Source organism: Vibrio sp. A1-1 (assembly GCF_021728175.1).
In the GTDB taxonomy this organism is placed as follows: Bacteria; Pseudomonadota; Gammaproteobacteria; order Enterobacterales; family Vibrionaceae; genus Vibrio; species Vibrio diabolicus.
Genome location: NZ_JAKKCL010000001.1, coordinates 1 through 877,602 on the forward strand (window position 1 = coordinate 1; position 877,602 = coordinate 877,602).

The 877,602-nt window shown below is 45.1% G+C and carries 786 protein-coding genes, 29 tRNA genes, 2 rRNA genes, 1 other RNA gene, 4 pseudogenes, 1 riboswitch and 1 other annotated feature; of the genes and pseudogenes, 311 read left to right on the forward strand and 511 right to left on the reverse strand.

Annotated elements, in window-relative coordinates; genetic code table 11:
- Together L3V30_RS00005 and L3V30_RS00010 are read left to right on the forward strand one after the other, a co-directional pair.
- Nucleotides 1-117: pseudogene (locus tag L3V30_RS00005) on the forward strand (ISAs1 family transposase); the annotation flags it as partial.
- 272 nt (nt 118-389) lie between these two features.
- Complete coding sequence (locus L3V30_RS00010) at nt 390-1,352, forward strand: integron integrase (RefSeq protein WP_012841657.1); 963 nt, start codon at nt 390-392, stop codon at nt 1,350-1,352.
- A gap of 43 nt (nt 1,353-1,395) precedes the next feature.
- On the opposite strand, the gene L3V30_RS00015 is transcribed toward L3V30_RS00010, so the two are convergent.
- The 8 genes from L3V30_RS00015 to L3V30_RS00050 form a co-directional block, all read right to left on the reverse strand.
- Nucleotides 1,396-1,869 carry a DUF2947 domain-containing protein gene (locus L3V30_RS00015; protein WP_237308023.1) on the reverse strand — a complete coding sequence of 158 codons (474 nt, stop codon included), beginning with the start codon at nt 1,867-1,869 and terminating at the stop codon, nt 1,396-1,398.
- Between the two features lie 13 nt (nt 1,870-1,882).
- The gene (locus L3V30_RS00020) at nt 1,883-2,470 is read right to left on the reverse strand and encodes an HD domain-containing protein (protein WP_237308024.1); all 588 of its coding nucleotides are present in this window, start codon (nt 2,468-2,470) and stop codon (nt 1,883-1,885) included.
- Between the two features lies 1 nt (nt 2,471).
- The gene (gene rimJ / locus L3V30_RS00025; RefSeq protein ID WP_046876178.1) at nt 2,472-3,056 is read right to left on the reverse strand and encodes a ribosomal protein S5-alanine N-acetyltransferase; all 585 of its coding nucleotides are present in this window, start codon (nt 3,054-3,056) and stop codon (nt 2,472-2,474) included.
- A gap of 36 nt (nt 3,057-3,092) precedes the next feature.
- Entirely contained in the window at nt 3,093-4,637 is a 1,545-nt protein-coding gene (tyrR, locus tag L3V30_RS00030; protein ID WP_237308025.1) for a transcriptional regulator TyrR, read from the reverse strand.
- A 100-nt stretch (nt 4,638-4,737) separates the two neighbouring features.
- Nucleotides 4,738-5,778, reverse strand: a complete 1,041-nt coding sequence (locus L3V30_RS00035; protein WP_237308026.1) for a TIGR01620 family protein — start codon at nt 5,776-5,778, stop codon at nt 4,738-4,740.
- On the reverse strand, nt 5,775-7,151 hold the full coding sequence (locus L3V30_RS00040) for a YcjX family protein (protein WP_237308027.1): 1,377 nt from the start codon (nt 7,149-7,151) through the stop codon (nt 5,775-5,777). Before L3V30_RS00040 ends, L3V30_RS00035 begins: the two co-directional genes overlap by 4 nt.
- Nucleotides 7,152-7,414: 263 nt before the next feature.
- Entirely contained in the window at nt 7,415-7,600 is a 186-nt protein-coding gene (locus L3V30_RS00045; RefSeq protein WP_012841654.1) for a hypothetical protein, read from the reverse strand.
- 173 nt (nt 7,601-7,773) lie between these two features.
- The gene (locus L3V30_RS00050; RefSeq protein ID WP_005376905.1) at nt 7,774-9,291 is read right to left on the reverse strand and encodes a fumarate hydratase; all 1,518 of its coding nucleotides are present in this window, start codon (nt 9,289-9,291) and stop codon (nt 7,774-7,776) included.
- 270 nt (nt 9,292-9,561) lie between these two features.
- Between L3V30_RS00050 and pabB the strand changes: the two genes are divergently transcribed.
- Entirely contained in the window at nt 9,562-10,923 is a 1,362-nt protein-coding gene (pabB, locus tag L3V30_RS00055; protein ID WP_237308028.1) for an aminodeoxychorismate synthase component I, read from the forward strand.
- Between the two features lie 371 nt (nt 10,924-11,294).
- On the opposite strand, the gene L3V30_RS00060 is transcribed toward pabB, so the two are convergent.
- The gene (locus tag L3V30_RS00060; RefSeq protein WP_114323198.1) at nt 11,295-12,995 is read right to left on the reverse strand and encodes an ATP-binding protein; all 1,701 of its coding nucleotides are present in this window, start codon (nt 12,993-12,995) and stop codon (nt 11,295-11,297) included.
- A gap of 7 nt (nt 12,996-13,002) precedes the next feature.
- A complete protein-coding gene (locus L3V30_RS00065) occupies nt 13,003-13,542 on the reverse strand; it encodes a heme NO-binding domain-containing protein (RefSeq protein ID WP_012841652.1) in 540 nt (179 codons plus the stop codon).
- A gap of 242 nt (nt 13,543-13,784) precedes the next feature.
- Between L3V30_RS00065 and L3V30_RS00070 the strand changes: the two genes are divergently transcribed.
- The 5 genes from L3V30_RS00070 to L3V30_RS00090 all read left to right on the forward strand — a co-directional run bounded on the left by L3V30_RS00070 (nt 13,785) and on the right by L3V30_RS00090 (nt 19,930).
- The gene (locus L3V30_RS00070) at nt 13,785-14,384 is read left to right on the forward strand and encodes a CoA pyrophosphatase (RefSeq protein WP_203343310.1); all 600 of its coding nucleotides are present in this window, start codon (nt 13,785-13,787) and stop codon (nt 14,382-14,384) included.
- A gap of 344 nt (nt 14,385-14,728) precedes the next feature.
- Nucleotides 14,729-15,982 (forward strand): aromatic amino acid transport family protein, encoded by a 1,254-nt coding sequence (locus L3V30_RS00075; protein WP_005396901.1) that lies wholly within the window; start codon nt 14,729-14,731, stop codon nt 15,980-15,982.
- A 98-nt stretch (nt 15,983-16,080) separates the two neighbouring features.
- Entirely contained in the window at nt 16,081-17,442 is a 1,362-nt protein-coding gene (locus L3V30_RS00080; RefSeq protein WP_005396900.1) for an L-serine ammonia-lyase, read from the forward strand.
- A 210-nt stretch (nt 17,443-17,652) separates the two neighbouring features.
- The gene (locus tag L3V30_RS00085) at nt 17,653-19,368 is read left to right on the forward strand and encodes an EAL domain-containing protein (RefSeq protein ID WP_237308029.1); all 1,716 of its coding nucleotides are present in this window, start codon (nt 17,653-17,655) and stop codon (nt 19,366-19,368) included.
- 94 nt (nt 19,369-19,462) lie between these two features.
- Nucleotides 19,463-19,930 (forward strand): GNAT family N-acetyltransferase, encoded by a 468-nt coding sequence (locus tag L3V30_RS00090; protein WP_237308030.1) that lies wholly within the window; start codon nt 19,463-19,465, stop codon nt 19,928-19,930.
- 90 nt (nt 19,931-20,020) lie between these two features.
- Here the strand turns inward: L3V30_RS00090 and queD are convergent, their stop codons facing one another.
- Nucleotides 20,021-20,383 (reverse strand): 6-carboxytetrahydropterin synthase QueD, encoded by a 363-nt coding sequence (queD, locus tag L3V30_RS00095; RefSeq protein ID WP_005376896.1) that lies wholly within the window; start codon nt 20,381-20,383, stop codon nt 20,021-20,023.
- Nucleotides 20,384-20,675: 292 nt separating this feature from the next.
- On the opposite strand from queD, the gene L3V30_RS00100 reads away from it, so the two are divergent.
- Both L3V30_RS00100 and asnS read left to right on the forward strand, forming a co-directional pair.
- Entirely contained in the window at nt 20,676-22,301 is a 1,626-nt protein-coding gene (locus tag L3V30_RS00100; protein WP_109169676.1) for a methyl-accepting chemotaxis protein, read from the forward strand.
- Nucleotides 22,302-22,489: 188 nt separating this feature from the next.
- Nucleotides 22,490-23,890 (forward strand): asparagine--tRNA ligase, encoded by a 1,401-nt coding sequence (asnS, locus tag L3V30_RS00105; protein ID WP_046876186.1) that lies wholly within the window; start codon nt 22,490-22,492, stop codon nt 23,888-23,890.
- Nucleotides 23,891-23,994: 104 nt separating this feature from the next.
- Here asnS and L3V30_RS00110 read toward each other — a convergent pair whose 3' ends face one another.
- Nucleotides 23,995-24,213: a hypothetical protein gene (locus L3V30_RS00110; RefSeq protein ID WP_012841649.1), complete on the reverse strand. Its 219-nt coding sequence runs from the start codon at nt 24,211-24,213 to the stop codon at nt 23,995-23,997.
- A 106-nt stretch (nt 24,214-24,319) separates the two neighbouring features.
- On the reverse strand, nt 24,320-25,741 hold the full coding sequence (locus L3V30_RS00115) for a PLP-dependent aminotransferase family protein (protein ID WP_237308031.1): 1,422 nt from the start codon (nt 25,739-25,741) through the stop codon (nt 24,320-24,322).
- A gap of 259 nt (nt 25,742-26,000) precedes the next feature.
- Between L3V30_RS00115 and L3V30_RS00120 the strand changes: the two genes are divergently transcribed.
- From L3V30_RS00120 to L3V30_RS00130, 3 genes are all read left to right on the forward strand, one after another.
- Nucleotides 26,001-26,231, forward strand: coding sequence for a hypothetical protein (locus L3V30_RS00120; RefSeq protein ID WP_005396877.1), 231 nt, complete (start codon nt 26,001-26,003; stop codon nt 26,229-26,231).
- A gap of 245 nt (nt 26,232-26,476) precedes the next feature.
- The gene (locus L3V30_RS00125; RefSeq protein ID WP_005396873.1) at nt 26,477-26,776 is read left to right on the forward strand and encodes a hypothetical protein; all 300 of its coding nucleotides are present in this window, start codon (nt 26,477-26,479) and stop codon (nt 26,774-26,776) included.
- Between the two features lie 331 nt (nt 26,777-27,107).
- A complete protein-coding gene (locus L3V30_RS00130) occupies nt 27,108-28,298 on the forward strand; it encodes an amino acid aminotransferase (protein ID WP_237308032.1) in 1,191 nt (396 codons plus the stop codon).
- A gap of 87 nt (nt 28,299-28,385) precedes the next feature.
- On the opposite strand, the gene L3V30_RS00135 is transcribed toward L3V30_RS00130, so the two are convergent.
- Entirely contained in the window at nt 28,386-29,027 is a 642-nt protein-coding gene (locus tag L3V30_RS00135) for an outer membrane beta-barrel protein (RefSeq protein ID WP_005396869.1), read from the reverse strand.
- Nucleotides 29,028-29,344: 317 nt separating this feature from the next.
- On the opposite strand from L3V30_RS00135, the gene L3V30_RS00140 reads away from it, so the two are divergent.
- A complete protein-coding gene (locus L3V30_RS00140; RefSeq protein WP_005396868.1) occupies nt 29,345-31,234 on the forward strand; it encodes a DUF294 nucleotidyltransferase-like domain-containing protein in 1,890 nt (629 codons plus the stop codon).
- An 8-nt stretch (nt 31,235-31,242) separates the two neighbouring features.
- The gene (locus L3V30_RS00145) at nt 31,243-31,962 is read left to right on the forward strand and encodes a 3'-5' exonuclease (protein WP_080936826.1); all 720 of its coding nucleotides are present in this window, start codon (nt 31,243-31,245) and stop codon (nt 31,960-31,962) included.
- Nucleotides 31,963-32,032: 70 nt separating this feature from the next.
- Here L3V30_RS00145 and L3V30_RS00150 read toward each other — a convergent pair whose 3' ends face one another.
- Complete coding sequence (locus L3V30_RS00150) at nt 32,033-33,916, reverse strand: methyl-accepting chemotaxis protein (RefSeq protein ID WP_114323220.1); 1,884 nt, start codon at nt 33,914-33,916, stop codon at nt 32,033-32,035.
- Between the two features lie 230 nt (nt 33,917-34,146).
- Complete coding sequence (locus L3V30_RS00155) at nt 34,147-35,718, reverse strand: BCCT family transporter (protein ID WP_005394723.1); 1,572 nt, start codon at nt 35,716-35,718, stop codon at nt 34,147-34,149.
- A gap of 387 nt (nt 35,719-36,105) precedes the next feature.
- Between L3V30_RS00155 and L3V30_RS00160 the strand changes: the two genes are divergently transcribed.
- Nucleotides 36,106-36,582 (forward strand): MarR family transcriptional regulator, encoded by a 477-nt coding sequence (locus L3V30_RS00160; RefSeq protein ID WP_031780419.1) that lies wholly within the window; start codon nt 36,106-36,108, stop codon nt 36,580-36,582.
- Nucleotides 36,583-36,622: 40 nt separating this feature from the next.
- Here L3V30_RS00160 and L3V30_RS00165 read toward each other — a convergent pair whose 3' ends face one another.
- The 6 genes from L3V30_RS00165 to L3V30_RS00190 form a co-directional block, all read right to left on the reverse strand.
- A complete protein-coding gene (locus tag L3V30_RS00165) occupies nt 36,623-37,261 on the reverse strand; it encodes a response regulator transcription factor (protein WP_005394727.1) in 639 nt (212 codons plus the stop codon).
- Complete coding sequence (locus tag L3V30_RS00170; RefSeq protein WP_237308033.1) at nt 37,254-38,609, reverse strand: cache domain-containing protein; 1,356 nt, start codon at nt 38,607-38,609, stop codon at nt 37,254-37,256. Before L3V30_RS00170 ends, L3V30_RS00165 begins: the two co-directional genes overlap by 8 nt.
- Nucleotides 38,610-38,760: 151 nt before the next feature.
- The gene (locus tag L3V30_RS00175) at nt 38,761-40,047 is read right to left on the reverse strand and encodes a TRAP transporter large permease subunit (protein WP_005394731.1); all 1,287 of its coding nucleotides are present in this window, start codon (nt 40,045-40,047) and stop codon (nt 38,761-38,763) included.
- 12 nt (nt 40,048-40,059) lie between these two features.
- Entirely contained in the window at nt 40,060-40,599 is a 540-nt protein-coding gene (locus L3V30_RS00180; RefSeq protein ID WP_047009966.1) for a TRAP transporter small permease subunit, read from the reverse strand.
- 115 nt (nt 40,600-40,714) lie between these two features.
- Complete coding sequence (locus L3V30_RS00185) at nt 40,715-41,806, reverse strand: TRAP transporter substrate-binding protein (protein ID WP_005394734.1); 1,092 nt, start codon at nt 41,804-41,806, stop codon at nt 40,715-40,717.
- A 414-nt stretch (nt 41,807-42,220) separates the two neighbouring features.
- Entirely contained in the window at nt 42,221-42,625 is a 405-nt protein-coding gene (locus L3V30_RS00190; RefSeq protein WP_005394736.1) for a hypothetical protein, read from the reverse strand.
- Between the two features lie 273 nt (nt 42,626-42,898).
- Here L3V30_RS00190 and L3V30_RS00195 point away from each other — a divergent pair, with 273 nt between their 5' ends.
- Nucleotides 42,899-43,564, forward strand: coding sequence for a DUF2982 domain-containing protein (locus L3V30_RS00195; RefSeq protein ID WP_005394737.1), 666 nt, complete (start codon nt 42,899-42,901; stop codon nt 43,562-43,564).
- Nucleotides 43,565-43,582: 18 nt separating this feature from the next.
- Here the strand turns inward: L3V30_RS00195 and L3V30_RS00200 are convergent, their stop codons facing one another.
- The 15 genes from L3V30_RS00200 to nrfB form a co-directional block, all read right to left on the reverse strand.
- Nucleotides 43,583-44,239, reverse strand: a complete 657-nt coding sequence (locus L3V30_RS00200) for an MBL fold metallo-hydrolase (protein ID WP_048625699.1) — start codon at nt 44,237-44,239, stop codon at nt 43,583-43,585.
- A gap of 95 nt (nt 44,240-44,334) precedes the next feature.
- Complete coding sequence (locus L3V30_RS00205; RefSeq protein WP_048625700.1) at nt 44,335-44,883, reverse strand: DUF882 domain-containing protein; 549 nt, start codon at nt 44,881-44,883, stop codon at nt 44,335-44,337.
- 166 nt (nt 44,884-45,049) lie between these two features.
- The gene (locus L3V30_RS00210; RefSeq protein WP_046876195.1) at nt 45,050-46,591 is read right to left on the reverse strand and encodes a L,D-transpeptidase family protein; all 1,542 of its coding nucleotides are present in this window, start codon (nt 46,589-46,591) and stop codon (nt 45,050-45,052) included.
- 141 nt (nt 46,592-46,732) lie between these two features.
- A complete protein-coding gene (locus tag L3V30_RS00215) occupies nt 46,733-47,815 on the reverse strand; it encodes a DUF1513 domain-containing protein (protein WP_237308034.1) in 1,083 nt (360 codons plus the stop codon).
- Nucleotides 47,796-48,833 carry an imelysin family protein gene (locus tag L3V30_RS00220; protein WP_237308035.1) on the reverse strand — a complete coding sequence of 346 codons (1,038 nt, stop codon included), beginning with the start codon at nt 48,831-48,833 and terminating at the stop codon, nt 47,796-47,798. Before L3V30_RS00220 ends, L3V30_RS00215 begins: the two co-directional genes overlap by 20 nt.
- Before the next feature lie 10 nt (nt 48,834-48,843).
- The gene (locus L3V30_RS00225; RefSeq protein WP_237308036.1) at nt 48,844-50,226 is read right to left on the reverse strand and encodes a di-heme oxidoredictase family protein; all 1,383 of its coding nucleotides are present in this window, start codon (nt 50,224-50,226) and stop codon (nt 48,844-48,846) included.
- A 97-nt stretch (nt 50,227-50,323) separates the two neighbouring features.
- The gene (locus L3V30_RS00230) at nt 50,324-51,586 is read right to left on the reverse strand and encodes an imelysin family protein (RefSeq protein ID WP_046876199.1); all 1,263 of its coding nucleotides are present in this window, start codon (nt 51,584-51,586) and stop codon (nt 50,324-50,326) included.
- A 176-nt stretch (nt 51,587-51,762) separates the two neighbouring features.
- Nucleotides 51,763-52,419: a GTP cyclohydrolase II gene (ribA, locus tag L3V30_RS00235; RefSeq protein WP_005394759.1), complete on the reverse strand. Its 657-nt coding sequence runs from the start codon at nt 52,417-52,419 to the stop codon at nt 51,763-51,765.
- Nucleotides 52,420-52,635: 216 nt separating this feature from the next.
- Nucleotides 52,636-52,812: a hypothetical protein gene (locus L3V30_RS00240; protein WP_005394761.1), complete on the reverse strand. Its 177-nt coding sequence runs from the start codon at nt 52,810-52,812 to the stop codon at nt 52,636-52,638.
- A 146-nt stretch (nt 52,813-52,958) separates the two neighbouring features.
- A complete protein-coding gene (gene nrfF / locus L3V30_RS00245; RefSeq protein ID WP_005394762.1) occupies nt 52,959-53,369 on the reverse strand; it encodes a heme lyase NrfEFG subunit NrfF in 411 nt (136 codons plus the stop codon).
- Nucleotides 53,356-53,889: a DsbE family thiol:disulfide interchange protein gene (locus L3V30_RS00250; RefSeq protein ID WP_109169689.1), complete on the reverse strand. Its 534-nt coding sequence runs from the start codon at nt 53,887-53,889 to the stop codon at nt 53,356-53,358. The genes nrfF and L3V30_RS00250 overlap by 14 nt, the downstream gene beginning before the upstream one ends.
- Complete coding sequence (gene nrfE, locus L3V30_RS00255) at nt 53,867-55,771, reverse strand: heme lyase NrfEFG subunit NrfE (RefSeq protein WP_237308037.1); 1,905 nt, start codon at nt 55,769-55,771, stop codon at nt 53,867-53,869. Before nrfE ends, L3V30_RS00250 begins: the two co-directional genes overlap by 23 nt.
- A gap of 9 nt (nt 55,772-55,780) precedes the next feature.
- Complete coding sequence (gene nrfD, locus L3V30_RS00260) at nt 55,781-56,752, reverse strand: cytochrome c nitrite reductase subunit NrfD (protein ID WP_005394774.1); 972 nt, start codon at nt 56,750-56,752, stop codon at nt 55,781-55,783.
- Entirely contained in the window at nt 56,749-57,435 is a 687-nt protein-coding gene (gene nrfC / locus L3V30_RS00265; protein WP_012841634.1) for a cytochrome c nitrite reductase Fe-S protein, read from the reverse strand. The genes nrfD (L3V30_RS00260) and nrfC overlap by 4 nt, the downstream gene beginning before the upstream one ends.
- Nucleotide 57,436: 1 nt before the next feature.
- Entirely contained in the window at nt 57,437-58,039 is a 603-nt protein-coding gene (nrfB, locus tag L3V30_RS00270; RefSeq protein WP_012841633.1) for a cytochrome c nitrite reductase pentaheme subunit, read from the reverse strand.
- Nucleotides 58,040-58,488: 449 nt separating this feature from the next.
- On the opposite strand from nrfB, the gene nrfA reads away from it, so the two are divergent.
- A complete protein-coding gene (nrfA, locus tag L3V30_RS00275) occupies nt 58,489-59,916 on the forward strand; it encodes an ammonia-forming nitrite reductase cytochrome c552 subunit (protein ID WP_237308038.1) in 1,428 nt (475 codons plus the stop codon).
- A gap of 86 nt (nt 59,917-60,002) precedes the next feature.
- Here nrfA and L3V30_RS00280 read toward each other — a convergent pair whose 3' ends face one another.
- From L3V30_RS00280 to gyrA, 3 genes are all read right to left on the reverse strand, one after another.
- Nucleotides 60,003-60,557 carry a hypothetical protein gene (locus tag L3V30_RS00280; RefSeq protein ID WP_104971905.1) on the reverse strand — a complete coding sequence of 185 codons (555 nt, stop codon included), beginning with the start codon at nt 60,555-60,557 and terminating at the stop codon, nt 60,003-60,005.
- 41 nt (nt 60,558-60,598) lie between these two features.
- Nucleotides 60,599-61,222 carry a cytochrome c gene (locus L3V30_RS00285; protein ID WP_006743142.1) on the reverse strand — a complete coding sequence of 208 codons (624 nt, stop codon included), beginning with the start codon at nt 61,220-61,222 and terminating at the stop codon, nt 60,599-60,601.
- Nucleotides 61,223-61,345: 123 nt separating this feature from the next.
- Complete coding sequence (gene gyrA, locus L3V30_RS00290; RefSeq protein ID WP_085343492.1) at nt 61,346-64,066, reverse strand: DNA topoisomerase (ATP-hydrolyzing) subunit A; 2,721 nt, start codon at nt 64,064-64,066, stop codon at nt 61,346-61,348.
- 480 nt (nt 64,067-64,546) lie between these two features.
- On the opposite strand from gyrA, the gene ubiG reads away from it, so the two are divergent.
- The 4 genes from ubiG (at nt 64,547) to yfaE (ending at nt 69,534) form a co-directional block, all read left to right on the forward strand.
- Complete coding sequence (gene ubiG / locus L3V30_RS00295) at nt 64,547-65,254, forward strand: bifunctional 2-polyprenyl-6-hydroxyphenol methylase/3-demethylubiquinol 3-O-methyltransferase UbiG (protein WP_031780424.1); 708 nt, start codon at nt 64,547-64,549, stop codon at nt 65,252-65,254.
- Between the two features lie 501 nt (nt 65,255-65,755).
- Entirely contained in the window at nt 65,756-68,038 is a 2,283-nt protein-coding gene (gene nrdA, locus L3V30_RS00300) for a class 1a ribonucleoside-diphosphate reductase subunit alpha (RefSeq protein WP_005394788.1), read from the forward strand.
- An 81-nt stretch (nt 68,039-68,119) separates the two neighbouring features.
- Nucleotides 68,120-69,253, forward strand: coding sequence for a class Ia ribonucleoside-diphosphate reductase subunit beta (nrdB, locus tag L3V30_RS00305; RefSeq protein WP_005376818.1), 1,134 nt, complete (start codon nt 68,120-68,122; stop codon nt 69,251-69,253).
- The gene (gene yfaE / locus L3V30_RS00310) at nt 69,253-69,534 is read left to right on the forward strand and encodes a class I ribonucleotide reductase maintenance protein YfaE (RefSeq protein WP_005376817.1); all 282 of its coding nucleotides are present in this window, start codon (nt 69,253-69,255) and stop codon (nt 69,532-69,534) included. The genes nrdB and yfaE overlap by 1 nt, the downstream gene beginning before the upstream one ends.
- Before the next feature lie 95 nt (nt 69,535-69,629).
- Here the strand turns inward: yfaE and L3V30_RS00315 are convergent, their stop codons facing one another.
- Nucleotides 69,630-70,862 (reverse strand): CinA family nicotinamide mononucleotide deamidase-related protein, encoded by a 1,233-nt coding sequence (locus L3V30_RS00315; protein ID WP_237308039.1) that lies wholly within the window; start codon nt 70,860-70,862, stop codon nt 69,630-69,632.
- 193 nt (nt 70,863-71,055) lie between these two features.
- On the opposite strand from L3V30_RS00315, the gene L3V30_RS00320 reads away from it, so the two are divergent.
- Nucleotides 71,056-71,958: a DUF3943 domain-containing protein gene (locus L3V30_RS00320; protein ID WP_237308040.1), complete on the forward strand. Its 903-nt coding sequence runs from the start codon at nt 71,056-71,058 to the stop codon at nt 71,956-71,958.
- Nucleotides 71,959-72,184: 226 nt separating this feature from the next.
- Nucleotides 72,185-72,697 (forward strand): ACT domain-containing protein, encoded by a 513-nt coding sequence (locus tag L3V30_RS00325; protein ID WP_005394795.1) that lies wholly within the window; start codon nt 72,185-72,187, stop codon nt 72,695-72,697.
- Between the two features lie 78 nt (nt 72,698-72,775).
- Here L3V30_RS00325 and nspC read toward each other — a convergent pair whose 3' ends face one another.
- The 10 genes from nspC to uvrY all read right to left on the reverse strand — a co-directional run bounded on the left by nspC (nt 72,776) and on the right by uvrY (nt 83,047).
- Nucleotides 72,776-73,909, reverse strand: coding sequence for a carboxynorspermidine decarboxylase (gene nspC, locus L3V30_RS00330; protein ID WP_005394797.1), 1,134 nt, complete (start codon nt 73,907-73,909; stop codon nt 72,776-72,778).
- 103 nt (nt 73,910-74,012) lie between these two features.
- On the reverse strand, nt 74,013-75,257 hold the full coding sequence (locus tag L3V30_RS00335; RefSeq protein WP_170891606.1) for a carboxynorspermidine synthase: 1,245 nt from the start codon (nt 75,255-75,257) through the stop codon (nt 74,013-74,015).
- Between the two features lie 18 nt (nt 75,258-75,275).
- Entirely contained in the window at nt 75,276-78,152 is a 2,877-nt protein-coding gene (locus L3V30_RS00340) for a pyridoxal phosphate-dependent class III aminotransferase (RefSeq protein ID WP_237308041.1), read from the reverse strand.
- Nucleotides 78,153-79,063: 911 nt separating this feature from the next.
- Nucleotides 79,064-79,139, reverse strand: a tRNA-Gly gene (locus tag L3V30_RS00345).
- Between the two features lie 13 nt (nt 79,140-79,152).
- Nucleotides 79,153-79,239: transfer RNA gene (locus L3V30_RS00350), tRNA-Leu, on the reverse strand.
- 77 nt (nt 79,240-79,316) lie between these two features.
- A tRNA-Gly gene (locus tag L3V30_RS00355) sits at nt 79,317-79,392 on the reverse strand.
- 37 nt (nt 79,393-79,429) lie between these two features.
- Nucleotides 79,430-79,503, reverse strand: a tRNA-Cys gene (locus L3V30_RS00360).
- Between the two features lie 461 nt (nt 79,504-79,964).
- On the reverse strand, nt 79,965-80,522 hold the full coding sequence (gene pgsA / locus L3V30_RS00365; RefSeq protein WP_005394805.1) for a CDP-diacylglycerol--glycerol-3-phosphate 3-phosphatidyltransferase: 558 nt from the start codon (nt 80,520-80,522) through the stop codon (nt 79,965-79,967).
- 46 nt (nt 80,523-80,568) lie between these two features.
- Nucleotides 80,569-82,401, reverse strand: coding sequence for an excinuclease ABC subunit UvrC (uvrC, locus tag L3V30_RS00370; RefSeq protein ID WP_237308042.1), 1,833 nt, complete (start codon nt 82,399-82,401; stop codon nt 80,569-80,571).
- A 1-nt stretch (nt 82,402) separates the two neighbouring features.
- A complete protein-coding gene (gene uvrY / locus L3V30_RS00375) occupies nt 82,403-83,047 on the reverse strand; it encodes a UvrY/SirA/GacA family response regulator transcription factor (protein WP_005386783.1) in 645 nt (214 codons plus the stop codon).
- A gap of 427 nt (nt 83,048-83,474) precedes the next feature.
- Between uvrY and L3V30_RS00380 the strand changes: the two genes are divergently transcribed.
- Complete coding sequence (locus L3V30_RS00380; protein ID WP_237308043.1) at nt 83,475-85,838, forward strand: DNA polymerase II; 2,364 nt, start codon at nt 83,475-83,477, stop codon at nt 85,836-85,838.
- On the opposite strand, the gene L3V30_RS00385 is transcribed toward L3V30_RS00380, so the two are convergent.
- Entirely contained in the window at nt 85,835-86,602 is a 768-nt protein-coding gene (locus L3V30_RS00385) for a hypothetical protein (RefSeq protein WP_012841624.1), read from the reverse strand. The two genes, L3V30_RS00380 and L3V30_RS00385, sit on opposite strands and share 4 nt — an antisense overlap.
- Nucleotides 86,603-86,796: 194 nt before the next feature.
- Here L3V30_RS00385 and yeiP point away from each other — a divergent pair, with 194 nt between their 5' ends.
- Together yeiP and L3V30_RS00395 are read left to right on the forward strand one after the other, a co-directional pair.
- Complete coding sequence (yeiP, locus tag L3V30_RS00390; RefSeq protein ID WP_005376801.1) at nt 86,797-87,363, forward strand: elongation factor P-like protein YeiP; 567 nt, start codon at nt 86,797-86,799, stop codon at nt 87,361-87,363.
- Nucleotides 87,364-87,365: 2 nt separating this feature from the next.
- Nucleotides 87,366-87,686, forward strand: a complete 321-nt coding sequence (locus L3V30_RS00395; RefSeq protein ID WP_005376800.1) for an HI1450 family dsDNA-mimic protein — start codon at nt 87,366-87,368, stop codon at nt 87,684-87,686.
- Nucleotides 87,687-87,855: 169 nt separating this feature from the next.
- Here L3V30_RS00395 and rluB read toward each other — a convergent pair whose 3' ends face one another.
- The gene (gene rluB, locus L3V30_RS00400; protein ID WP_005376798.1) at nt 87,856-88,794 is read right to left on the reverse strand and encodes a 23S rRNA pseudouridine(2605) synthase RluB; all 939 of its coding nucleotides are present in this window, start codon (nt 88,792-88,794) and stop codon (nt 87,856-87,858) included.
- Between the two features lie 545 nt (nt 88,795-89,339).
- Between rluB and L3V30_RS00405 the strand changes: the two genes are divergently transcribed.
- Complete coding sequence (locus L3V30_RS00405; protein WP_074191538.1) at nt 89,340-90,050, forward strand: calcium-binding protein; 711 nt, start codon at nt 89,340-89,342, stop codon at nt 90,048-90,050.
- 104 nt (nt 90,051-90,154) lie between these two features.
- Here L3V30_RS00405 and L3V30_RS00410 read toward each other — a convergent pair whose 3' ends face one another.
- Both L3V30_RS00410 and L3V30_RS00415 read right to left on the reverse strand, forming a co-directional pair.
- Entirely contained in the window at nt 90,155-90,775 is a 621-nt protein-coding gene (locus tag L3V30_RS00410; protein ID WP_005376791.1) for an L-threonylcarbamoyladenylate synthase, read from the reverse strand.
- A gap of 185 nt (nt 90,776-90,960) precedes the next feature.
- A complete protein-coding gene (locus L3V30_RS00415) occupies nt 90,961-91,818 on the reverse strand; it encodes a PHP domain-containing protein (RefSeq protein ID WP_005394817.1) in 858 nt (285 codons plus the stop codon).
- A 95-nt stretch (nt 91,819-91,913) separates the two neighbouring features.
- Between L3V30_RS00415 and L3V30_RS00420 the strand changes: the two genes are divergently transcribed.
- The 8 genes from L3V30_RS00420 (at nt 91,914) to L3V30_RS00455 (ending at nt 99,866) form a co-directional block, all read left to right on the forward strand.
- Nucleotides 91,914-92,039 carry a trp operon leader peptide gene (locus L3V30_RS00420; protein ID WP_005394819.1) on the forward strand — a complete coding sequence of 42 codons (126 nt, stop codon included), beginning with the start codon at nt 91,914-91,916 and terminating at the stop codon, nt 92,037-92,039.
- Nucleotides 91,986-92,091, forward strand: a sequence feature (Trp leader region). Its footprint overlaps the gene before it by 54 nt.
- 126 nt (nt 92,092-92,217) lie before the next feature.
- Complete coding sequence (locus tag L3V30_RS00425) at nt 92,218-93,783, forward strand: anthranilate synthase component 1 (protein WP_237308044.1); 1,566 nt, start codon at nt 92,218-92,220, stop codon at nt 93,781-93,783.
- A gap of 16 nt (nt 93,784-93,799) precedes the next feature.
- Nucleotides 93,800-94,408, forward strand: a complete 609-nt coding sequence (locus L3V30_RS00430; protein WP_237308045.1) for an aminodeoxychorismate/anthranilate synthase component II — start codon at nt 93,800-93,802, stop codon at nt 94,406-94,408.
- Nucleotides 94,409-94,444: 36 nt separating this feature from the next.
- Nucleotides 94,445-95,455: an anthranilate phosphoribosyltransferase gene (trpD, locus tag L3V30_RS00435; RefSeq protein WP_237308046.1), complete on the forward strand. Its 1,011-nt coding sequence runs from the start codon at nt 94,445-94,447 to the stop codon at nt 95,453-95,455.
- A gap of 13 nt (nt 95,456-95,468) precedes the next feature.
- The gene (gene trpCF / locus L3V30_RS00440) at nt 95,469-96,908 is read left to right on the forward strand and encodes a bifunctional indole-3-glycerol-phosphate synthase TrpC/phosphoribosylanthranilate isomerase TrpF (protein WP_237308047.1); all 1,440 of its coding nucleotides are present in this window, start codon (nt 95,469-95,471) and stop codon (nt 96,906-96,908) included.
- A 64-nt stretch (nt 96,909-96,972) separates the two neighbouring features.
- The gene (gene trpB, locus L3V30_RS00445) at nt 96,973-98,163 is read left to right on the forward strand and encodes a tryptophan synthase subunit beta (RefSeq protein ID WP_005394827.1); all 1,191 of its coding nucleotides are present in this window, start codon (nt 96,973-96,975) and stop codon (nt 98,161-98,163) included.
- Entirely contained in the window at nt 98,163-98,969 is an 807-nt protein-coding gene (trpA, locus tag L3V30_RS00450; protein WP_074191543.1) for a tryptophan synthase subunit alpha, read from the forward strand. Before trpB ends, trpA begins: the two co-directional genes overlap by 1 nt.
- 201 nt (nt 98,970-99,170) lie before the next feature.
- The gene (locus tag L3V30_RS00455; protein ID WP_074191544.1) at nt 99,171-99,866 is read left to right on the forward strand and encodes a Crp/Fnr family transcriptional regulator; all 696 of its coding nucleotides are present in this window, start codon (nt 99,171-99,173) and stop codon (nt 99,864-99,866) included.
- A 122-nt stretch (nt 99,867-99,988) separates the two neighbouring features.
- On the opposite strand, the gene L3V30_RS00460 is transcribed toward L3V30_RS00455, so the two are convergent.
- Nucleotides 99,989-101,530, reverse strand: a complete 1,542-nt coding sequence (locus tag L3V30_RS00460) for a long-chain fatty acid--CoA ligase (RefSeq protein ID WP_237308048.1) — start codon at nt 101,528-101,530, stop codon at nt 99,989-99,991.
- A 545-nt stretch (nt 101,531-102,075) separates the two neighbouring features.
- Between L3V30_RS00460 and L3V30_RS00465 the strand changes: the two genes are divergently transcribed.
- The 8 genes from L3V30_RS00465 to gspS2 all read left to right on the forward strand — a co-directional run bounded on the left by L3V30_RS00465 (nt 102,076) and on the right by gspS2 (nt 109,758).
- On the forward strand, nt 102,076-103,335 hold the full coding sequence (locus L3V30_RS00465) for a dicarboxylate/amino acid:cation symporter (RefSeq protein ID WP_237308049.1): 1,260 nt from the start codon (nt 102,076-102,078) through the stop codon (nt 103,333-103,335).
- Between the two features lie 154 nt (nt 103,336-103,489).
- The gene (locus L3V30_RS00470; protein WP_237308050.1) at nt 103,490-104,674 is read left to right on the forward strand and encodes an acyl-homoserine-lactone synthase; all 1,185 of its coding nucleotides are present in this window, start codon (nt 103,490-103,492) and stop codon (nt 104,672-104,674) included.
- Complete coding sequence (locus tag L3V30_RS00475; RefSeq protein WP_005392853.1) at nt 104,667-107,207, forward strand: hybrid sensor histidine kinase/response regulator; 2,541 nt, start codon at nt 104,667-104,669, stop codon at nt 107,205-107,207. The genes L3V30_RS00470 and L3V30_RS00475 overlap by 8 nt, the downstream gene beginning before the upstream one ends.
- Before the next feature lie 111 nt (nt 107,208-107,318).
- A complete protein-coding gene (locus L3V30_RS00480) occupies nt 107,319-107,561 on the forward strand; it encodes a hypothetical protein (RefSeq protein WP_005392851.1) in 243 nt (80 codons plus the stop codon).
- Between the two features lie 203 nt (nt 107,562-107,764).
- Nucleotides 107,765-108,328 (forward strand): septation protein A, encoded by a 564-nt coding sequence (locus L3V30_RS00485; RefSeq protein WP_005392849.1) that lies wholly within the window; start codon nt 107,765-107,767, stop codon nt 108,326-108,328.
- A gap of 226 nt (nt 108,329-108,554) precedes the next feature.
- Nucleotides 108,555-108,950, forward strand: a complete 396-nt coding sequence (gene yciA / locus L3V30_RS00490; protein WP_005392848.1) for an acyl-CoA thioester hydrolase YciA — start codon at nt 108,555-108,557, stop codon at nt 108,948-108,950.
- A 115-nt stretch (nt 108,951-109,065) separates the two neighbouring features.
- Nucleotides 109,066-109,362 (forward strand): YciI family protein, encoded by a 297-nt coding sequence (locus tag L3V30_RS00495; protein ID WP_237308051.1) that lies wholly within the window; start codon nt 109,066-109,068, stop codon nt 109,360-109,362.
- A 3-nt stretch (nt 109,363-109,365) separates the two neighbouring features.
- The gene (gspS2, locus tag L3V30_RS00500) at nt 109,366-109,758 is read left to right on the forward strand and encodes a GspS/AspS pilotin family protein (RefSeq protein ID WP_237308052.1); all 393 of its coding nucleotides are present in this window, start codon (nt 109,366-109,368) and stop codon (nt 109,756-109,758) included.
- Between the two features lie 132 nt (nt 109,759-109,890).
- Here gspS2 and metE read toward each other — a convergent pair whose 3' ends face one another.
- Entirely contained in the window at nt 109,891-112,173 is a 2,283-nt protein-coding gene (metE, locus tag L3V30_RS00505; protein WP_237308054.1) for a 5-methyltetrahydropteroyltriglutamate--homocysteine S-methyltransferase, read from the reverse strand.
- 278 nt (nt 112,174-112,451) lie between these two features.
- Between metE and L3V30_RS00510 the strand changes: the two genes are divergently transcribed.
- On the forward strand, nt 112,452-113,363 hold the full coding sequence (locus L3V30_RS00510; protein WP_237308056.1) for a LysR substrate-binding domain-containing protein: 912 nt from the start codon (nt 112,452-112,454) through the stop codon (nt 113,361-113,363).
- A 19-nt stretch (nt 113,364-113,382) separates the two neighbouring features.
- Here the strand turns inward: L3V30_RS00510 and L3V30_RS00515 are convergent, their stop codons facing one another.
- The 3 genes from L3V30_RS00515 to L3V30_RS00525 form a co-directional block, all read right to left on the reverse strand.
- Nucleotides 113,383-113,583, reverse strand: coding sequence for a DUF4250 domain-containing protein (locus L3V30_RS00515; RefSeq protein WP_005392843.1), 201 nt, complete (start codon nt 113,581-113,583; stop codon nt 113,383-113,385).
- A 154-nt stretch (nt 113,584-113,737) separates the two neighbouring features.
- On the reverse strand, nt 113,738-114,448 hold the full coding sequence (locus L3V30_RS00520; protein WP_170902978.1) for a hypothetical protein: 711 nt from the start codon (nt 114,446-114,448) through the stop codon (nt 113,738-113,740).
- 85 nt (nt 114,449-114,533) lie between these two features.
- The gene (locus tag L3V30_RS00525; RefSeq protein WP_237308058.1) at nt 114,534-116,990 is read right to left on the reverse strand and encodes an EAL domain-containing protein; all 2,457 of its coding nucleotides are present in this window, start codon (nt 116,988-116,990) and stop codon (nt 114,534-114,536) included.
- Nucleotides 116,991-117,412: 422 nt separating this feature from the next.
- Between L3V30_RS00525 and L3V30_RS00530 the strand changes: the two genes are divergently transcribed.
- The 3 genes from L3V30_RS00530 to L3V30_RS00540 all read left to right on the forward strand — a co-directional run bounded on the left by L3V30_RS00530 (nt 117,413) and on the right by L3V30_RS00540 (nt 124,499).
- Nucleotides 117,413-119,758: a YgiQ family radical SAM protein gene (locus tag L3V30_RS00530; RefSeq protein ID WP_237308067.1), complete on the forward strand. Its 2,346-nt coding sequence runs from the start codon at nt 117,413-117,415 to the stop codon at nt 119,756-119,758.
- Between the two features lie 262 nt (nt 119,759-120,020).
- A complete protein-coding gene (locus L3V30_RS00535; RefSeq protein ID WP_237308069.1) occupies nt 120,021-123,542 on the forward strand; it encodes a T6SS effector BTH_I2691 family protein in 3,522 nt (1,173 codons plus the stop codon).
- Between the two features lie 3 nt (nt 123,543-123,545).
- The gene (locus tag L3V30_RS00540; protein ID WP_048625730.1) at nt 123,546-124,499 is read left to right on the forward strand and encodes a hypothetical protein; all 954 of its coding nucleotides are present in this window, start codon (nt 123,546-123,548) and stop codon (nt 124,497-124,499) included.
- 101 nt (nt 124,500-124,600) lie between these two features.
- Here the strand turns inward: L3V30_RS00540 and L3V30_RS00545 are convergent, their stop codons facing one another.
- The gene (locus L3V30_RS00545) at nt 124,601-126,697 is read right to left on the reverse strand and encodes a methyl-accepting chemotaxis protein (protein ID WP_053315935.1); all 2,097 of its coding nucleotides are present in this window, start codon (nt 126,695-126,697) and stop codon (nt 124,601-124,603) included.
- Between the two features lie 578 nt (nt 126,698-127,275).
- On the opposite strand from L3V30_RS00545, the gene L3V30_RS00550 reads away from it, so the two are divergent.
- From L3V30_RS00550 to L3V30_RS00560, 3 genes are all read left to right on the forward strand, one after another.
- Nucleotides 127,276-127,953: a response regulator transcription factor gene (locus L3V30_RS00550; RefSeq protein ID WP_048625732.1), complete on the forward strand. Its 678-nt coding sequence runs from the start codon at nt 127,276-127,278 to the stop codon at nt 127,951-127,953.
- Nucleotides 127,950-129,224 carry a HAMP domain-containing sensor histidine kinase gene (locus L3V30_RS00555; protein ID WP_237308071.1) on the forward strand — a complete coding sequence of 425 codons (1,275 nt, stop codon included), beginning with the start codon at nt 127,950-127,952 and terminating at the stop codon, nt 129,222-129,224. Before L3V30_RS00550 ends, L3V30_RS00555 begins: the two co-directional genes overlap by 4 nt.
- A gap of 129 nt (nt 129,225-129,353) precedes the next feature.
- Nucleotides 129,354-130,250 carry a 1-aminocyclopropane-1-carboxylate deaminase/D-cysteine desulfhydrase gene (locus L3V30_RS00560; protein WP_237308073.1) on the forward strand — a complete coding sequence of 299 codons (897 nt, stop codon included), beginning with the start codon at nt 129,354-129,356 and terminating at the stop codon, nt 130,248-130,250.
- A gap of 39 nt (nt 130,251-130,289) precedes the next feature.
- Here L3V30_RS00560 and L3V30_RS00565 read toward each other — a convergent pair whose 3' ends face one another.
- Complete coding sequence (locus tag L3V30_RS00565) at nt 130,290-130,832, reverse strand: isochorismatase family protein (RefSeq protein ID WP_167394169.1); 543 nt, start codon at nt 130,830-130,832, stop codon at nt 130,290-130,292.
- A 150-nt stretch (nt 130,833-130,982) separates the two neighbouring features.
- Nucleotides 130,983-131,843, reverse strand: a complete 861-nt coding sequence (locus L3V30_RS00570; protein ID WP_005376746.1) for a LysR family transcriptional regulator — start codon at nt 131,841-131,843, stop codon at nt 130,983-130,985.
- A 99-nt stretch (nt 131,844-131,942) separates the two neighbouring features.
- Between L3V30_RS00570 and L3V30_RS00575 the strand changes: the two genes are divergently transcribed.
- Together L3V30_RS00575 and L3V30_RS00580 are read left to right on the forward strand one after the other, a co-directional pair.
- The gene (locus L3V30_RS00575) at nt 131,943-133,007 is read left to right on the forward strand and encodes an HlyD family secretion protein (RefSeq protein WP_237308074.1); all 1,065 of its coding nucleotides are present in this window, start codon (nt 131,943-131,945) and stop codon (nt 133,005-133,007) included.
- A gap of 9 nt (nt 133,008-133,016) precedes the next feature.
- The gene (locus L3V30_RS00580; protein WP_237308076.1) at nt 133,017-134,036 is read left to right on the forward strand and encodes a DUF2955 domain-containing protein; all 1,020 of its coding nucleotides are present in this window, start codon (nt 133,017-133,019) and stop codon (nt 134,034-134,036) included.
- Between the two features lie 433 nt (nt 134,037-134,469).
- Here the strand turns inward: L3V30_RS00580 and L3V30_RS00585 are convergent, their stop codons facing one another.
- Together L3V30_RS00585 and L3V30_RS00590 are read right to left on the reverse strand one after the other, a co-directional pair.
- Nucleotides 134,470-135,498, reverse strand: a complete 1,029-nt coding sequence (locus L3V30_RS00585) for a methionine synthase (protein WP_074191558.1) — start codon at nt 135,496-135,498, stop codon at nt 134,470-134,472.
- A gap of 30 nt (nt 135,499-135,528) precedes the next feature.
- The gene (locus L3V30_RS00590; protein WP_237308078.1) at nt 135,529-136,503 is read right to left on the reverse strand and encodes a DUF1852 domain-containing protein; all 975 of its coding nucleotides are present in this window, start codon (nt 136,501-136,503) and stop codon (nt 135,529-135,531) included.
- Nucleotides 136,504-137,599: 1,096 nt separating this feature from the next.
- Here L3V30_RS00590 and L3V30_RS00595 point away from each other — a divergent pair.
- Both L3V30_RS00595 and L3V30_RS00600 read left to right on the forward strand, forming a co-directional pair.
- Nucleotides 137,600-138,517 carry a leukocidin family pore-forming toxin gene (locus L3V30_RS00595; RefSeq protein WP_053809756.1) on the forward strand — a complete coding sequence of 306 codons (918 nt, stop codon included), beginning with the start codon at nt 137,600-137,602 and terminating at the stop codon, nt 138,515-138,517.
- A 68-nt stretch (nt 138,518-138,585) separates the two neighbouring features.
- Nucleotides 138,586-139,269 (forward strand): hypothetical protein, encoded by a 684-nt coding sequence (locus L3V30_RS00600; protein ID WP_046874452.1) that lies wholly within the window; start codon nt 138,586-138,588, stop codon nt 139,267-139,269.
- A 78-nt stretch (nt 139,270-139,347) separates the two neighbouring features.
- Here L3V30_RS00600 and L3V30_RS00605 read toward each other — a convergent pair whose 3' ends face one another.
- The 9 genes from L3V30_RS00605 to L3V30_RS00645 all read right to left on the reverse strand — a co-directional run bounded on the left by L3V30_RS00605 (nt 139,348) and on the right by L3V30_RS00645 (nt 147,613).
- On the reverse strand, nt 139,348-140,046 hold the full coding sequence (locus L3V30_RS00605) for an ABC transporter ATP-binding protein (RefSeq protein ID WP_237308349.1): 699 nt from the start codon (nt 140,044-140,046) through the stop codon (nt 139,348-139,350).
- Nucleotides 140,047-140,068: 22 nt separating this feature from the next.
- Nucleotides 140,069-141,352, reverse strand: coding sequence for an ABC transporter permease (locus tag L3V30_RS00610; protein ID WP_167415335.1), 1,284 nt, complete (start codon nt 141,350-141,352; stop codon nt 140,069-140,071).
- 2 nt (nt 141,353-141,354) lie between these two features.
- Nucleotides 141,355-142,569, reverse strand: coding sequence for an ABC transporter permease (locus L3V30_RS00615; protein WP_237308080.1), 1,215 nt, complete (start codon nt 142,567-142,569; stop codon nt 141,355-141,357).
- Entirely contained in the window at nt 142,566-143,837 is a 1,272-nt protein-coding gene (locus L3V30_RS00620) for a TolC family protein (protein ID WP_017633886.1), read from the reverse strand. Before L3V30_RS00620 ends, L3V30_RS00615 begins: the two co-directional genes overlap by 4 nt.
- Nucleotides 143,830-144,963 carry an efflux RND transporter periplasmic adaptor subunit gene (locus L3V30_RS00625; protein ID WP_005457947.1) on the reverse strand — a complete coding sequence of 378 codons (1,134 nt, stop codon included), beginning with the start codon at nt 144,961-144,963 and terminating at the stop codon, nt 143,830-143,832. The genes L3V30_RS00620 and L3V30_RS00625 overlap by 8 nt, the downstream gene beginning before the upstream one ends.
- Before the next feature lie 227 nt (nt 144,964-145,190).
- Entirely contained in the window at nt 145,191-145,751 is a 561-nt protein-coding gene (locus L3V30_RS00630) for a GNAT family protein (RefSeq protein WP_025442073.1), read from the reverse strand.
- Between the two features lie 3 nt (nt 145,752-145,754).
- Nucleotides 145,755-146,180: a GNAT family N-acetyltransferase gene (locus tag L3V30_RS00635; RefSeq protein ID WP_021822337.1), complete on the reverse strand. Its 426-nt coding sequence runs from the start codon at nt 146,178-146,180 to the stop codon at nt 145,755-145,757.
- 19 nt (nt 146,181-146,199) lie between these two features.
- The gene (locus tag L3V30_RS00640) at nt 146,200-146,955 is read right to left on the reverse strand and encodes a class I SAM-dependent methyltransferase (protein ID WP_025442074.1); all 756 of its coding nucleotides are present in this window, start codon (nt 146,953-146,955) and stop codon (nt 146,200-146,202) included.
- A gap of 25 nt (nt 146,956-146,980) precedes the next feature.
- Nucleotides 146,981-147,613: a methyltransferase gene (locus L3V30_RS00645; RefSeq protein ID WP_237308082.1), complete on the reverse strand. Its 633-nt coding sequence runs from the start codon at nt 147,611-147,613 to the stop codon at nt 146,981-146,983.
- 392 nt (nt 147,614-148,005) lie between these two features.
- Between L3V30_RS00645 and L3V30_RS00650 the strand changes: the two genes are divergently transcribed.
- Nucleotides 148,006-148,539: a hypothetical protein gene (locus L3V30_RS00650; protein WP_005486389.1), complete on the forward strand. Its 534-nt coding sequence runs from the start codon at nt 148,006-148,008 to the stop codon at nt 148,537-148,539.
- Nucleotides 148,540-148,588: 49 nt separating this feature from the next.
- Here the strand turns inward: L3V30_RS00650 and L3V30_RS00655 are convergent, their stop codons facing one another.
- From L3V30_RS00655 to L3V30_RS00665, 3 genes are all read right to left on the reverse strand, one after another.
- Nucleotides 148,589-149,104 (reverse strand): protein disulfide oxidoreductase, encoded by a 516-nt coding sequence (locus L3V30_RS00655; RefSeq protein WP_237308084.1) that lies wholly within the window; start codon nt 149,102-149,104, stop codon nt 148,589-148,591.
- Nucleotides 149,101-151,212 carry a protein-disulfide reductase DsbD domain-containing protein gene (locus L3V30_RS00660; RefSeq protein WP_237308085.1) on the reverse strand — a complete coding sequence of 704 codons (2,112 nt, stop codon included), beginning with the start codon at nt 151,210-151,212 and terminating at the stop codon, nt 149,101-149,103. Before L3V30_RS00660 ends, L3V30_RS00655 begins: the two co-directional genes overlap by 4 nt.
- A gap of 65 nt (nt 151,213-151,277) precedes the next feature.
- A complete protein-coding gene (locus L3V30_RS00665; protein ID WP_237308086.1) occupies nt 151,278-151,676 on the reverse strand; it encodes a hypothetical protein in 399 nt (132 codons plus the stop codon).
- Between the two features lie 140 nt (nt 151,677-151,816).
- Between L3V30_RS00665 and L3V30_RS00670 the strand changes: the two genes are divergently transcribed.
- Nucleotides 151,817-152,713, forward strand: coding sequence for a LysR family transcriptional regulator (locus tag L3V30_RS00670; RefSeq protein ID WP_237308087.1), 897 nt, complete (start codon nt 151,817-151,819; stop codon nt 152,711-152,713).
- A gap of 19 nt (nt 152,714-152,732) precedes the next feature.
- On the opposite strand, the gene L3V30_RS00675 is transcribed toward L3V30_RS00670, so the two are convergent.
- Nucleotides 152,733-153,344: a response regulator gene (locus L3V30_RS00675; RefSeq protein ID WP_005457930.1), complete on the reverse strand. Its 612-nt coding sequence runs from the start codon at nt 153,342-153,344 to the stop codon at nt 152,733-152,735.
- A 20-nt stretch (nt 153,345-153,364) separates the two neighbouring features.
- A complete protein-coding gene (locus tag L3V30_RS00680; RefSeq protein ID WP_237308088.1) occupies nt 153,365-155,200 on the reverse strand; it encodes a sensor histidine kinase in 1,836 nt (611 codons plus the stop codon).
- A gap of 180 nt (nt 155,201-155,380) precedes the next feature.
- On the opposite strand from L3V30_RS00680, the gene dsrO reads away from it, so the two are divergent.
- The 9 genes from dsrO (at nt 155,381) to L3V30_RS00725 (ending at nt 166,523) form a co-directional block, all read left to right on the forward strand.
- Nucleotides 155,381-156,148, forward strand: coding sequence for a sulfate reduction electron transfer complex DsrMKJOP subunit DsrO (gene dsrO / locus L3V30_RS00685; RefSeq protein ID WP_203343266.1), 768 nt, complete (start codon nt 155,381-155,383; stop codon nt 156,146-156,148).
- Entirely contained in the window at nt 156,145-157,275 is a 1,131-nt protein-coding gene (gene nrfD / locus L3V30_RS00690) for an NrfD/PsrC family molybdoenzyme membrane anchor subunit (protein WP_203343265.1), read from the forward strand. Before dsrO ends, nrfD (L3V30_RS00690) begins: the two co-directional genes overlap by 4 nt.
- A 17-nt stretch (nt 157,276-157,292) precedes the next feature.
- Nucleotides 157,293-160,385, forward strand: coding sequence for a tetrathionate reductase subunit A (locus L3V30_RS00695; RefSeq protein WP_237308089.1), 3,093 nt, complete (start codon nt 157,293-157,295; stop codon nt 160,383-160,385).
- 164 nt (nt 160,386-160,549) lie between these two features.
- Nucleotides 160,550-161,161, forward strand: coding sequence for a c-type cytochrome (locus L3V30_RS00700; RefSeq protein ID WP_025818757.1), 612 nt, complete (start codon nt 160,550-160,552; stop codon nt 161,159-161,161).
- Between the two features lie 8 nt (nt 161,162-161,169).
- Complete coding sequence (locus L3V30_RS00705) at nt 161,170-162,222, forward strand: c-type cytochrome (RefSeq protein ID WP_167426386.1); 1,053 nt, start codon at nt 161,170-161,172, stop codon at nt 162,220-162,222.
- A gap of 304 nt (nt 162,223-162,526) precedes the next feature.
- Entirely contained in the window at nt 162,527-163,858 is a 1,332-nt protein-coding gene (locus L3V30_RS00710) for a paraquat-inducible protein A (RefSeq protein ID WP_006742665.1), read from the forward strand.
- Nucleotides 163,851-165,497: an intermembrane transport protein PqiB gene (pqiB, locus tag L3V30_RS00715; RefSeq protein ID WP_005397101.1), complete on the forward strand. Its 1,647-nt coding sequence runs from the start codon at nt 163,851-163,853 to the stop codon at nt 165,495-165,497. Before L3V30_RS00710 ends, pqiB begins: the two co-directional genes overlap by 8 nt.
- Entirely contained in the window at nt 165,497-166,075 is a 579-nt protein-coding gene (locus tag L3V30_RS00720; RefSeq protein ID WP_167426384.1) for an ABC-type transport auxiliary lipoprotein family protein, read from the forward strand. Before pqiB ends, L3V30_RS00720 begins: the two co-directional genes overlap by 1 nt.
- Nucleotides 166,076-166,283: 208 nt before the next feature.
- A complete protein-coding gene (locus L3V30_RS00725; RefSeq protein ID WP_005397103.1) occupies nt 166,284-166,523 on the forward strand; it encodes a hypothetical protein in 240 nt (79 codons plus the stop codon).
- 65 nt (nt 166,524-166,588) lie between these two features.
- Here the strand turns inward: L3V30_RS00725 and L3V30_RS00730 are convergent, their stop codons facing one another.
- From L3V30_RS00730 to sohB, 8 genes are all read right to left on the reverse strand, one after another.
- A complete protein-coding gene (locus L3V30_RS00730; RefSeq protein WP_114323270.1) occupies nt 166,589-168,427 on the reverse strand; it encodes an extracellular solute-binding protein in 1,839 nt (612 codons plus the stop codon).
- A 497-nt stretch (nt 168,428-168,924) separates the two neighbouring features.
- On the reverse strand, nt 168,925-169,626 hold the full coding sequence (gene pyrF, locus L3V30_RS00735; RefSeq protein ID WP_054867672.1) for an orotidine-5'-phosphate decarboxylase: 702 nt from the start codon (nt 169,624-169,626) through the stop codon (nt 168,925-168,927).
- Nucleotides 169,627-169,709: 83 nt separating this feature from the next.
- Nucleotides 169,710-170,885, reverse strand: a complete 1,176-nt coding sequence (gene lapB / locus L3V30_RS00740; protein ID WP_005376665.1) for a lipopolysaccharide assembly protein LapB — start codon at nt 170,883-170,885, stop codon at nt 169,710-169,712.
- Between the two features lie 18 nt (nt 170,886-170,903).
- The gene (locus L3V30_RS00745) at nt 170,904-171,200 is read right to left on the reverse strand and encodes a lipopolysaccharide assembly protein LapA domain-containing protein (RefSeq protein ID WP_005397112.1); all 297 of its coding nucleotides are present in this window, start codon (nt 171,198-171,200) and stop codon (nt 170,904-170,906) included.
- A 263-nt stretch (nt 171,201-171,463) separates the two neighbouring features.
- Nucleotides 171,464-171,745: an integration host factor subunit beta gene (gene ihfB, locus L3V30_RS00750; RefSeq protein ID WP_005385816.1), complete on the reverse strand. Its 282-nt coding sequence runs from the start codon at nt 171,743-171,745 to the stop codon at nt 171,464-171,466.
- 213 nt (nt 171,746-171,958) lie between these two features.
- Nucleotides 171,959-173,629 (reverse strand): 30S ribosomal protein S1, encoded by a 1,671-nt coding sequence (gene rpsA / locus L3V30_RS00755; RefSeq protein WP_005385817.1) that lies wholly within the window; start codon nt 173,627-173,629, stop codon nt 171,959-171,961.
- 110 nt (nt 173,630-173,739) lie between these two features.
- Complete coding sequence (gene cmk / locus L3V30_RS00760; RefSeq protein WP_005397113.1) at nt 173,740-174,420, reverse strand: (d)CMP kinase; 681 nt, start codon at nt 174,418-174,420, stop codon at nt 173,740-173,742.
- A gap of 208 nt (nt 174,421-174,628) precedes the next feature.
- Nucleotides 174,629-175,690, reverse strand: coding sequence for a protease SohB (sohB, locus tag L3V30_RS00765; RefSeq protein ID WP_005385819.1), 1,062 nt, complete (start codon nt 175,688-175,690; stop codon nt 174,629-174,631).
- A gap of 254 nt (nt 175,691-175,944) precedes the next feature.
- Here sohB and L3V30_RS00770 point away from each other — a divergent pair, with 254 nt between their 5' ends.
- The 4 genes from L3V30_RS00770 to L3V30_RS00785 all read left to right on the forward strand — a co-directional run bounded on the left by L3V30_RS00770 (nt 175,945) and on the right by L3V30_RS00785 (nt 182,023).
- Entirely contained in the window at nt 175,945-176,691 is a 747-nt protein-coding gene (locus L3V30_RS00770; RefSeq protein ID WP_006743161.1) for a YciK family oxidoreductase, read from the forward strand.
- Nucleotides 176,692-176,820: 129 nt separating this feature from the next.
- Nucleotides 176,821-177,513: a translesion DNA synthesis-associated protein ImuA gene (imuA, locus tag L3V30_RS00775; protein ID WP_012841595.1), complete on the forward strand. Its 693-nt coding sequence runs from the start codon at nt 176,821-176,823 to the stop codon at nt 177,511-177,513.
- A gap of 4 nt (nt 177,514-177,517) precedes the next feature.
- Nucleotides 177,518-178,921, forward strand: coding sequence for a DNA polymerase Y family protein (locus L3V30_RS00780; RefSeq protein ID WP_237308090.1), 1,404 nt, complete (start codon nt 177,518-177,520; stop codon nt 178,919-178,921).
- Between the two features lie 27 nt (nt 178,922-178,948).
- Nucleotides 178,949-182,023: an error-prone DNA polymerase gene (locus L3V30_RS00785; protein WP_237308091.1), complete on the forward strand. Its 3,075-nt coding sequence runs from the start codon at nt 178,949-178,951 to the stop codon at nt 182,021-182,023.
- 75 nt (nt 182,024-182,098) lie between these two features.
- Here L3V30_RS00785 and L3V30_RS00790 read toward each other — a convergent pair whose 3' ends face one another.
- A complete protein-coding gene (locus L3V30_RS00790; protein WP_005398212.1) occupies nt 182,099-183,052 on the reverse strand; it encodes a chemotaxis protein CheV in 954 nt (317 codons plus the stop codon).
- A gap of 370 nt (nt 183,053-183,422) precedes the next feature.
- On the reverse strand, nt 183,423-184,640 hold the full coding sequence (locus tag L3V30_RS00795) for an ROK family protein (RefSeq protein WP_005398213.1): 1,218 nt from the start codon (nt 184,638-184,640) through the stop codon (nt 183,423-183,425).
- 411 nt (nt 184,641-185,051) lie between these two features.
- On the opposite strand from L3V30_RS00795, the gene pyk reads away from it, so the two are divergent.
- Nucleotides 185,052-186,494, forward strand: coding sequence for a pyruvate kinase (gene pyk, locus L3V30_RS00800; protein WP_005398214.1), 1,443 nt, complete (start codon nt 185,052-185,054; stop codon nt 186,492-186,494).
- Nucleotides 186,495-186,614: 120 nt separating this feature from the next.
- Here pyk and L3V30_RS00805 read toward each other — a convergent pair whose 3' ends face one another.
- Together L3V30_RS00805 and L3V30_RS00810 are read right to left on the reverse strand one after the other, a co-directional pair.
- Nucleotides 186,615-187,766 carry a patatin-like phospholipase family protein gene (locus L3V30_RS00805; RefSeq protein ID WP_005398215.1) on the reverse strand — a complete coding sequence of 384 codons (1,152 nt, stop codon included), beginning with the start codon at nt 187,764-187,766 and terminating at the stop codon, nt 186,615-186,617.
- 44 nt (nt 187,767-187,810) lie between these two features.
- Nucleotides 187,811-187,903 carry a YnhF family membrane protein gene (locus L3V30_RS00810; RefSeq protein ID WP_005372970.1) on the reverse strand — a complete coding sequence of 31 codons (93 nt, stop codon included), beginning with the start codon at nt 187,901-187,903 and terminating at the stop codon, nt 187,811-187,813.
- 127 nt (nt 187,904-188,030) lie between these two features.
- Here L3V30_RS00810 and L3V30_RS00815 point away from each other — a divergent pair, with 127 nt between their 5' ends.
- The 3 genes from L3V30_RS00815 (at nt 188,031) to L3V30_RS00825 (ending at nt 190,750) form a co-directional block, all read left to right on the forward strand.
- Nucleotides 188,031-188,621, forward strand: coding sequence for an outer membrane beta-barrel protein (locus L3V30_RS00815; protein ID WP_237308092.1), 591 nt, complete (start codon nt 188,031-188,033; stop codon nt 188,619-188,621).
- Between the two features lie 570 nt (nt 188,622-189,191).
- A complete protein-coding gene (locus tag L3V30_RS00820; protein WP_005398219.1) occupies nt 189,192-190,658 on the forward strand; it encodes a sodium-dependent transporter in 1,467 nt (488 codons plus the stop codon).
- Entirely contained in the window at nt 190,655-190,750 is a 96-nt protein-coding gene (locus L3V30_RS00825; RefSeq protein ID WP_005372963.1) for a MetS family NSS transporter small subunit, read from the forward strand. Before L3V30_RS00820 ends, L3V30_RS00825 begins: the two co-directional genes overlap by 4 nt.
- Nucleotides 190,751-190,813: 63 nt before the next feature.
- Here L3V30_RS00825 and L3V30_RS00830 read toward each other — a convergent pair whose 3' ends face one another.
- From L3V30_RS00830 to yceD, 15 genes are all read right to left on the reverse strand, one after another.
- Complete coding sequence (locus tag L3V30_RS00830) at nt 190,814-191,215, reverse strand: hypothetical protein (protein ID WP_005396996.1); 402 nt, start codon at nt 191,213-191,215, stop codon at nt 190,814-190,816.
- A 210-nt stretch (nt 191,216-191,425) separates the two neighbouring features.
- Nucleotides 191,426-192,856, reverse strand: a complete 1,431-nt coding sequence (gene ptsG, locus L3V30_RS00835) for a PTS glucose transporter subunit IIBC (RefSeq protein ID WP_006743155.1) — start codon at nt 192,854-192,856, stop codon at nt 191,426-191,428.
- Nucleotides 192,857-193,300: 444 nt separating this feature from the next.
- Nucleotides 193,301-194,068 (reverse strand): YchF/TatD family DNA exonuclease, encoded by a 768-nt coding sequence (locus L3V30_RS00840; RefSeq protein ID WP_182033172.1) that lies wholly within the window; start codon nt 194,066-194,068, stop codon nt 193,301-193,303.
- Complete coding sequence (locus L3V30_RS00845) at nt 194,059-195,021, reverse strand: DNA polymerase III subunit delta' (protein ID WP_104969633.1); 963 nt, start codon at nt 195,019-195,021, stop codon at nt 194,059-194,061. The genes L3V30_RS00840 and L3V30_RS00845 overlap by 10 nt, the downstream gene beginning before the upstream one ends.
- A 27-nt stretch (nt 195,022-195,048) precedes the next feature.
- Nucleotides 195,049-195,681, reverse strand: coding sequence for a dTMP kinase (gene tmk / locus L3V30_RS00850; RefSeq protein ID WP_031780597.1), 633 nt, complete (start codon nt 195,679-195,681; stop codon nt 195,049-195,051).
- Nucleotides 195,678-196,694 (reverse strand): endolytic transglycosylase MltG, encoded by a 1,017-nt coding sequence (mltG, locus tag L3V30_RS00855; RefSeq protein ID WP_046874424.1) that lies wholly within the window; start codon nt 196,692-196,694, stop codon nt 195,678-195,680. The genes tmk and mltG overlap by 4 nt, the downstream gene beginning before the upstream one ends.
- Entirely contained in the window at nt 196,691-197,506 is an 816-nt protein-coding gene (gene pabC / locus L3V30_RS00860; protein WP_237308093.1) for an aminodeoxychorismate lyase, read from the reverse strand. The genes mltG and pabC overlap by 4 nt, the downstream gene beginning before the upstream one ends.
- A 107-nt stretch (nt 197,507-197,613) precedes the next feature.
- A complete protein-coding gene (gene fabF, locus L3V30_RS00865) occupies nt 197,614-198,864 on the reverse strand; it encodes a beta-ketoacyl-ACP synthase II (RefSeq protein ID WP_005396984.1) in 1,251 nt (416 codons plus the stop codon).
- Nucleotides 198,865-198,957: 93 nt separating this feature from the next.
- Nucleotides 198,958-199,191: an acyl carrier protein gene (acpP, locus tag L3V30_RS00870; RefSeq protein ID WP_004406112.1), complete on the reverse strand. Its 234-nt coding sequence runs from the start codon at nt 199,189-199,191 to the stop codon at nt 198,958-198,960.
- 246 nt (nt 199,192-199,437) lie between these two features.
- Complete coding sequence (gene fabG / locus L3V30_RS00875) at nt 199,438-200,172, reverse strand: 3-oxoacyl-ACP reductase FabG (RefSeq protein WP_031780596.1); 735 nt, start codon at nt 200,170-200,172, stop codon at nt 199,438-199,440.
- A gap of 46 nt (nt 200,173-200,218) precedes the next feature.
- On the reverse strand, nt 200,219-201,142 hold the full coding sequence (gene fabD, locus L3V30_RS00880) for an ACP S-malonyltransferase (RefSeq protein WP_012841591.1): 924 nt from the start codon (nt 201,140-201,142) through the stop codon (nt 200,219-200,221).
- A 75-nt stretch (nt 201,143-201,217) separates the two neighbouring features.
- Nucleotides 201,218-202,168 carry a beta-ketoacyl-ACP synthase III gene (locus tag L3V30_RS00885; protein ID WP_237308094.1) on the reverse strand — a complete coding sequence of 317 codons (951 nt, stop codon included), beginning with the start codon at nt 202,166-202,168 and terminating at the stop codon, nt 201,218-201,220.
- Nucleotides 202,169-202,173: 5 nt separating this feature from the next.
- On the reverse strand, nt 202,174-203,199 hold the full coding sequence (gene plsX, locus L3V30_RS00890; protein WP_047010044.1) for a phosphate acyltransferase PlsX: 1,026 nt from the start codon (nt 203,197-203,199) through the stop codon (nt 202,174-202,176).
- Between the two features lie 10 nt (nt 203,200-203,209).
- A complete protein-coding gene (gene rpmF, locus L3V30_RS00895; protein WP_005396978.1) occupies nt 203,210-203,380 on the reverse strand; it encodes a 50S ribosomal protein L32 in 171 nt (56 codons plus the stop codon).
- Nucleotides 203,381-203,439: 59 nt separating this feature from the next.
- Nucleotides 203,440-203,964, reverse strand: a complete 525-nt coding sequence (gene yceD / locus L3V30_RS00900) for a 23S rRNA accumulation protein YceD (RefSeq protein ID WP_005396977.1) — start codon at nt 203,962-203,964, stop codon at nt 203,440-203,442.
- 149 nt (nt 203,965-204,113) lie between these two features.
- On the opposite strand from yceD, the gene L3V30_RS00905 reads away from it, so the two are divergent.
- Nucleotides 204,114-204,695 (forward strand): nucleoside triphosphate pyrophosphatase, encoded by a 582-nt coding sequence (locus tag L3V30_RS00905; RefSeq protein WP_237308095.1) that lies wholly within the window; start codon nt 204,114-204,116, stop codon nt 204,693-204,695.
- A 59-nt stretch (nt 204,696-204,754) separates the two neighbouring features.
- Here the strand turns inward: L3V30_RS00905 and rluC are convergent, their stop codons facing one another.
- A complete protein-coding gene (gene rluC, locus L3V30_RS00910; RefSeq protein WP_005396975.1) occupies nt 204,755-205,699 on the reverse strand; it encodes a 23S rRNA pseudouridine(955/2504/2580) synthase RluC in 945 nt (314 codons plus the stop codon).
- A 639-nt stretch (nt 205,700-206,338) separates the two neighbouring features.
- On the opposite strand from rluC, the gene rne reads away from it, so the two are divergent.
- Both rne and L3V30_RS00920 read left to right on the forward strand, forming a co-directional pair.
- Nucleotides 206,339-209,428: a ribonuclease E gene (rne, locus tag L3V30_RS00915; RefSeq protein ID WP_237308096.1), complete on the forward strand. Its 3,090-nt coding sequence runs from the start codon at nt 206,339-206,341 to the stop codon at nt 209,426-209,428.
- Between the two features lie 332 nt (nt 209,429-209,760).
- A complete protein-coding gene (locus L3V30_RS00920; RefSeq protein ID WP_005396973.1) occupies nt 209,761-211,320 on the forward strand; it encodes a SulP family inorganic anion transporter in 1,560 nt (519 codons plus the stop codon).
- A 60-nt stretch (nt 211,321-211,380) separates the two neighbouring features.
- On the opposite strand, the gene L3V30_RS00925 is transcribed toward L3V30_RS00920, so the two are convergent.
- Nucleotides 211,381-211,830, reverse strand: coding sequence for a low molecular weight protein-tyrosine-phosphatase (locus L3V30_RS00925; RefSeq protein ID WP_048625762.1), 450 nt, complete (start codon nt 211,828-211,830; stop codon nt 211,381-211,383).
- Between the two features lie 117 nt (nt 211,831-211,947).
- Between L3V30_RS00925 and cobO the strand changes: the two genes are divergently transcribed.
- Nucleotides 211,948-212,553: a cob(I)yrinic acid a,c-diamide adenosyltransferase gene (cobO, locus tag L3V30_RS00930; RefSeq protein ID WP_005396966.1), complete on the forward strand. Its 606-nt coding sequence runs from the start codon at nt 211,948-211,950 to the stop codon at nt 212,551-212,553.
- A gap of 62 nt (nt 212,554-212,615) precedes the next feature.
- Here cobO and L3V30_RS00935 read toward each other — a convergent pair whose 3' ends face one another.
- The 3 genes from L3V30_RS00935 to apbC all read right to left on the reverse strand — a co-directional run bounded on the left by L3V30_RS00935 (nt 212,616) and on the right by apbC (nt 216,790).
- The gene (locus L3V30_RS00935) at nt 212,616-214,703 is read right to left on the reverse strand and encodes an AsmA family protein (RefSeq protein ID WP_237308097.1); all 2,088 of its coding nucleotides are present in this window, start codon (nt 214,701-214,703) and stop codon (nt 212,616-212,618) included.
- A 188-nt stretch (nt 214,704-214,891) separates the two neighbouring features.
- Complete coding sequence (gene udk / locus L3V30_RS00940; protein ID WP_005396962.1) at nt 214,892-215,533, reverse strand: uridine kinase; 642 nt, start codon at nt 215,531-215,533, stop codon at nt 214,892-214,894.
- A gap of 180 nt (nt 215,534-215,713) precedes the next feature.
- On the reverse strand, nt 215,714-216,790 hold the full coding sequence (gene apbC, locus L3V30_RS00945; RefSeq protein ID WP_005396960.1) for an iron-sulfur cluster carrier protein ApbC: 1,077 nt from the start codon (nt 216,788-216,790) through the stop codon (nt 215,714-215,716).
- A gap of 162 nt (nt 216,791-216,952) precedes the next feature.
- On the opposite strand from apbC, the gene metG reads away from it, so the two are divergent.
- Nucleotides 216,953-219,028 (forward strand): methionine--tRNA ligase, encoded by a 2,076-nt coding sequence (gene metG / locus L3V30_RS00950; RefSeq protein WP_046874415.1) that lies wholly within the window; start codon nt 216,953-216,955, stop codon nt 219,026-219,028.
- A 67-nt stretch (nt 219,029-219,095) separates the two neighbouring features.
- Here the strand turns inward: metG and L3V30_RS00955 are convergent, their stop codons facing one another.
- From L3V30_RS00955 to L3V30_RS00970, 4 genes are all read right to left on the reverse strand, one after another.
- Nucleotides 219,096-219,491, reverse strand: a complete 396-nt coding sequence (locus tag L3V30_RS00955) for a hypothetical protein (protein WP_237308098.1) — start codon at nt 219,489-219,491, stop codon at nt 219,096-219,098.
- A gap of 20 nt (nt 219,492-219,511) precedes the next feature.
- Nucleotides 219,512-219,865: a hypothetical protein gene (locus L3V30_RS00960; protein WP_074191586.1), complete on the reverse strand. Its 354-nt coding sequence runs from the start codon at nt 219,863-219,865 to the stop codon at nt 219,512-219,514.
- 10 nt (nt 219,866-219,875) lie between these two features.
- The gene (locus L3V30_RS00965) at nt 219,876-220,181 is read right to left on the reverse strand and encodes a hypothetical protein (protein WP_226977475.1); all 306 of its coding nucleotides are present in this window, start codon (nt 220,179-220,181) and stop codon (nt 219,876-219,878) included.
- A 345-nt stretch (nt 220,182-220,526) separates the two neighbouring features.
- A complete protein-coding gene (locus tag L3V30_RS00970; protein WP_237308099.1) occupies nt 220,527-220,949 on the reverse strand; it encodes a hypothetical protein in 423 nt (140 codons plus the stop codon).
- A gap of 312 nt (nt 220,950-221,261) precedes the next feature.
- Here L3V30_RS00970 and L3V30_RS00975 point away from each other — a divergent pair, with 312 nt between their 5' ends.
- On the forward strand, nt 221,262-222,071 hold the full coding sequence (locus tag L3V30_RS00975) for a hypothetical protein (protein ID WP_237308100.1): 810 nt from the start codon (nt 221,262-221,264) through the stop codon (nt 222,069-222,071).
- A gap of 119 nt (nt 222,072-222,190) precedes the next feature.
- Here L3V30_RS00975 and fadR read toward each other — a convergent pair whose 3' ends face one another.
- Nucleotides 222,191-223,030, reverse strand: a complete 840-nt coding sequence (gene fadR / locus L3V30_RS00980) for a fatty acid metabolism transcriptional regulator FadR (RefSeq protein WP_237308101.1) — start codon at nt 223,028-223,030, stop codon at nt 222,191-222,193.
- A gap of 639 nt (nt 223,031-223,669) precedes the next feature.
- Between fadR and nhaB the strand changes: the two genes are divergently transcribed.
- The gene (gene nhaB / locus L3V30_RS00985; RefSeq protein ID WP_005396952.1) at nt 223,670-225,256 is read left to right on the forward strand and encodes a Na(+)/H(+) antiporter NhaB; all 1,587 of its coding nucleotides are present in this window, start codon (nt 223,670-223,672) and stop codon (nt 225,254-225,256) included.
- Between the two features lie 83 nt (nt 225,257-225,339).
- On the forward strand, nt 225,340-225,876 hold the full coding sequence (gene dsbB / locus L3V30_RS00990; protein WP_005396949.1) for a disulfide bond formation protein DsbB: 537 nt from the start codon (nt 225,340-225,342) through the stop codon (nt 225,874-225,876).
- A gap of 91 nt (nt 225,877-225,967) precedes the next feature.
- Here the strand turns inward: dsbB and L3V30_RS00995 are convergent, their stop codons facing one another.
- Nucleotides 225,968-226,585 carry an SEC-C metal-binding domain-containing protein gene (locus tag L3V30_RS00995; RefSeq protein ID WP_237308102.1) on the reverse strand — a complete coding sequence of 206 codons (618 nt, stop codon included), beginning with the start codon at nt 226,583-226,585 and terminating at the stop codon, nt 225,968-225,970.
- A 170-nt stretch (nt 226,586-226,755) separates the two neighbouring features.
- On the opposite strand from L3V30_RS00995, the gene dusC reads away from it, so the two are divergent.
- Nucleotides 226,756-227,715 (forward strand): tRNA dihydrouridine(16) synthase DusC, encoded by a 960-nt coding sequence (dusC, locus tag L3V30_RS01000; RefSeq protein ID WP_006742820.1) that lies wholly within the window; start codon nt 226,756-226,758, stop codon nt 227,713-227,715.
- A gap of 35 nt (nt 227,716-227,750) precedes the next feature.
- On the opposite strand, the gene L3V30_RS01005 is transcribed toward dusC, so the two are convergent.
- The 6 genes from L3V30_RS01005 to yfbV all read right to left on the reverse strand — a co-directional run bounded on the left by L3V30_RS01005 (nt 227,751) and on the right by yfbV (nt 235,023).
- On the reverse strand, nt 227,751-229,226 hold the full coding sequence (locus L3V30_RS01005; protein ID WP_237308103.1) for a GGDEF domain-containing protein: 1,476 nt from the start codon (nt 229,224-229,226) through the stop codon (nt 227,751-227,753).
- 176 nt (nt 229,227-229,402) lie between these two features.
- Nucleotides 229,403-231,229, reverse strand: coding sequence for a maltodextrin glucosidase (gene malZ / locus L3V30_RS01010; RefSeq protein WP_237308104.1), 1,827 nt, complete (start codon nt 231,227-231,229; stop codon nt 229,403-229,405).
- Nucleotides 231,230-231,370: 141 nt separating this feature from the next.
- Nucleotides 231,371-232,165: an ABC transporter ATP-binding protein gene (locus L3V30_RS01015; protein WP_005387275.1), complete on the reverse strand. Its 795-nt coding sequence runs from the start codon at nt 232,163-232,165 to the stop codon at nt 231,371-231,373.
- Nucleotides 232,162-233,097, reverse strand: coding sequence for an ABC transporter permease (locus L3V30_RS01020; RefSeq protein WP_237308105.1), 936 nt, complete (start codon nt 233,095-233,097; stop codon nt 232,162-232,164). The genes L3V30_RS01015 and L3V30_RS01020 overlap by 4 nt, the downstream gene beginning before the upstream one ends.
- 178 nt (nt 233,098-233,275) lie before the next feature.
- The gene (locus tag L3V30_RS01025) at nt 233,276-234,241 is read right to left on the reverse strand and encodes an ABC transporter substrate-binding protein (protein ID WP_047010059.1); all 966 of its coding nucleotides are present in this window, start codon (nt 234,239-234,241) and stop codon (nt 233,276-233,278) included.
- Between the two features lie 329 nt (nt 234,242-234,570).
- Complete coding sequence (gene yfbV / locus L3V30_RS01030) at nt 234,571-235,023, reverse strand: terminus macrodomain insulation protein YfbV (protein ID WP_005380809.1); 453 nt, start codon at nt 235,021-235,023, stop codon at nt 234,571-234,573.
- Nucleotides 235,024-235,369: 346 nt separating this feature from the next.
- Between yfbV and L3V30_RS01035 the strand changes: the two genes are divergently transcribed.
- Complete coding sequence (locus L3V30_RS01035; RefSeq protein ID WP_005396635.1) at nt 235,370-236,566, forward strand: acetate kinase; 1,197 nt, start codon at nt 235,370-235,372, stop codon at nt 236,564-236,566.
- A 136-nt stretch (nt 236,567-236,702) separates the two neighbouring features.
- Nucleotides 236,703-238,847 (forward strand): phosphate acetyltransferase, encoded by a 2,145-nt coding sequence (pta, locus tag L3V30_RS01040; protein ID WP_005396636.1) that lies wholly within the window; start codon nt 236,703-236,705, stop codon nt 238,845-238,847.
- A gap of 111 nt (nt 238,848-238,958) precedes the next feature.
- On the opposite strand, the gene L3V30_RS01045 is transcribed toward pta, so the two are convergent.
- A complete protein-coding gene (locus tag L3V30_RS01045; protein WP_237308106.1) occupies nt 238,959-240,236 on the reverse strand; it encodes a DUF4010 domain-containing protein in 1,278 nt (425 codons plus the stop codon).
- A 287-nt stretch (nt 240,237-240,523) separates the two neighbouring features.
- Here L3V30_RS01045 and L3V30_RS01050 point away from each other — a divergent pair, with 287 nt between their 5' ends.
- Nucleotides 240,524-240,946 carry a hypothetical protein gene (locus L3V30_RS01050; RefSeq protein WP_237308107.1) on the forward strand — a complete coding sequence of 141 codons (423 nt, stop codon included), beginning with the start codon at nt 240,524-240,526 and terminating at the stop codon, nt 240,944-240,946.
- Between the two features lie 114 nt (nt 240,947-241,060).
- On the opposite strand, the gene L3V30_RS01055 is transcribed toward L3V30_RS01050, so the two are convergent.
- The 11 genes from L3V30_RS01055 to moaA form a co-directional block, all read right to left on the reverse strand.
- The gene (locus L3V30_RS01055) at nt 241,061-242,008 is read right to left on the reverse strand and encodes a glutathione S-transferase family protein (RefSeq protein WP_237308108.1); all 948 of its coding nucleotides are present in this window, start codon (nt 242,006-242,008) and stop codon (nt 241,061-241,063) included.
- 167 nt (nt 242,009-242,175) lie between these two features.
- On the reverse strand, nt 242,176-243,189 hold the full coding sequence (gene oppF / locus L3V30_RS01060) for a murein tripeptide/oligopeptide ABC transporter ATP binding protein OppF (RefSeq protein WP_006742812.1): 1,014 nt from the start codon (nt 243,187-243,189) through the stop codon (nt 242,176-242,178).
- On the reverse strand, nt 243,168-244,139 hold the full coding sequence (locus L3V30_RS01065; protein WP_005396641.1) for an ABC transporter ATP-binding protein: 972 nt from the start codon (nt 244,137-244,139) through the stop codon (nt 243,168-243,170). The genes oppF and L3V30_RS01065 overlap by 22 nt, the downstream gene beginning before the upstream one ends.
- Nucleotides 244,140-244,166: 27 nt before the next feature.
- A complete protein-coding gene (gene oppC, locus L3V30_RS01070) occupies nt 244,167-245,069 on the reverse strand; it encodes an oligopeptide ABC transporter permease OppC (RefSeq protein WP_237308109.1) in 903 nt (300 codons plus the stop codon).
- Between the two features lie 15 nt (nt 245,070-245,084).
- Nucleotides 245,085-246,005 (reverse strand): oligopeptide ABC transporter permease OppB, encoded by a 921-nt coding sequence (oppB, locus tag L3V30_RS01075; RefSeq protein WP_006742810.1) that lies wholly within the window; start codon nt 246,003-246,005, stop codon nt 245,085-245,087.
- Between the two features lie 128 nt (nt 246,006-246,133).
- On the reverse strand, nt 246,134-247,810 hold the full coding sequence (locus L3V30_RS01080) for an ABC transporter substrate-binding protein (protein WP_005396644.1): 1,677 nt from the start codon (nt 247,808-247,810) through the stop codon (nt 246,134-246,136).
- A gap of 533 nt (nt 247,811-248,343) precedes the next feature.
- Entirely contained in the window at nt 248,344-248,799 is a 456-nt protein-coding gene (moaE, locus tag L3V30_RS01085; protein ID WP_237308110.1) for a molybdopterin synthase catalytic subunit MoaE, read from the reverse strand.
- 1 nt (nt 248,800) lies between these two features.
- On the reverse strand, nt 248,801-249,058 hold the full coding sequence (gene moaD, locus L3V30_RS01090) for a molybdopterin synthase sulfur carrier subunit (RefSeq protein WP_005396646.1): 258 nt from the start codon (nt 249,056-249,058) through the stop codon (nt 248,801-248,803).
- On the reverse strand, nt 249,055-249,534 hold the full coding sequence (gene moaC, locus L3V30_RS01095; protein ID WP_152811871.1) for a cyclic pyranopterin monophosphate synthase MoaC: 480 nt from the start codon (nt 249,532-249,534) through the stop codon (nt 249,055-249,057). The genes moaD and moaC overlap by 4 nt, the downstream gene beginning before the upstream one ends.
- A gap of 26 nt (nt 249,535-249,560) precedes the next feature.
- A complete protein-coding gene (gene moaB / locus L3V30_RS01100) occupies nt 249,561-250,073 on the reverse strand; it encodes a molybdenum cofactor biosynthesis protein B (protein ID WP_005396648.1) in 513 nt (170 codons plus the stop codon).
- 105 nt (nt 250,074-250,178) lie between these two features.
- The gene (gene moaA / locus L3V30_RS01105) at nt 250,179-251,168 is read right to left on the reverse strand and encodes a GTP 3',8-cyclase MoaA (protein ID WP_006742808.1); all 990 of its coding nucleotides are present in this window, start codon (nt 251,166-251,168) and stop codon (nt 250,179-250,181) included.
- Nucleotides 251,157-251,291, reverse strand: a riboswitch (molybdenum cofactor riboswitch). Its footprint overlaps the gene before it by 12 nt.
- 175 nt (nt 251,292-251,466) lie before the next feature.
- Between moaA and L3V30_RS01110 the strand changes: the two genes are divergently transcribed.
- The gene (locus tag L3V30_RS01110; RefSeq protein ID WP_006742807.1) at nt 251,467-252,363 is read left to right on the forward strand and encodes a YvcK family protein; all 897 of its coding nucleotides are present in this window, start codon (nt 251,467-251,469) and stop codon (nt 252,361-252,363) included.
- A gap of 110 nt (nt 252,364-252,473) precedes the next feature.
- Here the strand turns inward: L3V30_RS01110 and luxU are convergent, their stop codons facing one another.
- The 50 genes from luxU to L3V30_RS01360 all read right to left on the reverse strand — a co-directional run bounded on the left by luxU (nt 252,474) and on the right by L3V30_RS01360 (nt 292,787).
- Nucleotides 252,474-252,818 (reverse strand): quorum-sensing phosphorelay protein LuxU, encoded by a 345-nt coding sequence (luxU, locus tag L3V30_RS01115; RefSeq protein WP_012841577.1) that lies wholly within the window; start codon nt 252,816-252,818, stop codon nt 252,474-252,476.
- The gene (gene luxO / locus L3V30_RS01120; protein WP_005396653.1) at nt 252,815-254,221 is read right to left on the reverse strand and encodes a quorum-sensing sigma-54 dependent transcriptional regulator LuxO; all 1,407 of its coding nucleotides are present in this window, start codon (nt 254,219-254,221) and stop codon (nt 252,815-252,817) included. The genes luxU and luxO overlap by 4 nt, the downstream gene beginning before the upstream one ends.
- A gap of 294 nt (nt 254,222-254,515) precedes the next feature.
- Nucleotides 254,516-256,546, reverse strand: a complete 2,031-nt coding sequence (gene uvrB / locus L3V30_RS01125) for an excinuclease ABC subunit UvrB (RefSeq protein ID WP_065646646.1) — start codon at nt 256,544-256,546, stop codon at nt 254,516-254,518.
- Between the two features lie 638 nt (nt 256,547-257,184).
- A complete protein-coding gene (locus tag L3V30_RS01130) occupies nt 257,185-257,763 on the reverse strand; it encodes a hypothetical protein (RefSeq protein ID WP_237308111.1) in 579 nt (192 codons plus the stop codon).
- 154 nt (nt 257,764-257,917) lie between these two features.
- The gene (locus tag L3V30_RS01135) at nt 257,918-260,797 is read right to left on the reverse strand and encodes a host specificity factor TipJ family phage tail protein (RefSeq protein ID WP_237308112.1); all 2,880 of its coding nucleotides are present in this window, start codon (nt 260,795-260,797) and stop codon (nt 257,918-257,920) included.
- 1 nt (nt 260,798) lies between these two features.
- Nucleotides 260,799-261,194, reverse strand: coding sequence for an NlpC/P60 family protein (locus L3V30_RS01140; protein WP_237308113.1), 396 nt, complete (start codon nt 261,192-261,194; stop codon nt 260,799-260,801).
- Nucleotides 261,195-261,213: 19 nt separating this feature from the next.
- Entirely contained in the window at nt 261,214-261,702 is a 489-nt protein-coding gene (locus L3V30_RS01145; protein WP_237308114.1) for a DUF1833 family protein, read from the reverse strand.
- Nucleotides 261,703-261,809: 107 nt separating this feature from the next.
- On the reverse strand, nt 261,810-263,966 hold the full coding sequence (locus L3V30_RS01150; RefSeq protein ID WP_237308115.1) for a sialate O-acetylesterase: 2,157 nt from the start codon (nt 263,964-263,966) through the stop codon (nt 261,810-261,812).
- A complete protein-coding gene (locus L3V30_RS01155) occupies nt 263,966-264,433 on the reverse strand; it encodes a hypothetical protein (protein ID WP_237308116.1) in 468 nt (155 codons plus the stop codon). The genes L3V30_RS01150 and L3V30_RS01155 overlap by 1 nt, the downstream gene beginning before the upstream one ends.
- A complete protein-coding gene (locus L3V30_RS01160; RefSeq protein WP_237308117.1) occupies nt 264,423-267,437 on the reverse strand; it encodes a tape measure protein in 3,015 nt (1,004 codons plus the stop codon). The genes L3V30_RS01155 and L3V30_RS01160 overlap by 11 nt, the downstream gene beginning before the upstream one ends.
- The gene (locus tag L3V30_RS01165) at nt 267,427-267,741 is read right to left on the reverse strand and encodes a DUF1799 domain-containing protein (protein ID WP_141179921.1); all 315 of its coding nucleotides are present in this window, start codon (nt 267,739-267,741) and stop codon (nt 267,427-267,429) included. Before L3V30_RS01165 ends, L3V30_RS01160 begins: the two co-directional genes overlap by 11 nt.
- A 17-nt stretch (nt 267,742-267,758) precedes the next feature.
- Nucleotides 267,759-268,088, reverse strand: a complete 330-nt coding sequence (locus L3V30_RS01170; protein WP_237308118.1) for a hypothetical protein — start codon at nt 268,086-268,088, stop codon at nt 267,759-267,761.
- Nucleotides 268,089-268,132: 44 nt separating this feature from the next.
- Entirely contained in the window at nt 268,133-269,041 is a 909-nt protein-coding gene (locus tag L3V30_RS01175) for a hypothetical protein (RefSeq protein WP_237308119.1), read from the reverse strand.
- Nucleotides 269,031-269,477 carry a hypothetical protein gene (locus tag L3V30_RS01180; protein WP_237308120.1) on the reverse strand — a complete coding sequence of 149 codons (447 nt, stop codon included), beginning with the start codon at nt 269,475-269,477 and terminating at the stop codon, nt 269,031-269,033. The genes L3V30_RS01175 and L3V30_RS01180 overlap by 11 nt, the downstream gene beginning before the upstream one ends.
- Complete coding sequence (locus L3V30_RS01185) at nt 269,477-269,908, reverse strand: DUF1320 domain-containing protein (protein ID WP_237308121.1); 432 nt, start codon at nt 269,906-269,908, stop codon at nt 269,477-269,479. The genes L3V30_RS01180 and L3V30_RS01185 overlap by 1 nt, the downstream gene beginning before the upstream one ends.
- Before the next feature lie 3 nt (nt 269,909-269,911).
- A complete protein-coding gene (locus tag L3V30_RS01190) occupies nt 269,912-270,376 on the reverse strand; it encodes an HI1506-related protein (protein ID WP_237308122.1) in 465 nt (154 codons plus the stop codon).
- Nucleotides 270,377-270,447: 71 nt separating this feature from the next.
- The gene (locus L3V30_RS01195; protein ID WP_153645810.1) at nt 270,448-271,341 is read right to left on the reverse strand and encodes a Mu-like prophage major head subunit gpT family protein; all 894 of its coding nucleotides are present in this window, start codon (nt 271,339-271,341) and stop codon (nt 270,448-270,450) included.
- 46 nt (nt 271,342-271,387) lie between these two features.
- Nucleotides 271,388-271,780, reverse strand: a complete 393-nt coding sequence (locus tag L3V30_RS01200) for a hypothetical protein (protein ID WP_237308123.1) — start codon at nt 271,778-271,780, stop codon at nt 271,388-271,390.
- The gene (locus L3V30_RS01205) at nt 271,781-272,938 is read right to left on the reverse strand and encodes a phage protease (RefSeq protein WP_237308124.1); all 1,158 of its coding nucleotides are present in this window, start codon (nt 272,936-272,938) and stop codon (nt 271,781-271,783) included. It lies immediately after the preceding gene.
- 55 nt (nt 272,939-272,993) lie between these two features.
- A complete protein-coding gene (locus L3V30_RS01210) occupies nt 272,994-274,001 on the reverse strand; it encodes a hypothetical protein (protein ID WP_237308125.1) in 1,008 nt (335 codons plus the stop codon).
- A gap of 232 nt (nt 274,002-274,233) precedes the next feature.
- On the reverse strand, nt 274,234-274,692 hold the full coding sequence (locus L3V30_RS01215; protein WP_237308126.1) for a phage virion morphogenesis protein: 459 nt from the start codon (nt 274,690-274,692) through the stop codon (nt 274,234-274,236).
- The gene (locus tag L3V30_RS01220) at nt 274,692-274,889 is read right to left on the reverse strand and encodes a hypothetical protein (protein WP_237308127.1); all 198 of its coding nucleotides are present in this window, start codon (nt 274,887-274,889) and stop codon (nt 274,692-274,694) included. The genes L3V30_RS01215 and L3V30_RS01220 overlap by 1 nt, the downstream gene beginning before the upstream one ends.
- Nucleotides 274,890-274,898: 9 nt before the next feature.
- Nucleotides 274,899-276,302: a phage minor head protein gene (locus L3V30_RS01225; protein WP_237308128.1), complete on the reverse strand. Its 1,404-nt coding sequence runs from the start codon at nt 276,300-276,302 to the stop codon at nt 274,899-274,901.
- Nucleotides 276,303-276,632 carry a hypothetical protein gene (locus L3V30_RS01230; protein WP_237308129.1) on the reverse strand — a complete coding sequence of 110 codons (330 nt, stop codon included), beginning with the start codon at nt 276,630-276,632 and terminating at the stop codon, nt 276,303-276,305.
- Complete coding sequence (locus L3V30_RS01235; protein ID WP_237308130.1) at nt 276,632-278,212, reverse strand: DUF935 domain-containing protein; 1,581 nt, start codon at nt 278,210-278,212, stop codon at nt 276,632-276,634. The genes L3V30_RS01230 and L3V30_RS01235 overlap by 1 nt, the downstream gene beginning before the upstream one ends.
- Before the next feature lie 20 nt (nt 278,213-278,232).
- Nucleotides 278,233-279,774, reverse strand: coding sequence for a terminase family protein (locus L3V30_RS01240; RefSeq protein WP_237308131.1), 1,542 nt, complete (start codon nt 279,772-279,774; stop codon nt 278,233-278,235).
- Complete coding sequence (locus tag L3V30_RS01245) at nt 279,774-280,355, reverse strand: DUF3486 family protein (protein ID WP_065297125.1); 582 nt, start codon at nt 280,353-280,355, stop codon at nt 279,774-279,776. The genes L3V30_RS01240 and L3V30_RS01245 overlap by 1 nt, the downstream gene beginning before the upstream one ends.
- Entirely contained in the window at nt 280,330-280,497 is a 168-nt protein-coding gene (locus L3V30_RS01250) for a hypothetical protein (protein WP_237308132.1), read from the reverse strand. Before L3V30_RS01250 ends, L3V30_RS01245 begins: the two co-directional genes overlap by 26 nt.
- Before the next feature lie 15 nt (nt 280,498-280,512).
- Nucleotides 280,513-280,803 carry an ArsR family transcriptional regulator gene (locus tag L3V30_RS01255; protein WP_122069515.1) on the reverse strand — a complete coding sequence of 97 codons (291 nt, stop codon included), beginning with the start codon at nt 280,801-280,803 and terminating at the stop codon, nt 280,513-280,515.
- Nucleotides 280,790-281,116 (reverse strand): DUF2730 family protein, encoded by a 327-nt coding sequence (locus L3V30_RS01260; RefSeq protein ID WP_081280737.1) that lies wholly within the window; start codon nt 281,114-281,116, stop codon nt 280,790-280,792. The genes L3V30_RS01255 and L3V30_RS01260 overlap by 14 nt, the downstream gene beginning before the upstream one ends.
- On the reverse strand, nt 281,113-281,331 hold the full coding sequence (locus tag L3V30_RS01265) for a TraR/DksA C4-type zinc finger protein (RefSeq protein WP_237308133.1): 219 nt from the start codon (nt 281,329-281,331) through the stop codon (nt 281,113-281,115). Before L3V30_RS01265 ends, L3V30_RS01260 begins: the two co-directional genes overlap by 4 nt.
- Nucleotides 281,328-281,834, reverse strand: a complete 507-nt coding sequence (locus L3V30_RS01270) for a hypothetical protein (protein ID WP_237308134.1) — start codon at nt 281,832-281,834, stop codon at nt 281,328-281,330. Before L3V30_RS01270 ends, L3V30_RS01265 begins: the two co-directional genes overlap by 4 nt.
- On the reverse strand, nt 281,816-282,082 hold the full coding sequence (locus L3V30_RS01275) for a hypothetical protein (RefSeq protein ID WP_237308135.1): 267 nt from the start codon (nt 282,080-282,082) through the stop codon (nt 281,816-281,818). The genes L3V30_RS01270 and L3V30_RS01275 overlap by 19 nt, the downstream gene beginning before the upstream one ends.
- A 7-nt stretch (nt 282,083-282,089) precedes the next feature.
- A complete protein-coding gene (locus L3V30_RS01280; RefSeq protein ID WP_237308136.1) occupies nt 282,090-282,536 on the reverse strand; it encodes a DUF5675 family protein in 447 nt (148 codons plus the stop codon).
- Nucleotides 282,537-282,681: 145 nt separating this feature from the next.
- Nucleotides 282,682-283,083 carry a Mor transcription activator family protein gene (locus L3V30_RS01285; RefSeq protein ID WP_237308137.1) on the reverse strand — a complete coding sequence of 134 codons (402 nt, stop codon included), beginning with the start codon at nt 283,081-283,083 and terminating at the stop codon, nt 282,682-282,684.
- A gap of 96 nt (nt 283,084-283,179) precedes the next feature.
- Nucleotides 283,180-284,244 (reverse strand): hypothetical protein, encoded by a 1,065-nt coding sequence (locus tag L3V30_RS01290; protein ID WP_237308138.1) that lies wholly within the window; start codon nt 284,242-284,244, stop codon nt 283,180-283,182.
- Between the two features lie 68 nt (nt 284,245-284,312).
- Nucleotides 284,313-284,918, reverse strand: coding sequence for a hypothetical protein (locus tag L3V30_RS01295; RefSeq protein ID WP_237308139.1), 606 nt, complete (start codon nt 284,916-284,918; stop codon nt 284,313-284,315).
- Nucleotides 284,919-285,058: 140 nt separating this feature from the next.
- Nucleotides 285,059-285,586, reverse strand: a complete 528-nt coding sequence (locus tag L3V30_RS01300; protein ID WP_237308140.1) for a hypothetical protein — start codon at nt 285,584-285,586, stop codon at nt 285,059-285,061.
- Between the two features lie 166 nt (nt 285,587-285,752).
- Nucleotides 285,753-286,328, reverse strand: coding sequence for a regulatory protein GemA (locus L3V30_RS01305; protein ID WP_237308141.1), 576 nt, complete (start codon nt 286,326-286,328; stop codon nt 285,753-285,755).
- 194 nt (nt 286,329-286,522) lie between these two features.
- Nucleotides 286,523-286,960 carry a hypothetical protein gene (locus tag L3V30_RS01310; RefSeq protein WP_237308142.1) on the reverse strand — a complete coding sequence of 146 codons (438 nt, stop codon included), beginning with the start codon at nt 286,958-286,960 and terminating at the stop codon, nt 286,523-286,525.
- Entirely contained in the window at nt 286,953-287,147 is a 195-nt protein-coding gene (locus L3V30_RS01315) for a hypothetical protein (RefSeq protein ID WP_237308143.1), read from the reverse strand. Before L3V30_RS01315 ends, L3V30_RS01310 begins: the two co-directional genes overlap by 8 nt.
- A gap of 61 nt (nt 287,148-287,208) precedes the next feature.
- A complete protein-coding gene (locus L3V30_RS01320) occupies nt 287,209-287,403 on the reverse strand; it encodes a hypothetical protein (RefSeq protein ID WP_115206381.1) in 195 nt (64 codons plus the stop codon).
- Nucleotides 287,400-287,600: an ANR family transcriptional regulator gene (locus L3V30_RS01325; RefSeq protein WP_115206382.1), complete on the reverse strand. Its 201-nt coding sequence runs from the start codon at nt 287,598-287,600 to the stop codon at nt 287,400-287,402. Before L3V30_RS01325 ends, L3V30_RS01320 begins: the two co-directional genes overlap by 4 nt.
- An 11-nt stretch (nt 287,601-287,611) precedes the next feature.
- On the reverse strand, nt 287,612-288,226 hold the full coding sequence (locus L3V30_RS01330; protein WP_025636975.1) for a DUF3164 family protein: 615 nt from the start codon (nt 288,224-288,226) through the stop codon (nt 287,612-287,614).
- Nucleotides 288,214-288,411 carry a hypothetical protein gene (locus tag L3V30_RS01335; RefSeq protein ID WP_025636974.1) on the reverse strand — a complete coding sequence of 66 codons (198 nt, stop codon included), beginning with the start codon at nt 288,409-288,411 and terminating at the stop codon, nt 288,214-288,216. Before L3V30_RS01335 ends, L3V30_RS01330 begins: the two co-directional genes overlap by 13 nt.
- Nucleotides 288,396-288,668: a hypothetical protein gene (locus L3V30_RS01340; RefSeq protein WP_025636973.1), complete on the reverse strand. Its 273-nt coding sequence runs from the start codon at nt 288,666-288,668 to the stop codon at nt 288,396-288,398. The genes L3V30_RS01335 and L3V30_RS01340 overlap by 16 nt, the downstream gene beginning before the upstream one ends.
- Nucleotides 288,669-288,741: 73 nt before the next feature.
- Entirely contained in the window at nt 288,742-289,260 is a 519-nt protein-coding gene (locus tag L3V30_RS01345; protein WP_212577563.1) for a helix-turn-helix transcriptional regulator, read from the reverse strand.
- The gene (locus L3V30_RS01350) at nt 289,260-289,772 is read right to left on the reverse strand and encodes a hypothetical protein (protein ID WP_169636991.1); all 513 of its coding nucleotides are present in this window, start codon (nt 289,770-289,772) and stop codon (nt 289,260-289,262) included. Before L3V30_RS01350 ends, L3V30_RS01345 begins: the two co-directional genes overlap by 1 nt.
- 10 nt (nt 289,773-289,782) lie before the next feature.
- Nucleotides 289,783-290,490, reverse strand: coding sequence for an ATP-binding protein (locus tag L3V30_RS01355; protein WP_153645786.1), 708 nt, complete (start codon nt 290,488-290,490; stop codon nt 289,783-289,785).
- Between the two features lie 62 nt (nt 290,491-290,552).
- A complete protein-coding gene (locus L3V30_RS01360; RefSeq protein ID WP_237308144.1) occupies nt 290,553-292,787 on the reverse strand; it encodes a DNA-binding protein in 2,235 nt (744 codons plus the stop codon).
- Between the two features lie 432 nt (nt 292,788-293,219).
- On the opposite strand from L3V30_RS01360, the gene L3V30_RS01365 reads away from it, so the two are divergent.
- The 11 genes from L3V30_RS01365 to L3V30_RS01415 all read left to right on the forward strand — a co-directional run bounded on the left by L3V30_RS01365 (nt 293,220) and on the right by L3V30_RS01415 (nt 302,323).
- Entirely contained in the window at nt 293,220-293,942 is a 723-nt protein-coding gene (locus tag L3V30_RS01365) for a helix-turn-helix transcriptional regulator (RefSeq protein WP_237308146.1), read from the forward strand.
- A 263-nt stretch (nt 293,943-294,205) separates the two neighbouring features.
- Nucleotides 294,206-294,281, forward strand: a tRNA-Asn gene (locus tag L3V30_RS01370).
- A 328-nt stretch (nt 294,282-294,609) separates the two neighbouring features.
- On the forward strand, nt 294,610-295,188 hold the full coding sequence (gene rsxA, locus L3V30_RS01375) for an electron transport complex subunit RsxA (protein ID WP_042523119.1): 579 nt from the start codon (nt 294,610-294,612) through the stop codon (nt 295,186-295,188).
- A 3-nt stretch (nt 295,189-295,191) separates the two neighbouring features.
- Nucleotides 295,192-295,788, forward strand: a complete 597-nt coding sequence (rsxB, locus tag L3V30_RS01380; protein ID WP_005396655.1) for an electron transport complex subunit RsxB — start codon at nt 295,192-295,194, stop codon at nt 295,786-295,788.
- Nucleotides 295,789-295,796: 8 nt separating this feature from the next.
- On the forward strand, nt 295,797-298,205 hold the full coding sequence (gene rsxC / locus L3V30_RS01385) for an electron transport complex subunit RsxC (RefSeq protein ID WP_237308148.1): 2,409 nt from the start codon (nt 295,797-295,799) through the stop codon (nt 298,203-298,205).
- Nucleotides 298,205-299,251: an electron transport complex subunit RsxD gene (gene rsxD / locus L3V30_RS01390; RefSeq protein ID WP_047010069.1), complete on the forward strand. Its 1,047-nt coding sequence runs from the start codon at nt 298,205-298,207 to the stop codon at nt 299,249-299,251. The genes rsxC and rsxD overlap by 1 nt, the downstream gene beginning before the upstream one ends.
- A 7-nt stretch (nt 299,252-299,258) precedes the next feature.
- Nucleotides 299,259-299,891 (forward strand): electron transport complex subunit RsxG, encoded by a 633-nt coding sequence (rsxG, locus tag L3V30_RS01395; protein ID WP_006743364.1) that lies wholly within the window; start codon nt 299,259-299,261, stop codon nt 299,889-299,891.
- Nucleotides 299,891-300,583: an electron transport complex subunit E gene (locus L3V30_RS01400; protein ID WP_005396543.1), complete on the forward strand. Its 693-nt coding sequence runs from the start codon at nt 299,891-299,893 to the stop codon at nt 300,581-300,583. The genes rsxG and L3V30_RS01400 overlap by 1 nt, the downstream gene beginning before the upstream one ends.
- Before the next feature lie 64 nt (nt 300,584-300,647).
- Nucleotides 300,648-301,289: an endonuclease III gene (gene nth, locus L3V30_RS01405; RefSeq protein WP_005396542.1), complete on the forward strand. Its 642-nt coding sequence runs from the start codon at nt 300,648-300,650 to the stop codon at nt 301,287-301,289.
- 32 nt (nt 301,290-301,321) lie between these two features.
- Nucleotides 301,322-301,738, forward strand: coding sequence for a lactoylglutathione lyase (gloA, locus tag L3V30_RS01410; RefSeq protein WP_005380739.1), 417 nt, complete (start codon nt 301,322-301,324; stop codon nt 301,736-301,738).
- Between the two features lie 150 nt (nt 301,739-301,888).
- Nucleotides 301,889-302,323, forward strand: coding sequence for a DUF2753 domain-containing protein (locus L3V30_RS01415; protein WP_005384886.1), 435 nt, complete (start codon nt 301,889-301,891; stop codon nt 302,321-302,323).
- A 120-nt stretch (nt 302,324-302,443) separates the two neighbouring features.
- Here L3V30_RS01415 and L3V30_RS01420 read toward each other — a convergent pair whose 3' ends face one another.
- Nucleotides 302,444-303,325, reverse strand: a complete 882-nt coding sequence (locus L3V30_RS01420) for an OmpA family protein (protein ID WP_012841571.1) — start codon at nt 303,323-303,325, stop codon at nt 302,444-302,446.
- A gap of 68 nt (nt 303,326-303,393) precedes the next feature.
- On the opposite strand from L3V30_RS01420, the gene L3V30_RS23940 reads away from it, so the two are divergent.
- The 3 genes from L3V30_RS23940 to L3V30_RS01430 all read left to right on the forward strand — a co-directional run bounded on the left by L3V30_RS23940 (nt 303,394) and on the right by L3V30_RS01430 (nt 305,587).
- A complete protein-coding gene (locus L3V30_RS23940; RefSeq protein ID WP_012841570.1) occupies nt 303,394-303,522 on the forward strand; it encodes a hypothetical protein in 129 nt (42 codons plus the stop codon).
- A 66-nt stretch (nt 303,523-303,588) separates the two neighbouring features.
- Nucleotides 303,589-304,233: a ribonuclease T gene (gene rnt / locus L3V30_RS01425; protein ID WP_005396536.1), complete on the forward strand. Its 645-nt coding sequence runs from the start codon at nt 303,589-303,591 to the stop codon at nt 304,231-304,233.
- 28 nt (nt 304,234-304,261) lie between these two features.
- Nucleotides 304,262-305,587, forward strand: a complete 1,326-nt coding sequence (locus L3V30_RS01430; protein ID WP_005396535.1) for a Na+/H+ antiporter family protein — start codon at nt 304,262-304,264, stop codon at nt 305,585-305,587.
- A gap of 75 nt (nt 305,588-305,662) precedes the next feature.
- Here L3V30_RS01430 and L3V30_RS01435 read toward each other — a convergent pair whose 3' ends face one another.
- Together L3V30_RS01435 and L3V30_RS01440 are read right to left on the reverse strand one after the other, a co-directional pair.
- Nucleotides 305,663-306,292: a DsbA family protein gene (locus L3V30_RS01435; RefSeq protein WP_237308150.1), complete on the reverse strand. Its 630-nt coding sequence runs from the start codon at nt 306,290-306,292 to the stop codon at nt 305,663-305,665.
- A gap of 74 nt (nt 306,293-306,366) precedes the next feature.
- Nucleotides 306,367-306,702 (reverse strand): Grx4 family monothiol glutaredoxin, encoded by a 336-nt coding sequence (locus tag L3V30_RS01440; protein WP_017635833.1) that lies wholly within the window; start codon nt 306,700-306,702, stop codon nt 306,367-306,369.
- Between the two features lie 284 nt (nt 306,703-306,986).
- Here L3V30_RS01440 and sodB point away from each other — a divergent pair, with 284 nt between their 5' ends.
- The 3 genes from sodB (at nt 306,987) to L3V30_RS01455 (ending at nt 309,104) form a co-directional block, all read left to right on the forward strand.
- Entirely contained in the window at nt 306,987-307,571 is a 585-nt protein-coding gene (gene sodB, locus L3V30_RS01445) for a superoxide dismutase [Fe] (protein WP_005396533.1), read from the forward strand.
- 155 nt (nt 307,572-307,726) lie between these two features.
- Complete coding sequence (locus tag L3V30_RS01450) at nt 307,727-308,230, forward strand: VC2046/SO_2500 family protein (protein ID WP_074191638.1); 504 nt, start codon at nt 307,727-307,729, stop codon at nt 308,228-308,230.
- Nucleotides 308,231-308,420: 190 nt separating this feature from the next.
- Nucleotides 308,421-309,104 (forward strand): SDR family oxidoreductase, encoded by a 684-nt coding sequence (locus L3V30_RS01455; RefSeq protein WP_012841565.1) that lies wholly within the window; start codon nt 308,421-308,423, stop codon nt 309,102-309,104.
- Between the two features lie 141 nt (nt 309,105-309,245).
- Here L3V30_RS01455 and adhE read toward each other — a convergent pair whose 3' ends face one another.
- Nucleotides 309,246-311,948 carry a bifunctional acetaldehyde-CoA/alcohol dehydrogenase gene (gene adhE / locus L3V30_RS01460; RefSeq protein ID WP_012841564.1) on the reverse strand — a complete coding sequence of 901 codons (2,703 nt, stop codon included), beginning with the start codon at nt 311,946-311,948 and terminating at the stop codon, nt 309,246-309,248.
- A 650-nt stretch (nt 311,949-312,598) separates the two neighbouring features.
- Here adhE and L3V30_RS01465 point away from each other — a divergent pair.
- Nucleotides 312,599-313,237, forward strand: coding sequence for a YchE family NAAT transporter (locus tag L3V30_RS01465; protein ID WP_005396528.1), 639 nt, complete (start codon nt 312,599-312,601; stop codon nt 313,235-313,237).
- Between the two features lie 35 nt (nt 313,238-313,272).
- The gene (locus L3V30_RS01470; RefSeq protein WP_005396527.1) at nt 313,273-314,136 is read left to right on the forward strand and encodes an ion transporter; all 864 of its coding nucleotides are present in this window, start codon (nt 313,273-313,275) and stop codon (nt 314,134-314,136) included.
- 55 nt (nt 314,137-314,191) lie between these two features.
- On the opposite strand, the gene asd is transcribed toward L3V30_RS01470, so the two are convergent.
- On the reverse strand, nt 314,192-315,307 hold the full coding sequence (gene asd / locus L3V30_RS01475; RefSeq protein WP_005396526.1) for an aspartate-semialdehyde dehydrogenase: 1,116 nt from the start codon (nt 315,305-315,307) through the stop codon (nt 314,192-314,194).
- A gap of 430 nt (nt 315,308-315,737) precedes the next feature.
- Between asd and nhaC the strand changes: the two genes are divergently transcribed.
- Nucleotides 315,738-317,171, forward strand: a complete 1,434-nt coding sequence (nhaC, locus tag L3V30_RS01480; RefSeq protein WP_005396525.1) for a Na+/H+ antiporter NhaC — start codon at nt 315,738-315,740, stop codon at nt 317,169-317,171.
- A gap of 88 nt (nt 317,172-317,259) precedes the next feature.
- On the opposite strand, the gene L3V30_RS01485 is transcribed toward nhaC, so the two are convergent.
- From L3V30_RS01485 to yejK, 3 genes are all read right to left on the reverse strand, one after another.
- Nucleotides 317,260-318,423 (reverse strand): chemotaxis protein, encoded by a 1,164-nt coding sequence (locus L3V30_RS01485; RefSeq protein WP_237308152.1) that lies wholly within the window; start codon nt 318,421-318,423, stop codon nt 317,260-317,262.
- A 104-nt stretch (nt 318,424-318,527) separates the two neighbouring features.
- Nucleotides 318,528-319,844, reverse strand: a complete 1,317-nt coding sequence (locus tag L3V30_RS01490; RefSeq protein WP_237308154.1) for an Hpt domain-containing protein — start codon at nt 319,842-319,844, stop codon at nt 318,528-318,530.
- 82 nt (nt 319,845-319,926) lie between these two features.
- A complete protein-coding gene (gene yejK, locus L3V30_RS01495) occupies nt 319,927-320,925 on the reverse strand; it encodes a nucleoid-associated protein YejK (protein WP_005396521.1) in 999 nt (332 codons plus the stop codon).
- Between the two features lie 85 nt (nt 320,926-321,010).
- On the opposite strand from yejK, the gene L3V30_RS01500 reads away from it, so the two are divergent.
- The 3 genes from L3V30_RS01500 to L3V30_RS01510 all read left to right on the forward strand — a co-directional run bounded on the left by L3V30_RS01500 (nt 321,011) and on the right by L3V30_RS01510 (nt 323,314).
- Nucleotides 321,011-321,238, forward strand: coding sequence for a YejL family protein (locus L3V30_RS01500; protein WP_005380722.1), 228 nt, complete (start codon nt 321,011-321,013; stop codon nt 321,236-321,238).
- Nucleotides 321,239-321,260: 22 nt separating this feature from the next.
- Entirely contained in the window at nt 321,261-323,069 is a 1,809-nt protein-coding gene (locus L3V30_RS01505) for a DUF3413 domain-containing protein (RefSeq protein WP_046874519.1), read from the forward strand.
- 154 nt (nt 323,070-323,223) lie between these two features.
- Nucleotides 323,224-323,314, forward strand: a tRNA-Ser gene (locus L3V30_RS01510).
- A 191-nt stretch (nt 323,315-323,505) separates the two neighbouring features.
- On the opposite strand, the gene L3V30_RS01515 is transcribed toward L3V30_RS01510, so the two are convergent.
- On the reverse strand, nt 323,506-324,429 hold the full coding sequence (locus L3V30_RS01515) for a histone deacetylase (protein WP_074191643.1): 924 nt from the start codon (nt 324,427-324,429) through the stop codon (nt 323,506-323,508).
- A gap of 270 nt (nt 324,430-324,699) precedes the next feature.
- On the opposite strand from L3V30_RS01515, the gene L3V30_RS01520 reads away from it, so the two are divergent.
- On the forward strand, nt 324,700-325,389 hold the full coding sequence (locus tag L3V30_RS01520; RefSeq protein WP_047010133.1) for an SDR family oxidoreductase: 690 nt from the start codon (nt 324,700-324,702) through the stop codon (nt 325,387-325,389).
- A 183-nt stretch (nt 325,390-325,572) separates the two neighbouring features.
- Complete coding sequence (locus tag L3V30_RS01525; protein WP_005380717.1) at nt 325,573-325,779, forward strand: hypothetical protein; 207 nt, start codon at nt 325,573-325,575, stop codon at nt 325,777-325,779.
- A gap of 44 nt (nt 325,780-325,823) precedes the next feature.
- Here the strand turns inward: L3V30_RS01525 and L3V30_RS01530 are convergent, their stop codons facing one another.
- A complete protein-coding gene (locus tag L3V30_RS01530; protein ID WP_237308156.1) occupies nt 325,824-327,791 on the reverse strand; it encodes a DNA topoisomerase III in 1,968 nt (655 codons plus the stop codon).
- Nucleotides 327,792-327,895: 104 nt separating this feature from the next.
- Nucleotides 327,896-328,444, reverse strand: a complete 549-nt coding sequence (locus tag L3V30_RS01535; protein ID WP_005396515.1) for an NAD(P)H nitroreductase — start codon at nt 328,442-328,444, stop codon at nt 327,896-327,898.
- A 173-nt stretch (nt 328,445-328,617) separates the two neighbouring features.
- Here L3V30_RS01535 and L3V30_RS01540 point away from each other — a divergent pair, with 173 nt between their 5' ends.
- Complete coding sequence (locus tag L3V30_RS01540) at nt 328,618-329,934, forward strand: MFS transporter (protein ID WP_237308158.1); 1,317 nt, start codon at nt 328,618-328,620, stop codon at nt 329,932-329,934.
- A 59-nt stretch (nt 329,935-329,993) separates the two neighbouring features.
- Here the strand turns inward: L3V30_RS01540 and L3V30_RS01545 are convergent, their stop codons facing one another.
- Nucleotides 329,994-332,006: an NADPH-dependent 2,4-dienoyl-CoA reductase gene (locus tag L3V30_RS01545; protein WP_237308159.1), complete on the reverse strand. Its 2,013-nt coding sequence runs from the start codon at nt 332,004-332,006 to the stop codon at nt 329,994-329,996.
- Nucleotides 332,007-332,230: 224 nt separating this feature from the next.
- Here L3V30_RS01545 and sppA point away from each other — a divergent pair, with 224 nt between their 5' ends.
- Nucleotides 332,231-334,081 carry a signal peptide peptidase SppA gene (gene sppA, locus L3V30_RS01550; RefSeq protein ID WP_104969661.1) on the forward strand — a complete coding sequence of 617 codons (1,851 nt, stop codon included), beginning with the start codon at nt 332,231-332,233 and terminating at the stop codon, nt 334,079-334,081.
- 164 nt (nt 334,082-334,245) lie between these two features.
- Nucleotides 334,246-335,259, forward strand: coding sequence for an asparaginase (ansA, locus tag L3V30_RS01555; protein ID WP_046874512.1), 1,014 nt, complete (start codon nt 334,246-334,248; stop codon nt 335,257-335,259).
- A 105-nt stretch (nt 335,260-335,364) separates the two neighbouring features.
- Here ansA and L3V30_RS01560 read toward each other — a convergent pair whose 3' ends face one another.
- Nucleotides 335,365-335,649, reverse strand: a complete 285-nt coding sequence (locus L3V30_RS01560) for a DUF1315 family protein (protein ID WP_005380700.1) — start codon at nt 335,647-335,649, stop codon at nt 335,365-335,367.
- 101 nt (nt 335,650-335,750) lie between these two features.
- Between L3V30_RS01560 and L3V30_RS01565 the strand changes: the two genes are divergently transcribed.
- Nucleotides 335,751-336,572 carry a DUF2989 domain-containing protein gene (locus L3V30_RS01565; RefSeq protein ID WP_237308161.1) on the forward strand — a complete coding sequence of 274 codons (822 nt, stop codon included), beginning with the start codon at nt 335,751-335,753 and terminating at the stop codon, nt 336,570-336,572.
- A 115-nt stretch (nt 336,573-336,687) separates the two neighbouring features.
- On the opposite strand, the gene msrB is transcribed toward L3V30_RS01565, so the two are convergent.
- A complete protein-coding gene (gene msrB / locus L3V30_RS01570) occupies nt 336,688-337,098 on the reverse strand; it encodes a peptide-methionine (R)-S-oxide reductase MsrB (RefSeq protein WP_047010128.1) in 411 nt (136 codons plus the stop codon).
- 337 nt (nt 337,099-337,435) lie between these two features.
- Here msrB and gap point away from each other — a divergent pair, with 337 nt between their 5' ends.
- The 10 genes from gap to L3V30_RS01620 all read left to right on the forward strand — a co-directional run bounded on the left by gap (nt 337,436) and on the right by L3V30_RS01620 (nt 347,549).
- The gene (gene gap, locus L3V30_RS01575; RefSeq protein WP_012841556.1) at nt 337,436-338,431 is read left to right on the forward strand and encodes a type I glyceraldehyde-3-phosphate dehydrogenase; all 996 of its coding nucleotides are present in this window, start codon (nt 337,436-337,438) and stop codon (nt 338,429-338,431) included.
- A 158-nt stretch (nt 338,432-338,589) separates the two neighbouring features.
- Nucleotides 338,590-339,474 carry a D-hexose-6-phosphate mutarotase gene (locus L3V30_RS01580; RefSeq protein WP_237308163.1) on the forward strand — a complete coding sequence of 295 codons (885 nt, stop codon included), beginning with the start codon at nt 338,590-338,592 and terminating at the stop codon, nt 339,472-339,474.
- A gap of 199 nt (nt 339,475-339,673) precedes the next feature.
- Nucleotides 339,674-341,710: a methyl-accepting chemotaxis protein gene (locus L3V30_RS01585; RefSeq protein WP_237308165.1), complete on the forward strand. Its 2,037-nt coding sequence runs from the start codon at nt 339,674-339,676 to the stop codon at nt 341,708-341,710.
- A 96-nt stretch (nt 341,711-341,806) separates the two neighbouring features.
- Nucleotides 341,807-342,634 (forward strand): 23S rRNA (guanine(745)-N(1))-methyltransferase, encoded by an 828-nt coding sequence (rlmA, locus tag L3V30_RS01590; RefSeq protein WP_006741742.1) that lies wholly within the window; start codon nt 341,807-341,809, stop codon nt 342,632-342,634.
- Between the two features lie 97 nt (nt 342,635-342,731).
- The gene (locus tag L3V30_RS01595; RefSeq protein ID WP_048625829.1) at nt 342,732-343,679 is read left to right on the forward strand and encodes a ChaN family lipoprotein; all 948 of its coding nucleotides are present in this window, start codon (nt 342,732-342,734) and stop codon (nt 343,677-343,679) included.
- Nucleotides 343,680-343,929: 250 nt separating this feature from the next.
- Nucleotides 343,930-344,289, forward strand: a complete 360-nt coding sequence (locus tag L3V30_RS01600; protein WP_005397250.1) for a hypothetical protein — start codon at nt 343,930-343,932, stop codon at nt 344,287-344,289.
- A gap of 397 nt (nt 344,290-344,686) precedes the next feature.
- The gene (locus L3V30_RS01605) at nt 344,687-346,264 is read left to right on the forward strand and encodes an alkaline phosphatase (protein WP_139060827.1); all 1,578 of its coding nucleotides are present in this window, start codon (nt 344,687-344,689) and stop codon (nt 346,262-346,264) included.
- Between the two features lie 136 nt (nt 346,265-346,400).
- A complete protein-coding gene (locus tag L3V30_RS01610; RefSeq protein ID WP_031780613.1) occupies nt 346,401-346,700 on the forward strand; it encodes a ribbon-helix-helix domain-containing protein in 300 nt (99 codons plus the stop codon).
- Between the two features lie 151 nt (nt 346,701-346,851).
- On the forward strand, nt 346,852-347,247 hold the full coding sequence (locus L3V30_RS01615) for a VOC family protein (RefSeq protein WP_005397245.1): 396 nt from the start codon (nt 346,852-346,854) through the stop codon (nt 347,245-347,247).
- A gap of 17 nt (nt 347,248-347,264) precedes the next feature.
- A complete protein-coding gene (locus tag L3V30_RS01620; protein WP_053808794.1) occupies nt 347,265-347,549 on the forward strand; it encodes a putative quinol monooxygenase in 285 nt (94 codons plus the stop codon).
- 69 nt (nt 347,550-347,618) lie between these two features.
- On the opposite strand, the gene L3V30_RS01625 is transcribed toward L3V30_RS01620, so the two are convergent.
- Together L3V30_RS01625 and L3V30_RS01630 are read right to left on the reverse strand one after the other, a co-directional pair.
- Nucleotides 347,619-349,298 (reverse strand): mechanosensitive ion channel family protein, encoded by a 1,680-nt coding sequence (locus tag L3V30_RS01625; protein WP_053808793.1) that lies wholly within the window; start codon nt 349,296-349,298, stop codon nt 347,619-347,621.
- A gap of 190 nt (nt 349,299-349,488) precedes the next feature.
- Nucleotides 349,489-349,929 carry a YcgN family cysteine cluster protein gene (locus L3V30_RS01630; RefSeq protein WP_005384948.1) on the reverse strand — a complete coding sequence of 147 codons (441 nt, stop codon included), beginning with the start codon at nt 349,927-349,929 and terminating at the stop codon, nt 349,489-349,491.
- 188 nt (nt 349,930-350,117) lie between these two features.
- Between L3V30_RS01630 and L3V30_RS01635 the strand changes: the two genes are divergently transcribed.
- Nucleotides 350,118-350,366: a GlsB/YeaQ/YmgE family stress response membrane protein gene (locus L3V30_RS01635; RefSeq protein WP_005397239.1), complete on the forward strand. Its 249-nt coding sequence runs from the start codon at nt 350,118-350,120 to the stop codon at nt 350,364-350,366.
- Nucleotides 350,367-350,492: 126 nt separating this feature from the next.
- Nucleotides 350,493-350,741: a YkgJ family cysteine cluster protein gene (locus tag L3V30_RS01640; protein WP_025574470.1), complete on the forward strand. Its 249-nt coding sequence runs from the start codon at nt 350,493-350,495 to the stop codon at nt 350,739-350,741.
- An 18-nt stretch (nt 350,742-350,759) separates the two neighbouring features.
- Here L3V30_RS01640 and L3V30_RS01645 read toward each other — a convergent pair whose 3' ends face one another.
- From L3V30_RS01645 to L3V30_RS01655, 3 genes are read right to left on the reverse strand one after another with little or no spacing between them, the layout of a single operon-like run.
- Nucleotides 350,760-351,419, reverse strand: a complete 660-nt coding sequence (locus tag L3V30_RS01645; protein WP_237308167.1) for a PAS domain-containing protein — start codon at nt 351,417-351,419, stop codon at nt 350,760-350,762.
- Nucleotides 351,420-351,447: 28 nt separating this feature from the next.
- Nucleotides 351,448-352,725 carry an L-serine ammonia-lyase, iron-sulfur-dependent, subunit alpha gene (locus L3V30_RS01650; protein WP_237308169.1) on the reverse strand — a complete coding sequence of 426 codons (1,278 nt, stop codon included), beginning with the start codon at nt 352,723-352,725 and terminating at the stop codon, nt 351,448-351,450.
- Between the two features lie 15 nt (nt 352,726-352,740).
- Entirely contained in the window at nt 352,741-353,121 is a 381-nt protein-coding gene (locus L3V30_RS01655; RefSeq protein ID WP_237308171.1) for a RidA family protein, read from the reverse strand.
- A 317-nt stretch (nt 353,122-353,438) separates the two neighbouring features.
- Between L3V30_RS01655 and L3V30_RS01660 the strand changes: the two genes are divergently transcribed.
- Together L3V30_RS01660 and aqpZ are read left to right on the forward strand one after the other, a co-directional pair.
- Complete coding sequence (locus L3V30_RS01660) at nt 353,439-354,698, forward strand: amino acid permease (protein WP_048625843.1); 1,260 nt, start codon at nt 353,439-353,441, stop codon at nt 354,696-354,698.
- A gap of 205 nt (nt 354,699-354,903) precedes the next feature.
- Nucleotides 354,904-355,602 (forward strand): aquaporin Z, encoded by a 699-nt coding sequence (gene aqpZ, locus L3V30_RS01665; protein WP_237308173.1) that lies wholly within the window; start codon nt 354,904-354,906, stop codon nt 355,600-355,602.
- A gap of 51 nt (nt 355,603-355,653) precedes the next feature.
- Here aqpZ and recR read toward each other — a convergent pair whose 3' ends face one another.
- The 7 genes from recR to L3V30_RS01695 all read right to left on the reverse strand — a co-directional run bounded on the left by recR (nt 355,654) and on the right by L3V30_RS01695 (nt 361,400).
- Nucleotides 355,654-356,253: a recombination mediator RecR gene (gene recR / locus L3V30_RS01670; RefSeq protein ID WP_031780610.1), complete on the reverse strand. Its 600-nt coding sequence runs from the start codon at nt 356,251-356,253 to the stop codon at nt 355,654-355,656.
- A gap of 30 nt (nt 356,254-356,283) precedes the next feature.
- Nucleotides 356,284-356,613 (reverse strand): YbaB/EbfC family nucleoid-associated protein, encoded by a 330-nt coding sequence (locus L3V30_RS01675; RefSeq protein WP_005380618.1) that lies wholly within the window; start codon nt 356,611-356,613, stop codon nt 356,284-356,286.
- Nucleotides 356,614-356,695: 82 nt separating this feature from the next.
- Complete coding sequence (gene dnaX / locus L3V30_RS01680; RefSeq protein ID WP_237308175.1) at nt 356,696-358,801, reverse strand: DNA polymerase III subunit gamma/tau; 2,106 nt, start codon at nt 358,799-358,801, stop codon at nt 356,696-356,698.
- Nucleotides 358,802-358,809: 8 nt separating this feature from the next.
- On the reverse strand, nt 358,810-359,355 hold the full coding sequence (gene apt / locus L3V30_RS01685; RefSeq protein WP_237308176.1) for an adenine phosphoribosyltransferase: 546 nt from the start codon (nt 359,353-359,355) through the stop codon (nt 358,810-358,812).
- A 162-nt stretch (nt 359,356-359,517) separates the two neighbouring features.
- Nucleotides 359,518-359,910, reverse strand: coding sequence for a YbaN family protein (locus L3V30_RS01690; RefSeq protein WP_041852909.1), 393 nt, complete (start codon nt 359,908-359,910; stop codon nt 359,518-359,520).
- Nucleotides 359,911-359,937: 27 nt separating this feature from the next.
- The gene (locus L3V30_RS23945) at nt 359,938-360,069 is read right to left on the reverse strand and encodes a hypothetical protein (protein ID WP_005380608.1); all 132 of its coding nucleotides are present in this window, start codon (nt 360,067-360,069) and stop codon (nt 359,938-359,940) included.
- A gap of 224 nt (nt 360,070-360,293) precedes the next feature.
- Entirely contained in the window at nt 360,294-361,400 is a 1,107-nt protein-coding gene (locus L3V30_RS01695) for a response regulator (protein ID WP_005397213.1), read from the reverse strand.
- Nucleotides 361,401-361,688: 288 nt separating this feature from the next.
- Here L3V30_RS01695 and L3V30_RS01700 point away from each other — a divergent pair, with 288 nt between their 5' ends.
- Entirely contained in the window at nt 361,689-362,564 is an 876-nt protein-coding gene (locus L3V30_RS01700; protein WP_005397211.1) for a LysR family transcriptional regulator, read from the forward strand.
- Nucleotides 362,565-362,630: 66 nt separating this feature from the next.
- Here the strand turns inward: L3V30_RS01700 and purF are convergent, their stop codons facing one another.
- The 10 genes from purF to fabB all read right to left on the reverse strand — a co-directional run bounded on the left by purF (nt 362,631) and on the right by fabB (nt 376,695).
- The gene (gene purF, locus L3V30_RS01705) at nt 362,631-364,145 is read right to left on the reverse strand and encodes an amidophosphoribosyltransferase (protein WP_005397209.1); all 1,515 of its coding nucleotides are present in this window, start codon (nt 364,143-364,145) and stop codon (nt 362,631-362,633) included.
- A gap of 36 nt (nt 364,146-364,181) precedes the next feature.
- Entirely contained in the window at nt 364,182-364,673 is a 492-nt protein-coding gene (locus L3V30_RS01710) for a CvpA family protein (RefSeq protein WP_005380590.1), read from the reverse strand.
- A 61-nt stretch (nt 364,674-364,734) separates the two neighbouring features.
- A complete protein-coding gene (locus L3V30_RS01715; RefSeq protein ID WP_225462129.1) occupies nt 364,735-365,328 on the reverse strand; it encodes an SPOR domain-containing protein in 594 nt (197 codons plus the stop codon).
- A gap of 14 nt (nt 365,329-365,342) precedes the next feature.
- Entirely contained in the window at nt 365,343-366,605 is a 1,263-nt protein-coding gene (gene folC, locus L3V30_RS01720; RefSeq protein ID WP_237308178.1) for a bifunctional tetrahydrofolate synthase/dihydrofolate synthase, read from the reverse strand.
- A 46-nt stretch (nt 366,606-366,651) separates the two neighbouring features.
- Complete coding sequence (gene accD, locus L3V30_RS01725; RefSeq protein WP_005397203.1) at nt 366,652-367,578, reverse strand: acetyl-CoA carboxylase, carboxyltransferase subunit beta; 927 nt, start codon at nt 367,576-367,578, stop codon at nt 366,652-366,654.
- A 197-nt stretch (nt 367,579-367,775) separates the two neighbouring features.
- On the reverse strand, nt 367,776-368,570 hold the full coding sequence (truA, locus tag L3V30_RS01730; RefSeq protein ID WP_047010110.1) for a tRNA pseudouridine(38-40) synthase TruA: 795 nt from the start codon (nt 368,568-368,570) through the stop codon (nt 367,776-367,778).
- A 138-nt stretch (nt 368,571-368,708) separates the two neighbouring features.
- A complete protein-coding gene (locus L3V30_RS01735; RefSeq protein ID WP_237308180.1) occupies nt 368,709-372,800 on the reverse strand; it encodes a FimV/HubP family polar landmark protein in 4,092 nt (1,363 codons plus the stop codon).
- Between the two features lie 198 nt (nt 372,801-372,998).
- Nucleotides 372,999-374,012: an aspartate-semialdehyde dehydrogenase gene (locus tag L3V30_RS01740; RefSeq protein ID WP_006741728.1), complete on the reverse strand. Its 1,014-nt coding sequence runs from the start codon at nt 374,010-374,012 to the stop codon at nt 372,999-373,001.
- Nucleotides 374,009-375,142 (reverse strand): 4-phosphoerythronate dehydrogenase, encoded by a 1,134-nt coding sequence (locus L3V30_RS01745; RefSeq protein WP_237308182.1) that lies wholly within the window; start codon nt 375,140-375,142, stop codon nt 374,009-374,011. Before L3V30_RS01745 ends, L3V30_RS01740 begins: the two co-directional genes overlap by 4 nt.
- Before the next feature lie 341 nt (nt 375,143-375,483).
- Entirely contained in the window at nt 375,484-376,695 is a 1,212-nt protein-coding gene (gene fabB / locus L3V30_RS01750; protein ID WP_006741726.1) for a beta-ketoacyl-ACP synthase I, read from the reverse strand.
- A gap of 128 nt (nt 376,696-376,823) precedes the next feature.
- Here fabB and mnmC point away from each other — a divergent pair, with 128 nt between their 5' ends.
- Nucleotides 376,824-378,842 (forward strand): bifunctional tRNA (5-methylaminomethyl-2-thiouridine)(34)-methyltransferase MnmD/FAD-dependent 5-carboxymethylaminomethyl-2-thiouridine(34) oxidoreductase MnmC, encoded by a 2,019-nt coding sequence (mnmC, locus tag L3V30_RS01755; protein WP_237308183.1) that lies wholly within the window; start codon nt 376,824-376,826, stop codon nt 378,840-378,842.
- A gap of 76 nt (nt 378,843-378,918) precedes the next feature.
- Here the strand turns inward: mnmC and L3V30_RS01760 are convergent, their stop codons facing one another.
- The 3 genes from L3V30_RS01760 to L3V30_RS01770 form a co-directional block, all read right to left on the reverse strand.
- Complete coding sequence (locus L3V30_RS01760; protein ID WP_053808780.1) at nt 378,919-379,443, reverse strand: NADPH-dependent FMN reductase; 525 nt, start codon at nt 379,441-379,443, stop codon at nt 378,919-378,921.
- Between the two features lie 145 nt (nt 379,444-379,588).
- On the reverse strand, nt 379,589-379,852 hold the full coding sequence (locus L3V30_RS01765) for a YfcL family protein (protein WP_005397926.1): 264 nt from the start codon (nt 379,850-379,852) through the stop codon (nt 379,589-379,591).
- 25 nt (nt 379,853-379,877) lie between these two features.
- Complete coding sequence (locus L3V30_RS01770) at nt 379,878-380,408, reverse strand: elongation factor P hydroxylase (RefSeq protein WP_237308185.1); 531 nt, start codon at nt 380,406-380,408, stop codon at nt 379,878-379,880.
- 333 nt (nt 380,409-380,741) lie between these two features.
- Here L3V30_RS01770 and L3V30_RS01775 point away from each other — a divergent pair, with 333 nt between their 5' ends.
- On the forward strand, nt 380,742-381,365 hold the full coding sequence (locus L3V30_RS01775) for a trimeric intracellular cation channel family protein (protein ID WP_074191661.1): 624 nt from the start codon (nt 380,742-380,744) through the stop codon (nt 381,363-381,365).
- 86 nt (nt 381,366-381,451) lie between these two features.
- Here L3V30_RS01775 and aroC read toward each other — a convergent pair whose 3' ends face one another.
- Together aroC and prmB are read right to left on the reverse strand one after the other, a co-directional pair.
- Nucleotides 381,452-382,537 carry a chorismate synthase gene (gene aroC, locus L3V30_RS01780; RefSeq protein ID WP_005397911.1) on the reverse strand — a complete coding sequence of 362 codons (1,086 nt, stop codon included), beginning with the start codon at nt 382,535-382,537 and terminating at the stop codon, nt 381,452-381,454.
- Nucleotides 382,538-382,716: 179 nt separating this feature from the next.
- Complete coding sequence (prmB, locus tag L3V30_RS01785; protein WP_005397909.1) at nt 382,717-383,649, reverse strand: 50S ribosomal protein L3 N(5)-glutamine methyltransferase; 933 nt, start codon at nt 383,647-383,649, stop codon at nt 382,717-382,719.
- Between the two features lie 63 nt (nt 383,650-383,712).
- Between prmB and smrB the strand changes: the two genes are divergently transcribed.
- Nucleotides 383,713-384,243 (forward strand): endonuclease SmrB, encoded by a 531-nt coding sequence (gene smrB / locus L3V30_RS01790; RefSeq protein ID WP_012841540.1) that lies wholly within the window; start codon nt 383,713-383,715, stop codon nt 384,241-384,243.
- Nucleotides 384,244-384,340: 97 nt separating this feature from the next.
- On the opposite strand, the gene sixA is transcribed toward smrB, so the two are convergent.
- Nucleotides 384,341-384,805, reverse strand: coding sequence for a phosphohistidine phosphatase SixA (gene sixA, locus L3V30_RS01795; protein WP_005397904.1), 465 nt, complete (start codon nt 384,803-384,805; stop codon nt 384,341-384,343).
- Nucleotides 384,806-385,180: 375 nt separating this feature from the next.
- Here sixA and L3V30_RS01800 point away from each other — a divergent pair, with 375 nt between their 5' ends.
- Together L3V30_RS01800 and L3V30_RS01805 are read left to right on the forward strand one after the other, a co-directional pair.
- Entirely contained in the window at nt 385,181-387,958 is a 2,778-nt protein-coding gene (locus L3V30_RS01800; RefSeq protein WP_237308187.1) for an insulinase family protein, read from the forward strand.
- A gap of 168 nt (nt 387,959-388,126) precedes the next feature.
- Nucleotides 388,127-388,381: a hypothetical protein gene (locus tag L3V30_RS01805; RefSeq protein ID WP_005397900.1), complete on the forward strand. Its 255-nt coding sequence runs from the start codon at nt 388,127-388,129 to the stop codon at nt 388,379-388,381.
- Nucleotides 388,382-388,443: 62 nt separating this feature from the next.
- Here the strand turns inward: L3V30_RS01805 and fadJ are convergent, their stop codons facing one another.
- Nucleotides 388,444-390,555, reverse strand: a complete 2,112-nt coding sequence (fadJ, locus tag L3V30_RS01810) for a fatty acid oxidation complex subunit alpha FadJ (RefSeq protein WP_005394283.1) — start codon at nt 390,553-390,555, stop codon at nt 388,444-388,446.
- On the reverse strand, nt 390,555-391,862 hold the full coding sequence (fadI, locus tag L3V30_RS01815) for an acetyl-CoA C-acyltransferase FadI (RefSeq protein WP_237308188.1): 1,308 nt from the start codon (nt 391,860-391,862) through the stop codon (nt 390,555-390,557). Before fadI ends, fadJ begins: the two co-directional genes overlap by 1 nt.
- A 717-nt stretch (nt 391,863-392,579) precedes the next feature.
- Here fadI and L3V30_RS01820 point away from each other — a divergent pair.
- From L3V30_RS01820 to L3V30_RS01835, 4 genes are all read left to right on the forward strand, one after another.
- The gene (locus tag L3V30_RS01820) at nt 392,580-393,155 is read left to right on the forward strand and encodes a sigma-70 family RNA polymerase sigma factor (RefSeq protein WP_029836529.1); all 576 of its coding nucleotides are present in this window, start codon (nt 392,580-392,582) and stop codon (nt 393,153-393,155) included.
- A complete protein-coding gene (locus L3V30_RS01825; RefSeq protein WP_005394287.1) occupies nt 393,148-393,879 on the forward strand; it encodes a DUF3379 domain-containing protein in 732 nt (243 codons plus the stop codon). Before L3V30_RS01820 ends, L3V30_RS01825 begins: the two co-directional genes overlap by 8 nt.
- A 297-nt stretch (nt 393,880-394,176) precedes the next feature.
- Nucleotides 394,177-395,436 (forward strand): outer membrane protein transport protein, encoded by a 1,260-nt coding sequence (locus L3V30_RS01830; protein ID WP_237308190.1) that lies wholly within the window; start codon nt 394,177-394,179, stop codon nt 395,434-395,436.
- 309 nt (nt 395,437-395,745) lie between these two features.
- Nucleotides 395,746-397,074 (forward strand): outer membrane protein transport protein, encoded by a 1,329-nt coding sequence (locus tag L3V30_RS01835; RefSeq protein WP_237308192.1) that lies wholly within the window; start codon nt 395,746-395,748, stop codon nt 397,072-397,074.
- A gap of 75 nt (nt 397,075-397,149) precedes the next feature.
- On the opposite strand, the gene L3V30_RS01840 is transcribed toward L3V30_RS01835, so the two are convergent.
- The 49 genes from L3V30_RS01840 to L3V30_RS02080 all read right to left on the reverse strand — a co-directional run bounded on the left by L3V30_RS01840 (nt 397,150) and on the right by L3V30_RS02080 (nt 445,353).
- Nucleotides 397,150-397,923: an MlaA family lipoprotein gene (locus L3V30_RS01840; RefSeq protein WP_005394290.1), complete on the reverse strand. Its 774-nt coding sequence runs from the start codon at nt 397,921-397,923 to the stop codon at nt 397,150-397,152.
- A gap of 215 nt (nt 397,924-398,138) precedes the next feature.
- Nucleotides 398,139-399,353: a c-type cytochrome biogenesis protein CcmI gene (gene ccmI, locus L3V30_RS01845; RefSeq protein WP_065645026.1), complete on the reverse strand. Its 1,215-nt coding sequence runs from the start codon at nt 399,351-399,353 to the stop codon at nt 398,139-398,141.
- Nucleotides 399,353-399,838, reverse strand: coding sequence for a cytochrome c-type biogenesis protein (locus tag L3V30_RS01850; RefSeq protein ID WP_005380519.1), 486 nt, complete (start codon nt 399,836-399,838; stop codon nt 399,353-399,355). The genes ccmI and L3V30_RS01850 overlap by 1 nt, the downstream gene beginning before the upstream one ends.
- Entirely contained in the window at nt 399,835-400,389 is a 555-nt protein-coding gene (locus tag L3V30_RS01855; protein WP_012841537.1) for a DsbE family thiol:disulfide interchange protein, read from the reverse strand. The genes L3V30_RS01850 and L3V30_RS01855 overlap by 4 nt, the downstream gene beginning before the upstream one ends.
- Nucleotide 400,390: 1 nt before the next feature.
- The gene (locus L3V30_RS01860) at nt 400,391-402,367 is read right to left on the reverse strand and encodes a heme lyase CcmF/NrfE family subunit (protein WP_005394299.1); all 1,977 of its coding nucleotides are present in this window, start codon (nt 402,365-402,367) and stop codon (nt 400,391-400,393) included.
- On the reverse strand, nt 402,364-402,849 hold the full coding sequence (gene ccmE, locus L3V30_RS01865) for a cytochrome c maturation protein CcmE (protein WP_005380516.1): 486 nt from the start codon (nt 402,847-402,849) through the stop codon (nt 402,364-402,366). Before ccmE ends, L3V30_RS01860 begins: the two co-directional genes overlap by 4 nt.
- Nucleotides 402,846-403,052 carry a heme exporter protein CcmD gene (gene ccmD / locus L3V30_RS01870; RefSeq protein WP_005380515.1) on the reverse strand — a complete coding sequence of 69 codons (207 nt, stop codon included), beginning with the start codon at nt 403,050-403,052 and terminating at the stop codon, nt 402,846-402,848. Before ccmD ends, ccmE begins: the two co-directional genes overlap by 4 nt.
- Before the next feature lie 11 nt (nt 403,053-403,063).
- The gene (locus L3V30_RS01875) at nt 403,064-403,807 is read right to left on the reverse strand and encodes a heme ABC transporter permease (protein ID WP_005394301.1); all 744 of its coding nucleotides are present in this window, start codon (nt 403,805-403,807) and stop codon (nt 403,064-403,066) included.
- 109 nt (nt 403,808-403,916) lie between these two features.
- The gene (ccmB, locus tag L3V30_RS01880) at nt 403,917-404,585 is read right to left on the reverse strand and encodes a heme exporter protein CcmB (protein ID WP_006741714.1); all 669 of its coding nucleotides are present in this window, start codon (nt 404,583-404,585) and stop codon (nt 403,917-403,919) included.
- A gap of 1 nt (nt 404,586) precedes the next feature.
- Nucleotides 404,587-405,204: a cytochrome c biogenesis heme-transporting ATPase CcmA gene (ccmA, locus tag L3V30_RS01885; protein WP_012841536.1), complete on the reverse strand. Its 618-nt coding sequence runs from the start codon at nt 405,202-405,204 to the stop codon at nt 404,587-404,589.
- Nucleotides 405,205-405,490: 286 nt separating this feature from the next.
- Nucleotides 405,491-405,985 carry a DUF2802 domain-containing protein gene (locus L3V30_RS01890; protein WP_237308351.1) on the reverse strand — a complete coding sequence of 165 codons (495 nt, stop codon included), beginning with the start codon at nt 405,983-405,985 and terminating at the stop codon, nt 405,491-405,493.
- Nucleotides 405,986-405,999: 14 nt separating this feature from the next.
- Entirely contained in the window at nt 406,000-406,494 is a 495-nt protein-coding gene (locus L3V30_RS01895; RefSeq protein ID WP_005380507.1) for a chemotaxis protein CheW, read from the reverse strand.
- Nucleotides 406,495-406,529: 35 nt separating this feature from the next.
- Complete coding sequence (locus L3V30_RS01900) at nt 406,530-407,648, reverse strand: chemotaxis protein CheW (protein ID WP_109169795.1); 1,119 nt, start codon at nt 407,646-407,648, stop codon at nt 406,530-406,532.
- Nucleotides 407,638-408,417, reverse strand: a complete 780-nt coding sequence (locus tag L3V30_RS01905) for a ParA family protein (protein ID WP_167426336.1) — start codon at nt 408,415-408,417, stop codon at nt 407,638-407,640. Before L3V30_RS01905 ends, L3V30_RS01900 begins: the two co-directional genes overlap by 11 nt.
- An 8-nt stretch (nt 408,418-408,425) precedes the next feature.
- A complete protein-coding gene (locus L3V30_RS01910) occupies nt 408,426-409,538 on the reverse strand; it encodes a chemotaxis response regulator protein-glutamate methylesterase (protein WP_237308193.1) in 1,113 nt (370 codons plus the stop codon).
- Between the two features lie 29 nt (nt 409,539-409,567).
- A complete protein-coding gene (locus L3V30_RS01915) occupies nt 409,568-411,802 on the reverse strand; it encodes a chemotaxis protein CheA (RefSeq protein WP_237308195.1) in 2,235 nt (744 codons plus the stop codon).
- A 9-nt stretch (nt 411,803-411,811) separates the two neighbouring features.
- Nucleotides 411,812-412,552, reverse strand: a complete 741-nt coding sequence (locus L3V30_RS01920; protein ID WP_006741709.1) for a protein phosphatase CheZ — start codon at nt 412,550-412,552, stop codon at nt 411,812-411,814.
- Between the two features lie 120 nt (nt 412,553-412,672).
- Nucleotides 412,673-413,041: a chemotaxis response regulator CheY gene (gene cheY / locus L3V30_RS01925; protein ID WP_017635949.1), complete on the reverse strand. Its 369-nt coding sequence runs from the start codon at nt 413,039-413,041 to the stop codon at nt 412,673-412,675.
- 45 nt (nt 413,042-413,086) lie between these two features.
- Nucleotides 413,087-413,821 carry an RNA polymerase sigma factor FliA gene (locus tag L3V30_RS01930; protein WP_006741708.1) on the reverse strand — a complete coding sequence of 245 codons (735 nt, stop codon included), beginning with the start codon at nt 413,819-413,821 and terminating at the stop codon, nt 413,087-413,089.
- The gene (locus tag L3V30_RS01935) at nt 413,814-414,701 is read right to left on the reverse strand and encodes a MinD/ParA family protein (protein ID WP_005380498.1); all 888 of its coding nucleotides are present in this window, start codon (nt 414,699-414,701) and stop codon (nt 413,814-413,816) included. The genes L3V30_RS01930 and L3V30_RS01935 overlap by 8 nt, the downstream gene beginning before the upstream one ends.
- Before the next feature lie 14 nt (nt 414,702-414,715).
- Nucleotides 414,716-416,233 carry a flagellar biosynthesis protein FlhF gene (gene flhF, locus L3V30_RS01940; protein WP_012841533.1) on the reverse strand — a complete coding sequence of 506 codons (1,518 nt, stop codon included), beginning with the start codon at nt 416,231-416,233 and terminating at the stop codon, nt 414,716-414,718.
- Nucleotides 416,234-416,261: 28 nt separating this feature from the next.
- Nucleotides 416,262-418,361, reverse strand: coding sequence for a flagellar biosynthesis protein FlhA (flhA, locus tag L3V30_RS01945; protein ID WP_041853026.1), 2,100 nt, complete (start codon nt 418,359-418,361; stop codon nt 416,262-416,264).
- Between the two features lie 210 nt (nt 418,362-418,571).
- Nucleotides 418,572-419,702 (reverse strand): flagellar biosynthesis protein FlhB, encoded by a 1,131-nt coding sequence (flhB, locus tag L3V30_RS01950; RefSeq protein WP_006741705.1) that lies wholly within the window; start codon nt 419,700-419,702, stop codon nt 418,572-418,574.
- A 3-nt stretch (nt 419,703-419,705) separates the two neighbouring features.
- Nucleotides 419,706-420,488 carry a flagellar biosynthetic protein FliR gene (fliR, locus tag L3V30_RS01955; protein ID WP_005384463.1) on the reverse strand — a complete coding sequence of 261 codons (783 nt, stop codon included), beginning with the start codon at nt 420,486-420,488 and terminating at the stop codon, nt 419,706-419,708.
- Nucleotides 420,489-420,496: 8 nt separating this feature from the next.
- Nucleotides 420,497-420,766 carry a flagellar biosynthesis protein FliQ gene (gene fliQ / locus L3V30_RS01960; RefSeq protein WP_012841532.1) on the reverse strand — a complete coding sequence of 90 codons (270 nt, stop codon included), beginning with the start codon at nt 420,764-420,766 and terminating at the stop codon, nt 420,497-420,499.
- Nucleotides 420,767-420,790: 24 nt separating this feature from the next.
- Nucleotides 420,791-421,660 carry a flagellar type III secretion system pore protein FliP gene (gene fliP, locus L3V30_RS01965; protein ID WP_006741704.1) on the reverse strand — a complete coding sequence of 290 codons (870 nt, stop codon included), beginning with the start codon at nt 421,658-421,660 and terminating at the stop codon, nt 420,791-420,793.
- The gene (gene fliO / locus L3V30_RS01970; protein ID WP_012841531.1) at nt 421,647-422,060 is read right to left on the reverse strand and encodes a flagellar biosynthetic protein FliO; all 414 of its coding nucleotides are present in this window, start codon (nt 422,058-422,060) and stop codon (nt 421,647-421,649) included. The genes fliP and fliO overlap by 14 nt, the downstream gene beginning before the upstream one ends.
- 1 nt (nt 422,061) lies before the next feature.
- Nucleotides 422,062-422,472 carry a flagellar motor switch protein FliN gene (fliN, locus tag L3V30_RS01975; protein WP_012841530.1) on the reverse strand — a complete coding sequence of 137 codons (411 nt, stop codon included), beginning with the start codon at nt 422,470-422,472 and terminating at the stop codon, nt 422,062-422,064.
- Nucleotides 422,473-422,531: 59 nt separating this feature from the next.
- Nucleotides 422,532-423,578, reverse strand: a complete 1,047-nt coding sequence (gene fliM, locus L3V30_RS01980; protein ID WP_006741703.1) for a flagellar motor switch protein FliM — start codon at nt 423,576-423,578, stop codon at nt 422,532-422,534.
- Nucleotides 423,579-423,585: 7 nt separating this feature from the next.
- Nucleotides 423,586-424,089, reverse strand: a complete 504-nt coding sequence (gene fliL, locus L3V30_RS01985; RefSeq protein WP_012841529.1) for a flagellar basal body-associated protein FliL — start codon at nt 424,087-424,089, stop codon at nt 423,586-423,588.
- A gap of 85 nt (nt 424,090-424,174) precedes the next feature.
- On the reverse strand, nt 424,175-426,058 hold the full coding sequence (locus tag L3V30_RS01990) for a flagellar hook-length control protein FliK (protein WP_237308197.1): 1,884 nt from the start codon (nt 426,056-426,058) through the stop codon (nt 424,175-424,177).
- Between the two features lie 183 nt (nt 426,059-426,241).
- A complete protein-coding gene (gene fliJ / locus L3V30_RS01995; RefSeq protein ID WP_085342885.1) occupies nt 426,242-426,685 on the reverse strand; it encodes a flagellar export protein FliJ in 444 nt (147 codons plus the stop codon).
- A gap of 6 nt (nt 426,686-426,691) precedes the next feature.
- The gene (gene fliI / locus L3V30_RS02000; protein ID WP_006741701.1) at nt 426,692-428,011 is read right to left on the reverse strand and encodes a flagellar protein export ATPase FliI; all 1,320 of its coding nucleotides are present in this window, start codon (nt 428,009-428,011) and stop codon (nt 426,692-426,694) included.
- A 3-nt stretch (nt 428,012-428,014) separates the two neighbouring features.
- Nucleotides 428,015-428,815, reverse strand: coding sequence for a flagellar assembly protein FliH (gene fliH, locus L3V30_RS02005; RefSeq protein ID WP_237308198.1), 801 nt, complete (start codon nt 428,813-428,815; stop codon nt 428,015-428,017).
- A 71-nt stretch (nt 428,816-428,886) separates the two neighbouring features.
- Nucleotides 428,887-429,942, reverse strand: a complete 1,056-nt coding sequence (gene fliG / locus L3V30_RS02010) for a flagellar motor switch protein FliG (protein ID WP_012841526.1) — start codon at nt 429,940-429,942, stop codon at nt 428,887-428,889.
- Nucleotides 429,935-431,677 carry a flagellar basal-body MS-ring/collar protein FliF gene (fliF, locus tag L3V30_RS02015; RefSeq protein ID WP_006741698.1) on the reverse strand — a complete coding sequence of 581 codons (1,743 nt, stop codon included), beginning with the start codon at nt 431,675-431,677 and terminating at the stop codon, nt 429,935-429,937. The genes fliG and fliF overlap by 8 nt, the downstream gene beginning before the upstream one ends.
- 14 nt (nt 431,678-431,691) lie before the next feature.
- Nucleotides 431,692-432,003, reverse strand: a complete 312-nt coding sequence (gene fliE, locus L3V30_RS02020) for a flagellar hook-basal body complex protein FliE (protein WP_237308200.1) — start codon at nt 432,001-432,003, stop codon at nt 431,692-431,694.
- 122 nt (nt 432,004-432,125) lie between these two features.
- The gene (locus L3V30_RS02025; RefSeq protein WP_046875536.1) at nt 432,126-433,535 is read right to left on the reverse strand and encodes a sigma-54 dependent transcriptional regulator; all 1,410 of its coding nucleotides are present in this window, start codon (nt 433,533-433,535) and stop codon (nt 432,126-432,128) included.
- Between the two features lie 36 nt (nt 433,536-433,571).
- Nucleotides 433,572-434,603, reverse strand: coding sequence for an ATP-binding protein (locus L3V30_RS02030; RefSeq protein WP_237308202.1), 1,032 nt, complete (start codon nt 434,601-434,603; stop codon nt 433,572-433,574).
- A 196-nt stretch (nt 434,604-434,799) separates the two neighbouring features.
- Nucleotides 434,800-436,266, reverse strand: a complete 1,467-nt coding sequence (locus L3V30_RS02035) for a sigma-54 dependent transcriptional regulator (protein ID WP_237308204.1) — start codon at nt 436,264-436,266, stop codon at nt 434,800-434,802.
- A gap of 289 nt (nt 436,267-436,555) precedes the next feature.
- Nucleotides 436,556-436,966 (reverse strand): flagellar export chaperone FliS, encoded by a 411-nt coding sequence (fliS, locus tag L3V30_RS02040; RefSeq protein ID WP_012841524.1) that lies wholly within the window; start codon nt 436,964-436,966, stop codon nt 436,556-436,558.
- Nucleotides 436,967-436,978: 12 nt separating this feature from the next.
- Nucleotides 436,979-437,284 carry a flagellar protein FliT gene (locus L3V30_RS02045; protein ID WP_012841523.1) on the reverse strand — a complete coding sequence of 102 codons (306 nt, stop codon included), beginning with the start codon at nt 437,282-437,284 and terminating at the stop codon, nt 436,979-436,981.
- Between the two features lie 3 nt (nt 437,285-437,287).
- Nucleotides 437,288-439,279 (reverse strand): flagellar filament capping protein FliD, encoded by a 1,992-nt coding sequence (gene fliD, locus L3V30_RS02050; protein ID WP_237308206.1) that lies wholly within the window; start codon nt 439,277-439,279, stop codon nt 437,288-437,290.
- A gap of 21 nt (nt 439,280-439,300) precedes the next feature.
- Nucleotides 439,301-439,735, reverse strand: a complete 435-nt coding sequence (gene flaG, locus L3V30_RS02055; protein WP_047008849.1) for a flagellar protein FlaG — start codon at nt 439,733-439,735, stop codon at nt 439,301-439,303.
- A 92-nt stretch (nt 439,736-439,827) separates the two neighbouring features.
- Nucleotides 439,828-440,958 carry a flagellin gene (locus L3V30_RS02060; RefSeq protein WP_065645184.1) on the reverse strand — a complete coding sequence of 377 codons (1,131 nt, stop codon included), beginning with the start codon at nt 440,956-440,958 and terminating at the stop codon, nt 439,828-439,830.
- A gap of 288 nt (nt 440,959-441,246) precedes the next feature.
- Entirely contained in the window at nt 441,247-442,380 is a 1,134-nt protein-coding gene (locus L3V30_RS02065) for a flagellin (protein ID WP_005393103.1), read from the reverse strand.
- A 263-nt stretch (nt 442,381-442,643) separates the two neighbouring features.
- The gene (locus L3V30_RS02070; protein ID WP_237308208.1) at nt 442,644-443,777 is read right to left on the reverse strand and encodes a flagellin; all 1,134 of its coding nucleotides are present in this window, start codon (nt 443,775-443,777) and stop codon (nt 442,644-442,646) included.
- 142 nt (nt 443,778-443,919) lie between these two features.
- Nucleotides 443,920-444,822 (reverse strand): Dyp-type peroxidase, encoded by a 903-nt coding sequence (locus tag L3V30_RS02075; protein WP_139060391.1) that lies wholly within the window; start codon nt 444,820-444,822, stop codon nt 443,920-443,922.
- Nucleotides 444,823-444,867: 45 nt separating this feature from the next.
- Nucleotides 444,868-445,353 (reverse strand): DUF2919 domain-containing protein, encoded by a 486-nt coding sequence (locus L3V30_RS02080; protein ID WP_012841521.1) that lies wholly within the window; start codon nt 445,351-445,353, stop codon nt 444,868-444,870.
- Nucleotides 445,354-445,496: 143 nt separating this feature from the next.
- On the opposite strand from L3V30_RS02080, the gene L3V30_RS02085 reads away from it, so the two are divergent.
- Nucleotides 445,497-445,850 carry a DUF2956 domain-containing protein gene (locus L3V30_RS02085; RefSeq protein WP_237308210.1) on the forward strand — a complete coding sequence of 118 codons (354 nt, stop codon included), beginning with the start codon at nt 445,497-445,499 and terminating at the stop codon, nt 445,848-445,850.
- 3 nt (nt 445,851-445,853) lie between these two features.
- A complete protein-coding gene (locus tag L3V30_RS02090; protein WP_237308212.1) occupies nt 445,854-446,186 on the forward strand; it encodes a DUF4156 domain-containing protein in 333 nt (110 codons plus the stop codon).
- 34 nt (nt 446,187-446,220) lie between these two features.
- On the opposite strand, the gene L3V30_RS02095 is transcribed toward L3V30_RS02090, so the two are convergent.
- Nucleotides 446,221-446,508, reverse strand: coding sequence for a helix-turn-helix domain-containing protein (locus L3V30_RS02095; RefSeq protein WP_005380433.1), 288 nt, complete (start codon nt 446,506-446,508; stop codon nt 446,221-446,223).
- Between the two features lie 292 nt (nt 446,509-446,800).
- On the opposite strand from L3V30_RS02095, the gene L3V30_RS02100 reads away from it, so the two are divergent.
- The 4 genes from L3V30_RS02100 to L3V30_RS02115 are packed head-to-tail and all read left to right on the forward strand — an operon-like array spanning nt 446,801 to nt 449,219.
- The gene (locus tag L3V30_RS02100; RefSeq protein ID WP_047008853.1) at nt 446,801-447,151 is read left to right on the forward strand and encodes an ArsC family reductase; all 351 of its coding nucleotides are present in this window, start codon (nt 446,801-446,803) and stop codon (nt 447,149-447,151) included.
- An 18-nt stretch (nt 447,152-447,169) separates the two neighbouring features.
- On the forward strand, nt 447,170-448,306 hold the full coding sequence (gene dapE / locus L3V30_RS02105; protein WP_237308213.1) for a succinyl-diaminopimelate desuccinylase: 1,137 nt from the start codon (nt 447,170-447,172) through the stop codon (nt 448,304-448,306).
- Between the two features lie 14 nt (nt 448,307-448,320).
- Nucleotides 448,321-449,019 carry a M15 family metallopeptidase gene (locus tag L3V30_RS02110; RefSeq protein ID WP_109169637.1) on the forward strand — a complete coding sequence of 233 codons (699 nt, stop codon included), beginning with the start codon at nt 448,321-448,323 and terminating at the stop codon, nt 449,017-449,019.
- Complete coding sequence (locus tag L3V30_RS02115) at nt 449,016-449,219, forward strand: DUF2897 family protein (protein ID WP_012841517.1); 204 nt, start codon at nt 449,016-449,018, stop codon at nt 449,217-449,219. Before L3V30_RS02110 ends, L3V30_RS02115 begins: the two co-directional genes overlap by 4 nt.
- Nucleotides 449,220-449,325: 106 nt before the next feature.
- Here L3V30_RS02115 and bamC read toward each other — a convergent pair whose 3' ends face one another.
- Nucleotides 449,326-450,345, reverse strand: a complete 1,020-nt coding sequence (gene bamC / locus L3V30_RS02120; protein ID WP_006741687.1) for an outer membrane protein assembly factor BamC — start codon at nt 450,343-450,345, stop codon at nt 449,326-449,328.
- An 80-nt stretch (nt 450,346-450,425) separates the two neighbouring features.
- On the reverse strand, nt 450,426-451,304 hold the full coding sequence (gene dapA, locus L3V30_RS02125) for a 4-hydroxy-tetrahydrodipicolinate synthase (RefSeq protein ID WP_012841516.1): 879 nt from the start codon (nt 451,302-451,304) through the stop codon (nt 450,426-450,428).
- 477 nt (nt 451,305-451,781) lie between these two features.
- Here dapA and L3V30_RS02130 point away from each other — a divergent pair, with 477 nt between their 5' ends.
- From L3V30_RS02130 to L3V30_RS02170, 9 genes and pseudogenes are all read left to right on the forward strand, one after another.
- The gene (locus L3V30_RS02130; protein WP_012841515.1) at nt 451,782-452,324 is read left to right on the forward strand and encodes a glycine cleavage system protein R; all 543 of its coding nucleotides are present in this window, start codon (nt 451,782-451,784) and stop codon (nt 452,322-452,324) included.
- 16 nt (nt 452,325-452,340) lie between these two features.
- Nucleotides 452,341-452,673, forward strand: a pseudogene (gene bcp, locus L3V30_RS02135) (thioredoxin-dependent thiol peroxidase); the annotation flags it as partial.
- Nucleotides 452,674-452,765: 92 nt separating this feature from the next.
- Nucleotides 452,766-454,181: a site-specific integrase gene (locus L3V30_RS02140; protein WP_237308215.1), complete on the forward strand. Its 1,416-nt coding sequence runs from the start codon at nt 452,766-452,768 to the stop codon at nt 454,179-454,181.
- Complete coding sequence (locus L3V30_RS02145; protein ID WP_237308217.1) at nt 454,181-456,526, forward strand: hypothetical protein; 2,346 nt, start codon at nt 454,181-454,183, stop codon at nt 456,524-456,526. Before L3V30_RS02140 ends, L3V30_RS02145 begins: the two co-directional genes overlap by 1 nt.
- A 14-nt stretch (nt 456,527-456,540) precedes the next feature.
- Nucleotides 456,541-458,733: a tyrosine-type recombinase/integrase gene (locus tag L3V30_RS02150; protein ID WP_237308219.1), complete on the forward strand. Its 2,193-nt coding sequence runs from the start codon at nt 456,541-456,543 to the stop codon at nt 458,731-458,733.
- Nucleotides 458,734-458,735: 2 nt separating this feature from the next.
- Nucleotides 458,736-459,239, forward strand: a complete 504-nt coding sequence (locus tag L3V30_RS02155) for a bacterioferritin comigratory protein (protein ID WP_237308220.1) — start codon at nt 458,736-458,738, stop codon at nt 459,237-459,239.
- Nucleotides 459,240-459,399: 160 nt separating this feature from the next.
- A complete protein-coding gene (gene bcp / locus L3V30_RS02160; protein ID WP_047886770.1) occupies nt 459,400-459,864 on the forward strand; it encodes a thioredoxin-dependent thiol peroxidase in 465 nt (154 codons plus the stop codon).
- Between the two features lie 38 nt (nt 459,865-459,902).
- Entirely contained in the window at nt 459,903-460,556 is a 654-nt protein-coding gene (locus L3V30_RS02165) for a recombinase family protein (RefSeq protein ID WP_237308222.1), read from the forward strand.
- A gap of 621 nt (nt 460,557-461,177) precedes the next feature.
- A complete protein-coding gene (locus L3V30_RS02170) occupies nt 461,178-465,302 on the forward strand; it encodes a hypothetical protein (protein WP_237308225.1) in 4,125 nt (1,374 codons plus the stop codon).
- 333 nt (nt 465,303-465,635) lie between these two features.
- On the opposite strand, the gene L3V30_RS02175 is transcribed toward L3V30_RS02170, so the two are convergent.
- From L3V30_RS02175 to L3V30_RS02185, 3 genes are all read right to left on the reverse strand, one after another.
- Complete coding sequence (locus L3V30_RS02175; RefSeq protein WP_020977893.1) at nt 465,636-465,857, reverse strand: hypothetical protein; 222 nt, start codon at nt 465,855-465,857, stop codon at nt 465,636-465,638.
- A gap of 57 nt (nt 465,858-465,914) precedes the next feature.
- Nucleotides 465,915-466,067, reverse strand: a complete 153-nt coding sequence (locus L3V30_RS02180; RefSeq protein WP_237308226.1) for a hypothetical protein — start codon at nt 466,065-466,067, stop codon at nt 465,915-465,917.
- 96 nt (nt 466,068-466,163) lie between these two features.
- Entirely contained in the window at nt 466,164-467,123 is a 960-nt protein-coding gene (locus tag L3V30_RS02185) for a type IV toxin-antitoxin system AbiEi family antitoxin (RefSeq protein ID WP_237308228.1), read from the reverse strand.
- A gap of 927 nt (nt 467,124-468,050) precedes the next feature.
- Between L3V30_RS02185 and L3V30_RS02190 the strand changes: the two genes are divergently transcribed.
- The 5 genes and pseudogenes from L3V30_RS02190 to L3V30_RS02210 form a co-directional block, all read left to right on the forward strand.
- Nucleotides 468,051-469,802 (forward strand): AAA family ATPase, encoded by a 1,752-nt coding sequence (locus tag L3V30_RS02190; RefSeq protein ID WP_237308230.1) that lies wholly within the window; start codon nt 468,051-468,053, stop codon nt 469,800-469,802.
- Nucleotides 469,789-471,618 (forward strand): ATP-dependent helicase, encoded by a 1,830-nt coding sequence (locus L3V30_RS02195; protein WP_237308232.1) that lies wholly within the window; start codon nt 469,789-469,791, stop codon nt 471,616-471,618. Before L3V30_RS02190 ends, L3V30_RS02195 begins: the two co-directional genes overlap by 14 nt.
- Before the next feature lie 11 nt (nt 471,619-471,629).
- Nucleotides 471,630-471,941 (forward strand): hypothetical protein, encoded by a 312-nt coding sequence (locus L3V30_RS02200; protein WP_237308235.1) that lies wholly within the window; start codon nt 471,630-471,632, stop codon nt 471,939-471,941.
- An 805-nt stretch (nt 471,942-472,746) separates the two neighbouring features.
- Entirely contained in the window at nt 472,747-475,110 is a 2,364-nt protein-coding gene (locus tag L3V30_RS02205; RefSeq protein ID WP_237308236.1) for a type I restriction endonuclease, read from the forward strand.
- A gap of 287 nt (nt 475,111-475,397) precedes the next feature.
- Nucleotides 475,398-475,538: pseudogene (locus L3V30_RS02210) on the forward strand (thioredoxin-dependent thiol peroxidase); the annotation flags it as partial.
- 77 nt (nt 475,539-475,615) lie between these two features.
- Here the strand turns inward: L3V30_RS02210 and L3V30_RS02215 are convergent.
- Nucleotides 475,616-476,689 (reverse strand): AI-2E family transporter, encoded by a 1,074-nt coding sequence (locus tag L3V30_RS02215; RefSeq protein ID WP_006741685.1) that lies wholly within the window; start codon nt 476,687-476,689, stop codon nt 475,616-475,618.
- 1 nt (nt 476,690) lies between these two features.
- Nucleotides 476,691-476,927, reverse strand: a complete 237-nt coding sequence (locus L3V30_RS02220; protein ID WP_046875522.1) for a sulfurtransferase TusA family protein — start codon at nt 476,925-476,927, stop codon at nt 476,691-476,693.
- Nucleotides 476,928-477,184: 257 nt separating this feature from the next.
- Here L3V30_RS02220 and L3V30_RS02225 point away from each other — a divergent pair, with 257 nt between their 5' ends.
- From L3V30_RS02225 to L3V30_RS02240, 4 genes are read left to right on the forward strand one after another with little or no spacing between them, the layout of a single operon-like run.
- Entirely contained in the window at nt 477,185-478,636 is a 1,452-nt protein-coding gene (locus L3V30_RS02225) for a M48 family metallopeptidase (RefSeq protein WP_012841513.1), read from the forward strand.
- 16 nt (nt 478,637-478,652) lie between these two features.
- Nucleotides 478,653-479,003 carry an arsenate reductase (glutaredoxin) gene (gene arsC, locus L3V30_RS02230; RefSeq protein WP_005380410.1) on the forward strand — a complete coding sequence of 117 codons (351 nt, stop codon included), beginning with the start codon at nt 478,653-478,655 and terminating at the stop codon, nt 479,001-479,003.
- Nucleotides 479,004-479,573: an NAD(P)H:quinone oxidoreductase gene (wrbA, locus tag L3V30_RS02235; RefSeq protein ID WP_237308237.1), complete on the forward strand. Its 570-nt coding sequence runs from the start codon at nt 479,004-479,006 to the stop codon at nt 479,571-479,573. It abuts the gene before it with no gap.
- Between the two features lie 22 nt (nt 479,574-479,595).
- A complete protein-coding gene (locus L3V30_RS02240) occupies nt 479,596-480,036 on the forward strand; it encodes a DUF2069 domain-containing protein (RefSeq protein WP_012841511.1) in 441 nt (146 codons plus the stop codon).
- 140 nt (nt 480,037-480,176) lie between these two features.
- On the opposite strand, the gene L3V30_RS02245 is transcribed toward L3V30_RS02240, so the two are convergent.
- Nucleotides 480,177-481,385: a DUF2066 domain-containing protein gene (locus L3V30_RS02245; protein WP_237308238.1), complete on the reverse strand. Its 1,209-nt coding sequence runs from the start codon at nt 481,383-481,385 to the stop codon at nt 480,177-480,179.
- Between the two features lie 365 nt (nt 481,386-481,750).
- Here L3V30_RS02245 and L3V30_RS02250 point away from each other — a divergent pair, with 365 nt between their 5' ends.
- A complete protein-coding gene (locus tag L3V30_RS02250; RefSeq protein WP_226421026.1) occupies nt 481,751-483,004 on the forward strand; it encodes a uracil-xanthine permease family protein in 1,254 nt (417 codons plus the stop codon).
- A gap of 121 nt (nt 483,005-483,125) precedes the next feature.
- Here the strand turns inward: L3V30_RS02250 and upp are convergent, their stop codons facing one another.
- Entirely contained in the window at nt 483,126-483,752 is a 627-nt protein-coding gene (gene upp, locus L3V30_RS02255) for a uracil phosphoribosyltransferase (protein WP_041852906.1), read from the reverse strand.
- A gap of 179 nt (nt 483,753-483,931) precedes the next feature.
- Here upp and purM point away from each other — a divergent pair, with 179 nt between their 5' ends.
- Nucleotides 483,932-484,972, forward strand: a complete 1,041-nt coding sequence (gene purM, locus L3V30_RS02260; RefSeq protein WP_048625871.1) for a phosphoribosylformylglycinamidine cyclo-ligase — start codon at nt 483,932-483,934, stop codon at nt 484,970-484,972.
- A 151-nt stretch (nt 484,973-485,123) separates the two neighbouring features.
- Nucleotides 485,124-485,780 (forward strand): phosphoribosylglycinamide formyltransferase, encoded by a 657-nt coding sequence (gene purN / locus L3V30_RS02265; RefSeq protein WP_237308239.1) that lies wholly within the window; start codon nt 485,124-485,126, stop codon nt 485,778-485,780.
- A gap of 372 nt (nt 485,781-486,152) precedes the next feature.
- Here purN and L3V30_RS02270 read toward each other — a convergent pair whose 3' ends face one another.
- Nucleotides 486,153-486,998 carry a class II glutamine amidotransferase gene (locus L3V30_RS02270; RefSeq protein ID WP_006741678.1) on the reverse strand — a complete coding sequence of 282 codons (846 nt, stop codon included), beginning with the start codon at nt 486,996-486,998 and terminating at the stop codon, nt 486,153-486,155.
- 51 nt (nt 486,999-487,049) lie between these two features.
- Nucleotides 487,050-487,625, reverse strand: coding sequence for a D-sedoheptulose 7-phosphate isomerase (lpcA, locus tag L3V30_RS02275; protein WP_005380392.1), 576 nt, complete (start codon nt 487,623-487,625; stop codon nt 487,050-487,052).
- A gap of 376 nt (nt 487,626-488,001) precedes the next feature.
- On the opposite strand from lpcA, the gene fadE reads away from it, so the two are divergent.
- Nucleotides 488,002-490,446, forward strand: coding sequence for an acyl-CoA dehydrogenase FadE (gene fadE / locus L3V30_RS02280; protein ID WP_237308240.1), 2,445 nt, complete (start codon nt 488,002-488,004; stop codon nt 490,444-490,446).
- 210 nt (nt 490,447-490,656) lie between these two features.
- Nucleotides 490,657-492,432, forward strand: a complete 1,776-nt coding sequence (locus L3V30_RS02285; RefSeq protein WP_237308241.1) for a SulP family inorganic anion transporter — start codon at nt 490,657-490,659, stop codon at nt 492,430-492,432.
- Between the two features lie 73 nt (nt 492,433-492,505).
- Here L3V30_RS02285 and L3V30_RS02290 read toward each other — a convergent pair whose 3' ends face one another.
- From L3V30_RS02290 to dnaQ, 5 genes and pseudogenes are all read right to left on the reverse strand, one after another.
- Complete coding sequence (locus tag L3V30_RS02290) at nt 492,506-492,916, reverse strand: GNAT family N-acetyltransferase (RefSeq protein WP_145532712.1); 411 nt, start codon at nt 492,914-492,916, stop codon at nt 492,506-492,508.
- Between the two features lie 83 nt (nt 492,917-492,999).
- Nucleotides 493,000-493,392, reverse strand: coding sequence for a DUF1353 domain-containing protein (locus L3V30_RS02295; RefSeq protein WP_237308242.1), 393 nt, complete (start codon nt 493,390-493,392; stop codon nt 493,000-493,002).
- Between the two features lie 51 nt (nt 493,393-493,443).
- Nucleotides 493,444-494,000, reverse strand: a pseudogene (locus L3V30_RS02300) (hypothetical protein).
- Nucleotides 494,001-494,203: 203 nt separating this feature from the next.
- Complete coding sequence (locus tag L3V30_RS02305) at nt 494,204-495,454, reverse strand: TIGR03503 family protein (RefSeq protein ID WP_237308243.1); 1,251 nt, start codon at nt 495,452-495,454, stop codon at nt 494,204-494,206.
- A gap of 8 nt (nt 495,455-495,462) precedes the next feature.
- Nucleotides 495,463-496,185, reverse strand: coding sequence for a DNA polymerase III subunit epsilon (gene dnaQ, locus L3V30_RS02310; protein ID WP_005380385.1), 723 nt, complete (start codon nt 496,183-496,185; stop codon nt 495,463-495,465).
- Nucleotides 496,186-496,244: 59 nt separating this feature from the next.
- Between dnaQ and rnhA the strand changes: the two genes are divergently transcribed.
- Nucleotides 496,245-496,709 (forward strand): ribonuclease HI, encoded by a 465-nt coding sequence (rnhA, locus tag L3V30_RS02315; RefSeq protein ID WP_012841509.1) that lies wholly within the window; start codon nt 496,245-496,247, stop codon nt 496,707-496,709.
- Here the strand turns inward: rnhA and L3V30_RS02320 are convergent.
- Nucleotides 496,706-497,452: a class I SAM-dependent methyltransferase gene (locus L3V30_RS02320; protein WP_012841508.1), complete on the reverse strand. Its 747-nt coding sequence runs from the start codon at nt 497,450-497,452 to the stop codon at nt 496,706-496,708. The genes rnhA and L3V30_RS02320 overlap by 4 nt on opposite strands.
- A gap of 37 nt (nt 497,453-497,489) precedes the next feature.
- On the opposite strand from L3V30_RS02320, the gene gloB reads away from it, so the two are divergent.
- The 3 genes from gloB (at nt 497,490) to L3V30_RS02335 (ending at nt 500,770) form a co-directional block, all read left to right on the forward strand.
- Nucleotides 497,490-498,248, forward strand: coding sequence for a hydroxyacylglutathione hydrolase (gene gloB, locus L3V30_RS02325; protein ID WP_006741673.1), 759 nt, complete (start codon nt 497,490-497,492; stop codon nt 498,246-498,248).
- A gap of 255 nt (nt 498,249-498,503) precedes the next feature.
- Complete coding sequence (locus L3V30_RS02330; protein WP_237308244.1) at nt 498,504-500,087, forward strand: LysM peptidoglycan-binding domain-containing protein; 1,584 nt, start codon at nt 498,504-498,506, stop codon at nt 500,085-500,087.
- Nucleotides 500,084-500,770: a YIP1 family protein gene (locus L3V30_RS02335; protein WP_237308245.1), complete on the forward strand. Its 687-nt coding sequence runs from the start codon at nt 500,084-500,086 to the stop codon at nt 500,768-500,770. The genes L3V30_RS02330 and L3V30_RS02335 overlap by 4 nt, the downstream gene beginning before the upstream one ends.
- A gap of 1 nt (nt 500,771) precedes the next feature.
- On the opposite strand, the gene L3V30_RS02340 is transcribed toward L3V30_RS02335, so the two are convergent.
- The 21 genes from L3V30_RS02340 to rpsB form a co-directional block, all read right to left on the reverse strand.
- Nucleotides 500,772-501,617, reverse strand: coding sequence for an endonuclease/exonuclease/phosphatase family protein (locus tag L3V30_RS02340; RefSeq protein ID WP_237308246.1), 846 nt, complete (start codon nt 501,615-501,617; stop codon nt 500,772-500,774).
- 139 nt (nt 501,618-501,756) lie between these two features.
- On the reverse strand, nt 501,757-502,095 hold the full coding sequence (glnB, locus tag L3V30_RS02345) for a nitrogen regulatory protein P-II (protein WP_005436810.1): 339 nt from the start codon (nt 502,093-502,095) through the stop codon (nt 501,757-501,759).
- 187 nt (nt 502,096-502,282) lie between these two features.
- On the reverse strand, nt 502,283-502,597 hold the full coding sequence (locus L3V30_RS02350) for a cytochrome c (protein WP_012841507.1): 315 nt from the start codon (nt 502,595-502,597) through the stop codon (nt 502,283-502,285).
- A 70-nt stretch (nt 502,598-502,667) separates the two neighbouring features.
- The gene (gene tilS / locus L3V30_RS02355; protein WP_237308247.1) at nt 502,668-503,978 is read right to left on the reverse strand and encodes a tRNA lysidine(34) synthetase TilS; all 1,311 of its coding nucleotides are present in this window, start codon (nt 503,976-503,978) and stop codon (nt 502,668-502,670) included.
- Nucleotides 503,979-504,084: 106 nt separating this feature from the next.
- Nucleotides 504,085-505,044, reverse strand: coding sequence for an acetyl-CoA carboxylase carboxyl transferase subunit alpha (accA, locus tag L3V30_RS02360; protein ID WP_005380365.1), 960 nt, complete (start codon nt 505,042-505,044; stop codon nt 504,085-504,087).
- A 46-nt stretch (nt 505,045-505,090) separates the two neighbouring features.
- Nucleotides 505,091-508,570, reverse strand: a complete 3,480-nt coding sequence (dnaE, locus tag L3V30_RS02365; RefSeq protein ID WP_145473571.1) for a DNA polymerase III subunit alpha — start codon at nt 508,568-508,570, stop codon at nt 505,091-505,093.
- 81 nt (nt 508,571-508,651) lie between these two features.
- The gene (gene rnhB / locus L3V30_RS02370) at nt 508,652-509,287 is read right to left on the reverse strand and encodes a ribonuclease HII (RefSeq protein ID WP_005380361.1); all 636 of its coding nucleotides are present in this window, start codon (nt 509,285-509,287) and stop codon (nt 508,652-508,654) included.
- 9 nt (nt 509,288-509,296) lie between these two features.
- Nucleotides 509,297-510,436 (reverse strand): lipid-A-disaccharide synthase, encoded by a 1,140-nt coding sequence (gene lpxB / locus L3V30_RS02375; protein ID WP_237308248.1) that lies wholly within the window; start codon nt 510,434-510,436, stop codon nt 509,297-509,299.
- A 119-nt stretch (nt 510,437-510,555) separates the two neighbouring features.
- Nucleotides 510,556-511,344: an acyl-ACP--UDP-N-acetylglucosamine O-acyltransferase gene (gene lpxA / locus L3V30_RS02380; protein ID WP_145473568.1), complete on the reverse strand. Its 789-nt coding sequence runs from the start codon at nt 511,342-511,344 to the stop codon at nt 510,556-510,558.
- Between the two features lies 1 nt (nt 511,345).
- Nucleotides 511,346-511,798: a 3-hydroxyacyl-ACP dehydratase FabZ gene (gene fabZ, locus L3V30_RS02385; protein ID WP_005380349.1), complete on the reverse strand. Its 453-nt coding sequence runs from the start codon at nt 511,796-511,798 to the stop codon at nt 511,346-511,348.
- Between the two features lie 232 nt (nt 511,799-512,030).
- Nucleotides 512,031-513,062 (reverse strand): UDP-3-O-(3-hydroxymyristoyl)glucosamine N-acyltransferase, encoded by a 1,032-nt coding sequence (gene lpxD / locus L3V30_RS02390; RefSeq protein ID WP_124008423.1) that lies wholly within the window; start codon nt 513,060-513,062, stop codon nt 512,031-512,033.
- 6 nt (nt 513,063-513,068) lie between these two features.
- The gene (locus L3V30_RS02395; protein ID WP_005391804.1) at nt 513,069-513,578 is read right to left on the reverse strand and encodes an OmpH family outer membrane protein; all 510 of its coding nucleotides are present in this window, start codon (nt 513,576-513,578) and stop codon (nt 513,069-513,071) included.
- Between the two features lie 13 nt (nt 513,579-513,591).
- Entirely contained in the window at nt 513,592-516,006 is a 2,415-nt protein-coding gene (gene bamA, locus L3V30_RS02400; RefSeq protein WP_006741664.1) for an outer membrane protein assembly factor BamA, read from the reverse strand.
- A gap of 44 nt (nt 516,007-516,050) precedes the next feature.
- Nucleotides 516,051-517,409, reverse strand: a complete 1,359-nt coding sequence (gene rseP, locus L3V30_RS02405) for a sigma E protease regulator RseP (RefSeq protein WP_124008424.1) — start codon at nt 517,407-517,409, stop codon at nt 516,051-516,053.
- A complete protein-coding gene (ispC, locus tag L3V30_RS02410) occupies nt 517,409-518,614 on the reverse strand; it encodes a 1-deoxy-D-xylulose-5-phosphate reductoisomerase (protein ID WP_006743377.1) in 1,206 nt (401 codons plus the stop codon). The genes rseP and ispC overlap by 1 nt, the downstream gene beginning before the upstream one ends.
- 50 nt (nt 518,615-518,664) lie before the next feature.
- Nucleotides 518,665-519,507, reverse strand: coding sequence for a phosphatidate cytidylyltransferase (locus L3V30_RS02415; RefSeq protein WP_046875500.1), 843 nt, complete (start codon nt 519,505-519,507; stop codon nt 518,665-518,667).
- 12 nt (nt 519,508-519,519) lie between these two features.
- Nucleotides 519,520-520,275, reverse strand: a complete 756-nt coding sequence (locus L3V30_RS02420; protein ID WP_006741661.1) for an isoprenyl transferase — start codon at nt 520,273-520,275, stop codon at nt 519,520-519,522.
- A 96-nt stretch (nt 520,276-520,371) separates the two neighbouring features.
- Nucleotides 520,372-520,929 carry a ribosome recycling factor gene (frr, locus tag L3V30_RS02425; protein WP_237308249.1) on the reverse strand — a complete coding sequence of 186 codons (558 nt, stop codon included), beginning with the start codon at nt 520,927-520,929 and terminating at the stop codon, nt 520,372-520,374.
- A 99-nt stretch (nt 520,930-521,028) separates the two neighbouring features.
- The gene (pyrH, locus tag L3V30_RS02430; RefSeq protein ID WP_005380329.1) at nt 521,029-521,754 is read right to left on the reverse strand and encodes a UMP kinase; all 726 of its coding nucleotides are present in this window, start codon (nt 521,752-521,754) and stop codon (nt 521,029-521,031) included.
- A gap of 147 nt (nt 521,755-521,901) precedes the next feature.
- Nucleotides 521,902-522,747, reverse strand: coding sequence for a translation elongation factor Ts (gene tsf, locus L3V30_RS02435; protein WP_012841502.1), 846 nt, complete (start codon nt 522,745-522,747; stop codon nt 521,902-521,904).
- 132 nt (nt 522,748-522,879) lie between these two features.
- On the reverse strand, nt 522,880-523,608 hold the full coding sequence (gene rpsB / locus L3V30_RS02440; RefSeq protein ID WP_012841501.1) for a 30S ribosomal protein S2: 729 nt from the start codon (nt 523,606-523,608) through the stop codon (nt 522,880-522,882).
- Nucleotides 523,609-523,992: 384 nt separating this feature from the next.
- Between rpsB and map the strand changes: the two genes are divergently transcribed.
- From map to L3V30_RS02455, 3 genes are all read left to right on the forward strand, one after another.
- Entirely contained in the window at nt 523,993-524,871 is an 879-nt protein-coding gene (map, locus tag L3V30_RS02445) for a type I methionyl aminopeptidase (protein ID WP_237308250.1), read from the forward strand.
- 108 nt (nt 524,872-524,979) lie between these two features.
- Nucleotides 524,980-527,604: a bifunctional uridylyltransferase/uridylyl-removing protein GlnD gene (gene glnD / locus L3V30_RS02450; protein ID WP_237308251.1), complete on the forward strand. Its 2,625-nt coding sequence runs from the start codon at nt 524,980-524,982 to the stop codon at nt 527,602-527,604.
- Nucleotides 527,605-527,746: 142 nt separating this feature from the next.
- The gene (locus L3V30_RS02455; protein ID WP_005380322.1) at nt 527,747-528,130 is read left to right on the forward strand and encodes a DUF3461 family protein; all 384 of its coding nucleotides are present in this window, start codon (nt 527,747-527,749) and stop codon (nt 528,128-528,130) included.
- 131 nt (nt 528,131-528,261) lie between these two features.
- Here the strand turns inward: L3V30_RS02455 and truC are convergent, their stop codons facing one another.
- Nucleotides 528,262-529,032 (reverse strand): tRNA pseudouridine(65) synthase TruC, encoded by a 771-nt coding sequence (truC, locus tag L3V30_RS02460; protein WP_048625889.1) that lies wholly within the window; start codon nt 529,030-529,032, stop codon nt 528,262-528,264.
- A gap of 4 nt (nt 529,033-529,036) precedes the next feature.
- The gene (locus L3V30_RS02465; RefSeq protein WP_237308252.1) at nt 529,037-529,351 is read right to left on the reverse strand and encodes a YqcC family protein; all 315 of its coding nucleotides are present in this window, start codon (nt 529,349-529,351) and stop codon (nt 529,037-529,039) included.
- A gap of 76 nt (nt 529,352-529,427) precedes the next feature.
- On the opposite strand from L3V30_RS02465, the gene L3V30_RS02470 reads away from it, so the two are divergent.
- The gene (locus tag L3V30_RS02470; protein ID WP_237308253.1) at nt 529,428-530,465 is read left to right on the forward strand and encodes a DUF3549 family protein; all 1,038 of its coding nucleotides are present in this window, start codon (nt 529,428-529,430) and stop codon (nt 530,463-530,465) included.
- A 13-nt stretch (nt 530,466-530,478) separates the two neighbouring features.
- On the forward strand, nt 530,479-530,778 hold the full coding sequence (locus tag L3V30_RS02475) for a DUF3301 domain-containing protein (RefSeq protein ID WP_012841498.1): 300 nt from the start codon (nt 530,479-530,481) through the stop codon (nt 530,776-530,778).
- Here the strand turns inward: L3V30_RS02475 and L3V30_RS02480 are convergent.
- Entirely contained in the window at nt 530,738-531,223 is a 486-nt protein-coding gene (locus tag L3V30_RS02480; protein ID WP_237308353.1) for a GNAT family N-acetyltransferase, read from the reverse strand. The two genes, L3V30_RS02475 and L3V30_RS02480, sit on opposite strands and share 41 nt — an antisense overlap.
- Nucleotides 531,224-532,157: 934 nt before the next feature.
- Here L3V30_RS02480 and L3V30_RS02485 point away from each other — a divergent pair.
- From L3V30_RS02485 to L3V30_RS02520, 8 genes are all read left to right on the forward strand, one after another.
- On the forward strand, nt 532,158-532,451 hold the full coding sequence (locus tag L3V30_RS02485) for a hypothetical protein (RefSeq protein ID WP_012841496.1): 294 nt from the start codon (nt 532,158-532,160) through the stop codon (nt 532,449-532,451).
- A complete protein-coding gene (locus tag L3V30_RS02490) occupies nt 532,448-532,897 on the forward strand; it encodes a YaiI/YqxD family protein (protein ID WP_012841495.1) in 450 nt (149 codons plus the stop codon). The genes L3V30_RS02485 and L3V30_RS02490 overlap by 4 nt, the downstream gene beginning before the upstream one ends.
- A gap of 194 nt (nt 532,898-533,091) precedes the next feature.
- Nucleotides 533,092-534,081 (forward strand): ketoacyl-ACP synthase III, encoded by a 990-nt coding sequence (locus L3V30_RS02495; RefSeq protein WP_237308254.1) that lies wholly within the window; start codon nt 533,092-533,094, stop codon nt 534,079-534,081.
- Nucleotides 534,078-535,064 carry an NAD(P)-dependent oxidoreductase gene (locus L3V30_RS02500; protein WP_237308255.1) on the forward strand — a complete coding sequence of 329 codons (987 nt, stop codon included), beginning with the start codon at nt 534,078-534,080 and terminating at the stop codon, nt 535,062-535,064. The genes L3V30_RS02495 and L3V30_RS02500 overlap by 4 nt, the downstream gene beginning before the upstream one ends.
- Nucleotides 535,033-535,896 carry an MBL fold metallo-hydrolase gene (locus L3V30_RS02505; protein ID WP_237308256.1) on the forward strand — a complete coding sequence of 288 codons (864 nt, stop codon included), beginning with the start codon at nt 535,033-535,035 and terminating at the stop codon, nt 535,894-535,896. Before L3V30_RS02500 ends, L3V30_RS02505 begins: the two co-directional genes overlap by 32 nt.
- On the forward strand, nt 535,884-537,152 hold the full coding sequence (locus tag L3V30_RS02510; protein ID WP_237308257.1) for a F390 synthetase-related protein: 1,269 nt from the start codon (nt 535,884-535,886) through the stop codon (nt 537,150-537,152). Before L3V30_RS02505 ends, L3V30_RS02510 begins: the two co-directional genes overlap by 13 nt.
- A complete protein-coding gene (locus L3V30_RS02515; protein ID WP_237308258.1) occupies nt 537,140-538,252 on the forward strand; it encodes an ATP-grasp domain-containing protein in 1,113 nt (370 codons plus the stop codon). The genes L3V30_RS02510 and L3V30_RS02515 overlap by 13 nt, the downstream gene beginning before the upstream one ends.
- A complete protein-coding gene (locus tag L3V30_RS02520; RefSeq protein ID WP_237308259.1) occupies nt 538,249-539,322 on the forward strand; it encodes a hypothetical protein in 1,074 nt (357 codons plus the stop codon). Before L3V30_RS02515 ends, L3V30_RS02520 begins: the two co-directional genes overlap by 4 nt.
- Nucleotides 539,323-539,429: 107 nt before the next feature.
- Here L3V30_RS02520 and L3V30_RS02525 read toward each other — a convergent pair whose 3' ends face one another.
- The 3 genes from L3V30_RS02525 to L3V30_RS02535 form a co-directional block, all read right to left on the reverse strand.
- Nucleotides 539,430-541,016 (reverse strand): AbgT family transporter, encoded by a 1,587-nt coding sequence (locus tag L3V30_RS02525; RefSeq protein ID WP_006742541.1) that lies wholly within the window; start codon nt 541,014-541,016, stop codon nt 539,430-539,432.
- Between the two features lie 230 nt (nt 541,017-541,246).
- Entirely contained in the window at nt 541,247-541,372 is a 126-nt protein-coding gene (gene ykgO / locus L3V30_RS02530) for a type B 50S ribosomal protein L36 (protein WP_009844388.1), read from the reverse strand.
- A gap of 3 nt (nt 541,373-541,375) precedes the next feature.
- Complete coding sequence (locus L3V30_RS02535) at nt 541,376-541,636, reverse strand: type B 50S ribosomal protein L31 (RefSeq protein ID WP_074191704.1); 261 nt, start codon at nt 541,634-541,636, stop codon at nt 541,376-541,378.
- A 123-nt stretch (nt 541,637-541,759) separates the two neighbouring features.
- Here L3V30_RS02535 and tsaA point away from each other — a divergent pair, with 123 nt between their 5' ends.
- From tsaA to L3V30_RS02560, 5 genes are all read left to right on the forward strand, one after another.
- Entirely contained in the window at nt 541,760-542,455 is a 696-nt protein-coding gene (gene tsaA / locus L3V30_RS02540; protein ID WP_053809825.1) for a tRNA (N6-threonylcarbamoyladenosine(37)-N6)-methyltransferase TrmO, read from the forward strand.
- Nucleotides 542,456-542,566: 111 nt separating this feature from the next.
- Nucleotides 542,567-544,282 (forward strand): proline--tRNA ligase, encoded by a 1,716-nt coding sequence (locus L3V30_RS02545; protein WP_006742543.1) that lies wholly within the window; start codon nt 542,567-542,569, stop codon nt 544,280-544,282.
- A 175-nt stretch (nt 544,283-544,457) separates the two neighbouring features.
- Nucleotides 544,458-545,126: a tellurite resistance TerB family protein gene (locus tag L3V30_RS02550; RefSeq protein ID WP_046874978.1), complete on the forward strand. Its 669-nt coding sequence runs from the start codon at nt 544,458-544,460 to the stop codon at nt 545,124-545,126.
- A gap of 111 nt (nt 545,127-545,237) precedes the next feature.
- The gene (locus L3V30_RS02555; protein ID WP_005391765.1) at nt 545,238-545,444 is read left to right on the forward strand and encodes a YaeP family protein; all 207 of its coding nucleotides are present in this window, start codon (nt 545,238-545,240) and stop codon (nt 545,442-545,444) included.
- Nucleotides 545,444-545,635, forward strand: coding sequence for a DUF4250 domain-containing protein (locus L3V30_RS02560; RefSeq protein WP_012841490.1), 192 nt, complete (start codon nt 545,444-545,446; stop codon nt 545,633-545,635). The genes L3V30_RS02555 and L3V30_RS02560 overlap by 1 nt, the downstream gene beginning before the upstream one ends.
- A gap of 105 nt (nt 545,636-545,740) precedes the next feature.
- On the opposite strand, the gene L3V30_RS02565 is transcribed toward L3V30_RS02560, so the two are convergent.
- Complete coding sequence (locus L3V30_RS02565; RefSeq protein WP_098415020.1) at nt 545,741-547,105, reverse strand: sodium-dependent transporter; 1,365 nt, start codon at nt 547,103-547,105, stop codon at nt 545,741-545,743.
- 376 nt (nt 547,106-547,481) lie between these two features.
- On the opposite strand from L3V30_RS02565, the gene L3V30_RS02570 reads away from it, so the two are divergent.
- Nucleotides 547,482-550,028 carry an Ig-like domain-containing protein gene (locus L3V30_RS02570; protein WP_237308260.1) on the forward strand — a complete coding sequence of 849 codons (2,547 nt, stop codon included), beginning with the start codon at nt 547,482-547,484 and terminating at the stop codon, nt 550,026-550,028.
- Nucleotides 550,029-550,162: 134 nt separating this feature from the next.
- Here the strand turns inward: L3V30_RS02570 and L3V30_RS02575 are convergent, their stop codons facing one another.
- Nucleotides 550,163-550,906, reverse strand: coding sequence for a YggN family protein (locus tag L3V30_RS02575; RefSeq protein WP_005385316.1), 744 nt, complete (start codon nt 550,904-550,906; stop codon nt 550,163-550,165).
- 61 nt (nt 550,907-550,967) lie between these two features.
- On the reverse strand, nt 550,968-551,447 hold the full coding sequence (locus tag L3V30_RS02580) for a GreA/GreB family elongation factor (protein ID WP_237308261.1): 480 nt from the start codon (nt 551,445-551,447) through the stop codon (nt 550,968-550,970).
- 76 nt (nt 551,448-551,523) lie between these two features.
- Here L3V30_RS02580 and L3V30_RS02585 point away from each other — a divergent pair, with 76 nt between their 5' ends.
- Nucleotides 551,524-553,449, forward strand: coding sequence for a RecQ family ATP-dependent DNA helicase (locus L3V30_RS02585; RefSeq protein ID WP_237308355.1), 1,926 nt, complete (start codon nt 551,524-551,526; stop codon nt 553,447-553,449).
- Here L3V30_RS02585 and dinB read toward each other — a convergent pair.
- The 11 genes from dinB to bolA all read right to left on the reverse strand — a co-directional run bounded on the left by dinB (nt 553,446) and on the right by bolA (nt 563,092).
- Nucleotides 553,446-554,474 (reverse strand): DNA polymerase IV, encoded by a 1,029-nt coding sequence (gene dinB / locus L3V30_RS02590; protein ID WP_230198196.1) that lies wholly within the window; start codon nt 554,472-554,474, stop codon nt 553,446-553,448. The genes L3V30_RS02585 and dinB overlap by 4 nt on opposite strands.
- Before the next feature lie 111 nt (nt 554,475-554,585).
- Nucleotides 554,586-554,819, reverse strand: coding sequence for a DUF2789 domain-containing protein (locus L3V30_RS02595; protein ID WP_012841486.1), 234 nt, complete (start codon nt 554,817-554,819; stop codon nt 554,586-554,588).
- A 231-nt stretch (nt 554,820-555,050) separates the two neighbouring features.
- A complete protein-coding gene (nqrM, locus tag L3V30_RS02600) occupies nt 555,051-555,284 on the reverse strand; it encodes a (Na+)-NQR maturation NqrM (protein WP_005436655.1) in 234 nt (77 codons plus the stop codon).
- A 22-nt stretch (nt 555,285-555,306) separates the two neighbouring features.
- Nucleotides 555,307-556,311 carry an FAD:protein FMN transferase gene (locus L3V30_RS02605; protein ID WP_237308262.1) on the reverse strand — a complete coding sequence of 335 codons (1,005 nt, stop codon included), beginning with the start codon at nt 556,309-556,311 and terminating at the stop codon, nt 555,307-555,309.
- Nucleotides 556,312-556,466: 155 nt separating this feature from the next.
- Entirely contained in the window at nt 556,467-557,690 is a 1,224-nt protein-coding gene (gene nqrF, locus L3V30_RS02610; protein ID WP_005380271.1) for an NADH:ubiquinone reductase (Na(+)-transporting) subunit F, read from the reverse strand.
- A 33-nt stretch (nt 557,691-557,723) separates the two neighbouring features.
- Nucleotides 557,724-558,320, reverse strand: a complete 597-nt coding sequence (gene nqrE, locus L3V30_RS02615) for an NADH:ubiquinone reductase (Na(+)-transporting) subunit E (protein WP_005380270.1) — start codon at nt 558,318-558,320, stop codon at nt 557,724-557,726.
- A 7-nt stretch (nt 558,321-558,327) separates the two neighbouring features.
- Nucleotides 558,328-558,960, reverse strand: coding sequence for an NADH:ubiquinone reductase (Na(+)-transporting) subunit D (locus L3V30_RS02620; protein WP_005380269.1), 633 nt, complete (start codon nt 558,958-558,960; stop codon nt 558,328-558,330).
- On the reverse strand, nt 558,960-559,730 hold the full coding sequence (locus tag L3V30_RS02625; protein ID WP_006742550.1) for a Na(+)-translocating NADH-quinone reductase subunit C: 771 nt from the start codon (nt 559,728-559,730) through the stop codon (nt 558,960-558,962). Before L3V30_RS02625 ends, L3V30_RS02620 begins: the two co-directional genes overlap by 1 nt.
- Nucleotides 559,720-560,964: an NADH:ubiquinone reductase (Na(+)-transporting) subunit B gene (locus tag L3V30_RS02630; RefSeq protein ID WP_006742551.1), complete on the reverse strand. Its 1,245-nt coding sequence runs from the start codon at nt 560,962-560,964 to the stop codon at nt 559,720-559,722. Before L3V30_RS02630 ends, L3V30_RS02625 begins: the two co-directional genes overlap by 11 nt.
- Before the next feature lie 5 nt (nt 560,965-560,969).
- Entirely contained in the window at nt 560,970-562,310 is a 1,341-nt protein-coding gene (locus tag L3V30_RS02635) for a Na(+)-translocating NADH-quinone reductase subunit A (RefSeq protein WP_041853022.1), read from the reverse strand.
- 473 nt (nt 562,311-562,783) lie between these two features.
- The gene (gene bolA, locus L3V30_RS02640) at nt 562,784-563,092 is read right to left on the reverse strand and encodes a transcriptional regulator BolA (protein WP_005380262.1); all 309 of its coding nucleotides are present in this window, start codon (nt 563,090-563,092) and stop codon (nt 562,784-562,786) included.
- Between the two features lie 243 nt (nt 563,093-563,335).
- Between bolA and L3V30_RS02645 the strand changes: the two genes are divergently transcribed.
- From L3V30_RS02645 to L3V30_RS02660, 4 genes are all read left to right on the forward strand, one after another.
- Nucleotides 563,336-564,490, forward strand: coding sequence for a methyltransferase (locus L3V30_RS02645; protein ID WP_124008440.1), 1,155 nt, complete (start codon nt 563,336-563,338; stop codon nt 564,488-564,490).
- Nucleotides 564,491-564,522: 32 nt separating this feature from the next.
- On the forward strand, nt 564,523-565,092 hold the full coding sequence (locus L3V30_RS02650) for a YajG family lipoprotein (RefSeq protein WP_012841484.1): 570 nt from the start codon (nt 564,523-564,525) through the stop codon (nt 565,090-565,092).
- On the forward strand, nt 565,092-565,637 hold the full coding sequence (locus tag L3V30_RS02655; RefSeq protein WP_176320099.1) for a peptidylprolyl isomerase: 546 nt from the start codon (nt 565,092-565,094) through the stop codon (nt 565,635-565,637). Before L3V30_RS02650 ends, L3V30_RS02655 begins: the two co-directional genes overlap by 1 nt.
- Nucleotides 565,638-565,708: 71 nt before the next feature.
- The gene (locus tag L3V30_RS02660) at nt 565,709-567,061 is read left to right on the forward strand and encodes an MFS transporter (RefSeq protein ID WP_006742554.1); all 1,353 of its coding nucleotides are present in this window, start codon (nt 565,709-565,711) and stop codon (nt 567,059-567,061) included.
- Between the two features lie 63 nt (nt 567,062-567,124).
- Here L3V30_RS02660 and L3V30_RS02665 read toward each other — a convergent pair whose 3' ends face one another.
- Genes L3V30_RS02665 through L3V30_RS02680 form a run of 4 tightly spaced genes read right to left on the reverse strand, consistent with a single transcriptional unit; the run spans nt 567,125 to nt 570,361 of the window.
- Nucleotides 567,125-567,784, reverse strand: coding sequence for a ChrR family anti-sigma-E factor (locus L3V30_RS02665; protein WP_237308263.1), 660 nt, complete (start codon nt 567,782-567,784; stop codon nt 567,125-567,127).
- Entirely contained in the window at nt 567,781-568,365 is a 585-nt protein-coding gene (locus tag L3V30_RS02670; RefSeq protein ID WP_005380255.1) for an RNA polymerase sigma factor, read from the reverse strand. Before L3V30_RS02670 ends, L3V30_RS02665 begins: the two co-directional genes overlap by 4 nt.
- 44 nt (nt 568,366-568,409) lie before the next feature.
- Nucleotides 568,410-569,768 carry a DUF4397 domain-containing protein gene (locus L3V30_RS02675; RefSeq protein ID WP_237308264.1) on the reverse strand — a complete coding sequence of 453 codons (1,359 nt, stop codon included), beginning with the start codon at nt 569,766-569,768 and terminating at the stop codon, nt 568,410-568,412.
- Nucleotides 569,765-570,361 carry an LON peptidase substrate-binding domain-containing protein gene (locus L3V30_RS02680; protein ID WP_170891056.1) on the reverse strand — a complete coding sequence of 199 codons (597 nt, stop codon included), beginning with the start codon at nt 570,359-570,361 and terminating at the stop codon, nt 569,765-569,767. The genes L3V30_RS02675 and L3V30_RS02680 overlap by 4 nt, the downstream gene beginning before the upstream one ends.
- A gap of 323 nt (nt 570,362-570,684) precedes the next feature.
- Between L3V30_RS02680 and L3V30_RS02685 the strand changes: the two genes are divergently transcribed.
- From L3V30_RS02685 to csdA, 4 genes are all read left to right on the forward strand, one after another.
- Nucleotides 570,685-571,482: an outer membrane protein OmpK gene (locus L3V30_RS02685; protein WP_237308265.1), complete on the forward strand. Its 798-nt coding sequence runs from the start codon at nt 570,685-570,687 to the stop codon at nt 571,480-571,482.
- 108 nt (nt 571,483-571,590) lie between these two features.
- Nucleotides 571,591-572,481: a 2-dehydropantoate 2-reductase gene (gene panE, locus L3V30_RS02690; protein WP_237308266.1), complete on the forward strand. Its 891-nt coding sequence runs from the start codon at nt 571,591-571,593 to the stop codon at nt 572,479-572,481.
- Nucleotides 572,478-573,077 (forward strand): DJ-1 family glyoxalase III, encoded by a 600-nt coding sequence (locus L3V30_RS02695; RefSeq protein WP_006742560.1) that lies wholly within the window; start codon nt 572,478-572,480, stop codon nt 573,075-573,077. The genes panE and L3V30_RS02695 overlap by 4 nt, the downstream gene beginning before the upstream one ends.
- Nucleotides 573,077-574,288, forward strand: coding sequence for a cysteine desulfurase CsdA (csdA, locus tag L3V30_RS02700; protein WP_237308267.1), 1,212 nt, complete (start codon nt 573,077-573,079; stop codon nt 574,286-574,288). The genes L3V30_RS02695 and csdA overlap by 1 nt, the downstream gene beginning before the upstream one ends.
- 33 nt (nt 574,289-574,321) lie before the next feature.
- Here the strand turns inward: csdA and L3V30_RS02705 are convergent, their stop codons facing one another.
- The 5 genes from L3V30_RS02705 to L3V30_RS02725 all read right to left on the reverse strand — a co-directional run bounded on the left by L3V30_RS02705 (nt 574,322) and on the right by L3V30_RS02725 (nt 578,741).
- Entirely contained in the window at nt 574,322-575,242 is a 921-nt protein-coding gene (locus L3V30_RS02705) for a GGDEF domain-containing protein (RefSeq protein ID WP_237308268.1), read from the reverse strand.
- 309 nt (nt 575,243-575,551) lie between these two features.
- Complete coding sequence (gene csdE, locus L3V30_RS02710) at nt 575,552-575,980, reverse strand: cysteine desulfurase sulfur acceptor subunit CsdE (RefSeq protein WP_053809816.1); 429 nt, start codon at nt 575,978-575,980, stop codon at nt 575,552-575,554.
- Between the two features lie 19 nt (nt 575,981-575,999).
- On the reverse strand, nt 576,000-576,809 hold the full coding sequence (gene tcdA / locus L3V30_RS02715; protein WP_237308269.1) for a tRNA cyclic N6-threonylcarbamoyladenosine(37) synthase TcdA: 810 nt from the start codon (nt 576,807-576,809) through the stop codon (nt 576,000-576,002).
- A 99-nt stretch (nt 576,810-576,908) separates the two neighbouring features.
- Nucleotides 576,909-578,012, reverse strand: a complete 1,104-nt coding sequence (gene mltA, locus L3V30_RS02720) for a murein transglycosylase A (RefSeq protein ID WP_012841480.1) — start codon at nt 578,010-578,012, stop codon at nt 576,909-576,911.
- A gap of 273 nt (nt 578,013-578,285) precedes the next feature.
- Entirely contained in the window at nt 578,286-578,741 is a 456-nt protein-coding gene (locus L3V30_RS02725) for a DUF2850 domain-containing protein (RefSeq protein WP_237308270.1), read from the reverse strand.
- Between the two features lie 162 nt (nt 578,742-578,903).
- On the opposite strand from L3V30_RS02725, the gene argA reads away from it, so the two are divergent.
- Nucleotides 578,904-580,241 (forward strand): amino-acid N-acetyltransferase, encoded by a 1,338-nt coding sequence (argA, locus tag L3V30_RS02730; RefSeq protein ID WP_012841478.1) that lies wholly within the window; start codon nt 578,904-578,906, stop codon nt 580,239-580,241.
- A gap of 400 nt (nt 580,242-580,641) precedes the next feature.
- On the forward strand, nt 580,642-580,830 hold the full coding sequence (locus L3V30_RS02735; RefSeq protein WP_005380230.1) for a hypothetical protein: 189 nt from the start codon (nt 580,642-580,644) through the stop codon (nt 580,828-580,830).
- Nucleotides 580,831-580,878: 48 nt separating this feature from the next.
- Here the strand turns inward: L3V30_RS02735 and L3V30_RS02740 are convergent, their stop codons facing one another.
- The 5 genes from L3V30_RS02740 to recC form a co-directional block, all read right to left on the reverse strand.
- Nucleotides 580,879-581,250 (reverse strand): hypothetical protein, encoded by a 372-nt coding sequence (locus L3V30_RS02740; RefSeq protein WP_053809818.1) that lies wholly within the window; start codon nt 581,248-581,250, stop codon nt 580,879-580,881.
- A 26-nt stretch (nt 581,251-581,276) separates the two neighbouring features.
- Nucleotides 581,277-581,651 carry a hypothetical protein gene (locus L3V30_RS02745; RefSeq protein ID WP_053809819.1) on the reverse strand — a complete coding sequence of 125 codons (375 nt, stop codon included), beginning with the start codon at nt 581,649-581,651 and terminating at the stop codon, nt 581,277-581,279.
- 157 nt (nt 581,652-581,808) lie between these two features.
- A complete protein-coding gene (recD, locus tag L3V30_RS02750; protein WP_237308271.1) occupies nt 581,809-583,956 on the reverse strand; it encodes an exodeoxyribonuclease V subunit alpha in 2,148 nt (715 codons plus the stop codon).
- Entirely contained in the window at nt 583,956-587,630 is a 3,675-nt protein-coding gene (recB, locus tag L3V30_RS02755; RefSeq protein ID WP_237308357.1) for an exodeoxyribonuclease V subunit beta, read from the reverse strand. The genes recD and recB overlap by 1 nt, the downstream gene beginning before the upstream one ends.
- Nucleotides 587,631-587,957: 327 nt before the next feature.
- Nucleotides 587,958-591,449 carry an exodeoxyribonuclease V subunit gamma gene (recC, locus tag L3V30_RS02760; RefSeq protein ID WP_237308272.1) on the reverse strand — a complete coding sequence of 1,164 codons (3,492 nt, stop codon included), beginning with the start codon at nt 591,447-591,449 and terminating at the stop codon, nt 587,958-587,960.
- Nucleotides 591,450-591,701: 252 nt separating this feature from the next.
- Here recC and L3V30_RS02765 point away from each other — a divergent pair, with 252 nt between their 5' ends.
- Nucleotides 591,702-593,525: a DUF3413 domain-containing protein gene (locus tag L3V30_RS02765; RefSeq protein WP_237308273.1), complete on the forward strand. Its 1,824-nt coding sequence runs from the start codon at nt 591,702-591,704 to the stop codon at nt 593,523-593,525.
- 75 nt (nt 593,526-593,600) lie between these two features.
- Here the strand turns inward: L3V30_RS02765 and L3V30_RS02770 are convergent, their stop codons facing one another.
- Complete coding sequence (locus L3V30_RS02770) at nt 593,601-594,575, reverse strand: TDT family transporter (RefSeq protein ID WP_025533968.1); 975 nt, start codon at nt 594,573-594,575, stop codon at nt 593,601-593,603.
- 109 nt (nt 594,576-594,684) lie between these two features.
- Here L3V30_RS02770 and L3V30_RS02775 point away from each other — a divergent pair, with 109 nt between their 5' ends.
- The 3 genes from L3V30_RS02775 (at nt 594,685) to dapD (ending at nt 597,397) form a co-directional block, all read left to right on the forward strand.
- Nucleotides 594,685-595,611, forward strand: a complete 927-nt coding sequence (locus L3V30_RS02775; protein ID WP_134647125.1) for a LysR substrate-binding domain-containing protein — start codon at nt 594,685-594,687, stop codon at nt 595,609-595,611.
- 128 nt (nt 595,612-595,739) lie between these two features.
- Nucleotides 595,740-596,036 carry a YebG family protein gene (locus L3V30_RS02780; protein WP_041852896.1) on the forward strand — a complete coding sequence of 99 codons (297 nt, stop codon included), beginning with the start codon at nt 595,740-595,742 and terminating at the stop codon, nt 596,034-596,036.
- Between the two features lie 329 nt (nt 596,037-596,365).
- Nucleotides 596,366-597,397 carry a 2,3,4,5-tetrahydropyridine-2,6-dicarboxylate N-succinyltransferase gene (gene dapD / locus L3V30_RS02785; RefSeq protein WP_237308274.1) on the forward strand — a complete coding sequence of 344 codons (1,032 nt, stop codon included), beginning with the start codon at nt 596,366-596,368 and terminating at the stop codon, nt 597,395-597,397.
- A gap of 77 nt (nt 597,398-597,474) precedes the next feature.
- Here dapD and glpQ read toward each other — a convergent pair whose 3' ends face one another.
- The gene (gene glpQ, locus L3V30_RS02790) at nt 597,475-598,530 is read right to left on the reverse strand and encodes a glycerophosphodiester phosphodiesterase (protein ID WP_068864588.1); all 1,056 of its coding nucleotides are present in this window, start codon (nt 598,528-598,530) and stop codon (nt 597,475-597,477) included.
- A 56-nt stretch (nt 598,531-598,586) separates the two neighbouring features.
- Nucleotides 598,587-599,951 (reverse strand): glycerol-3-phosphate transporter, encoded by a 1,365-nt coding sequence (glpT, locus tag L3V30_RS02795; RefSeq protein WP_006742417.1) that lies wholly within the window; start codon nt 599,949-599,951, stop codon nt 598,587-598,589.
- Nucleotides 599,952-600,847: 896 nt separating this feature from the next.
- Between glpT and L3V30_RS02800 the strand changes: the two genes are divergently transcribed.
- The 5 genes from L3V30_RS02800 to L3V30_RS02820 all read left to right on the forward strand — a co-directional run bounded on the left by L3V30_RS02800 (nt 600,848) and on the right by L3V30_RS02820 (nt 607,203).
- Nucleotides 600,848-601,702 (forward strand): MIP/aquaporin family protein, encoded by an 855-nt coding sequence (locus L3V30_RS02800; RefSeq protein ID WP_046875005.1) that lies wholly within the window; start codon nt 600,848-600,850, stop codon nt 601,700-601,702.
- A 59-nt stretch (nt 601,703-601,761) separates the two neighbouring features.
- A complete protein-coding gene (glpK, locus tag L3V30_RS02805) occupies nt 601,762-603,279 on the forward strand; it encodes a glycerol kinase GlpK (protein WP_006742415.1) in 1,518 nt (505 codons plus the stop codon).
- A gap of 159 nt (nt 603,280-603,438) precedes the next feature.
- A complete protein-coding gene (locus L3V30_RS02810) occupies nt 603,439-604,230 on the forward strand; it encodes a DeoR/GlpR family transcriptional regulator (protein WP_006742414.1) in 792 nt (263 codons plus the stop codon).
- Nucleotides 604,231-604,406: 176 nt separating this feature from the next.
- Nucleotides 604,407-605,966: a glycerol-3-phosphate dehydrogenase gene (gene glpD, locus L3V30_RS02815; protein ID WP_006742413.1), complete on the forward strand. Its 1,560-nt coding sequence runs from the start codon at nt 604,407-604,409 to the stop codon at nt 605,964-605,966.
- 283 nt (nt 605,967-606,249) lie between these two features.
- On the forward strand, nt 606,250-607,203 hold the full coding sequence (locus tag L3V30_RS02820) for a CorA family divalent cation transporter (RefSeq protein ID WP_237308275.1): 954 nt from the start codon (nt 606,250-606,252) through the stop codon (nt 607,201-607,203).
- Nucleotides 607,204-607,275: 72 nt separating this feature from the next.
- Here the strand turns inward: L3V30_RS02820 and L3V30_RS02825 are convergent, their stop codons facing one another.
- Entirely contained in the window at nt 607,276-608,460 is a 1,185-nt protein-coding gene (locus L3V30_RS02825) for an NnrS family protein (RefSeq protein ID WP_114323573.1), read from the reverse strand.
- A gap of 184 nt (nt 608,461-608,644) precedes the next feature.
- On the opposite strand from L3V30_RS02825, the gene L3V30_RS02830 reads away from it, so the two are divergent.
- Nucleotides 608,645-609,196: a gamma-glutamylcyclotransferase family protein gene (locus tag L3V30_RS02830; RefSeq protein ID WP_237308276.1), complete on the forward strand. Its 552-nt coding sequence runs from the start codon at nt 608,645-608,647 to the stop codon at nt 609,194-609,196.
- 69 nt (nt 609,197-609,265) lie between these two features.
- Here L3V30_RS02830 and L3V30_RS02835 read toward each other — a convergent pair whose 3' ends face one another.
- The gene (locus L3V30_RS02835; RefSeq protein WP_005494151.1) at nt 609,266-609,598 is read right to left on the reverse strand and encodes a tRNA-binding protein; all 333 of its coding nucleotides are present in this window, start codon (nt 609,596-609,598) and stop codon (nt 609,266-609,268) included.
- 176 nt (nt 609,599-609,774) lie between these two features.
- Between L3V30_RS02835 and L3V30_RS02840 the strand changes: the two genes are divergently transcribed.
- Nucleotides 609,775-610,773 (forward strand): substrate-binding domain-containing protein, encoded by a 999-nt coding sequence (locus L3V30_RS02840; RefSeq protein ID WP_237308277.1) that lies wholly within the window; start codon nt 609,775-609,777, stop codon nt 610,771-610,773.
- A gap of 15 nt (nt 610,774-610,788) precedes the next feature.
- On the opposite strand, the gene L3V30_RS02845 is transcribed toward L3V30_RS02840, so the two are convergent.
- From L3V30_RS02845 to galE, 7 genes are all read right to left on the reverse strand, one after another.
- Nucleotides 610,789-611,493 carry a 3'-5' exonuclease gene (locus tag L3V30_RS02845; RefSeq protein WP_237308278.1) on the reverse strand — a complete coding sequence of 235 codons (705 nt, stop codon included), beginning with the start codon at nt 611,491-611,493 and terminating at the stop codon, nt 610,789-610,791.
- A gap of 1 nt (nt 611,494) precedes the next feature.
- Nucleotides 611,495-613,336, reverse strand: coding sequence for a DUF294 nucleotidyltransferase-like domain-containing protein (locus tag L3V30_RS02850; protein ID WP_237308279.1), 1,842 nt, complete (start codon nt 613,334-613,336; stop codon nt 611,495-611,497).
- A 63-nt stretch (nt 613,337-613,399) separates the two neighbouring features.
- Entirely contained in the window at nt 613,400-615,031 is a 1,632-nt protein-coding gene (locus L3V30_RS02855) for a sodium/sugar symporter (RefSeq protein WP_074191734.1), read from the reverse strand.
- A gap of 400 nt (nt 615,032-615,431) precedes the next feature.
- Complete coding sequence (galM, locus tag L3V30_RS02860; protein ID WP_237308280.1) at nt 615,432-616,496, reverse strand: galactose-1-epimerase; 1,065 nt, start codon at nt 616,494-616,496, stop codon at nt 615,432-615,434.
- 9 nt (nt 616,497-616,505) lie between these two features.
- Nucleotides 616,506-617,666: a galactokinase gene (gene galK, locus L3V30_RS02865; protein ID WP_237308281.1), complete on the reverse strand. Its 1,161-nt coding sequence runs from the start codon at nt 617,664-617,666 to the stop codon at nt 616,506-616,508.
- A gap of 109 nt (nt 617,667-617,775) precedes the next feature.
- Nucleotides 617,776-618,828 (reverse strand): UDP-glucose--hexose-1-phosphate uridylyltransferase, encoded by a 1,053-nt coding sequence (locus L3V30_RS02870; RefSeq protein ID WP_237308282.1) that lies wholly within the window; start codon nt 618,826-618,828, stop codon nt 617,776-617,778.
- 83 nt (nt 618,829-618,911) lie between these two features.
- Nucleotides 618,912-619,931, reverse strand: coding sequence for a UDP-glucose 4-epimerase GalE (gene galE / locus L3V30_RS02875; RefSeq protein WP_237308358.1), 1,020 nt, complete (start codon nt 619,929-619,931; stop codon nt 618,912-618,914).
- 380 nt (nt 619,932-620,311) lie between these two features.
- On the opposite strand from galE, the gene ebgR reads away from it, so the two are divergent.
- From ebgR to L3V30_RS02895, 4 genes are all read left to right on the forward strand, one after another.
- Nucleotides 620,312-621,298 (forward strand): transcriptional regulator EbgR, encoded by a 987-nt coding sequence (gene ebgR / locus L3V30_RS02880; protein WP_237308283.1) that lies wholly within the window; start codon nt 620,312-620,314, stop codon nt 621,296-621,298.
- A 347-nt stretch (nt 621,299-621,645) separates the two neighbouring features.
- Nucleotides 621,646-624,744, forward strand: a complete 3,099-nt coding sequence (gene ebgA / locus L3V30_RS02885) for a beta-galactosidase subunit alpha (RefSeq protein WP_237308284.1) — start codon at nt 621,646-621,648, stop codon at nt 624,742-624,744.
- A gap of 3 nt (nt 624,745-624,747) precedes the next feature.
- The gene (locus L3V30_RS02890) at nt 624,748-625,209 is read left to right on the forward strand and encodes a beta-galactosidase subunit beta (RefSeq protein WP_237308285.1); all 462 of its coding nucleotides are present in this window, start codon (nt 624,748-624,750) and stop codon (nt 625,207-625,209) included.
- A gap of 78 nt (nt 625,210-625,287) precedes the next feature.
- Nucleotides 625,288-626,721 carry an amino acid permease gene (locus tag L3V30_RS02895; protein WP_006742400.1) on the forward strand — a complete coding sequence of 478 codons (1,434 nt, stop codon included), beginning with the start codon at nt 625,288-625,290 and terminating at the stop codon, nt 626,719-626,721.
- A 48-nt stretch (nt 626,722-626,769) separates the two neighbouring features.
- Here L3V30_RS02895 and L3V30_RS02900 read toward each other — a convergent pair whose 3' ends face one another.
- Nucleotides 626,770-627,714 carry a LysR family transcriptional regulator gene (locus tag L3V30_RS02900; RefSeq protein ID WP_237308286.1) on the reverse strand — a complete coding sequence of 315 codons (945 nt, stop codon included), beginning with the start codon at nt 627,712-627,714 and terminating at the stop codon, nt 626,770-626,772.
- 88 nt (nt 627,715-627,802) lie between these two features.
- Here L3V30_RS02900 and chrA point away from each other — a divergent pair, with 88 nt between their 5' ends.
- Together chrA and L3V30_RS02910 are read left to right on the forward strand one after the other, a co-directional pair.
- Nucleotides 627,803-628,942, forward strand: a complete 1,140-nt coding sequence (gene chrA / locus L3V30_RS02905; RefSeq protein ID WP_237308287.1) for a chromate efflux transporter — start codon at nt 627,803-627,805, stop codon at nt 628,940-628,942.
- 100 nt (nt 628,943-629,042) lie between these two features.
- Nucleotides 629,043-630,158: a phosphatase PAP2 family protein gene (locus tag L3V30_RS02910; RefSeq protein ID WP_237308288.1), complete on the forward strand. Its 1,116-nt coding sequence runs from the start codon at nt 629,043-629,045 to the stop codon at nt 630,156-630,158.
- Nucleotides 630,159-630,258: 100 nt separating this feature from the next.
- On the opposite strand, the gene L3V30_RS02915 is transcribed toward L3V30_RS02910, so the two are convergent.
- The 14 genes from L3V30_RS02915 to L3V30_RS02980 all read right to left on the reverse strand — a co-directional run bounded on the left by L3V30_RS02915 (nt 630,259) and on the right by L3V30_RS02980 (nt 642,683).
- Nucleotides 630,259-631,272 carry a tetratricopeptide repeat protein gene (locus tag L3V30_RS02915; RefSeq protein ID WP_237308289.1) on the reverse strand — a complete coding sequence of 338 codons (1,014 nt, stop codon included), beginning with the start codon at nt 631,270-631,272 and terminating at the stop codon, nt 630,259-630,261.
- A 20-nt stretch (nt 631,273-631,292) separates the two neighbouring features.
- Nucleotides 631,293-632,234, reverse strand: a complete 942-nt coding sequence (locus L3V30_RS02920; protein ID WP_047008928.1) for a type II secretion system F family protein — start codon at nt 632,232-632,234, stop codon at nt 631,293-631,295.
- Between the two features lie 2 nt (nt 632,235-632,236).
- The gene (locus L3V30_RS02925; RefSeq protein ID WP_006742394.1) at nt 632,237-633,205 is read right to left on the reverse strand and encodes a type II secretion system F family protein; all 969 of its coding nucleotides are present in this window, start codon (nt 633,203-633,205) and stop codon (nt 632,237-632,239) included.
- Nucleotides 633,206-633,214: 9 nt separating this feature from the next.
- Nucleotides 633,215-634,660 (reverse strand): CpaF family protein, encoded by a 1,446-nt coding sequence (locus tag L3V30_RS02930; protein ID WP_006742393.1) that lies wholly within the window; start codon nt 634,658-634,660, stop codon nt 633,215-633,217.
- 12 nt (nt 634,661-634,672) lie between these two features.
- Nucleotides 634,673-635,881 carry an AAA family ATPase gene (locus L3V30_RS02935; protein WP_048625931.1) on the reverse strand — a complete coding sequence of 403 codons (1,209 nt, stop codon included), beginning with the start codon at nt 635,879-635,881 and terminating at the stop codon, nt 634,673-634,675.
- Nucleotides 635,882-635,893: 12 nt separating this feature from the next.
- Nucleotides 635,894-636,412, reverse strand: a complete 519-nt coding sequence (locus L3V30_RS02940; RefSeq protein WP_237308290.1) for a TadE family protein — start codon at nt 636,410-636,412, stop codon at nt 635,894-635,896.
- Entirely contained in the window at nt 636,409-636,873 is a 465-nt protein-coding gene (locus L3V30_RS02945) for a TadE family protein (RefSeq protein WP_012841464.1), read from the reverse strand. The genes L3V30_RS02940 and L3V30_RS02945 overlap by 4 nt, the downstream gene beginning before the upstream one ends.
- Nucleotide 636,874: 1 nt before the next feature.
- Entirely contained in the window at nt 636,875-638,143 is a 1,269-nt protein-coding gene (locus tag L3V30_RS02950) for a pilus assembly protein TadG-related protein (RefSeq protein ID WP_109169524.1), read from the reverse strand.
- Nucleotides 638,144-638,168: 25 nt separating this feature from the next.
- A complete protein-coding gene (locus L3V30_RS02955; protein ID WP_012841463.1) occupies nt 638,169-638,393 on the reverse strand; it encodes a hypothetical protein in 225 nt (74 codons plus the stop codon).
- 13 nt (nt 638,394-638,406) lie between these two features.
- Nucleotides 638,407-639,870 (reverse strand): type II and III secretion system protein family protein, encoded by a 1,464-nt coding sequence (locus L3V30_RS02960; protein ID WP_237308291.1) that lies wholly within the window; start codon nt 639,868-639,870, stop codon nt 638,407-638,409.
- 7 nt (nt 639,871-639,877) lie between these two features.
- Nucleotides 639,878-640,633, reverse strand: a complete 756-nt coding sequence (gene cpaB, locus L3V30_RS02965) for a Flp pilus assembly protein CpaB (protein WP_006742389.1) — start codon at nt 640,631-640,633, stop codon at nt 639,878-639,880.
- Between the two features lie 13 nt (nt 640,634-640,646).
- Nucleotides 640,647-641,960 carry a hypothetical protein gene (locus tag L3V30_RS02970; RefSeq protein WP_006742388.1) on the reverse strand — a complete coding sequence of 438 codons (1,314 nt, stop codon included), beginning with the start codon at nt 641,958-641,960 and terminating at the stop codon, nt 640,647-640,649.
- Nucleotides 641,961-642,021: 61 nt separating this feature from the next.
- A complete protein-coding gene (locus L3V30_RS02975; protein ID WP_041852894.1) occupies nt 642,022-642,510 on the reverse strand; it encodes an A24 family peptidase in 489 nt (162 codons plus the stop codon).
- Complete coding sequence (locus L3V30_RS02980) at nt 642,510-642,683, reverse strand: hypothetical protein (RefSeq protein WP_031781043.1); 174 nt, start codon at nt 642,681-642,683, stop codon at nt 642,510-642,512. Before L3V30_RS02980 ends, L3V30_RS02975 begins: the two co-directional genes overlap by 1 nt.
- 330 nt (nt 642,684-643,013) lie before the next feature.
- On the opposite strand from L3V30_RS02980, the gene L3V30_RS02985 reads away from it, so the two are divergent.
- On the forward strand, nt 643,014-643,739 hold the full coding sequence (locus tag L3V30_RS02985) for a helix-turn-helix domain-containing protein (RefSeq protein WP_237308292.1): 726 nt from the start codon (nt 643,014-643,016) through the stop codon (nt 643,737-643,739).
- Between the two features lie 148 nt (nt 643,740-643,887).
- Nucleotides 643,888-645,579 carry an AMP-binding protein gene (locus L3V30_RS02990; RefSeq protein WP_237308293.1) on the forward strand — a complete coding sequence of 564 codons (1,692 nt, stop codon included), beginning with the start codon at nt 643,888-643,890 and terminating at the stop codon, nt 645,577-645,579.
- Between the two features lie 68 nt (nt 645,580-645,647).
- On the opposite strand, the gene L3V30_RS02995 is transcribed toward L3V30_RS02990, so the two are convergent.
- Nucleotides 645,648-645,857 carry a DUF1127 domain-containing protein gene (locus tag L3V30_RS02995; protein WP_237308294.1) on the reverse strand — a complete coding sequence of 70 codons (210 nt, stop codon included), beginning with the start codon at nt 645,855-645,857 and terminating at the stop codon, nt 645,648-645,650.
- A gap of 98 nt (nt 645,858-645,955) precedes the next feature.
- Between L3V30_RS02995 and L3V30_RS03000 the strand changes: the two genes are divergently transcribed.
- Entirely contained in the window at nt 645,956-646,906 is a 951-nt protein-coding gene (locus L3V30_RS03000) for a LysR substrate-binding domain-containing protein (RefSeq protein ID WP_065645470.1), read from the forward strand.
- A gap of 118 nt (nt 646,907-647,024) precedes the next feature.
- Here the strand turns inward: L3V30_RS03000 and fusA are convergent, their stop codons facing one another.
- A complete protein-coding gene (gene fusA, locus L3V30_RS03005) occupies nt 647,025-649,115 on the reverse strand; it encodes an elongation factor G (protein ID WP_012841459.1) in 2,091 nt (696 codons plus the stop codon).
- A gap of 215 nt (nt 649,116-649,330) precedes the next feature.
- Nucleotides 649,331-650,710 carry a DNA repair protein RadA gene (gene radA, locus L3V30_RS03010; RefSeq protein ID WP_012841458.1) on the reverse strand — a complete coding sequence of 460 codons (1,380 nt, stop codon included), beginning with the start codon at nt 650,708-650,710 and terminating at the stop codon, nt 649,331-649,333.
- Nucleotides 650,711-650,846: 136 nt separating this feature from the next.
- Here radA and L3V30_RS03015 point away from each other — a divergent pair, with 136 nt between their 5' ends.
- Nucleotides 650,847-653,195, forward strand: a complete 2,349-nt coding sequence (locus L3V30_RS03015; RefSeq protein ID WP_237308295.1) for a PilZ domain-containing protein — start codon at nt 650,847-650,849, stop codon at nt 653,193-653,195.
- A 64-nt stretch (nt 653,196-653,259) separates the two neighbouring features.
- On the opposite strand, the gene serB is transcribed toward L3V30_RS03015, so the two are convergent.
- The gene (gene serB / locus L3V30_RS03020; protein ID WP_237308296.1) at nt 653,260-654,240 is read right to left on the reverse strand and encodes a phosphoserine phosphatase; all 981 of its coding nucleotides are present in this window, start codon (nt 654,238-654,240) and stop codon (nt 653,260-653,262) included.
- Between the two features lie 91 nt (nt 654,241-654,331).
- On the opposite strand from serB, the gene L3V30_RS03025 reads away from it, so the two are divergent.
- Nucleotides 654,332-654,937, forward strand: coding sequence for a YtjB family periplasmic protein (locus tag L3V30_RS03025; RefSeq protein ID WP_104969748.1), 606 nt, complete (start codon nt 654,332-654,334; stop codon nt 654,935-654,937).
- Nucleotides 654,938-655,034: 97 nt separating this feature from the next.
- On the opposite strand, the gene deoD is transcribed toward L3V30_RS03025, so the two are convergent.
- The 10 genes from deoD to L3V30_RS03075 all read right to left on the reverse strand — a co-directional run bounded on the left by deoD (nt 655,035) and on the right by L3V30_RS03075 (nt 665,164).
- Complete coding sequence (gene deoD / locus L3V30_RS03030) at nt 655,035-655,754, reverse strand: purine-nucleoside phosphorylase (protein WP_237308297.1); 720 nt, start codon at nt 655,752-655,754, stop codon at nt 655,035-655,037.
- A 138-nt stretch (nt 655,755-655,892) separates the two neighbouring features.
- Nucleotides 655,893-657,113 carry a phosphopentomutase gene (locus tag L3V30_RS03035; RefSeq protein ID WP_047008941.1) on the reverse strand — a complete coding sequence of 407 codons (1,221 nt, stop codon included), beginning with the start codon at nt 657,111-657,113 and terminating at the stop codon, nt 655,893-655,895.
- Nucleotides 657,114-657,181: 68 nt separating this feature from the next.
- On the reverse strand, nt 657,182-658,510 hold the full coding sequence (gene deoA, locus L3V30_RS03040; RefSeq protein ID WP_048625940.1) for a thymidine phosphorylase: 1,329 nt from the start codon (nt 658,508-658,510) through the stop codon (nt 657,182-657,184).
- 97 nt (nt 658,511-658,607) lie between these two features.
- Nucleotides 658,608-659,384, reverse strand: a complete 777-nt coding sequence (gene deoC, locus L3V30_RS03045) for a deoxyribose-phosphate aldolase (protein WP_006742378.1) — start codon at nt 659,382-659,384, stop codon at nt 658,608-658,610.
- A gap of 581 nt (nt 659,385-659,965) precedes the next feature.
- On the reverse strand, nt 659,966-661,249 hold the full coding sequence (locus L3V30_RS03050; protein WP_006742377.1) for a NupC/NupG family nucleoside CNT transporter: 1,284 nt from the start codon (nt 661,247-661,249) through the stop codon (nt 659,966-659,968).
- Between the two features lie 204 nt (nt 661,250-661,453).
- On the reverse strand, nt 661,454-662,227 hold the full coding sequence (locus L3V30_RS03055; RefSeq protein ID WP_237308298.1) for a TatD family hydrolase: 774 nt from the start codon (nt 662,225-662,227) through the stop codon (nt 661,454-661,456).
- Entirely contained in the window at nt 662,214-662,411 is a 198-nt protein-coding gene (locus L3V30_RS03060; protein WP_012841454.1) for a DUF5363 family protein, read from the reverse strand. Before L3V30_RS03060 ends, L3V30_RS03055 begins: the two co-directional genes overlap by 14 nt.
- Nucleotides 662,412-662,506: 95 nt before the next feature.
- A complete protein-coding gene (gene prfC / locus L3V30_RS03065) occupies nt 662,507-664,096 on the reverse strand; it encodes a peptide chain release factor 3 (RefSeq protein WP_012841453.1) in 1,590 nt (529 codons plus the stop codon).
- A gap of 146 nt (nt 664,097-664,242) precedes the next feature.
- Nucleotides 664,243-664,698 (reverse strand): ribosomal protein S18-alanine N-acetyltransferase, encoded by a 456-nt coding sequence (gene rimI, locus L3V30_RS03070; RefSeq protein WP_005394641.1) that lies wholly within the window; start codon nt 664,696-664,698, stop codon nt 664,243-664,245.
- 55 nt (nt 664,699-664,753) lie between these two features.
- Nucleotides 664,754-665,164 (reverse strand): DNA polymerase III subunit psi, encoded by a 411-nt coding sequence (locus tag L3V30_RS03075; protein WP_005394642.1) that lies wholly within the window; start codon nt 665,162-665,164, stop codon nt 664,754-664,756.
- Between the two features lie 150 nt (nt 665,165-665,314).
- Between L3V30_RS03075 and L3V30_RS03080 the strand changes: the two genes are divergently transcribed.
- Nucleotides 665,315-665,761 carry a hypothetical protein gene (locus L3V30_RS03080; RefSeq protein WP_237308299.1) on the forward strand — a complete coding sequence of 149 codons (447 nt, stop codon included), beginning with the start codon at nt 665,315-665,317 and terminating at the stop codon, nt 665,759-665,761.
- A 64-nt stretch (nt 665,762-665,825) separates the two neighbouring features.
- Here L3V30_RS03080 and L3V30_RS03085 read toward each other — a convergent pair whose 3' ends face one another.
- Together L3V30_RS03085 and L3V30_RS03090 are read right to left on the reverse strand one after the other, a co-directional pair.
- Nucleotides 665,826-666,329, reverse strand: coding sequence for an N-acetyltransferase (locus L3V30_RS03085; RefSeq protein ID WP_237308300.1), 504 nt, complete (start codon nt 666,327-666,329; stop codon nt 665,826-665,828).
- Nucleotides 666,313-666,840, reverse strand: a complete 528-nt coding sequence (locus L3V30_RS03090; protein WP_005394645.1) for an SCP2 domain-containing protein — start codon at nt 666,838-666,840, stop codon at nt 666,313-666,315. The genes L3V30_RS03085 and L3V30_RS03090 overlap by 17 nt, the downstream gene beginning before the upstream one ends.
- A gap of 363 nt (nt 666,841-667,203) precedes the next feature.
- Between L3V30_RS03090 and L3V30_RS03095 the strand changes: the two genes are divergently transcribed.
- The 3 genes from L3V30_RS03095 (at nt 667,204) to L3V30_RS03105 (ending at nt 671,289) form a co-directional block, all read left to right on the forward strand.
- Nucleotides 667,204-669,243 carry a bifunctional diguanylate cyclase/phosphodiesterase gene (locus L3V30_RS03095; RefSeq protein WP_005394646.1) on the forward strand — a complete coding sequence of 680 codons (2,040 nt, stop codon included), beginning with the start codon at nt 667,204-667,206 and terminating at the stop codon, nt 669,241-669,243.
- Between the two features lie 133 nt (nt 669,244-669,376).
- Nucleotides 669,377-670,390 carry a peptidase U32 family protein gene (locus L3V30_RS03100; RefSeq protein ID WP_005394650.1) on the forward strand — a complete coding sequence of 338 codons (1,014 nt, stop codon included), beginning with the start codon at nt 669,377-669,379 and terminating at the stop codon, nt 670,388-670,390.
- A 20-nt stretch (nt 670,391-670,410) separates the two neighbouring features.
- A complete protein-coding gene (locus tag L3V30_RS03105) occupies nt 670,411-671,289 on the forward strand; it encodes a U32 family peptidase (RefSeq protein ID WP_041853020.1) in 879 nt (292 codons plus the stop codon).
- 53 nt (nt 671,290-671,342) lie between these two features.
- On the opposite strand, the gene L3V30_RS03110 is transcribed toward L3V30_RS03105, so the two are convergent.
- The 17 genes from L3V30_RS03110 to rlmE form a co-directional block, all read right to left on the reverse strand.
- On the reverse strand, nt 671,343-672,689 hold the full coding sequence (locus tag L3V30_RS03110; RefSeq protein ID WP_005394652.1) for an MATE family efflux transporter: 1,347 nt from the start codon (nt 672,687-672,689) through the stop codon (nt 671,343-671,345).
- A 124-nt stretch (nt 672,690-672,813) separates the two neighbouring features.
- Entirely contained in the window at nt 672,814-673,236 is a 423-nt protein-coding gene (locus L3V30_RS03115) for a MarR family transcriptional regulator (RefSeq protein ID WP_005394653.1), read from the reverse strand.
- A gap of 98 nt (nt 673,237-673,334) precedes the next feature.
- Entirely contained in the window at nt 673,335-674,255 is a 921-nt protein-coding gene (nlpI, locus tag L3V30_RS03120; protein ID WP_065645462.1) for a lipoprotein NlpI, read from the reverse strand.
- 179 nt (nt 674,256-674,434) lie between these two features.
- Nucleotides 674,435-676,570, reverse strand: a complete 2,136-nt coding sequence (pnp, locus tag L3V30_RS03125; protein ID WP_237308301.1) for a polyribonucleotide nucleotidyltransferase — start codon at nt 676,568-676,570, stop codon at nt 674,435-674,437.
- A gap of 292 nt (nt 676,571-676,862) precedes the next feature.
- Nucleotides 676,863-677,132: a 30S ribosomal protein S15 gene (gene rpsO / locus L3V30_RS03130; protein ID WP_005380094.1), complete on the reverse strand. Its 270-nt coding sequence runs from the start codon at nt 677,130-677,132 to the stop codon at nt 676,863-676,865.
- A gap of 141 nt (nt 677,133-677,273) precedes the next feature.
- Entirely contained in the window at nt 677,274-678,227 is a 954-nt protein-coding gene (gene truB / locus L3V30_RS03135) for a tRNA pseudouridine(55) synthase TruB (protein ID WP_005394656.1), read from the reverse strand.
- A complete protein-coding gene (gene rbfA / locus L3V30_RS03140) occupies nt 678,227-678,622 on the reverse strand; it encodes a 30S ribosome-binding factor RbfA (RefSeq protein WP_005394657.1) in 396 nt (131 codons plus the stop codon). The genes truB and rbfA overlap by 1 nt, the downstream gene beginning before the upstream one ends.
- Nucleotides 678,623-678,736: 114 nt before the next feature.
- Nucleotides 678,737-681,445, reverse strand: coding sequence for a translation initiation factor IF-2 (gene infB, locus L3V30_RS03145; RefSeq protein ID WP_012841448.1), 2,709 nt, complete (start codon nt 681,443-681,445; stop codon nt 678,737-678,739).
- Between the two features lie 22 nt (nt 681,446-681,467).
- Complete coding sequence (gene nusA / locus L3V30_RS03150) at nt 681,468-682,955, reverse strand: transcription termination factor NusA (protein WP_005380084.1); 1,488 nt, start codon at nt 682,953-682,955, stop codon at nt 681,468-681,470.
- Between the two features lie 36 nt (nt 682,956-682,991).
- Nucleotides 682,992-683,447 (reverse strand): ribosome maturation factor RimP, encoded by a 456-nt coding sequence (gene rimP / locus L3V30_RS03155; protein ID WP_005394659.1) that lies wholly within the window; start codon nt 683,445-683,447, stop codon nt 682,992-682,994.
- A gap of 225 nt (nt 683,448-683,672) precedes the next feature.
- A tRNA-Met gene (locus L3V30_RS03160) sits at nt 683,673-683,749 on the reverse strand.
- 56 nt (nt 683,750-683,805) lie between these two features.
- Nucleotides 683,806-683,889 (reverse strand) — tRNA-Leu (locus tag L3V30_RS03165).
- 16 nt (nt 683,890-683,905) lie between these two features.
- Nucleotides 683,906-684,244 carry a preprotein translocase subunit SecG gene (gene secG / locus L3V30_RS03170; protein WP_005394661.1) on the reverse strand — a complete coding sequence of 113 codons (339 nt, stop codon included), beginning with the start codon at nt 684,242-684,244 and terminating at the stop codon, nt 683,906-683,908.
- A 221-nt stretch (nt 684,245-684,465) separates the two neighbouring features.
- Complete coding sequence (gene glmM / locus L3V30_RS03175; RefSeq protein WP_005394663.1) at nt 684,466-685,806, reverse strand: phosphoglucosamine mutase; 1,341 nt, start codon at nt 685,804-685,806, stop codon at nt 684,466-684,468.
- A gap of 19 nt (nt 685,807-685,825) precedes the next feature.
- Nucleotides 685,826-686,656, reverse strand: coding sequence for a dihydropteroate synthase (gene folP, locus L3V30_RS03180; protein ID WP_150919625.1), 831 nt, complete (start codon nt 686,654-686,656; stop codon nt 685,826-685,828).
- 52 nt (nt 686,657-686,708) lie between these two features.
- Nucleotides 686,709-688,682: an ATP-dependent zinc metalloprotease FtsH gene (ftsH, locus tag L3V30_RS03185; protein ID WP_041852890.1), complete on the reverse strand. Its 1,974-nt coding sequence runs from the start codon at nt 688,680-688,682 to the stop codon at nt 686,709-686,711.
- Between the two features lie 108 nt (nt 688,683-688,790).
- Nucleotides 688,791-689,420 (reverse strand): 23S rRNA (uridine(2552)-2'-O)-methyltransferase RlmE, encoded by a 630-nt coding sequence (rlmE, locus tag L3V30_RS03190; protein WP_005388985.1) that lies wholly within the window; start codon nt 689,418-689,420, stop codon nt 688,791-688,793.
- Nucleotides 689,421-689,558: 138 nt separating this feature from the next.
- On the opposite strand from rlmE, the gene yhbY reads away from it, so the two are divergent.
- On the forward strand, nt 689,559-689,855 hold the full coding sequence (gene yhbY, locus L3V30_RS03195; protein ID WP_005380066.1) for a ribosome assembly RNA-binding protein YhbY: 297 nt from the start codon (nt 689,559-689,561) through the stop codon (nt 689,853-689,855).
- 83 nt (nt 689,856-689,938) lie between these two features.
- Here the strand turns inward: yhbY and greA are convergent, their stop codons facing one another.
- Nucleotides 689,939-690,412: a transcription elongation factor GreA gene (gene greA, locus L3V30_RS03200; protein ID WP_005380065.1), complete on the reverse strand. Its 474-nt coding sequence runs from the start codon at nt 690,410-690,412 to the stop codon at nt 689,939-689,941.
- A gap of 544 nt (nt 690,413-690,956) precedes the next feature.
- Between greA and L3V30_RS03205 the strand changes: the two genes are divergently transcribed.
- On the forward strand, nt 690,957-691,991 hold the full coding sequence (locus tag L3V30_RS03205; RefSeq protein WP_054867131.1) for a porin: 1,035 nt from the start codon (nt 690,957-690,959) through the stop codon (nt 691,989-691,991).
- A gap of 186 nt (nt 691,992-692,177) precedes the next feature.
- On the forward strand, nt 692,178-693,599 hold the full coding sequence (dacB, locus tag L3V30_RS03210; protein ID WP_237308302.1) for a serine-type D-Ala-D-Ala carboxypeptidase: 1,422 nt from the start codon (nt 692,178-692,180) through the stop codon (nt 693,597-693,599).
- Here the strand turns inward: dacB and L3V30_RS03215 are convergent.
- Nucleotides 693,578-694,423, reverse strand: coding sequence for a magnesium transporter (locus L3V30_RS03215; protein ID WP_170903292.1), 846 nt, complete (start codon nt 694,421-694,423; stop codon nt 693,578-693,580). The genes dacB and L3V30_RS03215 overlap by 22 nt on opposite strands.
- Before the next feature lie 418 nt (nt 694,424-694,841).
- Nucleotides 694,842-696,029, reverse strand: coding sequence for a tyrosine--tRNA ligase (gene tyrS, locus L3V30_RS03220; RefSeq protein ID WP_012841441.1), 1,188 nt, complete (start codon nt 696,027-696,029; stop codon nt 694,842-694,844).
- 130 nt (nt 696,030-696,159) lie between these two features.
- On the opposite strand from tyrS, the gene L3V30_RS03225 reads away from it, so the two are divergent.
- Complete coding sequence (locus L3V30_RS03225; RefSeq protein ID WP_065645536.1) at nt 696,160-697,452, forward strand: peptidoglycan DD-metalloendopeptidase family protein; 1,293 nt, start codon at nt 696,160-696,162, stop codon at nt 697,450-697,452.
- Nucleotides 697,453-697,517: 65 nt separating this feature from the next.
- On the opposite strand, the gene vmeK is transcribed toward L3V30_RS03225, so the two are convergent.
- The 3 genes from vmeK to erpA all read right to left on the reverse strand — a co-directional run bounded on the left by vmeK (nt 697,518) and on the right by erpA (nt 702,197).
- Nucleotides 697,518-700,622 carry a multidrug efflux RND transporter permease subunit VmeK gene (gene vmeK / locus L3V30_RS03230; protein WP_237308303.1) on the reverse strand — a complete coding sequence of 1,035 codons (3,105 nt, stop codon included), beginning with the start codon at nt 700,620-700,622 and terminating at the stop codon, nt 697,518-697,520.
- A gap of 9 nt (nt 700,623-700,631) precedes the next feature.
- Nucleotides 700,632-701,750: an efflux RND transporter periplasmic adaptor subunit gene (locus tag L3V30_RS03235; RefSeq protein WP_150919379.1), complete on the reverse strand. Its 1,119-nt coding sequence runs from the start codon at nt 701,748-701,750 to the stop codon at nt 700,632-700,634.
- Nucleotides 701,751-701,855: 105 nt separating this feature from the next.
- Nucleotides 701,856-702,197: an iron-sulfur cluster insertion protein ErpA gene (erpA, locus tag L3V30_RS03240; RefSeq protein ID WP_005380031.1), complete on the reverse strand. Its 342-nt coding sequence runs from the start codon at nt 702,195-702,197 to the stop codon at nt 701,856-701,858.
- Between the two features lie 246 nt (nt 702,198-702,443).
- Between erpA and hemL the strand changes: the two genes are divergently transcribed.
- The 14 genes from hemL to L3V30_RS03310 all read left to right on the forward strand — a co-directional run bounded on the left by hemL (nt 702,444) and on the right by L3V30_RS03310 (nt 725,197).
- The gene (gene hemL, locus L3V30_RS03245; RefSeq protein ID WP_237308304.1) at nt 702,444-703,739 is read left to right on the forward strand and encodes a glutamate-1-semialdehyde 2,1-aminomutase; all 1,296 of its coding nucleotides are present in this window, start codon (nt 702,444-702,446) and stop codon (nt 703,737-703,739) included.
- Nucleotides 703,740-704,085: 346 nt separating this feature from the next.
- Nucleotides 704,086-705,171, forward strand: a complete 1,086-nt coding sequence (locus tag L3V30_RS03250; protein WP_237308305.1) for an AI-2E family transporter — start codon at nt 704,086-704,088, stop codon at nt 705,169-705,171.
- Between the two features lie 75 nt (nt 705,172-705,246).
- Nucleotides 705,247-706,272 (forward strand): 16S rRNA (guanine(1207)-N(2))-methyltransferase RsmC, encoded by a 1,026-nt coding sequence (gene rsmC / locus L3V30_RS03255; RefSeq protein WP_237308306.1) that lies wholly within the window; start codon nt 705,247-705,249, stop codon nt 706,270-706,272.
- Nucleotides 706,273-706,498: 226 nt separating this feature from the next.
- Nucleotides 706,499-709,885 (forward strand): ATP-binding protein, encoded by a 3,387-nt coding sequence (locus L3V30_RS03260; protein WP_237308307.1) that lies wholly within the window; start codon nt 706,499-706,501, stop codon nt 709,883-709,885.
- Between the two features lie 778 nt (nt 709,886-710,663).
- Nucleotides 710,664-712,346, forward strand: a complete 1,683-nt coding sequence (locus tag L3V30_RS03265) for an ABC transporter substrate-binding protein (RefSeq protein ID WP_237308308.1) — start codon at nt 710,664-710,666, stop codon at nt 712,344-712,346.
- 170 nt (nt 712,347-712,516) lie between these two features.
- Nucleotides 712,517-713,503 carry an ABC transporter permease gene (locus L3V30_RS03270; RefSeq protein ID WP_237308309.1) on the forward strand — a complete coding sequence of 329 codons (987 nt, stop codon included), beginning with the start codon at nt 712,517-712,519 and terminating at the stop codon, nt 713,501-713,503.
- Nucleotides 713,504-713,505: 2 nt separating this feature from the next.
- Nucleotides 713,506-714,531 (forward strand): ABC transporter permease, encoded by a 1,026-nt coding sequence (locus L3V30_RS03275; RefSeq protein WP_005394707.1) that lies wholly within the window; start codon nt 713,506-713,508, stop codon nt 714,529-714,531.
- A gap of 2 nt (nt 714,532-714,533) precedes the next feature.
- Nucleotides 714,534-715,517: an ABC transporter ATP-binding protein gene (locus tag L3V30_RS03280; protein ID WP_005394709.1), complete on the forward strand. Its 984-nt coding sequence runs from the start codon at nt 714,534-714,536 to the stop codon at nt 715,515-715,517.
- A gap of 48 nt (nt 715,518-715,565) precedes the next feature.
- Nucleotides 715,566-716,561: an ABC transporter ATP-binding protein gene (locus tag L3V30_RS03285; RefSeq protein ID WP_237308310.1), complete on the forward strand. Its 996-nt coding sequence runs from the start codon at nt 715,566-715,568 to the stop codon at nt 716,559-716,561.
- A gap of 63 nt (nt 716,562-716,624) precedes the next feature.
- Nucleotides 716,625-718,364 carry a glycoside hydrolase family 9 protein gene (locus L3V30_RS03290; RefSeq protein WP_237308311.1) on the forward strand — a complete coding sequence of 580 codons (1,740 nt, stop codon included), beginning with the start codon at nt 716,625-716,627 and terminating at the stop codon, nt 718,362-718,364.
- 2 nt (nt 718,365-718,366) lie between these two features.
- Nucleotides 718,367-719,257, forward strand: a complete 891-nt coding sequence (locus L3V30_RS03295) for an N-acetylglucosamine kinase (RefSeq protein ID WP_114323607.1) — start codon at nt 718,367-718,369, stop codon at nt 719,255-719,257.
- An 8-nt stretch (nt 719,258-719,265) separates the two neighbouring features.
- Nucleotides 719,266-721,185: a family 20 glycosylhydrolase gene (locus L3V30_RS03300; protein WP_005494033.1), complete on the forward strand. Its 1,920-nt coding sequence runs from the start codon at nt 719,266-719,268 to the stop codon at nt 721,183-721,185.
- A gap of 84 nt (nt 721,186-721,269) precedes the next feature.
- A complete protein-coding gene (locus L3V30_RS03305; RefSeq protein ID WP_237308312.1) occupies nt 721,270-723,678 on the forward strand; it encodes a N,N'-diacetylchitobiose phosphorylase in 2,409 nt (802 codons plus the stop codon).
- A 106-nt stretch (nt 723,679-723,784) separates the two neighbouring features.
- A complete protein-coding gene (locus tag L3V30_RS03310) occupies nt 723,785-725,197 on the forward strand; it encodes a phosphoglucomutase/phosphomannomutase family protein (protein ID WP_237283982.1) in 1,413 nt (470 codons plus the stop codon).
- Between the two features lie 153 nt (nt 725,198-725,350).
- On the opposite strand, the gene L3V30_RS03315 is transcribed toward L3V30_RS03310, so the two are convergent.
- The 10 genes from L3V30_RS03315 to hrpB all read right to left on the reverse strand — a co-directional run bounded on the left by L3V30_RS03315 (nt 725,351) and on the right by hrpB (nt 741,677).
- A complete protein-coding gene (locus tag L3V30_RS03315) occupies nt 725,351-726,382 on the reverse strand; it encodes an ABC transporter ATP-binding protein (protein WP_005396732.1) in 1,032 nt (343 codons plus the stop codon).
- Nucleotides 726,382-728,007 carry an iron ABC transporter permease gene (locus tag L3V30_RS03320; RefSeq protein WP_005396731.1) on the reverse strand — a complete coding sequence of 542 codons (1,626 nt, stop codon included), beginning with the start codon at nt 728,005-728,007 and terminating at the stop codon, nt 726,382-726,384. Before L3V30_RS03320 ends, L3V30_RS03315 begins: the two co-directional genes overlap by 1 nt.
- A 99-nt stretch (nt 728,008-728,106) precedes the next feature.
- Nucleotides 728,107-729,120 carry a Fe(3+) ABC transporter substrate-binding protein gene (locus tag L3V30_RS03325; RefSeq protein ID WP_005386566.1) on the reverse strand — a complete coding sequence of 338 codons (1,014 nt, stop codon included), beginning with the start codon at nt 729,118-729,120 and terminating at the stop codon, nt 728,107-728,109.
- 152 nt (nt 729,121-729,272) lie between these two features.
- Nucleotides 729,273-730,502 carry an ammonium transporter gene (locus tag L3V30_RS03330; RefSeq protein ID WP_046875065.1) on the reverse strand — a complete coding sequence of 410 codons (1,230 nt, stop codon included), beginning with the start codon at nt 730,500-730,502 and terminating at the stop codon, nt 729,273-729,275.
- A 27-nt stretch (nt 730,503-730,529) separates the two neighbouring features.
- On the reverse strand, nt 730,530-730,868 hold the full coding sequence (locus tag L3V30_RS03335) for a P-II family nitrogen regulator (RefSeq protein ID WP_005396729.1): 339 nt from the start codon (nt 730,866-730,868) through the stop codon (nt 730,530-730,532).
- A 188-nt stretch (nt 730,869-731,056) separates the two neighbouring features.
- Nucleotides 731,057-731,425 carry a YacL family protein gene (locus L3V30_RS03340; protein WP_012841428.1) on the reverse strand — a complete coding sequence of 123 codons (369 nt, stop codon included), beginning with the start codon at nt 731,423-731,425 and terminating at the stop codon, nt 731,057-731,059.
- 99 nt (nt 731,426-731,524) lie between these two features.
- The gene (acnB, locus tag L3V30_RS03345; RefSeq protein WP_012841427.1) at nt 731,525-734,122 is read right to left on the reverse strand and encodes a bifunctional aconitate hydratase 2/2-methylisocitrate dehydratase; all 2,598 of its coding nucleotides are present in this window, start codon (nt 734,120-734,122) and stop codon (nt 731,525-731,527) included.
- Between the two features lie 268 nt (nt 734,123-734,390).
- On the reverse strand, nt 734,391-736,721 hold the full coding sequence (locus L3V30_RS03350) for a patatin-like phospholipase family protein (RefSeq protein WP_109169475.1): 2,331 nt from the start codon (nt 736,719-736,721) through the stop codon (nt 734,391-734,393).
- A 122-nt stretch (nt 736,722-736,843) separates the two neighbouring features.
- Nucleotides 736,844-739,216, reverse strand: coding sequence for a penicillin-binding protein 1B (mrcB, locus tag L3V30_RS03355; RefSeq protein WP_176320173.1), 2,373 nt, complete (start codon nt 739,214-739,216; stop codon nt 736,844-736,846).
- On the reverse strand, nt 739,209-741,677 hold the full coding sequence (hrpB, locus tag L3V30_RS03360) for an ATP-dependent helicase HrpB (RefSeq protein ID WP_237308313.1): 2,469 nt from the start codon (nt 741,675-741,677) through the stop codon (nt 739,209-739,211). Before hrpB ends, mrcB begins: the two co-directional genes overlap by 8 nt.
- Before the next feature lie 66 nt (nt 741,678-741,743).
- On the opposite strand from hrpB, the gene sfsA reads away from it, so the two are divergent.
- From sfsA to panC, 7 genes are all read left to right on the forward strand, one after another.
- Nucleotides 741,744-742,460 carry a DNA/RNA nuclease SfsA gene (gene sfsA, locus L3V30_RS03365; RefSeq protein ID WP_182032763.1) on the forward strand — a complete coding sequence of 239 codons (717 nt, stop codon included), beginning with the start codon at nt 741,744-741,746 and terminating at the stop codon, nt 742,458-742,460.
- A gap of 136 nt (nt 742,461-742,596) precedes the next feature.
- On the forward strand, nt 742,597-743,043 hold the full coding sequence (gene dksA / locus L3V30_RS03370; RefSeq protein ID WP_005386584.1) for an RNA polymerase-binding protein DksA: 447 nt from the start codon (nt 742,597-742,599) through the stop codon (nt 743,041-743,043).
- A gap of 96 nt (nt 743,044-743,139) precedes the next feature.
- On the forward strand, nt 743,140-744,003 hold the full coding sequence (gene gluQRS, locus L3V30_RS03375; RefSeq protein ID WP_114323613.1) for a tRNA glutamyl-Q(34) synthetase GluQRS: 864 nt from the start codon (nt 743,140-743,142) through the stop codon (nt 744,001-744,003).
- Nucleotides 744,004-744,104: 101 nt separating this feature from the next.
- Entirely contained in the window at nt 744,105-745,472 is a 1,368-nt protein-coding gene (gene pcnB, locus L3V30_RS03380) for a polynucleotide adenylyltransferase PcnB (RefSeq protein WP_046875073.1), read from the forward strand.
- Entirely contained in the window at nt 745,469-745,954 is a 486-nt protein-coding gene (folK, locus tag L3V30_RS03385; RefSeq protein WP_005396720.1) for a 2-amino-4-hydroxy-6-hydroxymethyldihydropteridine diphosphokinase, read from the forward strand. The genes pcnB and folK overlap by 4 nt, the downstream gene beginning before the upstream one ends.
- 24 nt (nt 745,955-745,978) lie before the next feature.
- Nucleotides 745,979-746,773, forward strand: coding sequence for a 3-methyl-2-oxobutanoate hydroxymethyltransferase (gene panB / locus L3V30_RS03390; protein WP_005396718.1), 795 nt, complete (start codon nt 745,979-745,981; stop codon nt 746,771-746,773).
- A gap of 11 nt (nt 746,774-746,784) precedes the next feature.
- The gene (gene panC, locus L3V30_RS03395; RefSeq protein WP_053809210.1) at nt 746,785-747,690 is read left to right on the forward strand and encodes a pantoate--beta-alanine ligase; all 906 of its coding nucleotides are present in this window, start codon (nt 746,785-746,787) and stop codon (nt 747,688-747,690) included.
- Nucleotides 747,691-747,745: 55 nt separating this feature from the next.
- Here the strand turns inward: panC and L3V30_RS03400 are convergent, their stop codons facing one another.
- The 4 genes from L3V30_RS03400 to L3V30_RS03415 all read right to left on the reverse strand — a co-directional run bounded on the left by L3V30_RS03400 (nt 747,746) and on the right by L3V30_RS03415 (nt 752,414).
- Entirely contained in the window at nt 747,746-748,675 is a 930-nt protein-coding gene (locus tag L3V30_RS03400; protein WP_237308314.1) for a Kdo(2)-lipid IV(A) acyltransferase, read from the reverse strand.
- Between the two features lie 127 nt (nt 748,676-748,802).
- Nucleotides 748,803-749,573: an ABC transporter permease gene (locus tag L3V30_RS03405; protein WP_005396714.1), complete on the reverse strand. Its 771-nt coding sequence runs from the start codon at nt 749,571-749,573 to the stop codon at nt 748,803-748,805.
- A complete protein-coding gene (locus L3V30_RS03410) occupies nt 749,574-750,491 on the reverse strand; it encodes an ABC transporter ATP-binding protein (protein WP_237308315.1) in 918 nt (305 codons plus the stop codon).
- Nucleotides 750,492-750,743: 252 nt separating this feature from the next.
- On the reverse strand, nt 750,744-752,414 hold the full coding sequence (locus L3V30_RS03415; protein ID WP_114323662.1) for a SulP family inorganic anion transporter: 1,671 nt from the start codon (nt 752,412-752,414) through the stop codon (nt 750,744-750,746).
- A gap of 277 nt (nt 752,415-752,691) precedes the next feature.
- On the opposite strand from L3V30_RS03415, the gene can reads away from it, so the two are divergent.
- The gene (gene can, locus L3V30_RS03420) at nt 752,692-753,360 is read left to right on the forward strand and encodes a carbonate dehydratase (protein ID WP_005379996.1); all 669 of its coding nucleotides are present in this window, start codon (nt 752,692-752,694) and stop codon (nt 753,358-753,360) included.
- Nucleotides 753,361-753,438: 78 nt separating this feature from the next.
- Here the strand turns inward: can and hpt are convergent, their stop codons facing one another.
- Complete coding sequence (hpt, locus tag L3V30_RS03425; protein ID WP_005379995.1) at nt 753,439-753,969, reverse strand: hypoxanthine phosphoribosyltransferase; 531 nt, start codon at nt 753,967-753,969, stop codon at nt 753,439-753,441.
- Nucleotides 753,970-754,287: 318 nt separating this feature from the next.
- Here hpt and opaR point away from each other — a divergent pair, with 318 nt between their 5' ends.
- On the forward strand, nt 754,288-754,902 hold the full coding sequence (opaR, locus tag L3V30_RS03430) for a transcriptional regulator OpaR (RefSeq protein ID WP_031780576.1): 615 nt from the start codon (nt 754,288-754,290) through the stop codon (nt 754,900-754,902).
- A gap of 147 nt (nt 754,903-755,049) precedes the next feature.
- Here opaR and lpdA read toward each other — a convergent pair whose 3' ends face one another.
- The 5 genes from lpdA to ampD form a co-directional block, all read right to left on the reverse strand.
- On the reverse strand, nt 755,050-756,477 hold the full coding sequence (gene lpdA / locus L3V30_RS03435; protein WP_005379993.1) for a dihydrolipoyl dehydrogenase: 1,428 nt from the start codon (nt 756,475-756,477) through the stop codon (nt 755,050-755,052).
- Nucleotides 756,478-756,744: 267 nt separating this feature from the next.
- Nucleotides 756,745-758,637, reverse strand: a complete 1,893-nt coding sequence (aceF, locus tag L3V30_RS03440) for a pyruvate dehydrogenase complex dihydrolipoyllysine-residue acetyltransferase (protein ID WP_237308316.1) — start codon at nt 758,635-758,637, stop codon at nt 756,745-756,747.
- A 19-nt stretch (nt 758,638-758,656) separates the two neighbouring features.
- Complete coding sequence (gene aceE / locus L3V30_RS03445; RefSeq protein ID WP_005396679.1) at nt 758,657-761,320, reverse strand: pyruvate dehydrogenase (acetyl-transferring), homodimeric type; 2,664 nt, start codon at nt 761,318-761,320, stop codon at nt 758,657-758,659.
- A 48-nt stretch (nt 761,321-761,368) separates the two neighbouring features.
- Entirely contained in the window at nt 761,369-762,136 is a 768-nt protein-coding gene (pdhR, locus tag L3V30_RS03450) for a pyruvate dehydrogenase complex transcriptional repressor PdhR (RefSeq protein WP_005396680.1), read from the reverse strand.
- Nucleotides 762,137-762,541: 405 nt separating this feature from the next.
- Nucleotides 762,542-763,093: a 1,6-anhydro-N-acetylmuramyl-L-alanine amidase AmpD gene (gene ampD, locus L3V30_RS03455; RefSeq protein ID WP_237308317.1), complete on the reverse strand. Its 552-nt coding sequence runs from the start codon at nt 763,091-763,093 to the stop codon at nt 762,542-762,544.
- Nucleotides 763,094-763,185: 92 nt separating this feature from the next.
- On the opposite strand from ampD, the gene nadC reads away from it, so the two are divergent.
- From nadC to yacG, 8 genes are all read left to right on the forward strand, one after another.
- A complete protein-coding gene (nadC, locus tag L3V30_RS03460; RefSeq protein WP_237308318.1) occupies nt 763,186-764,073 on the forward strand; it encodes a carboxylating nicotinate-nucleotide diphosphorylase in 888 nt (295 codons plus the stop codon).
- Nucleotides 764,074-764,335: 262 nt separating this feature from the next.
- Nucleotides 764,336-764,788 carry a pilin gene (locus L3V30_RS03465; protein ID WP_203343401.1) on the forward strand — a complete coding sequence of 151 codons (453 nt, stop codon included), beginning with the start codon at nt 764,336-764,338 and terminating at the stop codon, nt 764,786-764,788.
- Nucleotides 764,789-764,793: 5 nt separating this feature from the next.
- Nucleotides 764,794-766,479 carry a type IV-A pilus assembly ATPase PilB gene (gene pilB / locus L3V30_RS03470; protein WP_237308319.1) on the forward strand — a complete coding sequence of 562 codons (1,686 nt, stop codon included), beginning with the start codon at nt 764,794-764,796 and terminating at the stop codon, nt 766,477-766,479.
- 23 nt (nt 766,480-766,502) lie between these two features.
- The gene (locus L3V30_RS03475; RefSeq protein WP_074191781.1) at nt 766,503-767,726 is read left to right on the forward strand and encodes a type II secretion system F family protein; all 1,224 of its coding nucleotides are present in this window, start codon (nt 766,503-766,505) and stop codon (nt 767,724-767,726) included.
- A gap of 64 nt (nt 767,727-767,790) precedes the next feature.
- Nucleotides 767,791-768,660: an A24 family peptidase gene (locus L3V30_RS03480; RefSeq protein WP_237308320.1), complete on the forward strand. Its 870-nt coding sequence runs from the start codon at nt 767,791-767,793 to the stop codon at nt 768,658-768,660.
- A complete protein-coding gene (coaE, locus tag L3V30_RS03485) occupies nt 768,661-769,275 on the forward strand; it encodes a dephospho-CoA kinase (protein WP_047008979.1) in 615 nt (204 codons plus the stop codon).
- Between the two features lie 27 nt (nt 769,276-769,302).
- Nucleotides 769,303-770,043 carry a cell division protein ZapD gene (zapD, locus tag L3V30_RS03490; protein ID WP_012841416.1) on the forward strand — a complete coding sequence of 247 codons (741 nt, stop codon included), beginning with the start codon at nt 769,303-769,305 and terminating at the stop codon, nt 770,041-770,043.
- A 158-nt stretch (nt 770,044-770,201) separates the two neighbouring features.
- Nucleotides 770,202-770,396 carry a DNA gyrase inhibitor YacG gene (gene yacG, locus L3V30_RS03495; RefSeq protein WP_005396692.1) on the forward strand — a complete coding sequence of 65 codons (195 nt, stop codon included), beginning with the start codon at nt 770,202-770,204 and terminating at the stop codon, nt 770,394-770,396.
- Nucleotides 770,397-771,233: 837 nt separating this feature from the next.
- On the opposite strand, the gene rplS is transcribed toward yacG, so the two are convergent.
- The 5 genes from rplS to ffh all read right to left on the reverse strand — a co-directional run bounded on the left by rplS (nt 771,234) and on the right by ffh (nt 774,818).
- Nucleotides 771,234-771,587 carry a 50S ribosomal protein L19 gene (gene rplS / locus L3V30_RS03500; protein ID WP_005379971.1) on the reverse strand — a complete coding sequence of 118 codons (354 nt, stop codon included), beginning with the start codon at nt 771,585-771,587 and terminating at the stop codon, nt 771,234-771,236.
- A 41-nt stretch (nt 771,588-771,628) separates the two neighbouring features.
- On the reverse strand, nt 771,629-772,372 hold the full coding sequence (gene trmD, locus L3V30_RS03505; RefSeq protein ID WP_237308321.1) for a tRNA (guanosine(37)-N1)-methyltransferase TrmD: 744 nt from the start codon (nt 772,370-772,372) through the stop codon (nt 771,629-771,631).
- A gap of 27 nt (nt 772,373-772,399) precedes the next feature.
- A complete protein-coding gene (rimM, locus tag L3V30_RS03510) occupies nt 772,400-772,948 on the reverse strand; it encodes a ribosome maturation factor RimM (RefSeq protein WP_005379964.1) in 549 nt (182 codons plus the stop codon).
- A 29-nt stretch (nt 772,949-772,977) separates the two neighbouring features.
- Nucleotides 772,978-773,226: a 30S ribosomal protein S16 gene (gene rpsP / locus L3V30_RS03515; protein WP_005379962.1), complete on the reverse strand. Its 249-nt coding sequence runs from the start codon at nt 773,224-773,226 to the stop codon at nt 772,978-772,980.
- Between the two features lie 209 nt (nt 773,227-773,435).
- Nucleotides 773,436-774,818 carry a signal recognition particle protein gene (gene ffh / locus L3V30_RS03520; protein WP_005385423.1) on the reverse strand — a complete coding sequence of 461 codons (1,383 nt, stop codon included), beginning with the start codon at nt 774,816-774,818 and terminating at the stop codon, nt 773,436-773,438.
- A gap of 224 nt (nt 774,819-775,042) precedes the next feature.
- Between ffh and L3V30_RS03525 the strand changes: the two genes are divergently transcribed.
- A complete protein-coding gene (locus L3V30_RS03525; RefSeq protein WP_047008980.1) occupies nt 775,043-775,837 on the forward strand; it encodes an inner membrane protein YpjD in 795 nt (264 codons plus the stop codon).
- 124 nt (nt 775,838-775,961) lie between these two features.
- Complete coding sequence (locus L3V30_RS03530) at nt 775,962-777,230, forward strand: CNNM domain-containing protein (RefSeq protein WP_047008981.1); 1,269 nt, start codon at nt 775,962-775,964, stop codon at nt 777,228-777,230.
- A 120-nt stretch (nt 777,231-777,350) separates the two neighbouring features.
- On the opposite strand, the gene luxS is transcribed toward L3V30_RS03530, so the two are convergent.
- The 22 genes from luxS to pncC form a co-directional block, all read right to left on the reverse strand.
- Nucleotides 777,351-777,869, reverse strand: coding sequence for an S-ribosylhomocysteine lyase (gene luxS / locus L3V30_RS03535; protein ID WP_005396698.1), 519 nt, complete (start codon nt 777,867-777,869; stop codon nt 777,351-777,353).
- 84 nt (nt 777,870-777,953) lie between these two features.
- Nucleotides 777,954-778,559, reverse strand: a complete 606-nt coding sequence (locus tag L3V30_RS03540; protein WP_176320214.1) for a hypothetical protein — start codon at nt 778,557-778,559, stop codon at nt 777,954-777,956.
- A 24-nt stretch (nt 778,560-778,583) separates the two neighbouring features.
- Nucleotides 778,584-780,152, reverse strand: a complete 1,569-nt coding sequence (gshA, locus tag L3V30_RS03545; RefSeq protein ID WP_046875082.1) for a glutamate--cysteine ligase — start codon at nt 780,150-780,152, stop codon at nt 778,584-778,586.
- Nucleotides 780,153-780,308: 156 nt separating this feature from the next.
- Nucleotides 780,309-783,152, reverse strand: a complete 2,844-nt coding sequence (locus L3V30_RS03550; RefSeq protein ID WP_237308322.1) for a pitrilysin family protein — start codon at nt 783,150-783,152, stop codon at nt 780,309-780,311.
- A gap of 9 nt (nt 783,153-783,161) precedes the next feature.
- Nucleotides 783,162-783,623 carry a YqaA family protein gene (locus tag L3V30_RS03555; RefSeq protein WP_005396704.1) on the reverse strand — a complete coding sequence of 154 codons (462 nt, stop codon included), beginning with the start codon at nt 783,621-783,623 and terminating at the stop codon, nt 783,162-783,164.
- Entirely contained in the window at nt 783,617-784,567 is a 951-nt protein-coding gene (locus L3V30_RS03560) for an NADP-dependent oxidoreductase (protein ID WP_237308323.1), read from the reverse strand. Before L3V30_RS03560 ends, L3V30_RS03555 begins: the two co-directional genes overlap by 7 nt.
- Before the next feature lie 123 nt (nt 784,568-784,690).
- Nucleotides 784,691-785,821: a sodium ion-translocating decarboxylase subunit beta gene (locus L3V30_RS03565; RefSeq protein ID WP_005396706.1), complete on the reverse strand. Its 1,131-nt coding sequence runs from the start codon at nt 785,819-785,821 to the stop codon at nt 784,691-784,693.
- A gap of 9 nt (nt 785,822-785,830) precedes the next feature.
- Nucleotides 785,831-787,615, reverse strand: coding sequence for a sodium-extruding oxaloacetate decarboxylase subunit alpha (gene oadA, locus L3V30_RS03570; protein WP_109169452.1), 1,785 nt, complete (start codon nt 787,613-787,615; stop codon nt 785,831-785,833).
- A 31-nt stretch (nt 787,616-787,646) separates the two neighbouring features.
- Nucleotides 787,647-787,904 (reverse strand): oxaloacetate decarboxylase subunit gamma, encoded by a 258-nt coding sequence (locus L3V30_RS03575; RefSeq protein ID WP_005379932.1) that lies wholly within the window; start codon nt 787,902-787,904, stop codon nt 787,647-787,649.
- A gap of 556 nt (nt 787,905-788,460) precedes the next feature.
- Nucleotides 788,461-788,537, reverse strand: a tRNA-Arg gene (locus L3V30_RS03580).
- 52 nt (nt 788,538-788,589) lie between these two features.
- Nucleotides 788,590-788,666: transfer RNA gene (locus tag L3V30_RS03585), tRNA-Arg, on the reverse strand.
- Nucleotides 788,667-788,718: 52 nt separating this feature from the next.
- A tRNA-Arg gene (locus L3V30_RS03590) sits at nt 788,719-788,795 on the reverse strand.
- A gap of 55 nt (nt 788,796-788,850) precedes the next feature.
- Nucleotides 788,851-788,927: transfer RNA gene (locus L3V30_RS03595), tRNA-Arg, on the reverse strand.
- Between the two features lie 85 nt (nt 788,928-789,012).
- Nucleotides 789,013-789,104: transfer RNA gene (locus L3V30_RS03600), tRNA-Ser, on the reverse strand.
- Between the two features lie 29 nt (nt 789,105-789,133).
- A tRNA-Arg gene (locus L3V30_RS03605) sits at nt 789,134-789,210 on the reverse strand.
- 32 nt (nt 789,211-789,242) lie between these two features.
- A tRNA-Ser gene (locus L3V30_RS03610) sits at nt 789,243-789,334 on the reverse strand.
- Nucleotides 789,335-789,668: 334 nt separating this feature from the next.
- Complete coding sequence (gene csrA, locus L3V30_RS03615; RefSeq protein ID WP_004415691.1) at nt 789,669-789,866, reverse strand: carbon storage regulator CsrA; 198 nt, start codon at nt 789,864-789,866, stop codon at nt 789,669-789,671.
- 92 nt (nt 789,867-789,958) lie between these two features.
- Nucleotides 789,959-791,146: an aspartate kinase gene (locus tag L3V30_RS03620; RefSeq protein ID WP_005393869.1), complete on the reverse strand. Its 1,188-nt coding sequence runs from the start codon at nt 791,144-791,146 to the stop codon at nt 789,959-789,961.
- 212 nt (nt 791,147-791,358) lie between these two features.
- Nucleotides 791,359-793,941 carry an alanine--tRNA ligase gene (alaS, locus tag L3V30_RS03625; RefSeq protein ID WP_237308324.1) on the reverse strand — a complete coding sequence of 861 codons (2,583 nt, stop codon included), beginning with the start codon at nt 793,939-793,941 and terminating at the stop codon, nt 791,359-791,361.
- Nucleotides 793,942-794,083: 142 nt separating this feature from the next.
- On the reverse strand, nt 794,084-794,551 hold the full coding sequence (gene recX / locus L3V30_RS03630; RefSeq protein WP_005393871.1) for a recombination regulator RecX: 468 nt from the start codon (nt 794,549-794,551) through the stop codon (nt 794,084-794,086).
- Between the two features lie 128 nt (nt 794,552-794,679).
- A complete protein-coding gene (gene recA / locus L3V30_RS03635) occupies nt 794,680-795,723 on the reverse strand; it encodes a recombinase RecA (RefSeq protein WP_005393872.1) in 1,044 nt (347 codons plus the stop codon).
- 200 nt (nt 795,724-795,923) lie between these two features.
- Nucleotides 795,924-796,406: a nicotinamide-nucleotide amidase gene (gene pncC / locus L3V30_RS03640; RefSeq protein WP_199803561.1), complete on the reverse strand. Its 483-nt coding sequence runs from the start codon at nt 796,404-796,406 to the stop codon at nt 795,924-795,926.
- Between the two features lie 84 nt (nt 796,407-796,490).
- Here pncC and mutS point away from each other — a divergent pair, with 84 nt between their 5' ends.
- A complete protein-coding gene (mutS, locus tag L3V30_RS03645; protein ID WP_237308325.1) occupies nt 796,491-799,052 on the forward strand; it encodes a DNA mismatch repair protein MutS in 2,562 nt (853 codons plus the stop codon).
- 81 nt (nt 799,053-799,133) lie between these two features.
- Here mutS and rpoS read toward each other — a convergent pair whose 3' ends face one another.
- The 13 genes from rpoS to rlmD form a co-directional block, all read right to left on the reverse strand.
- A complete protein-coding gene (gene rpoS / locus L3V30_RS03650) occupies nt 799,134-800,120 on the reverse strand; it encodes an RNA polymerase sigma factor RpoS (protein WP_005393877.1) in 987 nt (328 codons plus the stop codon).
- 80 nt (nt 800,121-800,200) lie between these two features.
- Nucleotides 800,201-801,124, reverse strand: a complete 924-nt coding sequence (locus L3V30_RS03655; RefSeq protein ID WP_134648155.1) for a peptidoglycan DD-metalloendopeptidase family protein — start codon at nt 801,122-801,124, stop codon at nt 800,201-800,203.
- Between the two features lie 13 nt (nt 801,125-801,137).
- Nucleotides 801,138-801,764 carry a protein-L-isoaspartate(D-aspartate) O-methyltransferase gene (locus L3V30_RS03660; protein ID WP_046875091.1) on the reverse strand — a complete coding sequence of 209 codons (627 nt, stop codon included), beginning with the start codon at nt 801,762-801,764 and terminating at the stop codon, nt 801,138-801,140.
- Entirely contained in the window at nt 801,764-802,540 is a 777-nt protein-coding gene (surE, locus tag L3V30_RS03665) for a 5'/3'-nucleotidase SurE (RefSeq protein WP_005393882.1), read from the reverse strand. The genes L3V30_RS03660 and surE overlap by 1 nt, the downstream gene beginning before the upstream one ends.
- On the reverse strand, nt 802,540-803,583 hold the full coding sequence (truD, locus tag L3V30_RS03670; protein ID WP_139060522.1) for a tRNA pseudouridine(13) synthase TruD: 1,044 nt from the start codon (nt 803,581-803,583) through the stop codon (nt 802,540-802,542). The genes surE and truD overlap by 1 nt, the downstream gene beginning before the upstream one ends.
- A 46-nt stretch (nt 803,584-803,629) precedes the next feature.
- Nucleotides 803,630-804,106, reverse strand: a complete 477-nt coding sequence (ispF, locus tag L3V30_RS03675; RefSeq protein WP_005393886.1) for a 2-C-methyl-D-erythritol 2,4-cyclodiphosphate synthase — start codon at nt 804,104-804,106, stop codon at nt 803,630-803,632.
- 17 nt (nt 804,107-804,123) lie between these two features.
- Complete coding sequence (gene ispD / locus L3V30_RS03680; RefSeq protein ID WP_104969795.1) at nt 804,124-804,828, reverse strand: 2-C-methyl-D-erythritol 4-phosphate cytidylyltransferase; 705 nt, start codon at nt 804,826-804,828, stop codon at nt 804,124-804,126.
- 1 nt (nt 804,829) lies between these two features.
- A complete protein-coding gene (gene ftsB, locus L3V30_RS03685; protein ID WP_005380907.1) occupies nt 804,830-805,111 on the reverse strand; it encodes a cell division protein FtsB in 282 nt (93 codons plus the stop codon).
- A gap of 465 nt (nt 805,112-805,576) precedes the next feature.
- Complete coding sequence (gene eno, locus L3V30_RS03690) at nt 805,577-806,878, reverse strand: phosphopyruvate hydratase (protein WP_005383785.1); 1,302 nt, start codon at nt 806,876-806,878, stop codon at nt 805,577-805,579.
- A 78-nt stretch (nt 806,879-806,956) separates the two neighbouring features.
- A complete protein-coding gene (locus L3V30_RS03695; RefSeq protein ID WP_005393892.1) occupies nt 806,957-808,597 on the reverse strand; it encodes a CTP synthase in 1,641 nt (546 codons plus the stop codon).
- Between the two features lie 211 nt (nt 808,598-808,808).
- Nucleotides 808,809-809,606, reverse strand: coding sequence for a nucleoside triphosphate pyrophosphohydrolase (mazG, locus tag L3V30_RS03700; protein ID WP_237308326.1), 798 nt, complete (start codon nt 809,604-809,606; stop codon nt 808,809-808,811).
- A gap of 209 nt (nt 809,607-809,815) precedes the next feature.
- Nucleotides 809,816-812,035: a GTP diphosphokinase gene (gene relA, locus L3V30_RS03705; protein ID WP_005393896.1), complete on the reverse strand. Its 2,220-nt coding sequence runs from the start codon at nt 812,033-812,035 to the stop codon at nt 809,816-809,818.
- A 123-nt stretch (nt 812,036-812,158) separates the two neighbouring features.
- Entirely contained in the window at nt 812,159-813,478 is a 1,320-nt protein-coding gene (gene rlmD / locus L3V30_RS03710) for a 23S rRNA (uracil(1939)-C(5))-methyltransferase RlmD (RefSeq protein WP_237308328.1), read from the reverse strand.
- A 192-nt stretch (nt 813,479-813,670) separates the two neighbouring features.
- Here rlmD and barA point away from each other — a divergent pair, with 192 nt between their 5' ends.
- Nucleotides 813,671-816,469: a two-component sensor histidine kinase BarA gene (barA, locus tag L3V30_RS03715; RefSeq protein ID WP_237308330.1), complete on the forward strand. Its 2,799-nt coding sequence runs from the start codon at nt 813,671-813,673 to the stop codon at nt 816,467-816,469.
- A gap of 69 nt (nt 816,470-816,538) precedes the next feature.
- Here the strand turns inward: barA and acpS are convergent, their stop codons facing one another.
- The 11 genes from acpS to rpoE form a co-directional block, all read right to left on the reverse strand.
- Nucleotides 816,539-816,919: a holo-ACP synthase gene (acpS, locus tag L3V30_RS03720; RefSeq protein WP_012841407.1), complete on the reverse strand. Its 381-nt coding sequence runs from the start codon at nt 816,917-816,919 to the stop codon at nt 816,539-816,541.
- A 13-nt stretch (nt 816,920-816,932) separates the two neighbouring features.
- Nucleotides 816,933-817,664 carry a pyridoxine 5'-phosphate synthase gene (gene pdxJ, locus L3V30_RS03725; RefSeq protein WP_006743311.1) on the reverse strand — a complete coding sequence of 244 codons (732 nt, stop codon included), beginning with the start codon at nt 817,662-817,664 and terminating at the stop codon, nt 816,933-816,935.
- Entirely contained in the window at nt 817,661-818,392 is a 732-nt protein-coding gene (recO, locus tag L3V30_RS03730; protein ID WP_005384578.1) for a DNA repair protein RecO, read from the reverse strand. The genes pdxJ and recO overlap by 4 nt, the downstream gene beginning before the upstream one ends.
- 115 nt (nt 818,393-818,507) lie before the next feature.
- On the reverse strand, nt 818,508-819,470 hold the full coding sequence (gene era, locus L3V30_RS03735) for a GTPase Era (RefSeq protein ID WP_006743309.1): 963 nt from the start codon (nt 819,468-819,470) through the stop codon (nt 818,508-818,510).
- Nucleotides 819,463-820,140: a ribonuclease III gene (gene rnc / locus L3V30_RS03740; RefSeq protein WP_005393907.1), complete on the reverse strand. Its 678-nt coding sequence runs from the start codon at nt 820,138-820,140 to the stop codon at nt 819,463-819,465. The genes era and rnc overlap by 8 nt, the downstream gene beginning before the upstream one ends.
- Nucleotides 820,141-820,160: 20 nt before the next feature.
- On the reverse strand, nt 820,161-821,060 hold the full coding sequence (gene lepB, locus L3V30_RS03745) for a signal peptidase I (protein ID WP_104974801.1): 900 nt from the start codon (nt 821,058-821,060) through the stop codon (nt 820,161-820,163).
- A gap of 104 nt (nt 821,061-821,164) precedes the next feature.
- Nucleotides 821,165-822,958, reverse strand: coding sequence for a translation elongation factor 4 (gene lepA / locus L3V30_RS03750; protein WP_005393909.1), 1,794 nt, complete (start codon nt 822,956-822,958; stop codon nt 821,165-821,167).
- 158 nt (nt 822,959-823,116) lie between these two features.
- A complete protein-coding gene (locus L3V30_RS03755) occupies nt 823,117-823,587 on the reverse strand; it encodes a SoxR reducing system RseC family protein (protein WP_005384575.1) in 471 nt (156 codons plus the stop codon).
- A complete protein-coding gene (gene rseB, locus L3V30_RS03760; RefSeq protein WP_134648165.1) occupies nt 823,584-824,549 on the reverse strand; it encodes a sigma-E factor regulatory protein RseB in 966 nt (321 codons plus the stop codon). Before rseB ends, L3V30_RS03755 begins: the two co-directional genes overlap by 4 nt.
- Entirely contained in the window at nt 824,546-825,172 is a 627-nt protein-coding gene (locus tag L3V30_RS03765) for a sigma-E factor negative regulatory protein (protein ID WP_012841405.1), read from the reverse strand. The genes rseB and L3V30_RS03765 overlap by 4 nt, the downstream gene beginning before the upstream one ends.
- Nucleotides 825,173-825,198: 26 nt before the next feature.
- Entirely contained in the window at nt 825,199-825,777 is a 579-nt protein-coding gene (gene rpoE / locus L3V30_RS03770; protein ID WP_005380946.1) for an RNA polymerase sigma factor RpoE, read from the reverse strand.
- Nucleotides 825,778-826,331: 554 nt separating this feature from the next.
- On the opposite strand from rpoE, the gene nadB reads away from it, so the two are divergent.
- Nucleotides 826,332-827,945 carry an L-aspartate oxidase gene (nadB, locus tag L3V30_RS03775; RefSeq protein WP_041853018.1) on the forward strand — a complete coding sequence of 538 codons (1,614 nt, stop codon included), beginning with the start codon at nt 826,332-826,334 and terminating at the stop codon, nt 827,943-827,945.
- 22 nt (nt 827,946-827,967) lie between these two features.
- On the opposite strand, the gene L3V30_RS24015 is transcribed toward nadB, so the two are convergent.
- A complete protein-coding gene (locus L3V30_RS24015; RefSeq protein WP_308384594.1) occupies nt 827,968-828,450 on the reverse strand; it encodes a protein YgfX in 483 nt (160 codons plus the stop codon).
- A complete protein-coding gene (locus tag L3V30_RS03785; protein ID WP_005393925.1) occupies nt 828,398-828,658 on the reverse strand; it encodes a succinate dehydrogenase assembly factor 2 in 261 nt (86 codons plus the stop codon). Before L3V30_RS03785 ends, L3V30_RS24015 begins: the two co-directional genes overlap by 53 nt.
- Nucleotides 828,659-828,847: 189 nt before the next feature.
- Between L3V30_RS03785 and ygfZ the strand changes: the two genes are divergently transcribed.
- From ygfZ to L3V30_RS03800, 3 genes are all read left to right on the forward strand, one after another.
- Entirely contained in the window at nt 828,848-829,816 is a 969-nt protein-coding gene (ygfZ, locus tag L3V30_RS03790) for a tRNA-modifying protein YgfZ (protein ID WP_237308332.1), read from the forward strand.
- Nucleotides 829,809-830,282 carry a YbaK/EbsC family protein gene (locus tag L3V30_RS03795; RefSeq protein WP_031780369.1) on the forward strand — a complete coding sequence of 158 codons (474 nt, stop codon included), beginning with the start codon at nt 829,809-829,811 and terminating at the stop codon, nt 830,280-830,282. Before ygfZ ends, L3V30_RS03795 begins: the two co-directional genes overlap by 8 nt.
- A gap of 638 nt (nt 830,283-830,920) precedes the next feature.
- Complete coding sequence (locus L3V30_RS03800) at nt 830,921-831,127, forward strand: DUF1107 domain-containing protein (RefSeq protein ID WP_005380970.1); 207 nt, start codon at nt 830,921-830,923, stop codon at nt 831,125-831,127.
- 65 nt (nt 831,128-831,192) lie between these two features.
- Here L3V30_RS03800 and L3V30_RS03805 read toward each other — a convergent pair whose 3' ends face one another.
- The 3 genes from L3V30_RS03805 to L3V30_RS03815 are packed head-to-tail and all read right to left on the reverse strand — an operon-like array spanning nt 831,193 to nt 834,213.
- Nucleotides 831,193-832,401 carry an FAD-dependent 2-octaprenylphenol hydroxylase gene (locus L3V30_RS03805; protein WP_237308333.1) on the reverse strand — a complete coding sequence of 403 codons (1,209 nt, stop codon included), beginning with the start codon at nt 832,399-832,401 and terminating at the stop codon, nt 831,193-831,195.
- A 31-nt stretch (nt 832,402-832,432) separates the two neighbouring features.
- On the reverse strand, nt 832,433-833,611 hold the full coding sequence (ubiH, locus tag L3V30_RS03810) for a 2-octaprenyl-6-methoxyphenyl hydroxylase (RefSeq protein WP_012841403.1): 1,179 nt from the start codon (nt 833,609-833,611) through the stop codon (nt 832,433-832,435).
- 23 nt (nt 833,612-833,634) lie between these two features.
- Nucleotides 833,635-834,213: a YecA family protein gene (locus tag L3V30_RS03815; RefSeq protein ID WP_012841402.1), complete on the reverse strand. Its 579-nt coding sequence runs from the start codon at nt 834,211-834,213 to the stop codon at nt 833,635-833,637.
- A gap of 249 nt (nt 834,214-834,462) precedes the next feature.
- Between L3V30_RS03815 and L3V30_RS03820 the strand changes: the two genes are divergently transcribed.
- The 5 genes from L3V30_RS03820 to serA all read left to right on the forward strand — a co-directional run bounded on the left by L3V30_RS03820 (nt 834,463) and on the right by serA (nt 837,785).
- Nucleotides 834,463-834,771 (forward strand): cell division protein ZapA, encoded by a 309-nt coding sequence (locus L3V30_RS03820; protein ID WP_005393932.1) that lies wholly within the window; start codon nt 834,463-834,465, stop codon nt 834,769-834,771.
- A gap of 8 nt (nt 834,772-834,779) precedes the next feature.
- Nucleotides 834,780-834,964: non-coding RNA, 6S RNA (gene ssrS / locus L3V30_RS03825), on the forward strand.
- Nucleotides 834,965-834,969: 5 nt separating this feature from the next.
- Entirely contained in the window at nt 834,970-835,569 is a 600-nt protein-coding gene (locus tag L3V30_RS03830; RefSeq protein ID WP_074191801.1) for a 5-formyltetrahydrofolate cyclo-ligase, read from the forward strand.
- Nucleotides 835,570-835,622: 53 nt separating this feature from the next.
- The gene (rpiA, locus tag L3V30_RS03835; protein WP_005380982.1) at nt 835,623-836,279 is read left to right on the forward strand and encodes a ribose-5-phosphate isomerase RpiA; all 657 of its coding nucleotides are present in this window, start codon (nt 835,623-835,625) and stop codon (nt 836,277-836,279) included.
- 273 nt (nt 836,280-836,552) lie between these two features.
- A complete protein-coding gene (serA, locus tag L3V30_RS03840; RefSeq protein ID WP_005393937.1) occupies nt 836,553-837,785 on the forward strand; it encodes a phosphoglycerate dehydrogenase in 1,233 nt (410 codons plus the stop codon).
- A gap of 60 nt (nt 837,786-837,845) precedes the next feature.
- Here serA and L3V30_RS03845 read toward each other — a convergent pair whose 3' ends face one another.
- Both L3V30_RS03845 and L3V30_RS03850 read right to left on the reverse strand, forming a co-directional pair.
- Complete coding sequence (locus L3V30_RS03845) at nt 837,846-838,538, reverse strand: oxidative stress defense protein (RefSeq protein ID WP_005393939.1); 693 nt, start codon at nt 838,536-838,538, stop codon at nt 837,846-837,848.
- Between the two features lie 227 nt (nt 838,539-838,765).
- Nucleotides 838,766-839,662, reverse strand: coding sequence for a LysR family transcriptional regulator ArgP (locus L3V30_RS03850; protein WP_182037135.1), 897 nt, complete (start codon nt 839,660-839,662; stop codon nt 838,766-838,768).
- 146 nt (nt 839,663-839,808) lie between these two features.
- Here L3V30_RS03850 and L3V30_RS03855 point away from each other — a divergent pair, with 146 nt between their 5' ends.
- Both L3V30_RS03855 and L3V30_RS03860 read left to right on the forward strand, forming a co-directional pair.
- Nucleotides 839,809-840,438: a LysE/ArgO family amino acid transporter gene (locus L3V30_RS03855; protein ID WP_074191802.1), complete on the forward strand. Its 630-nt coding sequence runs from the start codon at nt 839,809-839,811 to the stop codon at nt 840,436-840,438.
- Nucleotides 840,439-840,457: 19 nt separating this feature from the next.
- Entirely contained in the window at nt 840,458-840,940 is a 483-nt protein-coding gene (locus L3V30_RS03860) for a YbaK/EbsC family protein (RefSeq protein WP_074191803.1), read from the forward strand.
- Between the two features lie 46 nt (nt 840,941-840,986).
- Here L3V30_RS03860 and mscS read toward each other — a convergent pair whose 3' ends face one another.
- From mscS to L3V30_RS03885, 5 genes are all read right to left on the reverse strand, one after another.
- Nucleotides 840,987-841,853, reverse strand: a complete 867-nt coding sequence (mscS, locus tag L3V30_RS03865) for a small-conductance mechanosensitive channel MscS (protein WP_005393946.1) — start codon at nt 841,851-841,853, stop codon at nt 840,987-840,989.
- Nucleotides 841,854-842,288: 435 nt separating this feature from the next.
- Nucleotides 842,289-843,365: a class II fructose-bisphosphate aldolase gene (gene fbaA, locus L3V30_RS03870; protein ID WP_005393947.1), complete on the reverse strand. Its 1,077-nt coding sequence runs from the start codon at nt 843,363-843,365 to the stop codon at nt 842,289-842,291.
- A gap of 154 nt (nt 843,366-843,519) precedes the next feature.
- Entirely contained in the window at nt 843,520-844,680 is a 1,161-nt protein-coding gene (locus L3V30_RS03875; RefSeq protein WP_005393948.1) for a phosphoglycerate kinase, read from the reverse strand.
- Nucleotides 844,681-844,833: 153 nt separating this feature from the next.
- Nucleotides 844,834-845,871 (reverse strand): erythrose-4-phosphate dehydrogenase, encoded by a 1,038-nt coding sequence (gene epd, locus L3V30_RS03880; RefSeq protein WP_006743084.1) that lies wholly within the window; start codon nt 845,869-845,871, stop codon nt 844,834-844,836.
- Nucleotides 845,872-846,002: 131 nt separating this feature from the next.
- Nucleotides 846,003-847,961, reverse strand: coding sequence for a ligand-gated channel protein (locus tag L3V30_RS03885; protein WP_005393952.1), 1,959 nt, complete (start codon nt 847,959-847,961; stop codon nt 846,003-846,005).
- Between the two features lie 140 nt (nt 847,962-848,101).
- Here L3V30_RS03885 and L3V30_RS03890 point away from each other — a divergent pair, with 140 nt between their 5' ends.
- Nucleotides 848,102-848,995, forward strand: a complete 894-nt coding sequence (locus L3V30_RS03890; protein WP_237308335.1) for a LysR family transcriptional regulator — start codon at nt 848,102-848,104, stop codon at nt 848,993-848,995.
- 94 nt (nt 848,996-849,089) lie between these two features.
- Here L3V30_RS03890 and tkt read toward each other — a convergent pair whose 3' ends face one another.
- Nucleotides 849,090-851,084 carry a transketolase gene (tkt, locus tag L3V30_RS03895; RefSeq protein ID WP_237308337.1) on the reverse strand — a complete coding sequence of 665 codons (1,995 nt, stop codon included), beginning with the start codon at nt 851,082-851,084 and terminating at the stop codon, nt 849,090-849,092.
- 315 nt (nt 851,085-851,399) lie between these two features.
- Here tkt and metK point away from each other — a divergent pair, with 315 nt between their 5' ends.
- From metK to ruvX, 8 genes are all read left to right on the forward strand, one after another.
- Nucleotides 851,400-852,554, forward strand: coding sequence for a methionine adenosyltransferase (metK, locus tag L3V30_RS03900; protein ID WP_005381027.1), 1,155 nt, complete (start codon nt 851,400-851,402; stop codon nt 852,552-852,554).
- Nucleotides 852,555-852,956: 402 nt separating this feature from the next.
- Nucleotides 852,957-853,754, forward strand: a complete 798-nt coding sequence (locus tag L3V30_RS03905) for a DUF2189 domain-containing protein (RefSeq protein ID WP_005393959.1) — start codon at nt 852,957-852,959, stop codon at nt 853,752-853,754.
- A 68-nt stretch (nt 853,755-853,822) separates the two neighbouring features.
- Complete coding sequence (locus L3V30_RS03910; protein ID WP_048626010.1) at nt 853,823-854,320, forward strand: SprT family zinc-dependent metalloprotease; 498 nt, start codon at nt 853,823-853,825, stop codon at nt 854,318-854,320.
- A 150-nt stretch (nt 854,321-854,470) separates the two neighbouring features.
- On the forward strand, nt 854,471-855,166 hold the full coding sequence (gene endA / locus L3V30_RS03915; RefSeq protein ID WP_005393967.1) for a deoxyribonuclease I: 696 nt from the start codon (nt 854,471-854,473) through the stop codon (nt 855,164-855,166).
- 116 nt (nt 855,167-855,282) lie between these two features.
- Entirely contained in the window at nt 855,283-856,014 is a 732-nt protein-coding gene (gene rsmE, locus L3V30_RS03920; RefSeq protein WP_237308338.1) for a 16S rRNA (uracil(1498)-N(3))-methyltransferase, read from the forward strand.
- A gap of 13 nt (nt 856,015-856,027) precedes the next feature.
- Nucleotides 856,028-856,978 carry a glutathione synthase gene (gene gshB / locus L3V30_RS03925; RefSeq protein WP_048626011.1) on the forward strand — a complete coding sequence of 317 codons (951 nt, stop codon included), beginning with the start codon at nt 856,028-856,030 and terminating at the stop codon, nt 856,976-856,978.
- Between the two features lie 128 nt (nt 856,979-857,106).
- Nucleotides 857,107-857,670 carry a YqgE/AlgH family protein gene (locus L3V30_RS03930; protein WP_005381020.1) on the forward strand — a complete coding sequence of 188 codons (564 nt, stop codon included), beginning with the start codon at nt 857,107-857,109 and terminating at the stop codon, nt 857,668-857,670.
- Between the two features lie 34 nt (nt 857,671-857,704).
- Nucleotides 857,705-858,130, forward strand: a complete 426-nt coding sequence (ruvX, locus tag L3V30_RS03935; RefSeq protein WP_005381017.1) for a Holliday junction resolvase RuvX — start codon at nt 857,705-857,707, stop codon at nt 858,128-858,130.
- Between the two features lie 61 nt (nt 858,131-858,191).
- Here ruvX and L3V30_RS03940 read toward each other — a convergent pair whose 3' ends face one another.
- Nucleotides 858,192-859,298, reverse strand: coding sequence for a PilT/PilU family type 4a pilus ATPase (locus tag L3V30_RS03940; protein WP_006743091.1), 1,107 nt, complete (start codon nt 859,296-859,298; stop codon nt 858,192-858,194).
- A gap of 20 nt (nt 859,299-859,318) precedes the next feature.
- Nucleotides 859,319-860,359 (reverse strand): type IV pilus twitching motility protein PilT, encoded by a 1,041-nt coding sequence (locus L3V30_RS03945; RefSeq protein ID WP_237308340.1) that lies wholly within the window; start codon nt 860,357-860,359, stop codon nt 859,319-859,321.
- A gap of 28 nt (nt 860,360-860,387) precedes the next feature.
- Between L3V30_RS03945 and L3V30_RS03950 the strand changes: the two genes are divergently transcribed.
- The 7 genes from L3V30_RS03950 to hemW all read left to right on the forward strand — a co-directional run bounded on the left by L3V30_RS03950 (nt 860,388) and on the right by hemW (nt 865,445).
- Nucleotides 860,388-861,089 carry a YggS family pyridoxal phosphate-dependent enzyme gene (locus tag L3V30_RS03950; protein ID WP_054575409.1) on the forward strand — a complete coding sequence of 234 codons (702 nt, stop codon included), beginning with the start codon at nt 860,388-860,390 and terminating at the stop codon, nt 861,087-861,089.
- Nucleotides 861,090-861,249: 160 nt separating this feature from the next.
- The gene (proC, locus tag L3V30_RS03955) at nt 861,250-862,068 is read left to right on the forward strand and encodes a pyrroline-5-carboxylate reductase (protein WP_237308342.1); all 819 of its coding nucleotides are present in this window, start codon (nt 861,250-861,252) and stop codon (nt 862,066-862,068) included.
- Nucleotides 862,069-862,120: 52 nt separating this feature from the next.
- On the forward strand, nt 862,121-862,678 hold the full coding sequence (locus tag L3V30_RS03960; RefSeq protein WP_012841393.1) for a YggT family protein: 558 nt from the start codon (nt 862,121-862,123) through the stop codon (nt 862,676-862,678).
- Nucleotides 862,678-862,968, forward strand: coding sequence for a DUF167 family protein YggU (yggU, locus tag L3V30_RS03965; RefSeq protein WP_005393980.1), 291 nt, complete (start codon nt 862,678-862,680; stop codon nt 862,966-862,968). The genes L3V30_RS03960 and yggU overlap by 1 nt, the downstream gene beginning before the upstream one ends.
- Nucleotides 862,969-863,095: 127 nt before the next feature.
- Nucleotides 863,096-863,527: a DUF4426 domain-containing protein gene (locus L3V30_RS03970; protein WP_005393982.1), complete on the forward strand. Its 432-nt coding sequence runs from the start codon at nt 863,096-863,098 to the stop codon at nt 863,525-863,527.
- Nucleotides 863,528-863,645: 118 nt separating this feature from the next.
- Nucleotides 863,646-864,248 (forward strand): XTP/dITP diphosphatase, encoded by a 603-nt coding sequence (locus L3V30_RS03975; protein WP_085342619.1) that lies wholly within the window; start codon nt 863,646-863,648, stop codon nt 864,246-864,248.
- Nucleotides 864,249-864,266: 18 nt separating this feature from the next.
- On the forward strand, nt 864,267-865,445 hold the full coding sequence (gene hemW / locus L3V30_RS03980; protein WP_237308344.1) for a radical SAM family heme chaperone HemW: 1,179 nt from the start codon (nt 864,267-864,269) through the stop codon (nt 865,443-865,445).
- A 59-nt stretch (nt 865,446-865,504) separates the two neighbouring features.
- On the opposite strand, the gene glsB is transcribed toward hemW, so the two are convergent.
- From glsB to trmB, 3 genes are all read right to left on the reverse strand, one after another.
- The gene (gene glsB, locus L3V30_RS03985) at nt 865,505-866,425 is read right to left on the reverse strand and encodes a glutaminase B (protein ID WP_005393987.1); all 921 of its coding nucleotides are present in this window, start codon (nt 866,423-866,425) and stop codon (nt 865,505-865,507) included.
- 98 nt (nt 866,426-866,523) lie between these two features.
- Nucleotides 866,524-867,552, reverse strand: coding sequence for a DNA methylase (locus tag L3V30_RS03990; RefSeq protein ID WP_237308345.1), 1,029 nt, complete (start codon nt 867,550-867,552; stop codon nt 866,524-866,526).
- Between the two features lie 17 nt (nt 867,553-867,569).
- Nucleotides 867,570-868,289 carry a tRNA (guanosine(46)-N7)-methyltransferase TrmB gene (trmB, locus tag L3V30_RS03995; protein ID WP_085342616.1) on the reverse strand — a complete coding sequence of 240 codons (720 nt, stop codon included), beginning with the start codon at nt 868,287-868,289 and terminating at the stop codon, nt 867,570-867,572.
- Nucleotides 868,290-868,492: 203 nt separating this feature from the next.
- Between trmB and mutY the strand changes: the two genes are divergently transcribed.
- The 16 genes from mutY to L3V30_RS04075 all read left to right on the forward strand — a co-directional run bounded on the left by mutY (nt 868,493) and on the right by L3V30_RS04075 (nt 874,598).
- Nucleotides 868,493-869,569 (forward strand): A/G-specific adenine glycosylase, encoded by a 1,077-nt coding sequence (gene mutY / locus L3V30_RS04000; RefSeq protein ID WP_074191812.1) that lies wholly within the window; start codon nt 868,493-868,495, stop codon nt 869,567-869,569.
- Between the two features lie 19 nt (nt 869,570-869,588).
- A complete protein-coding gene (locus tag L3V30_RS04005) occupies nt 869,589-869,861 on the forward strand; it encodes an oxidative damage protection protein (protein ID WP_005381002.1) in 273 nt (90 codons plus the stop codon).
- A gap of 78 nt (nt 869,862-869,939) precedes the next feature.
- Complete coding sequence (mltC, locus tag L3V30_RS04010; RefSeq protein WP_237308347.1) at nt 869,940-871,079, forward strand: membrane-bound lytic murein transglycosylase MltC; 1,140 nt, start codon at nt 869,940-869,942, stop codon at nt 871,077-871,079.
- Nucleotides 871,080-871,179: 100 nt separating this feature from the next.
- A tRNA-Phe gene (locus tag L3V30_RS04015) sits at nt 871,180-871,255 on the forward strand.
- Nucleotides 871,256-871,321: 66 nt separating this feature from the next.
- Nucleotides 871,322-871,397, forward strand: a tRNA-Thr gene (locus tag L3V30_RS04020).
- Nucleotides 871,398-871,404: 7 nt separating this feature from the next.
- Nucleotides 871,405-871,480, forward strand: a tRNA-Phe gene (locus L3V30_RS04025).
- A 54-nt stretch (nt 871,481-871,534) separates the two neighbouring features.
- Nucleotides 871,535-871,610 (forward strand) — tRNA-Asn (locus L3V30_RS04030).
- A gap of 70 nt (nt 871,611-871,680) precedes the next feature.
- Nucleotides 871,681-871,756: transfer RNA gene (locus L3V30_RS04035), tRNA-Thr, on the forward strand.
- 7 nt (nt 871,757-871,763) lie between these two features.
- Nucleotides 871,764-871,839, forward strand: a tRNA-Phe gene (locus tag L3V30_RS04040).
- A 38-nt stretch (nt 871,840-871,877) separates the two neighbouring features.
- Nucleotides 871,878-871,953, forward strand: a tRNA-Asn gene (locus L3V30_RS04045).
- A gap of 276 nt (nt 871,954-872,229) precedes the next feature.
- Nucleotides 872,230-873,855 carry a methyl-accepting chemotaxis protein gene (locus L3V30_RS04050; protein WP_047008839.1) on the forward strand — a complete coding sequence of 542 codons (1,626 nt, stop codon included), beginning with the start codon at nt 872,230-872,232 and terminating at the stop codon, nt 873,853-873,855.
- A gap of 233 nt (nt 873,856-874,088) precedes the next feature.
- Nucleotides 874,089-874,164: transfer RNA gene (locus L3V30_RS04055), tRNA-Phe, on the forward strand.
- 53 nt (nt 874,165-874,217) lie between these two features.
- Nucleotides 874,218-874,293, forward strand: a tRNA-Thr gene (locus L3V30_RS04060).
- 22 nt (nt 874,294-874,315) lie between these two features.
- Nucleotides 874,316-874,391: transfer RNA gene (locus tag L3V30_RS04065), tRNA-Asn, on the forward strand.
- Between the two features lie 40 nt (nt 874,392-874,431).
- Nucleotides 874,432-874,507: transfer RNA gene (locus tag L3V30_RS04070), tRNA-Thr, on the forward strand.
- 15 nt (nt 874,508-874,522) lie between these two features.
- Nucleotides 874,523-874,598: transfer RNA gene (locus tag L3V30_RS04075), tRNA-Asn, on the forward strand.
- A gap of 283 nt (nt 874,599-874,881) precedes the next feature.
- On the opposite strand, the gene L3V30_RS04080 is transcribed toward L3V30_RS04075, so the two are convergent.
- The 5 genes from L3V30_RS04080 to rrf (L3V30_RS04100) all read right to left on the reverse strand — a co-directional run bounded on the left by L3V30_RS04080 (nt 874,882) and on the right by rrf (L3V30_RS04100) (nt 877,490).
- Nucleotides 874,882-876,318 carry an NAD-dependent succinate-semialdehyde dehydrogenase gene (locus L3V30_RS04080; RefSeq protein ID WP_237283949.1) on the reverse strand — a complete coding sequence of 479 codons (1,437 nt, stop codon included), beginning with the start codon at nt 876,316-876,318 and terminating at the stop codon, nt 874,882-874,884.
- Between the two features lie 583 nt (nt 876,319-876,901).
- Nucleotides 876,902-876,978, reverse strand: a tRNA-Asp gene (locus L3V30_RS04085).
- Between the two features lie 46 nt (nt 876,979-877,024).
- A 5S ribosomal RNA gene (gene rrf / locus L3V30_RS04090) occupies nt 877,025-877,141 on the reverse strand.
- A gap of 56 nt (nt 877,142-877,197) precedes the next feature.
- Nucleotides 877,198-877,273 (reverse strand) — tRNA-Thr (locus L3V30_RS04095).
- 100 nt (nt 877,274-877,373) lie between these two features.
- Nucleotides 877,374-877,490, reverse strand: a 5S ribosomal RNA gene (rrf, locus tag L3V30_RS04100).
- Nucleotides 877,491-877,602 lie beyond the last annotated feature (112 nt).

Sequence of the window (877,602 nt, forward strand, 5' to 3'; positions counted from 1 at the left end):
TTAAATCTGCTGACGGAAGAAACCAGCTTCAAAGCAGGGATCAAAAGAAAGCAGAAAAAAGCAAACCGTAGCAATAGCTACCTTTCGCAAGTCCTTGCAGTACAAGGGGCTTCGTAATCTTGCCCTGCCTTTAGAAATTCGAAGTGTTGCCATTATAATCTCCTTGTAAACTAACGCTTTCTATACGGCAATTTGCCTCCTTTCTGGCAAGCTACCGCCCTCTTTCTGATCAAAAGCGCTATAAATCGTAGCACCTATATGCATGAAACAAATAGAAAAACAGTATGAATATGTGTGGTCGCGCGCGCAATTAGACGGCGCAATGGACGCTAATTACAAAAGAGGTGATAGATTAAAGAGACTGTATAAATAAACAGGTCAACTTTATCATGAAAAGTCAGTTTTTACTTAGTGTAAAAGAGCACATGCTTACTCGTCATTATGCGAATAAAACCATCGAAAGTTATCTATTTTGGATAAAACGCTTTATCACTTTCCACCAGCTTGCCCACCCTTCAACACTAGCAGAAGATGATGTCGTTCAGTTCCTGAGTTACTTAGCGGTAAAAGAAAAAGTTGCGGTAAAAACGCAAGCTTTGGCACTAAACTCAATATCATTTTTATATCGTGATTATTTCAAAACTCCACTATCACTTGATATGAGATTTCAGAAATCCCTGACCGAAAAGAAACTTCCCGTTGTATTAACTAGGGAGGAGATCCGACGATTCGTTCAACATATCGACCCGAGGTATAAACTCCATATTCAGTTGCTTTATGGCTCAGGGCTTCGAGTCATGGAGTGTTTGCGCTTAAGAGTTCAGGACATCGATTATGATTATGGCGCAGTTCGTGTTTGGCAAGGAAAAGGAGGTAAAAATCGTACCGTAACGTTAGCAAAAGAGCTACATGAGCCGCTTAAAGCTCAGGTTAATTTAGCAAGAGATTACTATTTTAAAGATAGACACATGCCTGGTTATGCGGGTGTATACATCTCTGAAGGTTTACGACGTAAATACCCAAAAGCGGAGCTAGATTTTAACTGGCACTTTTTATTCCCATCAACAAAGTTAAGTACAGATCGGGACACCGGAGAGCTCAGAAGGCATCATATCAATGAAAGTGCAATACAAAGAGCGGTAAAGCGCGCTGCAACGGATGCGTGTATCGAGAAAACAGTAACATGCCATACACTCAGGCACAGCTTTGCCACACATTTATTGGAGTCTGGTGCTGACATTAGAACAGTACAAGAGCAGCTTGGTCACACCGATGTAAAAACCACCCAGATTTATACTCACGTTATCGAGCGCGGGGCTGGTGGCGTGTTGAGTCCATTATCCAGCCTTTAGAAAAACAAAGCCACCTCGAAAAGGTGGCTTGCTGTATAACTCGCTATTGACGAACACCGAGTTTCACATTGCCTTTTGAATCAAACCAAAGCGCTTGTGAGCGGCGACGTCCAATCAATATTGGACCATCATCATAAAAGAGAAAGTTCTTCCAATGCTTTTTAAAAATCGACCACTTAGTTTCGATGACATTGTACTTCTCGTAGCAAAAGTAAACGGTCACATCGTCTTGCCAATCGACATGTGCCTCTACTTCCGCTGGCATGTCCGGATCATCCAACTCCCACGCAGCCATCCAATCAACGACTTCAGACCAGTTCGCCTCATTCATTGGCCAATCTTGGGAGCTAAGTCGATCCATATCGGGGCTTTGAGCACTAATATTTTCTTTCCAAAATTGTGCTGAACGAGCTTGGCTCATCGGCTTAATAAAAGCCAAATCTTCTTCTGGCACAGGCATCGACTGATGCGTAAAAATCCATTTTCTTTGGTATTCATCCAAAGGCAAATAAGACATTCAGTCTCCTTTATTACGATTTCAGCCAACCTTTCTCTGTGGCTTCTTCTATCAACTCTTTCGCTTTGTCCCATAAGGTAACAGAGCCAAATTCAATTCGTTTATTAATGGTAAGTGCTTGTTCACGGGAGACGCCATGCTCCTTCCAACTCTGACCATTATTATGGTAGTTCAAGAGCATTGGAATTAACCGGTCGAGTGCTTTTGCATACTTAGCATCATCGGTCTGCGCGGCTTCAAATTCATGCCAAAGCGCCAATAACTCTTGCTCCTGATCGCTGGGTAACATACCAAACAAGCGCTCTGCGGCACTAATTTCTTTTTCTGCTTGCTCTTGAGACGCGGCAGTATCATAAACAAAGGTATCGCCCGCGTCGATCTCTACTACGTCATGTATCAATAACATTTTCATCACTCGGCAAATATCAACAGGTGCATTTGCATGCTCTTCCATCAATATTGCCATCAGTGCGACATGCCAACTATGCTCACCACTATTTTCGAGACGCCCTTCAGCACTTTTAACTCGGGTTCGGCGCAAAATACTTTTGAGTTTATCGAGCTCGATTACAAGTGCTAATTGCTTTTCCAATCGCTCCATACTATCGCCCTTCTGGTTGCCAATTCGGATTAATAAGTGACGTTAGAACGTGGTCTTGCCATTCACCATTAATCAAAAGGTAATCTTTTGCATACCCTTCTCGGTTGAAACCTACATGCTCTAGCACAGATTCACTGCGTTTGTTGTGAGGCATGTACCCTGCTTGAATACGATGCAGTTTCTGAACGTTAAACATGTAGTCGCAAGCCATAGTTAATCCACGACGCATATAACCATGCCCTTGCGCTTTTTCAGCGAGAGAGTATCCGACGTTACAAGAATAAAAAGGGAAACGACTCAAATTACTAAAGGATATCGTACCTAGCATTTCACCCGAAGAGGCTCTGACCAAGAGGCAATAATACCCCAACCCCATTCGATGCAGCTCATTGAGCTTGATAAGCTTTTGCAACCAACCGTTAACTGAGAAAAAAGCCTCTTCACGTTTCGGCTCAAACGGTTTCAGGTATTCTCGGTTCGCTTGAAAATACTCGGCAATCATATCTGCGTCACCGATTTCAGCGGTACGAAGAAGCAAGTCACCGTCCAACTTATGAACGGCGATAGATGAGCTGTTATCTTCCATTACAAATGATTAATTCCGTCTTTTCGTTCAATTCGATTAATTCTTGCGGATACCGTAATCACGCAGTTTATTAGCGATTGAGGTATGCGATACATTTAAGCGCTTAGCAAGCTTGCGGCTTGATGGGAATGACTGATACAAACGCTCCAGAACCTGAGATTCATAGTCACGCATGATCTCATCCAATGAACCATCGATGTTAAGCGTTGCACTACCTGCGCCGACTGATTGAGGCTGAGGTAAATTGAAGTGCTCCGCGTTTAGTATACCACCATCCATTTCTGTGAGCGCTCGAAGGACCATGTTATCCAGCTGGCGCATGTTTCCTGGCCACTGATAATTTGCAAGGGCATCAACTAGGCCATCATCAAACTCTGGCTTATCAATACCAAGCTGTTGAGCATGTTTCGCCACAAACAACTCAAGCAATGGTGCAACGTCATTTGAGCGCTTACGTAACGGAGGAATGCTGAGCGTAAGTACGTTGAGACGATAATACAAATCTTCACGGAACATTCCTGCCTCAGAAAGTTCGGCAAGGTTATGTTTTGTTGAAGCGATGATACGAACATCGACATGCATCTCATCTTCTGCACCGACACGACGGAAATTACCATCTTGTAGAAAACGTAACAGCTTGATTTGAAGATGCGAACTCATTTCACCGATTTCATCAAGAAATACTGTCCCGCCATTTGCTTGCTCAAAGATGCCTTTGTGACCTTGTTCATGATTAAATGAACCCGGCGCATGACCAAAAAGTTCGGTTTCTGCTACATCGTCAGGCATCGAAGCACAACTCAAAACTAAGAATGGCTTGCTCGCACGGCTAGAACGGCTGTGGCAAGCTTTAGCAAGCATTTCTTTACCGGTCCCTGTTTCGCCCTCAATTAACAGTGGTTGGTCAAGCACAGACAGCTTCTTAGCTTGGTTCATTAGCGCTTTATGACGGTTCGATATACCAACAAAGTGCTCAAAACCCAGAGGATTATGCAGTGGTAGCGCTTCTTCAATTCTTGCGACTTGCTGACTAGAGCGAATCGTCATCAGTGTACTAGCTAAGGTCGAGTTTTGCGCTTCGTCTCGGATATAAACTGGCATCAACTCAAGAACATAGTCCAAGCCATCAATCACAAGGTTTTCCCGCGTTCTGCCATTCACACCTTCAGACCAGCGAGAAAAACGAACACTTGGCAGCAAAGCTCCGATCTGCGTACCAATTACTTCTTGCTTGCGAAGACCAAGCAGTGAAAGTGCAGACATGTTTGCCATGTCTACGGCACCTTTAAGGTCGATGGCAAAGACCGGATCGGGCAAGTTATCAACTAGCGAGAGCAGCTCCGTATTGTGGCGTTCCATCGGCATAAACTGGATTTTACGTACGTCTTTCACCCCCGGAATACGGCGGATTTCAGCCATCAGCTCACTAAACGTATCAAAATCAATATCTGGGCAATTCAAATAGATAATACCGCTAATATCGATTTCGATACCACGCAAGTCGATGCTTTTAGACGCTAAAATATCGAGCAGTTCTCGGGTCAAGCCGAGTCGATCTTCACATAACACTTCAAGACGCACTTAAAATATCCCAATTCACAACTGTCAGGAAAAGTTGACAGTAGTTTCTATCATGCTTGGAATCGCGTCAAGCAATCCTATCCATCAAAGTTGATATTCGTTACGGTTTCATCGTAATTGATGCAACTTTCGCCGCCACTGCCTTGCGTATGGTGCCCAATTTAACCTGACGGTCAGGATACCAAGGTAGTGGACGCAATAAGGTCATCGCTTTCAAGCCCAAACGTGCAGTGAGAATACCAACGCCTAGCCCCTGTCCCGCACGAGCAGAGACTTTGCCTGCAAGGTCCATCGACATCAAGTCCATACTGGCATCAATAGCTAGCTCACTGGCACCAGCCGCCGCCATATTGACAAATACCGCTTTTAGTAGCTTGATGCGAGAGGCGTAACCTAGCTCTACCCCATATACTTTGGAGAGGTTGTCGATCATTTTGAAATTTCGCCACGCCACCAGCAACATATCAGCGGCAGCCAGAGGGCTCACCGCGACCAGGGCCGCACACTCGGTTGCGTGCTGCGATACGATTTTCGCTGCCAATTTGTCTTGTTGGCTCACAACCATCGAGTCATACATATCAAGGATTTCAGCATCACTATGAGCAGGGTTAATACTGTTCTGCCAACGATCAAAGCCCGGGCTCTCTGCCATCACACCACTTTGTTCTGCCACATTTTCGCAAAAGGCTTTCCCTTTCCCCACACTCTCACTATTAACAAGCGCTTCTGCTTCTTCTTGAACACTAAAATGATTTCGTAGTTTGCGCAGTTTCCAAAGCTCTTTACCCATCGCCCCTAAACCAAGCGAAGCGATCGCAGCAATAAACCCCGTCCAGCTTAAAGCCAGCCAATCAGAAGTTTGAATTGCGGTTATAACCGAGTCCACCGCTTGCCAGCCAACCAAACCAGCGAAGGTGGCAAATGTGCCAGTCGCGAGCCACTTTCTGCCCGGTTTCGGACGAATGACATGCTCGAGTTGCAATTCCTGTTCGGTCTCCTGGCGCTCTTCTTTAACTTCAACAGGTACGAATGTTTCTTTTTCGCCGAATGTTTGCTGCGCCGTTAACTCCGGTTGATTCGATTGCTGCTCTTTTTCCATTGCCTTTTCAGAGAAAACTTGTTTTTGCTTCAACTCACTCATTTCAATTTATCTCCAATCAGGTAATCCAGTGCTTTGTCTAAGCGTATGTGCTTCACTGGCTCATCATTCGTTGAGGGCATTGGACGGAATGACGTAAAATCAAACCCGTTGTTTTGCCAATAAGCCGCATTTGGTAGCTTTTTCGGCACTTCTCCCGGGAACATCGTCATCGGTTCACCATCCAACGTCGTACCCTGTAACGCCGGAATCGTCTTATCTCCAGAAGAAATAAATCCCGTCGTGGTTGATTGGATAGAAGCGATACTCATGCAACTCATCTCGATATTCTCGTAGGCTGCGGTTTGCCACGCTGGATGCACCATTTGTTGTAGCAAAGACACTAAATTGGGATGCTGATCGGGCGTTATGTGATCCGCTTTTGTGGCAGCAAACAGCACTTTGTCGATTTTTGGTGAGAATAAACGGCGCAAAAAGCTACTACGACCATAACGGAAGCTATGCATGATCTGCTCTAGCGCTTGGCGCATGTCGTAAAACGCTTCATCGCCGGCATTGAGAGGCTGCAAGCAATCCACAAGTACAATCTGGCGATCGAAGGTCGCAAAGTGATGCTTATAAAACGCTTTCACTACTTTCTGTTGGTATTCCTGAAAACGCGCTTCGAGCATCGCCAAGTTGCTGCCCTTAAGCGCCTTGCTTTCCGAATCAGCACGACACGGGAAAAACTGTAGCACTGGCGCGCCTCCGAGCTCACCAGGTAATACGAAGCGGCCAGGCTGTACCCAATGAAGACCTGCGTCTTTACAGGCATGAAGGTACTCGGTGTATGTATGCGCAACTTTCTCGAGTAGTTTCTCGTTCACTTCAGCAGAAAGATCCACCTTTTCTAATTCAGACAGCCAAGCTTTGGCTAAATCGCCACGCTGGCCTTTAAGTGCATCAAACTGAGTTTGCGACCACGTCGCAAAGTCCATGTCCAATAACGGCAGGTCGAGCAGCCACTCTCCTGGATAGTCGATAATATCAACATTTAAAATTGCGGTTTTACTCAACAGCTTTTTCGTGGTTTTATTTGGTTTGTACTTGAGCGCTAAGCGAATCTCACTCACATCCCGTGTTGGTACTGGCCATTGAGGTGGGGTCGCATGGATCTGGCTCATCGCTTCGTCGTAAGCAAAACGTGGCACCATCATATTCGCTTGAGGTTCACGCTTCGCTCCAATAAGACGCTTATCTCTGGCTGCAGTCAAAAGAGGCAAATTATCATGGGTAGCGGTATGGAGAAGCTGATTTACTAATGACGTGATGAATGCCGTCTTACCGGCACGAGAAAGTCCGGTGACGGCAATTCGAACATTGGAGTCCATACCTCTGTTGATAAAGTCATTGACTTCTTTCTTTATTCTTTTCATTGCGCTTCTTTATCTTACTCCGCTCTAAAACAACGTTATCAGCCACTTCGGGTATTAATCTATGAATATTTACCTTTCAATACTTAACTCTATGAGTCTAACTTTATATACCTTAATAAAAGATGAACAAAACATTCGCTTAAAGCAGGATAAAAAAAGAAAAGCCTCTGAGTGGTTCAGAGGCTTACTTAATCAACACTAAAGCATTAGTGACCCTATTTAGGCTGATTACTGTGTTGAACAGAAACCTGCTTTCTTTGAGTCTAGTCGTCTTCGATTAATTTATAGATAACAAATAGAGCGATTTCTAAAATCAGCCACAATACACACGTGATGGTCACGTACTTCTCATCAAAGATGCTGATGCCGTGAAGGATCAAGTCGTAGCCAACAAAGCCACCTACCACTACAGCAAGAATAATTTGTAGAATCTGAATAAAACGAGGCATGCCGTCTCCTAATTATTGTTCGCATAACGTTTGATTGCTATGCCCTGAGGTTTATATCTACATTATATAGACAAAAAGTGCAGTTTTCGCTGCACTTTTGTCAAATGTTTGCTAGGTAAATCAGCACCTTGTCACATTCTCTCTACTGAGACAATGTAAGATTACCGTTTGCCTTACGCTTCCATCTCTTGGATTTTCACTTTCCAAGTGTCAGGACCGATTTGGTGCGCGTTAACGCCATTTGAGTCTACAGCCACTGTTACTGGCATATCTTCAACTTCAAATTCGTAAATCGCTTCCATACCTAAATCTTCAAATGCGACAACGCGAGCTTTCTTGATCGCTTTCGCAACCAAGTACGCAGCACCGCCGACAGCCATTAGGTAAACCGCTTTGTGATTCTTGATAGATTCAACCGTTGCAGGGCCACGCTCAGCTTTACCGATCATGCCCATGATGCCTGTTTTTTCTAGCATCATATCGGTGAATTTATCCATACGCGTTGATGTTGTTGGGCCAGCAGGACCAACGACTTCATCACCAACTGCATCGACAGGGCCTACGTAGTAAATGAACTTACCGTTTAGATCTACGCCTTCTGGTAGACCTTCGCCATTATCTAGCATGCCTTGAATACGTTTATGCGCAGCATCACGGCCAGTCAGAATTTTACCTGATAGAAGAACGGTTTCGCCTGTCTTCCACTCTTGTACTTCTTCTTTAGTAATCGTGTCTAAGTTTACGCGACGCGTGTTTTCTCCCGCTTCCCAAGTAATGTCTGGCCAATCTTCTAGTTTAGGTGGCGTGAGCTCTGCTGGGCCGCTGCCATCAAGCGTGAAGTGTACGTGACGAGTCGCCGCACAGTTCGGGATCAAACAAACAGGCTTAGAAGCCGCGTGCGTTGGCGCCGTTTTGATCTTAACGTCGACAACGGTTGTCAAACCACCAAGACCTTGCGCGCCGATACCAAGTTTGTTCACGCGATTGAAGATATCAAGACGAAGCTCTTCTTCTGCGTTTTGCGGGCCACGGTCAATAAGCTCTTGAATATCGATGTGTTCCATTAGAGATTCTTTTGCCAATACCGCTGCTTTTTCAGCCGTACCGCCGATACCAATGCCAAGCATGCCAGGAGGACACCAGCCCGCCCCCATTGTTGGTAGCGTTTTTTCTACCCACTCAGCAATATCGTCAGATGGGTTTAGCATCACCATCTTAGTTTTGTTTTCGCTACCGCCGCCCTTCGCAGCGATCTGAATTTCAACTTTATCGCCCGGAACCATGTTGATATGTACGACGGCAGGCGTGTTGTCTTTGGTATTAATACGTTTACCGGCAGGATCCATAAGTACTGACGCACGCAACGGGTTGTCTGGGTTCGTATACGCTTGTCGAACACCTTCATCTACCATCTGCTGAACCGTCATGTCGGTTGAGTCCCATTGCACGCCCATACCGATGTTGACGAAACACGTCACGATACCAGTATCCTGACAAATTGGTCGGTGACCTTCTGCGGACATTCGGGAGTTAATTAGGATCTGAGCAATCGCGTCTTTAGCGGCTTGGCTCTCTTCGCGGTGATAGGCTTTTTCAAGAGCTTGAACAAAGTCTAGCGGGTGGTAGTAAGAAATATACTGTAGCGCATCAGCGACACTGCTGATCACATCCTGCTTGCGTATTACCGTCATTACATGCCTCGTTATAGTTATGCTTCCATTATTGGCTTGGCTTCAATCTTGTTTGTTGAGCTTATTGCTCTTTTGAGCTTCGTTTTTTATAAACAATTGTCGAACGGCTGATATCGACACACGAAACGCTGAAGTCGCCTACTTGTAAACCATCTCAAAACCCTATGAATAGAGGGTGTTTGGCTATACAGAGGAATATGATACTCTTGCTGCCCATGACATGCCATGCAGTGAACGATCTCTTTGTCACAAATTACACAAATGAACAACATGGACAATCAATTCATTGATTTTAAAGCGCTGGAATATGCACCAGAGTTTGCTCTTCACCTCTTTTCTCGCATTCAACACCAGCCTTGGGCGATGTTGCTGCGTTCTGCATCAGAAACGCATATCGATAGCCGCTTCGATGTGTTGGTTGCCAACCCAATTGCAACGTTAGAAACCACTGCCGAAATTACACAAGTTGAAACGCCATCGAATGCCTATTCAACTCAAGATGACCCATTCGCGCTGCTTCATCAGTTGCAAGAACAGTGGCTTCCTCACGTTGAGTTAAATAAAGAATTGGATTTGCCTTTTGTCGGCGGAGCGCTCGGTTACTTCAGTTACGATTTAGGTCGACGCGTAGAAACGATGCCAGAACTGGCCGAAAAAGATCTCAACACGCCTGATATGGCGGTAGGTCTGTATGAATGGGCCGTTGTTGTTGACCACAAGCTTAAAAAAGCCTGCCTAGTCGGTCAGAATATCGAGCAAGCTTGGCAATGGTTAGACGAGCAAGAAGCAGAGCAAAGCGTAGACTTCGCTCTGTCTGGTGATTGGCAGTCAAACATGACGAAAGAGAGCTACGCTACTCGCTTTGACAAGGTGCAAGAATACTTGTTGAGCGGTGACTGCTATCAGATCAATTTGGCGCAACGCTTTAACGCACCGTATCAAGGCAGTGAGTGGCAAGCGTATCTGAAATTGGAGTCCGCCAACCAAGCGCCATTTTCCGCTTTTATCCGTATGCCAGAGTCTTCGATTTTGAGTATCTCTCCAGAACGCTTTTTAGAACTCAAAGATCGCGTCATTGAAACGAAACCAATCAAAGGTACTCGACCACGCAGCGAAGATCCAAGGCAAGATAACGCTAATGCCCATGACTTGCAGACAGCGGAAAAAGATCAGGCAGAGAACCTAATGATTGTCGATTTGCTGCGTAATGACATTGGTCGAGTTGCATCACCGGGTAGCGTTCACGTGCCAAAGCTGTTTGAGATTGAAAGCTTCCCCGCAGTGCATCATTTGGTGAGCACCATTCGTGCAAATTTGGATGAACAATACTCTCCTGCAGATTTGCTGCGAGCGTGTTTTCCAGGCGGTTCAATTACCGGCGCACCTAAAGTTCGCGCAATGCAGATCATTGAAGAGTTAGAGCCACATCGACGAAGCGCGTATTGCGGCAGTATTGGCTACATTTCTCGCCATGGTCGTATGGATACCAGCATTACTATCCGAACTCTTGTAGCGGAAAAAAACAAACTTTACGCTTGGGCTGGCGGCGGCGTCGTGGCAGATAGCGATTGCGCCTCTGAATATCAAGAAACGTTGGATAAGCTCTCAAAGATTTTACCAGCGCTGCAATAGTAGGTTTCGACAGATGACAACGTCGCTTGAATCCTGCTAACGAAAACAAGCAAAAACGCCTCCAGCACGGATAATGCCGCTCGTTTAACAGCGAGTGGGCATATTTCTGTATCTCGTCATCCTGTACAGCGACGAAGGAGCGTGATGTAGGCTCTTCTATCCGAGCACTTTATGGTCAAATTTGTTTCACTAGCCGCTCAGCATGCTGCTAATAGATTCTTAGTCTCGCCAAGACTCGCTGGAATGACACAAAAAACATCGTTAAGCGATCGGCATTATCCAGTGTGGAGCGTTTTTTTGTGTGTTTTATTTACAGGTACTTTGGCTTTTAGCCGTTAGCCAACAAGCATCCGTTTTTTAAGAGGCAACGGCTACTGCTCAAGCCACTTACACATGATCTGTTCAATATCGGTTGCGGTGTACGGTTTAGTGAGGATGTCGTCCATGCCTGAATCAATGCACTTTTGACGCTCTTCGATGGTAGTGCCAGCGGTTAATGCGATAATAGGATGAGTAAAGCCACGCTCTCTCAGATACATCGTCGCCTCATAACCATCCATTTCTGGCATTCGGCAGTCCATAAATATCAGTTCGTAATCTTTGTTTTTCACCGCTTCTAAGGCTTCTTTCCCATTGGCTTTTAAATCAGGCGTAATGTCGAGTTTTTTCAGCATTTGAGTAACTATCACTTGGTTCATTCTGATGTCGTCAACCACCAGTATTGAGCGTCCTGCCAAATCACTTCGCTCTATGGTAGCTAATTCCCCCTCAGCTGCGCCTTGGGCTTGTCCCTCCTTTAGAGGAATAGAGACTTTAAAGGTGGTACCTTTGCGTTCTTCACTTTCAAAGCTAATCTCGCCCTGCATCAAATCCACTAGATTTTTACAAATCGCAAGGCCCAAACCTGAGCCTTCAAAACTGCGCTTCGCCGAGCGATCTACTTGCACAAATGGGTCAAATAATGAGGGCTGTGCTTCTATCGGGATGCCAATACCCGTGTCTTCAACCTCAAAATGCGCAATACCGTTTATCCACTCCACTCGCAGCACCACCCCACCCAAATGAGTAAACTTAATAGCATTGCCCACCAAGTTGACCAAGATCTGTGTAATTCGCTCTAAGTCACCAACTAAAAACTCGGGAATACCGAGCTTTTTATCGATGGAGAAATGAATTCGCTTTTCTGCTGCTTTAGCTGAAAATACGCCCATGATGGCTTTTTCAAGCTCTTCCCAAGCAAAGACCTTATCGATGATTTCCATCATACCGGCATTCATCTTGCTGAAGTCGAGAAGATCGTTAATGATGACCCTCAACAAGTCTCCCGATTGAGTCAAGTTGTTTAGGTAATGGCGTTGCTCTTCACCTAACTGTGTTCGACTTAGTAGTTCAGCACTACCTAATACGCCATTAAGAGGTGTACGCAACTCGTGGTTAATCATGGCGACAAACTCTTTCGTCGCTTTTTCCGATTCCTCTGCTCGCTTTCGCAGCTCCACTTCTCGCTCTAAACTCAAATGCCGCCCAATGACCCCATGAACCAAATCCGATACCAGTTCCATCTGTTTGGAAATAAACGATTGATCGATTTGATCCAACTGAACAGAGAAGATCAACTCCCCTACTGTTTGCTTGTCAATGATGATAGGCAAATGCAAGTTCTCCCCCTGCCAATTGGGGACAGTCTTAATCGTATTCTCATGGCGAAGCTGTAAATGACCAAAATGATGTCGGCGCAAAGAAGAGAGTTTTGTGGAATCAAGATGTAAGTAAGCCGCAGAAATGATTGAGTTCGAAGTGAGCTGTTCAATAAAACTGGCAATCATGGCTTCATCAAACGTGCTCGACAAAAAAGTTCGACCAAACTTAATCAGCGTCGCGTCAACTTTCTCTTCGAACTCAAACTTGCGTAAATCCTTTTTTGATTTCAACTCAAGCTTTTTCAAAGCAACACTTAGCTGTTGAGTAGATTCATAAAGTTCGAAGCTCTTCTGCTCCAATAACCGCTCAGCTGCTTTTCTTGATTCGATTTCTCGTTTGAGTTTCCTTTCTAGCGAGGAACTTCCTGTCATATCGTTCTTATTGTGCCTCTAACCAAAAGCGAACCTGGCTACCATCTTCTGACTGGTTTTGGTGTTTGATATGAATAACTTCACCAAAGTGCGCTGCGCAACCTTTTATTAGACCTAAACATACGTGAGACATGCACCGCGCACTCCGATAATCAAACACCATGTTTGATTGAGTCTCGCTGATAAAATCAAACTGAGGAGGATTAGCATCTGGGTAGAGCTTTTTGACCTCGACATGAATAAAATCTTCAACATGGCGAACAAATTGAAATGTCGTTTCACACTGCTGCAAACTGGCATGACTAGGAATCGAGCGAAGTAAATTCAAAAAAACGCACTCTCCAAATACTTCTTGCAGTTGTTCAGGCGGAATACCAGATACTTTACTGAGATTCACAATCAATTTAACCAAGTCTTTATGATCGTAACTACCAACTGCCGTATAAATCCCTTCGTCATTAGAAAGATCGAGCACTTGGTCTAACACATCGAGACCAAACTTCTCTTCCACTAACTCCATGAACTCGGTGAAAATAATCCCTTTCATTAGTCAATACTTGCCCCATAGTGACGTCTTAAAATAAAGAATGGTTTATAACCTTATAAGTTTCAAATTATTATACCCAAGCAGAGTGAGACACATGACACAAAGCAGGGAAAGAACCAATGGCCGTGCTTTGGTATTGCCATACTAATACTTTAATACCAGACCAACGGCGATAGCACCGCGCCTCTTGCGGCCATTGAGTATAATAAATAGTGGTTAGGCACAATAAATAAGGATTTGGTTTGGTTATCGACAAAACTCAATTACTGCAAAACTTTCAATTTCGGCTTCCAACGGGTTACCACAAAGAGTCCCTCGCGCGACTGAAATGGATGAAAGGAAAATCACTGCGAGACGCAGCGGTCTTAATTGGTTTTGTAGAACGCCCGGAGGGGCTACAGGTCATTTTGACAAAGCGAGCAGCGCACTTGCGTCATCATCCGGGACAAATCAGTTTCCCCGGCGGTAAGTTTGAGCAGGAAGATCGGCATCTAATCAATACGGCTTTACGAGAAACCAAAGAAGAGATCGGCATAGAAGATGAACATATTCATGTATTTGGCCAGCTTCCAACATTGCCAACGATTAGTCAGTTTAATGTGACACCTTTTCTGGCCTTTATTTCTCCTGAGTATAAAACGCATATTGACCCAAATGAGGTGGAGTCTGTTTTTGAAGTTCCTGCCAACCACATTCTGAATCCGAAAAAGTTGTACAGCACCAAGTTTGACCTAAAAAACAGCAGTCATCGTGTATTTGCTATCCCATATAGACAGCATTTCATCTGGGGCATGACCGCACAAATCATCGAATCAATGCAAAAACATATCATTTCACATTAAAAACTTCTGATATCGGTATTTTTATGGATGCGATCATCATGCGCATCAATATTAATAAAACGTTGCTTCATAAACATTCATTCACATTAGATTAATTTGCCGCTTTCACCGCAAACGCTTGCGGTGAAATAAATTTATACAAACAGCCCCATTGATAAGTTTTTCTAATTTTACTCATTAGCAGAAATCACGAGTAGCACATCATTTTCGTGATAAAAAGCAGGTTTTTGACATATCATTCAATAAGCGTAAGCAATAAATGATTTAGATCTAATTTTCCTAGTGTAAAATCTTGCAAAATTACTCCCGACTTATTTCCTGTTCCCAAAATGAGTAACTAAAAAATGAATACAACTACTTCTGCGGTTTCTACCGCACAATCGTCTAGTAAGTTTTCTTACAAAGACTTTACCTGGTGTCTGTCCCTTTTTGGTACGGCAGTAGGTGCCGGTGTACTATTCCTTCCTATTAAAGCAGGTGCAGGTGGCTTTTGGCCATTAGTAATCCTAGCCCTAATCGCAGCACCAATGACTTGGTTCGCACACAAATCTTTAGCTCGCTTCGTTCTTTCTGCGAAAAACCCAGAAGCGGACATCACTGACACAGTAGAAGAGCACTTTGGTAAGACTGGCGCAAACCTTATTACGTTCGCTTACTTCTTCGCTATCTACCCAATCGTACTTATCTACGGTGTTGGTATCACAAACACGGTTGACTCTTTCCTAGTTAACCAAATGGGTATGGAATCTATTCCTCGCTGGCTACTTTCCGGTGCACTTATCGCTGCAATGACAGCGGGCGTAGTGTTCGGTAAAGAGCTTATGCTGAAAGCAACTTCAGCGATGGTTTACCCTCTAGTGTTCATCCTACTAGCGCTGTCTGTGTACCTAATTCCTGGTTGGAATACGTCAATGATGGAAGTATCACCTGACTGGGGTGCAATGCCAGCTATCGTATGGCTAGCAATCCCTGTTATCGTGTTCTCTTTCAACCACAGCCCAATCATTTCTCAGTTCTCTAAAGAACAACGTCGTGTATACGGTGATGACGCAGTTAAGAAAACTGACGCTATCACTGGTGGCGCAGCGATGATGCTAATGGGCTTTGTAATGTTCTTCGTTTTCTCTGTTGTACTTTCTCTGTCTCCAGAGCAACTAGCAACAGCACAAGAGCAAAACATCTCTGTTCTTTCTTACCTAGCAAACGTTCATGAGTCTCCACTGATCTCTTACTTAGGTCCACTGGTTGCTTTCGCGGCTATCACTTCTAGCTACTTCGGCCACTTCCTAGGTGCGCATGAAGGTCTAGTTGGTCTAGTGAAATCTCGTTCAAAATCACCAGTAAGCAAGATCGAGAAGATGTCTCTTATCTTCATCGTAATCACAACTTGGATCGTTGCTATCGTTAACCCAAGCATCCTAGGTATGATTGAAACAATGGGCGCACCGATGATTGCGGCAATCCTATTCTTGATGCCTATCTTCGCAATGCAAAAAGTTCCAGCAATGGCTAAGTACAAAACTTCAGCACCTGTGCAAATTTTCACAGCAATCTGTGGTCTTGCTGCCATTAGTTCTGTAATCTACGGCGCTCTTTAATCATCCCTGCCCTAGCACGGTATGATTAATCCAAAAATATAACGATAAAATTAAGCCTCCCAACTCCCCTTGGGAGGCTTTCTTCTGAGGTAATCGATATGATTAGTGTTTTTGATATCTATAAAATCGGTGTTGGACCTTCAAGCTCACACACTGTAGGCCCAATGAAAGCGGGTAAAGAGTTTATTGATGATCTTCGCGCAATGGGAAAACTGCGCGACATCACTAAAATCACCGTTGACGTTTATGGATCACTATCACTGACAGGGAAAGGTCACCACACAGATATTGCTATCATCATGGGTCTTGCAGGCAACACTCCTGAGAAAGTTGATATCGATTCTATCCCGGGCTTTATCGCTCGCGTAGAAGAAACTGAACGCCTTCCTGTTGGCATGCACTGTCACACAGTATCGTTCCCACGTGAAGGTGGAATGAACTTCCACAAAACAAACCTTGAGTTACACGAAAACGGCATGCAAATCCACGCTTGGATTGATGACGAAAAAGCGTACTCAAAAACTTACTACTCTATCGGCGGTGGTTTCATCGTTGATGAAGAAAACTTCGGTAAAGAAGTTGAGAACCCAGTAAAAGTTCCTTACCCGTTTACAACGGCAGAAGAGCTTGTAAAGCAATGTCATGAAAGCGGCCTGTCTATCAGTGCGCTAACCATGAAAAATGAACATGCGCTTCATTCTGACGAAGAAACTCGTACTTACTTCGCAAACATCTGGCGCACAATGCGCGAATGTATGGATCGCGGTATGAACGAAGAAGGCATTCTGCCTGGTCCACTACGCGTGCCTCGTCGCGCGGCAGCACTTCGTCAGCAACTGCTTACTTCTGAAAAAACAACGAACGATCCAATGTCTGTTGTTGACTGGGTAAACATGTTTGCTTTTGCTGTAAACGAAGAGAACGCAGCAGGTGGTCGTGTTGTAACTGCGCCGACTAACGGTGCATGTGGCATCATCCCTGCGGTACTGGCTTACTATGACAAGTTTATTCAAACCGTAACTGAGAAAGACTACATCCGTTACTTCGCAGCTTCTGGTGCAATTGGCGGCCTTTACAAGCGTAACGCGTCTATCTCTGGTGCAGAAGTTGGCTGTCAGGGCGAAGTTGGCGTGGCATGTTCTATGGCAGCAGCGGGCCTTGCTGAGCTTATGGGTGGTAGCCCAGAGCAAGTATGTATGGCGGCTGAAATTGCGATGGAGCACAACCTAGGTCTAACTTGCGACCCGGTTGCAGGTCAGGTTCAGGTTCCATGTATCGAGCGTAATGGTATTGCAGCTGTAAAAGCAATCAACTCAACTCGTATGGCACTGCGTCGTTCTTCTGCTCCTACTGTTTCTCTAGATAAAGTTATCGAAACAATGCTAGAGACAGGTAAAGACATGAACGCGAAATACCGTGAGACTTCTCAAGGCGGCCTAGCAGTAAAAGTTATCTGTTAATAAGCCTTGCTGAATATCGACGAAACCCGAGCCGCTGCTCGGGTTTTTTATACCTCATTAACCATGAATAATGGGTTGCTACGCCCAGCATAAAAAAACCTAAAACCTTGAATATATCCAATTATTATGGATATCCCCGTAAAAAATCACATCCCTCTCCTAGCTTTATTGATAACGTAGCCAAAAATTAAACTTGGAGCACACCAACACATGATTAGGTTTGAAATTGGAAACCAAATCTGCGTTTGCTTGTCCGAAAACGAAATATCTTTAGAGCTCAATCAATCACTCCACCACTCCATTCCAGTCAACCCAAATGAGTACGCCATTCTGTCAACCATCGCCAAATACGGCAGCTTAAATACGCCAATTAGCCAGCGATTGATAGAAAGCAAAATCACTCAACAATACAAAATGACACTGCCTGAAAATGGCTTTAAAAACGCGGTGGCCGCTCTAAGAAGGAAATTTCGCAAGCTCACGGAAGAACACGTAACCACAAAAAAAAATATTATCGAAAATATTCACCGGACCGGATACTTCATCCCTTTTACTATGCAAAACAACCATCAGAATGGCATCGACCATCAACACAAGATCAATCAATACACAACAAACAGCCTTGGCAAAGCCCTTCGTATTTGTCTGCGTAATAAAAAGATCTATTCAGATACGCTGTGGGTCGTCTTGAGCACAGCGATCATTTTCTTTGCCATCTGTTATTACGCGATAAACAGCATTGTGAAACATAATTATCTTGATAACGCCTTCGAAATTGCAGAAAACCTTTCCCAAAAGAGCTGCTTTGCTGATGAAAGAGAATTGAAGTCGCTCTTTGATAATGTAAAGCTGGTGGAATCGAGCATGATGCTGGACCGTTTCAATATCCGGTGTTTAGTCACCCCCGAAACCGTTGTCCCTGTCAGCAAAAAAGCATTTGAAGAGTGGAGTAATAATAGCAATTATACGACCCAATCATTTGACTTGAATAACGCGACCGTTTTGGTTCGTGTCAAAAACATTAACTTATCCGACAACGTTGAAAATCATATTTCGCGTTTTTTTCTTTCCGGCATGAAGCTATCAACCAATACAGGGACCTCTTTAGAAATTGGTAACACCAATGAACGCTTTTTCAACTATCACGTGAAAAACAGCGGCTATAAAGAGGTGTATTACATCTCTGGACCGTTTCAGAGCATCATTTTATTAAGCTTGCTGTTTCTCATAATACTGCGTCATCGCTCCCTACAAGCCTTTATGGCTTATTTGTGTGCAATTCGACAATTTAAAATCAAACTGGAGCCGATTTATGACACTTCAGCGCAAAAGATTGTGCATTACGAAGCGCTCTCGCGGTTTAAGGTAAAAAATACGCAACGGTTTATTGAGACACTGCTCCGCAATGGGCTGCTCCTCACTCATACCTTACTGGTGATAGAGTCCATCTATACTAAGCACAAAGCCTTGCCTATTCCTATCAGCATTAATGTTTGTCCTTCTTTGCTGCGAGGACGCAACTTTTCAATCCTACACAGAGAACTATCTAACCGAGATTGTCGTTTGCTGACGATTGAAATCACGGAAAATGCATCGATGTACTATACCTCCGAGATTTATGGCAATGTCGCGAAACTAAAAGCACTGGATTGTAAAATCAGTATCGATGATTTTGGCACTGGCAACAACAACGTGTCGCTCATCAGTAAAATCAATCCAGATTATTTGAAAATAGATCGGGAATTTGTGATTGGTTTAAAGTCGGACGATAAGAAAGTGGAAACGTTGCGTCAGTTAATCGCCATGGGAAATACGTATCGGTGTACCGTCATTGTTGAAGGCGTAGAAACCGCCGATAGCGCTCACTTACTCACAACATTAGGCGCCTATATTCACCAAGGTTATTATTATCCTCTGCATTTCTAGCTTTTCTTAACCTCGTGAGTTACTTAAACTAGAGGGAGTACTCTATTAAAGTTCGTGGCGGCATGAGGATATGCCGCCAATTTGTGGTTGAACGATGATTGCTATTAAACCCACCAAACTGAAAGATTTTTCGAGTTTGATGCAATTGGATGTGCAGGAAGAGCAGAAAGGATTTTCTACGCCGTTTGAAGTGGCTTATCAAAAACGCAATAAGTCTGAAGCGTTCTTTACGATTTATTCTGACGATCTATTAGTTGGCTATCTTGTTATCGATAAAGGCTTCTCCCAACATGCGCCCTTTGCCAAAAGGCATGAACTGGGGCTCAAGTACTTGATGGTTGATCGACGTTTCCAACGCCAAGGGGTTGGGAGTGAAGCGTTACGCAAACTGTTCGTTTATGCGTATACCATTGACCCTGAAAGCACCTCTCTTTGCGTCACTGTGCCACAGAGTCAGCAATACGCTATCAGTTTTCTTGATGCGTGTGGATTCATCAATACAGAGAAAACAACGTTTGGTGAGAACGGAAAAGAGTGGATTTTACGTCATCCACTGAGCTAGCAAGAAAAGTATAAAAAATAGGGAATATCCAGATACAACAAAGGCAAGCTCATGGCTTGCCTTTGTCTTCAATGCTCAATAAAAAGTGACTTATTCACCTTTGTAAATACAACCGGCTGTGCACGTTTCTTTGATTTCTACTTTGCTTAGCAACGGTAAACTTGGCTTAAGCTGTTGCCAAATCCATTTTGCTAGCACTTCGCTCGTCGGATTCTCCAAACCTTCAATGTCGTTCAGGTAATAATGGTCTAAACGATTGTAAATTGGTTTGAATGCCGCTTTGATTTCAGCGAAATCCACTACCCAACCAGTATGCGGGTCTACCTCACCTTCTACATAAAGACGAACTAAGAAAGAGTGTCCATGCAAACGACCACACTTATGGCCTTCAGGTACATGTGGCAAGTGATGTGCCGCTTCGAACATAAACTCTTTGTACAATTCTGTTTTCATCTTGATTCTCAGGCTTTAAAAAGACACGCAATACTAAGGAATTCACTGCCAACAGACAAGTGCTACTCAATACAAGCGTAGCAAAACGCCGTTTGTTCTCAGCGAAAATAATTAAACCTTTGTCCTGATCGTCGTATTTCTGTCATGCGCCAAACATTTGATTACACAGCACTCACATCACAATTACATATCCCTAACATGAGTGGGGTCACAATCATTCATTTCGTTGTTCGCAGTGCGCATTTGTGCACATTAAGATTGTGCAGTTCGTTCCAATTACACTTATAAATTTATGCGCTCAACTATCACTTTTAAGCTCTTGCTCGCGTTAATTGCCGTCTTCAGCTGTGTTCTGGCTGCCTCTACGGCTTATCAATACCATCAACAAAAAACCTTAATCAATGATGTTCTCAGTGAACAGCTTCATGATAAGGCCAGTAATTACTTCGATAGCCTAAACATGATGATGCTAACAGGCACCATGTCGCAAAAAGAAACTTTGCGAAAAAAAGCACTCGCTCAAGAAGGGATTGAAGAAGTTCGCGTGTTGCGGGCCGATACCGTCACCAAGCTTTACGGACCAGGACAAGCAAACCAACAACCGGTCGATGATATTGATCAACGAGCTTTAAATGGCGAACTGGTCATTGAGCCAATTTCAGCCGATTGGGGGAACGGACTGGTTGTCGCGCTACCAATGAAATCAAGCGAAAATTATCGTGGCACCAACTGCGTTTCTTGCCATGTAGCACCAGAAGGCGAAGTATTGGGCGCGATTCGTTTGGAATACAACATGAACCACGTCAATTCAATGATCAATAAACAGGCAATGTTTGCGATGGGAATAATGGCCGTTATCGCGTTTGTTGGTTTTATTATAACGATGAGTTTGATTCGTAAGATCATTGTTCGCCCAATACAAAAAACGTCGCAATTCATGGCGAATGTGAGCCATAGTAAAGATCTATCTCAACGACTTGTTCATCACCAAAAAGATGAGGTAGGCCAACTTTCTACCGCGATTAATTCGTTTATGGATACGGTATCCGAGAGTTTAGAGCGTGTACAAGACACCTCCCACTCTCTTGCCAATTCAGCCAGTCAGTTAACGGATGTTGCACAATCAACAGACAAAGCGGCCAATAATCAACAATTGGAAACCAGTGACGTACAAAGCAACATCACCGACATGTTGCAACAACAAACCGCCGTTGAAGACTCAACCAATAACGCCACAGCTCTAGTCAACCACACCGTTGATGTTGCTACTCACAGCGCAAGCCAAGCACACAGCGTGAGCGAAGACATCAAACACTTGGTGAGCAATATTGACGGCGTGCGGGAGAAAATCAGTTCGTTAAACCAAAGAACCGAAGAAGTATCATCCATTCTTGGGGTCATTAAAGGCATTGCAGAACAAACGAACCTACTCGCGTTGAATGCTGCAATTGAAGCCGCCCGAGCCGGAGAGCAAGGACGCGGTTTTGCCGTCGTCGCGGAGGAAGTGCGTAACCTAGCTTCTCGGACCGCCGAAGCCACAGGCAACATTGAGCATATCATTTCTCAATTCCAGCAAGGGAGTGAAGAGTCCTTAGCCTCTGTGGATACTGTCTGCCAGTTTGCTCACCAACGTTCAGTCGATGTCGAGACACTTTCAGTCACGATGCATAACGTTGTCGATGAAATGCATCAAGTTCTGAAACATGCGGAAAACATTCAAAGCCAGACGCAAACCACATCCGACGTCAGTCAGCGTATTCAATCCAAAATTGATGTGATCACACTGCATGCTGACGACACATCGCAATCAGCATCGCACACGCGTGATATTAGTGTTGATTTAGAGCATCTATCCGAACGTTTAGAGCAATTACTTAACCAATTCACACTTTCAGAGCATCAAAGAGTGAATAAATAGAGAGATTCTCCCCATCAAAATGAATATAAAGGTTGATGCGAGCGAATTGACAGGTAATATGTCTCGTTGAATCTGTAAAATGCTACCCAACTCAGCACTTAGCTTGTTTTTTGAACAAAAATGTTATTAGACAAGTACTTTAATAAGTGTTGGGTTGAATTTTTACCTCAATGGAGAATATTGAAAACATGACTTACGCGCCTGTATCAGACGTATTGAAAGGTCAGCTAGCAGTAGACAGCGAAGTGACTGTTCGTGGCTGGATCCGTTCACGTCGTGATTCCAAAGCTGGAATCTCTTTCCTTGCCATATATGACGGCTCTTGTTTCGACCCGATTCAGGCCGTGGTCCCAAATAATCTTAATAATTACGAAGACGAAGTACTAAAGCTAACGACTGGCTGCTCTGTTGAAGTGACTGGTAAGATTGTTGAATCTCCTGCAAAGGGCCAAGACTTCGAACTTGCTGCCACTGGCGTTAAAGTGGTTGGTTGGGTTGAAGACGCAGAAACTTACCCGATGGCAAAAACTCGTCACTCTATCGAGTACCTACGTGAAGTTGCGCACCTACGTCCGCGCACAAACGTAATCGGTGCGGTAGCTCGTGTACGTAACTGCCTATCTCAAGCGATCCACCGCTTCTACCACGAACAAGGTTACTTCTGGGTATCTGCGCCTTTGATCACTGCCTCAGATGCTGAAGGCGCTGGTGAAATGTTCCGCGTTTCTACGCTAGACATGGAAAACCTGCCTCGTACAGACGCTGGCAAAGTAGATTACAACGAAGACTTCTTCGGTAAAGAAACTTTCCTTACGGTATCTGGTCAGCTAAACGCGGAAGCTTACGCTTGTGCACTAAGCAAGGTTTACACTTTCGGCCCTACTTTCCGTGCTGAAAACTCAAACACAAGCCGCCACCTAGCAGAGTTCTGGATGGTTGAGCCTGAAGTTGCGTTTGCAGAACTGGACGACGTTGCGAAACTGGCTGAAGACATGCTTAAGTACGTATTCAAAGCAGTACTTGAAGAGCGTCGCGATGACCTTGAGTTCTTTGCTCAGCGCATCGACAAAGAAGCCGTTAGCCGTCTAGAGAACTTTGTTTCTTCTGACTTCGCACAAGTTGACTACACAGACGCGATCCAAATCCTGCTGGATTCTGGCCGTGAGTTCGAATTCCCAGTTGAGTGGGGTATCGATATGTCATCTGAGCACGAGCGTTTCCTAGCAGAAGAGCACTTCAAAGCGCCGGTAATCGTTAAGAACTACCCGAAAGACATCAAAGCATTCTACATGCGTATGAACGATGATGGTAAGACGGTAGCGGCAATGGACGTTCTAGCACCTGGCATCGGTGAAATCATCGGTGGTTCTCAGCGTGAAGAGCGTCTAGACGTACTGGATGCACGTATGCGCGAAATGGGTATCGACCCTGAGCACATGAGCTGGTACCGCGACTTACGCCGTTACGGCACAGTGCCACACGCAGGCTTTGGTCTAGGCTTTGAGCGTCTAGTATCTTACGTAACAGGCATGGGCAACGTTCGTGACGTGATCCCATTCCCACGTACGCCTCGCTCTGCGAACTTCTAATCACTTTTTAGTGATGAGACAGAATTAGAAAAGACCTCCCTAGTGGAGGTCTTTTATTTTGTGCTCAACCGTCAATACTATCTGCCAAGCAACTCAAGCTTGAGTTAGTCTTCTTCCTTATCTCTGTCCGCTTTTTCAGCGTACTTTACGCCCACAATACATAAGCCAAACATTACGAAAGGGATCACGGCCGCGGTGTACTCTGTCCATGCCATATGAGAGAAAGACTTCGCCAAAATGAGATGCGCAAATACCAGTAAAAACGCACTAAAAATAGCAACGGCGATTAACCTTAACTCATGTTTAACCAACTGCTTTTTCATCTTAAATCCTGCTTAATCGTCCAAGGTCTGTCGACCTGAATAATGATTGAAGCACAATTTGCAAAAATGGCGCTGATACAGTTGGAGCAAAAAAACACTAAGCAGTTTAATAAGTTTCAATTCTGAGTAATTCGCGAAGTAAATCACCTAGCCTTTTGATAGCACGTTCCAAACTCGTTTCTAAAGGAAGCGATGTATTCAGTCTTAAATAGTTTTCGTATTGATCACTTATCGAAAAGAGTTTGCCATAAGCGACGGTAACATGCTCAGACAATAGTGCTTGATATACCGCTTTACTTGATATTCCATCTGGCAATTTCAGCCAAAGAAAGTAGCCACCATCAGGACGTTGATAGGTAACCTCTTTAGGTAGGTGCTTTGCAAGTAAATCCACGAAGTCAGCTTGACGTTGTTGCAGTGCCTTACGCAGCTTTCTCAGGTGGTTGTCGTAACTGTCGTTTTGTAAGTAATGTGCAACCCCCTGCTGAATAGGGGCACTCCCAGATAATGTCGATATTAACTGGAGCTTTTGAATAGTCTCGTTAAAACGCTTATTCACCACCCAACCCAAGCGATATCCAGGGCATAAACTCTTAGAAAAAGAACCACAATGAAGGACACGCTCTTGCTCATCAAAGGTCTTCAATGAGTTCGGCCTTTTGTCAGAAAAATACAGCTCAGAGTACACATCGTCTTCGATGAGATACACATCATATCGATTGGCTAACTCAACAATGTATCGTTTGTGTTCATCAGACAAAGAAGCCCCGGTTGGATTATGAAAGTTCGTCATTAACCAACAAGCCCGAACATCTTCATTGGCAAAAGCTGCTTCGATTTGTTCAAGCGAATGCCCACTCTCATCATCGACACTGATTTCAATAGCTTTGAGACCTAACCGTTCTACCGCTTGAAGTGCGCCATAAAACGTTGGGGATTCGACAACGACGGTATCACCTGGTCGGGTGACCGCTTGCAAACTCAAGTTTAATGCTTCTAGCGCACCGGAAGTAATAACCACATCATCATGGGTTAGTGATATCCCATGATGAATATACCTCTGAGCGACGAGTCGCCTTAACGACTCAGCACCAGGAGGTAGGTTGTCTAGCAACTTATCCGGCCCCATTTTTCGTCCCGAGCTGGCCAAATTACGGTTAAGCGACTCCAAAGGAAACAAACACGGATCCGGAAACGCCGAGCCTAAATGAACAACATCCGATGTTGCTTGGTGCTTCAAAAACGAATACAACTCATCGTTCAACTTAGTGCATGGCGTATTGTTGCTTTTAATTCCATTCGTATTAGTGAGACGTTCAAGATCGGCAGTCACATAGTAACCAGATTGAGGCTTTGCTATCACCCAACCTTGCGCCTCTAGCAATTGATAGGCTTGTAATACCGTACCTGCACTTACGGAATGATTGCGGCTGGTGACGCGTATTGAAGGCAGCTTCTCCCCTGCTCTCCAAGTATCTTGGTGAATTTGTGCCTTAAACAATTCGGCCAATTGACGGTATCGATTCATGTATCCCTCATTTCACTTGCAGCCGCACCATAGCATACTTCGCGCCAGCATTCTGATATGGCAGTAGTCAATTTAGCAACGTAATTTATCAAGCTTGTTTATAGCAATTTCGACGACGAAGTGAGAATTTATGTTCCATACTTTTACTGATACGTCCGAGTGGTCTTAAATCTTTGCCTTGTCTGAAAAGCAAGGCATTTCACGGGACTGAGAGTGTTAAATCCACTTAGACATCTATCTTTTAAGCCGGGAGGAAGCGATGAAAGTATTTACAATGGACGATCTCTCTTATCGCGGGAAACATAAAGGTGTACATAGCTGGGACCATCCTGGCGGCACAACCCCTTATTACTGGCATCCTGATTGGTTGCATATCGCTGAAGATGCTTTGGGTGAACACAAAAAGGCTGACCTTGAAGTCCCTGACGGAGAGGCCGCAACAGAAGAGCATGCAAAAGCGGCGATTCTCAAACACTTGAATGACGAGTAGTTTAGGCTCTATCACCGTTCAAGAATAGCGTTAGGTAGGCGAATCCATCGTCGTATGCTTTAAACGCAGATAAAGCCAAAACCTGCCAAATAATAAATTCTTCTGAATGAGAAGTACGCATCGTCTGTAGCTATCGAATGACAAAATAAGTCGATAGTTATCACATTAATTTTCATTACATCTGTTACATTTAGATAGTAATGGTGATGCACACCTCAACTCATGGATTATGAGAGAAAACAATAATGGCGAAATACAACGAAGAAGACATTAAATACAAAGGTGAATCCAACGGCGTACATTCTTGGAGTTCACCTTCCGGCCAACCTTATTATTGGCACCCAGATTGGCTACACGTAGCGGAAGATGCGACGGGCACACACCCGAAACAAAAGCTTGAAGTCGAAAAAGCGGAAGTCCCAACAGAGAAGCACGCGTTAAAAGCAATCTTAAAGCATATGAACGACTGGGCGACTGAGAAGCTTTCTTCTAACCCAGACATCGAAACCAATGCGGTTGAGTCTGAAATCGATCTGAAGAAATAACATCAGCCAACATCTATACTTCTTACAAGCAAACGCTCCACCTTTAGTGGGGCGTTTTTGTCTCAACTAGTAACCGCCACTCCACGTAAATCACTAATACAAAGCACTCAAGTCAAACGATTGGTACGTGAACAAAACTTCATCAACCATGGTATAAATCCCCTTCAAACTCTGTGCCTACCAAACGTTTTCATGGCAAAAACTTTAGTTATGTTAGAATTCTGTTTCAAATCGCAACTTTTTTAGGTTTTCTTTTCAGTAACGGTTGTAACCAATATTGCTGAAAGGTATAAATGTTAGCACACCCCTTCGATTAACATGGATGAAGATTATGTTTGAAAAAGTAGTTGCCGCTCCGGCTGACCCTATTCTTGGCCTTACTGAAGAGTTTAAAAAAGATACTCGCGCAGACAAAATTAACCTTGGCGTAGGTATTTACAAAAACGAGCAAGGCGAAACCCCCGTTCTTGCAACAGTAAAGAAAGCTGAAGCAGCACTTGTTGAAACTGAAAAAACCAAATCTTACCTAACTATCGAAGGCACAGCAGAGTATGGCATTGCAGTACAAAAACTGCTTTTCGGCTCTGATGCAGAAATTGTAAACGAAAAACGCGCTAAAACAGCTCAAGCTCCAGGTGGTACTGGCGCATTACGTGTTGCTGGTGAGTTCATTAAACGCCAACTTGGCGATGTAAAAATCTGGATCAGCAATCCTACTTGGGCAAACCACAACGGCGTATTTACTGCCGCTGGTATCGAAACGGCACAATACAGCTACTACAACGCAGAAACAAAAGACAAAGACTTCGATGCAATGCTAAACGATCTGCAATCTGCGTCTGAAGGTGACATCGTGCTTCTACACGGCTGCTGCCACAACCCTACAGGTATCGACCCAACTGCTGAAGAATGGGAAACATTGGCGAAACTAGTCGCAGAGAAGAAATTGCTTCCTCTATTTGACTTCGCATACCAAGGCTTTGCTAAAGGCGTGGAAGAGGATGCGGCGGGTCTTCGTACTTTTGCTAAGTACAACAAAGAAATCCTAGTCGCGAGCTCGTTCTCGAAAAACTTTGGCCTATACAACGAACGCGTTGGTGCCTTCACGTTAGTAGCGGAATCAGAAGAAGTCGCAACAACCGCATTTTCGCAAGTTAAAGCCATTATTCGCTCGATCTACTCTAACCCACCAGCGCACGGCAGCGCGGTCGTGACTCACATTCTTGGCAACGCCGAAATGCGTGCGGAATGGGAAGCTGAAGTAGCAGAAATGCGTGACCGTATCCAAGAGATGCGTGAACTATTTGTAGCGACACTAAAATCAGAAGGTGTGGACGCAGACTTTAGCTTCATCGAACGTCAAAATGGTATGTTCTCTTTCTCTGGCCTATCTAAAGATCAAGTAAACCGTCTGAAAGAAGAGTTCGGTATTTACATCGTCGGTTCAGGCCGAATCAGTGTTGCTGGTATGACGAAGTCAAATATGGGTCCTCTATGTAAAGGCATTACAGCGGTTTTATAATCGATAGTCGCATACTTTATTAAAAGGAAAGGTCAGCATAAGCTGACCTTTTTGTTTTTATTTATTGCAAATAAATGAAACAGTCCGCTAGTAGACAAACTTCAAACTCAGCCCCACTTCATTGACATAATCAGAACTCTCACCGCTGTAATCGGTATCTCTAAACTGATAAAAAAGACCGGTACCAATAACATCATGCCATTGGTAGTTAAAACCTATCTTAAAATTGTTCTCATCGACGATATCACTGCGGTTAACTTCCACCTCGGCCGTCGCAATAAGTTGTTCACTGAATAAGTAATTCACCCCAACGGTGACGGCTTGAAGCAACTCGCTATCTGAAGATAACGTATTATCCGTTTTGTCGTCCGTCGCTTTCGCTTTGATTGCACCTATTCCATATTTACCGTAGATATCGAATTGATCCGTAATCCCATAACGATAACCACCACCAAACAACAAACGGTCAATGCGAAGAGTAAAGTCGTCCGGATGGAAAAACTGCGCCGAGTAATCGACATTAAACAACCAGTTCTCAGTGAATAAGTAATTACCACCGAGTCCAATTGTGGTCGCGTTCGAATTATCTAACCACTCTTCATTTGTGGTTCCGGCCCCCACATCCAGGTGAATGTGTTCATACCCAAATTTTTCTGCTTGGTCCATGACCGCCGCGCTAGTTACTGCTGGCAAAGCAGCTAAAGACGCAAGCAATAAACTTCTCACCATTCGACTTCCTTTCATGAGAATTATTTAAACACCGCCCCCAAATCACCTTGAGTGGCTTAGTTCAACAAAAATAACTTAGTTTACAGACGCGGTAACGATTTGAAATCTGCTATGCCTCTAAATCAAGCATTGGCCCAAATATATCGACCACGTCCGCTCATCTTTTAAGTGACTATATAGTAGTAGAAATGCCGATTCCTTATCGTGCGATATGTCAGAATCTTATGACTGAGCACGAAAATCAAGGTTCAGATAAGACTCTGTTTTAAAACTAAGTTAAGATTACTTTATTATTTGCGAACTAAAAGGCACCTTCGATGGATGCAGAACTTCTCGAGATTTATAACTTTCTCGCCAAGTACCCCCCGTTCAATGAACTCCCTGAAGAAACACTAAACAAGGTGACAGAGAGTGTCGAGATCTCGTACTACCGAGAAGATACCCCAATTATCCATTTTGGAGACTATATCCAAGATCTCTACGTGGTGCGAAGCGGTGTCGTAGAAGTTTATCGACGTAAAGGAGAGCTTTATAACCGTCTTGATGAAGGTGACCTCTTTGGTCAAATGGGAATGCTAACCAACAACAAAGTACGCTTTCCAGTAAAAGCCATTGAAGATACTCTGCTCTATTGTATTCCTGGTGACGTTTTCCAAGAGATATACGACAACTTTGATTCCTTTGCAGACTTTGTCGAAGTGGAAAATAGTGCTCGTTTACGCCAAGCCATTTCAGAAAACAAAGATGCCAATGACCTGACGACATCGAAAGTGAAAACCTTGCTGACTGGCGATGCTCATACGATTGATCGTGGTCAAACAATCCAGCAAGCCGCGCAGCAGATGGCGAATGACAACGTATCTGCTCTACTTATCGTCGATCCAGATTTCGTTCGTGACGAAGATGACCCACAGTCTCCGGTACTTGGTATTATTACTGACCGTGACTTGTGTACCCGTGTGTTAGCCGAAGGCTTGTCTCCACAGGACGATGTATCAAGTGTGATGACCACTGAAGTCATGTCTCTTGATCACAATGCCTACATCTATGAAGCAATGTTAACCATGCTGCGTTACAACGTGCACCATCTGCCTGTGGTTAAAAACCAATTGCCTATTGGTATTATCGAAACAACCGACATTGTTCGTTATGAATCACAAAACTCGCTCTTATTGGTGAGCAGCATTTTCCAACAACAGACCATCGAAGATTTGGCAGTTGTTGCTGAAGAAGTAAAAAGCAGCTTTGTACGCCTGGTCAACGAAGATGCCAACTCACACATGGTGGGCAGTGCGATGTCCGTAATTGGTCGAAGCTTCAAACAACGTCTGTTAGAAATGGCTGAAGAAGAGCTTGGCCCACCACCAATTCCTTATTGTTTCCTTGCACTTGGCTCAATGGGACGTGATGAGCAACTGTTGGTGACTGACCAAGATAACGCCATCATTCTAGATGAGACCTACCAAGAAGAGAAACATGGTAAGTACTTCGAAGCTTTAGCGAAATACGTCAGTGATGGATTAGATGCCTGTGGCTACAAGTATTGTACAGGCGATATTATGGCAACCAACCCATTATGGCGCATGACTCGTTCAGAGTGGGAAGAGTGCTTCGCTGACTGGATTGATAACCCGAACCCGAAAGCGCTACTCAACGCGTCCATCTTTTTCGATTTGGATGGCGTTTACGGTCGCTTAAAATGGGCAGAACAATTAACCAGCTTTATTGTTCGTCGTGCGCGTAAAAACAATCGCTTCTTAGCCTGTCTGGCTCGCAACGCACTTAACCGAACGCCGCCACTTGGCTTCTTTAAAGACTTTGTGATGGAGAAAGATGGCAGACACAACAACTCCATCAACCTCAAACGTCGCGGTACGGCTCCTCTGGTCGACTTAATTCGCGTTCACTCTCTGGCGGTTGGCTCACGTGCACAGAACTCGTTTGAGCGTCTCGACGACATCATTGATGCTGGCATTTTGCCAAAAGGTCGTGCACAAGACTTAAAAGACGCACTAGAGTTTATTTCCATGGTGCGTATTCGTCACCAAGCGACGGACGTGGAATTAGGCATTGATCCAGATAACAATATCGAACCAGAAAATCTCTCTGAATTTGAACGTCGCAACCTAAAAGATGCTTTCCAAATCCTAAGCAATGGTCAGAACTTCCTTAAGTTCCGCTACCAAGCGAATAAGAGCTTTAAGTGAGGTTGAACATGATCAAAAAGCTCTTTCAGAAGCCAACCATTCAGTGGCCAACGAAATTTGAACAAAAGTTGGAGATGGCTAAAGATGAGAATTTAATTGCGTTTTATAGCAATAAACCACCTGCACCAGAGACCCCCCTGTCTGAGGTGGAGTTCGTCGCGCTAGATTTCGAAACGACGGGGTTGAACCCCGAGAAACATGACATCATTACCATTGGTTTAGTGCCGTTTAACTTGAAGCGGATTTTTTTGCGCAATTCACGTCATTGGAAAGTTCGCCCGCAGCGAGCACTCGATGAAGACTCGGTAATCATACATGGTATTACTCACAGTGAATTGATCGATGCACCTGACTTGGGCGACATCTTAAGCGAGCTACTACCATGCTTAAGCGGAAAAATCATTGTTGTGCATTATCGTCGTATCGAGAGAGAGTTTCTGGATAAAGCACTCAAAAGCCGTTTAGGGGAAGGAATTGAGTTTCCAGTGATAGATACGCTGCATCTTGAAGAAACCATTCAACAGAAACGCTCTGGCTCACTCTGGGAGCGTTTAAAAGGGAAAAAGCCAGAATCGGTTCGGCTAGCGCAATCTCGACGCCGTTATGGTCTGCCAGACTATACCCCTCACCATGCATTAACCGATGCAATTGCTACGGCAGAACTGCTACAAGCGCAAATCGCCCATCATTATAGCGAAGACCAACCGATCAGTGAGTTCTGGCTATAACGTCTTTCTAGCTTAATAAGCGATCAAAAAAGGAGCCAAATGGCTCCTTTTTATTTAGGTCGGTATCCGATTACAGCTTAAAGCGTTGAATCTCTTGCTCTAATTCGTGTGAAAGCTCAGATAGGTGGGCAGCTTGTTCTGCTGCTTGATGAGCTTCTACCGACAGCTCGTTAGAAACGTCACGAATGCCTTCAGTATTACGCGTGATCTCGGTTGTTACCGATGCTTGCTCTTCTGCCGCCGATGCAATCTGCGTTGCCATGTCACTGATACGCTCAACAGCAGTATGGATTTGCGTCAAGCTCGCTGCAGCCGCGTTCGCATCATCAACACTGGTGTCAGCCAGACGACGGCTATCACCCATGATGCCAACCGCTTTCGCTGTTGTGCCCTGTAGCATCTCGATAGTTTCTTGAATCTCTTGCGTTGAAGCATGAGTGCGTTGGCTCAATACGCGAACTTCATCCGCAACCACAGCAAAGCCACGGCCTTGTTCACCTGCACGTGCTGCTTCAATTGCCGCGTTAAGTGCAAGTAGGTTTGTTTGCTCAGCAATACCTTGAATCGTTGATAGAATCGTATTGATGCTATTTCCGTGTGCTTCTAGCTCTTGAATCACATCAGTGGCGACTTGAACTTCTTGCGCCAAGTTCTGGATAGAACCTTGCGTCTGAGTCACTTGGCTAGAACCGTGTGAACAAGCTTGAACCGCTTCCTCTGAGTTACTTGCCGTGCTATCTGCATTACCTGCAATTTCTTGTGTCGCTGCAGCCATTTCGTTCACAGCCGTCGCCACCATGTTGATCTCATCTTGCTGGTAAGAGATACGCTGACTACGCTCTTCAGCTTGCTGTGCCGTCGTGCGTGCTTGCTCTGAAAGCGCAGATGATACGTGGCTAAGCTTGGTCACCATCGTGTGCATGTTGCCAACAAAGCGGTTGAAGTTTTCAGCCAATTTACCGACTTCATCATCACTACGTGGTTCTAGTCGTTGCGTTAAGTCACCTTCACCAGATGCAATTTCCTCAAGTGCATTTGATACGCGGCTCAAGTCACGGAACAAGAAACCAACTAACCAAGATACCGCAAGAATAACCACAATGGTGATCATCACTGCAGTGATCAATAGGTCACGTAGCAATACCGCATGCCCTGCTTCTTCCGTTGCGCGATCCATTTCAATCGCGAACATCCAATGCGTGCCAGGTACTTTATTAAAGTAGTAAAGCTTCTCTTTGCCTTTGATTACCGTATCTTCGATACGACCTTCATCTGCAGCGCGCTCGATTGCATCTTCTGAAAAGTCTTTTAGAACACTGGTGATAGGCTTAAGCGTTAAGCTTTTATCTGGATGCGCTAGGAACGTACCTTCGTTCATATCGATTAACATCGCATGCGCATTTTCACCTGCATCTAGGTTAATCACGTCGCTGATAAGCTGATCGATCAGTACATCTGCACCAACAACACCAACAAACTGACCATTTTTCATTACTGGCTCAGCAATGGTTACAAGCAGCGCGTTAGTGATTGCATCTTGATATGCAGCTGTGATGATCTGCTTACCTGCGGCGTTAGCATCTTTGTACCAAGGACGAGTACGAGGGTCGTAATCAGCACGGTTACGCTCAGGGTGAGAGCGATACATATCACCGTTTGGTGTACCAAGGAAGATGTCATCAAAGCCACCAGCCTTGCGAGCTTGTTGTAGGAAAGGGACAACGTCTTGCTCTGTCGAGTAGTCGTTGAATGCGGTAGCAATATCTTTACGGATATTGACCCAATCAGAAATTCCTTCTGACGCAGTAGTACTTAGACTTTGCGCACGTGAATAGACACCTGAACGAGTCTGATCAAATAATTGACCAGCCGACAACCAAGTAAGTGCTGTTGCCATCACAACAACAGCAGAAAGGCTTGCGCCAATAAGCTTTTGTTTTAATGATAATTTCATATTTATAGTTTTTGAGTTGGGAGAACAGTTAAGGTGTGTGAATATTACACACTTTTTCACGACTATTCACTAATTTTTAAAAAACAAAATAGCACATTAACTCTTTGTAAAATATGAACTTTCATGTGTCATTTTTTTGTCTCACCGTCATAAAAACCGCACAAAAAAAGCCAACAAAATGCTGGCCTTTTGATTACTTGTTACTCAGACAGATTTATAAAATGCCTGAGTTATTGACGTTCTGTTCTCATACCCATCAATAAGCTCACACACATTGCAAGAAGAATGAAGGTAAACGGTAGTGCTGTAGAAATTGCACCTGCCTGAAGCGCTTGAACCGCTTCTGAGCCACCAATCCACAGTAGAGCAACCGCAATTGCACCTTCCATAAATGCCCAGAAAACACGTTGAAGTACAGGAGCATCGACTTTACCGCCCGCTGTGATGCTGTCGATAACAAGTGAACCAGAGTCAGAAGACGTGATAAAGAACACAAGTACCAACACAACAGCAATGATTGAAAGCATGCTACCAAATGGAAGAACATCGAACATTTGGAACATAGCAAGTGAAACGTCAGTCAAACCATTCGTGCCCAACTCACCTACTTTATCAACAACTTGCTCGATCGCTAGACCACCAAATACTGACATCCAAACAACAGTAACAGCGGTTGGAACCAATAGAACGGCTGTAATGAATTCGCGAACGGTACGACCGCGAGAAACACGCGCAATGAACATACCGACGAATGGTGACCATGAAATCCACCAAGCCCAGTAGAATACTGTCCAGCCTTGGAACCATGCCTCATCTGTACGACCAAACGGGTTACTTAGCGGAATAATATTCTCTACGTATGCCATAAGTGTGGTTGGAATCGAACCTAGACTCGCCGCCCAACCGATAAGACCAACAAGAATCAGTAGCAAGAACGCCACAACCATGTTGATGTTACTAATGACTTTAACGCCACCATCAATACCACGTACGACTGAAACAACAGCAAGCAAAGTTACAACGGTAATGACGACGATTTGTAGGCCAAGGCCTGGCTCAACACCAAATACGTGATGAATACCACTTGCCGCTTGTTGTGCACCTAAGCCCAGTGACGTTGCAAGACCAAACAAGGTCGCAAGAACGGCCAAGATATCCACGATATGACCAGCCCAGCCCCACGCGCGATCACCCAGAAGTGGGTAGAAGATCGAGCGCATAGACAGCGGTAAACCTTTGTTGTAGGCAAAGAATGCTAAAGAAAGTGCTACAACACCGTAAATTGCCCATGGGTGAAGACCCCAATGGAACATCGTCGCACCCAGTGCCAATCTCGCTGCTTCTGGTGTATTTGCTTCAACACCGAGTGGCGTCTCATACCAACCAGTGAAGTAAGCGACAGGTTCTGCGACACTCCAGAACATTAAACCGATACCCATACCAGCCGCAAATAGCATTGCAAGCCATGACATGAACGAGTAATCGGCAACAGCGTCTTTACCACCTAAGCGGATTTTACCCATTGGCGAAACGATAAGTGCCAAACAGAAAATAACGAAAATATTACCTGCAATAATGAACAACCAATCGAATGAACCAATGATCTTCCATTTCAGCCCATCAAGTGCCGTCTTTGCGGTATGTGCATCTAGAACTAATGCAGCGACAAGAAACAGCGCAATTAAACCTGCACTAATACCAAAAACTGGGTTATGAACATCAAAACCCCATTTTTGAACGTTGTCTTGACCTACCGTATAGTCGGTACTATCGATACTGTACTTATCTATACCCTTTGTCATCGTTCCTCTCTATTTTTGTACTGTTTTTACGTACCAAACAAAAAAATCTTTCGAACACGATACGTTTTACATTCCGTGAAGGCGCAAGATCCTATCATTTGACACGTTTTTGTCTATCTTTTTGCTATGAAAAAATCCAATAACTTACTTTTCACTCAGCAATTTCCGCCTTTAAAAGGATAAACCACTAGCGCAATAGTTAGACCACAAACATTTATTGCTATAATAATTTTAGGTCTTCTTATTTTGTCTACACGACGCGACAAAATGAAATTGGAGACACTACTTAAAATTGTAGTGGTAATTTTTGATTCCACCCCTTTAAATAAGGGCGCATTTAAGTTAGTGTCGCCTCGATAAATGTTCCCTACAGACTGGATGAATAAATTGGAAAAGTACGAAGAAGTATTGGTCTCGATTCGTCAGATCATCCGCGCTATTGATTTACATTCTAAAAAGCTGAGCAAAGAGTCTGGATTGACCGCTCCACAGTTGATTTTGATGCGTGCTATCAATGAGTTAGATAATGTAACGATTAAACAGTTGTCTAGCCACACTAACATGAGCCAAGCGACCGCAACGACCATTCTAGATAGACTAGAACGAGGCCAGTTTGTTGAGCGTCAACGCAGTGTTCAAGACAAGCGTAAAGTGCATGCTGTACTTACGAGCAAAGGCCAAGAAGCCCTAAAGCAAGCACCAACGCCATTGCAGGAACACTTCATCAATCGATTCCAAAAATTGGAAGAATGGGAGCAGTCTCTGCTGCTATCTTCCGTTCAACGCATCTCAACAATGATGAATGCAGAGGATATCGATGTCGCTCCAATGCTCGAGCTTGGCAGCATTACAAAAGTCGATTAATTTCGCTCTCACGTGCTCGCTTTTTGCGGGCACTACTCTCCTACTCCGTTAACCCTGTTTCAAACGCATATTTCGCTAGCTCCGCCGTCGAATGTAAATCCAACTTGTGCTTAATGTTATGGCGATGCGTTTCTACCGTTCGGTAGCTAATGTTGAGCAGTGTGGCGATTTTCTTACTGCTGTTTCCTTGAGCGACTAATTTAAGCACCGCCTCTTCCCTGCGGCTGAGTGGATTCGTTTTTTGAGTGGCTGGCACCACCTCTTGGGTAAAAAGCGTTTGTGTGACAGACTCGCAGAAATACGTTGAACCTTGATTCACCGTTTTTATTGCTTGCACCATTTTCTCGGCCGAGATTTCCTTGAGCATGTACCCTACTGCGCCAGCTTGCATGACCTTCATGATGTATTCACGGTTATCGTGCATGGTCAGCATAAGTATTTTGCTCTCTGGTCGCTCTTCTTTAATTACCCCTGTCGCTTCAATACCGTTCATTATCGGCATACTAATGTCCATCAAGATGACATCAGGCTGAAGGTGCTTTGCGACTTCAATCGCTTCCAGCCCATTGCTTGCCGTACCGACCACTTCAATGTCAGGCTCTAACTCCAAGCGAGCCATGAAGCCATCTAAGACCACTTGATGATCATCAACAATCACCACACTAATCGGTTTATCCATAAACTAATTCATCCAAATTAAGCAGCACGGTAATCTCTGTTCCTAAACCAAGCTCACTCATCAGTTCAAACTCACCACCAATGAACTCTACACGCTCTTGCATGTTCCTTAACCCAATCCCTTGTTGGTGCACTGCTTGGTTAACCACAAAGCCAACACCGTCGTCACGTATGAGTAATTGCAGCATATTGCCCATTTTTTGCAAAGTAACCGTCACTTTTTTCGCTCTTGCGTGTTTTTCGATGTTGTTCAAAGACTCTTGAGCAACACGATACAAGGTCGTCGCGACCTCCGACGTCAGTTTGTACTGCTGAGTATCAAAATTACTCTCGATATCAATCCCAGAGTGAGAGTGAAAGTCTTGCAGTAAAGTGGTCAGTGCCGCCTCTAAGCCGATATCATCAAGGGCGCTAGGGCGAAGTTGATGAGAAATATGCCTTACTTCATTTATCGCGGTGACCAATGAGCGTTGCGATTTATCTAAGTGGGATTTGAGTTTTTCGTCTTCCAGTCTATGACTCATTAAATCCAAATGACATTTACTAGAAACTAACAGCTGGTTGATTCCATCATGCAACTCTCTCGCTAGATGCTTTTTCTCATCCTCTTGAAACATGACGGTTTTATGTGCCAACTCTTTAAGGTTTTTATCGGCAAGACGGTGTTCATGCAGATTGATCGCTAAAGTGAGAACGATAATTACAGCAACGGTCACCGCTAAGATCACGACGACCGAGAAAAAAGTCGTTTCGATATTTTTGTTCACCGCAGCGCGCATATTGGCGACTTCGTGGCTGACGTCCTCAATATAGAGCCCTGTCCCTATCATCCATTCCCACTTATCGAGCCATGCGGCGTAGCTAAGCTTTGGGACGACTTCACCCGTAGATGGCTTTTGCCACAGGTACTGATGAAATCCGCCACCTGATTGAGCTTGATACAACAAAGCTTCGATTAGACGATCGCCATTCTCGTCTTCAAGATAGAGTAAGTTCTCCCCGACTAGCTCTGGAAGAACAGGATGTACAAGGTTGGTGCCGTATTTATCGTAAGCAAAAAAGTAGCCGTCTGCTCCGTAGCTTAAACGGTTTAGAATCGCTTTCACGCGTGTTTTAGCAACGCTCTCTTCTAAGGTTGGATCGTTGTAGATATAAGAAATGGAGTCAAAGGCGACGTCGACCGTGTCTTTTAGCGCCGCCTCTTTTGATTGGATCAGGTTTTGATGAAAGATCTCTACCTCCCTTTTGCCAAGAGTCTTGGTTTGATAGATAGAAATCCAACTGATACTCGCTGACACCAATACCACGGGTATCAATGTCAGCAGAATTAACTTTGCTTTGAGAGGCATCCCTTTCCTCCATGAAACGCTGCTTTACAGCTCACTATCTTAGCAGCACAAATAACTCGACTTCGTCCGCCTAGACATAAATAGCAGCTTAACAACTTGTCTCAAAAGGTAAAAACTCTCAGTTCACAAAATCTCTTTTATTATCGAGTGATCAACTCATGCCATAAAAGCCTGGGAAAAACAGCAAAGAAGCCAACACGACAATTTGAATCGCGATAAACGGCATCACACCTTTGTAAATATCTCGCGTAGTGACACCTGCTGGTGCGACGCCTTTTAGATAGAACAAACTAAAACCAAATGGCGGTGTTAGGAATGATGTCTGTAAGTTCATTGCGATAAGAATCGCAAACCACGTCATGTTGATACCCATCAACTCAGCGACCGGCGCAATAATTGGCACGATGATAAAACAGATTTCAACGAAGTCGATAAAGAAACCTAAAATCAGAATCACCACCATGGTAATGATGAGGAAGCCCCACTTTTCTCCAGGCAATTCTAACATCCACTCTTCGACTAGATAATCACCGCCGGTGTAGGTAAATGCCATTGAGAAGGCGGTTGCCCCTAGCAAAATAGCAAAGACCATTGCGGTTACTTTAACGGTTTCTTTCGATGCATCATAAATCATCGACCAACTAAACTGCTTATACAGTAACGACAGAACTATCGCACCAGCGCCGCCCAGAGCCGCTGACTCTGTTGGCGTTGCAATCCCAGCAAAGATGGAGCCCAATACCACAATGATCAGTGCTAGTGGCGGTAAAACGGCTTTCAGCGCGGTGAATACTTCTTGCTTTCGACTGATCGACTCATCGCGCTCTATTGCCTGTGCGGCTTGAGGATTCAACTTCGCGTAAATAAGAATGTAGATAACATAGGCGCCGACGAGCGTGATACCGGGCCAGATTGCAGCTTGGAATAAATCCCCAACCGGAACGCCGAGTACATCCCCTAGCAAGATCAACACGATAGAAGGCGGGATAATTTGTCCCAAGGTACCAGACGCACAAATAGTCCCGCACGCCAAGCCTTTGTCGTAATTGTATTTAAGCATCACAGGGAGTGAGATCAGCCCCATCGCAACAACCGATGCGCCGACTACGCCCGTTGACGCGGCAAGTAATGCGCCAACTAATACTGTCGAAATAGCAATACCACCACGGACGCCGCCAAACAGACGTCCCATCGACTCAAGCAGTTGCTCTGCAAGCTTCGTCTTCTGAAGTACTAGTCCCATGAAGACAAACAATGGTACGGCCATTAGCACCGTATTTTCCATAATGGATTGAATACGATATGGCATGAAAGCAAACATCTCGATGCCTTCAGCCCAAACACCAAAAATCAGTGCAATACCGCCAAAAGTAAAGGCAACGGGGAATCCCAATAAAAGCGCAAAGAGCGCGACAAAAAACATCACTATACCGATCATAATGACTTCCTTTTACGACTTACCGTTATTACCGGCATAGATAAGATGAGGGTTAACAATCTTGTTGATCGAATGCAGCAGCAGTCCAATGCCACTGACTGCCATAAAGAAAAATGATAGCGGAATCATCGCTTTGATGATCCAACGATATGGCAATCCGCCTGGATCACCAGACGTCTCGCCTAGCGCGTAACTTTCTTTGGCGAAATCGACACCAAACCAAGCCACCAGTAGGCAAAAAGGGAATAAGAAAAATAGCGTGCCTATGATGTCGATGATGGATTGTGCTTTGTATGATAAGCGTTCATAGAAAATGTCGACGCGAACATGTCCACCAGACTTAATCGCGTAAGGCACACCAAGCAGAAATACGGCGGAGAATAGATGCCATTCCATTTCTTGGAATGCAATGGATACATCGTTGAATACATATCGCATCACAACGTCGTAAACCACATTCACCAACAACAAAATAAACAGGATGCTGGACAGCCATCCGAGGAAATCGCTAAAGCGGTTAAATAATCGCTCAATATAAATAAGACTTCTCATTCCGAACTCCGTGGAACGTTTGGATACGCTCCGCTATGGTGCGGAGCATTCATTATGAAGTTTTCTTAGGCTTCGTTCGCAGGCTAAACATCTCGGCGTCGCCTGCGTCATAACGTTATTGTTGAGCTTGACTGTTTAAGTAAGCTCGGTGTGAAATGTCTGACCAAGGTCGAACTTGATTCATGTAGTTCGCTTGCGACTCTTGAATTTCTTTCGCCAAAGCATCTTTTTCTGCATGTTCTTTCAACAAACGATCGTTTGCTTCTCGCAACGCAGCTACTACTTCAGGCGGGAAGTCTTTGACTTCAACATTTGGGTATTCAGATTTGATAGATGCCCAGTTTTTGCCACTTTCGTGTTTCGATTGCGTGTACATATCGTAAGCGGCGGTTTTCATTGCTACTTGTAAAATCGCTTTTAGATCATCAGGTAGACGGTTCCAAGTACGCTTATTAACAAGGAACTGAAGCTCAGTTGCTGGCTCATGCCAACCTGTGTAGTAGTATGGCGCGATTTTGTGGAAGCCCATGCGCAAGTCCAATGATGGACCAACCCACTCCAAGGCATCAATTGTGCGACGCTCTAGAGAGGTATATAGCTCACCAGGGGCGATATTCGTTGGTTTTGCACCTAACTCGGCCAAGATCTCACCAGCAAAACCAGGGATACGCATTTTCAAACCCTGCAAATCCTCGACGGACTTGATCTCTTTCTGGAACCACCCGCCCATCTGAGTATCGGTATTACCGCCAGGGAAAGACATCAAATTATGTGGAGAGTACACCTTCTCCATCAGCTCCATACCACCGCCGTAGTAAAACCACGCATACTGCTCAGTTGGTAACATGCCGAAAGGCATAGAAGTGAAGTAAAGCGTGTTTGGAACCTTGCCCTTCCAGTAGTAAGACGCCGAGTGGCCCATGTCGTATTGGCCAGACTTAACCATATCAAACACCCCAAAAGGCGCTTTGTGCTTGTTTGCGGAATCAATACGGATTTGCAGACGCCCGTTGGACATCTCCTCTGCCATTTTTGCCATGTTTTTTGTCGCATCACCAAAAATCGGGAAGTTAGGTCCCCAAGTTTCAGCAAGCTTTAAACGATAGACTTTTTCAGCAGCATTTGCAGAAGTCACAACGAATGTCATCGCGGCAACGACAGCGGTTGTTTTGAGCACTCGTTTTAAAGATTTTTGGATTAGACTCATCGTTCACGTCCTTTATCACCAAGGTTATTGTTGTCATCCATTTCATTAGGATTGGCTGTATTCGGTATAAAAGATGTAACAATGTTGTCGAATGCGAAATGGGCATGAACACGGAAGCGAGTAATTCATCAATAAGACATTAGCCTTAAGTATTACGTATAACTACGTAGGACAGCTGTTATACAACAAGTTTAACCATCATAAAATTAATGAGTTACTTTTCCCTTAACGATGTAAAAAGAAAAATGATTCGTACGTACTTCTCTGCCAAAAAATTTACATAGTATTTAAGAAAATGTGACAAAGCACTTATTGGCAGCGTTAAAATCAATACCTAATGGATTACTTTCAATACGAAGATAAAAAAATACCCCGGCATTGGCCGAGGTATTCAATCTAGAACGGTAGCGGTAATTAAACTGCTTTGTAGATAACTTTGTTACCTGCTAACTGCTCTTTTTGAACTAGGTTTTCTTCAAGAAGCTTCTTCAGTGCGCCAGTAGCCCATGATGCCGCTTTAGTATCTTCTTGACCTGCAGCTAGACCAATGCCTTTAGGGTTAATACCTTCAGCATTTGCTACAACGATGTCTAATACTTGTTGTTGCTTAGGAGTAAGGGCAACATCAACTGTTTTCACTGCAGCTACTTTTTTCTCAGCTACTACTTTCTCCGCAACAGCTTTTTCAGCAACAGAAGGTGCTACTGCTTTTTCGGCAACAGGCTTCACTGCTTTAGGTGCTGCAGCTAAGTTTGCTACTGTCGCTTTAATGCGTTTTTGCAGTTTCATCTGCACTTTACGCTTATGAGCAAGTCTCATTGAATATTTCTCCAGTTCACTGCATCTCAGCAGGGATGAAAATTTGAAGCGCGTTTTATACCAAAATTCACAAGCAATTTGTAGGTTTTAGCGGCGAAACGCGATGAAAAATGCGCTCAAAGCATAGAACGTCTACTATTTAATCAGATATTTTATGAACGGATTTATTGAATACTGGGTATAAAAACAGAGGTTTCTTTTATTTCAAATGCAAGTCAATGCACATTTAGTCATCCACGCATTTTTGATCAAGTATTCGATGAGGTTATAAGCATGGAAACGCTGCACCTAACAAATTCACATTTCAAACCCGACTCCCCTATCAACAGAATACTTTTGTTGCTCGTTGCACTGATAACCCTGTTTTTGGTTGTCATTTCTCCGGGATGGAAGCAAGCCATGTTGTCGGTCATTTTGATGTCTGCAATTGTTGGTTTCGCCATCTTGATGATCAAAAAAAGCCAAGTCACTTTTACGCTGACAGCTTCTCACTTCCAACAACATCTTTTTAAAGGCGGATGGGTCGTCCGATGGCGAAATATTGAGTCAATAGGGATTTGTAGCTACCAGCAGGAAGGGTGGCATCAGCCGCTACCTTGGATTGGTATTCGTCTAAAACACTACTCACCTTATTTGGATTCGATCTGCCCTCGTATAGCGACAGAAATTCTCCTTAGCCAACGCGCACTACTTTATTTAGGTGCGAAGCAGAATCAGTGTGAAGAAAAGTTTGAAGATATGGTGCTTGATCCTAAGCCATACATAAACAGCAACGGGGTTAAGTATAAAGGCTTGCTGGCGATGCTCGCCAACCGTATGAAATATCAAAGAGGATTTTACGGCTACGATCTGTTTATATCAGCCAGTGACCTAGATCGTGAAGCAGAGGATTTTGTGGGACTGACTCGGCGATACTTAGCTGCCGCCGAGCCAGAATAATGCTTAGTACACGCGCTTTTAGTAAAGCGGCATCTCGTCAGCAACGAACGGGTTAGTTTTACGCTCGTGACCGAAAGTCGATTGAGGGCCGTGACCAGGGACAAACGTGACATCATTGCCTAAAGGCCACAATTTCTCTTTGATAGAGCTAATCAAGGTATTGAAATCACCTTGTGGGAAGTCAGTTCGGCCAATGCTACCGTTAAACAATACGTCACCCACAAACGCCAAGCGCGCTTCTTCACTGTAAAGAACAACGTGACCAGGGGTATGACCTGGTGTGTGGAATACCTTTAATACTTGATTACCAAATGTGACAGTGTCACCCTCATTTAACCATTGATGCGGTTCAAAAGCTTCAGTCAATGGGAAACCAAACATTTGGCTTTGCCCTTCTAGACCTTGTAGCCAAAAATTATCCGCTTTATGAGGACCAATGATCTCAGTACCACCAAGCATTGCAGCCAGCGGCTCTGTTCCGCCAACATGATCTAGGTGACCATGGGTTAGCACCAAGTTGACGATCTCGATGCCAAGCTCTTTAATGAGCATAGCAAGTTGCTTTTCGTCACCGCCTGGGTCAATAACGATGCCTTTCATCGTTTCATCACACCACACGATAGAACAGTTTTGAGAAAAAGATGTCACTGGGACAACTTGGTATTTCAGAGCCATAGAAAACCTATTACCAAACAAATTTGCGTTAAAACTGGCGCAACTATGACACTAACCCCATGCGACTTCAAGACCTGCTGAGGCTTGCTATTGACTTACCAAGAACGCACAGCACCTGTATCGATATGGACAAAGTTACTACTTGGATAATACCCAACACCACCAGCTTTCAAGCTAATTGCTGCATCGCGTACAGTAGACAATTTCACTCCATCAAGACGGAAGTCTATGGCCTTACCTTCCATGTGAAGACTTTTCTTCGCCACTCCGCTAGCCCCTTTGCGCAGGGACGCATTGGTCAAAGGCGAACGGTAACCAGAAATTACAATGACTTCTGCATCTGTACCGATCAGCTTTTGAATCTGGCTGATTTGATCGAACAAGCGTCGATCCATCGGATGAACTTCGTTTCGACGGTGATCACGACAAAACTCATTCAGCTTTTTTAGTTCATCATCAAGATAGCGTCTACCATCGAAATAGCATGTTTCGAGGAGCTCTCCAGTATTAAGGTTGTTCATCGCCAACTCACGTGGCTCGTCAGGGAATGAAGCCCATGAAATCGATGGCAAGGCAGATGCCAATACTACGCCACCAGCGGTCATTTTAAGGAAATCTCGGCGGGAAAAATTACGACTTACCATTTCAAAAAACAATGCTCAACAACTAAACAAGTCGCGGACATTACCCAAACACATTTGTCACGTCAAACGCATAAATCGCTCCACCCTAATTTTAAGATGTGGCGATTAACGCTTAATTATTGAACAAACAGAAGATTCTTAGTTTTGTAAATTTTACTTAAAGATTTCAACTACGGTGATCGTATTTATAGATATCATCTCGGTAGTAAAGTGTTCCCTCTTCTAGCCATGCGGTTTGATAAATAATGTGCACTTGGATGCGTTCTCCTAAAGGGACCGACGTGTTAGAGCGACGCGTACTTTCCCGTTTTTTCGCTAGGCGTTCTTCTAATCCCTGAGTTTTGAATAAGAGCTCCGCCAGTTGGTCGGCATGTTCAACGCGGACACACCCGGAACTGAATGCGCGTCTATCTCGTTCGAACAAGTTTTTACTTGGCGTATCATGCAAATAGATAGCTTGGGGGTTTGGCATATTAAACTTATACAATCCCAATGCATTGTGTAAGCCCGATGCCTGTCGCATACGATAAGGAAATGTTCTCGGATTCACCGTCGCCCAATTGATGGTTGTAGGGTCAATAATTTCGTTTGAAGTCCAAGACCGGATGATTTGAATATTGTGGTTAATCAAATACATCGGATTACGTTTCACTTTAGGAATGATGTCTTTCACCATTATGGTCCATGGCACATTCCATGTGGGGTTGAGAATGACGGAGTCAAGAGTCCCCGACATGATTGGTGTTTTTCTTGAGGCTCTGCCAACCACAACTTTAGACTCGAACAACGGTTGACCATCGTGCCAATACGTTACTTCGTATCCAGGTACATTTACAAAGACAACATTATCTCTGTCTTTGGACCAAATCCTTGAACGTTCTGAGTTCAGCGCCAATAGATGCAATCGTTCTTGAGGAGAAAAGTTGATCCATCGAATGGTATTCGGGCCAATCACCCCGTCCTCTTTCAAGCCATGAATACGCTGAAACTCTTTCACCGCTAACTCTAATTCTTCATCATACTGTTGGGTCGTGATATCTAAATACGATACATCCACACCAACCACTTCCATACGCTCAATCAGAAGCGGTTTATTTTCTAATTGGTCACCAACACGGGCGAGGCCCGTTTGTTCATAGAGTGGGTATTGATACTGAGCATGCTCGGATAAAGAGGAGTAAGCGGAATAAAAAGCTTCGTCCGTTTGTAAAGGAGAACGAAGACTTGCTAAGAATTGACCAAGTTTGCCAACCGTAATTTCGTTACTCAGTACGGACAAAGTATCGATGCTAGGAGCAGGTAAAATCACGTGGGCTTTGTTAGCAAATAACCAATTGATACCTTCTTCAGGGAGCTGCTCGAGATAGCTGAGATACATCAACAGTGAATCTGTCATCACCAAATCAAAGTCGAGGTTATCTCCCTGCCATCGAACTTGGTTTATACGATGGAGTTGATTCTCGAATTCGTCCGTGACGCCAGCAAGAGCAACCAAGTTTACTTGAAAAAGAAACTGCTCAATATCGCTTTCATTTTCCCAGTTCAAACGGTAATTGGTACTTTGATAAAGCTGGTCAATCACCTCTGGATAATGGATCATTTTTTCGACAGACAGCTTTTGTACCGCTCCCTCTTGCTCTGTTTGTGCAGAAGCTTCGAGAGAAACGACGGTAGAAAAGCTGAAAAACGGCACCATAAGTGCCGTCATGATTAAAACCCTAGCAAACACTGAAACGATCCTTGCGCTACTTGCCATAATGAAAAGTATGGCAAATATCTCACAGCTTGCAGGTTTAAAATTAAGAATCTGATGTCGAAATTAACATCAAGTTTCTTTATCTATTTGGGTTCAAACAATCTTTGACCAATGGTTATCCCATTGAACACCACTAAAAGAAGCGCTTTTATGTGTTGTTGGCCTTTGCTCAACCACTTTGCCAGCACCAGAGCTGACCCTGAATTCCTTTCCATACGTCACTACTCCCGATGCATCTGGCAAAGCACTTAACTCAACCAACTTACCTGTAGCTTTGGACCATATCCCATAACAACTGCCCGGAGGAGAAGTCGCAAGGATCCATTCATCCGTCGCCGCGATACTCGCGACATAGTGATTAAATCTCGCCCACTCTTCGGGTTCCGCATGCAAAGATTGCATCACGCCTCCACGAGTGTGCATCGCAAGTAAAGCTGGGTATTCATCCGGCTCTCCACGATATTGCTGACCACACAGTACCGTCTCTGCACCATCATGCGCTAAATGACGGATGCTCAACTTATGATCTGGTAAAGAGACTTGATCCAACAGCTCACCTTCTTGTGAAAGGTAACTCAGGCTTGGTCTCATGCTATCAAGATTGAGCGGTTCACGGCCGTTGGTGTGTACGCCACCGACGCCAATCGCTAATGCGCCATCAGGCATCATGATCACTTCATGAGGGCCAAGGCCAAAACCCGTTAACTCATCGATCTTTTCATATTGCTTTTGCACATCATAAACACCGATGATCCCACGGCTTGTGCCCCTTTCTCCTTCTGTCGCAAATAGCAACGTGCCGTCACGGGAGTAAACACCATGACCATAGAAATGGCGATCCGGTTTTGCTAGCTGCAGCTTGATCATCTGCTCAGAGCGATAATCAAACACCATGAAGAAAGTTCCTGGTCGACGACCAAAGACCACAGCGTGACCTTGTGGGTTGGTCGCCACACCATGACCACGCTCAGGAATCGGCAACGAAGATAGCGGCATACCATGCTCATCGGCCACTACCGCTGCGTATTTATCTCGGCCGATGATTGAGCAGCCAATCAACGCTGGTTGACGTGAACGTGTTGAAGCACAACCAAATGGCATCATAGGTGCGGCCGCGCCAAAGAGTGCGGCTTTCAGTAAGGTTCGGCGGGTTTGATCAGTCACCATCGGTTGCATTAAATCCTATAACCACGCCAAGCTCGATCGCCACCTCTTCATGGATCAAGTACTTCAATTGCTCTAGCTTATTGTATTGAGCGAGTACCATGCGGTAGCCTTCTTTACTTTGTAAAGCCGTGAACAAACTCTTATCTTCCGGCCATGTTTCCAACGCCATTTCAAACTGGTGAACAACACGGCCTGCGAGACCTGCATGGCCTTGCTCTCTTAGTAGAGTATCTAGACCATTACCGTTGGCAAGATACAGCGCTTCCATTGCTTCAAGGTTTGCTTTTAAGTTTGAAAGCGACGTCTCTGAACGCCAAGATTCAGAAAAGTAAGGACGAGGCTGACCAATTTTAGCTAACGGTCTGCTCAGCTTTTTCATGCTGTAGTCAAGCTGATTAGAGAGCAGCGAAATGTACTCGGATTTCCATTCCGTCATCTCTAACGACTTCCAAGGATTTTGTGCCCAAGAATCTGCGATGATCTGCGCTTTGTTCTCTAGGTTTTCAGCAATTGCAACACCTGTCGCACAGGTATTGCTGTTGCTAGATAAGGTCGACGCTTTATCGTAAAGCAGCCATTCTAGTGCACCTAGGCCTTGCACAGTAACACTTTGCGTGGAGATCTTTTCCGCACTCCAAACTTGGTCAGATTTCGTCAGCACAGACATTTTTCGGCCGGTGGTGTTCTTTTTATCTGGCCAAAACTGGACATTCCAACTTTGCTCCAACGCCGTAGCAGGGCCACGCTCTTGACCTTGTAATGCCATCCACGTCAGCATAGTTTGGTGCCATTGCTGTTTTACTTGCGCATCATCTTTCGTCTCTGATGTGCAGTAATCCGCGAAGCTTTGTTCAAGTTCTGTGGTTTGCGCTAAAAACGTCTGAGCAGATTGAAACTCAACTTCGTAGACCGCTTGAGAAATATGACTTGTACTCTCAGGCTTGGCAGAGCTCGAACCGATGGTCGATTGGCAACCAACCAAACTTAACGTTGCGGCAATCGCACTCACTAACAGTGTTTTTTTCATGGTTGCTTCCTTATAGAGAATTCAGAAACGCAATCAATGCGTCACGTTCTTTTTTATTCAGTGCTAAGACGTTTTGTTTCGCGGTTTCAGCTTCGCCGCCGTGCCACAGTACCGCTTCCATCAGATTACGGGCGCGGCCATCATGTAAGAAGTAAGTATGCCCGTTTACTTCTTCGGTATAACCAATGCCCCATAGGGGGGCCGTTCGCCATTCACGGCCGTTTGCTAAGTACTCAGGACGGTTATCGGCTAAACCTTCACCCATATCGTGCAGAAGCATGTCTGTATATGGATGGATAAGCTGCTCAGAAAGCGCTGGTAACTCTGGTCGCGTCGCCGTTTTGACACTGGTCTTATGGCAGCTTTCACAGCCAGCTGCAGCAAAGATTTTCTGACCGAGTTTCACGCTAGGATCGTTCACATTTCGGCGAATAGGTACGGCTAAGTGCTGGCTGTAAAACTCAACGAAGTCGAGAATATTTTCACTCACTTCTGGTTTGCCGCCATTTGGCATGTCGTCACAAATACTTTGTTTCGAGGTACAGTTTTCATTGGGGAATAAATGGCTCGTCAGACCCACATCACCATTGAATGCTGCTGCATTTTGCTGCATTAACGTCGGTTGCCCGGCTTTCCAGCCAAAACGACCAATCGAGAAGTCGTCCTTCTCAATATCCCAAACCTTGTTTACTTTACCTGAGATACCGTCTTTATTTGCATCTTGTGCATCAGCCCATGCAAGTAGCGTTTCGTCAGGAATACTCTCTAACAAACCAAGGCCGATCATTGGCGGTGCAACACGCGCTGAAAATTCTGTATCAGGGTGCATATCGCCGTAACCTAGATCGGTAATATTCAAATGAGGTTTTCTTAGTGTCACCGTCGTGCCGTCTTTAAACTTCACTGGCACATCGGTGTACGTGATTTCGATTGTTCCTTCTGGCGTTTGATCTTGCAGGGCAAAGTCTTGGAGCTGGCCGCCATAAGTCGGCTCAGGTATAACGCCGTCTCTGATGTACGCTGTTTTTTGTTCTGACGTCATCGCAGGGATGCTCAAACGCACTAACATGGACACCGCATGCAAATCATTTTGCTCTGGAGGATGACCACGACCATCTTTGATGTGGCAGTTTTGACAACCATTTGTATTGAAAAGAGGTCCCAAACCATCTCTGGCATCGGTAGACGCTGGCGCTTGTACCCAAGGGTTGCGGAAAAAACTATTGCCCACGCTAAAATCAAGACGTTTACTCATAGGAAGGTTCGCGGCAGGAAGAGAATACGCGTTGGCGCCTTCTTTTTTCACGCTCGTTTGTCCACCAGATTTCACATCATACGCGATAGCAGTAGAAGAAAAGATCACGGCCAAGGCCGAAATTAAGTAAGGCTTCATATCATTGCTCTAAAACACAACAAGAGGGGTAGGATAACAGCGAGTTAAAACGGTAAAGGGCTCAAACGAGCCCTTTCAATTATTTTTTGTACTTTGATTAAAACTCGTGGTCTGCAGTATCAGGGCTTAGGCTATCAATGCCAATGATACCCGCAGCACGTTCAATTGAACCGGTTTGAGCAACCAATGACATGATGGTGTCATTCACTAACGTGTTGCCTTGTGCATTACCCGCTGCAATTAACTGGTCGAAGTGTTGGTTGTTCTTCTCTGCAGACGTAACCAATTTACCAACTTGATTACGCGTAACATCAAACTGCTTCTGGATCTCTTTAGCTGCTTGTTTGTCTTTTTGAGCCACTAGGTCAGCAATACTCGGACCAGAAAGCAATGTGCCGTCTTCACGCTTGTAAAGACCTGTGTAAACGTTATAGATGCCCTGCTCGTTGTAGTAATGAGAGTTGTGCGTATTGTCTGAGAAACAATCGTGCTCATCTTCTGTCGAGTTTGCTTCCAACGCCACCTTCATGCGCTCACCAGCAAGCTCACCCAAAGACAATGAACCCATACCGAACAACATTTTACGTAGGCCATTATCCGCAGAATCATTAAGAAGCGTTTCACGGTAGTTGCCTTTCACTTCCGCAGACCACTGTTTTTCCATCCATTCAAGGTCTTGAACCAGTAGATCGGCTGCCGCTTTTAGGTACTCACCACGACGGTCACAGTGACCATTCGTACACTCAGAACCGACAACGAAGTCTGTGTAAGCGCGCTGACCTGCGCCTGCGTTTGTGCCGTTTAGGTCTTGACCCCAAAGTAAGAATTCAATCGCGTGGTAACCTGACGCAACGTTTGCCTCAGAACCACCTACTTCGTTGAGATCCGCTAGCAATTCTGGAGTAATGTTTGAAACGTCTAGTTTAGAAGCACCAATCTGTAAACTGGTGTTTGCGATGATGTTTGCAGCAGCGCCTTCGTTACCGAGTTCATATTGGTAATCTGTCGCTACGTAGTCAATTAGGCCTTCATCAAGTGGCCATGCATTTAACTGCCCTTCCCAGTCATCAACAATCGCGTTACCAAAACGGAATACTTCAGATTGTTGGTACGGAACGCGAGAGTCTAGCCACGCTTGTTTTACTTCTTCAAGCTTATCCGCTGATGGCGATTTTAGGAATTCGTCGATTTTTACGTCGAGCGTTTTCGCCGTTGTCACTGAGTCAGCAAAGACTGCATGTGCAACGTCTGCATAATGTTCAACGACTTGTTGTTTCGTTACTTGGGCAGCAACGGTAGAACCACTGGCAATGAGGAGTGATGCAGCAATAGATTGGACTAAAACTGTTTTTGCATTCATCTGAAGCATCCTTGTTGAGCAATTTATTTGTTTTATTCGTAGTGCTAATTATTCTTATTTGCACTATTAGTCACGAGATAATACAAATTTACAATTTATTTTCAACTCTAGATACAAAAAAAGCCTCATCATTGTGAGGCTTTTAACATGCAAAACTGATAATTTAATAAATAAAATCAGAATTTTAGATTGTGCTTACCATGAGAAACTTTTGCTTTTAGGTAGCTTTCATTACCATCTTTAATATGTGCAGAGGTATTGACAACCTCAACAATCTCGATGCCGTATTCTGCTAATTCACGGATTTTCTTAGGGTTGTTGGTCACAAGGCGAATTTTACTTACACCTAATGCTTCGAGCATTTGCGCTGCTTCAGTGAAATCACGCAGGTCATCATCAAAACCCAAATGGTTGTTTGCTTCATAGGTGTTCATACCTTGGCTTTGCAAACGGTACGCATCAATTTTGTTGTATAGACCAATACCACGACCTTCCTGACGTAGGTATAAAATAATACCGCCAGATTCGCCCATGCGTTGAATGGTTTCTTCTAATTGCTCACCGCAATCACAACGGGATGAGTGAAAAACATCACCAGTAAGACATTCTGAATGCATACGCACCAAAGGCGTTTCTTGCGTTTGATCCGCTTGCCTAAAGATAACTGCCACATGCTCTTTATCTGTCTTCAGGCCACGAAAAGACAGGATTTCAGCATCGATATTACTTTTAGCCCCGACTTTAAAATCTACTCTGGCACGTACTTCCGCCATATCTATACTCACTCGATTTATTGCTTGATGCGCTTGATGCGTTTTCGTTATTGCATTCATGGGATTCACTCATTGCTCTTCAACTATGGGGATTGATACCGCATTTTTCAATATAGAGATCACAATTGAGAGCAGTTATCCCCTAAAGACAGCCAAAGAGAACGACTCCCCGCGCTGACGAATTGTTATAGTATAACAATTTTGAAAAACTACAATAAAAAACCCCAGACAAATTTTGTCTGGGGTTGATAATGAGTTGTATGTAGGGGTGATGATTTAATGTGTTTGGCTACGTTTCCAAACCGTAAGCTCTATCCATACCGCTTCGAGTTCTTGAATTTCTTCTTCGGTTAATACGGCAAGAGACGATGTAACTTGAGGCAGTTTCGAGGTTTGCAATGCACGAATCTGCGAATAAAAGTCTTTTTTTAACTGTAATATAACTGAATCCACTGCGTGCACCTACTTAGTTCTTTTATTACTTCTCCAGCTCAAATCGTTGATTTTCTTTATACTGGAATCTTCATAAATTCGGAAAAATGATAACATTCTGTTTGTTATCTGCACGATTTATTTCCCATAGTGGAATAGTGGTCACATTATTGACGCTTTATCATTTTGATCGAAAATAGGATAAAAAAGATCAAAAGTAATAGAGGAAAGATCCACAACGCCGCTGTCGAATAATTAAATGGTGGCTGATACAAAACGATATTCCCATATCTCTGAACCAAATAATCTTTTACCTCTTGATCCGTACTTCCTTCGTTTACCATCGAGTACACTTTCAATCTTAAATCTTTAGCGGCTTGTGCATTAGATTCAACAAGGTTTTGGTTTTGACATTGTGGGCATCGCAAAGCCTTGGCTAATGCATTTGCTCTTTGTTGCAGTTCAACGGAATGAAATTCAAACAGATCAACATGCTGCGTAATTTGCTCTGCTTTGACCCAAGAAGAACACAAAGAAAACAAAACAATAATGAAGTAAGCATATTTAAAGTGAGACATTAAAATACCCCGAAAATAACGAGTTCCATTTGTCTATTGTTAACTTACCTCTATATTTGATCAAAACATTGCCATTTTGATCAATTAAGTAAGTTTCAGGTGTTCCTATTACACCAAGTTCAACCGCCAGTTGCCCATTAGGATCGGATATAACTTCGGTATATGGATTGTGTGAAGAGCTCAAATAGCGTTTAGCCGCGCTCTCTTTATCTCGATAGTTAAGACCAACGATGGGCACACCTTGTCGAGCTAAGTTGAGCAAATCATCATGTTCTTGTTTACAAACCCCACACCAAGACGCCCAAACATTCAATAGCACATAACCTTGATTTTCTAGTACTGCATCGGTGATTCGATTGCCTGAAATAAGTGAGTAAGCGGTAAAATCCGGGATAGATAACATACGATTTTGTTGTATCTCCACGTTTGGTCTATCGGATAATGCCATTGTCGCGGTGACAACAAAAATCGCAACTAACAATATGAGAACGATCAGTTTAAGCGTATTTTTCGATCTCATTACCTTTTCCCCTTCGATTCGTCATACTCCCCAAAGCACTTATTACGATTAAAGCGCCACCAAACCATATCCACCAGATACCCGCCCGATATTGCACTTTAATTGCGTAGGCGCTGTTGTCGAGCTTGTCACCCAAAGTGATGTAGTAGTCTCCATGCCATAGTGATCGAATAGCGGGCTCGGTCATATTCATCACGCGCACAGGGTAATGCCGTTTCTCGGGTTGAAAGTTCAGCGCCTTACCGCTCTCCAAATAAAGATCAACACTCCCCTGTTCTGCGGTGTAGTTCGGCCCAACTAACCATTCAATCCCGTGGTAATCAACGGTGATACCCGCTTTTTGATACGAGCTACCAGGTTCTGCCCGTAAGTTGTATTCATACGAATAATCACTATTAAATACTGCCCCGCTTGCACCCAATGCAAAGCCAACATGAGCAAGAAACATAGGCATTAATTTGCTCTTGTTTTCTGCACAAAACAGCAATAGCACATGAGAAACCACTACCCACGTCGCTAATACCAGAGTAATCAAAGTCGTTATATGAAGCTCTTTTGTAGTAAAAACGAAAATAGTACTAACCGCAATAACATGAATACCGACAAACCCAATGGTTTTAACGGCATGAGGACTGGCTCCTTTCGTCCACTTCAACACGGGCATCAAGGCGAGAAAGGTCAGAGCAAGTAATGTAAGGGGAAAAACGAGGCTGTTAAAGTAAGGTGCCCCAACGGATATATTACCCAAGCCAAGCAGTTGATAAAGCATTGGGTAAAAGGTACCGAGGAAAACAATCGCCATACAAACAACGAGAAATCCAATAGCGATGTATACCATGTAGGCACGACTTATTAACGAATCGAGCGTAAAACGAGGAATATGTAGCCCTCGCATAATGAGCACACCAAAGGTGACAATCACCAAAATGCTGAGAACAGCAAGAAGTACTACACCTTTGGTTGGATCAACCGCAAACGCGTGTACTGAGGTTAATACACCCGATCTCACCACAAATGTGCCGAGAATACTCAAACTGAACGTCGCAAAAGCCAATGCGTAGGTGCTCCAAATTGCTCCTTTATTACGCTTCGACAACACACCGCTATGCAGTAGTGCGGTACCCATTAACCAAGGCAGCAAAGACGCGTTTTCTACCGGGTCCCAAAACCACCACCCGCCCCAACCTAACTCATTGTATGCCCACCAAGAACCGATCAAAATTCCAATTGTTAGCGTACCCCAAGCAAAGAAAGCGGCACTACGGGCAACACCATACCATTCATTTATAGGTCGTTTCGCTAATAACGCAGCTAAGGCGAACGCCAGTATCGCGGCATAACCAACGTAACCCAAATACAACAGCGGTGGATGAATAATAAGCCCGATATCTTGCAACATCGGATTGAGATCTCGTCCCTCCAACGCTAGTGTCTGAGCATACTCAAAAGGATTGGACGTGGTGAGGGTAAACCAAGCGAAAATAGCAATAAGTAAGTTCATGATACCCAAGCAATCGCCTGTATATTGAGTGCAAACTGGCGACTTGATAGCAATAAAAGACGCCCATAAGCTCAACGTAACCACCCAAAACAACATAGACCCTTGATGGCCGCCCCAAGCAGCTGCAATCTTAAACGCGATAGGTAACTGGCTGTTCGAGTGTGTAACCACATACTCAAGCGCAAAATTATCCTGAATAAAACAGACTATCAAAAGCGCCAAACAAACTAAGGAGGCTAAGCTGATAATATGAGACGTTGCGGTTTGGTGTGGCAACACTCCCTTCTTCCGCAGCGTAAAGCAAACCCAATGCAGCAGCGTCGCACATGTCGATGCGACAGCCACCAATATCAACAAAAAGAAACCGAGCTCAGCCTCCATTTTGCCTCCTTACACGATGGTCATTTGACCGGCATAGAGAATGAAAGTACGCAGCATGAGTACGCCAACCAAACTCAACGTTGTGACCGCAAAAACGTAACTTCCCCTATGACGAACTTCAGAAGGCGTCAACCAATTAAGAGTCAAAGGCGTTATCATGCCGATGAGCACCACCCCAACCCAGAACCACTGAGCCCAGAACCCACTCGAAATGGCATTCCAAGCCGCGGCTTCATTTTGCCCGCCACTAAAGATAAGCCCAGTAAAGAATGTCACTAAGACAAACAGCTCAAACAATACTACTGGGCGTTCAAATCCGTGTACCCAAGACACACTTGGGCTGCTGGTCGACTCTTCAAACACCAAGATGCCGAACATCAAACATGCTGCTGCGCCAGATGACAAACTAGAGAATAGGAATAAGATTGGCAGTACTGGATTGTTTAGCATTGGGTAAGTCTTCAATGCAGACAATAAAAAGCCGGTGTATGCCGCAAGCACGATGGCTAAGAAGCCCAAGAATAATTCAATTGCGTTGTTGGCTTTCCCTGCTTTAATCAAGATGCCATCGGCAAAATCCAATAATTTACTCGGCAACTTTCCTTCGCAGAAGCTGATGATTTGATGACGGAAGATAACGCCGATCCAAACAAACAGCACTAGCATGTACACTTGGAACAAGACAACGCCCATCGACATCACGGAAGTCGGGTTGTAGTAAATCATGATCTTCCAAAACTCAAGCGGTTTAGTTAAGTGGAAAATCAAAATCACTAAGCCAGAAATAATGCCAAATGGCGCTAGCCAAGCCATTGCTTTTATAATGCCATTGTTTGCGGGATCACCTTCAATCACTTTGCGTTTTAAATAGATAGAAATCATCACCGCACCTGCTGACATCCCAGCGAGGAATAAGTAAATCGCAATAATCCAATCCCAGACTAACGAGTCAAAGTGGAATGCACTTTCGAAGCCGTTCATGATGACACCTCCCCTTTACTATGCGGAATTTTGTACAGTTTAGGCTGCGTACCTAAATGCGATTTATCGCGATAGACAACATGGCTTTCGATAGCTTTGCTCACCTCGCTAGCTGGGTCATTTAAATCACCAAAGATGAGTGCTTTTGTTGGGCAAGATTCCACGCAAGCTGGCTGCTTACCTTGCGCCAGGTTGGTATCGCGGCAGAAGTTGCATTTATCCGCAGAGTGATCGACTGGATTAAAGAAGCGCACTTGGTAAGGACAAGCAGCAAGGCAATAACCACATCCGACACATTTCTCTTTGTGTACATCCACAATGCCCGTCGCTTCATCTTTGTATGCTGCGCCTGTTGGGCACACATAGACACATGGTGGATTATCACAGTGCTGACAGGATTCGCGAGTAAACTGGTATTCCACATCTGGGAATTCGCCAATCGGTTCACTGCGATGAATTTTAAGTCGCGTCACGCCTTCAGGGACTTTATTTACTTCGCGACAAGCATCGGTACAAGCGGTACAGCCAATGCAGGCATTTTCATCATGAACCATACCCATGCGCTTCGCTTGTTCACTGTTGCTGGCATAAAGAGAGGAGCTAACAACGGAAGTGCCCGCAACGCCTGTAGTTAAAATCAACGCACCGCTGCTAGCTAAAAAGTTTCTTCTCGAACATTTCATGCTATCTCTCCTCTTCTTTGGCAAGTTCAGGTTCGACGGCAAATTCAGAGTGACAATCCACACACTGCTTAATCAGCTGTTTTCTGTCATAAGACAAAGCTTTGGTTTTTGCGGCATGAACATCATGACAGTTTGAACAAGTGAGATTCTTGGCGTGCACATCGTGCGTCCAATGCTTTTCTCTTAACTTAAGTGGCGCGTGACAATCCACACACTGGCTATTAGCTTTGAGAATCAAGCTTGGGTCAAGGGACACTTTGTCGTGCACCGCTTTCGATTGCGCAGCAGAAAACTTAATCACATCGGGTGCACCTTCACGGTGATCAGGGCCGATGTTGCTGTGACAGTTAGTGCAATTGAGCTGCTTACCTTGACTCAATAACGCTTGCGAATCATGCGATAGATTCAGAGTATCTTTAGCATCCTTATGACATTGAAGACATTTATAGTCTCGGTCACGGATCAACTCGACTTGATGACGCTCAGCTTGAGCACCTTCAACTGGCTCTGAAGAAGTCGCATGGGCGGCGGTGAAAAAACCATAGATGGCAAAGATGAAGAGAAATTTCAGCATTGTCTCTATGGTCAATTTTATATTGCCCATATTTTTCTTTCCTTAGCTCGATAATAATTGATAACTCTTATCAACTATTATTTGAGCAACAATTAATTTCCTCTGAAGATATTTTTACACCTTCAAATGACATCAATTCTTATTTTGGAAAGCCACAACGCTAAACCTGTATTTATAATACCTCTATAATTCCTAAGAGGTAGAATCACATGTTCAAAAAGCGACCTTAATCACCTTATTTTTAGAATGGTTATACCCATAACACGCTGTGATTAAAGGGGATTACAACATACCACCTTAGGGGTATATGAACTTAAACATGATTAAGATCACTAGCATAAATTGATCTAAAACAAGGCCAATTTCGGTCACTATTTCATCTATTCAATTCACTATTAATATTAACGATAGATCTCCGATTCTTATTTGGAATAGCTCCTCACAACGCTGCTAATAAAAACGAATATGGAGATAACACCGTGAGCATAAAACACTGGATGAGCGCACCTATCGCGGTTGCGACCTTATTCGCCAGCCAATTATTTTTGGTTGGTGCTCCTTTGGCGGCAAAGGATACTGGTCTCATAGAGCCTCGCAATGATACCTTTGAACAAAACCATCCTGACCAATATCACTCTTGGAAAGCCACATCGGAAAGCGAGCATATTGAAGATGCCTTAAGTGAAGACCCAAACATGGTGATCTTGTGGGCCGGTTATGGTTTTGCTAAAGACTACAACAAAGCGCGCGGTCACTTTTACGCGCTTGATGATGTGAGGCAAACCCTCAGAACCGGCGCACCAGCAGACGGAGACTCCGGGCCAATGCCGATGGCTTGTTGGAGTTGTAAAAGCCCAGATGTCGCCCGCGTAATTGAAGAGCGCGGTGAAGACGGTTATTTCGAAGGTAAATGGGCACGCTTAGGCTCAGAAATCGTCAACCCTATCGGTTGTTCCGATTGCCACAACACGGGCTCTGAAGCCTTCAAGAAAGGCGAACCCGCACTGGCACTGACTCGCCCATACGTCGAGCGTGCTTTTGACACCATCGGCAAAAATTTTGACCAACAATCTCGCTTAGATAAACAAGCGTCAGTCTGCGCTCAATGTCATGTCGAGTACTACTTCACAGGTCCGACTAAAGCAGTCAAATTCCCATGGGACATGGGGACCAACGTCGCGGATATGGAGAAATACTACGACGCGTTAAACTTTAAAGATTGGACGCACGCCGTTTCTAAAGCACCAATGCTTAAGGCGCAACACCCAGGTTTCGAAACTTGGAGAGCGGGTATTCATGGCAAAAACAAAGTGGTGTGTGTGGACTGTCACATGCCTAAAGTAACCAAAGAAGACGGTACGGTATACACCGACCACAAAGTGGGTAACCCGTTTGATCGTTTTGAAGACACCTGTGCGCAATGCCATACTCAAACCAAAGAGCAGCTACAAGGCATCGTTTCGACTCGCAAAGCGCAAGTACTAAACATGAAGCTAACCGCCGAGAAGCAAATCGTAGCGGCGCACTTTGAAGCAGGAGCAGCGTGGAAAGCGGGTGCAACAGAAGCAGAGATGCAACCTATCCTACAAGATATTCGCCATGCACAATGGCGTTGGGACTACGCGATTGCTTCTCACGGTGTTCACATGCATGCTCCTGAGGTAGCACTTGAAGTACTCGGTACCGCAGTTGATCGCGCTGCTGACGCTCGTACTAAGTTAGTTCGTTTACTGGCAACCAAAGGTATTACTGACCCAGTTCAAATTCCAGATATCTCGACCAAAGCAAAAGCGCAACAAGCACTAGGTATGGATATGGAAAAGATGAACGCAGACAAGAAACACTTCCTAGAAACGGTGGCACCAGAATGGGATAAAGCAGCTGCTGAGCGCGAAGCAACGTACTGATCAGTATCGATTACACTAGGTTAAATGGATAAAACGAAGGGCGCACGTTGCGCCCTTTTTGTTTGATAGAAGGAGAGGAAAACAGATTAGCGACGAGGAAGTCTCGGCCTAGGCTGAATATGTGGACGTGTTTTAGGCATCTGCACATTTGGGCGTGTAACTGGGCGCTGGATCTTCGTTTCCGGCAATGCTTTTCTTTGTTGAAGCTTTTCTGCCACGGCTTTGTCTTGTAAAGCCGTAGGCTCGATGCGCTCGGGGCGGTTCTCCCACTTGGTTTGAATCTCCTGCTTTTGCTCGTCAGGCAGCGATTGCCAATGATCGTCAAGCTGTCGCTTCATGTTATCGATATTGGCGGACATATCATCGTCTTTCCAATCTTCGACTTTGTCTTTGATGGATTGCTGTTGCTCTTCATCCAAGCCATTCCACCACTCTTCTAGTTTCTCTTTGTATTCATCGTCGTTGTCGCAACAACCCGGATAGTAATAAATCCAGTAGTCGTCATGATCGTACCACCAAGGGTCGTAATAACCGGAAGAGTAATAAACCGTAGATGAGGTGCCAGAATGTTCGGAAGAGCTACAACCCACTAACACGGAGCCGCACAGCACCACAAATATTCCGAACGCTTTATTCTTCATTCGTCCCCCACCTTTCTTCTACTACTTATTAGAGTCTACGCCTACAACAGCTCTTTCGCTTTATTGATCGAGTTAATAATTTGTACTCGATCTAAGCTTGGATCGTTCGAGTCGAGTAATAGCACCCAAGTATCAATGGCTTCCTGAAAGCGGAATGACAGAAAATGATCATTGGCAATCAACGACAAAGCCGCTTCATTATGCGGTTCTATCTGCAAAGCTTGTTCTAGAAGCAAACTGACTTCTTGCGTCATTGATTGCTGGTGAATGTAGTATAAGGTCGTCGCTTTCGCAGCAAGTTGCGTGGCACCGACTGGCTCAGTCAGTTGGATGGCATAATCAAAACAAATCAGCGCGCCATCCAGTTCTCCCTCTAGCAGGTAGCCCTGCCCTAGCTGAAACCACAATTCGGCATTGTTTGGGTCTTCACGCAATTGGTCTTGAATTTCCTGCATGATATCGCGAGCAGTCATCATTCGAGAGACTTCAGCTTGAATAGGTTGTGGAGGAGATTGACGCAACAATAAGAAGCTAGCGCTGGTTAACACTAGTACCAAAGCACAAAAACCGAACCATTGTGCCGCTCTTACTCTTGAAGCGCTGAGCGATAATACGACGACGAATAATCCCATCAAAGTGATGGCAATGAAAAACCAAACAGACATAACGCGCTCCCTAGACAAACTGAGTATTAGTGTACTGGTTTAATGCTTGTATTGCGTTGATAGAGGTACAAAAAAGCCGAGCAACTGAGGCTCGGCTTTTTACATTAGAATAGTGACGAAAGATTACTCTTCGTTACCTTCCTCTGCATCATCAGCGGCTGGCGCTTCTGGAGTATCTTGCTGCGTATTTTCGTCTGTTGACTCTAACGCTTCTGCTTCTTCACCAGCAGGCAGCTCTTCTTCATCAACTTCTTCAATACGTTGCAAACCAACAACAGATTCGTCTTCCGCAGTACGGATAAGCGTTACACCTTGCGTGTTACGACCAACCTGGCTAACTTCACCCACACGAGTACGTACTAGTGTACCAGCGTCGGTGATCATCATCATTTCATCACCTTCAACAACCTGGATAGCACCAACTACCGGGCCGTTTCGCTCAGAAACTTTGATAGAAACGACACCTTGAGTGCCACGACCTTTTGTCGGGTACTCACTCAGCGCTGTACGTTTACCGTAACCGTTTTCTGTAACTGTTAGGATGTCGCCTTCGTGCGAAGGAACGATAAGTGATACAACTTGGTCATTTTCAGCCAGTTTCATACCACGAACACCAGAGGCGGTACGACCCATAGGACGAACACCTTTAAACTTGATCTCTGGCTGACCATTCTCATCAAGAACTGGCTTACCATTTTCGTCAAGTACTGGAATTTCTTCTGCTTCTTTAAAGCGAACCACTTTACCCGCTTTAGAGAACAGCATGATTTCGTTTTCGCCGTTAGTGATATCCACACCGATTAACGAATCGTCTTCACGTAGGTTTACCGCAATCAGACCATTTGAACGAACATTTGCAAATTGGTTCAACGGCGTTTTCTTAACCGTACCGTCACCTGTTGCCATGAAGATGAATTTGTCTTCAGAGAATTCATCAACACGCAGAATCGCGGTAATGCGCTCACCTTCTTCTAGTGGAAGGATGTTCACAATTGGCTTACCACGAGCAGTGCGGCTCGCTAGAGGCAATTGGTAAACTTTCAGACGGTATGTTTTACCGCGAGTAGAGAAACACAAGATATTATCGTGGGTATTCGCCACTAGAAGACGCTCAATGTGGTCTTCATCTTTCATCTTGGTCGCACTCTTACCTTTACCACCACGGCGCTGTGACTCGTAGTCGCTCAGTACTTGGTACTTAACGTAACCACCGTGCGATAGAGTAACCACAACGTCTTCACGTGCGATCAGCTCTTCCATGTCGATATCATGGCTCGCAGCTGTGATTTCTGTACGACGAGCATCACCAAAGCCGTCACGAACCGCTTCAAGTTCTTCGCGGATCACTTCCATCAAACGCTCAGTGCTTGCAAGGATATGCATGAGTTCAGCGATTTCTTCTAGAAGTGTTTTGTATTCGCCAAGAATCTTCTCGTGTTCTAGACCTGTTAGTTTATGTAAACGTAGATCTAGAATTGCTTGTGCTTGTTGCTCAGTCAGGAAGTACTGACCATCGCGGATACCATATTGAGGCTCTAGCCATTCAGGGCGTGCTGCATCTGTACCAGCACGCTCTAGCATTGCTGAAACGTTGCCTAAATCCCAACCACGAGCGATAAGACCCGCTTTTGCTTCAGCCGGTGTTGGCGCCTTACGGATAAGCTCAATGATTTCATCAATGTTGGCAAGCGCTAGCGCTAAACCTTCAAGGATGTGGGCACGTTCACGCGCTTTACGTAGTTCGAAAATAGTACGACGAGTCACAACTTCACGACGGTGATCAACGAAGCACTTCAACATATCTTTCAGGTTGAATAGCTGTGGTTGGCCATTGTTTAGGGCCACCATGTTGATACCGAAAGTGGTTTGCAACTGAGTCTGAGCGTATAGGTTGTTTAGAACCACTTCGCCCACAGCGTCGCGCTTACATTCAATAACAATACGCATACCGTCTTTATCTGACTCGTCGCGCAGTGCACTGATGCCTTCAACTTTCTTATCTTTAACTAGCTCAGCGATCTTTTCGATCAAGCGAGCTTTGTTTACCTGGTATGGGATCTCAGTGACGATGATGGTTTCTTTACCATTCTTCTCCACTTCGATGTCCGCTTTCGAACGCATGTAGATTTTGCCGCGACCTGTTTTGTACGCGTCTACAATGCCTTTACGACCGCTGATCAGCGCCGCCGTTGGGAAATCAGGACCAGGAATGTAATCCATTAGTTCATCAATAGTGATTTCTTCATTATTGATGTATGCAAGACAGCCATCGATCACTTCGCCAAGGTTATGAGGCGGGATGTTGGTTGCCATACCTACTGCGATACCAGAAGCACCGTTAACCAATAGGTTTGGAATTTTAGTTGGAAGAACCGCTGGGATCTGCTCAGTACCGTCGTAGTTTGGTACGTAGTCTACGGTTTCTTTGTCTAGGTCAGCCAATAGTTCGTGGGCAATTTTTGCCATTCGAACTTCGGTGTAACGCATTGCCGCAGCAGAGTCGCCATCGATAGAGCCAAAGTTACCTTGACCATCGACCAGCATGTAACGAAGCGAGAACGGTTGAGCCATACGTACGATTGTGTCGTACACAGCACTATCACCGTGTGGGTGATATTTACCGATTACGTCGCCGACAACACGGGCTGATTTTTTATATGGTTTGTTCCAATCGTTGCCTAGTACGTTCATCGCGAATAAAACGCGGCGGTGTACTGGTTTTAGGCCATCACGCACATCTGGAAGAGCACGACCCACGATGACTGACATCGCATAGTCTAGATATGAACCTCTAAGCTCATCTTCAATGTTTACGGGCGTGATCTCTTTAGCTAAATCGCTCATAGAGCCATTATCCCTCTATTATCTGATCGTAATTACGATACGTGTAAGGTGCAAAAATATAACACACAATTCATCACTTCGGCATCACTTTCCCTCTCCTTTTATCAGGTTGTGAGCTTGGTTATGAATCAAATGTCGAGAATTTGCACACTCATCCCATATCTTTCTGATTAGTGGTTATATTTCGGTCAATATTGAGCAAAATCGGACTCTGTACGTATGGAACTTAGTTGAAATCGTTAATCCCAATATATCCACACAACGTCAAAAATGCCGGTTTTAGAGTATTGTCACTGGCACTAGTTCAAGGATGAACCAAAAACATGCAAGCCCTTTCAAAGTTACAGGAACCTGTTGTTGCCGCACCGGTGAACTCTGTCATTGTCCCTTCACTAAGCACGTCGAGGTTGTTTGGTTATAAAACGTTGGAGTATACTGACGCCCTCTAAAGGACTCAGATTGAATGCAATAAAACCAATTATGACTAAAGCACAAAACGTCGACCCAAGTGAAATTAAGAAATTCGAGGACATGGCTTCTCGATGGTGGGATTTAGAAGGCGAGTTTAAGCCACTTCATCAAATTAACCCACTTCGTTTGAACTATGTACTTGAAAAAGCAAATGGCTTGTTTGGCAAGCGTGCACTTGATGTCGGCTGTGGTGGTGGCATTCTTGCTGAAAGCATGGCGAAAGAAGGCGCTATTGTTACTGGACTTGATATGGGCAAAGAACCTTTAGAAGTCGCGCGACTCCACGCACTAGAAACCGGTACTCAACTGACCTACATTCAGAGCACAATAGAAGACCACGCTATAGAAAACGCAGGAACTTACGATGTTGTGACTTGTATGGAGATGCTTGAACACGTTCCAGATCCTCTCTCCGTTATCCGCTCTTGTGCTGCGCTAGTAAAACCTGGTGGTCACGTGTTTTTCTCAACCTTGAACCGAAACATCAAGTCATACTTGTTTGCTATTGTCGGTGCAGAGAAGCTTCTTAAGATTGTTCCTGAGGGGACTCACGAGCACGAGAAGTTTATCAAGCCTGCCGAAATGATGAAGATGATAGACCAAACAGACCTAACAGAAATGGGCATTACAGGCCTGCATTACAACCCTCTTAATGACAGTTACAAACTCGGCCGTAATGTAGATGTAAACTACATCGTTCATACTAAAAAATACTGAACGCCGTTATGTTAAAAAATGCGTTTTGTAATTGACATTTTTTGTAGAAAATGAATCGAAAGCGGTAGCACAAAGTTGCCGCTTTTTTTGTCTTTTTATGCCTAAAATTCGTGCTCTAGATTCCATTTTAACCAACCTATTTTTCGTAGATAAAAACGGCCAAAGATCAAGGAAAATATTTTTGCATGCGGTTATTTCTAAACCGATCTCAAAACCGTGCTTTTAACCATTCAAGTCTGCCCTTTTCTCATCGGTTAGTGTTCACTTACTGATTTTTTTCATTTTGTCAGTTATCCACAAGTCATCCCCGATCTGTACCTTGATAAATCAGTGTAATAGCACTATCTTGTAACCCGCAAACAAATGAACCCCTATATGTTGTGTTTAAGCGACAATATATAGATAGACTTTGATCACAAAGCCGCCGCAAGCTTTACTCATATTGCACATAAACAAACAAAAATACGGCTTTTATCAGTTTTCTTAGGGAAATAAAGCAGAATGAACCAACAACTTACCGTCACCAAGCGTGATGGCCGTAAAGAAAGTATCGATCTGGATAAAATCCACCGCGTTATCACTTGGGCTGCAGAAGGTCTAGATAATGTTTCGGTTTCTCAAGTAGAACTTCGCGCTCACATCCAGTTTTACGACGGCATCACAACGACAGATATTCACGAGACAATCATCAAGTCTGCGGCAGACCTGATCTCTGAAGAGACTCCGGATTACCAATACCTAGCTGCTCGCCTAGCGGTATTCCATCTGCGTAAAAAAGCGTATGGCCAATACGAGCCACCAACGCTTTATGATCACGTGTCTCGCCTCGTCGATATGGGTAAGTACGATCAACATATTCTAGAAGACTACACAAAAGCAGAACTCGACGAACTTGATGCGTACATCGACCATAAACGCGACCTAAACTTCTCATACGCGGCAGTTAAGCAGCTAGAGGGCAAGTACTTCGTACAAAACCGTGTAACGGGCCAAATTTACGAAAGTGCTCAGTTCTTATATATCCTTGTAGCAGCGTGCCTATTTGCGAAATATCCAAAAGCAACGCGTCTTGATTACATCAAGCGTTTCTACGATGCGACATCGACATTTAAGATTTCTCTACCTACGCCAATTATGTCTGGCGTGCGCACCCCTACTCGCCAGTTCAGCTCATGTGTTCTGATCGAGTGTGGCGACAGTCTTGATTCTATCAACGCAACAGCAAGCTCGATTGTTCGTTACGTATCTCAGCGCGCTGGTATTGGTATCAACGCTGGTCGTATCCGTGCATTAGGTTCAGAGATTCGCGGTGGTGAAGCGTTCCACACTGGCTGTATCCCGTTCTACAAATACTTCCAAACCGCAGTAAAATGTTGTTCGCAAGGTGGTGTTCGTGGTGGCGCAGCGACTGTATTCTACCCAATGTGGCACGGCGAAGCTCGCTCTCTAATGGTGCTTAAAAACAACCGTGGTGTTGAAGAGAACCGTGTTCGTCACATGGACTACGGTGTTCAATTAAACAAACTGATGTACCAACGTTTAGTTGAGGGTGGTAACATCACATTATTCTCACCTTCAGACGTACCGGGTCTATACGACGCATTCTTCGAAAACCAAGAAGAGTTTGAGCGTCTATACGTGAAGTACGAGAACGATCCTTCAATCAAGAAAGAAACGGTTAAAGCGATTGAAATGTTCACTCTGCTAATGCAAGAGCGTGCATCAACAGGTCGTATCTACATTCAGAACGTGGACCACTGTAATACTCACAGCCCATTCGATTCTGAAGTAGCGCCAGTTCGTCAATCGAACCTATGTCTAGAAATCGCACTACCAACGAAGCCATTAACTAACGTTGAAGATGACTCGGGAGAGATCGCACTATGTACGCTTTCTGCCTTCAACCTTGGTGCTATCAAGTCTCTAGATGATTTCGAAGAGCTATCTGATCTTGTTGTTCGTGCGCTAGATGCACTACTTGATTACCAAGATTACCCTCTACCAGCGGCATACAAATCGACGATGAACCGTCGTACGCTAGGTGTTGGTGTGATCAACTTCGCTTATTACTTAGCGAAACATGGCGTGAAATACTCTGACGGTAGCGCAAATGGCCTGACTCACCGTACGTTCGAAGCAATGCAGTACTACCTACTAAAAGCATCGGTAGAACTGGCAAAAGAGCAAGGCAAGTGCCCTTCATTCGACGAAACGAACTACGCGAAAGGCTTACTGCCGATTGATACGTACAAGAAAGATATCGACCTAATTTGTGACGAAGCGCTGCACTACGACTGGGACAGCCTACGTAAAGAAATTATGGAGCACGGCCTACGTAACTCAACACTGACTGCGCTAATGCCTTCTGAGACCTCTTCTCAGATTTCAAACGCAACTAACGGTATTGAGCCACCACGTGGTTATGTTTCAGTAAAAGCTTCGAAAGACGGTATTCTGAAGCAAGTTGTACCTGAGTTCACTGAACTTAAAGACAACTATGAACTGCTTTGGAACATCGGTTCGAACGACGGTTACCTACATCTTGTGGGTATTATGCAGAAGTTTGTTGACCAAGCTATCTCTGCTAATACTAACTACGACCCGTCACGTTACGAGACTGGCAAGGTACCAATGAAGAAACTACTTCAAGACCTGCTAACAGCGTACAAGTTTGGTGTGAAAACGCTTTACTACCATAACACTCGTGATGGCGCAAAAGATGAACAGAAAGACGCTGTTCAACCACAAGATGACGATTGTGCTGGCGGCGGTTGTAAGATTTAATCTACCCGCACCTAACACTCCGTAAAGACAGACTATCGATAACCTCCCCTTATGGGGAGGTTTAAAAGGAATTGAGGCATTATGGCTTACAGTACTTTTAACCAAAAAAAGAATGACCAATTGAAGGAACCAATGTTCCTAGGTCAATCAGTAAACGTTGCACGCTACGACCAACAAAAGTTTGAGATTTTCGAAAAGCTTATCGAGAAACAACTTTCTTTCTTCTGGCGTCCAGAAGAAGTAGACGTATCTAGCGACCGTATCGATTACAACAAACTGCCAGATCACGAGAAGCACATCTTCATCTCTAACTTGAAGTACCAAACGCTTCTAGACTCTATCCAAGGTCGTAGCCCTAACGTGGCACTGCTGCCGCTTGTGTCTCTGCCGGAACTAGAGACTTGGATTGAGACTTGGTCTTTCTCTGAAACGATTCACTCTCGTTCTTACACGCACATTATTCGTAACATCGTGAACGACCCTGCTGTGGTATTTGATGATATCGTTGAGAACGAGCACATCCTGAAGCGTGCAAAAGACATCGCGCACTACTACGACGATTTGATTCAAGCGACGAATGATTACCATCGCTACGGTGAAGGTGAGCATGTCCTTAACGGTGAAACGGTTAAGGTTAGTCTGTACGATCTGAAGAAGAAACTGTACATCTGTCTGATGTCTGTGAACGCTCTAGAAGCGATTCGTTTTTACGTAAGTTTCGCATGTTCTTTCGCTTTCGCAGAACGCGAACTAATGGAAGGTAACGCGAAAATCATCAAACTGATTGCACGTGATGAAGCGCTTCACCTGAACGGTACGCAACACATGATCAACCTGCTACGTAACGGTCAGGATGATTTCACTTTCATGCAAATCGCAGAAGAAGCAAAACAAGACTGTTTTGACCTATTCAAAGAAGCGGCTGAGCAAGAAAAAGAGTGGGCAGAGTATCTATTCAAAGATGGCTCTATGATCGGTCTAAACAAAGACATCCTAAGCCAATATGTTGAATACATCACCAACATCCGTATGCAAGCAGTAGGTCTACCTGCAGCTTATCCAGAAGCAACAACCAACCCAATCCCATGGATTAACGCTTGGTTGTCTTCAGATAACGTTCAAGTTGCACCTCAAGAAGCGGAAATTTCTTCTTACCTTGTGGGTCAAATTGACAATGAAGTTCGCGCAGACGACTTCGAAGGATTCGAGCTGTAATGGCAACACTCAAAATCAACAAACTCATCAGTATTGAATCCAACCCTTCCAATACAATTTTGGAAACAATGGAGCAAGCTGGCTTATTACCAGAATACAACTGTCGTGATGGGCACTGTGGCGCTTGTCGCTGCAAGTTGGAATCTGGTGAAGTGGAGTATGTTGGTTTTGCCATGGCTTACACGCAAAGTGATGAGATATTACCTTGTATCTGTAAAGCAAAATCGGATTTGTCACTCAGTGGCGTTAACTACGCGATGAAAGAAAAGCAGCGCGCATAACGTGACTCGACGGTATAAAACGCAAAAGCCAAGGTGATTACCTTGGCTTTTTTGTATCTACGTGTTTTATCTCTCAGGCTGTTATAGGTCTCTGGTTATAAAGCACTACCTGGGAGATGCATCTCTTTAACTTTCTCTAAAAATGCATAATGTGCAAACATCGGTTTACGTTCTAGGTAACGACGCAACAAGTCTAGTGCTGCCGTGCTGACCACTTTAACTTGATCATTGCGCTGATACTTTTTCGAGAGTTTATATAACGCTCCCCACTCGCCTGACGGTGTCGATAAAGCGACGGAAAAAACACCCTCTTCAATATCGCCAGTGACGAGTGATAAATCCGTCCCACACTTCTCTCGCGTCGCTCCTGCCAGAGCAAACGTTTCTGCTAATGGGTCTCCGCTGTTGCTCATCGCTTGAGTCTGGCTTGGTAGTACCCAACCATGTCCAAGTTGCCTTTCAGCGTTTTCATCACTATTTAACCAATAAGTTAAGTATCCACCACTGCTTTTTTCGGAAACCGACACGGTTAACTCTTTATCCACCAACAGCTGGCCGACATTTTCAACCATAGGTAAATCAATACTAACGGTATTGCTTTCAAGATGCTTATTGATCATCTGTACCAACTTCAAACGCTGTTCAAACTGGTCAGAAGGGCCAAAGAGTTTCACTTCAATAAAAGGTAAGTAAGAGCGATAACCAAGCTCATACCCTTGAGGAAGTTTTAGCTGATCAAGCTTGTCCGAGATACCGGATTCGGAAAGGCCAAACGTATAGATTCGACTACAACATGAACCTTGCACCTCTGGAAAAGCTCTTCTCAGATCAGGCAAAATTTGCGTCTCTGCCATAAGCTTAAGTTCACTTGGCACACCCGGCGTAAAATAAAAAATGGCATCATTAATCAGCATCTTGAAACCACAGGCCGTGCCTATTGGGTTATCCAGAATCTCAGCCGTTTCTGGTAGCATGGCTTGTTTTAAATTACTGTCTGGCATTGGGATGCCACGTCGAGCATACAAACTTTCTAGATGCTGCAACCACTCTTTGAAAAGCACGAGTTTACACTCAGCAGCTCTCGCGGCGGCGGCCGCACTCATATCATCGGTCGTTGGCCCTAAACCACCATTCACGATCACCACGTCATTGTTGAAGCTCAACATTAAAAACTCTTCAACCAAGCTCGACAGGCTATCACCAACCGTTGAACGCTTTGTTAAGCCAAATCCATGTTGATAAAACAGGCTAGACAACCATGCCGCATTCGTATCAACAATATCACCGTGGAGCACTTCCTCACCGGTACTAAGCATTGCTATTTTCACAACTGACTCCTGAACATAAGCACAATCCTATTATTCGTTATAGTGCTTATTTTTCTTTTTATTTGGACGAATCTCGACGAGATATATTGGGACTAAATAAGGATCAAGTATTTAAATGGTTGATGTTTTGAGGGATAATTGCGAGCCCGATCATCACACCATCAACTCGGAGACCTTTGTGTCAAAATCATCCATGTTCAAGAAAACTCTAACTGGCCTTTGCTTGACTTCGTCAGCGCTTGCGCACGCAAGTCAGTACGATATGACCAGTCATTCGGAGTTTTCTTACACACCTGATTGCTTGTCAGGTTACTGCGAAACGACGACTCTGTACACCTTCGAGTCTCAAAATCGCGGTCTTATGTTTGAACAGAATAATGATGATTCATTAAATCTTGATGCAGGGCTTCAGCCTAAACATCTCATTATCCCTCAAGATAAAGACTGGGATTACCTCATGGGTCAAACCTACACCATTCTTGGCCTGAGTATCGCAACCGTTGGTATGATGACTTTCCTTCCAGAAAGTATCACTAAATGGGACGAAGAAGACCGAGACATGAGTAAGCTGGGTCAAAAATGGAAAGATAATGTCTCTGACGGGCCTGTTTGGGATCGTGATGAACATGTCCTCAACTATATCATGCACCCTTATTTTGGCGGCGTTTACTACACAGCCGCACGCCACGCTGGCTATAACGAGTTTCAGTCATTCTTGTACTCCGCAACCATGTCAACGTTCTTTTGGGAGTACGGAGTAGAGGCATTTGCAGAAGTGCCATCTTGGCAGGATATTTTTATCACACCATTCTTTGGTGCTGTGGTTGGCGAAATGATGCTCACTGCTGAGCAAGATATTGTAGCAAACGGCGGCGAAGTCATGGGCTCTGAAACCGTCGGTGATGTATCACTCTTCTTCCTAAACCCTGTTGGGCATATCCATTATTGGGTAACCGATGCATGGGGCGGTAGTGCAGAACTACAATTTAATTCATCACCTTGGTTTGGTAATCAAGACGTCGCAAAATTCGCGATGGACGCAGGCGCCAACTACGATAGCCAATTTTACGGTGTCGAACTAAAAGTAACATTTTAGCCTTGACTTGAGTTGATAATCAGTAGAAAAGCAGCCTTATGATGGCTGCTTTTTTGTGCCCTAAACATCGTTTTAATTATTTGCTTCACGAATTAGTGTCAAAAATTGACTTTCATCAAACATAACCCTCTCCTAGCACCTACACTAAATAAAAGGATTTATTCCAATAACTTAAGTAGCACGTTAATTCGTACTGCGTCCAAACCTTATTCCAGGAGGGGACATTATGAACACCGTATTTATTGTTAATTTTGTCGGACAAGCGTCACCCGCAACCATCAAAGAACTCGCAGCAATCACTCATGAAAATGGCGGTAAATGGCTGATAAGCAAAGTAAACTTTATCGAAGATCAAGTTGCAGGTGTCATCAAAGTAGAGCTTCCAAGAGAAAATGCCGACATCGTTAAAGAGGCGTTCTCTTCATGTCAAACTCTTGTGGTTAGGTTCGTTGACTCGGATCCTCACTCGCATCGTGAAGACACTATCTTTCAGCTTCGCTTAGATGCCAACGATAGAGCAGGTATTGTGAATGAAATTACTCACGTTCTCGATAATCAAGGCATTTCAATTCTAGATATGGATTGCCAACGCGTATTCATTGCAGGCGGCGGTGGGGTAAGCTCCAGCTTATTCAGCGCAAAAATGGCGATTAAATTGCCTAGCGAGCTAGAGATAGAGGACGTGGCTAATGAGTTAGAATCTCTGAGTGAAGACACTCGTGTAATCGTAGAAAGCTAACTGCACACCTTTAACGCTTCCCCAATAAAAAAGAGCAGCAATTCAGCTGCTCTTTGTCGTTCTAATACTCAATACGTTTTATTTCACTGACCACTGAGATAGTGAACGTTTGAAATCAGAGTAGTCAAACTCATTCAGTTTTTGAATGTCACCATTCGAGCGTTCACAGTAAACCGAAGGCATACGTAGACCGTTGAACCAGTTCAGTTTCACCATGGTGTAACCTGCACTATCTAGAATGTGCAGACGCTGTCCGATCTCGAGAGGCTGTTCGAAGTTCGCCACGCAAAACTGGTCACCAGCTAAACAAGAGCACGATCCAATCACGTATTCATGTTCACCGTTTTCAGATGCTTCAAGAATGGACGCTGGTTCGTTGTAGATAAGTGTATCCAAACGGTGAGCTTCTGTTGCTGAATCGACAATCGCCGTCTTCTTCACGTTCTCCACAATATCAACCACTGTTACAACAAGATCGGTTGTCTTAGTGATGATCGCTTCACCCGGCTCTAGATACATTTGTACGCCGTGTTTCTCTGAGAATGCTTTAAGCGCTAAACCCAATTTCTCGATGTCGTACCCCGGCCATGTGAAGAACACGCCGCCACCCATGCTTACCCAGTCCAGCTTATCTAGGTACTCGCCAAACTGCTCTGAAATAGCATCGAGTAAGCCGATAAACGCATCCACGTCTTTGTTCTCACAGTTCATGTGGAACATCACGCCATCAATACCATCAAAAATTTCCGGTTTGATGTGATCAGCCTGAACACCAAGACGAGAGAATTGACGAGCTGGGTTTGCTAAGTCTTGCCCTGCGTAGCTCACACCTGGGTTTAGTCGCAAGCCAATCGATGCTTTACCTTCGACAATATGACGATAAGCCGCTAGCTGTGACTGAGAGTTAAAGATCATCTTGTCACAGATGTCCGCCACGTCGCGAACGTCATCTTCGCTGTAACCCACACTGTATGCGTGTGTCTCACCACCGAACGTTTCGTAGCCAAGCTTCACTTCAAACGGGCCAGAGCTGGTTGTTCCGTCTAGGTAAGGCTTGATGATGTCGAATACACCCCATGTTGAGAAGCACTTCAGTGCTAATACAAGCTTCACACCAGAGATGTCTTTTAGCTGTTTTGCTTTCTCTAGGTTCTCAATCAGCTTGTCTTCATTAATCATGAAGTATGGCGTTTTTAGTTCGTTTTGTTGCATTTTGATACCTTACGTCCCTTCGCCTTAGCAAAGGCACTATAAAATCGAACAAAGCCGACGCAAGTGCATCGGCTTAAACGTACAAATAAGAGTCGCTAAATTCTTACTTCAATTTATGGATAACAGGTTGTCCTGGATCCAGTTCTTGAACATGCCAATCTAGACCAATCGATGGCATGGTTTCTAGGAATGGGTCTGGATCTAGCTGCTCCATGTTGAACACGCCTTTGTCTGCCCACTTACCACGGAAGAACTGCAAAGCCGCAGTGATCGCAGGTACGCCAGTGGTGTATGAGATAGCTTGGTGTTCAACATCTTCGTATGCGACTTCGTGATCAGCGTTGTTGTAAATAAATACACTGCGCTCTTTGCCATCTTTCTTACCTTGAACCCAAGTACCGATACACGTTAGGCCAGTGTAACCAGGAGCTAGTGATGTTGGATCTGGCAGCAACGCTTTAAGCACGTGCAAAGGTTGAACAACCGTGCCGTCGTGCAGTGTTAGTGGATCTGGGCTGAGTAGACCGATGTCACGCATTACATTGAAGTAATTTAGGTAACGATCACCAAAGCCCATCCAGAATTCGATACGTTTCGCCGGGATGAACTCTTGCATAGATCGAACTTCGTCGTGCGCCATTGAGTACACTTTATGTGAACCACAGTTCGGGAATTCAAACTCAAGCATACGTGAGTGACAAGGTACTTGTTTCCACTCGCCGTTTTCCCAGTAGAAGGAATCACCTTGAATCTCAAGCATGTTCGTTTCTGGGTCAAAGTTAGTTGCGAACTTCTTACCGTGGTCACCTGCGTTTACATCCATTACGTCGATAGTATCGATTTCATCGAACAGATGTTTCACCGCGTATGCAGCAAACACCGATACTACGCCCGGATCGAAACCGGCACCAAGAATACCTGTGATACCCGCCTCTTCAAACTTCTCACGGTAGCCCCACTGCCAATCGTAAGCTTGAGGTACTTGTTGGCCTTCAGAGCACAAATCAACCGCAACAGATGTATCAAGGTATGACACTTTAGCTTGGTAACATGCTTCCATAATAGACATGTTCACCCAAGGAGGACCCGCGTTGATCACTAAGTCAGGCTGCACTTCTTTAATTAAAGCAACTAAAGAATCTACGTCGTCCGCGTTTACCGCACGAGCTTCTAGTTTCTTAGTTGAATCTTTCAGATTGTTTTTCTTCTGAATCGATTCGATGATTTTCTCACACTTACCTACGGTACGTGATGCGATTGTGATATCACCCAGAACGTCGTTGTTTTGTGCTGCTTTATGTGCAACTACCCAGCCAACGCCGCCTGCACCAATCTGTAGAATTGCCATAGTTTTCCGTTACCTTTGTTAAACTAGCTCTGCCGCTAGCGTATTGATTTTTGAGAGCAAAGATTCAAAGTCCGCCGTCGTCAGACACGGGTTCAAAATCGTAAATTTCAATGCAGTTTTACCGTCGACAATGGTTTCACCCAATATCGCGATACCGCGTGTTAACGCTTCTAAGCGCAACGTTTTATTCAGTTCATCAAGATCCGCTGATTCATGTGTCGCGCGGAACAGAACCGTAGATAGCGATGGTTCAACCAACAACTCAAAGTGTTTGTTATCTCGAATCATGTCCGCAACTTCAAGCGTCTGATCAAGCAAATGATCGTACATATCGCCTAGGACTTTTGGCCCCACGCTTTGCATCGTCATAAACACTTTTAGCGCATCAAAACGCTTAGTTGTAGCAATAGACTTATCCACCAAGTTCGGTAGTTCGTCGTGCTCGCGGTTCAAGTAGTCTGCATGATGAAGCAGGAATTTAAAGTTAGACTTGTCATTCACCAACAGCGCGCCACAACTGATGGTTTGGTAAAACAACTTGTGGAAGTCTACGCTGATGGAGTGTGCACGCTCACAACCTTTCAGACGGGCTTTTTGGCTACTTAGAATCAGAGCTCCACCGTATGCACCGTCGACGTGCATCCACATGTCATGTTTCGCTGCCATATCGGCGATAAAGTCTAGGTCATCAATAGCACCGTGATCCGTTGTGCCCGCTGTGCCGACAATTGCAAATGGGATCAAACCTTCTTCTTTTGCCTGATTTAGAACTTCGTCTAACTTAGTGACATCCATCGTTCCATCGGCATTAGCATCGACGGTCATAACCGCTTTTTCACCCAATCCCATCCAAGACGCTGATTTTTGAACCGTGAAGTGGGATTTTTTCGAACACACTATACGCAGCTTCTCTGCGTATTCAGGAAGCCCAAGCTTTTGAATTGAGTGCGCACTGAGTTTGTCAGCAATCCAATCACGCGCAAGCATCAAACCCATTTGATTACTTTGCGTGCCGCCGCTCGTGAAGATACCGTCCGCTTTTTCACCTAACTCGTATTTATCGCATAGCCAGTTCACAACTTTCTGTTCAACATAAGTCGCTGATGAAGCTTGATCCCATGAGTCCATTGATTGGTTCAAAGCCGCAATCATTGCCTCTGCGGCAATAGCAGGCATCAACGGTGGAGTATGAAGGTGAGCGATACAATCTGGATGTTGCGTAAAAATCGCGTTTTTCGCGACCAACTCGGCTGCATCATCAATAACCGTTTTGAGAGGCGCATTTTTATTGTCAAGATCAACAGCATGGATCGCTGCTTCCAATGCTTTTGGATCCATACCTGAGTATGGTGCAGCAACCTGTTCAAACACTGATTTCATTGCTGTCGTAGTGTGATTCATCACCGAAGCAAACTCATTGCTGCCCAACTCTCCAGTGTGGATGAAATGCTTCTTCCATTCATCTTGTGGCTGAGTGTCGATGTGACTACCGCCGGCTGCTAAAATCGCGTCTTCAAATACACGTAAAGCAAAGTCGATTTGCTCAAACGAGATGATAAGAGGAGGAAGGAAGCGAATTACTGCACCTTCACGTCCGCCTTTCTCAACGATCAAGCCACGCTCAAGTGCTGCGCGTTGAATGGAAAGAGTGAGTTCACTATCCGCTTGAGGTTCGCCAAATTTATTGAGCTCGCCGTTTGGATTTTTAATCTCCACACCAAGCATCAAACCTTTGCCACGTACTTCTGCGATACAATTCACGCGCTTTTGAATGCTTTCAAGACCATAGCGCAAATACTGGCCCGCAATATTGGCATGCTCAACCAGATTGTCACGCTGGATGATTTCTAATGCTTTCGCACCAGAGACCATGGCTAACTGATTGCCACGAAACGTACCTGTGTGTTCGCCCGGCTTCCAAGTATCATGCTGCTTGTTGATAACCAATAACGACATTGGTAAGCCACCGCCAATAGCTTTTGATAAACACAGGATATCTGGAACAATGCCCGACTCTTCAAATGCGAAATTGTAGCCAGTTTTACCAACACCACACTGGATCTCATCGAAGATCAGTAAGATACCGTGTTCATCACAAATACGACGTAACTCTCGCAGCCAGAATGCTGGCGCAGGAACAACACCACCCTCACCTTGCACTGGCTCAACGATGATCGCAGCAGGCTTCATAATGCCCGATTCATCATCGTTTAAAAGACGATCGATATAGCGAATGCTTGCTTTCGCACCTTCATCACCGCCAAGTCCAAATGGACAACGCAAATTGTATGGGAAAGGCATAAAGTGCACGTCTGACATTAAACCAGTTCGACGCGCTTTCGTACCTAGGTTGCCCATCATGCCCATTGTGCCGTTAGTCATACCATGATATGCGCCACGAAAAGCAAACATGGTGTTACGACCAGTAGTCTGCTTTGCGAGTTTGATCGCGGCTTCAACTGCATCGGCTCCAGACGGACCACAAAATTGGATAACGCTGTTCTCACTTAACTCTTGAGGAAGAAAGGATTTAACAGATTGAATAAACGTCGTTTTTGCTGATGTTGCAATATCTAGCGTCTGATATGGCAGACCCGAATCTAATTGCTCTTTCAGAGCTTGGTTTATTTCAGGATGGTTATACCCCAAAGCTAGAGTGCCCGCCCCCGCAAGGCAGTCTAAAAAGATCTGTCCACGTGTATCTTCAACCAAGCAACCAAAAGCTTGTTTGATTGCGATTGGCAAGCGACGTGGATAAGAACGCACTTCAGATTCATGCTCAGCCTGATCAATCAATACTTGATCTGGCGTTAAGTCATACGTTCCCTCAACGATAGGAACCTGAGACGAAAAAATGTTTGCGATATTGCTATCGACTTCAAAGGCAGTGCTCATACTACATAATCCCTTGAATTATAATAATTCTATATCCTGTATTAATAATCATTGGAATGAAGTTACAGGAGGTGTGTATACCCCTCCGCATTTGTCAGTGCAAAATGACAAATACAGATCATCTGCCACGATATTCGTGACTTTATATGTAAAAGGGATTAATCAAGGTTCCGTAATGCACCCGTTTTGTAAAACAGGACATTTCGGCAGTATGAAGCTGATTAGTGTGTGTTTATTCAAAGGTTTCAATGTTGGGTTTCCCATTAATATGCCGCTTTTACAGCATTAGTATCCCGTCTATCGACAAAAGGCTTTGCCGATACCTACCCTACGCAGTGTCACAATCAGCTTGAATGGTCACTACGCGTATCCCCCAGAGATCAAACGTTGTTAATTACGCTCCGAGATTGCGCGCGAATTTATCACAAAATAAAATCTTCTGGCAACGATTTTTCATATTAGTAACAGTGACGCAAATCACAACAAAGTTCCCCCTAGTGATATTTGTACATTCATACTCATCTACAACGCTTTTCTTCTTTTCTCAAATACCTGTTATTTAAACAAATATCCTTACAATATCAGCACCATGAACCAAAACGGTTTATGAACATACCACTCTTTAATCGTAGAACATTATTTTCAGTATCCAAGGTATTTAACAGAGCTAGTATTTACGTTACTGCTCAGCCTAAAGCGATGAGTCTTTATTCACAGAACTTTGATTGACTAAACTTAAGCTAGCTGGATGGGTATGGCCATGAAGTGACGTTGCTATGGCTAAAATTAACAAGAAGTTAAGTTAGTAAGCTGAAGGAGCTCAGTGCTTAACGAAATCCATCACAGAGAAGAAATTTAAGATTTGAAGAAATACAAAAAAGGCCCAACATTTTCATGCTGGGCCTTAAATCTGGAGCGACACACGAGGTTCGAACTCGTGACCTCAACCTTGGCAAGGTTGCGCTCTACCAACTGAGCTAGTGTCGCATTTAATATGAGATGGTGCCCCGGGCCGGACTTGAACCGGCACAACGCGAACGTCGAGGGATTTTAAATCCCTTGTGTCTACCAATTCCACCACCAGGGCACACAAATATTCTTTGTGATGCCTTTACAGAAAAGTAAAACACCATCTGATACCGCTAACGCCATATCAATAAAATTTGGAGCGACACACGAGGTTCGAACTCGTGACCTCAACCTTGGCAAGGTTGCGCTCTACCAACTGAGCTAGTGTCGCATTTATTCTCGAAAGCTATTCACTCTCAAAAGAATAATGGAGGCGCCTCCCGGAGTCGAACCGAGGTCCACGGATTTGCAATCCGCTGCATAGCCACTCTGCCAAGGCGCCTCATTTGTGAATAAAGCTAAGCTTTTTCACCACCCTTTAGAGCTATGCTCTCTTGGGTACGGGATGCATTCTACGGATTCGAGCGATCGAGTCAATACTATTTTTATTTTTTTAAATCGTTTGACTAGAATTTGTGCGAAAGACGGTAGATTGCTTAGTTTTAATACTAAAAATCGCTTAAATACACTTGTTTATCATAAAACTTTGGCTACGCCTTACACTGCTGGCCGTGCGTTACGTGTATTGAAGCGTTAACAATCAGGAGACTCGCTTCTCTGAGACTCTCCAAGGGCAAAAACAAGACTTAGATCACATATGGAATTCTATCGAAACAGGAACTCAGATAGAAATTTCAAGCATGGCCGTTAGCAAGCATTAAAAAACGTGAGAAGCAAAGAAATGCTGTAGATTATCTTAGATACAAAAAGCAGGCTATTAAGCCTGCTTTCTAATATCAGAATTTAATGATGCTCTTCATTCAACAGATCATCTTTCGCAGCAGCTAAATATTGAATCATTGACCAGTACGTCAAGAAAGTTGCCACATACAAGGCCGCAAAGCCTAACCAAACCATCCATTCATCGTAACGCCATATCAACACCCATAAGGCGAACATTTGCGAAACAGTTTTTACTTTGCCAACCCAAGATACCGCAACACTGGCTCGCTTACCGATTTCAGCCATCCATTCTCGCAATGCTGAGATAATGATTTCTCGCGCGATCATCGTTACCGCAGGAATGGTCACCCAAATTGAATGGTAATGTTCCGTGATTAAAATCAATGCCGTTGCCACTAGCACTTTATCAGCGACAGGATCAATAAACGCGCCAAAACGAGAAGTTTGGCCAAGTTTACGGGCCAACATACCGTCAAGCCAGTCAGTAAAACCCGCTACCCAAAACACCATTGCTGCTGCAAACGGTGCCCATGAATAAGGTAGATAAAAGACAACCACAAAAACAGGGATTAGGAACAGTCTAAGAAGAGACAGAATGTTCGGGATATTCAAACGCATTTTATTATTCTCTTACACATTGCGGCTTAATGTTGCGCGATTTTCCTTATTGTTTCAATGCTTGGAAAATAATTTCTGCTAAAGAGTGACTTATTCCCGGTACTTTGGCGATTTCTTCGACACTTGCACGTTTAAGTTCTTGTAACCCACCCATGTACTTGAGTAACGCCTGACGTCGTTTAGGGCCGATTCCCTCAATCCCTTCGAGAGCACTCGTACGTCTGGTTTTACCTCGCTTAGCGCGGTGCCCCGCTATAGCATGGTTATGGCTTTCATCACGAATATGTTGAATAAGGTGCAGCGCTGGAGCATCGCTTGGTAAATGAAACTCGTCTCCATCGACTGTAATCAGCGTTTCTAAGCCTGGTTTGCGAGTAACGCCTTTTGCAATACCAATCATGATGGGACGCTTTGGCCAATCTCCCCAATATTGCGAAATAATATCATGCGCACGATTTAACTGGCCTTTACCACCATCGATAAAGATGATGTCGGGAATTTTCTCTACGTCCAATTGCTTCGAATAACGGCGCTCCAACGCTTGTCCCATTGCAGCGTAATCGTCACCACCAGTAATCCCAGTGATGTTATAGCGACGATACTCCTGCTTAACGGGGCCTTCATTGTTGAACACCACACACGATGCAATCGTACTTTCCCCCATGGTATGGGAGATATCAAAACACTCCATTCGAGCAATAGACTCCAACTTCAATGTTTCGCGAAGCGCATGAAAACGCTGATTAATCGTCATCTTGTGATTGATTTTGGTGGTAATCGCCGTTAGTGCATTCGTGTTCGAAAGCTTGAGATACCTTGCTCGAGAGCCAGTTGGCGAGGTATGGAAATGAACCTTACGACCTGCCACTTCACTTAACGCTTTCTGTATTGGCGCAATATCTTCTGCCAACTCTTGATTCAAAATAATACGAGAAGGAATCGTGCGCGCTTCGTTATGGCTCAAATAGTATTGAGTCAGAAAACTATCGAACACTTCCTGCTGGCTTGTATTTTGTGGGATTTTCGGAAAATGGCTACGGCTACCAAGCACTTTACCTTGGCGTATCATCAGGATATGAATACACGCGATACCATTCTCCTGAGCAAACCCGAGTACATCCATATCATCCATGCTGTCTTCTGAGACGTACTGCTGCTCTTGAACACGTCTAATCGCTTGAATTTGATCGCGGAATTTAGCGGCATCTTCAAAGCGCAATTGCTGACTGGCAACTTCCATTTTCTCGATCAGTTGTTTGAGTACTTGCTGATCTTTGCCTTGCAAAAACATGCGCACAAAGCCAACCAACTCTGCGTATTCTTCATCAGAAATGATGGTATCAACGCATGGCCCTGCACAACGGCCAATTTGGTACATCAAACATGGACGCGTTCGGTTGGAATAGACAGTGTCTTCACACAGGCGCACAGGAAATATCTTTTGCAGCAAATGCAATGTTTCTCTTACTGCACCAGAATCTGGGTAGGGGCCAAAATATTCACCTTTGCGCTTCTTGGCGCCACGGTGGATAGAAAGCCGTGGGTGCTTATGACCGCTAATAAAGATATAAGGGTAAGACTTATCATCTCGCAGCAAAACATTGTATTTCGGTAAATACTGCTTGATGTAGTTATGCTCTAAGATGAGCGCTTCTGTCTCAGTGTGAGTCACTGTGACGTCTATTTTGGCGATATTACTGACAAGCGCGCGAGTTTTCTCACTGTCTACTTTTTTTCGAAAGTAGCTTGAAAGGCGCTTTTTTAGGTCTTTGGCTTTACCTACGTAGATTACAACAGCTTCGGCGTTGTACATTCTGTAAACGCCGGGCTGATGAGTTACTGTCTTGAGAAAGGAAGCCGAATCGAAGGGAGGATTCACGCTAAAGGGTCTCGGTGTCCAGCATTCCGTGGCGGATCGCTAAGTGAGTTAACTCAACGTCACCATTAATGTCCAATTTACTAAAGAGTCGGTAGCGATAGCTGTTGACTGTCTTTGGACTTAAATTAAGTTGCTCAGAAATATCCGTTACCTTTTGGCCTTTGGTGATCATAAGCATGATCTGCAATTCACGTTCGGATAAGTCTTTAAAAGGGTTCTCAGAGGCTGGAGAAAATTGACTCAATGCCATCTGCTGCGCAATCTCTGGTGAGATGTAACGCTGCCCACTATTAACTACACGAATCGCATTCACCATTTCATCAGGGCCAGCACCTTTGGTTAAATAACCAGACGCACCTGCCTGCATCACCTTGGTTGGAAACGGGTTTTCTGTATGAACGGTAAGTACGATGATTTTCACATCAGGATTCACGCGAAGAATTTTTTTAGTGGCTTCCAAGCCACCAATTCCTGGCATGTTCATGTCCATTAAAACGACGTCAGCATGATTACTGCGACACCATTTTACTGCATCTTCACCGCTGTCAGCTTCTCCTGCTACGTTCATTCCACGGACGTCTTCAATAATACGTCGTATCCCTGTGCGAACCAGCTCGTGATCATCTACAAGGAAAACATTTATCAAACTTGTATCTCCACACTTTGTATTGGTTCTGCACCCACATAACCATTATTTGTTAAATGTGGATATCAGTATGACTGCCTATATACTAACGTAATCGACAAAAAATTGCTTTCTATGAATATGTGCTGAAACGCAAACTTTAGCAAGAACTTATTCATAAACCACTCTATTATTTTAGAGCGTGATGAGCAGAACCGAAATCTAAGAAAAGACAATTAACAACATTAAGTACAATAAATCAAGTAACTAGGTTTCATATTGCCCAGAGAAACACGCTATAACTTAAAATGACACTGTCCCTCTTGCACCAGAGGCTGACTTGTAATCACTAATTCCAGCAAAAATTTGATCCGTTTTCTTTACTGGTTATTTTTACAGTTCTTAATGTTAAACTAACGTTCTTCAAGTTTTCTAAGGTTTCTCACATTTGAATATCCAACAAGGCTTTCTGCTTACTCGACAGGCACGAGACATCAAAGGTCAAACTCAAATCGAGCTGTGGCTTTCGACAGAAGCAGGTCCTACTCAGTTACTTATTAATGGTGAGAAGCCAGTATTTTTCATCGCTCAGAAACACTCAGAGCAAGCAAAAACACTCGCGCGAGAAAAAAACATACCCGTCGACATCCGCCTTTTGGATCTCAAAACGTTTGAACATACGCCTCTTTCTGCATGCTATACCAACGTAACCAGAGACGCTCTCACACTTAAAGACACGTTCGCTCAAAATGATATCACCACTTACGAAAGTGATATTCGCCTCGCCGATCGCTACCTCATGGAGCGTTTTATTAAAGGCAGTATTGAGTTTACAGGCAATGTGACTCGTACCAATGGCTACCAACGCGTCCAGAACGCAAAATGCCGTACGGGGCAATATGAGCCGAAGTTAAACGTTGTCTCGTTAGATCTAGAATGCTCTGAGAAAGGCATTCTTTACTCCATCGGATTAGACAGCGTCATAGATTCCCGCGTTATCATGATCGGAGAACCAGAACCTTCGGTTACACCGATACAATGGGTCCAGGATGAAAAGGCGCTTCTAGAAGCACTCATCGATTGGTTTAAAAAATTCGACCCCGATGTCATTGTCGGTTGGAATGTCATTGATTTTGACTTTCGTCTGCTACACAAACGAGCAGAATGGCACAACATGAAGCTAATGCTTGGCAGAGCAGACCAAGCCAGCTTTTTTAGAAGTTCATCTCAAAGCCAACAAGGGTTTATCTCCATTCCCGGGCGAGTTGTGATGGATGGTATCGATACGCTAAAAACGGCTACTTACCACTTTCGATCTTGGTCATTAGAGTCTGTATCTCAAGAACTCTTGGGGGAAGGTAAAGAAATCCACAACGTTCATGACCGTATGGATGAGATCAATCGTATGTACCGCTCCGACAAACCATCGCTGGCTAAATATAACTTACAAGACTGCGTGTTAGTGAATAAGATTTTCAATCACACTCACCTGCTCGACTTTGCAATAGAGCGCTCTCGTCTCACTGGTGTAGAACTGGATCGTGTCGGCGGTTCGGTTGCAGCATTCACAAACCTATACATGCCTCAGATACACCGAGCAGGCTACGTTGCCCCAAACCTACACCCTGAAAATTGGATTGCGAGCCCCGGCGGTTACGTGATGGACTCCATCCCTAACCTATATGATTCTGTTTTAGTATTGGATTTTAAGAGTCTATATCCATCGATTATTCGCTCTTTCTTGATTGATCCTATGGGTTTAGTTGAGGGGTTATTGCTCGATATTGGAAAAGAAGAAAATCAGGCTGTACCTGGCTTTCGCGGTGGGCAGTTCCATCGTACGAAACACTTTTTACCAGAAATGATTGAAAAGCTTTGGGCAGCACGTGATGTTGCAAAGAAGAACAATGAAAAAGCTTTTTCTCAGGCAATCAAAATCATCATGAACTCCTTTTATGGCGTACTGGGCTCATCGGGATGTCGTTTCTTTGATACTCGGTTAGCTTCTAGTATTACCATGCGCGGACATGAAATCATGAAGCAAACTAAGGTGCTGATTGAGGAGCAAGGATATCAAGTGATTTACGGCGATACGGATTCCACATTCGTGTCGTTGAATCGACCATACAGTCAAGTAGAAGCTGACGCTGTTGGAAATCAATTAGTTGATTACATCAACTCTTGGTGGCAAGAACACCTGCGTTCTGAGTACAACCTAACATCTATGTTGGAAATCGAGTATGAAACCCATTATCGCAGATTCCTTATGCCAACGATTCGTGGCGCAGAAACTGGCTCGAAAAAGCGCTATGCGGGTTTAATCGGTGAAGGAAAGCAAGAACGGATTGTATTTAAAGGGTTAGAAAGTGCCCGTACTGACTGGACCTCGTTAGCACAGAAATTTCAAAATACGCTCTATAGAATGATTTTCCATGGTGAAGACCCAAGCGACTATGTCCGAGAAATGGTTGAGAAAACCAATAACGGTGAATTTGATGAACAATTAGTGTATCAAAAGCGACTGCGCAGAAAGCTGCATGAGTATCAGAAGAACGTCCCGCCACAAGTACGTGCAGCTCGTTTAGCGGATGAGATAAATGCCAAGCTTGGACGCCCATTACAGTATCAAAACAAAGGACGAATTGAATACATTATAACCGTGAACGGTCCTGAACCTTATGAGTACCTCAATAGCCCGATTGATTATCAACATTACATTGATAAACAACTCAAACCCGTTGCAGATGCGATTCTCCCTTTCATTGGGACGGATTTTGACAGGCTTTCAGCACCACAAATGGGGTTGTTTTAACCGATACGAAACTCTGTTTTCTGGTACTGTTTGACTAACCAATCACCAAACGCATCAATTAGCCCGATAACAGAACGCTTGGGAATACCCCGGCCAGAAAGTAAAATTTCTAGCCGCTCGATCTCAAGCTGCTTTTCAGGATGATAAGTTAAGAATACCTTGCCACATTGTATAGGGTCATCAAACCAACGTTTATCTCGATACATCACCAAAGAGTATGACGCTCTTAGTAACTTTTTAGCAATCACGCGCTGGGCGGCCACCTGCTCTTCTATCGTCTTCGCTTGTACGATTTTTTTGCGATACACCGTAATCCAATCTTCCACATCCATATTCCAGTGCTTAGCAATTTCCCAACTTGGGACGTAATCACCAAAACAGTCTGCTAGATCATCACCATAAACACAGACACAGCAATGCTTAAGCATAAAGCCCCAAGTGAAAATACTATCTAAATTAGCTACTTCGCTCACTAAGGCTGTACGGACCGATACACCATTAACTTGAGGGTAACTCTGCTGCGCACGCCACTTAATTGTGTTGAGCAAAGTCGCGCGATTGTGCTCAAAGGATGATTGAGTAACGACAACCAGGTCTAAGTTCGACCTCCCAGCGACCGCTGTTTTGCGAGCGACGCTACCATACACATAAACGCTGTGTAAGTTTTGCCCCAGTCCACCTTTGAGACAAGCGGTGACTTCTCTAATTAAAGGCGCAAACTCTGGTTGAAATGGTTGTTTAGGATCGATAACAGGCAGAGACATGACTTAAAACGTGATCTCAGATGGTTCAAGAAGTTGAGCTATATGTTCTCTTAGCCGACTCACTGAATCAAGTCCATTCAGGTGTTTAGTCATGGGAGTAACAACAAATTTCTGCAATGAATTTTAATGCTAGGCGGCTAACTTAGCGCTATAATCACCGAGTTTTGCTTAATAAGTATGAATAGGAATATACAATGCCAAAGGCAAGTGAAATCAAAAAAGGCTTCGCAATCGAGTCTAATGGTAAAACTCTTCTAGTTAAAGACATCGAAGTAACGACTCCTGGCGGTCGTGGCGGCGCTAAAATCTACAAAATGCGTTGTACAGATCTAAACACGGGCGCACGTGTAGATGAGCGTTACAAGTCTGATGACGTTGTTGAAACGGTAGAAATGAACAAACGTGCAGTTGTGTACTCATACGCTGACGGCGATGAGCACATCTTCATGGATAACGAAGACTACTCACAATACACATTCAAGCACAATGAAGTTGAAGACGACATGCTGTTCATCAACGAAGATACACAAGGTATCCACATTATCCTTGTTAACGGTGCTGCTGTGGGTATTGAACTACCATCTTCTGTTGAGCTAGTGATTGAAGAAACTGACCCGTCAATCAAAGGTGCTTCTGCATCTGCTCGTACTAAACCAGCACGCTTCGCTTCAGGTCTTGTCATCCAGGTTCCTGAGTACATTGCAACTGGTGACCGTGTTATCATTAACACAGCTGAACGTAAATACATGAGCCGAGCATAAGCATGTCTGATTTGATTTCTTACGACGACGTCATCGACGCAGCGTACGACATTTTCCTTGAAATGGCTCCAGATAATCTAGAGCCTGCTGACGTGATTCTGTTTACTGCGCAATTTGAAGATCGTGGTGCCGCAGAACTTGTTGAAACTGGTGATGACTGGGTTGAACATGTTGGCTTTGAGATCGACAAAGAAGTATATGCAGAGGTTCGTATCGGCCTAGTAAATGAGGAAAATGACGTTCTTGATGACGTATTTGCTCGTATGCTAATCAGCCGAGACCCTGAACATAAGTTCTGCCATATGCTTTGGAAACGCGATTAACGTTTCTTCATCATGAACAAAAATACCAGCCTAGTGCTGGTATTTTTTATCTGTTGTTTTTGTTTATCCAAAGCACCCTGCTCTATATCGGCTTTAGATCCTTTTGTTATGTAACAGATAAGAAAAAGGCTTGCCGAATTGGCAAGCCTTTCTGATGTTTTGCTATCGATTAACGATGCTTGTTACGTGCGCCTTGGTCTCCAGCAGTCTTCTTCGGCTTACGACGAGAAGGGTTGTTGCTGCGGCCTTTTGGCGTGTTAACGCGTTCTTCATGGCGCTTAACTGCGCGACGAATTTTTTGGCTGCGTGCACGCTCACGTTTGCGTGACGTGTTGTCTTTGTTCAGATCAAGCATGGTTTCTTTCTCTGGACGAAGCTCTACAAGCTCACGCAAGTAGTTTACTTCTTTCAGGTCAAGCTCCATCCAACCGCCACGAGGCAGTTTCTTGTCTAAGAAAATGTCGCCGTAACGAACACGTTTCAGACGACTAACGGTACACTCTTGCGATTCCCATAGTCGACGAACTTCGCGGTTACGACCTTCGTTGATAACAACGTAAAACGTGTGGTTCATGCCTTCACCACCCGCGTAAACAACATCTTCGAAGCGAGCTAAACCGTCTTCCAGTTCAACACCTTTTACTAGATTACGAACTTTCTGTTCAGTTACTTCACCGAACACACGTACTAGGTATTCACGTTCAACTTGGCGGCTTGGGTGCATTAAGCGGTTCGCCAGTTCACCATCCGTTGTGAAAAGCAGAAGACCAGAAGTGTTCGCATCCAGACGACCAACTGAAATCCAACGAGAGCCACGAATTTTTGGCAGACGATCAAAAACAGTACGACGACCTTCTGGATCGTGACGAGTACACAGTTCACCCTCGGGTTTGTAGTACGCAAGTACACGACAAATCACTTCTTCTTGAATCTTTGCAGAGACAATGTGACCATCGATACGAACTACGCTGCTCTCGTCTTCAAGTCTTTCACCAAGCTTAGCGACTACACCGTTCACGCTAACGCGACCAGATTTAATTAACGATTCAATCTCACGACGAGAACCGTGACCAGCACGTGCTAATACTTTTTGTAACTTTTCGCTCATTTATCTACCTATGTGTCGTCTTCACAGACGTCTAGACCAGGATTGGTCTGTATTTTGCTGATTACCCATTTCAGTGGGATTTTTCGGTCCGACATTATACGTAACTTTCTCAGTTAATGTAAGCTAAATCGGCGCCATTCTCCACACCAAAAATTCACTTTAGAACGTCGAAAATATTTACTCTATTCTGCAACTTTTTTCCTACTTAATACTGATATTGCCCAACGAGAATCCCACTAATATCGGTCTTCCCGAGCCACTTTAACCGTGCAGTACCTGATAAAATTGTCAGGGTTACAACAATAACCACTTGGGGTGTGTTTACTGTTCGTATTGCTAGAAAGCAACGAAGAATAAGCCGTCCCTGTTTGCTGCTAAGTAATACCAATCATCGTGGATAAATGAGCACTCATAGCAAGAAAGAAGCATCGGTAAGTCACTATTTACTATTAAAAATGACACTAACGTTATCGTGTATTTTAACTAGCTAGATTAGCTCTGTATTTTCGGCGATTGGCATAAATCAGACAAAAAGGAATAGAACAATGTCTATGCTAAATCTAGACCTAAATTGGATTTTTGGGACATCTCAAGATGACGATATGACCGGTACAAAAGGGGCTGAAACAACCGATATTTTCTTCGGCTTCTGTGGTGATGATAAGTTCGTAGGATACGGAGGCAATGATGTTGTCTTCGGGGGCTGGGGAGACGATACCTTGCTCGGTGGCCGAGGGAACGACTTTGTTTCTGGCGGCTTTGGCAACGACTTCCTATCGGGCGGATTAGGAAATGACAAGCTTTTTGGTGGCTGTGGCGATGATACAATTTTTGATTACTCAGGCAACAACTACTTGAGTGGTGGTTGGGGTAACGACACGCTCGTCGTTGGCGATGGTGAATCAGTACTGAGCGGCGGCTGTGGAGACGACACTTTTGTGCTTACAAACCGCCTGGCTATTGGCGTACCCGATCAACCTGTATCTTCCAACGATATTGATATTAAAGCCGATATTGTCGATTTTAATATTTTTCATGACAAACTTGTCTTCGATATGGGCAGAGACACCGACAATGATGGCATTCGCGATACGTTCTTAGATTCAGCGGATGATCTTACTTTATCTTACAACGAGTGTGGTTGGGCGGTATTCTCTAGTGATGAATACAATGTTGAAGTGACACTAAACGGCGTGAGCTCTGCATACATCAACTATGCTGAACAAAATGGTATCGACATTTTCGATTTCGCTTAATCTCAATCAGCGAAGTTCGCTGAGATACGCAATAATAAGAAACTAAAATAGGAGGCGCGATGCCTCCTATTTTGTTTGACGGTGGTGTACGTCTATTAATCGAATTATTCGAATGGTGCCGGGTCACCTGATCCCAAACGCACCACAACAGGTTCACCTTCGCTAAAGTCAATGACGGTCGTAGGCTGTTCACCTAAGTAACCGCCATTAAGAATCACATCAACCGCATGTTCTAGTTTATCGCGAATATCTTCCGGATCAGACTCTGTTACGTCACTGCCAGGTAGAATCAACGACGTAGACATCATCGGTTCACCTAATGCTTCCAACAAGTCCAAGGCAATTTGATTGTCTGGAACACGGATACCGATGGTCTTACGTTTCGCGTTCATCAAACGACGCGGCACTTCTTTCGTTCCTTTGAAGATGAAGGTGTAAGGACCTGGTGTGTTATTTTTCAGTAGTCGGAATGCAGAGTTATCCACTCGCGCATATAGAGAAAGTTCCGACAAATCACGACACAGTAATGTAAAGTTATGCTTATCATCCAGACGACGGATCTGACAGATTCGTTCCAGTGCCTGTTTGTTCTCCAACTGACAGCCAAGTGCGTACCCTGAATCGGTAGGGTACACCACAACGCCGCCGTTACGAATGATTGCTACTGCTTGATTAATCAAGCGAGCCTGTGGGTTTTCTGGGTGAACGTAAAAAAACTGGCTCATTGTAATTCCTCATTATCGAGCCTCTCGGCTCTATATTCTTATGTGGAGCTTGAATGCCGCCTTGTTGTGCTTTATCAAGTGACTTCAAGATTCAAAGTGTTGTTCAGTTCCAACGACAAGGAAAGCCACATTAATACCCAATATACACTTTCCAGTTATTTGATACTGAAACCCATGCTTTGAGGTTACTTTGATATATCCAACGAAGGATCAATACCCCAATCTTTCCAAACTGGTTCGACGCCTGCGGGCAACCAAAGGTTCCTTCCTAGCTCCATCCAAGGGGATGGGTAGTGAAAATCACTGCCTTGAGACGCTAATAGTTTGTATTGTATAGCATAATCAGCCAAGTTGCGCCTTTCTTGTTGCGCTTGCTGTGGCTGTGCAACTTCCATCGCATCGCCGTTTGCTTCTACAAACGCTGCTAGAAGACGCTTAATCCACTTCGCTGTCAACTTATATCTTCCAGGATGCGCTAATACCGCCAAACCACCAGCAGCATGGATAGCATCAACCGCATCTTTCATCGAGCACCAATTCGGTGGTACATAACCTGGGTTATTACGCGTTAGGTATTTTTTAAACACCATTTGCATGGTTTTTGCGTAACCATTATCCACCAACCATTTCGCGAAGTGCGCTCTCGTAACAGGCGCATCACCGGCGATCTGCCTTACTTCTTCGAGCACACCTTCCCGAGTTGCTTTTTGTAGTCGCTCTGCAATCAACTCTGACCTTGTTATGCGGTGCTGCTTCTGCTGCTCGATGAGGGCGGATAATTGTTCATTTTCCGGATCGATATTCAAACCGACAATATGAATGTCTTTGTTTTGCCAGACAGTCGATATCTCAATGCCGTTGATGATTTTGATCGGCAAATTATTGTCTTGAACGTGTTGCTTGGCTAACGCCAAGCCGTCAACCGTATCGTGATCAGTGATCGCCAAAACCTCGATATCAAAACTCAGCGCCCTTTCCACTAAATCTTTAGGCTCTAACCGACCGTCCGATGCAGTGGTGTGACTATGTAAATCAATTCTCATATTTTTATCGTTTTAATGCTGTTTTGGGGTTGACTTTTTACTCTCGCACTAGTTAACTAGTACACAAATACAAAGTACGTAATTTAAGGTTCACCATGTTACAAGAATTTAACCAAAACCAAAAAGCGAAAGTTGCGGTTTGTCTTAATAAGACAAACTCATCAGATCTTGCTTGGTGGCGCACTTGGACTAGTTCTTGGTGGGCAAACGTATACTTCTAGTTTATAGAACCAAACGTTGTAAAGCCCGCTACTTAAAAGCGGGCTTTTTTGTTTTGTTGCTCATTTCACATTCAACTGCCTAAACATTAATCGAATATGGCTAACTCTAGATTGGGAGAACGTTTGCTTTATGCGACTATGTACGGCAGGAAGATTTAGACAGCTACAAGGAGGTCTTGTGAATAAGGCCATAGAAATCAAGAAACTTGGATGCCTAGAAGTATTAAAGGCTTCGGTTCCTTACACTCAAGACCCAACACGTTTGTTCCATACCATTTGTGAGAACAAAAGAGATAGCTTGCTTCTCGAATCCGCTGAAATTGATTCGAAACAGAATCTAAAATCACTTTTAATCGTCGATTCAGCGGTGCGCATCGTTTGTTACGGCCACACTGTAAACATGCAGGCGTTAACTAACAACGGTAAAAACCTACTGTCTCACCTAAACCAGAACATCCGTGGTGACGTTGAGAGTAAGTTCGATGGCGAAACGCTGACTTTGGAGTTTAGCCAGCCATGCGACACGTTAGATGAAGACTCTCGACTACGTGAAGCTTCTTCTTTTGACGCGCTACGTTTAGTGCAACACAGCTTCGATGTTTCACAGCAAGACAAACACGCGATTTTCCTTGGCGGTCTGTTTGCCTACGACTTAGTCGCAAACTTCGAGCCGCTTGGTAATGCAAAAGCAACCAATCAATGTCCAGATTACGTTTTCTACGTAGCGGAAACATTGCTTGTTGTCGACCATCAAACGGAATCTTGCCAGCTTCAAGCTACATTGTTTGTGGATGATTCAGAAAAACTAGCGCTAGAGACTCGCATCGCAGAAATCAGCGCTCAATGTGCGGCACCTAAGTTACTTCCAAATGCAGAGCAAATCGCCGACGTAACGGTAGAACCTAGCGTATCTGATTCAGACTTCTGTCAAATAGTTCGCGACTTAAAAGAGTTCGTAGTGAAAGGCGATGTGTTCCAAGTCGTACCATCTCGCCGATTCACTCTACCTTGCCCTTCTCCACTCGCTGCTTACAAAGAACTGAAACAAAGTAACCCAAGCCCTTACATGTTCTACATGCAAGATGAGCTGTTCACTTTGTTTGGCGCATCACCAGAAAGCGCGCTTAAGTATGAAACCGACACCAACCAAATTGAAATCTACCCAATTGCAGGCACACGTCGCCGTGGCAAGCACCCTAACGGCGAGATTGATTTCGACCTAGATAGCCGCATCGAACTTGAACTGCGCACCGACATGAAAGAAAACGCAGAACACATGATGTTGGTTGACTTGGCACGTAACGACGTCGCTCGTATTGCTCAAGCTGGCACTCGCCACGTAGCAGACCTTCTAAAAGTCGACCGCTACAGCCACGTTATGCACTTGGTATCTCGTGTGGTTGGTCAACTGCGTGAAGACCTAGACGCGCTGCACGCATACCAAGCATGTATGAACATGGGCACGCTCACTGGTGCACCAAAGATTCGTGCAATGCAGTTGATTCGCGATGTAGAAGGCGCACGACGCGGCAGCTACGGCGGTGCTGTGGGTTACCTTACAGGCGAAGGAACATTAGATACTTGTATCGTGATCCGCTCAGCGTACGTTGAGAACGGCATTGCTCAAGTTCAAGCAGGCGCAGGCGTGGTGTTCGACTCTGATCCACAAGCGGAAGCAGACGAAACGCGCGGCAAAGCACAAGCGGTAATCTCTGCTATCCAAGCAGCGCATAAGTCACAATAAGGAATAGGGTTCAGAGATGGCTAATATCATTTTTATCGACAACTTTGACTCGTTCACCTACAACCTTGTGGATCAATTCCGCTCGCTAGGTCACTCAGTCAAGATTTACCGAAACAACATCCCAGCAGAAACCATCGAACAAGCGCTAAACGAGCTTGAAAACCCAGTGGTTCTGCTATCGCCAGGCCCTGGTGCACCGTCAGAGGCAGGCTCAATGCCAGAACTTATCCTACGCATGAAAGGCAAAGTTCCGATGATCGGTATTTGTCTTGGTCACCAAGCGATTGTTGAAGCATACGGCGGCACCGTTGCTGGCGCAGGCGAAATCATTCACGGTAAGGTCTCTATGATGGAGCACCAAAACCATGCGATTTACCAAAACCTACCATCACCACTTGCGATTGCACGTTACCATTCGCTGGTTGCGACCAAGGTTCCTGAGAGTCTAACCATCACGGCAGAAGTGGATGACTTGGTGATGTCTGTTGTACATGAAGAAGATAAAGTTTGCGGGTTCCAGTTCCACCCGGAATCTATTATGACGACCTACGGAGCAACACTGTTGGCCAATGCCATTGAATGGGCACTTGAAGAACAAACTTCAGTGAACCCACTCACTGCTTAAAAAGCACTGGCACATAAGAAATTTAGGAGAGGAAATATGGAAGCAATCATCAACCCTATTATTACCAAATTGTACGAGCAAGAATCGCTTACTCAAGAAGAGAGCCAACAGCTGTTCGACGTCATCATCCGTGGTGAACTAGACCCAATTTTGATGGCATCAGCACTGACTGCACTAAAAATCAAAGGCGAAACGCCAGATGAAATTGCAGGCGCGGCCAAAGCACTACTGGCAAATGCAAACCCATTCCCTCGCCCAGATTACGATTTCGCAGATATCGTAGGTACGGGCGGCGACGGTCACAACACCATTAATATTTCAACCACTGCGGCGTTTGTTGCTGCTGCATGTGGTCTAAAAGTAGCAAAACACGGCAACCGCAGCGTTTCAAGCAAATCGGGTTCTTCTGACCTTCTTGATTCATTTGGTATCAACCTAGCCATGAGCGCAGAAGATACGCGCAAAGCGGTCGACGACATCGGTGTTGCTTTCCTATTTGCACCTCAATACCACGGTGGTGTGCGTCATGCGATGCCAGTACGTCAAACCATGAAAACACGCACTATCTTTAACATTCTAGGCCCACTGATTAACCCTGCTCGTCCTAACATCGAATTGATGGGCGTTTACAGTGAAGAACTGGTTCGTCCTATCGCGGAAACCATGCTACAAATGGGTATGAAGCGCGCCGCAGTGGTACACGGAAGTGGTTTGGACGAAGTCGCGATTCATGGCGAAACAACGGTTGCAGAAATCAAAGAAGGTAAGATCACAGAATACAAACTAACGCCTGCAGACTTCGGTCTAGAAGCGCACCCACTAGAAGCAATCAAAGGTGGCGATCCTGAAGAAAACAAAGCGATCATTACCAATATTCTGACGGGTAAAGGTACAGACGCACAATTGGGCGCAGTGGCAGTAAACGTTGCTCTGCTAATGCGTCTATTCGGCCACGAAGATTTAAAAGCCAACACGCAACAAGCGATTGAGGCAATGAATTCAGGCAAGGCGTACCAATTGGTACAACAACTTGCCGCACACGCTTAAGGAATTGAAGAAGATGACTGACTTCAACACTCAGCAAGCTGACAACCTGTCTGAACACGTTTCTAAGAAAGAAGCAGAAATGGCAGAAGTACTGGCAAAAATTGTCCGCGACAAATATCAATGGGTAGCAGACCGTAAGGTATCTCAACCGCTAAGCACATTTCAGTCTGATTTACTGCCATCGGATCGCAGCTTCTACGATGCACTGAGTGGCGAAAAGACAGCATTCATCACCGAATGTAAGAAGGCATCTCCTTCTAAAGGTTTGATTCGTGATCACTTTAACTTGGATTACATTGCATCGGTTTACAACAACCATGCTGATGCAATTTCAGTCCTAACTGACGAGAAGTACTTCCAAGGTAACTTTGACTTTCTTCCTCAAGTGCGTGGTCAAGTCAAACAACCAGTTTTGTGCAAAGACTTCATGATAGACACCTACCAAGTTTACCTAGCACGTCATTACAGTGCTGATGCCGTACTTCTGATGCTTTCTGTCCTGAATGACGAAGAGTACAAAGCCCTAGAAGAAGCAGCACACAGCCTGAACATGGGCATTCTGACCGAAGTCAGCAACGAAGACGAGCTTCATCGTGCCGTTAATCTAGGAGCACGCGTTATCGGCATCAATAACCGTAACTTGCGCGACCTAAGTACCGATTTGAATCGTACTAAAGAGCTGGCACCGACAATTCGCGAATTAGCACCAAACGCGACCGTGATTTCAGAGTCTGGCATTTATACGCATCAACAAGTTCGTGATTTAGCGGAATACGCAGACGGCTTCTTGATTGGTAGTTCGCTGATGGCGGAAGACAACCTAGAGCTTGCAGTACGCAAAGTCACGTTGGGTGAAAACAAAGTCTGTGGCTTAACGCATCCAGATGACGCAGCAAAAGCATATCAAGCTGGCGCAGTATTTGGTGGCCTGATTTTTGTCGAGAAGTCGAAGCGTGCGGTTGACCTTGAAGGTGCTCGCTTAACCATGAGCGGTGCTCCACTGAATTACGTAGGCGTTTTCCAAAATCACGATATCGATTTTGTTGCTTCTGTCGTGACCTCTTTGGGTTTAAAAGCAGTGCAACTGCACGGTCAAGAAGACCAAGCTTACGTAAACCAACTCAAAGCCGAACTGCCAGCAGCGGTAGAAATTTGGAAAGCTTACGGCGTGACTGATGCGAAGCCAGAACTACTTGCAGACTACATTGACCGCCATCTATTAGATGCTCAAGTTGGCACCCAAACTGGCGGAACTGGTCAAGTGTTCGACTGGTCACTGATCGGTGACCCAAGTCAAATTATGCTAGCAGGCGGACTGTCGCCAGAAAATGCTCAACAAGCAGCGACACTAGGTTGCTTGGGGTTAGATTTAAACTCTGGTGTAGAAAGTGCACCAGGCAAAAAAGATTCACAGAAGTTGCTTGCGGCATTCACCGCCATTCGCAACTACTAAAGCTGGATATCAGCTAAAAAATTTAAAGCTATTCGTAGCGAAAAATACGAGAAGGAATATAACGATGGCAAAACTGAATGCCTACTTTGGCGAATACGGCGGTCAGTACGTTCCGCAAATTCTAGTTCCTGCATTGGAGCAACTAGAGCAAGCGTTTATCGACGCGCAAGAAGATCCAGAATTCCGCAGTGAGTTCATGACGCTTCTTCAAGAGTATGCGGGCCGCCCAACGGCTTTAACTCTAACTCGTAACCTAACCAAAGGTACGAAAACCAAACTGTACCTAAAACGTGAAGATCTGCTTCACGGTGGCGCGCACAAGACCAACCAAGTGTTAGGTCAAGCTCTGCTTGCGAAACGCATGGGTAAAAACGAGATCATCGCTGAAACAGGCGCTGGCCAACACGGTGTTGCAACCGCACTAGCGTGTGCACTACTTGGCCTTAAGTGTCGCGTTTACATGGGTGCAAAAGACGTTGAGCGTCAGAGCCCAAACGTATTCCGTATGAAGCTAATGGGCGCGGAAGTCATTCCGGTTCACTCAGGTTCAGCGACACTTAAAGACGCATGTAACGAAGCGCTGCGCGACTGGTCTGCAACTTATGAAGATGCGCACTACCTACTAGGTACAGCAGCTGGTCCTCACCCATTCCCAACCATCGTGCGTGATTTCCAACGAATGATCGGTGAAGAAACTAAGAATCAGATTTTGGCACGTGAAGGTCGTCTTCCTGATGCAGTTATCGCGTGTGTGGGCGGTGGTTCAAACGCTATCGGTATGTTTGCTGACTTCATCGAAGAAGAAAGCGTTCGCCTAATTGGTGTTGAGCCAGCAGGTAAAGGTATCGATACAGACCAACACGGTGCACCACTTAAACATGGCAAAACGGGCATCTTCTTTGGTATGAAAGCGCCATTGATGCAAGATCCTAACGGCCAAGTTGAGGAGTCTTACTCTGTATCTGCGGGTCTTGATTTCCCTTCAGTTGGTCCACAGCACGCACACCTAAACGCTATTGGCCGTGCAGAATACGACAACGTAACGGACGACGAAGCGCTCGAGGCATTCCAAGAATTGGCTCGCAGCGAAGGGATCATCCCAGCTCTAGAGTCTTCTCACGCTCTAGCTCATGCATTGCGCATGGCTCGTGAGAATCCTGAGAAAGAACAACTATTGGTCGTAAACCTATCTGGTCGTGGTGACAAAGACATCTTCACCGTACACGCCATCCTAGAAGAAAAAGGAGTGATTTAATGAGCCGTTATGAGAAGATGTTTGCGCGTCTAAACGAAAAAAACCAAGGCGCATTTGTACCGTTCGTAACGGTTTGCGATCCAAACGCAGAACAATCTTACAAGATCATGGAAAACCTCGTTGAGTCTGGCGCAGACGCCCTTGAACTTGGTATTCCATTTTCAGATCCGCTTGCAGATGGCCCAACCATCCAAGGCGCTAACATTCGTGCGCTAGATTCAGGCGCTACACCAGATATCTGCTTTGAACAAATTGGTAAGATTCGTGCTAAATACCCAGATCTGCCTATTGGCCTTCTGATGTACGCGAACCTAGTTTACTCACGCGGTGTCGAAAACTTCTACGAGCGCTGTGCAAAAGCAGGCATCGATTCTGTTTTGATTGCAGACGTACCAACCAATGAAAGTGCAGAGTTTGTTGCAGCAGCAGAGAAGTTTGGTATTCACCCAATCTTCATCGCACCGCCAACGGCAAGTGACGAAACACTGAAGCAAGTATCAGAACTGGGTGGTGGCTACACTTACTTGCTTTCTCGTGCTGGCGTGACAGGCGCAGAGACAAAAGCAAATATGCCAGTTGGTCACATGTTAGATAGATTAAACCAGTTCGATGCACCACCAGCGCTGCTTGGCTTCGGTATTTCTGAACCAGCACAGGTGAAACAAGCAATAGAGTCTGGCGCAGCAGGGGCCATCTCCGGCTCAGCTGTGGTGAAAATCATTGAAGCGAATGTCGAGCAGCCACAAATTATGCTCGATAAACTTGGTGATTTTGTGTCAGCGATGAAAGCCGCCACTCAGAAATAATTTGCATTTGATGTAACGCTATAGCGCCCGCTTAACATTCTGTTTAGCGGGCGTTTTCTTGTATGGCGTTTATACCATATCATTTTTTATTCAACGCCCGCACTTTCCAAACCAATCTAAAGCATAGCAATCAAAGAGTGATAAACTTTGCCACTTAACCAGCACACATAATAGCTAGAGCAGGATGCAGTAAGGTTGCACATGGAAGAAGTCAAAGCATTATTAGCCAAATGTCCTGTATTATCAGGGCTGCCCGAGAAAGGACTTAGTGAAGCAGCACAAATAGCTAAAATTCGCTGTTTCGACGAAAAAGCACTGATTTGCAATAAAGGGGAACCTCAATCTTCTCTTATGGTCATTGCACAGGGTGCCGTACGAATTAATTCGATGAGTTCAAAAGGCAAAGAAGTCACATTAATGATTTTCGAGGCAGGAGGCTGGTTTGGAGACAATGTTTTTTCTCCCGGCATGCCCCGTATTTTTGGCGCAACCGCGCATTCGGGCGTGACCTTACTGGAACTACCTGGTGATAAGTTTCGCCAATTACTCGCCAAATATCCTCAAAGTTACCCTACGATTCTCGACTTACTTAGCCGCCGCTTATGGTCTGCCATTTCTGTTATCGAAGATGATGCGATTAGAGGAATCGAAGAGCGGATTGCAAGAAGATTGCTGTTGCTTGCTGAATACCAACACAACCAAGCTATCAATACTCAGCCGTGTGTCGTGAGAGTGACTAGAGAACATATCGCCAACATGATGGGCCTAACTCGTCAAAGTGTTCATAAAGTACTAAAAAACTTAGAGAGTATTGGGATGCTAGAACTGAAATATGGTTCAGTGACCATTACCAATCCAAAACGCTTAGAAGCGCACATAAAACAACTCGAACAATAGAGTAAACAGATAGTTCATGTGTACACGCTAGCAAGAGATTGCCATCTTCTATTCTTGAGTAACGTGCACAACACCACTCGCTCCAGACAAGTGGCGCTGTGACCCGAAGTTCATTGAATTGACTAAGCCACATTCAATTCAGATTTCAATTCACGCTTTAAAATCTTTCCTGTTGCACTCATCGGGAGATGCTCACGAATTTCAACATAACGAGGATATTTAAAAGAGGCTAACTGCTCTTTGCCCCACTTTTGTAATGTTTCCGCGTCAATGTACTCTCCCGGTTTAAGCACAACGTAAGCCTTTATCTCTTCGCCATACTCTTCATTTGGAATCCCTATCACCGCTACCATTGAGATTGCAGGATGAGTCATAAACACTTCTTCAATTTCTCTAGGGTAAACGTTAAATCCACCTCGAATGATCAGATCTTTCATTCTATCGACGATAAATAGATTACTTGAACTGTCAAAACGGCCAACATCACCAGTATGGAACCAACCATTTTGTAGCGCGGATTCAGTGACTTCCGGGCGGTCAAGGTATCCTTTCATAACATTATGCCCACGCACAACAATCTCACCTTCTTCACCGATCGGTAGCGCATTGCCTTCAATGTCGACAACTTTTACTTCAACGCCTTGAATCGGTTGACCTACCGATCCTGGTATACGTTTCTGATCTAAATGATTAAAACATGCAATAGGACTTGTTTCTGATAACCCGTATCCTTCAAGAATTGGGACATTAAATTGTTCCTCAAAGGCTCTAAAGATTTCGGTTGGCAACGGGGCTCCACCGCTGATAGCAACACGTAGTGAGGATGTATCAAATTGGTGCTGGACATGAAGCAAGCCGATATACATCGTTGGCACTCCAGCAAACAACGTCACTTTGTGTTTTTCCATCAGATCAAGAACATGTTTAGGCTCAAACCTAGGCACTAACACCAAGGTTGCCCCGCCCAAAACACTGGCATTTAAGTGGACGGTTTGACCAAAGGTATGAAATAAAGGCAAAGTTACTAAGTGAATATCATCGGCCTGGCTGCCCATAATGTTTTGTGCCACCAGAGCATTCATTATGATGTTCTGCTGCGTCAGTTCAGCTCCTTTTGGTAAGCCTGTCGTCCCTGATGTATACAAAATAACACAAGTATCATCCGCATTACGCGGTACATAATCTGACAATGGTTCTGCATCCGCTATAAACGCATTGAGAGTTGGCACACCATTCCATTCGTTTTCACTTTGAGATTGAGTCATCACGACCATATTTTCACATATATCAGCCTGCTCAAACGCTTTAACCCCCTCTTTTGCCATTGGCAGTTCTGCTGTCCCTTCAAAACAGAAGTAAAACTTCGCTTTTGAATCTTCTAAGTGATACTTAATTTCTCGCGCTTTCAAAAGCACATTTAATGGGACAGCAACCGCGCCAGCTTTTTGTATCGCATAATAAACAAACGCGAAAAAAGGAATGTTTGGGCATGAGAGCGCAATACGATCGCCCGGAACGACCCCTTTGTTGATTAAAGAAGCCGCGATCTTTCCGGTAATCGCATCAAACTGCGCATAAGTTATCTCGACATCACCACATATCAACGCCGTCTTATCTGGTTTACTCGCAGCATTTCTTTGTAATGCAGCAGCAAGATTCATCATAATCGCTTCACCTCTTACTTGTTGATTTTCGTTTTATCGGCTCGGGAGCATTAACAGAGAGAGCACTCCCCTACACTAAAATGTTGGCACTTAATATTTGTCTCGCCCATTTCTGGTTAACATTATGTTTACAATGCAATCAAAACTAAGAATGTAAAACAATTAACATTTCACAAAGCTAATTGGTAAAAGTGTGAGCTTGAAAGAAATTAATTGTTATAAATATCAATCCAAGTCACGCAAGACGCAGACTACGCTCGCAAACACAAAACTCATCTCAGTTAACAAAAAATAAACAAGAAAAAGAAATAAACAAAAACAATTACACAGCTAACAGGCATAACAAAAATCAATAGCAAACGTTTGCTATTGAACAAAACTTTATCGTTCGTCAATAAAATATCGATTAATCCATCAATAATACCTTGCTGCATATTGCCAATTGTAAACGATAAGTGTAAAAAGCAAGGCGAGATAATTATCCATAAAACCATTTATGGTTAGTGGGTAATTTTAGGATTTTACATTTTATTAGCACAGAGGTTATGGAAGTGTTAAAAGAAAAGAATTTGCTAAACAACATTGGCGTACAAGTCGTAATCGCCATGATCGTGGGCACAGCCGTTGGTGCCATGATGGGTCATGATGCGACGGTGTTCGCTCCTTTAGGTGCTATCTTTATCAACTTAATCAAAATGTTGGTTATTCCTTTGGTCGCTGTAGCCTTGATTTCTGGCGCAGCTGGTCTTGGGAACAGCCAGTCAGCAGGCAAAGTTGGCATCGTCACTCTAGGTTATTTTGGTTTAACATCCGCCCTAGCCGTTGCGCTTGCACTATTTATGGGTGAAGTATTCCAACCAGGCATGGGGATCGACGTCTCTGGCGTTGAAGGCATGTTCTCAGCAGAATACGCTTCAAAAGGTGAGCTACCTACTTTCTGGGCAACCATCACTGGTATGATCCCAACCAACGTTTTCCAATCACTAAATGAAGCAAACATCCTACAGATCCTCGTTTTCTGTATGTTCTTTGGTATTGCAATTTCTAAGCAAGCAAAAGAGCGTCGTGAGCCAATCATTAATGGTGTTAACTGCATCGTTGACGCAATGGTTTGGATGATCAACAAAGTGATGATCATTGCCCCTATCGGTGTGTTCGGCCTGATGGCAGAAGCAGTCGGTACATTCGGTTTTGGCGCACTAATGGTGGTATTCAAACTGTTCGTTGTTTACGTTGCCGCAATCCTAATCTTCGGTTTCGTTGTTTACCCAGCAATGGTGCATATTTTCACCAAGACATCAGCGAAGAAGTTCCTGTCTTCAATGAAAAAACCACAAGCTGTTGCGCTTTCAACGGCCTCTTCTATGGCAACACTGCCTGTCACAATGGACACCTGTGAAAAAGAACTGGGCGTAAAAAATTCAACCGCGTCATTTGTTCTGCCTCTAGGCGCAACGATCAACATGTCAGGTAATGCGATTTACTATGGCTTGGTTGCTATCTTCTTTGCTCAACTGTTCAATATCGATTTAGGTATGGGCGCTTACATTGCAATTATCGTAACGTCTACATTGGGTGCGGTTGGTCAAGCGGGTGTTCCTGGTCCTTCTTTCCTAGTGGTTGCCGTGCTTCTTGCCGCTGGCATTCCAATTGAAGGTCTACCACTGCTATTCGCTCTTGACCGTATTTTCGATATGATTCGTACAGCACTAAACATCACTGGTGATGCAGCATGTGCAGTTATTGTTGATGCGCTAATAGAAGAGGAAGCGGCAGAAGCTGAGCTTAAAAAGCAAGAAGCTTAGTCCTTTCTCGAATGAACTAAAAACCGCTCACTATGAGCGGTTTTTTGTCTTTTCTTGCATTACGTAACTATATAAATAGAAACCAATAGCATAAATTTATCAAAATGATATAAACCATTACAAAATATAAAAAACGTCAGAACTAGGTTATATCATGAGTCTTAAGCTGTCTTTGGAGCCCCTCGCCAGTACAGATTTGCCGATCGAGTCAAAACAACAGGCGCTGGTTGACACGGTTCTTCTTACTCTTACACCGCAAGAAAGGTCTTCTCTTTTTCAACAAGTTGCTTTGTATAGAATAAAGCTTCTTAAATCCCTCTTTCCTAAATACGCATCTAAGAGTCTGTCCGTACTGTTTGAATTAATAGATTATCGAGATTTAGTACAGCAGTATCCAACGCCTTTCTCCGAAGAGGCGCTCTTAATTGAACAAATTGCCGCAGATTGTTACCCGCATTGGATGGTTTTCTGGTGTGAATGTGAGATTGCTGCGATCAAGCAAAAGCACCCTTTAAATGAAGCGACAAGACCAACTCAGCTCTCGTTTGACGACCGCGACTATTCAAGCATATTGATCGAAGATATTGCCGAATGCGACCTAAAGGTAACACTGCCAAATCACGCTGCATTAATGCCGATTTCCGAAGCAATCACACTGAGCAATCTTGAGCTCTTCGTCCAAACTGAACAATGGTTTGAGATATTGCCTCTATTATCACTCTCGCAGAAAGGTCAACACTTTGTGCTATTGTTCAAGCAGTCATCTACACCAATCATGGTCTCCTCCGCTTTGGTGCAAAACTTGCACCAAAGAAATACCTGGCTCAGCTATTCATCACCATTTAGTAGTGAGCAATGGCAGTTTTGCCTTCCTGATTATGGCTACATTACTCTTAATCAATTAGGCCTTTTTGGAGGTAACGCTCTAACTCGCCAACGGACTCTTATTGAATTTGATGCGCAGTTCCAATCTCACTTGAAAAACACTGAAGCGGTTTGCGAAGTGCTGCGTCTGACAGTGGGTGGCAACATCCAACAAAAACTGTACTTTTTGTATTTGGCACAAAAAGCATTGATGAGTGAGCTATATAAAGCAGGCTATAAGCTCAGCTTTACCATTATTGAGCAAATATTTATGTTAAATTTCTATCAATCTATTGATTTAGAGGCCTACTTTCACTCAGGATACCGCGACATTAACGGTGACGGTACCAAGACATACCGCGGTTTCTGGAATTTAGGTATGATGGTTGAAGCATTTCAAGACATACAGTTTCGCGACTACAAACACCGCGTACGAACAAAAAGAATTGATGAAAAGGTGAATGAACATGCTTGATATTCATCTTCACGGCCTTTTTTATCCAAAAGCAATGACGCTATACGCTACTGTACTGGTGGTGTTCGCTTGGTTGTTATATTACTGCTATCGCCTAAAACAGAAGAGTGAAACGATTTTAGGCTCGCATCATGCGCCGTACATTGCTTATTCTAGTTGCATCATCGTTTGGATCAGCAGCAATGCATACTTCCATACCGATTTATTGCCGGAGTTGGGCTCCGCTGGCGGTATTTTTATGGCTAAGTTGGCGAACTTGGCGTCATTCTTTGCCTTTGCATTCGCGTTCTATTTTTCTTGCCAGCTAGCGGCTGATATCAAAAAAACTGCGGTCAAAGCCTGGCAAAAAATCATCTTTGTGGCACTAGCAACGTACTCGCTTTACATCAACTTAGTGCCAAACCTTACTGTCGAAAATGTCACCATTAGCGGTCCAAGCCAGTTCGTGATCGAGTTTGGTCCCCATACCTCATATTTCTTTATTAGTTTGCTGACATTTGTGGTATTAACCCTGCTGAACTTGATTACCATGCGAGCGAACAGCAGCAAACTCACGCTGGCAAAAAGTAACTATATGATAGCCGGCATTTTGGTCTTCATGTTATCAACTGCAGTGATACACCTTGGAATGACTTACTTCCTTGGTGACTTTTCCTTAACCTGGTTACCACCAGCACTTTCAATTAGTGAAATGTTGTTTGTAGGCTATGCCCTGCTTACCTCTCGCTTTTATAGCGCTAAATACCTCACATACTTAACCGTTAGCGCGCTGTTTGTCTGTGCCATTTTCGTCCTCCCGCTGGGCGCAATATTTATTCCTATCTCGGAAGATAACCAATGGCTTGTAGCGGTGCCTTTATGCGCACTCATCGGTATCACTTGGCACTTGCTTTACAAACGCGTCAGTCGTTTCGCGTCCTATTTTATTTATGGGAAACGACATACACCCGTTCAACAAATTCTTGGATTAGAAGAGGAATTTAAACGCTCAATAGATGATGCAATGCGCCAGTTAGCAGCGTTACTGAATATACCAAATAATAAATTGCAGCTCGTCACCAGCAGTTACACCGAAACGTTTTATGAAGATTATCTGCCGTCAAGCAAGTCTGTTCTCGTGCTTGATGAACTGTCTGAAGAAATTGATTATGCCTCCTCGTCGAAAGGCTCAATGCGCAAGCTCTACGAACGTATGCGATCCAGCAATACGGCGCTCGTAATGCCTCTTTTTGGTCGTGGAAAGTCCGTTACGCACTTACTGATTTCTTCACACAAAATGGATAATAAGCTGTTTTCTAATGAAGAAATTTCAGCATTGCAAACCTTATTAGTTCGCATCCAGAGCACCATCGAGGCCGATAGAAAAGTACGCCAAAGCCGTGCGCTCGCTAACTCTATTGCGCATGAAATGCGTAACCCTCTCGCTCAAGTGCAATTACGATTTGAAGCTTTAAAACAGCATATCGAATCAAACGCTTCACTTGAGACGTTAAAGAGTGAGATTGATAAAGGAGAAGCAGCGATTCAGCGTGGTCGCCAACTTATCGACATTATTTTGCGAGAAGTCAGCGACAGCTCACCTGAGCACGAACCCTTAACTATTACGTCTATACATAAAGCTGTCGATCAAGCGGTCAGTCGTTATGGCTTTGAAAACGATCAAATAATTGAAAGGATCAATCTGCCCCAAGAGCACGATTTTGTCGCCAAATTAAACGAAACTCTATTTAACTTTGTCATTTTCAATTTGATTCGCAATGCTATCTACTATTTTGATTCTTATCCCGATAGTCAAATTGAGATTCGTAGCCAAACGGGGGCCTACGAAAACATTCTGGTCTTCCGAGATAGTGGCCCTGGCATAGATAGCAGTATCTTACACAAGATATTTGACGACTTCTTCTCGTATCAAAAAAGTGGCGGCAGCGGCCTTGGCTTGGGCTACTGTCAACGCGTTATGCGCTCTTTTGGTGGACGAATTGAGTGCCAGTCTGAATTGGGCGAATTTACTGAGTTCTACTTGTATTTCCCGGTCGTCCCAAACGCACCCAAACCAGAGACTTTGAGAACACCGGACTTCAATGGCTGGAAAGTAAATGCACCACATTCTGAACCTCGCACAGACCAACACGTACAAGTAAGTAACGATGCACCAACAGTGCTCATTGTTGATGACAAAGAGGTGCAGCGTACTTTGGTTCAAATGTACTTAAAAAGGCTGGGAGTCAACAGCTTACAAGCAAATAATGGCGCTTCCGCGGTGGAGCTATTTCAGTCGCACAAGATTGATTTGGTGCTTATGGATGTACAGATGCCAGTGATGAATGGATTTGACGCAAGCCAACGAATTAAGCAAATTGCGTCTTCCGTTCCTATCATCGCACTATCTGGAGAGTCTGGAGCTAAAGAGCTGGAGCTAATTGCGAAACTCATGGATGACAGACTTGAAAAGCCAACCACGTTAAATGCGCTCCAAACCGTCATCAAGCGCTGGTTGCAACATGAGAGTTTTGCTACTTCCAACACTTTCTAATTTGCGAAGATAAAACTGGCACTAGATGTGCATTACTGAAGTAAATCGAATTATCCAGAGGGTCAAGCAAGCTGCAAATGGTTAGCGGATGAGCTTGATAAGGAGATCGCCATGTTACTTCATCGACACACATACTACGGCTTGATTCATCATGGAATCAAAGCACTACTACTCGATCGCTTAGGCCACTATACAGAAGAAGAATACCATCAGTATCTGAGCCTAATGACCGGCAAATCCACTTGCTTTACGATGTCTCTCGAAGAGCTTGAAGCAACCGTTGATAATCTGTTACGTGAAGGCTATTTAGAGGATGTCAAAACGCTTATTTCTCAATATCAACGTGTTGCTTAAATCTTAAATTCTATCAACTCAATTGCCGCTCTATCGCGGCAATTTTTATGCCTTCGATTTACTACTTCATCTTTGCGAAATGTTGCTTGTTGTATCATTCAGTCAGGGGATTACTTCTCTTACCTCTAACCTTGACGGTATTCACATCTTGTCAGATTCCGTTAGACTGTCTTCAATTCACTAATTAGGTAGATTTTGCCACCATGAAGCAAATCCTAGATTTTATCCCACTCATCGTCTTCTTCGCTTTGTACAAGATGTACGACATCTACGCAGCAACAGGAGCGCTGATCGTTGCAACGGCAATTCAGCTTGTCGTCACCTATGCTCTGTATAAAAAAGTCGAGAAAATGCAGCTAATTACGTTCGTTATCGTGACGATATTTGGCAGCATGACCCTATTCTTCCACGACGACAATTTCATAAAATGGAAAGTCACCATCATTTATGTGATTCTAGCTATCGGTTTAGCAGCGAGTCACGCAATGGGGAAATCGGCCATTAAAGGCATGTTGGGCAAAGAAATTTCGCTACCTGATGCAATTTGGGCGAAGATCAACTGGGCTTGGGTCGGCTTCTTCTCATTCTTTGCTGGTCTGAACATTTATATCGCTTACGAGCTACCACTGGATGTTTGGGTCAACTTCAAAGTATTCGGAATGTTGATTGCGACATTTGCCTACATGATTGCGACTGGCTTCTACATTTACAAACACATGCCAAAAGAACAAAAAAATAACTCATCCGATGTATCGACTGATGATTAAAAACTCAGTTTTGCTATAATCCGCGCACTTTGCAGCGACCTTCGGGTCGCTGTTTTGCTCCATGTATCACTAAACCGATCAAACGGCATACCGGATTCAGACCATTCTTGCTGCTGTAAACCAACTTTCTCTGGTCCGGTGTCTGCGGTTTTTTAAGGACCTTTGGTTCTAGGTATTTACTATGTTGGCGCTTAGTTTGAGCGCCTTTAAGATTTAGGATGTCACAATGAGTCAAGAAATTAGCTCTCCGAGAGGTCAACTGCTGCTTCGTACCCTTGCAATGCCTGCCGATACTAATGCCAATGGCGATATTTTTGGTGGTTGGATTATGTCTCAGCTCGACCTAGCAGGTGCGATTCTGGCCAAAGAGATCTCTTCTGGTCGCGTTGTTACCGTTTCAGTGTCAAGCATTACCTTCAAGAAGCCTGTAGGTGTTGGCGATGTCGTTTGCTGCTATGGCGAATGCACTAAGATTGGTCGCACCTCAATGAGTGTCGATCTGGAAGTATGGGTCAAGCCGGTAAAAGCACACGGTGTCGGCGAGCGCTTCATGGTTTGTGATGCGACTTTCAACTACGTAGCCATTGACAGTGAAGGCAAACCACGCCCGGTTCAGAATTAGTCAACCTACAGCGCTAACTGTTAGAAAGGATCTCACATTTTCTGTTGTTCACTTGTGAGAGACACAAAAAAGGCGTTAAATTAACACTTTACCCTACCAATTAAGGAACTATGCTATGTGGTATGTCATCTTTTCTCAGGACGTCGAGAACTCGCTGGAAACACGCATGAGCGTTCGCCCGCAACACTTGGAGCGCTTACAAAAGCTTCAAGACGAAGGTCGCCTTCTTACTGCTGGCCCTATGCCTGCGATAGACTCCGACAACCCAGGAGAAGCTGGATTTACGGGCTCGACTGTCATCGCTGAGTTCGCCTCTCTAGAAGACGCTAAAGCGTGGGCAGAAGCCGATCCTTACGTAGCGGCTGGTGTTTACGATAATGTAATCGTGAAACCGTTCAAAAAAGTGTTTTAATTTATGAAAAAATTACTGTGTCTTTTCTTGGCATTTGGTGCGTTAGCGGGCTGTTCATCTACCGATGATAATCAACGCCAGCTTGAGCTATTGGCATCAAACCGAGCGGGAGTCTTGTCCGCAGGTCTCCCTTTGGAATACGGTCCACTGCAGATAATGCGTGTCTCATCCAACAAAAATGTTGTTGAAATGATGATGATTTATAACGATGACGCACTCGGTGCAAAGCCGTTAAATCAAGTACTGAATACCAGTATCTACACCTATTGCAGTAACCCGGAAGTTCGTAAGCAAATTGATATGGGCTTAATGTACCGTATTAAAGTGCGTAACTCTCGCGGTCAGTTGATGGCAGATGAGTTGGTTTCCGAGCAAACTTGTACTCAAATGAAATAGTCACAGTGAGTGCGTTGTTTTCGATACGAGCAATTCATCCGCTATTGCGGGATAGTATAACGACGAAAATGAACGGCTAAGAATAGAAAAACGGAGACAACGGTCTCCGTTTTTATTTGCTAAAAAGGTGCCTTACGCAAGCTCAGCACGAAGTTTCTTCGCCGCTGACACGAGGTTCGCCAATGCCGCTTCTGTCTCTGCCCAGTTACGTGTTTTCAGACCACAGTCTGGGTTCACCCACAAACGTTGTACCGGAATCTTTTCTGCCGCTTTCTTGATTAAGCCTTCAATCCACTCTTCCGTCGGAATGTTTGGAGAGTGAATGTCATAAACACCTGGACCGATTTCGTTCGGGTAATTGAACTCTTCAAACGCTTTAAGCAGTTCCATATTTGAGCGTGACGTTTCAATGGTAATCACATCCGCATCGAGCGCCGCGACTGAATCGATGATTTCATTGAACTCGCTGTAACACATGTGAGTGTGAATCTGAGTCTCTGGTTTTGCACTCGCTGCCGAGATCTTAAATGCATCCACCGCCCATTCTAAATACGCTTTGTGATCGCGCTTTTTCAACGGCAGACCTTCACGAATCGCAGGCTCATCGATTTGAATGATATTGATGCCAGCATCTTGCAGATCAGAAACCTCATCACGCAGTGCCAGTGCCAGTTGCTGGGCGATTTCTTGACGAGTAATGTCTTCACGCGGGAATGTCCAACATAAAATCGTTACCGGGCCCGTCAGCATACCTTTCATCTGCTTGCTGGTTAGCGATTGTGCGTACGTCGACCATTCCACCGTAATCGGCTTTTCACGCTCAATGTCGGCAACCACAATGGCTGGTTTCACACAGCGAGAGCCATAACTCTGTACCCAACCAAATTTCGTCGTTTGGAAGCCCGCCAAGTTCTCCGCGAAGTATTCTACCATGTCGTTACGCTCAGCTTCACCGTGAACAAGCACATCTAGGTCAAGGGCTTCTTGGCGTTTTACGGCATCCTCAATATGTCCTTTTAGTGCTTGGATATAGTCGGACTCAGATAACTGGCCAGTGCGATAAGCGCTGCGCTGAACACGAATTTCACCCGTTTGAGGGAAAGAACCGATTGTCGTGGTTGGCAACAGAGGCAAGCCCAATACTTCAGCTTGATGCGCAGCACGCTCCGCGTAAGGTGCGCTGCGCTCGGCAAGTGAAGCAGTAATACTGTTTAAACGTGCTTGAACTTGTGGCTTATTCACATGCGTTGCCGTTTTACGTGCTTTGATTGGCTGGCTGTAGGTATCACAAGCGAGAATCGCATCTTGATCACCATCGAGTGCGCGGCCAAGCAAGGCGACTTCTGTTACTTTTTGTTTTGCGAACGCAAACCAGCTTTTCACTTCCTCACTGAGTTCTGTTTCCAGTTCCAGATCAACCGGGCTATGTAGCAAAGAGCATGAGCTCGCCACCCAAAGGTTGTCGCCCAGTTTTTCTTTTACTGGCTGTAGGCGTTCAAGTTGCGCACTCAAATCCGAGCGCCACACGTTACGACCGTTGACCACGCCAGCAGACAGCACCCAACCCTCCGGTAGTTTGGCAACCACGTCGTCAAGCTGCTGAGGCGCGGCAGATAAATCGATATGTAAACCATCCACTGGTAGCTTTACAATTTTGTCTAACGTATCGCTTATAGAGTCAAAGTACGTCGTTAGCAGCACTTTTACATCGCTTCGAATCACTTGGTACGCTAGCTTGAACGCATCAGCCCACTGACTTTCAAGCTCTAGTGACAAAATTGGCTCATCAATCTGAACCCACTCAACACCTTGACTCGCGAGCTTTGCCAAAATAGCTTGGTAAGCCGTAAGCAATCGTGGCAGTAGCGTCAGGCGATCGAACCCTTCTTCTACCTCTTTACCTAAGTAAAGATAACTGACTGGGCCAAGCAAAACTGGCTTCACTTTATGCCCAGCTTGGGTTGCTTCGTTGACTTCTTCAAACAGTTGAGGCCAACTCACTTCAAATGTATCGTCCTTGCTAAATTCAGGTACGATGTAGTGGTAGTTTGTGTTGAACCATTTAGTCATATCCGATGCTGCAGCGCCCGCACAGCCGCAACCCGCTTGAGATTGACCGCGACCCACTTTGAATAGCGTATCCAAATCAGGGAAACCGTCTGCGTGACGTTTTGGCACGTGACCCAGTAACAACGTGGTCGTCAGTACATGATCGTACCAAGCAAAATCGCCAGCGGTGGTAAAACTCAAGCCAGCATCTGTTTGCGTTTGCCAGTTTTTAGCGCGCAGATCTGCTCCAACCTTTTTAAGCTCTGCTTGATCAATTTCTCCGCGCCAGTATTTTTCCTGAGCGAATTTTAATTCTCGTTTTTCACCGATGCGTGGATAACCTAGTACGTGCGTTGTTGTAGCCATGTCCCTATTCCTTTTTCAATCTTGTTCAATTTGTTTGGGTCAGAGTATCTTTCGTCATAAAAGATGTCTGGATGGCTAAACTATCGCTCTCATCTGCGGTTTGAACAACGTCCATTTATTCAACTTGTTTATTAAAAAAATTCATCATGAGGAGACATGATTCGCAAATAAACACAACAAATAGACGTCTAGACGTTTACATATCCATTTTTTGTCGTTAAGTTATTTATACGATTGCTATTCTGTTCATAGCGAGCAACAAAGGATGAAAGGAATTCATGATAGAGCTAAAACATTTGCGGACACTCACTTCGCTTCGAGACACCGGCTCTCTAACCGCGACCGCGACCGCGTTGCATCTCACTCAATCGGCCTTGTCTCACCAGATCAAAGATTTAGAGGCACGGATTGGGGGACAATTATTCCTTAGAAAAACTCGTCCGGTGAAGTTCACTTCAGAGGGAGAAATCCTATTGCGTCTTGCAGAAGATATTCTTCCCAAACTCGCAAGAGCAGAAAATGATTTGGCAAGCTTGAAAGAAGACGTCAATGGTCGGTTGCATATGGCGATTGAATGTCACTCATGTTTCCAATGGCTCATGCCTGCTCTTAGGGAATATCAACTTGCCTGGCCTAGCGTAACACTGGATTTTTCATCAGGTTTTGGCTTTGAACCACTTCCTGCACTGTTAGCTGGGGAGTTGGATCTCGTTATCACGTCAGATATTCAACCTCGTTCTGAAGTACATTATGAACCTTTGTTCGACTTTGAAATGCGCTTAATTACCGCGACCAACCACCCACTGGCGGAAAAAGAAGTTATTGATCCGCAAGATCTCGCAGATCAAACCATGCTCTCTTATCCGGTTCAAAAACAAAGGCTAGACGTCGTAAAACACTTCTTGCAGCCAGCGGGGGTAGAACCCGCCAAATGGAAGCAAGCCGACAATACTCTGATGTTAGTGCAAATGGTCTCCGCTGGATTAGGGGTTGCAACACTGCCAAATTGGGCGATTTCTGAATTTTCTCGCCAAGGCCTTATTACCAGTAAACCTTTTGGCCAAGGCTTATGGCGTCGCTTATTTGCTGCAACGCGTCACTCAGAGAAAGATAAACGTTACTTACAAGCCTTTTTCGCAACCGCAAGGCTACAATGTAAAAGCCACCTTGACGGAATCAAGATGGCTTAGGGATATGGATTAAGAAGGTTTAGCGTTGATATGCTTTAAATTGGTTGGTCAATGGATCGTACTGATAACCAAGCATATCAAGCTTGCCTACTACGGACTCTACATCCATTTCATACACCGATACTAACTCGTCAAAACTGTCGCACTCTAAACGTAGCTTTTCATTGACGATACCTAGCAAAATAATGCTGTCCAAATTACCTACATTGCTTAAATCCATCGCGACTCTCCTCTTCGACAAGGTATATAAACAAGCGTAGACGTAATCATGTGAATTTAAAGTGAGCGCGATCCAAAACCGTGAGTGCCTTATACTCAAGCAACCTAGAAAGGACTTGAGTACAAGCAGTATTGCTCTGTTTCTCGACTCGCGATTAAGCCGCCAGAGAGAATAAACCTTGTAGGCTCGTCATTGACGCGAGCGCGAGCAACAGGGCGACGCTCAGTTGAACCTTTTCCGGTTTTTTATGTGTGAAGATATGCCAACACCAAACAATGATTGAAGAAATTAGCATGGCTAAAGACAATAAAATTGGTTGTGTTGCGGCGCTCAATGTCGCTTCATTTAACTGGTAAGAAGCAAATAGCGTTGCGATCACCAGCAGCATTCCAGACACAATGCCCATAACTGGCAAAATGCGGTGAAATGCCTGTAATCTGCTACGAGCGATAGTCAGAAGCAATTGAGAAAATGACGCCCCAAGGAAAAATATCATTGTTGCCATCGCAATAGACGCAGGCCAACTTGGCTGTTCAAATGCTTGAATACTTACATACGCAAAAGCCAAACCATTCGCTAAATGCATCGCCCAAAGAGGGCCTTTTTCACGCGTTTTCTTGGTTTGAACCTGAGAGTAGAAATAGAAAATAGCGAACACGATCATAAATGCTTCAATACGAAGAGAAGCAACCGCAAGCCACAATAACGCCACTGCTGGCAACATTTTATGAAGACGGCCTCTCTGACCCGGACAAATATCGCCCTTGATGAGAAGCAAAGTCAGTAGCGCTTGCGCGCCAAATAGCATCGGAGGAAAAGTAACCAGCAATTGTTGAATCATGTTAAATGCACGCTCAAAAGTCATTTTGGGGTGCGATAATAGCAAATCACCTATCGTCAAACCACCGAAAGTCTATCCCCAAATGTACTAGAACAGCGAGACTTTTTATTCAACAAGAAGCGAGATACTTCAACGCATCTTCTTGAGTTAACACGCCTCTGTATTCTTCTTTTTCATCACATAAAACCCACGGGAAGCGAATGCCTGTTTTGATTAGCTCTCGAATAGCAGCGACAGATAAGTGCGCATTGACGAGCACAAACTCCGTGCTCATTATCTGGTTCACCGGGCGTTTCCAAATCCAATTTTCTCGCTCAGTCTCTAATTCTGTCCCCATGGAAGGCGTTAGGTGTAAGTTAACTTGCTCTTTGGTAACTAAGCCAACACAGCGCTTTTCGTTAATGACAACCAACGGCGAACTTGGACTTAAATTCATATATTCCACCGCCAACGATAATGGCTCCCCGGGATCAAGGTGTCTGACCTCTTCATGGCTCAGTGATTGCAATACATCATCTTGTTTTGGTTTAACAGTAACATCCGAAAACAAATGTTCGTAACTTTCCGCTTTCTCCATCAAATCGACAGGCCGAGCACGAGAGAACAAAAAGCCTTGCATGTAATCCACACCTATTTCAGCCAATGTTTGAAGCTCCTGTTCTGACTCCACGCCCTCGGCAACCACTTTTACATTCATTTGCTGAGCAAGATCAGTGACCATTTTGACAATGTTATAACTGGTATTACCGTGCTGAATGTTCTTAACGAATTTTCGGTCGATTTTCAGTAAATCAAACTGCCCTTTCTCTAGGTAAGAAAAAGAAGAATACCCTGTACCGAAGTCATCAATCGCAATTTTAATGCCCTCTTTGCGCACTTGCTCTAGCGCTTGCGTATGCTCTTCGTCTTGCTCAAAATACGCTGTTTCCGTCAGCTCAATCGTGACTCGTTTAGGATCGACACCACTGGCTTTAATTAGGTCATGCGAACGCTGAAGAACCTGGAGCGAATCCAATTTAGTATTCAGTGAGCGATTGATGGTTAACCCTATTTCCTCGCCATATATGTCTTGCAAGCGCGGAAAGTGTTTGAGCGCGGCTTGACAAACCTCATCATCTAGAGCCGCAATCAACTCTAAGTCTTCAATAACAGTAATCATCTCTTGAGTGCTATAGGCATCACTTTCATGATAAAAGCGCGCTAAGGCCTCGAACTTAACGACTTTACCAGTTCGGCTATCAATTATTGGTTGAAAATGAACATCCACCAGCCCACTGTCGATTTGCGCTTCCAAAAACGCCTCTAAATGCTGGCGTTTTACTAACTCAGAATGAAGCTCACTATTATAAAAATTAAAATAGCCACCTTCTCCCGAAAGTGAGGACAACATCGCCTGGGCTGCATGCGCTAACGCTTGCTTTGGCCTGTTTGTATCATAGCCGAGGATTGACACTCCCGTTTGTCCCTCAACGATAGTGGTATGCATTTTTGTTCCCATTTCATTCCTAAGCTCAGTGAAGAACCCTTTCATTGCAATTTGAATCAAACGTAAAGGACTTAGCCATTGACAGTGAGGAGTTTGTAAACAGACAACAAACACATCCCTAGAAAGTTGACCCGCTATACTGGTGTAGCGGCTTCGCATAATAAAATCGGCGAAGCCTAGTTGCTGTTCAAGTAAGCATTTTTCAGAAAAATTTGGTCTGAGAGTCATGACGATATTGAGTTCTTTACTCCCACTTTCGTTCGCCAAATTAGCTAATTGCAGTTCGAACTCTTCTCTAGAAGGCAAAAAAGCTGACCAATCATGTTGTTGTTCACAGCGATTTTTCATCCACAACAAGGAAGCCGAAATGTCAGTAGAGAAGCCGAGATAAAGAATCCGTCCAGAATGAAATGTTAGCCGATAGATACAAAGATGATGCGCCTGATTACTACCATTTGCAGTTCTACTCAATAAATTACCGCTCCAGTATCCTTCATCATCAATATGTTGCCAGAGCTGGTCGTAAAACGCCTGACTATGGTGAGATGTGCTAAAGATATAGGTTTTAAGTCCAACCAAATCACGGTTTTGATAACCCATTTGCAATTCAAAGGCACGGTTACAACCTAAGATTCGGGTGTCTTCGTCCGCGACTAAAACCCCTACATTCGGTAAATCAAATATCGTTTCGAGAATTTTCGCTAACTCTTCGCAGCCAGTGATCGTCAATTGCGGGATGATAGAGCCTTGAACAATACGCTCATTGAGCTTTTCAAAGCTAATTGTGACATGTATTAAGCGAGCTTCATTAAGCATCATGCAACAAGAAAAACGACCTTGCCCACCTAGGAGCTCCACTTCTAAAATTCGTTGCCTTAGTGTTTCCTGTTGCCCCATCAGCATGTGCTCAAACAAATCATCTAAGCAGGTGACTGGCGTATTTAACCCAAAAGCATTTGCCATTCCTTGCTGGTCGCATTCGAATTCGCGAGTATCAATCTTGTAAGACCATTCAATCACTGGAGTCGGATTGGATGTCGGTTGCACTTTTTCATGTGCTATTGTTGTTGAGTCACTCATTCCCTAGCCCCCTTTTTAATTAGCCTCATGCTCAAGGTTCGTAGTCAACGTGCCTTATTCCATTTGGGACCTGCTGATCCTCTTGTAAAATAGATTCTGGCAACGTAAGCCAATCGACTTAGAACCTTTTCAGAGCTTGTTCGGCTTTTTGCATTTTCCTATGCATTAATTTGATTATAGGCGTTGTTTTTAATAAGCACACCATTGCTTATTGGTTGTATTAACATTGCGACATTTTTCACGACTCGACCTATAACCATGAGGCTTTCAAGGTGATATTAGACATAAAATCGCCGATATAGCCTTGATATTTTTGCAAACCAAATAAAACTCGATGAACTAAGCTTGAATAGATGAGTTTGGTATAGATACCTGATCCTCAAATCGCTATAATTCGCGCTCCCTGGAACAGAGAGCAAAATATGACCAATAACATCACTCCTATTCATGAGTACAAAAAATACTGGGCAGAGTGTTTTGGTACGGCACCTTTCTTGCCGACCAGTCGCAAAGAAATGGACGCCCTAGGATGGGATAGCTGTGACATTATCATCGTAACCGGTGACGCTTACGTAGATCACCCAAGCTTTGGTATGGCTATCATTGGCCGTCTGCTAGAAGCGCAGGGTTTCCGTGTCGGTATCATTGCTCAACCAGAATGGCAAAACAAAGATGCGTTCATGCAGCTTGGTAAGCCAAATCTGTTCTTCGGGATCACTGCGGGTAACATGGACTCCATGATCAACCGTTACACCGCGGATAAAAAACTTCGTCACGATGACGCGTACACACCAAATAACGAAGGTGGCAAACGCCCAGACCGCGCGACTTTGGTTTACTCTCAACGTTGTCGTGAAGCTTACAAAGAAGTACCTATTGTTTTAGGTGGTATCGAAGCCAGCCTACGCCGTGTTGCACACTACGATTACTGGTCAGATAAAGTTCGCCGTTCGGTACTATTTGATGCAAAAGCAGACATCCTACTTTTCGGTAACGCAGAACGCGCACTTGTAGAAGTAGCGCATCGCATCGCAAATGGCGAAGACATCAGCACCATGACCAATATTCGTGGTACTGCCGTGAACTTGCCAGCCGCGCCAGAAGGCTACACAGTTATCGATTCTTCTCGCATTGAAAAACCTCGTAAAGAAGCGTTCGTACCAAAGAACCCATACGAAGTAGAAACTCAGTGTGAAACTAAAAAAGATGAGCCAGTTGCACAACCAATCACGATTCGCCCATCACGCCACGATGCTGCGACAACTGCGGTTCGCCTGCCTTCGTTTGAAAAACTAAGAAACGATCGCATTCTTTATGCTCATGCAAGTCGTGTATTGCATTTAGAAACAAACCCGTACTCTGGTCGAGCGTTACTTCAAAGCCATGGTGATCGTGAACTTTGGGTAAACCAAGCCCCAATCCCATTGACGACCGAAGAGATGGACTTTGTGTTTGGCCTGCCTTACGCGCGTGTTCCTCATCCTATGTACGGCAAAGCGAAAATTCCAGCGTATGACATGATCAAAACGTCTGTGAACATCATGCGTGGTTGTTTTGGTGGCTGTTCTTTCTGTTCGATTACCGAGCACGAAGGCCGAATCATTCAAAACCGCTCGAAAGAGTCAATCATTAACGAAATTGAAGAAATTCGCGACAAAGTTCCGGGCTTTACCGGCACAATTTCCGATCTTGGTGGCCCGACTGCAAACATGTACCGCCTAGGTTGTAAAGATCCAAAAGCAGAAGCGAACTGTCGTCGTCCTTCTTGTGTATTCCCGGGCATCTGTAACAAGCTAAATACAGACCACAAACACACCATCGATCTATACCGCGAAGCGCGTAAAGTTGAAGGCGTGAAGAAAGTGATGGTCGCATCTGGCGTACGCTATGACCTTGCGATTGAATCACCAGAATACGTAAAAGAGCTCGTAACTCACCACGTTGGTGGTTACTTGAAGATTGCACCGGAACATACAGAGAAAGGCCCTCTTGATCTGATGATGAAACCGGGTATGGGCACGTACGATCGCTTTAAAGAGATGTTCGAGAAGTACAGCGCAGAAGCGGGTAAGAAGCAGTACTTAATCCCTTACTTTATCTCTGCGCACCCAGGCACAGAAGACGAAGACATGCTGAACCTTGCTCTGTGGCTGAAGAAAAACAACTTCGAGTGTGACCAAGTACAAAACTTCTACCCATCACCGATGTGTAACGCAACGTCGATGTACTACTCAGAGACAAACCCTCTGAAACGAGTGAAGTATAAAAAACGTGAAGATGTACCTGTAGCAAAAGGTGAACGTCAACGTCGCCTACATAAAGCGCTGTTGCGTTACCACGATCCAGCAAACTGGCCAATGATCCGAGAAGCCCTAATCAGTATGGGTAAAAAACATTTGATTGGTGACAAACAAGGCTGTCTCGTTCCTGCGGAAGACATTGAAGCACAAACACCTGCACAACGTCGTAAATCTGGTCGTCACGGGGCAAACCGCTTTGCAACCAAACATACCAAAAACCAACCAGGCTTCGGTGGTCATTTGAACAAACGCTCTGAAGGCGGTTCAAAAGATGGTAAACCATCTGGCAACCGTAACGGTTCTGGCAAAGCACAAGGTAGTCAACGCCCTGCAAGCAACGGCCAACGTCCTAGCGGCAACGGTGCAAACCGCCCGGCAGGCAGCAAGCCGCAAGGTCAAGGTCAAGGTCAAGGTCGCCCACAAGGACAAGGCAAACCAGCTGGTCAACGTAAACCAAAGCGTCGCTAATTCTTTAGCACTTAAATACTAGAAAGGGCTCCAGAGGTAACTCTGGAGCCCTTTTGTTTTGTCGGCTCATTGAGGTATCACTCACAACTCAAACTTTGATTCAATCAATACAAAAAATGGTAAACACCAACCAACTTATTGGAAAAACAAACAATTATTTGATTGAAGAAAAATAATACAAAACTAAATCATTGATTTTTAGTTACTTTATTTTGGTGCGATATTTGCGTAATAGAGTAAAACTCTTAAACATGGGCTAACGATGAGTAATCCACTTCCCCCAACAACTTCTATGTTCTGGTATGACAACAGCTATACTTATGAGGAAGCCATTCAGGCATTTGAAAGCGATGGTACGCTGAAATCGCTGAATATCGTTCCAACCACGGAATCCGATGATCTTGCTGGCTCACCCCCAGAGCGCAGTATGTTTTGGGAGGGAGAAACAAAAAAAATCGATCCGCCACCGCAGTCTGAGCCAGAGCCTCTCAATTTAAAAAACGAGAAAGAACCAACAGAGGCTTTACCGGCACATTTCATCCCTGTTCGCTACGCTATCGATCAGCTAGAAACAGAAGAAACACAACCTTTTGGTTTGCCTGAAGAATGGAGAGGCCAAGGCCCAGCCAAACTCAATACCGTTGGCTACACCCTGCGTCAGCTTCGTGATGGTTGGTTGTATGTCTATGATGCAATCAATAAAAGCCTAGACGAATACGAAATCAAAGGAACGCAATTCACGCTCTACAAGCTGGGAGAGTCGGAAAGCCCAGAATCCGAACAGCGTGGGACACCAGAAGGGGCAAAACCTTTTCTTACCTACGAAGATGGGAGCGTGCTGTCGATTTGTTACTCTGAACACCGTTGGACATGGAACATGTTCATGCGCGTCCTTAACAATCCAAGTAATCATATCAATCGCATGCAGACTGTTGTTCTGTCTGCAAACGATAATCAGCCCAACATTGCACCAATCGATAAGTTAACTCAAGTGGCTGATATTGAATCTTCCGCCGTTGATGATGGGCGTTTTGCGGATTCCGGCATCACTACCAAAGCTGATGAAGATGGTTCTATCTTTAAACCTGTCGCAGCCGAGAGTGATTTAACCTCTTCAATTCCAGAAGAAGAATCGGGCTACTTCGTCGCGATAAAAGATTACGCCGCAGACATTCAAGATATGTCGCTGCATTTTGTTGGCGCTGCAAGTCCCTACCGCCTTTTCATTGACCAGTTTTCAAACCAGTGGAACTTAATGCAGACCGCCATGCAGCTGTGCATGTTCGGGGCAAGCGACAATATAGACATGCCAGCTAGCGTTAAACGTAACAGTGAAGAGCTGTCGTTTTATACCGACATGGCAGAATATTATGACTCATCCAGTCAACTCGATTTGGCAGAGCAGAATAAAAGCTCAGTTCAATCAGGCTATCCTGCTAAATTTTCCGCTGGAGCGATTGAATCACACCAACATACCCAAAGTGACATTGCCAAAGCAATACAGGACAAATATCGAATTTCTGCGAGTCGATTTGGTAAATACGAACAATGGATAGCGACTGAACGCTGGCGCAAGCAGCTCAACTGGAAGCAAATGCTGAGCGAAATGCAAGAGCTGTCAGAGCAAAAAGAAACCATGCTTGCCGAAGTTGTCTCGGTAAAAAGCGACTTTATTGCTGTAATGGAATCTTTGACACCTCATCATCTCGAAAGAACCTTCGACCTATACAGCGAAGACACGCAGTACAGCTTGTATCAACTCCATAAGCAAGCCGTTGAGTCATTTACTCTGGTGATGCAAGAAGAAGACCGCCAATGGGCTGAAAGCCAATGGGAGAAACCAACCAGTTTACTCGCACTCTACACTTCCGGGTTTAGTCGTAGTCTCTTTAAACAAGTGGAGAAATTAATTCCTGAACAAGTTTCAAATCAGGTAGGTGAAGTAGACGTCGCCAAAAATGCTCCAGACACTGAAAGCTCAGACAAACAGTTCATGGACTACGTTTCGGCAGCAAGTAACCGTGTGGGTATGTATGCAAAAGTAATGGACTTTATTTCTAACCCAAATACTGCAGAAACCGAGTTTCTAAGAGATATAGCAAAAGGATTCGATGAGCTAGATAGCATATTCAAAGCGACTAACAGCGCTTTATTGAAGGGGGTAATAGAGGTTGGCGTTAGCCTAACAGCCCAAGCGTCTATCTTAATGATATCTCTATTGTCAAGACCGCTCACCCGAACAAGTTTTTACCTAAGAGCTGCCGTTGTAGAACGTTTGTCGATAGATACTCCAATCAATGTCAATAAAGGCTACGCTCAAAATTTTGGTACCTGGAAATCCAATCATGATAAAAAACTCGTCGCATCTAACCAAAACAAGGAAGTCTTAGCAGCCTTCAACAAGGGTGATAAAACTATATCAAACACGCAGTATAAGAAGGCTCTCCAGCAACAGCGGCACCTTCAAAAAAGTTTAGCCGTTGCGACGTTGGAATACCCACAGTATATAGAACTTCCAGATGACGTACTTGAGGCAACAATTCAAATGCGTAAAGACATATGGGATAACAGATTAAACAACCTTAAGAAACGGTTTGAAGATGTGGGTGGTTTAGGCTTCTTAGCTCTGATTTTTAACTGCCTCGCACTTGCTGATGCAATGAACAGTATTCAAGAAACAGGGCTCATGTCTCAAGATGATTTCTTAGATATTCAACAAAAGCTTTTTTACACTGCCGGAGCTTGGACGGGCATTCGTACTGGGAAACTATGGGATAAGGTTAAGGGCAGTGACGAGCTCAGAGAGCATTCGCTAAAAACTCTTAAAAATTTAGTAGACAGAAATACAAAAGGCTTTGAAAACCTGATTCTAGATGACTTAAAAGTTTTTAATAAATGGCTCGCGATTACAGGTGCTTTAGGAGCGCTGGCTTCAGGTATTGAGGCTTACCGTTCTTGGCAGAGTGTAGATGACGTTTATGGTCTCGAAAGCAAATTGTATTTAGCAAATACCGTAACGCTTGGTTTAACTGGTGCGATTGGTGCGTTTCAGTTCGTAGGAGCCTCTACTGGTACTTTTTCGACTAACTTACTTTTTGGAGGCCCAATAACGGCAGCTTTAGTTATTCTTACAGTTACATACCTAGCCATCAATTATAAACTCAACAAACTGAAACAAGATGATTTCCAAAAATGGTTAGATAAACTGCCTTGGGGTAATCACCCGAGTCGTACTCAGTGGAGCCAATCTGCAAGCTTGCCCGCAAGAGAGAAGCACAATTCAGCATTGGTGCAACAAGCACTGTTTGACTTACAATCTATTATTCAACAGCCAACGGTATACCATCAGCCTATTGAAAAAATACAGGCTTATCCAGGCTATACGCATCATGAGCTAGTTGGCTTGGAAGTGCATATTCAGCTGCCACATCGTGCTGCAACGAATGGTGTTACAGTGAGTACCAACACCAAGGCAACAGAAGATGATTTGACGTCCGGCTCTTGGTATCAAAACGCAGATTTAGTCACGCTACAAACACAGAGCCAAGCTAGCAAAGAGTTACTGGTGTATAAGGTAACATTGCCGATTAAAGAGACCGATCAATACCTTGCCATGCAAGTAGCGTATGATGTGGAAGATGATGCCCCATCAAAGCGTGAGTATTGGTTCCAAAATAGCGTAAAACAGAGTGCAACTCATAGCGTAATTTCAGACAATACCAAACAAAACATCATTAAAAAGTCACTCACCTCAGTTGTTGGCACATTAGGTTTTAAGGAGTAACCCTTGGCATATTCACCATTTTACGTCACCCCAGAAGAATTAGCAGTTTATCAAGAGGCGCAAGAGCAGGAAATACTCGCAGGTGATAATGTAACAACTTGGCATAAGTATGATGTAGAGGAACCATTTCGCTATTACTTTAAACTTTTTGCGTTTCCATTTGTGATCGCCCCATTCCTATTAACTTTGTTTATACACACGAGTGACACGGTTGGCGTAACTATTTTTTCTTTTATTTTGTCGGTGATGGTGTCTGGAGCTTTTTACCTTACGATTGGCCTCGATTATCGATATGACTACATTTTTTCAGATAAAGGCTTTGTGATGAAAAAGCGTCGCAATATGCCTAAATGGGTAAATACCGCTACGCAAGCTGTTGGCTGGATAGGTGCAGTGGTGTGTGTGATTATGGTAGCACTGGTTGGTCCGATGGCATTAGCTGGAGCAGGTGCCTTCATTTTGCTTTCATTTGGTATGTTAAAACGCCAGCCTGATGAACGAACAGAAGTTAAAGTGGGCGAACGAGAAGATTGGCTTTTTGCGGACTACAACAAGAAAAGGAAAGTGATCCAGTTCTATTTTAAGCATGACATATGCAGATATCGAGATACTGCTCATAAGACTATCTTTCGCTCACAAGATCGATTCGATTGTTATGTTTTCTTTAAAACTGAAGCGGATTTAGAATCCATGGTCGCGCAACTGTCAAAGGTCTACAAACTGAATTGTACCGAGGTCGATGACCATAAAAAGTTGTTTGAAGCAAAGCCAGAATCAAGGCTCTTTAGTATTCCTGTTTGTAGTAAAGAATATCAAACCGATGAGGTATTTGATTTAAGGGCGTCAAATGCCCCGCTTCCTGAGCGTGAATACCTTTACAACGGTAAGTGGCAAACTGAATCAGAAATCGAACGCTTAAAAGCAACTGGTGAACAGCAAGCCACTCCCGCTTCATAGTTCAAAACAAGCATTAAAAAGGGCTCCAGAGGTAACTCTGGAGCCTTTTTTTTGTGAGAAGTAAACGTTTTAAGTTGGGTTAAACTCTCTCACTTACTTGATTAAGACAACTTGAACTTACTCAACTCACCGTGAAGATCACTGGCTTTTACTGTCAGTTCGTTACTGATCGCTACAGAAGATGACATGGTATCCATCACTTCCATCGCCGTATCATTAATCACAACCACATTACGGTTGATCTCTTCCGACACCGAACTTTGCTCTTCTGCCGCTGAAGCGATCTGATTATTCATATCATTAATCACTTCAATAGCTTGGTTTATTTCGGCCAACGCCAACTGCGCTGCTTGTGTTTCTTCTTTGGTATCCACCGCTTGCTTCTGGCTTTGCTCCATTAACACGACGATTGATTGCGTTTCTTGCTCCAAACGAGCCAACATTGCACGAATTTCTTCTGTCGAGCCTTGTGTCCGCGTTGCAAGGTTGCGGACTTCATCGGCTACCACAGCAAAACCACGACCCGCTTCACCAGCACGCGCAGCTTCAATCGCAGCGTTCAGAGCCAACAAGTTGGTTTGATCGGCAATGCCACCAATCTCACTCAGAATACCCTGAATCGCCGTGCTTGAAGCCACCAAATTCTGCGTCTGGTGCTGTGCATCATTCACTTGCGAAGCGAGGTTATCCACCGCGCTTGCAGCATTGTCCATACGCGACATGCCATTCGCACTATTGCTTTGAACTTGGCTTGCCGCCGCTGCTGCTTGTACCGCAGAATTTGCCACTTCTTGTGCGGTTGCGCTCATCTCATTAATCGCCGTTGCTAGCGAGTTGACTTCGTTCACTTGAACGTTCAGTTGATCTCTCGAAGCCGCCGCGCGAGCTTGGCCTTCACTTGCGTTTTTATCAACTTGGTCTGCCGTCGCCATTACGGTTAAAAGCATTTCCTGAATGCGAGCGAGGAAGGTATTAAACCAGTGCGCCAGTTGGGCAGTTTCGTCCTTACCTTTCACCTCAATGCGGTAAGTTAGGTCGCCCTCGCCTTGCGCTGCGTCTTTAAAACGCTCCACTAAGTTAGTTAACACTTTACCCAACGAGGTCGCGATCATCGTCATCGCAACAATACCAATCAGAGCCGCAATAATCCCTGCCCACACTCCCTTTTCAAGAGCTTCTGCACTTTGTTCTTCACTCCATCGCTCGTAGTCATCCACGTTCTTTTTAAGGAAGCTACTGGGAACCGACACCATAACAATCCAAGGCGCATCGCTGGTTTCAATTGCAGTAATCGCATACTCATCCCCGCCAAACGTCACAAGGCCTGCGCCTTTTTGTTTCGCAATGGATTGAATACGCGCCCATTGAGACGCCAACTCATGAGAGACTTTCTTACCCACTTGATCCGCTTGGCTGCTGTTCGCCAGCGTGATGCCTTTCCACGAAGAAATCAGAATACGGCCTTGTCCATCAAATAAGTCGCTCGCGTAATCTTCACTTTGGCTTTGTAACTCGTTCAATGACAAATCAAAACCGAGAGAACCAATGATCTCGCCACGTAACTTGATTGGTTGGCTAATGGTCGTGATCAGTTCTTGTTTGCCGCGAACCGGATACATGTACGGTTCCATCACGAACGTTTTGCCCGTTTCGTAAGGCATCAAGTGCCAATCGTCTTTACGCTCACCGTTGTTGTTTAATTCAGTATTGCTAAAGCTATCCATCGCCACGACATCAAAACTGTTGTGCGAATTTGGCGAAAAGAATGGCGCTAAGTAGCCTTCGCTATTAAAGCCAAGGCTTTTGTCTTGAATCGTTGGCTCAACCCACGATGGCTTTTCCCATACCATGTAACCAGCAAACACAGCTTTGTTCTGAGCTTCTAGTGACGCAATAAACTGTTTAACAATAATGTCTGGCGTCGCGGTCGTCTCTGCGCTTAATTCGATAATTGAACGCGCTTGCTTTAAGTTCGCCAACACTGGTTCTAACTGGTTGGAAATATTCAGCCCTTGCTGAATCGCCGTATTACTCAGGTCGGTCGTGGTGGCTTCGGTCAGTTGAGATTTTACTTTTGTAGTGATTTGTTCATTCACTTGAGTGAACGCATTGGTTGTCATACCCATTGCAATCAATAGAGTGAAGGCCATTGCCCCACCCGCACTGACAGCAATTCGAGTGCGTATACTGTTAAACATGATCGCCTCACAAATTGATTTTTATCTGGCATTAAGCATTGGAAGGATCATGGATTTTAAACAAGTAAAGTTAATGGAAGGCTTTCATTTATGAACAGAGCAAGAACAGAAAATGTAGTTTTATTAATAAAAATAAAATAATGCAGATTTTCGCTTATACATGAAGCCATTGATTTAATTGAATTATCTCAAAAAGGAGAATCTAAGCGTTTGTATTTAAAAGCAATAGCCATAATTAAAAAAGGGACTTAAGAGAAGTAAGAACTTTTTCTATGAGTGAGTCAGTAAAAATCAGTAATTACTAACAATGTGCTCAAGGTCACATAAATAATTTAGTATCTTCATGTTTTATATAGAGTTAACAGAATCAAATAATCTACCCCATTTATACATCAAGAGAAATTGATAGATATGAACAAAAGATCGTAGATTTACTTGGATAATAAGACGGTATTCAAGCTAGACATTGAAAACCGACACAAAGGTGAGAAAATCATCGTCGACAACTTTTTCACACCTATAGTGAATAATGTTCGTTAAGATCAACATTCGAATTTATCGAGATTGGATAAGAATAAATGAAGCGTGTACTTTTGGTAGAAGATAATCGTGAAATAGCGGGAATGTTGTTTGATTATTTTGAGTGTGCTGGCATGCAGCTGGATTATGCCGACAACGGTGAGCTAGGCTTAAAACTGGCGATGGATAATGCGTTTGACATCATTTTGCTCGACCTCATGCTGCCGCGCATGGATGGCCTAACACTGTGCAACAAGCTACGCGATGCAGGTAATAACACTCCGGTGTTGATGCTGACAGCACTTGATAGCCGAGACGACATGCTCAAAGGCTTCCAACACGGCGCCGACGACTACCTAACCAAACCGTTTGATCTCGATATTCTTGAAGCACGCATGACTGCATTGATTAAACGCTACCGCGGTACGGTTGCATCAACCAAACTCCAGTATGGCGAAGTGTCTATCGATCAAAAAACGCATCAAGCCTACCGTCAAGATAAGCTGTTGGCGTTGAATCCAACCACGTACACGATTCTAGAAATGCTGGTGAAAAACGCGCCAGAAGTGGTCACACGTGAGGAGATTGCTTTCCGATTGTGGCAAGAAGACGAGCCGAATAACGATGTGCTGCGTAGCCATATTTATCAACTGCGAGGGCAGCTCGACAAACCATTCAAAGAGCACGTTTTGAAAACCATTCCAAAAGTCGGCTTCCGATTGGAGCCCGGGGCATGATTCGCCGCTTATTTAACAACACACAAAGCTTAACCGGACGCCTTGAACTCTTCTTCCTTCTAGTGTCGGTTGTGATTGGCTTGCTATGCTTCGCATTGGTTAGCGGAGCGCTATTATGGTCGGAAGATCGCGTCGGTGAACGACGCATTATGATCGATAAAAAAGAGGCGATTGAGCACTTTCGAAACCATCCTGATAGCGGAATCATCAAACTCGATTTACTAACAACGGCATACAACAACATCAATCTCGTTCCTGAGCTCTATCAACCCTTTATTCAAAATAAAAAATATTTTCTCGCTGAAGTTGCTGACGAACCAGACACTCGCATGATTTACATGAGCACCTACACGCAAGATGGAGAGGAGCATCCTATTATTCTGATCTCTCTGATTGATGAGATAGAAATTACATCTAACGAGTTTATGTTTGTTCTCGTTATGGTGCTGGCGGTTGTCATCGGGTTACTTTTGATTTTTGGCAGCCTATTATTGAGACTTTCTCTGCGTCTCATTGAACCTGTTAGTGCCCTAAAAACACAGCTGGACCGCCATCAAGGTGACACTACACAAAAATTTGTTGTCCCTGAAGGCTCTGCAAATGAATTCCAAACGCTCGCAAATCAGCTTAATGAATATCGACATCAAATCAATCAAGTGATTAAACGTGAACAAGCTTTTGCACGATATGCCAGTCATGAACTGAGAACTCCGCTCACAGTGATGAAAGGTTCAAGCAGCTTGCTAGCAAGAAGCCCAAGTACGTCATTTCAAGAACGTCAGATTGGCCGTATTCAAGATGCCACTTTGCAGATGTCGACCATGGTTGATGCTTTGTTGGGTTTGGTTCGATATGAACGCAACACCGACGACAGCCCCGTTCGAACCATCTCAGAGCAAGAGCTCCATAACATCGTGGCTCTTAGCCAAGCGCAAGCCGATGAAAAATCGCTGGAATTTAATGTACAAATATTGGGGCATCCGCAAACCAAAGCGACTACTGCAGTGCTTAACATTACGTTGAGTAACTTAATTCGCAACGGCATTGCAGCCACGTCAGCGGGAACGATTCATATCACCATGACCGATACCACACTGTCGGTGAGAGATGAAGGCGAAGGCTTCTCTTCCGTGCCAGATGCCGAAGGTCATGGTTTGGGGCTCATGATTGTGGATGATTTATGCCGACGCTATGGCTGGCAATTCACTATTGATAAACATCCAAATGACGGCTGCGTGGCTACTATCGATCTTTGCAACCGAGGTAACTGATGGCGAGTCGCAAGACGAAGAAATGTAGAACACAAGATCTCGATACTTTTGATCTTCATTCAATAACGGGTACACTGTGCCACCTTTTTAAATGGCAAAGGTGACACGGTTTATTCCGTCAGCATCGACATGAAACTCTCAGAAAGTCCTATCACCCAACATAGCTTTAATGGGCGCAAATTTTTCCTTAAACGTGACGACATGCTCCACTCCCACTTTTCTGGGAACAAAGCACGTAAGTTTATGGCGTTAATGGAAGAGCAAAATCCCGACATCGCCACGTTAATAAGCTTTGGCTCCGCTCAATCTAATGCCATGTACTCGCTAGCGGCTCTCGCCCAGATTAAAGGTTGGGCATTTGAGTTTTATGTTCATCACATTCCATCTTGGCTAAAAAGCTCCCCCATCGGAAACTATCGCGGCGCTCTCGATTTGGGTATGAAAATCACCGCCATGCAAGACATCGGTAGCGAACTCCACCCTAGTGAATACATCCACCAGGTACGAAGATTAGATGAGTCGACATTGCTTATTCCAGAGGGCGGACGTTCCCACCTCGCTGAAGCTGGCATCAAACAGTTAGCACGAGAAATTCTTGATTGGACGCGATTGAGAGGTAAAGAGCAGTTTACGGTCGCCCTGCCATCAGGTACTGGCACGACGGCTTTATATCTTCATAAACATTTAAGCCCACACGGCATAGAAGTGCTAACTTGCCCTTGCGTAGGCGATGCAGATTACTTAACTGAACAGTTCAACCAGCTCGGTGAAAACAGCCACCCAACCATTTTAACCGTGCGCAACAAACACCATTTTGGTCGCTTGTACGAAGAAGATTACATCACATGGAAAGCACTCTTTGAGCAAACCGACCTCGAATTTGACCTGTTATACGACCCGTATATGTGGCAATGCCTCACCCCTTGGTTGGAAGACAATACAGATAAAACGGTGATTTACATTCACCAAGGCGGGTTACTTGGCAACGAGTCGATGTTGCCAAGATATCAACGAGAATTTGAATAGCGTGTTCAGATAAAGTTGTTGTTGATTCCAGTGATTACACTATTTGATGAGCGCCAGAATTTCTTTGAATTCAGGAGCTCGGCAATCTTCGACCATTTCATACAAACACATTTCTAGCCCAGTGAGCACCACACCGTTAGCGGTTAACTTCGCAAGAGCGAGCGCTTTATTGGCAGCGGTTCGGGAAGAGACACAATCCGTGACTAATTCAACGCGATAACCGGACTGGCGCAGAGAAACCGCGGTTTGATAGACGCAAATGTGGGATTCAATACCGCAAACCAACCAGGTATCAACTTTCGCGTTCTCCACCGCGACCTTAAACGTCGCCTCTTTGCAACCATCAAACGTGTACTTGGTAATAGGTAAATGCGTGCTTTCAAGCACTTCACGAATCGGCTCCGCGGTTGAGCCCAACCTTTCTGGATTCTGTTCTAGCCACAGAATAGGCAAATCTAGCGCTTTGGCACCCTTTACCAGTTTCGTGATATTTTCAATCAGTGCGTTGCTTTCATGCATTAATGTAGCGAGTTTGCCCTGAACATCCACCACAATCAGGCCCGTGTTTCCTTTCGATAACATTTCCATCTCCTATCTTGTGCGACCACAAACCATACTCAACAAGTTGAGCAACAGTTAATGTATCAGAACCCTTTCATGTTAGAGCAATAAAACCTAGAAAGATGACCTTCGCTCACACATTTGCCCTTATTTAAGTGTGGTTTGAACTGACTATTTAAATTTCTCTCGAATTAGTTCAATCAAGGCTTTGACTTTATTGGGCAGAAATAAGGCCGAGGGATAAATCAGAGTAAGATGCTGCTTCGGATGCGCGAATTGAGGCAGCACCTCGACCAACAAACCATCTCGCAATGCAGGCTTAGAATGAATTTGAGGAATAAACGCGATGCCGTTTCCTGCTATCGCCATCGAGCGCAGCAAGTTGAGGTCATCCGAACGCAACGCCACATGCAGATCTGAATCGAGCAAATCGGCATTGTAACGATTAGTTAAAAGGCGATGCTGCTTAAGATCTTCCACCGTTTTTACTGGCGGATGCGATTCTAGATAGGCTTTTGACGCAACAAAGTGACTACGATAAGGCAAAAGACTGAACTGCACATAGCTGTCATCGGTGACTTTGACCACGCTCGGAAGAAGCTGTAAATCAAACGATTGACGCTTGAGATCGACACTCTCTTGATGGTTTTCAATCTCGACCGAAATCTCCGGATACCTCGTTGTGTACTCGGTGATGATCGCGTTAAACGCGGCAGAGCTCATCAATGCAGAAGGAATGGCTAAACGCACCTTGCCCGTCAGCTCTTGTTGATATTCGTGCATGGCATTTAAACCTTGCTGAATATGGTCAATAGGCTGCCCCACCAACTCAAACAAGCGTTTCCCGTGCTCCGTCAACTCAATGCTGCGTGTTGTGCGGATCAAAAGCTGTACCCCGAGTGATTTCTCTAATTCTTGCAGGCGACGACTCACTTTTGAGCGTTGTAGTTGATTCGCCTCTGCCGCTGCACTTATACCGCCGTGAACCACCGTCTGAGTGAATAGATAAATATCATCAAAACTAACGTTCATTGTCCTATTTTTAGGTCATTTATGTTCGTATTATCATTCTACTGAATTGTGAGTGACTTCTCTATAATCCGCTATCCAATATGTTTAACGGAACTTGTAATGACGGCTGACCAAAAATTCAAACACTGGATGCGAACTTTGATTGTCCTGTTCATCGTACTATTTTTGTACATTATCATTGCTGACCGCCACGCCCCCTTAACGACCGAAGGACGAGTGCAAGGATACGTTGTCCAAGTCGCACCCGAGGTATCTGGTAAAGTGACCGACGTTCTCATCGAGAATAACCAGTCCGTTCAAAAAGGCGATGTGTTGTTTACGATTGATGATCGTAAATACAAGATAGCGCTTGAACAGGCGGAGCTGTCTCTACAATCCGCTTATGAAAAAGAAGCAACGCTGTATTCTCAACGCGAAGCCGCTCTTGCCAATATTGCCCGCGCCCAAGCGACATTTGATAATGCGCACCGCGAGTACACCCGCTTACTGACACTATCGAAGCAGAAAGTCATCTCTCAATCGACACTCGATAATGCCTTTGCCCAAAATCAGGTATCACGTGCAGCGCTTAAAGCGGAAAGACAAAACTTAAAAGTCATTGAGGCGCAATTAGGCGATCAAAAAGGTCAAAGCACCGCCGTTCGAATTGCCAAAAACGGCATCGAAAAGGCGCAACTTGATTTGGCAAATACCGCAGTACTCGCTCCCAGTGATGGTGTCGTGACCAACCTGCAACTAGAAGTTGGCACGATGGCAAACACCAACATGCCATTGCTGACATTTGTACCAACAGGATCACTCTGGGTAGCCGCTGATTTTCGTGAAAAGTCCGTCGCGAACGTAGACAAGACTTTCCAGGCCTTGGTCACATTTGATGCCAACCCAGGTTCGGTGTACGACTTTGATTTAGCTAGCCGCGATTACGGTGTAGCAGCCGCACAACAAACGCCTAATGGCGCACTAACCAAAGTGGAAGTGAACAACCGCTGGGTACGTGATGCGCAGCGTACACGAGTGAACCTAACCAGCAGCGAAGAGTTACCACCAGCACTGTTTGTCGGCTCTCGCGCTACCATTGTTTTGTACCCAGACAACAGCATTTTCTGGCAGTTGATGGCGCAAGCACAGATTCACCTCGCAAGCTGGTTCCACTTCATTTACTAGGCGGCGACAATGAAAACCTTACGAATTTGGTTCGGCTGCTCTTTAGGGCTCGCGCTAAGCATGATCTTCGGTTGGTCTTACGGATTTTTTGCCATCATGATGCCGCTGTTTATATTGGGCAGAATGGATAACTTTAATCTTTCGGCTTTATTGATCGTGTTTTTCTCTGCGGTGTGGACAACCATACAAGCCACATTTTTGCTGGAATACTTGCAGTTTCATCCAACATTAATGACCGTTGCCGTCGGAATCATGATGCTGTTCAAGTGCATTGCAATGATGAACCAGAAAACCTATTTGTTTGGTTACATGGGGCTGTTGGTGGGTTCAATTGTGTTGAATTTTGCCAGCTATAACTTCATGGATATTGAAGAGTTCAACGTCAACATGTGGGTGATGGCGTTCAGCAATATTTTTGTTTGCGCATTCGCGTATTGGTTGTTCCCGGAGCCAAAATCCCCCGCCGAGCACATTGAGATGTCGACCCCAGTAAAAAGCGATATTGACTACATCAGCCAAGTTGCCATGGGCTGGGTAGTGGCGATGGCTGCGTTTATCGTATTCCAAGTAGCGGACTTATATGACTCGCTATCCGCACAAGCTTCCATTTTGATCATCCTAACCCCAATGACTTTAGCGGGCTCGCTCGCCATGGCAAAAATTCGCATCATCGGCACCGCACTAGGCTGCATCGCAGGGATGGTTGTTCAGCTCATATTGGGCAGTTGGTATGGGCATGGGCTACTCTTTTGGCTCGCCTTTACCATTGCTATGGGGCCATTCTGCTTGTGGCTCACAAAGGAGCAAATTAAAGCGGCTATCGCGTTTTCTGCCATGTCTGCCCTATCGGTTCCGCTGACGACCTCATTGGTGCCAGAACAAAAAGACGCGTTCTTTTCAATCTTGTACCGTTTCAGCTCGATTTTCGTTGCGGTTCTGCTCACCGCGATGGTGATGTGGGTGGTACATCACTGGATTCGTGTGATGTTGCTAAAGCATCCTGAGGTGAAGAACGTGGAGTTGAATTAAGCCTGGCCGAAGCTGGAAACGGAAAACAAACTATGCCGCTCACTTTACTGCGAGCGGCATTTTTATTTTAAACGGTCATCCTAAACATCGAGGAACGAGCGTGATTCAGGATCTACCCACTGAGTGCTTTGAAGTGCGAAAGCCTCGCCATTTCCCAGCGAGCTGCAATCAGATTCCTAGTCTCGTTTAGACTCGCTGGAATGACCCAACTTTGGATACAAACCAAATAGTTGTGTACATGAGTAACGTATACCTCAACAACCGTCATCCTGAACAGCGAGGAACGAGCGTGATTCAGGATCTACCCACCGAGTGCTTTGAAGTGCGAAAGCCTCGCCATTTCCCAGCGAGCTGCAATCAGATTCCTAGTCTCGTTTAAACTCGCTGGAATGACCCTAACTTTAGTTTATGGTGTCGAGCCCAAGTCTTAATATCAACCCACCAACTCTTTACGAATGATCTCCGCGCCCGCATTTAGCGCATTAAGCTTAGCGGTCGATACTTCGCGAGACAAAGGCGCCATACCACAGTTGGTACATGGGTAAAGCTTGTCGGCATCAACGTATTTCAATGCCTCTCGCAGTGTATTCGCCACTTCTTCTGGCGTTTCAATTTCGTTGGTTGCAACGTCAATCGCACCAACCATCACTTTCTTACCGCGAATCAACTCAAGTAACTCAATAGGCACTCGTGAGTTATGACATTCGAGCGAGATAATATCGATATTCGACTGCTGTAATTTAGGGAATACTTCTTCGTATTGTCGCCATTCAGTGCCTAGCGTTTGCTTCCAATCCGTGTTCGCTTTGATGCCGTAGCCATAGCAGATATGCACCGCCGTTTCACATTTCAGCCCTTCAATCGCACGCTCTAAACATGCAATGCCCCACTCGTTCACATCATCGAAGAACACATTGAACGCAGGCTCATCAAACTGAATGATGTCGACACCTGCCGCTTCAAGCTCTTTCGCTTCTTGATTGAGGATCTTTGCAAATTCCCAAGCCAGCTTTTCACGGCTACCGTAATGATCATCATAAAGCGTGTCGATCATCGTCATAGGGCCTGGCAGCGCCCACTTGATCGGTTGCTTAGTTTGCTGACGCAAGAACTTTGCATCTTCAACAAACACGGGCTTTGTGCGGCTTACTGGGCCAACCACCGTCGGAACACTTGCTTCATAACGGTTGCGAATGGTCACCGTTTTACGGTTTTCAAAATCTACGCCGCTTAAATGCTCAATAAAGGTCGTCACAAAATGTTGGCGAGTTTGCTCGCCATCACTGACGATATCAACGCCTGCCAGTTCTTGTTCTTGCAAAGCGACACGTAGCGCATCGCGTTTGCCATCAATCAGTTCTTCACCTTGCAGTTTCCACGGTGACCAAAGTTTTTCTGGTTCGGCCAGCCAAGAAGGTTTCGGTAAGCTGCCAGCCGTTGAAGTCGGCAATAGTGTTTTCATCGTCATTCCTTTCTAGATTCTCGTTGTCGATTACGCGTAGTTTGCAGACCATTGTTCAAGCACAGATTGATAAGGTTTGATGAAATGCTCCTCGGCAAATTTCCCTTGTTCAATCGCCAGTTGGCTGCGCTCTTCTCGGTCGTAAACGATTTGAGTTAGCGAGTGGTCTAGGTTTTTTAGGTTTGGCTGGTAGCAATTACCGGCAACCGCGTTGGCATTGTAAATCTCAGGTCGGTAAATCTTCTGGAATGTCTCCATCGTGCTGATCGTACTGATAAGCTCTAGGTTTGAGTAGTCGTTCAGCAAGTCACCGAAGAAATAGAATGCCAATGGTGCGACACTGTTTGGTGGCATAAAGTAGCGCACCTGTAAGCCCATCTTTTTGAAGTACTGCTCCGTCAACGAAGATTCGTTCGGCTGATATTCAAAGCCCAAAACAGGATGTTGATTTTCGGTGCGTCGGTATACTTTGTTGTCCGATACGCTCAAACAAATCACAGGCAGCTTTTTGAAATGCTGTTTGTAAGACTCAGAATTAACGAAAGCTTTGAACAGTTTGCCATGCAAATCACCAAAGTTCGCTGGGATGCTGAACTGTGGCTGGTTTTTGTTGTGGTTCAACAGCAAAACGCTAAAGTCGTAATCACGCACGTATGAAGAGAAGTTGTTACCCACAATGCCTTCGATGCGCTCGTTAGTGTTGTGGTCAACAATGTTAGTTTTGAGCACTTCAATCGTTGGGAAGGCTTCTCCACTACCTTGGATATCCATATCAACGGAGATGATTTCAAGCTCAACGGAGTAGCGGTCACCTTGCGCGTTATCCCAATATGCCAAGGCATTAAAACGATTGTCGATCATTCGGAGTGCATTGCGCAGATTCTCTCGGCGGTAGTTTCCGCGAGCCAGATTAGCAAAGTTGGTAGTGATTCGCGTGTTGTCTGATGGTTGGTAATTCTCATCAAAGCGAATGCTTTTGATAGCAAATGTGAAATCGTTATTCATCGTGAGTTGGTATCCTATTTCCTTAGATAAAGCAGACTTTTCCTAACTCTGTGCATGGGGACATTTTTGTTTTTTGGTTTTCCCAATCGTTAGGTTCAACAGCACTTACGACGAACAGTTCGTTCTAAAAATGACGGTCGCAGTGCCTAACACCAGAGCAGTCCTTTTTTTATACTTGCTTCACGAGTTGAGTAATATTGGTATTGCTTCACATTGAACATGAAAGAAATTCATAGTGGGAGTTCCAACCCAGAGGGAATTATCGTAGATACTGTTTTTCATTGACACCAATACACGTAACTTGGCGAGCATATTGCCAATATGTGTAATTAAGAAACTGATAAGGGATTAACAGTACGTAAACCAGTTTTAAGCCTAAAAAACGCATTATATAAACGAGACGCTACCTGGAATATAGGACAGCGTAGCTTAAATAGCACTTTTCACACTCCATAATTTATTCAAGCATTCGTTTAATTAAAAGCACCTTACATTTTATATCCTCGGAAAGATGATTATTTATTTCTTTCCTATATTTACCATCTCAAACGTAAAGTTTCATTTTTCTGTTGTAAAAGCACATATAACTTCATACACGAATATGACAACTTCATTGACGAGCTTTGTCACCCAACTATTACATGAAGCTCGAAACAACCAATAATAAAATAAACATAACCCACTGTTTTAATTTAAATTAAATTCAGGAAGCTGTAATGACCACATAACGACACTTTACTTAGTTTGGCATAACAAAAACCTCAACAATAACATGGTTAACACTTGTAAATTTCACTTCTGTCAATAAGGAAATTTAAACATAATATTAGAAAATAAAAATTAAGTAACAACTTAAAAAGGCAAGACTTAATAACCGAATTCTTATTTATTATAGTTGAGTAGTGAATTTAAAAACTATGAGACATTAATCCCACGAATCTATACTTTTCCTTTTTTTATTAAAAAACAAGATGCAATATTTCACCGCTCAATTATTGAGCACCAATTAATAACCAGTCCATAATTATAAAACACCCATAGAGTTATTGTTAAAACCTAATAATAACCTTTATGGGCTGACTAATAGGAAACAACAATGGAAAAACAGCATCTTTCCGCGAGTATTATCGCGCTCGCATTACTTGGTTCTCTAGCTCCAGCACATGCTGAAGATACATTAAAAGCTTACACTTCGACCTTGCTACAGCTCGATGATAGCGATGCACGCTCGAAGAAAATCCGCTTAATTTACTCATTAGAAAATGTCTGGAACCAATCTTTGCTGCCGAATGGAGCTAAGGAAGCCAAGTTGCTTCTAAACGGAGGCTCTGGTTTCGACATGACTAATGTACCGAATAAAGAGCAGATCTATGGTTTTGCCACCGGTGGAGACTACCGTTACACAATCCCAACAGCCTTTAAACTGGCACTGAGTTATTTAAATGGTGCCCCTTTACGTCATATGAGCCATGCTCCAGAAAACACTATTGCAACAGCATCTGTCAGTGAGTCTTTGGACTTTAATCTTGGCTTCAGTGCTTCTGATTCTCCAAATATTAGCGGTGGTATCTCCTGGAGCAACCGCGTAACTTACGATCAACCAGAATTTCAGACGGTGGCTGATTTTGATCAGACCAATGAGAGCATTAATTGGCTTATCGAAAACCAGACTATCCGCCACAATACTCCACCTAAAGACTGGTTATTGTACCGTTGGACCAGCTGTGACATGGGCAACCTAATTGACTATAGCGAATTACCTGTAGTGATGCGCTCTGACTTTAAACCGCAAGTCGGTGTTGTATATCGAAAAAATGATATTCAAGATGGCCTAGATACATCAGAAGTCAAGCTGGTTGCAGGTTGGCGAAAAACCAATTACTACTTTGGTCGTGACTGGTGTAGCTGGTATACCACCCCAGAAAATACCTGGAAGAAAAATCGTGATAGCAGTCAATGGACAGAGACTAGCAGAGCCGTAACTATCTCTTGGAATGACGCGCTCTACCACTAACTTATTAGCCTGCGGCCACGGAGTGAATAAGTGGCCGCCGTATTTACTAATGAAATAAACGGTAAGACATGACAAGTAATAAAAAACTCTTGACTGGATCGGCGCTAGCACTTGGTGCAGTACTCGCCATATTTCTAATTAATTCAAATAACAAGAATTCCCAGAGCGATTCTGTTGCAAGCTTTGACGAGCAAATCAAGACAGAGAAAACTGAGACAAAAAGTGTAACGCCTCCTGAGAGCGATGCTGCTCAAGAGGTGGTTACCGTTCCAACACCACAGAATGACAATGACGCTACTTCCGACGTCATTCCAGCTACACCTTGGATATCTGCCCCATTAAATGAATTGAGCAATGAACTGTACGATTTTATTGAAGCTGAACAGGTAAGTTATATCAGTACAACCGACTATCCATTCGACGAGCAAAAGCAAAAACAATTACGAACATTAGCGAAGCAAGGGGTTCCTATCTTGTTTGACAACACGGAATCATCCTATTTGGATAGTTACGGTGTCAGCGAAACCAAAGTGGTTTCAGAGTATTTTGGTACGGCGTCTGAAGGTGATGTCATCATTGCTACCGGAGTACAGAATGAGGATGGCAGCATTCATTATCTGGTTTTGCCTTTGAAGAGCAAAGATCTCAACGATAACAGTAAATTGATTGAGGACACTAAGCTCGCAATCACTCTACTTAAAGAACAAAAGCATGACTTGATAAAAGAGAGACAAAGCGAACATCGCGAATAAAAATAAAGGAAGATAGCTTTTCCTATTCCATGGCTATCTTCCTTAAAGTAACTCCAGTCTCAATCAAGAAAAATTCATTTATCTTCCCTCCGGAGCCCTATCCGAAATCACCTTGCCATCTTTGATGGTGATGATGCGTTTGGTGCGCTCTGCTAACGCATTATCATGGGTAACGATGATCAGCGTTCTACCTTCGGAGTGAAGTTGATTGAACAAGGCTTCAATCTCTGCGCCGGATTTTGAATCCAATGCACCCGTTGGTTCATCCGCTAAGATGATTTGCGGATCGTTGACCAAGGCTCTTGCAATCGCAACTCTTTGCTTTTGACCACCAGAAAGCTGGTTTGGTTTATGATCTAAACGATCCCCTAGCCCGACTTGCTCTAGCAATTTAGCGGCGCGCTGGCGACGTTCTTTGGCTTTGATACCAGAGTAAACCAACGGCAGTGCCACGTTATCAAGCGCCGTCGCGTATTCCAATAAGTTAAAGCTTTGGAAGACAAATCCGATCTTTTGGTTACGAATGCCAGCCAGCTCATTCGCACTTAAACTTGCGACGTTTTGGCCGCCAAGTTGGTACTCGCCATCGGTGGGCTTATCTAAACAGCCGAGCATGTTCATCAACGTTGATTTGCCTGAACCGGACGGGCCAAGAATCGAAAGAAACTCGCCTTGATTAATGGTTAAGTCAACGCCGTCTAGCGCGCGAACTTCCGCCTCCCCGCTTGAGTAGTATTTACAGATGTTGGTCAGCTCAACAAGCGACTTGTTCGACATGTTCTCTCCAGAGTTATTGTTGTTATTCACTTTGTAGCGCCTCCAACGGGCTGACTTTTGCGGCTCGGTTTGCAGGTAACCATGCAGATGCCACACCAATGATCACTAAGGTGAGGATGACAATCGCGACAACGACCCACGACAACTCAGGGACAGGTTTACCCAGTTGTTCATAAAAGGCATTGCCCTCTAAAGGAATGGAACTGATGGCAGACACCAGCGCGTACGTCACGCCTAAGCCAAGCGCGCCCCCCATCATCATTGTCAATAAAGACTGCACTAAATAGTGCATGCGAATGGCCGTTGGAGTTGCACCGACTGCCATGCGCACGCCGATATCACGCGTAGATCGCTTTACGGTGGCATACATCACATTGGCGATGCCAACGCCAGCAACAGCTAACGTCACGAAGCCGATAATGCCAAGAAAACTCTGCAAACCTATCAGAAACTGCTGCATACTCTTTTGCTTAAGGAACATATCATCGACTTGGACGATCTGCTCATCGCTGACACTTGCCCCGTGCTTACGGGCAATCACTTGCCTGATCGTCTTTGCTAAGGCTTCCCGGTCTACATCGGCTTGTGGTTGCACATTGATGCCACCAATTTCACCGTTGACATGAAATCGCTTCCACGTCGCTAACGGCACAAAGCTGGAATAGTTGATAAGATCCCCCAGCTCTATTTGAGCGCTGTTTTTCTCCAATACGCCCACAACGGTGAACTCCTCATTGCCGATTTTTACCTTTTGCCCCACAGGGTTGACTTGCAATGTGACTGTCGCAAACCAACTAAAGTCCTCATTCGGGTTGAATAAGTCGGCTGCCAGTTCATAACCCAGTACAACGACTTTGCGCGTCTCTTTTTGATCGAGTGGATTTAACCATCGTCCCCCCGCCATCGGCACCAAATTGGTCATGGATTGAAACTCGCTCGTGACCGCTAAGGGCTCTTGCCACGAGCTTCTGTCACCAACGGTGATGCGCTCTTTCCACTTCGCAGTTGGCGCAACACTTTTTACATCGGGTAACGCTCGAACGACCTCTGAATCGTCCATTTTTAATGTCAGAAATTTACCTTGGTGAAAAGCACCGTGGTCGACGGTGGCCATCCCTCCGGTCAAATAGATCAAGTTGCCGTTACCATTTTGTGCGGTTTTCAATACGCCCTGACGAATACCCTCACCTACCGCCAACATAGCAGCGATACAGAGGGTCGCCCACGCTACTGCCAGAATGGTCAAACCCAGTCTCAGCTTTTCTGCCGCCATTTCTTGGAAAATTTGTCTCATCGGTAACAGCATGACTAGGCCCTCGCACTCAAAGCAATGACTGGCGTGAGACGCGATGCTCGCCTTGCTGGGAAATACGATGCCATCAATGCCAAGATAAGCGTCACAAGTAAAGACCAAGCAATGGAATCTGGCGTGATCACAGGTAAACCAATCCATTCCGGTAATGCCATTCTGCTTAGGACAGACACCACGGCATACGAAAACATCAGACCTAATGCCGTGCCCACAGCTACCAAAATAAGCCCTTCAAGAATAAACTGACTGAGTATGGATTTTTGAGTCGCCCCGATCGCCAAACGCACACCGATTTCACGCGTGCGCTCCGTGACGGATAAAAACATGATGTTGGCAACGCCAAGCGCACCGACCGCCATGGTCATCGCACCGCTCGCTCCGAGAAAAATCTGAATGCCACGCAAAATTCCACTGATGACCGCCGCACCTTCACTAAAATCGGGTAATTCGACCGCATCTTTATCACTTGGGTCAAAATGAAGCTGCTTGGAGAAAAAGTTCACGATATTTTGTCGAAACGACGGTGCATCCATCCCGTCTCTCGGCTTCATCAATACCATCCAAGGTTTCGCATCCCACAAATCGCGGTACGTTGTTTGAGGAATGAAAACCGTGCGGCTATCGCCGAATGAAATGCCAGTGTCCTCACCGACGGTTATCCCAATCACCAAAAACGGAATGCCGTTGACTTTGAGCCTATCCCCGATTTGGATTCCGCCCATTTGCGCAATTTGATCGCCTAACACCGCCACGCGAGTATGGTTGTCCATATCACTTGGTGACAGGTTTCTCGAACCAGATTGCAGCTTGCGTTGCATTAAAGGAAAGTAAGACGTATCAATACCGCTGACCGTACTCGATAAGTTCTGTCCTTTGAGATTGGTGATATTCGCATCCCATTTGGCGTAAACGCTCGACGCCTGTTGCACGAAGCCCGACTGTTTGATCATGTCGACTTTTTCTTGTGGAATATCAATTTGTCGTCTTGAAGCTAACCCTTGCCACGGTTTACTGGTACTCGACGGAAACACCACTTGCACATTGTTGATCATAAATGAAAACGACTGGGTCTGATGGCGATAAAAGCCTTCGCCAAGTGCGATTAACACCACCACAGAGATCACGCCCCAAGCAATCGCGATAATGGCCAGCACGCTCTTCATGCGGTGCGCCATCAACGTTTGCCAAGTTTGTTGCAATAGACTGCTCATGAATGAAAAGCTCGAGAGATCAACGCCATGGTATCGTCATCGAGTTTCCCTGCGGTTTGCAGTAAGCCGATTCTCTTACGCCAGTAGCTGTACAAGTTGGTTTGCAGACTGTTTTTCGCCTCAAACAAGCTGTTGTGTGCGCTGATAACTTCCGACACTTCAAGCAGGCCAGCGTCGTAAAGTTTCTCTTTGCTTTGCAACACTCTGGCGCGCGACTCAACCAGCTCGTTCGCTATCAAAACTTGATTCCAGTTGATATCGACCTGCGTAAACTGCTGAATAACTCGTTTCTGAATATCAATTTCCACTCTACGCATATCTTGCTTGGCGCTTAAAATGTTCAACGATGCTTCATCCACTTTCGCTCGCACTGCACCATTGAGGTCAATCGGCAAACTCAAACTAATCCCAGCGTTAAACTCGCCGTTTGAACGATTGTCACCATCGCTGTAGCCCACACTGCCTTTGACGGTCGGGTAGTATCCACCTTTAGCTGAATCTTTCGCGAACTCGCTCGCTTTCACCATCTGCGCCGCCACCAACAGCTCTGGACTGCTGTCTTTCGCCAGCTTTAGCCATTGCTCCTGAGAGTCCACCAACATCGGCGGCTGAATTAAAGAATCCGTTCGAATTTGGTCGACACTCTCCGGCATTTGATTGATTAACGCCGCAAGCTCTGCTTTTTTCACTTCGAGATCGGCTTTTGCATTGAGGATACTTGCTTGCTCAGAGACTTGATTCGCTCGCATCTCTTCGACATCAACCGACTTCACTTTGCCTGCTCGATAGCGTTTCTCGATGATGTTGAGAAGTTCCTTCCCCTCCTCCAGCTTGGACTGCGCCAATTTGAGGTCGCCCTGTGCGCTTGCCACATCTAGGTAAGCGGTGAGCAACTTCTGCGCAAGCTCGTTATGCGATTGAGATAGCTCTAACTGTGCTTTGAGATAATTGGCATTCGCTTGATCCAGTTCCGACCACAAACTGCTATCCCAAATAGTTTGAGATAAGGTAGCGCCGTAACTGTTGGAATGGCTTGAGGACTCATTCCAATCCGCTGACGCACTGGCGCTTAAACCCGGCAGTAACGCACTGCGGCTACTCTGTACGCCAACCTCGCCAAGCTGGACGCCGATTTTCGCTTTTTCGTAATTAGGATCGTTCTGCTTTGCTTGTTGCCAAGCTTGTTCAATAGAAATTGCGTAGGTCGGCAAACTGAGCGTGGCAGCCAACAATGCAAAGGCGATTTTTGATCGTTGCAGCTTAACCATGCGCCGCTCCCATCATGCTGTTGTCGATAACCTCTTCATCAAGCTCCACGCCGTCAAGCACTTCAACATTGATGCCATCTGACAGACCGAGTTTCACCGGTTGTTTATGAAACCCTTGTTCTGAGCTATCGGGGATCAGAACATTCGGTGCGTCACCATCAAATTGCAGAGCGCGCTCCGGTAGAGTGAGTACGTTTTCAGACTTCTTAAGAATGATTTGAGCCGTCGACGAAAACCCAGAACGAAGCAACACATCTTGTGGGATCTTGAGTTCTCCCACTTCAACCTCAAAACCGTTATCAAAACTTTTTGCCGAAGCATTGCCCTCTGGTGAGTTAAGGTTCTCAGATTGAATCGCCACTTTGGTTAGCACACCAGAAATCGCCACATCAGGATAAGGCGCAACCGTCAACATAACGGGCATTCCCGGAGACAACTGCGCAGCATCATGCTCACTGACGCTACCTTTAAAAATCAGACTGTTCATGTCGGCCAATGACATCATTTCAGTCGCGGCTTGGCTTGATTGAGTCGAGATGATCGGCTCTCCGACCTCAACTTTCTGGTTGAGTACCGTGCCATCAATTGGCGCGTAGATCGTCGACGTTAAACGTGCATCGCCGATAGACGCCTCACCACTGCGGATGAGTTCGAGATTCTGGCGCTTTTGCAATACGTCCGCTTGCGCAGATTTGACTGCCGAGCGCGCACTTACGTATTCGTCGTAGTTACTTGGAATAATGTCCTGCTTGACCAAGCTTTCTAAGTTGGACAGTTTTTGTTTGGCGGATTCCAGATCGGCTTCGCTACGCATGAGTTCTGCCGATGCATCCGTTAATGCTTGGGGAGTTGGGTTTGGACGCACTTTGATCAGCGGCTGGCCTTGCTTCACCTTTTCACCAACTTTCGCGTACACTTCACCGACGATACCGTCGATTTGTGACTTGATAGACACAGAGTGTGCAGGGACAATTTTACCAACAGCCACCGCTTGTTTTTCAATCGTGCCTTTTTCCACAATCAATGTAGGCAGCAATTCTGGTTGAGCAGCAGATTGGAGATAGAAATACGTACCACCGCCGAGCAGCGCGATGCTCACAGCGGAGACAAGCCAACGTTTCGTCATTATTTATTCCAACAATTATTGGGTAGTCTAATGACTACTCCTAAAACACAAAGTTGAAGGAATAATATCCTGCTTTAATAGCGGTTTGGTTGTCACAGTTGGTAAGGCTTTGTCAGTCGCCTCTGACAATCAAAGACTAAAAAATCTCGACGAATCATTCAGCAAAGACGCTGTCTACGATGGCGACTAACAAGCTCTGTCACCGCTCGTTTCAACCGCCCCCCATTTTATTTTGAACAATGTGCAAAATGGCGCAGTTCGATATCCTCCAATCGCATATCCATACAGTCTTGCGCCTCACGTCCTAGAGCAGGAAAAACTGCATGCGCTTTTAAAATGCCTTGGCTGATAAAGCCACATTTCTCCAACACACGGATACTCGCGTGGTTGCCAATATGCGGGGCGGTGCGAATGCGCGTTATACCCAAGCTTTGCAGGTAGACAACGCCAAGTTTGCAAGCTTGGGTTGCATAGCCTTTTCCCCGATAGCGAGCAGAAATACCAAAATGGATTTCACTGCTGTCTTGCTCAGGTATCAGCACCAGACAACCAATAGGAGTTTGAGAAGTGAGTTCTTCAATAGCGAAGACTAATAGATTGGGAGACTTTTGATCATATTGAGCACGCCATCTTTCGATGGCTTCAAGGGTTTGATTAACATTTTGGTGGACTTGGCGATTGAGGAAGCGGCATGCTTGCTCATCGCCTAAATAGTTTTCAAACAGAGGAGCAGCGTCTGTTGTTTTGAGGTATCTGATTGCCACTTGTTGAGATTCAACTCTCATCATGATTTAGCTCTGATAAACATTCGGTTTCCAGATTTGCATGAAGTTTTCTACTGGAGCAATAGGAGTGAATCCAAACTGTTCGTACAATCCATGAGCATCGCGGGTTGCAAGCATCATACGACGTAAGCCTTGTAGTTCTGGATGAGCAACAATTTCTGAGATCAACCACTTACTGATGCCTTTACCACGGTGAGCCTCCACAACAAACACATCAGCAAGGTACGCAAACGTGGTGCGATCGGTAATTAACCGAGCAAAAGCGACGAGTTGATTTCTGTCATCCAAAACCGCGAAACAGAACGAATGGCGCAATGACTTCTCAAGGCGTTCTCTTGGAATGCCCTTTCCCCAATAACTGTTTGAAATGAACTGGTAGATAACGTCTAAATCCATGTCATCTAACGACGTGGTAATTCGAAACCCTTGCATTGTATCCCTCAACATTGATTTATATTTTCTCAGCCACACAGACAAGCGATTTGGCATTCGCCTCAAATGCTTGCGCTGACCAAGACTGGTACTTCTCTATGATTCTGAATCCCGCTTGTTCAAGGAAAACCTCTATGTCTTCCAGCGGGCGATATTTTAAATCAATGCTGGAATACTCAATCGCTCCACCTTCAAAATGGCGCTCTTTGTTCAAATACATGATGGACGTTTGCAAGTCATACTCGGCCTTCATACCGAAATAATTCACTTCACCATAGGTTGGAGAAACATAGGTTTGCCACAGCGCCATCTCATGATCCAATTCTAGATTCTCTGGCGTTGGTAACCGCGTATCGAAGACAAATCGCCCACCTTTTTCTAGGTGCTTTGATATTGAGCTCAGTGCGCCTGCCAGCATGTCGTCACTTAAAAAGGCTTGGAATGCATTCCCTGTCATTATGGCTAGGTCAAACTTCTTACCTAACGAAAACTGGGTTGCGTCGAGATGAAGAAAACGTAAGTTACTCCTGCTTTTGGCTTTGTCCTTTGCGTGTTTGAGCATCCCTTCAGAAATATCAATGCCAATGGCTTCGTTGAGTTGCTCAGAGACTGGAATCGTGACAATGCCGGAACCACAACAGACATCCAGTACACTTCGAGCATTGGTTTCTTCGATTAACCTTGTGATGAAAGCAATGTCGTAATGGTAATGCTGCTCGTATTGGGCATCGTATTCAATGCCCGACCCGAACTCGGTTAAATCTTGTGTTTTCAAAAACAGTCCTTGTTTGTTACTTATTTCAGCGGTGTGACTTTTTCAGCTCTAGCATCAAGTATCGACACACATAACCAACACCAGATATGTAACCAATCACATTTTCTAAGGAAACCACTTCCAACCCAGCCTGCTGACAGAGTTGTTCAACTTCACTTTCGGTATATGCCGTATGCACGACCGATCCACTATAAGTATTTCGAGGCAAATCTTGTCCATCCGGATCGTGGTATTGAAAGCTGATAAAACATCGTCCATTCGCAGTTAGCTTACGCGAAATGCACTCCAGCAGTTGTTGAGGCTCTGCTAGAAACTCAGTAAAACCAAGTGCGGTGATAAGGTCGAAGGTTTGCTCAAACAAAGGGGAAAATGGCTCATCAAGGTTATGAACCGAGACGCTTTGATAGAGGTTAGTTTGGCGCGCTTTATCAACCATTTTGGACGAGATGTCTAAGCCATGGATGGTGAGATCTGGATAGTGATTTTTTACGACATGACCGATACTGCCTGTCGCACAGGCTAGGTCGAGAGCCGAGCCTTGCTCGATGGGAAGGTTTTTTAACTTCCCAGAAATCCAACGTGGGCCAACGTAATGGCTGTCATCCACCAACTTTTGATAGCGCTCCGACACATCATCATACATTTTTGCTACGTTCATCGTTTCCTCCTTGATAACCAGAACGATGCTCGAATGTAACACGCAATACGCACCTAAGCACTTATTAAATGGCTAATTTTTTATGAAACGTAACCGACTGGTTATTCAGCGCTAACCAGTAGAAATAGATGAAATTTTGGAAAGTATTAGCCCGTGATTCCGATGGAATTTTTAAGTGCATAAAGAGAAAATATGTCCTGATAATCTGTCTTAGATTATTCAGCTAATCTTATTTCCATCATTCTATTCGCTGTATATAAAAACAATATTTAAATTAACATAACAAACCTATCGCTTATTATTTTCCATTTAAATAATGATTCTTATTTTTAATATCATTCTATAATTAAAGTGCTCAAATTCTCATGTTGTATTAACTTGAGGTTTAATTTATGAAACTAACTCCTTATTTAACTGCTGTTGTTTCGGTCAGCTGCGCTTTTGGCGCATTCGCAGCCGATGATTCAAACGCACTTTTAGAAGATGCACTGAGTGCAGCGCCACCGACTATTCGCGATAAAGTAACGGTGATGGACTGGAACAATAATGTTCTGCAAGAAGGTTCTAGCCAATACACTTGCTTCCCAACGCCACCTCAATTGGAAGGCATTGCTCCAATGTGTATGGATGGTCCTTGGATGGAATGGGCAGACGCTTGGATGAACAAAAAACCTTTCCAAGCCAAAGCATTAGGCATTTCTTACATGTTAGCGGGTGATGGCGGTGCCAGTAACACCGACCCATTTGCAGAAGGGATGACGGACGATAATCAATGGATTGTGGAAGGACCACACTTGATGATTATTACCCCAGACCAAGCGTTGCTCGACTCTCTACCAACCGACCCAAGTTATGGTGGCCCATACGTAATGTGGAAAGGCACGCCATACGCACACATTATGATTCCCGTTGGAGCGAGAAAATAAAAAGAAAAAATCCGATATTCAGTATTTTGAATATCGGATTTTTATTTCATTATCGAGCCAACCAAATTCTCGCCAATATTCCTATCGGCGTTGTGATGCCTGTCGTAATAGAGGTCACTTCACCATTTCTTAAAATATAAATGGTTGGAGTCACGCTAATTTTCCATTCACGCATAATATCGCTTGAAGGATCGTTTATGTTTTCAAAAAGATATTCTTTTGCCTGCATAAACTGCGCCACGCGCTCATTCGGCCCCGATGAGCCAGAAACGCCAACTACGGCATAGTCATCACTCAGCCAGCTCACGCTTGGGCTTACAAATTTACACGCGGGACACCAAGTCGCCCAAAAATAAACAACGACAGGTTGTTCATGACTTTGCGCGATTGCATCGAAGTATTCACCATCGCTCAATACGGAGCTCAATGGTGGTGCCTCTTGTTTAGGAATATCTTTGGTGCGATACCAATCCATCGCGATAGAAATAACGGTGACAATGAGCACCATCTGTACGATTTGAATGAGCCAATATCGGAATGTTCTACGCTGCTTTGTCGAACTCATTGAATGGTTCCCCCACTCGCTTGTTTCACCGCGCTTAAAACAACATCATCAGTCAGAATCACAGGTAACGGGATACCTTGTGGCGCCGCCGGGCCATAGACGATGTTAAACGGCACGCCGTAACGCCCATGAGCTCGTAAAAAGTCCGTTACCGAGCCGTCCGGATGTGTCCAATCTCCTTTTAACGTCGCCACATTAGGGCTTTGCAGCAATGAGTAGACAGGATCTTGCCAGATCACGCCGATCTTGTTCGCTTTACACGTGACACACCAATCCGCAGTGACATCCACAAACACCACTCGCCCATTATTGACGTGATCTTCAATCGCCGAGTTAGAAAGCTTCTGCCATGCTAAGTCCTCAGGAAGCGGTGTCGCCCATTGATTTGCGGTGACACTGCCAAGTAGCAGCCCGCCAGCGATTAAGATAAGCGATGCAGAGCCGGATACCACGAGTGCTTTATCACCATACACACGCTTAATTCTTGCCATCATGACGACAAAAGCAACCACAGCGATGATTGCAATCCATAACATCGGAACATGATTTGCCATTAATGAAAGTAGCCAAACGCTGGTTGCCAACATCATTATGCCAAACACGATCTTAACGACATTCATCCATGGACCAGGCTTTGGTAGTTTTAGCGCGATACTTGGAAACACAGCGACTAAGATCCAAGGCAGTGCCATACCCAATGCTAATGCAGTAAAGGTTGCAAATAACGTTAATACGTCCGCGCCCAAGGCAAAAGCAACGGCAGTGCCTAAAAACGGTGCGGAACAAGGTGTCGCAAGCAAAGTGGCGAACATACCTTGAACGTAGTGACCCACTAGAGAGTTATCACCTTTCGATGCGAGCCATGTATTAGTACCCGATGACAGACGGATTTCAAATAACCCCAACATATTGGCGCCGAACAAAGCAGTGACTAGTACCATCAATCCTAGGAACCAAGGGCTTTGGAACTGCACGCCCCAACCGATCGCGTTACCCGTAAGCTTCAACACCAAAATGAATCCAGCTATCAGCCAGAACGAAGTGAGAATCCCCAGAGAAGAAGCGATAAACTGGGTACGAATTTGACGGCGCTCTACACCATGCACAGCCACAATACTGCTGAGCTTCATCCCCAATACAGGCAGCACACACGGCATGATGTTCAAAATCAAACCGCCTAACAATGCAAATAAGAAAATACTCGCTAAAGAGGTAGTTGGCAGTGACGATGTAACCGCTCCTGCTTGTGCTTGTGTTACCTCTTCGACCAGCAAGTTATCATCTTTGATGGAAACATATAACGATTGTTCATTAAGCTCTACCTCACCCAGCCAGGTATCAACCGAGTAATTTGCTGTGACGATATCACCTTCTTGCTGAAGTCCATCCAACTTGAAGCTGTAGTCACGAATCGCATCACCAACACCATCCACCAACACTTGAGGATTTTGCCAACCTTGCGTGTTCTTTAGTTTGATTTGTAATTTGGATTGAGTCGCATCCCAATTTGTTTGCGTGACCTCAACAAAAGGCGAAGATTGAGGAACATTGCTCACCGCTTGGGCGTAACTGAACATCACGTCTTCGTCCACTTTCAGCTCAGAGGGTAAGAACGTCAATTGAATTTGGTAGTCCGTCAGCACACAAATCGTAGTACAGGAAGAAAGCGTGAGCACCGCATCAATCGTGACGGGTTTCGACATATCGTCGATATGCAGCGTCATTGGGAACAAAGTGTCGCCTTTGTAACCGAGAGTCTCAATGCCCAATAACTCGAACTTTTGCGGATATGGCCATTGCCAATCAACCTTGCTCAGGTTTTGCGAGTTTTGCCAATCTATCGATGGCGCGACACCACCCTCGCCCGGCGATCGCCAGTAAGTTTTCCAGTCTCCGGTTAACTTGACATCCAAATAACCTGTAAGTGTTTTGGCTTGCGGATCTTGTTGGCCCGTTAGTACAAAGCGCGTTTGCACTGGAGGATGTTGCGGGTTGGTCATCCAACCGGTATCGGTAGTTTGTGCTGAAATATTCAGAGAGAACAAACTCAAAGCCAGCGTCATAAAGAACATAGACGCGAACTGAGTCAGTTTGGTAATTTGATTCATAGTAATTCCTAATAATAAAAACAAATGTGCTAAACCGCTGACGTTATTGGTCAGAAAGCACGTTTTTATTCTTGGAATACACAGAAAGTCAGATGGACTCGATACTTACGACCTATCGGCTCCGTCCAATGTTGTGCGCGAATATAAGCGCAGCACATCCAAATAGCCGACGCCAAAAGACCGACAAACAGAACAACAATAAATGCATCGAGTTGATGTTGAGAAAATTGAATTAACTTTTCAGACAATTCGCATTTGCTGGTTTCTTTAGCATCAATCGACTTGACGCTCGAACCCTCATCAGTAAGTGAAACAGCAGGCGATACCGTCTCGTACTTCATAGAGCATGACGATGCAAAACCTGAATTTTGCATCAGACACACGACGATGACCCAGCCAATCATTGCTAGCAGCCATTTCGCGCGCTTTTGAGGCGTGCCTTGTCGTGAAATCAATAAGCTCATAAAAAGTCAGATAAAGATGGAAACGCAGAAAATAATACGCAAGTTGTCGTAAAGCTCAAGTCGTTCGACCTTGCTTGCCGATATGATTGGTAGATAATTGTGATAACCTTAAACCCATCGCTTTTTGCAACACGCTCATTATGCTCAATAAAGTTAATCTCGCCGACATTCGCTCGTTTGTTTTGATCGCCCAACTTGGCAACTTCACCAAAGCGGCGGAAGTTCTTTCCGTATCTCGTTCTCACGTTTCTCGCCAAATCAGCGGACTTGAAGCGCAAATGGGCGTGACACTACTCAACCGAACCACACGCACGCTGCGTTTAACTCATGCCGGCGAGCGATTTTATCACGACTGTGAAAAAGCTTTGCGAGACATCGACCAAGCGTTGATTGCCGCCGTCGATGATACTCAAGAGATTCGCGGCGTGATTCGAGTGAACTGTGTGGGTGGCTACATCGGCGAAGACATCATCGCCAAATACGTGTGTGAGTTTATGCAACAGTACCCGAACGTCAGCATTGATTTGGACTTTTCTTCGCCTCGTATTGACTTGATTGAAGATCAGTTTGATGTCGCATTTCGTATGGGGGAATTGGATGATGCAGGGTTTGTCGCGCGCAAGCTGATGACGGTTGACATGGTGACGATCGCAAGCCCGAGCTATGTGCAGCAATATGGCATGCCAAAACACCCAAAAGAGCTGGCCGAACATCGAACTCTGACTGGTTCGGTTACGCGTTGGAGCTATCGTAAAGCAGAGAACCCAAATGACCACGCCGATGTGGTCGTAAAAGGCAACTTGCGCTGTAAAAATGGACGAGCGTTAGTAATGGGCGCGCTGCACGGCAACGGCATTATTCGTGTTCCACTGAGTTACTGTGCAGAAGAAGTGGAGCTAGGCCAACTGATAAAAGTGATGCCAGATTGGGAAATTCCGTCGGTGCCCTTTTCCGCCATATTCCATCGAGATCGCTATCAACCGAAACGACTGCGAACTTTTATCGATTTCATCAAACAGAAGTTTGAAGATTCCTAATCTTACAGCTCAGCTCTCGCTAGATGGGATTCTCCAACTTGCCATAAATATAGGCCAATTCTGCGACGGTTTTGGCTGAGAACTTTTTCAGTAAGCTGGCTCGATGAACTTCCACCGTTCTCATTGCAATGCACAGCTCATCCGCAATTCGAATATTGCGCTTACCAGCAATGATCAAACGTAAGATATCTTTTTCGCGCGGCGTTAGTGATTCATACGCCGCTCTTGCCGCCACCATATCGAGGCTCGCCGCGGACTGCATCTGACCATGTAATATTGCTTGAGCCAGTTCATCGCCTTTGACTGGTTTTTGGAAAAAGTTGACCGCCCCAGCTTGCAACGCATCGACCGCCATCGGAACATCGCCATGACCGGTCAGATAGATCACCGCTAATGGGCTGTGCGCCTCATTCAAAAATTGATGAACTTGCTGACCACGAAGGTTAGGCATTCGGCTATCAAGAATCACGCATCCGGCCTGATGAATGTTCACTTCGTCGAGAAAAGATTGCCCATCAGCAAAAGTCGTCACGTTAAAGTCATGCTCCTCCAGCATAAAAGCCAGCGAATCACGTACCGATTCGTCATCGTCAACCACATAAACAGGCAGCTGCTTTTCACTGCTGATCATTAACTGCTCCTAAATACCGATTAGTTTTGATAAGGAAACACAAGCTCAACCAAACAGCCGTGCGGCGTGGTCGAAGCAATGAGAAACTCGCCGCCGTGCATTTCCATTACGTCACGACAAATGGCTAACCCCAGCCCAAGCCCTTCAGCTTTAGAGCTCACAAAAGCTTGGGTCGGATTATCTTGCTGTAACCCAGTGCCGTTATCCAATATGCGAATAGAAAGCTGGTTAGCTTGATAGTCACAGTGCAGGGCAATTTTACCTTGGTAGCCGGACGAGTGGTATTTCTCCTGAAACAAAGCACACGCATCAATGGCGTTGTTGATCACATTAACCAAAACCTGCTGAACGCCCACGGAGTCTGCCAGTAGAGGACGTATCTCTCCTTCAACGCTAGTCACAATGGCGACGTTCTGCTTTTGCATTCGAAAATGAAGCAGCTCAATGGTGTCTGCAATCAAGGCTTGAATATCGCATGGTGTCTTATCAACACTGCGTTTGCGTATCAACGTTCTTAAACGCTGAATGATGGCATCGGCTCGTTCCACTTGCCCCTGTATTTTCTCTAGCACAGGCACAATATCTTCATGCGGACGCTTCTTTGCAAGACGCAGCAACCCACCTTCACTGTAATTACGAATGGCTGCCAGCGGTTGATTTAATTCATGAGCCAGACTGCTGCCAATTTCCCCGACAATCGCCACTCTTTGTGAATGTTCTAACTGCTCGCTTTTCTCTTTCAGCCTTAGCGATGTCAGCTCTAATGCTTGTTTGCTTTTGCTAAAACGATACTCAAGCCAAAAGTGGTATGCGTTCAATACAATCACAAACATGAACAGTGCCCATGCCCATTCTTGATGACTGCGCAACCAGCGCAGCGCCTCACTCCACCAAGGTTGCTGCAATGGATGTAAATCCAACGCCTGATAGAGTTTATCGATGCTCAACAAGCTAACGGGCGATGTCCAACCTGATGCACCAGCGGCAATAATGGCGGGGTGCTCTGGTGGCATAGCAAGCAAGACTTGCGCGATTTTTTTCGCCAGAAGAGACGAGCCGCGTTCTGTTTTGGCAAACGACCAGTTTTGATATAACGGCGTAGAAACAGCGCACGAAGAATGTTCATTTGGCTGTTGGTTTAAGACTCGAAAATCATCGTGCTGTAACAGACCTTCATTTTGCATCTGTTCCAGTAGACAAGCAGGCACGACAGCGGCTTCAACATTGCCGTCACGTAATTGGTAGAGATTGGCATCAATTGGGAAACCGAGATAGCGAACATCCGCAAAAAAGTCATTCGGATCGAGTCCCATTTCCACGATTTGATAGCGCAGTGTCAGATAACCACCAAACGCTTTTTCGGACACTGCCGCGACAGGAAATCCAGAAACATCTTTTAATGTTTGGTATGGCGAATTTGCCCGAACCACCAGCGCAGAACCAATGCTATAGTTCGAGTTTTGCGGTGCGCGCCCCGTCAATGTTGCCATCCATGACAACGCATATTGTCTGCCCAAGCGCACAGCCTGACCTGGGTTGGTTAAGATGAAGTCCATGGTCTGAAACTTCACCGCCTCCCCCATTTCGTCCAAATTGAGAGGGTGCAGTTCAAAGTACACATCCGAGATTTGCTGGTTGAGCCAATCGATGGTCGGTTGCCATCTCTGCTCGGCAGAAAGGTGACCACGTATCGCTAACACGCCCACTTCGACTTTCTGCTTGGCCTCTGGCTGCACTGCCTTTTGCTCCTGCATTTCTTGCAGATATTCTTGTTCAGAAACAGCGCCCTGAGCTAAAGATGCAAAGACAACCAAGCACAGAATCCAAAACTGAAGCAACCGTGGCGTTTTGTTCATGATGAGTAGAATCGTTCCTTCGAAAGCAATGGAGCAAGAATAACAGCTACCTTCCCTAAACCACATTTGTTTTAGATCAAGTTTGATCTGGGTATGTGGAAATCCACAATATAAGCCTCGCGGTGCATTTCTCACAATGGAATCAGTCAATTCAAATACAACAAAAAAAGCAGGTGAGTTATGGATTCCACCAAACGTCGCTTTCTCAGCGCGGTCACAGCCGGAGCCGCGTTAATTCCAGTCGCAGGCATTGGCACGGCAACTGCGGGAAACATTATTCGAAATAACCAGTCCGCTGACCGAAAAGGACAAGTGGGGAAACGTTATGCCATGGTGGTGGATTTGCGTAAATGCGTCGGCTGCCAGGCTTGCACTGTGGGTTGCAGCATTGAAAACCAAGCGCCTATCGGTCAGTTCCGGACCACAGTAAAGCAGTACGAAGTCACGCTGGATGACGGTTCCACAACCACGCGAGAAGCGAAAGCCTTTATGCTCCCTCGCCTTTGTAACCACTGCGAAAACCCACCCTGCGTGGCTGTGTGTCCGGTGCAAGCAACCTTTCAGCGCGAAGATGGCATCGTCATGGTGGATAACAGTCGCTGTGTCGCCTGCGCGTATTGCGTACAAGCTTGCCCTTACGACGCGCGTTTTATCAATGAGGACACCCTCACCGCAGATAAGTGCACCTTCTGTGCACATCGTCTAGAGCAAGGTCTATTGCCTGCCTGCGTGGAGACCTGTGTTGGCGGTGCGCGTGTGATTGGTGATTTAAATGATCCAACAAGCGAGATTCGCCGCTTAATCACAGAACATCAGGACGACATCAAAGTGCTGAAACCCAATGAAGGTACCAAGCCTCACGTGTTTTACATCGGCATGGATGAGCGCTTCACCAGCCATATCGACGGGCAGCCAGCTATTTACGACCCACAAGGAGATCGCGCATGAACATCACCGAAGTGTTAGTCCAACCTCAAGCGATGGCTTGGCTACCGTGGGCGGTGCAGTATTTCTTCTACATCGGTTCGGCTTATGCTGCCGCTATTTTATTCCTAATCGCCCTATTATTTGAAAAACACACCAGCCACAGACTGCGCGCTGCGCTTGTGCTGACGCTGGCCATCGGCGCCATCGTGGGGCCATTAGCGTTAACTGGTGATTTACACCAACCGGGACGCGCTTGGCATTTTTACGCGCACATCACGCCGTGGTCATGGATGTCTTTAGGGTCGCTTTTCTTGCCTGTTTTCTCAGGTTTAGCGGCAATAACCGCATGGCTGTATCTCCGCCAGGATCTGATCAAATTACGTGATCAGCCAGGGAAAGTACTGCCTCTAATTTCAAAGCTGTCACTGGGTGAATGGGTGCTCTCTCGTAGAGCCATGCTTATGGTGTCTGCCATCACTGTGCTATCAGGCATCACCATTGCAGTCTATACAGGCGCTGAAATTGCGGTCGTTAAATCGCGCTCTTTATGGCACCAACCCGCGTCGCCGGTTCTTTGGTTTGTCACTGCATTTATGGGCGCGGTCGGATTTTCTCTGCTGATTTGGTTACTGCTGCCTAGCCAATCGAAATCCCTCACTTCTGGTGATAGCAATTTACTCAAAAAGTCACTGGTAACGAGCGGCGTTCTGACGCTGATTCTCCTACCTATTTGGGCATCCAACAATTCCGCATTTTCGCTCTATTCTAGCGAACAATGGATGCACAACATTGCCCTGCTCACTTTTGTCGTTTTAGGTTGTGTTTTGCTCGCTTTCATCTTCTTGCGCGATACCAAAAAGTCCGCATCAGCCAGATTTCGTCACGTCATAGGGCTCAGTTTTGTGTCTGCTGCCGCACTGGCAAGTGCATGGCTGATTCGCTGGTTTACCATCATGGAAGTACAAACCATCGCCAAGTTCGATGCAGGGCTGTATCCATACCAACTCACTATGGATGGAAATGGCTGGATAGGCATTATCGGCATGCTCGGATTATGGCTTGCACTGGCATTACTCGCTTCAGAGTTAATCCAGCCAAAGCGAAACTCCGAAGTGACACCAACATCACTCACCTTAACTGAACGCTAATCAAAGAGGATTTCATCATGGATAACAAACGCCGTCAGTTTTTGAAATCAGGCATTGCAGTGGGTGGGCTTGGCGCATTCGCTGCAGGTTACGCCACCACCACCAAACACATGGTCGAGGGTGCGCTCGAAGGCACTGCAGGAGAAAAAACGCGTGATATTCACCACTGTAACTCGCTTGAACCAGAGTACACGGTCAACAACAAAGGCAACTTAATCCCGAATCCAAATCAGCGCGTCGCTCCATCCATGTGCTTTGGCTGTTGGTCACTGTGCGGGTTGCGTGTGCGCATTGATAACCGTAACGATGAGATTTTGCGTATCACTGGCAACCCATATCACCCATTGTCTCATCAGCAACACATTCCATTCGAAACGCCAGTCAAAGATGCTTATTTAAGTTTGGCTGGAGAAGCGGGCCTTGAAGGTCGTTCAACAGCATGCGCACGTGGCAATGGGATGCTAGAAATTCGCAACAGCCCGTACCGCATCACTCAACCGCTGAAACGAGTTGGCAAACGCGGCGAAGGAAAATGGATTCCGATCAGCTACGAACAATTGATAGAAGAAGTCGTAGAAGGCGGAGATTTATTTGGTGAAGGCCATGTTGATGGCTTGCGCGACATTCGCGATTTAACAACGCCCGTTGATCCTGAAAACCCAGAATATGGCCCGAAAGCCAACCAACTGTTAATGACCAACGCCGGTAACGAAGGCCGAGACGACATCTTCAAGCGCTTCGCGTTCAACAGCTATGGTACGCGAAACTTTGGGCACCACGGTTCGTACTGCGGCTACGCATTTCGTGCTGGCAGCGGCGCATTTATGAACGACTTAGATAAGAACGCACACTTAAAGCCAGATTTCGATAATGCGGAATACATTATCTTTATCGGTATGTCGCCTGCTCAAGCGGGTAACCCTTTTAAGCGTCAGGCGCGCCAAATCGCCAATGCGCGAACAGAAGGTAGCTTGGAATACACCATCATCACACCAAGTTTGCCTGCGGGTTCATCGAGCTTGGCGGCAGGTGACAACAACCGCTGGATACCAATCAAACCAGGCACCGACTCTGCCCTCGTGCTTGGCATGATCCAGTGGATCATCGAAAACCAACGCTACAACAAACCCTTCTTAGCGCAGCCGGGGGAAAACGCGATGAAACGAGCCGGCACCGCGCACTGGTGTAATGCTACACATCTCGTGATAAGCGATGAGCAGCACCCGAGAAACGGCACGTTTTTACGCGCATCGGATCTGAATCTGCCATTCGAGGGCGAAGCGTTGTCTGATTCCGACCCGTACGTCATAGTGGATGATCAAAGCGGCGAATTTGGTGTTCATACCCAAGCTGAGGAAGCGGCACTGTTTGTCGATAAAACAGTTTCGCTTGCATCAGGCGAAGTGCGAGTAAAATCGTCTCTACAGAGGCTCAAAGAAGAGGCGTTTAAATACAGCCTTGCGTTCTACAGTCAACAATGTGAAATCCCTGTAGAGCAAATCGCAGAACTAGCGAAACGCTTCACAAGCTATGGCACAAAAGCGGTGGTCGATACCCACGGTGGCAACATGCACACCAATGGGTTCTATAACTCGTTTACCATCATGATGCTCAATGCGTTGATTGGTAACATCAACATGAAAGGCGGCGCGATGGCGAAAGCGGGTGGCTACCCAACTTCCGCTGCGGGTCCTCGTTACGACTTCACCAAATTTGCTGGCAAAGTCGGCCCGAAAGGCGTCTTTTTATCGCGCAGTAAATTCCCATACCACAAAACCAGCGAATACAAACGTCGCGTTGAGGCAGGAAAATCCCCTTACCCAACTCGCGCCCCTTGGTATCCGTTTGCAGCGCCACTGCTGACAGAACACCTATCTGCGGCTATTGATGGTTATCCATATCGCGTTAAAGCGTGGATCAACCACATGGCGAACCCGATGTATGGTGTACCCGGTTTGAAAACACTGCTGGAAGACAAGCTTAAAGATCCAAAGCAGCTCGGTTTGATTGTGTCTGTTGATGCATTCATTAACGAAACCACCGCGTTGTCGGATTACATTGTGCCGGACACCGTTACTTACGAAAGCTGGGGCATGGCAACGCCTTGGCACGATGTTCCGGTGAAAACCGTCACCGCTCGTTGGCCGATAGTGGAAGCGCGAACAGAGAAAACCGCCGACGGTCGCTCGATTTGTTTAGAGAACTTCCTGATTGATGTTGCTAAGAAAATGCAGCTAGGCGGTTTTGGTGACAATGCAATTCAAGATGCACAAGGCAACTGGCGCGCTCTCCATCGCGCCGAAGATTTCTATTTGCGAGCTGCGGCAAACTTGGCTTATGTGAAAGGCGGCGTGCCTGAAGTTTCGGCAGAAGACATTGCGTGGTCCGGCCTAGAGCGTTTAATGCCAGCCATGCAGAAGACGCTGACAGCAGATGAGATGAAACGTGTGGCGTTTATTTTTGCTCGCGGTGGACACTTTGAAAATGCCAGCGAAGCGTATCAAGGTCAGCAGATGAAGCATAAATGGACACGACCAGTTGCGATATGGAATGAACGTGTCGGCAGCGCAAGAAACACCATGACCGGTGATTTCTACACCGGTTGCCCAACATGGCATCCACAAAAGCTGGCCGATGGCACACCAATGGAAGAACAGTTCCCAAGCTCAGAATGGCCTTTCAGCCTGACTAACTTTAAATCCAACATTCACAGTGCGGTGTCCAACCTATCGCCAAGGTTGAACTCGATAAAAGGCGTAAACCCAGTGTACATCCATCCAATCGATGCCGAACGCGCAGGCATTAAAACGGGTGATGAGTTTGTTATCGAGACTCCATCTGCAAGCACCAAAGCACTTGCGATGATAGTCAGCGGAATTCGCCCTGGCACACTCGGATTTGAACATGGGTTTGGTCATACCGAGCTAGGACAACGCTCGCACTGGATCGGCGATAAACAGCAACCAGTAAAAACTCGCAGCCAAGATGGAGTCAACATTAACGACATCGGATTAATTGACCCAACCCGAGAAGGGAAAGGCGTGTTGTTAGATTGGGTGGTAGGAGCCGCGGCTCGTCAATCATTACCAGCCAAAATCCGCAAAGCTTAGTAGACAACCAAACCTGAAGAGCTGCCATTTAGCAGCTCTTCACATCCTCTAAATATGTGGAAATCCACAATACCTTTAGTTATTGACAAAGCCGACAATACAGCACCCAAGTCACTATCACAGTAGACACTTGGAGATATTAATAACAATTAAAGGGAGTCAGCATGTCAAAAATACTACCTGTGGTGACGGCCTGTTTGCTGGCAACCACAATGGGCGCAAGCGCCTCGTCTATTCCTGAAAAAGCCAGCGTGTGCAGCGGTTGTCACGGCCAACATGGTATGGGTCAACCAAACATTGCGCCTATGATTGCCGGTCTGAACGCGAATTATCTCAACACCCAAATAGAACTCTTCCTTAGTGGCGAACGACAAAACGTAGTCATGCAAGGCATGGCGAAAGAGCTTAGCGATCCTGCTGTTCGTAAAGAAGTCATGGATTACTTTGCTAACCTTCCAAGCTACGAGTTCACTAACCCAGAGCAACGCGGCGACCAAGCCGACATTCGTAACCCGTATCGTAAATTAATCTTCCAAGGCGATTGGGATAGAAACATTCCAGCTTGCGCGACTTGTCATGGAGCGAGCGGAATGGGCGTCGACAAATTCCCTCGCCTCGCAAGCCAACATGCTGATTACTTAAAAACGCAATTGATGGCATGGAAAAACGGCACTCGCAGTGGTGACCCGCTCAATATGATGGGCACTATCGCGAAAAATCTCACTGACGAAGAGATTGAAAACCTTTCCTACTACTTTGCCTCATTACGTTACTAGGAGCAGACATGAAACGTTTCTATTCTTTGTTCGCATTACCTCTCATCTCTGCTGCTACTTTGGCCAACGAACCACTGCCGGATCGTCAAACTGAACTGCCCGCGGTGAAAAAAGCGAATCACGGTGAATATTTACAGCCTCGCGATCTGAGTAAAATTCCAAACACCGCATTTGGTGAGCAAGTAAAACGTGGTTACTCGCTCTTTGTTAACTCGCAACAGATGCGCGGCAAATACGTTGGCAATGAGCAAAACTGTGTGAACTGCCATATGGAAGCAGGACGAAAAGCCAACGCTGCACCTCTATGGGCGGCATACATGGCCTACCCTGCTTATCGCAAGAAAAACGATCGCGTAAACAGCTATGCTGACCGTATCCAGGGTTGTTTCGAATATTCCATGAACGGTAAAGCTCCCGCTTACGATTCGCCAGAAATTGTTGCCCTTAGTGCTTACGCCTACTGGTTGGCGATGGGCGGCTTGCTCGACAAACATGGTATGACGGATGAACCAATTCCGGAGCTAGACGCAAAAGCGTTGCAAGTTGGTGGAAAAGCAAAAGACTTCCCGCTGCCAGAAGCCATCGCGCAAGCATTACCAATTGAAGAACGAGGTAATCTCTCTGGACGTGGCTACCCAAAAATCGCCGCCCCTGAGCAAGAACCATCACCAGAGCGAGGGGCATTAGTCTACGAAAAGAACTGCGAAACTTGCCATCGCGCCGACGGTTCAGGCATAAAAGGCACCGACGGCCATTCATACATTCCACCACTTTGGGGCGAATATGCGTATAACTGGGGTGCAGGTATGCACCGGATTAACACCGCGGCCTATTTTATTTACGAAAACATGCCGCTTGGGAAAAGTGTCCAGTTAAGCAAACAAGAAGCGTGGGATGTCGCGGCATACGTCAATAGCCACGAGCGTCCACAAGATCCTCGATTTAAAGGCAACGTGAGCGCAAACGCAGAGAGATATCACCAACATCAAGGCTATTACGGAAAAACACTTAGTGGGAAGCAAGTCGGCTCGAATGCTTTCAAGAGCGGTACCGTAGAGTAAAAGACAACCGTTCATCTTAAATACCATTGCTCCCACCTCCCTGCTCAGGTTCTCTGGGCAGGGTTGTTTTACTCTCCTGAAGCAATCACTGCCCCCCTCCAAACCAGCAACGTTAAGTAGTTTTCGGCTTCCAACATACCAATCTTCGCAGTAAAATAATGCACCAAACGCGACTTTGTTTATATCTTAGAGCTTCCATATACTATGATGCCAAAAGTAAGAAACTCGTAAACTCCTGAATCAAAACAAGCGTGTCTAATGAAAAAAGAGTATTCTTAGGACAAATGAATCCAAAACCTACCCGATGAGTATTCAACCTAATTCCCGTCAGTTAATTTCATGCGAAGAATGCGGCCTTGTTGTTCGTATTCCCGATATCGATCAAGGGCAAAAAGCTCAATGTCCTCGATGCGCGCATTCTCTGACAAAAGTGAATGCTAAACCCTATCAAAGCGTGATCGCCATTTCATCGGCATGTTTGATCATGTTGGTGTTAAGCATTTCTTTCCCTTTTATGTCGTTCAGTGTGCAAGGGCTATCGCAAGAAATCACCTTATTGCATGCAGCCAAAATGCTGGCTGAATTTCAAAATGTACTTTTAGGTGTGTTACTTCTCGCAACGGTCGTCGTATTGCCTGCTATCTATGTCGGTCTCATTCTCTTTCTTCATCTCGAAGCATTAAAAGCGCGTAAACATACGCCATCCAAAAAACAGCAACGAATGGCGAAAGTTTTATGTCGCCTTCTGTTTCGAGTCGAACCCTGGCTGATGGTCGATGTATTCTTGATTGGCGTATTAGTCAGCTTAATAAAAATCGCTTCTCTGGCAGACATTGGAATGGGGACTTCATTCTGGGCGTTCTGCGTTTATACCGTACTGGTAGTCAAATGTATTTCTATGGTTGACAAAAGCTGGCTCTGGGGACACTTCATTCCAGCCATCGTGCTGCCCGATGTAAATGAGGGCGATACGCACCATAACCACAACCATATTGGTTGCCATACGTGTCACCAACTCAACCCAATTGAAGCGAAAAAGCACCAATACTGCATTCGTTGTAAAAGCCCTATTCATAAATACAACCCAGCAGATAATTTACAAAAAGCTTGGGCGCTTTTGTTTGCGTCAGTCATTTTCTATATCCCCGCGAATCTTTATCCAATGATGTATACCGTAAGCCTTGGGCATTCAGAAGGCTCGACTATCATGGAAGGGGTAATACTGCTTTGGCATTTAGGTTCTTACCCTATTGCGATGGTAATTTTCTTTGCTAGCGTATTCATTCCAATGGCGAAAATGCTGGCACTCGCGTGGCTGTATTACAATGCGCAAAAAGCGCGATATCTTCCTCCTGAAGAAAGTATTTCACGCTTAAAGATATACCGCTTAACTGAGTTTATTGGTCGTTGGTCCATGATCGATATCTTTGTCGTTGCCATCTTAGTTGCACTGGTTCAGTTGCAAAACTTAATGGCGATTTATCCAGGCCCTGCTGCGCTCTCTTTCGCGGCAGTGGTCATTTTCACTATGCTTTCTGCAATGATATTTGACTCACGTTTGTTGTGGCAGTTGCCACAAAACGAAGTGCAGGAGCCGATTTCTGACAACTTAAACGAGAAAGCCAAATATGAGTGATGAGAACAACGTAACCGCTCAAATAAAACCGCAAAAGCAGATTTCTGCGATCTGGATTGTCCCGATCCTTGCGCTAGCCATGGGAGCGTGGATGCTGTTCCAATACATCAACAGTACAGGCCCACAAATTACTCTCCAACTGCCGACCGCAGATGGGATTGAGGTTGGTAAAACCGAGATCCGAGCATTGAATGTTAAAGTCGGTCTGATTACCGAAGTCACTCTCAGTGAGAACTATGATCACATCATCGCCAAAGCGCAGATGAATAAAGACGCGGAGCGCATGCTGCGAGATGACACGATGTTTTGGGTGGTGAAGCCTCGAATTGGCCGTGATGGCGTTTCAGGTTTAGAGACCTTGCTCTCTGGCGCTTACATCCAACTTCAGCCGGGTAAATCCAAAGTAGAAAAGGAGCACTTTACGGTATTAGATGTGCCACCGGTCGCTTCTCCTGATGCAGAAGGCCTGCGTCTTGTATTAACGCACCGCGAAGCTGGCAAACTAGGTGTTGGTGACCCGGTTATTTATAAAGGCTTTACCGTTGGTCGTGTAGAGAAAACCAGCTTTGATGTTGATACTCGCAAGGCGCTGTATCAACTCTTTATTTTCAAACCTTATGACAGTTTAGTGCGCACTCGTACTAAGTTTTGGCTGAATTCTGGTGTTGATTTACAGCTCAATGCCGAAGGGTTTGAAGTTAAGTTTGGCTCGCTAGAGAGCATGCTAACGGGTGGCGTTACCTTCGATACTGTTCCAGGCCTTGAGTCCGGTGAACCACTCACAGAAGACATGGTTAACTTCCGCTTATACGATGATATTAAGCAGCTGAGAGAGGGTATGTACGATGACTACATTGAGTTCGTCATGTTATTTGATGAATCTGTCCGTGGCTTAAAAGCGAATGCGCCTGTTGAGTACCGCGGTCTTCGTATTGGTACCGTAACGAGAGTACCGATGCGTTTACCAACACCAGAAGAAAACTTCTCTGCGAAAAAAATTCCTGTTTTGGTGCGCGTTGAGCTCGGTCGAGTGTACGGAGATTTAGAATCCCAATCTTTATCTATGTTCAAAGAGAAGTTGAAGGAAGAGTTTGCTCGCGGTCTCCGTGGCACCTTAAAGACTGGTAACTTGTTAACTGGCGCGCTTTATATTGATGCAGACTTTTATCCTAATGATGATCAGTACGTTCCAAGTGAATTTGAAGGTTTAGATGTTTTCCCAACCATGCGTGGTGGTTTTGCCCAAGTCCAGCGCCAAGTCAATGACTTCCTAAATAAGATTAATAGCTTACCAATGGAAGAAACGCTTAACTCTCTCAATTCAACGTTAAAAACGTCGGAAAAGACGTTGGCGTCGGCAGAACGTGTCGCGGACAGTATTGATAAACTTTTAAATCAAAAAGAGACGCAAGAGATCCCAACAGATATTCGCCAAAGCTTGCAGCAGTTGCAAAAAACACTCGATGGTTATGGACCAAACTCAACCATGTACAATGAAATGGAAGCCACGCTCAAAGAACTAGAAAGCGTGATGACAGAGTTTAAACCCGTACTTAAACAGCTAAACGAAAAGCCAAACTCTCTCGTGTTTGGAGAAGATGAAATCAGTGACCCAATCCCAGTTAAAGGCCAAAACTAATGAAACGAGTATTCTTTTTGTCTATCGCGCTATTTGTCGGTCTAACGGGTTGCAGTAGTGCTCCAGAAACTAAAGGGGCTTTGTACCTTCTACCTAAGGCGGAACCAGTGACGCTGAGCTCTTCTGATATCTCACAGCGCCCTACTTTAGTTGTTCGTCCAGTAAAACTGGCAAGTTATTTAAACGACAGTGGTATCGTTTACCGAACCTCTGAGACTCAAGTTATCCAGGCAAGAAACAATCAATGGGCGCATAGTATTTCCGAGCAAATCACTCAGAGAGTCGTCACAGAACTACGCCACAAACAGACTCATTACTGGCCGACTGAAATGAACAACCTGTTGGATCAAAATGGTGAAGCCAAACTACAGCTGACGTTAAATAAATTTAATGGTAGCTACAAAGGCAATATCGAAATTGAGGGTGAATGGTTACTCATCAATGCTGAAGGTAAGGTAGAAAACAGTGCACCAATACAAATCTCTCAGCCTCTAAAGGACGAAGGCTATGGAGCACTTGTCGACGCACTGTCCGTCGGGTTGGAAGAAATGACTTCGGACATTGCCAAAAAAATCTAAGATCGATGTTAATTACAGGGAAGCAAGTTGCTTCCCTTTTTTGTGCTGCAAGAAGTTTTTTCGATCGAAATAGATGTAGATAATCAAGCGAGACAAATTGATCTTAGTCAGACTGCAATCCGTTCTTTGGTGCTACTCTACGGCAAAATATAAAGCCCCATCCTATGACCTTATGTAGAGGTCTTGTTGATAAGGTTCTTGAGTAGCAATGTCGATTAACATTTCCGATTTAACCACCGCCCTAAATAAGGTGGAGCATATTCATAAAGTTCAGCTTGAAAATGTGCATCAGTTCTTTAAAGCAAACGAAGCTTTCTCGGTAAAAACGTTCAGCCAACTTATATCTAGTGACTCACTTGATGAGCGATTTAAAACCATCGACAAGGCCTTCTCTTTGCTTGGTGATGTGAAAACCTACCTTTTAGAAGCGTCTTACTTAGTTAAGTAAAAATAAAAAAGCCCCTGTAACTTAATTACCAGGGCTTTCATTTTTATCGCCGCTAAGTTGTGGAGTTACAACTTGTAGCGATCATCAATGACCGTTGTCTCTGGGAAGGTTTTACCCTCGTCCATCGCTTCCTCAGTCTCTTCTTTTACTTTGCTATCGATCCAGAAATTACCAATATCCATTGGATGAAGCACCCATTCTGTCGCTTTTGTCATGCCATCTTTAGGAATTTTAACCCAGCGCCAATGTGCAACTCGAGAATAAGGCACCATGTATCCAGGAACGATGATATTCGCTTTGCTGACATAGTTTTGGATTTGATGCGATAAATCGTAACGCTTCTCCTGATCAAACTCAGAGTCATAAGCTTCAATCAACTGGTCCAGCTCAGGGCTGCTGTAGTTGGTGTGGGCATTCGTTTGTGGTCGATTCGCATTATCCGAGTGTAGATATTCCCAATACGCAGGAATCTCACCAGAACCCATATTCAAGAACGCTAACTGATGCTTTTTCTCAAGAATGTATTTAAACGCAGATGAACCATCAACCAAGTTTAACGTGAACTCAAGACCAGCAAGTTTCGCTTGCTCTTTCAAGTACGCAATACGCGGTGTCCAAGAGTTGTATCCATAGGTGATAGCAAAGCTCAAGCGTTGGCCCTTGTCATTGACACGAATACCATCTGCGCCAACTTTGTCAAAGCCTGCTTTTTCGAAATGTTTAACCGCCGCATCGGCATCAAACTTAGGCGGTGTATTGTTAGGATCATCGTATTCGCCATGACCAAAGCCGAGTCCATGCGGCTTGCGTGAATAATCCCCACGCATGATATTTTCAATCATGCCGTCATAGTCAGTAGCTGCCATAACGCCTTTGCGCACTTCTAGGTTATCCAACATCGGCATCGCTGTGTTCATCCAAAGGCCACCAGCGCCTTGTGGTGCTTCGTTAAAGCCCCAGTACTTTTGGATATAGCCTTTTTTGTACACATCACTATCGGTTTTGTCATGCCAAAAGCTTGGTAGCACCATCTCAAAGTAATCTAAGTTACCTTTTTCAAAGTGCTTCATGGCAATATCAGGATCGCGAATCACCTTAATGCGGACTTTTTCTACGTTGTAACGGTTTTTATAGTAGCGGTTGTTATACCCCCACCAATCTTCGCCCACGTGTTTGAATGTCACGCTCTTACCTTTCTTCACTTTATCAATGTAGTAAGGCGCCGCAGTTGGCTCAGATTTAAAGTTGAACTTTCTGACGAAGTTATCAGGCATGCCATCGTTATTTGCGTCCTTTTCTCCTTCAAAGAAGTGTTCCGGACGAGGCTGAAAACCATTACTCGGCATGTTAATCATAACCATGAGCGAGTCATGACTTTGAGCTACAGCAAGATTGACTTTGATCGTGTAGTCGTCAATTTTTTCAACACCAACAACGCTGTTCGTGAAAAAGTCGTTGTACCACGGGTCGATAATGTCTTTTGACGTGTAGTACTTCATCATAAAGACGTAATCATCTGCCGTAATTTTTTCACCATCTGACCACTCGGCCGTTTCATCAAGCTTAAAGAATACGGTTTTGTTGTCCTCTCCAAATGCCCATGACTTAGCAAGTTGGGGGATCCATTTACCAGTGTTTGGATGACGCTGAGCAAGCTTTGGTGAACCATCCATTAAATATTGGCGCAAACCGGAGTTCGCATCTGGACCAACACTTCGTAATGTCTGAGGAAAGCTCTGAATGTAAGTACGATAAGTACCACCTCGTACCGCTTCTTCAGAGGCGAACAGAGGTTCATTGTTATTTGAAATCCATTCTATATCAGCAGGTAGCTCTGCCGCACTCAGTTGAAAACTGGCAGCGGTCAGTGTTGCAAGTACTGAAAATGGCAGTTTTTTAGTCATGTTTCTTCCTTGTTGTGTTTGCGATTAAGGTCGTAGCAAGGAAGACGGCGTGTGAAAGCTGCAAATAGAAAATACGCAGATAGGAAATAATAGGAGCGTAATATGAAGTGACTTCCTGCCAGCTTCTATATTAATTTCAAAGAGTTTCACTAGGTCATCCTAGACCTTACAACGCAGTGAATGCATCTTCGCCATAGTATTCTTTAGGCTTTTGTAACGCAAGTCATCAATAATACATGGTCGCATTTTCTATGCATCACAGTGAGTTATGTTACAAAAGTGTGATCGATATAGTACCAAGCCCTACTTTTCTCATAATAAACCGTAGAACCTTTATCCGAATAAGCTCCCCCCTACACCAATTAAAGCAAGCAAGTAAGCGAGCAGATATAACTGGTTAAAATGAGCAGTTACTTACTACGGTTGGTATTTTTATTAGATACAAAAAAGGTGAGGCATCACAGCCTCACCTTTCTTTATACAATACAAGACTGTGCTTACATACTAGACAAGCTATCATTGATCGATTTCAACACTGCAGCAGGATCCACAGCTTGAGTAATTGGACGCCCAATAACAAGATAATCAGAGCCTGAATGAATAGCCTCTACTGGTGTCATGATACGGCGCTGGTCACCTTGCTCAGAGCCGGCAGGTCGGATTCCTGGTGTAACTAACTTAAAGTCTTGACCAAGTTCGCTCTTAAGCAATGAAGACTCTTGAGCTGAACATACGACACCATCTAAACCAGCGTTTTTGGTCAATGTCGCCAGACGAATAACTTGATCCTGAGGCGCAATGTTCAAACCAATACCCGCTAAATCACTTTGTTCCATACTGGTTAGTACCGTTACTCCAATCAGAAGTGGGCGATCTTTACCGTATGGCTCAAGAATTTCACGTGATGCCGTCATCATGCGCTCACCACCGCTCGCATGCACATTCACCATCCAAACCCCTAATTCCGCGGCTGCGCGGACCGCCTTAGAACACGTATTTGGAATATCGTGAAATTTCAAATCCAGGAAGACTGAGAAACCACGTTTGTGGAGTTCACGTACGAAATCAGGACCAAATAGCGTAAACATTTCCTTGCCAACTTTTAGGCGACATGACGCAGGATCAATTCTATCTACAAACGCAAGTGCGTCTGCTTGGTTATCATAATCCAGTGCGACAATAACTTTTTGGTCGATCATTTCATCTCCTAACTATTTTGGTTCTTATTAAATAAAAAGTTAAAAAAATGCAGCGGACAGAAATTCTGCCAGCTGCATTAAAATTATTCACCATCCAATCCGCGGATTGGCTTGATCGTCCCCCACCCTTTACAGGATGGGCAGTGCCAATAAAGGGAATGAGTAGAAAACCCACACTTCCGGCATCGGTAGTGTGGTTTCACTTTTAACTGTTCACCCACCATCGCTTGTAGCGTCGATAGACTGTCCTTCGCGCGACCGTCTTCTGCTTCAGCAATGTGGTAGTCAATTAATCGATAAAAGCCTTTCATGGTTGGATTTTTCAGCAGCTGTTTTGTCAGCAGCTCTTGTGCAGCCCCGACGTTCTCGTGGTGAGCAACCAACTGAGCCAACATTAACTCGGCTGATACGCCTGCTTTCTTATCAATACAAGCTCGCAGAAACTCGACAAGTTCATCTTCCTGGCCCAGATGATGGTAGCACTCTGCAATGGTTGGTAAGACATCGCTGATAAAGTCTTTGTCTTGCTCAAGCACACCCGTCAGGTATTTTATCGTGTGTTTATAATCTTCAGACTCTAGATAAATTCGTCCCAAAGCAATACTCGCTCGAACACACTTTGGGTCTTCTGCTAGGGCTTTTTTAAAGTGCTGTATTGCCTTATTAGTATTACCATCGGCTTGGTCGAGCATGGCAATTTCACACCAAAAATGAGCAATATTCGCACGCATTCTGGAGCGTTTATTACCCAACTTAGCCAATTGATTGGCGTAATAAATTGCTTTTTCCCATTCACGCGTTTGTTGGTAAATGGTTACCAATTGCTGAAGGGCCGCTTCTTTGTAATCTGGCTCTTCGACTAACTGCTCGAAGATTTTCTCTGCACGATCAAGAAAACCTGAGACCATGTAGTCTTTCGCTAACTGTTGAAGGGCGAGGTTCTTTTGGTCCAGTGTTAAGCCTGAACGAGAAATAAGATTTTGGTGAATTCTGATTGCGCGGTCGACTTCACCACGAGACCGGAACAGGTTACCCAACGCAAGGTGAGTATCGATTGTCTCGTTATCAACTTGGAGCAATTCAATAAAGTGATCAACAGCCTTATCTGATTGGTCAGAGAGCAGCAGATTAAGACCCGTCATATACTGACGAGAGATTTGATGAGATTGCTTCTGCTTGTCTTGCTGAGCGCTGCGATGCCCCATATACCAGCCATACGCAGCAGCTATAGGCAATAACAAGAAGAGTAGTTCAAGCATTAAAGTTAAGCCTTATCCTTATGCCTGTTTTTCGATGGCTGGCTTATCAGCAGGTTTGTTTGCATCTGTAGGTTCGTACTTTTTCAGTTTTTTCTTTAAACGACGAACTTGTAGCTGAGTTTTCAGCTGGATACTACCAAAGATAACCCACGCTAAAGCAAAGCCAACCACAAATACCACACCTAATAGTGTAGATAAGTGGAACTCTCCTTTGGCTAGAAGATAGTTAAAAGTCACGAGCTCTTGGTTTTGGGAACCTAACGCCAATGCAATTAAAAAGAGAGCTAAAACAGCAACGATTTTTATAATTTTCATTTACATCACCCTTCTAGGAGTAAGTCGGTAAGATTATGCAGGAAAATGCTTCTTCAGACTACGTATATTAGCAATAATCTATACCCAAGTAACCTCAAGATGCTTAGTTTGTAGACACGCCTAGAAGTTAAAGTTACTTGGGTGTAGAAAGCTGCAAAGAAAACAGCCAGAATCAACAGCTCGCTTCGTAAACTGCTTGGATACATTACAAAAAAGCGGCATACACAAACGTATGCCGCTTTTTTCAAACTAATAAGAGTGCGTTAGCCAATATTTACACGCTCACGAAGCTCTTTACCAGGTTTGAAATGTGGAACGTATTTACCTTCCAATTCCACTTTATCGCCCGTTTTAGGGTTACGACCTACGCGAGGCTCGCGGTAATGAAGAGAAAAACTACCAAAGCCACGGATCTCGATACGGTCACCGCTCTCTAGCGTAGAGGCCATGTGCTCTAAAATATCTTTTACAGCATCCTCTACCTCTTTCGCTGATAAGTGTGTTTGCTCAGCGCAGAGTCTTTCAATCAGTTCAGACTTAGTCATAGTTGCCCTCTTTGAGTATCTTTATCACTTATTATAGTAAGTAATACTAATTCCAACAAACACTTGCTGACAATTCTAGACAAATTTTATGCAAAATGCGCAATGAAGAAATGCCTTTTATTAAGATAGTTTACCGTCATTAGTATTACTACTTAAATATGCTCAAATATAAAAAAGGAGCCTTGCGGCTCCTTTTTTGCTTAAGCGAGTATATTATTCGCCTTTAGCAGCTTTGAAAGCGTCAGCCATTGCGTTACCGAATGCATTGTCATCTTGCTTGTTGATAGATGCCATTGCTTCTTGCTCGTCAGCTTCGTCTTTAGCTTTGATAGATAGGTTGATTACGCGGTTCTTACGGTCTACACCTGTGAACTTCGCTTCAACAACATCACCAGCGCTTAGGATTAGAGAAGCATCTTCTACGCGATCGCGAGATACTTCAGAAGCACGGATGTAACCTTCAACGCCTTCTGCGATTTCAACAGTAGCGCCTTTAGCGTCAACAGCAGTTACAGTAGCGTTAACTAGAACACCTTTCTTGTTGTCAGCAACGTAAGCATTGAATGGGTCGTTTTCCATTTGCTTGATGCCTAGAGAGATGCGCTCACGCTCAGCGTCTACTGCTAGAACAACTGCAGAGATCTCGTCGCCTTTCTTGTACTCACGTACAGCTTCTTCGCCAGCAACATTCCAAGAAATGTCAGATAGGTGAACTAGACCGTCGATGCCGCCTTCTAGACCGATGAAGATACCGAAGTCAGTGATAGACTTGATCTTACCAGTAACTTTGTCGCCTTTAGCTTGTGCTTCAGCGAATGACTGCCATGGGTTAGCTTTACACTGTTTCAGACCTAGAGAGATACGACGACGTTCTTCGTCGATTTCAAGAACCATAACCTCAACTTCGTCGCCAACATTAACAACTTTAGAAGGGTGGATGTTCTTGTTAGTCCAATCCATTTCTGAAACGTGAACTAGACCTTCAACGCCTTCTTCGATTTCAACGAAGCAGCCGTAGTCAGTTAGGTTAGTTACGCGACCAGTTAGTTTGTGACCTTCTGGGTAACGCTTAGCGATTGCTACCCATGGATCTTCGCCTAGTTGCTTAAGACCTAGTGATACGCGAGTACGCTCACGGTCGAACTTAAGAACTTTAACTTGGATCTCGTCACCAACGTTAACGATTTCAGATGGGTGCTTAACGCGCTTCCAAGCCATATCAGTGATATGTAGAAGACCGTCAACGCCACCTAGGTCAACGAACGCACCGTAGTCAGTAAGGTTCTTAACGATACCTTTAACTTCAGAACCTTCTTGTAGAGTTTCTAGAAGCTCGTCACGCTCAACGCTGTTTTCAGATTCGATAACAGCACGACGTGAAACAACTACGTTGTTACGTTTTTGGTCAAGTTTGATAACTTTGAACTCTAGCTCTTTGTTTTCTAGGTGAGCAGTGTCGCGGATTGGGCGTACGTCTACTAGAGAGCCAGGAAGGAAAGCACGGATACCGTTTAGTTCAACAGTGAAACCGCCTTTAACTTTACCGTTGATGATACCAACAACAGTTTCAGCTTCTTCGTAAGCTTTCTCAAGTACGATCCAAGCTTCGTGACGCTTAGCTTTCTCACGAGAAAGTTGAGTTTCACCGAAACCATCTTCAACAGCGTCTAGAGCTACGTCTACTTCAGCGCCAACTTCAACTTCAAGTTCGCCAGCAGCGTTCTTGAACTGTTCAGCAGGGATAGCAGATTCAGACTTAAGACCAGCGTCAACAAGAACGAAACCGTTCTCGATAGCTACTACAGTACCTTTAACGATGCTGCCTTGTTGGAATTCTGTTTCGTTTAGAAACTCTTCAAAGAGTTGAGCAAAAGATTCAGTCATTTAGTTAATCTTCAATAAATTAAACTTCCACGGGTATCCTACCGCATGGGGTTATTAAATTCGCCAGTCATCATCCTTGCGACCAACGCTCTTAGTCTAGCTGAGTATCATTACTCAGCTAGCTTCGATTCGATATATTGTAGTGCCTTTTCTACTACTTCGTCGATAGTCATCGACGTAGAATCTAGCACAAGCGCATCCTCAGCAGGGCGTAGTGGCGCCACTGGGCGGTTACGATCTCGGTCGTCACGCTCTTGGATCTCGCTTAAAAGGTCAGCAAATTTAACATCTAACCCTTTCTCTTGCAACTGTTTAAGGCGTCGATTTGCACGCTCTTCTGCGCTCGCATCAAGGAAGATTTTCGCTTGTGCACTTGGGAATACAATTGTGCCCATATCACGACCATCAGCCACTAGGCCCGGAGCGGCCTCAAATGCACGCTGACGACGTAATAATGCTTCACGAACACGTGGCAGAGCCGCAACTTTAGATGCTGCCATACCCGTTTCTTCTTTGCGAAGCTCCCCTGACACATCTTCGCCTTCTAGAACGACCTTAACTAAGTCACCCTCTGCGATAAATTGAACGTCTAGGTGTGTTGCCAGTGGGACAAGTGCGTCTTCTGACTCTGTGTCGACACCGTGGTGAATCGCAGCGAGTGCAAGTACACGATAAATTGCGCCAGAATCTAAGAGTTGGAAACCCAACTTTTTCGCCAGCAACATACATAAAGTGCCTTTACCTGCACCACTAGGTCCATCTACGGTTACAACCGGAGTTTGAGAGGACATGTTCTTCTCCACCTATAGTTTCTTTTCAGCAATTTGCTCGGTTTTCGAGGCGCGCATTATACGGGTAATCGCCCTTTGGAGCGAGGAAAAATGTCGTGTAAAGCATTACACCTAATGCGCAATTGGATTCATCAATAAACATAAGGTTCAACAAAAACGGCGAGAGCTTCCACCCTCGCCGTTTTAAATGTCATGATCTTAGGTTCGATTAAACAATCGGTTTTTGGCCACGCTCAGCTAACTTTAAGATCACACTATCAGCAACTTTGCCCGCGACACCTGCTAGCTTGTCTGCCAGTTTTTTCTTCTGCACATAATGCACAGAAAGTACGGTTTTATCTTTGCATGCCGCAACAACGATATCATCAGATGTACTAATATCATCCACCAAACCAAGCTCTTTCGCTTGTGTACCGAACCAGTGCTCACCTGTGGCTACTTTGTCTAGGTCCAAACTAGGACGACGCTCGCGAATGAAGTCTTTAAACAAGACATGTGTTTCTTCAAGCTCTTGCTTAAACTTATCGCGCGCTTTATCGGTATTCTCACCAAACATCGTTAGCGTGCGTTTATATTCACCCGCGGTTAGTTGTTCGTACTCAATGTCATGTTTCTTCAACAGTTTGTTGAAGTTAGGAATTTGCGCGATAACGCCAATAGAGCCCACAATTGCAAACGGTGCAGAAACAATCTTATCTGCGACACATGCCATCATGTAACCGCCACTTGCCGCAACTTTGTCAACAGAGATGGTCAGAGGAAGACCCGCAGCTTTGATTCGGTCCAGTTGAGAAGAGGCAAGGCCGTAACCATGAACCATACCACCGCCAGATTCTAAACGAAGTAATACTTCATCACCTTCACGTGCGACAGCCAAAATAGCAGTGATCTCTTCACGTAGAGACGCGACTTCTTTTGCGTCTATGCTACCGTTGAAATCAAGAACGAATAGGTGTGGTTCACGCTTGCTATCTAATGAACCGTCTTTGCTCGCTTGTTTGATCTCTTTTTCACGAGATTTGTTTTTCTCTTTCTCTTCTTTCTTGACCGCTTTATCTCGAGCCTTGATGAAAGCATCGTCATGTAAATGATGTTCTAACTGCTCAACAGATTGTTTGTGTTGCTCTGAAAGGTTGGTAATCTCTAACTCCCCTTTCGCCGCACCCGATTTGCCACCAGCCGATTTTGCAATAATGAGCAGAACAATTATCGCAGCAACCACCGTGATAATTTTGGCCAGAAACAGACCATAATCTAATAAAAATTCCAACGAGAGCTCCTTTATCTCATTTCAGATGACGTTAGTATGTTACGCAGAAACATCAGCGAGAAGGCAGCGCGGTTTGTAACCACTTGTTCTGATTGATAGCATACCTAACGAAAGTTCTGGAATTGGTATAACACATGAATTGGTGTATTGTAACCATCTTGTCACGATTACCAAGATTTTCCATTGAGAAACAGGCGTTTTTTAGCGTCAATTAACTATCATGGACCCTCTTACAATAATAAGGATTTATCGCCGTGAACTACTCCGTTTCAGCTGATGCTCTAAAAGGTAAAGTCATTCTTGTTACTGGCGCTGGTAATGGCATCGGCCGTCAAGCCGCGCTTTCTTATGCCGAGCACGGTGCAACTGTTATTCTCTTGGGTAGAAATGTGCAAAACCTTGAATCTATCTATGATGAGATTGAAGCCGCTGGCTACCCACAAGCTGCTATCATTCCTCTGGATCTCAAGGGCGCAACTAAGCAAAATTACATTGATATGGCAGAGACAATCGAAGGACAGTTTGGTCGTTTGGATGGCCTATTACACAACGCAGGTGTCTTGAGTTCGCTGTGTCCATTTGATCAAATCAAAGAGGAAGATTTCGACGATATCATGCAGATCAACGTGAAAGCAGAAGTGTTAATGACTCAAGCACTACTGCCTGTGATGCGTAAATCAGAAGCTGGGCGTATTATCTTTACCTCTTCGACCGTCGGCCACTCTGGTCGCGCTTTCTGGGGGCCATACGCTATCTCTAAATTTGCCGTAGAAGGCATGATGCAAGTTTTGGCTGACGAGCTGAGTGATACGCCGATCCGTGTTAACGCAATTAACCCTGGTGCAACTCGTACTCGCATGCGTGAAAAAGCATACCCGGGTGAAGATGCAAATACTCTCAAAACGCCATTGGATCTCATGCCGCTATATTTGCACTTAATGGATCCAGCGGTTACCGATGTGAATGGTCAGTGCATCGACGCTCAACCGAAGCGTAAATAACGAATTCAGGTTACCTCACATAATCGATTGAAAAGGCAGCAAACGCTGCCTTTTTTCATTTCTCTTTTCATAAAAATCTTGCGACTTTCTGTCATAGAAATATACTGTACACATATACAGGTATTTATTATGCACGATATTATTCAGCACTTAAAAAGCCAGCACCTTGTTTGGCAAGCAAATTTAACGAAAACAGATCCTCAGCAGTTGCGGACTAGTTCCGGGTTTTCTGAATTAGATGATTTGCTCGGCGGAGGCTTTCCACCTCATGGCGTAGTGGAGATGGAATCTATTGGTAGTATTGGTGAATTGCGTTTGCTCGCTCCTTATTTAAAAGCCACCCAGACCAATGGTGTGACTGCATTTATTCAACCTCCCGCGTTAGTGAATTCTCTGTTCTTACACTACATCGGTTTGGATATAAACCAAGTGTGGGTCGTTAATCCAGCTCATCCCAAAGATGCTCTTTGGGCTGCAGAGCAATGTCTGAAAAGTGGGGTATGCAGTAATGTTTTGTTATGGCAAGAAGAGCTTGAAATACATCAAGTGAAACGCTTACAGGTAGCGAGTGAGCAAGGCACTTGTCCTCTATTCATGCTCAAGCCTAATATGACAAACCGCTTGTCTTTACCTGTTTCATTAAGCCTAAAGCTGCAAGGTAATGTACAAGGCGTCAAAGTGGAAGTTCTCAAGCGAAAAGGCGGTTGGAGCAAAGGCAGTGTCGATATCAGTTTCCAACACCACTACCCACAACTGGTAATGCCAAGCACGACTCACATTCCATCAACGGTTGTCAATTTCCCATTGGCGAACCAAGGTTAGTGATATGGCTTTATGGATTTACTTGCACTTCCCTCGCCTACAGCTAGACGCACTCTTTGGTGATAACCAAGCTCAACCCGTGGTGATTGTCGAAAGCCAACGTTGCCAGATTATTCAATACAACGAGATTGCCGAACAACAAGGTATTAAGCCTGGTATGGGCCTAGGCAGTGCTGCGTCCTTGTGTCGAGATTTACAAGTGCACCCTTATCATCCGCACACCGAATGGAGCAAGTTACAAGAAATTGCTCAATGGCTGTATTTGATCACATCTGACGTTGTGTTGATGCCAAACCAAGGTATTTTACTGCGTGCCACACCGATGCTAACCCTATATGAAGGGTTGGACAATTACTGGAATAAAGTCAGTAATCACTTAACTAAACTGCAGTTAAGCTTTCAATTTGGTTGTGGTTTTTCACCTCTGTCGGCCAAGTTAATGGCATTGGCAGGAGCGAATGTGCTTAGTGACGATAAATCTCTTATCGAACAAATGTTATTCCCATTACCGCTGCCTCTAACCGATTTATCGAGCTCTATGGTTGAAAAGCTGCACCGCGTAGGCGTTACTTCTTTAAAAGGGTTACTTGAACTGCCGTTGCAAGACATCGCACGACGCTTTGATATCGATTTGGTGAACTACGTTGGTCGACTGACAGGGCAGTTCAAGCATCCTGTAGACTTTTATCACCCGACCGAATCCTTCCAAGTTTATTTAGAGCTGTTATTTGAGCTCGAAAACGTCCAGTGGATTGAAAAGCCGCTGGCCAAGTTACTTCGTCAACTCGAAACCTTTCTTAAATTAAGAGATAAGGTCGCTTTTGAGCTGTGTTTAACACTCCACCAGCGTGAGAAACAAGAGCAACACCTTCAACTCACTTCTGCGCAAGGTGATTACCTATGTCAGCGTTGGCAGCAGTTAGCGAGTTTAAGCTTAGAGTCACTCTCGCTCAATGGCCCAGTCACAGGGCTAACGTTAAAAGTCGTCCGTCAAGGTGAGCCTCTTAGTGCATCACGCGATCTCTTTGCTGGGCAAAAAGGGAACATGAATGCTTTAGAACTGCTCTCTTTACTGCAAGCTAAATTGGGGAAAAGTGCCGTGTTAAAACCCAACATCGCTTGCGATCCTAGACCAGAAAAGGCCAGTCAGTATCGCCCTGCTGATGCTCCAGATGAAAAGGAGCACGCCATACCATCCATACTACGCCCCGCAATGCAATTGCCCACTCCCATTGCATTGCAAGAGCAAGTCTCTTTGGTCCACGGACCTGAGCGAATCGTTTCTGGATGGTGGGATGGTGATGAGATCATGCGTGATTACTACATTGCACACACCAAGCAAGGCCGCTGGTTATGGATATTTCGCGATCAGCACAAGCACTGGTTTCTTCATGGCTATTTTTGTTAAATCGACAGTTATTTTTGTTGGATCATTATGAGTTACGCGGAACTATTTTGTCAGTCTAACTTCTCTTTTTTGACTGGGGCTTCTCATGCAGAAGAACTGGTACTCCAAGCTGCTTTCTATCGCTATCAAGCTCTAGCCATAACTGATGAATGTTCGGTCGCGGGCGTTGTCAAAGCCCATGCGACCATCGAACAACATAAACTCGATATCAAACAAATCGTTGGAAGTATGTTTTGGTTAAATGATGAATGCCAAATCGTACTGCTTTGCCCTTGTCGCAAGGCTTATGCCGAGTTGTGTCGTATCATCACAAACGCAAGAAGACGAAGTGAAAAAGGCAACTATCAACTGTTCGAATGGGATTTGATGTCGATTCGACATTGCTTGGTATTGTGGCTGCCCACACATCAAGAGAGTGACCACTATTGGGGACGCTGGCTCAATCAACACCACGCTAATCGTTTGTGGGTAGCGATTCAGCGCCATTTGAGTAACAACGATACTGAGTACATTGCGCACTGCGAGCAGTTAGCACATGAATTTCAATTACCTATAACTGCCTGCGGAGGCGTTCTCATGCATGATGTTGAACGCTTGCCATTACAGCATGTACTTACCGCTATAAAACATGGGTGTAGCGTCGATAAACTCGGTTTTGATCGTATTTCGAATACAGAACGAGCGCTTCGTCCTTTTAAAAAACTGGTTCGGATTTACAAACCAGAATGGCTGGAAGAAAGTACTTACATCGCCGATTTATGCGAGTTTAAGCTCTCCGATTTAAAATACGAATATCCTACCGAGCTGATCCCAGATGGTTATACACCCGACTCTTACTTACGTATGTTAGTCGAGCGTGGTAAAAAGCTGCGTTTTCCTGAAGGCGTGCCAACAGAAGTCAATCAAACCATCGAGAATGAACTTGCGCTTATTCAAGAGCTGAAATACCACTACTACTTCCTTACCATCCACGACATCGTAATGTTCGCGAAACAACAAGGCATTCTTTACCAAGGTCGAGGTTCCGCCGCAAACTCTGTGGTGTGCTATTGCCTGGAAATTACCGCCGTCGACCCTCGACAAATCGCAGTCTTATTCGAACGATTTATCAGTAAAGAACGTAAGGAACCGCCGGATATTGATGTGGACTTTGAACACGAGCGCCGTGAAGAGGTTATCCAATATATTTACAAAAAATATGGCCGTGAGCGTGCAGCACTTGCTGCAACAGTGATCAGCTATCGCTTTAAAAGTGCCGTGCGTGAAGTCGGTAAAGCGCTAGGGATTGAAGAGACCCAATTAAATTTTTTCATTAAGAACGTTAATCGCCGAGATCGCAGCCAAGGCTGGCAAGCTCAAATTATTGAACTTGGCTTACAACCAGAATCTCTCAAAGGGCAGCAGTTTATCCAATTGGTCAACGAGATAATTGGCTTCCCACGCCACTTATCTCAGCACGTGGGTGGTTTTGTAATTTCATCTGGCCCTTTATATGAGTTAGTACCTGTTGAAAATGCCTCGATGGAAGATCGCACTATCATTCAATGGGACAAAGACGATTTAGAAAGCTTGAAGCTATTAAAAGTCGATGTGCTCGCACTCGGCATGTTAAACGCCATCAGAAAGTGCTTTCAACTGGTCGAGAAACACCACCAGCGCTCCCTCTCTATTTCCGAGATCACTCGCCGGCAAGATGATCCACACGTGTACCGCATGATTCAAAAGGCCGACACGATAGGCGTATTCCAAATTGAATCTCGTGCACAAATGAGCATGCTCCCTCGCTTAAAGCCCGCTTGTTATTACGATTTAGTGATTCAAATTGCGATTGTTCGTCCAGGCCCTATTCAGGGTGATATGGTGCATCCTTTTTTAAAACGGCGTGATCACAAAGAGCCTGTCAGTTATCCATCGGAAGAAGTAAAAAGCGTTCTTGAGCGGACTATGGGCGTCCCAATTTTCCAAGAGCAAGTAATCAAGTTAGCCATGGTAGCAGCTGGGTTTAGCGGTGGCGAGGCCGATCAACTCCGTAGAGCGATGGCATCATGGAAAAAGAATGGCGATCTCGCTAAATTCAGGCCAAAACTGATCAATGGTATGCAAGAGAGAGGTTATGACTTAGCGTTTGCTGAGCGCATTTTCGATCAGATTTGCGGCTTTGGTGAGTACGGCTTCCCTGAAAGTCATTCAGCGTCTTTCGCAGTGCTGGCATATTGTTCTGCATGGTTAAAATATTATTACCCAGCAGAATTTTACACTGCACTGTTGAACAGCCAACCAATGGGATTTTATAGCCCATCGCAATTAGTACAAGATGCTCGCCGACATGGAGTCGAAGTATTGCCGGTGTGCGTCAATCATTCAAAATATCAGCATCATCTCGTCTCACGCCCGAATGGCAGGCTCGGCGTGCAACTTGGTTTTCGCTTGGTGAAAGGCTTTAACGCAGAAAGTGCGCAAAGGCTTATTGAGCGCAAACCACTTAATGGTTACCGCTCGATTCAAGAAGTAAAGCAGATATTAAGAAGCCGAAGTGACATTGAATTATTGGCTTCAGCCAATGCATTTCAGATCCTATCGGGGAATCGTTATAACGCACGCTGGGCAGTAATGGATTCCTTATCTGACCTACCATTGTTTCACAAGGTCGAAGAACCCAGTGTTAGCTACCAAACTCAGCCCTCAGAATATGAAAATTTAATTGAGGATTACGCGAGCACGGGACTATCTCTTAGCCGCCACCCGATTAAATTATTAGAAGAAACGGGCAAACTCCCTCATTTTACCCGCATGAGGCAACTGGCAGAGAAACCGCATAGGTCATTGGTCACAGTGGTAGGCGTGGTAACGGGAAGACAATCTCCAGGCACCGCCGCTGGCGTGACATTTTTTACGTTAGAAGATGACACAGGCAACATTAATGTGGTCGTTTGGCAAGCGACAGCACGAGCCCAAAAGCAAGCGTATTTAGGCGCTAAAGTATTAATGGTGAAAGGCATTCTTGAAAGAGAGGGAGAAGTCACGCACGTTATTGCTGGCAAGTTGATTGATTGCACGCACTCTTTGAATAATCTACAAAGTAAATCTCGCGACTTTCATTAGTACAGAGATATTAATAAGCGAGGCGTTAAAAAATCAGAGGGAGAGCTGCTCCCCCTCTGATTTCACTATATCTAATCATGCGCTTTTAGAAAGCATCTGGCGTAATCGGTCTTGAGCAACTTCAACCAACAAATCTGGTTGGAATTTAGAGATAAAACGATCACAACCTACTTTTTGTACCATGGCTTCATTAAAGCTGCCGCTCAGAGAAGTGTTCAACGTAATAAACAACTTAGACATACGTGGATCTTGGCGCACTTCATGAGTCAGTTTATAACCGTCCATTTCAGGCATTTCAGCATCCGTAATCATCATCAACAGCTCTTTTTCTACGTCTTTCCCTTCATCACACCAGCGCTTTAAAACTGTTAGCGCTTCTAGTCCGTCACGACACTCGATGATATTCATACCCAATTGAGAAAGCGTATCGCGAACTTGATTACGAGCTGTAGATGAATCATCCACAATCAGAACATTACGCCCGACCATTGCTTGGGCAAGTTCTTGATCAAGAATGTCCGCTGAAATCGTGACGTCGTAATGCACGATCTCTGCTAAAACTTTTTCAACGTCAATAATTTCGACAATTTGAGAGGCATCCCCCTCTTTGATTTGCGTGATAGCTGTGAGGTAATTCGAGCGACCAGACGTGGAAGGAGGCGGCTGAATTTCAGTCCATGCCGTATTAATAATATTCTTGACCGGACCGACTAAGAAGCCCTGCACCGTGCGGTTGTACTCTGTCACGATCAAATTTTCTTCTTCCGCTTCACCACGCAAAGCTGGGAAACCTATCGCGCCACGCAAATCAATCACTGGCACTGCTTCACCTCGTAGAGAAGCGACCCCACGAATGTTGTAGTGTGAGCCAGGAAGCTTGGTTAACGGTGGCAGCTTGATGACCTCTTTCACTTTGAACACATTAATCGCAAACAATTGGCGACTATTTAAAGTGAACAGCAGAAGCTCTAGTCGGTTTTCACCAACCAAGTTTGTACGCTGGTCAACCGTATTTAACACTCCGGACATACTACTACCTAAATTATGGATAATTCTTATTTTTACTCGAAATCAATACAGACACATCAATGTTCTAAACCCAAATAACCTTAAGATATTTGTTTTTCGAGCATGGCTTGAAAGTACAACGGTTTCAGCGCATTACTTCCCTTCTATTTGTATCAGACACAAAGTCACTCTACACATTGAAAGCCATTTGGGTTTATTTACTTGAGCTTTTTAGGAAATTACATGAATGGCGCAGATATAGCAATGCAGCACAACTCAAATTCACCTTCTAGTAATAGGCGATCAAAAAGGGTGAGCTGTTAAGCCTCACCCTAAATCATCTAAAAATGTATAGGCTCGACACCTAAGCACTTCATCATGTTTGAAGCAATTAGCCTTCCACAACCTTCATCAATAACTGACCATCGTACAACGCTTGCTTGATCAACGCGGCACCAGGCATTGTTGCTTGCTTATAGAAACGAGATTCCACCAGCTCAAGATCTTGGTGATAAACCGGTAAACTCTGCTCTTCGATACAGCGACGCACCGCAGGATAAAGTACATCTTTTGCTTGGTTAATCACACCACCGATCAAGATCTTCTCAGGGTTAAATAAGTTGATCACAATAGCTATTGCAGAGCCTAAATAGCGTCCAAGCTTTTCAATCACATCAACTGCCAACGGATCACCATTCGCTGCCGCTTCACAAATGCTCTCAATACTCATTTCTTCTTGCTCAGCAAGAATAGAGTCTTCGCCATCAGCAATTCGTCTTACGACTTCTTCACGAATGGCTTGAGAACTGGCAACGGTTTCCAAACAACCAATGTTGCCACAATGACAACGTTTTCCATTTGGATCGATTTGAATATGCCCAAGCTCACCAATGTTGCCGTGACGGCCTTGCAAAACGCGCCCATCCAGAATGATGCCGGCACCTAAACCATGGTGAATAGAGATAAGAACAGAGTTGTCATTGTCTTGAGAGTGGCCGAAAAGCTTTTCTGCTAATGCCCAAGCTCGCGTGTCATTGGCAATGAAAACTGGCAAGCCCGTTGCTTTATATATCTCTGGTCCAAGAGCAAGATTTTCGACATTGTAATGAGGCATTTGCAGCACGACACCTTGCTCTGAATTCACAAGGCCAGGCAGCGTAATTGCAATACTGGTAACACGGTCAAGTTGATCCGCGTAAGTTTGGAAGAATTCATCAATTTCGTAGAGCAGACGCTCAAGCACATCGTCTTGGTCACGTTCGTGTATCTCGATTTTAGTATCGATCAACACATCGCCACCTAGCTCATGCAGAGCAATAGTTAAATAACCTCGCCCCAAACGCATTGACAGAAATTGCCACCCTTCGTTGTTGACCTGCAAACCGACGGCAGGTCGACCACGACTCGTCGCTTCTTGTACTGTGGTTTCATGAATCAAGTGCGCTTCAATTAATTCTCGAGTGATTTTGGTGATACTGGCAGGAGCAAGCTCACTCTGCTTGGACAAATCAATTCGAGAAATAGGACCTTTTAGGTCAATTAGTTTATATACACGACCAGCATTGACCTGTTTGATATGATCAATATGGCCCGGTTGAGCCATGTACATCTTGCACTCCGAAATTCTATAACGAGACAATTTTTTTACTTTGCGAACTAATTGTGAAGTGAATTAATAAATCCCCGTGACAAGCATCACGTATAAACCTGTTTGTTTGTGTATTCAATCAAATAACGAAGAATCTACTCCTGTTAAATTGTTTGAAAAATAACTTATTTTTATTCACTAAATTATGAAGTAACTCCTGTTACACCAGCGCATTCTCATCAATAGAGGCAGAAGCCTATGGAATATCTGTCTGTTTTACCGGGATTACTCTTAATGTAAACATTCTGTGCATATACTTATACTCAAGCAGCTTTAAGGTGTGGCTCAGCAACGAGGCAGACCTTGAGAGCGATTGAGGAAAGTAAAGATAGAGTTCAAGTTACCTTTACACATACATTCATCGGAGAATCTATGACTTCCAAACTAAGACGAACAAAAATAGTCACCACGCTTGGTCCTTCAACGGATAAGGACAATGTACTTGAGGAGATCATCAAAGCCGGTGCAAACGTTGTCCGTATGAATTTCTCACATGGAACCAGTGAAGACCACATTCAACGCGCCAAAAAAGTCCGTACTATTGCGGCAAAACTTGGGCGTCAGGTCGCAATTCTTGGTGACTTGCAAGGCCCTAAAATCCGCGTATCGACCTTTAAAGACGGCCAAGTCATGTTAAATGTGGGCGATAAATTCACATTAGACAGTGATTTACCAAAAGGTGAAGGCAACCAAGAGTCCGTAGGGCTAGATTATAAAGAACTGCCGCAAGATGTGTCACCAAACGACATTCTGTTACTCGATGATGGACGCGTTCAACTGCAAGTCACCAGCGTCGAAGGCAATAAAGTTCATACCCGTGTGATTGTTGGTGGTCCACTATCTAATAATAAAGGGATCAACAAAAAAGGCGGCGGATTGTCAGCCGATGCGCTCACAGAGAAAGATAAAGCCGACATTCTTACCGCCGCAGAAATTCAAGTGGACTACCTTGCTATTTCGTTCCCACGTAACGGCGAAGACATGCATTACGCTCGACGCCTAGCCAGAGATGCAGGCCTCGAAGCCATGTTGGTGGCTAAAGTCGAACGAGCAGAAACCGTCGCGACAAATGAGTCTATTGACGATATTATTCTCGCATCCGATGTGGTGATGGTTGCGCGTGGCGATCTGGGTGTAGAAATCGGCGATCCTGAACTTATTGGCGTCCAGAAAAAACTGATTCGCCGCGCACGCAGCTTAAACCGCATCGTGATTACTGCGACACAAATGATGGAGTCCATGATTACTAGCCCGATGCCAACGCGTGCCGAAGTAATGGATGTGGCCAATGCGGTTCTAGACGGCACTGACGCGGTGATGCTGTCTGGAGAGACCGCAGCAGGCAAATACCCCGTAGAAACGGTCAAATCCATGGCCGAGGTATGTGTGGGCGCAGAAAAGATGTCTGAGGCAAGCCTATCCACTTATCGTTTAGATCGCACCTTCGAAACCGCTGAAGAAACCATCGCAATGGCAACCATGTACTCTGCGAATCACATGGAAGGAATTAAAGCGATGATCTCGTTAACAGAATCTGGCAGAACAGCGTTGATGATGTCTCGCTTAAGCTCTGGCTTACCAATATTTGCCTTATCACGTAATGAATCAACGCTCAATCGAGCTGCACTATACCGAGGCGTGACACCGGTATATTTCGAGTCAAAAAGTGATGCAGGTTTACCGACAGCTCAAGCTGCGATTGCCAGCCTTAAAGAACAAGGGTTCTTGCACAAGGGTGATTTAGTCATGATCACTCAAGGCGATGTAATGGATGTCGTTGGTTCAACCAACTGCATGAGAATTCTGCAAGCATAACCTTTATACCTAACCCTATTAACCACAGAGATTAGGTACGCACACGAATGAGGCTCCGAAACGGAGCCTCATTTATTTACACTTCACTTTGTATTTAGCTTATGTCGTTAATACAAAAGGTTATGCACTCTCTCTGCCATCAATTTCAATATTCAGTTGGTCATAGAGTTGAACCAGATTAAACCCCGCCTGAAGTCCGAGTTGATAATCATGCTCTAGTGATTCTTGGTCACTTAACAAAGAAGAAGAACGAAGCCCCTCTTTAGGCGCGATTTGTAAAATGAAAGTGTCGTCAGGTGGAGCAGATATAAAGGCCTGAGTGAGCTCAAATGTTTGATAGTGAATCATCAGCATGTCGGCTAAACCTGAGTCAAAATTCTCACCGATTAAATGGCTTAGACGATACAAATTATCAGCACCGAACAACCAACGGCCTCCATTCAATAGCATTTTTCCGGCAAGCTTCGACTGATGGGCGGCATTAATTTTTTGTTGGAAGAACGAAGCCCAATCCAACTTCCATCGATTCACTTTTTGCTGCCATGATTGCTGCACCGAATTGATAGACTCTCGATACCACTCGACAGGCACATCCCCTACTTCACTTTGCGCTCTCGCTTCAATCTCCGAGAACGGTTCTGTTCGGATGACAATAATGTTGCGAGCATTCTGACGCCACGCTTCTTGAACAGGGATAGAAGCCGACACACCACCATCAACAAACTTATTGCCATTAACGTCGACAGGTCCGTGGTACAACTTAGGAATCGCGCATGTTGCTAACATGGTGTTAAACCACGTGTCACCCAAGATTGGTAAATATTGATCCGATAGCGTCTCTACATTTGTTACCGCTGCAAACGCACCTCGCCCTCCTAGTGCACTGCGGCCTAAATCAAGATCAAGCTTGTAAGGGAAATCTTGAATCCGCTCTAACGCCCACTCTAAACCCAAGTACTGCTGCTTTCGAATATAACGAAACAGATTAAAAAATTCAGGAGACGTTGTCAGTTCGGTAATAAAAGCTTTGCCCATACCGTGTTGACGACATAAGTAAGAGCATAAATTGAGTGCCCCAGCAGAGGTACCGTAGAATTCATCGAAAGGATCAAAGTTGGAAAGTAAAAATGCGTCTAATACGCCAGCGGTAAAAATCCCTCTCTGCCCTCCACCTTGCGTGACTAAAGCAGTTTTTCCATGCCTGAAATGCTCATAAACTTTGACATCAAGCTCAGTGTGGCTTTCTGTGATTATACCGCTGTTACGTATCATAGGCTCACGCCATTTTGTTAAAACGTTTGGTAAAAGTAGTTATCTTAAGCCGTTGTAATCGCAATGATGCCAAACGACAAAAGTACTGCAAAAACAGTCACCACGATGATTAATGCGGATTTTAGATCGTGTTCCATAAACACCTCCTTGATATGTAACAAATTAATAACACCAGTGTGGAATATGTTCAAGATTTGCTTAATTTAGTCGCGCAATTTTGACTAACCCATCACAATTAGCTTAGTCATAATAAGGAGATAGGACATGAACCAAAAACTCAGCTGGCTGGTAGGAAGCATACTGCTCAGCACCGCGGTAAGTGCACAAGCCAATATTATCGTTACTCCATTCATAGGCTATACAGGGGGCGGTCAAGTAGAAGACGAAGGTGGCAATACATACGACCTCGATCCCGCAGTGAACTACGCACTTTCAATCGAGACGCCTTTTGAGAAAGGAAGAATTGGATTATTTTACTCCAACCAATCAACAGAACTTGAAAAGTTATCAAATTCGGCAGACATCCATTACCTGCAATTTCAAAGCAGCATGTACTACCCTGTTGCAGAAAACTGGCAAACCTATATTGGTGTTGGCTTGGGAGCCTCTTACGCAGATGTTGATTGGGTAGACAAAAAATACGGATTTTCGGCTAGCGCTTTTGCAGGGCTGGAATATGAGTTTTCAAAGAACTTTGCGTTGACAGCTCAATTGAGATGGTTGGGAACGGTGGTTGATAACGATACCTCTGGAGCCTGCACCCTACCTAATGACGGCTCAAACTGCATCATTAAGTTCGATACCGATTGGATGAACCAATTCCAATCAAATATTGGTTTTAGTTTCCGTTTCTAATTTTTTGTACACTTCACTTCGTAGGGCTCGCCACAAAGAGTGCTGGGCGAGCCCTACACAAAGCAGATAGAGAATATCATCTAAACATCATCGCTTAGAAAAGTAACGAAGCATTCTCTAGCGGGGTGCGCAAAAGATAGCCGTACGCCCTAGTTCATCAAAATAGTTTTAAACACCAAGTCGATTATTGGATTCTAGTCATTTATTCCATACAACCAACCAATCCCCCACACAAAACCATAATCAAACTCAAATTTAACAAGATTAAAACCAGACAACGCATCCGAGTTAACATTTAGATTCTATTGCGCTAAGTATTATTAGAAGTTAGTCTGATTAGTGAAAACAGATAAATATTTCAGTTTTATCAAACACACATCAAAACTTTAAGATTAATAATCTACTTTCTCTCACAGTAACCAGAATATAGCTCTAGAAAATTATAATAAGCTAGAATTAAGGATAGAAAAGCTGATGGATAACAGCGGTCCTTTCTTCCAACAGTTTGCGCAAATATTACTGTGTTACGGAGAGAGCTTCATTCCTCAGGGAGTCGTATAGGAGTCAAATATGAAGCGAGAACAATGGGGATCCCGAGCGGGATTCATCTTAGCAGCAGTCGGGTCTGCTATCGGTTTAGGAAACATTTGGCGTTTTCCATACATGGCCTATGAAAACGGTGGCGGCGCATTTTTTATTCCTTACATTTTCGCCATGATCACGGCCGGTATTCCATTTATGATCCTTGAGTTCAGTATGGGACAAAAGTACCGAGGCTCAGCACCAAAAACGCTAGCGAAAATTCATTCTAAATTTGAATGGCTTGGCTGGTTCCAAGTTGGTGTTGCAGCAGTTATCGCCGTTTACTATGTTGCAGTTATCGGTTGGTCAATTTCTTACTTTGGGTTGTCGTTCACTCAAGGTTGGGGAACCGATACAAACGCATTTTTCTTTAGTGAGTACCTAAAGTTAGGTGACAACTCACCAACAGACTTAGGCAGTATTCAATGGAAGATAGCCTTATCTATGGTGATTGCTTGGGCCATTACTTATACCGCCATTGCCAAAGGCGTGAAATCAGGGATTGAGCGCGCATCTAAAATCATGATGCCAATACTATTCTTGATGGTGATTTTTTTAATCGGACGTATGGTTTTCTTGCCAGGAGCTTTGGATGGCGTTAACTACATGTTTGAACCCGATTTCAGCAAAATTTGGGATGTGAAAGTATGGGCTGCTGCGTACGGTCAGATCTTCTTTACCCTAAGCATCGGCTTCGCGATCATGCTGGCTTACTCTAGTTATCTGCCAGAAAAATCAGACATCACGAATAACGCGTTTATGACCGTGTTGATCAACTGTGGCTTCTCCATCCTAGCTGGTATTATGATCTTCTCTGTCTTGGGTTACATGGCTCAAGAACAAGGTAAACCGCTAACAGAAGTGGTATCTGCAGGCGTTGGCCTTGCTTTTGTTACTTTACCTGCGGCAATTAACTTATTACCCGCACCATATATTCTTGGTCCTCTGTTCTTCTTTGCACTGGTGGTTGCTGGTCTAAGTTCGCACATTTCTATCATGGAAGCCGTAACATCCGCCATCATCGATAAGCTAAAGTGGAGCCGAAAAAAAGCTGCAAACGTTGTAATTGGAACTGGTTTTGTGGTTTCTATGGCGTTCGCAACAAATGGCGGTCTATTGCTGCTAGACCTAGTAGACCACTTTGCAAACAACGTTGGCATTATGGTAGGCGGCTTGGTTGAGATTGTATTGATGGCGTGGCTATTGAAACGCGTGCCTGAAGTACGTAATTACGTAAATGAGCGCTCTGATTTCTCTATTGGTCAATGGTTTGAGATCTGTTTACGCTTCGTAACACCGATTATGCTCGCCATTATCTTAGCGACTAAGCTTTATGCTTTATTTACTGAAGGCTACGGTGGTTATGATCTAACTGTAGGCTGGGCACTTATCGCCGCACTATTTATCTTTGGTCTAGTGATTAACGCAGTGAATCGCAAGGAGACAGCGAAATGACAATCAGCGCAATTATTATGATGGTTATTGGTTTAGGTATCACTTGGGGCGGCGCTGCCGTTTGTATCAAGCGAGCCATGGATAAACAATAGCAGTATTGCATTCCAAACAAAAAACGCCGGTATTTACCGGCGTTTTTTTATGTTTCTTTTATTCTAGAAACTGTATTTGATGCCAACGGCACCACCAAGTTGTAAGTCAGCACCTTTGTAAAGATCTAGCTCTGGGTGTATTTGACCATAAAGATCCCAGCCGCGTGATAAATCCCAGTTCACACCGAGAGGTACACGCACGCCAAACTCATCATCCCACTCATACCAACCACCAACGCCAACATACCAGGTCACAGGCATGTTTTGATCGAATGTTCCACGTTTAGCGATGTAATCAAACGCCATACCATCGTTACCGATAATGCCGCGATACTTATTATCTAACTCAACAACAACACTCAACTGTTGATCGACAGCCATACCAACAGACAAGTTCGTTGGCTCATTTGCCGCCATTGCGGTACTAGAAACTAGTCCTGCTAATAAAATTAATTTGCTCTTCATACACGTTATCAATTATTAAAAAAACATCATGCGCTATTCAAACATAGTGATGTTTCAATATGTCAACGATGAGTAAGCGCGATGTATGAAAAGACTGGCAAAAGTAAAGATGAGTTTAGGATCACACTCAGAAAGCACTTTTAGCAATGAGAGAGGAACTAAAAAAGGAGGCCGAAGCCTCCTTTTATTCATTGTTATGAATGACGGTGATTAGCCGTGGTTACGGATCCACTCATCCATTTCAGTTTTTAGGTTGTCAGACTTAGTACCGAAGATAGCCTGTACACCACCTGCAACAACTACAACACCAGCAGCGCCAAGTTGTTTCAGTTTGTCTTGGTCAACAGCTGCTGTATCTGCAACCGCGACACGTAGGCGAGTGATACATGCGTCTAGACCAGTAATGTTAGCTTTACCACCGAACGCTGCAACCAGTTCACCACCCATGTCAGAGCCAGAAGTTGCTGCCGCACTTTCTGTTTCATCTTCACGACCAGGAGTTTTTAGGTCAAGTGCTGTGATTACGCCACGGAACACTACGTAGTAAATCACTGCGTATACTAGACCAACAGCAATCATTAGACCCATCTTCTGAGCGTTACCAGATAGAACTAGGAAGTCGATCAGACCGTGAGAGAAAGAAGTACCGTGTACAAAGCCTAGAGTGTTAGAAACAATGTATGCAGAACCAGCTAGTAGAGCGTGGATACCGTATAGTAGTGGAGCAACGAATAGGAATGAGAATTCGATAGGCTCAGTAATACCAGTTAGGAATGAAGTCAGTGCAGCTGACGCCATGATACCCATTACTTTTGCGCGGTTTTCTGGTTTAGCACAGTGAGCAATTGCGATTGCTGCAGCTGGTAGACCAAACATCTTGAACATGTAACCACCCGCTAGCTGACCGAAGCCATTACCAGCAGCACGAGATGCTTCATCAGCAACTAGGTAACAAGTTAGTACGCCGTTTTGAGCTTCACCAGCAGCGTTAACACAAGAACCAGCTTCGAAGAAGAACGGTACGTTCCATACGTGGTGTAGGCCGAATGGGATTAGAGAACGCTCTACAACACCGTAGATACCGAATGCTAGTTGTGGGTTTTGGTGCGCAGCCCAATCAGAGAATGCAGAGATTGCACCGCCAATTGGTGGCCAAATTACAGAAAGGATAACACCAAGGATGATCGCTGCAAAACCAGTGATGATAGGCACTGCACGCTTACCAGCGAAGAAGCCAAGATACTCTGGAAGTTGAATTTTGAAGAAACGGTTGAATGCCCAAGCAGCCACACCACCGACAAGGATACCACCTAGTACACCTGTATCGATTTTCTCAACACCCATAACACCCGCCATTACACCTAGCGTTGCCGTCATGATGCCGTAACCAACGATTGCTGCAAGACCAGCAACACCGTCGTTATTAGTGAAGCCTAGAGCTACACCTACTGCAAATAGAAGTGCCATTTGGCCGAATACTGAACCACCAGCTTGTTCCATAAGATTAGAAACGATCTCTGGAATAAAGCTTAGATGGGCAGCACCCACACCTAATAAAATACCTGCAACTGGTAAAACTGATACTGGAAGCATCAGCGCCTTACCAACTTTTTGCAGGTTAGCAAAAAGGTTCTTAAACATGTTTATGCTCCTGATAAATTTATAAGTATTATTTGGGCACTAACGGCACACCCCCGTAGCCTAAAGGTTAGCACCCAATGAAAATGTAACCACAACTGCATTATATTTTCCGGCTCTAAATATATATTGATGACCCTCAAACTTTCCACACAGTTACGAAATTTAGTTTCAAAACAAGTCTTGGATCACACCCAAAAACAGCAGATGAAAAGGTTTGCATTGCAGTTATATTACTGTTTTATAAAGAGTTTATTATTTATATAATTAATTTTAAGGCGTAAATAAAATACGCTCCAATGTTATTTTTAGTAACAAAATTACATTTGTGATTTTTGAATGTTATTAAATCAACATTTTTAGTAAACATTAAACTCATGAGTATATCTGTTGTTTTTATCAACAAAAAAGGAGCATACGCTCCTTTTTTATGCTCTTATTGATTTTTCATCGCAAAAAAAGATTTCGGAAATTTTCGGTGGTTTTTTGTGCCACTTCAGAAAGAGAGCACGATTTGAGTTGCGCAATATAAGAAGCCACCTCGACAACATAAGCAGGTTGATTCTCTTTACCTCGGTGAGGGACTGGAGCCAAGTAAGGAGAATCTGTCTCAATGAGAAGCTTCTCTAGAGGTAGAGTCTTCACCACTTCTTTCAACTCTGTAGCTTGACGGAAAGTGACAATCCCCGAGATAGAAATATAAAACCCCAGCTCAAGTGCAGCTTCAGCAAATGGAAGATCTTCTGTAAAACAGTGGATAACACCACCACATTTCTCCGCCCCACCCTTACGCAAAATATCTAGAGTATCCGCACGTGCGTTTCTGGTATGGATAATTAAAGGTTTGTTAAGCTCCACCGCAAGATCAACGTGTTGCTCAAAACGCTCTTTCTGTAACGCTGCCGTTTCTGGCTTATAATGATAATCCAAGCCTGTTTCACCAATGGCAACGACTTTTTCACTCGATGCGTGGTGACGTAGCACGTCCATCGAAAAGTCGCTTTCAACATCAAGTGGGTGTACACCGCACGAAGCATAAACATTCTCATAAGGCTCAATCATTTCCATCATTTTAGGGAAAGAATCCAGCGTAACTCCCACAGAAAGCAGCTCGGTTACCTTTGCTTGTTTAGCTTTGTTAATAACGTCTTCCACATTGATGTGGAGATCGTCGTAATTCAATTTGTCTAAATGACAATGAGAATCTACGAACATAATGCCTCTCGTGATTCAATTAACCAGTTCATTGATAGTAGCTCAAGGTTTAGACCAGGAAAGGCTTGCACCTGAGCTTTGAGGTCCATCAGCGCCTTCGCTGATGAGTACAAACCGTTGTAGTTGTTCGGCTGAAACTTTATAGCGCCAGGAAGCATTTGTGCTTCTGATACACCAAACTGCGCTTTCTGAGCGTCTGTCAGTAAATACCACGCCCAGTCTAGTGATTGCTCCGAGTGTTTAGCCATTAAAGAAGCACACTCAGAAATGTCTGAGGCAGGAGAAGACATCGCCTTAATAAAAGTGCGCTCAAAAGCCAAGTAAGCATCGAGATCGCCATTATTTAACGCATCCAATGTTTTTATCGGAGAGCCCATATTCAGTTTTAAGGCGTAAGCAGGAACTTGCTGCGCCCCTTGTTCGCGCATCCATTGCATCGCTTGTTCCGTTGACGGCGGCGCAACAACCCAGTGTTGGCAACGGCTACGAATCGTTGGAAGCAGGCGCTCCTGATTGTGGGTAACGAGCAAAAACAAGCACTTTGCCCCAGGCTCTTCTAGCGTTTTTAACAATGCATTCGATGCCGATTCATTCATAGAGTCCGCTGGCTCTATAACAAATAGGCGATAACCATTAAGCTGTGATGATTCCTGAGCAAGACGGTTGCAAGCTCGAACTTGGTCCACCGTTATCGCTTTTCCTTCTTTTTCTGGTTTGATCCAGTGTAAATCTGGGTGGTTGTGTGATTGATTTAATTGACAGCTATGACAAAAACCGCACGCTTCACTGGCGTAATTTTGGCAAAGAAGTGCTTGGCTAAAAAACTCGATAAGCTTTTCGATGCCTAAGCCTTGCTCGCTTTGCAATAAAAGCGCACCTGGTATTCTGTCCGACTCTAGCCCTACTTTGAGGTTATCCCATACTGGCTGCAACCATGGATAATCATTTAACATGAGTCACCTAAATTTAAGTTTCACTTATTATTGACGAGCTAACCACTCGTTAAGAGCGTCCCGAATATCACGCGACACGTCTTCGATCGCCTGCTCAGCGTTAATGATAATGATAGAAGGATCAGCATGAGCAATCTCCAAATAACGCTCTCGTGTACGTTCAAAGAAGCTGATATCCATCTTCTCGATACGATCGAGCTCACCACGCCCACGCGCACGCTCAAGCCCAACGCGAGGGTCGATATCCATATAGAGAGTGAAAGCAGGTTTAAAATCACCAAGCGTTGTGTCTCGAAGGTTTTTCATTAGCGACGCGTCAATCTGACGGCCACCACCTTGATAAGCCTGCGACGACATATCGTGGCGGTCACCCACCACCCACTGACCGTTCGCCAAAGCTGGTTTGATCACGTTCTCAACCAACTGGACACGTGCAGCATATAGAAGAAGCAACTCCGTCATGTCTTTAAGTTCTTCGCCTTCATGCTCTTCTTTCACCAGAGCGCGCATCTTTTCTGCTAGCGGCGTGCCTCCTGGCTCACGAGTATTTACGATATTTTCAATACCTGCCGCTTTTAGCGTATCTAAAACGGTTTTAATCGCAGTGCTTTTACCCGCGCCTTCTAGGCCTTCAACGACAATAAAGTTTGCTTTCATCATTTGTTCTTTCTTAGTTCTCTTAAATAGGCTCGAACAGCACGATTGTGCTCTGCAAGGGATTTCGAAAATACGTGTCCGCCCTTTCCACTTGCTACGAAATATAAATAGTTGCTGCTTTCTGGATTCAAAGCCGCTTCAATAGAGGCTTCACCTGCCATCGCGATTGGGGTTGGAGGTAAGCCATTGATGGTATAGGTGTTATATGGTGTCGGCGTGCGCAAATCTTTCTTACGAATATTTCCGTCGTAAGCATCACCCATACCATAAATAACCGTCGGATCCGTTTGTAAACGCATGCGTTTGTTCAATCGGTTGATAAACACAGAAGCGACGCGCTCACGCTCAGAGTCAATGGCCGTCTCTTTCTCGATGATAGACGCCAGAATCAAGGCTTCATATTTGTCTTGCAATGGCAGCTTTCCTTGACGAGCTTCCCAGTTAGCATCCAGAATCTTATTGAGTTTTCGATGCGCTCGTTTTAATAACTGGCTTTCACTTGCACCCGCCGTGTAATGGTAGGTTTCTGCTAAAAACAGTCCTTCAAGCTTTTCTCGCTCTATACCCAACTTTGCTGCCATGTCTTTTTCTGATAGATCGGTTAAGTCATGCTCTAAATAAGGAGCACTTTTCAATTGCTCTACCCACTCAGAAAAGCGGCTGCCTTCAACAAAAGTGATCGCAAACTGGTATTCTTTTCCGGTATTCAGGTGCTCCAATGCTTGCGAAAGCGACATACCAGGCTCTAGTTGATAAGTACCCGCTCGCACTTGCAACAGTTCTGGATATAAGTGAGGTATTAAACGGATGTACTCCGATGTTTCAATTACCTCATCTTCAACTAAGGCGCGCATGACATGATGAAAGCTTGTACCACTTTCTACAGTAAACAGCTGAGGTTGTTCCAATAGAATAGGCTTTTCAACGTATTGTTTAGCCTGTGAAATTATATAAAAAACAGCTGCTGCGCCTATCACTGCGATCAGCACAACAAAAGCCAACAGTTTTTTAATCACGTAGTTAAATTCCCTTGCAGTCGTTGAGTCAATTTTCCTATCGGAAATATAGTCTTAGAGTTAGATGCCACTATGCTGCGAATTGGTGCGACACCTAATATTGAGTTACACATGAAAGCTTCGTCTGCGCTCAGCAAATCTGGAAGTATAAAACGTCCCTCGATGGCTTCAATATGACTTACTTTTAGTAACTCAAGCACCTTACGACGCATTACGCCCGCAACGCCAGATAAGGTCAGTTCCGGTGTAAATACTTTATTACCTTTAACCCAAAAAAGGTTGGCCATTGTAGTTTCAATGACATGGTTTTGCACATTTAACGTTATTGCATCTGCAAACTCGGTATCGTCGATTTCAGCCTTGGCGAGAATCTGCTCTAAACGGTTGTTGTGCTTGTGTCCAGCAAGTAAAGGTTGAATCCCGAGACGAGTCTCACAAACGCCTAAATCCACGCCTTTTTCTTGCCAAGAAGAGTAATGAGAAGGAAACGCAAAATTGGAGATAGTCACGATAGGGCCTTCAATCCCATTAGGACTATACCCTCGCCCACCAATACCACGGCTAACGTGAATTTTCACCCCAGCTTGTGCATCAGATAAAGCCGCTTTGCTTGCCCAATCACGCACAACTTGCCAGTCAGGGGAAGAGATCTTCAATACGTCAAGGCAGGACTTCATACGCTCAATGTGTTCTTGCCAGTAAACCAACTCTCCGTTTTGGGTCAGAATGGTGGTAAAACCTCCATCACCGTATTGGAATGAGCGATCACCCAGTTCTACATGCGTTTGTGGAACTCCATTTACCCAAAACATTCGCTTACCTTCAAATTAGCAGACAACAAATAAAACAAAACGGCTCAATGCTAAGCATCGAGCCGTTAGAATACAAGTTTCGCTTATCTAAATAAGGTTAGATAGTGTTACTCAGCGAACTTTTTGAAGATCAAAGAACCGTTTGTACCACCAAAGCCAAACGAGTTACAGATAGCGTATTCCATACCTTCAACTTTGCGCGCAGTGTGCGGCACAAGGTCAATGTCTAGACCTTCTTCTGGATCATCAAGGTTAATCGTTGGTGGAACGATTTGGTCAACCAAAGACATAACCGTGATAATTGCTTCAACAGACCCTGCTGCACCTAATAGGTGACCAGTCATAGACTTAGTTGATGATACAAGTACTTGCTTCGCACCTTCTTCACCAAGAGCACGTTTCACGCCCTTGATTTCTGCAACGTCGCCAGCAGGAGTAGATGTACCGTGAGCATTCACATAACCTACTTGGGTACCTGTGATGTTCGCGTCACGCATTGCCGCTTCCATCGCAAGTGCACCACCAGAGCCATCTTCGCTTGGAGAAGTCATGTGGTAAGCATCACCAGACATACCAAAACCAACCAGTTCTGCGTAAATCTTCGCGCCACGTGCTTTCGCGTGTTCGTACTCTTCAAGCACCATCATGCCAGCACCATCGCCTAGAACAAAGCCATCACGGCCTTTATCCCATGGACGAGACGCTTTTTGAGGTTCGTCATTACGAGTAGATAGCGCTTTAGCTGCACCGAAGCCAGCCATGCCAAGAGGCGTAGACGCTTTTTCTGCGCCACCAGCAACCATCGCATCTGCATCGCCGTACGCAATCATTCGTGCAGCATGACCGATGTTATGTAGGCCAGTAGTACATGCTGTAGAAATCGCGATATTTGGACCACGAAGACCACGCATGATAGATAGGTTACCTGCAACCATATTTACGATGGTCGAAGGAACAAAAAATGGGCTAACTTTGCGAGGGCCTTTTTCTACTAATGCAGTGTGACCTGTTTCAATCAGATCTAGACCGCCAATGCCTGAGCCGATAGCAACACCAACTCGAGCCGCATTTTCTTCGGTAATTTGTAAGCCAGAGTTATCAAGAGCTTGAATACCCGCTGCAATGCCGTACTGGATGAAAAGATCCATCTTACGAGCATCTTTTTTAGACATGTACTCTGTGCAATCGAAATCTTTAACAAGACCTGCAAAACGAGTTGAGAAGTTCGTAGCATCAAAGTGCTCGATATTCACGATACCACTTTGACCTTCTAGCAGGGCTTTCCAAGATGATTCTACTGTGTTGCCTACCGGTGACAACATACCCATGCCAGTGACAACTACACGACGCTTGGACACGATATAATTCTCCGGGAATTGAATATTTCTATGAGAGGATAGAAGAAGTTAGAAAGAACACAGGCGGTCTAGGAGACCGCCTGGGAGAGCTAATTACTGAGCGCTGTTTACGTAGTCGATTGCAGCTTGAACAGTAGTGATCTTCTCAGCTTCTTCGTCAGGAATCTCAGTGTCGAATTCCTCTTCTAGAGCCATAACTAGTTCTACAGTGTCTAGAGAATCAGCACCTAGATCGTCAACGAAAGAAGCTTCGTTTTTAACTTCTGCTTCGTCTACACCTAGCTGTTCAACAATGATTTTCTTTACGCGTTCTTCGATGTTGCTCATTTTTCTTTTCCTTTACAGATTTCGCCTAATGCGATGATTCCGTAGTTTATTCGAACTATTGAAAGTTGCAAGGGGGTCCTTGCTGGTCAAACCACAAAATTAGCGAATTTAACCGAATTTCAATACATTTTTGACTTAAATCATGCACAAATCTTGCGCATAAGCATGACAAGTTCATGACAGTTAACTGCAACTATAGGCTATTTTTCACAATGTAAAATAGCTTATTTTGCACAAACTGTCTCATTAAACCATGTACATGCCACCATTTACATGCAAAGTTTCACCAGTAATGTACGCTGCTTCAGGAGAAGCAAGGAAAACTACTGCTGATGCAATTTCACGTGGGTCACCTAAACGACCAGCTGGCACGTTCGACAACGTTGCCGCACGTTGCTCATCATTTAGTGCCTTTGTCATGTCAGTTTCGATGAAACCAGGGGCAACAGTGTTCACTGTTACACCACGAGACGCAACTTCACGAGCCATTGATTTAGTAAAACCAATCACGCCCGCTTTCGCAGCTGCGTAGTTAGTTTGACCTGCGTTACCCATGGTACCAACAACTGAGCCTACGTTGATGATACGACCCGCACGTTTTTTCATCATGCCGCGTAAAACCGCTTTAGACATGCGGTAGATAGGCGTTAGGTTGGTATCGATGATGTCGTTCCACTCATCATCTTTCATACGCATCAATAGGTTGTCACGAGTAATACCAGCGTTATTCACCAGAATATCGATCACACCAAATTCTTCGTTGATCGTTTTTAGTGTCGCTTCGATAGACTCGACATCGGTCACGTTAAGAGCTAGGCCTTTACCGTTATCACCAAGATACTCGCTGATAGCTGCAGCGCCACTTTCAGAAGTAGCCGTACCGATAACCGTCGCACCGCGCTCTACAAGAAGTTCCGCGATCGCGCGGCCAATACCACGGCTTGCGCCGGTAACTAGCGCGATCTTACCTTCTAGATTCATCATGTTGTGTTTCCTTTTCTTATCGCAAGTTTTATCGCTTGATGGATTACTTCGCCGCGTCTAGCGACGCAACATCATTCACTGCTGCTGCAGTTAGCGTTTTCACGATACGTTTTGTTAGACCTGTTAAAACCTTACCAGGACCAAGCTCAAGAAGCTGTTCTACCCCTTGCTCGTGCATAAGCTCGACTGTTTCAGTCCAGCGAACTGGGCTATGTAGCTGACGAACAAGCGCATCTTTGATTTTTGCAGGATCTGTCTCAGCGACCACATCAACGTTGTTGATAACTGGAAGCTGTGGTGAGTTAAATTCGATAGACTCAAGAGCTACTGCAAGTTTTTCCGCTGCTGGCTTCATAAGCGCACAGTGTGATGGAACTGAAACAGGAAGAGGAAGCGCACGTTTCGCACCAGCTTCTTTACATAGCGCTCCCGCACGCTCTACTGCGTCTTTGCTACCCGCGATAACTACCTGACCAGGCGAGTTAAAGTTTACTGGAGAGACCACTTCACCTTGCGCTGCGTCTTCACACGCTTTTGCAATCGCATCATCAGCCAAACCGATAATCGCGTACATAGCGCCAGTACCTGCTGGTACCGCCTCTTGCATTAGCTTACCGCGTAATTCAACCAGCTTGATTGCTTCTTTAAAGTCAATCACGCCCGCACATACAAGTGCTGAATACTCACCTAGGCTGTGACCGGCTAGGTTTGCTGGTTGCTCTAAACCGAGCTCCTGCCATACACGCCAGATTGCAACAGATGAAGCTAGCAAAGCTGGTTGAGTGCGGAAAGTCTCGTTTAAATCTTCTGCAGGTCCATTTTGAACAAGCGCCCATAGATCGTAACCTAGTGCGTCAGATGCTTCTGCAAATGTTTGTTTTACTACGTCATATTGTTCGCCAAGTTCTGCAAGCATACCTACAGCTTGAGAACCTTGACCTGGAAATACGATAGCAAACTTGCTCATGTTGTTTTCCTTTAAGCAAAGTAAAAAGAAATAAGATGCACCAAGTGCACCTTAAATTTTGAATTCTCGTGAAACTTAAAACTTCACCAGAGCAGAGCCCCAAGTGAAACCGCCACCAAACGCCTCTAGCAATAAAGTCTGCCCGCGTTTAATGCGACCATCGCGCACAGCTTCATCCAGCGCAGACGGTACTGTCGCCGCAGAAGTATTCCCGTGTCGGTCTAGTGTCACCACGACTTGGTCCAAAGACATTGAAAGCTTTTTCGCTGTTGCCGAAATAATTCGATAGTTCGCTTGATGCGGTACTAGCCAGTCTAGTTCAGACTTATGCATGTTGTTGGCTTCAAGCGTATCTTTTACTAGTTTCGATAACTGAGTGACAGCGACTTTGAATACTTCGTTACCTGCCATATGAAGCCATTTGTCAGCATCTTCACCACGCTCAGGTACAGGTAGGCTTAGTAGCTCACCGAATTGACCATCCGAGTATATGTGGGTAGAAATAATACCTGGCTCTTGGCTAGCGCCTACGACAACGGCTCCAGCACCATCACCAAATAGGATAATGGTTGAACGGTCTGTCGGATCACACGTTTTAGACAAAGCATCTGAACCAATAACAAGTACGTTTTTACACATACCCGATTTAATATGTTGGTCTGCAACAGATAATGCGTACACAAAACCAGAACAAGCAGCGGCTAAGTCAAAAGCTGGACAACCTTTAATGCCAAGCTTTGCCTGCACCTGACACGCAGATGAAGGGAAAGTATGGCTACTGCTCGTTGTGGCTACGATAATCAGGTCGATATCGTTTTTATCAATACCCGCCATATCGATAGCGTTTTCAGCTGCGTAGAATGCCATGTCCGCTACAGTCTCATTTTCTGCAGCAATTCGACGCTCTTTAATACCCGTGCGAGCAACGATCCACTCATCACTTGTATCTACCATTTTCTCTAGATCTGCGTTTGTACGCACCTGAGATGGCAGGTAGCTGCCAGTACCTAAAATTTTGCTATACATGAAGACTAATAATGCCTCTCGAGTAAAACCGCTTCCAAACGATCGCTAATACGGCTTGGTACTTGTCGTTTGACCTCGTGTACTGCCTCGCCAAGTGCATTGACAATCGCAGATACATCCGCACTTCCATGGCTTTTTATGACAATGCCGCGCAATCCTAGCAAACTTGCGCCGTTATACTGGTCGGGGTTCAGTGTTTTTAGTTCATTAAATAGCCGAGAAAACAACTTTCTAGCAATCCAACCCTTTATCGTTGACGCCATCATACTGGTTTTAATTTTTTCGATAAAAAGTTGAGCTGTTCCCTCACTGGCTTTTAAGCATACGTTGCCGACAAACCCATCACATACAATGACGTCTGCAACATCATGCAAAATTTGATTACCTTCAATATAACCAACAAAGTTAATCGCGTCGGTCTGAGAAAGCATTTCTGCGCAACGTTTGACTAAATCGTTACCTTTAATCTCTTCTGCGCCAATATTGAGTACAGCAACGCGAGGAGGACAACCTAAGTGTTCTTCTGCTAGTGCACTGCCCATTACAGCAAATTGGAACAAACTATCAGCATCGCACGATACATTCGCACCTAGATCTAGCATCCAAGTACGCTTTCCAGTAATCGTCGGTAAAGCTGAAACTAAAGCAGGACGTTCAATACCAGGAAGTAACTTAAGAATGAAACGCGATAGTGCCATTAATGCACCGGTGTTGCCACCACTAACACAAGCATCCGCCTTCTGCTCAGAAACCAAATCGATAGCCATACGCATGGAACTATTTTGGCTATTACGTAGTGCCAATGAAGGTTTTTCTGAGTTCGAGATAACTTTCTCACTATGAAGAATAGTCAAGCGGGAACAGGTCGAGGTACCGAGTTGAAATAATTGAGACGTGATCAGAGATTGATCACCTATAAGAATCACTTTTAGCTCTGGGAAATGAGACAGTGCCTGCACGGCGGCAGGCACTGTTACGCGTGGACCGAAATCCCCGCCCATTGCATCAAGTGCAACGGTAATACTTTGCAAAGGTTCAACCTTACTTGTTGATAACCTTTTGACCACGGTAGTAACCTTCAGCAGTTACGTTGTGGCGTAGGTGAGTTTCACCAGAAGTCGCGTCTACAGATAGAGCAGCTGTAGTTAGCGCATCGTGTGAACGACGCATACCGCGCTTAGAACGAGTTTTACGGTTTTTCTGTACGGCCATTGACCCTACTCCTATACTATTGGGTTAAAAACCTGAAGAAGAATCGGTTACCACACCTATTACTTTTTCAGACTTTTCAAAACGTCGAATGGATTCGGTTTTTCTTCCTCAATTTCTTCAGGAATCTCACCAAAAACCATGTTATTTGAATCAACGCTACAATCCGCTTCATCGTGCATCGCAATTTGAGGTAATGCTAAGATGAACTCGTCTTCAACCAGTTGTATAAGGTCTAATTCACCATATTCATTTAGATCTACCAAATCATAAATTTCTGGTGCTTCCTGTTCTGTTTTCTCACCGTAGTAAGGAGTAGAAAGGAATTCAACTTCGCACTCATGTGCGAATACCTCATTACAACGCTGACACTCTAAATCGACTTCGATGTTAGCTTTACCAGAGATAACAACGAGTCGCTGTTCATCCATCCCAAATGACAATGAGACTTCTGCGTCGCGTTTTACGCCTTCAGTTGTTTCCGCTAAGCGCTTGAAAAGACTAGCTTGGATGATGCCATCGTAATCTAATCGTTTCTGTGCAGCTTTAGCTGGGTCAACCGTTCGCGGTATTTTTACCTTTTGCATAGGGCGCGAATATTATCTTCCAAATCAAAATTAGTCAAAGAAAAAGGCAAAAAAGTTGTACTTTTTTACGCTTAACATACAGAGCATTAGCCAGAATCATTTTTGATCGATTATCCTATTGGAAATGCTCCCACGAATTGTAATTCAAAATGAAAAATTACCAACTGGTTTTAGCCTCAACCTCCCCTTTTCGTAAACAACTGCTTGAAAAGCTTTCACTACCGTTCATTTGTTTATCACCTGATTGCGATGAAACACCGTTTGACCAGGAAACGCCTCTTGAACTGGTGCAAAGATTGGCCCAAGAGAAAGCAACATCTTGCCAGACGGATAAAGCAAGTTTAGTTATCGGCAGTGACCAGGTTTGTGTCATTAATGGTGAAATCGTTGGCAAGCCTTTAAATAGAGACAACGCAATAAATCAACTTTTGTCTCAAAGTGGAAAAGTCATCACTTTCTATACCGGTCTTGCGGTACATAACACCGTCACAAACCATACAGAAGTCGGCTTTGATTCTTTCGAAGTACACTTTAGAGATTTGACGCTTGAACAAATCGAACGCTACGTCGACAGGGAAGAACCTTTTTACTGCGCAGGCAGCTTTAAAAGCGAAGGAATGGGAATTTGTTTGTTTAACAAATTGGTGGGGAAAGACCCGAACACACTTGTCGGACTACCATTGATTAATTTGATTGATATGTTGCATGTTCAAGGACTCGATGTCCTTTGATCCAAATACTATAAAAGGGAACCACAGGCTCCCTTTTCGTGTCCACGAGGAAAACATGGTTACGCGTTTCTTAAACCCGCCAACACTTTTTCTAGCTTCGGTTCCATCGGTGCGTTGATTTCCATCCACTCATCATTTGATGGGTGTTGGAACTTGATGTTTGCCGCGTGTAGGAACAAACGGTCTAAACCAACTTGACCTGTGTAAGCATCAAAGCGACGGTCACCGTAGCGATCATCCCAAGCAATTGGGTGGCCCGTGTATTGTGTATGAACTCGGATTTGGTGAGTTCGACCAGTAATCGGACTCGCTTGAATCAATGTTGCTTGTTCAAACTTTTCCAAAATCTTAAAACGCGTTTCAGACGGCTTACCGTTAGGGTTAACACGAACAATACTGTTCACTTCGTTTTTAAGCAGTGGCGCGTTCACAACCTTACAACTGCTTTTCCATTGTCCCATGACAAGAGCTAAGTAAAACTTCTTCACTGTCTTTTCACGAAACTGGGCTTGCAAGTGACGAAGTGCAGAACGCTTCTTAGCAACCAGCAAGATACCTGAAGTATCACGGTCAATACGATGCACAAGTTCAAGAAAGCGAGCTTGAGGACGCAGAGCTCTAAGCGCTTCAATCGCGCCAAACTTTAAGCCACTGCCACCATGCACAGCGGTACCAGATGGTTTGTTTAGAATCAACATATGATCATCTTCGAAGATGATCATATCTTCCAACTCTGCGACTTTGTTTAGTTTCGTACTTGGCGCGACATCGTCATCTTTTTTCTCGACTGTCACCGGTGGAATACGAACGAGATCGCCTGCTTTTAACTTGTACTCTGCTTTTATACGCTTTTTATTTACACGTACTTCTCCCTTACGCACGATTCGGTAAATCATGCTTTTAGGGATGTCTTTTAATTGGTTGCGCAAAAAATTATCAATGCGCTGACCCGCCATATCTTCGTCAATGTCGACGAACTGGACTTTTGTTCTTATTTCGCTCATGGGCGGTATTGTAAACTCAATTTCGCGCGACTTCACATTATTCTTGTCGTAAAAGAAACACTTGATAGTACAAACTGGTCTAAATTTCGCCAAGCTTTTGTTTAAATTATTAAAACTCTCAATCGAGTTCTCAATTTGTTTTCTGTCTTGATCAGTTTACACATCTCAATTGCTTATGAAACAGCCAGTTATAAATTAGAAATTTTGAGTTTAGCGGCAAATTTTCTATCGTTTGCGTGAAAGCAGATTGCTGATAGCCACGCGCACTGCTATAGTTCACAGCTGCTAAGGAAGGTTTGGTTACATTTTATTCATTACCAATCATTTATCCTCAAGCAATGTGAGTAGATCGTTGAAGGTCGAGTGCAGCATTGGCGTGAGACACATCGAATTCAACACTCTTGCCACCCTACTCCTCGCATATTCACGTTGAGTACCTACCGCCCAAATAGCGGGTCACAAGTCTACGTTTCCAACAGAAACCACAAGAGGCTTGTGATGACTGAAGTGCCCGAGAGCATCCCCTTCCAGCCGGGAGGCTGCAAAATACAAGCCATGGGATCAGGCACCGTGAAAGAGCGAAAAAACAGTGGCAAGTCGACAAGAAAGATATAAAAGAAAAGACAACGAGAATTTTCAATGAAAAGAATGTTAATTAACGCAACTCAAAAAGAAGAGTTGCGTGTCGCTCTGGTTGATGGCCAGCGACTTTTCGATCTTGATATCGAGAGTCCAGGTCATGAATCTAAAAAAGCGAATATCTACAAAGGACGTATCACACGTATCGAACCAAGCTTAGAAGCCGCATTTGTTGATTACGGCGCCGAGCGTCACGGTTTCCTCCCTCTCAAAGAAATTGCCCGTGAATATTTCCCTGAAGGTTACACCTACCAAGGTCGTCCAAGCATTAAAGAAGTGCTAACGGAAGGCCAAGAAGTTATCGTTCAAGTGGAAAAAGAAGAACGTGGAAGCAAGGGCGCAGCTCTTACTACTTTCATTTCTCTTGCTGGTAGTTACCTTGTTCTTATGCCTAACAACCCTCGTGCTGGCGGTATTTCTCGTCGAATCGAAGGTGACGAGCGTACTCAACTAAAAGCCGCATTAAGTACTTTGGAACTGCCTCAGGGCATGGGCCTAATCGTACGTACTGCTGGCGTTGGCAAGAGTGCTGAAGAACTTGAGTGGGATTTGAATGTACTACTTAACCACTGGGGTGCAATCAAAGGTGCAGCGGACTCGAACCCTGCTCCATTCTTAATCCACCAAGAAAGTAACGTTATCGTTCGTGCAATCCGTGACTATTTGCGTCGTGATATTGGCGAAATCTTAATTGACAGCAACACCATCTACGAACGTGCAAAAGAGCACATTCAATTGGTGCGCCCTGATTTCCTTAACCGCGTTAAGAAATATGAAGGCGAAGTTCCACTATTCAGCCACTACCAAATCGAAAGCCAAATTGAATCAGCTTTCCAACGTGAAGTGCGTCTTCCATCTGGTGGTTCTATTGTTATTGACCCAACCGAAGCACTAACGTCTATCGATATCAACTCTGCTCGTGCAACCAAGGGCGGCGATATTGAAGAAACAGCTCTAAACACGAACCTAGAAGCAGCCGACGAAATTGCTCGCCAATTACGTCTACGTGACTTGGGTGGCTTAGTGGTTATCGACTTTATCGATATGACACCTGTTCGCCACCAACGAGAAGTAGAAAACCGTCTACGTGAAGCCGTTCGTCTTGATCGCGCTCGTGTACAAATCGGTCGTATTTCTCGCTTTGGTTTGTTGGAGATGTCACGTCAACGTTTAAGCCCTTCTCTAGCAGAAGCAAGCCACCACATCTGTCCTCGCTGTAGCGGTACTGGAGTCGTTCGCGACAACGAATCTCTAGCACTTTCTGTGCTTCGTTTAATCGAAGAGGAAGCACTGAAAGACAATACAGCGCAAGTTCTCGCAGTTGTACCTGTGCCAATCGCTTCTTACTTGTTGAACGAAAAACGTCGTTCAGTTAACCATATCGAACGCATTCAAGAAGTGAAGATTACGGTTGTTCCAAACTCTGACATGGAAACGCCGCACTTCGAAGTTATCCGTGTTCGTGAAGGTGAAGAGTTCGATCTGATTTCTTACCTACTTCCTAAAAAACTGGAAGCAATGAAAGAAGCGGAAGGTAAAGAGCCAGCGGAAGTTGACGTAAAACCTAAACGAATCGAAGAACCTGTTCTTAAAGGCTTTGCGGCTCCTTCTCAAACGGCACCTGCACCAGCAGCTAAACCTGCCCCTGAGGCGAAGAAGAAAGAACAGAAAGTTGAACAAGAAGAAAAACCTGGACTGTTCAGCCGTTTGTTTAAAGCACTTGGTAGTTTCCTATTCGGCGGTTCTGAAGAAGTAAAAGAAGAACCGAAACCTCAGGAAGAGAAAAAGCCAAATCGCGATAATCGACGCAACAAACGTGATCGCAATGATCGTCGTCGCAATAACAACCAACGCGATAATCGTGAGAACCGCGACAGTCGTGATAACCGTGATAACCGACGTCGTCGTAAGCCTCGTGATGAGCAAGCGAATGAGCAAAACGAAGCTCAACAACAAACCAATAAACAGCAAAACCGCAACCAAAAGCGTAAGCCTAAAACTCAACAAGCAGATAAAGCTCAAGAGCAAAAAGCAAATGCAAAAGTAGCGGAAAAAGGCCTGCAGCTAGCGGCAGAAGCTCGAACTGAAACAAAACCAGAAGAGAGCAAACCAAAGCAACAAAACGCGAAAGCAGAAAAAGTGAAGGAGCGTCGCCAACGTCGCAAACTGAACAAGTCTGTACGCGTTAAAGACCAAGAAGCGGTTGAGAAGAAAGCAGAAGAAACGGCGGTTAAGACTCAAGAAACGGTTGAAACCAAAGTTGAGAAGCCAACAGAAGCAGCGGTAGAAGCACAACAAGACAACAAGCAAGCAGAGTCTAAGCAACGTCGTAACCGTCGTTCGCCACGTCACCTGCGTGCAAGCGGCCAGCGCCGTCGCCGTGGTCGCGATCGCCGTCCTAACCCGTTCCGCCTGCGTAAAGGTGGTGTAGCTTCTCCTGAGATGGCTATGGGTAAAGTAATGCCACGCTACATTCCGAAACCAGCACCTAAGAAAGAAGAGCAAGTTAAGGAAGAAACAGTAGCAGCAGTACCTACAATGCAAGGTGGTTTTGCTTGTCCAGAGATGGCTATGGGTAAAGTGATTATTCGCCGCGAGCAACCTATTGTAACAGAAGCGCCAGTTGTTGAATCAAAGATTCAAGAAACAGTTGAAACGAAAGTGGAAGCTCCAGTAGTGGAAGCACCTGTTGTGGAAGCACCTGTTGTGGAAGCAGTAATCGCAGAAAAAACTGAATCGGCAGTAGTAGAAACAGCTTCGGTAGAGCCTATCGTTGAAACTCCTGCGAATGAACCGGTTGATGCCATTGTAGAAACGGCACCTGCTGAAGAGCCTGTGGTTAAAGCAGCAAAAGAGATTGCAGCCGAAGCGCCAGTAGCTAAACCAGAGCCTAAAGTCGAAGCCATCAAAGTTGCTGCTAAGCTAAACGCTAGCGCACCGATGACAAAAGCACCTGGCCCTCAAGAGCTACGCGAAATCACTGTTGCAGCAGCACCGTTCAAAACCGAACGTTACCAAGCTAAAGGTGCGGGTAGCCAAGTGGCAAAAAACCGCGCATCGGCAGAGATGACAAAGCCTAACTTTAACTAGGCTAAATCATTACGTTCAACTGCTTAACGGCATAAATAAATTAAAGGCTACCATCTGGTAGCCTTTTTTATCTTCATATTTGCCCAATAAACTGTTCATATAAATACCAATTCGTGATCACATTTGTACGCCATTATTCGTATCATTCTTGAACTTAATCACACTTTTCGGTAGCATGCGCCGACTCAAGTTTTCGACACCATTCTGATGCTGCTCTTTTAATACTACGGTTTACACTGCAATGTTTGATTAGAAATCAACCACTCAGTGGCTTGTGCAAATACGAATATGTGTCGGGTTTAACTCATTGCAAAGAGAACTTAAAAACAAACATGTTCGAATTTCCCCAATTTTCTAAGCACTCCGTAAAAAATGATGTGCTATCAGGCTTAACCGTTGCGCTAGCATTGGTTCCTGAAGCTGTCGCATTTGCGTTCGTCGCAGGCGTAGATCCGATGGTCGGTCTTTACGCTGCATTCATCGTTGGTCTTATTACTTCCATTTTCGGTGGTCGTCCCGGCATGATCTCTGGTGCAACAGGTGCCATGGCAGTCGTAATGGTTTCGCTTGTCGCGACTCACGGTGTCCAGTACCTATTCGCAGCCATCATGCTCGCTGGTATACTTCAAATTGCCGCTGGTATGTTTAAATTGGGTAAGTTCATCCGTATCGTGCCTCACCCTGTGATGATCGGTTTTGTGAACGGTCTGGCTATTGTTATCTTCCTAGCTCAGTTGGGTCAGTTTAAAGCGCCAGATATCAACGGCATGCTTACTTGGCTACCACAAGACCAAATGCTGCTAATGCTTGGTTTGGTTGCGCTAACTATGGCAATCATTCACTTTCTACCAAAAATCACAACGGCTGTACCCTCTTCACTTGTTGCAATCGTAACGGTGACTGCTTTAGTGGTTGGTTTGGATCTGGAAACTCGCACTGTTGTAGACTTCTTGCGTACAATGTCTGGTGATGAAGCGGCAACACTCGCAGGTTCACTGCCGACCTTCTCTATTCCGGCGGTGCCATTTACGCTAGAAACTCTACAAATCATTCTTCCATACGCGATCATTCTAGCGGCCATTGGTCTAATTGAATCTCTGCTAACGCTGACAGTTTTAGATGAGATGACGAACACTCGTGGTCAATCTAACCGCGAATGTATCGGTCAAGGTATGGCAAACATGACCTGTTCTGTGTTTGGTGCTATGGGTGGTTGTGCAATGATTGGCCAGTCGATGATCAACGTAAACTCAGGTGGTCGCGGTCGTCTATCTGGTATCGTTGCGGCTATCGCTCTATTGATGTTTATCTTATTCGCTTCTTCGTTAATTGAAATGATCCCACTCGCTGCTCTGGTTGGTGTGATGTTCATGGTTGTCATTGGTACATTCGAATGGGCAACATTTAAACTAGCGCGTCGCGTACCGAAGCAAGACTTCTTCGTTATTGTTCTTGTGACCGTTGTTACTGTTCTTACTGACCTAGCCGTTGCCGTAGCGGTTGGTGTTATTGTTTCTGCATTAATGTTTGCATGGCAACACGCTAAGCATATCTATGCCGACACGTGCTTAAACGAGGAAGGTTCAAAAGAGTACAAGATTCACGGTCCTATTTTCTTTGGTTCTGCCGCTAACTTCTTGGAGTTGTTTAACGCGCCTGAAGATCCAAAAGATGTGATTGTCGATTTTGCAGACTCTCGCGTGACGGATCACTCCGCAATTGAAGCGATTGAAACACTAGCAGAGCGTTACAACTCTCAAGGTAAAACGCTGCACCTTCGTCACCTAAGCCCAGATTGTCGTAAACTTTTGGACAAAGCTGGCAGCTTGGTTGAAATTAACGTGAAGGAAGACCCAAGCTACAAAGTCGCAACCGACATACTAGCGGGTTAACAAGAATAAAAAGGGGTGAGCTCAGCTCATCCCTTTTTCTATTGTCTTCAAGCCCGGCGATTATAGCTTCTTCAAAATCGCGTCTGATGCCTCTTCGATTAAATCAAGCACCAGCTCAAAGCCATCTTCTCCACCATAATATGGATCAGGGACTTCGTCGTAACCTGACCCAGAATGACTTAAAAATAACGATACTTTGTGTCGATACTTCAATGGACAAATATCCAATAAATCGGCCAAATTTGCTTTATCCGCGGCTAATATAAGGTCAAACTTGTCAAAGTCATCAATGGTGACTTGGCGCGCTTGCATTCCTTTAAAAGAATAACCTCGCAGCTTTCCTGCTGCCATCGCTCTTGAATCCGGCCGGTTTCCTGCGTGATAGCCAATTGTACCTGCCGAATCAACCTCTACTTCAACGCCTAGTTTTTGAGCTTTCGCTCTTAACACTGCCTCTCCAGTTGGTGACCGACAAATGTTTCCCATACAAACAACAAGTATTTTCTTCATTTTATTCCCTGAATTATCGGTGGTTTTTCTTCACGATATGTTGGTCTATCATAGCGAGATAAATCTATGAACCCAAATTAGCTTGGGCACAGCACGAAAAGGAATTGAGGAAGTATTATGTCTATCGAAGAAAATAAAGAAGCACGCCATAAGGCTCGCCAACAAAAAGTCAAAGAACAGGTAGACGCAAAAATTGCTGCTGCTCAAGAGGAAAAAGGTCTGCTACTGATCATTACCGGAAATGGTAAAGGTAAATCGACATCAGGATTCGGTACGATCGCACGCGCAGTGGGTCATGGTTTGAATTGTGCTGTCGCGCAGTTTATTAAAGGTACTTGGGACAACGGTGAGCGCAACCTACTTGAGAAACTCGGCGTTGAGTTCCAAGTAATGGCAACCGGCTTTACATGGGAAACTCAAAACAAAGCCGCTGATACCGAAGCAGCGCAAGGCGTATGGCAAGAATGTAAGCGCATGCTCAAAGATGAATCTATCGATGTAGTTCTTTTTGACGAGCTGACGTACATGGTGAGCTACGGCTACATTGATTTAGACGAGGTCGTTGAAGCGCTGAACAACCGCCCTAAAATGCAGTCGGTTGTCATTACTGGTCGTGGCGCTCATCGCACTCTGATTGAAATGGCTGATACCGTTTCTGAAGTGAAGAATGTAAAGCATGCATTTGAGTCAGGCGTCAAAGCGCTGAAAGGTGTCGACTGGTAAAGCTCACCAGCAGAATTAAAAAAGGGTTGGCTAATGCCAACCCTTTTTGCTTTGGCTCGAATCTAATTGAATAGATTCTTTATCAAACCATCGACTGCTTCTTTGGTTTTTTCGTCTTTGATCTTGTCCGTTAGCTTCTCTACGCCACGATCGATTTCTTTCTGAGCTTTCTGCTTCAGAACATCATCGAATACGAGCTTGAATTTAGGATCCGCCCACTTACCAGACACATTGATCGGAATAGTAATGTCTTTCAACTCATCTATATCTTTGCCGCCTTGGCCTTCTAGGCTACCTACGACTGATGTGCTGATAGTAAAGTTAACAGTTTCATTGATGTAGTTTGCGGTGCCTTTACCACGAACACGTAGCAATGGAGACTGAGCTTGCATATTATCCGTTGATACGACACCTTTATTGAGCTTCAATGTCGCCGTCATCGCACTAAAATCTGTTTTCTTAACTTCATTGGTGCCTTCGACTTTTTGCCCTTTAAATTTCGCGTAGTTTTCACGAATCAATTGAGCAACGTTGATGCCATTTACCGCACCGTCAGCAAAATTGATAACAACCGTACCAGAAAGATTCTTCTTGATACCGGTAGGCGTTAGACTCTTACCGGTAACATTCACATCAATGTTACCCGTCCCTTCAAGCTTGTCGTTATCAGCGACATCAATAAGTAACGGTTGAACTTTCACGCCTTTGATTGACTTTTTCACACTGTAAGTCGCTGGTGATTGGCGTGCATCTAACTTCGCTGTCGCTGAGATTGTGCCTTGGTACAGCTTCGAACTAAATGAAGTAAGCTCAAATACGCCACGATTTACAGTGAAGCTCGTTTTTACCGCTTCCATCTTCGCATTTGCCGCTTTGAATTTGTCGATGGTAATGTCACCCTTTACATCTAACGTTTTCAACGCAGACAAATCAGGCTCAACCTCAGACCCAGCTGGAGCACTCTCGCCACCAGAAGCAGGCTTATTACCTTCGGAATCTTGCTGATCTAATCCTAAGAATTCATCAAGATCGATATTTGGGCTGTGGAGAGCAAATCGTACTTTAGGAATATCGCCAAGTGTCACATCTGCCTTACCATCTAAGGCGATAGCATTCGCTGTTAACTTCTCTAGGACAAAACTCAGGTGGTTTTTCGTTAGGTCGAAAGACAGATCAGACACCATGTCGACTTTCATCGGTGACTGAGGTAAAGCATCCCCCTCAAAAGTCGATTTAAGAGTTAACTTATCCAACTGCACTTTGCTGATAGCCTTGTCCACGCTAAGTTGACCAGCACCCTGCATATCTAACTTCATACCACCAGCGTCGCCTTTCATGGCATAAGTCAGGTTATTTACTTTATCGAATTCAAACGTATCTAAACCGATCGTTGCCGATTCAATCTTATTGGCAGGGTCAGAGTATGTCGCATCAAAGTTGATGTTCTTTAGCGCGTAGTTTGCCAAACCTTTTTCTAGCTTAAAGTCGGCCTGACCTTTCGCTGTGAACTTTTGGTCATTCATTTCGCCCTTCACGCCAAAATCAGCCGTTGTCCAGTTGTCAAAAGCGAATTCGGAAAGGTTTAATGAGATATCATAAAGTTTGGTGTAACTACCGGCTTGCTTATCCTGCATTTCTAATGAGCCATTAGAAACCGTAACACCAGCAAGATTAATGCTCCAATCAGAGCCAGAAGGCTGCGTTTCACCATTTTGCGTAGGCGCAGTATCGCTCGCTTGCTCTGCTTGTTGTGTTTGGGCTTTCGTCAATGCATCAATATTCTTGCTGCCATCTTTCTTGGTTTCAATGTAGAACTCAGCCCCATCAAGCGTGATGTTTCCAATTTCAAGCTGTTGACTAAAAAGTGGCATGACAGAGATATCTACACCAACGGTATCAACTTTGAATAAATTGGGTTTACTAAAGCCTTGTGGGTTTCGCAATTCTGTATGTCCCAACTCAAAGCCGATCGATGGGAAAAATTGCCAACTGATATCACCTTCAATCACCAATTCTAATCCCGTTTGCTTTTGCGCTTGCTCAACAATAAGGGGCTTAAACTGGTTAGGATTGACGAAGATGGTTAACGCTAAAATTGCGACCAAAATGACCACAATCGGTATTGCTAGAATTAAGAGCAGTTTCTTCATTTGTTTTTCCTTGCTCGAGTGTTTTTACAATTATAAGCGCAGACTCCATTTACCGCTGACAGTTCCACAAAAGCGTGAAAAATGTCTGGTTTTAACCTGCAACTGACTAATTTAAAAACAAAAAAAGAAGTGGCACTTAAGGTGCCACTTCTTCTCTTAAAAATAAAGCGATATAGCCGTCTAGAGGCTTAAGCTTTCAAAAGTCTTGCAATGTGAGCTTTTAATACATCGATTGCGATACGGTTTTTACCACCTCGAGGAACAATAATGTCCGCATATTGCTTAGAAGGTTCGATAAACTGCATGAACATCGGACGTACTGTTTGTTGGTACTGCTTGAGAACAGATTCCATAGTTCGGCCTCGTTCTTCCACGTCACGCTTAACACGACGAAGCAAACAAATATCTAACGGTGTATCCATAAATACTGTCGCGTGCATCAAATCACGAAGACGAGGGTCAGTAAGAAGAAGGATGCCTTCTAGAATGATCACCTTTTTAGGCGTCATTGTAGTCGTGTTACTTGTTCTTGTGTGCTCAGTGTAGCTGTACTCAGGTACTTCTACTGCTTCACCACGTACCAATTTTTCAAGGTGCTCACACAGTAGGTCGTGGTCCAACGCACTCGGGTGATCGTAGTTCGTCTTTACTCGCTCTTCCATGCTTAGGTGGCTTTGGTCGTTGTAGTAGCAATCTTCCGTGATGACACCGATTTGATGATCGCCTACTTTCGCGCGAAGCTCATTATAAATAGTGCTCGCGATCAGACTTTTTCCAGAAGCAGAAGCGCCAGCAATACCTACGATGACGCATTGATTATTATCAGACATTAGTTTGCACCCGATGATGATTTCTAGTCACATAAAAAGATAAACTGCCTGATTATAGGGAGTTCACCCCATAGTTACTAGCTGGAATTAGGGTTTAGTCATAAGTTTCTGCCTGCTCAGAGGATTAACCTCCGAGCAAACGTTAAAATGTGCAATTATCAACCAACAGGCATAGTAAACTTAGTTCACCATTGTAAAGCTAATCACATCTGGTTTTGCCTTGCCTTGCCAAAACATCGTGCTACATACGCGATCGGCAAGCTGCTTATAATACCCTGCATGCTCACTTTCTGGACGCCTTGCTACCGTTGGCACGCCAGCGTCAATATCTTCTCGCATAGAGATATGAAGCGGAATTTGTCCTAGCAGTGCTAAGCCAAACTCTTGCGACATTTTTTCTGCACCACCCATGCCAAAAATATGCTCTTTCGCGCCACATTGGCTACAAATGTGATAACTCATGTTTTCCACAACACCAATAACCGGGACATGGACTTTGTTAAACATTGCCGCTCCCTTCCTTGCATCGGCAAGGGCTAGGTCTTGCGGTGTAGTGACTAACACACTACCTGTCACCGGAATCTGTTGTGACAACGTCAACTGTATATCACCCGTGCCTGGCGGCATATCAATCACCAAATAATCTAAATCTGGCCAGTCTGTCTCCGTTAATAACTGCGACAACGCTTTTGAAGCCATTGGCCCGCGCCATATTGCCGCTTCTGATTTGTCCACTAGATAGCCGATAGAATGAGTATAGATGCCGTGAGCAAAAATGGGCTCCATCCACTTGCCATCACGAACTTCTGGTTTTGCATCTTCTTGCCCCAACATCATAGGTACAGACGGGCCATAAATATCCGCATCCAACAATCCCACTTTCGCCCCAGATTGAGCAATCGCCAATGCTAAGTTAACCGCAGTCGTTGATTTACCGACCCCACCTTTCGCAGAACTAACGGCAATGATGTTCTTAACACCTTTAACCGGATTGGCCACTTGAGTTTCTAATGCTTTAACTCCAAGGCGAATATTGAATGGGAATTCAGCCACTTTATCTGCGGTTTGTTGCTGTTTAATCCAGTCATGCAATATGGTTTGAAGCTCATTACTTGCGAATGGCAACGTTATCTCAACAGAACCTTGTGCCGTAATCGAAATTGCGCCATGAATATCTGCCCAATTTTCCACCAACTGTGGATGCTGGAATTGGTTAAACCAGTGACAAAAATCTTGTTTTGAAGTGAACTGATGCATAAGTCCTCCTTTTAGATGTCATGCTAACACCGTCCTGCCTCAACCAGAACCCCAAAAAAACTAAGGCATTCCGCAGTTTGACACCTTGGAGTTAGTGAGTTCATGGGGTAGTATTATCCATCAAAATTTATTTATACCTATCAAGAAAAGCGAATATTAAGTATGGCAAACGATCCAAGAAACTTTCCGTCAAGGAAAATGCTGGTAACTTGTGCCCTTCCGTACGCTAACGGTTCGATCCACCTTGGTCATATGCTTGAGCATATCCAAGCGGACATTTGGGTTCGTTACCAACGCCTACGCGGCAACACTGTAAACTTCATCTGTGCTGACGATGCTCACGGCACGCCAATCATGCTTAAAGCGCAACAGATGGGTATTACTCCTGAAGAAATGATTGCCGCAGTTAGCGAAGAGCACCAGAAAGACTTTGCTGGCTTTGATATCAGCTTTGATAACTACCACAGCACACACTCAGATGAGAACCGTGAGCTAGCGTCACACATTTATCTTGAGCTGAAGAAAAACGGCTTTATCTCTAGCCGCACTATCTCTCAGCTGTTCGACCCAGAAAAAGAGATGTTCCTACCGGACCGTTTCGTAAAAGGTACGTGTCCAAAATGTAAGTCAGAAGACCAGTACGGTGACAACTGTGACAACTGTGGTGAGACTTACAGCCCAACAGAACTGATCAATCCTAAATCTGCGGTTTCTGGTGCGACGCCAGTAATGAAAGATTCTGAGCACTTCTTCTTCGACCTACCTCAGTTTGAAAGCATGCTAAAAGAGTGGACTCGCTCTGGCTCGCTACAAGCTGAAACAGCGAACAAAATGCAAGAATGGTTCGAATCTGGTTTGCAGCAATGGGATATCTCACGTGATGCGCCATACTTTGGCTTCGAAATCCCAGGAGAGAAGAACAAATTCTTCTACGTATGGCTAGACGCACCTATCGGCTACATGGGCTCTTTCAAAAACCTATGTGACAAGCGCGACGACCTAGATTTCGACGAGTACTGGAAGAAAGACAGCTCAGCAGAACTGTACCACTTCATCGGTAAAGACATCGTTTACTTCCACAGCCTATTCTGGCCAGCAATGCTAGAAGGTTCCGGCTTCCGTAAACCAAACAACGTATTCGTACATGGCTACGTAACGGTAAACGGCGCGAAAATGTCGAAGTCTAAAGGTACCTTCGTCAAGGCGAGCACTTACTTAGAGCACCTAGACCCTGAGTGTCTGCGTTACTACTACGCGGCGAAGCTAAACAGCCGTATCGACGATCTAGATCTTAACCTTGAAGACTTCACTCAGCGCGTAAACGCTGATGTTGTTAACAAGATCGTTAACCTCGCATCGCGTAATGCAGGCTTCATCGCGAAACGTTTTGAAGGCAAACTGTCTGACAACTTTGCAGAGCCTGAGCTTTACAACGAATTTGTTGCTGCGGCTGACCGTATCGCTGAGCTTTACGAAACACGTGAATTTGGTCGTGCAATCCGTGAAATCACTGCACTGGCAGACAAAGCTAACCAATACGTTGATGAAAAAGCACCGTGGGTTGTAGCAAAAGAAGAAGGCAAAGATCAGGAGCTACAAGACATCTGTTCTGTCGGTATCAACCTGTTCCGTGTACTGATGACTTACCTGAAACCAGTGATGCCTGCACTTGCTGCACGTACTGAAGCATTCCTAAACCAAGAGCTGACTTGGGAAAACATCGCTGCGCCACTAACAGGCCACGAGATCACTAAGTTCAAAGCACTGTTCAACCGTATCGATCCGAAGAATGTTGAAGCGATGATCGAAGCATCTAAAGAAGATGCGGCGGCAGAAATGGCGGCGAAAGAGAAAGCAGAAGCGGAAAAAAACAAGGCTAGCCAAACTGAGCTAGACAAAGAGCCAATCGCTGAAGAGATTGAGTTCGACGCTTTTGCAGCAGTAGATATGCGTATCGCTCGTATCATCTCTTGTGAAGAAGTGCCAAAAGCAAACAAACTGCTTAAGTTCCAACTGGACATCGGTGGTGAAACTCGTCAAGTGTTCTCTGGCATCAAGTCAGCGTACAAACCTGAAGAGCTAGAAGGCAAACTAACGGTAATGGTAGCAAACCTAAAACCTCGTAAGATGAAGTTTGGTATGTCAGAAGGCATGATCCTAGCAGCGGGCCCTGGTGGCAGCGACTTATGGATTCTTGAGCCACACGAAGGCGCTCAACCTGGCATGCGCGTAATGTAATGCTCTTCGCATAATAGAAAGGCTTAACTATTTCAGTTAAGCCTTTTTTACAACAAGATAAAATTACTTAATGCAACCTATACTCTTCCGGTCCCCAAGTAATGGTCGCGCCACACACAAGGAAAAGTACAAAACTGATGCTTACAACATACGCAAGTATTCTATCAAACGTTGTTGCGTATTTTAGTATTAGTTGGTCATCCACTAGTGATAATTTGACTGGCTTTCCTCGTATCAATACTGATGCGTACATGGGAAATCTAAAACCCCACCCATTTCTGTCCCAACCAATAGGGTCATGACCATCCCGCAACATTTTTTTCTCAATCCGCTTTACCGATACACGAATGAAAAGCAAAGTACTAACTAACCAAGTACATCCGATAATCATATTTGCAATATCAAAATAAGACACGTTGCTCCCTTTATCAGGATTTGGCTTTTCAACTAGACTTGTATTCACCGTTCTACAGAGCCCTGCGCTTAACTGGTTTTCACTCTGTACTCTTCAGGCCCCAACCCCATTACTGCTCCCAAAGCAAGTGCCATCACGAAGCTTATTGTGACAATATACGCAAGCACTCGGTCAAAGACTGTCGCGTACTTTAGAATAAGTTTGTCTTCTACCAGCGATACTTTCGCAGGTTTACCTCGCATCAACACTGAGGCGTACATGGGAAATCTAAAACCCCACCCATTTCTGTCCCAGCCAATTGGATCATGACCATCCTGCAATATTTTTGTCTCAATCCGCTTTGCTGATACACGAATAAAAACCAATGTGCTCAGTAACCATGTCCAACCAACAATCATCACTATAAGATCGAAACAAAACACAATTACTCCTTTAAAACCAATTTACTTTAGAGCTAGTTTCATAGGTTTTTTCTGCTAAACCTTGCCCAAACCAATCACCCATTTTTGCAGCCGCATAACCAGCCCCTAAACCAACACCTATTAATACGACTACTCCAAATGGGCCAGCAGCTAAAGCGATTCCCATTCCAGATGCAATCACTTTGGATGTGGTCCAAACGCCAGCAGCGTTGCTCGCACCAAACCCAGCAACTTCCATTGCCGCTCTTTTTTTCCAATTTTCTCCGTTATTCTTGGCATTTCGAACATTGTTAAAGCGAACACCAGCATCAATCATGATGATCTTTTTACCTACAATACTAGAGCTTTGTTCAAGAACTCGAATTGAGCGGATGTTAGCTATAGATGTTAAATGTAACTAAGTTATATCCCTACCGCTTCGCGCGATATTGACAGCCCTATTCGGGTTGCTCCAAATGTTACCGCGGCTACTTTTAATTCACCCTGCATAATGGGCAAGCTCTTTTGTAAATTTTGCATTCAAAGAACTATGAGCTTCTTTAACTCTATATCCAAGCTTCACAAGCTCCTTTTTCTGCGCACCACTTCGTGACGCTGTCCGTACATCTAGTAAGGCGTTTTGATATTTGAGCAAAGCTTTCCCGAAATTACTCAATCTGACTTACTTTTCATTAACCGCCGTAGCGGCAGCACCTACTGCAGTATACTCATCGATTTCCCCCCCCATAGTATGATTAGTAGCATCTAAAAAAGGCTTAATCTCTTTTTCATAGAGGAGGGCTACCGCTTGTAAGTTTTCATCGCCAAACTCACTTGTTAGATTGGCTACATTTCTTTTGGTTTCTTGTGACCAACTTTTTACAGTATCAAGAGCACAAGCTATATCAGGTCTCTCGCTACGCAACTTAGCTATGTTGATCACAGAGCCTTCGTTCAGTATGAAAGGAGTACCTGCGGGAATAAAACTACCAAATATATGTGGGTTGTCCTTACGAAACTGAAGGTACCTATCCTCATCATTTGTATCGATAGGGAGCGTTATCTTTGAGTGAGTACTGAAGCATAGGTCGAATTTATTAGACAAATTAATTACCTCGAACAATCAACAAAATAGACAACTTATATCATATGAAGTGTCCGAGTATTTTAATTTCTAAACATTGTGACTTGAATCAGACTACAAAAAGTAAGCAATATGTAACTCACAAAGAATAACGCGTACACCAAGCATCGACACCGAATAATCAACCATATTCACAAATTTGGTGAATCCATGCACCAATAACGACCGTCCCAAAAGAACATTTAATATAACCAATTGTTTTAATTTAATTTTTGTTTGGCATCAAAACTGCAATCTTCCTTGCTAGGTCCAAACACTAACAAGGAGTTGGTTATGTTTGTTTTGATTTCCACATTATTATCTATCGCTATTTTAGCCGGAATATATCACTTATCTTCTAAACGAGAGCAGCAACACGCGCGTAAATATCAGCTGTTAACATTATTGAGAGATGTTGTTCATCTGCTGAGACGCCATCGAGCTGCGACGCACTACTCACTTCAATTTCAACAAAATAACGAACAAGGATTAGAAGTCCTTCATAACGATCTCACCAACAAACTGCATCTTTTGGTCGAAACCTCACGCTTTGAAAATAAACCCATGTATCGCGTGCTGCAGATCAAAGTAGGAAAACTGCTTGAACAATGGAACGATCACAGTGTTGCAAGGAACCAGATGGAGCATGGTAAGTTAATTCGTCATTGCTTGTTCTTGATGGATGAAGTCACGATTGCTTGGTTAGCGGTAGAACAACGAGATGATCTACATAATGAGTACCACATGAACTGGCAAAACATCATGGATAGCTTAGAAACCCTGACTCAATTGAGAATTAGCATTCAAGAATTGGGAGAGCAAGGGGGGAATGAGCGTTTCAAAAATTACGCATCGGTTATGACACGTAAGCTAAATCAATTAGCAGTTATCGCTCCGCTTAGTATCGTTTCTCCTGCTTCCACACGCTCAATACAGACATTAAATAACTATGTGACAGGAAGTCATGTCGATTTAACAGAAGCAGAGCTTTATGGAGTCACATCAGACTTATCGTTGACCATCTTCAATACTTACGACCACGTTCTTTCAGACATCGTTGAAGCATTGTATCTACCGTTGCCCAAACTCTCTGTAGCAAGATAAGCTCTATACAATGCCGTGCCAATTGTCACAACAGGAACGTAACTGGTATCTATAGGTAAAAACAAAAAAACCGCAGACCTTAGGTTCTGCGGTTTTTCATTCATCTAACTTCTCAGCGCTTAGCTGTCATCTTCTGTGAAGTTCGTTGGTAATTGCTTTTTCATCTCGTTCCAGATTAGCGCGCTTTCCATACCATAGTGACGAATCACAACTGGCAGTTGTTCACGCTGACCACTTTCACAAGTTTCTAGCAACTGATGGTAAAACTTCAGCGCTAGCTCACGAGAAGCTGGGTTTGAGAAGTAATAGCTACCAACGCGATCATAGAGCTTCTTCAAGCCATTAAAAATCAAACCGTAAATCTGATTCCCTGAATGGAATGCTAGGCGTTGGAACAACATGTAGTCGTAAAAGTTGAACGTTTTAGCAATCAAGATTTCTTGACGCTTCGCTTCATCTTTCTCGTTGTCTTCTTTCACGTTCTGTAAGACTTTCTCAGCATAAGGTGAAGAAGCGATGAAATCGTCCCAAGAAGCAGCATTCATTAAAGCTTCACAAGATTCAATTACATTCTTGATCGTGCGCTCAGAATGCTCTTTATTTGCTTTAAATGCATAACGCATAAAGATAGGGCTGATGTTGGTACGTGCTGCAAGCAAATCTTCTACAATGTTTGTTGCGTTATCTACGTCCAACGTCATCAACGTATCCAAAATATGCAGACCAGAGGTCTCCATAAATTGGTTTACCTTCGTTGGTTTACCGTGTTGGATTGTTAACCAACCATCACGGGCTAGTCGTTGAAGAACCTCTCGTAAAGTCGTTCGAGTAACACCAATTAGCTCAGACAGCTCGCGTTCAGCAGGTAAAATAGAGCCAGGAGGAAAACGGCCGTTCCAAATGCTCTCGATAATATATTTTTCTGCGAATCCCGCAGGGCTTTTCGCCTTTATGACCATTCTACTTTTTATCCAATATTGATTTCTGAGGGTCGATACTACTCATCATACCACTACTTAACGGTTTGAGAAAATTTACGATCAATAATTGAAACGATTCTACAATATAGAGTTAATACTTTATATGTTATGTCAATCTAGGACGGTCTGACGTGCGAGTGAAAGCGGTAAAATCTGAATTTTCGTTTAATTAAATAGCTCACAAATTGCGGAGAAATAAAGACTACTGCGTCACAATTTTATATTCAAAATATGAAAAATTACTTTGTATATCACAGTTAATATTCTTTCTTAATTTGCCTTTTCTCGTCACTGACCGTCATTTAAAATCCAAGAGGATTTTTTTGAGCCTTTCATGATATAGTAACGCCGTTTTGATCGCGTTATTACATTTAAAAAGTCATTTTAGTCGGTAGCATCACGTTTTGTTATTGACTAATAAATGCCTGAGTGTAGAGTTTGCGGTCGAAAGTGAGCGGTGCTTGAGTTCAGGGGAAGTAACTTGGCAAGACTGCAATAAACAAAGGATTGTTGTTTTACTAAGTTATTGTTTTAAAAGACTAGTTAATAAGTCTAACAAACAGATACTTAAGCACTATTGTAGTGTCTATTCATAATTTTGTTATAAAGAGAATTATCATGCCGATATCGCTCGGAAACGCTTTTATCAAGAACTTTCTTGGTAAAGCGCCTGATTGGTACAAAGTTGCCATTATAGCCTTCTTAATAATTAACCCGATTGTATTCTTCCTAATAAACCCATTTGTTGCTGGGTGGTTGCTGGTTGCTGAATTTATTTTCACGCTTGCAATGGCATTAAAATGCTACCCATTACAACCTGGTGGTTTACTTGCTATTGAAGCCATCGCTATCGGCATGACTAGCCCTGCGCAAGTTAAGCACGAGTTGGTGGCAAATATTGAAGTATTACTGCTTCTGGTATTTATGGTTGCGGGCATCTACTTCATGAAGCATTTATTGCTGTTCATTTTTACCAAAATTTTACTTGGTATTCGCTCCAAAACCCTTCTATCACTTGCGTTTTGCTTTGCCGCTGCATTTTTATCTGCGTTTTTGGATGCTTTGACGGTTATCGCCGTTGTTATCAGTGTGGCGATCGGTTTCTACTCTATCTACCACAAAGTGGCGTCAGGTAACCCGATTGGTGACCATGACCACACACAAGATGACACGATCACTGAGCTAACGCGTGATGACTTAGAAAATTACCGCGCCTTTTTACGCTCATTGTTGATGCACGCTGGTGTAGGTACTGCGTTAGGTGGCGTAACCACTATGGTGGGTGAACCTCAGAACTTAATTATTGCAGACCAAGCGGGTTGGTTATTTGGTGAATTCCTAATCCGTATGTCTCCAGTGACGCTACCCGTATTTTTCTGCGGTCTCATCACTTGTGCTCTAGTCGAAAAGCTTAAAGTGTTTGGCTACGGTGCAAAACTTCCTAACAACGTTCGTCAAATCCTCGTTGACTTTGACAATGAAGAGCGCAAAACGCGTACCAATCAAGACGTTGCAAAGCTATGGGTTCAAGGGCTTATTGCTGTTTGGTTGATCGTGGCATTAGCCTTGCATTTGGCAGCGGTAGGCTTAATTGGTCTTTCAGTGATCATCTTAGCGACGGCTTTCACTGGCGTCATTGAAGAGCATTCCATGGGTAAAGCGTTTGAAGAGGCTCTGCCTTTCACTGCACTACTTGCGGTATTTTTCTCGATCGTTGCGGTAATCATCGACCAAGAGTTGTTTAAACCAGTTATCGACGCGGTGCTTGCCGTTGAAGATAAAGGCACTCAGTTAGCTTTGTTCTATGTCGCGAATGGCTTACTATCAATGGTGTCGGATAACGTATTCGTCGGTACGGTTTACATCAATGAAGTAAAAACAGCACTCATTGAGGGTCTCATTACTCGCGAGCAGTTCGACTTACTGGCAGTTGCTATCAACACTGGTACTAACCTACCATCTGTTGCTACGCCAAACGGTCAAGCAGCATTCCTATTCCTACTCACCTCGGCTCTCGCTCCATTAATTCGTCTGTCTTACGGTCGAATGGTTATCATGGCGCTGCCTTACACCATCGTTCTTGCGATTGTCGGGCTAATGGGCATTATGTTCTTCCTAGAGCCTGCAACGGCTTCTTTCTACGATGCAGGCTGGATTTTACCTCATAGTGGTGATCTGACTCCCGTAGTCTCCGGCGGTCACTAAAATTTGAGTTGATTAGGAAACTTATCCACGTTAAAAAGCTCTGAGTATTCAGAGCTTTTTCTATTTCAGACAGGAACAAAAACGTGACTATTTTAAATTCACTTAACCAGTTTTCGAAGGGACGCTTATCGTGGCTGCTGCTTCTGCTATTCGTCGTTTTCTTTGAAGCATGTGCCCTCTATTTTCAGCACGTCATGATGCTTGCACCATGTGTCATGTGTATCTACGAACGAGTCGCGATGATGGGAGTGGGTGTCGCTGCAATCGTTGGTCTTATGGCACCAAATAACCCAGTTTTCCGTTGGCTAGGTTTGATTGGCTGGGGATTAAGCTCTTACAAAGGACTGTTGCTTGCTCAGCAGCACGTTGATTATCAGTTTAACCCATCACCATTCGCGACTTGTGATTTATTCGTAACATTCCCTAGTTGGGCTCCGCTTAATCAGTGGGTTCCTTGGATGTTCGAAGCATACGGCGATTGCTCGAAGATTGTTTGGCAATTCCTCGATTTATCAATGCCACAATGGTTAGTAGTTATTTTCGCTGGCAATTTAATTGCTTTAGCATTAATTGTGATCGCACAATTCTTTCCAGCAAGACGCACTAATCCGATTCGTTAATCCTTCAGAGAAATGATAACGAAAAAAGCCGACCAGATGGTCGGCTTTTTACTGAGTATACATCGCAGCTATTTAACTTAACCACGTTAACTCAACCACGTGATTGACCACAACACTGCTTGAACTTTTTGCCGCTCTCACAAGGACAAGGATCATTGCGCCCGATACCTTTGAATGGGTTTAGGCTTTGAGCCTTATTGCCTACCATCAACTCATCCGCACCTAACGCCACTTCACCGACCATCAAATCAAGCTGGTCGACCAAGTCTGCAAGAGCTGGAGGCGTTTCAATACCGGCGTCGCGCATCTGTTGCTGCGTTGCCGACTCATCGATAGCCAGCATCAAAGTGGTCAGTAATGCTTGTAGCATACGCTGCAATCCATCATTGAGCTCAACGTCTTGCCATTGTTCTTCAATCATTGGCCAAACAGACATAAAGCCTTCGGCAAAATCAGCAAGTTGCTCAGGTTCTTTGCCTGTTAGCTCTAACACTGAATATTCGTTTCGTTGAATTCGGTTGTGCTGCTTGTGAATTTGCTCTTCTACTGCCGGTTGAATCGCTTTGAATCCTTCACCTAATAGCGGCTCTAACCACTTTTCAGGAGTGAGTGGTTTTGTCGTCAGATTAGCAGCGAGCACTGCGCCTTCGATAAATAGGCAAGATTCATCGATATGAATTTCGCCTTTCTCAATCAATGTGTATTGCATGACATCTGGTTTCCCATAAATTTGGCGGCATTATACCTCAGAGCATAAAAGCACGTAACCGGGAGTTGCGAGTTTGACTGTATTGAGTGCTTTGAGTCTTTTAATGACAAACTTAGCTGACATCGCTACAATCGCCCTCCTTTTTATCACCAAACTGTATTAGGCAAACTATGCGAGTTGTACTAGGCCCAATGGAAGGCGTTTTAGACCATTTGATGCGCCAAATCCTGACCGAGATAAACGACTATGACCTATGTGTTACGGAATTTGTTCGAGTCATCGACCAGTTATTGCCCGATCATGTATTTCACCGTTTATGCCCGGAGCTGTTGCAAGGTTCTCAAACCGCATCAGGTGTGCCAGTACATGTGCAATTGTTAGGACAAGAACCAAACTGGATGGCTGAGAACGCAATTAAAGCGGCGAGCCTAGGCGCCAGAGGCATCGACATAAATTTTGGTTGCCCAGCCAAAATGGTCAATAAAAGTAAGGGTGGTGCTGCTCTACTTCAGCATCCTGAGCTAATTCACCGTGTGGTTAAAGCTTGTCGAGAAGCTGTTCCAGAGGCTATTCCTGTGACCGCAAAAATTCGTCTTGGCTGGGAAAACCCTGAAGATTGCTTTGAAATTGTTGATGCCATTCAATCTGCTGGTGCAAATGAACTCACCGTTCACGCTCGGACTAAGCAGGGTGGTTACAAAGCGTCTGAGATAAAATGGGATTACATCAACCAAATTCGCGAACGTTTTGATATTCCGCTTATTGCGAATGGCGAAATTTGGAATTATGAAGATGGTCAACGTTGCATTGAAACGACTGGCGTTGACTCTTTGATGGTGTGCCGCGGCGCTTTCAATATCCCTAACTTGGGCAACATGGTAAAACACAACCACCAGCCAATGTCATGGCCCGAGGTGGTTGAGCTACTGATCTACTACTCCAAGTTTGAGATGAAAGGCGACAAAGGTTTGTACTATCCAAACCGCGTAAAACAATGGTTCTCTTACTTACGTCAGGCCTATCCTGAAGCAAAAGATCTATTCAGAGAAATCCGAACGTTTAACAAAGCCGCGCCGATTGTTGAGCATATTCAACGTTATCGTGATGAGTTAAATTCTCAGGTTGCATAAAACCTGAGCATTGCAAAGGGCGAACTGCTCGCCCTTTAAGCGCTTAGATCTTCGTAGCAAATCTTATTTTTGCCTGTACTCTTGGCTTGATATAACTTTTCATCTGCCGCTTTAAATAACTCATCAAAGCTTTCCACTCGGTTCTCTTTACTGAACACCACACCGCCAGAGATCGTAAAACCTTCTTTAGTCACGCGTGTCGAGCGTTCGTCTATGGCTTTTTTTACCCGCTCTAGAATCAGCTTAATGCCTTCCGAGTCTTCGTCGTAAATCGCCAACACGAACTCTTCGCCACCAAATCTTGAGGCGACATCGGTGTGGCGAATATTTTCACGTATACATTTTGCAACTAGCTGAATAGCAGAATCGCCGACATCATGACCATAGGTATCATTGATCTTCTTGAAGTTATCAATATCGAACACTGCTAATGCAACCTGTTTTTTCGTCATCTTATTGCGCCACACGGTTTGCATTCCTCGACGGTTCAACAAGCTCGTCATCGGATCTCTGGCGGCGAGATCTTTAAAATAACGTCGCTCACTATGCATATTCACATAGAACAATACGACTGTGCTCAAAACGTAAATAGAGATCGCAACAATAAGGCTGTATTTTTCGAACACCGCTAGGTTCTTAGCTTCATCCCAAAGGTTGTACTCGTAATACATGCTGTGATTCGCACTCAATCGCTCTAACTCGACTGGTTTGATACGTGTACTGTTTGGAGGAATGGATTGTAAATTGGAAACCAAATGAAACTTACCAACAAGACCTAGCGACGAAGCCATCAACGCATTGACATCAAAATCAATGGACAGCACACCTTGATGCCTCCCTTTTTCGTAAACAGGCACCGTCATACTAATGATTTGGCCTTCCATCGAATCCAACATCGGCCCAGGTCCGGCCAAGGTGATGTTCACTTTATCTTGTGCGGTTTTTTGCCAAAATGGGCGCGCTTTTAGCGTTGACCAAAGTTCTCTAGTGAAGTTTTTCGCGTACGTGTCAGGAGACGAAATGACGTAACCACGCTTATCGATGTAATGAATACCAACGATATGGGATTCAATATCGTGCAGAAAAGACAATGACGGCGCAAAACCCGCCTTTTGTTCAGCTAATTGGTTAATCGTTGAACCTTGCTGACATAAGCTTTCATCGCCCACAATCATGTAATCAAGATCAACCGCAGGTAACCCCTCACTGTAGACACTCTCTAGCAACAAGACGTCTATCGGCCAAATATAACAAAGCCCCTTTTTGACTAAAGAGTTGTGCTCTTCAGACAATGGGTTAGCGTAATTCGTATAGTTAGTAAAACTATAATCTAAGGCGGTGAGGACTTTAATACCACGGGACATGGCACGATCAATACGTGCATACTCAGAATCAATATAGCGATTGACCGCATCGTAGTAGTTTTTTGTCGTAACAAGCAAAACCACGACAAATAATGCGAGGGGGAAAAAGATGACAAATGAGAGACTAAATCGCCTTTGGTTAACCATTGAGTACCATGTATGTGAAAGGTAGACCGTCTCTTATCAAACAATGGGATTACGCTGTCTTATCAACTGGCAATGCGTAGTGCGCATCGCCAGATAATCAGATAACCAACAAATGTGTACGCATTGTAGGAGACTGTTTATATATTAAAGAAGTTTAATCAATATAGAATGTAGTGTCACTTCAGTTGCCACAATTTGAAGCTCTGTGCAGGTATATTGACAGAAAGATGACCCTTATAATCAATAAGTTCGCGTCCATCCAGAAGTGACGAAAGATGGGTAGCCTCCAAACCAAGTTGCCACAGAGGCAAGTCAATTGAACACTCATCGCCACTTAGATTCATCACAACAACGATCGCTTCACTTCCAAGTACGCGCGCATAAGCCAGCACATTGGTATCGCAATGCAGCCATTGAATACTACCAGACTGTAAAGACTTGTACTGTTTACGTATCGAAATCCATTGCTTGTAAATCGACAGCCATGCTGAGTTTTCGATTTCATTCCAAGGGAAACAGCGACGATTATCCGGGTCCAGCCCTCCCTCTAGTCCGACTTCACTCCCATAGTAAATACAAGGTGTACCGACGTATGTCATGAGCAGAGCAAGTGCGATGTTCATTTTACGCTTATCACCATCAACCAGTGTGATAAAACGAGCAGTATCATGACTATCGAGTTGATTTAGCTGCGATAGCTGATTCGAAAATGGAATTTTTGCTCTGGCTTCGTCCAACCATGCTTTAAACTCCAAACCATCAATGTTGATTGGTTCATACATAATATCTTGCTGCGCGATAAAAGCTCGAACTGGATGAGCAAAACCGTAGTAGTTCATCGCCCCATCCTCTTGATCACCTTGCAACCACTGCGTTGCTTCAAAAAAGTGCTCACCTAGCACATAGGCATTCGGATTGACTGACTTCGTCGCATGGCGAAACGCTTCAACATAATGAGCATTGTTTTTCGCTCCCTCTCCTTCGCCAAGCATATGGATAACATCAAATCGCCAGCCATCAACCAAGTACGGTGGCTTCAGCCAATACTTGATGACAGACTCTTCACTTTGGTAGATATAGTCGCGCACATGTTCATTTTCAAAGTTCAGAACCGGTAAGTTACCAATGCCTTTCCAACCAATGTAGTGGTTGGTTTCGCCTTCGAAAAAGTAGTAATCGCGGAACTTTGACTGCGGATTGCCATACGCCCCTTCTCCTTTTTGTTGGATATCAAACCAAGGATGATGCACTGACGTGTGGTTAAACACCGCGTCTAAGACAATCTTCATATTCTTACCACGAATCTTCTCACACAGTTCCGCAAACTGAGCATTAGTGCCGAGCATAGGATCAACAGTAAAGTAATCAGTAGTGTCGTATTTGTGGTTACTTGGTGAAGAAAAAATCGGATTGAAGTAAAGCGCTGTTACGCCGAGCTGCTCAAGGTAATCCAACCTCTGCTCTACACCTTTGAGGTCGCCGCCAAAGAATTCACGTGCCCCGGTATTTTGGTGAGAGCCTACCGCTTCTCCCCACGATTTAATGATCGCTTCTGAATCATGCTGAGCATAAGCTTTACGAATGTCAGATTCACTTTTACTAGCAGAAAAACGGTCAGGAAAGATTTGATAGAACACTTGCTCCTGGACCCAGCTTGGTGGTTGATGGTTTACATTCAACTTAAAGTGGAACTCTTTGGGTGGAATACGCTTTTGTACGCCTCGTGCATCGAGCCAGTATTGTTGTCCATCTTTGAGAAGCTTAAACACATAATGTGTTACATCTCGATCTCGATTTGGGCGGAACGATGCTTCCCATAGTAACAATTCCCCAGCAGTTCCTACTTGAGTCATGTCGACCAGACATTCTTCATTGTCCGGCTCAAGACGCACATAGACGGAATCAAAATCCAATGTCTCGGTTTTCAGTCTGACTGTGACTTGCTCTTGATTAAAAGCTAAACCATCAATAGTTTGACTATGAAAAATAAATGGCAGGTTCATTATGGGCACTCCTCGTCATCGGATATGCCACTATGTTATTGAAGAATTAGAGACAAGAAATCCTCCTTGCGAGTTGACATATCAGCCAATTTTCCCAAGGAGGATCACACTTAGTAGGCGTAGTGACTTGTCGGATACCGCTTAGTTCAACAAGAGACTGTCATCTGCCAGCTCTTCACCACGCACTTTGGAGAACATATCCAACAAGTCTGGTACTTGCATGTTAGCGCGCTGCTCTCCAGCCACATCAAGCACAATTTCACCTTGGTGAAGCATTACGGTCCTATCGCCACATGCTAATGCGTCTTTCATCGAATGCGTCACCATCATCACGGTTAAATCGAACTCATCGACAATACGTTTAGTTAAGTCGATAACAAACGCCGCCATACGAGGATCAAGCGCAGCCGTGTGTTCATCAAGCAGTAACAACTTACTCTCCGATAACGTCGCCATCACAAGGCTAACGGCTTGTCGTTGTCCACCGGACAGTAAGCCAATGCTATCGCCCAGACGATCTTCTAAGCCAAGCCCTAGGATGCTAATTCGCTCTTGGAACAGCTTGCGACGTTTGGTAGAGAGCGCCAACCCCCAGCTGCGTTTTTTACCACGCATGTGCGCTAGAGCCATATTCTCTTCTATCGTCAGTTCACCACAAGTCCCGGCCAATGGATCTTGAAACACTCGGGCGCATTGCGTCGCACGCTGGGCAACCGTCTGCTTGGTGACGTCTTTGCCATCAATGATCACCTGACCACCTATCATCGGTGTCTCACCTGTCACCGCACCAAGCAACGTCGATTTTCCTGCGCCATTAGAACCAATCACAGTCAGAAACTGATGTTCTGGAACCTCTAAAGAGACACCTTTCAGTGCACGATTTTCCAAAATCGTCCCAGGGTTGAACGTGACCTGAATGTTATTAAGTTCAATCATAACGCCTCCCCAGAACCATTTTTTGATGCCGCTTGTTTAGCATCAGTAACGCGTTGTTTCGCTCTCATGCTCTGTTTTAGCTTTGGAGCAATAAGCGCCACAGCCACCAATACTGCGGTAACCAGGTTGAGGTCTGAAGCTTGTAAACCAAACATGCCAGAGCTCAAAGCGAAAGCCACTGCAAGACGATAAAGTACCGAACCGATGATGACAGCAAATACCGCAACCCAAATTTTTCGCCCGGGAATAAGGGTCTGGCCCAAAATCACAGCAGCCAAACCAACCACAATGGTGCCCACGCCAGAGGTCACATCTGCAAAGCTGTTCGTTTGTGCAAACAACGCGCCTGCGAATCCGACAAAACCGTTGGATAAAGCCAACCCAAAGTAGGTATAAAAACCAGTGCTCGCCCCTTGCGCAGAAACCATACGCGCATTCACGCCCGTGGCTCGTAAACCAAGACCAAAGTCGCTGTTGAGCAAGCGAATCACAAAGAAAGCGAACAAAAGAACTAAGACCCCAACAACCAGAGGACGAATGAACATCGGATCGCCCAAGGCTTCAAACGGCGTGAGAATCGTATCCTCTCCAAGCAACGCCATATTAGGTTTGCCCATAATACGAATATTGATTGAAAATGCCGCGATCATGGTAAGAATGGAAGCTAACAGGTGCAAAATACCACATCGAACAGCCAGAAAAGCGGTTATCCAACCCGTCATACTACCGGCTATCATCGCCATTATTGTCGCAAGCCAAGGATTAATACCTGCGACAATCGCCGTTGCAGCCACCGCCGCTCCCATTGGAAAGCTGCCATCCACACTCAAATCGGGGAAATCGAGAACACGAAACGTAAGATACACACCCAAGGCAACTAGGCCATAAATTAAGCCAATTTCGAGTGCGCCAAAAAAAGCAAATGCAGACATAACTGCTCCTTTCTGCATGTTCAGGCTGACGAAATACCAACCTGAACTTAAGACTTCTAACGTATACTCCCATTCTTCTCTAGCAGAATGCTCTACACGAGAAGTCCGGCGAGTATCAATTTTGGGGCAAGCCTCTATCAACAGACGTGACGGCCTTAACCCCAAAAAAGAGCGTTACTTATTGCATGCTTGTCGCACGTTCAACCACAGAACTTGGCAGCTTGATACCGAGCTTAGATGCCGCGCTTTCATTAATTACGAGGTCAGAGCCCGTCGCGACTTTTACATCCAATTTGCCTGGTTCTTGACCATCAAGAATCGCCGCCACGTAATCAGCGGTTTGCACACCAACCTGGTAGTAGTCAAAACCTAAGCCTGCAATTGCTCCTTTTTCGACATATGACGTCGCACCACCAAAGACAGGTTTTTTCGCTTGATTCGCTGCCACAATCATCCCTTCAATCGCACTTGCAACTGTATTGTCTGTTGGGGCGTAAAGAATGTCTGATTTCGCTGCAATCGCTTGAGTCGCAGACTGAACATCAGCACTTTTTAGTGCGGTCGCTTCAACCACTTGTATGCCTTTTGCTTCTGCGCTTTCTTTTAGCAGTTCAACCAAAGTCACGGCATTAGCTTCACCGGGATTAAATACAACCCCGATGCTTTTCACCTGAGGGAGAATTTCTTGGATGAGGTCGACATGCTGAGCAACGGGTGAAAGATCAGACAGGCCAGTTACGTTTTTGCCTGGTTGTTCCATCGACTTAACCAATTTCGCACCGACCGGATCTGTTACCGCAGTAAAGACAACAGGAATAGAGCGCGTTGCCGACACCAAGGCTTGTGCCGAAGGCGTCGCGATACCCACTAACACATCAGGATTTTCGCCGACGTACTGACGGGCAATTTGCACTGCAATCGCAGGGTTACCCTGTGCGGTCTTATAATCAAATTCTAGATTTTTGCCTTCTTCGTAGCCTTTCGCTTTTAAACCATCAAGCAATCCTTGACGCGTCGCGTCTAACGCGGGGTGTTCGACAATTTGTGAAACTGCAACGGTTGCAGTGGCGGCCAGTACATTGGCAGAAGAGAAAATAGCAGTAGCAGATAGAACGGCAGTGGCTAATAAACGTTTCGTTTTCATCATAACTCCTTGATGTGACTTCGTCCTTGTTTCGCGAGCATTCAACATGAATATCGACTCGTGAATTCAAATGTTTGAAGGGGGTAATGTTGTGTTCGTATAACTGTGCACTTCTTGCGCATCTTGTTTTTATTATTACTACTAAGTCTTAGTAAAGAAAAGAAAGATTTAACACTAAAGCAACATTTGTGATCGGGGGACTTCTTCATCCGGAAAGAATCTTTGGTAAACAAAGCTTCGCTCGCTTCATCAACGACCGTCAAAGTAGGTAATAGAGGCAGGATCAAAAATGGAGCGGCTAGTGCACACTCCATTTCAAACAATTTAAATTAGAACCAACGCTCTAGTGACGACTTATCGAGCTGGCGAAACGCTCGGTTCAGTATTATCGCAAGCTCTTTATAACGAGGGCGAGCTTTAACAGGCTCTAGTGCAAAACCTGTTTCCACAATTTTTTGATGCAGCTCCCGATACCAAGACGCCAGAGAAGGCGGCAATTTCGTGTTGGATCGAGCACCAAGCCACCAAATCCCTTGGAGTGGCAAGCTAATCGCAAACAAGGCGACAACAATAGACTGAGGTAATGCGTGGTAATTGTTGAATGCCATTTGAGTGAGTACGCTGATCGCAGCAACGGCTGGCATGACTTTAATGCCAAAGCGAGTCGCCTTAATGATACGCTGTTCCGGAAATATGGCGCTTAGCTCTTTACGAACCGGCCAGATCTCCATGTAATTCTGGCCATCTTTCAGGCTATGGATCAATCCGACTTTATTACTCATACCGCTCTCTCACTAAAAAATAGTTGAACATTTCAACTGAAGGTACAAAAAATTGATGAAAGTTAATATTCTTTCAAATTTTTTTTGTTATCATTGCTTATTATCGCTATCCTTTGCAGACCCTCAATCTCATTGTTGCTGTTATTTACAATTTAAGCAACTCCGAGATATCTATCTGCACGGATCGCATCATAGTGATGGATGGGTTCATCACTATTTCTTTATATGGAATTAGAACAATTTTTGACCAGGATTAGTACGCAGCCTTCTGGGTATCGGCTATTCTTGTGATTAATTTTTCATTCTTTAACTGATTTTTTATCAGACGAATAACAGGTAGTCATACATGTCTAAGCTAGTTTTAGTTTTAAACTGCGGTAGTTCTTCTCTTAAATTTGCCGTTGTTGATGCCGAGAACGGCGACGAGCACTTATCAGGTCTTGCTGAGTGTCTTCACCTTCCTGAAGCTCGCATCAAGTGGAAACTTGATGGCAAGCACGAAGCTCAACTAGGCAATGGTGCAGCTCACGAAGAAGCACTAGCGTTTATGGTAGAAACTATTCTTGCTTCTAAGCCAGAGCTTAAAGCTAACCTAGGCGCAATCGGTCACCGTATCGTTCACGGCGGCGAGCAGTTCACTCAATCTGCACTAATCACTGATGAAGTTCTAAAAGGTATTCAAGACGCTGCAACATTTGCACCTCTTCATAACCCTGCTCACATCATCGGTATCGAAGCGGCTAAGAAAAACTTCCCAGAGCTGAAAAACGTTGCTGTATTTGACACTGCGTTCCACCAAACTATGCCTGAAGAGTCTTACCTATACGCTCTTCCATACAACCTATACAAAGAACACGGTATCCGTCGTTACGGTATGCACGGTACTTCTCACTTGTTCATCACTCGTGAAGTTGCTGGCCTACTAAATAAACCAGTTGAAGAAGTAAACATCATCAACTGTCACCTAGGTAACGGCGCGTCTGTATGTGCAATCAAGAACGGTCAATCTGTAGACACTTCTATGGGTCTTACTCCACTTGAAGGTCTAGTAATGGGTACTCGCTGTGGCGACATCGACCCTGCGATCATCTTCCACCTACACGACGCTCTAGGTTACTCTGTTGATCAAATCAACACGATGCTAACTAAAGAGTCTGGTCTTCAAGGTCTAACTGAAGTGACTTCTGATTGTCGTTTCGTTGAAGACAACTACGGTGAGAAAGAAGAAGCAACACGCGCAATGGACGTGTTCTGCCACCGTCTAGCTAAGTACGTAGCTGGCTACACTGCTTCAATGGACGGTCGTCTAGACGCAATCACTTTCACTGGCGGTATCGGCGAGAACTCTGGCCCTATCCGTGAAATGGTTCTAAACCGTCTTGGCATCTTCGGTATCGAAGTAGATAGCGAAGCTAACCTTAAAGCTCGCTTCGGCGGCGAAGGCGTTATCACGACTGAAAACAGCCGTATCCCTGCAATGGTTATCTCTACTAACGAAGAGCTAGTCATCGCTGAAGACACTGCACGCCTGACAGGTCTTTAATTGAATTACTGGCTAGCCACTCGGCTAGCCAGATTTTCATTCAAACGAATTTCTTAGGGGCTCAACTCCTATTCTTCGAGCTTCATGGAATAAGAGTTGAGCTTTTATCCCCCAAATAGCTAAAGGTACTCTACGAATGTCTCGTACTATTATGCTTATCCCTACTAGCGCAGGCGTTGGCCTAACAAGCGTTAGCATGGGTGTTCTTCGCGCTATGGAGCGTAAAGGCGTTAAAGTTTCTTTCTACAAGCCAATCTGTCAGCCACGTTCAGGTGGTGATCAGCCAGATCTGACTTCAACTATCGTTGGCCACAACAGCGATATGAAGATCGGTGAGCCAATGGCGATGTCTGTTGCTGAAAGCCTAATCGGTAACGACAACATGGACGAGCTGCTAGAAACCGTTGTTGAACGTTACAACCAAATCAACAAAGACGCAGACGTTACGCTAATCGAAGGTCTTGTACCTACTCGTAAGCACCCATTTGCAAACCAAGTAAACGCGGAAATCGCGGCAACACTTGGTGCAGAAATCGTGCTAGTTGCGACTCCAGGTACTGATAACCCAGCGCAACTGAAAGAGCGTATCGAAGTAGCATGTTCTAACTTCGGCGGCACTAAGAACAAAAACATCTCTGGCGTTATCATCAACAAGCTAAACGCTCCTGTTGACGAAGCTGGCCGTACTCGCCCTGACCTATCTGAAATCTTTGACGATGCAGATAGCGCGAAACAAAACGAATTGAAAGTGATGGAAATCTTCAACACTTCTCCAATTCGTGTACTAGGTTGCGTGCCATGGAGCATTGATCTGATTGCGACTCGTGCAATCGACATGGCTAAGCACCTGAAAGCAGATATCATCAACGAAGGTGACATCAACACTCGTCGCATCAAGAGCATCACTTTCTGTGCACGTTCTCTGCCAAACATGATTGAGCATTTCAAACCTGGCTCTCTACTTGTTACTTCTGCAGACCGTCCTGATGTTATCGTTGCTGCTTCTCTTGCTGCAATGAACGGTGTGGATATTGGTGCTGTACTGCTAACTGGCGGTTACGACATCCCTCGCGAAATAGAAGGTCTATGTAAACCAGCGTTCGACACTGGTCTACCTATCTTCAAAGCACAAGGTAACACTTGGCAGACATCTCTAAACCTACAGAGCTTCAGCATCGAAGTACCTGCAGACGATAAAGAGCGTATCGAGTTCATCAACGAGCACGTTGCTGGTCACATCGACGGTAACTGGATCGAGTCAATGACTGAAGGTACTCAGAAGTCTCGTCGTCTAAGCCCACCAGCGTTCCGTTACCAACTAACTGAACTTGCTCGTAAAGCAGGCAAGCGTATCGTTCTTCCAGAAGGTGACGAACCACGTACTGTTAAAGCGGCAGCAATCTGTGCTGAACGCGGCATTGCAGACTGTGTGCTTCTAGGTAACCCAGATGAAATCCGTCGCGTAGCAGCTCAACAAGGCGTTGAGCTAGGTACTGGCGTAACCATCATCGATGCCGATGCTGTTCGTGAAAACTACGTTGCTCGTCTAGTTGAGCTGCGCGGTGCGAAGGGCATGACTGAAGTTGTGGCTCGTGAGAAGCTACAAGATTCAGTATTCCTAGGCACAATGATGCTTGAGAACGACGAAGTTGACGGCCTAGTTTCTGGTGCTGTTCATACTACGGCGAACACTATCGTTCCTCCGTTCCAAATCATCAAGACTGCACCAAATGCGTCTATCGTATCTTCAGTATTCTTCATGCTTCTGCCTGATCAAGTACTGGTTTACGGTGACTGTGCGATCAACCCAGATCCAACTGCTGAACAGCTTGCTGAAATCGCTATCCAATCTGCTGACTCTGCAGCAGCATTCGGTATCGACCCTCGCGTTGCTATGATCTCTTACTCTACTGGTGAATCTGGTAAGGGTGCAGACGTTGATAAAGTACGTGAAGCAACTCGCATCGCGAAAGAGAAGCGTCCTGATCTAGTGATCGACGGTCCTCTACAGTACGACGCAGCTATCATGGAAAACGTGGCAGCGTCTAAAGCGCCTAACTCTCCAGTAGCAGGTAAAGCGACAGTATTCGTATTCCCAGACCTAAACACGGGTAACACGACTTACAAAGCGGTACAACGTTCAGCTGACCTAGTTTCTATCGGTCCAATGCTGCAAGGTATGCGCAAGCCTGTAAACGACTTGTCTCGTGGCGCGCTAGTAGACGATATCGTGTACACAATCGCTCTAACAGCAATCCAAGCAGACCAAGAAGCTAAATAATCGCTTCTGACATCTAGTTGGACAACTATCCAAAGCCCTCGATTCGTCGAGGGCTTTTTCTATTGTTGGCCACACAGCAAAGAGGCTATGAGCAATAGCACTAATACGCTCTTATGAATATAGCGCCATAAATACCCCAGCCCCAACCACAACACAACCTGTCATCACGGGTGCGATTCGGCGCCAAAGCTTCTTATCCCCTATCGCGATAACCATCCCCATTTTCACAATGGTATTAACCGAAGCGGCAATCAAAATGCCTAACGCAGCAGTGGTCACGCTTAATGTTTGCGTACTTTGACGTCCGAGGGTTAACGAGATCGCATCAACGTCAGTAATCCCTGATAAAGCAGAAAGGATCAACACCCCCGCATTGCCAAACCAGTCAGACAAAGCGTGAGCAAGCAGCATAATCAACGCCAACACGAGGCCAAAGAACAGTGCCGACTGCAAAGCAAGAGGGTTCGTTTGCTTATTTGATTGCTCAATCTGCTCAACTTCACTTCTGCGCCAAATCCACCATGCCGGAATGTACAACGCAACCATCATCGCCATCACAATTGGCCAAAGCAGTTTCACTAATTGTGGATTGATAACAGACAGTACGATAAGTAAACGAGGGAACATGGTTCCGCAGCTCAAAAGAATACCACTAGCGAGTAACGGGCTGATGCTCGCTTGCTCACGAGAAAGATGGGAAAACTGCAACGTTAATGCTGTCGAAGAGCTAAGCCCCGCAAATACAGACGTAAACAAAATACCTCGCTTCGCCCCGCCGATCTTTATCGCAAAATAACCGACAAACGAGATACTAGCGATCAACACAACCATCCACCAAATCTCATACGGGTTAAGTGCATTCCAAGGGCCGTAAGATTGATTTGGTAACAGGGGTAACATGACTATCGAGATAAGTAATAAACGCAGTGCTGCGTCTAACTCATACTCTTGCAGTTTTTGTAGCGCTTGATGTAGCTCTCTTTTGTTATCGAGCACCACAGCGGTTATTACGGCCGCTGCTGCAGCCAAAACAGCCTCACCCGACACGGCAAGGTTACCCAGAACAAACACCACCATGATACTAACCACGCCAGTGATGCTCACATCTCCGCTCTTTTTCTGCTGTATAACAAAAGCGATGCAAGTGAGGATGACTAAAGCGATAAGCGCAAAACCAATGAGTAAAGGTGTATAAATGTTGGCGAGAATGCCAACTAAACCACCGAGTAAACCGACTAAAGAAAAAGTACGAATGCCTGCTACACGACTGCCTTCTACGCTATTGCGCATCACCCAGCCACGTTGGGTGCCAACAATTGCCCCCAGTAATAGAGCAATAAGCAGATTCCAAATTAGATGCTCGCCACTGACAAACTCATTGATATCCATGCATCACCCCCGTTAAAAAGCGGTTGTTATATCATTAGTTTATTTGAATATGGGTAAGAAGCTGTGACGATGAGAGGATAATCAGAAAATGGCCCCGGCTCCCGGCTTACCATTGCGTCTTATAATTTCATTATTCTTTTACCTACCACCAAAACGTAATAGAACGAAGCGATCCTCCCTGTTCAATTTATCAGCATTATTTACATTTCAACTGAACTTTCTTACTAGAACTACGTAACGAAGATGGACCGCTATTAAGCAAACTCACACATAAGTAAGGAATACATATGAACAACTCCATCAACAACTCACTGCTAAAGCTTGGTTTAGCTGCATTTCTGTTCAGTTTTTCTTCATTCAGCTTTTCTGCCCCAAGCATTAAAGGCGTTGATCAAGATATGTCCGGAGGAACGGTAACCGCAAAAATGGCTCATGCTGACGACAACGGATGGATGGTCGTCCACCGAACAGACGAATCAATGAAGCCTGGCCCTGTTATCGGCTATGCCCCACTAAAGATGGGACAGAATGAGAACGTGAATGCAATTTTGATGGAACCGGTTGAGTCTGGCGACATGCTGATGCTAATGGTCCACGGAGAAAAAGGGGGAATGAAGACTGGCGTATTTGAATATACACTCGGAGCCAAAGAAGATGGCCCTGTAAAAGTCGACGGAAAACTAGTGATGGACGTCGTACGCGCTAAGTAAGACGAGCGCACACTTAAAAGTCACTCTCCTGCTCCTAGTATTTAGTTGGCATAAAAGTACTTAACGATATTGCTAACCGTTAAGTACTTTTTCATTTCTGATGGAGGTAGCAAACTAGCTAATTATTTCTCTTCCATGAGGAGAGTTTAAGTCTAAATCAGGCCCTTTGGGTACGACTTGCGTCGGGTTAATACTAGTGTGGCTGAAATAGTAGTGACGTTTAATATGGTAGAAATCCGTGGTTTCTTCGACGCCTTCGACTTGATACAACTCTTTTAAGTATCCTTGAATATTCTCGTAGTCTGCGATGCGCTGCTTGTTACATTTGAAGTGACCCACATACACGGCATCGAAACGGATCAGAGTCGTAAACAAACGCCAATCAGCCTCAGTAATAGTATTCCCCGCTAAATAACGATGCGTCGCTAGGTGCGAATCGATTTTATCTAGCGCAGTAAATAAATAATCGAATGCTTCTTCATATGCCTCTTGCGTGGTCGCAAAACCACAGCGATACACTCCATTGTTGACGTTTGGATAAACAAAATCGTTCCACTCGTCAATAACATGCTTTAGCTGTTCTGGATAATAGTCATCGTGGTTTCCTGTTAACTCATTGAACTCCGAGTTAAACATACGAATAATTTCTGACGACTCATTCGACACAATCGTATTGGTCTTTTTATCCCAAAGCACAGGCACAGTTACACGGCCTGTGTAATCTGGTTTGGCCTGCGTGTAGATTTGGTGCATACGAGTGTGACCAAATAGTGGCTCAGGGAGCCCCATTTGCCAGCCTTGGCTTAACATATCAGGGCAAACAACCGTGACATCAATATGGGGTTCTAAGCCTTTCAGCTTGCGGAAGATGAGCGTTCGGTGTGCCCAAGGACAAGCAAGAGAGACATACAAATGGTATCGACCAGACTCTGGTTTAAACTCCGCATCAGGTTCGTTTTTAACCCAGTTACGGAATCCGGCATCTTCACGCACAAATTTGCCACCATTTGACTTTGTGTCATACCAGACGTCATGCCAAACACCTTCGACCAACTTACCCATGATTGCGCTCCTCTCATTCTGTTTATGTCTATATTAGCGTTTCCTATCAAACAGAAAATCACTGAACTTAGGACATCATGTTCAAGAAATTCGAATGTATAAATCAGATGCATAAAAAAAGCGCGACCCGATGAAGGTGTCGCGCTTAAGCCCGTCACAGGCTGAATTTATACACTAACGTGCAAACAAGATACCGCGTGAACGTCGTTGCCTTGAATCGTTGGCTTCGTCTTCGCACACTCTTCGGTTGCTTGTGGGCAACGAGTGCGGAACACACAACCCGATGGTGGGCTGATCGGCGAAGGAAGGTCGCCTTCCAGCATTTGGATTTTCTTACTGCGCTCAATGTTCGGGTCCGGAATCGGAACCGCTGACATCAATGCGCGTGTATATGGGTGCTTAGGATCAGCAAACAGCGCCTCCGCCTCACCGAGTTCGACAGCATTACCCAAGTACATGACCAAAACACGATCTGAGATGTGTTTAACCACTGACAAGTCATGCGCAATGAATACCAGAGAAAGGCCTAGTTCTTTTTGAATCTCTTTAAGCAGGTTAACAACCTGAGCTTGAATAGATACATCAAGCGCCGATACGGGTTCATCACAGATGATCATCTTAGGCTTAAGGATAAGCGCACGCGCAATACCGATACGCTGGCACTGACCACCCGAGAACTCGTGCGGATAACGGTTGATCACATTTGGTAGTAGACCCACTTTCGCCATCATCTCTTTAACGCGGTCTTTCACTTCCTGCTTAGACAGTTCTGGGTAGAACGTTTCAAGAGGCTCAGCAATAATGTCGCCAACCGTCATACGTGGGTTAAGAGAAGCTAAAGGATCTTGGAAAATCATTTGGATTTCTTTACGCGTTTCACGACGTTGGACGTCTTTCATCTTAGTTAGATCTTGACCCAACCAAACTACTTCGCCATCCGTCGCTTCAACAAGACCGATGATGGCGCGCGCAAACGTCGATTTACCACAACCTGACTCGCCTACTACACCAAGTGTTTCCCCTTCGTATAGTCGAACGTTCACCCCATCAACCGCTTTTAGGCTTGAAGGCTTTGACCACGGCCATGCCGATTTTGACGCAATGCTGAAGTGAACTTTCAGCTCTGAAATGTCCAGAATTAGCTTTTTATCTACTGCGTTCATTTGTTCCAAGCCTCCCATTCAGAAAAACATGCGCGCTGACGGCCATCACCAAATGGAGTCAGAATTGGCGCTTCCCGCTTACAACGATCCATCACTCGGTGACAACGCTCTTGATAAGGGCAGCCCGGTGGTAGACGAAGCAAGTTTGGTGGATTACCAGGAATGGTTGGCAGAATTTCACCTTCCGTATCAAGGCGAGGGATCGCTTTCAACAGACCCTCTGCATAAGGGTGGCTTGGATTATAGAAGATTTCGTTTACGTTGCCGTACTCCATCGTACGACCTGCATACATCACCAGCACTTTGTCACACGAACCTGCAACAACACCAAGGTCGTGCGTGATCATGATGATCGCCGTGTTGAACTCGTCTTTAAGCTCATTAAGCAGGTCCATGATCTGTGCTTGAACCGTCACATCAAGTGCTGTTGTTGGCTCATCGGCAATAAGCAGTTTAGGACGACATAACAACGCCATCGCGATCATTACACGCTGACGCATACCGCCTGAAAACTCATGCGGGTACATCGTGATACGCTTACGCGCTTCAGGGATTTTCACCGCTTCCAGCATGCGTACTGATTCTTCAAATGCTTCCGCTTTGCCCATGCCTTTATGTAGCATAAGCACTTCCATCAACTGGTCACTTACCTTCATGTAAGGGTTCAGCGATGTCATTGGGTCTTGGAAGATCATTGCGATCTGTTCAGCGCGAACTTTGTTCAGTTCTTTTTCTGGTAAGTTTAAGATTTCTTTGCCTTCAAACTTTGCGCTACCAGAAATAATACCGTTCTTAGCCAACAGGCCCATGATTGCGAATACGGTTTGAGATTTACCTGACCCCGACTCTCCAACGATGCCTAAGGTTTCGCCTTGGTTGAGAGAGAAGTTCAAATCGTTTACTGCGGTTACGATACCATCTTGCGTGGTGAATTCGACGCGCAGATCTTTGACATCTAATAAGCTCATCATTGCTTCCTTAATCTTATCTTTTAATTATCTGTCTTTTGGATCCAGCGCATCGCGCAGGCCGTCACCAACGTAGTTGAAGCAGAATAGCGTCACAACCATGAACACGGCTGGGAATGCCAGCTGCCAGATTGCCACTTCCATTGTCTGTGCACCTTCTTGTAGAAGCGCGCCCCAACTTGTCATCGGTTCCTGAACACCAAGACCAAGGAATGATAGGAATGACTCCGTCAGGATCATGCTCGGAATAAGCAGCGTAGAGTAAACCGCTACAATACCCAGTACGTTCGGCACGATATGACGAGTGATAATTTTCCAGTTGCTAACACCACACACATGTGCAGCTTCGATGAACTCTTTGCTACGTAAGCTGAGTGTCTGACCACGTACGATACGCGCCATATCTAGCCATGCGATAGCACCAATCGCAACGAAGATCAGCATGATGTTACGACCGAAGAATGTTACCAGTACGATTACCAGGAACATAAACGGTACCGCGTATAAAATTTCTAGAATACGCATCATTACGCGGTCAACTTTACCGCCGATGAAACCAGATGCTGCGCCGTAGAGCGTACCAATCAGTACCGCTACAAATGCGCCCATAACACCCACCATCAACGAAATACGACCCCCAATTAGCGTACGCACGTATAAATCACGGCCTAGGCTGTCAGTACCAAACCAATGGTCAGCATTCGGTGCAACGTGCATCGCGTACCAGTCAGTATCATCAAAGGTGTGCGGTGCGATCATTGGCAGAATAATCACCGCCAACGTCATTAGAACAAGAAGGAATGAGCTCACCATTGCCGCTTTGTTGCGCATAAAACGGATACGAGCATCTTGCCAAAGACTGCGACCTTCAATCTCCAAGTTTTCGGAGAACTTCTCAATCGCTTCTAGGTTTTCTTTTTTCGTTAACATAACCAAACGTCCCTGTTAGTAGCGAATTTTCGGGTCAATCATTGCAAGTAGAATATCTACAATCGCGTTGAATAAAATGAATAGGAAACCAATCAGGATGGTTACACCCATTACTAGCGAGTAGTCACGGTTAAACGCAGCGTTAACGAATAGCTTACCAATACCTGGTAGACCAAAAATGGTTTCGATAACAACAGAACCAGTGATGATACCTACGAAAGCAGGACCCATGTAAGAAACAACAGGGAGAAGTGCCGGCTTAAGAGCGTGCTTGATGATGATGTAACGGTAGCTTAGACCTTTAGCACGAGCCGTACGAATAAAGTTACTGTTCAGTGTCTCGATCATCGAACCACGCGTAATACGAGCGAAGGTTGCAACATACAGTAGTGACATACCAATGACAGGAAGCACTAAATACTGCCAGCTACCATCTTGCCAACCGCCCGCAGGGAAGATATTCCAGTGAAGCGAGAATAGATAGATAAGCGCAGGTGCCAATACAAAAGAAGGCATTACCACGCCGAGCATCGCTGTCGACATGATGGTGTAATCAATCCAAGTATTCTGCTTGAGCGCAGCAATGGTACCGACGGTAACCCCCATAATCAGGGTAAAGATAAAGGCGATGAAGCCCACTTTAGCCGAAACCGGTAAGGCTACCGCGATCAGCTCGTTAACCGAGTAATCAAGGTATTTAAATGACGGCCCGAAATCCCCTTGGATAACATTGGTCAAATACGTGGTGTATTGTTCAAATACAGGTTTATCCAAGCCATATTTAGCTTCGATATTTGCCATTACTTCGGGTGGCAATGGACGCTCTGTCGAGAAAGGGTTTCCCGGTGCAAAGCGCATAAGAAAGAAAGATACGGTGATCAAAACCAACATTGTTGGGATCGCCTCAAATATCCTTTTTGCGATGAATTTAAGCATAAACTCACTCTTTCAGTCTGTGACAGTTAAATTAAAGAAGTCGTCCAATTCTTTTGGACTAAAGATAGGCGCTACATGCAATTTCTCACATGTAGAGCCTCATTTTTATAGTTCTATCGAGTTACGAATTACTCTGTGATGTAGAGATCTTTAGAGTAAATCTTGTCTTCCGCGTTATTGACTGGGAAGCCACCAACTTTCGGTGATAGTAGACGTGATTTCACGTACTGGTAGATAGGTGCGATTGGCATATCTTTTGCCATCAACTTCTCAGCTTCTAGGTAAAGCGCTTGACGCTCTTCGTCAGAAGTTGAAGCAAATGCTTTGTTCATGATTGCATCGTACTCTTTGCTGTCGTAGTGAATACCACCAGTAGTGTTATTACTCATCATCAGCGTTAGGAAAGATGAAGCTTCGTTGTAGTCGCCACACCAACCTGCACGAGCAACCTCAAAGTTGCCAGAATCTTTGGTAGATAGGTAAGTTTTCCACTCTTGGTTTTCTAGCGTAACGTCTAGACCAAGCGTCTTCTTCCACATTGAACCCAGTGCAACCGCAAGTTTCTTGTGGTTCTCTGACGTGTTGTATAGAAGGTTAAATTCAAGAGGATTGTCTGCGCCGTAACCCGCTTCTTCCAATAGACGCGCCGCTTCAGCGTTACGCTCTTCTTGCGTCATTTTGCCGTATGCAGGGATTTCTGGGTTGAAACCCGCCGTGATTTCAGGCGTTAGGAAATAAGCTGGCTTTTGACCTTGTGCTAGGATCGCATCAGTCACGATATTACGGTCAATCGCATAAGAAATCGCTTTACGTACGCGAACATCATCAAACGGCTTTTTCTTCGTGTTGAAGATGTAGTAGTAAGTACATAAGTTACCCGATACAGACACGTCTTCTGGATGCTCTTGCTTCAAACGCTTGAAGTGCTCTGTAGGCAGTTCATTCGTGAAGTCGATTTCACCTGCTAGGAAGCGGTTCATTTCCGCTACTTGGTTTTCGATTGGTAGGAAAGTAACTTGATCAAGCGTCGTGTTTTCGTTGTCCCAGTATTGTTCGTTACGTTTTAGAACTAAACGCTCGTTTACAACCCAGTTGTCAACAACATAAGCACCGTTACCTACAAAGTTCTCAGGCTTCGTCCATTGATCGCCGAACTTTTCAACGGTTGCTTGGTGAACAGGCTTCACTGTTGTGTGGCCCATCATCATCACAAAGTATGGTACAGCAGTGTCTAGCTCAACCACTAACGTGTGGTCGTCAACCGCTTTAACACCCAACTCACTCTTGTCTTTTTTACCCGCAACAATGTCTTTTGCGTTCTTCATCTTGGTGTATTCCATGTACCAAGCGTATGGAGAAGCGGTTGCTGGGTCGACTGCGCGTTGGAAGCTGTATACAAAATCACCTGCAGTAACAGGATCACCGTTAGACCATTTTGCGTCTTCACGTAGGTGGAAAGTGTATGTTTTGTTGTCTTCAGTTTCCCAAGATTCTGCAACACCAGGGATAGTGTTACCGTCCGCATCTTGGTTTACTAGGCCTTCAAGAAGATCGCGAATCACGTGGGATTCTGGAACACCTTGAGATTTATGAGGGTCTATTGTCGCAACTTCTGTACCGTTACCACGCACCAATTCTTGAACAGCAGCAAGTTTTGGCTCTTTAGAATCAGATTTAGCTTCAGGGGCTGGAGCCGGAGCAGGCTCAGCAGCTTGTTTCTCTGCAGGCTTTTCGCCACAACCAGCTAAAGCGAGAGAAAGACCAGCACCAATAAATAAAGCGCGCGTGATTTTATTCTTATACATGCGTAAAACTCCAAATTTTTTCGTTAGCATCCATGACTTCTTTGTAAGGGCCTGGAACGGTCAGAGTTTTAGATTTTTTTAGTGCATTTTCTGAGCACAAAAGCCTAAAACCTTACAAAGACTGCGGCACACATTAGCAATCATTGAAGTAATTTGCCATAAAAATGTAGCAAAAAAACCAATAATCCTGACTAAACCACACATATCTAGCAGTAAACTCTAATCAAAAAGTATTCACCAGCCAAATGGAGACCAGAAGCGACATTCCACAGACAAAACTTTCGATTAATCTACATTTAAACCATTTGATAGCATCTTATGCTAGATATTTACATATTATTTAACATTTATGACAAATGAAGTCTAACAAATAATTGTTTATATATTGGGCTAAAAACTTTTATTGTGAAGAATATCACCAGAGCGAGTACGGGTTGTGTTGAAGTCAAATGAGCAGAATTATGAAGATAAGTACAAAAAAAAGCTAAGTGCCATTGACACTTAGCTTTTTTCACTAGAATGAGGAGTGGGTTCTATTTTTCCCAACGCCGTGCAGCTTGGTGATCAGTATCGCGCGACTCAATCCAACGATCTTCATTCGTCGTGCGTTCTTTCTTCCAAAATGGTGCTTTGGTTTTCAAGTAGTCCATAATGAACTCGCAAGCATCAAATGCTGCTCCGCGGTGTGCACTTGAAACACCAACAAAGACGATTTGATCACCACTATCCATGTCACCAACGCGATGAATCACGCGTACGCCCAATAATGGCCAACGTGATTCAGCTTGATCGCAAATGTCGCTCAAGCTCTTCTCAGTCATGCCTGGGTAGTGCTCCAAGTGCAAAGCAACAACATTATCGCCAAGGTTCATATCTCGAACTTTACCAATGAATGTTACGACAGCACCAGCAGCCGTACCTTCGGATAAACGTTGATATTCGTGATCAACGGAAAAGTCTTCAACTTGTACAGAGACGCGTGGGTCCATCTTAACCTCCGGTTACCGGTGGGAAAAATGCAACTTCATCCCCCGCTTTTACTTCAGTATCAAGTGGGACAATAGATTGATTAACAGCAGCAAGTAGCTTTCCTGGCTCTAAAGCCAAATCCCACTTACCATTTTTATCAGCGCCCTCTTCCACGAGATGTGCGCGAATCGCTTCAACCGTTTCAAATTGATCATCTAATTCGACACTGTCGATACCAATCAGCTCACGAGTCTGAGCAAAAAAAAGTACTTTAATCATGATTCCGCCTTGAAGTGTCCAGATTTTCCACCCGTCTTTTCTAGGAGACGAACTTGACCGATAACCATGTCTTTTTGCACCGCTTTACACATATCGTAAATCGTCAGTGCAGCAACAGAAGCAGCCGTGAGCGCTTCCATTTCTACGCCCGTTTTACCTGCAAGCTTACAAACAGATTCAATACGAACTTTGTTTTCTGACTCAATAGCCTCCAACTGAACTTCGACTTTAGAAAGCAGCAGAGGATGACAAAGTGGAATCAAATCCCACGTTTTCTTTGCAGCTTGGATACCAGCAATTCGAGCCGTCGCGAACACATCACCTTTATGATGCTGCCCGGAAACAATCAGTTGCAAGGTTTCTGGGGCCATGTGAACAAATGCTTCTGCACGTGCTTCACGAACCGTTTCAGCTTTTACAGACACGTCGACCATGTTGGCTTCGCCAGACGCGTTGATATGGGTAAATTGAGTCATTATTTTTCCTTCGCTTTTAGGAAAGGTTATACAGATAGGTGCGGCATGAAGTTACAAGGGCGATGGCTTGCATCTAACTGCTGCTTGATGATCTTCGTCCAGCCAGTGCGGCACGCGCCAGTTGAACCAGGCATTGCGAAGATAACTGTATGGTTAGCAAAACCTGCAATTGCACGCGATTGGATCGTTGACGTACCAATTTCTTCGTAAGACACCATGCGGAATAACTCACCAAAACCTTCTACTTCTTTATCAAACAGAGGCTTCAGCGCTTCTGGCGTGCTGTCACGTGACGTGAACCCTGTACCACCAGTAATCATGATCGCTTGGACATTGTCGTCCGCAATCCACTGAGAAACAATTGCGCGAATTTTGTACATGTCATCAATAACAATTTGCTTATCGACAACATTGTGACCCGCTTCTTGAGCGTGTTCAACAAGGTAGCGACCAGAGGTATCGTTTTCTTCGGTACGAGTGTCAGATACCGTTAGAACGGCAATATTTGCAGGTTGAAATTTGCTTTCAGCGTGACCCATGTGTTCACCTATTCTCTTTTAACTTTGATACGTTTGGTATCGATTCTAGAAAAGCGAGGGAAAGCTAGCCTATAAATAAGCTTTCCCTACAAAATTTGAGTTGATTTAGCCGCCGATAGACGCCAGATGTGGCGTCATACCCGTATTACCATCGTGCAAGAAGTGGCTCACCGACTTAGTTTGTAACTGCGCTTGGATGCGTTCAATAAGCTCGCTTTCTTGCTCATCACGTTCCAATAGATCACGCAGTTCTACACCGTGGTCTCCAAACAAACACAGATGCAGCTTACCCATCGCAGAGACGCGTAGTCGGTTGCAGCTCTCACAAAAGTCTTTTTCATAAGGCATGATCAGGCCAATTTCACCCTTGTAATCTGGATGAACAAACACTTGCGCGGGGCCGTCATTATGAGAGCGCACTTTAAGCAGCCAACCGTTTGCAATCAACTGATTACGAATTGCTACGCCGGACACATGATGCTTATTGAATAAATCATCCATCTCACCCGTTTGCATCAATTCGATGAAGCGCAGTTGGATTGGACGATCTTTTATCCAGTTAAGAAACGCTGGCAGCTCGTGATGGTTCAGATCTTTCATCAACACCACATTAACTTTTACTTGCTCATAACCGACCTCGAACGCACGTTCGATACCATTCATGACTTCAGTAAACTTATTTTCACCTGTGATTTGATGGAACATGCGCGGATCAAGGCTGTCCACGCTGACGTTGATGTGAGTTAAGCCCGCTTCACGCCAGTCTGCGACTTGCTTCGCCATGCGGTAACCATTGGTCGTAGTTGCAACTTTTTGGATACCAGGCGTCGTCGCCACTGAGTGGATAATGTCGGTAAAATCTTTGCGTAAACTTGGTTCACCGCCAGTAATGCGCACTTTTGACGTGCCACAATCAGCAAACGCTTTTACGACCCGTTTGATTTCAGGAAGAGATAAAAAAGACGAGTTTTTATTGCCTGAAGGCTTATAGCCATCAGGAAGGCAATAGGTACATTTGAAATTACATACGTCGGTCACAGACAGACGCAAGTAATAGAACTTACGATGAAATTTGTCTTCGAATTGTTGCGCCACGGAACACCTTTCCAAACACGGGAGGCATGGCCATTTCCAATCATGCCCTTGTGACAGTACGCCACTGGCTCAAAACGCTTATCCTCGGACTTAGCAATAGTGAGCTCGGAGTTATGGCAACCAGAGATATGAAACCTCTGATAGCTTTGCGGTGTAAAATACTTAATATTTGTACTGGAATCCAGACTTGAGTGATAAAAAACTCTCTAGAGACACAATTTACCACTAAGTGAGTACCTTTCAAGCACTCCTTAAGATAAATTGTAGCCGTTTTTTAAAAGATTATTAGAAGAACGTAATGAATATCTACACGGATAAAAAAGTGGTCGCTGTTGGCGGTGGTCATGGCTTAGGTCGAATGTTGGCCGCACTACGGGATTTTGGCGGCAATGCAACTGGCATTGTCGCCACAACAGACAATGGTGGCTCAACAGGAAGAATTCGTCACTGCCAAGGTGGAATCGCCTGGGGCGACACACGGAACTGCATTAATCAGCTGATCACAGAGCCGTCGATCAGTTCAATGATGTTTGAATATCGCTTCAAAGGTACTGGCGAGCTTGATGGTCATAACCTCGGTAACTTGATGCTTACGGCGCTCGATAACTTATCGGTCAGACCGTTAGATGCCATCAATCTGATTCGAAACATGTTAAAAGTCGACGTTAACATTCTTCCTATGTCTGAACACCCTTCCGATCTTTCCGCGTTATCCGTGGATGGAAAATGGGTCACGGGAGAAACGAATGTAGACGAGATGGACACCGATTTACGCCGTCTCGATCTATCACCAGAAGTTCCTGCAACTAAAGAAGCAGTGACTGCACTGGCAGAAGCAGACGCTATTATTCTTGGTCCTGGCAGCTTTTTAACCAGCATCATGCCTCCTTTGCTGTTGCCTGAGCTCGGCAAAGCCATTGCCGCCAATGAGAAAGCAAAAGTCATTTTCGTTGCCAACTTGAGTCCAGAGTACGGCCCAGCCGGACGAATGACCATGGCACAAAAATTAGAATGGTGTGAGCGTGCCTGCCAAGGTAGGAAGATAGACGTGGTTCTAGCAGAGGAAACCGAGCAAGAAGTATTGAGCCAGTGGAATGTAGTGACGGAATCGTTAGCTTCGTCGAACCGAGATTGGCGTCACGACCGAGATAAACTCAAGCTCGCTATTGAAAGCCAGCTAAGGCTTTCAATTTAAAAAAGCCCTCTAAAGCTAGGGGATAGCTTCAAGTTTACTCGCTGTCAGCAATGAAAAAACCCTTCACTCAAGTGAAGGGTTTTGTGTAAGAGCCTCATTAGAACAGCGCATTACTGCTGCCAATCACGGTAAGCGTCGCGTGTTTCATGCAAAAGATCGAACATCGTTTTTAACTCGTCTGACTCTTCAGCTAACTCACCTGCTTTGGCTTTTTTATCTATCGACATCGCCAATTGACAAAGACGGTCTGCTCCAAAGCTCGCTGCACTGCTTTTTAACGCGTGACTGATTTCTTTGAGGTAACGCAATCGCTCTGTCCCTTGAAACTGAGATAAATTCTCGATGTAGGTATCCATCTCCCCTAAGAAAATATCGAGTAAAACAGGAACATTATCACTGCCAATCTCCATCGACAGTTCATCGATTTTTTGCTGATTTAATACATTCACACTCATACTTTTTGCCGCTCTTCCTTGCCATTCCAAGCCTGTAACTTGCGGTAAATCGTCGACGGACTGACATCAAGGTATCCCGCCGCTCGGGGGATATTGCCATCACACGCTTCAATCGCTTGCTCTATCGCCATTTTTTCTGTCATCCACAACGGCATAATCTCAGACGCAGTCATCACTTTCGGCTCAATGAATTTCGCCACAGAAGACGGACGGTCAAGCGGTTGATTCAGCGGTGGCGGTAACATATCCAACGTGATTTCTTTACCGTTGTTTAGAACAACGATATTGCGCAGCACGTTTTGTAACTGACGAACGTTGCCTGGCCACTCATAGCTATTAAATCGGTCGATTACATCAGGCGCAAAACGCACGAAGCTTTTTCCTTCTTCGTGCGACATATAGCCTAACAGTGAGTATGCAATTTCAATGACATCTTCACCTCGTTCACGTAAAGGCGGCAAATGCAAAGGAATGACATACAAACGATAGTACAAATCTTCACGGAATCGACCTTCTTGTACCTCTTTCCATGGATCACGGTTAGTTGCACAAACAAAGCGAACATCCACGCTCTTCATTTTTGATGAGCCCACTTTTTGGAACGTGCCGGTTTGAATAAATCGCAGCAATTTGGTTTGCAAATCTAAGTCCATCTCACACAGTTCATCAAGGAAAAGTGTGCCACCATCCGCTAATTCCGCTGCACCCTGACGATCATTTGCTGCGCCAGTAAAAGCGCCTTTCACGTGACCAAACAGCTCACTCTCAATCAAATCTTTTGGAATTGCAGCACAGTTAATCGCAATAAAAGGCTTGTCACCACGCTTGCTTGCCGCATGGATTGCCTCGGCACATACCTCTTTACCCGTACCACTTTCACCAGTGATGAAGATACTCGCTTTACTGCTCGCTGCTGAATCAATCGTGCGGTAAACCTGTTGCATTGTTTGACTACTGCCAATAAAGCCTTGATAACTTTGATTTCCCGGGTTATCAGCCTCGTTTTTTAGCTTAGTCGCTTTACGAATCGCATTGTTAACCGTGACACGTAAACGGTCTGCTTCACACGGTTTGATCAAAAAGTCTTGAGAGCCATGACGCATTGCTTCTACCGCGGTATCGATAGAACCGTGAGCGGTCATAAAAATAATAGGTACGTCTGGATGACTCTTTTTTACAGCGTGTAAAACGTCCATCCCCGTCATATCTGGCAGACGAAGATCGAGCAGAATAAGATCTGGAATTCTATGGTTGAGACTTTCAATGGCATCCCTACCTGTACCGACAATATTGATATCTATACCAAGCGGTGTCAGGTATGAGCGGTACAGTGCCGCAACAGATGCGGTATCCTCAACCATTAAAAGGTAACGAGATTTAGGACCTTCAGATTTTTGTTGCATAACCTAGCTAATATTTTGTTGTGTTTTAAACAATAATCGCATTACGCTTTGCATTTTGCAAATAACATTAGCTAAATTATGGGGAAGAGAAAGGATTCAAAAATAATATCAATTATTTAAAAAATGGCATAAACCATGCTGATAGTTTAGTGACCCCTCGGGTCACCTAGCCAACTGACGTTGTTAGTGAACGAGATGTTCACAAAACAAGCCAATAGACCCGACTGCCTATTGGCTTCTTTTTTTTGCAAGCAATCTAAAACACTTGGCTAAGCTAGATCATTAAGCTTATTTTTAACTATTTGCGATGAACTGCGCTCTTAGTTTTTCAATCTCGTCACGCTTTTGCGCCGCCAATTCAAACTCTAAATCTTGCGCGTGCTGATACATTGCCGCCTCAAGTCGACTGATTTCTTTTTCCAACTGTTGAGGAGACATGACCTCGTATGTTTGCGAAGGCTCCGCCACTTTCGACAACGGTACCTGTTTAGTATTACGCTGACGTTTAGACTTGGTAATATCGCCCAATTCCATAATATCTTTGATATTTCGTTTGAGCGCTTGCGGCGAAATGCCCATTTCTTCATTGTAAGCTTTCTGCTTCTCGCGGCGGCGGTTGGTTTCATCCATCGCCTTTTTCATGGAGTTGGTGATTCGGTCAGCATACAAGATCGCCTTACCTTCAAGATTTCGCGCAGCACGACCAATGGTCTGAATCAGTGAACGCTCGGAGCGCAAGAAGCCCTCTTTATCTGCATCCAATATTGCAACCAGCGAAACTTCAGGCATGTCCAAGCCTTCTCGTAGCAAGTTAATTCCCACCAGCACGTCAAACTCGCCAAGACGAAGATCACGGATGATCTCCACACGTTCTACGGTATCAATATCTGAGTGTAAGTAACGAACCCTAACATCATGTTCGTGCAAGTACTCAGTGAGATCTTCGGCCATTCGTTTGGTCAATGTTGTCACTAGAACTCGCTCATCTTTAGCAGAACGGAGGCGAATTTCAGACAACAAGTCGTCTACTTGGGTCGCCACTGGGCGAACTTCCAATTCTGGGTCAAGCAAGCCTGTTGGACGAACAACTTGATCCGCTACATCGCCTGAAGATTTTTCTAGTTCATAATTTCCTGGCGTCGCAGAGACAAAAATCGTCTGCGGAGCTAACGCTTCAAACTCTTCAAACTTGAGCGGACGATTATCTAACGCAGAAGGTAAGCGAAAACCAAACTCCACTAGCGTTTCTTTACGAGAGCGGTCACCTTTATACATGGCACCAATCTGCGGCACCGTCACGTGAGATTCATCGATGATCAACAAACCGTCATGAGGCAAGTAATCAAACAATGTCGGTGGCGGCTCGCCTTCCGAGCGTCCGCTGAGATAGCGAGAATAGTTTTCGATACCTGAGCAAAAACCTAACTCATTCATCATCTCGATATCGAATTGAGTCCGCTGGCTAATACGCTGTTCTTCCAGTAGCTTGTTGTTGTCTAGAAGCTGTTTTTTGCGTACTTCTAATTCAACCTTAATATTTTCAATCGCTTCAAGAATACGATCTCTTGGTGTCACGTAGTGCGTCTTAGGATAAATGGTGTAGCGTGGTAAATCTCGCTGTTTCACCACACCAGTCAATGGATCAAAAACACTGATGCAGTCAATTTCATCATCAAACATTTCGACACGAACTGCGTCTTGGTCTGATTCCGCTGGAAAGATATCAATCACTTCGCCACGAACCCGAAACTGTCCTCGCTCAAATGCCACGTCATTTCTCGAATATTGTAGCTCTGCCAAACGTCGTAGCATGTCCCGCTGATCAATCACGTCACCGCGACGTAAGTGCAACATCATTTGCAAGTAAGATTCTGGGTCACCCAAACCATAGATAGCAGAAACAGACGCAACGATAATCGCGTCTTTACGTTCCAATAGTGCTTTCGTTGCGGAAAGGCGCATTTGCTCTATGTGAGCGTTAACCGATGCGTCTTTTTCAATGAAAGTATCCGTCGTCGGGACATAAGCTTCAGGCTGGTAGTAATCGTAGTAGGAAACAAAGTACTCCACCGCATTATTGGGAAAGAATGATTTCATCTCGCCATATAATTGCGCTGCGAGCGTTTTGTTTGGAGCAAGTAATATTGCAGGTCGCTGGGCTTGAGCGATAACATTCGCTAGTGTGAACGTTTTACCCGATCCCGTTACCCCCAATAGTGTTTGATGTGCCAGTCCAGCATCGAGCCCCTCAAGCAGCTGCTTGATCGCTCCCGGCTGGTCACCCGATGGCTGATAATCGGAGACCAATTCATAGACTTTACTCATACCCTTCCTCAACTTTACTGCGCTTTGGCTGTATATATATACACCTTAGCCAATGAAATCTACGTCTATTGAAAATTTACCCACCATTGTTAATAAATTTTCTTGTTTGTCTAGAATGCTATAGCCATACAAAACCTACTCTGATATAGTACTTCGCCCTAGCTGAAGAGCCACACCCATTCTTCACATTGCAGTTTCCACAACTTTTCCCCAAAAATTGGCCTAAACACTCTTTATCCCCAAAAGCTAGATTTTTATCCACCTTGAATACATTTTGCTTAACATCAATAAATCTATGTTTTAATTGCATATTCTCTGTATAACTCTGATTAAAAATTCACTAAATAAAAACCAGGTTGCATATAAAAGATCTTTACTCAGATCTCATCAACATAGTTATCCACAAAATTAGTGGATAAGTAACCTCACCCCTTTACGGACAAGCAGTACAGAAAAGTAAAGCCCTTCCCTCAATATTTTTTGCTAAAAATGTATTTTTTTACTGTTGACAGTAGTTTGGTGTAGCCCGTCGCGCGGTTTGAAAAACAAAACCGCACAAAATAAAAAACATAGTCGTTTTCAATTTGCGCGGTTTATAGTTGGAGCTGAATCTCAGCACTCAGCTGCAGGAGCTGAATTTAAACACCTGCTTTTACTAAGTTAACTACATTAACTAGGTTGTTTTCCCGTTGTGGTTTAACGTCTTTATATCCATTTTTACCATAAAAGCGGATAGTGATTTCCTCGTAGTTAGCATTGGCAATTTTCTCAGCCTGTTCGACCGAGATAACATCTCTAACCGTTTCAATCTTTTCATGCTCTTGAGCAGCATCATTCCAAGTACCAACATAACTGTTCTTGGTGCCTGAGATTTTCGCTACCATTTCTTTGCCGACATAAATTTCTGCGCTATCAGAGAAGTTCCACGTTCCATACAAGGTAACGTTAAAGACTTCCGCTATAATTTGGTTACTGTTACTAACCCAAGTAAATTCTATAGTTCGGGACTCAATACCACTCAAGGCGAACATGATGTTCTGGTCATTTGCGGTTGCTTGGACATTGTCTTTTAATTGGTCGTATATACAGGTTATTTGCTCACAGTTAGCCTTTAGCGATTGCTCTGATAAACCACTACCCACACTCATCTGTTTGTAGTCATTTGAAGCACACCCAGCCAAGGCTGCCACTGCTATTAGAAAGGTTGTTTTTTTCATTGTTATCTCTGAATAATTTGATGATTAATTGTTTTTTAATGCGTATATGCAACTACGCAATATCAAAATATCATACTTTTATGAAATAAACCGTACAGGCGCAGCAAAGAACGCCTTTACCACCTCACCTATGCGTTTCCTCTTAAGGACGTAACTACTCCCACCAAGTAACCCCAGGAGCTGGCGGGAGGTTGTTATCGTCTTTAAACATGTCAGCCACGTAGTTGGTAGCTTTAACACTACACTTGGTCTTGTCGTTGTTGATGTTAGGCGTTATAGAGGTAATCACCGCAGGCTCTGAATAGCGAGTTGCATCACCAAACAACCAAAGCGGGGGCTCTATTTTTCCGGTCAGGTCGGGGATAAAGTCAAGCTGGCCACTGAGCATGACCTCTCGGTTACTCACTTTCGTTGCGACAAAAGGCCCATTGCCCGTACCATCATGACGTTGAATGGTCATATAGTGAGACTCACCCACGGTCCATTCTAAATCCCGATCTACGGTAATTTGAGCCACTAATTCATCATTGCTGTTGCGGACCACCTGCCAGTCGACTACTTCTCCAAACTGGCCAAAGTTCGGCAAGTCATCACACAACTCAGCATAGTCAAGGTAGGTGGAATTGAGCGCATCCATTTCAGTGTCAAACGAATAATTGATTTTTTCGCCCTGAGAACGGCGCAGCATTCGCATGCCAATGCGCCAGGCGCGCGTTCTTGAGGTGACGCCTTTAGTAAGCTCCAGCTCTCCCCACTTGGTGATCGCGTTCTTATCGCCAAGCCAACACTTCACACTGTTGGTGGTCCAGTCGGTCGGGTCCATGTAATACACAATTAACCCTTCGTTCTGGTCGGGGTCATACAGTGTGGTGGTGATCGTTAACCCATCTCCTTTCATGACGTCTGGAGTGTACGGTTGACCAGAACTTGTTTTCTCAAACAGTCGCTTAGGCAGGATTTTGCCAATGTCGAAACAAAACTCCGCCATACCCGCCTGCAGGACGGTTTTAAGTGTGGTGTAAATGGTTCCCTCATCGACAAATCCACCATCGAAATACTCCTCGGCTGGCGACCACACGTTTTCGTGCATCCACAGCAGTTCGTCCATATCGATGTCATCATCAGAACCACCAGAATTGTGCACGATATAGCGTATCGCTGGGGCGATGTCTCGGGTTGCTTGCAGCTCTGTGGTCCAGCCCCCCGCCCCATCCGGTACCGGCAGTTTTCGGGTTTGCAATACCTTGATCTTGTTGGTGGCCGACGAGGAAAGATTAGAGTCTGAACGAATAGACATAGCCAGCACAGTGCTGTTCGCGTAACTGGAGGCTGTGGGGAGCTTGCTCTTTAAGCGCATCCACTGCAGCTTATCCAGATACTTGGTGTCATCATACGACTTGGTTTTCCTGACCAGCATAACCTCTGGCCTGATCGCACTTTGCAGCGTGATAGGGTGCGTTTGTCCGACTTGGTCATAACTCTTATCGGTGTAGCTGAATGGGAACACCTGCCAGGTATCGAGTTCCCCTAAATCCGCATCACGGACCCAGACTTCCCAATCGACGGTGTGATTTTGCAACCTGCCTTTGCTGTCGTAGTAGCCCCAACCCGAGCTGCGCAGCATGTCAATTTCAATATAATCGGTGGTATAACCCTCTGGGCATCCGACATAAGGACCCAACTGATAATCTGGCAACGTGTCGCTGGTTACATCCAGAGAAATATTATTGGTATACGTTCCACCTATAAAGCCGGTCCAGTCCTCATCACCAACGCGGATCACGGTCATCCTATAATCAGAATCGGTGGAGACAATCTGGTAAAGACCATCATCCGTACTGGTAGTCGTGATTTTAACCGTCACGCTGGTCGCAGGAGTCAGGCTGGTCACGTCATTGCCATCCGTATCTTTTAAGGTCAACTCCGTATCAGACACGGTCGCCACGGTATAAGTGGAATCATTCGATCCAGCGCCAGATAACTGGATTTCCTGCCCCACGCTGAGGACACTAAACCCTTTACCCACAATCTTATCTGGCAGTGGGTCGCCAGTCGTTTCATCGTTACCAGTATCAACAATCTCGACAATGTCATCAATCAGGACTGATGTGGACGAAATGCCGGTGATGGTAAACGTGGTGCCATCTGCCCAGTTGAGGTTTTTATTTTGCCAGTAGCTCCTCGTCTCATTATCACGATCGCCACCATTATAAACGGTGCGTGTAATGAGCACCTGAACAAGCACGGTGTCGTCACTTAGGATCAGAGTCATGTCAGCATCTTCAGAGCCAAATGACACCGAGGCACTAGGGCCGATAAAATCCAGACCGCTGGTACTGTCCGTCCCGCCGACCTCTTCCGCCGTGTAGATATTTCGATGGGCCTCATGCGTGGTGACGTCATCACCTGGCTCAAACAATTGCCAGTCTACATCGTCACTCAGACGACTAATGGGCGTATTGGCAATGGTGATCCCAGTTGACGATACCTGATAATACCCTTCCCCCACATGCAGCATAACGGCGAGAACCTGCTCATTGTTCTCGTTGTAATACTTATACGGACTGCAAAGATAACTCGGCACTGATTGGTGACGGCCAAACCACTGAGACCGGATGCCCATTAATTCCGCTTTATTCGCCTGAACGTTAATGTCGTAGATATTTTTGCCGGTTGGCACCGTACTAGAGTTTGAACCAAGCTGGTTCATATTGTTCATGGTGTAAACGGAATATGCCGCGCTGATCACCGACACGACTATCATCACCCATTCGACTGGCGTGAATTTTGGAGTAAGCACAACATCAATCGTGTCACCGTCGAGTAAGACTCTGGTTCCCCACTCTTTAGGATTAAATACCTGACCATTGATGGTGGCTACAAAGCGAGGGTTCTTTAATTGATGCCCCGTTGGGCCTTTATCCCAGCCAGGGATATGATGATCGAGATAGGCTTTAAATGTGGGCTCATGAATCTGGTTAATTTCTCGAACCGTTATATCGGCCGCATCAGGATAAACAATCAGGTTGGCCATGTTAGTTTTTCCATTGGTAATACTTGGTCACAGGCTTGAGCATTTCAAACATACTCCGGCGGTGGATAGTGGTTTCGTTGATGTCATCACATGCATGAATAATTCGACGGTCGGGCAGCACCAATCCAATATGCTCCCAGCGTCGGCCTTTGTACTGCGCAGCCAATGCCAGTGGCTTAAACTCACACTCTTCCACATGCTCATGTACGGACCACGCCGCGCGCTGGGTCGTCATGGACTCTTTGTGGCTGATTGCGGGAAACTCTGGCATCAATACGCCAGTGAGTTGGTAATACACCCAACGAACGGAGCCATAGCAATCCCACCCATCCAGATCGCGGCCGCCTGGCACATACGGGACGCGAAGCGCCATGTCGATCACTTCATCGGTATTCATAGCAAACCCTTTTGAGTAGTTACGATATGGTCGCCAGACCAGGGGCGTATTCGACGGTAAACCGTTCACGCGGCCAAGCGGAGTTGCTGAGGTAGCCGATACCAGCAGACACACTGCAATTGGTACGCGTGGTGGCCGCTGTGGTGGCTTTGAATTTTATCGGTTTGCCAGCCGGTGCTGACAAATCCGAGGCCATATAATGTCGCAGGGTAATAAACACATCAGCTCGGGCTTTGCGCGCCGCCTCTATCAGCTGGCGCGCTTCACCGGTGACGTTATCAATACCGAACTGCAATTCCATTTCAGCGCCGGTGGCGGACTTGGGCAAATTCACCGACAACCCTGTAGCTTCAAAGGTCACTTGGGTTTCATCTTCCAAAGTGGCAGTAACATCCTCAAACGCCGAAACCAGATAACGAGTGGCAAAGGCGGTCGAGGATAATTGCAGGGTGATCAGCTTGTCATCAGGTCCGGCACTGGCGTGGTATTGTTTTAGGGCTTGAGACATAGGATAAATCTCATTTTAAGAATGGACCGAACTAGTGAGCATCATGGCGATTCGCTACGCGCCATCAGACATCGATGGCGCGGCGAATGCTAGGTCATAGCTTTTATTTAGTAACTCACAGCGTTCTCGCTGAACATGACACACCAGTTGTACAGCTTATAGGGGTCACCATTAGCATCATTGTAAAGCGACACCATCCCGTCACTGTCTCGCAAACAACCACGCGCGCCATCAATTGGCCCTGTTTTGTCACCCACCTTGCCCAGTGCATAGTTAACCGTTACAGCCTCACCAGGGTCTGACGTTAAGACGAGTCTGACACCTGTACTACCACGCAAAGACACGGACGCAATGCCAACCTCAGAACCATCGCTGACTTTCTCCACTGCAAATCCATAATCACCTGGGTCTGACACAGCGACATTATCAAATACCAATGGCGGCACCGGCACATGAAACTCAATATCAATGAGGGCACCTTGTTGTCTCACTGCTTTCGGAGATAGCGGTTTCCAATCGACTCCGAGAACGCAAACACGATAATGTACCTTGGCAAAATAGTGACCTAGCCATCTTGTGCTGTGTGATGGAAGGTGCACATCATCTGCGTTGTACGTTAAATGATACGTTGGACTGACCAAATAAATATCTGAGTGCTCATTTGATGCCGCTAATTGCGCGAGAGGAACGCCAGGATCGGCGGTGACGTTTCGAACGCAGTGTGATGCCATTTGATACGTCAACAGCGGTACTCTGTGAGATTGTGATATATCTAGATTCCAATCATCAATAAGGGTGGTAAGCGCGTTTTTGTAATATGCTTGAGTGACGGTGTTAGATGAATCAGATTCCCCTTGCAGCCACCAAATCGCCTGATGGACAAACGTTTTTCCTATTGCATTCGAGAGCCCTTGATACAATGAAACTTGCTCGATGCCCCAGTTATAATAGTCAGTCCCTTTGACCAACCCAGCAATTGAATACCCACCGCGAGCATTGTTTGAGGCGAGTTGTTGGCCAGTGGCACCAAGTGCTGTCACGACGTTAGCACCACCGGCAGCAACGGTTTCACCCGGGCCAGATGATATCAAATCAACAAAACTCGTACTGGTCGGGGAAGAGGTGATCCCCTGACTGTCTGCGTTACCGTCATGCTGCCCAGTATTTGGCATAAGGTTGTCATATATCTGGCTAAGTGTTAGATGCGGGGATGAGCCGACACCAACACCCAATGACTGCCCTGAAACTATAATGTGATTGATATCCGCAACAACAGCATTCCTTTCAACTGGAATGACACTTTCAGAAACCTGATCTAAATCTGCTCTAATCGATGTAGTTTGATTGGATAACTGATCGATGTCGGTCTGAACATTTGAGATATCTGTCTTGTTTTGTTCTAGATCAGCAAGCATGGAGTCAAGATCTACCTGTGGGTTTCGGTACTGCCCTTCCAGGTCGTGAGTTAATAGAAATCGGCCATAGTACGTTGTGTGGTCTTCACCATTGTGGTTACAGCGGATCACAAGCCGCTTTGCAAGTGGGTTAGGCGTGATGATCTGATTGTATAGCACATCGTTAACTTCACTATACCCAGGGCTGAATATCGTCCTAGATTCAGAAAGCTCCGTTCCCGACGTGTGTCCACTACCGCCTTCATCCGAGTATTGCAAAACAAAGCACTGCCAACGACCTGTTGTTGTGGCTGGCTTATGATGCAGATAGACTTGAAACACAAAGTCATCCAGTGAATCCAGAGGCACATCATAGTCAACAGTGCCCGAGCCTGTTTGACGAAAACATTTCGTTCCAGCGTAATTCACCACATCAAGCGTTGCAGAAACCGGCGTCCATCGCTCTTTTGTGGTATTACCTGGCTCTTTGATGATATTTGGTAGCGCTGCCTGTCTGTACGGATCTAAATCGTTCCTGATGCCCTCGATGTTGTCATACTTTGACTTTTCCCACGCAGTACCTGTCCAACCATAAAGACCATTGTTAGTTAATGTGCTGTCGTTCCAAACTTCCGCCAGCTCTCCGGCAGGTGGTGCGCCGGCAGTATCCATCGCCGCCTTTGTCTCGTATGTCAGCCGCCCCTGCACCATAGCGTTAATATCAGCCCATCTATCCGCAATATCTTTTGCAATCGACTGAATTAACTCACCGTTATAAGTGGTTGTACTTGAGGCGTCCTGACTCAACTTAACTTTTAGTGCTTCCACTGCTTCGTCAAAAGCGATTAATAAATCAGGGAAATTGGACATTAAGGTAACTCCATCATGGTGGTTTCTAGTTGAGCAATCAGCTCAGCAAAAGTGTTCGGGGCCAGCATGGTGTCTAGCAGAGTACCTTCATCAAGTTGTGGCACTTTCTTGATTTGCACTGTTGCTGTGTACTCCCAGAACTTGGCATTGACTGGTTTGCGCTTGTCTCTAGGGTCTTGGGTGATTAAAACTTCGCATTGCTGCAGGTCATCGCTGAACGGCGTTTTAATATCCATTAAAAACCAGCGACCGAGCAGCCAGTTATCGAGAGCCGATTCAAATAAATTTGCCATGCTGGTTTTCAGCATCCAGGTGGCTTTCATTTCAGATGGCCGGTTCGGTAGCTTTCTGGCGCGTTTTCGTCCGGTGCTAAACTCGGTGACCAATACGCCCGTGGACTGGTTTAAGCTCATATCGGTGAGCAGTGGTCGCGGTAACCCTTCAGGGTAAGAGAACTTAGCCGCCATATTGCTGTATCCTGTATCGGGTTTGCATGACCTGAGCGGTTTGCGTGGATGACGATTGCATTAGCTTGGCGACCTTGATATCTAAGGTGGTCATGTCACCATCACTGGACTGCTCCACAGTACCGGCACGAGAAGCATCCTCAACCAGATTGAGGGTAAGGTATAAATCACTTCCAACATTGTTAGTCGAGCTATTATCAGAACGGTCAACGCCAGAGACATTGACTGATACCGCACTGTCGTTTGCCGCAGGTGCGCTAGCAGATGCAGTCATCGCAGCTCCCATCATGGCTTTCATCTGCTGCATCATATCGACCATCCAGCGGAAGTTATCGGCCTGAGTTGGGTTAAGTACCATCTCGTTTGCTTTAAGTAGCCAAGTACCTTCGTTCTCTCCTGGTACACGGTTAATACCATCGTGGGCTTGGCCTAGAATTCCACTAAAAGCCAGTGCTGATACCGACGCAGCTATAGGAGCAGTGGCAGTTAGTGCTAATGACATTGCTCCTGGAGCCATTAGTGGGCCAGTAATTGGTATTGCAGCGGTAGAGGCATAGGCGTTTAAACCAGCCATCAGCGACATAGCTTGCGCTTGTGTCGACACGGCCATAGCACTCGCAGTCGCCGTTTCCATACCGACAAGCTTTTGAACTAACTGATAAGCAAGCCACTCAGATGCCATACGGCCTAAGGCATTAACAAAGCTTCGGCTCATGCCATCAGCTAAATTAGTCATGGCATCACCCAGATTCTCAGAGTCAAACAACATTCGCTCGAAAGCTGTTCCCATCCCGGAAGAAAAGCTATCTATCGTGTTTGCGGCCAACTGGTCGACATTCATCAGATTGCTTTGCATTGACTCAAGATAACGATCCCAAAAGCCTTGGTTATCTTCTTCTCTTTGCGCTTGAATCTCGTTTTCTATTTCTCGTAAACGAGTTTGGTGGTCAGCTTCCGCGATCTCCTGCTGTAGTCGATACTCTTGTTTCAGTTCAGATAGTATTTCTTGGTTGTTTTGCGCATTAGCAACCGCTTTTTGATAGTGTTCTTCCATATCATCCAAGCGAGCCTGATAGGCGTATTGCTCCTGGATAACCGCTCTGTTTTCGTAATCAGATTCAATCGCTAGCCTTTGCAACCAAGCATTCTCTAATTCGTCGGTTTGAGCGTAAAACGCATCAATTGCGGCAGTGTCTTTTTTGTCCTTTTTAGTCGCTTCTTTAGCGTCGAGCGATTGCGCTTCAAGCATTAGCTTTTTAGCTAACTCTTCATTGATACCCTTGAGAGAACCGTGCTCCAATTCATACTTAAGCTTTGCTGCATGAGTAGTTTGACCATAAAGCGCATTTTGCTTTTGCAGGTTAGCAAGCATCTTATTGGCGGATTCGGTTACCTTTTCGTCTTGAAGATCTTCGGGGTCAGGCTTATCGAGTGGTCGAGTTCGAATTTCGTCGAGTTCTTCTTCAAGACTGATGATTTCTTTACGTAGCTGGCTTTCTTCGCTTCTTAACACCGCAAGCTGCTTGTTGCGTTGTTCTATTTTGTTCGTACCGCGCTGATTATTGAGCGTCTCAATTTTCAGTTGAACTTCAGTCAGCCTAGCCATGCGCTCGGCCATACCTTGGTTAAGTCTCTTGGCTTCGAGCTTATCCATTTGACCAAGCAAGGATTCAATACTTTCGGAGAAACGAACTGTTTCGTCTGCAGCATCTGAATTGGACAACGCAAAATAACCGATAGCCCCTGCCGCCATCATGGCAATACCGGCTGGACCACCCAATATTCCTAATAAAGCAGAACCAGCGCGACTGGCGATATTCAGACGGCTTTGTGCAGCGGCAAGCGCACCTGTCGTAGTCACCAGACGCTGACGAGCTACAGTTAATTGAGACTCTGCCCCGATAGCGCGAAATTTTTGGTTATTCGATTGGCGTAGCGTTTCAAGGTAACGAACTTCAATTTGCTGTTTGGCTGCCAGAGATTTCAGCTCAGCATAATTAGCCTGTTCTTGTTTGTGCGTTGCCGCAATAGCTTGAAGTTTTGCTGTTGTGAGTACGTAGACGGCAGCTGCACCTCGGCCCATCGCAGCAGACATGGACACACCCACAATCGTGGTTACCAAGTCAGCGTTCTCGGCAAGTAACGTTAATGCGCCTGCGCTGCTTTCTGCGAATACTGTGAAGGAATCCGAGATAGGTTGCTCAAACGCGACGACGGCCTGTTGGTAAGCACGGGCCATTTCTGCCGACTTAGCACTAACGTTGTCTGCCGTTCTGGCGGCTGCGCCATCGTAGTCCTGAAGTGCCTTAATCAACGTCTCTTTAAAAAACTGGCTTGTGACCTGCCCGTCAACGATCATCTGACGAAAACCACCTGAGGCTAACCCTGCCGCTTTATCCAGTTTGTTTAGTAAGCCAGGCATTGGTTCAACAACCTGGTTTAACTCTTCAGCTCGGACAATTGGTGAGGCAAGTGCTTGCGACAGGCCGTACATCGAGTTGCCAAGCTGGTCTGTTGTAGCACCAGTCTGGCTTTGTACGTTACTCATGCCTTCAAAGATGTCTCTGACTTGATTCTGAGTAAGCAACCCAGCTTCTTGGAGGCTCGCTAACCTGGCGTAATTCCCCGCCATTGCGATGAGCGTTTTATTGTGGTCTTCAGAAACCTGGTTTAGATACTGCTCCGTTTCGATCCATTCTTGTTGGCCGCCAACGAGGGCAGTGATTTGAGTGCGGATATCCTGGTATTGCGCCAATGAGTCTTTTGCTTGCTGGGCAGCAAACAGAGCAGAGAAGCCACCGGCTAAACCGAGCACCTGATTTTTCAGGCTCCCCATCTCTCCGGTTAGCTTGTCGGATTCTCGACTAAGGCCCGAGAGCTTGCCTTGTGTTTTGCTCGCATCACCACCGAGTTGGTTAACAGCAGTGCCAGCTTGTTTTACCTGACCGATAAACTGCTTGTTTTCAGCGTCAAAGCGCAGGGTGAATTTAAGATCATTGTTCACGTTGGTTCAGCTCCTCGGCCAAGGTTCGGGCGATCACTTTGAGCTTCTGATATTGCTCGGGCGAGTAAGTGGAGTCAGACAACTCCATATCGGCTTTTACGGCCAGCACATCCATACCCAGACATGCGGTGCCGTTAAATTTGAGAAAACCAGGAATGGAAATCCACCACTGCACCACTTCTAGGTGCTCTTCCCACAGTTCAATAGGTTCGTCGTGGGCGTCCTGAATATCCTGAACACCCCACAGTGCTAACTCTTCTTCCCAGCTGTCTTCATCTCTTTTGGTGGCATTACGGCGGCGCATCAACGTGCGCACCGCCTCTATGAGTTTTTTTCTGCAGCCTGCCCTGAGTTAGCCTGCAAGTACGCATCGACAACCGCTTTGATAAATGCAGGATCGCCCAGCAAGAGATCGAGATTCTCGTCGCTGAACGTCATCACCTCGCCGTCTGCGTCACCAATACCAGACCAGCCTTTAACGACCTGCTTAACGTTCTCTTTGAAATAGCGCAGGACTTTGTCACTTTTGTCGACATCGAGCAGAAGTAAATCGAGGGTAATGTTGTGGGTGTCAACCTTGCCATCATCGACGGCAACAGATACCTTGGCAGGCCAGTTTTTAACAAGGCGTTCCTTTTGAACTTTAAACATGGAGTGCTCCTTTAAACAGTCAGTTAAATGCGTTTAAACGGTGTTTAACGCGTGGTAATTAAATCCACATTGCCGATTGGGATAAGTGGAATCGATAAGGTTTGAGTGCCATCTTGCTCGCCATACGTTGGACGGCCCAACTGCACTTTTGAACTGGACCACTCGACCTGATTACCGATAGGACCATTGGCAAAAGTAATGCTGTGCGTTGCCCCTGCCTCTGCTTTGGCGAACGCATCCCACGTTGTCTGGTCTGGCGCTTCAATGACGATGGTTCCCGTTGGCGCGTAGTCAGTAATGATGATTTCTTCATGCCCAACGTACTCCTGATACACCACCGAGTTAGCCTGGTCATATTCGAGGCTAATCATCTTGAGTGGCGTACCATCAATGGCGAACGAGGAGTTTTGCACACCAATCTTGAGTGGGGTCTGCCAGACATCGAAGTTCGCCGCAGGTAATACGGCACTCTCAACCGGGCTAAACAGACCGCTGAAGGTGAACTTGATGCCACCGAAGTTTTTAGCCTGGGCAGTGATGGACATCGAACCACGAGCGCCCGTGACTTTATGCAGCGCACCGGACTGGTAAAAATACAAGGTGATGGATTCTGTCGACTCTTCATCAATCACATAGCGACATTCTGCAACATCGGTCTCAGTCTTACGCAAACAGGCTGAGAGTAAATCTGCATAAGGTGCAGCGGTAGCGACAGCACTGCTCGCAGATAAGTCGACAGTGAATTCCAGCGTGACATACAGCTCGGTCACAATCTGTTGTGAGTTACCGAGCTGGCCGTTGTCATATTCCAGTGACTGCGATTCACCAGCCATCGGAGTAATGGAGAACTCGCGCCCAAGCAAATATTGAGGAGAACCAGCTGCAATGGCATCAACGCCATAGGTGGATTCCACAGCAAAGGCGAGAATTTTCTTTCGTTCTTTACGAGCCATAACGATTCTGATCCTCTGTGTATTCAGTAATAAATTGGTCGAACCAATCTGCTCGACCATTCGAGATGCCCATGAGTCGCCCTGGTCCTAACCAGAAAGGCTCATACTCATCATCCGGTGTCCAACCAAACAGACGCTGGCGAAGTTCTTTGCGCAGCGGCTGCCAGTCAATCGGTTTGCTGTTGGTGCTTTTGGTGACGATAACCACGCCTACCGTGGCTACGCAGTCTTGAAGATACGGCCCACTGCCACGCACATCCGGCTTAGGGCTGTCGCTAACCAAAAACACAAACAAGGCTGGCGTTCTTAGCAGCGCAGACTTCTTCTCATGAAGCTGAGTGAGCGAATCAATTTCTTTCACATCGATCCAAGGCGGCTTGCCATTACTTGGGTCCTTAAGTCGCTCAATGGTGAGTTGAATTAAATCGCTGTCCATCAGATAAAGCCCTTGCTGTTTTCGCGAGAGAAGACACTGCCAGATGAAACCATCTGCGCGGTACTGGTCGGCGCTGGGCGTTCACTGTTGGCATTAATCCCCAGTTGCACCTTGCCGTTACCCACTTGTTTCAGGTATTCAATCGCATCGCGATAGCGCTTGGTGACTTGGTGCTCATCGCCCAGTTGGTCGTCATACAAGAAGTAGCGAGCCAAATCGCAAGCCATGCGCAGCAAGATGGAAGGCACGCTAGACAATGGCAGTTGATAGCGGCCTCCAATGTAACCATCAATAGTGGCACTCGCGTCGGCAATAGCCTGATCAAGCACGGCATCGACAATGGCACCTGTGCTACCGTCCTTGTCCGTTAGCTCAATCAACTCTTCGATACTGAAGCGAGTGATCATGTCGTCGCGAGTACAGTACTTCATCGGTTACACACCTTTCTCTTCGTCGGCAGACTGACCATCAAGGTTTGCTTCACTTGCCTGGAAGGCTTCCCAGGCTTCGTCGCGTTCTGCTGCAGACACTTTGGTTTGCATCAGTTCACTAAGCGCTTCCGTTGTCGGTTTACCGCTTGTGGTGAAATGCTCGGCGTTGCTAGGGTCGAGTCGTTGAATGGCTTCAACTAGATTGGCAGGAAGAGTGCTATCGCCCAGGTCGCCGTCGGATTGGTTACCACCCGTTGGCTCATTAGACGTGGTACTTGAAAGCGCATCTTCAGCCAAAGTGACTTTAAGTCGTGGATCGGCTTTAAGCTGAGCCAATTGAGTTTGGGTAATGGAATCAGGTTTGAGGGTGTTTTCCCCTTTAGAAAACGCCATACCTGCACGGCGATAGCCTGTATGTGCGTGACAGATGACACTAACCAAAGAGGCGATAAGAGTTTTTTCAGCCATGACATAAGCTCTCCATAATTCAATGACAAAAGGAAAGCTGGCAAAGGTGACTAAGCCAGCTTAAATCTGGCTTACGGCAACCAAGGCACCACAAGCACTTCCACCGCTTTGAAGTTGGTGTTGCTTTCACCTTGTGCTTTGTTTTCCGCTTCAACGACTTTCTTCGCCGCACTGCGATTCGATGGACCAACAATCAACAGGTTCGGCATGATGCCCAATGGACGGCCTTTGTCGGACTTAAAGCCCATCATGGTTTCCATTGCGGTATCGAAGTTCGCATCGGTTAAATCCGCTTTAGACGCAAATGCCTGCTGCCAGAAACCAAAGCCCCAGTTACCGCGAGCATCCACGCCATACAGGAACTCATCCATCATGTAGACGTGATCACTGTTGGAAGCATCAGTCTTGTTATTCAGGTTGTAGTCTTTGCGCTGCTGATAAATCAGCGGTTTCAGAGGGCGCGTAGTATCCAACAGGAACCATGCCTCTCCAGCGCCTGCCTGCATGTTAGAGACTGAAGCTTCTTGGCCTTCATCACCTACTGGGTGGTCAGTATCGAAGAAGTTCTGACCGTCGTAACATAGGTTGTCAAAACCAGCTAACAGCAATGCAAAGGTCATTTCATCTGGGTGCGTCGCTGCTGCGTAGCCCATGTCCTGGAACTTAGGCATCAGTACGCCATAGGTATCGTCTTCTACGTACTCACGACCAATGGCTTCTGTACCTTCGAACTTTTTGTTAGCCAAGGTGTAGCCATGCGCTTTCATACGGTTGATTTGACGCTCACCAATCCACTCACGCAGGCGGGTAAATTCACCTAGCCAGGCATAAGTTTCCACGGCTGTGGTTGACGGCACTAACGTGGCGATTTTCGGCCAAAGTTGGGTATAGGTTTGTCGACCAATCTGGAAGTTGGTCTTTACCGCCGTATAGAGAACGCTGAGATTCGCTCCGCTTGTTTTCATCTTTCTCTCCTGAGAACTAATTCACTAAAGGATCACGCGTTAAGCGCTATACCACTGCAGGTTGCACCCACACCAAATCGCCATCGACTTCACTCACCACACCCGCGGTTGGGCGTGACGCGGTAGCGGCATCAATAGACACGCTGTTTTCCGTACTGAAGTACACTGTGGTGCCAACGTGGCTGTCATCGATGTCGCCCGAGTTAAGCAATGCGATTTGTTGCTTCTCGACTTCGACTTTCAATTCACCATCAGCGCCAGCGCTGTTGTCGGCGTTAAACGTGGCGATACCAGCAAACTTGGACGTACCACCTGCGCTAGCAAACGGCACAGCTAAGCCTGCTGTGAGAAACACCGGAGAACAGGCCACCACAACGGCAGCTGCCGCTAGTGGGTAGGCACCTTTTAAACCTGATCGACGTGCGAAAACTGAGCTCATTTATGCTTCCTCTTGCTTGGTGGCGAGGTACTGCTCTTTGGTTAAGCCTGTCGCTTTGAGCACCGCCATTTCGGTTTCGGTTAGGTCATCTTTATTGACCTCATCTTGAGGTGGCTTTTTGCCTTTGGTTTGAGTGGCTTTTAATGCCGCGATAGCTGGACGCGCATCGAGCATCGCTTTGAGGGATGCAACACCTTGCTGCTCGCCAAACTGAGTGAGGTATACCATTTCGGCTTCAACCACTTTGCCATCTTGCTTGGCGGTATCGATTAACGAGCTGATGCTGGTTTGGTCCGAGTCCGCTTTTAAAACAGCCAGTTCACCGACTACGCCGTTGTAAGCGTCAATAGGTACGAACTTGGATAGGTCGACCTTGCCATCTTGTGCAGAGAGCGTTGCCACTTGTGTTTCCAGTCCATCGACCTTATCGGCTTTTGTCTGCAGCGCATCAATGGCCGATAACGCCGCCGTTGCCATTTCATCAGTGAGTTCGCCGTCGACCGTGATACCCAGTCGGGCTAACAGCTTTTTGAGTGCTTCGTTCACGAATGCATCCTCCGTTTCGCCATAGAGATTTACGTCCACTCCGCGCTTGGAGAGACGCACATTGAAGTCCGCTGCCAGCGATGCGACCGATTCCATCTTGGTAATACCAGGATCGTTGGTGATGGCTGCCATGCGTAAATAGAGAGGTTTGCCCGATTTGTCGTAAGGGAAGACTGCCGAGAGAAACGCATACTCTTTCTCGTCAATCATCGACTGGGCTTTGGATGTCCATTCCGGACGGATGTAGATACCTTGACCTTCACGCCACTCAATATCGGTAGAGGCGGTTAGCCAGGCTGCAGCAGGGGCTCTTTTCCCTGTCTGTTCGACATAAAGGGTTTGGTGGTCATAATCGACCAGGACTTTATCGCGCAGCGCTTTGGTCGCAGCGATAAAAGCTTGTGCACCATCAGCATCTAAATGCCAGTGACCATCTGCAGTATCAGAAGGTCGACCATCAGGCGCTTTGAACTTGCCAGCTGGCAGCAGCTGATACCAACCATCATCATGTGTTGATAAATCGGCAGTCAGTACCGCTAACGGCTCATTGCCTTTGTTGGCAGAGAGTACCGCTTGTGCGATTGGGTGAGGTGTTAAGGTATGTGTTTTCATGCCCTCCATAGTGAAGGGCATGCGGGGTTAGTTGAGATTCACGAGGGTTGTTGTATTAGTCTTGTTCGTCAGGTTCAGGAACTCTAGCTTCCAATACCGTTGCATGTGAAATCTCATTGTCTTTGCTCTTAGCTGATACAACTAAATTAATAGGAGTCTTGCTCCACTCGCCATACTGCAGTGCTTTGATGTATTTAGAATCCAACGAGTAATCTTGTACCTTAGCGTTGAACTCCTCTTTTGTTTCAATATTTCTGAGACGAACCTTAAATGTTTCAGGGTCGGTAGAGTCCACCGTCAAGATTCTAAAACGAGCGTTAAATGCAACATCAATGGATTTGCGTCGAGCATTTTTTGCTAGCTCTGCTGCCATTTCTCCGTCAACAGAAATACCTTGTATTGTTGAAGACGCGGTAGTACCAAGCTCTTTGATTAATGCGGCTTTAGTGTCGTCAGCTACTTTGGACACATTACTTACGGCGTTATTGCTCAGCATCACTTGAGTTAGCAAACGAGTACGTTCCGTTTCTTGCTCTGACATAAACTGCTGGGATTTTAACATCTCTCGCGTTTCTTCAGACTTAACTTCATTCTCACGAGTCTGACGTCGGTTTTCTAAATACGCCGCATAAGAAGTCTTACCAGCCCAAATCAACCCAAGGCTTACCAGCGTTATAGCTAATGTTGTTGGATCCATTTTATCGATCACCTTCGTTCCAATATTCGTCAATAAAGATTGTAAATCGACACCCGTTGTCGTACTGCCACCTTCGACCTTGACTTTAATCTCTAGCTCTTCACGTTCTGTCTTAGTTAAAACGTTAGTATTTGGTGTTCCATATTTGACCAAACAGTATGAGCGATTGATGCCTTTTTGAAGCTCTAAAAAGCCTTTCATTAACGAAGGAGTTAGAGACGAATCAAATTTGCTGCCCTTAATATACAAACTTAAATAGGGCCAACCATCGAAGCGGATGGTATCTTTCTCTAAATCGATGCCGTGATCAATAATTTTCTGAAGGTACTCGAAAGCATCGTCTTCATTCTTAATGACGTATTCCATTGCCAACCTATTGCTTTTCTTAGTTTAAGATTTAATTCTAACTTTATGATGGACGGATAATCTAAATAAAAAAAGCAATATGATTCACACTTCTACTAAATCGCGGCACTCACAAACAACCACGCCCTGTTTAAACCATGTTTAAATTCGTTTAATTTCAATTTTAGACTACTCACATGAGGCATTGCACCAATTATGCCGTTAACGCGCTTAGAATCGCTTACAGCGCGTTTTATTCTTGGAGTAAAAAGTCAGACAGGATGTCATAAATTTCGGCTTTATCGTCATCGTCCACACCTAACCAGGGACGGGCAGGAATTGCGGCATTGGCAGGGCGCATACCTTCACTTCCACCGAAGTGGTGAATCGCGCCGTATTCGGTCGGTGTACCAAAGAACAGGTTCGAGCCGGTGGCAATGTAACTGAGGTTGCCGCTTAAGATACTGTTCAGAGTTAAGATATCGTTTTGGCGCTTGGGCTTTCTGGCCTGGTAGGCTGGTGACAGCGGTGCCCACGGCTCTCCATCTGGGCTAACTTGATCACGAAAGCGTTGATCGTGGCTGAGCAGTAGCATTTCACCAATGTCTTGAAAGGCCGGTTGCAGACTGGTGCCCTGCTTTAAAAGCTGATTAAAGCGACGCTGCAGCTTTTCCTTCTCTTCAAACTTAAGGGTGTAATTCACACCTGCCATTAGATTTCACCCATAGAAAGCAATACGTACTGCTCATACACTTCAGGATCGGCCTGGCTAATCAATACCGTGTATAAATCACCAATGCGATTCGCCTCTTCGCCTTTTGCTTGAGACAGCAGCGCATCGTACTCCTGAAGGTTTTCAAGAGTCACTGGCGGTCTGGTGAGTTCGAGTGCTTGTTCGTAGATATTCATAATATAACTTTAAATCGCCTTGTTAACCGTGTCTGTAATGAAGCTAAAGATTTCTGGATAGCGGTCATTCAGTGCCTCTGGCGCAAACAGCCATGCTACAAAGTGCTCCGCAAACCATTCAAATTCATTCTGTTCGGAATACTGAGTAATGCCATAAGCCACTGGTGCTGCTGGCGAACCGGCTTTAAAGTGGATTTGGTGGCCCATCTCATGCGCCCAGGTATTCACCACTCTTGCCGAGTCTCCATACATCGCTTTCACTATAGTAGACAAACTGTATTGCTTGCTTGTTGCACTTAGAGCCATGGCTCGCTCTATGGCTTCTCTTAGCTGCTCTGCCGATACTCGCTTTAACGTATCCGTGCTTTTCGCTTTCACCACCACATGATTCCAGTGCTTACTGGTAAAGCCATTGGTACGAGTCGCATTGCGATGAAAGAAGTTCAGGATTGGCGCTCTTTGCCCTGACTGCAGATATTCTTCAATCGGCTCGACGAGTGCCCGGCCTTTCGCCTTTCCGGTCAACTCGCTCTGCTTGAGAACCAAGGTTTTAACTTCGTGCTTGCTTAAGAACTCAGTAAAGGCAGTGAGCTGTGGGCTTGCTGCTTGCTCCAGAACGCGGCTGATTTCCGAAGCATTAACCCCTTTAACCGTAGAAAAGGCACTTTCGACCGCTCGCGTTGGTAAGCGTTCTTCCAGAGGTGGCTTGGCCTGAACGAGCGTTTTTGTCTTCTCTGTTAACTCTGCGCTGGATTTAGGCGTGTAGTCAAAGCCTGGATCAACACCTTTCGGCACTCGATGAACTTCACCAGTGACTTTATCCACCCAATCATAATGTTCAATCTTTGGTGCCTGGCTTACTTCAAGGCCAAGACGTTCCAAGGTTCGCTTGCTGGCGGTGAGCTTTTTGCACTTACAGCCAAAGCCATTAATCGGTGTGTGCGTCTTCCACCATGGGTCATCCAACGGCAGGACCATGTTGTTCCAGGATAGGTGATCGTGGCGCGGATGCTCAGAGCCGGAATGTTTATAGATGCCATACGGGCGTCGATGTTTAATTTGCTCGATTTGTTGCTCACGGCCTGCGGTGTAGCTTTGGCGAAGGTTGGTTTCGTAAATGACCTGGCTGCGCCAATTCGCATGTCCGTTATGCTCCCAACCATGCTTGGCAACAATGTGTTTAAACTCGCTTTTAAACCAGTTTAAACTCTTGCCTTCACTAATGGCTTTATCGACCGCTGATCGAAAATCTGCCAGCAAATCATCTTTCATTGCACCTGCAACGATAAAGCTACGGTCGTGGGCTTGCTTCCACATATCCGCCCAACGCTCAGTGGGAACGTTGACCTTATTGCGAAAATAGGCAATCTGCTCTTCGAATGGGAGCGAGCCGTAATTAACTATCCCGACCATCTATGATTCGCCCTTAGCAAGGACAGGCATGAAGGACAAATCCATGAAACATTCCCCATAACCTATAGACAGCGTGTAAATTTCTCGACCATGCAGACTTACCTCTGGCTCTCCGACCTCTCTGACGGCAAACTCTTCTGTGATTTCTTTGACCACTTCTTTTGACTCGCTTGGAGACTCAACCCAAGGAATGCAGACAAGATCAAAATCTCTTTGCAAACTGCCATGGACAGACAAGGCGTACCCGTGCTTTCTTACCAACTTTGCAAGGTCGGGATACATGGCACAATACATTGGTGCATAGCTTGGATCGGGTTTCTTTCTATCCATCACTTCCCATCCTCCACATCATTAATGCCAGCAAGCTCTGCCGCCGACATGGCCTGTGCCATCATTTCACCCAACTCATCGATACTGATTTGCCCCTGCAAATCAAGAATGTCGTCGCGCAGCTGCTTGAGCGATGTGGCGTTTTCGACTAACTCACGCACCGGCTCAATCATGCCTTCCAATAATGTTGCAGACTGGCTGTGTAGATTGGCGAGCTGGTCATCGACGACATCTTTATCTGACTGAGCTTTTAGCGCGGCCTGATTGGTGACCTTGTCAGGCGCATTTGGCTCTGGTGGTGTTGATGCTGATGCACTCAGAACTGCTTCACCATCTTTAGCCATTGGAATTTGGGTTTTATCGTGTGCCCACTGGAGTGGTACTCGCATACCAAGACCAACCAAGCCAGGCAACGAATCGGATAGATGCTTCAAATCTTCCGGCTCGGTCAGGTCAAACTCGAAGCGAGGCGTACGGCGCTGGTGCTGATAGCTCTTACCGTTTAACGCATAAAGTGGATACACCACATCACGAGTCAGCGTGGCCGCGAGTCTGGTTAAGTCAAAATCGCGGATCTCTTCTCTTACTTCGTTGTGCACGTTGCCCAGCGCATTGGTGCTGCTCTTTCCATCGGCCTGAGAGGTCAACGTACCGCCTAGAATCGCTTTGGACTGCGATTTCTCACACCAACTTATCATCGCCATAAACGGGTCAGATTGCCCATCTGCAGCATTTTGGAAATCAATCTCCATCCCTTTAGGAATGATGCCACCAGCGTTATGGCCAATGCTCATCACCGCCCGCATCAAAGTGGCTTTTTCTGGTTCTGTCGCTCCCTCAGGGTATTTACCCAAACGGATTGGTAAGCCATAAATCTCAAGGAACTCAGCCAAATCGCGCACGCTATAGTTCTTAAACAGGAACGGCCATGCCAGCACACGCACTAAGCCACGACGCGTAAGGTAACCCGATTTCGCTTTAGCGGTATGGCGTATCCAGCCAAACGGCTGCAGCTCAGCACCTTCATGACTGCCATCACGTAAACGCAGTTGGTTGCGGTCGTCAGGGTGAGTTTTGAACCAGGAAGGATCGCGATGATGCACGTTTTGGATATAGTGCACTCCACCTTCATATTCCCAATCCAGCTCAATGTTGGAAAAGCTTTTTAAGGTCGCGTCACTCAAATCAAAAATGGCATCGTCCAGCCAGGTCGCATCTTCCAATACTTCCTGAATCAATTCGGCATCGGCTTTTTCTTGGGCTGTGGCGTTACGTGGTGGTTTGATGTTCCAGTCCATGCCCTGCAGTGCCATACGACGCTTACCTAACTCACTTTGGATATGGGCGTCTTTCTCTTCCATATCTTCAGCAAGTTCACACTGCGCTTTTAAATCACCCAGCTCAGCATCACGCATCAGTCGCGCCAATTTAGCCGGTGTTAAACCAGAAGACGGATGGTCTGCAAATTCACGATGCAGCGTTGCTAGCTTGGCATCCGTTTTGGTTTGTGGCTCATCAAGCACATCCATCTCAATAGGACGGCCCCATAAGTCCACGATATTTGATTGTCGTTTAGCCATAAGTATTCCTTGCCTGTTTGCTACCAGGCACCACGCTCAAACGCATGGTAGTCGTCATAGTCATCGTCGTTAGAATTGGGGATCGGAGTAAATTCGATGGCACTGCCTTCCATCCAGCTGGCGCGAACGGCCATGGCAAGCGCTACTGCAAAGTCACCGTGGCGCTGCTTACCGTCCTGGCCTTTGGTCTTGCCTTTGTCGATTTTCGGCACACCGTTCACCACCTGAATGTGGCAAAGGTCGCCTTTGACATCTTCATTGCGTGGCAGCTCTAGGTTCTGGCTCTCGAATTCCGCTTTCAGTTTTGGCATCCACTCTCGATACCAAGGGTCATTGAGTGAGACCTGGTCAACCATCTCTGTCCCGTAGCGAAGTGCCGCTGCTTCTGCCAAATAGCCACCGTTACCCGTCGCATCGTAGGCCATACCACGCTTACGAGGCAGACGATCCAACAGATAGAACATCACCTGCCGCTGCGCGTCATAGGTCATGTTGCGAAGCTCAACATAAAAAGGTACGTATTTGGTCAGGTCACGACGCTCACCCAGTGGCACAAAAATCGACAAGTCACCACGGCGTGCAAAGTCTTCCCCAAACGAGAAACGATGCTGGGGATTGAGCTTGTCCAGTTCTGGCTGTAAGACGGTTTCATTCCAGTGCTGCACAAACAGATTTCGAGCGCTTTCAGGCCACTCCATGAACTCTTTAGGTGCTTCAATCTCAAGGCATGGCGCACCGCTCTTCATCGCAGCATCGATAAGAACGATAGGCACATACTGCCCACTGGAGGCTTTCGGCACACAGTAGTACTCTTCGAGCGCATCATCTTCAGTGGCGGTATCTTTGAGTAGGTTCGCTTTCCACTCGTCTTCTTTTTCTTGCGTCCACTCGACCTTTTGGATCTGGCAAATGCGCTGATACAAGCCTTCCGCACAAGCATCATCGAGCGTAATGGTATGCACGCTATAGCGTTTTTTCCCTGCCCGGCTGTCTTGAATAAGTTGGTTAAATAGGTTGTCTACGCCGTTGTGGGTGGAGATTAAGCGGACTTTTGCACCCCACATGGTCAGAGCCAGTGCGGCTTTTAACACTTCGGCTAAGCGATCATGGAACGCTGCTTCATCGATAATAACTGTGCCCTGCATACCACGCAGGTTGGATGGGTTACTTGATAACGCCTGAACTTTAAAGCCTGATTCGAAGTAGACAACAAAGGTAAGGATGTCTTTGTCTTCATCTGTGAGAATGTCTTCCTGAACTTCGCCTGCGGCTTTATCGAACATCTTGGCCCACATGGCGACAGCATCAATGAACTCTCGCGCCATCTCTTTGTTCGAGCCAACGTAAAAGACGTTAGAGCCGCCATCAGTCTTGCTTGTGCCTGCCGTTAATGCCGAGTCTGCCGCTTCCGCAAAAGTTAAACCTGTACGGCGTGACTTCTCCGCGATCTTGAGTACCGAGTCATCGGCAATCCATCGTTTTTGATAACCAAGCAACAGCTCATCTTTATCAAAAGCGACGAGCTCATCTTGTGAGATGGATTTGAGATCAAGCGCTCCCATCAGCTAATCCCCAATAGTTCTGCTTTGAGCATCTTGACGGTGTCGGACGTTAAGCCTGCTTTCTTCGCTACCGCCTCCGCTTTATCAGCGGCTTCAGTAAAGGCTTGCTTGCGAATCTCCTGCTCTAACTTCACACTGCCCGTTTGTGCTTCTTGCAGACGCTTAATCGCGAGAGCCAGCTGCCCCATCGTTTTAGGATCGATAGGTTTATTTTCCTCAAGCTTGTCCATCTGGAATTCAAAGATGTGCGACTTGCCAATCTCAATCAGAGCGCGGGAAATGTCGGTTTGTGGCATCTCACCAAACTGGCCAACCCACTGCTTGGTCAGCTCTTGTGCCTGGGCGTAACGCTCCATCCCTTTGCGAAAGGACTGGGCATAGCGGCTCATCGCATTGCGCTTGATGTATTCAGGGTCTTCGGATAATCCTTTCTGGTCGATTTCATCATTAATCAGCGTACGAATACGCTCCTGACTCATTCGTCCATCACGCAAAAGCATGTTTAACTGACTTTTAAGTTCATCCGGCAGTTGGTCAATTTTACTGACGCGGTGCTTAGTGTGTTTCTTTGAATCGCTCATAAAGCCCTCTTAAACGACGAGTAAACGATGACAACGCCGGGCGAAAAATCGGGCGACAGCGAATGTAATAACGAAACTTCACGTATTGGAACGCGGTATAAGACGCCACCCACAGCAAATAAATCTTCATTGGTTCTGACATAGACACACCTACTGTTTATGGACTTGGACGTTTCACACCAGGATGAACCGCTTGTCCATTGGCAATATCAATCCCACGCTGTTTGATAGTGGCGACTAAGGTGCCATTGATGTCTTTGGTAGAGATTAAGCCCTGCTCTTCAAGCCAGTAGATTTCTGCGCGAACGGTGTCGCGACTGACCAGGTGACCGTACGCATCTAAGCTGTGGTCGAGCACACTGTCATTCGCGGTGTAGCCCACTGACTCATTGAGAATGCGCAACATCACCAACCGTCGGTCTTGCTGCAGAAGTTCAGCCATTGCCATTGTTTCTTTCCTTTAGTTCGTTTTCGAGTAGCAACTGAGCCAGATGGTTAACGGGTTTAAGCTCAGCCCTGAGTTCTCGGATTTCTGCCTTTGCATCAGAGAGCTCGATGCGCAGCTGGGTTACTTCTTCATGACCAGGTAAGGCATCCACTTTCGCGTGCATGGCTGTCATTTCCTGCCTGACGGCAATCAGGTCTTCGGTTTTGGCGTAAGTCTTTTTGAGCACAAACACCACGATGATCCAGCCAAGCGTGATGCCACTCATCACCCAAGGGGTAAAGGTTCGGATTAGCTCCAACGATTCAGGCTTCACGGAGCCTCCATTTCAGCCAAGCACTCCACGCAATGCGTCGCGTCCGGCTTAATCGCTAATCGCGCTTTCGGAATTGGCTCCAGGCATTCAGCGCAAATCACTACATCCGCAATTTTCTTTTGAATGCCCTGCCCGCGCTGCGTTCTTGCGTTATTGATACACCGCTCCAACTCGCTGTGTTGCTTCTCGACTGACTTGTCGATCCAATCGCTCATTGAGTCAGCCCTTTATCTTTCTCACGGTGGCGTAAGCCCATGTAAGTCACAGCTAAGCCAAGAAGTAGCGAGGCAACGGTTAAGTCAGGTGATGGTGTCGTGATCAGGTAATAGCTTGCTGAGCCACAACTGACGAGTGCCATCAGTGGACGCGACCAACGCACGACTTTGTCTGTCGCCGTATCGCCCTTTCGAATGGTTTCTTGGGTTTCATGCTGTTCGGCTTGGCGGTCTTGGGCTGCGATTTTGGCGCGTTCAGTCAGCTCTTGTTCAAGACGAACACGAAGCGTTTCTAGCTCTAGCTTTTGTTCTGGTGGCAACGCTTCAAGACAATGGTTCACTGCTGCTTGTTTGGCGTCTTTGGTTGTGAACTCTCGATGAGCAACTTCCACGGCGTCCGCGACTTTATCTGCAGCGTTGTTGCCCCCAAGCAACGCAGAAATGCCACGAATGGCAGCAGGGCCGACCTGTAACGCCAGTGCAGCTATTGTTGAAAGTGACATGAGCGTATCTCCCTGAGTTTATCTAACGGGCTTGACGAACTTGGTGCTTTCACCAAGCCCAAATGGATGTGAATGTCGGCTGGCGTAATGCTCTTCCAGCCGCGATTAAAATAGGATTGCAAGGTGGCATCGTGACTGTGTAACGGTGGACTCGATGGCATGGCAGCGTTGTTGTGTTGTGCCTGCTCTTCAGCCTCTAGCCGTTTCTCTCGCCCACGTTGATATGACCAATCCCAGTTGCGCCCCATGTTGCACCTACGACTTGATGATCAGCTTGGCTGGCTTGCCACCCAACTTGTGCATGAGGTGATTAAAGGCTGAGCGAGAATCTAGTACGGCCCACTGATTACGGCCTTGTCTGTCTTTAAGGACTCCGAAATCAAACCCCACACCGATACAGCCCTGCAGTTGGTCAACACGGTTCGCAACATGGATAAGAATGTGAGTGCGCTGCGATGGCCCCCAGATAGTGACGCCTTGCTCTTCGCCATCAAGGGCGTAGCATTTGCCGAACTTAGGACTCTGGTGAGGCACCAGGTCGTAGTGACCATCAGGAATGCAAGAAATCATCGGCGCGTTGTCCTTCCACGGGCGCTCAATGGTTTTGCAGATTTCATTGCCAAACTCATCACACAGCACACCAAAGGTGCCGTGTTCAAAGCCTCGACGGTAAAGGACGATAGTTTGTGGGCTTTCAGGCATGCTCATATCCTCACGAATTGCATAGATTTCGTTGATTGTTATGAACATTTTGATTTGGGTTGGTGGGTAGCAGGAATTCACCCGCAACAATGGAGAGTTGAAAAAAGATCAGGTAAAAAAACGCCCCCAGAGTTGGAGGCGTTGATTATTCAAATAGGCTGAATTGGCGGCGCTGGATTTCTACTTGTCTCATCCTGGCAATGATTTCGTATATGGTTTTGCTGGTCAGGTGGTGGCGTTTGGCTAACTGGGGAACGTTGCGGCCATTGAACTCGTTGAAGATTTCCATATCACGGATTTGCTGCTTGAGTTTGTCACCGCGTGGCAAGTACACCTGCATGCCGCCCATGTACTCGCCAATTCTCATCACCACTTTTAGCGGTAAGTCAGGGGTTTCGATACCAGCTTGCTTGAGCTCGTTGGCAACCACACCATGCAGTTCCAATAGCATTGCAGGCCAAGCTGCACTGCCTTCTGGTAAGTCACCAATATGGTCTAGCACCTTGCTATCGATTTCTTCGTCACTGAACATTTCTCGTTGAGCCATCTTCACACCCTCCCACTTGATATGGGAAGTATGAAACAGTGAGAATGATCCTCAAGAGGAAGTTACCCGCGAAAAGATCGTCGAAGGTTATTTTAGTTAACCGTCTTTATCAGCCTTCTTGTCCTCAATAAGCTTCAGCTCGGATTTATCCTGAAGTTGGTGATATGACTCGTTGAGTTGCTTTATTGAATCTTCATCAAAAACTTCATCATTGCTGGCGAGACAGTGCATCGTTCCCCCTTGAGCATTGAACTTGTACATTTCTTTAATAGCACGAGCTAGTTCGTTCTTTGCTTCTGGGTTTTGAATGAGTTTTTTTTCCTGCAAAGTTTCTATAACCTTCTCAACAATCCGCTGTTCTTCTTTTTCTATGTTTTCTTTAGCTACAGCTACAAATTTGTCATAAAGGTCTTCTGGTACCGTGCCTCTGAGCCCTATGGCATGTTTTAATTTAATTGCTAGGTCAGTGATGGAAATAGCTAAGTCTGTAAACGCTTTTAAAGCTTCAAAAAGAACCTTCATAGCTTCCGCACCAACGACAAGATCTACAATAAAAGAGCCTCTATCCGCATTTACTACCTCAAAGGTTTCTGGCGCTTCTCCAACAGACATTGAAAAGCCCCTCGCGATCATATTCCAGCTCTTAGCCCAATGATTAAACTCAACTAGGTTATTTATGGATGCTTCATTGTGGAAAGTTATACGAGTTAGGACCTTCCCTTCAGGGACTTTTGTTGGGAATAAAATATCATTGTCAAACACCACTGGTAGTTGACCATGAATCTGATTCAATGCACTCCCAGCTTTTTGCAATACCTTAACGTAACTATCTAGTGTCGTAATGACGTGATTTGCATCGGCCTGAGTCATTGAAAACAATACTTCATAGTGGCGGACAGATCCTTCCATGAGTATTGAATTTAAATCTAAGTGAGTTAAGCAACGCCTTTGGTTAGCTGTTAGCCCTTGATAGTTTATACGTTCGAGAGAAGTAACGACTCCAGACAACCTTTCTTGCGCTACTTTATTTAACTCAGATGCCTTTGTCGCTTTAGTATTTTTTATTGCGGTTGACGCTTTAGACAATACGTTTGGTAAGTTCAACGGTTGAATGTAATCGGTAAACCATTTTGTTAGCGAATATAGTTCATCAATTTGCATGTTTTATTTAATCTCCATGTAGCTCTTTGAATAGACATAAAAGTGTTTAAGAGCCATTCATTAGTTTTCTAAACTGTAATCCCGCAACCCTTCAACGCAACAACCAAGGATTCATCCAACACATACTTTCCGGTTGTGCCTGAGTTTGTCACACCTTCAGTGCGGTAAATGATTGTCTTACCTTGCAGCATTTCATTGAGAATTGATCTGGCTTTGTCGCCAGTCGTCGCGGTATAGGGCTGCAACATTTGGTTAGTTGTCTGTTTTGAGGTTTCGATAGCGGACTTAACGATTTGTTGTTGGTCTTCAGGCAGGTTTTCGTAGTAACTGTTCATCTCTGAAAAGTCGATGCTCTTGTCTACTGGCGTCTCTGCATTGGTGATTGTCCAAGCTTTGTTGCTATCAATTCGCAGTTGTACCGTGCCAACCGGAACTTGGTATTTACCACCGCTCATAACACCAACTCGCAGTTCTCCATCCACTTGCTCAATAAATGGATACAGCTTACCAACCTCAGTGTAAACACTATTACCCGTATAGACAGAACCTACAGTCACTTTACAGCGAGATTCATCGGTAAACTCGTCAACTGAACTATCTGCGACCCAATGGACGCTTGGCGAAGTTGCACAGGCAGATAAGAATACAGGCAAAAGTAATATTGACTTTTTCATTAAAACACATCCATTTGAATAGTAACCAAATGCATAGTAACTGATTTGAACGTCACAATAGAACGTGTTCCAAGAAAACAAGAATTCAACCACAAAAAAACCACTCCGAAGAGTGGCTTGAGTAAAAGGTAGATGGATTTTTAAGGTTGCCAGTCAAGTTCTTTCAATCGACTCGCTATAGAGCTTTCTTTCCCTAACGGGTCTTGCCCTGCCTTGATCATGCGTTCGGCCTGTTCAAAGTACCAGGCAGATCCATCGTCGTTTGGCTGATTAACTTGCTGCCCTGTTTGCTTGCCATCTGGAGAGCCACCTAAACGCGTGGCTGCAGACTGATAGACCTGCTTTAAGTAGTTGTGGTTTGCCAAGGGTTTAGAATCGCTATAGCTACAACGCTTTTCATGAATCTTGCTGACGGTTTCCGCTAAGGCTGAAGCCAGGACATGATCGGCTCGGTACTTCTCCAAGACTTCTCGCAACAGCTTAACAGCTCGCGCATTGGATAAATCCTGCTTGGCCGGACGGAACAATCCCAAATAACTCAACATAGGTTTGGCGACAAAATCAGGCAACTTTGCCACCTCACCCAAAAGTTCTCGACCTGCATCATCCTGAACCAGCGCCTCTAAGTGCAAGTTGGCATGACAGACAGGACATCTCGATAACTTCATTCAACTTCCCCTGTACCTAATGATTTTATTCTTTTGGCCCTTGGTAATGGTGTGTTTCGCCAATCTCCACAATGCCGATCAAGGTAAGCTATCGCTTCTTCCTCCGTTTTACTGCCATGGGTTCGAACGTGCTTAATAAGCTCCTTGGCTTTGCGATTCAAATTGCTCACTCGGCCTCCTTGCGTACATTCAGCATCCAGTTGTAATGCTCGGCAATAGCGTCATAACCCATGGGTTTATTGGTGCGCTCATTCCACGGTACGGTCCAACCCTTGTCTTTCATCTCGTCAATCATGACGCGGCGGTGCCAGCGTTTAAGCGCTTCCAACACCTGTGTGGCTTGGTCTTCATCACACCAGGCAATGCAGTCCACTTTGTCTTTTTGATTTTTAAGAATGCGCTGAGTGTATTTATCCAGCGCACTTTCAGAGCGGTCACGAACAAAGCCATGGATTGCCATCGAGATCCAAATGGCACGGCATTTATCAATAATGGTGTTTTTAGACTTACCCGACTTAGGGCTTAAACGCTTTTTAAATGGTGTTTTACCTTTAGGTAAACTGCGTTTAAATCCTTTGGTCTCTAGTGCCGAAAGTACTTGTTCCAGCTCTTTGATGTTCATTTTGCTGCAAGAAGTTTTGCCCGTTTCGCTTTCCAGTAGTAAGCGATAAACATCATCTTCCATAGCCAGCTCGCGCTTGGCGACGTGGATGATTTGGATAAGGCGGTTGCGTTGGTTCATTTTCCCTCCCTGCGTGAGCGCCAAATCATGCGTCTAAGCACTCCATTGATATAATGTGACGCCTTTTGAGCAAGGTCATATTTTGCTCCGCGACGACGGTTTATATAAAAAGCGGTATTGAGGTATGGGTTTCGCTCTCTAGAGTCAATGACAACATGCCTTTCACTCCAAGGTTGGCTATTCGATTTGTACATCTACAAAGCCTCCTTATTCGCCTCAACAAGCTCCAAACCTTCTAGCTTTTTAAACTGACGGCAGAGAACAGAGGCTTTAGGGAAAGCTGGCTCATACCAGGTATGGCGGTCATATAAATCTGGCCAATCTTTTTTAACTCCACGCTTCCCCCAAATCTTCTCAATCTCTTTAATCTTTTTGGCCTTGAACTTAGCCATTGAACGCATTTTCCAAACTTCCGTGAGTATTGATGGGCGATCGTCTGTTTCTCTATCGATTGCCCCCCAAATAGGCTTGAAACTACCGTTGATATACACCACGAGCGCCGTTTGGCTCTCTGAGGTTCTTACTCGCTGAATAGATAACTCATAGCCTTTGTATTTGAACTTGATATAGACATAGTCATGAGTCATTTTATCTTCGAGCTCTTTCCATTGGTCTTTGGTGATGTTAGTCATCGTGTTCCGCCTCCACTGCCAATTTACAGCTTGGGCAGTAACTAAACCCTGTATCCCAATCAAAATCCCATCCTGAATGGTTTTCAGCTTGTTCAACTTGCATTACTGCGTCATCTGGGTGCTCCAGGCTTAAATCCAGCTCGTTAAAGCAACCGTTGCCATCGCATTCTAATTTCGCCTCTAACATAATAATCTCCTGAATTTTGGGTAAAAAAATCCCCGCGATAGCGGGGATATACATCTGTTGGCTACCGTTCTAAGTGCTCTATGGCATCACTGGTTGGGGCGGACCATCGCCCTTGCACCCATCGCAGGGCGGCTATCACACCATCTTCGTAGGTATCATCGGGGTATCCCGTTCCTTCGATTTCAATCAGTGTTTGCGCTAGGTCGATTTCTTTCTCGACGGCCTCTTGGTCATGAGGGCTGGTAAACTGTGTCATGCTGCCTCCTTCTCGTAACGCCAAGCCCATTTCTCGCAAAACTGAGAGCGGCTTTCTGCCCAGTGGCGGTTCTCTGGCTTAACTGCATAGCTTGCTGCTACCTGCCAGGCAAAAGCGGCGTCTTTGAGATAACCTACTCTTTCTAAACTGGCTGCATGCTCGGCAAAGTCTGGATAGCTACTTTTTTCCTTTATCATTGAGTCCTTCCTTAGAGTTTTGAGATATCGAGAGGAAACTGCTTGTACTGGCCGTTTTCCTGACGCTCATAAATACGCAGGTAAGCACTGGTTCCCGTGACTTGTACTGAATCGGCAATCGCTTCCATGGCTTCCATCCAGTCAGGCTCATCGATATTGAGTGAGCGTAAAGAGAGCACCGAGTTCAAATCAATGTGGCCTTGCTTATTAACTCGAAACGCATGCTCCACCAGCGCTTTAATATGATCATTTGCGCCTTCTGACCAACGGCTGATGCAGCTATCAATCTTGCTCTTCGCTACTTGAATACGCTCATCAAATACGCGGTGCTCACCCACAGCGCGCATCAGCTTGTACTTGCCATCAAACGACAGCAACGAAACGTTGCCTTTGGTACCGCCATACTTCACGTCGTATTCTTCTGCAGACAGGTCAACAAAATCACGAATCTGGCTCATTGCTATGGCTTTGAATTCAGCTAATGCTTGTTGAGCGGCCTTGGCCTTCTCCACGATTCCAGTGACCAAATCATCACGTAAGATATCAATATCTTTAACCTGTGATTCAGGCACTAACGTGCCGTTCGCTTTTAGGCGATAGCCTTCTGGTACTGCTACTTCTGACATTTGGTAATTCCTTGTGGTTTAGCGCATTCAGGAAGCGCAAGTAAGATTCTTTTGGTGAGCTTTTCAGCCAGTTGGTTAATGCCGCTGCAGTCACCTTCGTTGGTAATAACCGCGTAACGCACTTTGTCGTTTTCTGTATCCAGCGATACATCGATAACCACTTGGGCACTTAATGCAGTCGACATGGCAGATCTCCTTGCTTCCAGTTCACGGTGCAACCATCAACCTGCAGTGTGTAAACCGTGGAATAAACACCCTTTAAAAACTGTTTAATCTCGATGGCTCTAGCTTTCATTTCAGGCGTTGGCTGTTCGATATTAATAATCACGCCGCGTGGTGTTTTCATTGCTACTACTACTTTGCAACCGTAATGGCGGAGCTTCTTGATAACGTGGGAAGCCTGTCTTTCTTGGTTGCTGATTGTGTTCGTTGTAATGGTCATAAATCACCTTCCTTGTGAACCAGTTTCCTCCTTTATATAGGAGGAAGCTGATTCACTTCGGTTATTGTTTTGGCTATTTTTTATACTTCGCAGCCCAAAGTAGCTGGTTGTATTTGGCTGCAAGTTTTATTAACTCCGCCTCCAGCAGTTCGTTTAAGCGAAGCGAGTTGCCTTTTGCTTCTCTCTTCAAAAATGCCAATTGGTTATCCAGGTTGTAGATGTCGTTTTCTTCCGAAACTACGCTGATAGCTTTAGTGTTGGTGGTTTGCTCCAATTTCGAATGAGGACAACCTGAACGACAAGCCTTGTACAACCGTACTCGCTCCCTGTTGGACGAAGAAAACGGACGCTGCTGGTTATCTGCACACTCGTGTATTGGAATGTCACCTTTGACAGGACAAGTCACTGTCCGTGTCAGGTACATACCCTCAACTTTAATTCGGATATCCTCCACAGAACCTGGATAAACACCTCGAAGTGTTTGGCTGAGTTTAGATGTACTAATACCCAGCTCCTTAGCAACTTTGTTCTGAGAGTTACCAGGCTTTTCTATCTCTGCTTTTAACGCATCCAACCAAGTTTTTTCACTCATCAGGTTTCCTCCTGAAAAGGAAAGAAGCGCCCTTTAATCATCACTCCATCGGCCGTAATTTCTGGACATGCGCTACTCAAGTTAGCGTTCAAGCGGTAAAGCTCTCCGTCTGGGCCATTAACCTTGCGGATGATCTTCGCTTTCATCAACGGACGTAAAAAATTACGTCCTGTTGATAGAGCAGCTGAAGACGTCGCGCATAAGTCATGAAGAGAAAAGACTTTGAGCACTCGACATGAATTCCATAACCGTTGATTTACTTTGGGGCGATTCGGTCTTTTCTTTTTTAAGAACCGATTAGGAATTGGGCTAGGGTCGACAACGCGATATCGACTCTTTAAAAGGCTTGGCCCCTTATCCACCAACTCCACTCGCCCTAACTCAACTAGCATTGAAATAAGGCTCTTGGTTCTTGAATTGTTTAACTCTACTGCCTGCACTATCTGCATCCCGGTGAACTCCTTGCCACCGAACTGCTTGATATACGACCAAGCAAGCTGTCGCTCTGTCATAACACCCTCGCTAAGCTCTCATACCGTGGAAAGGCTGATCACCCCACGCATCGAGCGTGACAAGATCGAGGTCATTGGCGATTGCTAGAGATTCAATTTTTTGCAGACCAATAGTGATTCGACGTAGCTCACCACCAGTTGCCATGCGGAGGTGCTCTAATAAGTCATCCTCAACTTGAATATCATGCTCAAGCAGAGATTCAGCCATGGTTCTGACGTCACTAATGTCGGCTGGTTTGAATTCCACCCATTCAGAAATACGGTTGTAAAACTGTTTATGGCTGCTAATACGACGTGCAATTTGGTCCATCCCGATGAGGATAATTGGTACCTCAGTACCATCATATAAATCACGAATGGTTTCGAGCAGGCGCTTGTCATTCATCAAGTAATCCGCTTCATCAATGAACAAAGGGCGCTCGTGCATACTCATCTGCTCAATGATGAAGTCCACATTTTTGCTGATGCGATGCATTGGCTGTGCGCCAAGTTCTTCAACAATTCGTTGCAGCAAGCTGCTTGTCGAATCATGCGCTCGGGTACTGACATAAATGCCATTGACCTGATTGTAGAGGTAGGTTGTTGTTGTGGTCTTTCCTAGCCCGCTGGGTCCATGCAGCAAACCGATACCAGGAACGCCATATGAGCGTTGTAACAACATCTCTAATGCGATCTGTGTAGCAAGAAGGTTTTTAACTGGTGCAACTACTGGTTTCATTGCTAAACTCCTTTATAGCACTTTTAAGTTTTAACTTTTACTGACGGTGTTTATATGGCGCATCATGCTTGGCGGCGGTGCGCCATAATATTTTCAATAGCCTTGCGGCTGAATTTGTTCTCTGGGTTCTTCAAATACTTCGTTAAAAATTCCTCCTCTTTTTCAGTTAACTCACGTTCAAGAGATTGACTGGCAATGTATTTCGCCTTCTCATGAATGTTTCTGATTGCCATGCCTTTCTGTTCTCGAACCTGTTCTTCTTGTTGAATTAGGTGCTGCCTTGCTATCTCTAAGCGCTCCAGCTCATCTTCACTTCGAGAGGTGTCTTTTTGCTTAGCTTTGTTGGCTTTTGATAGTGCGCCTAATACTTGGTTGTCTACCGTTTCAGCTGGTAGATCCAACCCTGCCAGGTTGTTTTTGGCCTTATCAGCTGCCAGAGATTCAGCGTATTGAGTGTCAATGCCGAACTCACTTTGCAGGCGCTTAGCACTTTTTCGGAAGTTGCTAATTTCTTTGTTGAACTTCTTACGAGCTGCTCTGAACTTCTCAGGTGAGATGCTCTTACCGACCAACTCATCGTTAACCGCTTCAACGTAAGTACCGATGTCTTCCAACGAGTAAAGGGTTGCGGAGCCAACATCAGATGGGTCCAAAAATACGCGTACTTTTTTGCGGTCCCAGTCTGGATTCATTAGCTCTGGAGCTGTGTACCTAACTGACTGTGCTTTCACACCACCGCGTATTACGGTTGCTTCACCAACAAAGTTGAGTAGAAGGTCGATACTGTGCGGGTCTGACAGTTTTCTTGGCTTGTAGCCACTAGATACATAACGGTTAAATGGCGTATCACCTTTAAGCCCTTCGTGCGCCGTGTGGTTGTATCGATGCTCTAGCCAATCGTTCATGACCTCTTCTAATTGAGCAGGGGTTAATGCCAACTCTAACGCTTCTTTTTGTAGCTTCTTCTTGCCTTCACCAATTCTCTGAGCAAAAGCTTTTGCCGCTTCAATTTGCTGTCTATCAGAGACACTGTGACCAATGTAGCCAGGCAGTAACTCAAACAGAGCGCGGCTTAACGTCCCGAAAAATCGCTCGACATATGGCTTTTCCCAACCAGAGAACGGATTAGCTCTCGACTGATCCAAATCCAGCATCTGCATTACGGTACTAACTCGATTCGAAACGTAGTCAGACCCGTTATCGGTACGAGCTACACCACCAGGGTTAAGGATGCCCCAATCGAGGATACATTTACGCAGTAGCAGACAAATGCCTTCTGACGATGATGTAGGAGCAAGCAATAGTTTCACTCTGCGGCTGTAGACATCGATCGCAGCAATGATGCTGTGTCTAACCAGCTTGCCATCCACGTTTAACTGAACGTCTGTTGGCGTACTATCGAACTCCCAGCAATCGTTAGGTGCTGAGATCCATGGGTACATTTTCCCGTATAGAGGTCGATGCTTGTTGTTGTATGCGTCGGGGTTGGTCAAGTTGGTAAACTTCGCCCCATTACCTGCAAGCCACTTATCTCGCCAACGGCAAACAGAGCTGGCCGAGGGAATATTCCAATGCGGGAACGCAGACGACTTTTCCTTTAGCATTCTGTGCATCACATTTGGTCGCTTCGCTAAGTGAGGCTTGTTAGTAATCAGCGCAATTAGGTAATTTTGAATTTCTGGTTGTTGCTCGATAAGCCCTGATTTTTTATTGGACTCATACTTACCAGCTAAACGTGCAATACCTTCCTGCTCTAACTGCTTTTTCCAACGGCGCAACGTACTGAAACTGACTTGAGATACCTCTCTTAGAACCCAGTTATCCAGCTCAAGCAGACCGCTGTTGTATGCATTAACGAACTCGTGCTCTCCAGCAACTAAGTTGTTGGCCAGTTTGAATGGTTCCAGAAACATCGCTCTCAACTCTACAATCCGTGCTCTGGCGTTAGCTCGGTTCTGCTGAGACTCAGGTAAGCTATTTAAGGCAATAGCTGACTTCATTCTCGCTTGACGAGTCGAAGCAAAAGACTGCTTTTCACCACCTTCGAATAATGCAACGTCTTTTACGGCTTCTTGCGTGGCTTTATCAGACTTAGCCAACTTAGAAACCATCATTTTTTGCAGGTAAGATCTTGTTTCTAGCGGTAGTGAAGATATGTGATATTCACTGCCCTTACCCTTGGTACGCTTCTGAGATTTCCATAGCTCCTTCTGTGCTTTTGTTCTTACATTCCTATCGGTACTAGGTAACCCTGGCAGCCCAGCTAGCTCAGTTGGAGTAAACCATTCCTTATTCATGTGGACCTCCAACCAAATCATGCCCAATCGTTTCAGACAGCTTTTTCATAATATCCATGTAAATTCTGCCCTTAATTTTCTTTTGGGATTCCGGTGCATGTATTTGAATACACTTCTGCACCGTCCTAGGCGAGTAACCCTGCTCGATAGCCCAACTGCGACAGCTATAACCTTTGCGGATTAAAGCTGCATGTATGTCTCTTGCAGTGACTATATCCATGCTTTCAGTTACACTCTTGTTCTCGTTCGCACTGCGAACTCTTAATTAAAACGAACCACAGTACGCACTGCGCACTGTGGTAATGACAATAGTGCGTACTGGAGTTAATTTCAACACCAAAGTACGCATCCGTTTCAATTAATGCGATCTTTAGCTATTAAAGAAATATATATCTTTGATTTGATTGGATATTTTTAAAAACGGATCTTCAAATGACAAAACGGATCGATGATCCGATTCAGCCAGAAGGAATCGGATCGGTAGCTGTACGCCTGGAACAATTGATTGGCGAAGAAAGCTTACGCCAGTTCGCAAAGCGTACTGAAGTAACAGAAGGAGCTTTAAGAAAGATACTTAAAGGCTCGATACCCAACCTAGAAACAGCATTTAAGATAGCCTCAGCCTGTGGTGTATCTATTGATTGGTTGGCAACAGGCAAAGAAAGCAGTCAAGATGGCAAAGTAGCTGACGCTACTCCTGCTAAACCTTCTCCTATCAATCCAGTAGAAGTGTTTGAAGAAGAGTTTTGCTTAGTCCCAGGCTTCCATATCCAAGTTTCAGCTGGTAATGGGTGTGATGCATTTGACCAGGAACCTAAGCGCTGGCTGGCTTTCAGAAAGAAATACCTTAAGTTCAAGAGATTAAACCCTGAGCGCTGTGCTGTTGTGTTCGTGAGAGGCGACTCAATGGCCGACACGATCACTGACAACGACTCATTGTTGGTTGATAGGGATTCAACAACCCCTATTGACGGCAAAATATACGTGGTTCGCCTGGGTGATGAGCTTTATGCCAAAAGAATTCAGAAGAGCTATGACGGTTCACTGACTCTTATCAGTGACAACAAGGACTACGCGCCAATCGAAGTACCAAAAGACAAGCTAGATCAGTTGTGCATAGTCGGCCGTGTGGTTCAGAGAGCTACAGACATTTAAATGAGCTTTAAACGCCAAATCGGATGCTCTTTATCAATTTGAGCGTTTTCTCATTTTTTGCGCTAACTAGGAAAATTTCAGCAGATTTTTTTCATTTCTAGTGGATTTTGTTTTTTCGAGCTGATAGTATCCTCAGCCGTTGAAAGACGTGGCCTTCCGACTTATTTCGGCCAAATCCTATCTATTCCTTATGTTTTTCATATTAGATGGTAGGTTACATTTGGCTGCTCGGTAAGATTCGTCCCGCTTTCAAGCAAAGCAATTCCTCCTTAGCTCAGTTGGTAGAGCGACGGACTGTTAATCCGCAGGTCGCTGGTTCGAGCCCAGCAGGAGGAGCCAAATTCCAGAAAAGTCGTGTCGCAAGACACGGCTTTTTTCGTTTTGAAATCAAAAACTTCTTTCACCATCAATATCTCAAGTGACGACTTAAAATTACTCGCTAAATGTAATTCCCGCCTTCTGAGCAAAAGATTCTTTGAGGAAAGACAGCACCAGCGTCTTTGTAAAATCCATTCAGCAAACTGTTCAATTTCTTATTAATTCATCAAAATACCTCACATAGACGACTATTTTTCCATCGTGTATGTAAAACCACATCGTTCACTGGTTGTTATTGGTGTCACAAAACACGATAATATCAAGATCGGATTTTAAGAACGTAATAACTATGACCGAATATATTTTGTTGTTGGTCGGCACTGTGCTGGTGAACAACTTTGTACTAGTGAAGTTTTTGGGCCTCTGTCCTTTTATGGGGGTGTCCAAAAAACTGGAAACAGCAATAGGTATGGGCTTAGCGACAACTTTTGTGCTAACGCTCGCGTCAGTGTGTGCGTATTTAGTGGAAAGCTACATTCTTCGTCCACTGGGTATTGAGTACCTTCGAACCATGAGTTTTATTTTGGTGATAGCCGTTGTGGTGCAGTTCACCGAAATGGTTGTGCACAAAACAAGTCCAACACTTTATCGCTTGCTTGGTATTTTCTTACCGCTGATCACTACAAACTGCGCGGTATTAGGCGTCGCGCTTCTTAATATTAATGAGAACCATAACTTTATCGAATCGATTATCTACGGCTTCGGCGCCGCTGTTGGTTTCTCATTGGTGTTGATACTTTTTGCATCCATGCGTGAGCGCATAGCTGCCGCCGACGTACCAGTGCCTTTTAAAGGTGCATCGATTGCAATGATTACAGCGGGTTTAATGTCACTAGCCTTTATGGGCTTTACAGGTTTGGTGAAGTAAACAATGAGTACGATTTTAATTGCGATCATCGCGTTAGCGGTTCTTGCTGCGATTTTCGGCGCGATACTTGGTTTTGCTTCTATTCGCTTCAAAGTCGAGGCAGACCCAATTGTGGATCAAATCGACGCAATCTTACCTCAAACTCAATGCGGTCAATGTGGCTATCCTGGTTGCCGCCCTTATGCTGAAGCGATTGCAAATGGCGACCACATCAACAAATGTCCACCTGGCGGTCAGGCAACAATCGAAAAGCTCGCCGACTTAATGGGTGTTGAGCCAGAAGAATCTGCGCACGATCTCGACAGCAAAATTCCAACCGTTGCGTTTATCCATGAAGATATGTGCATTGGCTGTACTAAGTGTATTCAAGCGTGTCCAGTGGATGCAATTGTAGGCGGAACCAAAGCGGTTCATACCGTAATTAAAGACGAATGTACGGGGTGTGACTTATGTGTTGCACCATGTCCAACTGATTGTATTGAAATGATTCCTGTGGCAACCACCACGGAAAGCTGGAAGTGGCAACTTAACTCCATTCCAGTACTCAACATTACGGATGCTGCCGACGATGCAGCGAACGTGAAAGATTCAATTAAGTAAGGTTTCGCATGTTGTCTTTGATTGAACAAATTCGTACAGGCTCGCTTTGGGATTTCCCTGGTGGTGTGCATCCGGCAGAAAACAAAAAGCAGTCCAACAAAACTGAGCTCGTTCACGCGGCTATCCCATCAGAAATTGTATTACCGCTAAAACAGCACATTGGTAAGGCTGGTAACTTATTGGTTGCCGAAGGTGACCACGTATTAAAAGGCCAGCCATTAACGCAATCCGAAACTGGTTTTACCGTTCCAGTGCATGCACCTACATCGGGTACGATCACCGCCATTGAGCCTAGAACCGTTGCTCACCCTTCAGGTCTGAGTGAACTCTGTGCGGTCATTACACCTGATGGTAACGATACATGGTGTGACAGAAAACCCGTCGCGGATTACAAACAAGAAACACCTGACGCACTGATCGATATTATTCGTCTCGCAGGCATTTCTGGTATGGGTGGCGCAGGTTTCCCTACCGCAAAAAAAATCCAATCAGGTTTTGCTCGCACAGAGATTCTTATCGTCAACGCAGCTGAGTGTGAGCCATACATCACATCAGATGACAAGCTCATGCAAGAGCATGCCGAAGAGCTCATCCAAGGTATCGAGATTGTCGAACATATCCTGACACCAAAGCTCACGATTATTGGTATTGAAGATAACAAACCAGAGGCAATCAAAGCGTTAGAAGCTGCGGCTCTAAACAAAGATATCGTCATTCGCGTTATCCCGACTAAATACCCTTCTGGTGGTGAAAAACAGCTGATCAAAATTTTGACCAATAAAGAAGTACCAAGCGGCGCAATCCCAGCCGATATTGGTATTTTGGTTCAAAATGTCGGTTCTCTTTACTCAATCAAACGCGCAATCATCGATGGTGAACCGATGATAAAACGCGTGGTGACTCTCACCGGTAAAACATTCAAACAACCACGCAATGTTTGGGCATTATTAGGTACACCAGTACAGGCTTTATTGGATGAGTTTGGCTATAAAGCCGATAAAAAGTTACAACGTTTAATCATGGGTGGACCAATGATGGGCTTCACCCTTCCCCACTCTCAAGTGCCGATTACCAAGACAGCAAACTGTATCCTTGCTCCGACTCGTCGTGAGATCTCTCCGCACCAACATGAGATGGAATGTATTCGCTGTAGCCAATGTGCTGAAGCTTGCCCGGCTTCACTGCTACCTCAGCAACTGCAATGGCATGCAAAAGCTGAAGAGTATGAGAAACTCGAAGAACTAAACTTAAAGGATTGTATCGAGTGCGGTGCTTGTGCGTTTGTGTGTCCAAGTGAAATTCCTCTCGTACAGTACTACCGCCAAGCAAAAGCGGAAATTCGCACCAGAGCACAAGAAGCGGAAGCTGCAGAGCGAGCGAAGCTGCGTTTTGAAGAGAAGAAAGCGCGTATGGAGCGCGAAAAAGCAGAACGTGAAAATCGCTTTAAGAAAGCAGCCGATCAGCGCCGTAAAGACATGAAATCTTCTGGTGGTGATGATGCGATTGCAGCAGCGATCGCACGAGTGAAAGCTCAGAAGACAGAAACAACAGAAAAAGCAGAGCCAGCCGTGAAACCTGCCGTCGCTGCAGCCATTGCCAAAGCGAAGGCAAAACAGGCCGCAGCCGCTAAAGCAGGCTCTAGTGAACCTGATAACTCAGAAATGGCAAAACTGCGCGAAGAACGCAAACGTCTAGCCCGCGAACGTAAAGCACAAAAAGAACAAGGCGAAACGCCAGACAACAACGCTGATGATAAGAAATCGGCAGTTGCAGCAGCCATCGCCCGAGCTAAAGCGAAAAAAACTCAACAAGAAGAACCAACCGAAACGTTAGAAGCTCAAGCGTCTGCTGAGCAAACCGACGATCCGAAGAAAGCCGCGGTTGCTGCTGCCATTGCACGTGCCAAAGCACGTAAAGCGAAACAAGCAGACTCAACTGAAGCGGAAGAAGCTGAAGCACCTGCCGAGCAAACCGACGATCCGAAAAAAGCCGCCGTGGCTGCTGCGATTGCACGTGCCAAAGCGCGTAAAGCTAAGCAAGAAACGCAAACAGAGCCTGTTGAAGAAGCAACTTCCGAAGAACCAGAAGTGGATCCGAAGAAAGCCGCGGTTGCCGCAGCAATTGCGCGCGCGAAGGCTCGTAAAGCGCAACAAGCAGACTCAACTGAAGCGAAAGAAGCTGAAGCACCTGCCGAGCAAACCGAAGATCCGAAAAAAGCGGCTGTCGCTGCGGCTATTGCGCGTGCCAAAGCGCGTAAAGCTAAGCAAGAAGAACCAGCCGAAACGGTAGAAGCTGAAACGCCTGCTGAACAAACTGAAGATCCGAAAAAAGCGGCTGTCGCTGCTGCTATTGCGCGCGCGAAGGCTCGCAAAGCGCAGCAAGAAGCTAATAAAAATAATACTGAGGAGAACGAGTAGTGTCGTTTTTTATTGCCAGTTCACCGCATACCCACAGCCGTCGTAGTACACCTGACTTAATGAAATGGGTGGCACTTTGTGCTCTCCCAGGTTTAGCGGCTCAGACCTACTTCTTTGGGTGGGGAACTCTTATTCAGCTGATTTTTGCCATCGCAGTCGCTGTATCACTTGAAGCCTTAGTTATGGTCTTCCGTAAACGTTCGCCGATGCGAGCACTACGTGATAACAGTGCGATCGTTACCGCTTGGTTATTAGCCGTGGCTATCCCACCATGGTCTCCGTGGTGGATTATGGTGATCGGACTTATTTTCGCGATCGTAATCGCTAAACACCTATATGGTGGCCTTGGTCAAAACTTATTCAATCCTGCCATGGTCGCTTATGTGGTCTTGTTGATCTCATTCCCAGTGCAAATGACGAGTTGGAGTGCCCCGACGTCACTCATACCTGATCACGTAAATTTTGCAGATACACTCTCTTTAATTTTTACGGGCTATGATTACGACGGCTTATCGCTTCAGCAAGTTCGAACGGGGGTTGACGGTGTGACAATGGCGACGCCACTTGATGCATTTAAGACCGGCATTCATACAGGTGCAACCCCAAGCGAAGTACTGTCGCAGCCAATATTCGATGGCTTAGCTGGCATTGGTTGGCAATGGGTAAATCTTGCCTACTTACTTGGTGGTTTAGTGATGATCAAAAAACGCATCATCCAATGGTATATCCCCGTAGGTTTCCTAGCGAGCCTGACGCTATTTAGCGTCGTGTTCAGCTTGCTGACCCCAGGGGAAACTGCGTCGCCAATCTTCCACTTGTTATCAGGTGCAACCATGCTTGGCGCATTCTTTATTGCAACCGATCCCGTGTCGGCGTCTACCACCGTTAAAGGACGTTTGATCTTTGGCGCGCTTATTGGTGCTTTGGTCTTTATCATTCGCAGTTGGGGCGGCTTCCCTGATGGTGTTGCATTCGCAGTGTTACTTGCAAATATGTGTGTGCCACTGATCGATTACTACACCAAACCTAGAACTTACGGTCACTGAGGTAAACATGTTAACCGCTATTAGAAAAAATGGTCTGACACTTGCGATCTTTGCCTGTGCAACAACCGGATTAGTCGCCTTTACTCAGTACCTAACAAAAGACCAAATCAAGATACAAGAACAACAACAACTGCTTTCTGTTTTGAATCAAGTCATTCCAGAAAACATGCATGACAACGCACTCACGCAAGCCTGCACTATGGTCACGTCACCAGAACTGGGGACATTACGTGCGATGCCAGCCTACCTCGCCACGAAGAATGGTGAACCGACAGCAATCGCAATAGAATCCATCGCGCCAGATGGCTACAATGGTGAGATAAAAGTTATTACTGGGATTGACAATCAGGGCAATATTTTGGGGACACGCGTCTTAAGCCATCAAGAAACCCCTGGCCTGGGCGACAAAATTGATCTTCGTGTCACCGACTGGATCCTGAGCTTTACGGGCAAACAAGTCACGGAAAGTAACTGGAACTCATGGAAAGTTCGTAAAGATGGTGGTGATTTCGATCAATTTACTGGTGCAACGATCACGCCTAGAGCCGTCGTAAAAGTGGTGCGAAATACCGTTAACTACGTAAACCAATCTCGTGAAGACATTCTTAGCCAGCCTTTGGGCTGTGAAGGAGAGCAGTAATGAGTGAAAATAAATTGCTGATGAAAAACGGTATGTGGAGCAATAACCCTGCTCTCGTACAGCTGCTGGGTCTGTGTCCACTACTAGCGGTTTCTTCCACGATAACCAATGCCTTAGGTCTTGGTATTGCAACCTTATTAGTGCTGGTCGGCTCCAACGTCACGGTTTCTCTTATTCGTAATTACGTACCAAAAGAGATCCGCATTCCTGTGTTCGTGATGATCATTGCCTCTCTCGTTACCTGTGTTCAGTTATTGATGAATGCCTATGCGTATGGTTTATACCTATCTCTTGGTATCTTTATTCCTCTGATTGTAACCAACTGCATCATTATTGGTCGAGCTGAAGCATATGCTTCAAAAAATGATGTTGCGCCTGCAGCATTAGACGGTTTATGGATGGGGCTTGGTATGACAAGCGTTTTGGTCGTGCTAGGTGCCATGCGTGAGTTAATTGGTAATGGCACACTATTCGACGGGGCAGATCTGCTATTAGGAGACTGGGCATCCGCTCTCCGCATTCAAGTTTTCCAATTTGACAACAGCTTTCTGCTAGCGCTTCTTCCACCCGGTGCATTTATCGGTGTTGGTCTGTTGATAGCGCTTAAAAATGTCATCGATAATTCAGTCCAGGCACGTCAACCAAAAGAAGAAAAACCAACCATAGAACGTGCTCGCGTCACCAACGCATAACAAAATAAGGCTCTGTCATAGGAGCCTTTTTCATAAACCGCAGAGACGGTATTGGAAGTCAGCAATGAACAAAATAAAAAGAATCGAAATTCTTGAGCGATTACGAGAAAACAATCCGAATCCTCAAACTGAGCTTAACTGGAGCTCCCCTTTTGAACTGCTAATCGCGGTATTACTATCAGCGCAAGCAACCGATGTAAGTGTCAATAAAGCCACCGACAAGCTTTTCCCTGTCGCTAATACACCGAAAAGTATTCTCGATTTGGGAGTTGATGGCTTAAAAGAATACATAAAGACCATCGGTTTATTTAACTCAAAAGCAGAAAACACTATCAAGACTTGTAAGATCTTGTTGGAAAAACACAATGGTGAAGTTCCTGAAGATCGTGCAGCGTTAGAAGCGCTACCAGGCGTAGGTCGCAAGACCGCAAACGTCGTGCTCAACACCGCTTTTGGTTGGCCAACCATTGCCGTCGATACGCACATTTATCGCGTGTCGAATCGTACTAAGTTTGCAATGGGCAAAACGGTTGATGATGTCGAGCAAAAGCTATTAAAAGTTGTGCCAAAAGAGTTCAAACTCGATGTGCACCACTGGCTCATTCTTCATGGCCGCTACACGTGCTTGGCGAGAAAGCCTCGCTGCGGTAGCTGTATTATTGAAGATTTGTGCGAATATAAAGAGAAAGTATATCCAGATAGCTAACGCTATTTGAAAATCAAAGCTAGGAGCAAAAAATGTCAAATGGTCGAATTCTCCACACTATGCTTCGCGTAGGTGATCTAGACAAATCCATCAAGTTTTACACTGAAGTTATGGGCATGCAGTTGCTTCGTACGAACGAGAATAAAGAGTACGAATACACACTGGCGTTTCTTGGCTACGGTGACGAATCCCAAGGTGCTGTGATCGAGCTAACTTACAACTGGGGTAAAACTGAATATGACCTAGGTACTGCTTTTGGTCATATCGCCATTGGTGTTGATGATATCTACACAACTTGCGACGCTATCAAAGCGGCGGGCGGTAATGTGACGCGTGAACCAGGTCCAGTAAAAGGCGGAAGCACGCACATTGCATTCGTAAAAGACCCAGATGGTTATATGATTGAGCTTATCCAAAACAAGCAAGCTTCAGCAGGTCTTGAAGGCTAAGCGGCACTTCTAATAATCACTTGTACTGCAAGTTGAACATCGATTACAGGCAGGTCTGCGATCTGCCTGTTCTTTTATAAACAAAACACTTTACTTGATAATAATTATCGTTTAGATTTATTCGCAACTTCGATATGCGGGATTACGATAATGATCAGTGAATGGGAAAAACACACACTTCTAGCCGATACGGCACTTCAACTAGATGACCCTGTTCGCAGCATTCTTCATTACCAGCAAGCCCTAAGCCTGAGTGAAGATATTAGCGAATGTGTGGAAATTGAAGCAGACGAGCGATTATTAATTTCTGTGATTTCTTGTCATAACTTAGCTCAGTTCTGGCGTTGGGCCGGAGACACTGACTATGAACTCAAATACCTTCAGCTGGCTTCAGAGAAAGTCTTAACACTCATCCCACAATGCCCAAATAAAGAATGTGCAAGCTTTATCGACTCAATAGGATGTTGCACTAAAGCATTAATAGACTTCATGAAACGTCACCCTAATCCGGCTATTGCCAAACAGGTTGAAAAAATCGATACCGCAACCAATTGCGAAGTCATTGCCAAATTCCGATTAAACTAACATCCAAATTATACAGCCGGAATCACCGAAAGGTACTTGGCAAAATCCCATTAAAATATTATTAACAACGTCAGTAAATCAAAAACGCCGAAGCTTTGAGCTTCGGCGTTTTTATATGCATTAGACTTGGGTTCGCCCTAGAGATATTACGACTCGGCGGTTTTTGTCTTTTCCTATTGGCGAACCGTTATCAGCAATAGGACGACGCTTGCCGTACCCTTGCACTTGAATTCGATCTTCCGGTAGCCCTAGAGACTGAAAATAATCACGAAGTGACTCTGCACGTCGCTCAGATAAACTTTGACTCGCACTTTTGCCATCGGTTGAATCGGTGTACGTCGCCACCAGCACGAGATCGATATCTTGATTATGTCGGATATAATCTGCAATTTGTGATAAACGCTTTTTGGAAGCCTTGGTTAACTGATCGCCTTGTCTTTCGTAGTGCAAAATCGTAAAAGCAATGTCTTCAAAACTGTATTTCAATAAATTGGAAATACAGTCGCTAAACGCGTTGTACTTATTTTGAAACAGCACGGATGACAATGCGACTTCAATTCTCTGATCTCGGCTCTGCCAATCCTGATAACTAAAGGTCGGATAACGCCCTTTTTCCAGCTCAGACAAAATGCCCCATGCTGTTTGCCCTCCGACATAACCATCAAACTGTTTAAAAAACTTTAGGTTTGTAATTCGATCGGCGTGTTCACCTGGTCGCCAAGGTGGCGGCATAGAGATGAGACTGACGTTACGTGTTTCTCCCATCGGACGACGCATTTTTAACTCAAAGTCTAAATTGATTTTTTTATTCGCACGAGATGAAAATACCGCATCTCCAAAACTTGGAATAGGGTGAACAAGTTGGCATTCTAACGGTGTGTTGACCACCATTTCCCATTGAGATTGCTGTGGAGTGGCAACATAACGTTTGCCCATCACAGCAAAACTGCTTGTGCTAAACAACGAAAATACAACGCCACTAGTAATCAGCCATTTCTTCATCTAAGTACTGTCTCTTAAACGGCAGTCTGTTGCCGTCAATTTGAATCAATAAAACCACTTCACCTGGCATGCAAAAACCTCGCCAACGTGCGAAATATCGTGATATTACGATTAACGTTAATCATGGTAACTCAATCACCCGAAATGCGATCGAGCGTATTGATGAGATGCAAAATAGAATTCCGTTTTTCTCCTAAATTGCGGTTTTTCTCGTCGGTATAATCTGCAATAATGCAGCCTTCGTCACACAAAAATAAGCCGACATGACAATAGAAAATGAAGCTCTGACCTTGAAAAAACGCTTTCGTGGTTATTTCCCTGTGGTAGTAGACGTTGAGACCGCAGGTTTCAATGCTCAAACTGATGCACTTTTAGAAATTTGCGCCGTTACGTTAAAAATGGACGAAGATGGCGTGTTGCATCCAGCCTCCACCATTCATTTTCATGTTGAGCCATTTGAGGGCGCTAACTTAGAAAAAGAAGCGCTAGAATTCAATGGTATTCGTGACCCATATAGCCCTCTTCGTGGTGCAGTTTCTGAGCAAGAAGCGTTAAAAGAGATTTATAAACTTATTCGCAAAGAACAAAAAGCCGCAGATTGCTCGCGCGCAATTATGGTTGCCCATAACGCAGCATTCGACTTAGGTTTTGTAAATGCAGCCAATGAGCGCTGTAAACTAAAAAGAGTCCCTTTTCATCCCTTTGCTACTTTTGACACGGCAACATTGAGTGGCCTTGCTTATGGTCAAACGGTTCTCGCGAAAGCATGCAAAACGGCCGGGATGGAATTCGATAATCGTGAAGCACACTCAGCGCTTTACGATACACAAAAAACAGCAGAATTATTCTGCGGTATTGTCAACAAATGGAAGGCCCTCGGCGGTTGGCCGCTTGCTGACGAAGAATAATAAGTAAACACAACATATTAGGAAAAGTATGAATCCTGTCGTTATATCAGTGTGCGTCATGCTCGTGTTAGCATTGATGCGCGTAAACGTGGTGGTTGCCCTCACGTTTAGTGCCATCGTTGGTGGCCTTGTCGCAGGCATGAGCCTTGGAGACACAGTTGCCGCGTTCGAAAGTGGTTTAGGTGGCGGTGCGACTATCGCTCTAAGCTACGCAATGTTAGGTACTTTCGCCGTTGCCATCTCTAAATCTGGCATCACGGACCTACTGGCAAAAAGTGTTATCAAGCGCTTAAATGGTAAAGAAAACTCGGCGTCAACTACCGGGTTAAAGTACGCGGTGTTAGTCGCGCTCGTTCTTGTCACTATGTCATCTCAGAACGTAATTCCGGTCCATATCGCCTTTATTCCAATTTTGATTCCACCTCTTTTGGGCGTATTTGCGAAACTTAAGCTCGATCGACGTTTGGTTGCGTGTGTTCTTACCTTTGGTTTGATCACACCTTACATGATCTTACCTGTTGGTTTCGGCGGTATTTTCTTAAACAACATTCTATTAAAGAACCTACATGACAACGGTTTGGAAAACGTGGTTGCAAGCCAAGTTCCAACTGCAATGTTACTGCCAGGTGCTGGTATGTTGTTTGGTCTATTGCTGGCAATCTTTGTTAGCTACCGTAAACCACGCATCTACGAAGAAACGGAGTTGACTGTCGTTCACGAGACAGATCATGCTATCAATAAAAAGCACATCTTGGTGGCCGCTCTTGGTATTGTCGCCGCATTGGGTGTTCAGCTTTACACTGGCTCAATGATTATTGGTGCTCTAGCTGGCTTTATGGTGTTTACTTTTGGCGGTGTGATTGCCTGGAAAGAAACGCACGATGTCTTCACAAAAGGCGTGCATATGATGGCTATGATTGGTTTCATCATGATCGCTGCCGCAGGTTTTGCTGCGGTAATGAAGCAAACAGGTGGCGTTGAGACATTAGTACAGTCTCTCTCTACCAGCATTGGTGATAATAAGCCGCTTGCAGCACTACTGATGCTGATCGTTGGCCTGCTAGTAACAATGGGCATTGGTTCATCGTTTTCAACCATTCCAATCTTGGCGACAATCTACGTTCCACTCGCGTTGGCATTTGGTTTTTCGCCAATGGCAACAATCGCGCTAGTTGGTACTGCTGCCGCTTTGGGTGATGCTGGTTCTCCAGCGTCCGACTCGACATTAGGCCCTACATCTGGTCTAAATGCCGACGGTCAGCATGAGCACATTTGGGAAACGGTTGTTCCAACCTTTATCCACTACAACATTCCACTGATCATCTTTGGTTGGATTGCTGCAATGGTGCTTTAGTACCTTTGTTTGATGGATATACTTAGTTACGAAAAAGCCGCTCATTGAGCGGCTTTTTGTTATTTGAAATCGCGATTATTGCGCTGGCATATTGTCAATAATACGCTCACGTATCAGTTTCAAGGTAGGCTCTGTTGACAGATAATCCACGGCAATCGGGAAATAAGCGTCGTTAATTTGAAGAACCAAGCTAGGGTAAGAATCCACGCCTAGGCTCTTTGCAAGACTCAGTTGATCTTGGAACACACCTTCTAAGAAAGAGCCGTCCATATCGTTCTTGAACTGCTGAACATTCAAACCAGTTTCTTTAGCTAGCTGCAAGTGAGTCGCTTCTTCATGAGGAGGCATCGCACGTAAGTAATACGCATGTTGAATCGCTTCTAGCATCTGCTCATAAGAATCTTGAAAGCCCGCTGCGATAACTGCGCGACAAGATTGGTAAGTGCTTCTTACTGGCGTACAAAGCTTCCAGAAATCGTAGTTAAACTTGGTGCCCAACTGACGCTCAATCTGCTTCCAAATACCTTCGAGTTTTTGTTGCATCTCTGGTGGCATCGGCAAACTAGTATCTGGCGCAAGACCACCCACCACATACTCAAACTGAATAACGCCTGGCAGTTGCTGTTTCAATTTATCAAGCGTCGGTTTGTAACCCCAACACCAACTGCACATTGGGTCATGCACGTAGTAAAGCTTTATGTTCATTCCACTAACCTAAAAAGAAAAAGGAGCCAGTACGGCTCCTTCGTATTCTATCGCTAAATGTGAGTATTTACGAATTACTCAGCTTGATCTTCAGCGCGCGCTGCAGCTTCTTTGATTAGAGGCTGAAGTTCACCTTTTTGGAACATTTCTAGAATGATGTCGCAACCGCCGATAAGCTCGCCTTCAACCCATAGTTGAGGGAATGTTGGCCATTGTGCGTACTTTGGTAGCTCAGCACGAATATCTGGGTTTTGCAGAATGTCTACGTAAGCGAACTTCTCACCACATGCCATTAGAGCCTGTGACGCTTGAGAAGAGAAACCACAGCTTGGCAGTTTCGGTGATCCTTTCATGTACAGCAGGATTGAGTTTTCAGAGATCTGCTGTTTGATTTTGTCGATAGTTTCCATCGCTTCCTCATTCATGGGTTTGAACTTTGTTTATTTGCCACATTCTACTCAATAACGACAGAATAAAAACCATATAATTAATAAGGCTTAAATTCAGGTTGCTTGATGGCGAACAATTCAGCACTTCACAGCCGCTAACCCCTTAAAATATTTTCATATCGGGGTTTTAATAAAGTAAAAACTTGCTAAAATACTTAGCAAGTCAGCCTTAAAGGCTACATAGCTATAAAAAACACTGGAAGCAATCGAAAGGTCATCCTTTCAAATCAATGGAGAATCGAGTAATGGCATTTGAACTACCAGCTCTTCCTTACGCGAAAGACGCACTAGAACCACACATCTCAGCAGAGACTCTAGACTACCACCACGGTAAGCACCACAACACTTACGTTGTTAAGCTAAATGGTCTTATCCCTGGCACTGAGTTCGAAGGCAAAACTCTAGAAGAGATCATCAAGACTTCTACTGGTGGCGTATTCAACAACGCAGCGCAAATCTGGAACCACACGTTCTACTGGCACTGTCTTGCTCCAAACGCGGGCGGCGAACCAACAGGCGCAGTTGCTGACGCAATCAACGCAGCATTCGGTTCTTTCGAAGAATTCAAAGCGAAGTTTACTGATTCAGCAATCAACAACTTCGGTTCTTCATGGACTTGGCTTGTTAAGAAAGCTGACGGCTCTCTAGAGATCGTTAACACTTCTAACGCAGCTACTCCTCTAACAGAAGAAGGCACAACACCACTTCTAACTGTTGACCTATGGGAACACGCATACTACATTGATTACCGCAACGTACGTCCTGACTACATGAACGGCTTCTGGGCACTTGTAAACTGGGACTTCGTAGCTGAGAACCTAGCGAAGTAATTTTACTTCCCCCCTAAGTTCAATTTAGTCTTATTTTAAAAGCTCGCTGAACCAGCGAGCTTTTTATTTTTCGCTTAAAACTCCAATTTAATCTCTTCTTTTTCCTAAAGTTCTTCTCAGACACGCCGTTAAAATGGCATCGAGCGAGGAACATCATGCAAATTCATACTTTAGACAAAGCGGCAATTATTAACGAGCTTCAGTTCGGCAATGGTATCAACCATGCTGTCCACGAAGGACGTCGTGCCGATTTTGCACTGATTTTGTCGATGTTTTCTAACGATGTACGCGACGTTGTACCTGTGGAGGAAATCAAAGAAGTAGCCACTAGCGAAGATATACTCCGTCAACAACTTGAATTGTCAACGCCTCAAGCTCTTCGTTCTGATAGCAGCAGCTATGAGCTAGCAGCACAGCAAGCAAAACAATTCCACGGTGCAGGTCTATCCTCAGCGAAACTGAGTCACTACTTGAAACCAGACGCCCTGACCTACTTGCCGGAAGATACGTTTAACCTTCCTGAAGACGTTTATCACAACCTATCCGGTCATGAGCGACGCAAATTGGGCGAGCGCAACAAAAACCTCATCCCAGATGCAGGGCTATACAATCAACTAGTGACGGCTCAACGTCAGTATCAAATTCAACTGCAAGTATAGAGATCATTGTTCAACCAACAGCTTGCAGTATCCACAGTCAGAAATGTGACGCCTTACAAATTACCGCACAATAGTCCTCATCCAAAAGCGTTAGTTTGAAGTCTTTCACACTGAGCCTTTCTAATTTCAACCATGCTAATAGCACAAACCACTGGTGTATTTTTTCACACAGGGATACAGTGAAGGTGTTATGGATATTAAAGAATCAATTATTCTCGTCACGTCTGCAGGTTCTGTTATAGGAAGGACTTGTGCTAGTCACTTTGCTCACCTTGGAGCGACGTTGATTCTTTGTGACCAAAACTCTAGCGCTCTAAAATCGAGCTATGAGCAGATTAGTGCCTTCACAGATAAAGTCTATGCGATGAATGTGTGCAGTGATAACACAACGTCGATTAACTTACTGTTTGATCAGATAGAATCGCAGCTGCGTGCGACACCAGACGTGATAGTCAATTGCTGGACGAGCTCTCCCATGCCAGGCTTGATGGCTCCCGAACCTATGAGTACTTACATTGATCACTTGTCTTCTGCTGCACGCTTCCTCTACACCTATGGCCAGGTGGGAGCCGAACGATTTCGCGCTAGAAATAAGAAAGGGGTAATAGTTAACGTCATTTCCCATGACAGCCATGAAGATTTAACGGGAGTCGAAAGCATGGCTGCTTTGGTGTCAGGTTTTACTCACAGTTGGGCAAAAGAGCTCACTCCATTTAATATTCGGGTGGGTGGCGTCATTCCTTCGGTAAACCATACAAGAGAAGAACTTAACGAAAGACACTGGGCCGAGATCCAAGATGAATTGGTTCGCAATACCGCATATATCGTATCAAATGAGTATTTTAGTGGCAGAGTGGTTGCTACAGAAGTATGAATGGACAACGTGTTTGTTGCGTCAATGGATCGCTATTACTCAACTTTCTCAACAAAAAAGCCCCAGTCAAATGACTGGGGCTTTTACTTTTTCCCGGTTAAGGTTTCGTGCTAGCGAAAACCTTACTCACACGACTCTTGATTACGCGTCAGCTTTTTCTTTCTTTGCTTTAGGCGCCGCTTTCGCTGCTTCTTGGTCTGCTTTCTTCTTGATAACTGTTGTACCTTCGAAAGTTTCACCTTCAACGAATGCTTTACCGTAGTAAGAAGCCATTAACACATCTTTAAGTTCGCTAATTAGTGGGTAGCGAGGGTTAGCACCAGTACATTGGTCATCGAACGCTTCAACTGCTAGCTCATCAAGTTTCGCGATAAAGTCTGCTTCAGCTACGCCTGCCGCTTGGATAGACATTGGGATGTCTAGGTTCACTTTTAGCTCATCCAACCATGCTAGTAGACGTTCAATTTTCTGAGCAGTACGGTCACCAGCTTGGCTTAGACCTAAGTGGTCAGCAACTTCAGCGTAACGACGACGTGCTTGTGGGCGGTCGTATTGAGAGAACGCTGTTTGTTTAGTTGGGTTATCGTTCGCGTTGTAACGTACAACGTTAGAGATAAGTAGTGCGTTTGCTAGGCCATGTGGAATGTGGAACTCAGCACCTAGTTTGTGCGCCATTGAGTGACAAACACCTAGGAATGCGTTAGCAAATGCCACACCAGCGATAGTTGCTGCGTTGTGTACTTTCTCACGAGCGATTGGGTCGTTAGCGCCGTTCGCGTAGCTTGAAGGTAGGTATTCTTTTAGCATCTTAAGTGCTTGTAGAGCCTGACCGTCAGAGTATTCATTCGCAAGAACAGATACGTAAGCTTCTAGAGCGTGAGTTACTGCATCGTAACCACCAAATGCTGTTAGAGACTTAGGCATGTTCATCACTAGGTTCGCATCAACGATAGCCATGTTTGGCGTGATTTCGTAGTCAGCTAGTGGGTATTTAGCGCCAGTCTTGTCGTCAGTAACAACCGCAAATGGCGTAACTTCTGAACCAGTACCTGAAGTTGTAGTGATACATACAAGCTCAGCTTTTTGACCCATTTTAGGGAACTTGTAAATACGTTTACGGATGTCCATAAAGCGCATTGCTAGTTCTTCGAAGTGAGTTTCTGGGTGCTCGTACATTACCCACATGATCTTCGCAGCATCCATTGGGGAACCACCGCCTAGCGCTAGGATAACATCTGGTTGGTAGCTAGCCATTTGAGCCGCACCTTTCTCTACAACAGAAAGCGTTGGGTCAGCTTCAACATCGAAGAATGTTTGAACTTCCATGCCTTGAGCTTTAAGTAGACTTACTACGTCATCTGCGTAACCGTTGTTGAATAGGAAACGGTCAGTTACTAAGAATGCGCGTTTCTTACCTTCTAGGTCGCCTAGAGCAATTGGAAGGCTACCACGACGGAAGTAGATTGACTTAGGTAGTTTATGCCACAACATGTTTTCAGCTCGCTTCGCTACAGTTTTCTTGTTGATTAGGTGTTTAGGACCTACGTTCTCAGAGATAGAGTTACCACCCCATGAACCACAACCTAGAGTTAGAGAAGGCGCAACGTTGAAGTTGTACAAGTCACCGATACCACCGTGAGTAGTCGGGATGTTGATTAGGATACGAGCTGTCTTCATCTTGTCACCGAAGTAACGGATACGGTCAGCGTTAGTATCTTGGTTAGTGTAAAGACCAGATGTGTGGCCGATACCACCAATCTCAACCATAGTTACCGCTTGAGCAACCGCGTCTTCGAAGTTGTCAGCACGGAATAGACCTAGAGTTGGAGATAGTTTCTCGTGAGCGAATGCGTCATCGTGAGACACTTTACCTAGACCTTCACCAACAAGGACTTTCGTGTCTGCTGGAACTTTAACGCCTGCCATTTCAGCGATTGCCGCTGCTGGCTGACCTACGATTTTCGCGTTTAGCGCGCCATCGATAAGAAGAACTTTACGAACTTTTTCAGCTTCTGCTTTGCTTAGTACGTAAGCTTTGTGAGAAGCAAAACGCTCTTTTACTTCGTCGTACACTTCGTCAACGACGATTGCAGCCTGCTCAGAAGCACATACTACGCCGTTGTCGAAAGTCTTAGACATCAGGATAGAAGCCACTGCACGTTTGATGTCAGCAGTTTCGTCGATAACAACAGGAACGTTACCTGCACCTACACCGATTGCTGGTTTACCAGAAGAGTAAGCTGCTTTAACCATGCCTGGGCCACCAGTTGCAAGGATAAGAGCAATGTCATCGTGTTTCATAAGAGCGTTAGAAAGCTCAACAGAAGGTTGGTCGATCCAACCGATGATGTCTTTTGGTGCACCCGCTGCTACTGCTGCGTCTAGAACCAGTTTCGCTGCGTCGTTAGTCGAGTTTTTCGCACGTGGGTGTGGTGAGAAGATGATACCGTTACGAGTCTTCAGAGAGATTAGAGATTTGAAGATCGCTGTAGATGTAGGGTTAGTCGTTGGTACGATACCGCAGATGATACCTACAGGTTCAGCGATAGTCATAGTACCTAGGTTGTCATCCTCTTCTAGGATGCCACACGTTTGTTCGTCTTTGTATTTGTTGTAGATAAACTCAGAAGCGAAGTGGTTCTTGATTACTTTATCTTCAACAATACCCATACCAGATTCTTCAACCGCTTGTTGAGCTAGCGGGATACGGGCTTGGTTAGCTGCAAGCGATGCTGCACGGAAGATTTTGTCTACTTGCTCTTGAGAGTAAGTAGCGAACTCTTCTTGCGCTTTCTTAACGCGAGCAATCATTGCATCTAGTTCAGCCATATTAGTTACAGGCATAGGGAATCTCCTAAAATTAACAAATATTAAAAACTTTTTACTAAGGCTATTACTTATCGTTTTTACTGTTTATCAGTCACTTAGAAAACAAACGTCTTAGTAAATTGCTTTCAGGACTGAGTATAATATTTCAGAGTGTGAAAAAAATTGACTTGGATCAGTTCTCACGACCTAAATACCACCAAAGTGGTGCCCCATCACACTAAAACGACATAACTCACTGATAAACAAATAAATTAATCTTCACTTTTTATTGAACAAAAAAGAAGCAAATAGACAAATAAATAAAAGAAACTACAACAACCTGTAAAAAAGTTTCATTTTTAGCCAACAAAATTACATGTAGGCCCAATTCCTTGTGCTACTGAGAGTATATCGAACCGAATACATCTCTCTACAAACCACCTTAGTTTTTATCAAAAGTGTGCGAATGTTAACGTTTATGTAAAACAGCACGCTTTGACAGCAACTTTATACGCAACAATTCTTTTCCAGATTAGATACAGTTTATTAAAGAATTAGTTTTTCTCACTAAAACAGTAGGAAATGCGTTAGTTTTTTTCATTTCTTCCAACCCAACTTTTGCCTTACATTACGCCCAAATTACCCCTTCTCCTTTTCACTAATGTGAACTTTAATGAGTACGCAACATGCAAACTTTTGAACTTGCTATCTTCTTGCAGTTTTTTCTTGGTTTGGTCGCCGCAGTAAACCCTGTTGGTATCATGCCTGTGTTTGTGTCACTAACCGGACATATGACACCAGACGAAAAGCGCAATACGGCAACCACAGCGAACGTGGCTGTTGCGATCATCCTGATCATTTCGCTCTTTGCTGGCCAGTTACTATTAGATATGTTCAGCATTTCTCTGGATTCGTTTCGTGTTGCAGGTGGGCTACTGCTGCTTAGCATCGCGTTCTCGATGATGAGCGGTAAACTGGGGGAAGATAAACAAAACAAACAGGAAAAATCAGAATACGTGAGTCGCGAGCAGATCGGTGTTGTTCCTCTTGCGATGCCGCTAATGGCAGGACCAGGCGCAATCAGTTCGACTATTGTTTACGGTGCACGCTACCCAAGCATGTTTGATACGGTAGGCATCAGCATTACAATTGGCTTGTTCTGTCTATGCTCGTGGCTGTTGTTCCGCTCTGCCCCACTGATCGTGCGATTTTTGGGCCAAACTGGTATCAACGTCATTACCCGTATCATGGGTTTGATATTAGGCGCATTGGGTATTGAGTTTATCGCCAATGGTTTACGCAACTTATTTCCGGGATTAGCCTGAGTTTCTATAAAATTGTATGATAGAGCGATTCAACAATGGATCGCTTTGTCATGACGACTGACTCTCTCAAACATACTCTTTATGTCACCATTTTTGGTACTCATACCAAAGCTGGTCGAACCTTCGATATTGCACTCATTATCGCGATTATCAGTTCTCTAATCGTGCTGGTATTAGACTCAATACCATCCGTACGCGCCGAGTGGGCAAAAGAGCTGAAATACTTAGAGTACACTTTTACCGGTTTATTCACTATTGAGTATTTTCTCCGGCTTTATTGCTCTCCAAAACCAGCCGCCTATGCGAAAAGCTTTTATGGCGTCGTTGATTTACTCGCGATTTTACCTACTTACTTAGCACTGTTTTTCCCTTCTGCCTCCTTTATGGGCGTAATAAGAGCACTGCGAGTCATGCGAATATTCCGCATACTCAAGTTGGTCCGCTATCTTCAAGAGTCCAACATCCTCTTACGCTCTCTACTGATGGCGCGCAGAAAGATTTTTATCTTCTTTAGCTCTGTCGCCATTATGGTCACGATCTTTGGGTCACTGATTTTTGTCATTGAGGGGCCTGAAAACGGATTTACTAGCATTCCGAAAAGTATTTATTGGGCTATTGTGACCATCACAACGGTTGGATATGGTGACTTGGTACCTCAAACAGATCTCGGAAAAGGACTAGCCTCACTCACCATGTTGTTGGGTTATTCAATTTTGGCGGTCCCTACTGGTATTTTCACAGCAGAGCTTCACCAAGAAATGCAATCGCACAAAGTATTAGTGAAGTGTCCTAACTGTTCTCACGCCGGGCACGACTCTGATGCGACTTACTGTAAACACTGTGGTAGTGAACTGGCCGATCCTGACAAACGCGTTGTTCGTGGAGAAGACGAAGCATAAAAAAGAGCTCCCTAGGGAGCTCTTTTATTTTGTCATCAAACAAAGGTTGATGTGATTATGCTTTCTCAGAAAGAATAATGCGTAACGTACGACGCAATGGTTCTGCTGCGCCCCAAAGTAGTTGGTCACCAACAGTGAAAGCATTTAGGAAGTCATCGCCCATTGCCATCTTACGTAGACGACCTACTGGTACGGACATAGTGCCTGTTACTTTTGCAGGTGTAAGTTCTTGCGCAGTAATGTCACGATCGTTAGGAATCACTTTAACCCAGTCATTATGAGTGGCGATGATTTCTTCGATTTCATCCATTGGGACATTTTGCTTAAGCTTGATAGTGAGTGCTTGAGAGTGACAGCGCATAGCACCAATACGGACACAAGTACCATCGATTGGCACAGGCGAGCTTTGTGAGCCCAAAATTTTGTTTGCCTCTGCGCCCGCTTTCCACTCTTCTTTACTCTGACCGTTATCACGTTTCACATCGATCCACGGAATAAGCGAGCCAGCTAGTGGTACACCGAATTTATCGGTAGGGAAAGAACCGCTGCGCATTGTGTCTGCAACTTTTTTATCAATATCTAGGATAGAGCTTGATGGGTTTGCAAGTTCGGAACTTACAGAGTCATTGATAACGCCCATTTGCGATATCAGTTCACGCATGTTTTGCGCGCCAGCACCAGAAGCGGCTTGGTATGTCATTGCGCTTGTCCACTCAACAAGGCCTTTTTCGAATAAGCCACCTAGACCCATTAGCATTAAACTAACCGTACAGTTACCACCAACAAATGTGTTCGTGCCACCGTGGATGCCTTGTTGGATTTGCTTTAAGTTCACAGGATCAAGCGTGATGATGGAATCTTCCGCCATACGTAACGTAGATGCGGCGTCAATCCAGTAGCCTTTCCAACCGGCTTGTCGAAGTGCTGGGTAAACTTTTTCTGTGTAGCTACCACCTTGACATGTAATTACCGCATCAAGCTGTTTTAAGCTTTCAATATCATACGCGTCTTGCAGTAAGCCTGCGTCTTTTCCTAAGTTAGGAGCAGGAATACCAACTTGAGAAGTACTGTAGAATACTGGTTCGATTAGGTCGAAGTCTTTCTCTTCAACCATACGCTGCATAAGGACTGAACCAACCATACCGCGCCAACCAACTAAACCAACTCTCATCGTATTAACTCTCCATGTATTAAAAAACCTACCCCATAGTTAATTTTTCGCATCAAAATCTCAACCCCTATTTTGTAAATAAGCCTATTTTTTAACCTTTTCCTATGAAAATTCGTGTTAAACGAGATTTTTTAGTGTTTGGTTTGCGATTTCGGCCATTTTTCAAGTAGGGAAAGCCCTGTTACTCCAAATTGGTCTTACCACTCAGTGATAAAATAACACATGAAGCACAATAATTTCACATCACACAACATTTAAAACCAAAAATGTTAAAACAAACTAACAGTTAATTTCACAAGCAAACGTTTTTGCCGACGAACATCAAGATAAAACACCAAATATTCGAAATATAATTTTTGTTAATGTATGTTATGCGCGATTACAACAAGGAGCGCCTTCCTCTATTGCTCCAAGATTGACAGAGGCACATATGAAGCAAGTTACACCACGCCTACCAAGCTTGATACAGGTATTTATCTCGCTCGGTTTATTTCTACTGCTGGCATTTTCGTTCACTGCCAAGCTAGACCTACCGATCCAGCTAGCGCTGTACATCGGTTGGTTCATTATCATGATATTAGGCATTAAGCTTGGTCATCAGTACAAAGATCTGGAAAAAGCTGCACTAAATGGCATTTCCAATGGACTTGGAGCCGTCTTAATTCTTCTTGCCGTTGGCGCGCTTGTTGGTACGTGGATCTCTGGTGGTATTGTTCCAACCATTATTTACTACGGCCTTAAAGCAATTCACCCTTCTATCTTTTTGCTCGCAACCATGATCATCTGTTCATTGACTGCGCTAGCGACTGGCACCTCTTGGGGCGCTGCTGGTACTGCTGGTATTGCGATGATGGGTATTGGCCAAGGCCTTGGCGTTCCTGCACCAATTACAGCTGGTGCGGTGCTTTCAGGTTGTTACTTTGGTGACAAAATGTCGCCTCTATCGGACTCCGTCATCCTTGCTTCATCTATGTCTAACGTTGAAGTAATGGAACATATTAAAGGCATGCTGCCGATCGCACTCATTAGCTACATTATTACAGGCATTATGTTTACTGCATTTGGTTTCCACTACGCAGGTCAAGTTGACATGAGCCAGGTAGACTCTGTAATTAAAGCGATGGAGCAGCAATTCTACATCACGCCTTACTCATTTGTTCCTGTGATCATCGTATTGTCACTTCTAGCAATGCGTATGCCTTCATTCCCAGTGATCAGTTTTGGTTCTCTGCTCGGTATTATTTGGGCAGTAATGATTCAAGATGTGGACTTCCTAACCGCGTTCAACACCGCTTGGGCTCCGTTTGCGATTTCTTCAGGCGTAGATTTCATTGACTCAATTCTTAACCGTGGCGGCATGTCTTCAATGCTTGGCTCGGTAGCAGTTATCGTATTCGGCCTTGGTTTTGGCGGTCTACTAGATAAAGTGGGTGTGTTAGAAACTATCGCTAAGCTGTTTGAAAAACGCGTTCAAAGTGCAGGTTCACTGGCAACAAGTACAATCGGTACAGCCTTTATGGGGAACGTATTTGGTTCAGCGATGTACGTTTCACTTATCCTGACACCAAAAATCTGTGCGAAGAACTACGATCGCCTAGGCTACAAACGTAAGAACTTGTCTCGTAACGCAGAGTTCGGCGGCACATTAACATCTGGTATGGTTCCATGGAGTGACAACGGTATCTACATGGCAAGTATTCTGGGTGTTGCGACACTATCTTACGCACCGTTCATGTGGCTAAGCTTTGTATGTATCATCGTGACTATCATCAGCTCCTACATGGGTTGGTTTGTTGATAAATGCGAACCAACAGCGGAAGCAGTTGAACAAGCAGAAGGTGAACTGAAGCAGCAAACCGCTTGAGTTCGCATAGATAGGAAGAATCTCTCTTCCGAGTGAAAGACAAAGAAAAAGAGCGCATTAGCGCTCTTTTTTATATCTCAACCAAACGTTAACTTTGTTTGACTTGCGTTTTCACTGCTGCACGCTTACCAAACCAATAGCCCAAGCCAAGTGGTGCAAAGAATATAACAGCAATGAACAAGATGAAGTAGATAATGGTACTTTTAACGAGCTCAATCAGCTTGGTCATCGCTAAACTGACCACTTCCTGCGAGACTCGGTCCATATCTTGAGCAAACTTCTCACGCTCATGGGTAATGATCTGCGCGATTTCTTGGCGCTCTCTGGCTACCATCAGCTCTAAAGCTTGGCGCTCCTCACCCAATTGAGATAAACGCGCTTGCGTTTTTTGGTCAATATCATCAACCAAAGGTTGTAACTCTACCGCCATTTGCTCTGCCAAATAGCGCATGTACTCTGGATTGTTATCAATAAAGTCCTTCATCGAATCAGCCGTAACTTGTAAGCTATTTAGCGCAGCATTAACTTTTTCGATGCTGGCAGAGCTATTTAATGCTAATAACTGCGCCTTCCAAGTCATAATTTTGGGGGTCTGTTCTGATACAAGGCTTAGACGATCCGAGACATCCCCTAATGCTTCTGGCATTGTACCTAGCGTAGTCACTGCCTCTTCCTCGCTAATTTGATTCGCATCTAACCACCCACGGTAAGCTGGCGTCCTGATCATACTTAAGTCCGCGAATGGATGTTGCTTAACGAACTCTGCAACAAACGCTTGTGTCTTGATGTACGCTTCTTGTTTCAACAGAGATTGAGCCAGTTTATCCACATCTTTCGCTAAGTGAGCAGAAACTAACTTTGCCTCCTCTGTCGCAAACAGTTCATTACCAGAGCCAGTCGTAAAGAATTGATCCATCTGTAGCGTAAAAGTCCAAGTGTCAATCAGTGCTGCCATTGGCGAGACTTGGTATGCTGCGGCTTGAAGACCTTCTTCAGCATTTATCTTCCAAAGCAAAATATAAGATTGATGGACTTTATCATGCGGCTCATATTGATCGTGCAATGCATCAGCGGCTTGCTCTACCTGAGCAAAAAACTGTTGCGCATACTCACGAGTCAGGAGACGCATATTAAGCTCTTGTTTGGTAAGGGGGACGGTTTGACTCTCGATTTTCACTTCTAACAGGGAGCACCCTGAAAGCATCACAACCAACCCTATCAACATCATTGAAGACAATCGACGAACGGACATGAAAGTACCTTTAACAAATTGTATGGAACAGGAGTAAAGCGAACTAAGTCATATAGTTCGGGCCTTTATTACCCCAACTCTGATGATTGTAAGTCAGAGCAATATCAATCTGTTAGCGCTTCTTGTATCTTTTCACTATTGAGAACGTGGTTAGCGAAAAGTATGGTTTGCTTTAGGACATCATCTAAACGTGTCAGTTTCTCTTCCGGCACTTTTTGCCCTTGTTTAATCAACAGTTCAATATCGCCCGAAATGCAGTGCAATGGCATTGCTCCTAAACTTCCCGAGACCCCTTTAAGACTATGAGCGGCTCTTTGCGCTTGCTCTTTATCCTCTTCTAATAGCCGATGCATTTTTGAACCATCGCCAGAGTGATCCTGAATAAAAACTTCAAGTAACATTCGCACTGCGCTTTCATCTCCCGATAGCGAGTCCAGCATCTTATTGATATCTATATACGGCTCACGTTCCACGACTTCCACTTGCGATATGTTCGGCTCATTAGGGCTCTGTTCGTTAACTTGGCTGCTTTGAGAGCTTTCGGACTGAGCAGAAAAAACAACATAAGACCCACCAACTTGCTCAGACTCTTTATCCTCTGCTCTTGATGGTATTAGCGGCTGAACGGTTCTTTGGGAGAAAAGCCCCCATGACATAAGAGAAAGAAATAAACCACTGATTACTGACAACCAAGTAACAAAGGTCATCAACTTTTGTTCCAACTGGTCATTTATCGAAGTTAACTGGTTCGGGAAATCAGGATTAAGCAGTTGATTAACTAGATAGCTGCCTTGCGCCTTGGCAGATAGCGCGCTTGAAGTCTGGGCTAGTTGACGCTGAAAAGCACTTCGCTCTTGAGGAGAAAGCGTGTCCGACTCGATAAAGAGTCGGTCTAAATCACGATAAGTATCGCTATTCGTTGCTGAGTCACTAAAAATAGACTCCAAAACAAGTGCGCCTAAGCGATAGTACATTGATTGAATTTGCTCAGAGTTCTCAGCTCGGGCGCGGCTTCTTCGCAACTGTTCAGCCAATGATACAAGCTCACTGTCACTCCCTACAAAGGCTCGAGCACTTTCTAAAAATCGATCGGTCGCATAAAGCAATTGAGTAATATCTGGTGTGATTTTTCCTTCAGAAAACTCACTTTCAAGCTGTAAGCGAACTGCATAGGCTAACTGAAGTTTTAGTGAAACTTGGTCGACGTGCTTAACACGATAAGGCAGATCAAAGTTAAAAAAGTGTCTGACTTCTTCAACTTTGCTTCCTAGCTCATTCACTGTTGAAATGGTTTGAATCGTTTGTTTGGCTTGCAACCAAATCCCTAGCGCTAAAACACACCATAAAACGAACCAGAACCAAACAAACCGCCTCATTCCTTCTTTTACCTTCAGCAACACTCGCCCCTCGCATATCTCCATTAATTACAAGCATATACTATGGATGTTTCTTATTCACATAAAAAAAGAGAGCCATTGGCTCTCTTAATTTGACGATATGGTTTTAGTTGCGACTCAACTGATCTTTTAGATTTGGTGGCGTACCTTTAATCGTTAAGGTATCCGTCTCTGGGTCATAAAAAATACGCTCGCCAAGCAATAGGCTATCAAAGCTAATATTCAAGCCACCGCCAGCACCAACAAATTTAGTCAGCTTGCGAACCGTCGCACGGTCACCTGGGAAAGATTCTTCAAGCTCGTACCCTTGCTCTTTGGTGAAATCCATAAAGCTTGTGCCATCTTGGCTTGGAGGAAGCTCTCCAGAAAGCTCTGAGATTTGAACCTCATCACCAGATTTAATTTGCTCATTGCAGTAATCGTAAACTTGTTTCTTGTACTCATTCACTTCTTGCTTTTCTAGCTTCGAATCAGCACAAAAATCATCCACCGCCTGCATTAACACTAAGTTTTGTTGTTTAGTATCTAAGCCGATGTCCGCTTGCAGGAAATCTAGGAAGAAATCCGCCACTTTACGGCCGACGCGTCCCTTGATGTATTGCAAGTAACGATTGGATTCCTTGTCAGTGTCGTAGCTCGACAAGTCAATGCGTGCCGCAATATCCATTTTGGTGATATCTAGGTAATCCGTCGCACTGATGTCCAAACCTTCGGTCACTTTTAAACTTTGGTTCATTGGTAAGATACCGATGAACAAGTAGTCCGTTGCTAAACTCTGATACTCAGCGAAAACCAAAATACCTTCATCCGCAAATGGGTACTTAATCAACTCTTCTTTCAAGCGATTTGCACTAATTTGTGAGAAGTCGTAAAAATCTCGCTCTCCTTTGCGCATTTCTTGAAGCCAAAATTGAAATTCGCTGTCTGACTGGAAAGAGCCAAAACCTTTACCAGCTTTAGAATGGAATACTCGGTGAAGTTCAGCGACTAAGTTTTCAGTAGATGCATCGTTCTCTAATGATGCTGGACGAAAGTTTACAACTAGCTCGTCCTGATCGTTTTTGCACAGTTGATGCAGAATAACGTTTGAAAGATGAAGGCTCATAGTGATTTTATCTTGCTACAAGGTTTTAGTTGATGGGCATTGTAGGTTATCATAAGCCGCTTTTACTATCATTATTAGAGTCTTTATGCCGATTACATCTAAATATACTGACGAGCAAGTAGAGAAAATTCTTGCTGAAGTAGCAACAGTTCTTGAAAAACACGCTGCTTCTCCTGAGTTGACGCTAATGATTGCCGGAAATATCGCAACCAATGTCTTAAATCAACGTGTTGCTGCTTCACAACGCAAAGCGATTGCTGAAAAATTTGCTCAGGCGCTGATGTCTTCTTTAGAAACACCAAAAACACACTAATAACGGACAATAGAACACATACATGGTAGACAGCGGAAACTCATACGGCGAACGTGTATCTCGACTGGTTGGTTGGGGTCACTGGTTTGCATTCTTCAATATCGTTGCATCGATGTTGATAGGCACACGCTACATTGTTCAGTCTCCTTGGCCCGAGACGTTACTTGGTCAGTTTTATCTGGCGGTTTCTTGGGTTGGTCACTTTGGCTTTCTAGTTTTCGCGCTTTACTTGCTCGTTCTATTCCCGTTAACGTTTATCCTGCCATCACGGAAATTGTTCCGTTTGGTGGCAGTGATTTTCGCGACCGTTGGGCAAACCATATTATTGATTGATACCCAAGCGTATCAGTCGATCAATTTGCACTTAACTCCTGTCGTTTGGGAGTTACTATTCAGCGAAGATAAAAGTGCACTCAGCACTGATCTACAACATCTCTTTGTTGTAATGCCGTTGATCTTCCTTATTCAGCTCGCTCTATCCGAATGGGTATGGCGAAAACAGCGCAAACTATCTCATAAGCACGTAGGACGTCCTCTAGCAGCTGTATTTTTCCTCAGCTTTATGACCAGCCATTTGGTTTATATTTGGGCAGATGCATACTTCTACAATCCAATTACCAGTCAGCGTTCAAACTTCCCATTGTCTTACCCGATGACGGCGAAGAGTTTTATGGAAAAACATGGTCTACTTGACCGTGAGGAATACCTAAAACGCTTAGCGGAAAATGAAGGCAACGTAGAGTTAGTCAATTACCCTCTAGAAAAGCTAGAGTTTAACCGTCGAGTCAATAAGCTCAACGTGTTGATGATCAGCGTAAATAACCTGCGTGCAGACGCGCTGAATCCAGAAGAGATGCCTAACCTCTATGAGTTTGCCGAAAACAATCAGAACTTCCGTAATCATTACAGTTCAAGTAATGATACTTACGGGGCTTTTGGTTTGTTCTACGGCTTACCAACCAGTTACGCCTCAAGCATCAAGGCGCAAGGTGCTTCGCCAGTGTTACTCGATGTACTGAAAGATCAGGGTTACAACTTCGGCTTATTCAGTGGCAGCGGGTTTGAAGATGATCTCTACTCAGAGATTATTTTCCGCGACTTAAAACTAGCGGAAGACCTCGATGGCACACAAGCTCATACCGATAAGCAATCTATCGCGAACTGGAATACATGGTTAACAGAGAAAGCGAGTCAACCATGGTTTAGTTACATCGAAGTCACCACCGTTGATAATTTTGAATCGATCCCTTCAAATAATGACGAAGAAATGTCCGCAAGTGATCGCTTCAAAAAAGCTTATGAATATGCGGTGAAATCAGCGGATAAAACCGTCGCTAGTATTATTGATGAGCTTGAAAAAAATGGACTATTGACAAACACCATCGTGATTATCACTTCTAATCACGGTAGTGAGTTTAACGAAACCAATACGAACAGCTGGGGCGCAAACAGCAACTACAGCCGTTATCAGTTACAAGTTCCTATGGTAATCCAATGGCCAGGAATGTTGGCTGGTGAATTTAATCACAGCACAAGCCACTTGGACCTTTCGGTCACGTTGTTGCAGGATATGCTCGGTGTATCTTCCAACCCATATGATTACAGTAGTGGTCGTAACCTATTTGACGAAAGTCGTCGCCGTTGGATCCTAGCGGGTGACACTCGTGAGCTTGCCTTAATTACTAGCTCACAAACCACAGTGATCGATAAGTTTGGCAACTACAAGTTGTATGACAAAAATTACAAACGACTTCGAGATGATGCACCGAAGTTGCCAGTTTTGATGCAAGGTTTAACTGAGTTACAGCGTTTTTATTCTAAAAACGATTAATACCTAGCAATCCATATACTATTCAAACTCCCCTTTTTGGGGAGTTTTTGTTTATTTAAACAACACAAACCACAAATTTGCGCAGTAAACATCCAATCAGTTCAACTAGGGGTTTACAACATTTTCAAAGCCTTATATTATGCGCCTCAACAACGGAGAGATGGCTGAGTGGTTGAAAGCACCGGTCTTGAAAACCGGCATACGTTAATAGCGTATCTAGGGTTCAAATCCCTATCTCTCCGCCACATTTAGAAAAAGCCCGCTAAGAAATTAGCGGGCTTTTTCGTATATCCAGATTTGAAATGATTTGTACAAATCCCTCCTTGAATACAAGCCAAGCAATCGCCACATTCAGAAAGAACCCATTAGAAAATTAGCGCCCTTTTCGTTCCAGTGTCCCGTTATGAATCAGGTTGATACTCACGTCTAGTTGTATTTACTTACCAACAAAAACTTCTTTAGCGGCATTAATGAGCTGTAAATGGATTGGGACGAGGTCTGAATGATTCGTTCGATATCCACCTCCGACGACAGCTGCGACAGGGATACCTCGCGATTTCATTGTTTGCATTAAAAATCTATCACGCTCTAAAATCCCTTGCGTCGACACATCAAAATATCCAAGCTCATCGTCTTGATGTATATCAACACCAGCATCGTAGATAACCAAATCAGGACGATGAAGATTAAGCGCCATATCGACCACTTCCTTAAACGCTATTAAAAAACCCTCATCACCTGTTCCTCGCACCAAAGGCACATCTAGATCAGACTGAGGCTTTCTAGCCGGGAAGTTTTTGTCACAGTGGAAAGAAAGCGTGATGATATCTGGCTCATCGTGACACAAAGTTGCTGTTCCATCCCCATGGTGAACATCACTATCAATGATCAATACTTTATCGACATGTTCGACTTCGAGCGCTTGCCTGGCCGCGATCACTAAGTCATTAAATAAACAAAAACCACTGCCAAACTCTTTGTGTGCGTGGTGATACCCGCCACTCAAATGAATGGCAACACCATACTCAAGTGCTTTATTTGCGGTCAAAGCCGTGCCCGCTGCTGAAGTTAGCGTTCTGGTAATGAGAGACTCACTCCAAGGAAAACCTATTCGGCGCATCTTCGCAGCTGGCATGTTTCCATTCACAAGTAAGTCGACGTATTCCTGGTCATGAACACGTTTTACTTCCTCAACAGTTAATGCTTCTGGCTGGAAAAACTGCACGTGTTCTTTCCAGTTATCTTTCTCCATATGTACCAATACCGATTCATAGAGGTACTGGTACTTCATAATTGGGTAACGATGCCCCTCTGGCAACTCAAGTTGAGAATAAATCGGGTGGTAGATAAATGGCAGCATGAGAAATTCTTAATAACAATGGTAACGAAATAGTATCAACTTCAAGGGTTGAATAAAATGCAATTTAATTGATAATGATTTTCAATATCAATTAAATTTAATATACATATGAATTCTACTTTCTTTGCTATTCTCGGCGCACTGTTTGGCTCTCTTTGTGCTCTGTCCCTATTTTCATCTCTCGTTGTTGGTGCGTGGTGGTTGGTTGATTTTATTGTGCTTAGCTAACACAATGACTTTCAACTGAAATCAAAAAACATAGGTGTTTGTATGAGTCAAACCGTCTTTATTACCGGAGCAAATCGCGGCATTGGCCTTAGCTTAACTGAGCTGTACCTGAAGCAAGGCCACCAAGTACATGCTACTAGCCGTTCCTTAGAGAACAGTTCAGAACTACAAACTCTAGCCTCACATTACAGCAATCTGGTTTTGCACGAACTGGATGTCACTCACTACGAACAAGTCGCTAAGCTTGCCGATAAACTCCCCGCCATCGACTTACTCATTAACAATGCGGGATATTACGGCCCCAAGGGATATGGCTTTGGAAACACTGACGTAGAAGCATGGCGTAAAGTCTTCGAAGTAAACACCATTGCACCGTTAAAACTGGTTGAGCACTGTTACCCTCGCTTGCAACAAGGCAAGATAAAAAAGATTGCTTGTATCTCATCAAAAGTGGGGAGCATGACCGAAAATACGTCCGGTGGCGGTTATATTTATCGCTCATCGAAAGCGGCGCTTAACTCGGTTGTGAAAAGCTTAAGTAATGATTTAACACCTGAAGGATTTACCGTTTTAGCGCTTCACCCAGGTTGGGTAAAAACGGCAATGGGCGGACCAAATGCATTGATAGATACGCAAACCTCCGCACAGGGCCTCGCGAACGTGATAGAACTGAGCACACCGCAACTTTCAGGTCGATTTATCAACTACGATGGTACTGAGTTACCTTGGTAGCAGCATTAAGACACAACCATCACTAAACCAAATACCATCAAAGCCAGGCTTTATAATCGTGACTTGGTTGGCAAACATAATGTTCATCAGTGATCCACCAGCATAATTCGCGCAATCTAACTTGAATTTATCTACATCCAATCCAGACTTAGGAAAAAGTAGAACAAATAAGGAGAAAGCACGATGGCAGCAGATAGGGATTTGGTTAATTTTAGCGAAGAGCACGAACTAAATTACTGCTTGAGAAGTGCTGGTAAACGCCAAACTCAAGCGAATCGAGATACATTAGTTGACTTGGGCAACCAGGTGAAAGAGGTACTGGACAAACGCGTGTTAACTCAAGGTGAAGTAAGAGGCGCGATCCAAAACCACGGCGACCTGTTCGAGTAATCTATTTTCAAGCATGCGCGGTGTTTAATTACGCCGGGCTTGTCCTATGCCCGCTTACCTTTGGTTGCACGGGATTTAGTCGCACTACCACTCTTTGAATAACTACGCTTTTTACGTTTAAACGCAGGACGTTCCACCTTGGGTAGATGACGCAATGAATCAGGGATCGGCCCTGCTTTTACTTGTGCCATCAAGCTATCAATGCGTTGCTCTAGTGCTTGCATAAACGGCTGATATGCCTGATTTCTCTCTGCCATACCTTGTAACTGGTGCTCCCAATGAGCCGTCATATCTGGGTACGTTGAATCTTCTGGCAAGGCATGAATGAGACCTCTTCCCGCAGGAGAGCTGAGAATTGATTTACCTTGACGCGTGAGCAGTTGGCGTTTGAACAGCGTGTCCAAAATACCAGCGCGAGTCGCTTCCGTACCTAGCCCATCAGTATCACGAAGGATTTTTTTCAGTTCTTTATCCGCAACGTAACGGGCGATCCCGGTCATCGCTTGCAACAGCGATGCTTCGGTAAAGTGCTTTGGTGGCTCGGTTTTTCGGTCTTTTATTTCCCCTTCACGACAAGTTAACACGGTGCCTTCTGGTAACGGTGGTACGGCATCAATACCTTCATCTTCCTTGTCAGTTTTGCCCATTAGCGCTTTCCAACCCGGTGAAACTAACTGACGACCTTTCGCGATAAACGTACCACCAGCGATATCGAAAACCAATTTCGCTTCTGCGTAAACCGCCGCCGGATAAAACTGCATGAGATACTGGCGCGCAATCAATTGATACACTTTCATCTCATTGCCCGAAAGCGCATTCACATTAGCTTGTTTTGGTGTAGGGATAATCGCATGGTGCGCATCCACTTTTTTATCGTTCCAGGCTTTGGACTTTAATGTTAAGTCTGCTCCCTGAACGGCACCTTGCAGCTCTTTTGCGTTATTCGCAATAGCTGTTGTCACCGTCCCCGCTTGTGAGTAGTGTTCCATCGGTAAATAGCGACAATCTGAACGTGGATAAGTGATCAGCTTGTGCTTTTCATACAATGCCTGACAAGTATCTAGTACTTGTTGCGCACTCATACCATAGCGCTTCGCTGCATCGATCTGTAAAGCAGATAATGAATAAGGTAATGGTGCTGATTGCTTGGTTTGCTTTTGTTCCGACTCCGTCACTTTCGCGGGTTGATTTGCAATACGGTTTGCAACGTTTTCCACTAACTTACGGTTTAACACTCGCCCTTCTTCATCCTGCCAAGGCTTGCATGCCTCACTTGGCTTCCAACGAGCACGAATATCAAATGTACCATTGGCATCTTGATACGGAATCAGAGCATGTAGGGTAAAATAGTCCTTCGGTACAAAGTTTTCGATTTCTTCATCACGACGCACCACTAAGCCAAGAACTGGCGTTTGCACTCGCCCTACCGAGAGAACACCTTGATACCCTGCTTTTTGACCAAGCAAGGTATAAGCACGAGACATGTTCATGCCATACAACCAATCAGCCCGAGAGCGAGCCAATGCAGAAACTGAAAGTGGGATAAACTCGCGATTACTGCGCATAGAACTGAGTGCACGTTTAACCGCAGGTAAGTTCAAGTCGGAAATAAGCAAACGCTGTGTGGATTCCTTCTTGGTTTTAGATAACTTGCAATAGTCGAGAACTTCATCAACTAACAGCTGACCCTCTCGGTCTGGGTCTCCTGCATGAATGACTTCGTTAGCTTCTTTGAGCAATTTCCGAATCACTGTTAATTGCTTACTTGCGCTTTTCCTCGGTCTGAGCTGCCATTGCTGCGGAACAATTGGTAAATCTGCCATATTCCACTTTTTATAACGCTCATCGTAAGCGTCAGGTTCGACTTGTTCGAGCAAATGGCCGATACACCAAGTAACGATATCCCCGTTCCCACAGCGGATGAATCCTTGATCTTTCTTTTGAGGGTTTGGCAGTGCTGCGGCAATCGCACGGCCTAAGCTTGGTTTTTCAGCAATAAACAGACGAGACATAACGTTTTGGAAATAAATATAATTAGGGCCACATTAACGAATGTAGCCCTAATAAATCAAGAAAAACTGTATAAATAAACAGTCAAGTTTGTTTAAGTTTTCAGTTATAGAAATTCAACAAACTGAGAGAGGTCACGCTCAGGAACTTTCATCGGTGTACAACCAGGCGTACCTAGGTACAAGAAACCAACAATCTCATCGTCACCTTCTAAACCAAACGCTTGATGAACTTCTGGATGGAACATCCACTTACCTGAGCGCCAAAATCCTTGAAAGCCTTGCGCTACCGCTGCCATCTGCATGGATTGTACGGCACATCCCGCAGATAAGTGTTGCTCTAGTGCAGGCACTTTCTCATGTTCCGTTACTTTAGCAATCACCGTGATCACCATTGGCGCACGAAATGGCGCATTTTTCACCTTTTCGACCACCGCTTCATCACTATTTTCAGCTTCTGCGGCTTTTACCAAGATATCTGACAGTTTTTTCAAACCATCGCCCTGTGCGATAACGAAACGCCAAGGGGTTAATCCCGCATGGTCAGGCGCACGAAGGCCTGCACGAATGATGTTCTCAAGCGCTTTACCTTCTGGTGCAGGCGCAGATAACTTCGCGATAGATCGGCGATTGAGCAAAAGATCGAGAGCGTCCATGAAAGAATCCTTATCGAATATCGTTGTTATTTTGTTTACGCCACTTTAGCACAATCTGTTCCTGCGAATAACAACCGGTTTTCTGTGGGCTTGATAACGTGCTTCACTTAACATCAAACTGGATTTAATGTTAATTTATTCGCGAAATGAATAAGTTGAACATAGGCAGGTTGATGAACAAGGATAAACAAAACAGCATTTACGAAAAGATCGTTAATGACGAAGATGCCCGTGCCTGTAAGGCGATTCCTGAATCAGCTTGTCATCAAGTTCCCGGCAACTTTCTTAAAATCATTCTTGCTCAGTTTTTAACGAAGGTCGGCGATGCGTTAATCAACCCCAAAGTCACGTTGCCGTGGATACTACAAAGTCTTGGGGCACCGGTTTACTTAATTGGTTGGCTCGTTCCTATTCGTGAGTCAGGTTCCCTTATCCCACAACTTAGTATTGCGCACTATATTCGTCGCCTCCCAGTAAGAAAATGGGTCTGGGTAATTGGCAGCATCTTGCAGGCTCTTTCCATATTTGCGATCGGATTGGTCGCATTAACTCTGACAGGAGCTGCTGCGGGTTATGGTGTAATTGCATGTCTTGTGATCTTCAGTCTCTCACGCGGTTTAAATTCCGTCGCATCAAAAGATGTATTGGGCAAAACCATCCCTAAAAACCAACGAGGTCAAGTCAACGGCTGGTCTTCAAGCGCTGCTGGCCTTGTTACACTACTTTTCGCTAGCCTTCTGGCAATGGCCTGGTTATGGGACGTAGAGCCGACGGAGCACTTTTACAGTCTGAGTTTAGGCTTAGCGGGCGCCATATGGCTTATTGCGGCATTAGTTTATGCACAAATTAATGAGTATGCCGGTGAGGTAGACGGTGGTCGAAATGGCGTCCTTGAGGCATTTAAACAACTCGCGTTACTTAAAACAGACGTGACCTTTCGTCGATTCGTTATCACGCGGACACTATTTTTATGTTCTGCGCTGAGTGCACCGTACTACGTTGTGCTGGCACAGCAATCTCTCGGTGGACAACTCTGGGTGCTAGCTCTCTTTATGTTTGCGAGTGGCTTGGCCTCCTTTGTGTCAGGTCCTTTCTGGGGAAGAATGTCCGATCGCTCTAGCCGCAGTGTGATGGTCATCGGCGCAACGATGAGCGCGCTACTTGGCGTTGTTTTATTTGTTTACGATACGTGGGTCACCGCTAACCAAAGCTTCCTATTCGTGATTCCTCTGCTCTACTTTTGTGTGTGCATTGCCCACGACGGAATACGAGTCGGACGAAAAACCTACTTAGTTGATATCGCGGAAGGTGACAAACGGACAAGCTATGTAGCCGTGAGTAACACGGTAGTTGGGATAATGCTGCTTCTAATGAGTTCTCTTGGTGTTATGTCGAACTTTTTGAGCCTTTCAGCTGTGGTGTTAGTGTTCTCTTTTATTACTCTTGCTGGCGTGGTAATGGCCAAACAACTGCCAGAAATCAGTGACTAGTTCTATACAAAAAAGCTGCGCTCAAAGCGCAGCTTTCATAGTAAACACACCTTGAAAAACTAGAGTTTTACCGCCAATTTAACGCCTTGACGAATCGCACGCACAGCATCAAGTTCACCCGCATGGTCAGCTCCGCCAATGATATGAATCTTCTCTCCAAGTTCAGACCATTTATCTTCAAATGGACGAACAGACTCTTGCCCCGCACAAATGACGACTTTGTCCGCGTTCAATAATTGTTCTTTTCCATCTACATGAATGTGCAAACCTTGATCATCAATTTTATCGTAAGACACGCCACCGACTAAATGTACGCCCCGTTTTTCAAGGGTACGTTTATGGATCCAACCTGTTGTTTTACCCGGACCTTTACCTACACGACCTTTACGACGCTGAAGCACCCAGACTTCTTTATCGCTGACCGCATCAGGGTAAGGGTATAAACCACCCGGTTGGGACATCTCTTTGTCGATTCCCCATTCATGCAACCAGTCATCCAACGTTTGTCCAACTGGCTCTGTGAGCATGGTCGCGACATCTACGCCAATACCACCAGCACCAACGATAGCCACTTTCTCACCGACTGGCGTTTTGTCTCGAATGAGTGTTTGATAGTCGACGACTTTTTCTGGGTTCTCAATTCCATCAATATTGACTTTACGTGGCTCGACACCCGATGCCATCACTATCTCATCGTATTCTGTGAGTAAGTCATAGTTCGCTTCCGTCGATAAGTGCAGATTCACGCCTGTTTCATCAATACGGTTAGCGAAATATCGTATCGTCTCTCGAAACTCCTCCTTACCAGGGATCTGCATCGCAAGACGGAACTGACCGCCGATGCGGTCGTTCTTTTCGAACAAATCAACCTTATGGCCACGTTCAGCCAGTGTAGTCGCACAAGCCAAGCCCGCAGGACCAGCTCCGACAACGGCAATGTTTTTCTTCTTAAAGGCTGGTTCAACAACAATTTCGGTTTCATAGCACGCAAGTGGGTTCACTAAGCAACTGGCGCGCTTACCTTTAAACACGTTATCTAGACACGCCTGATTACAACCAATACACGTATTGATAAACTGCGCTTTTTCCTGTTCGGCTTTAGCAACAAAGTAAGGATCGGCCAAGAATGGGCGCGCCATCGAAACCATGTCAGCATGACCTGAAGATAGAATACGTTCTGCTTCGTCTGGCGTATTTATACGGTTGCATGTGATAATAGGAACCGAAACGTGAGGCTTAACTTTTTCCGTAACCCACGTAAACGCACCACGTGGTACTTGAGTCGCAATGGTAGGAATTCGAGCCTCGTGCCAACCGATACCCGTATTGATAATCGTGACGCCAGCCTCTTCAAGCGCTTTCGCCAATTCGATAACGTCTTCAAATGTGCTGCCCTGCTCGACAAGATCCAGCATAGAGAGACGGAAAATGATGATGAACTTGTCACCCACCGCCTTACGAACCGCTTTGACAATTTCTAGCGGAAAACGCATACGTTTTTTGTAACTGCCACCCCATTCGTCGTAACGCATGTTCGTGCGCTTACATAAGAATTGGTTTATCAGGTAACCTTCCGAGCCCATTAACTCGACGCCATCATAACCAGCAAGCTGGGCTAACTCAGCGCTGTTCGCAAAGGCATCAATGGTTTTCTTAATCTGGCGGTCGCTCATTTCACTCGGAGCAAACTTTGCAATTGGCGCTTTAATGCCAGACGCACTTTGCGAGAATGGATGCATGGCATAACGCCCAGCATGAAGAATTTGTAGGGCAATTTTGCCACCGTGCTTGTGCACCGCTTCTGTCACAACTTTGTGGGCCTTGGCATGCTTTGGCTTGCTGAACTCAGCACTCAATGGGTGCAAACGACCGCGTAAGTTCGGAGAAAAACCTCCGGTTACAATCAGTCCAACACCGCCTTTCACGCGTTCTTCATAGAAAGCCGCGAGCTTCTGTAATCCTTCTTTGTGCTCTTCTAAGCCCGTGTGCATTGATCCCATCAGGACTCGGTTTCGTAATTGTGTAAAACCGAGATCCAGTGGCTTTAATAGGTTTGGGTACATGGCAGACATCACTTAACATCCATTGTTATTATCATGGTCTGACCAGATTAAGCCCGCTCAACCAAAAAATCAAACAAGCGTTTACATTTTTGTAACACCGATCAATCTCGCGTGAAAATATGCCAATTGTTGAGTGGTCGTGATAAGCTAAAAAAATGTTATCTTTTGAGATCTTAGAGATAAGAACCCATACTTTGTTAGACTCGGCGTAACTATCTCGTTATGGAGACAAGATGAAAAAACTCTTCAAATTTATTGGTTTGATATTTAAAGGGATATGGAAGAGCATCACCTTTATCAGACTCGCACTGGCAAACCTGATCTTCTTGCTGATGATTGCCGTTTTCTACTTTGCTTTTACTTATACCGGAGACGGTCAACCCGTCGTCGAAAAAGAGTCGGCATTGGTGATGAATCTTTCAGGTCCGATTGTCGAACAAAGACGCTATGTAAATCCAATGGACTCTTTTGCTGGTTCCCTTTTGGGCAATGAGTTACCGAAAGAAAACGTCCTTTTCGATATCGTTGATACTATTCGCTACGCGAAAGACGATCCTAAAGTGTCTGGATTAGTGCTAGCACTGCGAGACATGCCAGAAACAAATCTCACGAAATTACGTTACATCGCGAAAGCGTTGAACGAATTTAAAGCGTCAGGCAAACCCGTTTACGCCGTAGGTGATTTCTACAACCAAAGCCAATATTACTTGGCAAGTTACGCTGATAAAGTTTACCTGGCACCTGATGGCGGCGTATTGATTAAAGGTTACAGTGCCTATTCAATGTACTACAAAACGTTATTGGAAAAGCTTGATGTTTCTACTCATGTTTTTCGCGTAGGTACTTATAAATCCGCTATCGAACCGTTTATTCGTGATGACATGTCCGATGCTGCGAAAGAGTCAGCAACACGCTGGGTTACTCAATTGTGGAGTGCTTTTGTTGATGATGTAACCACAAACCGAAATATTGATGCGAAAGTGCTTAACCCAACCATGGATGAGCTGATTGAAGAAATGAAGTCAGTGGATGGTGATCTTGCTCAGCTCGCGGTTAAACTGGGCTTGGTTGATGAACTCGCGACACGCCAAGACATTCGCACTCTATTTGCCAAACAGTTTGGTAGTGACGGCAAAGACAGCTACAACGCGATTGGTTACTACGACTACCTCGCCACGATTCGCCCTGATTACACACTACCTCAGCACGATATCGCAGTTGTTCTAGCAAGTGGCGCGATTATGGATGGTCAACAACCTCGTGGTACTGTCGGAGGTGACACCGTCGCAAGCTTGTTGCGTCAAGCACGCAATGATGAAAAGGTGAAAGCGGTCGTGTTGCGAGTAGATAGCCCTGGGGGTAGTGCCTTTGCCTCTGAAGTGATTCGCAACGAAGTAGAAGCACTGAAACAAGCAGGCAAGCCAGTTGTTGTATCCATGTCGAGTTTAGCCGCTTCTGGTGGTTATTGGATTTCAATGAGCGCAGACAAGATCGTTGCTCAGCCAACAACACTGACGGGTTCCATTGGTATCTTTAGCGTCATCACCACGTTTGAAAAAGGCTTTAGTAAGTTAGGCATTAATACTGATGGCGTTGGCACATCGCCGTTCTCTGGTGACGGCATTACCACTGGCCTCTCTGACGGCGCGTCTCAAGTATTCCAATTAGGTATCGAGCACGGTTATAAGCGCTTTATTTCTTTGGTTGGCGAGAATCGCGATATGTCTCTAGAGGAAGTTGACAACGTCGCTCAAGGTCGAGTTTGGACAGGACAAGACGCACTATCCTTTGGTCTTGTCGACCAGATGGGTGACTTTGATGATGCCGTAGAACTAGCGGCAAAACTGGCGAATGTGACTGATTACGGCATTTACTGGGTAGAAGAACCGCTTTCTCCCACTGAACTATTTTTACAAGAGTTCATGAAACAGGTGAAAGTCTCTCTAGGTATTGATGCAACCAGCTTGCTACCAAAAAGTCTTCAACCCGTAGCTCAACAGTTCGAACAAGACGCAAGCTTGCTACAAAGCTTTAACGATCCTAAAGGTCAATACGCATTTTGTTTGAACTGCCAAGTGCAGTAGCTTTTTCATTAATATTACAAAGGGTATCTCTACTTGAGGTGCCCTTTTTATTACGCTCAACATCTCCTCAGATGACTTTCTGATGCTGTGCGCATAGCCTCGCATCTCAAGGTTATTTAGGTATATAATCCCCGCCTCTGTTCCCCTACATGAAAGAAAAAACGATGACTAGAAAACACATCTACATCGCTTACACCGGTGGCACCATCGGAATGCAAAAATCGGATCACGGCTATGTGCCTGTTGCTGGCTTTATGGAAAAGCAACTAGCAAGCATGCCAGAGTTTCACCGTCCTGAAATGCCGGATTACACTATCCACGAATACGACCCTCTGATTGACTCATCAGATATGACGCCTGCCGACTGGCAGCAGATTGCGGATGATATTCGTGACAACTATGACAAATACGATGGTTTCGTCATCCTACATGGTACTGACACCATGGCATATACAGCATCTGCATTGTCTTTCATGCTTGAAAATCTTGGCAAGCCAGTGATTGTTACAGGTTCACAGATCCCTCTTGCGGAGCTGCGTTCTGACGGTCAAGCAAACCTATTGAATGCTCTGCATATTGCCGCAAACTACCCGATCAACGAAGTTACTTTGTTCTTCAATAATCAGTTGATGCGTGGTAACCGCAGCACAAAATCTCATGCGGACGGTTTTAATGCCTTTACTTCACCAAACCTTCCTCCACTACTGGAAGCTGGGATCAATATTCAAGTAAGCAACAGCGTAACCGTTGGTGCACAACCAGAAGGTGAGTTTAAGGTTCACAACATCACGCCACAACCAATCGGTGTGATCACCATGTATCCTGGTATATCACATGAAGTTATTCGTAATACGCTTCGTCAGCCTGTAAATGCGATGATTCTTCTGACTTTTGGTGTCGGCAACGCGCCTCAAAACCCTGAGCTACTGGGCCACCTAAAAGAAGCCTCTGAGCGCGGCGTTATTGTCGTGAACCTAACTCAATGTTTGGCAGGCAAAGTGAATATGGGCGGCTACGCCACGGGTTGTGCACTGGCAGACTCTGGAGTTATCAGCGGCTTTGACATGACGCCAGAAGCGGCACTAGCAAAACTGCATTACCTTCTAAGCCAAAACCTTTCTTACGAAGAAGTGAAAGAGAGAATGCAGCAAGTACTGCGTGGTGAGATGAGCCTGTAAATTCAAGCTTACTACGATCTAAAAAGCCCAATAGAGATTGGGCTTTTTTCTTTTAAAGTCAAAGTAGTAGCGCTAAACGACACCCTGTAAAAATCAAAGGTTCACTTAATCAATGTTTGGATTGACACGAACAATGTCGCTCTCTTCTCCGCTAAATTGTTTTTTAAGTTCTTGCTTCGATTTAAAGCTGATTTCACCGCCGGCTGCAACCGTCATATGCTGCGCATCAGTATTATGTTTTGATTGATACAACATCACAGCTTGCATACACGAATCTCGCTGCTCTTTAGAAAGTGTTGTACCCTCAGGCCATCTTCCCGTTTCTACTGCATAGACTAAGCGATCATAAACTTCTGGAGTCATCGCTTGTAATAGTTGTTCTGCGTCCATAATGTACCTTCTTATTACATTCTATTTACAGAACATAACGGGTTAAGAAACTGAGTCAAGAATACGAAAATGAATTGGTGTAACGGATCACAAGCAAAGCCATGAAAAGAACACACTGGTTACTTCTCGGCCTCACAAGTCTCGCACTAACGGGCTGTTTCGAAGGTAACGTGACAACCGAAGAGTTGTGCAAAAAAACACCAGAGCTGCGCTGCGAACAGCTCAATATGGATGACGGGCAATGTCGAGTTCCCAGAACAAACTTAGTATGGCATCGGTTTGAGCAACTGAAACATCCATCAGAAGCCAGTCAAATTATCGAATACGGTCTGGTCGCTGAATATAGGAAATGCTTAGAACTCGCCTCTCAGATCACACCTATTGATCAAAGTGCTCTCAAGAGACAGCGTTTTAACGCTTTGGTACACAGTATTGATGAGCTAGAACGCATCGTAAACGAGTTAAAAGGCTCAGAAGACCCCGCAACTTTGTATTTTTTGTGGTCTCAAACGGGTGACATCCAAGCTCGTCGCGCATTTTTACAAATGGAAGGCTCACCTAAGTTAAATACTGCTGAGATGCAATATGCATTAGCTACTTTCTATACTAATCGAGATGCCAAGAAAACGTTAATACTGCTGAATAAAGCGTTGTCTTTATCAGATGAAGACAACCTTAATCCAATCATTCTCAAATCAATGGCAAGCATTCATCAAGGGCTTGGAGAAAAAGAGCGCGCGTATCTGTGGGCAATGGTTGCAAAAAGATTCGACGTCCCGCTTGCTGATGAAAAGCAGCTCAAGCGTATGTTTAATTTTAGTCATGCAGAGCAATATCAGCAGCTAGATGAATTAGCTGAATCGGTGGCAAAAGCCATAGAGAGAGGGAACTACTCTCCAGCAATGATACCCAAAGAGATATAAACGAAAAAACTCCCGCAATTGGCGGGAGTTTTTCTTTGGGTCAAACTACACTCTGTTTTCTACTTACAACAAATCGTATTGAAAGGATAAAACACTATCGAGCACAATTTTGTCGTTATTGTTCTGATTTGTTGAAAATTAACGACACTGAATTAACACAAAAACGCTCACCCGTGGTCTGTGGGCCATCTTCAAAAACGTGCCCTAGATGGCTATCACATGCGGCACAACGAATCTCTGTACGTACCATTCCGTGACTCAGATCTTCTAAATAGCGCACCGCTTGATCATTGATGGGCGCATCAAAACTTGGCCAACCACAGCCAGAGTCATACTTGTTATCAGAGACAAAGAGAGGGGCATTGCAACAGGTACAAGCATAAACACCCGTCTCTTTATTATGCAGTAGTTTACCGCTGAAAGGCGGTTCTGTACCTTGCTCTCGGCAGACACGAAACTCTTCTTCAGAAAGTTGCTCACGCCACTGCTCATCTGACTTCGCCACTTTTTTCCCGTTTTGTTCCACGACTTTCTGCTCCTTCTTTACTGTTTTTGGTATTGACTTTTTTAGCAAAAAACTTGCTTCTCTTAACAGTTGTAGCACATACTTTCTCACCAGGACACCATGCGTAATTAATTTGATAAGAGCACTTATCTCACCAGTTATATTACGCCAACTGGACTACAGAAGAATCAGTTAAAAGTTTAAAAAACGAACATTTGCGAAGAATTGTTAAAAAAAGCGTCGCTTTTTTTTGACTTTAAACAAGTTAAGTCCGATTATCACTTGCAGATGTTTACTGGATTCTGTAATTTTACTACCAGTTATCTTTAATCAGAAATTAAGTTGTGGAGCAACTATAATGACTATCAAAGTAGGTATTAACGGTTTTGGCCGTATCGGTCGTTTCGTATTCCGTGCAGCGCAAGAGCGTGCTGACATCGAAGTTGTAGGTATCAACGACCTTATCGACGTAGATTACATGGCATACATGCTTAAGTACGACTCAACTCACGGCCGTTTCAACGGTACTGTTGAAGTTGAAGGCGGTAACCTAATCGTTAACGGTAAAACTGTACGTGTTACTGCAGAGCGCAACCCAGCGGACCTTAAGTGGGACGAAATCGGTGTTGACGTTGTTGCAGAAGCAACTGGTCTTTTCCTAACAGACGAGACTGCACGTAAGCACATCGAAGCTGGCGCGAAGAAAGTTGTTCTAACTGGTCCTTCAAAAGACGCTACTCCAATGTTCGTAATGGGCGTTAACCACGCTACTTACGCTGGTCAAGACATCGTTTCTAACGCTTCTTGTACTACTAACTGTCTAGCGCCTATCGCTAAAGTTCTTAACGACAAGTTCGGTATCGAATCTGGTCTTATGACTACAGTTCACGCTACTACAGCAACTCAAAAAACTGTAGACGGTCCTTCTGCTAAAGACTGGCGCGGTGGTCGTGGTGCTTCTCAAAACATCATCCCATCTTCAACTGGTGCTGCTAAAGCTGTAGGCGTTGTTCTTCCAGAACTAAACGGCAAACTAACTGGTATGGCTTTCCGCGTACCAACAGCTAACGTTTCTGTAGTTGACCTAACAGTTAACCTAAAAGAAGGCGCATCTTACGAAGCTATCTGTGCAGCAATGAAAGAAGCTTCTGAAGGCGAGCTAAAAGGTGTTCTAGGTTACACTGAAGATGCAGTAGTATCTCAAGACTTCATCGGTGAAGTTCAAACTTCTGTATTCGATGCTAAAGCTGGTATCGCTCTAACTGATAACTTCGTTAAAGTTGTATCTTGGTACGACAACGAAATCGGTTACTCAAACAAAGTTCTAGACCTAATCGCTCACATCTCTAAGTAATTAGATAGTTAGCAATTAGCGAATAACTTCGTTAAAGAAAAGGCGGCTCTAGAGTCGCCTTTTTTGTATCTGGAATTTGAGAGAATACCTCGGCGCTGTTGCATTGTATTTGCGACGGATGTCGAAACCCTACTTTCCCCAATGATAGGAAACAGCACATGGATTTAAAAACTCTCCCAGCTCTAACCGTGTTATCTGATAACGTTACTGTCGTTGAAATTGATCAGGTCAAAGTAGTACGTGTTATTCATGAGAAAGCGACAGCAGGCATCTCCTTACATGGTGGTCACGTTGTTTCGTTCACTCCTGCTGGTCATGAAGATTTGATTTGGATGAGCGAGAAGGCGATTTTCGACGGGAAAAAAGCCCTGCGAGGCGGCATTCCCGTTTGCTGGCCATGGTTTGGCCGTATTGCAGCACCGGCTCATGGTTTCGCACGTACTGCTGAATGGGAGCTGGTTGAACATCGCGAGAACGATAACGGCGTGATTGTTGAACTTGCTCTGTTCCCGACAGAAGAAATCCACGATATTTGGCCACATATGTTTGACGCTCGTTTAGTGGTTGAAGTTGGCGATGAGCTAAAAGTGACACTCAAAGTCATGAACATCGATGACGAAGCTTGGACCTTCTCTGGCGCGTTACATACTTACCTAAACGTTGGAGACATTAAGCAAGCACAAACAACAGGCATGGGTGCCGAGTACATTGATAGCTTGAAAGCTGATGCGGTATGCCAAGGTGGTGATGTTCTGCAACTCACAGACACCATTGATCGCGTTTACACGCAACCAGAAGCGAAAATTTTGGTAAAAGATCCGGAACTGAATCGTACATTAAGCGTGGAAAACCATGGTCATAACTCCGCGGTACTTTGGAACCCTTGGGCAGAAGGTGCACAAGGTATTGCTGATATGGCTGACGATGGTTACCAAACCATGCTGTGTGTTGAATCTACTGTTCACGCTCCAAGTATCGAGCAAGGTAAAACGCTCCAGCCAGGTGAGACTCATGAACTTGTCACTGTAATTTCAGTGCAGTAGTTATAACCAGATCAAAGGTCGGGAATACCCGACCTTTTTTGTAATAAAAGCCCCGACTAGATGGTCCTCTCTCAACTAACTTATTGGTTATCAGTCACTTTTGACTATTTCATTAATAAATATCAAAAAATTCGATCATATAAACCGATAGCATGCCGATACAAAACTCATAAATAATAAAAATATCAGGAACTGATCTATGTTAGAGAGATACCGAAATCAAAGTGTCGGATTCCAGTTAAAGCTGGTTATCACTTTGTGTCTATTCATTGCTTTCAGCAGTATTGCTGCGTTTGTTTACCGTAACGCTTCCGATGTTCTATTGGAAAGCACCCTTAAAGAGCACCAATCTAAAGTAGAGTCGATGGCAAAAACCATTGCTGGCCAATTCGATGCTTATCTGCATACCGCTAAAGTGCTCGAGTCCACTTTTCGTAATGGCTACCTTGCCGGTGTTTATGTCGAAAACTATACCGTTGATTTCATGGGTCACGAAGTACCAAACATCACTCAATACAGTGAAAGCTTAATTAACGACACAAAGCTGGTCGATAGCTTCACACGTGATACCGGTGCTATCGCGACTTTATTCGCGCCTTTAGGAGATGACTTTATCCGTGTATCTACCTCACTAAAAGATCCTCAAGGTCAACGAGCAGTGGGAACCACACTAGGTCTCGACCACCCAGGTTATCAGCAACTAAAAGCTGGTCAGCCATATTACGCTCAAATAAAGTTGTACGGCGAACGCTACATTACCTATTACTCTCCAATTAAAGATGCAACAGGAAAAGTTGCAGGGTTATCGTTTATTGGTTTACCCGTAGATCAAGCAACACAAACGCTATTCGATGCGCTAGAAGAGATTAAATGGGGCGATACTGGCTATACCATCATTGTCGACAACGACGACAACAATCTTGGTAAGTACCTACTCCATCCGACCAAAAGTGCAACCGACCCTTCAATCACAGAAGTTCGTGACTACGAGGGTAATAAGCCTTTCCATAAAATTTTTGAACAAAAGAGCGGATTAATTCTCTACCCTTACCAATTCGGCTCAACAGTCGGCGAAAAGTACTTAGTGTTTACCGAAGTACCAGGCTGGAACTGGAAACTACTGGGTGGTACGTTCATCAAAGAAGTGACCAAAGGCAGTGATACACTACTCAAACTTATCGCCATCATTTCTTCGGTAGCAGCAATCATTACTTTTGTTGTTCTGACACTTTTCTTGAATCGCAGCTTACAACCTCTGACCGTTCTAAACTCCTATATGACTCGCTTGGCGGGCGGCGAGGTCAGCTTGAACGTCCCATCGTCTCGTAAGGCATCAAAAAATGAAATTACGAACCTGAATACGGGTGTCGCCAGTATGGCAAGTCAACTCAATGAACTTGTTGGTAAGATCCGTTCCACAAGCGACTTAGTAGAGAGCAACTCCACCAGCGTTGCCAATGATGCGCATAGCAATTTAACCCAAGCTGACCGCCAACAAGAAGAAGTAGAACAAGTGGTAACAGCAATCGAAGAGATGGCCTCTTCTGCTCAATCGGTTGCCCAACAAGTCGAAAGTATTGCGGAAAACGTACGCTCAGCGAATACCGATAGTCAATCTGGTCTCGCGATTGTTGAAGGCGTATGTATCGATGTTGCTCAACTTAACGATCAATTGGATCAATCAGCAGCGGCTATCGAGCAAGTCAATCGCGATAGTGAGAGTATTCAAACCGTCACGAAGATGATTGATGAGATTGCAGAGCAAACCAACCTACTTGCGTTGAATGCAGCCATTGAAGCCGCAAGAGCAGGTGAGCAAGGTCGTGGCTTCGCAGTTGTAGCAGATGAAGTGCGTACACTTGCGCACCGTACACAAAGCTCAGTTCAGGATGTAGTTGAAATTATTGAGAAGCTAAAAGGCTCTACTCATAATGCAGTTAATATGATGACCGACAGCCAACGCAGTGCCAATCAGGTCTTAGACAAAGCACAAGACGCGGGTACAGCATTAGAAGCCATCGCAGTACAAGTCCAGTCGATAGCGTCTCAAGCCGACGCCATTGCTGCGACCTCAGAAGAGCAAGCGCAAGTATCCCAAGAAATTGCTGCAAATGCCCATTCTATCAGTGAACTAAACCGAGAAAGCCGCGACACCAGTGCGAAAACCTCGCAAAGTGCCATTGAACTGCAACAACAAGCTCGGAACTTGAAAGAGCAAGTCGACTTCTTCCACTAATACTGAATAAGAGCCGATTCCATCGGCTCTTTTTGTTTCACTTGAGACCACGCTTTTTGATAGAATTTGCCGCCCTACTTTCTGTTCGAGATCGTCATGAACTATCAATGCCCTTTATGCCACCAAGCTCTAGCGTTAAATGAAAAAACGTTTAAGTGCGAAAACAATCATCAGTTTGACTTAGCAAAAGAAGGCTACGTTAACTTGATGCCAGCGCACCACAAACGTTCTAAAGATCCTGGTGACAATAAAGAGATGATGCAAGCTCGTCGTCGATTCCTTGAGGGGAATTACTACAACCCAATGCGCCAAGAGGTTGCGCAGCTGTGTGCGAAATACACAGAGGGAACCGATCATCAATTATTAGATATTGGTTGCGGCGAGGGTTACTACACGGATCAAGTGCAGAAGACGATACAAACGCAAACGGACGATGCGACGATATATGGATTGGACATTTCAAAAGTTGCGATTCGTTATGCGGCGAAGCGCTACACACAGTGTCACTTTAGCGTCGCTTCTAGCCATCGGCTTCCTTTCGCGAATGAATCCTTAGATGCTATTTTGCGCATTTATGCCCCTTGCAAGGCAGAAGAGCTTCAGCGCGTTGTAAAAGAGAACGGTGTGGTTATCACGGTGACACCTGCAAGCCGTCACTTATACCAACTACGTGAACGCATTTATCAAGATGTTCGTCTTCACAGTGAAGAGCCAGAACATATTGAAGGATATGAATTAGAGCATCAACAACATCTTAACTATGTTATGAATTTGAAGGACGGGGCCGCATTCGATTTATTGCAAATGACGCCATTCGCATGGAAAGCAACCGATGCACTTCGTGAAGAGTTGAAGTCCGCTACACTCTATCAGTGTGAGGCTGATTTTATGCTGCGCGTATATCGCAAAAAGTCCACTCAGTAATAATAGTGGCAGACAACAAACGCAAATAGTTATCATTTATATTGATTCGTTGTTCAGCCTCCATTAATATCATCCGGACATTTTTGGAGGCTTTTCAATGCGCTTTTCTATTTTAAGCTTGCTCTTTGCTGGCTTACTTACTGGTTGTTCTTCTGTTCCATCAACCAACTCTCACCCTACCTCTGCGGAAGTCACTACTTTTTACGACTACCAACTTTACACCCCTTCTGGCGAGCACATCGCTCTAAGCAAACTACCAAAAGAGCTGCGACAAGCAGATGTTATTCTTATTGGTGAATGGCACACACATGCCGGCGTTCATCGCTTTCAAACCGATATGCTCAAACAACTTTCATCTTATGATCGCCCACTCGCGTTATCAATGGAACAATTTACCCGCGACAAACAACCTGTTGTTGACGCTTACCTGCGTGGGGAAATCGGTGAACAGTACTTGATGAAACAAGCCAATGCTTGGCCCAATTATGAGAGCGACTATCGCCCTCTCGTTGAGTTTGCTAAGCAGAAAAATCTCCCGGTGATTGCAGCGAATGCACCAAAGGGCATTGTCCGATGTATTGGTCGTCAGGGGATAGACTACGTTAACAAGCTCGATGATGAGCAGCGAACGTTTATTGCAGAATCCATCAACACGGCCAGTAGTCCATACAAAGAGAAGTTTATGGCATCCATGCATCATGGGAAGCCAGAACAAACCGAGAAACAGTTTGCAGCTCAAGTAACTTGGGATGAAACCATGGCAGAGTCTATTGTTAACTACCTAACCGCCACACCAGGAGCTCAGGTTGTTCATGTCGCGGGCAAGTTTCATACCGAGCAAGGATTAGGTACGGCTGCATCCATCTTAAGCCGCAATCCGAGCTTAAAAGTGGTTGTAATTAGCCCAACAGATAATGTGCTTGCTGATAATACTGATTATCAGTTAGAGGTTCTTGCACCACCAGTACGGTATGTACAAGATGCTCACCGCATGGCGGCATATCAACACCTCACTAAGCGCAATAGCGATCTTCAATGTAAGTAGCTGGTCTCCAATTTAAGTTACTACCTTGTCGTTGCGTTGCATCATCACAGTGCTCCGAGTTCATAGAGTGACAACGGTCTGCTTACTGCTGGTCTATTTTTTGCTAATGATCACGAATAGAAACCAGAAGCGGCAAAAGCAGACCTGTTTTTATCCAAATAGCTTCAGAAATAGACTTTGCCGCCGATAGTAATATAACTGCTTTTTACCGCACTCAGTGACCGAGTGTCGATGTTCCAAGGAGTATTCGATGAATCCAGTAGGAAGCACTTCTGTTAATAACTATGCCAAACAATCTGTCGCCTCTAAGCAAACAAGTATTGCACAAGAGGAAGGCAACGCTTCGCCGCTAAAAGTCGAACACAATAAGGTGACACTGTCTACGGAGGGCAAAGCGCTCCTCGCCGCTCTGCAGCAAATCGAACACGACAGTAAGAGAGTAGAAGCAGAAGATAAATCTGTTGGTGAAAAAGTGGAATCCTTTACACATGGCGCACTTGGCATGGATCACCCTGACAAAATCGAGGAAGAAGAAGACGGCTCATACTCTGCGGGTCAATACCTTTCTGCAGCCCTCACTGTCGGTGGCATCATATTAGCGTTGGTCTAATAATCGTTACGACAATAAATCCTATTTGAATAAATCACTAACTGCAGCCCATAATTTGATACGTCAAAGAACGATATGTCGTAAACGTAGGTTATATACTCCTCAATTCGACCGCTCTGATGACCTTAGAACGCATACTCGTTTATTGCTCCCTAAACTAGGTTTCTTGTGAAGGCACTGAATGGATAACTTTAGTCCATGCTTTCAACTCCTAAGCGTAATCCAAGCCCACGTTTGTGGGCTTTCTTCTTTCTAAATTCACAAACGTTAGAGGTTGATTCACTTTTTCTACAAACCCAAGCAAAGACGACAATTTAGTTAAACTTTTATTACCGACACAAAATCGTCATAAATCATTGTTTTAATGCCAGCGCTTTCAATGAACAAGGAAAATATAATGAAGCGCTTAGTATCTCCAATCGTTACCGCAGTGGCAGCATCAACCCTCTCTTTTAATGCACTCTCGGCCGAAATCAAAAACGTTATTTTGATGATCGGCGATGGCATGGGGCCTCAACAAGTTGGTCTACTAGAGACTTACGCCAAACACGCACCTAACTCGATTTACAAAGGCGAAACTACCGCTTTGTATAAACTCGCTCAAGAAGGTGTGATTGGATCATCACTGACCAATCCAGAAGACGCGATTGTCGTCGACTCTGCGTGCTCCGCAACGATGCTAGCAACAGGAATACCTACCGCTTCTGAAGTCATTGGCATTGATAGCCAAGGCAACCACGTTGAAACCATTTTGGAAAAAGCCAAAAGCAAAGGTAAGGCTACGGGTCTCGTCTCTGATACACGTATGACTCATGCAACGCCAGCCGCATTTGCCGCTCATCAACCACACCGTTCTCTAGAAAACAGTATTGCGGCGGACATGCTAGAAACTGGTGTAGACGTGATGATGTCTGGCGGACTTCGTCATTGGATTCCAAAGTCGACAAACGACAAGGGAGAGACATACGAGCAACTTGAAAAGCTCACTGAAGGTAATGTCTACCTAAAGTCGAAACGTAAAGATGAGCGCAACTTGCTTACTGAGGCGCAAGACCAAGGTTACAACCTGGCTTTCAGCCGCGATATGCTCACACAAGCTAAAGGTGACAAATTACTTGGACTTTTTGCTTACTCAGGCATGAACGATGGTATTGCCTACAGTCAAAGCAAAAACGATCCAAAACGTACGCAGCCATCACTGAAAGAAATGACCACCAAAGCAATCGACATTCTTTCAAAAGACAAAGACGGCTTTTTCTTAATGGTTGAAGGCGGTCAAATTGACTGGGCTGGCCACAGCAACGATGCGGGTACGATGCTGCATGAAATGCTTAAATTCGACGAAGCGGTAGACTCGGTTTATGAGTGGGCAAAAGGCCGTGATGACACACTGATCATTGTTACCGCTGACCACGAGACCGGTTCTTTCGGCTTTAGTTACTCATCAGCAAACTTGCCTAAACCGCAAAAACGCGATGGCGAAGCATTCAAAAATCAAGATTACGCGCCAAACTTCAACTTTGGTCAGTTCGAAATCCTCGATGGTTTATACAACCAGAAGAAAAGCTACTACGGTATGATCAGCGAATTCCAAGCGCTTGATAAGAAAGCTCAAACACCAGAGAAGTTTGCAGAAATTGTGAATGCAAATAGCGCTTTTTCGATTACGCCTGAGCAAGCAGAACGCGTATTAGCAAGTAAACCAAATCCATACCGACTCGCTGGACACAAATACTTAAGCGAAGAGAACGTTCCTACAATCAATGACTTTGATGCGTTCTTTCCTTACAACGACCGTGGCAACTTGCTAGCTCGTGAGCATGCAACAAAGCAAAACACAGTATGGGGAACGGGTACTCATACGCATACCCCAGTCAACGTATTTGCTTGGGGGCCGGCAGAAACTATCCTTCCGGTATCAAAAATCATGCACCACTCTCAGTTAGGCGAGTACTTAAAGCAACAAATCAAATAATCGGCTTGCACTTACTTCACGACTCGTGATGTTCAAACGCTCTCGTAAGGGAGCGTTTTTTTATGCATGAAAATAGTTGACGTTTTAAACAATAAACCTCAATAATTATAGGTCTTTGATTATATGAATGAAGAAAATGTGCGAAATATTTGCTAAGCAGCCCCAAGACAACTATCAGTTCATCACCCGCTCTATCCGTATTGATGGTCACGCCACAAGTGTAAAACTTGAAGCGAGCTTTTGGACGATTCTTGAGGAAATTGCTAACGCTCAAAACATGACTGTTCCTAAGTTTATTAGTACGGTCTATCAAGAAGCGCTCGAATACAATGGTGAAGTAAACAACTTTGCCTCCCTACTCCGCTGCGCCTGTCTCACTTACGCTCGCCAGCCTAAAGAGACGATTCGTCAAGCACTGACACAACTAAACACTTAATAACAACCAACCGCTGACCAACCTACCAATAACCCTCATAGGCTATGCAACAGAGTTGTAAGCCATTGAGCATGTTCTAATTTGTCGTACTAGAGTACTACCCAGACTCCTTTTGAACTCGCTAACCTATGCGGACTATCAAGGAGTACCCATGACAAAAATGATTCACACCATGATCCGAGTCAGCGATCTGGACCGTTCTCTACAATTTTACCGCGACGTACTTGAGCTAGAAATCAAAGACCAATACATCTTTGATGGTTTTTCTCTGACCTATCTAGCCAACGAAGAAACTGGCTTTGAATTAGAGCTAACACACAATCACGATCAAACTGAGCCTTACACTCACGGCTCAGGCTACGGTCACCTTGCTGTCAGCGTAGAGGACATCGAACAAACTCACAAACGCATTAAATCTCTCGGTATTGAAGCGGGTGACATCAAAGCTTTTGATCACCAACAAAAGCATTTGGCAACGTTCTTTTTTGTGACTGATCCTGATGGTTACAAAATTGAGTTCTTACAACGCCAAGGGCGTTACCTATAACAAAAAGAGTAAACATCATGATTCACTTGACTGCTACCTTTCACGCACAACCGGGAAAAGAACAAGAACTGAAAGCAGTGCTCACCCGAGTACTTGAACCCACTCGCAATGAGGAAGGTTGTGTTCGTTATCAGTTATTCCAAGATAAAGACAATGCGTGCCACTTCGTTTTTCAAGAGCAATTTAAAGACCAACAAGCGTTCGATCTTCATGGTAAAACAGAACACTTTTCTCTTTTGATTAGCCAAATCGACAACTTGTTAGAATGCGAACCGAAACTGGCGTTCTTTAACGAACTGTAAAAACACCGCTTAATGCAAATAAAAAGGCACTCTTTACTAGAGTGCCTTTTCGTACTGTTGTGGCTGTGATTACGCGTCTTGCTTCTCTACCATGTGCAAATGCACATCTTGTTGTGGGAAAGGAATCGAAATGCCTTCTCGGTCAAAGCGCAGTTTCACTTCTTTTGTCACATCCCAATACACGTCCCAATAATCATCAGTTTTTACCCAAGGACGAACAATAAAGTCTACAGATGATGTGTTTAACGTATGCACTTTGATCATCGGCTCTGGTGTACGAAGTACTGCAGGGTGAGAAGTAATGATATCAGACAGCACTGACTCGGCTTTCAGCAAGTCATCCGCATAGCCAATGCCAAACACCATATCCACACGGCGAATGCGCTCGTGTGTGACGTTCTTAATCACATCTCCCCAAATTTTACTGTTAGGTACAATAATAATTTGGTTATCAAACGTACGGATTGTGGTGTTCACCAAACTCATATGGCTTACCTTACCATCCACACCACCAGCATACACAAAGTCACCAACATCAAATGGGCGATAAATAAGCAACATCATACCCGCCGCGAAATTGGACAAGGTGTCTTGTAAGGCGAAGCCGATAATCACACCAGCAATACCAAAACCGGTTAGGATCGGTGCTAGGTTCAATCCGAGCTGAGATAGGCCCACCATGATACCAATCACCCACACGAACTTGCCGGACATTGAGATAAAGAAATCCTGCATCAAGTGTGAGAGTTTTAAGTTTTTCGATGAAACCGCCTTGCTGACCACTTTGCGCGTTAACTTCGCGAGCCCACGAGCGATCAATAAAATCAACGCAAATACAAACAACTGGAAAATGTGCTGCGGCGCATTTTCGGCAAACCAGTCTAGTGCAGAGTTGGACCAATGGCTCAGTATTGACCACACTACTTTGGTATTCAGCAAGTCGTGGGTGATATTCCCTGTCACTTCGAAAATTTGGCGTTTGTATTCGGACGTTTCTAAACCGACTTTATCGCCAATCGAAATTAAATTGCGTAGGCTTTCTGTCGCAATATTCAGTCTTTGCTTAGTAATAAGCTGACTTAACTGCAGTGACGCTTTTTCCGATTCAGGGCTTGACGAAAGTTGAGAGCCGATGATCTCACTTTGCTGACTCAAGTACTCAATTGAGGCAGACAGCAAACGCATGCGTTTATCAACTTTATCCTTTAGTTCCGCTTCTGCGCGCTCATTTTGAGCCCCTAACTCTTTCAGCCAAGCAAGGTTTTGCCAGCTTGAATCGAAGCTGACATCGAGGTAATGCTGTAACTCTCGGTAATCATTAACAAGAGCAAGTTTCTCTTCATCCTTGGCTTTATTTAAATCTTCAACGACTTTCTTTATTTTTTCCGACAGATAGTTCGTGGCGTCCTCAGAGTATTTTTCCTGCTTTTTAACCAAGGAGATCAATTTGTCACGAGGGATAGTTTCACGTTCAATCGCTGATGCTAACTGACTTCTTAACTCTTCATTTTTTTGGAACAGCTGCAGTTGAAGCGCGTCGCGCTCATCACCACTCGCTTGCGAGAGACCTTGGGATAAATCCACAATTTCTCGATTCAAGTTATCAATAGAAGTTTCGGCAGCAGAGGGCTCTGGCGTATCCTGAATATCTTTCGCATTGATGACCATCGGGGCCATCATACCGAGGATGAGCGCGAATAATGCCACCCAAGATGTCAGGCGTATTTTCTGGGGGAAATGAAACGTCATATTTACCTCTTAGGGAACAGTTCTGATCAAAACGACCAAGAATAGAAGTGTAAAGCCTTGAAATTATATACCTAAGTTTACAACACTAAATAATAAACTGAGCAGCATTTCGTTAGTTGGGCGTCAAAGTTGAGAAACCCAATAACAAACAAGCCTTTCATTATTAGATGAAAGGCTTGTTTACATTTAACTACGGGCGATTGGGGTGATTCAGGATATGGTCTTCCCAATCCACTACATCAATCTCGTATACCACTTTATTGCGGACACTTTCGCCCGCCGCGTGCATCGCAGATTTCGAGCCAGTAATCAACGGATGCCATTCTGGTAAAGGCTGCTTTTCAGCCAACAGGCGGTAAGCGCACGTATGCGGCAGCCAAGTAAAATCGTCAATGTCTTCGCGCGTCAGCTTGGTGCACTCTTCACCCGAAGTAAAACGATTTGGGTAATCCTTACAAGAACACGTTTTGCTATTTAGCCAGCTACAGGCCACATTGGTGTAATAGATTTCGTCGGTATCTTCGTCCATTAGCTTATGCAGGCAACATTTACCACAACCATCACAGAGAGATTCCCATTCCTCTTCTGTCATCTGCTCTAACGATTTACTTTGCCAAAATGGAGTGCTCATACTTCAGGTCTCACCAAGGGAATTTAGGGGGCGATTTATACCCCTCTCGACGCAAAAGTTCAAGTTTTGAGAAGATCTCGAATCATTCACACATAACAGTAGAGATATTCAACTACTTTCGCTTTACTGTTCTATCCTTAAACAAGTTTCCATTACTCAATTGATCAAGAAGGCATTAAGGAGTTTTCATGGGTATTATTTCTTGGATTATTTTGGGCTTAATCGCCGGTGCACTCGCAAAATGGCTCATGCCAGGAAAAGATGGGGGTGGCTGGATTGCGACAATGCTACTCGGTATTGCCGGTGCGTTTGTCGGCGGCTTTCTTGGCGGTATTCTGGGTTTCGGCGGGGCAACTGGCGTAAATATCGGTAGCATCATCACCGCAACGCTAGGCGCATTTATTCTGCTGTTTGTTTACAACCGCTTCTTGAGATGATCACAACGGTTTAGAAGCCAAAAGGAGCACTCTATTGAGTGCTCCTTTTTATTTTTTCTTAGGCGACTCTTCCAATCCACGTCAAAATGACCATAATTGCCCCTCAATTTTTAAGAGGTTTACATTATGGATTGTCGACTAGGATGCGGAGCTTGCTGTATTGCGCCAAGTATCTCTTCACCGATACCTGGAATGCCCAAGGGCAAACCAGCAGGTGTTCGTTGCGTACAACTCAACGATGATAATTTGTGTAAGCTGTTTGGTAAGCCTGAGCGCCCTAACGTTTGTCACGATTTTAAACCGTGTCCGGTTGTGTGTGGCAAAACCAACCAAGAAGCGCTCGACAACATCACTGAGCTAGAGCAACTTACTTAATCTATTCAGAGCCCCCGTTTAGTCGTTACCAAGCTCTCGCAAATACAAGTAGATGGTATCGCGCGAAATGCCGAGATGGTTTGCAACCATTAAAACAGCATCTTTGTATTTAAAAATGCCTAAGCGGTGCAGTCGCGTCACCAGTTCACGGTTACGTTTAGAAGGCGCAATGGCTTCATTTTCCCACACTTCTGTTTGCACGGTTTCTATCGTACTGATGATGGTTTCATCGATATTACGCGCAAACGTTTCTGGCGATCGAGCGCCACCAACACAACACTCGGTGTGTTGCTGAGGCAGCATTGCCTTTAAAAATGCCTGCATCGGTGCATCCATATCCACGTTGATACACAGCAAACCAATCGGTTTGTTTTTTGGATTTCTGACAATTGTCGTAATGGAGTGCAAGGTCTTTCCGTTCGACGTTTTCGTCAGGTACGAATCAGAAACGTCCTTGCCCTCTCTTAACTTCATTCTCGCTAAGTTGGTAATTGGGGCACCTTCACTGCGTTCCGTCACGTGCCCATTTGCGATTTTGATGATTTCCGGCGCTTCGGCATCTAAGCTGTGGAGAACCACTTCAGTGTGTTCACCATACATACGTGCAATGCCATCCACGACGTTTTTCATAGAGTTCAAAATATCGAGATCACTCTTGGTGAGTTTCTTTAGTAGCAATGTTACTTCCCTTAGCAAAAACTGGAGGTTAGGCCGACATAATATCGATAATAGATTTGTCAGTATACGGCATACCGAAACGAACCATTGAGCCAACATTTCTTATCGTTTGCTCAACTTCTTCGCCTACTATACCTTGATTCTTAACACTGTGGTTACCCATCGCCATCAAATATGAGCGCACCGCCGTTGTCGACGAAGTACACACTTTCATCGCACAAGAGGACTTCGCACCATCGCACACCATGCCTGAACTGTCGCTGATGACGTTTTGAATAGCGTAGCATGATTGCTCGAATGTACCACCAGCTAAATACACCAGCGCCATAGAAGCTGCCGCACTGGTAACAGTGTTGCCACAAAATGCGGATAACGGTGGGTAATAAGATTTGATGTAAATAGCCCCTAAATGGCTCATGATCAACGCGCGAGCCAGCTGCTCTTCGTCGTTTTGAAATGCTTCTGCGGCAACTACAACTGGCATTGTAGCGGCAATACCTTGGTTCCCACTGCCGAAATTGCTCATGGCTGGCAACGTCGCCCCTCCCATACGAGCATCAGACGCCGCGGATGTCATCATCTGTATACGACTCATTAAGTCATTACCCAACAAGCCTTGCTCGATGTTGCCTTTTAGCGTGCGTCCAATTTCTAGGCCGTAACCTCGGTCGATACCCTCTTGAGCCAGCAAGGTATTAAGCTCTGCAGCTTGGAGAATAAATTTGATCTCTTCAAAAGGCGCTTGAGTGGCAAACTCATAGATTTGTTTGATCGAAATATCCACACCTTCACAAACGGAAGCGGTTGCAACGCGTTGCTGTGGTGGAGCATCAAAAATCACGTCGCCATTGCGCGTGATCTGGATAATGTTGGTGTGACCGCCACTGATCGTAACCGAAACAACATCGTCACCAGAAGTGAGCGTTACGCTGCAATAAATGAATTCTTGCGTATCCATGCGCGCTACAGTTACCCGCTCTTCATCTATCAATTGTTGCGCAGCAGCGACATCCTGCTCATTAATCCGAGCCAACACTTCCAGTTCTGCTGTTGGGTCACCGGCTAATGCACCAACTGAGGCGGAAATTTTGAGGCCTATCTTGCCCGTTCCGGGTACGAAAACACCCATCGAGTTTTTAAATAGGTTGTCTGAAACACGCACCTCTATCGCATCAATATCGGATGTGCCTAACTCTTTTCTAGCAACTGCTGCCGCGTACGCAGCAGCAATGGGTTCTGTACATCCTAATGCAGGTTTCACAACTTGCTTAATGATTTGGATATATTGTGTCCATTGCTGGTTCATGCTCTGTTCTCCGTATTACTTTTTATGAGCAATCGCTTCGACTTCAATTAACACGCCAAGAGGCAAATCTTTCACTGCGAAGCAACTGCGTGCCGGACAATCTTGTTGGAAAAACTCTGCGTAGACCTTGTTAAACTCGGCAAAGTCATTAATATTCGATAGGTAACACGTTGTTTTTAAAGCAGTATCGATACTGCCACCACCAGCCTCTAAAACGTGCTTCAAGTTAGTAAGAGATTGATGACTTTGTGCACTGATGCCTCCTTCAACTACTTTTCCTGTTGCCTTATCAACGGGTAATTGGCCAGAAGTAAAAATCAAATCGCCATAGCTAGTGCCATGTGAATAAGGTCCGATAGCAGCAGGCGCGTGTTCAGATGAAATCAATTTTTTCATTTTTAAATCCTCACATAAATTTTATTTTTTATTAAGAAGTTTCTAATTTAACTTCCGTATTAGCGTTATTTTTTCAATTAAATATGAACCAAACAACTAGATCAGATCACAAAATTCGTTAAAAACTCCAATTTATTTGAACTTCCTCGCCAAGTTCTCAAATTTATCTGAATTTTCCACAAAAAAATTGGTGATATACATTTTCTCAATTAAATTTGAGAAAAATTCATACTAACAAGAGAAACAATAAAATGAGCGTGACAGCACCTACACAAACCTTACCCATCGGTAAAGAGCCACCGCACGTAAAAGCAGGCATGGCCCTAGATGAGTGGAAAGCCGCGATCAAGTTTGATAGCACAGACTGGGGATGGGTGATCATGAGTATCGGCATGGCAATCGGCGCCGGCATTGTTTTTTTACCAGTAAAAGTTGGCGTATTGGGCCTTTGGGTATTCTTGGCCTCTGCCGTAATCGGCTACCCAGCGATGTACTTGTTCCAACGCCTTTTCATCAACACTCTCTCAAGTTCACCAAAGTGCCAAGATTACGCTGGCGTCATTTCCGGCTACCTTGGTAACAAATGGGGGGCGTTATTAGGTGTGCTCTACTTCATCATGTTGGTGATTTGGGTCTTTGTTTACTCAACAGCTATCAACAATGACTCGGCATCTTTCCTACATAGTTTTGGCATCACGGAAGGTTTATTGTCTGAAAACCCGCTATATGGTCTGGCTTTAGTGTGCGCGCTGGTCGCTATTGCATCTCGTGGTGAAAAGATTTTGTTTAAGGTCAGTACTGGTCTTGTACTGATTAAACTTTGTACCGTTGCATTACTTGGCGTCATGATGATCGAAAAATGGGATGTAGCGAATGTCGGTGCAATTCCAGAAACAGGCGCTGGTTTGAAAGATGCAATTGAGCTACTGCCGTTTACTCTAACGTCTATTCTCTTCATTCAAAGCTTGAGCCCAATGGTGATCTCATACCGATCAAAAGAAAAATCGATTGAGGTTGCTCGCTTTAAAGCCATGCGCGCAATGAAAATTGCTTTCGGTATCTTGTTTGTGACGGTCTTTTTCTACGCGATTTCCTTTACGCTTGCGATGTCACATGAACAAGCGGTTAAAGCAGCAGAAGAGAACATCTCTGCTCTTGCGATGGTTGCGCAAGGTATGGACGGCACGACGCTAAAACTAATGAGTTTGATGCTGAATATTTTCTCAGTAATGACTGCGTTTTTTGGCGTGTACTTAGGTTTCCGCGATTCTTGCCAAGGTCTAGCGATGCTGGCTCTAAAAAAGGTCATGCCTGAAGAGAAAATCAATAAAGACTTAGTCACCAAGGGAATCATTCTCTTTGCGATTCTCATGGCGTGGGGTGCGATTGTATTGAATCTACCAGTTCTGAGCTTCACATCAGTATGTAGCCCTATCTTTGGTTTGATTGGCTGTTTGATTCCAGCTTACCTTGTCTACCAAGTGCCTTCTTTACACAAATACAAAGGCGCGTCGCTTTACTTGATTATTGCGACTGGTATTTTGTTGTGCGTATCACCTTTCGTCGCATTTAGCTAAAACCTACGTTGCCTTGGCTGTTACTCAGGTAGTGATGGCCAAGGCAACCTTAAAATTCAACCTCTCCTCTCCCTGCTTTCTCTCATCCTTGAGAACTCTTGCCACATACCGTCCTATTTGCAGTCTTTACGCGATCTCCCTCACACTTAATTGACAATTCTCGACTATGTTCAGCGGGTCATTTAAGTAGAAATTAGGAAATAACATGAACAAGTATTTAGCAGAGGCTTTTGGTACGTTCTGGCTAGTATTAGGCGGTTGCGGTAGCGCAGTGTTGGCTGCAGGTTTCCCAGACGTGGGTATTGGTCTGCTGGGCGTTGCTCTGGCCTTTGGTTTAACCGTTTTAACCATGGCATTTGCAATCGGTCATATTTCAGGTTGCCACTTGAACCCGGCAGTGACGGTTGGTCTTTGGGCTGGCGGTCGTTTTGATACAAAAGACGTTGCGCCTTACATCATCGCACAAGTGCTCGGTGGGCTTATCGCTGGTGGCATTCTTTATGTCATCGCGACAGGACAAGCTGGATTTGATGTTGTGGGTTCTGGCTTTGCCGCCAACGGTTATGGTGAACACTCGCCGGGTCAGTACTCCATGCTTGCTGCGCTAGTTTCTGAAGTCGTGATGACGATGATGTTCCTTATCGTGATCATGGGGGCGACAGACAAACGTGCACCTCAAGGTTTTGCACCTATTGCGATTGGTATGTGTCTGACTCTTATTCACCTGATCAGCATTCCTGTCACAAATACCTCAGTAAACCCGGCTCGTAGTACAGCAGTCGCGATATATGTGGGCGACTGGGCAGTTTCTCAATTATGGCTGTTCTGGGTTGCGCCTATTTTGGGTGGCGTACTTGGTGCAGTTATCTACAAAAATCTTCTTGGTAAAGAATCGAACGATTAATCGTTCCCAACTCCCAAAATCAAAAAAGCCGCTGAATTCAGCGGCTATTTATTAAATTCTGTGTCGACCTAACAGCGAGTGTGACAACGTCGTGCCATCGACAAGCTCAAGTTCTCCACCGACAGGCACACCATGCGCGATGCGGCTGGCATCAACTTGGTGTTCTTTACATAGCTCTGCGATGTAATGTGCAGTGGCTTCGCCTTCAACCGTCGGGTTTGTTGCTAAAATCACTTCGGCTATATCACCGCGACGTAAGCGGTAATCAAGCACATCCAGTCCAATATCACTTGGACCAATACCGTCTAGTGGTGACAAATGTCCCATAAGAACAAAGTATCGACCAGAATACTGGCCCGTTGCTTCGACTGCAGCAATGTCTGCCGGGCTTTCTACCACACAAATTTGACCATTTTCTTGGCGTTTTGGGTTAGTACAAATATGACAGACTTCTTCTTCGGTGAAGGTTCGACACTCAGTACAATGACCGATTTCTGTCATTGCCTGGCTAAGCGCATCTGCAAGTTGCAAACCGCCTTTTCTATCGCGCTGTAACAAATGAAAGGCCATACGCTGCGCCGACTTGGGGCCAACCCCAGGTAGACAACGTAAGGCCTCCATCAATTGCTCCAGCATATGACTGGTACGCATTAAAAGTCCGCTTAATTAAATATCAGCAGATTAGAATGGCATTTTCATACCTGGTGGTAGTTGCATACCGCCAGTTACAGAAGCCATTTTCTCTTTTTGAGTTTCTTCAACACGACGGGCCGCATCGTTGAACGCCGCAGCGATCAAATCTTCAAGCATTTCTTTGTCGTCTTCCATCAAACTTTCATCGATGTCAACACGACGTACGCTGTGACTACCAGTGATAGTAACTTTAACTAGGCCAGCACCAGACTCGCCAGTTACTTCCATATTCGCGATTTCTTCTTGAAGCTTTTGCATGCGATCTTGCATTTGCTGGGCTTGCTTCATTAGGTTGCCCATACCGCCTTTACCAAACATGTTTATCTCTCTGGTTTAATGAGGTGTTGCATCAATTAATGGGGTTATACCTTTGGGTTTTCAACCCCATTCCATTCGATTATTAGATAGGGCGCACACTATCTTTATCAAGCTCTGCAGCAAAACGACGTTCAATAAATTGAACATTTGGATCGTTTTCTAAACTATTCAGCGCTTGCTGTAATTTCTCTTGATAGAGCCTATCTCTAAGTTCAAGTGGTGTTTCTCCACTCTCCCCTATTTCGATGCTCATGTGGCACTCTTCACCTAACACGGTATTAAGTGCTTTAAGCAATTCGGCTTGAGCTCTATCAGTATTCAAATGAGCTTGGCTGCTTCTCAATAGTAACGAAACGGTTGTTCCTTCCTTACTATAATGAGAGTTTAGCGCAAGTTGCTCTACCAGCTTAGGGATCTCCATTAAGCTGATTAGCTTCGCCCATTCATTATGTTCTAACGATTCATCGATGAGCTTTTGTGCCATTTCAGGCGTTTTCTCATGCTCAAGTGCCTGCTTGAGCTGCGTAGGTGTCAGTTTTGTATTCACTTTTGTCTCAACAGGCTTACTTGGACGCCAGCGATACGCTTCCTCAACTTGTGGCTCCGTCGACTTCAGAGCTGAGTTTGGCGACACCTGCGCGGAATTGCCATGCAATTGCGCTACTCGGTCGATAACCGATTCTGGTTGTGCAGATGCCGCTTTAGGCTTTTTTGAGCCACCATTTTGAGGAGTGTTCTGTTGTAGGCCTTGACGCTGAGAACGTAATTGGTGACGTAAACCGCTTAGACCACCGCGCGCCGGTGTTGAAACGCTCTCTTGCACTTGTTGAGGTGGCGTTTCATGCTGCGGCGCTGGGTTTTCGCTCATCGGCGGCGCCATATCATACTGTGGCGGAACCGTCTCATATCCACTCGCGTGATACTCAGGTTGCGAATTGGATGAAGGTTGAGGCGCCACTTGTGGTGTGTTTTGTGCTGGATTCGGCTGCTGAGCTCGAGGAGCAGCGATTGTCTGAGCTGGCGCAGTCTTTGGCTGACTGGCACTTTGAACTGGGGCTGAAGCTGGTTCGCAGTTACTGGAAACAACATTTGCCCCACTGTTATTTGATGGGCGGAACGCCATCATACGCAGTACAATCATTTCCAGACCGACTCGCCCATTTGGCGAGAGGGTCAAATCTTCACGACCTTTCAATGCAATTTGGTAGTAAAGCTGAACGTCTTGCGGACTTAGTGCTTTACTCAACAACTCGATTTTTTCTGCATCTGGCTGCGCTCGGTCTAGCGACGCTGGCAACGCTTGATACATCGCAATTCGATGAAGCTGTGTTGCGACTTGCTGCAACAAACCATCCCACTCAACACCATTTGCCGCTAATTGCTGGATTTTATCCATGGCTTGTTGAGGTTGCTTGCTGCTGATTGACTCTAGTAAGTGAATCGCTTGGTCGGTATCAATCGTCCCCAACATGTGGCTGACAATATCGGTTTGCACCGCACCGTTACCTAAAGCAATTGCTTGATCGGTCAAGCTGAGAGCATCACGCATACTGCCATCTGCAGCATGTGAAATCATACCCAGTGCTTTTGGTTCTGCCGATACTTGCTCTTGACCCAAAATGTAGTCGAGTTGCTGATGAATATCATCAACGCTGATCGGTTTGAGATGGAACTGTAGACAACGCGACAATATAGTAACTGGCAGCTTTTGTGGATCGGTTGTCGCGAGTAAGAACTTCACATACTCTGGCGGCTCTTCCAGGGTTTTCAACAACGCATTGAAAGAGTGACGCGATAGCATGTGTACCTCATCGATGAGGTACACTTTAAACCGTCCACGAGCAGGTTTGTATTGAACGTTGTCTAACAGTTCGCGAGTGTCTTCAACTTTAGTACGTGATGCCGCATCGATTTCAAGAAGATCGACAAAGCGACCTTCATCAATTTCACGACAAGTATCGCACTTACCACAAGGTGTCGCGGTAATACCGGTTTCGCAGTTCAAGCCTTTGGCAAACAACCTACCGATACTCGTTTTACCCACACCACGAGTCCCGCTGAACAGATAAGCATGGTGTAAACGGTTTTGCGCCAGTGCGTTTTCCAACGCCGTCAGGACATGTTTTTGTCCGACAACTTGGTCAAACTGATTAGGACGCCATTTTCGCGCTAAAGCTAAATAACTCATTGAATGTATTAATGTCCTTCAAAATCGCAAATGCTGTATACGTTTAGACCTAGTGCTTCTAAACGTTTATCACCACCGATTTCTGGTAGGTTGATAACGAACGCAGCGTGCTCAACTTCACCGCCCAGTTGGCGAATCAGCTTAGTCGTCGCTTCAATAGTGCCGCCCGTTGCCAATAAATCGTCGACAACCAGTACTTTGTCGCCTTCAACGATGGCATCTGTATGGATTTCTAGTGTATCAACGCCGTATTCAAGCTCATAAGATTGAGCAACAGTAGGACGTGGTAGCTTGCCTGGTTTACGCACTGGTACAAAACCAACACCTAGCTCAAGCGCTAAAGGCGCACCAAATAAAAAGCCACGAGCTTCCGTACCCACAACCTTGGTAAAGCCCATATCTTTGTAACGTTCAACAAGAAGGTTGATCGTCGCTTGGTATGCTTTTGCGTCTTCAAGAAGGCTCGTCACATCACGAAATAGAATGCCTGGCTTTGGGTAGTCTTGGATGCTTTTGATGCTAGATTTGATCAGTGAAATTGTTTCTGTAGCCATAATACCGATTTACTTAGATTGGCTCATCGCCCTCTCTAATCGCAGTATCACGAGGGCAACGAACAATAGGTTTTCACCACTATGTGCTTATTTTCGTAACAGTCACAGGCGCTGAAAATACAAACGCCCACTCGAAGAGCGGGCACACTATTCTCTACAATCTTAGTGATTTTCTTCTCTGTCAGCAACCAACTCAATCACAGGCAGACGCATAAACCAGCCGAGTAAAACGATTAGCATCACTAAAAGACCAATTTTCACCCAAACAAGGGGAACAACAACGATTGAAACCATGAAACTAAGTGCAATAAAAATGGCGCCACGCTGTTTTACTTTTGAAGTAACAGCCCGGTGCTTATGCCAATTATCGAGAATCGGTCCAAACGTTTTGTGGTTATGTAGCCAATGATGAAATGCGGGGCTACCACGCATAAAACATGCACTAGCAAGTAGAATGAAAGGAGTGGTGGGTAAAAGCGGAAGGGCTATGCCGGCAATGCCGAGCACAATACAGAGTCCACCAACGGTATTGAAAAAGTAACGCTTAATACGAATGGTGAACTCCGGTACAAAATAGCTAGATTAAAAGCCTGCGTAACCATTCATTACACGAAGCCAGGTTAGCGTTGCAGGTAGTGTTGGAATTAAAAGTACTGCAATGAAACCTAAAAAGTAAAAAATATTATAAGGCTCTTTAAAATCTTTGTCTGCCATGATGTATCTTCTCACTAGTTGACTTTGCTTCTCCCAAGGCACAGCGTTAAATTATCGTTGCACAAATGGGTCATTATTGTTTTAGGCGTTGACTATACCTTAAACAGCCAAATCTAAACACTAGCAAAAAGTAAGGTTATTGTTCGAGCATTTGTTGTTTTTTGTGGTTCTAAAAAGACAATAAGCAGCGCCAAGACGCTGCTTATTGTGTTATGAAGTCAGAATTATACCAGTCGTGATTTCCGGGCAATATTTAAGCTAAAACTTGAAGAACCTAAACAACCAATGGATAGCTGACCAGCAACACCTAGCGGTAAATCTCGGGTTATGAAGTTTTTCATACTTCCTGCCCCTAAACAGTTACCTGCCGCGATATGTTGATTAGTATTTCCGTCAGACCAATGGCTATCTAAACCCGCAGGCAGGATAGAAACGGAGGACGAAGCCAGATCAGCGACACCAAATACAGCATTAACCGCACCAGCGCACTCTGAACACTCGATTCCTTTTTCAATGATCCCTACCATATCCTTCAGATCAGCACTGAAACTCTTCAAATTACGCAGGTAATCGTCAAACAAAGCCCTAACAAGCAATGTCGTCGCGACACCATCATTACTCTGGGAAGCAGAGTCAACGAGATAGAACGCAAATTGCCCGTTCATTAACCAACGATAATCAAACACCAGTGGCATAACGTCCGTCGATTGCAATAAACGGTATGAGCAGCGCCAATCACCTTGAGAAGCATCTTTCTCTGGCAATAGAGCATGCAGTAAATCTCTTGCAGCACTCGGGTTCTGCTGCAAATACTCTAGATGCCAGTGAAGCTCTTGCTCATCTGGGATTTCGCCACCGTCATCGACTCGGAACCACTGACTTGAAAAGTCTCGCTGTTCGGAGAAATGGCTATCGGTATCTTCGAGCGTATTGTCTATCGCCTGAGATAGGTGCTCATAATTACCTATCGGTTTAGGAAGAAAATCTTTAATACCAAATCGCAACGCTTTCGCGACATCGGACATTTCATCCGTGCCGGATACCACGATAAGCGGCAAGTATGGATATTCAAGACTGACTTCTTCGACGAATTCAATGCCATCTAACACCGGCATCGATAAATCACACAAGATAAGATCGGGTTGGCATTCCCTGAGTTGTTGAAGCGCCTCTAGGCCGTTTTCAGCTTCTACTACTTTAAAACCCTGACTTTCTAAATAAGCATTGGTTACTTTACGAAATATTGGATCATCATCCACCAACATAATTAGTTTTTGATTAACCACTTCCTGTGCCGAGACCATTGCCGTTTGACTGTGAGTCTTAAACATACCTTTACACCTCACAAAGCTAAGTCAAAAAACAGATTTATTATTAAGTCATTATTTTTGTTGTGTTTACATCCGGCGAAACGTTGCGCAGCAAGACTTGAGGCCGTTCCGCCTTGTTATAAAACGTAGCTTGAAAACGGCGTTTATACAAATATTACGGGGTATAACAGTATTTACTCAAACAGGGTTGCTGTGTTCAAATGATGCAACATGTTGACTTAAAGCAAGCTTTGATCACAAAGTTAATTATAAATTAGCCGTAATCGGTAATTTAATGTGTCTGGAAATATGAAATTAGATGACTTAAACCTGTTTCGACTGGTTGTCGAAAATGGGAGCTACACCGCAACTTCGCGAAAAACCATGATCCCGGTTGCGACCATCACCCGACGCATTCAAGCGCTAGAAGACTCTGTCAATCTTCGACTGTTGAACCGTCACGCTCGCAAACTCTCGCTTACAGAAGCCGGGGAACGTTTTTACCATGAGTGCTCTCCTTTGCTACAAAGGCTAACCACGGCAGCAGAGGAAATCACTGACGACTGCCGAGGAGCATCAGGCAAGATTAAGATATCGGCGCCTTATAACTTAACTAAGCGCATGATGATGCCGATGTTCAACAGCTTTATGAAGCAGTATCCGGACATCAATATCGAACTAACGACAGAAAATAATGCAGACAAGCTTGACCCTACTGAATGGGATGTCATTTTTCGAGTGGGGCCCCAACGTGATTCTAGCCTGATCGCACGTAAGATTGGCGAAGTGAAGGATATTCTTGTCGCAAGTCCTGACTACCTTGCCTCGAATCCGGCACCAAACCACGCAGAAGAGCTCTCTAACCATTCATTGCTAAAAGGCTACCCTCTTATCAAGTGGACCTTAATTAATAGCAAAGGCGAGTCTGTCGTAAACGTTGATCGTGGTCGCTTTCAGGCGAATGCATTAAATGTAGTACGTAGTGCTTGTTCCGAAGGTTTAGGCATCACGCTAATGCCAGATGTCATGATCAAAGAATACATCGAAAGCGGCGATTTGGTACGCATACTGCCAGATTGGAGTGCAAACCCGCGCGACATTTATATGCTTTACAACCACAAAGATCACCTGCCAGAGAAAGTTCGTCTCTTTATCGACTTTGTGATCGCTTATAACATCCACTAATTCGATAGCGAATACAAAAAACCAGAGCCGAAGCTCTGGTTTTTTTACGCCTCAAGAAAACGCCTATTATGCGCCTTCGTTATGCAGCTCTAGGTTTGCTAAATCCTGTTGGATTTCAAGTTGTGTTTTCGCATCATCGTTACGAAGACCATCTAAGAAGTCTAGGTATTGTTGGTCAATATCACCCGTTACGTATTCGCCGTTAAACACGGATGTATCGAACTGAGTAATATCTTGGTTTCCAAGACCGACTGCCTCAACCAAGTCTTCTAGACGTTGATAAATCAATGCATCAGCACCAATCTGCTTACAAATTGTATCGTTGTCACGGCCATGAGCAATAAGCTCGGTAGCACTTGGCATATCAATGCCGTACACGTTCGGGAATCGAACTTCTGGTGCTGCTGATACCATGTACACTTTCTTCGCACCAGAATCACGTGCCATTTCGATGATTTGTTCTGACGTAGTACCACGAACGATAGAGTCATCCACCAGCAACACATTCTTATCTTTGAACTCCGAACGAATTGCATTCAACTTGCGACGTACAGATTTCTTACGTTGTTGCTGACCAGGCATGATAAACGTACGTCCCACGTAACGGTTTTTCACGAAGCCTTGGCGGTAAGGGATATCGATCGCTTGAGCGATTTGAAGTGCGATATCACATGAAGTTTCAGGGATAGGAATAACGACATCAATATCAAGATTTGCGTAGTCTTCACGAATACGTTCGCCTAACTTTTTACCCATTTCAACGCGAGCACTGTATACCGAAATTTTATCGATGAACGAGTCTGGACGAGCAAAATACACGAACTCGAAAATACAAGGGTTCAGCTTAGGATTGTCTGCACACTGCTTCGTGTACAGTTCACCGTCAAACGTTGCGTAGATCGCCTCACCAGGTGCAACATCACGAACAAAATCAAAACCGACGGCATCCAATGCTACCGACTCAGACGCAACCATGTACTCCGCTCTGCCATTAACTTCACGCTTACCTAAACATAGAGGGCGAATACCGTGTGGGTCACGAAACGCAATCATACCATGACCGATAATCATGGCAGTCACAGCGTAAGCACCACGAATTGTGCGATGCACATTGGTGACTGCGCGGAATACGTCTTCTGTCGTGACATTTCCTTTTACTGAGTCAATTTCGTGTGCCAGTACATTTAGTAATACTTCGGAGTCTGAAGTGGTATTGATATGACGGCGATCTTTTTCAAACAGCTTTTGACGAACTTCGTTAGCGTTGGTCAAGTTGCCATTGTGGGCAAGTGTAATACCGAAAGGAGAGTTTACGTAGAAAGGTTGAGCTTCTGAAGCGCTTGAACTGCCTGCTGTTGGGTAACGAACATGACCAATTCCGACCTCGCCTTGCAGGCGCTGCATATGTCTTGCTTCAAATACATCCTTGACTAAACCGTTCGCCTTGCGCAGACGAAAACGATTGCTTTCTATGGTACAAATACCAGCGGCATCTTGGCCACGATGCTGTAACACCGTTAACGCGTCATAAATAGACTGGTTTACAGGCGTTGTGCCCACGATTCCAACAATACCACACATGTCCTAATCCTCGATTTGCGACAGTAGCCGGCACTACTAGATAGTGCCAGACAGAAAACTTGATGTTGCTTGTAAATGCTCGAAGAATGGGGCGATGATACGGCTGAACTCAGGGATCAACTGTGAATCTTTCCACCAATCCGAGCTTGGGAATGCAGTAAACGCATCCATAAAAAACAGCACCGCAGAAACAATTAAGACTCCGCGTAAACCACCAAATACAATCCCAAGAATTCGGTCCGTACCTGATAGCCCTGTTTTTTGTACCAGTTGACCAATGACGTAATTCACCACTGCACCAACTACCAAGGTCGCGACAAATAAAGCCGCAATCGCCGCTCCGTTACGAAACATGTCATCTTCGATGTTGGTGAAGTACACCGCCAATTTGGCGTAGTAGTTGCTGGAGATAAAAAACGCTCCAAACCAAATCACCAAAGACAAAGCTTCTTTAGCAAAACCGCGAACTAAACTGATCAGAGCTGAAAATCCGATCACACCTAAAATGATAAAATCTATCCAATTCATGTTTTCTTCATCTTAAGTTGGCGCGCATTTTAACAGAAAAAATGCTGACGCAAACGTTTTCTTATGGATTTAATGGCTTAAATTTAAGCAATTGACCTTTTGAGCCTGTAATTTTTTGTAATTCCTTGACTTGTCGTTCAAGTTTACTTTTTGACACATCAGGACCAACAATCACTCTCGTAAACTCGTTTTCTTTCTTTGTATGAGCTTGATAGCCACGCTTTTGCAAATCAGCGACAAGCGCGACCGCATTTTCGTGATTCTTAAGCGCCATCAACTGAATGATCCAAGCAGAATCTTCATATTGATTTTTTTCTTGCACAGGACGAGTGGCCACCTCAACTTGCTCTGGCTGTTTGATGACCTCTGGTGTAGGCGTCGGCGTTGGGTCAGGCTCAGAAGCAGCCACTTGGGCGCCCTCTTGCTCCTGCACCACCGCTTCAACTGGAGAGTCCGGTAACGCTATGTCGTCTTCCACTGGCTCTAATATTTCGAAGTTTTCCACATCACTATCAAGTTCAGGTTTGATAGGAATACTGGCAAATTCTTCTTTGTAGTGCAGTTTCTTACCATCTAGCACATCGGGAAGAACAATCACTCCGACTGCGACTAGAATGATGGTGCCGACTAAACGACTTTGGAATTTACTTGCCATCAAAATACCTTTGCTTATTTATTCTTTGATTGCCAATGTTCCAATACCTCTCCGACAGTATGGAATGAACCAACCACCAGAATGACGTCTTCTTGCTTTGCGTGGCTTCTTGCATTCTCAAAGGCGTCAACAGGGTTTTCAAAATGAACTTGCCCATCAGGTAAGTATTGGCACAACTCTCCAGCAGTCGCCGCTCTCGGTCCGGTTAGCGACGCTGGATACCATTGTGTTGCAATTGGAGTTAGCGCTTCAATGGTTGCTTTAATGTCTTTGTCATGCAGCATCGCGACCACAATATGGATATTCTTACCCAAATATTGGTGCTTCACTCTCTCTACCAAATACTCAGCAGAGTGCGGGTTATGAGCGACATCAAGGACTATTTCAGGTTCGTGATGCAGTACCTGCATACGCCCTGCCAGGCGAGCATTATTCAAGCCATTAACAATGTTTATGTCAGTGATTTGCAATTCCGATGCTCCTAACGCCATCAATGCTGTTGCCGCATTTTGTAGCGGTAACGATGGGACAGGTAAATCCTCTAACGCAAATGCACCACTGCTCCACTTCCAACCATTATTAGTTAGTTGGTAATCATACTGAATACCAACTTGGAAGAACTCAGAGCCAATATCGTCAGCATGAGCCGCCACGGTCGCCGGTGGCGTTGGTTGACCACAAATTGCTGGCTTCCCTGGACGATAAATGCCTGCCTTTTCAAAGCCAATGACATTGATGTCATCACCAAGCCAATCCACATGATCGATAGCTAAGCTCGTAATAACAGAAACATCATGGTCAACAACGTTGGTGGCATCTAGACGGCCGCCAAGTCCTACTTCAAGTAAGACAACGTCAACTTTCTCTACTTGGAAAATACGTAGCGCAGCAAGCGTACCGAATTCAAAGAGGCTAAGGCTGATATCACCACGCTGCTTTTCTACATAGTCGAATGCTTCACAGTGCTTTGCATCTACAACGTCGACGCCATTAATGCGTACACGCTCGTTGTAACGAATCAGGTGCGGAGAGCTGTAAACACCGACTGAATAGCCAGCATCGAGTAAAATAGCTTCCATTAACGCACACGTTGAACCTTTGCCATTGGTGCCGGCAACGGTGATTACGGTTGGAGCTGGTTTGGTAAGATTGGCTTTGTTTGCTACCGCTTGGACACGGTCTAAGCCTAGATCAATTGCTGAGGAATGAATATTTGCTAAATAATCAAGCCACATCTCTAATGAAGATGTGGCTTGAGGAATTGGGTTTTGGGTCATCTAACTTTAACCATTAAATTCTTTGGTTTTTATGTTAGTTGATACTTTACCCTTTTTCGTCCGCTTCTGGTACAGAATATGGCTCTTCATTTGGAGATTCGTTAACCGAAACCACCAAAGGAGACTTGTGGTTAGTCATCTTAGCGATTAGACCACCCACACGCTGACGCATTTCACGACGGTCAACGATCATATCAATCGCACCGTGATCAAGCAGGAACTCACTACGCTGGAAACCTTCAGGAAGATCTTCACGTACTGTTTGCTCGATAACACGACGACCAGCAAAGCCAATCAGCGCCTTAGGTTCACCGATGTTGATATCACCCAACATAGCCAAACTTGCTGATACACCACCCATTGTAGGGTCAGTTAGAACCGAAATAAACGGCAGACCTTTTTCTGATAGACGCTCAAGCGCAGCACTGGTTTTTGCCATTTGCATAAGAGACATCAATGCCTCTTGCATACGAGCGCCACCACTTGCTGAGAAACAAACAAGTGCGCAATTGTTTTCAATTGCTGCATCCACCGCTTTTACGAAGCGAGCACCAACAACTGAACCCATTGAACCGCCCATAAAGGAGAATTCAAACGCACACGCCACAAGGGGTAGACCAAGCAGTTCACCTTGCATCACAACTAGCGCATCTTTCTCTCCGCTATTTTTTTGTGCTGCAGAGATACGCTCTTTGTATCGCTTAGAATCTTTAAATTTCAGTTTATCCTGTGGCTCAAGTTCGGTACCTAATTCAACTCGATTGCCTTCATCTAAAAACGTTTCCAAACGACGACGCGCTTTCATGCGCATGTGATGGTTACACTTTGGACAAACTTCTAGGTTACGCTCTAGTTCAGCATGGTATAAAACCTGTTCACAAGAGGTACATTTAGTCCACACACCTTCTGGGATAGAAGCTTTGCGTGAACTTACTAGGTTGCTTTTCTCTAAAATCTTTTCAAGCCAACTCATGGAAGACCTTTTCTCTCAACTCTTCCGCTTCATTGCGAAAGATATAAATTCGACATAATACCGACGGATTAAACCATATCTTGCAGCTACTGTAGATAAAAAACTGGTTGTACCTATTTTTGATATCATAAATAGCGTATGTTTTCCGCTCACATTCAATGTAAACACTACCGATATTTTGAAATAAGTTTGTAAAATTAGTTCAAATTATCTGGCAAAAACAGTGGACCGATCGGCACTTCAGGTAACCCAAATTCTTCTGGATAGTCTACATCTACCAGGTACAGACCTTCCGCTTTCGCTGTCGCACCCGCTAGTTTGCGATCTTTAGCCTCTAGCAACCATTTGATCCATTCAGGACTCTCTTCACCACGTCCAACCTTTATCAAGCTACCCGTGATGTTACGAACCATATGATGCACGAACGCATTGGCTTTAATATCAATAACCACATAGTTCCCATGGCGCGTAACGTTCAGATGCATCAAGTTTCGAAATGGGCTACGAGACTGACAATGCGCCGCACGAAACGACGTAAAATCATTTTCACCAAGCAGATACTGCCCTGCCTCATGCATTTTTTTCTCGTCGAGCTCACCATGATAGTGGCTCACACCAGAGTTTAAGATGCCAGGTCGTAAAGCATGATTGAAAATAATGTAACGATAACGGCGCGCTGTCGCTGAGAATCGTGCATGGAAATCATCTGGGACTTCCTTAGCCCAACGAACCGCTATATCACTCGGCATGTTCGCGTTTGCGCCCATAGTCCAAGCTACCATTTTTCGAGTAACGTTGGTATCAAAGTGCACAACTTGTCCTGTGCCATGCACGCCAGCGTCTGTCCGACCAGCACACTGCACTTCAACTGGGTGATTAGCAACAACGGACAATGCTTTCTCTAGCTCTTCTTGGACACTTTTCACTTCTCTTTGACGCTGCCAACCAAAGTAGTTTGTACCGTTGTACTCGATACCTAATGCGATTCTCATCTTAACCTTCGAACTCTAAAATGGGGCGGGAAGTATATACTCAAGTCACCTCAAGTTGCCAGTTTCAACAAGGATGACGTAAAGGTAGCATCATACTAGCGGGACACAAAAAGGGTAGCTAACGCTACCCTTTTCAATTTATCGGCCATTAATGGCATCAATCAGGCTCTTTGCTTCGCGGCGAATATCATCTTCACCGTAAACAATCGCCTCTTCTAGTAGTTTTATCGCCCCTTGAGAATCGTTCATCTCGAGATAGATTTTAGCAAGGTCCAGTTTTCCAGCAGCTTCAGCGTTGCTATCTACGTCAACATCGCCGATCTCACCGATAACATCTGGAAACTCGTTCAATCCGACATCAAGCTTCAGATCTTCCTCTTCGAACTCACCACCTTCTTTATCGACCTGAGCCATCAATTCATCAATCGTCATAAATTGATTTTTCTTTGGGTCGAAGTCATCCAAGTCGCTTTGCTCTGCCCAGTTTTCTTGCGCGATCTCTGGCTGACTTAGTGCGTCACTCGAATTCCAAACATCACGCTGGTCTTCAGGCACATCTTCCGCAGAACTTACGCTATCGGCAGCTGGTTTAAAGCCATCCCAATCATCTCCAACATCAAGCATGGTTTCAAAATCCATACCTGCGCTTGCGATGGTGTCACTGTCTAACTGACCTTCAAATACCTCTGAACTTGCGTCTTCAGCAAGAAGGTTAGCCATTGAAGATTCATCATCTAAGTCACTTAGCGGCTCACCCTCTGTCGCCGTTGGCTGCACTTCTGGTTCAGTATCAAAACCGTTTTGCTGCGCAAAGACTTCAAACAAAGCATCATGATCGTTATCGGCTTGAATAGCTGGTCTCGATGTCTCTGCTTCAACGTTAGGGCTCTCTGGCGCACCCTCGTTCATTGATGCGAGAACATCTTCCTCATTGAACTCAGGAAGATCTTGGTCGTCAAAACTTAGCTCTTCATCCTCACCGGAGATTGGTTCTATATCTGCGGTTTCAGAACTCGGTAATTCTGGCTCTTCTTCCATAGACGCCAATGCGTCTTCTTCACTGAATTCTGGCAGTTCGAGTTCATCAAAATCGAACTCTTCTTCTGCTTCAGTCGCCGACTCAGCTTCAGAGCGCTCAGGCTCGATAGATTCTGGTTCATCTAACGTAGGTTCGCCTGCCATGGACGCCAATGCATCCTCTTCACTAAACTCTGGCAGATCGAGTTCATCAAAATTAAATTCATCTTCTGCTTCAGTGGCCGAATCAGCTTCAGAGCGCTCAGGCTCGATAGACTCTGATTCATCTAACGCAGGTTCGTCCGCCATGGACGCCAGTGCGTCTTCTTCACTGAACTCTGGCAGTTCGAGTTCATCGAAATCGAACTCTTCTTCTGCTTCAGTAGCCGACTCAGCTTCAGAGCGCTCAGGCTCGATAGACTCTGGGTCATCAAACGCAGGTTCGCCCGCCATAGACGCCAATGCGTCCTCTTCGCTAAACTCTGGTAGATCGAGTTCATCAAAATCGAACTCTTCTTCTGCATTGGTTGCCGACCCAGTTTCTGATGCTAGTTCTGAACTTTCTGGCTCACTTTTGTTACCCGAGTTTTGTTCTTGTTCTGGTTGAGTTTCACTTTCTAGTTCAGGCTCATCCAGTAGCCAATCCTCTTCTTGTGGAACACCAAATTCATTTTCTACTGTATTTGGTGTCGGAGTGAACGCCGGAGCGTCTTCTTCTGTCTCAACTTGAGGCGGCACTTTAGCATCAGGCTCTACTGATGCATCTTGCGTTGACTTAGAATTGGCATCCTCTTCTTGTTGTGGCGAAGATTCCTCTATCTCAGCTTGCGGCTCTTCAACTTGTTGTTGCGCTAAATCATCTTCAGTATCAAATAGCGCATCCAGTTCAGCAGAAAAGTCCGCTTTTTCTTGCTCTGTAGGCTGAAGCTCTTCACTGTCTGACTCAAACAAGTCGTCTAGCTCGCTCATTAAAGGATCGTTCTCTGGTGAGAGGTCCTCTAAATCACCCAGAAACTCATCGCTGCTAAATGGCTCTGAAGCAGTTTTTGGCTCGGTTAATGGTTGCTCTGGCGCTGTTTGTTGCGGGTCTGGTTGACTGTCACTTAATAAAGCATCGATGTCCAAACCAGACTCAATTTCCGGCTCTTCATGGGTTGGCTCTGACTCAGCTATTGAAGATGGCTTTTCTTCGCCGTCTGGTTCGCCAAAACCAAGTGAAGCGAGTAACTCTTCCTCTTCCGATTTATTCTGTGCAGGGCTTTCGTCCTCTCGAATCAGATCATCAAACGGGTCTAACTCTGTCTCAGTTCCTGTCTCTTCATCCAGTTCGGATGTGACGTCATCAATGAGTTCATCCAGTAAATCTGTGCTATCTGCATCTAACTCTTCAATCGAGTCATCACCTTCAAAACCAGAGAGTGCTTCTAGCTCATTCAGTGGGTCAAACTCGTCGTCTGTTTCATCTTCGTCAAAATCGATCAGTTCATCGAGTAAGTCCGTACTGTTTTCATCTAGAACGGCGTCTTCGCTGACGTCACCTTCAACTTCTGTCGACTCAGTAACAGGCTGCTCGTATTGAGCTAATAGCTTATCGATATCGTCATCAGATGCCTCTCCTGCGCTGAAATCATCATCCGATACGGGCTGTTTTAGTTCAGGTTCATCGGTATCTAGGTCGAAGTCGTCATTGCCAAGTTCCGCAAACAAGTCATCAAGCATATCCTGATCGACAGTGTCACTTGGTAACTCTTCTGACGGCTCATCTGCTGCAAGTAGTTCCGCAAATGCGTCGTCTGAAAGCGAGTCTGCTTTCTCGTTCGTATCATCTGAAAGATCGAAGCCAGCCTCATCGTCATCGAGCACTTCTAGTTCTGGAGCAACCTCATCTAAGGCTCGCTCCATCTCTTCTAAACCAAGCGCTTTTTCTTCGCCGTTAACTTGGATACCATTGTTCGATGACTCAAACTCATCCAGACCAACATCTAGGTCGCCGTCATCACCGATACCCGCAAATGGGTCATCGTCCCCTTCTAGGTTGAAATCCAGTTCTTCATCGTCAAGGTTGGCAAAGACGTCTTCTTCTAAATCTGGCTTCTCTTCTTGTGTAGCCTGAGTATTAATATCTTCATCTGCGAACAACTCATCATCAAGTGTGAGTTCTTCATCCAGCTCGTCCGTCGCCGCTAAACCAATTGGCGCAGCTAATGGATCGGTTTCCTGCGGCGATTGCTCAGCAGGCTCTTCCTCTTTGTTTTTAGAACGGCGACCAAGCAACATCACAACCAACAGTGCCAGCAATGCACCTGGAATAAGCGCCGCTAAGCCGACAAGCCAACCATTAGACAAAATCTTGTCAATCGTACTTGGCTGCATGCGTTGTTGCTCAGCAAGGCGCTGGCGCTCTTCAGCAAGCAGTTTCTCGACTTCCGAGCGAATGCGTTCTTCGTCATTCAGCTCATTTTTCAAGGTTTCAACTTCGCTTTGCACTTCTGACAACATTAAGCGAAGACGATGGTTCTTCTCTTCCAATGACTCTAATTCACTTTGTGAGCCTTGAAGTTTGTCTTTTAACGCACTGACCTGCTTTTCACCCTGCGGAGAGGTGTTCACAGGTGGCGCAGGAATAACTGGTATTGTTTTTTGAACCGGTTTTGGTTCCGCAGCTACAGTGGTTTCTGGTTTAGGAGCAACAGGCTTGGGTTCTACTTTTATTTGTGGCTTTGGTTGCTCGGCGACGCGTTGCGCTGGCGTGGCTCTATTTGTCGGCTTCGGCTGTTTTAACTTAGCCTCGTGCGCCTTCATGATCGCAACAGCTTGTTCTGTAGTCGCGCTTTGCACTTGCTCTAGAGACGGTACTCGTAGTCGACTCCCTGGGATCAACTCATGAATGTTTTGGTTCTCAAACGCTTGAGGGTTAATTCGATAAATGGCAAGAAGCGTTTGTTGAACGGTAACACCGCGTGAAGGTCTTAATTCTGAAGCGATCGACCATAGTGTTTGATTTTCACCAGTCGGACCAAAGAAACGTGACGGCTGAGTATTTGCAGGAGGAGCAGGTAATGCTCGCTCAATATCTTCAGCATAGCTCGGAGATGATTGCACTTCACCAGACGGTCCAACAAGACGAATTCCTTCGGCTTGAACCACTGATGATGTCTGAGTCGCGCTCATCAACACAAGGGCTGCTAACAAACGCTTATAATTTTGACGCATAGAAGGCTCAGTTTTGTGCTAAATACAATTTGAAATGGTGATCGGTTAAATATATCGGATATCACATGCAAAACTATAGCGTTGAGAATAAAAAATGTGTGGCTCTCGCCATATTCGTACTAATCTCACACTATTTTGTTCCGTTCGTACAAAAAAGCCTCGCACAGTGCGAGGCTTTGAAATGAACTGGTAAGTGACTTAGTAGTAATCGCGGATCAGAACTTCAGCGATTTGTACCGCGTTAGTTGCTGCGCCTTTACGCACGTTATCCGCCACAACCCACAAGTTTACACCACTGTGGTGGCTGATATCGTTGCGGATTCGACCAACCATAACATGATCTTTACCGCCCGCATCACGCACTTGTGTCGGGAAGTCATCACCGTGGAAGACTTCAATGCCTTCTGTTTGCTCAAGCAAGTTAACAACTTCTTGTGCATCGATTGGAGAGCGAGTCTCAATGTGAAGCGCTTCAGCATGACCATAGAATACCGGCACACGCACACACGTTGGGTTTACTGTGATTGATGGATCGTTAAAGATCTTCTGTGTTTCCCACACCATTTTCATTTCTTCTTTGGTGTAGCCATTTTCCATCATCTGATCGATTTGCGGAATACAGTTAAACGCAATCTGTTGAGAGAATTGCTTCTTATCCGCTGGCAGACCGTTTAGAAGCTTAGCCGTTTGACCTGCTAGTTCGTCAATGCCCGCTTTACCCGCACCAGATACGGATTGGTATGTAGATACGTTAATACGCTCAATACCCACTGCATCGTGAATTGGTTTTAGTGCCACCAGCATTTGAATGGTCGAACAGTTTGGGTTCGCAATAATGTTACGGTTACGAAACTCTGCAATCGCTTCTGGGTTTACTTCTGGCACAACGAGAGGAATGTCGTACTCGTAACGGAAGTGTGAAGTGTTGTCGATAACGATAACACCTTCATCTGCCGCGATTGGCGCCCATTTTTCAGATAGCTCACCACCAGCAGAGAACAACGCAATATGAGCTTGAGACCAATCAAACTCTTCAACGTTCTGTACACGAACCGTTTTGCCATTAAAGCGATAAGTCTTGCCTTCGCTACGCTCACTTGCCAATAAGTGAATGTCACCCACTGGGAATTTACGTTCTTGAAGCACTTCTAAAATTGTTTCACCGACCGCACCGGTCGCACCTAAAATGGCAACATTATATTGCTGGCTCATTGACTTACCTCAATCTGAAAACCTAGTTCTGCTAATGGAGCAAGGTTACATGTTTTGTTACCCACTAGCCTGACAGCGCTGTATTCACGGCGATCCCAGTAGTTTTTACGCATCAGGTCAAAAGCACCTGGCTTACTGATCTCACGACGGAAAAGAGCGTCATCTCTACGCACATCATAGATTAACTGCGTGATGTTATGCAGTGTTGCTTCATCCCAAGCTCTGTCTAATACCATAGTAGGAACAGGCGCGGTTGGCAGTAAATCGCTGGCATGCGCACGTAATTCGTTATTTAAGAACTCACAGTAGCTGTTGAAAATCATCGTCGTACCGCGAGCTTTCCCTTCCAAGCCATAGCCTGCAACGTGAGGGGTTGCGAATGCTAGCAGAGGCAGAAGCTCCATATCAACCTCTGGTTCAAATTCAAATACGTCAAGCGCTGCGGTAAAACCGTCGTTTTTCAAAAGACGTTGCTTCAATGCCTCGTTATCAACGATTGGACCTCGCGCGGCGTTAATCAAAATCTGATCACTACGAAGCGAGTTTAAAACCGTTTCATCAATTAAATGATGAGTTGGATATGGGCCATCTTTGGTGATTGGCGTATGTAGTGTAATGATGTCTGAGCTTTCAATCAGTTCTGTCAACGGAGTAAAGCTACGAGGATCACCAGCCTCTTGTTTGAATGGGTCATTGATGAGAACTTTAATCCCCATGCCTTTCAAACATTTCTCTAGGTAGCTACCTACTTGGCCTGCACCAATAATACCTACCGTCTTGTCAAATACCGAGAAGCCTTGTTGCTGAGCGAGCACCATCATTACGCTGAACGCATACTCCGCCACACCCACTTTGTTACAACCCGGCGCAGCGGTGAAGAATATACCTTTCTCTTTTAAAAGCGCTTGGTCGACATGATCCATACCTGCTGTTGCGGTACCAACAAACTTTAGCTTGTTTGCTTTGCTGATTAGATCGGCATTCACTTTGGTTACCGAGCGAATCATTAGGGCATCAACATCCACTAAATCATCAGCCGTCAGTGTACGACCTGGTTTTAGAGTCACTTCACCGAGTTGGCTGAATAGCTCTTCAGCGTACGGCATATTTTCATCAACAATAATTTTCATAGCGCCAGCGTTTTAACATCCATTTGTATGAGTTCGTTTATTCGCAAGATGCGAAACTAAAACGATTGTGCCCTTTTCCCGAAAAATCTCAAGAAATAACCCTAATAAACCTCAAGGAGATTGGCTCCAAAGAAATCGTTTAACGGGAAGCAACGTAAAAAGCAGAAATTGAGAAAAGAAAAAGCCCGGCTAAATAGCCGGGCAAAGTTCCAGAACAAAAGGATCCTATCCCGCTCTCCATGGGATAGAGTCTGCGTCTGTTCGATCAGTGTGACTGATCAAGCTCTGGAAACTGGATTGTTGACGCTGTTCTCACTCACGTGGCGCGCCAACAAATTCAGTTAACCTTGGTACTTTTTAATAACCAAAGTTGCGTTTGTGCCGCCAAAGCCAAAGCTGTTTGACATTACGGTTGTTAACTCTGCATCACGTGCTTCTGTCACGATGTCTAGACCTTGAGCTGCTTCGTCCAAGTTTTCAATATTGATGCTTGGAGCAATGAAGTTTTTGTCTAGCATAAGTGTTGAGTAAATCGCTTCGTGCACACCAGCGGCGCCTAGTGCGTGACCAGTCATTGCTTTTGTTGCAGAGATTGCTGGGCTGTTCTCACCAAACAATTGTTGGATCGCACCAAGCTCTTTCACGTCACCAACTGGTGTCGACGTGCCGTGCGTGTTGATGTAATCCACACCGTCAACGTCTTGCATCGCCATCTTCATACAACGGATCGCGCCTTCACCTGATGGTGCTACCATGTCGTAGCCATCTGAAGTCGCACCGTAACCTACGATCTCACCGTAGATTTTCGCGCCACGTGCTAGAGCGTGCTCAAGCTCTTCGATAACCAGCATGCCGCCACCGCCAGAGATAACGAAACCATCACGGTCCGCATCATACGTACGAGATGCTTTGTCTGGAGTGTCGTTGTATTTCGTTGACAGCGCACCCATAGCGTCAAACATCATGGTTTGAGACCAATCAAGCTCTTCACCGCCACCAGCAAAAACAATGTCTTGTTTACCAAGTTGAATAAGCTCCATCGCGTGACCGATACAGTGTGCAGAAGTAGCACATGCAGAGCTCATTGAGTAGTTCACACCACGAATCTTAAATGGCGTAGCAAGACAAGCGGAAACCGTAGAAGACATAGTACGAGGAACCATGTAAGGGCCAACTCGTTTTACGCCTTTTGCGCGCATCGTGTCTGTCGCTACCGTTTGGTTATATGCAGAAGCACCGCCAGAACCCGCAACGATACCGGTACGATCGTTTGAAACCTGATCCTCTGTAAGACCAGCGTCTGCGATTGCCTGCTCCATTGATAGGTATGCATAAGCAGCCGCATCACCCATAAAGCGCATCTGCTTACGGTCGATGTGTTCCGCCGGGTTGATTTTTAGGTCACCCCATACTTGCGAACGAAGACCGTGTTCTTTGAACTGCTCAGATGCAGTGATGCCAGATTTGCCCGCTTTAAGAGACGCTAGAACTTCTTCGACGTTGTTACCGATACTTGAAACAATACCCATACCGGTGATTACGACTCGTTTCATTATGACATTCCTATAATTCAAAAATCCGCTAGATGATAACTAAGATAGTCAACAAAAGTGGTCAGCTTTCCCATAAATTCGTACAATCGCCCCATTCTTACCGCGCCAAATCACAAATTTGCACCATTATGACTTCAATAAAAAACGCAGAACTTGGTTGGAACGAAGCTGGTACTCCGGTTTCAGACCAATTTGATGATGTTTACTTCTCTAACGTAAACGGTCTTGAAGAGACACGCTACGTTTTCTTAAAACAAAATCATCTCCCAGAAAGATGGCAGGAATTTGACCAAAGACGTTTTGTCATTGGTGAAACAGGATTTGGCACGGGATTAAACTTCTTAGCAGTATGCCAGTGGTTTAGTGAGTTTCGTCGTCAGCATCCAGACGCAGCATTGAAAGAGCTGCATTTTATTAGCTTTGAAAAATACCCGCTAAGCCAAGCGGATTTAAAGAAGGCGCATGAAGCTTGGCCTGAGTTAGCTGAGTACGCGGAAAAGTTACAAAAGCACTACCCTACCGCCGTGCCGGAATGTCATCGCATTATTTTAGAAGACGGCGCAATCACACTCGACCTTTGGTTTGGTGACATCAAAGACTGCATGCCGCAAGTGCCTTATGGCGAACAAGGACTGATTGACGCTTGGTTCTTAGATGGATTCGCGCCAAGCAAAAACCCAGAGATGTGGAACCAAAATCTGTTCAACAACATGGCTAAGTTAGCCAAGCAAGACTGTACAGTTGCCACTTTTACCGCAGCGGGCTTTGTGCGTCGAGGATTGAACGAAGCAGGCTTTGCAATGAAAAAAGTCAAAGGCTTTGGCACCAAGCGTGAAATGATCGCAGGTTCGATGGAACAACGCGAAAAACAGTCGAACTATCTTCCGTGGTTCAATCGCACGGCGTCCAGCAATCTTGATTCGATTGCCATAATCGGAGGCGGTATTGCCAGCGCGGCGTTAGCGAAAACGTTGGTTCGTCGTGGCCAAAACGTCACGCTTTACTGTAAAGACACTCAACCAGCCGAAGGAGCGTCGGGTAATCGTCAAGGGGCCGTGTATCCATTGTTGAACGGTCCTCATACTGGTGTGTCGCGTGTGTTTGCGCCTGCATTTTTGTTTGCAAGACAATTTATTGAACAAGCTGCGGAGTCGGTTACATTCGATCACGATTGGTGTGGTGTAACTCAGCTAATGTGGGATGAAAAATCTGCTGATAAGCTGGAAAAGACGCTTGCGGGTAATTTTCCTTCTGAATTGATTCAAAAACTGTCCGCCGAGGAAACTGCGAATACTATCGGATTACCTATCGATATGTCGTCTGTGCACTACCCAATGGGAGGGTGGTTGTGCCCTGCCGAGCTAACTCGTGGGTTAATCAAACAGTTAGAACAGACATCGTTACTCTCAACGAAGTTTGAACATCACGTTGAAGCATTAAATTGGGATGAAGAGCATCAGCTTTGGACACTAACGGTCAATGGTCAAACATTTGAGCACTCAACCGTTGTGATTGCGAATGGCCATGAGTTCCAGACATTGAGCCAAACCGCTTCCCTGCCGATGGGACAGGTGAAAGGGCAAGTCAGTCATGCTCCGGCAACCGAAACGCTGAGTCAATTGAAAACGGTATTGTGTTACGACGGCTACATGACGCCTGTTAACCCAAACAATCAGCACCTGTGCATAGGCGCTAGCTACGATCGCAGTCACCTAGACTACGAATTTGATGAAAACGCTCAGAAGGATAACGCAGAAAAGTTAGTTAAGTGCGTACCGAACCAAGAATGGCCAAAAGAGGTAGATATCAGGGGCAATCGATCTCGCCAAGGTATTCGCTGCGTGAGCCGAGATCACTTACCATTTGTCGGAAATGTGGGTGACTTTGAGACGATAAAAACGCAATACGCCAACTTACAAAATCAAAAAGCAGAAGAGGTAGAAACCGTTCATCAGTTCACTAACTTATTCTGCTTCTTAGGTTTAGGATCTCGTGGGCTGAGCTCTGCACCATTGTTAGCTGAAGTGTTGGCCTCGCAAATCTGTGGAGACCCGCTGCCATTACCTGTTGATGTATTGACCGAACTTCATCCAAGTCGGATGTGGGTTCGTAAACTAAGAAAAGGCAAAGCCATTACTGAGCTGTAAGAGTATTCTCTCGTTTACATTCCCGACGCAGGTATGTGTCGGGAATCGCTAACTCATTAAGTCACTCGTGTTGAAATTACTTCAGCTGTGCAATTGCCTGTTTCACTTGCTCTGCTACTTCCGGATTTACCGCCTCACCAGACTCCACATCAAAGTTCTCGTAGAAGCTCGGCACAGATAGCGATGCTTTCACATCTGCTCCGAAAAATTGCGCGGAACCTGTTGCCGCCGCAAGAACGCTCTGTGCGCCACCCGGGCCAGGAGAAGTTGCTAAGTAAACGACCGGCTTGTTTTGAAATACGTTGCGCTCAATGCGCGTCGCCCAATCAAACAGGTTTTTATACGCTGCTGGGTATGAGCCGTTATGCTCTGCGAAGGAAACAACAATAGCGTCAGCCTCAGCCAAATCACGTAAAAATGCGACAGCACCTTCAGCTTGACCAATTTCTTTCTCTTTGTCTTCGCTAAACATCGGTACTTGATAATTGTTTAAGTCTAAAACGTTCACTTGAGCGTCTTCGACTTGGTTTGCTGCGTAAGTAGCAAGTAGTTTATTGATTGAGGTAGAGCTGGTAGAAGCACCAAATGCGACAATTTTCATGGTTGTAATCCTTTGTTCACGTTTTATGCTAACCAGAATAAAAGTTGAACAGTTTCGCTACAACCACAAAAATTTTATGGAGAGGTTCGAATTTTTCGAAGTAGTAAATGACTTGGACTAATAAACGGAGAACGACGTTCGGAGATTAAGCCTGAGCCTGCAGTTCTTGCCACAAGTCACTGACGATCGCGCGATCAGCTGGGCTTAATTCGGTACGAGCGTCTTCCAAACTGCTCTCAATGCGTGACTTCAGTTCAGTAATATCGCTAATGCCTTCTTCTTCACAAGATGCCGCAGACAAAGAGATGTGACCACGTAGATAACCACCAGCAAACAATTCATCGTCAGATGCTGTTTCAATTCGAGCATCAATCAGTTCCAGTAGTTTTTCTTCAAATTCAATAATCATGGTGTATCTCTGAGGTTATTTGAGGTTATTTAACGCAAAAGTCTGACGCTTCCAGCGGCTTGGTTTGGTAAAACGCACGCAGAGCATCCGAAAGCATTCTCACTCGCAAAGGCAAGCCAGCTTCCAAAATACCCAACACTTCTTTATGCACTTTCTGCATAAAGCCGAGCCTATCTGGTTCAAAATCGCCGTGTAGATTGTCACAACTCACCGTAAAAGGGAAGCCAGCACTTTGTGCCAGAATCCATTCATAAGCTTGCGGACGCACTTCAACTTTCTCAAACTCCGCTTGAACTTCTGCCGTGCGCCCATCGGGTTCATACCAATAGCCAAAATCTTCCAGCAAACGACGCTCTGGCCCTGCCACACACCAATGCGAGATTTCGTGTAATGCGGAGGCATAAAAACCCCGAGCAAAAATAATCCGATGATGAGGATGTTCATCATCAGCAGGAAGATAAATAGGCTCATCACCACCTAACTCCAATTTCGTATTAAATTGGTCTAAAAAGGTGTCATTAAAAATAGTGATAAGGTCTTGGTATTTGTGGGTCATCGTCGAGTTTGTACTTCAGTTTGACATGCGCTGAGTATTGTCGCTGTTTTTATCTATAAGGTAAAGATGCTCCCACAGTTTTGGTTATTAGTTGAATTTATCTGAACATCGCTTTCTCCATATAATTTCTCATTCGTCAGCGTACTCATTTGCTACTACACTCTCGCCTTATTTTGATGCTGCTCAAACTGCTGTTTTTTAAGCGGTTTGATTACAGGCATGTTGCTGGTTTTAATCACTTTTTAAGAATGATAAAACCTTTTGTAAGTGTTGTTGCTGCGCCTACGATGATTCACGTAGAACGTAGTGACTTTTTACGTTGAGTGTCTCCCTATGTTGCTAAGTGTGTTGTATATCATTGGTATCACGGCTGAAGCCATGACAGGTGCGTTGAGTGCTGGTAGAAGAAAAATGGACTGGTTTGGTGTTATGTTGGTGGCCAGTGCAACGGCCATTGGTGGTGGCACCGTACGTGACATTTTACTGGGACACTACCCTCTTGGTTGGGTAAAAAACCCAGAGTTCCTAGCAATCACGTGTGTTGCGGGTGTACTTACCACAGGCTTAGCGAAATGGGTGATTAAGCTAAAAGGTCTATTCATCCGCCTTGATGCATTAGGTCTAATCGTGTTCAGCATCATCGGAACTAAGATTGCGATGGGCATGGGCTTACACCCTGGGATCTGTATGGTTTCAGCGCTAGTAACGGGTGTATTCGGTGGGCTACTCCGCGACTTAATCTGTCGCCAAACACCGTTGGTGCTGCATGAAGAACTTTACGCTTCTGTCGCTCTTATCGCATCAGGAATGTACTTAGCGCTATTAGAATTTAATGTTCCCGATGTAACAGCCACTATCATTACACTGATCACCGGTTATATGCTGCGTATGGCCGCGGTACGTTTTAAGTGGCGTCTCCCTTCTTTCAATTTGGAAACGGAAGGCTCACTCCATTAATTTAAATCTAAACGCGTAATGAAAACACATTAAAAAGGCTGCTCATTGAGCAGCCTTTTGTCTCTCTATCAAGCTTATTTTTAAGCTTAAATCTTCGGTGTTTCAGTTGTTACGCCATGGTTTTGACCACGATGACGCAACAAATGATCCATTACCACAATCGCTAGCATCGCTTCAGCTATTGGTACGGCACGAATACCCACACAAGGATCATGACGGCCTTTGGTGATCAACTGAGTTGGCTCACCTTCTTTTGTGATGGTCTCACCCGGAACTGTGATGCTTGATGTTGGCTTAAGCGCAATGTTAGCCACAATGTCTTGACCAGTTGAGATACCGCCAAGAATACCGCCCGCGTGATTACTGCCAAAACCTTCAGGAGCAAGCGTATCACGGTGTTGACTGCCTTTTTGGTTTACCACATCAAAGCCATCACCGATTTCCACGCCTTTCACCGCATTAATGCTCATTAGCGCGTGCGCAATGTCGGCATCCAGACGGTCAAATACAGGTTCACCAAGACCAACAGGCACGTTAGTTGCCACAACCTGAATTTTCGCGCCAATTGAGTCGCCTTCTTTTTTCAGGTCACGGATAAGTTGGTCAAACGCTTCTACCTTGTCCACATCTGGGCAAAAGAACGCGTTGTTTTCGATTTCGTTCCAATCTACCTTGTCGATAGAGACATCACCCATTTGTGACAAGTACGCGCGAATCTCAACACCAAACTCATCTTTCAAGTATTTCTTCGCGATTGCACCCGCCGCCACACGCATTGCGGTTTCACGAGCAGACGAACGGCCGCCACCTCGATAGTCACGGATGCCATACTTTTGGTGGTAAGTATAATCAGCATGACCCGGACGGAATTTATCTTTGATGTCCGAGTAATCTTTTGAGCGCTGATCGGTGTTTTCAATTAGCAAACCGATCGATGTGCCTGTGGTTTTGCCTTCAAAAACACCAGAAAGAATTTTAACTTCATCCGGTTCACGACGTTGTGTGGTGTAACGTGATGTGCCTGGACGACGGCGGTCGAGATCGATTTGCAGATCTGCTTCTGTAATTTCTAACCCCGGAGGACATCCGTCTACGATACATCCCAGTGCGATACCGTGACTTTCCCCGAATGTCGTCACTCGGAAATGTTGTCCGATACTGTTTCCTGCCATTACTTCCTCAAGTTTTTATCGCTACGCCCTCTCAAACCAGAGCGCAACTGCTTTCCAATTCTTCGTGGATTCATAGTGGCTTTATTACGTTTTGATGTAAAGAGTTAATATCGGCGAGTTATGCATAAAAAAACACCGAGCATAAAGCTCGGTGTTTTGACGTTTAGTGCAAGACCCTATTAGTCTTTGTACAGTTTGAACTCTTCGGCACACTCAACCAGCTGGTCACGCGTTAGCATGAATACGCCGTGACCACCGTTCTCAAACTCAATCCAAGTGAACGGAATCTGTGGGTACTGTTCCATCATATGAATCATTGAGTTGCCAACTTCACAGATAAGAATGCCGTTATCTGTTAGGTAGTCTGGTGCATTTGCAAGAATACGACGCACAAGTTTTAGGCCATCCGTACCGGCTGCTAAACCAAGCTCTGGTTCGTGTGTGAACTCGTCTGGCAGGCTGTTCATGTCTTCTTCATCCACATATGGTGGGTTAGACACGATCAGGTTGTACTTCTCTTTTGGTAGGTCGCGGAACAAGTCAGAGCGAATTGGGAATACTTGCTGCTCCATGCCGTGATCTTGTACGTTTTGCTCCGCGACTTGTAGTGCGTCCGTTGAGATATCAATCGCATCCACTTCAGCTTCAGGGAACGCGTGAGCACATGCAATTGCGATACAGCCGCTGCCTGTGCATAGGTCCATGATGCGCGCAGGCTCTTCCACCAACCAAGGTTGGAATTCTGCTTGAATCAACTCACCGATTGGAGAACGTGGCACAAGTACGCGCTCATCAACGAAGAATTCAAGACCGCAGAACCAAGCTTTGTTGGTAAGGTATGCAGTTGGTGTACGTTCATTGATACGTTTTACTACACGCTCAACAATACGCAGACGCTCGCTGGTCGTTAGGCGAGAGTTTAATACGTGCGGAGGCACATCAATCGGCAAGTATAAGGTTGGCAGGATAAGCTGAACCGCTTCATCCCACGCATTATCAGTACCATGACCGTAAAACAGGTTCGCTGCGTTAAAGCGGCTTACCGTCCAACGAATCATATCTTGAAGGGTATGCAGCTCCGATACCGCTTCTTCTACAAAAATCTTATCCAAAATTGCCTCCGAAAAGCGCTACAATACTGCCAATAAAAGTTTATTAATGAAATTGTTTACCTAATGAGCAAAAAAGACACCGAACACGATGACGATTTCGCCTTGTTTCAGGAAGCAGTACAGGGCGTAAAAAAGTTGCGACAGGATACCATAATCCAGCAACCAAAAAAAAATACTAAGCAAAAAGAAATCAAGCGCTCCAACCGGGAAGCGAGTGATTCTGAGTTTTACTTCTCCGACGAGTTTGTCCCTCTCTTAAATGAAGAAGGCCCAACTCGTTATGCACGTGACGACGTCTCCACTTATGAAGTTAAACGTCTACGTCGCGGCGTGTATGTACCGGACGTATTCCTCGATATGCACGGCATGACACAACAAGAAGCTAAGCGCGAACTTGGTGCGATGATCGCCTACTGCGTCAAAAACGAGATTCACTGTGCGTGTGTGCAACATGGCATTGGTAAACACATCCTGAAACAGAAAGCGCCACTTTGGTTAGCACAACACCCAGACGTAATGGCTTTCCACCAAGCGCCACTAGAATTCGGCGGTGATGGTGCGTTGTTAGTTTTGCTCTCGATTCCAGAAAAGTAACTAGCTCACTGTAGAAGCAATTAAACAAAAAGGCAGGAAATTTCCTGCCTTTCTTCATTCTATATCTAATGTTTAAATGCTTATTTGGTTTCGACGCTTATGGCGTAATATGCCACAGCACTTCACCGTTTTGCGTTTGTAGATCGTATTCAATACACACTAGACCTGATGTAGGAAACATCGGTGGTGCCATGTCTTTTACAAACTCTGAAGTGAGATAACCAACCAAAGGCAAGTGAGAGACAAGCAGAAGCGAGTCTAGTTTTTCCACTTCAATCAATGCACTTGCAAAATCAAATACATGCTCAGATTGGCCGTAAGGTGTAATATCTTCACAAGTTTCGATGCTTTTTGCAGCAAAATACTCGCTGATCTCTTGCCAAGTTTGTTGAGCTCTAATGTACGGACTCACCAACACTTTATCGAATTGCGCAAAACCTTGTTCTTTACAGGCTCTCGCAACCGCTTCTGATTCGACTCTGCCTCTTGGGGTCAATTGTCGTGCTGCGTCTGAATCTGCAAAATGCTCGGCTTCGCCGTGACGCATGATGAATATTTTCATGTTATTTCCTAGGGATAGCTAACGCTACCAAAAGGTTGACTGCTATCTTTATTAGATAGACGGGGCTAACTTTAATAATGACGAAACAAAAATACTGATATAATTATCTGTTCATTATACCAATTCGCTTGCTAAAGATAGCGACTTTCTTAACAATCTATTAAAAAGAATGTACTCAGTTCATCACAGTATTTAACTGTGCTATGAGTTCAGGGCATTCATTCAAACAGTTCTTCCCCATACGCAAACGCGATGGGCCTGTGCAGAAGTCTACGAATAACAAAAATACGGCAAGCAGTATTTGTCGAAACGCAAACTTTGCGCCCCCTAGCTAGGGGTTCATAATTACTGTAATGCGAAATCTGGAGACGCATCGTGCATCTAAGTCCTAACGATTCAAATCAATACCGCTACATTACCTTGAGCAATGATCTGCGTGTACTGCTGATTCATTCCGAGACAGCTCAACAGTCAGCAGCTGCTCTAGCAGTGAACGTTGGACACTTCGACGACCCAAACGATCGCCAAGGTCTAGCACACTATTTAGAACATATGCTTTTTTTGGGTACGGAAAAATACCCTAAAGTGGGAGAGTTTCAAAGTTATATTAGCCAGCATGGAGGAACAAATAACGCTTGGACGGGTACTGAGCACACTTGTTTCTTTTTTGATGTTACTCCGAATGCCTTTGAAAATGCCTTAGATCGATTTAGCCAATTCTTTACCGCACCATTGTTTAACGAAGAAGCTTTAGACAAAGAACGCCAGGCTGTCGACTCCGAATACAAACTCAAACTTAATGACGATTCTCGCCGCCTGTATCAAGTCAACAAAGAAGTCATCAATCCAGATCACCCTTTCTCTAAGTTCTCAGTCGGCAACCTAGATACATTAGGTGACCGAGAGGGTAAATCCATCCGCGACGAAATTGTCGAGTTTCACCACTCTCAATACTCTGCCGATCTCATGACGTTGACGCTCTTTGGGCCGCAGTCGCTCGATGATCAGCAAGCGTGGGTAGAAGCCATGTTTGCCAATATCCCAAATCACCACCTTCGTGGAAAATCGATTGATGTCCCCATTAGCACCAAAGAAAGTACCGGGATTTTAGTTCAAGTTGAACCAATCAAAGAATTTCGAAAACTCATTCTCACCTTCCCAATGCCGGGAATGGATAAGCACTACGGCGTTAAACCACTTTCTTACTTCGCGCATTTACTCGGCTATGAAGGCGAAGGCAGCTTAATGCTCCAGCTAAAAAATGAAGGCTGGATTACTTCACTTTCTGCAGGAGGCGGCGCTAGTGGTAGCAACTATCGAGACTTTACGGTTAGCTGCACACTCACCCCGCTGGGTCTCAACCACGTTGACAACATCATCCAAGCGGTTTTTCAATACCTCTCGATGATCAAACAAGACGGGCTAGATGAATGGCGCTATCTCGAAAAACAAGCGGTGCTTGAGTCGGCGTTTCGTTTCCAGGAACCATCTCGACCAATGGATTTGGTTAGCCATCTTGTTATCAATATGCAACATTATCAGCCAGACGATACCATTTATGGCGACTACAAAATGGCGGGCTATGATGAACAACTGCAGCGTTCGTTGCTGCAATACTTAACCATCGATAATGTCCGCGTAACCCTGATTGCAAAAGGACTGGAGTACAATCGTACTGCCGAATGGTACTTTACTCCGTATTCCGTCATGCCTTTTAGTGACGAGCAACGCCGCTTCTATCAACAAATCGATCCAAGCTGGCAGTTTGTCTTACCAGAAAAGAACCCTTATATTTGCTACGATCTCGATCCCATGCCGTTCGAAAATGGTGGTTCACTACCAGAGTTAATTGAAGATCTCGAAGGCTTCCGACTTTGGCATTTACAAGATGATGAATTTCGCGTGCCAAAAGGTGTTGTATATGTCGCTATCGACAGCTCTCATGCTGTTGCATCACCGAAGAACATTGTCAAAACGCGCCTATGTGTCGAGATGTTCCTCGATTCGCTAGCAAAAGAAACCTATCAAGCGGAAATCGCAGGGATGGGTTACAACATGTATGCTCACCAAGGCGGGGTTACCTTAACCCTCTCAGGGTTCAGCCAAAAACTGCCTCAATTGTTGGAAATGATCCTGCACCGTTTTGCTTCTCGAGATTTCAGCCCTGCACGCTTTGAAACCATCAAGCAGCAACTGTTACGTAACTGGAGAAATGCTTCACAAGATCGTCCTATTTCGCAGCTGTTTAACGCACTTACAGGGCTACTTCAACCCAATAACCCGCCTTTCGCAACCTTAGTCGAAGCGCTAGAAGAAATCGAAGTCGATGAACTCTCGGTATTCGTAGAATCAATTCTTGCAGAGCTGCACGTTGAAATGTTTGTTTACGGAGATTGGCAGCGTCAACAAGCGCATGACATGGCGACGACCTTAAAGGATGCCCTAAGAGTAAAAGAGCAGCGTTATGAAGAGGCGCTCCGCCCACTCATCATGCTGGGAAAAAACGGCAGTTTTCAACGTGAAGTACATTGTAACCAGCAAGATTCGGCGGTCGTTATTTACCACCAGTGTGAGGATATTGAGCCTCGTAGCATTGCTCTATACTCATTGGCGAACCATCTCATGTCGGCAACATTTTTCCACGAGATCCGCACAAAACAGCAATTAGGTTACATGGTGGGCACTGGCAATATGCCACTTAATCGTCATCCGGGTATTGTGCTTTATGTGCAGTCACCCAATGCAGCACCTGCCGAGCTGGTTACCTCAATCGATGAGTTCTTAAATGCCTTTTATATGGTGCTGTTAGAACTGAACGATTACCAGTGGCATAGCAGTAAGCGCGGCTTGTGGAATCAAATAGCGACGCCGGACACCACACTGCGAGGTCGAGCTCAGCGTCTTTGGGTTGCAATAGGAAACAAAGACACCGAGTTTAACCAACGTGACAAGGTACTTTCTGAACTGAAGAAATTGACCCGAGCAGACATGATTCGCTTTGTCGTTAATGAGTTGAAACCTCGCACGGCAAACCGATTGGTCATGCACTCTCAAGGGCAATCGCATTCGGACGCTCCGCGCATCCACTTAGGGCAAGAAATTGGATCGATTGAAGAGTTCCAACTTAGGCCAAAAGATTGCGGCTTAGGATGATCTAATTGCGCAGTAATAAAATTATCGATTAGTAAGTATATACCTACAAACCAATGAGGTTGTGGGTCTCATAAATAGAATCGACACCATAATTGGCAGAAAATTGAAATTACGCCATTGCGGCTTATGCTCTAATTACCACACTAAAAATAAATTAATGAGGTAATCATGAAAAAAGCACTACTACTTGCGGCTATTTTACTGCCACTGGCATCTGCACACGCTGAAATCTCGGTGAAAGGTGATGGCTTTGAGCTAAGTAACGACTGTGTCCGCCTAAGCGGAGACAATGTTTCTATCAAATCAGATGATTGCTCTTCAAAACAGTGGAAAGATAAAGACAACAAAGGCAACAGCAGCGTTCACGGGGACGACAACCCAGGTAAAGGCCACAATAAAGATAAGAAAGACAAGAAGAAGTAACTATTTCTTATTTATGAAAAAGGCTTGCCACTGGCAAGCCTTTTTCTTTACCGAAGCAACGTTTAATAGAATGTGGTTCCTTCTCCAGCTCGAGTAAGCAAACCATCACACGGTGCGTAACGATCGCCATACTTCGATGCAAACTCATTCATTTTCTCAACCAGTTCTTTAATGCCAAACTGATCCATATAACGGAATGGACCGCCCAAGAATGGAGGGAAACCAATGCCAAATATTGCACCAATATCACCATCACGTGGCGAGCGAATGATGCCGTCATCCAAACAACGTACCGCTTCATTCAGCATTGGTAGTACACAGCGCAACGCAATATCGTTATCGCTCAGCTTAGATTCAGGATCGAGCTTAAGCAGCTTGTAGATAGATTTATCGACTTCTTTCTTCTTACCTTTGTAAGTGTAGAAACCTTTCCCGCTCTTACGTCCTTTGCGACCGTCATTCAATAAGATATCGAACACGTCCGGGCCTTTGAATCGCTCACCTAACTCGTTGACCAGAATCGGCATGATCTTCGCGCCAATGTCGACACCGACTTCATCCAGTAAGGTAATCGGGCCGACAGGGAAACCAAAGTCAAGCAACGCCGTATCAATCTTTTCGATAGGTTCGTTAGCCAGCAGAATATGCGCCGCTTCGTTCATGTATGGCGCAAGAATGCGGTTCACGTAAAAGCCTGCTTTGTCTTTCACTACGATCGGGGTTTTACCTTGCTTTTTAGCAAGTGCAACGACTGTTGAAATGGTTTCATCTGATGTCGTTTCATGCGGAATCACTTCCACCAACGGCATTTTTTCTACCGGGCTGAAGTAATGCAAACCCACTACGTTTTCTGGACGCTCCGCTTTTTCTGCAATTTTGTGGATTGGTAACGAAGAAGTATTAGTCGCAAAGATGGTTTCCGGCTTGGCATTCGCTTCAATATCCGCCACCATTTTTTGTTTAAGATCTAAGTCTTCAAAAACGGCTTCAATTACGACATCAATATGATTAAAGCTGGTAAAGTCGACACCGCCAGACAGTTGCAACATTTTCGCTTGCAGATCGGCTTTTGATAGAATGCGACGTTTACGCTGTTTCTCGAATAACTTGTAGTTATAGTTGAGTGCGTTTAGAACGCCATCGTTGCTGACGTCTTTGATGCGGACAGGCACCTTCGCTTTTGCAACAGACACATGGCTGATTCCTGCGCCCATCAAGCCACCGCCAAGCACGCCAACTTTATGAACTGGCGCGGGTTTCGCATCCGTACCATTTTCTTTCTTCATTTCCGTTGTCGCAAAGAAGATAGAACGAAGCGCTTTTGACTCTGAGCTCATCACAAGCTCACCGAAGCGTTTCGCTTCAAGCTCTTGTCCTTGGGCGAAACCTTTCTCTAAACCATGCTGAATAACGTCTAAAATCGCGACCGTTGCTGGATAGTTACCACGAGTTTTCTGATTGGTTTTCTTCGCTGCCTGTTCAAACACAAACTTGCGCCCTAACCCGCTACCCGACATCACTTTTTCTTTCGTCGATAGCTTTTTCGTACCCTTGTTTTTACCTTTGTCGATAAACTGTTTAGCTACGTCGAGCAAAATGGTGTCTGGGACACAGGCGTCAACCACACCCAGCTTTTTAGCTTTCTTTGCGCGAAGCTGTTTACCCGTTAAGATCAAGTCCAGTGACGGTAACAGGCCAATCAAACGCGGCAAACGCTGCGTACCGCCAGAACCTGGCAGCAATCCAAGCTGTACTTCTGGTAGGCCTAAACGCGTTTTATCTGAATCCGTACAAACACGATAATCACATGCAAGAGCAAGCTCTAAGCCACCGCCTAAACATGGACCGTGAATAGCGGCAACCACAGGATATGGTAAGTCCGATAGCTGCTGGAATAGCTCTTGACCTTGCCTCGCTAATGCTTCTGCTTCACTTGCGGTCGTGCACGCTTCTAGCATGCGAACATCGGCCCCCGCGACGAAGTTGTCCGGTTTTAGGGAATGAATGATCATCCCTTTGATGCCACTGGCGTCTTTTAGCTGAGCAAAGATTTCTTTCATTTCATCAGCAAAAGCCGCCTGCAGCGTATTCATTTTTTCATTAGGAACATCAATCGCTAACCAAGCAATATTTTGCTCATCAACCTTTAGACTAAATGCTTTTTGCTCGCTCATTACTCAACCTCCAGAATCATTGCCGCACCAAGACCACCAGCAGCACATGCGGTATTCAATGCAATACCACCGCCACGGCGTTTTAGATCTCGTAGGGTTTGCGTCATCATACGTGCACCAGTCGCAGCAAATGGGTGACCATAAGCAATTGATCCGCCAAGCACGTTGAACTTATCCATGTCAATTTCACCGATCGCTTTCGAACGACCTAGATTTTCTTGAGCAAACTTATCTGAAGCAAACATCTTCACATTCGCCAATGCTTGCGCAGCAAACGCTTCGTGCATGTCGATCAACGTCAGATCAGACAATTCCAAGCCTGTATTTTCTAGCACTTTCGCTGTGGCATAAGTCGGTCCCATCAGCATGTCCTTTTCCACACCGATCGCTGAAAATGCGTAGCCACGTATGTAGCCAAGAATCTCCATGCCAAGCTCTTTCGCTTTACCTTCGCGCATCAACATCACTGCCGCACCACCATCAGTCAGTGGCGTACTGTTAGCTGCCGTAACACTGCCATACTGGCGATCAAAGGCAGGTCGAAGTTTCGCGTACCCTTCTACGGTTGAGTCGTGACGGACATTGTTGTCTTCCGAAATCCATTTTTTGTATGGTTCGGGAAAAGCCGTCATCACTTCACCTTGGATCTTACCTTCTTTCCAAGCTTGGGAAGCCAGCGTATGAGAGCGATGTGCTAGCGCATCCTGCTCTGCACGAGAAATACCATGCGTCTTTGCCATTTGCTCCGCAGTTTGTCCCATCGACAAGCCCGTCGAGTACTCGGCTACTGCAGGAGGCACTGGCATAAGGTCTTTAAAGCTCAAGTTTTTGAGGATGCTAAGCTTCTGACCCATTGTTTTTGTCTTACTTAGAGCAAGCAGATTAGCGGCCAGTTTCTTAGATACGCCAATAGGCAGGACGGAAGAAGAGTCTGCACCACCAGCAATACCGATATCGATGGTTCCCGCCATGATGCTTTCTGCGACATTGACCGCCGCTTGAAAACTCGTTGCACACGCACGAGTCACACTGTAAGCATCAGTATGGATGTTCATACCGGTGCCTAACACAATTTCTCGTGCGATGTTTGGCGCTTCAGGCATTTGTACTACTTGTCCAAATACCACTTGTTCGATTAACTTCGGATCAATATCTGTTCGAGCAAGCATTTCGCTTACTACCATTTTCCCTAAATCGACCGCTGGCACTTGGCTAAATTCCGTGCTTTGACGAGCAAAGGGAGTTCGAAGCCCCGCGACAATAGCGACACGCTCACCATTGCGTGTTTTTACTTCCTGCTTGCCCATTGTTTCTCCTTAAATACAAGAGGTCTGACCTGATGCATTGTAATGAATTTGTTAAATTTATCAAACGTGCGTTTAAATAAACGTGAAGCAAGTAGATCAATTACTCTACTTCTTTGATTCTTATGCGATTAATAATGATTAACTATAGAGAGTTAAAACGGTAAGAGGTATATGGAAGGTAAAATCGAAGCAAAAAAAACCACACATAACTGTGTGGTCGGAATATCTATAAAACAATTAACTTACGCCAATTGAAAATTAATCAGTTTCCTGATTAGGAGAAAGTAAAGTCAGCCTTCAAAAGGAAGTGTCATCTTGCTCAACATGTTAGTCGCAATGACTAACGAGATGACAAGATGTACTATAACCCCTTCACTGCTTGATATTTTGAAATAGATCAATTTTATAGTGATTTTACGAGCTTTAAGCACATCTAAAAGGCTCAGCGATGCAAACCTATTCAAAAATTCACCGCTAGCAGTCTCTTTTTATGTCCCATCGAATGAACTTATCCAAACCATTGATTACTAATGATGATATTGTTAACAATCTTTACTAATTCATGTTCGATGATATTTGGCATTTGCGTATACACTTTTAAGTAACCACATAACTTATTGTGTCAGAGGTTATCTACGACACACGCTCAACCGAAACCGCGAGGCTATTGAAAAGTAAAGTCATGCTCAGAACAAATAAGAAACTCACAGAGCGAGGATGGAGGCTCCTGTGGCCATATTAAAAATGTTTGGAAAGAAAAATTCCAACAGTCCGGTCAACTCTGATATGGACAAGCAAAGAAAATACGAAGCGCTCGTCCGAGGGTACCATCGTGACTTATATCGCTACGCATACTGGTTGTGCAAAGATAAAGCGATAGCGGAAGATCTAGTTCAGGAAACCTGTCTTAGAGCTTGGAAGTCACTCGATAGTCTCCAGGATGAAAAAGCAGCCAAGTCTTGGCTCATCACCATATTGAGACGAGAAAATGCGCGCCGCTTCGAACGTAAACAATTTGATTTAGTTGATATCGATGATTACGGCAATGATGCTAAAGTCAGCGATGACCCACATCATCAGCAAGAATGGCTGCAAGCGCAGATCATGAAACTCGATGTTGAATACCGCGAGCCTTTATTTCTCCAAGTTGTCGGTGGTTTCAGCGGAGAAGAGATTGGCGACATTCTTGATTTAAATAAAAATACAGTGATGACTCGATTATTTCGCGCTCGTAATCAACTCAAAGAGATGTTGGATTCTCAAGATACTAAGAGAGGACAAAAGAATGGATGATTTAGAATTTCGTCGTCGTATTTTGTCGGATCCAAAACAAAAGGATGAAGAGATTCTGCAAGCTTTAGCTGGTAGCGACACCAACAATAAGTTTGTTGATGACATTTTGGATCTCGACGTAAAAATTAAACAAGCCATGAATGTGGATGTACCTGAAGATCTCGCTGATAAGATTTTATTTAGTCAGACGTCGAGTGCACTTGATGAAGAGAAGGTCGTCAGACCAAACTTTGTGCGCAAAGCAATGGCACTTGCCGCTTCTATTGCGTTCACCGCAGGATTATTAGTTGGTCAAGTAAACTGGGGAAATGTTTTGGTTTCTCCAGCACAAGCCAGTTTAGCTGATACCGCGATGAAACACGTTATTCATGAAGAACCTTTTGTTCGTCATCTTGATGAGGATGTACCGAGCTCGCAAATTAATGCGAAAATGTCGCCATTTCATTACCAGTTTAGTGAAAGCTTTCCATATCACGTTTACTACCTAAACCACTGCGGTTTTGGCGAATCCAATGCGGTGCATATGGTATTCCAAGGTCCAAAAGGTAAAGTAACGTTATTTATTACTGGTATTCCTAGCGAACAAAGTACCGACTTTAATAAGGATGGCATGACCGGAATCGTTCAGCCCGTCGGGAGTTCAAGCTTGATTTTAGTCGGAGAAGAAGGTGAAAATATTGATGCTATCGCTACGACTCTTGCATCAATGATTAAACCGATGTAATAACTTCGACGATTTCCAGCCTTCAAAAGGTTAAATGCCGCTAAATGATCTTATTTAGCGGCATTTTTGTATAAATAGAACACAAAACATTCACCCTCGCTATAGCATTTAGAGCTTAAACTCTAAATTATGCATTTTAAGTGCAATTTCCCGTCTTTTAGACATCATTTCTGCAATTTTTATTCAATTTTATCCAATGGTCGGATTTGTCCAAGCAACTATTGATACTACTATCTGCGCCACTGAGCAAAAGCTCAATTTATCGTCCAAAGAGACGAATCTAATAAGGAAAAACAAATGACTCAGAACACGCGTCTGTTTAAAAAGACTCTCCTAGCAGTAACGGTAGCTTTTGCCTCAGGTCAATCGATGGCAGCGGGTTTCCAAATCAACGCTCAATCAGCAACTGGCATCGGCCGTGCATTTGCTGGTGATGCAGTAATCGCAGATAACGCCGCAGTAATGGCTCGTAACCCAGCAGCAATGGCTCTATTTGATAAAATGGAGCTTTCGCTAGGTTTCGAAAGCATTACTTCAATGATTGAAGTGAAAGATGCGAAATATAACGTTAATACTCCTTTGGGTTCTAGTACTGTAAATGTTGCTGACACTGATGATGTGGGTGATACGTCAATAGCTCCAAACATTCACCTAATCGTTCCAGTAAATGACAAGTTTGCATGGGGCGTAAACGCATACTCTAATTTCGGCACTAAAACTGAATTTTCAGATAACTATACCGCAACCGAGTACGGTGGTCTTACGGATGTAAAAAGCTTCAACTTTGGCTTTGCGGGTTCTTACCGTTTAAACGAACAATGGAGCTTTGGTGCTGGTTTAGATTTAATCTACGGCCAAGGCACAATGAAGCGTACAACTAGCTCTTCAGTCCCACGGGTTGGCGGTCAAAAAATTCTGGACGTAGATAAAGCTGATGGTTGGGCTGTTGGTTTCAACGTTGGTACTGTGTACGAACTAGATGAAAACAACCGTTTTGGTCTAGCGTATCGTTACAGCCCTGAATTTACAGCAAAAGACGACAAAGGTCAGGAAATCACGCTACCTCTACCAGATATGGCCGAGTTTTCTGGTTTCCACAAAATCCAAGACACTAAGTTTGCTGTACACTACAGCATCCAATACATCGGTTGGAAAGATTTCGACCAAATTGATTTTGAGAACCTAAATCAGGGTTTACTTAAAGGTGGTTACTCGAAAAACTATCAATGGCAAGATGGCTGGCACTACGCAATTGGTGGTACTTACTACCTAAACAACAACTGGACACTTCGTGCTGGTTACATGTACGACACAAGCGCTCAAGATAAAGTAACGTCTATCTCGGTACCAGATTCAGATCGCCAGTGGTTCTCAACAGGTTTCTCTTACCATATTGATAATAGCTCAAACATCGATTTTGGCTTCACATACTTGTTAGGTGAAGATGTAAAAGTTAATGAGAATACTCAATTAGTTCCTGGTCTTTCTACCGGTGTAACAGCAACAACTCATGCTGACGCAATTCTATTCGGCTTACAATACAGCCATAGCTTCTAAGCGCTTCGCTGTTAGTTAGTAGAAAAATACTTTATATAAAAGGCTGGATTTCCAGCCTTTTTTCATATCTGCGATTTATTGCCCACTCAATTTGAGTGAACACGTGTATCTAAATCTCACAATTAGGACGCACAGCTGTTCGCTGAATTCCATTTACAACCCCTTCACAGTTAGATTATTAAACCACCCAAACAACACTTGAAAGCATAATATTCCAAATGAATGCTTGTGCTGGATTTTCATTTCTAAAGTAAAAACTCTACCTTTAAACTTTCGTCCCACGTTATAAACAAATCAGCGAACATTCGAATGAAAACCAACAAGACTCTTCTATCAACAGCAGTGGCATTAAGCCTACTTGGCACAACGGGCATGGCTAACGCAGCAGGTTTCCAACTTGCTGAATATTCTGCAACAGGCCTAGGTCGAGCATATGCTGGTGAAGCAGCAATGGCTGACAACGCAAGTGCACAATGGCGTAACCCAGCAATGCTAACTTATTTGGAAGGCACTCAAGTGTCCGTTGGTGCAATCTATGTGAACCCAAATATTGATATTGAAGGTGATGTAAACTTCCACGGTAGTACTTCTTCTGCATCTTCAGATGATTTCGCACATGATGCAATCATTCCAAACTTCTACCTATCACACCAATACAATGAGAAATTCGCGATTGGTTTGGCATTTGGCACCAACTACGGTATGGAAACCGATTTAGGTAAAGGCTTTGGTGCATCACACTTCGGTAACGAAGCAAGCGTAACGACAATGGAAGCGAACTTAAACGCAGCTTACAAAGTCAATGAATCAATCAGCGTTGGTGGTGGTATCCGTTACATCATCGGCGAAGGCAGCTTTGGCGCAGCAGCTCCTAAGAATAACGTTGTAGGAAAGCACCCTTTAACTGGCGATCCTATCAGTGTTCCTCAAGGTACCGCTCTAAAATACATGGAAGGTGACGATACCGCTTGGGGCTGGCAAGTTGGTACTGCATGGCAGATCAATGAAAATAACCGTATCGGCTTCGCGTACAAATCTGAAGTTGAACTGAAGCTTGAAGGCCATGCTGAAGGTCTAGGTTTTGGCTTCGGTACTTCTGAGCTTCCACAACTACGTGACAACGGCTACATGTACCTAAACCTGCCTGCAACGGCTGAGTTGGCAAGCTTCCACCAAGTAACAGACCAACTTGCGTTACACGCAAGCTTTAACTGGACGGATTGGAGCTCTTTCGAGAAATTGGAAGCACGCCTAGATACCGCTGGCACGCATATGGTTAAAGTAGAAAACTGGGAAGATAACTACCGCTTTGCTGTTGGTGCCACTTACCAGCTTGATCCTAAGCTAGCGCTACGTACTGGTATTGCATACGATACTTCAGCGGTAAGCGACAAAAACCGTACGATCACTATTCCAGAAACTGACCGTACTTGGATAAGTATTGGTGCAACGTACGATTGGACAAAAGACTTCAGCCTAGACGCTGGCTTCACCTATATTTTCGCGAAAGACGCACCAATCGTTGAGTCTCGTGGTTACAAGTCAGACGACGCTGCAGAACAAGTCGGCGGCCAATTCGTAGGCGAAACTACGGGTAATGTTTGGCTAATCGGTGTTCAAACAAACTACCGTTTCTAACCAAACAGCAAAAATACAAAAAAGGCTTAGCATCAGCTAAGCCTTTTTTTATTTGTATATTGTAAAGAACAGCGCTTAAAAGTCTTCTAGGTATTCGTCTAAATACTCTTCTTCTTCGATGTTAACTTCTTCCACCGTTTCAACTTCTGCTTTAAAGTTTTGACGCTGAATATAAACATCGCGAGTAAGAATATATGGATCCGGCGACGAGTCTAACTGTGCTTCTTGCGGTACTAATAAAGCACGCTTCTCCATGCCTTCAAACGCCCACTTACCCAAACTCGCCCAGAAGTTGAGGTAAGAGAGGGGTAAATACGTACTATCTACGGTATCTGTCACTTCACGTAAGGTATACGGGCCATAACCTGGAATCATGAAGTAAGGGCCATTTCCAACACCATAGTGGCCTACTGCATCACTGAACGCTTTCTCGTCGTATTTCGTAATACCCGCGGCACTTGCAATATCGAATAAACCGAAAATACCAAACGTCGAGTTAATCCAAAAACGGTTAAAGTGGTCCACGGCTTTCGTGCCGTTACCCATGACTAAGTTATTAACCATGCTGGCTGGCTCATCTAAGTTCGACAAGAAGTTAGCGATACCGGAACGAATAGGAACTGGCGTGTATTCCACATACGCAAGTGATACAGGACGAACCAAATACGGATCTAAATATTCGTAGTTGATTTCCCACATGGTTCGGTTAAAGCCTTCCAACGGGTCATACACATCAGAAGTCGTTTGATTTGTTTCTTGTCCTGTTACTGCTTCATCAGGCGCACTTGAACAGCCAACCAGTCCAACTGCAAGCAGTAACAAGAAGGTAGATTTACCCTTGTTATACATTTTATTTTCCATAACGACTATTAATGTACCTAAGTCACCCAATGAACATTTGTACGTATGTTGAGCAGTATACGTAGTAAAGATGACTCAGATATGGGAATAAATAAAGGCCAGCAGTCGCTGGCCTTCGGTATTCTACTCGATCGTTTAAAGTCATACCACTAAAGGCAACAGACTCTACCCCGTTGTCATATTTCAGAGACAGACGCTAACGATTAATATTGCTGGTCAATGGTCACTTCAACCGGCGTGCCAAATTCAACGACGTCACTCTCCCCGTGCCAATCTTGGTCACGCGTTGCTACGTTACCGTCAGAGTCCACACGCACACGGACGATTAACTTTTCGAGTGAAGATAGTTTTTGCCCCTGCATCATGGCATTACCATCATCTAATACGACTGTACGAGGGAAAGTACCCAGCGGATAGCGAGCCGCCGCAACAGGCATTGGTGAGCCATCTGCACGATGTACCGACACAATCAGAACTGCGTTTGGATCCAACTGAGCATTTGGTGCCACATTAATTGTCACAGCGACACTCTTATCCGGTGAAACCGCTTCGCCCATTTGCTTACGAGCACTCTCAATACTGCGTGACAACATCTCGTAGCGGCTATCTTCTGGACCAATCATTTGCTGCATGATTCCCCAGTACTTGATGGCTGCCGGGAAGTCTTGACGCTCAAACGCATCGAACGCTAACAAAGAAAACACACGCAGATCGACATAGTCTTGCTGCATCAGCTTGCCGAGTAATGAGCGAGCCGTCGCTTGATCCATTTCCTCTTGAGACAGCATCAGAGCTTGTGCATAACCCAACATCACATCAGGATCTTTGGGCTCTAGGCGATATGACTTTTCCATCGCATCGATAGCAGTCGTGACATCACGATTTGCTAACGCAATACGACCTAGCAGTAACCAACCTGTCGAGTCTTCCGGCTGGTAATGTAAGCGAGTTCGAAGGGCAAGGGTCAAATCCGCCATTTCATCGTCACTCAACGGCTCAGAAGAAGCCGACATCAGCTTTTTCGATAACTCAGGTAGATTTGCAGACACTTCTTGCCATTGAACAATATCGTCTGACGCGCCAAATTTGTAATACAAGCCATAGCTCAACGCCACCGTCAGAATTACCGATGGAACTAAAACCGCGATTGGTGAAACCTTGGTTTCCTTTTGCGCTTTATCACCCGGAATATCGTCAAGGAGAGACTGCTTTAGATCAGAAATCAGTTCGTCTTCGCTTTCAACCAGCCCTTCGTCGGTTTCTTCTGCAAGCTCAGATAGACGGTCTTTATAAAATGCCTTGTTGAGCTCATCGCGTAACACATCATCATTGTTCGCTTTTTGTTTAAGCAGCGGCAAAGCCACCAGCGCACAAGCAATAAGCGTAAGAGCAACGGTGGAAATCCAAAATAGTGTCATTACTTCTTATCTCCGTTGTTCTCTTCTTCAAGCAATGCTTTTAAACGAGCCTCTTTTTGCTCATCCCATTGCTCGTCACTGCTCGCTTTTGCCTTAACTTTAGATTTACGGCTACGCAGCACAATCAAACCAAAACCACCCAGTACTACAGCGAGTGGCCCTAGCCACAAAATCGCAGTCGCAACCGTAAATGGTGGGTTGTAAGTCACGAAGTTACCGTAACGGGCGATCATGTAATCAACAATCTCATCTTTGGACTTACCTTCTTTGGTCATTTCGTACACCTTATGGCGTAAGTCTTGAGCAAGTTCAGCGTTAGAATCCGAGATCGTGTTGTTCTGACATTTAGGGCAACGGAGCGTATGGCTTAACTCTTTGAACTGCTGTTCTTGTTCCAAGTTATCGAACTCGTACACTTCAATGGCAGCGTGAGCAGCAAGAGATAATGTCATGGCAGCAAAAACTGCAAGGATCAGCTTTCTCATTGCTTCGCCTCCTCAACCAATTTGTTGTAAAGCGGCTCCAGTGTTTCTGACCAATTACGTGGGTTTACATCCCCCACATGGCGATAGCGAATCACACCATTTGCATCAATAATGAATGTTTCTGGTGCTCCATAAACGCCAAGGTCAAGACCAAGCATACCACTACCATCAAATAGGCTAATTAAGTACGGGTTGCCGAGATCATTCAACCAGCCTACCGCTTTGTTACGATCATCTTTGTAATTCATACCGATGATCTTAACGCCCTTACCCGCCAATTCGTTTAGGTATTTATGCTCTGCATAACATGTTGGACACCACGTTGCCCAAACGTTCAAGAGCAACGGCTCACCTTTAAAAATTGACTGGTCGTATTGTTTTCCAGGTTCAGCTAAGTCTTCTAAGTGAAACTCAGGAACTGGCTTACCAACCAAAACCGACTCCAATTTCGTTGGATCATCGCCCTCTTGGTTCCGCATTAACTGGGTTGCGAAAATGCCCGCCAAAATCATGAAAGCGACGAGCGGAATAAATAAGATTTTCTTATTCATGTTATGCCTCCTGCTCTTTTGACTTCGCGTTTTTCTTTGAAGATTTACGGAAGCGATAACGCTTATCTGAAATCGCTAGTGCACCGCCTAACGCCATAATCAAAGAGCCAGCCCAAATCCAACGAACGAACGGTTTATAGTAAATACGAACAGCCCAAGATCGGTTGTCGTCTAAACGTTCACCCATTGCAATGTATAAGTCACGACTAATTCCACGGTCAATGGCAGCTTCGGTCATCATAGACTTAGCTGTACGGTAGAAGCGCTTCTCAGCGTGAAGCGTATTCACGTATTTGCCATCATGTGTGATCTCAAAATCCGCTATGTAGCCATCGTAGTTTGGACCATCTTTATCACGCAGGCCTGAGAAGTAGAAATCATAACCTTGAATTTGGAAGTGTTCGCCAGGTGCTAAACGTACATCACGCTCGATGCTGTAGTTCTGTACCATCGCAATACCGATAACAGATACCGCCAGACCAACATGACCCAACATCATCGCCCAATGGCTACGCTGCAGCTTGCGAACGCCTTCACTAAAGCTATGACGGTGCGTTGCACGCTCATATAGTTCAAAGCCATGCATTGCAATAATCCAAATCGCCATTACCCAGCCAATGTAAGCCATGGTTGAGAAGAAGTCGGCAAACAGGTATACGCATACCGCGGCCAAAGCAAAAGCAAGCACACCTGAAACGAGCATTGGTTTCACAAGTTTAGATAAATTGTCTCGCTTCCAACGGATAAGTGGACCAATACCAAGTAGGAAAGCAAATGGCATCATCAACCACGCAAACAGCATGTCGAAAAATGGCGCACCGATAGAAACCGACCCCAAACCAAGCTGCTTGTGTACGAGCGGCAATAATGTCCCCACTAACACCACAACAAGTGCTGCGATAAGTAATACGTTGTTGGCTAAGAGCGCGTTTTCACGAGAGACTAAGTCGAAGTTACCTCGTACACGCACTGCCGCCCCTTTCACGGCAAACAGCAGTAAAGAACCACCGATAACGAAAACTAAGAAACCTAGAATAAACATACCACGCGACGGGTCAGACGCGAACGCGTGCACCGATACTAAAATACCGGAACGGACTAAGAATGTGCCCAACAAACTCAACGAAAATGCAGAGATTGCCAATAGTACCGTCCACGCTTTAAATGTGCCGCGTTTTTCTGTCACGGCAAGAGAGTGCATTAATGCGGTACCCGCTAACCAAGGCATGAATGATGCGTTTTCTACTGGATCCCAGAACCACCAGCCACCCCAGCCAAGTTCGTAGTAAGCCCACCAAGAGCCTAGTGCGATACCGAGTGTTAAAAATACCCATGCAGCGGTTGTCCAAGGACGAGACCAACGGGCCCAAGCCGTATCAAGGCGTCCGGTCATTAGGGATGCGATCGCAAAAGAGAAGGCAACCGAGAAACCAACGTAGCCCATGTAAAGCATTGGCGGGTGAACAATCAAACCAGGGTCTTGAAGCAGAGGGTTCAAGTCACGCCCGTCAACCGGGAAGAAAGGCAACGTACGTAAGAATGGGTTTGACGTTAAGATGATAAACAGTAGGAAACCCACTGAGATCATGCCCATTACGGCAAGTACACGTGCAACCGACTCTTGCGGCATACCACGACTAAACGTCGCTACAGCGACAGTCCAAGCAGCTTGGATTAAAACCCATAGCAACAGTGAACCTTCGTGTGCACCCCATACTGCGGTTAAACGGTAGTACCAAGGAAGCTGACTATTCGAGTTGCTCGCTACATACTGTAACGTGAAGTCGTTGGTATAAAATCCCCAACATAAAATGGCGAAAGAGAACAACAGCATTAGGAACATAGACCAAGATAACGGTCGCGCTGTGTTCATGAGCATGGTGTTATTATTCGATGCTCCCCACAATGGCAATACGCTCAGCAGCACAGCCATTGCAAGCGAAAGAATGAGAGCAAAGTGACCGATTTCAGCAATCATTGGCCGCTTCCTTGTTTCTGTTCTGTGCTGTATTGAAGCGGTTCATGCGTTTTCTTCATCGCTTCCGCAATTTCTGGTGGCATGTATTCTTCATCGTGCTTCGCTAGGACCTCAAATGCCTCAACTGTCGTGGCATCTTTCAGTACACCTTGAGCCACAATACCCTGCCCTTCACGGAACAAGTCAGGAAGAATACCGTCATAAGTAATCGTCACTTTAGGACCGACATCGTGCAGGTCAAAACTCACTTTCAAAGAATTAGGATCTCGACGAACCGAGCCCACAACCACCATACCACCAATACGCAGACGCTGGCCTACTTCTGGCTTGGTGCCATCTGGCTTACCATTAACCAATTCCGTTGGAGTGTAGAAAAGGTCCATATTTTGGTTAAGCGCATAAAGTATCAAACCAATGGTGGCACTAATACCGATAAAGATCGCTAGTACGATACCTAGCCTCTTTTTACGTCTCGGGTTCATAAGGTGTTCTCCATGTTCTTCGCTGCGTCGATACGAGCTTGACGGTCAATTTTTGCTTTCACTTCTTTCAATAATGCATCACCGCGGCGAAGGCTAGTGATCAGAAGAATCAGCATGGATAAGAAAGTAATACCAAACGCACTCCATACGTATGATGCGTAGCCACCCATGGCAAAAAAGTCGCTCAGAGATTCAAAATGCATAATCAATTACCTCACTGAGTTTGTTCTGTTGCGAGTTTGCGCACCCAAGGGCGGTGACTTTCTTTACTGATGATTTCGTTACGAAAACGTACCATCGTCACTGCACCAAAGAAGAACGCAAAGCCAAAGATGTTTAGCAATAACGGCCAAAGCATGTCGGATGAAATAGAAGGTTGTTCAAATTTCGTGATCGTCGCGCCTTGGTGAAGCGTGTTCCACCATTCTACGGAAAAGTGAATGATAGGTAGGTTCACGACGCCTACGATCGCTAAAATACCCGCCGCTTTTGCGGCTGTTTTCTGATCGTCAAACGCGTGATAAAGCGCAATAACACCAAGATAGAGAAATAGAAGAATCAATTCTGAAGTAAGACGGGCGTCCCATACCCACCAAGTGCCCCACATTGGCTTACCCCAAACGGCACCAGTAAGTAGAGCAATAAAGGTAAATACCGCACCAATCGGCGCCATCGCAAGTGCCGCCATATCAGATAGACGTACTTGCCATACTAAGCCAATAAATGCCGCAATCGCCATCGACATATAAACGCCCATAGACCAAATAGCTGATGGGACGTGAATGTAGATGATTCGGAAACTGTCACCTTGTTGGTAATCTGAAGGCGCAAATGCAAGCCCCCAAACCGTACCAACCGATAAGCATACGAGGGCCAATACAGAAAACCAAGGCAGAAACTTACCACTCAAACGGTAAGCGGTTTCTGGCTTGGCATAAGGATGTAGCCATTTCCACATGTTTTGTTCTCACTCTTACTTCAGGGACACTGTCTAAAGGGTTGAGACCGTAGCAGTGCTTTAATAATAATTCTTTGATCAAGCGCCGCTTCATTGGCACTTTATTGAGTTAGTTAACACTAACTCTCAATGCGGCACTAATGGCAAAAGGCGTTAACGTCATTGCTCCCATTAGCATCGCACCTAAAATTGCTAGTTGACCGTTATACGCCATACCAAGCGCGGCGGCATCAATTGCTGATGTTGCGAAAATCAAAATTGGGATGTAGAGCGGAAGAATAAGCAAACTCAAAAGAACGCCACCCTTTTGCAACCCAACCGTCAAAGCCACGCCAATAGCTCCAATAAAACTTAGTGTCGGTGTACCGATCATCAAGGTTAGTACAACAGATAACCAAGTATTGAAATCAAGCGAAAGTAAAACCGCCAATAATGGGCTAATTAGGATCAGAGGTAACCCTGTTAACAACCAATGTGCTATGACCTTTGAAACCACTACAAGTTGCAATGGAATCGGCATTAGCATCATTTGTTCCAATGCACCGTCTTGAAAATCATCACGAAATAGACGCTCTAATGATAATAAGGCGGATAGCAATGCGGCAACCCAAACAATGCCCGCTGCAATACGTGCTAACAAATTTGGTTCAGGCCCGATACTAAGAGGAAACAGAGTAATAACAATAATAAAGAACCAAAGCGGGTTCAGAATGTCTGCCTGACGGCGAAATGCTATCAATAGCTCGCGGCGAATGATGGTGGTCATAGATGGAATCATATCAATCACCCAACTTTATTTTTCTAAGTTTCGGGCTGTCCGAAAACATATCTTGATGCGTCGTCAACACGACAATACCGCCATTATCAGCGTGACTTGCGAACAAAGATTCAAGCACTTTGACGCCTTGCTTATCGATGGCGGTCAACGGTTCATCTAAAATCCATAAAATTTGCTTACTGAGCCATAACCTTGCTAGTGCCACTCGTCGTTGCTGACCTGCGGAAAGCTGTGCTACAGGCACATCTTCTCGACCGGCTAAACCAACTTGAGTTAAAGCAGTGAAGATTTCTTCGTCAGAAGAGCGGTTATTTTGAATAGATTGGTAAAAACGTAAGTTTTCTAGTGCGGTAAGCTCTCGTTTCACTCCAGTTTGATGCCCTAAGAACAGCAGATCTTGATGGAAAACATCACGAGATTTTTCAACCTCTTCTCCTTTCCACTTAATGATGCCTTCTTCTCTATCACCTAAACCTGTCACAATACGTAGTAACGTAGTTTTGCCAGTACCATTGCGCCCTTCTATCTGGACCAATTCACCAGGCTTAATTTCAAACTGCAGGTTTTCAAACAGGACCCTCTCATCACGGATCGCTGTCAGGTTAGATACTTCTAACATAGAGCTTCAACTAAAAAATGAACGAAGCGCTATATTAGCACAGCTTAGTTATGACAAAACAGGATAAGAGGGCTGGGATGTATGTAAGTTCATGTATTTTTGTTAATTAATCGTCACACTTTAATAAAATTAACTATAAGTAGTTATAAGCTCTCATTTTAACTTGGGGAGCGAGTGCTAAGAATGAAAAGAGCTTAAGGTAATCTAGGGCTGTATTGCAAAAAGATAATTAGTAACCGAACACAAAAAAAGAGGCTTATCACCTCTTTTTATCGCTTTAAAACCTTTAGCGTCGACGACGTCCACGCGCCGGGTATTCTGCATCATCTGATGGCTGACCGCTTAGTGGTGGAATTTTCTCTTTTCCCGCCAGTTTTTTCTGTAGTGAAAGCATCAATTCCGCTTCAGCTTTTGGCAGTTCACACTCTTCAATGAGCTCATTGATATCTGCACCAAGCTGTACCATTTTAGAAGCTCGACTGTACAAGCGACCATCAGTATCAGCGTGTTCGAGTTCACGAATTCTCTCGTTTAGGTGCTGAATAATGTCTTGTTGTTCCGTTACTTTTTGTCCAAGACCAACGACAACCGAACGCACTTCGAGTAACTGCTTACTCAACTTTTGTACTTCTTTATCTACATGTCGAGACTGTGCTCGTTGCTGGTCTACTTGCTTTTGCAACCCCGAGCGAATGCGCAGTTGCAAAACAACCAACACCAACACGATAAAAGCGACGCCACCCGCAAAGAATGGAACAGATAAAAGAGTCTCTTCAGCCATCATTATTCAGCCCATTATAGGTGAGCCATCTCGTCCCATTCGTCATCCGTTAGGAGCTTGTTCAAATCCACAAGGATAAGAAGTTTGCCGTCACGGTTGCTCACACCTTGGATGAACTTCGCGCTTTCATCAGTACCGACAGAAGGCGTCGTGTCAATTTCAGAAGAACGTAGGTAAACCACTTCTGCCACACTATCTACCAAGATACCAATCACTTGACGCTCTGACTCGATCACAATAATACGAGTATTATCTGTAACTTCGCCTTCCATCAGGCCGAAACGCGAACGCGTGTCGATAACAGTAACCACGTTACCACGCAGGTTGATGATACCCAGAACATAATCTGGCGCACCTGGAACGGGTGCAATTTCAGTATAACGAAGTACTTCACGAACTTGCATTACGTTGATGCCGTACGTTTCTTCTTCTAGCTGGAACGTCACCCACTGAAGAACTTCGTCATTCGATGCATCTTTCTTCACTTCTACTTCAAAAGCTTGAGACATAGTTAATCCTCGTTAATGTCGTTCCCGACTTAAATCTAATTCAGTGATTTGACATCTAAACCGGCGTTTAGCATGTCAATGAGCGCCTGGACATGAATTAAGGCGCACATTTTTTCTTTTACCATGCCCGCTAGCCAAGGACGCTTACCCGCCTGTTCACGCCAGCGAACCTTGTCGATATTGAGCGTTTCCGTACCCATTAGTTGGTTACTGGCCAGCCCCCACATGCTCTCTCCAAGCATGACAACATATTGGTAATTATCTTTGTAACTGTCATCGCGAAGCTTATCTGCCATCACCCATTTCGCGGTATCGACGACATCAAACTGCTGCTCACGGTTTGTTTGTAGCCCCAAATACCAGGCGGGCTTTCCTATCAAATGGTTAAGCTCGCTGATGCGATGAATACCACCTAACTCATCAAGCGGTACGGCAAACGTGACATCATTCACATCAAAGTAAAGCACTTGAAAATCTTCACTTCGCTTCGTGCTTTCCCAGTCAGTTGGTATTTCGGAACCTGTTTGTGTCTCGAGCTCGGTATCAACGTTCGATTCTATATTGACATCATGCTCAATCACCGATTGAGGTTCAACCAGTTCTGGCTGAGTTTCCTCAAAAACTGGCGCATCAATCACCCAGTCTTGTATCTCTTCAACTGTTTGTAACTCGGGCGCCTCACTAACGGTTTGTACGTCTGGCTCAGCCGCTTTTATTTCTGCTGCAATATCAATCGTATTTTGTTCAAGAATACTATCAATATCTAACTCAGCTACAGGGTTGCTTGCTTCAAGCTGACTTAATAACCTTTGCACATCTTCCAGATTTGGGGCTTCCAATTCTGGCGGGTACGCTTCTTGAAACTGGTATGTTTCCGGCTCCGAGTATTGAAACTGCAATTCTGGCTCTGGCTCTGGCTCTGGCTCTGGCTCTGGCTCTGGCTCTGGCTCTGGCTCTGGCTCTGGCTCTGGCTCTGGCTCTGGCTCTGGCTCTGGCTCTGGCTCTGGCTCTGGCTCTGGCTCTGCAGATGATATTTCTTGAGCCAGCAAGTCAAGCTCTTCCTCAAGAGTCGTTGCTTCAGCCTCATCACCCAATAGCGCATTAAAGTAGTCATCAAGCGCTTGTTCACTGGAAAGCACGTCGTTACTGCTCATCGAACGCTAACCTCTCCAGGTAAATCAGTAACTGTTTATACGCAAACACACCACGACTACCAGATGCAAAATGCGATGCTGGCAAATGCTTTAAACTAGCATCACGGAACTTGGTATCAATCGGCACCGCAGAGGTCCATACTTGATTTGGGTAATCTTTCTTCAGTTGCATCAATGTCTGCAAAGACGCTTTGGTGCGCTTGTCATACATCGTTGGAACGATAGTCACTTTGAAACCACCCGGACGAGACTTTTGCATAATGGTTAACGTGCGCATCATGCGTTCCAAGCCTTTCATCGCCAAAAACTCGGTTTGAACGGGAATCAAAATTCGGTCACTGGCGGCCAGTGCGTTGACCATCATCACACCAAGAATTGGCGGGCAGTCAATCAACACATAATCATAGTCTTGTGAGACCGCTTGTAGAGCTCGTTTTAAGATCAGCCCCATCCCACTGCGATTCCCCATGACACGATCAAGCGTCGCAAGGGACATATGCGCGGGAATGATATCCATCCCTTCCAGTTTTGTCTCTAGGATTAACGGCCTCACCGTTTCACGAGAGAATGTCTTCAACTGGAATAAATCAAATAGGCTCGAAGTTACTGCGTCAGGATCATAACCAAGATAGGTAGTCAGTGATGCGTGAGGGTCAGTATCGACCATCAGTATGCGATGACCTTTTTGACTCAGCAAACCCGCTAATGTCACTGTTGAGGTGGTTTTACCCACGCCACCTTTCTGGTTAGCTACACTCCAAACAATCATGATGAATCCTACGCTAGGCCAACTTCCACCAACATGCGTTCAGCAATGCGGTCAAGCGGTAAATCTTCTGAAGAAATGCCTGCTTTAGCAACAGCTTGGGGCATACCATAAACAACACAACTTTCTTCATCTTGAGCCCAAATAGTTGAGCCTGCAGACTTCAACATACGAGCACCTTCACGACCGTCTGCACCCATGCCAGTCAGTATTAAAGAGAGCACTTTGTCACCGTACACTTTGGCTGCAGAACCAAAAGTCACATCCACACATGGTTTGTAGTTCATGCGGTCGCCGCCATCAATGATACGAAGACGAGCAGCCCCTGATCGACCATCCACCATCATTTGCTTACCACCTGGAGCCAGGTATGCCACACCTGGCTGCAAGACGTCGCCATCTTGTGCTTCTTTCACTTGAATCTTACACAAGGTATTCAAACGGCTAGCAAATGCAGCAGTAAAGGTTGCTGGCATATGTTGGATCAACAGGATCGGATGCGGGTAGTTCATCGGTAAACGCGTCAGAATTTTTTGCAAAGCAACCGGACCACCAGTCGACGTGCCAATTGCGGTCAGTTGATACTTCTTACCAGAGGCTCGGAACTTTGCCGCAGCCGGTCGAGCAGGAGCTGGAGTCGCTGGCGAAGCCGTTCTTGAACCTAGTGGACGAGCTGCCGCACTGGTACTCGCAGCAGCGCGAGTGATTGGTCGACGCATAAAAGCGCGCTTCGAAGCAATCTGAATAACTCGTTGCTGAAGCAGTGACACCGCTTCTTCGCGGTTACGTGCGATGTCTTCAAACTTTTTCGGTAAGAAATCCAATGCGCCCGCATCAAGCGCATCAAGCGTGGCTTTCGCCCCGTCATGAGTCAGGGACGAAAACATTAGGATTGGCGTTGGAGCCGCTGCCATGATTTCACGTACAGCTGTAATGCCATCCATCACTGGCATTTCAATATCCATCGTGATGACGTCCGGTTTAAGAGATTTGGCTTTCTCAACCGCCTCTCTGCCATTTACCGCAACGTCAATCACTTCTAGGCGCGATTCTGAGTTGATGATTTCGCTCACGCGACGTCGAAAAAAACTCGAATCATCAACGACTAGTACTTTAATCGCCATCTTATTCCTTTTAATAACGTCAGCTTTGCTTAAAGGCGTGAAGCCGCAGCATATCGCTTAAGTAAATCAGGCACATCTAGAATTAATGCAATATGGCCATCGCTAGTGATTGTTGCACCAGCCATGCCCGGAGTGCCTTGCAATAGATTATCGAGTGGCTTAATAACCACTTCTTCTTGACCAATAAGCGTATCCACAACAAAACCAACGCGCTGGTTACCGATCTGTACAATAACCACATGACCGTGACCAGTACGCTCTTCGACGTTTTGTGATTTGGATGCTAACCAGTTCTGTAGGTAAAATAGCGGGATAGATTTTTCACGCACAATGATCGTCAACTGACCATCTACCACGTTTGTGCGACTCAGATCCAAGTGGAAGATTTCGCTCACCGAAGCCAGTGGTAGTGCAAACGGATGACCGCCAACGCCAACCATCAGTGTTGGTAGGATCGCAAGCGTCAGTGGTACTTTGATGGTGATCTTAGTGCCCTTACCTAGCTCAGAATCGATATCGATTGAACCATTTAAGGTGTTGATCGCCGTCTTAACCACATCCATGCCAACGCCACGGCCAGAGATGTCAGAAATTTTATCTTTACTTGAGAAACCTGGCGCAAAGATAAGGTTGAAGCACTCTTTGTCTGTTAAACGGGCCGCTGCATCTTCGTCCATCATGCCGCGCTTAACCGCGATACCACGCAGTTTGTTCGGGTCCATACCGCCGCCATCATCTACGATGGATAGCTCAATGTGATCCCCTTCTTGTGATGCAGACAAAATCACTTTACCTGTGCGTGATTTACCTGCTTTCGCACGGTCGTCTGGCATTTCAATACCGTGGTCAACCGAGTTACGAACCAAGTGAATCAATGGATCAGCCAATGCTTCTACAAGGTTTTTATCGAGATCGGTTTCTTCACCGCGCATTTCCAGCACGATGTCTTTATTTAGGTTACGCGCCAAGTCACGGACAACGCGTGGGAAACGGCCAAATACTTTCTTGATTGGCTGCATACGCGTTTTCATTACCGCGCCTTGCAGATCCGCCGTTACGACATCAAGGTTGGCGACCGCTTTGGACATTTCTTCATTGTCGCTGTTCAAACCAAGGCTTAATAGACGGTTTCGGACCAATACAAGCTCACCTACCATGTTCATGATGGTATCAAGCGTTGAGGTATCGACACGAACGGTTGCCTCGGCCTGAGGCTTTTTAACCGCTGGCGCTTTCGCCTCTTCTTTCACCGCGACAGGTTTAGATTCTGGTTTTGGTGCTGGAGCCGGAGTTGGCGCTGCTGGTGCTGGCTTAACCGCAGGCTCAGGTTTCGCAGGGCTTTCCTCTACGTTTGCTGATGCCGGCTTCGTTGCCATATCCAGTTCTTCCAGCGTGGGACCTTTGCCCGCACCATGTAGCTCATCGAGTAACTTTTCGAACTCTTCGTCCGTCATTAAGTCACTATCTTGATTTGCTGACGATGCAACTGGCGCAGCTGGTTCTGCCGCTTTAGGAGGTTCTGCTGGTGCAGATGCTGCAGCCTCTGCCGCTGATGGACTTTTGCCAACGCCGTGAAGTTCGTCAAGTAGACGCTCAAATTCATCGTCAGTGATATCGCCACTTTCAACTGATGGCGCACTTGATTGAGGGGGCTCTGATGGCGTTGTTGGTGTCGCAGGTTCTGAAGCGCCTGGAGCTGAGCCTTTACCATGAAGCTCATCCAGCAGCTTTTCGAATTCGTCTTGGGTAATTTCATCAACAGAGCCGACACTTGACGCTGGCGCGGCAGGTTCTTCAATAACAGGCTCAGGACTGACAGGTTCAGGAGTAACCACTGGCTGTTCAACCACGGTTGCAGCGACTTCATCTTCTGATTCAGGTTTACATAGACGATGAAGTTCTTCAAGAAGGGCAGGATCCGCAGCTTCCAATGGCTCACGATCTTGAACAGCTTGGAACTGGGTATTGACCGTATCCAACGCTTTTAGCATCGTATCCATTAAGTTTTGCGTAACCGTGCGTTGGCCGTTTCGTAAAACGTCGAACACGTTCTCCGCACCATGACAAGTATCGACTAGCTCTGCCAAAGACAGGAAGCCAGCACCGCCTTTTACGGTGTGAAACCCGCGGAAAATTGCATTAAGTAAGTCTTTGTCTTCTGGGTTATTTTCCAATTCAACCAACTGCTCAGAAAGCAGTTCGAGAATTTCCCCAGCCTCAATGAGAAAGTCCTGAAGAATATCTTCGTCTAAATCGTAGCTCATACGTTACCTTTAAAATCCAAGACTGGACAATAAGTCATCGACTTCGTCCTGCGATGAAACCGCATCTTCTCTCAGTTCTGGATGAAGAATCGGGCCTTCGGCTTCGCTTGTTTGTGTATTCTTTTTATCTGCCGGTTCTGACAAAACTTGAATGTGTTCTTCAGGTTTATTTCCAGAGAATACGGTTAGGATTTCCACTAAGCGGCCTTCTACTTCATTTACCAACGTAATTACGCGGCGAATAATCTGGCCAGTTAGGTCTTGGAAGTCTTGCGCCATGAGAATTTCGGTCAATTGACCACGCAACTCAGTGCTGTCACCTTCGACTTGAACTAATAGCTCGTCGATTCGGTGACAAAGTGCTTTGAATTCGCTTAATTCGATGCGCCCGTGCATGAGTTCATTCCATTGAGGACGAACTTTCTGAAGGCAATCATGCAGGTTGTCAGCGATAGGAAGGCAGCAGTCGACTGCATCCATCGTTTTGTTGGCTGCTAGCTCTGTCTTCTCGATCACATAATTAAGACGATCCCTTGCGTTAGGGATTTCGTCTTTCGCAATTTCGGTCATGCGCTGATCGAGACTGAACTGCTTGAGTGATTCGTGAAGGTCTCGAGTTAAGGCTCCAATTTCTTGCAGCATTGGATTCTCGGCACCTTCGTAGATCGAGGCAACAAGCATATTGGCTTGGTCTTGTTCCCCGTTTTCTAGCATTTGAACGAGTGACTTCGCCTGCTCTAGTGAGATCATTCTGAATAGACCCTTTTACGTTTAGTTCTTCTTATCACTTTAAAAACGCTAAACGAGTCATTTAATAAGTATTTAATAATTGGTATGAATGACTCGAATAACAAAGAGAAAAAGAGAGAGTTATAAACGCTCGAAAATTTTATCTAATTTTTCTTTTAATGTTGCAGCAGTAAATGGCTTAACAATGTAGCCGTTTACGCCTGCTTGAGCAGCTTCAATGATCTGCTCACGCTTCGCTTCAGCCGTGATCATTAGAACTGGCAAATGCTTAAGTTCTGCATCCGCGCGGATGTGTTTAAGCAAATCGATGCCTTGCATACCTGGCATGTTCCAGTCAGTTACAACAAAATCGAAGTCACCTTTTTTCAGCATTGGTAATGCGGTTAAACCATCGTCCGCTTCTTGAGTGTTATTGAAACCCAAGTCACGAAGCAGGTTTTTAACAATACGGCGCATTGTTGAGAAATCATCAACAATAAGGATCTTCATGTTTTTATTCAAAATTGCCTCCACTGAATCGTAAAATCAGTGTTTTTAGTCATTTTGTGTCCACGCACTGAGCTTGGTGCGCAAACGTTGCATCGCTTGACTCAGTATTTGACTTACGCGAGATTCGCTTACGCCTAACACATCGCCAATTTCTTTCAAATTGAGTTCTTCATCATAATAAAGCGAAAGTACCAAAGCTTCACGCTCTGGAATCTGTTTTATTGATTCAACCAGTGCTTTTCGAAATGATTCATCGGCAACCCCTTTGAATGGGTTACTGTCATCAGTTTCATCTGCAGGTGAAATCACATCATCAGAAACGCCTAAATCTTCAATACCGACTAATTTTGAGCAGTTGATATCGGTCAGAGCACTATGATATTGATCCAGTGTCATACCGAGATGCGTGGCTACTTCAGAATCAGTAGGATCTCTATTTAATTCGCCTTCCAGTTCCGCAATCGCTTGGTTAATCTCTCGATTATTTTTATGAACAGAACGCGGTACCCAATCGCCTTTGCGCATGTCATCTAACATTGCGCCACGAATACGGATACCTGCATAAGTTTCAAAGCTCGCACCTTTAGAACCATCATAATTCTGCTGAGCTTCGATAAGACCGATCATGCCGGCCTGAATTAAATCCTCTACCTGAACACTCGGCGGTAAACGGCCTAATAGGTGGTGAGCAATGCGCTTAACCAACACTGAGTAGCGCTCTATAAACGCTTGCTGGCTATTAAACTTGCCATGTTGGTCATAGGTTATCGCTTTATTCACCAAAAGGGTCCTCTGCGAATTCGGTACGATTTAGCAACCTTTCCACAAAAAATTCCAAGTGTCCACTTGGTGTTTTCGGTAGTGGCCACGTTAACGCTTTGTTTGCTAGTGAGCTGATAGCTAAAGCGGCAGGTGAGCGAGGGAACGCATCAACGACAATTTTTTGTCTTTTTACAGCCTGTCGTACTTTATCATCTAATGGAATACATGCTACGAGTTCAAGGCTGACATTCAAGAATCGCTCTGTGACTAGCGTCAACTTTGCAAACAATTCTCGCCCTTCACGGTAGCTTCTGACCATATTTGCTACAACTTTAAAGCGTTGGACCTGGTGTTCTTTACTTAACAGCTTAATTAACGCATATGCATCTGTGATTGAAGTTGGTTCATCACACACAACCACAACGACGTCTTGAGCTGCTCGCGAAAAACTGATTACCATGTCAGAAATGCCTGCGGCGGTATCTATCAGCAGGACGTCCATTTCGTCTTCAAGACTACCAAATGCTCGAATGAGTCCAGCATGTTGAGCGTGAGAAAGCTCAGTCATGCTCTGTGTGCCAGAAGTTGCAGGGATTATCTTTATACCATAAGGCCCTTCGACAATCGCATCTTTTAGCTCACATTCACCCGCTAAGACATGTCCTAGATTACGTTTTGCACGAATTCCGAGCATCACGTCCACATTGGCCAGACCTAAATCAGCGTCGAGAACCATCACCTTCTTGCCTTGGCGAGCCATACAAATCGCCAGACCCAGTGTTACGTTTGATTTCCCCACACCACCTTTGCCGCCAGTAACAGCAATCACTTTGGTCAACGATGGTTGTGTTAAGCGACGGAGGCCGCTTGCTTGATCGTGTATCATATTCTCAGTCATAGTAGTCCGCCGCCTTAGAGTCCTTCACTGTCACTATTCCAAAAGTGAGGTTCGTTCTCTGTCGACTTCTCTAACAGTTCATTTGCTTTCGCAAGCATATATTTTGGTTGCGCTATCACAATGTCCTCTGGCACGCGCTGACCATTAGCGATGTAAGCCACTGGCATTGCATTTTGAATCACTACACTGATGAATTCGCCTAGACTTAATGACTCATCAAGCTTCGTCATAATACAACCCGAAAGTGGTATGCGTCGGAAGTGATCCAGCGTTTCTTGTAGAACGCGACGTTGTGCGGTAGCTGGCAAAACAAGGTAGCTGTGAATCACTTCTCCGCTCTCTTGCATTAGAGTATCGAGCTGCTCAGAAAGCCTGACATCTCGTTGCCCCATCCCTGCCGTATCGACCAAAATCAGTCTTCTGTTTCTTAGCTGATATATAACATCGGCTAACTCGTTAGAATCTTTAGCAACTCTTACGGGACAACCCATGATTCTTCCGTAAATTGAGAGCTGCTCATGTGCACCTATGCGATATGTATCTGTTGTCACAAGGGCCACATTGTCGGCACCGTATTCCATGGCGGCACGTGCTGCGAGCTTCGCAACGGTGGTTGTTTTTCCCACCCCCGTCGGACCTAACAGTGCGACCACACCACCACGTTTTAAAATGTCCTGTTTAGGAATATTGATTTGATCCGCCACCAGCGACAACAACGCTTTCCACGCTCGCGCTGGTTTTGTATCTTCCGGGATATAGCACGCCATTTGGTCTGCTAACTCCGGAGAAACGCCCATACGCTCTAAGCGCTTAATCAGCATTGCTCTGAGCGGCTCTCGACGTTCCACTTCCTGCCACATCAAGCCAGAGACTTGATGCTCTAGAAGACGACGAATTGACGTCATCTCTTCGCGCATACTCTCCAGCTCATCGGCAGACTCTTCTCGCTCATCACTTGGACGGCGGCGATCATAGCGTGTCGGATCCAACTTCGGCGTTGGACGCTCAAATCGATTATCTTGTGCGATTAACTTCGCCAAAGGTGAATCTGGTTGATATGGCGCTGGCTTTTCTTGGTTGTAGCCGTCGCGATGCTTATTCTGGCGTTGCAATAAAGCAGAGAGCGAATCTTCATTTTCCGCTACATGATCGTCAGCATCTGCTGCACCACCACTATATTGCTTAAGCATGTTAGCGAATCGCTGCGTCATCGAGCCTGTTTTTTCGTTGTTACTGTTATTACTGTTCAGGCTAATTTTATCTTCATCTAAATGACGATCTTGATAACGATCTGCAGAAGACGATGACATTTGACGATGTTCGTTATAGCGATTCGATTGAGAAGCACCGCGATTTTGTTGTGACGCTGCGCTTGCTTGAGACGGGTTAGATTCACTATCTATCGCCGCAACAATCGCCACCCCACCAGCCACTTTCTTGTTTGACATGATCACCGCTTCCGCGCCTAACTCCTCTTTCACTTGGAGCAGCGCCGTTCTCATGTCTTTGGCAAAAAATCGCTTTATTTTCAAACTATGAATCCATTAATGATGCGTGAGATCAGTTACCCACGGCTTGCACAATTCTGATCTGTTTTTCATCCGGGATTTCTTGGTAAGACAGTACCCGGAGATTAGGTATTGTGTTCTTCACAAATTTCGCCAACGTCGAGCGTAATACACCGGAAGTAAGCAGAACGGCAGGTTCGCCTTTCAATTCTTGTTCCTGTGTCGCTTGGCTTAGTGAAGACTGCAATCGTTCAGCGAGCCCCGGTTCAATCCCCGCGGATTCGCCTCCTGATGCTTGCATAGTTTGATGCAATATTTGTTCCAGTTCAGGTATCAAAGTAATCACTGGCAGCTCAGGCTCTATACCATTGATTTCTTGAACAATTAGACGTTTTAGACTAATTCGAACTGCTGCCGTCAATATGTCAGCTTCTTGACTCTTACTTGAGTACTCAGCCAAAGTTTGAACAATCGTGCGAATATCGCGGATTGGGATGGCCTCGTTTAACAAGTTTTGTAGGACTTTCACCACCACACCTAATGGTAATTGGTCAGGAACAAAGTTCTCAACCAACTTAGGCGCGCTGCGTCCTAACATTTCTAATAAATTCTCTACTTCTTCATGACCAATCAACTGCGATGCGTTATTAGTCAATAACTGGCTCAGGTGCGTCGCTAATACTGTCGATGAGTCAACAACCGTATAACCTAACGCCTGAGCATGCTCACGCTGATCTTCGCGAATCCATACAGCTTCCAGTCCAAATGCAGGGTCAATGGTTGGCTCGCCATCAATCATGCCATACACCTGACCTGGGTTAATCGCTAGCTCTTGATCCGGACGAATCTCAGCTTCGCCCACCGCAACCCCCATTAATGTGATTCGATAGCTGTTTGGCGTCAGTTCAAGGTTGTCACGTATGTGAACCGCAGGGATTAAGAACCCAAAATCTTGCGATAGCTTTTTACGCACACCTTTTACGCGCTCTAACAGTTCTCCACCTTGGTCTCGGTCCACTAGCGGAATCAAGCGGTAACCCACTTCTAGGCCAATAATATCGACTGGCTGGACGTCGTCCCAAGATAGTTCGCGTTGTGATGAAGGCTCTGCACCTTCGTCGGCTTTCGCTGGTAAAGCCGGTTCTTTCGCTTTCTGCTTTTGGCGTTTATCGATGAAATACGCCGCCGCGCCAGCCGCGACCGCCAGACTCAAAAACGCAAAGTGTGGCATGCCCGGTACGATGCCCATCACACCGAGAATAGCTGCGGTAATCATCAGTGCTTTTGGGTTGTCGAACATCTGGAAGACCAGCTGTTCACCCATGTCTTCATCGGTGTTTTGACGCGTCACCATCATCGCTGCTGCAATCGACAGCAATAGCGATGGAATCTGTGCAACTAGGCCGTCACCAATCGTCAGCAAAGTATAGATTTCAATTGCCTCACCGAAACCCAATCCATACTGCGCCATACCGATCGACAGACCGCCGATGATGTTGATAAACAGAATCAAAATACCGGCAATCGCGTCACCTTTTACGAACTTCGAGGCACCATCCATTGAACCGTAGAAATCCGCTTCTTTTGTCACTTCAAAACGACGAACTCTTGCTTGTTCTTGGTCTATCAATCCGGCATTTAAGTCCGCATCAATCGCCATCTGCTTACCTGGCAACGCATCAAGGGTGAAGCGAGCACTTACCTCAGAGATACGACCCGCACCTTTGGTCACCACCATAAAGTTGATGATCATTAAGATAAGAAAAACCACTAAGCCGACCGCGTAGTTACCACCAATAACGACATTACCAAACGCTTCAATTACGTTACCTGCCGCGTTGCCGCCTTCGTGACCATGCAGTAAGACGACACGCGTCGAGGCAACGTTCAGCGCCAAACGCAACAAGGTCGCGATCAGCAGTACCGTCGGAAAAGCGGCGAAGTCCAACGGACGACGTGTGTAAACGGTCACTAACAACACCACCATCGACAACGCGATGTTAAAGGTGAAGAACATATCCAGCAAAAAGGCTGGAATAGGCAGCACCACCATCGCTAAGGTGGCCAAAACCATCACCGGCGCGCCAATAGCTGGCATTTCACGCTGAGGGATTCGTGGCAATTTATCTGCAAATGGCAGGCTTAACTTCATACTACGAGAGATCTCAATCGATTGAAGCGTCACGTTAGCTCTTACTATTAATACGCGACCGCTTTGGCCTAAAAGTTTAGGTATGGTTGATAATTAAGGCGTTTTAAGCAAGCTATGTACCATAATTAACGCCAAAATAATGACTAAACACTCAAGTAGAGCTTAATATCTGATTAAATTAGCCTTTTTAGAATTAGGCTTCTTTTAGCATTAGTGCCGGTGTTCTGGCGGGATTGGCAAATCGTAATCCTGAATTTTGGGGCGCTGACCACCTCGCTTTCGGTATTGCTTCAACTGGAATACAAATGCCAAAACCTGAGCCACCGCAGTAAACAATCCATCGGGGATCTCTTGTTCTAGCTCAGTAGTATGGTACAGCGCACGAGCAAGTGGCGGAGCAGGTACAATTGTGATGTCATGCTCTCGGGCGACTTCTCGAATCTTCATTGCCATGTGATCAGTACCTTTAGCGATCACTACTGGCGCACGGTCTGTCTTCTGTTTATAACGAAGCGCAACCGAAAAGTGCTCTGGGTTGGTAACAATAACATCAGCCTGAGGAACATCTGCCATCATACGACGTTGAGCCGCTTCTCTTTGCAGCATACGAATGCGTCCTTTGACCTCTGGCTTACCCTCGGTTTCTTTATATTCGTCTTTGACTTCTTGCTTGGTCATTTTTAACTGATCAGCGTGCTGCCAGATTTGAAATGGAATATCGATGGCAACCACGATCAACAGCGAACAGCTGATCAACAAGATAAAGTTCAGCAGAATATCTAAAGCATGGAAGATGTTTTGCGGATACACATCCATACTTAATTGAATCAGATCCGCCTGCGATGCTTGGATCAAATAGATCGCGACACCAGTAACCAAAACCACTTTAAGAATTGATTTGATCAACTCTACCCAGCTTTGCATTCCCACCATCCGCTTTAAACCGCTAAGCGGATTCATTTTCGACAGCTTTGGCATAGCGGCTTGAGCAGAAAAGCTGATTCCTCCCACACCCGCAGCACCAATCATGGCGGCAGTAAACAACGTAGCTAGCACCAAAAATAGAGGGAACAACAAATCGGTCATCGCCCCTAAAGCAATGTCAAATAGCTTTGCCGTATCAAAAATCTCTTCTCGTTGAAGATCAAATAAACGGCTCATGATGGAAAACAGTGAGCGTGCTAACGCCTCGCCAAACCACATCAGTGAAATGGCGCCAACGATCAGTACAGATGCTGATGCAAGCTCTTTAGATCGAGCGACCTGCCCCTTTTCTCTGGCTTGTTGTAACCGTCGGGGCGTGGCTTCTTCGGTGCGTTCCTGACCGTCTGATTCTGCCAAATCTTAGCACTCCAAGCGAATAAGCCGACAAATCTGCGCCTCACCCACTGTCCAGAACATTTCATAATGACTGTATAGACCAGCCAGTATGTACCAACACAGTAATAGACCCACCATCAACGCAAACGCAAAACCAAGCGAAAAGATATTCAGCTGTGGTGCAGCACGGGTCATTACACCAAACGACAAGTTAATGGTAAGTAGTGCAATAATTCCAGATAGCGACATACTCAGTGCCGTTTGGAACATAATACCAAGCCAGCCTGCCATTTCACGGAAATCAACCGCGTTGAGCGAGCCGGAACCAATCGGCAAGGTTTTAAAGCTGAACACTACCAGTTGCAGCATTTTCAAGTGCCCATCGGTGGCAAGGAAAAACATTGTCGTCAAAAACATGAATAGCTGACCAAGCAATGGCGTGTTCTGACCATTTGCGGGATCAACCATAGAAGCGAAACCCAAACTTGATTGCATACCCAATATTTGGCCCAACAAGACAAAAGTTTGAATCATAAATTGAGTGACCATACCCATCGCAATACCGATGATCATTTGCTCGGCAATGGTCATAAAACCCCGAAACGAGAGCAACTCAATGTCTTGAGGCACTGCAGGGATCGCTGGCATGACGGCAAAAGTAATGGCTAACCCGAGGTAAAGGCGGATTCGTGGTGAGACAAATCGAGCCCCAGTTACCGTCATCACCATCAGCATGGAAGAGATACGAACGTAAGGCCAGAAATAGTTTGCGATCCAATCTAAGACAACGCTAGTGGGGTACTCCATAGGCGCCTCTAATAAAGCACCTGAGGTAAGCGCTCAATCAAGCCATAGAAATATTCCATCAACATTTGCGTCATCCAGTGACCAAATAGCATTAGAGCCAAAAGCGTGACAATCAAACGCGGCAAGAAGCTCAATGTTTGTTCGTTGATGGAAGTCGCAGCTTGGAAAATCGCAACAATAAGGCCGATAAGCAAACTTGGGATGATAATGGCGCAGACCATGATAAGCACCATCCAAAGTGCTTCACGGAAAAGCTCGACAAACATTTCTGGTGTCATGTCTTATCCTCTATCTGCGCTAATCTAAAGGGCGAAACTGCCCGCGAGTGTCGAAAGTATCAAGTTCCAACCATCGACCAATACGAACAGCATCAACTTGAACGGCAACGAAACAATCATTGGTGACAACATCATCATACCCATTGCCATCAGTACCGACGCTACCACGAGGTCAATAATCAAAAACGGCAAGAAGAGCATAAAACCAATTTGGAATGCAGTTTTTAACTCCGAGGTGATGAAAGCCGGAATCAACACCGCCATCGACACATCTTCTGGGTTCTCAACTTGCTCTCCTGACATGGTTACGAACGTCTCCAAATCTTTGATTCGGGTCTGTTTAAGCATGAACGCTTTCATTGGCGCTTGTGCAGCATCAAATGCTTCTCGAGCCGTGACTTGCTCGTTCAAATAAGGCTGAACGGCTTTATCGTTGATTTCGTTCAGGACGGGAGACATAACAAAGAAGGTCAAAAACAGCGCTATACCAATGATGACCTGATTAGACGGCGTTTGTTGCAAACCCATTGCCTGACGCAATATCGACATCACCACAACAATTCGAGTAAACGACGTCATTAGAATCACCATGGCAGGCAAGAAGCCAAGCATGGTCATTAACGCTAGGATTTGTAGCGTAACCGAGTAATCTTCACTGCCATCTGGGTTCGTGGTCATGGTGAATGCTGGAATACCACCGCCACTAGAAACGGACATAGCACGACTGGCGCCAGTATCACTTTGCATCGCCTGAACAGTGACGCTACTTCCATCAGCCAAGTTGTCAGGCAGAGCAGACTCCTCTGCCTCAGCAAACGAAAATGAAGAAAACAGCACGCCGACGAAAAGCAACAACGTGCTCAGGAGCAAACGAATCGGGTTACCCTTTGTCATGTTTTTTGATCAGTTGGCTAAATTGAGTCGCAAAAGCATTGGTCGCCAACTCTTCCTCTTTCAGTGGCTTATCTAACTTGGCTAACGTTTGGATTGATTGGCTGGTAATTCCAACCAAAAACTGCTCTTCACCCACTTGAACTACGGCGATTCTTTCTTTGGTGCCCACTGGCAACTGACTCACAATACGCAAGCCTTTTTGTTGTCCCATCGCAGGCACTTGCATACGTTTAAGTAGCCAAGCCAACAAAAGAATCACACCGATCACAAGCACAAGCGAGCCCAGTGTCGTCGCAAGATCCAGATTATTTGGTGCGGCAGCAAATGCATAAGGAGCACTCAGCATTAAGCTCAGTGCTCCAGTGATTTGCTTCAATCGCGTTTTGATTGAGCGGCTCATCTTAACGTAGCTTCTTAATTCGTTCAGTTTGGCTGATCACATCCGTCAAACGGATACCAAACTTATCGTTCACGACCACGACTTCGCCATGCGCAATCAGTGTACCGTTGACTAATACGTCCAATGACTCGCCCGCTAGACGATCCAACTCAACAACCGAACCTTGGTTCAACTGCAATAAGTTCCGAATGCTGATTTGTGAACGACCGACTTCCATCGAAATCGTCACCGGAATATCCATGATGGTGTCGAGTTTACGACGCTCATCTTCGGTAATTGGGCTTGAAGTGTCTTTTAGCTCTTCCAGTGGCGCGGCCAATACTTCATCTACGTCAACAGAAGGTGCAGACGGGTCTTCGCCAAGAGCGGCTGCCCATTCATCTGCTAGCTTTTGATCGTCACTTGGTTCCATTTTTCTATCCTGTGTTAAGCCTTATTTAATGCCAAAGCATGTCTGTTCAATAAGGTATCTTAATCGTCTATATCGTCTTCATTCTCAAGCTCAGACATGATGTCTTTGCCCAAGAAAGCTAAATCTGTTTTGACTACATGTGGGCGCTCAATTTCCTCAGAAATTTGCACCGCTAATTTGTCTTCCGAACGGCCCATTTTTACGCGATAGGTCGGCAGGTCTTCCACAAACATTGTCGCATGTTCTGGCATTTCAATCGGGATGATGTCGCCCGGTTGCAGTTCCATGAGATCACGCAAAGAGATGTCTTTTTCAAGCAAGTTAACGCGAAAGTTAACCGGACAATCCATGATCTCTTCACGCAATGCTGAGCTCCAACGGACGTCTGTCTCCATCTTGTCGGACTGAACACCTGCATCCAACAGTTCACGGATCGGCTCTACCATGGAGTAAGGCATAACAACATGAAAATCGCCGCCGCCGCCATCGACCTCAATGTGGAAAGAACTCACGACAATCACTTCTGTCGGGCTGACAATGTTAGCCATACTTGGGTTTACTTCAGAGTCGAGATATTCGAACTCCACCCCCATCACTGGCGACCACGCTTCTTTGTAGTCTTCAAATACAATCTTCAGCAGCAGCTGAATGATGCGGCGTTCCGTTGGGGTAAATTCGCGCCCTTCGATTTTGGCATGGAATCGACCATCCCCACCAAAGAAGTTTTCTACCAGAATAAAGACTAAGCGAGCCTCCATGGTGATCAACGCTGTACCTTTTAACGGACGAAAACGCACCATGTTCAAACTGGTTGGCACGTACAATGTGTTTTGGTATTCGCCAAACTTCATCATCTGCACGCCATTGATCGACACTTCTGCCGTTTTACGCAGCATATTAAACAGACTAATACGCATGTGTCGTGCAAAGCGCTCGTTGATAAGTTCGAGCGTCGGCATTCGACCACGTACAATCCTGTCTTGCGACGAGAAATCAAAATTGACGGCACCTTCGTTGTCGTTTTCTATCGGTTCATCGACGTCATCAACATCGTCAACCCCGTGCAATAGCGCATCAATTTCGTCTTGGCTTAATAGATCGGTCACGTTTTACCTATTGAATAACAAAATCTGTAAACAGTACTTTTTCAATCACTGGCTTACCGACCGCAGCGTTTAGCGCTGCTTTGATATCTTCGGAAGCACGATCGCGCAATTCCACTCGTCCCGTTGGAGAACGCAACTGATCAACCGTCGCCGAAGCAAACGTTGATAACAAAGAGCTCTCAATCAGTGGCGAATGGTACCGCGCCAACTCTTCATTCTCTGCACCGCGAACCATTAACTGCGCTTTAATTTGTACCAGTCTGTCGCGACGGTCCCCAGTAACGTTAAATACAAATGCCTGAGGAAGATTCACGTAGGCAATGGGCGAGGCATCTGATGCCTTCGCTTGAACCTGTTGAGACGCTTCAGCCTGAGCTGGCTCATCAGAGCCCATGAGAAAGAATGCTGCTGCACCACCGCCAAGTAGCAATACCACAACAGCGATTATGATGATAAGTAACTTACCTTTTCCTTTCGGCGCATCGGCCCCTTGTAACTGTTCTTCTGCCATTGTTGTCTCTTATTATTCTTTTAGGTTACCGAGATGCTTGAGGAAGTCGTTTGGTAACCTTGTATTATTGCCTTTAAACGGCCTGTTATGCGTAAAAGCTAATTCCATCACGCTTTGAAGCCACATTCAAATCCAGATTGACGTCAGCATCAAAGCTCTCTTCTGATTGTCCAGAAAAACCGCTGCCTTGAGCGCTTTGACCATGTTGCTCAGCAGTATACCTACCTTGCTGCTGCCCGCTGTTTTGTTGCTGAACAGAAGAATCAGCCAATTGCATGCCCTGCTGCGCCAACATCTCCCTCAAGCGAGGAAGCGTCTGTTCAATGATGTCACGCGCTTGCGGGTTGTTCACCGTAAAATGCACATTAGCTACATCGTTGTTCATCGTCATACGAATTTGCATACGACCTAATTCTGGTGGATCAAGACGAATATCGAGGTTTTTTAGGTTCTTCGACATCATCATTTGCACTTTTTCCGCCACTTGCTCATTGGCTAGCTCTTTGGTCAGTTGCAACGGAAGCTGAGCTTGCTGCGCGGCATCAATACGCGCTTGTTGCTGCACGTTTGTTCCTTGTTGACCCGCCATCGCCTGAAGCTGCCCTGCTAAACCATGTTGAAGTTCTGGTTTATCTTGCTTATCCGCTGTCGCTTTAAGTGCACCAGCAGCCAATGCGGCATTCACAACTTTCTGGTTAATCTCTCCATCCTTCACGCCTTGAAGCGCAGTCGGCAAATGAGCTGCGGCCAACGCATCTGGCATCGGAGATACTGCGACTTTATCTGCACTCTGAACAGCTTGCGGCTGAGCTGATTGAGTCACAAAATTAAGGGCTTGCTGAGACATCCCCATAGGCGCAGCCTGGCGAGCCAAATGATGTTGTACTTGCTGCTCGGCGAGAACCTGTTTAACGTCAGTAGGAAGCGCAACAAACTGGGCAAGATCTTGCTCTGGAATATCGGCAATGACCGTCCCTTTTTTCAACCCTTTTATGATCTCAGCTTCTTGCTGAGTCAGTGGTTTTCCCTGCGCCAGTTTGGTATCTATGAGTTCGAGTTCATCCAAAGAAACACGCTGAAGCGCATCAATTTTAGAGCCATTCAAACCTACCTCCAGTGGCGATAGTTCATTGGCAACGTCACCACTGACCATGCCCTTCTCGGTTGGGTGACTGACTTGTTTAGCCAGACCTTGCCAAGTAGCAAACTCAGACGAGAGCTTATCAACATCGATAGGTTGACCATGCTTATCTAAAATTGGCTCTAAGCCTTGCCCGGCCATTGCCTGCACTTGTTCAAGCGATTGAGCTGATGGCATGTCATTCAAAGCAAGTTCATCAATGTCTGTTGTTTGCCCGTTAACCGAGTGCTCTAAACCCGCTCGTTGAGGCAAAACTTTGCCACTATCGATGGATGCATTATTCGCTTTCAAGGTTTGATTCGCTTGTTCAATACGACCAAGCAGCTGTTGTCCTTCACCCATCGCGCTTTTTGCGCCATTAGCAGCTGAAGGGGCGCTCGAGAGTGAACCTACTTTCTCAGTGACATCAGCATCATTTTGCGAGTGCGCGCCTTGTTTGGCTTCCAGTAGGCTTACTTCATCACTTTGAATGGTGTTCGCATGCTCTGTCAGCATATCGCCAGAGCGGCTTTGCTCTTGAATAGCAGTGTCTTGGCTTTCTTGCGCCAGAAACTCTTCGGCGTCGTTACTACTCGCTTGAGCCACGTCTGTGACCGCTTCTTGGCTATCAGCTTTTCCAGACGAAAGCTTGTTAATCTCGACACTGTTTTGTTCTTCACCGTTTAGTGATTTCGTTGCTACTTTTTCTGGCTTTTGTGAACCTGAAAATGCATCCGTCAAGGTTTCCAAAAAACCCTTGTTCTCCGCGTTTTCTGTAGGTGCTTGTGCGGCAGAGTCAGACACTGACGTCTTGCTCGTCGCAGAAACATTGGACAAATTCACATTCATATAGAAATTCTCATTATCAGCAGCTTCGAGCGCTAGGTCGCTGCTAAATTGCACACGGTGGCAAATTTAGGTTATTGGGATGCTCATCTACAAAGATATCTGCAAAAATTACGCCAATAACAAGCTCATTGCTGCAGTGACAAAACGAGCGTTATAAGTGGAAGCAACATCAACTTTTAAACATTAAAAAGGCTTCGCTCGACGGCTGTAAAGCAACGTTGAAAACTCGTCCATTTGCTTTTGTTCTCGTTTGGCTTCCGAAAGCTGTTTCTCTTTCTCACGCTTTTCGATCATCCACTCATAGGATTTGCGTTCTTTGCGTACTGTTAACCAGTATTCTTGACAGTTTTCTACCTGTTCTTTGAAATGACTTTCTGCTTGTTTCTGCTTAGATAACGTTTCGTCTAGCTGAGTGAGAAAGCGATTTAAATGCCCATATTCGCTTGCCGTTAAGCCCGCCTGCCCACGGTCGATAAGCTGTTGGCAATAATCAAGGCGATACTTTTCGATTTGCTCAACCTGACGGTAATAATCTTCAAGTTCAGAACGCGCTTTGTTCAGCGCAAGTACGGCTTGATCTTCACGCTCTTTAGTCTGCTCAAGTAGGAACTCCATCGCATTGTTCATGCGCTATCACCCGCCCAAAATGTTTCTAAGCATGTTGACGCACATATCGTATGGCACCGATTCTTTCATGCTCTGCTGTAAGTATTCGTCTAACTTTGGCTTCAATGTAAACGCGCCATCGATAGCAGGATCGGTGCCCGGTTTGTACGCCCCAATCGAGACCAAATCTTGGTTCTTGCGGCAAATCGACAAGACCTGACGTACCGCTTTCGACATCAGAACATGTTCTTCAGTGGTGATTTGCGGCATAACACGGCTAACCGACTTTTCGACGTCAATCGCAGGATAATGGCCTGCATCCGCCATTTCACGGGACAGCACAATGTGACCATCAAGAATTGCCCGCGATGCATCCGCAATCGGGTCTTGTAAATCATCGCCCTCGGTCAACACGGTAAAGAACGCCGTAATTGAGCCTTGTTCGGCGCTTCCGTTACCCGCACGCTCAACCAAAGCAGGTAGCTTGGCGAACACAGATGGCGGATAGCCTTTTGTCGCTGGCGGCTCACCAACAGAAAGTGCGATTTCACGCTGCGCTTGCGCAAAACGCGTCAAGGAATCCATCAATAACAGAACGTCCAAACCTTGATCGCGAAAGTACTCTGCAATGGTTAAGGCGGTTTGACAGCCTTTCAAACGCATTAATGGTGACGCATCGGCAGGCGCAGCCACCACGACAGAGCGACGTCGTCCATCCTCACCTAAAATCTCTTCGATAAACTCTTTAACTTCGCGTCCACGCTCACCTATCAGACCAACCACAACAACTTGTGCGGTTGTACCTCGCGTCATCATGCCAAGCGTGACCGATTTACCCACACCAGAGCCGGCAAACAGACCGATACGCTGACCTTTACCTACCGTCAATAATCCGTTAATCGCTTTCAAGCCCACATCAAGTGGCTCTGAAATTGGCTTTCGAGCTAGCGGGTTGATTGGCTCAGCATTAAAAGAGGCGCGATGATCGGTATACAACGGGCCAAGTCCATCAAGCGGATTACCAACCCCGTCAATCACGCGACCAAGCAACTCCATGCCAACAGGCAAGCCAGCGTCACTGGTTAATGGCGTCACTCTAGCGCCAGGCAAAATGCCCGTAATTTGCTCGCTTGGCATCAAAAATAGGTTATCGCCTGAAAAACCGACGACCTCGGCTTCCATCTGACCGGACATGGTTTCCACTAAGCATAAACTGCCAATTGGCGCGCGACAGCCTGTCGCTTCCAACGTTAACCCAACCACTCGAACCAGTTTGCCAGAGGCAACTGGGCGCGTCGTTAAGCCTTCAACTTTGTAGTTTCTTAAACGGTCAGCCAATGCTTGCATGGATTACTCACCCTCTTGATGACGGTTTGCACCACAAAAACTGTGCAACACGCTTTTGACGCGCTCTTCCATGCGGTAGTTAATGCTTGATTCACCTGCCTCAATCTGGACGTCGCCTCGATTGAGTGATGGCTCAGCAACCAACGTCCAGTTGCGGCAATCAAGGTCTTCCTCGCCGTAGGCTGAACGAATAATCGCAATGTCTTCTGGGTTCAGGTGCAAGGTAATGGGGTGACCTGATATTGGCAGCGCTTCAACCGACTGCTTAACCGTGTCTAAAATAATTTGAGGGTTGGTTTGTACTTCGACATGCACGACTTCTTTAACTAAACAGAGCACCATGTCCACCAGCTGCTTTTCAACCTGAGCATTCATTAGCTCTAACGGCTGAGCAAACTGATTGGCCAAGTTCATAAAGGTTTCGACTTGCTGCTGAATATATTCTTGACCTGCGGTCACGCCTTCGGCTTTTCCAAGCTCCAGCCCTTCAGCATGGCCCGCTTGCAGGCCTTCTTCTTTGCCTTTGTCGTAACCTTGCTTAAAGCCGGCTTCTTGACCTTGATACAAACCTTCCTGATAAGCGCCTTGCTTGATCAGCTCTATCTGCTCTTCGGTTAGCTCAAGTGCTTGCTCTTCTTCTGGTTCTTCAAGATTCGGTACCCAACCAGGATCATAGTTAAATGCGGTTTGTTTTGCTTGCTTGGCTTTGGGCTCGCCGTAATCAGGCAACCCCCAACGTTGTGGTTCGATCATCGAATCATCTTCATCAGGACGGATAAATCCACGTTTTCTTTCGCCAGCCATGGGTTACCTATTATGTATTCGATTAAGAAGTGAGGGCGCTCCGCAATAGGATAATCGCGGAGCAATAGAGATTATAAGAATTCGTCCGCACCGCCAGACAACATGAGTTCGCCTGCATCGGCCATGCGACGAGCGATCGCCAGGATTTCTTTCTGTGCCGCTTCGACATCCGCCACGCGAACTGGCGGCATCGCTTCGATGTCATCACGCATCATCTCAGCCGCTCGTTTCGACATGTTCTTAAATACCTTCTCACGCAGAGAATCGTCGGCACCTTTAAGTGCTTTTTGCAACACGTCTTGTGGTACATCACGCAGCAATTTCTGAATACCTTGATCGTCCACTTCGACTAAGTTTTCGAAGACAAACATCAAGTCTTGAATTTGCGTCGCCATGTCTTCGTCTTGATCGCGAATCTGTTCCATCAACAAGCCTTCGACGTTGTTGTCTAGATAGTTCATGATCTCCGCTGCCGCTTTCAGGCCACCAATCTTGGCTGCTTGAGCGCCAGCTTGACCCGCGAACTGTTTCTCCATGATTTCGTTCAGCTCTGCCAGTGCCGATGGCTGAACTTCTTCAAGGTTGGCAATACGCATCATCAGATCCAAACGCACGCGCTCAGGGAACTGAGACAAAATCTCTGCGGATTGGTCTGCTTCTAAATAAGACAAGACGATGGTTTGGATCTGCGGGTGTTCGTTGACAATGATGCTCGCCACTTGTCGTGGGTCCATCCATTTCAGCGAATCCAAGCCTTTTGAACCCGTACCAAGTAGGATCTGGTCAACCAAATTGTTGGCTTTGTCTTCACCAAGAGCCGCCACCAGCGCATTACGCATGAAGTCTTCGCTGCCCATGCCGATGTTGGTGTATTTCTGGATGTCCTCCAAAAACGCACGGTGAACGGCCGACACCTTGTCTTGGCTGAGGTCTTTCGCCTTAGCCATCGCACTACCCACACGCTGGACCTGTTTTGGCTCTAGGTGACGAATAATGCCAGCGGCATCTTGTTCATTGAGGCTCAGTAGCAAAATTGCTGCTTTTTCTTCGCCAGTAATGGTTGAGACATCCAGCTCAACTGGCATTCCCGCGGCGTTGTCATCTTGAGGTACGATATCGTTAGCCATTGTCATTCATCCAGTTTTTCACTACTTGAGCAGCAAGTTCAGGTTCATTCGCCACCAGAGCGCGAACCGCTTTCAATACATCTTCATCTTTATGAAGGTTTGGCAAATCAATACTTGAACCAAACTCAAACAGTTCGCTGCTTTCAATGTCGCTGCCAATCAGGCTAGTTTCACCATCCGCACCAATCGGCAAGCCGTCTGGTCCGTACATTTCGTCTTCGTCATCACTGGTAGGGTTAAGCAATTTCTTCATTGCTGGACGAACCAATACCAATACGACAACGATGATCACCAATGCACTTGCGAACCAACGAACCCAGTCACTGAAGTTAGGGTGCTCCCAAATTGGTGGTTCTTCCAGCTGTTCAGCCTCAGGCTCTGCAAACTTCACACTCAGTACATTCAACAAATCACCACGGCCTTGGTCAAAACCGACCGTACCAATTAAGACTTGGCGAATAGCATTAATTTCCGATTCGGACATCGGGGTATAGGTCACTTCTCCCGTATCTGGGTTGACCTGACGACGGTCCTTAATCGCAACAGAAACTGTCTGACGAGCAACCGTCCCTGTCTGCTTACGCTCATGGCTGATGGTGGTATCAAGCTCAAAGTTACGCGTGGATTCTTTACGCACCGAACCCTGTCCCATGACAGAACCGTCTTTCATCTGAGCCACATCTTGCGGAATAGAGGCATCCGCTGGAGGCTGATTACTTAACGCCCCCGGAATACCCGCTACCATATTGCCGTTATTGTAATCTTCTAATGCGTACTCACTGCGGGTTGCAGGGGTATTGGGATCAAAGCGTTTGCGAGTTTGTTCAACCGCGCTGAAATCCATTTGGATATCGACCTGCGCCGTGTAGTTGCCATAACCTAAAATAGGTAATAGCACTGAATCAATTTTTTCACGCAGCGCTTGTTCCTGGCTACGCTCTAATTCTTGCTCTTTGCGTCGCGCAGCAGAAGCAGGGTCTTGAGAGCCTGAACTGAGCAAACGACCATGCTGATCTGTGACGGTAATGCGGGAAGTTTTCATTCCCGGAACGGCACTCGCCACCATGTCGACGATAGAATCAACTTCTTGCTGTTTGAGGTTCGTACCAGTCGACAGTGTCAAAAATACGGACGCTGATGCTTCTTGGTTATGACGCACAAAAACACTGTGCTTTGGTAGCGCCAATAAGACTCGCGCTTTACGAACTTGCTTCATTTCCTCAATCGCTTGAGCCAATTGACGTTCTCGACTGAGTTTAAGGCGCTCTTGCTCTAAACGTTGTGATACGCCAAAGCCCATATCTTGCAGCAAAATATCATCGCCCGCCTCTGTGGCTTGGTTTACGCCCGAGCGAACCATGCCAAGTTTGATCGAGTTGTATTCGCTCGATTCAACAGAAATGGTATTACCATCAAGCTTGTAATTGATTTTTTGCTGGTCCAGGTAATCCAGAACGGGGATTAACTCTTCGGTCTCATACGCTCCAAGCGGGCGCATCTCCGGCTCTTTGACCCAAAAGAACAGCATCACGATCAATGCAACACAGATGGATATTGACAGCACAAGTACAACTTGACGAAGTAAATCAAGGTCACCCACTGCCATATCAAATTTTGACGCACTGCGTTCCTCTAGATCTGGATTTTGACTCTCCACATCTACGTCGGAACTTGCTACCAGTGCACCATCTGAGCCGCCTTCAGTGACGGTTAAATCTGTAGACTTGTCTGCCACACTTATTACCTAAATTACACTGGCATGTTCATGAGGTCTTTATACGCCTCAACGAGTTTGTTGCGAACTTGAACCGTCGCATCAAAAGCGACACTAGACTTGTTACGAGCAATCATAACGTCAGAAAGGGAAACATCGGCATCACCACGATCAAAACGGGTTTGTAAGTCACCGGATGCTTTTTGAAGTGTGTTCACGTTATTGATGGCTTTAGTTAGGAGATCATTAAAATCTGCTCCAACTTTCGCCCCACTTGCAGTAGGAGCAGTATTGGTTGCTTCTACCATCATGGCGCGCATTTCTGCCTGAATACCATCAACTTTCATTAGCACCTCTAAGCCAAAAGATTGACTATTAACAAAACTGATTATTAACACAGCAATTAACGTGCCATAAGACATTAGTTAGCGGTTTGCTTACACTTTTTGTCTTATGGCGATTGCACATGTTAATTTGGGATATCTATACCAGCATCACGCATTTTGGCAAGTTTGTAGCGCAAGGTTCGTGGGCTTATGCCCAGTTTCTCCGCCATTTCTTTGCGTCGGCCGTTACACTCCACCAAGGTTTCCAAAATAATGGCGTATTCTTGGTCACGCAGCTCGCTGCCCAAGCCCTCCCCGCCAGATACCGGACGGTTCACACTCTCAGGTTGAGCGACTGGCTTAACATTAGGTACAACCATCTCTGCATTTTGAACCACATGCTGCAAGCTGTTGGCATCTTGCCAATCCACCCCTTCTAGTAAGATGTGCTCAGCGTCGATATCACCATTCTCACTTAAGATAAGAGCTCGTTGCACCACGTTATCCAGCTCACGAACGTTACCTGGCCAAGGGTATTGCAACAGTTTTTCTACCGCAACGGCTGAAAATTGAGGCACTGGCATCCCCATCTTGCTGCAATGACGCTCAGCAAGATGCTTGGCAAGTGGCGCAATATCGCCTTTGCGTTCGTTCAGTGCTGGCCACGCAATTGGGAACACATTCAGGCGGTAGTATAAATCTTCACGGAAGTTGCCTTCTGAGACGTACTGCTTGAGATCACGGTTACTGGTCGCAAGCACGCGTACATCCAGCTTGATGCTCTTACGACTGCCAAGGCGCTCCACTTCACGCTCTTGCAAAACACGTAATAGTTTCGCTTGCAGGTTTAAGTCCATTTCGCTGATTTCATCCAGCAAGATTGTGCCGCCTTGCGCTTGTTCAAACTTACCCGGACACGCTTGAACCGCGCCAGTGAACGCGCCTTTCTCATAACCAAATAGTGTCGCTTCCAGCATGTTGTCTGGAATCGCCGCACAGTTGATCGCAACGAATGGACCATCTTTACGGTTTGATGCGTTGTGAATATAACGCGACATCACTTCTTTACCTGAGCCACTCGGACCTAGCACCATAACATTCGCATCTGTACGTGCCACTTTATCGGCCAAAGCAAGTAGACGCAGACTTTTTTCATCTGCCACGACCGCGTCACCATTGTCATCGCTTTTGATCGGTGCGTATCGACTGACCATGTTCAGCAATACTTCTGGTGCAAATGGTTTCGCCATGTAGTCAATCGCGCCGTCTTTCATTGCCGACACGGCATCTTCAATGTTGGCGTACGCCGTCATTAACAGTACTGGTAAGTTAGGCCAATTCTGCTTGATGTTTTTGAGCAGAGCCAATCCGCCCATACCTGCCATTTGCACGTCAGAAACGACGATATCGACAGTATTCGATTTGAGTTTTAGTAGTGCGTCTTCCGCACAGTCAGCTTCTAACCACTCATACCCTGCCAGAGCCAGAGTATCCACTAGGGCTTCACGAAGACCTTCATCGTCTTCTACGATCAGCACTTTGCTTTGCGCCATTCTGATTCTCCAGTAATTGTTATTACCAGAAGCTGCTTACTGCGCTTCTGGTTGCACTCGCTCTAGCGGAATGCACATGGTAAAGCAGGCTCCATCACCCTGCTCTGAAATAAGTTCCAATCGACCGTCATGGGCACGGCAAACCATTTGAACAACAGCCAGCCCTAACCCGGTTCCTTGAGAACGCGTGGTAAAAAATGGCTCCATAATTTTGGCTTGTAGTTCTTCAGGTACACCCGGTCCGCTGTCTTGCACTGAAATGCGCAACTCGCCATTTACCGGGCGGAAAAAAATATCGACTTGCGACTCTTTACCAGACATCTGAATCGCATTCATGACAAGGTTGCTCAACGCGGATGCAATCGCATTCGCATTGCCTAGCAACTCAGTTTGTTCTTCTTCCACTTCTAGGCAGTAATCAATACCGTTATTTTTTAGCGCGGTTTCGACCATCGGCTGATATTCCGCCACCAACTGAGCAATCGTAAATGTCTTAATGACTTTATTATCACCACCTTTAGCAAAAAGCAGCATATCATTAACCTGCTTTTCCAAATCGTGCAGTCGATCCATTAATTTGGTTTGAAAGCGATCCCTTGTCGCTGGTGGAAGGTTTGGCGCTCCCAAATTGGATGCATATAGCATGGCGCTCGATAGCGGCGTTCTTACCTGATGAGCAAGCGACGCTACCATACGCCCTAACGACGACAAGCGTTGTAAATCACTCACACGAGCTTGAAGTAAGCGAGTTTCGGTTAAATCGGTAATCAGGATCAATTGACCTGTCGTAGAAGCCGAAATGGCTAATCGAACTTTACGACCATTCCGCAGGGAAACTTCGTGACCATCATCCTCACGAGGATCAAACACCGCCTGAATAATGTTGAACCATTTTTCATTAACCAGTGGAATCTCAAGAATTCGGTGCGCCTCTGGGTTTGCTTCACGCACTATGCCGAACGTGTCGAGCAGAATCACTCCGGCAGGCATCACATCAAGCACCTGCTTATAGCGCTCAACCTGATTTTCTACGGAATCTAAATGGGATTGGTTGGTGTTGTTATCCATTACTGCCTGTCGAAATATCGCCGCTAAAACTAAAATAGCTTGGTAAGCAATTAGCGTACCAAGCTATTTTGTATATTTATCATGACGTTAAGTCATCGACAATAAGTTGACACCCTCAGATAACGGTTTTTGGTGTCAGAAAAACGATGCTAAATAGCCCAAATGATTTAGATACCGTCTTAAATCTCAACGTTGCCTAGCGTTGTAAGTTGTACTTACGCATTTTTTCCACCAACGTTGTGCGTCGCATACCCAGCATATCAGCGGCTCGTGCCACGACCCCAACTTGTGCTTCTAACGCTTGGCTGATCATATTAACTTCTAAATCAGCCAACAGCTCTTTCAGATTTACACCTTCAGGCGGCAGCGCTTGCGGAGCGTTCATGCTGTGGTCAAGATCGTCTTGATCATCAAAGCTAAAGTCTTCTGAGAAGATGTCTTGGAACACATCACGCTCTTGTTCTTCAACCGAAATAAACGGATTACTTTCTGGTTGGAACTCCGGGATATCACTGTAGCGATATTTGGTTGGTAAGTGGTTTACATCGACCAAGCTATTTGGGTACAGAATGATCATTCGCTCAACAAGGTTGGCTAACTCACGCACGTTACCCGGCCAGTTGTGCTCCATCAGTGAATTGATCGCACGAGGGGTAAAACAGATAGGCTGGCCACCCTCCGCTTCCAGACGCGTCATCAACTCTTGCAGCAGCAATGGAATATCTTGTTTGCGCTCTTTCAGCGCAGGCATCTCGATTGGAAACACGTTCAAACGATAGAACAAGTCTTCTCGGAACGTGCCTTCTTCAATCATACTTTCTAGATTACGGTGTGTTGCCGCGACAACTCGAACATTGACCTTGATGGTGCTATTGCCACCCACACGTTCGAAGCAGCGCTCTTGCAATACGCGAAGTAACTTAACTTGCATCGACATCGGCATATCGCCAATCTCATCAAGAAAGATCGTGCCACCGTCTGCGAGCTCAAATCGACCTTTGCGTGCCGTTAACGCACCAGTAAACGCGCCTTTTTCGTGGCCAAACAATTCACTTTCTAGAAGCTCCGGTGGAATGGCACCACAGTTAATGGGCACAAAGGCACCACTGCTGTAGGACGAATGATAGTGAATGTTACGCGCAACGACTTCTTTACCAGTCCCCGACTCACCCAAGATCAACACGTTTGCCTCAGTGTCTGAGACTTGCTCGATCAGGTGACGAACTTCTTGAATACCTCTGCTTTGACCAACTAAGCTGCGAAAAAGCGTGTTTTTTCGTGCACTGGCAACGACATTGACCCCTTTTCGACCCAGAAAATCTTTGCAGTGGCGTAACGCCTCACTAAGCTGTGGGTAATTAAGAGGTAGTTCTAGCTCACCTACAAAATTTGGAAGATCATCCACGGGCAACGGAAATCGGCCCATGACTAAAAGTGGGATGTGGTAGGCGCTGTTTAAATGAGAGATAACCGTATTCGCCGCTTGACCTGCTGGAATGTTACCAACAATACAGCATGACCATACGCTAGACCAATCAACATCGCTGAGCTGATCAGAACTGACCGCTTCGCAATTTTCTCCAACAAATTCCAATATATTGCTTAAATTTAAACGACTTGATGCGTCATCATCAATTACAAGCAGCTTTGCCAAACCTTGCATAAGTAAGAATGATTGCCTTTATTTTAGGTGCGTTGCGGCCAAACCTTGATTTGCGCAATTGGGTGCTAAAAGAAGGCAGAACCACCACACTCAATTTACGATAGACAAAATAGGAAAATCAGCAACAAAAAAAGCCATTAGGGCTACTAATGGCTTCTATTTTATTTGAATATAAAAATAAGGCAACCAAGCAATAAAGAGGTGTGAGCTTGATAGAAACTTTGCTACACAACTCGTTGCGCAATTGACAAATATATTCCTCTAATATCTTAACGCGTTGTTTTGGTTATTAAATACCGACTTCAGCTGCTGTAAGATTATGAAACTCTGTCGGGATTTGGTCCCAAGCGGATTTGATCTCACGGATAATGTCGATAACGTCGTCGATCAGTTGAGGATCATTTTGATGGTTAGCAGCTGAAATTTGCGTGATCATAAACTCATAGAGTGAATCTAAGTTTGAAGCAATATCACCACCGTCATCCATCGATAGACAGCTACGTAGCGCAATAATGATGTCTAGCGCTTTACCTAAACGCTCACCTTTTGCTGGAATGTTGCCTGCTTGCATGGCCGCTTTACCTTGAATAAGGCGCTCAATCGCACCAGCCATAAGCATTTGAATGACTTTGTGCGGAGAAGCCGCGCTTAGCTGGCTGTCGACTGATACCTTTTTGTATGCTTGCAAAGAACCGCGCATAGTAATCCTCTTTTAAATAAATTTTTTGTACTGCTGAAGCGAACGCTGGCCATAACGAAACTTATGAAGTTCTTTTCCGACCTTTGACGTTTCCGATTGCATCAGCTCGACAATTCTTTTGGTACGAGTAAGCAACGCTTGCCACTCTGCATCCTGCTTAACCAAAGGATTTTGATGAATAATTGGTAACAGGTTTTGCAATAACCGTTCCCTGATATCGACCAAGCGAAGAATTTCTTCAGTACTAAAGTCGACTTTTTCCAATTCTTGCGTAATTAGTTGATCTATATCACTAATATCTATGAGTTCTTTTTGCATTTATTAACCCAACGCACTCATTAAGGCACCTAACTGACCTTGCATTTTGCCAGTCGCATCTTGCATGGCGGTAAACTTCGCGTGAGTGCGTTTTTCTAGGCTTTCCATGCGGCGATCTAATGCCGCTTGATCATCACTCAAACGATAATTTTGTTCTGTGAGACTTTTTTCTCGAGTACGAATGCTGCCTGTAATGCCTGTAATACCATGAATCGCATCTTCGACTCGTTTAGCAAAACCTGTGTTGCCACCGAAGAACTTTTCTAGCTCGTTGAAGTTGTTGTTCAACTGACGATCCAACATGTCATAGTTGATTTCTAAGGTACCTTGACGCGTGGTAGTAATGCCAAATTCAGTTAATGACTTTAGGTTTTCAGGCGCTTTATCAATTTGAGTGGAAAATACCGATTTTAATCGTGAGTCTGCGCTGCGTACGGTACTGTCACCCGACAACGGTCCTTTTTGACCAGTGACCGGATCCACACTCGCCAACGCTTGAGACGTTTGATAAAACGAGTTGTACGCCGCAACAAAGTTTTCGATGTCGTTACGCACACTCTGACGGTCGTATTCGACGCCAATTTCAGCAGGTGGCTTGTTCGGTTCTGATTTGCCTTTAAGTGTTAAATCAACACCTTCTATGGCATCTTCAATCACATTGTTGTGACTAGAAAGCTTTGCTACTCCATCAAGCAGAACTTCTGAATCTTGCCCTGCTTGTACCTCTGTCATACCAAGGTATTCTTCAAAAGCAGATTGCGCTTTTGCGATTTTCGCTTCTGCTTCATCAATTTTTTCTAAACGTTCACGCTCTTGAGGATCCAGCTTAGCGCGATGAATTTGTTTCGCTTGCTCTTCGGTCAATTCACCACGTTCAACTTTTGCGTCTAGCGCTTGTTTTTCACTCGCAATTTTTTGCTCAATTTCAGCTTTTTCTTGCTCAAGAAGCTGCTTGGCCTCTTTCGTCGTAACGTAAGAGTCGGTTAATGTGCCTGATGCTGCATTACTCCAACCCGGAACATCTGGTGCCTTCTCTATTGCTTTCTCGTCAAGTTCAAGCTCTGGCTCTTCATAAGAATCCAGCAAAGTGCCTGACGCAGTTTCTGTCCACCCTGGAATTCGGTCTTCAGGGCGCAAACTCGCGCGTCGGTTGGCTTCATCAATCGCTTCCTGCCCAGCTTTAGCAGCATCTGCACCCGCAGCAGAGATAGGCTCTTGGGAACCATCATCTTGTCCATTTTCTGCCGCTTTTTGCTTTTCTGGAGGTAGAGGATTGCCGTTTGCATCCAGTTCCACTGGTTGCTCGGAGAATTGAAGAGGACCTAACACTTCTTCCGCCGCTGAACGAGCTTCTTCTAGCGCGTTAACACGGTCTTCAAGTGTTTGATACTCGAAATATTTTAGAGGGTTGCCTTTGTCGGCCTCCACACTGACTCTGATTTGATGATCCTTACCAGAGAGATTTGAGGCAAGGATAAGGCGTGGTCCTTCAACGTCGTTAATGAGAGATGCACGAACACCGGGGTTGTCTTTTGAGCCATTGATGCCGCGTACGACATCTGCGAGCTTGGAGCTCGAACGAACGTTCACGTTGAAGGTGTCATCACCAAGCGAAATCTGCAGCTTACCAGGGCCAAACTTTGCGTCTTCTGGCAGTACGTCAGAAGCGACTTTGTGGCTCTGGGCAAGCTGCAACACATCGATAGCATATTTGCCAGCGATAGCATCTGTGGTTGCCGTAGCAGATACGATATTGTCGTCTGTCGTTTCAACAGTACGAACGGCAAACGCTTTCTCTTGACGAAAGTTCGCCATGAGATTTTTCATCGTATCCAGTGATTCTCTGAGTCGCCCGTAGGCACTGATACTGGCATTAATTGTCGTGCGCTCGTTGTCAATGCGTTGCTGCTTTGGTACGCGTTCGGCATCCACAATTTTGCTGACCATGGAATTGATATCCATGCCGCCAGACATCCCCAAAGGGCCTAAACTCATCAAATCACCTCTAAAAACGACTTACACTTTTTCAGTCAACAACCCGCTGTTGGCTGTGTGCTCAGCTAGGCGACGCAATACCACTAGCATTTCTTCATCAGGAATTTGACGAATCACGTCGCCCGTTTTGGCTTCGTAAATCGTCACCACATCTCTCCCGGATTCCTCATCCACTCGAAACGCGACTCCTTTGTTTATGGACGTCACAAACTCATTCATTTGCGCGACCAATTTTTCACGTTCTTCTTTGTTCAGCTCTTGACGGCTTTCTGCCATCTCGATCGCTGCTTGAACAGAGAAGTCGTATTCGGTGTCTTTCGCTTTTTGCGGCGAAACCTCACCATTTGAATTTGCTGGGCTAGACGTGCCTATATCATTGCCATTTTTATTTGCAAACTTTGTGCCACTTGGCGTGCCGTAAGGCTGGATGTTCGATGCGTAGGAGGATATATCCATTACAATCTCCCTTCCACCTTATGGGCTAACGATAGAACCTATCGCTTTGGTGCCCCAGCACTAAGGTGTTTACCTCAGGCTGGGTCAACCACTTAGCCCAATAAGCTTAGCGCTGCAGATGGAGACTGCTTCGCTTGAGCCAGGATTGAAGTACTTGCTTGCTGAAGAATTTGCGACTTAGTCATCGCAGTGGTTTCTTTCGCGTAATCAGTATCTTTAATACGGCTGTTAGACGCATTAACGTTCTCGTTAATGTTGTCTAGGTTGCTGATTGCGTGGTTGAAGCGGTTTTGGAAAGCACCAAGTGACGCACGTTGGCTGTCTACTGACTTCAGGGCACCGTCGATAACAGCCACAGCTTCTTGAGAGCCTGCTACTGTTGTTACGTCGATGTCTTTCACTGTTACGTCTTTCGGACCGCCAAAGCCGATCTCGTCCGCTAGGTTGCCAGAGAACTCAACATCACCTTGAACTTTTTGAGAAGAAGCAAATACTTGTAGCTTGCCATCTTCACCAACAGACGCTTTTACATCATCGTTTTGACCGTTGATGTACGTTGCTAGCTGCTCAATGTCGTCGCCTTGTTTTGCACTGATCGATAGCTCTTTCTCTTCACCTTGTTTGTTGGTGTAGCTCATTTTGAACTCAGTTTTATCACCAACAGTCCAAGATGCATCTTTACCCTCTTCTGCTGCGTAGCTCTTGCCACCCATTGCAGAAGTGTCTGAGCGCAAGCTACCCATAGAAAGCATCACAGCTTCACCTGAGTCTGCACCGATTTGGAAAGATTGCGTACCGTATGTACCGTTTAGCAACTTGTTACCACCGAAAGAGGTAGTTTCAGCAATACGGTTTAGCTCGTCATTTAGCGCTGTTACTTCTTCTTGGATCGCAACACGTTCTGCTTTTGAGTTAGAACCGTTCGCAGATTGAAGCGATAGGTCACGCATACGTTGTAGGATGTTGGTAGATTCATTCATTGCACCTTCAGCAACCTGTGCAATAGAAATACCGTCGTTTGCGTTTTTCACCGCCATGTCTAGGCCACGGCTTTGTGCATTCAAGCGGTTTGAAATCTGTAGACCTGCAGCATCGTCTTTCGCGCTATTGATTTTATAACCCGAAGACAAACGCTCCATTGATTTTTGTTGACCGTCAGCTGCCTGGTTTAGGTAACGCTGTGCAGTCATCGCAGAAACGTTAGTATTAACGTTAATCGCCATAATTGATCTCCTTAAGGCTTTAGTGAATGTACCGTCGTGTCTCTCACCTCACTTAGGTACATCTCATTTCTCTCAGTCCCTTTAACGGCGACCGATGAATATCCTTTAGAAGAAATTTTCAATTTTTTGCGATTATTTTCTTTGGCTTACTGAAATGTGATGAAGCTCTAATGTCGTGATTCGCAGAAATCCTGAGTCCCCAAAAGACAGAAAAAAACCCAGCCGAAGCTGGGTTTACTCGCTCATCTCTCACCACGAGCCAATGAGGTTCTCGTCTTAGGTTTGAAATTAACCTAGCAGACTTAGCGCTGAGTTTGGCGCTTGTTTCGCTTGCGCAAGGATTGAGCTTGACGCTTGCGATAGAATTTGTGACTTGGTCATTTGAGTCGTTTCTTTCGCGAAGTCAGTATCTTTGATACGGCTCTTCGACGCGTTCACGTTCTCGTTAATGTTGTCCAAGTTGCTGATTGCATGGTTGAAACGGTTCTGGAATGCACCCAGCTCTGCGCGGTGACTGTCTACGTATTTCAGTGCCGCATCGATGATAGCAACAGATTCTTGTGCGCCACCTACTGAGGTTACGTCGATAGTATCTACCGTTACTTTTTTACCTTCGCCCAAACCTAGCTCGCCAGATAGGCCGCCTGAAAATTCGACTTCACCTTCGACTTTGTTGTTGCCAGCAAAGATTTGCAGTTTACCGTCTTGGTCTACTGAGGCTTTCACTAGGTCAGTTTGACCGTTAATGTAAGTCGCAAGCTCTTCGATATCATCACCCGCTTTTGCGCTGATGTTGATTTCTTGCTCTTGACCATAGCTGTCCGTTAAGTTGATTTTTAGGTCGTTCTTACCTTCAGCAACATTCCAGTCTTTACCTTTACCACTTTCAGCTTGGTAGCTCACACCGCCCATCATTTTGTTGTCTGAACGCATGTCTTTTAGCTCAAGCATCACGGCTTCACCGTTATCCGCACCGATTTGGAACGATTTCGCACCGTGTGTGCCGTTTAGTAGCTTGTTACCACCGAAAGACGTGGTTTCTGCGATACGGTTTAGTTCGTCATTTAGCGCGGTCACTTCTTCTTGAATCGCCACACGCTCTGATTTCGAGTTTGAGCCGTTTGCTGATTGTAGAGACAAGTCACGCATACGTTGAAGAATGTTAGTGGTCTCGTTCATTGCACCTTCAGCGGTTTGTGCAATTGAGATACCGTCGTTCGCGTTGCGAACCGCCACATCCAAACCACGGCTTTGTACGTTCAAACGGTTCGAAATTTGAAGACCCGCAGCGTCATCTTTTGCGCTGTTGATTTTGAACCCCGAAGACAAACGCTCCATAGAAGTTTGTTGAGCTGAGTTTGCGTTGTTTAGGTAACGCTGGGCGGTCATCGCTGATACGTTAGTGTTTACATTCACTGCCATGGTGATTTCTCCAATTGATTTTCCGGTATAGCGGTTTCCGACGTCTCGGAAAACCAAGTAGTTCTCTCAAAGTTACTTTTATTAACGGCGCTCAAACTGATTTCTTTAGGGAATTCTTTGGATTTTTTTGAAAAAAGTTCATTTGGAGAAGGAATCGTGATGAAGCAGATAAAAAAGCAAAAAAACGTCAAATTTTCGCTAAAGCTTCTTTTCGAGCTGTCGATACAGGCAGGTTTTACGTTAAATTCGAGCGAGGTCGATCATTAGCCAAGTAAGGTTAATGCTAGGTTTGGCGCTTGTTTTGCTTGTGCAAGAATAGAAGTACTGACCTGCTGCAAGATCTGCTGCTTCACCATTTGCGTGGTTTCTTTCGCGTAGTCAGTGTCTTGGATACGACTGTTGGAAGCGGCTAAGTTTTCGTGGATGTTATCGAGATTATTGATCGCGTGATTAAAGCGGTTTTGATACGCGCCTAACTCAGCACGATGGCTATCAACGTACTTCATCGCAGTATCTAGGACGGCCACGGCTTGTTGCGCACCACCGACAGACGTAATGTCGATGTTATCAACCGCATCGTAACCTTTTAGCTGTAACCCCAGTTCACTCGCTAAATCACCTGAAAACGATAAAGTGCCTGAAGTTTCTTCTCCAGCCATAAATAGCTGTAGCTGACCTTCTTCATTCACAGATGCCGTGACTTTGTCAGTTTGACCATTGATATAAGTCGCAAGCTCTTCGATATCGTCGCCAGCTTTGGCATTAATTTGAATGGTTTCCGTTTCACCAAAACGATTAGTAAATGACATGCTAAGATCATTCGCACCGTCTTTTACTTTCCAATCAGAGTTTGCACGTCCGTTTGCAATGTAACTAAAACCGCCCATATCAATGCCATCACTGCGCATCGACTTTAATTCAACTTGCACAGCTTCACCTGACGCGGCACCGATTTGAAATGCCGACTTACCAAAGCTGCCATTGAGCAGTTTACGCCCACCAAAGGAGGTCGTTTCGGCAATGCGGTTTAGCTCATCGTTAAGTGCCGTCACTTCTTCTTGCAGTGCAGTGCGTTCCGCTTTGCTGTTTGAACCATTGGCTGACTGTAGCGACAAATCACGCATACGTTGCATGATATTAGTCACCTCATTCATCGCGCCTTCCGCAGTTTGCATGATGGAAATGCCGTCATTCGCGTTGCGAACCGCAACATCTAAACCACGCATTTGTGATTGCAAGCGGTTGGAGATTTGCAGACCCGCAGCGTCATCCTTTGCGCTGTTAATACGCTTCCCTGAAGACAAACGCTCCATGGATTGATTCAGCATATCCGTTGCACTGGTCAAATGACGTTGTGCGACAAGTGCTGCCACATTGGTATTAACAGTGATCGCCACAAATAAAGGTCCTGAAATTAAGGCTTTGGATACTTATCGACCAAATTGCAGAAAGGTTTAGTGTTTTTTGAAAAGAGATTGGAATAGAAATAGAAAACAGAAGCCCTCCAATTGGAGGGCTTAAGAAATAAAGTCTGAGAACTTACTTGATGGCTAGCTCTGCGAGCATTTCTTGTGAAGGAGCGAAGAAGTACGCACCAGTTACCGCTTTTGTGAAACGAAGCATTTGGTCTGTTTTACCATCTGTCACGCCGTACATACTTTCTAGCATCACTTTAATGTTATGAAGTGTATTGCAGTAAGAAATAAACAGCAGGCCATGAGGCCCTGTTACCGTCCCGTATGGCAAGCTATGACGAACAATCTTGAGACCTTTTCCTTCTTCTTTAATATCAACGCGACCAACGTGTGATGCAGCAGGAACGTCTTCTAGCTCGATAGAATCTGGTTTGGTACGACCAATCACTTTTTCTTGCGCTTTGACATTCAAGCGATTCCAAGCGGCAAGGTTATGTTCAAAGCGTTGAGCCATGACATAACTACCTCCAGCAAATGGGCCCTCTTTTACTAGAGCCACATCAGCGCGAGCCTCCCCTTTCGGGTTTTCTGTCCCATCAATAAAGTCTGTCATATCACGAGCATCAAGGTAACGGTACCCATACGTTTCGTCCACAATGGTGACATCTTGTGCCGTCTCTTCTAGAAACTTACGCAGAACATAAAAGTGCAAGTCGTGACGAGTAGAGTGACAGTGAATCAGCACATCAACATCCGTTGCAGGCGCTACGATGTCCCCTTCGCCAAGTTGAGTAAAATCAATAAGCTCTTCTGGCGCGTCTACATTGAGGTGTTGCCAAAACGATTTGGTGAATGCGATAGAAAGGGTCAGCGCCGCGCCTGGCTGGGTAATATTTAACTCTTCCACTAACTTTGGTAGTGCTTTCAGCTTATCCAATACGTTTTCACGGTTTTGGTTCACTTTAAGTTGAGTGTACAGTGCAAATGGCCCTGCTTCTGGCACGATCGCCGTTTGAGCTTGTGACATTGAGGTTTCCTCTATACTTTGCCCCGGTGTGGGAAGTTATTGTTTTTAATTCTTCGAAGGCTGCTCTTCATTGCGCTCCAATTGTGGCACATGAAAACAGTCTTTTACCCATCTTCCATTTAGAAGATAGATCATAAACCAAGCTAATAAGGTAATGGTAAGGGCGTTTGCCCAATTGAATACACCATGTTCCAGATACACATGATACATGGTCTGAGCCAGTTGGATACCGCACAAGATCAAAGTGATCTCTCGACCATAGCGAGTAATTCTGTTTACCCATCCTCTATCGGGGTGACGGAGCCCCATCAACCACATGAGAAGCAGGCTTGGAATGCCCATAGCCAAACCCAAATACAGCGTACTTGAGTCTGGATAAACAATAGCGAGTAGCTTACTGCCACTATCACGACTTACGCCTGCCATCGCAAACACAACCCATGAACGCACAAGAAACATCCATCCAAACCATAAAATAATCGGCGCTTTTAAAAATCCATGGGCGTCATATTGGTCAAACGAGTAGCGCACAACATCTTCTTCTTAATGTGATAAAACGCCACTTTAACCTATCATTTCAGAGTTGCAAGCCAGCAAAGATGAGAACTAAAGTTCATTTCATCATCTTACACAAGTAAACTAAACAAAGATTTACAATGACGTTGATGAGAAACATGAAAAAAAGAACTCCAGCTACCCCAGCGCCTTCTCAAGAAACTCAAGCCGAAGCGATGAGAATTGCCAAATCCACACAGAAACCGGGGCAAACCAAAGAGCAAACCAAGCTGATCGCTCAAGGTATCGAAAAAGGCATCGCTCAATATAAGAAGCAGCAAAAAGAGCGCAATCGTCAAGCCGATAAAGCGAAGAAAAAACAGCAACGTGAAAAGCAACGTCAGCATGAAGAAGCTATCGAACAAGACAACATCACCGACGATGCACCAAACCATGCATCAAGCAAACTGCCTTGGATACTACTCGCTCTGAGCTGGGTTGGCTTTGCTGCTTACATAGTATTGGGGAAATAGCTGATGAGACGCCTGTTACTTGGACTTTTTGTCGTACTTCTCTCTGGTTGCACGATGCCTTCTCACCTTACTCATGCTCAAAGCCAAGATGTTCATATTCGCATTGACGCTCAGTTCAACCCTGATCGATGCGAATACAAAGGCGAAGTCACCGGAAGCGAGGGTCATTGGTATAACTACATTTTCATGACCAATGACGCGATGATGCAAGGCGCAATGAATGATTTAAAAAACAATGCCGCGGCTATCAATGCGGACACCGTTTTTATGGTCTCCCCACAAGATTTTATCACCTCATTTAGCGTACTGGGCTCCGCTTACCGCTGTAATGGGTGACGCCTGAATATGAAAAAAGCCAGCAATTGCTGGCTTATGCACGAAATCCAAGACTGCTAGCGATATCTCTCTCCCGCTCTAGAACCCATTGGCTATCAAAAGGTCCCCAATCTGAAAGTTGATAATAGCCGTCATTATGACGTCGGCCATCTTGAACGAATATGAGTTCAATGCCGATCCCAGGTAACGCCTTGAGTACATCTTGAATTGTACGACGAGGCCACCCCGTTTTTTCGATCAACTTTGGCACATTCGGCCTTTCTAGGTTTTCCACCAACAAGGCCAAATATAGCCGCCTTGCAAAAACAGGACTCAATTCCATTGACACCTCCTAAAATTGTGCTGATTCATTATTTCGTTTTTGCTCAGCGAGATGTTGCGTTTGATCAATAACTCGACTTTTCCATTTGATTTAGACGATTTTTTATTCGATTTATAGTGAATTCATCGTAAATAAGTTACGTAACATCAGTTATCTCAATCTATCTGAAAATATTTTCCACCGCATTTTGTCAGTTTGATTGCTTCTTGATAGGATGCTATAGCAGCCCAAATCACTTAAGTGCGTCTTAACCGCGCCAGTGAAAAATAGAACAAAGAAAAAAGGAAACACTATGTCGATTACCATGTTTGGTATTCCCAACTGCGATACGATCAAAAAAGCCAAAAAATGGTTAGAAGCTGAGGATATTGCTTACGACTTCCATGACTACCGTAAGCAAGGCGTTGATGTAGCTATGGTAAGCGAATTTTGTCGCGCTTTAGGTTGGGAACAGGTGCTCAACAAACGTGGCACGACCTACCGCCAACTGACACAAGAACAGAAAGACACGCTTAACGAAGAAAACGCGATCGCTCTTTTGGTAGAAAATCCGGCGATGATCAAGCGCCCAATTTTAAAAGTGAATGATCAACTTCATATCGGTTTTAAAGCTGATCAATACGCTACCATTTTCAACTCTTAAATAAAGGAATACTCAAGGATGACAGACAGTCCAGTATTGGCACTTGCTAAAGATCTGATCAGTAGACAATCTGTAACGCCGGAAGACGCAGGTTGTCAGGATTTGATGATCGAGCGCTTAAAAGCACTCGGGTTTGAAATTGAAGTAATGGTGTTTGAAGACACCACGAACTTCTGGGCTCGCCGTGGTTCAGAAGCGCCACTATTTGCATTCGCTGGCCACACCGATGTGGTACCTGCTGGCAAACTGGAGCACTGGGATACACATCCGTTTGAACCAACTATTATTGATGGTTACCTACACGGTCGCGGTGCAGCGGACATGAAAGGGTCGCTAGCTGCTATGGTTGTTGCTGTCGAACGCTTCATTGCAGAGAACCCAGACCACAAAGGCTCAATCGGCTTTCTAATTACGTCGGATGAAGAAGGACCATTTATCAATGGTACCGTTCGTGTTGTAGAAACGTTGATAGCACGTGGCGAAAATATCGACATGTGTATCGTCGGTGAACCATCCAGCACCGAAGTGGTTGGCGATGTGGTGAAAAATGGACGTCGCGGCTCTATCACTGGCGATTTGACGGTAAAAGGAACACAAGGCCACGTGGCATATCCTCACCTAGCCAATAACCCTGTGCACGAGTCTCTACTCGCGATTCATGAACTCGCAACAACCGAGTGGGACAAAGGAAATGATTATTTCCCACCAACCAGCTTCCAGATCCCGAACGTATCGGCTGGCACTGGTGCGTCTAACGTCATTCCTGGCGAGTTCCATGTTCAGTTCAACCTACGTTTTAGCACCGAGCTTAACAATGACGCAATTGTTCAGCGTGTTACCGAAACATTGGACAAGCATGAGCTGGACTACGAACTAAAATGGACATTCAACGGTGACCCATTCCTAACCGATACGGGTGCACTGCTAGACGCAGTTGTTGCTGCTGTGGCCGAAGTCAATGATACGAAGCCAGCGCTACTTACAACTGGCGGTACGTCTGATGGTCGTTTTATTGCTCGAATGGGAGGTCAAGTCGTAGAGTTAGGCCCTGTTAACGCTACGATTCATAAAGTGAACGAGTGTGTGAAAGTCGACGATCTTGAAAAGTTGACGGACATGTACGAAAACACGTTGAAACACCTATTGGCGAAGTAATCAGCGAGAACACCATGACACCAGAGCAACTCACCGGCACCACAGATTCTCATCTGCAATCCACTTTAGTGGGTCAAAAAGCGTTTCTACTCCACCCTGAAGTAGCTGACGATCTGCTAAAGATGATTGAAGCGGCAACAGAAGCAGGTTTCAAAATGGAAATCGCCAGTGGTTTTCGTGACTTTAATCGCCAAAAAGCGATCTGGAACGGGAAGTTTTCTGGTGAGTTGCCAATTCTCGACGTCAACTCCCGCCCTTTAAACAAAGCAGAGTTAAATGACGAAGAGAAGTTGATGGCCATTTTGCGCTGGTCGGCACTGCCTGGAGGAAGTCGTCATCATTGGGGTTGTGATTTTGATGTCTATGCGCGCAATTTATTGCCTACTGACACCAAACTCAAGCTGGAGCCTTGGGAGTACCTTGAAGGCCACCAGCAAGCGTTCTACCAATGGTTAAAAGCCAACCTTGGTCGATTCGGCTTCTTCTTCCCTTATCAGCAAGATTTAGGTGGCGTTTCGATTGAGCCTTGGCACATTAGCCACTGCACTGTCGGGCAACAGTGCCTCGCGCAATTGACGCCTGATGTGCTCAGAAACCAGCTGATTCAGCAAAATAAGACCGACAACATTGCAGGGATTGACGTCATACTGAATAATTTGGATAACGTCGTCGCCAAATTTATTCACAATATCACGCCACCGGAGGTTCTATGATAGAAATACTCACCAATCCCTGGGTCATTATCATTGTAGTGTTGAGCGTGGTCATTGGTAACATTGCTGCACTCAAATACACTGCAAAAATGAAGTTTGGTCAAATGGATAAAAGCCGTAAGAACGATTTAGATAAGCTGAACACGTTGGATAAACAGCGCTCCGCTGACGAGGAGAGCAACAAAGACGAGCCTCGTTAGTTACACACCGACTTTATCTCGACACGCCGAATATAAGCATCAAAAAAGGGACCACTGGGTCCCTTTTCAATTATTGTGTAAACGTATCGCGTAAAGTTCGCTTTGGTTACTGCTTCACCGTCGCAGCCAATACAGGCGCTAGTGATTTCAAAAACTCTTCTTCTACTGGCTTACCAGAGGAATCGGTAATATTGATAGATGTACGGTTGCCTAAATCACCAAGCAAGAATGTGTACTTACCAGCGTCTAACTCCACTGGTTTAACGCCGATATCGTTCCAGAATTCATCATCCGGGGACGCATATTTTGCAGTGATTGTGCCCTGAGACTGGCTACGCTCTTCAATCTTAAAGCCCATCTTAGGTAGAATATTAGGCAGACGTTGCCAAAGCATGTTGTATTGCGCACGCGCGACAATCACAGGAAGCCCGCTGCGGTCTTTACCCATTGTAATTGGGATCTGTTTAACCAACTCTTGCGCTTTACGTTGTGCTTCTTCACGTACTTCTTGATCGTAGCGAGCGGTTACCAAGTTCGTCATGAACACATTGTAGCGCTCACGGTTGGTCGCCGTTACTTCTTTCACTTGATTGCCTTCACGCCAGTCAATAAGACTCACTTTAAAGCCGTGTCGACCATTTGCTTCAGCACGTACGATCTCATATCGGCTACCAATTTCCAGCTCTTCGTCTGGCGAATCCCACGTCACCCAACCCGTCTCGATACGAGAATCTGTTTGGCTTTCAACCGGAATCTCGTTGGCCGCAACCATGTTTTGTACGGTTTGCCAAACCTTGTCTAGTTCATCTTTACGAAGTAGCCAAAGTGTCACTTCACCATCACTACTGCGGTCCAGACGTGCACCAGGAATAAGCTCTAGGACTTGTTGAGGTGGACGAATGTCGACATCTTTACCTACACCACCAGCGTAGTTACCCTGAGGGATCTCATAGTTCGGGTAAAACTGTGGCTGTGCGCCTTGTGGGACATTCCACTCACCCAAATTGGGGGAGTTCAAATACTCGAAGTCATCTTTTGCTTGACGACGTTGATTGGCACCACCTGAACAGGCAGTCAATACGAATACAGCTAATGAACTTAACACTAACTGGCTTGAAAGCTTCATCTATACTCCTAAAACACCGAGGGCGCTTTGGCCCCCAGTATGAACTTCAATCCTAGTAACTCAATCTTAATAGCTCAATTTTAATAAATACCGGCGTCGGTTAACGCCTGTTCAACGATCGGCTGCGATTTTTCAGAAAGTGTGGTTAAAGGAAGACGCAAACCACCTTCTTCAATCAAACCAAGCTTTTGCGCTGCCCATTTTACTGGGATAGGGCTTGCTTCAATGAAAAGGTTTTTGTGTAGAGTCATCAAGCGTTGGTTAATCGCTTCTGCTTCTTCGTACTTACCTTCACTTGCCAAATGGAACATGTCTGCCATGTCTTTAGCTGCAATATTGTTCGTTACCGAGATAACACCATTGCCGCCAAGTTTCACAAAATCGAGACCCGTCGCATCATCGCCACTTAGTAAGATAAAATCTTCGCCACAAAGTTCACGGTGAATTGCAATTCGGTCCAAATCGCCCGTTGCATCTTTTAAAGCCACGATATTATCAAGCTTTGACAAGCGTGCCACTGTTTCTGGCTGCATATCAACAGCAGTACGGCCTGGTACGTTGTATAAAATTAGAGGCACATCACTCGCTTCAGCAATTGCCTTGTAGTGCAAGAACAAACCTTCTTGAGTTGGTTTGTTGTAATACGGTGTCACACTCAGGAAGCCAGCAATACCAGAATCAGCCAGTAATTTGCTAAATGTTACTGCCTCGTGGGTTGCATTTGCACCCGTGCCAGCAATCACAGGGATGCGACCGTCGGCAAACTCAACAGTTTTATTAACGACCTTTACATGCTCTTCAATGGTCAGTGTCGCTGACTCACCTGTTGTGCCTACTGCCACAATACCGTCTGTACCCGCTTCAACGTGGTACTCTACTAGCTTTTGCAGACTGTCAAAGTCTACTTCGCCATCTGCTTTGAATGGCGTAATCAGCGCTACGATACTTCCTGAAAACATGTTTATCTCCCTCATTTAACTCTTTCTGCATGGTACTGTAATGCGATTGAAAAACACAAGAGCGTAAACTCGCTTACAAAGTACAAATGAATGAATAATTATCAGTTGTTAGAGGTCTAGCAACTTAATTGCTCTATTTGGTTTGATTAGCGGCAATATTGATAATCGTGTTGGGCTTTCGAGTGACTTTAGAATCTATCAGTGATTTGGAAAATACTGAAGTGCACAAGCCAGGAAAATATACTCTTTGGTCGTGCTCACCAAGTCAGACCTGAGTGAATAAAAAGACCAAACAACACGCAAGCACATCATGCAAACGTTTTATTCCCCCAACTCCCTCGTTTACTGCTTGCCTCCAATCGTTCACCTCAAGAGCCAACCTGCTTTTTTGTAAACTAAAAAAAGAACTGACTCGATATTTCTCCGCAATATCTGTGCTAACATCTCTCTATTGAAGAAAGGACAAGAAGCTCATTTATGAAGCAACATCTGGTACTTACAGCAGTTGGAACGGACCGTCCAGGCATTTGTAACCAAGTCGTACACCTCGTTACTCAAGCCGGTTGTAACATAGTCGATAGCCGTATCGCTATCTTTGGAAGTGAATTTACCCTGATCATGCTCCTAACTGGGAACGCCAGCAGTGTGACTCGAGTAGAGACGCAATTGCCCCTACTTGGCCAAGAACATGACCTGATTACGATTATGAAGCGTACGTCGGCGCACGAATTGCTCGACAACAGCTACACAATGGAAGTGTTTATTGAGTCTGAAGACCGCCCAGGTCTGACTGAAAAGTTTACTAAGTTCTTCGCGGATCAACAGATTGGTTTGGACTCTCTTAGCGCCCAAACTATCAGTAAGTCGAAAATTCAACTTGATGCCGACCAATTCCACATTGCGATTACCGCATCAGTAAGTGCGGATTGTAACTTAATGCAATTACAAGAAGATTTCGATGAACTTTGTCAGTCGCTCAACGTACAAGGTTCTCTGAATTTCATTAAAAACACACTATAAAGTAAAGGAAATCACCATGAATACGCTGACAGCAGGCTCGCCAGCGCCAGCCTTCTCTTTGCTCGACCAAGACGGAAATACCGTTTCTCTCGAAGACTTTAAAGGCAAGAAAGTACTTTTCTACTTTTACCCTAAGGCGATGACGCCGGGTTGTACTACACAAGCAAAAGGTCTGCGTGACATCAAAGCTGAATTAGATGCGCACAACGTGGTTGTACTTGGCGTAAGCATCGACCCTGTAAAACGCCTAGGCAAATTCATCGAGCGTGATGATTTAAACTTCACCCTACTTTCTGACGAAGATCATGCCGTTGCAGACCAATTTGGCGTTTGGGGCGAAAAGAAATTTACCCTTAGTTAATTTTTATGACAAATAACCTTGATTGGTTTTTATGACAAAACTATCTTTAATATGTGAGTAAACATATTGAGGGTTGTTTTTTGATAGAAACTAATAATACATACTTAGACATTTATGATGACTGTTGGTTATTACCGATAAAGGTTGATACGTTAGCCAAGCTCAAAATAAGAAGCAGCACTGATACTAAATCAGGAGAAGTTGCTTTTTCAGCCTTATTAGAACCATCCTCATTAGATCCATCCACCTTAAAGCAGTTCATCAAAGAAACCAATATCATCATTGGTCGTAATGGGTTGGTTGTCTATCCTCAATCCCTATACCTAGTGTCTAAGTTACGTGGTGAAGCAAAAGTAAAAGACACTAGTTCAATTGCTAAGGGTCTACTCGCCTTTACTCGATTCTTAGATTCAACCTGCGTAGAGCAAGAAGACGAAGATGGGAATATCATTCCTCCTGAATATTTGAGCTATAAATCCTTAACCAAATATGAGGAAGAAGGAGCACCTTGGCGATTTGCTGAGTTTCTGCTTGCGAACTGCAATAATATTGAAAGTGCTAATGGCGATGAAGCTTTTAGTTTATCTACAGCTAGAAGTTACATGAGTGCCGTGATTGGATTCTATAAATGGATGCAAAAATACGGCTACATCAAAAATAACGATCGGAATGTTGTTACCCACTACACAACTGGAACTGTACATCAAGAGTTAAACCAACACGATATGTTGGCTCACACAAAATCAGGCTCTGAACGTACTTATGAAACCTCCAATATCATGAGGATGTTTCCTAAAAAAGAAAACACACCCGCCCATAAAAAGCTCAAGCCCATGCACCCTGAGCACAAGGCCTTATTTAATGAACATGTAACGTCACTCCGAAAGTCGACAGAATTAATTTATAGGCTATGCGCCGACGCAGGGCTTAGAATTGACGAAGCCATTAACTTCCCAGCTCACGACATAGGAAAGGCTGACTACAGTGATTTGGACGCAGTACCAATCAAAATAACTCGCACAAAAGGCAATAAGCCTCGAAGTGTAGAAATTCCCATTAACCTGTACCAAGAGCTAGAAATACACAAAGAAAGTAACGCACGACTTAAAAACCTAAACAAACGCAATGAGCTTTTTCTGGCCGGTGAGATTTTAGACAACACTGAATATTTATTCATTTCGAACAAAGGCACCCCCTACTCAGGCAACACCTTAGAAACGCACTTTTCAAACCTTCGAAAACAGATCCGCGAAGTGGACTCTTCTTGGTATTACCGTATTCATGATTTGCGTTCTACCTTTGCCACTCATTGGCTTTGGAAGGAGTCAAAAGAGCGTGATGTCGGCTATGACTACCTTATGGATGAATTGGCTCTATTAATGGGGCATGAAAGCACATCAACCACTGAAAAATACATTAAGTACATGAATAAGCTGGACGACCAGATCAGCATGGCCAAGGCCAAAAACCGCAAAATAAACGGAGGTTGGTCGTAATGGCGAAAAGTAAAATCGCAAGACAATCCACATCCGTTAAACGTGTACGCAACAGCCAAAATGTCGTGCCTTTGAATCTAACGCTCCCTTTCAAAACAACTAATTCAAGAAAACCAGAGCAATTCGATGTTTCTCACTTATTACATTTAGGGTGTAACAAGGAAAACCAGAAAATAGACAGCCGAGCCGTATTTATGAGGCGCTTTTGCGAGAAAGCCAACAAATATGTCAGTAATGGTAACTCAGCAAGAACCATCAGAAACACCTACGAAAATTTAAGTGCCTATCTTACTTTTTGTGATGCGGTAAATGTTGACCCATTTACGGAAAGTGGGTACTTAAAGTATGCAGGCAACGATGGCGAATTACGACATCGTATCAAGATATATCGTCCTTCAAAACGTCTATGGGAGTACACTCATGGTGATGAGTTAGGCGTTAAAGAATCGACGGCTCCAACAATGCTTTCAGCTCTGCGTAATGCGCTCGATTGGTGTGGCTTGCCTATTTCCAAGTGGGCTGTACTTCATAGGGGGTTTGCAGGAGAAAAGACGCCATATAAGGGGTACTCAGATGAGGAAGAAAAGCTTCTTGTGACACGGTTAGAGGCGTTATTCTTCACTCTTGCGCCACAGCTTATTGCTGCCAAAGAAAACAATATACCTTTACCAGAAACGCTTCCTATTATCATTGACCTTGGTTCGCATGAGGAAATAATTCAAATCCCAACATCATTGGATTCGAAAAGGGGCAGAGTAAGTAAAGGTGGCACAAGTGTTAATGTTGGCGCTGCTTTTAACCTTACAATGGGCACTGCCTATCATCTGTTGTGCTTTTTCACTTCACTCAATGACAGCAACATTCGAGATATTGCCCACCCAATTAAGGTTCATACAGAAGAACGAGATAAGAGCCTACAAGTGGTAAAGGTCTCAAGCCATAAGCCTAGAGCGAACAAAGCAGTCGATGCCCTATTGGTGGGTGAGCAATTTGACATTGATAAGCGTGGTGGAGTGAAGTTTATCAAGTTACTAGAGCGACTGTCCAAGCTGTACGGCAACAGTGAAGATGGCTCTGAGTTACTGTTTACCTTGAATAATCACGCCGCCGTGAATGATACCTTTAATTTGGTAGAGCTAAATAAAAAGCTCGTTAACCAACTACACATGTTATCTCCGCATCGGGCTGGCAACCTACCTTGGTTCAAAGAGCTGTTTTATGCCTATCGAAACCAACAAGCAATCACGTTAAAGAAAACAGTTAATCATCTGGGTCGCACTGTTGTTCATAAAGAACTAAAGGCAATACGCAAAATCCATGCAGGGCAAGGGGCGACCAATAGCGCCTACTGTATTCTATCTTGCTACACCGACTTACCGCTTAAAGGGATTTTACTTCCGCTCACATACTCCGAAAAAGACAGCAATGGCAACGTTACCGTTTCTTTTAACTATAGAAATGGCATCGGTAGCTTCTTTAAAGTCTCCGCTTCTGATTTAGCTGTAATCAAAGATATTGAGCAATACGCTAATGAGAACGCAGACATGCAGCCCAAGAAATATGAGCGACTGCTTTTAGCGAGTAATCGCAATGGCGTCCCTAAAGATTGGGAGGGCATCAGCCCTATTTCAGCAGAGCTAATGCGGACTTGGTCTGTTGAACCAAACCATTACTACCTCTCTCTTCTATCGAGTCGCTGGCGAGAAATGACCAGTAACCAAGCCTATGTTGAGGGTGGGATTCAAGCGGCTCAAAGCTTACTCCAAAACGCGAAGGAAACGTTAGACAGAAGTTATCTGAACGGGCTTTCATCACTGAATAAGGCCATCATCTCTCAGAGTGTAGAGGTCGTTGAAAACCTCGATGATGATACGAGCTTAGAGCAAGCAAAAGACATAGTAGCGAAAAGGCGTGGTATTACGATGTTGTCACACGATGAGGCGAAGAAAAAGCGCGAAGAAGGCAATATTAAAACTAACCCCAACGGGCTAACTTGTAATGGGCAGCAAGTCATTAATAATGGTAAGAACACACAACGTGAAACGAACTATGCGCTAGGCATCAACTTACCTTGTGCCGAATTTGATATGTGTCACAAGTGCCAATCGGCCAAAGCGGTAGATGACATTGAGGCTATTTATAAGCTCATGTCATACATCGATGTTCTTAAGGAAATCCTTGATATGTGCCCTGATTCGAAAGGGGATATTCATGAAAAAATTGAACAGTATGAGTATACGCTAGATGGAGCGAGTGACGATGTATTCGGTGAGGCTATGAAGCGGTTTAATACCCAAGGTCGTCACCCAAGAGTTTCCATCAACCACGCGCTTTTATCCCTATAGTTACAGAGGCTCACATGATAAAACTCACTGACCTAGAACATCAAAATAAGCTTCTTAAAGCACAAGAACATGTTGGCGCTCATGCAAATTACCTAATGGATGTATTAAAGCCAGCTATTGAGCGTGGCGATTGGGATGAACTCGAAAGCCTTGACATAGGCTTTACTGTTACGGGTGAATCATTAGGCAAAATTGGCGATGATGACGCCTGGAGGAAGCTACAGCCTTATTTTGAGCCAAAAGCAAAGCAAATCAATGCCATAGCTTTTACGCTCGCTGGTAAAGTCATTGAGCGTAACCTAAAAAATCAGCTTAAAACCCTCTTACTTAAAATGATGTGGCTATCACCTCATGACCATTCGTTTTACACTATTAGCAATGCATTAAATGACCTAAAAAAAGTCATCACCCCACTGTTAAATGAAGGGTTTAATTCGCTGTCTGCTTTGGACTTTGACCGACTCGAAACGTGGGTTCTAACCGGCTTTACCGATATCGATTTTGAAAGAGACACAATTTACAACGGGTTAAATCGCCTATACAAAGAAGCGAGAGGTTTACCGTTTGAAGTTAACTTAGCCAAAAAGCTTAACGCTTCTGATTTTGGTTTAACAATCAAAGAAGCGCAGCAGTATACCGTCATCCCTCAAAGGCTCTACTATCTGGGTCTTCAAAAGTCGGAAGAACTGATTTGTGAAGCTTATGCTCTTCGTGATGAACTAGAGCAACTGGCAGAATACATCGCAACCTACTTTGATAAGGCGTATGAAGGATATGCGAAGTATCTGGTCAGTGATGAAGCCCGATTTAAAAACGGTAACATTCAATGGTATTTAGCGAAGGCTGATAAAGAAAGCAAAAAGCGCACACTGGCTTTTCAAGACGCCTTTGCCACCCTTCACTATCCTAGTGAAGAAGAGACACTGGCTCTCATGCGCCTTCATAAACCACAAATAAGGACCGACTACATTGATAGGTTCCACACCGAGCGTAACCTAACGATTGGACAGTGGACAATCACCAATCTAATAGAGGCTCAATCGCTTTTTAAAACGCTTAATGGTGGTTGTCTATGGGGGTTAATGGCTCGAACAGGAATGAGACCCGATGAGATGTATGCTCTAAACACCGCTCAGGGCTGCACAACTGAAACAATAGACCGCCAGAAGATACACGTTATTCACGCCAACCTATCCAAGACAGCCAAAGGCTCTCAATCAAAACAAGATGAGTTTGTCACAACCGAAATCGGCATGAAAGCGTATGAGGTGCTTCAAGCACTGCACACACCACTCAGAAAGCGACATCCTAGCTCACAATCGTTTTTCCATAAAATAAGAGAGGATTTCAGTGAAGTAGTCAAAGTGCAACTAGGATACCATTCTCAAGCTTGGTTTAAACATGCGATGAGCGAAGAGCTTGCGCTTACCAATGAAGACATTATTGACCTAAAAACATCTGACCCAAATTTATCGTTTGAAGTGGGTGATGATTATGAGTTTTCAGGACATCAGCTTCGTCGCTCTTTTGCTTACTACCTTATTGGGTATGAGCTTTGCAGTTTTCCGCAACTCAAACAGCAGTTTAGTCATGTCTCTATGGCAATGACTCGGCACTACGCTAAAAACGCCAGTAAATTCCAAAAAATCCGACAAAAGAAAAAGACACTTGCTCACGAAATTGATGAGGAAAGAATTGACCAGAAAGCCCGCATCTACTTGAATATCTATCAGAAATTGGCAAACAAGGAGCGAGTTGCCGGAGGAAAAGGCAAAGAGTTTGCTAAGAACATGATGAAAATGGACCGAAATTTATTCAAGGATAAAGTAGATAACGAGATGTTATCTCTAAACTATTGGAAAAAGCAAATTCGAACTCAAAACCGACACATTCATGCTGTTGCGCCAGGGATATACTGTACTTCGACGACCTGTGGTTTAAGAACGCTCGTTAACCTAATGGAATGTGTAGACTGCAAGAATGACTACATCGTTGATGCCGTATTTGCTGAAGCAAAGCGAAAAGAAGCCGAAATTCACATGCTTTATGATATTGAAAACAACGAACTCACTCCTCAAACCGCCTCTGAATCTTACATAAAAGTTCAAGCTGCTGAACGCATTATGGATGATTTAGGTATCGACTTTGAGCCTGTCATTTTCCCTGATGAAGTTAAGAACTTACTCATCCCATACGGAGTGATTTAATAATGTCACAGATAACCAAAAATAAGCTAATCAAAGCATTGGAAAGGCTACTGGATGGTGATGTAGCGAAGTTCACATCGAGAGAGCTGCGCAATAAAGCGCGAAAGGGCAAGCTCAAAATCAACAATAGCAATGTTGAAAAAGAAGCGGGCCTTTCCGCTGGCGCACTCAGAAGGCATAGCGACGTTGTTTTAATGATAAAAAATAAATCATTAGAAGTACAAGTTGCTCAGGATGAAACCGCTGACTCCCCTATTGAAGTGCTTCAAAAAGAAATAAAAGCACTCAAAGGAGAAAGAGCACAGGCAAATAAGAAGAAAAAAGAGTATTACGACGAAGCTCAAAGCCATAAAGATGCGTTAGCTGTTCAAGCAGCCACTCATATTAAGGTCGTTCAAGCACTAATGGAGATGTTACATGAAAGTCAGCGAGAAAAGGCAATGGATAAAATCGTATCGGCTCGTTCAGACAATGTTATTGCTCCCCAATTTAGAAAACCAAAGTAGCGCTGCAACTAAAAAATCGTCCTGTTTAGTGTAATCACTAGACAGGACACTAAATTAACGATAAAAACGTACACTCTAACGTAATAAAAATGCACTAAAAAGGACGTAGCGAATAACGCTACGCCACATACCATTAATTGAGAAAGTAAGGACAAAACCAATGGCAATCGAAGCTGGACAAATCGCACCAGATTTTACCCTAAATGACCAAGACAATAACCCAGTGACGCTATCTGATTTTCAGGGAAAAAAGGTACTGCTCTATTTCTACCCACGCGCTTCAACACCCGGCTGCACAGTTCAGGCTAAAGGGTTACGAGATACTAAAGCTGAGTTAGATGCCCACAATGTAGTTGTTCTTGGTGTCAGCCCAGACACACCGCAAAAATTAACTAACTTTATCAACAAGCAAGAGCTTAACTTCACTTTGCTAGCCGATGAAGAGCACACTGTTTGTGAAAAGTACAATGTTTGGCAACTCAAGAAATTTATGGGCCGCGAAAATATGGGGGTAGTACGAACAAGCTTCCTGATTGATGAGTCTGGTAACCTTGAGCATGTATTTAACAAGTTCAAGACCAAAGATCACCATGAAGTCGTATTAGACTACCTAAACAGCAAATAAGCTCCCATAAGCAATTAACTCTTAACTTGGGGACAGGCATGATTGGCTACATTCGAGTATCAGATTCACAAAGAGGCGATGGCGAATCACAAAGAGAAGCTATCAAGGCGTACGCTGCTAAACGTGGCATACAAATAACGGATTGGATAGAAGAGCACGTGTCTGCCACCAAGACAGAGTTGAGTGAGTGGAAGTTATTTTCTCTCATCACCTCTCAACAAAGTATCATTGTATCGGATATCACTCGGTTGGGTCGCCATAAAGTTATGGAGCTAGTAGGTGCCATTGGTCAAATAGCCTCATACGGTGAACTACATTTAGCATACAACGACACCATCATAAGCTCAGAGAACGTTGATAATGCTGAAATCATTTTTACAGTTATTGGGCAGTCTTTTGCCAGCGCTGTAGAAGCCCAGAAGCGCTCTGAGCGAGCTAAAGCTGGTCACGCTAAACGTAAGGCCAAAGGGCTAGCATCTGGCCGTCAGAGGGGACAGAAGGTGAAATCAAGGCTTGATGAGCATACAGCGTTTATATTGAACCTTCTCGACACCAAGACCACCAAAGCTGAAATTCTTAAACAACTAAACGAACGTGGTGTATCGATTTCTAGAAGTAGATTTTACTCTTGGTTGGAAGCTCGTGGGCTTCATAACAAGAAAGCTGAGTTTCAGGTGGACATGTTCTCATAACAAGCCTAGTTTGCCTGACGTCCCTCACTTTTCGCAAACTCGTTTTTGTCCCTTTTCTTCTTAGAGTAGTTGTTCGTAACCTTTTTGGATATCCCTGTTTGATCAAATTTGTCTAGAGGTTCACTATGTGTTTGGTTGATTATAATTCAAACTTTTCGATAACCTACTGATAAGAGGAATGCATGGAACTTACACAGCAAGTAACCTTTTGGGCAAAAAGTATCTCGAATCCTTGTTCACGACATGCGAATACCTTCGCCTTAAATCATGAACTTGACAAAATAGAGTGTGGGCTTTTGAAACTACATGAAAGCTCAAAAAATTCAGCATTAGTTCAGAAAAAACTAGATGAAATTCTACATAACATAAAAGAATATCGAGTTATGTCAGAGGAAAAAAGAAACCACGACATGGTGGGTTTTGGAGCTAAAGTTGAGCACTATTGTAGCTTGTTATGATAGAAACTGATATTGCAAACTTGCTACATGTCATCGAGAGTTTCTAATGCATATGCACTTCAACTCCTGATCGCACCGAATTCAGCAAGATGAGAAACCTTACAGGCCGATTGAAAAAAGCTGGCTTAGATACAAACAAAATATAAGTAAAAAGGTAACTATTTTGGCTACGATAGATTTCAATCACATTCGATCTACACCTAAGAGTAAAAATGACAGCTTTGAATCGCTAGCGATTCAACTTTTTAAAGCATCTTGTAAATCACCACAAGGCTCTTCGTTCTTTAGTTTGCGCGGCGATGGTGGTGACGGGGGTGTAGAAGCTTATTACAAAACCCCCACAGGCGATATTCTAGGAATTCAAGCAAAATACTTTTTTAAGCTTGGCAATAGTGAATTTGGCCAGATCAAGAAATCATTAACCACTGCATTAAAAAACCATCCAACATTATCTGAATACTGGGTTTATATACCATTTGATCTAACAGGCAAAGTCGCGGAAGGAAAAAGAGGAAAAAGTGAAGTTGAAAAGTTTGAAGAATGGTGTGATGACATCAAAACTCAAAAACCGAATCTTCATATAAAACTGATTACAGCTGAAATATCTAGACAGCAGATATTAGAAATAGACAAAAGTGGTGGTTTTGTAGCCTACTGGTTTAACGAAAACACATTAACATCTCAGAAGATACAAAACTGTATTGACTCAGCAGCAGCCTTCGCTGGTCCAAGGTATTGCAGTGATTTAGATATAATTACAGAAGCCCATGATGCTTTAGATTCTTTTGGAGAAGTTTATGATTTTAAACAGTGGCTCGTTAATATTTGGAAACCATTAAAAATCAGCTTCAGGACAAAAGCTCAATATTCAGAAAAGGTATTCTCCCAGACACCTGAAAGCGAGAGAGTACAAGCCATACAGCTACTAGAAGTACTTCTAGAGAAAACTTCTAGTAAGCACAACATTATTGACCAAACAGTTATTTGTTCAACTTTAGATACCATAAGATCACTTAAGCCGCTCTGTGAAAATGCTATAAGGCAGCAAGAGAATAAGTTTTTTGCAGAACACGGTGAAGGTAATGATACGCCTTCATTTAGACAATTCCAGGCTGAATATATGTGTGTATTCCCTGCTGAGAACCTAGATGCCTCGAGGGAATTACTTGCTTCGATAATAGATATTGAAAATTCTCTCAACAGCCCTCTGATTCAGTCTTGCCACGCTCGATCTTTCCTACTAACCGGTCCAGCTGGTGCAGGCAAGACACATTCTATCGTAAGTTTTGCGAAGAGAAGACTCGACAAAGGCGCTCATACTCTAGTGCTATTTGGAGAAGATTTTGATAACGCGGAACCTTGGGATGTAGTAAGAAGCAAACTAGGCTTTGGATCCGATGTTGGTCGAGACAAATTACTATCTTGTCTTCAAGCAAGTGCTCAAGCCAATAACCATTGTTTTGTTATTGCTATCGATGCGTTAAACGAAGGAGCCAAGGCAAGAAAGTGGAAAAACAAACTGCCAGAATTAATCCAACAACTAAATGAATATCCTCGTATCAAGATTGTTGTGTCTAGTCGCGATATATATGCCAATTTAGTTGTTGATGAACGATTCCCTGGCTATGCATATAGTCATATTGGATTCACTAGGAATTTTCACGATGTCCTCTCTTCGTTCTCTCAACGCTACAATGTTGAAAGTGAGATAACACCTATTTTTACAGATGAGCTACGAAACCCATTACTCCTACATTTGGTCTTCAAAACTCACAAGTCGGAGGACTCTTGTTCTCTTGATGTATCGACTAGTGGCTTCTCAACCATTTTTTCTAAACACCTCAAGCAAATCGATGACTCATTGAGAGAGCGATTAGACTACGTTACTCCTAAAAATATCGTTAGAGCGGTAATGAGCAAATTGTCTGATGTTCTAGCTCATTCAGAAACCCAAACTATAAATTGGGAAACTGCCGTAAATACAATTAAACCTATTCTAGGAAATGAGCTACTTCCAGAAAGGTTTATTGATGAGCTAGTTAAAGAGCAACTACTAATTTTATCAGCAACTGACGATGAAGATTTTCTTATTAGATTTGGTTATCAGAGGTTTGGAGATATGCTGCGCGCATCTTCAATAGTTCAAACCTATCAAGAAACTGGCAATAGTGATCTATCAATCCTTGCAGGAAAGCTGGCGATTTTAACAGATATGGATAGTGGCGTCTTAGAAGCTCTTGCAAGCATTCTCCCTGAAGAGATCGGTATCGAAATCACAGATAGCCGCTTAGACTTAGACACCGATTTAGCACATAGCCTTTTTGTAAAGTCACTAACTTGGCGTTCAAAACAAAGTGTTACCCCTGCAATTGAAAAACATATGTTTGGGGCATTAAGAACAGGCGGATTGTGGCAGACAGTTTTTGAAAGCTTATTCCAACTATCTATAGTTCCAAGCCATTATCTTAACGCAGAAAGTTGGTTCAAAGAATTTCAATGGCGACAAGACTCTCCATCAAGAGATACCTACCTTTCTATCGCCTTATCAGAGTCATATAATAAGAAAGGTGCAATTTGGTTTCTAATTGAAGCTTTGGAGAAAATAGAAGCAACCAATTGGCCCGAAGAAAGTTATAAATTAGCATCCTCAGCTTTACTTTGGTGTTGTTCAGCTACGGATCGACGAGTCAGAGATCAATCAACAAGATGCCTTGGCTTGCTTTTTAAACAATACCCTGTGATATGCCAGCATGCAGTAAACACGTTTACAGGGTGTGACGACGACTACATACTTGAAAGCCTGATTCAGGCTATGTATACGTCCTGCTTGCTTTCACCTGAGTCAGCTGAGGACTTTGTACAGCCATTAGATAGATATATTAGAGAAAATAGCGGTTCAAATAACATTTTGATTCGCGAGCACTCCCAGCTATTGAGGCAGGAGCTTGTGAAACTAGGGATTGAAGAAGACAGAATATCAAATCAATATGTAACTCCTTCTCTACCATTAACATGGCCTATTCTAAGCGATGTGCAAACCTTGCTTACACTAGAAAATTTGCCCTCAAACATGCGCCTATGGGGTGATCAATTAGGTCCTGACTTTTGGCGTTATGTAGTTGAATCAAGACTTAGAGTCTTTGACCTACAATCACAGAACATAACTCTTGAGAATGTTGCTTGCTGGATTATGAGAGAGGCCGAATATATCGGCTATCCCGGATATGGTAATGGAGCCCTCAAACATGACTTGGCGACTCTTCATAAGTATGGAAGAGGAAGAGCAAAACCTGGCTATGCAGAAACCATCGGCAAGAAATGTTATTGGGTTGCTTTTCATCGATTGATAGGTCTGTTGGCTACCAATGTAGCAACGACCCAATCTCGTTGGGAGCCACAATTAACCTCTGATAGATTCTGGTCATTAGAACTTAGAAAGGCTGATATATCAGACATAAGAGATTTGTCATCAAAGCAAAAGTACCCTCTTAGAAACCTAATAATACAAGATCTTGAGCTGCCAGAAAGTAATGTGAACTTTTGGTTGCAGACTGATGATTATTTCGTCGCAAGCAACGTACTTGTCTTGAATGACGAGAGCGGTACTACGTGGATTAACTTGAGTTTTTATTCAGAGGTTCACGCTAAACGAGATGAGGACGACGTCTCGTTCGACGCTGAAAGCTTCCTTAGTATATCTAGCTATCACGGTTTTTTTGTTGAACCGAGCAACACTGAAGCATTCGAACTCCACAATCATAGTAATGACCACTGCTACCGTGTCTACTTGGCGGAGTACCCTAGAAGCCCTGCTTTCAAACAATGTATTGCTGAACAAGATACGACCATTTCAGATGACCAGCGAATATTCTCTAGCATTCAACTATTGAGAGGTGGGGAGTGGGAATACGATTACTCAAGCAATGTTGAACAAAGCTCTATCAATATGCCTTGTCCTGACTTAATTGAGAAGATGAACCTTCGCTGGGATCAAGACAGTGGATGGCTCGATGAAAATCAAGACTTGGCTGCGTTTAGTCATAACATTGATAGAAGTTCTTCTTTGTTTATTAGAAAAGACACCTTAGATAGCTACCTATCTAAGCTTGGTAAATCTTTGGTATTTTCGCGTTATTGTAGAAAACAGTTCAACCGGGGTTTTGCCAACGATGCAAAATTAATGGAAGTCACTAATAGGTACATTTACACGCCAAGCGATTGCTCTTTAAAACGCATTAGCGAAGATATCGAGTACTTGGGCTTCGAGCCTAGCAAAGAACCAGAGTAAAATTTCTGAATCAAAGGGGGACAGAGTCGTTGATTTTGCTTAATTTACGGCCAAAGTTACAGTATAAACCCCGTTGAGCTTTGCGAATCCCAACACTAAGGTGGAAAGTGTTGGGATTGCACTCATTAGTTTTAGTTTCGTAAGCGCTATGTCCATGTAGCACTCCTTGACACTTTCCTCAACCTACCTGAACGCTATACATGTTCTAATCATAGCCAAGCTATTTGGCGTTGTTGGTTAACTCAAAAATGTCCATCTTTGATTCAGACCGGTTCGGTACAGCCGATGATAGAATGCACAAACTGCTAGATAACACATGAATTAACTCGCTCTCTAAGATAACGTTATATCTCCCCTACGAACGAGCATGCAGAAACGCGAGTAGTCATGGCTATAAACGAATACTCTATGAGGAACGCTAGCTCCGCTCATAAATGAATCGAATGCTGAAAGAGTAGCTTTCGGTAACGATGATGGGTCAACAACTTTCCAGGGAACGTCTGGCAGTTCGAATTCTTCTAATGTCGGCAATAAGTTTAAGTATGGGTCAGTCATGCATTTTATCCCTGCTTATAATGTTAGATTAATCAGTAGTACTTAACTTTATTTGGTTTAGGTTCTAGATGATTTCAATTCAATGGATTCTCGCCACTGCCGCGATTCCTTAACACTACGCTCAAGGTTACCGTCACTTTTAAGATGCAAACCGTTTCGTCGGTTACGAGCGGCACGGTACAAGATAGCTCTGCGTTGTTTCTCGGTCATAAAACCTTCCTTCAAGCAATGGGCCATATGGTTCGATTCGTAACTATTTTTACGTAAATGAAAGTCAGTTTTGAACTTCCTAACTTAAAAAATTCATTAAGGCAACTGATTAAACTTTACGTGTTTATCATTGATGAGATAAGCCACTTCTCTATTTCGCTCATCCTTAGATAGTAGCAACTCTGCCATAGTAAGTAACGCCAATGCAGATTTACCAATCTTTAAAGACTCACCCCAAAATGGCTTTATTACTTTAAGAGGTGGTAAGTCTTTATGTCCGATAGTGTACTTAACGGGTTGATGTCGGCTAAACAATAACATCTCGTGAGGGCGGTTGTATTTAGTAAGTTGAGCTGCGGCGACTTCTCCACCCCAAACATCTCCTGGCTGCAATAAGATATCTTCCCAATTATCAACCGGAGGATAAGTTGTCAGCTGGTGATAGCGAGCTAAGATGTGGTCATAATTTTTTAACCATTCATAACGCAACTCTAGCTCATCTAAAAACCTTCTTTGGCGTTTATTCTTTACTATATGGTTGTTTTCAATAAGGTACTTCATTGCCTTTGTAACCATACCAACCGAAATGTCAGCTTTAGATGCAATATTCGCATAGGTCTCATTGATAAGGTTCTTTTCAGCGAAAAGGGCAAATAAGCACTTCATGATACCGATGGTCATAAACTGGTGAGATTTATCTTGTTTGATCGGAGGTCTATTGCCAATGAATATGCATATGTTACCAGTCATCACTCTGACGTTTCCTGAGTCATCGGCATAGTTGATGTTTGAGTCATGGCATAACTGCCGAAGATAATCACTGAGATGATTGCAGAAAAGTATCTCGTTGGCTTTTGGTCGTCGTTTTAAATAGTGTTCAATACTTTCTTTACGGTGTATATGAGCTTGGTAAATATTAAACGTTATTGATTCACCATTAACTGTCATTTTTAGTAGTGCCCCACCTAGGTGCTTACCCGGTTCTCCAAACGTATAGATAGCGTTGAATTCTGACGGTAAGCCCATAAGATTAGGTACGTTATGTATTTTTTCCATAGTAAATACACACCTTATACATTTTCATGATTCATGAAAAAAATAAAACTATAGAGTTTTATAACTTAAAAACTTAAGATTTTCGAGAAAAATGAAAAAAACAGTAAACTTAACCAGAAAAATTTCATTAAAATCAATAAATAAGATTAAAAACATACATTCACTACGCATTTCTTGAAAGTATGAATATAACAAATAGGGAAGATGATTTTTTATTATAATAATCAATATATTAGTTCTATTTTGGGGTCGTTTTTTTTCATCTTAACCCCATTTTATTTGCGAACCATCAATATTTGCATTTATTATTTAAAATCAATTAGTTATGAAAATTACGAGTACTCAAGGAAAGGGTTAATTCATACTTTCAGTACGTACTTTCAAACTTTCAGTACACCTATTTTTATTATGTTGAGCAATAAACTACCGCTGAAAAAGAAAGCTAAAACTCTCCATAACCCAAAGAGCTCAGTCAGAGACTTTAACGGTTGCCCATGTACTCAATACTATCTATCATTACCCCAGACCAAGCATACGCCCCTTGGTCTTAAAATATGAGGCATACTTTGTATGTGGGTCCGCACAGCACTGGTCACAGTCAGTTCGTAAGGAACAAAAGGTGGCATTGAGATGGCAGCGGCATCTCTAACTTTTAGCTGTAAAATTCTTAATTGAGTCGTTCTTGGCTCCACCTTCCATTTTATTCACTTATCTGCTTTGGTTGAAACGTTTCTGCCCCAAAATCATTTAGAGCTAATACTCCTCACACCTTCAGAAGACCGTACTTGCCCCAATTCCCATAATGAATCACTATGTGCTTAGTTGATTAATTGCTGGATTGCCCTAAGTTTAGGGATATGGTGTTTATTTATTTTTATCCGATAATCCTTTGGCGATCTAGCAGCCCAGATGCTTAGGATACCCAAAGTGCATATTTCGAAAGTTAGAATTGAAAACTTCCGCAATTTCCGTGAATTGGAAATCAAAACAGATAGAAACATGGTGATTGTGGGAGAAAATAAAGTTGGCAAGAGTAATTTCCTCTTCTCACTCAGACTTGTTTTGGACCCCTCCTTATCTGACCTAGACCGATTCCTAAGTCTAGATGATTTTTGGGATGGATTAGGAGGAGACAAGTTAGGAAGTACAATAAAGATATCCTTAGAAATTAGCGGAATCGACCAATCACCAACGACCTTAGCTGCTTTGGCTGATGGCTTAATTGACATAACAACCCACACAGCGAAAATTACCTATGTTTATCAACCTAAATACGGGGTGACGATAAGCTCTCTTAATGATTACGAGTACAATATATACCTTGGGAATACTGAAGATATTCCTATAAATCGTTCCCTGCGTCGTTGCATACAAATGGAACTATTTCATGCACTGCGGGATTGTGAAAGGGAGTTGAGCAACAGTAAGAGAACGCCTTTAAGAACATTTTTGGAACACGTTGGTGATAACCTTACTGAAGTACAAAAGGCTTCAATCCTAGCTGGATTTGAACAAACGCAAATAGCACTTTCTGGTGTTCCAGATTTAGGACAAATAGAACAAAATATCAACGCTATGCTCCAAACAATGGTTGGAACCAGACACGTATCTCCTGTTCAGTTGAAACTAGCTCCTCAAGACATCAACAAACTAATTAAGTCTCTTCAATTATTGGTTGATGCAGGAACTAGGGCAATCAATCAATCTAGTACTGGTAGCTCCAACATACTATTTTTGACGTTAAAGCTACTCGAACTTCAGCACTCAATGACTACTGGTGAACAAGAGTTTACTTTCTTAGCAATTGAAGAACCTGAAGCCCACCTTCACCCTCATGTTCAAAGATTACTGTTTGAGTATTTCTACAACTCAGACGCAAACTTAAACACCCTCCTTACAACACACTCACCACACATCGCAAGCTCAGCTCCAATTAATTCTCTGATCGTACTAAAAGAGTCAATGGACGGGGTTATGCCCTCAACAAAAGGACATTCTTTGATTAACTCTGCACTATCCCCTGAAGATATAGAGGACATGAGTAGATACTTAACCATTACACGGGGGGAGGTTCTATTCGCTCGTGGTGTGATTTTAGTTGAAGGAGATGCTGAGGAGTTTTTGTTCCCTGAGCTAGCAAAAAAGTTAGGGTATGAATTGGACAAGAAAGGAATCTCTATATGCTCAGTGGCAGGAACTAACTTTGATCCGTACGTAAAGTTCCTGTTGAGTATCGGTACACCTTTCGTAGTTATAACCGATCGCGATCCACTAGGACTAGAAGTACCATTAGGCGTCACTAGAATAGATAAGTTACTGGGTATTATCTTACAAAATCACACCCAGAACAGGGCTGAAGCAACAATCTTGGCTCAGGGGCGAGTTAACGGAATCTTTACCAATATTCAAACGTTGGAAACTGAATTGATAAGCTCACAAGACATGAAAAATACAGTGTGTGATATTTTATTGGAAGAGCATGGCTCTCGCCCGCAAGTAGGTCCAATAATCACTTCGTGGAGGCAAAACACTTCACCTGTAGATACGAACGCTATGCTTCGGTACATTAGTGAAATAGGTAAAGGAAGGTTCGCTAAGCGCTTGAGTAACCGACTACCTGAAGGGCAATGTCCAGAATACATAGCTGCTGCTTTCGAGTACATTTATGAACGCACATAATACCCCTAGTAAATACAAAGAAGAAGCAGAAGAACTGAACACATTAGGTCAAAGAGATGTGTTCGATTCGACTGCGAATTGCGCAGTCATGGCTGGACCAGGTAGTGGAAAAACGAAAACACTTGTCTTAAAAGTTGCCAAAATCATAGATGAAGATATCTCAAATTATGAGAGAGTTTCTTGTATTACTTATAGTCGACAGTGTTGCAAAGAGCTTCACAACCGTTTTAAAAAAATCGGATTATCTTCTAGTGAGAAATTGTATATTGGCACTGTACACAGTTTTTGCCTGAGTCAAATTGTTGCTCCATTAGCACACTTGACTGACTCAACATTACCTACATCTTATAGTGTAGCTTCCGAAGATGAGAGAAATGAAGCCTTTAACTTAGCTAAAGAAGTGGTTGGAGAAAGAGTTCGATATTACAGCCAAACTTTCATGGCAAGCTACCGAATGACGTACCTAGAAAGAGGGTCAACATTTAGCACGACTGATTCCGATTGCGCAAATTTGATAGAGGTCTATGAGAGGCTTTTAAGAGAAAAATGTCTAGTAGATTTTGATGACTTAGTACTCATTAGTAGACGCCTTATTCTTGAACACAGCTGGATTCGAGATATTTTAAAAGCCAAATTCCCTGTTATCGTTATTGACGAGTATCAGGACCTAGGTAAGCCTTTGCATGACATGGTTATCGCTCTTGCCGAGCATGGTATACGAATTATCGCTGTTGGAGATATAGACCAGTCTATATATGGATTTACAGGAGCTCATCCAGAACTCCTTGAGCATTTAAGTGAACGTGATGATTTCGAAAAAGTTGAGATGAAACTTAACTATAGATCGGCCCAAAACATCGTTAGCTTATCGGATGGGTTTGTGAGCCAAGCAAAAGGAGTAATAGCCCATCACCAAGATAGAATTGCAAGCATTACTTGTCATCTATGCCCAGATGGTCTTGAGCAACAAATTGAACAAGCTCTAACGCAAGCCCTGACTATCGCTTCAGAAACGTCGGATAGAGCACTTAGTGACATAGCGATTTTGTACCCCGATGCGAAAACAGGAGATCTTGTTTCAGCTCAAGCCTCACGGTTAGGCATTGTTTATAACCGTACAGACAACAATGCTCCTTACAGGAAGAACCCACTTACAAATTTTATTGAAGACTGTGCCTCATGGGTTAGTTACGACTGGCGAGCAACATCAAACAAAATCTTGTTATCAGAGTTAATCTCGACATTGATTAGTTTCGTGAAAAGCGACATTGATGACATAGATGCTTTAGTTCAAGGCTTTGTATCCTACCTTTGGACAGTAAGAGGCAATGTGGAAGAAAGCCCTGCGTATAGCTTTGTTACCGAGCTAGTTAGTATTTGCTTTCCTTTTTTAACTCCTCCCACCCACATGTCAGATGATTTTAAAGAAGTAGGAAAGATGACTCAGGCACTATCAAGTGAAGGTGTATTGCAGAATGTAAACCTTACAGTCTTAGGTAATAACAGGGAAAAGTCTAATAAGTTAAATTTGATTACTTATCATTCATGCAAAGGTTGTGAATACGATATTGTTATTGCTATAGGCCTAGATAATGGTGTTTTTCCTAAATTGAAGTGGGATCAAAGTACTTACCAGTGGTGCTACCCAGATGATAAGGAGATGCAAGAAAGAAGACGACTTTTTTTCGTTGCATTAACGCGAGCAAAATATGACGTTCATTTTTACAAATCTGAATTCTTTTTGACTAGTAGAGGCGACAGAAGGTATTTCGGACAAAGCAAATTTCTAGATGAACTTGCTAGTCGAATGAGCTAGAGGGAAGATTAGTGATGAATCCATTTAATAACTTTCAGTTAAAGCAACTTCCAGACTTGGTATTGGTCATTTTTGGAATATCATTTCTAGCAATTTTGGGAGCATTGATCCGCTCAGTAGTTCTTCCTGGAGGAACATTGGGTTGGCTATTGGTTATAGCAGCCTTTCTTAGTTTCAGTATTGCTTGGAAGAACGCTCATCACAGAACTCATGACAAAGAAATTCATAAGTGGGTTAATGCGTGGCGGCACAATGGGTTGTCGAACGCATTTCTTTGTTTAGCCATGGTGCTGTTGATATCAGCATTCGCATACTTCAAGTAACACGAGTTACAATCAAGGATAAGTTTCGCCCAGACCACACTTTATCTGGGCCTGGATCAAACCGTATTTTTTTATTCAGTAAATTGACCGAGTGTGTCTGTTCAGCGAGTCTGCCTTATTAAAAATTATACGTTAAACGCTAACTTAGTGAAGTGACTAACACACTTTTGTCCACTTCCGTGTGACTGCAGATTGATACCTTATGTAATTACCAAAGCGTTACTTGACTCAATTTTTCAAATTTCAGCAATCTGCCTACTGCATTTAGGGTTTATTAGGTAACAATTCTGGGTGTATTAAACCTATTTTGGTTTTCTTTTACTTATAATATCTTGTAGAGAATTGTGTAGCTCGTTGATTATTAATACCATCATTGCGCAGTTGTAGTGGTTAGTCAGCATTTTCGGTAGAAGTCTAAATAGGGAGAGGATTGCATGGGAAGTAAGTCTAGAGCGAAGCGGGAGCTTAAATATATGAAAGCCTACCCTAAAGAACCCTTGCAGTGCATGACATTATTCTACGAATAACAACACTAGCATCCCTGATCAGCCCACCCAATTCGATATCGTGTAATTATGTCGAAAACATCAAGAACTCTGCAATGACAGCATTTGGTTCCATTTACCAAATGCTGCAGGGTCTTAAGATCCTTTGCGACTGGCTTGACGCACCTGCGTGCTACAACCGGGTGAAGTTTGAATGCGACGTTGCGTTATTTGTATTGTACTTCTCTTATTTTGGTATTAATAACTAATAGTCCATGCCACAATCGCAGAATACACTGGATGGATTGGATTCTGATTTCATGACAAATAAGATAAAAAGCGAAGCAGGGTTTGAAGCTGAGATTCGTGGTCATATTGAACGGATATTCCACTGGTTGCCTTCGGATCAAATTACCCATCAAGATAGCTTTAGTTTCAAATTCGGCCATAAGAATGTGACAGTTGACGGCAAGCCTGTTAATCATAAACGTGCATATGCCGATATCTTACTTCAATACCAAGATCAACCGCTGGCTATTCTCGAGCTGAAAAGAGCAGACAAGAATTTGATAGATGCGGATGGTGAGCAAGGGCTATCTTATGCCCGGATGCTGCATCCTTCCCCACCTTTGGTGGTTGTAAGTAATGGCAAAGAAACACGTTTCTTAGATCGAAGTACAGGTAACCTATGGAAACCCGAAAATAAATCAGAATCGTCACTCAAAGCCTTAATTACAAGTGCTGCAAAGGTTGCTCAGTCAAATCGAAAACAAGCAATTTCTACCTTAATGGGCACCAACTCCAAAGTATGGGTACAGGCGGTTAGACAAGTAACTACTGAGACACTCTCTCAATTTACCGGAAAGTTGCAAGATCCGCTTTATCCGTTTGCCGAGAACTTTTTAATCCCTCGGGCTGTAACTCGTGATGTTATACAAGCTCTGCGATCAGAAAAGCTGATTTCGGTAGTTGGTGACCCCTTATCAGGTAAAAGTAATGTCTTGCGCGAGCTGGCCGAATTATCGGTAAACGGAGATGATTTTGCGGTGCTGTACCTCAACGTGGATCACGATGTTAGTTTATACCAACAGCTTGCAGATATTCTCACGGAGACCCTGACATGGCCAGTCAGCCCAGATGAAGCTCACCAATGGCTTATTCACCTTTCAAAAGCAAAAGATACGTCGCTGGTATTAGCACTAGACCATATTGGACCGGATAGCTCGCAAGTACGGCAAGACATTGAACGACTGACATCAACGAGAACGGGTAAAGGCTTACATGTCGTTGTTGCTTTAGATTGTACTGTCGCCGAACAACTTTCATTCGGGGGCAATAATAGGTATCGCTCTACGTTTGATTCCCGAGCCAAACGTTTTGATGTGGAGCCGCTTGATGATCGAGAATTTGCGCATATGGTGGAGTATCTAAAAGGGCACCGTATGTATTTTATTAAAGGTTCTGAACGCAGTCTAGAACTCCGTACACCCTGGCTGATTCGAGCTATCGCCGCAGATACAGTTGTTTCACCAAATTACGAAGACATTACAACAGCAGCGCTTCTTCCCCCCATGCTCGGCCTTGAAGCTTTGCACCTAGCTCGGTTAAGGTTTGAAGGTAATGATCCTTCAAATGGCTATTATTTTGAGTTGGCTAAGGCACTGCTTAGCGATTTGCAGGAAAGCGTATCATCAGATACATCTATCTTTGAGCGCCTTTATTCATTTATAGTTAGACGCGACACTGCTCGGAAACATCTTGACTACGAAGAGTTGAGGGAATTGATAGATATAGGTCTTGTCAGGTTGACACGCTCTGCCTCAAAGGAAAACAGTTACACCATTCGGCTACCGGAGCTCATGGCTATCGAAGTGTCAAATGTGATCGGAGAACAACTCCGTAAACCCAATGTCAAACTAGAAGAGCAGGTCAAAGCATTGGTAAAAATGGCGACCGAGTTGCCATTAGGTGATGTCATTGTCGCAGAAGCTTTATTTCAAGCGGCGATAAGCTGTAACGGACTAGTCGCTGCCTTAATCGAACACCTTATCAGCATCCCCCCCCGAAAAGTATCCATGTCGCCAAGGACTAAGTTTGCCATGGAATTACCTAGTGGAGAAATTATTCAATTAACCGTACGAAATGACGACCGAATGGAGGTTGTCAATTCAGCTGGCCTACCGTGTACATTCGAGATGCCGGAAGCAGAGCGACCACAAACCATTGTTGACCATGCCCCTTACTTAATACTGTCACATTTGGTAGGCCACATGATGGGCGTTTTTGATGAAGATGGTAAAATTGTGCAACGGATGGACTATCAGCTATTGGCACAAATTGGCGATACTCCATTCCCGCTTCGTCGCCCGTCTGGTAATTGGTCAAAGGATAGTACTCTGTCGTATGATGTGAGTGACATAGAGTCGATTCTTAGTCCTGAAGAAGGCATCATCGAGCCAATTACTTGGTCTCTGGTAAATTTTTTCAGTCGACACGACAATCAAGCACAGACACAGCTGGTGACCTTTGCTATCGACAGCAATTCTGCATCTCTTCTCGGACGGGTGCATACTGCCTTGACTATGGTTACCGGATTTAATAATGAAGAGCAAGCCTCGTGGGCTAAAGACGCTCTCACTAAAAAGATCATACCAGCTTTGACGGCCCGCATTCAGGGGACCTAAGTTAACACGTTTTTCTCCACAAATAAGTTGCAGGCTCAGAGTCATGCTTGTGGTCACCGAGTGATTCTGTCGCAATGGAAATAAGCTTTATCTTAAACTTCGCCTAAACTTTTTATGACAAGTTCCCGCTTCGAAAAGCGTCAAAAATAGCCCAATTTACAAAAAAATATGACAACTGCTATAATTAGGGGTCAAACAAGAAATTTATTAACTTAACTGACTGTTAAAGATAGACTTTATTAAGAATCGTCAAAATTTATGTCTTAGCATATTTCCAAGGGTGCTATTTCATGGGTAAAGTATACGATGGTCTTCACCGCATTAGCTTCCTGATCAATGAAGAAGGCGTGATTGAACACGTGTTCAACAAGTTCAAAACCAAAGATCACCACGAAGTGGTATTAAATTACCTGAACGAAAACGCATAAGCGCGATCCGTTCTTCAAATAACAAAAAGCCCAGCAAACTGCTGGGCTTTCTTTTGAGCATCGTACTTTGGTAACGCCTACTCTTGTTCGACTGGTTCGTTTTCTTCCGTACTCGGTAAGGCATGCCATACGGCTTTAACTAGTGTCGCCAACGGAATGGCGAAGAATACGCCCCAAAAACCCCACAAGCCACCGAAGACTAACACTGCCACAATGATGGCAACTGGGTGTAGATTTACCGCCTCAGAAAACAGAACAGGAACCAACACATTACCATCCAGCGCTTGGATAATACCGTAAGCAAGCAGCAACCAATAAAACGGAGGCGCAAGACCCCATTGGAACAGACCAACGATGGCGACAGGCACAGTTACAGCTGCCGCGCCGATATAAGGAATTAACACCGATAGACCGACTGCTACGGCAAGCAGCGCCGAATAGCGAAGATCTAAAATGGCAAAAGTTACGTAGCTCACGCCACCCACGATTAAAATCTCGAGCACTTTACCGCGAATGTAATTAGAGATCTGCTCGTTCATTTCATGCCAAACTTTATTCGCGAGTTTACGGTTTTTCGGCAAAACACCACTCGCGATTCTTAGCATCTCTTCTTTGTCTTTCAGTAAGAAGAAGATAAGTAGTGGCACTAAAATCAGGTATACCGCTAGCGTCGCAATACTGACTAATGACGCAAGTGAGCCTTTTACTACACTCTCACCAAGTCCCAACGCTTGGTTTTTGGCATTTGTCACCACGGTTTCTACAATTTCTAAGTTTGCTAACTCAGGATGACGTTCTGGCAGCGTGACAATAAACTTTTGTAACCCGTTGTACATGTTTGGAATATCGTTAATTAGATTACCGACCTGAGTCCAAATCGTCGGAACCAAACCAAACAAAGCGATCAACATCAATCCGACGAACATTAAGATCACGATGATGACCGACAAAGTGCGCGGCACGCCCATGCGACACATTTTTACGACTGGCCATTCAAGTAAATAAGCCAAAACGATCGCGACAAGCAATGGCGCAATCAAATGCCCAAAGAAGTAAATGGTGATAAAACCAAACAGCAAGATCGCGACGAGACTTACTGCATGAGGGTCTGAGAAACGTCGTTTATACCAACGACTAACCATTTCAAACATCTTATGCGGATTCCTTATTGAATACAGTCAATGTGTAGTGCTCTGATGTAGATTGGCAATCAACTGAGTACCCTTGGGCACTGAGATAGTTCACAATGTCTCGTTTAGAGCTGTTATCCACCACTTGAATAACAAGTTGATGATACTGCTGCGTTTCTCCTTGAAAGACTTCAGCAGCGTGACGCTTTGCAAGTAATAGTGCCATAGGGCAACGTTGTTCACGCAAATCAAGTAACATGGATTCCATTGTATTGCTCTGCACTTATGATAGGGTTGTATTGTAACGGCTTTTTGAGCTGGTGCTAGCACTTCTGACATGATTTAACCACATGCTGAAATGACTCGGATATAAAATAATTTACGAAACCAATTCATTTATTTCCGGTCTTATTGCTAGCTTATATCCTCGCGGATAACCAAAACGCATGTGGCGCTGTTGAGAGGTTCTCAGCCTCTAACCACATGCTTATGTATTTTGGAGAACCTTTTAAACGTATGTTAAAACGCACTCGCTCGCTAGTTTGCTTATGTCTTGCAGCTGCAATCAGTTCGCCGACAACTTATGCCAATAGCATTGACTTGCCAGACATTGGTACGGCTGCTGGTGGCACGCTCTCAATAGACCAAGAGTTGATTTACGGCGACGCCTATATGCGTATGCTCAGAGCCAGTAAACCTATCGTTAATGATCCTGTTATCAATGAGTATATTGACGCTCTCGGGCACAGATTAGTAGCCAATGCGAACGATGTAAAAACGCCGTTTCACTTCTTTATGATTCGCGACCGCAATATTAACGCGTTCGCGTTTTTTGGTGGTTACGTAGCGTTGCACTCTGGGTTGTTTCTTCATGCACGTTCAGAAAGCGAGTTAGCCTCTGTTGTTGCTCACGAGATTGCGCACGTCACACAACGCCACCTTGCGCGCAGCATGGAAGAGCAAGCACGTCGCTCTCCGGCCACATTAGCTGCACTCGCTGGCGCATTACTGCTTTCGATTGCCTCACCAGAAGCGGGGATGGCTGCAATTACGGCGGCAACCGCAGGTAACATGCAAAGCCAAATCAACTACACTCGCGCGAATGAAAAAGAAGCGGATCGCTTTGGTATTTCAACACTGGCAAAAGCTGGTTTTGATGTTCAAGCAATGCCACGTTTTTTTGGCCGTCTTGCAGATGAATATCGTTATGCGAGTAAACCGCCGCCAATGCTACTGACTCACCCACTACCTGAAGATCGAATTACCGATAGCCGTGCGCGAGCAAGGACCTATCCACCAATGCGTGTTGTGCCTTCAATAGACTATCACCTAGCGCGTGCGCGCATTGTGGCTCGTTACGCTGGCATTGATGGACAAGCTGCTTTGGGCTGGTTTGAACGAACTCAAAAGAAAGCCTCTGCGGACATCACACCTGCTTTTGACTATGGGCGAGCACTCGTACATTTAGACAGCAAACGCTTGTCTCAAGCGGAACCTATTTTGAAAAAGTTGCTGGAGCAGGACCCAAGTAACCCGTTCTACCTGGATGCTATGACGGATTTATATATCGAGAAGAAGCAGCCAGAAAAAGCAACCGAGATGCTCCGTAAAGCGTTATCTCGGAACCCTCAAAATAAAGTATTGACCATTAACTATGCCAATGCACTACTTGAGGACAATAAAAACGATCAAGCCACGCGAGTTCTTCAAAGATACACTCATGATTATCCTGAAGATACAAATGGCTGGCACCTAATATCGAAGAGCTACCACGCGCTAGGACGTAGTGATGAAGAGTTGGCTGCGCGAGCGGAAATTTTGGCGTTGCGAGCAAACTGGAATAAAGCGATTCAATATTATAGTGAAGCAAGTAAAATGGCCAAGTTGGGCAGCTTAGAGCAAGCTCGATACGATGCCCGTATTGACCAACTCATGATCCAAAGAGATCGATTCATGGCATTACAATAACGAAATGGAGAAAACCATGTCAGTCGTGATTTATCACAACCCTCGTTGCTCAAAGAGCCGTCAAACACTTGAACTGCTTGAGCAAAATGGTGTTACACCGGAAGTCGTCAAATACCTAGACACACCACTTAACGTAGATGAGCTAAAAGCGCTGTACGCACAACTTGGCTTTTCATCTGTACGTGAAATGATGCGCACCAAAGAAAGCGAATACAAAGAACTTGGCCTAGGCGAAGACTCTGTTAGCGATGAGCAATTGTTCGAAGCAATGGCGAAAAATCCAAAATTATTTGAGCGTCCGGTGGTAGTTGCCAACGGCAAAGCGAAAATTGGTCGACCACCAGAGCAAGTGTTGGATATTCTATAAATGGATTGCCAGCTCCTTATTTTGTACTTCAGCCGTCACGGCTCGACAAAACAACTGGCAAGACAGATAGCAAGAGGAGTCGAATCGACTCCTCAATGCCAAGCAATTTTGCGTACAGTTGAAGAATTGTCACCTCACTCACACTCCCCTTCTGATCCAATTGTTACTCTAGAGGAACTGAAAACGTGCGACGGTCTAGCGTTTGGCAGTCCCGTCTGGTTTGGCAACATGGCTGCGCCTTTAAAGCACTTCTGGGATCAGACTACATCTTTATGGGTCAGTGGTGACTTAATCGATAAGCCAGCTTGTGTCTTTACCTCTTCCTCTTCGATGCATGGTGGTCAAGAAACAACGTTACAAAGCATGATGACCCCTTTATTGCATCACGGGATGATGGTTTTGGGCATTCCTTATGCCGAACCAGAGCTACACACTACGCAGTCCGGAGGCACTCCGTATGGCGCCAGCAGTGTAGGCCATGAGGCAACCCTCAGCAGTGAAGAGATTCGTCTGGCACAACAATTAGGCAAAAGGCTGGCAACTGCAGCGTTAAAACTAAAAGTCTGTTAGTAAAATCAAGGATAGTTAATCGATGTCTGACTCTTTAGACCAAACACCACTCGGTACACAGGCTAAAACCTATCGTTACCTAGCTTTATTTGGCAACTTAGCCTTATTGGCCTGGGTCGCTATTTGGCAACTTGCGTTGTCCCCTCACCCTCACCTCAGCAGCACAACACTTGCTATTGCTTGGTGTATTCCGCTATTACTTCCGTTGCCTGGTATTTTGGCCGGCAAGCCTTACACTCATGCTTGGGCTAACTTTGTTCTTATGCTGTATTTCTTGCATGCGCTGACCATCCTTTATGTGGATGGTGGAGAACGTTGGCTTGCGGCAGTAGAGTTGCTCCTGACTTCACTCGGTTTCGCTGGCAATATTTTGTTTGCTAGAGCGAGAGGCAAAGAGCTAGGTCTTAAGTTGAAGCGCCTCTCTCAAGTAGAAAAAGAAGAAAAAGCGAAATTCAATAAATAACGCCAATCGCAATCAATCACTGAGCATTGGTTCGAATACGAATTTAGAAAACAAAAAGAGTCGCTATTGCGACTCTTTTTTACGCTTACCACATTGGTGTTTGATCCTTGCGCTTTACGCCTGGAAAGCTATCAATGCGATTACGATGCCGAGCGCCACTCGTAGATCAAGTCATACTGTTCTCGGACAGGCTCCACAATCATCGGCTGAGTTGGGTGCGTTTCGTCCTTTGCTTCCGCCGCGATATCCGCAGGCACTTCAGACTGCACTTTTTCTACCATAGCTGTATCTTTAGCTTCATTCATCGGAGCAATTGGCTCTGCTTCTTGAGTTAAAGCTGGGGCATCAACTTCACCCAAAGGATCTTCAAAAATCATTAATTGAGAAATAGAAGAAGCTTCTTTCTCAAAAGCTTGTTGAGATGCCAAAAGATGGATGTTGAGCGTCAGCTCATCACCTTGGACACGCTTAATTTCCGTACCCGCAACCGAATTAAGTTGTTTTAACGCATTCTCTAAACGGAAGAAGTCCGTGGCAGACGTTACATTAAGGACTTTCACCGCCAAAGCTTTTGAAGATTTTCCAGATACTACCACTGCGCTCTTACTCGCGTAGTAGTCAGCGATGCCATCAACCATCTCAGCAATGGCATTGGCGCCTGATGCGGAACCGTTACGCGGAGAGCGCTGTGCTTCAACAATTCTCATTGGTGATTGATCGTATAACGTCCAGCGAATTTGTTCACCTTGAGCGCGCACAACTAAAACGGCATCCGCTGGGTAGCGCTGGCTCGCTTGGCCAATTGGCTCAATAAAGCCGCCCCAAAGATCAGAAACATTAACACCAGTTACATCATCAAAATCACCAACCGGGATCGTGATCGGCAAGCCTCTCGATTTCGCAGCACTGCGAAGTGCTACAGCGTTTGAAGAGTCGGAATGCTCCCAAGCAATATTACGATCGTATCCCTGTTCTTCCACCATCCAAACCAAAATATTGGCACGATTTGGCGACCAAGATGGCAATTGAGCTTGTGTTAAAAGCGAGCTGATTTGGTCGCTGTTAAACAACATTTTTAAGCTCGCTTTTCCATCAACCTGCCCATAGCTCAGTTGGGAAATGTAACGCGCACTTGAACCAAGTGCCTTTTTAATCACTGGATTGCTTAAAGAGGATTGAGAACCGGTCGCTCGAACAATCACATCCTGCATACCTTGTTGACGAGCCAGAGACTCACCGTCGTTCTGCTCACTGTCGATAACCACTTCGGCACGATAGATATCCACCTGAGTTAATGCATATACTGGTAGGGACAACCAACCTATCAGTAAGAGAGCTAAATAGCGCATAGTTTTTATAATCCTCTGAACAAGAACCCGAATAATAAGCAACTATCAAATCTTGAGCAAGGTAAGTACTGAGTAAATTATCTGTATTATGACCAGCTTTGTTAACTCGGGCCTCAACCAGCGCTTCAGTGCTATTTTTTATAATAAACTCATTGCTTATTAAGCTATCTCAACAAGTTAGGCTGTCTATTTTTCATCTTCACGCAAGACACGTAAAAGAGGACAATTTGCAAGCAACTAACTCTCAAAAACGCTATTTATGGGAAAGATTCAATCGAAAGTTTGATCCATGCAACATTGCAAACGATTGCAGGATGATAGTATTCGCCGGATTTGTCTGCGTATCTTGAAAATAGGGAATTATTATGAAAAACGCGTTACAAGGCGCTCAAATGCTCTTTGTCGCTTTTGGTGCTTTGGTGCTTGTGCCGCTGCTAACTGGCCTTGATCCAAATGTCGCCCTCTTTGGTGCCGGTGTCGGTACTCTCCTCTTCCAATTAATGACTAAACGTTCTGTTCCCATCTTCCTTGCCTCTTCTTTTGCGTTTATTGCTCCTATTATGTTCGGTATCCAAACTTGGGGTATCGGCGCAACGATGGGCGGCTTAATGGCAGCGGGCCTGGTTTATGTGGCTCTAGGGGCGATGATCAAAGTGCGTGGTGTTGGATTTATCCATAAAATTCTCCCGCCTGTTGTCGTTGGCCCTGTGATCATGGTGATTGGTCTTGGCCTTGCTCCAACAGCAGTGAACATGGCGGTAGGTAAAACCGGTGATGGTGCTGCACAGCTTGTTAATGGTGATGCTGCGATCATCATCTCGGCGGTCTCACTGCTCACAACCATTGTACTAAGCGTGTTTGCAAAAGGCTTCTTGAAGCTCGTTCCTATTGTTGGTGGTATTCTTGCTGGTTACTCTGTTTCTCTATTCTATGGGGTGGTTGATTTCACTCCAGTAACACAAGCGGCTTGGCTAGCTATGCCAAACTTCACCGCGCCAGAGTTCAACATAAACGCAATCTTGTTCATGATTCCTGTCGCTATCGCACCTGCGGTAGAGCACGTAGGTGACATGCTTGCTATCTCAAACGTTACAGGTAAAAACTACCTGAAAAAACCTGGCCTTCATCGCACAATCGCAGGTGACGGGGTGGCAACTATCGCAGCCTCGATGGTGGGTGCTCCACCAAACACCACTTACAGTGAAGTTACAGGAGCGGTAATGCTAACCAAAGCATTTAACCCTGTGATCATGACTTGGGCTGCGATCACTGCAATCGTACTTGCATTGGTAGGTAAGCTAGGCGCGATTCTTCAAACGATTCCAGTTCCTGTCATGGGTGGCATCATGATTCTGCTGTTCGGCTCTATCGCCACGGTAGGACTTAATACACTGATCAAGAATAACGTTGATTTACATAAGTCTCGTAACCTAGTGATCGTTGCCGTAACACTTGTATTTGGTATTGGCGGTATGGCTTTCGGTATTGGCGAGTTCAGCCTACAAGGTGTGAGCCTATGCGGTATCGTGGCAATTATTCTTAACCTTGTGCTACCAAACGATTTAGGTGAAAACCACGTTGTAGATAACGCACAAATGGAAGAAGAGAACGCGAAATAGTGCGTCTGCGCTGCTTTACTGAGTGGCGCATTTTATTCTTCTCGTATTATAGATATAAAAAAGGCTTGGTTTTCACCAAGCCTTTGTTTTTTCTGTTCAGTCGTAGTAATACATTAAAGAATTACTTAGTACCGAAGATCTTATCACCTGCATCACCTAGACCCGGTACGATGTAGCCTTTGTCATTTAGCTTCTCATCGATTGCAGCAGTGTATAGCTCCACATCTGGGTGTGCTTTTTCTAGCGCTTCAATACCTTCTGGTGCAGCAACAAGTACTAACACTTTGATTTGGTTACAACCTTTCTCTTTTAGAAGATCGATCGTAGCAATCATAGAACCACCTGTTGCAAGCATTGGGTCAACAACAAGCGCAATACGCTCATCGATGTTAGAAGCAAGCTTGTTGAAGTAAGGAACTGGCTCAAGTGTTTCTTCATCACGGTAAATACCAACAACACTGATACGTGCGCTTGGCATGTGCTCAAGAACACCGTCCATCATGCCTAGACCTGCACGTAGGATTGGTACTACGGTTACTTTTTTACCTTTAATTTGGTCTACTTCTACCGGACCGTTCCAACCATCAATGGTCACTTTTTCTGTTTCAAAGTCTGACGTTGCTTCGTAAGTAAGTAGGCTACCGACCTCAGTCGCTAACTCACGAAAACGTTTTGTGCTGATGTCACCTTCTCTCATTAGACCAATTTTATGTTTTACTAGAGGGTGCTTTACTTCAACAACTTTCATGTCCATCTCCGGCTATAGTTGGCAATATTTAAACAAACCTTCAGATTATACATGATTTTTACAGGGATATCAGGATAAATCACTAAAGAAAAAAACAGACGCAAACGTTTGCTATCTGTGTTTAAGCACTGTTAGAATAGCGCCGTTTTCATATCCAACTTAATACCGAGGACTTCCCTGTGAGTGGTAACAACTCTTCTCTTAGCTATAAAGACGCTGGTGTAGATATTGATGCAGGCAACGCGCTTGTGGATCGTATTAAGGGTGCGGTAAAACGTACTCGTCGCCCTGAAGTTATGGGTGGTATCGGTGGTTTTGGCGCGCTATGCGAATTGCCAACCAAATACAAACAACCTGTACTGGTTTCTGGTACTGATGGCGTAGGTACTAAGCTTCGCCTAGCACTGGATATGAACAAGCACGACACTATCGGCATCGACCTTGTTGCGATGTGTGTAAATGATCTTATCGTGCAAGGCGCAGAGCCACTGTTCTTCCTAGATTATTACGCAACAGGCAAACTAGACGTTGATACCGCAGCGGATGTTGTTTCAGGTATCGCGGAAGGCTGTATTCAAGCAGGTTGCGCCCTAATTGGTGGCGAAACTGCCGAGATGCCTGGCATGTATGAAGGCGAAGACTACGACGTAGCTGGTTTCTGTGTTGGCGTAGTCGAAAAAGAAGACGTGATCGACGGCACGAAAGTCGCTGCTGGTGATGCACTTATCGCTGTTGGCTCAAGCGGTCCACACTCAAACGGTTACTCCCTTATCCGTAAAATCCTAGAAGTATCTGGTGCAGATAAGAACGAAGAACTAGCAGGTCGCACTATCGGTGAGCACCTACTAGAACCAACGAAGATTTACATCAAATCAGCACTTAAGATGATTGAGAAACACGACATCCATGCGATTTCTCATATCACTGGTGGTGGTTTCTGGGAAAACATCCCACGTGTGCTGCCTGAAGGCACAAAAGCAGTTATCGATGGTAACAGCTGGGAATGGCCAGTGATCTTCAAGTGGCTACAAGAGAAAGGCAACGTCGACACACACGAAATGTACCGTACGTTCAACTGTGGTGTGGGTCTAATCGTTGCACTACCTAAAGACCAAGCGGAAGCCGCGGTTGCTCTTCTTCAAGAAGAAGGTGAAAACGCATGGGTTATTGGTCAAATCGCGCAAGCTGAAGCGAACGAAGAGCAAGTTGAAATCCAATAATTTGCAAATCGAGCTCACAAGATAAAAAGAATGAGGACACTAGATGACTAGGTCCTCATTTTGCTATCTAGAACACTAAAAACCATTCTATTAGTAGGTAGTTTAGAAGCTACATAACTCCAACCTACCATACCAAGGCACTCTCGACATCATGAAAAACCATACCCTAAAAAACATTGTGGTCCTCATCTCGGGTAACGGAAGTAACCTGCAAGCTATCTTGGAAGCTTGCGAAGACAGCATGCCAAACGCACGAGTGGCAGCCGTGTTCTCTAACAAAGCTGATGCTTTTGGTTTAGAACGTGCAAAAAACTTTGATGTAGACGGTCACTTTGTCGACCCTAAAGCATTCGACTCGCGTGAAAGCTTTGATGCAGAGCTAATGAGTCAAATCGATGAGTACCAACCAGACGTGATTATTCTGGCGGGCTACATGCGTATTCTGAGCAGCGAGTTTGTTTCTCATTACATGGGTAAGATGATCAATATCCACCCTTCTCTTCTACCAAAATATCCTGGGCTACACACACACCAGAGAGCAATTGATGCTGGCGACAAAGAACATGGTACGAGTGTGCACTTTGTAACGGAAGAGCTTGATGGTGGCCCTGTCATACTGCAAGCAAAAGTTCCGGTATTCGAAGACGATAATGCTAGTGTACTTGCAGCGCGTGTTCAGGCTCAGGAACACCGAATCTACCCTATGGTGGCTAAGTGGTTAGTAGATGAGCGCTTAATCATGAAGGATGGTAAAGCCTATTTAGATGGCGCAGAGCTTGGCACACACGGCTACGCCTCCGATGAGTAGTCCTGAATACCAAACTCCAAACACAAAAGAGCAGCCTGAGAGCTGCCTTTTGTTATTTTGAAACATATAAACTTGATTCAAGAAAACCGTAGTGAGACTAGAAACCTAAAACCCAACATTCTAAAAAATCCCATAACCACTTGAGTAACACGACACTCGGAAAGTAGATTCTGAATCTGGTTCGTTCCTCACCGTTCAGAATGACGTGGTGTTTTATGAGAAATTTCTATCAGTTACGTCTTTCCGGCAAGCCTTAGCGAGACTAGGAACCTAGAAAGTATGAGAGTTCACCAGTATACGCATTCGGTTAAAAAACGTATAAAAATAAAGCTCGCGATTAAGCGAGCTTTACGAGTTGTTCCGAATTAACTGCTATTCTAACGGCTCAGTTGGCGCCTGATTGCCCGGTTTCGCCGCTGCAAACGGCACATTCACCAGTTCAGATGCATTGTTTTTCACAAGTTCACCTAGGTGAAACAAGCCGTATTCGCCAGGCTTCATCCGCTGCCAAGCTTCATTGCCCGTTAAAGGTTGAGTCGCGATCACAGACACAATGTCGTGTGGCGTTGTTTCTTCTTGGAAGTTAATTTCCACATCTTCATCAAGCAAAGCGGCTTTACCAAACGGTGCGCGTCTCGTGATCCAATACAAATGATTGGTGCAATACGTCATTACATACTCACCATCACTCAGAAGCATGTTAAATACACCCTTCTCTCTTAGCTCATCACAACATTTAGCAACATATAAGAATACCGATTCCATATCCTTTGGCGGCTCAGGATATCGATCTTCCATTTGCTTCAGCAACCAACAAAAGGCCAGTTCGCTATCTGTCTCGCCGACAGGTCGGTGTCGACCCGTATGTAAGTCTTGATAGCCTGAGAGCTGACCGTTGTGCGCAAACGTCCAATACCTACCCCATAACTCACGTGTAAAGGGATGAGTATTTTCTAAATTAACACCACCACGATTCGCCTGCCGGATATGACTAACGACAGCACGACTCTTGATAGGATAATTTTGCACTAACTCTGCAATTTGCGACTCACAACTTGGCTTGGGATCTTTGAAAGTTCGAAAACCTTTCCCTTCGTAGAAGGTAATTCCCCATCCGTCACGGTGTGGGCCAGTTCGACCTCCACGCTGCATGAGCCCGGTAAAACTGAAACAAATATCCGTCGGAACATTAGCGCTCATACCGAGCAATTCACACATGATTTAAAAAACTCCCTAACAACACAGCTCGAAAAGGTGGCTGTGAAACGACTATTCCATCTCTTTTTCAATCAACTGAATGATGATATGAATAATCTTAATATGAATTTCCTGAATACGGTCCGCATAACCAAAGTGTGGCACGCGGATTTCAATATCGGCAAGCCCTGCCATTTTGCCGCCATCTTTGCCTGTTAGCGCAATCGTCTTCATGCCTTTCGCTTGCGCCGCTTCAATCGCTTTCAGGATGTTACCTGAGTTACCTGAAGTCGATAGACCAAACAGTACGTCACCTTTTCGGCCAACCGCTTCTACATAACGGGAAAACACGAAGTCATAACCAAAGTCATTACTCACGCAAGAAAGGTGGCTTGGATCTGAAATAGCAATACCAGCATAGCCAGGACGGTTTTCTCGGTAACGGCCTGTTAACTCTTCGGCAAAGTGCATCGAATCACAGTGAGAACCACCGTTACCACATGACAGTACTTTACCATCTTGCTTGAATGAGTCAGCAATCATTTTCGCCGCTGCTTCGATTTGCGCAATGTTATGGTCATCGCTTAAAAATTTGTTGAGCACTTCAGCAGCTTCGTTTAATTCACTTCTAATCAGATCATGGTACATAAGACGTTCTCTTTATTATTTCGGCTTCAGTCAGTCCTAGATTCACTGAGCAAATTGTTCTGATACCAATTTGGTATCGGACATTTCATAAACCTGAACTCGGGTTTGATTACTCTGAGTTTACCCACAAACGAGAATTAGTGTCGATAGTGAACCAACAGATTTAGATTGGTGATGGTAATAAACTTGTCAACTTGCTCATGAAACCATCACTCAAATCGCAACTTTAGAACTTTAACTCTACTTAGATCACTTTTTATCCAATCTTATGTTTTACATTTCCTTAATATTTTGATTACACTTAAACCAACTGGTTAGACCTCTTACCTAACATGCAGACGTACAACACTTATAAAGTCTGAAAAGGAAAATACATATGGACATCTTGCTCTCAATCATCACGATGACGGTCGTGTTAGGCATTACGCTCTACCACCGCATGTCTCTCGTGAAATCTATTAGTTTACTCACAGCAGCTATGTTAGCGCTTACAGTAACAGGCGCGGTTGGCGTTACTGGTTGGACGATTTACGTTCTTGCTGCCGCTGTATTCGCGGTTCCTGGCGTACGTCAGTCTTTGATAAGTCGCAAAGCATTAGCGCTTTTCAAGAAAGTGCTGCCAGCTATGTCTCAAACCGAAAAAGAAGCGTTAGACGCAGGTACCGTCTGGTGGGAAGCCGAGCTATTTAAAGGCAAACCAGAGTGGCAAAAGCTTCACGCAATTCAAGCACCTAAATTAAGTGCAGAAGAACAAGCCTTTTTAGACGGTCCAGTGAATGAAGTGTGTGCCATGGTGAGCGATTTCCAAGTGACTCACGAACTCGCAGACTTACCGCCAGAAGTATGGCAATACCTGAAAGATCACAAATTCTTCGCCATGATCATTAAGAAAAAGTACGGTGGTCTGGAATTCTCAGCATACGCGCAATCACTAGTACTACAAAAACTAACGGGTGTTTCTGGCGTTCTATCGTCTACCGTTGGTGTTCCTAACTCTTTGGGTCCTGGTGAGCTACTGCAACACTATGGTACTGAAGATCAGAAAAACCATTACTTACCGCGCCTAGCTGAAGGTAAGGAAATCCCTTGTTTCGCCTTAACGAGTCCAGAAGCAGGCTCTGACGCTGGCTCTATTCCAGATTACGGTGTGGTTTGTAAAGGCGAATGGGAAGGAAAAGAAGTACTGGGTATGCGCCTGACTTGGAACAAGCGCTACATCACCCTAGCGCCAGTCGCAACGGTACTAGGCTTAGCATTTAAACTTCGCGATCCTGAAGGTTTGCTAGGCGACAAAGAAGATCTTGGCATCACTTGTGCGCTTATCCCAACTGATGTCAAAGGTGTTGAGATTGGTAACCGACACTTCCCGCTCAATGTACCATTCCAAAATGGTCCAACGCGCGGTAAAGACATCTTTGTTCCTATCGATTTCATTATCGGTGGTGAAAAAATGGCGGGCCAAGGTTGGCGTATGCTGGTTGAGTGTCTGTCGGTTGGACGTGGTATCACGCTACCTTCAAACTCAACAGGTGGCATCAAAACTGCGGCAATGGCTACGGGCGCTTACTCACGCATTCGTCGTCAGTTCAAACAACCTATCGGTCACATGGAAGGCGTAGAAGAGCCATTAGCGCGTCTAGGTGGTAATGCTTACGTGATGGATGCAGCAAGCAACTTAACCGTGGCAGGTATCGACTTAGGTGAAAAGCCATCAGTAATCTCAGCTATCGTGAAGTACCACTGTACTCATCGCGGTCAGCAAAGCATCATCGACGCAATGGACATCGTAGGCGGTAAAGGTATCTGTATGGGACCTTCTAACTTCCTAGCGCGTGGTTACCAAGGTGCACCAATCGCGGTAACGGTTGAGGGTGCAAACATCCTAACTCGTTCAATGATCATCTTTGGTCAAGGTGCGATTCGTTGTCACCCTTACGTTCTTGAAGAAATGAACGCAGCATATTCTGAGGCTGGCGATGCAGTTGAGAAGTTCGATAAAGCGCTTGCTGGTCACGTGAGCTTTACAATGAGTAACCTCGTGCGCAGTATCTGGTTTGGTTTGAGCGATGGTTTAGGTTCTTCATCACCAACCAAAGATGCAACCAAGCGTTACTACCAACAATTGAACCGTTACAGCGCAAACCTTGCTCTGCTATCGGATATCTCAATGGCAGTGCTAGGTGGCTCTTTGAAGCGTAAAGAGCGTCTATCAGCGCGTCTTGGTGACATTCTAAGCCAGCTATATTTGAGCTCTGCGACGTTGAAACGTTTTGAGCAAGATGGCCGCCCAGTCGAAGATTTACCATTAGTACACTGGGGTCTACAAGACAGTTTGAAACAAGCGGAAGTGGCGGTAGACGAATTCTTAGCAAACTTTCCGAACAAAGTGATTGGCCGTGCACTGCGCGTGTTAATCATGCCATTCGGTCGTGTACGCAAAGCACCAAGCGATAAACTGGACAGTAAAGTGGCGCGTATTCTACAAACGCCAAGTGCAACGCGCTCACGCATTGGTCGCGGTCAATACCTTGAACCAACCGAGCACAACGCTGCAGGTAAGATTGAGCTTGCGCTGTCAGTCATTCTTCAAGCTGAGCCTGTGTTTGACAAAATATGTAAAGCGCAAGGTAAGCGTCGCCCATTCTTACGTTTGGATATGATTGCTCAGGAAGGGCTAGAGCAAGGCTTCATAACGCAAGAAGAAGCCGATCTACTCAGAGAAGCGGAACAGCATCGTCTAGATACAATCAACGTTGACGACTTTGAGCCGGAATTGCTCGCAGCAAAGCCGCTATACCCTCAGATGGATAGCGTTGCCTAACTCTCTAATCTGAAATCATACAACGGGAGTGTCAGCTCCCGTTTTTTATTGCTACCAGAATAGCGTTCATAACACCTCACACCACGAAGAACCTCTGCCCAAGCGCAATAAAATCCACGCACTCCGACCCTTCCCCCGATTTCCAGTGATAACTAACTCACAGACGTTCCAAGCAAGCGGTGTATACTTTTAAGTAACTCACTCACATATATGGTAAATCCGTTGGCTAAAATATTACTCGCACAGTGGTTCCCAGGGCTTGTTCAGCTTAAGCATTATCAAAAAGAATGGTTTGTTAACGACTTTAGAGCCGCCTTTTCTGTTGTCGCGGTTGCACTGCCAGTTGCCATAGCTTATGCACAGTTAACCGGGGTATCCGCAATTGTCGGTCTGTACTCGTGTGTACTGCCAATGTTGGTGTACGCCATGATGGGCACATCTCGACAACTCATTGTCGGACCCGATGCAGCAACTTGTGCAGTGATCGCTGCTGTTGTGACACCACTTGCCGCAGGTGACCCCACAAAACATTGGCAGTTAGTCATGACCATGACAGCGATGACTGGTATTTGGTGTGTACTGGCAAGTCGTTTTAAGTTAGGGGTGTTTGCAGACTTCCTTTCTCGCCCGATTCTTTTGGGTCTACTCAACGGTGTCGCTCTCACGATTATCGTTGGTCAGTTTGCCAAAGTGGTCGGTTTGAAATACGAACAACGTTACTTGCTGGAACGCTTATGGGAGGCTCCACAACGATTAACCGAGCTTCATTGGCCTACCGTAACTCTGAGTATCGTGACGGTTGTCGTTTATTTACTCACCAAACGCTACCGACCAACTTGGCCTGCTGCCATGCTGGCGATACTCGTGACTACCGCGTCAGTTTGGTTTTTCCATTTACAAGAGATGGGCGTATCCGTAGTTGGGGTCACTCAAGGTGGTTTCCCTCAGTTTCAAACGCCAGAGTTTGAGCTAGGTGAAGTTCGTGAGCTAGTGGTCCCGGCGCTCAACCTTGCGATTGTCAGCTTTGTTAGCATGATGCTCACCGCGCGCAGTTTCGCCGCTAAAAACGGTTATGATATTGATGCAAATAAAGAGTTTCAGGCGTTGGGCTTTGCCAACATTGCCTCAGCGTTTTCGCAAGGTTTCGCGATAAGCGGAGCTGACTCACGCACAGCGGTAAATGATGCAAATGGCGGTAAATCTCAATTAGTTTCGATTGTCGCCGCAATCACCATTGCCATTATTGCGGTATTTATTTATGAGCCTTTACAGTTTATTCCCATCGCATCACTTGGTGTCGTGTTGATCATTGCATCCTTGTCGCTGCTCGATCTCAAAGCCATTTGGAAATTAAAATCTCGTGACAAAGATGCGTTCTATCTAGCAATCATCACTTTTATTTCTGTTTTGATCGTAGGCGTAATACCGGGGATCACTTTAGCGGTACTGCTAGGGCTATTTCAATTTTTACGTATTGTCATGCGACCGAGTGATCAGCTACTTGGCTTGGATGAAAAAGGCACCATTCGGACCATCGACGACTCAGGAAAAGCTTCGCCTATTCCTGGAATGGTGATTTACCGCTTTAACTCGCCGCTGACTTACTTCAACGCACCTTACTTTAAACGCCGAGTGTTAGAGCAAGTAGAACATCACAAAGACGCAAGTTGCGTTGTCATCGACGCCGTATCGAGCTTTACTCACTTAGATCTCAGTGTGATGGCAACACTGTCAGATATTCACAATACTTTAAAAAAGAGAGGCGTACGCTTAATCCTCGCAGGAAGGAAACGACGCTTACGTCAATGGTGTGAGCTTACTGGTATCAGCACCAGTGAAGGAGGCATCTTACTGCGAGCCGATATGTACCTTGCCATTAAACTTAGTGGCTGTTACATCAGTGCTGTGGGTGAGGGACAAATTCCTACTGTTCAAAAAGAGCCTGATTTAGAGCAGCCACCCAAACCAATTCCAGAAGTGGCTTAAGTAGAAGTTTAATATAGAAAACAGGAAATTAAACTCCTGTTTTCTATTGCTTATTTGCACAGCTGAATACGTGTTACGCCTTCGGCTTAAACTTTTTTGTCATCCCTTGGCTTTTAGGAGCCACCAGCCTATAACCAAGCTTTTCGTAAAAGACCGGTTCATCAGCAATCATAGAAACGTAAGAGCCTTCAAGTGCAACAGAAGAAAGATAACCGTCGATGTATTCCATGACTTTTCTACCTAAACCGTTACCTTGATAATCAGGGTCAACGGCAACGTCGACAATTTCGAAGTTACACGCCCCGTCACCAACAATCCGGCCCATTGCAATGAGCTTTCCCTCATCCCGAACAGATACGCCATATAACGAATTGGGTAGACCAATTTCAGCCGCTTTCAACGATTTGGGTGATAGCCCGGCTTTGACGCGCATATCACAGTATTCTTTCGGGCTTGGCACGTGCTCTTCATATCTTATTGTCATTATGTACGACTCCTTTGTATCACCTTGGAGCTTACATAACCAAACTGTATAAATAAACAGTTAAAATTGGAAAGGTGTTCCCGTTAAGCGCACAAAGTATCGGGTCTGGAAAAGAAGCCACCGACAACTCTGACGCCATAATAGATATAAGTCGCTCTGAAGCTAGACATTCCTTTTTCTAAACATGTTTCTCTCAGCAACATATCCGCATGCTTTCGAGCACTTTGTGGCAACACCTCTTCCCTCATGAGTTGGTAAAGAGCATCATGCACTAAAGAAGCTTTCATAATGTTTTTTGTGTCTAACGCTGGCCCACTCGCTCCATCCCAAGCATAGCCCTTTTTAATCGTTAACACGCCTTGTTTGGACAAACTAAGAAAAGGGCTGTCATACGCCTGACTCACTGAAATGCGAGTCTCAATCTTTTCTTCAGAATGGAGAGTGTATTTGTACTTCTGACGCTTTTTGTATTTCATAACCTAACCGCCTAACTAACTTGAGTGGGAGGAACGGGGATAACTCTCAAATTAGAGTTTCTCAGAGAGTTTTTTCAGGTAGGACTTAGCGAGATCATGGTTATCTCTGCTCAACCACTTAATGCAATCAAAGAGTTCCCAAATCAGGCCTTGATCACCACTGGTATAAACTGGGAAATCTTCATGCTTTGGCGCAGGTTCATCAGTAACCATGCCAGCAATCACATCAGCTTTATCAAATAAAACCTTAAATGGCTTAGAAAGTTTGAAAGGCTCACAGAGATCTAAACAATGAATCTCCGCACTGGTTAGGTTATTAAAAATGTATTTTTTGAAGCACGCATTTTCGTTGTGTTCCCCCTCAAGACGATAAAAATGTCTTTATTTGCTTCAAAGTGGGTAAAGCAAGGCTCTGAGGCTTTATGGAAGTTGTTTTGAGTAAAGACAACAACATCAGCGTCCGAAATACGGTCACCTTTTCCTGATGACAATGAACCAAGCAATACCGCAGCAACAACGTCTTTTTCAGAATAAAAGGCATCATAAGCAGACTCAACCAAGGCCTTTTGTCGTGGTAAATGCTCTAGTTCTAACGCTCCAATTGTCATAACTCACTCCGTCGATACGCACTAAAATCAAGTCGAAACGTAAAGAGTATCATGCGAGCTTTATTATGATTAATCAACGTTAAATCATGGTGTTACTTTAAAATAAAATGATTAATGACCATGAGAAACATCAAATTCTGCCTCAAAGTTAAACTGAAAAAAACGGAGCCGATTGGCTCCGTTTCTCGCTTTATGTGTTACTACTATTTCTTTGGCACCTCTAACTGCATCTCTGGCATGGCATCGCGTTTCGCTTTAATTTTGCGCCAGACTATCCATGCAAGGATCACAATCAGCAGCATTATCACATTACCCACCGCGATAATAATCATGCTGCGCTTACGCTCAGCCTCCCGCTCAGCGATAATTTGCTTTTCCATTTCAATACGGCGCTGCTCGGCTAATTCAGCTTCTTTTGCAATTCGAGCGGCTTCTAGATCAACGTCATCAACAACACTGAAAGTTTGCTCTGGAATAGGAAACACCAGTGGACGTTGCGTCGCAAAATCAGTGGCAAAGATCTCGCCGCGCCATGCGTATTTACCAAGCTCAGCGTCGTTATTGAGGTTCAGCGTGGTTCTCATTCCATCTTTAGAAACCTGGCCTTGGCTGTAGCTAACAAAGCCATCGGGTGCATCTTGTTCCACCGTGACTGCGATTGAGCCTGGCGCGATCATACCTTGCTCACCACTCACCACCAATTGGTGTGGTTTGTCAGGATTACGCGCCTGAATAAAAGTACGAGAAATGGGGGTCGGATAAACCAAGATGACTTGCTCTTGCGCTCGTAAGAATACGCCATTACCAGAGGTGATTCGCGCACGGTACTTACCGGGCTCAACGTCTATTGGTAGTTGGACAGTGAACACACCATCCCCTGCTTTTTCATCCAAGCCGCGGCCATCATCAGCAAACTCACCCACAACCATCGGCACTGGACGTGCTTCTTTGATCAACTCATCTTCATTTTCGACAAACTTGGTAAATGTCACGCGCAAATTCACGCGGTCAAGGAAGTCGCGCAGTACAAGAGGTTTGTCGTCGGAGGTTAGGCGAGCTGTAAACTTAAGCGCTTCCCCATTATATAATCGGTTTGGGAACACATCCGTGCTGAGCTTTAAGTGAGAAATTAAGCGGATGTTATTTTTAGGAGTGACTTTCCCCACAGCCTGCCATGGGCCTGGCATAGGGTTGTCAACGGAGATAATATCGAGTGAGGCTTCTTGGTACCAACGTACATTGTCGTAGGCGTCCCAAGCATAGTACTTTTTACCGTCAGGGCGGACTAAAACAACTGGCTGAGAACTTTGCTCACGATAAACTAAAAAAGTGATCTGCTCGATGGTTGGATCCACTCGAAAGCGATTGTCTAACAAAGACATAGCAGATTCACTCGCAGCACTCGAGAGACAACTCCATATCGCTAAAAACGCGACCAATAAAGCCCTCAACATAGCTTCTCCTATTGATGCCAAATACAGTCGTTCACCAACTCTAATCTTTTTTGGTGAGCTTCTAGTTCATCGGCACTTGCGCGCAAAACCTTTAGCGCTTTTCTTCCTTCAATACGGCGAATGGTTTCTACCCCACCCTCTTGTTTATTCGCGTTAAATTCTAGACTCGTTTGACCCCCCGTCATAAAGAGGTAAACGTCGGCTAGAATCTCCGCATCGAGCAAAGCTCCGTGGAGTGTACGGTGCGAGTTATCAATACCGTAACGTTCACATAAGATATCAAGGTTGTTTCGCTTACCAGGGAAGATTTTCTTCGCCATAGCAAGGGTATCGGTCACCTTGCAGTAGTCGTCCGTTTTGCCGATGTTAGGATCGAGCATGCCAAACTCGTAATCCATAAAGCCGGTATCGAAGGGCGCGTTGTGGGCAACAAGTTCTGCGCCTTTAATAAACTCAAGAAACTCTTGGTGCACGCTCGCGTATTCCGGTTTATCAACCAAGAATTCATCCGTAATACCGTGAACTTCAACCGCTTCTGGTTGGATTTCACGATCGGGTTTTAAATAAACGTGGAAGTGACGACCAGTCAGCTTACGGTTGATGATCTCCACGGCACCGATTTCAATAATGCGGTGTCCCATGTAGTGAGGACCACCCTCGCGGTTCATACCTGTGGTTTCGGTATCGAGAACGACAATGCGGTTATATTCAGAATTGCTGCTGGTATTCATAAGGTTATGTATGTCAGACTATGCTTTATTAAATGTTTCGGCTAATAGTACCAAAAAATATGACCAAACACGTTGAGATTTTCACTGACGGTTCTTGTTTAGGTAACCCAGGACCAGGTGGTTACGGCATTGTATTGCGTTACAAAGACGTAGAAAAGACGCTTTCCAAAGGCTACACGTTAACCACCAACAACCGCATGGAAATGTTGGCGGCTGTCGTCGCGCTGCAGACGTTAAAACAACCTTGCAAAGTCACTTTAACGACTGACAGTCAATATGTGCGCCAAGGTATTACTCAGTGGATCCATAACTGGAAGAAGCGTGGCTGGAAAACAGCGGATAAAAAACCCGTTAAGAATGCCGATCTATGGCAAGCTCTAGACAAAGAAACCGCACGCCATCAAGTTGAATGGCACTGGGTAAAAGGCCACGCTGGTCATCGTGAGAATGAAATTTGTGATGAGCTAGCCCGTACCGCCGCAGAAAACCCAACCGAGGAAGATACTGGTTACCAACCCTCTTAACGAGATTCTTTCCTCATAGTATTGCCCTCTCGATTCATCACCCCTAGTGGTGTGAGCTTTTTCTTCAAACGCCAATGCGGTTTGATAGGCTTGAGAGGGTATGTTCGTTTCCTTGCCACAATGTAATACAAACTCCCTGCAGGTGACGCCCAATCACCGAGACTGTTTTCCAACCATGTCCACATCGTGCGGTAACGCTTCATCGGAAACAGCGCGTAACGATCGCAATGAATCACTTGATAATTAAGTAACCCTAACCAGTCGTTGATGCGGTTCGACGTAAACATTCGTCCACTCCAAGGCAAATTATGTTTACGCCATGGAAGCAAACTCGCTAATCCAGTCAAACTTAGTGGGTTAAATCCAGTGATTATCAAATAACCATCATCCATCATCACTCTATCGACTTCCCGTAGCAAACGGTGTGGATCGCTTGCATAGTCGAGCTGATGAGCGAGTATCACAACATCAAAGCTTTTTTCCAAAAAGGGCAATTCGTAACCATCTGCAATCACATTATGCAACGGGTTCTGGATATCTACGTTGACTTGGTGTTGAATGTTACAATTACAGCTGGTTAGCTCACAGCTCAACCCGCCCAGTTTGAGCATATGGTAACCGAAGAGTTTCGGACACCATTCATCAAGTCGGGTCTGGATTGACTCAAGCACCCACGGACCGTTGTTCATTGCTGACCAAGTCGACGGGTGTGGTATAGTTTTGTTGCTGAGTGCTGGTTTCATTAACCACCTGACTAAAATGGGTGACGGAGAACGAATCGTGTTAGAGATCAAAAGCATACCCGCATTTAATGATAATTACATCTGGCTGATACAAAATAGCGATAAGCGTTGCGCAGTCGTTGATCCGGGCGATGCGAAGCCAGTGTTAGAATACTTGCAGGCTAACGAATTAACTTTAGAAGCGATTTTAATTACGCACCACCACAACGATCACATTGGTGGCGTTCCAGACTTAGTGCGTGCCTTTCCTGAAGTCGCCGTTGTGGGCCCGAAATCTGAGCCAATTCCGACCCTAACCACCCCCATGGAAGAAGGCGACAAACTGGAGTTATTTGGCGAAATCTTTTTAGTGCTAGGTTTACCAGGCCATACCTTAGGTCATATCGGTTACGTTGGAGACGGAAAACTGTTTTGCGGTGACGTGTTGTTTTCCGCAGGCTGCGGTCGTATTTTTGAGGGTACGCCAGAGCAAATGTTTGAGTCACTAAACAAGCTAACGTCTCTACCAGAAGAAACTCAAGTCTTCTGCGCGCATGAATACACCGCGAGTAACGTGGCGTTTGCTTTAGCGGTTGAGCCTGATAATGAGCAGCTCCGTCAATATCGCGATGATGTAAACCGACTGCGAGCCCTAAACATTCCGACACTTCCAACAACAATACGCAAAGAAAAGTGGATTAATCCGTTCTTGCGAACCACCAATCCTGACGTGGTTCAATCTGTTGCTAGTCGTATTAAAAATAGCGATCCATGCTCGGTTTTTACTGCTTTGCGTGAGTGGAAGAACGAATTTTAACCATTTTCTGCTTGTAAGTTTGCAAGACCCCAGTATTATCAGGGGCTGATTTTTCGAGAAGCGCCACTGGCGCTTCTCTTACGTTTGGGGTTGATATAAATCTATTTGAATTTCTCCCCATTGCATAATTTAGAAGCTCTTTGCCTCTATTAATTAGTTAGTGTTTAAAAGATGTCTATTATCTTGCGACTGCCACGCACATTGTGTTGCGCGACAGGCAGGTGAAGATAAAAAGGCCCTAAATAGGCTGAATCCATGCGTTTGAAGTATACCTGGGCGTTGGCGTTGTTATTATCTGGCTGTCAATTGACTCAGTCAGACTCAACGTCTTCTACACCAGAAGCCAATAAATCTGAGCAGACTGCAAAACAAAATGCAGCGAAGGCTCAACCGGGCAACACATCGTCTTTAGCAAAAAAATCCGCTAACGACGCGCCTAAAGTTCTTTCCCCTCAGGAACAAGAAGATGTATGGCAACGTATCGCCATGCAACTTGAAATGGATATCCCAAACCATAAGAAAGTGGACTACTACCGTACGTGGTATCTAAAGCACCCGAATCACCTTTACACGGTGTCTAAGCGTGCGACTCCTTTTCTATACATGATCACAAAACGTATCGAAGAGCGTGGACTTCCAATGGAGCTTGCTTTGCTTCCTGTGGTGGAAAGCTCATTCGATGCCTTTGCCTACTCACACGGTAGTGCAGCTGGATTGTGGCAATTTGTCCCTGGCACCGGAAAGATGATGGGACTAGAGCAAAACTACTGGTATGACGGTCGCCGAGATGTGGCAGCAGCAACGGATGCCGCGCTGGACTACCTTGTACAACTAAACGAGCGTTTTGATGGTAGCTGGGAGCATGCAATTGCCGCTTACAATAGTGGTGGTGGCCGTGTTTCTAGCGCAATTCGTAAGAATAAAAAGCTCGGTAAACCTATCGATTTCTTCTCATTGGACTTACCAAAAGAGACCAGCAGTTACGTTCCTAAGCTGCTAGCTTTGGCTGACGTCATCGCAAACCAAGACAAGTACGGACTTAATATTCCTGCGATTCCAAACAAACCTGTTCTAACGCTTGTCGATCCGAAAGAACAACTTGATCTGGCCATTGCAGCAGATTATGCCGGCATTGGTGTGAAAGAGTTACAAAGTTACAACCCTGCATACAACCAATGGTCGACTGCGCCTGAAGGTCCGCACCAACTTTTGATTCCGGTAGAGAAAAAAGAGACTTTTCTCACTAAGGTGGAGAAAAACCGTGGTAAAGGTATGAAGGTCGCTCGCTACAAGGTGAAGTCTGGTGACTCTTTAAGTGTGCTAGCTAATAAATACGGCACAACCACAAAAGTGATTCGACGTGCCAACGGCCTATCGAACAACAACATTCGTATTGGTCAATACCTGTTGATTCCGACATCAACAAAAGACGATGCAAAATACGCATTAACGGCACAAAACCGATTAAGCAAGACTCAATCACGTGCTCGTGGACAACTTAAGCTCACTCATGTCGTTCAGTCTGGAGAAAGTTTGTGGTCAATCGCACGTGAAAATAAAGTATCGTATAAATCGTTAGCAAAATGGAATGGCATGGGCCCTAAAGATCCATTGCGTGTGGGTCAAAAGCTCGTGATTTGGAAGGACTCAGACAAAGGTGCTGTGATCCGTACCGTTTTCTACAACGTTCGCTCCGGTGACACCATTAGCGGCATTGCAAGCAAGTTCAAAGTAAAAACAAACGACATCGTAAAATGGAACTCGCTACACAAGAAAAAATACTTACAACCAGGTCAAAAACTTAAGTTGTACGTTGACGTAACGAAGGTAAGTGTATGAACCCATCAAGCAACCCACTTGTGATGCTGTTGGACATTTTTCGTTCTCCAACATCTTGCTTTCTAGCACTTTACCAACGCGGCGGATGGGGATGGCAACCGTTCATCTTCTTGATGCTTAGTCCGTTTTTATTCTGGGGCGCTTACTTTTCGAATGTCGATTTCACGTGGCTCAGTGACCAACTTGCCGAGCAGTTTCAGCAAATCGACCCAAAGCAGATTGAGCTATTAGAGCCAAACACGCTAATGGCAAGTGCGATCATCAATGATGTATTCAACCGCTTTGCCACCTTACTGTTGCTTGCGCTTTGGTTCTTTCTTGCAACGAAGGCAAGCAAGCAACAATATGGTTACTGGAAGTGGTTTGCCGCGTCGTGTGCAATCTTATTCCCAGCAGTACTAGGCGATATAGCAAGCTACGCGAGCCTATTGCTCAAGCATGGCCAGGTGATGACTTACGCAGCAGATTTAAACAGCCTCAATGGTCTATTAAAACTGCCACTCACCAACGAGTGGTCGCATTTTGCCAGCTCACTACCACTACTGCTGCCTTGGTACATTGTACTGGGCTACGGTGTTGTGCTTACTTGGACTGAGTTTGAACGTGGGCAAGCCTTGGTGATTGCAAGCCTGCCATGGGTATTCTTCTACGTTATTTGGGCGCTTTATATTGTAGTGACCTAAGCTAGTCATCTAACGTAAATGACAGTAACAATGGGTTATGATCGGAAGCGTCGCTCTGCGGCGCTTTCGCGTATTTGAGGGTCAGTCCTCGGTAAAATACGTGATCCAACGGTAATCCCGTTATAAATTGGACTCGATGATCAGGCGAGAACGTCACTTCTTGCAAGTCCGCGGCTTTTAAGGTCTGTCGCATCGCATTAACGCGAGATTCACTCCAACTATTGAAGTCTCCAGCGAATAGGATCGGCCCTGTATGATGCTTTAAAAGCATTTCAAGAGCCGTTAACTGAGAGACATACTCTTGCGTGCCAACCGTGAAGTTAATTGCATGTACATTCACCACAGCGAGTCTCTCGCCATTGCTTAATTGATATTGGCTGTATAGTGCAGACTTGGGTAAACGCAGCCAAGGCTCTTTAGACGTATAAGCACAGGCTTTTTCTGGTTGCCCTTGAGCGATACTAATCACACCCGCACCGCTGCCCAGCGCCTTAAAGGCACTCACTTGGTTGCTGACCCAGTTGCCATCCACCAACCATTGCTTAAAAGATGGTGTCATGCTGGCTTCTTGCAATAACAGCAGCTGCTTATCAGCAGAGAATTCATTGAGTGCGCTTTGCCAATTATTCCGGTTCTGTTTGTAGATATTCCAGACAAGTACATTGATTTCACCGCCCTGATCCAGAGCTTTTGAGCCGCTAAATTCGATACACCTAATATCCTGCGTCAGCTCTGAACCTGTTTGAGTAATGATTTGCGGCTGATCTGGTACGGTGAAAATAACCTGGAAGCCGACCAATACCGCCATAATAAGAAAAGCTAACGCCAGAAAAAAACGCTTAAACATACGACAAACCTGAATATACGCACCCTAAAACTGGAACAACCAACCTCGGGTTATTTGATTTCACTGAAAGTAAAAAACAAAAAAGGAGCCACTTGGCTCCCTTTTAGCATAATAAATACGAGACAGGTAACAAGAAACCTTAGATCGCGTCTTCGTCTTCTTCACCAGTACGGATACGAACCACACGCTCAACATCAGTAACAAAGATTTTACCATCACCAATTTTGCCGGTTTGCGCGGTTTCAATGATCGTCTCTACGCATTTATCAGCCACATCTTCCGTTACAACGATTTCGAGCTTCACTTTAGGCAGAAAGTCCACCATGTACTCTGCACCACGGTAAAGCTCGGTGTGACCTTTTTGGCGACCAAAGCCTTTCACTTCAGAGACGGTCATCCCTGTAATGCCAACTTCAGCTAGCGCTTCTCGAACATCATCCAATTTAAATGGCTTGATAATCGCTTCAATTTTTTTCATGTTCATCCCTTAAGCTTCAATCGATTGCGCTTATTATCGTTTAGCGTTTCGCAACATTCAATGTTTGTCTATGATCCACCAGCGAAAATCCAGATTGAGCAAATTAACATAGCGAATATCGTGAGTTGATAAAACCCAAGTAAGGACTGCTCAATGCCCAATCGTCCAAGCTTTTTCAGACGCGCGTTTACTTCAAACTTGCGTAGTAAGCCGCTAGATTAGCGATGTCTTCATCAGACAACAGTGAAGCTTGAGCTTGCATAACAGCAGCAAGACCACCTGTTCGCTCTTTGTTTTTATAGGCTTTAATTGAACTGATAATATATTGCTCATTTTGCCCTTTCAGGTTTGGGTAACCCGGAATGACAGCAATACCGTCGGCACCATGACATGCTGCGCATACTCCTGCCTTTGCTTGACCTGCTGTGGCATCTCCCGCAGCTAGAGCCTGCCCACTGAGCATGGTTAGCGCCACCATTGCGCCCATGATTGTTTTCTTCATTGCTTCACCTAATCAATTATTATTTAAGGATTTTTATATTTTATAATCGACATTGTGGCATGAATTTTCATTACCTGCGCCAAATAAGTTCACAATCTTGACCATTAAACGCCTGATCAACGAACAGATCTGCCACAGCAACGACTCGGTCTTGGTACATCAAAATCGGAATTTGACGACGCAGCCAGCTTGGCACATTGTATTCTTGGAACAACTTCTTCAGTTTTCGACTGTGATTACGCGTGGTTGGATGCGCTGATAAGCCTTCCGGATTAAAGGTCACGCGAAGCAATTCTGGCTGACTCGGAAGCGCAATCGTTGCGTTGCTAGAACTCGTCGTTAAGGTCAGCTCCCCTAGCCGCTCTGGAAGCGATAAAACGGTATCGACTTGAATCGTACTTTGCCACTCAGTGACGTCAGCTATTTCCGTTACCCAATAGAGACGATTTCGAAAACGGCGCACTTCACCTTGTTTAAGTTGTAGTTTGGGGTTGGCATCTTGCTGAGCTAATGCGACTTCATTCCAGATAAGATTGAGTTGTACCTGAGTCGGCATACTAGTATTAAGCTTAGCCAGCCACATACGAATCAAGCGCGCACGCGCTAATTCACTGTGCTTAGCCAGTTCTTCAATACTCAAACTTAGATCCGTTTGTAAAGCGCGTTCAAACACCGCGCTCAATAGTTCATCCAATAGCGCTTCTTGTTGAGCACATAAGCTTGCACTGCGCTGAACCGCTTGATGGATACTAGGCCAGCGACCAGACAATTCAGGGATAACACAATGACGAAGAAAGTTACGATCATAACGAGTATCTTGGTTGCTTTCGTCTTCCACCCATTCCAAGCCTAACTTAGTAGCCGCGTCTTCGATGGTCTTCCGCTTGATAGTAAGCAATGGTCGAACTAGGGATCCGCCAGAAAACGGCATACTCTCCGCCATCGAAGATAACCCTTTTGGCCCGCTGCCTCGCTTAAGAGCAAGGAGAAAAGTCTCTAGTTGATCATCAGCATGTTGGCCGGTCAACAGTATATCGCCTTCTTGAATGTACTTAGTTAAGGCTTGATAGCGAGCTTCACGAGCAAGAAGTTCAATACTTTCACCATTGCTGATGTCTAAGCTCACTCGCTCAATCGAGCATGATATGCCCACTTGTTTTGCCCAAAGTAAGCATTTATCGGCCCAATCATCGGCATTCGAGCTCAAACCATGGTGCACATATACGGCATGGCACTCTATCGAATGCGCTTGTTGATAGCGACTGAGTAATTCGAGTAAAAGACGTGAATCCACTCCTCCGCTAAACGCCAAGACAACCTTAGTGCCTGATTGATAGTAGCGGCAGAGAACTTGAGCAAAATGCGGGTAAAGCGATTCCATAAGCGATCCGATAGGTACAAAAAAGGGCTGGACTCTCATCCAACCCTTTCTATTTTAACTGTTATCACTTGAGATATCAGCTAACGCTTAATAGCAATCACCGAAATTAACAGTAACCGTAGCTCATTAGGCGCTGGTAACGACGTTCACGTAGCGTCTCTTCATCCAATTGTTCTAGATCTTCTAGCTGACGAAGTAGTGTCGCTTTCATATTCGCTGCCATTTGAACATGATCGCGATGAGCGCCGCCTAGTGGCTCTTCAATGATTTCGTCGATCAGTTCAAGCTCTTTAAGACGAGGAGCAGTTAGACCCATCGCTTCTGCCGCTTGCGGTGCTTTGTCAGAATCACGCCATAAGATTGAAGCACAACCTTCAGGAGAGATTACTGAGTATGTAGAGTACTGAAGCATGTTCACGTAGTCGCCTACACCAATTGCTAGTGCGCCACCTGAACCACCTTCACCAACAACGTTACAGATTACTGGCACTTTAAGACCAGACATCACTTTTAGGTTTTTCGCGATAGCTTCAGATTGACCACGCTCTTCTGCGCCCACACCTGGGTACGCGCCAGCCGTATCGATAAATGTGATGATCGGCATGTTGAAACGCTCAGCCATTTCCATCAAACGTAGCGCTTTACGGTAACCTTCTGGTTTTGGCATACCAAAGTTACGTTTCACTTTCTCTTTGGTTTCACGACCTTTTTGGTGACCAATGATCATCACAGGGCGGCCTTCAAGGCGAGCCATGCCACCCACAATCGCTTTGTCGTCTGCAAACGCGCGGTCACCCGCTAATTCATCAAACTCCTCAAAAGCGTGTTGGATGTAATCCAGCGTGTAAGGACGTAGTGGGTGACGAGCCAGTTGAGCTGTTTCCCATGCGCCTAGGTCGCTGAAGGTTTTTTTCTTCAGCTCTAAGCTTTTCTTCTCAAGCTGTTCGATTTCTTTATCCAGGTCAATCGCAGAATCACCACCGTGACGAGAGACATCACGTAATGCTTCAATTTTCGCTTCTAGTTCTGCAATTGGCTTTTCAAATTCAAGAAAGTTTAGGCTCATCTATGAATCCTTGTTTACTCAGCGTCTAACATATTGCGCTGAATTTTTAGTTAAATTCGAGTTCTACCTGGCTTTTGCCAAGTAACTGTTTTAAATCGTCGAGTAATGTATCACTTGGCGTTACTCGCCACTCGGTGCCCAATGTTAACCGCGCTCTGGCGTCGGCACGCTGGTAGTATACATTGACGGGTACGGTTCCGGCTTTGTGCGGTTCTAAAATACGGCTGAACTGCTCAAAAAACTGATCGTTGATCTGAGTTGCATCGATCGATACCGACAAACCACGAGCGTATTTCTCGCGCGCACTGCCGAGATCCATAACTTCACGCGCCGACATTTTAAGGCCACCGTTGAAGTCATCAAAGCTGACCTGTCCAGAAACGACCAAAATTCTGTCTTTTTCGAGAAGTTCAGCGTATCGATCCAGTGCATCTGAGAACAACATCACTTCCATGCGACCACTTCGGTCATCCAGTGTCATAATGCCAATTCGTGTACCACGCTTAGTCGTCATTACGCGAGCGGCAATAACCAAACCAGCCACCGTGACAGATTGGTCGCGACGCGTAGGCGTTGCGTCTTTTAGTCGACAACTGGTGTATTTGTTTAGTTCCTTTACGTAGGCGTTAATTGGGTGCCCTGTCAAATATAGACCTAGGGTATCACGCTCGCCCTCTAACCACACTTTTTCTGGCCAAGGCGGAACTTGCGTATACTTGTGCTCTACTTCTTCAGGCGCATCCGTTAGCACACCAAACATATCCGTTTGACCAAACGCCTCGGCTTGGTGATGTTGACTTGCCGCTTTTACCGCATCATTGAGTGACGCCATCATCGCCGCGCGGTGTGGACCTAGTCGATCTAACGCACCCGCGTAGATCAGCTTCTCTATCACTCGTTTATTGACGCGTTTTAGATCAACTCGAGCACAGAAATCAAATAGGTCTTTAAAGTGACCACCTTTATTTCTCGCCTCAAGAATCGCATCGATAGGGCCTTCACCTACCCCTTTTATCGCACCAATACCGTAAACAATTGCGCCATTTTCATCAACATTAAAGCGATATAGGCCAGAGTTGATGTCTGGTGGCAGCACGGTGAGCTTCATACGGAAACACTCATCGACCAAGCCAACGACTTTTTCCGTGTTATCCATATCAGCTGTCATTACCGCGGCCATAAATTCGGCAGGATAATGGGTTTTCAGCCAAAGAGTCTGATAAGAAACCAATGCATAAGCAGCCGAGTGCGATTTGTTAAAACCATAACCAGCGAACTTCTCTACCAAGTCGAAGATTTTCATCGCCAACTCGCCATCGATACCGTTCTTTATCGCACCTTCTTCAAAGATAGCACGTTGTTTTGCCATCTCTTCTGGCTTTTTCTTACCCATTGCACGACGGAGCATGTCCGCACCACCTAGCGTGTAACCCGCTAAGATCTGCGCAATCTGCATTACCTGCTCTTGGTACAGGATGATGCCGTAGGTTGGATCAAGCGTCTCTTTTAGCGACTCGTGTTGCCACTTTTCATCTGGATAAGAGATCGCCTCTCGACCATGTTTACGGTCGATAAAGTTATCTACCATGCCCGATTGCAAAGGACCCGGACGGAAGAGTGCTACCAATGCGATAATGTCTTCGAAACAGTCTGGCTGAAGTCGCTTGATCAGCTCTTTCATACCTCGAGATTCAAGCTGGAATACTGCTGTCGTTTCAGAGTTTTGCAACAAACGGAAAGAGGCTGGGTCTTCTAACGGTATGGATTCAATTTGAACCGGTTCTTTACCTTCTCGCTCTAGACGTGGGTTAATCAGCCCTAACGCCCAGTCAATAATGGTTAAGGTACGTAAACCCAAGAAGTCAAACTTAACTAGGCCAGCGGTCTCAACATCGTTTTTATCAAATTGAGTAACCGGAAAGTGACCTTCAGCGTCTGCATAAATTGGCGCAAAATCGGTAATTGTTGTAGGTGAAATTACAACACCACCAGCGTGTTTACCGGCGTTTCGCGTACAGCCTTCCAAAATATGACACATGTCGATGAGTTCTTTAACTTCCTCATCGGCCTCATACAATTCAGGTAGTGCAGGTTCAGCTTTAAACGCCTTATCTAGCGTCATGCCTGGATCGGGCGGGATCAGCTTTGAAATACGATCAACAAAACCAAATGGATGACCCAATACGCGGCCAACGTCACGGATTACCGCTTTTGCCGCCATGGTACCAAACGTGATGATCTGAGACACCGCGTCACGACCGTACATTTCCGCAACGTGGTCAATAACCTGGTCACGTTTATCCATACAGAAATCGACGTCGAAATCGGGCATCGAGACACGTTCTGGGTTCAAGAAACGTTCGAACAGCAAGTCGTATTCTAATGGATCCAGGTCGGTGATTTTTAATGCGTAAGCCACCAAAGAGCCGGCACCGGAACCACGTCCAGGACCTACAGGAATTCCATTATCTTTTGACCACTGGATGAACTCCATTACGATCAAGAAGTAACCAGGAAATCCCATTTGGTTGATAACATCTAGCTCTATCTGAAGACGTTCATCATATTCAGGGCGACGACGTTTCCTCTCTTCCTCATCTGGAAATAGGAACTCTAAACGCTCTTCCAAGCCCTCTCGGGATTTCATGACTAAGAACTCAGTCTCTTTCATCCCTTCAGTTGGGAAGGCTGGTAGGAAGTACTCCCCTAAGCGCACAGTCACGTTACAACGTTTCGCTATCTCGACACTGTTTTCTAACGCTTCAGGAATATCAGCAAACAGCTCGCACATTTCTTCTTCTGTACGAAGATATTGCTGCGGACTGTAGTTTTTTGGCCTACGCGGATCTTCTAATGTGTAACCATCGTGAATCGCTACGCGTATTTCATGAGCATCAAATAGGTCTGGACTCAGGAATACAACTTCATTGGTCGCCACTACTGGCAAGTCTTGCTGCTCTGCCAATTCAACTGCAAAGTGAAGATAAGTTTCTTCATCTGGACGACCGGTACGAAGTAACTCAAGATAAAAGCGATCTGGAAAATGCTGTTTATAAAAATCAACACACCCTTGCACTATTTGACGGTTGCCTTTCAAAAGGCCGCGACCAATTTCCCCGCTTTTACCGCCGGATAATACAATCAAGCCTTCAGACATTTCAGCCAACCAGACTTTATCAATCACAGGGTGGTGTTGAACATGTCCGCGTAAGTACGCTTTTGATATCAATAACGTCAGGTTCTTATAACCCACATTATCCGCCGCAAGCAAAGTCACTTGTGTCAGCTCTTCACCAAACTCGTCCGACTGCATTTTAAAGTCAGCACCAATGATCGGTTTAACACCACTGCCATGCGCCGTACCGTAAAACTTCACCAAACCACATAGGTTGGTAAAGTCGGTCAACGCCATTGCGGGCATACCGAGCTCAGCAACTTTCTTTACGATTGGCGGAACTTTGTTGAGGCCATCCACCATCGAGAAGTCACTATGAACACGCAGGTGGATGAATTTGGGATCTGACATTAACAGGTACCGTGTAACTCTATTTTGTTGGGGATTCTAACCTAAAGAGGTTGGGTTTATAACACCAATTAGATCGTTTGATTATTCTATGCCTAACGCTTTTTTTACTGGCTTGAAACTCTTGCGGTGTTCACTGATCACTCCGTGTTGCTCAATCGCTTCAAAGTGCGCTTTAGTTGGGTAACCTTTGTGCTTCGCGAAGCCAAATTGTGGATGAAGTTTATCCAACTCTTCCATCTCTTGGTCACGCACGACTTTGGCAATAATTGAAGCCGCACTGATTTCGGCAACACGTAGATCGCCTTTTACTACAGCTTGAGCATCCATTGGCAGCTCCGGACAACGGTTACCATCAATCAACACCAAATCAGGTTGAACCTGTAACCCCGCCACTGCACGCTGCATCGCAACCATAGTCGCCTGCAAAATATTCAGTTGATCGATTTCTTCAGGAGAACAACGCCCGACCGCCCACGCCAATGCTTTTTCTTTGATTTCAGGAAGCAGCGCCATGCGTTTCTTTTCGGTCAATTTTTTCGAATCGTTCAACCCTTCAATAGGATTGTTAGGATCAAGGATAACCGCAGCGGTGACAACGTCTCCCACCAAAGGGCCACGTCCGACCTCGTCGACTCCGGCCACAAGCTGGTAACCTTGCGGATATTCAAACGGAGGGAGTTCAACTTTGGTTTTGGTCGCTTTTGGTTTAACAGCCATGATAAATCTCTATTTTTCAATCAGTTTTAGAACCGCGTTTGCGGCTTGTTGGTCCGCATCTTTACGAATCCAATGATGCATTTCCGTAAACTTATCTAACATCAGTTTATTGTCGCTTTCCAATAAGCGAGAAACCTCAGTAAACAAATTGTCTGGTGTGCACTCATCTTGTAGATATTCTTTAACGAGCTCATCATCCGCTAAGATATTCGGCAATGACACATACTTCGTTTTCAATAAACGTTTAGCCAAGAAAGCGGTAAATGCATTCACACGATAACCCACCACCATTGGACGCTTGAGAAGCATACACTCCAACGCTACGGTACCAGAGGCCAGCATCACGGCATCGGATGCGGTGATGACGTTGCGTGCGGTGTCATCAACTAACTTGAAGTCCAACTCTGGTGCGAGTTCTTTCCAGGCTTGTTCAAACTGTTCGCGGCGTTTTTGATTAACAAGCGCGACAACAAACCCCAGTTCTGGAAATTTTTTATGGAGTAACTTGCAGGTTTCAATAAATGGCTCTGAGAGCATTTTTAACTCGCTACCACGGCTGCCTGGCAGAACAGCAAGCCACTTTTTATCTTGTTCTAAACCAAGCAAGTCACGTGCAGGCGCTTGTTCTGATTCTAGTGGGATGGAATCAGCCAAGGTATGACCAATGAACTCGCAAGGTACATTAAATTTGTCGTAGAACGCTTTCTCAAACGGAAGAAATGCTAGCACCAAGTTCGTTGCCGCTTCTATTTTAAAGATTCGCTTCTGACGCCAAGCCCAAACAGACGGACTCACGTAATGAACGGTTTTAATACCCGCTTGCTTGAGGTCAAGTTCCAGACGTAAGTTGAAGTCAGGAGCATCGATCCCGATGAAAACATCAGGCGGATTCTGAGTAAAATACTGAACGAGCTCAGCTTTCACTTTAAGAAGTCTCGGTAAGCGGCCTAAAACCTCGACTAATCCCATCACCGCAAGCTCTTCCATATCAAACAGAGACTCGCAACCTTGGGCTATCATTTTCGGACCGCCAATGCCTACGAACTCTGCGTCTGGATATTGTTGCTTTACTGCTTTGATAAAGCCTTCACCTAGCGTATCGCCAGACAATTCTCCGGCAATGATGCCAATACGTAATGGTCTTTCCATATCTACTTCGCTATTTTTCCTGTGCGCTATGGATAACGGTTTGCCTTATCCATAAAACACAAAAAGATCGTAACCTCAAATTCGGTCACGATCTTTTTATTTATTGGTTCATTCGCCAATTAACGAATAATGCCACGTTCCGTCGTTTCCAGAATATCTGAGAAACGCTTCACAGCCGGCCACTCTTGAGCCATTTCAGCCAGAATAGGCTTCACTTCTTCTAGCGTCTTACCTGAACGATAGATTTCTTTATACGCTTTTTGCAGCGCACGAATCTCTGGTTTCTCAAAGCCGTTACGCTTCAAGCCAACAAGGTTCAAGCCGAAAGGAGTCGCGTGGTTACCTTGCGCGAGTACGTAAGCTGGGACATCTTGCACCACTGCTGAGCAGCCGCCAATGTACGCGTAGGCGCCCACTGTACAAAACGGATGAATCGCAGACAGTGCCATCACACCGGCATAATCTTCAACAGTAACGTGACCACCAAGAATCGAGTTATTACCGATATGAGTATGGTTACCAATAACAACATCGTGCGCAATGTGTGCATTCACACATAATAAGTTGTCATCACCAATGATCGTGGTTGCTTTGTCTTGCACTGTGCCGCGGTGAACTTGGACCGCTTCACGAATGACGTTACGATCACCGATAACCACAGTTGTGTCTTCACCACTATATTTTTTGTCTTGGTTTTCTTCGCCAATGACAGCATGAGGGAAAATACGGTTATCTTTGCCAATAGTCGTATGGCCTTTGATCACAACGTGAGACATCACTTCTGTGCCTTCACCAATTTCAACCGTAGAGGTGATGTACGTAAAAGGACCGACAGTTACGTTAGCACCAATTTTGGCGCCCTCTTCTACCACCGCTGCCGGGTGGATTTTAGCGGTTTCATGAATCATATTAAAACTCTCGACGAGCACACTTCAGTTCTGCAGAACATACCACTTCGCCGTCAACTTTTGCTACACCGCTAAATGCAGCAATGCCGCGACGTTCTTTCAGAAATTCTACCTCAATAACCAATTGGTCGCCCGGAACCACTGGTTTACGGAATTTCGCGCCGTCTACGCTTGCAAAGTAGTACAGTTCATTTTCTGTTGGTGCACCAAATGATTTAAATGCAAGTAAGCCTGTTGCCTGAGCCATTGCTTCTAAAATCAAAACACCTGGGAATACTGGTAGTTGAGGAAAGTGACCTGTGAACTGAGGTTCGTTAACCGACACGTTTTTAATCGCGTGAAGGTACTTCTCTTCTTGGAAGTCTATCACTCGGTCGATCAATAAGAATGGGTAGCGATGAGGTAGTAGCTCTTGAATTTCAGAGATGTTCATCGTTTTCTTTTCAGTAGTCAAAGTCGTCTTCCTATATCAATTTTTTGCAGCCAGGATGGCAAACGTGGCAACAGGTCGTAAAGCCGAATCGCTTTGCAATATACTAGCAAAATACGCACCATCTTGGAGTTAAATCTACTTAGAGCGCGTCATTATAGAAGAAAAAGACCCGCATTTCGCGAGTCTTCGTACAGAATATGGAACTAGAGCCTGTTAGCTTTCACGTTAAATACAGAGCGAAAGATAACTTGTTCTAACTTTCTTCTTTCTGTTCCAGCTGTTTTTCAACCGCTTTTAGGCGCTTATTCATCTCATCAATACGGTGAACTCGAGTTGCGGTTTTACGCCACTCTCTGTTCGTTTGTAGTGGAATACCTGATGAGTAAAGGCCTTTTTCTTCAATACTGCGCATTACCATGCCCATACCTGTAATCGCCACACCATCTGCGATAGTGATATGGCCATTCAGAACAGACGCGCCGCCAATCTGGCAGTACTTACCAATTTTTGTACTGCCCGCGACAATAGTACCACCAGGCATCACGGTACCATATCCGATCTGCACGTTGTGCGCGATTTGAAGTTGGTTATCCAGAATGACATTGTCTTCAATGATAGTATCTTCGAGTGCACCGCGGTCAATCGTAGTACAAGCACCAATCTCAACGCGGTTACCGATACGCACTGAACCAAGCTGAGGGATTTTGATCCACTCGCCTTTGTCGTTCGCATAACCGAAGCCATCAGAGCCAATGACAGTACCCGATTGAACGAGACAGTCATCACCCAATGACACTTCATGATAGATAGTGACATTAGCCCAAAGCTTGGTGTTATTCCCTAGCTTGGCGTTCTTACCGATAAAACAACCAGCGCCAACGCTTACGTTGTCGCCGAGTTCCACGCCCGTTTCAATCACGGCGTTAGCGCCGACTGTAACGTTCTCACCCATCTTAACGTCAGCGGCAATCACAGCACTTGGTGCAATATCGTCAGCCGGTTTTGGTGTGGTATCCATCGCTTGGACCACACGAGCAAATGCGACATAAGGGTCTGAAACCACTAGCGCATTTCCAACGCATTGCTCTTTATGCTCAGCCTTTACCATAACAACGGTAGCTTGGCACTCAGAAAGGTGTTTTGCGTATTTTGGGTTAGACAAGAAGGTTACATCACCTTCTTGTGCTTTATCCATTGGGGCAACACGGCTTACAACGAGAGACTCGTCACCAAACAGCTCACCCCCGGTAATTGTCGCCAATTCGGCTAATGTTAATGTCTTCATAACTTCTTATTTTAGAGCTTTAATTACGTCTTCAGAGATATTGTATTCTGGCTTGCCGTACTGTAAAGCAGAGATATCAATCACAAGATCGTAACCATTTTTGTCTGCGACCTTCTTAACTGCATCTTGAATCGTTTTGAAAAGCTTCGCTTTTTCTTCAGCTTCACGACGCGCACTTGCTTTTTCAAGTGCTTGTGCTTTCACTTTGTACTCGCTGTCTAGCTTCGCGATATCGATACGTAGCTTTTCAACTTCGTCTTGACCCAAAAGCTCGCCGTCACGTTGTAGCTTCTCAATCTTTGTTTTAGCTTGTGCTTGGATTGACTTCAGTTCATCAGCTTTGCTTTTGAAGTCTTTCTGCATTTTTTGTAGTACAACTTCACGTTGAGGAAGAGCTTGAAAAACTTGAGCTGTATTTACGTAAGCAATTTTCTGTGCAGCTTCTGCCGCATTTGCAAACATTGAAGAGCTCAGTACAAGAAGGCCAATCCCAGCCGCTTTGATCATTTTATTCAAAATATTTTCCTCTTTAGAAAGTTCTACCGATAGTGAATGTGAAGAACTCTTCATCATCGCCATCAAATTTCTTAATTGGTTTCGCTAGTGAGAATACTAGTGGCCCCATTGGAGACATCCACTGCAACGCCGCACCGTAAGAAGAGCGGTAGTTGGTTGGATCTGAGTAATCGTAGTAGTAACGGTCACCATATTCCGCACCTGAATCGCGGTAGTCAAACTCCGTATCCCAAACACTTGCCATATCAAAGAAGATACTGGTACGAATTTGGTTTTGTACTTCTTCTGATGCAAATGGTGTTGGGACAATCAACTCAACACTTGCTAGCGCCACGGCGTTACCACCAACAGAGTCATCTGTTGCTGTATCTGCACCATTGTTTGAGCCTGATGTATCACGGTAAACCGCTTTAGGGCCAACAGAGTTTGAACCAAAACCACGAAGCGACGTAAAGCCACCGGCGTAGTAGTTTTCATAGAATGGGAACAAGTTATCGTTACCATCTGTTTGGCCGTAACCATTGCCGTAACCTAAGCGACCACGGAACAAGAGGGTAAACTCATGCTTCTTAGTCAATGGCACATACTGGCGAACATCGTACTGCATTTTGAAGTATTGAACGTCAGAGCCAGGTACGGTCATTTTATAGAACGCACGTTGGTGGTTACCTGCCGTTGGGAAGTAACCACGGTTTAAGTTATTACGTGTCCAAGAGATATTGAAGTCGAAGTCGTTCGTGTTCAACGCTCCACTAGAATCAATGTTGTCTGCTTGTGCTCGTAAGAATTGCTCTACCTGCAAGTAAGGCGATAAGTTACCGATCTTGTTGTGCGTATAACCGACACCGAATTCAAAACGGTTCAGCTCATCGAATGGGAAGCCCCACGTTAAGCTCGCACCATAGCTTTCGTTGGTATAGTCAACGATATTGGCTTCTTTCGCTTCAAATTCGTTGTAGAAGACCTTACCACCTAAGCTAACACCGTCTAAGTTCCAGTACGGGTCTCGGTAATCTAGACTGATGTTTTTCTGGTAGTCATTCATCATCGCGTTGATACCAACACGGTTACCGCTACCAATAAAGTTATCTTGTTGCAGGCCAACCTGGAAGCTCACACCCGATTCTGTACCGTAGCCAACACCGAAGTTAACGCTACCAGAGTTCGCTTCTTTGACAGAGTAAACTAGGTCAACTTGATCATCACTACCAGGAACTCGAACCGTCTGTACTTCAACATTTTCAAAGTAGCCCAAACGGTTTAGACGAGTTTTACCCGTTTCAATCGATTTCGAGTTTAACCAACTGCCTTCCATCTGACGCATTTCACGACGAAGGACTTCATCTTTGGTTGAGTTGTTACCCGTGAAGCGGATATCACGAACGTAAATTCGGTTACCTGGATCGACGTTAACGACCAAAGATACTTCTTGATTCTCATCGTCAAACTCAGGAATGGTATTCACTTGAGGATAAGCGTAGCCGGACTCACCAAGCACACGTTTAATACCCTCTTCCATTGAAGTGACCAACGAGCCGTTGTACGTCTCATTGTCTTCAAATGGTACAAGTCGTTCGAACGTCGCTTCCTCACCAATCAAATCACCACGGAACTTTACGTCCTTGACGGTGTAAACCTCGCCCTCTTCTAAGCCAAGAGTAATGTATACCCCTTTCTTGTCAGGAGAGATTGCAACTTGTGTCGAATCAACGTTAAATTTTAGGTAACCGCGGTCCAGATAGAATGATTTGAGCGCTTCAATATCACCTGCAAGCACTTGTTTTTGGTACTTTTCGTCAGACAGAAAATTCCACCACGGCACATCAACATTCAAGTTAAAACGAGAAAGAAGGTCCTCATCGCTGAAAACTTCATTGCCGATAAAATTGATTTGCTGAATTTTTGCCGACACGCCTTCAGTAAAGACAAACTTTAGGTCAGAACGGTTACGTGGCAGTGGAGTCACCACCGCTTTTACTGTTGCGTTGTATTTACCTACGCTGTAGTAAAAGTCTTCTAAGCCTTTTTCAATGTTGCTTAGCGTGGTGCGGTCAAGCGCTTCGCCTTCACGAACACCAGATGCGTTCAGGTTTTCTTGTAGCTGCTCGTCCTTGATTGCTTTGTTACCAGAAAATGAGATGCTGGCAATGGTAGGACGTTCTTTGACTTGAACCATCAGAACGCCGCCGTCACGTAACACTTTCACATCTTCAAAGTTACCAGATGCATACAGTGCACGGATAATCTCTGCAACATCGCCTTGGCCAATGGTATCACCGACACGTACAGGCATTTTCAACAACGCAGCACCCAGTGCTACACGCTGCAATCCATCGATTTCAATATCTTGAACTACGAAGTTCTCTGCTCCATTTGCAGATACACTGGTCGCCAGTAAACTTGCAAATAGAATTCGCTTAATCGCCATACTTGTTCTAATTATTCCTTGCTACTGCTTTTGTCTCTGAACTATCACAGACGAGTAAAATCATTAAATAGCGCTAACGCCATGAGCGAGAAGATGATCGCACCACCAATTCTAAAACCCATTTCCTGCACTCTCTCAGGAACGGGACGTCGAATGACTGCTTCAATTGCAAAAAACAACAAATGACCGCCATCCAACATTGGTAAAGGAACGAGATTAATAATACCTAGGTTAACACTAATTAGAGCGAGAAAACCTAAAAAGTAGACCAAGCCATAATCAGCCGTCGCACCTGCGCCTTTGGCTATTGATATTGGACCACTCAGATTATTCAGACCAACGTCACCAACAATCAGTTTCTTAAGCATGCTGATTGTCAAGCCAATGACTTGGCCGGTTTTGTCTACCGCCTTACCTACTGACTCGAATACACCAAACTGAAGGTCGAAGCGATAACTTTCTGGCCATTCTGCGACTTTAGGTGCAATACCTGCAAAACCAACGACTTCTTTGTTAGCTAGCTCACGGCTACCAGGCGTCAGCGTTAATGTTTGCTCATAGCCCTGACGCAATACCGTTAATTCAATCGGTGTATCAGGATTAGAGCGAACCGCTTCAACAACCTGCTTCCACTCCGTAACGCGTTGTTCACCAATAGCGACAATCTCATCACCTGGAAGCACACCTGCTTTTTCCGCCGCTCCACCTTGCGAAACCTGTTCGATAACGCGATACACCTCCGGTGTATACGGCGCAAAACCTAATGACTGCATCGCAGACTGAGTTTCAGGGTCGAACTCCCATTCGCGCAGATCGAGCGTTTTCGTTACTTCTGAACCAACTTCATTCGCTGACGTCAGTGTTACTGTCATCAAATCATCGCCAATATGAGAAATCAATCCCATATTTACCGATTCCCAATCCGGAGTTTTGATACCAGATATCGATTTAAGTTCCATTCCTGATTCAATTCCGGCTTCTGCGACGATCGAATTGGGCGTAACTTCACCAATTACTGGCTTAACTGCTGGGATACCAATAAGAAATACGAGCCAATAGGCGAAAATTGCGAAAAGGAAATTAAAGATAGGGCCTGCCGCAACAATAGAGGTTCGCTTCCATAGCGGCTTCTTATCAAACGCTAAGTGTTTCTCATGTTCTGGCACCTCATCAACACGACTATCAACCATTTTTACATAGCCGCCGAGAGGGATCATTGAGATGCTGTACTCCGTTCCGTCTTTGCCTACCTTACTCCAGATAGACTTACCGAAACCGATTGAAAACTTTTCAACTTTCACGCCGCAACGGCGAGCAACCCAAAAGTGCCCAAACTCGTGCACAGCAACAAGAATGCCCAGTGCGACGATAAAAGAAATGAGATTCCACAATATACCTGTCATCAGCTACGCTCGCGTATGGTTTCTAGGGCAATAGTTCGTGCCATTCTATCTAGCTCTAACAAGCTTTCCAAGCTATTCGCATTCTCAGCTTTGCAGCTTGCATTGATTTTGTTCAACACAGACTCATTGATGCGAGCGATATCCGTAAAACCTAAGCTGTTATTTAAAAATGCATCAACAGCAACTTCATTCGCTGCATTCAGTGCCGTTGTTGCATGTTGACCTTCATAACAAGCGTCAATTGCTAGTTTTAAACATGGGTAACGAGCAAAATCAGGTTGCAAAAACGTCAATTCGCCAATTTGCGTGAAGTCTAGTGGCTTAACCCCAGCTTCAACTCTTGATGGGTATGACATAGTCAGTGCAATAGGGGTCGCCATATCCGGCTCACCCATTTGTGCCAAAACCGAACCATCGCGGTATTGAACCATTGAATGAATAACAGACTGCGGATGAATAATAACCTTTAGCTGCTCGCGAGCCGCATTAAACAACCATTTAGCTTCGATATACTCTAAGCCTTTGTTCATCATCGTGGCTGAGTCAACGGAAATCTTTGGTCCCATCGACCAGTTTGGATGGGCGATCGCCTGTTCAGGAGTCACCTTTTCCAGTTCTGCGATGTCAGTGTAACGGAAAGGACCACCAGAACCAGTCAGCAAAATATGAGAAATGCCATGTTCTTGTAAATTACAACGACCTAAATTGGTTTGTACTTGCTGTGGTAAGCACTGGAAAATAGCATTGTGTTCACTATCGACGGGAAGTAGCTCCGCACCAAACTCTTCTACGGCATCAATAAATAACTGGCCTGACATTACCAGCGCTTCTTTATTTGCCAACAATACTCGCTTACCAGCTTTCACAGCAGCCATGGTAGGCAGTAGACCAGCCGCTCCGACAATAGCAGCCATCACACTGTCAACTTCGTCCAATGAAGAAATATGGCATAGAGCATCCACACCACCTAATACTTCGGTGTTTGGCGAAACCAAATGTAACTCAGATTGGAGTTGAATCGCTGCGGCTTTGTCCGCCATTACCGCGTATTTAGGTTGCCACTGACGACATAGCCCGATCATCTTTTCAACGTTGGTGCTTGCCGCTAAGGCAACGACAGAAAACAGCTCTGGGTTTTGTTCGACCACTTTAAGCGTGCTTGCACCAATGGATCCAGTAGCACCAAGAATCGTTAACTTTTGCATGTTGTAAGACCGTTAGAAAGCTCAGGAGCGACAATGCCGCTCCTGATAAATTAGAATACGTAGTAAAGAAGAGCAAAAACTGGGAATGCTGCGGTTAGGCTGTCAATACGATCGAGCACACCGCCATGTCCTGGGATAATGTTGCTGCTGTCTTTAATGCCTGAGACACGCTTGAACATACTTTCCACCAGATCGCCGAGCACTGATATAACAACAGTAACCAACGTAATCAACACCATATGTACAGGACTGGTGAACTGAATATCGAACCAATCAGCAAACGCCCACGCCACGATCAATGCCGTGATAATGCCGCCAATAAGCCCTTCAATGGTTTTATTCGGACTGACATGTGGCGCCATCTTACGTTTGCCTAAGCTTTTGCCTGCAAAGTAAGCACCGCTATCTGCAGCCCATACCAAGAAACAAACGTATAACACGAGCTTTGCTCCGTGGTATGGATCTACCGTAATGTCATGAGCTCTAAGAATAACTACACTCCAAAGGAATGGAATTAATGTCAGAAAACCAAACACATGGCGTAAAACAAAATTATTTTGCCAAGATTTCGTCGTTTTGGGATAAGTAATCGCCATTAAGCTAGCAATAATCCACCAAACAAAACCAAGGCCCAGCACAACATAATGAGGCGTTGCTAAATGGTTGAGGCTATGTGCGTCAGGCGAAATATATAGAAAACTAAGTCCAGTAACAATGACTGCCGGAACGAGGGCAGCAAAGCGAGAGTTGCTTCCTGTAAATTGAGTCCACTCCCAAAAACCTAATAGCGTAATTGCAGTTAAAGCGGCAATAAAGCCCATTAGGGGTAATTTAAAAATGCCTAAAATAACCAGGGGAGCTAAAATTAGTGCTGTTATTATTCTCTGTTTCAAACTAACTAGTCCTTATTGAGCTGCCATCAATGCCTTTATTTGTTCACCTGTACAGCCAAAACGACGTTCTCGATTGATAAACCAAGTTACAGCTTCAACTAAGCTGTCTTCGTCGAATTCCGGCCAATACTCGGGTGTAAAGTACATTTCTGCATAAGCCATTTGCCACAACATAAAGTTGCTGATGCGACACTCTCCACTGGTACGAATCAAAAGATCCACTTCAGGTAAGTCTGCCATGGTCAAATGCTCAGTGATTAGCTGCTCATTGATATCCTCTACACGAATCTCACCGTTACGTGCTTTTAACGCTAACGTTTTGGCCGCTTCTGTGATGTCCCACTTACCGCCATAATTGGCTGCAATGTTTATCACCATCCCCGTGTTACCTGCCGTTAGATTTTCAGCTTCTACAATCTTCTTTTGTAGACGCTCACTAAATCGACTGGTATCACCGATCACGCGCAACCGTAAATTATTTTTGTGTAGTTTTTTTACTTCACTAGACAGGACCGTGATAAACAGTTCCATCAAAAGACCCACTTCTTCCTCCGGACGACGCCAGTTTTCACTACTAAAAGCAAATAGCGTCATGGCTTTAATGCCAAGCTTTGAAGCAGCAGCCACGGTCTTACGAACGGCATTAACGCCTTTTTTGTGACCAAATACGCGAGGTTTTCCTTTGGACTTAGCCCAACGGCCATTACCGTCCATAATGATGGCAATATGCTTAGGAAGGGAATCAGAGAAGGCTTGAGAATTTTGCATAGGGAGTTAATTGAGTTCCATCAGTTGGATAGACTAACATAAAAAAACGCTGAGCTGTGAGCACAGCGTTTTCCAACAGTGATGTGTGTGGGAGTATTAAACTTCCATCAACTCTTTTTCTTTTGCAGCAAGAACTTCATCGATCTTCTTAACTGCAACGTCAGTTAGCTTTTGAATTTCGTCTTGTGCTTTACGATCTTCATCTTCAGAGATTTCTTTATCTTTTAGAAGCGCTTTTAGATCGTTGTTTGCGTCACGACGGATGTTACGAACCGCAACACGACCACCTTCAGCTTCACCACGAACAATCTTAACTAGGTCTTTACGACGCTCTTCCGTTAGTGGTGGAAGTGGAACACGGATGATAGTACCAGCAGACATAGGATTTAGACCAAGATCAGACGTCATGATCGCTTTTTCTACTTTCGGCGTCAGCTCTTTATCGAAAACCGTGATTGCAAGTGTACGTGCATCTTCAGCAATAACGTTTGCTACTTGGTTTAGAGGTGTTGCTGCACCGTAGTATTCTACAGAAATACCAGATAGTAGGCTTGGGTGTGCACGACCTGTACGAATTTTAGAAAGGTTGTTCTTAAGCGCTTCAACGCTTTTATCCATGCGCTTTTGCGCGTCTTTTTTGATTTCGTTAATCACAGTTTCACCTTAAAAATGTCATCTTTCCTGAAGAAAGCCTAAAACGGTTGAGCAAAGCAAACGCCACCCTAACGCTTTGGGTGGCACCTTGGGACAAGCTTATTCGTTGATTAGCGTGCCTTCTGCTTCGCCCATAACCACGCGACGTAGTGCGCCTGGCTTGTTCATGTTAAATACGCGGATTGGCATTTTGTGGTCACGAGCTAGCGTAAACGCCGCCAAGTCCATCACTTTCAGCTCTTTATCCAGAACTTCTGCGTAAGATAGCTTATCATACAGCTCTGCGTCTGGGTTTGCTACAGGGTCAGCAGTAAATACACCATCAACTTTCGTCGCTTTTAGTACAACATCCGCTTCGATTTCAATACCACGTAGGCAAGCAGCAGAATCCGTTGTAAAGAACGGGTTACCCGTACCAGCAGAGAAGATGACAACACGGCCTTGGCGAAGCTCACGGATCGCATCAGCCCAATTATAGTCGTCACATACGCCTTTTAGAGGAATGGCAGACATAACGCGCGCATTCACGTATGCACGGTGAAGAGCATCGCGCATCGCTAGGCCATTCATTACTGTAGCAAGCATACCCATGTGGTCACCAACTACGCGGTTCATACCAGCTTCAGCAAGGCCTGCACCACGGAACAAGTTACCGCCACCGATAACTACACCAACCTGAACACCCAGTTCAACCAGTTCTTTAACTTCTTGTGCCATGCGATCAAGGACCGCAGGATCAATACCAAAACCGTCTTCACCTTGAAGAGCTTCACCACTCAGTTTTAATAGAATACGTTGATACGCTGGTTTAGGGTTCGTAGTCATGGAGTTTACCTTCCAAAGAGAGTTGTTGATTAACAGTCATGAATAGACACAAATTCAGTTATGGCTATTCATCACGGCTAATCGTTCACTGCTCATAAAAAGACCGCAGCCAAGGCTACGGTCTAATCTTTATACAGTCTCTAAGGATTAACCTTTTTGAGCTGCAGCAACTTCTTCAGCGAAGCTCATTTCTTCTTTCTTCTCGATACCTTCACCTACTTCTAGGCGAACGAATGTAGAAACTGAAGCGCCTTTTTCTTTCAGCATTTCACCTACAGTTTTCTTAGGTTCCATGATGAAAGCTTGACCTGTTAGAGAGATCTCGCCAGTGAATTTCTTCATGCGGCCAACAACCATCTTCTCAGCGATTTCAGCAGGCTTGCCTTCGTTCATTGCGATTTCAACTTGAACCGCTTTCTCTTTTTCTACTACGTCAGCTGGTACGTCTTCTGGGTTAACGAACTCAGGCTTAGAAGCAGCAACGTGCATTGCAACGTGCTTAAGAGTTTCTGCGTCGCCTTCACCAGCAACAACAACACCGATTTTCTCACCGTGACGGTAAGAAGCAATTGCAGTGCCTTGAACGTATTCTACGCGACGGATAGTGATGTTTTCACCGATTTTAGCTACAAGAGCTACACGTGCGTCTTCGAATTGTGCTTGTAGCTCTTCAACAGTCGCTTTTGAAGCTAGAGCTGCAGCTGCAACTTCTTCTGCGAATGCAGTGAAGTTACCGTCTTTAGCAACGAAGTCAGTTTGGCAGTTAACTTCAAGAAGAACAGCAACGCCGTTTTCTTCTTTGATGATGATTGCGCCTTCAGCTGCAACGTTACCAGCTTTCTTAGCTGCTTTCGCTGCGCCAGATTTACGCATGTTTTCAATTGCTAGTTCGATGTCAGCGTTTGCTTCTACAAGCGCTTTCTTACATTCCATCATGCCAGCGCCAGTACGCTCGCGAAGTTCTTTAACTAGAGCAGCAGTTACAGTTGCCATTCTGTATTCCTCGTTTGATTCGAAATAAGGTAAAAAACAGGGGCCTAACATTGTCGGCCCCCATTGCTAACTATAACTTAGTTTATGCTACACAAAGGTTTCACATAGACCAAGTGTGACACAGAGCCGCTATTATTCAGCTTCTACGAAACCGTCTTTTTCAGCAACTGCAGCTACGTCTTTGTTACGACCTTCAGATACTGCTGAAGCAGCAGCGTTCAGGTATAGCTGTACAGCGCGGATCGCGTCGTCGTTACCTGGGATTACGTAGTCAACGCCGTCTGGGTTAGAGTTAGTATCTACCACAGCGTATACTGGAATACCTAGGTTGTTAGCTTCTTTAATTGCAATGTGTTCGTGATCAGCGTCGATTACGAATAGAGCGTCTGGTAGGCCGCCCATGTCTTTGATACCACCAAGAGATTTCTCTAGCTTCTCCATTTCGCGAGTACGCATTAGAGCTTCTTTCTTAGTTAGTTTGTCAAAAGTACCGTCTTGAGATTGAGTCTCTAGATCTTTTAGACGCTTGATAGACTGACGAACTGTTTTGTAGTTTGTAAGCATACCGCCTAACCAGCGGTTGTTTACGTAAAACTGGTTGCTTGCGATTGCAGCTTCTTTAACAGCTTCAGATGCAGCGCGCTTAGTACCTACGAATAGAACTTTACCTTTCTTCTCGCCAACTTTAGCTAGTTCAGCTAGAGCGTCGTTGAACATTGGTACAGTTTTTTCTAGGTTGATGATATGAACTTTGTTACGAGCGCCAAAGATGAATGGCTTCATTTTTGGGTTCCAGTAACGAGTCTGGTGACCGAAGTGAACACCAGCTTTTAGCATATCGCGCATTGATACAGTTGCCATTTTAAATTCCTCTATGGGGTTAGGCCTCCACATTCCCCATAACTCCGACCAAGCTTCTGCTCAGCACCCCGGAATATGTGACGGAATGTGTGTGATTTAAAGATAAAAGGTTATTCGGATGAAGCTTGCTTCGCCGCTTAGCTTTGCTAAACGAAGAGAACAGTCCTCTATTCCGGCGCGCTTTATACCATATTTTAGCTCACTGTGGCTAGTAAAAATTATTTCTTCACCGTGCCACTTTCTCCTATTTATAAGCAAAACTTTAAACATACGATCGAATTAAGAATGATGCATATTCCTATCTAACTTGGGTTAACGCCCCGATGTCTGATAGAATGCGGCCATTCGCACGTTTACGTGCTTAGGAATAAGTAGAGAAAGCCAATGTCAATCAAGATTAAAACTGCTGAAGAAATAGAACGCATGCGCATTGCGGGCAAACTGGCCGCAGAGATTCTAGAAATGATCGAACCACACATCAAAGTTGGTGTGACGACAGAAAAGTTGAACAAAATCTGTCATGAGTACGCTCTAGAAAAAGGCGCATACTCTGCTCCACTTGATTACCATGGTTTCCCTAAGTCGATTTGTACTTCAATCAACCATATCGTATGCCACGGTATTCCAGCAGAAAAAGACGAAATCGGTAGCAACGGCCAAATGAAGCCAGCGGTACTAAAAGATGGCGACATCTTAAACGTTGATATTACCGTAATCGTTCCAAATGATGAGAATGCCGATCTGAGCGTGCGTCCTCAAGGTTACCATGGTGACACTTCTAAGATGTTCCTAGTCGGTGATGTTTCACCTGCGAACAAACGTCTGTGCATGGTAGCTCAAGAAGCACTGTATGTTGGTATGCGTACCGTTAAGCCAGGTTCAACAGTTGGTGACATCGGTACAGCTATCGAGAAGTACATCAAAGAGAACAACAAAAACAACCCTCGCAACAAGTTTTCTATTGTGAAAGACTTCTGTGGCCACGGTATCGGCGATGAGTTCCATGAAGAACCACAAGTGGTTCATTACAAGAACAAAGACCGCCGCGTACTAAAAGAAGGCATGTGCTTTACTATTGAGCCGATGATTAACGCAGGTAAATTTGGTTGCTCTGTTGACGCTCAAGACGATTGGACCGTTTACACAGGCGACGGCAAGAACTCTGCGCAATGGGAACATACCATTGTTGTAACAAAAGAAGGTTGTGAAGTACTGACGCTTCGTAGCGACGATACGATTCCTCGCCTAATGAAAAACGCGTAAAGCTGACGACCACTCGTTGTTTACTATATCCCTGCTTCGGCGGGGATATTTTTTATCTGCCACAAATTTGTTAGATTGTAACTAGATTAGCTTGCACGGATGGCAAATATGACACTTCAGTCCCCTCTTACCTTTTCCGATGAACAAATCAATATCGGAGAGCTCAAACAAGAGTTAGAGAAATTTAGCTCCGATCAAAACCAAGAGTTTCTCAATCATCATCCGGTAACAAGCTTGGTTTTAGCCAGGGCAGAATACATGGATCTGCTTCTGAATCGTTTGTGGCAACATTTTGGCTTCAAAGATATTTACAACATTTCTCTAGTTGCCGTGGGTGGCTATGGGCGTGGCGAGCTGCATCCGCTCTCCGATATCGATATTTTGATTCTGTCGAACAATAAACTGCCAACCGCGTTAGAAGCAAAAATCAGCGAATTCATTACGCTGTTGTGGGATTTAAAACTCGAGGTCGGACACGCTGTTCGCACCGTTACTGAATGTGCTGAAATTGGTAAAGCCGATCTAACGGTCGCGACAAACCTGCAAGAAGCGCGACTGCTGTGTGGAAGCGAGGACACCTTTCAGGCACTGAAGAAAGTCGTGTTATCAGACTCCTTTTGGCCAAGTGAAACGTTTTATCGCGCTAAAATTCAAGAGCAGCGAGAACGCCATGCCCGTTACCACGATACGACCTACAACTTAGAACCAGACATTAAGTCGACCCCTGGCGGGCTGCGCGATATTCATACATTAAGCTGGGTCGCCCGGCGTCACTTTGGTGCCACGTCATTGCTGGAAATGAGCCGATACGGATTTTTAACTGACGCAGAATACCGAGAATTGGTTGAATGTCAGGACTTCCTTTGGCGAGTGCGTTTCGCTCTGCACATGGAGCTTCGCCGCTATGACAACCGCTTAACCTTTGCCCATCAAGCACAAGTTGCGGAAAATCTAGGCTACGTCGGTGAAGGCAACCGAGGCGTAGAAATGATGATGAAAGAGTTCTATCGCACACTTCGTCGTGTGGCAGAGCTCAATAAAATGCTACTCAAACTTTTTGATCAAGCGATCATTAATGGTGGTGCGACAGAAAGTGCCGAGATTCTCGATGCCGACTTCCAACGTCGTGGCTCTTTGATTGAAGCGCGGAAACCCGCATTGTTTCAAGCTCGCCCAGAAACTATTCTGGATATGTTCTTACATATCGCGAACGACTCAACCATTGAAGGGGTGAGCCCACCAACACTACGTCAGCTGCGCACCGCGCGCCGTCGACTCAACAAATTTTTGCACACCATTCCTGCTGCGCGTGAAAAGTTCATGGCGTTATGTCGTCACCCTAATGCTCTGCATAAAGCATTCAGCCTGATGCACAGATTGGGGGTTATGGCGGCCTATTTACCGCAATGGAGCCAAATTGTTGGTCAAATGCAGTTTGACTTATTCCACGCCTACACGGTTGATGAGCACAGTATTCGCTTACTGAAACACATTAATACCTTTAGTGACCCAGACAATCATGCGAAGCACCCTATTTGTTGTGACGTCTACCCACGGATGCAAAAGAAAGAGCTGCTGATTATTGCCGCTATTTTCCACGATATCGGTAAAGGACGTGGCGGCGATCACTCTGTTATAGGCGAAGGTGAGGCTTACGACTTCTGTATTGAGCATGGCTTATCAAAGCCCGAGGCCAAACTTGTCGCTTGGTTGGTAAGGCATCATCTATTAATGTCCGTCACCGCACAGCGCCGAGACATTTATGATCCCGATGTGATTACCGAATTTGCCAAAAAAGTCAGAGACGAAGAATCTCTCGATTACCTTGTGTGCCTGACAGTTGCAGATATTTGTGCAACCAACCCAGAACTTTGGAATGCTTGGAAACGAACCTTACTGGCAGAGCTGTATTACTCCACACAACGTGCTTTACGTAGAGGGTTAGAGAATCCTGTCGATGTGCGTGAGCGAATTCGCCACAATCAACAAATGGCCTCCGCAATGCTACGCAAAGAGGGCTTTGCCGCGCGCGAAATTGAAGTATTGTGGCAACGCTTCAAAGCTGACTATTTCCTTCGTCATACCCATACACAAATCGCGTGGCACTGCGAACACTTACTTCGCATGAAAGATCCGACTAAGCCTTTGGTGTTGATCAGTAAAAAAGCCACTCGCGGCGGCACTGAGGTGTTTGTATATACGAAAGACCAGCCTGCTTTATTTGCGACGGTCGTGGCGGAGTTAGATAGGCGTAATTTTAATGTACACGACGCGCAAATCATGACCAGCAAAGATGGGCACGTGATTGATACCTTTATGGTACTCGATCAACATGGCGAAGCGATCGATGAGTCTCGTCACGCCGCGGTGATTAAACACCTCACCCATGTACTGGAGGCGGGCCGACCAACCAAGATTAAAACGCGCCGTACTCCGAACAAACTTCAGCACTTTAACGTGAAAACCAAAGTCGACTTCTTACCAACCAAAGGTAAAAAGCACACGTTGATGGAGTTTGTCGCGCTAGACACACCAGGGCTGTTGGCCAAAGTAGGCCGTACGTTTGCTGATTTAAATATCAACCTTCATGGTGCAAAAATCACCACCATTGGTGAGCGAGCAGAAGACTTGTTTATTTTAACCAGTGATGCAGGGGGAAGATTAAGTGAAGAACAGCAAGATGAGCTAAGAGAGAGATTGATCGAAAAGTTATCTGATGAGGTCGCTGCTTAGATCAAACCTACCAATCTTTTCGGTTCAGGGCGAGAGCGATCTTGCCCACAAGTTAAGCATTTTGGCTAAATATCAGCTATCTAGCTCATACATAGGCTGCTACAGTTATATCAATATCAATTCGATGTAATAGAGGTAGCCTATGTATCCCCACCTCACTGGTTTGGGTATTCACGACCCTAAGCAGATTGAACGTTATTCCCTACGCCAAGAAGCACACAAAGACGTACTCAAGATCTATTTCCACAAGCAAAAAGGCGAGCTGTTCGCCAAAAGCGTTAAATTCAAATACCCGCGCCAAATCAAAAATGTTCTTGTGGACAGTGGCAGTCACAAATATAAAGAAGTAACGGAAATCAACCGTAACCTCACATTAGTCATTGATGAACTGAATAAAATCACTAAACCAACGAAACAACCTGAGGTTGATGTCAAAGAGAAAATTCTCTCAGACCTTCGTCATTTAGAAAAAGTCGTTTCGAGCAAGATCGCAGAGATCGAAGCGGATCTCGAAAAACTAAAGTAAAACGTTAAGTCTTAAATATTAAAACGGAACCCCCAGCCTAGCTGGGGGTTTTCTCTATACAAAAAAGGGTTAGCATTGATGCTAACCCTTTTTATTTGTACTCAATCATTATCTAGATCTAACTGCGCCGATTATCGGTTGATCATTGATTCATCCCACTCAAATCGAGTAAACAATTGCTGCCAAGTCTCATCAATATTGGCCGTCATGACAATCTCTTGATCGGTAAATGGGTGGACAAACCGTAACTCTGAAGAGTGCAGTAGCAAGCGGTGAGCATCAAACTCTGTGCGATAAAGCTTGTTGTGCTTGCCGTCTCCGTGCGTTGTATCACCCACAATAGGATGACGTAGATGCGCCATATGACGACGAAGTTGGTGCTTACGCCCCGTTTTAGGTTTCATCTCAACTAAGCAATAACGCGTTGTAGGAAATTTACCCGTCGAATAGGGAACTTCCACTTTAGCCAACGGTTTATATTCCGTCACCGCTTCTTGCGCTTCTTTTTCTTGTGAAGCGAACTTATCAGCAATCTTGTCTAACTCGACTTTGAGTGCGTAATCCAAGACGCCCTCTTCCTCAATCCAACCGCGTACTATCGCGTGGTATGTCTTTTCCATTTTATGTTCAGCAAACATCGGCATGACTTGTGATGCTACTTCACTCGACAACGCAAACACGAGCACACCAGATGTTGGACGATCCAGACGATGCAATGGGAACACATGCTGACCAATTTGGTCGCGCAAAGTTTGCATGACAAACTGAGTTTCGTGTTTATCTAACCAACTGCGATGCACTAACATGCCTGCTGGCTTGTTGACCGCTACAAAATATTCATCCTGATAAACGATCTCCAGCTCAACTGGTTCTGAAGATCGCGCTATTTCTTGTTCTAGCATTCGTTTACTTACACAGTTCGTCAATGGTTCGGATTGTAACAAGCAGCTCTGCGAACTGCAGTTCCTGCTTCCACGCTTCTGAAAAATAGGGCTCGAGAGAAAACCCTCTTGGCAATGGTTGGTTGTTTTCCACTAGCACGTGCATTCTGTCTATAAAGATCCACTGCAACCACTCATGAGGATGCAGTGTATCAATCGCAAATGGCTCCACGCTTTGTAAAGCTTGCTCTGAAGGCCTAGTGTGTTGCCACAACTTATGTTCTTTGAGCTGCGCTTCAAGTTGGTGAAGTAAGTCGACCAATTGAGTATTTGTTACCATTAATTCTATCTCGAACCTTGAATTAGCCGAGAATGATACCATTTCTTGTGAAAAGAACGTTAGGACGTCGTATTTAATGGAAAACATTCAAACCCTCACTCAACTGTTGAACAACAGCCGCTGTGATTATCAAATCTTCGATCTTGGTCGTCGTATCAAAACCATCGCTAAGAAAGAGTTTGCCGATGTAGAAAAAGGTCAAGCACCGTACCCATTCCCAATGCAGCGTAAAGCACACCTTGCCATCGCTTATTGGAATGAACAAAAGCAACCTTGGATTTGGTTTCTAAAGTTTGAATTGGACGAGCGCGGTTTGTTAAAGCAAGCGGATATCGGCAATTTCATTAAATACGTAGTGGAAGCCATGGGAACACGCCTCAATGATGATATCTCTGAAGAGCAACAGCAAAAGCTGTCTAATAACCCATATACGTTCAAACCTTCCGAAGACAAAATGGCCGTGTTTCATAGCCAGGTCCGCGCGAACCTCGATCTTCCTACCAGCCAATATTATGAGCACACTCAGCATTACTTTTCAGGTGGTTTAGGCTGGGATAATTGGCAAACCGTAGGTCTGCAAGGGATCACCGACATGGCCGCTCGTTTGGACAAAGAGCAAAACGGGGTAATGATACGCAAGGCGTTGAACCACCTACCGAATGAACCACTTTATGCTCTGTTGGGTGCGCTTGAGCATGTAGAGTTACAAGAGCGTTTAGCAGAACGTATCGCGGAAAAAGCACAACAAGAAATCGCAAGTAGCGAGCCTGATCTCTTCCTACTTTCAGCGCTTATCCGAGCTTTGGCTGGCGCACCAACAGCCATTGCCTCTCCAGTGTTAGAAGCGATATTACAAAGCTCTCGTTTAAGCCATCAGGAAGTACTGATTGGCGTGGCTGGCCGAGCTTGGCACTTACTAGCCAATGAAAAGGTAGCAGAACAGTTTTTGCTGCGTTTAGCTCAAACCGGTAATCAAGCCCTATTTAATCAGTTATTTGCCGATTTAGTGATGCTACCAGAGTTAAGAATGGTGCTATTGCCCTTGCTACATTCAAATCCATCTGAAGAACTAGCAAACGCGCTAGTAAGCTTACAACAAGCAACAAAGGGATAATAAAGGTTCAGGGATGATTGGTGATCTTTTAGCAATTTTAGGGCTATGCTTTTTCTGTTATCTGTTTTGGCAACAACGTCGTCAAGCCGAACTCGCAAAAGTGGCAATCACGCGTAAATGTGAGCAATTGGATCTCCAATTAATCAGCATCGCCTTTGGTGCCCATAAACTAAAAACGCCAGACGGAGTCTGGCGTTGGCATACGGTGTATCAATTTGAGTTTTCATCGCTTGGTGACGATTGCTACCAAGGGGAGCTAACTATGGTCGGTTTCAGGCCGCAGAACTTTCACCTACCACCGCATCGCTTGTAAATTCCATTTCAAAGTAAGGGCCATATAGATCCTTACTTTCTTTTGTTTCAACAAATCCCAGTTTTTTCAGCACCGCCATAGAAGCTTGATGGTTGCTATTCACGTTAGCTTTAACCTTATGTAGCCCCAGCTCACGGCACACCTTGGGGAAAAATGCTTTTAGAGCTTCTGTCGCTAACCCTTTACCCCAATAAGATTTATCAAAAATAAACCCTAACTCAGGCTCGGAATCGAGATGGGAAATGAACACGTGCCCCATATAGTCACGACTGGTGCTTTCTAGCACCGCCATACTATAAATATTTTCATCATCCAGTATTTTCTCAAACATCTGTTTGGCAGACGCGACAGTATACGGACCGTTCATTTCAGCACGGTTTTTCGCACAGCAATTCAGCATGACGAACTCTAGTTGCAACGACTCATTGTAGGGTAGAAGAAGCATTCTTCTGGTTACTATGGCCACATCTGTTCCTTGATTACAACAAACTTTATTTATCCGCAGATCGCAAACTCGATGAGCTTGAATATGCTCAATAACTGCGGGGCATAACACCTTGTAGAGAAGCCGAAAGTTAAACCAACTGATTGGAAAGGATATTGATCTGGATTGTTTTTTATTAAGTGTTATTAGGAATTTATAAATTTTGTGATATTGATATACCCAAGTCACCTCAAGGTGCTTAATTCAATGAGAACGACTAGGTATCTTTTTATATAAGAAAGACCCCGACACATAAGTATCGGGGTCATGGTCTTACTCGCAGCAGTCCGGCTACTAAAAGTGCTCCATGCATCATCCATAATAGTGGCTGATTCCGTCAGCTTATTCCTTACGTCGCCGTCCTAGCGGTGTCCTTATCATCCTGATAGCTAACATTCCCCGTTAGCACACATCACTTGTTCCTTGAGCGGTGTCCCTTGCATCTTCCTGACGCTGTCCATAACCTCTATCCTAGAGGGGTCCATTGTCTATCCTTAGTCATCAACATCCTATTGATGATAGTGTCCTTACAATGTCCTACGCTCCATGCTTGATTAATCATCCTGACCAACCAAATCGTCTTCCTGACGATAACCAAATCCTTGGTGCTTTCCTGTTCCATGTCTGCTTCCTGCTGACAACTCTCAATTTACGCCTTTCCTAAAAATTGACAATCTATACTAGATAAATATTTATACGCCACATTGGTTAAATAGTTGTTAAATCATTATTTATCAATAACTTGATGTTTGTAATTTCTATTTTTCCGCTCACGAAATCGTTTTCTCTCACAACCCATGTGAGAGATCTCTCACACCACACATTCCAAATTGCTATTCGCCAAATTAGGGGACTCAACGTATGATGATAGATATATCGTTGTTAAGGATTAAAAATGTTAACTCAAGACGTTACTAAAGAATTAGAAGCGGTAATGGAACAACTGCAACAACAAGGAAAAGAGCCAACCGTAGCGTTAGTGAAAGCACGCTTGAAAACGCCCGTCCCAATGCCTGCATTAATCACCGCAATAAAAAGTTGGAAAAGTGCTCAGCGTGTTCCCAAGGTTGAAGTCGCAGCACAAGCGCACACCGATAATGATCGTCTTGCAGCGCTAGAAAGCACGGTGAAAAAATTAGTGGCTCGTATTGAAGAGCTAGAAGCCAAGCTAAGTGAGAAGTCATCATGAAGTTATGGGTAGATGCAGACGCATGTCCGAAAGTCATCCGCGAAACCATTGTGCGTGCCGCCGAACGCACGGGGATTGAATGTACGTTTGTCGCCAACCACGTTGTCCCGGTGCCCAAAAGAGACAACATCCACTCGCTGCAAGTTCCAGCTGGATTTGACATCGCTGACAACGAAATCGTTAAGCGTGTGGAGGCCAACGATTTGGTGATCACATCAGATATTCCGCTTGCAGATGAGGTCATCTCTAAAGGCGCTCAAGCCCTCAGTTCACGTGGCGAGCTTTATACGAAAGACACCATCAAAGCACGTCTAAATATCCGCGACTTCATGGAAACCATGCGTTCAAGCGGAATTCAGACTGGTGGTCCCGCTGCGCTTTCCCAAACCGATCGCCGCGAATTTGCGAACCATTTAGATCGTATTTTGGCTAAATTTAGGAAGTAATCCTCACTCTATTCATATTGAGCCAGCAAATCAAAGCCTGGCTCATTCCTGAAAATTCATTTTCAGCATTGCACCCAAAGCGTGCTCTTACTCCCATTTGTTTTGTTCTGTTTATTTTTCATCTCGCTCGCCATAGCTTCAATATGCAACGTGGTTTATTTTGAACGACGTTTTTAATAACTGTATAGAGAATAATGGGCTTTAACATCGTTTCTAGTGGAAGCTACCTGCCAACGAATCAATGGTCAGATCGAGAGATGGATCGCTTCCTAAAATTGGCGCCAGGGACCTGCCGAAATAAATTCGACGTTGAATATCGTCATGTAGCCAATACAAAAGAAACCGCTATTTACATGGCGGTGCAGGCGATAAAGCAGTGTTTAGGAAACATACATACCCTGAGCTCCGTTGATCTCCTTATCTACGCCAGCGGCACTCACCACCAGTCTCTGCCCTACGACGCCTCAGCGGTTCTCGCCGCGTTAGACGCTCCAACATGGCTAGAAAGTTTTGATTTGAACAGCACCTGTTTATCATTTCTTTCTGCGCTTGACCTTGCTCAGAGTCTATTCTTAGCAAAACGGTACCGTCGGATTCTCATTGCCACCAGCGAACTCGCTACTGGCATCACACTGAATCGAAATTTTACGCTCAAACCAGAAGTTGCAACCCTATTCGCAGACGGTGCCGCCGCATTTTTGCTCGAAGAACACAACGGTGATGGATTGCTCACCAGTCACTTTGAAACGCATCATACCGGGTATTCATTTTGTCAAATTAAGGGCGGAGGTAGTCATGTCAACCCTCACACCTCAGAGCATCAAGCCTATTTAAAAAGCTGCCAGTTTGAGATGGAGGGCAAAGCACTGTTTAAACATGTACGTAAAACCTTACCGGCGTTTCTAAAAAAAGGCTTTGACGCCTCTCCGGTAACACTCAGCGATATTGATTATTTTCTTCCGCATCAAGCCAGTGCGCACGGATTAAAAAAACTGCCATCACTCACCGGGTTACCAACCGAGAAAACAGTTAATCACTTTTCGACTTTGGGAAACCAAGTCGCCGCCTCACTCCCGATTAACTTACACTGGCTGCGTAATCAGCCAGAAACAGCAGGAAAACATGTGTTATTAGCTGGCACCGCCGCAGGGTTGTCACTAGGGATGGGAGTGCTAAAACTATGAAGATATTAGTCACGGGTGGCAGTGGGATGCTGGGTAGCGCAATTCTAAGAATGTTTCACCAGCAACATGAACTGCATTTTACAGCGCGAAATACAATCATCGCCAAACAACTCGCTGAGCAATTCGATGTTATCCCACATTTAGTCGATTTGAGAGACCACTCTGCTGTTCATGCGGTATGCCACGGCATGGATGCAATCATCCATTGTGCCGCTCTCTCAAGCCCATGGGGCAAGTGGGAAGCGTTTTATCAAGCCAATGTAGATGCCACCAAAAACCTCGTCAATGCGGCTAATACGCATCAAATCTCGCGTTTTATCCATATTTCCTCCACCAGCGTCTACTTTGACCATCAAGACCGTTGGAATATTCGAGAAACCGACGCCATTGCTTCACACTGGTGTAATGATTACGCACACACCAAATACCTATCGGAAATTGAAGCCATAAAAGGCCAAAGCAAAGCGATCATTTTAAGACCGCGTGGCATTTTTGGTCCCAACGATCGCGCGATTATCCCAAGAGTGCTTAAGGCGATAAAAAACAACACTCTGCTTCTACCATCGGGTAGAAACCCAGTGGTTGATCTAACTTATGTCGACAACGTTGCCCATGCGGCGATGCTCGCTTGCACTCAGGCAGACCGGCTTCAGCATGGTGATGTCTTCAATATTTCCAACAACGAACCAATGCCAATTGAGACTGTTCTACAAGCTTTATGTGTGGGGTTGAACCTAAAAGTAACTTTACAATCATTACCATACGGTGTGGTATCACCATTATTAAAGCTCAGTGAGCAAATACGAAGGCGCTTACCACATCAGCCAGAGCCAAGGCTCACTTCATACAGCGCAGGATTGTTTAACTATCATCAAACTCTGGATATCAGCAAGGCGATAAAAAACCTGAATTACCAACCGCTTTTTTCAATTCAAGAAGGAATACAGCAGTATGCAAACTGGTCTAAAAATAAAAATCTTTGAGGCTGGACACTGCGTACACCCAGGCTTTGTTGTCAAACCAGGCTCTGGTATCAAGCCTAGAGCATTTCCGGCAGCCGTTGCGTTAATTCAACACCCGACACAAGGCAACATCCTGTTTGATACGGGATATCACGAGCACTTTTTTAGCGCGACTCGTTCCTTCCCTGAACGTTTTTATGCTTGGACAACACCTTGCCGCTATCAACAAGAACATGGGATTGTTGCGCAGTTAGCAAAAGAAAATCTCAAACCTCATGATATTGAGCATTTAGTGCTCTCCCACTTTCACGCTGATCACATTGCCGCCGTGTCTGAGTTTTCTCACTCTCAATTGCATTGCCAACAAAAAGGGGTAGATGCGATTACTAAAAGTGGTCGAATTGGAGGCGTAAGAAAAGGCTACCTAAAAGCTCTGCTCCCTCCACAACTAGAATCTAACTTCATCATTCATGGTGATTTTTCTGTGCCAATCAGCCAAATTCTTCCTCAGTGCCAAGGGGTTAACTTGTTCTGTAAAGACATGTTCGACGATGGACTTATTTATATGGTTAGCTTGCCAGGCCATGCAGCTGGCCAAGTGGGCTTGCTGGTTAAAAGAGACCAAAGTTGGCTGTTCTTACTCGCCGATGCATGCTGGTTAATCGAGAGCTTGAGTGAAAATATCGATCAGCATTGGCTGGCGAACATGCTTTGCGATGACACAAAGGCCTATAAAAACACCCTCTCCGAATTGAGAAGTTGCTACCAACAAACCCACCACGTTGTTCGCTTCGTGCCTTCACATTGTCAGGAAACTATCCAGCAGCTAATCAAAGAAGGATGGATGAAGTGAGAACGCTTATCTCAGAATTCTGGCGAACCCGCTACCGCCCTTTCGGTTCAAGGGAACAAGTCGAAGCGTGGCAGCAACAACATTTAACGCAACACCTGGATTGGGTATGCTGTCATTCACCGTATTACCGCTCTTTTCAAGGTGCACCACTCAGTGATTTCCCTATCATGAATAAGCAAACCATGATGGAGAACCTTTCAGAGTTAAATACGAAGGGCTTAGATGCTGAACAGTTAATGCAGCAGGCACTCAAAGCAGAGCAGTCACGCAACTTTGCCGCTTCGAAAGTTGGCGATGTTACGGTTGGGCTTTCTTCGGGCACATCCGGCATGCGCGGGTTGTTTCTTGCTGACAAGCAGGAAACACAACTGTGGGCCGGCAATATATTGGCTCGCTTTTTGCCCAACCTATGGCAAAAGCACCGAATTGCACTAGCCTTGCGAGCCAACAGCCCACTGTATAAATCCGTCGCGAAAGGGCCTGTCACATTCTTTTATGCCGATTTAACCAAACCTTACCAAGAATGGATAAAAGAGTTGGATGAGTTCCAACCCACGCTTTTGGTTGGTAGTGCGCAAGCTCTTCAGCGCTGCGCCCAGTTCAGCGGTCAATTTGGTCAACCCGCAATTCAACCACAGCGGATCATTTCTGGGGCAGAGGTTCTAACCGAGAGTGACCGTCACTATATTTCTCAACGGTTCGACAGCGAACTCCATGAAGTCTATCAATGTACCGAAGGTTTTCTTGCATGTACTGATCAGCAAGGACAAATGCGCTGGAATCAGGATGTTGTTTACATCGAAAAACATTGGCTGAATACCGAACGTACTCATTACAGCCCAATCATTACCGATTTTCGTCGTAAAACTCAGCCAATTATTCGTTATCAGCTCGACGATATTATTGAGAATAAACAGGATAATGGCGTATTTGAACCTCTTGGCGCGATTGCCGGACGATGTGGTGATCGCCTCACGCTAAACGCAAACCACGTCCCAGTGACGGTGTTACCAGATCTCATCTACCGCGCTATAACACTATCTGCCCAAGGTCGCGTGGATTACCGAATCACCCAAACAGGGTCACAAACCATTCAAATTGAAGCGGAGGTTCACCACCATCGGGTTATACATCAAGCCTTGATAAAGTTGTTTGACCAATTGCGGCTTGATCCTGTCAGATTTAGTTACCGCCCTGCGCCTATTTGGACGCCAATGAATAAACAACGACGTGTGGTGAACATATGCGGGTCTTAATCACCGGAGCCCGAGCACCAGTTGCACTAGAGTGGGCAACCATGTGTATGCATCATGGGCATGAAGTAATTCTCACCGATTCACTAAAAAGGCCTTTGGGGTCATTTTTGCGAGGCATCGAGTCTTATATCCCCACCGCTTCACCTCGATTTGCGTTTCCCACCTATCAACAGCAGATCCTAAAAATCATTACTCAGATGCGTATTGATATGGTGATACCCACTTGTGAAGAAGTGTATTACTTGGCTCATGTTGCCAAACAATGTCCAGAAGTAGATTTTTTTCTTCCCGATGTGGCGCTGCTCAATGCCCTACACAACAAGTTGACCGTCTTTGAACAACTTAAAGGCTTGCCAGAAATTACACTTCCAAAAACCCGTTTGGTCGCTGATAAAAGTGAGATTGAAATTAATAAGAGAACCGTTCTAAAGCCAGTTTACTCTCGGTTTGGCGGGCAAGTAATAAGAGATGTGACAACTCAGTCTATTTCTGCCGCCACGATATCACCCCTTTTCCCTTGGGTTCAGCAACAAAAAATCCATGGGACTCCGGTGTGTAACTATGCGATTTTTGAACATGGTGACCTTAAAGCACACCAAGCTTATGTGCCGAAATACTGTGTAAACGGCTCGGCCGCCAGTGCTTTTCAGCCGCTCTCATGCGAACGACTAGATACATTTATCGCCGCTTTTGGTAAACGTCATACTTATCATGGGCAAGTGTCGTTTGACTTCATCAAATCACAAGATGAACTCTACGTGATTGAATGTAACCCAAGAGCCACCAGTGGTTTGCACCTACTCTCGTCTCGATGCACTCAACTGCTCCCTAATATGGAGTTTACCAGTCCTTCCAAACAGCGATTGCATCATTTAGGGCCAATAACACTCATCGCTGAAGGTGGGTTATCCCTGTTCAAGGCTCTAACTTGGCAAGATTGGTGGTCTGGAGTGAATGTAATGCAACAGCATAACTTGCCGATAGGGAGCCAAATCCGGAGTGTGTTTGAATTACTCCGGTTAGCTAGGCAGAACAAGGCAAAATGGAGCGCCGCTTCTACCGTTGATATTGAGTGGAATGGAGAGGCGTTGAGATCATGACGCTTTCCTCTCAAGAATGGCATAAAACCTTTATCACTCTTATGCAGTCGAATCTTATTGATGAATGCACAGCAAGCTTTGGTTGCTACTATATCGATGATGTTGCCATTCCCTACTCCGTAACACCAAAAATACCAAACAACTGTTATGCCGTGTCCCCTATGACACTGCTTAGTGGCTACGCCGAAGAAGAGCTTCACAAAGTCAAAAATGTGGCTGTTCGATGGGTATGTAAGCTACTTATTAATATGACTAAACCAATCTTATCATTGGCTGGATTGGATCAAGTCCAAACGCTCAACAATCAGTGCTTGTCCACCAATATGTATAGCGAACAATGGGAATCCTTAAACCTTGATGAACTGCGTCGCGTGGCACTCGATCAATACCCCACCTTTCCCTTGGTGCTTCGCTCCCTCAACCAACTTCAGCACTCACACTTAATTCAGCGATTAGAACAGCAACAATGGCAAAGCTTAGTAACGCGACAAGTGTATTTACTTGAGGATTGGCAAGCATTCAGCTTCAACCGAGATTTAACGAAAGACTTCAAGCTGTTTAATGATAAAGATTGGCAGTTTAAGCCACTGGCTACTGATGAAGAGTTTCAGCGTGCCAAAGCGTTATATGACATGCTTTACCTTGATAAATACAGCCGGAATAACATCCAGTTTTCAACCCAATATTTAAAACAGGCTAGCCAGAATAACTTAGTGCATTTAGTGGGACTATTTTATCAAGGAGAGATGCTGGCTACGTTAGGCATAGTAGAAATTGATAACGACATGACTTGCCCAATTTTTGGCTACGATACCAATAAGCCGCAGAGTTTTGCGCTGTATAGAAGAATATCTGCTTATACCATCCGCCACGCAATGATATGCCAGCGTCGCTTTAATATGAGCTCAGGGGCTCCAGCTTTTAAACGCAACCGAAAAGCCCAGCCAGAAATTGAATTTAGCTATGTTTATATTGCGCACTTACCTTGGTACAAACGCGTAATTTGGCAAAGCTTGTGCTGGCTCACTCAGCACTTTTATCGTCCTTTGTTGATGCGTTTTCAGCTATAAAACGACATCGATAACCAAGCAAACCTGCTTGCACACAATCTGGATCGATAAAAAAGCCTGCGACGTTCGCAGGCTTTTGTAATGGAGCTGTGTGAGGTAACCGTTTTTTACGGTGTATAGTATGTTGCTGCGCCAGGGCCTACTGGTAAACCAAATACGAATACCCATAGGTAGAACAGCACACTCCAACCGACAATGAAGCAGATTGAGTAAGGTAGCATGGTCGCGATCAGCGTACCGATACCTAAGTTCTTCATGTAACGAGTCGCTACGGCAAGAATCAAACCAAAGTAGCTCATCATTGGAGTAATGATGTTTGTCGTCGAGTCACCAATTCGGTAAGCAGCCTGAATCGTTTCCGGTGCATAACCAACAAGCATCAACATAGGAACAAAAATCGGAGCCGTTACTGCCCACTGTGCCGATGCCGAACCAATCATTAGGTTGATAAATCCACACATCAGGATGAAGGCAAAGAACAACATTGGGCCAGTTAAGCCAATTTCTTGCAGGAAGCTAGCGCCAGCAACCGCGAATACCTGACCGAAGTTAGTCCATTTAAAGAAAGCAACGAACTGAGCCGCAAAGAAAACTAATACAATGTACATGCCCATAGAAGACATAGATTTCGCCATTGCATCAATCACATCGCGATCCGTCTTCATCGTGCCAACAACTTTACCAAACACAAAGCCTGGGATAGCAAAGAACACAAAGATGAATGCCACGATACTTTTCAGGAATGGAGAGCCTGCAATTGTACCCGCATCAGAACGTAAGATGCCGTCTGCTGGAACAACCGTCCAAGCAAGCAACGCAGAAACAACCAGTACAGCAACACCTGCTAGTTTTAGGCCTTTCTTCTCAATGTCTGTCAAGCCGCCCATTTTGTCGTTAGACAAATCTTCTGAGGCTTCTTCTTCACTATATTTGCCAAGCTTTGGCTCAACAATTTTTTCAGTAACAAACGCACCAGTGATTGCAATGAAGAACGTCGACACAAACATGAAGTACCAGTTAACTTCTGGACCAACAGTGTAAGTTGGGTCAATCATTTGCGCTGCAGTTTCAGTAATACCTGACAGTAGCGGGTCAACCGTACCGATAAGTAGGTTTGCTGAATAACCACCAGATACACCAGCGAATGCTGCAGCAAGGCCTGCAAGTGGGTGACGACCTAGAGAATGGAACAGCATTGCTGCCAGTGGAATAAGTACCACATACCCCAGCTCTGATGCCGTATTTGAAATGATACCAGCGAAAACAACAGTCACTGTTACCATGCGTTGAGATGCGCCCATGACCAAGCCACGCATAGCTGCAGATAGCAAACCAGAGTACTCAGCAATAGCAACACCCAACATCGCAACCAAAACCGTGCCTAAAGGCGCAAAGCCAACAAAGTTTTTCACTAAATTGGTAACGATAAGTTCGAGTCCATCAGCGTTAAGTAAGCTGACGACATGAATCATGCCATCTGCGGCACGACCTTTTGCGCCCTCAGGACGAGGGTCTACAACGGAAACTTCGAAGTATCCTGCAATGCCCGACATCACCAGAATGGCTAAACAGAAAATGGCAAATAGTGTGATCGGGTGAGGTAATAAGTTCCCCAAATATTCGACAGTATCCAAAAAGCGCGTAAACAGCGGCTTCTTAGGCGAGTTTTGTTTAATTGAATCAGATGAACTCATCTGTTCCCTCCTTGTTTTTATTCCTGTGCAAATGTGACAAAAATGTCAAAAAAGCGAGCGAAGGGTACTTGAGTAGAAGGTTAAAGAAAAGCCCTAAATGTTACAAACTGTGATCATTAGAGAGTTTTATAACCAATAATGAGCAAAAACGTAGATATTTCATCCACGTAAAACAGTTAAGTCAAAATTATCAATTAAACAAAAACATAAGCCAGAAATATGCAGAACGATTACTTCTGCACTGCTTTAAACCTCGGATTCGCCTTACAAATGACATATAGACGCCCTCTTCGTTTTACGATCTGGCAATCCGGATGACGACTTTTTGCACTTTTTAATGATTTGACTACCTTCATGATTTATTCCTTTTCACTCTTAAATTGACCAAAACGACGGTTGAAGTTCGCAATACGACCTTCTGTTTGAACCACTCGCTGTTTACCGGTGTAGTACGGATGGGAGGCTGACGACACATCTAACGTAAAGTAAGGGTAGGTTTTGCCATCTTTCCATTCGATGGTTCTCTCTGTTTTCAACGTAGAACCAACAACGAAGTATTCATCTACGCTGGTGTCGTGGAACACCACTGGACGATATTCAGGGTGGATTCCTAGTTTCATAATACTTTTCCTCTTAATTAAAATGTTATGTTATAACATTTTAATTAATAATCATTATCAACAAGAAAAGCAAGAGAAATTTGTGATACTTTTCATCTCAATGAATTCTTAAAGATGTCCACCATGTATTCCATTGAACCCATCGGCGTCATTGAGACACCGTACAAAGAAAAGTTTGCAGTACCGCGCCAGCCTCGCTTAGTACCAACAGCGAAAGCACGCGTAAAACTGTTAGGCGCAGCGAATAGCCCTGAAGCAGTGCGTGGGCTAGAACAGTTCTCTCACGTTTGGCTGTTATTTTTGTTTGATCAGAATTTGGGTGCAGGTTGGAAGCCAACCGTCCGTCCGCCACGACTAGGCGGCAATGAACGAATAGGTGTCTTTGCCTCACGCTCGACTTTCCGCCCAAACGGAATCGGAATGTCAGCCGTTGAAGTAAAAGGAGTCACTAAGCAAGGCGATCAAATCTATCTTGATTTAGGCAGTGTAGATCTCGTAGATGGCACACCGATTGTGGACATTAAGCCCTATATACCCTATTCAGATTCTATTCCAGAAGCACAAGGCGGATACGCAGACCAAGAACCAGAAAAGTCACAAGTCAACTTTTCTGCTCAAGCATTAGCAACGATAGAAAATCGATCCGATACTGACTATGTAAGATCAGTCATTGAACAAGTTCTGGCTCAAGATCCTCGTCCTGCATACAAGAAAAACAAGCCGGACGACAAAGAATATGCGGTAAATTTGTTCGACTTGAACGTAAAGTTCACAGCAACAAGCAACTTAATAACGGTTACCGCTATTGAAAGCTTTTGACAAACGCAATTGGCTGATATTATAGACGGCTAACAAATTTCCCTTTAGGGAACTCCCATACTCCTGCTTATTCAAGCTTGAGTATCTAACTTAAATAAACGGATAAATTTAATGCGTACCAGTAATTATCTTCTTTCTACTCTGAAGGAGACTCCAAACGACGCAGAAGTAGTGAGCCACCAGCTCATGCTACGTGCAGGTATGATCCGTAAGCTGGCTTCAGGTTTATACACCTGGCTACCTACTGGTCTACGTGTACTGCGTAAAGTCGAAAACATCGTTCGTCAAGAAATCGACAATGCAGGCGCAGTCGAAACTTTGATGCCCGTTGTTCAGCCGTTTGAACTATGGGAAGAGACAGGCCGCAGCGAAAAGATGGGCCCTGAGCTACTTCGCTTTACTGACCGTCATGTTCGTCCGTTTGTACTTAGCCCAACCGCTGAAGAAGTGATCACTAGCCTTGTTCGCAATGAAGTGAGCTCTTACAAACAGCTTCCGCTAAACCTGTACCAAATCCAAACTAAATTCCGTGACGAACGACGCCCACGTTTTGGCGTAATGCGTTCACGTGAATTCTCAATGATGGATGCGTACAGCTTTGACATTGATAAAGACGGACTACAAAAGTCATACGACGCAATGCACGATGCTTACTGCAAAGCATTCGATCGCATGGGTCTGGATTACCGTCCTGTACTAGCAGATAGCGGTGCTATCGGTGGTAGCGGCTCTCAAGAGTTCCACGTACTGGCTGAAAGTGGCGAAGACATCATCGCATTCTCTACCGAGTCAGATTACGCGGCAAACATCGAAAAAGCAGAAGCACTAGCTCCAGCCTCTGAAGCAGCTGCACCAACGCAAGAAATGACGTTGGTAGATACGCCAAACGCAAAAACAATCGCTGAATTGGTTGAACAGTTCGAGCTGCCAATTGAAAAAACAGTGAAAACTTTGTTTGTGAAAGCGTCTGACGAAGTTGATGCACCAATCATCGCGCTTATCATTCGTGGCGATCATGAACTGAACGAAGTGAAAGCAGAGAACCTTCCTCAGGTTGCAGCTCCACTGGAAATGGCATCTGAAGAAGAAATTCGTGAGCTTATCGGTGCTGGTCCTGGTTCTCTAGGCCCTGTTGGTCTTAAACTGCCGTTCATCGTTGACCGCAGCGTAGCGGTAATGAGTGATTTCGGTGCGGGTGCGAACATCGATGGCAAACACTACTTCGGCATTAACTGGGGTCGTGACGCAGAGCTTGGTCAAGTTGAAGACCTACGCAACGTGGTTGAAGGCGATCCAAGCCCATGTGGTAAAGGCATTATCCAGCTTAAGCGTGGTATCGAAGTTGGCCATATCTTCCAACTTGGCAACGCTTACTCCGCAGCGATGAACTGTGGTGTACTTGGTCCTGATGGTAAGAACGTCATCCTAGAAATGGGCTGTTACGGCATCGGTATCACTCGCGTCGTAGCGGCTGCTATTGAGCAAAACCATGACAAATACGGCATCATCTGGCCAGATGCAATCGCACCATTCCAGGTTGCGATCGTTCCAATGAACATGCACAAGTCAGAAGAAGTAAAAGAAGCCGCTGAGAAGTTGTACGCTGAGCTAACGGCAATGGGCATCGAAGTGCTATTTGATGATCGTAAAGAACGCCCAGGCGTAATGTTCTCTGACATGGAGCTTATTGGTGTACCGCATACAATTATTATCGGTGATCGCTCAATGAAAGAAGGCAACTTCGAATACAAGAACCGTGCTACTGGTGAGAAAACGCCAGTCGCAATGACTGATATTATCGAGCACGTAAAGGCTCAACTAAAGTAAGCGCTCGACGGTTCTCATTTGAAGTAATTTCAAAATAATTAGAAAGGGTTGGCTTCGGTCAACCCTTTTTATTACTGGGCAACCTTACTACTCCCCTTTAGATCTATTCACTTTGTTAATCTTTGGTTCAGCTTCTTGCTATTAAACTGATTTCATCATCTAAAGGAGGTCAGTTATGGATTTAAAAAGTCTTCTAAACCAAGCACTCAAATCAGACTTACTCAAGCAAGGGGCTGATGCGTTAGGTAAACAAACTAACAACATCAAATCCTCATCAAACTCAAGTAGCCTGAAAACGCTAGGAGCAGGTGCCGTTGGCGGAGGCCTTATCGGTATGCTGATGGGCTCGAAGAAAAGTAAAAAAATGACCAAGAAAATAGGCTCGGGCGCATTAAAAGTCGGTGGCGCTGCTGCGCTTGGAGCATTAGCCTACAAAGTTTATAACGACTGGCAAGCCAAACAGTCCGGTCAAGGTGTTCATGAGACCTTTGACCCCGATGACAGCAAACACAGTGTACTAATTTTAAAAGCAATGATTGGAGCCGCAAAAGCCGATGGCCATGTCGATGAAGAGGAAATGGCCCGCATCGAGCAAGCCCTCGCGGATATGGGCGCAGATGAGCACGTACGTCAACTCGTTCAGCAAGAACTAAACAAACCGCTTGATCCTGCTGAAATTGCTAATCAGGCGACCTCTCCCCAACAAGCGTCAGAAATTTATCTCGCGTCTTTGATTGTTGCTGATGAGCAAAACTTCATGGAAAAAGCGTATTTGCAAGAACTGGCAAAACAACTTCAGCTTTCACCAGAAGTCACTCAGCAGTTAGAAGTACAAATGCAGTGATTAAATCTCGCTCAAGCAACTCCTCAACTTGAGCCAAAACAACTCTGCACTTTGAGTTTCAAATCTGCTGTGTGTATATTGAGATAAGTTATCATTTAGTGGAAAGAAAACATGCAAGTATACGGCTGTTGTGAACTGGTTCGTGAGCTTTATGCTCAAATTGGTAGTGGCGATCAAGCTTACATTCCTCAGGCAATTTCATGTGCTGTTAAAGCGCTGAACGATGTTGCGGCGGATGAGTCTCTGCCTAAAGAAGTGCGTGAAAAAGCGGCATTTGCTGCGGCAAACCTACTGATTTCAGATTTTGAGGATAAGTAATGAATCTAGCGAACTTTGAATCCATGGATCCTGTCATGCTCATGAGCATTGTAAATATGAAGCTACGCGACGACTTCGGTGGTGACTTAGATAAACTGGTAGCTTTCTTCGATATCGATCGCACAGCACTAGAAGCAAAACTGGCTTCTGCTGGTTTTGACTTTCTTCCAGAAGCAGGACAATTCCGTTAACCCGCAGCAATCACCGCGGGTAACTGAAACGGGGAATAACCAACATGAAAAAGGGCTTGATGATCACTCATCAAGCCCTTCTCTTTTGTCCAATAGACGTTTCGATTAGCCGAATGAAGCCCATATGACCGTAGCCACAAGAATTGGACATACAAACTTCACATACGCAGGCCATAACTTACCAAACCAACCTTGCGTAAACTCCGGGCAACCTTGCTCAAGCTCTTTGATTTTTGAGTTGCGATTCCATACCCAACCACCAAATAAGCAGAATAAGAGCGCAGCGGTTGGTTGTAGATACTGAGTAGCAACCGTCGCGACCATACCAAACAGAGCGCCAAAGTTATAAACAATCACCACACTGAGCAAGGCGATGAGACCACCTAAAACCCAGCTCGTTGCGCTACGCTTGGTGTTGAAACGCTCACTCACTAACGCCACTGGACACTCTAACATTGAAATTGAAGACGTTAGCGCCGCAATCGTCAGCAATAAAAAGAACACAATAGAGAACAATTGACCAAGCAAACCTAAGCTATCAAACATCAACGGCAATACGGTAAATACCAACGTATCAGAGCTTAATAGAGAACCATCTTCAGCATAGATTTGAACGCCTTTTTGCATCGCAACAAACATCGCTGGCATCACCACTAACCCTGCGATGAAAGCAACGGCAGTATCTACCATGGTCACGTTCATCGCCATCTTTGGTAGGTTCTCTTTCTTACTCAAGTAAGAGCCATAAATCAGCATTGAACAGCCACCGATCGTAAGCGAGAAGAAGCCCTGCCCCATTGCAGCAAGAATCAACTTGCGGTCCCATACCTTTTCGAAATCCGGTACCAAGTAATGCTTTAGCCCTTCCATCGCACCGTTTTGCGTCATGATGTAAGCAAACAGCAGGGCAAACAGAACAAACAATGCTGGCATCAAGCGTGTTGACCACTTCTCAATACCTTGTTTTACGCCACCTTGTACGATAAGAATTGTTAGCACATAAAAAGTAATAGTTCCGAACAAGTTACGTTCAACGCTAAAGCCCTTTAGCCATTGAGTTGCAGCTTCTAACCCCATTAGATCTGTGATTGCACCCAGTAAAAAGCAGATCAACCAACCACCGACAATAGAGTAAAACGCTAAAACAGCGCTTGGTACGCTTAAACCAATCCAGCCCACAATACCGCCGAGCTTTTTACCTACCGGATGATTGGTAAGCGAGCGCATACTATCCACCGGGTTGGCTTGACCATGACGACCAATCGCCATTTCAACCACCAGCATAGGAAATGCGACGATAAGAATCATCACCAAATAAACCAACAGGAAAGCACCGCCGCCATTACTGGCAGCTTGGGTTGGAAAGCCCCAAATATTGCCAAGGCCAACTGCGGCACCTGCGGCTGCTAAGATGAATCCGAGACGAGAGCCAAAATGCTCACGAGGCTGAGAAGAGGTTTGCTGTGTCATACTACTCACACAAAATATCATTGAACTAGCTAACTAGTACACTATAGCAATATTCACTATTCAACAAGAGCACTCCGGTTAAATACTCGACAGTTGAAACAATTCACAGTCATTCAGCTTGTAAATTTTAACGTACATCTCACATTCATCATTCTAAGACCTGGCGACTTTTGTCTTTTTCACACGCTTAGAATTTATGATTCTCCCATCGTGAAGTGAGCCGAAAAATAATGAGCTTTGGTGTAAGGGACGAACTGTTCCTCGTGATACTGTGTCGAAAAGCAGAATATTGTGCTTCGCTTTTTCCCCCTAATGTCTATTTATCAGCTAGTTATTACTCTGTTCTCATTTATATCTATGACTCAAGGAGAGGAAAATGAAGGTCACTCTACTTCACGGAGCGATGGTTGCAGCACTCAGCGTCAGCTACCAAGCTCAAGCCTATAACTGCCAAAGCTTACCCGACTGGGACAGCACTGCGACTTATACATCGGGCACTTTAGTAAAAACGCAAGGAGCCGCTTACGAGGCCGCGTATTGGACGCAAGGCAATGACCCTGTTACCAATTCAGGGGCTTGGGAGGCATGGAAAGCGTTAGGGCAATGTGATGGTGGAAGCAACAATCTAGAGCCAACAGTGTCATTCTCCTCTCCAACAAACAACGCACAAATTCCCGAAGGCAGTGCGATCACCTTGCTAGCCAACGCAGCCGACGAAGATGGCCAAATCGCACAAGTTGAGTTTGTTGCGGGCAACCAAACGGTTGCTGTGGTAACTCAAGCACCATTCGAAGCATCTTGGACCGCTATTGAAGGTGTCTCGCAATTGACCGCGATTGCGACCGATAATGAGGGAGCCGTTACCACCACGACGATTTCTATCCAAGTTCAACCACAAGTCGAGTTGCCACCACCTAGCATTTCACTGACAAGCCCATCGGGAACGGAAGCGCTTAACGTGGGTGGGAACCTCACGGTGGCCGCTCAAGCTGATGATATTGATGGTGTGGTCACACAAGTTGAGTTCTTCGTGAACAATCAATCCGTCGCGATTGATACCAGCGTACCTTACGAATATCAATGGACCGCGAGTGCTGGTACACATTCGTTTAAAGCACAAGCGACTGATGACACAAACCTCGCAACCATGAGCCAAGAAGTAACGCTGGTTGTTAGTAATTCAGAAACAGGGACGGGCGGATGTGCAGATGCAGTGCCTTACGCGGCGGGCACGAGTTATCAAGTTGGCGACCTAGTTTCTCACTTCAACCAAAAATATCGTTGTGATGTTGCTGGTTGGTGTTCCTCGGATGCGACATGGGCTTACGAGCCTGGTGAAGGGCTATATTGGCAAGATGCTTGGAGTGGCCTAGGTGCTTGTTCGACGCCACCGCAAGTTACCATTACGGCACCAACGGATGGACAAGTCGTGCTCGCTGGCAGCAATAACGAAATCACGGCTAACGCAAGCGATGCTGATGGCACAGTCACGCAAGTTGAGTTTTTTGCGAACAACACCAGCTTAGGGGTCATCACTCAAGCACCATATTCCGTTACTTGGAATGCCACACTTATTGGCGCTAACCAGCTTAAAGCCATCGCAACCGATAATGATAACAACACGTCAGAGTCCTTGGTTGGTGTGGAAGTCAGCGATAAAGATTTGGTCGTCTCACTGACTTCACCAAGTAGCGGTCAAACCGTCGGCTTAGGCAAAAACCTCGCATTAAGTGCCGATGCAACGTCTTTAACCTCAGGCATTAAACACGTTGATTTCATGATCAACGGCTCTATTGTTGCAACCGATACCACGGCACCTTACACAGCCAACTGGACACCAACTGCACTTGGTAACTTTACAGTTAGCGCCCAAGCTGTGGATTTGTCAGGAAGCAATGCATTGTCTGACGCAGCAGCAATAACGGTGGTTGAGCAAGCAGAGAAACGTCACAAACTCATCGGTTACTGGCACAATTTTGTAAATGGGGCTGGCTGTCCAATTCGTCTAGCAGATATGGCTGATGCGTGGGATGTGATTGATATTGCCTTTGCCGAAAATGACCGCAACAGTGATGGTACCGTGCACTTTAATCTATATTCAGGCGATATTTACAGCGATTGTCCAGCGCTCGACCCAGCACAGTTCAAACAAGACATGGCAGCGCTTCAAGCTAAAGGTAAGAAGTTTGTTCTCTCTCTTGGCGGCGCAGAAGGCACGATTACGCTGAATACCGATCAAGACGAAGCCAACTTTGTCTCTAGCCTAACAGGTCTTATCTCTGAGTGGGGCTTTGATGGTCTTGATGTGGATTTAGAGAGTGGATCTAACTTGGTTCATGGCTCGCAAATTCAAGCTCGCCTTGGTCGTGCTTTGCTTCAAATAGAGCAAAACATGGGTGGCGACATGTACCTAACCATGGCACCTGAGCATCCTTATGTTCAAGGCGGCTATGTGGCTTACAGCGGTATTTGGGGAGCTTACATTCCTGTGATTAACGAGACACGCAGCACGCTCGACCTACTTCACGTCCAGCTATATAACAACGGTGGTTTGCCAAACCCATATCTGCCAGGCAGTGCACCAGAAGGCTCTGTGGATATGATGGTAGCGCAATCTAAAATGCTTATCGAAGGCTTTGAATTGGCCGACGGCACTCAGTTTGCACCACTACGTGATGATCAAGTCGCAATCGGCTTACCTTCAGGTCCTAGCTCGGCAAATTCAGGTCAGGCTCCGACACAGAATATTATCAGCGCACTAGATTGTTTAACCAAAGGCACTTCATGCGGCACCGTTAAGCCAGCGTTCAATTACCCGAATTATGCAGGGGTAATGACGTGGTCTATCAACTGGGATCAGTATGATGGTTTTAATTTCTCAAAACCTGTCGGCGATAAGCTCACCGAGATGAACGCGCAATAAGCTATCAAAGAACAAGCGGGTAAAACGGAAATATCGTCTTGCTTTCATTACTTGTTCAAGTAAGTAAAAACGAAAAGAGAGCACAATTGTGCTCTCTTTCTTTATACCATTGAGTTCTACTTTTTGAAGGGTAATTAAATCGTAAATACTCGGTAATCTTTTAGCTCAGGGATTTTCTTCAACAAATCGTCTTCTTGCCCTGCCATGTCATCCAACGAGTCACACAAGTCTTCTGCTTGTTGCTCTACCTCTTTCGAATGCTCAGCTAAACGCTCTTCTACTTTCGCGCTGAGTTCAGCCATACTCTCCGATAATGCAGTGAGGTTTATTCCCCCCTCTTCCTTCATTTTTTTCGATAAAGCATCCAACGAACTCGCTAAAAATTCTTTATTGAAGATCTCTTGTGCTTTTGCAAAGTCTTCAGTCCACCCTTGTGTCATGGACTCAAAACTTTCCGCTGGTAGAATGAAATCACCATCTTTGTAGTAACGTGATTCAACATCAGCGAAAAAGTCCTGTACTGCGACTTTGACGTTATCAAACGCGCCAGGTGCGTCTAGGCTTTCCGCGACATCATCGATGATGTCATTTGCAAGCGCTAAACCATCACTCGCCAACTGCTTTGCTTGTGGAATATACGCGTTCATTTTTTCGCGATAGTCTTCAATTGCCGCTTTTTGGTCGGCATTGAGTTCAATTAGCTCACCTTTGATGAATAGGTTGTTATCTTCATCCACAACCGCTTTGTCACCCGTCGTTTGGCGAATCTCCAAGCTTTGTCCATCCATACGAACTTCATTATTAATGTCTACACGACACTGCGCTGCATAACCAGTAGCACTGACCATCAGCAATGAGAGTGTAAAAAGCTTTTTCATGTCATTCTCTTTTATTTAACATTACTCGTGTTAAACATAACACTGAGTGATACATGAGATGTCAGCAAATCGTCACGACTTCATAACAAGTTGTTTTATCTCCTATTTTTACATCAATCTCATCGCCTTCTTCTTTCCCGAATAACGCTCGACCAAGAGGAGATTTTGCTGTTAAGACAAAGACTTCCTGAGCCTGATGTTTAACAGTCAGACCACCAGAACAAGGGCCTACAAAGAAGTGCTTTTCAAGCAAATTCTCATCTGCGAGAACGACGTAAGCACCTACACCAACAGGTGCACCTTTAAAGTCGCGAGTCACTAGAGCGCGAAATTGACGCAGCTCGTCTTCACTCTCTTGGATTCGCATAGCTTGTCCATGAGCAAGATACGCGGCTTCAAGTGCTAACGTATCGTACTTATGCTCGGGAACAGTTTCTTCATCTGTCGCGGCATCAATGGCTCGCTGAGCAGATGCATGGGCCACTTGAAGTTTTTCTTCCAGATGTTGGATGATAATTTGGACTAAGTCAGCTTTGTTCATACTTTTAGGACGCGCGTTTGGCACTCAGGGTGTGTTAATGTACCTAAGTTTACCATCAAAGAAAGGTTTCCCTATTATGCAAAGTGACTCGCTGCATCAAACACTTCAATCCGTATTTGGTTTTGACTCATTACGCCAAGGTCAACAACCTGTTATTGAAGCGGTTATGAATGGTTACTCTGCTGCGGCCATCTTTCCTACGGGTTCGGGTAAGTCTCTCTGTTACCAATTGCCAGCAACCGTATTGCCCAATCTTACGTTGGTGATCTCGCCGTTGTTGGCGCTAATGAAAGATCAGCTGAACTTTTTGCAAAGTAAAGGGATCCCAGCCGCTTCTATCGATAGCAGTCAAAGCAGAGAAGAGTCACAACGCGTCATGGCAGGGGTAAAAAATGGACAGATCAAAATATTGATGATTTCTGTTGAGCGCCTAAAGAACGAGCGTTTTCGTGAGTTCATTCGCCAAGTGCCGATCTCTTTGATGGTGGTTGATGAAGCGCACTGTATTTCCGAATGGGGACATAACTTCCGCCCTGATTATCTCAAGCTACCGCAATATCAACGTGAACTGAACATTCCACAATCTTTGCTTCTCACTGCAACAGCAACGCCCGCAGTTATTGAAGACATGAAACAAAAGTTCGATATTGCCAGTGAACATATTACCGTTACAGGCTTCTACCGCCCCAATCTGGATATCTCGGTGATCCCGTGCGAGGAAGCAACGAAACAAGAAAAGCTAAGTGAGATCATCGCCTCTTCACCTAAGCTTCCAACTATCGTATACGTGACACAACAGCAGACAGCAGAGCAAGTAGCAAAATCACTAATCCATATTGGCATTAATGCTCACGCGTACCATGCTGGTATGAAAAGCGACATCCGTGAACAAATCCAACAGCAGTTCATGGATAGCCAAATTGACTGTATTGTTGCAACGATTGCATTTGGTATGGGGGTCGATAAATCTGATATCCGCCGCGTCATTCACTTCGACTTACCCAAATCGATCGAGAACTACGCACAAGAGATTGGACGTGCAGGCAGGGACGGGCAACGTTCAGAGTGCATTCTGCTGGGCAATACGTCCGGCTTAACGGTGTTGGAAAACTTTGTCTATGGTGACACACCTGAACTAACCTCGATTAACTATGTAGTCGAGCAAGCGAAAGAACATGCTCCACAATGGGAGGTAGTGCCACTGCGTTTATCGCGTGAAAGTAATATCCGCCAATTGCCACTCAAAACCTTGTTGGTTTATTTGGAGCTACATCAACTCATTGAAGCAAAATACAGTTACTTTGCGGAATATCGCTTTAAGTTTTTGCACGATCAGCAATTTATTGTGAATCAATTTCAAGGCGAGCGACGTCAATTCGTGGAGGCTATTTTCTCCTGCTCGCAAAAAGCCAAAGTGTGGTGCCAAGTTGACCTAGAAGCGTTATGGATGAACTATCAATCGGAACGCAGCCGCGTTGTCGCAGCCCTCGACTATTTTCACCAGAATGGTTGGATAGAGCTAGAGAGCAAACAACTGACCGACGTGTACTCTGTTTTGCCAACCACACAGAGTTCTGATGTTTTAATCCAACAACTGTATGAACTGTTCCAATCCAAAGAAAGCAAAGATATCGAAAGAATTCACACCATGCTGCGCTTGTTCCAGTCAGAGCACTGTTTGAGCTCACAATTGGCGAACTACTTTGCTGATCACAATGCACCAGAGCAATGTGGTCACTGCTCCGTGTGTCGTGGTCAAGTCGCTTCGCTCCCAACACCACAAGGTAAGGATATTGAGCCACCTCAAGTAGCAATGTGGGTGCAGGAATTTATTCAGCTCTCCCCTTCAACTATCAGCAATGATGCTGTCGCCCGCTTCTTGTGTGGCATTAGTACCCCTTTAATTAGCCAGCTAAAAGCTTCAAAACTGTCAGGTTATGGTGCGATGGCCAACACAAGCTTTGAGCAAGTATTAGATCAGGTAGAAGCAGTAAGAGCCTAGAAAAAGCTCAATTGACGCGCTTGGTTCTCGGGCTTGAGCATCACGTTCAAGCCTAAAAGGCGTATTTCCCGTCCGTTTTGGCGCTTAAGAATATCTCTTAACAAGATCTTGAAGTCCTCAAGCTCTAATTGCGGATGGATATGCTCAATTGTTGTCAGTTGAAAGTCGGCAAATTTAACTTTAATACCTTGTTTAATAATCGATTTATCTGGGCTTGCACGCTCTAAGCGTTTCTCGAGTTCAGGATAAAGTTTATCCTCGATCACTTGCCAACATTCATCATAGCTCGAGATATTCTGGCTGAATGTTCGTTCCACACCGACGGATTTTCTCTCTCGCTCAACGACGACCTCTCGATTATCAATTCCATGGCTACGCTGCCATAAAGATGCTCCCTGACGACCAAACTGTCTCAGCAATTCACGATAGTCGCTGTTTTTAATATCCTCACATCGATAAAAGCCCGCTTGATGTAGCTTCTCAAGACTCACCTTCCCAACGCCAGGAATGTTTTCCAGCGGAAGTGTATCGATAACTTCCTGAACCTTATCTGGCGGGATAACAAACTGACCGTTGGGTTTATTCATATCAGAGGCGACTTTGGCAAGAAACTTAATCGGTGCAATGCCCGCCGATGCCGTCAGTCCAAGCTCATTCCAAATGTCGCGTCGAATAGACTCTGCGATCAACGTTGCGGAGCCACGACAAGCTGTCGAGTCCGTGACATCGAGGTATGCTTCATCTAATGATAGAGGTTCAATGATAGGCGTATAACGCTCAAAAATAGCACGAATCTGCTGAGAGACTTGTTTGTACACGTGCATTCGACCGGGAACGACCAGTAGATGGGGGCAGAGTTGCAATGCACGCGCCGTTGACATTGCACTACGAACGCCATATTTGCGCGCCTCATAATTACAGGTGCTAATCACGCCACGCTGTTTTTCATGACCGCCAACGGCGAGTGCAATGCCACGGTAACTAGGATTATCTCTCATCTCAACGGCAGCATAAAAACAATCCATATCGACGTGAATGATTTTTCTGATTCGGTCTGACATAGCCATCAAATACTGTTCAAAAAAACAGTATAAATTAAATCTGCCTTGATAGAAATGAGAGTTTGTAAACGTGCTTTAATCTCGTAACATCACATCAAGCTGATCGACCAACTCTGCCCAGTCTGCGTCTTCTTCAATGGCTTGTTTGAGAAATGTGGCTTGCGAACTTGTCCAAAAGCTGGCTTCATGCAGAGGGGCTGAAGCTCTTTTGTGCCGATGTTCGTTAATAAAGTCCTTTATCTCTTGAGGAGAGCTGCCGAGGCCTAGTTGTTGAAACAATTCAGCCATACCGTGTTGATGCATTTCCATATTTCCTCCTAAGTTGACGCGCTTTAGTTTGAGTATATAACCAAATAACAGTTAAGTACGGTGATTAAAGGGAAATGACTTGGCTGTGAAGTCTGCACCGACTTAAGCTTCCGGTCATCCTAGATTAAACGTAGCAAGCAAAGTATAAACTCTCAGAGAAGTAGAGCGAGAAATATAAAAAAACCCAGCTTTGGCTGGGTTATTTTGTATTACTATTTGGATGATCGATACTTAAGCAATTCGATCTTTTTCCCATGCAGCCAATTTCTCAGCTCGCGCCGCTTCACGTGCTTCACGTTTCTTACGCGCGTCACATGGTTCTGGACAGTTACATACTTTCTCAATACCTACTGCACCAAGACCGCCACAGCTACCCTTCACTACTTTCTTCTGGAAGATGTAGCCAACAGCCATCGCTGCGATTACCGCAACAAAAACTGCAAACGTAATTAGAAATGTACTCATAAGAACATGCTCACTTCTGTTGTTATTTCTTCATGAACGGCTTGTATGCTTCCGAAGCCAGCTCTTTAAAACCATTTTCCGTCTTCACAATCATGAAAACAGGAATATTATTTTCGTTCGCAATTGCCATGCCTTTGTCTTCACCTAGCACCATAAGACCAGTTGCAAGACCATCAGCAGTCATCGACGATTTATCTAATACCGTTACAGACACCATTTTATGATGAATAGGTTTGCCTGTTCTTGGATTAATAATATGAGAGTATCTCACACCATTACTCTCAAAGTAATTACGATAGTCACCACTTGTTGCAATTGCCATGTCCCCTGGCTCAATAATTTCTTGAATTGAGCGCTCATCAATAGTCGGCTTTTCAATCGCAATGCGCCAAGGCACGCCTTCACGATTCACGCCTTTGAGGCGCATTTCACCGCCCACTTCTACCATGAAGTTATGAACCCCTTCAGATTGAAGGTAGTCAGCAACCACGTCAACCCCCCAACCTTTAGCAATAGTTGATAAATCGACATACAAGTTAGGAATATCTTTGGACAATTTATTGCCATCAATAGATAGATGATGAATGCCAGTATTGGCTTTGCGTGCCGCTAGCTCTTCATCTGTAGGAACGACATCAGGGCGAGCTTCTGGGCCAAAGCCCCACAGGTTAACTAAAGGACCGACTGTCACATCCAATGCGCCTAAAGTAAGACCGTTGAGACGAATCGCCTCTTTGACTACAGTTGCTGTTTGTGTCGATACAGTAAATGGCTCACTCGTTTGATGCTGGTTAAAGCGACTTAATTCTGAATCATCACGGTAGGTCGACATTTGGTCATTAACCTCTTCCAATAAGCGATCAATTTCCGTCTGCATCGCTTTTGGCGTTGGAATACCATCTTGCTCGATATATTTGATGTTATAAGAAGTCCCCATGGTAGGGCCACTTAGATGAATTTGATCTGCTGGCTGCTCACAGCCAGCCAAAATCAATAGAGAAGCGAATGCAACAAGCCACGTTTTCACTTGTTAACTCCCAATGTTGTTGAATTGATATGGGGAATGGGACCGATTACTTAAATCCAATTACCTATATCAACTGTTGAATATTATTTTTACTTCTACAAAAAATAATGGCTAGCTCTTAGAGAGCTAGCCATAGATTCAATCACTTGGAGGGATTAACCACCGAAGTCATCTAGTAGGATGTTTTCATCCTCTACACCTAGATCTTTTAGCATGCCGATAACAGCAGCGTTCATCATAGGTGGACCACACATGTAGTATTCACAGTCTTCTGGCGCTTCGTGATCACGTAGATAGTTCTCGTAAAGAACGTTGTGAATAAAGCCAGTGTAACCATCCCAGTTATCTTCTGGAAGTGGATCAGACAGTGCACAGTGCCATACGAAGTTGTCATTCTCAGCTTGTAGCATATCGAAGTCTTCTACGTAGAACATTTCACGCTTAGAACGTGCGCCGTACCAGAAAGACATCTTACGCTTAGAGTGTAGACGCTTAAGTTGGTCGAAGATGTGTGAGCGCATCGGAGCCATACCAGCACCACCACCAACGAATACCATTTCTGCATCTGTATCTTTCGCAAAGAACTCACCAAATGGACCAGAAATAGTACACTTGTCGCCTTCTTTTAGAGACCAGATGTACGAAGACATGATACCCGGTGGTACGTCTGGGTTGTTCGGCGGCGGAGTTGCGATACGAACGTTAAGCATGATGATACCGTGCTCTTCTGGGTAGTTAGCCATTGAGTATGCACGGATTGTCTCTTCGTTAACTTTAGACTCGTAACGGAAAAGGTTGAACTTCTCCCAGTCTTCACGGTATTCCTCAGGAATATCGTAGTCTGCGTATTTCACGTGGTGAGCAGGTGCTTCAATCTGGATGTAACCACCAGCACGGAAAGGTACTGATTCGCCATCTGGAATTTGTAGCTTAAGCTCTTTGATGAATGTCGCTTTGTTATCGTTAGAGATAACGGTACATTCCCACTTCTTAACGCCGAAGATTTCTTCAGGAAGCTCGATGTCCATGTCAGTTTTCATAGCAACCTGACACGCTAGACGCTCACCTTCACGTGCTTCACCTTTAGTAATATGGTCAAGCTCGGTTGGTAGGATGTCGCCACCACCTGATTTAACTTTTACGCGACACTGACCACATGAGCCACCGCCACCACAAGCAGAAGATACGAATACGCCAGCACCGGCTAGAGCACTCAGTAGCTTACCACCTGGTTGTGTAACGATCGCCAGAGAAGGGTCATCGTTCACAGAAATTGTAATGTCACCTGTTGGTACAAGCTTAGACTTAGCGAAAAGAATCACTAGTACTAGTGCAAGTACGATCAGAGTAAACATCACTACACCAAGAATAATGTCCATTGACTATTCCTTAATTGTTGCGGTTTACCCGACTTACAGTTGAACACCAGAGAAAGACATAAAGCCTAACGCCATAAGACCTACAGTGATAAATGTGATACCAAGACCACGTAGACCTGGAGGTACGTCAGAGTACTTCATCTTCTCACGGATACCTGCAAGAGCAACGATTGCCAGCATCCAGCCCACACCAGAGCCGAAACCGTAAACGATAGATTCAGCAAAGTTGTAGTCACGTTGTACCATGAAAGATACACCACCGAAGATTGCACAGTTTACTGTGATCAGCGGTAGGAAGATGCCTAGCGCGTTGTACAAAGGTGGGAAGAAACGGTCTAGAACCATCTCTAGAATCTGTACAAGTGCTGCAATTACACCGATAAAGGTGATGAAGTTTAGGAAGCTAAGGTCCACGCCCTCAACTAACGCGTTCTCTCTCAGAACTAGGTTGTATACTAGGTTGTTCACAGGAACAGCGATAGTCAGTACTACCACAACTGCAACACCTAGGCCGAAAGAGGTCTTAACCTTCTTAGATACGGCAAGGAAAGTACACATACCTAGGAAGAAAGACAGAGCCATGTTTTCGATGAAAATCGATTTAACTAACAGACTAATGTAATGTTCCATGACGTCCTTACTCCTTCGCTTCTACTTGTTCTGGTTTCAGAATACGGATTACCCAGATAAGGAAGCCGATTAGGAAGAATGCTGATGGTGCTAGTAGCATTAGGCCGTTAGGCTGGTACCAACCACCGTTGCTCACTAGAGGTAGAACTTCTAGGCCAAATAGCTTGCCTGAGCCAAATAGCTCACGGAAGAAACCTACAGTGATAAGAACGAAACCGTAACCTAGACCGTTACCAATACCGTCAATAAGAGAGGGTACTGGCGCAGACTTCATTGCGAACGCTTCAGCACGACCCATTACGATACAGTTAGTGATAATCAGACCAACGAATACAGATAGCTGTTTAGAGATATCGTATAGGTAAGCTTTTAGCACCTGGTCTACCACGATTACTAGCGATGCGATAATTGCCATCTGAACGATGATACGCACACTGTTAGGAATGTGGTTACGGATCAATGAAACAGAGAAGTTAGACAGCGCAGTTACAAATGTTACCGCTAGCGTCATTACAAAAGCTGTTTCTAGTTTAGTTGTTACTGCAAGAGCAGAACATACACCAAGAACTTGTAGCGCGATTGGGTTGTTATCCAATACTGGCGCTAGAATGCTCTTTTTAACGTTTTGTGCACTAGACATTAGTTAAGTTCTCCGTCACGAACTTTTGCTAGGAAAGGACCAAAGCCCTTGTCACCTAACCAGAAGTCAAATGTGTGTTGAACACCATTACTAGTGAGCGTTGCTCCTGATAGACCATCAACACCGTGCTCAGAACCTTGCGGTGCGCCGCCTTTCACGACCTTAATCGCTGGCTGATGATCTTCATTGTACAATTTCTTGCCAATGAATTGATCGCGCCATGAAGGGTTCTCTACTTCACCACCAAGTCCAGGAGTTTCACCTTGCTCGTAGTAAGTAATAGCAGACACAGTGTTACCATCAGTTTCAACGGCTACAAAGGCATACATCATCGACCATAGTCCTTTACCGTGCATAGGCAAGATAACTTTTTGGACTTCATCTTGGTCTTTTACTAAGTACACCACTGCTGTATTCGCACGACGACGGATATCAGCGACGTCTTCTTCTGGTGTCAATGCGATTGAACGTTCTGCATCTTTTGATGCTTCACGCTGATCGTACGTAGATGCATTACCCTCAGTAAAGTTACCTGTTTCAAGGTCTACCAGACGAGGTTCGATGTACTCAGCAAATAGCTCTGGTACTTTCTTACCGTTCGCGTCAATGCCTGCAACTTCAACGATCTTTGATTGCTTATCTAGGACAGCGTTAGCTTTTTGCTTATCACGCAGACCTACTGCTGCTGTTGATACGATGATTGAACAAACAAGGCTCAACCCGATAACAACACCCAGCGTCTTTTTAATGCTGTCGTTATTACTTGCCATAGCGTGCTAGTCTCCGCTTGATGTTCTTCTCAATCACTACATGGTCGAACAGAGGTGCGAATAGGTTCGCGAATAGAATCGCCAGCATCATACCTTCTGGGTACGCCGGGTTAACTACACGGATCATCACACACATTGCACCAATCAGGATGCCGTACCACCATTTACCTTTGTTAGTAAATGACGCTGATACTGGGTCCGTTGCCATGAAGAACATACCGAATGCAAAACCACCTAGAACTAGGTGCCAGTGCCATGGCATGTTGAACATTGGGTTAGTGTCAGAACCGATCACGTTAAACAGAGTCGATACTGCAATCATACCGATCATTACGCCCGCAATGATGCGCCATGAAGCGATTCGCATGTAAACGATCATCGCTGCACCGATCATTAGAGCTAGAGTCGATACTTCACCAATAGAGCCTGGGATGTTACCGATGAAAGCGTCCATCCAAGTGATAGGAGAACCAGTTACTGTGTTAACTAGAGCACCGTTACCACCTTGAGCCCATTGGCTAAGAGCAGTTGCACCAGAGAAGCCGTCAGCTGCAGTCCATACTACGTCACCCGAGATTTGCGCTGGGTAAGCGAAGAATAGGAATGCACGACCTGCAAGTGCAGGGTTAAGGAAGTTACGACCTGTACCACCGAAGATCTCCTTCGCAACAACAACACCAAATGTGATACCTAGTGCCGCTTGCCATAGAGGTAGCGTTGGTGGAACGATAAGTGCGAACAAGATAGAAGTAACAAAGAAGCCTTCGTTTACTTCGTGCTTACGCACCATACAGAAAAGCACTTCCCAGAAACCACCAACAAGGAATACTGTTGCGTAGATAGGTAGGAAGTAGGTCGCACCTAGTAGCATCTTACTGCCAACCCCTGCATCAGCGGCAATCGTTCCGCCCAGCATTTCAGTTAGCCAGTAGTGCCAGTTACCAGAGATAACTGTCGCTAGTTGATCACCAGCGTACATGTGGTTAAGCGCTGCAATAGCTTGGCCACCTGCGTTGTACATACCCCAGAACATTGCTGGGAATACCGCAAACCAAACCATGATCATGATACGTTTTAGGTCAACGCTATCACGAACGTGCGAGCTTTTATTTGTTACGATACCTGGAGTGTAAAAAACTGTTGCTACAGCTTCGTACAGGGCAAACCATTTTTCGTGTTTACCACCAGGCTCAAAATGATGCTCGATGTCTTCAAGAAACTTTTTAAGAGCCATGAAAATTACCCTTCCTTCTCGATAGTATCTAGGCATTCACGAAGTAACGTACCGTACTCGTACTTACCTGGACATACAAAGGTACACAATGCTAGATCTTCTTCATCCAGTTCAAGCGCACCCAGTGCTTGAGCACTGTCTGTATCACCTGCACATAGATCACGAAGCAGCAGAGTAGGCTCCATATCTAGAGGCATTACGCGTTCGTAGTTGCCAATTGGAACCATTGAACGATCACTACCATTGGTCGTCGTTGTCATATTGAACAACTGACCTTTGAATACGTGACCAAGGAAAGAGCGAGTTACCGAGAACTTATTCTTACCAGGCATTGCCCAGCCAAATAGTTCTTTCTCACGGCCTTCACGTAATACAGAAACCTGTTGATGGTAACGGCCAAGGTATGCGTGTGGACCAGTTGCATGTGTACCTGTCAGTACAGAACCAGAAATCACACGAACTTCGCCAGGCATCAGCTCGTTATCTGTTAGGTCATCTAAGCTTGCACCGATTACGGTACGAACTAGACGAGGGTTATTCACAACTGGACCAGCTAGAGACACAACACGATCTGTGTATAGCTCACCAGTTAGGAACAGCTTACCGAACGCGATAACGTCTTGGTAGTTGATGCTCCATGCCACATTTTCTGCATTCACTGGGTATAGGAAATGCATGTGGGTGCCAGCAAGACCTGCTGGGTGAGGGCCATCGAAGACGTGTTCTTCTACGTTAGACTGTGAAGAGCGTGGCAAACTAGTGCCAGATTTACATACGTAAACCTTGCCTTCTGTCAGGGCTGAAAGAATGTCTAGACCAGCAATGAATGCTTCTTGTTGCTCATTAATGATCAACTCAGGCTTAGCTGCTAGTGGATTAGTATCCATTGCAGTTACGAAAATAGCCTTAGTAGAAGACTCGATTGCAGGAACCTTGCTAAACGGACGAGTACGTAAAGCGGTCCATAGGCCAGAGTCAACCAACTGAGTCTTGATCACTTCACGATCTAGACCTGAAAGTTGAGCGGCTTCGAACTTATCAAATGTCACCTGCTCTTCACCTGCCACTTCAATCACTACAGATTGAAGGACACGTTTAGCGCCACGGTTAACTTCGATCACTTTACCGGCTGCTGGTGCAGTAAATTTCACGCCAGGGTTCTTTTTATCTTCAAAAAGAACTTGCGCTTTTTTCACTTCATCACCAACGCGGACATGCATGGTAGGACGCATGCCAACGTACTCTTCGCCAAGCAAGGCGACTTTTTTGATGGTCTTACCATCATTAATCACCTGGGATGGAGTTCCTGCGATAGGAAGATCCAAGCCCTTCTTTATTGTAATCATACGCACTTGCACTACTTTTATCGGGAAAAAGATTCTTTTGATTGCGTAACTTTTAGACACGACATCAGTGTCCGGTTTTGATGTTGTTTTAAACATCAAAATCGCAACATCCTATTAAAAATCTCGTCACAAGGAATACGCGAGATTTATCAGGTGCCGTAGTCTAGCATTTTTTAGGAACTTGATGCCATGACCAATCATTAGAATAGAGGGGTTATTTCGGTAGAATCAGGTCTAAAAGGTCAAAGAATAGTCATAACTTTGACCGATCGCACAAATGCCATATTCCATACATATCTTATGGAAAAGTCATATTCATTGCCTGAAATATCCTGCAATTTCCATTCATTTGTTGAAACACTGTTAACACATTTTTTAACCAGAATTTGTGCCACATCAATGCCCCTAAAGAATGTAAAACGAAAAAAGATGGCCTTAGCCACCTTTTCTCTGCACCTTTATATTTTGCGTCTTTAGTGACCGCCCCCCATACACATAGGGCTATCAGGAGCGCCATCTTGTTCACGCTTCCACTCTTCATCAGTGTATGTATGGATAGCTAGTGCATGAATGTGGTTATCCAGCTCATCTGCCAAAATTTGATGAACTTGGCGATGGCGTCCAATCAAACGCTGTCCCGCGAACGAATCACTCACAACAATCACTTTGAAGTGACTCTCCGAGCCTGGTGGCACATTATGCATGTAGCTCTCATTAATCACTTTGAGATAGCTTGGTTGCAGCTCACTGTGTAGTTTCTTCTCTATGATTTCTTGGATCATATTCGTTCCTCATTGATGCGAATTCCATAAGTATATACCTAAGTAAAGCAGACGTGTATCACTCAAACATCACTCTCATTATTGATGCATTTTACGTTCAACTGATTTCAAAGCGCTTGACGCTATGAACATGCCTAGAGAGCGACCACCACTGAACACGTAAAATTTGACAGCTTTTTGTATCTCGACACGTCATCATTTGCGACAATAACACTTAATTTCTAAATCAACTTACATTTAGCTATGAAAACCGAACTGAATATTCACGAGCGAAGCTTAACACTTCATCGTTTCCCAAAACGCAGCAATGAAACTCTACAAGCGTGGGATGCCGGTGATGAGTATCTTATTAATCATGTTGAAGAACTTGCTTTGCCAGACAATCAAAACATCCTCGTGATTAATGACAGCTTTGGTGCCCTCTCCTGCTGGTTTTCAGAAAAGCACCATGTGACGCTAATGAGTGATTCTTTCATTTCTCATAAAGGTGTGCAGCAGAACCTTGAGCAAAACCAGTGCAATAAGGTAGCGTTTGCAACCACGATGGACCCCGTACCTTCCAATACTGATCTCGTATTGCTGCAACTGCCAAAAAGTAACCGTCACCTCGTTTGGATACTCAGTCAGTTAAGAAAAGCACTGCCTGCATCCTGCCCCATCATTGCAGTTAATAAAGCGAAAGACATTCATACTTCAACGCTAAAACTGTTTGAAAAATACTTGGGTGAGACAAAAACATCTCTGGCATGGAAAAAGCACCGATTGGTATTTGCTCAAGCAACGGTTGAACCAACAATTGAAGTGAGCCCTTTCACTACTTGGCGCGTTGATGGCGAAGATATCGAACTCAAGAACATGCCAAATGTCTATTCAGGAGAAAGCTTAGATTTAGGTGCGCGTTTTATGCTGCAGCACCTACCTCAAGACCCATTGATAGATAATGTTATCGATCTCGGTTGCGGTAATGGTGTTCTGTCTGTGAAGTTTGGTCAGCTGAATCCGAATGCTCGATTAACATGTGTTGATGAAAGCTTTATGGCGCTTGAGTCCGCGAAGCAGAACCTGCTAGATAACCTTGGTGAAGATAGAGACATACAGTGTGTTGCAAACAATTGTTTGGACGGTTTTAAACACAACAGCTGCTCTATGATTATGTGTAACCCACCCTTTCACCAACAGCAGGCAATCACCGATCATATTGCTTGGCAAATGTTCTGTGATGCAAAGCAAGTATTAAGTGAAGGTGGTAAGTTACTGGTGATTGGAAATCGTCATCTTGGTTACGACGCAAAACTAAAACGGCTGTTTGGCGATAAGAATGTGAAACTTATCGCTTCCAACAATAAGTTTGTGATTTTACAGGCCACAAAAAATCCTGCTAAATTAAGCGCAAAATAAGCTTTAGCAAAATAGTTAAAAGGAATAATAAAATGAGAAAATTGGTACTTGCGGCTTCGGTTGCGTTGCTTGCTGCGTGTTCAGCGCCTCAACAGCCTCAGCTGAATTTGATGCCAGAAAGCACACTGAGCACCAATCCAATTGTTCAAGGCAAGACTTACAGTTTGACCAGCAAAGATGTACGTGCAGCGCAGTACGTGGCGTTGGTGGATAACGGCCGTTCGAACATTCTTCCTCTTCATGCTAAACAGAATTTACGTATTGCGTTAGAAGAAGCATTAGAGAAGCAGTTTTCATCTCAAGGCTTCCATGCCGATCTAAACAGCAACAATGCAATTGAATTAAACGTTCAAGAAGCATTAGTTAACGTAAAACATTCGGTGATGGAAAATGAGATGGATGCGAAAGTCGTGCTTGAAATCACCGCAGAAACACCAGAAGGTAAACTGGTCAAAACTTACACAGGCACTGCGAAGCGTTCTGGCACATTGAGTGCGTCTGATGCCGACATTGAGCAAACACTGAATGATGTAGTGACATTAACACTTAAAGAAATTGCCAATGATCCTGAGCTTCGTCAATACATGCAGGAGCGTTTCTAATGTTACGCAAGGCAATTCTTTCTCTCGCGCTACTCAGCTGCAGCGTTTGGGCTGGACCAAAAGTGGCGTTTGAAACAACGTTAGGTTCATTTACTGTCGAACTGAATGAAGAGAAAGCGCCGATTACGGTAGCGAACTTCCTAAAATATGTAGAAGACGGTAGCTATGAAGGCACTATTTTTCACCGCGTTATTCCAGGCTTTATGGCGCAAGGTGGTGGCTTTAACCAAGATATGCAAATGGTGAAGACTTACGCTCCAATCAAAAACGAGGGTAATAACGGTTTAAATAACGACCGTGCGACGATTGCAATGGCGCGCACCAACGCGCCTGACTCTGCTACTCGTCAGTTTTTTATCAATTTAGTCGACAATGATTTTCTAAACTACGGCGCTCGTCCACCGGGTTATGCGGTATTTGGCGAGGTCACGGAAGGATTCGACATTATCCAAAAAATGGCAAAACAGCCAACTAAGACGACTCGCGGTATGCGTGATGTTCCCGAGACTCAAATCGTCATCACTAAAGCAACACTACTTAAATAGCCAAAACGATAAGCCCTTTGAATAATCGAAGGGCTTTCTCTTTCAACGGCTTCATTTTATTGGATTGATTTATGTCTTCATTACCTTCCATCACTTGGTTGGAAACGGTAAAAAGTTACCTCGATAAACGACTCATGTGGGTTTTCATGTTGGGCTGCTCTAGCGGCTTTCCGTGGGTACTTATCGGTTCAAATATGTCTGGCTGGCTAAAAGACGCTGGTTTGACCCTATCCGCAATAGGCTACTTTGGTAGTGTCTTTGCGGTTTATGCAATTAACTTTCTCTGGGCGCCGCTCGTAGACCGGGTGAAGCTACCAGTGCTCTATCGACTACTTGGACAAAGGCGTAGCTGGATTTTCTTCTGTCAAAGTATTGTACTCGTCGCGACGGTATTTATTGCGGGCGTGAATCCAGCAGAGAACTTGGTGTTTGCGTCTCTACTCGCCTTGTGTATTGCAACCGCATCAGCCACACAAGACATTGCGATTGATGCTTTTCGTATTGATACTTTCCCAAAATCAGAAGAATCTAAGCTGCCACAAGCTTCTGCAATGGCAGTTATTGGCTGGTGGACAGGTTATTCATTACCAGGTTATTTAGCGTTTGTTAATGCTGATAGTGTCGGTTGGAATGGCGTGTATTACGGGATGGCGGTGATAGTCGGTATTCTAATGGTCTTTACGATTTTAGTCGGAGAGCCTAAGACTCAACGCGAACAACTTCAGTCTGCCGCTGAACAACGCCACAAAGAAGTGGTTGGTTCAAAAGTCGTGGCTTGGTTTACTGTGACTGTTGTAGAACCTTTCCTTGACTTCTTTAATCGCAATGGCGTCCGTGTCGCGATTACTCTTTTGCTGTTCGTTTTCCTATTCAAAATTGGCGAAGCGTTTTTAGGCAGGATGTCGATCGCGTTCTATAAAGATATTGGTTTTAGTAACGAACAAATTGGTTATTACTCCAAACTGATCGGATGGGGAGCCACTATCTTCTTTACCTTTGTCGGAAGCATGTTCAACGTCAGGTTTGGTATTGTACGTGGATTAATGATCGGTGGTATTGCTATGTCTGCCAGCAACTTGATGTTTGCTTGGATTGCATCGGTAGGCCCAAATGAGCACCTATACTTAGCAACCATAATTGTCGATAACTTTACGACTGCTTTCTCAACTGTCGCTTTTGTTTCATTTTTGACGATTCTAACCGGACAAGCATTCTCGGCAACTCAGTATGCGTTGCTTGCCTCTTTGGGCAACTTCGGACGAACGACTCTTGCTTCTTTCAGTGGAGAACTGGTGGACTACCTCAATGACTGGAGCACGTTCTTTGTGCTTACCGCTGTTATGGTCGTGCCAAGCTTGATTATGTTGTACTCGCTACGACATTACTTTGATGCTCTATTGGAAAAAGCACGTCACAAGCACTAAGATGCGCATCAAAAAACCACCGAATTCGGTGGTTTTTGTTTTGCGAGATATAAGATAAGAGGTCTATGGGTATAGCCCTTTGCCAAACATATTAAATATACGTGCCACACCTTGAGTAAAGATCATCGGCTCAGTCAGTACGGTTAAACACAAGCAATCTTCTCCGGCCTTAGTGTAAGGGCTGTGCTTCACTGACGCGTCTCGAATCATCAAGTCGCCCTCTTCATATTGGCCGTCCTCATCACTAAACCCACCATGTAGGATCAATGTAGATTCTAAGCCTTTGTGCGTATGTTGAGGGATTTGCACATCTTCTCCGATGTACATTAAGCTAACACGAGCATCTTCCCCTAGATCAATCTGAGCACTGAAAACCTTGCCTCCGTAACTTCTCCATGACCCTACGAGGTCAGAGAAACGCGCTAAGGTTTTGGGAAGCTCAAAGCTCTTTCCTGCAACATTCACTGCGGCAGGATCTCGGATAACGATGTTATCTGTCGCTGGCTCCGCATTGATAATATCATTGAACATATCGTCGAATTCAGGGACATATTCAGAGGGGATGTCGCTCACGATATTCGCTTGGCTGGCTTCAACTTGGTTCACACAAGCTCGGCACTTGGTGCATGTTTCTAAATGGGTTGCGACCACAAGACCAGAAACTGCATCAATGCTTCCCGAAGCGTATGCTTCTAACAAGCTGTTATCTGGGTGTTTGTTCATAGTTGCTCCGTATGCATTGAATGCCTTAGCTTTTCTACTGCAAGCCTCAGCCTGGATTTTACGGTACCGAGGGGTATATCAAATAATTCAGCGACCTGCTGATGAGGTAGCTCTTCAAGATACACCGCTTGTAAAACGTCTCTCTGATTTTTCGGTAAAATATCTAAAAATTTAACCACCTGTTCTTTCAACATGTCTTGCTCTGGTGAATAGTGATCAACAAGATCTGGTGGATAATATTCTGACGGCCAAATGTCATCAGAATGAATGTGTAACTCCTTACCTTTCTGCTTTCTCAACAGGTCAAAGCATAGGTTTCGGATTATGGTGTATATCCAAGTCGATAACGCGCTCTTTTCCCCATCATAGAGGTGCGCTTTCTGCCAAACTGTCGCCATGGTCTCTTGCACCATCTCCATAGCAACTTGCTCATTACCAACATGTTTGTAAGCGAATTGCTTCAGCTTGGGTGCGTAAAAACGGAATACAAAAGCGAACGCGTCTTTATCTCGAGCCTTCACTTTGTCCATGTAATCGTTCCAATCACTGCGCCCCAGTTTTTTTGGGCTATCACTCATCATAATCGGCCTTAATTTTAGGGAGGAGTCATCTCCTCCCATTCGTCCTAATCGGTAACGTCATCAACCAACAAGTTGAAGCCACCGTTGTTCCCATCATCAATGGCAACCACCTGATACACAACACCATTCATCACATTGACTGTTGCTGAATCAACAGCAACCGTACTTGGATCGCCTGCCACTGTCACGGTTAAATAATAGGTACCTTCAGCGACATATAATCCCTGAACGCTATCTTTGTACGCAAAATTAGCAATAGTTGGATCACTTCCATCTATTCCAGCGCTTGTAGTGAGATAAATATCCACCATTTCCGCTACGGGATTCGCCGCCGCGTGTGTCACATTCAGCGTCGCGCTAGTTGCCACTGCACGTCTCATGTCTTCAACAACTAGAGGTTCGATATCAATCGCTGGGCTCACAACACCGACTGCGTAAACACTGTAATCCATTCCGCCCGCAACCATTAATCCGTCAACATCGATAATAGGATTGGTTGTTGTGCCATCCACGTAAACGTCAATATCGTAAGCGCCAGCATCGAGATCCAAATAACCACGAATCTCTTTGAACGCTAAGTCGGCAAGAGGACCGAAGGCCGCCCCGTTAACGTTGACATCGACGATTGGCGCTCCATCAACAAGATGTCCAACTCTTACTTCAGCTTGGCTGCCCATATCCTCGATTATAGAAGATCCTGAACCATCCAATACCAACAACTTAACTGGTGACGTGCTATTTGAATCTCCGGTACTGATAGCGGCAATCGTCAAGTTTGAATTAGCAGCAAGAGATATTGTGCCCGAGTCAAAAGCAACGCTATCCCCAACAGCAAGTCGAACTTGGTACTCACCAGCGGGGATGTTCAATACGTCTGTAGATGCTTTATATGCAAGATTCATAAGCGGTGTCGCGCTAGCAAGATCAGCCCCGGGCTCAGTGACGTAGAGATCAACGGCAGGAACGCCAGACGCTGCATGAACAACTTGAACATCTAGACTATTGGCATCAGCCATTGAATCGGCGCTGCGAGTCACAACTAAAGGTTCTACTGGGTTTGGCGAACCATCGGCATCACCAACAACGAACACGTTGTAATTGAGGTCTGAATCGAGATCTAATTCTGTTTTAGGTATTACAGTCGCGGTTTCATCGCCTGGAAGTTGAACATCAACTTGAATTGAGTTCATACCCTCACGTAACTTCATGTAACCAGAACCCATACCATAATCAACACCTGTCAATGATGATTTATCGTTTATCCACACATTTGCAAGCGGCGCATCAGAAGACGCATGTACTGCTTGCAAATTGGAATACTCAATGGTGTCGCTGTCGGAGCCACACGCCGCCAGTCCTAATGCCGCCACCATAGTTAGCGCAGCTCTGCTAAATCCTTTCATATCCTTGCCTCTTTGTTAGTCGGGGCTTCTATGGCTTCTGTCAGAAATTGCAACGCAGGAATGCAGTTCTCTGCGCCAACGAGCTGTTCGAACAGATTGCAGTCTAAAGGAAGTAATTCAAGCCAGCGCTGGGTCACCCAAGCTGAGTCATCGTAAAAACGATGCTGGTAGAGATTTCCAAGTTGAGGAAACTCTTCATAAACATGGGATAACTGCTTGCTTAAATAGAAGAAATCTGGTGAGTTGTCTGGATGTTGCCAATTTTCTAACCATTCGACCTCTGCATGGCGTAAGCCGTCCGCATCTGCACGAACTCGTTTGACAACAAAGCGTTTCTCACCAGCGACTGTAATACCAAGAAGACCATCACTGAGTGTTTCAAAATCAACGATCCTGACCAAAGTTCCGATAGATGAAACATTTCCCACGTCTTTAGGGTCACCTTCACTACCTACTAAGCAAACTCCAAAACCCACATTTTGTAGGCTGCATTCCTTTACCATTCGCTTATATCGTGGCTCAAAAATGCGCAGGTTCATTTTACCTTCAGGGAGTACAACTGAAGTGAGTGGGAATAACATGACTTCTTTCATTCAAACGTCCTCTTTGATTCACCGATACATACGAATCCCTTATCACTCCGATCACTAACGATTTATGTTGGTTAATCGACTGGCTTAAAAAGTCATAAAACCGCTTACGCAAACGATCCAAATCACATATTTATTGCAATTAAATGCAACAAATAAAAAGTTCCGTAAATAAAGACAATTTCGTGACGCAACTCACCAAAAACGTTCAATTTTGCACCCTTTATCACTTTCATTTGGGATTTTTATCGCTATTATTCCCGCCAATTGGAAAGCGCAGCACAGATTGCGTGTTCTGAATCATTACAAACATAGAGAGTCCCCTTATGCGTAAATCACTTTTAGCTCTTAGCCTTCTAGCGGCTAGTTCAGCTCCAGTTATGGCGGCAGATTACTCTGACGGCGATATCCACAAAAACGATTACAAGTGGATGCAATTTAACCTAATGGGTGCATTTGACGAACTTCCAGGTGAGTCTTCACACGACTACCTAGAAATGGAATTCGGCGGCCGCTCTGGTATCTTCGACCTTTACGGCTACGTTGATGTATTTAACCTAACTTCTGATCCAGGTAGCGACAAAGCTGGCGCAGAGAAGATCTTTATGAAATTCGCTCCACGTATGTCTCTAGATGCGGTAACTGGTAAAGACCTATCTTTCGGTCCGGTTCAAGAACTATACGTTGCAACTCTAATCGAGTGGGGTGGTAACTCTGGTGTTAACTCTCAAAAAATCGGTCTAGGTTCTGACGTAATGGTTCCTTGGTTTGGTAAAGTTGGTGTTAACCTATACGGCACTTACGACGGCAATAAAAAGGATTGGAACGGTTTCCAAATCTCGACTAACTGGTTCAAACCATTCTACTTCTTCGAGAACGGTTCATTCATTTCTTACCAAGGCTACATCGATTACCAATTCGGTATGGATGATGATGCAGGTAACAAATTTGGTTCAACCGCGTCAAACGGTGGTGCAATGTTCAACGGTATCTACTGGCACTCAGACCGCTTCGCAGTGGGTTACGGTCTAAAAGGCTACAAAGACGTGTACGGTATCAAAGATACTGATGGGTTTAAGTCAACTGGCTTTGGCCACTACCTAGCTGTAACTTACAAGTTCTAATTGAACCACTAAGTTTGCTCAAAAATGGCGCCTTTCGGCGCCATTTTTATTTGCTTTCCTTTTTTCCCTCATTATCCTTGCAGCAAACCTTTTTAATGAGAGCGTTTGGTGAATATCCTTATCCTCGGTCCAGGTGCGGTGGGCTCACTCTGGGCAACAAAATTTCAGCTTGCCGGACACAATGTTTCATTGTGGGGAAGAAGTTCAGAGAGACAACAATCACTTCAGTTGGATGACACACCCGCAATCGTATTCAGCAATCAAGATATTTCCTCCGTAAATAAAGCAGATCTCGTTTTGATCACGGTAAAAGCTTGGCAAATGGAAGACGCCATCCAGCCTTTACTGCCTCATATCAACGCAAACACGATTATCATGCTGATGCACAATGGTATGGGTACCGCCTCTGGCGTGGAGAAGGCTCTGCCAAACAATCCGATCGTGCTCGCCACAACGACGCACGGCGCATACAAACCAGATAACCAACACGTACTGCATACCGGTCACGGAACAACGCAAGTGGGTGGTTATAATGACAAAGGAATGCAGTGCGCTTTTCTGCAAGATGTTATGCATCATGCTCTTCCAGAGGCCATTTGGAATCAACACATCCAATCTGCGTTATGGACTAAGTTAGCGATCAACTGCGCGATTAACCCACTGACTGCGATTCTCCAGTGTAAGAATGGTGAACTTGCGCAGCCCGAGTTTAAGATACAACTCGAAAGCATCACTCAAGAACTGGTTGAAGTAATGAGTAAAGAAGGTATTGCTATCGAGTTTCGCTCTCTTTTCGATACGGTAATGCAAGTGGTGAACGCCACAGCTGAGAACTATTCTTCAATGAGACAAGACGTATTCCATCAGCGTCGAACGGAAATTGATTTTATAACCGGATACTTGTTAAAGGCTGCCGAGAAACATCACATCAATACGCCTGAGAATTTAAAACTTTACCAACGCATCAAACAAATAGAACAAAGCTGGACAGAACAATGAGTAAGAAAATCTTAGTGCCAATCGCTCCGGGCACCGAAGAAATGGAAGCCGTCACCGTTATCGACATGATGGTTCGCGCGGGTTATGACGTTACAGTAGCGAGTGCTGCTTTTGATGGCTCATTGACGATGAAAGCTTCTCGCGGAGTCACACTAACAGCCGATTGTAAGCTGGTCGATATCGCTGATGATGAGTTTGACGCCATAGCGCTTTCTGGTGGTGTTGGTGGTGCAGAAATTTTTCGTGATAGCACGGTGATGATAGAAATCCTTAAGCAGCACATCTACGAGGGAAAATTGGTCGCTGCTATCTGCGCAGCACCAGCGTTGGTATTGCAACACCATGATCTTTTCCCACAATCACTGATGACCTGTCACCCGAGCTTTCAGTCACATATCCCGGAAGAGAAGTGGCGCAGCAAACGCGTGACCTTTGATATCAACCACAACCTGATCACCAGTCAAGGTCCGGGCACTGCTTTAGAGTTCGCAATGGAAGTAATCATTCAACTCTCAGGTAAAAAACACGCATGGTCAGTTGCTGAACCAATGATCCCTCTGCCTACTCTGCATTACCATAAGCTTGGTGAAGAATAATGTTTGACGTAAATGCTGTACGTGAGCAATTTCCCGCTCTAAATCAATCCGTCAACGATACGCCCTTAGTGTATCTAGATAGCGCAGCGACAACGCAAAAACCGCAATGTGTGATTGATGTCATCAGTCATTACTACAGTGCGCAAAATGCCAATGTTCACCGTGGCAGTCATAGTTTAACGGCTAATGCCACCAGCCAATTTGAAGCGGCACGAGAACGAGTGGCAAACTTTATTGGTGCAAACAGCTCTAAAGAGATCATTTGGACACGGGGCGCAACCGAAGCACTGAACTTAATTGCTCAGACTTACGCCCGCAGCACGTTACAACCGGGTGATGAGATCTTGATTAGCGAGATGGAGCACCACGCTAACATCGTGCCTTGGCAAATCGTGGCAGAGCAAACGGGCGCCAAAGTCATAAAAGTTCCAATGACATCAGATTGCCAGTTCGACATCAGTGCATTTGAGGCGCTTCTGTCTGACCGCTGTAAAATTGTTGCTTGTGCGCAAATCACCAACGTCACGGGCACACGACAACCTATCGAACAAATCACTGAACTAGCGCACAGCGTTGGCGCGGTTGTTGTGATTGATGGCGCTCAAGGCATCGTCCATGAGCAGCTTGATTTATCGGTATCAGATATCGATTTTTACGTTTTCTCAGGTCACAAACTTTATGCGCCAGCAGGTATTGGCGTTTTATACGGCAAGCTTGAACTTTTGGAAGCCATGCCACCATGGCACGGCGGTGGTAAAATGGTTGAACGCGTTTCGTTCGAGAAAACGACGTTTTCTGCACTTCCTGGTAAATTTGAAGCGGGCACACCAAACGTTGCGGGCGCGATTGCTCTAGCGAAAGCCATTGAGTGGTACCAAGGTTTTGACCATCACGAAGTAGAGGATCATCTCCATGCGATTCAGGATAAAGCCTACCAAGCACTAAGCGCGTTGGATGACATCCATATTCTAGGCTATCAACCGAATGCCTCTGTACTGACGTTCGTCATGGACGGCGTTCATCACCAAGACATGGCGACGCTGCTCGATCAACAAGGCATTGCGGTACGAGCAGGACACCACTGCGCTCACCCATTGATGGATGCGCTAAACGTTAAAGGCACGGTACGCGTTTCTTTTGGTATTTATAACACGGCTGAAGATGTGGATAGACTCATCGCCGCCGTAGAAAAAGCCGTCGACATACTATAACGCCAACGGTTTGATTTGGAGTAACCAACAAGGTTACTCCATCTGCCTATCCAGAGTCGCCACGCAATTTCTGCCATTTCTTTTCGCAGCATAAAGCGCTCTATCTGCATGCGCATACAAACGTTTGGTGGTTTCATTTCTGCCTATTTCCACCACGCCTACACTCACCGTGACCGGAATTTCAATCTTTTCAAATTCGAACTGACAATTTTGAATGTGGGAACGTACTTCCTCTCCTACCTCTTTCGCCGCCGACAGAGAAGTTTCTGGCAAAATAATCGCAAACTCCTCCCCTCCGACTCTTGCAAAAATTTCGTCTTTGACGAGTAAGTGAGAAACCAAATCAGCTAACGTCTCTAAGACATAATCCCCCGCATCATGACCACGTTTATCATTGATGACTTTAAAAAAATCCAAATCAAATAATAACAACGCGGAGTGATAATCCGGAGCTTGGGATTTAATAACTTCTTCTGTGAGCTTTTCGAAAAAGACACGTCGATTGTAGATGTTGGTAAGAGCATCAATTTGGCTTTGATGGCGAAGAAGGGTTTCAACTCGGTGGCGATTGGAGATGTTGCGTGTAAGAATAAGGACAACGCGACGACCTCGGTATTTTATAGCGAGTGGGCAGATCTTGCCTTCGTAGTATAGGTCGCCTCTTGGCCCACTGTTAGCATCTATTCCCTGAATGCTGTCGGCGCACATCTTGTACTCGATCGTCACAATACTGTCTTGTTTCAGTGACCGATTTATCTGTTCGATAAACCAGTCAGCTTTATCTTTCTCAAGTACGCTGTGCAGCGTCTCACCTATCAAATTACTTCCATCGTGATAGGCTTTTTTGTCTGTTCCTCCAAAAACATCAATATAGATACCATCTTCACTCAGAATAAAAGTGGGGTCTGGCATTCCGGATAACACGTCCTGCGCATGTTCCAAGGTGAATTGCATATAGGGAGGTTCCTAGCATTTGTATCTAAGTAACCCAATCGCTTCCAAGTGTGTTTCCACATTGGGGAATAGGAGCGAATGGGGCATATGTCTATTATCTAATATAGACAAATTTTAAATACAATTGAGTTTATAAAAACCAAGTGGGCAATATAATGAACCAGGATCAATAGAATGGTTAATTAACGCTAAAATAGTCGACCATTTGCATACTTTTTATCCATATGCAAAAAATATCTCAACTCAGATACAAAAAACGCCAAACAGCTAGGCTATTCGGCGTTTTTTAAGAATTGGGAAAATGACTCGTTACACGGCGGTTTGCTTAATCTGCTCTACAATAGCTTTCAAGCCATTACCACGTGACGGGCTTAAATGGGAGACAAGCCCCAGTTGATCAAAATAAGCATCAATATCAAATGCTTGAATTTGATCGGCCGTTTTACCGTCATAAGCTGCCATTACCAAGGCAATCAACCCACGGACGATACGCGCATCGGAGTCCGCACAAAAATGCCAAACGCCATCTTGCTCTTGGCTCACTAACCACACCAAGCTTTCACAACCCGAAACGGTAACTTGTTCTGATTTCAGCTCTTCTGGCATTTGTGGCAGCTTTTTACCCCACTGAATAACCTGACGGTAACGATCTTCCCAGCCTTTAAATTGCTGCATAGTCGCTACAATGTCTTCGCTGGTGATATCTGTACCAAATGGAGAAACGGGAAAATCTGTCATGATGCGCTCTTCTTCTAGTTTACTTCTTATATTTTGAAATCAACTTCTCAACGATTCGCGATACCGCGACAAAGCCAAACGTTGCAGTTACGACAGTCGCCGCACCAAAACCGCTAGCGCAATCCATACGTTTTGGACCTTCCGCTGTCGACTTCACACCACACACTGAACCGTCTGCTTGAGGATACTTCAGCTGCTCGGTTGAAAACACGCAATCAATACCAAACTTACGAGCCGGATTCTTAGGGAAGTTATGATGACGACGTAAAGTCTCTTTGATTTTCTTAGCTAAAGGATCTTGAATCGTTTTCGTTAAATCAGCGACCATGATCTGCGTTGGATCGACCTGACCACCAGCGCCACCCGTGGTGATCACTTTGATCTTGTTGCTGCGGCAATACGCCAACAAAGACGCCTTCGCTTTTACGCTGTCAATCGCATCCAACACGTAATCAAACTCTTTACTTAAGTACTCATGTTGATTGTCTGGCGTAATGAAATCATCAATCAGATTAACTTTACACTCCGGGTTGATCAACTTGATGCGCTCGGCCATCACTTCAATTTTGCTTTGACCAACAGTACCCGTCATCGCATGAATTTGGCGGTTAATGTTCGTGACACAAACATCGTCCATATCAATCAGAGTCAGCTCACCGATCCCCGTACGAGCCAGCGCTTCCACCGCCCATGAACCTACACCACCAATACCAATCACACAAACGTGTGCAGCGCGAAGAATGTCCACTTCACTATTGCCGTAAAGACGACGTGTGCCGCCAAAGCGTTGGTTGTAGCTGTCAGATGCAAGGGTATCGAGTTCACGCATATTGAAGTCCAGATGATCGATAGAAAAACAAAGAGTGCGATTTATACGCACTCTTTGATGAAATGTCTAGATAAGAGGGGGTTCCTCTTTCTTGGGGAGCTATTGTAGCTTTTCTGGCGGTAAAGCCCAAGGCGCTTGAGTTGGTGAGTTTTCGAGCCCAAGTTTCCACACTCGACCAAAATGCTTGTAGTGCCCAGCTTCTGTCCCTGCTCTCGCACCAATGCCATGATACAGATCCAAATGGTTTTGTTTTACCGCACCACCTGTGTCTAACACGATCAGCATGCGAAGTTGGTGAGCGCCGCTCCACGTACCATCGGCATTCAGCAGTGGCACTTCCGCCAAGATTGGCGTACCCATTGGTAAGATAGAACGGTCACCCGCGACGGCGGCCATTGGCAACAACGGAATACCAGCCGAGCCTGTTACTGGCGCTTCTGCTTTTGGCGCAAAGAAAACGTAAGAAGGGTTTTGCTCCAACAACTCGCGCACTGTCGCATCGTCGTTGTCCATCACCCACTCTTTGATTGCTTTGAGGGACATTTTTTCACGCGGGACTTCACCACGTTCAATCAAAATGCGGCCAATGCTGACGTAAGCTTTATTGTTTTTACCCGCGTACGCAAAGTACTCCAACGTATCATCATCTTCAAAATGCACGTAGCCACTGCCTTGCACTTCCATCATAAATGGGTCGATACGATTAGGCGCGTAACCTAGCACCAAACCTTGTCCATCTAGTGCTCCATTGTAGATCTCCGCGCGAGTCGGACAATCTGATGAGCAGTTTGGCTTGCCATAAACTGGGTACTTAAAAATGTCGTTTGGTGTATGACGCAGTTCCATCACGGGAGAAAAGTATCCGGTAAACAACACATTACCTTTTTTATCACCACCACCCAATTGCGCGGCTTGAATGCCAAACGCACTCAACGCGCTGGTATCTCCGCTCTGTTGCGCCCACTCACTTAATCGTTGATATAGCGGTTGGTACATCTTCGCCATGGATGGTGACTTTATCACCACTTGCTCAGCTTGCTTGTTAAATTCAGTAAAATCGCGTGGTTTGTTAGACTCAACCACATCCACTTGATTGAGGATCTGAGGAAACTCACCATCAAGATATTGCTGAGCACGATCATTTTGTTGAGCACAGCCAAAGAGTAGGCTCAAAGAGATAATAGGAAGGAGTTTTTTTAACACGTGTCTTTTCCGTAAAAGAGAATAGCAAAAGGATGGCAAACAAATGCATACGGTGCAATTGAAAAGCAACGACAAAATGTTTCAACGCTAAGCCAATCCGTTTACTCGTTGTGAATTCATTCAGTTAATGCAACATGATAGCAGCGGAAGAATTACGGAATTGTCCGGATTATGTTTGAAAGTAAGATTTACTGATTGAGAGATGAAATTTTGATCATCCATGTGACTCACAGACGCAAGAGATCTCTGCTTAACAGACAAAGATAAAAACGACTATCTTACCGCAATCCTTGCACGCCCCTCTAAACGGAATACAGGTAGATAATGTGCATTGGCATCCAGCTTCATTTCTGCATGCTGCTTACCCACAAAATTGAAGTGCCGCTCATTTGAACCCACTCGATACGAAAACGAATCCCCATCGAATTCAAAACTGGTAGCCACTGTAGAACCATTTACAGTAACACCGCGCTCACTCAACACAAATTCTTCACGAGCATAAGGCGCAACATCTTGCTCAACCCAGCGGCCATAAATAGTCGATTTAGGAATAGGCGGATTAATGGTTCGAGTAATCAAATCACTATACAGCATGCACACGACAACGGTTCCAACTATCGCTGTAAGCATAAGAGAACGCTCTAGCCACTTACGAAGCATTGATTTAGATGACGTTTTTGACAGATTTGAAGCAGTGATCGCAGCATTCTTATTTACAGCAGAAGACATGAGGTTCACGTATTGAGAAAAGACGCGCTCATTGTAACTCTCCCCTTCAACGGGACCAAGAACCTACCTCAATATGTTTGTGCTTTATTCCAAAATTTCACCTTGCCACCAAGTGAATAAAAAGGCATTATTTTGACATAATTAAACAAAGGGATGGCTGTAGTGAAAATTCGTAGTACTGCTCTCGTAAAAGGATTCCGTCAATCAACACCTTATGTCAATGCTCACCGCGGAAAAACCATGGTGATCATGCTGGGCGGAGAAGCCGTCGCACACAAAAATTTTGGCAATATTATTAATGATATCGCACTCATGCATAGCCTAGGAATCAAAGTCGTGGTGGTGTATGGTGCACGTCCTCAAATTAATCAGCTGCTAGAAAAACAAGACCTCACTACGCCTTACCACAAAAATATCCGCATTACGGATGAATCGGCTTTATCTGTTGTTATGCAAGCTGCCGGACAACTTCAACTTGCGATTACTGCGCGCCTATCAATGAGCCTCAACAACACTCCGATGGCAGGCACCCAGCTCAATGTCGTTAGCGGAAACTACATCATTGCTCAGCCACTCGGCGTTGATGATGGTGTGGACTATTGCCATAGTGGACGCATTCGCCGCATTGACACCGACGCGATTAATCGCACGCTCGACCAAGGCTCTATTGTGCTACTTGGCCCCATTGCGAGCTCTGTGACTGGCGAGTGCTTCAATTTATTATCGGAAGAAGTCGCCACCCAACTAGCGATAAAGCTGGGTGCGGATAAGCTGATTGGTTTCTGTTCAGAACAAGGTGTCATTGATGACAACGGTAATGCTGTCGCCGAGTTGCTACCAATTGAGGCGGAGCATGTCATCAAAACGCTTTCTGAAAATACGTCTCCTGACCTAGATTACAACACTGGGACACTGCGCTTTCTTAAAGGGTCTATTGCCGCTTGCCGTGCCGGAGTACCTCGTAGCCACTTGATCAGTTATAAAGTAGATGGCGCCTTAATTCAGGAGTTGTTCTCTTTCGACGGCATCGGAACCCAAGTTGTTATGGCGAGCGCTGAACAAGTGAGGCAAGCCAATATTGACGATATTGGCGGTATCTTAGACCTCATTCGTCCTTTAGAAGAACAAGGTGTACTCGTTAGGCGCTCTCGAGAGCAGCTTGAGCAAGAGATTGGAAAATTTACCATCATCGAGAAAGACGGCTTGATTATTGGCTGTGCTGCCCTTTATCCATACCCAGAAGAGCGTAAAGCTGAGATGGCTTGCGTAGCGATTCACCCTGACTATCGTGATGGAAACCGAGGTTTGTTACTGCTCAACTACATGAAACATCGTTCTAAATCCGAAACCATTGATCAGATTTTTGTCCTCACAACACACAGTCTGCATTGGTTCAGAGAGCAAGGTTTTTACGAAGTCAGTGTCGACTATTTGCCCGGAGCCAAACAAGGGCTATATAACTTCCAGCGTAAGTCAAAAATCTTAGCGCTAGATTTGTAGCTTAACCTTAAATCAGGAAGAGAAATTTAAGGTTCCGCTATACCAACACCTCAAGGTGCGGGATTCAGCTCATTGACGCTCAATCCCACACATCAAGTTTGTTTTGGAATAAGGCCTCACATAAATCCTGCTTCGAGCTAGCGAGTCATCATATAAACACCAACTTAGAAATACGCAAACCATTGCTTGATTTTCGTTTCAATTTTATCTTTTAAATATACATTTGGTTGGCTATACTCTGCTCGCTAGTGATTGGTTTTTAACCAATACGAATGGATCTAGGTGATGAAATGTAGCCTTCACCCTAAAATACTGGGCAATTGAAAAACTAGTTAGCTCCGTATTGCACACCAAGGACAGTTGTTAATCTGACTTTAAATAAGCCGAGACGAGCACTGTTATGAGAACAATCATTTGTAATTCGCTTCAAAGCTTCTGGGATATGGCTGACAATCAGTTTTTGGAAGGCCTAGACGTCCACTGTGTTTTCCCCGTAAATGACGCTATCCGAGATTTTATTCTTGCTTATCAACAGCAATACAAAATACGCAGCGTGTCTTTTACCAACGCGTTCGCAAAACATGCATAAAAGAAGACCGAGCCATAAGCTCGGTCTTCTTTTATGTACGTAATCAATTCAAAACAAAATCATAGCCAACAAAGATGCAAAAATAGTGACTACGGTAAAGATTAAAATAGTCCAGTACACTACCCCAATATTTATGAACCACTTTGGGCAAACTCTACGAATATCTGTTAGCTTTCTTTTTTTGGCCAACTTAGGAAATGCAACTGCGGCAACAAGAGCTAATCCATGTATTAAGGCCCCAACGTGAAATCCAGAAACTAAAGCAAGCTCAACTTCTGTATAGTGCTCACTAGTATACGCATAGTGCTTTACTTTTTGCGGCGTGATAACAATAAGCAAAATACCTACTATCAGGTACCAAAAAACTAACAAAGCACCTGCAACAAAAAATGTAATAAAAGAAACTTCTAATAACTGCAAACTTCACCGACCTTCTATTCCAGCTCTCAAGTAATAGACATCCAAACCACCATTGAGGCTAAAGTGATCATAGCTAGCAGCAATAAAACGCTTATATAAATACGGCAAAGTCCGATGAATAGACCGGAGCAAACTTGATGAACATCAGCAAAGCCCCTTCTCTTCGCCAAAGTTGGTAAAGCGACCGCCACAACTAAGCCTACACCATGAATTAAAGCACCAAAGTGAAAACCTGAGACTAAAGCTAACTCTACTTCTGAATAATGTTTCGGATTAAAAGCAAACCGCTTCACCTTTGGTGGTATAAAAAATATAAAAATTGCTCCGATAATAACGAACCATAAAAACGCGCCTCCTCCGGCGATAAAGAAGGTTAGAAAAGACGAGTCGAGCAAACTCATATTCAGTTGCCTTTGATATGCGAATGAGAAAGGAGAAATATACCTTTAAGGAAGAATATTACTCAATAGCAATCCATTTTTTCATGAAAACGAAATGGCGGATATAAGACCCGCCACAAAGAATCATCTTCAAAAATGTCACAATCACAAGTAAAAATTAATTCGTAAGCCGCTGTACTAATCCACTCGCGCGAGCCGTTTTCACCTTAATGCCTCGCTTCAGAACGTTGAGTTCGGCGTAAAGAGCTAAACGCTTTTTCGCGCGGGTAATGCCTGTGTAAATCAACTCACGAGTTAATATCGGGCTAAAGTCTGGTGGCAAAATCATCAGGGTGTAATCAAATTCACTGCCTTGCGATTTATGGATGGTCATGGCGTAAGCCGTTTCATGTTCAGGCACTCGGCTTGGCAAGGCCGATTTCACACTGCCGTCAGGTAACTCGAAAAAGACTTTCAAACGCGGTTCTTCTTCACTGTCATCGAGCATGCAAATACCGATATCACCGTTATACAAACCTAGACCATGATCATTACGCGTAACCATGACAGGTCTGCCGTGATACCAAATTTCATCCTGAACCTGAATTAACTTGCGCGCCGCGAGCGCTTTCTCGATGCGCTGGTTTAGCCCAGCAACACCAAAGTCACCTTCACGGATCGCGCACAGCAGTCGGCATTGGTTGAAGGTATCTAACACCGCTTTGGCTTTGTGCGTTAGCGACTCTGGCTCTCCGGTTTTAGGATCGGTTTCCTGTTGTCCAATGCGTTTGAGATAACGACCGTATTCCTGTACCAACGTCTGCATCATTTGGTTGTAATGTTGACTACTTAGTGCGAAATGTTCGATATCGGAAAAGTCACGCGACCAGACGTTATCTACGCTCGCAGCAGAACCGGAGTTAACCGCTTTTGCCAACTGACCAATGCCTGAGCGAGCGTCAAATCGGTAACTCTTTTGCAGCATACATAAACTATCGGCAATGCTAGATGCACTGTTACCCGTATGGGCTAAAGTATCGAAACCCGTCAGTTTTGCAATGGCTGACGCCTGCTCTTTTCCATAACCCAATGCATGGAACGAACAGATATCACCCAACACGGCCCCTGCTTCAACTGAAGCAAGTTGATCTTTATCACCTAGCAAAATCAGCCGCGCATGTTTCGGTAAGGCATCAACCACTTTGTACATCATTGGTAAATCGACCATCGACGCTTCGTCGATAACTAAAATATCCAAATGCAGTGGATTTTGCTTGTTGTGACGAAATTCTGCGCTATTTGGAATCGCGCCCAGCAACCGATGCAAGGTGCTCGATTCAGTCGGAATTTTGACTTTTAGCTCCGGAGAAACTGGCAGCTCTTGCACCGCTTTACCAATGGACTCGGTTAATCGCGCCGCCGCTTTCCCCGTCGGGGCCACCAGCTTAATGGTCAGGTTTTTCTCGTGCGTCGCCTGTTCAATCAAAGCGGCAAGCAATTTGGTTACTGTCGTCGTTTTACCCGTGCCTGGACCACCAGAAATCACAGCAAATCGACGGGTTAACGCAACTGCCGCCGCGACTTTTTGCCAGTTCACGCAAGCCGAGAGTGGTACGAGTTCATCCAGTGTTTGCAAATCTTGAACCTTGCGCGCATTGCTGAGCACGGAATCAATGGCGTGCCAATCCAACGATTCGCTTGCGACCACATCAAGGTGGTCACACACCAATTGTTGACGCAACACTTGGTTGCTGCTTCCCGCTTCTACTGCTTTGCCCAACGCGTTAAACAGAAAATGGTATTGGCGTGCAAACAAATGGTTGAGCAACGCGGATAATCGCGCAAACTCTTGTGGTTGCAAGTTAACTGCGGCGCCCAGCTGATTGAGCTTTTCCGCCAATGTCACTTCATAATACCAATAGCGGTGCAGATACAGACGCTCGCCATCGAACATCAGCGGTAAGGCTTCTCCTTGCGCGCCAACCACGCTGGAGTTTTGTAATACTTCAATCCAGTCTATGCCTTGCAACTGTGTGTTGAGCGCCAATGCCGACTCACCAAACAGCCCTAGCTTACTGGCTAAATCCGTAGATTGCCCTTGTGCATCGAACAGAGACAGACAGATATGTCCTTTACCAAGCTCACTACTGACAACACCCGCGATAAACGCCAATGCTTGACTGTCCGACTGTTCATCATGCGTTTGAGAATCAATAAAGCAGGCAAATTGGTAGTCGAGCTGTCGAATAGCACCTTTGTGCGCCAAGCGTTCCAACACTACCAGCAGGCTATCTTGGTCAGAATGAAGATTGTGATTTGTCGTCATTAAAGTAGCTCCATCTGCCCGGCTTGAGTTGAGCGCGTTTCAAGTGCTTGACCATCAATCAAACGATCCATCTCTTGTAAGAAGTCTAAGGTTGGTTTCGCGGCAAAAATACCGTGGTCACTCTGCCCATCCATGCCGCGCAAGAACAAGTAATACACGCCACCGAAGTGCTGTTCATAATCATAATTGGCCAATCGGCTACGTAGGAAACGATGCAGTGCTAACGCATAAATCTGATACTGCAAATCGTAGCGGTGATCCGCCATGGCCGATTTCAGAGCCTCACCATGATAGTGCGTCACATCGTCGCCAAGATGATTCGATTTCCAGTCAAGCACGTAGTATTTACCTTGATGTTCAAACACCAAGTCGATAAAACCTTTGAGCATGCCTTGAACGGTTTGGAAACCTAAATCCCCCGCTTTCGACGACAACGGATCGTGACGTTGAATGACTCGGTTTAACGCCGGCGCAGACAAAACTTCGATCGGCAACAAAAATTCCATCTCCACCAAGCGTTGCGACGGTGCTTTTTGATTCAGCAGCAAAGACTTACCATCCAACGGCGTTGCGAGTACGGTATCAATCAATTGCTGTAAAATGGGCAACCACTCTTCATCGAGCTGTTCGCTTTCCATCAAACCAAGGATGATTTGTGTATTCTCTTCCGTCGTGGCTGGCTGAGTAAATTCAATTTCCTCAAACAGGCTGTGCAGGAACGTCCCCGGACGCGCACCGCGAGGGAAGGTAAAAATCGAACGCTCTGGCTCCACCAAATCCGCTTCGTCTTGCTCTTCAGATGAGTCGATATCAAAACCCGTAATCTCAATCGTGGCATCATGCTCGGCGTGATGAGAGCCTTGCTTGACCAAGCCAGAATAACTGGTGATGCGCCAGTTTCTATCGATAGGGTTTTGCAGCTCTTTCGCGCTAAGATCGTGTATTTCTTCTTGTGGCGCTACGTACTTGTCTTCGAGTTGCTGCGGCGGATCGGCCACAACGACACAATCAAGCTCGTCTTGTTGCTTTGTTAAACCTTGATGCAAATCGTTAATGCCACCTTCTTGACCATTTTGAATCAAATAGCCAATCGCACTGCGGTGTACGCCGGTTGGCTCTTTGGTCGAACGGCCATTGCGTAAAGGTGAGGCACCGATAAAACACGCATACACAGCACGCGTTAACGCCACGTATATCAAGCGTAAGTCTTCCGCCAAACGCTCTTTATCCGCTTGCTTCATGGACGCATCGTTGCCAGTGATATCCAGTACCGTGCGGTCATTGGCTGCATCGTAATATTTGGCTTCGCTGGCTTCTCGATAGCTGAACACAAACGGCAGAAATACGAGGTCATACTCCAAGCCTTTTGATTTGTGAATAGTCACGATCTGCACTAAGTTACGTTCCGATTCTAAACGTTGGATTTGGTCATCACTGCCGCCCAAACCGTGTTCCGCATCACTGATGGACTGAGCGAGCCAACGCAGCAGACCGTGGTCGCTATCCAGTTCATTACTGGCTTGTTGAAGCAGTTCACCGATGTGCATTAAATCGGTAAGTACTCGCTCACCATTCTCACCCTGTGAACTCGCACCTTCTTCTAGTAATCGCTCGGCAATATGGCGTTTGCTGATCACCGCGCGTAACATCGGCAGCACACCACGCTGAACCCAAAGTTTGCGATATTCTTTGAATTCGTTTACGGCATTTTCCCACACCACTTCATCGTTATTAAGCGCATCTAAACTTGCTGCATCGAGGGCAAATAGCTCAGAGGCAAGACTTGCACGCAGCGCACGGTCATTTTCTGGCGTCAGCACCGCTTGCAGCAAACGCTGTAAATCCTGCGCCACCGAACTGGTAAACACACTGTCTCGGTTAGACAGGTACACGCTGGCAATGCCTTGATCAGCCAACGCTTGTTTGATCATTCGACCTTCACTACCTGTTCGAACCAACACCGCAATATCGCCCGCTTGAACCGCTTTCTGTTTTTCGCCATTCACCAGACACGCTTGCCCCTGTTGAGCCTGCGTCAAAATGGTTTGGATTTGGCTTGCGGTCGCCTCTGCCATTCGAGTCAAATACTCGCCTTTTGGTAGCGGTTTATCGTCCGCTTCTTGCAACCAATAAGTCAGCGCTGGTTGCTTTTGGCCACCCATAGTCCAAATGCGTTTTTCGGCATTGGGACTGTACTTAACGGGTAAGAACGGAATATCCGAATCGTAGATAAATGGACTGTCTGGCAAAGCAAATACTTGGTTTACCGCCTGCACCATATCTGCGCTAGAACGCCAGTTGGTTCCTAACGTATAGTGGGCACTTACTTGGTTACGCGCTTTGATATAAGTGAAAATGTCTGCGCCACGAAAGCCATAAATCGCCTGCTTGGGGTCCCCGATCATAAACAAACCACATTCCGGGTTGTTCAGATAAATACGGCTGAAAATACTGTATTGAAGCGGGTCAGTATCTTGGAACTCGTCAATCATTGCGACAGGGTACAAAGTACGAATACGCGCCGCTAAAAGCTCGCTTTCGTCCGTATCGATAGAAGCAGAAAGTTGCGTCAGCAAATCATCGAAAGAGAGCCACTGTTTTTGATTTTTCGCGTTGGCCAGCATCACACGACAATGCTCAATCGCATGAGCAAGCAGTGGCGCTTTTAAGCTGATTGGATTGGCAAGAAATGTTTCAATGGCTTCAAATACCGCATGCTGCGGCGCACTGCCTTTCGGTGTTTTTTCCAACAAGACGTTTTGCGCGAATTTCTCCAGCTTGTCTGGATAATCGTAACCTGTGGTTTCCGTTGCCGCCCAAGCATTCACCGCCTCCAACCACGTCGGCAGAGACTTTTTGGTGTAGCTGCGTTTGTTAATATCTGAATCTGAAATCAGCGTGAAGAAGTCATCTTGGCTTTCTCGCCACTGTGCTTTTAATTCATCAATTTTTTTCAGATTTTCAGTATGAAGATCAGCCAAACTGCCTTTCATTGCAGGAACAGAAAGGCTTAACGGCGCACCGGTTAAGTAATTGCTGATGTCAGACAACAACGCAGATGGAGAGCTCCATAGCTGGCGAATTTCCCCAGCCAAGGTAAATGGTAACGGGTAGAAATTGCGACGCCAGTAATCGGCTACAACTTGCGCTTTTAGGTGACTTTCATCGGTCACAAACTCGTTGTTAAATCGGCTGCCAGATTCAAACGCATTTTGCGTTAGCATGCGTTGGCAAAAACCGTGAATGGTGTAGACCGCCGCCTCGTCCATCTGACGCTCTGCCTGCAATAAAATTTCTGCGGCTTGCTTGTGATCGTCAAACTCATTAAGCAAAGGTTGGATCACCGGGTCGGAACTCTGTCCACGCGCAAACGCGATTCGCGCATCATGGATTCTTGCCCTGATACGATCGCGCAATTCCGCAGTTGCCGCTTCGGTAAAGGTTACAACCAGAATTTGGTCGACCGTAAGCGGTACGCAATGTCGAGTTTCCGCGCTGCCATGACCAAGCAAAAGACGCAGATATAAACCTGCAATAGTGAAGGTTTTACCTGTACCTGCTGATGCCTCGATTAACCTCGCACCATGCAGAGGAAACGTCATCGGTTCTAGTGGCGTTGGTTGAGGTTGCTCTGTGCGGTCTAACGTATGTAGAGGACACTCTGCACCTGACATTTGATCCATAACGCTGAATCTCTCCGGATTATTTACTAGGACGTATCACCTAATAAATGTGATCTATAGTTAAAAATTCTATTAATATGTTTAACAAGTTGGATAATTTAGAGCTTTGTGAGATCTTTCTCACGGTTATCCATAAGACGTACCGTTAGTATGCGCCCCACGAGATAAGCCAAACCTTTTTGGCGACACAACTCAAATGAATTAAACAAAAGTATCATGGTCCCTCTGACCTTGTGGCCGTACAGCGAACGCCCTACAAAAAATAATGATTTTCTGGCGGCCACCCTACTCTTCCTTCTCTTTATCCAACTGTCTTTATTACGCTTTTACGTCATCAGCGTCTTGAACCGCTAAGCGCGCACCTTGCAGTACTAATGCTGTCAGCAAACGAACTTCTGAGGCCAACTCATCATTCCAAGCAGGCCAAATTCGAGAGATGTACGCATTATTGCCTTCACCCGGGCTCATGAAGCCATCATTGAATGCGTCAGCCATTTTCTTCAAAGATTTCTCTTCGTCATCGACCCACTGACCGCGGCTAAAGCCCGCTTCAACACAAGCCAACGCCGTTTTCGGGAAATAAGGCAAAGGCTTAGTCATGCCTTCGAAGAATAAGCGAACTAATTCAGTCAGTAGCTGTTTGGCATACTGCGCATCGGCAATTTCTGGGTAGATCAAATGCAGCGCGCCTTCTTTACGATCGTAACCAATGATGTGGGTTTTCTTAGCATGACCCGACGCCGACATGGCAAGGTGGTCGATCCACGCAGCAAGGTAATCCTGCGAGCGAATCTTACCGCTTCTATAGCGAATCAAACCGGATTGGTAGCATTGAGTTAGCCAACCTGTTAGGCGAACGTTTTTCTCTTCGCCTTCATTTCGCTCAAACAAGGAATCAAACGTCAGGTCGATTTCCAAATCGTCTTGAGGCGCACCAGATAAAAACGCCAGTTTATCCACCAGCTCTTCCGCCTGAACTCGGTTGGTTTCAAATTCGATATCACCAAACGCTCCCACCGGAAGTTTGCCTTGCGCGCGCTGTTGACTCATAAAGTGTTTAAGCACCTCTGCTTTTTTCTCTGGCTGCATCAATGTCGTTTCAAGCAAGGTTTCTAGCAGCTCATCACGCATTTGATAGCTTTCCAAACCACCTAAAACAAAGGGTTCGTCGTCTTCCATCACCGGCAGTGGCGGTTCAAAGATTACTTTTAAGCGACGATTGAAAAAATACTGCACCGGTAAGCGCCAGAAACGTTGCAATTCGACTAAGTCGAGCTCAAGTGGGAACGTCGCTCCTAACAGATAGTCGTCTAATGCACGGTTAAAATCACGACGAACATAGCCTTGCGATTGACGACTTTGAGTCAATGCCGCTGGAATCCATTCTTTCGCGTAGCTGGCATGCATGCCTTGGAACGCACTTGGGCTAAACGGCACCATGGCGTGGGTATTCACCAACGCGTTTAACAAGTTGTCGCCAGACTCATCAACGGGCAACGCTTCATCACCACTTAAACAATAGTTTTGGTGGCAGTATTCCATCAGCTCAGAAACCAATACCGAGGGCACTCGCTCGGTGTTGTCTTGGATTGAACGGCCAACATAACTGATGTACAACGTTTGCTGTGCAGACAACATCGCTTCGAGGAATAGGTAACGGTCATCATCTCGGCGCGAACGATCGCCCGGTTTGGTTCTTCCCGTCATCAAGTCAAAACCTTCCGGCGGCATGGAGCGTGGGTACACGCCGTCATTCATCCCCAGTAGACAAACGGTTCTAAACGGAATAGAGCGCATCGGCATCAGGGTACAAAAGTTCACTTGACCAGCAAGGAAGCGCTGGCTGACTCGTGTGCCAGATAATTTGTTTTGAAGGTATTGGCTGATGATCGACGGCGATAACGCATCATCAAATGCGGCATCAGCTAATTGCTCTTTGAGTTGGCTGAGCGTATCGCGAATGGATTTGAGCGCCATTTCGCCTTCTAACTCAACTGAGAAGAAGTCATCCAGCAGTGAAACCAAAGTCTCTCGCCAACCATCGATAGTTTGAACATGAGAAAGTTTGCTTCGATAAGTGCTAATTTGTTGGATAAAGTGTGCCAACTTGCCCGCCAGCTCTGCGCCCATGCCTTGCACTTCGTTGTACGGAGACAAACTGCCTTGCTCGGTTTCAAACAAACCTGCGGATTCTGGCATCGCGTAGCCAAGCAACATTCGTTGAATACCAAATTGCCATGTGTTTTGACGGGTTTCCGGCAGTTCAAATTCGCGTCCGGTATTGGCATCCAACCCCCAGCGAATTCCCGATTCCTCAACCCATTGTTTGGCTTGTAAGAAATCATCTTCGCTGAGTTCAAAACGCTTTAATATCGCTGGAGTTTCCAGAAGTTCGAGTAGTTCTGATGCCAAACAGCGCGTATTGGGTAAGTTCACCAACTGCATAAATGCAGCCAGAATTGGGCTCTCTTGATCGGCAGTTCGGTCAGAAATCGAATATGGAATAAAACGCTCACCCGGTGCGTTACCAAAGACCGCCTGAATCGCAGGGCTGTATGCGTTGATGTCCGCGACCATCACGATAATATCGCGCGGTTTTAACGTTGGGTCAGCATCGAACATCGCCAACAGTTGATCATGCAGCACTTCCACTTCACGCATCGGGCTGTGACAAGCGTGTAGGCTCAGTGATTTATCACCCAAGCTAACCACTTGTTTGTGATGACTGTTTTCAATCTGTTGGTCATCTTGATGTTCTTCAAGATTGAGAATATCCGCTTGCAATTGATGGAGCAGACTGTCGCGCTCAACATCAACAAAGGCTTCAATTTCATGAGATTCCAGCTGAGACAACAGATACATATTGTCGCGCCCGAGTTTACCCATGGATGCCAACAGACTGTTTCCGACCACATCGGTGTGCAGCTCATCGATCACATTATCTTCCAGTGATCCTTTCAGTTGCTCAGTTTCACCTTGCACTTCCGAGTGATCGTCCTGCCACACAACATGCTGACGATGTTTCGCCGCCAAACGAGCCAGATATTTGCGATCTCGAACTTCACCCCAGTAATAACGACAAGGGTTGGTGAACATCAGATGCACGTCGATGTGTTCACCAATTGCTTTTAGCGCATCCATATAGCGAGGCGGCAACGAAGAAATGCCAAAAACAAACAAACGCTTGGGTAAATGGTCAAAATTGCCGTTAAAACTCGCTAACGTGTCGATAAAATGCTCATAAAGGTTGGCACGGTGATATGGAGACTGCCCTAATGACACAGTGTGATCGTACAACGCTTGCCATAGGATCGGCTGCCACGGATGCTCATCTTCCAGCTCTGGCACACTCTGCCCAGCTTCCCAACTTGCGATCCATTCCGGACGATACACCAAGTAACCATCGAAAATATCGGCAATTTTCTCAGCCAGCTGATACAGCTTAGAGTGGTCACTGTCATCTTTGAAGTACTGCGCTAACGGCGAAAACACCTCTTGGTTGAGAAGCCCCGGAAGCAGATGCATCAACTTCCACGTCATCGCTTCTTTGTTAAACGCACTGCGTTTTGGCACGTCTGGCAACACCTGCGTAAACATATCCCAAATGAAGGTAGCAGGAAGCGGAAAATCAATGTTCGCGGCAACACCAAACTCTTTGGCCAATTCCATTTTTAGCCACTGGGACATGCCCGGACTTTGAACCAGAATTTGTTCTTTTTCGAACGGGTTTTCCAGCGGACTGATTCGAATCAGTTCGACAAGGAGTGATTTGAGAACGTCAACTTGGTTGGAATGATAAACAGTAAACAAATTGGGAATACCGAGCGCCGATTGAAACTGTTAGCTAGCTTAGCACAGCCCCATTTAAACCCGCAGTGATCTCGCGTTCGGAAAAAACAAAAGGTTATATATCACTCAAATAGAGTATGAATCTTCTTAATTTTCACATGTCAATCAAGTCTGACACTTCCATACAAAATGTGACATTCGTAGCAACTATTCCATAATAAAAAACACTGTTTTATACTCCCACTACCCATAATTTATAAACAAACAAAAAGTATGTTTCGCAAACTGTCTTCCAACAGCGCTTGGCTGATTGCTTTTTTTGCTTGCTTTGCAGTGTATCTGTCGATCGCTTGTTATCCTTTTGTGTTGTCTAACAATCAGAATGAACCACTAACCTTGTTGCAAGGTTACTATTTAGTTTCGACTCAATATGGCTGGCTGGGCTTGATCGCTCTTCCATTTATGTTGTTGAGTTTATTGCTCTCTTTTCTACCGACTCGAGCATTCAAAGGCATCGTGATCGCTATTGCGATCTGTCTATTGATCATGTTTAAAGTCGATATCCTCGTTTTTCAGCAATACAAACTTCACATCAACGCTCTATTAATCCGTATGTTTTTCGAAGGTGGCGGTGATGTCTTCGATATTTCGTGGATGAGTTGGCTTATCTTCGTCAGTGAAGTTGCCGTTCTGGTGATCGGGCTCGCCTGTACCGTTTGGGTAAGTAATAAACTGGCACAAAGCCGAGCTAAGTTCGTTTTGATCAGCGTCTGGTTTGCTGTATTGGTCAGCACACAGATGATTCATGCGTACAAAAACGCGCTTTACGACGATGAAGTCAGTCAGTTTTCGAATAACTGGCCACTTTACTACCCGCTGACGGCTCGTAAATTTATTTACAAACACGACCTAGTGGATGAGAACATTGCATCGAAGAACCGCGTAGAGTTAACCAATATTGAACGTAGCTCACTCAACTACCCGCTTGCACCCATTCAAGTGCAAAGCAAAGAGAATCAGCCCAATGTTTTGTTTATCTTGGTTGACGCGTGGCGCTACAGTGATGCGACGCCGGAAGTCATGCCAAATGTCAGCAAGTTCGCCGAAAAAACGGTGAATTTCACACAACATATGAGCGGCGGCAACTCAACTCAAGCGGGTATTTTCAGCCTGTTTTACAGCTTGCCAGCGACCTACTGGGAAAGCTTTTACGCAAGCCAACGCTCTCCTGTTTTTATGGATACGCTGCAAGCAGAAGGCTACCGCATGGGCATTTTTGGCTCGGCACCGCTCACCAGCCCGCCACTTTCTCGCACGGTATTCAAAAAAGTGTCGGACTTGACCTTGAAACAAACTGGGGAAACAGCTGTCGAGCGCGATCAGCAGATAACAGACAAGTTCATCGAGTTCCAAAAGCAGGACAGCGATAAGCCGTACTTTGGTTTTCTGTTCTACGATGCCGCCCACGGCACAGTATTTCCCGAACCTGAATTTGCGAAATTCAAACCATACTGGGAACGCGTTGACCACATTTTGCTCAACAACGATTTTGACGCTTCGCTTTACCACAATCGATACAAGAACTCGTTGTACTACATCGATAGCTTGATTGGCGATGTGCTGAAAAACGTCGACTTAGACAATACCATTGTGGTGATTTCATCTGATCATGGTGAAGAGTTTAATGACCATAAGATGAACTATTGGGGCCACACGGGTAACTACAGTGACGTACAAGTGCATGTGCCTCTTTACGTGTACATGCCAAATCGTCAACCAGAGCAAATTAATTACCGCACGACCCATTTTGACGTCGTGCCAACCATGATGAATACGCTGTTTGACGTTCAAGGCACAACGAGTTCATACAGTGTTGGTCATAACTTATTTGATAGCTCTGCCCCTCGCGATTGGTATATTGCTGGCAGCTACTACAACTATGCATTGGTCGGCAAAGAACTGATGCTTGTGGTCAATCCTGGCGGGCACTCTCAGCAACTGAATCGCCAATTAAAAGTCGAGAAAAAACAGAAAGTTCCTGTCGATATCATTCGTCATTCTCTGGATGAGATGTCGCGATTTTACAAAAAAGGCTAGCGTCCAACATCGACGCCGATTGAAATAAAAAAGCCTCTTGGTTGTAAGACCAAGAGGCTTTTTCCTCTCTGCTATTTAAGCGTGATGAGCGTGCATCAAGCGTGGCTGAATCAATAAGTTGTTGATGTATTGTAAAGCCACATAAGAGACAACAAATGTTGCCACAATCAACTCAAGACCAGCTAAGCCTCGCACTTGTTGAACATAGTGCGCAGCCAATCCTTGCAACTCCATCCAATTCGCCATTTTAAACAGCGCCGTCGCACCGATCACCATCGGGAAAGTGAACGCCGCATAGCCTGGGCTAAATGGCAGTCTAAGCAATTTAAAGAATGCGAGGTAAATGATGGCTGTCATCAATACCGCGATACCAAATAGCATAGCGATGATCACCGGTGATGGTGTCGCAGTGACCGTTAAGTACCCTGCCAATGATAGACTTGCTGGCGCTGCCATGATTGCCATTGTTGGTTTCGCTGCATCCGGAATTTCATGGGTAAACATGAAACGGTAAATCATCATCGGCAACATGATCGCGTACGCCACCATACCAAACATCAATGCACCTTGTGCCACTGGTGCTAACATCGGGTTGCCAGAGAAAGACACATCCGCAACGATGATACCCACTGGCGGTACAAACCAACTAGGAACCATGTGGTGCAATTCAAAATCTTTGGCGCGATGGTAAACAAAGCTCACCAAGAACACGATGTGCAGAACCACTGCAATCAGCCAAAGTACATCACCAGCCAATGGGTAAAAATGGCCTAGAGAGTTCGATACCACCATAGTGCCCATCGCAAATGTCGGAACCACGCTGCCCACAACCGGATGAGCAAGATCTTCTCTCAATAGATGGTTATGTAGCAAAAACTTGGTTGCCAATATAACCAACAATACGCTCGCAATACCCGCACTAATCCACTGTCCGTAGCCATGTAATTCGGCGAAGTTTTCCCAACTCCAGCCTAAGCTTGCAATACCAAGAGCCAAACCCGCCATCGGAGTTGGTGCTCCCATTACTTTTGCTTTTGTTCTTTGAATCATGATGACCTCAACCAGACTCACTCTTGATGGAGCGTATAATACGCTTGCACTTCGTTCCGATATATCTAATTATTTAAAACAAACGTTCAAAATTACTTAACGGTGGGGTATGGCAAGTCACATTTCTCTTAAACAACTGAAAGTGTTTACGACGATCACGCAACACAAAACGCTCACAGCAGCTTCTGATAGTCTCTTTTTATCAAAAGCCGCTGTGAGCATGGCACTCTCAGAATTAGAAAAGCAGATCGGCCATCACTTGTTTGATCGTGTTAATAACCGACTGATTTTGAACCAAGAAGGTCAAAAGCTACTGCCACTGGCGGATGAGTTACTCAACCGAGCCAAAGACATCGAGAGCATTTTCGATGGTGACCAAGCGCTATCGGGCCAACTTCGCATTGGTGCCAGCGACACCATTGGCAACCAAGTTGCGCCCTATTTGCTTAGCGAATTTCGTCAGCAAACGAACCATCGTTCTCAAAGCCTGTTCATTTCTAACTCTGCACAAATCTGCGACATGCTGACCGATTACGAGTTAGACATTGCCCTCATTGAGGGTAAAACTCTTCATCCTGAATTGCAGTCCACCCAGTTTAGCGAAGATGAAATGTGCGTGATTTGCGCGCCAGATTCCCCAGCCGCGCACGAAGGGCCAGTAAACTTAACCGAGCTAGAAAACAGCGAATGGATATTGCGAGAGGCGGGGTCTGGTTCACGCGAATTCTTTATGCGCGTTGTCGCGCCGCGCTTGGAACATTGGCATGAAGCTTTTCAGCTCAATACCACCGAAGCGTTGATCAACTCAGTATCTGCTGGGCTGGGCTTAGGTTGCTTGTCACGTTTGTCTGCAGAACCTGCTATTCGTGACGGCCGCGTAAAACTGCTCGACATGCCTTTAGATATGAAACGTCGCTTCTGGTTACTGGTTCATAAAGAGAAATATCAAAGCCCATTGCTCAAAACGTTTATCGAATTTTGCCAAGATTGGGAACGACCAAATAATCTTTATCTAGAGAATACGCCCTCCAAGTGAAACGGAGATAGTTTAAATGCTGGTCAGTTAGTTGTACGTGTCTCTCATTCTTAGGCTTGTCACTAGACTTAACTGGTCAAAAACTGTATAAAAAGCCAGTATCAATACACCAAGTTAGGGGACCAACCATGGCTGTAATCGTCAAGTACGTGGTAGAACGCAATGGAGAAGAGAAAATGACTTTTACCTCTAAAGCGGAAGCTGACGCATACGATAAAATGCTAGACATGGCAGACGAACTATTCACGCTGCTAGGTAAAAGTGAACTTCTAGAAGACGAAGGTAAGCAAGAAGATCTTGCGATGTACCTCGCTCAAAACAAAGAAGAAGTGCTTTACGCACTGGGTGCAAAACGCAAACCGGCACCAAAGAAAGCAAAAAAGCTTGAATCTGTAGAAGAAGACAAGCAAGAAGACGCTGCATAAGCCTCTCATTTGTTAAAGAAACGCCGCATCATGTGGCGTTTTTTGTATCTGAAGGCACACATCATCATGGAAAGATCGCCCTTTCTTTCGAGCACAGATACGACAAATCGCCTTCTTTCATTTCAACAAACACCCGCTAATTGACCACCTCACAACCACATTTCTCATCAGACAGACATATCTCCCAAAAGACAAAAGGTATCCATCTACGGACTTTCTCCATTTCCCCTCTTTAAACTCCCTAGCACTCTCATTATGATGACTGACAACTTAATTATTTCTTGTCAGTGAACAGACGAGACACAAGACTCAACACATGGAGATCAACTATGGCTTTCTTTTCTCTAGCCTTTGGTACAGCGACTAAAAACCGCGATGGCAAAATCATTGAAGCGTTTTTTCCAAACCCAGTTCTTAACCCAAGCGACGCACTTGTTAACGCACTAGCAGCAGTAGCAGGTTACGAACAAGGCAACCAAGCTATCGAGATCTCTGCTGCACAAAGCGCAGAACTTGCGGCGGCTTTCGAAGCAAACGGCGATGCAGCAAACGCATCTTTCGCAACCAAAGCAGCAGAATCAGCACAGCCGCTTGTACTGGTTATCCTAGCTACGGATGAACAACCACAATCTGTTGCTGAAGGCTTCCTAAAACTTCAACTTATCTCCAACCGTCTAGTTAAGCCACACGGCACAGTACTGGATGGCATCTTCGGTCTACTACACAACATCGCATGGACTAACGAAGGCCCAATCGACCTACCTGAGCTGGCTGAGCGTCAAATCGAAGCTCGCCTAGCTGGCCGTACGCTAAGCGTAGATTGCGTAGACAAGTTCCCTAAAATGGTGGACTACGTGGTACCAACTGGTGTTCGTATCGCAGACACTTCTCGCGTACGTCTTGGCGCACACGTTGGCGAAGGCACAACGGTAATGCACGAAGGCTTCATCAACTTCAACGCGGGTACAACAGGCGTGAGCATGGTTGAAGGTCGTATCTCTGCTGGCGTAGTGGTTGGTAACGGCTCTGACATCGGCGGCGGCGCATCTATCATGGGTACGCTATCTGGCGGCGGCAAAGTTGTGGTTTCTATCGGTGAAAACTCTCTACTAGGCGCAAACGCAGGTCTTGGCTTCCCAATGGGTGACCGTTGTACTATCGAATCAGGTCTGTACGTGACCGCTGGCTCTAAAGTACTCATGCTAGATTCTGACGGTCAAGAAGTCGAAGTGGTGAAAGCACGCGATCTTGCTGGTGTTTCTGACCTACTGTTCCGTCGTAACTCTGTAACAGGTCAAATCGAGTGTCTTGCAAACAAGAGCGCGGTTGAACTGAACAGCGAACTGCATAAAAACAACTAATAAATAGTTAAGAAAAATCCCCCAGCAGGAAACTGTTGGGGGATTTTTTAGCTTAAAGCAAAATTCGTGAGTGCTGGTTACTGATTTAAAAAGCTGACCGCTTTATCTGGGAAGTCAGTAAACAAACCATCCACCTTCACTTGGTTGTAGTACACATCCATCATGCCTTCAAAGCTGTCCGTGTACGCTGGAATGCGTCCTGGATCGGCGCGGAACGTGTATGGATGCACTTGCAAGCCAGCGTCTTTTGCAGCCTTCATCAACGGCTTAATGATGATGTTGTCTTTGGTTGACTTATCATCCACCAGCATCGGCTTCCAAGGTCCAATACCTTCGGCGTAACTCGCCACTTTCTTCATGCCGTCGGCTTCGAACATCCAATCATAGCTGTATGGCGTTGCTGTATCGCCTTTGTACACCATAGTTTCGTTCCAATCGGTGTAAGCCATGAGCTGAACGAGCTTTAAATCCATGTCCATTGCGGGCATCAACTCACTGTTAATGCGTTGCAGTTCGTTCGCATCAAAACACTGCAGGTAAACTTTATCGTCTTGCGAGTCGTAACCGTACTGCTTCAAGACTTTAAGCACCGCTTTAGAAATGTCCTTACCTTCATGACGATGGAACCAAGGCGCTTTAATTTCTGGGTAAATACCGATATCGTAACCCAACGTCTTGTTAAGTCCTTGGATTAGCTCAATCTCTTCAGCAAACGTCGGCACGGTAAAATCCGATTTCCACATTGGGAATCGTGTCGGATAACCAGCGACCTTATTACCTTTGTCATCGATATTAAAGCCTTCAGTTACTCGCAAGGATTTGATTTCCGCCAGTGTGAAATCAATCGCGTAGTAGCGACCGTCTTTACGTGCACGATCAGGAAAACGTTCCGCAACATCCGTTACACGATCGAGATAATGGTCATGCAACACTACCAACTGGTCGTCTTTCGTCATTACCACATCTTGCTCTATGTAGTCAGGTTTCATTGCGTAAGCAAGCGCTTTGGCTTCTAGCGTGTGTTCAGGCAAGTAACCCGATGCGCCACGGTGTGCAATTACAAGTGGTTTTGCAATCGCACCAGCTGAGAGGCTAAGTGCTAAAAAAGTAAGACATACTGACTTTGTTTTCATTGTTATTTCCTTGATAAAGCGAAGAGGCAGTATTCCACTGCCTCTTTAAATAAATATTACGCTAGCGCTTCCTTTTCGCGCTCTTTTTGCTCGTGGTGCGCACGCTCACCTAAGAAGGCGTACATCAAACACACAATAGAAGTAATACAAGAACCCACTAAGATGATAAAGCCACCATCCCAGCCAAAGTGGTCTACCGTGTAACCCAGAATCGCGTTTGCAGCCACCGCACCACCTAAGTATCCAAATAAACCAGTAAGACCAGCAGCAGTACCGGCGGCTTTCTTCGGAGCGAGTTCAAGTGCGTACAAGCCAATCAGCATAACCGGACCATAGATTAGGAAGCCAATTGCAATCAGCGCCATCATGTCCACCATTGGGTTACCAGCAGGGTTAAACCAGTAAACCATCACTGCAACGGTCACTAACACCATAAATAAGATGCCAGCAGGTGCACGACGACCTTTGAACAATTTGTCTGAAATCCAACCACACAATAATGTGCCTGGAATGCCGGCCCATTCGTATAAGAAGTAAGCCCATGACGATTTATCTACCGAGAAATCCTTCGCTTCTTTTAGATAAACAGGTGCCCAGTCCAGTACGCCGTAGCGAATTAGGTAAACAAATGCGTTTGCAATTGCAATCGACCAAAGCAGCTTGTTGTTGAATACATACTTAAAGAAGATTTCCTTGGCTGTCATTTCTTGTTCGTGCGACTTGTCATAGTCATCAGGATAATCGTCTTTATACTCTTCGATCGGTGGCAAACCACAAGATTGAGGCGTATCGCGAACCGTCATCCAAACAAACACAGCAACCAACGTGGCGAAAAATGCAGGAACATAAAATGCAGTGCGCCAATCATCGTTAAATGCCCACAGGCCAAGAATAAATAGTGGACCAATCAAACCGCCACCCACGTTGTGTGCCACGTTCCAAACCGAAACGATCTCACCACGCTCTTTACGTGACCACCAGTGCACCATGGTTCGTCCACATGCGGGCCACCCCATGCCTTGGAACCAACCGTTCAAGAAAAGCAAAATGAACATCGCAGTGACGCTGCCAGTCGCCCATGGCATAAAGCCAAAGCAAAACATCACTAATGCAGACATCAGTAGGCCGCCACTAAGGAAATAGCGAGGGTTGGAGCGGTCAGAAACGCTGCCCATTAGAAATTTAGAGAGACCATATGCAATGGAAACAGCTGCCAGCGCGACACCTAAGTCACCGCGGCTAAAGCCTTGCTCGATAAGATAAGGCATCGCCAAACTGAAGTTTTTACGAACCAAATAGTAACCGGCGTAACCAACAAATATACCGATAAAGAGTTGCCAACGGAGGCGAGAGTAGGTGCTATCGATACTGCCTGGGGACAGACGATCAATGTGCGCCTTAGGTTTGAATATTCCAAACATAGGAACCTCATTATTTTGTATGCGATGGTAAAAAACACAAAAGGAGCGAACGAAACAAAAAAATCTTCGTTCGAAAGTTCATGAATTGTATTGAGTTAGGATTTTATTTCTGTGACAAATGTTGCACATGAATTAAATATAAGTAAATACAGTAAATTAGAGCGCATTAATTAGACCATCGTTCAACTTTACTCATAATTAGTTAATATGAAACTGATGTTTCAACCTCTCATTTGAGCATTCCAATTCGAAACCAATGAAACAAAGGCTCGAATAAGAACACAAATTAACCGTAAAAAGGGTGTTTCACATCCATCCTTGTTACGCGAAACCACTAAATAACTAAAAAGATGAAAAATGTTCGCGCTTAGTATCAAACGAAATAACAAAACTAATGTTATCTGAACTCAAACCTAGACAGTGATTCACGAACACAAGACATAAACCGCGTTTATTTTCCTCTCCATTTTCATAATTAACACTAATTTGGATAACAAGTTCCTCTCGAGATATAAACATAGCAACGCATTTTCTTATATCACCGCTAGTCCTTGATGTACTTGACCTCACCTTACCTCTTTAGGGTTAATTACTACGCAAAATCTGAGTAATAAATCCCCAAGCACGTAGCAGCTTCACAAAACTCCTCTTACCAGTTGTGCATTCTTTTTCACATCGGTAATTTGAGCGCTTCCAAAACACACTTCGTAGTAAAGAAATTCTTTTCGTTGTTTTCTTTTTCGATTAAAAGATGCGCCATTTAACAAAAACGAAGACTTTGATTAACAATTTTATGCTCAAACGCTCATTTTTAACGCGCGTTTGTTTTCGCAAACGTTTATATGTGCACAATAGTATCGTGCTAGACAGGCAAAAATGATCAAAGGACTTTTAACATGACAACGAACAAACACCCCTCTCTGCTCGGAGAATGTTTGGCCGAGTTTATCGGTACAGGACTACTTATCTTCTTCGGCGTAGGCTGTGTCGCAGCCTTAGTTCTAACAGGCGCATCATTTGGACAATGGGAAATCAGTATTGTATGGGGCCTAGGTGTCGCCATCGCTATTTACTGTACTGCCGGCGTTTCAGGCGCGCACATCAACCCAGCGGTAACCATCGCACTCGCTATGTTCCATGGTTTTGATAAGGCGAAAGTGGTGCCATACATCATCGCCCAAATGCTTGGCGCATTCTGCTCTGCTGCGTTGGTTTACAGCTTATACAGCAACCTTTTCACCGACTACGAAATCGCACATAACTTCGTCCGCAGTAGCCAAGATGCACTAGCAACCGCTGGTATCTTCTCAACCTATCCACATGCTTCCCTCTCTTTCTTTGGCGCTTTTGCTGTGGAATTCGTTATCACTGCCGTGCTGATGTTTGCGATTTTGGCTTTGGGCGATGAAAATAACGGCGCTGCACGAGGTGCAATGAACCCGCTGTTAATCGGTATTTTGATTGCCGTGATCGGTGGTTCTCTTGGTCCACTAACTGGCTTCGCGATGAACCCTGCGCGCGACTTTGGACCGAAACTGTTCGCTTACTTCGCAGGCTGGGATTACGCTCTGACAGGAGCTAAAGACATTCCTTACTTTATCGTGCCTTTACTTGCTCCGATTGCAGGTGCGTGTTTTGGTGGTTGGTTGTATCCAAAAGCGATTGCGGCTTACCTTCCACAACAAGGCCACGGCTGTACAATTCCAAACCAATGTGAGACGGAAGAAGAAACAGAAGAAGCTAGAGCTTAAAACTGACGCAACTCGAACATTTACTAAAATATAAATAACGAAACAAAAGGATTCTTACCATGACTGAGCAAAAATACATTGTTGCCCTAGACCAAGGTACGACAAGCTCTCGCGCAGTAATTCTTGATCATGACGCGAACATCGTAAGCGTCGCACAGCGCGAATTTACTCAGATCTATCCAGAGGCAGGTTGGGTAGAACATGACCCAATGGAAATCTGGGCAACACAAAGCTCTACGTTGGTAGAAGCTCTAGCTAAGTCTGGCATCCGTAGCGACCAATTGGCGGCTATCGGTATTACTAACCAGCGTGAAACCACCATCGTCTGGAATAAAGAAACAGGCAAACCCGTTTACAATGCGATCGTATGGCAATGTCGCCGTACTGCTGACATCTGTGAAGATTTAAAAGCGCGTGGTCTAGAAAACTACGTACGTGACAACACAGGTTTGGTGCTTGACCCTTACTTCTCTGGCACTAAAGTGAAATGGATTCTGGACAACGTTGAAGGCGCGCGCGAAGACGCAGAAGCAGGCAAGCTGTTGTTCGGTACCGTCGATACTTGGTTAGTTTGGAAGATGACTCAAGGCCGCGTTCACGTTACCGACTACACTAACGCATCGCGTACAATGCTATTTAACATCAACGATCTATGTTGGGATCAGAAAATGTTAGATGAGCTTGGTATCCCAGCATCTATGATGCCAGAAGTAAAACGTTCATCGGAAGTTTACGGTAAGACCAACATTGGTGGTAAAGGTGGTACTCGTATTCCTATTTCTGGTATTGCTGGTGACCAACAAGCTGCGCTTTACGGCCAAATGTGTGTTGAAGCGGGTCAGGCGAAAAACACTTACGGCACGGGTTGTTTCTTGCTAATGAATACGGGCCAAGAAAAAGTCACTTCGACGCACGGCCTACTGACAACTTTGGCTTGTGGTCCGAAAGGTGAGCCTGCTTATGCACTTGAAGGTGCCGTATTCATGGGTGGTGCTTCTATCCAATGGCTACGTGATGAATTAAAAATCCTAAACGGTGCAGAAGACTCTGAATACTTCGCAACCAAAGTGGATACCTCAAACGGCGTTTATGTCGTGCCTGCCTTTACTGGTTTAGGCGCACCATACTGGGATGCCTACGCACGTGGCACGATTGTCGGCCTTACTCGCGGTGTGAACTCAAACCACATTATCCGTGCAACTTTGGAAGGCATCGCTTACCAAACTCGTGACGTACTGGATGCGATGCAAGCCGACTCAGGTATTAAACTTGCGAATCTTCGCGTCGATGGCGGTGCGGTAGCGAACAACTTCCTAATGCAGTTCCAATCAGATGTATTGAATACAGAAGTACACCGCCCTCAGGTAACAGAGGTTACCGCTCTTGGTGCAGCCTACCTTGCAGGCCTTGCCGTGGGTTACTGGGACAGCATTGACGAGTTGCAGAATAAAGCGGTGCTTGATCGCACCTTTGAGCCGCACGATGATGAAGAAAAGCGCAATCGTCGTTACAAGGGTTGGAAACGCGCAGTGAAATGTGCGCAAACCTGGTCTGAGCTTCACGACGAAGAAGATTAATCTCACCTCCATACGAAAAAAGAGCGCCATTTGTGCGCTCTTTTTTGCGCTTTGCCCCTGATTCCTGAACTCGCTTACTTCTCACAACGCGCAAATTCGAGCACAATAGAGCTTCGAATTTGAAGCATTGGCCGTTACCAATGCACAAGGGAGTGGTAAGTGAAGCAAATACCTCGACACCAACAGATTGTTGAGTTGGTGAAAAAACAAGGCTATGTCAGCACGGATGAGTTGGTAGAAAGATTCAATGTCAGCCCACAAACCATCCGACGCGATCTCAATGAACTCGCCGACGACAACAAAATTCGTCGTTATCACGGTGGTGCAACCATCCCTCTCAGTTCTGAAAACACATCTTACAACACGCGTAAAGCGCTCAACTTCAATGAAAAAGATGTCATTGCAGACGAGGTGGTCAAGCACATTCCTGATGGCGCGACCCTATTTATTGATATCGGCACCACACCAGAAGCGGTTGCGCGAGCGCTCAATAAAAACCATAAACAGCTACGCGTGGTTACCAACAATATCAACGTGGCAACCATTCTCTTCCCCAACCCAGAGATCAAAGTCATCTTAGCAGGCGGTGAAGTTCGAAGTCGCGATGGCGGCATTGTTGGAGAAGCCACTCTCGACTTCGTTAAACAGTTCCGTCTCGACTTTGGCATTCTTGGCATCAGTGGTATCGACTTTGATGGCTCGCTATTAGACTTTGATTACCACGAAGTAAGAGTCAAACAAGCGATCATCGACAACAGCCGTAGTGTATTTCTTGCCGTCGACCACACCAAGTTCGGGCGCAATGCCATGGTGAAGCTAGGCAATATCGCTCAGCTCAACATGATCTTTACCAACAAGCAGCCACCAGAAGAAATCTTGTCGATTTTAAAAGAAGCTTCAATTCCACTTGAAGTCGTTGAAGCGAACGAGACAAACTTCGAAAACGAGTAGTTTCAATCATTAATTTGCCTCTCAAATGACCTCTGTCTTAATTAGGCAGAGGTTTTTTTGTGCCTAAATCACACAAAACGCTCACAAACGAAAATAATAGATGATCACAAACGAAACCTAAGCTAGGATTAGATCATGTTCTAAAATGCTCGTTCGCTCACCAAGAGGTCAAATTTATGAGTATACAAAAAAATGCTTCCACTACTAGCTCATCCACTACCTTAGACTTGATCGTAATTGGTGGCGGCATTAACGGGGCTGGTATTGCGGCAGACGCAGCTGGCCGCGGTTTGAGTGTTGGCTTATACGAAGCAAGTGACTTTGCGTCCGCTACTTCTTCGGCAAGTTCTAAACTGATCCACGGCGGTTTACGCTACCTTGAACACTACGAGTTTCGTTTGGTTTCGGAAGCGCTCGCAGAGCGTGAAGTTATTCTTCGCAAAGCGCCTCACGTTGCCCTACCAATGCGTTTCCGTTTGCCTCATCGCCCATTCCTACGTCCAGCTTGGATGATTCGCTGTGGTCTGTTCCTTTACGATAACTTGGGTAAACGTACGACTCTGCCAGGCAGCAAAACCGTCAACTTAGCGAAATCGGGCTTGCTAAAACCAGAAATGAAAACCGGTTTCGAATACTCTGACTGTTGGGTTGATGACGCGCGTTTAGTATTACTTAACGTTCTGGCTGCTCGTGAAAACCATGCAGAAGTACGTAACTACTGCCGCGTAGAAAAAGCACACCGTGAAGGTGGTATCTGGCATGTCACAATTCATGACGTGATGACAGACCAACGTTTCGAACGCAAAGCAAAAGCACTAGTAAACGCAGCTGGCCCTTGGGTAAAACAGTTCTTTGATGATGGATTAGAGCAAGCCTCTCCTCGTAACATTCGCTTAATCAAAGGCTCGCACATCGTTGTTCCTCGTATCCACAACGAACCGCAAGCCTACATTCTTCAAAACAAAGACAACCGCATCGTATTTATGATTCCTTACTTAGATAAGTTCTCAATCATTGGTACAACAGATGTGGAATACAAAGGTGACCCACGCGAAGTGGCAATCTCAGATGACGAAGTCGATTACCTCATCGACATCGTAAACCAACACTTTGTCCACCAGTTGACTCGCGAAGATGTGGTTTGGACATACAGCGGTGTTCGTCCTTTATGTGACGATGAATCTGACTCTCCGCAAGCGATCACACGAGACTACACGCTAGAACTCGATGCGGAATACGACCATGCACCTCTGCTTTCTGTCTTTGGTGGTAAGCTGACGACCTACCGTAAGCTGGGTGAAGCGGCAATGAAAAAGCTGGCTCCTTTCCTACCAGAGATGGGAAGCGACTGGACGGCAAATCAAACCCTACCTGGTGGTAACTTCAGCTGTAGTCGTGAACAATTAGCTAAACAAATTCATGCTAAATACGCTTGGGCGCCAGAAGCATTGATTCTTCGTTACGTGACACAATTTGGTACCCAAACGTGGAACTTAATGGAAGGCACAGCAAGCGAAGCTGACCTTGGACACGCGTTCTCATCGCAAGCCGGCGGTGTTTACCAACGTGAGATCGACTACTTAATGAACCATGAAATGGCAATGACCGATGAAGACATTTTGTGGCGTCGTACCAAGCTTGGTCTGTACATGAACGACGAAGAAAAGCTGGCTTTATCGGACTATTTAAAAGAAAAGCTACAGCAGAAAGTGGTTAATCTTTCTCAAGTTGGCTAACTGCTCCTCTCCACCCCACTAGAAAGCCTGCCTCGCTGCAGGCTTTTTTATTTTGCTGTTTTTACACCACACTTTGGCTTGCTTCACTTGATTACAAATAAGAGCAACTATTCATAGACATTTAGCGTTAAATGCAATCATACTCATTTGAATAATTATCCCTGAATAACTTCATGGCGCTGGGTTCAGAACGTTATCACTGATGCACTTCCCGGAAAAAATGCAGTGGAAGAACAGGCTCTTTCCGAGTTATTTGGGGAAAGGCTCAGACAAGGAAAAGAAAATGGGTTTTATGATTGAACATTGGGATTTTTCAACCCCAGAAGCAACTCAGCAATCCACAACGGCGGAGCAGATTCAAGCCAAACATTGGTACCATTGTGAACGGCTGCATCCCGATATTCGTGGCTGGCTAGAGCAAAACCAAGTACCACGTGCCACTGTTGATCACCTGTTAGCCGACGAAAGCCGACCGTCTTTCCACCCTTTGGATGACGAGAACTTCATGTTGATTTTACGAGGCGTCAATATGAATGGCGATGCTTCACCAGAAGACATGCTCAGTATTCGAATTCTCTATTTTCAAGGCGCACTGATTTCAACACGTAAGATCCCATCGCGTGCCATCATGGAAATTCGTCAAGCCTTGGCGGAACACAAAGGTCCGAAAAGCCTTGCTGGTTTACTTCATCAGATTATTGAAGGATTAAATAGCAAAATAGACGTTTACCTTGATACGATTGAAGAGACGTTAAACCAGTTTGATGTGAATGATGAATCGACGTACAAGCATATGGCGACTCAAAAAGCGCTTATTTCCATCAAACGTTTTATTCGCCCTCAGCAATATGCTATTCGTGATCTCGTTGAATCAGAGTCCGAGTTGGTGGCTTTAAGGCCCCATCAATATCGCTTCGCCCACAATAATATTACGCGCATAAATGAAACACTTGAGTTTTATCTTGGAGAAGTCGCTCTCTTTCAAGAAGAAATCAAACATCATCGTGACGAGAAAACTAATAAAAACAGTTATCTATTTACCTTGGTGGCGACTATTTTCTTGCCAACCAGCTTCCTAACAGGTTTGCTTGGCATCAACATTGGCGGTATGCCAGGCGTGGAATCCGCCATGGCGTTCACCTGGTTCTGTATCGCTTTAATTGTCATCTTTGCTCTAGAGTGGTGGCTATTCAAACGTTTGGGGTTCACGAATAAAACGGACAACGAAGACGAATAAGCGCTAATCCTATAAAGAACAAAAATCAAAAGAGGAGCGCGCGACTCCTCTTTCTCTACTCACATTAGAGCCCTATCCGGGATGACCATCAACGCGAGGGGTAATAAGCATCACGCCAAAGCGCCACACAAACAGGCCAAATGCGACAATCCATAACCCGCCGCTGATATCAATCCACAGCATCATATTGGCAGGATCAAATATCACGGCAAAACTGCGAACCAAAGCTGCCGCAGTAATCGCCGCAAACGCAAAGCTCATGTTCGGACCTTTGTAGATCATGCGACCAGTATGTCCCATCGTCACGCGCGCGATCATCGCCAAAATCAAACCGCCTAATGCACCTATCGCAAACAGGTGAATCAGGTTATGGCTAGCAAATGCGTCTCCCCAAGCACCTCGTAAAATTAAGCTTAGTGGCAAACACAAATACGCAGCATGCAGCGACCACACTAAAGGCTCGCTCAGGGTTAACCAAGGTTTCCAGCGAACAAAACGCACCAACTGAGCAACTCCTGCAAACAGCATCAACGGATTGCCTAATTCTGCAAACGTCACAGGGAAAAAGCTCAGCACAAATAGCATTACCAACGGCAAGTTCGCGAACCATTCTAACCAAGCCAGTGGTTGCGCTTTTTCGAAATTAAATCGACGCGCAGTAAAGAATGGAATCACACGTCCGCCCATGACCGACAATAACAGCGTAAACCACCACAACATCGCCTGCCATACAGCAGAAGAGCTAAACGGCGGCATGCCTTTTATTGTTGCGTAGCTTGCAAAGTTCGCAAAAATGGCCAAAAGAAACAGCGGTACAAAAAACAGATTACGCCAACCTTTGGCTCGATAAACACGAATGCCTACCTCATAGGCAACAAACAACAAAAATACCGCTTCAATGCTGCTGGTTAACCATAACGGCGCTGACGTCCAAAGCAATATTCGGGGCGCGAGCCATAAGCCAAATAAGACTAAAAGCGTGTAATGCTTGGTGCCATTAATGCCAGTCCAGTTTTGTACCGCAGTCAGTACAAAACCAACCACAATCGCCATCGAAAAGCCGAACAACATTTCATGAACGTGCCACCATAATGCCGGTACAGTTAATGCGTTTGGCTGTCCGCTCTGGAACATCCACACCCACAACGCGATCGCAACAATGGCGTAAATCGACCCAAACAGAAAAAACGGCCGAAAGCCTAATCGCAGCCATGCGGGGATTTTTTCTTCCACTTTTTTATCGGTGATATTCAGCATTATCTTGCCCTCAAGCGTCTCTTGATGCTGGTTAACTCAACTACAATATTGATGCTACCACAAACATGCATAAAAAATACATGTTAAGAGTTAAGATTATACTTAAGAGGTAAAGTTGTGCTTCAGAGGAGGGTTAGGTATAAACGGTGAGAGACACAACCATCAGTTAAGGGATGCAACGACAATGTACATATTTGGCTATGGCAGTTTGATTAATTCTGCGTCACGTAAGTTAACCGGACAAACGGGAGAAGCCATTCCCGTCATTGCTCATGGACTGGTGCGCTACTGGGGAAAGATTGATGACAGCTATACTCTGTCTCCTCTGGTTGTGAACCAAGGCGATGGGCAGGTCAACGGCGTTTTACTCGAAGTGAATGAAGAAGCTCTCGCAGAATTCGATCGCCGTGAGCGTGGTTATCATCGTATTCAAATTCAGCCAGATCAAATCGAATCGGACGCGAACTTTAACCAAGAACATAGCATCTGGGTTTACGTAAAAGACGAGCCATTACCACCGTGCGTAAAAAGCCCAATCATGCAAAGCTATGTCGATACCGTGCTAGCAGGTTGCTTAGAAGTATCTCATGCGTTTGCAGAGCATTTTGTGCGTCACACCATTGGCTGGCAACACGCAAAAGAAAATGACCGCCATCAACCCAAATACGGCAACCTTGCAGGCGTGCAAGAGCACCATTATGAGTTGATTGATAATCTGATTGCCCAAAAATCGTAGCTCAATCCCATCTGTAAAAACAGCTCTAAACTAAGAGCTGTTTTTACAATAGAGCGACCAGTGAACTGATTAAACAATTCTCACCCCAGTCGGCATCGCTCTTTCTGGCGTTAGCAACACACTTTCGGATTCATCATCCGTTTCTGCGCACAACAACATACATTCTGAGGTTTCACCGCGCATTTTGGCTTTGGCAAGATTACACAACACGACCACTTGTTTGCCCATCAACTCTTCCTCGGTGTAATAAGGTACTAGGCTGGTTACGGTTTGCAGTGTTTTTTCACCAATATCAATTTGCACAATGTACAGCTTGTCTGCATTTTGATGACGAGCCACTTCAATGATTTTTCCGGTACGAATTTCCAGTTTGGCAAAATCTGAGTAAGCGATAGTTTCCATAATTAAAACCTCAGTAAAGTTTTACTAAAAAGATAACGTTTACACTATCAGTAAGCTTAATAAATACAAGTGGTAAAGATCTCATTTCCGAAAGCAAATCCCCTATCAAATTGCACTTATTACACAATGGGTGTTTAATACTTCCAGTCAAAATTTTTAGCCACTAAAGGTTCTATATGGCAACGATCAAGGATGTCGCGAAAGAAGCCGGTGTTTCGGTCGCAACGGTTTCTCGCGTGATCAACAAGTCCCCAAAAGCCAGTCAATCATCGGTAGAGTCGGTCACCAAAGCAATGAGCAAATTGGGTTACAGACCCAATGCCGCAGCTCGTGCACTGGTGAGCCAAAGCACAAATACCATGGGTGTGTTGGTGAGTGATGTGTCCGATCCTTTCTTCGGCACGCTGGTCAAATCCGTCGATAATATCGCGCGCGAAAATGGCAAACATATCTTGATTGGCAACGGTTACCATAATCCAGAAGATGAACGTCAAGCTCTAGAATTACTGATCAACAGCCGTTGCGATGCAATAGTCATCCACTCGAAAGGCTTATCTGATGAGGAGCTAATTGGCTACGCCCAAGAAGTAAAAGGTATGGTGCTTATCAATCGTCATATCCCAGAGCTTGCTGAGCGCTGTATTTCCCTTGATAACCGCAAAGGAGCATTCCTCGCGACAGAATATTTAATTCGTCACGGGCATCGCAAAATCGCTTGCATTGCCTCATCCCACGATATCGAAGATACCGATGAACGCTTGCAAGGTTACCAAGCCGCATTGAAAGAACATGGTATTGAACTCTCCAAAAGCTACATCGAATACGGTGAACCCAACAGTGATGGTGGCGAAGTTGCGATGACCAACCTGTTAACCAAATCTTTGGAGATTACTGGAGTGGTGGCCTACAACGACTACATGGCCGCTGGCGCATTGGCAGCGTTAGATCAAAATGGCATTGACGTACCAAGTAAGGTTTCTATGGTCGGGTTCGATGATGGCTTGATCGCCCGCTTTGTTCACCCTAGCTTGACTACTATTCGCTACCCAATCGAGATGATGGCAGAACGCGCCGCCCGTTTGGCTTTGATGCTGTCTCGTGACGAAAAAGTTGAAGATGAAACCATTATTTTTAGCCCAACTTTAGTACGAAGAAACTCTGTCGAGCGTTGTTGATGTATGCGTTAAATGTTAGCGCGAAGCATTAACTAAAACATGTAATGGCGCAGATGAAAGGCCAAACAAGCAATTAATCTGTGCTAGATATAGTTCGGCAGTCGCTATCGCATCATTTAGTGCGTTATGGGCTTGATATGTTGGTAGGTTGAGTTCCTTTCGAATTGAACTTAACCGCCAGTCAGACCGAGTAGGTCTCAGTTGGGAGCGATATTGCTCGATTTTTAATGTATCTAACCATATTAATGGCAACTTCAAATTCTGGTACTTTACCTTGATGTATTGCTCTAAAAACCTCTGCTCCATAATGCAGCCATGTGCAACAAGAATTTTACCAGCAATTACATCCAGCAACTGAGTGAAAGCAGCTTGTTCTGAAATCCCCGATACATGCAACGTTTCAGGCCTAATATGGTGAACTTTGACTGACTCATGACAAATATCAATTGCATGATTAATGAAGACATGACGTGCACTATTTAGACGAATATTGCTGTTTCGAATTTCTACCCATCCAATACTGATTACTCTATCTACTTCAGGATTAAATCCTGTCGTTTCAAAGTCCAAGACTAACGTGTCTAACTCTCTAGCATCCGATAAAGCGCCAGGTAGAGGCGTATTTCCTATAGAGTTAAATACATCTGGCAAGCTAGATTTTTCTAGTTCTCTGCGCACCTGTTCTAGATGTTCAATTGACTGGAATGAGTAGCCAAACATACTAAGAGCCAAATTTCATTTTTAACGTGTCTTGATAACCGCGTATTATGCGAAAAGCATCTTTGAGGTGTTGTCTTTCAAAGCTGCCAAAATGCTCAGGAAATATAGCATTCGTTACTGGCTTTCCACCTTGTAAGCATTGCAGCTGATGTGAGTAACGTAATTGCGTTACATAACGATAAGTCCCTATCAAGTCTTGATGTGAAGTGCTATTAATCAATCCTGTATCATACGCAAAATCGAATCTTTCTTCCGTTGACAACATTCCTCCGCCTTTATGAAGAGCATAAATTCTAGCGATATCGACCAACAGACCAACCGCAGACTTTTTAATATTCAGCGATTTCTCGTTGTGACCATTGTTTTCTAACACTAAGTTATTGAATATCCCTAGTGGTGGACGGTGTGATATTAAATTTCTAACTAAGGCTGCGATTAAATGAGGGTTATTTTTGGTACACCGCTCGCGTTCACTATTTAGTTCATCAAATAGTGACCTATCCCCGGAAATAAAGCGCACTTCAAGAAAGACATTAAGATTTAGTAACATATTGTATTCTGGATTGTTTGCCCATTTTCTGTAGAGCTGCTTCCAGATGAATAATGGCTGATTCCACGTTGGTGTAGCCGCCATAAAACGCCCATTACACAAAGGGTACCCGCATTCCGCTAATCCTTTACATATATACATAGCAAAATGTCGAAAATAAATTCGGTCACTTTCTGTTGCTGAGTCATCAAGTACTAAAGCGTTATCTTGATCAGAACCTAAGTGAACCTCTCCTCTCGCATGCGAACCCGCCGCTAACCAAGCATAATTACAAGGAGGTAAACCCACGTTTCTTTCTGCTAATTTAATCAATCGACAGGTAAAGGCATCATAAATCATCATTAAAACTTGCCCAACTACATTGGCTGGCAAATGCGATTCTATCATCGCCTCAAACACTGCCTGACGTTCTTTTACTAACAATGAAAGCGACTCTAAGCTATTACACTTACTGATTTTTTCAATCAAAAAAACAGCCTGGATGCCATGCCTCTGAACTAACTCTTGAGGGCTAATCAAACCTAAAACTTGTTTATTTTTGTCAAGAACAGGGATGTTACGAATATTGTGTTTCATCATCAGATTGAACACAGAAATCACGGGCTCATTTTGGTCAACACTCTGAGGATGAGCGTTCATAATATCCTCAACAGGTCTATAGATATTAAACGCCTCAGCAACCACTCTACTTGTCATGTCAGTCTCGGTAACCACTCCAACCAATGCATTGTCATTGGTAACCAAGGCACAAGTGCAGCCTTTTTTACTCATGATTTGTGCCACTTGCTGGATACTTTGGTTTTTATGCACCACCACAACATTATGATTGGCTAAATCTTTAGCCCTTTTAAAAAACAGGCTTTTTTCTGCTTGTGAATACTGTGCATTAATACTTGAAGTGAGACGTTGACTTGCACGGATTGCAAGCTGGTTAACAACATTTTTAAAATTCGAAACTTCTTTTAGTAAGAACGCATAATTAATTTTATATATTAAACAATTTTCAATGGTTTTTACTTTATATTTATCCTGTTCTAAATTAAATCCAAATACATCATTTTCGCCTAATCTAGCTCTTAATTCACCATTAGGAAATCTCTGTTCGATAACTCCAGATCGAATAATATATAAATTTTTTCCTTCAGGCATAACTAAGGAGACGCTCTCTCCCTTTCCCCAATAAACAATATCTGTGTTCGTAGCGATAGCATCAAGAACATGGTCAGGAAGTAAATGAAATGGCTCTATCGTTTTAAAAAAAGAAACGACATTTGGCAGCAAGGTTGAATCCATATGACACTCTTTTAATTAGAAAAACTCCGCTCAAAAAAGAGCGGAGTATAATAAAGAATGGTTTTACCAGAACAATGTATATAACACTGCCAAAACAATCATTATGCCGTAAGAAGCGATATTAAAGCTTCGATCTGTTACAAACATCGATGATGTAACACTAATACCTTTAGGATCATCATCATTAATTGATGTGCTCAAACTTGTAAATGCGATAACAACCATTGTAAACAATAATGTGTATAGCATTTGATCCATAAATGGCATGGAAAGTGGCATAAATTTTAAGAACAAGGCAAATGGTATTGATGCTACTACACCAATAATAGCCCCTTTACTGGTTGTTTTCTTCCAGAATAAGCCAAGTAAGAATACAGCCAAAATTCCAGGGCTAACTAAACCTGTATATTCTTGGATGTATTGGAATGCTTGGCCAATACCACCTAACATTGGAGCAATTAGGCAGGCAATAATTAGTGCCACCACAGCAGCAGTACGCCCAACATTCACCAACTTGTGGTCACCTGAATCAGGAGAGATATACTCTTTGTAAATATCCATAGTGAAGATAGTGGCTGTTGAGTTAAGCATTGATGCTAGTGAAGAAACAATTGCAGCAGCAAGAGCCGCAAAAACAACACCTTTAACACCAACAGGCAAGAACTGAGTTAGCCAAGGGTATGCTTTATCCGCATGAGCAGCACTTGGAAGGTTTGTTGCTGCAATATCACCAAGGCTTGCCATTAGTTGTGGGTCCGAAGTAATAACGTAAGCGGCAATACCTGGCAATACCACGAGAAACGGAACGATAAGTTTCAAAAATGCTGCAAAAACAATACCTTTCTGAGCTTCCGATACTGATTTTGCAGCAAGCGTTCTTTGAATAATGTACTGGTTAAAGCCCCAGTAATATAAGTTTGCTACCCAAAGACCACCAATTAATACGGCAATACCAGGAAGGTTCATGTATTGTGGATTACTTTGATCCAAGATCATCTCAAAGTGGCCTGGAGCGGCATCGACCATTTTAGACAACCCAGCGAACCAACCGTCCGTACCACCAATAAAACTCACTGCCATGTAGGTAGTCATAAAACCACCCAAAACTAAGAAGAACACTTGGATGACATCGGTCCATACTACTGCCGATAAACCACCGTAAATTGAGTACACCAACGCAAACAGAGCAAGACCTAGAATTGAGTACATCAACGGAATACCCAAAATGGTTTCGAGAGCCAAACCACCTAAATACAGTACTGAAGTTAGGTTTACAAAAATGTACAAGGAAATCCAAAAAACGGCCAAAATTGTTTTTAGTTTTTTATTGAAGCGTTTTTCAACAAATTCAGGAATGGTATAGATTCCTTTTTCAATGAAAATAGGTAGAAAGTACTTACCAACAATAATCAATGTTATTGCCGACATCCATTCATAAGATGCGATAGCCAAGCCGATTGAATAGCCTGAACCAGACATTCCTATAAATTGTTCCGCAGAAATATTTGCAGCAATTAGCGAAGCACCGACAGCCCACCAAGGCAAAGATTTTCCCGCCAAGAAATAATCTTCCGTACTTTTCTGAGTGCCTTTTTTATCACGAGATACCCAAAGTCCGACCCCAATGATAATTGCGACATAAATGGCGAAGACCATTATGTCGATAAAGCTTAGACCATGTTCTATATTCGACATCAGTTTCATCCTGTAGTTTTGTTTACGCCGCAAAGTGTAAACGTTACCACTCAAATGAAATGCAACTCAAATCACACATATTGATACATATTACGCTAAAAACCTTATAACGAGCTAAAGATCACAAATATTAAGAGAAATGTCATTTAATTAAAACTCTCTAAAATTAACAAAAATGTAAACGATAACAATGAAGGTAAAACGAAGAGTAATAAGTAGGAAATTACGGGGATCATCCACCGTACAGTATTGTGTCGAAAGTGAGGTAAGTGATTTAAACTTCCTAGTAAAAATACATATCAAAAACAAAAAAGGTGGGCATGTAAGCCCACCATAACACCCAAAGTCGTTGGAGTTGCAGCATCGCTGCCGCTGCAAGTTCAAAGGGCAGAAGTGCTATCTAAAATTCAAACTGATAAGTAGTTTGATGCTGATAGCAATCCCCAGAGATCAACACCCCATTGTTGAGTCCCCATTCTGGTTTGTTTGGCCCGTCTGGAAAGTATTGCGTTTCCAATGCTAGGCCGTCATAGCGTTCGTAAGTTTTACTTGCACCTGGCGTACCGGCTAAGAAATTCCCTGAATAAAACTGGATGGCAGGTTTGGTGGTTTTCACCTTCATCACCACATCTTCTTTTGGTGCAATTACAACCGCAGCGACAGACACGCCATCAGTCACTTCAGGCATGAAGACAAAGGCGTGATCGTAGCCACCAGCAGTTTTCTGATCTTGCTCTGCAAGAAATTCTTGGCCAATCGATTTTGGCTCGGTGAAGTCGAAACTGGTACCCGAAACTGGCTTTTGTTCACCGGAAGGAATTAACCCCGCATCCGTTGGCAAGTAATACCCAGCGTTAAGCTGTAAAGTATGATCCAAACTTTTCGCGCGGCTCGCCTCACCAGCCAAGTTAAAGTAGGCGTGATTGGTTAAATTCACTGGAGATGTTTTGTCGGTCTTAGCATCATAGGCGATAGCTAATTCATTCTCATCAGTGAGCGTGTACGTCACCTTCACATCGAGATTTCCCGGATAGCCTTGGTCACCGTCCGGGGAGCGAAGTGAAAAAGTGACCTGTTGATCATTTTGCTCTTCAACCTTCCAGCGGCGTTTATCAAACCCTTCCAGCCCACCGTGCAGTGAGTTTTCACCGTTATTGATACCAAGTTGATACTTCTCTCCGTCTATCTCAAACTGCCCTTTCGCAATTCGGTTAGCAAAGCGGCCAACAATGGAACCGAAGTAAGCGTCTTGCTTCATGTGTTCAGCCATATTTGGTGAGCGCAACAACACTTCACGGTTTTCACCATTTACCGCTAATGTGCAACTCAACCACGTCGCACCAATATCCATAAACGACGCTGTCATACCATTCGCGTTGGTCAAATGAATCAGATTCGCAGTTTGGCCATCAAACGACGGCGTTTGCGCCATCGCTTGTTCTAGTTGTTGAAAATAGGCTTTCATCATCATTCCTTACAGCACTTCAACCAAGCCAGCACCATTTTTGGGTTGGCAGACATAAATCGACTCTTTTAAGCCCGTAGCCGCTTGGTACTTCGCTTCAACTGCCGCTTTCACGTCATCAACCAGTGCTGGCGGTACAAGTGCCACGATGCAGCCACCAAAGCCACCGCCAGTCATGCGCACGCCGCCTTGATCGCCGATCACCTCTTTGACTATCTCCACCAGCGTATCGATTTCTTTTACCGTGATTTCGAAATCATCGCGCATCGATGCATGAGACTCGGCCATCAACTCACCCATGCGCTTCATGTCGTGTGCTCGTAGCGCTTGCGCCGCTTCCACAGTACGATCATTTTCTGTGATGACGTGACGAGCACGCTTGGCCACCATTTCATCCAGCTCAGCGACTTTCTCGTTGAACTGCTCAATCGTCACATCACGCAAAGCTTTCACACCGAAAATGCGCGCCGCTTCTTCACATTGCTGACGACGAGTGTTGTATTCACTGTCGACCAAACCACGTTTTTTATTCGAGTTGATGATCACGACTGCCATCTCTTCTGGCATGGAAACCGATTCCGTTTCTAGGCTACGGCAGTCCAATAGCATCGCGTGATTTTCACGCCCTTCCGCTGAAATCATTTGGTCCATGATGCCGCAGTTACAACCGACGAATTCGTTCTCAGCTTGCTGGCCGTTTAGCGCAATTTCCGCTTGGCTGATTTCTAGATTGAACAGCACTTTAAACGTTTGACCGATCACCACTTCCAATGCCGCCGATGAGCTCAAACCCGCGCCTTGAGGTACGTTGCCGCTGACTGAAATATCCGCCCCAGTAAACTGGTAGCCACGCGCCAGAAGACACTTCACCACGCCGCGAATGTAGTTCGCCCACATTTTGTCTTGCTGGAAGGTAATGGCTTGCGTGATATCGAATTCGTCCATTGCGTTACCGTAATCGACCGATACCACACGCACGATATTGTCTTCACGCTTTGCCGCCGCCACGACCGTTTGGTAGTTAATGGCACACGGTAGGACAAAACCATCGTTGTAATCGGTGTGCTCACCAATCAAGTTCACACGACCAGGCGCTTGGATAATATGGCTAGGTGCGTAGCCCAACACTTGCTCAAATGACGCTTTCACATTTTGGATAAGTTCAGACATAGGGACGTTCTCTTAAAATAGTAATTTGTGTGGGATAGCGCGTTGAGCCTCACTTTCTATCTGTAAAGTCGCGCTATCCCGTTATTCGTAATCAGTCCAATTTAAAGACTTAGCATTCTTTGTAGTGGACATCACTCACATCACGCAGACGCTGCGCCGCTTGCTCTGCGGTGAGGTCACGTTGGCTTTCTGCCAGCATTTCGTAGCCCACCATGAACTTACGAACCGTGGCACTGCGCAGTAGTGGCGGATAAAAAAGTGCATGAAGCTGCCAATGGTCGATGTCTGTGCCTTGGTCAAAAAACGGCGCGTAGTGCCAGCCCATCGAGTAAGGGAAAGAGCATTGGAATAAATTGTCGTAACGGCTGGTCAGCTTCTTGATCGCTAGCGCTAAATCGTCTCGTTGCTCATCGTTGAGTTCGCTCATGCGACGAATGTGCGTTTTCGGCAACAACATAGTTTCGAACGGCCACGCGGCCCAGTAAGGCACGACGGCCAGCCAGTGTTCGGTTTCCACCACAATACGTGAACCGTCTTTGAGTTCCGCTTGTACGTAATCCACCAGCAAGTTGCTGCCGTGTTCTTGGTAGTAGGCTTTTAGGTTATGCTCTTTGCGCTCGATCTCATTTGGTAAGAAGCTGTTCGCCCAGATTTGACCGTGTGGATGCGGCTGAGAACAGCCCATGGTTTCACCTTTGTTTTCGAACGCCTGAACCCAAACGTACTCTTTGCCGAGCTCTTCAATTTGCTCATTCCATGTATCAATCACGCCACGAATTTTATCCACTGGCAGCTCCGGTAAGGTTTTGCTGTGATCTGGCGAGAAGCAAATCACTCGGCTCAAACCACGCACGCCTTGCGTTTTGAATAGCGGGTTGTTTGACTCTGGTGCATCTGGTGAATCCACCATCAGCGCAGCAAAATCGTTATTGAACACATAGGTGCCTTGGTAGTCTGGATTGACATCGCCAGAGATACGTTCGTTGGTTGGACAAAGGAAACATTTACCGTCATAGCTTGGTAGCTCATCCAATGTGGGCTTTTCATCTGCGCCGCTCCAAGGGCGTTTTGCACGGTGAGGTGAAACCAAAATCCATTGCCCAGTCAGAGGGTTGTAACGGCGGTGTGGATGATCCACTGGGTTAAATTCGACATTCGACATGTTACTTACTCAACTCTTTAAAATTCTTCAAACTCAGCTTCCCAAAACCGTGAGAAGCGCAGATGGCAACGCGGCGACTACAATTACTCTGGGGAATAGCCATTGGGATTTTTTGACTGCCAGTTCCACGTATCGGCGGTCATTTCAGCCACCGTGCGTGTTGCTTTCCAGCCTAGTTCACGCTCGGCTTTTTCCGTGCTTGCCCAACATTCAGCAATATCCCCAGGACGACGCGGGCATAACTCGTAAGGCACTGGTTTACCGCAAGCGGTCGCGAACGCATCCACCATCTCAAGTACGCTCGAGCCTTTACCTGTACCTAAGTTGTAAATGTGCAAACCCGATTTCTCACCCACCGATTTCAAAGCCGCAATATGGCCGTCGGCCAGATCCATCACATGGATGTAATCACGTACGCCAGTGCCGTCAGGGGTTGGATAGTCGCTACCGAATACCGCGAGTTTTTCTCGGCGGCCAACAGCGACTTGGGCGATAAATGGCATCAGGTTATTGGGAATTCCTTGTGGGTCTTCCCCCATGCAGCCCGATGGGTGCGCGCCAACTGGGTTGAAGTAACGCAGTAAGGTGATGCTCCAGTCGTTTTCAGCATGGAACAGATCGCTTAAGCACTGCTCCACCATATATTTGCTGCGTCCGTATGGGTTGATCGCTGCGCCTGTTGGCGAATCTTCCGTAATCGGCACTATTTCTGGGTCACCGTAAACCGTTGCCGATGAACTGAATACGATGCTTTTCACGCCCGCTTTACGCATGCTGCGCGCTAACACCAATGAGCCATTGACGTTGTTGTCGTAGTACTCAAGTGGTTTTGCCACCGATTCGCCAACTGCTTTGAGGCCAGCAAAGTGGATCACGGCTTGGATGTCGTGCTGCGCGAATACCGTATCCAAAAAGGCTTCGTCACGGATGTCACCTTGGTGGAACGCAGGCTGTTTGCCAGTCAGCGCTTCAATACGGTTTAACACTTCCAGTTTGGCGTTACACAAGTTATCAACGATGATAGGTTCCATTCCCGCTTCAATCATCTGAACGCAAGTGTGACTACCGATGTATCCCATACCGCCTGTGACAAGAACTTTCACTTTTTGCTTCTCCACGTTTGCTGCTTTCTGTTCACACCTCACTCTGATGCGCTAAAAGCCAATCGCCATTGCATCGAATCGGTACGCCCATTTCTTAACTGGCTAAAAGTCTAGCAACCAATCTCGATCCAGATCCGTGATCGAATTCAAATTGTGTAAACGTTTCCACAAAATTACAAAAAAGCCGTATTTTAGATGCTGACTTTAGTTAAATTAAACCAAGAAGATGATGAGCAGTGAAGATGAGTCGAGCAGATACCGCTCTCTTTCGTGGATCGCACGATTTTACTAAAAGTTTGTGCATCCCTAAGTAGCTGTTTACAATAGCCAGATTATTGAGTTCTCACTTGGACTGTGAGCAATGCCAACGGGAAATGTACATGGCAACACTAAAAGATATCGCCACTGAAGCGGGCGTCTCACTTGCAACCGTATCGCGAGTTTTGAATGACGATCCGACGTTGAGCGTTAAAGAAGAAACCAAACGCCGCATTTTAGAAATCGCAGAAAAGCTGGAGTACCGCACCAGCAGCTCGAAGAAAGCCACCAAAGAAGCCAAGCAAAAACATCACTTTTTGGCCTTGTACAATTACAAACAAGAAGCAGAAGTGAACGACCCGTACTACTTGTCGATTCGTCATGGGATTGAAACTCAGTGCGACAAACTCGGCATTACGCTAACCAATTGCTACAACAGCGAAATTGATGTTGAAACGCAAAAGATTACGGGTGTCCTTTTAGTCGGGAAAGTCGACCAAAAGGTGGTCAATAAGTTACCTAAACGCCTGGCCGATAGCATCTGTTACATTGACTTTTCAGATCCAACTATTCCTTACGATTGCGTTGATATCGACCTTGTAAGAATCAGCAAGCAAGTGGTTGATTTCTTTGTACAACAAGGCTACGAGCGCATCGGCTTTATTGGTGGACAAGACGAGCCCAACACCGCAGACATTCGTGAAAATGCGTTTGTGGACTACGGCAGTCTAAAAGGTGTGGTTTCTGAAGACGACATTTATCGTGGCGATTTCTCTAGCTTGTCCGGTTATGACTTAGCGAAAGAGATGCTGGCCAAAGGCGATTTCCCAAAAGCGATGTTCATTGCTTCGGACTCCATTGCGATTGGTGTGTTACGAGCAGTGCATGAGTTTGGTTTAAACATTCCTGATGATATTGCGCTGATCAGCGTGAACGACATTCCTACCGCGCGTTTTACCTTCCCTCCTCTATCTACCGTTCGTATTCATTCTGAAATGATGGGGATTCAAGGCGTAAACTTGTTAGTAGAAAAATACCGTGACGGACGCGCACTGCCCCTTCAAGTGTACGTTCCAAGCAAGCTCAAGCTACGCGGCACAACTCGATAAAAACACCCTCAAAACTGCTCAAATAAGGCACTGAATTTTCAGTGCTTTTTTATTTCTTCTTTTATTTTCTACCGAATTTTTACTGTTTTTACTTTCCAAAACAATCTAGAACGCATTCCTTTACTCTGATCACATCTTGCTCAACATTGGTCATTTAAAACGTGACCAAGTTAAAGTAAAACGTTTTCACTAATTTATTTTAGTAAAACTTTTACTAATATCTTTCTCAGATTATTCATAAGCATTTTTCACAATACATCGGCCGTTGTTTTTGCACTGATGTTGAGCCGCGATGAAACCAATCCGCACTCCAACATAAGCGCACCAAGCCGAGGGGAGATCAAAACGTGAACAATTGGGAAAACTTCCAACACTTACACGAGAATCGTATGGCACCACGTGCGTACTTTTTCTCCTACGACTCTGTTCAGAGCGCACAAACCTTTCAACGTGAACTGAGTCGCCGCTTTATGTTGCTCAGCGGCCAATGGACATTCCGTTATTTCACCAACCCAATGTTGGTACCTGATGAGTTTTACTCACAAACAATGAACGACTGGGGACACATTACCGTCCCAAACATGTGGCAAATGGAAGGCCACGGCGATCTGCAATACACCGATGAAGGCTTCCCATTCCCGATCGACGTCCCGTTTGTACCAACCGACAACCCAACGGGCGCTTATCAACGCACATTTACACTTGGTCCACAGTGGGATAACCAACAAACCATCATCAAGTTCGATGGCGTGGAAACCTACTTTGAAGTGTACGTAAACGGCGAGTACGTCGGCTTTAGTAAAGGCAGCCGACTCACAGCGGAATTCGACATTTCCAAGTTCGTCCAACAAGGCGAAAACTTACTCTCTGTACGAGTGATGCAGTGGGCCGATTCCACTTACATTGAAGACCAAGACATGTGGTGGACGGCGGGGATCTTCCGCGATGTTTATCTTATGGGCAAAGAGCAGATTCACGTCCAAGATCTCACCATTCGCACCGATTTCGCCGACGATTACCAAAGTGCGACGCTCAGTGCTCAAGTCGAATTAGAAAACCTTTCCACCGCTATCGCGTCAGGCTATACGCTGGAATACGCGCTGCATGACAAAGGCACTGTCGTAGCCAGTGGTCAATGCGATTCAATGACTATCCAAAACCACCACTCAACAAGCTTTGCGATTGATATGGTGAATCCAACGCATTGGACGGCTGAAAACCCTTACCTTTACCACTTGTTCATCACCTTAAAAGATCACCAAGGCAACGTAGTGGAAGTGATCCCACAACGCGTGGGTTTCCGTGATATCAAGGTGCGTGATGGCCTGTTTTACATCAACAATCAATACGTGATGCTGCATGGTGTCAACCGTCATGACAACGACCACCTAAAAGGTCGCGCAGTGGGCATGGACCGAGTGGAAAAAGATCTGATTTTGATGAAGCAACACAACATCAACTCAGTTCGCACCGCACACTACCCGAACGACCCACGCTTCTACGAGTTGTGTGATATTTACGGCCTGTTTGTGATGGCAGAAACCGATGTGGAAACCCACGGCTTTGCCAACGTTGGCGACCTGAGCCGTATCACCAATGATCCTGCTTGGGAAGCGGTGTTTGTCGATCGCGCAGTGCGTCATGTTCATGCGCAAAAGAACCACCCTTCGATCATCATGTGGTCACTCGGTAACGAATCGGGTTATGGCTGTAACATCCGCGCCATGTACGCCGCAACCAAAGCCCTTGATGACAACCGTTTGGTTCACTACGAAGAAGACCGCGATGCTGAAGTGGTGGATGTGATTTCCACTATGTACTCGCGCGCACAACTGATGAATTACTTTGGCGAGCACCCACACGAGAAGCCACGCATCATCTGCGAATACGCCCACGCGATGGGTAACGGACCGGGTGGTTTAACCGAATATCAAAATGTGTTCTATGCGCACGACCACATTCAAGGTCACTACGTTTGGGAATGGTGTGATCACGGCATTCTAGCGCGTGATGAACACGGCCAAGAGTTCTACAAATATGGCGGCGATTACGGCGACTACCCAAACAACTACAACTTCTGCATGGATGGTCTGATTTACCCAGATCAAACCCCAGGCCCAGGTCTCAAAGAATACAAACAAGTCATTGCACCGGTGAAAATCCGCGCCGTTGAAGGTTGCCATGACCGCTTTATCGTTGAGAACAAATTGTGGTTCACCAGCCTCGATGATTACACCATTATTGCTGACGTGCGTGCCGAAGGTGAAACCCTGCGTAGCGTGCAATTCAAAGTCGAAGCTTTGGTCGCCAACAGCGAACGTGAAGTGACCATCGACTTGCCAGAATTGGATGAGCGCGAAGCCTTTGTTAACTTCACCGTACGCAAAGACAGTCGCACGCTTTACAGCGAAGCCAACCATGAAATTGCGGTGTATCAGTTCCAACTGAAAGAAAACACCGCGACGTTGCCTGCGCTGGTCAACCACAATATTCAACCCTTGGCGCTTGAAGAAAGCCGCCTAGAGCACGTGATCACAGGTCATAACTTCGCGCTTACTTTCTCGAAAGTAAACGGCAAGCTGACTTCTTGGCGCGTAAATGGCGAAGAGATCATTCAATCAGAGCCTAGACTGAACTTCTTCAAACCGATGATTGATAACCACAAACAAGAGTATGAAGGTTTGTGGCATCCAGCGCATCTGCAAATCATGCAGGAGCACTTCCGCACACTTGCTGTGGAAGCAACCAATGATTCCGTCTTGATTACGACCACCAGCATCATTGCGCCGCCGGTCTTTGATTTTGGCATGCGTTGTACCTATCGCTATCAAATCAATGCTCAAGGCCATTTGAACGTGGAACTGAGTGGCGAACGTTACGGCGACTACCCTCACGTGATTCCGGTCATCGGCTTGGATTTGGGCATTAACGGCAGCTTTGACCAAGTGAGTTACTACGGTCGTGGCCCAGAAGAAAACTACCAAGACAGTCGCCAAGCTAACCTCATTGATGTTTACCACAGCACCGTCGAGGACATGTTCGAGAACTACCCGTTCCCGCAAAACAACGGCAACCGCCAACACGTGCGCTGGGCCTCACTCACCAACCGTCATGGCACAGGGTTATTGGTGAAACCTCAGCAAGAAATCAACTTCAGTGCGTGGTTCTACACCAACCAAAATCTGCATGAAGCGCAACATACGATCGAGCTAGAAAAGAGTGGCTACATCACCCTCAACCTTGACCATCAAGTGATGGGGTTAGGCTCGAACTCATGGGGCAGCGAAGTGCTCGACTCTTACCGCGTGTACATGGACGAGTTCCGTTACGGTTTGACGCTGATGCCTCTGCAAGCAGGCGATTGCAACGCACAAGTGATGGCAAACCATGATTTCGACAACGCGTTTTTCACTCAAACCAATACTCAATCAGTCAACGAGGCGTAACCCATGATCGTGTTAGACAGCTTAGAGCAATTCAAACAGGTATATCGCAACGGTCGTAAATGGAACCGCTGTGTGGAAGCCATTGGCAACATCGGCAACATCGGCAACATCAAAGATGGCGTGATGCACTCGATTGGCGATTCACTGGTTTACATGGTTGAAGATGGCATCGCGAAACAAACCGAAATGTTCATCGGTAACCGTCGTTACTTCGATGTGCATTACCACCTCGAAGGCCGAGAAACCGTTGAGTTCGCGGATAAAACCGCGTTAACACTAGAACAAGCTTATCGTGATGAAACCGACCGCGAATTTTTTTCTGGTCAGGGTGAAACACGTGAGCTTTGCGAAGGCCAAGTGGCGATTTTTGAAAACAGTGAAGCGTACCGCTTCCACGGAGACAACCGCGTAAGAAAAGTCGTGCTCAAAGTGACCATCGAAGATGGCTACTTCCTAAATAAATAAAACAAGAGAAGGGCTGTGGTCACAGCATTACAAGCCCTTCCTCCCTACAATTCCAACGTGATTCACCGGAGATAGAACATGTCTGAATCCAAACGTAATACGATAGGCAAATTCGGGTTGTTGTCCCTCACCTTTGCTGCAGTATTTAGCTTTAATAACGTAATCAATAACAACATCGAGATCGGTCTAGCTTCTGCGCCAATGTTCTTTCTGGCGACCATTTTTTATTTCATCCCTTTCTGTTTGATCATCGCAGAATTCGTATCTCTGAATAAAGATTCTGAAGCGGGTGTCTACGCATGGGTAAAAAGCTCACTCGGCGGTCGCTGGGCGTTTATCTCTGCCTACACTTATTGGTTCGTTAACCTATTCTTCTTCACGTCTTTGCTACCGCGCGTTATCGCTTATGCGTCTTACGCGTTCTTAGGCTATGAATACATTCTGACGCCATTCACCACTACCGTGCTCAGTATGATTTTGTTTGCGTTTGCGACCTACGTATCGACAAACGGCGCGAAAATGTTGGGGCCAATTACGTCGGTGACCTCCTCCCTCATGCTGCTACTGACAATGTCGTACATTTTACTGGCTGGCGCAGCGTTGATCGGCGGCGTAGAACCGGCTGACCCAATTACTGTAGAAGCGATGATCCCTGATTTCAGCTGGGCATTTTTAGGCATTACTACATGGATCTTTATGGCGGCAGGCGGTGCGGAATCGGTCGCGGTTTACGTAAACGATGTGAAAGGCGGCTCGAAATCGTTTGTTAAAGTCATCATCATCGCAGGTATCTTTATCGGTGTGCTTTACTCAGTCGCGTCTGTTTTGATTAACGTGTTTGTTCCTAGCGAAACCCTAAAATACACGGGTGGCTCGGTACAAGTATTTGAAGGTTTGGCTGCGTACTTTGGTTTGCCAGAAGTATTGATGAACCGCTTCGTAGGCTTGGTATCCTTTACCGCTATGTTTGGCTCTCTACTGATGTGGACAGCAACGCCAGTGAAAATCTTCTTCTCTGAGATTCCAGAAGGCATTTTTGGTAAGAAAACCGTAGAGCTGAACGAAAACGGCGTACCAGCTCGCGCAGCTTGGTATCAGTTCCTTATCGTCATTCCATTGATGATCATCCCAACATTAGGTTCTAACACCGCTCAAGATCTGATGAACACGGTGATCAACATGACCGCTGCCGCCTCGATGCTCCCACCACTGTTCATCATGCTGGCGTACCTGAATCTGCGCTTGAAACTGGATCACGTCGAGCGTGATTTCAAAATGGGCTCACGCAAAATGGGCATCGCTACCGTATCGGTACTGATCGCTATCTTTACGGTTGGTTTCTTAGCATCGACCTTCCCTACAGGGGCCGACATCATGACCATCATTTTCTACAACGTTGGCGGTATCGTGATTTTCCTTGGCTTTGCTTGGTGGAAGTACAGCCAATACGAAAAATCATTGAATCAAGAAGAGCGTATAAAAGAAGCCGCGCCAGCTTCGCAAGCGGTATAACACTGACTCTCAATGACAAACATTCTGGGCACCCTTTGGTGCCCTTTTTTATATGTGAGAGGTGATGGTCGAAGAAACTAATTCGCGTAGCCAAATCCCTTTTTCTTCATTGTTTCGGCTTGAATGCCACAGCATGGCAATATCAAAATCCGCAACGGCGATCGGCGGCTTAACAGTAATGAGATCGTCCGAAAAGCCCTCCGCCAACGCCATTTTTTCTGGCACGATGGCAATGAGATCGCGCTTTTTCAATAAATGCCGAATAGTGAGAAAGTTGCGCGACGCCACGGTGACTTTACGGCTCAAGCCATGCTCTGCGAGCTTTTGGTCTACTTGTGTCTTTAAGCTCCCATCGGGACTTACCAGAGCTTGCTCTATGTTAGCGAACGCTTCCAGAGACAGCTGTGTTTCCCCTTTCAATACCTGTTTATCACACATGCACACGTGCTTTTCCGTGTACAAGTACAAGCTCTCAAAGTTGTCATCCAACACTGGCATGCTGCCAATAATAACATCGAGCTTTTCGTGCTCAGTTAATGCCACGTAGTTGCTACGATTGACGTTAATAAAACTGATCTGGGCCTCTGGTGCGCGCTGGCGTATTTCGTCATAAAGCAGAGGAGCAAAAATAAACTCGGCATAATCCGTTAACCCAATGCGACATACACCCGCGTAATTTTCAGGTTGGAAGGCAGACTTAGTGAGCAAGTCTTTGGCGATAGAATCCAACAAGTGATGCACAGTTGGCGCGATGTGGTGAGCGTGCTCGGTGGGCTCCATCTTGTGTCCTTTTCGCTCAAAAAGCGGGTCGTCAAACAACAACCTTAAACGAGACAAACTATGACTCATCGCCGACTGGCTAACGTAACTTTTCTCTGCCGCGACGCTAACGCTTCGATGGCGATACAAGTAGGAAAACGTCACCAATAAGTTCAAGTCAATGTTGCGCCACTGAATGTCCTCTTTCACCTCAACATCCTCATCCCATTTCATTCATAAATGAAATTAAATCTATCAATTTGAGTCATTTTAGAGCATCCGATAAATTAGCAGCAATGCTTTTTAGATAAACAGGCTCGACATGTTCACCATCTTCAAAACTTTTTTCTGGCTGGGTTGGTTCAGCTTCGGCGGCCCTGCGGCTCATATTGGTTATTTTCGCCAAACCTTTGTTGAGAAACTGAAATGGCTTGATGACAGCGAGTACGCACAAATCGTCGCACTCAGTCAGTTTTTGCCGGGACCGGGATCAAGCCAAGTCGGCTTTGCATTGGGTTATAAGCGCGGCGGTTTAAGTGGCTCATGCGCAGCATTTGTCGGATTCACGCTTCCTTCGGTGATCATTATGTTGGCACTGGCGATGGTAAGCAGCCAAATCACCGACACCGCTGTGTTCCAAAACATCGTTCACGGCCTAAAACTGCTCGCAGTCGTCGTCGTGGCGGATGCGACTTGGGGCATGTACAAAAACTTCTGCCAAAGCAAACTGACCGCGGGTTTGTGCGTCGCGACTGCGATTGCGTTGCTGGTGGCACCAAGCATCATGACGCAAATGTTCGTGTTGCTCGCAGCAGGTTTTGTCGGCATGCGATATCTGAAGAAAGACTCCGCGCCATCAACCGAGCCGTTTAAACCGTCTATCGCGCCATTGGCTCTATTTGCGGTGCTTTTACTCGGCTTACCGTTAGTGGCTCATACGTTGCCTTTGCTTGGGCTGTTTAGTGATTTTTTCCAAGCTGGTAGCCTAGTGTTTGGTGGCGGTCATGTGGTTCTGCCGCTTCTGCAAAACATTGTTGGTGACCAGCTTAGCCAAGATGCATTTTTAACAGGCTACGCCGCTGCACAAGCTGTACCGGGGCCAATGTTCACCTTTGCGACTTTTATCGGCTATGAGCTTTCGGATACGCCAATTTTAGGCGCGCTGATCGCAACGCTTGGCGTATTCCTCCCAGGTTTTCTTTTACTGCTTGGCGTTCTTAAAAACTGGCAAGCACTGGCAGGCAAACCGCTGGTCTCCGGCGCCATCAACGGTGTAAATGCCTCGGTAGTAGGGTTACTACTCGCGGCACTTTACCAGCCAGTATTTAGCAGCGCAGTTGTTACTCCCATCGACATGGCGTTAGTGATTTCGGGTTTCTATCTACATAAAAAACTCAACCTTTCGGTGCTGTGGATGATCGTGTTTTTTGTGGCGGCAGGCCTTGTCACGGGCATAATGTAAAAATCTTAAACGACAAACTCTTAGCGGGCACTTAAATACAAGTGCCCGTTTTCTCAACTAAGCTTAATGACATTGGAAGGATAGAGATGATGGATCATCGATGGAACAAGACAACAATTACCAGATCAACGTAAGTTGGCAGCAAAAAGCAGCGACTTGGCTCCAGTCTATGAAGAACGAGTTATTGAGCGATAAGATTTTCTACACCTATTGCTTTATCTCGACTGCTGTCATTTATCTTTGTTCTTTATACCTCGATTTCCCTATTGATTACTCTTTTACCACTTACCTTGAAACGCTCATGCAAGCTTTGTATGTCACAGGTTTAAGCTGGTGTATCTATTATTATTTCTATCTCATACTGCGCAAAGAAAAACAGCCAGCAAAGCGCTTCATACGAAAACTGAAGCATCTTATTTTTCCACTGCACCGCCCTGTATCAGTGTTTGTTTCGATGATGGCACTTAACCTGATTTTCTCTAACCACACGTTTTTGAAATCGCTTATTCCAATCATCAATCCTTTTAAATGGGATCTAACCTTTGCGAATATTGATACGCTGTTGCACTTCGGCTTTGCACCTTGGGAATTGACCCATGCATTGTTCTCCAATGCTTGGGCCTCACTGGCGCTAAACGTTGCCTACAACGCATGGTTTTTTTGTATGTGGGGTATACTTATCTTTTTCCTTATCTACAAAAAATACCCGTTGGTAAGGCAACAATTTTTACTCACGTTCGCATTGTCTTGGATGATTCTTGGTGTCTTCTTCGCCACGTTACTCTCTTCAGCAGGTCCTTGCTACGTGGAGCTTATCACTGGAGATGAACAGTTTGTTCCTCTGATGAAAACGCTCGAAGCCCAAAGCCAATATCTTACCAATGTGGATGCTGGGCAATTATGGGCATTGCCTACACAGCAATATCTTTGGGATGAGTACATCGCGAATGCCAATGGTATTGGCTCTGGCATTTCGGCAATGCCGAGTTTGCACGTTTCCATTGCTGTTTTGATGGCGCTATCAATTTATAGACTCAACAAAACCATCGGCTACTTTGCTTACGCTTTCGCCGTCATCATTCAAATCGGTTCGGTACATTTAGCCTGGCATTATGCGATTGATGGTTACCTCGCAACACTCTTAACGGTGATGTTATGGAAGATAGTTGGTTGGGCTTTGCGGCGCTATGCTTCTTACCCTGAAAGAAGCGAATGAACGGCTAATTGAACAAACACCTTTGCAACGGACTACTCTCCATAAATGAAAAAGCCACTCCATCTTGCTGAGTGGCTTTATTTTTAAATAGACTGTGAAGTTATTGGAGAAGCGCGGTAGAGGTATCCCCTCGCTCTCTTACCATTGCTAATGCTCGCTCTAAGTTTTTATTTGCCAGTTCATAGTAGGCCGGATTCTTATCAATAGCCTGTTGTAGATAAGGAATCGCCTCGCCTGGTTTGCCTTGAAGGATCAAGAAGTAACCAACATTGTTGAGTGCTTCCGGCTCTGTCATGTGTCGACTAAAAATACTCAGAGCTTGTCGTGGTTGATCTTTTGCCAGTGCAATGAGACCCAAGTTATTGATTCCCTTTTCATCCCCCGGCTTAATGCTCAGCGCAGCTTGAGTAAAGTGCGCCGCTTTTGAATAAGCTTTTTCCATGTAGTAGGAATAGCCTAGGCTGACTAAAGCGTTGACGTTTCTTGAATCAATATCCAACGCTTTTCTAATTAATGCCTGCGCAATATCGTGGTCGCCACGAATGTCGTAAAGCACACCTAGACCGGAGTAAGCAGAGACAGGTGATTTATCATCATAGCGATATGTTGCAACGCTCTCTGCAGTAATGTTGTCTTTAGTGATAATCGGATCGCCATCCATGCGAATTTGGTCAGCATTCAAAGCGCGTATGTAGTAACTCTTCCCGACGTCCTTTTCGCCACGTTTCGTATACAGAGTGCCAAGTTCTGTGAGGGAACCAATGTTATCAGGGTTCTCTGCTAAAGATGCTCGAAATGATTTATCCGCAAGTTCTGAATTCTCTCTTGCCAAATGGATACGCCCCACGGTGTATAAGGTTTTGTCTTTATGGACCGCATTCGGGAAAGAGAGCGAGCGAATGTATTCATACAACGCTAAGTCGACATTTTTATTGCTTAATGCAATATCCCCTCGAGAGATTGCCTCCTCCTCTGTTTTTGGAGGTTCATCATTGGTGAGTGACTCAACGGGCTTACCTGAGTACAGCGTTGAATCGAAGTCTGATGACTGTTCAGTTGTTGAACATGCGGTAAGCACCAACAACGAGATGATGACGTATTTCTTAATCCACATAACGATCCCTATTTTGCTTTTTAATTAGAAAATGCCTCAGCCAATGAAATTAACGCAGGTCCAATAGCCACGATGAAAAAACATGGCCAAATAAACAGCACCATTGGAAACATCATTTTGACTGGGATTTTTGCAGCAATTTCTTCTGCTGCTTGTTGACGCTTATCCCTATAGTCTTCGGTATACTCACGCAAGGAGTTGACTAAGCTCCCACCTATTCGAGAGGCGTGGCTAAGCATGCTCACCAGCCCCATCAATTCTTCTAACCCTGTCCTTAATACTAGCTCTCTTAAGGCTTCAGGCATTGGTTTACCCGCTTTAATTTTGTTGCACACCGTGTCGATTTCATCGGCAAGCTCTGGGTGAGAGATAACCAACTCGTCTGCAACGCGGCGCAAAGCCGCATTAAAGCCAAGCCCTGACTCGGTACAAACCACCAGCAAATCGAGCATGTCGGGCACACCTGCACGAATCGCTTGCTGACGCTTGTTGACCATTCGGCGCAAAATAAAATCAGGAATCAGAAGCCCAATAAATACGGATAACGCCATGTAGGTGTACAGATATTTAGATTCCGGAATCGAGAAATACACCAATGCCGCCACCATCACACCTAGTATTGTTGTGACCGATTTAATGGCATAGAACATCGACAATGCATTGCTTTCATGAAACCCAGCATGCATCAGTTTATTGCGTGTCGTTTGGCGCTCTTTTTCACTGGTTGGTGAAGTTAAAGGCGCTAACGACTCTAATGTGTCAGCCATTTTTTTGTTGTGGTGAGAGACTTCTTTTTTGTCGCCAGACAGTTCGGCTAACTTTCTTTTAATTGGCGAATTAACCCCAATAATTATCGATCCTAGCGTCATCACCACCAACACGGTAGTGATGAGGATCAACCCCATGAGTAACGTCTCTTGGCCGACAGCAAAACCGTTTAACCATCCTTGAATGCTTTCCATAGCTACACCTCAATATTGACGATTTTACGAATCCACAGCGTGCCGATAAATAAGGCCACCATCCCACCAATCACCATTTTGATCCCCATTGGGTGCGTATGAAGCAGCTCAATATACTCAGGCCGAACGAGTGAAATGATGACGTACAACCCAAAAGGCGCTAATACTAATACCCATGCCGACATTCGAGATTCCGCAGAAATAGTTTTGATTTTTCGAGCGAGTTTGAAACGAGCACGTAGGATATGAGAGAGCTTTTCAATGTTTTCGACTAAGTTACCACCCGTTTCTTTTTGCAGTAACACCGCACTCGAGAAAGCAAGCATGGATACCGTAGGTGTTCTTTCCGACATTTGCATAATCGCCAAGCGGAGGTCATAACCATAGTTGAGTAAGTTAAAGGTATTCATGAACTCAGGGCCAAGCGGCGCACTGACCTCTCTGCCTACTTCCCCAAACGCTTGTGTAATTGGCTGACCGGCCTGTAGGACTCGTTTAATGATATCGAGCGCCTCTGGCAGTTGCTCTTCGAACTTCATTAAACGATCGGCAATTCTTTTCTGTAGGTAGAAGTAAACCGACACCCAACAAGCAACAGCAACACCGGCACAGAGGTACCAAACTTGCCCGAATAAGAACAGAAATAGCCCAACCGCAACCCCACCGAGGAAGGTGAGAAAAATAAACCGACTGAACCCCATGTGTATCCCAGCCAATTCCAACTTCTTCTTAAAGTTATCGAATAGGCTGAACCTCACAAGCCATCGCTCTAATGGAGAAAGGTTTTTGAGCGAGTTTTCCCTTAGTAGGGAAATACTCTCTTGATCGATGTGTTTATGACTTTCGTGTATCCGCTTAATTAACTGCTTATGCTTAACCTTTTTACCCGCAGAAGGCAGAATTAACGCCTGGCTAATAAAGAATACGGACAAAAAAAGCAGCACAAGAAAAAGGGGGAATTGACTATCCATAGCAATCTCCTAACGGGCTTTTTCATTGAATATTTCAAATGGTACGTCTAAGCCTCGTTTTACTAATTGGTCATGACAGCTTGGTACAATCCCTGTTGCCATGTAATCACCTAACACATTACCTTCTTGATCGACCCCTCTTCTTTGGAAGGTGAAGATCTCCGACATGGTGATAACGTCGCCTTCCATGCCATTGATTTCTTGTACGCTGACCATGCGGCGTTTACCGTCTTCTTGGCGATCCATTTGCACGACAATATTGATGGCGGAGGCAATCTGCGCTCTCAAGTTTTTGGTCGACACATTCCAACCCGCCATCGAGAACATATTCTCAATACGGCTCAACGCATCCCTTGGTGTGTTAGCGTGAATGGTGGCCAGCGACCCATCATGACCCGTGTTCATTGCCGATAACATATCCACCGCTTCTGAGCCACGAACCTCACCAACAACTATCCGGTCAGGACGCATACGTAGCGAGTTTTTCACTAAATCGCGCTGAGATATTTCACCTTTACCCTCGATATTAGAAGGACGTGTTTCTAAGCGGATAATATGTGGCTGTTGGAGTTGTAACTCTGCCGAGTCCTCAATGGTCACAATACGTTGATCACTTGGAATGAAGCCCGACAAAATATTCAGCGTGGTTGTTTTACCAGAGCCTGTACCACCAGATATCAGGATATTCATTTCCCCCACAACCGCAGCATTGAGAAACTTCGCCATCTCTGGAGATAACGAACCAAGCTCTAATAGGTTATCCATATTCAAACGTTCAACCGCAAAACGTCGAATAGAAACGGAAGGGCCATCAATGGCAAGAGGAGGAATAATCGCATTGAAACGCGAACCGTCTTTGAGTCGAGCATCCACCATTGGTGATGCTTCATCGATTCTTCGTCCAACCTGGCTAACAATGCGGTCAATGATGTTGCGCAGATGGCGCTCATCTAAGAAGGTATGTGGCGTTTTCTCGAGCTTACCAAAACGTTCGACAAAGATATTTTTCGGACCATTGACCAAGATATCTGAGATCGTTGGGTCTTCAAGCAGCGGTTCTAGCGGCCCTAGGCCAAACACTTCATCTTCAATTTGATGGATTACGCGATTGCGAGCTTCAGAGCTCAACGGGTGTGTTTGATCTTCAGCAATGAGCTGAACGACCGCTTCGCGTAACTCCTCTTTCGCGCGATCTTCTTGCAAGTGCGATAGAAGCCCGAGATCCAAGGTATCCAGTAGCTTTTTGTGATAGTAGTGTTTGATCGAGAGATCTTGTTCTAGCTGTTTTTTCTGCTCCTCGATCGCTTTCATCTTGGCTTCAACAGGCGATAAAGCCCTTTGCTCATCTGACGTATCTTCGTCAGATTTTGCCAACTCGACATTCACAACTTTGGATTCTTTTGTTTCATCTACGGAATTGAAAGAACTCCCGACGCCTTTCCGTTTGAAAAACATAACTCCCCCTTACTAAGAAAATAGTTTTTTGATCCAACTTTGATTCTCTTTGGTCGGACTTTCTAATAAGTGCGATATTTCAGCCAAAGAAGCTTTCAGCGCACTATTTTTCTTAGATTGAACAATTGGGTTACCCAAATTAGCGCTCTCGATAGCAATAGCAAAATTATTAGGTACTAAATGTATCGCATGTCCACTAACTGCATTTTCAATGTCTTTCAAAGATATTGTTGATTTCTTTTCAAAACGATTAACAATCAGTTCAACCTGATGACTACTTAAACCATAGTCTAATTCTAAAGAACGTATATAGCTGACAGCATGCTTAACCGAAGTAACATTCTGCTGCATAATTAAAAAGATATGCGTAGCCGGAGAAACAATTTGTTGATAAACATGCTCAACACCATGAGACAAATCCACAATAATATGTGAGTAAAACTGTCTCAGAATAGGTAATAACTTACTGACTTGAACTGCGTGTTTATGATTATCCTTGGTATCATTTTGGTTAAAACATAAATAATTCAAACCTGAAGGATGTTGATATACGAGACCTTCTAGTGATAACTCATCCAAATCATTAACAGAATCAATCACATCATTAATGTTGTATTTTGGCTTACAGTTTAAATAATCGGCCGCATCACTAAACTGCATATCTAAGTCAATGAGCAATACTTTACTCTTCGCGTAACTTGACAGTTCTATCGCGGTGTTGATCGCCAGTGTTGTTGCACCCGAACCACCTTTTGTATTGATAAATAAAGTTAAATCGCCCATTTGTTTATTGGCAATCTTTTCATCCGCGGTCGATTTTAATAGCGGATAAAGCTCACCAAGATCAACAGAACGCGACAAATAGTCTGTTGCGCCAAGCCTCAACGCCATTTTGAGAGATGCAGTATCGTTTTCATCACCAAATACAATCAAAGCGGTGTGATTATGCTGTAAGCTACTGTCACTAGAGTACACATGAGCCACTTTCTGCGCCCAACTTTCACCGGTTTCAATATAAATAAGATCGGGAATTTGCTTATTTTTCACAAAGTCCAAATTAAAAGACTCTAGCTCTATCCAATCAATATTTAGATTGACACATCCGGATAATTCATCAGCAATATGAATTTTAAAGTTTGACGTAGAATAAACTATCCAAACAATCAAGTTAGTTTTTAAACTTTTATATGTTTCTTCATTTATTTTAACTGGTTTCAACATAAAGCTACTCCATTAGCAATCCGTAATGACATTGGTCCCTTCGGGTCTAAGTATTCCTAAACTCTCTGCAGGCAATATAGTTTCAAAAGCTGGAGTACTCCCTACTGCATTAATTAAAGCAGCTAAAACAAAAAACTGAAAAGTATAATTCACCGCTCTTGCTCGAACATATTTAATTTGAGAAAACTGCGCATTTAATACGTCATTAGACGCAGGAGGGGTAGAAAGAAAGCCTGATACATCAACACTTACACCAGCTTCATCAAGATAATCTATCTGTAAATTACTCGCAGAAAAGCCTGATGGGTAGAGATCTGATACAGCTGGTAAGTTAGGAATGTCATCCCTATCAGCGATATAGCACACGGTGGCAAGCCTCGCAGCTCTTCGTGTTACTTCATTGACCATTTGCACCGAAAAGAAATAGATCGCAAACTCGATGATCAAAAACAGGACTAATATAACGGCCAAAGCGATTACCGAGAACTCAAGCTGCGTCACTCCTTTTTGTTTCGTTATCAATCGTTTCATGGGCCTGTCCTCATAGACGTGGTCGCCCCAATGCTAAATTGCAAAGAAGTGCTCGAAAAAGGTAAGGTCGAGAATATCGGCACGTAATTGTAAGTCGCCGATAGAGTGACCACCTTATTGGTACTCGTTGGTTGGGTAATGACAATATCATCCACACTGATATGGTCTATCACAGGTGTAGTAGAGGCTATTGGGCTTCCATACACAACGACATTCTTGATACTGGTTTCGTCAGCAATTGACTCAAAGTTCAACGTGCCGTACGTATCAACGACGGCATACCTTGCCCCATTCTGCAGCGCTTTATTGACCTCGGTATACTGAATAAAAGCTCGGCTCACATCGATCACTAAAACGGTTAGCATCAATAGCACTGGCAAGGCGAGAATAAACTCTATGATTGCCAGCCCTTGTTGACTGCAAATATTTGGCCTTTGATGCTTTCTATTTGAATACAACATATCAAGAGGCCCCGCTAAACGGGTCTTTGTACAGCTGGATACGGTAGAAGCCTTTATCTGTCGGATCCGTGCCAGTCGAACCGTTATTAATTAAACAATCATAAAGAAATTGCCCAAACACTGATGATTGACCTGAGTTACTAACTTTTTGTAGTAAAAAGAAGCAACCAAAGCCCAAAACATCAAAATCAGACTTACCTGTAGAAGCCGTACAATCTACGATAGGGATACGCAAAATCCGGCGTCCGTTCAGACCACCATCACCTGTATAACTACTGCCATCACAAGCACCACCGCTTTCACAAGAGCTTAGCTCCTGACGATAGTTGGCGTAATACAGGTCGCCTGCGTACTCCGCATCGGTCTCAGCCAAAACATCGGGCTCTCTCACGTATTTGTCTGGTAAAACCGTTCCGTCATTTTTAATCGGTCCCGAAAAGTCGTTGAGCCTCACATTCAGTCCCTGTGCAACTGGACCTGCACTATTACCTGGTTTAGTCGTAACGGTATCGCCAATTGAGGCGCAACCGTTGTAAGCACCAGACAATGCATCACGAACTAAGGCTGCACCACTATTACCCGTTCCTTGCCCAAAATCGAGTAACTGAAAGTTTCCCGGCCCCATATCGGTGTTATTCTGATCCCCGACTTTCAGCTCATGCACTAGAGAAGGATCCATATCTACATTAGGGTCGTAACCCGGCGGACGATACCCCCATGCATCACTCACATCACCAGCAGGATCACCACACATGGCGATTGGCGTTAAATTACACGTATATGCAATCGCCGCACTTCGCCCTGCAACCGCACTCGCAGAGACCTCTTTATCAATCCCAAACAAACCACTCAAATACTGCGTTAGGCTAATATCGGTGACCGCTACGCGGACATAAATATCGTACTCCCCCAATGGCGGTGTAAAACTTGCTGCACTTACAAACGTCTGCATATCATGCGAGAATGTCACTGCTGTATTACTGTCACTAAACGTCAGCTCAGAATTTCCAGGCTCGGTTGATATTCCACTAAGCGTTGTTCTCACTGCGGTTTCAGCCTGATTCACATCCTCTGTCTTATCGGCAACGACAGCACCTGCAAGGGCCGCAGTATCGACCGCATTCTGTAAACGTGTTTTATTAAGAACTTGGTGGTTTAAATCAATACCAAACGCCGCAACGCCTAGCAGAATCAACAAAACCAAGCTTATCAACACTAAGGTAATCCCTTTCTGGGTTCGCCTTGGTGCTATATGCATATTCCTTCGCATAGCCCCTCCTAAGTGAACACATCACTTACTCATCTTTGGCTACCCCGTTGTTGTTATATACCTCTAAGCTAACTTGTGTACGCTCACCACTACCTTCCGGTAAATAACCCAAATTCTCATACCACGCTTCTGGATTAAGAGTTTGTTCAGCGCGCAACTGGCTAACCGAGATACCAAGCTCGGGGTCATTCGCACAGCCAAACAAGCCGAATGATGTGAAACAAATGGTCATTATCATTATGCTTTTCATCTTGCTCTCCCACTTATAGACTGTGCCCAAACTTGCCCTCAGAGCCACCTTCTGACGAACCGTATTGAATAAAGTTGTTGTTAGTATTTTCTTCGCTGATGTCGTTTAGCTGGTATCTATCAAAATCCAACTCAGCACCTTTACCAAGCAAATAGAACTCCACATCGTTCGGAGCCACAAAGCCATCCGTTGGCAGTGTGATTCGACGTCGGTCGATTGGGGTTGCTAATCGAGGGGTGACCAGAATGACAAGTTCTGTTTCCCCAGAGGTAAACTCTTCACTCTTGAACAAGCGTCCCAAAACAGGTAAATCACTCGCTCCAGGTATGCCATCCGCGACATTACGTGCGTTTTCACTCAATAAGCCTGCAATACCAATGGTTTGGCCATCAGCCAGCTCAATCGTGGTGCCAGCACTTCGTTTAGTGATTGGCGGAATAAAGAACGTGGCATTCACTTCGTTTGGATTAAACGTCAGCACACCTGAGTTGGATATTTCACTCACATTGACGTTCAATTTGAGGTTGATTCTCTTATCACTCAAAATAAACGGAACGAAGTCGAGTTGAACACCGTACTCTTTATAATCGATGGTAATACCATCTTCATTTGGTACTGGAATTGGGAATTCACCACCAGCGACAAACTCGGCTTGCGTACCACTTAATGCGGTAAGGCTAGGCTCTGCCAACACTTTCGCCACGCCATTTTGTTTCGCCACATCAAGCGCGAAGGTAAACAAGGTATTGCTATCGATAAACGACCCTAGAAAACCGAAATCTTCGACTGTTGGGACGTTCAAAATCGGTCCAATGCCATCAATACCGCCACCAGCCGTCGTACCACCCCAGGTAAAGTCTCCACTTCTTTGGAAAAAGTGAAAGTTTGAGTCAAAGCGTCTTACTAGTGTGCGCTGCACTTCGGCAACGGTCACTTCTAGTGTCACCTGTTGAGCCCCGCCAATAGAAAGTAGATTGATCACCATGCTGCCATCATCTTTAGAGCTGTCATCTTCTTCATCTGCCGCTTCACCTAAAGCGAAGGTTTCAGCAATTTTGACCGCAGTGTCCATGTTTTGCTGACTGCTGACCAAGCCTCTAAGTACCACTTTTTCTTGCGCACTGTGCACTTCGATATTTTCATCCGGCAAGAACTGATAAAGCTTCGACTTAAGCGTGTTTAGATCATGCGTGACTTCCACGTTAAACTGCTCAATTAACCGGCCTCGGCGATCCCACACCGACACATTCGTGGTACCTAACTTCTTACCAATAAGAAACAGCTCGTTCGATCTGAGCACTAAAATATCCAAGACTTCTGGATCCCCTAATGTCACTTTCTTCGCTTGGCCGGATATCATCAATTGGGTTGATTGGTGATGCGCAACGGTCACGACTTTTCCTGACTGCACCGTGGCTGCGTTAACAGACAAGCTGACAAAAAGTAACTGGCTAACGAGTAATATTATTGTTTTCATAATTCACCTAATTGCTGACTCGGACACTGGATGCCTGAGATCCCTTAATAATGGTCACACTAGGTCGTGGCGTGTATTTTCTTGCTACAACAGGTTTATCCACTTCATGAGGGTTGCGTAGAGCAAGTTGAATGTCGCCTTTGCTGTTCGCCGATAAGAGCTTTTCTGCCTCTTTCGGTGTTACTTCTAAAGTCACCGCACGCACAATAACGGGTTTGTTATCATTGGTTTTGGCTGTTTGGTCGACCGCAAGAACGTTGATGTTTTTAAGCACCGTTTTTGTTGTGGCGTTTTTACCTTGTCCATAACTCACGGTATTCAATACATCGACCTTATTGCCCGGTAACAAGAACCCAGCCACACCGATAACGTCATTAACACGAATGGTGATTGCTCGTTTGTTTTCAGGGATTAAAGCAGCAAGTGTCGCGCCCTCACCGGGCAATGCAAGACGATTCGAGTTAACCAGCTCGCCCGCATAAATGGTATTGGCAACAATTCTTCCCAATGCCTGTTCTTGTACTTTTAGCGTTTCATCGTCTATCCAATCCACTTCCATGAGCTTAGTAGACAAATGTTTCTCAGATAGAATGGTCCCTGGCTCTAGTTCCATGGCGGCAACTAAAACTGGGTGTCTTTCGACCTCTTCTAACTCGACAGTTGGTTGGTTTCTGCCATCCATCCATTGTTTAGCGATCAGCACGGCGGCAAGGCCGAAAACAATGGAGAGCAACAGCAACATGATGACTTGAGTCCGACTCATAATTTAGATCTCCCTATTCATCCACTGTGAAGTACAGTCCCCAGGCACGGGTTAAAATGTCTGATGAGACGACCTTCTCTTTCCCTTCGAACACCAAAATATCGCGGCTAATACCGAGTAAGTCTTTTGGTAAACAAGGGTAGTTGGCGACATCATTGTCGCGATGTAACTGACTTAACGTATCGAAAAACTCAGGCACAAGCGTCATTTGGTAATCTTTAGCAAGCGAAACCCAAAGCGCTTGATAATCTGTCAAACCAAGCGGTGTAAACTCGATCTTGTAACCCAAACGACGTAAAAAAGCGGGGTCTGCAATTTTGCTTGGTGCAAAGTTGGAGGAGAATGCCAGAGTGAGCATAAACGGCACCGTGACTTGTTGACCATTTGGCAAAGCTAGATGGTCAAATAAGTACTCCATTGGAACGATCCATCTGTTTAGCAGGGCATCAACAGGCATTGACTGACGACCAAGGTCATCAATCACCAAGATTCCGTTGTTAGCCATCATTTGCAGTGGCGCAATCCATACACGATTATGCTCGCTGTGGTTTACCTCAAGCATATCCAATGTCAGCTCACCGCCCACTTGAATGTTTGGTCTTTCACAAAGAACCCAGCGTTTGTCGTAATGCGTTTCCAACTTAACGAAAACCTGAGAATGGGAGTTGTCTAAACGACGGTGATGATGCTCTGAGAACACTTTGATGATGTTGCCATCGGCATATACGGCATAAGGAATGAATACCGAAGTGTTCATTGCATTGAGCACTCTTGATGCGACGTAACTTTTACCGGTACCCGCATGACCATACAGCAACAAAGCACGCCCCGAGTTAATGGCCGGCCCTAAAACGGGTATCAAATGATCCGAACCAAACACGTCAGACAGCGCTCGCTCAACATCATTGCGATTAATAGGATGCTTGCGAAGATCTTGTCCCTCAACAACCGTCCAATATTCTTCCAAAGAGACGGGAACAGGACCGATATACGGATCTTTTCTATACGCAATGTCTGCTTCTGCAAGCCCAAGCTCAGTTAAACTGTAGCGTACGTTGGAATACGATGTACTCAACTTGTCTGATGCTGGCTGATAAACTTCTACCCAACTTCGCTTTCTTAACTGTGCCAAAGCAAGCTCGACAATATTCGAAACAATACAAAGCCGTTGCGTTAATTCGATTAAGTCACATTTGGGATAGGCAGACAGATGTTTCAACACTAGGTTTTCAACAACTGAAGACGGCACGCCAAGACCCTCGACAGACGAAGGCACCTTTGGTGGATTTATTTGTGGCACGAGTTTTTCCCAATACACAGAGCCCATCACACTTCCCCTCTTGAAGTTGCCTAGTCAACTGATGCTGCATGCCATTTTTTATTATTATTTAATGGGTGTAGGAGAAATAAGCTAATCCAATTACGATTATCGGCGCGAAAGGAATGACTAACGGCTTATTAGACCTAAAGCCTGGTGTTACTTTTTCTAAGCAATACCCTTTTATCTGGTGTGATAGAGCAACACTAGTCGATGACACGTGTAACATTAGATAAAAAATGCCCACGATGCCTCCAGCAAGTATTATTCCAGTAGACGCTTCCCCAAGGTTACTCAGACCCAGCCATGCCCCTATGACGGCGAGCAACTTAACGTCTCCTCCAGCCATTACTTTGAACAGATACAGCGCGAAACACACTGCAAACGCAACCAACCCACCATATAAATGATCCAAGCCACTTGTTGCTGGGTTGTAAATTACGTTTGCAGTAACAGCAACCAAAAGCATAAGCACCGCTTTGTTTGGTATTCTGTGTTTCTGAGCGTCTGATACTCCAATCGCAATAAGCAATGACCAAATAACTAACTCGCTAACCATTACGAGCTGCTGATACGACCAGCTACTGAAGTAAACTTGTTAGACAAAGTCGTCCAGAAGCCTGAAGTCAAGAACGCTGTAACAATTAATGCCGCACCTAGAATGTACTCTAAAAGTGTTAGCCCCTCTTCATCTTCCATGAAGTCCTTGATTAGATTGCGAAAGTTATCCATAAGATTATCCCCTTTAACGTATCTCGCTATTAATGATACAGGTCTCATGTGCACCTGAATCATGCTTAAACATTAGTCACCGAGAATTAGGGGGGTTAGGACTTTTTTGCCAAAGGTTGGTACTTTCTTGCCTACCTGCGCTTCAGAATCAAAATGTATCAATAACGAGACACATCACCACCAACTATGTGACACCTTTCACACTTGCAGTATGACTATATAAGCCTAAGCTTAATAAACGAAAGGGTGAGGTCTGAAGCTCAAGGAATGAGGCTCGACTGACCTCAATACATACTAACGTTGGTGTAGTACGTACTGAGCGGGATTCATATGGATAGACTGACCAAATCTTATTGGATTGGAGAGACTCTTTGCTCGCTGCCGGAATCACTTCGCTGTGAGTTTGATAAGAGCTTTGAGATTATGGACTGTAGCAAAGATATCTCTGTGCTTAGCGATAAAGAACACAGCTATTTCTTCTACTACATGACTTGCGATCATCGAGAGCACCTGAAAGGCGTCATCACGCTCTGTGAAAATCTCGACAAAAAACTGATCGTTATACATCCAACCGATATCGAGCCTCACTTACCGCCAAAGCATATTTGTGCGGAATATTATACGTTGAATGAAATCACCCTCCCGATTTGGCTATCACAGATAAAATTGAAATACTTTTTGCATAGCAAGGTCGACGAAGAACAAATTTCGGTCGATAAACTCTTTTCTCGAAGCGGAAAGTCGAATTTTTCTGACGTGGTTCATTACATCGCCAATAACGTACATAAAGACCTACGGGAAGAGGAAGCTGCTGCGCTTTGTCACTACTCACCGAACTACTTTTCCAAAGTATTCCATCGCAAAGTTGGTATGTGCTTTCGTGATTATGTCACTGCGAAACGTATTTCATTAGCAAAGAAAATGCTCGTTGAAAATGAATCCATGAAAATTGCCTACATCGCCTATCAGTGTGGATACCGAGATGTCTCTTACTTTTCTCGAATTTTTAAGAAAAAAACAGGCCTGTCCCCAGCGAATTATCGGCAACAGTTTTAGGCGCTATTAGTACCGACTTTAGGGGTAACTAACGCTATCCTCCCCACATATTTCATCAAAATGCATTCCCGTGTCGTTATTTAACATGCTAAAGTTAACAATGCGTTAACAATTATAAATACAACGAGAAGACATGGAGTCACTAAAAATGAATCAGCCGAATCTAAACAGCGCTGCTGGTTGCGCTCTCCCACCACCAAATGAAATGATTCTCAAATGGGCTCAAGAGCGTCCAAATGAGGTCTATCTAAAACAAATTATTAACCGACAATTTGTTGAATACACGTTCGCTGATGTTGCCGATCAAGCCTTAAAACTCGTCAGTGCACTACGCAACCTCGGAGTACAGCCTGGCGACAAAGTGGCGTTAGTGTCTAAAAACTGTGCAGAGTGGTTTATTTGCGATCTTGCGATGATGCTTGGCGATTATGTCAGTGTGCCAATCTTTCCTACCGCCGGCGCTGACACCATCGAATACTGTGTGACTCATAGTGAAAGTAAAGCGTTCATTGGCGGAAAACTTGATGATCCTAAAGCAACCCAGCAAGTCATTGATGCAATGCCGGAACTCATTAGTATCGCGCTCCCCTACGATACTGCGCCAAAATGTCAGTACGAATACCAAGCGCTCATCGCTGATGCAATGCCAAGTGAAGAGCGTCCACAGCACTACGACGATAAGCTAATGTCTTTGGTGTATACCTCAGGTACGTCAGGATTACCGAAAGGTGCGATGCTGACCTACGGAGCGTTTAACTGGTCCGTACAACAACTGATAAACCATATCGGTATTCAAGAAAATGATCGTCTATTTTCTTACTTACCTTTGGCTCATATTACAGAGCGCGTCTACATTTTTGGCTCATCCATCATGGGTGGTGTACCAACAGCATTTCCAGAATCATTGGATACCTTTATCGAAGATGTAAAAATGCACCGCCCGACTCTGTTTATCTCAGTCCCGCGATTATGGACGCTATTCCAACAACGTATTCAAGACAAACTTCCACAGAAGAAGCTCAACATTCTATTGAAAATCCCATTCGTCAATTCTCTGATCAAGAAAAAGCTCGCAGAAGGATTGGGGTTGGATCAGGCTCGAGTATTAGGCTGTGGCTCTGCCCCGGTATCACCAGCACTGCTGGAATGGTACCACTCTGTAGGACTCAATATTACTGAAGCTTGGGGCATGACAGAATCATTTGCTTATAGCACGCTCAACTACCCATTTAGAGCTGACAAAATTGGTAGTGTCGGTAATGCTGGACCAGGTATTGAGTTAAAAATCGCTGACGATGATGAAATCATGGTGCGTGGCAAAGGGCTATTTTCTGGCTACTACAAAAATGACATTGCCACCCAAGAGTCTTTTGATTCAGAGGGCTGGCTACACACAGGAGATATCGGCTCTATCGACTCAGATGGTTACCTAACTATTCAAGGCCGTAAAAAAGATAACTTTAAAACCGCCAAAGGTAAGTTTGTCTCTCCAGTTCCTATCGAGAAAAAACTTTTCGAATACAGTCGCGTAGAGATGATGTGCCTCATCGGTTTAGGGCTACCAGCCCCGATTCTTTTGGTTGTGCCACATGATTTTCCTAACTTTGATCGAGAGCGGTACGCACGAACCACCCGCAAAGTCATTGCAAAAATGAATCAAGAACTCGCCTCTCATGAGCAAATCAAAGGCGTATTAATGATTAAAGAGCCTTGGAGCATTGAAAATGGCGTATTGACGCCAACACTCAAAATTAAACGTCATGTGCTTGAGCAAAAGTATCATGAAATTGGTCACAACTGGCCGAAAGGTGAATTGGTTTTGTGGGAAGAAGACTTATAGCCTTGTCTGCACTCCTCAATATCATTGGGGAGTGCAGTTTAATTCTGAGCTTGAATCAAACTCATAAACTACTCTCTCCAAAACGGCTTCCTCACTTCACTATTAATTTCCTTTTCACCTAATCCTATATCGTCCCAAAGATGCTCTGGTAACTCTCTCAAGTGACGACGTGTCTTGTAGTTTCTTCTCCAACTAGCAAGTTTAGAATAAATTAACTGTAATCCGGTCTGATGGTCAGCTGGTAAAGTGCGCTCACAAGTGTGTGTCATGTTTTCCATGTAACCAACTCCTATAACAATGTTGACCACTTAATAATCAGCGACTACGCTGATATCCTCAAACGATAGAATCTGCCATTGAGTTAAGGAAAACTAATGTGAAAGATCGAATGCCTCCTTTACAGGGCCTGTATTACTTCTTCGTTGCAGCGAAGGAAGGTAGCTTTAAAACAGCGGCAAAAGAATTGTTTGTTACGCCAGCTGCCATCAGTCAGCAAATTCGTCATCTTGAAGAGTTTTTAGGAACGGACTTATTTGTTCGCCAGCACAGAAAAATCGTGCTCACACCTGAGGGAGAGCTGCTGTTTACTCAGGCAGAAAGAGGGTTTGCTCATTTGCAGCAAGGGGTGAGATTGGTTAATCAAGATCCTAATCCTAACCACCTTTCAATATCAACACTCCCCTCTTTCGCTCACCATTGGTTAGTCCCGAAAATTACGGCTTTTCGTCAGCGTCACCCTGATATCGCCTTACTATTAGAACCAACCAATGATTTGGTGTCTTTTCAAGATAGTCAGATCGATTTGTGTGTCCGTTACGGTTTAGGAAAATACCCTAATTTAGAATCACAATGGCTAATGGATGAAGCTTTTTATCCTGCCTGTCATCCGGTATATCAGAAAGAGCACGGCATCTATCGCATTGAAGATTTAAGCAAAGCAGAGCTCATCGAAGACGTTTGGCCAGATCTGGACTGGAACATGTGGTTAGCGAGACTTGGTCATTCAGCGGCAAAGCCTGCTTTAAAATACAGTGGCTCACACTTAGTGTTAGAAGCCGCGTTATCACTACAAGGCGTAGCGCTCGTCAAACACAGTTTAGCTCATCAATATTTTCGTTCAGGCAAACTGGTCCGAATTGGTGATATAGCCATTAAACCCAAATTTGCGTATTACCTGTGCGCTCCAAAAGGCTACTTAAAGAGACCTAAAGCCCAATTGTTTGCACAATGGTTGAGAGAAGAAATAGAAACATTTGAAAAGTCAGTGATACCAGATTTTAAAACCATCGACCTCAATGTTAGTAATACTGGCTCAGCTTCAGAATAATCGGTAAACAACACCAAAGGCGTATATCAGCGAAACAAAAACGCGCTGTGTGTAAGCGGTTAGATACAAAAAGCCCCGCACTAGGCGGGGCTTTCAAGTTATAGAGTTAACTTAAGAATTACTTCTTAGCGTTACGCTCTTTAACGTCAGCAATTACTTGCTCAGCAACGTTTGCTGGACATGGTGCGTAGTGTGAGAACTCCATAGAGAACTGACCACGACCAGAAGTCATTGTACGTAGAGTACCGATGTAACCAAACATTTCTGATAGAGGTACATCACCCTTGATACGTACGCCAGTAGACGCAGCTTGTTGGTCTTTGATCATACCACGACGACGGTTAAGGTCACCGATTACGTCACCAACGTGATCTTCTGGAGTGAACACGTCAACTTTCATGATTGGTTCAAGAAGTTGCGCGCCAGCTTTAGGCATAGACTGACGGAATGCGCCTTTAGCAGCGATTTCGTAAGCGATAGCTGAAGAGTCAACTGCGTGGAAACCACCGTCGAATAGTTCAACTTCAACGTCTAGAGTTGGGAAGCCAGCTAGAACACCGTGCTCCATCATTGACGCAAAGCCTTTCTCAACTGCAGGCCAGAATTCTTTAGGTACGTTACCACCAACAACTGTTGATTTGAACGTGAAGCCAGAGTTTGGCTCACCTGGTTTGATGCGGTAATCGATCTTACCGAACTGACCAGAACCACCAGACTGTTTCTTGTGCGTGTAGCTGTCTTCGATTGCTTGAGTGATAGTTTCACGGTAAGCAACCTGTGGAGCACCAACTTCTAGCTCAACGCCGTAAGTACGCTTAAGGATATCTACCTTGATGTCTAGGTGAAGTTCACCCATACCTTTCAGGATAGTTTCGCCTGAATCTTCATCAGTCTCAACTTGGAATGATGGATCTTCTGCAACCATTTTACCGATCGCGATACCCATCTTCTCAGAACCGCCTTTATCTTTAGGCTTAACTGCGATAGAGATTACTGGATCTGGGAAGATCATTGGCTCAAGAGTACATTCGTGCTTAGGATCACATAGAGTGTGACCAGTTTGAACGTTCTTCATACCAACTACAGCGATGATGTCACCAGCTTGTGCTGAATCGATCTCGTTACGCTCGTCTGCGTGCATCTCAACCATACGGCCGATACGCTCTGTTTTACCAGTTGCAGAGTTAAGTACTGTGTCACCTTTCTTCATCTTACCAGAGTAGATGCGGATAAAGGTTAGAGCACCAAAACGGTCGTCCATGATCTTAAATGCAAGCGCACGTAGTGGCTCGTCTGCAGATACAGTCGCAACTTCACCAGTTGGCTCACCAGTCTCTGAATCAGTTAGAGGCTGTGGATCAACTTCTGTTGGAGATGGTAGGTAATCAATTACCGCGTCAAGAATAAGTTGGATACCTTTGTTCTTGTACGCTGAACCACAGTAAGTTGGGAAGAATGCTAGATCACGAGTACCTTTACGGATACAACGTTTGATGTCTTCTAGAGATGGCTCTTCGCCTTCTTCTAGGTAAGCCATCATTAGATCTTCGTCTTGCTCTAGAGCAGTTTCGATTAGCATTTCACGGTATTCAGCAGCTTTTTCTACCATGTCTGCTGGAATATCTTGAACTTCGTAGTTCTCTGGCTGGCCAGACTCATCCCATACGTAAGCTTGTTGGCTTAGTACGTCTACAACACCTACGAAATCTTCTTCGATACCGATAGGTAGAGTCATAACTAGAGGTGTAGCACCTAGTACGTTTTGTACTTGATCTACAACTTTGTAGAAATCTGCGCCCATACGGTCTAGTTTGTTAACGAAGATCAGACGTGATACGTGTGATTCGTCAGCGTAACGCCAGTTAGTTTCTGACTGAGGCTCAACACCACCAGAACCACAGAATACACCGATACCACCGTCAAGTACTTTTAGAGAACGGTAAACTTCGATAGTGAAGTCAACGTGTCCAGGAGTATCGATGATGTTTAGACGGTGATCGTTCCAGAAACAAGTTGTTGCTGCAGACTGGATTGTGATACCACGTTCAGCTTCCTGCTCCATGAAGTCAGTTGTAGTTGAACCGTCGTGTGTATCACCGATCTTATGGATCTTACCAGTTAGCTTTAGGATACGCTCTGTAGAGGTAGTTTTACCCGCGTCTACGTGAGCAAAAATACCAATGTTTCTGTATTTTGATAAATCAGTCATTGTCTTACTCTGTTAATAAGGTATAAAGTGCGCGCAGAGTATATCACATTCTGTCAATACTGATACCCTTGCGTGCGGATGGAAGAAAAAAAATTTTAACGTGAAATTTCCGTCCCCAAAGCATAGTCAAACACAGCAATTTATGTACTTTATTCGCATTTTATTGAGGACGGATAGAACAGTTTGTGATTACACAAATACCATTCTTATGAGCATTACAGCTCGTCAAAAGCCTCTATAGCTTCCGACAATTTCTTAACGCCGTGAATTTGCATGCCAGGAATGCCGCCTTTCGGCATGTTGGCTGCAGGCACAATGGCTTTCTTGAAACCATGTTTGAACGCTTCATTCAAACGTTCTTGCCCACTTGGCACAGGACGGATTTCGCCTGCAAGCCCGACCTCACCAAAAATAACCACATCTTTGGGTAGTGGGCGGTCACGAAAACTCGATAAAAGCGCCATAACTAACGCAAGATCGGCACTCGTCTCCGTCACCTTAACACCGCCAACCACATTAACAAAGACATCTTGGTCTGCCATTTGTAAGCCACCATGCTTATGCAACACAGCGAGCAAAAGTGATAAGCGGTTCTGCTCCAAACCGACCGCAACACGGCGAGGGTTTGCCAATTGCGAGTAATCCACCAACGCTTGAATCTCTACTAATAGAGGACGCGTACCTTCCCACACGACCATAACTGAAGAACCAGATGTTTCTTCTTCACCACGAGAAAGGAAAATCGCGGATGGGTTACTCACTTCTTTCAACCCTTGGCCTGTCATTGCAAAAACACCGAGCTCATTCACAGCGCCAAAGCGGTTTTTATGACTACGCAATGTGCGAAAGCGGCTATCAGTACCACCATCAAGCAGCACTGAACAGTCTATAATGTGCTCAAGAACTTTAGGGCCCGCAAGGGTACCATCTTTTGTTACGTGACCAACAATAAATACCGCGACGTTATTCTGTTTTGCGTATCGTGTCAGAGCTGTCGCAGATTCACGTACTTGAGCAACACTGCCCGGTGACGATTGAACATCTGAAACGTGCATTACCTGAATCGAGTCAATCACCATAATGCGAGGTTGCTCTTTTTCGGCGATTTGGCAAATTTTGTCGACGTTCGTTTCCGATAGCATTTTTAAATGATCTTTCGGCAACCCTAGTCGAGAAGCACGCATCGCCACCTGCTGCAACGATTCTTCACCTGTTACATAGAGCGTTGGCATTTGCGCAGACAAACTACACATGGTTTGCAGCAGCAAGGTGGATTTACCAGCGCCAGGGTTACCACCAATCAAAATAGCGGCGCCGGGTACAACGCCCCCACCTAATACGCGGTCAAGCTCTTTAAAACCACTGGTGAAGCGTGGCACTTCCTGCAGATCAATTTCAGATAACGTTTGAACTGTTGCTTCTGTTGCGGAACCCGCGTAGCCGGATAAACGTTCATTACGAGCAACCGTTGGCGATGCAGCGATACGGACTTCTGTTATCGTATTCCACGAACCACATGCGTTACACTGCCCCTGCCAACGGGGAAAATCCGCGCCACAATCATTACAAACATACGCTCGTTTTGCTTTCGCCATGATGCCTCGATTTTTTCTACAAATGTGACTAAGCACAGCCAAGTCAGACCTTAACTGAAATGAACTATTGATATACTTAAGTTTTACTTCGCTTAGCCGATACAATTTAAAGTAACGACATACTCTAACAGAAATAATGCAGCAATCTGAAATTCTCTCGATCGCAGAACGACTCATTCCCGTTTACGGTTCGGATGACTTTGACTTTGTCCTTGGCCAATTGACCGAGGAAGAGCCGCCTTCGGCCAAAATCTTAGTGAAAATGGAACTTAACCGCTTGATGGCTCCGTGCAAAAAAAGCATCGATCTGCGCGGTCGCGTCCAAGGTGAATGTCGCGAGTATATTTTGGATGGTATTCCACATTGGTTAGATGACGTTGCTTTCAACGCTTACCATAAAAACATCAAAAAGTTTGGCGGCTACACTGAGGGAATGTGGGAAGCTTTGGTCAACACACGGAATAACTTTCGCGTAATGAGCAAACGTCTTACTCAACAAAAAACGCAATCGTTAACGGATCCTAAAAGCCCTTTCTTAGCGGAGCCTGTTCACCTCGGCTATGACTTAAAGCGCCAAGAAAAGCGCTTGAAAGTCCAATCTCAAGTCGAGATTTGCCGCTCTAAAGGGCAACTTCTGCATGGGTTAAGCATTGACTTATCCTGCTCTGGCGCAAAGTTCAAAGTCCCAAGTGCGTTTAAATATAACCTTGGGGAGATTATTCAGGTCACGTTTACTGAATTTGCCAGCAAATCTCAGGTTGCCGGAATAGAGAAACCGCTGGCGTACCGCATACTTGCGGTTGATGACTGTTACGAGAATGACTCAGTTCGATACCTCAGAACCATACGTTTAACTGAAACCAATGTCGTTACTCGAGTGATCGATGAAGCGCTCAACAGCGCAGCGAAAAGAGCTCGTCACGATAATCAAGATAAGATCATTCGAGCTCGAACTCGTGGTTATGAGCACATCGCGCTTAAGCACACCAGCAGCTTACCTCTATTCTTTGATGGCAGTGAGCTGAAACTCGCTATGTTGACGCCAAACAATCAAAAGCTTTGGCAGTACTGGCATGATGAAAGGAACCAGCAAATGTTTGGATCCTTATTTAATGAGAAGCGAGTCGCGTCACTCATTAAACCTGGCGTTAAAGGCACCACAAACGTCCTTTATTCATTTACTCACGAGCACGAAAGCCGAACCTATTTCTATTCGATGCTTCGTCCTGAGGCCACTCGTGAACAACGCCAGCTATTTTGGCATTTAGGTGCTAAACGTGAAAGTTGGCGCGCGTTTAGAATTTCGATATTTGAACTGTCAGAGCAAGAACAGGAAGACTTAGCCGCTTTCTCTCCGGAGTTGGCTGAAACGTCCCAATCATTGACTCATATTGGCATCTTGCAAGAAATTGCTGACGAAAAATCAGGGCAGGATTATCTGCTCACTGAAAAGCCGCGCTTACCCGCGAATACGTTAAATGCATTTCGCCATCCGAGAAGAATTATAGGCAACCCGAAAGGCATTTATTTTGATGCCAAGTCTCGTCGTAAAGAGCCACGTTACCGATTTAAGACCCCAATAGAACTATGTTCTGGGCCCGTCACAGCGAGCGGCAGCACCGTCGATATTTCAAAGCGAGGGCTCGGCATTAAACTGGACGAACCTACTATGTTGCGCTCTGGGCAAGAGGTTCAGATCAACTTCCGAGAGTTACAACTCTACGACAAAAAGCTGCCTTTAACGTCGGTGCCATACCGGGTAATTCGTGTTAGTCCAGATGGCTGTAGCGTACAGCTAGTTATTGATGAAAGCAGCCACACCATTAAAGTGATCGCCTTTTTCAACAGCATTATCGAGCACAATCAAGATAAGTTGATCCCGCAAAAAGAGATGCTACCGAGTAATGCGTTACTTGAAAGACTGCACAGCATGTTGCTCTCTCGAACTCTGAGCACACCCATTTTTATCAGTAAAACTGCGTCGTCTTCAATCAAAACCCCCGTTATTGGGGTGAATTTGCCGCTACCTAAGCACATTGAGCTTTTTGCCCGCCTTGGACACGATCAACTGTTGTCACTTGAACCTATCTTTAAAGGTCGAACAAGCACATTAATCGCAGAGCCGATAAAGCGTGTAGAGGGAGCTCAAGCAAGGCATCAGGATATCTACATTAGCGCAGCCAAAGTCGGCAATAAAATTACAGGCATTGAGTCTAAGCTTCATCAAGAGTTCAACAGCGTAAAAGAACGGATTCAATTTATAAAGAAAGCGCGAATGATGGGGGACTTCTACGTGATTCGCTTATCTACAGCCCCAATTTTCGATCCGATGACATCGTTGCTGCAACAAGATTTAAGTGACTTAACCCAATTTGGTGTACATCAAGCGAGCAAATTAGAAAAGGAGCTGACCGCTTTGGTCGGTTACAGTGAGTTTGAAGACATTACGGAAGAGGTTGTAATTAGATTGGAGTTAACCGAGTAAATTTAGAGCCATACTAAGTCAACGAAAAACACCGCCAGAAAGGCGGTGTTTTTGAATGGATAAATTAAGGTTTTGCTTTCCAGCTGACCTTTTGCTGCTTCACCAGTGCACCAGATAAAATACAGAGCACACCGCCTAAGCCTGCAAAGCGAATCGCAGATTGCGCTTGAGCTTCCACTTTAGGTTTTGCGTGGTACGCGATACCTAAGCCCGCCACCGACATCATCACAAGATCGTTAGCGCCATCACCGACAGCAACCGTGTTGTGCTGCTCAATTTCGTATTCATCCGCCAACTCCACCAGGATATCTGACTTCATCTGCGCGGTAACCACATCGCCAAGTACGTTCCCCGTGAGCTTACCATTAATGATTTCCAACTGATTAGAGCGAGCAAAATCTAAATCGACTTTATCTTTGATATAGTCCGAGAAGTAAGTAAAACCACCGGAAGCAATCGCTGTTTTCCAGCCTAGTGCTTTTAACGTTGCGATTAACGCTTCAAAGTCCGGCATAAATGGCAATTGGGAACGAACTTGTTCAAGAATTGATTCATTAGCACCTTTGAGCTTACCTACGCGTTGACGCAAACTTTGCTCAAAATCCAGTTCTCCTTGCATCGCACGTTCAGTAACTTCTGCCACCTCATCCCCAACTCCGGCCAATTTTGCGATTTCATCAATACACTCTATCTGGATTGCCGTTGAGTCCATGTCAAATACAATCAACCCTTGGGTTGAGAGATCTGGAACTTCATTAAGCGAGGCGTAATCCAAGTTGAGGCTTTGTAAGATCGTTTCGTGTTGAGGGGTCAACTCTCCTGCCATCAAGGCGACTTCATATTGGCCAACTTTCCACGTTTCTAACACGGGGTTGTAGACACCTGTGAAGAAATCAATGTCTTCAAAATGACGTGGCGAAAGGTATTCTGCAAACACTATCCAGTTTGCTTTTGCTTTATCTAGTTGGGAGGCAAATCGAGTCTCGGGTAATCGTTTTAAAAGTGTCGTATGTTTTCTGATAGGCAAGCTTTTTGACGCGTCCATGTATATAATCCCTTATGACTTTGCTAAAACGTTACCTCAACAAACTAAAAAGGCAAGTCTTTGTTTTATTTTAAATGGATGAGTAAAGAGCATGAGTGAATCCTTGTTCTCAGTAAGGAATGCCCTAAGAATTCTGGCACTAATCCTACTGTGTGTGATGTTGTTTATCACGATCAAAAACAGTGTTGTGATCAGTAAGGGCAACGAGAAAATTCAAGCACAGCAGCTTGAGACACTCACCAAAGTTTTGATTTCACAGGCGTCTCTTTCTGCCAGTGAAATGATTTTGACCAAAGATCAAGAACGCTTACTTAAGCTGACAAACCAGCTAGCACAAGACCGTTTGGTGTTTGATGCGACAATATATGATGCACAAGGCGTACGTTTAGCGTCTAGTGAAGATGCGCTATCGGTACGCGAAGTTTTAGGCTTAGACACGCCTTTGGCAACAGCTTCCATTGGCCGCCAGCAGTTGGTTGAACCAGTATTTGCCGATGAAGCACTCATCGGTTTTGTTCGCGTTACCTTTGAGACAGGTCGTGTAACCGCGATTTCTGACCACCACTATCGTAAAAGTGATCGCTACATGTACATGATGGTGCTAATGAGTTTTGTGTGCGGCATGTTATTCATTATGATTTTACGTAGACAGCCTATCCGCCGTAAAAAAACGCAAAACCTACTGCTAACCAAATAGTCAGTCGGTAATCGACATCTAATACAAAAACAGCCCGCATTGTGCGGGCTGTTTTTTTAGTTCTTAATGTCAAGAAACTAAGATGACTCTTTGTCGCTTATTCTTCGTCGCCTAGCAATACTGAATCTAGTGCGATTAGCATCATGTCGTTGAATGTTGTTTGACGCTCATCAGAAGTTGTTTGCTCACCCGTTTTGATGTGATCTGATACCGTACAGATTGTCAGAGCTTTTGCACCGTATTCTGCCGCTACGCCGTAAATACCCGCCGCTTCCATTTCAACACCAACAATGCCGTACTTGTCCATTACGTCGAACATTTCTGGATCTGGCGTGTAGAAAAGCTCCGCTGAAAACAGGTTACCCACTTTCACATCAATGCCACGTGCTTTTGCTGCGTCTTCTGCCGCGCGAACCATTTTGTAGTCTGCGATTGCTGCAAAGTCATGACCTTTAAAACGGATGCGGTTCACTTTAGAATCCGTACACGCGCTCATGCCGATCACAACATCACGCACTTTGATGTCTTCGTTTACTGCGCCACAGCTACCAACACGGATGATTTTCTTCACGCCGAAGTCTTTAATTAGCTCCGTTGCGTAGATCGAGCATGATGGGATACCCATACCGTGGCCCATAACCGAGATCTTACGCCCTTTGTATGTGCCAGTGTAACCGAACATATTACGCACATCACACACTTGCACAACGTCTTCAAGGAAGGTTTCTGCGATGTATTTTGCACGTAGCGGGTCACCCGGCATCAGTACGACGTCTGCGAATGCACCCATTTCAGCGTTGATATGTGGAGTTGCCATTTTCTTTTCCTTAACCTTTCTCTAGCGCTCCGCGCTTAAGGCGATATAAGCCAGAGTATTCTCATTTCCGACAAGCAGTACTTGCATACTGCAAACATAAAACTAGGAGCATTCAGCTCCTAGTTTTCAATATCCTAATTATAGGAAATTCTTACCGTAATCCATTGGAGAAGTACCGAAGTAGCTCGCCAATGTTTGGCCGATGTCTGCGAATGTTTCGCGGCGGCCAAGAGAGCCTGCTGGCACTTTTTGACCGTAAACCAATACTGGGATGTGCTCACGAGTATGGTCAGTACCTGGCCATGTTGGGTCACAGCCGTGGTCTGCTGTTAGGATAAGCACGTCATCTTCACCCATCAGTTCTAGCACTTCATTGATGCGACCATCAAAGTACTCAAGCGCTGCAGCGTAACCCGCCACATCACGACGGTGACCGTAAGCAGAATCGAAGTCGACGAAGTTAGTGAATACGATGGTGTTATCACCCGCTTCTTTTATCGCTTCTTTCGTTGCTTCAAATAGTGCTGGAATGCCTGTTGCTTTGGTTTTCTTAGTGATCCCACAACCTGCATAAATATCTGAAATCTTACCGATGGAATGAACCTGACCGCCCTTCTCATCAACTAACTTTTGTAAGATAGTCGCTGATGGTGGCTCTACAGATAGGTCACGACGGTTACCCGTACGCTCAAATTGACCTTTACCCGGACCAATAAATGGGCGCGCGATTACACGGCCGATGTTGTAATCTTCTAGTTCTTCACGCGCAATTTGGCAAAGCTCTAGTAGACGATCCAGGCCGAATGTCTCTTCGTGACAGGCGATTTGGAATACAGAGTCCGCAGAGGTATAGAAGATTGGCTGCCCAGTCTTCATATGCTCTTCACCCAAGTCGTCAAGAACTTGAGTACCAGATGCGTGGCAGTTACCTAGGAAACCGTCAAGACCCGCGCGCTCAAGGATGCGATCCGTCAGCTCTTTAGGGAAGCTGTTTGCTTTGTCTGTGAAGTAACCCCAGTCAAACAGAACAGGAACACCTGCGATTTCCCAGTGACCAGACGGCGTGTCTTTACCAGAAGAAAGCTCTGCAGCGTGACCGTACGCACCAATGATTTCTGCATCTGCGTCTAGGCCAGGTGCAAAGCGTCCTGTTGACTCTTTATGTGCCATTGCCAAACCAAGTTTGGATAGGTTTGGCAGGCGAAGTGCGCCTTGACGTTGGTCGTTATCTGCTAAGCCTTTTTCACATTGTTCTGCGATGTGACCTAGTGTGTCTGAACCTACATCACCAAATTTCTCAGCGTCAGCGGTTGCACCAATACCGAATGAGTCTAGTACTAAAATAAATGCTCTTTTCATTGCTCGTTCCTTAGGCCCACTCGGCTTTTTATTATGGTTGAGTAGGCCTTGTGTAATTACTTGTTCTATTAAATATCTTCTGCACGAATTTGGCGGTAAACCTCTGGAGTAGGTGTGTACTCACCACCTACTTTGATTGCACTGCGCAGTGCTTTTGCCGCTTCTTCCCACTGCTCTTCGCTGCGAGCGTGGATAACGGCAAGAGGTTTATCGCTATCTGCAACTTCACCCAAGCGGATGAACTCGTCGAAACCTACGGCATAATCGATTTCATCAGTAGCAACACGGCGACCACCACCCATAGCAACGACAGCCATGCCAATCGCACGCGTGTCCATTGCTGAAACAATGCCCGTTTCCGTCGCGTAAACTGGCTTGATGATTTCCGCTTTTTCTAGGTAGTTATCGTAGTTTTCTACGAAGTCTGCAGGGCCACCAAGACCCGCAACCATCTTGCCGAAGCATGCTGCTGCTTTACCGTTGTCTAGCGCTTCCATCAGTTTTGCGCGTGCGTCTTCTGTGTTCTCAGCCAGTTTGCCAAGTACCAGCATTTCTGCACAAGAAGCCATGGTGACTTCAAGTAGGCGTGGGTTACGGTATTCACCAGTTAGGAAACGAACCGCTTCACGAACTTCCACCGCATTACCTGCCGAAGAGGCCAATACTTGGTTCATGTCTGTCAGGATTGCAGTGGTCTTAGTACCCGCACCGTTTGCTACTGCTACGATTGATTTCGCTAGCTCTTCAGACGCTTCGTAAGTTGGCATGAATGCACCAGAGCCGACTTTAACGTCCATCACTAGCGACTCCAGACCCGCCGCCAATTTCTTAGAAAGAATGGAAGCCGTGATCAGAGAAATGTTGTCTACGGTTGCGGTAATATCACGAGTCGCGTAAACACGCTTATCCGCTGGAGCAAGGTCACCAGTTTGACCGATGATCGCCACACCAGCGTCTTTAGTTACTTGCCCAAACACATCGTTGCTTGGTGTGATGTTGTAGCCTGGAATAGACTCAAGCTTATCTAGCGTACCGCCTGTGTGGCCAAGACCACGGCCAGAGATCATTGGTACGAAACCGCCGCATGCTGCCACCATAGGGCCAAGCATCAAAGACGTTACGTCGCCCACACCGCCGGTAGAGTGTTTGTCGACAATTGGGCCACCAAAGTTCATGTGGCTCCAGTCGATAACCATGCCCGAATCACGCATTGCACACGTTAGGGCAATACGCTCATCCATGGTCATTTCATTGAAGAAAATTGTCATAGCAAACGCCGCGATCTGACCTTCAGATACGGTGTTATTTGCTACGCCTTGAATAAAGAAGTTGATTTCGTCTGCGGTAAGTACTTCACCGTCACGTTTTTTACGAATGATTTCTTGTGGTAAATACATTAGTGCCTCCCATGCTCTCAGTGAGCCATGGTTAAGTAGGATAGAAGAGGTTTGGTAGCACCCGTTTAGGTGCTACCGTTCAGACATATTATTGGGATTAGTACGCTGCTGGATCAGCGGTTTCGTCTGTCACTTCTAATGTATTTAGTAGGTTAGTTAGCAGGCTAGACGCACCAAAACGGTAGTGACGAGCATCAACCCAGTTATCACCTAGGATTTCGTCAGCCATTGCTAGGTATGCAGCTGCATCTTCAGCAGTGCGCACACCACCTGCTGGTTTGAAACCAACAGTTTCTGCAACACCCATGTCACGAATCACTTCAAGCATCATGCGTGCATATTCTGGTGTTGCGTTTACTGGCACTTTACCAGTTGAAGTTTTAATGAAGTCAGCACCTGCTTCAATACAGATTTGAGATGCTTTCTTGATTAGTGCTTCTTCTTTTAGTTCACCCGTTTCGATGATCACTTTAAGAAGAATATCACCACAAGCCTCTTTACATTGCTTAACTAGTTCGAAGCCTACTTTCTCATCACCCGCCATTAGCGCGCGGTATGGGAAAACAACGTCAACTTCGTCTGCACCGTAAGCAACCGCCGCTTTTGTTTCAGCAACAGCGATTTCGATGTCGTCGTTACCGTGTGGGAAGTTCGTTACTGTTGCAATGCGAACCTCTGGCGTACCTTGCTCACGAAGTGTCTTCTTAGCAATAGGAATAAAGCGAGGGTAAATACAAATTGCAGCTGTGTTGCCTACTGCTGTTTTCGCGTCATGACATAATGAAATCACTTTTGCATCAGTGTCATCGTCATTCAACGTAGTTAGGTCCATAAGTTTAAGTGCACGTAGCGCTGCTGCTTTTAAATCGCTCATTTCTATCTCCGATCAATATTCAAAAAATTCACTACTCAGCCTTACATCACGTCTCTAACTATAATCAACAAGTCGAGACAATGTGAGTAAATGGCTAAACAGTCTATTAATGAACGGACTTGGTTCCCTGAAGACTCGGCATATACAGCGAAAATTTCATATGCCAATTGCTATCCTTGTCACCGCACAGTACCAGTTTGGCCTATGGCACAACAATCTATGATTGCGGTGTCTTTAATATCACATCACACAGCAAAACGCCTATTAGATCTGATATTGCTGGGCAAGTCATTTGCCCATCGATTATGTAATATTCATTACGTGATTAAGTATCAACCTTAACCACTATCCTGTGATTAATACATTATAGAGTTTCACCGCAAAACTGTAGCACCAAATAGAGCGCAAACGGTTTGTATCTCAAAATTTCCTAGCCCCTATTCCATCGGCTGCGTAACTCATAGACTGAGGTCGGCACCCGGTGAGATTTTGGAGCCCGAAAAACGAAAAATGCCCCGCAGCAATCTCTTGCTACAGGGCATGATGTAAAACGGCGTCTATATATTAAGAACCGATTCTAATTATAGTGCTGCAAGGCTTAAGCAGAAGCCTGCAATTGTCGCTGCCATAAGGTTAGACAACGTACCTGCAAGAACAGCTTTAACACCCATGCGAGCGATGTCACTACGACGGTTTGGTGCAAGGCTACCTAGACCACCAAGTAGAATCGCGATAGAAGAAAGGTTCGCGAAACCACATAGTGCGAATGAGATGATAGCTGTTGTCTTCTCAGACATTACTTCACCAGTTGCCGCGATTACTTGAGCGTTTTCACCTAGGTATGGTGTGAAGTTCAAGTAAGCAACGAATTCGTTCACTACGATTTTCTGACCGATGAATGAACCAGCAGTTACTGCTTCAGCCCATGGAACACCGATTAGGAATGCTAGTGGAGAGAATGCGTAACCTAGGATTAGCTCTAGCGTTAGTTCTGGCATGCCGAACCAACCACCGATGCCACCTAGCATACCGTTGATCAGCGCGATTAGACCAACGAATGCGATTAGCATTGCACCTACGTTAAGCGCAAGTTGTAGACCAGAAGCCGCACCGCCCGCTGCTGCGTCGATTACGTTTACTGGTTTGTCGTCGCCGCCGTCCATCGCTTCTTCGATACTTTCGTGAGGCTGGTCAGTCTCTGGGTGAAGGATTTTAGCGAATAGTAGACCACCTGGTGCCGCCATGAATGATGCTGCTACTAGGTACTCTAGTGGAACACCCATTGAAGCGTAGCCCGCTAGTACACCACCAGCAACAGAAGCTAGACCACCACACATTACCGCGAATAGCTCTGATTGAGTCATTTTTGGAACGAATGGACGAACAACTAGAGGTGCTTCTGTTTGACCTACGAAAATGTTTGCTGCTGCTGACATTGATTCCGCACGTGAAGTGCCCAGCGCTTTTTGTAGTGCGCCACCAAGAATCTTGATAACCCATTGCATAACGCCAATGTAGTAAAGAACTGAAATCAGTGCAGAGAAGAAGATCAGTGTAGGAAGAACACGGAATGCGAAGATGAAACCGCCGCCGCCGAATACTTCGAACATCTTGTCAGAAACAAGACCACCGAACAGGAATGATGAACCATCGTTACCGTAGTTGATAACGTTAGAAACACCTGAAGAGAAACCGTTTAGTAGATCACGGCCCCAAGGTACATACAGAACAAATGCACCTAATGCGAATTGGATAGCGAATGCGCCACCCACAGTTCTTAGATTGATAGCTTTTCGGTTATTAGAAAATGCCACTGCAATCGCAAGAAGCACTACCATACCGATTAGGCTCATAAACAGGCTCATAGTTTATGACTTCCTTATAAGTTATTTATTGGCGTGTTACAAAATGGAGCTATAAAGCGGGAGCAATTATACTCATGCAGAATCAATTAAAGTAATGCCAGCCTCACACTTTCCTATAAGATTCATGATTGATTCAGCCAGCTTTGTGAGTTAATTCACAATAAGCAGGAAAGCGTTTTCTATTTCAAACCACATCTTTAGATTTTATTCACATATCGAGAAAGCAAAATTGCTATTTTTCCATAACTGAGAGGCAATCGATTGCTTTGAGCCGTTATGCAACTCTACGAGCTCATTAAAGACGTGAATGAGTTTGGCTGGGTGATTCGACTCCCCTTGATACCCAAGTATAGGCATATCCGGTGCATCTGTTTCGATCACGAGATGTTTGAGTGGTAATTTTTGAATTGCGTCGCGCGTTTTCTTCGCTCTTGGGTAGGTGATGGTTCCTCCTACTCCGATAAAAAAACCTAATTTGACCCACTCCATTGCTTGCTGATAACTCCCAGAGAAAGCATGTAGCACACCGCCCCGAGGGAGCTTCGCCGCTTTAACCATTTGAATAAGGCGATTGTGCGCTTTTCGGCTATGTAAAATAACTGGGAGTTCGAAGCATCTAGCCAGTTCAAATTGAACTTCAAGTGTCTCTTCTTGCAACTGTGGGTCAACATCAATGGCAAAATCTAGCCCACACTCTCCTATTGCCACGCACTGGGGAGCATTTTGTTTTAGATAATGTTCCAATTCAGCAAAGTGCTGCTCGACGTTATCTTCAAGAAAATACGGATGAAACCCAAGGGCGTAATACAAATTGGCATGTTGATCTGCCAAGGTTTGAATACGAGCCCAGTTTTGAGGTCCCACTGAAGGAATCAGAATTCTTGTCACGCCTTGCGTTTGAGCTAGCTCAAGTTGATGTGCAAAGTCACCTTGGAATACATCAAAGTCAAAGTGACAATGGGTATCAAAGAGCTTCATCTTGAGACTTTTTATCTGTACCGACAAACTGAGAATCAGAAAATAGCAGAGCTTCACTGGTCTCTTCATTTTGATGGGCAGGATCTTTTCGATACGGAACGCAGCTGCGTTTTTGATCAGGGGTTAACCCCATCTCCTTGCACCAGTCGTCGTAACGCTTCAATCCTCGTTTAAACCAGTTCATACCTCATCCTTATAAAAAACGCCCTTGGCTAAGTTTATAGCCAAGGGCGTTTTAAAATCTAGTTTGCGTTAAAGCTTACCCAAACCGCTTTTTGATTAGTGCTCACGCGTCGCACGGAAATCAATATCAGGGAAACGCTCTTTCGCCAAGTTTAAGTTAACCATTGTTGGTGCAATATACGTTAGGTTATCACCACCATCCAATGCTAAGTTTGCTTGGTTCTTACGTTGGAACTCATCCAGTTTCTTCGCATCATCACACTCAACCCAACGCGCAGTTGCAACGTTAATGCCTTCATAAATCGCTTCAACGTTATATTCAGACTTCAAACGAGCCACAACAACATCGAACTGAAGTACACCAACGGCACCAACGATCAGATCGTTGTTTTGTAGTGGACGGAATACCTGTACCGCACCTTCTTCTGATAGTTGCACCAAGCCTTTTAGTAGCTGTTTCTGCTTTAGTGGATCTTTCAGGCGAATACGACGGAACAGTTCCGGGGCGAAGTTCGGAATACCAGAGAACTTCAGTGACTCACCTTGAGTAAAGGTATCACCAATCTGGATAGTACCGTGGTTATGCAGACCAATGATATCACCCGCGTAAGCGTGTTCTGCACGTGAACGGTCACCAGCCATAAAGGTTACTGCATCAGAGATACTCACCTGCTTGCCAAGACGAACGTGGTTCATCTTCATACCCTGCGTGTAAGTACCCGATACAATACGCATGAATGCGATACGGTCACGGTGTTTCGGGTCCATGTTTGCTTGGATCTTGAATACGAAACCAGAGAACTTCTCTTCTGTCGCTTCAACTTCACGCTCAACCGCTTGACGCGTTTTCGGTGCTGGTGCCCACTCTGTTAGACCGTCTAGCATGTGGTCTACACCGAAGTTACCTAATGCGGTACCGAAGTAAACTGGCGTCAGGTCACCTGTTAAGAACATTTCCAAATCAAACTCAGGGCAAGCACCCATAACAAGCTCAAGCTCTTCTCGAACACTTTCCGCAAGGCCTGCACCGACTTTTTCATCAAGCTCTGGGTTATCTAGACCTTTGATGATTCGAACTTCTTGAATCTCATGACCGTGACCAGATTCGTATAAAATCGTTTCATCACGGTGAATGTGGTACACACCTTTAAATTCTTTACCACAGCCGATTGGCCACGTGATAGGCGCACACATCATGCCCAATTCGTTTTCTACTTCGTCCAATACTTCCATTGGATCACGAACGTCACGGTCAAGTTTGTTCATGAAGGTCACGATTGGCGTATCGCGTAGACGGGTTACTTCCATCAACTTACGAGTACGATCCTCGACACCTTTCGCAGCATCGATAACCATCAAACACGAGTCGACTGCCGTTAGAGTACGATATGTATCTTCCGAGAAGTCTTCGTGTCCAGGAGTATCAAGTAGGTTTACCAGGCAATCATTGTAAGGGAACTGCATCACAGACGTGGTTACCGAGATACCACGTTCCTTTTCCATTTCCATCCAGTCTGATTTTGCGTGCTGTGCATTACCACGACCTTTAACCGTACCTGCTTTTTGAATCGCGTTTCCGAATAAAAGGACTTTTTCAGTAATGGTGGTTTTACCCGCATCCGGGTGAGAAATAATAGCGAACGTTCTACGTTTAGACACTTCGCTTAGAAAAGGTGTATTTGACATGAAACTGGTCTTCTTTGATGTCTGAATGCTTGCTCGAAAAGCAAACACGCTTTTTAGATTCAATATTGCGCGGTATTCTCGCTTATTATTGCCTCAGGGGCAACTGATCGCTTTAGGAGCGACTTCCCTTATGGGATGCGTTAACGTTAGTGAAAGAAGAGATAACTCATGATGATCGCATCTTCTTTTCCCGTGCCAGTTTTCGCAGGGTAATAGTTATGACGTCGATCAACTTCATTGAATCCAGCTTGTTCATAAATATAAATAGCAGGCTTATTACTCTCTCGCACCTCAAGCCAAGCACTCTCCGCTTTTGATTGCTCACAATGTTCTAAGAACGCATCCAACAGTTTTTGACCATAGCCTTTACCCTGAAGATGCGGCGCGATAGCAATATTCAGCAACGTAACTTCACCGACAATATTCTGCGCATAGAAGTAGCCAATCACCATCTCGCCATCGAGCATCACATGATGACATGCTCCACGGCTGGATAAATCACGTACCAAAGACTCTGCCCACGGATGCGAGTGTGCTTGCTGCTCAATTTGCCAAACTTGATCTAAGTGCTCAGCGCACATTGGTAAGATTTTAGTTGTCATTATTTACCTAGGGGTTCATGTGCAATACCAATTGCAGTAAAACGGGGATTAATGCTTATTTGCTCGAATTGTTGTAAGAACAAATCTGTTGCCAAAGTGCACGTTTTTGTTGGGTATTCCCATCCACATCTTGCAACAATGGCGATGTCAGCGGTTTAGTGTCAGGCAATACTTCGGCTTCACACCCAGCAAACCAAACCCACTCAAGCTCGTGCTGGCCAAGTAATGGAAATCGCTCTGGCTCAATATGTAACGCTTGGTCAAGCGTTAACTTCATACTCTTTAGGATGTTTTCAAACAAAACCGCCGTCTCATTCTCTGGACATACCGGAGAGATCAACAGGAGTTTGCAAGAACTTTGCAAATCGATTTTTGGCGATTGGTAACCTGCCAATCTATCTGGGTGTACCAGCTCCCATGTGCTGATGCCCATTTCGTGTAAATACTGTTTCTCGTTAATTGACATTTTCCGTCACCTATTTGAACGAGGGCAATCCTAACAAATAATCGTGATTATACCTAAAGGACTTCAAGGAACACCTCAATACATTGGAATGATTGAACTGTTCTGCCTATGACAATGGCCATACCGTAGGTATAACATATGAGGTACATTATGAAATTCTTACCTACACTGCTGCTTTGCGCACTGGTAGCCGCCACCAGCATGAGTGTTTTTGCTAATAGCAGCGATGAGTGGGAGCTGATTGCAACGAAAACCGTCAAATTCCAAACAGAAACGGATACCGTGACACCAAATAGCCTATTCCGAAATCGCAGCTTCAGTAAAATTAAACTGAAATGTGTGCAGGGCACGGTAGACATTAACGACTTAAAAGTCGTGATGACGGACGGTAGTGAGAAAAAGCTAACCTCTATGGGTGTGCTAACAAGTGGATTATCGACTCGTGCATGGAGCCTTCCTGGCTCAAAAGAAGCGAAGCTAAAACAGATTAAAATGACTTACAGCAGTTGGGGCAGCAGAAAACTCAATGTTTTAGGGCTAAGTAAGAAAGCAAAAATAGAGGTTTGGGGTAAGAAGAAAAGTGACCAGTCATCCTAATCTCCCTATCTCAGTTTTCAATGAACTAAGAAAGAAGCCCACTGAGTTAGTGGGCTTCTTTCATTTACAGTTCAGAGAACTCTGGCGCGTAATCTATGCGTCCGGAGCGTCCGGCACATTGACCTTCGACCAACTCTGCGATACGAAATGCACCTTTAGGAACATCCCAAGCGCATTCGAATCCCATCTCGTCGCATGATTGAAAGCCCTGGCGCGCGTAATAATAAGGATCGCCCAACACCACACACACTGGATAGCCAAAATCACGAAGTGAATCAAAACCTTCTTTGATCAACTCTGCAGCGATACCTTGGCAACGGTAATCTTCATGAACAGCCAATGGCGCCAGCCCTTGCCACGACAAATCTTCACCATTTAAGGTCACTGGACTAAATAAAGCATGGCCTATCACCTCTCCCTCATCTGTACACGCGACTAAGGAAAGTGTGAATTTGCTGTTTTCGCGCAAACGCATCACAAGCTTAGCTTCAGCTTCCGTCGGGAAGGCGTGTTTCAATAAGCGGTCAATGGTAAGAATGTCCGCAGGGGCTTCAGTTCGAATAAGCATTCGCTACTCCGGTTGGTTGTGCAGGCGCTTGAACCCCTTTCTGAACAAAATCAGCCAATTGATTCAAAGCGACTTGCATTGCTTTCGGTAACTGCTCTAAGTCGACACTGTCCATTAAGTTTTTCACTTCTAAGCCAAGCTCAGTATCGCCTTCAATTGAAAGGCGACGTTGGAAGAACAGTGTGTCAGGGTCTTCTTTACGACCAGCAATCAGTACTAGGTCGTTTAGATTACCACTAAAACTCACATCTTCCTGAACTGGTTTTTCAGCTACCACTAATTTTTCGTCTTGATAGCTGATGTACCATGCTAAGTTCAAGTCTTTAATCGCAACTTTTAACCACTTGTCTTCAAGGAACTCAAAGTCACCATCTTCCAAGGCTTCTTTAAACACCATTTTTAGCCCCTCCAGCAATGCTTTTTGCTGAATTGGCTGTGGTAATAACTGGACTGGAGAACGCAAAATGTTAGCTGCGTTCTTTACTAGTTGACTGCGAATCTTGTTTAACACGTTCATTATCCGTTACTTTGTCATTAGGTTGCCTATATTAAGCAATCGTGGCAATGAGATTACTGTTATGTATCAATAAAGTGCTTATTTTAGATTGGTGGATTATTGTTCACTAACGCTTCTTTTTTTGAAGTTACGTGTATTATTGATGCGAACAGGTGGATAAACACTTTTACAACCGTATTTTCAAAGTTATAGTTATCTGAGCGTATCCATGTGATTGTCAACTGTAAAGTTAAAACCGCGAGCCCTTTAATGGCAAGCGATACTGTGACTTGATAGTAGACCGCCGCAGGCTTATCAGGGTGTCGCTTTTTATACACGGACGAATAATCTGGCTCATTGGAGATCGGTAATACCCTAATGCCTTCCCAGCAATTAAAACATTGGTTTGCCACGCTAACCTCAAATAGCCCTTTCTTCTTTGCCATTCTTGATAAAAAACACAATTATCGAATGGTAAGTGACCGTTACTGCGATATCGCAGGTTTAAGTCATGAGGAAATCATCGGCTTAAACGATTGCCAGGTACTGGGCGAGCAGTTTTATAAAAAGCTGGCGCCCTACTATCAGCGTGCATTCAAAGGAACGCATGTCGAAGCCGAAATCACCCTCGATGAAACCGACCTTGAAACCAGCCTGCACTTTAGTCTGTCACCGGTTTTTGAAGGTAACGAAATTCGCTTTGTCGTTTTTCACGCTGTGGATACTTCAGAAAAGCAGATCCTCGTACGCTCCTTAGAGGAGTCCGAAAGTAAATTTGCGAAATTGACACAACTACTGCCTGACGGTCTGCTGCTTATCGAAGATGACATTATCATCTCTGCCAACCCTGCATCAGCACGCCTTCTGGGACTGAACTCTCCCCATGAGTTGCTAGGCGAGGAGCTCAGCCGTCTATTCATCGATGAAAACAGCAAGAAAGTGTTTAGTCATCGTTTGAGTGCATTAATTTCTGACAAGCCGTTTGTTTGCTTAACCAGCGCGAGATGTGGCTTTGAACGAAAAGTTCAGTTACACGCAGATTCTACGGCGATATTAGGCAGCGAGTCTCAAATCATCTTGATCCAAGACGCTGACGATACACCCAAGAATTTGTCTTCTGCATCGAATGAAGACATACACATTGATTCGCTCACCAAACTCTACAACCGCTTTGGCTTCACCAAACGTTTGGAACAGCTGATCAAAAAGCAAACACCGCTTCTGGTGTTCTATTTGGATATCGATAACTTCAAAAATATTAATGACTCACTTGGTCACCACATTGGCGATAAAGTGATTCAAGAGGTATCGGCCCGTCTTAAACGATTACTGCCAAATCAAGCGATTATTGGTCATTTGGGTGGCGATGAGTTTGGCGTCATTCTGCCAGAACCAGAAAATACCCGCATGGCTGAAATTTTGTCAGATCGCATTATCTCGTTGATCAACCAGCCTTTCGATTTACACCACTTCAGCAAACGCCTTGCGTGCTCAATTGGTAGCGTTCGTTACCCTGAAGACGGGCAAGATGCGAGAATCCTGCTACAAAATGCTGATACGGCGATGTATGAAGCCAAAGATCGTGGCCGAAATCGCCTGATCAAATTTAACGACCAGATGAACAAAGAAGCGCGCATGCGTTTGTGGCTTGAAATCGAACTGCAAAAAGCATTGCAGCAGAACGGTTTAGAAGTGTGGTATCAACCAAAGGTTAACGCGCGTGACTTCAGTATCAACGGCGCCGAAGCGCTCGTTCGTTGGAAACACCCTGTCGAAGGTTACATTAGCCCAGGTTCATTCATTCCTGTCGCCGAGCGTGCAGGGTTAATCGAACACCTTGGACGCGTCGTGATGCGTGATGTTTTCAATACGGTAAAACGTTGGAAACAACAAGGCATACTGCCAGGTCGTGTCGCTATCAACCTCTCTCCCGAGCAATTTGGTAACCCACAGCTGATCGACTTTATGGAAAAGTTGCTTCGCACTACCGAGCTTGATCCAAGCTGCATTACCTTCGAGCTAACCGAAAGTGCCGTGATGAGTGATAGCGAACATACACTGCAAATGCTGAATGCGATTAAGAAACTAGGCTTCGCCCTCTCTATCGATGACTTTGGTACTGGTTACTCTTCCCTTTCCTACTTAGCGCGCTTCCCTATCGACGAGCTGAAAATCGACCGCGCGTTTATTAACGATATCGACACGCTACCCAAACAGGTCACTGTGATTGAAAACATCATTAATCTGGGTAAGTCACTCGACTTGACGGTCGTTGCCGAGGGGGTGGAAACCCACCAGCAAGCTACTTTGCTCTCTAACCTTCAATGTAATGCGATTCAAGGATTCCATTTTTATCGCCCACAGCCAAAACATGAAATTGAAGAGCTGTTTGTACAGAATCGTCGTCACAAGAACTAACCCCGACTCGATACCCTTACTCTCAAGGGGTAAATATCGACTTTATTGAGCTAAACCTAACTTAGGTCAATTTCGCTATTCATAATTCTTCATAAAATGCGGACACCTTTTTATTCTCAATGATTGTGAGCATATGGAACTCTTGTGTCCCGCGGGTAACCTGCCTGCGTTAAAAACTGCGATTGATTGCGGTGCCGATGCCGTCTACATTGGCTTCAAAGATGATACCAACGCCCGTCACTTTGCTGGCCTCAACTTTAACGGCAAAAAGTTAGAAAAAGCGGTGCAATACGTTCACGACCGCGACAAAAAAATTCATGTCGCGTTGAATACCTTCGCTCATCCCAATGGCTTTGAGCGCTGGACGAACGCGGTAGACAATGCAGCGGCATTGGGTGTGGACGCGCTGATTGTTGCAGACATTGCAGTTCTGGAGTATGCAGCTCGCAAATATCCCGATCTGGAACTACATCTTTCAGTGCAAGCATCAGCGACCAACATCGCAGCCATTGATTTTTATAAACAGAACTTCAACGTAAAACGTGTGGTGCTGCCTCGCGTCTTATCGATTCATCAGGTGAAGCAGCTTTCGCGCAACATCACTAGCGATGTCGAGCTAGAAGTCTTTGCTTTTGGTAGCCTTTGTATTATGTCCGAAGGCCGTTGTTATTTGTCATCATACATGACGGGTGAGTCCCCAAACACTGTGGGTGCCTGTTCTCCTGCCAAATACGTTCGTTGGCAAGAAACTGATCAAGGCCTTGAGTCTCGTCTAAATAATATCCTAATTGACCGCTACTGCGCAGGAGAAAACGCAGGCTACCCTACGCTCTGTAAAGGTCGTTTTGAAACAGAAATTGATGGTGAGAAAAAACGCTATCATGCTCTGGAAGAGCCAACCAGTTTGAACACCCTTTCGATGCTGCCAGAACTGTTTGCCGCTAATGTCGCATCTGTAAAAATTGAAGGGCGCCAACGCAGCCCAGCTTACGTAGAGCAAGTCACTCGAACATGGCGAGCCGCGATCGATCGCTACCAAGCCAACCCAGAAGCTTACCAAGTTGAAGCCGCATGGGATGCGACGCTCGCAAATGTGTCGGAAGGAACGCAAACCACCTTAGGTGCTTACCACCGTAAATGGCAGTAGAGGTTAAGATGGATAACTCAATGAAATACGCACTTGGCCCACTACTCTATTTTTGGCCAAAACAAGATGTAGAAGCCTTCTACCAACAAGCAAAACAAAGCTCTGCAGACATTATTTACCTGGGTGAATCGGTTTGCTCTAAACGCAGAGAAATGAAATCAGCCCACTGGTTGGAAATCGCTAAAGACTTATCTGCCTCTGGCAAGCAAGTCGTTATCTCTACGATGGCGCTACTGGAAGCACCGAGTGAAGTAAACATCATGAAGAAGTACATCAATAACGGTGACTTCGCCATTGAGGCTAATGACGTATCGGCGGTTCAATTAGCATCAGAGCATAAAGTGCCTTTCGTCGTTGGTCCTGCAATCAATACTTATAACGCACACACGCTCAACTTATTTTTGAAGCAAGGTATGGTTCGCTGGTGTATGCCTGTCGAGCTCTCTCGCGAATGGTTAAACGATACTTTAGTTCAGTGTGACGAGCTTGGTATTCGTAACAAGTTTGAAGTTGAGGTATTTAGCCACGGTTATTTACCTTTAGCGTATTCCGCTCGCTGTTTCACAGCCCGAGCTGAAAACCGAGCGAAAGACGATTGCGAAACCTGCTGTATCAAATACCCAACAGGAATCCAGGTCAGTAGCCAAGAAGGGCAAGAAGTCTTTAACCTTAACGGTATTCAAACACAATCAGGGTATTGTTATAACCTGATCAATGACTTACCAAGCATGCAAGGGCTAGTTGATGTGGTCCGCTTAAGCCCTCTCGGTGTGAGTACACTTTCTGAGTTAGAGCATTTTCGCTCAAACGAGCATGGCGACAACCCTGAAAAACTCGAAAGCCGCCAATGCAATGGCTATTGGCATCAGCTAGCTGGCTTAGAAGTAAAAAACATTTAGCTCTCCAAAAAAGAAAAGCGAGGCCCAACCTCGCTTTTCTCTATCAGCCATTGTTAACAGGCTTGCACTGTTGGCTCAGCCGAAGTTTCGTTTAGCAGCTTTTTCACGTCCCGCCACAACATACTGACCACGACTAAACTCAGCGCAATATTGGACAATGGGAAAGCCAGCCAAATACCTGTCACGCCAAACAGTTTCGGCATAACGAATAAAAACGGCAGTTGAACCAACATGTTGCCTAATGTCACAAACATGGCTTTGCTGCCTTTGTTTACCGATTGGTAGTACGCAGCCGCCACGACTAAAAAGCCATCTAGGAACAACGCAAACATGTGTAAACGAATCCCGATCACCGTGCTATCAATCAACTGTTGATCAGCATTGTTAAACACCGAGACCAACTCGTACGGGAAAAGGTTCATCAAACCAACAAACGCTACACCACCAAGCACAGATGTCCCCATTGCGACTTGCAGTAATTTTCTGACGTTCGCCTGGTTGCGCGCCCCGTGATTGAAACTCACTAGAGGTTGCATACCGTTCGCGATTCCCTCTGCAATTAGATAGTAAACCGTCACGATGTACCCCAAAATGGCGTACGCTCCGATCAACATTGCACTTCCGTACTGAGCAAATAATGCGTTGTGCATTGCCACCATCACAGAGCCGTACGCGTACATAAAGAAGCTAGATGTACCGATCATTATAATCTTTGGTGCAACATCAACTTGAACCTTAAAGTCACTGATTCGAAGGCGTAAGGTCGCTTTTGAAGTAAAGAAGTAACCAATACCAAGCACGGTTACCACCAATTGTGCCAGCGCTGTAGCAATGGCCGCTCCGGTTAACTCCCACCCCAACCAAGCAATAAATACGTAGTCTAATACAATATTAATGACAGCACCGATGACCATCAGCATCGTTGCTAAGTTCGGGCTGTCGTCATTGCGTAAAAGAAATGGAACCGCGATAGAGCCTAGCGTAAATACGCACGCGACAATCAGAATATGCAGATATTGCAGCGCGAGTTCAAACACTCGCCCTTCCGCCCCCTGCCAGCGAATAAATTCATCGGCAAAATAGAACAATATGGTAGCAACGACCGGCATCAATATCGTTAACAACCCCAATCCGGTTGTTAAAATACGCTTCGCGCCTTCATGATCGTTTTCTCCTTGCTTAATCGACGTTAGCGCACCAGTCCCCACGCCAATCATCATCCCTATACCAAGGATGGAACCGATGATCGGCCACGCAACATTGATCCCTGCTAATCCGTCAGCACCAACATAACGGCCAATAAAAATGCCATCAACTATTTGATATAAACCGTTCACGAGCATTGCTGCGACGGTTGGAATCGTATATTTCCAAAACTGTCTATAAATTGAGTTTTGCATGACTGCCACCAGTAGTTAGCAAAGCTAACCATTTAATTAGCAAGACTAACTAAATAGTTAAATTAAATAAAAGAAAAATGAAACACCAAAGGCTAATGCGTACAGCGGAGGCCTTTGGTTTAATTTAAAATGACTTATTGCTCAATGCTTTATTCAGTAAAGCTTGTAACTGCTCAGCTTCTTGCTGATTTAATTGTTGCATCATTTGTTCAGAGATATCTTTGTAAACCACCTGCTCCAAAGACATTTTTTCTGCGACTTCTTCTGTCAGCAATACACGCTTAGCACGGGCATCCTCATTACATGCGATGCGTTTCACTAAACCCTTTTTTTCCAAACGAACAACCATTGTCGATGCGGAAGGCTTAGTCACTTGCAACTCTTCTGCAAGATCGGTTATTCGTACACCCTCAGGGTAAACCTGAATCACACGTAAATAGTCGAACTCATTAAAGCTTAGATGTGATAACGGATCTTCTTTGGCATAAACACGCCAAGCTTTGGCGCAAAAACGCTCTAAATCAATCAAGCTTTCTTCTAGTGCCACAAAATCCACCACTACTTAGTTAGCAAGGCTAACTATTTTAAATGAGTCACTCATCAAGTTCAATCATAAAAAAGCCGCTCTCATCGAGCGGCTCTAAATCAATCAATTTCCTGCTTCTTAGCGGCCTTTAGCTTGGCCAATCTGTCTTGCTGTAATTGATCGTAGATTTGTGCCAGTTCTAAGAAGGAATACCGGTGCTCAACATAATCATAAACGTTGAACGAAATCGCGAGCTTATAAAGTGAGATGGCACTTGCGATGTCACCTTCAAGCTGATTACGCTTTCCAAGGTAGAAATACGTTTCCGTCAATCGTTCAGCTAGGCGATAGTTCTCTCTCGTTCCATCCATAATTGCTTTAAGAGCGTCTTCGTCCGAGACGTCTCGCAGCATGATGGCAACAAGAACCCATCCCCACTCTTCACTACGATCTCGTAAATAACGCTGTTGAAGATTGGCTTTTGCTTGCTCTGGATTTTGCTCAGCTTCGATGATGTACAGCCATAATGAACGAAAAGGATCCGTTGGCATTTCTTGATAGTGCTTGGTCATATCTTCTAAAGCGAGATCGATTCGGCCACCATAATACAGTGCAATCGCACGGTTGCGTTCAGCATAGGTATTATCCGGAGCCAACTCTATGGTCGAGTCAAACGCTTCATAAGCCGCGTCAAACTCCCCTACTTGGGTGAAATACACCCCCAAAAGATTGAAGATATCCGGTTGAGCAGGATTCAACTGCAAAGACTGGTTAAAGTCCAAACGGGCAAGATCACGCAAACCAACGCTATCGTAGTAGCTACCGCGCTCATAATGCATTTTAGCGCGTACTTCATCACTGAGATCAGGACGTTGTAGCAACTGCGATAAACGCGCGATTTGTACTTCTTGTTGAACGCTAGGCTGAAGTGGCACCGCCATCGGTGGATATAGCCACTTTTGTGCTGATTGCTGAGAAGTATTTGCACAACCGGTCAGCGCGATAGCAACACATAAACTTGCGGTTTGAAACCATTTCACTAATTGATACTCCTGTTTGGACCGCTCAAAATTTATTTCTCTTAATGCAATATAGGCGATAACCTCGTTTGAGGTTAATGCGTCGAAATAAACCAAAAAAAGGGGAGCGAAAATGCTCCCCTTTTATAACATGCTTTCAGGCCCTTAATCTAATAAAAGGCTGAAAGTCTCATTTTGTCTTACTCGTCTTTCGCAGCTGGTGCTTCAGCAGCAGCTTCTTCAGCTGGCTTTTCTACCGCTTCTTTCATGCTTAGACGTACACGGCCTTGGCGGTCGATTTCAAGAACTTTAACTTGAACTTCTTGGCCTTCAGCTAGGTAGTCAGACACTTTCTCAACGCGTTTTTCTGCGATTTGAGAAATGTGTACAAGACCATCTTTGCCTGGAAGAACCGTTACGAATGCACCGAAGTCAGCTAGACGTGCAACTTTACCCGTGTAGATACGGCCAACTTCAACTTCAGCAGTGATCTCTTCGATACGGCGGATAGCTTCTTTCGCAGCAGTGCCTTCAGTTGCAGCAATCTTGATAGTACCGTCGTCTTCGATTTCGATAGTTGTACCAGTCTCTTCAGTTAGAGCACGGATAACTGCACCACCTTTACCGATAACGTCTTTGATCTTCTCTGCGCTGATCTTCATTGTGTGAATACGAGGAGCAAATTCAGAGATGTCTTCACGAGCACCAGAGATAGCTTCATCCATTACAGATAGGATGTGCTTACGTGCACCTTGAGCTTGGTTAAGCGCAATTTGCATGATCTCTTTAGTGATACCTTCGATCTTGATGTCCATTTGAAGTGCTGTGATACCAGTGTTAGTACCCGCTACTTTAAAGTCCATGTCACCTAGGTGGTCTTCGTCACCAAGGATGTCAGAAAGAACAACGAAGTCGTCGCCTTCTTTAACAAGACCCATTGCGATACCCGCAACAGAAGACTTGATTGGCACACCTGCATCCATAAGAGCAAGAGAAGTACCACATACAGAAGCCATTGAAGAAGAACCGTTAGATTCAGTGATTTCCGATACAACACGTACTGTGTATGGGAATTCATCAACAGAAGGCATTACTGCTGCGATACCGCGTTTAGCCAGTTTACCGTGACCGATTTCACGACGCTTAGGAGAACCTACAAAACCAGTTTCACCAACACAGTATGGAGGGAAGTTGTAGTGCAGTAGGAAGTGATCTTTACGCTCACCTGTTAGCTCATCAATGATTTGAGCATCACGCTGAGTACCTAGAGTTGCCGTCACGATAGCCTGAGTTTCACCACGAGTGAATAGCGCGCTACCGTGTGTGCGAGGAAGAACACCAGTGCGTACATCTAGTGCACGAACCATGTCTTTTTCACGGCCATCAATACGAGGGTTACCCGCGATGATGCTACGACGTACGACTGTTTTCTCTAGATCATGGAAGATAGTGTGAATTTCTTTTGTATCCGCTTCAGGATCTTCAGCAAGAAGAACTTCATTTACTTCCGCAGCGATCTCATTGATACGGTCGTAACGAGCCATCTTCTCAATGATTTTGTAAGCCTCAACAAGCTTCGCTTCTGCTAGCTCAGCAATCTTATCTTTAAGTGCTGTGTTTTCTTCAGGAGCAACCCAATCCCAAGCAGGAGTTGCTACTTCTGCTTTGAATTCGTTGATAGCTTTGATAGCAACTTGTTGTTGATCATGACCGTAAACAACCGCTGCTAGCATTTCTTCTTCAGTTAGGTTGTCCGCTTCTGATTCAACCATCAGTACGGCTGACTCTGTACCTGCAACAACAAGGTCAAGCTTAGAAGTTTCTAGTTCAGTTTGGCTAGGGTTAAGTACAAGCTGACCATCGATATGACCAACACGCGCCGCACCGATAGGGCCGTTGAATGGAATGCCAGAGATAGCAAGAGCAGCAGAAGTACCGATCATTGTAACGATATCTGGCTGAACATCTGGGTTTACAGACATTACTGTCGCGATAACCTGAACTTCGTTTTTAAACGCGTCTGGGAATAGCGGACGGATTGGACGGTCGATTAGACGAGCTGTTAGCGTTTCGCCTTCAGAAGGACGACCTTCACGCTTGAAGAAACCGCCTGGGATTTTACCTGCAGCGTAAGTACGCTCTTGGTAGTTAACCGTTAGTGGGAAGAAGTCTTGACCTGCAACGGCTTCTTTTTTACCTACAACAGATACGAATACAGACGTATCATCCATTGTGACCATAACTGCTGCTGTAGCTTGACGTGCAATAACGCCAGTTTCTAAAGTAACTGTGTGGTTACCGTACTGGAACGTTTTAACAACTGGTTTTTCGAACATTGTTATTCCTTGTTTCTAATCTTCCTTTAGTGCTAAAAGAAATCTTAGATGTGTTAATTGACACTCAAGACATTACGAATCGCGACTAGTAAAAAGAAACTCGGAAATTCCTTTTGAATAGTCGCGACCTTTTGGTCGACGTGGTTGACTGTAATGCTATGAGCTTTTGAGAAAACCTCTTACGAGGTTTAGCCGCCAGTATTATAACGGCATAAGTCTAATTTGGCTAAATTTAGGCAACAAAAAAGGGGCATAAAGCCCCTTTTTAGACAAACTGCTATGCAGTCGCTGATTAGCGACGTAGGCCTAGACGTTTGATTAGGTCTTGGTAGCGAGCTAGGTTTTTACCTTTTAGGTAATCTAGAAGCTTACGACGACGAGAAACCATGCGTAGAAGACCACGACGGCTGTGGTGATCGCCTTTGTGCGCTTTGAAGTGACCTTGTAGGTGGTTGATAGAAGCTGTAAGTAGAGCTACTTGAACTTCTGGTGAACCAGTGTCGCCTTCGCCTTGTGCGTATTCTGCAACGATTGCTGCTTTAGTTTCTGCATTCAGAGACATAATTCTCTCCTAATAAGAGTAGGTTTAAAGTTGTAGCAGCCAATCTCTGATTCAGCCGCTACGCGAAGCGCGGATTATAGGGAAATTTCCTATCTCGTGCAATATAAAAATACCGACACTCAGGTCGGTATTTTCAATCATTTACTTGGATGCGACGTCATCTCGAAACACAACCAATCGCTTAGGAGCGATTTTGCCATCTTCGTTCATTTCGCCAACGCCAATAAACAAACGCTCTTCACCCATGGTAAGGCGAAGTGAGCCTTCGGTAGGCGCACCAAATACTTGAACAGGTTGCCCATGCTGAACCATATCCGCCAGTTCAGGCACTAAGTTGACTTCTGGTAAATCTTCTACCGCTGTATCCATTGGTAACAGCAATGGGTCCAGTAGTTCTCGAGGAGCGCGTTCTTCACGGTGTGCTTGCTCTAGTAACTCATTCAGTTGCTCAAGTGTCACCATCTTCTCGTAAGGGTATTTCGCAACACCAGTGCGTCGAAGCATAGTTACGTGCGCACCACAACCTAACATTTCGCCTAGGTCATCCACGATGGTACGAATGTAGGTGCCTTTTGAGCAATGAACTTCCATCTCGACTTCATCGCCTTCAAAACGGTGAAGAACAATCTCGTATACCGTGATCTTACGAGATTCACGCGGAACTTCGATGCCTTTGCGAGCGTATTCATACAAGGGTTTCCCTTGATATTTCAACGCTGAAAACATGGAAGGTACTTGATCAGATTCGCCACGGAACTTCTCAATGCACGCTTCTAGCTTGTCTAACGTAACATCGATTGGACGTGTCTCTACGACTTCACCATCCGAGTCAGACGTGTTGGTACGTTCACCAAGCTTTGCGATCACACGGTAGCGTTTATCAGAATCTAGAAGAAACTGAGAAAACTTCGTCGCTTCACCCAAGCAAATTGGCAGCATGCCTGTCGCTAATGGGTCCAAGGCACCAGTGTGGCCTGCTTTCTCAGCAAAGTAGATTCGCTTTACTTTTTGCAGTGCATCATTGGAAGAGATGCCTGTTGGTTTGTCCAACAGTATAACGCCATTAATTGGACGACCTTTACGACGACGAGCCATTATTCTTCGTCCTCACGACCAGAGTCTTTTTGCTTTTTCTTGTCTGAGCTTACCACTTCAGACACTAGGTTAGACATACGCATACCTTCAACAAGCGTATTGTCATAATGGAAGCGGATTTCTGGCGTTAGACGTAGGCGAATGCGCTTACCTAACATCATGCGAATGTGCACTTCGTGCTCACGTAGCGCTGCTAGACATGATTCTGGTGTTTGCTCGCCCACACATAGGAAGGTCACAAATACTTTTGCGTAAGCTAGGTCACGAGAAACTTCTACGTCTGAGATCGTCACCATGCCAAGGCGAGAGTCACGAACTTCACGTTGAAGGATCATCGCTAGTTCTTTTTGCAGCTGCTGTGCAACACGCTGCGTGCGGCTAAATTCTTTTGACATATCTTTACTCTTATATAGAAAGAATGGGGGGTTGGTCAAAGCCAGCCCCCCATGGTGTATTCAACAACCAATTACTACTTATCTTTCAAAGATAATATTAGTAATTTTAGTCAATTAGTCTAGAGTACGTTTAATTTCAACGATTTCGAAGACTTCGATTTGGTCACCAACGCGAACATCATTGTAGTTCTTAACGCCGATACCACATTCGTAGCCATTCTTAACTTCTTGAACGTCATCTTTGAAACGACGTAGTGACTCTAGTTCACCTTCGTAAATAACAACGTTATCACGTAGTACACGGATTGGGTTGTTACGCTTGATCACACCTTCTGTAACCATACAACCAGCGATAGCACCCAGTTTCGGTGACTTAAACACGTCACGAACTTCAGCAAGACCAATGATCTCTTGCTTGAATTCTGGAGCAAGCATACCACCCATTGCTTGTTTCACTTCGTCAATCAATTGGTAAATGATTGAGTAGTAACGTAAGTCAACAGCTGCGGCTTCAACAGCACGGCGAGCAGAAGCATCTGCACGAACGTTAAAGCCAAGGATGATAGCGTTTGAAGCTTCCGCTAGTACTACGTCAGTTTCCGTAATACCACCAACACCAGAACCAACGATGTTCACTTTAACTTCGTCAGTAGATAGCTTAACTAGTGAGTCTGCGATTGCTTCTACAGAACCTTGAACGTCTGCTTTAAGTACAACGTTAAGTTCAGCAACTTCACCAGCAGTCATGTTAGAGAACATGTTCTCTAGTTTAGATTTCTGCTGACGAGCAAGTTTCACTTCACGGAACTTACCAGCACGGTAGTTAGCTACTTCACGCGCTTTACGCTCGTCACGAACTACTGTTGCTTCATCACCTGAAGATGGTACACCTGAAAGACCTAGGATCTCTACAGGGATAGATGGGCCAGCCGAAGTAATTTCTTTACCTAGCTCATCACGCATTGCACGAACACGGCCGTATTCTTGACCACAAAGAACGATGTCGCCTTTGTTTAGTGTACCTGATTGAACAAGTACTGTTGCAACTGGACCACGACCTTTATCTAGGCGAGATTCAACAACAACACCAGATGCCATGCCTTCAGCTACAGCTGTAAGTTCAAGAACTTCAGACTGAAGAAGGATTGCTTCTAGAAGACCATCGATGTTTGTACCCTGTTTAGCAGAGATGTGAACGAACATGTTCTCACCGCCCCACTCTTCAGGAATAACGTCGTATTGAGCAAGCTCGTTCTTAACGTTATCTGGGTTCGCGTCTTCTTTATCGATCTTGTTCACAGCAACAATTAGAGGAACGCCTGCCGCTTTCGCGTGCTGAATCGCTTCTACTGTTTGTGGCATTACGCCATCGTCTGCTGCAACTACAAGAACAACGATATCTGTTGCTTGAGCACCACGAGCACGCATTGCAGTAAACGCTGCGTGTCCAGGAGTATCAAGGAACGTGATCATGCCGTTGTCTGTTTCAACGTGGTACGCACCAATGTGCTGAGTAATACCACCCGCTTCGCCAGAAGCAACGTGTGTGCGACGGATGTAGTCAAGTGTTGACGTTTTACCGTGGTCAACGTGACCCATGATAGTAACAACTGGAGCACGTGGAACTGCTTCCGCGTTAGTGTCACGGTCAGATAGTACCGCTTCTTCCAGTTCGTTCTCTTTACGAAGAACTACTTTATGGCCCATTTCTTCAGCAACAAGTTGTGCTGTTTCTTGGTCGATCACTTGGTTGATAGTCGCCATAGCGCCCATCTTCATCATTACTTTGATAACTTCTGTCGCTTTAACCGACATCTTGTTAGCAAGTTCTGATAGAACGATCGTTTCGCCAATTACAACGTCTTGCTTAGCAACCGTTGCTGACTTATCAAAGCCATGCTGCATTGAAGTCGGTTTAGCAAGTTTGCCTTTACGACCTCTACCGCCACGTTGGTTGTTACGGCCACCGCGAGCTTGGTCGTCTTTACCTGAAGCTTTTTTCTTCTTACGACGACCGCTCTCTACTTTGCGATCTGCTTCATCTTCGGCTTCACGTGCGTATTGTGAAGTCGTTACATGGTAATCTGTATCTTCCATATCACCCTTTTTCTCTTCTGCAGCAGACCAACGCTCTTTATTCTTTTCAGCCAATTCGCGAGCTTCTTCAAGCTTGCGCTGACTTTCCTCTTCAGCCTTACGCTTAGCTTCTTCTTCCTGACGACGTTTAAGCTCGTCGGCCTCTTTTCGCGCTGCTTCTTGCTTAATTTTCTCTTCAGCATCACGCTTTGCTTTTTCTTCAGCATTACGTTGTGCATTCGTATCTACGTCTCGCTTCGCTTTTTCTTCAGCTTCACGTTTCGCTTTTTCTTCCGCTTCACGTTTTGCTGCTTCTTCAGCTTCACGTTTTGCAGCTTCTTCAGCTTCACGTTTTGCAGCTTCTTCTGCTGCACGTTTTGCTGCTTCTTCTGCTTCACGTTGTGCTGCTTCTTCAGCTTCACGTTTCGCTTCATCTTCAATTGTGCTGCGCTTCACGTATGTACGTTTTTTGCGCACCTCAACCTGAACATTCTTACTCTTACCACCACCCGCGTTCACACTAAGTGTACTACGAGTTTTACGCTGAAGCGTAAGGCGAGTCGGCTCTGAATCACCTGATTTATCACCGTGTTCTTTCTTTAAATGAGAGAGAAGCTTCTGTTTCTCTTCATCAGTAACATTGTCAGAGCTCGCCTTTTTAATGCCAGCGTCAGCAAGTTGTTCAATCAAGCGGTCGACTGGCGTACCAATCTCATCACTCAGTGCTTTAACTGTTAATTGTGTCATGCCGCTTCCTCCTTGCCGAAAATTATGCTTCTTCGCCGAACCAACAGATGTTACGTGCGGCCATAATTAGCTCACCTGCACGTTCTTCGGTCAGGCCTTCGATACCTTCTAAATCGTCAATACCTTGGTCAGCAAGATCTTCCAGTGTCGCTACACCTTTCGCTGCCAATTTAAATGCCATCTCACGCTCAAGACCTTCAAGTGCAAGCAGATCTTCAGCCGGTTCTAGACCTTCAAAAGACTCTTCTTGTGCTAGTGCGATCGTCGTTAGTGCATCTTTTGCACGTCCACGAAGCTCTTCGATTAGTTCTTCATTCAAACCATCGATTTCTAGTAGCTCGTTAACTGGCACGTATGCGATTTCTTCTAGCGTTGAGAAACCTTCTTCAACAAGAAGTTGAGCGAAGTCTTCTTCAATATCTAGGTACTTCATGAAGTTTTCAATAGATGCTTGTGATTCTTCAGCGTGTTTCTTCTGAAGATCAGCAACTGTCATAACATTCAGTTCCCAACCTGTTAGTTGAGATGCTAGACGCACGTTTTGACCATTACGACCGATAGCTTGCGCTAGGTTGTCAGCTTCAACTGCGATGTCCATTGAGTGTGCATCCTCATCAACGATGATAGAAGCAACATCAGCTGGCGCCATTGCGTTGATAACGAATTGAGCTGGGTTATCATCCCAAAGCACAATATCGATACGCTCACCACCAAGTTCGCCAGAAACAGCTTGTACACGTGCACCACGCATACCAACACACGCACCTACAGGGTCGATACGTTTGTCATTTGTTTTGACAGCGATCTTAGCACGAGAACCAGGATCACGTGCCGCGCCTTTCAACTCGATAATATCTTCAGCGATTTCAGGCACTTCAACACGGAATAGTTCTGCCAGCATTTCAGGCTTAGAACGAGTGATGAACAGTTGGAAACCACGTGCTTCTGGCGCGACTTTGTAAAGAAGGCCACGAACGCGGTCGCCTGGACGGAAGTTTTCACGAGGAAGTTGGTCATCACGTAGGATTACCGCTTCAGCGTTGTTACCAAGGTCAAGCACGATAGTGTCGCGGTTTACTTTTTTCACAACGCCAGTGATTAGATCACCTTCATTGTCGATGAACTGCTCAACGATTTGTGCACGTTCAGCTTCACGAACTTTTTGTACGATAACTTGCTTAGCCGTTTGAGTCGTAATACGGTCAAACGTTACTGATTCGATTTCGTCTTCTACGTAGTCGCCAAGTTCGATTGAGTCATCTTCGTACTGTGCTGCTTCTAATGAGATCTCTTTTGTAGGGTTCTCAACATCATCAACAACTAACCAACGACGGTAAGTCACAAACTCACCAGTTTTACGGTCAATGGCAACACGTACGTCGATTTCGATTTCGTATTTTTTCTTTGTAGAAGTTGCTAGAGCAATCTCAAGAGCCTCAAAGATACGCTCACGAGGTACCGCTTTTTCGTTCGATACCGCTTCTGCTACCGCTAAAATTTCTTTACTCATTGTATTTAGCCTCTAAGCTTAAACTTTTTTAGGGAACTAAAATTTAGGGATCAGGTTAGCTTTGGAAATGTTACTTAGAGCAAACTCTTCTTGCTGACCGTCTACAGTAATTGTCACTGTTTCGCCATCAACGCCGTGGATAATACCTTTCCACTTACGACGGTTTGCTACAGCCATTTTCAATACGATGCTGACCTCGTGACCAATAAATTGCTCGTAATGTGCTGCTTTAAAAAGTGGTCTTTCTAAACCTGGAGAAGACACTTCTAGGCTGTAAGCAACAGAAATTGGATCTTCAACGTCTAAAACCGCACTAACTTGGTGGCTAACTTCTGCACAGTCGTCCACGTTAATACCATTTTCATGGTCAATGTAGATGCGTAACGTTGAGTGCGCGCCTGCACGAATGAATTCTAATCCAACCAACTCATAGCCTGATGCCTCTACTGGTGCTTCAAGCATTTCAGTAAGTTGTCTTTCTAAACCAGTCATTTAACCACTCCAGAAACAAAAAAAGGGCTCAGAGCCCAATCAAAAAACCAAGCAGTCTCTGAGCTATTTCAAAAAGCTCAGATAACAAAAAACCCCGATAGTCGGGGTTTTATGCTGCTGGACCCTGATACGTTAAGAATAGCCAACAAATGCTTCTCTTAACTCGTAGTGTGGTTAGCACTACGCAAACTTGCCAATCTACGATTTCTTCTTAAAGAAAGAGATTGGTTGCGGGGGCCGGATTTGAACCGACGACCTTCGGGTTATGAGCCCGACGAGCTACCAAGCTGCTCCACCCCGCGTCCGACTTGCTGAGCATTATACTCGCAAACAAGTGATTTACAAGTTTGTAAATACATGGTGCCGAGAGAGGGACTCGAACCCTCACACCTAAGGCACTAGCACCTCATGCTAGCGTGTCTACCAATTTCACCATCTCGGCATCAAAACCTTACAGCTTATTGAGGAATTTCATCACCCGCAGGGGCTGGAACTTCACTCGCTGCATCCTTAACTTGTTCAACAACTGGTTGACCTAATGTTGGGTCTACCCATTGTGATTCAATCTTGTGCGTAGACATACGACCAAGCAACAAGCTAACGATAAAGAATACGGTTGCTAAAATAGCAGTTGTTCGGGTTAAGAAATTACCTGAGCCGCCAGCACCAAACACTGTGTTTGAAGCACCAGCACCGAACGAGGCTCCCATATCTGCGCCTTTACCTTGTTGAATCAACACAAGGCCAATCACACCAAGCGCTGCCAACAGGTAAATCACAAGTAGAACTGAAAACATTTTTTCCACCTATGTTCCAAATTGTTGAGCCAGCGCCGTTCAAGAGAATAAATCATAATTGAACAAGGCTAGCGACCTCCTAACGGGAGGCGGAGCAATACTAGCGAAAGCCGGTAACGCTGACAAGGGAAAATTAGTAAAAAATCAATGCCAATGCGCTAAGCGCTCAAAAAAAGGGCAAAAGATGCCCTTTTCATACACTGCACACTTTAACGCAATGATTAACAACTTGCTTTTACAGCTTCGGCAATTTTCAATGCAGAGCTTTGAACTAACTCGCCATCCTCACCTTCCACCATAACGCGAATCAAAGGCTCTGTGCCAGATTTACGCAGCAATACACGTCCTTTATCACCCAGCGTAGCTTCTACTTCGGCGACGGCGTTTAGTACTGCTTGAGCTTCAAGAGGATTACTTTCCCCTGCAAAGCGGACATTTTCTAGAACCTGAGGATACAACGTCATGCCTTGCGATAGCTCATGCAAAGACATATCGCTGCCAACTACAGAAGCAAGCACTTGCAGTGCTGCAACAATCGCATCGCCCGTGGTGACTTTATCTAATAAGATCACATGGCCTGAGTTTTCAGCACCAATTTTCCAGCCTTTTTCTAGCAGTTGTTCCATGACATAACGGTCACCAACAGCGGCACGAACGAATGGAATGCCTAGCTGCTTTAAGCCATTTTCCATGCCCAAGTTAGTCATCAACGTACCAACTACACCACCCTTTAGCTCGCCACGACGAAGAGCATCACGAGCAATAATGTAAGCAATTTGGTCGCCATCGACTTTGTTGCCAAGGTGGTCGACCATAATGATACGGTCACCATCACCATCAAATGCTAAACCAAGGTGCGCTTGCTCTTCAACGACACGCTTTTGAAGCGCACGAACATCTGTTGCGCCCACTTCTTCATTAATGTTGATGCCGTTAGGCTCTACGCCCATTGCAATAACTTCTGCGCCAAGCTCTTTGAAGACATTTGGAGCAATGTGGTACGTTGCACCGTGCGCACAATCTACTACGATTTTAAAGTTTGCAAGACTCAATTCAGATGGGAAAGTACTCTTACAGAATTCGATGTAACGGCCAGCAGCATCATTTAGACGAGTGGCTTTACCAAGTTCTGCAGACTCAACGCATTCAATGTCTTTATCCAGCTCAGCTTCAATCGCCAACTCGATATCGTCAGGTAGCTTAGTACCTTCAGAAGAAAAGAATTTAATGCCGTTGTCGTAATATGGGTTATGCGATGCAGAAATCACAATCCCCGCCTCTGCGCGGAAAGTTTGAGTTAAATATGCCACTGCTGGGGTTGGCATTGGACCAGTAAATGTTGCTTTAAGTCCCGCTGCAGCAAGGCCTGCTTCTAATGCAGATTCAAGCATATAACCGGAGATACGCGTATCTTTACCTATAATAACTTTCTTTGTGCCTTGTTTTGCTAGTACACGACCAGCAGCCCAGCCAAGCTTAAGTACGAAGTCCGGAGTGATTGGGTATTGTCCTACTTTACCACGCACACCGTCAGTACCAAAGTAACGTCTTTTATTCGACATAAACTTTCCTTTATTATTTTTAAATATTGCTTTTCGTCATCTCAACAACTTTCATTGCTTCGATTGTCTCTTCAAAGTCATGCACACGAATGATCTGCGCGCCTTTCATTGCTGCAATCGTAGCGCAAACGACACTCGCATTTGTACATTCAGCCGCTGGCTTATCCAACAACTTAAAAATCATTGACTTACGAGACATGCCAGCCAAAATTGGCAGGCCGAATTCATGAAACTTTTCAAGATGAGCGAGCATATGATAATTGTGTTCTATCGTTTTGCCAAAGCCAAATCCAGGATCGAGAATCAGTTGAGATTTATCAATCCCTGCTGCTTCACATGCCGCGATACGTTCTTCTAGAAAGGCTGATACGTCGCTCATCACATCATCATAATGAGGTGCAACTTGCATGGTTCTAGGTTGACCTTTCATATGCATCAGACAAATTGGAAGCTTTGCTTCTGCTGCGACTTCGAGAGCACCAGGCTCTTGCAAAGATCGAATGTCATTGATCAAGTCAGCCCCAGCATCAATTGCTTGACGCATAACTTCCGCTTTACTGGTATCGACCGAAATCCACACATCGTACTTTTCACGAATGGCCTTGATTACTGGGACAACACGTCGAAGTTCTTCTTCTAGAGACACATCTGGCGCGCCAGGCCTTGTCGACTCCCCACCAACATCAACAATGCTTACACCAGCCTTTATCATTTTATCAACTTGAGCAAGGGCGAGTTCAATCGAGTTGTATTTACCACCATCGGAAAAGGAATCCGGAGTCACATTTAGAATGGCCATAACATGTGGACGGGAAAGATCTAAAGATTTGTTATTTGCTGTAATCATCATCATAAACACAAAAACCCCGAGATAACTCGGGGTTTATTATTATCAACACTCTTTATTCAGAGTCTTTCTTTTCAGGCGCTTCGCTAGAAGTCGCTTCTGGAGAGCTAGACTTTTCTGCATCTTTCGCAGCGTCCGTTGCTTCTTCTTTAACTTCTGGCTTTGCTTGAGGCTTCTCGCTGTCTTCAGGTTTGCTAGTTGAGTTATCACTCCAACCCGCAGGCTCACGAATTTCAGCTTTGCGCTCCATTAAATCATCAATTTGACGAGCATCAATGGTTTCATACTTCATCAGCGCATCTTTCATCGCATGCATGATATCCATGTTTTCTTGAAGAATCTTCTTCGCACGGTCATAGTTGCGGTCAATGATTTGACGAACTTCATCATCAATCAGCTTCGCCGTATCATCAGATACATGCTTAGTCTGAGTCACGCTACGACCAAGGAACACCTCACCTTCATCTTCTGCATACAGTAGAGGACCAAGCTTTTCAGAGAAACCCCATTGAGTAACCATCTTACGAGCAATATCAGTTGCACGTTCAATATCGTTTGACGCGCCTGTTGAGACTTTATCAGCACCGTAGATAAGCTCTTCCGCTAGACGACCACCGTACAAGCTAGAGATCATAGACTCTAGATGCTGGCGAGACATGCTGACACGGTCTTGCTCTGGTAGGTACATAGTCACACCCAACGCGCGACCGCGTGGAATGATCGACACCTTGTACACTGGATCGTGCTCAGGTACTAAACGACCAACAATTGCGTGACCCGCTTCGTGATAAGCCGTTGACTCTTTTGTCTCTTCAGACATAACCATTGAACGGCGCTCGGCACCCATCATGATTTTGTCTTTCGCTAATTCGAATTCAACCATAGAAACGTTACGCTTGTTACCGCGCGCAGCAAATAGCGCCGCTTCGTTGACTAGGTTTGCTAAATCAGCACCAGAGAAGCCTGGTGTACCACGAGCGATTAGAGAAGGCTCTACGTCACCTGCTAGAGGGACTTTACGCATGTGTACTTTTAGAATCTGCTCACGACCACGTACATCTGGCAATCCAACCACCACTTGGCGGTCAAAACGACCAGGACGTAGCAATGCTGGGTCAAGAACGTCTGGACGGTTAGTAGCAGCGATTACGATGATACCTTCGTTACCTTCGAAACCATCCATCTCTACTAGCATTTGGTTTAGTGTTTGTTCACGTTCATCGTGACCACCACCAACACCAGCACCACGCTGACGACCTACCGCATCGATTTCATCGATGAAGATAATACAAGGCGCTGCTTTCTTAGCTTGTTCGAACATGTCACGTACACGAGATGCACCGACACCCACAAACATTTCTACGAAATCTGAACCCGAGATGGTAAAAAACGGTACTTTTGCTTCACCAGCAATGGCTTTCGCTAAAAGCGTTTTACCAGTACCGGGAGGACCTACCATTAACACACCAGTAGGAATCTTACCGCCCAGTTTTTGGAAGCGGCTTGGATCACGCAAGTAGTCCACCAGCTCTTTCACGTCTTCTTTTGCTTCGTCACAACCTGCAACGTCAGCAAAGGTGGTCTTGATTTGCTCTTCGCTCATCATTCGAGCTTTACTCTTACCAAAAGACATGGCGCCTTTACCGCCGCCGCCCTGCATTTGACGCATGAAGAAAATCCATACACCAATCAGTAAGATCATTGGGAACCAAGAAATGAAAATAGTACCAAGCAAGCTCTGCTCTTCTGGAGGCGTGCCCTGTACTTTCACGTTTTGGTTAATTAGGTCATCTAGAAGCTTTTGGTCATACACTGGCATGTAAGTGACCATTTTGGCACCGCCGCCACGACGAACAAAGCTAATTTCACCGTCTTTAAAAGTTGCTTCTTGAATCTGGCCTTGGCCAACTTCCTGTACAAACGTGGTGTAATCCACGGTTCTGCCATTGCTTTCTCCAGGGCCAAAGCTCTGGAATACCGACATCAATACGACGGCGATAACAAGCCACAGAATTAAATTTTTTGCCATGTCACTCAAGGTGTAAGCCTCTCGATAACTAATTGTAATTAAAGGTAGGGTACTACAGTTCATTCACTGTAGCTATAGTGTTAACACGCTCTCAAGAGAGCAAAATGGTTAACCTTTGTAACCAGTGGCTACAACAAAGACTTCTCGAGAGCGAGCTCGCGATGAGTCTGGTTTTCTAATTTTTACGGCTTTAAACATGTCTCGGACTTCTTTCACATACTGATCGAAGCCTTCCCCCTGGAAAACCTTTACGACAAAGCTACCATTAGGCGCTAGAACTTGTCGACACATATCTAAAGCCAATTCAACTAAATACATAGCACGAGGTTGGTCAACAGAGTTATTTCCCGCAATATTAGGTGCCATGTCAGACATTACTACGTCTACCATTGAAGGTTGGATTCTTTCTAGCAAAGCTTCCAATACAGCATCATCGCGAAAGTCGCCTTGTAAAAAGCTGACACCCGCAATCGGGTCCATAGGAAGCAAATCACACGCAATGATCTGACCACTGTCTCCTACTATCTTAGCAGCATATTGAGACCACCCGCCCGGTGCCGCACCCAAATCGACGACTGTCATCCCAGGCTTTAACAATTTATCTTTCGTTTGAATCTCATCGATCTTGAAATAAGCACGTGAGCGATAGCCTTTTTTACGAGCCTCATTCGCGTATTTATCATCAAAGTGTTCTTTCAACCAACGACCAGAACTAGCCGAATGTTTTTGTTTACTCATTTTAATCCCAACAAGGCGCAAATTGGAGCTATTGTTTTAATAGGCGCTACCTATTACTCAATAAATTATAGTCTTCAGCAATAGATGGCGTTAAAATAGCTTTTTTCAACCCTTATTTTAAAGAAAATTGGCCGCGTAATGAACCTAAGCACCAAACAAAAGCAGCACCTTAAAGGCCTAGCTCACAGTTTAAAACCTGTCGTGCTAATGGGCGCAAATGGACTTACAGAAGCCGTGCTAGCAGAAATTGAAATCGCTCTTAACCATCACGAACTGATCAAAGTAAAAGTTGCTTCAGAAGATCGTGAAACAAAACAGCTAATCATCGACGCTATCGTACGTGAGACGGGCGCAGAAAAAGTTCAGACTATTGGTAAAGTGCTTGTGCTGTACCGCCAGTCTGAAGAGCGTAAAATCGAAATCCCTCGTAAGTAATTCTACTTACGTTGCTGAAGAAAAAAGGTCGCCATTGGCGACCTTTTTGCGTTTTATTGGAGTAACAGACTACTCTCAACGACTTAGATGTACTCTACTCGGTCGATTTCGAAGTCTTTCGCGCCACCCGGAGTTTGAATAGCAACCTCATCGCCTTCCATCTTACCGATCAAGCCACGAGCAATTGGTGAGCTTACTGAAATACGGCCAGCTTTAATGTCTGCTTCGTCATCACCAACAATTTGGTATGTTTTTTCTTCTTCGGTGTCGATGTCAATCAAGGTTACGGTTGAACCAAAAATAACTTTACCCGTGTTCTCCATCTTCGTTACATCAATTACTTGAGCAACTGACAGTTTGTATTCAATGTCACGGATTTGTGCTTCACAGATACCCTGCTCTTCTCGAGCGGCGTGATATTCTGCGTTCTCTTTTAAATCACCTAACTCACGAGCTTCAGCGATTGCCTCTGAAATTTGAGGACGTAGTTTAAGTAGACGATCGAGTTCTGCACGTAGCTTTTGCTCGCCACGTAGTGTCATTGGAACTTTTTCCATTTTATAACCTCAAGCCCAAATGGGTCTTTGGACAAAAAAAGCCCACCCTGCCATAGGGCTGGGTAGTGCGCTTAAAGATGTATTTCATTTAGTGTAAACAAACTCCCGGACGAAATCATCTTAATTCGAAAGGCTGTAAGACTATGCATTTTCGGCATAATGATATAAGTCACTTTTAGAACGATTCTAGAGTGCATCACTGTCGCAATTTGTTGAAAAACAACACTGTTCATTACACAAAAAACATCAAAAAAGATAAAAACTAATCAATGTCAGACGAATGTTACAACCAAAAAATCTCACTCAAAACAAAGAGTTAAACCAAAAACTAGAGCAATCGAACAGTGTTCATAGATACGATTTATATCATTTTACTAACTCATACGGAAACTTTAGAAGTAAAACATGTCCAGCGAGTTGTTAGATCAAAGGCTTACAAGGGCGAATTATACCGCTCATTGGCCGATTATAGACCAACAACTTGTGAGAGATTACCTCTCCCCCATACAACAATGATTATGGACAGCTAACTAGGACAAATAAGATGAAAAAGACTCTAATTGCTCTTTCTGTATCTGCAGCAGCTATGGCAACTGGCGTAAACGCAGCTGAACTTTACAACCAAGACGGCACTTCTCTAGAAATGGGCGGCCGTGCTGAAGCACGTCTATCTATGAAAGATGGCGACGCTCAAGACAAATCTCGCATCCGTCTAAACTTCCTTGGTAAACAAGAGATCAATGACAACCTATACGGTGTTGGTTTCTGGGAAGGTGAATTTGAGACTGCTCAAAACGGTACTGTAGACGGCGACGACAAGAGCGATCTAGAAACTCGTCTTGCTTACGCTGGTCTTGGTGGTGCTTACGGTGAGTTCGCATACGGTAAAACTGAAGGTGCACTAGGCGTTATCACTGACTTCACTGATATCATGGCTTACCACGGTAACTCTGCAGCAGACAAACTAGCTGTAGCAGACCGTACAGACAACATGATGGCTTACAAAGGTCAATTCGAAAACCTAAGTGTTAAAGCAAGCTACCGCTTCGCTGACCGTACAGAGCTAAAAGCAGACGGTACTCCTGCTGGTGAAAACGATCGCGTTGATCACTACTCAGACAACAAACAAGACGGCTACTCTCTATCTGCAATCTACGCAGTAGCAGACACAGGTCTTGAGCTAGGTGCTGGTTACGCAGACCAAGACGAAGCTAACGAATACATGCTAGCTGCATCTTACACTATGGGTGACCTATACTTCGCTGGTATCTTCACTGACGGTGAAAAAGCGAAAACTGAAGGTGACTACACTGGTTACGAACTAGCTGGTGCTTACACTCTAGGTCAAACAGTATTCACAACAACGTACAACAACGCAGAAACTAACAACGAAACTTCTGCTAACAACTTCGCTGTTGATGCATCTTACTACTTCAAGCCTAACTTCCGTGGTTACGTTTCATACAACTTCAACCTAATCGACTCTGGCGATAAACTAGGTAAAGTTGGTGGCAACACTACAGCATCTAAAGCTGATGCAGAAGACGAGCTAGCTCTAGGTCTACGTTACGACTTCTAATTCCGGTCTTTGACTAGAATATCGAATGCCCGCTTCAAGCGGGCATTTTTTATACTCCATTTTAAGCCGCGCGCCTTTCTCTCATGTCTCATTCCTGATGACATATAAAGCATTTCTTTAGTTACCTAGCATATTGAAAGGACTTGCGTATACTCAATCACATAACTCACCTTAGAAAGTATCATTATGCGTTTACGTTGGCCCTTGCTCATATTCTCTTCATTACTTTCTGCTTTTTCACAAGCGTACCCTCATCAAGAAGTGTTGCCGGAAGGCTCTCGCATCAGTTTAGTCGCGGAAAAACTCAGTGAGAATGCTGAACTTGACGGTGTTCATCCTACCGAACAATTATTCCCACCAGCCAGTACATTAAAAATCGTCACAGCATTAGCGGCGAAGTTAGAGCTGGGTGATAACTTCCGCTTTCGAACCAAGCTAGAAGCGTCGAGCTCAGACGCAGTGATTTACTTTGTCGGCGATCCAACGCTCCAAACCAACGATTTAAAATCACTTCTTACCCTAGCCAAGAAAAATGGTTTAAAACGTATTGACGGTGACTTATGGCTCGATAACAGCGCATTCACTGGTTACAACCGTGCAGTAGGCTGGCCGTGGGATATCTTGGGAGTTTGCTACAGCGCTCCGGCATCGACCATCACACTCAACAACAACTGTGTGCAGGCTTCTATCTATACGCAAAAAGACGGTGGGACTCGAGTCTACGTACCTGAGCATCAACCTATTCGTGTAACAAGTACTGTCGAGACCGTTTCTAAAACCATTAAGAAAAGTCGTCATTGCGATTTAGGCTTAGTCGCAAACCCTGATAACAACTACAAACTAACTGGATGCTTAGTTGAGAGGGAGAAACCATTGCCACTTAAATTTGCCATTCAAGATCCTGAACTTTATACCAGCCATAGATTGGCAGCTTTGCTTAAGCAGCTCAATATTGAGTTATCAGGAAAGATTAGGATCGGTTCGGCTCCGGAAAAACAGCGCAAGCTAATCGCCATGCATCAATCAGAGGCATTACCAGACATTCTGGAAGAGATGCTTAAAAACTCTGATAACTTGATTGCAGATACATTAACCAAAACACTTGGCGCTACGTTTTTTGTTCAGTCAGGTAGCTTTGCCAACGGTACAGAGGCGATCAAGCAGATCATTTTCGCCAACACTGGTATTGATATTCGTAATGCGCGCCTGGAAGACGGCTCAGGACTTTCGCGAAACAACCGTATTTCCGCCACCAAAATGGCGGAAATTCTTCGTTATATTTGGAAGCACGAAGACGAGCTTAAACTGATCGCCATCATGCCGAAGTCAGGTGAGTCAGGCACACTAAAGTACCGACAAAGTATGCGAAAGTTGCCTATTAAAGGACAATTGATCGCCAAAAGCGGCTCCCTCTACGGAACTTACAACATGGCCGGATATGGCTTGGATAAAAATGGTCAACCTAATACCGTTTTTGTTCAGTTTGTTTCAGACTACTTCCCAGAAAAAAGGGACGATAACAAACCTGTCATCGCCCCTATTACACATTTTGAGCAGCTTTTTTACAATGATATTGTGAACTTTAGTCAGGCAATACCTAAGAAATAGTTCACCACGTTAAAGTAAATCCACATTCCTGAAATATCGACGATAGACGCAAGAACTGGACTCACCAATACGGCTGGGTCCAACTTGCAAGCTCGTGCAATAATTGGCAACAGCCCGCCCAATGTTGTAGAAATGGTGACTTGAATGAACAGCGCAACTGCTATTGCCAGTGCGATATCGGTAAGTTCAAAGCCCCCTGTTGATTGACCGGCACTAAATAACATAATGCGTCCAATCATCACGATAGCGATAGCTAACGCAATAAATAGAGCAACGCGGCTCTCTTTCCACAAAACTTCTAACCATTGGCGTTTTTTTAGCTCTCCAGTTGCAAGAGCACGAATCACCAAAGTTGCAGCTTGTGTTCCTGTATTACCACCAGCCGCAGCGATCACAGGCATGTACACCGCAAGCAAAACGAGCTGGCTAAGGGTGTCCTCATACTGAGCAATGATCAAACCCGACACAATCCCTAAAAGGGCCAGTGCAATGATCCACCCAATACGCTGCTTCACGTGCCCCAAAACACTAGTCGATAAATAACCATCAGGTGTATCAACTTCAGACATATGCAAACCCAATTGGTGAGCATAATGACGTGCGCGTTTGTCATGGCCTGCTTGCTCAAGTTGAGCAATAAGACTATTCACATAACCGACAGAGCAATGCTGCAAAATACCTACCGCCTCATCAATCGGCATGATCGTAAGCAAATGGATTTGTTGCTCTTGCTCATACTGCAAAAATGCATTGCGAGCTGCACCAATTTCTACTTCAGAAAAGTTTGGTGTTGTTTCAATAAAAGTGTTGTTCATTACCGTCATGGCGAATCTCCCGATTGGCATTGGTAACGACCATCGACAAGGCACGCAAAGTCAATCTTGCATACTTAAAGTCACACAACAATTAAGATGCACAGAGAAAACCAATGCGGATGCACTGTCTATTCAGAATGTATGAAGGAAATAACGAGAAGAAAATTAGAAAAGATGCCTCACCACTTAGGTAAGGCGGAGATTGCCAATACCGAAGCGGGTTATTTCGCTCCCTTGCTCTTACTCACCCAACGACTGGGAGGATGGTCGGTATTGTTCATGTAAATCTCCGATAACGCTGCCATTATTGGCAGCGTGAGTATAGTAGCAAAGTTCAACATGTTTGGAAGTTTTACTTTGTCTTTTTCGCTAAATTTTTATACAAAAAAAGCGCCCATCAGGCGCTTTCATTTGCAGCGATTATTGATTACTGAATAGTAATACGTGCAAATTTACGTTTGCCCACTTGGAACACGTAAGTACCCGCTTCTGGAGCAAATTTGCTGTCCGCAATTTTTTCACCATCCATCTTCACTGCGCCCTGCTTAACCATACGCATCGCATCTGACGATGATGGGCATAAGCCAGCTTCTTTCAACAAATTGCTCACTGGGCGACCTGCATCAAAATCAAATTCTGGCATTTCATCAGGAATTTGATTCTTCGCAAAACGGTTTACGAATTCTTGCTCTGCCGCATCTGCATCAGCTTCACTGTGGAAACGAGCAATAATTTCTTTTGCTAGCAATACTTTGATGTCACGAGGGTTTTTGCCCGCTTCTACATCAGCTTTGAATTGAGCAATCTCTTCCAGAGGACGGAAAGATAGCAGCTCGTAGTAGCTCCACATTAGGTCATCAGAAATAGACATGATTTTACCAAACATTTCGCTTGGCGCTTCGCTGATACCGATGTAGTTGTTTGCTGACTTAGACATCTTCTTCTCGCCATCAAGGCCCACTAGAAGAGGCATCATCAGAACAACCTGTGGTTTTTGACCGTGAGACTTTTGCAGTTCACGACCCATTAGCAGGTTGAACTTCTGGTCAGTACCACCAAGCTCAACGTCAGTTTCCATTGCTACTGAGTCCCAACCTTGTAGAAGTGGGTACATGAACTCATGAATAGCAATTGGCTGACCACCCGCGTAACGCTTTTTAAAGTCATCACGTTCTAGCATACGAGCAACGGTTTGGTTTGCAGCAAGACGAATCATACCTTCTGCACCAAGCTCAGATAACCACTCAGAGTTGAACTGAATCTTAGTTTTTGCAGGGTCTAGAATTTTGAATACCTGCTCTTTGTAAGTTTCTGCATTACGCAATACGTCTTCGCGGCTTAGCGGTGGACGTGTTGTGTTTTTACCTGTTGGGTCACCAACCATTGCAGTGAAGTCACCAATTAGGAACGTCACCTCATGACCTAGCTCTTGGAACAAGCGAAGCTTATTGAAAATAACCGTATGACCTAGGTGAATATCTGGAGCCGTAGGATCCGCACCCAATTTAATACGTAGAGGACGGTCTTCTTTTAGTTTTGCGATAAGCTCTTCTTCTGGAATCAGCTCTTCAACACCGCGCTTAATCTCGGCTAGTGCAGCTTCAATGCTCGCCATTCTTGTTCACTCCCACAGATTTGGCAAAAATATAATAGCTGAACATATTACTTGAATAGCGATGCATTTTGAAACACGTTAGACTAGGTAGTTGTCAATTTTTCCGTTTAATTTAGCAATCAAGTACCTCATGCATTCGATTTTTGTCCGACTTCCACTCTTGCACAAAGTATTGATCGGTTTTTTTAGTGCGCTGATTATCTTCGCGCTCTTCTTTTTACCTGATCCGCAAGACCTAGACCCGCAGCAGAGCCGATTAAAAGTTGGTCAACATTATCCTGTGCCAGTTTCCCTAGAACTCAGTGCACTAAACAGTTCGTCTCCAGCGTCCTCCGCTGTACTGCGTTGGGAAACATACAAAGTGAAAAATGGTGAGAGTGCCGCCATCTTGTTTAGTCGCGTGGGGCTTTCTGCCCGCCTATTGCATGAGCTTGTCTCATCAGACAAAGAAGTGGAAAAGCAATTAACCCGGCTTCGACCTGGCGATCGATTGCAATTCGGTTTTGATGAAAACAACGACTTAGTACAGTTAAGAAGAACATTAAGCGCATTCGAAACTTTTCGTATCACGTTAAAAGACGGCAAATACGTCTCAGAAGTCGATAAAAAAGAAGTCGACTTCCAGTACAACTACGCTGAAGCCACCATCAAATCAAACTTTTGGAATGCGGGAATCTCTTCGGGATTAAATGGCAACCAAATCATGGAACTGGCCGGCATATTTGGCTGGGATATCGACTTTGCTTTAGATATTCGTAAGAACGACAGCTTCCGAGTGCTTTACCAAGAGGAAGTGGTAGAAGGTGAAGTGATTGGACGCGGAAAAATCATTGCTGCGATATTTAAAAACCAAGGCGATACTTTCACCGCAATACTGGATCAGAAAAGTGGCAAGTATTATGACGAAAATGGACGAGCAATGAAAAAGGCGTTCTTGCGCGCACCGTTGGATTTCCGTCGAGTTTCGTCTAACTTCAACCCACGCCGCTTACACCCTGTGACGGGACGCGTTCGCCCTCATAGAGGCACGGACTATGCGGCACCAGTCGGCACCCCGATTTGGGCGGCAGGCGATGGTGTCGTTCAAAAATCGTCTTACAACAAATTTAATGGTAACTACGTTTTCATTAAACATAGCAATACTTACATTACCAAGTACCTGCACTTAACCAAACGTACGGTACGAGCGGGTCAACGCGTTAAACAAGGTCAAACCATTGGTACGCTTGGCGGAACAGGTCGTGTAACAGGCCCTCACTTGCACTATGAGTTCCTTGTGAATGGTGTCCACAAAAACCCGCGTACGGTGAATTTGCCACAGTCTAAATCCCTAACAGGCAAAGCGAGACAAACTTTCATGGCAAACGCAAAAATTAGCATGGACAAGCTTGAGCGCTACAGCAAACTGTTAGCAATGAAGTAAATTGATGCATTGAAAAGGGCAGCTCAGCTGCCCTTTTTGTTTCTTTAATATCATCACGATGAAGCTTACTTTTCGGAGTGATGCTCTCTCCCGAGCATGAGCAAGCATGGTGTCAGAACCAGTGTTAGCAAAGTCGCAAACGCCAATCCACCCGCGACAGCCGTCGCAAGTTGAGACCACCATTGAGTGCTTGGCGCGCCAAATTCCACTTTTTGGTTAACTAAGTCGATGTTCATTTCTAGCACCATTGGCAATAAGCCTAGTATGGTGGTCACCGTCGTGAGTAAAACGGGTCTTAAACGCTGCACACCTGTACGCAAAATCGCCTCAGATTTCTCTAAGCCACGTTTACGCATCTGATTGTAAGTATCGATTAATACGATGTTGTTATTCACAACAATACCTGCAAGCGCAATCACCCCTATTCCCGACATGATGATGCCAAATGGCTTTTGGAAAATAAGCAATCCAGCAAAGACCCCAACGGTAGAAAACAACACAGCACTGAGGATTAAGAAAGCTTGATAAAAGCTATTAAACTGCGTAATTAAAATCAGAGCCATCACACCAAGCGCGACAATAAAAGCATTTTGTAAGAATGCTGATGAGTTTTCCTGCTCTTCATTTTGACCCCGAATCTTATATTCAATGCCTTCCGGTAAGTCGAGCTGTTCCATTCCAGCGGCAATCTTCGGTAGCTCAAGCGCTAAATTGTAACCTTCCACCATGTCTGCTTTGATATTGATAACTCGATGGCCGTCTACACGACGAATGGTATCTTGCTTATGATCTGGCTTAATTTGAGCAAAGTTCGTGATTGGCACCAAACCAGCCGCCGTTTTCACTCTCAGTTGGTCAAATCGACCAATATCGCGCTTATCTTGTGGATAGCGCACCAAAATATCGACTTCTTCATCCGCATCATCGGGCAAATAATCGCCTATTTTCAAACCGTTTGTAACAAACTGAACAGTATTCCCGACTAAGGTCGCATCCGCTGCAAAGCGAGAGGCGTCATCTCGCTGGATGTCAATTTGCCAATCAATCCCTTCCTTATTAGTGGTATCACTCAAATTGGTCAGTGCAGGATTACCATCAGCCCAGTGTCGGACTTGTTTGGCCGCTTCATCTAACGCACTAACACTCAAGTTTCGTGATGACACTTCAATCACGAGATCATGCTCGACAGGCGGTCCTGCGTCCGGGAATTTATACTCAAGTTCAACACCATAAAAGCGATCTGTCGTCTCTTTTAGTTCCTCAATAATGGTTTTCACTTTTCGTCGATACTGCCAATCCACAGGTGTTATCTGAATCTGGCCGATTTCATCCCCATTATCACTTGAGCCTGTACGCGTGTAGACACTTTCAAACTCGTCATGACCGAGCATCACCTTCTCGATTTCACGCATAACAACATCTTTTTCGTGAATAGACAGGTCACCATAAGAACGAACTTTAACGGTAAAAAAGGCAGGGTCCACTTCAGGGAAAAACTCTGCACCCAAGCCAGCTTTGTTGTAAGTGAAGCCGACACCTGCCGCTAGCAGTATCGCGCTGAGTAAGACTTTCCATGGATGACGAATCGCTACCGACAGAGTCTGGTAATAAAGCTTGGTAATGCCTGTCGCTTTTTCAAAGTTGCCGTTATGCAGCTCAACCATTTCTCGCTGAGCTTTCTGATTGACTACTTGATGCTTGCCAATGATCCCACCAATGACAGGAACGAACAGCAACGCCATCATCAGCGAAGCGGCCAAAGTAGCAATTAAAGTGAGTGGTAAGTACTTCATGAACTCACCGGTGATGTCAGGCCAGAAAAGCAGCGGAGCAAACGCTGCCAATGTGGTTGCAGTGGATGCGGTAATTGGCCATGCCATCCGCTTTGCTGCATCTCGATAGGCTTCTTTACGTGGCGTACCTTCTTGCATGCGCCTGTCAGCAAACTCTGTCACCACAATGGCACCATCCACCAACATGCCCACCGCCATAATTAAGGCAAACAGTACGACGATATTGACCGTCAACCCAAATACCGATAACACCAACAACCCAGTCAAGAACGATCCCGGAATAGAAATACCTACGAGAAGAGCGGTCCTAACCCCCAATATAGCAATAATGACGATCACGACGAGGATAATTGCGGATAAGATATTGTTTTGTAGATCACTGAGCATCAATTTGACATCGTCGGATTGATCCCAAGTGTATTTGACTTGCAAATTGTCGGGCCACTCGGCTCGCTGTTGTCCCTGAGCCAGTACTTCTTTTACCAGCTCGACCGTTTCAATGATGTTTTCCCCTGCCCGTTTTTTTACGTCCAAAACGATGGCAGATTCACCATCTAAACGAGCAAAACTTTCAGGATCGCGAAATGCACGTCGTACTGTCGCCACATCGCCAAAGGTGATCACCTCTTTGCCATTCACTTTGATTGGCAGTTCAAGCACATCTTTCAGTGAATCAAACACCGATGGGACTTTTACCGAAAAGCGTCCATACCCAGTATCGACAAATCCCGCTGCAACCACTCGGTTATTCAAGGCGATTAAATTATAAATATCCGCTTGATCGAGACCGTAGCTTTCCATCAATAGCGGATCGACAACTATTTCCACGATGTCTTCGCGATCCCCTGCGATTTCAACCTCAAGAACCTGACGGAAACTCTCCAAACGATCACGTAGCGTTCTGGCAATCTGTACAATGGTCCGCTCTGGTACGGTGCCATATAGAACAACAGTCAAAACAGGCTCTTCAGATGCAAACGTGACTTCATTTACCGTTGGCTCATCACTGTCCTCTGGTAATTTTGGCTTCGCAAGATCAACGGCGTCTCGGACATCTGCCATCGCTTTATCAAGATCCACTCCAACACTAAATTCCAGCGTCACCGAAGCATGACCTTCTGATGCCACAGAGGTCATCTCTTTTACGCCTTCAATAGAGCGCAACTCTTGCTCTATTGGGCGAACTAATAAACGCTCGGCATCGACGGGAGAAATGCCTTGATGTCCAACGGAAACGTAGATAATAGGAATGGTAATATCAGGGCTCGATTCCTTGGGGATAGTGACGTAAGTAATGACACCGGCAATTAAGATCATCACCAATAATGTCAGCATAGTGCGAGCGCGAGATAACGCAGCATCAATCAGAGTGTACATAGGTGCTCCTTACTGCTCACTAGCCGCTTCAACAACTACGTCATCAACTTTGTTGGCCAGTACTTGATCGCCATCGCGTACAAACCCTTGCCCCAGTACGATAATATCGGCTCGCTCTCCTAACCCAGAGAGCCAAACACCATCATCCTCGGCCTTAACGAGCTGAATCGGAACAAATTCAACATGCTCATTACGCAGTGTTTTAACACCTAAATTACCTTCTTCATCGAGTGCTAGCATTGCAGCCGTAATCTTTACCGCTAACACTTCACTCAACGGCAACTGTACTTCAGCGCTCATACCGGCCGGAATTCTTGCGTCTTGGTTATCAATTTCGATTTCAATTGGAAAGGTGTTAGTAGAAGCAGAAGAAACACGCCCAATGTAGCGTACCCGACCTTGATAATGCTGTTGGTTAATGGTTCTTACATCGGCTTGTAAGCCTTCCTTAAGATATTGTATATGCCGCTCACTGACATCGGCTTCAATCACCAAAGTGTCCAAATCAATGACCGTCGCAATAGGATCACCAATCCCTACAAAGTCTCCTAACTCAACAAAGTGGTGATCAACAATGCCATCGAATGGTGCTTTCACCTCGGTATTTCTTAATGCCGTTTGCACGTTGCTCAAGTTCGCTCGAGCATCCACCAATGCCGCTTGTGCTGTCGCAAACGCAACTTCGCCCTGTAGTCCGCGACTTTTTAGCGATTTAGCTGCATTAAACTCTTTCTCTTTAACCAACAGCATCGCCTGAGCCCGCTTGAGCTGAATACCAAGATCGCGCTTGTCGATGCTTGCGATCACTTGCCCCTGCTTGACTGTTTGACCTTTTTCTATAGTGAGGCTGACTATTTTACCCGCGACTTCAGCGCCAAGGCGCGCTTGACGATTGGGGGCAGTCCGTCCATACAGTTCGATGGTTTTACTTGTGGGTTCAGCAATAAAGGTGTCGAACATTACCTTTGCAAGTGGCGTGGTGTTCGTTGAAGAGGATGAAGAATTGAGATTATCATCTTGTGCTTTCAGTTGACCGATTGCCAGCCATGCAACAAGAAGCAATATGAGGATAAGAGATACTAGCCACGGGCGCTCGACAATGCGACGTCCGAAAGACGATCCAGACATATAAAGTCCTTTTTATTATTTCTCTGCATATTCTGCGAGAGCGACTTTACGTGACATCCTTCTACGTAAAGTTCAGGCAGCCACTGGCTGCCTGATTGGTGTTAATTACACACTAAACGATGCACCACAACCACATGTTGTCGTTGCATTTGGGTTGTTTACAAAGAAGCGCGCTCCTTCTAACCCTTCTGTGTAGTCGACAATGCCGCCAACGAGATATTGCAGACTCATAGGGTCTACAACCAGTGTTACACCACTGTTTACGATTGTCGTATCGCCTTCGTTTACATTTTCATCAAAAGTAAAGCCGTATTGGAAGCCGCTACAGCCGCCACCAGTAATGTATACGCGCAGTTTCAATGCTGGGTTTTCTTCTTCAGCAATCAATGCTTTAACGCGAGATGCTGCTGCGTCAGAAAAAGATAATGGTACGTTTACTTCGCTCACGAAGACCTCTCTCACTCGTGTAATGCGTCAAGCCTGAAGCAAGACGTCAAATTTGTGCTAATTGAGACGATTATCCAATACCTGACAAACTCGTTCAAGTATTCACCGCCGATTCTTTATAACAGATGCGGATATATAAGATTACACTGCGAAACAACACATAAATTAAGCAAAACGTTTCTAACTTGATTATAGCTAGGTACAATGCGCTCCACTTGGTCCGAGCAATCAAAAGAGGATAACCCCATGACCAAATCATCAGAGCTGTATCAAAAAGCTCAGCAAACCATACCTGGCGGTGTCAATTCACCAGTTCGTGCATTCAACGGCGTTGGCGGCTCTCCGCTATTTATCGAACGAGCAGACGGTCCACTGATTTTTGATGCCGATGGTAAAGCGTACATTGATTACGTTGGCTCTTGGGGTCCAATGATTCTTGGCCACAACCACGCGGTTATCCGCGAAGCCGTCATTGACGCAGCGCAACGTGGCCTTAGCTTCGGCGCGCCGACAGAACTTGAAATCGCGATGGCAGAGTTAGTTTCTGAACTTGTTCCATCAATGGAGCAAATCCGTATGGTAAGTTCTGGTACCGAAGCGACTATGAGCGCGATTCGCCTTGCACGTGGCTTCACTGGTCGCGACAAGATCATGAAGTTTGAAGGTTGTTACCATGGTCACGCAGACAGCTTACTAGTAAAAGCGGGCTCTGGTGCACTGACCCTTGGTCAACCAAGCTCTCCTGGCGTTCCTGCAGATTTTGCTAAGCACACGCTAACAGCAACATTCAACGACCTAGATTCTGTACGTGAGCTATTCGCTGCTAACAAAGGCGAAATCGCTTGTATCATCGTTGAGCCAGTTGCAGGCAACATGAACTGTATCCCACCAGTGGAAGGCTTCCACGAAGGTCTACGTGAAATCTGTGATCAAGAAGGTGCCCTACTGATTTTTGATGAAGTAATGACAGGCTTCCGCGTGGCACTTGGTGGCGCACAAGCGCACTACAACATCAAGCCAGACCTAACGACACTGGGTAAAGTGATCGGTGGTGGTATGCCAGTGGGTGCTTTCGGTGGTCGTAAAGAAGTAATGCAATACGTTGCGCCAACGGGTCCGGTTTACCAAGCGGGTACGCTTTCTGGCAACCCTGTCGCAATGGCTGCAGGCTATGCATGTTTGAACCTTCTTAAAGAAGAAGGCAACGAAAAGCGCCTAGCTTCAAAAACCAAACAACTAGCAGATGGCTTTAAGTCTCTAGCAGAGAAACACGGTATTCCTCTGGTTGTGAACCAAGTGGGCGGCATGTTCGGCTTCTTCTTCACTGACCAAGAAAAAGTGACTTGCTACAAAGACGTAACGAAGTGCGATGTGGAACGCTTCAAACGCTTCTTCCACTTAATGCTCAAACACGGTGTCTACCTAGCGCCTTCAGCGTTCGAGGCGAGCTTTACTTCCCTTGCTCACGGTTCAAAAGAAATCGATGCCACGCTAGAAGCGGCTGACCGCTGTTTTGCAACTCTTGCAGAAGAAGCAAAGTAATCGCTTAAAAGCTGCGATAACTAATTTAAAAAAGGACCATCACGGTCCTTTTTTATTGCCAATTCAATATAACCAATACTGCTAAAACACCAATAACAATGCCAAACCACGGTATTCGTTTGGCTTTTTTCTCGGTTTGACACTTTTTATCACCGTTGCAACAACCCATAGTTCATCTCTTGATTGATAACCGACTGATTTGTGGTCATTATAACAAGGTATATTGCTCTGCTCTAATTCGGCATTGTCATAAGCTTGAAAGAGTTAAGAGTGCAAAGTAATAAAGGTTCAACGCCATCTTTGAAGGCGCAAACCGTAAACGTCACCTGTAAGTTGGACTAATCTCATGCCAAATAATGTAAAAATAACGTCGAGTCACCGAGTGCTAATGGTCGCTTTGCTCGCCGCTGCTTTTGCTTGCTACTTATTGGTTGAGCCATACATCAATTCCATTGTGATGGCTTTTATCATTTCTTTGCTCATGTTTCCGGTACACGAATGGTTTGAGCGAAAAATTCCCAAGCACCCCAATATGGCCGCACTGCTGTCATGTGTCGTCTTGACGTTTATTATCGTTATCCCACTGCTATTTGTGTTTGCAGCCATTGTTCAACAAGGCTCTGTTTTTTCACAAAATACGTACAACTGGGTCACTAATGGCGGAATCCAAGATATATTCCAACATCCTTTTGTTATCAAAGGCTTATCCATAGTTAATGAGTACTTACCTTTCGATAAAATCGAGCCAAAAGCCATTGCTGAGAAAATTGGTCAATTTGCTACATCGTTTGGCTCTAACTTAGTTGCTATCAGCGCCAAGATTTTAGGAGACGCCACCAACTTCCTAATGAACTTCTTCCTGATGCTGTTTGTGCTGTTTTTTCTGCTTCGTGACCACGACAAAATTATCTCTGCGATTCGTCATATTCTGCCACTCTCACGTAGCCAAGAAGACCGCATATTGACAGAGATAGAGCAAGTTTCTAAATCAGCCGTGATGGGCTCATTCCTAACGGCTATCGCACAGGGTCTGGCTGGCGGTATCGGTATGTGGCTCGCTGGCTTCCCGGGGTTATTCTGGGGAACGATGATGGGCTTTGCATCATTCATTCCAGTGGTCGGAACCGCACTGATCTGGATTCCTGCAGCAGCGTACTTGTTCTTAACAGGCGATATGACTTGGGCTATCTTCTTGACGGTGTGGAGTGTGGTCGTCGTTGGCTCTATAGATAACCTATTGCGTCCGCTGCTAATGCAAGGCAGCGCCGGCATGAACACCCTAATGATTTTCTTCTCGTTACTGGGTGGCCTGCATCTATTTGGATTGATCGGCCTGATTTACGGTCCACTGATTTTTGCCGTGACAATGGTACTGTTTAATATCTACGAAGAAGAATTCAAAGACTTCCTCAACCAGCAAGACAACAGCTAGTCACAGCTTAATCACTTCAAGCTTGGGGCAGATTGTGCGAAAATCTGCCCCAATTATTTCTGATGAACCCAATTTATGTCTGCTTATATCGCTCCTAGCCAAATCGCTCAGCGTCAGCTCGAGTACTTCAACGGAAAACATGTTTTAGTTGCAGGTGAAGTCGAAGATCTCTTTCCACTTGAACTGAGCAAACACTGTGAATCTGTAGAAGTCTTCACATCAAACTACAGCTTCTACCGTCAAATTCGCACTCATCACAAGGTTAAAAGCCATTTTGGTTCTGAGTTTAATACTGAGACACAAGCAGACATGGTGCTTTTGTACTGGCCTAAAGCCAAAGCCGAAGCCGAATACCTTCTGGCGATGTTGATGGCGAAACTAGGCGTGAACACTGAAATTGTAGTGGTTGGCGAAAACCGCTCAGGTGTTAAAAGCATCGAGAAGATATTCAAAGAGTATGGCCCAGTCAATAAATACGATTCCGCTCGTCGCTGTTCATTTTACTGGGGCACTTGCCTCAATGAACCAAAGCCGTTCAATCAAGCAGACTGGTTTAAAACCTATGCGGTCACACTTGGTGAGCAATCACTGACTGTTAAGAGCTTGCCTGGAGTATTCAGTCATGGCGAATTCGATTTAGGTAGCCGCCTATTACTCGAAACCCTACCTACTCTATCAGGTAAAGTCCTCGACTTTGGATGTGGTGCTGGGGTGTTAGGTGCTTTCATGGCAAAAGCCAATCCAAAAATTGCGATTGAGATGTGTGACATTAACGCGTATGCCATCACATCGAGTCAAGCCACACTAAAAGCCAATGGATTAACCGGCCATGTATTCGCCTCTGATATTTACTCAGACACTGCCGACGATTATCGTTTTATCATCAGTAACCCACCTTTCCACAGTGGTTTAGATACGAACTACAACGCAGCAGAAACACTCTTGGGTCAGGCTCCAAAGTATCTAGATAGCCATGGTGAAATGATCATTGTCGCGAATAGCTTCTTAAAATATCCACCAATTATTGAGCGAGCGTTTAATAATTGCGAGACGCTAAATAAGACCAATAAGTTTTCTATCTACTACGCGAAAAAGTCATAATCTTCCCTCGCGCAGGTACAAACCTGCGCGATTTTTTCTCAAAAACTCAATACTCATAAGAAAAACTGCGTCACCCTGCACGCTTTACAACTAACTTTCTTGTCAAAGAAAAAAAACTCGTTAATTTTGTTAATTCTATCTAGTTGAACTTCTTATCCGTTTTTAACGAGAACCTCGGCAGCGAAGTACATTTTAGAACTGCCCTTTATGAGTTGTAATCTTATCCATGTTTAAATTCTACAAAAAACAGAAATTTAAGCGCCTTCAGAGTACACTGATGACCGCATTTCTGGTGCTCAGTATCACACCTCTTACTATTACTGCGATCTTTTTCCTACAGTCCCACAGTAAAGATCTGCAAGAGCAAAGCACCTCACACTTGTTGTCTGTTAGAGATACAAAACAACAGCAAATTATCGACTACTTTGAGGCGCGGGAAACTGAAGTCATGGGCTTTGTGCGCTCTGAACTGGCTTACGCCAGTGGTGGTCGATTCTACGGTCTCGTCAATGCTTTTAGTCGTTTAGGCAATGACATTGAAGAATCTCGTAAAAATGCCCAACAGCGCTACATTGAAGGCAGCGGAGATCAAATCAAAACGTCAACGTTACCCGAGTCTTCCAACTATGTCGGAAGTGAACGTTACCGACTCTTACATAAACGTTACCACTGGGCCTACTTGGAGCTCCTCAAGCGCTCTGATTTTAATGATATTTTGCTGGTCGATATCAACGGTAATGTCACCTACTCGATCAACAAAGACGATAACTACGGAACAAACTTATTATCAGGCCCCTACAAAGACTCAGCACTTGGCAAAACCTTCAAGCGTCTAGCTGATGACGTCACTGAACGCCGTAAGGTGAATGAAGACTACACCCCTGTGATTGTGTCTGATTTCGAACTGGAAGGTGGTAAACAAGTCGCTTGGTTAGGTGCTCCAATTGTTCAGCAAGGCTACCTACACAGCTATGCTATGTTCCGCTTACCAAATAATGGCATCACGAAGTTAGCCGCAGACGCCAACCGAGAGTCATCCATTAATACCTTACTGGTTGGAAATGATCACCAACCTCGCACAATTAACACCAAGCAAGATGACATTAAGAACAGCTTAGAAGTGATCGATAAAGCACTCTCTGGTGCATTTGGCGTCGGCACTTACACGAACGGTTTAGGTGAAGAGATCATCGCTGCTTATGCACCGATTGAAACGCGTGGTGTTATTTGGGCACTCGTCGTGCAATTACCAGAAAACGAAGCTTTCGCTCGTATTCATCAACTAGAAAAACTGTTTGTTATCGCCATGCTGATCGCCATCATTCTAGTGGTAATCGCTTCCCATTATTTATCAAACTTTATTACTTCTCCGTTGCTGAAGTTAACTTGGGCTGCCGAAAAAGTGTCTGCCGGAGATCTTGATGACACCACCTTTAATACGGTTCGCAAAGATGAAATTGGCCGTCTTGCGCTGAGTTTTGAACGAATGCAACGCTCTATTCGAGAGAAAATTCAAACCATTAAGAAGCAAAATGAAGAGCTCGAGAGCAACATCCAGATCATTCAAAAACAAAATGATGAACTGCAATTGGCCGACAAACTTAAAGATGAGTTCTTAGCCACCACTTCTCATGAACTTCGCACACCATTGCATGGCATGGTCGGAATCGCTGAGACCTTAGCGTCCGGCGCTAACGGTGCTATCCCTGCTAGCCAAAAATATCAGCTTGATATCATCATTAAAAGTGGGCAACGTCTCGCAAACCTTGTTGATGACTTATTGGATTATCATAAAATGCGTTACGGAAGCATGGATATCCAGAAGTCAGCGGTGAGTTTAGCCAGTGCAACGCGACTGGTACTAGAGCTTTCCAGTCATTTACTTGGAAATAAAACCATCCGTATCATCAACCAAGTACCAGCGGACTTGAAAGCGGTGTCTGCCGATCCTCAACGCCTTGAACAAGTGTTATATAACCTGATCGGTAATGCGATTAAGTACACCTCAGAAGGTAAAATCGTTATCTCCGCCAATGTGGTTGATGATCATGTTCGTGTGCAAGTTGTGGATACTGGGCAAGGTATTCCCGCAGAACATCTTGAACATATTTTCGAACCACTTATCCAAGCAGGACAAGACGCAAGTCGCTATCGTCAAGGTGCAGGGCTCGGGCTTTCGATTAGCCGTCAATTGATTGAGTTGATGGGTGGCTCGTTATACGTCAGCAGCCAGCCTATGGTCGGCACCACCTTCAGTTTCACGTTACCACTTGCCAGTGAAGAAGAGATCCAAACAACTCAAACCCTTGCAGCGCACGGACACTTCCAGATTCCTGAAATCGATGTAGAGAACAATGAAGACTTATCACTGCCAGAGAATCCAGACGGCCCGTTATTGTATGTCGCTGACGATGAGCCAGTAAACCTGCGTGTGCTTGAGAGCTTCTTACGTTTAGAGGGCTATCGCGTACGTACCGTCTCTGATGGACCAGAAACATTAGCACTCGTTGAGCAGGAAAAACCGGAACTCCTATTATTGGATATCATGATGCCAGGCATGAGCGGCTATCAAGTCTGCAGTGAATTACGTGAAACTTATGACCATGCCGAGCTACCTATCATTATGCTCACCGCGCTTAGTCAAACAGAAGATCGTGTGCGAGGCTTTGAAGCAGGAGCCAACGACTATTTATCTAAGCCATTGAATAAACAAGAGCTAGCTGCGCGCATCCAAGCGCACTTAACGGCAAGCCAAGCTGAAATGCGCCATATGGAGAATAAAATACTTGAATCTGAACTTCGCCAACGAGCGGCTGTAGAGGCAAGCTTATTAGAAACTCAAGGGCGATTGTTGGAACAACTGGAATCGGCTCCTGAAGCGATTATCTGTTTACGTGAAGATAAACGTATCCGGTTTGCTAATGAAGCTGCCTGCAAACTATTCAAGCGTAACTTAGAACAATTAAAACGTTCATCTGCCGATGAATTGATTGCACCTAAGTATCTGACCGTCAAACAACCTCATTACTGTGGCAAGATTGATATCTATATTGAAGATATTCGTCAAAACATCGAAGCAGACATTCTTAAACTACCTGAAGGCTCAGGCTTAGATGTCATGTATATCTTTAATGTTGGCGGAGGAGCCAATGCCGCTCGCATACACAACCTAGAAACCGCCGTAGAGGTGCTTTCAAGTTATGCTTTTGATGGCGATAAAGACCAGTTGCAGAAGCTGAAAGAACTCGGTGGAGAGTTTACACGCCTTGCAGACAAAGCGCTTGGTAACAAAAAAGACAAACAAGAGCTAATGCGAGAAATTCTGGTCGACGCAATGACACACGCCTTAGAGTATTGGGAGTCAGTCACTGGTGAAAGTAAATTCGCATTTGCCGAACAAAGTGGCTTATGGCGCGTTTATCTTGACCGTAGCACTCTGCAAACACGCACTTTGGATAAATACATGCGTATAGAAACTCTGCCGAAAACGCCACGTTGGAGAACGGTATTGAGCTCGATAGAATTCATCCTTGAACACTGTAAAGAACAGAGTCCTGAGCGTGCGTACATCGAAGCTCAACGAGATAAACTACAGCGACTGTTGACCAGCTAATACCTATCAAAAAAACTAGCCCAGCGCATACGCTGGGCTTTTTATTATCCAAGCCTTCTCTTTCTCTAAAGACGAACAATACAGCGACTCTCTACCGTTACCACATTAAAATGCCGAATAAGCCTCTGGACAAAGTTGTCCATGGCAGGCATTCCAAACATACGCTTCTATCGCTCTAACCTGCCCAAATTAGGTTGAGTCGAGCGAATAAAACACTTCATTTTCACAATAAAAAAAGAGCAATAAATGAGAGAAAACTGTCGATAAAAGAGACTATTTTTCAGATAACAAACGGTTTTTAACCAACAATTGACAGAGATTGCGAACTCAATCACAACAGAACGGCAGATTAATTTTTAGCTAATTAATTAACACATTTTCTGCATGTGAGCGAGATCTCCGAACTAGGAAGAGAATCATAAGGCTTTTATTTTAAATAGATTATAGGTTAGCAATTACTAACACTCACTATTAACAAGGATATAAACTGCGACGCATATCAACGTTTATTTTTTGGTCTATCTCTAGTCAAAATTAGCCAAAATAACGTTTATAACGGAGAGTGACGATATTTTAACGTTTTTAACGAGAATCGAGTTTGATTATTTTATGGATAAAGTGTTTTCTTACTCCTGCCTAAGGCCTACAGGCCACTCTTGGCGAAACTCAATGTTGTAATGAGTAATGCATAAACAAGAGGTAGGTCTTGGAGAGTGTTTATCAATTGATGACATTCAATTCCATTTAGTGAAATGAAAGCAAATAGTAAGGAACAGCTATGCTTGCCAATATTAAAAAAACAGCACTAGCAACAGCAATTATTGCAACGGCTACTACAGGTTTTGCATCGGTAGCTACTGCGGCTGAACGCAGTGAACTGACTATCCACCCTAAAGAGTTTACAACTTTCGTTCGTAACTTTAACCCTTTCTTGGGTGCAACTAACCTGCACACAACAACCGACTTTATTTACGAGCCGCTCGTTGTTTTTAACGAAATGCACGGTAACACGCCAGTATTTCGTCTAGCAGAAAACTTTACCATGGCTGATGACCTAATGAGCGTGACCTTCGATATTCGTAAGGGCGTAAAATGGTCTGACGGCAAAGCGTTTACCGCTGATGACGTAATTTATTCTTTCAACCTAGTTAAAGAGAAACCAGAGCTAGACCAGTCTGGTATCAACTCTTGGGTTACTGGCGTAGAGAAAGTTAACGACTACAAAGTTAAATTCCGTCTAAGCGAAGCAAACTCAAACGTTCCTTACGAAATTGCGAAAGTACCAGTTGTACCTAAGCACGTATGGAGCAAAGTGAAAGATCCAGCAACATTCACAAACGAAAATCCAGTAGGTAGTGGTCCATTTACCGAAATCGACACTTTTACACCGCAACTATACATTCAGTGTGAGAACCCTAATTACTGGGATGCTGATAACCTAGATGTAGACTGTCTACGAGTGCCACAAATCGCGAACAACGACCAATTCTTGGGCAAAATCGTTAACGGTGAAATGGACTGGACGTCTTCATTCGTACCAGACATCGACCGCACTTACGCTGCAGCAAGTCCGAATCACCACTACTGGTACCCACCAGCGGGTACTCAAGCGTTTGTAGTGAACTTCAAAAACCCAGACGCGGCTAAAAACGAAGCACTTACTAACGTTGACTTCCGTCGTGCGTTCTCTATGGCGCTAGACCGTCAAACGATTATCGACATTGCATTCTACGGTGGCGGTACAGTAAATGACTTCGCTTCAGGTCTAGGCTACGCATTCGAAGCTTGGTCTGACGAAGAGACGCACAACAAGTACAAAGGTTACAACACATACAACGCCGAAGGTGCGAAAAAGCTTCTTGCTAAAGCAGGCTTCAAAGATGTAAACAAAGATGGCTTTGTAGATACACCATCAGGCAAGTCTTTCGAGCTTCTCATTCAATCGCCAAACGGTTGGACTGACTTTAACAACACTGTACAACTAGCTGTTGAGCAACTAGCAGAAGTAGGCATTAAAGCACGTGCTCGTACTCCAGATTTCTCGGTATACAACCAAGCAATGCTAGAAGGTACATACGACGTTGCTTACACCAACTACTTCCACGGTGCGGATCCACACTTGTACTGGGACAGCGGCTACAACTCGAAGCTACAGTCTGGTGACGGTATGCCTCGCTTTGCAATGCACTTCTACAAAAACGATAAGTTAGATGGTCTTCTTAACAGCTTCTACAAAACCGCTGATAAGCAAGAACAGCTAGAAATCGCTCATGGTATCCAGAAGATCATTGCTCAGGACCAAGTAACCATTCCTGTGCTATCTGGCGCGTACATGTATCAATACAACACAACTCGCTTCACTGGTTGGTGGAACGAAGAAAATCCTAAGGGCCGTCCAAACATTTGGGCTGGTATCCCAGAGCGTCTACTTCACGTACTGGACCTAAAACCAGTTAAATAAGTAGAAGTTCATTTCAAGCGGCATACATCCCGTGTGCCGCCTATAAAAATCCCTTGTTAACGAAACCAATATGTGGCGCTCGTCGTCAGGGGATTTTTCGCTCTAAATTTCGCTAGGAGCGACCTGAAACCAGAAACAGGGAAAAAATCTGGGTGAGTAAGGTGTGAGTTATGGGTTATTTTTTAAGACGTTTGTCGTTCTATCTTGTCGCGCTCTTAGTTGCAGCGACGTTAAACTTTATTATTCCGCGAGCAATGCCTGGTGACCCAGTCACCATGATGTTTGCTAATGCTTCTGTACAGGTGACGCCAGAACGAATCGCAGCAATGAAAGAACTGCTCGGTTTCGTTGATGGGCCGATTTACATTCAGTACTTTTCGTACATTAAAAACATTCTAAGTTGGGAGCTAGGGACATCAATCCAGTTCTACCCACTTTCAGTTAATTCTTTACTAGGTAGCGCATTTGGCTGGTCACTATTTCTAGCTGGTACTGCGGTTGTACTTTCTTTCTCCATCGCTTCTGTCCTTGGTATTTTTGCCGCCTGGAAGCGCGGTAGTAAGTACGATGCATTCGTAACGCCTGGTACATTGATCATTCAAGCTATTCCACAAATGGTTATCGCAATGTTAGCGCTGTTTACCTTTGCGATTGGCCTGAAATGGTTCCCATCTGGCTATGCTTACACGCCAGGTACTATTCCTGATTGGACAAGCTGGGAGTTCATCAAGAACCTGGGTTACCACGCTGTACTCCCTCTATTCTGTGCAACCATCGTTCAGATCGGCGGCTTCCTCGTCAATATGCGTAACAACATGATCAACCTTCTCGCCGAAGACTACATCACGATGGCGAAAGGCAAAGGGCTGAGCGAGAACCGTGTCGTCTTCAATTACGCCGCACGTAACGCGCTACTTCCAAGTGTAACCGCGCTATCTATGTCTTTGGGTATGGCCATTGGTGGTCAATTGATCATCGAGATGATTTTCAACTACCCAGGTTTAGGCACCGTGCTACTTAACGCAATTCACGCTCGTGACTACCAAGTACTTCAAGGTCAGTTAATTATCATGACGATGTTCATGCTGTGCTTCAACTTAATGGCTGACATGCTGTACATGATTCTAGACCCTCGCCTACGTACGGGAGGCAAATAATCATGAAAGAACTATTCAAACTTATTTTAGGTAACTCATTCGCTCGAATCGGTCTTGGTATTGTTACCGTATTCGTATTCGTTGCGATCGCAGCTCCTTTACTTACGAAACATGCGCCAGACAAGCGAACCGGTAATCCACACGAATACCCTAGCTTTGTCGTAAAACAAGCGCAAAATAATCCTGATGGCTGGGTAGCTAAAAATCTAGCAGATGATCGTCGTACGCTGATTATGTCGAAAAAGGCTGATCACGTTCTGGGAACTTCACGTATGGGTCGTGATATTTGGTCACAAGTGGCTTACGGTGCTCGCGTATCGCTAGGTGTCGGCTTTGGTGCTGGCATCATCGTATGTTTCCTAGCGACGGTCATTGGTATCTCGGCAGGTTACTTCGGCGGCAAAGTGGATGACATATTGAGTGCAGCGATGAACATCATGCTGGTAATCCCTCAATACCCATTACTCTTTGTACTGGCAGCCTTTATTGGCGAAGCAGGTCCACTCACCATTGCCTTGATTATCGCTGGTACCTCTTGGGCGTGGGGCGCACGTGTTGTCCGTTCTCAAACCATGGCTCTGCGCGAGAAAGAGTTTGTGAAAGCCGCTGAAGTATTGGGCGAGTCTTCATTCCGCATCATCTTCGTTGAAATTTTACCAAACCTAATCCCGATTGTCGGTGCAAGCTTCATCGGCTCAGTAATGCTCGCTATCAATACTGAGGCTGTAATCTCGTTCTTGGGCCTGGGCGATGCCAACACCATCAGTTGGGGCATCATGCTCTACAACGTGCAAACCTCATCAGCAATGTTGATTGGCGCATGGTGGGAAGTCTTAGCACCTTGTATCGCCTTAACTCTTTTGGTGACCGGTCTTGCTCTACTTAACTTTGCCGTTGATGAAATTGCTAACCCACAGCTTCGTTCTCACAAAGGCATGAAACGCTGGAAGAAACTGGCAGAGAAAGACAAGAAAGAGCGCGCGCCTGAAATGGCACCACAAAATGCACTATGGAGCGGAGATAAATAATCATGACTGCACCACTAATTTCTATCCGTAACCTATGCGTAGATTACATCACAGATGCGGGTGATGTCCGCGCCTGTAACAACGTTAGTTTTGACATTGCGCCTGGAGAAGTCTTTGGCCTGGCTGGTGAATCTGGCTGTGGTAAATCCACAGTTGCTTTCTCGCTCATGCGTCTTCATAAGCCGCCAGCATTCATCACTGGTGGTGAGGTCATCTTCAACGGTGAAGACATCATTAAGTACAGCGATGAACGTATGCAATCATTCCGCTGGAGCGAGATGTCGATGGTGTTCCAAAGTGCAATGAACGCATTAAATCCGGTGCTTACGATGGAAGAGCAGTTTTGCGATGTCATCATGCGCCACACCAACATGACACGTGAACAAGCGAAAAAGCGCGCCGAAGGATTGTTGGAAATCGTTGATATTCATCCAAGCCGCTTGAATGACTACCCACACCAATTTTCTGGTGGTATGCGCCAGCGCTTAGTCATTGCGATTGCTCTGGCTCTCAATCCAAAGATGATCATCATGGATGAGCCAACGACGGCACTCGATGTTGTGGTTCAGCGTGAAATCTTACAAAAAATCTATGCACTGAAAGAAGAGTTCGGCTTCTCGATCCTTTTCATTACCCACGACTTGTCACTCATGGTCGAGTTCTCGGATCGAATCGGCATTATGTACTCCGGTGAGTTGATTGAAGTTGCCCCTTCTAAGCAAATTCTGGAAAGTCCTTACCACCCTTACACCAAAGGTTTGGGTAGCTCTTTCCCTCCACTAACTGGTCCTAAAACCAAATTAACTGGTATTCCAGGCAACCCTTTGAACCTATTAGAGATTCCTCAAGGCTGCCGCTTCCAAGCTCGCTGCGACCGCGTCCACGAAGCTTGTACACGAGTACCAACTCAGCTGCGTCAAATTGAACCTGGTCGTTTTTCAAATTGCCACTTATACGGCGACACGATTGCTCAAGCTAAGGTTTAACAACAAAAAATAACGCTAGCTAAGAACAAAATTACACTGGAGAGAATTATGAGCAAACAACTCGGCGAACTGCTGATTGAGGGTAAACATGTCGTTAAGGACTTCCCGTTAAATAGTAACTCAATCAAGCAGTCAAAAATGCGCGCGATCAACGACGTGTCATTCAAGATGTACAAGAGCCGCGGTTTGTCAGTAGTAGGTGAATCAGGCTCTGGTAAATCTACTACCGCTAAAATGATTGCAAAAATGTACGCACCTACCGAGGGTGTAATCGAATACAGAGGTCGTGATATCCAAGATATTACCTCTCGACATGACTTGATGACATACCGTGAAGGCGTACAAATGGTATGGCAGGACCCATTTGGCTCACTAAACCCTACACACAATATCTTTCACCACATTGCTCGCCCGTTGCTAATCCATAAAAAGATTGCACCAGGCAACAAAAAGGAACTGGAAGAGCGTGTGTATGACCTACTAGAACAAGTTGGTCTGATTCCGCCAAAAGAAACCGCACAAAAGTTCCCACATCAGCTGTCTGGCGGCCAGCGTCAACGTGTAAACCTAGCTCGTAATATCGCTGTAGGTGCAGAAGTGGTATTGGCAGATGAGCCAACATCAATGCTGGACGTATCAATTCGTGCAGGTGTTCTTAACTTGATGGAAGAGATGAAGTTCGAGAAACAAATGTCTCTGCTTTACATCACTCACGACATCGCAACGGCGCGTTACATTGCTGAAGATCTCGCGGTCATGTACGTAGGTCACATGGTTGAATGGGGCGATACTGAAGAAATCATTCACGATCCTCAACACCCATATACGCAACTGTTGGTATCTGCGGTTCCAGATCCATCGAAGTCTATTCACGAGAAGCTGAAAGGCAACAAAGGGGAAATCCCACTTTGGACACCAGAATCTGTCGGCTGTCCATTTGCAGGACGTTGTGTACACGCTACCGACAAATGTCGCGAAAGACTACCGGGCGTCACTCAACTGTCCGACAACCACTTTGTCCGCTGTTACTTATTTGAAGATTAATCATAACGAGGGTCAGGTTCAGCCTGGCCCATTCCTGTTTTTATCGTTTCCCGGAGACATTGAATGCTGCTACTGACTAACCACATTGGTTATGAACGTCTGGGTCCCAAAAAAGCCATTATCCAGACCGAACAACCACACTTGTCTTCTTACACCGCTCAATTGATTTGTGCCACTAGCGAGCAAACCGTGGCAACTTTTGCGGTTGAAGAACAGGGTAAAGTGGCGAACTGGCATCAGGGCTATTTCTACCTCATCGACTTTTCATCTTTCACAGATTCAGGCGACTATTTCCTGCAAGTGGAAGATTCGCGTTCTTCTTATTTCACTGTTGGCGAACATATTCTGTTAAATCAAACCCTGTCAGATGTGATCCACTACTTCAAATCACAACGTTGCGGTGGGGTTTTCGATCAACAAGATCGACAAGTGCCAGTGCTCAACGCCAATCAAACAGTTGATGTTCACGGTGGCTGGTACGACGCATCTGGAGACGTTAGTAAGTACTTAAGTCATCTTTCATACGCTAATTATTTGAACCCTCAACAAACTCCAATGGTGGTTTGGAACATACTAAAAGGGCTTTCATTGCTTGAAGGAAGCGAAGACATTGCAGCCTTCACACGCACACGTCTTATTGAAGAAGCCCTGTTCGGTGCAAACTTCCTTGTTCGTATGCAAAACGAAAAAGGCTTCTTCTACATGACGGTCTTTGATAAGTGGAGCAAAGATACTGCGCAACGAGAAATCTGTGCCTACGAAACGCAACTTGGTCACAAATTTGACGACTACCAAGCAGGCTTTCGACAAGGTGGCGGTGTCGCCATCGCAGCTCTGGCCGCGGCGTCGCGTTTAGGTGTTCACGGCGAATACGATCAACAGAAATACCGCAACGCTGCTGAAAATGGTTACTGGCACTTAAAAGAGCACAATACGCAGTATCTCAATGATGGTGAAGAAAACATTATCGACGAATACTGTGCGCTACTAGCTAGTGTAGAACTGTTTAAAGCCACCAAAGAAACTCGCTACTTGGAAGAGAGCCGTTTGTGGGCACAACGCTTAGTTGCCCGCCAAATGAGCGACGAGCAGATTCAACACTTTTGGTCTGCAAACCAAGACGGCAGTCGTCCATACTTTCACGCAGCTGAAGCTGGCCTACCCGTTATTGCCTTGTGCGAATATCTATCAATTGAAGACGACTCCGTACAGACAGAATCTGTAAAACGCATCGTTAACCGAGCGTGTGAATTTGAGATCAAAATATCGAATAAAGTGACCAACCCATTCGGTTACCCTCGCCAGTATGTTAAAGGCGTAAATGAGTCAAAACGCGATGCATTTTTTGTCGCACACAACAATGAATCCGGCTATTGGTGGCAAGGCGAGAATGCTCGATTGGGCTCACTCGCGACCATGGCGTATCTTGCTCAACCGCATATAGCGTCGCAAGAAATACAGCAACAACTTTCCGTGTTTGCTCAAGATGCATTGAACTGGATTGTAGGCTTAAACCCATACGACATGTGCATGCTTGATGGCCACGGTCGTAACAACCCTGATTACCTTCCTCAATATGGTTTCTTCAACGCTAAAGGCGGTGTGTGTAACGGAATCACTGGCGGCTTTGAAGACGAGGAAGACATCGCATTTAACCCACCAGCACAAAAAGACGACATGTTACAAAACTGGCGCTGGGGCGAACAATGGATCCCGCATGGCGCTTGGTACTTACTCGCGATAATGAGTCAAGCTCAGCATATTTCTCAGTTGGCAACCTCTAAAAATATTAAGGAACAATAATCATGGGGATGTATTTTGTTGGTATCGATGGTGGCGGCACGTCATGTCGAGCCAGGATTAAAGATTCACAAGGTAATTTTCTTGGCGAGGCCAAAAGCGGCAGCGCCAACATAATGCTAGGCGCTGAAATTGCAATGGCTTCGATTCTTGAATCCATCACTTCAGCTGCCGAGCAAGGCGGCCTGACACAACAAGATTTCGCATCGATGCACGTCGGCTTAGCCCTTGCAGGTGCTGAGCACAAAGCATCTTGGCAAGCCTTCATGTCTCTTCCTCATCCGTTTGCCAGTATGACTCTTAATACTGATGCTTACGGCGCGTGCGTTGGTGCACACAATGGCGAAGATGGCGCAATCATGATCGCAGGAACAGGCTCTTGTGGCATCTATCTTAAAGGATTGGAGCAGCACGTTGTCGGTGGTCGCGAATTCCCGATTTCGGATCAAGGTGGCGGCGCAGTGATGGGGCTTCGCCTAGTTCAACAAGTTTTGTTAGCAGAAGATGGCATCAGAGAGAAAACGCCTCTAGCACAACACGTCATGGCGCATTTCGAAAATGACGTTGATAACGTGGTGGCTTGGTCTAAACAAGCGCTTCCTCGTGATTATGGGCAGTTTTCTCCTGCAATTTTCCAACATGCAGAACAAGGTGATGCACTGGCAATTGAAATGCTGAAACAAACTGCAGCTGATATAGAAATGTTTCTCGTGGCATTAAACAAGCGCGGCGCAACGCGTATTTGTTTAATGGGCAGCATTGCTGAACGTATTTTACGTTGGCTTTCGCCACCCGTTCAGCAATGGGTTGTTGAACCACAGTTTGACGCGATTGAAGGCGCAATTATGTTTGCAGGTAAGCCTGAACACAACCTTTACTCGCTCAATGCGGCGTAGGAGTAGATATGGAATATCGTGTTGATCTCGTCGTCCTATCAGAGCAAAAGCAAAACTGCCGTTTTGGACTGACGTTTCATAATTTAAGCGATCAAGATCTCCACAATTGGAGCCTGATTTTTGCTTTTGATCGCTACATTCTGCCGGATAGTATTTCGAATGGTCAGCTCAAGCAAATTGGCAGCTATTGCACTCTCAAACCAGAAGGGTTGGTGCTGGCAGCTAACCATCATTTTTACTGCGAGTTCAGTATTGGTTCGAACCCATTCCGTTACTATTCTGATGGATTCAATGAAGCCTTGGTCAACTTTGAAGTCAACGGCAACCTTCAGCGAGCTCAAGTCGATGTCACGCCGATCGTATTGGCTTCACCGTACCGTGAACGTAGTGAGATCCCTTCCAGCTTGACGCATGCGCAGCCTTTATTGCCAAAACCAAACCATATAGAAGTCAGCGATCACTGCTTTAGCTTTAATCATCAAGCTGGCGTTGCGGTTTATTCAAACCTAGCCAATTCAGCTAAAGAGTGGTTACTTGAAGAGCTTAAGCGCATTCATCAATTTGAGTTCGCATCAGACAATGGCAGTCAGATCATCTTCAAAGGCAACCCAACCTTGGATGAAGGCGCTTACAAGCTGAAGGTAGCAGAAGAGTCGATCAAAATTGAAGCAGGCTCTTCGTCTGGTTTTACCCATGCTTGTGCAACGTTATTGCAACTGATCAAAGTTGGCGATCAACCAGCCTCAATGGAAGTGGTTTGCTGTTCAATCAAAGACCGACCTCGTTTTCGTTACCGCGGTATGATGCTAGATTGTGCTCGCCATTTTCACTCCGTTGAGCAAGTCAAACGTTTGATCAACCAGTTGGCTCACTACAAGTTCAATACATTCCATTGGCACCTTACCGATGATGAAGGTTGGCGAATTGAGATCAAATCATTGCCTCAACTAACCGATATTGGTGCATGGCGTGGGCTGGATGAAACCAATGAGCCACAGTACACGCACCTTGCTGAGCGTTACGGCGGTTTTTACACTCAAGAAGACATCAAAGACGTGGTTGCATTTGCTTCTAAACGAGGCATCACTGTTATCCCTGAAATCGATGTACCAGGCCACTGCCGAGCTGCCATCAAGTCGTTACCACACCTATTGGTAGAAGCAGAAGATACCACCGAATACCGCAGCATTCAGCATTACAACGACAACGTCATTAACCCAGCTCTGCCGGGGAGCTATGAGTTTATCGATAAAGTGTTGGAAGAAGTCTCCGCGTTGTTCCCTGCCCCTTATGTTCATATCGGTGCGGATGAAGTACCTAACGGCGTATGGTCAAAAAGCCCTGCATGCCAAGCACTAATGGAACAACTGGGTTACAGCGACTACAAAGAGTTGCAAGGGCACTTCTTGCGTCATGCCGAAGACAAACTGCGCAAACTTGGCAAGCGCATGCTGGGTTGGGAAGAAGCACAGCATGGCGACAAAGTCAGCAAAGACACAGTGATCTATTCGTGGTTAAGCGAAGAAGCGGCGTTGAACTGCGCGCGCCAAGGTTTCGATGTGGTGCTACAACCTGCGCAAACCACCTACTTAGATATGACCCAAGATTACGCACCAGAAGAACCGGGCGTGGATTGGGCTAACCCATTGCCGCTAGAAAAAGCTTACAACTATGAACCACTCGCTGAAGTGCCAGCCGACGATCCAATACGTAAACGCATTTGGGGCATTCAAACAGCATTGTGGTGCGAAATCATCAACAACCAGTCTCGTATGGACTACATGGTCTTCCCGCGCTTAACCGCAATGGCAGAAGCATGTTGGACAGACAAGCAACACCGAGACTGGACCGACTATTTATCACGTTTGAAAGGACACCTACCGCTGCTTGATTTGCAGGGAGTGAATTACCGTAAACCGTGGAAGTAATACAGAGCTGATGTAGAAGCATCACGCTTGAAGAGTTTTTAAATTTTGGCTGCAGACGCAGCTTTGTAAAAAGGAAATACACAAATGAAATACGGCTATTTCGATAACGAGAATCGTGAATACGTCATTACTCGCCCTGATGTACCTGCTCCTTGGACCAACTACCTAGGTACAGAAAAATTCTGTACCGTTATCTCGCATAACGCAGGTGGCTATTCGTTCTACAACTCTCCAGAATACAACCGTGTTACTAAGTTCCGTCCAAATGCGACATTCGATCGCCCAGGACACTACGTTTACCTACGTGATGATGAGACGGGAGATTACTGGTCAATCTCTTGGCAACCAGTTGCCAAAAGCCTAGACGAAGCGAACTACGAAGTTCGTCATGGTTTGTCGTACTCTAAATTCAAGTGTGAATACAGCGGCATTAGCGCAACCAAAACGCTCTTTGTACCAAAAGGCGAAGATGCAGAAATTTGGGATGTGGTCATCAAGAACACCTCTGACAAACCGCGTACGATCAGTGCATTCTCATTTGTTGAGTTCTCGTTCAGCCACATTCAATCAGATAACCAAAACCACCAGATGTCTCTCTACTCTGCTGGTACGTCATACAACGAAGGTGTGATTGAATACGACCTGTACTACAACACTAACGATTTCGAAGGCTTCTACTACCTAGCGTCAACGTTTGATCCAGATTCATACGACGGTCAACGTGATAGCTTCCTAGGTCTATACCGCGACGAAGCAAACCCACTAGCAGTAGAACAAGGTAAGTGTTTTAACACCGCACAAACGTGTTACAACCACTGTGGCTCTCTGCACAAGCAATTTACTATCCAACCAGGAGAAGAAGTTCGCTTTGCTTACATTCTAGGTATCGGTAAAGGCAACGGTGAGCGTCTACGTGCTAAGTACCAAGACCTTGCAGAAGTCGACAATGCATTTGCTGGCATCAAAGCACACTGGGATGAGCGTTGTGGCAAGTTCCAAGTGAAATCGCCAAACGAAGGCCTAGACACCATGATCAATGCTTGGACGCTATACCAAGCAGAAACATGTGTGGTTTGGTCTCGCTTTGCTTCGTTCATCGAAGTGGGTGGTCGTACTGGTCTTGGTTACCGCGATACGGCGCAAGACGCAATTTCCGTTCCTCACGCGAACCCGAAAATGACTCGTAAGCGCATCGTTGATCTACTGCGTGGTCAAGTAAAAGCAGGTTACGGCCTACACCTATTCGATCCTGATTGGTTCGATCCTGAAAAAGCAGATGTTAAACCATCTAAGTCTCCAACGGTTGTTCCTACTCCGTCCGATGAAGATAAGATCCACGGTATTGAAGACACTTGCTCTGATGATCACCTATGGCTAGTACCAACCATCTGTAAATACGTGATGGAAACCGGTGAGCACAGCTTCTTCGACGAAGTGATTCCTTACGCGGATGGCGGTGATGCAACCGTGTATGACCACATGAAAGCTGCGCTAGACTTCTCAGCTGAATACGTGGGTCAAACGGGCATCTGTAAAGGTCTACGTGCCGACTGGAACGACTGTCTAAACCTAGGTGGCGGCGAGTCTTCAATGGTGTCTTTCCTACACTTCTGGGCGCTACAAGAGTTCATCGACCTTGCAAAATACCTAGGCAAAGAAGCTGACGTTGAGAAATACACCGAGATGGCAGCAAACGTGCGTGAAGCGTGTGAAACACACCTTTGGGACGAAGAAGGCGGCTGGTATATCCGTGGTCTAACGAAAAATGGCGACAAGATCGGTACTGCACAACAAGCAGAAGGTCGAGTACACCTAGAGTCAAACACGCTAGCGGTTCTGTCTGGCGCGGTTTCTCAAGAGCGCGGTGAAAAGGCAATGGACGCGGTCGACGAGAACCTCTTCTCTGAGTACGGCCTGCACCTAAACTCGCCATCATTCGCTACGCCAAACGATGATATCGGCTTCGTAACTCGCGTTTACCAAGGCGTAAAAGAGAACGGTGCAATCTTCTCGCATCCAAACCCATGGGCTTGGGTAGCTGAAGCGAAACTGGGTCGTGGTGACCGTGCAATGAAATTCTACGATGCACTCAACCCATACAACCAGAACGACATCATCGAAAAACGTATTGCAGAACCATACTCATACGTTCAGTTCATTATGGGTCGTGACCACCAAGACCACGGTCGTGCAAACCACCCATGGTTAACAGGTACATCTGGCTGGGCTTACTTCGCTGTGACCAACTTTATCCTTGGTGTGCGTACCGGCTTCGATGGTCTGACTATCGATCCATGTATCCCAACGGACTGGCCGGGCTTCGAAGTGACTCGCCAATGGCTAGGTGCAACGTACAACATCAAAGTCGTTAACCCAGACTCAGTAAGCAAAGGCGTGAAGTCGATTACTGTGAACGGTAAAGCAGTAAATGGTGCCTCTGTACCAGTTCAAGCGGAAGGTTCAGTAAACGAAGTGATCGTAACACTAGGTTAATCGCTTCAAAACGTCCCAATTCACTTTTGCTTTTTAGCTTGTGCATTGGGCTCGCTAGCAAAATTTTAAGGCGCGGTGTATTGCCGCCCTTATTGAGGTTCGAATCATGATCAAATTTGGTACAGGCGGTTGGCGCGCATTCATCGGTGAAGAATTCACTAAAGATAATGTTCGTTTGGTTGCTCAAGCAGTTGCAAACATTACGAATAACGAATCTGTTGCTGATCGCGGCTTTGTCATTGGCTATGACCGACGTTTTCTGTCTGACAAAGCTGGCCGTTGGTTTGCCGAAGTTTTAGCAGCAAACGGCATCGTCGTTAGCTTTATCGATAAGTTTGTTCCAACGCCTATCGTAATGTTTAAAGCGAAGGAAATGGGCTGCGCTTACTCTGCATGTATTACGGCATCGCACAACCCGGCCGATTACAACGGCATTAAAGTCTTCATTGAAGGCGGTCGTGATGCAGATGAAATCATCACCCAAAAAATCGAATCACAAATCGATACGCTCACTGCACAAGATGTAAAAAGTGTCGATTTTGAACAAGCGGTTGAAGATAAGCTGATTCAAATTATCAACCCGATGAACGAATTCGTAGATTCGATCATTAACTTTATTGATATCGAGTCGATCAAAAAAGCCAACCTACGCGTTTTGATTGACCCGATGTTCGGTGTTGCAAAAAATGCGCTGCAAACCGTATTAATCAATGGCCGCTGTGACGTTGATGTGATTAACGATGGAAAAAACCCAGACTTCGGTGGGTTAATGCCTTCGCCAAGTGCTGCAACACTCTACCGTTTGATGCACCTAGTAAAAGAGCAAGGTTACGATATTGGCATCGGTACCGATGGCGATGCGGACCGTCTTGGTATTATTGACGAAAAAGGTAACTTCATTCATCCGAATGAAGTCCTGATTCTACTTTATTATTACTTATTGGAGTACAAAGGTTGGACAGGTTCCGTGGTACGTAACATCGCGACGACTCATCTTCTTGATAAAATTGCTGAAGACCACGGTGAAAAATGCTTTGAGGTACCAGTAGGCTTTAAGCACATCAGTTCTCAAATGGAAGCGGATGACTCACTGATCGGTGGCGAGAGTTCTGGCGGTCTAACCATTCGTGGTCACATCAAAGGTAAGGATGGCGTCTTCGCATCAAGCCTATTGGTGGAAATGATTTCAGTAACAGGCAAGAAATTGTCTGAGCTACTGGATGAAATCTATGGCAAGTACGGCTACGCGTACATGGCAGAAGGTGATTGCAAGTTCAAACCGGCGCAAAAAGAAGTCCTGTTCAACAAAATTTATATTGAAAAGCAGTTGCCTGAGTTTGAGTTTGAAATCGAAAAAGTCAGCTATGAAGATGGTGCGAAAGTCTACTTCAAGAACGGCGGTTGGATCATCGCACGCTTCTCTGGTACTGAGCCGTTACTACGTATTTTTGCAGAAATGCACGATAAGGACACTGCGGAACGTGTTCTTCAACAGTTTAAAGACTTCTTATCTTTATAACTGACCTTGTGCCCGCTTCGAGCACAATGATGAGAGTCGACGCTGTCTGAAAAGGCGCTCATCAACAGGAGAAGAGCACTTGCCCGGCATCACTGCCGGGCTTTTTTGTATCAACAAATCGAGAATGGATTCGCAATCCCTTATGCAGAGACATTAAGCGAATGCCAGCACGCCCTGCGTTTCAATTTTCACAGCAACAGACTCACCAATATTTAATGCCTGCGATGCTGTAGCCAACAAACGGTCGCCATTCGCATCAATCACGTAACGGCAATGGTCGCCCATAAAGTGCTGCTCCAGCACCGTTACTGAGCTCTCTTCATCGGATTGAATTTGCACATGTTGCGGCCTTAGCAACAAAGAGCATTCAGACTGCACTGGGATCTCTTGTTGGGCTGTGGCTTCAACCACACCCAAGTGGGTTTCATATTCTGAATCCGAAACTCGTTTAGCGGCCAGATAGCTACCACCACCTAAGAAATCCGCAACAAACTTACTTGAAGGCTGGTAGTAAAGCTCAGATGCCGTACCATACTGCTCGATAACACCATTGTTCATCACTGCCATTTTATCCGCGAAGGCAAAAGCCTCTTCACGGCTATGCGTAACAAAAATGGCAGTCACGCCTTGCGCCTTAAAAATCTTACGGATCTCACTTATCAGCTCATGGCGAACTTGCGTATCAATATTAGAGAACGGCTCATCCAGCAACAATAAGTCTGGGCTGTAAGCTAATGAGCGAGCAATCGCAACACGCTGCTGCTGTCCACCAGACAACTGATGTGGATAACGATCGCCATAGCCTTGCAAATGCACGAGCTCGAGCATCTCTTGAACTTTGCCATTTTTCTCTTTTGTCGAGTAATGCTTTAAGCCAAAGGCAATATTTTGCTCCACCGTCAGGTGAGGAAAAAGCGCATAATCTTGGAAAATCATCCCGATATTACGCTGTTCTGGTGGCAACCAGTTCTCCCCATCATCAATCGTGACGCAATTTAAGCTCATTTCGCCTGACGTTAATGGCAATAGCCCTGCAACGGCTTTTAATAGTGTTGTTTTTCCGCAACCACTTGCACCTAGTAAACAGACAATTTGCCCTTGTTCCACCTCAAGAGATAATGATTCGAGTACGGTTTGATCATCATATTGGCAAGTTAGGTTTTTAATTGATAATGCGCAGCTCATCAGTGATTTTGCTCCAGTGAACGGTTAACAACAACAAGCGGGATCAACCCAACAAGAACCAACAGAACCGCAGGCAAAGCGGCCAATTCTAAATGCTCATCCGAGGCGAAGTTATAAACGTATGTGGCTAGTGTTTCAAAGTTAAATGGACGAAGTAATAGAGCCGCATTGAGCTCTTTCATCGACTCGATAAACACTAACAGAGCCGCAATCAGTGCACCACGTTTAACCAGCGGAAAGTGCACACGCCACAGCATGGCATTAGGCTTACAACCCATGGTGCGAGACGCCATATCTAACGAAGGCGAAATTTTATTTAAATTACTTTCGATACTACCAATCGCCACCGCTGAAAAGCGCACAACCATGGCAAAAACCAGGGCGAACATGGAGCCAGAAAAAATAAGTCCCGGTCTTCCCCATTCCATGGCTTTAGCAAGGTCGTTGACGCGGTGATCCATAAACAGTACTGCGACCATCACACCAATCGCTAATACGGTTCCTGGCACTGCATACCCCATCGAAGAAAGACGCATAAATGCCAAGCTTTCGCGTTTGCCATTGACGCGATGGGTAAAGTTAACGATCAGTGCGACAGCAACACCAATAATGGCGGCAATAACCGACACGACCAAACTATTCCATGCGTATTCACGAAACTCGGGGGTCCAACTCTGCGCAAAGTAAGTTATCGCATAATCAATCAGCTGTAGTAATGGCAAAATAAACGCGACCGAAACCAAGCCCCAACACCAAACCAGCGCGGTCCACTTTTTCCAGCCCGTCAACTCATAACGAAAATCTTCGTGACTGTTAAATTGGCTTTGAAAAAGCTTTTGTTTACGACGACTGTAGCGTTCGGCACTGAGAAGCAATACTACGATGACGAGCATCATGGCAGAAATCTTGGCTGCTGCATTAAGATTAGAGTACCCCAACCAAGTATCGTAGACCGCTGTGGTTAACGTATTCACAGCGAAGTAACTTACAGTACCAAAGTCACCGATAGTCTCCATTGCCACCAGCGACAAACCCACAGCGATAGAAGGTCGCACTAGTGGCATCGAGATGCGCCAAAAGCTTTCCCATGGAGAGCATTTGAGCAAACGCGCGCTTTGCAACAAAGAGACATTTTGCTCCATAAATGCAGCTCGACACAGCAAATACACGTAAGGGTACAGCACTAAAGCCAACACAAAGGTCGCGCCAGGCAAGGTGCGAATATCAGGGAACCAATACTCGCCAGGTCCCCATCCGGTTACATCACGCAAAAAGATCTGAATCGGCCCTGCAAAATCAAACCAATCAGTAAAAATATAACCAATGATATAACCTGGCATCGCAAGAGGTAGCACCAATGCCCACTGCAACCATTTTTCGGTCGGCAGTTTACACATGGCCATTATCCAAGCGCTTGGTATACCAAGAATTAAGGACAACACCATTACGCCAATAGTGAGCGCAACCGTGTTAAAAATATAAGTCGGCATGACTGTCGCCATTAAATGGGCAAACAAATCATCCGTTTCACCAATTGCGGTGTAGAAGATCGCTAAGATCGGCAAAACCAGTAACAGAGTTATTACCCCACTACTGGTTTTCCATAAAGAGTGTTTATCTTTCATCGCCTAATTACTGCAAGGCTGTATGAAATACAAATGCTGTTGCAAATACATCTCATATCCTTTAATCAAATGGGGGTACTGTTATACCCCCACAAGGAATTAAAGGTCAAATTTCACTTCGTCTAATAGCTTAATTGCCGCTTCGTGGTTGGCTGCAATATCGTCTAGAGAAAGCTTGTCTGCTTTAAAGTCACCCCAAGATTCCACAAGTTCAGAACGCTTCACGCCTTCTTTAACAGGGTACTCGTAGTTAACTTCTGCGTACATCTGCTGCGCTTTGTCACCCGTTAGGAATTCCATTAGCTTCACAGCATTGTCTTTGTTTGGAGAGTACTTCGCCATCGCCATACCAGAGATGTTTACGTGAGTACCTGTAGTCTCTTGGTTAGGGAAGTTGATGTAAACTGCATCTGCCCAAGCTTTTTGCTCTTTGTCGTTAACCATTTTACCTAGGTAGTAGCTGTTACCTAGAGAAACATCACATAGACCTTCTTTGATCGCTTTAACTTGTGCACGATCGTTGCCTTGTGGTTTGCGAGCAAGGTTTGCTTTCACGCCTTCCAACCACTCTTTGGTTTCTGCTTCGCCATTGTGAGCAATCATTGCTGAAACTAGAGAAACGTTGTACGGGTGCTTACCGCTACGAGTACAAATTTTACCTTTGAACTCTGGCTTAGCTAGATCTGCATAGTTGAAATCTGCGCCTAGTTTACCTACGCGATCACGTGAAGAGTAAACACTACGTGAGCGTAGAGTTAGGGCAAACCACTCATTCTCTTTATCTTGGTATTGAGCTGGTACGTTTTCTTCAATGATTTTGCTATCTACTTTCTGAACTAAACCTTTGTTTGTCAGTTCAGCTAGACGACTGATGTCTGTCGTAAGGATAACGTCAGCTGGGCTGTACTCGCCTTCTTGAGCTAGCTTTTCTGCTAAGCCTTTTTTAGCAAATTTTACGTTTACTTTGATGCCAGTTTCTTTAGTGAACTCGTTGAACATAGGTTCAACTAGGAAAGGTTGACGGTAAGAGTAGACGTTCACTTCTTCAGCAGCCATTGCTGTTGGAGCTAAGGTTGCGCAAGTTAATGCTGAAAGAGTTAGCAGTTTTTTCATTGTTTAATCCTTTACCATGCTAATGATAACGTTTATCAGTTGCGTTATTATATGTATGTTCAATAAGAAGACAATGACAAATATTAAAAAACCTGCTCATCGGAGCAGGTTTTTATATGTTGAGAGTGTAACTATTTATTACAGGCTATTGATTACTTCACAGTGACAAATTCTGGGTACGCACCGACGCCACAATCATGCATGTCCATACCTTCCATTTCTTCATCTTCCGTGACGCGAATTCCAACGGTTGCTTTCAAGATAGCCCACACAACTAGGCTGGCACCAAATACCCAAGCAAAGATAACGACAGCACCTAAAAGCTGTGCACCGAATGTAGCATCGCCGTTACTTAGTGGCACAACCATCAAACCAAAGAAGCCACAAACACCGTGCACTGAAATCGCACCGACTGGGTCATCAATTTTTAGTTTATCCAAACCAATAATGCTGAATACGACTAGCGCGCCAGATACTGCACCGATAGCAACTGCATATAATGGCGATGGTGATAGAGGATCTGCAGTGATAGCAACCAAGCCAGCTAGCGCACCATTGAGAATCATCGTTAAGTCCGCTTTGCCCCAAGTTGTTTTACATACAAATAGCGCCGCAATAGCACCTGCAGCAGCTGCTGCGTTGGTGTTTAGGAAGATCTGACCTACCGCTGTTGCATTCTCAAAGTCTGAAACCATCAACTGAGAACCACCGTTAAACCCAAACCAACCAAACCAAAGGATGAAAGTACCTAGTGTTGCCAAAGGCATGTTTGAACCTGGAATCGGGTAGATTTCACCGTTTTTGCCATATTTACCTTTACGAGCACCAAGCAATAACACACCAGCGAGAGCTGCAGAAGCACCAGCCATATGTACGATACCTGAACCTGCAAAGTCGCTAAATCCAGCTTCTGCTAGGAAACCACCGCCCCATGTCCAATAACCTTCCATTGGGTAGATAAATGCGGTCAAAATCGCAGAGAAAACCAAGAAAGACCAAAGCTTCATACGTTCAGCCACCGCACCAGAAACGACGGACATTGCAGTTGCAACGAAGACGACTTGGAAGAAGAAATCAGACTCTAGAGAGTGATCAGCCCCTTCTCCTTGGGTACCAATCAGCGCACCAAATGAAGGTAACCAGCCTCCTTCTCCGTTGTCGACATACATGATGTTGTAACCAACGATTAGAAACATCGTACATGCAATTGCGTACAAACAGATGTTCTTCGTAAGAATTTCTGTTGTGTTCTTAGAGCGCACAAGACCAGCCTCTAGCATCGCAAAACCAGCTGCCATCCACATTACCAACGCACCGGAAATGAGGAAGAAAAAGGTGTCAAGTGCGTAACGTAACTCGGTTACTGTTGTTGTTAATTCCATAATAAGTTTCTCCAATCCCTTGAATTCTTAAAGTGCTTCTGCGTCCATTTCGCCCGTTCGGATACGCACCGCTTGGTTCAGGTCGTAGACAAAAATTTTACCGTCACCAATCTTTCCTGTTTGCGCAGCTTTTGTAATCGCTTCAACCACTCGCTCAACATTATCCGCGTGAGTAGCGATTTCAATTTTCACTTTTGGTAGGAAATCGACCTGATACTCAGCGCCGCGATACAGTTCCGTGTGGCCTTTTTGACGACCAAACCCTTTAACTTCTGATACCGTCATCCCTTCGATACCGACGTTAGCCAATGCTTCTCGCACATCGTCTAATTTAAACGGCTTAATAATGGCATTGATTATTTTCATTCAATTCTCTCCGAAGCTTTCATCCTGAAACACTTCTAATAATCCAATCTACGTGCCAAGTTTTTAAGTCATTGAATAATAAAAACTAACGTCAATTTACATATCTATAAACAAAAAGGGCGCACCATATCGGTGCGCCCTTTTCACAAATTTAAAGCAACAGAAGGAAAGTTACCCAAAACTGTGCACTAAATGTTCAAAAAGTCTTTCCATCGCTCGATAAGAATCATGAAGTCCTCTATTCCACAGCTTGCTGTACTTTCTGCATTGTAGAAATCGAATTCACTTTCCATCTCAACATCATGGTCATGGGCCAATGCGTTTTCTTGCACTAGGACTTCATCGCCCTGAATCATCAAGCTAATTTCTGTACCTGTTAGGTTATGCTCTTGAGAAGGCGCTGAAAATGACTGCTCAATTAGCTTTTCAACCTGAGCAATCTTCATAGGATCTTTGCCAATTTCTTCTTGTAGCCAGCGCCCAACAATCTCATGCCCCATGCTGCATTTTACGTAGTACTCGCCCATCAACGTGTTACGGATGAATTCAAATTCCATCGAGATTGCCTTTTCGTATCAATTTGGTGCGGAGTATAGCGAATTGCGCCCATAAAAAAAGCACCTCGTTTGAGGTGCTTTTTAATTGTGCAGTTAAACTTATGCAGGCTCTTGGAAGATCACTTCATCCGCTTTCTTGGTGTACTGATCCATTTTATGGAAGTTCAAGTAGCGGTAAGTATCTGTAGCGGTTGCATCAATTTGCTTCGCATACTCCAAGTACTCTTCTTTAGTTGGAATCTTACCAAGGATTGCACCTACGGCAGCTAGTTCCGCAGACGACAGGTAAACATTCGCACCAGTACCTAGACGGTTCGGGAAGTTACGCGTTGAGGTCGACATCACTGTTGATTTGTCTGCAACACGCGCTTGGTTACCCATACACAGTGAACATCCTGGTGTTTCGATTCGAACCCCAGCACGGCCAAAGATACCGTAATAACCTTCTTCCGTTAGCTGATCCTTATCCATCTTCGTTGGCGGAGCGATCCATAGGCGAGTTGCAAGCTGTCCATTGAACTTATCTAGCAGCTTACCAGCAGCGCGGAAGTGACCGATGTTCGTCATACAAGAACCGATGAACACTTCATCAATCGCTGTGCCTTGTACTTCAGACAACAAGCGAGCGTCATCCGGATCATTCGGTGCACATAGTACTGGCTCGTTGATTTCAGCCATATCGATTTCAATCACATGTGCATATTCAGCGTCTTTATCCGCTTGCATCAGCTCAGGATTTGCTAGCCACTCTTCCATCGCTGTAATACGACGTTCGATAGTACGGCGGTCACCGTAACCTTCAGAGATCATCCACTTCAGCATTACAATGTTAGAGTTTAGGTACTCTTCGATCGACTCTTGCGACAGTTTCACAGTACAACCTGCCGCAGAACGCTCAGCAGAAGCATCAGAAAGCTCAAATGCTTGCTCAACTGTTAGCGTTTCTAGGCCTTCAATCTCAAGGATACGGCCAGAGAATTCGTTGATCTTGCCCGCTTTTTCTACCGTTAGTAGACCTTGCTGAATCGCGTAGTAAGGGATGGCATGAACAAGGTCACGTAGTGTGATACCCGGTTGCATTTCACCTTTAAAGCGAACCAAGATTGACTCAGGCATATCTAGTGGCATAACGCCTGTCGCAGCAGCAAAGGCAACCAACCCCGAACCTGCTGGGAATGAAATACCTAGCGGGAAACGAGTATGTGAGTCACCACCCGTACCGACTGTATCCGGCAGTAGCATACGGTTTAGCCATGAGTGGATAATACCGTCACCCGGGCGAAGAGATACACCACCGCGGTTCATGATAAAGTCCGGAAGTGTGTGGTGCGTGTTAACGTCTACTGGTTTTGGATACGCAGAGGTGTGACAGAAAGACTGCATAACCAGATCAGCAGAGAAGCCCAAACACGCCAAGTCTTTAAGTTCATCACGAGTCATAGGGCCGGTAGTATCTTGCGAACCTACTGTCGTCATCTTCGGTTCACAGTAGGTACCAGGGCGAATGCCTTCTACGCCACACGCTTTACCAACCATTTTCTGTGCAAGAGTGTAACCCTTGCCAGAATCTGCGATTTCACCAGGTTTACGGAATACATCCGAAGGCTCAAGACCTAGCGATTGACGCGCTTTGTCTGTCAAACCACGACCGATGATCAATGGGATACGACCGCCAGCACGAACTTCATCAATCAGTACTTCCGTTTTCAGCGAGAACTCAGCTAAAACTTCACCTGTTTCGTGATTACAAACTTTACCTTCATATGGGTAAACATCGATAACATCGCCCATGTTGAGCTTAGTCACGTCGACTTCGATTGGTAGTGCGCCCGCATCTTCCATTGTGTTGAAGAAGATAGGTGCAATTTTACCACCAAGCACATAACCACCAGCACGTTTGTTTGGAACGTAAGGGATATCATCTCCCATGAACCAAAGTACTGAGTTGGTTGCAGATTTACGTGAAGAACCAGTACCAACAACATCACCAACGTAAACCAATTGGTGACCTTTTTCTTTCAATTCTTCAATTTGCTTGATCGGACCAATATTGCCCGGTTGATCAGGATTGATGCCTTCACGCTCGTTCTTCAGCATCGCAAGTGCGTGCACTGGGATATCAGGACGAGACCAAGCATCAGGTGCAGGTGAAAGGTCATCCGTGTTCGTTTCACCTGTTACTTTAAATACAGTTAGAGTGACTTTTTCTTCAAGCTTAGGCTTAGAAAGGAACCACTCAGCATCAGCCCATGACTGAAGTACTTTCTGTGCATGCGCATTGCCTGCTTTTGCTTTCTCTTCTACATCATAGAAAGCATCAAACATCAGAAGTGTATGAGACAGTGCTTCTACAGCAATCTCTGCCAGTGCTTCGTCATCAAGTAGCTCAACTAGCGGCTCGATGTTGTAACCACCTTGCATAGTGCCTAGCAGTTCAGCCGCTTTTTCACGACTCACTAATGGTGATTTAACTTCACCTTTTGCTACTGCTGTTAGGAAACCCGCTTTAACATAAGCGGCTTCATCTACACCTGGTGGGATGCGGTTTTCAAGTAGGTCAAGAATGAACTCTTCTTCACCTTGCGGGGGATTTTTCAGAAGTTCTACAAGTCCAGCAACTTGTTCTGCGTCTAGCGGTTTAGGAACAACTCCTTCAGCAGCACGCTCTTCGACGTGTTTACGGTAGGCTTCAAGCACGACTTTTTCCTCTCATTGCGGTTCCTCCTCTATTATTACTATTGTTAAAGTAAAGGAGTGAACATCCTTGGAAACTTGGCTCTCCATTGCCCTTGTTTTCATTCAATTATGATTGAGAAACAGCGCCGTAGAGGCCAAACTGTGGGCAAAATAATAGCAAATTTAACCTTAAATTAAAATCTTATCATTTTGACCAACATAGCAACTTACGACTAAAGTTCTGCTAGTTTTGACCAAATATGCCAAGTTTTTGCTTTCTTATACCCGGTTAATTAAACGACGTTCCTACGATCAAATACACAGCATCCATATCCTGCTCAGTACGACCATAAGCCAACATAATTGGCCCGATTGGTGAGTCAACACCAAAGAAAATAGAGCCAGCATTGTAAAGTGGCGCTTCATTCAGCTTCAGATCATTATCTGACCAAACTCCACCGTATTCCACTGATGCACCGAGGTAGACTGGCGCTTCAAATAGTCCAAAGTCATTGTCGAACCATTTGTATCGGTACACCAAGCTACTAAAAAACAGGTTCTGTCCAATCAAGCTATTTCTTGGGATGCCAGATAGGTTTAAAAAGCCGCCTAACTCTCTCGGATCAAGTGGAACCGATGAATTTTTACTTTCTACAAAGCTATATTCTGCATGTCCGACTAAAGTATGACGCTGATGACTGACCGCACCTTTGAATCGCGCGGAGATTTCATACACAGTATCTTCAATCATCTTTTCCGTGTCGAGCAGAGTGATGCCTTCCGGACTCTTGTCATGAGATACGAAATATTCAAGATCGACCAGCAGTCCGCGAGTAGGAAATGCAAAATCATCAAGCGTATCGAGTCGATAGCTCGCAAATATACCTTTGCGCTCGAAGTCTAGCTGCCCTGCCGAGGCCAAGGTAGACAGCTCAATATCTCCTGTAGAGTAACGAGCACCAAGGCGCAACTCTTGCCATAACGTAGGTTGAATGCCAATCGCCAGTTCTGAAGCAAAGTCATTATAGGAAACGGGTAAGAAGTCGTTAACTGAGCTGAGGTCCGGGTTTTCAAACTCGCTAAAAGGTAAGTTTCTATCTTCACTGCTGTATCCAACACGGCCAGCAACAAAAAGCGTTTGGCTAGATAAAACAGGCGAATACAACTCAGCTTCTATCAGCTTATCCGTGCCCATTTCTACGTTGAACGCCAACTCTGCACCATGCGAGTTTAAATTAGTAAAATTGGTCGACATACCGATGCCGTATTGGCTATCCGTATCGAAGTCATCTTCAAGGAAAAATCGAAAGTTAACGTAATTCGGCCCCCACGACTTTTCGTTAACATCAAAAACCAACAATGTCTTACCATCAACATCTTCAAAGTGGTAAGTGATTAACTCAAAACGATCCAACGCATAGAGATTTTCAACGGCTTTTTCTATTTCAGCCGTTGGAATACGACGACCTGTTTTCAATTGGATACGGTTGGTAAGTAATACATCACTGTAGTGGGTGTTATTCACTATCACAATGTCATCAACAATGCGTTTATCACCGTAAACCAGCGTCTTACGTACCTCTTGCTTGTGATCAATGTACTTTTGGTATTCTGCGTTCGATAAACTTAGACCAAGCAGCTTATCTTCAAGCTGCTTGGTAATATCGTAGCCCGCTTGAAAAGCCCAAGGCATTTTGTCGAACTCGACCGTTTCCATGGTGCCTACATTGGGACGAATATAAATATCTTGTGGTTCAAGCTCGTCCACTTGCTGTTGCGTACTGCGACGAACTAGGTAATTAGAAAGTTGATCCGCTACAGTAAACAGCCCGGTAAACTCATCTTCGGTTTTGTAGTCGGTGCTAATATCAACAGCAATAACAACATCAGCCCCCATGGCGCGAGCCACATCGACAGGCATGTTATTGACCACGCCGCCATCGACAAGCATATGGCCATTGAGCTTATAGGGAGGAAGCGCTCCTGGTACAGACATGCTAGCCATCATGGCGTCCACAAGGTAGCCATTGCCAAGAACCACTTCCTCCAGCGCAAGAATATCTGTCGCCACAGAGCGATAAGGAATGGCAAGATCATCAAAAGAATCGAATCGCCCTAAGTTCCCTGTAGTCTCACGCAATACGCGCAACATGTTCTGGCCTTGCACGACACCCGTTGGGGCACGAACCTCACCAAATCTTAAGCCGAGGTCAGTGTTAATTTGATAGCGGTCTTCATACTCTTTATCACGAACTCGGCGTTGACTACGGTCGACACGATCTCGATAACCACTGCTCCAATCGACGGTGTAGATAAAACTTTCAATTTCATCAGCGCTCATCCCCGTTGCATAGAGGCCACCAACATAAGCGCCCATACTGGTGCCCGTTACGATATCGACCGGGATCTGCATCTCTTCTAACGCTTTGAGGACGCCGATATGCGCAGCGCCTTTTGCTCCGCCACCGGCGAGCACAACTGCCACCTTTGGACGAGGCTCCACGTCATCCGTTTTTGCTAGAGAGTTGGCGAGGGAAACTGAAGGAGTGGTGATCAAAAAGGCACTAACCCAAAGCGCGAAATGGCGAGTCGACGGGCTTGATAACAGCTTTTTGAACATTCACTTCTTCCTTTGTTGAATTTCTTATCAAGTAGGGCGTGCTAGCAGCACCGCACTAACACGCCCTAATATGTACTAAGAATTGACCAGAGAGACAAGCTAATGTTGTTGATTTGGCGATGCTACCAATCAAATAAGCTGTTAAGCCAGTTTGATTTCTTCTCACACTGCTGCTTTATTTGACCCGTTTTATCCCAAACTGGCAGTTTATAATCACTACGACAGTTCATTTCTAAACCACCATCTGATGTCGGCTTAAATCCTAACGTGGTGATCTCTCTTGGCCATGGAAGCTCTAAACGCTCAGGAATGCGTTGCTTCAAATACTCTGCGTACACTCGTAATGCACCGCTCGATCCCGTTAGATGAACCGGTTTGTTATCGTCGCGGCCTAGCCAAATTGTCGTCACTTCACGGCCATCAACACCAACAAACCAGCTATCGCGGTTATCGTTACTGGTACCCGTTTTTCCTGCCAGTGCAGCCCAACCAAACTGGCTTTGTAAGAAGCGGCCTGTACCTTGAGCAACCCCCTGTTTCATCGCGTAGGTCGTTAGCCATGCTGCTTGCTCATCCACGGCTCTTGATGAACGAGGCAAGGATTGATACAGCACATTACCTTCCATATCCATCACTGAACGCAGAGCGGTCAGTTTCGCACGTTTGCCTGAGTTCGTCAGTGTCTGATACATCTGCGCGACTTCAAACGGCGTCAAAGAAAACGAGCCCAAAAACATCGAAGGCACTGGGCGGATTTCGTCTTTGTTGACGCCCAAACGTTCTAAAGTATCGGATACTTCGGGGATACCAAGCGCCATGCCTAAGCGCACGGTTGGCACGTTGAGCGACTTCGCTAAAGCAATATAAAGTGGCACATCACCACGGTATTTTCGGTCGTAGTTGCGCGGTGTCCATACATTACCTTTACTGCTTTTCAGGCTTAGCGGCGTGTCGTGCAGCGTCGTGCCTAGGTTATATTTTTCCGGTTGTTCTAGAGCCGTCAAGTAAATCGCTGGTTTAACTAAAGAACCAATTGGACGACTGGCATTGAGCGCGCGGTTAAAACCTTCATAACCAACACGTTTACCGCCAACCATGGCACGGATTTCACCACTATGACGATCAACCGCGACTGCAGCGGCTTCTAATTCTTTACCGCCTCGTTTAGCTAGCTCCGGGATCTTTTTCGCGATGGCTTGCTCCATTTTGCTTTGCGATACCGGATCCAGAGACGTAAACACGCGCAGTCCGGTTTCCGCTTTAAATCGCTCCCCCACTTTTTCTTTCAATTCAATGCTCAATTGCTGGAAATAAGCGGGCTGACGGCTCGCGATACGTGGTTTGCTCTGCGTATCAAGCGAACGACTGACGGCTTGCTCATACTGCTCTGAAGTCAGCATGTTTTGCTGCATCAACAAACGTAATACAAGATCGCGGCGCTCTTTCGTGCGCTCGGGGTAACGAATTGGGTTGTAGTAAGACGGTCCTTTTACCATCCCAACTAACATCGCCAGTTGATCGATTCGCAGCTCTTGGATCGGTTGTCCAAAGTAATAACGCGATGCCAAGCCAAACCCGTGGATCGCTTCACCACCACTTTGCCCTAGATACACTTCGTTAAGGTAGGCTTCCAAAATACGATCTTTGCTGTAACGGTAATCCAAAATTAACGCAATATACGCTTCTCTAACTTTGCGCCACAGCGTCTTATCACGGGTCAAAAACAGGTTTTTCGCCAACTGCTGAGTTAGCGTACTACCGCCTTGAACAGTACGACCCGCTTTAATGTTTGCAACCATTGCTCGTGCAATCGCGAGTGGAGACACCCCATCGTGTTGATAAAAATCCCGGTCTTCGGTCGCAAGCAGTGCATCAACTAAAATTTCTGGGAACTGATCACGACGCAAGAACAGACGCTGCTCATCTTGATCTTTCTCCAGCATACCCAACATCTTAGGCTCTAAGCGTAAGTAACCAAGATCGCCTCGGGACTCTAAAGACTGAATACGCTGTAAGCCAGAATCTGAAAAATGGAGCATCACGTGACGATCCGGTTCAGGACCATCGGCAAATTCAAATGGACGACGGATCAGCTCAATACGAGTGGAAGAAGAAGAGTATTCACCAGGATAGCGAGGCTGACTTACCTTACGGTAATTCAGTACATCCAGCTCGTTACGAAGTTCTTGAATGGTGATATTTTCACCCGGATTTAAGTTCAAGATGCGAGCATAAACCACCGTTGGCAGTTCAAACAGCTGGCCTTCAAAGCGCTCTTTCACAACACTATCTAAATAAATACCCACAAACAGCAAAACAGCGGCAAGCGCAACACCGGCTTTCCAGCTAAATGACCACAAAACTTTCAGCCACGAACGTTTCTCGTTAGCCGGCTTTTTACTCGGTGTGCGTCGAGTCTGTTTTGTCGTTCCTTTATTGGTTGTACTTTTCTTCGCTGGCGCTTTTTTCGCGCTAGGCTTCTTGCTGTTAGTCATTATTCAATTGTCTTTTTGTTTTCGTAGTTGCTACATGATTGGCAGGGTCATCTGGCCAAACGTGTTTTGGGTAGCGCCCTTTCATCTCTTTTTGAACGTCTTTATAGCTTCCGTTCCAGAAAGCCGCCAAGTCAGACGTCACTTGCAGCGGACGTTGTGCCGGCGAAAGCAGTTCAAGCACCAAACGCTTACGACCAAGTGCTACCGTAGGAGAGCCACTCTCACCAAATACCTCTTGCATACGCACCGATAGTTTCGGCTCATGGCCATACTGGTAACGGATACGCTTCTTTGAACCTGTCGGCAGTTGGTAATGCTCTGGTAACCATTCATCCAGCTGTTGATTGAGTGGCCAACCTAATCGAGCGTTCAGCGCTTCGACCAAGTTTATCTTGCTCAAATCGTTAACCGAACTGACGGACGTCATGTACGGCTCTAACCACTCTTCTAATGAATCCAACAAACTGGCTTCATCAAACATTGGCCATGATTGCTCGGGTAACCATTCCACCGCACAACGAATCCGAGCCAACAAGCTCTCCGCTGCCGGTGTCCAGTTTAGACTCTGTAAGCCCTGGCGGCGGACATACGTGAGTAAAGCTTGTGTCATTTTTTCTTTGCCAGGGCTTGGCAAAGGCTCGCGTTCAACCACCAGCTGACCGAGTTTTGTTTGTCTCTCAGCCATTAGACGCCCTCTTTTTTCATCCCAGTCTACAACTTCTTCAGACGAAAATAGCGCTTCAAAGGTCGCTCGCAATATATTGACATCCAATTCACATGCCGAATGAATTTGACTGGAGTTAGAATGAGAACGCATTAAGTCAACGGCAACCAAATACTCACAGCCACCTAGCATGTCTTCCTGACGACATTCTGCACCATGACCATTAGCCAAAGTAAATCGCCCAAATTGATTTGTGCGCTGCTGCGCAATGCGATCTGGAAATGCCAAACTTAACACCAGCGGTAATGCCTCTTCATCCACGCCTTTCAGGTCAAATACCGTATCTAATTTGTACGCCAGAGATTGAGCACGCTTGAACAACATCGACTTTTTTGGATGAGTACCAACAAGCCAACGATGCAAACTATGAGCGATATTGGTGACGTTTCTTTCTGGCTCTTCAATCAGTGCGACCGCCGCCAAAGCAGCATTTAACATCTTATCACTGTAAGATTGCGCTTTAATTAGCATCGCAGCCGCACGAGGCTCAACGCCTAGTTCATGCGCCTGTTTTCCTTCGGACGTTAATTGCCCTTTTTCCGTCAGTAGTCCCAATGACACCAATAGCTGCTTCGCTTGTTCCAATGACGCATTAGCGGGAACATCAAGCCACTTGAGATCGTTGATATCACTCGCTCCCCAAAATGCGAGCTCCATAACTAAACTAGCCAAATCGGAATGCAAAATTTCGGGCTGGGGAACCAGAGGTTGCTGCTTGAACTGACTTTCAGAATAGAGGCGAACGCAAATGCCCTCTTCTATTCGTCCCGCTCGTCCTGCACGCTGAATCGCTGAAGACTGTGCAATGCGTGTTTGCTCTAAGCGTGTTAAACCGTTTTTCAAATCAAACCGGGCAATACGCTCTAACCCAGAATCAACCACAAGGCGAATGCCTTCAATCGTCAGTGAAGTTTCTGCGATGTTGGTCGCGAGTACGACTTTACGCTTGCCGTGTTCTGCCGGCGTGATGGCTTTTTGTTGCTCAGTAAAGCTCAGTTGCCCATAAAGCGGACACACTTCAATATCATCCGCCAAATGAGATAAACGTTCTTCGACTTGTTTAATGGCCCCAACGCCCGGTAGGAAAGCCAACAAAGAGCCGGACTCTTTGTTCATAAGACTTTCTATTGTTTTTGCCATACTCGTAGGTAAATGATCATTCACACCTAACGGTTGGTAACGCATTTCTACGTCGAAACTGCGTCCTTCTGATTCAATGTAACTGGCTTCCGGCAACAACGACTGTAAGGCTTGTTGATCAAGCGTTGCCGACATTACCACCAGCTTGAGATCGTCTCGCAATGCCTCTTGAACCTCTAAACTGAATGCCAAAGCGGTATCGGCATGAATGCTGCGTTCATGAAACTCATCAAAGATCAGCAGATCAACACCATCCAGTTCAGGGTCAGTTTGAATCATCCTAGTCATGATCCCTTCAGTCACGATCTCCAACTGCGTTGCAGAACTTACCTTTGCCTCGCCACGAACTCGATAACCCACGCGTTGACCAACTTGTTCTCCCAATTGCTCAGCAAGATAACGGGCAATGTTACGCGCCGCGAGTCGTCTTGGTTCGAGCATGATGATTTTTCCAACAACCGAATGGTTTAAGAGGAGCTGTAAAGGGAAGTAGGTCGACTTACCGGCACCAGGCGCCGCTTTTAAGATCACTTGATGTTGATTTTTGACCGCCGTCAGCAACTCAGGCATCACGGCTTCAATCGGCAATTGTGACAAAGGAAATACCTTATGGTGTAATGGTGGCAACATTGTACATAAAAAAATTTTTGTCTAAATAAGCAAATGCATTTCACACCCGCTTTAGAGTCCGCCACTCTACTCAAACGCTATAAACGCTTTCTTGCCGATATCGAACTCGATACCGGTGAAATTCGTACTATCCACTGCGCAAACACTGGCGCTATGACAGGTTGTGCGACACCGGGAAACAAAGTTTGGTATTCCACTTCCGACAACCCGAAACGAAAATATCCCAATAGTTGGGAGTTGAGTGAAACAGAACAAGGCCACCGTATTTGTATCAATACCGCGCGCGCCAACCAACTGGCCGTTGAGGCTATTGAAAATAATGTCATTTCAGAGCTTTGTGGTTATGACACACTTCAAACTGAGGTGAAATACGGTAATGAAAATAGCCGAATTGATATCTTGCTCAGCGCAGACAACAAGCCAAAGTGCTATATAGAAGTGAAAAGCGTCACTCTTCTTGATGAGACCGACTCTACTGGACAAGGATACTTCCCAGATGCGGTCACGACTCGGGGACAAAAGCACCTGAGAGAGCTCACAGAAATGGCACAAAATGGAAGTAGAGCCATACTTTTATTCACTGTTTTACATTCAGGTATTGAAAAAGTATCCGCGGCGCACCATATAGACGCGAAATATTCACTATTACTCAAACAAGCACAAGACGCTGGAGTGGAAGTTCTCTGCTACAAAGCTGAACTGAGCGATACTGGAATGAAGCTGATTTCCGCTATTGATTTTATCAATTAAGAGAAAAAATGATGTCGTCTTCACATTGACGATAACTTTGCGATTCAGTATTTGCTTGCACCGCCTCTTTTTGCTATAGATACCCGCCTTAAATTGACTGCGTAGCAGTTGACTAGGTGTAAGTAGGAGATGCTGTATGCCAGAATCAAAGAAGAAAACGATAGGCATCCTAGCCATTGCCGGCGTGGAGCCATATCAGGAAAAACCTGGTGAAGAGTACATGTCACCAGAGCAGGTTGAACACTTTACGAAAATCTTAACAGCTTGGCGCGACCAGCTGAGAGCTGAAGTGGATCGTACCGTTCACCACATGCAGGACGAAGCAGCAAACTTCCCAGATCCAGTTGACCGCGCCTCTCAAGAGGAAGAGTTCAGCCTAGAACTGCGTAACCGCGACCGCGAACGCCGTTTGATCAAGAAGATTGAAAAGACTTTGGATAAAATCAAAGAAGACGATTTTGGCTTCTGTGAGTCTTGTGGCGTAGAGATTGGCGTTCGCCGTCTTGAAGCACGTCCAACCGCTGACCTATGTATTGACTGTAAAACACTTGCAGAAATCAAAGAGAAGCAAATGCAAGGTTAATCAACCAAGCATTATGATTATTGAAGGGAGCTCAGGCTCCCTTTTTGTTTTGACTACCTTTGCATCCCATTTGTTTACTAAATTCGAGATACACGCATGACACGCTATGTAGGTCGATTCGCCCCATCTCCTTCTGGTCCTTTACATTTTGGTTCACTGATTGCCGCTCTTGGCAGCTATTTTCAAGCGAAAGCACACAACGGAACCTGGTTAGTACGTATTGAGGACTTGGACCCACCAAGAGAAATGCCAGGTGCGGCGCAACTTATCCTAGATGCGCTCAAAGCCTATCAGCTGCATTGGGATGGAGAGGTGGTATACCAGAGTGAACGTCATGACCTTTACCAAGCCCAAATAAACACATGGCTCGAAAATGGTGAGGCCTATTATTGCCAATGTACTCGAAAGCAAATTAAAGAGCATGGCGGGTTTTATCCTGGCACTTGCCGCGATAAAAACTTGAAAGACGGCGCGATTCGCCTAAAAATGACCAAGCCTGTCGCTCATTTCTTCGATCAGAAGCGTGGAACAATTAAAATTCCAGAGCAACTCGTTAATGAAGATTTCATTATTAAACGTCGAGATGGATTATTTGCTTATAATCTTGCGGTAGTATTGGACGACATCGACCAAGGCGTCACCGAAGTCGTGCGTGGTGCAGACTTAATCGAGCCAACAGGGCGTCAAATCAGTCTGTACCAGATACTTGGGCAGCCTGAAGTCAGCTACTTGCATTTACCATTGGCGATGGACAACAACGGCAATAAACTGTCGAAACAAAATCACGCGACGGCTATTGATATAGAGACACCAAAGCCTACTCTATTACGCGCCATGACATTTTTGGGCTTCGAGATACCTGAAGCCATAAAAGCGGCCAACATAGAAGAGATTCTTCGTTGGGGCTGCGAAAACTGGCGCTTGGAACAGCTTCCAACAGAGATCGAGATCACAGCGTGATTCTCAAATGGCATTGTGTAGGCTATCATTAGCCGCAAATTAGGCCCTAGAGGCGCAAAAACTAACCAAAGCAAGATTGGACTAAACCCAGTTATTGCCAGATGCACATGAATACAAACGACTATACACCAAGCGAACCTGCCACTATTCCAGAGCTCGCTCTCAATGTAATAACTCGTGAAGAGCACAACATTTCGCGTAAGCAGATCAGTGATAATGCACTGAAGGTACTGTACCGCCTAAATGGTGCTGGTTTCGATGCTTTTCTTGTGGGTGGCGGGGTTCGAGACTTACTGCTTGGACAGAAACCAAAAGATTTTGACATTGCGACCAACGCAACGCCGGAACAGATCAAACAGCTATTTCGTAACTGCCGTTTGATTGGTCGCCGCTTCCGCTTGGCTCACATTATGTTTGGCCGAGATATCATTGAAGTAGCGACATTCCGCGGTCACCACCAAGAGCAAAAGAATAAGAGCATCTCTCAGCAATCGAAAGAAGGAATGCTGCTGCGTGACAATGTCTACGGCACCATCGATGAAGATGCTGAGCGCCGTGATTTCACGATTAACTCGATGTACTACAACATCGCGGATTACTCGATTCACGACTACGCACGTGGTATTGAGGATTTAGAAGATCGCCTCATTCGACTGATTGGCGATCCAGAAACACGCTACCGTGAAGATCCAGTACGTATGTTGCGTGCAGTTCGCTTCGCGGTAAAACTGGACTTTGATATTGAAGAAGACACCGCGGCGCCAATCGAACACATGGCACCGTTGCTCGGTGACATTCCGTCAGCGCGTCTTTTTGAAGAGTCACTCAAGTTATTGCAATCCGGTCATGGCTTAGAAACCTACCACCTACTGCGTGAGTACAACCTATTCCAGCAACTATTCCCGACGATTGCAGCGCACTTTACAGAAGATTACTCCTCTCACACTGAGCAGATGTTGGATCTCGTGTTGGATTCTACTGACATGCGCATCGAAGATGGGAAACGCATCAATCCAGCATTTATGTTTGCTGCAATGCTGTGGTACCCACTGTGTGCGAAAGCCGATGAGCTGATGGAAGAGCGCAACCTAGGCCATTACGACGCCATTATGGAAGCGAGTAACATCATTCTTGATGAACAAGTTCGTACAATTGCCATTCCAAGACGCCATACCGCAACCATTCGCGAGATTTGGCAGCTGCAGCTTCGTCTTCCACGACGCAACGGTAAACGTGCATTCCGCCTGATGGAGCTCAATAAATTTAGAGCTGGCTTTGATTTTCTTGAAATGCGCGGTGAAATTGAAGGTGGTGATACTCAGAAGCTTGCCAAGTGGTGGGAAACTTTTCAAAATGCAGGCCGAGAAATGCGTCAAGCAATGGCTGCCGACCTAGACGGTCAATCACCGAAGAGTGGTCAGCGCCGCCGTAAAACCTATCGCAAGAAAAAGAGTAAGCCTAAGTCATGATCACAGCGTACATTGCGGTAGGCAGTAACTTGGCTGATCCTGTCAGCCAAGCGAAACAAGCGATTGAAGCGTTAAAAACGCTGCCTAAATCAGAATTTGTTCAGGCTTCTTCGCTATACAGCAGCACGCCAATGGGACCACAAAACCAACCGGATTACATCAATGCGGTTGTGTCGATTAACACCAGTTTGACGCCTCTTGAGTTGCTCGATTGCACACAAGCCATTGAGCAAGAACAAGGGCGTGTCCGTAAAGACGAACGTTGGGGACCAAGAACCTTGGACCTCGACATTGTTCTTTATGGCAATGAGGTGATTAATTCCGAGAGGCTGATCGTTCCTCATTATGGAATGAAAGAGCGTGAATTCGTACTCTACCCTCTTGCGGAAATTGCACCAAGTTTACAACTCCCCGATGGGACCGAGGTATCTAAACTACTGGAACAAGTAGATAGAAACGGCCTCAGTATCTGGCAGTCATAGCCAACTCCTAGTAAGGATAAAACCATGAAAAAAATGACCATCAACGACCTAATCAAGTGGAAGCAAGAAGGTCGTAAATTTGCTACTTCAACCGCTTATGATGCGAGCTTTGCCCAACTGTTTGAAAGCCAAGAAATGCCAGTACTTCTTGTTGGTGATTCTCTAGGTATGGTTTTGCAAGGTCACAACGATACTCTGCCAGTAACGGTCGATGATATCGCTTACCATACTCGTTGCGTACGCGCAGGTAGCCCAAATTGTTTGTTGATGGCTGACATGCCATTCATGAGCTACACCACGCCAGAGCAAGCTTGCGAAAATGCGGCTACACTGATGCGTGCGGGTGCCAATATGGTGAAAATTGAAGGTGGTGACTGGCTAGTCGACACTGTAAAAATGCTCACTGAACGCTCGGTTCCAGTTTGTGCTCACCTTGGTTTAACTCCTCAAGCCGTGAATATTTTTGGTGGTTACAAAGTCCAAGGTCGCGATCAAGAAAAAGCGGACCGCATGGTGAAAGATGCGTTAGCACTGCAAGAAGCAGGCGCTCAAATCGTCTTACTAGAGTGCGTGCCTGCTGAGCTTGCTGAGCGTATTACGCAAGTGCTCGACGTGCCTGTTATCGGTATTGGAGCTGGTAACGTGACAGATGGTCAAATTCTCGTGATGCATGATATGTTCGGTATCTCTGCCAACTACATGCCGAAATTCTCCAAAAACTTTCTTGCTGAAACAGGTGATATGCGCAAAGCCGTTGCTAAATATATTGAAGATGTAGCCAACGGTGTATTCCCAGACGACGCTCATACCATTGCCTAGAGGATAAATGCATGCAAACTTTTGCGGAAATCTCAGCAGTTCGTGAACACCTTAAAACCTTTAAACGTGAAGGTCGTAAAATTGCGTTTGTCCCAACCATGGGCAACCTTCACGAAGGTCACTTAACTTTAGTGCGTAAAGCACGCGAATACGCTGATATCGTTGTCGTAAGCATCTTTGTTAACCCGATGCAGTTTGATCGTGCAGACGATTTAAATAATTACCCACGTACGCTAGAGGAAGACTTAAGCAAGTTGACCTCTGAAGGGGTCGATGTGGTATTTACGCCAACACCAGAAGTTATCTATCCTGAAGGGCTTGATAAACAAACGTTTGTTGATGTTCCGGGTCTATCGACAATTCTTGAAGGGGCTTCACGCCCAGGTCATTTCCGTGGCGTCACAACCATCGTAAACAAGCTATTTAACATCGTTCAGCCAGATGTGGCCTGTTTTGGTGAGAAAGATTTTCAACAACTTGCGGTTATCCGCAAGATGGTTGTCGATCTTGCGATGGACATTGAAATCATTGGTGTACCAACCGTACGTGAAATGGACGGGTTAGCTATGAGCTCTCGCAATGGCTTACTCACGCTGGATGAGCGCCAGCGTGCGCCAGTGCTTGCTCGTACAATGCGTTGGATCAGTAGTGCCATTCGTGGCGGCCGTGATGACTACGCATCGATCATCGAAGATGCGAGCGACCAACTTCGAGCTGCTGGTTTGCATCCTGATGAGATCTTCATTCGTGATGCTCGTACTTTACAAGTGATCACGCCAGAAACGACACAAGCCGTCATTCTGATGTCTGCGTTCTTAGGCAAAGCTCGTCTTATCGATAACCAAACGGTAGATATGGTTGTCGAAGCGAAGGAAGAAGTAGAGTCTAGTAATACAAACTCAGAGAGCGCAGAGTAAGCTCTGAGCCATCAAGACGTAAAAAGGTCGACTCTTAGTCGACCTTTTTTATGTTCTACATATAGACGCAATCTAATCCTTCAGGACGTGTTTTAAACCGCTTGTGCAGCCACATCCACGCTGGAATATCACGTTTTATCATTTTCTCGAGTTCTTGATTCAAGATACTTGCCGCTTTAATCGCATTACGCCTCTCGAAACGCTCACTGATATCTTTTCCAATATACAACGTGTAATGGTGATTCTTGCTCACTGTGACGCCAGATATGACCGCGCACTTTGTTGCGTCTATAAGCACACTTGAGCCCACGGTACTCGCGGCTTGTTCAACAGCAAAGAATGGTGCAAAAACAGAATGGCTGACGCCATAATCATGGTCGGGCAAATACCAAAGTCGATGACCATTTTTCAGAACTTTGAGCATTGATTTAACGTCTTTTCGATCAATCATTTGATGCCCAAAACGAGTTCGACCTCGATGTTGAATAAACTCATAAGCAGGATTCGAATTTGGGCGATAAACGCCATAACCTTTGGCAAACTGGCTAAAAATACGAGCGGTTATCTCCAAGTTTAAATGGTGACTGCACACCACCAACACACCACGGCCATTCTTTTCCTCAGCGAGTAAACGATCTTTTCCAACAGTAGAGGTTATCCGACGAATCCGCCAGTCTGGCCAAAACCACGCTATGCCCGTTTCGATGATCGCCATTCCCGTATATTGAAAGTTTTTTCGTACTACGTCCTTACATTGCCAATCCGTAAAATCAGGGAAACACAGCTGGAGATTACGCAGAGCGATCTTGTGTCGGCGCTTCATTACATGCATCGCAATATAACCGATGCCTCTACCTAAAACTTTCAACACCACGTAAGGGAGTAGATTTACAATGACCGCTAGAGAGCCAAATGCTAGCCAAACAGGCCAATACTTGGGCTTAAGTAACTGATAGGAGAAAGGCGGCGGCGGGACAATATTCATAGGATCACTCATTTATTACAAATGATTGAAACCTAACATGATAAAAACCGAAAGATTGTATGGGAGTGTATTGTTATGCATGCCAAAGAGCAGCATGATTCGCTGCTCTTTGTTGTGTGGGAGAGTCTTAGCTTCTTAGCCCAATACCTTTCGTTACTAAGTAATGAGCCACGGCATACAGCGCTATCACAAACACCGCAAGCACACTGAATGAGGTGACAATACCCACATCCGATACGCCTAAAAAACCATAACGGAACGCATTCACCATGTAGACGATTGGGTTAATCTTAGAGACACCTTGCCAGAATTCAGGCAGTAAGCTGATGGAATAAAAAACACCACCCAAGTAGGTTAACGGGGTCAACACAAATGTAGGAATGATCGAAATATCATCAAACGTTTTTGCATAGACCGCATTGATCAACCCGCCTAGAGCAAATACAACGGATGTCATGAAGACGGTCGCAACAATAATGCCCCAGTGTTCAACTTGCAGATCCACAAACAATAGAGACACACAGGTAACAATAGCGCCTACTAACAAACCTCGAGTCACACCGCCCATTACGTATCCAGCAATGATCACGTAATTTGGCACTGGTGCCACCAGCAGCTCTTCAATGTTCTTCTGTAGTTTTGCACTAAAGAACGAAGACGCCACATTCGAGTATGAATTGGTGATCACCGACATCATGATCAAACCTGGAACTATGTACTCCATGTAGCTAAAGCCGCTCATCTCACCGATTCGAGAGCCAATAAGATTACCGAAAATGATGAAATACAGTGTCATTGTGATTGCAGGCGGAACTAAAGTTTGCACCCAAATACGCGTAAAACGGGTGATCTCTTTGCTCAGCAAGCTACGAAATGCCGTCCAATATAAACCGTACATTTACTTACTCCCTTCTCTTACAATGCTGACAAACAACTCTTCCAGTCGGTTGGCTTTGTTACGCATTGAAAGAACTTTAATACCATGCTCTGTTAACTGACTGAACACTGAATTCAATCCTTGGCTTTTATCTAGCTCTATCTCTAAAGAGCCATCAACAATACTTTGTCGATTGACGCCTTCAAGCTCAGGCACCTCGCCTTCAGATTCAATGTCTAGGATAAATGTCTCGACGCTTAACTTACCTAGCAACGCCTTCATGGTGGTGTTTTCAATCAACTCACCCCGGTTGATAATGCCGATATTTCGACACAGCATCTCCGCTTCTTCTAGGTAGTGCGTCGTCAAAATAATCGTAATCCCTTGCTCTTGGTTGATCTCTTTCAGAAATTCCCACATTGAGCGGCGTAGTTCAATGTCCACCCCAGCCGTTGGTTCATCCAAAATGAGCAACTGCGGCTCGTGCATCAAAGCTCGGGCGATCATCAAACGGCGCTTCATCCCGCCAGATAAATTACGGGCACGCTCTTTACGTTTTTCCCATAAATCGAGTTTTTTCAGGTACTTTTCAGCTTGTTCTTTGGCTAATACTTTAGACACACCGTAATAGCCCGCTTGCTGCATCACGATTTGTTCAACAGTTTCAAACTGATTGAAGTTGAACTCTTGTGGCACCAAGCCTAAATTCTGTTTGGCCAACTCAAGGTCGGTATCAATGTCATAACCGAAAACTTTCGTCGTCCCAGAAGTTTTGTTCACTAAGGAAGAGATGATGCCGATCGTGGTCGATTTTCCTGCACCATTGGGACCCAGAAGCGCGTAGAAGTCACCCTTTTTCACTTGGAGACTAATACCTTTTAATGCCTCAAAGCCACCTGCATACGTCTTGCGCAGCTGTTCAATTTCTAATGCGTACATAAGGTCGTGATTGCCGTTTGTTTGTGATTACTAATACCGACTCGATGTTTATCAGCGGTTTACTACGAAATCGCCTTGGGTATTGTACTGGAGGTCCATCAGTTTATCGTTGAATAACGATGATTACAATTAAACCTTTCGATAGTATTGGAAATATAGTCCCCATCAACGTAAAGGTTATCTGCAAGTAAGGAAAAGTTAGGGAATAAAAAACGCAACAGAGCGCTGTTGCGTTTTTAACGATCAGAGTGATTACGCCGTTATACGCTGATACTGGTCCGCCTCGACATGTGCTACCGCCGCATTCAATGCTTCATAACGGAATTGGTACATATTGTCATTCGGGACAAGATCAATAACGTGGAACTTTTCTAGCTGTTCTCGCGTGCGCTCATTTGGACACAACAAATACACGGCACAATTAGCATCGAGCGCATCTTTAATCGCGTTTTCTAACGCTAAACCGACAGTAACATCAATCATAGGTACATCGGTAAGATCGAGAATCATCACATCATAATCCGAAATACTGGAGTGCTGGCGTGAAATTGCCTTAGAAACACTGAAGATCATTGGGCCCGAAAGATAAAAGAACAGTACTTTGCCATTGGCGCGATCAAGCAAGCCACGCTCGCTGTCAGTTAGCGGCACATCGTCTTCATCCGCGTCACTGATCGCTTTCACTTGCCTCGCCTGTTCTCGGCTCAGACGCTCAATGATAATAATGTTGGAAATAAAGACGCCCAAGCCCACGGCAACGATAAGATCAACAAACACTGTGAGCAACATAACGCCATACATTACCGCCATTCCGGAAAAGCTAACCTTGTGTGCTCGTTGAATAAAACTCCAATCCAAAATGTTAAAGCCGACATATACTGCAATGCCAGCCAACACAGCCATTGGGATCGGCTCCGTTAATCCACCAGCAACCAATACGACCAATGCAAGCATAAGTGCACGAATCACACCGGACAATGGCGAACGAGCCCCAACTTGAATGTTAGTCACCGTGCCCATCGTTGCGCCCGCGCCAGGTAGTGCACCGAACAAGCCTGAGATCATGTTGGCAAGACCTTGGCCTCGCAGTTCTTTGTCTGAGTCGTGCTCTTTACGAGTCAAGGAGTCACCGATAACCGCCGTCAACAAAGTATCGATACAACCTAAGGTGCCGAGCACCAATGCATCAATAACCATCTCAACAAACATATCTGGATCAATATGAGGTGCAACGAGAGAAGGCAATCCTGCCGGGATTTCACCGATACGACGAATGTCTTCCGTATCGAAGAACATCACAGACAATAAAGTCACCGCAACCAACGCCACGAGTTGCGCTGGTACATATTTTCGATATTGCTTAGGGAAGAAAAAGAGAATCCCCAAAGTCAGTAGACCTAAAAACAGTTCACTGAACTTGAGGTTAGAAATGGTCTCCGGCAAAGCAGATAATGTTCCGAGCACTCCTCCGGAAGGAGCAGCATGCCCCATCAAAGGTGATAGCTGCAAAATGATAAGAATCACGCCAATCCCTGACATAAAGCCCGAAATCACGCTATATGGCATCAAGGTAACGTATTTACCCAGTTTTAACGTCCCTAATAGGATTTGGAACGCGCCAGCCATCATAACAACCGTGAAGGTCATGGCCATGCCCGTTTCTGGATACTTCGCCATCATACTGGTTAACACAGCGGTCATGATTACCGTCATTGGCCCTGTTGGTTCTGATATTAACGTATTAGAACCACCAAACAACGAAGCAAACAAACCGACCATTATTGCGCCCCAGAGGCCTGCTTCTGCCCCTGCACCGGATGCAACACCGAACGCTAACGCCAAAGGAAGAGAGATAATCGCCGTGGTTACCCCGCCAAATACATCCCCTTTGAAATTAATATCTTCAAAACGACTACCGAACACTGCTGATTTCCCTGCATTCAATTTTAAAAAGTAAAATGTCATTACTTTAACGAGCCAGGCGAAAATTTAAACCATAAATAGATTAAGGCTAAATTCACACCACAAATAATTAGGCCTAATTTTACGTTTTTATTGATGAAAACTAGTCAGATGAGTCCTGTCTGACGAATATTTAACGGGATCGAAATTGTAACATTGTGTATAGTTACAACACTGATCGCTTGCATGTTCATATAAGCGGCAGCGCTTTTGTCTTTTAAGGGAAGTAGTTTGCAAGATGCCGGAAATTAAACAGTTATTTGAAAACAATTCGAAATGGTCTCAAGAGATCAAATCTGATCGACCTGAATACTTCGCAAAACTCGCAGAGGGTCAAAAGCCTGATTTTCTTTGGATTGGCTGTTCTGATAGCCGTGTCCCTGCCGAGCGACTAACCGGACTATACTCGGGTGAACTATTCGTTCATCGGAATGTTGCAAACCAAGTCATCCATACTGATCTCAACTGTCTGTCCGTCGTTCAATACGCCGTAGACGTTCTTAAGGTTAAACACATCATTGTCTGTGGACACTATGGCTGTGGTGGCGTGAACGCAGCCATTGATAACCCTAAGCTAGGTCTTATTAATAATTGGCTGTTACATATCAGAGATATCTATTTCAAACACCGCACTTACCTAGATCAAATGCCGCAGCAAGATCGAGCGGATAAACTAGGCGAGCTTAATGTCGCAGAGCAAGTGTACAACTTGGGTAACTCAACCATCCTGCAAAACGCTTGGGAGCGTGGGCAAGATGTTGAAATTCATGGCGTGGTATACGGCATTGAAGATGGTCGTTTAGAGTACTTAGGCATTCGTTCTAACTCTAAGGAAACCGTAGAAGCGTCTTATCAGAAAGCCCTTTCGACGATTCTAAATACAGATAACAAGCTGCTTTGTCGCTAAGCTACATCTAAGATGTTGAACAAAAAACGCCCATCTGAGATGGGCGTTTTTTTATATTTTTAATGCTGCTCTCAATGATTATTCTTGAGGTACAACTTTACCGATGTATGGTAAGTGGCGGTATTTCTGCGCGTAATCAATACCCACACCAACGACAAACTCATCTGGGATTTCAAAACCAATCCAATCCACAGGAACATTCACTTCACGACGAGATGGTTTATCTAAGAGCGTACAAATCGCGATAGACTTCGGCTCACGCAGCGATAAGATCTCACGGATTTTATTTAGTGTGTTACCTGTATCAATGATGTCTTCAACAAGCAAAATGTCTTTGCCTTTGATGTCATCATCCAAATCTTTCAAGATACGAACGTCACGTGAACTTTCCATTGTGTTGCCGTAGCTTGACGCTGTCATAAAATCAACTTGGTGAGTCAGTTCGATAGCACGTGCCAAGTCTGCCATAAATACAAATGAGCCACGCAATAAGCCTACCAACACAAGATCTTCACTACCTTGATAACGCTCTGTAATTTGTTTGCCTAATTCACGAACTCGTTCCTGAACTTCTTGCTCAGAAATCATGACTTCTATTGTATGTTTCATACTGTGCTCAATCTAATTTGTGGGTTGAGGTAAGTCGCACGCAAACGATCACCTAATCTTACGGCGTGTAGTGTATCACCACGTTCATTGGGTTGAAAGTCACATCCTGTTGCCAAAAAATCTTGGAAGAAGGTCTTAGTTTTATAAAGTTCATAGCTAAATTTATCAATAATAATGACATTACTGTATATAAATTGTTCTACAGATGTTGACCTTGTTGATATGCACCATTACACTCATCACTGCTTTAAGCAACTATTAAAATAATCAATTAGGGGGTTACCCCCAATATCAACTCAAATGGCAAGGAAAATGGATATGGACTCAATTGCAAAGAGACCAAGAACTAGGCTTTCCCCGATTAAGCGTAAGCAACAGTTAATGGAAATCGCATTGGAAGTGTTTGCGCGCCGCGGCATCGGTCGTGGTGGTCATGCAGATATCGCAGAAATTGCTCAAGTTTCTGTGGCGACCGTTTTTAACTACTTCCCGACTCGTGAAGACTTAGTGGATGAAGTACTCAACCACGTCGTACGTCAGTTCTCGAACTTCCTATCGGATAACATTGACTTAGACCTACACGCGCGTGAAAACATCGCCAATATTACTAATGCGATGATCGAGCTTGTCAGCCAAGATTGTCACTGGCTAAAAGTTTGGTTCGAGTGGAGTGCTTCAACACGTGACGAAGTATGGCCATTGTTTGTTTCAACTAACCGTACTAACCAGTTGCTGGTACAAAACATGTTCATTAAAGCGATTGAACGTGGCGAAGTGTGTGATCAGCACGATTCAGAACACTTGGCAAACTTGTTCCACGGTATTTGTTACTCACTGTTTGTCCAAGCGAACCGTGCAAAAAGTGAAGCGGAACTTAAGCACCTTGTTAGTTCATACTTAGACATGCTTTGCATTTACAACCGTGAACACTAAAGCTTAACTCGCAATATATGTCAGCCCACCCGTTTGGTGGGCTTTTTATTGTCTGCTGTCAGCCGAGCACACGTTTATATTCCTACCTAACAAGCATAAAAAAACCGCTGCAATGCAGCGGTTTCTATCATTAAGTCAGGAAAAAGCTTACTTCTTCTTAACTGCTTTTTTGTTTGGCAGGTCAGTGATAGAACCTTCAAATACTTCAGCAGCTAGACCTACAGACTCGTGTAGAGTTGGGTGAGCGTGGATAGTCAGAGCGATATCTTCTGCATCACAGCCCATCTCAATTGCAAGGCCGATTTCGCCTAGTAGTTCACCACCGTTAGTACCAACGATAGCACCACCGATTACGCGGTGAGTTTCTTTGTCGAAGATTAGCTTAGTCATGCCGTCTGCACAGTCAGATGCGATTGCACGACCTGATGCTGCCCATGGGAATGTTGCCACTTCGTACTTGATGCCTTCTTCTTTCGCTTCTTTTTCAGTCTTACCAACCCAAGCTACTTCTGGCTCAGTGTACGCGATTGAAGGAATAACTTTAGGGTCAAAGTAGTGCTTCTTACCAGAGATAACTTCAGCAGCTACGTGACCTTCATGCACACCTTTGTGAGCAAGCATTGGTTGACCAACGATATCACCGATCGCGAAGATGTGAGGAACGTTAGTACGCATTTGCTTATCAACGTTGATGAAGCCACGCTCGTCAATTTCTAGACCCGCTTTTTCACCGTCGATTAGCTTACCATTTGGTACACGACCGATAGCAACTAGAACCGCATCGTAACGCTCAGCTTCAGCTGGCGCTTTCTTGCCTTCCATTGAAACGTAGATACCGTCTTCTTTTGCTTCAACTGCTGTTACTTTCGTTTCTAGCATTAGCTTGAACTTGTCTTTGATACGCTTAGTAAATACTTTCACGATATCTTTGTCTGCTGCAGGAATTACCTGGTCAAACATTTCAACAACTTCAACTTTAGAACCTAGAGAGTGGTAAACCGTACCCATTTCTAGACCGATGATACCACCACCCATGATAAGCAGTTTTTCTGGCACTTCTTTTAGTTCAAGAGCGTCAGTAGAGTCCCAAATACGTGGGTCTTCATGCGGGATAAATGGCAGTTTGATTGGACGAGAACCAGCCGCAACGATTGCATTGTCAAAGTTAACCACAGTTGGCTCACCTTCGCCTTCTACAAGGATAGAGTTAGGGCCAGTGAACTTACCGTAACCGTTAACTACTGTAACGTTACGCATCTTAGCCATGCCGCTTAGGCCGCCAGTTAGTTGGTTAACAACTTTTTCTTTCCAGATGCGGATTTTGCTGATGTCTGTTTGAGGCTCACCGAACACAACGCCGTGGTCAGCCATCGCTTTCGCTTCCTCAATTACTTTAGAAACGTGAAGCAGTGCTTTAGATGGGATACAACCCACGTTCAGACATACACCGCCAAGCGTGCTGTAACGTTCAACTAGTACAGTTTCAAGACCTAAGTCCGCACAACGGAATGCAGCGGAGTAACCAGCAGGACCAGAACCAAGTACAACAACTTGGGCTTTAATTTCTTTGCTCATTTTGACCTCTTGTAGTCATTATCCCTAACAGGCTGAGTGGGTATCGATTTTTTATGTTTAAGAGAGATTTGTTTTAAACAGTTATTTTCAGACCGCTAACAGTTTACAGAGATGTTAATGGTGTGAAAAGTAAATCAATTTAGCCTGTGAGCTAGACAACAATTCGATTGTGAAAACCCTGAACGAAGCAAGGCTGATAACCAAATTGTCGGTAATTATGATTAGCAGAGGCGGCTAAGTTGCCGCCTCTCATTCATCTAATTTCTATTACAGAACTAGACGACGAATGTCAGATAGACATGAGTTTAGGTAAGTGATGAAGCGCGCACCTTCAGCACCATCGATCACACGGTGGTCGTATGATAGAGATAGTGGAAGTTGTAGACGCGGTTCGAACTCTTTACCGTTCCATACCGGTTTCATTTCTGACTTAGACACACCTAGGATACCAACTTCTGGCGCGTTTACGATTGGAGTAAACGCCGTACCGCCGATACCGCCTAGGCTAGAGATAGTGAAACAGCCACCTTGCATGTCTGCCGCAGTTAGCTTACCAGCACGTGCTTTCTTAGAAACAGCCATTAGCTCTTCAGATAGCTCGTAGATGCCTTTCTTGTTCACATCTTTAAATACCGGAACAACTAGACCGTTTGGTGTATCTACCGCGATACCAACATTCACGTATTTCTTCAGAATTAGGCTCTCACCGTCTTCTGATAGAGAAGAGTTGAACGCTGGGAACGCTTCAAGCGCTTTAGCTACCGCTTTCATGATGAACACAAGTGGTGTGATCTTCATGCCAGTGTCTTTCTTCGCTTCAATCGCGTTTTGCTCTTTACGGAATGCTTCAAGAGCCGTGATGTCTGCGTTATCCCACTGTGTAACGTGCGGGATCATTACCCAGTTACGGTGTAGGTTTGCACCAGAGATCTTCTTAATACGAGATAGCGGTTGAACTTCTGTCTCACCAAACTTGCTGAAGTCCACTTTTGGCCATGGTAGTAGACCAAGAGCCGCGCCGTCGCCTTTGCCAGATGCTGCTGCACCTGCGCCAGACTCAAGACGCTTAAGTGCATCTTTCACGTAAGCTTGAACGTCTTCTTTTAGGATACGGCTCTTACGACCAGAACCTTTAACCTTAGAAAGGTTAACGCCAAATTCACGCGCTAGACGACGAACAACTGGAGACGCGTGAGCGTACTCGTCGTTCTCTTTGAAATCGCCAGTCGCTGCTGGAGCTGCTGCCGCTGGAGCTTCTGCTTTAGGAGCCGGAGCCGCAGGTGCTGCTGCTTGAGCTGGAGCCGCTGCAGGAGCTGGAGCTGCGCCCGCCACTTCGAATACCATGATTAGTGAGCCAGTAGACACTTTGTCGCCAGCTGCAATCTTGATTTCTTTCACTGTACCAGCAAATGGTGCAGGAACTTCCATAGAAGCTTTGTCACCTTCAACAGTGATTAGAGATTGCTCTTCTTCCACTGTGTCGCCAACGGCAACCATGATCTCAGTAACTTCAACTTCGTCGCCGCCGATATCTGGAACGTTCACTTCTTTTGCCGCAGACGCTGCTGGAGCTGCTGCCGCAGGAGCTTCAGTTGCCGCTGGTGCTGCTGGAGCGCCTGAACCTGCTGTTTCGAACACCATGATAAGTGAGCCAGTCGATACTTTATCGCCCGCTGCAACTTTGATCTCTTTTAGAGTACCTGCGAATGGCGCTGGAACTTCCATAGAAGCTTTGTCGCCTTCAACAGTTAGAAGAGATTGCTCTTCTTCGATGCTGTCGCCAACGGCAACCATGATTTCAGTAACTTCTACTTCATCACCACCGATGTCTGGTACGTGAACTTCTTTTAGTTCTGCCGCTGCTGCTGGAGCTGGAGCTGCTGCTGGAGCTGCTTCTGCCGCAGGAGCAGGTGCAGCGTCAGCTGCACCCTCGGCTTCGAAAATCATGATTAGAGAACCAGTAGAAACCTTGTCGCCTTCTGCAACTTTGATTTCTTTAACGATACCCGCTTGAGAAGCAGGAACTTCCATAGAAGCTTTATCGCCTTCAACTGTGATCAGAGACTGCTCTTCTTCAACCTTGTCGCCAACGCTTACAAGAATCTCAGTAACTTCAACCTCATCCGCACCGATGTCTGGTACATTAATTTCGATTGCCATTTCTTATCTACCTTCTTAATTAAGCGTATAGCGGGTTTGTTTTCTCTGTGTCGATGTCGAATTTCTTAATTGCTTCTGCAACTACAGATTTCTCAACTTCGCCACGTTTCGCTAGTTCAGTTAGCGCTGCTACTACTACGTAACCTGCGTTCACTTCGAAGTGACGACGTAGGTTTTCACGGCTGTCTGAACGACCGAAGCCATCAGTACCAAGAACTTTGAAAGACTCAGCAGGAATGTATGCACGAACCTGCTCTGCGTAGTTCTTCATGTAGTCAGTTGCTGCGATAGCAGGTTCCGTACCCATTACTGTTTGGATGTAAGGTACTTTCGCTTCCGCTTCTGGGTGAAGCATGTTGAAACGCTCTGCATCTTGACCATCGCGAGTTAGTTCGTTGAATGACGTTACAGAGTAAACATCAGAAGCAACACCGTAATCTTCGCTTAGGATTTGAGCTGCTTTACGTACTTCATTCATGATAGTACCAGAGCTCATTAGCTGAACTTTCGCTTTGTCGCCAGTGTAAGTTTCTAGCTTGTAGATACCTTTACGGATGCCTTCTTCAGCGCCTTCTGGCATTGCTGGCATTGCGTAGTTTTCGTTCATTAGCGTTAGGTAGTAGAACACGTTTTCTTGTTCTGGACCGTACATGCGACGGATACCGTCTTGCATGATTACTGCTACTTCGTACGCGAATGTTGGGTCGTAAGAAATACAGTTAGGAACCGTACCCGCCAAAATGTGCGAGTGGCCGTCTTCGTGCTGTAGACCTTCACCGTTCAACGTTGTACGACCCGCAGTTGCACCTAGTAGGAAACCACGTGCTTGTTGGTCACCAGCCATCCACGCCATGTCGCCAACACGTTGGAAGCCGAACATTGAGTAGTAGATGTAGAACGGGATCATTGGTAGGTCGTTTGTCGAGTATGAAGTCGCAGCAGCAACCCATGAAGACATAGCACCTAGCTCGTTGATACCTTCTTGTAGAACCTGACCTGAAGTCGCTTCTTTGTAGTAAGAAACAACGCCACGGTCTTCTGGTGTGTAAGTTTGGCCGTGCGGGTTGTAGATACCGATTTGACGGAACAGACCTTCCATACCGAATGTACGCGCTTCGTCAGCAATGATAGGAACGATGTTCTTACCAATGTTCTTGTTCTTAAGTAGAACGTTTAGTGCACGTACGAATGCCATAGTAGAAGAGATATCACGCTTCTGTTCTTCTAGTAGTGGCTTGAATTCTTCTAGCTCAGGAACGATGAATTCTTGAGTGAATTTTGGTAGACGCTGTGGTGTGTAGCCGTGTAGCGCTTTACGACGAGCGTGTAGGTATTCGTACTCTTTTGAACCTTCTTCAAGTTTCAGGTACGGAAGCTCTTTCACTGCTTCGTCAGTTAGGATGTCTTGAAGACCTAGACGATCACGTAGGTGTAGTACGTGAGTCATGTCCATCTTCTTAACTTGGTGCGCGATGTTCTTACCTTCAGCCGCTTCACCCATGCCGTAACCTTTAACAGTCTTAGCTAGGATTACTGTTGGACGACCTTTAGTTTCTGCCGCGTTTTTGTATGCCGCGTATAGCTTAGAAGACTCGTGACCACCACGCTTAAGTGCGAAGATTTCGTCATCAGTCATGTCAGCAACAAGTGCCGCTGTCTCTGGATATTTACCAAAGAAGTGCTCACGTACGTACGCGCCATCTTTAGATTTGAATGTTTGGTAGTCGCCATCGATCGTTTCGTTCATAAGCTGTAGAAGCTTACCAGAAGTATCTTTAGCTAGTAGTGAATCCCAGTTGTTACCCCAGATTACCTTCACTACGTTCCAACCAGCACCTTTGAACAGACCTTCAAGTTCTTGAATGATCTTACCGTTACCCATTACAGGGCCATCTAGACGCTGTAGGTTACAGTTGATTAGGAAACATAGGTTGTCTAGTTTCTCACGCGCAGCGAAAGAGATAGCACCACGTGATTCTGGCTCATCCATCTCACCGTCACCTAGGAACGCGTAAACGCGCTGCTCTGAAGTATCTTTAAGACCACGGCCTTCTAGGTACTTAAGGAAACGAGCTTGGTAGATAGAAGCGATTGGACCTAGGCCCATCGATACTGTCGGGAACTGCCAGAATTCAGGCATCAGTTTAGGGTGCGGGTATGAAGGAATACCTTTGCCGTCTACTTCTTGACGGAAGTTGTCTAGCTGCTCTTCAGTTAGACGACCTTCAACGAATGCACGTGAGTAGATACCTGGTGAAATGTGACCTTGGTAGTAAACTAGGTCGCCACCATCCTTCTCGTTTGGTGCACGGAAGAAGTGGTTGAAACATGTCTCGTAGAACGCAGCAGAAGACTGGAAAGACGCCATGTGGCCGCCTAGCTCTAGGTCTTTCTTAGATGCACGTAGAACGATCATGATAGCGTTCCAACGAATAATTGAGCGAATACGACGCTCAAGTGTTGTGTCACCTGGGTATGCTGGTTCTTGGTCTGCAGGAATCGTGTTGATGTAGTTAGTTGTGATACCTGTTGGCATATCAACACCGTCTAGACGTGCTTTATCTAGAACTTGCTCTAATAGGAACTGAGCACGCTCTAGACCTTCTTCACGTACAACTGACTCAAGCGCTTGTAGCCATTCTTGAGTTTCCAGTGCATCTACGTCATGCTTCATATCAGACATGGCGATCTATCCTTCTGTTGGTTGGATCTACTTATTTAAGTAACGCTCTTACGAGTCGTTACCCTGCTGAATTCGACGTAGAGAACGCTCTCGTCGAGACTCTTCTCGAGTCAAATCCAACAATGTTTCTTCGATGTAAGCCAAGTGCGAGTGGGACATTTCTCGCGCCTTTTCAGGCTGACCAGAAACAATCGCATCCACGATATTGGCTCGGTGTTTACTGACTTTCTCGACCGCTTCTGGGCGGCGACGTAGTAATTTAAAATTTTGTAGAATATTTTGCTCAAGCAAAGGTGCTAAGCTTCGAACAATGTGCAACAAAACCACGTTGTGCGCGGCTTCGGTCAAAGCGATCAAAAATTGCATCACTTCCGCAGATTCAGCTTCGATATCGTTGTTTGCTTGCTCTTGGCTAATGCGTTCAAGGCAACCTTGAATACGCGCAAAATCTTCTTCGGTACCACGTAAAGCTGCAAAGTAAGCTGAAATTCCTTCCATTGCATGACGAGACTCAAGCACATCAAGCTGGGTTTCAGAATGACTAGACAACAAATTCAACAAGGGATCTGAAAAGCTCTTCCAGATATTCTCACTTACGAATGTTCCGCCACCTTGGCGACGAGTTAACAAACGCTTCGCTTCTAAGCGTTGAATGGCTTCTCGGACTGAAGGACGAGACACATCGAACTGTCTTGCCAGTTCACGCTCTGGAGGCAGTTGTTGCCCCGGAGACAATGTTCCTTCCACTATCAACCTTTCTAACTCTTGTTCTATAACATCAGAGAGTTTTGGCTGACGAATCCTTTGATAAGCCATAATTTATTGTTCTTCTACTCTTGCAGGTAATTGGTAATACCAATTTTAAGTTGGTGCAGAAATTAACATAATTAAAACGCCACTGTCCAGCCGAAAATTGACCTAAATCATAGAACGAGCTTACTTCCAACACTCTGATAACAATCGACTGTTAAAACAGCAATAGAATTGGTATGACCAATTACATAAAGCATACAAATGGGAAGTCGACGTGCTAGCAATTTTGGAAAAGAAATACAGAAAATGACAAAATTATCAGTCTATTTCTTCACCAAAACGGCGTATACGAGCGTAAAAATGTAGTTAACTTTTAACAATCATTAATATTTCTGGTATCAAAAAAAGGCATACCTGATCGTATGCCTTATTTATTTCGCTTTTTTGAATTTACACTTTCGCTACAAATCAACGCTGTATAAGCTGTCTATATTTCACCCAATCAAAGCTTAGACCAGGATCGCTTTTTCTCAAGGGCGCAATATATTGATGACCGGTAATTCGTGGCAGGGTGATGTGGGGATAAGACTGCATAATCACCTCAGTGATCTCTGCAAGTGATTGATATTGCGCATCTGTGTAGGCAGTAAATTCTGTCCCTTCAAGCTCGATACCAATGGAATAGTCATTACAACGCTCCCTGCCCGCGAAACTGGATTGACCGGCATGCCATGCTCTATCGAGAAAAGAAACAAATTGAACAACCTCGCCGTTTCTCTTAATCAAGCAATGTGCAGAAACGCCCATTTTGTGAATAACTTCAAAAAATGGATGTGCGTTTGGGTCTAGCTTGCCAGTGAAGAAGTCCTCTATAGAAGGTCCACCAAACTGCCCAGGAGGCAAACTGATGTTGTGTACCACCAGCAGAGAGATGTCGTTTATATCAGAGCGGGCATCAAAAAATGGTGACGGAACATGCTTTGCCTGTGTCAGCCAGCCATTCTCGATAATTGGGCGCATATCAACCTCTCTTCTTTGCAAATTAACTGCTGAAATTATTGACACCGGAGAGTATCATCCGTTGCCATCTCCCTTTCAAGACAAGATTTGCGATGAAGAACACACACAACATTCAAGAACGCCTAGAATACCTTAAACAACAACTCCCTTTAGAGATCACTCGCTCTGTCGCTGATACCTTAAAAGAAGATCTAGGTGGCAGTGTCGACGTAGATAACGACATTACTGCATCTTTGATCCCTGCCGAGGCAGTTAATACCGCAACGATTATTACTCGCGAGCATGGTGTGTTCTGTGGTCAAGCATGGGCTGATGAAGTTTTTAAACAGCTCGGTGGTAAGGTCAGCATTGAATGGCACGTAAAGGACAGCGATAAAGTCGAACCTAACCAAACCCTTTGTACGCTGACAGGCCCTGCTCGTGACTTGTTAACTGGTGAGCGTAACGCAATGAACTTCATCCAAACGCTGTCTGGCTGCGCAACAGTTACCGCAGAGTACGCTGAAAAAATCGCGCATACTGAGTGTCGTCTACTAGACACACGCAAAACCATTCCTGGTCTGCGTAGCGCACTAAAATACGCCGTGACGTGCGGTGGTGGCTTTAACCATCGCATCGGTGTGTTCGACGCTTACCTTATTAAAGAAAACCACATCATTGCTTGTGGCGGTATTACTCAAGCGATCCAAAAAGCGAAAGAGCTTAACCCAGGCAAGCCAGTAGAAGTAGAAACGGAAAGCTTAGAAGAGTTGAAACTAGCTATAGACGCTGGTGCCGACATCATCATGCTCGATAACTTCACAAAAGAAATGATGCGTGAAGCCGTAGCGATTAACGCAGGTCGTGCTGCTCTAGAGAACTCTGGCAACATTACGCTAGAGACCATCGCAGAATACGCAGAAACCGGTGTCGATTACATTTCGGTAGGCGCGTTGACTAAGCATCTAAAAGCGATGGATCTTTCGATGCGCTTCAAATAATAAAAGCAACACAATCTAAATTACTTCAACTAACTCAGTGAGTTGTGAGTAATTCATCATTAAAAAGGGCCAATAGGCCCTTTCTTTTTATCCATTTAAAAAATAGTACTACTCGCAAAACTCTGCATGCAATATGCAACTTTCTACCAAAGAGTTTTATCTCACTCGAGAGCCCATCTCTTCCCCATTTTCAACCCACCTTAACTCTCCATAATCTTTCGCTAATGCAAGAGCATTATTAATTTTTAGGAAAGGGTTAAAAATGAAAAACAGTAAACAGAAGAAACAACAGGGTTTTACTCTGATCGAATTGATGATTGTAGTGGCTGTGATTGGTGTCTTGGCATCCATAGCTATTCCACAGTACCAAAAATATGTGGCAAAGTCTGAGGTTGCTTCTGCACTCGCGACATTAACAGGTTTAAAAACAAACGTAGAGGCGTACGCAGTTGAAAATGGCGCATTCCCTGCAAACGGAACAGAAGAGGAGCTAGGTGCACCAAAAACAATTCCATCAGGGGATATTGACTTTGCAGCTACCAATACATCCGGGGCAACCGGTACCATCACTTTCAAATTTAAATCTAGTGGTGTCAGTAATCTAGTTACTGACAAGAGTTTCGCTTTAGCAAGAGATGCTAACGGCACATGGACTTGTGCAGGTTCTAGTCAGAAGCCTGTCGAAACTGATATTTTACCAAAAAACTGTCGTTAACATTAATGCTCACCAACCTCTCAACAATTCTTCGCCAGGCCGGATTACTAACATTTTTCCAAGAAGAATCGTTGCTTGAGCAAGTCAAAGCTTCTGGCATTTCGATGCCGGAAGCTTTACTCAGTTCTGGATTCTTCACGTCAAGTGAGCTCGCTGATCACTTAAGTTCTCTCTTTGGTTTAAATCAGCCCGAGTTATCTCAGTACGAGTATGCTTCGCTTTGTCAACAGCTCGGTCTACGTGAATTAATCACTCGACATAACGCACTCCCACTCCAGCGTACGCCTTCAACGTTGTTATTAGCCGTTGCCGACCCCACGAACCAGCAAGCAGAAGATGACTTTCGTTTTGCGACTGGTTTACAGATTGAATTGGTGTTGGCGGATTTTCGTCAACTCAGCGCGGCAATTCGACGCTTATATGGTCGTTCATTGAGTCATGAGAAGTCCGGGTTAAAAGAGATCAACCAAGAAGAGTTAGCCAATCTGGTTGACGTGGGCGCAGATGAAATCGACAACATTGAAGACTTGAGCCAAGACGAATCTCCTGTTAGCCGTTACATAAACCAAATTCTGTTGGACGCTGTGCGCAAAGGCGCATCCGATATCCACTTTGAGCCTTATGAAAAGATGTACCGCGTTCGCTTACGCTGTGATGGCATCTTAATTGAAACACAGCAGCCACCAAGCCACTTAAGTCGCCGCTTATCCGCTCGTATCAAAATCCTCTCTAAGCTTGATATTGCAGAGCGACGTTTACCACAAGATGGGCGTATTAAGCTCAAGTTGAATCAAGACACCGCGATTGATATGCGTGTATCCACGCTACCGACTCTATTCGGAGAGAAAATTGTATTACGACTGCTCGACAGCAGCTCTGCGTCACTGGATATCGACAAGCTTGGTTATAGCGAACAACAAAAACAATTGTACTTGGATGCGCTCCGTCGCCCACAAGGCATGATTCTGATGACAGGCCCAACTGGGAGCGGGAAAACCGTTTCTCTGTACACTGGGCTGAGTATTCTCAATAAACCAGAAATCAACATTTCCACGGCAGAAGACCCAGTAGAAATTAACTTATCGGGCATTAACCAAGTTCAAGTTCAGCCTAAGATTGGTTTTGGTTTTGCCGAAGCCCTGCGCTCTTTCTTACGTCAAGACCCCGATGTAGTAATGGTCGGTGAGATTCGTGATTTAGATACCGCCGAAATCGCTATCAAAGCATCGCAAACCGGTCACTTAGTACTTTCAACCTTGCATACCAATTCTGCGGCTGAAACGGTGATTCGTTTATCAAACATGGGCGTAGAAAGCTTTAACTTGGCCTCATCTCTTAGTTTGATTATTGCCCAGCGCTTGGCCCGAAAACTGTGCTCGCACTGCAAACAGTCGCAAGAGCTTACCGTTCAGCTACAACATCTCGGAATTCAAACAAGCGACAACATTTTTAAAGCCAATCCCGATGGATGCAATGAGTGTACCCATGGTTATTCCGGCCGAACGGGGATTTATGAAGTGATGCGCTTTGATGAATTTCTTTCCGAAGCTCTTATTAAAGGCGCGTCGGTACATGAACTAGAAAAACTCGCCATCGCAAATGGTATGAGCACGTTACAAATGTCGGGCATAGAAAAACTCAAACAAGGGATCACAAGTTTTAGTGAACTACAGCGCGTACTTTATTTTTAATCCTTTAATCAGCAGTCACCTCTATGAAAACCACTACACCACAACTTAAAAACTTCCGCTGGAAAGGCATCAACAGTTCAGGCAAAAAGACGTCTGGACAAACCCTCGCGATGACAGAAATTGAAGTACGCGAGCGTCTAGACGCACAACACATCAAGATCAAGAAGTTAAAGAAAAGCAGTATCTCGTTTCTCACTAAACTCAGCCATCGCGTGAAAGGCAGAGACATCACGGTGTTTACCCGTCAGATTTCGACGATGTTGATAACCGGTGTGCCCTTAGTTCAGGCTTTAAAGTTGGTCTCAGAAAACCATAAAAAAGCAGAGATGAAATCCATTTTGATGAGCGTGACACGCGCCGTTGAGGCAGGTACACCCATGTCAAAAGCCATGCGCACTGCAAGTGAACACTTTGACCCACTCTATACCGACCTTATCGCAACAGGTGAGCAATCCGGTAACTTAGCGGAAGTGTTCGAGCGCTTAGCCACCTACCGAGAAAAAAATGAGCAGCTTCGTGCGAAAGTGATCAAAGCACTGATTTACCCAGCCATGGTAGTGCTAGTAGCGTTAGGCGTGTCGTTTATCATGCTCACCAAAGTCATTCCCGAGTTCGAAAAAATGTTTGTTGGTTTTGGTGCTGACTTACCTTGGTTTACCAGGCAAGTGTTAGATCTTTCCGCCTGGACACAAAACTGGAGTCCGTTTATCGCACTAGGCTCTATCAGTCTATTCATCTCGGCGAGAATCCTCTCTAAGCGTTCAGATTCTTTTCGCTTAATGCTCAACCGCTCTGTGCTTAAATTTCCTGTCCTTGGGCCTGTATTATCAAAAGCCGCTATCGCCAAATTTAGTCGAACACTCGCCACAAGCTTTACAGCGGGTATTCCAATTCTAACCAGTTTAAAAACCACATCAAAAACCTCAGGAAACTTACACTATCAACTCGCCATAGAAGAAGTTTACCGTGATACCGCCGCAGGTATGCCAATGTATGTTGCCATGCGTAATTGTAATGTGTTCCCTGAATTGGTGTTACAAATGGTTATGATCGGTGAAGAGTCTGGTCGACTTGACGATATGCTCAATAAAGTTGCAACGATCTACGAGTTTGAAGTCGATAACACCGTCGACAACCTTAGTAAAATTCTAGAGCCGCTAATTATCGTTTTTTTAGGCATCGTTGTTGGCGGATTAGTGACAGCAATGTACTTGCCAATCTTTAACTTAATGAGTGTATTGGGCTAGAATGAGCTGTTAACTCCTTTAAAACAGCATCTTGCTGATTTCACTCATCGCTCAAGAGACAAATATGGAAGTATTCCAGTACTACCCTTGGCTATTCGTTGTGTTTGCCACCATCTTCGGTCTGATCGTGGGTAGCTTCCTCAATGTGGTTATTTATCGACTACCTAAAATCATGGAACTAGAATGGCGACGCGAATGTGCCGAGTCATTTCCTGAATACAAAATAGAACCTCCTAAAGAAATGCTTACCTTGAGCGTCCCACGCTCCTCCTGTCAGAAGTGCGCAACGCCGATACGTGTTCGAGACAACATTCCTGTGATTAGCTGGCTGCTTTTAAAAGGCAAATGCCACAACTGTCAGACAGCCATTAGCGCACGCTATCCACTGATTGAACTGCTCACTGCGTTCTGCTCAGGCTTTGTCGCTTACCACTTTGGTTTTAGTTACTTTACCGTTGCCCTACTCTTTTTCACTTTTATCTTAATCGCCGCAACATTTATCGATCTCGATACTATGTTGTTACCTGACCAATTAACATTACCATTAACTTGGGCTGGCATTGCCTTAGCATTAGTCGAAATAAGTCCTGTTACTCTACAAGATTCTGTCATTGGTGCTATTGCTGGTTACCTATGTCTCTGGTCCGTTTACTGGGGCTTTAAGCTACTTACTGGTAAAGAAGGAATGGGATATGGTGATTTTAAACTACTAGCAGCACTAGGGGCTTGGCTGGGCTGGCAGTCACTGCCGATGATCATTCTACTTTCTTCTGTGGTTGGCATCGCATTTGGCATCATTCAACTACGCTTGCAAAAACAGGGAATTGAAAAAGCTTTTCCTTTCGGTCCGTACTTAGCAATTGCTGGTTGGATAAGCTTAATTTGGGGCGACCAGATTTTAAACTGGTACTTTACTTCAGTTCTAGGAGTGTAAATGGCTTTGGTTATTGGTTTAACAGGTGGTATCGCTAGCGGTAAAACAACCGTCGCGAATCTGTTCAAACAACAATTTAAAATCGATATCGTCGATGCCGACATTGTAGCAAGAGAAGTTGTCGAGCCAGGCACTCCCGGCCTAAACGCGATTATTGAACATTTTGGTCACGATATCGTTCGTGAAGACCAAACTTTAGATCGCGCAAAGCTGAGAGAGAAAATCTTTTCAAACTCAGATGAAAAAGCATGGCTCAACGCACTGTTGCACCCGATAATTCGTGAAAAGATGATCGAAGATTTGCAGCAAGTCACCTCAGAGTATGCGTTACTTGTGGTGCCGTTGCTCGTAGAAAACAAGCTAGACAGTTTGTGTGATCGAGTTCTTGTCGTCGATGTAGAACCGAATACACAGATATCTCGCACGATGAAACGAGACAATGTGAGTGAAGAACAAGCTCGCGCCATCCTTGCCTCTCAAGCATCAAGAGAGCAAAGACTCGCGCTTGCAGACGATGTGGTTAAGAATAATCCAAGTGACCCAGATCTTTTGCTTCAAATCACAGATTTGCACGAAAAGTACCTAGCCATGTGTAAGAAAAATCTGCGAAAATAGGAACGAAACTCACAAAGGCTTATGTCGATGACCACGCACAAATTTGAACATCCGTTAAATGAGAAAACTCGTATTTATCTAAGAGTGGAGTCTCTGCTGCGTCAGGCTCACTTGGCTTCTGGGTTTAGCGAAAATCACCAGTACCAACTGTTTTTCCGTGCGTTATTCGATATGGTTGAGATCTTCGAACAGATCCAGCTGAAAAGTGAACTGGCCAAAGATTTAGAGAAACAACGATTGTCGTACCGCCATTGGCTAAATGTTGATGGCGTCGATCAAGACGCATTAAATACCCTACTACAAGAGATAGATGTCGTTCATAGCCAACTGATGGGTGCAGAGCGTTTTGGTCAAGCACTAAAAGAAGATCGCTTCTTAAGCTCTATCCGCCAACGCTTTAATCTACCGGGTGGTTCATGCTGTTTTGATTTGCCAGCGTTACATTACTGGCTTCACCTACCCATTGAACGTAAAAAGCATGATGCACAGCAGTGGCAAGTAAGCTTAAAGCCCTTATCTGATGCGCTTTCGCTATGGTTGAAACTCACCAGAGAGACCGGACATTTCAAAGCTCAAATCGGTCGTGCGGGTTTCTTCCAAAGTGACGCTGATGAAGCCAATATTCTAAGGCTCCACATCCCAATGGAATATGGCGTTTATCCTATGATTTCTGGCCATAAAAACCGCTTTGCGATCAAGTTTATGTCGTTTGAAAACGGTCAAGCGTGCACACAAGATATTGAGTTTGAACTTGCTGTGTGCAGCTAAGACGGTACTAAGCCTCACCCCCACAATCTAAAATTCAACGCTTTATTGCGCTTATATTGGATAAAATTTCGTAGCGGCAATAGCGCGTTGAATAAGCCATCTTGAATTCATTTAGGTATACTACCCTTTAACACCAATTAGTAATGGGACGCTCAACTATGTCTAAAATTACCATCGTTCAATGCCCACAATGTGGCGCCGACGTAGAATGGGGAGAACAAAGTCCTCATCGCCCTTTCTGCAGTAAACAATGCCAAATGATTGATTTTGGTGAATGGGCAGATGAAGAAAACACCATCCCAGGCGCCCCCGATATGTCCGACAGTGATGGCTGGTCTGAAGACCAGTATTAATTGAGGCACTAGGGTAAAGGAATATCCTAGGCTCCTTCTTGGGGAGTCTGAATCACGCTCTTTCGTCGCTGTCCAGAGTGACGAATTTTAACCGCGGAGCCCTGTAATCTTTGGTCATCATTTGCCGTCATTCCGAGGAGCTATAGCGGCATCAAGAATCTACTCATAGCAAGGATGAAGCTAACAACTTAAACAATTGCATGCTCGACTAGTAGATTCTGAATCACGCTCCTTCGTCGCTGTCCAGAATGACGAATTTTAATCGCGGCGCCCTACAATCTTTGACCGTCATTTCTCGTCATTCCGAGGAGCCATCGCGACATCAGGAATCTACTCACAGCAAGGACACTTCTGAAGTTGACTACTTAAACACTAGTGCTTTCGGCTAGTAGATTCTGAATCCCGCTACTTCTTCGCTATCCAGAATGATGAATTTTAACCGCGGTGCCCTGTAATCTTTGGCCATCATTTCCCGTCATTCCGAGGAGCCATAGCGACATCAGGAATCTACTCACAGCAAGGATGAAGCTAACAACTTAAACACTAATGCTCTCGACTAGTAGATTCTGAATCCCGCTACTTCGTCGCTATCCAGAATGATGAATTTTAACCATTGCGGTCTGCAATCGGTATTCATTCCCCTCTTTTCAACTCTGACTATTTTGATGATCTAGCAAAGCTATTTTTATTCGAGCAAGGCGGAAGCGTGGAGAGTATGCCAGTGCATGAGCATCGACAGTACAGGTCGGGTGAAAAGAAACGAGCAAGCTAATTACACAAATAAAAAAACGGAGCCCTAAAAGGACTCCGTTTAAGATGAGAACGCTAGTTATAGCATTACTTCTTAGCAAGTTTCTCTTTGATACGAGCAGACTTACCAGAACGCTCACGTAGGTAGTACAACTTGGCACGACGTACTGCACCACGGCGTTTAACTTCGATGCTATCAACGATTGGAGAGTGTGTTTGGAACGTACGCTCAACACCTTCACCGTTAGAGATTTTACGTACAGTGAAAGCAGAGTGTAGACCACGGTTACGGATTGCGATTACAACGCCTTCGAAAGCCTGTAGACGCTCACGGTCACCTTCTTTTACCTTAACTTGAACTACAACAGTGTCACCTGGTGCAAATTTAGGTAGGTCTGATTTCATTTGCTCTTCTTCAAGAGCTTTGATGATGTTACTCATTTTTTAAATTCCTAGAATAAACTGATACTAAATAAATTAGGTTACTTTGCGTTATGTTCACTAATGAACTCAGCAAGTAATTGTTCCTGTTCGTCAGTCAGAGCTAGGTTTTCCAGGAGCTCTGGTCTTCTAAGCCAAGTTCGGCCCAGCGACTGTTTTTGTCGCCATTGACGAATGTCCTTGTGATTGCCTGACATCAGTACCGCTGGTACTTCTTTGTCATCCAATACTTCTGGACGCGTATAGTGAGGGCAATCTAACAAGCCATTTGCAAAAGAGTCTTCTTCTGCTGACGCGAAATCCCCTAGTACACCCGGAACAAACCGAGAGACAGAGTCGATTAACGTCATGGCTGGTATCTCACCACCCGTCATCACAAAATCACCAATCGACCATTCTTCGTCGACTTCAGATTGAATGATGCGCTCATCTACCCCTTCATAACGACCACAAATCAGAAGCAAGTTCTCATTCGTTGCCAGTTCTTCCACTCCTTTCTGGTCGAGCTTGCGACCTTGAGGAGAAAGGTAGATGACTTTCGTCTTGCCCGGTGAGGCTGCTTTCGCGGTATGAATGGCATCGCGCAAAGGCTGAACCATCATTAACATACCAGGGCCACCACCGTAAGGTCGGTCATCGACTGTGCGATGTTTGTCGTGAGTGAAATCTCTAGGATTCCAAGTCTCAATCGACAAAAGACCTTTTTTAACCGCTTGACCTGTTACTCCAAAATCAGTAACAGAACGGAACATTTCTGGAAAAAGGCTAATAACGCCAACCCACATGTTTATCTCGCTCTGTAATTTTGGAGATTAGAATCCAGGATCCCAGTCAACTTCGATCCGTTGAGCTTCGCGATCAACATTAATGATCACTTGCTCTTCAAGGAACGGGATTAATCGTTCCTTCTGCCCGAAAGCATCTTTAAGATTTGCTTTAACAACCAGAACATCGTTTGAGCCAGTTTCTAGCATGTCAGTAACGACACCTAGATCGTAACCTTTAGTGGTTACAACTTGCATCCCAAACAATTCGCGCCAGTAGAACTCATCTTCTGACAATTCAGGAAGTACCGCAGGGTCAATAGCAATTTCAAAGTTCGTCATTAGATGCGCGTCTTCACGAACATCCATGCCTTCCAGCTTAGCCACCATACCTTTGTTATGGCGCTTCCAGCTTTCTACTTTGTACTCAACCCACTTGCCCTTTTGGTTAATATACCAAGGGCTGTAATCGAAAATGCTTTCAGCATTGTCTGTGTAGGAAAAAACCTTAAGCCAACCTCGAATGCCGTAAGTAGCACCAAACTTGCCTACAACAATCTTTTCGTTGCTCATTGTTTCTTTACCTTTCATCGACATAAACTAGTTTCTACTTTTCAAGTAAAAAATTAAGCCGCTTTTTGAGCGTCTTTAACTAGCTTAGCAACGCGGTCAGATACAGACGCGCCTTGACCAACCCAGTGGTTAACGCGGTCTAGGTCTAGACGTAGACCTTCTTCTTGACCTTTAGCAGTTGGGTTAAAGAAACCAACTTTCTCGATGAAACGGCCAGTTGCAGCGTTGCGGCTGTCCGCTACTACGATTTGATAAAATGGACGCTTTTTAGCGCCGTGACGTGCCAAACGAATGGTTACCATGTCGTCCTCTTTGCTTTCTCAAAAATAAAATTAACCCCAAAAACCATTCAAGAAATTAAATAGTTTGGGGTCTCGTGCCAAAATAAAGCTCCGGAATTTTACTCTTCTCCCGGAGCAATGCAAGGAGTTTAGTTACTTTTTCACCAACATAAATTGAATTTAAAGTTTGTGACGTACCTAACACCCTGAATCTATGCGTGATCGATTAATTAACGACCAAATGGGTTGAAGCCACCGCCTCCACCCATGCCGCCCATCATGCCTTGCATGTTGCGCATCATGCCTTTCATGCCACCTTTTTGCATCTTTTTCATCATCTTCTGCATTTGGGTGAACTGTTTTAGTAAGCGGTTTACGTCTTGAACCTGCACACCAGAACCAGCCGCAATACGTTTCTTGCGTGAGCCTTTGATAATCTCTGGGCGTTGACGTTCTTTCATTGTCATGGAGCTGATGATCGCTTCCATCTGCTTGAACATCTTGTCATCGACTTTGTCTTTCACATTGTCTGGTAGCTGAGACATGCCAGGAAGCTTATCCATCATGCCCATCATGCCACCCATGTTTTGCATCTGGCCTAGCTGTTCACGGAAATCTTCAAGGTCGAAACCTTTCTTCTCTTTGAACTTCTTCGCCAGCTTTTCTGCTTTTTCTTGGTCAACGTTGCGTTGTAGGTCTTCAATTAAAGACAGAACGTCACCCATACCAAGAATACGTGAAGCAACACGATCTGGATGGAACGGTTCTAGCGCGTCAGTTTTTTCACCGACACCCAAGAATTTGATTGGTTTGCCCGTTACATGGCGTACTGACAGTGCCGCACCACCACGAGCATCACCATCAACTTTAGTTAGAACTACACCGGTAAGAGGTAGCGCATCGCCAAAGGCTTTTGCTGTATTTGCTGCGTCTTGACCCGTCATAGCGTCAACAACAAATAGCGTTTCTACTGGGTTGATAGCTGCGTGAAGATCTTTGATCTCCCCCATCATCTCTTCATCAATCGCCAAGCGACCTGCGGTATCGACAATCAATACGTCGTAGAATTTTTTCTTCGCATGGTCAATCGCTGCATTGGCGATATCAATAGGCTTCTGGTCTGGTGATGATGGGAAGAAGTCAACACCGATGTCTGATGCCAGCGTTTCAAGCTGCTTGATTGCAGCAGGGCGGTAAACGTCGGCAGACACAACCAAGACTTTCTTCTTGTCACGTTCTTTTAAAAGCTTAGATAGCTTACCTACCGATGTGGTTTTACCCGCACCTTGTAGACCCGCCATAAGAAGCACAGCAGGTGGTTGAGCGGCAAGGTTTAGCGCCTCATTCGACTCACCCATTACGGCTTCAAGTTCTGTTTGAACGATCTTGATAAATTCCTGACCTGGAGTCAGAGATTTAGAAACTTCTACACCTACCGCTTTTTCTTTAACGCGGTTAACAAATTCACGAACAACCGGAAGCGCAACGTCAGCTTCAAGTAAGGCCATTCGTACTTCACGTAGGGTCTCTTTAATGTTGTCTTCGGTCAGACGACCTTTGCCACTGATATTTTTCAGCGTTTTGGATAATCGATCCGTTAAATTCTCAAACATCTTTGTCTCTTCGCTAAAATGGCGATTAATTAGTGTGAGTATACATTAGCCAAGGTCTGAGTCATACCCGTACCGCTGCTCTATTCTTGTCTCTATTTCTATATGGTGCGGTAACTTATTAATTTCAATATCTCATCTCTCACGATTGATGTCGGATATAACGTAGCCCCAAAGTGTAATGCAAGGTATAATTTCCTCATTGTGCACAATAATATTTAGGATTCATGGATAGCTTAATAGCCATCGCGGCCGCCATACTTTATGTTTTGGCGATTGCGACCATCATACCCGGACTCTCACAGCAGTCAGGAATCAAAGCAAAAACAGTGTTTGCTAGTGCTGCCTGTGCGCTTGTTTTTCATGCGTGGATTTTGAGTGATCTGATTTTTGATGGTGCAGGTCAAAACCTTAGTATTCTCAACGTAGCCTCTTTGATCAGTTTTATTATTTCTCTGGTCATGAGCCTTGCTATGTTGAAAAATCGGTTGTGGTTTTTATTGCCTGTCGTTTATAGCTTTGCTGCCATCAATTTATCTGCTGCCACATTTTTGCCAAGCACGTTTATCAAGCACCTAGAGAATGATCCTAAGCTACTCATTCACATTTCTTTTGCGCTGTTCTCATACGCAACTTTAACTATCGGTGCACTCTACGCACTTCAGCTGGCTTGGTTAGATCACAAACTGAAAACAAAAAAATCTTTGGCGATTAACCCAAACCTGCCGCCTTTATTAATGGTAGAGCGTCAGCTATTCAAAATTATTTTGATCGGTAATTTATTGTTAACTGGCACGCTCATTACTGGCTTTGTCTTTGTGCAGGATATGTTTGCTCAAGGTAAAGCGCATAAAGGCATTCTTTCTTTCATCGCTTGGATTGTGTACTCAATACTGCTTTGGGGTCATTATCAAAAAGGTTGGCGTGGTAGAAAAGTTACTTGGTTCGCTGTCGCAGGGGCAACGCTGTTAACTCTGGCGTATTTTGGCAGTCGCTTTGTGAAAGAAATCATCTTGAATTAAGGAGCTCTAGGGCTCCTATCCTTTATATTTTAGGCTAGATAAAATACAGTACGCCTTAACCCTTTGACTTAACGGACTTACTCAACCGTTATATAACCCAATACTTACAAGGAACAGCAACGTTTTGGACGACATCTCTACGGGTATCTTGTTTGCGCTACTCGCGTGTCTTATCGTCATATCAGGTTACTTTTCCGGCTCAGAAACAGGGATGATGTCTCTGAACCGTTATCGCTTAAAGCACTTAGCCAAAAATGGGCATAAAGGCGCTAAGCGAGTCGAAAAACTATTAGACCGTCCAGATCGTTTGATTGGTCTTATTCTTATCGGCAACAACCTCGTTAATATTCTCGCGTCCGCCATCGCGACCATTATTGGTATGCGTTTGTATGGTGATTTAGGTGTCGCTATCGCAACCGGTGCACTGACTATGGTTGTATTGGTTTTTGCTGAAGTTACCCCAAAAACAATTGCAGCGCTGTACCCTGAACGCGTGTCTTACGCGAGCAGTATCCTACTGACCATATTGATGAAGTTACTATCGCCTTTGGTGATGCTCGTTAACTTTATTACGAATGGCTTTATTCGTTTACTTGGCGTAAAAGCCGATCACTCAGTAGAAGACCATCTTAGTTCCGATGAGCTGCGTACCGTAGTAAACGAAGCTGGCGGATTGATCCCTCGCCGACACCAAGACATGTTGGTATCTATTTTGGATCTTGAGCACGTCACTGTGAACGATATCATGGTGCCACGTAATGAGATTACCGGTATCGATATTAATGATGACTGGAAATCCATCGTTCGTCAGCTTACCCACTCACCACATGGACGCATTGTTTTTTATCGTGACCAAATTGATGAAGTGGTTGGCATGCTGCGCCTGCGTGAAGCTTACCGCCTGATGCTAGAAAAAAACGAGTTCAATAAAGAGACGCTATTACGTGCTGCGGATGAAGTCTATTACATCCCGGAAGGTACGCCACTGAACGTGCAAATGTTAAAGTTCCAACGCAACAAACAGCGTATTGGTCTGATTGTTGATGAGTATGGCGACATTATTGGCTTGGTGACATTGGAAGATATTCTGGAAGAGATCATTGGCGAATTCACGACCTCGATTTCTCCAAGCCTTTCTGATGAAATCAGTCCTCAAGGTGACGGAAGCTTCCTCATTGAAGGCAGCACCAATATCCGAGATATCAACAAAGGCCTGAAATGGGATTTACCAACGGATGGCCCAAGAACGTTAAACGGTCTTATTTTGGAGCACCTGGAAGATATCCCAGAGAGCCATTTAAGCGTGAGAGTGGCTGGTCATCCAATGGAGCTTGTTGAGATTGAAGAAAACCGCATCAAGCTCGTTCGTGTTTATCCTAAAAAGAAAAAATAGCCACCTATCTACAAACCACGATGAGAAAAACTCACGATAAGAAATAAAAAGAAAAGAGCCTGATCATGTCAGGCTCTTTTTAGTTCTGGATAAATATGCTTCTTGATAAGTTTTTAGCAACTAGTCGATGCGTAGCTCTTTTAGCATCGATTCAGGCAAAGCAAGTTCATCATTTTTGTTCACCGATACACCAGCATCCAAAATGCTCTTTGCGATCTGTTGTGCTTCTTCTAAAGAGTGCATCGCTGCCGTGCCACATTGGTATTCGTTGAGTTCAGGGATCTTGTTCTGGCTTTCTACCTTTAGTACGTCTTCCATGGCCGCAATCCAAGCATCCGCTACTTGCTGCTCTGATGGAGTGCCAATCAGGCTCATGTAAAAGCCCGTGCGGCAACCCATAGGCGAAATATCGATGATCTCAACAGAATCGCTGTTTAGGTGATTGCGCATAAAGCCTGCATAAAGGTGCTCTAGTGTATGAATACCTTTTTCAGAAAGGATGTCTTTGTTTGGCGCGGTAAAGCGTAAATCGAAGACAGTAATCGTGTCCCCTTTTGGGGTCTGCATGGTCTTCGCCACTCGCACTGCCGGTGCATTCATGCGAGTGTGGTCCACGGTAAAACTATCGAGTAAAGGCATTACATCTCTCCTGATTGTAACTCCAATACCTCTCGGTACTGGATAAATGTCATTCATCCCTTCAGCACATAAACAGGCTGTGGGTTAAAAGAACCAGCTGCTGTTGTCTTCCAATTCCTGACGACATTGCTTCAGCTGCCAGCCATAAGTTTTTGCAGTTTGTTCAACACGTCGAGCGACTTTGATCAAACTGGGCTTTCGCTTATAAGTACCTCGCTTGTACCCACCTCGACCTTCATGATAAGCCAGATATTGACTGTATGGGTCCCATAACGAAATCCCTAGTTGGCGCCTCGTTTCGTGAGTATACCAACCGACAAACATCATTGAATCATCAAAGTTGGTACGAGAACCGCCCTGACCCGTCGCATCTTGGAAATCTTCCCAAGCAGGATCTTGAGCTTGAGCGTAACCATACGCACTGCTAACTCGTCCCCAAGGGATAAATCCCAATAAATAGTCTTTGGGTGGTTTCGCATCGTGCCGAAAGCTGCTTTCTTGTTTAATGATAGCCATAGCGACATGAATGGGGGTTCCCCACTTTTCTTCCATATCTTTGGCATCATCATACCAGCCGGATTTCTCTCGAAATATCTCACATAAATTATTCTGCTGCTTTGGCGGTGCCGTGGCACAACCTGTAAGTAACATGCTTCCGAGTACCGATACTACTAACGGTTTAATGTTCAATCCCACCCAACCTTTACCTATTCACTACTGCTTCAGATAAGCAAAGTAATCTTCCAAAAAATCATCAAAAGATAGCGTGTCACTTTGTTCCGCTTGCTTTTGCTTTTCTACTGACGACGCCACTTCCGTTTCCATCGTATCTTGCGAGTAGTACTGATAACCGTGAGCTAGATTTTCCTCGCGGTACTTCATGCCAAGCGCACAGCCGACTTTACCTAACCCACCAAGCTCTTTCGTCAGCTCTAATAGTTGACCTGAAATCGTTAGTTCTGGGTTATCAATCCATGTCTCGAGTTTATTACACACATCTTGGTATGCACTGCCACCAGCAGCCATATCCATTTGCTGTGCTATCTGACGCAGCTCGACAAACACTCGATGCGCCCAATCTTGCAGAGATAGACGTTCACCTTGGCAACCAATTTGAAGCATTAGCCCTTTTTCACGACCAGAAACAATGACTTTGTTCCAGTTGTCGCGCCAACACTCTAATTCACAGTTGTCCATTGGATCCGAGTCTGACAAGGCCGCCCAAGTCAGGAAGAGATCAAGGAATCGTACTTGCTCTTCATCCAACCCCACTGCGCTGAATGGGTTAACGTCTAGAGAGCGAACTTCAATGTACTCAACCCCACCGCGTCGTAACGCATCTGAAGGCTTCTCACCACTTTTCGACACGCGTTTCGGGCGAATTGGAGCGTATAGCTCGTTCTCAATTTGTAAAATATTGGAATTAAGCTGGCGGTATTCACCGTCCACTTTGACGCCTATTTTCGCAAACTCTTCTGATGGGTGACGAATCGCATCGCTCAAACCATCCAGATACTGATCAATGCTGTTAAAGCCAATTTTCAGTACACTTTGCGCACTATTGGTGTAGCCCAGATCGCTCAAACGCAAAGACGTCGATTTCGGCAAATACAAAGTGCCGCCAATTTTCTCGAATGGCAGATCGGTTTCACGACCTTGAATAAAAGAGCCGCATAACGCTGGCGATGCGCCGAAGAAATACGGAATCATCCAACCAAAACGGTAATAGTTACGGATCAGCGCAAAGTAGGCATCAGACTTAGCATCTTGGCGGGCTTGTTCATCTTGCTCGCCGTATAGCGCATCCCAAAATGTCTCAGGGAACGAGAAGTTAAAATGCACACCTGAAATGATTTGCATCAGGCTGCCATAGCGGCGTTTTAGGCCTTCTCGGTACAGGGTTTTCATTTTTGCTGCATTCGAAGAGCCGTACTGAGCAAGCTGAATATCCTCTTCCGAGCCAACATAACATGGCATAGAAAGAGGCCACATCTTTTCTTCACCCATTTTTGTCTGCGTGAAGTGATGGATATCTTTCAGTTGTGCCATCAGTTCTGGAATTTCATGTGACACAGGAGTAATGAACTCTAACAATGATTCAGAAAAATCAGTCGTGATCCATTGGTTTGTGAACGCTGAGCCTAACCCTTCTGGATGAGGTGTTGTTGCTAGATGTCCATCCTGACGATAGCGCAAAGTTTCTCGCTCAACACCGCGTCCAAACTGCTTAAATACTTCGGGGTTTGATGCAACTTTTTTTAGTCGCGCAGCAAAATCAGTCAAAATGAGGTTCGCTTATATTGGGAGCAGGACACTTATCACAAAGGACAAGCGTAAGCTAAGTTATTGATATTTAATGCATCTAGATAAATAACCCACGAAAAGTCGCTTATCTAGATGAATAGCGGAGAAACGTTTCTCCGCTATTAAATGTGTACTCTATCGAATGATTTCAAGCTCTTCTACGTCTTTCCCCAACTTTTCTAATTGAGGACGCAGTGATTTAGCATCACCAACGACGATAATTTGATAGTCATTTGGATCAAACCACTTTTGAGCCAGTGCATTCAAAGTCTGCTTATCGACTTTTTCTACGATAGCGTTTCTTTGCTGCAAGTAATCTTGATCGAGGTTGTACTTAAGAATATCACTGATGAGTTCCGCTTTTTGTGTTGGCGTTTCATATTTCAGTGCATCTTTTTGACCGACCGCTTGACGCATAAATTTCATCTCTTCATCAGTAATTCCTGACTGCGAGTATTCATTTAGCTCATTTTCCATCTCAATGATCGAAGCAACCGTTGCATCCGCTCGTACTTGCGCGGTGAAAACAACCGAGCCAGTTTCTGGATTTCCAGAGAAGTAGCCGTAAGCGCCGTATGTGTAACCCTTGTCTTCACGTAGGTTTTGGTTAATGCGGCTATTGAAGTTTCCAGCTAAGTTGAAGTTTGCCAGTTGGCTTAGGTAAAAATCGCCCGTTGCATCGTAAGGCATACCCTGACGAACCATCATGACCACACTTTGTGGTGCACCTGGTTTATCAACAAGATGGATCTTTTGCTCACCTAATGCAGCGATGCTTTGCGGTGCATACAATGGCGCAGCTTCATCCTGCCAGTTTTTCCAGAACGTCAGTTGCTGTTCAATTTCCTGTTGATCAATGTCACCAACAACGACGATTTGCGCACTTTGTGGCGTGTAATGCTTCGAGTAGAATTCACGGACATCATCCAACGTTAGTGCACTAACACCTGCTTGCGTGCCGTCTTTTGGTCGAGCAAAGACAGAGTCCCCATAAAGCACCTGGCGAGTCGCTTGTGATGCCATCCAACTTGGGTTTTGATGCTCATACACAAGACCTTCTAGCGCTTGCATCTTCACACGCTCGAAGTCTGCTTGCTTAAATGCAGGAGACAGCAACATCTCTTCGACAATTTTCAACGTCGGCTCTAAGTTCTTTTCTAAAGCAGAAACGCTGATGTTTGTTGTGTAGCCCGTTACATTCACGGAGATGACACTACCTAGTTTATCGAGCTCAGCTTGAATCTCTTCGACACTACGTTTCGTTGTGCCTTCTTGCAACATCGCGGCGGTCAATTGGGCAAGACCTTCTTTGCCCTTTTCAACAAAACGTGTTCCCGCGGGTAAACTAAACTGCATCATGACCGTTGGTGTTTCATCGCTAACCGCGCCAAGCAATTCCGAGCCATTATTGAAATGAAGCTCGTACAACTCAGGCATCGTCGCTTTCACTGGCTCCCCTACAGGCGGTTGCACAGAGCGATCGAAGTTATCGGTCGCACGACGATACGCCAATTGATCATCAGTGATCTTCTCGTATTCTGGTAGCGTACGCTTTGGCGTCACAAAGGTCGCTGGTTTTACGACAAGGTCAGTTTTTCCTTTTGGTACCACGCTTAGGGTCACTTTGTTCTTACCTTGGATAAAATCCGTATACGCTTTTTCTACCGATGCAGGTGTCACTGCGCGGATCTGCTCAAGTTGTTGCTCAAGACGGTCTGGATCGCCGAAGAATGTCTCGTTGGATGCCAACTGCGTTACTTTGCCTTTAACACTTTCTAATGCAAAAATAGCATCCGCTTCCGCCTTACCCTTCAATTGTTCAAGGCGATCTTCTGTCACGCCTTTTTCAGCAAACTGATTGAGTGACTGTAAAAGCTCGTCGTACAGTTTTGATAGATCGCCTTTGTCCCCAGAGTCACCCATTGCATAAACGTAAAAGTTACACGCCAGTTCTGCACAGTCATGGAATGAGCCCGCATCGACGGCTTTTTGAGTCTTGACTAAGTCTTGGTAGAGCACGCTGTTTGTACCGCCACCTAGCACTTCAGATAGCGTATCGAGAGACGCTTGGCTTTCTTCGCCGTTGTAAGTTGTTGGCCACGCGATCATCACCATCGGTTGTTGAATCCGATCTTCTAGCGTGATGTATTTGTCTTCTTGCAGCTTTGCAGGTTGTTTCGGCGCATTTTCAACCTCTGGCCCACGAGGAATCGAACCGAAGTACTTATTTACCCACTCAAGAGTTTGTTCAACGTCTAAGTCACCACCGATCGTGATAGTCGCATTGTTTGGGCCATACCAACGCAAGAAAAACGCTTTGAGGTCGTTCACATCAACACGGTCAAGATCTTCAACATAACCAATGGTTTGCCACGAATACGGATGACCTTCAGGATATAGCGCTTCAGACATGCGCTCCCAAATTAAGCCATAAGGACGATTATCGTAACGCTGAGCTCGCTCATTTTTTACAGTAGAACGCTGAATTTCAAATTTGCGTTGAGAAACCGCATCCAGCAAAAAGCCCATACGGTCAGACTCTAACCACAGCATTTTCTCTAGCTGGTTAGCCGGGACAGTTTCAAAGTAGTTAGTACGATCACGGTTTGTCGTACCATTTAACGTACCGCCAGCCTCTGTAATGATTCTGAAGTGCTCTTGGTCACCAACGTTCTCTGAACCTTGGAACATCATGTGCTCAAAGAAATGCGCAAAACCAGACTTACCCACTTCTTCACGAGCCGAACCAACATGGTAAGTCACATCCACATGGACCAATGGGTCAGAATCTTCAGGAGCTAAGATCACCGTTAAGCCATTATCGAGTTTATACTTTTGGTAAGGAATCTTAACTTTGCCTTCTTCAGCTTTCGATGACTCAACGAAAGTTACCCCTTTCGGCAGTGATGAAACTGGCGTATTTGATGCACAGCCCGTGATCACCAATAGTGAGCACGTGCCAACCCAAAACATCTTCATGTACTTTCCTTAAAATAATCCGAGATAGATGGCCGCAAGTAAGCTATACCTAGCAGCCTTTCCTAAAAATATTAAAATCACGCAAGGCAGAAACTTCATTCTTAGCCACCCTGCGGCTAAACACAGCGGGTCTCCAATTACAGGTAACCAGCTAAAAAACAATCCCCAATAGCCATACTTAGAGAGCCACTTTAATGCGGTATGACCGTGCTTTTCCTCTTGTGCTTTGTTGGGAATCCACAAGCCAAGCCAATAATTTGTTAAGCCACCAAGCGTATTGCCGATAGTGGCGACCATAATAATTGACGAAACGGAATATTGATTTAATGAGAGAGTGGCAACTAAGCCCGCCTCAGAACCACCAGGTAACAAAGTGGCACTGAGAAAACCGGTCATGAAAAGCACCCATAATGCTGAATCTGAAAACCAAAGCGCTAAACTTTCAAAGCTCGTATTAAATGCTTCTAGCATGTCATATCAAGCAACACCTTGCCTCTGGTTCTTCCTGATTCGACCTGCTGGTGAGCACCAATTACATCACTCATAGGATAAACCTGTTGAATTTCAGTCTTCAGTAAACCAACGCCGACCATGTACAACAAGGTATCTAACTGCGCAGGATCTGGTTCAACCAACATGCCACTAGCCTCAAAGCCTAGGAGTTTGGCTTTTTCACAAATCAGCTCAGCTGTTATGGTTGGAACGGTGATGACTCTCGCATTGTCTTTCAGGCATTTAAGCGCGTCTAACGCAGCATCTCCGCCTACTAAATCAATCAAAACATCAACATCTTCAACACGTTCTGACACTGGTGCAAATTGATAGTTCACTGCGTGAGCGCCAAGGGTAGCCAGGTAGTCTAAATTTCGTTCACTGCAGGTTGTAAAGACTTCCGCTTTAGTCGCGACCGCGATTTGTACCGCTAGGTGTCCAACGCCACCGGCTCCTGCGAGGATAAGTACGCGATCGTTTTCTGTCACATTGGCTTTGCTAAGTGCTTGTGCCGCAGTTTGGCCAGCCAACGGTAATGCTGCGGCAGCCTCTAAAGTAACTGAACTAGGAACATGACTTAACTCAGCTTCTGGAACACATACGTACTGACTGTACCCACCGCCTCGGACTGGGAAACCGATAAATCCAGCCACCTCATCACCATCATTAAAACGCGACGCCCCGTCTCCACAGGACACGACTTTTCCTGAGATGTCGTAACCTGGTACCCAAGGTAAATTATCCTTGTTTTGCGCAGCTGCCCAACCGAGTCCGGCTCGAGTTTTAACATCAATAGGATTTACGCCTGAAAAAGCGACTTTTACTAAGACTTCACCAGGCTGTGGTGATGGTGTAGAAGCATGTTGAATCGCGAGTACGTTGGCATCACCAAATTCAGTGATAACGATCTGTTTGTGTTCCATAAACCATTCCCTGCAAGAAAACAAAAAGGGATGCGAAAGCATCCCTTTGACTATAAACCATTTTGTTAACCGAAGTTAATCGTGATTTTGTAAATTGGTTGATCATTCCATTTTCGGTAATGACTAGCCGACAAGTGCTAGCAAGATACCAGCGGCAACCGCTGATCCCAATACACCAGCTACGTTTGGTCCCATCGCATGCATCAACAAGAAGTTTTGCGGGTTAGCTTGTAAGCCGACCTTGTTCACCACACGCGCGGCCATTGGTACCGCAGAAACGCCAGCCGCACCGATAAGTGGGTTGATGTCTTCTTTTGAGAACTTGTTCAGCAACTTAGCCATTAGCACACCAGCACCCGTGCCAATACTAAACGCAACCGCACCAAGCCCTAGAATGCCTAATGTTTCTAAGTTCAGGAATTGATCCGCTTGCAGCTTCGAGCCAACCCCTAAGCCCAAGAAGATCGTCACGATGTTGATCAGCTCATTTTGTGCGGTTTTCGATAGACGATCGACCACACCCGCTTCACGCATTAAGTTACCAAGACAGAACATACCGACAAGAGGCGTTGCTGAAGGTAGGAAAAGAATCGTCATGAGTAATACTGCCATCGGGAACAATACCTTTTCCCATTTACCCACGTGACGCAGTTGCGCCATTTGAATCTCACGTTCTTCCTTAGTGGTTAGCGCCTTCATGATTGGCGGCTGAATGATTGGCACTAAAGCCATGTAGCTGTACGCGGCTACAGCAATCGCACCAAGCAGGTCTGGTGATAACTTACTTGCTAAGAAAATCGCCGTTGGGCCATCCGCACCACCGATGATGGCGATAGACGATGCATCCGCCATGGAGAACTCCATACCAGGTACATAGTTGAGCAAAATAGCGCCAAACAGTGTCGCAAAAATACCAAACTGAGCTGCCGCACCTAGCCACAACGTTTTTGGGTTTGCGATCAAAGCACCAAAGTCGGTCATCGCACCCACACCCATGAAGATCAACAACGGGAACACACCCGATTCAATCCCAATGTAGTAAACGTAGTAGAGCAAGCCGCCAGGCTCAGTAAAGCCAGCATTTGGAATATTCGCCAAGATAGCACCAAAACCAATCGGCAATAACAGTAAAGGCTCAAAGCCTTTTTTGATTGCCAAAAACAGCAAGGTACAACCAACCAGCATCATACAGATTTGGCCGAACTCGAAGTTAGCGATCCCTGTTTCTGCCCAAAGGGTTAACAATCCGTCCATGATACTCCCTTACGCCAGGCTCAACAGAGGCGCACCTACTGTGACAGCATCGCCTTCTTTAACGTTCAACTCTTGAACCACACCACCACGCGCCGCACGCACTTCTGTTTCCATCTTCATTGCTTCAAGAATCAGTAGTACATCGCCTTCAGCCACTTCAGCGCCAGGCTGAACATTCACTTTAAAGATGTTACCGGCAAGAGGAGCAGGCACCGCTTCAGCAGATGCGCTAGAAGGTGCGCTAGGTGCCGTCGATTTTGCAGGCGCCGCAGAAGGAGCGACAGAGGTTAGCTCGCCTTGAGGACCAACTTCCACCTCATACACCTGTCCGTCAACACGTACGCTATAAGTTTCTACGCCGCCAGTTGCTGGTTGCGCCGCAGGTACGGCAGGCTTCGCGGCTTCTAGCGTTGGTGCAGGTTCAAATGCTTCTGGGTTGTCACGATTCTTAAGGAACTTGAGACCAACTTGAGGGAAAAGCGCATAAGTAAGTACATCATCAACACGCTCACTTGCTAGCTTAATACCTTCTGATTTCGCTTTCTCCATCAGATCAACAGTAAGCGTCTCCATTTCAGGCTCAAGCAAATCGGCAGGACGACAAGTAATAGGCTCTTTGCCATCAAGTACTTTAGCTTGCAGCTCTGCATTTAACTCGGCTGGCGCTTGACCGTATTCGCCTTTCAATAGACCAGCAGTTTCCTTAGTAATGCTCTTATAGCGTTCGCCAGTAAGCACGTTAATCACCGCTTGCGTTCCGACGATCTGCGAAGTTGGAGTCACCAATGGAATGAAACCAAGATCTTCGCGAACACGAGGGATCTCTTCTAAGACTTCATCAATGCGATCCGCCGCGCCCTGTTCTTTCAACTGGCCTTCCATGTTAGTCAGCATGCCGCCAGGCACTTGAGCAATCAGGATGCGAGAGTCTACACCTTTCAACTGACCTTCCCACTTCGCGTACTTCTTACGTACTTCACGGAAATACGCGGCGATAGGTTCTAGTTGCTCGAGCTTCAAATTCGTATCTCGCTCGGTTCCTTCTAGCATCGCGACTACCGTTTCAGTCGGTGTGTGACCATAGGTACAACTCATTGAAGAAATCGCTGTATCGAGAATATCAATACCAGCTTCAACTGCTTTTACCGCTGTCGCAGTAGACAAGCCTGTCGTCGCGTGACAATGAAGTGCTAATGGCACATCACAAGATGCTTTGATACGCGTGATAAGCTCTTCCGCTTCATAAGGCTTGAGTAAGCCAGACATATCTTTAATACACAGTGAATGACAACCTAAATCCTCTAGGCGTTTTGCCAAGTCAACCCAAGTGTCTGCGTTATGCACAGGGCTTGTTGTGTAAGACAGCGTACCTTGAGCATGTGCGCCAACATCGACCGTTGCTTTAACGGCCTTCTGGAAGTTTCGCACGTCATTCATTGCATCAAAGATACGGAACACGTCCATACCGTTAGCATGCGCGCGTTCAACGAACTTCTCTACTACGTCGTCGGCATAATGGCGGTATCCTAAAAGGTTTTGACCACGCAGTAGCATTTGCATTGGCGTATTGGGCATCGCTTTTTTCAGCTCACGTAAACGCTCCCAAGGATCTTCCCCTAAGAATCGAATACAAGAATCAAACGTTGCGCCACCCCAAGTCTCTAGAGACCAGTAACCAACCTTATCCAACTCAGCTGCGATAGGCAGCATATCCTCAATACGCATACGCGTAGCAAATAGTGATTGATGGGCATCACGAAGGACCACATCTGTAATAGCTAGTGGTTTAGACATGCTCTTAAACTCCTTTTTAATCCTGGTTCGGCTACTTCGCGAATGAGGCGCGATGTTTATGAATCGCAGCCGAGATCGCCGCCACTACTTGTGGACTAACAGCTGAAGAGGTTGATTGAATATTAGTATTTGTTTTTGGTGCTGCGATCGGCTCTGGTACTTCTTCTGGTACCAATTTCGACATTAGCCGAACGAGATAAACAAGAATAGTGAGGAAAATAAATACGACCGCCATCCCCGTTAGCATCAGGGTGGCCGCATCTACTAGCAGGCTTCCTATATTAGTCATGTTGCTTCCTTTCTTTGTCATCCTGACAACGTGCAGGACTTTAATAGCGTCAAATCCCGACCAATGGATTATCTCGATTGGTTAAATTTTGTCAATTTTGTTTAAGGAAGGTTTGTAATAATCCTGATAAATGATTATTTATTCACTACCCAGATCACAGTTCATGACAAAATAATTACTGCGAATCTGCTATCTCCTTACGAACAGAGTAAAGGAGGACATAAATAAAAACTGCGATTTGGATTTCAAAACCAAATCGAGATTTACACATAAAAGCTAATAAAAACAAAAGGGTGCCATTTAGCAACAATTAACAAACAAATAAAAAACAAAGAAGTTACATTTGAACAGTTAAAGTGAAAGAAACGGAAATCAATATACAGGAGAGATAGTAAGGGTGGATTCACAAACTACAGCAGAAACTTTGTTCCAAATTGCTTAGATAAGCACATATTCGCTTTTGGAAAAGAAGGGCATTGCCTCTAACAACTCTAGGCTATAGTTCCTGATGTCCAGATACAAAAAAACCTCGCAATTACGAGGCTTTTTCAGTAAATGGCGCGTCCTGGAGGATTCGAACCTCCGACCGCCTGGTTCGTAGCCAGGTACTCTATCCAGCTGAGCTAAGGACGCGCAATTTTCGATATCAACTTTCGTCAACATCAGGGCATTACCCTTCAATAAGTGGCGCGTCCTGGAGGATTCGAACCTCCGACCGCCTGGTTCGTAGCCAGGTACTCTATCCAGCTGAGCTAAGGACGCGCAATTTTCGATATCAACTTTCGTCAACATCAGGGCAATACCCTTTAATAAGTGGCGCGTCCTGGAGGATTCGAACCTCCGACCGCCTGGTTCGTAGCCAGGTACTCTATCCAGCTGAGCTAAGGACGCGCAATAATCTTATTTTACTTTGTATAACCCGTTTATCAAACGAATTATTAAATAGTGGCGCGTCCTGGAGGATTCGAACCTCCGACCGCCTGGTTCGTAGCCAGGTACTCTATCCAGCTGAGCTAAGGACGCGCAGATCTTCTTGCTAGGAAGTTGTGAAGCAAATCACATTCATTTCTTACGAAACAAAAAAAAGGCCATCGGGCCAGTCAATGAATGGCGGTGAAGGAGGGATTCGAACCCTCGATACGGGATAAACCGTATACTCCCTTAGCAGGGGAGCGCCTTCAGCCTCTCGGCCACCTCACCGTTTTCATTGTTATATCTCAAAAGAGATATGGCGCGTCCTGGAGGATTCGAACCTCCGACCGCCTGGTTCGTAGCCAGGTACTCTATCCAGCTGAGCTAAGGACGCACTTTTTTGTTGATTTCTCAACGTTGCAAGAATGGCGGTGAGGGAGGGATTCGAACCCTCGATACGGGATAAACCGTATACTCCCTTAGCAGGGGAGCGCCTTCAGCCTCTCGGCCACCTCACCGTCTTGCGGAGGCACATATTACGTTTTACCGAAAATATGTCAAACACTTTCTTTGAAAAAATCCACGAAACTGACTTAACCGTTGCTGATTTAATCAAAGTGACTATTAAACGAACTTTACCACTCTATTATGATGAAAAAAAGAGAGTCTTCCCTGAAAAAAAGACATTTATTTTCAAACAACTTCCTGGTGTTCGATTCAACAATATTGACGGATTCACGGCCACACTCAACACAATGGTTTCCGCAAATCTTCAAAAACATTAAAGACTAAAAAGGCCAACCCTTCGGTTAGCCTTTTTCATTCAAACTAAGCTCTGTAAACAGGAGCGACTTAGTAGTTACCTGAAGCAACGTTGCCATTGCCTTTTTCAGCTTGAATGCGCATGTAGATTTCTTCACGGTGAACTGAAACCTCTTTCGGAGCGTTAACGCCGATACGTACTTGGTTACCTTTCACACCTAGTACAGTTACAGTCACTTCATCACCAATCATCAGTGTTTCGCCTACGCGGCGAGTCAAAATTAGCATTCTTTGCTCCTTGAGTAATCTCTAAATTTTCTTGCTACAAAGCTATTATCCAACAAAAGTTATATTTTCGTAAACTACCTTGTTAGCGAAAATCAGCCTAAAAAGGCATGTTTTTGTTGAATGTTTAATGCTTCACTAGACGTAATGTAAGCATCATGCAGAATGTTTGCTGCTGTATCCACACATTCGGGTGCTAAAACTAGCATCATAGTGAGTGCATTCGTTGCGCTGAAATTGATCTCAATATCTCGCTTTGCCAACAAATCGCATGCGTGCTCTACCATTCCATTGGCCTCAAGCCCCACTGCGGTCAACAGGCTTACCACTTCACTATTACGGATTTTGTCGCTGAACACCAGATCGAACTTGGCACATGCATCTTGTTTTATCATGATACCTGCCCGTTCTGCTTCCTCGATCACATTCCAAATGTCTATACCCAACATCTGACATTGTTTTGTAGCACTAGATAAATGTTCTTTATCGACTTCGATAATGGCAAGGTCACGTTGAATGGCTATACCAGAGACGGCTTGATTGCCTGACTCCCCCTTTACCAAACTGCCTTCATTAACATCAAATGTCGAAAGCACGCGTAGTGGCACATTATTCTTCCATGCAAATTGCACTGAAGGTAAATGTAATACTTTTGCGCCTCGGCTTGCCATCGCTTCCATTGAAGGAAAATCGATAACCGCCAATTTGCGCGCATTTTTCACTACACGTGGGTCACAAGTATAAATACCATCAACGTCGGTAAAGATTTGACACTCGTCAGCGCGCAATGCGCCCGCCAGTGCCACAGCGCTCGTATCTGAGCCACCTCGACCTAATGTGGTGATATCCCCGTTCTCATTCACACCTTGAAAGCCCGCAACAATCACGATTTGGTCTTGCTCAAGCAATCCCATAATTGTCGTGGTATCAATGTGTTTAATCGTTGCGTCATTGTGTTGATTATCCGTCACAATATTCGCCTGTGCTCCGGTAAGCGAGCGCGCAGCATGACCCATTTTATTCAAAGTCATGGCTAACAGTGCCATTGACACTTGCTCACCAGCAGAGAGCAAAACATCAAGTTCTCGAGCTGTAGGTACGCTATCTATCTGTTTAGCGAGATCCATCAGTCTGTTTGTTTCGCCTGACATTGCAGACACGACAACAACAACTTGATTGCCATCATTTTTCGCCTTAATGATGTGTTCAGCGACTTGGTGGATTCTTTCAATTGAACCCACAGAGGTTCCGCCAAACTTTTGCACGATAAGGGGCTTTTTCACCAGTCTTCACCTTCCCAAGACCGAAGTCTCTTTAGAACTGCTTACATCTTAAATATTTCCTTTGAGAAAAATTATATAAGCAGTAGTTACAACAAAAACCAAGCAGCTTAAATGACTCGGTTAACTTTTGGTCAATTAAACCACTTGGTTGCTAAAAAAAATTACGCTCAATCAAAGAAACTTGATTGAGCGTAATTTTATTAGTTAAGAGCTTATAAACGCTCTTCTAGCCAAGGCTGAACTGTTTTGATTGCCTCTGGTAGTGCTGAAACATCAGTACCACCGGCTTGAGCCATGTCTGGACGACCACCGCCCTTACCACCGACTTGCTCTGCAACCATTTTAACCAGATCACCTGCTTTTACTTTACCAGTGAGATCTTTAGTCACACCAGCAATCAAGCCAACCTTGTCACCCGTTACGTTTGCAAGCAGTACAACACCAGAACCCATTTGATTCTTGATGTCATCAACCATGGTACGTAGGTTCTTGCTATCAGCACCTTCAAGGGCCGCAACTAGAACTTTTGTGCCATTTACTTCAACCGCTTTGCCCATGATGTTAGCGCTTTCTGCGGCTGCCATCTTATCTTTTAGCTTCTGCACTTCTTTCTCTAGTGCTTTTGCTTTTTGAGCCGATTCCGCCAGTTTTTCTTCGTACTTCGCATTTTGAGCTTCAATGGCGTCTAATGCCGCCTCGCCTGTTACCGCTTCAATACGACGAATACCGGCTGCAATACCGCTTTCTGATGTGATTTTGAATAGACCAATATCACCCGTGCTTGATGCGTGAATACCACCACAAAGCTCAGTAGAGAAATCGCCCATAGATAGCACGCGAACTTCGTCATCGTACTTCTCACCAAACAATGCCATTGCACCTTTCTTCTTAGCAGACTCAATGTCCATCACATTGGTTTCAATCGTGTGGTTACGACGAATTTGTGCGTTTACTAGACGCTCAACTTCTTTCAGCTCTGCTGCAGCTACTGCTTCTAGGTGTGAGAAGTCGAAACGCAGGCTGTCAGCTTTCACTAATGAACCTTTCTGCGTTACGTGCTCACCAAGAACTTGGCGTAGTGCTGCGTGTAGCAAGTGCGTCGCTGAGTGGTTAAGAGAGATAGCTGCGCGACGCTCTGCGTCAACGATGGTTGCCACTTCGTCACCTTTCGCTAGCACGCCTTCTGCCATTACACCGTGGTGTGCGATTGCGTTACCGAGTTTTTGAGTGTCTTCAACGCGGAACACACCAGACTCAGTACGGATTTCACCCGCGTCACCACACTGACCGCCTGACTCTGCGTAGAATGGCGTTTCACCAAGCACGATGATAGCTTTATCGCCTGCAGATAGTGAATCTACTTCGTTGCCTTCAACGAACATCGCTGCGACTGAGCTAGAACCTTTAGTACCTGTGTAACCACAGAACTCTGTTTGCGTATCAACTTTGATTGCTGCGTTATAATCTGTACCGAATTGACCAGCTTCACGCGCACGTTGACGCTGCTCTTCCATCGCTTTTTCGAAACCCTCTTCGTCGATCGCGAACTCACGCTCACGTGCAACGTCGTTAGTGAGGTCTGCTGGGAAGCCGTAAGTATCGTAAAGCTTGAATACCGTTTCGCCGTCTAACACTTTGCCATCTAGGTTATCTAATGCTTCGTTAAGAATTACCATACCGCGCTCAAGTGTACGACCGAAGTTTTCTTCTTCGATACGCAGTACTTTTTCAACCACTGCTTGTTGACGCTTCAGCTCTTCGCCTGCTGTACCCATCACTTCTGCTAATACGCCAACAAGCTTATAGAAGAATGCACCTTGTGCACCTAGCTTGTTACCATGACGTACGGCACGACGAATGATACGACGTAGTACGTAACCACGACCTTCGTTTGAAGGCATCACACCATCAACAATCAAGAATGAACATGAACGGATGTGGTCAGCAATAACGCGTAGCGATTGGTTCGATAGATCTTCATAACCAATGACTTCAGCCGCTGCTTTGATAAGAGTTTGGAATACATCGATTTCGTAGTTTGAGTGAACGCCTTGCATGATTGCAGAGATACGCTCGATACCCATACCAGTATCTACCGATGGTTTTGGTAGCGGTTCCATAGTGCCGTCTGCGTGACGGTTGAACTGCATGAATACGTTGTTCCAGATCTCGATGAAGCGGTCACCATCTTCTTCAGGCGTGCCAGGACGACCACCCCAGATGTGTTCACCGTGATCGTAGAAGATTTCAGTACATGGACCACAAGGACCAGTGTCGCCCATTTGCCAGAAGTTATCAGACTCGTAAGGCTTGCCACCTTCTTTGTCACCAATGCGCACGATACGATCAGCAGGCACGCCAACTTTTTTGTTCCAGATGTCGAATGCTTCGTCATCGGTTTCGTAAACGGTTACCAATAGACGATCCGCAGGCAGTTTAAGAACTTCGGTTAGGAATTCCCAAGCAAATGAAATCGCATCTTCTTTGAAATAGTCGCCAAAGCTGAAGTTGCCTAGCATTTCAAAGAATGTGTGGTGACGAGCGGTAAAGCCAACATTTTCCAGGTCGTTGTGTTTACCACCAGCACGTACACAACGTTGAGCCGTAGTCGCTCGAGTATAGGCTCGTTTTTCTAAGCCTAAGAAACAATCTTTAAATTGGTTCATACCTGCGTTTGTGAACAGCAGGGTTGGGTCGTTATGTGGAACTAACGATGAACTTTCTACGATTTGGTGTCCTTTGCTTTCAAAGAACTTGAGGAACGCGTTACGAACCTCGTCAGTGCTCATGTACATGCAGCTCTTCCTGAAAATAGTCGAGTTAGAATTTTGCCGTATTGTAGATCATGCAAACAGCTGAGACTAGTTTTCTTGAGGAAAAGAGGGAGCAGAAGAAAAAATTTGAAGCAAAACAAAAATCAGCGCAATTGGATCAACGCTAATCTTGGTCTTCAAAGGCAAGCGCATAGCTAATTTGGTCGAAACTGTAGCCTCGGTATTGTAGAAAACGGACTTGTTTTGCGTATTCTTTTTGGTCCTTGGCTTTGACGCCTTTGAATTTCTTTTCTGCCGCCTGCTTAGCAAGTTCAAACCAGTCTTGTGGTTCTTCAGCCATGGCTTGCTCAATCACCGATTCCGCAACACGTTTCTGGTTTAACTCTTGGCGAATTCGACGCTCTCCATGTCCTTTGTATACATGCTGCCGAATTTGGCTCTTCGCATAACGTAAATCATCTAAATAGTTATGGTCTAAGCAAAAATTAATCGCGATTTCGATGTCTGATGCTTCATAGCCTTTCATCGACAGTTTTTGGTACAGCTCATACTGACCATGATCGCGACGGCTAAGCAGTTGGATAGCCGCCTCTTTGCTCGATAATGTTGGTGTCTGGCGCTTTTGGTACATGGTGATCCTAAAAGTATTTTTGCTGTACAGACTCTCAATGGCCTTTGTGATGATTCGATTTTTGATGTCAATAAATACAACAAAGCCCCGCATTGCAGGGCTTTATCACTTTTTAATCTGTGAAGGGATTAAAACTCTTCAGCTTGCTCAGGCGCCTCGCCTGCTTCAGGAGCTTCCGCAAGGGCTGGCGCTAACAACATTTCACGCAATTTAGTATCGATGGTTTTAGCCACTTCAGGATGCTCACGTAGGTAGTTGCATGCGTTCGCTTTACCTTGACCAATCTTATCGCCTTGGTAGCTGTACCAAGCACCAGCTTTTTCAACCAGTTTGTGCTTCACGCCTAGATCTACCAGCTCACCTTCGCGGTTAAAGCCTTGGCCGTACATGATTTGCGTATTGGCTTCTTTAAACGGTGCAGCAATCTTGTTCTTAACTACTTTGATGCGAGTTTCGTTACCAACGACTTCGTCACCTTCTTTGATTGCGCCAGTACGACGAATATCAAGACGAACAGAAGCGTAGAATTTAAGTGCGTTACCACCCGTGGTCGTTTCTGGGTTACCGAACATCACACCAATCTTCATACGGATTTGGTTGATGAAGATACACATACAGTTAGACTGTTTTAGGTTACCTGTTAGCTTACGCATCGCTTGAGAAAGCATACGTGCTTGCAGACCCATGTGGCTGTCGCCCATTTCGCCTTCAATTTCTGCTTTTGGTGTTAGCGCCGCAACTGAGTCAACAACCATTACGTCGATAGCGCCAGAGCGAGCTAGTGCATCACAAATCTCTAGTGCTTGCTCACCAGTGTCTGGCTGAGAAACCAAGAGCGCATCGATATCAACACCAAGTTTCTTCGCGTAGACAGGATCCAGAGCGTGCTCTGCATCGATAAACGCACAAGTTTTACCTTCACGTTGCGCAGCAGCGATAAGCTCAAGCGTTAGTGTTGTTTTACCTGAAGATTCTGGACCGTAGACTTCTACGATACGACCCATTGGCAGACCACCTGCACCCAAAGCGATATCAAGAGAAAGAGAGCCTGTTGAGATGGTTTCTACGTCCATTGCTCGGTTATCACCAAGGCGCATGATAGAGCCTTTACCGAATTGCTTTTCAATTTGACCTAGCGCAGCGGCGAGCGCTTTCTGTTTGTTCTCGTCCATTACTTTCTCCGATTTATTCATCTTCTTTGGGCGACGAATAGTAATTCATTTTTCTTAAGCAGCTAACCTGCTCAGCAATGAAAGTTATTATACTGTTGATTCATACAGTGTCTATACCTGTATAGAAAAAATTTAGTTCACTGCTTCTAAGGATTGGCTCTAACCCTTATCAATTCTGGGCTAAGACAGTGTAAGAAATTCTAAATTAAATGTTGATACAATCGAGTCAATGCATGCATCACCGCTTGTTGACGAACTTCCGCCCTGTCACCAGAAAAATGCATGGTCTCAACAAAGAGCCAGTCGTGCTTATCCGCAAAAGCAAAGCAGACGGTTCCAACCGGCTTTTCATCACTGCCTCCTCCCGGTCCAGCAACACCACTGATGGAAACCCCAATAGTGGCATTCGAGTGTTGAAGCGCACCTTGCACCATTTCAATCACAACAGGCTCACTCACGGCACCATGTTCCTCTAAGGTTTCCACTCTCACACCCAGCATTTCCATTTTGGCTTCGTTGCTGTAAGTGACAAAAGCTCTATCTAACCAACCTGAACTGCCTGCAATATCTGTAATAGCGGTCGCAACACCGCCACCCGTGCACGATTCTGCCGTCGTTAAAACATGACCATACTTTGCCAATAATGCGCCTAAATCTGCGCTCAATTTTGTTGTTTTTTCCATAGCCAAAATGCCCTTTGTCTCTTTTTACTTGATAGGGATTCACGTATCCTAAGCCGCTACGGAAATAAACAAAAGAATTTACCTGTGAAAGCTGAACAAAAACACACTCCGATGATGCAGCAATACCTCAAGCTAAAAGCTGAGAACCCTGAGATTTTGCTGTTCTACCGCATGGGCGATTTCTACGAACTCTTTTACGATGATGCAAAGCGAGCGTCCCAACTGCTTGATATTTCGCTAACTAAGCGCGGTTCGTCAGCTGGAGAGCCTATTCCTATGGCGGGAGTGCCATTTCACGCAGTAGAAGGCTATCTAGCAAAACTTGTTCAGCTTGGTGAATCAGTCGCAATCTGCGAACAAATTGGCGATCCAGCCACCAGCAAAGGTCCGGTAGAACGTAAAGTTGTGCGTATCGTGACACCAGGTACTGTGACGGATGAAGCACTGCTTTCTGAGCGTGTCGATAACTTAATCGCAGCAATTTACCATCACAACGGTAAGTTCGGTTATGCGACGCTGGATGTCACTTCTGGTCGCTTCCAACTGACAGAACCAGAAACCGAAGAAGCAATGACAGCCGAGCTTCAACGTACCGCACCACGTGAGCTGCTATTCCCAGAAGATTTTGAACCTGTACATTTAATGGCGAGCCGCAACGGTAACCGTCGTCGCCCAGTATGGGAGTTTGAGCTTGATACGGCTAAGCAACAACTCAATCAGCAGTTTGGCACCAAAGATTTGGTTGGTTTTGGCGTAGAACATGCGTCCTTAGGGTTATGTGCTGCTGGTTGTTTGATCCAGTATGTGAAAGATACACAACGCACTGCTTTGCCTCATATTCGCTCTTTAACGTTTGATCATCAGGACCAATCCGTAATCCTTGATGCCGCTACCCGACGCAACCTGGAAATTACTCAAAATCTAGCAGGCGGAACCGATAACACACTCGCTGCGGTACTCGACCATTGTGCGACGCCGATGGGCAGCCGAATGCTGAAGCGTTGGTTACATCAGCCTATGCGTTGCATTGAAACGTTAAACAATCGTCTTGATGCGATTGGTGAGATTAAAGAACAAGCGCTGTTTGCCGATCTTCAACCAACGTTAAAACAAATTGGTGATATTGAACGTATCTTAGCACGCCTTGCACTGCGCTCTGCTCGCCCTCGCGATATGGCTAGACTTCGCAATGCCATGCAGCAGCTACCAGAGCTAGAATCTGTCACCGCTTCTTTGACCCATCCATATCTAGCAAAACTGGCGCAATACGCAGCTCCGATTGACGAAGTATGTGATATGTTAGAGCGTGCAATTAAAGAAAATCCGCCAGTTGTTATTCGTGATGGTGGTGTGATCGCTGAAGGCTATAATGCCGAGCTCGATGAATGGCGCAAATTAGCAGACGGTGCAACAGAATACCTTGAGCAGCTTGAGCGAGATGAGCGTGAACGACACGGCATCGATACGCTTAAAGTCGGCTACAACAACGTACATGGCTTCTTTATTCAAGTGAGCCGTGGCCAGAGCCATTTGGTTCCACCGCACTATGTGCGTCGCCAAACACTCAAAAATGCCGAACGCTATATCATCCCAGAGCTCAAAGAGCACGAAGACAAAGTACTTAATTCGAAATCGAAAGCGCTGGCACTTGAAAAGCAGCTGTGGGAAGAACTGTTTGATCTATTGATGCCAAACTTGGAGAAGTTGCAGAATTTAGCTTCTGCTCTGTCTCAACTGGATGTACTACAAAACCTAGCAGAACGTGCAGATTCCTTGGATTACTGCCGACCAACGCTTGTGAAAGACGCTGGCATTCACATTCAAGCGGGTCGTCACCCAGTCGTAGAGCAAGTAACAACAGAACCGTTCATTGCTAACCCAATAGAGCTTAACCCAGCTCGTAAGATGTTGATCATCACCGGTCCAAACATGGGTGGTAAATCCACCTACATGCGTCAAACTGCGCTGATTGCATTGATGGCACATATCGGCTCTTATGTACCTGCAGAATCTGCACAAATTGGTTCTTTAGATCGTATATTTACTCGTATTGGTGCGTCAGATGATCTTGCATCTGGTCGTTCGACCTTCATGGTAGAAATGACGGAAACCGCTAATATTCTGCACAATGCGACTAAAAACAGTTTAGTGCTAATGGATGAAATCGGTCGTGGTACCAGTACTTACGATGGCCTCTCTTTAGCTTGGGCAAGTGCGGAATGGCTCGCAACACAAATTGGTGCGATGACACTATTTGCAACTCACTACTTCGAATTGACAGAGTTGCCAAACCAACTGCCAAACTTAGCGAACGTTCACTTGGATGCGGTAGAGCATGGAGACAGCATTGCCTTTATGCACGCAGTTCAAGAAGGTGCGGCAAGTAAGTCTTACGGCCTAGCTGTTGCGGGCTTAGCCGGCGTACCCAAAACGGTCATCAAAAATGCGCGTAACAAGCTATCTCAGCTAGAGCAACTAGGGCAAAACAGTGACGCACCACGTCCAAGTGCAGTAGATGTTGCTAACCAATTGAGTCTAATTCCAGAACCTAGCGAGATCGAACAAGCCTTATCTGGTATTGATCCTGACGATTTGACTCCACGCCAAGCACTTGAAGAGTTGTATCGTTTGAAGAAGATGCTTTAAATCGATTCACGTAAGTGAGCGCAAAGAAAAAAGGCTATGGTTCCCCATAGCCTTTTGCGTATCTAGTGAAATACGGATTATTTAATCATCTTCGACGTTAAATAAGTTTTCCATATTCAAACCTTGCTTGATTAAAACCTCACGAAGACGACGTAAACCTTCTACTTGGATTTGACGTACGCGCTCACGTGTCAAACCAATCTCTCGACCAACTTCTTCAAGCGTCGAAGGCTCATAACCTAAAAGACCAAAACGTCGTGCAAGTACTTCTTTCTGTTTTGGATTCAACTCTTCTAACCAATGAATCAGCGATGATTTGATATCGTCATCTTGAGTCGAGACTTCTGGATCGGAGTTGTTTGCGTCGGGAATAATATCCAACAGCGCTTTTTCACCGTCACCACCGATTGGTGTGTCGACAGAACTGATACGCTCATTGAGACGTAGCATTTTGCTTACATCTTCGACTGGAATATCTAACTGAGCAGCAATTTCTTCTGCGGTAGGTTCGTGATCGAGCTTCTGAGAAAGTTCACGCGCAGTACGCAGATAAATGTTCAGCTCTTTCACGACATGAATAGGTAGACGGATCGTACGAGTTTGGTTCATCAACGCACGTTCGATCGTTTGTCGGATCCACCAGGTCGCATAAGTAGAGAAGCGGAAACCACGCTCTGGATCGAACTTCTCGACCGCACGGATCAAACCAAGGTTACCTTCTTCAATCAGATCGAGTAGTGCTAGACCTCGATTACTGTATCGACGAGAGATCTTGACCACCAAACGTAGGTTACTTTCGATCATACGTTTACGTGCCGCTTCGTCGCCACGCAGGGCTCGTCGAGCATAAAGCACTTCTTCTTCGGCAGTAAGTAGAGGTGAGAAGCCAATTTCACCTAGATACAACTGAGTTGCGTCTAAGCTTTTACTGCTCGCGTCAAATTCTTCACGCGCAGCCGTTTTGCTTTCTGTGGATGATGATTTTTCGAGTTCGTTATCAATGGTCTTCACTGACGCATTGTCAAATGCAAACTCTTCAACTTTGGTTACTGTGTTGCTGATACTCATAACGCCTCCCCCTGGCGAGTTAGCAAGACATGACAACTCAATATGTCGCTAAATGATGTCGCAAGTTGTTTTTCAAAGTTTTAAGGCAAATAGCGTTTTGGATTCACCGATTTACCTTGATAGCGAATTTCAAAGTGTAGCTTGACTGATTTTGCACCTGAACTACCCATGGTGGCGATTTTCTGTCCGCTTTTTACACTTTGTCCTTCTGATACCAGCAGTTTGTCATTATGTGCATAGGCGCTTAAATAATTGTCGTTATGCTTTACTATAATTAAGTTGCCATAACCTCGTAGCGCATTGCCTGAATAAACAACGGTGCCGGCTGCGGTTGAAACGATAGGTTGACCACGCTGTCCTGCGATGTCGATACCTTTATTTCCCTGTTCTCCCGCCGAAAAGTTCTTGATTACTCTCCCTTTTGTTGGCCACAACCACTTAGAAACTTTATCATTCTTCGCCGTGGTAACTGGCGCTTTTTGCTTCACTTTTTGGTTATCTTTTGAACCAACATACTCCTTTGTTTTCGATTGTTCAACCTTCTTTGGAGGCTGTTTTTGTACGACTTTAGGCTTAGTCTCTGTAGGTTTTTGACTAGAGTTTTTACTTGAAGTTTTCGGTTTAGAGGCTGTTGATGTTTTCGTCACTGGGGCTGGTGGCGTCGTAACAACAGGAACCACAACGGGTTCAACTTTTTGGCCATATTTAGGGGCGACATATTTCGGAGCCCAAAGTTTTAGCCTCTGTCCAGGGTAGATGGTGTAAGGCTGAGTTAACTCATTGTAACGGACAAGATCATTTACATCTTTATCTGTGACATAAGCTATGAAGTAAAGTGTATCGCCTTTTTTTACCTCATAATAACTCCCTCTGTAACTTCCTCTTTCAAGGCTTGAATAGTCTTTCTTTAAGCTAGAGACAGGTGCAGGAGAATGCGCTGCACAACCAACTAGTCCTGCAGCAAACACAAAGCTAATACCAATATGACGTAATAACTTACTCACCTATCCCTAACCCTTAAGCTAAATCACCCGCAACCAGAGGTACAAATCGAACCATTTCCACAACAGTAGAGAGATATTCATCTCCCTTACGTTCAATTTTTAGTAACTGTTGCTCCTTATCTCCAACAGGAATCACCATCTTACCGCCATCTTTTAATTGTGCGAGAAGTGCTTGGGGGATCACTTCTGCAGCTGCAGTAACAATGATGGCATCGAAAGGACCACGAGCTTCCCAGCCTTGCCATCCATCAGCATGCTTGGTTGAAACATTGTAGATATCCAATTGTTTCAGACGGCGTTTTGCTTCCCATTGCAACGATTTAATTCGCTCAACGGAGTATACATGGTCAACAATTTGCGCCAGTACTGCGGTTTGATAACCGGAACCCGTTCCGATTTCCAGTACGTGACTCGTTGGCTCTAGTTCGAGTAACTCGGTCATACGAGCAACAATATAAGGTTGAGAAATAGTTTGTCCCTGACCAATCGGTAACGCATTGTTATCGTAGGCTTGGTGCATCATCGCTTGAGAGACAAAGCTTTCTCGTGGTAAGCGTTGGATAGCATCCAGAACTCTTTGGTCTTTGATGCCACTGGAGATAAGAAACGCTATCAACCTGTCAGCATGTGGGTTACTCATTACTTCTCTTCCTTTAACCAACTATCCATTGCACGCAGCGACTCATGAGCAGTGAGATCAACTTGCAGAGGCGTCATTGAAACTCGACCATGTTCAATCGCATAAAAGTCGGTGCCCTCCCCCGCATCTTGCTCTTTTCCTGGAGGCCCTAGCCAATAAATATCATGACCTCGCGGATCTTTCTGCTTAATCATATTCTCTGCGTGATGACGCGCACCTAAACGCGTGACTTCGATTTCGCCCAGGTTTTCTGCTGGTAAGTCAGGCACGTTTACGTTCAATAACCGATTCGTTGGAATCGGAGACGCTAAATGCTGTTGCACAATTTGACGTGCAATTTTTGCGGCAGATTCGAAATGACGCTTACCCACCAGCGAAAAAGCAACCGACTGAACACCAAGGAAATGCCCTTCCATTGCTGCAGCTACCGTTCCTGAGTAAAGAACGTCATCACCCAAATTTGCACCATGGTTGATGCCTGATAAAACAAGATCGGGCAAATCATCTTTCATCAGCTCATTCAGCGCGAAATGTACACAATCTGTAGGCGTTCCTTGCACTGAATAGATATTTGGGGCAATTTCAGTTACGCGTAATGGTTGCTCTAGTGTCAGTGAGTTCGAAGCACCTGAACGATTTCGGTCGGGTGCGACAATGGTCACTTCAGCGATATCTCGCAACTCATCAGCAAGTGCATGAATCCCTTGCGCATGTACGCCATCGTCATTGCTGATTAAGACTCTTAGGGGCTTCGCGTTTAGTGAATCCTGTTCCATTAGTATTCTCTTTCTACTTCAACCTCATTAACTAACTCACGAACGATAGATGTTGCAAAAGATCCCGCATCCAGTGAGAAAGTCAGCGTAATGTTGTTACCTTCAACCGTCCAAGATAAATCTTTTGGCTTCAGCGCAATATCGCGACGGTCGTGGCGCATGCGATTACCACGAATCAGCGCCATGAGATCAGGCTCTTCATCTAAGAACGGTTGTTCTAAAGTAAGCGCATCCGCTTGAGTTGGAAGCGCATTATCGCCAGCAAGCGCAGCGGTAATTGCCACTTCACCAGCAGCAAATTGTGCTTGTAGATCTGCGATATTGCTTGCATCAACCAACTGAGTGCCAGAACTTGTCTGTGCAATATCACCATCGATGAATTTATCAAACACACCACTTTCTAGACGAGCAGAAACGATACGATTGAAGATCCACGAACGCGCCGCTGATAAATACATGCTGCGCTTATTTTGATTACGGGTACGAACGTTTTCGCGTCCCCATCGACGTGCTTCTTCAAGGTTGTTGCCATCATTGCCAAAACGCTGACTACCAAAGTAGTTTGGCACACCAACTTGTTTCACTTTTTCAAGGCGTTGCTCTACATCTTCAACGTCAGTCACTTCAGACAAAGTGACAACAAACTCGTTCCCTATTAAGTCTCCAGGACGCAGTTTTTTGTTGTGTCGATCAGTCGCTAAGATTTCAATACTCGGATATTGAGCTAGGAATGCCGAGAAGTCCGGCGTTTCCCCTTTCGGTAAATGGACACTCAGCCACTGTTCCGTCACGGCATGGCGGTCTTTAAGGCCCGCCCAGCTAACGTCTTTCGACTTTACGCCACAAGCTTTCGCCAACTCATTCGCAACAAAACTGGTATTTTCTCCAGTTTTTCGAATACGCACCATTAGGTGCTCGCCTTCGCCCGTAAAGGCAAAACCTAAATCCTCACGAACCTGAAAATGTTCTGGTTGCGCTTTGATTTTTGCCGATGCAACAGGCTTACCCGTTAGATAAGCCAATGAAGATAAAATATCTGACATGATGTTTTTCCGCTGTTTACACAGCATTAAGGAGCAAGTTGGTTAATTATTGCTTGAACAGAAGCACCACGGCTTCCGTTGCAATGCCTTCTTTGCGTCCAGTAAAACCGAGACGCTCTGTCGTCGTCGCTTTTACGTTAATGTTACTAATATCGGTTTCTAGGTCTTCCGCAATCGCCGCACACATCGCGTCAATATGAGGTGCCATCTTAGGTGCTTGTGCCATGATGGTGACATCGGCATTACCAAGGCGGTAGCCTTGCTCTTTGACACGACGATAAACGTCTTTCAACAATTCGCGGCTATTAGCCCCTTTCCATTTATCGTCGGTATCCGGGAAGTGACGACCAATATCACCCGCAGCAATCGCGCCAAGCAGCGCATCAGTCAAAGCATGAAGAGCAACATCACCATCTGAGTGGGCTACTAAGCCCTGCTCGTAAGGGATAGCAACACCACCGATAATGACCGGGCCTTCACCACCAAATTTATGCACGTCAAAACCGTGACCAATTCGAATCATTTTTTATCCTTTCTTTTTTAGCCGCGCTCACGGCTCAGATAAAACTCGGCTAACGCGAGATCTTCTGGCTGAGTAATTTTTATGTTATTCGCATTACCCTGGACTAAAGCAGGCGTTTCGCCCAACCACTCTAAAGCCGATGCTTCATCCGTGATGGCTACGCCTTGTTCTAATGCGTCAGCCAGTGCTCGAGTCAGTTGTTGAGTTTTAAACATTTGTGGAGTTAATGCATGCCACAATGCTTCTCTCTCTACCGTATGATCGATATCTTGTGCTACGTTTGCTCGCTTCATTGTATCTCTCACAGGAGATGCGAGAATGCCACCCGTTGGGTGAGCGCAGCAAACATCAATCAAACGGTCAATGTCGGATGTTAATACACATGGCCTTGCAGCGTCGTGGACTAATACCCACTCGCTTTCCAGATGTTCATTGACATAGTTTAGCCCTGAAAGTACGGAATCAGCGCGCTCTTTGCCACCCGCGACTTGAATTACATCGGGATGGTTCGCGATGGTTAACTCAGGAAAATAAGGGTCACCTTCGGTAATGGCGACAACCACTTTCGAAATTCGTGGGTGCGACAGCAACTTTTCTACAGTGTGTTCCAGCACCGCTTTTCCGTCGATCAATAAATATTGCTTAGGGCGGTCAGCCTTCATTCGACTACCGACACCGGCAGCAGGAACAATTGCGACATGCGATGAGTTCACATCCAACATTTTAATGATTTTCCTCACCTATAATGCGGTAGAAAGTCTCGCCATCTTTAACTAAACCAAGCTCATGACGCGCACGTTCTTCAATCGCATCAAGACCTTGCCTTAAGTCATCAATCTCAGCAAACATTTCATTATTGCGAGCTTGTAGCTTGCTGTTCACTTGTTGCTGAACTTCAATTTCATCTTTTACTGTGTAGTAGTCAGACACTCCGTTTTTACCAAACCATAGAGTGTATTGAAGCAAGCCAAACAGTAGCGTAAGGGCTATAACAAAGATTCGCATATCGCTGCTAACATTCTGTACCGAAAGGAATTAGATAAGGTGACATATATAGCATAAATGCGAGGTTGCCTCTAGGGGAGAAAGGGAGACTCACACGCTCCTTACAAGAAATAAGCAGCAAAATGAAACAAAGACATATGAAGCTATTCTTAGCACTCACCAAAGTAAGACCAAGAAATACAAGCCTATAGATACAAAAACACCCCGCAAAATCAGGGTATTTCAAAGCTTCAATCTAAGCGGTTAATCCAATGAAGAACTAAGCTTGAGCTTCTTTAAGACCGCTTCTTTGAAACATGGAGGAGCGTGCTCATCTAGAGCTTCCTCGATGCAGATAAATGGGTTGCTTTCTTTAGGTATGGCAAGCAACACGGCCAGAACGGTTCATCGCTCTTAAATAAAAAACGCCCCACCGAAGTGGAGCGTTTCTAGAAAGCTATTTAGCTAAACTTATTCAATTAAGAATTAAGCTTGACCTTTAACTTCTTTAAGACCGTTGAAAGGAGCTCGCTCACCTAGAGCTTCCTCGATACGGATTAGTTGGTTGTACTTAGCAACACGGTCAGAACGGCTCATAGAACCAGTTTTGATTTGACCTGCAGCAGTACCTACCGCTAGGTCAGCGATAGTTGCATCTTCAGTTTCGCCAGAACGGTGAGAGATTACTGCTGTGTAACCTGCGTCTTTAGCCATCTTGATTGCAGCTAGAGTCTCAGTTAGAGAACCGATTTGGTTGAACTTGATAAGGATAGAGTTAGCTACGCCTTTCTCGATACCTTCAGCAAGGATCTTAGTGTTAGTAACGAATAGGTCGTCACCTACTAGTTGAAGTTTGTCACCTAGTAGTTCAGTTTGGTGCTTGAAGCCATCCCAGTCAGACTCGTCTAGACCGTCTTCGATAGAAACGATTGGGAATTGGTTAGCTAGCTCAGCTAGGTAGTGGTTGAACTCTTCAGAAGTGAAAGTTTTACCTTCGCCTTTCATGTTGTAGATGCCAGCTTCTTTGTCGAAGAACTCAGATGCTGCACAGTCCATAGCTAGAGTAACGTCTTTACCTAGTTCGTAACCAGCAGCTGCAACAGCTTCTGCGATAACTTCTAGAGCTTCAGCGTTAGATTTAAGGTTAGGAGCGAAACCACCTTCGTCACCAACTGCAGTGCTGTAGCCTTTAGACTTAAGAACTTTAGCTAGGTTGTGGAATACTTCTGCACCGATACGTAGACCTTCTTTAAGAGTCTTAGCACCAACTGGTTGGATCATGAACTCTTGGATGTCAACGTTGTTGTCTGCGTGCTCACCACCGTTGATGATGTTCATCATTGGTAGAGGCATAGAGAACTGACCAGCTGTACCGTTTAGTTCAGCGATGTGCTCGTATAGAGGCATGCCTTTAGCTGCAGCAGCAGCTTTAGCGTTTGCTAGAGAAACAGCTAGGATAGCGTTAGCACCGAATTTAGATTTGTTTTCAGTGCCGTCTAGTTCGATCATTACTGCGTCGATTGCAGCTTGGTCTTTAGCGTCTTTGCCAACTAGAGCTTCAGCGATTGGGCCGTTTACAGCTTCAACTGCTTTAAGAACACCTTTACCTAGGAAACGTGCTTTGTCACCGTCACGTAGCTCAAGAGCTTCGCGAGAACCAGTAGATGCGCCAGATGGAGCTGCCGCCATACCTACGAAACCGCCTTCTAGGTGTACTTCAGCTTCTACAGTTGGGTTACCACGTGAGTCGATGATTTCACGACCTAGAACTTTAACGATCTTAGACATTAATGTTTCCTCTCGTTTCAAATATAAATGTCAATTTTAAAGGGCAGCAGCACAACCTTCGCCGCCGCCCGTATCCTTTTACTTCTCGAATTCGCCGCGTGCGTTTTGGCCCGCAGCCTTAACGAAACCTGCAAACAATGGGTGGCCATCGCGAGGAGTCGATGTGAATTCTGGGTGGAACTGAGCCGCTACAAACCATGGGTGAGCTGGGTTCTCAATCATTTCCACTAACTTCTTGTCCGCTGATAGGCCAGAAACTTTCAGACCTGCTTTTTCGATTTGCGGACGAAGCACATTATTCACTTCGTAACGGTGACGGTGACGTTCATGGATCGTCGCGCTACCGTATAGTTCACGAGCTTTCGTACCTTTCTCTAGGTGACATAGCTGTGAACCAAGACGCATCGTACCACCTAGGTCAGACTTTTCAGTACGCTCTTCTACGTTACCTGACTCGTCTACCCACTCTGTGATCAAACCTACCACAGGGTACTTAGTCTCTTTGTTAAATTCTGTTGAATGTGCACCTTCCATACCCGCAACGTTACGCGCGTATTCAATTAGTGCAACTTGCATACCCAAACAAATACCTAGGTAAGGCACATTGTTTTCACGTGCATATTGAGCCGCACGGATCTTGCCTTCAATACCACGATCGCCGAAGCCACCTGGAACTAGGATCGCGTCTAAGCCTTCTAGCAGCTCAACGCCTTTTGTTTCGATATCTTGTGAGTCTACATACTTAATTGTGACACTTAGACGGTTTTTCAAGCCAGCGTGTTTAAGCGCTTCGTTCACAGACTTGTATGCATCTGGCAATTCAGTGTATTTACCAACCATACCGATGGTTACTTCACCAGTAGGATTTGCTTCTTCGTAAATAACCTGTTCCCACTCAGAAAGGTCAGCTTCAGGAGCTGTGATGCCAAAGCGAGCACACACAAGATCATCTAGACCTTGAGACTTGATCAATTGAGGAATCTTGTAGATAGAATCTACGTCCTTCATTGAAATTACTGCTTTTTCTGGAACATTACAGAATAGTGCGATTTTCTTACGTTCATTCGCTGGAATAACGCGGTCGCTACGGCAAACTAGGATATCTGGCTGAATACCGATAGATAGAAGTTCTTTTACAGAGTGTTGAGTCGGCTTAGTTTTCACTTCGCCCGCTGCCGCTAGGTAAGGAACAAGTGTTAGGTGCATGAACATTGCGCGCTCACGGCCTAGTTCAACGGCTAGCTGACGAATCGCTTCCATAAATGGTAGTGATTCGATATCACCAACGGTACCGCCAACTTCAACGATAGCCACATCATGGCCTTCAGAGCCAGCAATTACACGGTCTTTGATCGCGTTAGTGATGTGAGGGATAACTTGAATAGTTGCGCCTAGGTAGTCACCACGACGTTCTTTACGAAGTACGTCGGCATAAACACGACCTGCAGTGAAGTTGTTACGCTTGGTCATCTTGGTACGGATGAAACGCTCGTAGTGACCAAGGTCAAGGTCAGTCTCTGCGCCATCTTCTGTAACGAACACTTCACCGTGCTGAGTAGGGCTCATTGTGCCTGGGTCAACGTTGATGTAAGGGTCAAGCTTCATCATAGTCACTTTAAGACCACGAGCTTCTAGAATAGCCGCAAGAGATGCTGCTGCAATACCTTTACCTAGAGAGGATACAACCCCGCCAGTAACAAAAATGTAATTTGTCGTCATGTTTAACCTGAAATTGGTTGAATGAGGGAAATGGAGTGCTTCTGGACGGGAGATAAATATACCAGAAGCTCCTTACCGCCACAACGTGAAATCTATCACACCGTAATTTTTTATTTTTTGCTTCAAATCAAAGTGAGCAAAGACAAACCAAAGTCCGTTTTCGTGTTAAGAGGCAAACTGGCCTCATATTGTATATTCCGCTTATTTTCCCCTATCTAGACTCTTCTCGCTTTACTTCATCCCAGAAATCGTCGAGCTCTGATAAAGAACAATCTGTAAGCGCTTTGCCTGACTGCTGGACCTTTCCTTCAACTTGCTTAAAACGTCTCGCAAACTTTAAGTTTGCTTTACCTAGTGCGACTTCTGGATTTTTATCAAGATGGCGTGCCAAATTGACGGTCGCAAATAGCAAATCACCGAGTTCCAACTCCACTTTTTCTTCATCAGGCTGGACTTGTAGTGCTTCTTCCATGACTTCATCAATTTCTTCTCGCACCTTATCGACGACCGGGCCAAGAGAGTCCCAGTCAAATCCATATTTCGCACATTTTTTCTGTATCTTTGTAGCACGAGAAAGTGCTGGCAAAGAGTTTGGTATTGAGTCTAGGATACTTTCTTCCGCTTTGCCCACCTGCGCTTTTTCTTTTGCTTTTTCGGCTTCCCAGTTGGCGTTGATTTCCTCGTCCGATTCAAACTCAACATCTGAAAAAACATGCGGATGACGGCGAGTCAGTTTTTCATTCACAGTTTCGACAACATCCGAAAATTCGAACAGCTCTTGCTCTTTCGCTAGCTGACTGTAAAAAATCACCTGAAACAACAAATCCCCTAGCTCTTCTTTTAGATTCGGCCAATCTCGATTTTGAATCGCGTCCACCACTTCGTAAGTTTCTTCGATGGTGTGCGGAACGATGGTGTCAAAGGTTTGTTTTAAGTCCCAAGGGCAACCGCTTTCTGGGTCACGCAACTTCGCCATAATTTGTTCTAATTGTTCAATTGGATGACTCATTTTTTGTTCCTTTAAACCTTTCTACTAAAGAAAAAGGTGAGCAGCCAAAACCACTCACCTTCTACATTATATTTTCTCAGCAGCTTTCACTAAGTAATTGTTACTTTGACAAGGCAACAAGTTTTCGCGACTCCTGAGCATAGCTCGCCTATGTGATGGAGCAAGAAAACGCAGTTAACGCAGTAAAAGTGACAAGTACGACGTGAAAGTTAGCCGAGGCGTTTCACCGTCATGACATCCTTTATTTGTTCTACCCGTTTCGAAACACGAGAAAGCACCTCAATATTGGTGACTTCTAGATCAAAGTCCATGATGGCGAGTTGACGTCTGTAATCGACTCGGTTCTTCATACTGGTCACTTTGATCTTTTCGTTGGCGAACAGTGTCGTAATGTCTTTGAGTAGACCACCTCGCTCCATCGCTTCAACACGGACGGTGAGGATGTATGACCCGACGAAGCCGCTGCCCCAGACAGTATCGATGATACGCTCTGGCGCGTGATGGCGCAGTTCTTCTAGCTGTTCACAGTCACTACGGTGTACTGAAATCCCGCGGCCTTGCGTGATGTAACCACAGATATCATCACCTGGAATCGGCTGACAGCAACGCGCTAGGTGCGTCATTAGGTTATCGACACCTTCTACAACGACGGCGTCTTTTTTCGGTCGGCTTTGCGCTGGTGATTTGTGCTCTGCTTCTTGCAGTTTTTCCAGTGCTTGCTGGTCTTCTTCTTCTGCCGTTGGCTTGTTAACGAGCGCATTAATATGGTTAATGATTTGGTTGATACGCAAATCACCGCTACCAACACCAACGTAAAGCTCATCTGGTGTTTTGACGTTAAACCGTTTCAGAGCGTAATGCTCAGCATCTTTTAACGTTGCGCCAATTTTTGCTAACTCATGTTCAAGAATTTCACGACCCGCTTCGAGGTTCTTCTCACGGCTTTGCTTTCGGAACCAGGCGTTAATTTTGGCACGCGCGCGGCCAGAATGAACGAAGCCTAATGATGGGTTTAACCAGTCTCGCGATGGGTTAGGCTCTTTCTGAGTGATAATCTCAACCTGATCACCCATATGTAGTTTATGAGTAAACGGTACGATGCGGCCTCCGACTTTGGCACCGATACAACGGTGTCCCACTTCGGAGTGAATATGGTAGGCAAAATCTAGCGGCGTTGCCCCCATTGGTAAATCGACAACATCGCCGCGAGGTGTAAAGGCATAGACGCGATCATCAAAGACTTGGCTACGTAGCTCATCAAGCATTTCGCCAGAATCTGACATTTCTTCTTGCCAATCCAGTAGCTTACGCAGCCACGTGATCTTCTCATCATAACCGCTTCGGCTACTTGCCCCTTCTTTATATTTCCAGTGCGCTGCAACACCCAGCTCCGACTCTTCATGCATTTGCTTGGTACGAATCTGGATCTCGATGGTTTTGCCTTCTGGCCCTAGAATTACGGTGTGGATCGATTGATAACCGTTTGGTTTAGGGTTAGCAACGTAGTCATCAAACTCGCTCGGTAGGTGCTTGTATTTGGTGTGAACTACGCCCAAAGCCGCGTAACAGTCTTGCAGTTTGTCTGCGATGATACGTACTGCTCGAACATCAAACAGCTCATCGAATGCCAAACTCTTCTTCTGCATTTTTCGCCAAATGCTGTAGATGTGCTTAGGTCGACCACTCACTTCGGCGTTAATACCTGACACTTCCATTTCGTGCGTGAGGTCTTCAACAAAGTCTTTGATGTACTGCTCACGAACGATACGTCGCTCAGAAAGCTGCTTGGCAATTTGTTTGTAAGTTTCCGGCTGTTGGTAGCGGAAAGCGTAATCTTCAATTTCCCATTTCAGCTGACCGATACCTAATCGGTTTGCTAGCGGCGCATAGATGTTGGCACACTCTTTTGCCGCCGCACGTCGAACTTCATCAGGCGCTTTTTTAACTTCAATAAGGTTACAAATTCGTTCCGCGAGCTTGATAACCACGCAGCGGAAGTCATCCACCATGGCAAGCAGCATGCGGCGTACGTTATCTACCTGAGATGACGCTGCACTGCCCTCCATGTTGACGTTGAGTTGGCCAATAGCCGCCATTTCTTCAACGCCGTCGATTAATTTTATGATTTCTTTGCTGTATTTCTCTTCCAGAATTTCTCTGTTAAAAGCACCACTTGAAACCAAAGGAAACAGTTGTGCAGCAACTAAGGTGGCCTGATCCATAGACAAGGTGATCAAAATTTCGATCATTTCTCGTCCACGCCACAACAACAGTTCCGCTTGCTCGTTATCGGCTAATACCGTCTGGCAATCTCGATATACTTCGATTAAGCGTGAGGCTGTGTTTTTCTCTTGTCCTAGGCTAGCCACCCAGTTTTCGAGTTCAAACTGTTCATCTTGGTTTAAATGCGCGCTTCTTACCGCAACCATCTCATCATCCTAATTATTATATTCGTGTGGTTTGACTAACACCGTCCAGGTTAGTTCTTTTACCTGCGCATAAACGCTGGCTTTATGACCACCCACCACAAATAAGGGGCCAAAGTCCTAAAGTTAGGACTTTTCAAACAATGCCATCGATTCTAGATGACTGGTATGAGGGAACATGTCCAGCATACCTAATTTAGTTAATTTATAGCCTTGCTCCATCAAGCTTTGGCTGTCCCTAGCAAGGGTAGCAGGATTACAAGAAACATAAACTACACGCTGTGCGCCAAGCTCAGAAACTTGATCGATGATCCCACTTGCCCCCGCGCGTGCTGGGTCTAACAGCACTTTATCAAACTGTTCTTCCGTCCAGACCTGCCCTTCAAAATCTTGCTCAAGGTTAGCGTGATAAAATTGCGCATTATTGATTTGGTTCAAGGATGCATTATTTGTGGCTTTTTCGACCATCTCTGCAACACCCTCGACCCCAACCACGTGCTTAGCTAACTTCGCAATCGGTAAACTGAAGTTGCCTACGCCGCAGAACAAATCTAACACTCGGTCACTCTTTTGCGGGTCTAACCACTCAACCGCTTGCTTGACCATTTTTTGGTTTACGGCTTGGTTCACTTGAATGAAATTATTTGGCGCAAAAGGAATTTTCACGCCAACTTCTTGATAGAAAGGCATATCGCCTTCAACAAGGTTTAGCAGATCTGTTGCTGGCATTAAGTACAGCGATGCACCATGACGCTTTGCCAACTCCGTTAGAGCGTTAGTTTCAACCGTTGTCAGAGCACTCAAGTGACGCAACGTAATACACGGCCCATTATCACCAAGTACCAGCTCTACATGGCCCAATTGTTCCGGCTTTTTAAACGCTTTTAATACTGAATAAATCTCTGGAAGCAGAACGTTTAGTTCCGGCGCCAGCACTGGGCAGTCGGTCACTTGCACGATTTGCTTACTCTGCTTTTTACGGAAACCAAAGTGCAATTGACGTGTTTTTTTATCGACAAATAAGCTCACTCGCGCACGACGACGATAGGCCAGTGAATCCCCTAATAATGGCGCATCAAGCTCAATATCATTGCCTGAAAATTTTCGCATCAGCTGAAGCAGTGTTTGCTGTTTGTACGTCAATTGTTGGTCATAATCTAGGTGTTGCAAGTCACAGCCACCACACTCGTGGTAATGCGGACAAAATGGCTCCACGCGAGTGTCACTCGGCTTAAGAATCTTAATCAGTTTACCGCGAGCAAATTTACTTTTTTCTTCCACTAACTGCGTGACGATTTCTTCTCCCGGCAATGCGCCATCAATAAAAAGCGGTTTTTTCTTTAGGTAAGCAATACCTGCGCCGTGGTGATCTAAACGCTCCACTTGCACCGCTTGATGACGAGTATTGAGTTGGGTTTTCTTTTTCGGTTGAAAGATGCGTGCCATGCTCTATGCCTGATTTATGTCTAATTGCTCTTCGGCTTCACTATTCTTGATTGCAGCCGTTGTGTGATTCGAGTGACTTGATTATGCTTACCGTTTATTAGGTGACGTCACTTCTTTGCTCAACGCCTTATCGTGCGCTTGAGAAATAATGCGTTATTTTCCCATATCCAGACTCCGATGTAATTAGATAACATGACCAGATATGGCTTACGAGCACGTGTAATTACACTGACTCTCGCTCCCACTCTCATCATTGGTTTATTACTGAGCGGTTTTTTCTCTTTCAACCGCTACCAAGATCTTGAGAAACAAGTTATCACCACTGGTAACAGCATCATTGAGCCGTTAGCAATTGCCAGTGAAACTCATCTACTATCAGAAAGCCGAGAGGCGGTACGTCGCTTGATAAGCTACGCCCATCGCAAAAACTCTAAACTGGTTCGTAGTATCGCGGTGTTTGATGAACATCATGAGCTCTTCGTGACATCTAACTTTCACCCTAATTTCGAAGCCTTGATGTTCCCTAAAGATAAACCGATCCCGCAACTGGGCAATTCGGAAATCTACGAAAACTCACTGATATTGCGCGTACCTATTTTGTCCGAGGGTCACTATTTAGCGGAGTTGTCGAACGAAAGCCAAGGAACCAAAGCAATTGGTTATATTGCCGTTGAGTTAGATCTCTCCTCTTTAAGGCTGCAACAATATCAAGAAGTTTTCTCTGCTTTTTTAGTTCTTATACTCGGTCTTGGCTTGGCAAGTGTGTTTGCTTCACGTCTGATGCACGATGTTACCCAGCCTATCACCCACATGAAAAATGTCGTTGACCGCATTCGCCGTGGTCACCTAGACGTGCGTATCGAAGGTAAAATGCATGGTGAGTTAGACCAACTGAAAAACGGTATTAACGCCATGGCGGTATCGCTATCGGAATATCACGTGGAGATGCAGCATAGTATAGACCAAGCCACATCAGACTTGCGTGAAACGCTTGAGCAGCTAGAGATTCAGAACGTTGAGTTAGATATCGCGAAGAAACGCGCGCAAGAAGCGGCCAGGGTTAAATCTGAGTTCTTGGCGAACATGTCGCACGAACTGCGTACTCCGCTCAATGGGGTTATTGGCTTTACTCGTCAAATGCTTAAAACGCAGCTTTCTAACAGCCAAACTGATTACCTACAGACGATTGAGAAGTCGGCGAACAATCTACTGAACATCATCAATGACATTCTCGACTTCTCGAAACTTGAGGCGGGTAAGCTAGCGCTGGAAAACATTCCGTTTGATTTCCGAGAAAGTTTAGAAGAAGTTATTAACCTACAAGCCACGAGTGCACATGAGAAAGGGTTAGAAATCACCCTAAAAGTGGACCCTAAAATTCCACCGGGTTTAGTTGGGGACCCACTACGTATCCAGCAAATTTTGACGAACTTAGTCGGTAACTCAATCAAGTTTACCGAGCGAGGCAACATTGATGTTAGTGTTGAAATGCGCTCTCAATCAGGGGACTCCGTCGAGTTGCAGTTCATGGTGCGCGATACCGGCATTGGTATTTCTGAACGTCAGCAAGCGCAATTATTCCAAGCATTTAGCCAAGCGGATGCCAGCATTTCACGTCGCTACGGCGGCACTGGGTTAGGTTTGGTTATCACGCAGAAATTGGTAAGCCAGATGGGTGGCGAGATCAGCTTAACCAGCCGCCTACACCAAGGTTCGACGTTCTGGTTTACGGTGCGCTTGCACTCAACAGAGATGCCAATGAGCGAACTGATTGAAGTGGAACTTCTGACGGGCAAACAGTTGCTGTTGATTGAACCAAACATGCAAGCCGCATCCGTTACCCAGCAGATTCTAAGTCAAGAAGGTATCTTAGTGACCTACCGCTCCTCGCTACCAAACAACGAAGAACAATATGACTATGTATTACTGAATTTAGCGGCCAACCAGACTCACGATGCGGAAGTTATTACACCTTGGATAGAGCAAGCGAAACGCATGGCTCCGAGTGTGATCCTAGGGACACCGAGCACCGAACTGGCGCTTGCCGACCAAATTATGACAGAGCATCACGTCCAATGCCTGACGAAGCCGTTGTCTCGCCGTAAACTGCTGCAAAGCCTGATTAGCGAACATGTCGAATCACCACCAACATTGAGTGCTCCAATTACGCCAAGCGAAGGGGAGCGTTTACCTCTGACGGTGTTAGCGGTGGATGATAACCCAGCGAACTTGAAGCTGATTTCCGCTCTGCTTCGCGAACGAGTAGAAACCGTCACCGCCTGTAGCAATGGCCAGCAAGCGGTGAACCTGGCGACAGAGAAAAAGTACGATTTAATCTTCATGGATATCCAAATGCCACAAATGGATGGGGTGACCGCTTGTCAGCACATTAAAGAGTTGGAGTTAAATAAAGACACGCCAGTGATTGCGGTAACTGCGCATGCCATGGCGGGTGAAAGAGATCGCTTGCTATCGGCAGGAATGGATGACTACTTGACCAAACCTATTGAAGAGCATGTGCTACAACAGGTTTTGGTTCACTGGAACCCAAATGCTTGTACGGAGAGCATTGGCAAAGTCGCCCCTTCATACGTTGATGAGCCTGAAGGGAGCGCGCCACAATCAGTTTCTTCGCCTCAGCAGGATGTGATTATTGATTGGCAAGCTGCCTTAAAACAGAGCGCGAATAAAGATGATCTAGCCAAAGACATGCTGCGCATGTTGATTGAGTTCATCCCTGAAGTAGAAGCAGTCGTTGACCAAGCTCTGGAGCAAGAAGGTATCTCCCGTGATGACCTAATTCATGTCATCCATAAGCTGCACGGCAGTAGCTCATATTGCGGAGTGCCTAGGCTGAAATCCCTCTGTGCGACGCTTGAGCAAGCACTGCGCTCAGGGATCAGTCTTGAGGAGGTTGAGCCTGAAATGTTCGAGCTGCAAGATGAAATGATTAAAGTCACAACGACTGCAAAATTATACCTTGAACAGTAATCTGCTCGAGAGACAAGAAAGCCAGAGCATCTGCTCTGGCTTTTTAGTATTTTGTTTAAGACTTACAAGCTAGGATTCAAAAATGACCGTCGCCACAGCGTAATGACGCTCATCGGAAATGGACAGGTGAATGTGGTTAACGCCCATCGCATCCGCTATTTGTTTTGCTGTGCCCGTCAATGCGAGTACTGGTTTTCCAAGCGCATCGTTCGAGATGGAAAAATCGTGAAACGTGACCCCTTTCGCGATCCCTGTCCCCAATGCTTTTGAGGCCGCTTCTTTGACCGCAAAGCGCTTAGCAAGATAACGGCCTTGCAGCTTAAGCTGTGAAAATTTAGCCATTTCTTCTTCTGAAAGAATACGCTGAGCAAAAGGCTCACCACTACGAGCTAGCGCTTTTTCAATACGCTCAATTTCTGCAATGTCGGTGCCTAACCCTATAATCGCCATCTAGATAGCCCTATTACTGGCGTGCCTCAATCATCAGTGCTTTCATGTCCGCAACCGCTTTATTCAAACCATCAAATACCGCGCGACCAATGATTGAGTGACCAATGTTGAGTTCGTAAATTTCTGGTAATGCAGCAATTGGCGCGACATTGTGATAAGTCAGGCCATGCCCGGCATTAACAATAATACCTAGGTCATGAGCATAACTCGCACCAGCGGCAATCTTCTTCAGTTCAGCTTGTTGTTCGTCTTCTGTCGTCGCATCAGCATAATGACCCGTGTGCAGCTCAATAAACGGAGCACCACACTTTTTCGCAGCTTCAATCTGTTGACGGTCAGCATCAATAAAGAGTGAAACTTTAATGCCTGCATCTGTCAGCTTTTTCGTCGCAGCTTTAATTTTTTCAAGCTGCCCCACAACGTCCAAGCCACCTTCCGTCGTCAGTTCTTCACGTTTTTCAGGCACTAAGCACACAAACTCTGGTTGAGTTTGCAGCGCAATCTCAACCATTTCGTCTGTCACTGCCATCTCTAGATTCATACGCGTTTGAATGGTTTCACGCAGAATACGTACATCACGATCCAAAATATGGCGACGGTCTTCACGTAAGTGAATTGTGATACCATCCGCGCCTGCACGCTCAGCAATTTCTGCAGCGTGAACAGGATCAGGGTATTTTGTACCACGTGCATTGCGTAGAGTGGCAATATGGTCGATATTGACGCCTAAATAAATTGAGCTCATTTTCCGTTACTCCGTGCTCTGGGGGTCTGAATGAAAAATTCACGACTTTTTAAAGGTTTGCCGCCAAGATACGGCTTTAAGGCTATACGTGTAAAGCGTTTTGCCGCTTTTAGCTGCTCTTTAGTGACGAACCGCCGCTCACTGATAGCAATCAGTTCATTCCCTAAAAACGTGAGGTTATCGCGCCTAACCGAAGCTATGAAGCCTTTTTGTTCCCGGTAACGATACGTCATCTCTGGGTCGACGGGCTCGCCAGTACCTGCACAGTGCAAGAAATCTACGCCATATCCCATCGCAGATAGCAATGCTAACTCAAAACGACGCAGTGCTGGCTCAGGGTTCTCGTTGTGTGCCAACTCTGTTAGCGCATGCAAATAATCATGAAATAGCGCTGGCATCGGCACTTCAGCCATCAATATCCGACCAATCAGTTCATTGACGTACATGGCAGAGTAGAGATTAATGCCCGTTAGCGGTAAGCCTAGGCTTATCGGCTCGGCTTGACGCAAAGTCTTCATCGAACCTTTCCCCGACCATTTAAGTAACAGCGGAGTAAAAGGTTGCAATGCGCCTTTTAAGTTCGAACGCTTACTGCGCGCGCCTTTGGCCATTAAAGTCATTCGGCCATATTCCTCACTGAATACATCAAGGATTAAGCTCGATTCACTGTAAGGGCGGCGATGTAAAACAAAGCAGCGCTGTAAACCTTCGGAAGACAGATTACTCATCTAAGTCATTGTGCCTAAAAAGTGTGAAATAAAAAATAAGGAGCCGAGCGGCTCCTTATTTTAATCGATACTAATTTTTCATCGATGTTGGAGCGAAGCATCTTCGCAGCCAAGATTATAAATCGTCGATATAGCCCAACGAGCGCAGTGCTCGTTCATCGTCAGCCCAGCCAGATTTCACTTTTACCCATGTTTCTAGGTAAACCTTACGACCGAACAACTCTTCCATATCTAAACGCGCTTCACGACCAATGGTCTTGATCTTCTCGCCACCTTTACCAATCACCATTTTCTTCTGGCCATTACGCTCAACAAGAATCAAGGCATTAATGTGGAAACCGTCGGTTTCTGGGTTGTAATCAAAACGTTCAATCTCGACCGTTACCGAGTATGGCAATTCTTCACCCGTGAAACGCATTAACTTTTCACGCACAATTTCAGATGCCATAAAGCGCTGGGAGCGATCAGTCACGTATTCTTCTGGGAAGTGGTGCGTTGCTTTAGGTAAGTGATTACGCACGTGCTTACGCAGTACATCAATGTTCTTCCCTTGCTTCGCAGAGATTGGCACAACGTCCACGAAGTCCATCTTCTTAGACATCTCAGCCATGTGTAGCATCACTTCGTTACGATCTTGCACGTTGTCGACTTTATTGACACAAAGAACAACTGGGAAGTTCGATTTTTGAAGCTTAGTCAGCACCATCTCATCGTCTTTAGTCCAATGCGTACCATCGACTAAGAAAAACACTAGGTTTACATCACTTAGAGATGAGTTAGCCGCACGGTTCATCAGGCGGTTAATCGCACGCTTTTCTTCAATGTGAAGTCCTGGCGTGTCGACGTAAATCGCTTGGTAATCGCCATCCGTGTCCACACCCATAATGCGGTGGCGTGTTGTTTGCGGCTTACGTGAGGTGATCGAAATCTTCTGACCCAAGATTTTGTTCAGAAGTGTCGACTTACCTACGTTTGGGCGACCAACAATAGCAATGAAGCCACAGTGCTGGTTTTCTGGCGAGCTTGGCTCACCTTGTGATGCGAAAAACGCATCGATATCGAATTCGTTATCAGCCATTTGTTAATTGCTCAAGTGCTGTTTCAGCAGCCGCTTGTTCTGCCTTGCGGCGGCTGGTGCCTTTCCCGATTACAGGCTTGTCCACACCTGCTACTTCACACTCAACCGTAAACTCTTGGTTGTGCGCTTCACCTTTAATATTAGTCACTGTGTACACAGGCAGCGGTTTTCTTCTGCCTTGTAGGAACTCTTGTAGGCGAGTTTTCGGATCTTTTTGTGAGACGCCAGGTTTAATGGCTTCAAGGCGTGAGTTGTACCAACTCAGTACAATGCCTCGCACGACTTCAAGATCGCTGTCTAGGTAAATTGCGCCAATAATGGCTTCAACCGCATCGGCTAAAATAGAGTCTCGGCGGAAACCGCCACTCTTCAATTCACCTGGACCTAATTTTAAATAATCTCCTAGATCGAATTCACGACCCAGTTCCGCCAATGTATGTCCGCGAACCAAAGTAGCACGCATACGGCTCATGTCACCCTCGTTCACTTTCGGGAAACGATGGTACAGATCATCAGCGATGACAAAACTTAAAATTGAATCGCCCAGAAACTCAAGACGTTCATTATGCTTACTGTTGGCGCTGCGGTGAGTCAGCGCCAAGTTGATAAGCCCGGCATCTTGAAACTGGTAGCCGAGCTTTCTCTCTAGTTTATCAATTGGAGAATTCATACTCTCTCGATATAAAATGGTTAGTGAATACCACCGATGCGGTTAAAACGCACACCAGTTGGAATCCATGAAGGTAGAACGCTATCTGCGCCACGATCAAACTCGAAGCTGATCCAAATGGCGACAGCTTTGCCGACTAAGTTTGCTTCAGGAACGAAGCCCCAGTAACGGCTGTCAGCACTGTTGTCACGGTTATCACCCATCACAAAGTACTGACCTTGTGGTACAACCCACTCTGTCGTGCCGCTACGTGGGAAGTATTGCTCCACACGGTTACGAACAAGAGGGTTAACCAAAACATTGTGCTCCACGTTACCCAATTTTTCATCCAGTTGGATCATTGGAATACCGTTCGAGCTAAACTGACTTTCTTCAACATTGCTCAGTTTAACTGGTTTACACGCCGATTCACCTTGGCTTTGCACGCAAAGCTGCTTATCACTTGAATAACGCACTATATCACCAGGCAAACCAACAACACGCTTAATGTAATCCACGCTTGGTTGTGGCGGGTATTTGAATACCACGATATCACCACGCTCAGGTTTACCTGTTTCAACTAACTGCGTGCGCCATACCGGATCTTTCAAGCCATAGGCGTATTTTTCTACCAAGATAAAGTCACCCACCAACAAAGTCGGCATCATTGAGCCTGATGGGATTTGAAATGGTTCGTAGATAAAAGAACGTAATACTAAAACGAACGCAATCACAGGAAAAATTGAGACGCTATTTTCAACCCACCAAGGCTGACGCTCAACTTTTTGCAAGGTCACTGCATCCAAACCATTAGACGTCTGAGCTTGAATCTCCGCCAGTTTTTCCTGACGCTTTTTCGCGAAAACCAGCTTTTCCAATAGCCAAACCACGCCAGTTACCAAAGTCGCAATAACCAGCATCAGTGAGAATGTATTCGCCATTAAATTCCCTTATCTAAAAATACGAAAGTGAAAGAGCCGAAACCCTTTCACTTATTTTAATATCTAACGTCTTAAGACCGACAAGTGTGAGACAAAGTTCAACTTTAGTCTTTACCTACGTGAAGGATGGCTAGGAACGCTTCTTGAGGCAGCTCAACGTTACCGATCTGCTTCATGCGCTTCTTACCTTCTTTCTGTTTCTTCAGAAGTTTCTTCTTACGACTTACGTCACCGCCGTAACATTTCGCGATTACATTCTTACGCAGCTGTTTTACTGTTGAACGTGCGATAATGTGGTTACCAATCGCTGCTTGGATTGCGATATCAAACATTTGGCGAGGGATAAATTCTTTCATCTTCTCTACCAGCTGACGACCGCGAGTCTGAGACTGGTCTTTGTGTGTGATCATCGCCAATGCATCAACGGTGTCACCGTTCAGAAGAACGTCTACACGTACCATATTCGAAGCTTCAAAACGCTGGAAGTTGTAATCCAAAGACGCATAACCACGAGATGTCGATTTCAGACGGTCGAAGAAATCCAGTACCACTTCGGCCATTGGAATATCGTAAGTCACGGCGACTTGGTTACCGTGGTAAACCATATCGACCTGAGTACCACGCTTTTCAACACACAGCGTGATCACGTTACCTAGATACTCTGAAGGTACCAGGATATTACAACGAGCGATCGGTTCACGAATTTCTTCAATATCATTGATCGCTGGTAGTTTGGCAGGACTATCAACGTACAGCAGTTCACCATCCGTTTTTTCAACTTCGTAAACTACGGTTGGTGCCGTGGTGATGAGATCTAAGTCGTATTCACGCTCTAGACGCTCTTGGATGATTTCCATGTGCAGCATGCCAAGGAAACCACAACGGAAACCAAAGCCAAGTGCCGCGGAGTTTTCTGGCTCGTAGAATAGCGATGCGTCGTTTAGGCTTAATTTGCCCAGCGCATCACGGAAGTTCTCGTAATCGTCAGAAGATACCGGGAACAGACCTGCGTAAACCTGAGGTTTTACTTTCTTAAAACCTGGTAGCGGTTTTTCACAGCCATTCTTAGCCATAGTCAGCGTATCACCAACTGGTGCACCAAGGATGTCTTTAATACCACAAACCACCCAACCTACTTCACCAGTACGAAGGATGTCGGTATCTACTTGTTTTGGTGTAAAAATACCAAGACGGTCTACACCCCAAACTTGACCCGTGCTCATCACTTTGATCTTGTCGTTCTTCTTCAGTTCGCCGTTTTTAATACGTACTAGAGAAACAACGCCAAGGTAGTTATCAAACCATGAGTCAATGATCAGCGCTTGTAGTGGCGCATCTGGATCACCTTCCGGTGCTGGAATCGCTGACACAATGTTCTCTAGAACGTCATCAACACCGATGCCTGTCTTCGCAGAACAGCGGGTTGCTTCCATTGCATCGATACCAACGATTTCTTCAATTTCTTCCGCTACACGCTCAGGATCAGCTGCAGGTAAGTCAATCTTGTTCAAGATTGGCACAACCTCTAGATCCATTTCGATCGCGGTGTAACAGTTAGCCAGTGTTTGAGCTTCAACACCTTGACCCGCATCCACAACCAATAGCGCACCTTCACAAGCCGCTAGAGAACGTGATACTTCATATGCAAAGTCAACGTGCCCCGGAGTATCGATGAAGTTCAGCTGATACGTCTCACCGTCTTTAGCGGTGTAGTTTAGCGTCACACTCTGAGATTTGATGGTGATGCCACGCTCACGTTCAAGATCCATAGAATCCAGAACCTGTGCGGCCATTTCACGATCGGTTAACCCGCCACAAACTTGGATTAGACGGTCTGATAGGGTCGACTTACCATGGTCGATGTGGGCGATAATCGAAAAGTTACGAATGTGCTTCATAGATTTAGGGTGACTAACTCTTTACAAATAGGGACAGTAAGAAACGCCATCTACTGACGGCATTTCAATCAAGTTGGCAGATTCTACCGAATTTCGTTAACGGGCGCACGTAATTTAAAGTACATACCCAAATAACCTTTAGTGGAGGGGGACAACACTTACTGGATTGGCTCTCCAAGTACCCGAACGAGGGTAACTTGGCGCTTGGATTCATCCTCTAACGGACGAGAAACACGTTTTGCGATCCACATTCCACCAGCTGCAAATAGTACTGATGCCAATATGATGATGCCTTCCCCGCCGGCTGTCAGCGGCGCTAATAGGAAGTGACCAAACATCGCACCGATAATCAAACCAAACAATGGCAGTAAATAAACCGCCATTGCTGATTTTATTAGGCTCGACTCAGGAAAACCAATCTCGACGACTTGACCTATCTTCACTGATTTATCCGTGCGCAGGTGCCAAGATAAACTCTTGTTACCAATGGCTTTAGTCACAACGCCCGTTCCACAGCTTTTCTGTGAAGAGCAACTACTGCAACTGGTCTGCTGTTCGCAGCTTAAATCAATTTCGTATTGTTTACCGCGACGATGTACGTCTGTCACAGTAGCCAACGCGGTCATCATTGCTGTTTACTCTTTGTTACATTAAATGTGACAGATTGGGCGATACGCTGTGCTGTAGTCGGCGGAATATCTCCAACTACGGAGATTTCATGTTTACCGCTCACAAAACTATGAAGCGTTCTTCGGCCTTGGCGAACCAACTGACCTTTTAACGAGTGCTCATCTTTGTTTGCTACGTAAACAGAGAAGCTAAATAGACCGTCCGAATACAGCTGACTCTCCACCATTTGATTGGTCACGGCCATGCGATAACGGTTGAGCTCGTTCGGCTCGAAACCCTCAGGGATCCAACCGACCTGCCAATTACTGGTCCCAATATCGCCTTTTGGCATGGTGAGAACAGCAGGTAATTGAACATCTTGCAGGCCACTCATTAACTCTGCGATTTTTGGGTTTACCGTGTAAGAAATAGTGCGATATTGTTCAAGCATCTCACCATCGCGGTCCACAAGGTCGGCACGTAACGGCAATTTACTCTTCTCATCGATCCATAGTACGTATGAATAGCGCAGACCGTCTTTAGGGACGACACGCAGCACTTGTGTTGCTACACCTGCTTCACGAGCTCTACCCACTTTTACATAGTCGTAATACAAGTTTAGCTCATCGATATTGGTATTGAGCATAGGCATGGTCGGAGCGACCATTTTACCTGACTCGATGGTGAATGGTTCTAAACCCGTTTCGATATAGCTTACTTCTGTGCCGCGACGAATCACTTCGCGTACAGGGCCACTTAAATAGACAAGATGAGCATATTGATCGTCACCATGTGTCGCATGACGATACAGCAACGGCTCAATGCTGTTCTTTTTGATAAGGATATAAGAGAGTTCGTAACTTAAATTCTTACTCGCCTCGCTCATTTGATGCAATAAAGCCTCCGCTGGCTTATCACCAGCAAAGGCTTGAGAAGACATCATACTGAACAGAGCGCAAGCGCTGATCAGAAATTTTTTCATTCAATATCCGGATTCAGATTTGCATCTTGTTGAGATGCATCACTGTTAATTCGTAACTGCAATTCATAGTCTCGCAGCATAGCATGAACACGCTTACGTTGCTCTTGCATATTTGCTTCACCTACAGAACGCTCAACAGACTCACGAGTTAAACTCACAGGCTCTGCGCTGCCAGCAAACGGAACTGTCTGCAACACAGGTAATTGATCTGTTTGCGGCGACATTGAATCGCTACCACCGTACTGCTGTACACCTAAAATAACGACAAGCGATACACATGCAGCAACAGCAACTTGACCAAACTGTGTCAACCAACCTGGCAACTGACGTTTTGCTTTTTGCGGTTCTGGTTGCGACTCTTTTGGCGTATCAGCGATTGAGATAACATTTGCACTGTGCGCATCAAACGCACGGTGTGCAGGTTCATCTTCTAACGCTAACGCCACGCTTTCAGCAATATTCCACTCAGGTTTTGCTGGCGCTTCGCCTCGCATCACATCACCTATCAGGTGATAGTTCTGCCAAGCATCACGGCTCTCTTGGTCTTGCTCTAACTCTTGAATTAAAGCCTTATCGACCAATTCTCCATCCATGAGAGCTGAAAGTTTTTCTTTGTCAGCCATTATTTTCACCATAGTTATTACTTGTACTAGCGTTGCAAAAGAGGTCTGATTTTCTTTTCCACCGCCTCACGAGCACGGAAGATACGCGATCGTACCGTTCCTACCGGGCAATCCATCACTTCTGCAATTTCTTCATAACTCAAGCCATCGAGCTCTCGTAATGTCATTGCGGTTTTTAAATCTTCAGGTAAAGCTTCGATTGCACTGAACACCACCCGTTGCAATTCTTTGGACAACGTTAAGTTCTCAGGGTTCGATATTTCTTTAAGTGCACTACCTGTTTCGTAAAATTCAGCATCTTCAGCATCGACATCTGTCGCTGGAGGTCTACGCCCTTGAGCAACAATGTGATTTTTCGCAGTATTCACTGCAATGCGATACAGCCACGTATAAAACGCACTCTCCCCACGAAAGCTGGGAATAGCTCGGTAAGCTTTAATAAACGCTTCTTGTGCTACATCTGGTACATCGCCAGGATTACTAACGTATCTGGAAATAAGATTACATACCTTGTTCTGGTACTTCGTTACCAGCAGGTTGAATGCTTGCTTATCGCCATTCTGAACTCGCTCAATCAATACTTGATCGGTCAGCTGCTCGTTCATTCGAGCGGATACTCCTATTTGTTATGCCCCTACTCTTCTCAGATATGGGTACTAATTATGCAAAACGTAGTATTGACACCACTGCTTACTTGAGCACTATTGTGACCCTAACGTGAATGAGAAAGTTCCATGGTTTCTCAAGTTTTTTGTCATTGTTTTTTCACAGTGTGATGTCTATACCCAAATGACCACCGTTGCCTGACTTTAGTCTAAGTTTGACAAGCGAGCATCTTGAGGGGAATTGGGTATAATGAATGATCTCTGTCCCAGATTGTGCTGGGTCGAGCATGGAAAAGCAATGGCCTTGACAAACTATTACTTTTCATTTGCATGGCTAATGGCTATCTGAACACCGCGTTACAAATTATAACTTAGGAAGCATGCTCATGCTCTGCATGAAAAAGAAGAGTGGCTCAGTCACCGCAGTAACACGGATGTCGATAGGTCTCCCAACTTAGCCCTTAGCGACAGATGTCGCGATAATGGAATGCACATGGTGTGCAAATAATACACAAGGTGACTTTGTTACCTTAGCTTGGGATTATAAAAGTTATATGAACACAAATCGTGAACATGAGTGTGATGTGTTAGTGGTAGGGAGTGGCGCGGCTGGTTTGTCGTTGGCTTTGCGCGTTGCTAACCACTGTAAAGTGATGGTGCTGAGTAAAGGGCCACGCAGCGAAGGGGCGACCTATTATGCCCAGGGTGGTATTGCTGCTGTATTTGATGAGTCAGACACCATTGAGTCACACGTTGAAGATACACAAATCGCCGGCGATGGTATTTGTGACGAAGATACTGTGAGGTTCATTGCTGAACATTCAAAAGAGTGCGTACAGTGGTTGATCGACGGTGGTGTCCCATTTGATCGTGAAGAGGATGACTCTGACGATGAGCCTCGTTACCACTTAACTCGTGAAGGTGGCCATAGTCGTCGTCGTATTCTTCACGCGGCAGATGCAACAGGTATGGCGATGCAAACCTCTCTGCAAGATAACGCTCACAACCATCCAAATATTCATGTTCTCGAACGTCACAATGCGCTGGACTTAATCACCGAAGACAAAATTGGCGGTGATAAAAACAAAGTTATCGGTGCTTATATTTGGAACCGCAACGAAGAGCATGTCGAAACCGTGCGGGCCAAATTTGTGGTTCTCGCTACAGGTGGCGCTTCAAAAGTTTATCAATACACCTCTAACCCAGATGTTTCGTCTGGTGATGGTATTGCCATTGCTTGGCGTGCAGGGTGTCGTGTGGCAAATATGGAGTTTAACCAGTTCCACCCGACGTGTTTATATCACCCAGAAGCACGTAACTTCTTGTTGACTGAAGCGTTACGTGGCGAAGGTGCTTACCTGCGTCGTCCCGATGGTTCTCGCTTTATGCCAGATTTCGATGAGCGTAAAGAGCTTGCTCCGCGTGACGTCGTGGCTCGTGCTATCGACTTCGAAATGAAGCGTTTGGGTGCCGACTGTATGTACCTCGACATCAGTCACAAACCTGCGGACTTTATTACGAAACACTTCCCAACCATTTACTCACGCTTGATGGACTTGGGCATTGATATGACCAAAGAGCCAATCCCAATCGTACCTGCTGCGCACTACACTTGTGGCGGTGTCATGGTGGATAGAAATGGCTGCACCGATCTTAAAAACTTGTATGCGATTGGCGAAGTCAGCTATACAGGACTGCATGGTGCTAACCGCATGGCATCAAATTCACTTCTCGAATGCGTGGTTTATGCTTGGTCTGCGGCGAAAGATATTCTAAAACATCACACTAACGTGGAGCTTCCTTCACAGGTGCCATGTTGGGATGAAAGTAAAGTGACCAACAGTGATGAAGAAGTGATCATTCAGCACAACTGGCACGAGCTTCGTCTGTTTATGTGGGACTACATGGGCATTGTACGAACTGACAAGCGTTTAGAGCGCGCATTACGCCGTATCCAGCTGTTGCAACAAGAAACGCATGAGTACTACAGCAACTTCCGTGTATCGAACAACTTATTAGAACTGCGTAACCTTTTACAAGTAGCAGAGCTGATGGTTCGTTGTGCGATGCAGCGTAAAGAGAGTCGAGGTTTGCACTACACGCTTGATTATCCGAACCAACTGGAAAACAGCGGACCAACGATTTTGGTTCCAGCTAAACAGCTTTAATTCGACAAAATAAACTATTACATCAACAGGGAGCATTGGCTCCCTGTTTCATTTCCCACTGGCGTAATACCAAAGATAATTGACGGTAATGCTGATCGTCACAGCTATCACGCCAAATCGTGACGCTACGGCCAGACTGCAATCGAAATGTTATCTTGAATGGCAATGTCGATGTATCGACTCGTTGTAACTGATCCTTTTCAGACTCAAGAGCCGCCGAACATTCACTATACTCAAGGGCCTCAAACCTAACCGAGCCATCGCAATGCACATACCAATAACCCTGACTTGTCGGTTTAACAAAGCCTTGGCTCAATAGTGCCTTAACAATCATTAATAACAAATAAATCGATAATACGAGAGGGATGCTAGAGAGGGTAACGGCCCAAGTCATCAGTAAGAAAAGTATTACATTGAGAACTCGGGCAGTCAGAGAGGGAGAAGCGGTAAAATTAACGAACTTTGCTGAGGTTATGGGCGACAATTTTATCAACCATTGCAGCATGACCTAAGTTTTCGCTGCGGCCATGCCCCATTATCCAAGTAAACAGATCAGGATCATCGCATTCAAGTAAAGAAACAAAGTCACGCTGCTCTTGTTCACTCAGAGTATCAAAGCACTCTTCAAAAAACGGCATAATTACTACGTCAAGCTCAAGCATGCCTCGACGACAAGCCCATTTAATACGCGCTTTTTCTTCCGGAGTGTACATTCACTATTCCTTCATAGATGTCTTGTTGTTAGTGCGGAGTGTAACAAGGGATGTGCTACGTCACTAGTGTGCGGGTCACAATACGATAGTGAAAGCAGACAAATGTTGATTCGTAAATCGCTCCCCTAGTATCTCAAGGTTATTTGGGTATAACATAGCGGAAAAATATCTTCAAAAGGCATTGTAATTATGGAATGGCAAACTCGTTTTTCAGCACTACCTATCTCAACTCAAGACGCACTTCCAGAGTTATCTATCTCGCTGCTGGACAATTTCGGCATGATCACCATGGTCGGTGACGATAAAAAATCATACTTACAAGGTCAGGTTACCTGCGATGTCGTTTCTTTAGAACAAGACCAATCAACATTAGGCGCACATTGTGATGCGAAAGGTAAAGTGTGGAGTGTGTTCCGCCTTTTCCATCACCACGATGGCTACGGCATGATCCAACCAAAATCGGCGATTGACGTAGAACTTAGCGAAATAAAAAAATACGCCATTTTCTCTAAAGTAACGATTGAAGCTTCTGATGAAGTTATCTTAGGTGTTGCAGGCGTCAAAGCCGACGAGCTTATTTCTTCAATGAGCAAAACGACTGGCAGCGTTCGCCCTGTTGAAGGCGGCACCGCGGTACAAGTTTCACAAAGCCGCTGGCTACTGATATTAAGTGCGTCAGCTGCGCAACAAGTCGTTGAAAATACAGATGCTGCCCTTACGACAAATGAACTTTGGAATCGTTTCGACATTGAAGCTGGTTTACCATTTGTCTCTGCATCCGCGCAGAATGCTCACATTCCACAAGCACTCAACGTGCAAGCTTTAGGAGGCATTAGCTTCACAAAGGGCTGCTACACAGGACAAGAAACGGTAGCACGAGCTAAGTATCGCGGTACAAATAAACGTGCGATGTACATCGTAAAAGGGGCAACTTCTGCTCCATTTAGTGACGAGCCAATTGAGCTCGAACGCAGCGTAGGTGAAAACTGGCGTTCAGTAGGTGCTTTATTAAATCACTACCAGTTCAGTGACAATCACGCGATTGGCCTGATCGTACTGCCTAATAATCTCGATGAAGACACTCGTCTTCGTTTGGTTGCTCAACCAGAATGTGAATGGACAATCGAATCACTGCCTTACAGCCTTGATGATGAGTAATACAATCAATACTCCTTTGATGCAATTTCTCACAGACCAACACATTCCGTTTCGTCTGTTACCGCATCAAAGACCAGCAACCACTATTGAGGATGCCGCGCAACAACGCGGCATTCGCCCTTCTCAAATGGTAAAAGCGATCTTGCTACGAGACATGGGTAATCAATATGCTCTCGCCTGTGCGCCTGGTGATCGTAGTGTCGATCCCAAAAAAGTGCGCTCGTTACTGCAATGCCGCCGGATGACTTGCGTTGATCAAGCCGACGTTGAGGCCATCACAGGTTACAAAATTGGTACTGTCACTCCACTATTACTCAAACGACACATGCCGATCGTGTTCGATCCTAGCTTACTAGAAGAACAGGAAGTCACGATCAGCAGTGGCGATCGTATGGCTGGACTGGCGCTTTCTATCCAAGATCTTATCCAATTGTGTCAGCCGACCGTAGCTGAGATCTGTCGTTAGTCGTCTAAAAATAATGTAATAGCACGTAGTTTTTCTATCACCACGTGATCTCGCTCATATCTATAAAAATAGACGAGAGAATTTTTAATCACATATAAAACATAAATAGTCACAAAGATAAAACTCGTATATGCTGAATTTGTTGGTTAAGTTTCAAACAAGCACTTAACCAACATAAAGTGAATCAGCTGACTGAATGACAGTATTCATACCGTCAGCTGTCCACTTTTGTGTAATGCATCTGTGACTATTCGCCCGCTGAAGCGGGCTTTTTTTGTGCGGAACTTTTTTCTCTTCCTCTTTCTCTAACCGTTAGGACGTAAAGTTTGTTCTGTTGGATACCACCTCAATAGAAACAATTAGCAAACAATCATTTTCGTTCTATTCTTAATTCTGTAACAAAACTATTGCTTAATGCGTCACGTAAAAAGGAGTGTATTGTTGTAAGGGTTCCTTGAACGGTGATTTTTTGGGGTAATCCTCACGCTATTTAAGAGATGACACTGTCAAATTGTCTAAGACAACACAAATCTCTGACGCAACACCCTACATCTGTATTTAATACTATGGCTGTCACAATAATTTTCGCGTCCAAAACGTAGAATACCTAGGCTAGGTTAGATAAAAGGAAAGTAAATATGAGACTGTTTAAGCGCTATACACCAAGTATGATTGCTAAACATATAAGTCGTCTTTTTAAAGGAAGAATTTATATTTACGGGGTCGGTAGATTCGAGTTTGATAACGGCAAGTTAATACTGCCGGAGAAAGCAGAGCAACGCCATTTCCGAGCGGTCAAAGAGATCAACCAAGAAATAATGAAACTCCGATGCGCATATGCTTAGCAAAACGTTGATAAAACAAAGGCTGGATTAACCAGCCTTTTGTGTATTTGAAGTTCGCTTTACACCTACTGACGTGCCAGATCAGGCAGATGACCTTTTAGACCAAGCGCACGCTTCATGATCTCATCTTTCGCTCCCGGCAATTGACCCGCTAAACTCAAACCAATGCCACGAACCAGCTTCTTAGCAGGATTCTCTCCAGAGAACAGGTCTCGGAACCCTTGCATTGCAGCGATCATCTTTGCTGCTTCCGCTTTGCGCCAACGCTCATAACCTCTTAGGTTACGTTTGCTGCCAATATCTTGGCCTTGCTTCCATAGCGCTAGCACCTCTTGAGCGAGGCTGGCTGCATCTAATAAACCTAAATTTACCCCCTGGCCCGCTAGAGGATGAATGGTATGGGCAGCATCACCAACCAATGCGACTCGCTCCACAACAAAATCTCGCGCATAACGCATTTTCAGAGGAAACACGGCACGCTCTCCCACGACTTCACATAGACCAAGTCGTGTATCAAATTCGCTCGTCAACGCTTTGTTGAAATCATGCTCACTCATTGCCAATAGCTGCTCTGCACGATTTGGCTCAGTGGACCAAACAATAGAGCACATATCTGGTTGCGACATTGGCAAAAACGCCAATGGCCCTTGAGGAGTAAAAATCTGTCGTGCAATGCTATTGTGCGGAGCAGCGGTTTTAACATTCGCGACCAGAGCATGATGTCCATAATCCCAATGCGTTAACGGAATATCCATTTGATGACGAAGCCACGAGTTTGCCCCATCGGCTCCGACCACTAACTTAGCCGTCATGGCTTGACCATTGTCGAGCGTCAACCAACTTTCTTGTTCGCCCACCGCTAAGGTCGCGCAACGTGCAGGCATAAACATAGTGACGTTATCGAGCTTTTGGACTTGTTCGAGCAGTGCGAGTTGAATCACTCGATTCTCAACAATATGCCCTAAATCAGGTTGTGCCATGCTTTGTGCATTGAACTCAATACTAGCGAAGCTATCTTGCTCCCACACTTCCATACCGTAGTATGGTGAAGCGCGGCGTTGCTCTATCCCCTGCCAAGCGCCAAGCTTACGCAAGATAGTCTCACTAGAACGGCTCAACGCAGACACACGCACATCAGGTAACTCTTTCAACGACTCATCTGGCACCTTGCCTTCTATTACGGCGACACGCAGATCGCTGTCCTTGAACGCGGCAGCAAGTGCCAACCCAACCATCCCTCCGCCGATGATGGCGATATCTACACTTTGCATCATTGCTTTTTATTACCTAATTCAGTGCGGCCGTTCATCGTTTTACCAAACCAAGCGTATGGCGCAGTAGCGGCTGCTTAAAAATAGAAAGGTTATCCATCGCTGCTAAGGCCGTATTTCGCCCAATTCGCATCGCGGGTAAATCATTTGAAAAAATATGCACTAAGGCACTGGTTAGCCAGATCGTTTCGCTTCGATCTGCCTCTCTACGCTGACTAAAGCGCATCAAGCCTTGATAAAGACCAACATCATCGCTTTGCTGCACGATTTCTTCTGCTAGCGAGACAACGTCGCGAATACCAAGATTAAAACCTTGTCCAGCTATCGGATGCAGCGTTTGCGCCGCATTCCCAACAATCGCAAAACGATGAGAGATATTTTGCTTTCGATGGCGAAGAAGCAATGGGTAACTCGCACGTCGTCCCACTTTTTTCATCGCGCCCAAACGCCAGCCAAAATCTTGTTGTAAACGTTGGAGAAATGCTTGGTCAGATAACTCAAGAACTGCTTGGGCTTCCTCAGGGTGCAGACACCAAACTAAAGACATTCTATTGTCACTCATTGGCAATAAAGCAACAGGGCCATTTTCAGTAAAACGTTCAAAGGCTCTACCTTGATGAGGTTCTTGAGTAACAATATTGGCAATGACAGCCACTTGTTCAAAATCTTGCTCAGAAAGCTCTAAACCAATTTTCTGACAACAAGTCGAAACAGCACCATCGGCTGCCACCAGCAGTTTTGCTTCAAGCTTCCCACCGCTTTTCAACGTAATATGGGTACAGTCTTGCTCGCGCTCGATATCGGTAACAGAGTCAGGGCAAAACAGCGTAATAGATGCGCTGCTATCTAATAATTCTTGATATACGCGACCAACATCGGCTAATTCGACAACATACCCTAGTGCTTCAACGCCAATCTCTTGCTTGGTAATTTCCGTCATCCCAACATGAGAGCGATCAGAAACGTGAATATGTTCAATGGGTGTGACAAACGGTTCTACTGAAGTCCAGAGCTGTAGTTGACGCAACAGATTGACAGTACCGTAAGACAATGCGATTGAGCGAGAGTCAAAACCAGGGTGCATATCTGACTGAGCTTTAAAAGGCTCAACGACGGCAATGCGGAGCTTTCCCTGGGACAAATGGTCAATCGCTAATGCCAACGTTGCACCAGCCATGGCACCACCAGCAATGACTACATCATATTGCTTCATGCTAACCTCTGGACCATCTACGATTAATGAATAGTAGGCTTTTTATCGCTACTTTCAGGGCGAACACCAAACTCAGCATGAATCGTTAGTACGCAAGCTTTGATGTGTTCAATCACTTGTTCTAGCAATTGCGCTTGTTCACCGAGGTCGTCATCTTCATCAATGCCTAATTTGGCAATCTCTTCTAGGTCAGCCAATGCTTCTTTAGCGTCATCTGACGCTTTATTTAGCGCAATACCTGCTAGACCTAACCCAGAAATAAAGTGGTTTACGAAATCGGACACGCTGTCAGCCAACGCGAATAAGCCTTCTTCTCCCGGCTCATCTGGCAATAATAAAGACAGCTCCATCGACGTGCCCGTGAGTTCATTGACAGTAACGGTGAATACGCTTTGAGCAAAAGCTAGCGCAGTAGAAGGCCAACCCATACCATCATTGGTGTAGTCAAACAGAATAGGCTGCCAAGTTTGATCATTAATCGCCAATCCACCACTTAACATGCCGACAAATAAGCCATGTAATTCCGCAGGTGTTACTGCTAGGCTTGCAGATTGCAGTTCAGCAGCAATAGATTGGTATTCAGGAAGGGTGATTTCACTCATAACTTGGCTCATTCTTGCATAATAATGTATTGGTATATCCTACCATCAAGGTTAGTGGTCTGAAACGGCTATCAAATTCAATTTTGAACAGCATTTGCTCAATTTGCCCAATTCCTGTGTGATCTCGTCATCATTTCTCTTTCTGTGATGGGAAATGCTTGAATCTTAATAGCGGTTTTCCTATAGTTTGCTCCTCGGTAGTTGTATGAAGCAACACCTTAGATAGCGCGAATATAGAGTTTATTCATCATGAGCAATCAAGCGATCGACGTTGAAATATTAGGCAAAGTTACACGAGTGAATTGTCCGACAGGACAAGAAGAGTCTCTTGTTGCAGCGGCAAAAGATCTGGATCGCCGATTGAAAGAAATGAGCGAACGTACTAAGGTAACCAATGAAATCCAACTGCTGACCTTCGCTGCATTGAATATTTGTTATGAGTTGCACACCAAGTCATACGAATCAAACGGTCAACAGCAAGAAATTACTGAGCGAATGGAAAAGCTCACTGCGTCTCTTGAGAACGCACTAAGCAAAGTTACGCAAGGACAGCAGTAAATACAAAATTTACCCTGGGGTGTGCGTCAGCAGGATTTAAGTCCCTGAGCCGATAAGCAATACCTAAGGGTTAGTATTTGGTAACTATTGAGCAAGCTCGGCATGTACCGAGAAGCCTACGGTTGTCATTGCTGATCCGCCTTGAACCAGCTGGTTCAAGGGCCACAATCCTCAACGGCACCCTGGGGTATTCTCTCTATGTCAGACCTCTCTCGACAAGACTTCCGCAAACTGATTCGTGAAAAGCGCAACGCATTGTGTAGCGATACGCAATTCCAAGCGGGGATCGACCTTGTCACTCAGTTCTCTCAACTTCCTGAAATCCAGCAAGCACAGCATATTGCTATTTATCTTTCTGCTGACGGTGAACTTGATACCAAGCCGCTCATTGAGTGGTTGTGGCAACAGGGAAAATCGGTTTATCTACCTGTCATCCATCCGTTTTCCAAAGGTCAGTTACTGTTTCTTCTGTACGTAAGTGATGATCAATTGGTCTACAACAAATACGGCATCTTAGAGCCCAAACTGGACATCCGCCACCTCAAGCCCGTTCGTCAACTTGATATCATTTGTACACCTTTGGTTGGATTCGACAGCATCGGCCACCGCTTAGGCATGGGCGGAGGGTATTATGACCGTACCCTGTCTCATTGGTTTATAACCGGAGAAGGTGCCAAGCCTGTTGGTATCGCTCACGACTGCCAACATGTAGAACGCTTACCAATTGAAAGCTGGGACATTCCATTACCTAAGATCGTGACCCCAAGCCGAATATGGCAATGGGAAAGTGGCAAGTAAGCCGCTATAATCACGCCCGCAAACGTTAACGAACATCTATTCAGGAGATTGGCATGACTCAAGATGAAATGAAAAAAGCGGCTGGTTGGGCAGCACTAAAATATGTTGAGAAAGGCAGCATTGTCGGTGTTGGTACTGGCTCTACCGTGAATCACTTCATCGATGCACTAGGCACTATCAAAGACGATATTAAAGGTGCAGTGTCTAGCTCTGTCGCTTCAACTGAGCGCCTTAAAGAGCTTGGTATTGAAGTATACGAGTGTAACGACGTAATGAAGCTGGATGTGTATGTTGATGGCGCAGACGAAATTAACCCAGCACGTGAAATGATTAAAGGCGGCGGCGCGGCTCTGACTCGTGAGAAAATTGTCGCAGCAATCTCTGATAAGTTTGTATGTATTGTTGACGGCACCAAAGCAGTTGACGTACTAGGTCAGTTCCCACTACCTGTAGAAGTGATCCCAATGGCACGCTCTTACGTTGCGCGCGAATTAGTAAAACTGGGCGGTGACCCGGCTTACCGTGAAGGCGTTGTGACTGACAACGGCAACGTAATTTTGGATGTACACAACATGCAGATTACTAACCCGAAAGAAATGGAAGACAAGATCAACGGTATCGCGGGTGTGGTGACTGTGGGTCTTTTTGCTCACCGTGGTGCTGACGTCGTAATCACAGGTACACCAGAAGGCGCAAAAATTGAAGAATAAATAACAGCTCAAATCGACCTATCTGGTTCACTTTTCTGTTATTTCATTACATACGGTGCTGCAAGGCACCGTTTTTTATTCCTTTCTCTAAGAAAATTATCTCTTATTCCGTAATTTTCTTACCCAAAGCAATTTTTTTTTGTTACTTTATTGAACAGAAGACGCACAAGGAAACGTTTGTCTTCCTACAAAACTATCAATTATCCCCTTTTTAATAGTTTTGCCCAATGTGCGCCACATTAGCCCACCTTTCCATTTTAAGGACGAGAAAAAATGGCCAAAGTTTCACTGGAAAAAGAAAAGATTAAGATCCTCTTGTTAGAGGGACTCCACCCTTCTTCAGTTGAAGTTCTTCAAGCAGCTGGTTATACCAACATTGAGTACCATAAAGGTTCCCTTCCGGAAGAAGAATTGATTGAAGCGGTTAAAGACGTGCACTTCATCGGTATTCGCTCCCGTACGAACCTATCCGAAGAGGTAATCAATGCGGCGAATAAACTGGTTGCAATTGGCTGTTTTTGTATCGGTACTAACCAAGTAAACCTAGACGCAGCAGCAAAACGAGGCATTCCTGTGTTTAATGCACCGTTCTCTAACACACGCAGTGTGGCTGAGCTGGTACTTGGTCAAATCCTACTACTTCTGCGTGGCATTCCTGAAAAGAATGCGCTTGCACATCGCGGTATTTGGAAGAAAAGTGCTGACAACTCTTACGAAGCTCGTGGCAAACGTCTTGGGATTATCGGATACGGCCACATTGGTACGCAGCTAGGTATTATTGCCGAAAACTTAGGTATGCGCGTTTACTACTACGACATCGAGAACAAATTGTCCCTTGGTAATGCGACGCAAGTACATACCATGAGTGAACTACTAAACAAGTGTGACGTAATTTCTCTGCACGTTCCTGAAACGCCAGAAACAAAAAATATGATGGGTGAAGCTGAGTTTGCTCGCATGAAGCCAGGCTCAATCTTTATTAATGCAGCACGCGGCACTGTCGTGGATATTCCAGCGCTTTGCCATAGTTTAGAAGCAGGTCATATTGCGGGCGCTGCGATTGATGTATTCCCGACAGAACCGAAAACGAATGCCGACCCGTTCGAATCTCCTTTACAGAAGTTCGATAATGTCATCCTCACTCCACACGTTGGTGGTTCAACGCAAGAAGCACAAGAGAACATCGGTGTTGAGGTCGCAGGAAAACTGGCGAAGTACTCTGACAACGGCTCTACGCTTTCAAGCGTAAACTTCCCAGAGGTGTCACTGCCAGAGCACGGTGGTGAATGCTCTCGCTTGCTTCACATCCATAAAAACCGTCCTGGTATTCTTACTCAGATCAACACCATCTTCGCGGAAGACGGTATTAACATTGCTGCACAGTACCTACAAACAGCCGCTGAAATCGGCTACGTAGTGATCGATGTTGAAACCGAGCGCTCAGAAGAAGCGCTAGCGAAACTGAAAAGTATTGAAGGCACTATCCGTGCTCGTATCCTTCACTAATTTGTGAAGCAGAAATAACAAAGGCAGGGAATACCCTGCCTTTTCTTTTTGCACCCAGTATTACTTCAGCTTGTAAATCACGTCAACTTGATCGCGAATAATCATGGTAGAATCCTGGTAGCTGTTTGCCCCTTCTTTACTGTCCATCGCCATCGAGCGCATTAGAACTGGCTGAACGTGCATCTGTCTGTAATTGATCTGCCAAACATCACCCAATTTTTTCTCAAAGCCAGTAGCCAGTGACGCTGCTTTTTCTCGCGCATCTTGGATAGCCGCCATGCGTGCCTTTTGCTGATACTCAGCCTGGTTGCTTACCTTAAGTTGAATATTATCAACCTGATTAATCCCTGCTTCTAACGCCATATCGAGGTACTGGTTTAGGTTTTTTAGATCCGTAACCGTCACATCAATGCTACGAGAAGCGCGATAACCAACGAGCTCTGCTTTACCAGATTTAGGGTAGTGGTATTGAGGCGCAAGGTATAAATTCGAGCTGGTAACATTGTCTTTTGATAAGCCAGCATCGGACAGATTTTTCAGAAATTGCTCAACGGTTTTGTCAACTGACTGCTTGGCCTGTTCAGCAGTCATTGTCGTGTCTACCACTTTCACAGAAAACGTCGCCATATCTGGTGTAGCAATAACTTCACCATAACCTGTCGTCGTTACGTGAGCAAATTCAGGCGAGTTCGCCAACACTGAAGCACTAGTAAGGCTGAGTGCAGAAGCCAGCAAAAATGAATACAGTCTCATTCAATAAATCCATCCATACAAAAATAAAGTACTTACTCTCAGCAGAAAGGCTCAAGATTCAGACAAAACTATCACTACTGAGAAAGTGTATGGTTTCATAATAGAAACTTCTGTCGATTATCCAAGCACTCAGAATGACTTCTAACACAACTTTGACTATGTAACATTGGCGTAATTTTTCAACGAAACACTCTGTCGGCAATGAACCCATCGATGCGACAATGAACTTATTGAGGTAAGTGTCGCTGAGCATACCCGACTATCGCGTGTGAGATTTCTTGTAGAACCCCCGTTTCCAGTTGCCAATGATGCCAATAAATCCGATGGGACATTAAAAAACCGGGAGTAACATCAACCAACGCGCCACGCTCTAGCTCGTCGGTAATTTGCAAACGAGGGATTAAGCAATAGGCTACACCAGCTAACGCCACTTTTAGAAACGCTTCAGAGCTGCTGATGTTATGGTGAATGACGCTATCAGGGCTGACATTGAAATGCTCGGTAAGAAAGGTTCTATGTAGGTCATCATATTGATCATACGAAACGGCCGGCGCCTTGGCCAAAGTCTGGTTATTAACGCCTTGAGCAAAGTAACGCTGATAAAACTCCGGGCTCGCGACACAAACGTAATCAACACGTCCCAAGTAATCCGCTCTACAGCCAGGTATCGGCTGGGATTCTAAGCTGATCGCCCCCGTCACTTCGCCACTTTTTAGCTTTTCGATGGAACGAGATTCACCATAGATAGTGAGTTTGAGTTCAACCTGACGCTGCTTCATGACATCTTGCAGTGCAGGCAGTAGCCAAGTAGCAAGGCTATCAGCATTGGTCGCCAAAGAGAGTTGTACAGGTCGAGTACTGGTATCATTCTTGAGTTCGGGTAGAATTTCATGCTCGAGTAAGCGCACTCGACGATAAAGGCCTAATAACTTTTTACCAATCGGCGTTGGCTTGGGTGGTTGACTACGAACCAAAACGGGTTGTGCGAGAAACTTCTCTAATTGTTTAATACGTTGAGAAATCGCTGATTGCGAGACAAATAAATGCTCAGCAGCACGCTCAAAGCTCCCCTGATAAACCACGGCATCTAATGCCTCAATCCATTTATAGTCCAACCCTCTCATCCTACTCTTCCTCTCCTGATAAAACACCAACCCTTAAATTAGCCTAGCTAATATAATATTAAAATCATTAATTATACTTATTTAGATAAACTCTTTATCTTTCACTCTTCTGAGAATTGATTGGTTATTTTGAAGTGAGGTGAAGTGTGAGCTTATGGGTTCTATTGCAAGGGTTTGGTTTAGGGGCATCAATGATCATTCCGATCGGCGCACAAAACGCGTACGTCTTGAACCAAGGTATAAAGCGCAATCATCACCTGACGACTGCCACTATTTGTAGCATCCTAGATATGATCTTCATTTCTCTAGGTATCTTTGGTGGTGGTGCGATTCTGTCTCAAAATGAAATCTTACTAACATCGGTGACCCTTGGTGGTATTGCCTTCCTGAGCTTTTATGGATTACTGTCACTTAAAAGCGCGTTTAAGTCAGACAGTGAGTCAGAATCAAAAGGTGAAGTCGTCGCACGTGGTCGTCGAACGGTCATTTTAGGCGCGTTAGCCGTCACAGTACTTAACCCCCACTTGTATTTAGATACAGTCGTTATTTTGGGCTCTATTGGTGGGCAGTTTGAAGGCCATGACCGAATTGCTTTTGCACTAGGTACGATGATGGCTTCCTTTGTTTGGTTCTATACCTTGTCAATAGGAGCCGCAAAACTAGGCCCTACCCTATCAAAGCCAAGAGTGAAAAAAGGCATCGACATCGCGGTCGCAGTAATGATGTTCACGATTGCGTATGTTTTAGCTAGCGAACTTATTGAAAAGTACTGGTAATCAACAGGACAACAAAGACATGGAGTCACTAAAGCGTATCTATGATATCAATAGAGAGCGACTCAACGCGCTCTCTATTCCTTTTCGGGAATGGCAGCATGAAGCCATCTTAGACTTTGACACGGATATAAGAATTGCGTCCGAGCTTGGATGGACAGGCACGCACACCAAAAGCCTCTTCTTAAAACTTAAAGGACAAGGCTACGCAATTTATCTAACAGAAAAAGACTCTCGCCTCGATGCCAAACAAATAAAAGCCGTCACAGGCAAACGCCCCTCAATTTGTGACGACGATGAAATGGTCGAAGTGTTAGGTTGTTTGCCTGGAGCGGTATGTCCGATTGGCTTACCTGAATATGTCACGCTCATTGTTGATACAACCCTGTATCAACACGAAGAGTTGCTCTATACGCCAGGGTTGCCTGAATTCACCTTTGGCTTTGCCGGTAAACATCTAAAACGTCTATTGCTTGCCGGTAATCACATTCTTTATGAGATATAAAAAAGCGAGGCCAATTGGCCTCGCTTTCGAATATCTACCGCTTGTATTAAGCGTCGATTTTGTTCAGATGAACATCCATTTGTGGGAATGGAATTTCTATACCATTTTCATCCAATGCTTCTTTAATACCTTGCATTGCATCAAAGTATACGCCCCAGTAATCTGCAGTTTTCACCCATGGGCGAACCACAAAGTTTACTGAAGAGTCTGCCAGTGTAAGTACACCGATTGTGATATCAGGATCTTTCAAGATACGCGGATCTTTTTCTAGCGTCTCGCGAATTACTTTCTTCGTTAGTTTAAGATCCGCTTTGTATGACACACCAATCACTAAGTCGACACGTCGCGTTGCATGACGAGAGTAGTTAGTAATTGCACCACCGATTACTGACGAGTTAGGCACAACAACCATCTTGTTGTCTGGTGTTTTTAGAACAGTTTGGAAGATTTGAATTGCTTCAACACTACCCGCTACACCGCCAATTTCTACGTAGTCGCCAGATTTGAATGGGCGGAACGCAACAATGAGTACACCAGCTGCAAAGTTTGATAGTGAACCTTGTAGCGCAAGACCAACAGCAAGACCTGCCGCACCGATTACAGCCACGACTGAAGCGGTTTGAACGCCTAATCGACCAAGAGCGGCGATAAGTACAATTACAAATAGCAAGTAACGAACAAGACCGTGAATAAATTCAACGACAGCCTTATCCATGTTTTTCTTTTCTAGTACTTTAGAAACACTACCAGCGACTGCTTTAACGATAATATTACCGATAAACAGAATAAGCAGCGCAGAGATAATGTTCACACCGTACTGAACCAGTAGATCTGAGTTATTTGTCAGCCAAGTTTCAGCCTGAGTTAGACCATCCGTTAAAGTGGTATCGATACCCACCGATTCACCTGCCATAATTCTTATCCTCAAAAATAAAGATATATAAATCCAATTGCCGTTAATTTATGAACCTTGTTTTTTAAAGGCTCTTTTCTAAAACAACATCCCTATTGCCCCACTGAACAGTGTCAGATTTTTGGCACAATATCCCAACTTTGACTTTTTTCAAAGTCAGAGTTTCGCAAAGATATGCAAAACAAGACTTTATCAGAGTTTTCTGATATTGGCTTGTTACAGGTTACGCAATGCACTCTTATTTCGCCACTCCTATGACTGATATTCCTATGTTTTTATTTAAAAACGTTAAAGGGGGAACATCCCACCAGAAAATACAACCTGACGCATAAAGATATCAATAGGAAAACAGGGAAAGAAACATAGGGGCAAAATGATAGACATAAAAAAAACCCGCTCAAAAAGCGGGTTTTTAAGTAACTTAATCAGTAACGATTATAGTACGTCAACTGCGTTTAGGTCAGCAAATGCTTGCTCTAGACGAGCTACCATTGAAGCTTGACCAGCACGTAGCCATACGCGTGGATCGTAGTACTTCTTGTTTGGTGCATCTTCACCAGTTGGGTTACCGATTTGACCTTGTAGGTAATCGTGGTTTTCAGCTTCGAACTTACGGATACCATCCCAAGTTGCCCACTGTGTATCAGTATCGATGTTCATTTTGATAACACCGTAACCGATAGACTCACGGATTTCTTCTAGAGAAGAACCTGAACCACCGTGGAATACGAAGTTTAGAGAGTTCGCTGGAAGACCGAATTTCTCAGAAACGTGCGCTTGAGAATCACGTAGGATAGTTGGAGTTAGAACAACGTTACCTGGCTTGTACACGCCGTGTACGTTACCGAAAGATGCTGCGATAGTGAAACGGTGGCTGATTGCGCTTAGTTTCTCGTATGCGTATGCAACGTCTTCTGGAGAAGTGTATAGCTCAGACGCATCCATATCAGAGTTGTCAACGCCGTCTTCTTCACCACCAGTACAACCTAGTTCGATTTCTAGAGTCATATTCATTTTAGCCATGCGCTCTAGGTACTTAGCAGAAATCTCGATGTTCTCTTCTAGAGACTCTTCAGAAAGGTCGATCATGTGAGAAGAGAACAGAGGCTTACCAGTTTGCGCGAAGTACTCTTCACCAGCGTCTAGTAGACCGTCGATCCAAGGAAGTAGTTTCTTAGCAGCGTGGTCAGTGTGTAGGATTACTGGTACACCGTAAGCTTCAGCTACAGCGTGAACGTATTTCGCACCAGCAACAGCACCTAGGATTTGAGCTTCTTGACCTTCAAGTTTTAGACCTTTACCAGCAAAGAAAGCAGCGCCACCGTTAGAGAATTGAACGATAACTGGAGCTTTAACTTTTGCAGCTGCTTCAAGTACTGCGTTTACAGAGTCAGTACCCACACAGTTTACTGCTGGAAGTGCGAAGCTATTTTCTTTTGCAACTTCAAATACTTTCTGAACGTCATCGCCAGAGATAACACCTGGTTTTACGAAGTCGAAGATCTTAGACATGGATGTAATCCTATTTATCTGTCGTTTTTAAACAAAACTTGTTAAGTTGAAAATCTTGCAAACGTTTGCTCACAACTGAGGCTATTCTAGCAGAGTTCCTCACACGTTGCAGCAAACAAGAAAGCGGGAGAATCACTCCCCCGCTTTGCTTTAATTACTTAGCGCGTGCTTCTAGCATTTCTACTGCTGGAAGAACTTTACCTTCTACGAACTCAAGGAAAGCGCCGCCACCTGTAGAGATGTAAGAAACGTCAGCTTTGATACCGAACTTGTCGATAGCTGCTAGCGTGTCACCACCACCTGCAACAGAGAAGCCTTCAGATGCTGCGATAGCTTCTGAGATACCTTTAGTACCTGCTTCGAAGTTCTTGAATTCGAATACGCCTACTGGACCGTTCCATAGGATAGTCTTCGCGTTCTTAAGGATTTCTGCTAGTTCAGCTGTTGAATCTGGGCCAAGGTCGAAGATCATGTCGTCGTCTTGTACTTCAGAAACGTGTTTAATTTCTGCTTCTGCGTTTTCGTCGAATGCTTTCGCACATGCAACGTCAGTTGCTACTGGAATTGCACACTCATCCATTAGCTTCTTAGCAGTGTCTACTAGATCCGCTTCGTATAGAGACTTACCAACGTTGTGGCCAGCAGCTGCGATAAATGTGTTAGCAATACCACCACCAACAACTAGTTGGTCAGCGATTTTAGATAGAGACTCAAGTACAGTTAGCTTAGTAGAAACTTTTGAACCACCTACGATAGCAACCATTGGACGAGCTGGGTTGTCCATTGCTTTACCTAGCGCTTCAAGCTCGTTTGCTAGAAGAGGGCCAGCACAAGCGATAGGTGCGTGCATACCAACACCATGAGTTGACGCTTGAGCGCGGTGAGCCGTACCGAATGCATCCATTACGAATACGTCACATAGTGCTGCGTATTTCTTAGATAGCTCTTCGTCGTTTTTCTTTTCGCCTTTGTTAAAGCGAACGTTTTCTAGAACAACAAGTTCACCAGCGTTTAGCTCTAGGCCATCTAGGTAGTCTTTTGCTAGCTTAACTTCACAATCTAGTGCGTCGTTTAGGTAGTTAACAACTGGTTGTAGAGAGAACTCTTCAGCGTATTCACCTTCAGTTGGGCGACCTAGGTGAGACGTAACCATTACTTTAGCGCCTGCTTCTAGGCAGTGCTTAATAGTTGGAAGAGATGCGATGATACGTGCATCTGAAGTTACTTTACCGTCTTTTACTGGCACGTTTAGGTCAGCACGGATAAATACACGTTTACCTGCAAGATCCAGGTCAGTCATCTTGATTACAGACATGATGTGTCCTCTCAAATATTGATAATTAAAGTTTTTGAAAACTCGGCAACCCTGCCAAGCCTGTTAATTCTTCAAACTGGTTATAGATGATATGGAGATATCATAGATTTATTTCAAGGCTTGAAATAAAAATTCTCCATCACTTCTTCGTCATTACTGCTCCACTTGAGAAGAAGCTTGCATTGCTAAGGCAGTATCCAGCATCCGGTTAGCAAAGCCCCATTCGTTGTCGCACCAAACGAGCATTTTTACGAGTTGCCCGTTACTCACTCTAGTCTGGCTTCCATCTACAATCGCACTATGGGGGTCGTGGTTAAAGTCGATGGAAACGAGTGGCGATTCAGTATAGTCAACAATGTTACGTAATGTACACTGAGATGCGTTAACAATGGTTTGATTTACGTCATTAACTTTCACATTTGTATTAATTGTGACACTTAAATCCATTGCGGTGACGTTAACGGTTGGGACACGAACAGAAATTGCTTCGAATTTGTTGGAAAATTTCGGGAAGATTCTTTCAATCCCCTTATGCAACTTGGTGTCAACCGGAATAATAGATTGGCTAGCAGCGCGGGTACGGCGTAGATCGTTATGGTACGCATCGATTACTTGCTGATCGTTCATGGAAGAGTGAATCGTGGTAATGGTACCGGACTCAATACCGAAGGCTTCGTCTAACACTTTAATGATGGGAACGATACAGTTGGTAGTACAAGAGCCATTGGAGACAACACGGTGCTCGTCTTTCAGAGTTTCGTGGTTCACACCATAGATAATCGTATTATCTATGTCGTTTGCGCCCGGGTGTGAAAACAGCACTTTCTTCGCGCCAGCTTCTATATGCGCTTGCCCATCGGCTTGCGAACCAAACACGCCAGTGCAATCCAAGACAATATCGACTTCTAAATCGCGCCAAGGAAGTAGTTCGAGTTCAGAGAGGTGAAGAATGCGAATAGAGTCATATTCGCCGCTGTCATGATGAACATGCAAGTGTTCTTGGTCGTGGGAGATTTTTTTACCGAAGCGACCATGACTAGTGTCATATTGCAGTAGGTGCGCCATCGCTTCTGGCTGCGCTAATTCGTTAACCGCCACAACCTTGATCTGCTGATGTTTTCCGCTTTCATATACGGCTCGCAGAACATTACGACCTATACGTCCAAATCCATTGATCGCAACCTTTAGCATTTATCCTTCGCCCTACCAAAAATTTCGTGTCACAGATACTACCTGATCAGGCTGAAAAACGCACCTGTTGAATCATAGTAAAGCAGGATTAAAAAAGGCCGAGACAATGCTCGGCCTTATTACAACAATAATTAAAATGCGACGTCTAAACCTAACCAGTAGCGACGACCATCTTCGACATATCCGTATTCTTCGTAACTGATTTCCTCATCCAGCAAGTTATAGATCGCGCCTTTAATACGAGTATTATCGGTTAACTGGTATGTCACACCAGCGTCCACAAAGGTATAAGCAGGCTCTACGATACTGTTTCTTGATGGGCCAGTAACCGGATCCATTTCTTTACCTCGGTAAGTGACTTTAGCCCAGCTTTCTAGATCTGTTGTTGTTTGCCAAGTTACATCCACATTAAACAAATGCTTTGGTAACTGCTGCAGCGGCATGCCTTTGTATTCACCTGTTTTTTGCTCTGAGTCGGTAAATGTGTAGCTCGAGCTGAGGTAAATGGTTTCCGTTAATGGCGATGCTAAGGTCGCTTCAATACCTTGTGTGACCGCTTCGTCCACGTTAATGCGGTACGTTGGATCTGCACCCCATTGGTTTGGTCCATCTGTACAGATGGTATCTGGACAAACAACACGTGTGATCTTGTCTTTGAACTCATTATGGAACGCAGTCAAAGAGACATCTAAGCCAGAGTCACCTTGATACAAGACACTGATTTCTTTGTTTAGCGACGTTTCAGGGTCAAGGTCTGGGTTACCGTAGATATTACCGCCGCCACTGACTTGCGCCCAACCAGGAGTAATTTCACGTAATTGCGGAGAACGGAAACCTGTTGCCACGCCACCTTTCACAGTCCAAGACGGGTCAACTCGCCATACACCATAGACACGCGGACTAAAGTGCGCGCCATAGTTTTCGTCATGATCTAGACGACCACCAAGCGTAACGCTAAACGGATCGGCGATTCTCCACTCATCTTCAATGAAAACAGCCCACTGCGTATTCGATGTTTCGGTCTTCGATGACGCTTTATTGGAAGTAAAATCCTCAAGTTCGGCATGAGTAGCATCCACACCGGTCGTCAACGTATGGTTTCCAATACCAGTCACCAAGCTCGATTTGAACGTGGTGTTGGTGATCGTCATCTCGCGAGATTTGTTCTCGCTCTCTTCACGTTGTAGGTAAGTATCTGAGATGCCAACCGAGTCCCAGTCGCCATTGTGACTTAGCGTTACATAATTACGACGATATTCGTTGAGTGAATCCTCACAACCTCTTCGGCAACCCGTCGTTGGTACGGAAAGGCCAACGTTACCGCGACGACTTTGTGCCGATGTGCCACCCTCTAGTTGCACAGAATGGCGGTCATTAATCTGGTAGGTCAGTTTTGAAGAGATACTTTGCATATCCTTATCTTCATAGCCGTATTCAATATCGTCTTCTTCTCTTGCGGTATACTGACCGTATACTTGGAGAGATAGATTTTCGGCTAGCGGCCCATTGACGAAGAAATTCGCGCTCTGCTCTCCGCCCGAGCGACTGTTTTCTTGCAGAACCGTGCCTAGCTGAACATTACCTGTCCACTCCATCGCGTCTTTTCGCGTGATCACGTTAATTACACCACCAATCGCATCAGAGCCATAAAGCGTCGACATTGGACCACGGATAACTTCAATTCGCTCAATCGCTTGAAGAGGAGGCAACCAACCTTGTTCGATACCAGGGCCGTCACTATTTGGACGAGTTTCACGTGTGCTTTGACGTTTACCATCGACCAGTATCAAAGTGTATTTGGAGCCCATACCACGGATACTGATGTCGGTAGTGTCACCACCACCTGTAACGACGACACCAGGCACACTTTTTAGTGCATCAGTCACATCGCGGTAATAACGAGAGTCCAACTCCTCACGCGAAATCACACTAATACTTGCAGGCGCGTCCGCTTGAGATTGCTCATAACTTGATGCAGTTACAACCACTGTTTCCATTTTAGAAACCGCATCATTGGCAAACACATGAGGAACACTGACGAAGGCTAAAATACCAGTTGCAGTAATAACTGGCAGTCTAAGAGTAGACATCTACATCTCCATAATTGATAATGATTATTATTTTCGAAAGTGAATTATTCACAAATAGAATGAGATGCATAGTGAGAGTTATGGAACGGTTCTTCCCATTTATGGAACCCGTGCATAACGCAGTAAGGAGTAAATGAAATATGCACGACTTAGCATCAATTAGAGCCTTTGATGCGCTCAATCAGCATAAGAGTTTGACCGCCGCTGCCAAGGCCCTTAACCAGCCTAAATCAACGCTGAGTCGTCGCTTAGCACAATTAGAAGAAGATTTCGGTCAGGCTCTCACCGCAAGACAAGGTAACCGATTAGTTCTGACAAGAGCGGGAGAAATTTTTGCCCACTACAGTCGCCAGATTCTTGAGCTAAGTGAAGAGAGTTATGACGCGCTTCAAGGTTTAACAAACCAAGTTTCAGGGCCGCTGCATATTGTTTGTCACACAGCATTAGTTAGAAGTTGGCTAGGTGGTGTGCTCAACGGTTTTCTTGCCGATAATCCTGACGTTAGGGTTCAGCTTACCAGTGACTTTTCTGAAGCGCACCATGATCCAGATTTGTTCATCTGGCTCGGTGAGCGTAAAGATCTCGATTGGCGCAAAGAGGTATTAGGCTCATTTCGTTACACGCCCTTTGCCTCTCCAGCTTATCTTGATAAGCACGGTTCGATCCTGCACCCCAAAGAGCTTGAAGCGCATCCGTGGATCGATTTTGGTTCGGTACAAGAAAATGGATTGATGCTCACACACCCTCAACACGGTGAGTTCTTTTTAGAGCCATTTGTGAGTCGCTTATACAGCGACAACATCGCAATGCAGATCGACAGCATCGCGAATGGTCATGGTATAGGACTGCTGCCAACTTGGACAGCAAGCGGCTACGAGAAACATCATCCGGGTCGAATCACACCTTGCTTAGAAGGTTGGCTTTCAGAGCCCATCTCCATTAACTGCTATACGCCTGCAGGAAGACCACCACTGCGCTTATCCGTACTTTTAGACTGTATTGACCAAAGCATTCCACAAGGTTGGAAAACCTGACAAAAAACAAAAAAGGCCATCGCAATGATGGCCTTTCCAACTTTAGTATCTAACAGTAGTCCTTTACGTTCGGACTATTGAGACAATCTAGCAGTTACGCTAGCAATTCTTTTGCTGTGTTCACTACGTTTTCAGTCGTAAAGCCAAACATCTCGAATAGCTGACCAGCAGGTGCAGATTCACCAAATGTCGTCATGCCGATGATGCGACCGTCGAAACCAACGTACTTGTACCAGAAGTCTGCGATTCCCGCTTCGATAGCGATGCGTGCCGTTACGTCTGATGGCAATACTGCTTCACGGTAAGCGGCGTCTTGTTTGTCGAATGCATCTGTTGATGGCATTGAAACCACGCGTACTTTCTTACCTTCTGCTGTTAGTTGAGTCGCAGCTTCTACTGCTAGCTCAACTTCAGAGCCTGTTGCGATAAGGATTAGCTCTGGCTTGCCTTCGCAATCTTTCAGGATGTAAGCACCTTTCGCGATGTCCGCTACTTGCTCAGCTGTACGATCTTGTTGCGCTAAGTTTTGACGAGAGAAGATAAGTGCTGTTGGTGCATCTTTACGTTCAATCGCTAGTTTCCATGCTACGGCAGACTCAACCTGGTCACACGGACGCCATGTGCTCATGTTTGGCGTTACGCGTAGAGATGCCATTTGCTCAACAGGTTGGTGAGTTGGGCCATCTTCGCCAAGACCAATCGAATCGTGCGTGTACACTTGGATATTCTGAATTTTCATCAGCGCAGCCATACGCATTGCGTTACGAGCGTATTCCATGAACATTAGGAATGTTGCGCCGTAAGGAACGAAACCACCGTGCAATGCGATACCGTTGATGATAGCGGTCATACCGAATTCACGTACACCGTAGTGGATGTAGTTGCCAGAGAAGTCATCCGTTTCTAGAGACTTAGAACCAGACCACATGGTCAGGTTAGAAGGCGCTAGGTCAGCAGAACCACCCATAAACTCAGGAAGCATTTGACCAAACGCTTCTAGTGCATTTTGCGATGCTTTACGTGATGCAATGTTCGCTGGGTTTGCTTGAAGATCAGCAATGATTTGGTTCGCTTTTTCTTCCCATTCCGCTGGAAGTTCGCCGTTTAGACGACGTTTAAGCTCTGCTGCTTCTGCAGGGTAAGCTGCTGCGTATGCTTCGAACTTTTCATTCCAAGCCGCTTCTTTCGCTGCACCTGCTTCTTTTGCGTCCCACTCAGCATAAACATCTGCCGGGATCTCAAATGGGCCGTACTCCCAACCTAGGTATTCGCGAGCCGGTTGGATTTCATCGTGACCTAGTGGTGCACCGTGACAGTCGTGCGAACCAGACTTGTTAGGAGAACCGAAACCGATAATTGTTTTAGTACAGATTAGAGTCGGGCGAGGATCCGCTTTAGCCGCTTCAATCGCTGCGTTGATTGCTTCAGGATCGTGACCGTCTACCGCTGGGATTACGTGCCAGCCGTAAGCTTCGAAACGCTTAGGTGTATCGTCAGAGAACCAACCTTCAACGTGACCGTCGATAGAGATACCGTTGTCATCCCAGAACGCGATCAGTTTGCCTAGACCTAACGTCCCAGCAAGAGAACATGCTTCGTGCGAGATGCCTTCCATTAGACAGCCGTCACCCATGAACACATACGTAAAGTGGTCAACGATGTCGTGACCTTCTTTGTTGAACTGTGCCGCTAGTGCTTTCTCTGCGATAGCCATACCAACAGCATTAGTGATGCCTTGACCTAGAGGACCCGTTGTTGTCTCGATACCAGGCGCGTAACCGTACTCTGGGTGACCTGGGGTTTTTGAGTGCAATTGACGGAAGTTTTTCAGATCGTCAATAGATAGCTCATAACCGCTTAAGTGCAGTAGAGAGTAAATAAGCATTGAGCCGTGACCGTTTGATAGCACGAAGCGGTCGCGGTCGGCCCACTCTGGGTTTGATGGGTTGTGGTTTAGGTGAGAGCGCCAAAGAACTTCAGCGATATCAGCCATACCCATTGGTGCGCCTGGGTGGCCTGAGTTAGCTTGTTGAACACCATCCATGCTTAGAGCACGAATTGCATTGGCAAGATGTTTACGAGACGACATGTCTGCTCCTGAGTACATTAAGCGAAACGAAAAGTAGGTCATAATTCTCTCAAAGCCCTGTTGGGTGTGCAAACGTTTTCCAGTCCAAAACCTCACAAATATTGCACCTTTCGCGCCAAATCGTTCGAAGTTCTTAAAATTATCAATAAATCAGGCAAACGTTTGGTTATAACAAAAACCAAAAAAGAGCTTGTAATTCGAGCAATCAAATTTAGAATAGACGTCTAGATGTAGATACACCTACAAAAATTAGTATTAATTTGCGCTGGAGAGTTTATCATTCCCCAGTTTTAAACCAGATATAGTGGAGCTAACATGGCTAAGCACCTGTTTACTTCTGAGTCAGTATCAGAAGGTCATCCAGATAAAATTGCAGACCAGATTTCTGATGCGGTTCTTGACGCGATTCTAGAGCAAGATCCAAAGGCTCGTGTTGCATGTGAGACTTACGTTAAAACCGGTATGGTAATGGTGGGTGGTGAAATCACGACTTCAGCATGGGTAGACATCGAAGAGTTAACTCGTGAAACCGTTCGTGAAATCGGCTACGTACATTCAGATATGGGCTTTGACGCAGATTCTTGTGCGGTACTAAACACAATCGGTAAACAGTCGCCAGATATCAACCAAGGTGTTGATAAAGCTGACCCTAAAGAACAAGGTGCAGGCGACCAAGGCATTATGTTTGGTTACGCTTGTAACGAAACTGAAGTACTAATGCCAGCGCCAATTACTTACTCTCACCGTCTTGTTCAAAAGCAAGCAGAAGTTCGTAAAAACGGCACACTACCTTGGTTGCGTCCTGATGCAAAATCTCAGGTAACATTCCAATACGATCAAGGTAACATCGTTGGTATCGACGCGGTTGTTCTTTCAACTCAACACTGTGATTCAATCTCAACTTCAGACCTGCGTGAAGCGGTAATGGAAGAGATCATTAAACCAGTGCTACCTTCTGAGTGGATCAACAAAGAAACAAACTTCTTCATCAACCCAACTGGTCGCTTCGTAATCGGTGGTCCTATGGGTGACTGTGGTCTAACAGGTCGTAAGATCATCGTAGATACTTACGGCGGCGCAGCTCGTCACGGTGGCGGTGCGTTCTCTGGTAAAGATCCATCAAAAGTTGACCGTAGTGCAGCATACGCAGCACGTTACGTAGCGAAAAACATCGTAGCGGCTGGCATGGCTGACCGTTGTGAGATCCAACTTTCTTACGCAATCGGTGTTGCTGATCCAACGTCTATCATGGTGGAAACGTTCGGTACTGAGAAAGTATCTCACGACATCATCATTGAAGCAGTTCGTCAATTCTTCGACCTACGTCCATACGGCCTACAAGAAATGCTTAACCTTCTTCAACCTATCTACAAGAAGACAGCGGCTTACGGTCACTTCGGTCGTGAAGAATTCCCGTGGGAAGCGACAGACAAAGCTGCACTTCTACGCGATTTCGCTGGCATCAAATAATCAAGCCAAGCAAGAATCAATCAAGCCCTCGCCTATGGCGGGGGCTTTTTATTTTCAGCAACGTTTATCCAGCCATTTCAGCTCATACCGCCCTGCCCCACAAAGCAGTCCTGTTTCTCCCTCATTTTTATACCGAATAAATTTTAAGCAATTATTTGTAAATTATCCCATCTCCGCCAATAGTTAAAATATTGTTAATTCCAATTTAAATAGAGACGTCGGATGCTGGCGACTGTGGAAGCAACACTTAAGTAAAGACATGAGTCAGGCATCTTTATGGCCGATACCAAACTAAGCCAATGCTCAGATGTAAACTTGAAAAAGTCGCTTCAAGTTTGACTGAACAAAAACCGCTGTCAGTTGGTATAAGCGGATAATGTGGGAATAAATCAAGGAGGAGTTATGCCTCGAACTGTTAATCCATCGGACTTCCACAACAAGCGAAAGGAAGTGCCAGACAACGAATACGCCAGAACCATACCGTGCAATACGGTCAATCTTTCTGCACCTTTTCATTGGCTCGCATTAGGTCTGCATGATTTCGTGCGAATGCCGCTTATTAGTGCTTTCTATGGCATCTGTTTTATGGCAGCTGCCATAGGCATTGTTTTGCTCGTTCAGTGGCAAGGCACACACTTGGTCGTCATGCCCAGTTTGATTGTTTACATGTTAATCGGTCCGTTTCTCGCGCTCGGCTTGTATGATGCCAGTTGGGAGAGAGAGCGCGGACACAAAGCAAGCTTGTTCCATTCAATGAAAGCGATCGGTCGTAATTCAACATCTCAATGGGCATTCGCCGTGTTACTCGCAGTGTGTATGATATTTTGGATGCGTATTGCCGCTCTACTTCATGCGCTTTACCCTTCTGTTCAAGGGGCATCTTTAAGTGAGTTCCTACCCTTCCTTGTGATAGGATCTTTAGTTGGATTTGTTTTGGCTTGTGTGGTGTTTAGCATTTCAGCCTTTTCTATTCCGCTTATGATGGAGCGTCGCGTAGACATGATGACCGCTGTATTTACCAGCTTTAATGCCGTGAAATCCAACATTCCAGCGATGATTGTTTGGGCGGCGATCATCTGCGGCGGTATTCTTATCGGCTTTGCGACCTACGGGATCGGAATGTTGTTTACCATGCCAATTCTAGGCTACGGTACATGGCATGCTTACCATGCCACCATCAAGAAAAAACACACACCATAATTAACTGATGCTATGATCTGGCCCTCGCAAATGCGGGGGCTTTTTTATTTGATTTATCGAGGTGAATTGTGGATATAGAACTAAGCTATAAAGCCAAGCAAGTGATGGCGGACTGCATCGCGATGGCAGAGCAAGCTTTCAAACGTTCTTTCCCTATTCCAACAATCACCTTCAACGTCCGCGGGAAAGCGGCAGGAAAAGCCTACCTTCAATTGAATCAAGTGCGCCTGAATCCCGTTTTATTTCGCGAAAACACCCAAGCATTCTTAGATGAAGTCATTCCTCACGAGGTGGCACACCTGATTACTTATCAGGTTTACGGACGAGTTAGGCCTCACGGCAAAGAATGGCAAGGTGTCATGGAAGCCGTATTTAAAGTGCCCGCCAAAACCACTCACAGCTTTGAAGTAAAATCCGTTCAAGGTAAAACCTTTGAGTATCGTTGTGGCTGTATGACCTACCCTCTATCGATTCGCCGTCATAATAAAGTGCTGCGCAAAGAGGCGACGTACTCTTGTCAAAAATGCCGCCAACCACTTAACTTCACGGGCGTTCAGTTATCGTAATCTATATCTCATAGTGTTACTTGCGTTCCCAAAATAAAGATCGAGTTTATCAAAACCTTCCCTTCGCCACTTATTGTTAACTTACTCATCACTAAAGCCATTTTATGCGTGTTATCATGAATAAAGTCATACTTTATAAAGACTTTAATCATGAAATACCTATTCTCTCTGTTACTTATCGCGCTTTCTAGCACTGCGGTTGCCGCGCCACCAAGTTCATTCTCTGCCGCCAAACGTGAGGCGGTAAAAATTTATCAAGACCATCCAACGAGCTTTTACTGTGGCTGCAACATTCAATGGCAAGGCAAAAAAGGCTCCCCAGATTTAGCCTCTTGCGGTTACCAAGTCCGTAAACAGGAAAAGCGGGCCGCACGAATCGAATGGGAGCACGTTGTACCTGCGTGGCAATTTGGCCACCAGCGTCAATGCTGGCAAGATGGCGGACGTAAAAACTGCAAGAAAAAAGACAAAACCTTTCGCTTGATGGAAGCAGACCTGCACAACCTAACCCCTGCTATTGGTGAAGTAAACGGTGACCGTTCGAACTACAACTTTAGCCAATGGAACGGCGTCGATGGCGTGAGTTATGGTCGCTGTGAGATGCAAGTGAACTTTAAGCAGCGTAAAGTCATGCCACCAGACCGTGCTCGAGGTTCGATTGCTCGTACCTACCTATACATGAGCAAAGAGTACGGCTTTAAATTATCAAAACAGCAAACGCAGTTGATGAGTGCTTGGAACAAAACCTACCCAGTCGATAAATGGGAATGTGAGCGTGACGAGCGCATTGCCAAAGTACAAGGCAATCATAACCCATTTGTTCAAAAAGCCTGTCGCGCACTCTAGTGCTCCTCTACCTTGAAGCGTTTCAATAACTGATATTGAAACGCTTCTTGCCCCTTGTTTTTTCGGTTTAAAGCATCCATGTTAGGGTTTAAGTTTATTCTCTTGCTGGAAATCTCATGCGTATCCCTCGAATTTATCATCCAGAAACCATTCATCAACTTGGCTCACTTGCTTTAAGTGATGACGCAGCAGGCCATATCGGCCGTGTTCTGCGCATGAAAGAAGGCCAAGACGTTCTCCTATTTGACGGCAGCGGCGCAGAATTCCAAGCGGTTATCAGTGAAGTCAGCAAAAAGACGGTTTTGGTTAACATTACCGAGCGTGTAGAAAACAGTATTGAATCCCCTTTAGACCTGCACCTTGGTCAAGTTATTTCACGTGGCGATAAGATGGAGTTCACTATCCAAAAGTCAGTGGAACTTGGCGTCAATACCATCACACCTCTGATTTCCGAACGTTGTGGCGTCAAGCTTGACCAAAAGCGCTTTGAGAAAAAACTCGCGCAATGGCAAAAAATCGCCATCAGTGCCTGTGAGCAGTGTGGACGCAATGTCGTTCCAGAAATTCGTCCAATTATGAGCTTGGAAGAGTGGTGTAAAGAAGAGTACGATGGCTTAAAGCTCAATCTTCATCCTCGTGCTAACTACTCAATCAACACACTGCCAACACCGGTTGAAAAAGTGCGCCTACTAATCGGCCCTGAAGGCGGTTTATCGTCTGAAGAGATCGAGATGACTCGAGAATATCAATTTGAAGAAACGCTACTCGGCCCTCGCGTTCTGCGTACCGAAACAGCGGCTCTGACAGCAATTACAGCCTTACAAGTTCGTTTCGGCGATCTTGGTTAAACGGAGAAAAATAATGATCAAACTCGGCATTGTGATGGACCCAATTTCGTCCATTAACATCAAAAAAGACTCTAGCTTTGCCATGATGCTTGAAGCGCAACGACGCGGCTATGAAATCCACTACATGGAAATGAATGATCTGCATCTCGATCAAGGCGTTGCTATTGCAGATACTAAAGTGGTGGAACTAAAAGAAGATCCAAACGGTTGGTACGAGTTCAAATCAGAGCAAACGATCAAACTGTCTGATCTAGACGCTGTACTAATGCGTAAAGATCCTCCGTTTGACACAGAATACATCTACGCGACTTACATCCTTGAGCGTGCAGAAGAACAAGGTGCACTGATCGTTAACAAACCTCAAAGTCTACGTGATTGTAATGAAAAACTGTTTACAGCGTGGTTCCCTGAGCTGACACCAACGACAATCGTGACGCGAAAAGCAGAGAAAATTAAAGAGTTTCGTGAAAAGCATGGTGATGTCATCCTAAAACCGCTTGATGGTATGGGCGGCGCATCTATCTTCCGTGTAAAAGAAAACGACCCTAACGTCTCTGTAATCATCGAGACACTGACCAACCACGGTCAAAACTACGCAATGGCGCAAACCTTCGTGCCAGATATCAGCAACGGTGACAAACGTATCTTAGTCGTAGATGGTGAACCAATGCCTTACTGTCTAGCTCGTATTCCTGCAAAAGGTGAAACGCGCGGTAACCTTGCAGCTGGTGGCACAGGTGAGGCTCGACCACTAAGCGAGACCGATATTAAGATTGCTCAAACTGTGGCTCCTACACTGAAAGAAAAAGGCCTTATCTTTGTTGGCCTTGACGTAATTGGCGATAAGCTAACGGAAATCAACGTCACCAGCCCAACCTGTATTCGCGAAATTGAAGCGGCTTTTGACATCTCAATCACTGGCAAACTGATGGATGCGATTGAGCGTCGAGTAAAAGGCGAATAACTCAAACTGTATTACAGTTAATAGAGAGCGTAGTACATTAACTTAAGCAAACTCATGCACATACCTAGATGGTAAACTGTATGATGTTTGCTTAGGGGCATTTACGAGAGTTAAGGGTAAATATGAGTATGAATCTCACAAATCACTTTTTAGTTGCCATGCCTGGGATGAAAGATCCATACTTTCAAAACAGCGTGATCTACGTTTGTGAGCACAACGAAGACGGCGCTATGGGGTTGATGATCAATGCTCCTGTTGATATCACCGTCGGCAACATGCTCAAGCAGGTGGAAGTTCAGCCGGTACACCCGCGTCTATTTGAAGCCAGTTTAGATAGACCAGTCTACAATGGCGGCCCAATCTCGGAAGATCGTGGTTTTATTCTGCATAAACCTAAAGATTACTACGAGTCCAGCGTCCAAATGACCGATGACCTCGCAGTAACCACTTCACGTGATATTCTTTCGGTGTTAGGAACAGAAGCAGAACCAAGTGATTACTTAGTGGCACTTGGCTATTCAGGTTGGAGTGCAGGTCAATTAGAAAGTGAACTGGTCGAAAACTCTTGGCTCACCATTGAAGCGACGCCTGAAATTATCTTTAATACACCAATCAACGAGCGTTGGAAGAAAGCGGTCGAAAAGCTGGGCATCGACCCAAGTCACCTTTCAGCAGACTCTGGACATGCTTAGTCCGAAATACAGTTACATTAGATAGAGACACCTTATGTCACGCACAATTATGGCTTTTGACTTTGGAACCAAAAGCATTGGTAGCGCTATTGGCCAAGAAATTACCGGTACAGCTTCCCCATTAAAAGCCTTTAAAGCCAATGACGGTATTCCAAATTGGGACGATATCGAAAAGCAAATCAAAGAGTGGCAGCCAGATTTGCTAGTGGTCGGTTTACCAACTGATCTTCATGGCAAAGACCTTGAGACCATAACCCCTCGTGCACGAAAATTTGCTAAGCGTCTGCAAGGCCGATACGGCTTACCTGTTGAACTGCATGATGAGCGTTTATCTACAGCAGAAGCTCGTGCGGAGTTGTTCAGCATGGGCGGCTACAAAGCCCTATCGAAAGGGAATGTGGACTGCCAGTCAGCGGTGGTGATTCTAGAAAGCTGGTTTGAAGCCCTCTGGGGTGAATAAAACACAATACTCAAAACAAGAAAAGGTTGGCAAGTGCCAACCTTTTTTCGTCTAAACACGCTTAATCCATATCGATCTTAACGTTAGCAAGACTGCCCGTAGAGAATGCTTCGCCACGCTGTGTTTTCAACATCAAGCGCAAATCATTCGCCGAATCGGCACTGTGCAGCGCGTCCTCTTCGCTGATCTTACCTTGCATCACCAACTTATAAAGAGATTGATCGAACGTCAGCATACCAAACTCATTTGAGCGAGCCATGGTTGACTTCAACTCATGCAAATCTCCGCGACGGATCAAATCCGACACACGTGGGCTATTTAGCAAGATCTCAAACACACCATGACGCCCCTGCCCATTCTTATCTCGGATCAGCTGCTGACCAACCACACCTTTTAGGTTCATCGACAAATCAAACAAGAATTGTTCTTTTTGATCTTTCGGTACCAAGTGAAGAATGCGCTCTAAGGCTTGGTTGGCGTTGTTGGCGTGCAAAGTTGCCATACACAGGTGACCTGTTTCAGCGAATGTCATCGCGTATTCCATTGTTTCACGGCTACGGATCTCGCCAATCAAAATCATATCTGGCGCTTGACGCAGCGAGTTTTTAAGCGCAACTTCATAGCTTTCCGTATCTAACCCAACTTCGCGTTGAGTCACGATACAGCGCTTGTGCTCATGCACGAATTCGATCGGATCTTCGACCGTCAAAATGTGTCCCGTCTTGTTGCTGTTTCGATAGCCCGTCATTGCCGCCATTGTGGTGGATTTACCTGACCCAGTAGCACCAACCACCAGCACCAAACCACGCTTGGCTATCGCTAAATCTTGCAACACTAACGGTAACTTTAATTGCTCAAAGGTGGGAATATTGGTTTCAATACGACGAATCACCGCACCCGGTAATTCCCGTTGAAAAAAGGCACTAACACGGAAGCGGCCACAATCTCTCACAATGGCAAAATTCGACTCACGACTTTTACGAAATTCCTGACGCCGATCTGGCTCCATAGCGCTGTCGAGTAATGCCGCTACATCACTCTCGGTGAGTTTTTCACCTTGAGGTCGCAATTCGCCATCCACGCGAAACAAAATTGGCGCACCAACCGTGATGTAAAGATCCGACGCTTTCAGCGCCAGCATACCTTCGAGAAATTTATTTAGATCCATCTTCCGTGTTCACCTACGTATTACGAGAATTGCTGCAATTCTAACCCGATCTTACTATCGACCTCTTCACGAGCGACCATACCTTGTGCCATTAACTGACGAGCATTTTGCTCCATGGTTTGCATGCCGTGAGCCGCACCAGTTTGAATGATCGAATACATCTGCGCGACTTTGTCTTCGCGGATCAAGTTACGAATCGCAGGCGTTGCCATCATGATTTCATGGTATGCAATACGGCCACCACCATTACGTTTCAATAACTTTTGTGCGATAACCGAACGAAGGGATTCAGAAAGCATCGAGCGCACCATGTCTTTATCGCTGCCAGGGAACACATCGATAATACGGTCAATGGTTTTTGCCGCCGAGCTGGTGTGTAACGTGCCGAACACTAAGTGCCCCGTTTCCGCCGCCGTTAACGCAAGACTGATGGTTTCTTTGTCACGCATCTCACCAACCAGAATGACATCCGGGTCTTCACGTAATGCGCTGCGCAGTGCGTTTTGGAAACTATGCGTATCACGGTGTACTTCACGCTGGTTGATCAAACATTTATTGTTGTTGTGAACAAATTCAATCGGATCTTCAATTGTGAGTACGTGCTTGTTGTGATTACGGTTAATGTAGTCAACAATGGCTGCTAAGGTCGTCGATTTACCAGAACCTGTTGGGCCAGTAACCAGAACTAAGCCTTTTTCAGCGTTCGCAATTTTTTTGAAGATCTCGGGAGCTTCCAGCTCTTCCAAAGTTGGAATGCTACTTGGAATGGTACGGAATACTGCCGCACAGCCACGAGATTGGTTGAAAGCGTTGACACGGAAACGACCAACGTTATGCAACTCAAAAGAGAAGTCGACTTCGAGTTTTTCTTCGAACTCACTGCGTTGGGCATCGTTCATGATTTCGAAAACCAGACGATGCACTTCTTGGTGTGTAAACGCTGGAATGCCTAGTTTTCTCACATCCCCATCAATACGAACCATTGGTGGGACACCTGCAGAAAGATGTAGATCCGAGGCATTATGTTTTACACTAAAATCCAGTAACTCAGTGATATCCATTTAAAATCCTTAAGTCTAAAGTACAGCTATGAGTAGTATTCAACAAAATATTGAACATATCACCTCTCAAATTCGATATGACGAGCAAAAATGTGGTCGAACTCCAGAGTCAGTGCAACTTCTAGCGGTAAGCAAAACTAAACCTGTCGAGGCAATTCTCGAAGCCTACCAAGCGGGACAAACCGCCTTTGGTGAAAACTACGTCCAAGAGGGCGTCAGTAAAGTTCAGCACTTTGCCGAGCATTATCCAGATAATCGAATCGAATGGCACTTCATTGGCCCGATTCAGTCGAATAAATCGCGACTTGTTGCTGAACATTTCGATTGGGTTCACACCATCGATCGAACCAAGATTGCTCAACGCCTGAATGATCAACGTCCCAGCGAACTTAAACCGCTACAAGTTCTGATTCAGGTTAACACCAGTGGTGAAGCATCTAAGTCTGGTGTCACCGAAGCGGAAGTATTCGAGCTGGCGGAGTTGATTTCTCGCCTACCCAACCTCACTTTAAGAGGGTTGATGTCGATTCCTGCCAACGTGTCTGACTACGAATCACAACTTCATGAATTTCAGAAGTTGGCTACGTTGAAGCAAACACTCGAAGCTCAGTTCCCAGAAATCGATACATTATCAATGGGAATGAGTGGTGATATGACCGCTGCAATCGAAGCTGGTAGTACAATGGTTCGTATTGGAACCGCTATTTTCGGCGCGCGAGACTACAGCTAAATCAACAAAACGCTCACTCGCGACATAAGTTATGTCGTTAATAGTTAGAGCGTAAATCGCGCAATCATCTTACTCGCCAATAGGAGGAGTAAGTAACAGCGGCGCCATTATACACCTGAGCGCACAACAAACTCTAAATATCATGATGGAAATCAGACAAATGGAACATAAAAAAATCGCCTTCATTGGTGCTGGCAACATGGTGAGAGCCATTGTTTCTGGCTTGGTTGCTAACGGATACCCAGCGCAAAACATTACCGCGACAGCTCCTTCAGAGGCTCGCCGTCTTCCGCTAGAACAAGATTTTGGCATCCGTACCACCAGCGATAACATCCAAGCGGCGACCGAAGCGGATGTGGTGGTATTGTCTGTGAAACCGCAAATGATGGCTGATGTTTGTAAACCACTGCAAGCGATCGATTTCACTAATAAACTGGTGATTTCTATTGCCGCTGGCATCAACTGTTCACGATTGGATGATATGCTAGCCACCAAATTGAACTTGGTTCGTGTTATGCCAAATACGCCATCACAACTTGGGTTGGGCATGAGTGGTTTATTCGCACCAGCCCATGTAACTGAGCAAGACAAAGCTTTTGCCGCAGAGTTAATGGAAGCGGTCGGTAAAGTATGTTGGGTTGACCAAGAGTCTGGTATCAATAATGTGATTGCAGCAGCGGGCAGTGCTCCGGCATACTTCTTCCTGTTTATGGAAGCGATGCAAGCAGAAGCGATTGCTCAAGGCTTTGATAAAGACACCGCTCGACTATTGGTTCAACAAGCTGCATTGGGCGCGGCCAGTATGGTGGTTAGCAACCCAGAAACTGAGCTATCGACCCTGCGTGAGAACGTGACATCGAAAGGTGGGACAACGGCAGAAGCACTGCGTACATTCAACGAACATCAACTTTCAGATATTGTTGCTAAAGCCATGCAAGCTGCTGTGGCTCGCGCGGAAGAAATGGAAAAACTGTTTTAATTATTTGGATGAACTCCGTTTAGTATCATCCATCACTTGTTAAGGGTACCTTATGAATTCAATGAGTTTTCTCATCTCAACCCTATTTGACCTGTACATCATGGTCGTAATTTTGCGAATTTGGTTGCAAGCTGCACGCGCAGACTTCTACAACCCATTCTCGCAATTCATAGTAAAAGCGACTCAGCCGGTCATTGGCCCACTGCGCCGCATTATCCCTTCCGTGGGGAATATTGACCTAGCAACAGTGTTGTTTGCCTACGTGTTGTGTGTGCTTAAATTTGTCGTTCTGATCCTGATAGCTTCGAACGGTTCCGTCTCTTTCAGCGCTGATTTCTTGTTCTTAGGCTTGTTATCATTAATCAAAGCCGCTGGAGGTCTGCTGTTCTGGGTACTATTGATCCGTGCAATTTTGAGCTGGGTAAGCCAAGGTCGCAGCCCTATCGAGTACGTATTCCATCAATTAACCGAGCCAATGTGCGCACCAATCCGTCGTATTATTCCGGCTATTGGTGGTCTTGATTTGAGCGTACTGGTACTGTTTATCGGCTTGCAGTTCGCGAACTTCTTGATGGGTGATATCATTGGTCCAATTTGGTTCCAGTTATAATGTCAGCCGCAGTTTGGCAAGATGGCGAGGACATCATCCTAAAGCTCTATATTCAACCTAAAGCAAGCCGCGATAAAATTGTTGGCTTGCATGGTGAAGAGCTCAAAATCGCCATTACTGCTCCACCTGTCGATGGCAAAGCTAATGCGCACCTCACTAAGTTCTTAGCCAAGCAGTTTAAAATCGCTAAGGGTTTGGTTCACATAGAAAAAGGTGAATTAGGACGGCACAAACAAATTCGGATAGAATCACCTACCCAGATACCGACAGAAATTAAAGCCATCTTATGATGGCTTTTTATTTACAATTTTGTACCACACTTACTAGTACCAATGACTGAGTTCGCATTTTTCCCCCGTGACCAAGGTAAAATTGCGGCTATGGTTGTTTTATAACAAGTGCTTTGAGGAAGTAACAATGAGCAAATGGATTACCGCATTACTGATCAGCCTATTGTCGTTACCAAGCTTCGCCGATCAGTTTAAAAATATGAAAGATATCGAAGTACACTATGTCGCGTTTAACTCGACATTCTTAACACCGAAAGTCGCACGTAGCTACGATATCAAGCGTAATGGATACCTCGCTGTGGTTAATATTAGCGTGCTAGATAGAGCTTCATTGGGTAAACCTGCATTAGAAGCAAAAATTGCTGGACGCGCGAAAAACCTCATCGGCCAAACTCAGACCTTGTCCTTTCGTGAAGTCAAAGAAGGCAATGCGATATACTATTTAGCCGAACTGCCAATTACCCACGAAGAAACTTTTACTTTCGATATTGACGTAAAAGCTGGAAACAAAGGCTCAGGTAAGCTTAAATTCACCCAGAAGTTTTATGTTGAAGAGTAATTGGGTTGTGATGATCCAAAAGCTTTTGGATCTAAGCAGGCTAAAAACCACTTATTAGTTAAAGAATATCTAGAGGAGAACGATTTGTTCTCCTCTATCACTATTAAAAGAGATTCCCATGAAAAAAATTGTGCTAGCAACTGGTAACCAAGGCAAAGTTCGTGAAATGGCAGATTTGTTGTCTGACTTCGGCTTTGAAGTATTAGCGCAAAGTGAATTCAATGTATCGGAAGTAGCTGAAACGGGCACAACGTTCATTGAAAACGCAATCATTAAAGCTCGCCATGCCGCACAAGAAACAGGGCTTCCTGCGATTGCAGACGACTCTGGATTAGAAGTCGATTTCTTAAAAGGCGCTCCGGGCATTTACTCTGCACGTTACGCAGGCGAGAGCGCATCTGATCAAGAGAATCTAGAAAAATTGCTAGCGGCAATGGAAGGCGTACCAGAAGCAGAACGTACAGCACGTTTCCACTGCGTATTAGTCCTCATGCGTCACGAGAACGACCCAACGCCTATCGTCTGTCACGGTAAATGGGAAGGCCGAATTCTAACTGAAGCACACGGTGAAAATGGCTTTGGCTACGACCCAATCTTCTTTGTTCCTGAAAACAACTGTGCGTCAGCCGAACTTGAACCTGCACGTAAGAAACAACTGTCTCACCGCGGTAAAGCGCTCAAGTCGTTGTTTGCTCAACTGTCTGAGCAAGTGTCTCAGTAATCACGAGCGAATTAGACCATGTTAACGCCCCCAGCACTCAGCTTGTATGTACACATCCCTTGGTGCGTACAAAAGTGCCCGTATTGCGACTTTAACTCTCACGCGCTCAAAACCGAGATTCCAGAAGAAGAGTACATCAGTGCCCTTCTAGAAGATTTGGATACCGACATTGAGAAATACCGCCTTAACGAAGCGCCACGTCCACTGCATTCAATCTTCATTGGTGGTGGTACGCCGAGTTTGATTTCGGCAGAAGGCATCGAGCGTCTACTTAAGGGCATTGAAGCGCGTATTCCGTTTAAGCCAGAAATTGAGATCACCATGGAAGCTAACCCAGGCACCATCGAAGCAGAGCGTTTTGTTAGCTACCGCAAAGCTGGTGTAACGCGTATCTCTATCGGTGTGCAAAGCTTTGAGCAGCAGAAGCTTGAGCGTTTGGGGCGCATTCACGGCCAAGACGAAGCCGTCAATGCTGCTAAGCTGGCGCATCAAATCGGTTTGAACAGTTTTAACCTCGATCTCATGCACGGCTTACCTGATCAAAGCATCGAACAAGCCTTGGCAGATTTGGACAAAGCGATTGAGTTGGCACCGCCGCACCTGTCTTGGTATCAGCTGACCATCGAACCAAACACCATGTTCTACTACAAGCCACCAACGCTACCTGACGATGATGACTTGTGGGATATTTTCGAGCTCGGACACCAAAAACTTGCAGCCGCGGGTTATGTGCAATATGAAATCTCCGGTTACAGCAAGCCGGGTTATCAGTGTCAGCACAACCTCAACTACTGGCGCTTTGGGGATTACCTTGGTATCGGTTGTGGCTCTCATGGCAAACTCAGTTTTACCGACGGACGTATTATTCGAACGACAAAGGTAAAACACCCGCGAGGCTATTTAGCGGCTTATCAAAATATGGTCAAACCTTATCTGCATACAGAACATGTCGTCGCGGATGAAGACCGTCCATTCGAGTTTTTCATGAACCGATTCCGCTTAATGGAAGCATGCCCGAAGCAAGATTACGTGGACACCACAGGCTTGCCGCTCAGTACGATTCAAGAAACCATCGATTGGGCGTTAGAAATGGGCTACTTGAGTGAAACCGCCACTCATTGGCAAATAACTGAAAAAGGTAAGCTCTTCCTTAATGATTTGCTCGAAGCCTTTATGGCCGAAGAAAGCGAAGAGTAACGCAGCCCAAAAACAAAAAAGCCTCTCAATTGAGAGGCGTTTTATATAGAACTTCAACATTAGAAAATCGAACGGCCAATTCGCTCCGATAGCAACTCAAGCGCCTTAGTGCCAGCAAGCGAGTTACCTGAAGGGTCAAGCTCTGGAGACCATACTGCAATGGTCATTTCGCCAGGTACTACCGCGATAATGCCACCACCGACGCCAGACTTACCAGGCATGCCAACACGATAAGCAAACTCGCCCGCGCCATCATACAGGCCACACGTTGCTAACAGTGCATTAAGTTGTTTGGTTTGCACGGGAGAAACTACAGGCTTACCCGTTTGTACCGATGTGCCCTTGTTTGCTAAATAGCTAAACGTTTTAGCCAAATCGACACAGCTCATCTTCAGCGCACAAGCGTGGAAGTAGTTTTGCAGCACTGGAATCACTTCATTTTCGAAGTTGCCAAACGAGCGCATGAGATATGCAATCGCCGCATTACGATCACCATGCATCATTTCGGATGCCGCGACGACTTTGTCATACACAATATGAGTATCACCAGAAAGCTGACGTACAAATTCCAATAGACGCTGACGAGGTGCAGATAAGCGAGTTTGCAACAGATCCGCCACAACTATCGCTCCAGCATTAATAAAAGGATTGCGAGGAATACCTTGCTCCATTTCTAGCTGGATTAGCGAATTAAATGCCTGCCCCGAAGGCTCTTTTCCCACTCGAGACCAAATTTCTTCTTGCTTGTACAAGCACATCGCTAACGTCAAGCTCAATGCTTTTGAAATAGATTGGATAGAGAAAGGTTCATCGGCATCGCCCGCCTTAATAACCTCACCTTCGTTGGTGTATACCGCAATACCTAACTTGTTGCTTGGTACTTTTGCCAGAGCAGGAATGTAATCAGCCACTTTGCCTTGGCCGATTAAAGGGCGCACTTCCGCCAAAATATCTGTCAAAATTTCCACTGTCGGTTTCATTCTCTACCTTCTATTTACAAGAGAACTCGTTGAGCTCAGAGGTAAAAAAAGCCAACGTGTCGTTGGCTTTTCCATAGGGTTCGTTCGACTCAAGTCGATTATGGTTTTACTGCCACAATAATATTGCGGTTGATAGATTGATCAACACGGTGAAGATAACCGATGTAAGGCTCTTCTGAAAGTACCTTCCAACCTTGCTCTTCAAATAATGCCGCGACGTCTTTCCATTTCAACGTAAATTCATTGAAAGACAGCACCACTGAACCTTGTTTTTTCAGTACCACTTTCCATGCAGGCAGAGCCTCTTTTAAAAGCTCTAGTGGGCTGCGGTTCAGTTTGCTGTCCTTGGCATTTTTGCTGCCGTGCTGCACGCCGTAAGGCAAGTCAGACACCATCACGTCAACTGAGTTCTTTTTCACGACTTGATCAGCGATACGAGTATCAGCCGAATACAGCTTCATAAACTGAAGATTGCCTTGGTTGTAATCTTCTTTATTTGCTGCAGCTTCAACCACGAAACCATCCGCCACTTTCTTGCCACCCGCAGTGCGCTTTTCTTTGCTCACTTTGTGCTTAAAGCGGCCATTCTTCATGAACTTAACGATAAAGGTTTGGATCTCTTGCACCCACTTGGCATTGATCTCTACCCCCACAACGTTCAAACCATGGATCAAGCCTTCAAACAAGGTTGTACCTTTACCACACATTGGATCCATTAAGGTCAGCTGCTCACTTCCCGTACTGGACGCACTAATGCCGATATTTACCATCAAGCGAGTAAACTGCTCGTTTGTTTTCCCGGTATAACGCAGAATCTGACTCATGCTTTCCGGGAAAGTATTGAACGCTGACGCTTGAATTGGTCGAAGTAAACCATCTTCGCGCACTTCAAATAGTGCATAGTAAATCGAAGAGGCTGCGATTCTTCGCGTCTGCTCATCGCTTAGAGCTTCCTGACAAGAAAACACCAACGCTGCAGGTAAGCCAACCTCTTTACTACCAATTTCTGTCACATCCACGCCTTGTGAAGCTAAAATTGCTTTTAGCTCTGAACAGGCAATGGTCATTGCGCTATCAAAGTAAATTCGGTTATGACCCGGATTCGCTAATATCGCGTAATGGTACATCCCATGAACTCCTCTAGTTACGCGATACGCTTATATTTGATATCCCACACACCGTGACCAAGACGATGACCACGAGCTTCAAACTTCGTTAAAGGACGGTCGTCTGGACGAGGAACGAAATCACCATCTTTAGCAATGTTTTCGAAACCTGGCGCTTGGTTCATAACTTCAATCATGTGCTCTGCGTAGTTTTCCCAGTCTGTCGCCATGTGGAAAACACCTTCATTAGGGATCAGCTTCTCGCGAACCATTTCAGCAAAACCTAATTGAACGATGCGACGCTTGTGGTGACGTTTCTTGTGCCAAGGGTCTGGGAAGAACAACTGCAGTGTCGATAGGCTGCCGTTTGGAATCATATGCTCAAACACTTCCACTGCGTCATGGCACATCACACGCAGGTTAGTAACTCCCGCCTCACGCGCATCCGCAAGACAAGCACCAACACCCGGGCTGTGTACTTCGATACCAATGAAGTTCTTCTCTGGTGCATTCTTTGCCATTTCAACCAATGAAGCACCCATACCAAAACCGATCTCAAGCACTACTGGGTTATCGTTGCCAAACACTTCTTTCCAATCGAGAAGTTCAGCTTTGAAGTCAATACCCATCGTTGGCCAGCATTCATTCATCGCGCTCTCTTGACCTTTAGTCAAACGCCCTTCACGGCGCACAAAGCTGCGGATTTTGCGGATCAGCTTTCCGTCTTCGTTGTATTCGTTAGTGGTTACTTCACTCATTGATTTTGCCTGCACATTGATTAATCAAAGCGGGGATTATCCAAAGAATTTACTGAGGTGCAAGTATTTGTTGAGCTCTTGGCCTATGGCAGCCCAAAAGCAATAGCACACCTCTTTATATCCCTACTGTTTATCCGTTGTACTTCTTGCCCATTATGTGGTGCAATTTTGCACCTAACCAATAATAGAATACAGAGCAAGTCGTGACACCTTTCGCCAATGCCATCCTAGAATGGTATGACGCATATGGAAGAAAAGATCTTCCGTGGCAACAAAATAAGACCGCATACAGTGTCTGGTTGTCTGAAATCATGCTTCAGCAAACTCAGGTCACTACGGTTATTCCGTATTACCAACGTTTCTTGGAGCGTTTTCCAACCGTGATCGATCTTGCCAATGCTGAGCAAGATGAAGTCCTGCACCTTTGGACTGGCTTAGGGTATTACGCCCGAGCCCGTAACCTTCACAAAGCAGCACAAGAGGTCGCCTCTACATACAATGGTGAGTTTCCTCTTGATATAGAGAAAATGAACGCCTTACCGGGGATTGGCCGCTCTACCGCAGCCGCCGTTTTATCGTCTGTGTATAAACAACCACATGCGATTCTTGATGGCAACGTGAAGCGCACCCTATCCCGCTGTTTCGCAGTCGAAGGATGGCCAGGACAAAAAAAGGTTGAAAACCAGCTGTGGGAAATTGCCGAAACGCATACCCCACAAACGGACGTAGATAAGTATAACCAGGCAATGATGGACATGGGCGCAATGGTCTGCACACGCAGCAAACCCAAATGTAGCCTCTGCCCTGTTGCGGATCTGTGTGTGGCAAAACAACAAGGCAATGTGCTCGATTACCCGGGTAAAAAACCGAAAAAAGACAAGCCAATCAAGCAAACTCGTTTTGTAATGCTTCACCACAACACCGAAAATGGTCATGAAGTGTGGTTAGAACAAAGACCACAAACAGGCATTTGGGGTGGCTTATTTTGCTTCCCACAAACCGAACATGTGGATGTAGAAAGCGACATTGAATTGCTACTGGATCAACGTGGCATTCAAGCCAGCAATATCAAGCAGCAGCAAACACTGATTACCTTTCGCCATACCTTTAGCCATTACCACCTCGATATCACGCCAATTTTGATTGATTTATCAAAGCAACCGGACGTGATAATGGAAGGCAACAAAGGTCTTTGGTATAACTTATCTAAACCTGAAGAAGTCGGTTTAGCCGCGCCAGTAAAACTATTGCTGGAAGCGCTACCCCACGAACTTCGTTAATTGAATACAAGGAGTCATTATGAGCCGCACTGTATTTTGTGCTCGACTAAAAAAAGAAGGCGAAGGTCTAGACTTTCAACTTTACCCTGGTGAACTAGGTAAACGCATTTTCGACAACATCTCGAAAGAAGCGTGGGCTCAGTGGCAACACAAACAAACCATGTTGATCAACGAAAAGAAACTCAACATGATGGATCCAGAGCACCGAAAACTGATCGAAACAGAAATGGTAAACTTCCTCTTTGAAGGAAAAGACGTTCATATCGAAGGTTACACACCGCCGAGCGAATAAAGTCGCTTGAGTTAAAACAATGACATCACAACCACTTGTGGTGTCATTTTTCTATTACCTTCAATAGCCCTGATACTTATGAAAAAAATTGTCTTTATTGCTGCCGCATTTTTAATGGCTGGCTGTAGCCGTGAATTCGTCGAAAAGATTTATGACGTCAACTACGAGCCCACAAACCGTTTTGCCAATAACTTAGCTGAGCTACCTGGACAATTTGAAAAAGATACCGCCGCGTTGGACGCCCTGATCAATAGTTTCTCTGGTAATATTCAAAAGCGCTGGGGTAAAAAAGAAATTAAGTACGCAGGCAAAAGTAATTACGTCAAATATATCGATAACTACCTTAGCCGCGCCGAAGTCGACTTTCGCAAAGGCGTGATCACGATTGAAACCGTATCACCGACCGAGCCCCAAAAGCACCTCAAAGAGGCGATTGTCACTACCTTACTCACGCCAGACGATCCAGCTCACGTCGACTTGTTCTCCTCAAAAGGAATCACGTTAGAAGGGCAACCATTTCTGTATAAACAAGTTGTCGATCAAGACAATAAGCCAATTCAGTGGTCTTGGCGGGCAAACCGATTTGCGGAGTATCTCATCGCAAACAAGATCAAGACCAAAGACGTTGATTTCAAGAAAGCGTATTACGTCGAAATCCCCATGGTTGAAGACCATTTTTCAACACGCAGCTACCAATACGCCGATATCGTGCGCCGAGCTTCTAAGAAATACGATATTCCAGAAGATTTGATATACGCCATTATTAAAACCGAGAGCAGCTTCAACCCGTACGCAGTAAGTTGGGCAAATGCGTATGGCTTAATGCAAGTTGTACCTAAAACCGCCGGTCGAGACGTATTCAAGCTCGTGAAAAAGCGCTCAGGCCAACCAAGCCCTGAATATTTGTTTAATCCAGAAAACAACATCGATACCGGTACTGCGTATTTCTACATCTTAAAAAATCGTTATTTAAGAGAAGTCCATCACCCTACCTCTCTCGAGTACAGTATGATTTCCGCTTACAATGGCGGTACTGGAGGTGTTTTAAACACATTCCATCGCAGCGATCGCAAACGCGCAATGCAAGATCTTAATTCGTTGCAACCCAACCAAGTTTATTGGGCACTAACTAAGAAACACCCGAACGCAGAAGCACGTCGTTACCTAGAAAAAGTTACAAATTTCAAAAAGGAATTTAACTCAAAGCAAACTTTGTAGTGATAGTTGAATAAAAAGCGTTCGAACAAGCACTTTTTTGAAATTATTTAAAAAAAGTGGTTGACGCAAAGCGGGAAAATCCGTTTAATAGCGCTCCGTTGCCCGGATAGCTCAGTCGGTAGAGCAGAGGATTGAAAATCCTCGTGTCGGTGGTTCGATTCCGCCTCCGGGCACCACAATTTGATTTGTTGGTGTCTTAACGAAATGTTATAACACGGACAAAAGCACAAAGAATAAAGTGTGCCGACTTAGCTCAGTAGGTAGAGCAACTGACTTGTAATCAGTAGGTCACCAGTTCGATTCCGGTAGTCGGCACCATTCTTTTGCCTCGATAGCTCAGTCGGTAGAGCAGAGGATTGAAAATCCTCGTGTCGGTGGTTCGATTCCGCCTCGAGGCACCATATTTGGTGCGCTTGCTTAATTTAAACCATTGGCAAGACACAAAACAGAATAGTTCCTCCTTAGCTCAGTTGGTAGAGCGACGGACTGTTAATCCGCAGGTCACTGGTTCGAGTCCAGTAGGAGGAGCCAAATTCAAGAATTTCATAAAAATGAGATTCTTAAAACGAAGAGTTCATCTCTTCTAAAAAGAATAAAGTGTGCCGACTTAGCTCAGTAGGTAGAGCAACTGACTTGTAATCAGTAGGTCACCAGTTCGATTCCGGTAGTCGGCACCATTCTTTTGCCTCGATAGCTCAGTCGGTAGAGCAGAGGATTGAAAATCCTCGTGTCGGTGGTTCGATTCCGCCTCGAGGCACCATTATTTGGTGTCATTGCTAAACACGATACACGAATAATTCCTCCTTAGCTCAGTTGGTAGAGCGACGGACTGTTAATCCGCAGGTCACTGGTTCGAGTCCAGTAGGAGGAGCCATTTTTAAAAAGCCGCATCTTTTGATGCGGCTTTTTGGCATCTGCCCTACGCTCATTTCATTTTCTCTGTTTCTCTGTTTCTCTGTTTCTAGCATCGCAAAATATTAAGCCCAATCTCTAAAAAATACTTATTTTACGCTAAAAATTTAATCCTCATCATAATTTCAATACGCATTAGTATGCGCGAATATTCATCTTCACTAAGATGCCCGAGTTATTACATTTCTTCTTTTAGCTATGCCTTGCATAGTGATGACACTTTATTTGTGAGCCAAATATGAAACTAAAAACTCAAGCCTATTTATTATCTGCGATCATATTGCTAGCACTCCTAGCACTGACCGCAACGGGCTTATGGACACTTCGCGTCGCAAGTAACCTTGATAACAAAGCTCGGGTTACTGAGCTATTCAAAAGTGCGTACAGCATTCTTACCGAAGTAGAAAAAATGGCTATCGAAGGCAAAATGCCAGAGGACGAAGCGAAATCATTAGCCACTCGCCTACTCCGTAATAATATCTACAAAGACAACGAATACGTTTATGTCGCAGATGAGAACATGATTTTTGTTGCAGCTCCGCTTGACCCTCAATTACATGGAACAAGCTTTCACGACTTTCGTGATGGAGATGGCAACAGCGTCGGCCAACTTATCTTAGATGTTTTGGGGCGCAAAACAGGTCAAATCATCGAATATACTTGGAGTCAAAAGCAGGCCGACGGAAGCATTGAAGAAAAACACTCTATTGCCGAGAAAACACCACATTGGGGCTGGGTTGTAGGTACAGGGATCGGCTTTAATGAGGTGAATGCTCGCTTCTGGGCTACCGCTCAATGGCAGCTTGTACTGTGTTTAGTTATCGCGGGGAGTATTCTCGGTGGCCTGATAATCTCGATTCGCAAGATGCTCAATCTACTTGGTGGAGAGCCAAACGATGTGCGCAAAGCCGTTCAAGCTGTCGCACAAGGCGACATTCAGACCAGTTTTGATGCAGTGGCGCCGAGAGGAAGTATCTATCGTGCGGTGCAAGATATGAGTCAATCGCTAGCCAGCATGGTGACAAACCTTGAGAAATCCATGCACGCACTGCGCGCTGAGTTATCTGCCGTAGAATCTCGCTCAAATACGATTGCCGATCTCACCGTATCTCAGCAGCAGTCAACAGCAATGATTGCCACTGCGATGACTGAAATGGCATCTTCAGCCAACCATGTTGCCAACTCGGCAAGTGATACAGCAAACAACACAGACGAAGCCGATAAACAAAGTCAGCATACTCAGAAGCTGATTCACAGTACTGTTGAAAACATTCAAGGTTTGGCTTCTCAATTAAATACTGCAAGTAAAGCGGTCGCCGATCTAGATCAGGATGTAAATAGTATAGTGAAAGTGCTCGATGTAATTGGCGATATTGCAGAGCAAACAAACTTACTCGCACTCAATGCTGCCATTGAAGCAGCACGTGCCGGAGAGCAAGGTCGAGGCTTTGCCGTTGTTGCCGACGAGGTGCGTAACCTGGCAGGCCGAACACAAGATAGCACTAAAGAGATTCAGCATATGATCTCCAACCTGCAAGAAGGTTCCCGTAACGCTATTCACACAATGGAAGTGTGTGCAGAAACCAGTGAGGGCACAGTAACAGAGTCTAAGAATGCCTCTGAAGCTCTGCAGCAAATTGTAACGGCGTTAGAATCTATCACCGCAATGAGTCAGCAGATCGCGACCGCAGCAGCCGAACAAACTCAGGTTAGCGATGATATTGCGCTGCGCGTCAATCTTATCGAGGAAAGCGGAAGCCAGCTCAACTCTGTGGTAACGGAGAGCCAATCAAGCACTCAAAGTTTAGCTTCGCTGGCAGATGAGCTAGAAGGTTGGGTAAACAAGTTCTCTGTAAAGCACTAGGTTAAAGTCAATTGTTTAGTATAAAGCACGTTTTCAAGCGTGCTTTTTTTGTTTTTATCCATTTACTCTACTTTCAAACTCCTATCTCTCCATTAAAGAAAGCTTAGTTAATGGTGTATTTGTATCAAAAATGCATAAAAACAGCCCACTCCGAGCACATTTTCATCAAACGATATTTTATTTTAATTTTATGGTTGACCTAAGAGCCGAAAAACCGTTTAATACACCTCGTCGCCCGGATAGCTCAGTCGGTAGAGCAGAGGATTGAAAATCCTCGTGTCGGTGGTTCGATTCCGCCTCCGGGCACCACAATTTATTAATTGTTGGTGCTTAGCACGAACAATAGTTAAAGAATATAGTGTGCCGACTTAGCTCAGTAGGTAGAGCAACTGACTTGTAATCAGTAGGTCACCAGTTCGATTCCGGTAGTCGGCACCATTTATTCTTTTAAAAAGACAATTCCTCCTTAGCTCAGTTGGTAGAGCGACGGACTGTTAATCCGCAGGTCACTGGTTCGAGTCCAGTAGGAGGAGCCATTTTTCAGTTAGTAAGTCGATTACTTATTAACGAAAATTTGCCGACTTAGCTCAGTAGGTAGAGCAACTGACTTGTAATCAGTAGGTCACCAGTTCGATTCCGGTAGTCGGCACCACTTATTAAAATTTGTTCCTCCTTAGCTCAGTTGGTAGAGCGACGGACTGTTAATCCGCAGGTCACTGGTTCGAGTCCAGTAGGAGGAGCCATATTAGAAAAAGCCGTATCTCTTGATACGGCTTTTTTGCATTGGTTTAAAGTCAAACCCTTTTCTACTCATGTCACTCAGGAAAGAAAATCAGAGTTTAGATCATTACCTTGAAGGCATCGCTTAACTTAGATTGGAATACCTGCTCACCAACAACTCTGCTTTCTATCGATAGTCCCTCCATAAGCAATGTTCACCAATAAATAATAATCATAGTGGGTGGCACACATCTCCCAGATCAAAAAAGCCAGGTAAAACCCAGCTTTTTGCTTAAATCAACCAACTCAGCTTAAACCACCGAGACAAATATACTTTGTCTCCAAATATTCATCGAGCCCTTGTTTCGCACCTTCTCGGCCAACTCCTGACTCTTTCACTCCACCAAACGGGGCCACCTCAGTAGAAATAATCCCCTCATTGACACCAACCATGCCGTATTCCAGACCTTCGCTGAAAGCAACAATACGCTTGAAGTTATTCGTGTAGAAGTAACAAGCCAAACCATACTCTGTGTCATTCGCCATTCCGAGAACTTGTTCATCATTCTCAAAGGTAATAATAGGTAACACAGGCCCGAATAGCTCTTGCTGAACAATCGACATATGCTGCTTGACGCTATCCAAAAGAACGGGCTCCATAAAGCGCCCAGGGCGTCTCTGTGGAGAGTTGGCAATAGAAGCTCCTTCTTGTACGGCTTGATCGATCACTGCCTCTAGGCGATGTTTAGAAGCCATCGTAATAACAGGGCCTAATGTGACACCTTTCTCTAAACCATTACCAAGCTGTAATTTGTTTAACTTCGACAATACTTTTTCAATAAAAACTTGTTTTACACCTTCATGAACATACAGCCGATTGGTACAAACACATGTTTGCCCTGCATTACGGAACTTCGAAGCGACAAGCCCTTCCGCAGCCGCATCTAAATCTGCATCTTCAAAAACAATAAAAGGTGCATTACCACCTAACTCCATCGAAACCGCTTTGACAGAGTCACTGGCTTGTTTCATCAAAATCTTCCCGACTCGCGTAGAGCCCGTAAAAGAAACTTTCTTAATCCTAGGATCAGTACTTAGTACTTGGCCAAACTCAGCTGCCTGCTCTGATACCACCACAGGAAGCAGTTCTTTTGGGATTCCTGCCTGATAAGCTAATTCAACAACAGCAATTGCAGTAAGAGGAGTAAGCTCAGAGGGTTTAATCAGCATACCACAACCTGCCGCCAGGGCTGGTGCTGCTTTTCTTGTAATCATCGCAATAGGGAAGTTCCACGGCGTAATTGCAGCGCATACCCCTACAGGCTGGCGAATAGCAGACAGACGTCGATCTGTCGTGGGGGCAGGTATAACTTCGCCATAAGCACGTTTGGCTTCTTCTGAGAACCACTCGACAAAAGAGGCGCCATACATCACCTCCCCTTTACTCTCGGTTAATGGTTTCCCCTGCTCTAAGGTAATAATTGTGGCAATGTCTTCTGCATTATCAAGGAGTAATTGATACCACTTTTTCAAGCGACGAGAGCGCTCTTTAGCACTTAGCTTTCCCCAGCGAATTTGCTCGGTTTTACACTTACCAATAATGTCATCTAATTCCTCAAGAGCACTGGGCTTTAATCGAACTAACTCTTGCTCAGTTGCAGGGTTGATGACCACAATTCCCTCTTCGGAAGACCATTGTTTAAATACGGATTTCAAGGTTTCATTTTTTATTTGTTGCATCATCAAACTTACTCCTACGAGAACTCCTCTTAGGTTAATCTTTACTAGCAAGATCAGCAAAGAAAACAAAGTTTTCTAAAAGACATGAATGTTCGAATGACTTTATTCTCTTAACAGTCTAGACGCTCATTCTCTTCCAATGACTAAATCAGACTAGCGGTAACAAACTCCTAGGGACTATCCAGAACACTAGAACGATGAATATTTGCGAAGTAGCAGTAGAAAACTCTTATTAGAGAGGAGCGTTGACGAAATACGCAGTGACAAGAATGCAGACTACGAGCTAGCTTATGCGAATTCTCTGGTCTAATGACCGGCATAACCCATCAGTCCCCAGCATTTACTATAGGCTCGAATCTGTAGAGAAATGGGCAAGATTACATTCAACTAGAATTGTGCAACTTGGTTACAGAGAAAGCTAGCACTACAGATACCAAAAGTCTTAGTCTTTCAAGTGAAGCTTAATATAAGTGGCAGCGGTTCTGGGCTACTAATAGGCCTTTCCGCAGGACTCATTCGATTGAAGGGAAAAATATACTCGCATTAACGAAAAAGCCCCAGTCTTTCGACTGAGGCTTAATATAAGTGGCGGAGTGGACGGGACTCGAACCCGCGACCCCCGGCGTGACAGGCCGGTATTCTAACCAACTGAACTACCACTCCGCAGTGGTATCACTCGCTTGTAATCAGCAAGTGTCCAAAATTTAAAGCCTGGCGATGTCCTACTCTCACATGGGGAAGCCCCACACTACCATCGGCGCTATTTCGTTTCACTTCTGAGTTCGGCATGGAAATCAGGTGGGTCCAAAACGCTATGGTCGCCAAGCAAATTCTTTACGTTTTGTTTTAGGCTTTAATTTAAAGTCTAAAACAAACAATAAATGGTGCTGATACCCAGAATCGAACTGGGGACCTCATCCTTACCAAGGATGCGCTCTACCGACTGAGCCATATCAGCACATTATTTGTGTCCGTAAGGACTAAAAAAGCCCGCTTTTACAAACGGGCTCTCTTAACTTTTGTCTTCAACTTTTTAAAAGGAGAAAACTAAATTTAAAGCCTGGCGATGTCCTACTCTCACATGGGGAAGCCCCACACTACCATCGGCGCTATTTCGTTTCACTTCTGAGTTCGGCATGGAAATCAGGTGGGTCCAAAACGCTATGGTCGCCAAGCAAATTCTTTAATCCGGAAAGCTGTTTCTTAATTCTCGTTACTACACATTCAATGTTCTTTCATTGAGTCCATCAAAACCCCTTGGGTGTTGTATGGTTAAGCCTCACGGGC

What these genes read in the sequence shown, in the direction of transcription:
- apt (WP_237308176.1), bottom strand. Translation starts at nt 359,355, where the DNA reads ATGGCTACAGAAACAATTTCACTGATCAAATCTAGCATCAAAAGCATC.
- L3V30_RS02525 (WP_006742541.1), bottom strand. Translation starts at nt 541,016, where the DNA reads ATGAGTTCATCTGATTCAATTAAACAAAACTCGCCTAAGAAGCCGCTG.
- yfaE (WP_005376817.1), top strand. Translation starts at nt 69,253, where the DNA reads ATGGCAACACTCAAAATCAACAAACTCATCAGTATTGAATCCAACCCT.
- hemL (WP_237308304.1), top strand. Translation starts at nt 702,444, where the DNA reads ATGACCAAATCATCAGAGCTGTATCAAAAAGCTCAGCAAACCATACCT.
- fliO (WP_012841531.1), bottom strand. Translation starts at nt 422,060, where the DNA reads ATGAGCCGCTCAATCAAAACGCGATTGAAGCAAATCACTGGAGCACTG.
- trpD (WP_237308046.1), top strand. Translation starts at nt 94,445, where the DNA reads ATGGAAGCAATCATCAACCCTATTATTACCAAATTGTACGAGCAAGAA.
- L3V30_RS01320 (WP_115206381.1), bottom strand. Translation starts at nt 287,403, where the DNA reads ATGACACAGTTTACCAGCCCTCATGACCAAGAGGCCGTCGAGAAAGAA.
- L3V30_RS00785 (WP_237308091.1), top strand. Translation starts at nt 178,949, where the DNA reads ATGAGTTACGCGGAACTATTTTGTCAGTCTAACTTCTCTTTTTTGACT.
- surE (WP_005393882.1), bottom strand. Translation starts at nt 802,540, where the DNA reads ATGGAACAGGATTCACTAAACGCGAAGCCCCTAAGAGTCTTAATCAGC.
- L3V30_RS01055 (WP_237308108.1), bottom strand. Translation starts at nt 242,008, where the DNA reads ATGGGTAAGTTGGTCGAAGGTGTTTGGCATGACGTCTGGTATGACACA.
- L3V30_RS01205 (WP_237308124.1), bottom strand. Translation starts at nt 272,938, where the DNA reads ATGAAAACACATACCTTAACACCTCACCCAATCGCACAAGCGGTACTC.
- L3V30_RS03300 (WP_005494033.1), top strand. Translation starts at nt 719,266, where the DNA reads ATGGAATATCGTGTTGATCTCGTCGTCCTATCAGAGCAAAAGCAAAAC.
- metK (WP_005381027.1), top strand. Translation starts at nt 851,400, where the DNA reads ATGGCTAAGCACCTGTTTACTTCTGAGTCAGTATCAGAAGGTCATCCA.
- L3V30_RS00645 (WP_237308082.1), bottom strand. Translation starts at nt 147,613, where the DNA reads ATGAACGTAGCAAAAATGTATGATGATGTGTCGGAGCGCTATCAAAAG.
- lepB (WP_104974801.1), bottom strand. Translation starts at nt 821,060, where the DNA reads ATGGCGAATACATTCTCACTGATGCTGGTTATTGCGACTTTGGTAACT.
- L3V30_RS01245 (WP_065297125.1), bottom strand. Translation starts at nt 280,355, where the DNA reads ATGAGCGATTCAAAGAAACACACTAAGCACCGCGTCAGTAAAATTGAC.
- L3V30_RS02495 (WP_237308254.1), top strand. Translation starts at nt 533,092, where the DNA reads ATGGGCTTTAACATCGTTTCTAGTGGAAGCTACCTGCCAACGAATCAA.
- recR (WP_031780610.1), bottom strand. Translation starts at nt 356,253, where the DNA reads ATGCGTACCAGTCATATGCTGGAGCAATTGATGGAGGCCTTACGTTGT.
- dsrO (WP_203343266.1), top strand. Translation starts at nt 155,381, where the DNA reads ATGGATTCCACCAAACGTCGCTTTCTCAGCGCGGTCACAGCCGGAGCC.
- map (WP_237308250.1), top strand. Translation starts at nt 523,993, where the DNA reads ATGTCAATCAAGATTAAAACTGCTGAAGAAATAGAACGCATGCGCATT.
- L3V30_RS01110 (WP_006742807.1), top strand. Translation starts at nt 251,467, where the DNA reads ATGAATATCTACACGGATAAAAAAGTGGTCGCTGTTGGCGGTGGTCAT.
- pyrF (WP_054867672.1), bottom strand. Translation starts at nt 169,626, where the DNA reads ATGATCGACCAAAAAGTTATTGTCGCACTGGATTATGATAACCAAGCA.
- nqrE (WP_005380270.1), bottom strand. Translation starts at nt 558,320, where the DNA reads ATGGAACATTACATTAGTCTGTTAGTTAAATCGATTTTCATCGAAAAC.
- L3V30_RS02085 (WP_237308210.1), top strand. Translation starts at nt 445,497, where the DNA reads ATGAAAAAAAGAACTCCAGCTACCCCAGCGCCTTCTCAAGAAACTCAA.
- L3V30_RS01615 (WP_005397245.1), top strand. Translation starts at nt 346,852, where the DNA reads ATGACAAAAATGATTCACACCATGATCCGAGTCAGCGATCTGGACCGT.
- L3V30_RS00200 (WP_048625699.1), bottom strand. Translation starts at nt 44,239, where the DNA reads ATGGCTCTGAAATACCAAGTTGTCCCAGTGACATCTTTTTCTCAAAAC.
- L3V30_RS03100 (WP_005394650.1), top strand. Translation starts at nt 669,377, where the DNA reads ATGGAACTCTTGTGTCCCGCGGGTAACCTGCCTGCGTTAAAAACTGCG.
- L3V30_RS02480 (WP_237308353.1), bottom strand. Translation starts at nt 531,223, where the DNA reads ATGCTTCTTCTACCCTACAATGAGTCGTTGCAACTAGAGTTCGTCATG.
- L3V30_RS03820 (WP_005393932.1), top strand. Translation starts at nt 834,463, where the DNA reads ATGAGCAATCAAGCGATCGACGTTGAAATATTAGGCAAAGTTACACGA.
- alaS (WP_237308324.1), bottom strand. Translation starts at nt 793,941, where the DNA reads ATGTACATGAGCACTGACGAGGTTCGTAACGCGTTCCTCAAGTTCTTT.
- L3V30_RS00340 (WP_237308041.1), bottom strand. Translation starts at nt 78,152, where the DNA reads ATGAGCACTGCCTTTGAAGTCGATAGCAATATCGCAAACATTTTTTCG.
- L3V30_RS02765 (WP_237308273.1), top strand. Translation starts at nt 591,702, where the DNA reads ATGTTTCGCAAACTGTCTTCCAACAGCGCTTGGCTGATTGCTTTTTTT.
- L3V30_RS02975 (WP_041852894.1), bottom strand. Translation starts at nt 642,510, where the DNA reads ATGGTTAGCGAGTTAGTTATTTGGTCATTGCTTATTGCGATTGGAGTA.
- nrfC (WP_012841634.1), bottom strand. Translation starts at nt 57,435, where the DNA reads ATGAAATGTTCGAGAAGAAACTTTTTAGCTAGCAGCGGTGCGTTGATT.
- L3V30_RS04080 (WP_237283949.1), bottom strand. Translation starts at nt 876,318, where the DNA reads ATGATGCAACAAATAAAAAATGAAACCTTGAAATCCGTATTTAAACAA.
- yceD (WP_005396977.1), bottom strand. Translation starts at nt 203,964, where the DNA reads ATGCAAAAGGTAAAAATACCGCGAACGGTTGACCCAGCTAAAGCTGCA.
- rimI (WP_005394641.1), bottom strand. Translation starts at nt 664,698, where the DNA reads ATGACAACTAAAATCTTACCAATGTGCGCTGAGCACTTAGATCAAGTT.
- L3V30_RS01050 (WP_237308107.1), top strand. Translation starts at nt 240,524, where the DNA reads ATGAACAACTCCATCAACAACTCACTGCTAAAGCTTGGTTTAGCTGCA.
- L3V30_RS00465 (WP_237308049.1), top strand. Translation starts at nt 102,076, where the DNA reads ATGGAAGTGTTAAAAGAAAAGAATTTGCTAAACAACATTGGCGTACAA.
- L3V30_RS00730 (WP_114323270.1), bottom strand. Translation starts at nt 168,427, where the DNA reads ATGACTAAAAAACTGCCATTTTCAGTACTTGCAACACTGACCGCTGCC.
- L3V30_RS01220 (WP_237308127.1), bottom strand. Translation starts at nt 274,889, where the DNA reads ATGAATATCTACGAACAAGCACTCGAACTCACCAGACCGCCAGTGACT.
- L3V30_RS02625 (WP_006742550.1), bottom strand. Translation starts at nt 559,730, where the DNA reads ATGGCAAGTAATAACGACAGCATTAAAAAGACGCTGGGTGTTGTTATC.
- rsxA (WP_042523119.1), top strand. Translation starts at nt 294,610, where the DNA reads ATGACCGAATATATTTTGTTGTTGGTCGGCACTGTGCTGGTGAACAAC.
- rpsA (WP_005385817.1), bottom strand. Translation starts at nt 173,629, where the DNA reads ATGACTGAATCTTTTGCTCAACTCTTTGAAGAGTTTCTAAACGAAACA.
- L3V30_RS01515 (WP_074191643.1), bottom strand. Translation starts at nt 324,429, where the DNA reads ATGCTGCCATTTATCTACCACCCGATTTATTCTCAACTTGAGTTGCCA.
- L3V30_RS01675 (WP_005380618.1), bottom strand. Translation starts at nt 356,613, where the DNA reads ATGTTTGGTAAAGGCGGTATGGGCAACCTAATGAAGCAAGCCCAGCAA.
- L3V30_RS02685 (WP_237308265.1), top strand. Translation starts at nt 570,685, where the DNA reads ATGCGTAAATCACTTTTAGCTCTTAGCCTTCTAGCGGCTAGTTCAGCT.
- L3V30_RS01625 (WP_053808793.1), bottom strand. Translation starts at nt 349,298, where the DNA reads ATGACGTTTCATTTCCCCCAGAAAATACGCCTGACATCTTGGGTGGCA.
- glmM (WP_005394663.1), bottom strand. Translation starts at nt 685,806, where the DNA reads ATGTCGAATAAAAGACGTTACTTTGGTACTGACGGTGTGCGTGGTAAA.
- L3V30_RS01065 (WP_005396641.1), bottom strand. Translation starts at nt 244,139, where the DNA reads ATGAGCTTATTAGATGTCAAAGATCTGCGCGTCGAATTCACCACGCAA.
- aqpZ (WP_237308173.1), top strand. Translation starts at nt 354,904, where the DNA reads ATGAACAAGTATTTAGCAGAGGCTTTTGGTACGTTCTGGCTAGTATTA.
- L3V30_RS02520 (WP_237308259.1), top strand. Translation starts at nt 538,249, where the DNA reads ATGACGCTTTCCTCTCAAGAATGGCATAAAACCTTTATCACTCTTATG.
- rplS (WP_005379971.1), bottom strand. Translation starts at nt 771,587, where the DNA reads ATGAGTAACATCATCAAAGCTCTTGAAGAAGAGCAAATGAAATCAGAC.
- smrB (WP_012841540.1), top strand. Translation starts at nt 383,713, where the DNA reads ATGAGCAAAAAAGACACCGAACACGATGACGATTTCGCCTTGTTTCAG.
- dusC (WP_006742820.1), top strand. Translation starts at nt 226,756, where the DNA reads ATGCGAGTTGTACTAGGCCCAATGGAAGGCGTTTTAGACCATTTGATG.
- L3V30_RS01145 (WP_237308114.1), bottom strand. Translation starts at nt 261,702, where the DNA reads ATGTCTCAAGCCCTAAAACAATACCACGCCAGTGCCGGACCTGATGAC.
- L3V30_RS00670 (WP_237308087.1), top strand. Translation starts at nt 151,817, where the DNA reads ATGCTCAATAAAGTTAATCTCGCCGACATTCGCTCGTTTGTTTTGATC.
- aceF (WP_237308316.1), bottom strand. Translation starts at nt 758,637, where the DNA reads ATGGCAATCGAAATTAATGTACCAGACATCGGTGCGGATGAGGTTGAA.
- L3V30_RS01585 (WP_237308165.1), top strand. Translation starts at nt 339,674, where the DNA reads ATGTTAGAGAGATACCGAAATCAAAGTGTCGGATTCCAGTTAAAGCTG.
- nusA (WP_005380084.1), bottom strand. Translation starts at nt 682,955, where the DNA reads ATGAGTAAAGAAATTTTAGCGGTAGCAGAAGCGGTATCGAACGAAAAA.
- L3V30_RS02995 (WP_237308294.1), bottom strand. Translation starts at nt 645,857, where the DNA reads ATGGAAAACATGACACACACTTGTGAGCGCACTTTACCAGCTGACCAT.
- nrfD (WP_005394774.1), bottom strand. Translation starts at nt 56,752, where the DNA reads ATGAACGGCTTCGAAAGTGCATTCCACTTTGACTCGTTAGTCTGGGAT.
- truA (WP_047010110.1), bottom strand. Translation starts at nt 368,570, where the DNA reads ATGAGAATCGCATTAGGTATCGAGTACAACGGTACAAACTACTTTGGT.
- lpdA (WP_005379993.1), bottom strand. Translation starts at nt 756,477, where the DNA reads ATGAGCAAAGAAATTAAAGCCCAAGTTGTTGTACTTGGTTCTGGTCCT.
- L3V30_RS00655 (WP_237308084.1), bottom strand. Translation starts at nt 149,104, where the DNA reads ATGAGTTCGACAAAGCAGCGTAGAACATTCCGATATTGGCTCATTCAA.
- L3V30_RS00560 (WP_237308073.1), top strand. Translation starts at nt 129,354, where the DNA reads ATGAAACTCTCAGAAAGTCCTATCACCCAACATAGCTTTAATGGGCGC.
- fliS (WP_012841524.1), bottom strand. Translation starts at nt 436,966, where the DNA reads ATGCGCGGTTCTTTGCAAGCATACAAAAAGGTATCAGTCGACAGCCAG.
- sixA (WP_005397904.1), bottom strand. Translation starts at nt 384,805, where the DNA reads ATGAAAATATTCATCATGCGTCACGGCGAAGCCGAGCATTTTGCAGAT.
- L3V30_RS00720 (WP_167426384.1), top strand. Translation starts at nt 165,497, where the DNA reads ATGAAACGAGTATTCTTTTTGTCTATCGCGCTATTTGTCGGTCTAACG.
- nrfF (WP_005394762.1), bottom strand. Translation starts at nt 53,369, where the DNA reads ATGTCTCACTTTAAATATGCTTACTTCATTATTGTTTTGTTTTCTTTG.
- L3V30_RS03970 (WP_005393982.1), top strand. Translation starts at nt 863,096, where the DNA reads ATGAGCAAATGGATTACCGCATTACTGATCAGCCTATTGTCGTTACCA.
- L3V30_RS02985 (WP_237308292.1), top strand. Translation starts at nt 643,014, where the DNA reads ATGGATAGACTGACCAAATCTTATTGGATTGGAGAGACTCTTTGCTCG.
- L3V30_RS00665 (WP_237308086.1), bottom strand. Translation starts at nt 151,676, where the DNA reads ATGAGCTTATTGATTTCACGACAAGGCACGCCTCAAAAGCGCGCGAAA.
- L3V30_RS02585 (WP_237308355.1), top strand. Translation starts at nt 551,524, where the DNA reads ATGCAAAGTGACTCGCTGCATCAAACACTTCAATCCGTATTTGGTTTT.
- L3V30_RS02550 (WP_046874978.1), top strand. Translation starts at nt 544,458, where the DNA reads ATGGATTTAAAAAGTCTTCTAAACCAAGCACTCAAATCAGACTTACTC.
- L3V30_RS00385 (WP_012841624.1), bottom strand. Translation starts at nt 86,602, where the DNA reads ATGTCTCTGCCTGTTATCGATCCTAAACAACCATTTCAACCAGAGTTT.
- L3V30_RS01150 (WP_237308115.1), bottom strand. Translation starts at nt 263,966, where the DNA reads ATGTCCAATTTCCCTGATTTATTAATCGCTTTTGACGAAGCAGTGGAA.
- rpmF (WP_005396978.1), bottom strand. Translation starts at nt 203,380, where the DNA reads ATGGCCGTACAGAAAAACCGTAAAACTCGTTCTAAGCGCGGTATGCGT.
- zapD (WP_012841416.1), top strand. Translation starts at nt 769,303, where the DNA reads ATGACCACGCACAAATTTGAACATCCGTTAAATGAGAAAACTCGTATT.
- L3V30_RS00120 (WP_005396877.1), top strand. Translation starts at nt 26,001, where the DNA reads ATGAAAGTATTTACAATGGACGATCTCTCTTATCGCGGGAAACATAAA.
- L3V30_RS01770 (WP_237308185.1), bottom strand. Translation starts at nt 380,408, where the DNA reads ATGACCCACAAATACCAAGACCTTATCACTATTTTTAATGACACCTTT.
- arsC (WP_005380410.1), top strand. Translation starts at nt 478,653, where the DNA reads ATGTCAGTCGTGATTTATCACAACCCTCGTTGCTCAAAGAGCCGTCAA.
- L3V30_RS02155 (WP_237308220.1), top strand. Translation starts at nt 458,736, where the DNA reads ATGTCACAGATAACCAAAAATAAGCTAATCAAAGCATTGGAAAGGCTA.
- truD (WP_139060522.1), bottom strand. Translation starts at nt 803,583, where the DNA reads ATGTCAGATATTTTATCTTCATTGGCTTATCTAACGGGTAAGCCTGTT.
- nhaB (WP_005396952.1), top strand. Translation starts at nt 223,670, where the DNA reads ATGCCGATATCGCTCGGAAACGCTTTTATCAAGAACTTTCTTGGTAAA.
- L3V30_RS01180 (WP_237308120.1), bottom strand. Translation starts at nt 269,477, where the DNA reads ATGGACAGCGATTTAATTCAACTCACCATTGAGCGACTTAAGGACCCA.
- L3V30_RS02705 (WP_237308268.1), bottom strand. Translation starts at nt 575,242, where the DNA reads ATGCAATTCACCTTGGAACATGCGCAGGACGTGTTATCCGGAATGCCA.
- L3V30_RS00045 (WP_012841654.1), bottom strand. Translation starts at nt 7,600, where the DNA reads ATGCCTCGTTTTATTCAGATTCTACAAATTATTCTTGCTGTAGTGGTA.
- L3V30_RS03015 (WP_237308295.1), top strand. Translation starts at nt 650,847, where the DNA reads ATGCAGCAATCTGAAATTCTCTCGATCGCAGAACGACTCATTCCCGTT.
- L3V30_RS03950 (WP_054575409.1), top strand. Translation starts at nt 860,388, where the DNA reads ATGAGTAGTATTCAACAAAATATTGAACATATCACCTCTCAAATTCGA.
- L3V30_RS00695 (WP_237308089.1), top strand. Translation starts at nt 157,293, where the DNA reads ATGGATAACAAACGCCGTCAGTTTTTGAAATCAGGCATTGCAGTGGGT.
- acpP (WP_004406112.1), bottom strand. Translation starts at nt 199,191, where the DNA reads ATGAGCAACATCGAAGAACGCGTAAAGAAAATCATTGTTGAACAGCTA.
- L3V30_RS00495 (WP_237308051.1), top strand. Translation starts at nt 109,066, where the DNA reads ATGTGGTATGTCATCTTTTCTCAGGACGTCGAGAACTCGCTGGAAACA.
- L3V30_RS03815 (WP_012841402.1), bottom strand. Translation starts at nt 834,213, where the DNA reads ATGAGTGAAATCACCCTTCCTGAATACCAATCTATTGCTGCTGAACTG.
- L3V30_RS01045 (WP_237308106.1), bottom strand. Translation starts at nt 240,236, where the DNA reads ATGGATATCAATGAGTTTGTCAGTGGCGAGCATCTAATTTGGAATCTG.
- L3V30_RS03215 (WP_170903292.1), bottom strand. Translation starts at nt 694,423, where the DNA reads ATGACGGTAATGAACAACACTTTTATTGAAACAACACCAAACTTTTCT.
- hpt (WP_005379995.1), bottom strand. Translation starts at nt 753,969, where the DNA reads ATGAAACATACAATAGAAGTCATGATTTCTGAGCAAGAAGTTCAGGAA.
- cobO (WP_005396966.1), top strand. Translation starts at nt 211,948, where the DNA reads ATGTCTATCGAAGAAAATAAAGAAGCACGCCATAAGGCTCGCCAACAA.
- cheY (WP_017635949.1), bottom strand. Translation starts at nt 413,041, where the DNA reads ATGAAGATCCTTATTGTTGATGATTTCTCAACAATGCGCCGTATTGTT.
- L3V30_RS00620 (WP_017633886.1), bottom strand. Translation starts at nt 143,837, where the DNA reads ATGGTTAAGCTGCAACGATCAAAAATCGCCTTTGCATTGTTGGCTGCC.
- L3V30_RS02535 (WP_074191704.1), bottom strand. Translation starts at nt 541,636, where the DNA reads ATGAAACTAGGAATCCACCCTGAATATCGTCCAGTGGTGTTCCACGAC.
- pnp (WP_237308301.1), bottom strand. Translation starts at nt 676,570, where the DNA reads ATGTTCGAAAAACCAGTTGTTAAAACGTTCCAGTACGGTAACCACACA.
- rimP (WP_005394659.1), bottom strand. Translation starts at nt 683,447, where the DNA reads ATGACTGGTTTAGAAAGACAACTTACTGAAATGCTTGAAGCACCAGTA.
- L3V30_RS03050 (WP_006742377.1), bottom strand. Translation starts at nt 661,249, where the DNA reads ATGAGCCTGTTTATGAGCCTAATCGGTATGGTAGTGCTTCTTGCGATT.
- L3V30_RS03285 (WP_237308310.1), top strand. Translation starts at nt 715,566, where the DNA reads ATGAGCAAACAACTCGGCGAACTGCTGATTGAGGGTAAACATGTCGTT.
- trpB (WP_005394827.1), top strand. Translation starts at nt 96,973, where the DNA reads ATGGCAAAACTGAATGCCTACTTTGGCGAATACGGCGGTCAGTACGTT.
- radA (WP_012841458.1), bottom strand. Translation starts at nt 650,710, where the DNA reads ATGGCGAAAGCAAAACGAGCGTATGTTTGTAATGATTGTGGCGCGGAT.
- pqiB (WP_005397101.1), top strand. Translation starts at nt 163,851, where the DNA reads ATGAGTGATGAGAACAACGTAACCGCTCAAATAAAACCGCAAAAGCAG.
- L3V30_RS00745 (WP_005397112.1), bottom strand. Translation starts at nt 171,200, where the DNA reads ATGAAAATTATAAAAATCGTTGCTGTTTTAGCTCTCTTTTTAATTGCA.
- rlmD (WP_237308328.1), bottom strand. Translation starts at nt 813,478, where the DNA reads ATGGCACGCATCTTTCAACCGAAAAAGAAAACCCAACTCAATACTCGT.
- L3V30_RS02245 (WP_237308238.1), bottom strand. Translation starts at nt 481,385, where the DNA reads ATGCGCTATTTAGCTCTCTTACTGATAGGTTGGTTGTCCCTACCAGTA.
- nqrM (WP_005436655.1), bottom strand. Translation starts at nt 555,284, where the DNA reads ATGAGTACATTTCTAATTACGTTTGCAGTTTTTGTTGCGGTAATCGCA.
- L3V30_RS00215 (WP_237308034.1), bottom strand. Translation starts at nt 47,815, where the DNA reads ATGCAACCGATGGTGACTGATCAAACCCGCCGAACCTTACTGAAAGCC.
- L3V30_RS01610 (WP_031780613.1), top strand. Translation starts at nt 346,401, where the DNA reads ATGTGCGAAATATTTGCTAAGCAGCCCCAAGACAACTATCAGTTCATC.
- L3V30_RS03325 (WP_005386566.1), bottom strand. Translation starts at nt 729,120, where the DNA reads ATGAAAAAACTGCTAACTCTTTCAGCATTAACTTGCGCAACCTTAGCT.
- ptsG (WP_006743155.1), bottom strand. Translation starts at nt 192,856, where the DNA reads ATGTTTAAGAACCTTTTTGCTAACCTGCAAAAAGTTGGTAAGGCGCTG.
- pabC (WP_237308093.1), bottom strand. Translation starts at nt 197,506, where the DNA reads ATGTTTTGGGTAAATGGAGTTCCACAAACGCATGTAGAACTGGGTGAT.
- L3V30_RS01660 (WP_048625843.1), top strand. Translation starts at nt 353,439, where the DNA reads ATGGCCCTAGATGAGTGGAAAGCCGCGATCAAGTTTGATAGCACAGAC.
- udk (WP_005396962.1), bottom strand. Translation starts at nt 215,533, where the DNA reads ATGTCTGATAATAATCAATGCGTCATCGTAGGTATTGCTGGCGCTTCT.
- L3V30_RS02770 (WP_025533968.1), bottom strand. Translation starts at nt 594,575, where the DNA reads ATGATTCAAAGAACAAAAGCAAAAGTAATGGGAGCACCAACTCCGATG.
- L3V30_RS01350 (WP_169636991.1), bottom strand. Translation starts at nt 289,772, where the DNA reads ATGACAGAGCGACAGCTTGCTTGGTCGTATATCAAGCAGTTCGGTGGC.
- L3V30_RS00140 (WP_005396868.1), top strand. Translation starts at nt 29,345, where the DNA reads ATGGATGCAGAACTTCTCGAGATTTATAACTTTCTCGCCAAGTACCCC.
- trpA (WP_074191543.1), top strand. Translation starts at nt 98,163, where the DNA reads ATGAGCCGTTATGAGAAGATGTTTGCGCGTCTAAACGAAAAAAACCAA.
- L3V30_RS00615 (WP_237308080.1), bottom strand. Translation starts at nt 142,569, where the DNA reads ATGAGCAGTCTATTGCAACAAACTTGGCAAACGTTGATGGCGCACCGC.
- L3V30_RS03080 (WP_237308299.1), top strand. Translation starts at nt 665,315, where the DNA reads ATGAAATTCTTACCTACACTGCTGCTTTGCGCACTGGTAGCCGCCACC.
- folC (WP_237308178.1), bottom strand. Translation starts at nt 366,605, where the DNA reads ATGACCCAAAACCCAATTCCTCAAGCCACATCTTCATTAGAGATGTGG.
- L3V30_RS02090 (WP_237308212.1), top strand. Translation starts at nt 445,854, where the DNA reads ATGAGACGCCTGTTACTTGGACTTTTTGTCGTACTTCTCTCTGGTTGC.
- L3V30_RS00180 (WP_047009966.1), bottom strand. Translation starts at nt 40,599, where the DNA reads ATGAGAAGTCTTATTTATATTGAGCGATTATTTAACCGCTTTAGCGAT.
- L3V30_RS02925 (WP_006742394.1), bottom strand. Translation starts at nt 633,205, where the DNA reads ATGGATAGTCAATTCCCCCTTTTTCTTGTGCTGCTTTTTTTGTCCGTA.
- yejK (WP_005396521.1), bottom strand. Translation starts at nt 320,925, where the DNA reads ATGAGCCTTCATCTTTCAAACGTTATTCTGCATCAACTGTGCAAAAAC.
- rpiA (WP_005380982.1), top strand. Translation starts at nt 835,623, where the DNA reads ATGACTCAAGATGAAATGAAAAAAGCGGCTGGTTGGGCAGCACTAAAA.
- ccmI (WP_065645026.1), bottom strand. Translation starts at nt 399,353, where the DNA reads ATGACACTATTTTGGATTTCCACCGTTGCTCTTACGCTTATTGCTTGT.
- L3V30_RS00075 (WP_005396901.1), top strand. Translation starts at nt 14,729, where the DNA reads ATGAATACAACTACTTCTGCGGTTTCTACCGCACAATCGTCTAGTAAG.
- sfsA (WP_182032763.1), top strand. Translation starts at nt 741,744, where the DNA reads ATGCATTTCACACCCGCTTTAGAGTCCGCCACTCTACTCAAACGCTAT.
- asd (WP_005396526.1), bottom strand. Translation starts at nt 315,307, where the DNA reads ATGAGAGTTGGTTTAGTTGGTTGGCGCGGTATGGTTGGTTCAGTCCTT.
- L3V30_RS00040 (WP_237308027.1), bottom strand. Translation starts at nt 7,151, where the DNA reads ATGAAAAGAATAAAGAAAGAAGTCAATGACTTTATCAACAGAGGTATG.
- L3V30_RS03785 (WP_005393925.1), bottom strand. Translation starts at nt 828,658, where the DNA reads ATGTACACTCCGGAAGAAAAAGCGCGTATTAAATGGGCTTGTCGTCGA.
- L3V30_RS01290 (WP_237308138.1), bottom strand. Translation starts at nt 284,244, where the DNA reads ATGCAAATTGATGAACTATATTCGCTAACAAAATGGTTTACCGATTAC.
- rnt (WP_005396536.1), top strand. Translation starts at nt 303,589, where the DNA reads ATGACAATAGAAAATGAAGCTCTGACCTTGAAAAAACGCTTTCGTGGT.
- rpsP (WP_005379962.1), bottom strand. Translation starts at nt 773,226, where the DNA reads ATGGTAACCATTCGTTTGGCACGTCACGGCGCTAAAAAGCGTCCATTT.
- wrbA (WP_237308237.1), top strand. Translation starts at nt 479,004, where the DNA reads ATGGATTGCCAGCTCCTTATTTTGTACTTCAGCCGTCACGGCTCGACA.
- tyrS (WP_012841441.1), bottom strand. Translation starts at nt 696,029, where the DNA reads ATGGCGAGCATTGAAGCTGCACTAGCCGAGATTAAGCGCGGTGTTGAA.
- L3V30_RS01025 (WP_047010059.1), bottom strand. Translation starts at nt 234,241, where the DNA reads ATGAAAACGAAACGTTTATTAGCCACTGCCGTTCTATCTGCTACTGCT.
- ribA (WP_005394759.1), bottom strand. Translation starts at nt 52,419, where the DNA reads ATGAATGCAATAACGAAAACGCATCAAGCGCATCAAGCAATAAATCGA.
- ykgO (WP_009844388.1), bottom strand. Translation starts at nt 541,372, where the DNA reads ATGAAGGTAGTCAAATCATTAAAAAGTGCAAAAAGTCGTCATCCGGAT.
- opaR (WP_031780576.1), top strand. Translation starts at nt 754,288, where the DNA reads ATGGACTCAATTGCAAAGAGACCAAGAACTAGGCTTTCCCCGATTAAG.
- L3V30_RS03250 (WP_237308305.1), top strand. Translation starts at nt 704,086, where the DNA reads ATGCCAAATAATGTAAAAATAACGTCGAGTCACCGAGTGCTAATGGTC.
- L3V30_RS00190 (WP_005394736.1), bottom strand. Translation starts at nt 42,625, where the DNA reads ATGAGACTTGCTCATAAGCGTAAAGTGCAGATGAAACTGCAAAAACGC.
- L3V30_RS01140 (WP_237308113.1), bottom strand. Translation starts at nt 261,194, where the DNA reads ATGAATACCGATGAAGTGATCGACATGGCGCTTCGCGTCCCGTATGTG.
- fliG (WP_012841526.1), bottom strand. Translation starts at nt 429,942, where the DNA reads ATGGCTAACGATATCGTACCTCAAGATGACAACGCCGCGGGAATGCCA.
- L3V30_RS02030 (WP_237308202.1), bottom strand. Translation starts at nt 434,603, where the DNA reads ATGGATAACAACACCAACCAATCCCATTTAGATTCCGTAGAAAATCAG.
- L3V30_RS01175 (WP_237308119.1), bottom strand. Translation starts at nt 269,041, where the DNA reads ATGGCTCGTAAAGAACGAAAGAAAATTCTCGCCTTTGCTGTGGAATCC.
- L3V30_RS01765 (WP_005397926.1), bottom strand. Translation starts at nt 379,852, where the DNA reads ATGATTATTGAATTTGAAGAAAAACTACTGGAACTGATTGATGCTCGA.
- L3V30_RS02250 (WP_226421026.1), top strand. Translation starts at nt 481,751, where the DNA reads ATGAAAAACGCGTTACAAGGCGCTCAAATGCTCTTTGTCGCTTTTGGT.
- yciA (WP_005392848.1), top strand. Translation starts at nt 108,555, where the DNA reads ATGAGTCAAGAAATTAGCTCTCCGAGAGGTCAACTGCTGCTTCGTACC.
- L3V30_RS00010 (WP_012841657.1), top strand. Translation starts at nt 390, where the DNA reads ATGAAAAGTCAGTTTTTACTTAGTGTAAAAGAGCACATGCTTACTCGT.
- L3V30_RS02835 (WP_005494151.1), bottom strand. Translation starts at nt 609,598, where the DNA reads ATGGAAACTATCGCTTACTCAGATTTTGCCAAACTGGAAATTCGTACC.
- nrdA (WP_005394788.1), top strand. Translation starts at nt 65,756, where the DNA reads ATGAACCAACAACTTACCGTCACCAAGCGTGATGGCCGTAAAGAAAGT.
- L3V30_RS01710 (WP_005380590.1), bottom strand. Translation starts at nt 364,673, where the DNA reads ATGAATTGGATAGATTTTATCATTTTAGGTGTGATCGGATTTTCAGCT.
- L3V30_RS02595 (WP_012841486.1), bottom strand. Translation starts at nt 554,819, where the DNA reads ATGGAAATGCATCAACACGGTATGGCTGAATTGTTTCAACAACTAGGC.
- L3V30_RS00420 (WP_005394819.1), top strand. Translation starts at nt 91,914, where the DNA reads ATGTTACAAGAATTTAACCAAAACCAAAAAGCGAAAGTTGCGGTTTGT.
- L3V30_RS00995 (WP_237308102.1), bottom strand. Translation starts at nt 226,585, where the DNA reads ATGCAATACACATTGATTGAGAAAGGCGAAATTCATATCGATGAATCT.
- rluB (WP_005376798.1), bottom strand. Translation starts at nt 88,794, where the DNA reads ATGAGCGAAAAGTTACAAAAAGTATTAGCACGTGCTGGTCACGGTTCT.
- L3V30_RS02465 (WP_237308252.1), bottom strand. Translation starts at nt 529,351, where the DNA reads ATGGTAACAAATACTCAATTGGTCGACTTACTTCACCAACTTGAAGCG.
- accD (WP_005397203.1), bottom strand. Translation starts at nt 367,578, where the DNA reads ATGAGTTGGCTTGAAAAGATTTTAGAGAAAAGCAACCTAGTAAGTTCA.
- gshB (WP_048626011.1), top strand. Translation starts at nt 856,028, where the DNA reads ATGATCAAACTCGGCATTGTGATGGACCCAATTTCGTCCATTAACATC.
- rsmE (WP_237308338.1), top strand. Translation starts at nt 855,283, where the DNA reads ATGCGTATCCCTCGAATTTATCATCCAGAAACCATTCATCAACTTGGC.
- epd (WP_006743084.1), bottom strand. Translation starts at nt 845,871, where the DNA reads ATGCTAAAGGTTGCGATCAATGGATTTGGACGTATAGGTCGTAATGTT.
- L3V30_RS03110 (WP_005394652.1), bottom strand. Translation starts at nt 672,689, where the DNA reads ATGCAAAACTCAATTTATAGACAGTTTTGGAAATATACGATTCCAACC.
- L3V30_RS00175 (WP_005394731.1), bottom strand. Translation starts at nt 40,047, where the DNA reads ATGATCGGTATAGTGATGTTTTTTGTCGCGCTCTTTGCGCTTTTATTG.
- nrfD (WP_203343265.1), top strand. Translation starts at nt 156,145, where the DNA reads ATGAACATCACCGAAGTGTTAGTCCAACCTCAAGCGATGGCTTGGCTA.
- L3V30_RS03025 (WP_104969748.1), top strand. Translation starts at nt 654,332, where the DNA reads ATGAGTGAATCCTTGTTCTCAGTAAGGAATGCCCTAAGAATTCTGGCA.
- L3V30_RS01695 (WP_005397213.1), bottom strand. Translation starts at nt 361,400, where the DNA reads ATGTTTAAGACTCACAGTCAAACGGCAATGGTCTCGGCACAGGAAGTG.
- L3V30_RS03885 (WP_005393952.1), bottom strand. Translation starts at nt 847,961, where the DNA reads ATGTCTACTCTTAGACTGCCAGTTATTACTGCAACTGGTATTTTAGCC.
- dinB (WP_230198196.1), bottom strand. Translation starts at nt 554,474, where the DNA reads ATGGATTGTTTTTATGCTGCCGTTGAGATGAGAGATAATCCTAGTTAC.
- L3V30_RS02510 (WP_237308257.1), top strand. Translation starts at nt 535,884, where the DNA reads ATGGATGAAGTGAGAACGCTTATCTCAGAATTCTGGCGAACCCGCTAC.
- L3V30_RS02420 (WP_006741661.1), bottom strand. Translation starts at nt 520,275, where the DNA reads ATGCAAAATTCTCAAGCCTTCTCTGATTCCCTTCCTAAGCATATTGCC.
- lpxB (WP_237308248.1), bottom strand. Translation starts at nt 510,436, where the DNA reads ATGGAAAGACCATTACGTATTGGCATCATTGCCGGAGAATTGTCTGGC.
- rseB (WP_134648165.1), bottom strand. Translation starts at nt 824,549, where the DNA reads ATGAAAAAATTTCTGATCAGCGCTTGCGCTCTGTTCAGTATGATGTCT.
- L3V30_RS02240 (WP_012841511.1), top strand. Translation starts at nt 479,596, where the DNA reads ATGTCTGACTCTTTAGACCAAACACCACTCGGTACACAGGCTAAAACC.
- L3V30_RS03480 (WP_237308320.1), top strand. Translation starts at nt 767,791, where the DNA reads ATGGAAGTATTCCAGTACTACCCTTGGCTATTCGTTGTGTTTGCCACC.
- L3V30_RS00460 (WP_237308048.1), bottom strand. Translation starts at nt 101,530, where the DNA reads ATGATGAATCTTGCTGCTGCATTACAAAGAAATGCTGCGAGTAAACCA.
- rimM (WP_005379964.1), bottom strand. Translation starts at nt 772,948, where the DNA reads ATGTCGATGAAAGGTAAAGAAACAATGAGCAACGAAAAGATTGTTGTA.
- glpK (WP_006742415.1), top strand. Translation starts at nt 601,762, where the DNA reads ATGACTGAGCAAAAATACATTGTTGCCCTAGACCAAGGTACGACAAGC.
- ispF (WP_005393886.1), bottom strand. Translation starts at nt 804,106, where the DNA reads ATGATTCGAATTGGTCACGGTTTTGACGTGCATAAATTTGGTGGTGAA.
- L3V30_RS00335 (WP_170891606.1), bottom strand. Translation starts at nt 75,257, where the DNA reads ATGGCAATTCTACAGATTGGTGCAGGCGGCGTTGGCTGGGTAGTTGCA.
- L3V30_RS01485 (WP_237308152.1), bottom strand. Translation starts at nt 318,423, where the DNA reads ATGTCCGTTCGTCGATTGTCTTCAATGATGTTGATAGGGTTGGTTGTG.
- deoA (WP_048625940.1), bottom strand. Translation starts at nt 658,510, where the DNA reads ATGTATTTACCACAAGAAATCATTCGTAAAAAACGTGACGGTGAAGTA.
- L3V30_RS01935 (WP_005380498.1), bottom strand. Translation starts at nt 414,701, where the DNA reads ATGACTGAGAATATGATACACGATCAAGCAAGCGGCCTCCGTCGCTTA.
- L3V30_RS02915 (WP_237308289.1), bottom strand. Translation starts at nt 631,272, where the DNA reads ATGTGGATTAAGAAATACGTCATCATCTCGTTGTTGGTGCTTACCGCA.
- tsf (WP_012841502.1), bottom strand. Translation starts at nt 522,747, where the DNA reads ATGGCAACTGTAACTGCTGCTCTAGTTAAAGAACTTCGCGAGCGTACT.
- L3V30_RS00475 (WP_005392853.1), top strand. Translation starts at nt 104,667, where the DNA reads ATGCTTGATATTCATCTTCACGGCCTTTTTTATCCAAAAGCAATGACG.
- ampD (WP_237308317.1), bottom strand. Translation starts at nt 763,093, where the DNA reads ATGCGCCCAATTATCGAGAATGGCTGGCTGACACAGGCAAAGCATGTT.
- L3V30_RS00115 (WP_237308031.1), bottom strand. Translation starts at nt 25,741, where the DNA reads ATGAATCGATACCGTCAATTGGCCGAATTGTTTAAGGCACAAATTCAC.
- L3V30_RS01190 (WP_237308122.1), bottom strand. Translation starts at nt 270,376, where the DNA reads ATGGCTGAAAAAACTCTTATCGCCTCTTTGGTTAGTGTCATCTGTCAC.
- L3V30_RS02565 (WP_098415020.1), bottom strand. Translation starts at nt 547,105, where the DNA reads ATGACACAGCAAACCTCTTCTCAGCCTCGTGAGCATTTTGGCTCTCGT.
- L3V30_RS02165 (WP_237308222.1), top strand. Translation starts at nt 459,903, where the DNA reads ATGATTGGCTACATTCGAGTATCAGATTCACAAAGAGGCGATGGCGAA.
- L3V30_RS03270 (WP_237308309.1), top strand. Translation starts at nt 712,517, where the DNA reads ATGGGTTATTTTTTAAGACGTTTGTCGTTCTATCTTGTCGCGCTCTTA.
- L3V30_RS02505 (WP_237308256.1), top strand. Translation starts at nt 535,033, where the DNA reads ATGCAAACTGGTCTAAAAATAAAAATCTTTGAGGCTGGACACTGCGTA.
- oppB (WP_006742810.1), bottom strand. Translation starts at nt 246,005, where the DNA reads ATGCTTAAATTCATCGCAAAAAGGATATTTGAGGCGATCCCAACAATG.
- L3V30_RS01200 (WP_237308123.1), bottom strand. Translation starts at nt 271,780, where the DNA reads ATGAGCTCAGTTTTCGCACGTCGATCAGGTTTAAAAGGTGCCTACCCA.
- L3V30_RS03845 (WP_005393939.1), bottom strand. Translation starts at nt 838,538, where the DNA reads ATGAGACTGTATTCATTTTTGCTGGCTTCTGCACTCAGCCTTACTAGT.
- acpS (WP_012841407.1), bottom strand. Translation starts at nt 816,919, where the DNA reads ATGGCGATTATAGGGTTAGGCACCGACATTGCAGAAATTGAGCGTATT.
- L3V30_RS02635 (WP_041853022.1), bottom strand. Translation starts at nt 562,310, where the DNA reads ATGATTACAATAAAGAAGGGCTTGGATCTTCCTATCGCAGGAACTCCA.
- ffh (WP_005385423.1), bottom strand. Translation starts at nt 774,818, where the DNA reads ATGTTTGAGAATTTAACGGATCGATTATCCAAAACGCTGAAAAATATC.
- L3V30_RS00155 (WP_005394723.1), bottom strand. Translation starts at nt 35,718, where the DNA reads ATGACAAAGGGTATAGATAAGTACAGTATCGATAGTACCGACTATACG.
- recB (WP_237308357.1), bottom strand. Translation starts at nt 587,630, where the DNA reads ATGTCAGGTGCAGAGTGTCCTCTACATACGTTAGACCGCACAGAGCAA.
- ccmA (WP_012841536.1), bottom strand. Translation starts at nt 405,204, where the DNA reads ATGTTAGAAGTATCTAACCTGACAGCGATCCGTGATGAGAGGGTCCTG.
- L3V30_RS02725 (WP_237308270.1), bottom strand. Translation starts at nt 578,741, where the DNA reads ATGTCTTCTGCTGTAAATAAGAATGCTGCGATCACTGCTTCAAATCTG.
- L3V30_RS01835 (WP_237308192.1), top strand. Translation starts at nt 395,746, where the DNA reads ATGAAAACCAACAAGACTCTTCTATCAACAGCAGTGGCATTAAGCCTA.
- L3V30_RS01360 (WP_237308144.1), bottom strand. Translation starts at nt 292,787, where the DNA reads ATGAATAAGGAATGGTTTACTCCAACTGAGCTAGCTGGGCTGCCAGGG.
- L3V30_RS01560 (WP_005380700.1), bottom strand. Translation starts at nt 335,649, where the DNA reads ATGGACGCAGAACAACTATTACAAGCGATGACTCCAGAAGTTTATGAT.
- nrdB (WP_005376818.1), top strand. Translation starts at nt 68,120, where the DNA reads ATGGCTTACAGTACTTTTAACCAAAAAAAGAATGACCAATTGAAGGAA.
- L3V30_RS00520 (WP_170902978.1), bottom strand. Translation starts at nt 114,448, where the DNA reads ATGACTTTTGAGCGTGCATTTAACATGATTCAACAATTGCTGGTTACT.
- L3V30_RS00815 (WP_237308092.1), top strand. Translation starts at nt 188,031, where the DNA reads ATGAACCAAAAACTCAGCTGGCTGGTAGGAAGCATACTGCTCAGCACC.
- L3V30_RS01860 (WP_005394299.1), bottom strand. Translation starts at nt 402,367, where the DNA reads ATGATTGCTGAAATCGGTCACTTTGCTCTCATTCTTTCGCTTGCAATG.
- L3V30_RS23940 (WP_012841570.1), top strand. Translation starts at nt 303,394, where the DNA reads ATGCAAAAACCTCGCCAACGTGCGAAATATCGTGATATTACGATTAAC.
- asnS (WP_046876186.1), top strand. Translation starts at nt 22,490, where the DNA reads ATGACTTACGCGCCTGTATCAGACGTATTGAAAGGTCAGCTAGCAGTA.
- L3V30_RS02285 (WP_237308241.1), top strand. Translation starts at nt 490,657, where the DNA reads ATGGTAAATCCGTTGGCTAAAATATTACTCGCACAGTGGTTCCCAGGG.
- L3V30_RS01580 (WP_237308163.1), top strand. Translation starts at nt 338,590, where the DNA reads ATGGATTTAAAAACTCTCCCAGCTCTAACCGTGTTATCTGATAACGTT.
- ihfB (WP_005385816.1), bottom strand. Translation starts at nt 171,745, where the DNA reads ATGACTAAGTCTGAACTGATTGAAAGACTCTGCGCTGAGCAAACACAC.
- accA (WP_005380365.1), bottom strand. Translation starts at nt 505,044, where the DNA reads ATGAGCCTAAACTTTCTTGAATTTGAAAAGCCAATTGCAGAACTAGAA.
- csdE (WP_053809816.1), bottom strand. Translation starts at nt 575,980, where the DNA reads ATGACAGATTTTCCCGTTTCTCCATTTGGTACAGATATCACCAGCGAA.
- L3V30_RS04050 (WP_047008839.1), top strand. Translation starts at nt 872,230, where the DNA reads ATGAAACTAAAAACTCAAGCCTATTTATTATCTGCGATCATATTGCTA.
- ccmD (WP_005380515.1), bottom strand. Translation starts at nt 403,052, where the DNA reads ATGCATTTTGAATCTCTGAGCGACTTTTTTGCCATGGGTGGCTACGCA.
- L3V30_RS02350 (WP_012841507.1), bottom strand. Translation starts at nt 502,597, where the DNA reads ATGAAGAAAACAATCATGGGCGCAATGGTGGCGCTAACCATGCTCAGT.
- malZ (WP_237308104.1), bottom strand. Translation starts at nt 231,229, where the DNA reads ATGAACCTGCCATTTATTTTTCATAGTCAAACTATTGATGGTTTAGCT.
- L3V30_RS00805 (WP_005398215.1), bottom strand. Translation starts at nt 187,766, where the DNA reads ATGATACGTAACAGCGGTATAATCACAGAAAGCCACACTGAGCTTGAT.
- L3V30_RS00145 (WP_080936826.1), top strand. Translation starts at nt 31,243, where the DNA reads ATGATCAAAAAGCTCTTTCAGAAGCCAACCATTCAGTGGCCAACGAAA.
- gyrA (WP_085343492.1), bottom strand. Translation starts at nt 64,066, where the DNA reads ATGAGCGATTTAGCTAAAGAGATCACGCCCGTAAACATTGAAGATGAG.
- L3V30_RS02475 (WP_012841498.1), top strand. Translation starts at nt 530,479, where the DNA reads ATGATTGGTGATCTTTTAGCAATTTTAGGGCTATGCTTTTTCTGTTAT.
- L3V30_RS02545 (WP_006742543.1), top strand. Translation starts at nt 542,567, where the DNA reads ATGCGTACCAGTAATTATCTTCTTTCTACTCTGAAGGAGACTCCAAAC.
- L3V30_RS04005 (WP_005381002.1), top strand. Translation starts at nt 869,589, where the DNA reads ATGAGCCGCACTGTATTTTGTGCTCGACTAAAAAAAGAAGGCGAAGGT.
- truC (WP_048625889.1), bottom strand. Translation starts at nt 529,032, where the DNA reads ATGCTAGAACAAGAAATAGCGCGATCTTCAGAACCAGTTGAGCTGGAG.
- L3V30_RS01195 (WP_153645810.1), bottom strand. Translation starts at nt 271,341, where the DNA reads ATGAAAACAAGCGGAGCGAATCTCAGCGTTCTCTATACGGCGGTAAAG.
- L3V30_RS00430 (WP_237308045.1), top strand. Translation starts at nt 93,800, where the DNA reads ATGGCTAATATCATTTTTATCGACAACTTTGACTCGTTCACCTACAAC.
- gloA (WP_005380739.1), top strand. Translation starts at nt 301,322, where the DNA reads ATGTCAAATGGTCGAATTCTCCACACTATGCTTCGCGTAGGTGATCTA.
- L3V30_RS00135 (WP_005396869.1), bottom strand. Translation starts at nt 29,027, where the DNA reads ATGGTGAGAAGTTTATTGCTTGCGTCTTTAGCTGCTTTGCCAGCAGTA.
- L3V30_RS01540 (WP_237308158.1), top strand. Translation starts at nt 328,618, where the DNA reads ATGAACAAGGATAAACAAAACAGCATTTACGAAAAGATCGTTAATGAC.
- L3V30_RS01530 (WP_237308156.1), bottom strand. Translation starts at nt 327,791, where the DNA reads ATGTCTCGTCTGTTTATTGCTGAAAAACCAAGCTTAGGCCGTGCGATT.
- L3V30_RS03945 (WP_237308340.1), bottom strand. Translation starts at nt 860,359, where the DNA reads ATGGATATCACTGAGTTACTGGATTTTAGTGTAAAACATAATGCCTCG.
- L3V30_RS01655 (WP_237308171.1), bottom strand. Translation starts at nt 353,121, where the DNA reads ATGAAAAAATTGATTTCATCTGAACACGCGCCTGCTGCTATCGGACCT.
- L3V30_RS00905 (WP_237308095.1), top strand. Translation starts at nt 204,114, where the DNA reads ATGAAAAATTACCAACTGGTTTTAGCCTCAACCTCCCCTTTTCGTAAA.
- fliD (WP_237308206.1), bottom strand. Translation starts at nt 439,279, where the DNA reads ATGAGTTTAGGCCCTTTGGGGATGTCTGGCGGCATGGATATCAATTCC.
- L3V30_RS03805 (WP_237308333.1), bottom strand. Translation starts at nt 832,401, where the DNA reads ATGATGCAAAGTGTAGATATCGCCATCATCGGCGGAGGGATGGTTGGG.
- glpD (WP_006742413.1), top strand. Translation starts at nt 604,407, where the DNA reads ATGAGTATACAAAAAAATGCTTCCACTACTAGCTCATCCACTACCTTA.
- L3V30_RS03310 (WP_237283982.1), top strand. Translation starts at nt 723,785, where the DNA reads ATGATCAAATTTGGTACAGGCGGTTGGCGCGCATTCATCGGTGAAGAA.
- L3V30_RS00020 (WP_237308024.1), bottom strand. Translation starts at nt 2,470, where the DNA reads ATGGAGCGATTGGAAAAGCAATTAGCACTTGTAATCGAGCTCGATAAA.
- L3V30_RS01525 (WP_005380717.1), top strand. Translation starts at nt 325,573, where the DNA reads ATGGCAGCAGATAGGGATTTGGTTAATTTTAGCGAAGAGCACGAACTA.
- L3V30_RS00510 (WP_237308056.1), top strand. Translation starts at nt 112,452, where the DNA reads ATGATAGAGCTAAAACATTTGCGGACACTCACTTCGCTTCGAGACACC.
- L3V30_RS00825 (WP_005372963.1), top strand. Translation starts at nt 190,655, where the DNA reads ATGACAATCAGCGCAATTATTATGATGGTTATTGGTTTAGGTATCACT.
- L3V30_RS03095 (WP_005394646.1), top strand. Translation starts at nt 667,204, where the DNA reads ATGCCTTCCCAGCAATTAAAACATTGGTTTGCCACGCTAACCTCAAAT.
- nrfB (WP_012841633.1), bottom strand. Translation starts at nt 58,039, where the DNA reads ATGGGCAATATAAAATTGACCATAGAGACAATGCTGAAATTTCTCTTC.
- L3V30_RS02945 (WP_012841464.1), bottom strand. Translation starts at nt 636,873, where the DNA reads ATGTTGTATTCAAATAGAAAGCATCAAAGGCCAAATATTTGCAGTCAA.
- lpxD (WP_124008423.1), bottom strand. Translation starts at nt 513,062, where the DNA reads ATGAAGACATTAACATTAGCCGAATTGGCGACAATTACCGGGGGTGAG.
- L3V30_RS03765 (WP_012841405.1), bottom strand. Translation starts at nt 825,172, where the DNA reads ATGGCTGACAAAGAAAAACTTTCAGCTCTCATGGATGGAGAATTGGTC.
- L3V30_RS00470 (WP_237308050.1), top strand. Translation starts at nt 103,490, where the DNA reads ATGAGTCTTAAGCTGTCTTTGGAGCCCCTCGCCAGTACAGATTTGCCG.
- adhE (WP_012841564.1), bottom strand. Translation starts at nt 311,948, where the DNA reads ATGCCTGTAACTAATATGGCTGAACTAGATGCAATGATTGCTCGCGTT.
- L3V30_RS03055 (WP_237308298.1), bottom strand. Translation starts at nt 662,227, where the DNA reads ATGAAGCTCTTTGATACCCATTGTCACTTTGACTTTGATGTATTCCAA.
- rseP (WP_124008424.1), bottom strand. Translation starts at nt 517,409, where the DNA reads ATGACAGGTATATTGTGGAATCTCATTTCTTTTATCGTCGCACTGGGC.
- L3V30_RS02620 (WP_005380269.1), bottom strand. Translation starts at nt 558,960, where the DNA reads ATGTCTAGTGCACAAAACGTTAAAAAGAGCATTCTAGCGCCAGTATTG.
- L3V30_RS01470 (WP_005396527.1), top strand. Translation starts at nt 313,273, where the DNA reads ATGGATCGCTTTGTCATGACGACTGACTCTCTCAAACATACTCTTTAT.
- L3V30_RS02335 (WP_237308245.1), top strand. Translation starts at nt 500,084, where the DNA reads ATGAACCCATCAAGCAACCCACTTGTGATGCTGTTGGACATTTTTCGT.
- L3V30_RS01890 (WP_237308351.1), bottom strand. Translation starts at nt 405,985, where the DNA reads ATGGCTGAAGAGACTCTTTTATCTGTTCCATTCTTTGCGGGTGGCGTC.
- fabB (WP_006741726.1), bottom strand. Translation starts at nt 376,695, where the DNA reads ATGAAACGAGTCGTAATCACCGGTATGGGTATTGTTTCAAGTATCGGT.
- ccmB (WP_006741714.1), bottom strand. Translation starts at nt 404,585, where the DNA reads ATGATTCCATCTATGACCACCATCATTCGCCGCGAGCTATTGATAGCA.
- fadJ (WP_005394283.1), bottom strand. Translation starts at nt 390,555, where the DNA reads ATGAGCGAGCAAAAAGCATTTAGTCTAAAGGTTGATGAGCAAAATATT.
- L3V30_RS03575 (WP_005379932.1), bottom strand. Translation starts at nt 787,904, where the DNA reads ATGACTAATATAGGAAGCCTGCTAGTAGATGCGGCCACCCTGATGCTA.
- L3V30_RS03990 (WP_237308345.1), bottom strand. Translation starts at nt 867,552, where the DNA reads ATGTACCATTACGCGATATTAGCGAATCCGGGTCATAACCGAATTTAC.
- L3V30_RS03565 (WP_005396706.1), bottom strand. Translation starts at nt 785,821, where the DNA reads ATGGACGGATTGTTAACCCTTTGGGCAGAAACAGGGATCGCTAACTTC.
- recD (WP_237308271.1), bottom strand. Translation starts at nt 583,956, where the DNA reads ATGACGACAAATCACAATCTTCATTCTGACCAAGATAGCCTGCTGGTA.
- L3V30_RS01020 (WP_237308105.1), bottom strand. Translation starts at nt 233,097, where the DNA reads ATGTCTGCATTTGCTTTTTTTGGCGCACTCGAAATTGGCTTAATTTAT.
- oppF (WP_006742812.1), bottom strand. Translation starts at nt 243,189, where the DNA reads ATGGGAGGCTTGGAACAAATGAACGCAGTAGATAAAAAGCTAATTCTG.
- L3V30_RS02830 (WP_237308276.1), top strand. Translation starts at nt 608,645, where the DNA reads ATGTACATATTTGGCTATGGCAGTTTGATTAATTCTGCGTCACGTAAG.
- L3V30_RS01830 (WP_237308190.1), top strand. Translation starts at nt 394,177, where the DNA reads ATGACTCAGAACACGCGTCTGTTTAAAAAGACTCTCCTAGCAGTAACG.
- L3V30_RS02670 (WP_005380255.1), bottom strand. Translation starts at nt 568,365, where the DNA reads ATGATGAGTGATAGCCCAAAAAAACTGGGGCGCAGTGATTGGAACGAT.
- L3V30_RS02095 (WP_005380433.1), bottom strand. Translation starts at nt 446,508, where the DNA reads ATGGAATTGAGTCCTGTTTTTGCAAGGCGGCTATATTTGGCCTTGTTG.
- L3V30_RS02485 (WP_012841496.1), top strand. Translation starts at nt 532,158, where the DNA reads ATGTTAACTCAAGACGTTACTAAAGAATTAGAAGCGGTAATGGAACAA.
- sppA (WP_104969661.1), top strand. Translation starts at nt 332,231, where the DNA reads ATGAAAAAACTCTTCAAATTTATTGGTTTGATATTTAAAGGGATATGG.
- pabB (WP_237308028.1), top strand. Translation starts at nt 9,562, where the DNA reads ATGGACAATCAATTCATTGATTTTAAAGCGCTGGAATATGCACCAGAG.
- L3V30_RS02130 (WP_012841515.1), top strand. Translation starts at nt 451,782, where the DNA reads ATGAAGCAACATCTGGTACTTACAGCAGTTGGAACGGACCGTCCAGGC.
- L3V30_RS00920 (WP_005396973.1), top strand. Translation starts at nt 209,761, where the DNA reads ATGTTCGAATTTCCCCAATTTTCTAAGCACTCCGTAAAAAATGATGTG.
- L3V30_RS00535 (WP_237308069.1), top strand. Translation starts at nt 120,021, where the DNA reads ATGAGTAATCCACTTCCCCCAACAACTTCTATGTTCTGGTATGACAAC.
- L3V30_RS00250 (WP_109169689.1), bottom strand. Translation starts at nt 53,889, where the DNA reads ATGAGATCGAAAAATACGCTTAAACTGATCGTTCTCATATTGTTAGTT.
- L3V30_RS02180 (WP_237308226.1), bottom strand. Translation starts at nt 466,067, where the DNA reads ATGACCGAGAAACAACGCAGAGCTATCTTGTACCGTGCCGCTCGTAAC.
- glnD (WP_237308251.1), top strand. Translation starts at nt 524,980, where the DNA reads ATGACACTTCAGTCCCCTCTTACCTTTTCCGATGAACAAATCAATATC.
- L3V30_RS01015 (WP_005387275.1), bottom strand. Translation starts at nt 232,165, where the DNA reads ATGATTGAACTTAATAACATTCAGGTCACGTTCAACCCTGGGACGATT.
- L3V30_RS02665 (WP_237308263.1), bottom strand. Translation starts at nt 567,784, where the DNA reads ATGAACAAACACCCAGATAACAGCTTGTTAGAAGCATACGCTTCGGGA.
- L3V30_RS01505 (WP_046874519.1), top strand. Translation starts at nt 321,261, where the DNA reads ATGGTAGACAGCGGAAACTCATACGGCGAACGTGTATCTCGACTGGTT.
- dapD (WP_237308274.1), top strand. Translation starts at nt 596,366, where the DNA reads ATGGCTTTCTTTTCTCTAGCCTTTGGTACAGCGACTAAAAACCGCGAT.
- fliL (WP_012841529.1), bottom strand. Translation starts at nt 424,089, where the DNA reads ATGGCAGAAGAACAGTTACAAGGGGCCGATGCGCCGAAAGGAAAAGGT.
- nqrF (WP_005380271.1), bottom strand. Translation starts at nt 557,690, where the DNA reads ATGGACATTATTCTTGGTGTAGTGATGTTTACTCTGATCGTACTTGCA.
- ubiH (WP_012841403.1), bottom strand. Translation starts at nt 833,611, where the DNA reads ATGAAGCAATATGATGTAGTCATTGCTGGTGGTGCCATGGCTGGTGCA.
- purN (WP_237308239.1), top strand. Translation starts at nt 485,124, where the DNA reads ATGAAAAACCATACCCTAAAAAACATTGTGGTCCTCATCTCGGGTAAC.
- L3V30_RS01455 (WP_012841565.1), top strand. Translation starts at nt 308,421, where the DNA reads ATGGATATTAAAGAATCAATTATTCTCGTCACGTCTGCAGGTTCTGTT.
- L3V30_RS01295 (WP_237308139.1), bottom strand. Translation starts at nt 284,918, where the DNA reads ATGAAAAAGTCAATATTACTTTTGCCTGTATTCTTATCTGCCTGTGCA.
- ccmE (WP_005380516.1), bottom strand. Translation starts at nt 402,849, where the DNA reads ATGAACCCGAGACGTAAAAAGAGGCTAGGTATCGTACTAGCGATCTTT.
- L3V30_RS02515 (WP_237308258.1), top strand. Translation starts at nt 537,140, where the DNA reads ATGCGGGTCTTAATCACCGGAGCCCGAGCACCAGTTGCACTAGAGTGG.
- hemW (WP_237308344.1), top strand. Translation starts at nt 864,267, where the DNA reads ATGTTAACGCCCCCAGCACTCAGCTTGTATGTACACATCCCTTGGTGC.
- dnaE (WP_145473571.1), bottom strand. Translation starts at nt 508,570, where the DNA reads ATGTCAGATCCCAAATTCATCCACCTGCGTGTTCATAGTGACTTCTCG.
- L3V30_RS03800 (WP_005380970.1), top strand. Translation starts at nt 830,921, where the DNA reads ATGAGACTGTTTAAGCGCTATACACCAAGTATGATTGCTAAACATATA.
- pyrH (WP_005380329.1), bottom strand. Translation starts at nt 521,754, where the DNA reads ATGACTACGAACCCTAAACCAGCGTATCAACGTATTCTATTAAAACTG.
- barA (WP_237308330.1), top strand. Translation starts at nt 813,671, where the DNA reads ATGACCAGATATGGCTTACGAGCACGTGTAATTACACTGACTCTCGCT.
- pdxJ (WP_006743311.1), bottom strand. Translation starts at nt 817,664, where the DNA reads ATGAGCTCAATTTATTTAGGCGTCAATATCGACCATATTGCCACTCTA.
- tkt (WP_237308337.1), bottom strand. Translation starts at nt 851,084, where the DNA reads ATGTCGTCTCGTAAACATCTTGCCAATGCAATTCGTGCTCTAAGCATG.
- L3V30_RS02025 (WP_046875536.1), bottom strand. Translation starts at nt 433,535, where the DNA reads ATGGCGCAAAGCAAAGTGCTGATCGTAGAAGACGATGAAGGTCTTCGT.
- purF (WP_005397209.1), bottom strand. Translation starts at nt 364,145, where the DNA reads ATGTGTGGTATTGTTGGAATCGTGGGCACAACGCCTGTAAACCAGTCT.
- fliH (WP_237308198.1), bottom strand. Translation starts at nt 428,815, where the DNA reads ATGGCTGGCGAAAGAAAACGTGGATTTATCCGTCCTGATGAAGATGAT.
- L3V30_RS01135 (WP_237308112.1), bottom strand. Translation starts at nt 260,797, where the DNA reads ATGGCCAACCTGATTGTTTATCCTGATGCGGCCGATATAACGGTTCGA.
- L3V30_RS03085 (WP_237308300.1), bottom strand. Translation starts at nt 666,329, where the DNA reads ATGCTTATTCGAACTGAAGCCCCTGCGGACATTCTTACCATTGACCGC.
- L3V30_RS02185 (WP_237308228.1), bottom strand. Translation starts at nt 467,123, where the DNA reads ATGGAAAAAATACATAACGTACCTAATCTTATGGGCTTACCGTCAGAA.
- panB (WP_005396718.1), top strand. Translation starts at nt 745,979, where the DNA reads ATGAAAAAAATGACCATCAACGACCTAATCAAGTGGAAGCAAGAAGGT.
- nrfE (WP_237308037.1), bottom strand. Translation starts at nt 55,771, where the DNA reads ATGGAGGCTGAGCTCGGTTTCTTTTTGTTGATATTGGTGGCTGTCGCA.
- L3V30_RS00210 (WP_046876195.1), bottom strand. Translation starts at nt 46,591, where the DNA reads ATGACGGCACTTATGGTGCCGTTTTTCAGCTTTTCTACCGTCGTTTCT.
- L3V30_RS03265 (WP_237308308.1), top strand. Translation starts at nt 710,664, where the DNA reads ATGCTTGCCAATATTAAAAAAACAGCACTAGCAACAGCAATTATTGCA.
- L3V30_RS03400 (WP_237308314.1), bottom strand. Translation starts at nt 748,675, where the DNA reads ATGAATATTGTCCCGCCGCCGCCTTTCTCCTATCAGTTACTTAAGCCC.
- L3V30_RS00405 (WP_074191538.1), top strand. Translation starts at nt 89,340, where the DNA reads ATGTCTATGCTAAATCTAGACCTAAATTGGATTTTTGGGACATCTCAA.
- dapE (WP_237308213.1), top strand. Translation starts at nt 447,170, where the DNA reads ATGACAGACAGTCCAGTATTGGCACTTGCTAAAGATCTGATCAGTAGA.
- pyk (WP_005398214.1), top strand. Translation starts at nt 185,052, where the DNA reads ATGACTTCCAAACTAAGACGAACAAAAATAGTCACCACGCTTGGTCCT.
- L3V30_RS03235 (WP_150919379.1), bottom strand. Translation starts at nt 701,750, where the DNA reads ATGTCTGGATCGTCTTTCGGACGTCGCATTGTCGAGCGCCCGTGGCTA.
- fusA (WP_012841459.1), bottom strand. Translation starts at nt 649,115, where the DNA reads ATGACTGATTTATCAAAATACAGAAACATTGGTATTTTTGCTCACGTA.
- L3V30_RS03260 (WP_237308307.1), top strand. Translation starts at nt 706,499, where the DNA reads ATGTTTAAATTCTACAAAAAACAGAAATTTAAGCGCCTTCAGAGTACA.
- L3V30_RS02560 (WP_012841490.1), top strand. Translation starts at nt 545,444, where the DNA reads ATGAATCTAGCGAACTTTGAATCCATGGATCCTGTCATGCTCATGAGC.
- L3V30_RS02735 (WP_005380230.1), top strand. Translation starts at nt 580,642, where the DNA reads ATGAGAACAATCATTTGTAATTCGCTTCAAAGCTTCTGGGATATGGCT.
- L3V30_RS01400 (WP_005396543.1), top strand. Translation starts at nt 299,891, where the DNA reads ATGAGTGAAAATAAATTGCTGATGAAAAACGGTATGTGGAGCAATAAC.
- recO (WP_005384578.1), bottom strand. Translation starts at nt 818,392, where the DNA reads ATGAGTAATCTGTCTTCCGAAGGTTTACAGCGCTGCTTTGTTTTACAT.
- L3V30_RS01080 (WP_005396644.1), bottom strand. Translation starts at nt 247,810, where the DNA reads ATGTATAAGAATAAAATCACGCGCGCTTTATTTATTGGTGCTGGTCTT.
- L3V30_RS02305 (WP_237308243.1), bottom strand. Translation starts at nt 495,454, where the DNA reads ATGTTGAGGGCTTTATTGGTCGCGTTTTTAGCGATATGGAGTTGTCTC.
- L3V30_RS00680 (WP_237308088.1), bottom strand. Translation starts at nt 155,200, where the DNA reads ATGAACAAAACGCCACGGTTGCTTCAGTTTTGGATTCTGTGCTTGGTT.
- aroC (WP_005397911.1), bottom strand. Translation starts at nt 382,537, where the DNA reads ATGGCAGGAAACAGTATCGGACAACATTTCCGAGTGACGACATTCGGG.
- L3V30_RS02320 (WP_012841508.1), bottom strand. Translation starts at nt 497,452, where the DNA reads ATGAAACCAGCACTCAGCAACAAAACTATACCACACCCGTCGACTTGG.
- L3V30_RS02680 (WP_170891056.1), bottom strand. Translation starts at nt 570,361, where the DNA reads ATGAAAGAAGTCATGTTATTCCCACTCACTTCAGTTGTACTCCCTGAA.
- L3V30_RS02110 (WP_109169637.1), top strand. Translation starts at nt 448,321, where the DNA reads ATGACACCAGAGCAACTCACCGGCACCACAGATTCTCATCTGCAATCC.
- upp (WP_041852906.1), bottom strand. Translation starts at nt 483,752, where the DNA reads ATGAAAGTTGTTGAAGTAAAGCACCCTCTAGTAAAACATAAAATTGGT.
- L3V30_RS00580 (WP_237308076.1), top strand. Translation starts at nt 133,017, where the DNA reads ATGAAAACCTTACGAATTTGGTTCGGCTGCTCTTTAGGGCTCGCGCTA.
- L3V30_RS03560 (WP_237308323.1), bottom strand. Translation starts at nt 784,567, where the DNA reads ATGGAACACAAACAGATCGTTATCACTGAATTTGGTGATGCCAACGTA.
- L3V30_RS00675 (WP_005457930.1), bottom strand. Translation starts at nt 153,344, where the DNA reads ATGATCAGCAGTGAAAAGCAGCTGCCTGTTTATGTGGTTGACGATGAC.
- L3V30_RS03225 (WP_065645536.1), top strand. Translation starts at nt 696,160, where the DNA reads ATGCATTCGATTTTTGTCCGACTTCCACTCTTGCACAAAGTATTGATC.
- L3V30_RS02930 (WP_006742393.1), bottom strand. Translation starts at nt 634,660, where the DNA reads ATGTTTTTCAAACGGAAAGGCGTCGGGAGTTCTTTCAATTCCGTAGAT.
- L3V30_RS01875 (WP_005394301.1), bottom strand. Translation starts at nt 403,807, where the DNA reads ATGTGGAAATGGCTACATCCTTATGCCAAGCCAGAAACCGCTTACCGT.
- L3V30_RS03290 (WP_237308311.1), top strand. Translation starts at nt 716,625, where the DNA reads ATGCTGCTACTGACTAACCACATTGGTTATGAACGTCTGGGTCCCAAA.
- endA (WP_005393967.1), top strand. Translation starts at nt 854,471, where the DNA reads ATGAAATACCTATTCTCTCTGTTACTTATCGCGCTTTCTAGCACTGCG.
- fliI (WP_006741701.1), bottom strand. Translation starts at nt 428,011, where the DNA reads ATGCAAGCATTGGCTGACCGTTTAAGAAACTACAAAGTTGAAGGCTTA.
- recA (WP_005393872.1), bottom strand. Translation starts at nt 795,723, where the DNA reads ATGGACGAGAACAAACAGAAAGCGCTCGCCGCTGCGCTAGGTCAAATT.
- L3V30_RS01715 (WP_225462129.1), bottom strand. Translation starts at nt 365,328, where the DNA reads ATGGCAAGTAAATTCCAAAGTCGTTTAGTCGGCACCATCATTCTAGTC.
- L3V30_RS03850 (WP_182037135.1), bottom strand. Translation starts at nt 839,662, where the DNA reads ATGAGAGGGTTGGACTATAAATGGATTGAGGCATTAGATGCCGTGGTT.
- mnmC (WP_237308183.1), top strand. Translation starts at nt 376,824, where the DNA reads ATGACTTCAATAAAAAACGCAGAACTTGGTTGGAACGAAGCTGGTACT.
- L3V30_RS23945 (WP_005380608.1), bottom strand. Translation starts at nt 360,069, where the DNA reads ATGGCAGACAAAGATTTTAAAGAGCCTTATAATATTTTTTACTTTTTA.
- fbaA (WP_005393947.1), bottom strand. Translation starts at nt 843,365, where the DNA reads ATGTCTAAGATCTTCGACTTCGTAAAACCAGGTGTTATCTCTGGCGAT.
- fadE (WP_237308240.1), top strand. Translation starts at nt 488,002, where the DNA reads ATGGACATCTTGCTCTCAATCATCACGATGACGGTCGTGTTAGGCATT.
- L3V30_RS03930 (WP_005381020.1), top strand. Translation starts at nt 857,107, where the DNA reads ATGAATCTCACAAATCACTTTTTAGTTGCCATGCCTGGGATGAAAGAT.
- pcnB (WP_046875073.1), top strand. Translation starts at nt 744,105, where the DNA reads ATGCACATGAATACAAACGACTATACACCAAGCGAACCTGCCACTATT.
- L3V30_RS01365 (WP_237308146.1), top strand. Translation starts at nt 293,220, where the DNA reads ATGACAAAACGGATCGATGATCCGATTCAGCCAGAAGGAATCGGATCG.
- L3V30_RS01895 (WP_005380507.1), bottom strand. Translation starts at nt 406,494, where the DNA reads ATGTCTCAAGCTTTTGAAGTAGAAGTGAAGAAAGATGCATCGAATGAC.
- L3V30_RS03280 (WP_005394709.1), top strand. Translation starts at nt 714,534, where the DNA reads ATGACTGCACCACTAATTTCTATCCGTAACCTATGCGTAGATTACATC.
- L3V30_RS03830 (WP_074191801.1), top strand. Translation starts at nt 834,970, where the DNA reads ATGTCAGACCTCTCTCGACAAGACTTCCGCAAACTGATTCGTGAAAAG.
- truB (WP_005394656.1), bottom strand. Translation starts at nt 678,227, where the DNA reads ATGGCTCGTCGTCGTAAAGGTCGTCCAATTAATGGCGTTATACTGTTG.
- galM (WP_237308280.1), bottom strand. Translation starts at nt 616,496, where the DNA reads ATGAAAGCCTATTTTCAACAACTAGAACAAGCGATGGCGCAAACGCCG.
- L3V30_RS01900 (WP_109169795.1), bottom strand. Translation starts at nt 407,648, where the DNA reads ATGAGCAGTAACGACGTGCTTTCCAGTGAACAAGCGCTTGATGACTAC.
- L3V30_RS03905 (WP_005393959.1), top strand. Translation starts at nt 852,957, where the DNA reads ATGCCTCGAACTGTTAATCCATCGGACTTCCACAACAAGCGAAAGGAA.
- L3V30_RS00660 (WP_237308085.1), bottom strand. Translation starts at nt 151,212, where the DNA reads ATGAATCAAATTACCAAACTGACTCAGTTCGCGTCTATGTTCTTTATG.
- flhA (WP_041853026.1), bottom strand. Translation starts at nt 418,361, where the DNA reads ATGAAGTTAAGCCTGCCATTTGCAGATAAATTGCCACGAATCCCTCAG.
- L3V30_RS02845 (WP_237308278.1), bottom strand. Translation starts at nt 611,493, where the DNA reads ATGTTTGGCTACTCATTCCAGTCAATTGAACATCTAGAACAGGTGCGC.
- L3V30_RS02850 (WP_237308279.1), bottom strand. Translation starts at nt 613,336, where the DNA reads ATGGATTCAACCTTGCTGCCAAATGTCGTTTCTTTTTTTAAAACGATA.
- rsxG (WP_006743364.1), top strand. Translation starts at nt 299,259, where the DNA reads ATGTTAACCGCTATTAGAAAAAATGGTCTGACACTTGCGATCTTTGCC.
- L3V30_RS24015 (WP_308384594.1), bottom strand. Translation starts at nt 828,450, where the DNA reads ATGCTGCAATGGTTGATAAAATTGTCGCCCATAACCTCAGCAAAGTTC.
- metE (WP_237308054.1), bottom strand. Translation starts at nt 112,173, where the DNA reads ATGGCTACAACAACGCACGTACTAGGTTATCCACGCATCGGTGAAAAA.
- L3V30_RS00575 (WP_237308074.1), top strand. Translation starts at nt 131,943, where the DNA reads ATGACGGCTGACCAAAAATTCAAACACTGGATGCGAACTTTGATTGTC.
- chrA (WP_237308287.1), top strand. Translation starts at nt 627,803, where the DNA reads ATGTTCACCATCTTCAAAACTTTTTTCTGGCTGGGTTGGTTCAGCTTC.
- L3V30_RS01910 (WP_237308193.1), bottom strand. Translation starts at nt 409,538, where the DNA reads ATGGCGATTAAAGTACTAGTCGTTGATGATTCGAGTTTTTTTCGACGT.
- ftsB (WP_005380907.1), bottom strand. Translation starts at nt 805,111, where the DNA reads ATGCGAATCTTTGTTATAGCCCTTACGCTACTGTTTGGCTTGCTTCAA.
- luxO (WP_005396653.1), bottom strand. Translation starts at nt 254,221, where the DNA reads ATGCAACAAAAATCTGAAGGTCCTAAATCTCGTTACCTTTTAATGGTT.
- L3V30_RS00545 (WP_053315935.1), bottom strand. Translation starts at nt 126,697, where the DNA reads ATGTTTAACAGTATACGCACTCGAATTGCTGTCAGTGCGGGTGGGGCA.
- L3V30_RS00485 (WP_005392849.1), top strand. Translation starts at nt 107,765, where the DNA reads ATGAAGCAAATCCTAGATTTTATCCCACTCATCGTCTTCTTCGCTTTG.
- L3V30_RS02500 (WP_237308255.1), top strand. Translation starts at nt 534,078, where the DNA reads ATGAAGATATTAGTCACGGGTGGCAGTGGGATGCTGGGTAGCGCAATT.
- L3V30_RS01440 (WP_017635833.1), bottom strand. Translation starts at nt 306,702, where the DNA reads ATGGAAACTATCGACAAAATCAAACAGCAGATCTCTGAAAACTCAATC.
- yhbY (WP_005380066.1), top strand. Translation starts at nt 689,559, where the DNA reads ATGAACCTAAGCACCAAACAAAAGCAGCACCTTAAAGGCCTAGCTCAC.
- tsaA (WP_053809825.1), top strand. Translation starts at nt 541,760, where the DNA reads ATGTATTCCATTGAACCCATCGGCGTCATTGAGACACCGTACAAAGAA.
- L3V30_RS00935 (WP_237308097.1), bottom strand. Translation starts at nt 214,703, where the DNA reads ATGAAGAAACTGCTCTTAATTCTAGCAATACCGATTGTGGTCATTTTG.
- L3V30_RS02075 (WP_139060391.1), bottom strand. Translation starts at nt 444,822, where the DNA reads ATGTCACAAGCTCAAACGGCGATCGTGCCAGAAGCAGGGCCATTTGCA.
- deoC (WP_006742378.1), bottom strand. Translation starts at nt 659,384, where the DNA reads ATGAGCGATTTAAAAGCAGCAGCGCTACGTGCACTTAAACTTATGGAC.
- coaE (WP_047008979.1), top strand. Translation starts at nt 768,661, where the DNA reads ATGGCTTTGGTTATTGGTTTAACAGGTGGTATCGCTAGCGGTAAAACA.
- dapA (WP_012841516.1), bottom strand. Translation starts at nt 451,304, where the DNA reads ATGTTTTCAGGAAGTATCGTAGCGCTGATTACGCCATTCAAAGCAGAT.
- L3V30_RS03335 (WP_005396729.1), bottom strand. Translation starts at nt 730,868, where the DNA reads ATGAAAATAATCAATGCCATTATTAAGCCGTTTAAATTAGACGATGTG.
- L3V30_RS01255 (WP_122069515.1), bottom strand. Translation starts at nt 280,803, where the DNA reads ATGGCAATGGCTGAACTTCTGCAGCAAGACCGACGGTTGGTGATGTTG.
- L3V30_RS03695 (WP_005393892.1), bottom strand. Translation starts at nt 808,597, where the DNA reads ATGACGACAAATTACATTTTTGTTACTGGCGGGGTTGTATCCTCTCTA.
- L3V30_RS01335 (WP_025636974.1), bottom strand. Translation starts at nt 288,411, where the DNA reads ATGTCGACTGCATTAAGTGCCCAAGTGGTTATCGATGTATCGCTGGAT.
- L3V30_RS01210 (WP_237308125.1), bottom strand. Translation starts at nt 274,001, where the DNA reads ATGGAATACGTCATTAAGAATGAAGACGATGCTTTCGAGTACCTTCAG.
- L3V30_RS00015 (WP_237308023.1), bottom strand. Translation starts at nt 1,869, where the DNA reads ATGTCTTATTTGCCTTTGGATGAATACCAAAGAAAATGGATTTTTACG.
- L3V30_RS00635 (WP_021822337.1), bottom strand. Translation starts at nt 146,180, where the DNA reads ATGCAAGGGTTTCGAATTACCACGTCGTTAGATGACATGGATTTAGAC.
- L3V30_RS01855 (WP_012841537.1), bottom strand. Translation starts at nt 400,389, where the DNA reads ATGAATAAGAAAATCTTATTTATTCCGCTCGTCGCTTTCATGATTTTG.
- L3V30_RS01165 (WP_141179921.1), bottom strand. Translation starts at nt 267,741, where the DNA reads ATGCGCCGCCGTAATGCCACCAAAAGAGATGAAGACAGCTGGGAAGAA.
- L3V30_RS03660 (WP_046875091.1), bottom strand. Translation starts at nt 801,764, where the DNA reads ATGAGTAACCCACATGCTGACAGGTTGATAGCGTTTCTTATCTCCAGT.
- L3V30_RS03350 (WP_109169475.1), bottom strand. Translation starts at nt 736,721, where the DNA reads ATGTTCAAAAAGCTGTTATCAAGCCCGTCGACTCGCCATTTCGCGCTT.
- L3V30_RS01130 (WP_237308111.1), bottom strand. Translation starts at nt 257,763, where the DNA reads ATGAAAAAAACAACCTTTCTAATAGCAGTGGCAGCCTTGGCTGGGTGT.
- rnhA (WP_012841509.1), top strand. Translation starts at nt 496,245, where the DNA reads ATGACCAAACACGTTGAGATTTTCACTGACGGTTCTTGTTTAGGTAAC.
- L3V30_RS00700 (WP_025818757.1), top strand. Translation starts at nt 160,550, where the DNA reads ATGTCAAAAATACTACCTGTGGTGACGGCCTGTTTGCTGGCAACCACA.
- moaC (WP_152811871.1), bottom strand. Translation starts at nt 249,534, where the DNA reads ATGACTCAATTTACCCATATCAACGCGTCTGGCGAAGCCAACATGGTC.
- L3V30_RS01310 (WP_237308142.1), bottom strand. Translation starts at nt 286,960, where the DNA reads ATGACTAACATCACCAAAGACCAATGGAAAGAGCTCGAAGATAAAATG.
- L3V30_RS01565 (WP_237308161.1), top strand. Translation starts at nt 335,751, where the DNA reads ATGAAAAGAACACACTGGTTACTTCTCGGCCTCACAAGTCTCGCACTA.
- trmB (WP_085342616.1), bottom strand. Translation starts at nt 868,289, where the DNA reads ATGAGTGAAGTAACCACTAACGAATACAACGAAGACGGAAAGCTGATC.
- moaB (WP_005396648.1), bottom strand. Translation starts at nt 250,073, where the DNA reads ATGGGTCACGCTGAAAGCAAATTTCAACCTGCAAATATTGCCGTTCTA.
- L3V30_RS00780 (WP_237308090.1), top strand. Translation starts at nt 177,518, where the DNA reads ATGGCTTTATGGATTTACTTGCACTTCCCTCGCCTACAGCTAGACGCA.
- L3V30_RS01545 (WP_237308159.1), bottom strand. Translation starts at nt 332,006, where the DNA reads ATGTCTGCCATGTACCCAAACCTATTAAAGCCACTGGATCTCGGTTTT.
- infB (WP_012841448.1), bottom strand. Translation starts at nt 681,445, where the DNA reads ATGACACAATTAACAGTTAAAGCACTGAGTGATGAGATTGGTACGCCA.
- L3V30_RS00185 (WP_005394734.1), bottom strand. Translation starts at nt 41,806, where the DNA reads ATGAGTCTAATCCAAAAATCTTTAAAACGAGTGCTCAAAACAACCGCT.
- L3V30_RS03960 (WP_012841393.1), top strand. Translation starts at nt 862,121, where the DNA reads ATGAATTCAATGAGTTTTCTCATCTCAACCCTATTTGACCTGTACATC.
- flaG (WP_047008849.1), bottom strand. Translation starts at nt 439,735, where the DNA reads ATGGATATATCCTCCTACGCATCGAACATCCAGCCTTACGGCACGCCA.
- L3V30_RS03315 (WP_005396732.1), bottom strand. Translation starts at nt 726,382, where the DNA reads ATGAGCTGCGCATTATCAATTAAAAACCTAACTTGCCAATATGATGAT.
- L3V30_RS03940 (WP_006743091.1), bottom strand. Translation starts at nt 859,298, where the DNA reads ATGGATCTAAATAAATTTCTCGAAGGTATGCTGGCGCTGAAAGCGTCG.
- fliN (WP_012841530.1), bottom strand. Translation starts at nt 422,472, where the DNA reads ATGGAACCAAGTGACGATCAAAAGCTAGCAGATGAATGGGCAGCCGCT.
- L3V30_RS01330 (WP_025636975.1), bottom strand. Translation starts at nt 288,226, where the DNA reads ATGTCAGAAGTAGCAGTACCAGAAGGCTATCGCCTAAAAGCGAACGGC.
- L3V30_RS01450 (WP_074191638.1), top strand. Translation starts at nt 307,727, where the DNA reads ATGCAAATTCATACTTTAGACAAAGCGGCAATTATTAACGAGCTTCAG.
- L3V30_RS00130 (WP_237308032.1), top strand. Translation starts at nt 27,108, where the DNA reads ATGTTTGAAAAAGTAGTTGCCGCTCCGGCTGACCCTATTCTTGGCCTT.
- L3V30_RS01700 (WP_005397211.1), top strand. Translation starts at nt 361,689, where the DNA reads ATGAAATTAGATGACTTAAACCTGTTTCGACTGGTTGTCGAAAATGGG.
- ispC (WP_006743377.1), bottom strand. Translation starts at nt 518,614, where the DNA reads ATGCAAAAGTTAACGATTCTTGGTGCTACTGGATCCATTGGTGCAAGC.
- rsmC (WP_237308306.1), top strand. Translation starts at nt 705,247, where the DNA reads ATGTCTGCTTATATCGCTCCTAGCCAAATCGCTCAGCGTCAGCTCGAG.
- L3V30_RS00515 (WP_005392843.1), bottom strand. Translation starts at nt 113,583, where the DNA reads ATGGATTTAAGCAATGTAGGTAATTTGGACAGCATTATTTTGCTAGGT.
- rimJ (WP_046876178.1), bottom strand. Translation starts at nt 3,056, where the DNA reads ATGGAAGATAACAGCTCATCTATCGCCGTTCATAAGTTGGACGGTGAC.
- L3V30_RS00795 (WP_005398213.1), bottom strand. Translation starts at nt 184,640, where the DNA reads ATGTACATGGCTCAACCGGGCCATATTGATCATATCAAACAGGTCAAT.
- L3V30_RS01155 (WP_237308116.1), bottom strand. Translation starts at nt 264,433, where the DNA reads ATGGCGGCTAAGTTCTCTTACCCTGAAGGGTTACCGCGACCACTGCTC.
- L3V30_RS01990 (WP_237308197.1), bottom strand. Translation starts at nt 426,058, where the DNA reads ATGAATGTGAATTTGTCCAATGTTTCTGCGACGAGCAAGACGTCAGTG.
- L3V30_RS00415 (WP_005394817.1), bottom strand. Translation starts at nt 91,818, where the DNA reads ATGAGAATTGATTTACATAGTCACACCACTGCATCGGACGGTCGGTTA.
- L3V30_RS01185 (WP_237308121.1), bottom strand. Translation starts at nt 269,908, where the DNA reads ATGAAGTACTGTACTCGCGACGACATGATCACTCGCTTCAGTATCGAA.
- can (WP_005379996.1), top strand. Translation starts at nt 752,692, where the DNA reads ATGCCGGAAATTAAACAGTTATTTGAAAACAATTCGAAATGGTCTCAA.
- L3V30_RS02955 (WP_012841463.1), bottom strand. Translation starts at nt 638,393, where the DNA reads ATGAAAAGCATAATGATAATGACCATTTGTTTCACATCATTCGGCTTG.
- L3V30_RS03755 (WP_005384575.1), bottom strand. Translation starts at nt 823,587, where the DNA reads ATGATGACCGCGTTGGCTACTGTGACAGACGTACATCGTCGCGGTAAA.
- L3V30_RS00965 (WP_226977475.1), bottom strand. Translation starts at nt 220,181, where the DNA reads ATGATTGATGCTGGTGTTCGCTTTAACAATGTTCGAAATGCCAAGAAT.
- L3V30_RS01840 (WP_005394290.1), bottom strand. Translation starts at nt 397,923, where the DNA reads ATGTATAACAAGGGTAAATCTACCTTCTTGTTACTGCTTGCAGTTGGA.
- L3V30_RS00710 (WP_006742665.1), top strand. Translation starts at nt 162,527, where the DNA reads ATGAGTATTCAACCTAATTCCCGTCAGTTAATTTCATGCGAAGAATGC.
- deoD (WP_237308297.1), bottom strand. Translation starts at nt 655,754, where the DNA reads ATGGCAACTCCACATATCAACGCTGAAATGGGTGCATTCGCAGACGTC.
- L3V30_RS01805 (WP_005397900.1), top strand. Translation starts at nt 388,127, where the DNA reads ATGAAAAAAGCACTACTACTTGCGGCTATTTTACTGCCACTGGCATCT.
- L3V30_RS00975 (WP_237308100.1), top strand. Translation starts at nt 221,262, where the DNA reads ATGTTTGTTTTGATTTCCACATTATTATCTATCGCTATTTTAGCCGGA.
- L3V30_RS03330 (WP_046875065.1), bottom strand. Translation starts at nt 730,502, where the DNA reads ATGGAATTAACAACAACAGTAACCGAGTTACGTTACGCACTTGACACC.
- L3V30_RS00220 (WP_237308035.1), bottom strand. Translation starts at nt 48,833, where the DNA reads ATGAAAAAAACACTGTTAGTGAGTGCGATTGCCGCAACGTTAAGTTTG.
- L3V30_RS00725 (WP_005397103.1), top strand. Translation starts at nt 166,284, where the DNA reads ATGTCGATTAACATTTCCGATTTAACCACCGCCCTAAATAAGGTGGAG.
- L3V30_RS02115 (WP_012841517.1), top strand. Translation starts at nt 449,016, where the DNA reads ATGATAGAAATACTCACCAATCCCTGGGTCATTATCATTGTAGTGTTG.
- imuA (WP_012841595.1), top strand. Translation starts at nt 176,821, where the DNA reads ATGCACGATATTATTCAGCACTTAAAAAGCCAGCACCTTGTTTGGCAA.
- L3V30_RS01650 (WP_237308169.1), bottom strand. Translation starts at nt 352,725, where the DNA reads ATGAACCAGCAATGGACACAATATATCCAAATCATTAAGCAAGTTGTG.
- L3V30_RS02330 (WP_237308244.1), top strand. Translation starts at nt 498,504, where the DNA reads ATGCGTTTGAAGTATACCTGGGCGTTGGCGTTGTTATTATCTGGCTGT.
- lpxA (WP_145473568.1), bottom strand. Translation starts at nt 511,344, where the DNA reads ATGATTCATGAAACCGCTAAAATCCACCCGGCAGCGGTGGTAGAAGAG.
- L3V30_RS02855 (WP_074191734.1), bottom strand. Translation starts at nt 615,031, where the DNA reads ATGTCGAATATAGAACATGGTCTAAGCTTTATCGACATAATGGTCTTC.
- L3V30_RS01170 (WP_237308118.1), bottom strand. Translation starts at nt 268,088, where the DNA reads ATGTTTAAAGTTCAAAAGGAACGCCTTGTTAAAAACTGGCCTGCCAAG.
- L3V30_RS02220 (WP_046875522.1), bottom strand. Translation starts at nt 476,927, where the DNA reads ATGTTACTTGATTTGCGTGAACAACGTTGCCCTATGGCACTATTACTT.
- L3V30_RS02145 (WP_237308217.1), top strand. Translation starts at nt 454,181, where the DNA reads ATGGCGAAAAGTAAAATCGCAAGACAATCCACATCCGTTAAACGTGTA.
- L3V30_RS02295 (WP_237308242.1), bottom strand. Translation starts at nt 493,392, where the DNA reads ATGAAATACAAAAAGCGTCAGAAGTACAAATACACTCTCCATTCTGAA.
- luxS (WP_005396698.1), bottom strand. Translation starts at nt 777,869, where the DNA reads ATGCCTTTACTCGATAGTTTTACCGTGGACCACACTCGCATGAATGCA.
- L3V30_RS03555 (WP_005396704.1), bottom strand. Translation starts at nt 783,623, where the DNA reads ATGCTAGAAGCATTTAATACGAGCTTTGAAAGTTTAGCGCTTTGGTTT.
- glsB (WP_005393987.1), bottom strand. Translation starts at nt 866,425, where the DNA reads ATGAAACCGACAGTGGAAATTTTGACAGATATTTTGGCGGAAGTGCGC.
- L3V30_RS01355 (WP_153645786.1), bottom strand. Translation starts at nt 290,490, where the DNA reads ATGAAACCAGTAGTTGCACCAGTTAAAAACCTTCTTGCTACACAGATC.
- L3V30_RS02215 (WP_006741685.1), bottom strand. Translation starts at nt 476,689, where the DNA reads ATGTTTGAAATGGTTAGTCGTTGGTATAAACGACGTTTCTCAGACCCT.
- L3V30_RS03105 (WP_041853020.1), top strand. Translation starts at nt 670,411, where the DNA reads ATGAAATACGCACTTGGCCCACTACTCTATTTTTGGCCAAAACAAGAT.
- oadA (WP_109169452.1), bottom strand. Translation starts at nt 787,615, where the DNA reads ATGTCTAAACCACTAGCTATTACAGATGTGGTCCTTCGTGATGCCCAT.
- fliJ (WP_085342885.1), bottom strand. Translation starts at nt 426,685, where the DNA reads ATGAACAATGCGATGGAGTTCCTACTTGAGCAGACTAAAGAGCGTGAA.
- L3V30_RS01305 (WP_237308141.1), bottom strand. Translation starts at nt 286,328, where the DNA reads ATGAACCAACGCAACCGCCTTATCCAAATCATCCACGTCGCCAAGCGC.
- L3V30_RS01315 (WP_237308143.1), bottom strand. Translation starts at nt 287,147, where the DNA reads ATGTTAGAGGCGAAATTAGAATGCGATGGCAACGGTTGCTTTAACGAG.
- L3V30_RS01285 (WP_237308137.1), bottom strand. Translation starts at nt 283,083, where the DNA reads ATGGCTCAACGAGAAATGTTCAGTGACGAAGAAATCGATAGCAAGGTG.
- L3V30_RS02920 (WP_047008928.1), bottom strand. Translation starts at nt 632,234, where the DNA reads ATGGAAAGCATTCAAGGATGGTTAAACGGTTTTGCTGTCGGCCAAGAG.
- L3V30_RS00090 (WP_237308030.1), top strand. Translation starts at nt 19,463, where the DNA reads ATGATTGCTATTAAACCCACCAAACTGAAAGATTTTTCGAGTTTGATG.
- L3V30_RS02940 (WP_237308290.1), bottom strand. Translation starts at nt 636,412, where the DNA reads ATGAAACGATTGATAACGAAACAAAAAGGAGTGACGCAGCTTGAGTTC.
- L3V30_RS03035 (WP_047008941.1), bottom strand. Translation starts at nt 657,113, where the DNA reads ATGAAAAGAGCATTTATTTTAGTACTAGACTCATTCGGTATTGGTGCA.
- nhaC (WP_005396525.1), top strand. Translation starts at nt 315,738, where the DNA reads ATGAAGCAAGTTACACCACGCCTACCAAGCTTGATACAGGTATTTATC.
- L3V30_RS03060 (WP_012841454.1), bottom strand. Translation starts at nt 662,411, where the DNA reads ATGAACTGGTTTAAACGAGGATTGAAGCGTTACGACGACTGGTGCAAG.
- L3V30_RS01215 (WP_237308126.1), bottom strand. Translation starts at nt 274,692, where the DNA reads ATGGCAGGTGTGAATTACACCCTTAAGTTTGAAGAGAAGGAAAAGCTG.
- L3V30_RS01225 (WP_237308128.1), bottom strand. Translation starts at nt 276,302, where the DNA reads ATGGTCGGGATAGTTAATTACGGCTCGCTCCCATTCGAAGAGCAGATT.
- L3V30_RS01850 (WP_005380519.1), bottom strand. Translation starts at nt 399,838, where the DNA reads ATGAGAAAGCTGATCCTTGCAGTTTTTGCTGCCATGACATTATCTCTT.
- L3V30_RS01280 (WP_237308136.1), bottom strand. Translation starts at nt 282,536, where the DNA reads ATGCCTGAAAGCCCACAAACTATCGTCCTTTACCGTCGAGGCTTTGAA.
- yfbV (WP_005380809.1), bottom strand. Translation starts at nt 235,023, where the DNA reads ATGAGTAATAAAGTCGGATTGATCCATAGCCTGAAAGATGGCCAGAAT.
- L3V30_RS01325 (WP_115206382.1), bottom strand. Translation starts at nt 287,600, where the DNA reads ATGATAAAGGAAAAAAGTAGCTATCCAGACTTTGCCGAGCATGCAGCC.
- fadI (WP_237308188.1), bottom strand. Translation starts at nt 391,862, where the DNA reads ATGGGCAAGCAGGAAGTAAAAACACGCAATGGTGAGCGTGTCGCTATT.
- ubiG (WP_031780424.1), top strand. Translation starts at nt 64,547, where the DNA reads ATGACTAAAGCACAAAACGTCGACCCAAGTGAAATTAAGAAATTCGAG.
- L3V30_RS02225 (WP_012841513.1), top strand. Translation starts at nt 477,185, where the DNA reads ATGTTAAAACGCACTCGCTCGCTAGTTTGCTTATGTCTTGCAGCTGCA.
- serB (WP_237308296.1), bottom strand. Translation starts at nt 654,240, where the DNA reads ATGGACGCGTCAAAAAGCTTGCCTATCAGAAAACATACGACACTTTTA.
- vmeK (WP_237308303.1), bottom strand. Translation starts at nt 700,622, where the DNA reads ATGTACACTCTGATTGATGCTGCGTTATCTCGCGCTCGCACTATGCTG.
- L3V30_RS02660 (WP_006742554.1), top strand. Translation starts at nt 565,709, where the DNA reads ATGTCTTCATTACCTTCCATCACTTGGTTGGAAACGGTAAAAAGTTAC.
- L3V30_RS01630 (WP_005384948.1), bottom strand. Translation starts at nt 349,929, where the DNA reads ATGAGCACTCCATTTTGGCAAAGTAAATCGTTAGAGCAGATGACAGAA.
- L3V30_RS01275 (WP_237308135.1), bottom strand. Translation starts at nt 282,082, where the DNA reads ATGGGGCGCAACTGGGATTGGTCATATCAACGTGGGCGAGAGAAACGG.
- L3V30_RS03275 (WP_005394707.1), top strand. Translation starts at nt 713,506, where the DNA reads ATGAAAGAACTATTCAAACTTATTTTAGGTAACTCATTCGCTCGAATC.
- bcp (WP_047886770.1), top strand. Translation starts at nt 459,400, where the DNA reads ATGGCAATCGAAGCTGGACAAATCGCACCAGATTTTACCCTAAATGAC.
- L3V30_RS01920 (WP_006741709.1), bottom strand. Translation starts at nt 412,552, where the DNA reads ATGATCTCACTAGAGCAGGCGAAGTCACTCGTTCAAATGCTAGAAAAC.
- L3V30_RS01265 (WP_237308133.1), bottom strand. Translation starts at nt 281,331, where the DNA reads ATGAGCGATTGGATCGACAAGTCAGTCGAGAAGCAACACAGCGAGTTG.
- L3V30_RS00705 (WP_167426386.1), top strand. Translation starts at nt 161,170, where the DNA reads ATGAAACGTTTCTATTCTTTGTTCGCATTACCTCTCATCTCTGCTGCT.
- lpcA (WP_005380392.1), bottom strand. Translation starts at nt 487,625, where the DNA reads ATGTACCATGATCTGATTAGAAGTGAATTAAACGAAGCTGCTGAAGTG.
- gap (WP_012841556.1), top strand. Translation starts at nt 337,436, where the DNA reads ATGACTATCAAAGTAGGTATTAACGGTTTTGGCCGTATCGGTCGTTTC.
- L3V30_RS03975 (WP_085342619.1), top strand. Translation starts at nt 863,646, where the DNA reads ATGAAAAAAATTGTGCTAGCAACTGGTAACCAAGGCAAAGTTCGTGAA.
- L3V30_RS01640 (WP_025574470.1), top strand. Translation starts at nt 350,493, where the DNA reads ATGGATTGTCGACTAGGATGCGGAGCTTGCTGTATTGCGCCAAGTATC.
- tmk (WP_031780597.1), bottom strand. Translation starts at nt 195,681, where the DNA reads ATGATGAAAGCAAACTTTATTGTCGTTGAAGGCCTAGAAGGCGCGGGT.
- L3V30_RS00165 (WP_005394727.1), bottom strand. Translation starts at nt 37,261, where the DNA reads ATGGATAAACCGATTAGTGTGGTGATTGTTGATGATCATCAAGTGGTC.
- L3V30_RS03525 (WP_047008980.1), top strand. Translation starts at nt 775,043, where the DNA reads ATGGATAGCTTAATAGCCATCGCGGCCGCCATACTTTATGTTTTGGCG.
- dnaX (WP_237308175.1), bottom strand. Translation starts at nt 358,801, where the DNA reads ATGAGTTATTTAGCTTTAGCGCGAAAATGGCGTCCTAATCAGTTTGAC.
- L3V30_RS03295 (WP_114323607.1), top strand. Translation starts at nt 718,367, where the DNA reads ATGGGGATGTATTTTGTTGGTATCGATGGTGGCGGCACGTCATGTCGA.
- L3V30_RS00480 (WP_005392851.1), top strand. Translation starts at nt 107,319, where the DNA reads ATGTTACTTCATCGACACACATACTACGGCTTGATTCATCATGGAATC.
- L3V30_RS02065 (WP_005393103.1), bottom strand. Translation starts at nt 442,380, where the DNA reads ATGGCAGTGAATGTAAACACTAACGTATCAGCGATGACCGCCCAGCGT.
- L3V30_RS00610 (WP_167415335.1), bottom strand. Translation starts at nt 141,352, where the DNA reads ATGCTGTTACCGATGAGACAAATTTTCCAAGAAATGGCGGCAGAAAAG.
- glpT (WP_006742417.1), bottom strand. Translation starts at nt 599,951, where the DNA reads ATGTTTGGAATATTCAAACCTAAGGCGCACATTGATCGTCTGTCCCCA.
- gluQRS (WP_114323613.1), top strand. Translation starts at nt 743,140, where the DNA reads ATGACACGCTATGTAGGTCGATTCGCCCCATCTCCTTCTGGTCCTTTA.
- L3V30_RS02455 (WP_005380322.1), top strand. Translation starts at nt 527,747, where the DNA reads ATGTATCCCCACCTCACTGGTTTGGGTATTCACGACCCTAAGCAGATT.
- L3V30_RS02895 (WP_006742400.1), top strand. Translation starts at nt 625,288, where the DNA reads ATGTCTGAATCCAAACGTAATACGATAGGCAAATTCGGGTTGTTGTCC.
- folK (WP_005396720.1), top strand. Translation starts at nt 745,469, where the DNA reads ATGATCACAGCGTACATTGCGGTAGGCAGTAACTTGGCTGATCCTGTC.
- glnB (WP_005436810.1), bottom strand. Translation starts at nt 502,095, where the DNA reads ATGAAAAAAATTGAAGCGATTATCAAGCCATTTAAATTGGATGATGTT.
- pgsA (WP_005394805.1), bottom strand. Translation starts at nt 80,522, where the DNA reads ATGCGTTTGAATATCCCGAACATTCTGTCTCTTCTTAGACTGTTCCTA.
- nth (WP_005396542.1), top strand. Translation starts at nt 300,648, where the DNA reads ATGAACAAAATAAAAAGAATCGAAATTCTTGAGCGATTACGAGAAAAC.
- pta (WP_005396636.1), top strand. Translation starts at nt 236,703, where the DNA reads ATGTCTCGTACTATTATGCTTATCCCTACTAGCGCAGGCGTTGGCCTA.
- L3V30_RS01915 (WP_237308195.1), bottom strand. Translation starts at nt 411,802, where the DNA reads ATGAGCTACGATTTAGACGAAGATATTCTTCAGGACTTTCTCATTGAG.
- L3V30_RS02060 (WP_065645184.1), bottom strand. Translation starts at nt 440,958, where the DNA reads ATGGCGATTAACGTTAATACTAACGTTTCTGCGATGACTGCACAGCGT.
- csrA (WP_004415691.1), bottom strand. Translation starts at nt 789,866, where the DNA reads ATGCTAATTTTGACTCGCCGCGTAGGCGAAACACTGATGATTGGTGAT.
- L3V30_RS00845 (WP_104969633.1), bottom strand. Translation starts at nt 195,021, where the DNA reads ATGTTAAATGATTATCCATGGTTGCAGCCAGTATGGGATAACCTCAAA.
- L3V30_RS02270 (WP_006741678.1), bottom strand. Translation starts at nt 486,998, where the DNA reads ATGTGTGAATTGCTCGGTATGAGCGCTAATGTTCCGACGGATATTTGT.
- L3V30_RS00600 (WP_046874452.1), top strand. Translation starts at nt 138,586, where the DNA reads ATGACAAGTAATAAAAAACTCTTGACTGGATCGGCGCTAGCACTTGGT.
- rluC (WP_005396975.1), bottom strand. Translation starts at nt 205,699, where the DNA reads ATGAGCGAAATAAGAACAAAAGTCCAGTTCGTCGACATTGACGAAGAT.
- L3V30_RS00530 (WP_237308067.1), top strand. Translation starts at nt 117,413, where the DNA reads ATGACCAATAACATCACTCCTATTCATGAGTACAAAAAATACTGGGCA.
- rnhB (WP_005380361.1), bottom strand. Translation starts at nt 509,287, where the DNA reads ATGGCTGTTAAACCAAAAGCGACCAAAACCAAAGTTGAACTCCCTCCG.
- L3V30_RS00395 (WP_005376800.1), top strand. Translation starts at nt 87,366, where the DNA reads ATGTCTGATTTGATTTCTTACGACGACGTCATCGACGCAGCGTACGAC.
- gspS2 (WP_237308052.1), top strand. Translation starts at nt 109,366, where the DNA reads ATGAAAAAATTACTGTGTCTTTTCTTGGCATTTGGTGCGTTAGCGGGC.
- L3V30_RS00820 (WP_005398219.1), top strand. Translation starts at nt 189,192, where the DNA reads ATGAAGCGAGAACAATGGGGATCCCGAGCGGGATTCATCTTAGCAGCA.
- L3V30_RS00150 (WP_114323220.1), bottom strand. Translation starts at nt 33,916, where the DNA reads ATGAAATTATCATTAAAACAAAAGCTTATTGGCGCAAGCCTTTCTGCT.
- queD (WP_005376896.1), bottom strand. Translation starts at nt 20,383, where the DNA reads ATGAAAACAGAATTGTACAAAGAGTTTATGTTCGAAGCGGCACATCAC.
- moaE (WP_237308110.1), bottom strand. Translation starts at nt 248,799, where the DNA reads ATGGACCCACGCGTCTCTGTACAAGTTGAAGACTTTTCCGTTGATCAC.
- rpoE (WP_005380946.1), bottom strand. Translation starts at nt 825,777, where the DNA reads ATGAACGAGCAGCTGACCGATCAAGTATTGATTGAGCGAGTTCAGAAT.
- L3V30_RS01230 (WP_237308129.1), bottom strand. Translation starts at nt 276,632, where the DNA reads ATGGATAGAAAGAAACCCGATCCAAGCTATGCACCAATGTATTGTGCC.
- L3V30_RS00830 (WP_005396996.1), bottom strand. Translation starts at nt 191,215, where the DNA reads ATGAAGAGCAAATTAATTTTATTAGCAGGACTAGTTTCTAGTACCGCA.
- L3V30_RS00565 (WP_167394169.1), bottom strand. Translation starts at nt 130,832, where the DNA reads ATGTTATCGAAAGGAAACACGGGCCTGATTGTGGTGGATGTTCAGGGC.
- L3V30_RS03305 (WP_237308312.1), top strand. Translation starts at nt 721,270, where the DNA reads ATGAAATACGGCTATTTCGATAACGAGAATCGTGAATACGTCATTACT.
- L3V30_RS02890 (WP_237308285.1), top strand. Translation starts at nt 624,748, where the DNA reads ATGATCGTGTTAGACAGCTTAGAGCAATTCAAACAGGTATATCGCAAC.
- L3V30_RS02800 (WP_046875005.1), top strand. Translation starts at nt 600,848, where the DNA reads ATGACAACGAACAAACACCCCTCTCTGCTCGGAGAATGTTTGGCCGAG.
- dacB (WP_237308302.1), top strand. Translation starts at nt 692,178, where the DNA reads ATGCGTTTACGTTGGCCCTTGCTCATATTCTCTTCATTACTTTCTGCT.
- L3V30_RS03795 (WP_031780369.1), top strand. Translation starts at nt 829,809, where the DNA reads ATGAGTAATACAATCAATACTCCTTTGATGCAATTTCTCACAGACCAA.
- trpCF (WP_237308047.1), top strand. Translation starts at nt 95,469, where the DNA reads ATGACTGACTTCAACACTCAGCAAGCTGACAACCTGTCTGAACACGTT.
- pdhR (WP_005396680.1), bottom strand. Translation starts at nt 762,136, where the DNA reads ATGGCTTATCAAAGGATTCGTCAGCCAAAACTCTCTGATGTTATAGAA.
- luxU (WP_012841577.1), bottom strand. Translation starts at nt 252,818, where the DNA reads ATGAGTGTGAATGTATTAAATCAGCAAAAAATCGATGAACTGTCGATG.
- L3V30_RS00455 (WP_074191544.1), top strand. Translation starts at nt 99,171, where the DNA reads ATGGAAGAAGTCAAAGCATTATTAGCCAAATGTCCTGTATTATCAGGG.
- cmk (WP_005397113.1), bottom strand. Translation starts at nt 174,420, where the DNA reads ATGTCCTCTCAAACTCCGGTTGTAACCGTAGATGGACCTAGTGGTGCA.
- L3V30_RS02100 (WP_047008853.1), top strand. Translation starts at nt 446,801, where the DNA reads ATGTCGATTACCATGTTTGGTATTCCCAACTGCGATACGATCAAAAAA.
- aceE (WP_005396679.1), bottom strand. Translation starts at nt 761,320, where the DNA reads ATGTCTGATATGAAGCATGACGTAGATGCACTGGAAACTCAAGAATGG.
- L3V30_RS00050 (WP_005376905.1), bottom strand. Translation starts at nt 9,291, where the DNA reads ATGACGGTAATACGCAAGCAGGATGTGATCAGCAGTGTCGCTGATGCG.
- L3V30_RS01620 (WP_053808794.1), top strand. Translation starts at nt 347,265, where the DNA reads ATGATTCACTTGACTGCTACCTTTCACGCACAACCGGGAAAAGAACAA.
- L3V30_RS00230 (WP_046876199.1), bottom strand. Translation starts at nt 51,586, where the DNA reads ATGAATGCAAAAACAGTTTTAGTCCAATCTATTGCTGCATCACTCCTC.
- rpsO (WP_005380094.1), bottom strand. Translation starts at nt 677,132, where the DNA reads ATGTCTCTGAATGCAGAAACTAAAGCAGCAATCGTTGCAGAATACGCA.
- L3V30_RS02745 (WP_053809819.1), bottom strand. Translation starts at nt 581,651, where the DNA reads ATGAGTTTGCTCGACTCGTCTTTTCTAACCTTCTTTATCGCCGGAGGA.
- yggU (WP_005393980.1), top strand. Translation starts at nt 862,678, where the DNA reads ATGTCAGCCGCAGTTTGGCAAGATGGCGAGGACATCATCCTAAAGCTC.
- greA (WP_005380065.1), bottom strand. Translation starts at nt 690,412, where the DNA reads ATGGAAAAAGTTCCAATGACACTACGTGGCGAGCAAAAGCTACGTGCA.
- uvrB (WP_065646646.1), bottom strand. Translation starts at nt 256,546, where the DNA reads ATGAGTAAAGTCTATGAATTGGTCTCCGATTATCAGCCATCGGGTGAC.
- fliR (WP_005384463.1), bottom strand. Translation starts at nt 420,488, where the DNA reads ATGGAGTACCCCACTAGCGTTGTCTTAGATTGGATCGCAAACTATTTC.
- L3V30_RS00630 (WP_025442073.1), bottom strand. Translation starts at nt 145,751, where the DNA reads ATGATGAGAGTTGAATCTCAACAAGTGGCAATCAGATACCTCAAAACA.
- L3V30_RS00555 (WP_237308071.1), top strand. Translation starts at nt 127,950, where the DNA reads ATGATTCGCCGCTTATTTAACAACACACAAAGCTTAACCGGACGCCTT.
- L3V30_RS02655 (WP_176320099.1), top strand. Translation starts at nt 565,092, where the DNA reads ATGTTACGCAAGGCAATTCTTTCTCTCGCGCTACTCAGCTGCAGCGTT.
- L3V30_RS02470 (WP_237308253.1), top strand. Translation starts at nt 529,428, where the DNA reads ATGGAAAACATTCAAACCCTCACTCAACTGTTGAACAACAGCCGCTGT.
- L3V30_RS01235 (WP_237308130.1), bottom strand. Translation starts at nt 278,212, where the DNA reads ATGGCTAAACGACAATCAAATATCGTGGACTTATGGGGCCGTCCTATT.
- L3V30_RS00100 (WP_109169676.1), top strand. Translation starts at nt 20,676, where the DNA reads ATGCGCTCAACTATCACTTTTAAGCTCTTGCTCGCGTTAATTGCCGTC.
- trmD (WP_237308321.1), bottom strand. Translation starts at nt 772,372, where the DNA reads ATGTGGGTTGGCGTTATTAGCCTTTTTCCAGAAATGTTCCGTTCTGTT.
- ygfZ (WP_237308332.1), top strand. Translation starts at nt 828,848, where the DNA reads ATGGAATGGCAAACTCGTTTTTCAGCACTACCTATCTCAACTCAAGAC.
- ispD (WP_104969795.1), bottom strand. Translation starts at nt 804,828, where the DNA reads ATGTTGGATGTGAACTCATCGCATGTCGCAATTGTTCCTGCTGCCGGT.
- L3V30_RS00885 (WP_237308094.1), bottom strand. Translation starts at nt 202,168, where the DNA reads ATGTATAGCAAAATTTTAGGTACTGGCAGCTACCTGCCATCTCAGGTG.
- L3V30_RS02650 (WP_012841484.1), top strand. Translation starts at nt 564,523, where the DNA reads ATGAGAAAATTGGTACTTGCGGCTTCGGTTGCGTTGCTTGCTGCGTGT.
- L3V30_RS02695 (WP_006742560.1), top strand. Translation starts at nt 572,478, where the DNA reads ATGAGTAAGAAAATCTTAGTGCCAATCGCTCCGGGCACCGAAGAAATG.
- L3V30_RS03875 (WP_005393948.1), bottom strand. Translation starts at nt 844,680, where the DNA reads ATGTCTGTAATCAAGATGACTGACCTGGATCTTGCAGGTAAACGTGTA.
- L3V30_RS01345 (WP_212577563.1), bottom strand. Translation starts at nt 289,260, where the DNA reads ATGAGTGAAAAAACTTGGTTGGATGCGTTAAAAGCAGAGATAGAAAAG.
- L3V30_RS01250 (WP_237308132.1), bottom strand. Translation starts at nt 280,497, where the DNA reads ATGTCAGAACCAATGAAGATTTATTTGCTGTGGGTGGCGTCTTATACC.
- L3V30_RS00110 (WP_012841649.1), bottom strand. Translation starts at nt 24,213, where the DNA reads ATGAAAAAGCAGTTGGTTAAACATGAGTTAAGGTTAATCGCCGTTGCT.
- L3V30_RS02870 (WP_237308282.1), bottom strand. Translation starts at nt 618,828, where the DNA reads ATGTCGAATGTCGAATTTAACCCAGTGGATCATCCACACCGCCGTTAC.
- L3V30_RS03860 (WP_074191803.1), top strand. Translation starts at nt 840,458, where the DNA reads ATGGAGTCACTAAAGCGTATCTATGATATCAATAGAGAGCGACTCAAC.
- era (WP_006743309.1), bottom strand. Translation starts at nt 819,470, where the DNA reads ATGGCTGATAACGAATTCGATATCGATGCGTTTTTCGCATCACAAGGT.
- L3V30_RS02035 (WP_237308204.1), bottom strand. Translation starts at nt 436,266, where the DNA reads ATGCAAGGTTTGGCAAAGCTGCTTGTAATTGATGATGACGCATCAAGT.
- L3V30_RS02990 (WP_237308293.1), top strand. Translation starts at nt 643,888, where the DNA reads ATGAATCAGCCGAATCTAAACAGCGCTGCTGGTTGCGCTCTCCCACCA.
- L3V30_RS01535 (WP_005396515.1), bottom strand. Translation starts at nt 328,444, where the DNA reads ATGGACGCTCTCGATCTTTTGCTCAATCGCCGATCTATCGCGAAGTTA.
- L3V30_RS00625 (WP_005457947.1), bottom strand. Translation starts at nt 144,963, where the DNA reads ATGACGAAACGTTGGCTTGTCTCCGCTGTGAGCATCGCGCTGCTCGGC.
- mazG (WP_237308326.1), bottom strand. Translation starts at nt 809,606, where the DNA reads ATGAGTCATCCAATTGAACAATTAGAACAAATTATGGCGAAGTTGCGT.
- L3V30_RS03890 (WP_237308335.1), top strand. Translation starts at nt 848,102, where the DNA reads ATGCACGACTTAGCATCAATTAGAGCCTTTGATGCGCTCAATCAGCAT.
- L3V30_RS01735 (WP_237308180.1), bottom strand. Translation starts at nt 372,800, where the DNA reads ATGCGTCAAAATTATAAGCGTTTGTTAGCAGCCCTTGTGTTGATGAGC.
- rlmE (WP_005388985.1), bottom strand. Translation starts at nt 689,420, where the DNA reads ATGAGTAAACAAAAACATTCGGCTAGTTCTGGTCGTTGGTTGAAAGAA.
- L3V30_RS02580 (WP_237308261.1), bottom strand. Translation starts at nt 551,447, where the DNA reads ATGAACAAAGCTGACTTAGTCCAAATTATCATCCAACATCTGGAAGAA.
- fliQ (WP_012841532.1), bottom strand. Translation starts at nt 420,766, where the DNA reads ATGACACCAGAAATGTTTGTCGAGCTTTTCCGTGAAGCACTTTGGATG.
- mrcB (WP_176320173.1), bottom strand. Translation starts at nt 739,216, where the DNA reads ATGACTAACAGCAAGAAGCCTAGCGCGAAAAAAGCGCCAGCGAAGAAA.
- eno (WP_005383785.1), bottom strand. Translation starts at nt 806,878, where the DNA reads ATGTCTAAGATCGTTAAAGTTCTAGGTCGTGAAATCATCGACTCACGT.
- L3V30_RS01435 (WP_237308150.1), bottom strand. Translation starts at nt 306,292, where the DNA reads ATGAACATAAAGCTTTACTACGTGCATGACCCAATGTGCAGTTGGTGT.
- nspC (WP_005394797.1), bottom strand. Translation starts at nt 73,909, where the DNA reads ATGCAACAAAACGAACTAAAAACGCCATACTTCATGATTAATGAAGAC.
- recX (WP_005393871.1), bottom strand. Translation starts at nt 794,551, where the DNA reads ATGTACCAAAAGCGCCAGACACCAACATTATCGAGCAAAGAGGCGGCT.
- relA (WP_005393896.1), bottom strand. Translation starts at nt 812,035, where the DNA reads ATGGTTGCGGTAAGAAGCGCGCATTTAAACCAAGATGAACAGTTTGAA.
- L3V30_RS00170 (WP_237308033.1), bottom strand. Translation starts at nt 38,609, where the DNA reads ATGCCTCTCAAAGCAAAGTTAATTCTGCTGACATTGATACCCGTGGTA.
- L3V30_RS02490 (WP_012841495.1), top strand. Translation starts at nt 532,448, where the DNA reads ATGAAGTTATGGGTAGATGCAGACGCATGTCCGAAAGTCATCCGCGAA.
- L3V30_RS01905 (WP_167426336.1), bottom strand. Translation starts at nt 408,417, where the DNA reads ATGATTGTTTGGAGTGTAGCTAACCAGAAAGGTGGCGTGGGTAAAACC.
- L3V30_RS00595 (WP_053809756.1), top strand. Translation starts at nt 137,600, where the DNA reads ATGGAAAAACAGCATCTTTCCGCGAGTATTATCGCGCTCGCATTACTT.
- lapB (WP_005376665.1), bottom strand. Translation starts at nt 170,885, where the DNA reads ATGCTTGAACTACTCTTCTTGTTATTGCCTATAGCTGCTGCGTATGGC.
- L3V30_RS00590 (WP_237308078.1), bottom strand. Translation starts at nt 136,503, where the DNA reads ATGAATAACGATTTCACATTTGCTATCAAAAGCATTCGCTTTGATGAG.
- L3V30_RS03205 (WP_054867131.1), top strand. Translation starts at nt 690,957, where the DNA reads ATGAAAAAGACTCTAATTGCTCTTTCTGTATCTGCAGCAGCTATGGCA.
- bolA (WP_005380262.1), bottom strand. Translation starts at nt 563,092, where the DNA reads ATGATCCAAGAAATCATAGAGAAGAAACTACACAGTGAGCTGCAACCA.
- L3V30_RS01240 (WP_237308131.1), bottom strand. Translation starts at nt 279,774, where the DNA reads ATGGGAGCGCTTGATCTCAAATCCATCTCACAAGATGAGCTCGTCGCT.
- rlmA (WP_006741742.1), top strand. Translation starts at nt 341,807, where the DNA reads ATGAACTATCAATGCCCTTTATGCCACCAAGCTCTAGCGTTAAATGAA.
- L3V30_RS00080 (WP_005396900.1), top strand. Translation starts at nt 16,081, where the DNA reads ATGATTAGTGTTTTTGATATCTATAAAATCGGTGTTGGACCTTCAAGC.
- yacG (WP_005396692.1), top strand. Translation starts at nt 770,202, where the DNA reads ATGTCTAAAATTACCATCGTTCAATGCCCACAATGTGGCGCCGACGTA.
- L3V30_RS00225 (WP_237308036.1), bottom strand. Translation starts at nt 50,226, where the DNA reads ATGAAGCCTTACTTAATTTCGGCCTTGGCCGTGATCTTTTCTTCTACT.
- L3V30_RS00035 (WP_237308026.1), bottom strand. Translation starts at nt 5,778, where the DNA reads ATGAGTGAGTTGAAGCAAAAACAAGTTTTCTCTGAAAAGGCAATGGAA.
- ruvX (WP_005381017.1), top strand. Translation starts at nt 857,705, where the DNA reads ATGTCACGCACAATTATGGCTTTTGACTTTGGAACCAAAAGCATTGGT.
- rpoS (WP_005393877.1), bottom strand. Translation starts at nt 800,120, where the DNA reads ATGAGTATCAGCAACACAGTAACCAAAGTTGAAGAGTTTGCATTTGAC.
- lepA (WP_005393909.1), bottom strand. Translation starts at nt 822,958, where the DNA reads ATGAAGCACATTCGTAACTTTTCGATTATCGCCCACATCGACCATGGT.
- galK (WP_237308281.1), bottom strand. Translation starts at nt 617,666, where the DNA reads ATGTCTGAACTTATCCAAAATGTGAAAGCGTCATTTGAGCAAGTGTTG.
- L3V30_RS00410 (WP_005376791.1), bottom strand. Translation starts at nt 90,775, where the DNA reads ATGAGCCAGTTTTTTTACGTTCACCCAGAAAACCCACAGGCTCGCTTG.
- L3V30_RS01420 (WP_012841571.1), bottom strand. Translation starts at nt 303,325, where the DNA reads ATGAAGAAATGGCTGATTACTAGTGGCGTTGTATTTTCGTTGTTTAGC.
- bamC (WP_006741687.1), bottom strand. Translation starts at nt 450,345, where the DNA reads ATGAAGCTTTCAAGCCAGTTAGTGTTAAGTTCATTAGCTGTATTCGTA.
- fliP (WP_006741704.1), bottom strand. Translation starts at nt 421,660, where the DNA reads ATGACAAAGGGTAACCCGATTCGTTTGCTCCTGAGCACGTTGTTGCTT.
- ftsH (WP_041852890.1), bottom strand. Translation starts at nt 688,682, where the DNA reads ATGGCAAAAAATTTAATTCTGTGGCTTGTTATCGCCGTCGTATTGATG.
- moaD (WP_005396646.1), bottom strand. Translation starts at nt 249,058, where the DNA reads ATGATTAAAGTACTTTTTTTTGCTCAGACTCGTGAGCTGATTGGTATC.
- L3V30_RS02675 (WP_237308264.1), bottom strand. Translation starts at nt 569,768, where the DNA reads ATGAAAGGATTTAGCAGAGCTGCGCTAACTATGGTGGCGGCATTAGGA.
- L3V30_RS00810 (WP_005372970.1), bottom strand. Translation starts at nt 187,903, where the DNA reads ATGGAACACGATCTAAAATCCGCATTAATCATCGTGGTGACTGTTTTT.
- L3V30_RS00605 (WP_237308349.1), bottom strand. Translation starts at nt 140,046, where the DNA reads ATGTCGAACAAGTCGCTTGTTGAGCTGACCAACATCTGTAAATACTAC.
- L3V30_RS01745 (WP_237308182.1), bottom strand. Translation starts at nt 375,142, where the DNA reads ATGAAAATTATTGTTGATGAAAATATGCCGTACGCTGAAGAGCTATTC.
- L3V30_RS02045 (WP_012841523.1), bottom strand. Translation starts at nt 437,284, where the DNA reads ATGCAAAAAGAACTCATAGATATTAGTGATATAGATCAACTAATTACG.
- L3V30_RS00585 (WP_074191558.1), bottom strand. Translation starts at nt 135,498, where the DNA reads ATGAAAACACTATTGCCGACTTCAACGGCTGGCAGCTTACCGAAACCT.
- secG (WP_005394661.1), bottom strand. Translation starts at nt 684,244, where the DNA reads ATGTTTTCAGTTCTACTTGTGATTTACCTGTTGGCAGCGCTTGGTGTG.
- L3V30_RS03475 (WP_074191781.1), top strand. Translation starts at nt 766,503, where the DNA reads ATGAAAACCACTACACCACAACTTAAAAACTTCCGCTGGAAAGGCATC.
- L3V30_RS00060 (WP_114323198.1), bottom strand. Translation starts at nt 12,995, where the DNA reads ATGACAGGAAGTTCCTCGCTAGAAAGGAAACTCAAACGAGAAATCGAA.
- L3V30_RS00085 (WP_237308029.1), top strand. Translation starts at nt 17,653, where the DNA reads ATGATTAGGTTTGAAATTGGAAACCAAATCTGCGTTTGCTTGTCCGAA.
- L3V30_RS01595 (WP_048625829.1), top strand. Translation starts at nt 342,732, where the DNA reads ATGCGCTTTTCTATTTTAAGCTTGCTCTTTGCTGGCTTACTTACTGGT.
- L3V30_RS01635 (WP_005397239.1), top strand. Translation starts at nt 350,118, where the DNA reads ATGGGTATTATTTCTTGGATTATTTTGGGCTTAATCGCCGGTGCACTC.
- L3V30_RS01465 (WP_005396528.1), top strand. Translation starts at nt 312,599, where the DNA reads ATGCAAACTTTTGAACTTGCTATCTTCTTGCAGTTTTTTCTTGGTTTG.
- prfC (WP_012841453.1), bottom strand. Translation starts at nt 664,096, where the DNA reads ATGTCAAATACACCTTTTCTAAGCGAAGTGTCTAAACGTAGAACGTTC.
- proC (WP_237308342.1), top strand. Translation starts at nt 861,250, where the DNA reads ATGGAACATAAAAAAATCGCCTTCATTGGTGCTGGCAACATGGTGAGA.
- L3V30_RS01415 (WP_005384886.1), top strand. Translation starts at nt 301,889, where the DNA reads ATGATCAGTGAATGGGAAAAACACACACTTCTAGCCGATACGGCACTT.
- oppC (WP_237308109.1), bottom strand. Translation starts at nt 245,069, where the DNA reads ATGTTAACGAAAAAAGAAAACCTAGAAGCGATTGAGAAGTTCTCCGAA.
- L3V30_RS01820 (WP_029836529.1), top strand. Translation starts at nt 392,580, where the DNA reads ATGGAGGCTCCTGTGGCCATATTAAAAATGTTTGGAAAGAAAAATTCC.
- L3V30_RS01520 (WP_047010133.1), top strand. Translation starts at nt 324,700, where the DNA reads ATGAGTCAAACCGTCTTTATTACCGGAGCAAATCGCGGCATTGGCCTT.
- csdA (WP_237308267.1), top strand. Translation starts at nt 573,077, where the DNA reads ATGTTTGACGTAAATGCTGTACGTGAGCAATTTCCCGCTCTAAATCAA.
- L3V30_RS01270 (WP_237308134.1), bottom strand. Translation starts at nt 281,834, where the DNA reads ATGTCACTTTCAACAATAGCTGCACTGGCGTTACAGGTCGGCCCTGCT.
- L3V30_RS01035 (WP_005396635.1), top strand. Translation starts at nt 235,370, where the DNA reads ATGTCTAAGCTAGTTTTAGTTTTAAACTGCGGTAGTTCTTCTCTTAAA.
- L3V30_RS01430 (WP_005396535.1), top strand. Translation starts at nt 304,262, where the DNA reads ATGAATCCTGTCGTTATATCAGTGTGCGTCATGCTCGTGTTAGCATTG.
- L3V30_RS03320 (WP_005396731.1), bottom strand. Translation starts at nt 728,007, where the DNA reads ATGAAAGATAAACACTCTTTATGGAAAACCAGTAGTGGGGTAATAACT.
- metG (WP_046874415.1), top strand. Translation starts at nt 216,953, where the DNA reads ATGGCAAACGATCCAAGAAACTTTCCGTCAAGGAAAATGCTGGTAACT.
- L3V30_RS01760 (WP_053808780.1), bottom strand. Translation starts at nt 379,443, where the DNA reads ATGAAAATTGTCGCATTTGGTGCTTCTACCAGCTCTACCTCAATCAAT.
- L3V30_RS02175 (WP_020977893.1), bottom strand. Translation starts at nt 465,857, where the DNA reads ATGACTGACCCATACTTAAACTTATTGCCGACATTAGAAGAATTCGAA.
- L3V30_RS00790 (WP_005398212.1), bottom strand. Translation starts at nt 183,052, where the DNA reads ATGTCCGGAGTGTTAAATACGGTTGACCAGCGTACAAACTTGGTTGGT.
- L3V30_RS01005 (WP_237308103.1), bottom strand. Translation starts at nt 229,226, where the DNA reads ATGGTTAACCAAAGGCGATTTAGTCTCTCATTTGTCATCTTTTTCCCC.
- glpQ (WP_068864588.1), bottom strand. Translation starts at nt 598,530, where the DNA reads ATGAAAACAAAGTCAGTATGTCTTACTTTTTTAGCACTTAGCCTCTCA.
- L3V30_RS03465 (WP_203343401.1), top strand. Translation starts at nt 764,336, where the DNA reads ATGAAAAACAGTAAACAGAAGAAACAACAGGGTTTTACTCTGATCGAA.
- L3V30_RS03550 (WP_237308322.1), bottom strand. Translation starts at nt 783,152, where the DNA reads ATGAAGATGTTTTGGGTTGGCACGTGCTCACTATTGGTGATCACGGGC.
- L3V30_RS00840 (WP_182033172.1), bottom strand. Translation starts at nt 194,068, where the DNA reads ATGTTCGTAGATTCTCATTGTCATTTAGACAAATTGAATTACGACGAT.
- ebgR (WP_237308283.1), top strand. Translation starts at nt 620,312, where the DNA reads ATGGCAACACTAAAAGATATCGCCACTGAAGCGGGCGTCTCACTTGCA.
- L3V30_RS02960 (WP_237308291.1), bottom strand. Translation starts at nt 639,870, where the DNA reads ATGAAAACAATAATATTACTCGTTAGCCAGTTACTTTTTGTCAGCTTG.
- L3V30_RS02290 (WP_145532712.1), bottom strand. Translation starts at nt 492,916, where the DNA reads ATGACAATAAGATATGAAGAGCACGTGCCAAGCCCGAAAGAATACTGT.
- L3V30_RS02775 (WP_134647125.1), top strand. Translation starts at nt 594,685, where the DNA reads ATGGCAAGTCACATTTCTCTTAAACAACTGAAAGTGTTTACGACGATC.
- L3V30_RS02340 (WP_237308246.1), bottom strand. Translation starts at nt 501,617, where the DNA reads ATGTTTAAGCGTTTTTTTCTGGCGTTAGCTTTTCTTATTATGGCGGTA.
- L3V30_RS02910 (WP_237308288.1), top strand. Translation starts at nt 629,043, where the DNA reads ATGGAACAAGACAACAATTACCAGATCAACGTAAGTTGGCAGCAAAAA.
- rsxC (WP_237308148.1), top strand. Translation starts at nt 295,797, where the DNA reads ATGTTGTCTTTGATTGAACAAATTCGTACAGGCTCGCTTTGGGATTTC.
- mscS (WP_005393946.1), bottom strand. Translation starts at nt 841,853, where the DNA reads ATGGCAGGTGAATCGGTGGGTATCGATACCACTTTAACGGATGGTCTA.
- L3V30_RS01600 (WP_005397250.1), top strand. Translation starts at nt 343,930, where the DNA reads ATGAATCCAGTAGGAAGCACTTCTGTTAATAACTATGCCAAACAATCT.
- L3V30_RS00285 (WP_006743142.1), bottom strand. Translation starts at nt 61,222, where the DNA reads ATGTCTGTTTGGTTTTTCATTGCCATCACTTTGATGGGATTATTCGTC.
- rne (WP_237308096.1), top strand. Translation starts at nt 206,339, where the DNA reads ATGAAAAGAATGTTAATTAACGCAACTCAAAAAGAAGAGTTGCGTGTC.
- L3V30_RS01490 (WP_237308154.1), bottom strand. Translation starts at nt 319,844, where the DNA reads ATGGAGATATGCGAGGGGCGAGTGTTGCTGAAGGTAAAAGAAGGAATG.
- dksA (WP_005386584.1), top strand. Translation starts at nt 742,597, where the DNA reads ATGCCAGAATCAAAGAAGAAAACGATAGGCATCCTAGCCATTGCCGGC.
- fadR (WP_237308101.1), bottom strand. Translation starts at nt 223,030, where the DNA reads ATGGTCATAAAGGCGAAAAGCCCTGCGGGATTCGCAGAAAAATATATT.
- L3V30_RS02980 (WP_031781043.1), bottom strand. Translation starts at nt 642,683, where the DNA reads ATGGATAACTTTCGCAATCTAATCAAGGACTTCATGGAAGATGAAGAG.
- L3V30_RS02555 (WP_005391765.1), top strand. Translation starts at nt 545,238, where the DNA reads ATGCAAGTATACGGCTGTTGTGAACTGGTTCGTGAGCTTTATGCTCAA.
- pncC (WP_199803561.1), bottom strand. Translation starts at nt 796,406, where the DNA reads ATGGAAAAAACAACAAAATTGAGCGCAGATTTAGGCGCATTATTGGCA.
- L3V30_RS00065 (WP_012841652.1), bottom strand. Translation starts at nt 13,542, where the DNA reads ATGAAAGGGATTATTTTCACCGAGTTCATGGAGTTAGTGGAAGAGAAG.
- tilS (WP_237308247.1), bottom strand. Translation starts at nt 503,978, where the DNA reads ATGGAATCGCTTTACCCGCATTTTGCTCAAGTTCTCTGCCGCTACTAT.
- L3V30_RS02935 (WP_048625931.1), bottom strand. Translation starts at nt 635,881, where the DNA reads ATGTTGAAACCAGTTAAAATAAATGAAGAAACATATAAAAGTTTAAAA.
- L3V30_RS03405 (WP_005396714.1), bottom strand. Translation starts at nt 749,573, where the DNA reads ATGTACGGTTTATATTGGACGGCATTTCGTAGCTTGCTGAGCAAAGAG.
- mltC (WP_237308347.1), top strand. Translation starts at nt 869,940, where the DNA reads ATGAAAAAAATTGTCTTTATTGCTGCCGCATTTTTAATGGCTGGCTGT.
- serA (WP_005393937.1), top strand. Translation starts at nt 836,553, where the DNA reads ATGGCCAAAGTTTCACTGGAAAAAGAAAAGATTAAGATCCTCTTGTTA.
- L3V30_RS00125 (WP_005396873.1), top strand. Translation starts at nt 26,477, where the DNA reads ATGGCGAAATACAACGAAGAAGACATTAAATACAAAGGTGAATCCAAC.
- L3V30_RS01825 (WP_005394287.1), top strand. Translation starts at nt 393,148, where the DNA reads ATGGATGATTTAGAATTTCGTCGTCGTATTTTGTCGGATCCAAAACAA.
- L3V30_RS01500 (WP_005380722.1), top strand. Translation starts at nt 321,011, where the DNA reads ATGCCGATTACATCTAAATATACTGACGAGCAAGTAGAGAAAATTCTT.
- cpaB (WP_006742389.1), bottom strand. Translation starts at nt 640,633, where the DNA reads ATGAGTCGGACTCAAGTCATCATGTTGCTGTTGCTCTCCATTGTTTTC.
- rnc (WP_005393907.1), bottom strand. Translation starts at nt 820,140, where the DNA reads ATGAATTCTCCAATTGATAAACTAGAGAGAAAGCTCGGCTACCAGTTT.
- rsxB (WP_005396655.1), top strand. Translation starts at nt 295,192, where the DNA reads ATGAGTACGATTTTAATTGCGATCATCGCGTTAGCGGTTCTTGCTGCG.
- L3V30_RS01605 (WP_139060827.1), top strand. Translation starts at nt 344,687, where the DNA reads ATGAAGCGCTTAGTATCTCCAATCGTTACCGCAGTGGCAGCATCAACC.
- L3V30_RS00205 (WP_048625700.1), bottom strand. Translation starts at nt 44,883, where the DNA reads ATGGTAAGTCGTAATTTTTCCCGCCGAGATTTCCTTAAAATGACCGCT.
- L3V30_RS02780 (WP_041852896.1), top strand. Translation starts at nt 595,740, where the DNA reads ATGGCTGTAATCGTCAAGTACGTGGTAGAACGCAATGGAGAAGAGAAA.
- rpsB (WP_012841501.1), bottom strand. Translation starts at nt 523,608, where the DNA reads ATGGCAACTGTATCAATGCGCGATATGCTAAAAGCTGGTGTTCACTTC.
- fliE (WP_237308200.1), bottom strand. Translation starts at nt 432,003, where the DNA reads ATGAAAGTTGATGGTATTCAGGCAGAAATGCGCGCCATGATGGTAGAA.
- pilB (WP_237308319.1), top strand. Translation starts at nt 764,794, where the DNA reads ATGCTCACCAACCTCTCAACAATTCTTCGCCAGGCCGGATTACTAACA.
- L3V30_RS02900 (WP_237308286.1), bottom strand. Translation starts at nt 627,714, where the DNA reads ATGAAATGGGATGAGGATGTTGAGGTGAAAGAGGACATTCAGTGGCGC.
- L3V30_RS02820 (WP_237308275.1), top strand. Translation starts at nt 606,250, where the DNA reads ATGGGTTTTATGATTGAACATTGGGATTTTTCAACCCCAGAAGCAACT.
- L3V30_RS02575 (WP_005385316.1), bottom strand. Translation starts at nt 550,906, where the DNA reads ATGAAAAAGCTTTTTACACTCTCATTGCTGATGGTCAGTGCTACTGGT.
- folP (WP_150919625.1), bottom strand. Translation starts at nt 686,656, where the DNA reads ATGATGATTACAGCAAATAACAAATCTTTAGATCTTTCCCGTCCACAT.
- L3V30_RS03075 (WP_005394642.1), bottom strand. Translation starts at nt 665,164, where the DNA reads ATGTCAATTAACGAGAAACAGTATTTACACGAAATGGGCATCAGCACA.
- yeiP (WP_005376801.1), top strand. Translation starts at nt 86,797, where the DNA reads ATGCCAAAGGCAAGTGAAATCAAAAAAGGCTTCGCAATCGAGTCTAAT.
- L3V30_RS00650 (WP_005486389.1), top strand. Translation starts at nt 148,006, where the DNA reads ATGAAACTAACTCCTTATTTAACTGCTGTTGTTTCGGTCAGCTGCGCT.
- apbC (WP_005396960.1), bottom strand. Translation starts at nt 216,790, where the DNA reads ATGCATCAGTTCACTTCAAAACAAGATTTTTGTCACTGGTTTAACCAA.
- L3V30_RS00195 (WP_005394737.1), top strand. Translation starts at nt 42,899, where the DNA reads ATGGAAACGCTGCACCTAACAAATTCACATTTCAAACCCGACTCCCCT.
- L3V30_RS02950 (WP_109169524.1), bottom strand. Translation starts at nt 638,143, where the DNA reads ATGCGAAGGAATATGCATATAGCACCAAGGCGAACCCAGAAAGGGATT.
- L3V30_RS00280 (WP_104971905.1), bottom strand. Translation starts at nt 60,557, where the DNA reads ATGAAGAATAAAGCGTTCGGAATATTTGTGGTGCTGTGCGGCTCCGTG.
- L3V30_RS02970 (WP_006742388.1), bottom strand. Translation starts at nt 641,960, where the DNA reads ATGGGCTCTGTGTATTGGGAAAAACTCGTGCCACAAATAAATCCACCA.
- L3V30_RS02205 (WP_237308236.1), top strand. Translation starts at nt 472,747, where the DNA reads ATGACAAATAAGATAAAAAGCGAAGCAGGGTTTGAAGCTGAGATTCGT.
- L3V30_RS02195 (WP_237308232.1), top strand. Translation starts at nt 469,789, where the DNA reads ATGAACGCACATAATACCCCTAGTAAATACAAAGAAGAAGCAGAAGAA.
- L3V30_RS01740 (WP_006741728.1), bottom strand. Translation starts at nt 374,012, where the DNA reads ATGAGCCAGCAATATAATGTTGCCATTTTAGGTGCGACCGGTGCGGTC.
- dnaQ (WP_005380385.1), bottom strand. Translation starts at nt 496,185, where the DNA reads ATGAATACCAGCAGCAATTCTGAATATAACCGCATTGTCGTTCTCGAT.
- panC (WP_053809210.1), top strand. Translation starts at nt 746,785, where the DNA reads ATGCAAACTTTTGCGGAAATCTCAGCAGTTCGTGAACACCTTAAAACC.
- L3V30_RS02570 (WP_237308260.1), top strand. Translation starts at nt 547,482, where the DNA reads ATGAAGGTCACTCTACTTCACGGAGCGATGGTTGCAGCACTCAGCGTC.
- rbfA (WP_005394657.1), bottom strand. Translation starts at nt 678,622, where the DNA reads ATGTCAAAAGAATTTAGCCGCACGCAGCGTGTTGCACAGCAGCTGCAA.
- fabD (WP_012841591.1), bottom strand. Translation starts at nt 201,142, where the DNA reads ATGAGCAAGTTTGCTATCGTATTTCCAGGTCAAGGTTCTCAAGCTGTA.
- nadC (WP_237308318.1), top strand. Translation starts at nt 763,186, where the DNA reads ATGAAGAACACACACAACATTCAAGAACGCCTAGAATACCTTAAACAA.
- L3V30_RS01300 (WP_237308140.1), bottom strand. Translation starts at nt 285,586, where the DNA reads ATGAAGTTATCGAGATGTCCTGTCTGTCATGCCAACTTGCACTTAGAG.
- L3V30_RS01775 (WP_074191661.1), top strand. Translation starts at nt 380,742, where the DNA reads ATGTTGCTAAGTGTGTTGTATATCATTGGTATCACGGCTGAAGCCATG.
- sodB (WP_005396533.1), top strand. Translation starts at nt 306,987, where the DNA reads ATGGCATTTGAACTACCAGCTCTTCCTTACGCGAAAGACGCACTAGAA.
- L3V30_RS02630 (WP_006742551.1), bottom strand. Translation starts at nt 560,964, where the DNA reads ATGGCTCTTAAAAAGTTTCTTGAAGACATCGAGCATCATTTTGAGCCT.
- L3V30_RS03340 (WP_012841428.1), bottom strand. Translation starts at nt 731,425, where the DNA reads ATGGAATTTGAATTCATCCGTAACACGTTGATGGGCGAGTACTACGTA.
- L3V30_RS00325 (WP_005394795.1), top strand. Translation starts at nt 72,185, where the DNA reads ATGAACACCGTATTTATTGTTAATTTTGTCGGACAAGCGTCACCCGCA.
- nadB (WP_041853018.1), top strand. Translation starts at nt 826,332, where the DNA reads ATGAACACAAATCGTGAACATGAGTGTGATGTGTTAGTGGTAGGGAGT.
- L3V30_RS02150 (WP_237308219.1), top strand. Translation starts at nt 456,541, where the DNA reads ATGATAAAACTCACTGACCTAGAACATCAAAATAAGCTTCTTAAAGCA.
- L3V30_RS03410 (WP_237308315.1), bottom strand. Translation starts at nt 750,491, where the DNA reads ATGTACGCATTAGAAATTGAACAGCTGCGCAAGACGTATGCAGGTGGC.
- bamA (WP_006741664.1), bottom strand. Translation starts at nt 516,006, where the DNA reads ATGGCGATTAAGCGAATTCTATTTGCAAGTTTACTGGCGACCAGTGTA.
- L3V30_RS00550 (WP_048625732.1), top strand. Translation starts at nt 127,276, where the DNA reads ATGAAGCGTGTACTTTTGGTAGAAGATAATCGTGAAATAGCGGGAATG.
- L3V30_RS00320 (WP_237308040.1), top strand. Translation starts at nt 71,056, where the DNA reads ATGTTCAAGAAAACTCTAACTGGCCTTTGCTTGACTTCGTCAGCGCTT.
- L3V30_RS00570 (WP_005376746.1), bottom strand. Translation starts at nt 131,843, where the DNA reads ATGAACGTTAGTTTTGATGATATTTATCTATTCACTCAGACGGTGGTT.
- L3V30_RS02825 (WP_114323573.1), bottom strand. Translation starts at nt 608,460, where the DNA reads ATGCTGAATATCACCGATAAAAAAGTGGAAGAAAAAATCCCCGCATGG.
- L3V30_RS00925 (WP_048625762.1), bottom strand. Translation starts at nt 211,830, where the DNA reads ATGAAGAAAATACTTGTTGTTTGTATGGGAAACATTTGTCGGTCACCA.
- L3V30_RS02840 (WP_237308277.1), top strand. Translation starts at nt 609,775, where the DNA reads ATGGCAACGATCAAGGATGTCGCGAAAGAAGCCGGTGTTTCGGTCGCA.
- ansA (WP_046874512.1), top strand. Translation starts at nt 334,246, where the DNA reads ATGACTAGAAAACACATCTACATCGCTTACACCGGTGGCACCATCGGA.
- tcdA (WP_237308269.1), bottom strand. Translation starts at nt 576,809, where the DNA reads ATGCGTGAACTCGATACCCTTGCATCTGACAGCTACAACCAACGCTTT.
- L3V30_RS00525 (WP_237308058.1), bottom strand. Translation starts at nt 116,990, where the DNA reads ATGAGTGACTCAACAACAATAGCACATGAAAAAGTGCAACCGACATCC.
- L3V30_RS02645 (WP_124008440.1), top strand. Translation starts at nt 563,336, where the DNA reads ATGAAAACCGAACTGAATATTCACGAGCGAAGCTTAACACTTCATCGT.
- L3V30_RS01340 (WP_025636973.1), bottom strand. Translation starts at nt 288,668, where the DNA reads ATGACCATTACAACGAACACAATCAGCAACCAAGAAAGACAGGCTTCC.
- fabG (WP_031780596.1), bottom strand. Translation starts at nt 200,172, where the DNA reads ATGAATCTAGAAGGTAAGATCGCGCTAGTTACCGGCGCAAGCCGTGGT.